At 69.4% G+C, this 922,746-nt stretch carries 816 protein-coding genes, 12 tRNA genes, 1 other RNA gene, 12 pseudogenes and 3 riboswitches; of the genes and pseudogenes, 318 read left to right on the top strand and 523 right to left on the bottom strand.

Going from position 1 to position 922,746, the window contains the following annotated elements; genetic code table 11:
* Positions 1 to 323: 323 nt before the first annotated feature.
* Both UA74_RS05545 and UA74_RS05540 read right to left on the bottom strand, forming a co-directional pair.
* Complete coding sequence (locus UA74_RS05545; RefSeq protein WP_157442168.1) at positions 324 to 482, bottom strand: hypothetical protein; 159 nt, start codon at positions 480 to 482, stop codon at positions 324 to 326.
* A gap of 601 nt (positions 483 to 1,083) precedes the next feature.
* Positions 1,084 to 2,019 (bottom strand): LysR substrate-binding domain-containing protein, encoded by a 936-nt coding sequence (locus UA74_RS05540; RefSeq protein WP_075743445.1) that lies wholly within the window; start codon positions 2,017 to 2,019, stop codon positions 1,084 to 1,086.
* An 85-nt stretch (positions 2,020 to 2,104) separates the two neighbouring features.
* Between UA74_RS05540 and UA74_RS05535 the strand changes: the two genes are divergently transcribed.
* Entirely contained in the window at positions 2,105 to 3,418 is a 1,314-nt protein-coding gene (locus tag UA74_RS05535) for an aspartate aminotransferase family protein (RefSeq protein WP_075739326.1), read from the top strand.
* A 205-nt stretch (positions 3,419 to 3,623) separates the two neighbouring features.
* Here UA74_RS05535 and UA74_RS05530 read toward each other — a convergent pair whose 3' ends face one another.
* The 4 genes from UA74_RS05530 to UA74_RS05515 form a co-directional block, all read right to left on the bottom strand.
* Positions 3,624 to 5,243, bottom strand: a complete 1,620-nt coding sequence (locus UA74_RS05530; RefSeq protein ID WP_075739325.1) for a WXG100-like domain-containing protein — start codon at positions 5,241 to 5,243, stop codon at positions 3,624 to 3,626.
* Entirely contained in the window at positions 5,240 to 5,563 is a 324-nt protein-coding gene (locus UA74_RS05525) for a hypothetical protein (protein ID WP_075739324.1), read from the bottom strand. The genes UA74_RS05530 and UA74_RS05525 overlap by 4 nt, the downstream gene beginning before the upstream one ends.
* Entirely contained in the window at positions 5,563 to 6,099 is a 537-nt protein-coding gene (locus UA74_RS05520; RefSeq protein WP_075739323.1) for a YbaB/EbfC family nucleoid-associated protein, read from the bottom strand. The genes UA74_RS05525 and UA74_RS05520 overlap by 1 nt, the downstream gene beginning before the upstream one ends.
* Positions 6,100 to 6,575: 476 nt before the next feature.
* Positions 6,576 to 7,334 carry a TetR/AcrR family transcriptional regulator gene (locus UA74_RS05515; RefSeq protein ID WP_083682948.1) on the bottom strand — a complete coding sequence of 253 codons (759 nt, stop codon included), beginning with the start codon at positions 7,332 to 7,334 and terminating at the stop codon, positions 6,576 to 6,578.
* A 114-nt stretch (positions 7,335 to 7,448) separates the two neighbouring features.
* Between UA74_RS05515 and UA74_RS05510 the strand changes: the two genes are divergently transcribed.
* Together UA74_RS05510 and UA74_RS05505 are read left to right on the top strand one after the other, a co-directional pair.
* Positions 7,449 to 7,616: a hypothetical protein gene (locus tag UA74_RS05510; protein WP_157442167.1), complete on the top strand. Its 168-nt coding sequence runs from the start codon at positions 7,449 to 7,451 to the stop codon at positions 7,614 to 7,616.
* Positions 7,613 to 9,178 carry an MFS transporter gene (locus UA74_RS05505; RefSeq protein ID WP_075763948.1) on the top strand — a complete coding sequence of 522 codons (1,566 nt, stop codon included), beginning with the start codon at positions 7,613 to 7,615 and terminating at the stop codon, positions 9,176 to 9,178. Before UA74_RS05510 ends, UA74_RS05505 begins: the two co-directional genes overlap by 4 nt.
* Positions 9,179 to 9,501: 323 nt before the next feature.
* Here UA74_RS05505 and UA74_RS05500 read toward each other — a convergent pair whose 3' ends face one another.
* From UA74_RS05500 to UA74_RS05490, 3 genes are read right to left on the bottom strand one after another with little or no spacing between them, the layout of a single operon-like run.
* Positions 9,502 to 10,104: a response regulator transcription factor gene (locus UA74_RS05500; RefSeq protein ID WP_075739320.1), complete on the bottom strand. Its 603-nt coding sequence runs from the start codon at positions 10,102 to 10,104 to the stop codon at positions 9,502 to 9,504.
* Positions 10,104 to 11,234, bottom strand: coding sequence for a sensor histidine kinase (locus UA74_RS05495; protein WP_075739319.1), 1,131 nt, complete (start codon positions 11,232 to 11,234; stop codon positions 10,104 to 10,106). The genes UA74_RS05500 and UA74_RS05495 overlap by 1 nt, the downstream gene beginning before the upstream one ends.
* A 26-nt stretch (positions 11,235 to 11,260) precedes the next feature.
* A complete protein-coding gene (locus UA74_RS05490) occupies positions 11,261 to 11,494 on the bottom strand; it encodes a hypothetical protein (RefSeq protein ID WP_075739318.1) in 234 nt (77 codons plus the stop codon).
* A 165-nt stretch (positions 11,495 to 11,659) separates the two neighbouring features.
* Between UA74_RS05490 and UA74_RS05485 the strand changes: the two genes are divergently transcribed.
* Together UA74_RS05485 and UA74_RS05480 are read left to right on the top strand one after the other, a co-directional pair.
* Positions 11,660 to 12,550 (top strand): ABC transporter ATP-binding protein, encoded by an 891-nt coding sequence (locus UA74_RS05485; RefSeq protein ID WP_075743443.1) that lies wholly within the window; start codon positions 11,660 to 11,662, stop codon positions 12,548 to 12,550.
* Between the two features lie 36 nt (positions 12,551 to 12,586).
* Positions 12,587 to 13,309, top strand: a complete 723-nt coding sequence (locus UA74_RS05480; protein ID WP_075739317.1) for an ABC transporter permease — start codon at positions 12,587 to 12,589, stop codon at positions 13,307 to 13,309.
* Between the two features lie 121 nt (positions 13,310 to 13,430).
* Here the strand turns inward: UA74_RS05480 and UA74_RS05475 are convergent, their stop codons facing one another.
* Complete coding sequence (locus UA74_RS05475) at positions 13,431 to 14,066, bottom strand: SRPBCC family protein (RefSeq protein WP_083682947.1); 636 nt, start codon at positions 14,064 to 14,066, stop codon at positions 13,431 to 13,433.
* Positions 14,067 to 14,303: 237 nt separating this feature from the next.
* On the opposite strand from UA74_RS05475, the gene UA74_RS05470 reads away from it, so the two are divergent.
* Positions 14,304 to 14,861: a TetR/AcrR family transcriptional regulator gene (locus UA74_RS05470; protein WP_075739315.1), complete on the top strand. Its 558-nt coding sequence runs from the start codon at positions 14,304 to 14,306 to the stop codon at positions 14,859 to 14,861.
* Here the strand turns inward: UA74_RS05470 and UA74_RS05465 are convergent.
* The 6 genes from UA74_RS05465 to UA74_RS05440 all read right to left on the bottom strand — a co-directional run bounded on the left by UA74_RS05465 (position 14,839) and on the right by UA74_RS05440 (position 21,325).
* Positions 14,839 to 15,936, bottom strand: a complete 1,098-nt coding sequence (locus UA74_RS05465; protein ID WP_075739314.1) for an SMP-30/gluconolactonase/LRE family protein — start codon at positions 15,934 to 15,936, stop codon at positions 14,839 to 14,841. The genes UA74_RS05470 and UA74_RS05465 overlap by 23 nt on opposite strands.
* Positions 15,933 to 16,289 carry a hypothetical protein gene (locus UA74_RS32680; protein WP_075739313.1) on the bottom strand — a complete coding sequence of 119 codons (357 nt, stop codon included), beginning with the start codon at positions 16,287 to 16,289 and terminating at the stop codon, positions 15,933 to 15,935. Before UA74_RS32680 ends, UA74_RS05465 begins: the two co-directional genes overlap by 4 nt.
* Positions 16,286 to 16,672, bottom strand: a complete 387-nt coding sequence (locus tag UA74_RS05455; RefSeq protein WP_075743442.1) for a hypothetical protein — start codon at positions 16,670 to 16,672, stop codon at positions 16,286 to 16,288. The genes UA74_RS32680 and UA74_RS05455 overlap by 4 nt, the downstream gene beginning before the upstream one ends.
* A 106-nt stretch (positions 16,673 to 16,778) precedes the next feature.
* On the bottom strand, positions 16,779 to 17,216 hold the full coding sequence (locus tag UA74_RS05450; RefSeq protein ID WP_075739312.1) for a MarR family transcriptional regulator: 438 nt from the start codon (positions 17,214 to 17,216) through the stop codon (positions 16,779 to 16,781).
* 290 nt (positions 17,217 to 17,506) lie between these two features.
* The gene (locus tag UA74_RS05445; protein ID WP_075763946.1) at positions 17,507 to 20,473 is read right to left on the bottom strand and encodes a family 16 glycoside hydrolase; all 2,967 of its coding nucleotides are present in this window, start codon (positions 20,471 to 20,473) and stop codon (positions 17,507 to 17,509) included.
* A gap of 270 nt (positions 20,474 to 20,743) precedes the next feature.
* The gene (locus UA74_RS05440) at positions 20,744 to 21,325 is read right to left on the bottom strand and encodes a TetR/AcrR family transcriptional regulator (RefSeq protein WP_157442166.1); all 582 of its coding nucleotides are present in this window, start codon (positions 21,323 to 21,325) and stop codon (positions 20,744 to 20,746) included.
* A gap of 136 nt (positions 21,326 to 21,461) precedes the next feature.
* Here UA74_RS05440 and UA74_RS05435 point away from each other — a divergent pair, with 136 nt between their 5' ends.
* The 3 genes from UA74_RS05435 to UA74_RS05420 all read left to right on the top strand — a co-directional run bounded on the left by UA74_RS05435 (position 21,462) and on the right by UA74_RS05420 (position 27,012).
* Positions 21,462 to 22,352 carry an NmrA/HSCARG family protein gene (locus UA74_RS05435; RefSeq protein ID WP_075743441.1) on the top strand — a complete coding sequence of 297 codons (891 nt, stop codon included), beginning with the start codon at positions 21,462 to 21,464 and terminating at the stop codon, positions 22,350 to 22,352.
* Between the two features lie 742 nt (positions 22,353 to 23,094).
* Positions 23,095 to 24,639 (top strand): GMC family oxidoreductase, encoded by a 1,545-nt coding sequence (locus UA74_RS05430; protein WP_198042939.1) that lies wholly within the window; start codon positions 23,095 to 23,097, stop codon positions 24,637 to 24,639.
* 966 nt (positions 24,640 to 25,605) lie between these two features.
* Positions 25,606 to 27,012: an endo-1,4-beta-xylanase gene (locus tag UA74_RS05420; RefSeq protein ID WP_272482003.1), complete on the top strand. Its 1,407-nt coding sequence runs from the start codon at positions 25,606 to 25,608 to the stop codon at positions 27,010 to 27,012.
* Positions 27,013 to 27,432: 420 nt separating this feature from the next.
* Here UA74_RS05420 and UA74_RS05415 read toward each other — a convergent pair whose 3' ends face one another.
* A complete protein-coding gene (locus UA74_RS05415; RefSeq protein ID WP_075743439.1) occupies positions 27,433 to 28,272 on the bottom strand; it encodes a helix-turn-helix transcriptional regulator in 840 nt (279 codons plus the stop codon).
* A gap of 466 nt (positions 28,273 to 28,738) precedes the next feature.
* Between UA74_RS05415 and UA74_RS05410 the strand changes: the two genes are divergently transcribed.
* Positions 28,739 to 29,683 carry an SDR family oxidoreductase gene (locus UA74_RS05410; protein ID WP_075739309.1) on the top strand — a complete coding sequence of 315 codons (945 nt, stop codon included), beginning with the start codon at positions 28,739 to 28,741 and terminating at the stop codon, positions 29,681 to 29,683.
* A gap of 283 nt (positions 29,684 to 29,966) precedes the next feature.
* Here the strand turns inward: UA74_RS05410 and UA74_RS05405 are convergent, their stop codons facing one another.
* The 3 genes from UA74_RS05405 to UA74_RS05395 form a co-directional block, all read right to left on the bottom strand.
* Positions 29,967 to 30,503, bottom strand: a complete 537-nt coding sequence (locus UA74_RS05405) for a pyridoxamine 5'-phosphate oxidase family protein (RefSeq protein ID WP_075743438.1) — start codon at positions 30,501 to 30,503, stop codon at positions 29,967 to 29,969.
* Positions 30,504 to 30,831: 328 nt separating this feature from the next.
* Complete coding sequence (locus tag UA74_RS05400) at positions 30,832 to 31,509, bottom strand: response regulator transcription factor (RefSeq protein WP_075739308.1); 678 nt, start codon at positions 31,507 to 31,509, stop codon at positions 30,832 to 30,834.
* Positions 31,502 to 32,695, bottom strand: a complete 1,194-nt coding sequence (locus UA74_RS05395; RefSeq protein WP_075739307.1) for a sensor histidine kinase — start codon at positions 32,693 to 32,695, stop codon at positions 31,502 to 31,504. Before UA74_RS05395 ends, UA74_RS05400 begins: the two co-directional genes overlap by 8 nt.
* Positions 32,696 to 32,994: 299 nt before the next feature.
* On the opposite strand from UA74_RS05395, the gene UA74_RS05390 reads away from it, so the two are divergent.
* The 4 genes from UA74_RS05390 to UA74_RS05375 all read left to right on the top strand — a co-directional run bounded on the left by UA74_RS05390 (position 32,995) and on the right by UA74_RS05375 (position 39,285).
* The gene (locus UA74_RS05390) at positions 32,995 to 34,488 is read left to right on the top strand and encodes an alpha/beta hydrolase (protein WP_075765985.1); all 1,494 of its coding nucleotides are present in this window, start codon (positions 32,995 to 32,997) and stop codon (positions 34,486 to 34,488) included.
* A gap of 473 nt (positions 34,489 to 34,961) precedes the next feature.
* Complete coding sequence (locus UA74_RS05385) at positions 34,962 to 35,870, top strand: alpha/beta fold hydrolase (protein ID WP_075763940.1); 909 nt, start codon at positions 34,962 to 34,964, stop codon at positions 35,868 to 35,870.
* A 407-nt stretch (positions 35,871 to 36,277) separates the two neighbouring features.
* The gene (locus UA74_RS05380; protein ID WP_075743436.1) at positions 36,278 to 37,318 is read left to right on the top strand and encodes a TRM11 family SAM-dependent methyltransferase; all 1,041 of its coding nucleotides are present in this window, start codon (positions 36,278 to 36,280) and stop codon (positions 37,316 to 37,318) included.
* Positions 37,319 to 38,328: 1,010 nt separating this feature from the next.
* A complete protein-coding gene (locus tag UA74_RS05375; RefSeq protein WP_075763938.1) occupies positions 38,329 to 39,285 on the top strand; it encodes an alpha/beta hydrolase in 957 nt (318 codons plus the stop codon).
* A gap of 525 nt (positions 39,286 to 39,810) precedes the next feature.
* Here the strand turns inward: UA74_RS05375 and UA74_RS05370 are convergent.
* Positions 39,811 to 40,719 (bottom strand): RNA polymerase sigma factor, encoded by a 909-nt coding sequence (locus UA74_RS05370; protein ID WP_198042938.1) that lies wholly within the window; start codon positions 40,717 to 40,719, stop codon positions 39,811 to 39,813.
* Positions 40,720 to 40,911: 192 nt separating this feature from the next.
* Here UA74_RS05370 and UA74_RS05365 point away from each other — a divergent pair, with 192 nt between their 5' ends.
* Positions 40,912 to 41,619 (top strand): alpha/beta fold hydrolase, encoded by a 708-nt coding sequence (locus tag UA74_RS05365; RefSeq protein ID WP_198042937.1) that lies wholly within the window; start codon positions 40,912 to 40,914, stop codon positions 41,617 to 41,619.
* Positions 41,620 to 42,390: 771 nt separating this feature from the next.
* Here the strand turns inward: UA74_RS05365 and UA74_RS05355 are convergent.
* Together UA74_RS05355 and UA74_RS05350 are read right to left on the bottom strand one after the other, a co-directional pair.
* Entirely contained in the window at positions 42,391 to 43,392 is a 1,002-nt protein-coding gene (locus UA74_RS05355; RefSeq protein WP_075739303.1) for an NADP-dependent oxidoreductase, read from the bottom strand.
* 368 nt (positions 43,393 to 43,760) lie between these two features.
* Complete coding sequence (locus UA74_RS05350) at positions 43,761 to 44,177, bottom strand: winged helix-turn-helix transcriptional regulator (protein WP_232237639.1); 417 nt, start codon at positions 44,175 to 44,177, stop codon at positions 43,761 to 43,763.
* An 88-nt stretch (positions 44,178 to 44,265) separates the two neighbouring features.
* On the opposite strand from UA74_RS05350, the gene UA74_RS05345 reads away from it, so the two are divergent.
* The 4 genes from UA74_RS05345 to UA74_RS05330 all read left to right on the top strand — a co-directional run bounded on the left by UA74_RS05345 (position 44,266) and on the right by UA74_RS05330 (position 48,010).
* Positions 44,266 to 44,910, top strand: coding sequence for an NAD(P)-dependent oxidoreductase (locus UA74_RS05345; protein ID WP_075763936.1), 645 nt, complete (start codon positions 44,266 to 44,268; stop codon positions 44,908 to 44,910).
* A gap of 385 nt (positions 44,911 to 45,295) precedes the next feature.
* A complete protein-coding gene (locus UA74_RS05340) occupies positions 45,296 to 46,132 on the top strand; it encodes a CPBP family intramembrane glutamic endopeptidase (protein WP_075763934.1) in 837 nt (278 codons plus the stop codon).
* A gap of 10 nt (positions 46,133 to 46,142) precedes the next feature.
* Positions 46,143 to 47,330, top strand: coding sequence for a sensor histidine kinase (locus UA74_RS05335; protein ID WP_075739299.1), 1,188 nt, complete (start codon positions 46,143 to 46,145; stop codon positions 47,328 to 47,330).
* Entirely contained in the window at positions 47,327 to 48,010 is a 684-nt protein-coding gene (locus tag UA74_RS05330) for a response regulator (protein WP_075739298.1), read from the top strand. The genes UA74_RS05335 and UA74_RS05330 overlap by 4 nt, the downstream gene beginning before the upstream one ends.
* A gap of 40 nt (positions 48,011 to 48,050) precedes the next feature.
* On the opposite strand, the gene UA74_RS32675 is transcribed toward UA74_RS05330, so the two are convergent.
* The gene (locus UA74_RS32675) at positions 48,051 to 48,230 is read right to left on the bottom strand and encodes a hypothetical protein (RefSeq protein ID WP_198043199.1); all 180 of its coding nucleotides are present in this window, start codon (positions 48,228 to 48,230) and stop codon (positions 48,051 to 48,053) included.
* Complete coding sequence (locus UA74_RS34115; RefSeq protein ID WP_075739297.1) at positions 48,182 to 48,448, bottom strand: LysR family transcriptional regulator; 267 nt, start codon at positions 48,446 to 48,448, stop codon at positions 48,182 to 48,184. The genes UA74_RS32675 and UA74_RS34115 overlap by 49 nt, the downstream gene beginning before the upstream one ends.
* Before the next feature lie 190 nt (positions 48,449 to 48,638).
* Here UA74_RS34115 and UA74_RS05320 point away from each other — a divergent pair, with 190 nt between their 5' ends.
* The gene (locus UA74_RS05320) at positions 48,639 to 49,304 is read left to right on the top strand and encodes a hydrolase (RefSeq protein WP_075739296.1); all 666 of its coding nucleotides are present in this window, start codon (positions 48,639 to 48,641) and stop codon (positions 49,302 to 49,304) included.
* Positions 49,305 to 49,687: 383 nt separating this feature from the next.
* On the opposite strand, the gene UA74_RS05315 is transcribed toward UA74_RS05320, so the two are convergent.
* The 6 genes from UA74_RS05315 to UA74_RS05290 all read right to left on the bottom strand — a co-directional run bounded on the left by UA74_RS05315 (position 49,688) and on the right by UA74_RS05290 (position 56,538).
* On the bottom strand, positions 49,688 to 50,308 hold the full coding sequence (locus UA74_RS05315) for a response regulator (protein WP_075739295.1): 621 nt from the start codon (positions 50,306 to 50,308) through the stop codon (positions 49,688 to 49,690).
* A complete protein-coding gene (locus UA74_RS05310; RefSeq protein WP_198042936.1) occupies positions 50,305 to 51,651 on the bottom strand; it encodes a sensor histidine kinase in 1,347 nt (448 codons plus the stop codon). Before UA74_RS05310 ends, UA74_RS05315 begins: the two co-directional genes overlap by 4 nt.
* A 6-nt stretch (positions 51,652 to 51,657) precedes the next feature.
* The gene (locus UA74_RS05305; protein WP_083683927.1) at positions 51,658 to 52,404 is read right to left on the bottom strand and encodes an ABC transporter permease; all 747 of its coding nucleotides are present in this window, start codon (positions 52,402 to 52,404) and stop codon (positions 51,658 to 51,660) included.
* 17 nt (positions 52,405 to 52,421) lie between these two features.
* Positions 52,422 to 53,360 carry an ABC transporter ATP-binding protein gene (locus UA74_RS05300; protein ID WP_075739293.1) on the bottom strand — a complete coding sequence of 313 codons (939 nt, stop codon included), beginning with the start codon at positions 53,358 to 53,360 and terminating at the stop codon, positions 52,422 to 52,424.
* A gap of 719 nt (positions 53,361 to 54,079) precedes the next feature.
* Complete coding sequence (locus UA74_RS05295) at positions 54,080 to 55,141, bottom strand: CNNM domain-containing protein (RefSeq protein WP_075739292.1); 1,062 nt, start codon at positions 55,139 to 55,141, stop codon at positions 54,080 to 54,082.
* Entirely contained in the window at positions 55,138 to 56,538 is a 1,401-nt protein-coding gene (locus UA74_RS05290; RefSeq protein WP_075739291.1) for a hemolysin family protein, read from the bottom strand. Before UA74_RS05290 ends, UA74_RS05295 begins: the two co-directional genes overlap by 4 nt.
* 584 nt (positions 56,539 to 57,122) lie before the next feature.
* Here UA74_RS05290 and UA74_RS05285 point away from each other — a divergent pair.
* Positions 57,123 to 58,193, top strand: a complete 1,071-nt coding sequence (locus UA74_RS05285) for a chlorinating enzyme (RefSeq protein ID WP_232237637.1) — start codon at positions 57,123 to 57,125, stop codon at positions 58,191 to 58,193.
* 42 nt (positions 58,194 to 58,235) lie between these two features.
* On the opposite strand, the gene UA74_RS05280 is transcribed toward UA74_RS05285, so the two are convergent.
* From UA74_RS05280 to UA74_RS05270, 3 genes are all read right to left on the bottom strand, one after another.
* A complete protein-coding gene (locus tag UA74_RS05280) occupies positions 58,236 to 59,732 on the bottom strand; it encodes an AMP-binding protein (RefSeq protein ID WP_075739290.1) in 1,497 nt (498 codons plus the stop codon).
* A gap of 60 nt (positions 59,733 to 59,792) precedes the next feature.
* The gene (locus UA74_RS05275; protein ID WP_232237805.1) at positions 59,793 to 62,597 is read right to left on the bottom strand and encodes a condensation domain-containing protein; all 2,805 of its coding nucleotides are present in this window, start codon (positions 62,595 to 62,597) and stop codon (positions 59,793 to 59,795) included.
* A gap of 139 nt (positions 62,598 to 62,736) precedes the next feature.
* Positions 62,737 to 64,449 carry a condensation domain-containing protein gene (locus UA74_RS05270; RefSeq protein WP_083682940.1) on the bottom strand — a complete coding sequence of 571 codons (1,713 nt, stop codon included), beginning with the start codon at positions 64,447 to 64,449 and terminating at the stop codon, positions 62,737 to 62,739.
* A 36-nt stretch (positions 64,450 to 64,485) separates the two neighbouring features.
* Between UA74_RS05270 and UA74_RS05265 the strand changes: the two genes are divergently transcribed.
* Positions 64,486 to 65,550 (top strand): fatty acid desaturase family protein, encoded by a 1,065-nt coding sequence (locus UA74_RS05265; RefSeq protein WP_232237636.1) that lies wholly within the window; start codon positions 64,486 to 64,488, stop codon positions 65,548 to 65,550.
* A 1-nt stretch (position 65,551) separates the two neighbouring features.
* Positions 65,552 to 66,676: a pyridoxal phosphate-dependent aminotransferase gene (locus tag UA74_RS05260; protein WP_198042934.1), complete on the top strand. Its 1,125-nt coding sequence runs from the start codon at positions 65,552 to 65,554 to the stop codon at positions 66,674 to 66,676.
* Between the two features lie 25 nt (positions 66,677 to 66,701).
* On the opposite strand, the gene UA74_RS05255 is transcribed toward UA74_RS05260, so the two are convergent.
* The gene (locus tag UA74_RS05255) at positions 66,702 to 67,484 is read right to left on the bottom strand and encodes a class I SAM-dependent methyltransferase (RefSeq protein ID WP_198042933.1); all 783 of its coding nucleotides are present in this window, start codon (positions 67,482 to 67,484) and stop codon (positions 66,702 to 66,704) included.
* A gap of 290 nt (positions 67,485 to 67,774) precedes the next feature.
* On the opposite strand from UA74_RS05255, the gene UA74_RS05250 reads away from it, so the two are divergent.
* Positions 67,775 to 67,987 carry an MbtH family protein gene (locus tag UA74_RS05250; protein ID WP_075739284.1) on the top strand — a complete coding sequence of 71 codons (213 nt, stop codon included), beginning with the start codon at positions 67,775 to 67,777 and terminating at the stop codon, positions 67,985 to 67,987.
* A 76-nt stretch (positions 67,988 to 68,063) separates the two neighbouring features.
* Positions 68,064 to 69,113, top strand: a complete 1,050-nt coding sequence (locus UA74_RS05245; protein WP_075739283.1) for a methyltransferase — start codon at positions 68,064 to 68,066, stop codon at positions 69,111 to 69,113.
* Here UA74_RS05245 and UA74_RS05240 read toward each other — a convergent pair.
* The 5 genes from UA74_RS05240 to UA74_RS05220 all read right to left on the bottom strand — a co-directional run bounded on the left by UA74_RS05240 (position 69,106) and on the right by UA74_RS05220 (position 76,733).
* Positions 69,106 to 69,915 carry a mycofactocin-coupled SDR family oxidoreductase gene (locus UA74_RS05240; RefSeq protein ID WP_075739282.1) on the bottom strand — a complete coding sequence of 270 codons (810 nt, stop codon included), beginning with the start codon at positions 69,913 to 69,915 and terminating at the stop codon, positions 69,106 to 69,108. The two genes, UA74_RS05245 and UA74_RS05240, sit on opposite strands and share 8 nt — an antisense overlap.
* A 99-nt stretch (positions 69,916 to 70,014) precedes the next feature.
* A complete protein-coding gene (locus tag UA74_RS05235) occupies positions 70,015 to 71,598 on the bottom strand; it encodes an amino acid adenylation domain-containing protein (protein WP_075763926.1) in 1,584 nt (527 codons plus the stop codon).
* 90 nt (positions 71,599 to 71,688) lie between these two features.
* Positions 71,689 to 72,729 carry a fatty acid desaturase gene (locus UA74_RS05230; protein ID WP_198042932.1) on the bottom strand — a complete coding sequence of 347 codons (1,041 nt, stop codon included), beginning with the start codon at positions 72,727 to 72,729 and terminating at the stop codon, positions 71,689 to 71,691.
* A gap of 18 nt (positions 72,730 to 72,747) precedes the next feature.
* A complete protein-coding gene (locus UA74_RS05225; protein WP_075739279.1) occupies positions 72,748 to 75,900 on the bottom strand; it encodes a non-ribosomal peptide synthetase in 3,153 nt (1,050 codons plus the stop codon).
* The gene (locus UA74_RS05220) at positions 75,897 to 76,733 is read right to left on the bottom strand and encodes an amidinotransferase (RefSeq protein WP_232237635.1); all 837 of its coding nucleotides are present in this window, start codon (positions 76,731 to 76,733) and stop codon (positions 75,897 to 75,899) included. Before UA74_RS05220 ends, UA74_RS05225 begins: the two co-directional genes overlap by 4 nt.
* Here UA74_RS05220 and UA74_RS33325 point away from each other — a divergent pair.
* Positions 76,695 to 76,955, top strand: coding sequence for a hypothetical protein (locus tag UA74_RS33325; protein ID WP_232237634.1), 261 nt, complete (start codon positions 76,695 to 76,697; stop codon positions 76,953 to 76,955). The genes UA74_RS05220 and UA74_RS33325 overlap by 39 nt on opposite strands.
* A 113-nt stretch (positions 76,956 to 77,068) precedes the next feature.
* Here UA74_RS33325 and UA74_RS05215 read toward each other — a convergent pair whose 3' ends face one another.
* The 3 genes from UA74_RS05215 to UA74_RS05205 are packed head-to-tail and all read right to left on the bottom strand — an operon-like array spanning position 77,069 to position 86,071.
* Positions 77,069 to 82,882, bottom strand: coding sequence for a type I polyketide synthase (locus tag UA74_RS05215; protein WP_075739277.1), 5,814 nt, complete (start codon positions 82,880 to 82,882; stop codon positions 77,069 to 77,071).
* The gene (locus tag UA74_RS05210) at positions 82,875 to 84,308 is read right to left on the bottom strand and encodes a condensation domain-containing protein (RefSeq protein ID WP_198042931.1); all 1,434 of its coding nucleotides are present in this window, start codon (positions 84,306 to 84,308) and stop codon (positions 82,875 to 82,877) included. The genes UA74_RS05215 and UA74_RS05210 overlap by 8 nt, the downstream gene beginning before the upstream one ends.
* Entirely contained in the window at positions 84,305 to 86,071 is a 1,767-nt protein-coding gene (locus UA74_RS05205; protein WP_075739275.1) for a non-ribosomal peptide synthetase, read from the bottom strand. The genes UA74_RS05210 and UA74_RS05205 overlap by 4 nt, the downstream gene beginning before the upstream one ends.
* Positions 86,072 to 86,300: 229 nt before the next feature.
* Between UA74_RS05205 and UA74_RS05200 the strand changes: the two genes are divergently transcribed.
* On the top strand, positions 86,301 to 88,154 hold the full coding sequence (locus tag UA74_RS05200) for an ABC transporter transmembrane domain-containing protein (RefSeq protein WP_198042930.1): 1,854 nt from the start codon (positions 86,301 to 86,303) through the stop codon (positions 88,152 to 88,154).
* Positions 88,151 to 89,917, top strand: coding sequence for an ABC transporter ATP-binding protein (locus UA74_RS05195; RefSeq protein WP_075739273.1), 1,767 nt, complete (start codon positions 88,151 to 88,153; stop codon positions 89,915 to 89,917). The genes UA74_RS05200 and UA74_RS05195 overlap by 4 nt, the downstream gene beginning before the upstream one ends.
* On the opposite strand, the gene UA74_RS05190 is transcribed toward UA74_RS05195, so the two are convergent.
* The gene (locus UA74_RS05190; RefSeq protein ID WP_083682935.1) at positions 89,903 to 90,157 is read right to left on the bottom strand and encodes an acyl carrier protein; all 255 of its coding nucleotides are present in this window, start codon (positions 90,155 to 90,157) and stop codon (positions 89,903 to 89,905) included. The two genes, UA74_RS05195 and UA74_RS05190, sit on opposite strands and share 15 nt — an antisense overlap.
* Before the next feature lie 253 nt (positions 90,158 to 90,410).
* Positions 90,411 to 91,220 carry a TrmH family RNA methyltransferase gene (locus UA74_RS05185; protein WP_075743431.1) on the bottom strand — a complete coding sequence of 270 codons (810 nt, stop codon included), beginning with the start codon at positions 91,218 to 91,220 and terminating at the stop codon, positions 90,411 to 90,413.
* Between the two features lie 237 nt (positions 91,221 to 91,457).
* On the opposite strand from UA74_RS05185, the gene UA74_RS05180 reads away from it, so the two are divergent.
* The 3 genes and pseudogenes from UA74_RS05180 to UA74_RS34235 form a co-directional block, all read left to right on the top strand.
* The gene (locus tag UA74_RS05180) at positions 91,458 to 92,270 is read left to right on the top strand and encodes a TrmH family RNA methyltransferase (protein WP_075739271.1); all 813 of its coding nucleotides are present in this window, start codon (positions 91,458 to 91,460) and stop codon (positions 92,268 to 92,270) included.
* A gap of 1,532 nt (positions 92,271 to 93,802) precedes the next feature.
* Positions 93,803 to 94,216, top strand: coding sequence for an ML domain-containing protein (locus UA74_RS33320; protein ID WP_083682934.1), 414 nt, complete (start codon positions 93,803 to 93,805; stop codon positions 94,214 to 94,216).
* Positions 94,180 to 94,458: pseudogene (locus UA74_RS34235) on the top strand (hypothetical protein); the annotation flags it as partial. The gene UA74_RS33320 and the pseudogene UA74_RS34235, both read left to right, overlap by 37 nt.
* Positions 94,459 to 94,732: 274 nt before the next feature.
* Here the strand turns inward: UA74_RS34235 and UA74_RS05170 are convergent.
* Together UA74_RS05170 and UA74_RS31525 are read right to left on the bottom strand one after the other, a co-directional pair.
* Entirely contained in the window at positions 94,733 to 95,134 is a 402-nt protein-coding gene (locus tag UA74_RS05170; protein WP_075763922.1) for a hypothetical protein, read from the bottom strand.
* A 451-nt stretch (positions 95,135 to 95,585) separates the two neighbouring features.
* Positions 95,586 to 95,747: a hypothetical protein gene (locus tag UA74_RS31525; RefSeq protein WP_157442165.1), complete on the bottom strand. Its 162-nt coding sequence runs from the start codon at positions 95,745 to 95,747 to the stop codon at positions 95,586 to 95,588.
* Positions 95,748 to 95,880: 133 nt separating this feature from the next.
* Between UA74_RS31525 and UA74_RS05165 the strand changes: the two genes are divergently transcribed.
* Positions 95,881 to 97,167: a helix-turn-helix domain-containing protein gene (locus tag UA74_RS05165; protein WP_232237633.1), complete on the top strand. Its 1,287-nt coding sequence runs from the start codon at positions 95,881 to 95,883 to the stop codon at positions 97,165 to 97,167.
* 19 nt (positions 97,168 to 97,186) lie between these two features.
* Here UA74_RS05165 and UA74_RS05160 read toward each other — a convergent pair whose 3' ends face one another.
* From UA74_RS05160 to UA74_RS05130, 7 genes are all read right to left on the bottom strand, one after another.
* Positions 97,187 to 97,831, bottom strand: a complete 645-nt coding sequence (locus tag UA74_RS05160; protein ID WP_075765979.1) for an HAD family hydrolase — start codon at positions 97,829 to 97,831, stop codon at positions 97,187 to 97,189.
* A 173-nt stretch (positions 97,832 to 98,004) separates the two neighbouring features.
* The gene (locus UA74_RS05155) at positions 98,005 to 98,658 is read right to left on the bottom strand and encodes a histidine phosphatase family protein (protein WP_075740998.1); all 654 of its coding nucleotides are present in this window, start codon (positions 98,656 to 98,658) and stop codon (positions 98,005 to 98,007) included.
* Complete coding sequence (locus UA74_RS05150; protein WP_198042929.1) at positions 98,655 to 99,638, bottom strand: glycosyltransferase; 984 nt, start codon at positions 99,636 to 99,638, stop codon at positions 98,655 to 98,657. Before UA74_RS05150 ends, UA74_RS05155 begins: the two co-directional genes overlap by 4 nt.
* Positions 99,639 to 99,806: 168 nt before the next feature.
* Positions 99,807 to 100,943: a glycosyltransferase family 4 protein gene (locus UA74_RS05145; protein WP_198042928.1), complete on the bottom strand. Its 1,137-nt coding sequence runs from the start codon at positions 100,941 to 100,943 to the stop codon at positions 99,807 to 99,809.
* 5 nt (positions 100,944 to 100,948) lie between these two features.
* Complete coding sequence (locus UA74_RS05140) at positions 100,949 to 101,791, bottom strand: phosphotransferase (protein ID WP_075765977.1); 843 nt, start codon at positions 101,789 to 101,791, stop codon at positions 100,949 to 100,951.
* Entirely contained in the window at positions 101,781 to 102,731 is a 951-nt protein-coding gene (locus UA74_RS05135; RefSeq protein ID WP_075763914.1) for a glycosyltransferase family 2 protein, read from the bottom strand. The genes UA74_RS05140 and UA74_RS05135 overlap by 11 nt, the downstream gene beginning before the upstream one ends.
* Entirely contained in the window at positions 102,728 to 103,732 is a 1,005-nt protein-coding gene (locus UA74_RS05130) for a phosphoenolpyruvate carboxykinase (ATP) (RefSeq protein WP_157442164.1), read from the bottom strand. The genes UA74_RS05135 and UA74_RS05130 overlap by 4 nt, the downstream gene beginning before the upstream one ends.
* A 432-nt stretch (positions 103,733 to 104,164) precedes the next feature.
* Here UA74_RS05130 and UA74_RS05125 point away from each other — a divergent pair, with 432 nt between their 5' ends.
* Complete coding sequence (locus UA74_RS05125; RefSeq protein WP_075763910.1) at positions 104,165 to 104,422, top strand: hypothetical protein; 258 nt, start codon at positions 104,165 to 104,167, stop codon at positions 104,420 to 104,422.
* On the opposite strand, the gene UA74_RS31520 is transcribed toward UA74_RS05125, so the two are convergent.
* Positions 104,394 to 104,657 (bottom strand): hypothetical protein, encoded by a 264-nt coding sequence (locus UA74_RS31520; protein ID WP_157442163.1) that lies wholly within the window; start codon positions 104,655 to 104,657, stop codon positions 104,394 to 104,396. The genes UA74_RS05125 and UA74_RS31520 overlap by 29 nt on opposite strands.
* Before the next feature lie 59 nt (positions 104,658 to 104,716).
* On the opposite strand from UA74_RS31520, the gene UA74_RS05115 reads away from it, so the two are divergent.
* The 8 genes from UA74_RS05115 to UA74_RS31515 all read left to right on the top strand — a co-directional run bounded on the left by UA74_RS05115 (position 104,717) and on the right by UA74_RS31515 (position 116,932).
* Positions 104,717 to 105,055: a hypothetical protein gene (locus tag UA74_RS05115; RefSeq protein WP_075763908.1), complete on the top strand. Its 339-nt coding sequence runs from the start codon at positions 104,717 to 104,719 to the stop codon at positions 105,053 to 105,055.
* A 377-nt stretch (positions 105,056 to 105,432) separates the two neighbouring features.
* The gene (locus tag UA74_RS05110; protein ID WP_075763906.1) at positions 105,433 to 106,107 is read left to right on the top strand and encodes a hypothetical protein; all 675 of its coding nucleotides are present in this window, start codon (positions 105,433 to 105,435) and stop codon (positions 106,105 to 106,107) included.
* Positions 106,108 to 106,380: 273 nt separating this feature from the next.
* Entirely contained in the window at positions 106,381 to 107,991 is a 1,611-nt protein-coding gene (locus UA74_RS05095; protein WP_157442161.1) for a helix-turn-helix transcriptional regulator, read from the top strand.
* Positions 107,988 to 108,488, top strand: coding sequence for a hypothetical protein (locus UA74_RS05090; protein ID WP_318533287.1), 501 nt, complete (start codon positions 107,988 to 107,990; stop codon positions 108,486 to 108,488). Before UA74_RS05095 ends, UA74_RS05090 begins: the two co-directional genes overlap by 4 nt.
* Positions 108,489 to 108,857: 369 nt before the next feature.
* Positions 108,858 to 110,441: a site-specific DNA-methyltransferase gene (locus tag UA74_RS05080; protein WP_083682931.1), complete on the top strand. Its 1,584-nt coding sequence runs from the start codon at positions 108,858 to 108,860 to the stop codon at positions 110,439 to 110,441.
* The gene (locus tag UA74_RS05075) at positions 110,438 to 112,894 is read left to right on the top strand and encodes a DEAD/DEAH box helicase (protein WP_075763896.1); all 2,457 of its coding nucleotides are present in this window, start codon (positions 110,438 to 110,440) and stop codon (positions 112,892 to 112,894) included. The genes UA74_RS05080 and UA74_RS05075 overlap by 4 nt, the downstream gene beginning before the upstream one ends.
* A 450-nt stretch (positions 112,895 to 113,344) precedes the next feature.
* Positions 113,345 to 114,553, top strand: coding sequence for a hypothetical protein (locus UA74_RS05070; protein ID WP_075765971.1), 1,209 nt, complete (start codon positions 113,345 to 113,347; stop codon positions 114,551 to 114,553).
* Positions 114,554 to 116,116: 1,563 nt separating this feature from the next.
* A complete protein-coding gene (locus tag UA74_RS31515) occupies positions 116,117 to 116,932 on the top strand; it encodes a hypothetical protein (RefSeq protein ID WP_157442160.1) in 816 nt (271 codons plus the stop codon).
* Between the two features lie 309 nt (positions 116,933 to 117,241).
* On the opposite strand, the gene UA74_RS05055 is transcribed toward UA74_RS31515, so the two are convergent.
* Positions 117,242 to 117,544, bottom strand: a complete 303-nt coding sequence (locus UA74_RS05055; protein ID WP_198042926.1) for an AbrB/MazE/SpoVT family DNA-binding domain-containing protein — start codon at positions 117,542 to 117,544, stop codon at positions 117,242 to 117,244.
* 142 nt (positions 117,545 to 117,686) lie between these two features.
* Here UA74_RS05055 and UA74_RS31510 point away from each other — a divergent pair, with 142 nt between their 5' ends.
* Complete coding sequence (locus UA74_RS31510) at positions 117,687 to 118,901, top strand: hypothetical protein (protein ID WP_157442159.1); 1,215 nt, start codon at positions 117,687 to 117,689, stop codon at positions 118,899 to 118,901.
* Positions 118,902 to 119,664: 763 nt separating this feature from the next.
* Here UA74_RS31510 and UA74_RS30585 read toward each other — a convergent pair.
* The 4 genes and pseudogenes from UA74_RS30585 to UA74_RS05030 form a co-directional block, all read right to left on the bottom strand.
* Positions 119,665 to 119,814: pseudogene (locus UA74_RS30585) on the bottom strand (DUF397 domain-containing protein); the annotation flags it as partial.
* Between the two features lie 781 nt (positions 119,815 to 120,595).
* Positions 120,596 to 120,671: transfer RNA gene (locus tag UA74_RS05040), tRNA-Ala, on the bottom strand.
* A 196-nt stretch (positions 120,672 to 120,867) separates the two neighbouring features.
* Complete coding sequence (locus tag UA74_RS05035; RefSeq protein ID WP_083682929.1) at positions 120,868 to 121,797, bottom strand: DsbA family protein; 930 nt, start codon at positions 121,795 to 121,797, stop codon at positions 120,868 to 120,870.
* Between the two features lie 121 nt (positions 121,798 to 121,918).
* On the bottom strand, positions 121,919 to 123,292 hold the full coding sequence (locus UA74_RS05030) for an MFS transporter (protein WP_075763892.1): 1,374 nt from the start codon (positions 123,290 to 123,292) through the stop codon (positions 121,919 to 121,921).
* A 349-nt stretch (positions 123,293 to 123,641) separates the two neighbouring features.
* Between UA74_RS05030 and UA74_RS05025 the strand changes: the two genes are divergently transcribed.
* Complete coding sequence (locus UA74_RS05025) at positions 123,642 to 126,242, top strand: ATP-dependent RNA helicase (protein ID WP_075765965.1); 2,601 nt, start codon at positions 123,642 to 123,644, stop codon at positions 126,240 to 126,242.
* 444 nt (positions 126,243 to 126,686) lie between these two features.
* Here the strand turns inward: UA74_RS05025 and UA74_RS05015 are convergent, their stop codons facing one another.
* The gene (locus tag UA74_RS05015; protein ID WP_318533286.1) at positions 126,687 to 128,543 is read right to left on the bottom strand and encodes a bifunctional metallophosphatase/5'-nucleotidase; all 1,857 of its coding nucleotides are present in this window, start codon (positions 128,541 to 128,543) and stop codon (positions 126,687 to 126,689) included.
* Between the two features lie 257 nt (positions 128,544 to 128,800).
* Positions 128,801 to 130,762: a choice-of-anchor I family protein gene (locus UA74_RS05010; RefSeq protein ID WP_075763888.1), complete on the bottom strand. Its 1,962-nt coding sequence runs from the start codon at positions 130,760 to 130,762 to the stop codon at positions 128,801 to 128,803.
* A 374-nt stretch (positions 130,763 to 131,136) separates the two neighbouring features.
* Here UA74_RS05010 and UA74_RS05005 point away from each other — a divergent pair.
* Positions 131,137 to 131,346: pseudogene (locus UA74_RS05005) on the top strand (DNA-binding response regulator); the annotation flags it as partial.
* Between the two features lie 80 nt (positions 131,347 to 131,426).
* On the opposite strand, the gene UA74_RS05000 reads toward UA74_RS05005, so the two are convergent.
* Positions 131,427 to 132,185 carry a DedA family protein gene (locus tag UA74_RS05000; RefSeq protein WP_075739266.1) on the bottom strand — a complete coding sequence of 253 codons (759 nt, stop codon included), beginning with the start codon at positions 132,183 to 132,185 and terminating at the stop codon, positions 131,427 to 131,429.
* Positions 132,186 to 132,663: 478 nt separating this feature from the next.
* Between UA74_RS05000 and UA74_RS04995 the strand changes: the two genes are divergently transcribed.
* The 3 genes from UA74_RS04995 (at position 132,664) to UA74_RS04985 (ending at position 135,613) form a co-directional block, all read left to right on the top strand.
* Positions 132,664 to 132,993: an ArsR/SmtB family transcription factor gene (locus UA74_RS04995; RefSeq protein WP_075739265.1), complete on the top strand. Its 330-nt coding sequence runs from the start codon at positions 132,664 to 132,666 to the stop codon at positions 132,991 to 132,993.
* 64 nt (positions 132,994 to 133,057) lie between these two features.
* The gene (locus UA74_RS04990; protein WP_075763886.1) at positions 133,058 to 134,116 is read left to right on the top strand and encodes an SRPBCC domain-containing protein; all 1,059 of its coding nucleotides are present in this window, start codon (positions 133,058 to 133,060) and stop codon (positions 134,114 to 134,116) included.
* A 330-nt stretch (positions 134,117 to 134,446) separates the two neighbouring features.
* The gene (locus UA74_RS04985; protein WP_075763884.1) at positions 134,447 to 135,613 is read left to right on the top strand and encodes an FAD-dependent oxidoreductase; all 1,167 of its coding nucleotides are present in this window, start codon (positions 134,447 to 134,449) and stop codon (positions 135,611 to 135,613) included.
* A gap of 520 nt (positions 135,614 to 136,133) precedes the next feature.
* On the opposite strand, the gene UA74_RS04980 is transcribed toward UA74_RS04985, so the two are convergent.
* From UA74_RS04980 to UA74_RS04950, 7 genes are all read right to left on the bottom strand, one after another.
* Positions 136,134 to 137,093 carry an LLM class flavin-dependent oxidoreductase gene (locus tag UA74_RS04980; RefSeq protein ID WP_075739262.1) on the bottom strand — a complete coding sequence of 320 codons (960 nt, stop codon included), beginning with the start codon at positions 137,091 to 137,093 and terminating at the stop codon, positions 136,134 to 136,136.
* Positions 137,094 to 137,303: 210 nt separating this feature from the next.
* Positions 137,304 to 137,675, bottom strand: a transfer-messenger RNA (tmRNA) gene (gene ssrA, locus UA74_RS04975).
* 266 nt (positions 137,676 to 137,941) lie between these two features.
* Complete coding sequence (smpB, locus tag UA74_RS04970; protein ID WP_075739261.1) at positions 137,942 to 138,418, bottom strand: SsrA-binding protein SmpB; 477 nt, start codon at positions 138,416 to 138,418, stop codon at positions 137,942 to 137,944.
* A gap of 778 nt (positions 138,419 to 139,196) precedes the next feature.
* Complete coding sequence (gene ftsX / locus UA74_RS04965) at positions 139,197 to 140,099, bottom strand: permease-like cell division protein FtsX (RefSeq protein ID WP_075739259.1); 903 nt, start codon at positions 140,097 to 140,099, stop codon at positions 139,197 to 139,199.
* 89 nt (positions 140,100 to 140,188) lie between these two features.
* Positions 140,189 to 140,878, bottom strand: coding sequence for a cell division ATP-binding protein FtsE (gene ftsE, locus UA74_RS04960; protein WP_075739258.1), 690 nt, complete (start codon positions 140,876 to 140,878; stop codon positions 140,189 to 140,191).
* Positions 140,879 to 140,983: 105 nt separating this feature from the next.
* Positions 140,984 to 142,084 carry a peptide chain release factor 2 gene (gene prfB, locus UA74_RS04955; RefSeq protein ID WP_075739257.1) on the bottom strand — a complete coding sequence of 367 codons (1,101 nt, stop codon included), beginning with the start codon at positions 142,082 to 142,084 and terminating at the stop codon, positions 140,984 to 140,986.
* 73 nt (positions 142,085 to 142,157) lie between these two features.
* A complete protein-coding gene (locus UA74_RS04950) occupies positions 142,158 to 142,661 on the bottom strand; it encodes a PadR family transcriptional regulator (protein WP_075739256.1) in 504 nt (167 codons plus the stop codon).
* A gap of 653 nt (positions 142,662 to 143,314) precedes the next feature.
* On the opposite strand from UA74_RS04950, the gene UA74_RS04945 reads away from it, so the two are divergent.
* Positions 143,315 to 145,324, top strand: a complete 2,010-nt coding sequence (locus tag UA74_RS04945; protein WP_075739255.1) for an MFS transporter — start codon at positions 143,315 to 143,317, stop codon at positions 145,322 to 145,324.
* A 325-nt stretch (positions 145,325 to 145,649) separates the two neighbouring features.
* Here the strand turns inward: UA74_RS04945 and UA74_RS04935 are convergent.
* Positions 145,650 to 145,726: transfer RNA gene (locus UA74_RS04935), tRNA-Met, on the bottom strand.
* Positions 145,727 to 145,791: 65 nt separating this feature from the next.
* Positions 145,792 to 148,749 carry a UPF0182 family membrane protein gene (locus UA74_RS04930; RefSeq protein ID WP_232237632.1) on the bottom strand — a complete coding sequence of 986 codons (2,958 nt, stop codon included), beginning with the start codon at positions 148,747 to 148,749 and terminating at the stop codon, positions 145,792 to 145,794.
* A gap of 187 nt (positions 148,750 to 148,936) precedes the next feature.
* On the opposite strand from UA74_RS04930, the gene UA74_RS04925 reads away from it, so the two are divergent.
* Entirely contained in the window at positions 148,937 to 149,476 is a 540-nt protein-coding gene (locus tag UA74_RS04925; RefSeq protein WP_198042925.1) for a PPA1309 family protein, read from the top strand.
* Between the two features lie 235 nt (positions 149,477 to 149,711).
* On the opposite strand, the gene UA74_RS04920 is transcribed toward UA74_RS04925, so the two are convergent.
* A complete protein-coding gene (locus UA74_RS04920; RefSeq protein WP_075739253.1) occupies positions 149,712 to 150,755 on the bottom strand; it encodes a YlbL family protein in 1,044 nt (347 codons plus the stop codon).
* Positions 150,756 to 150,882: 127 nt separating this feature from the next.
* Between UA74_RS04920 and UA74_RS04915 the strand changes: the two genes are divergently transcribed.
* A complete protein-coding gene (locus UA74_RS04915; protein ID WP_075739252.1) occupies positions 150,883 to 152,391 on the top strand; it encodes a zinc-dependent metalloprotease in 1,509 nt (502 codons plus the stop codon).
* 956 nt (positions 152,392 to 153,347) lie between these two features.
* Here the strand turns inward: UA74_RS04915 and UA74_RS04910 are convergent.
* Positions 153,348 to 153,899 (bottom strand): M48 metallopeptidase family protein, encoded by a 552-nt coding sequence (locus tag UA74_RS04910; protein WP_075739251.1) that lies wholly within the window; start codon positions 153,897 to 153,899, stop codon positions 153,348 to 153,350.
* A 354-nt stretch (positions 153,900 to 154,253) separates the two neighbouring features.
* Here UA74_RS04910 and UA74_RS32670 point away from each other — a divergent pair, with 354 nt between their 5' ends.
* The 3 genes from UA74_RS32670 to UA74_RS04900 all read left to right on the top strand — a co-directional run bounded on the left by UA74_RS32670 (position 154,254) and on the right by UA74_RS04900 (position 157,009).
* Entirely contained in the window at positions 154,254 to 154,406 is a 153-nt protein-coding gene (locus UA74_RS32670) for a DUF5679 domain-containing protein (protein ID WP_169725808.1), read from the top strand.
* A gap of 151 nt (positions 154,407 to 154,557) precedes the next feature.
* Positions 154,558 to 155,688, top strand: coding sequence for a ThiF family adenylyltransferase (locus tag UA74_RS04905; RefSeq protein WP_075739250.1), 1,131 nt, complete (start codon positions 154,558 to 154,560; stop codon positions 155,686 to 155,688).
* A 4-nt stretch (positions 155,689 to 155,692) separates the two neighbouring features.
* Positions 155,693 to 157,009, top strand: a complete 1,317-nt coding sequence (locus UA74_RS04900; protein WP_075739249.1) for an ABC1 kinase family protein — start codon at positions 155,693 to 155,695, stop codon at positions 157,007 to 157,009.
* A 387-nt stretch (positions 157,010 to 157,396) separates the two neighbouring features.
* On the opposite strand, the gene UA74_RS04895 is transcribed toward UA74_RS04900, so the two are convergent.
* The 11 genes from UA74_RS04895 to UA74_RS04845 all read right to left on the bottom strand — a co-directional run bounded on the left by UA74_RS04895 (position 157,397) and on the right by UA74_RS04845 (position 169,168).
* Positions 157,397 to 157,987: a GNAT family N-acetyltransferase gene (locus UA74_RS04895; RefSeq protein ID WP_075739248.1), complete on the bottom strand. Its 591-nt coding sequence runs from the start codon at positions 157,985 to 157,987 to the stop codon at positions 157,397 to 157,399.
* Positions 157,988 to 157,994: 7 nt separating this feature from the next.
* Positions 157,995 to 158,591 carry a TetR/AcrR family transcriptional regulator gene (locus UA74_RS04890; RefSeq protein WP_075743426.1) on the bottom strand — a complete coding sequence of 199 codons (597 nt, stop codon included), beginning with the start codon at positions 158,589 to 158,591 and terminating at the stop codon, positions 157,995 to 157,997.
* A gap of 122 nt (positions 158,592 to 158,713) precedes the next feature.
* Entirely contained in the window at positions 158,714 to 159,040 is a 327-nt protein-coding gene (locus UA74_RS04885; protein WP_075739247.1) for a hypothetical protein, read from the bottom strand.
* A gap of 4 nt (positions 159,041 to 159,044) precedes the next feature.
* Positions 159,045 to 159,266 carry a hypothetical protein gene (locus UA74_RS04880; RefSeq protein WP_075739246.1) on the bottom strand — a complete coding sequence of 74 codons (222 nt, stop codon included), beginning with the start codon at positions 159,264 to 159,266 and terminating at the stop codon, positions 159,045 to 159,047.
* Complete coding sequence (locus tag UA74_RS04875) at positions 159,263 to 159,634, bottom strand: WhiB family transcriptional regulator (protein WP_075739245.1); 372 nt, start codon at positions 159,632 to 159,634, stop codon at positions 159,263 to 159,265. Before UA74_RS04875 ends, UA74_RS04880 begins: the two co-directional genes overlap by 4 nt.
* A gap of 637 nt (positions 159,635 to 160,271) precedes the next feature.
* Entirely contained in the window at positions 160,272 to 162,350 is a 2,079-nt protein-coding gene (locus UA74_RS04870; RefSeq protein WP_075739244.1) for an ATP-dependent DNA helicase UvrD2, read from the bottom strand.
* Positions 162,351 to 162,487: 137 nt separating this feature from the next.
* A complete protein-coding gene (locus UA74_RS04865) occupies positions 162,488 to 163,498 on the bottom strand; it encodes a DUF418 domain-containing protein (RefSeq protein ID WP_075739243.1) in 1,011 nt (336 codons plus the stop codon).
* A gap of 281 nt (positions 163,499 to 163,779) precedes the next feature.
* On the bottom strand, positions 163,780 to 164,739 hold the full coding sequence (nudC, locus tag UA74_RS04860; protein WP_404799961.1) for an NAD(+) diphosphatase: 960 nt from the start codon (positions 164,737 to 164,739) through the stop codon (positions 163,780 to 163,782).
* Positions 164,736 to 166,106, bottom strand: a complete 1,371-nt coding sequence (locus tag UA74_RS04855; RefSeq protein ID WP_075739242.1) for a M16 family metallopeptidase — start codon at positions 166,104 to 166,106, stop codon at positions 164,736 to 164,738. The genes nudC and UA74_RS04855 overlap by 4 nt, the downstream gene beginning before the upstream one ends.
* Positions 166,103 to 167,395, bottom strand: coding sequence for a M16 family metallopeptidase (locus tag UA74_RS04850; protein ID WP_075739241.1), 1,293 nt, complete (start codon positions 167,393 to 167,395; stop codon positions 166,103 to 166,105). The genes UA74_RS04855 and UA74_RS04850 overlap by 4 nt, the downstream gene beginning before the upstream one ends.
* Positions 167,396 to 167,497: 102 nt before the next feature.
* Positions 167,498 to 169,168 carry a DUF2207 family protein gene (locus UA74_RS04845; protein ID WP_075743424.1) on the bottom strand — a complete coding sequence of 557 codons (1,671 nt, stop codon included), beginning with the start codon at positions 169,166 to 169,168 and terminating at the stop codon, positions 167,498 to 167,500.
* Positions 169,169 to 169,793: 625 nt separating this feature from the next.
* Here UA74_RS04845 and UA74_RS04840 point away from each other — a divergent pair.
* On the top strand, positions 169,794 to 170,909 hold the full coding sequence (locus UA74_RS04840) for a neutral zinc metallopeptidase (protein ID WP_083682927.1): 1,116 nt from the start codon (positions 169,794 to 169,796) through the stop codon (positions 170,907 to 170,909).
* Between the two features lie 25 nt (positions 170,910 to 170,934).
* On the opposite strand, the gene UA74_RS04835 is transcribed toward UA74_RS04840, so the two are convergent.
* Positions 170,935 to 171,726: a hypothetical protein gene (locus UA74_RS04835; protein ID WP_075739240.1), complete on the bottom strand. Its 792-nt coding sequence runs from the start codon at positions 171,724 to 171,726 to the stop codon at positions 170,935 to 170,937.
* Positions 171,727 to 172,124: 398 nt separating this feature from the next.
* The gene (locus UA74_RS04825; protein WP_075739238.1) at positions 172,125 to 173,201 is read right to left on the bottom strand and encodes a potassium channel family protein; all 1,077 of its coding nucleotides are present in this window, start codon (positions 173,199 to 173,201) and stop codon (positions 172,125 to 172,127) included.
* A 225-nt stretch (positions 173,202 to 173,426) separates the two neighbouring features.
* Between UA74_RS04825 and UA74_RS04820 the strand changes: the two genes are divergently transcribed.
* Positions 173,427 to 173,951, top strand: coding sequence for a hypothetical protein (locus UA74_RS04820; protein WP_075739237.1), 525 nt, complete (start codon positions 173,427 to 173,429; stop codon positions 173,949 to 173,951).
* Between the two features lie 354 nt (positions 173,952 to 174,305).
* Here UA74_RS04820 and UA74_RS04815 read toward each other — a convergent pair whose 3' ends face one another.
* From UA74_RS04815 to UA74_RS04795, 5 genes are all read right to left on the bottom strand, one after another.
* Complete coding sequence (locus UA74_RS04815) at positions 174,306 to 174,926, bottom strand: hypothetical protein (protein ID WP_075739236.1); 621 nt, start codon at positions 174,924 to 174,926, stop codon at positions 174,306 to 174,308.
* A gap of 52 nt (positions 174,927 to 174,978) precedes the next feature.
* Positions 174,979 to 178,377, bottom strand: a complete 3,399-nt coding sequence (locus UA74_RS04810) for an ATP-dependent helicase (RefSeq protein WP_075743422.1) — start codon at positions 178,375 to 178,377, stop codon at positions 174,979 to 174,981.
* A 14-nt stretch (positions 178,378 to 178,391) separates the two neighbouring features.
* The gene (locus UA74_RS04805; protein WP_404799985.1) at positions 178,392 to 181,853 is read right to left on the bottom strand and encodes an ATP-dependent helicase; all 3,462 of its coding nucleotides are present in this window, start codon (positions 181,851 to 181,853) and stop codon (positions 178,392 to 178,394) included.
* Positions 181,854 to 182,239: 386 nt separating this feature from the next.
* Positions 182,240 to 182,569, bottom strand: a complete 330-nt coding sequence (locus UA74_RS04800; protein ID WP_075743421.1) for an MGMT family protein — start codon at positions 182,567 to 182,569, stop codon at positions 182,240 to 182,242.
* Between the two features lie 341 nt (positions 182,570 to 182,910).
* The gene (locus UA74_RS04795; RefSeq protein ID WP_198042923.1) at positions 182,911 to 183,684 is read right to left on the bottom strand and encodes an SAM-dependent methyltransferase; all 774 of its coding nucleotides are present in this window, start codon (positions 183,682 to 183,684) and stop codon (positions 182,911 to 182,913) included.
* 399 nt (positions 183,685 to 184,083) lie between these two features.
* Between UA74_RS04795 and UA74_RS04790 the strand changes: the two genes are divergently transcribed.
* Positions 184,084 to 184,920 (top strand): uroporphyrinogen-III synthase, encoded by an 837-nt coding sequence (locus tag UA74_RS04790; RefSeq protein WP_075743420.1) that lies wholly within the window; start codon positions 184,084 to 184,086, stop codon positions 184,918 to 184,920.
* Between the two features lie 337 nt (positions 184,921 to 185,257).
* On the opposite strand, the gene UA74_RS04785 is transcribed toward UA74_RS04790, so the two are convergent.
* The 5 genes from UA74_RS04785 to UA74_RS04765 all read right to left on the bottom strand — a co-directional run bounded on the left by UA74_RS04785 (position 185,258) and on the right by UA74_RS04765 (position 191,157).
* A complete protein-coding gene (locus tag UA74_RS04785) occupies positions 185,258 to 186,052 on the bottom strand; it encodes a TIGR02569 family protein (RefSeq protein WP_075739232.1) in 795 nt (264 codons plus the stop codon).
* A 122-nt stretch (positions 186,053 to 186,174) separates the two neighbouring features.
* Entirely contained in the window at positions 186,175 to 187,344 is a 1,170-nt protein-coding gene (moeZ, locus tag UA74_RS04780) for an adenylyltransferase/sulfurtransferase MoeZ (protein WP_075739230.1), read from the bottom strand.
* A gap of 307 nt (positions 187,345 to 187,651) precedes the next feature.
* Positions 187,652 to 188,725 (bottom strand): DUF3152 domain-containing protein, encoded by a 1,074-nt coding sequence (locus UA74_RS04775; protein ID WP_075743419.1) that lies wholly within the window; start codon positions 188,723 to 188,725, stop codon positions 187,652 to 187,654.
* A 64-nt stretch (positions 188,726 to 188,789) separates the two neighbouring features.
* Positions 188,790 to 189,890, bottom strand: coding sequence for a DUF3152 domain-containing protein (locus UA74_RS04770; RefSeq protein ID WP_157433997.1), 1,101 nt, complete (start codon positions 189,888 to 189,890; stop codon positions 188,790 to 188,792).
* Between the two features lie 4 nt (positions 189,891 to 189,894).
* Positions 189,895 to 191,157 carry an alpha/beta fold hydrolase gene (locus UA74_RS04765; protein ID WP_318533285.1) on the bottom strand — a complete coding sequence of 421 codons (1,263 nt, stop codon included), beginning with the start codon at positions 191,155 to 191,157 and terminating at the stop codon, positions 189,895 to 189,897.
* A 220-nt stretch (positions 191,158 to 191,377) separates the two neighbouring features.
* Here UA74_RS04765 and UA74_RS04760 point away from each other — a divergent pair, with 220 nt between their 5' ends.
* The gene (locus UA74_RS04760; protein ID WP_075739226.1) at positions 191,378 to 192,010 is read left to right on the top strand and encodes a TetR/AcrR family transcriptional regulator; all 633 of its coding nucleotides are present in this window, start codon (positions 191,378 to 191,380) and stop codon (positions 192,008 to 192,010) included.
* Positions 192,011 to 192,686: 676 nt separating this feature from the next.
* Here the strand turns inward: UA74_RS04760 and UA74_RS04755 are convergent.
* Both UA74_RS04755 and UA74_RS04750 read right to left on the bottom strand, forming a co-directional pair.
* Positions 192,687 to 192,917 (bottom strand): DUF3107 domain-containing protein, encoded by a 231-nt coding sequence (locus tag UA74_RS04755; RefSeq protein ID WP_075739224.1) that lies wholly within the window; start codon positions 192,915 to 192,917, stop codon positions 192,687 to 192,689.
* A gap of 404 nt (positions 192,918 to 193,321) precedes the next feature.
* Positions 193,322 to 194,008, bottom strand: coding sequence for a ferritin-like fold-containing protein (locus UA74_RS04750; RefSeq protein WP_075739222.1), 687 nt, complete (start codon positions 194,006 to 194,008; stop codon positions 193,322 to 193,324).
* A 269-nt stretch (positions 194,009 to 194,277) separates the two neighbouring features.
* Here UA74_RS04750 and UA74_RS04745 point away from each other — a divergent pair, with 269 nt between their 5' ends.
* The 3 genes from UA74_RS04745 (at position 194,278) to UA74_RS04735 (ending at position 198,322) form a co-directional block, all read left to right on the top strand.
* Positions 194,278 to 196,074 (top strand): DEAD/DEAH box helicase, encoded by a 1,797-nt coding sequence (locus UA74_RS04745; protein ID WP_083682924.1) that lies wholly within the window; start codon positions 194,278 to 194,280, stop codon positions 196,072 to 196,074.
* A gap of 54 nt (positions 196,075 to 196,128) precedes the next feature.
* Entirely contained in the window at positions 196,129 to 197,337 is a 1,209-nt protein-coding gene (locus tag UA74_RS04740; RefSeq protein WP_075739220.1) for an Rv3212 family protein, read from the top strand.
* Positions 197,338 to 197,434: 97 nt separating this feature from the next.
* The gene (locus UA74_RS04735) at positions 197,435 to 198,322 is read left to right on the top strand and encodes an alpha/beta fold hydrolase (RefSeq protein ID WP_075739218.1); all 888 of its coding nucleotides are present in this window, start codon (positions 197,435 to 197,437) and stop codon (positions 198,320 to 198,322) included.
* Positions 198,323 to 198,941: 619 nt separating this feature from the next.
* On the opposite strand, the gene UA74_RS30575 is transcribed toward UA74_RS04735, so the two are convergent.
* The 6 genes from UA74_RS30575 to UA74_RS04710 all read right to left on the bottom strand — a co-directional run bounded on the left by UA74_RS30575 (position 198,942) and on the right by UA74_RS04710 (position 203,596).
* Positions 198,942 to 199,259, bottom strand: coding sequence for a hypothetical protein (locus UA74_RS30575; protein ID WP_157433996.1), 318 nt, complete (start codon positions 199,257 to 199,259; stop codon positions 198,942 to 198,944).
* Positions 199,260 to 199,275: 16 nt separating this feature from the next.
* Entirely contained in the window at positions 199,276 to 200,082 is an 807-nt protein-coding gene (locus UA74_RS04725) for a RecB family exonuclease (RefSeq protein WP_075743415.1), read from the bottom strand.
* Positions 200,083 to 200,149: 67 nt separating this feature from the next.
* Complete coding sequence (locus UA74_RS04720) at positions 200,150 to 201,019, bottom strand: PHP domain-containing protein (protein WP_157442158.1); 870 nt, start codon at positions 201,017 to 201,019, stop codon at positions 200,150 to 200,152.
* A 58-nt stretch (positions 201,020 to 201,077) separates the two neighbouring features.
* A complete protein-coding gene (locus tag UA74_RS04715) occupies positions 201,078 to 201,647 on the bottom strand; it encodes a PH domain-containing protein (protein ID WP_075739212.1) in 570 nt (189 codons plus the stop codon).
* A gap of 60 nt (positions 201,648 to 201,707) precedes the next feature.
* Positions 201,708 to 201,875, bottom strand: a complete 168-nt coding sequence (locus UA74_RS31505) for a hypothetical protein (RefSeq protein WP_157433995.1) — start codon at positions 201,873 to 201,875, stop codon at positions 201,708 to 201,710.
* Positions 201,876 to 202,480: 605 nt separating this feature from the next.
* On the bottom strand, positions 202,481 to 203,596 hold the full coding sequence (locus UA74_RS04710; RefSeq protein WP_075739210.1) for a DUF2332 domain-containing protein: 1,116 nt from the start codon (positions 203,594 to 203,596) through the stop codon (positions 202,481 to 202,483).
* 338 nt (positions 203,597 to 203,934) lie between these two features.
* On the opposite strand from UA74_RS04710, the gene UA74_RS04705 reads away from it, so the two are divergent.
* Positions 203,935 to 205,017: a magnesium and cobalt transport protein CorA gene (locus UA74_RS04705; protein ID WP_075743414.1), complete on the top strand. Its 1,083-nt coding sequence runs from the start codon at positions 203,935 to 203,937 to the stop codon at positions 205,015 to 205,017.
* 275 nt (positions 205,018 to 205,292) lie between these two features.
* On the opposite strand, the gene UA74_RS04700 is transcribed toward UA74_RS04705, so the two are convergent.
* Positions 205,293 to 206,378 carry a DUF2332 domain-containing protein gene (locus tag UA74_RS04700; RefSeq protein WP_232237631.1) on the bottom strand — a complete coding sequence of 362 codons (1,086 nt, stop codon included), beginning with the start codon at positions 206,376 to 206,378 and terminating at the stop codon, positions 205,293 to 205,295.
* Positions 206,379 to 206,507: 129 nt separating this feature from the next.
* Between UA74_RS04700 and UA74_RS04695 the strand changes: the two genes are divergently transcribed.
* The 4 genes and pseudogenes from UA74_RS04695 (at position 206,508) to UA74_RS31495 (ending at position 209,712) form a co-directional block, all read left to right on the top strand.
* Complete coding sequence (locus UA74_RS04695) at positions 206,508 to 207,026, top strand: SigE family RNA polymerase sigma factor (RefSeq protein WP_075739208.1); 519 nt, start codon at positions 206,508 to 206,510, stop codon at positions 207,024 to 207,026.
* 5 nt (positions 207,027 to 207,031) lie between these two features.
* Complete coding sequence (locus UA74_RS04690; protein ID WP_157442157.1) at positions 207,032 to 208,147, top strand: hypothetical protein; 1,116 nt, start codon at positions 207,032 to 207,034, stop codon at positions 208,145 to 208,147.
* A gap of 40 nt (positions 208,148 to 208,187) precedes the next feature.
* Positions 208,188 to 208,830: pseudogene (locus tag UA74_RS31500) on the top strand (metallophosphoesterase family protein); the annotation flags it as partial.
* A gap of 33 nt (positions 208,831 to 208,863) precedes the next feature.
* Positions 208,864 to 209,712 (top strand): chromosome partitioning protein ParB, encoded by an 849-nt coding sequence (locus tag UA74_RS31495; RefSeq protein ID WP_075743412.1) that lies wholly within the window; start codon positions 208,864 to 208,866, stop codon positions 209,710 to 209,712.
* A gap of 107 nt (positions 209,713 to 209,819) precedes the next feature.
* Here the strand turns inward: UA74_RS31495 and UA74_RS04675 are convergent, their stop codons facing one another.
* The 7 genes from UA74_RS04675 to UA74_RS04645 all read right to left on the bottom strand — a co-directional run bounded on the left by UA74_RS04675 (position 209,820) and on the right by UA74_RS04645 (position 216,990).
* Entirely contained in the window at positions 209,820 to 210,998 is a 1,179-nt protein-coding gene (locus UA74_RS04675; RefSeq protein ID WP_075739204.1) for an ABC transporter ATP-binding protein, read from the bottom strand.
* Between the two features lie 8 nt (positions 210,999 to 211,006).
* Positions 211,007 to 211,852 carry a carbohydrate ABC transporter permease gene (locus UA74_RS04670; protein WP_075739202.1) on the bottom strand — a complete coding sequence of 282 codons (846 nt, stop codon included), beginning with the start codon at positions 211,850 to 211,852 and terminating at the stop codon, positions 211,007 to 211,009.
* Entirely contained in the window at positions 211,852 to 212,733 is an 882-nt protein-coding gene (locus UA74_RS04665; RefSeq protein ID WP_232237800.1) for a carbohydrate ABC transporter permease, read from the bottom strand. The genes UA74_RS04670 and UA74_RS04665 overlap by 1 nt, the downstream gene beginning before the upstream one ends.
* An 83-nt stretch (positions 212,734 to 212,816) precedes the next feature.
* Positions 212,817 to 214,100 carry an ABC transporter substrate-binding protein gene (locus UA74_RS04660; RefSeq protein ID WP_075743411.1) on the bottom strand — a complete coding sequence of 428 codons (1,284 nt, stop codon included), beginning with the start codon at positions 214,098 to 214,100 and terminating at the stop codon, positions 212,817 to 212,819.
* A 273-nt stretch (positions 214,101 to 214,373) separates the two neighbouring features.
* Positions 214,374 to 214,904 carry a general stress protein gene (locus UA74_RS04655; protein ID WP_198042922.1) on the bottom strand — a complete coding sequence of 177 codons (531 nt, stop codon included), beginning with the start codon at positions 214,902 to 214,904 and terminating at the stop codon, positions 214,374 to 214,376.
* A gap of 473 nt (positions 214,905 to 215,377) precedes the next feature.
* Complete coding sequence (locus tag UA74_RS04650; RefSeq protein ID WP_404799984.1) at positions 215,378 to 216,322, bottom strand: HpcH/HpaI aldolase/citrate lyase family protein; 945 nt, start codon at positions 216,320 to 216,322, stop codon at positions 215,378 to 215,380.
* Between the two features lie 149 nt (positions 216,323 to 216,471).
* Positions 216,472 to 216,990, bottom strand: coding sequence for a MarR family winged helix-turn-helix transcriptional regulator (locus UA74_RS04645; protein ID WP_075739196.1), 519 nt, complete (start codon positions 216,988 to 216,990; stop codon positions 216,472 to 216,474).
* A gap of 219 nt (positions 216,991 to 217,209) precedes the next feature.
* Here UA74_RS04645 and UA74_RS04640 point away from each other — a divergent pair, with 219 nt between their 5' ends.
* The gene (locus UA74_RS04640) at positions 217,210 to 218,364 is read left to right on the top strand and encodes an Mrp/NBP35 family ATP-binding protein (protein WP_075739194.1); all 1,155 of its coding nucleotides are present in this window, start codon (positions 217,210 to 217,212) and stop codon (positions 218,362 to 218,364) included.
* A gap of 381 nt (positions 218,365 to 218,745) precedes the next feature.
* Here the strand turns inward: UA74_RS04640 and tatB are convergent, their stop codons facing one another.
* The 4 genes from tatB to sigE form a co-directional block, all read right to left on the bottom strand.
* Complete coding sequence (gene tatB / locus UA74_RS04635) at positions 218,746 to 219,138, bottom strand: Sec-independent protein translocase protein TatB (protein ID WP_075739192.1); 393 nt, start codon at positions 219,136 to 219,138, stop codon at positions 218,746 to 218,748.
* Positions 219,139 to 219,206: 68 nt separating this feature from the next.
* Entirely contained in the window at positions 219,207 to 220,700 is a 1,494-nt protein-coding gene (locus tag UA74_RS04630) for a S1C family serine protease (protein ID WP_075765963.1), read from the bottom strand.
* A gap of 425 nt (positions 220,701 to 221,125) precedes the next feature.
* Positions 221,126 to 221,995, bottom strand: coding sequence for an anti-sigma factor family protein (locus tag UA74_RS04625; protein WP_075763874.1), 870 nt, complete (start codon positions 221,993 to 221,995; stop codon positions 221,126 to 221,128).
* Positions 221,992 to 222,585 carry an RNA polymerase sigma factor SigE gene (gene sigE, locus UA74_RS04620; protein ID WP_075765961.1) on the bottom strand — a complete coding sequence of 198 codons (594 nt, stop codon included), beginning with the start codon at positions 222,583 to 222,585 and terminating at the stop codon, positions 221,992 to 221,994. The genes UA74_RS04625 and sigE overlap by 4 nt, the downstream gene beginning before the upstream one ends.
* 295 nt (positions 222,586 to 222,880) lie before the next feature.
* Between sigE and UA74_RS04615 the strand changes: the two genes are divergently transcribed.
* A complete protein-coding gene (locus tag UA74_RS04615; protein ID WP_075739186.1) occupies positions 222,881 to 223,531 on the top strand; it encodes an O-methyltransferase in 651 nt (216 codons plus the stop codon).
* Positions 223,532 to 223,852: 321 nt separating this feature from the next.
* Here UA74_RS04615 and glgC read toward each other — a convergent pair whose 3' ends face one another.
* Positions 223,853 to 225,073 (bottom strand): glucose-1-phosphate adenylyltransferase, encoded by a 1,221-nt coding sequence (glgC, locus tag UA74_RS04610; protein WP_075743408.1) that lies wholly within the window; start codon positions 225,071 to 225,073, stop codon positions 223,853 to 223,855.
* Between the two features lie 198 nt (positions 225,074 to 225,271).
* Between glgC and glgA the strand changes: the two genes are divergently transcribed.
* The gene (gene glgA / locus UA74_RS04605) at positions 225,272 to 226,429 is read left to right on the top strand and encodes a glycogen synthase (RefSeq protein WP_075765959.1); all 1,158 of its coding nucleotides are present in this window, start codon (positions 225,272 to 225,274) and stop codon (positions 226,427 to 226,429) included.
* A gap of 140 nt (positions 226,430 to 226,569) precedes the next feature.
* Here the strand turns inward: glgA and UA74_RS04600 are convergent, their stop codons facing one another.
* Positions 226,570 to 227,970: an MFS transporter gene (locus tag UA74_RS04600; protein ID WP_232237630.1), complete on the bottom strand. Its 1,401-nt coding sequence runs from the start codon at positions 227,968 to 227,970 to the stop codon at positions 226,570 to 226,572.
* A 65-nt stretch (positions 227,971 to 228,035) separates the two neighbouring features.
* Here UA74_RS04600 and UA74_RS04595 point away from each other — a divergent pair, with 65 nt between their 5' ends.
* Positions 228,036 to 229,055, top strand: a complete 1,020-nt coding sequence (locus UA74_RS04595; RefSeq protein ID WP_083682919.1) for a LysR family transcriptional regulator — start codon at positions 228,036 to 228,038, stop codon at positions 229,053 to 229,055.
* 516 nt (positions 229,056 to 229,571) lie between these two features.
* Here UA74_RS04595 and UA74_RS04590 read toward each other — a convergent pair.
* Complete coding sequence (locus tag UA74_RS04590; RefSeq protein ID WP_075765957.1) at positions 229,572 to 230,987, bottom strand: leucyl aminopeptidase family protein; 1,416 nt, start codon at positions 230,985 to 230,987, stop codon at positions 229,572 to 229,574.
* Positions 230,988 to 231,269: 282 nt separating this feature from the next.
* The gene (locus UA74_RS04585; RefSeq protein ID WP_075739184.1) at positions 231,270 to 231,437 is read right to left on the bottom strand and encodes a DUF3117 domain-containing protein; all 168 of its coding nucleotides are present in this window, start codon (positions 231,435 to 231,437) and stop codon (positions 231,270 to 231,272) included.
* Positions 231,438 to 231,611: 174 nt separating this feature from the next.
* Between UA74_RS04585 and UA74_RS04580 the strand changes: the two genes are divergently transcribed.
* From UA74_RS04580 to UA74_RS04565, 4 genes are all read left to right on the top strand, one after another.
* Positions 231,612 to 232,442, top strand: a complete 831-nt coding sequence (locus tag UA74_RS04580; RefSeq protein WP_075739182.1) for a PaaX family transcriptional regulator — start codon at positions 231,612 to 231,614, stop codon at positions 232,440 to 232,442.
* A 183-nt stretch (positions 232,443 to 232,625) separates the two neighbouring features.
* Complete coding sequence (locus tag UA74_RS04575) at positions 232,626 to 233,399, top strand: enoyl-CoA hydratase-related protein (protein WP_075765955.1); 774 nt, start codon at positions 232,626 to 232,628, stop codon at positions 233,397 to 233,399.
* Positions 233,400 to 233,969: 570 nt separating this feature from the next.
* Positions 233,970 to 235,499 carry a hypothetical protein gene (locus UA74_RS04570; protein WP_157442155.1) on the top strand — a complete coding sequence of 510 codons (1,530 nt, stop codon included), beginning with the start codon at positions 233,970 to 233,972 and terminating at the stop codon, positions 235,497 to 235,499.
* The gene (locus UA74_RS04565; RefSeq protein ID WP_083682918.1) at positions 235,496 to 236,275 is read left to right on the top strand and encodes an ESX secretion-associated protein EspG; all 780 of its coding nucleotides are present in this window, start codon (positions 235,496 to 235,498) and stop codon (positions 236,273 to 236,275) included. The genes UA74_RS04570 and UA74_RS04565 overlap by 4 nt, the downstream gene beginning before the upstream one ends.
* Before the next feature lie 154 nt (positions 236,276 to 236,429).
* Here UA74_RS04565 and UA74_RS04560 read toward each other — a convergent pair whose 3' ends face one another.
* From UA74_RS04560 to UA74_RS04550, 3 genes are all read right to left on the bottom strand, one after another.
* Positions 236,430 to 236,819, bottom strand: a complete 390-nt coding sequence (locus UA74_RS04560; protein ID WP_075763868.1) for a VOC family protein — start codon at positions 236,817 to 236,819, stop codon at positions 236,430 to 236,432.
* A gap of 99 nt (positions 236,820 to 236,918) precedes the next feature.
* Positions 236,919 to 237,110, bottom strand: a complete 192-nt coding sequence (locus tag UA74_RS04555) for a DUF397 domain-containing protein (protein WP_075763866.1) — start codon at positions 237,108 to 237,110, stop codon at positions 236,919 to 236,921.
* On the bottom strand, positions 237,107 to 237,952 hold the full coding sequence (locus UA74_RS04550) for a helix-turn-helix domain-containing protein (protein ID WP_075763864.1): 846 nt from the start codon (positions 237,950 to 237,952) through the stop codon (positions 237,107 to 237,109). The genes UA74_RS04555 and UA74_RS04550 overlap by 4 nt, the downstream gene beginning before the upstream one ends.
* Positions 237,953 to 238,991: 1,039 nt before the next feature.
* On the opposite strand from UA74_RS04550, the gene UA74_RS04540 reads away from it, so the two are divergent.
* Genes UA74_RS04540 through UA74_RS04525 form a run of 4 tightly spaced genes read left to right on the top strand, consistent with a single transcriptional unit; the run spans position 238,992 to position 242,194 of the window.
* Complete coding sequence (locus tag UA74_RS04540) at positions 238,992 to 239,447, top strand: hypothetical protein (RefSeq protein WP_075763860.1); 456 nt, start codon at positions 238,992 to 238,994, stop codon at positions 239,445 to 239,447.
* Positions 239,444 to 240,031 (top strand): DUF3558 family protein, encoded by a 588-nt coding sequence (locus UA74_RS04535; RefSeq protein WP_075763858.1) that lies wholly within the window; start codon positions 239,444 to 239,446, stop codon positions 240,029 to 240,031. Before UA74_RS04540 ends, UA74_RS04535 begins: the two co-directional genes overlap by 4 nt.
* 25 nt (positions 240,032 to 240,056) lie before the next feature.
* A complete protein-coding gene (locus tag UA74_RS04530) occupies positions 240,057 to 241,409 on the top strand; it encodes a hypothetical protein (protein WP_075763856.1) in 1,353 nt (450 codons plus the stop codon).
* Positions 241,406 to 242,194, top strand: a complete 789-nt coding sequence (locus tag UA74_RS04525; RefSeq protein ID WP_075763854.1) for an ESX secretion-associated protein EspG — start codon at positions 241,406 to 241,408, stop codon at positions 242,192 to 242,194. Before UA74_RS04530 ends, UA74_RS04525 begins: the two co-directional genes overlap by 4 nt.
* Positions 242,195 to 242,576: 382 nt before the next feature.
* Here the strand turns inward: UA74_RS04525 and UA74_RS04520 are convergent, their stop codons facing one another.
* The 4 genes and pseudogenes from UA74_RS04520 to UA74_RS04505 all read right to left on the bottom strand — a co-directional run bounded on the left by UA74_RS04520 (position 242,577) and on the right by UA74_RS04505 (position 244,705).
* Positions 242,577 to 243,032 (bottom strand): SRPBCC family protein, encoded by a 456-nt coding sequence (locus tag UA74_RS04520; protein ID WP_075763852.1) that lies wholly within the window; start codon positions 243,030 to 243,032, stop codon positions 242,577 to 242,579.
* 308 nt (positions 243,033 to 243,340) lie between these two features.
* Positions 243,341 to 243,649: pseudogene (locus UA74_RS33315) on the bottom strand (DivIVA domain-containing protein); the annotation flags it as partial.
* A 70-nt stretch (positions 243,650 to 243,719) separates the two neighbouring features.
* Positions 243,720 to 244,370, bottom strand: coding sequence for a permease prefix domain 1-containing protein (locus UA74_RS04510; RefSeq protein ID WP_157433991.1), 651 nt, complete (start codon positions 244,368 to 244,370; stop codon positions 243,720 to 243,722).
* Positions 244,367 to 244,705: a PadR family transcriptional regulator gene (locus UA74_RS04505; RefSeq protein ID WP_075739157.1), complete on the bottom strand. Its 339-nt coding sequence runs from the start codon at positions 244,703 to 244,705 to the stop codon at positions 244,367 to 244,369. Before UA74_RS04505 ends, UA74_RS04510 begins: the two co-directional genes overlap by 4 nt.
* A gap of 435 nt (positions 244,706 to 245,140) precedes the next feature.
* Here UA74_RS04505 and UA74_RS04500 point away from each other — a divergent pair, with 435 nt between their 5' ends.
* On the top strand, positions 245,141 to 246,934 hold the full coding sequence (locus UA74_RS04500) for a hypothetical protein (protein ID WP_075763850.1): 1,794 nt from the start codon (positions 245,141 to 245,143) through the stop codon (positions 246,932 to 246,934).
* Between the two features lie 138 nt (positions 246,935 to 247,072).
* Here the strand turns inward: UA74_RS04500 and folP (UA74_RS04495) are convergent, their stop codons facing one another.
* Both folP (UA74_RS04495) and UA74_RS04490 read right to left on the bottom strand, forming a co-directional pair.
* The gene (gene folP, locus UA74_RS04495) at positions 247,073 to 247,942 is read right to left on the bottom strand and encodes a dihydropteroate synthase (protein ID WP_157442153.1); all 870 of its coding nucleotides are present in this window, start codon (positions 247,940 to 247,942) and stop codon (positions 247,073 to 247,075) included.
* Positions 247,943 to 247,988: 46 nt separating this feature from the next.
* Positions 247,989 to 248,795, bottom strand: coding sequence for an LOG family protein (locus tag UA74_RS04490; protein WP_075739153.1), 807 nt, complete (start codon positions 248,793 to 248,795; stop codon positions 247,989 to 247,991).
* Positions 248,796 to 248,981: 186 nt separating this feature from the next.
* Between UA74_RS04490 and wrbA the strand changes: the two genes are divergently transcribed.
* From wrbA to UA74_RS04470, 4 genes are all read left to right on the top strand, one after another.
* Positions 248,982 to 249,611, top strand: coding sequence for an NAD(P)H:quinone oxidoreductase (gene wrbA, locus UA74_RS04485; RefSeq protein WP_075743400.1), 630 nt, complete (start codon positions 248,982 to 248,984; stop codon positions 249,609 to 249,611).
* A 323-nt stretch (positions 249,612 to 249,934) separates the two neighbouring features.
* The gene (locus tag UA74_RS04480) at positions 249,935 to 250,249 is read left to right on the top strand and encodes a hypothetical protein (RefSeq protein ID WP_075739151.1); all 315 of its coding nucleotides are present in this window, start codon (positions 249,935 to 249,937) and stop codon (positions 250,247 to 250,249) included.
* Positions 250,246 to 251,958 (top strand): alpha/beta hydrolase, encoded by a 1,713-nt coding sequence (locus UA74_RS04475; protein ID WP_232237628.1) that lies wholly within the window; start codon positions 250,246 to 250,248, stop codon positions 251,956 to 251,958. The genes UA74_RS04480 and UA74_RS04475 overlap by 4 nt, the downstream gene beginning before the upstream one ends.
* Complete coding sequence (locus UA74_RS04470; protein WP_083682917.1) at positions 251,958 to 252,494, top strand: LppA family lipoprotein; 537 nt, start codon at positions 251,958 to 251,960, stop codon at positions 252,492 to 252,494. Before UA74_RS04475 ends, UA74_RS04470 begins: the two co-directional genes overlap by 1 nt.
* Before the next feature lie 399 nt (positions 252,495 to 252,893).
* Here UA74_RS04470 and dapE read toward each other — a convergent pair whose 3' ends face one another.
* Positions 252,894 to 253,967, bottom strand: a complete 1,074-nt coding sequence (gene dapE, locus UA74_RS04465) for a succinyl-diaminopimelate desuccinylase (RefSeq protein WP_075743398.1) — start codon at positions 253,965 to 253,967, stop codon at positions 252,894 to 252,896.
* 165 nt (positions 253,968 to 254,132) lie between these two features.
* On the opposite strand from dapE, the gene UA74_RS04460 reads away from it, so the two are divergent.
* Together UA74_RS04460 and dapD are read left to right on the top strand one after the other, a co-directional pair.
* Complete coding sequence (locus UA74_RS04460; RefSeq protein WP_075739147.1) at positions 254,133 to 254,828, top strand: hypothetical protein; 696 nt, start codon at positions 254,133 to 254,135, stop codon at positions 254,826 to 254,828.
* Positions 254,829 to 255,024: 196 nt separating this feature from the next.
* Positions 255,025 to 256,038 carry a 2,3,4,5-tetrahydropyridine-2,6-dicarboxylate N-succinyltransferase gene (gene dapD / locus UA74_RS04455; RefSeq protein ID WP_075743397.1) on the top strand — a complete coding sequence of 338 codons (1,014 nt, stop codon included), beginning with the start codon at positions 255,025 to 255,027 and terminating at the stop codon, positions 256,036 to 256,038.
* A gap of 309 nt (positions 256,039 to 256,347) precedes the next feature.
* On the opposite strand, the gene pdxA is transcribed toward dapD, so the two are convergent.
* The 15 genes and pseudogenes from pdxA to UA74_RS04380 form a co-directional block, all read right to left on the bottom strand.
* Positions 256,348 to 257,370 (bottom strand): 4-hydroxythreonine-4-phosphate dehydrogenase PdxA, encoded by a 1,023-nt coding sequence (pdxA, locus tag UA74_RS04450; protein ID WP_075739145.1) that lies wholly within the window; start codon positions 257,368 to 257,370, stop codon positions 256,348 to 256,350.
* A gap of 176 nt (positions 257,371 to 257,546) precedes the next feature.
* Positions 257,547 to 258,659: a succinyldiaminopimelate transaminase gene (gene dapC / locus UA74_RS04445; RefSeq protein WP_075763846.1), complete on the bottom strand. Its 1,113-nt coding sequence runs from the start codon at positions 258,657 to 258,659 to the stop codon at positions 257,547 to 257,549.
* Positions 258,656 to 258,976, bottom strand: a complete 321-nt coding sequence (gene fdxA / locus UA74_RS04440; protein WP_075739141.1) for a ferredoxin — start codon at positions 258,974 to 258,976, stop codon at positions 258,656 to 258,658. The genes dapC and fdxA overlap by 4 nt, the downstream gene beginning before the upstream one ends.
* A gap of 325 nt (positions 258,977 to 259,301) precedes the next feature.
* Entirely contained in the window at positions 259,302 to 259,679 is a 378-nt protein-coding gene (locus UA74_RS04435) for a hypothetical protein (RefSeq protein WP_075763844.1), read from the bottom strand.
* A gap of 173 nt (positions 259,680 to 259,852) precedes the next feature.
* Positions 259,853 to 260,677 (bottom strand): annotated as a pseudogene (mshB, locus tag UA74_RS04430) (N-acetyl-1-D-myo-inositol-2-amino-2-deoxy-alpha-D-glucopyranoside deacetylase); the annotation flags it as partial.
* Positions 260,678 to 260,833: 156 nt separating this feature from the next.
* Positions 260,834 to 261,898, bottom strand: a complete 1,065-nt coding sequence (locus UA74_RS04425; protein WP_075739135.1) for an ABC transporter ATP-binding protein — start codon at positions 261,896 to 261,898, stop codon at positions 260,834 to 260,836.
* Complete coding sequence (locus tag UA74_RS04420) at positions 261,898 to 263,022, bottom strand: ABC transporter ATP-binding protein (protein ID WP_075739133.1); 1,125 nt, start codon at positions 263,020 to 263,022, stop codon at positions 261,898 to 261,900. The genes UA74_RS04425 and UA74_RS04420 overlap by 1 nt, the downstream gene beginning before the upstream one ends.
* Entirely contained in the window at positions 263,022 to 263,942 is a 921-nt protein-coding gene (locus UA74_RS04415; RefSeq protein ID WP_157434550.1) for an ABC transporter permease, read from the bottom strand. Before UA74_RS04415 ends, UA74_RS04420 begins: the two co-directional genes overlap by 1 nt.
* Position 263,943: 1 nt before the next feature.
* On the bottom strand, positions 263,944 to 264,939 hold the full coding sequence (locus tag UA74_RS04410) for an ABC transporter permease (RefSeq protein ID WP_075739129.1): 996 nt from the start codon (positions 264,937 to 264,939) through the stop codon (positions 263,944 to 263,946).
* A 149-nt stretch (positions 264,940 to 265,088) separates the two neighbouring features.
* Entirely contained in the window at positions 265,089 to 266,876 is a 1,788-nt protein-coding gene (locus UA74_RS04405; RefSeq protein ID WP_075739127.1) for an ABC transporter family substrate-binding protein, read from the bottom strand.
* A 297-nt stretch (positions 266,877 to 267,173) separates the two neighbouring features.
* Positions 267,174 to 269,126, bottom strand: a complete 1,953-nt coding sequence (locus tag UA74_RS04400) for an ABC transporter family substrate-binding protein (RefSeq protein ID WP_232237627.1) — start codon at positions 269,124 to 269,126, stop codon at positions 267,174 to 267,176.
* 197 nt (positions 269,127 to 269,323) lie between these two features.
* Positions 269,324 to 271,237, bottom strand: a complete 1,914-nt coding sequence (typA, locus tag UA74_RS04395; protein ID WP_075739125.1) for a translational GTPase TypA — start codon at positions 271,235 to 271,237, stop codon at positions 269,324 to 269,326.
* Between the two features lie 284 nt (positions 271,238 to 271,521).
* Positions 271,522 to 272,634 carry an NUDIX domain-containing protein gene (locus tag UA74_RS33310; RefSeq protein WP_075763843.1) on the bottom strand — a complete coding sequence of 371 codons (1,113 nt, stop codon included), beginning with the start codon at positions 272,632 to 272,634 and terminating at the stop codon, positions 271,522 to 271,524.
* A 628-nt stretch (positions 272,635 to 273,262) separates the two neighbouring features.
* The gene (locus UA74_RS04385) at positions 273,263 to 274,597 is read right to left on the bottom strand and encodes a sensor histidine kinase (protein WP_075739121.1); all 1,335 of its coding nucleotides are present in this window, start codon (positions 274,595 to 274,597) and stop codon (positions 273,263 to 273,265) included.
* On the bottom strand, positions 274,594 to 275,328 hold the full coding sequence (locus UA74_RS04380; RefSeq protein ID WP_075739119.1) for a response regulator transcription factor: 735 nt from the start codon (positions 275,326 to 275,328) through the stop codon (positions 274,594 to 274,596). Before UA74_RS04380 ends, UA74_RS04385 begins: the two co-directional genes overlap by 4 nt.
* A 390-nt stretch (positions 275,329 to 275,718) precedes the next feature.
* Here UA74_RS04380 and UA74_RS04375 point away from each other — a divergent pair, with 390 nt between their 5' ends.
* The 4 genes from UA74_RS04375 (at position 275,719) to UA74_RS04360 (ending at position 280,250) form a co-directional block, all read left to right on the top strand.
* Complete coding sequence (locus UA74_RS04375) at positions 275,719 to 276,864, top strand: LolA family protein (RefSeq protein WP_075739117.1); 1,146 nt, start codon at positions 275,719 to 275,721, stop codon at positions 276,862 to 276,864.
* Positions 276,861 to 277,865, top strand: a complete 1,005-nt coding sequence (locus tag UA74_RS04370; protein WP_075763841.1) for an ABC transporter ATP-binding protein — start codon at positions 276,861 to 276,863, stop codon at positions 277,863 to 277,865. Before UA74_RS04375 ends, UA74_RS04370 begins: the two co-directional genes overlap by 4 nt.
* Positions 277,862 to 278,734, top strand: a complete 873-nt coding sequence (locus tag UA74_RS04365; RefSeq protein WP_083682914.1) for an ABC transporter permease subunit — start codon at positions 277,862 to 277,864, stop codon at positions 278,732 to 278,734. Before UA74_RS04370 ends, UA74_RS04365 begins: the two co-directional genes overlap by 4 nt.
* 289 nt (positions 278,735 to 279,023) lie before the next feature.
* Complete coding sequence (locus tag UA74_RS04360; RefSeq protein ID WP_075765948.1) at positions 279,024 to 280,250, top strand: FAD-dependent monooxygenase; 1,227 nt, start codon at positions 279,024 to 279,026, stop codon at positions 280,248 to 280,250.
* Positions 280,251 to 280,583: 333 nt separating this feature from the next.
* On the opposite strand, the gene UA74_RS04355 is transcribed toward UA74_RS04360, so the two are convergent.
* The gene (locus tag UA74_RS04355; RefSeq protein WP_075739113.1) at positions 280,584 to 281,105 is read right to left on the bottom strand and encodes a MarR family winged helix-turn-helix transcriptional regulator; all 522 of its coding nucleotides are present in this window, start codon (positions 281,103 to 281,105) and stop codon (positions 280,584 to 280,586) included.
* 112 nt (positions 281,106 to 281,217) lie between these two features.
* Between UA74_RS04355 and UA74_RS04350 the strand changes: the two genes are divergently transcribed.
* From UA74_RS04350 to UA74_RS04340, 3 genes are all read left to right on the top strand, one after another.
* Entirely contained in the window at positions 281,218 to 282,831 is a 1,614-nt protein-coding gene (locus tag UA74_RS04350) for a DHA2 family efflux MFS transporter permease subunit (RefSeq protein ID WP_198042920.1), read from the top strand.
* Between the two features lie 69 nt (positions 282,832 to 282,900).
* Positions 282,901 to 284,091, top strand: a complete 1,191-nt coding sequence (locus UA74_RS04345) for a cytochrome P450 family protein (RefSeq protein WP_075763839.1) — start codon at positions 282,901 to 282,903, stop codon at positions 284,089 to 284,091.
* Positions 284,092 to 284,371: 280 nt separating this feature from the next.
* Positions 284,372 to 284,815, top strand: a complete 444-nt coding sequence (locus UA74_RS04340) for an NUDIX domain-containing protein (RefSeq protein ID WP_198042919.1) — start codon at positions 284,372 to 284,374, stop codon at positions 284,813 to 284,815.
* Here UA74_RS04340 and UA74_RS33305 read toward each other — a convergent pair.
* Positions 284,803 to 285,096 (bottom strand): glycosyltransferase, encoded by a 294-nt coding sequence (locus UA74_RS33305; protein WP_075763837.1) that lies wholly within the window; start codon positions 285,094 to 285,096, stop codon positions 284,803 to 284,805. The two genes, UA74_RS04340 and UA74_RS33305, sit on opposite strands and share 13 nt — an antisense overlap.
* Positions 285,054 to 285,716, bottom strand: coding sequence for a glycosyltransferase (locus UA74_RS33300; protein WP_075763835.1), 663 nt, complete (start codon positions 285,714 to 285,716; stop codon positions 285,054 to 285,056). Before UA74_RS33300 ends, UA74_RS33305 begins: the two co-directional genes overlap by 43 nt.
* Before the next feature lie 21 nt (positions 285,717 to 285,737).
* On the opposite strand from UA74_RS33300, the gene UA74_RS33295 reads away from it, so the two are divergent.
* The 3 genes from UA74_RS33295 to UA74_RS30555 all read left to right on the top strand — a co-directional run bounded on the left by UA74_RS33295 (position 285,738) and on the right by UA74_RS30555 (position 287,932).
* The gene (locus tag UA74_RS33295; protein WP_075763833.1) at positions 285,738 to 286,100 is read left to right on the top strand and encodes a hypothetical protein; all 363 of its coding nucleotides are present in this window, start codon (positions 285,738 to 285,740) and stop codon (positions 286,098 to 286,100) included.
* A gap of 467 nt (positions 286,101 to 286,567) precedes the next feature.
* Positions 286,568 to 287,284, top strand: coding sequence for a helix-turn-helix domain-containing protein (locus tag UA74_RS30560; protein WP_157442151.1), 717 nt, complete (start codon positions 286,568 to 286,570; stop codon positions 287,282 to 287,284).
* Between the two features lie 60 nt (positions 287,285 to 287,344).
* Positions 287,345 to 287,932 carry a hypothetical protein gene (locus tag UA74_RS30555; RefSeq protein WP_083682910.1) on the top strand — a complete coding sequence of 196 codons (588 nt, stop codon included), beginning with the start codon at positions 287,345 to 287,347 and terminating at the stop codon, positions 287,930 to 287,932.
* 73 nt (positions 287,933 to 288,005) lie between these two features.
* On the opposite strand, the gene UA74_RS04315 is transcribed toward UA74_RS30555, so the two are convergent.
* The 6 genes from UA74_RS04315 to UA74_RS04290 all read right to left on the bottom strand — a co-directional run bounded on the left by UA74_RS04315 (position 288,006) and on the right by UA74_RS04290 (position 294,724).
* A complete protein-coding gene (locus UA74_RS04315) occupies positions 288,006 to 289,076 on the bottom strand; it encodes an ABC transporter ATP-binding protein (protein WP_075739105.1) in 1,071 nt (356 codons plus the stop codon).
* Positions 289,076 to 290,758 (bottom strand): ABC transporter permease, encoded by a 1,683-nt coding sequence (locus tag UA74_RS04310; RefSeq protein WP_083682909.1) that lies wholly within the window; start codon positions 290,756 to 290,758, stop codon positions 289,076 to 289,078. The genes UA74_RS04315 and UA74_RS04310 overlap by 1 nt, the downstream gene beginning before the upstream one ends.
* A 23-nt stretch (positions 290,759 to 290,781) precedes the next feature.
* Entirely contained in the window at positions 290,782 to 291,882 is a 1,101-nt protein-coding gene (locus tag UA74_RS04305) for a thiamine ABC transporter substrate-binding protein (RefSeq protein WP_075743390.1), read from the bottom strand.
* Positions 291,883 to 292,303: 421 nt separating this feature from the next.
* A complete protein-coding gene (locus UA74_RS04300) occupies positions 292,304 to 292,603 on the bottom strand; it encodes a 4a-hydroxytetrahydrobiopterin dehydratase (protein ID WP_075763832.1) in 300 nt (99 codons plus the stop codon).
* 70 nt (positions 292,604 to 292,673) lie between these two features.
* Complete coding sequence (locus UA74_RS04295; protein ID WP_232237626.1) at positions 292,674 to 293,384, bottom strand: response regulator transcription factor; 711 nt, start codon at positions 293,382 to 293,384, stop codon at positions 292,674 to 292,676.
* Positions 293,354 to 294,724 carry a sensor histidine kinase gene (locus UA74_RS04290; protein WP_232237625.1) on the bottom strand — a complete coding sequence of 457 codons (1,371 nt, stop codon included), beginning with the start codon at positions 294,722 to 294,724 and terminating at the stop codon, positions 293,354 to 293,356. Before UA74_RS04290 ends, UA74_RS04295 begins: the two co-directional genes overlap by 31 nt.
* 134 nt (positions 294,725 to 294,858) lie before the next feature.
* Here UA74_RS04290 and UA74_RS04285 point away from each other — a divergent pair, with 134 nt between their 5' ends.
* Positions 294,859 to 295,671, top strand: coding sequence for an ABC transporter ATP-binding protein (locus tag UA74_RS04285; protein WP_083682907.1), 813 nt, complete (start codon positions 294,859 to 294,861; stop codon positions 295,669 to 295,671).
* Positions 295,668 to 297,614, top strand: a complete 1,947-nt coding sequence (locus tag UA74_RS04280) for an FtsX-like permease family protein (RefSeq protein ID WP_157433988.1) — start codon at positions 295,668 to 295,670, stop codon at positions 297,612 to 297,614. Before UA74_RS04285 ends, UA74_RS04280 begins: the two co-directional genes overlap by 4 nt.
* 197 nt (positions 297,615 to 297,811) lie before the next feature.
* On the opposite strand, the gene UA74_RS04275 is transcribed toward UA74_RS04280, so the two are convergent.
* Positions 297,812 to 299,281: an XRE family transcriptional regulator gene (locus tag UA74_RS04275; protein WP_083682906.1), complete on the bottom strand. Its 1,470-nt coding sequence runs from the start codon at positions 299,279 to 299,281 to the stop codon at positions 297,812 to 297,814.
* 120 nt (positions 299,282 to 299,401) lie between these two features.
* Here UA74_RS04275 and aceA point away from each other — a divergent pair, with 120 nt between their 5' ends.
* The 6 genes from aceA to erm all read left to right on the top strand — a co-directional run bounded on the left by aceA (position 299,402) and on the right by erm (position 306,205).
* Positions 299,402 to 300,715, top strand: a complete 1,314-nt coding sequence (gene aceA, locus UA74_RS04270) for an isocitrate lyase (protein WP_075743386.1) — start codon at positions 299,402 to 299,404, stop codon at positions 300,713 to 300,715.
* Positions 300,716 to 301,098: 383 nt separating this feature from the next.
* On the top strand, positions 301,099 to 301,632 hold the full coding sequence (locus UA74_RS04265; RefSeq protein WP_075743385.1) for a YbaB/EbfC family nucleoid-associated protein: 534 nt from the start codon (positions 301,099 to 301,101) through the stop codon (positions 301,630 to 301,632).
* Positions 301,629 to 301,943 carry a WXG100 family type VII secretion target gene (locus UA74_RS04260; RefSeq protein WP_075739097.1) on the top strand — a complete coding sequence of 105 codons (315 nt, stop codon included), beginning with the start codon at positions 301,629 to 301,631 and terminating at the stop codon, positions 301,941 to 301,943. Before UA74_RS04265 ends, UA74_RS04260 begins: the two co-directional genes overlap by 4 nt.
* Positions 301,940 to 302,791, top strand: coding sequence for a hypothetical protein (locus UA74_RS04255; RefSeq protein ID WP_075739095.1), 852 nt, complete (start codon positions 301,940 to 301,942; stop codon positions 302,789 to 302,791). Before UA74_RS04260 ends, UA74_RS04255 begins: the two co-directional genes overlap by 4 nt.
* Before the next feature lie 657 nt (positions 302,792 to 303,448).
* Positions 303,449 to 304,525 carry a hypothetical protein gene (locus UA74_RS04245; RefSeq protein ID WP_075739093.1) on the top strand — a complete coding sequence of 359 codons (1,077 nt, stop codon included), beginning with the start codon at positions 303,449 to 303,451 and terminating at the stop codon, positions 304,523 to 304,525.
* Between the two features lie 816 nt (positions 304,526 to 305,341).
* Positions 305,342 to 306,205: a 23S ribosomal RNA methyltransferase Erm gene (gene erm, locus UA74_RS04240; RefSeq protein WP_075739091.1), complete on the top strand. Its 864-nt coding sequence runs from the start codon at positions 305,342 to 305,344 to the stop codon at positions 306,203 to 306,205.
* Positions 306,206 to 307,102: 897 nt separating this feature from the next.
* Here erm and ychF read toward each other — a convergent pair.
* The 5 genes from ychF to UA74_RS04210 form a co-directional block, all read right to left on the bottom strand.
* On the bottom strand, positions 307,103 to 308,182 hold the full coding sequence (gene ychF, locus UA74_RS04230; RefSeq protein WP_075739087.1) for a redox-regulated ATPase YchF: 1,080 nt from the start codon (positions 308,180 to 308,182) through the stop codon (positions 307,103 to 307,105).
* A gap of 457 nt (positions 308,183 to 308,639) precedes the next feature.
* On the bottom strand, positions 308,640 to 308,867 hold the full coding sequence (locus UA74_RS04225) for a hypothetical protein (protein ID WP_157442150.1): 228 nt from the start codon (positions 308,865 to 308,867) through the stop codon (positions 308,640 to 308,642).
* 62 nt (positions 308,868 to 308,929) lie between these two features.
* The gene (locus UA74_RS04220) at positions 308,930 to 309,481 is read right to left on the bottom strand and encodes a hypothetical protein (RefSeq protein ID WP_157442149.1); all 552 of its coding nucleotides are present in this window, start codon (positions 309,479 to 309,481) and stop codon (positions 308,930 to 308,932) included.
* Positions 309,482 to 309,617: 136 nt separating this feature from the next.
* The gene (locus UA74_RS04215; protein ID WP_075763824.1) at positions 309,618 to 312,704 is read right to left on the bottom strand and encodes an AAA family ATPase; all 3,087 of its coding nucleotides are present in this window, start codon (positions 312,702 to 312,704) and stop codon (positions 309,618 to 309,620) included.
* Positions 312,701 to 313,864 (bottom strand): exonuclease SbcCD subunit D, encoded by a 1,164-nt coding sequence (locus tag UA74_RS04210; RefSeq protein WP_075739079.1) that lies wholly within the window; start codon positions 313,862 to 313,864, stop codon positions 312,701 to 312,703. Before UA74_RS04210 ends, UA74_RS04215 begins: the two co-directional genes overlap by 4 nt.
* A gap of 164 nt (positions 313,865 to 314,028) precedes the next feature.
* On the opposite strand from UA74_RS04210, the gene rmuC reads away from it, so the two are divergent.
* A complete protein-coding gene (rmuC, locus tag UA74_RS04205) occupies positions 314,029 to 315,012 on the top strand; it encodes a DNA recombination protein RmuC (RefSeq protein ID WP_075739077.1) in 984 nt (327 codons plus the stop codon).
* Between the two features lie 105 nt (positions 315,013 to 315,117).
* Positions 315,118 to 316,101 (top strand): DUF6542 domain-containing protein, encoded by a 984-nt coding sequence (locus UA74_RS04200; protein ID WP_157433985.1) that lies wholly within the window; start codon positions 315,118 to 315,120, stop codon positions 316,099 to 316,101.
* 457 nt (positions 316,102 to 316,558) lie between these two features.
* On the opposite strand, the gene UA74_RS04195 is transcribed toward UA74_RS04200, so the two are convergent.
* Complete coding sequence (locus UA74_RS04195; RefSeq protein WP_075739073.1) at positions 316,559 to 317,584, bottom strand: 4-hydroxy-3-methylbut-2-enyl diphosphate reductase; 1,026 nt, start codon at positions 317,582 to 317,584, stop codon at positions 316,559 to 316,561.
* Positions 317,585 to 317,699: 115 nt separating this feature from the next.
* Between UA74_RS04195 and UA74_RS04190 the strand changes: the two genes are divergently transcribed.
* The 4 genes from UA74_RS04190 to UA74_RS04175 are packed head-to-tail and all read left to right on the top strand — an operon-like array spanning position 317,700 to position 320,420.
* Positions 317,700 to 318,428 (top strand): lipid droplet-associated protein, encoded by a 729-nt coding sequence (locus tag UA74_RS04190; RefSeq protein ID WP_075763823.1) that lies wholly within the window; start codon positions 317,700 to 317,702, stop codon positions 318,426 to 318,428.
* Positions 318,425 to 319,726: an exodeoxyribonuclease VII large subunit gene (xseA, locus tag UA74_RS04185; RefSeq protein ID WP_075739070.1), complete on the top strand. Its 1,302-nt coding sequence runs from the start codon at positions 318,425 to 318,427 to the stop codon at positions 319,724 to 319,726. The genes UA74_RS04190 and xseA overlap by 4 nt, the downstream gene beginning before the upstream one ends.
* A gap of 53 nt (positions 319,727 to 319,779) precedes the next feature.
* Positions 319,780 to 320,157 carry a sugar ABC transporter substrate-binding protein gene (locus UA74_RS04180; RefSeq protein WP_157433984.1) on the top strand — a complete coding sequence of 126 codons (378 nt, stop codon included), beginning with the start codon at positions 319,780 to 319,782 and terminating at the stop codon, positions 320,155 to 320,157.
* The gene (locus tag UA74_RS04175; protein WP_157433983.1) at positions 320,154 to 320,420 is read left to right on the top strand and encodes an exodeoxyribonuclease VII small subunit; all 267 of its coding nucleotides are present in this window, start codon (positions 320,154 to 320,156) and stop codon (positions 320,418 to 320,420) included. The genes UA74_RS04180 and UA74_RS04175 overlap by 4 nt, the downstream gene beginning before the upstream one ends.
* Before the next feature lie 456 nt (positions 320,421 to 320,876).
* Here the strand turns inward: UA74_RS04175 and UA74_RS33970 are convergent, their stop codons facing one another.
* The 5 genes from UA74_RS33970 to UA74_RS04150 all read right to left on the bottom strand — a co-directional run bounded on the left by UA74_RS33970 (position 320,877) and on the right by UA74_RS04150 (position 324,226).
* Entirely contained in the window at positions 320,877 to 321,002 is a 126-nt protein-coding gene (locus UA74_RS33970) for a hypothetical protein (RefSeq protein WP_257787499.1), read from the bottom strand.
* A gap of 249 nt (positions 321,003 to 321,251) precedes the next feature.
* Positions 321,252 to 321,422 carry a hypothetical protein gene (locus UA74_RS31485; protein WP_157442148.1) on the bottom strand — a complete coding sequence of 57 codons (171 nt, stop codon included), beginning with the start codon at positions 321,420 to 321,422 and terminating at the stop codon, positions 321,252 to 321,254.
* 280 nt (positions 321,423 to 321,702) lie between these two features.
* Positions 321,703 to 322,557, bottom strand: coding sequence for a hypothetical protein (locus UA74_RS04165; protein WP_075739066.1), 855 nt, complete (start codon positions 322,555 to 322,557; stop codon positions 321,703 to 321,705).
* On the bottom strand, positions 322,554 to 323,147 hold the full coding sequence (locus UA74_RS04160) for an RNA polymerase sigma factor (RefSeq protein WP_075739064.1): 594 nt from the start codon (positions 323,145 to 323,147) through the stop codon (positions 322,554 to 322,556). The genes UA74_RS04165 and UA74_RS04160 overlap by 4 nt, the downstream gene beginning before the upstream one ends.
* A gap of 476 nt (positions 323,148 to 323,623) precedes the next feature.
* Positions 323,624 to 324,226, bottom strand: coding sequence for a DUF4245 domain-containing protein (locus UA74_RS04150; protein WP_198042917.1), 603 nt, complete (start codon positions 324,224 to 324,226; stop codon positions 323,624 to 323,626).
* A 396-nt stretch (positions 324,227 to 324,622) separates the two neighbouring features.
* Between UA74_RS04150 and glpX the strand changes: the two genes are divergently transcribed.
* The 3 genes from glpX to UA74_RS04135 all read left to right on the top strand — a co-directional run bounded on the left by glpX (position 324,623) and on the right by UA74_RS04135 (position 327,282).
* Complete coding sequence (glpX, locus tag UA74_RS04145; protein ID WP_075739058.1) at positions 324,623 to 325,705, top strand: class II fructose-bisphosphatase; 1,083 nt, start codon at positions 324,623 to 324,625, stop codon at positions 325,703 to 325,705.
* Between the two features lie 259 nt (positions 325,706 to 325,964).
* The gene (locus UA74_RS04140) at positions 325,965 to 326,249 is read left to right on the top strand and encodes a hypothetical protein (RefSeq protein WP_157433981.1); all 285 of its coding nucleotides are present in this window, start codon (positions 325,965 to 325,967) and stop codon (positions 326,247 to 326,249) included.
* Positions 326,250 to 326,415: 166 nt separating this feature from the next.
* On the top strand, positions 326,416 to 327,282 hold the full coding sequence (locus UA74_RS04135; RefSeq protein ID WP_075739054.1) for a S1 family peptidase: 867 nt from the start codon (positions 326,416 to 326,418) through the stop codon (positions 327,280 to 327,282).
* A gap of 45 nt (positions 327,283 to 327,327) precedes the next feature.
* Here UA74_RS04135 and UA74_RS04130 read toward each other — a convergent pair whose 3' ends face one another.
* Positions 327,328 to 328,314 (bottom strand): NAD(P)/FAD-dependent oxidoreductase, encoded by a 987-nt coding sequence (locus UA74_RS04130; protein ID WP_075739052.1) that lies wholly within the window; start codon positions 328,312 to 328,314, stop codon positions 327,328 to 327,330.
* Positions 328,315 to 328,425: 111 nt separating this feature from the next.
* Between UA74_RS04130 and UA74_RS04125 the strand changes: the two genes are divergently transcribed.
* Positions 328,426 to 329,850, top strand: coding sequence for a class II fumarate hydratase (locus tag UA74_RS04125; protein WP_075739050.1), 1,425 nt, complete (start codon positions 328,426 to 328,428; stop codon positions 329,848 to 329,850).
* Positions 329,851 to 329,940: 90 nt separating this feature from the next.
* Here the strand turns inward: UA74_RS04125 and UA74_RS04120 are convergent, their stop codons facing one another.
* Together UA74_RS04120 and UA74_RS04115 are read right to left on the bottom strand one after the other, a co-directional pair.
* A complete protein-coding gene (locus UA74_RS04120; protein ID WP_083682904.1) occupies positions 329,941 to 331,092 on the bottom strand; it encodes a glycerophosphodiester phosphodiesterase in 1,152 nt (383 codons plus the stop codon).
* Positions 331,093 to 331,582: 490 nt separating this feature from the next.
* Complete coding sequence (locus UA74_RS04115; protein ID WP_083682903.1) at positions 331,583 to 332,590, bottom strand: EamA family transporter; 1,008 nt, start codon at positions 332,588 to 332,590, stop codon at positions 331,583 to 331,585.
* 46 nt (positions 332,591 to 332,636) lie between these two features.
* Between UA74_RS04115 and pdxR the strand changes: the two genes are divergently transcribed.
* The gene (gene pdxR, locus UA74_RS04110; protein WP_075763821.1) at positions 332,637 to 334,103 is read left to right on the top strand and encodes a MocR-like pyridoxine biosynthesis transcription factor PdxR; all 1,467 of its coding nucleotides are present in this window, start codon (positions 332,637 to 332,639) and stop codon (positions 334,101 to 334,103) included.
* 9 nt (positions 334,104 to 334,112) lie between these two features.
* A complete protein-coding gene (locus tag UA74_RS04105; RefSeq protein ID WP_075739046.1) occupies positions 334,113 to 335,552 on the top strand; it encodes a GuaB1 family IMP dehydrogenase-related protein in 1,440 nt (479 codons plus the stop codon).
* Positions 335,553 to 335,767: 215 nt separating this feature from the next.
* Here the strand turns inward: UA74_RS04105 and UA74_RS04100 are convergent, their stop codons facing one another.
* Positions 335,768 to 337,045, bottom strand: a complete 1,278-nt coding sequence (locus tag UA74_RS04100) for a PhoH family protein (RefSeq protein ID WP_232237796.1) — start codon at positions 337,043 to 337,045, stop codon at positions 335,768 to 335,770.
* 559 nt (positions 337,046 to 337,604) lie between these two features.
* Entirely contained in the window at positions 337,605 to 338,849 is a 1,245-nt protein-coding gene (locus UA74_RS04095; protein ID WP_075763820.1) for a DUF885 domain-containing protein, read from the bottom strand.
* 574 nt (positions 338,850 to 339,423) lie between these two features.
* Here UA74_RS04095 and UA74_RS04090 point away from each other — a divergent pair.
* Positions 339,424 to 339,684 (top strand): hypothetical protein, encoded by a 261-nt coding sequence (locus UA74_RS04090; protein ID WP_075739040.1) that lies wholly within the window; start codon positions 339,424 to 339,426, stop codon positions 339,682 to 339,684.
* Positions 339,685 to 340,012: 328 nt separating this feature from the next.
* Positions 340,013 to 340,666 (top strand): PAQR family membrane homeostasis protein TrhA, encoded by a 654-nt coding sequence (gene trhA, locus UA74_RS04085; protein WP_075739039.1) that lies wholly within the window; start codon positions 340,013 to 340,015, stop codon positions 340,664 to 340,666.
* A gap of 172 nt (positions 340,667 to 340,838) precedes the next feature.
* Here trhA and UA74_RS04075 read toward each other — a convergent pair whose 3' ends face one another.
* From UA74_RS04075 to UA74_RS04065, 3 genes are all read right to left on the bottom strand, one after another.
* Positions 340,839 to 341,456 carry a hypothetical protein gene (locus UA74_RS04075; RefSeq protein ID WP_075743380.1) on the bottom strand — a complete coding sequence of 206 codons (618 nt, stop codon included), beginning with the start codon at positions 341,454 to 341,456 and terminating at the stop codon, positions 340,839 to 340,841.
* A gap of 85 nt (positions 341,457 to 341,541) precedes the next feature.
* Complete coding sequence (locus tag UA74_RS04070) at positions 341,542 to 343,620, bottom strand: thioredoxin domain-containing protein (protein WP_075739035.1); 2,079 nt, start codon at positions 343,618 to 343,620, stop codon at positions 341,542 to 341,544.
* A gap of 176 nt (positions 343,621 to 343,796) precedes the next feature.
* Complete coding sequence (locus UA74_RS04065; protein ID WP_198042916.1) at positions 343,797 to 344,174, bottom strand: winged helix-turn-helix transcriptional regulator; 378 nt, start codon at positions 344,172 to 344,174, stop codon at positions 343,797 to 343,799.
* 491 nt (positions 344,175 to 344,665) lie between these two features.
* Here UA74_RS04065 and UA74_RS33915 point away from each other — a divergent pair.
* From UA74_RS33915 to UA74_RS04055, 3 genes and pseudogenes are all read left to right on the top strand, one after another.
* Positions 344,666 to 345,016 (top strand): annotated as a pseudogene (locus tag UA74_RS33915) (LLM class flavin-dependent oxidoreductase); the annotation flags it as partial.
* 41 nt (positions 345,017 to 345,057) lie between these two features.
* Positions 345,058 to 345,522 carry an LLM class flavin-dependent oxidoreductase gene (locus tag UA74_RS33910; RefSeq protein WP_318533307.1) on the top strand — a complete coding sequence of 155 codons (465 nt, stop codon included), beginning with the start codon at positions 345,058 to 345,060 and terminating at the stop codon, positions 345,520 to 345,522.
* Between the two features lie 279 nt (positions 345,523 to 345,801).
* Positions 345,802 to 346,680, top strand: a complete 879-nt coding sequence (locus UA74_RS04055) for a spermidine synthase (RefSeq protein ID WP_075739031.1) — start codon at positions 345,802 to 345,804, stop codon at positions 346,678 to 346,680.
* A gap of 426 nt (positions 346,681 to 347,106) precedes the next feature.
* Here the strand turns inward: UA74_RS04055 and UA74_RS04045 are convergent, their stop codons facing one another.
* From UA74_RS04045 to mca, 5 genes are all read right to left on the bottom strand, one after another.
* A complete protein-coding gene (locus UA74_RS04045) occupies positions 347,107 to 347,565 on the bottom strand; it encodes a hypothetical protein (protein WP_075739027.1) in 459 nt (152 codons plus the stop codon).
* A 53-nt stretch (positions 347,566 to 347,618) separates the two neighbouring features.
* Positions 347,619 to 350,204, bottom strand: a complete 2,586-nt coding sequence (locus UA74_RS04040) for a polynucleotide kinase-phosphatase (RefSeq protein WP_075763819.1) — start codon at positions 350,202 to 350,204, stop codon at positions 347,619 to 347,621.
* Positions 350,201 to 351,658, bottom strand: a complete 1,458-nt coding sequence (locus tag UA74_RS04035; protein WP_075765940.1) for a 3' terminal RNA ribose 2'-O-methyltransferase Hen1 — start codon at positions 351,656 to 351,658, stop codon at positions 350,201 to 350,203. Before UA74_RS04035 ends, UA74_RS04040 begins: the two co-directional genes overlap by 4 nt.
* Before the next feature lie 175 nt (positions 351,659 to 351,833).
* On the bottom strand, positions 351,834 to 352,175 hold the full coding sequence (locus UA74_RS31480) for a hypothetical protein (RefSeq protein WP_198043198.1): 342 nt from the start codon (positions 352,173 to 352,175) through the stop codon (positions 351,834 to 351,836).
* Complete coding sequence (gene mca, locus UA74_RS04025) at positions 352,172 to 353,053, bottom strand: mycothiol conjugate amidase Mca (protein WP_075763818.1); 882 nt, start codon at positions 353,051 to 353,053, stop codon at positions 352,172 to 352,174. Before mca ends, UA74_RS31480 begins: the two co-directional genes overlap by 4 nt.
* 144 nt (positions 353,054 to 353,197) lie before the next feature.
* Here mca and UA74_RS04020 point away from each other — a divergent pair, with 144 nt between their 5' ends.
* Complete coding sequence (locus UA74_RS04020) at positions 353,198 to 353,677, top strand: DUF4307 domain-containing protein (protein WP_232237623.1); 480 nt, start codon at positions 353,198 to 353,200, stop codon at positions 353,675 to 353,677.
* A 177-nt stretch (positions 353,678 to 353,854) separates the two neighbouring features.
* Positions 353,855 to 354,343 (top strand): transcription elongation factor GreA, encoded by a 489-nt coding sequence (gene greA / locus UA74_RS04015; protein ID WP_198042915.1) that lies wholly within the window; start codon positions 353,855 to 353,857, stop codon positions 354,341 to 354,343.
* 265 nt (positions 354,344 to 354,608) lie between these two features.
* Here the strand turns inward: greA and UA74_RS04010 are convergent, their stop codons facing one another.
* Positions 354,609 to 355,109 (bottom strand): Lrp/AsnC family transcriptional regulator, encoded by a 501-nt coding sequence (locus tag UA74_RS04010; protein WP_075743375.1) that lies wholly within the window; start codon positions 355,107 to 355,109, stop codon positions 354,609 to 354,611.
* A 158-nt stretch (positions 355,110 to 355,267) separates the two neighbouring features.
* On the opposite strand from UA74_RS04010, the gene hppD reads away from it, so the two are divergent.
* Positions 355,268 to 356,464 (top strand): 4-hydroxyphenylpyruvate dioxygenase, encoded by a 1,197-nt coding sequence (gene hppD / locus UA74_RS04005; RefSeq protein WP_075743374.1) that lies wholly within the window; start codon positions 355,268 to 355,270, stop codon positions 356,462 to 356,464.
* Between the two features lie 100 nt (positions 356,465 to 356,564).
* On the opposite strand, the gene UA74_RS04000 is transcribed toward hppD, so the two are convergent.
* The 4 genes from UA74_RS04000 to ilvA form a co-directional block, all read right to left on the bottom strand.
* The gene (locus tag UA74_RS04000; protein ID WP_083683913.1) at positions 356,565 to 356,972 is read right to left on the bottom strand and encodes a hypothetical protein; all 408 of its coding nucleotides are present in this window, start codon (positions 356,970 to 356,972) and stop codon (positions 356,565 to 356,567) included.
* 112 nt (positions 356,973 to 357,084) lie between these two features.
* Positions 357,085 to 358,650 (bottom strand): alpha/beta hydrolase, encoded by a 1,566-nt coding sequence (locus UA74_RS03995; RefSeq protein ID WP_075739021.1) that lies wholly within the window; start codon positions 358,648 to 358,650, stop codon positions 357,085 to 357,087.
* Between the two features lie 84 nt (positions 358,651 to 358,734).
* Entirely contained in the window at positions 358,735 to 359,034 is a 300-nt protein-coding gene (locus UA74_RS03990; protein WP_075739019.1) for a WXG100 family type VII secretion target, read from the bottom strand.
* Between the two features lie 205 nt (positions 359,035 to 359,239).
* Positions 359,240 to 360,442 carry a threonine ammonia-lyase gene (gene ilvA / locus UA74_RS03985; RefSeq protein WP_075743372.1) on the bottom strand — a complete coding sequence of 401 codons (1,203 nt, stop codon included), beginning with the start codon at positions 360,440 to 360,442 and terminating at the stop codon, positions 359,240 to 359,242.
* Positions 360,443 to 360,623: 181 nt separating this feature from the next.
* On the opposite strand from ilvA, the gene UA74_RS03980 reads away from it, so the two are divergent.
* Positions 360,624 to 360,884, top strand: coding sequence for a hypothetical protein (locus UA74_RS03980; RefSeq protein ID WP_157433980.1), 261 nt, complete (start codon positions 360,624 to 360,626; stop codon positions 360,882 to 360,884).
* 312 nt (positions 360,885 to 361,196) lie between these two features.
* Positions 361,197 to 362,066: an SMP-30/gluconolactonase/LRE family protein gene (locus UA74_RS03975; protein WP_075739015.1), complete on the top strand. Its 870-nt coding sequence runs from the start codon at positions 361,197 to 361,199 to the stop codon at positions 362,064 to 362,066.
* 456 nt (positions 362,067 to 362,522) lie between these two features.
* Here UA74_RS03975 and UA74_RS31475 read toward each other — a convergent pair whose 3' ends face one another.
* Together UA74_RS31475 and UA74_RS03970 are read right to left on the bottom strand one after the other, a co-directional pair.
* Positions 362,523 to 362,693 carry a hypothetical protein gene (locus tag UA74_RS31475; protein ID WP_157433979.1) on the bottom strand — a complete coding sequence of 57 codons (171 nt, stop codon included), beginning with the start codon at positions 362,691 to 362,693 and terminating at the stop codon, positions 362,523 to 362,525.
* A 515-nt stretch (positions 362,694 to 363,208) separates the two neighbouring features.
* Complete coding sequence (locus UA74_RS03970; protein WP_075739013.1) at positions 363,209 to 363,490, bottom strand: hypothetical protein; 282 nt, start codon at positions 363,488 to 363,490, stop codon at positions 363,209 to 363,211.
* Positions 363,491 to 364,087: 597 nt separating this feature from the next.
* Here UA74_RS03970 and UA74_RS03965 point away from each other — a divergent pair.
* Complete coding sequence (locus UA74_RS03965; RefSeq protein ID WP_075739011.1) at positions 364,088 to 365,473, top strand: serine/threonine-protein kinase; 1,386 nt, start codon at positions 364,088 to 364,090, stop codon at positions 365,471 to 365,473.
* A 354-nt stretch (positions 365,474 to 365,827) separates the two neighbouring features.
* Here UA74_RS03965 and UA74_RS03960 read toward each other — a convergent pair whose 3' ends face one another.
* The 5 genes from UA74_RS03960 to UA74_RS03940 all read right to left on the bottom strand — a co-directional run bounded on the left by UA74_RS03960 (position 365,828) and on the right by UA74_RS03940 (position 367,632).
* Positions 365,828 to 366,082 carry a hypothetical protein gene (locus UA74_RS03960; protein WP_157442147.1) on the bottom strand — a complete coding sequence of 85 codons (255 nt, stop codon included), beginning with the start codon at positions 366,080 to 366,082 and terminating at the stop codon, positions 365,828 to 365,830.
* A gap of 153 nt (positions 366,083 to 366,235) precedes the next feature.
* Entirely contained in the window at positions 366,236 to 366,718 is a 483-nt protein-coding gene (locus UA74_RS03955; RefSeq protein WP_075739007.1) for a hypothetical protein, read from the bottom strand.
* Between the two features lie 100 nt (positions 366,719 to 366,818).
* Entirely contained in the window at positions 366,819 to 367,043 is a 225-nt protein-coding gene (locus UA74_RS03950; protein WP_075739005.1) for a hypothetical protein, read from the bottom strand.
* Complete coding sequence (locus UA74_RS03945; RefSeq protein ID WP_075739003.1) at positions 367,043 to 367,429, bottom strand: hypothetical protein; 387 nt, start codon at positions 367,427 to 367,429, stop codon at positions 367,043 to 367,045. Before UA74_RS03945 ends, UA74_RS03950 begins: the two co-directional genes overlap by 1 nt.
* Positions 367,426 to 367,632 (bottom strand): hypothetical protein, encoded by a 207-nt coding sequence (locus UA74_RS03940; protein WP_075739001.1) that lies wholly within the window; start codon positions 367,630 to 367,632, stop codon positions 367,426 to 367,428. The genes UA74_RS03945 and UA74_RS03940 overlap by 4 nt, the downstream gene beginning before the upstream one ends.
* 152 nt (positions 367,633 to 367,784) lie before the next feature.
* Between UA74_RS03940 and UA74_RS03935 the strand changes: the two genes are divergently transcribed.
* From UA74_RS03935 to UA74_RS03925, 3 genes are read left to right on the top strand one after another with little or no spacing between them, the layout of a single operon-like run.
* Positions 367,785 to 368,648, top strand: coding sequence for a helix-turn-helix domain-containing protein (locus UA74_RS03935; RefSeq protein ID WP_075738999.1), 864 nt, complete (start codon positions 367,785 to 367,787; stop codon positions 368,646 to 368,648).
* A gap of 2 nt (positions 368,649 to 368,650) precedes the next feature.
* Entirely contained in the window at positions 368,651 to 368,851 is a 201-nt protein-coding gene (locus UA74_RS03930; RefSeq protein ID WP_075738997.1) for a DUF397 domain-containing protein, read from the top strand.
* Between the two features lie 4 nt (positions 368,852 to 368,855).
* Positions 368,856 to 369,047 (top strand): DUF397 domain-containing protein, encoded by a 192-nt coding sequence (locus UA74_RS03925; RefSeq protein WP_075738995.1) that lies wholly within the window; start codon positions 368,856 to 368,858, stop codon positions 369,045 to 369,047.
* Positions 369,048 to 369,179: 132 nt separating this feature from the next.
* Here the strand turns inward: UA74_RS03925 and UA74_RS03920 are convergent, their stop codons facing one another.
* From UA74_RS03920 to UA74_RS03890, 7 genes are all read right to left on the bottom strand, one after another.
* The gene (locus UA74_RS03920) at positions 369,180 to 370,334 is read right to left on the bottom strand and encodes a mandelate racemase/muconate lactonizing enzyme family protein (protein WP_075738993.1); all 1,155 of its coding nucleotides are present in this window, start codon (positions 370,332 to 370,334) and stop codon (positions 369,180 to 369,182) included.
* Positions 370,335 to 370,425: 91 nt separating this feature from the next.
* Complete coding sequence (gene arfA / locus UA74_RS03915) at positions 370,426 to 371,955, bottom strand: arabinosylfuranosidase ArfA (protein WP_075738991.1); 1,530 nt, start codon at positions 371,953 to 371,955, stop codon at positions 370,426 to 370,428.
* Between the two features lie 98 nt (positions 371,956 to 372,053).
* On the bottom strand, positions 372,054 to 373,160 hold the full coding sequence (locus UA74_RS03910) for an arabinan endo-1,5-alpha-L-arabinosidase (protein WP_232237621.1): 1,107 nt from the start codon (positions 373,158 to 373,160) through the stop codon (positions 372,054 to 372,056).
* 45 nt (positions 373,161 to 373,205) lie between these two features.
* Positions 373,206 to 374,135: a carbohydrate ABC transporter permease gene (locus UA74_RS03905; protein ID WP_083682902.1), complete on the bottom strand. Its 930-nt coding sequence runs from the start codon at positions 374,133 to 374,135 to the stop codon at positions 373,206 to 373,208.
* Complete coding sequence (locus tag UA74_RS03900) at positions 374,132 to 375,073, bottom strand: carbohydrate ABC transporter permease (RefSeq protein ID WP_075738989.1); 942 nt, start codon at positions 375,071 to 375,073, stop codon at positions 374,132 to 374,134. Before UA74_RS03900 ends, UA74_RS03905 begins: the two co-directional genes overlap by 4 nt.
* Before the next feature lie 21 nt (positions 375,074 to 375,094).
* Complete coding sequence (locus UA74_RS03895) at positions 375,095 to 376,414, bottom strand: extracellular solute-binding protein (protein ID WP_075738987.1); 1,320 nt, start codon at positions 376,412 to 376,414, stop codon at positions 375,095 to 375,097.
* Entirely contained in the window at positions 376,411 to 377,460 is a 1,050-nt protein-coding gene (locus UA74_RS03890; protein WP_198042913.1) for a hypothetical protein, read from the bottom strand. Before UA74_RS03890 ends, UA74_RS03895 begins: the two co-directional genes overlap by 4 nt.
* A gap of 379 nt (positions 377,461 to 377,839) precedes the next feature.
* Between UA74_RS03890 and UA74_RS03885 the strand changes: the two genes are divergently transcribed.
* Complete coding sequence (locus tag UA74_RS03885) at positions 377,840 to 378,925, top strand: zinc-dependent alcohol dehydrogenase (RefSeq protein WP_075738983.1); 1,086 nt, start codon at positions 377,840 to 377,842, stop codon at positions 378,923 to 378,925.
* A gap of 282 nt (positions 378,926 to 379,207) precedes the next feature.
* On the opposite strand, the gene UA74_RS30550 is transcribed toward UA74_RS03885, so the two are convergent.
* Complete coding sequence (locus tag UA74_RS30550) at positions 379,208 to 379,948, bottom strand: M23 family metallopeptidase (protein WP_083682900.1); 741 nt, start codon at positions 379,946 to 379,948, stop codon at positions 379,208 to 379,210.
* A 769-nt stretch (positions 379,949 to 380,717) separates the two neighbouring features.
* On the opposite strand from UA74_RS30550, the gene UA74_RS03875 reads away from it, so the two are divergent.
* Positions 380,718 to 381,485 carry an IclR family transcriptional regulator gene (locus UA74_RS03875; RefSeq protein ID WP_075738981.1) on the top strand — a complete coding sequence of 256 codons (768 nt, stop codon included), beginning with the start codon at positions 380,718 to 380,720 and terminating at the stop codon, positions 381,483 to 381,485.
* A 109-nt stretch (positions 381,486 to 381,594) separates the two neighbouring features.
* Here the strand turns inward: UA74_RS03875 and UA74_RS03870 are convergent, their stop codons facing one another.
* The 3 genes from UA74_RS03870 to UA74_RS03860 all read right to left on the bottom strand — a co-directional run bounded on the left by UA74_RS03870 (position 381,595) and on the right by UA74_RS03860 (position 385,802).
* Positions 381,595 to 382,752, bottom strand: coding sequence for a cystathionine gamma-synthase (locus UA74_RS03870; protein WP_075738979.1), 1,158 nt, complete (start codon positions 382,750 to 382,752; stop codon positions 381,595 to 381,597).
* 305 nt (positions 382,753 to 383,057) lie between these two features.
* Complete coding sequence (locus UA74_RS33290; RefSeq protein WP_075763816.1) at positions 383,058 to 384,275, bottom strand: hypothetical protein; 1,218 nt, start codon at positions 384,273 to 384,275, stop codon at positions 383,058 to 383,060.
* Positions 384,276 to 384,428: 153 nt separating this feature from the next.
* A complete protein-coding gene (locus tag UA74_RS03860; RefSeq protein WP_075738975.1) occupies positions 384,429 to 385,802 on the bottom strand; it encodes a cystathionine beta-synthase in 1,374 nt (457 codons plus the stop codon).
* Positions 385,803 to 385,965: 163 nt separating this feature from the next.
* Between UA74_RS03860 and UA74_RS03855 the strand changes: the two genes are divergently transcribed.
* Both UA74_RS03855 and UA74_RS03850 read left to right on the top strand, forming a co-directional pair.
* Positions 385,966 to 387,072, top strand: coding sequence for an SGNH/GDSL hydrolase family protein (locus UA74_RS03855; RefSeq protein ID WP_083682899.1), 1,107 nt, complete (start codon positions 385,966 to 385,968; stop codon positions 387,070 to 387,072).
* Between the two features lie 177 nt (positions 387,073 to 387,249).
* On the top strand, positions 387,250 to 388,470 hold the full coding sequence (locus UA74_RS03850; protein WP_075738973.1) for an acetyl-CoA C-acetyltransferase: 1,221 nt from the start codon (positions 387,250 to 387,252) through the stop codon (positions 388,468 to 388,470).
* Positions 388,471 to 388,635: 165 nt separating this feature from the next.
* Here UA74_RS03850 and UA74_RS03845 read toward each other — a convergent pair whose 3' ends face one another.
* Positions 388,636 to 389,421, bottom strand: coding sequence for a Bax inhibitor-1/YccA family protein (locus UA74_RS03845; protein WP_075765934.1), 786 nt, complete (start codon positions 389,419 to 389,421; stop codon positions 388,636 to 388,638).
* 541 nt (positions 389,422 to 389,962) lie between these two features.
* Between UA74_RS03845 and UA74_RS03835 the strand changes: the two genes are divergently transcribed.
* Positions 389,963 to 391,462: an MSCRAMM family protein gene (locus UA74_RS03835; protein WP_075738969.1), complete on the top strand. Its 1,500-nt coding sequence runs from the start codon at positions 389,963 to 389,965 to the stop codon at positions 391,460 to 391,462.
* A 9-nt stretch (positions 391,463 to 391,471) separates the two neighbouring features.
* A complete protein-coding gene (locus tag UA74_RS03830) occupies positions 391,472 to 392,293 on the top strand; it encodes a class F sortase (protein WP_232237620.1) in 822 nt (273 codons plus the stop codon).
* 275 nt (positions 392,294 to 392,568) lie between these two features.
* Here UA74_RS03830 and UA74_RS03825 read toward each other — a convergent pair whose 3' ends face one another.
* From UA74_RS03825 to UA74_RS03785, 10 genes are all read right to left on the bottom strand, one after another.
* Positions 392,569 to 394,236, bottom strand: coding sequence for a glycosyltransferase 87 family protein (locus UA74_RS03825; protein ID WP_075738967.1), 1,668 nt, complete (start codon positions 394,234 to 394,236; stop codon positions 392,569 to 392,571).
* 237 nt (positions 394,237 to 394,473) lie between these two features.
* Positions 394,474 to 394,550, bottom strand: a tRNA-Leu gene (locus UA74_RS03820).
* A 365-nt stretch (positions 394,551 to 394,915) separates the two neighbouring features.
* The gene (locus UA74_RS03815; RefSeq protein WP_232237619.1) at positions 394,916 to 396,064 is read right to left on the bottom strand and encodes an ATP-grasp domain-containing protein; all 1,149 of its coding nucleotides are present in this window, start codon (positions 396,062 to 396,064) and stop codon (positions 394,916 to 394,918) included.
* Position 396,065: 1 nt separating this feature from the next.
* The gene (locus UA74_RS33965) at positions 396,066 to 396,194 is read right to left on the bottom strand and encodes a hypothetical protein (RefSeq protein ID WP_257787498.1); all 129 of its coding nucleotides are present in this window, start codon (positions 396,192 to 396,194) and stop codon (positions 396,066 to 396,068) included.
* 221 nt (positions 396,195 to 396,415) lie between these two features.
* On the bottom strand, positions 396,416 to 397,741 hold the full coding sequence (locus UA74_RS03810; protein ID WP_075763814.1) for an NAD(P)/FAD-dependent oxidoreductase: 1,326 nt from the start codon (positions 397,739 to 397,741) through the stop codon (positions 396,416 to 396,418).
* A gap of 48 nt (positions 397,742 to 397,789) precedes the next feature.
* Positions 397,790 to 398,530, bottom strand: a complete 741-nt coding sequence (locus UA74_RS03805; RefSeq protein WP_157433978.1) for a hypothetical protein — start codon at positions 398,528 to 398,530, stop codon at positions 397,790 to 397,792.
* Positions 398,531 to 398,606: 76 nt separating this feature from the next.
* The gene (locus UA74_RS03800) at positions 398,607 to 400,058 is read right to left on the bottom strand and encodes a DUF58 domain-containing protein (protein ID WP_083682898.1); all 1,452 of its coding nucleotides are present in this window, start codon (positions 400,056 to 400,058) and stop codon (positions 398,607 to 398,609) included.
* Positions 400,055 to 401,056 carry an AAA family ATPase gene (locus UA74_RS03795; protein WP_075763813.1) on the bottom strand — a complete coding sequence of 334 codons (1,002 nt, stop codon included), beginning with the start codon at positions 401,054 to 401,056 and terminating at the stop codon, positions 400,055 to 400,057. The genes UA74_RS03800 and UA74_RS03795 overlap by 4 nt, the downstream gene beginning before the upstream one ends.
* 31 nt (positions 401,057 to 401,087) lie before the next feature.
* Positions 401,088 to 401,690: a hypothetical protein gene (locus tag UA74_RS03790; RefSeq protein WP_075738959.1), complete on the bottom strand. Its 603-nt coding sequence runs from the start codon at positions 401,688 to 401,690 to the stop codon at positions 401,088 to 401,090.
* The gene (locus tag UA74_RS03785) at positions 401,687 to 402,346 is read right to left on the bottom strand and encodes a DUF4129 domain-containing protein (RefSeq protein WP_075738957.1); all 660 of its coding nucleotides are present in this window, start codon (positions 402,344 to 402,346) and stop codon (positions 401,687 to 401,689) included. The genes UA74_RS03790 and UA74_RS03785 overlap by 4 nt, the downstream gene beginning before the upstream one ends.
* A 183-nt stretch (positions 402,347 to 402,529) precedes the next feature.
* Between UA74_RS03785 and UA74_RS03780 the strand changes: the two genes are divergently transcribed.
* Positions 402,530 to 403,060, top strand: a complete 531-nt coding sequence (locus UA74_RS03780) for a hypothetical protein (protein WP_157433976.1) — start codon at positions 402,530 to 402,532, stop codon at positions 403,058 to 403,060.
* 238 nt (positions 403,061 to 403,298) lie between these two features.
* On the opposite strand, the gene UA74_RS03775 is transcribed toward UA74_RS03780, so the two are convergent.
* Complete coding sequence (locus UA74_RS03775; RefSeq protein WP_075738953.1) at positions 403,299 to 404,051, bottom strand: uracil-DNA glycosylase; 753 nt, start codon at positions 404,049 to 404,051, stop codon at positions 403,299 to 403,301.
* 61 nt (positions 404,052 to 404,112) lie between these two features.
* Positions 404,113 to 404,622 (bottom strand): DUF3995 domain-containing protein, encoded by a 510-nt coding sequence (locus tag UA74_RS03770; RefSeq protein ID WP_083682897.1) that lies wholly within the window; start codon positions 404,620 to 404,622, stop codon positions 404,113 to 404,115.
* A gap of 147 nt (positions 404,623 to 404,769) precedes the next feature.
* On the opposite strand from UA74_RS03770, the gene UA74_RS03765 reads away from it, so the two are divergent.
* Both UA74_RS03765 and UA74_RS03760 read left to right on the top strand, forming a co-directional pair.
* Positions 404,770 to 406,248 (top strand): S10 family peptidase, encoded by a 1,479-nt coding sequence (locus UA74_RS03765; RefSeq protein WP_075738949.1) that lies wholly within the window; start codon positions 404,770 to 404,772, stop codon positions 406,246 to 406,248.
* A 179-nt stretch (positions 406,249 to 406,427) separates the two neighbouring features.
* Positions 406,428 to 407,387, top strand: a complete 960-nt coding sequence (locus tag UA74_RS03760) for a Ppx/GppA phosphatase family protein (protein WP_075738947.1) — start codon at positions 406,428 to 406,430, stop codon at positions 407,385 to 407,387.
* Positions 407,388 to 407,830: 443 nt separating this feature from the next.
* Here the strand turns inward: UA74_RS03760 and UA74_RS03755 are convergent, their stop codons facing one another.
* From UA74_RS03755 to eno, 4 genes are all read right to left on the bottom strand, one after another.
* Complete coding sequence (locus UA74_RS03755; protein ID WP_232237618.1) at positions 407,831 to 409,354, bottom strand: lytic transglycosylase domain-containing protein; 1,524 nt, start codon at positions 409,352 to 409,354, stop codon at positions 407,831 to 407,833.
* A 304-nt stretch (positions 409,355 to 409,658) separates the two neighbouring features.
* Complete coding sequence (locus tag UA74_RS03750; RefSeq protein ID WP_075738943.1) at positions 409,659 to 410,198, bottom strand: DUF501 domain-containing protein; 540 nt, start codon at positions 410,196 to 410,198, stop codon at positions 409,659 to 409,661.
* Positions 410,195 to 410,644: an FtsB family cell division protein gene (locus UA74_RS03745; RefSeq protein ID WP_232237617.1), complete on the bottom strand. Its 450-nt coding sequence runs from the start codon at positions 410,642 to 410,644 to the stop codon at positions 410,195 to 410,197. The genes UA74_RS03750 and UA74_RS03745 overlap by 4 nt, the downstream gene beginning before the upstream one ends.
* A 99-nt stretch (positions 410,645 to 410,743) precedes the next feature.
* Entirely contained in the window at positions 410,744 to 412,030 is a 1,287-nt protein-coding gene (eno, locus tag UA74_RS03740) for a phosphopyruvate hydratase (protein WP_075738939.1), read from the bottom strand.
* A gap of 372 nt (positions 412,031 to 412,402) precedes the next feature.
* On the opposite strand from eno, the gene UA74_RS03735 reads away from it, so the two are divergent.
* Positions 412,403 to 412,780 (top strand): tetratricopeptide repeat protein, encoded by a 378-nt coding sequence (locus UA74_RS03735; protein WP_075738937.1) that lies wholly within the window; start codon positions 412,403 to 412,405, stop codon positions 412,778 to 412,780.
* A 584-nt stretch (positions 412,781 to 413,364) separates the two neighbouring features.
* Here the strand turns inward: UA74_RS03735 and UA74_RS03730 are convergent.
* The 5 genes from UA74_RS03730 to UA74_RS03710 form a co-directional block, all read right to left on the bottom strand.
* The gene (locus tag UA74_RS03730; protein ID WP_075763811.1) at positions 413,365 to 414,333 is read right to left on the bottom strand and encodes a lytic transglycosylase domain-containing protein; all 969 of its coding nucleotides are present in this window, start codon (positions 414,331 to 414,333) and stop codon (positions 413,365 to 413,367) included.
* 341 nt (positions 414,334 to 414,674) lie between these two features.
* Positions 414,675 to 415,640 carry a lytic transglycosylase domain-containing protein gene (locus UA74_RS33285; protein WP_232237616.1) on the bottom strand — a complete coding sequence of 322 codons (966 nt, stop codon included), beginning with the start codon at positions 415,638 to 415,640 and terminating at the stop codon, positions 414,675 to 414,677.
* 168 nt (positions 415,641 to 415,808) lie between these two features.
* Complete coding sequence (locus UA74_RS03720; protein WP_232237615.1) at positions 415,809 to 416,585, bottom strand: lytic transglycosylase domain-containing protein; 777 nt, start codon at positions 416,583 to 416,585, stop codon at positions 415,809 to 415,811.
* 286 nt (positions 416,586 to 416,871) lie between these two features.
* Positions 416,872 to 420,234, bottom strand: a complete 3,363-nt coding sequence (locus UA74_RS03715; protein ID WP_075738935.1) for a S41 family peptidase — start codon at positions 420,232 to 420,234, stop codon at positions 416,872 to 416,874.
* A 99-nt stretch (positions 420,235 to 420,333) separates the two neighbouring features.
* Entirely contained in the window at positions 420,334 to 421,038 is a 705-nt protein-coding gene (locus UA74_RS03710) for a GntR family transcriptional regulator (RefSeq protein WP_075738933.1), read from the bottom strand.
* Between the two features lie 130 nt (positions 421,039 to 421,168).
* Between UA74_RS03710 and UA74_RS03705 the strand changes: the two genes are divergently transcribed.
* Both UA74_RS03705 and UA74_RS03700 read left to right on the top strand, forming a co-directional pair.
* Positions 421,169 to 422,917, top strand: coding sequence for an IlvD/Edd family dehydratase (locus UA74_RS03705; protein WP_157433975.1), 1,749 nt, complete (start codon positions 421,169 to 421,171; stop codon positions 422,915 to 422,917).
* A 44-nt stretch (positions 422,918 to 422,961) separates the two neighbouring features.
* Positions 422,962 to 424,431 carry a GntP family permease gene (locus UA74_RS03700; protein WP_075738929.1) on the top strand — a complete coding sequence of 490 codons (1,470 nt, stop codon included), beginning with the start codon at positions 422,962 to 422,964 and terminating at the stop codon, positions 424,429 to 424,431.
* Between the two features lie 68 nt (positions 424,432 to 424,499).
* Here the strand turns inward: UA74_RS03700 and UA74_RS03695 are convergent, their stop codons facing one another.
* The 4 genes from UA74_RS03695 to UA74_RS03680 form a co-directional block, all read right to left on the bottom strand.
* Positions 424,500 to 425,522 carry a MazG family protein gene (locus UA74_RS03695; RefSeq protein ID WP_075738927.1) on the bottom strand — a complete coding sequence of 341 codons (1,023 nt, stop codon included), beginning with the start codon at positions 425,520 to 425,522 and terminating at the stop codon, positions 424,500 to 424,502.
* Between the two features lie 25 nt (positions 425,523 to 425,547).
* On the bottom strand, positions 425,548 to 426,495 hold the full coding sequence (locus tag UA74_RS03690) for a SurA N-terminal domain-containing protein (RefSeq protein ID WP_075738925.1): 948 nt from the start codon (positions 426,493 to 426,495) through the stop codon (positions 425,548 to 425,550).
* Positions 426,496 to 426,507: 12 nt separating this feature from the next.
* The gene (gene mfd / locus UA74_RS03685; RefSeq protein WP_232237614.1) at positions 426,508 to 430,194 is read right to left on the bottom strand and encodes a transcription-repair coupling factor; all 3,687 of its coding nucleotides are present in this window, start codon (positions 430,192 to 430,194) and stop codon (positions 426,508 to 426,510) included.
* A 177-nt stretch (positions 430,195 to 430,371) separates the two neighbouring features.
* Entirely contained in the window at positions 430,372 to 431,322 is a 951-nt protein-coding gene (locus UA74_RS03680; protein WP_075738923.1) for a potassium channel family protein, read from the bottom strand.
* 452 nt (positions 431,323 to 431,774) lie between these two features.
* Between UA74_RS03680 and UA74_RS03675 the strand changes: the two genes are divergently transcribed.
* Positions 431,775 to 432,341, top strand: coding sequence for a DUF4291 domain-containing protein (locus UA74_RS03675; protein ID WP_075763810.1), 567 nt, complete (start codon positions 431,775 to 431,777; stop codon positions 432,339 to 432,341).
* Between the two features lie 31 nt (positions 432,342 to 432,372).
* Here the strand turns inward: UA74_RS03675 and UA74_RS03670 are convergent, their stop codons facing one another.
* The 3 genes from UA74_RS03670 to UA74_RS03660 form a co-directional block, all read right to left on the bottom strand.
* Positions 432,373 to 432,975: a Uma2 family endonuclease gene (locus tag UA74_RS03670; RefSeq protein ID WP_075738919.1), complete on the bottom strand. Its 603-nt coding sequence runs from the start codon at positions 432,973 to 432,975 to the stop codon at positions 432,373 to 432,375.
* 83 nt (positions 432,976 to 433,058) lie between these two features.
* Entirely contained in the window at positions 433,059 to 433,658 is a 600-nt protein-coding gene (locus tag UA74_RS03665; protein WP_075763809.1) for a TetR/AcrR family transcriptional regulator, read from the bottom strand.
* 146 nt (positions 433,659 to 433,804) lie between these two features.
* A complete protein-coding gene (locus UA74_RS03660) occupies positions 433,805 to 434,758 on the bottom strand; it encodes an acyl-CoA desaturase (RefSeq protein ID WP_075738915.1) in 954 nt (317 codons plus the stop codon).
* A gap of 490 nt (positions 434,759 to 435,248) precedes the next feature.
* Between UA74_RS03660 and UA74_RS03655 the strand changes: the two genes are divergently transcribed.
* The 4 genes from UA74_RS03655 to UA74_RS03640 all read left to right on the top strand — a co-directional run bounded on the left by UA74_RS03655 (position 435,249) and on the right by UA74_RS03640 (position 439,902).
* Positions 435,249 to 435,319 (top strand) — tRNA-Gln (locus tag UA74_RS03655).
* Positions 435,320 to 435,393: 74 nt separating this feature from the next.
* Positions 435,394 to 437,133, top strand: a complete 1,740-nt coding sequence (locus tag UA74_RS03650) for a sensor domain-containing diguanylate cyclase (RefSeq protein ID WP_075738913.1) — start codon at positions 435,394 to 435,396, stop codon at positions 437,131 to 437,133.
* A gap of 268 nt (positions 437,134 to 437,401) precedes the next feature.
* Entirely contained in the window at positions 437,402 to 438,925 is a 1,524-nt protein-coding gene (glmU, locus tag UA74_RS03645; protein WP_075738911.1) for a bifunctional UDP-N-acetylglucosamine diphosphorylase/glucosamine-1-phosphate N-acetyltransferase GlmU, read from the top strand.
* Entirely contained in the window at positions 438,922 to 439,902 is a 981-nt protein-coding gene (locus tag UA74_RS03640) for a ribose-phosphate diphosphokinase (RefSeq protein ID WP_075738909.1), read from the top strand. Before glmU ends, UA74_RS03640 begins: the two co-directional genes overlap by 4 nt.
* Positions 439,903 to 439,978: 76 nt before the next feature.
* Here UA74_RS03640 and UA74_RS03635 read toward each other — a convergent pair whose 3' ends face one another.
* A complete protein-coding gene (locus UA74_RS03635) occupies positions 439,979 to 441,274 on the bottom strand; it encodes an Nramp family divalent metal transporter (protein ID WP_075763808.1) in 1,296 nt (431 codons plus the stop codon).
* A 621-nt stretch (positions 441,275 to 441,895) separates the two neighbouring features.
* Here UA74_RS03635 and UA74_RS03630 point away from each other — a divergent pair.
* From UA74_RS03630 to pth, 3 genes and pseudogenes are all read left to right on the top strand, one after another.
* Positions 441,896 to 442,516, top strand: coding sequence for a 50S ribosomal protein L25/general stress protein Ctc (locus tag UA74_RS03630; protein WP_075738905.1), 621 nt, complete (start codon positions 441,896 to 441,898; stop codon positions 442,514 to 442,516).
* A gap of 131 nt (positions 442,517 to 442,647) precedes the next feature.
* Positions 442,648 to 442,893, top strand: a pseudogene (locus UA74_RS34110) (DivIVA domain-containing protein); the annotation flags it as partial.
* 39 nt (positions 442,894 to 442,932) lie between these two features.
* The gene (pth, locus tag UA74_RS03615; protein ID WP_075743361.1) at positions 442,933 to 443,511 is read left to right on the top strand and encodes an aminoacyl-tRNA hydrolase; all 579 of its coding nucleotides are present in this window, start codon (positions 442,933 to 442,935) and stop codon (positions 443,509 to 443,511) included.
* A gap of 21 nt (positions 443,512 to 443,532) precedes the next feature.
* Here the strand turns inward: pth and UA74_RS03610 are convergent, their stop codons facing one another.
* Positions 443,533 to 443,745 carry a hypothetical protein gene (locus tag UA74_RS03610; RefSeq protein ID WP_075738903.1) on the bottom strand — a complete coding sequence of 71 codons (213 nt, stop codon included), beginning with the start codon at positions 443,743 to 443,745 and terminating at the stop codon, positions 443,533 to 443,535.
* Between the two features lie 474 nt (positions 443,746 to 444,219).
* On the opposite strand from UA74_RS03610, the gene UA74_RS33960 reads away from it, so the two are divergent.
* Complete coding sequence (locus tag UA74_RS33960; RefSeq protein WP_257787497.1) at positions 444,220 to 444,348, top strand: hypothetical protein; 129 nt, start codon at positions 444,220 to 444,222, stop codon at positions 444,346 to 444,348.
* 120 nt (positions 444,349 to 444,468) lie between these two features.
* On the opposite strand, the gene UA74_RS03600 is transcribed toward UA74_RS33960, so the two are convergent.
* Positions 444,469 to 445,695 carry an FAD-dependent oxidoreductase gene (locus UA74_RS03600; protein WP_075738899.1) on the bottom strand — a complete coding sequence of 409 codons (1,227 nt, stop codon included), beginning with the start codon at positions 445,693 to 445,695 and terminating at the stop codon, positions 444,469 to 444,471.
* A gap of 69 nt (positions 445,696 to 445,764) precedes the next feature.
* Here UA74_RS03600 and UA74_RS03595 point away from each other — a divergent pair, with 69 nt between their 5' ends.
* Positions 445,765 to 446,379 (top strand): PadR family transcriptional regulator, encoded by a 615-nt coding sequence (locus UA74_RS03595; protein ID WP_075763807.1) that lies wholly within the window; start codon positions 445,765 to 445,767, stop codon positions 446,377 to 446,379.
* Between the two features lie 345 nt (positions 446,380 to 446,724).
* On the opposite strand, the gene UA74_RS03590 is transcribed toward UA74_RS03595, so the two are convergent.
* Both UA74_RS03590 and UA74_RS03585 read right to left on the bottom strand, forming a co-directional pair.
* Positions 446,725 to 448,545 (bottom strand): ABC-F family ATP-binding cassette domain-containing protein, encoded by a 1,821-nt coding sequence (locus UA74_RS03590; RefSeq protein WP_075763806.1) that lies wholly within the window; start codon positions 448,543 to 448,545, stop codon positions 446,725 to 446,727.
* Between the two features lie 83 nt (positions 448,546 to 448,628).
* The gene (locus tag UA74_RS03585) at positions 448,629 to 449,858 is read right to left on the bottom strand and encodes an MFS transporter (protein ID WP_157433974.1); all 1,230 of its coding nucleotides are present in this window, start codon (positions 449,856 to 449,858) and stop codon (positions 448,629 to 448,631) included.
* Positions 449,859 to 450,387: 529 nt separating this feature from the next.
* Here UA74_RS03585 and UA74_RS03580 point away from each other — a divergent pair.
* On the top strand, positions 450,388 to 451,641 hold the full coding sequence (locus tag UA74_RS03580) for an MFS transporter (RefSeq protein ID WP_075738892.1): 1,254 nt from the start codon (positions 450,388 to 450,390) through the stop codon (positions 451,639 to 451,641).
* A 20-nt stretch (positions 451,642 to 451,661) separates the two neighbouring features.
* Here UA74_RS03580 and UA74_RS03575 read toward each other — a convergent pair whose 3' ends face one another.
* Positions 451,662 to 452,627: a 4-(cytidine 5'-diphospho)-2-C-methyl-D-erythritol kinase gene (locus tag UA74_RS03575; protein ID WP_075738890.1), complete on the bottom strand. Its 966-nt coding sequence runs from the start codon at positions 452,625 to 452,627 to the stop codon at positions 451,662 to 451,664.
* Positions 452,628 to 453,325: 698 nt separating this feature from the next.
* Here UA74_RS03575 and UA74_RS03565 point away from each other — a divergent pair.
* Positions 453,326 to 456,643, top strand: coding sequence for a S8 family peptidase (locus UA74_RS03565; RefSeq protein ID WP_083682890.1), 3,318 nt, complete (start codon positions 453,326 to 453,328; stop codon positions 456,641 to 456,643).
* Positions 456,644 to 456,904: 261 nt separating this feature from the next.
* Here UA74_RS03565 and UA74_RS03560 read toward each other — a convergent pair whose 3' ends face one another.
* The 3 genes from UA74_RS03560 to UA74_RS03550 form a co-directional block, all read right to left on the bottom strand.
* Positions 456,905 to 457,747 (bottom strand): MetQ/NlpA family ABC transporter substrate-binding protein, encoded by an 843-nt coding sequence (locus UA74_RS03560; RefSeq protein ID WP_075738884.1) that lies wholly within the window; start codon positions 457,745 to 457,747, stop codon positions 456,905 to 456,907.
* A 187-nt stretch (positions 457,748 to 457,934) separates the two neighbouring features.
* On the bottom strand, positions 457,935 to 458,621 hold the full coding sequence (locus UA74_RS03555) for a methionine ABC transporter permease (RefSeq protein WP_075738882.1): 687 nt from the start codon (positions 458,619 to 458,621) through the stop codon (positions 457,935 to 457,937).
* The gene (locus tag UA74_RS03550; protein WP_075738880.1) at positions 458,618 to 459,637 is read right to left on the bottom strand and encodes a methionine ABC transporter ATP-binding protein; all 1,020 of its coding nucleotides are present in this window, start codon (positions 459,635 to 459,637) and stop codon (positions 458,618 to 458,620) included. Before UA74_RS03550 ends, UA74_RS03555 begins: the two co-directional genes overlap by 4 nt.
* Before the next feature lie 196 nt (positions 459,638 to 459,833).
* A riboswitch (SAM riboswitch) is annotated at positions 459,834 to 459,925 on the bottom strand.
* A 373-nt stretch (positions 459,926 to 460,298) separates the two neighbouring features.
* Here UA74_RS03550 and UA74_RS03545 point away from each other — a divergent pair.
* The 3 genes from UA74_RS03545 (at position 460,299) to UA74_RS03535 (ending at position 463,346) form a co-directional block, all read left to right on the top strand.
* Positions 460,299 to 461,501 carry an NAD(P)/FAD-dependent oxidoreductase gene (locus UA74_RS03545; RefSeq protein ID WP_075738878.1) on the top strand — a complete coding sequence of 401 codons (1,203 nt, stop codon included), beginning with the start codon at positions 460,299 to 460,301 and terminating at the stop codon, positions 461,499 to 461,501.
* Complete coding sequence (locus tag UA74_RS03540) at positions 461,501 to 462,436, top strand: sigma-70 family RNA polymerase sigma factor (protein ID WP_075738876.1); 936 nt, start codon at positions 461,501 to 461,503, stop codon at positions 462,434 to 462,436. The genes UA74_RS03545 and UA74_RS03540 overlap by 1 nt, the downstream gene beginning before the upstream one ends.
* A gap of 217 nt (positions 462,437 to 462,653) precedes the next feature.
* The gene (locus UA74_RS03535; protein ID WP_198042912.1) at positions 462,654 to 463,346 is read left to right on the top strand and encodes an SDR family NAD(P)-dependent oxidoreductase; all 693 of its coding nucleotides are present in this window, start codon (positions 462,654 to 462,656) and stop codon (positions 463,344 to 463,346) included.
* 10 nt (positions 463,347 to 463,356) lie between these two features.
* On the opposite strand, the gene UA74_RS03530 is transcribed toward UA74_RS03535, so the two are convergent.
* On the bottom strand, positions 463,357 to 463,899 hold the full coding sequence (locus UA74_RS03530) for a hypothetical protein (RefSeq protein WP_075738874.1): 543 nt from the start codon (positions 463,897 to 463,899) through the stop codon (positions 463,357 to 463,359).
* Between the two features lie 128 nt (positions 463,900 to 464,027).
* Here UA74_RS03530 and UA74_RS31465 point away from each other — a divergent pair, with 128 nt between their 5' ends.
* On the top strand, positions 464,028 to 464,417 hold the full coding sequence (locus UA74_RS31465; protein ID WP_157433973.1) for a hypothetical protein: 390 nt from the start codon (positions 464,028 to 464,030) through the stop codon (positions 464,415 to 464,417).
* Positions 464,418 to 464,727: 310 nt separating this feature from the next.
* Here UA74_RS31465 and UA74_RS03525 read toward each other — a convergent pair whose 3' ends face one another.
* The 7 genes from UA74_RS03525 to UA74_RS03495 all read right to left on the bottom strand — a co-directional run bounded on the left by UA74_RS03525 (position 464,728) and on the right by UA74_RS03495 (position 468,202).
* Entirely contained in the window at positions 464,728 to 465,255 is a 528-nt protein-coding gene (locus UA74_RS03525; RefSeq protein WP_075738872.1) for a hypothetical protein, read from the bottom strand.
* A complete protein-coding gene (locus tag UA74_RS03520; RefSeq protein ID WP_075763805.1) occupies positions 465,252 to 465,926 on the bottom strand; it encodes a hypothetical protein in 675 nt (224 codons plus the stop codon). Before UA74_RS03520 ends, UA74_RS03525 begins: the two co-directional genes overlap by 4 nt.
* Positions 465,926 to 466,177 carry a hypothetical protein gene (locus UA74_RS03515; protein ID WP_075763804.1) on the bottom strand — a complete coding sequence of 84 codons (252 nt, stop codon included), beginning with the start codon at positions 466,175 to 466,177 and terminating at the stop codon, positions 465,926 to 465,928. The genes UA74_RS03520 and UA74_RS03515 overlap by 1 nt, the downstream gene beginning before the upstream one ends.
* A gap of 19 nt (positions 466,178 to 466,196) precedes the next feature.
* The gene (locus UA74_RS03510) at positions 466,197 to 466,919 is read right to left on the bottom strand and encodes a hypothetical protein (protein WP_075763803.1); all 723 of its coding nucleotides are present in this window, start codon (positions 466,917 to 466,919) and stop codon (positions 466,197 to 466,199) included.
* Positions 466,920 to 467,028: 109 nt separating this feature from the next.
* On the bottom strand, positions 467,029 to 467,310 hold the full coding sequence (locus tag UA74_RS03505; protein WP_075763802.1) for a hypothetical protein: 282 nt from the start codon (positions 467,308 to 467,310) through the stop codon (positions 467,029 to 467,031).
* A gap of 44 nt (positions 467,311 to 467,354) precedes the next feature.
* A complete protein-coding gene (locus tag UA74_RS03500; RefSeq protein ID WP_157442145.1) occupies positions 467,355 to 467,999 on the bottom strand; it encodes a hypothetical protein in 645 nt (214 codons plus the stop codon).
* Entirely contained in the window at positions 467,996 to 468,202 is a 207-nt protein-coding gene (locus UA74_RS03495) for a hypothetical protein (RefSeq protein ID WP_075763799.1), read from the bottom strand. Before UA74_RS03495 ends, UA74_RS03500 begins: the two co-directional genes overlap by 4 nt.
* Positions 468,203 to 468,556: 354 nt before the next feature.
* Here UA74_RS03495 and UA74_RS03485 point away from each other — a divergent pair, with 354 nt between their 5' ends.
* The 5 genes from UA74_RS03485 (at position 468,557) to UA74_RS31460 (ending at position 471,624) form a co-directional block, all read left to right on the top strand.
* Positions 468,557 to 469,393, top strand: coding sequence for a helix-turn-helix domain-containing protein (locus UA74_RS03485; RefSeq protein WP_075765930.1), 837 nt, complete (start codon positions 468,557 to 468,559; stop codon positions 469,391 to 469,393).
* Complete coding sequence (locus UA74_RS03480) at positions 469,393 to 469,587, top strand: DUF397 domain-containing protein (RefSeq protein WP_075763795.1); 195 nt, start codon at positions 469,393 to 469,395, stop codon at positions 469,585 to 469,587. The genes UA74_RS03485 and UA74_RS03480 overlap by 1 nt, the downstream gene beginning before the upstream one ends.
* Positions 469,588 to 469,648: 61 nt before the next feature.
* The gene (locus tag UA74_RS03475) at positions 469,649 to 469,849 is read left to right on the top strand and encodes a DUF397 domain-containing protein (protein ID WP_075763793.1); all 201 of its coding nucleotides are present in this window, start codon (positions 469,649 to 469,651) and stop codon (positions 469,847 to 469,849) included.
* A gap of 35 nt (positions 469,850 to 469,884) precedes the next feature.
* Positions 469,885 to 470,115: a DUF397 domain-containing protein gene (locus UA74_RS03470; protein WP_318533306.1), complete on the top strand. Its 231-nt coding sequence runs from the start codon at positions 469,885 to 469,887 to the stop codon at positions 470,113 to 470,115.
* Between the two features lie 867 nt (positions 470,116 to 470,982).
* Entirely contained in the window at positions 470,983 to 471,624 is a 642-nt protein-coding gene (locus UA74_RS31460; protein WP_157442144.1) for a hypothetical protein, read from the top strand.
* A 307-nt stretch (positions 471,625 to 471,931) separates the two neighbouring features.
* Here the strand turns inward: UA74_RS31460 and rsmA are convergent, their stop codons facing one another.
* Positions 471,932 to 472,810, bottom strand: a complete 879-nt coding sequence (rsmA, locus tag UA74_RS03465; RefSeq protein WP_075763791.1) for a 16S rRNA (adenine(1518)-N(6)/adenine(1519)-N(6))-dimethyltransferase RsmA — start codon at positions 472,808 to 472,810, stop codon at positions 471,932 to 471,934.
* A 264-nt stretch (positions 472,811 to 473,074) separates the two neighbouring features.
* On the opposite strand from rsmA, the gene tgmA reads away from it, so the two are divergent.
* Genes tgmA through UA74_RS03450 form a run of 3 tightly spaced genes read left to right on the top strand, consistent with a single transcriptional unit; the run spans position 473,075 to position 475,490 of the window.
* Complete coding sequence (gene tgmA / locus UA74_RS03460) at positions 473,075 to 473,422, top strand: putative ATP-grasp-modified RiPP (protein ID WP_075763789.1); 348 nt, start codon at positions 473,075 to 473,077, stop codon at positions 473,420 to 473,422.
* Complete coding sequence (gene tgmB / locus UA74_RS03455) at positions 473,422 to 474,372, top strand: ATP-grasp ribosomal peptide maturase (RefSeq protein WP_075763787.1); 951 nt, start codon at positions 473,422 to 473,424, stop codon at positions 474,370 to 474,372. Before tgmA ends, tgmB begins: the two co-directional genes overlap by 1 nt.
* The gene (locus tag UA74_RS03450; RefSeq protein ID WP_083682888.1) at positions 474,300 to 475,490 is read left to right on the top strand and encodes a methyltransferase domain-containing protein; all 1,191 of its coding nucleotides are present in this window, start codon (positions 474,300 to 474,302) and stop codon (positions 475,488 to 475,490) included. The genes tgmB and UA74_RS03450 overlap by 73 nt, the downstream gene beginning before the upstream one ends.
* A 200-nt stretch (positions 475,491 to 475,690) precedes the next feature.
* Here UA74_RS03450 and UA74_RS31455 read toward each other — a convergent pair.
* From UA74_RS31455 to metG, 4 genes and pseudogenes are all read right to left on the bottom strand, one after another.
* Positions 475,691 to 475,780 (bottom strand): annotated as a pseudogene (locus tag UA74_RS31455) (16S rRNA (adenine(1518)-N(6)/adenine(1519)-N(6))-dimethyltransferase RsmA); the annotation flags it as partial.
* A 161-nt stretch (positions 475,781 to 475,941) separates the two neighbouring features.
* The gene (locus UA74_RS03445) at positions 475,942 to 477,057 is read right to left on the bottom strand and encodes a resuscitation-promoting factor (protein WP_075738840.1); all 1,116 of its coding nucleotides are present in this window, start codon (positions 477,055 to 477,057) and stop codon (positions 475,942 to 475,944) included.
* A gap of 259 nt (positions 477,058 to 477,316) precedes the next feature.
* Entirely contained in the window at positions 477,317 to 478,177 is an 861-nt protein-coding gene (locus UA74_RS03440) for a TatD family hydrolase (protein WP_075738838.1), read from the bottom strand.
* A 40-nt stretch (positions 478,178 to 478,217) separates the two neighbouring features.
* Positions 478,218 to 480,011 carry a methionine--tRNA ligase gene (metG, locus tag UA74_RS03435; protein WP_075763783.1) on the bottom strand — a complete coding sequence of 598 codons (1,794 nt, stop codon included), beginning with the start codon at positions 480,009 to 480,011 and terminating at the stop codon, positions 478,218 to 478,220.
* 90 nt (positions 480,012 to 480,101) lie between these two features.
* Between metG and UA74_RS03430 the strand changes: the two genes are divergently transcribed.
* Positions 480,102 to 480,242, top strand: coding sequence for a hypothetical protein (locus tag UA74_RS03430; RefSeq protein WP_157433971.1), 141 nt, complete (start codon positions 480,102 to 480,104; stop codon positions 480,240 to 480,242).
* Positions 480,243 to 480,474: 232 nt separating this feature from the next.
* Entirely contained in the window at positions 480,475 to 481,779 is a 1,305-nt protein-coding gene (locus UA74_RS03425) for an aminodeoxychorismate synthase component I (RefSeq protein ID WP_075743359.1), read from the top strand.
* 109 nt (positions 481,780 to 481,888) lie between these two features.
* Here UA74_RS03425 and rsmI read toward each other — a convergent pair whose 3' ends face one another.
* The gene (rsmI, locus tag UA74_RS03420) at positions 481,889 to 482,743 is read right to left on the bottom strand and encodes a 16S rRNA (cytidine(1402)-2'-O)-methyltransferase (protein WP_075738834.1); all 855 of its coding nucleotides are present in this window, start codon (positions 482,741 to 482,743) and stop codon (positions 481,889 to 481,891) included.
* A gap of 36 nt (positions 482,744 to 482,779) precedes the next feature.
* Here rsmI and UA74_RS03415 point away from each other — a divergent pair, with 36 nt between their 5' ends.
* Positions 482,780 to 484,393: a dolichyl-phosphate-mannose--protein mannosyltransferase gene (locus UA74_RS03415; RefSeq protein ID WP_075743358.1), complete on the top strand. Its 1,614-nt coding sequence runs from the start codon at positions 482,780 to 482,782 to the stop codon at positions 484,391 to 484,393.
* 65 nt (positions 484,394 to 484,458) lie between these two features.
* On the opposite strand, the gene UA74_RS03410 is transcribed toward UA74_RS03415, so the two are convergent.
* The 3 genes from UA74_RS03410 to UA74_RS03400 are packed head-to-tail and all read right to left on the bottom strand — an operon-like array spanning position 484,459 to position 487,625.
* Positions 484,459 to 485,115: a response regulator gene (locus UA74_RS03410; protein ID WP_075738832.1), complete on the bottom strand. Its 657-nt coding sequence runs from the start codon at positions 485,113 to 485,115 to the stop codon at positions 484,459 to 484,461.
* The gene (locus UA74_RS03405; RefSeq protein ID WP_075738830.1) at positions 485,112 to 486,389 is read right to left on the bottom strand and encodes a sensor histidine kinase; all 1,278 of its coding nucleotides are present in this window, start codon (positions 486,387 to 486,389) and stop codon (positions 485,112 to 485,114) included. The genes UA74_RS03410 and UA74_RS03405 overlap by 4 nt, the downstream gene beginning before the upstream one ends.
* A 12-nt stretch (positions 486,390 to 486,401) precedes the next feature.
* A complete protein-coding gene (locus tag UA74_RS03400; protein WP_075743357.1) occupies positions 486,402 to 487,625 on the bottom strand; it encodes a DUF418 domain-containing protein in 1,224 nt (407 codons plus the stop codon).
* Positions 487,626 to 488,002: 377 nt separating this feature from the next.
* On the opposite strand from UA74_RS03400, the gene UA74_RS03395 reads away from it, so the two are divergent.
* The gene (locus tag UA74_RS03395; protein ID WP_075738828.1) at positions 488,003 to 489,286 is read left to right on the top strand and encodes an alpha/beta fold hydrolase; all 1,284 of its coding nucleotides are present in this window, start codon (positions 488,003 to 488,005) and stop codon (positions 489,284 to 489,286) included.
* A gap of 175 nt (positions 489,287 to 489,461) precedes the next feature.
* Entirely contained in the window at positions 489,462 to 490,127 is a 666-nt protein-coding gene (locus tag UA74_RS03390; protein ID WP_318533284.1) for an NAD(P)-dependent oxidoreductase, read from the top strand.
* 30 nt (positions 490,128 to 490,157) lie between these two features.
* On the opposite strand, the gene UA74_RS03385 is transcribed toward UA74_RS03390, so the two are convergent.
* From UA74_RS03385 to UA74_RS03370, 4 genes are all read right to left on the bottom strand, one after another.
* Positions 490,158 to 490,682, bottom strand: coding sequence for an imine reductase family protein (locus UA74_RS03385; protein ID WP_075738824.1), 525 nt, complete (start codon positions 490,680 to 490,682; stop codon positions 490,158 to 490,160).
* Positions 490,683 to 491,130: 448 nt separating this feature from the next.
* Positions 491,131 to 491,280, bottom strand: a complete 150-nt coding sequence (locus tag UA74_RS34230) for a TetR/AcrR family transcriptional regulator (RefSeq protein ID WP_404799983.1) — start codon at positions 491,278 to 491,280, stop codon at positions 491,131 to 491,133.
* Between the two features lie 349 nt (positions 491,281 to 491,629).
* The gene (locus tag UA74_RS03375; RefSeq protein WP_157433970.1) at positions 491,630 to 492,712 is read right to left on the bottom strand and encodes a saccharopine dehydrogenase NADP-binding domain-containing protein; all 1,083 of its coding nucleotides are present in this window, start codon (positions 492,710 to 492,712) and stop codon (positions 491,630 to 491,632) included.
* Positions 492,643 to 493,272, bottom strand: coding sequence for a hypothetical protein (locus UA74_RS03370; RefSeq protein WP_198042911.1), 630 nt, complete (start codon positions 493,270 to 493,272; stop codon positions 492,643 to 492,645). Before UA74_RS03370 ends, UA74_RS03375 begins: the two co-directional genes overlap by 70 nt.
* A gap of 63 nt (positions 493,273 to 493,335) precedes the next feature.
* Between UA74_RS03370 and UA74_RS03365 the strand changes: the two genes are divergently transcribed.
* Positions 493,336 to 493,932 carry a TetR/AcrR family transcriptional regulator gene (locus tag UA74_RS03365; RefSeq protein WP_198042910.1) on the top strand — a complete coding sequence of 199 codons (597 nt, stop codon included), beginning with the start codon at positions 493,336 to 493,338 and terminating at the stop codon, positions 493,930 to 493,932.
* A gap of 240 nt (positions 493,933 to 494,172) precedes the next feature.
* On the opposite strand, the gene UA74_RS03360 is transcribed toward UA74_RS03365, so the two are convergent.
* A complete protein-coding gene (locus tag UA74_RS03360) occupies positions 494,173 to 494,571 on the bottom strand; it encodes an SRPBCC family protein (protein WP_075738816.1) in 399 nt (132 codons plus the stop codon).
* A gap of 21 nt (positions 494,572 to 494,592) precedes the next feature.
* On the opposite strand from UA74_RS03360, the gene UA74_RS03355 reads away from it, so the two are divergent.
* Positions 494,593 to 495,156 (top strand): CGNR zinc finger domain-containing protein, encoded by a 564-nt coding sequence (locus UA74_RS03355; RefSeq protein ID WP_075738814.1) that lies wholly within the window; start codon positions 494,593 to 494,595, stop codon positions 495,154 to 495,156.
* 17 nt (positions 495,157 to 495,173) lie between these two features.
* Complete coding sequence (locus UA74_RS03350; RefSeq protein WP_075738812.1) at positions 495,174 to 495,557, top strand: RidA family protein; 384 nt, start codon at positions 495,174 to 495,176, stop codon at positions 495,555 to 495,557.
* 127 nt (positions 495,558 to 495,684) lie between these two features.
* On the opposite strand, the gene UA74_RS03345 is transcribed toward UA74_RS03350, so the two are convergent.
* Positions 495,685 to 496,122: a VOC family protein gene (locus UA74_RS03345; protein WP_075738810.1), complete on the bottom strand. Its 438-nt coding sequence runs from the start codon at positions 496,120 to 496,122 to the stop codon at positions 495,685 to 495,687.
* Between the two features lies 1 nt (position 496,123).
* The gene (locus tag UA74_RS03340; RefSeq protein ID WP_075738808.1) at positions 496,124 to 496,696 is read right to left on the bottom strand and encodes a DinB family protein; all 573 of its coding nucleotides are present in this window, start codon (positions 496,694 to 496,696) and stop codon (positions 496,124 to 496,126) included.
* Positions 496,697 to 496,758: 62 nt separating this feature from the next.
* Between UA74_RS03340 and UA74_RS03335 the strand changes: the two genes are divergently transcribed.
* Complete coding sequence (locus UA74_RS03335; RefSeq protein WP_198042909.1) at positions 496,759 to 497,763, top strand: helix-turn-helix transcriptional regulator; 1,005 nt, start codon at positions 496,759 to 496,761, stop codon at positions 497,761 to 497,763.
* 350 nt (positions 497,764 to 498,113) lie between these two features.
* Here the strand turns inward: UA74_RS03335 and UA74_RS03330 are convergent, their stop codons facing one another.
* The gene (locus tag UA74_RS03330; RefSeq protein WP_075738804.1) at positions 498,114 to 499,034 is read right to left on the bottom strand and encodes a LysR family transcriptional regulator; all 921 of its coding nucleotides are present in this window, start codon (positions 499,032 to 499,034) and stop codon (positions 498,114 to 498,116) included.
* A 105-nt stretch (positions 499,035 to 499,139) separates the two neighbouring features.
* On the opposite strand from UA74_RS03330, the gene UA74_RS03325 reads away from it, so the two are divergent.
* A complete protein-coding gene (locus UA74_RS03325) occupies positions 499,140 to 500,012 on the top strand; it encodes an aldo/keto reductase (RefSeq protein WP_075738802.1) in 873 nt (290 codons plus the stop codon).
* A gap of 56 nt (positions 500,013 to 500,068) precedes the next feature.
* The gene (locus tag UA74_RS03320) at positions 500,069 to 501,004 is read left to right on the top strand and encodes an aldo/keto reductase (protein ID WP_075738800.1); all 936 of its coding nucleotides are present in this window, start codon (positions 500,069 to 500,071) and stop codon (positions 501,002 to 501,004) included.
* 253 nt (positions 501,005 to 501,257) lie between these two features.
* On the opposite strand, the gene UA74_RS03315 is transcribed toward UA74_RS03320, so the two are convergent.
* The gene (locus tag UA74_RS03315; protein ID WP_075738798.1) at positions 501,258 to 501,932 is read right to left on the bottom strand and encodes a hemerythrin domain-containing protein; all 675 of its coding nucleotides are present in this window, start codon (positions 501,930 to 501,932) and stop codon (positions 501,258 to 501,260) included.
* A gap of 103 nt (positions 501,933 to 502,035) precedes the next feature.
* On the opposite strand from UA74_RS03315, the gene UA74_RS03310 reads away from it, so the two are divergent.
* Together UA74_RS03310 and UA74_RS03305 are read left to right on the top strand one after the other, a co-directional pair.
* Positions 502,036 to 504,723 carry an AfsR/SARP family transcriptional regulator gene (locus UA74_RS03310; protein WP_198042908.1) on the top strand — a complete coding sequence of 896 codons (2,688 nt, stop codon included), beginning with the start codon at positions 502,036 to 502,038 and terminating at the stop codon, positions 504,721 to 504,723.
* Between the two features lie 101 nt (positions 504,724 to 504,824).
* Positions 504,825 to 505,676, top strand: coding sequence for an LLM class flavin-dependent oxidoreductase (locus UA74_RS03305; protein ID WP_075738796.1), 852 nt, complete (start codon positions 504,825 to 504,827; stop codon positions 505,674 to 505,676).
* Positions 505,677 to 506,326: 650 nt separating this feature from the next.
* Here the strand turns inward: UA74_RS03305 and UA74_RS33270 are convergent.
* Complete coding sequence (locus UA74_RS33270; protein ID WP_232237611.1) at positions 506,327 to 506,575, bottom strand: hypothetical protein; 249 nt, start codon at positions 506,573 to 506,575, stop codon at positions 506,327 to 506,329.
* 36 nt (positions 506,576 to 506,611) lie between these two features.
* Between UA74_RS33270 and UA74_RS34225 the strand changes: the two genes are divergently transcribed.
* Positions 506,612 to 506,815 (top strand): WD40 repeat domain-containing protein, encoded by a 204-nt coding sequence (locus tag UA74_RS34225; protein WP_404799982.1) that lies wholly within the window; start codon positions 506,612 to 506,614, stop codon positions 506,813 to 506,815.
* On the opposite strand, the gene UA74_RS03295 is transcribed toward UA74_RS34225, so the two are convergent.
* The 6 genes from UA74_RS03295 to UA74_RS03270 form a co-directional block, all read right to left on the bottom strand.
* A complete protein-coding gene (locus tag UA74_RS03295) occupies positions 506,743 to 507,339 on the bottom strand; it encodes a VOC family protein (protein ID WP_075738793.1) in 597 nt (198 codons plus the stop codon). The two genes, UA74_RS34225 and UA74_RS03295, sit on opposite strands and share 73 nt — an antisense overlap.
* Before the next feature lie 555 nt (positions 507,340 to 507,894).
* Positions 507,895 to 507,967: transfer RNA gene (locus UA74_RS03290), tRNA-Ala, on the bottom strand.
* Positions 507,968 to 508,048: 81 nt separating this feature from the next.
* The gene (sepX, locus tag UA74_RS03285) at positions 508,049 to 508,978 is read right to left on the bottom strand and encodes a divisome protein SepX/GlpR (protein ID WP_075738791.1); all 930 of its coding nucleotides are present in this window, start codon (positions 508,976 to 508,978) and stop codon (positions 508,049 to 508,051) included.
* A 318-nt stretch (positions 508,979 to 509,296) separates the two neighbouring features.
* The gene (locus UA74_RS03280) at positions 509,297 to 509,938 is read right to left on the bottom strand and encodes a GNAT family N-acetyltransferase (protein WP_075763779.1); all 642 of its coding nucleotides are present in this window, start codon (positions 509,936 to 509,938) and stop codon (positions 509,297 to 509,299) included.
* 220 nt (positions 509,939 to 510,158) lie between these two features.
* Positions 510,159 to 511,382, bottom strand: a complete 1,224-nt coding sequence (gene glp, locus UA74_RS03275; RefSeq protein ID WP_075738787.1) for a molybdotransferase-like divisome protein Glp — start codon at positions 511,380 to 511,382, stop codon at positions 510,159 to 510,161.
* 72 nt (positions 511,383 to 511,454) lie between these two features.
* Positions 511,455 to 512,351 (bottom strand): UTP--glucose-1-phosphate uridylyltransferase, encoded by an 897-nt coding sequence (locus tag UA74_RS03270; protein WP_075738785.1) that lies wholly within the window; start codon positions 512,349 to 512,351, stop codon positions 511,455 to 511,457.
* Between the two features lie 238 nt (positions 512,352 to 512,589).
* On the opposite strand from UA74_RS03270, the gene UA74_RS03260 reads away from it, so the two are divergent.
* From UA74_RS03260 to mscL, 4 genes are all read left to right on the top strand, one after another.
* Complete coding sequence (locus UA74_RS03260; protein ID WP_075738781.1) at positions 512,590 to 513,252, top strand: 5-formyltetrahydrofolate cyclo-ligase; 663 nt, start codon at positions 512,590 to 512,592, stop codon at positions 513,250 to 513,252.
* A 74-nt stretch (positions 513,253 to 513,326) separates the two neighbouring features.
* Positions 513,327 to 513,713: an FmdB family zinc ribbon protein gene (locus tag UA74_RS03255; protein WP_075738779.1), complete on the top strand. Its 387-nt coding sequence runs from the start codon at positions 513,327 to 513,329 to the stop codon at positions 513,711 to 513,713.
* A gap of 608 nt (positions 513,714 to 514,321) precedes the next feature.
* Positions 514,322 to 514,981 (top strand): SAF domain-containing protein, encoded by a 660-nt coding sequence (locus UA74_RS03250; protein ID WP_075738777.1) that lies wholly within the window; start codon positions 514,322 to 514,324, stop codon positions 514,979 to 514,981.
* 129 nt (positions 514,982 to 515,110) lie between these two features.
* Positions 515,111 to 515,536, top strand: a complete 426-nt coding sequence (gene mscL, locus UA74_RS03245; RefSeq protein ID WP_075738775.1) for a large-conductance mechanosensitive channel protein MscL — start codon at positions 515,111 to 515,113, stop codon at positions 515,534 to 515,536.
* 16 nt (positions 515,537 to 515,552) lie between these two features.
* Here mscL and UA74_RS03240 read toward each other — a convergent pair whose 3' ends face one another.
* On the bottom strand, positions 515,553 to 515,741 hold the full coding sequence (locus UA74_RS03240; protein ID WP_075738773.1) for a hypothetical protein: 189 nt from the start codon (positions 515,739 to 515,741) through the stop codon (positions 515,553 to 515,555).
* A 491-nt stretch (positions 515,742 to 516,232) separates the two neighbouring features.
* Here UA74_RS03240 and UA74_RS03235 point away from each other — a divergent pair, with 491 nt between their 5' ends.
* A complete protein-coding gene (locus tag UA74_RS03235; RefSeq protein ID WP_075738771.1) occupies positions 516,233 to 516,457 on the top strand; it encodes an antitoxin in 225 nt (74 codons plus the stop codon).
* A 228-nt stretch (positions 516,458 to 516,685) separates the two neighbouring features.
* Here the strand turns inward: UA74_RS03235 and UA74_RS03230 are convergent, their stop codons facing one another.
* From UA74_RS03230 to UA74_RS03200, 7 genes are all read right to left on the bottom strand, one after another.
* Positions 516,686 to 517,186, bottom strand: a complete 501-nt coding sequence (locus UA74_RS03230; RefSeq protein ID WP_075743355.1) for a MogA/MoaB family molybdenum cofactor biosynthesis protein — start codon at positions 517,184 to 517,186, stop codon at positions 516,686 to 516,688.
* A gap of 157 nt (positions 517,187 to 517,343) precedes the next feature.
* Positions 517,344 to 519,116, bottom strand: coding sequence for a S1C family serine protease (locus UA74_RS03225; protein ID WP_083682886.1), 1,773 nt, complete (start codon positions 519,114 to 519,116; stop codon positions 517,344 to 517,346).
* Positions 519,117 to 519,377: 261 nt separating this feature from the next.
* Entirely contained in the window at positions 519,378 to 520,475 is a 1,098-nt protein-coding gene (galT, locus tag UA74_RS03220; protein ID WP_075738769.1) for a galactose-1-phosphate uridylyltransferase, read from the bottom strand.
* A gap of 67 nt (positions 520,476 to 520,542) precedes the next feature.
* A complete protein-coding gene (locus UA74_RS03215; protein WP_083682885.1) occupies positions 520,543 to 521,958 on the bottom strand; it encodes a sensor histidine kinase in 1,416 nt (471 codons plus the stop codon).
* Entirely contained in the window at positions 521,955 to 522,653 is a 699-nt protein-coding gene (locus UA74_RS03210) for a response regulator transcription factor (RefSeq protein ID WP_075738767.1), read from the bottom strand. Before UA74_RS03210 ends, UA74_RS03215 begins: the two co-directional genes overlap by 4 nt.
* 140 nt (positions 522,654 to 522,793) lie before the next feature.
* Positions 522,794 to 523,402: a trimeric intracellular cation channel family protein gene (locus UA74_RS03205; RefSeq protein ID WP_075765924.1), complete on the bottom strand. Its 609-nt coding sequence runs from the start codon at positions 523,400 to 523,402 to the stop codon at positions 522,794 to 522,796.
* A gap of 179 nt (positions 523,403 to 523,581) precedes the next feature.
* Positions 523,582 to 523,914 (bottom strand): EthD family reductase, encoded by a 333-nt coding sequence (locus UA74_RS03200; RefSeq protein ID WP_075763777.1) that lies wholly within the window; start codon positions 523,912 to 523,914, stop codon positions 523,582 to 523,584.
* Positions 523,915 to 524,455: 541 nt separating this feature from the next.
* Between UA74_RS03200 and UA74_RS03195 the strand changes: the two genes are divergently transcribed.
* The 9 genes from UA74_RS03195 to UA74_RS03155 all read left to right on the top strand — a co-directional run bounded on the left by UA74_RS03195 (position 524,456) and on the right by UA74_RS03155 (position 536,421).
* Positions 524,456 to 525,982 (top strand): GGDEF domain-containing protein, encoded by a 1,527-nt coding sequence (locus UA74_RS03195; RefSeq protein WP_232237610.1) that lies wholly within the window; start codon positions 524,456 to 524,458, stop codon positions 525,980 to 525,982.
* Between the two features lie 278 nt (positions 525,983 to 526,260).
* Positions 526,261 to 526,336, top strand: a tRNA-Arg gene (locus tag UA74_RS03190).
* A gap of 401 nt (positions 526,337 to 526,737) precedes the next feature.
* Entirely contained in the window at positions 526,738 to 527,178 is a 441-nt protein-coding gene (locus UA74_RS03185) for a nitroreductase family deazaflavin-dependent oxidoreductase (RefSeq protein ID WP_075738763.1), read from the top strand.
* A gap of 353 nt (positions 527,179 to 527,531) precedes the next feature.
* Complete coding sequence (locus UA74_RS03180) at positions 527,532 to 527,960, top strand: hypothetical protein (RefSeq protein ID WP_075738761.1); 429 nt, start codon at positions 527,532 to 527,534, stop codon at positions 527,958 to 527,960.
* A gap of 321 nt (positions 527,961 to 528,281) precedes the next feature.
* Positions 528,282 to 528,713 carry a GNAT family N-acetyltransferase gene (locus tag UA74_RS03175; RefSeq protein ID WP_198042907.1) on the top strand — a complete coding sequence of 144 codons (432 nt, stop codon included), beginning with the start codon at positions 528,282 to 528,284 and terminating at the stop codon, positions 528,711 to 528,713.
* Between the two features lie 942 nt (positions 528,714 to 529,655).
* Positions 529,656 to 532,484 (top strand): tetratricopeptide repeat protein, encoded by a 2,829-nt coding sequence (locus UA74_RS03170; RefSeq protein WP_075738759.1) that lies wholly within the window; start codon positions 529,656 to 529,658, stop codon positions 532,482 to 532,484.
* A gap of 141 nt (positions 532,485 to 532,625) precedes the next feature.
* A complete protein-coding gene (locus UA74_RS03165) occupies positions 532,626 to 533,876 on the top strand; it encodes a sensor histidine kinase (protein ID WP_075763776.1) in 1,251 nt (416 codons plus the stop codon).
* Between the two features lie 82 nt (positions 533,877 to 533,958).
* Positions 533,959 to 534,597 carry a LuxR C-terminal-related transcriptional regulator gene (locus UA74_RS03160; RefSeq protein WP_075738754.1) on the top strand — a complete coding sequence of 213 codons (639 nt, stop codon included), beginning with the start codon at positions 533,959 to 533,961 and terminating at the stop codon, positions 534,595 to 534,597.
* Between the two features lie 150 nt (positions 534,598 to 534,747).
* Positions 534,748 to 536,421, top strand: coding sequence for a DUF885 domain-containing protein (locus UA74_RS03155; RefSeq protein WP_075738752.1), 1,674 nt, complete (start codon positions 534,748 to 534,750; stop codon positions 536,419 to 536,421).
* 136 nt (positions 536,422 to 536,557) lie between these two features.
* On the opposite strand, the gene UA74_RS03150 is transcribed toward UA74_RS03155, so the two are convergent.
* From UA74_RS03150 to secY, 14 genes are all read right to left on the bottom strand, one after another.
* A complete protein-coding gene (locus tag UA74_RS03150; RefSeq protein WP_075763775.1) occupies positions 536,558 to 537,541 on the bottom strand; it encodes an acyl-CoA desaturase in 984 nt (327 codons plus the stop codon).
* 618 nt (positions 537,542 to 538,159) lie between these two features.
* On the bottom strand, positions 538,160 to 538,984 hold the full coding sequence (gene truA / locus UA74_RS03145; protein ID WP_232237609.1) for a tRNA pseudouridine(38-40) synthase TruA: 825 nt from the start codon (positions 538,982 to 538,984) through the stop codon (positions 538,160 to 538,162).
* 39 nt (positions 538,985 to 539,023) lie between these two features.
* The gene (gene rplQ, locus UA74_RS03140) at positions 539,024 to 539,566 is read right to left on the bottom strand and encodes a 50S ribosomal protein L17 (protein ID WP_075738746.1); all 543 of its coding nucleotides are present in this window, start codon (positions 539,564 to 539,566) and stop codon (positions 539,024 to 539,026) included.
* A 63-nt stretch (positions 539,567 to 539,629) separates the two neighbouring features.
* Positions 539,630 to 540,688: a DNA-directed RNA polymerase subunit alpha gene (locus UA74_RS03135; RefSeq protein WP_075738745.1), complete on the bottom strand. Its 1,059-nt coding sequence runs from the start codon at positions 540,686 to 540,688 to the stop codon at positions 539,630 to 539,632.
* 135 nt (positions 540,689 to 540,823) lie between these two features.
* On the bottom strand, positions 540,824 to 541,429 hold the full coding sequence (gene rpsD / locus UA74_RS03130) for a 30S ribosomal protein S4 (RefSeq protein ID WP_075738743.1): 606 nt from the start codon (positions 541,427 to 541,429) through the stop codon (positions 540,824 to 540,826).
* Positions 541,430 to 541,456: 27 nt separating this feature from the next.
* On the bottom strand, positions 541,457 to 541,864 hold the full coding sequence (gene rpsK / locus UA74_RS03125; protein WP_075738741.1) for a 30S ribosomal protein S11: 408 nt from the start codon (positions 541,862 to 541,864) through the stop codon (positions 541,457 to 541,459).
* A 36-nt stretch (positions 541,865 to 541,900) separates the two neighbouring features.
* Entirely contained in the window at positions 541,901 to 542,281 is a 381-nt protein-coding gene (rpsM, locus tag UA74_RS03120) for a 30S ribosomal protein S13 (protein ID WP_075738739.1), read from the bottom strand.
* Positions 542,282 to 542,470: 189 nt separating this feature from the next.
* Positions 542,471 to 542,584: a 50S ribosomal protein L36 gene (gene rpmJ / locus UA74_RS03115; RefSeq protein ID WP_069846422.1), complete on the bottom strand. Its 114-nt coding sequence runs from the start codon at positions 542,582 to 542,584 to the stop codon at positions 542,471 to 542,473.
* Positions 542,585 to 542,690: 106 nt separating this feature from the next.
* Positions 542,691 to 542,912: a translation initiation factor IF-1 gene (gene infA / locus UA74_RS03110; RefSeq protein ID WP_005166804.1), complete on the bottom strand. Its 222-nt coding sequence runs from the start codon at positions 542,910 to 542,912 to the stop codon at positions 542,691 to 542,693.
* 311 nt (positions 542,913 to 543,223) lie between these two features.
* A complete protein-coding gene (locus UA74_RS03105; protein ID WP_075738737.1) occupies positions 543,224 to 543,760 on the bottom strand; it encodes a DUF1707 SHOCT-like domain-containing protein in 537 nt (178 codons plus the stop codon).
* A gap of 119 nt (positions 543,761 to 543,879) precedes the next feature.
* A complete protein-coding gene (locus UA74_RS03100; RefSeq protein WP_075738735.1) occupies positions 543,880 to 544,317 on the bottom strand; it encodes a DUF1707 SHOCT-like domain-containing protein in 438 nt (145 codons plus the stop codon).
* A 271-nt stretch (positions 544,318 to 544,588) separates the two neighbouring features.
* Positions 544,589 to 545,380 carry a type I methionyl aminopeptidase gene (gene map, locus UA74_RS03095; protein ID WP_075738733.1) on the bottom strand — a complete coding sequence of 264 codons (792 nt, stop codon included), beginning with the start codon at positions 545,378 to 545,380 and terminating at the stop codon, positions 544,589 to 544,591.
* A 6-nt stretch (positions 545,381 to 545,386) separates the two neighbouring features.
* Positions 545,387 to 545,947: an adenylate kinase gene (locus UA74_RS03090; protein ID WP_075738731.1), complete on the bottom strand. Its 561-nt coding sequence runs from the start codon at positions 545,945 to 545,947 to the stop codon at positions 545,387 to 545,389.
* Complete coding sequence (gene secY / locus UA74_RS03085; protein WP_075738729.1) at positions 545,947 to 547,254, bottom strand: preprotein translocase subunit SecY; 1,308 nt, start codon at positions 547,252 to 547,254, stop codon at positions 545,947 to 545,949. Before secY ends, UA74_RS03090 begins: the two co-directional genes overlap by 1 nt.
* Before the next feature lie 841 nt (positions 547,255 to 548,095).
* Here secY and UA74_RS03075 point away from each other — a divergent pair.
* Positions 548,096 to 548,755 carry a class I SAM-dependent methyltransferase gene (locus tag UA74_RS03075; RefSeq protein WP_075743350.1) on the top strand — a complete coding sequence of 220 codons (660 nt, stop codon included), beginning with the start codon at positions 548,096 to 548,098 and terminating at the stop codon, positions 548,753 to 548,755.
* A gap of 147 nt (positions 548,756 to 548,902) precedes the next feature.
* Here UA74_RS03075 and UA74_RS03070 read toward each other — a convergent pair whose 3' ends face one another.
* The 3 genes from UA74_RS03070 to UA74_RS03060 all read right to left on the bottom strand — a co-directional run bounded on the left by UA74_RS03070 (position 548,903) and on the right by UA74_RS03060 (position 551,122).
* Positions 548,903 to 549,616, bottom strand: a complete 714-nt coding sequence (locus tag UA74_RS03070) for a hypothetical protein (RefSeq protein WP_075738725.1) — start codon at positions 549,614 to 549,616, stop codon at positions 548,903 to 548,905.
* A gap of 377 nt (positions 549,617 to 549,993) precedes the next feature.
* The gene (locus tag UA74_RS33265; RefSeq protein WP_232237792.1) at positions 549,994 to 550,266 is read right to left on the bottom strand and encodes a GNAT family N-acetyltransferase; all 273 of its coding nucleotides are present in this window, start codon (positions 550,264 to 550,266) and stop codon (positions 549,994 to 549,996) included.
* 583 nt (positions 550,267 to 550,849) lie between these two features.
* Complete coding sequence (locus UA74_RS03060) at positions 550,850 to 551,122, bottom strand: hypothetical protein (protein WP_075738723.1); 273 nt, start codon at positions 551,120 to 551,122, stop codon at positions 550,850 to 550,852.
* Positions 551,123 to 551,332: 210 nt separating this feature from the next.
* On the opposite strand from UA74_RS03060, the gene UA74_RS03055 reads away from it, so the two are divergent.
* From UA74_RS03055 to UA74_RS03030, 6 genes are all read left to right on the top strand, one after another.
* Positions 551,333 to 552,163 carry a helix-turn-helix domain-containing protein gene (locus UA74_RS03055; protein ID WP_257787511.1) on the top strand — a complete coding sequence of 277 codons (831 nt, stop codon included), beginning with the start codon at positions 551,333 to 551,335 and terminating at the stop codon, positions 552,161 to 552,163.
* Positions 552,164 to 552,170: 7 nt separating this feature from the next.
* Positions 552,171 to 552,368, top strand: coding sequence for a DUF397 domain-containing protein (locus UA74_RS03050; protein WP_075738720.1), 198 nt, complete (start codon positions 552,171 to 552,173; stop codon positions 552,366 to 552,368).
* 132 nt (positions 552,369 to 552,500) lie between these two features.
* On the top strand, positions 552,501 to 553,295 hold the full coding sequence (locus tag UA74_RS30530; protein WP_083682882.1) for a hypothetical protein: 795 nt from the start codon (positions 552,501 to 552,503) through the stop codon (positions 553,293 to 553,295).
* Entirely contained in the window at positions 553,282 to 553,626 is a 345-nt protein-coding gene (locus UA74_RS03040; RefSeq protein WP_075738718.1) for a hypothetical protein, read from the top strand. The genes UA74_RS30530 and UA74_RS03040 overlap by 14 nt, the downstream gene beginning before the upstream one ends.
* Before the next feature lie 99 nt (positions 553,627 to 553,725).
* Positions 553,726 to 554,082 carry a hypothetical protein gene (locus tag UA74_RS03035; RefSeq protein ID WP_075738716.1) on the top strand — a complete coding sequence of 119 codons (357 nt, stop codon included), beginning with the start codon at positions 553,726 to 553,728 and terminating at the stop codon, positions 554,080 to 554,082.
* Between the two features lie 16 nt (positions 554,083 to 554,098).
* The gene (locus UA74_RS03030; protein WP_075738714.1) at positions 554,099 to 554,443 is read left to right on the top strand and encodes a hypothetical protein; all 345 of its coding nucleotides are present in this window, start codon (positions 554,099 to 554,101) and stop codon (positions 554,441 to 554,443) included.
* A gap of 69 nt (positions 554,444 to 554,512) precedes the next feature.
* Here the strand turns inward: UA74_RS03030 and rplO are convergent, their stop codons facing one another.
* The 25 genes from rplO to rpsL all read right to left on the bottom strand — a co-directional run bounded on the left by rplO (position 554,513) and on the right by rpsL (position 569,356).
* Complete coding sequence (gene rplO, locus UA74_RS03025) at positions 554,513 to 554,956, bottom strand: 50S ribosomal protein L15 (protein ID WP_075738712.1); 444 nt, start codon at positions 554,954 to 554,956, stop codon at positions 554,513 to 554,515.
* 4 nt (positions 554,957 to 554,960) lie between these two features.
* Complete coding sequence (gene rpmD, locus UA74_RS03020) at positions 554,961 to 555,143, bottom strand: 50S ribosomal protein L30 (protein WP_075738710.1); 183 nt, start codon at positions 555,141 to 555,143, stop codon at positions 554,961 to 554,963.
* Between the two features lie 4 nt (positions 555,144 to 555,147).
* A complete protein-coding gene (rpsE, locus tag UA74_RS03015) occupies positions 555,148 to 555,753 on the bottom strand; it encodes a 30S ribosomal protein S5 (RefSeq protein WP_075738708.1) in 606 nt (201 codons plus the stop codon).
* A 40-nt stretch (positions 555,754 to 555,793) separates the two neighbouring features.
* The gene (gene rplR / locus UA74_RS03010; RefSeq protein ID WP_404799960.1) at positions 555,794 to 556,210 is read right to left on the bottom strand and encodes a 50S ribosomal protein L18; all 417 of its coding nucleotides are present in this window, start codon (positions 556,208 to 556,210) and stop codon (positions 555,794 to 555,796) included.
* Positions 556,207 to 556,746 carry a 50S ribosomal protein L6 gene (gene rplF / locus UA74_RS03005; protein ID WP_075738704.1) on the bottom strand — a complete coding sequence of 180 codons (540 nt, stop codon included), beginning with the start codon at positions 556,744 to 556,746 and terminating at the stop codon, positions 556,207 to 556,209. The genes rplR and rplF overlap by 4 nt, the downstream gene beginning before the upstream one ends.
* Before the next feature lie 16 nt (positions 556,747 to 556,762).
* Positions 556,763 to 557,161 (bottom strand): 30S ribosomal protein S8, encoded by a 399-nt coding sequence (gene rpsH / locus UA74_RS03000; RefSeq protein WP_069846406.1) that lies wholly within the window; start codon positions 557,159 to 557,161, stop codon positions 556,763 to 556,765.
* A gap of 110 nt (positions 557,162 to 557,271) precedes the next feature.
* On the bottom strand, positions 557,272 to 557,457 hold the full coding sequence (locus UA74_RS02995) for a type Z 30S ribosomal protein S14 (RefSeq protein ID WP_075738702.1): 186 nt from the start codon (positions 557,455 to 557,457) through the stop codon (positions 557,272 to 557,274).
* Between the two features lie 21 nt (positions 557,458 to 557,478).
* Entirely contained in the window at positions 557,479 to 558,054 is a 576-nt protein-coding gene (gene rplE / locus UA74_RS02990) for a 50S ribosomal protein L5 (protein WP_075738700.1), read from the bottom strand.
* Positions 558,055 to 558,056: 2 nt separating this feature from the next.
* The gene (rplX, locus tag UA74_RS02985; protein ID WP_075738698.1) at positions 558,057 to 558,371 is read right to left on the bottom strand and encodes a 50S ribosomal protein L24; all 315 of its coding nucleotides are present in this window, start codon (positions 558,369 to 558,371) and stop codon (positions 558,057 to 558,059) included.
* Positions 558,371 to 558,739 carry a 50S ribosomal protein L14 gene (rplN, locus tag UA74_RS02980; RefSeq protein WP_075738696.1) on the bottom strand — a complete coding sequence of 123 codons (369 nt, stop codon included), beginning with the start codon at positions 558,737 to 558,739 and terminating at the stop codon, positions 558,371 to 558,373. Before rplN ends, rplX begins: the two co-directional genes overlap by 1 nt.
* A gap of 178 nt (positions 558,740 to 558,917) precedes the next feature.
* The gene (rpsQ, locus tag UA74_RS02975) at positions 558,918 to 559,196 is read right to left on the bottom strand and encodes a 30S ribosomal protein S17 (RefSeq protein WP_075738694.1); all 279 of its coding nucleotides are present in this window, start codon (positions 559,194 to 559,196) and stop codon (positions 558,918 to 558,920) included.
* Positions 559,193 to 559,447, bottom strand: coding sequence for a 50S ribosomal protein L29 (gene rpmC, locus UA74_RS02970; RefSeq protein WP_069846398.1), 255 nt, complete (start codon positions 559,445 to 559,447; stop codon positions 559,193 to 559,195). Before rpmC ends, rpsQ begins: the two co-directional genes overlap by 4 nt.
* Positions 559,447 to 559,866, bottom strand: a complete 420-nt coding sequence (rplP, locus tag UA74_RS02965; protein ID WP_075738692.1) for a 50S ribosomal protein L16 — start codon at positions 559,864 to 559,866, stop codon at positions 559,447 to 559,449. Before rplP ends, rpmC begins: the two co-directional genes overlap by 1 nt.
* 3 nt (positions 559,867 to 559,869) lie before the next feature.
* Positions 559,870 to 560,712, bottom strand: a complete 843-nt coding sequence (rpsC, locus tag UA74_RS02960) for a 30S ribosomal protein S3 (protein ID WP_075738690.1) — start codon at positions 560,710 to 560,712, stop codon at positions 559,870 to 559,872.
* The gene (gene rplV, locus UA74_RS02955) at positions 560,712 to 561,143 is read right to left on the bottom strand and encodes a 50S ribosomal protein L22 (protein ID WP_075738688.1); all 432 of its coding nucleotides are present in this window, start codon (positions 561,141 to 561,143) and stop codon (positions 560,712 to 560,714) included. Before rplV ends, rpsC begins: the two co-directional genes overlap by 1 nt.
* A gap of 52 nt (positions 561,144 to 561,195) precedes the next feature.
* Entirely contained in the window at positions 561,196 to 561,477 is a 282-nt protein-coding gene (gene rpsS / locus UA74_RS02950) for a 30S ribosomal protein S19 (protein ID WP_069846391.1), read from the bottom strand.
* An 18-nt stretch (positions 561,478 to 561,495) separates the two neighbouring features.
* On the bottom strand, positions 561,496 to 562,329 hold the full coding sequence (rplB, locus tag UA74_RS02945) for a 50S ribosomal protein L2 (RefSeq protein WP_075738686.1): 834 nt from the start codon (positions 562,327 to 562,329) through the stop codon (positions 561,496 to 561,498).
* Between the two features lie 45 nt (positions 562,330 to 562,374).
* Entirely contained in the window at positions 562,375 to 562,674 is a 300-nt protein-coding gene (gene rplW / locus UA74_RS02940) for a 50S ribosomal protein L23 (protein WP_075738684.1), read from the bottom strand.
* Positions 562,671 to 563,381 (bottom strand): 50S ribosomal protein L4, encoded by a 711-nt coding sequence (gene rplD, locus UA74_RS02935; protein ID WP_075738683.1) that lies wholly within the window; start codon positions 563,379 to 563,381, stop codon positions 562,671 to 562,673. Before rplD ends, rplW begins: the two co-directional genes overlap by 4 nt.
* Positions 563,381 to 564,031 carry a 50S ribosomal protein L3 gene (gene rplC, locus UA74_RS02930; protein WP_075738681.1) on the bottom strand — a complete coding sequence of 217 codons (651 nt, stop codon included), beginning with the start codon at positions 564,029 to 564,031 and terminating at the stop codon, positions 563,381 to 563,383. The genes rplD and rplC overlap by 1 nt, the downstream gene beginning before the upstream one ends.
* 34 nt (positions 564,032 to 564,065) lie before the next feature.
* Positions 564,066 to 564,371, bottom strand: a complete 306-nt coding sequence (gene rpsJ / locus UA74_RS02925; protein WP_016698486.1) for a 30S ribosomal protein S10 — start codon at positions 564,369 to 564,371, stop codon at positions 564,066 to 564,068.
* Positions 564,372 to 564,842: 471 nt separating this feature from the next.
* A complete protein-coding gene (gene tuf, locus UA74_RS02920; RefSeq protein ID WP_075738679.1) occupies positions 564,843 to 566,036 on the bottom strand; it encodes an elongation factor Tu in 1,194 nt (397 codons plus the stop codon).
* Positions 566,037 to 566,266: 230 nt separating this feature from the next.
* The gene (fusA, locus tag UA74_RS02915) at positions 566,267 to 568,366 is read right to left on the bottom strand and encodes an elongation factor G (RefSeq protein ID WP_075738677.1); all 2,100 of its coding nucleotides are present in this window, start codon (positions 568,364 to 568,366) and stop codon (positions 566,267 to 566,269) included.
* A 142-nt stretch (positions 568,367 to 568,508) separates the two neighbouring features.
* Complete coding sequence (gene rpsG / locus UA74_RS02910) at positions 568,509 to 568,979, bottom strand: 30S ribosomal protein S7 (RefSeq protein ID WP_075738675.1); 471 nt, start codon at positions 568,977 to 568,979, stop codon at positions 568,509 to 568,511.
* A 2-nt stretch (positions 568,980 to 568,981) separates the two neighbouring features.
* The gene (gene rpsL / locus UA74_RS02905) at positions 568,982 to 569,356 is read right to left on the bottom strand and encodes a 30S ribosomal protein S12 (protein ID WP_025361387.1); all 375 of its coding nucleotides are present in this window, start codon (positions 569,354 to 569,356) and stop codon (positions 568,982 to 568,984) included.
* A 408-nt stretch (positions 569,357 to 569,764) separates the two neighbouring features.
* On the opposite strand from rpsL, the gene UA74_RS02900 reads away from it, so the two are divergent.
* Positions 569,765 to 570,142, top strand: a complete 378-nt coding sequence (locus tag UA74_RS02900; protein WP_075738673.1) for a hypothetical protein — start codon at positions 569,765 to 569,767, stop codon at positions 570,140 to 570,142.
* A gap of 200 nt (positions 570,143 to 570,342) precedes the next feature.
* Here UA74_RS02900 and UA74_RS02895 read toward each other — a convergent pair whose 3' ends face one another.
* From UA74_RS02895 to UA74_RS02885, 3 genes are all read right to left on the bottom strand, one after another.
* A complete protein-coding gene (locus UA74_RS02895; RefSeq protein ID WP_075738671.1) occupies positions 570,343 to 570,570 on the bottom strand; it encodes a hypothetical protein in 228 nt (75 codons plus the stop codon).
* Positions 570,571 to 570,874: 304 nt separating this feature from the next.
* Positions 570,875 to 571,480 (bottom strand): response regulator transcription factor, encoded by a 606-nt coding sequence (locus UA74_RS02890; protein ID WP_075738669.1) that lies wholly within the window; start codon positions 571,478 to 571,480, stop codon positions 570,875 to 570,877.
* Complete coding sequence (locus UA74_RS02885; RefSeq protein ID WP_075738667.1) at positions 571,477 to 572,655, bottom strand: sensor histidine kinase; 1,179 nt, start codon at positions 572,653 to 572,655, stop codon at positions 571,477 to 571,479. Before UA74_RS02885 ends, UA74_RS02890 begins: the two co-directional genes overlap by 4 nt.
* 145 nt (positions 572,656 to 572,800) lie before the next feature.
* Between UA74_RS02885 and UA74_RS02880 the strand changes: the two genes are divergently transcribed.
* From UA74_RS02880 to UA74_RS02870, 3 genes are read left to right on the top strand one after another with little or no spacing between them, the layout of a single operon-like run.
* Positions 572,801 to 573,772, top strand: a complete 972-nt coding sequence (locus tag UA74_RS02880; protein ID WP_083682881.1) for an ABC transporter ATP-binding protein — start codon at positions 572,801 to 572,803, stop codon at positions 573,770 to 573,772.
* A gap of 32 nt (positions 573,773 to 573,804) precedes the next feature.
* Entirely contained in the window at positions 573,805 to 574,563 is a 759-nt protein-coding gene (locus UA74_RS31435; protein ID WP_075763774.1) for a hypothetical protein, read from the top strand.
* A 43-nt stretch (positions 574,564 to 574,606) separates the two neighbouring features.
* The gene (locus UA74_RS02870; RefSeq protein ID WP_075738661.1) at positions 574,607 to 574,840 is read left to right on the top strand and encodes a hypothetical protein; all 234 of its coding nucleotides are present in this window, start codon (positions 574,607 to 574,609) and stop codon (positions 574,838 to 574,840) included.
* 91 nt (positions 574,841 to 574,931) lie between these two features.
* Here UA74_RS02870 and UA74_RS02865 read toward each other — a convergent pair whose 3' ends face one another.
* The 6 genes from UA74_RS02865 to rplJ all read right to left on the bottom strand — a co-directional run bounded on the left by UA74_RS02865 (position 574,932) and on the right by rplJ (position 585,496).
* The gene (locus UA74_RS02865; protein WP_232237608.1) at positions 574,932 to 575,180 is read right to left on the bottom strand and encodes a DUF397 domain-containing protein; all 249 of its coding nucleotides are present in this window, start codon (positions 575,178 to 575,180) and stop codon (positions 574,932 to 574,934) included.
* A gap of 13 nt (positions 575,181 to 575,193) precedes the next feature.
* Complete coding sequence (locus UA74_RS02860) at positions 575,194 to 576,054, bottom strand: Scr1 family TA system antitoxin-like transcriptional regulator (protein ID WP_075738659.1); 861 nt, start codon at positions 576,052 to 576,054, stop codon at positions 575,194 to 575,196.
* Positions 576,055 to 576,566: 512 nt separating this feature from the next.
* Positions 576,567 to 580,478 carry a DNA-directed RNA polymerase subunit beta' gene (locus UA74_RS02855; RefSeq protein WP_075738657.1) on the bottom strand — a complete coding sequence of 1,304 codons (3,912 nt, stop codon included), beginning with the start codon at positions 580,476 to 580,478 and terminating at the stop codon, positions 576,567 to 576,569.
* A gap of 117 nt (positions 580,479 to 580,595) precedes the next feature.
* Complete coding sequence (gene rpoB / locus UA74_RS02850; RefSeq protein ID WP_075738655.1) at positions 580,596 to 584,090, bottom strand: DNA-directed RNA polymerase subunit beta; 3,495 nt, start codon at positions 584,088 to 584,090, stop codon at positions 580,596 to 580,598.
* Positions 584,091 to 584,477: 387 nt separating this feature from the next.
* Entirely contained in the window at positions 584,478 to 584,861 is a 384-nt protein-coding gene (gene rplL, locus UA74_RS02845; protein WP_075738653.1) for a 50S ribosomal protein L7/L12, read from the bottom strand.
* Positions 584,862 to 584,935: 74 nt separating this feature from the next.
* Positions 584,936 to 585,496: a 50S ribosomal protein L10 gene (gene rplJ / locus UA74_RS02840; RefSeq protein ID WP_075738651.1), complete on the bottom strand. Its 561-nt coding sequence runs from the start codon at positions 585,494 to 585,496 to the stop codon at positions 584,936 to 584,938.
* A gap of 494 nt (positions 585,497 to 585,990) precedes the next feature.
* Here rplJ and UA74_RS02835 point away from each other — a divergent pair, with 494 nt between their 5' ends.
* The gene (locus UA74_RS02835; protein ID WP_075738649.1) at positions 585,991 to 587,106 is read left to right on the top strand and encodes a hypothetical protein; all 1,116 of its coding nucleotides are present in this window, start codon (positions 585,991 to 585,993) and stop codon (positions 587,104 to 587,106) included.
* Between the two features lie 448 nt (positions 587,107 to 587,554).
* On the opposite strand, the gene rplA is transcribed toward UA74_RS02835, so the two are convergent.
* The 4 genes from rplA to UA74_RS02815 form a co-directional block, all read right to left on the bottom strand.
* Entirely contained in the window at positions 587,555 to 588,274 is a 720-nt protein-coding gene (rplA, locus tag UA74_RS02830) for a 50S ribosomal protein L1 (protein WP_075738647.1), read from the bottom strand.
* A gap of 120 nt (positions 588,275 to 588,394) precedes the next feature.
* A complete protein-coding gene (gene nusG, locus UA74_RS02825; protein WP_075738645.1) occupies positions 588,395 to 589,192 on the bottom strand; it encodes a transcription termination/antitermination protein NusG in 798 nt (265 codons plus the stop codon).
* Between the two features lie 73 nt (positions 589,193 to 589,265).
* Positions 589,266 to 589,679, bottom strand: a complete 414-nt coding sequence (secE, locus tag UA74_RS02820; RefSeq protein WP_075738643.1) for a preprotein translocase subunit SecE — start codon at positions 589,677 to 589,679, stop codon at positions 589,266 to 589,268.
* Positions 589,680 to 589,713: 34 nt separating this feature from the next.
* Positions 589,714 to 589,786: transfer RNA gene (locus UA74_RS02815), tRNA-Trp, on the bottom strand.
* A gap of 217 nt (positions 589,787 to 590,003) precedes the next feature.
* On the opposite strand from UA74_RS02815, the gene UA74_RS02810 reads away from it, so the two are divergent.
* The gene (locus UA74_RS02810; protein WP_075738641.1) at positions 590,004 to 591,245 is read left to right on the top strand and encodes a pyridoxal phosphate-dependent aminotransferase; all 1,242 of its coding nucleotides are present in this window, start codon (positions 590,004 to 590,006) and stop codon (positions 591,243 to 591,245) included.
* A 367-nt stretch (positions 591,246 to 591,612) separates the two neighbouring features.
* Here the strand turns inward: UA74_RS02810 and UA74_RS02805 are convergent, their stop codons facing one another.
* From UA74_RS02805 to UA74_RS02775, 7 genes and pseudogenes are all read right to left on the bottom strand, one after another.
* Positions 591,613 to 592,038, bottom strand: a complete 426-nt coding sequence (locus tag UA74_RS02805) for a MaoC/PaaZ C-terminal domain-containing protein (RefSeq protein ID WP_075738639.1) — start codon at positions 592,036 to 592,038, stop codon at positions 591,613 to 591,615.
* 101 nt (positions 592,039 to 592,139) lie between these two features.
* Positions 592,140 to 592,592, bottom strand: a pseudogene (locus UA74_RS02800) (FAS1-like dehydratase domain-containing protein); the annotation flags it as partial.
* Positions 592,593 to 592,810: 218 nt separating this feature from the next.
* The gene (rpmG, locus tag UA74_RS02795) at positions 592,811 to 592,975 is read right to left on the bottom strand and encodes a 50S ribosomal protein L33 (protein ID WP_069846347.1); all 165 of its coding nucleotides are present in this window, start codon (positions 592,973 to 592,975) and stop codon (positions 592,811 to 592,813) included.
* Positions 592,976 to 593,049: 74 nt separating this feature from the next.
* Positions 593,050 to 593,125: transfer RNA gene (locus UA74_RS02790), tRNA-Met, on the bottom strand.
* Between the two features lie 68 nt (positions 593,126 to 593,193).
* A tRNA-Thr gene (locus UA74_RS02785) sits at positions 593,194 to 593,269 on the bottom strand.
* 78 nt (positions 593,270 to 593,347) lie between these two features.
* On the bottom strand, positions 593,348 to 595,981 hold the full coding sequence (locus UA74_RS02780; protein ID WP_075738635.1) for an EAL domain-containing protein: 2,634 nt from the start codon (positions 595,979 to 595,981) through the stop codon (positions 593,348 to 593,350).
* Positions 595,982 to 597,015: 1,034 nt separating this feature from the next.
* Positions 597,016 to 597,507, bottom strand: a complete 492-nt coding sequence (locus UA74_RS02775) for a YajQ family cyclic di-GMP-binding protein (RefSeq protein WP_075743345.1) — start codon at positions 597,505 to 597,507, stop codon at positions 597,016 to 597,018.
* 144 nt (positions 597,508 to 597,651) lie between these two features.
* Between UA74_RS02775 and UA74_RS02770 the strand changes: the two genes are divergently transcribed.
* A tRNA-Tyr gene (locus UA74_RS02770) sits at positions 597,652 to 597,733 on the top strand.
* 718 nt (positions 597,734 to 598,451) lie between these two features.
* Entirely contained in the window at positions 598,452 to 598,742 is a 291-nt protein-coding gene (locus UA74_RS31430; protein WP_157433961.1) for a hypothetical protein, read from the top strand.
* 233 nt (positions 598,743 to 598,975) lie between these two features.
* Here UA74_RS31430 and UA74_RS02765 read toward each other — a convergent pair whose 3' ends face one another.
* Together UA74_RS02765 and UA74_RS02760 are read right to left on the bottom strand one after the other, a co-directional pair.
* A complete protein-coding gene (locus UA74_RS02765) occupies positions 598,976 to 599,485 on the bottom strand; it encodes an anthrone oxygenase family protein (protein ID WP_232237607.1) in 510 nt (169 codons plus the stop codon).
* Between the two features lie 89 nt (positions 599,486 to 599,574).
* Positions 599,575 to 600,414 carry an NAD(P)H-binding protein gene (locus tag UA74_RS02760; RefSeq protein WP_198042906.1) on the bottom strand — a complete coding sequence of 280 codons (840 nt, stop codon included), beginning with the start codon at positions 600,412 to 600,414 and terminating at the stop codon, positions 599,575 to 599,577.
* A gap of 87 nt (positions 600,415 to 600,501) precedes the next feature.
* Here UA74_RS02760 and UA74_RS02755 point away from each other — a divergent pair, with 87 nt between their 5' ends.
* Positions 600,502 to 601,443, top strand: coding sequence for an AraC family transcriptional regulator (locus UA74_RS02755; RefSeq protein WP_075738598.1), 942 nt, complete (start codon positions 600,502 to 600,504; stop codon positions 601,441 to 601,443).
* Here the strand turns inward: UA74_RS02755 and UA74_RS02750 are convergent.
* Complete coding sequence (locus tag UA74_RS02750) at positions 601,403 to 601,633, bottom strand: hypothetical protein (protein WP_157433960.1); 231 nt, start codon at positions 601,631 to 601,633, stop codon at positions 601,403 to 601,405. The genes UA74_RS02755 and UA74_RS02750 overlap by 41 nt on opposite strands.
* Positions 601,634 to 601,783: 150 nt before the next feature.
* Here UA74_RS02750 and rfbA point away from each other — a divergent pair, with 150 nt between their 5' ends.
* Complete coding sequence (rfbA, locus tag UA74_RS02745; protein ID WP_075765922.1) at positions 601,784 to 602,674, top strand: glucose-1-phosphate thymidylyltransferase RfbA; 891 nt, start codon at positions 601,784 to 601,786, stop codon at positions 602,672 to 602,674.
* A gap of 173 nt (positions 602,675 to 602,847) precedes the next feature.
* Here rfbA and htpX read toward each other — a convergent pair whose 3' ends face one another.
* Positions 602,848 to 603,723: a zinc metalloprotease HtpX gene (gene htpX, locus UA74_RS02740; RefSeq protein ID WP_075743337.1), complete on the bottom strand. Its 876-nt coding sequence runs from the start codon at positions 603,721 to 603,723 to the stop codon at positions 602,848 to 602,850.
* Between the two features lie 799 nt (positions 603,724 to 604,522).
* Positions 604,523 to 605,608, bottom strand: a complete 1,086-nt coding sequence (locus UA74_RS02730) for an ADP-ribosylglycohydrolase family protein (protein ID WP_075738592.1) — start codon at positions 605,606 to 605,608, stop codon at positions 604,523 to 604,525.
* A 728-nt stretch (positions 605,609 to 606,336) separates the two neighbouring features.
* Here UA74_RS02730 and UA74_RS02725 point away from each other — a divergent pair.
* From UA74_RS02725 to UA74_RS02710, 4 genes are all read left to right on the top strand, one after another.
* Positions 606,337 to 607,914 (top strand): alpha/beta hydrolase, encoded by a 1,578-nt coding sequence (locus UA74_RS02725; RefSeq protein WP_075738590.1) that lies wholly within the window; start codon positions 606,337 to 606,339, stop codon positions 607,912 to 607,914.
* Positions 607,915 to 608,248: 334 nt separating this feature from the next.
* Entirely contained in the window at positions 608,249 to 608,485 is a 237-nt protein-coding gene (locus UA74_RS02720) for a hypothetical protein (RefSeq protein ID WP_075738588.1), read from the top strand.
* Positions 608,486 to 608,700: 215 nt separating this feature from the next.
* The gene (locus UA74_RS02715) at positions 608,701 to 609,246 is read left to right on the top strand and encodes an AAA family ATPase (protein ID WP_075738586.1); all 546 of its coding nucleotides are present in this window, start codon (positions 608,701 to 608,703) and stop codon (positions 609,244 to 609,246) included.
* Between the two features lie 74 nt (positions 609,247 to 609,320).
* The gene (locus UA74_RS02710) at positions 609,321 to 609,725 is read left to right on the top strand and encodes a RidA family protein (RefSeq protein ID WP_075738584.1); all 405 of its coding nucleotides are present in this window, start codon (positions 609,321 to 609,323) and stop codon (positions 609,723 to 609,725) included.
* A 591-nt stretch (positions 609,726 to 610,316) separates the two neighbouring features.
* On the opposite strand, the gene UA74_RS32650 is transcribed toward UA74_RS02710, so the two are convergent.
* Positions 610,317 to 612,155 (bottom strand): PP2C family protein-serine/threonine phosphatase, encoded by a 1,839-nt coding sequence (locus UA74_RS32650; RefSeq protein WP_075763772.1) that lies wholly within the window; start codon positions 612,153 to 612,155, stop codon positions 610,317 to 610,319.
* An 83-nt stretch (positions 612,156 to 612,238) separates the two neighbouring features.
* On the opposite strand from UA74_RS32650, the gene UA74_RS02700 reads away from it, so the two are divergent.
* Together UA74_RS02700 and UA74_RS02695 are read left to right on the top strand one after the other, a co-directional pair.
* Positions 612,239 to 614,071: an N-6 DNA methylase gene (locus UA74_RS02700; protein ID WP_075763771.1), complete on the top strand. Its 1,833-nt coding sequence runs from the start codon at positions 612,239 to 612,241 to the stop codon at positions 614,069 to 614,071.
* A gap of 221 nt (positions 614,072 to 614,292) precedes the next feature.
* Entirely contained in the window at positions 614,293 to 615,198 is a 906-nt protein-coding gene (locus UA74_RS02695) for a serine/threonine-protein kinase (RefSeq protein ID WP_075763770.1), read from the top strand.
* Positions 615,199 to 615,472: 274 nt separating this feature from the next.
* Here the strand turns inward: UA74_RS02695 and UA74_RS02690 are convergent, their stop codons facing one another.
* Positions 615,473 to 616,180 carry an MBL fold metallo-hydrolase gene (locus UA74_RS02690; protein WP_075763769.1) on the bottom strand — a complete coding sequence of 236 codons (708 nt, stop codon included), beginning with the start codon at positions 616,178 to 616,180 and terminating at the stop codon, positions 615,473 to 615,475.
* 206 nt (positions 616,181 to 616,386) lie between these two features.
* On the opposite strand from UA74_RS02690, the gene UA74_RS02685 reads away from it, so the two are divergent.
* Positions 616,387 to 616,683 carry a hypothetical protein gene (locus tag UA74_RS02685; RefSeq protein WP_157433959.1) on the top strand — a complete coding sequence of 99 codons (297 nt, stop codon included), beginning with the start codon at positions 616,387 to 616,389 and terminating at the stop codon, positions 616,681 to 616,683.
* Between the two features lie 110 nt (positions 616,684 to 616,793).
* On the opposite strand, the gene UA74_RS02680 is transcribed toward UA74_RS02685, so the two are convergent.
* From UA74_RS02680 to UA74_RS31420, 5 genes are all read right to left on the bottom strand, one after another.
* Positions 616,794 to 617,078, bottom strand: a complete 285-nt coding sequence (locus UA74_RS02680) for a hypothetical protein (RefSeq protein ID WP_157442143.1) — start codon at positions 617,076 to 617,078, stop codon at positions 616,794 to 616,796.
* Between the two features lie 208 nt (positions 617,079 to 617,286).
* Positions 617,287 to 618,480 (bottom strand): ABC transporter permease, encoded by a 1,194-nt coding sequence (locus UA74_RS02675; RefSeq protein ID WP_075738570.1) that lies wholly within the window; start codon positions 618,478 to 618,480, stop codon positions 617,287 to 617,289.
* Entirely contained in the window at positions 618,477 to 619,175 is a 699-nt protein-coding gene (locus UA74_RS02670) for an ABC transporter ATP-binding protein (protein ID WP_075738568.1), read from the bottom strand. The genes UA74_RS02675 and UA74_RS02670 overlap by 4 nt, the downstream gene beginning before the upstream one ends.
* On the bottom strand, positions 619,172 to 620,503 hold the full coding sequence (locus UA74_RS31425; protein ID WP_157433957.1) for a peptidoglycan-binding protein: 1,332 nt from the start codon (positions 620,501 to 620,503) through the stop codon (positions 619,172 to 619,174). Before UA74_RS31425 ends, UA74_RS02670 begins: the two co-directional genes overlap by 4 nt.
* Positions 620,467 to 621,000 (bottom strand): hypothetical protein, encoded by a 534-nt coding sequence (locus tag UA74_RS31420; protein ID WP_075738566.1) that lies wholly within the window; start codon positions 620,998 to 621,000, stop codon positions 620,467 to 620,469. Before UA74_RS31420 ends, UA74_RS31425 begins: the two co-directional genes overlap by 37 nt.
* A gap of 227 nt (positions 621,001 to 621,227) precedes the next feature.
* Here UA74_RS31420 and UA74_RS02655 point away from each other — a divergent pair, with 227 nt between their 5' ends.
* Together UA74_RS02655 and UA74_RS02650 are read left to right on the top strand one after the other, a co-directional pair.
* The gene (locus tag UA74_RS02655; protein ID WP_075738564.1) at positions 621,228 to 621,902 is read left to right on the top strand and encodes a response regulator transcription factor; all 675 of its coding nucleotides are present in this window, start codon (positions 621,228 to 621,230) and stop codon (positions 621,900 to 621,902) included.
* A 133-nt stretch (positions 621,903 to 622,035) separates the two neighbouring features.
* A complete protein-coding gene (locus UA74_RS02650) occupies positions 622,036 to 623,265 on the top strand; it encodes a sensor histidine kinase (protein ID WP_075738562.1) in 1,230 nt (409 codons plus the stop codon).
* A 128-nt stretch (positions 623,266 to 623,393) separates the two neighbouring features.
* Here UA74_RS02650 and ddaH read toward each other — a convergent pair whose 3' ends face one another.
* A complete protein-coding gene (ddaH, locus tag UA74_RS02645; protein ID WP_083682875.1) occupies positions 623,394 to 624,305 on the bottom strand; it encodes a dimethylargininase in 912 nt (303 codons plus the stop codon).
* A gap of 74 nt (positions 624,306 to 624,379) precedes the next feature.
* On the opposite strand from ddaH, the gene UA74_RS02640 reads away from it, so the two are divergent.
* The 3 genes from UA74_RS02640 to UA74_RS02630 all read left to right on the top strand — a co-directional run bounded on the left by UA74_RS02640 (position 624,380) and on the right by UA74_RS02630 (position 628,216).
* A complete protein-coding gene (locus UA74_RS02640; RefSeq protein ID WP_075738560.1) occupies positions 624,380 to 624,862 on the top strand; it encodes an Lrp/AsnC family transcriptional regulator in 483 nt (160 codons plus the stop codon).
* Positions 624,863 to 625,141: 279 nt separating this feature from the next.
* Positions 625,142 to 627,055, top strand: a complete 1,914-nt coding sequence (locus UA74_RS02635; RefSeq protein WP_075738558.1) for a 2-oxoacid:acceptor oxidoreductase subunit alpha — start codon at positions 625,142 to 625,144, stop codon at positions 627,053 to 627,055.
* 99 nt (positions 627,056 to 627,154) lie between these two features.
* On the top strand, positions 627,155 to 628,216 hold the full coding sequence (locus tag UA74_RS02630) for a 2-oxoacid:ferredoxin oxidoreductase subunit beta (RefSeq protein WP_075743333.1): 1,062 nt from the start codon (positions 627,155 to 627,157) through the stop codon (positions 628,214 to 628,216).
* 178 nt (positions 628,217 to 628,394) lie between these two features.
* On the opposite strand, the gene UA74_RS02625 is transcribed toward UA74_RS02630, so the two are convergent.
* Positions 628,395 to 631,046 (bottom strand): sunset domain-containing protein, encoded by a 2,652-nt coding sequence (locus tag UA74_RS02625; RefSeq protein WP_075738556.1) that lies wholly within the window; start codon positions 631,044 to 631,046, stop codon positions 628,395 to 628,397.
* A 414-nt stretch (positions 631,047 to 631,460) separates the two neighbouring features.
* Between UA74_RS02625 and rarD the strand changes: the two genes are divergently transcribed.
* Positions 631,461 to 632,447 carry an EamA family transporter RarD gene (gene rarD / locus UA74_RS02615; RefSeq protein WP_232237606.1) on the top strand — a complete coding sequence of 329 codons (987 nt, stop codon included), beginning with the start codon at positions 631,461 to 631,463 and terminating at the stop codon, positions 632,445 to 632,447.
* A 177-nt stretch (positions 632,448 to 632,624) separates the two neighbouring features.
* On the opposite strand, the gene UA74_RS02610 is transcribed toward rarD, so the two are convergent.
* From UA74_RS02610 to UA74_RS02530, 17 genes are all read right to left on the bottom strand, one after another.
* The gene (locus tag UA74_RS02610; protein ID WP_083682874.1) at positions 632,625 to 633,677 is read right to left on the bottom strand and encodes a polyprenyl synthetase family protein; all 1,053 of its coding nucleotides are present in this window, start codon (positions 633,675 to 633,677) and stop codon (positions 632,625 to 632,627) included.
* Between the two features lie 130 nt (positions 633,678 to 633,807).
* Positions 633,808 to 635,433: an NADH-quinone oxidoreductase subunit NuoN gene (gene nuoN / locus UA74_RS02605; RefSeq protein WP_075738548.1), complete on the bottom strand. Its 1,626-nt coding sequence runs from the start codon at positions 635,431 to 635,433 to the stop codon at positions 633,808 to 633,810.
* 13 nt (positions 635,434 to 635,446) lie between these two features.
* Positions 635,447 to 637,078 (bottom strand): NADH-quinone oxidoreductase subunit M, encoded by a 1,632-nt coding sequence (locus UA74_RS02600; RefSeq protein WP_075743332.1) that lies wholly within the window; start codon positions 637,076 to 637,078, stop codon positions 635,447 to 635,449.
* A gap of 100 nt (positions 637,079 to 637,178) precedes the next feature.
* The gene (nuoL, locus tag UA74_RS02595) at positions 637,179 to 639,113 is read right to left on the bottom strand and encodes an NADH-quinone oxidoreductase subunit L (protein WP_075743331.1); all 1,935 of its coding nucleotides are present in this window, start codon (positions 639,111 to 639,113) and stop codon (positions 637,179 to 637,181) included.
* A 67-nt stretch (positions 639,114 to 639,180) separates the two neighbouring features.
* Positions 639,181 to 639,480: an NADH-quinone oxidoreductase subunit NuoK gene (nuoK, locus tag UA74_RS02590; RefSeq protein ID WP_069846307.1), complete on the bottom strand. Its 300-nt coding sequence runs from the start codon at positions 639,478 to 639,480 to the stop codon at positions 639,181 to 639,183.
* The gene (locus tag UA74_RS02585) at positions 639,477 to 640,622 is read right to left on the bottom strand and encodes an NADH-quinone oxidoreductase subunit J (protein WP_083682873.1); all 1,146 of its coding nucleotides are present in this window, start codon (positions 640,620 to 640,622) and stop codon (positions 639,477 to 639,479) included. Before UA74_RS02585 ends, nuoK begins: the two co-directional genes overlap by 4 nt.
* The gene (nuoI, locus tag UA74_RS02580; RefSeq protein ID WP_075763768.1) at positions 640,619 to 641,185 is read right to left on the bottom strand and encodes an NADH-quinone oxidoreductase subunit NuoI; all 567 of its coding nucleotides are present in this window, start codon (positions 641,183 to 641,185) and stop codon (positions 640,619 to 640,621) included. Before nuoI ends, UA74_RS02585 begins: the two co-directional genes overlap by 4 nt.
* The gene (gene nuoH / locus UA74_RS02575) at positions 641,172 to 642,548 is read right to left on the bottom strand and encodes an NADH-quinone oxidoreductase subunit NuoH (protein WP_075763767.1); all 1,377 of its coding nucleotides are present in this window, start codon (positions 642,546 to 642,548) and stop codon (positions 641,172 to 641,174) included. Before nuoH ends, nuoI begins: the two co-directional genes overlap by 14 nt.
* A complete protein-coding gene (locus tag UA74_RS02570) occupies positions 642,545 to 645,115 on the bottom strand; it encodes an NADH-quinone oxidoreductase subunit G (RefSeq protein ID WP_075738542.1) in 2,571 nt (856 codons plus the stop codon). The genes nuoH and UA74_RS02570 overlap by 4 nt, the downstream gene beginning before the upstream one ends.
* On the bottom strand, positions 645,115 to 646,455 hold the full coding sequence (gene nuoF / locus UA74_RS02565) for an NADH-quinone oxidoreductase subunit NuoF (RefSeq protein WP_075738540.1): 1,341 nt from the start codon (positions 646,453 to 646,455) through the stop codon (positions 645,115 to 645,117). Before nuoF ends, UA74_RS02570 begins: the two co-directional genes overlap by 1 nt.
* A 70-nt stretch (positions 646,456 to 646,525) precedes the next feature.
* Complete coding sequence (gene nuoE, locus UA74_RS02560; protein ID WP_083682872.1) at positions 646,526 to 647,323, bottom strand: NADH-quinone oxidoreductase subunit NuoE; 798 nt, start codon at positions 647,321 to 647,323, stop codon at positions 646,526 to 646,528.
* On the bottom strand, positions 647,320 to 648,741 hold the full coding sequence (locus tag UA74_RS02555; RefSeq protein WP_075738538.1) for an NADH-quinone oxidoreductase subunit D: 1,422 nt from the start codon (positions 648,739 to 648,741) through the stop codon (positions 647,320 to 647,322). Before UA74_RS02555 ends, nuoE begins: the two co-directional genes overlap by 4 nt.
* Positions 648,738 to 649,436, bottom strand: coding sequence for an NADH-quinone oxidoreductase subunit C (locus tag UA74_RS02550; RefSeq protein ID WP_075743329.1), 699 nt, complete (start codon positions 649,434 to 649,436; stop codon positions 648,738 to 648,740). Before UA74_RS02550 ends, UA74_RS02555 begins: the two co-directional genes overlap by 4 nt.
* 90 nt (positions 649,437 to 649,526) lie before the next feature.
* The gene (locus UA74_RS02545; protein WP_075738536.1) at positions 649,527 to 650,078 is read right to left on the bottom strand and encodes a NuoB/complex I 20 kDa subunit family protein; all 552 of its coding nucleotides are present in this window, start codon (positions 650,076 to 650,078) and stop codon (positions 649,527 to 649,529) included.
* A 39-nt stretch (positions 650,079 to 650,117) separates the two neighbouring features.
* A complete protein-coding gene (locus tag UA74_RS02540) occupies positions 650,118 to 650,483 on the bottom strand; it encodes an NADH-quinone oxidoreductase subunit A (protein WP_075738534.1) in 366 nt (121 codons plus the stop codon).
* A 150-nt stretch (positions 650,484 to 650,633) separates the two neighbouring features.
* Positions 650,634 to 651,959 carry a geranylgeranyl reductase family protein gene (locus UA74_RS02535; RefSeq protein WP_075738532.1) on the bottom strand — a complete coding sequence of 442 codons (1,326 nt, stop codon included), beginning with the start codon at positions 651,957 to 651,959 and terminating at the stop codon, positions 650,634 to 650,636.
* Positions 651,960 to 652,515: 556 nt separating this feature from the next.
* A complete protein-coding gene (locus UA74_RS02530) occupies positions 652,516 to 653,205 on the bottom strand; it encodes a demethylmenaquinone methyltransferase (RefSeq protein ID WP_075738530.1) in 690 nt (229 codons plus the stop codon).
* 347 nt (positions 653,206 to 653,552) lie between these two features.
* Here UA74_RS02530 and UA74_RS02525 point away from each other — a divergent pair, with 347 nt between their 5' ends.
* Positions 653,553 to 654,422, top strand: a complete 870-nt coding sequence (locus tag UA74_RS02525) for an inositol monophosphatase family protein (RefSeq protein ID WP_075738528.1) — start codon at positions 653,553 to 653,555, stop codon at positions 654,420 to 654,422.
* A gap of 283 nt (positions 654,423 to 654,705) precedes the next feature.
* Positions 654,706 to 655,779 carry an alpha/beta hydrolase gene (locus UA74_RS02520; RefSeq protein ID WP_198042905.1) on the top strand — a complete coding sequence of 358 codons (1,074 nt, stop codon included), beginning with the start codon at positions 654,706 to 654,708 and terminating at the stop codon, positions 655,777 to 655,779.
* A 188-nt stretch (positions 655,780 to 655,967) separates the two neighbouring features.
* Here UA74_RS02520 and UA74_RS02515 read toward each other — a convergent pair whose 3' ends face one another.
* The 5 genes from UA74_RS02515 to paaA are packed head-to-tail and all read right to left on the bottom strand — an operon-like array spanning position 655,968 to position 659,929.
* Positions 655,968 to 657,185: a 2Fe-2S iron-sulfur cluster-binding protein gene (locus tag UA74_RS02515; protein ID WP_075738526.1), complete on the bottom strand. Its 1,218-nt coding sequence runs from the start codon at positions 657,183 to 657,185 to the stop codon at positions 655,968 to 655,970.
* Positions 657,185 to 657,694 (bottom strand): 1,2-phenylacetyl-CoA epoxidase subunit PaaD, encoded by a 510-nt coding sequence (paaD, locus tag UA74_RS02510; protein ID WP_075743327.1) that lies wholly within the window; start codon positions 657,692 to 657,694, stop codon positions 657,185 to 657,187. Before paaD ends, UA74_RS02515 begins: the two co-directional genes overlap by 1 nt.
* Positions 657,694 to 658,605 (bottom strand): 1,2-phenylacetyl-CoA epoxidase subunit PaaC, encoded by a 912-nt coding sequence (gene paaC, locus UA74_RS02505; RefSeq protein ID WP_075738524.1) that lies wholly within the window; start codon positions 658,603 to 658,605, stop codon positions 657,694 to 657,696. Before paaC ends, paaD begins: the two co-directional genes overlap by 1 nt.
* 26 nt (positions 658,606 to 658,631) lie before the next feature.
* Entirely contained in the window at positions 658,632 to 658,952 is a 321-nt protein-coding gene (gene paaB / locus UA74_RS02500; protein WP_075738522.1) for a 1,2-phenylacetyl-CoA epoxidase subunit PaaB, read from the bottom strand.
* Positions 658,949 to 659,929: a 1,2-phenylacetyl-CoA epoxidase subunit PaaA gene (gene paaA / locus UA74_RS02495; RefSeq protein ID WP_075738520.1), complete on the bottom strand. Its 981-nt coding sequence runs from the start codon at positions 659,927 to 659,929 to the stop codon at positions 658,949 to 658,951. The genes paaB and paaA overlap by 4 nt, the downstream gene beginning before the upstream one ends.
* A 358-nt stretch (positions 659,930 to 660,287) precedes the next feature.
* On the opposite strand from paaA, the gene UA74_RS02490 reads away from it, so the two are divergent.
* Positions 660,288 to 661,046, top strand: a complete 759-nt coding sequence (locus UA74_RS02490) for an inositol monophosphatase family protein (protein WP_075738518.1) — start codon at positions 660,288 to 660,290, stop codon at positions 661,044 to 661,046.
* A 54-nt stretch (positions 661,047 to 661,100) separates the two neighbouring features.
* Here UA74_RS02490 and UA74_RS02485 read toward each other — a convergent pair whose 3' ends face one another.
* Entirely contained in the window at positions 661,101 to 661,535 is a 435-nt protein-coding gene (locus tag UA74_RS02485; RefSeq protein WP_157433955.1) for a DUF3592 domain-containing protein, read from the bottom strand.
* 215 nt (positions 661,536 to 661,750) lie between these two features.
* Between UA74_RS02485 and UA74_RS02480 the strand changes: the two genes are divergently transcribed.
* Complete coding sequence (locus UA74_RS02480) at positions 661,751 to 663,001, top strand: isochorismate synthase (RefSeq protein ID WP_232237605.1); 1,251 nt, start codon at positions 661,751 to 661,753, stop codon at positions 662,999 to 663,001.
* 55 nt (positions 663,002 to 663,056) lie between these two features.
* On the opposite strand, the gene menD is transcribed toward UA74_RS02480, so the two are convergent.
* The gene (menD, locus tag UA74_RS02475; RefSeq protein ID WP_075738516.1) at positions 663,057 to 664,853 is read right to left on the bottom strand and encodes a 2-succinyl-5-enolpyruvyl-6-hydroxy-3-cyclohexene-1-carboxylic-acid synthase; all 1,797 of its coding nucleotides are present in this window, start codon (positions 664,851 to 664,853) and stop codon (positions 663,057 to 663,059) included.
* Entirely contained in the window at positions 664,850 to 665,722 is an 873-nt protein-coding gene (gene menB / locus UA74_RS02470; RefSeq protein ID WP_083682869.1) for a 1,4-dihydroxy-2-naphthoyl-CoA synthase, read from the bottom strand. The genes menD and menB overlap by 4 nt, the downstream gene beginning before the upstream one ends.
* A gap of 19 nt (positions 665,723 to 665,741) precedes the next feature.
* Between menB and menE the strand changes: the two genes are divergently transcribed.
* Both menE and UA74_RS02460 read left to right on the top strand, forming a co-directional pair.
* Entirely contained in the window at positions 665,742 to 666,956 is a 1,215-nt protein-coding gene (menE, locus tag UA74_RS02465) for an o-succinylbenzoate--CoA ligase (protein WP_083682868.1), read from the top strand.
* Positions 666,957 to 667,222: 266 nt separating this feature from the next.
* The gene (locus UA74_RS02460) at positions 667,223 to 668,095 is read left to right on the top strand and encodes a 1,4-dihydroxy-2-naphthoate polyprenyltransferase (protein WP_075738512.1); all 873 of its coding nucleotides are present in this window, start codon (positions 667,223 to 667,225) and stop codon (positions 668,093 to 668,095) included.
* Positions 668,096 to 668,307: 212 nt separating this feature from the next.
* On the opposite strand, the gene UA74_RS02455 is transcribed toward UA74_RS02460, so the two are convergent.
* The 11 genes from UA74_RS02455 to UA74_RS02405 form a co-directional block, all read right to left on the bottom strand.
* Positions 668,308 to 668,745, bottom strand: coding sequence for a hypothetical protein (locus UA74_RS02455; protein ID WP_075738510.1), 438 nt, complete (start codon positions 668,743 to 668,745; stop codon positions 668,308 to 668,310).
* Positions 668,746 to 668,785: 40 nt separating this feature from the next.
* On the bottom strand, positions 668,786 to 670,198 hold the full coding sequence (locus tag UA74_RS02450; protein ID WP_157433954.1) for a hypothetical protein: 1,413 nt from the start codon (positions 670,196 to 670,198) through the stop codon (positions 668,786 to 668,788).
* Positions 670,147 to 670,596 (bottom strand): hypothetical protein, encoded by a 450-nt coding sequence (locus UA74_RS02445; protein ID WP_075738506.1) that lies wholly within the window; start codon positions 670,594 to 670,596, stop codon positions 670,147 to 670,149. The genes UA74_RS02450 and UA74_RS02445 overlap by 52 nt, the downstream gene beginning before the upstream one ends.
* Before the next feature lie 268 nt (positions 670,597 to 670,864).
* Complete coding sequence (locus tag UA74_RS02440) at positions 670,865 to 671,446, bottom strand: hypothetical protein (protein WP_157433953.1); 582 nt, start codon at positions 671,444 to 671,446, stop codon at positions 670,865 to 670,867.
* A 32-nt stretch (positions 671,447 to 671,478) separates the two neighbouring features.
* Positions 671,479 to 672,582: an L-cysteine desulfhydrase Cds1 gene (locus tag UA74_RS02435; protein ID WP_075738502.1), complete on the bottom strand. Its 1,104-nt coding sequence runs from the start codon at positions 672,580 to 672,582 to the stop codon at positions 671,479 to 671,481.
* A 174-nt stretch (positions 672,583 to 672,756) separates the two neighbouring features.
* Positions 672,757 to 673,299, bottom strand: coding sequence for a hypothetical protein (locus UA74_RS02430; protein WP_075738500.1), 543 nt, complete (start codon positions 673,297 to 673,299; stop codon positions 672,757 to 672,759).
* Between the two features lie 235 nt (positions 673,300 to 673,534).
* Complete coding sequence (locus UA74_RS02425; protein ID WP_075738499.1) at positions 673,535 to 674,080, bottom strand: hypothetical protein; 546 nt, start codon at positions 674,078 to 674,080, stop codon at positions 673,535 to 673,537.
* A 51-nt stretch (positions 674,081 to 674,131) separates the two neighbouring features.
* On the bottom strand, positions 674,132 to 675,019 hold the full coding sequence (locus UA74_RS02420; protein ID WP_075738497.1) for a WXG100 family type VII secretion target: 888 nt from the start codon (positions 675,017 to 675,019) through the stop codon (positions 674,132 to 674,134).
* Positions 675,020 to 675,042: 23 nt separating this feature from the next.
* A complete protein-coding gene (locus UA74_RS02415; RefSeq protein ID WP_075738495.1) occupies positions 675,043 to 675,375 on the bottom strand; it encodes a type VII secretion target in 333 nt (110 codons plus the stop codon).
* Between the two features lie 502 nt (positions 675,376 to 675,877).
* Positions 675,878 to 676,228 carry a DUF4229 domain-containing protein gene (locus tag UA74_RS02410; protein ID WP_318533283.1) on the bottom strand — a complete coding sequence of 117 codons (351 nt, stop codon included), beginning with the start codon at positions 676,226 to 676,228 and terminating at the stop codon, positions 675,878 to 675,880.
* A 10-nt stretch (positions 676,229 to 676,238) separates the two neighbouring features.
* Positions 676,239 to 676,721 (bottom strand): Lrp/AsnC family transcriptional regulator, encoded by a 483-nt coding sequence (locus tag UA74_RS02405; protein ID WP_075738493.1) that lies wholly within the window; start codon positions 676,719 to 676,721, stop codon positions 676,239 to 676,241.
* Positions 676,722 to 676,989: 268 nt separating this feature from the next.
* On the opposite strand from UA74_RS02405, the gene UA74_RS02400 reads away from it, so the two are divergent.
* Complete coding sequence (locus UA74_RS02400) at positions 676,990 to 677,223, top strand: BldC family transcriptional regulator (protein ID WP_075738491.1); 234 nt, start codon at positions 676,990 to 676,992, stop codon at positions 677,221 to 677,223.
* A 158-nt stretch (positions 677,224 to 677,381) separates the two neighbouring features.
* Positions 677,382 to 677,603: a hypothetical protein gene (locus UA74_RS02395; RefSeq protein WP_075738489.1), complete on the top strand. Its 222-nt coding sequence runs from the start codon at positions 677,382 to 677,384 to the stop codon at positions 677,601 to 677,603.
* A gap of 59 nt (positions 677,604 to 677,662) precedes the next feature.
* Here UA74_RS02395 and UA74_RS02390 read toward each other — a convergent pair whose 3' ends face one another.
* The 4 genes from UA74_RS02390 to UA74_RS02375 all read right to left on the bottom strand — a co-directional run bounded on the left by UA74_RS02390 (position 677,663) and on the right by UA74_RS02375 (position 682,828).
* On the bottom strand, positions 677,663 to 679,054 hold the full coding sequence (locus UA74_RS02390) for a MinD/ParA family ATP-binding protein (RefSeq protein WP_232237604.1): 1,392 nt from the start codon (positions 679,052 to 679,054) through the stop codon (positions 677,663 to 677,665).
* A gap of 104 nt (positions 679,055 to 679,158) precedes the next feature.
* A complete protein-coding gene (gene ccsB / locus UA74_RS02385) occupies positions 679,159 to 680,133 on the bottom strand; it encodes a c-type cytochrome biogenesis protein CcsB (RefSeq protein ID WP_075738485.1) in 975 nt (324 codons plus the stop codon).
* The gene (resB, locus tag UA74_RS02380) at positions 680,133 to 681,971 is read right to left on the bottom strand and encodes a cytochrome c biogenesis protein ResB (protein ID WP_075738483.1); all 1,839 of its coding nucleotides are present in this window, start codon (positions 681,969 to 681,971) and stop codon (positions 680,133 to 680,135) included. The genes ccsB and resB overlap by 1 nt, the downstream gene beginning before the upstream one ends.
* Entirely contained in the window at positions 681,968 to 682,828 is an 861-nt protein-coding gene (locus UA74_RS02375) for a cytochrome c biogenesis CcdA family protein (protein WP_075738481.1), read from the bottom strand. The genes resB and UA74_RS02375 overlap by 4 nt, the downstream gene beginning before the upstream one ends.
* A gap of 470 nt (positions 682,829 to 683,298) precedes the next feature.
* Between UA74_RS02375 and UA74_RS02370 the strand changes: the two genes are divergently transcribed.
* Together UA74_RS02370 and UA74_RS31410 are read left to right on the top strand one after the other, a co-directional pair.
* Positions 683,299 to 684,864, top strand: coding sequence for a serine/threonine protein kinase (locus UA74_RS02370; RefSeq protein ID WP_075738479.1), 1,566 nt, complete (start codon positions 683,299 to 683,301; stop codon positions 684,862 to 684,864).
* Positions 684,865 to 685,724: 860 nt separating this feature from the next.
* Positions 685,725 to 685,958, top strand: coding sequence for a hypothetical protein (locus UA74_RS31410; protein WP_157433952.1), 234 nt, complete (start codon positions 685,725 to 685,727; stop codon positions 685,956 to 685,958).
* Between the two features lie 36 nt (positions 685,959 to 685,994).
* Here the strand turns inward: UA74_RS31410 and UA74_RS02365 are convergent, their stop codons facing one another.
* From UA74_RS02365 to UA74_RS02275, 18 genes and pseudogenes are all read right to left on the bottom strand, one after another.
* A complete protein-coding gene (locus UA74_RS02365; RefSeq protein ID WP_075738477.1) occupies positions 685,995 to 686,585 on the bottom strand; it encodes a TlpA disulfide reductase family protein in 591 nt (196 codons plus the stop codon).
* A complete protein-coding gene (locus tag UA74_RS02360) occupies positions 686,582 to 687,214 on the bottom strand; it encodes a histidine phosphatase family protein (protein WP_075738475.1) in 633 nt (210 codons plus the stop codon). Before UA74_RS02360 ends, UA74_RS02365 begins: the two co-directional genes overlap by 4 nt.
* Positions 687,211 to 688,551 carry a glutamate-1-semialdehyde 2,1-aminomutase gene (gene hemL / locus UA74_RS02355; RefSeq protein ID WP_075738473.1) on the bottom strand — a complete coding sequence of 447 codons (1,341 nt, stop codon included), beginning with the start codon at positions 688,549 to 688,551 and terminating at the stop codon, positions 687,211 to 687,213. Before hemL ends, UA74_RS02360 begins: the two co-directional genes overlap by 4 nt.
* 43 nt (positions 688,552 to 688,594) lie before the next feature.
* Positions 688,595 to 688,945 (bottom strand): hypothetical protein, encoded by a 351-nt coding sequence (locus UA74_RS02350; RefSeq protein WP_157433951.1) that lies wholly within the window; start codon positions 688,943 to 688,945, stop codon positions 688,595 to 688,597.
* A gap of 251 nt (positions 688,946 to 689,196) precedes the next feature.
* Entirely contained in the window at positions 689,197 to 689,652 is a 456-nt protein-coding gene (locus tag UA74_RS02345) for a hypothetical protein (RefSeq protein WP_075738469.1), read from the bottom strand.
* A gap of 3 nt (positions 689,653 to 689,655) precedes the next feature.
* Positions 689,656 to 690,312, bottom strand: a complete 657-nt coding sequence (locus UA74_RS02340; protein ID WP_157433950.1) for a hypothetical protein — start codon at positions 690,310 to 690,312, stop codon at positions 689,656 to 689,658.
* A 288-nt stretch (positions 690,313 to 690,600) separates the two neighbouring features.
* A complete protein-coding gene (locus UA74_RS31405; protein ID WP_157433949.1) occupies positions 690,601 to 691,275 on the bottom strand; it encodes a hypothetical protein in 675 nt (224 codons plus the stop codon).
* A 431-nt stretch (positions 691,276 to 691,706) separates the two neighbouring features.
* Complete coding sequence (locus UA74_RS02325; RefSeq protein ID WP_075738463.1) at positions 691,707 to 692,264, bottom strand: hypothetical protein; 558 nt, start codon at positions 692,262 to 692,264, stop codon at positions 691,707 to 691,709.
* 505 nt (positions 692,265 to 692,769) lie between these two features.
* Positions 692,770 to 693,417, bottom strand: coding sequence for a hypothetical protein (locus tag UA74_RS31400; protein WP_198042904.1), 648 nt, complete (start codon positions 693,415 to 693,417; stop codon positions 692,770 to 692,772).
* A 436-nt stretch (positions 693,418 to 693,853) separates the two neighbouring features.
* Positions 693,854 to 694,831, bottom strand: coding sequence for a porphobilinogen synthase (gene hemB, locus UA74_RS02315; RefSeq protein ID WP_075738459.1), 978 nt, complete (start codon positions 694,829 to 694,831; stop codon positions 693,854 to 693,856).
* 144 nt (positions 694,832 to 694,975) lie between these two features.
* Positions 694,976 to 696,505 carry a bifunctional uroporphyrinogen-III C-methyltransferase/uroporphyrinogen-III synthase gene (locus UA74_RS02310; protein ID WP_075738457.1) on the bottom strand — a complete coding sequence of 510 codons (1,530 nt, stop codon included), beginning with the start codon at positions 696,503 to 696,505 and terminating at the stop codon, positions 694,976 to 694,978.
* Positions 696,506 to 696,524: 19 nt separating this feature from the next.
* Entirely contained in the window at positions 696,525 to 697,460 is a 936-nt protein-coding gene (gene hemC / locus UA74_RS02305; RefSeq protein ID WP_075738455.1) for a hydroxymethylbilane synthase, read from the bottom strand.
* Positions 697,461 to 697,837: 377 nt separating this feature from the next.
* Positions 697,838 to 699,226 (bottom strand): annotated as a pseudogene (locus UA74_RS02300) (glutamyl-tRNA reductase); the annotation flags it as partial.
* Positions 699,223 to 699,969, bottom strand: coding sequence for a redox-sensing transcriptional repressor Rex (locus UA74_RS02295; RefSeq protein ID WP_232237790.1), 747 nt, complete (start codon positions 699,967 to 699,969; stop codon positions 699,223 to 699,225). The gene UA74_RS02295 and the pseudogene UA74_RS02300, both read right to left, overlap by 4 nt.
* Before the next feature lie 409 nt (positions 699,970 to 700,378).
* Entirely contained in the window at positions 700,379 to 701,068 is a 690-nt protein-coding gene (locus UA74_RS02290) for a fasciclin domain-containing protein (RefSeq protein WP_075738449.1), read from the bottom strand.
* 383 nt (positions 701,069 to 701,451) lie between these two features.
* Positions 701,452 to 702,972, bottom strand: a complete 1,521-nt coding sequence (locus UA74_RS02285) for a molybdopterin-dependent oxidoreductase (protein WP_075765918.1) — start codon at positions 702,970 to 702,972, stop codon at positions 701,452 to 701,454.
* A gap of 218 nt (positions 702,973 to 703,190) precedes the next feature.
* Positions 703,191 to 703,433 (bottom strand): glutaredoxin family protein, encoded by a 243-nt coding sequence (locus UA74_RS02280; protein ID WP_075738447.1) that lies wholly within the window; start codon positions 703,431 to 703,433, stop codon positions 703,191 to 703,193.
* A 1-nt stretch (position 703,434) separates the two neighbouring features.
* Positions 703,435 to 704,592: an acyl-CoA dehydrogenase family protein gene (locus tag UA74_RS02275; protein WP_075738445.1), complete on the bottom strand. Its 1,158-nt coding sequence runs from the start codon at positions 704,590 to 704,592 to the stop codon at positions 703,435 to 703,437.
* Positions 704,593 to 705,384: 792 nt separating this feature from the next.
* Between UA74_RS02275 and UA74_RS02270 the strand changes: the two genes are divergently transcribed.
* Positions 705,385 to 705,951, top strand: coding sequence for a sigma-70 family RNA polymerase sigma factor (locus UA74_RS02270; protein WP_075738443.1), 567 nt, complete (start codon positions 705,385 to 705,387; stop codon positions 705,949 to 705,951).
* A 341-nt stretch (positions 705,952 to 706,292) separates the two neighbouring features.
* Positions 706,293 to 707,198: an HAD family hydrolase gene (locus UA74_RS02265; protein WP_075738441.1), complete on the top strand. Its 906-nt coding sequence runs from the start codon at positions 706,293 to 706,295 to the stop codon at positions 707,196 to 707,198.
* Positions 707,199 to 707,285: 87 nt separating this feature from the next.
* Here UA74_RS02265 and UA74_RS02260 read toward each other — a convergent pair whose 3' ends face one another.
* The 4 genes from UA74_RS02260 to UA74_RS02245 all read right to left on the bottom strand — a co-directional run bounded on the left by UA74_RS02260 (position 707,286) and on the right by UA74_RS02245 (position 710,351).
* Entirely contained in the window at positions 707,286 to 708,539 is a 1,254-nt protein-coding gene (locus tag UA74_RS02260) for a lysophospholipid acyltransferase family protein (RefSeq protein WP_404799959.1), read from the bottom strand.
* 176 nt (positions 708,540 to 708,715) lie between these two features.
* Positions 708,716 to 709,768, bottom strand: a complete 1,053-nt coding sequence (locus UA74_RS02255) for an NAD-dependent epimerase/dehydratase family protein (protein WP_075763765.1) — start codon at positions 709,766 to 709,768, stop codon at positions 708,716 to 708,718.
* Positions 709,769 to 709,897: 129 nt separating this feature from the next.
* Positions 709,898 to 709,999: a 30S ribosomal protein bS22 gene (locus UA74_RS02250; RefSeq protein ID WP_010241351.1), complete on the bottom strand. Its 102-nt coding sequence runs from the start codon at positions 709,997 to 709,999 to the stop codon at positions 709,898 to 709,900.
* A gap of 139 nt (positions 710,000 to 710,138) precedes the next feature.
* A complete protein-coding gene (locus UA74_RS02245) occupies positions 710,139 to 710,351 on the bottom strand; it encodes a helix-turn-helix domain-containing protein (RefSeq protein ID WP_075738437.1) in 213 nt (70 codons plus the stop codon).
* A gap of 992 nt (positions 710,352 to 711,343) precedes the next feature.
* Between UA74_RS02245 and proC the strand changes: the two genes are divergently transcribed.
* Positions 711,344 to 712,195 (top strand): pyrroline-5-carboxylate reductase, encoded by an 852-nt coding sequence (gene proC, locus UA74_RS02240; RefSeq protein WP_075738435.1) that lies wholly within the window; start codon positions 711,344 to 711,346, stop codon positions 712,193 to 712,195.
* Here proC and UA74_RS02235 read toward each other — a convergent pair whose 3' ends face one another.
* From UA74_RS02235 to mshA, 8 genes are all read right to left on the bottom strand, one after another.
* Positions 712,196 to 713,122, bottom strand: coding sequence for a proline dehydrogenase family protein (locus tag UA74_RS02235; RefSeq protein ID WP_075743320.1), 927 nt, complete (start codon positions 713,120 to 713,122; stop codon positions 712,196 to 712,198). It abuts the gene before it with no gap.
* Positions 713,123 to 713,444: 322 nt separating this feature from the next.
* Positions 713,445 to 714,347, bottom strand: a complete 903-nt coding sequence (locus UA74_RS02230; protein WP_232237603.1) for a sugar phosphate isomerase/epimerase family protein — start codon at positions 714,345 to 714,347, stop codon at positions 713,445 to 713,447.
* On the bottom strand, positions 714,344 to 715,969 hold the full coding sequence (locus tag UA74_RS31395; RefSeq protein ID WP_075763763.1) for a hypothetical protein: 1,626 nt from the start codon (positions 715,967 to 715,969) through the stop codon (positions 714,344 to 714,346). Before UA74_RS31395 ends, UA74_RS02230 begins: the two co-directional genes overlap by 4 nt.
* 481 nt (positions 715,970 to 716,450) lie before the next feature.
* Positions 716,451 to 717,131 (bottom strand): response regulator transcription factor, encoded by a 681-nt coding sequence (locus tag UA74_RS02220; protein ID WP_075738431.1) that lies wholly within the window; start codon positions 717,129 to 717,131, stop codon positions 716,451 to 716,453.
* Positions 717,128 to 718,375: a sensor histidine kinase gene (locus UA74_RS02215; RefSeq protein ID WP_157433948.1), complete on the bottom strand. Its 1,248-nt coding sequence runs from the start codon at positions 718,373 to 718,375 to the stop codon at positions 717,128 to 717,130. The genes UA74_RS02220 and UA74_RS02215 overlap by 4 nt, the downstream gene beginning before the upstream one ends.
* Positions 718,376 to 718,597: 222 nt before the next feature.
* Positions 718,598 to 719,350, bottom strand: coding sequence for a phosphoglyceromutase (locus UA74_RS02210; protein WP_075743318.1), 753 nt, complete (start codon positions 719,348 to 719,350; stop codon positions 718,598 to 718,600).
* A 488-nt stretch (positions 719,351 to 719,838) separates the two neighbouring features.
* The gene (locus UA74_RS02205) at positions 719,839 to 720,357 is read right to left on the bottom strand and encodes a type III secretion system chaperone family protein (protein ID WP_404799958.1); all 519 of its coding nucleotides are present in this window, start codon (positions 720,355 to 720,357) and stop codon (positions 719,839 to 719,841) included.
* Complete coding sequence (mshA, locus tag UA74_RS02200; RefSeq protein WP_157433947.1) at positions 720,354 to 721,679, bottom strand: D-inositol-3-phosphate glycosyltransferase; 1,326 nt, start codon at positions 721,677 to 721,679, stop codon at positions 720,354 to 720,356. The genes UA74_RS02205 and mshA overlap by 4 nt, the downstream gene beginning before the upstream one ends.
* A 294-nt stretch (positions 721,680 to 721,973) precedes the next feature.
* Here mshA and UA74_RS02195 point away from each other — a divergent pair, with 294 nt between their 5' ends.
* The 4 genes from UA74_RS02195 to UA74_RS02180 all read left to right on the top strand — a co-directional run bounded on the left by UA74_RS02195 (position 721,974) and on the right by UA74_RS02180 (position 727,037).
* Complete coding sequence (locus UA74_RS02195) at positions 721,974 to 723,200, top strand: GDSL-type esterase/lipase family protein (RefSeq protein WP_075738429.1); 1,227 nt, start codon at positions 721,974 to 721,976, stop codon at positions 723,198 to 723,200.
* A gap of 168 nt (positions 723,201 to 723,368) precedes the next feature.
* Entirely contained in the window at positions 723,369 to 724,856 is a 1,488-nt protein-coding gene (locus UA74_RS02190; protein WP_075738427.1) for an MFS transporter, read from the top strand.
* A gap of 172 nt (positions 724,857 to 725,028) precedes the next feature.
* Positions 725,029 to 725,898, top strand: a complete 870-nt coding sequence (locus UA74_RS02185) for an SDR family NAD(P)-dependent oxidoreductase (RefSeq protein ID WP_232237602.1) — start codon at positions 725,029 to 725,031, stop codon at positions 725,896 to 725,898.
* Between the two features lie 377 nt (positions 725,899 to 726,275).
* On the top strand, positions 726,276 to 727,037 hold the full coding sequence (locus UA74_RS02180; protein WP_075738425.1) for a VOC family protein: 762 nt from the start codon (positions 726,276 to 726,278) through the stop codon (positions 727,035 to 727,037).
* Positions 727,038 to 727,382: 345 nt separating this feature from the next.
* On the opposite strand, the gene UA74_RS02175 is transcribed toward UA74_RS02180, so the two are convergent.
* The 3 genes from UA74_RS02175 to UA74_RS02165 form a co-directional block, all read right to left on the bottom strand.
* Positions 727,383 to 728,699: an XRE family transcriptional regulator gene (locus UA74_RS02175; RefSeq protein WP_083682860.1), complete on the bottom strand. Its 1,317-nt coding sequence runs from the start codon at positions 728,697 to 728,699 to the stop codon at positions 727,383 to 727,385.
* Positions 728,700 to 728,847: 148 nt separating this feature from the next.
* On the bottom strand, positions 728,848 to 729,588 hold the full coding sequence (locus tag UA74_RS02170) for a hypothetical protein (protein WP_157442142.1): 741 nt from the start codon (positions 729,586 to 729,588) through the stop codon (positions 728,848 to 728,850).
* A 533-nt stretch (positions 729,589 to 730,121) separates the two neighbouring features.
* Positions 730,122 to 730,310 (bottom strand): hypothetical protein, encoded by a 189-nt coding sequence (locus tag UA74_RS02165; protein ID WP_075738419.1) that lies wholly within the window; start codon positions 730,308 to 730,310, stop codon positions 730,122 to 730,124.
* A gap of 550 nt (positions 730,311 to 730,860) precedes the next feature.
* On the opposite strand from UA74_RS02165, the gene UA74_RS02160 reads away from it, so the two are divergent.
* A complete protein-coding gene (locus UA74_RS02160) occupies positions 730,861 to 731,262 on the top strand; it encodes a hypothetical protein (protein ID WP_075738417.1) in 402 nt (133 codons plus the stop codon).
* 40 nt (positions 731,263 to 731,302) lie between these two features.
* Here UA74_RS02160 and UA74_RS02155 read toward each other — a convergent pair whose 3' ends face one another.
* Positions 731,303 to 732,535 carry a UDP-N-acetylmuramate dehydrogenase gene (locus UA74_RS02155; protein ID WP_232237601.1) on the bottom strand — a complete coding sequence of 411 codons (1,233 nt, stop codon included), beginning with the start codon at positions 732,533 to 732,535 and terminating at the stop codon, positions 731,303 to 731,305.
* Between the two features lie 26 nt (positions 732,536 to 732,561).
* Between UA74_RS02155 and UA74_RS02150 the strand changes: the two genes are divergently transcribed.
* Together UA74_RS02150 and UA74_RS02145 are read left to right on the top strand one after the other, a co-directional pair.
* Entirely contained in the window at positions 732,562 to 733,074 is a 513-nt protein-coding gene (locus UA74_RS02150) for a DUF2505 domain-containing protein (RefSeq protein WP_075738413.1), read from the top strand.
* A gap of 8 nt (positions 733,075 to 733,082) precedes the next feature.
* Entirely contained in the window at positions 733,083 to 733,904 is an 822-nt protein-coding gene (locus tag UA74_RS02145; RefSeq protein WP_075738411.1) for a class I SAM-dependent methyltransferase, read from the top strand.
* Between the two features lie 242 nt (positions 733,905 to 734,146).
* Here the strand turns inward: UA74_RS02145 and UA74_RS02140 are convergent, their stop codons facing one another.
* A complete protein-coding gene (locus UA74_RS02140; RefSeq protein WP_075765912.1) occupies positions 734,147 to 735,070 on the bottom strand; it encodes a TIGR03620 family F420-dependent LLM class oxidoreductase in 924 nt (307 codons plus the stop codon).
* 331 nt (positions 735,071 to 735,401) lie between these two features.
* On the opposite strand from UA74_RS02140, the gene UA74_RS02135 reads away from it, so the two are divergent.
* On the top strand, positions 735,402 to 736,025 hold the full coding sequence (locus UA74_RS02135; protein WP_075763755.1) for a TetR/AcrR family transcriptional regulator: 624 nt from the start codon (positions 735,402 to 735,404) through the stop codon (positions 736,023 to 736,025).
* A gap of 103 nt (positions 736,026 to 736,128) precedes the next feature.
* On the top strand, positions 736,129 to 737,010 hold the full coding sequence (gene purU / locus UA74_RS02130) for a formyltetrahydrofolate deformylase (protein ID WP_075738407.1): 882 nt from the start codon (positions 736,129 to 736,131) through the stop codon (positions 737,008 to 737,010).
* A 44-nt stretch (positions 737,011 to 737,054) separates the two neighbouring features.
* Here the strand turns inward: purU and UA74_RS02125 are convergent, their stop codons facing one another.
* Complete coding sequence (locus UA74_RS02125; protein WP_075763753.1) at positions 737,055 to 737,615, bottom strand: YbaK/EbsC family protein; 561 nt, start codon at positions 737,613 to 737,615, stop codon at positions 737,055 to 737,057.
* Between the two features lie 292 nt (positions 737,616 to 737,907).
* Here UA74_RS02125 and UA74_RS02120 point away from each other — a divergent pair, with 292 nt between their 5' ends.
* The 13 genes from UA74_RS02120 (at position 737,908) to UA74_RS02070 (ending at position 747,026) form a co-directional block, all read left to right on the top strand.
* Positions 737,908 to 738,198, top strand: a complete 291-nt coding sequence (locus UA74_RS02120) for a hypothetical protein (RefSeq protein ID WP_157442140.1) — start codon at positions 737,908 to 737,910, stop codon at positions 738,196 to 738,198.
* Positions 738,199 to 738,463: 265 nt separating this feature from the next.
* Positions 738,464 to 739,636 carry a hypothetical protein gene (locus UA74_RS02115; RefSeq protein ID WP_075743313.1) on the top strand — a complete coding sequence of 391 codons (1,173 nt, stop codon included), beginning with the start codon at positions 738,464 to 738,466 and terminating at the stop codon, positions 739,634 to 739,636.
* Positions 739,633 to 740,187: a hypothetical protein gene (locus UA74_RS02110; protein WP_075738401.1), complete on the top strand. Its 555-nt coding sequence runs from the start codon at positions 739,633 to 739,635 to the stop codon at positions 740,185 to 740,187. Before UA74_RS02115 ends, UA74_RS02110 begins: the two co-directional genes overlap by 4 nt.
* Positions 740,188 to 740,231: 44 nt before the next feature.
* On the top strand, positions 740,232 to 740,987 hold the full coding sequence (locus UA74_RS02105; RefSeq protein WP_232237600.1) for a hypothetical protein: 756 nt from the start codon (positions 740,232 to 740,234) through the stop codon (positions 740,985 to 740,987).
* Positions 740,988 to 741,043: 56 nt separating this feature from the next.
* Positions 741,044 to 742,120, top strand: coding sequence for a phosphoenolpyruvate carboxykinase (ATP) (locus tag UA74_RS02100; protein WP_083682859.1), 1,077 nt, complete (start codon positions 741,044 to 741,046; stop codon positions 742,118 to 742,120).
* A complete protein-coding gene (locus UA74_RS02095; protein WP_075738399.1) occupies positions 742,117 to 742,893 on the top strand; it encodes a sugar phosphate nucleotidyltransferase in 777 nt (258 codons plus the stop codon). The genes UA74_RS02100 and UA74_RS02095 overlap by 4 nt, the downstream gene beginning before the upstream one ends.
* Positions 742,894 to 742,901: 8 nt before the next feature.
* On the top strand, positions 742,902 to 743,552 hold the full coding sequence (locus UA74_RS02090; RefSeq protein WP_075738397.1) for an NUDIX hydrolase: 651 nt from the start codon (positions 742,902 to 742,904) through the stop codon (positions 743,550 to 743,552).
* The gene (wecB, locus tag UA74_RS02085; RefSeq protein WP_232237599.1) at positions 743,549 to 744,679 is read left to right on the top strand and encodes a non-hydrolyzing UDP-N-acetylglucosamine 2-epimerase; all 1,131 of its coding nucleotides are present in this window, start codon (positions 743,549 to 743,551) and stop codon (positions 744,677 to 744,679) included. Before UA74_RS02090 ends, wecB begins: the two co-directional genes overlap by 4 nt.
* Before the next feature lie 350 nt (positions 744,680 to 745,029).
* Complete coding sequence (locus tag UA74_RS02080; protein ID WP_157433946.1) at positions 745,030 to 745,356, top strand: hypothetical protein; 327 nt, start codon at positions 745,030 to 745,032, stop codon at positions 745,354 to 745,356.
* A 1-nt stretch (position 745,357) separates the two neighbouring features.
* On the top strand, positions 745,358 to 745,816 hold the full coding sequence (locus UA74_RS31390; RefSeq protein WP_157433945.1) for a hypothetical protein: 459 nt from the start codon (positions 745,358 to 745,360) through the stop codon (positions 745,814 to 745,816).
* A gap of 19 nt (positions 745,817 to 745,835) precedes the next feature.
* Positions 745,836 to 746,165, top strand: coding sequence for a hypothetical protein (locus UA74_RS31385; RefSeq protein ID WP_157433944.1), 330 nt, complete (start codon positions 745,836 to 745,838; stop codon positions 746,163 to 746,165).
* A gap of 124 nt (positions 746,166 to 746,289) precedes the next feature.
* Positions 746,290 to 746,655, top strand: coding sequence for a hypothetical protein (locus tag UA74_RS31380; RefSeq protein ID WP_157433943.1), 366 nt, complete (start codon positions 746,290 to 746,292; stop codon positions 746,653 to 746,655).
* Between the two features lie 23 nt (positions 746,656 to 746,678).
* Positions 746,679 to 747,026 (top strand): hypothetical protein, encoded by a 348-nt coding sequence (locus tag UA74_RS02070; RefSeq protein ID WP_157442139.1) that lies wholly within the window; start codon positions 746,679 to 746,681, stop codon positions 747,024 to 747,026.
* A 386-nt stretch (positions 747,027 to 747,412) separates the two neighbouring features.
* On the opposite strand, the gene UA74_RS02065 is transcribed toward UA74_RS02070, so the two are convergent.
* The 4 genes from UA74_RS02065 to UA74_RS02045 all read right to left on the bottom strand — a co-directional run bounded on the left by UA74_RS02065 (position 747,413) and on the right by UA74_RS02045 (position 750,662).
* Positions 747,413 to 748,585 (bottom strand): C45 family peptidase, encoded by a 1,173-nt coding sequence (locus UA74_RS02065; RefSeq protein ID WP_083682858.1) that lies wholly within the window; start codon positions 748,583 to 748,585, stop codon positions 747,413 to 747,415.
* Between the two features lie 206 nt (positions 748,586 to 748,791).
* Positions 748,792 to 748,980, bottom strand: coding sequence for a DUF397 domain-containing protein (locus UA74_RS02060; RefSeq protein WP_075743308.1), 189 nt, complete (start codon positions 748,978 to 748,980; stop codon positions 748,792 to 748,794).
* A 645-nt stretch (positions 748,981 to 749,625) separates the two neighbouring features.
* The gene (locus UA74_RS02050; protein ID WP_083682857.1) at positions 749,626 to 749,805 is read right to left on the bottom strand and encodes a DUF397 domain-containing protein; all 180 of its coding nucleotides are present in this window, start codon (positions 749,803 to 749,805) and stop codon (positions 749,626 to 749,628) included.
* An 11-nt stretch (positions 749,806 to 749,816) separates the two neighbouring features.
* Positions 749,817 to 750,662, bottom strand: coding sequence for a helix-turn-helix domain-containing protein (locus UA74_RS02045; RefSeq protein ID WP_075743307.1), 846 nt, complete (start codon positions 750,660 to 750,662; stop codon positions 749,817 to 749,819).
* Between the two features lie 1,230 nt (positions 750,663 to 751,892).
* On the opposite strand from UA74_RS02045, the gene UA74_RS31375 reads away from it, so the two are divergent.
* The 4 genes from UA74_RS31375 to UA74_RS02025 all read left to right on the top strand — a co-directional run bounded on the left by UA74_RS31375 (position 751,893) and on the right by UA74_RS02025 (position 753,861).
* Positions 751,893 to 752,255, top strand: a complete 363-nt coding sequence (locus tag UA74_RS31375) for a hypothetical protein (RefSeq protein ID WP_157433941.1) — start codon at positions 751,893 to 751,895, stop codon at positions 752,253 to 752,255.
* Complete coding sequence (locus tag UA74_RS31370) at positions 752,252 to 752,701, top strand: hypothetical protein (protein WP_075763743.1); 450 nt, start codon at positions 752,252 to 752,254, stop codon at positions 752,699 to 752,701. The genes UA74_RS31375 and UA74_RS31370 overlap by 4 nt, the downstream gene beginning before the upstream one ends.
* On the top strand, positions 752,698 to 752,937 hold the full coding sequence (locus UA74_RS02030; RefSeq protein WP_075763741.1) for a hypothetical protein: 240 nt from the start codon (positions 752,698 to 752,700) through the stop codon (positions 752,935 to 752,937). The genes UA74_RS31370 and UA74_RS02030 overlap by 4 nt, the downstream gene beginning before the upstream one ends.
* 156 nt (positions 752,938 to 753,093) lie before the next feature.
* Positions 753,094 to 753,861 (top strand): MarR family winged helix-turn-helix transcriptional regulator, encoded by a 768-nt coding sequence (locus UA74_RS02025; RefSeq protein WP_075738381.1) that lies wholly within the window; start codon positions 753,094 to 753,096, stop codon positions 753,859 to 753,861.
* A 193-nt stretch (positions 753,862 to 754,054) separates the two neighbouring features.
* Here the strand turns inward: UA74_RS02025 and UA74_RS02020 are convergent, their stop codons facing one another.
* From UA74_RS02020 to UA74_RS02010, 3 genes are all read right to left on the bottom strand, one after another.
* Positions 754,055 to 754,363 carry a DUF2516 family protein gene (locus tag UA74_RS02020; protein WP_157433940.1) on the bottom strand — a complete coding sequence of 103 codons (309 nt, stop codon included), beginning with the start codon at positions 754,361 to 754,363 and terminating at the stop codon, positions 754,055 to 754,057.
* Positions 754,364 to 754,529: 166 nt separating this feature from the next.
* A complete protein-coding gene (locus UA74_RS02015; RefSeq protein WP_075738379.1) occupies positions 754,530 to 755,300 on the bottom strand; it encodes a hypothetical protein in 771 nt (256 codons plus the stop codon).
* Positions 755,301 to 755,309: 9 nt separating this feature from the next.
* Positions 755,310 to 755,666, bottom strand: coding sequence for a helix-turn-helix domain-containing protein (locus UA74_RS02010; RefSeq protein ID WP_075738377.1), 357 nt, complete (start codon positions 755,664 to 755,666; stop codon positions 755,310 to 755,312).
* Positions 755,667 to 755,871: 205 nt separating this feature from the next.
* Between UA74_RS02010 and crcB the strand changes: the two genes are divergently transcribed.
* The 3 genes from crcB to UA74_RS01995 all read left to right on the top strand — a co-directional run bounded on the left by crcB (position 755,872) and on the right by UA74_RS01995 (position 757,517).
* Positions 755,872 to 756,270, top strand: coding sequence for a fluoride efflux transporter CrcB (gene crcB, locus UA74_RS02005; RefSeq protein WP_075738375.1), 399 nt, complete (start codon positions 755,872 to 755,874; stop codon positions 756,268 to 756,270).
* Positions 756,267 to 756,623 (top strand): fluoride efflux transporter FluC, encoded by a 357-nt coding sequence (locus tag UA74_RS02000; RefSeq protein ID WP_075738373.1) that lies wholly within the window; start codon positions 756,267 to 756,269, stop codon positions 756,621 to 756,623. Before crcB ends, UA74_RS02000 begins: the two co-directional genes overlap by 4 nt.
* Positions 756,624 to 756,767: 144 nt before the next feature.
* Positions 756,768 to 757,517: a hypothetical protein gene (locus UA74_RS01995; protein ID WP_083682855.1), complete on the top strand. Its 750-nt coding sequence runs from the start codon at positions 756,768 to 756,770 to the stop codon at positions 757,515 to 757,517.
* A 58-nt stretch (positions 757,518 to 757,575) separates the two neighbouring features.
* Here the strand turns inward: UA74_RS01995 and UA74_RS01990 are convergent, their stop codons facing one another.
* Together UA74_RS01990 and UA74_RS01985 are read right to left on the bottom strand one after the other, a co-directional pair.
* A complete protein-coding gene (locus UA74_RS01990; RefSeq protein ID WP_075763739.1) occupies positions 757,576 to 758,253 on the bottom strand; it encodes a LuxR C-terminal-related transcriptional regulator in 678 nt (225 codons plus the stop codon).
* Positions 758,241 to 759,551, bottom strand: a complete 1,311-nt coding sequence (locus tag UA74_RS01985; RefSeq protein ID WP_075738369.1) for a sensor histidine kinase — start codon at positions 759,549 to 759,551, stop codon at positions 758,241 to 758,243. Before UA74_RS01985 ends, UA74_RS01990 begins: the two co-directional genes overlap by 13 nt.
* Before the next feature lie 381 nt (positions 759,552 to 759,932).
* Between UA74_RS01985 and UA74_RS01980 the strand changes: the two genes are divergently transcribed.
* Positions 759,933 to 760,682: a hypothetical protein gene (locus UA74_RS01980; protein WP_075738367.1), complete on the top strand. Its 750-nt coding sequence runs from the start codon at positions 759,933 to 759,935 to the stop codon at positions 760,680 to 760,682.
* A 192-nt stretch (positions 760,683 to 760,874) separates the two neighbouring features.
* Here the strand turns inward: UA74_RS01980 and UA74_RS01975 are convergent, their stop codons facing one another.
* Genes UA74_RS01975 through UA74_RS01955 form a run of 5 tightly spaced genes read right to left on the bottom strand, consistent with a single transcriptional unit; the run spans position 760,875 to position 766,487 of the window.
* Positions 760,875 to 761,918, bottom strand: coding sequence for an SIS domain-containing protein (locus UA74_RS01975; RefSeq protein WP_075738365.1), 1,044 nt, complete (start codon positions 761,916 to 761,918; stop codon positions 760,875 to 760,877).
* Positions 761,915 to 763,438 (bottom strand): glycoside hydrolase family 3 N-terminal domain-containing protein, encoded by a 1,524-nt coding sequence (locus tag UA74_RS01970; RefSeq protein WP_075738363.1) that lies wholly within the window; start codon positions 763,436 to 763,438, stop codon positions 761,915 to 761,917. The genes UA74_RS01975 and UA74_RS01970 overlap by 4 nt, the downstream gene beginning before the upstream one ends.
* 4 nt (positions 763,439 to 763,442) lie before the next feature.
* Positions 763,443 to 764,273: a carbohydrate ABC transporter permease gene (locus UA74_RS01965; RefSeq protein ID WP_075738361.1), complete on the bottom strand. Its 831-nt coding sequence runs from the start codon at positions 764,271 to 764,273 to the stop codon at positions 763,443 to 763,445.
* Positions 764,270 to 765,199 carry a carbohydrate ABC transporter permease gene (locus tag UA74_RS01960; protein WP_232237598.1) on the bottom strand — a complete coding sequence of 310 codons (930 nt, stop codon included), beginning with the start codon at positions 765,197 to 765,199 and terminating at the stop codon, positions 764,270 to 764,272. The genes UA74_RS01965 and UA74_RS01960 overlap by 4 nt, the downstream gene beginning before the upstream one ends.
* 22 nt (positions 765,200 to 765,221) lie before the next feature.
* Positions 765,222 to 766,487, bottom strand: a complete 1,266-nt coding sequence (locus UA74_RS01955) for an extracellular solute-binding protein (protein WP_075738357.1) — start codon at positions 766,485 to 766,487, stop codon at positions 765,222 to 765,224.
* A 507-nt stretch (positions 766,488 to 766,994) separates the two neighbouring features.
* Here UA74_RS01955 and UA74_RS01950 point away from each other — a divergent pair.
* From UA74_RS01950 to UA74_RS01925, 6 genes are all read left to right on the top strand, one after another.
* Positions 766,995 to 767,771, top strand: a complete 777-nt coding sequence (locus tag UA74_RS01950; protein WP_075743304.1) for a GntR family transcriptional regulator — start codon at positions 766,995 to 766,997, stop codon at positions 767,769 to 767,771.
* 601 nt (positions 767,772 to 768,372) lie between these two features.
* Positions 768,373 to 769,524 carry a S1 family peptidase gene (locus UA74_RS01945; protein ID WP_075738355.1) on the top strand — a complete coding sequence of 384 codons (1,152 nt, stop codon included), beginning with the start codon at positions 768,373 to 768,375 and terminating at the stop codon, positions 769,522 to 769,524.
* A 564-nt stretch (positions 769,525 to 770,088) separates the two neighbouring features.
* Positions 770,089 to 771,243, top strand: a complete 1,155-nt coding sequence (locus UA74_RS01940) for a S1 family peptidase (protein ID WP_075738353.1) — start codon at positions 770,089 to 770,091, stop codon at positions 771,241 to 771,243.
* A gap of 262 nt (positions 771,244 to 771,505) precedes the next feature.
* Entirely contained in the window at positions 771,506 to 772,663 is a 1,158-nt protein-coding gene (locus UA74_RS01935; protein WP_075738351.1) for a S1 family peptidase, read from the top strand.
* A 317-nt stretch (positions 772,664 to 772,980) separates the two neighbouring features.
* Positions 772,981 to 773,667: a S1 family peptidase gene (locus tag UA74_RS01930; protein ID WP_075763737.1), complete on the top strand. Its 687-nt coding sequence runs from the start codon at positions 772,981 to 772,983 to the stop codon at positions 773,665 to 773,667.
* Positions 773,664 to 774,335 (top strand): S1 family peptidase, encoded by a 672-nt coding sequence (locus tag UA74_RS01925; RefSeq protein ID WP_157433939.1) that lies wholly within the window; start codon positions 773,664 to 773,666, stop codon positions 774,333 to 774,335. Before UA74_RS01930 ends, UA74_RS01925 begins: the two co-directional genes overlap by 4 nt.
* Before the next feature lie 173 nt (positions 774,336 to 774,508).
* Here the strand turns inward: UA74_RS01925 and UA74_RS01920 are convergent, their stop codons facing one another.
* Positions 774,509 to 775,084 (bottom strand): GNAT family N-acetyltransferase, encoded by a 576-nt coding sequence (locus UA74_RS01920; protein ID WP_075763735.1) that lies wholly within the window; start codon positions 775,082 to 775,084, stop codon positions 774,509 to 774,511.
* Between the two features lie 192 nt (positions 775,085 to 775,276).
* Between UA74_RS01920 and UA74_RS01915 the strand changes: the two genes are divergently transcribed.
* Positions 775,277 to 776,110, top strand: coding sequence for an LLM class F420-dependent oxidoreductase (locus tag UA74_RS01915; protein WP_075738343.1), 834 nt, complete (start codon positions 775,277 to 775,279; stop codon positions 776,108 to 776,110).
* Between the two features lie 192 nt (positions 776,111 to 776,302).
* Here the strand turns inward: UA74_RS01915 and thiE are convergent, their stop codons facing one another.
* The gene (gene thiE / locus UA74_RS01910) at positions 776,303 to 776,986 is read right to left on the bottom strand and encodes a thiamine phosphate synthase (RefSeq protein ID WP_075765910.1); all 684 of its coding nucleotides are present in this window, start codon (positions 776,984 to 776,986) and stop codon (positions 776,303 to 776,305) included.
* A 242-nt stretch (positions 776,987 to 777,228) separates the two neighbouring features.
* Positions 777,229 to 777,339, top strand: a riboswitch (TPP riboswitch).
* Between thiE and UA74_RS01905 the strand changes: the two genes are divergently transcribed.
* The 4 genes from UA74_RS01905 to UA74_RS01890 all read left to right on the top strand — a co-directional run bounded on the left by UA74_RS01905 (position 777,328) and on the right by UA74_RS01890 (position 780,331).
* Positions 777,328 to 778,731 carry an FAD-dependent oxidoreductase gene (locus UA74_RS01905; protein ID WP_157433938.1) on the top strand — a complete coding sequence of 468 codons (1,404 nt, stop codon included), beginning with the start codon at positions 777,328 to 777,330 and terminating at the stop codon, positions 778,729 to 778,731. It overlaps the preceding riboswitch by 12 nt.
* Positions 778,731 to 778,931: a sulfur carrier protein ThiS gene (gene thiS / locus UA74_RS01900; RefSeq protein WP_075738339.1), complete on the top strand. Its 201-nt coding sequence runs from the start codon at positions 778,731 to 778,733 to the stop codon at positions 778,929 to 778,931. The genes UA74_RS01905 and thiS overlap by 1 nt, the downstream gene beginning before the upstream one ends.
* Positions 778,932 to 778,936: 5 nt before the next feature.
* The gene (gene thiG, locus UA74_RS01895; protein WP_075738337.1) at positions 778,937 to 779,713 is read left to right on the top strand and encodes a thiazole synthase; all 777 of its coding nucleotides are present in this window, start codon (positions 778,937 to 778,939) and stop codon (positions 779,711 to 779,713) included.
* 228 nt (positions 779,714 to 779,941) lie between these two features.
* Positions 779,942 to 780,331 (top strand): hypothetical protein, encoded by a 390-nt coding sequence (locus tag UA74_RS01890; RefSeq protein WP_075738335.1) that lies wholly within the window; start codon positions 779,942 to 779,944, stop codon positions 780,329 to 780,331.
* A gap of 74 nt (positions 780,332 to 780,405) precedes the next feature.
* On the opposite strand, the gene UA74_RS01885 is transcribed toward UA74_RS01890, so the two are convergent.
* The 4 genes from UA74_RS01885 to UA74_RS01870 all read right to left on the bottom strand — a co-directional run bounded on the left by UA74_RS01885 (position 780,406) and on the right by UA74_RS01870 (position 786,228).
* Positions 780,406 to 782,430, bottom strand: a complete 2,025-nt coding sequence (locus UA74_RS01885; RefSeq protein WP_157442138.1) for an FUSC family protein — start codon at positions 782,428 to 782,430, stop codon at positions 780,406 to 780,408.
* Between the two features lie 117 nt (positions 782,431 to 782,547).
* A complete protein-coding gene (gene thiD / locus UA74_RS01880; protein ID WP_075738331.1) occupies positions 782,548 to 783,414 on the bottom strand; it encodes a bifunctional hydroxymethylpyrimidine kinase/phosphomethylpyrimidine kinase in 867 nt (288 codons plus the stop codon).
* Complete coding sequence (gene thiC, locus UA74_RS01875) at positions 783,411 to 785,306, bottom strand: phosphomethylpyrimidine synthase ThiC (RefSeq protein WP_232237597.1); 1,896 nt, start codon at positions 785,304 to 785,306, stop codon at positions 783,411 to 783,413. Before thiC ends, thiD begins: the two co-directional genes overlap by 4 nt.
* A riboswitch (TPP riboswitch) is annotated at positions 785,298 to 785,425 on the bottom strand. (Overlaps the previous gene by 9 nt.)
* 221 nt (positions 785,426 to 785,646) lie before the next feature.
* Positions 785,647 to 786,228 carry a peptide deformylase gene (locus tag UA74_RS01870; RefSeq protein WP_075738329.1) on the bottom strand — a complete coding sequence of 194 codons (582 nt, stop codon included), beginning with the start codon at positions 786,226 to 786,228 and terminating at the stop codon, positions 785,647 to 785,649.
* 673 nt (positions 786,229 to 786,901) lie between these two features.
* Between UA74_RS01870 and UA74_RS01860 the strand changes: the two genes are divergently transcribed.
* The 4 genes from UA74_RS01860 (at position 786,902) to UA74_RS01845 (ending at position 790,070) form a co-directional block, all read left to right on the top strand.
* Entirely contained in the window at positions 786,902 to 787,198 is a 297-nt protein-coding gene (locus tag UA74_RS01860; RefSeq protein ID WP_075738325.1) for a DUF3263 domain-containing protein, read from the top strand.
* 48 nt (positions 787,199 to 787,246) lie between these two features.
* The gene (locus UA74_RS01855; protein ID WP_075738323.1) at positions 787,247 to 787,930 is read left to right on the top strand and encodes a LytR C-terminal domain-containing protein; all 684 of its coding nucleotides are present in this window, start codon (positions 787,247 to 787,249) and stop codon (positions 787,928 to 787,930) included.
* Positions 787,931 to 788,208: 278 nt separating this feature from the next.
* Positions 788,209 to 788,889: a FadR/GntR family transcriptional regulator gene (locus UA74_RS01850; RefSeq protein WP_075738321.1), complete on the top strand. Its 681-nt coding sequence runs from the start codon at positions 788,209 to 788,211 to the stop codon at positions 788,887 to 788,889.
* Positions 788,890 to 788,924: 35 nt separating this feature from the next.
* Complete coding sequence (locus UA74_RS01845) at positions 788,925 to 790,070, top strand: N-acetylglucosamine kinase (protein WP_075763733.1); 1,146 nt, start codon at positions 788,925 to 788,927, stop codon at positions 790,068 to 790,070.
* 90 nt (positions 790,071 to 790,160) lie between these two features.
* On the opposite strand, the gene UA74_RS01840 is transcribed toward UA74_RS01845, so the two are convergent.
* The 3 genes from UA74_RS01840 to UA74_RS01830 all read right to left on the bottom strand — a co-directional run bounded on the left by UA74_RS01840 (position 790,161) and on the right by UA74_RS01830 (position 794,773).
* On the bottom strand, positions 790,161 to 790,679 hold the full coding sequence (locus UA74_RS01840) for a YdcF family protein (protein WP_232237596.1): 519 nt from the start codon (positions 790,677 to 790,679) through the stop codon (positions 790,161 to 790,163).
* Positions 790,680 to 790,868: 189 nt separating this feature from the next.
* A complete protein-coding gene (locus UA74_RS01835; protein ID WP_075738315.1) occupies positions 790,869 to 791,825 on the bottom strand; it encodes a DUF3159 domain-containing protein in 957 nt (318 codons plus the stop codon).
* A gap of 68 nt (positions 791,826 to 791,893) precedes the next feature.
* Positions 791,894 to 794,773: an AfsR/SARP family transcriptional regulator gene (locus tag UA74_RS01830; protein WP_075763731.1), complete on the bottom strand. Its 2,880-nt coding sequence runs from the start codon at positions 794,771 to 794,773 to the stop codon at positions 791,894 to 791,896.
* Positions 794,774 to 795,033: 260 nt separating this feature from the next.
* Here UA74_RS01830 and UA74_RS01825 point away from each other — a divergent pair, with 260 nt between their 5' ends.
* Positions 795,034 to 796,131 (top strand): ADP-ribosylglycohydrolase family protein, encoded by a 1,098-nt coding sequence (locus UA74_RS01825; protein WP_232237595.1) that lies wholly within the window; start codon positions 795,034 to 795,036, stop codon positions 796,129 to 796,131.
* A 232-nt stretch (positions 796,132 to 796,363) separates the two neighbouring features.
* Here UA74_RS01825 and thpD read toward each other — a convergent pair whose 3' ends face one another.
* From thpD to UA74_RS01795, 6 genes are all read right to left on the bottom strand, one after another.
* Complete coding sequence (thpD, locus tag UA74_RS01820) at positions 796,364 to 797,266, bottom strand: ectoine hydroxylase (RefSeq protein ID WP_075738309.1); 903 nt, start codon at positions 797,264 to 797,266, stop codon at positions 796,364 to 796,366.
* A 196-nt stretch (positions 797,267 to 797,462) separates the two neighbouring features.
* Complete coding sequence (locus UA74_RS01815; protein ID WP_075738307.1) at positions 797,463 to 797,855, bottom strand: ectoine synthase; 393 nt, start codon at positions 797,853 to 797,855, stop codon at positions 797,463 to 797,465.
* Between the two features lie 52 nt (positions 797,856 to 797,907).
* A complete protein-coding gene (ectB, locus tag UA74_RS01810) occupies positions 797,908 to 799,161 on the bottom strand; it encodes a diaminobutyrate--2-oxoglutarate transaminase (RefSeq protein WP_075738305.1) in 1,254 nt (417 codons plus the stop codon).
* Between the two features lie 150 nt (positions 799,162 to 799,311).
* Positions 799,312 to 799,800, bottom strand: coding sequence for a diaminobutyrate acetyltransferase (gene ectA, locus UA74_RS01805; protein WP_318533305.1), 489 nt, complete (start codon positions 799,798 to 799,800; stop codon positions 799,312 to 799,314).
* A 240-nt stretch (positions 799,801 to 800,040) separates the two neighbouring features.
* Positions 800,041 to 801,027 carry an L-glyceraldehyde 3-phosphate reductase gene (mgrA, locus tag UA74_RS01800; protein WP_075738302.1) on the bottom strand — a complete coding sequence of 329 codons (987 nt, stop codon included), beginning with the start codon at positions 801,025 to 801,027 and terminating at the stop codon, positions 800,041 to 800,043.
* A gap of 280 nt (positions 801,028 to 801,307) precedes the next feature.
* Positions 801,308 to 801,383 (bottom strand) — tRNA-Thr (locus tag UA74_RS01795).
* Positions 801,384 to 801,868: 485 nt separating this feature from the next.
* Here UA74_RS01795 and UA74_RS01790 point away from each other — a divergent pair.
* The 3 genes from UA74_RS01790 to otsB all read left to right on the top strand — a co-directional run bounded on the left by UA74_RS01790 (position 801,869) and on the right by otsB (position 807,493).
* Positions 801,869 to 803,287: a threonine/serine exporter family protein gene (locus tag UA74_RS01790; protein ID WP_075738300.1), complete on the top strand. Its 1,419-nt coding sequence runs from the start codon at positions 801,869 to 801,871 to the stop codon at positions 803,285 to 803,287.
* Between the two features lie 191 nt (positions 803,288 to 803,478).
* Positions 803,479 to 804,921 (top strand): alpha,alpha-trehalose-phosphate synthase (UDP-forming), encoded by a 1,443-nt coding sequence (locus UA74_RS01785; protein WP_083682853.1) that lies wholly within the window; start codon positions 803,479 to 803,481, stop codon positions 804,919 to 804,921.
* Between the two features lie 43 nt (positions 804,922 to 804,964).
* Positions 804,965 to 807,493, top strand: coding sequence for a trehalose-phosphatase (gene otsB, locus UA74_RS01780; RefSeq protein WP_075738296.1), 2,529 nt, complete (start codon positions 804,965 to 804,967; stop codon positions 807,491 to 807,493).
* Between the two features lie 686 nt (positions 807,494 to 808,179).
* Here the strand turns inward: otsB and UA74_RS01770 are convergent.
* Positions 808,180 to 809,280: a LacI family DNA-binding transcriptional regulator gene (locus UA74_RS01770; RefSeq protein WP_075743301.1), complete on the bottom strand. Its 1,101-nt coding sequence runs from the start codon at positions 809,278 to 809,280 to the stop codon at positions 808,180 to 808,182.
* Positions 809,281 to 809,751: 471 nt separating this feature from the next.
* Positions 809,752 to 810,801 (bottom strand): LacI family DNA-binding transcriptional regulator, encoded by a 1,050-nt coding sequence (locus UA74_RS01765; RefSeq protein ID WP_075738294.1) that lies wholly within the window; start codon positions 810,799 to 810,801, stop codon positions 809,752 to 809,754.
* 281 nt (positions 810,802 to 811,082) lie between these two features.
* Between UA74_RS01765 and UA74_RS01760 the strand changes: the two genes are divergently transcribed.
* The 7 genes from UA74_RS01760 (at position 811,083) to UA74_RS01730 (ending at position 818,632) form a co-directional block, all read left to right on the top strand.
* The gene (locus UA74_RS01760) at positions 811,083 to 812,336 is read left to right on the top strand and encodes an extracellular solute-binding protein (protein WP_075738292.1); all 1,254 of its coding nucleotides are present in this window, start codon (positions 811,083 to 811,085) and stop codon (positions 812,334 to 812,336) included.
* Between the two features lie 223 nt (positions 812,337 to 812,559).
* Complete coding sequence (locus UA74_RS01755; RefSeq protein ID WP_083683895.1) at positions 812,560 to 813,438, top strand: carbohydrate ABC transporter permease; 879 nt, start codon at positions 812,560 to 812,562, stop codon at positions 813,436 to 813,438.
* Positions 813,435 to 814,337, top strand: coding sequence for a sugar ABC transporter permease (locus UA74_RS01750; RefSeq protein ID WP_075738288.1), 903 nt, complete (start codon positions 813,435 to 813,437; stop codon positions 814,335 to 814,337). The genes UA74_RS01755 and UA74_RS01750 overlap by 4 nt, the downstream gene beginning before the upstream one ends.
* A 124-nt stretch (positions 814,338 to 814,461) precedes the next feature.
* Positions 814,462 to 815,550 carry an ABC transporter ATP-binding protein gene (locus UA74_RS01745; RefSeq protein ID WP_075742218.1) on the top strand — a complete coding sequence of 363 codons (1,089 nt, stop codon included), beginning with the start codon at positions 814,462 to 814,464 and terminating at the stop codon, positions 815,548 to 815,550.
* Positions 815,551 to 815,690: 140 nt separating this feature from the next.
* Complete coding sequence (locus tag UA74_RS01740) at positions 815,691 to 816,785, top strand: metal ABC transporter solute-binding protein, Zn/Mn family (protein ID WP_075738286.1); 1,095 nt, start codon at positions 815,691 to 815,693, stop codon at positions 816,783 to 816,785.
* Between the two features lie 177 nt (positions 816,786 to 816,962).
* Positions 816,963 to 817,784 (top strand): metal ABC transporter ATP-binding protein, encoded by an 822-nt coding sequence (locus UA74_RS01735; RefSeq protein WP_075738284.1) that lies wholly within the window; start codon positions 816,963 to 816,965, stop codon positions 817,782 to 817,784.
* Between the two features lie 29 nt (positions 817,785 to 817,813).
* Positions 817,814 to 818,632, top strand: coding sequence for a metal ABC transporter permease (locus tag UA74_RS01730; protein ID WP_075743300.1), 819 nt, complete (start codon positions 817,814 to 817,816; stop codon positions 818,630 to 818,632).
* Between the two features lie 215 nt (positions 818,633 to 818,847).
* Here the strand turns inward: UA74_RS01730 and UA74_RS01725 are convergent, their stop codons facing one another.
* Positions 818,848 to 820,197: an alginate O-acetyltransferase AlgX-related protein gene (locus UA74_RS01725; RefSeq protein ID WP_198042901.1), complete on the bottom strand. Its 1,350-nt coding sequence runs from the start codon at positions 820,195 to 820,197 to the stop codon at positions 818,848 to 818,850.
* Positions 820,198 to 820,588: 391 nt separating this feature from the next.
* Between UA74_RS01725 and UA74_RS01720 the strand changes: the two genes are divergently transcribed.
* Entirely contained in the window at positions 820,589 to 821,218 is a 630-nt protein-coding gene (locus tag UA74_RS01720) for a class I SAM-dependent methyltransferase (protein WP_075738282.1), read from the top strand.
* A 723-nt stretch (positions 821,219 to 821,941) separates the two neighbouring features.
* On the opposite strand, the gene UA74_RS01710 is transcribed toward UA74_RS01720, so the two are convergent.
* Positions 821,942 to 822,718, bottom strand: coding sequence for an inositol monophosphatase family protein (locus UA74_RS01710; protein WP_198042900.1), 777 nt, complete (start codon positions 822,716 to 822,718; stop codon positions 821,942 to 821,944).
* On the bottom strand, positions 822,715 to 823,602 hold the full coding sequence (locus UA74_RS01705; protein WP_075738276.1) for a DUF5919 domain-containing protein: 888 nt from the start codon (positions 823,600 to 823,602) through the stop codon (positions 822,715 to 822,717). Before UA74_RS01705 ends, UA74_RS01710 begins: the two co-directional genes overlap by 4 nt.
* 182 nt (positions 823,603 to 823,784) lie before the next feature.
* Between UA74_RS01705 and UA74_RS01700 the strand changes: the two genes are divergently transcribed.
* The 6 genes from UA74_RS01700 to UA74_RS01675 all read left to right on the top strand — a co-directional run bounded on the left by UA74_RS01700 (position 823,785) and on the right by UA74_RS01675 (position 830,345).
* Entirely contained in the window at positions 823,785 to 824,270 is a 486-nt protein-coding gene (locus UA74_RS01700) for a hypothetical protein (RefSeq protein WP_075743298.1), read from the top strand.
* A 435-nt stretch (positions 824,271 to 824,705) separates the two neighbouring features.
* Entirely contained in the window at positions 824,706 to 825,140 is a 435-nt protein-coding gene (locus tag UA74_RS01695; protein ID WP_157433937.1) for a hypothetical protein, read from the top strand.
* A gap of 471 nt (positions 825,141 to 825,611) precedes the next feature.
* The gene (locus UA74_RS01690) at positions 825,612 to 827,144 is read left to right on the top strand and encodes an FtsK/SpoIIIE domain-containing protein (RefSeq protein ID WP_075765908.1); all 1,533 of its coding nucleotides are present in this window, start codon (positions 825,612 to 825,614) and stop codon (positions 827,142 to 827,144) included.
* The gene (locus tag UA74_RS01685; protein WP_075763727.1) at positions 827,141 to 828,790 is read left to right on the top strand and encodes a replication initiator; all 1,650 of its coding nucleotides are present in this window, start codon (positions 827,141 to 827,143) and stop codon (positions 828,788 to 828,790) included. Before UA74_RS01690 ends, UA74_RS01685 begins: the two co-directional genes overlap by 4 nt.
* 20 nt (positions 828,791 to 828,810) lie before the next feature.
* Complete coding sequence (locus UA74_RS01680) at positions 828,811 to 829,008, top strand: helix-turn-helix domain-containing protein (protein ID WP_075738270.1); 198 nt, start codon at positions 828,811 to 828,813, stop codon at positions 829,006 to 829,008.
* Positions 829,009 to 829,052: 44 nt separating this feature from the next.
* Positions 829,053 to 830,345, top strand: a complete 1,293-nt coding sequence (locus UA74_RS01675) for a tyrosine-type recombinase/integrase (RefSeq protein WP_083682851.1) — start codon at positions 829,053 to 829,055, stop codon at positions 830,343 to 830,345.
* Here the strand turns inward: UA74_RS01675 and UA74_RS01670 are convergent.
* From UA74_RS01670 to UA74_RS01640, 7 genes are all read right to left on the bottom strand, one after another.
* Positions 830,317 to 831,750 (bottom strand): MBOAT family O-acyltransferase, encoded by a 1,434-nt coding sequence (locus tag UA74_RS01670; protein WP_075763724.1) that lies wholly within the window; start codon positions 831,748 to 831,750, stop codon positions 830,317 to 830,319. The two genes, UA74_RS01675 and UA74_RS01670, sit on opposite strands and share 29 nt — an antisense overlap.
* An 87-nt stretch (positions 831,751 to 831,837) precedes the next feature.
* The gene (rlmB, locus tag UA74_RS01665; protein WP_075738266.1) at positions 831,838 to 832,797 is read right to left on the bottom strand and encodes a 23S rRNA (guanosine(2251)-2'-O)-methyltransferase RlmB; all 960 of its coding nucleotides are present in this window, start codon (positions 832,795 to 832,797) and stop codon (positions 831,838 to 831,840) included.
* Entirely contained in the window at positions 832,797 to 834,227 is a 1,431-nt protein-coding gene (gene cysS / locus UA74_RS01660) for a cysteine--tRNA ligase (RefSeq protein WP_075763722.1), read from the bottom strand. Before cysS ends, rlmB begins: the two co-directional genes overlap by 1 nt.
* Before the next feature lie 68 nt (positions 834,228 to 834,295).
* The gene (locus tag UA74_RS01655) at positions 834,296 to 834,994 is read right to left on the bottom strand and encodes an HAD family hydrolase (protein WP_075738262.1); all 699 of its coding nucleotides are present in this window, start codon (positions 834,992 to 834,994) and stop codon (positions 834,296 to 834,298) included.
* A 164-nt stretch (positions 834,995 to 835,158) separates the two neighbouring features.
* Positions 835,159 to 835,644: a 2-C-methyl-D-erythritol 2,4-cyclodiphosphate synthase gene (ispF, locus tag UA74_RS01650; RefSeq protein ID WP_075738260.1), complete on the bottom strand. Its 486-nt coding sequence runs from the start codon at positions 835,642 to 835,644 to the stop codon at positions 835,159 to 835,161.
* The gene (gene ispD / locus UA74_RS01645; RefSeq protein ID WP_075738258.1) at positions 835,641 to 836,441 is read right to left on the bottom strand and encodes a 2-C-methyl-D-erythritol 4-phosphate cytidylyltransferase; all 801 of its coding nucleotides are present in this window, start codon (positions 836,439 to 836,441) and stop codon (positions 835,641 to 835,643) included. Before ispD ends, ispF begins: the two co-directional genes overlap by 4 nt.
* A 36-nt stretch (positions 836,442 to 836,477) precedes the next feature.
* The gene (locus UA74_RS01640) at positions 836,478 to 836,966 is read right to left on the bottom strand and encodes a CarD family transcriptional regulator (RefSeq protein ID WP_075738256.1); all 489 of its coding nucleotides are present in this window, start codon (positions 836,964 to 836,966) and stop codon (positions 836,478 to 836,480) included.
* A gap of 297 nt (positions 836,967 to 837,263) precedes the next feature.
* Between UA74_RS01640 and UA74_RS01635 the strand changes: the two genes are divergently transcribed.
* Both UA74_RS01635 and radA read left to right on the top strand, forming a co-directional pair.
* Positions 837,264 to 838,076, top strand: coding sequence for a copper chaperone PCu(A)C (locus UA74_RS01635; RefSeq protein ID WP_157433936.1), 813 nt, complete (start codon positions 837,264 to 837,266; stop codon positions 838,074 to 838,076).
* Between the two features lie 328 nt (positions 838,077 to 838,404).
* Positions 838,405 to 839,787, top strand: coding sequence for a DNA repair protein RadA (gene radA, locus UA74_RS01630; protein WP_075738252.1), 1,383 nt, complete (start codon positions 838,405 to 838,407; stop codon positions 839,785 to 839,787).
* 245 nt (positions 839,788 to 840,032) lie between these two features.
* Here the strand turns inward: radA and UA74_RS01625 are convergent, their stop codons facing one another.
* Complete coding sequence (locus UA74_RS01625) at positions 840,033 to 842,234, bottom strand: trypsin-like serine protease (protein WP_157442137.1); 2,202 nt, start codon at positions 842,232 to 842,234, stop codon at positions 840,033 to 840,035.
* Between the two features lie 296 nt (positions 842,235 to 842,530).
* On the opposite strand from UA74_RS01625, the gene UA74_RS01620 reads away from it, so the two are divergent.
* The 4 genes from UA74_RS01620 to UA74_RS01605 all read left to right on the top strand — a co-directional run bounded on the left by UA74_RS01620 (position 842,531) and on the right by UA74_RS01605 (position 845,570).
* Positions 842,531 to 843,415, top strand: coding sequence for an HhH-GPD family protein (locus UA74_RS01620; RefSeq protein WP_075738248.1), 885 nt, complete (start codon positions 842,531 to 842,533; stop codon positions 843,413 to 843,415).
* Between the two features lie 356 nt (positions 843,416 to 843,771).
* The gene (locus UA74_RS01615) at positions 843,772 to 844,314 is read left to right on the top strand and encodes a 2'-5' RNA ligase family protein (RefSeq protein ID WP_075738246.1); all 543 of its coding nucleotides are present in this window, start codon (positions 843,772 to 843,774) and stop codon (positions 844,312 to 844,314) included.
* A 93-nt stretch (positions 844,315 to 844,407) separates the two neighbouring features.
* Positions 844,408 to 844,719, top strand: a complete 312-nt coding sequence (locus UA74_RS01610) for an antibiotic biosynthesis monooxygenase family protein (protein WP_075738244.1) — start codon at positions 844,408 to 844,410, stop codon at positions 844,717 to 844,719.
* 2 nt (positions 844,720 to 844,721) lie between these two features.
* The gene (locus tag UA74_RS01605) at positions 844,722 to 845,570 is read left to right on the top strand and encodes an SIR2 family NAD-dependent protein deacylase (RefSeq protein WP_075738242.1); all 849 of its coding nucleotides are present in this window, start codon (positions 844,722 to 844,724) and stop codon (positions 845,568 to 845,570) included.
* A gap of 155 nt (positions 845,571 to 845,725) precedes the next feature.
* Here the strand turns inward: UA74_RS01605 and UA74_RS01600 are convergent, their stop codons facing one another.
* Positions 845,726 to 846,748, bottom strand: a complete 1,023-nt coding sequence (locus UA74_RS01600) for an endonuclease/exonuclease/phosphatase family protein (protein WP_083682850.1) — start codon at positions 846,746 to 846,748, stop codon at positions 845,726 to 845,728.
* A gap of 307 nt (positions 846,749 to 847,055) precedes the next feature.
* Complete coding sequence (locus UA74_RS01595) at positions 847,056 to 849,611, bottom strand: ATP-dependent Clp protease ATP-binding subunit (RefSeq protein WP_075738240.1); 2,556 nt, start codon at positions 849,609 to 849,611, stop codon at positions 847,056 to 847,058.
* Positions 849,612 to 850,042: 431 nt separating this feature from the next.
* On the opposite strand from UA74_RS01595, the gene UA74_RS01590 reads away from it, so the two are divergent.
* Complete coding sequence (locus tag UA74_RS01590; RefSeq protein ID WP_083682849.1) at positions 850,043 to 850,915, top strand: (2Fe-2S)-binding protein; 873 nt, start codon at positions 850,043 to 850,045, stop codon at positions 850,913 to 850,915.
* Between the two features lie 292 nt (positions 850,916 to 851,207).
* Here the strand turns inward: UA74_RS01590 and UA74_RS01585 are convergent, their stop codons facing one another.
* The 19 genes and pseudogenes from UA74_RS01585 to UA74_RS01495 form a co-directional block, all read right to left on the bottom strand.
* The gene (locus tag UA74_RS01585; protein ID WP_075738238.1) at positions 851,208 to 851,555 is read right to left on the bottom strand and encodes a histone-like nucleoid-structuring protein Lsr2; all 348 of its coding nucleotides are present in this window, start codon (positions 851,553 to 851,555) and stop codon (positions 851,208 to 851,210) included.
* 158 nt (positions 851,556 to 851,713) lie between these two features.
* The gene (gene lysS, locus UA74_RS01580) at positions 851,714 to 853,168 is read right to left on the bottom strand and encodes a lysine--tRNA ligase (protein ID WP_083683894.1); all 1,455 of its coding nucleotides are present in this window, start codon (positions 853,166 to 853,168) and stop codon (positions 851,714 to 851,716) included.
* A gap of 166 nt (positions 853,169 to 853,334) precedes the next feature.
* Positions 853,335 to 854,120: a type III pantothenate kinase gene (locus UA74_RS01575; protein ID WP_075738236.1), complete on the bottom strand. Its 786-nt coding sequence runs from the start codon at positions 854,118 to 854,120 to the stop codon at positions 853,335 to 853,337.
* A 43-nt stretch (positions 854,121 to 854,163) separates the two neighbouring features.
* Entirely contained in the window at positions 854,164 to 854,700 is a 537-nt protein-coding gene (gene panD, locus UA74_RS01570; protein WP_075738234.1) for an aspartate 1-decarboxylase, read from the bottom strand.
* Between the two features lie 50 nt (positions 854,701 to 854,750).
* Positions 854,751 to 855,716: a pantoate--beta-alanine ligase gene (panC, locus tag UA74_RS01565; protein ID WP_075738232.1), complete on the bottom strand. Its 966-nt coding sequence runs from the start codon at positions 855,714 to 855,716 to the stop codon at positions 854,751 to 854,753.
* Positions 855,713 to 856,630 (bottom strand): Rossmann-like and DUF2520 domain-containing protein, encoded by a 918-nt coding sequence (locus UA74_RS01560; protein WP_075738230.1) that lies wholly within the window; start codon positions 856,628 to 856,630, stop codon positions 855,713 to 855,715. Before UA74_RS01560 ends, panC begins: the two co-directional genes overlap by 4 nt.
* An 893-nt stretch (positions 856,631 to 857,523) precedes the next feature.
* Positions 857,524 to 858,672 (bottom strand): annotated as a pseudogene (locus UA74_RS33260) (PrsW family intramembrane metalloprotease); the annotation flags it as partial.
* Positions 858,673 to 858,787: 115 nt separating this feature from the next.
* Positions 858,788 to 859,258 carry a hypothetical protein gene (locus UA74_RS01550; RefSeq protein ID WP_157433935.1) on the bottom strand — a complete coding sequence of 157 codons (471 nt, stop codon included), beginning with the start codon at positions 859,256 to 859,258 and terminating at the stop codon, positions 858,788 to 858,790.
* Between the two features lie 1,344 nt (positions 859,259 to 860,602).
* Entirely contained in the window at positions 860,603 to 861,982 is a 1,380-nt protein-coding gene (locus UA74_RS01545) for a DUF6779 domain-containing protein (RefSeq protein ID WP_075763716.1), read from the bottom strand.
* A 412-nt stretch (positions 861,983 to 862,394) separates the two neighbouring features.
* Entirely contained in the window at positions 862,395 to 862,880 is a 486-nt protein-coding gene (locus tag UA74_RS01540) for a DUF3180 domain-containing protein (protein ID WP_075738223.1), read from the bottom strand.
* Between the two features lie 36 nt (positions 862,881 to 862,916).
* Positions 862,917 to 863,417 carry a 2-amino-4-hydroxy-6-hydroxymethyldihydropteridine diphosphokinase gene (gene folK / locus UA74_RS01535; protein ID WP_075738221.1) on the bottom strand — a complete coding sequence of 167 codons (501 nt, stop codon included), beginning with the start codon at positions 863,415 to 863,417 and terminating at the stop codon, positions 862,917 to 862,919.
* A complete protein-coding gene (folB, locus tag UA74_RS01530) occupies positions 863,417 to 863,800 on the bottom strand; it encodes a dihydroneopterin aldolase (protein WP_075738219.1) in 384 nt (127 codons plus the stop codon). The genes folK and folB overlap by 1 nt, the downstream gene beginning before the upstream one ends.
* On the bottom strand, positions 863,797 to 864,600 hold the full coding sequence (gene folP, locus UA74_RS01525) for a dihydropteroate synthase (RefSeq protein ID WP_075743292.1): 804 nt from the start codon (positions 864,598 to 864,600) through the stop codon (positions 863,797 to 863,799). Before folP (UA74_RS01525) ends, folB begins: the two co-directional genes overlap by 4 nt.
* Positions 864,601 to 864,641: 41 nt before the next feature.
* Positions 864,642 to 865,271 carry a GTP cyclohydrolase I FolE gene (gene folE / locus UA74_RS01520; protein WP_075743291.1) on the bottom strand — a complete coding sequence of 210 codons (630 nt, stop codon included), beginning with the start codon at positions 865,269 to 865,271 and terminating at the stop codon, positions 864,642 to 864,644.
* A gap of 22 nt (positions 865,272 to 865,293) precedes the next feature.
* Positions 865,294 to 867,723 carry an ATP-dependent zinc metalloprotease FtsH gene (ftsH, locus tag UA74_RS01515; RefSeq protein WP_075738217.1) on the bottom strand — a complete coding sequence of 810 codons (2,430 nt, stop codon included), beginning with the start codon at positions 867,721 to 867,723 and terminating at the stop codon, positions 865,294 to 865,296.
* Between the two features lie 312 nt (positions 867,724 to 868,035).
* Positions 868,036 to 868,590 (bottom strand): hypoxanthine phosphoribosyltransferase, encoded by a 555-nt coding sequence (hpt, locus tag UA74_RS01510; RefSeq protein ID WP_075738215.1) that lies wholly within the window; start codon positions 868,588 to 868,590, stop codon positions 868,036 to 868,038.
* Between the two features lie 17 nt (positions 868,591 to 868,607).
* A complete protein-coding gene (gene tilS, locus UA74_RS01505; protein WP_083682848.1) occupies positions 868,608 to 869,768 on the bottom strand; it encodes a tRNA lysidine(34) synthetase TilS in 1,161 nt (386 codons plus the stop codon).
* A gap of 55 nt (positions 869,769 to 869,823) precedes the next feature.
* A complete protein-coding gene (locus UA74_RS01500; protein ID WP_075738213.1) occupies positions 869,824 to 870,009 on the bottom strand; it encodes a DUF397 domain-containing protein in 186 nt (61 codons plus the stop codon).
* The gene (locus UA74_RS01495) at positions 870,006 to 870,875 is read right to left on the bottom strand and encodes a helix-turn-helix domain-containing protein (protein ID WP_075738211.1); all 870 of its coding nucleotides are present in this window, start codon (positions 870,873 to 870,875) and stop codon (positions 870,006 to 870,008) included. The genes UA74_RS01500 and UA74_RS01495 overlap by 4 nt, the downstream gene beginning before the upstream one ends.
* Before the next feature lie 210 nt (positions 870,876 to 871,085).
* Here UA74_RS01495 and UA74_RS01490 point away from each other — a divergent pair, with 210 nt between their 5' ends.
* Entirely contained in the window at positions 871,086 to 871,379 is a 294-nt protein-coding gene (locus UA74_RS01490; RefSeq protein ID WP_075738209.1) for a hypothetical protein, read from the top strand.
* 149 nt (positions 871,380 to 871,528) lie between these two features.
* Here the strand turns inward: UA74_RS01490 and UA74_RS01485 are convergent, their stop codons facing one another.
* Together UA74_RS01485 and dacB are read right to left on the bottom strand one after the other, a co-directional pair.
* Complete coding sequence (locus UA74_RS01485; protein ID WP_075743289.1) at positions 871,529 to 872,590, bottom strand: zinc-dependent metalloprotease; 1,062 nt, start codon at positions 872,588 to 872,590, stop codon at positions 871,529 to 871,531.
* Positions 872,591 to 872,632: 42 nt separating this feature from the next.
* On the bottom strand, positions 872,633 to 874,324 hold the full coding sequence (gene dacB / locus UA74_RS01480; protein WP_075738207.1) for a D-alanyl-D-alanine carboxypeptidase/D-alanyl-D-alanine endopeptidase: 1,692 nt from the start codon (positions 874,322 to 874,324) through the stop codon (positions 872,633 to 872,635).
* Positions 874,325 to 874,399: 75 nt separating this feature from the next.
* On the opposite strand from dacB, the gene UA74_RS32635 reads away from it, so the two are divergent.
* Entirely contained in the window at positions 874,400 to 874,657 is a 258-nt protein-coding gene (locus UA74_RS32635) for a hypothetical protein (RefSeq protein WP_075763714.1), read from the top strand.
* Between the two features lie 659 nt (positions 874,658 to 875,316).
* Positions 875,317 to 875,835 (top strand): inorganic diphosphatase, encoded by a 519-nt coding sequence (locus UA74_RS01470; protein ID WP_075738203.1) that lies wholly within the window; start codon positions 875,317 to 875,319, stop codon positions 875,833 to 875,835.
* Between the two features lie 93 nt (positions 875,836 to 875,928).
* Here UA74_RS01470 and UA74_RS01465 read toward each other — a convergent pair whose 3' ends face one another.
* From UA74_RS01465 to UA74_RS01455, 3 genes are all read right to left on the bottom strand, one after another.
* Positions 875,929 to 877,731, bottom strand: coding sequence for an MDR family MFS transporter (locus tag UA74_RS01465; protein WP_075738201.1), 1,803 nt, complete (start codon positions 877,729 to 877,731; stop codon positions 875,929 to 875,931).
* The gene (locus UA74_RS01460; protein ID WP_075738199.1) at positions 877,731 to 878,273 is read right to left on the bottom strand and encodes a MarR family winged helix-turn-helix transcriptional regulator; all 543 of its coding nucleotides are present in this window, start codon (positions 878,271 to 878,273) and stop codon (positions 877,731 to 877,733) included. Before UA74_RS01460 ends, UA74_RS01465 begins: the two co-directional genes overlap by 1 nt.
* Before the next feature lie 161 nt (positions 878,274 to 878,434).
* Complete coding sequence (locus tag UA74_RS01455; protein ID WP_083682844.1) at positions 878,435 to 879,217, bottom strand: S1 family peptidase; 783 nt, start codon at positions 879,215 to 879,217, stop codon at positions 878,435 to 878,437.
* A gap of 678 nt (positions 879,218 to 879,895) precedes the next feature.
* Here UA74_RS01455 and helR point away from each other — a divergent pair.
* Positions 879,896 to 882,106: an RNA polymerase recycling motor ATPase HelR gene (helR, locus tag UA74_RS01450; protein WP_198042899.1), complete on the top strand. Its 2,211-nt coding sequence runs from the start codon at positions 879,896 to 879,898 to the stop codon at positions 882,104 to 882,106.
* 102 nt (positions 882,107 to 882,208) lie between these two features.
* Here the strand turns inward: helR and dnaE are convergent, their stop codons facing one another.
* Both dnaE and UA74_RS01440 read right to left on the bottom strand, forming a co-directional pair.
* Positions 882,209 to 885,727 (bottom strand): DNA polymerase III subunit alpha, encoded by a 3,519-nt coding sequence (gene dnaE / locus UA74_RS01445; protein ID WP_075743286.1) that lies wholly within the window; start codon positions 885,725 to 885,727, stop codon positions 882,209 to 882,211.
* 467 nt (positions 885,728 to 886,194) lie between these two features.
* The gene (locus UA74_RS01440; RefSeq protein ID WP_075738197.1) at positions 886,195 to 887,970 is read right to left on the bottom strand and encodes an NPCBM/NEW2 domain-containing protein; all 1,776 of its coding nucleotides are present in this window, start codon (positions 887,968 to 887,970) and stop codon (positions 886,195 to 886,197) included.
* Between the two features lie 369 nt (positions 887,971 to 888,339).
* Here UA74_RS01440 and UA74_RS01435 point away from each other — a divergent pair, with 369 nt between their 5' ends.
* Positions 888,340 to 888,951 (top strand): GNAT family N-acetyltransferase, encoded by a 612-nt coding sequence (locus UA74_RS01435; protein ID WP_198042898.1) that lies wholly within the window; start codon positions 888,340 to 888,342, stop codon positions 888,949 to 888,951.
* 415 nt (positions 888,952 to 889,366) lie between these two features.
* On the opposite strand, the gene UA74_RS01430 is transcribed toward UA74_RS01435, so the two are convergent.
* The 7 genes from UA74_RS01430 to UA74_RS01400 form a co-directional block, all read right to left on the bottom strand.
* Positions 889,367 to 889,443: transfer RNA gene (locus UA74_RS01430), tRNA-Thr, on the bottom strand.
* Positions 889,444 to 889,504: 61 nt separating this feature from the next.
* Entirely contained in the window at positions 889,505 to 890,737 is a 1,233-nt protein-coding gene (locus tag UA74_RS01425; RefSeq protein WP_075738193.1) for a DNA polymerase III subunit delta', read from the bottom strand.
* A 107-nt stretch (positions 890,738 to 890,844) separates the two neighbouring features.
* Positions 890,845 to 893,079 (bottom strand): bifunctional MFS transporter/dTMP kinase, encoded by a 2,235-nt coding sequence (locus tag UA74_RS01420; protein WP_083682843.1) that lies wholly within the window; start codon positions 893,077 to 893,079, stop codon positions 890,845 to 890,847.
* A gap of 356 nt (positions 893,080 to 893,435) precedes the next feature.
* Entirely contained in the window at positions 893,436 to 893,864 is a 429-nt protein-coding gene (locus UA74_RS01415; protein ID WP_157433934.1) for a hypothetical protein, read from the bottom strand.
* Between the two features lie 71 nt (positions 893,865 to 893,935).
* Entirely contained in the window at positions 893,936 to 896,701 is a 2,766-nt protein-coding gene (gene topA / locus UA74_RS01410; protein ID WP_075738189.1) for a type I DNA topoisomerase, read from the bottom strand.
* A 262-nt stretch (positions 896,702 to 896,963) separates the two neighbouring features.
* Positions 896,964 to 897,623, bottom strand: coding sequence for a hypothetical protein (locus UA74_RS01405; protein WP_232237593.1), 660 nt, complete (start codon positions 897,621 to 897,623; stop codon positions 896,964 to 896,966).
* Positions 897,624 to 897,727: 104 nt separating this feature from the next.
* Positions 897,728 to 900,040 (bottom strand): sodium-translocating pyrophosphatase, encoded by a 2,313-nt coding sequence (locus tag UA74_RS01400; RefSeq protein WP_075738187.1) that lies wholly within the window; start codon positions 900,038 to 900,040, stop codon positions 897,728 to 897,730.
* A 293-nt stretch (positions 900,041 to 900,333) separates the two neighbouring features.
* Between UA74_RS01400 and UA74_RS01395 the strand changes: the two genes are divergently transcribed.
* Positions 900,334 to 902,676 carry a DEAD/DEAH box helicase gene (locus UA74_RS01395; protein ID WP_075738185.1) on the top strand — a complete coding sequence of 781 codons (2,343 nt, stop codon included), beginning with the start codon at positions 900,334 to 900,336 and terminating at the stop codon, positions 902,674 to 902,676.
* Here UA74_RS01395 and UA74_RS01390 read toward each other — a convergent pair whose 3' ends face one another.
* The 8 genes from UA74_RS01390 to ssd form a co-directional block, all read right to left on the bottom strand.
* Positions 902,677 to 903,318 carry a bifunctional DNA primase/polymerase gene (locus tag UA74_RS01390; RefSeq protein ID WP_075738183.1) on the bottom strand — a complete coding sequence of 214 codons (642 nt, stop codon included), beginning with the start codon at positions 903,316 to 903,318 and terminating at the stop codon, positions 902,677 to 902,679. It lies immediately after the preceding gene.
* A gap of 302 nt (positions 903,319 to 903,620) precedes the next feature.
* Positions 903,621 to 903,989 carry an Rv3654c family TadE-like protein gene (locus UA74_RS01385; RefSeq protein WP_075738181.1) on the bottom strand — a complete coding sequence of 123 codons (369 nt, stop codon included), beginning with the start codon at positions 903,987 to 903,989 and terminating at the stop codon, positions 903,621 to 903,623.
* Positions 903,955 to 904,773 (bottom strand): TadE family type IV pilus minor pilin, encoded by an 819-nt coding sequence (locus tag UA74_RS34155; RefSeq protein WP_075738179.1) that lies wholly within the window; start codon positions 904,771 to 904,773, stop codon positions 903,955 to 903,957. The genes UA74_RS01385 and UA74_RS34155 overlap by 35 nt, the downstream gene beginning before the upstream one ends.
* Positions 904,773 to 905,099, bottom strand: coding sequence for a DUF4244 domain-containing protein (locus UA74_RS34150; RefSeq protein ID WP_083682842.1), 327 nt, complete (start codon positions 905,097 to 905,099; stop codon positions 904,773 to 904,775). The genes UA74_RS34155 and UA74_RS34150 overlap by 1 nt, the downstream gene beginning before the upstream one ends.
* Positions 905,100 to 905,204: 105 nt before the next feature.
* Complete coding sequence (locus UA74_RS01370; RefSeq protein ID WP_232237592.1) at positions 905,205 to 905,924, bottom strand: type II secretion system F family protein; 720 nt, start codon at positions 905,922 to 905,924, stop codon at positions 905,205 to 905,207.
* Positions 905,921 to 906,742, bottom strand: coding sequence for a type II secretion system F family protein (locus UA74_RS01365; protein WP_075738177.1), 822 nt, complete (start codon positions 906,740 to 906,742; stop codon positions 905,921 to 905,923). The genes UA74_RS01370 and UA74_RS01365 overlap by 4 nt, the downstream gene beginning before the upstream one ends.
* Positions 906,736 to 907,905, bottom strand: a complete 1,170-nt coding sequence (locus tag UA74_RS01360; protein WP_083683892.1) for a TadA family conjugal transfer-associated ATPase — start codon at positions 907,903 to 907,905, stop codon at positions 906,736 to 906,738. The genes UA74_RS01365 and UA74_RS01360 overlap by 7 nt, the downstream gene beginning before the upstream one ends.
* A gap of 104 nt (positions 907,906 to 908,009) precedes the next feature.
* Positions 908,010 to 909,092 carry a septum site-determining protein Ssd gene (gene ssd, locus UA74_RS01355; protein WP_075763712.1) on the bottom strand — a complete coding sequence of 361 codons (1,083 nt, stop codon included), beginning with the start codon at positions 909,090 to 909,092 and terminating at the stop codon, positions 908,010 to 908,012.
* Positions 909,093 to 909,680: 588 nt separating this feature from the next.
* Here ssd and UA74_RS01350 point away from each other — a divergent pair.
* The 4 genes from UA74_RS01350 to UA74_RS01335 all read left to right on the top strand — a co-directional run bounded on the left by UA74_RS01350 (position 909,681) and on the right by UA74_RS01335 (position 915,670).
* Positions 909,681 to 910,514 carry an HAD-IB family hydrolase gene (locus UA74_RS01350; protein ID WP_075738171.1) on the top strand — a complete coding sequence of 278 codons (834 nt, stop codon included), beginning with the start codon at positions 909,681 to 909,683 and terminating at the stop codon, positions 910,512 to 910,514.
* Between the two features lie 716 nt (positions 910,515 to 911,230).
* Positions 911,231 to 913,078 carry a glycoside hydrolase family 3 protein gene (locus UA74_RS01345; protein ID WP_232237591.1) on the top strand — a complete coding sequence of 616 codons (1,848 nt, stop codon included), beginning with the start codon at positions 911,231 to 911,233 and terminating at the stop codon, positions 913,076 to 913,078.
* Positions 913,075 to 914,385: an exo-beta-N-acetylmuramidase NamZ family protein gene (locus UA74_RS01340; protein WP_075738169.1), complete on the top strand. Its 1,311-nt coding sequence runs from the start codon at positions 913,075 to 913,077 to the stop codon at positions 914,383 to 914,385. Before UA74_RS01345 ends, UA74_RS01340 begins: the two co-directional genes overlap by 4 nt.
* A 7-nt stretch (positions 914,386 to 914,392) precedes the next feature.
* The gene (locus tag UA74_RS01335; protein WP_075743280.1) at positions 914,393 to 915,670 is read left to right on the top strand and encodes a serine hydrolase domain-containing protein; all 1,278 of its coding nucleotides are present in this window, start codon (positions 914,393 to 914,395) and stop codon (positions 915,668 to 915,670) included.
* A 165-nt stretch (positions 915,671 to 915,835) separates the two neighbouring features.
* Here UA74_RS01335 and UA74_RS01330 read toward each other — a convergent pair whose 3' ends face one another.
* From UA74_RS01330 to UA74_RS01315, 4 genes are read right to left on the bottom strand one after another with little or no spacing between them, the layout of a single operon-like run.
* Positions 915,836 to 916,651 (bottom strand): ESX secretion-associated protein EspG, encoded by an 816-nt coding sequence (locus UA74_RS01330; protein WP_075738167.1) that lies wholly within the window; start codon positions 916,649 to 916,651, stop codon positions 915,836 to 915,838.
* 7 nt (positions 916,652 to 916,658) lie between these two features.
* Positions 916,659 to 918,032: a hypothetical protein gene (locus UA74_RS31365; protein WP_157442136.1), complete on the bottom strand. Its 1,374-nt coding sequence runs from the start codon at positions 918,030 to 918,032 to the stop codon at positions 916,659 to 916,661.
* A 15-nt stretch (positions 918,033 to 918,047) separates the two neighbouring features.
* Positions 918,048 to 918,710: a DUF3558 domain-containing protein gene (locus UA74_RS01320; RefSeq protein WP_157433932.1), complete on the bottom strand. Its 663-nt coding sequence runs from the start codon at positions 918,708 to 918,710 to the stop codon at positions 918,048 to 918,050.
* Positions 918,703 to 919,119, bottom strand: coding sequence for a hypothetical protein (locus tag UA74_RS01315; RefSeq protein ID WP_075738161.1), 417 nt, complete (start codon positions 919,117 to 919,119; stop codon positions 918,703 to 918,705). Before UA74_RS01315 ends, UA74_RS01320 begins: the two co-directional genes overlap by 8 nt.
* A gap of 920 nt (positions 919,120 to 920,039) precedes the next feature.
* On the opposite strand from UA74_RS01315, the gene UA74_RS01310 reads away from it, so the two are divergent.
* From UA74_RS01310 to UA74_RS01300, 3 genes are read left to right on the top strand one after another with little or no spacing between them, the layout of a single operon-like run.
* Complete coding sequence (locus UA74_RS01310) at positions 920,040 to 920,972, top strand: MurR/RpiR family transcriptional regulator (protein WP_075738159.1); 933 nt, start codon at positions 920,040 to 920,042, stop codon at positions 920,970 to 920,972.
* Entirely contained in the window at positions 920,969 to 921,907 is a 939-nt protein-coding gene (murQ, locus tag UA74_RS01305; RefSeq protein WP_075738157.1) for an N-acetylmuramic acid 6-phosphate etherase, read from the top strand. Before UA74_RS01310 ends, murQ begins: the two co-directional genes overlap by 4 nt.
* An 11-nt stretch (positions 921,908 to 921,918) precedes the next feature.
* Positions 921,919 to 922,710 carry a carbon-nitrogen hydrolase family protein gene (locus UA74_RS01300; RefSeq protein ID WP_075763708.1) on the top strand — a complete coding sequence of 264 codons (792 nt, stop codon included), beginning with the start codon at positions 921,919 to 921,921 and terminating at the stop codon, positions 922,708 to 922,710.
* The last annotated feature ends 36 nt before the right edge of the window (positions 922,711 to 922,746 follow it).

Here is a 922,746-nt window from a genome sequence, read left to right as displayed (position 1 = left end):
CGACTGTGCCGAGTCCTTCCTGCGTTTGTTGTGGACGCCGAAAATCCCGTCGACCGGCCCGGGATCTCGGCCGATTCAGCGGCGCCATAGGTCGCTACCCATGGTTTACCACCGCCCGATCCTGCCCTATCCGAATCGGTCGCCAGACACCGTATCCCCGGCACATCTCGGGCTGCCCGAACGGACAGCACAGGCTGCCCTTTCACCCGCCTGACCAATGGTCGTCGAACACCTCGGCATTTATTCACCGCGTTCGATCAGGCCGTCATATCGATGCATTCATTCGCGTCGTCTTTTATTCGCCGGTTCCACCGCCGGGTAGATCACGAGAGGCTGCGCGAGCAGCCGGTGAAGAGAGAACGCCCTCGGCGGGCGCTGCGCGAAGGCGAGTTCATCATCTTCGCGCAGTCCACCGGACCGATCTCCTCGCCGAGACCCACGACGACCTCGTACGGAGCTGCGGCGGGGGCGAATTTGATCATCGAACCCGCCCGCCTCCGTGCCCGGGCGGCTCCGTCGGAATGAGCCGTCCGGATCACTTCGCATTAGGTCGAGTACACCAGGCACGGCGGACCAGACGGCCCAGCAGGCAGCCCTCGGACCCGGTCGTCCGTGGGACACGACCTCGGGATCAGCCCGAGTTGTGCGCCTTCCCGACGATTCCGACAGGCGCACGACAGAGTCGCGCACAGGGTGGCGGCGAAGTCGACAGCATGACGTATCGGCGGAGTTCGAAAGCTCGGCACGAAACAGCGGTGACTGCGGAGTCGAGAATGCTCAAATTCCGAGTCACAGTACCGCACCACGATTCACGCAAACACCGCTCAGCAGAACGAGGACCCGGCGTTCTCGGACGGCGCCATGGAATAGGCTTGGCCATTTACCGCACGGAGGGCTTCCCAGCAGAGAGATCATCGACTGATTTGGTACAGCAATCGATTCGAGCGCTGTCGTCGGCGGAATTCGCAATGTCGAGACAGCTCGTCGTCACTCCGTCGTGCGACATCGACGTCGTATTCTGAGTCCCCGCCGCAGGCGATGCGGTCCCGGCGGCCTTGCCCCTGGGCCTGCCTTGCTCCCTGGCTAGCCCTGCTCCCGGCCGAGTCGCTGGTTCGGCGCGGCCAGTGCCGGGATCACGGGATGATCGCGGAGCGCCGCGACGACCGCGTTCACCGCCGCGCGCTGCGTGGCACCCCGCCGCACCACGATGGTGATGTTGCGATGGACCGGCGTGCTCAGCTCCCTGGTGACGACGTCGTGGGCCGGCGTGACAGCCAGCGCGGGGAGCAGAGCGATCGACCGGCACGACTCGACGTGGTGCAACAGCATCAGCGTGTTACTGAACCGGCAGGCCACTCGAGGTTCGAAGCCCGACTCTCGGCACAGCCGCGTGGTCAAATCCGCCATGTACGACCGAGGTCGGTCGACTGCCCAGGTCTCCTCCGCACACGCCGCAAGGTTCACCGTCGTGCGGCGGGTGAGCGGGTGTCCGCGCGGCAGCACCAGCACGATCGTGTCGATCCCCAGCGGAATGATCTCCAGGTCCGCCCCCCACTCGAGCCCGGAGTAGTCGGTCGTGGTCACGATGACGTCCGCCTCCCCGGCCCGCAGGGCGGGCCCGCTCTCGTGCGGCTCCGACTCGATCAGTTCGAGGTGCAGATGCGGATGGGTAGCCGCCAGTCGCGTCGCCGTCGGCACCGCGAGGGTGTAGATCGCGCTCTGGAACACCCCGAGCCGGACGGTGCCGATGGGCTCGTCGTTCAGGGCGCGCAGCTCGGACTCGGCCTCGGCCATCTGGTCCAGGATCTCGCGGCCCCGGCGAGCCAGCAGGAGACCGGCCGGGGTCAGCCGGACGCGCCTGCCGGTCCGCTCCAGCAGCGTGCATCGGGTCTCGGCCTCCAGCACGGCCAACTGCTGGGACACCGTCGAGGCGCTCAGGTGCAGGGTCTCGGCGACCGCGCGGACGGTGCCAAGGGTGTCGAGCAGGCTGAGCAGCCGCAGTCGCCATGAGCTGAGCACGCTCACGACTGTACGGTTCTGCCGAACAGAAGCGTGTGATCTGTGCGATGGACGTGCGCAGCGGTCCGTCCCTACCGTCGGCGACATGCCTACCGAGAGAGCCCTCGCCGACCCGGCCCGCCATCTCATCCGCTACTCCGGCAGCAACCCCTTCCTGCCGGAGGTCATCGCTCGCGCCGCAGGCACCTCGGTGTTCACCGAGAGCGGTCGCGAGCTGCTCGACTTCACCTCCGGCCAGATGAGTGCGATCCTCGGACACTCGCATCCGGCGATCGTCGAGACGGTGAGCGAGCAGGTCGCCCGTCTCGATCACCTGCACAGCAGCATGCTGAGCCGCCCGGTCGTCGAACTCGGCCGACGGCTCGCCGAGAGCCTGCCCGCTCCGCTGGAGAAGGCGCTGCTCCTCACCACCGGGGCGGAGGCGAACGAGGCTGCGGTGCGGATGGCGAAGCTCGTCACCGGTCGGCACGAGATCGTCTCCTTCGCCCGCTCCTGGCACGGGATGACCCAGGCCGCCGCGAACGCCACCTACAGCGCGGGCCGCAAGGGCTACGGACCCGCCGCACCGGGCAACTTCGCGCTGCCGGTGCCCCACAGCTTCCACCCCGACATCGTCGACGCCGAGGGCGTCCTCGACTGGCGCCGCCAGCTCGACCTGGGCTTCGACCTGATCGACGCCCAGTCGGTCGGCAGTCTCGCCGCCTGTCTGATCGAGCCGATCCTCAGCTCCGGCGGCATCATCGAACTCCCGCCGGGCTATCTCGCCGCCCTCGCGCAGAAGTGTCGGGAGCGCGGCATGCTGCTGATCCTCGACGAGGCGCAGACCGGCCTGTGCCGGACCGGCGACTGGTACGCCTTCGAGCACGACGGCGTCGTTCCGGACATCATCACGCTGTCCAAGACGCTCGGTGCGGGGCTGCCGCTGGCGGCCGTGCTGACCACCGCGGAGATCGAGCAGCAGGCGCACGACCGAGGGTTTCTGTTCTTCACCACCCATGTCAACGACCCGCTGCCCGCCGCCGTCGGCAACACCGTCCTGGACGTCCTGATCCGCGACCGGCTCGACGAGCGGGCCCGCGAACTCGGCGCTCGGCTGCGCGGCGACCTCGACGAACTCGCCACCCGTCACGAAGTCGTCGGGGACGTCCGAGGTCGGGGTCTGCTGCTGGGCATGGAGCTGGTCGGCGACGACGTACTGGGTGCGGGCGGCGCGGATCGGCTCGGCGCGGCCGTCACCCGGCGCTGCTTCGAACTCGGCCTGCACATGAACATCGTCGCGCTGCCCGGGATGGGCGGCATCTTCCGGATCGCGCCGCCGCTGACGGCGAGCGACGAGGAGATCTCCCGAGGCGTCGCCATCCTCGACCAGGCGCTGCGCGCCGCCGTCAGCGAACTCTGAGAGCCTGTTTTCGATCCTCCTCCGTCGTGCAGCAGGAAAGTGGGGATCAGAGACAGGCTCTGAGACGTCGAGACCTCGGCCGCCCGGCCGTGGGAGGCGCTGGCACGAGCGGTGTCGATGATCAGTCGCTCGGCCCGGGGTCCGTCCTGAGCGAGGTCGGGCGACCTCGCTCAGGACGGCGGGGGCTGTCTACCGGACCAGGGGGCTAGTCCCCGTCGAGGCGGCTGGTGTCCAGGCCGTGCTCTTCGTCTCTCGGGGGGACCAGGTGCACGGGAAGGCCGATCGGCGGGACCTTCCAGTTGTCCTGATTCCGCCAGTCCTCCATCAGACCGGGGTTGGCAGGCGGTGTGGACGGGTCGGGCTGCGGGGGCGCGGGGGTGGGGTCCGGATCGAGCGGCGGCGCGCCGTCCCACTCCTGCCAGACCGCCCCGCCGCCATTCGGCTCGGCCGGCGGTGTGGCAGGCGGCCTCGGCTCCTGCGCCCAGACCGGCGCACTGCTCTCGAAATCAGCAGGCATCGACACCCCAGGCCCCGACGCAGCCGGCCTCGGCTCCTGCGCCCAGACCGGCGCACTGCTCTCGAAATCAGCAGGCATCGACACCCCAGGCCCCGACGCAGCCGGCCTCGGCTCCTGCGCCCAGACCGGCGCACTGCTCTCGAGATCAGGAGGCATCGACACTGGCCGGGAGGTAGGCGGCGGTGGGGAGGGCTCGTCCGGCGTCAACGGCGGTGCGCCGTCCCAATCCTGCCACGTGGTCCCGCTACCGGAGCGACTCGACGGCGGCGGGCTGCCAGGGTCGGGCGTCGACCCGGGGCTGCTGCCGGGAGTGGAGTCGAACGACGAGCCTGCGGTGATGCCGTCGAGGCCCGACTTGTAGCCGACGGCCCCGGCCAGGCCGCCGCCGATGGCGCCGCCCAAGGCTCCCGCGCCGAGGGACTGTTCACTGTGCGGATTCGTGTCGTCGTTCGGGTCGGACTGGAACTGGTTGTTCAGCGCACCCCCCATCACGCCGCCTGCGGTGCCGCTCGCCATCCCGCCGATGATGGCGCCGCCCCAGTCGGCCCTGCCCGGGTTGAGGCCGGGGACCTTGTCGCCGATGGGCTTGATCAGGTTGTCGGTGATCTTGCCGCCGAAATTCTTGGCGATCCCGCCGAACACGCCGGAGGCGACCCCGCCGCCGATGCCACCGGCCACTCCCGCCAGGGCAGCCGCCCCCGTCTTGCTGGTGTCCCAGTCCTTGCGGTCGCCCGCCGCCAGCTGGCCGATCTGGATCGCCGCATCGATGAAGAGGTTGACGCCCAGGTTGATCACGACCTGCTTGATGATCTCCCGGATCATCGTCGACAACGCCTGCACGATGGCGCGCACCACGCCCTGCGTCGCGGCCTGCGCGGCGGGGATCGCGGCCGTGCTGGCGCCGAAGGTGATGACGGCCATGGCCAGCATCACGGCGATCTGAGCGAGCAGGATGGACAGCGCGACGATGATGCTGATCTTGGTGTACTCGACCTCGAGCGCGACGTTGTCGCAGGCCTCGCCGAGTTTCTCGCACAGCATCTTGAGCACCGGCAGCGGCGCCTCGTCGCCCTGGGTGAGACCCTCGCCGAACTTCTTGAACTCTTCGGCGGTGTCGCCCCGCTCGATCGCGCTCAGCATGTCGGCGACGGCGGCCTGGGTGTCGCCGAGCACGCCCTCGACCTCGCTTGCGCACGTCGCCCAGGCTTCCCCGAGCCGCCGTAGGGCGTCCTCGTCGCCTTCGGGGAAGTCGGATCCCACGACGACCGATGCGAGTTCCTGTAGGCCGGACGGCATCGTGATGGTCATAACGCCTTCCCGATGCTCTTCAGGTTGTCGGCGGAGACGAGATCGTCCGACTCCCACTGGTCGGCAGACAGGTCGAGGGCGTCCTTCGTCGCGTTGAGCTCGGTGGTGAGGAACTCGCGGCCCTTGTCAGCCTCCCCGACGGCGGTGGTGTACTCGGCCTCGAAGGCCGCGCCGGACTCGTCGGCGCCCCAACAGGCCCCCTCGGCGTCCCGTACGTTCTGGAGCGCAGCGAAGGCCGCGTCGAGTCGGTCGGCGGCAGCGGCGAACTTGGGCGACTTCGCCCGCACGGCGTGGAAGTCGACGAGCATGTCATCGGCCATCAGCTGTACCTCTCCTCCCACCGGGACGCCAGAGCGTCGTCGTCGTCCTCGTCCTCGTCGTCGTCCGCAGCGGCGCGAGTGGTTCCTTCGTCGTCATCGTCGTCGCGGGGAGCGCGGGACGGGACCTCCGGCGCAGGCGGGATCAGGCCCTTCAATGAGGGGGCGCCCGCGAAGAAGTCCGGCAGATCCGGCATGTCGGCCATGATCGGCGCGAAGGCCTCGTCGGCCTGGGCGCGTGCGTTGCGCGCGGCCGCCTGCATCGTGAGGACGATGGTCTCGGAGAGCTTCAGCGGGGTCGTGGACCGGAAGGCTGCGGAACTCAGCTGCAGATCGGTGACGATCCCGGCGGAGTTGACCGCCACGGTGACCAGGCCGTCCCGTGACGTGGCCCGCCCGGTCGTGGCGAGCGCCTGTTCCTGAGCCTGCTTGAGCTGTTCGGTCTGGCGGCCGATGCCTTCCAGCAGCGAGGTCATGTTCTCGCGCATGGCAGCGTTGCGTGCTTCGAGTTCCGCGCGCCGACTCGAGGGGTTCGTCATATGCCCTGCCTGTCGTGAGGAGGATCTTCGGTCGAGTTCTGCCGGACACGGGGATGGCCCGTTGCCGGGGCGTGTCCGATCACCTCCAGACCTGAACGGGACGAGCCGCGACGGCTGCCGGGCAGCAGGCGAGTCGTCAGATTCTGCACTCATGGATCGATCTTCATGGAGGTTTGACACCGGCTGAGAGACACTCAAGTGCAACTCTGTCGAACATTCAGGCAACTTTGCACGTCAAGGCCGCCGCCGTCTAGATCTGGTCCGAGACCGTGCCTGCCGTCACGAGCGGACGTGTCTGCTGTGGAACGTCGTCGACGCTCGACACGGCGTTGCCGATGATCATCTGGTCGCTCGACGAGCGACGGTCCGAACTGGAGTGCCGCAGCGGAGACTCCCGACCACGGGAGGCGGATCGACCTCGCTCGGCGGGTCGGTCCCGAGGCGAGCTGGCCGGAGTCCGTCCCGGCGGCGCAGCCCTAGCCTGCCGCAGGAGACGATCGGTCCTCGATGGACACCTGATGAGAACCGTCGGCGGCGAGGTGTTCCTGCTCCAGTGCCTCGCTGTGGGACAACAGTTCCGCGTAGTCGATGGCGGCGCCCCGCAGGAGGGTCTCGATGACCTGCTCGGCGCTCTCGTCGTCCAGGTGTCTGCCGAAGAGCGCGCGGTAGTGGGCGAAGGAGGCGATGACGTCGAGAAGCTGCTCGACGTCGACGTCTCGACGCACGTCGCCCCGATCGACGGCGCGCAGGAGCGTCTCTCGCACGGCCTTGCGGGAGGGTTCGATCACCGATCGCAGGTAGCGGTCGTGCAGCTCGGGGTCCTGGATGCACTCGGCGTACAGGGCACTGAACGCGTCCGGCCGGATGGTGCGGTAGGCGGTGAGGAACAGGGTGAGGCTCTCGCCGAGGTCGCACAGCGTGCACCCGGTGTCCGGCGGCGCGGGGACGTCCAGCCTGCTCTCGATGGCCGCGAGCACCAGTGCCGCCCGACCCGGCCTGCGCCGGTAGATCGCGGGTCGTGAGGTCCCGGCACGACGCGCGACCTCGCCGAGGCTGACCCCCAGGTAGCCGCGCTCCTCGAGCAGTTCCAGCGTGGCTGCGGTCACGGCGGTGTCGATATGCGCATCCCTGGGCCGCCCGGCCGGTCGGCCTGCTACACCGTGCGCGTTCCCCTCGGGCGTCTCCCCGCCGCGCTCCAGCTCTCGGTGTGCCTCCGCCCGGTGCTCCTCCGCCATGCGGACAGGCTACTACCGACCATTACGAGTCGTCCCGTAACGAATCAGGCCACCACGGCGCCCTCGCATGGGTTACATTACGACACGTAACGTATGTCGACGCAGGAGATCTCCATGTCGTTGATCCGCCGGGCCTCGTCCGTGCCCGAACGCGGGGAAGACCTCGGCTCCCCACGCGGTTCCAGGACGGCCGCGGCGATGACCGCCGGAGCTGCCGAGTCCCCCGACCGACTCGCCGGACGACCGACGAGCAGCACCCAGCAGAAGGAGCCGACCCGATGAACGTCCAGAACCCCGTGCCGCCGGAGACGGCCCCGGACCGACCCGTCCGGGCCACCGCCAAGGAGTGGGCCGGACTGATCCTGCTGGCGCTGCCGATGACGGCGCTGGCGACCGATCTGACGGTGCTGTTCTTCGCCCTGCCCGCGCTCAGCGCCGATCTCGAACCCAGCGCCACGCAGCTGTTATGGATCACCCACGTCTACGGCTTCCTCATCGCAGGCTTCCTCGTCACCGCTGGCCGGGTGGGCGACCGGGTCGGTCCCCGTCGCCTGTTGTTGATCGGGTCCGCCGCCTTCGGCGTGCTCTCCGTGGTGGCGGCCTTCTCCACCAGCGCCGAGATGCTCATCGCCGCGCGCGCCGCCCTCGGCATCGCGGGAGCCACCCTGATGCCGTCGCTGTTCTCCCTGCTCCGCACCATGTTCCACGACGAGAAGCAGCGGCGGCTGGCCATCGCGATCATGTTCAGCACCTTCACCGTCGGTGGTGCGGTCGGCCCGGTGCTCGGCGGGGCACTCCTGGAATCCTTCTGGTGGGGCTCGGTATTCCTCATCAACGTCCCGCCCATCGTCCTGCTCCTGGTCGGCGGCACGATGCTGCTGCCAGAGCGCGTCGAGCGCGATCACTCCCGCATCGACCTGGTCAGCGTGGTCCTGTCGGTGAGCGGGATGCTGGCCATCGTCTACGGCCTCCAAGAGCTCGCCGCAGGCCACGAGACCGGCGGCGGCACGCTATGGCTCGCGCTGCTGAGCACCGCCGCGGGCATCGGCGTCATGAGCCTGTTCGTCCGCAGGCAACGACGCATCGAGGCGCCGTTGTTCGACCTGGCGCTGCTGACGAGTCGGCGCATGGCGGTCTCGCTGACGACGCTGCTGCTGATGGGCGTCAGCGTGACCGGGCTGTTCTACCTGTTCACCCAGTACCTCCAGTGGGTCGGCGGACTCTCTCCGCTGCACGCCGGACTGTGGACCCTGCCCTTCATCGTGCTCAACATCGCCGGAGCCATGCTGGCGCCCGGCCTCGCCGAGCGCCTGCGGCCTGCGGTGGTCGCGGCGGCGGGGATCTTCATCGCCGCCGTCGGCGCAGGCTGCCTGCTCGTCATCGCCGCCGGTTCGGACCCGTCGCTCGTCCTGACCGTGGCGGCGATCTCGATCGTCGGCCTCGGTCAGGGCGTTGCCGGTGCACTGCTCAGCGACCTGATCATCTCCAGCGCCTCGATCGAGAAGACCGGCTCCGCAGCCTCCGCTCAGGAGGTCGGAGGCGAGGCGGGCTCGGCACTGGGCATCGCCGCGGGCGGCGTGGTCGCGATCCTCGCCTACCGTCACGCACTGTCCGACACTCCCGCAGCCGTTCCCGAGACCGCCGCCGAGGCCGCCAGAGCGGGCGTCCACGAGGGGGTCGCCGTCGCCGAGGATCTGCCCGCCGGAGGTTCGGAGCTGCTCGGCGCCGTTCACGAGGCGGTCGGCCTGGGTGTACAGGTCTATGCCGGAATCGCCTGCGTCCTCCTGGCGGCGACCGGGGCGTTCCTGGTCGCCACGCTCGTCAGGCAGCGCGCCCCGGCCTGAACCGGCGTGCTTCCGACTCCCCGCCGCAGCGTCTCGGCGCACTCCGCACCAGAGTGCTCGACGTCGCACGCCTGCATGCCGTGGGCCGCATCCGGTCGGCGATGCCTCGGCTCCCGGTGTGCTGCCCACACCGGGACGCCCGGGGCGTGGTCGGGCCCGACAGCCGAGTCCGGAACTGCCGACCGTGCGGCTCGCGGCCGTACCTCGCGGCCGCCGGGCGACCGCTTCCCGCCGGGCGGTCGTCCGGTCCCCGGCCCGTTCCTCGGCTCCGCCCCGGACGGGCTCCGATCGGCCGGTCGATCGACGCAGCGGCAGCCGACCTCTCACAGCCAGTCGTGTTCGCGTGCGTACCGCGCCGCATCGTGGCGGGTCCGGGTCTGGGTCTTCTGCATGGCGCTGGAGAGGTAGTTGCGCACCGTGCCCTCGGCCAGGCGGAGCCGGCCGGCGATGGCGGCCGCCGAGTACCCCTCGCCGGTCTCCCGCAGGACGTCGAGCTCGCGATCGGTGAGCGGGCAGTCGTCGACGACGGCCGACGCGGAGACGTCCGGGTCGATCCATCGCCTGCCGCCGTGCAGGGTGGCGACGACCGAGGCGATGTGCGCCGGTTCCGCCGACTTGCTGACGAAGCCCTGGACCCCGAGTTTCAACGCCTTGCGGAGCACTCCCGGCTTGGCATGGCGGGTCAGCATGAGGATCACCTGGTCCGGTTGCACCCGGCGGATCGCCGCGACGGCGCCGAGTCCGTCCACGCCGGGCATCTCCAGATCGATGACCAGTACATCGGGCCGATGCCGAATCGTCGCCTCGACGGCCGTCTCGCCGTCCTCCGCCTCGGCGAGCACGGTGATGTCGCCTTCGAGCGGGAGCAGCGCGGCCAGTGCCTTCCGGAGCAGGGCCTCGTCGTCGGCCAGGACCACCGTCGTCATCAGCCGTCCTCCCGCCCTTCGGGGCGAAGATGCGGAAACGCCGCAGCCGTCAGGAACCGGCCGTCCTTCTGCTCCACCGTCAGCTCGCCTCCGTCGCCCGCCAGTCGATCTCTGAGGGTAGAGAGCCCGCTGAGGTCCGGCAGGGGAGCCTCCGGCGCACCGTCGTTGCGGATGGCGATCCCCGCCTCCGACAGAGTGATCCGCACGTCTCTGGCCTGCGCATGCCGCAGGATGTTCGTCGTCGTCTCACGGAGGACCTGGCCGAGCAGTTCGTTGGCGCGCTCGTCGACCTCGCCCTCCCGGACCACGCGTACCCGGATGCCTGCGGCCTCGAAGAGGTTCTTCGCGTTCTCCAGCTCTGCGGACAGGTTGAGCCGCCGCTGCGCGTAGGCGAGTTCCCTGGTCTGGGTGATGGTGTCGGCGACCAGGGCGTGCACCTCGCGCAGTTCCTCCTCCGCGCGATCGACGTCGATGCGTACCAGCTTCTGGGCCAGCGCGACCTTCAGCTTCACCACATGCAGGGTGTGACCCTGGATGTCGTGCAGATCGCTGGCGAAGCGGATGCGCTCCCTAGCGACCGCGATCTCGCCTTCCCGATCTCGCGCCTCCTCCACCTCGGTGAAGAGTTCATAGAATGCCCGGTTGGCGGCCATGAAGCCGATCGCCAGCACGGTAATCCCCACCGGGAAGCCGACGTTGCCGACCAGTTCTCGGACCACGTCGTCCGGAGACCGCACCACCGTCAGCGCGCCCACGACGCCGACGAAGGCGGCCAGCACCAGGGTGGCCAGGCCCCGGCGGCGAGGCAGCGCCGAGACGACCAACGGCCCCACGATGGTGAGGCCGTAGAACGCGCCGAGGGAGACGTCGTCGCCGACCGACGCCCCGTAGACCCACACTGCCGCGGTGACGAGCAGGCACGGGATCGCGACGCGAGCGAGATCGTCCACTGCCCACCGCAGCGCCGCCACCAGCCCCGCCGCCGCACCCAGACTCAGCACGACGGCGTTCATCCAGGTCTGGGCGAACACCGCCACCAGCAGCGCGCCCACAGGACCGAGGACCACGAGCAGGCCGACGACGTTCAGCCTGCGCAGCCGTCGCCTCGGCGGATCGATGTGCTCGGACATCGCGGATGTCTCTCCCTGGTTCGGCCTCACCGGTCCTCGTCCTGCCGCCTGCTCTTCATCCCGAGCAGCGAGAGCGCGAAGCCGCTGAGCACGGTGACGAACGCGGCGGCCCACATGGTCCACTCTTCGGCCTCGAACCACGGCCCCAGCTCCGCCGGGAACAGATCAAGGCCGCCGTAATAGAGGAGGAATGCCACGCACACCAGGCCGAAGACGATCACGTTGATCGTCAGCAGGATGCGCAGGGGGCGGGTCTCCATGGGTGGCTCCGAGATCGGATGACGGGGTCTGCCCGCGCAGTATCGCCCCGACGCCGTCGGAGTCACCAGTGACACCACGTCATGTCTGACCCCGAAGAAATGTCATGGCGAGTCATGACGCAGCTCCACTGCCGATCAGACGCTGCCACGACTGAAATGAACGGCATGCACACCACACCGGTCATCGACGTCGAACGGCTGAATCTCACCTACGGCGACTTCCACGCCGTGAAGGATCTCTCCTTTCAGGTACGGCGCGGCGAACTCTACGCACTGCTCGGCACGAACGGAGCGGGAAAGACCTCCACCTTGGAGATCATCGAGGGCCACCGCAAAGCCACCTCCGGCACCGTACGGGTATTCGGCAGGAGTCCGCAGGACCGGCGCGCCGTGCGCCCCAAGATGGGCGTGATGCTGCAGGAGAGCGGATTCGCACCGGACCTGACGGTGCAGGAGACGGTCTGGCTGATCGGAAGGCTCACCCAGCGCACGGACACCGTCGAGCGGGTGCTCGGCATCGTCGACCTCACCCGGAAGGCGAGCACCAAGGTGTCGCAGCTCTCCGGTGGCGAGAAGCGACGGCTGGACTTCGCCACCGCGGTGTACGGAACGCCGGAGCTGATCTTCCTGGACGAGCCCACCACCGGCCTGGACATCCAGTCGCGGGACGACCTGTGGGACGCGGTGGACAGACTGCGCGAAGACGGAACCACCATCGTCCTGACCACGCATTACCTGGAAGAGGCCCAGCAGCGCGCCGACCGCATCGGCCTCATGCACCAGGGGGCCTTCCATCAGGAGGGAACCGTCTCCGAGCTGACGCGGACGCTGCCCGCCGTCATCCGGTTCGTCCTGCCCGGCGACGCTCCCGTGCTCCAACTGCCGCTGCCTGCCACGCGGGAGGGCGACGGACGGTTCCTCATCAAGACCCCCGACCGGCAGCGGGATCTGTACCTCCTGCTCCGTTGGGCACACGAGCACGCGGTGGAGCTTCGGGATCTCGAAGCGGGCCCGACCGGGCTCGACGACGTCTTCCGCGCCATCGGCAGCGACTAGAACTCTCTTCGCACTCTCGCAGAAAAGGATCTCCCCATGCTCGCGATCGCTCGCAGCGAACTGATTCAGATCTTCCGCAATCGTTCCGTGCTACTCACCATCTTCCTCGTCCCGGTGGCGATGGCGGCATTCTTCATCTATCAGCATGAGATCTTCGAGAGCATCGGCGGCGGTCTCGGCGTCATCGCGGCTCTCCTGGTCTTCTATGTAGCGGGATTCGGGCTCTACACCACGGCGGTGACCACGCTCGCCTCGCGTCGCCAGAATCTCTTCCTCAAGCGGCTGCGGTCCACCTCGGCAGGCGACGCGGGCATTCTGTCCGGCCTGCTGCTCCCGGTGACCGCCATCTCGCTGATCCAGGCCGCCCTGGTCCTGATCGTGCTGGGCGTGGTCGCCGGGGCGCCCGCCGACATCCCCCTCCTGGTGGTGGCCGTCCTCTCGGTGGTGGTCATGATGGTCGGCCTGGGACTGGCCACGGCGGGAGTCACCAACTCCCCGGAGCACGCCCAGGTGACCACGCTGCCCATCGGCGTCGGCACCATCGCCCTCGCCAGCTGGGTGGGCTTCAGCGGCACCGAGGACCTCACGCTGCTCAAGCGGCTGTTGCCGGGCGGCTCAGCCGCCGAGCTGGTCGTCAACGGCTGGAACGGCGGCGTACCACTGTCGGACTCCCTGCTCCTGCTCGTCCCCACGACGGCCTGGGTCGTGGTCTCCGTCGTCCTGGCCGCACTGTTCTTCCGCTGGGAGCCGCGTCGCTGACGAGACTTCTCCGCGAGCGACTCGGCCCTGGCCGAGTCGCTCGGAGGGGGTCCGCAGCCGCTCAGGCTCTCCGACGGTCCTGTTCTCGCAGTGAACCGCAACCAACGGGCTTGCGGATCTGTCAGGACGCGGACTCGGATTCCACGCCCTGTCGGATGCCCTCGAGAGTGGCCGTCATCATCGGGTCCATGGTGGAGTCGAGGAAGGACTCCACGCTGGAACGCAGCACACCCGCCGTCGGCAGCAGCGAGTAGGTCCAGTTCACTCGGGTTCCGTCGCCCTCGGGAAGATAGGTGAACTCCGCGACACCGTGCCGGACGGCGATCCGCTGGGCGGGCCGGGTGAACCCCCACACCATGTACTGGAACCGCTCTTCGGTGTCGACCAGCATCTCCTCGGCAAGGTAGTGCCCGTCCTCGAACTCCACGCGACGACGAAAACCCGCCCGCTGTCCAGTCTCCTCACTGCCTGCCAATGGGGTCGTACCGATGACTGCCGGCTCGCCCTCATCGAAGTCGACGAGGTCTTCGAGAGTGATCGCCGGATCGTTGACCCAGGCATGGACGGCCGCTGGTGTCGCATCGACGAAGACCGAATGCGTGCGCGAGACATAGCCGTCCTCCTGGAGCTCAGGGCGCTCGCCCCGATAACTCGGCGGGCTGAGCGGCGGGGTGAGGAACCACGCGGCAGCAGCCAGCGCGACGGTGAGTGCCGAACCGGTGATGAGCAGCCTGCGACGACGCATAGTGCGAGCCATGAAGTCTCTCCGTTCCCGAGGTTGACAGTGTCAACCCTAGAAAGGCGAGGTTGACGCTGTCAACTTCCGACCGGTTCCGCGAGAATGGACTGACATCGACCTCGACTCGGCCGTCTCGCACGGATGCGGTGCCGCACGCAGGGGCACGCCGGCTCTGCCATGCTTGACGGCCGAAACTCCCGGGTCACGCAGTCGGTGCGACCGCCCCCTCGTTCCCAGATCGGATGTGACCGCACGATGCCGAGCACTCGCGAGGTTCTGCTCACCGCTGCCACCCGGCTGATCGACGAGGGCGGCGCTGGTGCGGTGACCCTGCGGGAGGTCGGCCGCCTCGCCGGGGTGTCCCATAACGCGCCCTACAAGCACTTCGCACACAAAGAGGCGCTGCTGGCCGCCGTCGCAGCCCGAGAGCTTGAGGTGTACGCGAATCTGCTGGAACCACAGGATGGCCGATCAGCCACCCTGGAGGGTGCGCTGGAGGACTACCTCGACAGGGCGATGCGTCATCCCGAGCGATTCAGACTGGTGTATCAGCGCTGGACCGTCGTCTCCGACGAGCTGGGAGCGGCCGCCGCGCACGCGACGACCGCCCTGGACGCACTCATCGCCGTCGGACAGCGGGAAGGCCGAATTCCCGGCGATTCCCCCGCTCGCCCCGCCGATCTGCTGCGCGCCCTCACCCACGGAGCGATCGAACTGACCCTTACCGGACATCTCGGCAAACGCGGTGATGGCCGGACGCCACGGGATCTCGTCGCCGATCTCCTCGAACTCATGGGACCTTCACGAACCTGAGCGGCTCGTCGAGCAGTGCCCCGAGAACCCATCCCCCACGCCAGGACGTGACCGTCGTCGCCGCCGGATCAAGGCCGGTATGGCTCCGGATGATCCTGCCGTCCTCGGTCAGTTCGAGCAGGGCACCGGGAAGAGGATCGCCGTTCAGCAGGTCCGCAGGCAGTCGCACTGCGACATGGCGGGCGACCACCGACGGGAGGATCACCTCGTCGAGTGCCTCGACGCGCTCGTACGTCGCCAGGATCAACCGGCCGTCGGAGTCACGGGTGAAGCCGTCGGAGATGCCCGGAACGTTGTCGAGGAACACCTCTGCCGTTCCGACCCGGTCTCCCCCGATCCAGAGGCGGGTCACGCGGTAGCGCGTCGACTCCCCGACCAGAACGGACTGTTCGTCTTCGGCGAGGACGATCCCGTTGGGGAAGTACAGACCCTCGGCAATCACCCGGATCTCGGTCGTGACCGGGTCGTAGGCCAGCACGCGCCCCTGAGGTCGGCCTTCGAGGAAGTCGTAGAGCGAATACGATGCGCGCGCGCCCAGCGTCGTCGGCGTGTACTTCCCGTTCGAGTCGGTCAGGTACACGATGCCGTCGGAGGCGACAGCGAGGTCGTTGGCGGATCGGAGCGGCTCTCCACCAGCCGAGTCCGCCAGAAGACGCACCTCCCCGGCAGGGGTCACGGCCTGGAGACCGATGCCCTGGTTCGCAACCAGAAGCTCCCCCGACGCGGCGAACTGGAGTCCGAGCGGCCTGCCGCCGACCTCGGCGAAGGTCTCGATCTGCCCCGCATCGGGGTCGACGCGCAGAATGCGCCCATCCCGGGTGCTGACGTAGAGACGCTCATCGGCATCGACCGCGACGTCCTCCGGCCCGTTGAGGTCCTCATCGACGAGGACGCCGACATCGGTGCCGATCGCAGCCCGCGATTCCGCGGGAACAAGGGCAGGCGGAACCCAGGTCACCGGTTCGAACGGCTCGACAGGCGGGGGCACGAGGAGAAGGAACGCCGCCAGCGCGAGGAACGGAACCGCCACCACCCCGGCGAGGACGGCCCACCACCCGCGTCTCCCCGCGATCACCGGGTCACCTCGGCGCGGGCTTCGCCCTGCGGCGTCCGCGCTCCGAGCACGACGGCCAGGATCATGCAGACCGCCGCAATCACCATGGTGGGCACGCCCTCGGCTGCCGCATCGCGCGCCACGTAGGAGAAGGAGGCCGTGGTGACGACACCTGCGGCGAAGGCATAGGCGATCGTCAACCCTCGGCGCGCGAAACGGGCGGGCAGCAATGCCGAACCGGCGAGCAGACCGATGAGGACGAGGTCGGGGACGAAGAAGAGATGGTGGATTCCCCACCGATCCGGACGCATCACGGCGGTCAGTGTCGCGACGGCCACGACGAAGGCGATCCCACGCGCAAGGAGGACGGTCATCGGTCGCTCCGTCCGCTGCGCGCACTGCGGAGCAGCTCGACGAAGACGTACGCGCCGAGGAACACGATGCAGAAGGCGTCGAACCACACACTGAACGCCGCGAGATCGGCCCGCAGGCTCGCGTCAGGCAACAACAGACCGAGGAACACAGACTTCGTGAGGATCGCGGCCGACGCGACGACGACCCGTACCGAAGGCCGGAACGCAGCCCACACGAGCCCCGCACCGAGGACGAGTTGCAGCACTCCACGGTGCTGCAACAGCCCGACGATCATCGGGTCCCGCGACGCCACACCATAGGTCCAGGTGAGGACGCCGGGGTCGATCAGAGCGAAGACCGGAGTCGCGGTGATGCATCCGAGAACGACGAACACGGCCGTCATCACGGCAGAGCGCACACGTGGTGCAGAAGCGGGCATGATTCGCCTTCCAATCGTCAGCAGTACTGACGATCAGCTTAGCTGACGAATCGTGCGCGCCGCGCTCCCGTCAACAGCGGGGTGCCCGCGCGGCGAAGAGCGCGCCCAACAGCGTGGTCAGCTGCTGTTGCTGCGTCGGGGAGAGGGGTTCGAGGAAGTCAGCCTCCGCAGCCCTGAGGTCGCGCGCCGCCGCCGCGAGCAGCCCCGCGCCCGCCTCGGTCGCCGACACGGCCAGCCTGCGTCGATCGGAGGGGTTGCGCCGCCGCGCCACGAGCTGCCGTTCCTCGAGGCGGTCGACGACGGCGACCATCGTCGTCCTGTCCAATCCGCTCAGCCCGACGAGTTCCGCCTGCGAACGTGACTCGGTGCCGAGGAGCGCCAGCACCCGCAGCTCCCGCGCCCGGACGTCATACGGCCGCAGCGTCTCCTCAATCACACGATCAGCGCCGATGCCGAGGCGGTGCAACAGGAAGCCGGTCGACTCCGAGAACACGCCCAGCTCACTCATCTGACCTCCTTGGCGACGTTCGGCGTCGATGCCGTCCATCGTTTCACGCCACCAAGGAGAACCGCTGACCAGGCGCCGTCCAAGACGGTCCGAACAGGGAGTCGCGGTGATCTTGCCCCGAGCTGTGTGCCACCGGTGGACTGAGCGCTACCGCGCCGTCAGCCGGCCCACGGGGCGGGCGCTGTCGTGAACTCGACGCCCGCCCCGTGGTGGCCACTCGCGCAGGCCACCGCAACCCCGTACCCGCAGCAGAGATCACCCGTCGGGTCGGACGGTCACCACGTCATTGCTCATAGGCGCTCGATCCAGACGTTGCGGAATCTCGGGTTCTCGCCGGGATCACCGTGGTCCTGCAAGCGGATCGGGCCCTGCGCCGGAGTCTCCGGCTGGCCTGCCCCGGTGGGACCCTCGATCGCCACGTCGTCGTGCACCAGCTCGCCGTTCCACCACAGGCTCACGCGGGCGTCGGCCACCTTGTCGCCGTCGCTGTCGAAGCGCGCCGCCTGGAACTCGATGTCGTAGGTCTGCCAGGTGCCCATCTCGGTCGCCGCGTTGACGTCCGGCGCCTTCTGCAGGTAGATCGCGCCCGCATCGTTCGTCGCGGGCGGGTCGATGCCGAAGGACTCGAGCACCTGGATCTCGTAGCGCTCCTGGATGTAGACCCCGCTGTTGCCTCTGGCCTGCCCGGTCACCTCCGGCGGGTACTGCGGCTGGAACCACTCGGCATGCATCCGGAAGTCGCCGAACTTCTCCTTGGTGCGGATGTCGCCGCCGAAGGACTCCATCGAGCCGTCCGCCACCGGCCACGTCGCCGGGCCGCCTGCCGTCGCCTCCCAGGCGTCCAGGTCCGTCCCGTCGAACAGGGTGATCCGCTCGGAGGGCGTGACGGTGAGCTTGTCGAAGTTCACGTGGCCCTCGTCGTCCTCATCGTGGACGAACGCGATCGTGTTCCCGCCTTCCCGCAACGGCACCGACTCGACATGGGTCGCCCACTGGTTCCAGGCGCCCGTGTGGGCGAGCCAGACCTGCTTGTGCTTCTCGCCGTTGACGTACATGCTGATCGACTTGGTCGTGGGATTCGGATGGTCGACGTTCAGCCCGTTCGCGTACCGCAGGGCGAGGTCGTGGCTGCCCTCCTCGTCGGCCCGGACGGCGAACGTGGTGCTGGCGCCCGGCTCCCACATGCGGTCGACGAACCCGGAGCCCGAGTAGCCTGCGTGCTCGGTGTTGTAGCCCGCGCCGCCCGCCAGCGCGGCGGACTCCGCCTCGTACTCCGGCGGGGCCGTCGTGCCGTCCGGCAGCGTGTTGAGGGTGTACCAGGCCTCCGTGCTCCACAGCTCCTCGCCGGACTCCGCGGCGAACGGGCGCGGCGAGTGCACGTGCACCACGCGACCCGGCAGCAGGCCGTCCACCGACAAGGTCACGGTCCTGCCGTCCTCCGACAGCGTCGCCGAGGTCGCCGCCAGGGTCTCCTCGTCCACCTTCGGGCCGCCGTACTGCGGCGCGGCCACATACCGGAACTGTTCGATGTCGTACTTGGACGCCAGGTCCTGCGCGGTCTCCTCGGACAGCGGCTGGGTGTACTCGATCTCGAAACCGCCGTCGACCGCCCGCATCGCGAGCATGTCGAAGGCCTCGTCGCCGGACAGGGTCAGCTTCTGCAGGCCGTGCCGCAGCTTGCCCGCCTGACCCCAGTTGCCCTCCGAACCGATGCCGCCGGTGTAGATCGCACCGTCCGGGCCCAGGCTGATGCGGCTGGTGCCCGCCTCCAGGCCCTGCGTCATGCGGAAGACCGCGCCCTGGTATTCGCCGCCGATCTCCTCCAGGTAGGCCCGTTGCAGGCCGCCGTAGGTGACGTCACCGAAGATCATCTGCCCCTCGAACACACCGTCGGGCACGATCAGGGGGTTGGTCGGCGAGTTCGAGATCTCGCCGTGCGGCAGCCAGAGCACCGGGTCGCTCACCGGCTGGTCGTCGTACGGGCCGTCGGGATTCATGTGGTGGTTGAAGAAGCGGTCCTGCTTGATGTGCAGCAGCTTCGACGTGGGCAGATAGTCACCCTGGTTGTCGGTGATGAAGAGATCGCCCTCCGGGCCGAAGCCGAGACCGTTGGGGGTGCGCAGCCCGCCCGCGAGATAGGTCACCTCACCGGTGTCCTTGTGAACCTTGAGTGCGGTGCCTCGATTCTCCACGGGCTGCGGGTCGGCGGTGGCACCGCCGGGGACCATCGCGATGCCGAGGCTGACGTAGAAGTGATCGTCCTCGTACAGCAGACCGAAGGCGAACTCATGGTAGTTGCCACCGAACGGCCAGGTCGCGACCGTGCGGTACTCGTCGGTCACCTCGTCGCCGTCGTGGTCGATGAGCGCGGTCAAGCCGTTCTTCTCCGACACGTAGATCGTGCCGTCGACGTACTTGATGCCCATCGGCTCCTGAAGATCCTCTGCGATCTTCTTGTAGGTCACCTGGGACGGATCGGTCTCGCCGACGACGTTGTCGACCAGGTACACCTCGCCGCGCACACTGTCGCGCGAGCCGCCCCACGTGGCGATGGCCATCCGGTCGTCCGGCAGCCAGTCGATCCCGCTGACCTGCGGTTCGAATCCCTCGGGACGCAGGTTGTGGAGGGTGTAGTTCGGGTGCACCTCGGTCAGGGGCAGGCCGTCGCCGGGCGACTCGTCGACCCCCTCGCACTCCTTGCGTCCGGGGGAGGTGACGCGCGTGACGTCGGCGTCGGTGCTCAGCACCGAGTTGGGCACCAGCGTGAAGTCGTTCGCACCGGGCGGCCGCCACTCCAGTAACAGGCGCTGGTCGAAGTCGCCGTCGAAGTGGTCGATGTGCAGGGCCTGGTAGCCCTCGGTCAGGTCGATCGACCCGTCCTTCGGCGTCGCGCCGTGCCTGCCGCCGTGGTCGATGACCTCGGTGCCGTCCAGGATCAGCCTGGCGCCGTCGTCACTGGTGAGCCGGAAGTCGTAGGTGCCTGCGGTGTCGATGTTCAGGTAGCCGGTGACCTCGGTGACGAACCGGTCGGCGATGCCGAAGTCCTCAATGGTCGTCCAGTCGATCGTCGGCATGAGCTTGTCGATGTTGGGTGTCTGGAAGGGTTTGAGGGTGCAGTAGTCCTCCAAGGGGACCTGCACGTCGAAGACGCGCATCGTCACCCCCGGTTCCTGCGGCGGAATGTCGGGCTGTGCCATGGTCGGGGCTGGGAACCCGACCATCAGCACCACGGCGAGCAGGGCGACGGGCAGCCGCATGGGCCTTCCTCCTCGGGCAGGGCGCGGCCCACGCTCCGCTGCGCAACGACCGCGTTGCACACAGCTAAGGGCGACTTTCGTATCTATGTCAACGAAAGTCCGAAGCAAATTTGCGAAAGCGGCCCGAGCCTGCACGTCCGCATCGCTGCGCCGAGGCGGATGTCGTCCGCTTGCAGCACATCGCCGACGTCGGCGACCGAAGCACCGTCACCCCGGCCGCGTGGCCGAGCCCGAGAGGCCGCCCGCAGCATCGATGACGGACTCGGGGGGTCACTCGCGATGCGCGGCGGACGGACTCGCGAGGACGCCGCCGAGTGCCAGCTCCAACAGTCGACGAGCGCTGCCGGGATCGCCTTCGGCGGCCAGCGAGATCGCATTGGTCAGGACGATGAGTTCACGCGGCGTCACCTCAGTGCGCAGCACGCCCGCCGCCATCGCGTTCGAGACCAGACTCGCCGTCGCGTGATTCATCAGGCCGTGACAGCTGTTCTCCTCGGGAGCCTCGCCGTCGGGCCCGGAGAACAGCGCCGTCGAGAGTCCGCACGTGGTCGTGGTGTAAATCGTCAGCTCGTCGAGCCAGGTGGTAAGCGCTTCGCGAGGGGCGACGGTGTCGACGAGCTCGCCCGCTCGACGGCTGAGCCGTTCCACGCCCTCGTGGAACACCGCGTTGAGCAGGGCGTGCCGCGAGGGGAAGTGGCGGTGCAGGGTGGCCGAGCCGACGCCCGCGCGGCGGGCGATCTCCTCAAGAGAGGCCTGCGCCCCGTCCCGCTCGATGACCGCCGCAGCCGCCTCGATCAGTCGTCTGCGATTGCGTCTGCTGTCCGCCCGACGCGCCGGAGGAGCCTCGTTCACCGTCGCCAACCACCCTTCCCCGACTCAAACGGAGGGACGCCCCATATTAGCCTGGACAAAACGGGGTGGCGCCCCATATCGTGGCGATCACGAAACGGGGTACCACCCCGTTTTTTTCGTGCTACGGGAGGTCGACGTGTCAGATTCATCGTTCGTGCTGGTCACCGGGGCGACCGGTCAACAGGGCGGCGCGGCCGCCAGGGCGCTGCTCCAGGCGGGACAGCAGGTGCACGCCCTCGTCCGCGATCCCGCCGCACCGAAGGCGCGGGCACTCGCCGATTCCGGCGCCATTCTCACGACCGGCGACCTGACGGACCCGGCCTCACTGCTGTCGGCGCTGGACGGAGCCCGAGGCGTGTTCTCGGTGCAGGTGCCCGACTTCACCGATCCACTCGGCGACCGGGAGGTCCGGCACGCCCGCAACCTGGCCGAGGCGGCCGCGCAGGCCGGCGTCGAGCAGATCGTGCACACCTCGGTATCCGGAACAGGCACCAGGGAACCCTTCGACGTCGAGCGATGGGGCGCCTTCGTGCGGCATTACTGGGGCAGCAAGGCTTCGGCGGAGCAGGCGGTACGCAACGCGGCGCTCCGCCACACGACCATCCTGCGGCCGGGCACGTTCATGGAGAACTTCGTCTACCCGTCGTTCTACTACCCAGAGGGCAGGCCGGACCGTCTGCTGCTCGCCTTCGATCCCGAGGTGCCGCTGCCCTTCGTCGCCGTCGCGGACATCGGTAACGCCGCCGCGACCGCGTTCACCGAGCCTGAGCGGTTCGACGGCGTGGAGCTGGAACTGGCGGGCGAGCTGCTGAGCCCCCGGACGGCGGCTGCGATCCTCTCCGACGTCCTCGGCAGGCCCGTCACCCTGTCTGCCGACCCGGCGGAGGCGGCCGAGGGCCTGCCCGACGAACTCGTCCGGTCGCAGCAGTACACCAGCGAGGTAGGCGTGCCTGCACATCCCGACCTCGCTCGTGCCCTCGGACTCTCGACGACGTCCTTCGCGGACTGGGCGAAAGCCGCCTTCTGATCGAAGAAGCCCGCGGGCAGCATTCCCCGAGTGCGGACTGCGGCGCAGCGGATCGCCCGGCGCGGCGGCCGGGGAGAAGGCGCGCCGGGCGCAGTCCGGGGTGTGCGGGCGACGCCTGGCCAGAACGGCAGGATCTCGTGCCTGCCGACGGCAGCCCAGGAGACTTCAGGACATCGGCGACAGTCGGTGCATCTCGATGAGCCCCACTCGCCCATCGCGGACTCGAGCCTGCGACCCCGCAGTCCGACAGTCCTGCCATCGCACCTCGTCCGGCCAGGCGAGAAGAAGGCGCAGCAGGCCTCAGCGACGGCAACCCGCCGGGCGTCGGAGCAGGTTTGTCACCGGCCGCCACCGCCGGACCAGCGCCTCGCCCGGCTGCACATTCTCCGACTTGAGTACCGGGCGCCGGACCAGCCGCCGAGCCGGTTCGCCACGCGCCAGGCACGCGATCCGCATTCCGCGGGCGGAGACGGCTTCCGCGCGGGTGCGCGGGGGGCAGGCCGGGCCGATTCCGGACCTGCCCTGGACTGTGACGTAGCTCGCAATCAATTGAGTGTGCCGCAAGGGCACGGTTTCTCCTGTTCTTCACCGGCCGGGCGCACCAGGCGATTCGCGCGGGCAGGCGCCGAGTCAGTTCCCTCGCGGCTTCGATCCGACGGTTGAGAACCCGCACCGAGACAGCCGACGGCGACCGCCACTGCTCCAGACGCCCCGCACCACGACGACGGAAAATGGAGGCTCTGTGTACGACACGATCATCGTCGGCGCCGGATCTGCGGGGGCGGCAGTCGCGTCCCGACTGACGGAGGACGATCACCGACGCGTACTGGTGCTCGAGGCGGGCCCGGACTACCGCTCCGCCGAGACGTCCGCCGAGCTGCAGAGCATCGAACCCGGCAAGATCAAGGTGGCGCTGCAGCTGGCGGCGACCCACACCTTCCCGAATCTGCAGGCCACCAGGTCGGCGACACAGCCCCCGATTCCGTATGTCCGGGGGCGCGGCGTGGGCGGCAGCTCCGCCATCAACGGGCTGTTCGCGATCCGGGCGACCGTGGAGGACTTCGACGGCTGGGCGGCGAACGGCTGCACCGGCTGGGGCTACGACGACGTCCTGCCGCTGCTGAACCAGATGGAGAACGATCGGGACTTCGGCGGCGAGGAGTACCACGGCGCCGAGGGGCCGACCCCGATCCGCAGGCCGCGCCGCGAGGACTTCGCCACGGTCGAGTCGGCCGTCGATCAGGCCACCCAGCGGATGGGCCACCCGTGGGCGCCGGATCACAACGCGCCGGGTTCGACCGGCGTGTCCCCGTACGCGTTCAACAGCTTCGACGTGCGACGGGTCTCGACCAACGACGCCTACCTCGAACCGGCCCGCGAGCGCCCCGGCCTCCATGTGGTGGGCAACGCCCTGGTCGACCGGATCATCTTCGCGGGCCGCCGCGCCGTCGGGGTGCGGGCGATCGTCGACGGCGAGGTCACCGAGTTCCGCGCGGCCGAGATCGTCGTGTCGGCGGGTGCCGTCCACTCGCCCGCGATCCTGCAGCGCTCCGGCATCGGCCCCGCCGCGGACCTTCGACGGCTGGGCATCGAACCCCTCGCGGACCTCCCCGTCGGACACGGTCTCCAAGACCATCCGGGGATGGTCATGACCCTCGGCCTGCACGAGCCGCCGGACTACGGCGGCCACCCGGAACGCGGTCAGCTCTGCCTGCGCTTCACCACTGGGATCGGCGACGAGGTCAACGACGCCATGGTGGCCACGCCGGGCGCCCTGGGCATCGGCGTCCCGGTCGCCGGGCTCATCGGCTGGGGAAACCGGGGCACCTCGACCGGTCGAGTCCTGCTCGCCGCCACCGACCCGACCATCGACCCGACGGTCGACTTCAACATGCTGTCCGACCCCGACGACCTGCGGCGGTTCCGCGCCGTGATCGACGAGATGCGGGCGATCGCCGAGCAGCCGGAGCTGCGGAAGATCACCGCCGTCATGGGCTTCGGCGCGGAGATGACTCCGCTGGCGGCGACGATGTCGGACCGTGACTTCGCCGAGTTCGCCCTCGCCAACGTCACCGACACCGTGCACGCGAGCGGCTCCTGCCGGATGGGCGACCCGAACGATCCGGGGGTCGTCGTCGACCCGGCAGGGCGAGTGCTCGGCATCGACGGGCTGCGTGTCGCCGATGCCAGCGTGTTCCCGTGGGTGACGCGAGCGAACACCAATCTGACCGCGATCCTCGTCGGCGAGAAGATCGCCGCCTCGATGCGTGATGGGAACGGCGCCTGATCGAGTCCGCGGCCTGCACCATCCGTGAGTTGATCGGCGACACGTGTGAGCGGCCGACGCCGTCGCGAGGGCCGTCGCCACGCTCTCGGGCGCACTGGCGCGTTGCGGATGCAGCGACTCCCCGGAATCCGGATCAGTCAGGACCGGCGGCAGGCTCTCCGTCGGAATCCGTGCGGGTTCGTGATCGAGGAGGCCCTGGGCAGCGCGAATCCGGCGGCCGCAGCGGGTTCGGGTGCCGAGCTGGGCACCGACCTCGCGCGGATGACGGCGTCCATCCCGGTGGACCGACTGGTCGCCTTCTCCGGCGGCGAGCTGGACAGGACGGGATTGCAACGGCTGCTCGACGCGGCGAACGCGCAGCGGAGGGCAGGGCGGCGCCAAGGGCTGCTCACGCCCGTCAGGAACGCGGGGGCCGTCAGGAAGCCGGTTCCCCCGCCTCCGGTACGGCCTTCGAAGGCGATCCGCAGGGCCGACGCCACCGTTCGGCGGATTCCGTCAGACAGCGCCCTGGGCGGATGGCCGAGGTGGTCGGGTGAACGACGACTGAGGGCGGCGCGCGCCAGCGCGGCAGAGACGCTGCGATCGGTTCGCGCACCGCCCTTCTGCTGCTGGGCGACGACGCGCACCGCATCGGCTGCACGCAGAAAGCCCCCGCCCACAGGACAGAAAGTTTCGACTCCTGTATCGGACCACCTGCCACCGTCTTCGGTCGCGACCGCCGCCAGCCGCCGACCTCGACACCGCGACGACCTTCTCGGAACAGCCGCTAATCCACGAGGCCTAACGCACATTGGCCGAAGTGGCCGCAGGCGATTCGCGCATCTGCCCACTCGAGGAAGTAAATCGACGAAGGCCCGGATTGCCCGTTGACAGTTTCCATCATTTTCCCGAAACTTTAGGAGTCGTTTATGGGGTGAGTGAGCACCCGTCACCGACGCCCCATCGGTCTGCTCAAAGGAGAGCACCATGATCAGAACGAGACGAAGGATGGGACCGGTGGCCGCCACGGCGTTGGCGGCGGCAATGCTGATGCTGGTCGGAATGCTGACCGCGATGACCGGAACCGGCGGCGCCCTCGCGGCCGGTGAGGCACGCAACGCGGCCGAGGAGGCCCATTCGCCACAGCCCATGCAGGCAGGCACGCTGTGGGAGGCGGCGCAGCGGACCGGTCGCTACTTCGGTACGGCGGTGGCGGCGAACAAGCTCTCGGACTCGACCTACGTCGGCATCCTGAACCGCGAATTCAACTCGGTCACGGCCGAGAACGAGATGAAGATCGATGCCCTGGAACCGCAGCAGGGTCAGTTCAACTACGGCAACGCCGACCGGATCGTCAACCACGCGATCCAGCAGGGCATGGATATTCGCGGGCACACGTTGGCGTGGCACTCCCAGCAGCCGCAGTGGATGCAGAACATGAGCGGCAGCGCGCTGCGTCAGGCGATGCTGAACCACGTCACGCAGGTGGCGACCCACTACCGGGGCAGAATCCACTCGTGGGACGTGGTGAACGAGGCCTTCGCCGACGGCTCCTCGGGCGCACGTCGTGACTCCAACCTCCAGCGCACCGGCAACGACTGGATCGAGGCCGCGTTCCGCGCTGCGCGGGCGGCCGATCCGGGCGCCAAGCTCTGCTACAACGACTACAACACCGACGACTGGTCGCACGCCAAGACCCAGGCCGTCTACCGCATGGTGCAGGACTTCAAGTCCCGAGGCGTCCCGATCGACTGCGTCGGCTTCCAGGCGCACTTCAACAGCGCCAGCCCGGTGCCGAGCAACTACCACACCACCTTGCAGAACTTCGCCGACCTCGGCGTCGACGTCCAGATCACCGAACTGGACATCGAGGGCTCCGGCAGCAGCCAGGCCGACAACTACCGGGGCGTGACCCAGGCGTGCCTGGCGGTCGCCCGCTGCACCGGCATCACCGTGTGGGGCATCCGCGACAGCGACTCCTGGCGTGCCTCGGGCACCCCGCTGCTGTTCGACAACTCCGGTGGCAAGAAGGCCGCCTACCACGCCGTTCTGGAGGTGCTCAACGGCGGCCAGGCGCCGCCCACCGACCCGCCCACCGATCCGCCGACCGACCCGCCCGGCCCTGGTGGCTGCACCACGACCTATGCCGATGGTCAGCAGTGGGGCGACCGGTTCAACGGCCAGGTGACCGTCTCCGGAACCAACAACTGGATCGTCACCGTCACGGTGAACAGCCCGCAGCAGGTCATCGCCACCTGGAACACCAACGCCTCCTGGGACTCCAGCGGCAATGTGATGACTGCGCGTCCCAACGGCAACGGCAACGTGTTCGGCTTCACCATCCGGCACGGGGGCAACTGGAACCGACCCAGCGTGACCTGCCGCACCGGCTGACCATCCGACCCGCCTCGGTGATCCGGGCGCGTGCCGGGCGTGCCCGGACCATCCGACGGCGTCCGGGGTCTGGTGGCGAGGCGACAGGCTTCGCCACCAGACCCCGCTGCGCTAGCCGATCCCCGGCCGCTGGCGCTTCACACCTCCCCGCCGGGCCCGAGATCTGAGTCCAGGTCCCTCGACCATCGCGGCCGCAGCAGGTCGGGGGTTCGGCCTCGGCACAGACCAGGCCGTGGCCCGTCGCCGTGGCCGCGAACGGGCAGCAGGCGACCACGACCGCGCCGATCGGCAGGCACAGATCGGATCGCGGATCAGCCTGCGCAGGCCCACCGCGAGGGTGAACACCCTGGGACTGCTCCATCCCGCGCCGCAGCACGCGTCGGCGGATGGGCCCTCGACGGCGCCTCGCCACCGTGTGCGTCACCGAAGTGACTGCGCTCCGATGACGGACAGCACCTGCAACTTCTCATAGCTCTCGCTGCCGGGAACAGCGGTGTAGACGAGCAGGGAGTGCACCTGGCCGGGATCGACCAGGATCTGGCAGGTCAGTTCCAAGGCGCCGACCTCGGGGTGGATGAAGTACTTGGACTCGTGCGGGCGTATCCCCACTTCGTGGTCGTCCCACACCCGTCGGAACTCCTCGCTCTGGGCCAAGAGCAGTTCGGCGAGGTGCGCAGCCCGAGAGCCGGGGCCGCGAAGGGTGACGATCTTCCGTAGTCCGGAGGCGTACATCCGGGTCAGGAACGGATGTTCTTCCGGCGCGTGAATCTCTCGCGAGGCGGGATCGGTGAACCACCGGTATCCCTTGCTGCGGGCGGGTCCGGTGTAGCGCGTGGTGTCCCCGGTCAGTGCGACGCTCATCGGGGTCTGCCGCAGGGTCTCCCCGAGCTCGGTGACGATCTCCGCCGGGGTGTCGTTCAGGCGATCGAGCACCCGCAGCAGACCAGGGCTGATGTGCTCGCTGAGCGTGCCCCTGGTAGGCGGGTTGTGCCCGGCGAGGTGGAACAGGTGGTCCCGTTCGTCGAGTGACAGGTGCATCCCCTGGGCGATCGAGGTGAGCATCTGATGCGACGGCTGCGGTCCGCGTTCCCGTTCGAGTCGGGAGTAGTAGTCGACCGACATATGACACAACGAGGCGACCTCCTCACGCCGCAGTCCGCTGGTCCTACGACGCGGCCCGCGCGGCAGGCCGACGTCTTCGGGTTGCAGCGCTTCACGGCGGTGGCGAAGGAACTGCGCCAGCCCGGTGCGGTCGATCAACACGCTCCTCCTTCTGGGGTCCTGCTCGTTTCTACCGCTGGCGAGCACAGCAGGCCACGGCCCGCCGATCCCCCCTTCCCGAGCGAGGCGTGACCTGGCGAGCCTCGGATCGGGAGGCCGTGGTTACCACGCCGCCGTCGCCCCAGGATCGATGACGTGATCCGAGGACGAGAGCAGCGAGCGGGACCGAGCCCGCGGAGAGGCCCGGTTCGACACGCGGGGTCGCCAGACGATGGCACCGCGGTACGCGTCGTCGGGTGCGAATGTGGTGCTCGACCACCCCCCCAGACCAGCACAGACCAGCACGAGGCAGGCGACGCGATGCCGTGATCACCGACGCTCGCGCCGGGGACGCCTGCGCCGAGATGTCCGCCCGGCGGCGGCGGGAGTCGCGGCGAGATCCGGGCGACACACGTACCGCACCGACGACCGCGACACAGCCCGTGCCGAAAGAAGGAGCAGAAGAATGTCACGTCAGCCCATCGACGTCACCGTGCCGAACCTGTCCGGAAAGCGCGCGATCGTCACCGGCGCGAGTGACGGGATGGGCCTGGGAATCGCCACCCGACTGGCCGAGGCAGGCGCGGAGGTGATCATGCCGGTGCGCAACACTCGCAAGGGCGCGAATGCGATCGCGACGATTCACCAGAGCATCCCGAAGGCGAAGCTCTCGCTGCGCAGTCTCGATCTGTCCTCGCTGGAGTCGGTCGCGGCGCTCGGCGAGACGCTCCGTGCGGAGGGGCAGCCCGTCCACCTCCTCGTCAACAACGCGGGCGTGATGACCCCGCCGAGCAGGCAGACCACGACCGACGGGTTCGAACTCCAGTTCGGCACCAACCACCTCGGTCACTTCGCCCTCGTCGGCCACCTCCTCCCGTTGCTGCGCGCCGGTCGTGCCCGCGTGACCTCGCAGATCAGCATCGCGGCCCGTAGCGGCGCCATCAACTGGGACGACCTGAACTGGGAGCGCGGCTACCACGGGCAGCGCGCCTACAGCCAGTCCAAGATCGCATTCGGCCTGTTCGGCCTCGAGCTGGACCGGCGCAGCAAGGCCCACGGGTGGGACATCACCAGCAACCTCTCCCATCCCGGAGTGGCCCCCACCAGTCTGCTCGCCGCTCGGCCGGAACTCGGCCGCAGCCAGGACACGGCTGCGGTCCGGCTGATCCGCGCACTCTCGGCCCGCCGCATCCTGCTGGGCACCGTCGAGACCGCGAAGCTGCCCGCCCTCCTGGCCGCAACCGGCCCCGACGCCAAGGCAGGCACGCTCTACGGCCCGCGAGGCCTCGGGAACCTCGGCGGCCCGCCCTCGGAACAACAGCTGTACCGCCCGCTGCGCAGCGCCGACGACGCGGCACGCATCTGGGAGGTCTCCGAGCAGCTCACCACGACCACGTTCCCCGTCGTCTGACCGTGCTCGCCTGACGCGCCGATCGAGAGGCCTGTCGAATTTGCCGTCCCCCTCTCCCCCGGGGCCCCTGGTGAGTGGTCCTCAGCGGTGGCGTGGCCGCCGTCGGCCCGCCACGGGATGGCGAGTGCTGTGACACCCGAGGCGCCTCCACGACGGCGGTCCGAGTGTCGCCGAGGCTGATCGACACGCGATTCGGCAGGCCGTCCGAAGGTGGGCAGGCGGCCTCGACGTCCGAAAGTGCCGGGGCAGGGGCGCACCCGCGCCTGCCCGCGAACGAAACCGATCACGCCTCGGCGCCTCGATCGGGGGCGAGCTTGGCGATGTCGGCGGCGTAGACGGTCATCCAGTGCGGGTGCAGCCGGTAGTAGACGATGCCCTCGTCCCAGTCGAAGAAGTCGTCGCCGTAGAAGCCCTTGAGATAGGCGAGAAGATCGGGCCAGTCCTCGGCAGGCTGGCCGTTCCTGGGGTTGAGAACCTCCACCACGCCGTGGGTGAACACCCCCAGGTCCTCACCACGCAGGTGTGCGGCGCTGACGGCGGGACGGGCCGCCAGATGACGGGCCTTGGCAGCGTCTACCGCCGTGCCGAAGTGCCACTTCCCGTGCAGGAAGTGGCCGTCGACGCCACTGATCCTCGGCTCGCCCTTCGCCGTCACCGTGGACAGCGCCAGCGTGCACATCCCGGTGAGGACCCCGGTGAGCTGCTCCGCACTCAGAGTGCTCTCGGCGTTGATGATCGAGCGCAGGTGCGGGGTCGAGCGGAGCAGCGAGGCGTCCAGGAGCGCCTGCAGTTCGGTGAGGTCCTCGGGGGTCTCTCGCATGGAAGCACCCTCGTTCATCCGTAGGTCTCGGCCCACCTCGAGTGTCGGGGCCGACTGACGGAGCCAGTCTGAAGCGGAAACCTGACACCTGCTGTCAGGTTGCGACCCGCCTTCGGTCGGGCCGGTCGGAACACGGCAGCCCCGCCCGCGAACAACCGCGGATCTCCTCCGACGAGACGCCGCCCGCCGTGGTGACGCCGGCTCGCCGGTCACCGTCCTCGCCGCTCCGGGACCGGTGGTCGACAGCGACGCAACTCACCGGTCGGTGTACGTCAGCGACTCGGCGAAGCTTCCTCGAACAGCATCGGCTTCGTGGCGCCTGCCCTGGTCACTGCTCGGCGTCGCGGACCAGGAGTGCGATCTGCACCCGGTTGTCGACCGCAAGCTTGGCGAAGATGTTGCCGGTGTGCGCTTTGACGGTCGCGATGCTGATGTGCAGCCGTTGGGCGATCTCCGGGTTGCCCAGCCCGTCCGCGATGGCCCGAGCGGTATCGAGTTCGCGCTCGGTCAGGGTGGACAGCCGTTTTCGGGCGGCGTCGCGGGCCGGACTGCGAGCCTCGGCGGAGTGCGGCCCGGTGGCTGCGGCGATCACCCGTGCCGTGGCCGCCGGGGACAGCGCGGGGTTGCCGTCCGCGACGGTCCGCACCGCCTCGGCGATCCGCGACGGCGGGGTGTCCTTGAGGACGAACCCGAGCGCTCCGGCGCGCAGTGCGCCGAGCACCAGGTCGTCGGAGTCGAAGGTCGTCAGCATGAGCACCCCCGGCGGCGCGGGCCGGGTGAGCAGCTCCCGCGTCGCACTGAGGCCGTCCCGGCCGGGCATCCGCACGTCCATCAGCACGACGTCCGGCCGCTGCTCGTCCACCACGGTGATCGCGGCATCCCCGTCGGCCGCCTCTCCGACGACGGTCAGGTCCGGTTCACCGTCGAGGACGAGCCGCAGCGCCATCCGCACCAGTTGGTCGTCGTCGACGATGACGACTCGAACCGGCTCCCGCTCGTTATCCACTCGTGCTCTCTTCTCGTGATGACGGCCTGGGCCAGGGCAGCCGCGCGGTGAGGAGATATCCGCCGTCGGGTGTCGCGTGGTGGTCGAGTTCTCCGCCCGCGAGAGTGATTCGTTCGGTGAGGCCGAGAAGGCCGAATCCCGACGTCGGCGATCGGCCGATCTCCTGGGTGGCCCGCGAATTGCGGACGCTGATGTGGAGTTCGTCTCCTGCCGTTCCGTCCAGGGTGATGCGTACGCGTGCGCCGGGGGCGTGCTTGGCGGCGTTGGTCAATCCTTCTTGGACTATTCGGTAGCAGTTTCGTCCGACGGCATCGGGTGGTGTCGCGGTCACGGTGGTGGTGAGCGTGACGTCCAGTCCGGAGGTGCGGGCGTCGGCGACCAGCTCGGGGAGCCGCTCAAGGGAGGGTTGTGGCGGTTCCGGGGCACCCGGGTCAGCCCTGAGCACCCCGAGGACGTCGCGTAGTTCCTCCAGCGCCTGATGCGAGCCCTCGGCGATGCCGCGGATCAGCACGCCGTTCTCCTCGGCGGTGAGATCGCTGCGGTGGTCCAGCACGCCCGCCTGCATGGCGACCAGCGAGATCCGGTGCGCGAGCACGTCGTGCATCTCTCGCGCGATCCGGTTCCGTTCCAGAGCCCGTGCCTGCGCCGCTCGTGCGGTCTGTTCCCGTTCCGCGCTCTCCGCGCGTTCTCGCAAGGACTGCACTTCGACCCGCCGGGCGCCGATGGCCACGCCGATGGCCACCGCGATGCCCGCACTCAGTAACGGGAGTGCGAGTTGCAGCCAGATCGCGCTAGGCACGGCCCGGATCGGGTAGAGCCCGAGAGCGAACTGCGACGCGGTCACGTAGGCCAGCACGACGATCCCGATCTCGACCGGACGGCGACGAGCGGAGATCGAGCACAGCGCCAGCAGCGCGGCACCGGTGGCGAGTGCCGACGCGGTCGAGGCGATGGCGACCGTCGTGGCGACGGCGAGCGGAAACCGCCGCCGCCACAGCAGCACCGTCAGGCAGCCAAGAGCGACCAGCGGATCAACGGTGGCGAACCAGGAACACGTGTCGGCCGCGCATCCCGGCGGCAGCTGCGCACCGATGGCGAGCCAGAAGGGAATGCCCAGTGCCGCAGCCGCCACCAGCCGCCAGGCCTGCTGCCACCCCCCGAGTCGTGGCGCGACGTCCGTCTTCACCTGGTCATTATCGCGACGCCTCCCTGCCGACGCAGTAGACCGAGGGCTGGGGCGTCCTCGACTCTGGTCGAATCACCGCCTCGACTCTCGTCGAAGACCATTCGAGCCGCCGGTCCGATGTGCGGGCAGCGTCGGACGGCCAGACTCGTTCCGGTACCCGAACAACCAGAAACGAGATCGAGAACGCGACAGCAAGGGCGGCTGTCCACCTGTTGGCGTGGCCGGAACGGTGCTCAAGGGCGCCGGGTCCGCAAAGTCGACCAGCCCCACTGTGCGTTCTCGTCGGGAGTGTGAAACAGATGGATCGTCAACGGAGCGTCGGGCGAGGTGTGATCCTGGCGGCCGTACTCGGGCTCACCGGGACAGTGCTCGGAATGCCTGCCGCGGCCGCCGGACCGGGCGACGAGCCTGCTCCACCGGTGGAATGGGGCGAGTGTCCCGAGGATGTTCCCGACGACCTGGCGCAGTTGCAGTGCGCCACCGTGCCGGTGCCCCTGGACTACAGCGACCCCGACGGTGAGCAGATCGAGATCATGATCTCTCGCCTGGCCAGTAAGAACCCGGACAAGCGGCGCGGCGTGCTGCTGCTGAACCCCGGTGGTCCGGGCGGGACCGGGTTGGATCAGCCCAACTTCCTGAGCACCCAGGGCATGCCTGCCAGCGTCCTGGACAGCTACGACCTGATCGGCATGGACACCAGGGGCGTCGGACACTCGACTCCGGTGAGCTGCGGCTTCGCAGGCGATCAGGAGTACGCAGGCAACATCCCGCCGTACGCGGTGGACGACGCCGGGGTCGCCGATCAGGCGGCGATCGCCCAGGGCGTCGCCGAGCAGTGCGCCGCGAACGACGACGAAGGACGACTGCGACACCTGTCGACGGCGAACATCGCCCGCGACCTGGACCGGATCCGCGCCGCACTCGGTGAGGAGAAGGCCAGCTTCCTGGGGTACTCCTACGGGACCGCGCTGGGCGCCGCCTATGCCTCGATGTTCCCCGAACGCGCCGACCGGATCGTGCTCGACAGCAACATCGGCGACACCCACCTCGACCACGACGGCATGCGCCGGTACGGCCAGGGCATGGAGGAGACATTCCCCGACTTCGAGAAGTGGGCCGCCGCCCGGCACGACGCCTACGGCCTGGGCAGCACGCCCGAGGAGGTCCGCGAGACCTACTTCACCCTCGCCGAGCGACTCGACGAGGCCCCCGTGGAGGGGATCAACGGCCAGGTCTTCCGGCTGGCCACCTTCGCGACGCTCTACCGGGAGGCGTCGTATGGCGGGATGGCGCAGTACTGGCAGTCGCTGCTGCACTCCGAGGCGCCGGTGAGCAACGCGCAGACGGACCCGGTGGCGCCCTCGCCGCATGACAACAGCTGGTCGGTCTTCCTCGCGGTGACCTGCAACGACGTCGAATGGCCCGAGGACGTCGAGACCTACCAGCGCGCCGTCGCAGAAGACCGCGAGCAGCACCCGCTCTACGGCGCGGCCGCCGCCAACATCACGCCCTGCGCCTACTGGCAGGAACCGCTAGAACCGCCGGTGGCAGTCAACGACGACGGCCCCACCAACGTCCTCATCGTGCAGAACCAACGCGACCCGGTCACCCCGCTGCGCGGCGGCGAACTCCTCGACGAGAAGTTCGGCGACCGATCCCGACTCGTCAACGTCGACGGAAGCGGCCACGGCGTCTACGTCCTCGGCGACAACCCCTGCGCACTCAACATCACCACGAAATACCTCGTCGACGGCACGATGCCCCAGAAGAACCTGACCTGCGACGCAGCCTGAACCGCAGGCGGCGAGACGAGTCACGACGCTCCGATCGTGGGGTGGGGCGGCCATGGCCGTCCCACCCCCGCCGTGTGCGGTTCTCACGAAGTCGACCACCGCCGGTGTCGCGGTCCGTCCCCGTCTCGGTCGGTGGGTCGAATCGGCGCGACGTCAAAGGCAGGACCAGGCTCAGCGGGCCGGCGCTTGACTTGCAGGGCGGCGTCAACCTAGGTTGACTGCCATGGAGGGCGTCCGCACCGCTACTGCGATAGGCGCGGAAAGCAGTGTCGTGTGTGAGGCACATTCGCATGCTCGCCGAGCCGTGACGCCGGACCGATCAACCGGAGACAGGCGTCGCGTGACGAGCACGGCGACTCGGACCGACCTGAACCGGGGCCGACGCTGCGTTCAGCGCGTCCGGGCAGCGGTCCGCGAGAACCCCTGCGGAACGGCCATCCGATGAGAATTCGACTGGGGAGAGGCGGGATCCGATGACGACTGTATGGGCGAAGCATTTCCACGACGTTCCTCGACTGATCGAGCTGGGCGGCGACGCCCTGTGCGTCCGGATCAGAGGCACGGGGCCCACTGTGGTGCTGGAGGCCGCAGGCAGCGGCCAGGGCGTAGGCGGCGCCTGGGGGCCGGTCGTCGAGGAGCGGCTGGCCGAGGTCGCCACGGTCGTCACCTACGACCGTCGGGGCGTCGGACGATCCGCCGGGACACCACGACGCACCATCACGGCGATGGCGGACGACCTGCACGAGCTGCTCCGTGCCCTGGAGATCGAGCCTGCGATCGTCGTCAGCTGGTCCTACGGGAGTCTCGTCTCGGCAGTACACGCCGTACGGCATCCAGGGGAACTGTCGGGCCTGGTGTTCGTGGACCCCACGCCGACCACTCCGCCGCCCACTCCGCAGGCCGTGCGGGTTCCACTGCAACACCTCGCGGTCGCGCAGCTTCGTGTCATGGGATGGGCGTCCGCGCACGGGTTCTTCGAGACCCGGCCCGGATTGCGGATGAGCGCCCGGCTCGCAGGCCCCGAGGCGACGAACGAGATGATCGAACAGACGACCAGCTTCTACCGAACGCCGCAGGCGATTCGCGAACTGGCCGACACCCTCTCCCGGATGGACTCGCATCTCACCGAGGTGGCCGGGATCCTCGGCGGCTCAGACGTCCACTTCCCGCAGGTCCCGACGACCGTCATCTCCGCAGGTCGCCGCCCGGACCGGATGCCGGACGCCCATCGCGCCCACGTCGACAGAAGCCACCGCCTGCTGGCAGCGCTGGCGCCAGGAGGTCGCGTCGTCGTCGCCGAGCACGCCACCCACCAGGTCCCCTACGAGGATCCCGACACCGTCGTTCGCCACGTGATCGAGTCGATGACCGGCTCCCCGTGATTCGACACACCGCCGATTCGACGAGAATTCGTTCCGTCGGCCGGTGGCGGCACGTCCGCGCGGACCACTCGCCAGCACCGCGCACCCGCACCTCCGCTGCGGCGCGCTCCCGAGGCGCTCCTTCCCCTGCGGATCGGACCGCCTGCGATCTGCTCGCCTTACCGAGGCCGTCCGGGCTGTGCTCCAGAACGACCTGAGACGACGGCGGTGCGGCAGCATCCGAATCCACTCGGCCACGGTGTGGCTGCATCCCGCGTGCCAGTGCAAGCCCCGGACAGCAGCAGCCGGCCGGCTGCCGTGCTCATGAGCAGTCAGCCCTTCCGGCGGAGGCAGTGGGCCGAGGCAGGGCGCGGAAGACCAGCATTGATAAGGTCTGCTCCTCGCGCGCCGTGATGTGGAGGCATCCTGTGGTCACCTATGCTGCCCTTCTCCTGCCCTCGGCGAACCGCGTATACGCCCGGTCGGCGATCGATCTCATGGTCGCCGAACTGAAGGTACTGAACCAGGCCGTACTCGCCGGAAGGCTGCAGTCGATCGAGCACCGGACGATCGGCGGAATCGGCTACGTCACGTTTTCCACCGAATCGCCGCTGACCGAGGACGAATCCGACCTGTTGTCGAATCTGTCGACCGTCTACGCGCTCTTCCGGCGGGAGGGGGAACTCCTCGCGCCCGTACCGCTGAATCCGCTACAGGAATACGACGACGATCTGCTCACCATCCTCAAGTATTCGGGCAAGACCAACCAGGAGTTCACCAAGCTGCTGCTCAATGTCACCCTCTGGAGCTCGGCGTTCGGGGACCGGATGCGCTCGCGGCGCTTCTCCGTGCTGGACCCGCTGTGCGGGCGCGGCACGACGCTGAACCAGGCGTTGATGTACGGGTACGACGCGACCGGCGTGGACATCGACAAGAGCGACTTCGACGCCTACTCGGCGTTCATCCGAACCTATCTGAAGAACAAGAGGCTCAAGCACAGCGCCGAGATCGCGCGGCTGCGCCGCGACGGCAAGGTGCTCGGCAAGCAGCTCACCGTCACGATGGCGCCGGACAAGAGTCGGTACAAGGAAGGCGACGTCCAGCACCTCAGCGTCTGCAACCTGGATACGACGGAGGGCCGCAAGGCGTTCCGGGCCCAGTCGTTCGACCTGCTGGTGACCGACCTGCCCTATGGCGTTCAGCACGGCAGCCACAGCCGTCAGGACGGCCTGCGGCGCGGGCCGCTGGCCCTGCTGGACGCCGCGCTGCCTTCCTGGCTCGAGCTGATGCGCCCGGGCGGCGCGCTCGGAATCTCCTGGAACACCAACGTCGCGGGCCGGGACGACGTTCTCGAGGTGTTGCGGGCCGCCGGGCTGGAGCCGCTCGACAGCGAGATCCACCGGGGCTTCGTACACCGCGTCGATCAGGCGATCGTCCGCGACATCATGGTGGCGCGCATCCCGGTATAGCGCGGGGACCGCGGTCGATCGCCATCCCGCCGACGGGACACGAAACCTGTACTCAGCTGGTGATCCGAGGCAGCCGCCTTCCCCGCCCGACCTATCCCGAAGATTCCATTCATGTCGCCTGTCCCGTCATCCGAGTACGACGTCCGCCATTCCTGCCTGCTGTGCGGCGGCCCGTTGAGGACGATTCCCGACCGTGCCCTCAACAACTACGGGGAAGTTTCGTTCGCCCCAGGAACATCCATCCGCCCGAGACCCGATTCGCGATGGAACCGACCCGCTGCACCGGCGCGGAGCAGTCATACGGACTTCTTCGGCTGCGGCCCTCGACGATGTCGCCGCCGTGTCCTCGCCGACCGGAATTCCGTGGGACAAGTCCATAATCCCGGAACCGGGAGAACGGTCCGCGTATCCGAGGTCCATCGGCTCGCCGCGGAGCAGATGGGTCCACCGCCGATCTTCATACGGTCGTCGGTTCCCGAATCGCCCAACCCCATGGCCGATATGAGCCGCACGCGGGGGCTGAGCCGGCACCCGAGCATCGACCTGACCGAGGGCATCCGGGGCTGTGTCGTCGAAGAACGCCGAGTCCTGGCGATCGAGGCGTCCGGGTGGTTCGTCGTGGCGCGGCGTGAGTGCTACCGCCCACTGTCGTCACGGCTGCGCGACTGCGCCCGCGCATCCCTGAGCCTGCGCCCTCCGTGCCGAGCGTGCAGTGATCCAGAGGTGCGACCGGCCGCCGCGATCGTGTCGGAAGGGCAGAGAACACTGCCTGGCGGGGACGATAAATCGGGTAGGGGCCGCTCCAGGACATCGAACGCCCCGGATCACGCTCCGCACGATCGGAGCCGCCGATCCCTGCGAGACAGCGCCGTACCTGCGAGAACACCTCGACACGGCGGCACGCGGCGTCTCCCCCGCACCCCGCTGCGCCTGCCGACCGCGCTCGGGCGCGGATCGGCGTCGCCTCCTCGGCAGCGGGCCTGCGGCGTGCGTCGCGGGAGAATGGGATCGTGATCAGCCGCCTCCCCACCGAGACCACTTCGGCGTCCGTCGGATCCGCGCACACCGGCGAGAGCCAGGACTACGCCACGCGAGCGTACGAGGAGGCCTTGGCGCTACGGCCTTCACTCGACGCCGGACTCGCCGCCGCCTTCGGTGCGATCCCGCGCGCGGACGACGTGCGCGTCACCGTTCATTCGGTACCGGCCGAGGACGGACACTCCGTCGAACTCCGCTGGCATGAGCGCCAGGACACCCCCGTCCCCGGTTCGGCGGTGGTCTACGTGCACGGCGGATCGATGGTCGCGGGCAGGCTCGACGACTACGAGCATCTGGTGAACCACTACGTGCACCGCACGGGCGTCCCGTTCTTGTCCGTCGGCTACCGCCTCGCACCGGAGCACCAGGGAACCGTCCCCGCCGCCGACACCTTCGCCGGGGTCCGCTGGCTGTTCGAGAACGCGGAACGGTCAGGCGTGGATGCAGCGCGGATCGCCGTCATGGGCGACAGCGCGGGCGGGGGCATCGGTGCGGGCGCAGTGCTCCTCGCGAGGGACCACGGCCTGCGCCCGGCGGCACAGATCCTGATCTACCCGACGCTCGACGACCGCACCGTGACGCCGGACCCGACCCTCACCGAGCACGTCGTCTGGTCCTACGAGGGCAACCGCACCGCCTGGACCGCCCTGCTCGGGACCGCCCGCGGCACCGACGCGGTACCGGCGGCAGCGGCCCCGGCACGGACGACGGACTTCTCGGGGCTGCCGCCGACCTACCTCGAGGTCGGGCAGCTCGACATCCTGCGAGACGAGACCCTCGACTACGCCCGCAGGCTCTACCGGGCAGGCGTGCCCTGCGAACTCCACGTACGCCCCTCTGCCGTACACGGCTTCGACTGGATCGACCCGGCCGCCGAGATCGCCCAGCACGCGATGCGAGACCGCGTCCGGAGGATCAGCTCGTTGTGACCGCGCATCAGGAGGCGACGATCGACACTCGTGCACTCCGTCGTCATCCGGCCTGCATAAGCAGCCGCACGGCAATCGACCGTCCGCGCCTGAGATGAGCGTCGAGGGCGTCCGAAGAAGTCGGAGCGGTGCGGCTCGTCGGCGCTGGGCAATGCCGCAGCAGCCCTGACGGGCCGCCTCGGCCTGCCCGGCGTCGTCCTGCAACGCAACCACAGCAGGCCCGGGAGCGACGTCACCTGCGCGGGGGCCGGAGGCTCGCACCCGCCGGAGAACACGACAAGCGAGACACGCCCGCGTCGTCCGCAGACATTGCTCGCTGACAAGACTGTGGAGGTCAGGGGACCTAGCGTTCACGCAGGATCAGCCGGCCGACCGTGATCGTCTCGGCGGAGTCGCCCAGGCTTCATGAGACTGCCCTCGAGCATCAGCCGACGTTCGTCGGCTGCGATCCGGCACACCCGCTGCGTCTGCGCTGGTTTGCGCACCTGCGCGATCGTGCCATGCGCTGCCGGAACTGCCCGGTCGTCACGACAGACCCGGCGAGGCCGGATGGAACAGCCGGAGCCTGCGGACGCGGTCCCGATCCAGGTCCAGCAGCCAACACGCCCGGGCGGGACAGCCGGCCACACCTGGGGGATTGAGCACGTCGATCTGCCAGACGAGCACGTCACGGCCGGCGACCGCGGTGACCAGCCGCTGCCGGATGCCTGAGTCCACGCTCTTTGCCATGACGTCGGCAACCCCGCGGATGCCGTGGACCTGGCGCCCGTCGGTCCAGCTCGCGGTGGCGTCGGGATGCCAGCGGTCCCGCAGCACCGAGGCGAATTCGCCTGCGTTGCCCGCGGCGATGGTGTACTCGGCCTCGTGCCCGCGGGCACGGGCGAACGCGCTCGCGTCGTCCGGGAACGTGTGCTCGGTCGCACTCAGCTCCCGGAGCAGCACGGTGCGGGCCTGGTTGAGCCGGCTGCGCACGGTCCCCATGGGAACGCCGCAGGCCAGCGCCATATCCTGATAGGAACGGGCAGCGGTGAAGTACCGCAGGAGCGTCACTTCCTGTAGCGGTGGCGAGAGCCGCTGGATGGCATGCCAGACCCAGTCCCGTGCTGCGGCGCGGTCCAGGGCCTGGTGTGGATCGGTGGACACTGAAGGCGGCTCGTCGAGGGCAACGGGGGAAGGCGAGCGCAGCCGCATCCGGCAGCCGTTGCGGACGATGGTCCGCAACCACGGTCCGAGGGCAGCGGGATTGCGCAGATCGGCGAGACGGCTCATGGCGGTCAGCGCGGCGTCCTGCACAGCGTCCTCGGCCTCGACCGGATCCCCGAGCACGGCGATCGCGACTGCGGTCATGCCAGCGCGATGCCGGGTGAACAACGCACCGAAGCTGGTGCTGTCACCTGCCAAGGCGAGCGCCACCAGCTCTTCATCTGGCGTCACAACCGCGAGTATGCCAGGGCTCGGCAGGCAGGCAGGCAGTCGCGGGTCCGGATGGCGGGTGATCCGGCGGGAACGAGTGCGTGCCCGACCGTTTTTCTTTCCGTCTCGTCGAACTTTTCTGGTCCGGGCTGCATCTCGTCGGCAGACCCCACCACCTCCGGTCGGGGCATGACCTGCGAATGGAGACAGTTCGTGACGAGCACTTCCACCTTCGTCCTGGTACCGGGCGCCGGACACGGCGGCTGGCAATGGACGCCGGTCGCCCACCGGCTCCGCGCCGCAGGCCACACCGCGATCACGCTCACGCTGCCGGGATTCGCCGACGGTGACGAGCGCGCCGCACTGCGTCTGTCCGATGCGGTCGAGCACACCGTCCAGGCGGTGCTCGACCGCGAGCTCACCGACGTCACCTTCGTTGCGCACAGCTGGGGCGGTTATCCGGTCACCGCCGCCACGCACCGGCTCGCGGGCCAGGTCTCCAAGGTGATCTTCTACAGTGCCCTGGTCCCCGCCCGCGGCGTGCCGCTGGTGGACGAGAACCCGGACTACGCCACGATGATCCGGGACGCCATTGCGGCGAGCCCGGACGGTACCGTCGACGTCTCCCGGGAGCTGGCAGGCCTGCTCGCGCCCGACGCTCCCCAAGCCACTCGTGACCTGCTGTTCGACTTGCTCGAACCCACTCCCGGCGCCTATTACACCGACGCCCTGGACCTGCCCGACCTCACGTCCCTCGACGTGGACCTGGCTTATCTGCTCGCCGAGAACGACCAGGTCCTGGCGCGGCCGGGCGCCGAGTTCGCCACGCGCCTCGGCTTGAGCCCGGTGATCGTGCCAGGACCCCACGACGGCATGCTCACCCATCCCGACGAGGTCACGCAAGCGATCTTGCTCAGCTGACGGCGCGTCGGTGCCGGAAGTCCAGACCAGCGGCGGGGCGCCGATGCTCCGGCGTGGATCATCGGGGCACCCGCACGGTGGTTCCTCCCCGTCGACCGGGGTCGCGGACCGATCTCAGATCGCACGTCGAGTCCGTTCAGGGCTTCCCGCACGGCGGCATCGGGTCCGTCGTGTCGCTGGTCGCAGATCTGCGAGTCCTCGGCGAGCAGGTGGCTCGACAGCAGCACGGCCCTGGACGGAAACCGGTAGCCGTCCGGCCGAACTCGCACCCTTCGGCCTGCACCGCCTCGCAGCCGGACCCGCCCTCGCCCACTGACGCAGGACGGTCGGCGGGAACCGCGATGTACGCCATCAGTGGCCGCGCGGTTCCCGTCGACGGACGAAAACTCACGTCGAGCGGTGCCGCCTGGCGGCCTCGCCCTCGGCCAGCAGGTACTCGACCTCCGCGACGCGGGAGCGCAGCGCATCGACGACGCGGTCGGCGTGACGGTAGTGAATGGTTCATCGACCCAGCGGAGTCAACCGGAATCGACCTCCAGGCCGCGTCGACTACGCCCGCGGGCTCTACCGGGCAGGCGTGCCCTGCGGACTGCACGTACGCTCCTCGGCCGTGCACGGCTTCGACTGGATCGACCAGCCGCCGAGATCGCCCAGCACGCGATGCGCGACCGCGTCCGAGTGATCAGCTCGTTGTGACCGCGCATCAGATCATGGCGGCGCGCATCCCGGTGTAGCGCGAGTCCCTCCTTAGTTCGTGCGATGCGACGTGGATCAATCGGCGGGGAGGGTGATGACGGTCTTGCCCCTGGCGCCGCCCTTGGCGAGCGACTCCAGCGCCTGGGGGGTCTGATCGAACGGGTAGGTCTTCCCCACGACCGGGCGAAGAACGCCGCTCTCGACGAGCGTGGTGATCTGGCGGAGCTGGTCTCCACTCGCATGCATGAAGAGGAACTCGTAGCTGACACCGAGCTTCTTCGCCTGCCTGCGGACCTTGCCGCTCAGCACGGTGATCGCCAGCCGCAGCACGGGGTTCAACCCGGCCGTCTTCGCGAACAGGGGGTCCGGCGGGCCGGAGATCCCGATCGCCTTCCCCCCGGGACGGAGGACCCGCAGCGACTTCTCGAGGTTCTCCCCGCCGAGGCTGTCGAGCACCAGGTCGTAGCCGGAGAGCTCCTTCTCGAAGTCCTGCGTGCGGTAGTCGATGACGGTGTCCGCGCCGAGCTCGCGAACGAAGTCGGCATTGGAACCGCTCGCCGTGGTCGCGACCGTCGCGCCCAGGTGCTTGGCAAACTGGATCGCGACCGTACCGACCCCACCTGCGCCTGCATGGATGAGGACCTTCTGGCCTGCCTGCACGTTCCCGCGCTCGACGAGCGCCTGCCACGCGGTCAACGCCACCAGCGGCAGCGAAGCCGCCGCCACGGAGCCGAGGGATGCGGGACGGCGAGCGAGGTCGGACTCGTCGACGGCGACACGTTCGGCAAAGGTGCCGATCCGCCCGTCACGCGGACGGCCGTAGACCTCCTCGCCTGGCGTGAACCCGCGCACCCTCGCCCCGACACGGACCACGGTCCCCGCGACGTCGTGCCCGAGAATCAGCGGGAGCTTGTACGGGAGGATCCGCTTGAATGCACCTTCCCTGATCTTCTCGTCCAGCTGGTTCAGACCTGCCGCGACGACCCGAACGAGCACATCCGTCTCTCCGACGACGGGCTCGGGGACGTCCTCCTCCGACAACCGACCCTTGTATTCGTGGACGACGAACGCTCTCATGATTCGCTCTCTTTCTCTGACGGTTTGCGACTAGGCCGATGCAGATGAGTCAGCTGCCAATCTGATCGGTTCGGCGGGATCCCCACCTGACACGGAGGCGGCATGGACCAACCACGCGAGTGATGACGCATCACCGTCAGCACAGGCAAGAGAAATCAGACAGCATCCATTCGCCGACGCGAGCGTCAGCCGCCGTATCAGCGAGCGGCAAGTGGGAATCTGGCTCAGCGGTGAGCTCTCGCAGCCCGGGGCTGTTTGTCTCGCACCGCTTGACTCCGATCGCCTGGCAGGGCCGTGGAGACACCTCGAGCCGGACCTGGACATCGGCGATGTGACTATCGGCAGTAGACAGCGCCGATATCGCAGCGTTACTTGTCGCGATCCGTGGAATCGGAAAGAGGTCGATTCGCGTGGTCGTAGTCCTCCTGCGATGCTGACACATCGCCGAGGTGCGTGATCGCCCATTCCTGTAGTGCGCGTAGCGGTTCGCGCAGGGTACGGCCCGCCTCGGTGAGCGTGTACTCGACGCGGACCGGAACTTCGGGGTGAACGGTGCGGTGCACGAGCCCGTCCCGTTCGAGCCCGCGGAGAGTCTGGGTAAGCATCTTCTGCGAGACGCCCTCGATGCGTCGACGCAGCTCTGAGAAGCGGGCGTTGCCGTCCCAGAGGGCGCCCACTATCAGCACCGTCCAACGGTCGCCGACGCGATCCAGGATGTGGCGAGTCGGGCAGTCCGCGCGGTAGGGGCTGCCACGGAGCACCGACTCGGCCTGGGTGGTTACCACAAAGTGCCTTCTTCCCATTGGAGAGTTGCACTCATACGGTAATCGCAGCGCCGCATCCGGCGCCACGCACTCCACAGAAAGGTACTTCGTGTCTCGAATTACTGTCCTCGGCGGCACCGGTTATGCCGGTTCGGCCATCGTCGCGGAGGCCGCAGCACGGGGTCACCGAGTCACCGCGCTGAGCCGCTCCCTCCCCGAGGCGCCACTCCCGAACGTGACCTACGTCCAAGGCGACGCCGCCGATGAGGCAACGCTCTCGGCGCCCATCGAGGGCGCGGACGCCGTAGTGGGCGCCATCGCCCCACGCGGCCCGCTGGCCCACACGTTCCGCGACGCCTACCGCACCATCGCGCGCCTGGCCGATGACGCAGGCGCACCCCTGTACGTCGTCGGCGGAGCCTCGTCGCTGCGCCCCGCGCCCGGGGCGGATCGCTTCGTCACCGACCTCAGCCACATCCCCGCCGAACTTCACGACGAGATCCGCTCCGGGGCGGCGCTCATCCTCGAGGATCTCCCGGCCGCACCCGCGACACTCGACTGGATCTTCGTCAGCCCGGCGCTGCGGTTCGGCGCCCGGATGCCGGGCGAACGACTCGGCCGTTACCGGCTCGGCGACGACGTCGCGGTCCAGCCCGACGGCGGCGCGATCTCCGCCGCTGACTATGCCCTCGGGTTCGTCGACCTGATCGAGAAGGGCGAGCATCACCGGGTACAGGTCAATCTGAGCCACTGATCGGAACGGCTCCGGAAGGGTCGTCTGGTTCCGATGAACGTGTTGAACGCAGTGGAACGCACAGCCATGCTTTAGTTCCGATCCCGGTTGAGTGGGGTGAAGACGACCGAGACTCACCGCCTTCGCCACTCGTCCCCGATCACGAAGTCTTCATCGGCACGGTCGGGCGGACCGATCCGTTTGAGATCGCTGACGGCAACGGCGGAGAGACCCATGGCGAGACCGCGCGGCGCGAATCCCCTCGGTGTGGCCGGTCTCGTGCGCCGGGGTCCCCCGTGAGAGCTATCCGAATCGTCCCCTCGGCGGGGATTCCGCGACGGCCGAGCGCTCATAGCCTTCACCGGGTCACCAGATCAGGTGGCGATTGATCAGCCGGAGGTCATGAGTGGACGCGGAAGCCGCCGAGCGCACGGATCACGAGATCGGGCGTTTCCACCGCGTCTTGCGGTCTCCGCTCGGGTGGATGCTGGTCGGCACCGTCGGCATCGGCGGAGTGTCGGCGCTGTCCTCAAGTGGGCACCCGGTGCTCGCCGTCGTCGGGGCCGTGGCCGCCGTCGCCGTCTACTGGGTGGTCATGCGCTACGTGGCGCGGCGGAGCGTGCCGGAGATCGCGCCGAGGCGGGCGGTGTCCCACGCGGCGATCGGCAGCGCACTCGGTGTCGTGCTCATCGCCGCCTCGGTGCTCATGGTGATCACGGAGTTCTCGTTCACCCGCTCGTCCGGCGGCAGCACGGCGATCGTGGCGAGCATGGTGGTCGTACAACTCTGGGCGGCGGTGACCGAGGAGCTGATCTTCCGAGGTCTGGTGTTGCAGGCGTTGGAACGGCTGTGGGGCAGTGGGATGGCACTGGCGATCACCGCTGTGCTGTTCGGGCTCCTGCACCTGGCCAACCCTGGTGCCACGGTGTGGAGCTCGTTCGCGATCGCCGTCGAGGCCGGGGTGCTGCTCGGTGCGGCGTTCCTGTGGCGGCGCAACCTCTGGCTGGTAATCGGCCTGCACTTCGCGTGGAACACCAGCGTGGCGTTGCTCGGCATCCCCGTCTCGGGTCATGAGGCCGTCGGGGTGCTGACCGCACAGCCGACCGGCCCGGACCTGTTGACCGGGGGTATTTTCGGCATCGAGGCGTCGATCGCCCCCATAGTCGTGAGCCTGCTGCTCGCCACGCCCATGCTCATCGCCGCGCGCAGGCGCGGGAACCTGGCGCCATGGCGCCACCGCTAGGCTGCGCAGGATGCTCGTCGACACGGCATCCCTCCGCGCCATGGTCCGGCGGCGCGATCACCCGATTCCCCGCCAGGACATCGCGTTGGCGGTGGGAGTCGCGGTACTGGCCTTCGTCCCCACGGTGTCCCACATCGGGCCGGAGATCGGCGATCTCCCCCGGCTGCAGGTCGGCACGTCCGGCGGGGCGATCGGACTGGTTGTGACTCTGGCGCTGTGTCTGCCGCTGGCGGTACGGAGCCGGTGGCCCGCCGCGTGCGTCCTGATCACCAGCGGTGCGTTCGCGGTCAGTCAGGTGCTGGGCTACCCGGACACGTTCGGAAAGGTGGGATTCCTCCTCGCCTTGTATGCCGCCGGAGCACACCTCGTCCGGTTCCGGCTGGGGCTGGGTGCGGTGCTGACGACGAGTTACGTGGTCCTCGTGGTCGTGTTGCACGAACTGGGGTCACCCCAGGGGTTTCTCGACTATCTCGCGTTCTATCTGTTGACGGCGGTGATCTGGTTGGCTGGGAGCGGTGTGCGCAGGTGGCGCGCCGAAGGAGCCGAACGCGAGCGGCTGGCCGCAGCCGTGGCCGCATCCGCCGAGCGGGCGCGAATCGCTCGTGACCTCCACGACGTGGTCACCCATCACGTGACCGCGATGGTGGTCCAGGCCGACGCGGCACAGTTCGTGCTCGACACCGCACCGGCACGCGTCGAAGGAGGGCTGACCGCCATCAGCGAGACCGGGCGCCGGGCGCTGACCGAGCTGCGGGCCCTGCTGGATGTGCTCGAGGCGACCGGCGACTCCACGACCCCGGCCAAGACACCGACCATGGGCAGTGTGGGCGACCTGGTCGAGCACGCCCGGATGTCGGGTCAGCCCGTCGAGCTGACCGAGCAGGGCGTCGGCAGGCCGCAGTCCGTCGACGTGGAGCTGGCCGCTTACCGGGTGATACAGGAAGCGCTCACCAACGCCATCAAGTACGCGACCGGGCGACCGACCACGGTCCTGGTCCGACACGGCGAAGAGCACGTCGAGATCGAGGTGACCACCACAGGAACCGCCGCCGACACACCGGTCGCGCCGTCGGGAGGACGCGGTCTGACCGGGCTGCGGGAACGGGTGCGGATGCTCGACGGCGACCTGGTGGCCGGTCCTCGCTCGGACGGCGGCTTCCGCGTCCATGCCCTGATCCCGTCGGGCAGTGCCGGATGACCGAGTCGATCCGCGTCCTGATCTGCGAGGACCAGGAGCTGGTGCGCACCGGGTACGTCACCATCTTCTCGACACAGACCGACATGACGGTCGTCGGTGAGGCCGCAGACGGCCGTGCGGCGGTGGAGCTGGCAAGGCGGCTGCGCCCCGACGTGGTCGTGATGGACGTTCGCATGCCGGTTCTGGACGGCATCGAGGCGACCCGGCGGCTTGCCGGCCCCGGTGTCGAGGCACCGCCGAAGGTGCTGGTCGTCACCACCTTCAACGTCGACGCATACGTCTACGAGGCACTTCGCGCAGGCGCCAGCGGCTTCCTGCTCAAGGACACCCCGCCTGCCCGACTGCTCGACGGCATCCGCACCATCGCCCGCGGCGAGTCCCTGCTGGCGCCCGCAGTCACCCGAAGCCTGATCGGCCGCTTCGCCGAACGACTGCGCCCGACCGACACCTCGCACCCGGAACGAGACCACGTCGTGCGGACGCTCACCCGCCGCGAACTGGAGGTTCTCCAACAGCTCGCCGCAGGCCTGTCCAATGCCGAGATCGCCGAGAAGCTGGTCATCTCCACGGAGACGGTGAAGACCTACGTATCCCGAATCCTCACCAAACTCGGCTTACGGGACCGCGTGCAGGCAGTCGTCCTCGCCTACCGGATCGGTCTGGTGCGCAGAGAGGACTGATCGCGGCACGCCGAGCCGACTGTCGCGACACGTGCTCAGATCACCGTCGTACCCAGCGGTGGTCAGCATCCAGGTCGACATTGCCGCCGACACTGCCGGTGACGACGTGGCGGCAGGCGAAACGATCACGGTCTTCCAGGACGGCGACGGCTTGTTCCACGGCGGCCGGCGCTATCGGCGCCTCCTCAGCCAACGTGTGACCCGCAGCGGTGAGCTGCACCCGACGGCTCGAACACACCGAGAGCGGCGTTCGAGGGCCTCCTCGAGCTTCCAGATCTGATGGCTCAGCGACGGCTGGGAGAGATAGAGACGGATGACTGCGCGACCGAAGTGAAGTTCCTCGGCTACGGCAATGAAGTAGCGCAGAACGCGGGAGCGGATCGATAGACGAATCCTATCGGCGGGCGTCCTGGCAAGTCTTGGACGCCCGCCGATCACCGCCGTAGCGTCGTTCTCGACACGCCGAGGACGTCGCAAGTGCCCTCGTCAAGGCTGGTCAAGCCGGGTCTTGTCCGATTCCCGTGATCGCGCGGTCCGGGCTCGGCCTGCTCGTCTACCGGGTGGCGCCACCCGAGCTCTCTGACTCTGACTGTCGAACGTCGAACTCGTCCACGCAGGAGAAGACATCGTGACGCGTACCGCAAAGGCCGGACTCGAAGCGCTGCTCACCCCCGAGGAGAGCGTCCTGGTACTCATCGACCATCAGCCCTTCCAGTTCGCGAACCTCAACAGCCACGAATCGACCATGATCGTCAACAACGTGGTCGGCCTGGCCAAGCTCGCGAAGGGACTCGACGTCCCCACCGTGCTGACCACGGTCATCGAGGAACGCGGCGGTTACCTCATCAAGGCCCTCCAGGACGTCTTCCCGGACCAGAAGCCGATCAACCGCACACTCATCAACACCTGGCAGGACCGCAACGTCGTCGACGTCGTGGAGAAGACCGGGCGCAAGAAGCTGATCATCGCCGGGCTGTGGACGGAGATCTGCGTCGCCATGCCCGCCATCCAGGCAGTGGGTGAGGGCTACGACGTCTTCGTCGTCACGGACGCCAGCGGCGGGGCCACTGCCGAGGCGCACGACATGGCGGTGCGTCGCATGGTGCAGGCAGGCGTGGTGCCCATCACCTGGACGGTCCTGGCCGGTGAATGGCAGCGCGACTGGGCCGACGAGGCGAGGGCAGCCGTGACCACGCCGGTGCTCGCCGAACACGGTGGCGGTAGCGGGATCGCGCTCGCCTGGGAGCTGCAACTGCTGGCCACGCCACCCACCACCGGTGGTGTCGGCGTGTAACGCAGGAGCTTGCCGAGTCGGCGGCGGGTCTGGCGCGCATGGCGTGCGCCAGACCCGCCTCCCGGTGCGTCAACGAGCGGTCGGCGAGCACACACCACCAAGACAGGCGCAGAAACAGCTCGAAAAGATGGTCATGTCCGCAACCGCCACCGACGCGCCCGGCGAGGGCACCGTGGGAGACGACGCAACTCATTCGAACGGCACGTTCCGTACCCGGAAGCCGACGGCACATACGAGGCGATCACCATCGGGGTGGGCGCCTGCAACCTCTACACCCCGGCTGGGAAGAGCCGCACTACCGCGACCTGGCGAACGTCGTCGTCCATTCCGATCTCGATGCCGCTCGCGACGGTCCTGCCGTGCGGTGGCAGGCAGCGGGGGCATCAGGTGAGCAGGCGACGGCGGTAGCCCTCGGCCACCGCCGAGGCTCGATCGCGAACGCCGAGCTTGTCGTAGATGTGTTGCAGATGGGTCTTGATGCTCGCTTCGCCGATGAACAACGCTGTAGCGGCCTCTCGATTCGAACTGCCGTTCGCGACCAATTGCAGCACCTCCTTCTCTCGATCGGTCAGTGTGCCTGCGCCCGGCCGCCGAACCTGCCCCATCAGGTGCTGCGTCACCGACGGCGCGAGCACCGACTCGCCACGCGCGGCTGCACGGACGGCTCGCATCAGCTCGTCGGGCAGAGCATCCTTCAGCAGATATCCGATCGCACCAGCCTCGATCGCAGGCAGTACGTCGCTCTCGCTGTCGAAGGTGGTCAGGATCAGCACTCGGGCACTCGGGACCCGCTCGCGCAGGGCTGCGGTCGCGGCGACGCCGTCCATCCCGGGCATCCGAAGGTCCATGAGCACGACATCCGCGGCCAGCAGCTTCGCACGTTCGATGCCCTCGGCGCCGTCCCCTGCCTCACCGACCACGATGATGTCCTCGGTGTCCGCGAAGGTGTCGCGAAGACCGCCCCTCACGATCGGATGGTCGTCGACGATCACTAGTCGAATCATCGGTCGGTCTCCCCCTTCGACCCCGCACCCCCGGGGGCGATCGCCGGAACGCGCGCACTGACGGAAGTTCCCTCACCCGGTGCGCTCTGCACCTCTATGTGACCGCCGACCCCTCTGATGCGTTGGCGCATGCTCGTCAGGCCGAAGCCGGTACCGGCCGCTTTCGCGAACCCGCGTCCATCATCCCGCACGTCCAACAGCACCTCGGCGCCCGTGTACGACAGCGTGACCCCGACGCGCGAGGCCGCCGCGTGCTTCGCCACGTTGGTCAGCGACTCCTGCGCGACCCGAAAGAGCGACACCTCGATCGCCGGGCTCAGTGGCTCTCGGTCGCCGGTGACCTCCACCTGCGCTCGCACCCCATGGTCCTCCGCCCATCGCTCGGTCAACGTGCGCAGCGCGTCGGGGAGGTGCGCTCGCCCGAGTTCCTGGGGAGCGAGCGCCTGCACGGACCGTCTGGCCTCGGTCAGACTGCTGCGCGCGAGCCGAAGTGCCCGCGCGACGTGCTCTTCCGTCTCGCCCTGCACACTCGCGGAACGCTCCGCGGCCTGGAGCTGCGTGATGATGCCTGCGAGCCCCTGGGCCAGAGTGTCGTGGATCTCGCCTGCCAAGCGCTGCCGCTCATCCTGGGCTCCGGATTCACGGGCCTGGACGACCAGTTGGGCATGGAGCCCGGCGTTCTCGTGCAGTGCCGCCTCGAGTCGCTCGACCAGTTCCTCCCGCTTGCGTTCCGCTGATTCGTTGCGCGCCGTCAGCAGGATGCCCGCCGCGATCGCCGCGGTCTGCACGGCGACGATCAGGGTGAACTCCGCGAGCGACTCCGGGGTCGGGTCAGCCCACACCCGCATCGCCGAGCCGTTGAGGGCCACGGAGGTGGCCAGGACTCCGAGCACCCCCAACGGCCACGGTGTGAGCAGGTGCGCGTGGAAGAAGCCCGCGATGGTGAAGACGAGGAAGATGTCGGAGTACGTCATGAGGGTGACGCACAGTGCCAGCAGCCCGACGAGGTAGATGCCCGCCGACGCGGGCCGGAGCATCCTCCTCCTGAGGGGCAGCGTGTGCCCGAACAGCACCCACAGCACCGAGGCCACGACCAGCCCGAAGACGGATGCGCCCACGGGCCAGAAGCGTTCGCCGGAGGCCGGCAGCACCCACGCGAAATAGATCGCCGTCGAGATCGTCAGCAGCAGCCACGGTGTGAACAACTGCAGAAGGTCCCAGACCCGCAGCTGATCCTCTTTCCAGGCCAGCTGGGAGCGATTCGCGATCTCCGCGCCTTCCGCGACGGCGGATTCGTGCGTCCCGGAGTTCGGACGCTCCACGGCCCCGGCATCCCGCATCATCGACACCTACTCCCAGCGGAAGAGTTTCGCGGCGACCGCGCTCGCGATCAGTGCGATGCCCGCCATTATGGCAATCTGCAGCCAGAAGGGCTGGCCACCGGCGGTGGCGGTGATCTCGCCCGCTTCGGCGGACCACGCCGCGGTGAGAGCCTGCAGCCCGGGCGGGATGAATTCGCCGACCTCGCGCAGCACGTCGGGCATGACGACACGGGGCAGGAAGGCCCCGCCGAAGAACATCAGCGCAACGAACAGGAGGGTGCCGATCTGGTTCGCGGCACTGCTCGTGCGAACCACGGCCGCAGAGATCATGCCGAGCCCGAGCAGCGCCGCATAGCCGACGATGAAGGCGACGATGAACTCCAGGGGTCGCTCGGGCGGCGCGATATCCAGCACCACCCACGCGAGGAAGATCATGAGTGTCGCGGAGACGACCACGGAGGTGAACGCGACGATCATCTGCGCGAGCAGGACGCTCCTGGGATGCGCAGGAGTGGTCGACATCCTCCGCAGGATGCCGCGCTCACGATACGTCGCGATCACCGACGGGACGTGCTGCACGGCGATCATCACCATCCCGAACACCAGTGCGGTCGGCGCCCAGATGTCGATGGACCGGAGCCCGCCGGTCTCCGGCGTCGACTCCCTGAGTGCCGGGACGGCACCCAGCCCGAGCAGGAGTGCCGTCGGGAACAGCACACCGAAGATGACGGTGGCAGAGTCTCGAAGGAAGAGGTTCGTCTCGACCTTGATCATCTTCCGGAGAGTGCGCATCAGTCAGCCTTCCTCTCGGAGGGTTCCGGGGATGATTCCGGGGCGCGTCCCGTAAAGGCCACGAACGCGTCGTCGAGGTTGCGCTGGTCGACGCGGAGATCCTGCGCCACGACCTCCACCCTGCCGAGAGCCCGTGCGACGCTGCTCAGAAGCTGTCCCCTGCCGGTGACCAGCCAGCGGCCCTCGGTGACCTCGACATCGGTCACGTCGGGAAGCTCGGTCAGGACGCTCTTGTCCAACGGCTGGGTCACGCGGAACCGGACCTGCTGCGTCGCGCTCGCCTGCGCAATCAGCCCTACCGGCGTATCCACTGCGGCAACCCGGCCACCATGAATGACGGCGATCCGGTCGCTGAGGCGCTCCGCTTCATCCATGAAGTGCGTGACAAGGAGGATCGTGACGCCCGTGTCACGAACCCGCTCGATGAGGCTCCAGGTATCGCGCCTCGCCTGCGGGTCCAGTCCCGTCGTGAGCTCGTCGAGAATCGCGACCTTCGGATTGCCGACCAGAGCGAGCGCGATCGACAGTCGCTGCTTCTGCCCGCCGGAGAGAGCCTTGTACTGCGTGTTGCGCTTCTTGGTGAGACCCAGGAGCTCCATGAGCTCGCGCCAGTCGGCGGGGTCCCGGTAGAAGGAGCTGTAGAGCTCGAGCGCTTCGGTGACCTTGATCGCGTCTGGGAAGCTGCTCTCCTGCAGTTGCACGCCGAGTCGCTCACGCACCTCCGCCCGGTCCTTGACCGGGTCGAATCCCAGCACGGAGATCGAGCCCGAGTCGGGCGTTCGCAGGCCGGCGATGCTCTCGACGGTGGTCGTCTTGCCTGCGCCGTTGGGCCCGATGATGCCGAAGATCTCCCCCTCTTCAACAGTGAAGGAGACGTCGTCGACGGCAACGTGCCGCCCGTAGCGCTTGTGCAGATTTCGCACTTCCAATGCGGACATATTGCGAAGTTACGGGCGCACCGCACCCCGCCAGATCGACCGTGGCGTCTGAGCTGGGGTTGATTCGCGCCTCCACCGTTCGGTGGATGTACGGCACCGTGCGGAGCCCCGAAGCTCTGTCGGTCGTCGCGCCGCCTGTCACCGCGGCAGGCGGCTGACCTGGGGGGACGGCGGTGGAACCGACATGCTCGGCCTCCCACGCCTGGCCCGGTGCTCGGATCAGCGAACCGCCGTGGGTCTGATGGAGGCTCTGGTCATCTGATTCCGGCCAGTGCCCTCGAGCCCGTCCGGGTGGCGGAGACGGCGTCCTCGACCTCGGCGGACGGGACGTCGCCGAGGCAGCCTGCCTGCCACCTGCTGTGGATCTCGTCCTTGTCGTCGTCGGCAAGGGTGGTCTTCAGATACGCGCCGACGCCGAGGTAGACACCGGTGACCCTGGTATCGAGCGGGCGCCGTCCGGTCCCCAGCCGGGCTTCCTACGGAACGGGCTCCCCGGCGCCCACTGGTCTCGATGGACTCGCGCTGCCCGCCGCCGCAGGCACCGAGCCAGAAGAACGTCTCCTCCAACCGCAGGCGGCGAACGACGAGCCGCGACGCCGAACCGGGTGGGGCGACCACGGCCGCCCCACCCCGTCAACGCTGCTCGACGACCCCGACGAGAACCCGGCGACCGATGCGATGTCTCCGTTCTCTCTTCGCAGCATCGACCCGTGTCCGGATCACCCCGCAGATGCCGCAGGCCTGGGGGCACGTGCCCGCCCCACCGGCCGGGACCCGTCGCGCGGCATGATGCGGCGCAGGATGTCCGTGATCGTGATCACCCCCACGACCTCGCCGTCCCGTGCGACGAGCGCAAGTTGTTCGCTGCGCGCGCGCATCTGCGCAAGCACCTCGTAGACAGCGGTGGCAGCGTCGACGGTCAGCAACGGCCGGGCGATGCCGTCGACAGGCCGATCGGGTGGTTCCAGGAGGCAGTCGCGGACATGGACCAATCGGGTCGGCGCACCGCGCTCGTCCGTCACGAGGATGCGCAGGTGGCCGGACTGCGCCGCCGCACGCTGGACGTCATCCACCGACGCACCCGGGCCGACGGAGGCCAACAGGCCCCGCCGCTGGACCAGATCACCGACGGTGAAACGCTCCAGCTCGAGTACGTCGGACAACTGCGTGCGGAAGGGGGCCTCGAGCGTTCCCACCGAGGCCGAGTGCTCGACCAGCTGGCGGATGGTGTCGACGTTCTGCCCACCGACCGCCGCCCGATCCACCGGCGTGATCCCGCTTGCGGCGACCAGCCGGTTCGCCAAGGCGTTGACCCACAGCAGCAGAGGCCGAAACACCCATGCGAACGCCCGCGAGGGCACCGCGATGATCTTCGCCGCCGTCTCCGGATGGGCGATCGCCCATGACTTGGGTGCCATCTCCCCCACCACGAGATGCAGGAAGGTGACGAACAGCAGCGACAACGCGAATGCGCCGCCGTCGGCGAGCCAGCTCGGCAGCCCCCAGGATGCGAACAGCGGGGACAGCGCGTAGTCGACGGCCGGCTTCGTGACGGCGCCGAGCGCGAACGTACACGCGGTGATCCCGAGCTGTGCCACGGCCAGCATGATGGTGAGCTCATGCGCGCCGCGAAGGGCCGCACGCGCGGACCGACTCGTCGCCGCCTCGGCCTCCAGGCGGTGACGGCGCGCACCGAGCAGCGCGAACTCGATGACGACGAAGAACGCGCTCAGGATGATGAGGAGCGCCGTGATCACGGTGACGGAGAGTGCGTCGCTCATCGTCCGTTCCCTTCGTCGCCGTTGATGTGCCGCGTGACGTCCGTGCCGCGCTCCTCGACGAGTCGCGCGCGGAGCTCGCCGGGAACATGTCCGGACAGGTGGAGGACCTCGATGTGGAGCGTCCTGCGCACGGGCTCGGCATCGACCAGGTCGCCGGGGTCCTCCGGCAGCGGCACCTCCACTGCTTCACCGCCCGCGGGAAGCGCGCCGTGGTACGCGATGAACAGACCGGCAAAGGTCTCATAGTCGCCCGGCGGCAGGCCATGCCCGAGGGCGCGTTCGACCTCGTCGACGTGGATGTCGCCGCCGACTCGCCACACATCGGACGCCTCGGCGACCACCCCGGGCGCGGCCGCCGCGTCGTGTTCGTCCGTGAGCTCTCCGACCAGCTCCTCCGCGAGGTCCTCGACCGTCAGAATGCCCGCGAACCCGCCGTACTCATCGATCGCGCAAGCCAACTGACTCCGCGCCTGCGTGAGCTGCTCCAGTGCATTCGGCAACGGCATCAGGGTCGAGACGAGCACCGGCGAACGCATGATCGTCGTCACCGGCGCATCGTCTGGCGCGTCACTGCGCAACAGGTCGACTAGTTGTACGGTCCCGACGGGCTGTTCCTCGCCGTCCAACACCGGGTAGCGGGTGTGGGCACCCGCCATCAGGCGCCGCAACTCGCCGATGGTCGTGGAAGCACTCACCACCCCGACCTGCGAACGCGGCACCATCGCGTGCTCCACGTCCTGGCCAGGGAAGTCGATCACCCGGTCGATCAGCATCGACAGCTCCGGCGGCAGATCGCCGCTCGCCCGTGAGTCGGCCACCGCGCGCTTGAGATCATCGGCGTTCATCGTGATGTCGACGTCGTGCACCGGCTCCACGCGGACCATACGCAGTAGGAGGTTCGCAGCATGATCGAACAGCGTGATCAGCCACCCGAACACCGCCAGGTAGATGAGCGTGGACCGGGACAGGCCGAGCGCGAGCCGCTCCGGAGCTGCGATCGCGAGATTCTTCGGGTACAGCTCGCCGAAGATCATCTGTACCATCGACGCCACCACGAGCGCCCCGACGGTTCCGACGGAGACGGCCACCGCCGGTGACAGACCCGTGTCGCCGAGGAGCGCCGCGAGGGACTCTCCCACCAGCGGCTCGGCGACGTAGCCGATCAGCAGGCCGGTCACCGTGATGCCCAGCTGGGCACCGGACAGCATGAACGACGTGCGGCGGGTGACCTGCAATGCGCGGCGTGCCGCCGCGTCGCCCTCGCCTGCCCGTGCGCGCAGCCTTGCCCGATCGACGGACATGTAGGCGAACTCCTGGGCGACGAAGTACCCGTTCGCGGCGATGATCACCAGGATGACGATGATGCCCAGCAGAAGTGTCAACGCGGCGGCGATCACGACATCACCTCGCCGCAACGATCGCGACAGGCCCCAGTCGAGGACTGGGGCGGGGGACTGGGAACGGGGTCGTCGACAGACGACCCCGGGCTCGCGGACGAGTCCATAGAAGGTTTCACTCTCCAGTGACGACAGGGCCGCGCGGAGGGGTCAGGTGACCCACGGTACGGCCGCGCCCGATAGTACGGGTGGGAACTATGTCCCATTTGCGAGACCATTTCGCGTTCACCGCCCCGAAGCGCGTCGCCTCTCCCACACTCCGCAGGCACCGGCCACGACCACCGGAAGTACTCGAACGCGACAGCCGATCGGCCGTCGAGGGTCGTCGTCGCCGAGCACGCCCCCAGACTCCCTACGATGATCCAGACGTCATCGTTCGCCACACGATCGAGTCGATGAACGATGGCCCTTGACCCGAGATCCGCCGACATGGTGAAAGATCCGCGAGACCGGCGGAAGCCGGCCACGTCGACGCAGGCAGACCGCACACCGGAGACCAGCGCTCGCCCACCGAGGGACCGGCGACCTCGGCAACGCGCCGCACGCCATTGAGGTGGCGCTGTCGCACCGTTCGGCGGTCACCGATGCGGAAGGTCCGACTCGACACGGCGCACGCCCACCTGCCGCCCACCGACGAATCAATGAAATGCGCGGTGTTCTCCGGGGTGATTCAAGGCTCCCGTGATGATAAAGTGATCACGATGACGAACAACGACGCACGTGGCGACTTCGCTTTGTCTCAAGAGCAACGCGAACAGTTCGATCGGGAGGGCTACATCGGCCCAGTCCGGATCTACGAGCCGGAAGAGATGGAGGAGCGGTGGCGGTCGATTAGACGTCAACTGGTTGATCGATCCCATGCTATCTACGACGCCGAAGCCCGGGGTTCGGCGACCAACATTGCGAATTATGACCGCCATTTAGACCTTGATCTGCTCTCGGAGCACATCATGAACCCCAGGATCGTCGACCGGGTGGCGTCGATCCTCGGCCCCGATGTCCTGTGTTGGCGTACTGAGTTCTTCCCCAAGTACGCAGGCGACGAGGGAACGGACTGGCACCAGGCAGCCACCTTCGCGAACGCCAGCAAGAAACCGCAGATCGCCTGGCCGTCCGAGGACGGCGAGCCTGCGTTCGGTGGCACCATCACGGTGTGGACGGCATTCACCGACTCGACGCTGGAGAACGGCTGCCTCCAGCTGATGCCGGGGACCCACCACCACATGAACTACGATGAGTCAAAGCCCATGGACTTCCAACCCGAAACGCTCAATAGCACGGAGAAAGAAGGAATCAAGCGGGGCTTCTTCGGCTACGACTACCGGCAGCTGCAGAAGGATCCCAACTGGAAGCCGGACGAGTCTCAAGCGTTCCCTCTGGTCATGAAGCGTGGGGAGTCGGTCATCTTCTGGTCCACTCTCATGCACGCGTCCCTGCCACACACGGGTAGTGTGCGGGACTACCGCATGGGATTCGCGGCCCGCTACGTGCCGACCAAGGTCAAGGTCTACCCGAACACCGATGACGTGGTCGAGTACGGCGGCGAGATCGATCTCTCGAAATACGGCGCCGTGCTCGTCTCCGGCGTCGACGACTACGGCATCAACCGAATCGCGACGGAGAACCAGCGGGGTTACCCATTCCGTATCCAGTAGTCCGCGAGGCCGGGTGCTGTGGTGCTGGTCCGTCGGCCGGAGTCACAGCGCCCGGCAGGCTTTGCGGTCGATCTTGCCGTTGGCATTGAGCGGCAGCGCTTCCACGTGCACGAACCGCGCGGGAATCATGTGGCTCGGCACGTTCGGGAACAGTCGGCGGCGCAACTCGCCTGCATCGACGGCCACGCCGGTGTATACCGCAGTGAGCTGAAGGTCTTCGGTCGGGCCGGGGCCTGCGACCACGACGACGTCACCGACACCTGCCCACTGCCGCAACGCGGCTTCTACGTCACCGAGTTCGAGGCGCCTGCCCATGATCTTGACCTGGTCGTCGAGGCGACCCAGGTGAACGAGATCACCGTCGATGTCGGCCACGCGATCACCGGTGCGGTACCACGCGGCACTGCCGACCAAGCCGGCATCGCAGGCCGCATCGGGATCCCAGAAGCGGCCTGCGTTGTCCGCCGGGTCGAGATACCCGTCGAACCGCTGCGGCCCTCGGACCTGGAGCTCACCGGTCAGCGGGTCGATCCGGTACTCGAGATGCGGGTACACCGGGCCGATCGGCACCGTTGCATTCTCGGTCTGCGGCCACGCGGCTCGATCGGCAGGCAGTTGGTACGTGGTGACCGTGATAGTGCTCTCGGTCGGCCCGTACAGGTTCTCGATCGTGCTGTTGGGCGCGGCGTCCGACCACACGCGCGCCTGCTCCAGGGTCAGTTGCTCCCCCGCGAACAGGCTGCGGCGCAGCGTGGGCAGGCTGCCCGGCTCCAGCGACCCGGCGTCGTGCACCCACGAGACGATCGAGGGCACCGAGTACCAGTGCGTCACGGCGTGATCGTTGACGAACCCGACCGGATCGACCAACTCGGCGCGCGACGGTGCCACCAGCGTGGCGCCACTCCCCCACGCGACGGCCATGACGAACACCGACGGGTCGAAAGTCAGCCCGAACGTCTGGGACATACGGCAGCCGGGACCGATGCCGTACCGGTCCAGCTGGTACCGGACGAAGGCATCGAGATTGCGATGCCGGATCGGCACCCCCTTCGGCACGCCGGTGGACCCCGAGGTGAACAGGATGTACGCGATGTCTTCCGGGTCCTCCGCGTCCTCGACGGCGTCCGCCACGCGCTCCTCGGACAACCGTCTGGCATCCTCGCTGCCGACCTCGATGATCGGCAGGTCGAAGCCGCTCGCGAACTCGAGGTCGCGGCCGTCATCGACGATCAGGGCGTCGAGCTCGGCAACCTCCACGACCTGGCGGTTGCTCTCGGCAGGATAATCGACATGCATCGGTACCACCGCGTTGCCGCCGCGCACCACGCCGAGGTAGCCCGCATAGGCCCCCACGCTGCGCGCGGCCAGCAGCCCGACCCGGGCCGGGCGCCGAGGCACGGTATCCGCGACGATCGAGGCGACGCGTCGCGCGACCCGATCGAGCTCCACGTAGGTCCATTGCTGCCCGGCCACCACCAGCGCGATCTCATCAGGTAACCGGTCAGCAGTGGCAGTGAACCAGGAATGCAGCGTTCTCACTGGGCACGTCCCTCTCTATGCTCGGCGACCGCCCGAGGCGGGGGCAGGGTGCGGGGATCCTTACCGAGGCCGCGCCAGGATGCCTGCGACGGCGGGGCCGGTCCGGCGAACGATCGGCATGTCCATGACCTCGCTGTGCAGGCACGTCAGCCGATGCGTGTCGACGCCACCGGACGAGAGGTCGGTCCACGTGATCCCGATCCGGCTGCGTAGCGGCCCGGTCTCGTCGGTCTCGAAACTGACGGTGTGGCCGTCGAACGGTCGGGATCGATGAGCTGCCAACAGGCGAAAGCAGTGCGTGGCAGTGTCCAGCAGCTCGCCGAACAGGGACTCGGTCAACTCGTCTGCTTCGCTGCCGACGGATCCGCGGATCGAGTCCGTGATCGCCTCCATGGCCTCCGAGGAGACGGCCTCGTCGGCAGGAATCACCCGAGGAACGCTTGGAACGGCGTCGAGCAGGACTAGATCGCGCACCGGACGTCCGGACTCCTGCGCCAGCACCGCGATCTCCTGCGCGACGACCCCACCGAGGCTCCATCCGACCAGCGACAACGGACTGCCTGGGCTGACTCCGGTGATGAGATCGAGATAGGTCTCGGCCACCTGCCGCAGCGTTCCCGGCCGGTCCGCACCGGAGATCAGACGCGTCGCCTGCAGGCCGTAGACCGGGCGACCCTTCGGGATGAAGGGCAGGAATCGTGCATAGGCCCAGCTGAGACCGCCGATCGGCGGCAGGAAGAAGACCGGGTCGAGGTCGCCGCCCGCGCGCAGTGGGAGCAGCGGCGCCAGCGCGTCGGGCACCGGGCTGCCGAGGCGATCGACGAGTCCGGCCACCGTCGGCGACTCGAGCAGCCACGGGATCGCGACGTCCACCCCCAGCACCGCCCGCACCCGTGACACCAGACGCGGGATCAGCAGCGAGTGCCCGCCGAGGTCGAAGAAGTCGTCGTCGATCCCGACCAGCTCCTGGTCGAGCACCTCGGCGAAGAGCTGGGCGAGGATCTCCTCCCGGGAGTTCCTCGGCGCCCGGCCCGCAGCCGACAGCTTCGACGACGACCCGCCCGAGACCACCTCATCGGGCGGCGACGCGGGGACGAGACGCCGGACCTGAATCCGGCTGTCTGTCCGGACGCTCGAAGCATGGCCGTTGGAACGCGTCGGCGAGTCGGGCACCGGGTTCTCCAGGCGATCGACGAGTCCGGCCACCGTCGGCGACTCGAAGACCCACCGGATCGCGACGTCCACGCCCAACACCGCCCGCACCCGTGACACCAGACGCGGGATCAGCAGCGAGTGCCCGCCGAGTTCGAAGAAGTCGTCGTCGATCCCGACCGACTCCCGGCCGAGCACCTCGGCGACGAGCCGGGCGAAGGTCTCCTCCCGGGAGTTCCTCGGCGCCCGGCGCGCAGCGGGCGACTTCGACGACGACCCACCCGAGACCGCCGCGTCACGTCGCGACGCGGGTGACGCCCCGGCACCGACAAGACGTCGGACCGGTTCCTCCCGGTCGAACGGAACGGCGTCGGCCGACAGCAGGCTCGCCAGCTCGACATCCGGTTCGGCGATGGCCCGCAGCGCGAGCGACCGGTAGTGCTCGGCGAAGGAGGCGATCGTCGCTCGGTCGAAGAGTGCCGTACGGAACGCGATGTCGGTCTCGAAGCCGCGGTCGCCCCAGATGACCGACACGCCGAGTTCGAACTTGGTCGTGCTGTTGTCGGTCTCAAGACGCGTCACGCCGAGACCTCCCCATCGGTCCTCTCCCGACGCCTCGTACTCCACGAGGAGAACGGTGTCGAACAGGTCAGGACGCAACCCGCGTTCCGTGGTCGCGAGGGCGGAGACCAGACGGGCGTACGGGTATCTCTGGTTCTCGTAGGCGTCCAGCAGGGCACCCCGCACCTGACGCAGCAGATCCCGAAAGGTGCGCTCGCCGGACGAGTCCACCCGTAACGCCATCATGTTCACGAAGTAGCCGACGGCGTCGCGGAATCCGTCGGGTCGGTTGGAGACCGGGCTGCCGACGACGATGTCCCGCAGGCCGGTCAGATGCGCGACCGCCAGATGATGCAGCGCATGGGCGAACATGAAGGGCGTGAGCCGCTCCTGCGCGAGCAGCGAGCGAACGCCCTCGAACTCCTGCTCGCCGACCGTGAACTGCGCGAGATCACCGGTGACCGACGAAGCCGAGGACCGGGGGCGATCGGTCGGCAGCGTGAGCTGCGGGGCGCCGGAGAGAGTCGCGCGCCAGAAGTCCAGCTCCTCGCGACTCTCCTCCCCGTCGAGCCATGCCCGCTCATCGATCGCGAACCGGGCGTACTGGCCTGCCTGCCCCTTCGACGAGGCCGCACCCAGCTCGTCGGCGTAGAACTCGGCGAGTTCGTCCACGACGATGTCGAGAGAGCCGCCGTCGAAGATGATGTGGTGCGTAGCCAGCACCAGCACGTGTTCCCGGTCGCCGCACCTGAGCAGAGTCGCCCGGAACAGCGGGCCGGTCGTCAGGTCGAAGCCCCGGTCGGCCTCACGTAACAGCCGTTGCCGCACCCCGGATTCGCCGCCCGCCACGTCCTCGACGAACAATGGCACGCGCACGTGGTCATGGACGACCTGACACACCTGGTCGTCGCGTTCGACGAACGTCGTCCGGAGAGCTCCGTGCCGGGCGACGAGCCGGTCGAGCGCGTTCTCGAGCGCGGGCACGTCGAGTTCACCGGTCATCCGGAACGGAAAGGTCATCAGGTATTGAGACGTGCCTGGCGTCACCTGGTCGATGAACCAGAGTGCTTCCTGACCGACCGAGACGGGCGCTAATCGAGGCTCGGCCTCAGTCGCCACAACTTCGGTCCCCTGGTCCCGTCGCTGGGGCATCACCGAGTCCGACATATCACCTTCATCGAGTCGACGCGCTGTCGGGCGATGCTAACAGAGGAGATCATGTAACTCGCTCCTGTTGCGACACCACACAAGCAGTTTTTGAGCGACGCATCGTCATGTCCGCCATGCCTGCTCACCCGCCTGTGTCCAGCAGGGCGCAGAAGTCGCGCAGTCGCGGGTGATCGAACAGCTTCCGCATGGTCACGGGCGCAACCTTCCGGCGGACGACCGCCACAACTCGGCTCGCCACCATCGAATGGCCGCCGAGCTGGAAGAAGTCGTCGAACGGCGACTCGACCGGGACCTCCAGGAACTCGGCCCAGATAGCCGCGACGGCCGTCTCGACCGGTGACAGGGTCGTGTCGTCGGCCCCGTCGGCCGTTCCCGCGTCGGACGCCACGGACTCAGCCGAGCCGGCGACCGTAGTCGGGGACGCGTCAGGGACGAATCGGGTAAGCACGTCGGTCAGCCCGAGAGAATCGATCGGCGCCTCGGGATCGCGCACCAACGCGGCCAGGATCTCCTGGTAGGCGTCCCGGTAACCCGCTGCGGTCTCGCGCGAGTACGAACGCAGCGCGAACTCCCAGTCGAGGACGACCACGGAACCCTCGATATAGGTCCACGTGATGACGTCGAACGGGCCCTCGACCCGGTATGCCGGAACTCCGGACTCCCGTTCGCTACGGGCTGCGGACCCGCCCTTCGCACCTGCGGTGAACATGGTTTTGATCAGGTCGTCGCCCGATCCTCGGCCGGAGCCGTCGAGCTCGGCGATCGCGCGGCTGTAAGGCAGATCCTGATAGTCGAGCGCGTCCATCACGTCGAGGGACACGGCTTCGAGCACGGCCGCGAAGGAGGCAGACGTGTCGATCGTCGACTTGATCACGAGGGTGTTCACGAGCATCCCGACCGTGTCCACGAACCGTCGCGACCGCCCTTCCGTCGCGGTGCCCAGCACCACCTCACGGTCCTTCGACGCGTGGGCGATCATGATCTGCATCGTGCAGAGCAGAACGGTGAACGGGGTGGCCCGCGATCGGCGGGCGTAGTCGAGCACCTCGGCCGCGAGTTCGGGCTGGAGGACGGTCGACACGGAAGAGGTTCGATGGGTGCCCTCCGTCGACCTGCTGCCGCCGTCACCCGGCAGCACGCTGCCACGTGCGCCTGCGAGCCGGTCTCGCCAGTAGTCGAGCTCATCGCGGAGTCCCTGCCCCGCGAGCGCGGCGAGTTGCTGCCGGACCAACTCGGTGTAGCCGGGGGGAGCGGGCGGGAGATCCGGAAGAGTCCCGCGTCGTGCCGCCTGGTGGAACGCCTCGAAATCCTCGAGCACACGCGATAACGACGGTCCATCACACGCGATGTGGTGGGTGGTGATGAGGAGCGACGTGCGCTCCTCGGCGACGCGGATGACGGCGAGCCTGATCGGCAGGTCCGCAGCCAGGTCGAACGGCGCATTCGCCTCGTCATAGAGAGTGGCGGCGAGCCGGTCCGCGTGCTCGGCCGCCGGCACGTCGCGAAGGTCGGTGACCGTGACGGGCAGCGGACCCGGGTCGCTTGACACGACCTGGACGACACCGGACTCGGTCTCATGGAATGTCGTGCGCAGTGCCTCGTGCCGCCGCACCGTCTCGTCGAATGCGAACCGGATGGCGTCCAGATCGAACTCGCCCTCGACGTGGAGGGTCTCGGGGAGGTTGTACGCCGCGCTGGCCGGGTTCAGTTGCCAGAACACCCACAGGCCCTCTTGCAGCGGGCCGATGGGGAGTGTGTCGGTCGTTCGATCGATCAATGGGACCGCGCCCTCGATCTGCGGGGAATGCGCCCCCACCTGGTCATGTGTTGTCATCTCCGCCCTTCGCCACACCGGTGGGACCGAAGTCGTATGAAGTCAGGACACTACCCGCGCTGCCACCCAGCCGGTACCATCCTCGATCAAACACCGGGCCTCTTCGACACCCAGCTCGATCCCGACTTCGCCGAGGATTGGCGGTCAATGGCAATCTGGAAGCACAGCCGCAAAGACGCGATACTGGCGGCTATCAGCGTCGCGCAGTTCGCCATCACGTTCACGCTGGCGAGCACCTGGAACCTCATGCCGCTCGCGGGGCGAATCACCGGTGGAGTCCTGCTCACCGCCATGATGGCCTACAACACCATTGTCGTATCCCACCTGTTCACCCACATGCCCTGGTTCGTGAGCAGCAAGCTCAACGCGGTCGTGTCGATCATCAACTCGGTGAACATCGGCCAGTCGGTTCAGGCGTACGAGTTGACGCATGTCCGCAACCACCACCGGTACAACAATGACCGCCCCGAGGACGGTCAATCGACCCGCGATCGTTCGTCGACGTACCGCCACGGCAAGAATGGCCAACACGAGCCGCTCGTGTCCTACGCGTTGCGCGGGGCCGTGGATTCGATTATCAGCCGGGCCAGGGAGCTGGCGATGGTCGTTCGACTGTGGCGGGTCGGTGCACGCGAGGAGAATCTACTCGCGCTGGCTTCCAAGAAGCCGGACCGGAACAGGCGGGAACTGCGTCAGATCCAAATCGATCGGGCCGCCCACTGCCTGGCGCTGGTCGGCTTAGCGGTGATCTCCTGGCAGTGGACGGTGCTGGTCTACCTGCCTGCGTTCTTCTGCGCACTGACGCTGGTGAACGTGCAGAACTACTACCGTCACTACGGTGCGAACCCGGACTCCCGCATGACCGACTCGGTCAGCCACTACGGCCGGTTCTACAACCTCGTCACGTTCAACGACGGGTACCACCAGGAGCACCACCTGAGTCCGGCCACCCACTGGTCGCAGATGCCCGCGATCAACGCCCGCCACCAGGAACGACTCGCCACTCAGCCGCGCATCATCAGCCCGGTCCCTGCCATGCTCGGTTTCCTCGACCGGCGCCGGTCGCTGCTGCATGAGGGCCAGACGAAGGACCCAAGCTGACGTGATCCCGAATCCTTGCAAGATCGAAGGCTTCTTCGGCCGGTGGGACCCTGAGGTGGAGTACTTCGCCTGTGCCTCCGACGTCGATCCGCTGTCCCTCCGCGACCTGCTGGAGCTGGCCGACGCCGATACCAGGGCATTGTGGAACGGGCTCGAACTCGGTTACACCGAGACCACCGGCCATCCACTGCTTCGCGAGGCGATCGCCGATCAGTACCCGGAGACCGCGGCCACCGAGGTCACCGTGTGCGCGGGCGGCGCCGTCGAAGCGCTGTTCCTGCTCGCGCACACCCTGCTCGGCCCGGGAGACCACGCGGTGGTGGTGTGGCCTGCCTTCGAGTCACTGCACCGGATCGCGCCGTCGCTCGGCGCCACGATCACCGGCGTCGAACTGGACGCCGACAACGGGTGGCGACTCGACATCGACGCCGTGCGGAAGGCACTGCAGCCGAACACCCGCGCACTGTTCGTCAACTTCCCGCACAACCCGACCGGTGCGCTGCCCAGCCACGCCGAGTTCGCCGAGCTGCTCGCGATGGCGGGCGACGCAGGCGTCACGGTCGTCTCCGACGAGGTGTACCGCCATCTGGAGTACGACGACGCCGATACCCTCCCGGCGGCCTGCGATCTGGACGAGCGCGCCGTCAGCGTCGGTGTGATGTCCAAGGCGTACGCCCTGGCGGGGCTGCGCATCGGGTGGTTCGCGACCCGCAACCCGGCCATCACCGCTACGGCCCGAACCCTCAAGGACTACACGACGGTCTGTTCCTCGGCGCCTGCCGAAATCCTGTCGCTGATCGCGCTGCGAGCTCACGATCACCTGATCGAGCGCAGCCGGACGATCATCAAGGCCAATCTCGCCCATGCCGAGTCGTTCTTCGGCAGCCATCCCGACACGTTCGCCTGGGCGGCACCGGCGGCGGGCATGCTCGCGTTTCCACGGCTGCTGCTGCCCGTCCCGGTCGAGGACTTCGTCACCGATCTGGTTCGCGACCAGCGTGTCCTACTGCTGCCCGGAACCGTCTTCGACACCACGGACAACCGGTTCCGGGTCGGGCTCGGTCGTTCGGCACTGCCGCAGGCCTTCGAGCGTATGGAGGAGTTTCTCACCGCCCGCGGACACTAGTGGGACGCGCCGAATGCCACGGTCGTCACGGGTTGTCCTGGTCGGACACCGCAGGGTTTCGCAGCAGGAAGATCCGGGGCTCGAGCTTCCCGATCATCTGGTAGACGCCCCACAGGGCGTTGGCGAGTTCGACGCGGTAGTCGGCATCTCCGAGTTCGGCCCGTAGTTGCTCGGACTTACGGATCAGTCGGGCCGCGTACAACAGCTGCCGGGACGTCAGACCCTCGCCGTCCTCCTCCCAAGCCTCACGCCATTCGGAGCCGATGACGTCGGTCGACTCGATGACTAAACCGGCCGCCGACGCCCGCTTCTGGAAGTCGTCCGGCGACATGCGCTCGGGCGCGACGACCAGGCCGGCGTAGAGCTCGGCTCTCTCCAACGGCTCAAGGCGGTCGGTGGCAAAGGTCTGATACAGCAGCAGGTGTCCGCCGGGCTTGAGAACGCGCCGGGCCTCGGCCAGTGCCCGGTCGGCATCGACGACATGAAAGAACATGTCCCGGCTGAAGATGAAGTCGAACTCGCCGTCGGCAGCGGGGATTTCCTCCATCATGCCGGACCGGATCGACACCTTGCTGCCCAACGGATGCTCGGCCACGGCGGCCCGCGCCTGCTCGTTGTTACTCGCCACTGGATCCACCGAAACGGCATCGCAGCCGAACAGGCTGGCCAGCGCAAGTGAATGCGACGCGTCGCGCCCGCCGATATCGAGCACGAGATCCCCCGGCCCGATGTCAAGATCGTCGACCAGTTCGTACAACATGCTGGATCGCCGGGGCTCAAAACTGCGATACTGAGCCCGGTCGGCCACCTCGAGGTGGCGGGAGGTGTACATCTCGTCGATCGTGATCGAATCGATCTCTGCCATTTGAGTCTCTCCAGGTCGCATCGCAGCCGGAATGCGGGTCGGGGGCGGGAGTAAGATTCACGTGCATCCAGCCGCCACGGCCGGTTGTGGTTGGTGGGAGGATAAGAAGTGCGGGCCGGAGTCGTTGCCTGCGGACAGTCTAGCGCCCTGGTTAATTCGGTTGGCGCGCGAGTAACCTACTCGGCAGGGCGCTAAGCTCATGCCGTTGGTTGAAGAACACACGGAGGCAGCTCGTGAACGAGAACGACGTGGACAACCGGACCTACTCGGTCGTAGTCAACGAGGAAGAGCAGTACTCGATCTGGCTTGCCGGTCGATCGCTGCCTGCCGGCTGGAACGAAATCGGTCACACGGGCAGCAAGACCGAATGCCTGGACTACATCGGCGAGGTCTGGACCGACATGCGACCCAAGAGCGTGCGGCAGGCGATGGACGCTCGCGGATAGCCGACACCGGCTGAAGAACCGCCGCCATCGAGGCCCGACCAAGGGCGCCGTCTTCACCGAACCAGGGGCAATTCATATGGACACGTTCTGGGCCGAGCGCGACTCCCTCGGCCGACTCGGCGCATTGCTCCGCGCGGCGAACTACCGGACCGATCAGCTGCCGACCCTGCTCGCGCTCGATACGTCCAGCGACACCGTCCTGTCTGACATCGGGCGGTTCTCGCTGTACCACCTCGGAGAAGTGTCGCTGATCGACGACCCTGCCGCGGTCCTGTTCGAGTTATTCCTCCTGGGTGGACAGGTGCAGGCGGAACGGTGGAGGCTCCTGGCTCCGGAACTCGCCGCCCTGCTCGTCGACCTCGGGCTGGTCACGATCCTTCCGGATCGCGAAAGGCGCGGCACCGTCGCCATCACCGAGTACCAGGACGGGTTCTTCCTCTCCGACCGGCTGTTCGAGCACGGTCCGGACGGCTTCACCCGAGACTGGCCCGACGGCGGGTGCATGCCGCCGCACGCCTCATCGATCGAACTGCTCCGAGGCGTCGAAGACCTCGATCTGCCGGGCCGATCATTCCTCGACATGGGATGTGGGAGCGGCTTCCTGTCCCAACTGGCTGCTTCGGGTCATCCGCAGCGGGTGGGCGTCGACATCGGCGCCCGATCAGTGGCCTACGCCACCGCGAACGCCGCGATCAACGGTGTCGACGCCCGGTACGTCGTCGGCGACTGCACGACCTACACCGACCCCGCCACCTATTCGCGGATCGCGTTCAACGCTCCGGACAGCACCACCGCGTTCGCTTTCATCAACACCACGCTTCGTGACCTTCTCGACCAGCGAGGCGTCGCACAGGTCTGGTTCGACACGGAGATCACCGCTGCGGACGGGTCACTCGACGGCCTGCTCCGCCGAATGATCCCCGACCGGGACAGCTGGCACCTGAGCACGGCGACCGACAGTTCGTCGCCGTTCACGCTGAGCCGAGACATGGTCCGCGACCGCTGGATACCGCCGCATTCACTGCTGGCCGTCGGGCGGGCTGAGCGGGCCGCTTACCTCGACGCACTCGCCGAACGAGAGGTACTCGAAGTGCAGAGCGTCCTGCTGTCGCTGCGCGCTAGCTGACGCGGTTCACGAACCCCGCATCGACCGGGAGGTCCGTGCCGGTGATGTAGCGGGCCTCGTCCGAGAGCAGGAACGCGACGGCGGCGGTGATGTCGGAAGGCTCCAACAGCGTCACGTTCTGGTCACCCCCACCCTGCTGGGCCTGCGCGTCTACGTACGCCTGCATCCCCTCGTTGACCGCCATCGGGGTGTTGACCGCCGCAGGGTGCACGACGTTGACGCGGATGTTGTCCTCGGCCAGCTCGTTGGCCAGCCCACGCATGATTCCGACGACGCCGTGCTTGGCTGCGGTGTACCCGCCCGCCCGCTGGCCACGCAGCCCCGCGGTCGAGCCGATGAAGACGATCGAACCGCCTCGCCCGCGAGTGACCATGTACGGGATGGCAGCCTGCACGGTGTTCCAGGCCCCGGTGAGGTTCACGGCGATGACGTCATTCCATGCCTGCTCTTCCTGCTCCGGCGTCGTCATCCCGAACTGGGCGGTGCTGATGCCTGCATTCACCACCACGAAGTCCAGCCTGCCGAACTGCTCGACTCCCTCCTGCACGGCCTTTCGCAACGCCGCACCATCACGCACGTCGGCGACCCGGGCGACGACTCGCCTGCCCAGTGCCTCCACCTGTCGCACGGTCTCGGCCATGTCGTCTTCCGACGCCATCGAATAGGCCGCGGATTCGACATCACGACAGATGTCGACACCGATGATGTCCGCACCTTCGGAAGCCAGCCGCACCGCCTGATTGCGCCCTTGACCTCGGCCGATCCCAGTGATGAACGCGACCCTGCCGTCGAGACGATACACAACTCTCCTTACGTCGAATGCTGGCAAATCACTACGCCGACGCAGCCGAGCCCCCCAGCTCTCGGAATTCTCGTCGAATGCGTCCGCCCGGATAGAATATTACTGTTCAGCCGAGTGGGAAGGCGGAACAAGTGCATTGCGATCCACCTTGCCGCTTTCGCTCGTCGGCAAGGTCGGGACCAGTCGGATGTGCTGCGGAATCATGTAGTGCGGCAGTAGGTCGGCCAGGCTGCGCCTGATCGCCCGCACGACCCGGTGTGCGTGCTCGGGGTCATCCGCCTCGTGCGTGTGGTGCGGGGCGGCCGCAGTGGACGGAGCCGCGACGACGTGGGCCAGGAGGCTCGAATCGCGCCCGGCGGGACTGTGCAGCACCACGGCGGCGTCGAACACGTCGGGACAGGCTCGCAGCGACGCCTCGACCTCGCCCAACTCGATGCGGTGACCGCGCAGCTGCACCTGATCATCGATGCGGCCGCGGTGGACGTAGCTGCCCGTGGCCTCGTCCCAGCTGGCGAGATCGCCGGTGCGGAAGCAGTGTTCGCTCGATCCGTCGTCGCCGATCCTGGTGGGGAACCGCTCGCGGTTGAGCTCCGCGCGGCCGAGATAGCCGTCGCTGATCCCGGCACCGTCGAGGAGGATCTCGCCGACGTCCCCTGGCTCGACCGGCCGCAGCTGCGAGTCCACCAGTCGCATCCGCACGTGGGACAGCGGCGTGCCGATGAGGGTTCCCGGCGCGGAGCGCGAGAAATCGGCTGCCGTCATCTGTCGCAGCGTCACGTGCACGGTCGACTCGGTGATCCCGTACATGTTCGCGATTGCCGGGCGGCGGTCGGCGGGCAGTGCCGACAGCCACTCCGAGACCGACACCGGGTCGACCGCCTCACCACCGAAGACGACCTGGCGCAGCGCCAGCTCGTCCTGCGGACCGTCACCCGACGCGACGAGATGCCGGAAGATCGACGGAACCATGTTGCACACGGTGACACCGGAACTCGCCAGGAAGGAGACGAACTCCTGCGGGTCCAGCCGCACATTCTGCGGGACGAGGACGATGCGGGCGCCCGACAGCAACGGCCCCCACATCTCCCATACCGAGAAGTCGAAACTGAAGGAGTGGAACAAGGACCAGACGTCGGTGGCCGCGAACGGCATTCGAGCGCGGGCGGCGTCCAGGAGAGCGAGCACGTTGCGGTGCCTGATCGGCACCCCCTTCGGCCGCCCGGTCGAACCCGACGTGTAGATGACGTACGCCGGTGCGTCGGGGCCGACGGGCGGGTGGGCCGTCGACCGACCCTGCGCAGTCGGGGCAGGCATCGCCACACACGGCAGGCCCAGGACCGGTTCCGTCCCCGAGGATTCGCCGAGGACCAGTGTGAGCGCCGAATCCGACGCCATCATGGCCAGTCGCTCGGCCGGATACATCGGATCGAGGGGCACGTAACCGCAGCCGGTCTTCAGCACGCCCAGGATCGCGGCGATCCAACGCGAGTCACGGGGCAGCAGCACTCCGACGAGACCGCCGGGTACGACCCCGGCCGCCATCAGCTCGGCGCAGACCTCGTCCGACCATGCGTCGAGCTGCTGGTAGGTGACACGCTGACCAGCGTCGTCGATCGCGATCGCCGCCGGCGTGGATCCGGCCTGTCGTTCGAACCGCGAGACCAACGAGGTCGAGCCGCTCATGTGATCCAATGTGGTTCCTCACCGGGGAAGAAGGTGGAGTTCGCCGTATATCCGTATCTCAGCGCGGCGAGCTGTGGCCCTGCGGCGCGACTACGTGGTTGTCGGAACCGCGCCCGTCTGCGGGCGTCGACGTGGGGTCGGCGGCAGCGACCGGTAGATCTGCACCATGCCACCGAGCACCCCGCTGAGCCGAGGAAGCGCGGCGTACACCGGGTCCTTCGCGAGGATGGCGTCGACCTCACGCAGGCGCCACATCGGCGTCCTGGGAAACAGGTGATGGACCAGGTGGAATCCTTCGCCGTCGGTCTCGCCGAACAGGAAACGAGTCCAGAACCCGTAGTCCCGGTTCCACGACATGTAGAGGTCTATGCGCGGCGCGTTCTCGATGAGCGGGAAGTGCTCCATCAACTCGGCTACCGCGCCGATCCAGACCTGCGTGGTCACCAGCGGAACGAACCAGAGCAGGATCAACCACAGCCACCAGTTGGCGACCACCGCCCACGCCAGCACGGCGACGAGCAAGGTGATGCGCAGGGCGCGCTCGAACGGCGCCTCGTCCCTCGACCAGATCCGGTGCCGCAGCAGGTAGAGGATGTACGAGCCGGTGGACCTCGGGCCTACCACCTTGCGCAGATAGCGGTTCAACGCCGGGCGACCCAGGTTGTCGCCGCACAGGCCGTTGTCCTTGTACTGGCGGTAGTCGGGATCGCGCTCCGGGTCGCCCAAGCGGCCGTGGTGTTCGCCGAGATGCGATGCGCGGTACGCGGTGAAGCTCTGCAGCACCGGGTACCCGCCGAAGACGGCGCCCAGGACGCTGCCGACCCGATGGTTGGCCATGAACGCACGGTGCGTGGCCATGTGCAGCACACCCGCCACCGCGCGCTGGCGGCCGCCGATGAAGAAGGCAGCGAGCAGGTACACCGGGATTGACGCCCAGAGCGTCCAGTTGTTGAAGGTCCACACCGACGCCGCACACCAGAACGCGATCCAGAACCAGTGCCGGGCGAGTTCGGTGGGACCGCGCCAGTTGTCCGGGCGAGACGCGACGCGGACGGCGTCGAGAATCTCCGGAGCGAACCGATGTCGAGCCCCTCGACCACCGGACATGGTGTCAGAGAAAGTCGGCGACATGATCAGATCCTCTCCAACTCAACCGATACGTTCTACAGAGCCGGGATCACACCGCACGGACCTGTCGAGGAGCGTGCCGATCGACTGGTCCGGTTCGGCCAGCGCCGCGTCCAGGGTGGCCATCAGGTCGGCCTGCCACTGCGCGGCGGACTCCGTGTCGAAGGCGTCGGCGGCGTACTCGATCTCGCCGACCAGACCGGTCGCTTCGTTGCGCGCCGTCCAGGTCAGTGCCGTCTTGGCTGTTCCGGAGTGCACGAAGTGCTCGACGATGGTCAGTCCCGCGATGCCGTCGAGGCTGTCGAGCGGTGTGGACTGGAACCCGAACATCGCCTGGAAGATCGGCGGAGCGCCTGCTCGGGCGCTGCGCGACGCTCCATCGGCTGCATCGGCGAAGGGCAGGTCCTGGTTCGTCAGGGCTTCGGCCATTGCCGCGTCGACGTCGGCGACCACATCGCGAAAACTCATGGCCCGGTTCAACCGGGCGCGCACCGCGACCGTGTTCACGAGGTATCCGATGATGTTCTCGGTACCTGGTCGGTTACGGCAGGCGACCGGCAGGCCGACTACCGGCTCGTCCGTGCCGATCGCACGGCTGAGGGCGAGGAAGAAGGACGCGAGAAGGACGGTGTACGGAGTGGACCGACACTCCTGGGCAACGCGCTTGACGGCCGCGGTGTCGATGGCCGAGGGCGGCAACCGCAGGGCGAAGCCGTCCGTGCCCACGCGGGCCCCGGCCGCTCGCCCCGTTCCCAGCTGCGCAGGCTCAGGGGCGCCCGTCAGCTGTGTCGACCAGTACGCCCGCTGCGCTGCCGCCTCCGGCCCCGCCAACCAGCGTTGCTGCCACACGACGTAGTCGGCGTACTGCACGGCGACGTCCGGCAGCGGTCGGCCCTCGTAGAGCGCCGCGAGTTCGTGCCAGAACACGGCCAGCGACCAGGCATCGAACACCGCGTGGTGCACGTCGAGCAGCCACAACCACTCGCCGTCGAACTGGAACGCCGACGAGCGCAGCAGCGGTCCCGTGCCCAGGTCGAAGGTGCCCCCGGCCGCGGTCTGGACGCGCTCGGCGGCGTCGGTGAAGTCGTCGGCGCGGACGACCTCGGTCCGGACCGGCTCGGCGGGGCGGACGTGTTGCCACACCGTGCCGCCCTTCTGGACCAGCACCGTCCGCAGTGCCTCGTGCCGGGTGACGATGGCGGTCAGGGCGGCGTCCAGGCGTTCGATGTCGAGCGGTCCGCGGATCCGATAGCAGACCGGGATCGCGTACAGGGGCGCACCTCGGTGCACCTTGTCGAGGTACCAGAGCGCCTGCTGTCCACGCGACGCGGGCTGCCACTCCTCGCGGTTCGCGGCGGGAGCGATCGCGTACTCGGCGGCGCCTGCGCCGCGGAGCCGCGTCACCGACGCGGCGATCCCGGCGACGTGCGGGGCCGCGCGGAACTGGGTGAAGGTCAGTGCCACACCGGTCACCTCGGCGACCCGGCTCAGGATCTGCATACCCTGCAGCGAGTCCCCGCCGATGGAGAAGACGTCCTCGTGTCGGTCGCTGACCGACACGCCGAGAACGTCGGCGACGACCATGGCGACCGCGCGTTCGAGCGTGGTCATGGCCGCGACGTCGAGACGGCAGGCTCGTGCCTCGCCGATCGACGGCAAGGCGGCTCGTGACACCTTCCCGTTCAGCGGCGAACGCGGGATCTTGTCCAGCAGCACGATGTGCGTCGGCAGCGCGGATTCGGGCAGCCGCTCGACCAGGCGGGCCTTGATCTCGGCCTCCGAGACGTCGGGCCCGGTCTCGACGTACGCGACGAGGGACGACCCCGCAGTCCGGTTCTGGACCACGACGGCCACGGCGTCCGTCACGCCGTCGAGTTGATGCAGCGCGCTCTCCACCTGGCCGAGTTCCACCCGCTGCCCGCGGATCTTCACCTGGCGATCGGAACGGCCGAGGAAGGAGAGCGTGCCATCGGGCATCCGGGCGGCGCGATCGCCGGTCCGGTACATCCGCGCACCGGACGACCCTTGCGGGTCCGGACGGTAGCGGTCGGCTGTCATCGCCGGAGCTCCGTAGTAGCCGCGGGTCACCGGCGGGCCGCCCACCCACAGATCGCCGGGCTCGCCGTCGGGCACGAGCCGCAACTCGTCGTCGAGGATGTACAGCGCTGCCTGCGCGAACGCACGGCCGAGCGACACCAGGGCATAGTCGGAACCGTCGGAGCCGCCGATGCCGTCGCGGGCGGGATGGTGCAGGGCGACGCTGATCGACGTCTCGGTCGGCCCGTAGTCCGACACCCAGTTGATCCGTTCCGCACCCGGAACGCCGTACCAGGCCGTCAGCTTGTCGACGAGGATCTTGTCGCCGCCGATGAACACGGTGCGCAGGCTCGGCGGCAGGCTCACCACGCCTGCCACCAGGTCGTCGACCCACAGGTGCCAGTAGGCGCTGGGCAGGCTGACCATCGTCACCGACAGCCGCTCGATGAGCCCGGTGAACTCCCAGCTGGTGAACTTGCTCTGTGCCGGCATCACCACCGCGCCTCCGGCCAGCCACGCCGGGAGGATCTCCTCGAGCGCGGCGTCGAAGGCCATCGCCGTGGACTGCAGCGAACGATCCTGTGGGCCCAGCGACAGTTGGTCGCGCAGCGCCCGCGCGTGGTTGACGAAGCTCGCGTGCGCGGCCGCGACCAGCTTGGGCTTACCCGTCGAGCCCGACGTGAACACGCAGTACGCGAGGTTAGACGGGTGCAGCTCTACTGACGGCAGGGCCGTGGGCGGACTCGACAGGTCGAGGCCGTCGAGATCGATCGTATGCACCCCGGCGAGATCCACCGCGACGGGACCATTGCCGATCAGCAAGGTCACTCCTGCGTCGGAGACCATGCCCTCGGCGACGTCGCGCGGCAGCGACGCGTCGATGGGGACGTAGGCCCCGCCTGCCTTCCAGATCGCGAACATCGCCACGAGGAGCAGGGGCGACGGCTCCATGCTCACGCCTACCAGGCGTTCTGGCCGAACACCGCGCTCGACGAGCAGGGTGGCGAGCACGGTGGCCCGCTGATCGAGTTGGCGGAAGGTGTAGGTCCCGCCATCCCAGACCACTGCCACCGCGTCCGGGGTCTGCTCGGCCTGCGCCTCGATGAGCCGGTGCACCAGGCGCCCCACCGGCTTCACAAGTAGGACCGCAACTCGCCACGGCGGCGAACGTCGGTCGTCGCGCAATGGAACGAACCACCGAAGCTGTTGAAGTTGCGGAACGGACAGGGGACCGGAGTGATGCCCCAGCTCTCGGCCAGCCGCTGCATCGGCACGTCCTGGGCCTCCACGAGCATGTGCTCCTCGTCGATCATCAGCACGTTCATGTTGATCCACTTGCTGGTCATGTACAACGGGTGGCTGTCGGGTATGACCGGCGTGGGCGCGACTCGCACCTCCCAGTCCTTCAACAGGCTGGGCACCTCCGGCACCCGCTCGGCCTGGATGAGCAGCTTCCCTGGAGCGAGCGGCACCAGGCTCGCGTCGATGTGCATCGGGTGGTCGTCCTCGAGCGTGACCTCGTGGACGCGATAGTCGTCACCGAGGTGCCTGCGCAACCATTCGATGCCCATCCCGTTGGTGACGTGGCTGCGCTGGGCGAAGATGTCCCGGCCGAAGCGCATGAAGTCGGCCGCGTCGAAGGTCGGCTCGTACTCCGTGATCACCGAACGGAACGGCTCGCCGTCGGGCTGATCCGTCCAGTCTTCCACGTACAGGTCATCGTGCAGCTCGGGCTTCGGCGCCGAAGTCCACCGCGCCCCGCGCCGGAAGTAGTCCTTCAGCAGTGGTCGGAACGCCGACACAGAGTGGTACCGCGACCGCCATGCCATCGGCGCTTCGATGATCTCGTCACCGACGACGAGCAACAGGTCCCGCGGCATGGCGTCGTACAGCCCGGTGCTCGACCAGCCGGGAACGCCATAGGAGGCAGAGTGATCACGCGGTTCCGGCCGACGCACCACGACGCCCATGCTTTCGAGGATCTCCGCGAGCTGATCGAGCTCATCACGCGCGGCGGCCACCTGGTCGGCCGGGAACGGCTGCCCGGCCCGCTGCTGGAAGATCTCGCGTTGCGCCGCCGACAGCGGCGCGCCGACGGCGACATGCCATGGCGGAAAATGGGCATTGTCGACAATTCCAACAATAACTTCCTCGAGCGGGTCCCATTCGTTGTAACACTCGACCGGGCTTGACGCCGCAGTCGCCGTGCCAAGAGCATGGTCTAAATCATGCACCGCAGTATCTGTCCGGTCGCTCGACAATCTGGACCCCCATCCTCCGATGACCCTCAGGTCGTGGATATAGATTAACTGTCACGCTCATTCGATTGATCGAAATTCGATCCACGACTAGACCGGCCTTGGCGCAGTTCACCGAGCGGGACGGTGGGATTAGACAGCACCTGCTCCACCATGACTGCCAGGTCCACCGCGTACGGCGCGAGGTCGCTGGCCTGCGACACCTCCGAGATGATCTCGAAGCCGGCGCTGTGCTCCTCGACGGTCACCATCACCGGCCGGGGCATGGCCTCGCGCGGCATCGCCACCGGTGCGGCCGCGAACCCGAACAGGTCCCCCTGGCTCTCGTGCGCGTAGTCGAACGCGAGGAGAGCGGCAGGAAGCCTGCGGTAGCGCCGGTCCTGCAGCAGCCGGTACAGGCCTGCTGTGGCGTTCGAGGTGTCCACGAGCTGCAGCTGGACGTCCCTGGTCACGTCCGTCAGGCTGCGATCGTCGGAGAGCTCCACGACGACCGGCAGCTGGTCCACGCAGAAGCCGACGAGCGGCTTGCCTGCGTAGTGCGGTTGCCCGGTCCGGTGGGCCATCACGATCGCCTGCGGTACGCCCATGAGCAGCGCCGACGCCACCGTCACCGCCGACAGCGCCGCAGTGTGCATCGTGGACCGGCTGGTGCGCGAGACGCTGCGCAAGTCAGCCAGACTCGTCTCGGAGAATGAATCGATGCGAGTGACCGGCACGAACGGCCCGCTACCGTCGATCATTCGGCCCGCCGTCCAGAAGCTGTCCAGCCTTGGGCGCCACAGCGCGGCGTTCGTGTCGAACTGTGCGTCCTCCTCGGCTCGCTTGAACCGCGCATACTCCAGGAAGCTCGCAGGCGTGGCGAGGGCGTGGCTCGCCGCATCCCCCAGGTAGCAGGACGACAGTTCCGCCCACAGAACCTCGAACGACCAGCCGTCCACCACCGCGTGCGGCGCGGTGGCCTGTAGGAACGAGACGTCGCCGGTCTGAACGAGGTGGAACTGGAACAGCGACGGGACCGACATGTCGACCGGCCGCTTCGCGAACCGGCTGAGGAGGGCCTCGACGTCCTCCGGCGACGCGTCACTCATGGCGCACGTGGTCAGCTTCGGAACGGCGTGGGCGACGGAGTTCTGCGCCGCGCCATCCTGATCGAATCCGATCCGCATCGCCTCGTGTCGTTGCGCGACCGAGGCGATGGCGGCCGCCAACCGCTTCTCGTCGATCGCGCCCTCGATCCGGCGCACGTCGGACATGCGATACGAGGCGCCGCGATCGCCGCCCAGTTCGCTGCTCATCCACAGCAGCTTCTGACCGTCGGTGAGCGGGGCCTGGCCGACGACCGGCGACGATTCGTCGGGGGGACTCGGTGGTTGAGGCGACAGCGGCCGTGCGGGTGCGACCGCTGCTCCGATTCCCGGCCAGAGGCCGCTCGCGGCGATCTCGGCCGAGGTCTCGGCGACGGTCCGCACGATTCGCTCGCAGTCCGCATCGTCGTGTGCAGCGGAGAGGAAGCAGGTGCGCCCCTCCCACACATAGACACCACGGCCGAGCAGGCCAAGGAAGAACATGTTCTCCGCTCGCTCGGAGCCGCCGACGTTGATACGGAACAGGGACGAGAAGTTCTCGACCGTGACCGGATAACCGTGTGCCGCCGAGTGTGCATTGATCGCCTCGGCGAGATCGGCAGTCCGCCGGGTGAGGTCGGCCTGCAGCCGAGGCGACTCCTTCCGCAGATATCCGACCATGTGCTGCGCGACGGCCATCGCCATCGGTTGTTTGCTGAACGTTCCGGAGAACACCATGCTCGGCCGATGCGGCAGCCCGGCGTCGCCCTGCCGCCAGCGACCGCCGTCGATGGGCGCCATGAACTCCGCCTCGCCCGCGATGACTCCGATGGGCATGCCGCCGCCGATGACCTTGCCATAAGTGACCAGATCCGGTCGGACACCGAAGTAGCCGGCCGCACCGGCCGGATGGCACCGGAACCCGGTGATGATCTCGTCGAAGATCAGGGCGGCACCCAGCTCGCTGGTGAGCGTGCGAAGCCGCTGCAACAGCTCGCCGGGCTGGTAGCCGGGGCGTCGGCTCTGGACCGGCTCGACCAACACCGCCGCCAAGCGGTCGCCGTAGAACTCGAGGATGGGGATCGCCGACTCGTCATACGGGACGGCGAGGACGTCCTGAACCATCCCGGCAGGCGTGCCCCGGCCGAGGGTCGTCGCCTCACCCGGCAGTCCGCCTGCCCGAGGAGCGACCAGCACTCCGTCGAACGTGCCGTGGAACGAACCGGTGAACACCGCGAGCAGGTCTCGCCCGGTCTTGGCGCGAGCCGCGCGCACAGCGGCCATGACCGCCTCGGTGCCCGAGGTGGCGAAGCCGACCCGGTCGACCCCTGTCAACGACGCGATGCCTCGGGCGACGTCACCCGCGGTCGACGACTGCGGGCCCAGCAACAGGTCGGAGGGCTCGAAGGAGCGCAGAGCCTGCTTCACCGGCTCGGACGCGTGTCCCAACATGGTGACGCCGAAGCCCATGCACAGGTCGAGGTACTCGCGGCCGTCCACGTCGACGAAGTGCGAGCCCTCACCCTTGACCCCGACCACGGGATAGCTCACCTCGCGGCGGCCCGTACGCAGCGAGAACACCACGTTCCGCTGGTCGACGAGCGTGTACCGGTCCTCTTCGGTGACTCGTTTCGACACCGGGGTACGCCTGGCCCACTCCTGCTCTTCCTCCGCAGGGGCGTCGGCGGTCTCCTCAAGCTGAGGAGCAGGCTCTGGCTGCGGCGCGGGGGCGCGGACCGGTGCGGGGGCAGGCACGCGGGCCGGTGCAGGGGCCGGGGCGGACGCTGCCACGTCGCCCGACGGGCGCCAGCTCGCAGGCACGATGTCGACGAGGTGCTCGGCCAGGAGGGCGGGCGTGTCCCGCTCGAAGTACAGCAGGCGGACGTCGACGGCGACCTTGAACTCGTCCGACAGCGCATCCGCCAACTGAATGAGCAGGAACGAGTCGTACCCGGCGTTGATGAAGGACGTGCTCGGCGACACCTCGTGCAGCGGGAGCCCGACCAGCTTCGCGACGACCCGCCGGATGCCTTCCTCGATGCCGTCGCGGTCGGCGGTGGGCGGAGGTTGCGCCGACATCGGCTCCGGCGCCTGAACCTTGGCCTGCGCCGGTTCAGGCGCGAGCGACGGCAGCGGTGGCCCACCGGAACCGCGAGCCGGGCTGGATTCCACCGACATGGGCTCGTGCCTCTTCTCGTCGTCCCGGACGCGGTCGTCCCGGTCGAACGCGTAGGTGGGGGCATGGACGACGGCGGTTCGCGCGCCCTCCACGCGGCGCTCGGCGGTGGACGGGAGCACCTTGTCGTGCCCGGCCGTCCAGGCCGTCGCGAGAAGCCGGGCGCGCGAGTTCGCGTCGTACCCCGCCTGGCCTGCGGTGGTCATGGCCACCGCGTCGGTACCGAACACGTCCTTGACGAACGGGGTGACGCCCGTGCCGGAATCCAGGACGACGGCCAGATCCGCGCCGTCGGACCGCAGAGCGCTCAGCGTGTCACCGAACCGGACCGGCCGGACCAACTGGCCTGCCCAGAATGCGGGGTCCCGCGCAGTCGCCTCGTCGAGTGGGCCGCCGGCCGTCGGCGACATCAGCCGCAGCGTCGGGGGCCGCAGGTCGATCTGGGCCCAGGTCGCGGCGTACTTCTCAAGGAACGGCTCCAGGACCGCGCTGTGATAAGGGTGCGCGACCGGAATCCGGACCGAGGCGACCTTGGCGGCCCGCAACTCGGCCGCGACCGCGTCGATCGCGAGCGACTCACCGCTGAGGATGCAGTCCCTGGCACCGGGCACGATTGCCAACGACACACGATCGTTGAGGTACTGGGCCGCCGACTCCTCGGGCAGCCGCACTCGGATCATCTCGCCGGGCGGAGCACCCGCCAGGATGCGGGCACGCTCCGTGAGCGCAGTGGCAGCCTCGGCCAGGGTGAACACTCCGCCGACCACGCCTGCGGCGAGCTCGCCAAGGCTGTATCCGCACAAGGACCGAGGCTGGATGCCGTCGCCGAGCAACGACCTCGCGATCGCCACGGATCGGACGAGCATCGCGAGCTCGGTGATCCGCGGTGTGGGCTCGGTCTCCGGCGCTCCGGTGAGACGGGCCGCCACCAGCGGCCGGTCCTCGACCGCCAGGCTCGACAGCGCCTCCGAGAACGCGTCGGCGAAGCCGTCGATCTCCTCCTCGGCCACCGTCAGGTCACCGAGTGCACTCCCCTGCCCCGAGAACACGAGAACGGTGTGGGGGTTCTTCTTCGCCCGCCGAACCGCCGTCCGCCACGTGCCAACCTGCTGATCGCGCCTGGTCACGACGGCGGCCTGCCGGTGGGCGAGCACCCGTCGGCCCGTCGTCAACGTGTGGGCGAGTCGGCCGAGGGAGTCCGGGTCCTCGGTGACGAAATCCGCCACCCGGTCCATCGTCTTCTCTGCGCTGCGCGCCGAGGCGGCACTGACCGGAAGCAGGTACGCGCCGTCGCCCGGCGCGTCGGTCTGCTCGCGCACCGGCGCCTGCTCCAGTACGACGTGCGCGTTGGTACCGCCGACGCCCATCGAGCTCACCCCGGCGCGTCGCGGACGTCCGTCGTCCTCCCAGGCCGTCGAGTCTGCGGGCACGAACAGCCTGGGGCCCGCCGTGATCCTCGGATTCAGCCGCACGAAGTTCGCGACCGGCGGGATCCGACCGTGGCTGACCACGAGTGCGGCCTTGATCAGTCCGACGACGCCTGCTGCCGCACCCAGATGGCCGACGTTGCCTTTGACGGCGCCGATGGCGCACCGCGTGCCCTCGGCACCGAGGGCACGTTCGAAGCCCGCCCACTCGACGACATCCCCGATCTCGGTCGCGGTTCCGTGGGTCTCGAGGTAGCCGATGTCGCCCTTCGCCACGTCCGCAGCGGCCAGCGCCGCGCTGATGACCTGGCTCTGCTGATTCACACTCGGCGCCGTGAACCCGGCCTTGCGTCTGCCGTCGTTGTTGATGGCGCTACCGCGGATGACGGCGTGGATCGCGTCTCCGTCGGCGAGCGCGTGGTCGAGTCGTTTGATCACCACCGCGCCCGCCCCGCTCGCCGAGATCGTGCCATCGGCGGACGCGTCGAACGGACGGCAGCGGCCGTCCGAGGACCAGATGCCGCCCGGCTGGTGGTAATAGCCCGCCCGATGCGGGTGCTCGACGTTCACGCCCCCGGCCACGGCCACATCGGAATCACCGGACAGCACGCTCTGGCTGGCGAGGTGCAGCGCGACCAGCGAGCTGGAGCAGGCACTCTGGACCGTCATGGACGGGCCACGGAGATCAAGGGCGTAGGCGATCCGAGTCGACAGGAGGTCGTGATCGAGCAGCGACACCCAGTTGACCGCTTCCGACGACCTGAGCGGCCTCGCGGCATCGCCCCACCGGGCGTCGCCGATGCGCTCCAGGACCGTGATCGGCGAGGCCGCACCGCCTGCGGCGAACAGACCGATCTTGCCGGAGTGCCGCAGCGGGTCGCAGCCTGCGTCCTCCAACGCCTCGAGGACGACCTCCATCATGACGCGGTGATTGACATTGACGCCGTTGGCTTCGCCTGCGGTGATGCCGAAGGCGGCGTTGTCGAACCTGTCGTGGTCCTCAAGCGGCGCGGCCACGGGCACGTAAGGATGTCTCACGTCCGGCGGAAGGACGATCCCCTCGCGCTCACGATCCTGCTCGCTGACCTCCACCATGCCCGTCGAGCCTGCCTCGACATTGGCCCACAGCGCACGGTAATCGGCGGCACCAGGGACTCGACACGCCATGCCCACGATGGCCAGCGGCTCACGCATCTGCCTCTCCCCCCACCCCGCGCCTCCGACCGTCGGCTCGTTCCGCAGGGACCGCGTCGACCCGAGGCAGTACCTCCGTGATCCCGAGCGAGTCCATCGCCGCGTCGGGCTGCCTCAACAACATCGTCAGGATCTGCTGATACGCGTCGCAATAGCCGAGAGAGAGCCGGGGCGAGTAGGCGCGCAGCGCGTACTGCCAGTCGAGAGCGATGCCTGCCTCGGTGATGTCGCAGACGACGCCGAGGGCGAAGGGCCCCTGCGAGGTACGCGCCACCCGCTCCGACAGACTGCCCTCGCCCAGGGCCAGCCCACCGCTGGCGCCTGCGGAGAAGGTCGTCCGGACCAGTTCGGTGTCGGCGAGGGATCCGTTCTCCCGCCACAGATCCGACACCCGGCTGAACGGCAGGTCCTGGTCATCAATGGCATCCAGCAGGTTCAGCGACACCTCGTATGATGCTTCGGCGAACGTGCCAGACAGATCGATCCGGGAGCGCGCCACGACCAGGTTCGTGAGCATTCCCACGGTGCGCGCGAACTTCGGGGTCCGGCAGCTCGTCGCGGTCCCGACACACACGTCGCCCTCGCCGGTGGCGGCGGCGATCATGACGTTCATCGCAGCGAGCAGAACAGAGAACGGTGTCGACCCGGCACGACGCCCGTACGCCACCACCTCGTCGGCCAGCCGGTCGTCGAGCGTGGTGGACAGTAATGTGGTGGACAGATCGTCGGTGTCCGACGCCGCCGGATCGCCCACCGCTTTCCGGGAGTCTCCCGGCAGCACGCTGCCGGTGGCTCCCGTGAGCCGTTCGGTCCAGGACACCAGGTCGTCGCGGGATGCGTCGTCGGCAAGGGTCGCGAGCTGCTCCGTCACGAAGGCGGCATATCCCGGCGTGACCGGCACGAGCTCCGGCGTCGTGCCCGCACGGGCCGAGCGGTACAACTCGCCGAAATCATCGACGACGAGCGCCATCGAGCTGCCGTCGCAGATGATCTGGTGAGCGGACAGGACCAGCCCCGTCCGTCTGTCCGACAGGAGGATGGCGGTGAGCCTGATCGCAGGCAGGCGGGTCAGGTCGAATGTCGAGTTGGCCGCGTCGGTGATGGCGCGTTCCAACTGCTCGGCCTGCACGGCCCCGGACAGCTCCCGGAAATCGAGCACCTCGACCGGAGCGTGCGCCGGATCGGGGCTGACGACCTGCACGACGGCGCCGTCGACCTCGTGGAAGGTTGTTCGCAGGGACTCGTGGCGGCGCGCCGTCTCGTCGAAGGCGAACGTGACGGCAGCGACGTCGAAGGCGCCGTCGAAGAGATAGACCTCCGGCATGATGTATGCCGTGCTCCGGGGGTTCTGGCGCCAGAAGCGCCAGATCTGCTCCTGCAGTGGACCGAGCGGGAAGGCGTGTTTGCGCACAGCCGCGCCAGTCAACTGACGTCCCCGATGAGCTTGCAGAGGTTCCGAGTGGTGCGCGCCTGGAAGAAGTCCCGTAATCGCACTCGGACGCCGAGTTCCTCGCGAATCTGGGCCAGGATGTTCAGCGAGTCCAGCGAGCTGAGACCCAGCGTGAAGAACTCGTCGTCGAGCGAGCACCGAAGATCCAACGTCGAGCGCACGATCGCGATCACCCTCTTCTCGACGTCGGTCATGGCGGGATCATCGGGCTCCTCGTCCCGTGCGTCGGTCTCCGCAGGCTTCACCAGCCGCGCGAGCGCCGGGACATCGACCTTCCCGCGTTCGGTCATCGGCATGGACTCCACGCGCCGAACCACGGCGGGCACCTCGTAGCTCGGGAGCTCGCGGGCCAGGTATTCCCGAACACCGGCCTCCTCTCCCGATTCGGCCGCGCCACGATCACCGACGTAGCAGGCGACGAGCAAGGGGTTCGGGGAGTCCCGGTCGACGAAGGCGACCGACTGGGCGACAGCGGGATGCCGGTTGAGGACCGTCGAGATCTCGGAGAGTTCGATCCGCCTGCCGCTGATCTTGACCTGATCGTCCGACCGTCCCAGGAAACTGTAGGCGCCCTGCGGCGACACCTTCGCGAGATCGCCGGTCCGGAACAGTCGCGACCCCGGCGGGCCGGAGGGGTTCGGGGTGAATCGCTCTGCGGTCAGCCGCGGGTTGCTCAGGTATCCGCGCGCGACGCCCGCGCCGCCCACATACAGGTAGGCAGGCTCGCCGTCGATCGCCGGGTCGAACTCGACGTTGCGGTACAGCTGGATCTGCGCCCCCGGCACGGGTACGCCGATCGGTGCTTCCAGGAACTCGTCGTCGACGAGCCGACCGCCCGTCGCCGCGACCGTCGTCTCCGTAGGTCCGTACTGCACCACGACGGACTGACTCGCGGCCAGTTGGCGCACGACGCCGTTCGGCACCGCCTCGCCACCGATGAAGGCCAGTTGCACTGCGGAGTCACCGGGTACGTAACCCGCACCCAACAGCCCGGAGTACCAGGACGGCACGCCGCTGAGGACCGTGACCTTGTGCTCGGCGATGCAGTCGATGTGGTCCTGCCACGAGCCCTCCGTCAGGTCCGGCGCGACGATGAGCTCGGCGCCCGCCGCGAGCAGCAGCACGGGCCGGAGCGACGCGTCGAAAGCCAGATCGGCCGACAGCAGTACCCGCAGGTCGCCCTCGGAGTGCAGAGCAGGCTGCCTCACCAGGTCGAGGAGGTATCGTGCGTAGTTGTCCAACGCGCCGAACTCGACACCGACGGCCAGCGGGGTACCGGTGGAGCCGGACGTGCAGAGGACATAGGCCAGATTCCGCTCGGTCGCGCTCGCACCGTCGACCCGGGTGTGACCTTCGCGCAGGCGTCGGATGCGGAACCCGGATTCACCCGGCATGCCACCATGCGCCTCGCCGTCGGACATCTCCAGAGCGAAGGTCGCCACCTCGCCGAGGACGAGCTCACGCCGCCGCTCGGGCCATTTCACGTCGACCGGCAGATACGCCGCACCCGCCATCCAGATGGCCAGCATGGCGATGATCGGATTACCGCCCCGCGGCAACACGGTTGCCACCACGTCTTCCGGCCCGACTCCCTGCGCGCGCAGCTGATCGCGCAGATCGGTCACCGTCGACATCACTTCGCCGTAGTCGAGCAGTCCTTCGCCTGCACGCACCGCAGGCCGACGCGGGTCACTTGCAGCGATGTCACTGATCTGTTCGAGTAAGGACAGTCCACTCACGAGGCAAATCTTCCCCTAGGTCACAACATCTCCGGCGGCGAGTCAACACACTAGACTGCGAAAGCTCACGATATAAGATCATTCTTCATCTGCTGTCGGTCGAACAGCCAAGGCCGTCTCGGCGTGATTCATCTACTGTCGGTCGAACAGCCAAGGCCGTCTCGGCGTGAAACGGATGGGAGCCCGCAGGCACCACGATGTCAGCGACACCAGGCGGACCGACGGGGAGATGAGCGCACAGCGGGGCGGCCCGTCGCACGCGCCGACATCCGCCAGGCCTATCCACCGAAGTAGCCGGACGCTAGGCTGCCGCACGATCAACACGCCGATAGAGGAGTCCCCTCCAGCCATGCGACGCATCCCCGAGCTCGGTGCGCAAGCAATCGACCATCGCTCGGCAGCCAGATATCTCCTCTGGCTCGTCTCGCGTCAGAAGGCCAGCACGGCCTGGGGAATGGTGACGTCAGCAGTGTGGAATGCCAGCCAGGCATTCATTCCGGTCGCCCTCGGCCAGGCCTTGGACCTCGGCATCACCGGCCGCGACAGCGGCGCCCTGATCTACTGGTCCGGAGTCATCCTACTACTCGGCGTGGTGAGAGCGGCCGCAGGAATCGCGTTCTATCGACAGACCGTCATCAGCCGTACCGTGTCCGCAGGCTTGACCGTGCAGGCGGTCACGCGGCACGTCACCAAGCTCGGCGGCTCGCTCTCGCGAGGGCAGGATGTCGGCAACCTGACCGCGACGGTGACGTCGGATGTGACCACTATCGGCAACGGGCTGCTACACGCAGGCCGGTTCCTCGGCTCAATCGTGGCCGTCATCGTGGTCACCATCTTCATGCTCACGATCTCGGTGCCGCTCGGGCTGATGGTCCTGGTCATGGTTCCCGCGCTACTCGTGCTCAGCGGACTTCTCTTGCGTCCCCTGCACCGGAATCAGGACGAGTACCGGTCTCAGCAAGGCCGGTTGTCGGCACGAGCAGTCGACATCGCCGCAGGCCTGCGGGTGCTGCGCGGGGTCGGCGGGGAGAAGCAGTTCTCGACGGCTTTCCACACCGATTCCGCACAGTTGCGGGTCGCGGACACCAAGGTGGCGCAGGCCGAAGCGAATCTCGACGGGGCGCGCGTCCTCATGCCGGGCCTGATCGCCGCGATCGCCACCTACACCGCGGCTCGCTTCGCGCTCGATCAGCAGGTGACGGTCGGCCAGATGGTTTCGTTCTACGCATTCGCAGTCTTTCTCACCCTCCCCCTCAACGACATCATGGAAGGCGCGAAACAGGTGACCAGGGCGTTGGTCTCCGCCAGCCGTGTCACGGCGTTGCTGAACACCGAGGCACCGGACCGAGCGCGATCGACGGTGGCGGCCGAGAACAAGGGCGCGGCACACCTGGTCGATCGGACCTCGGGTCTGGAGGTCCCGCCGTCGACGTTGCTGGCAGTCGTGTGCGCCGACTCGTCCACAGCGGACCCGCTCGCCCGACGACTGGCTCGCTTCGGCGACTCCGGCGATGTCACGTTGGACGGCGAGCCGCTGGCTTCGTTGCCGCTGGCTGTCGTGCGTTCCCGGGTGCTGCTGGCGCGCAACAGCGACCGGTTCTTCGGCGGGACCATCCAGCATGAGATCGCACCGTCGGAGACCACCACTCCGGAAGAGCTCGCGGCCGCACTCGAGGTCTCCTGCGCAGCGGACATCATCGATTCGCTGCCGAACGGCTCCGACACGCAGATGCGTGGCCGGGGCAGGACGTTCTCGGGTGGCGAGCTACAACGTCTGCGACTGGCTCGCGCGATTCTGGCCGACGCCGACGTCACCTTGCTCGTCGAACCGACCAACGCCGTCGACGCCTACACGGAGCACACCATCGCAACCAATCTGGCCAGGCACCACGAGGCTCTCCCGGACAGCCGAAGCATGGTCGTGTTCACGGTGAGTCCGTTGTTGCTACAGCAAGCCGGACTCGTCGCCTATGTCGTCGACGGTCGAGTGACGGCCACGGGGTCGCACAAGGAACTACTGGCTACCCATGCCGAATATCGGGATCTGGTCAGGCGCAACGACGCACTAGAGGCAGGCCGATGAGCGCGCGCACGCTTCCCGTAGCAGGCGAGAAGACGATCCGCCGCTTCGTGGGGACGCTCGCGCGTCGCCACAAGCGGGATCTGGCCGTGGTTCTGCTGCAGTACGGGTTGGCCGCAGCGAGCGGTCTGGTCGGGCCCAGACTGCTGGGCGACATGGTTCAGTCCGTGCGCGACGGCACGACGGTCGGCCACGTGACGGTCCTCGCGTGCGCCCTACTCGGATTCACTCTGATCCAGGTCTTCCTGATCCGTGTCGCCTTCCGTTCGGCGGGCAGACTGGCCGCGACGGTCCTGGCCGAGATTCGGGAGAAGTTCGTCGACGATGCGCTGGCGCTTCCCCTGGCCGACGTCGAGAGATCCGACGACGGCGATCTGGTGACGCGCGCTTCGCGGGACGTCGACATGTTGCGACGAACCATGCAGCTCGCGGTACCCCAGGTCACCGAAGCAGTGGTGTGGATCGTGCTCAGTGTCGGTGCCATCCTGCTGGTGTCGTGGCAGCTCGCGTTCGCGCTGCTGGTCATCGCGCCGCCTCTCGTACTCGTCAACCGGTGGTACCTGTCCCGCAGTTACGGCGCGTACCTCCGCGAAGCCGAAGCCTCGGCACGCATCACAGAAGGCCTGTCAGCCACCGTTGCGGGTGCGAGCACCGTCGAGGCATTCGGCCTGGAGGCCGACCGGATGCGCCGCACCGGTCAGGACACCCGATCCTGGTACGGCGCCGTCGGCAGGACGCTGCGGTTGCGGACGGTCCTCTACCCGGTCGAGGAGTTCCTCTTCGTCGCGCCGCTGACCTTGGCCCTGCTGCTCGGCGGGTACGCCTACGGCCAAGGCTGGGTCGACCTGGGCCAGGTCACCGCTGCGACGCTGTACATCCTGCAGGCGATGGTTCCCCTCGAGGTCTTGCTTGACTGGGTGCCCACGCTCCAGCAGGGAAAGGTGTCGCTGGCGCGTCTGCTCGGCGTCGCAGACACCACGACGAAGCCGGCACCGACGAGCCAGGACCGCACCATTTCTTCGGCCGACCTGTCCACGAGCGCCGTTCAGTTCGGCTATGAAGACGGGCCGGACGTGCTGCACGGGATCGACCTCACGGTGCGGCCCGGCGAGCGGCTCGCCATCGTGGGTCAGACCGGAAGCGGCAAGTCGACGCTCGCCCGGCTGCTGTCCGGGATCTACCATCCACGTGCAGGCGCCGTGCACATCTCTGGCGTGCCGTTGCACGAGATTCCGCTGCACGAACTGCGCCAGCACGTGATGCTGGTGACCCAGGACCAGTACATCTTCGGTGGCTCGCTCCGGGACAACCTCGAGATGTCCACCTCGCGGGCCGGTCGGGACGTGCGTCCACAGCCCGACGACGTCGCGCTGTGGACGGCGCTGGAGACGGTTGGCGCGAGCGGCTGGGTCGCCGACCTCCCGGAGAAGTTGGACACTGCGGTCGGCACCAGCGGGGAGCCGCTCACGGATGCCCAGGCGCAACAGCTTGCCCTGGCCCGACTGTTGTTGGCAGATCCGCCGGTGGTCATTCTCGACGAAGCGACCTCTCAGCTGAGTCCGGGCTCGGCCCGAAGTCTCGAGCGGGCGCTTGCGACCGTGCTTGCGGGTCGCACGGTCATCGCGATCGCGCACCGTCTGCACACGGCTTACGACGCGGATCGGATCGCCGTGATGGAGCACGGACGACTCGTCGAGGTCGGTTCCCATCAGGATCTTCTCGACCAGGGCGGCGCCTACGCCCGGTTATGGTCAAGCTGGCTCTGACTCCGCACGGTCAAGCCGAGAGTTGCAGTGGGCGACGAACTCTTCGATCGTCGAGTATTCCAACAATGCGACGATGTCCGTCTCGATGCCCAGGACCGAATTTAGTTCGTCGACCAACTTGATCAGCAGGAATGAATTTCCCCCGACATCGAAGAAGCTGGTGACCGTATCGACCTCGGAGACATCCACCCCGATAACGTCGGCCCACACCTGGGCAACTGCTCCTTCGTACACTGCCATCGTCGACAACCTCCTGCGCGTCGCGTCCGCCGCCGGCGCTCACCGGGCGGGGCATCAGTCACGAATGTAGCCGTAGCCCGGAGCGACCCCGCATTCGGCCAGCCACTCCCGACTCTCGACACCGTCAAACCATAGCGTGTCGGGAGGGGATGGGGTGCGGTTCGGGATCAATGATTGAGTCCGCAGCAGGTGATCCACCACGATCGACCGTCATGTCCGACCGTGGCAGTTGATCACACAGGGCAACCGAAAGTCACCAGCCTTCTTTCTGCGCCCTTGCCTCATACAACAGGACGGCCGCCGAGACCGAGACGTTAAGCGAGTCGGCATTGCCGAGCATCGGCACAAACACCCGGTTGAAGTCGGGCTGGCTCCACGCCTTCGGTATCCCGTACCGCTCGGCGCCGAGAACAAACGCCGTGCGACCCTTCCCATAATCATACTGCCGATAGTTGCGCGAGTCTCTGGTATCGCTGAGGTACACCTCGACGTCCCATTCGCGCAGCCAGTCGACGGCGTCCTCGATCTGGTCGAACTCGATGATAGGCGTCGTCAGCAGCATCCCCTGGCTGGCCCGGAACACTTTCGGATGCGTGAGTCGAGTGCGACGGTTCGTCAGTATCAGGCAATCACCACGACAGGCGTCGAAGGTGCGGATGAGGGTACCGAGGTTGCCGGGGATCTCCATGCCATCGGCGATGATCACCAGCGCATTCGGCGGCAGCTGCACGTCCGCAGGCGTATATCGCGGGAGGGCCGCAAGCGATATCAATCCGTCCGGCCGGTCCCGCTCGGAGATCCGCTCAAGCGTCTTCGCGGAAATCTGGTACGCCGAATTGGCGCGACTCATCAGCTCGTCGGCACGCTTGCGGGCCTCATCACCGTAAGCAGCTTCCGGGCACCAGAAGAACGCATCGACCGTCACGTCATTGTTGAGCAGCAGGTTATGCGCCCACAGGCCTTCCGCGACGAAGAGTTTGTGCGGATTCGGTGCCGAATTCTTTTGAATCGATATGAGTTGGCGAATCCGCGGATGCTGCGCTCCGATGTGTTGCAATTTCACCCTTACCTTATCGCCGCGCCACCAGTGTCGGAACTTATAGTAACGCACCGTCCGCAACGCCAATGCGCAGTTCCCAACCGACACCGGGAACGCTAAGGCCTGGTCACGGACAGTTCGTCCCGCTCAGGTTCCGGAGCGCCGGGCACCCGCCTTCCGTGTGGTCGCCAGCAGCACGAAGCTCGCGTACAGATACCGTGCGGTGTCGAGACAGGGATCATGGCAAGGAACGGACCGGAGATGACCGAAATCATCAGCAGCGCGTCGAATCAGCTGGTCAAGCGGGTACGGGCGCTGGGTGACCGACGGCGTCGCCAGCGTGAAGGCGCCTTCGTCGTCGAGGGCATCCAACCTGTCTGGCGGGCGGTCGCAGCGGGCTGGCCGATCGAGACCCTGTTGGTCGCCCCGGACCTGCTCCGCGAGTCGGCGGCGAGTGCCATGGTGGCCGAGCAGGAGGCGCGGGGCGTGCGAGTGGCACGACTCAGCAAGGAGCTGTTCCAACGGCTGTCCGACCGAGACAGCCCGCCAGGGCTCGCCGCGATCGTGCGGGGCCGGACCAGCGAGCTGAAGACACTCGAAGTCACCCCGGGTGCGGTGTTCGCCGTCCTGCACGAGGTGGGGAACCCCGGCAACCTGGGGACGATCATCCGCACCGTCGACGCGGTCGGCGGCGCAGGAGTGATCCTGGTCGGCGACTGCACCGACCCGTTCGCACCCGCTGCGGTGAAGGCGAGCATGGGATCGCTGTTCGCGGTCGACGTTGCACACGTCCGGACTGCCGACGGCTTCTTCGACTGGGTCCGCGAGCACGGCGTGCAGGTCGTCACCACCTCCGGCCGGGCCGATGACGAGCACTGGTCCACCGAGTACCGCACGCCGATCGCCATCCTGCTCGGCAGCGAGGGCGACGGGCTCCCCGAAGACCTCATCGACCGCGGTGATCACTGTGTGCGAATCCCGATGGTGGGCACCGCTGAGTCACTCAACCTGGCCGTCGCTGCGGGCGTGCTGCTGTATGAGGCGAGACGTCACCTGGTCGGCTCTGCCGAGTGACCGATGGGAGTTGGCCCGGATCGCGGACGCCCGACCACGATCCGAGGACGGCACGAGGACCTCGTCGACGAGGTCCAGGAGATCCGGCGGCGTATTTCCCTCTCCGCCGAGAGGGCTTACACGTCCTGTTCGATGCGCTCGAAGACGTCGATATCGTCGTCGAGGAACGCCACATACCGGCCGCTCGCGAGGTCCAGGCCGATGTTGCGGGCTGGGCAGGCCAAGCCGGCGCGGCCGAGTCACCGCCGCGACCGGCAGGCCGCAGTCCCGTGCTGTGGCGATCACCTTCTCGACCGGCATCCCGCCGTCGTTGACGACGATGACCTCCACCCCGGCAAGGTCGACGCCCTGCCGCTCGTCCCGGCGAGGTGTTCACACCTATCCGAGATTACTCAGATCTGCCGTCTGGAGCGTTCAGTGGCCTACGCAGGCAGGTACGGGCGCCCGTCGGTGGATGCTGGACGCAATGCTCAAGCAGGTAAGGGCGTCGCAACTGTTCACCCGGGACGGGTCTCCGAAACGGATGCGAGCAATTAGCCGAGGTACTGCCTCACCTCAGAAGACACTCGCCGCCTGTCGGTGCCACCACGAACGTGGAGCCCGACGACTCCAGTACCGATCCGCTTGACGAGCTATCCGCACTGTCCGCCCGAGAAAGGGCACTGATGTCTCGTGCATTCCACCGGGACGGTCGGGTAGAGCTGGAGCCGGATCCTGACCCAGTTTCGCCTGATCAACAGCGCTGCTCCAGTTCTGCGCCGGCTCGGCACGCGCCAGTCCACAAAGGACAGAAGCCACGACCGCCCGCCGACCTCGTCCATGCAGGTCAACGGGCGTCCCGGTCAAGCTATGTGATTGTGGAGCTGAGGGGACTCGAACCCCTGACCCTCACACTGCCAGCGCGATCTCCGCAGCGCCGTGACCTGCGATGATAGAGAATCGTGAGGTCAGACGGTGCTGCATGGTGTGGTCGGGTGTCCGTTGATCGTCGTTACGCGTGTACCCGTGCTCTGGTTCTGCTCCAAGACAATTGGTGTGAACGGGGGGCATCACTCGGTCGTCATGTCCGGCTTCATCTGGAGTTCCCTCCTCGGCCGTGTTCCACACGCCACGTCTAGAAGCGATGACGAACTGGGTAACCTCTGTGCAGGCAGATATGGGGCTTTCCGGTATGTCGTCGGGGTACTCGTGCTCACCCCGCTCGCACGAGGAGACCGTGGTCGCCGGGTCGGCTGATCGACCCAGTCGGACCCACCCCCGCTCCCGCAGGGAGAACAGGCGTGCCCTGGGCGCCACCGGTCGAGCCCAAAACGCCTGACGCCGGCCTGAAGTGCAAGGCATCGGCTTGACGCCGGTCACGTGGTTGCGCTGGATCATCCGCAGTGGACCGAGCGGGCCGATGCCGGTCGGGGACTGCCGCAGGTTCGCCGGTCCCCGGCCGCGGACGGCCGACGGTCGCCTCCGCAAAGGGGCGGTTCCGATCCCGAACCCTAGCCGGACACTAGAAGTAGGCGTACGGTTACTATCGGCGCATGGCTACCGATCTGGTCGAGGACCGCAGCGACGAGACCTATCTCTTGCAGGTGCAGGACATCACGTTGACCCCGGAGGTCCCGGAGCCCGGGAAACCACTGCGCTGGGACCTGACCGCCCGGCTCGCCGAGCAGGTCGACCTGGCCGAGGTCGAATGCCAGGTCCAGGTCAAGCTGGGGTTGATCACGCTGCTCCGACGGACCTACATGCTTCCCGAGCTGCTCAAGGCGTACGGGGCGGAACTGTCCGGCGATCTCCACCCGCCCGCCGGGGAGTGGAAGCAGACCTGGACCATGAACCTTCCGAAGGAGATCCCGAGGGGCGACTTCCGCGTCTACGTGCAGTCCTTCACCGGCGGCGGCGAGGAGAAGGACTTCTGCGATCTCTTCCTGCATGTCGACTTCCGACGCTAGTAGCCCCTGCTGCCCCGCCTGATCGCGGGCCGCACGGAGGGCCCGCTGTTCCTCTCCGAGTATCGGCCCGGACCGCACCACCGCGCCACCACCGACCCGAAGGACGTCTGCCCGGAGACGGGGCGGGCACGGCCGGCTACGACCGCGCCCGCGTCCTGCTGGCGCACTACGGCGACGGACTCCGACTCCACCAACTCCGGCACAGCTCGGCCACGCACCTGGGCGAGGCCAACGTCTCCGCGGACGTGATCATCGCCAAGACCGGGCACAAGTCCCTGCGCAGCGTGCAGCGCTATGTCACACCGGGCCTGGCCGCCGCGCACCGGGCCGCCAAGGCCCTGTCCGGTCCCCGCCGACGCGGCTGACCGGCCCGCGCCGCGGGCGGGAAGCGGATCACCCGGCTCCCGGTGCACGAGCGGTCCGCTCTGCCCGTCCGGTGGCAAGGGGGTCCAGGACACGGCGGATCCGCCCCGGCGTTCCGCGACTATCAGCCTGTCGCAGACGGCCCGGACCGGGTCATCGGGTGATCCGGTAGACGCCACTCGCGATCAGCTCGTTGCTACCGGAGTTGAAGCGGAACGTGAACGCGAACGGCCGGCTCAACTCCGTCCCGACGGGCCTGACGTACCCCGTCGTCAGGACGATCAAATCGTGCATCTCCACGCCGTGCTTCTCCCCGTCAAGCGGGTGGGCGTCGACGGCGAGGACCGCGTGCTCGGTCCTGTACTGCACCAGATAGTTGGCGATGGCGACCGCGCCTTGGATGGGCCGGCCGTCCACAAGCAGCGTCGCATCGGAGTCGAAAGCCTGCTTCAGCTTCTCGCTGTTGTCCGCGTCGAGGTCACGGAAGAACTCCGGGATGATGCGCTGGAGCAGGTGGGTGGCGTGGGCGGTGTAGTGGGTCTGCGACGCAGTCATGTGCGAACGGTAGCGACCTGATCACGGGTTGCTGCGCCGTTGGTCGGTGTGTCGCGGCGCGTCCCCCGAACGGGGGTGGTGTCCGCAAAGTTCGGGGCGCCCAGGGGACCTGGACATATCGGCGGACGCATCATCGAACCTCCTCGATCGGCAACCGTCCACACCGGTGTTTTGGTTGGTCGGACGGCTGCGCACTGCCGGACCGGCGATCGGGTCGTGGCCGCCGGGTCTCGATGTGGTGGGTCGGTGGTCCTCGAACGTTCCTGTTGACTAGTCACCCGTCCCGGGCCGGGAGTCGTCATCACCGCATCCGGCGTCACTGACGATCGGGAACCGGGGCCAGTTCACCGCCACCTCGCACAGTTTCGGAGCACGCGTGGGAGATCAGCCGCCAAATGGCGTTGGGAACCGCCACTTATCCGGGCCGGAACGGTGTCGCCGTTTGGGGCACTCAGAACAGGGTGTCGCGCACCCGCAGCGGCCGGTACCCGGTCGGGCCGAGCTGGGCCAGTTCGCCCTCGATCTCCACCTCGACCGCGCCGAAGATTTCCTCGGGCTTCTCAGCTGTAGTGGACTGTCGCGCGGTAAGGAGTCTGCGCCGCGTGCGCGGCACCTTCCGTAGGCATGTAGTACGTGCGTGGCTGGATCGGCAGCTGCAGTCGATGACGGAACAATCCAAAAGCAGAGGTGAGGCGAGATCCTGCCTACACTGCGGAGTTAGGCGAGTACTGTGCGCAAGGAAGGGGATGGAAGGGGTACACGCGATGGCAGCACGGCCTGTCACCCCGCTTGCTGCTGCTCGCGAGGCCGCCGGTTATACCCAGGAGAATCTGGCCGTGGCTCTGGGAGTTGAGCGGACCACTATCGGACGCTGGGACCGTGGGATCCAGTCACCTCAGCCCTGGCAGCGGCGCGGCCTCGCCGCCGCTCTACAGATTTCACTCGATGCACTTGATGACCTGTTGCGGCGCACCGTTCGGCGACCTGCGGCCGACACGAGTACGGCCCAGGGCTCGTCTGTGTCGAGCCCGGTGACGAATGCGGCGGGGCGGATGGTTCACCGGAACCAATCGGTACCCGAGGTCGACGTCATCCATGCTGGCATCCCGCGCCTGCGCCGTGCGCTTGACCGGTTGGACCTGCCCGACGACGGACCGACCAGGTCTCCGGACGACCTGCGCAGCGAGATCATCCGGGCCAGCGACGATCGGCTTCAATCTCGTTATGGCGGTCTCGCCCGCCGCCTCCCCGGCCTCATCGCCGAACTCGCCCGCGCCGGTCAGTTGGGTGACACGGCAGGTCGGCGCGACGCCGCCGCCCTGTTGACCTTGGCCTTGCGGGCTGCTGACGGCGTTGCATTCAAGGCTGGCTACCTGGACTTGTCCGCCCGGCTGATAGACATGATGCGCTCGACTGCTCAGATCGCCGAGGACCCGCTGTTGCTGGCTGTCGTGGCGTACGTCCGCACCGAAAGCTTCTTTGCCACCGGCGACCTGGACACCGCCGCCCGCGCTCTCGACGTTGCCACTGACCACGTGCCCGATCTCGACCAGATCTCCTCGTCGGCCGCGTTCGGTGCTCTGCACATGCGCGCTGCGGTGGTGGCTGGCCGAGCGGGCAAGGCTGACGTGGCGACCGACCATCTGCGTGAGGCTCGTCGCGCTGCGGTTGGCGTGCCGGAGGGCATCTACCTGGGCACCGCGTTCGGACCGGCTTCCCTGCGCATACACGAACTCGCGGTCGCCGTTGAACTACGAGATCCACCGGGTATCGAACGTGCGGCGTCCTGGAATCCGCCCGACGAGCTCCCAGCCGAGCGCCGCTCCCATTATTTCATCGATCTAGCCCGTGCCCAACTCGACCTCGGTTACCACGATGACGCTTACCTGTGCCTTCAGACCGCTCGGCAGGCCGCGCCCGAACACGTTCGCACCCACCCGCAGGTCCGTCAGTCCCTGTCAACATTGCTGCGCACTCACAACGCGCCCAGTACTGGCCTGCTCGACCTCGCGGCGTGGGCCCGCGCTCGTTGATCCGCCAACCACCAGCCGCTCACCGGGAGAACAGCAGACCTGGCAGGTCATGGATCGAATCGATCACCCACTCCGCATCGCGACGTACCAGCGGATCGTCAGCCCACAGGTACCCCCATGGACCGCGCCGAATCAACGCCGTGCGGAACCCCTCTGCCCTCGCGGCCACGACGTCGTTATCCCGGTGGTCACCGACGTACACCGTCTCGCCCGGCCCGTCGGGCACCATCTGGGCGGCGCGGGTGAAGAATTCGGGCGAGGGTTTGGCGGCTCCCCATTCCCCGGAGGTCGCGATGCAGTCCACCGGCAACTCCAGCGCACGCAACAGCTCAGCTGCGCGAGCCGTCTGATTGCCTGCCACCCCGATCCACAAGCCACGTGCTCGCAGAGCGGCCAAGCCGGGCCGCACATCGCTGTAGAGGTCACAGTCCTCGATGCGCTCACCGAGACCAGCCTCCTCGCGCAGCGCCCGTTCGCGCGCGACGTCGAAGCCGGGCTTGAAGTACTCGAACGTCTCGGCGTTGTCCCGGCCAGCGGCGGTAACTGCACCCAACACTGTCGAGAACGTATGGCGGGGAACGCCGATCCAGTCGGACCACGCACCCCACTCCCGCGAATCGTCCAGCAACGTCTCGCCCACGTCGAACAACACCGCAGTCACCATGCTCATACTCCTACGTTCCATACATACCGTGAGGGACCCGAGCAACAGGCAGGCCGCACCCCGAACTGCCAGCTCGCCGTAGGACAGCAGCCGGAAGACTGGCCGATCCGGAGCTGCAGAAGTCCGCCGTTGGGCTCCACACGGGTCCGGGTGGCTCGTGATCACCTCGCCTCTTACCTAGTGAGGTGGGTGGTGTCGTTGTGGTTCAGCAAGGTCCAGCGCCAGCCGGCTTCGGGGCGGGTCCAGGCGAGTGGTTGTTGTTCCCAGCGGGTGATGCTGGCGTAGTGCACGGCGAACGCGGTGTTCGCGCGGAGGCTAGCGGCCAGATTGAGGAACAGGTGGGCTGCGGCGGTGACGGTTTCGCCGTGCCCGATGATCAACACGGTGCCCTCGGTGTGCCGGTGGAGGATGTCGCACAAGGTCGCATTGGCACGTCGGAGATAGGCGGACCAGGGTTCGGCGCCGGGCGCGATGGGCTGGTCGGGATGGTGGGCGGGGATGCGTCCGAATGCGGCCACGACTTCGGTCCATGATTTTCCGTCGGCGTCGCCGTAGTCGGGTTCGCGCAGATCGTCCAGAGTGGTGATGGACAGCCCAAGGCTGTGGCCGATGATGTCGGCCGTCTCACGCGCCCGTCGAAGCGGGGTGGTGTAAGCGGCGGTGATCGGGGTTTGGGCGTGGTCGATGCGCAGCCTGTCGGCCAGCTGATGGGCCTGCTGGTAGCCGTGGTCGGTGAGACCGGTGCAGCCCCGCGGGCCGCCGATGATGCCATGGACGTTGCAGTGGGCTTCTCCGTGCCGAGCCAAGGTCAATCGGGTCGGTTTCATACCTTCCTCCGCCGGTCGGCGTCGAGCACGTGCTGGTATATCGCCAGGCATCGCGCTGCGTGGGTAGCACCGGTGAACTGCTCGGCACGAGCATTGGCGCAGCGAGCGACGTTCACCGAGACAACGCCATGGCCGACGATGCTGTCCAGTGCGGTCGCCATGAGCTCCGGATCGCCGGTGGGCACGATCCGGCCTGCGTCGCCGACGAGTTCAGCCAGGTTCGCGACGTCGGTCGCCACTACGGGGACGGCGTGGGCGAGGTAGTCGGCGATGGCACCACTGCCTTGAAAGCTAGGGTGCGACCGGTAAGGGAACACCCCGGCCGCGCTAGCCAGGACAAGTGCGGCCCGATCGGCCGGGCCGAGGTAACCAGGTACCACGACCAGCTCGCCAGTACCGACCCGAATCGGCCCCTTCACGAAGGCACCCAGGTCGACACCAGCCTGCTCGGGCTGATTCCAGAGATCTCCAGCCAGTACAACCCGTGCCGGCACGCGCATCCGCTCGAGCACGGAGCGGAGCAGGCTCGCGTCCTTCCACGGTGCGGCGTAACCGTAGAGGCTGATCACCGGTATCCCCGGCGGTGTGTCCAGGGCTGCGGCGAGCGCTGGCCGGGCATTGGGTGAAGTTCCGACCGGGATCGTGGTAGGCAGCCAGGCAATCCCGCCAGGAACATCGTCGGGCATCGTGCCGGCCAGTTGGTGGCGCGCATACTGTCCGAAGAATACGTAGCCGTCGAGGGTGCGGATTGCCTCTTGAACGACGCTGTTCCAGCGTCGATCGGGTACGTGCTCGTGTAACAGGGTCGGGGCAAGGGTGTGCACGTGGTACACCACCGGCGGGTCGGGGCGGTCAACCCGTCGATCTGCCCAGAACGCGGGGACGAGCTGTTCGATCTCCAGGTTGCCGAAGTGCAGCGACACCAGGTCGTAGCTGTCCAGATCGACCTGGTCGGCGTGGGCACGTGCTTCGGTGAGCATCCTCTCCAACGGCCAGAACCGGTGTCGGGTCTGGTCGTAGGGAATCTGGCTGGAGCCGTGCCGGTCGACCGTGACACCGTGGTGCCGCAGGCCTGCGGTCAGTACGTCGAGGTAAGGCGGCAGACTGCCGTCCGAGTGATCCGGGCCGAGAACCAACACGCGCATCGCTTACGTCACCATCGTTTCCTTGTGCAGCGTGCGGTAGACCGCGAGTGTCTCGGCCGCTGCGGTGTCCCAGTCGAACCAGGCGGGCAGCGTTGCCGCTGGCGCAACGTCGGCGAGGATGGCACGGAGATCAGCGGCGGTGCGGTAAGTGTGGCCGCCGCCAGCCGCGAGAAGCTCCGGTGCGGTGCCGAGGTCGGCGGGCAGCAGCACCGGGGTGCCGCAGGCCAACGCTTCAGCGATGGCCAGGCCGAATCCTTCCCACCGCGAGGTCGACAGCAGGAAGTCCCCCGCCCGATAGAAGCCCGGCAGATCCTCTGCGGGCAAGTCCTGCACGATCGTCACGGTGTCCTCGACGCCGGACAGCGTGATCGGGGACAAAGGCGGGGCGTGCCCCAGCAGCACCGTGATATGCGCGACGTCGACGAGTTCACCGGCCAGCCGCTCAAGGCGGTCCCACCCTTTCATGGGTGTCGTCTTGCCCACCCACACCAGGCGATGCCGCTCGCCCTCAGGGCTACTCCACGGCGGCGGCAACGATGTACTCGGGCTGGCAAGGGACCGGCTGGTCGCCGCAGTGGCGTCGGCCGCGAGCGTGATCCACCGGCCGCCGGTCGGGAGCGTGACGGGGCCGGGCAGGAAGCGGTCGCGCTCGACGCCATTGGCGATGACCACCGGCTGCGGGATGCCGTAGGCGGCGGCCAGATCGCCGGCGGCGAACTCGCTGACTGCCAGCACTTTCTCGGCGGCGTACAGCAACTCACGTTCGGCGGTGATCAGATGACTGAAGGCGCGCATGGTGGCCGCGGAGAGGTCGCCGCGAACTACGACCGGCGCCCGCGCCGGAGAAGGTCGTCGTACATAGTGCAGGGTTTCGGCCTCCCACGAGGAGGATTCCACGACGTCCGGTCGCACGTCAGCCAGTGCCGTCTCCACCGCTTGACGATGGCGGCCGAGATCGTCGGTGCGGGGCAACGCGAGCGTTCGGATGCCTGTGAGAGTGAGGGGGTCTGGGGTGTGCTGAGTGATGAGAACGATTTCGTGGCCCGCGGCGTGAAACAGCAGGGCGAGCGCTCGGTAGAGGGTTCCGATTCCGCCCCTCGTCGTAGCGTGTAAATCCCGGTGCACCAACGCGATGCGCACCGCCCTCACCGACGCCTGTGCAGGCGTGCCCGGAAAGCGTCCCACTGTGGGTAGAGCTGGGCCAGTCGTCGGGCGCGAAACTCGTCGTCGGGCAGCTCCGTATGCAGGCGCAGCTCACGCGAAAGCACGATCGCCTGATTGATCAGGAAAGGCATCTCTATCTCAGCCTCTCCCACTAGGGCGTCGACGGCGTCGTGGGCGCCCGGGGTATCCACGAGCAGAGTGCGCAGCAGCGCCAAATCGAATCCGGGCAGGAACAAGCCGGTGAATTCGAAGTCCAGCAGCACACATCCGCTTGGCTCGGTGAGCAGCAGGTTCGCTGGCAGCGGGTCGCCATGATTGGCCTTCCACGGCGGTAGCGTCAGCGCGAGCAGGGCGTGCAGAGCGGCACGGTCGTCGGCGTCGAAGAACCCGGAGTGGTAGTACCGTTCCACCCGGTCGGGATAGTCGAACACGGGCGCCAGCACGCCGGGGGGCGGCGTCCAGCCAGCGAAGGCTGTGACGGTGTCCAGCACGGTGGCGAGTGCGGCTGTTGACAAGGGCTGCGCGGGGTAACGCTCGGTGTCCACCGGCTGGCCGGGAATGTGCTCGACGACCAAGACGCTGTGCCCGTTGGTGTGCAGTAGTCCGGGCACCCGAACCGGCGGTGGGTTCCTTGCGAACGCCTGATAAATCCGCGTCTCGTGGTGGAACTTGGCCTGCCAGAATTCCTCGTCGGTGAGCAACACCTTGATCACTACGGACAGGCCGTCGCGCTCGCCGAGCGCGAGCAGGGACTTGTCGCTGACGCGCAGCACCTCGCCCAGCACTACACCGCCGAGATCAATAGTTCTCAGGTCACGCGGCATGCCGGTCACCAGCGTGTTCTCCCCTCACAGTCCGGGCCAGCTGATCGACCAGGTCCGCTTCGGCCTGCGGTTCGTGCCAGGCGTGCTCGATCGCCTGGATCGAGTGCAGGTAGTAATGCGGGTTCGGCGGCGCTCCGGTCGCCAGAGCACCGAGAACCTTCCAGTACATGATGCCGCTGTAAAGACGGAACCGCGCGGACCGTGCGGTTGTGGGCGGCCACTGGAACCAGATCCGACGCACCAACGCGCTGAACTCTGCCATCGCCGGTGCTTCTTCGGCGACGGCACCGATCATGCTGTCAGCCTGCGGCACTCGATGGTAGACGACAGTCGGCTGATGGATGCGGCTGAAGCGGTAGCCGTGCTCCCGAGTCAGGCGCAGCCAGAAGTCCCAGTCCTCAATCGCCGGTAACCCAGGATGCAGCCGGGCCGTAGCGGGCCTACGGAAGACTGCGGTGTGCACGGGGAACAGGTTGCACACCTCCAACAGCAGCGGATCGAACCCGACATCCCACACCACGGCCTCCCGCACCGGGCGGTCCGGATCGATCCGATGATCGGTCACCAGGCAGGTCGTGGCCACCCCGTCCGCACCAGATTCCAGCCCGGCCAATGCGGTGACCAGATGGCGGGGCAGGAACACGTCATCGTCGTCGAGGAACGCCACATATCGACCTCTGGACAGGTCTAGGCCGGTGTTACGGGCACTGGGCAGTCCGCACCGGCGCGGATGAGTCATCGCAACGACAGGCAGGCCCCAGTCCCGTGCTGTGGCGATCACCGACTCGACCGACGTCCCACCGTCATTGATGACGACGACCTCCACCTCGGCGAGGTCGACGTCTTGCTGGGCGGCGACGCTCGCCAGAGCCTGGCCTAGCTCGATCGGCCGGTTGAGGGTCGGCACGATCACGCTCACCAGCGGGAGCATCCTCTTCATCGTGGTCCTTCCGGTTGGTCGGCGATGGCCGCCAACAGCGGTGTGAGGGCGCCGTGGTGGCGCCAGGTCACCACGCGCGAAACTGCTGCGAGTTCGGCAAGCCGCTCTGCCGCGTCACGGGCGTAGGCATCGCGGTCGCGTTCGATGCGGGGCAGATGATGGGTGTTGAGCCCTGGGTCGAATACCCAGTCGAAGCGGACGTGCGGCCACAGCGCCCCCACCGGATCTGCCACCACCGTCGGGGCGCTGACAGGCTGGCCTTCAGGGGCATAACCGGCCAGCACCACCACAACCTGACGGCCGGCTAACACGGTGTGCAGGGGGTTACGCTGTCCCAGACCGCGATAGGTATAGAGCAGTCGGACATCGTGACCGTAGCGCTGCTGACACGGCATTCGCCGGAACTCCTCGATGTCGACACCCTCGTTCCCCCATGGAGCTCCGAGCCGGTCCGCGTAGTCGAAGTAGGTTCCGATCTTGACCGGGATCGGTGTCGGCAACGACGTCACCACGAGCCCTTCCCGTGTGCGGTAGAGGATGAGATGGTCGTTGGACAGAAACCGAGAGCCGCCCAGGGCTGCGCCCAACGCCAGAGTGGTCTTGCCACTACCCTTGTCCCCAACCACGATCACGACCCGCGCCCCGTCAGCCACGGCGGAGGCGTGCAGCATCGTGTACTCACGCGCTTCGCAATAGTCCAGCAACACTTCCCGGATCACTTTCCGAACCGTGATTGCGAGATCACTCGGATCGGACGAACACACCACTGCCTGCTGGGACTCCAGGTCGACGCGGTAGCCGACTCGCCACGGTGTCAGGGCCATCCCCGGTTCCGGTTCGGCCAGTCGGGCTTGAATCGTCCACCCCGAAAGTTCCTCATGGGCTGTGCTCGGCTCCAGTGAATAGAAGGCGCGCAGGTAGTCGACCACGCCAACGTGGTCGGTGACCACTGTGACTCGCACCGGGCCAAGATCGGCAACAACCTGATGCTCACGGCTCATCCGCTCAACTCCATCTCGGCCGAAACAGGTACGGCAATGGCCTCAGCGAAGCCGGCCTGCTTCGTCCACCTTCGACCCCGTCGAGGTCGGTCTTCCCTGTCCGACAAGTCACCCGCCAACCTCTCACCGGGTACCCCAGTGGGGAGTCAGCGATCACGAGTCGCCGTGGAGCATCTCTCACTCTCGCTGCCAATAGCCAGAGTCTTTCACGGTTTCACCCATTCGCCACAACCGTGCCGGTCGGGATATCAGCAGGTCATCATGCCTCTCGCCTCATGGACGCCCCATAAGCGCCCCATGGGCGCCCTGTTTCGCACTCTGGGGCGGACGTTCAATTGCAGTGGCAAGGTCGAAGTAGTCCCAACGGCACCGTTGCCACCAGATTCCGGCGCCAGCTCAGCAACCGAAGAAGAGAAAGCGAGCACCCAATCGATGAGCAGATTCGCCGAACTCGACAACGCCTTGGAACTCTGCGAGTCCGAGGGACCGGTGATCGCGCTCAGTCTGGCGGAGAACGAGATTGCGCTAATTCAGCAGAACCTCGGAGCGGTAGGCGATGCACCGTGGCAACCGGAACTGGTGGCCCTCCAACAACGTGCGGCGGCGAGCACCGCCCAGGCACGAGAGGACATGGCAGTCCTGCGGCAGAGCGTCAGTGACATCAGAGGGAGGCTGAGGTCCACGTTTTGAGCACCATCACCTCGACACGCCATCCACCGCCGACGAGAACATCACCGCACGCAACCCGCCCAATGTGCGCACGTCCGACGTCCTGGCCGCCGCGCGCCGCAGCCGCCCACGCCACCCCCGCAAGGAACTGGAAGCCGTTCTTCGCGATGTCGAGCGCGACGGCTGGCTCGTCACCAAAGGCAAGACCTACTACCACGCACGCTGCCCGTGCGGCCAACATCAACGGGCTGTCCACCTGACACCCTCTGGCAGCAACTATGTCCGCAATCTCCGCATGTGGTTCCGCAGAAAGAGGTGTTCACGCTGAGGACGTTCGAGATCACCCTCGTTCATCGATTCGACCAGTTCGACCCGCAGCGTTTCGACGACTGGTTCACGATGGTCGCCGCGACGTTCTACGACAACTCGATCATCGCCGACCAGGCCCTCAGCACCAGCCTCGACGTCCACGAAGTCGAACTGTCGATGACTGTCGCCGCCGAGCACGACCACGCCGCCGCGATCATCGCGATCACCGCAACCCACGACGCACTCGACACCGCCGCCAGCGGCATCGTGACGATGCGCAAAGGCTTCACTCTCACACTCACCGCCGCCGATGAGGACAACCCGACCGGCCAAGACAAGACCTGACCGCACGAAGGGAGATCGCCGGAGATCGATCCGGCCGCGCCACCACGCCCACCACCGATCCCTCAGTCGGCGGGTCCCATCTGTCGCCACAGCCGTGCAGAACCACCTACTCAGCCTGAACGGAGCAGGACTTCGTGGACTTCTACGTGATCGAGACAACGGTGTTACCGCGCGCCGCCCGCGCCTCCCTGATGGTCCTACCCACGACCCCTTCGCTTCGGACCCGTGGTCACTCAGATCCGTGACCAGCCCGGTCCGTTCGACGACACCGCCGACGCGCTGCGCTGGCTGCGGACTGAGTACGACACCCTCCGTGAGGCACTCGTGGCCGCCACACGAAATCACCGCGACGCCTGGCATGGCAGCTGTCTGAGACGTTGTGGCCGCTGTTCCTGCATCATCGCCGCCTGGTCACGCCCACCGTGTTCACCGACGGCGCCGCCGCAGCCCACCGCGCCACCCAGACCGCTCAAGACCCCGACCACACCCGCCGACACCGACTCGGCCAGGCCAGCCTCCTACTCAAGGCAGTCGCAGCCCGGCAGAAACTCGGCGACATCGACACAGCCGAGACCCTCCTGCCCGAAGCGACCGCACTCACCCGCCACCTCGACTCCCGGCACTCCAGGCCACCGCCCGAGCCCAACACGGCCAACTCGCCCGAGCACGCGGCTGTCACCGAACTAACCCGAGCACTCACCGTCTTCGGCGACCTCCCCAGCCACTACCAGGCCACCTGCCACCGCAGACTCGCCCTCGCTCTGCAACGCCGCGCCGCAACAGCCCTCAACACCAATCCGACACCCGACCACGGCGACCCGCTCCACACCGAAGCCACCCAGGACCGGCGCCGCGCCGTCGTCCACCGCACCCGAGCCCGCGAACTCGCCCCGACCACTACACCGCTACCACCCTCACGACCTGACCACCACACATCGGTTGGAGACACCACCCGCCCCAACCAGCTGACTCGCCCTCAGGGACCGGCACGGCCTGACACCGACACCCCGATGTTCGGGCCACTGCTGCGGCCGGCACCTCGGCGTGAGTAGTGCGTCGTCCCTACCCGAGGTCACGAGCGGCGAAGGCCAACGTGTTCGGGATCTGCCTCGCACCATGCGCGAACGTGGCGGCGGCGACGGAGCCGAGTGTGTCGCCGTAGCGGTAGCGGCGTTCCCACCGCTGGCATTGCTGCCGGCGGTCGAGTTTTTCGACCATGCGCTCAAGCGGCACCGCGACGAGACGGCACCGGTAGTGCGTCTCGCCGTGCTCCCGAACGAGTCTCGACCGCTGGGCAGAACCGACCGCCGAGCAGCTCATGTCGTGTGAATTCCGCCCGCGCGTGCCTCATCGAGCATCTGTCGGGCGAGATTGAGTGCCGGCGGCGTCGTCCATCCGGGTGCGCGGGGATCCACGTGCGCTGGGATCGTGACGCCACTGACCAACTTGAGGAACTGGTTCGCCGCGACGATGGGTATTCGCCCCGGCTTCGCCGCTGTGGTACGCCGAGGGCGGTTAACCTGCAGTCATCACCGTCAGGGGGAACGATGTCGCGGCGTCAAGCCTTCAGTCAACGCAGGAAGATCCTGGGGTACTCCCAAGAGTCCTTCGCTGTCAGAGTCGGGGTGGAGTTCTCCACGGTCGGGCGATGGGAGCGGGGCGAGCTGACCCCCCAGCCGTGGCGCCGGCCGAGAATCGCCAATGCGCTTCAGGTCCCGCTGGAAGAACTCGAGCAGTTGCTGGCACTCGAGGAATCGCCGATGACACGCGATGCCGGAGCACGGCGGAGTCGCACCGGCGACGTCGTAGTGGCCTCCGGCCCATCGTCCAGTCCTCGCCTTGTGTTCTGGGAGGCGAGCAGCCTGGTGCGCGAGGTCCTTGATCAGAGTGAGGTGGATCTGGCGGTGTCCTCCCGACGCACGGTATTGACCACCACAGCCGCGCTGGCCGGGGCGGCATTCACGGCGGCATTGGAGCCGGTTCTTCGTCCAGTCCTCGCGGCATCAGCGTCGGGCCATGCCTTCGCCACGGCCGAGCTGGTGGACGCCGAGGAGATCGTGGCGCAGTTGACCCGGCTGCACCGCCGTGCGGGTGGTCTCGATGTTCGGATGGTGGCGGCTCAACTCAATGCCTTCTGTCGGCGTCTCCGCGAGGCGCCACAAGGAACCCCGGAGACGTCACGCGCCTTCCGGGTCGCTGCCGAGCTCGCCGAACTCGTGGCGTCGATGAACTGGGACGACGGCCTGCACGACAGCGCTCAGCGTTACTTCCTCCTCGCCGTCCAGCTGGCCCACGCGGCGAACGATCGTGTGCTGGTCGCAGTCGTTCTCGCTGCACTGGCTCGCCAGTGCAGCGACCTCGGCCGCCCAAAGGACGCATTGGAGGCAGTTCAGCTCGCGCAGTACCTGACACGACGGGAGGCGACACCTCGGTTGCGAGCGCTCCTTGCTACGCGGGAAGGATGGGCACACGCTCAGCAAGGGGACGCGAAGGCCTTCCAGCGCTGTGTCACCGCCGCCCAAGACCATCACGCCGAGGGCGTCGACGAGGATGACAGCCATCCGAGCATCATCGGCTTGGACGACGCCGAACTCGCCGGAGTCGTCGGAGCCCGTTACCGCGACCTCGCCGCGCATGACGTGCGACACGCGCGCACAGCACAGGAGTACATCGACACCGCCTTGCGGCTGCGCCCGTTAGATCACCTCCGCACCCGCACGTTCGACCTGATCGGTCTCGCTCGTACGCATGTGATCTCCCGTGAGCCTGACCGGGCCGCCGAACTCATCGCCGAGGTCCTTCCGTCAATCCCCACCCTGGCTCATGGCCGGGTCGGCCGGAAACTACGGGAGTTTCACCGTGAGGCCGCCGTGTTCGATGATGTCCCCGCCGTCCACGACGTTCGTCAGGCCGTGAGGGAGCTGACGACGAGTTGAAGGGAACCCTCGCGACGATGCGCATCGGTGTCACCGGACATTCGAATCTGACCGCCGACAGCGAACCGCCGATCGCCGAGGCGATCCGAGGGCTTCTCCGCGATCGGGCTCCGGGCGGTCTGGTCGGAGTGACGTGTCTGGCGCGTGGGGCCGATCAGGTGTTCGCCGAGGTGGTCCTCGAGCTCGGGGGTGCCGTCGAGGTCGTGCTGCCCGCCGCCGACTACCGCACGCGCAAGGTCAAGCCCGACAACGCGGCGAAGTTCGACCGCCTGCTCAGCCGGGCGTCCTCCGTGCACACGATGCCCTTCGACACGTCTGACAGCGCCGCCTACATGGCCGCCTCCGAGCGTCTCCTCGGCGGTGTCGACGAGGTGATCGCGGTCTGGGACGGTCGACCAGCGGCAGGCAGCGGCGGCACCGCCGACGTCGTCATCGCCGCGCAACAACGGGGCCTGCCCGTGACTGTGGTCTGGCCAGCCGGAACCAGCCGGGCCTGAGCGCATCACAGCGACACCTCGGACCCCTTCCGTGTTCCAAGGACGACCGTGTAGCGATCTATCCCGAAGCTTGGCCGCCCCACTGCAGCGTCAGCCGAGCTGACCGATAGTCCTGGACATCACCAGTGCCGTACGTGCGCGGACATCGATCGCGCCTCGCCTAAGGTTCCCATGTGAAGCTAGCGGTGTCCGCCGGGGCGTCGTACGCAAAGGGGTTCGACCACACGCAGATCGTCTCTATCACCTCGGGTTGCCCCTCCACGGTGAGCCCGCAAGACCTGGGTCCGAAGCACCAGCGGCCGCTCTGGACGGGAGCGTCGCCCCGCGACGCTAGGCTGTCGTCCAGCAGGTGAAGAGTGGAGTGAATGCATGGGTGGCCGGCTGGCCCTGTCTTGGGTCAATAAAGATCAAGCACTGCTGCCAGACGGCAACGGCGGCTACGAGTGGGTTGAGCGCAGTCACCCACGCGTCACTGAGGTCCGGTTGCTTCACCCGGCAGGGCAGGTTGGCGAGGTTGCCGGAAGTGTGGACGACAACCTCCTCATCCAAGGTGACAGCTATGACGCCTTGCACGCACTCAGCCGAACGCCCGAGTACGCCAACCGCTATCGGGGCAAGGTAAAGCTTATTTATATCGACCCACCGTTTAACACTGGTCAAGCATTCGAGCAATACCAGGACGCTTTGGAGCACTCCATCTGGCTTGGCATGATGCGAGAACGGCTGCTGCTCATCCGCGAGTTGCTTGCACCGGATGGCTCGGTCTGGGTGCACCTCGACGATGCCGAGATGGCCTACTGCCGCGTCCTGATGGATGAGATCTTCGGCAGATCGAACTTTGTATCGACCATTATCTGGCAGAAGGCAGACAGTCCTCGCAACAGCGCTAGGCACTTCTCTGTCGATCAGGACTACATTCATGTTTTTGCGAAAGATGCATCGACATGGAGGCCATACCGACTCCCACGAACCGCCGAGTCCGATGCGAGCTACCGGAATCCCGACAACGACCCTCGGGGACCATGGACGCCCGGAGATCCATTCGCTAACAAGGCTTACTCGCTGGGTAAATACGAGGTGACCGGGCCAACCGGAAATATTTTCCGCCCGCCCCCCGGACGCTACTGGCGTATCTCAAAGGGGAAGTTTGAAGAGTTGGATAGAGAAGGACGCATCTGGTGGCGCGGCGGAGGAGACGCCCGTCCGAGGATCAAGCGATATCTGTCTGAAGTAGCGGACCTCGTCCCGCGCACCGTGTGGAATTACACGGACGTGGGGAGTAACGGTGACAGCAGTCGCGAAATGCGTAAGTTGCTGCCTGGCGTTCCCGTCTTTGCCACACCGAAGCCAGAGCGGCTCTTGCAACGCATCCTGGCGATCACGACCAAACCCGGCGACCTCGTACTCGACTGCTTCGGTGGGTCAGGCACGTCTGCCGCAGTTGCTCATAAGATGCGCCGCCGATGGGTGACCGTAGAGATATCTCCGAAGACTGTCGAGACATTCACCCGCCCTCGGCTGGAGAAGGTCGTTATCGGAGAGGACTCCGGTGGGGTCACGCAGGATGTCGATTGGTTCGGAGGGGGAGGCTTCCGGGTACTGACGCTCGGCCCGTCCATGTATGAGTGCGCTGGGTCCCGGGTGCTACTCGCCGATTGGACGAAGGGCGAGGAGTTCGCAAGGGCCGTCGCAGCACAACTCGGGTTCGCATACGAACCTGATGGCCCGTTCGCAGGTACGAAGGGGCGTACTCGCTTGGCGGTTGTGGATGGGGTGGTAGATGACGTCGTGGTGACCTCGATCATCTCCTACTTGGAGACGGACGAGCGAGTGACAGTGGTTACCAAAGCGGCAGCACCCGGCACTGAGCAGGTGCTTCGCGGGTTGAGCAACGGGTCACGCTTGCTCAAGGCGCCACGGGACCTTGTCCAGCGTGGGAAGATCGTACGGTGAGCTGGGTACCTTTCAATTGCGCGCTGGTCGAGGAGATCAAGGCGCGGATGAACCTGCGGGAACCGAACGCTGACGCCCTCGCGGCCGTAGCGAAGGAGATCGAAGAGGGCAACGGGCGTGAGGTCGTCTGCGACCTGGCCACCGGGGTGGGCAAGACCTACCTGGCCGCCGCGCTCGTCGAGTACATCGCGGTCCAGGGCGTTCGGAACGTGCTGATCGTGACACCGGGTACGACGATCCAGAGCAAGACGGTCGGCAACTTCACTCCCGGTCACCCCAAATTCGTGCCGCACGCGGAACACCAGCCATTGCTGATCACCTCGGTGAACTACTCACGGGGTCAAGTCGGAGATGCGCTTCACAGCAACGACGTACTCAAGTTGTTCGTGTTCAACGTGCAGCAATTGATCCGGCCCACCGCCAACACGTCTCGGAAGCTGCGTCAGGACGACGAATTCGTTGGTGGCCCACTCTACGAGCACCTTCGGTCAGTGAACGACCTCGTGGTAATCGCCGACGAGCATCATGTCTACCGCACCAATGCCAAAGCGTTCGCTTCGGCAATCCGCGACTTGAGTCCCCGCGCGTTGGTAGGCCTGACTGCGACCCCTGACGAGGCTGATGGCGACAAAGTCATCTTCACCTACAGCTTGGCCGAGGCCATCGCGGACGGGTTGGTGAAGATCCCGGTTATCGTCTATCGCGAGGATGGAATCAAGGACATCGAGACTCAGCTTGCGGACGCATGTCACCTGCGCGACCGCAAGGAGGCGGTCTGGCGCACGTGGGCCGAGACCAACAACTTGACCCAGATTGCACCGGTACTATTCGTGGTTTGCCAAGAGATCCGTGACGCAGAGAAGGTCGCCACCATTCTGCGAGGGGACAGCTATCTGCCCGGCGAAGGCCGAGTTTTGGTGATCACCTCGCAATCCGACGACGATGCGCTGAAGGATTTGGCGGACGTGGAGTCCCCAGACTCACCGGTGCGGGCCGTGGTGAGCGTGGACAAGCTCAAAGAAGGCTGGGATGTCAAGAACATCGGCGTGATCGTCGGTTATCGGGCGCTCGCCTCACAGACACTGACCGAACAGGTGCTCGGACGCGGTCTGCGGCTACCATTCGGCAAGCGAGTGGGTGTGCCAGCGATCGACCAGGTCGATCTGGTCGCCCATGATTCATACCGCAAGCTGCTGGCGCAAAAGGATGCGCTGCTTCAGCGGGTCGTTCCCCCCGAGAGCGGTCCGAAGCTAGCTCCGACGCCAGGAAGCGTGCCCACGCCACCAGTTTCCTCCGGCGCGAGCCCGCCCGATCTATCAGGTGTCCAGGAGGCAGAGACACAGGGCATTTTGCACTTGATTGGACCAGAGCGAGTCATCAACGGCGAACGCGTGGACGGCTCGGACGTGCTCCAGATCGCGTCCTTCGAGGCCACGACAGCCCAGCACCAGCACGACCACCATGCTGTCACTAAGATCCTTGACAGAGTGGACGGCGCACCCTTGATCAAATTTCCACGTCGCGAACGTGAGGTACTGCCCATCCAGTTCTCTCTCAGCTATGTGCAGAACTCGGCAGCCCGGGCGGAGGGTGCCGCGTTCCAGACAGAGTTCCCGGTCTACCTCAAGCGCCAAGCGCTGCTTGTGGAACGGGATGTTGCGGGTCAGACCGTGGTTCGTGCGCAGCAGGTCGAAGAGGAGGACGCAGTTCAACAGTACATGCCGGTGTGGGACGTCCGCCGAAACATCGAGAACCGCATCCTCGACCTCGGTTTGGTGGAGGCGTCGTTCCCGGAGCTCAACGCCGCCGAGCGGATCGCCAAGCAGTTTCTGCTTGGGGCTGGCGTCGCCGACGAAGACGACGAGGCACTATGGAGCGAACGGCGCACTCACCAGGCGGTGTCTGCCATCGCCAAACTGGTTGAGGCGGCCTACAACGCACGTCGTCTAAACCCTCATTGGGGATGGCGCACAGTCGAAGTTCCGGTACGTCGGCCGATGCCCAGCGACACTGGCAGCAAATGGGACGAGACGTTCAGCAAGGACCGGTGGTACGGCGGCTGGGGCAAGTCGATCCAGCCCGCAGTCAACTTCGATGCCAAGAGCACCGAGTTTAAATTGGCCCACTTGTTCGACGGTTCCAAGTCAGTAGTTTGGTGGTTGCGCCTGTACGAACCGGGCGATGCGTACATCGAACTGGAGAACGGTAAGCGCTACTACCCAGACTTCGTCGTCCTCGACACTGAGGGCGTGTACTGGGTGATAGAAGGCAAAGCCGACCGCGACGCTGGCCGGGATGATGTGCTCAACAAGAAGCGGATTGCCGAGGAGTGGGCACAGTTCGCCCGCGACAGAGGCGAGTTCGGCGTCTGGCGATACATGTTCGCGGGTGAGAGCAACATCAAAAAAGCCGGGAGCTGGGAGGAGCTGCTGGCGCTCACCAAGCCCGAGTGATAGCCGCCGCACCTGCTCTTGGAGGGAGCTTCCGTGGCCGAAACGCTTACACGGGCGGTCGACACCAGCTCTGGCACCGCGATGCGCCGCCATCCATCCCAGACGTCTCGCCATTACCGGAGAACGAAGCTCAGGGCTACGGGCCAGGGCCGACCTTCGACCAGCCGATCCGCAGAAGTGGCCCTACCGCGTCGATTGCAGGCGATCGGCGCGACGAGTCGTGTGCCGTTCGCCCCATGAAGTCGCTCAATCCGAGCCGGCTGTCCATGCGAACTCGGCTGACGGTGCGCCGGGGAGGAATCCGGTCGTGTCGGAGGCGAGGAGTGCGTGACGTCCGGTGACTGTCGCGGCGCTCGGAACGGATCCGGCGGAGGCTGTCGTGATGTAGGTATGACTCAGATCGACGAGCGGACCAGTCAGCGCACGGAGCGGCGAACGGGAGAGGATGAGGTGAGCGAGGATCGTGAGCCGACTGCGGCCGAGGTGCTGGCGTGGCGGCGCGATGACGTGTTCATCCCCGAGGCCGAGGCCACTACGGAGGAGTTCCCGTCCCTGCGGAACATCTCAGCCGGATTCATCTTTGGCGGCGTGGTCCGCCCGCTCGAACCGGCTCCGCCGGAGTACGCGACGCTCTCGATGCCCCACGCCTCCGACGGGGATTTCGTCGCACTCGCGCAGTGGAACATGCTGTGGGAGGCGGCCCAGTTCCGACGGCGCTTCTTCGACTTGGACGCCCTGCCGAAGCCGATGGCCAAGATCGCCGACCTCGGCGACGTCAACGTCACGTTCGTGCCGCGGACACGGGCGCGGTACTTCGAGTACGCGTCGCTGTTCCACCTGCTGCCCAAGCGCGTCCTGGGCATGTTCGGACTCCCGCTGTTGCGTGGTGGCCAGTGGCCGTTCATGGCTGACTGGGCAGGCATCGACGACTTGCTCCCGACCGACTTCGAAGCCCGGCTGGCCCGCGCGTGGGCGTGGACGGTCTGGCCGCACCTGATGTCAGGGTCGAAGATGAAGGCGTTCTCGGCCGACGACCCGATTCGGCTGTTGGCCCACAACCTGGACTTCTGGGTGCCTGCGGTGACCGCCACGATCCAAGAGCGGCTGCGGGACTTCCCCGAGGTCGACAAGGGCAGGACTCCCAGCCCGGTCCTCCTAGAGGACGGCAGCGTGCTCGCCGGGGCCATCGCCAGCAACCCGAGGATGGGTGGGCCCGTGTGGTTCGGTGAGGACGACGCCCACGACGCCGTGGTCGAGACTGTGGAAGCCGCCGACCGGACCGGCCAGCTCCGCGGCATCCTGGACGCCGTCCGATCCCACCGCATCGAGGACGACTTCTCCAGCCACTGGTCGTACGCACGCGAGGACTTCGAACGCAAGCTGCACGGCAAACGGCGCAAGGTCACGGTGAAGTTCGTCGAGTTGACCGACACCATCCCGGTTCAGGGGCCGGAAAGCGAGGTGCTGGGCAACCTGGTCACCAACGACTTCCTCGCGCTGCTGGACGCCCGGAACCGGCAGATCGTTGTGCTGCTCAACAGCGGCGTGACCAGGAAGACCGAGATCGCGGAAGTGCTCGGGTACGCAAACCACAGCGCCGTCTCGAAGCGCCTAGCGCAGATCCGTCGGGCCGCCGAGGCGCACTTCGACAAGGACTGAGCCAGTGGTAGTAGTAACTCGGTTCGGCTCCGGATGGTCGGAGAGTTGATCGGGAACCATTGCAGACACCGCCGAGTTCGTAGCTGGTCTCTTACAGAGCGGCGGCGCTACCGGCCTTGCTCTAAGGCGTGCCCGACATGATGATGGCCGGGTTGACGACCAGGGCTTCCCCCGCTCCGAGCAGTATCCTCTTGACGTTCCCGTTGGCCGGTATGCCCCATGCCGCAGGGGCTAGGCCCCGCCGCCTACAGCCTGCGGTCAGAATCGCGGGATGGATTACTTGGCGGTCTTTTGGAGGGCGCAGCCGGAGTTGGAACAGTGGCGTCAGCGCAGGTGCGCAACCCGCCGGAGGAGCCCGAGGGTGGTAGCGACCTCGCCGACGACGACAAAGTCTTCCGCCATCAGCGGATCAGGAAAGGCACCTCGATCCCGGCCGCTCCACCACGGTGTGGACGGCGTCTTGGGAGCCAAGAACGATCCTCCAACATCGTCGACAGGCCGATGCTCAGTCGATTCGGTGCCCGGCGGAAGGTGATCGCTCGGGGTCGTCGCCCACAACACAAAGAACTCTCCCTACCCGGAAAACCTCCCAGATCAGGAGGGCCTCGAGATGGTGGCCCTGAGGGGACCCGAACCTCTGGCCCCCACTCCGTTCTCGTCGGATTGTTCTCTTTCGCGAGCCTCGAGCCGGAGATGGCCGCGCCCTGGGCCCCTTCTTATCGGTAGCGAGCCGAGATATCAATCGCCGCAGCGGCGTCCACCGCATCGTGGGAGTCTCAGGTCGCTGAGGGACTATCAGTGGGATCAACAGTGATGAACGTCACCAAAAGCAATGGTAAGAGTCAACAGGACGACCACTCGCCTTCCGCGACACGACACCGACCTGCTTCACTGATGATCTGGAGGCCGACGATTGCTTGAGGTCGAACGACAGCAGCTCAGAGAGGCGTCTCGATGGCATTAGCACGTGTTCGTGTCGATAGGTTCACACAGTCTGAGCTGGGCCGCGCTGGCTTGGAGGAACTGTCACGCAACTTGTGGTCGGGACTCTGCCAGACCTGTGGACGCGATCTTGGTTCCGAAAGCCCTTCGGTCGTTGTTGTCGACGACGAGGTGTCGATAACAGCGTCGTTGCATCACGCTGCTTGTCAGCAGCCGCGTTGGACGCGGGCGGGGGTGGACCGGACAGGTCGGTATCTCACTACGGTGACCCGCTTGATGGCTGTTCCATTCGGTGATCCGGCTCGAGATCCCTTCGCACCGACGCTGTTGGTGAATCCAGGTTTGGAGCAGGTAACGTTGGCGCACACGAAACCAGAAGGATACCGCGCGACCACTGTGGCGGACTGGCGACCCAGCGGGTTAGCACCTCCGACACCCTATCCGCATCGCGCCTCGACTAGCTCGGCTACCGCTTGGCTTGAAGACGACCGTCTGATCGTGCGGTGCGGGGACGTCTTCTGGGTAAGCCCAGTCCATCCAGCGGACTCGATGCTGACAGGGTTGATCCGAGAGCGCGGTGAGGTGGTACTCGCGGTGTCCACCGCGCTAGATCCGGGTGCGATGACCAACCCAGAACCAGTGAAACGGGTTCTGGCCGCCGGAGATCTAGCAACGGCGACCATAGGGCTGAACCGGGAGTTGCCTGCCCCAGATGTGTCTGTCCCCACTCGAATCATTGAATCCGACTTAGCAGGGGCAGACGAACATGACGATCTCGCCTGGCTACCCGAGGCATCTTTCAGCGGACCAACCTTCGATAGGATTACCGGATCGTTCGAACTCGGTATGGGGATGGACGGTCCTACGTACTGGCGATTGACTGATCACGGCGTCGGCGCGATCAATGGCCTGATTGCAGGGTACCCCGGAACTGGCAGGACGAACATCTTGCGGCTGGTCCTGGTCGAAGCGTTGTGTTCAACAATCTTCAACATAGCTGTGGCCGATCCGATGAATCGGAACAATCTGCTATCAGTAGTGGGTGAGCAAGCAGTTCGTATGGCTGGCACGCCCGCCGATACGGTTGACCTGCTCACGTGGGCCGCCGAGCAGGTGGAAGCTCGTCAAGCTGACGCTGAACGATGGCGCGAACCCAGCCCCAAGTATCCAGGACTGGTAGTCGCGATCGACGACGCCCAAGGAATACTCGCCGACCCGTACGCCGCTGATCTGGCCGCGAGGGTGGCCTTCGGTGGTCCGCACATCGGGATCGCGCTCGTCGTAGTGATCACAGCGGTACAACCGGAAACGGTCGCCGGTCGGCGTGACCTGCTACTCGCGCTTGGCGAGAAGAACGGGTTCCTGTTCGACCGGGATCAGGTCGACGGGTGGCAAGCTCTGAACAACCGTGAAGGTCAAGTAGAAGACATGCACTAGGGACTGTTGAAGATGTCGTGCGTACCCACTCGGCGCCAGGTCACGTGCGGTTCACCTCGAAGCCGTTCAGCGCTGTACTCGAAGGTCGCTCTACCGTTCGGCGCCCAAGTCATCTCCCAGACCCCAGTAGTGACCTGCACTCGCTTGACCCGAAGACCAGGACGAAACCGACCCGCTTTGAGGTCGGGGACGAACTCATCGAGCACCGTCTGCTGGAAGCGACGCCGCTGCTCAGCTTCCAACCTCTTCAGATCCTGAACGAACCGCGGGGTGCGGGTGAACGTCGGCATGAGCGTGGACAACCCAGCCCTAATCGATGTCGGCGAACAGTGCCGCCATGTCATCGTAGGAGGGCAGGTCACCAGCCGCGATCTGCTCGCTCGCCTCCCGCTCGCCCTTCTGCCACTCCTCAGTCCAGAACCACCGCTGGTCGGTAGGCACGGAGGTCATTCCACGCAACGTGACCTGACCGTCGGCATGCACGGTGAACTCGACCTCGTCACCCTCGATCAAGTGAAGAGCATCACGCACCTCAGGAGGCAGGGTGAGCTGTCGCTTCCGACGCAGCTGCGCACGAGTGTGCAGCTCCTCTCGTGACTGTTCGTCACCCACCCGATCACCTCCCGCGCGCAACCCCTCCGCCTACCCATCATGGCACAGATGAGATGTACGACAGTAAGAAAGTCTTACGTGGTCTTGGACCCCGCGTGCGAGATCCGATACTCTGAGTGACGAAACAGGGAGGTAGGGCGTCATGGGAAAAGGTAGGCGGCTCCGCCAACGCCGCCAGACCACCGCTGACGAGCGGTTGGGCGAGATGCTGGCCAGCTACCCCTTCATCGTCGATCCCGTCACGGCAACCAGGCTCGGTCCCGACGGCCTCGCGGCGCTCGCACGCAACCTGTGGCCTCAGGACTGCCAGACCTGCGGCTGGGCGCTAGGCGCTGATAGGGCCACAGTCGCCGTCTCTGATCTGATCGTCCTCGCCTCGGCGACCCTGCATCACGCACGCTGCCGAAAGCCACAGTGGGAGACCTCTGGGTCCATGCACAGCCAGCAAGACCTCCTGTCGTGGACAACCCAGACGTTTCTACTCCAAGCCAAAGCTGACAGCACAGACGACCGCCCGATATTCCTGGTCAACCCCGCGTTGGAGCAGACGATGCTCAAATGTACGGCCACCGGATGGCGGTCCAACACCATTGATTCGTACTCGTCGTTAGGGCTTACACGATCGAGGCTAGAAAGCCTGCTCGCCACAGAACCCGTCCCCGATATCTCCGCTCATCTGGATGCCGAGGGCATCACAGTCCGTCTGGATGACACCGGCCAGTCCTGGAATACGGGTTGCGACGGCCCGACCCGGGAAGCCGTCAAACGTCTGGGCGGGATTCTACTCGCTGTGACAACCGCGTTCGACCCCCACGATCTGCGTGAGCTCGGCCAGTTCCTCACCCTAATCCGTGCGGGCGAGGCTGCAGTCGGTTGGGTTGCGCTCGCCGGAACGGGGCCCGGTCCCCTCTCCGAACAGCCACTTGCTCTTCCGACGGCCTTGAATACTTTCGTCCTACACCTCAATCTGAATCACGCCTTCGTCGGCGAACTGATCGCCATCACTGACGGAGCGCTAGCACCGCTCGACGCGCAGGAATGGGCACAAGACGCGATCAACCTGCCAGCCAGCAGTTTGATCGGCTGGAGGCAAACCTCCAACAATCTTCACACCTGGCACACCATCGATTCCATCAGCGCTAAACGATTCATACTGCGCAAATGTGAAGACGGCTGGCAGCTCATCCGTGTCGCAGGGGAAATAAATGGAAAGCATGGCCTTGATCGCGATACCGCTCGCGACTGGGCCACTCGCGCAGCGCGCACAAATGCGAAGACACGCATTATCAACTGGCTTCCCACAAATTCTAACGACGACGTCTCGATCACTTTTCACGGCAGCGGAATCCCTCGATAACGTGGCAGCTTTTTAATAGCGCCCTAATCTCAGCGTCGGATTGATCACCGACCGCCCAAGCATCGGTCAGGTCGATACCGCATCACCGGTTGGACATCTCGGAGGTCTCGAGACCGGGTTTGCGGAGGAAAGCAGCGTAGCCAACCACACTCGAACCAACTACTGCCGACCGCCACAGTTGAGTGGAGTGCACACCCACCGTCCAGGCGATCAGGTTTTCACCAGGCAACACAAGACCGTACGCGCCGCTAGACGATCTCCACATGCCCAGGACCCATCACAAATTGACCAAACCAGAAGTTCGATCGCCTAAACTCCCTCATTGGCGCATGCTGAACCGATCCAAAATCGACCTGCAGATGATCCGATGAGATCATGAAGACAACGCAAAACGCTCCTGACCTGGATGAAAATCTCAGATCAGGAGGGCTTCAACGATAATTGGAGTTGAGGGAACTCGAACCCCTGGCCCTCACATGGAATGACTCCTGTTCTGCTCCAAGCAAATTAGAGTAACGATGATGCGATTCCGGCGCCACTCGGAGAATCACCGGGCCCTGTCCGCACAGCTCGACGCGGAAGATGCTGTTGTACATGCCGTTCCCCAACTCGACAGCTGACACGACACGCACGTCCGGACCGAACGCACGACGACATAGACCCTCCACCTCCACTGCCGTCACCGGCTGCTGGAACGCGCCCGCACCACGCGCGATTGCACGGAACTCCATGGGATGCCTTCCACTCGTGGGGACGCGGTCGATCATGACAGGTCGAACTGGCCGTCTTTTCGCGGTCCACTTGTTCTCGGTGTAGACCTGAGGGGCAGCTCAGGATGACGGGAGTGCCGCACGGCAGCGTGTCTGTCGCAGGTCACCGCAACCTCCACGCAGTTCTCGTCGCCAATGGAGTAAGAGGACTTGGCGAACGGCCGCGCGGTCGAGTTCCAGTTGGATAGTCATCATGGGGTTCCTGTTTGCTGGTGAGTTAGGCGCTCACGTGCTCCAGGAAGTCAACGCTGTCTCGCGGGCTCAGGGCACCACAGCGTAGCCGCTCTTAGAGGTTGCTGTAGCGGGTCACCTGCGGGGCCTCGGTCAGCGAGGTGAGCACGACGTCGGTGGTCACGGTGTCCACCGCGATCACCTGTGGGTGCGGTGCTCGGGGTAGGTGTAGAGGGAGAACGCCAAACGCGGTGTCACGTACCCGTCGACGACGGCCGCCGCTGGCAGCACCAGAACGGCTGCGGATCACCGCACCGATTTGGGCGAGAGCAACCGGTTCGCCTGGGGCGGCTGCCGTGTAGTACCCGGCGGCAGGTTGAGGCGACCATCAGAGCCAGTCGGGTTGGCCCCGACCAAAGAAGCAGCCGAACTCGGCGTGTGCTGGCAGTGCGCACATCGCTGCGTCCGCTGTTTCCACGATGAAGGCTTGGCGGGTCTAACCGATCGGTCAAGCCGGCCGCAAGGTCTCACGGGTCCTGGTCCGCACTGTCGGAGAACCGGGCCGCCGTCTCAGAACCGCCCATTCGGGTTATCGCACCTGGAGCAGAATCCTGACCCTGTTTCGCCTGATCAACACCGCTGCTCCAGTTCTGCTCCAGTTCGGCACGCGCCAGTCCACACAGGGCGGAGAAACAAGACCGCCCGCCGACCTCATCCTTGCAGGTCAACGGGCGTCCCGGTCAAGCTATGTGATGGTGGAGCTGAGGGGACTCGAACCCCTGACCCTCACACTGCCAGTGTGATGCGCTACCAGCTGCGCCACAGCCCCGCAGCGGCTTTCGGGCTTCCCCGTGCCGTGCGATGCATACAGTACAACATCCCGACACCGGGATGGAAATCGGGGGTACCCCGCGATCGATTCGGCACTTCCGACACTCTGACCTGCACAGACGGGGCGCCCGCCAGGTGGCGGGCGCCCCGTCGTCGATCAAGCTCTGCCTCGGCGCGCGGGCCGGGCGGTCAGATCAGCTCCCGGTGGCGATGGCGTTCTCGAGCCACTGCGAATCGGCGTAGTCGAAGCGCTCCCGGCCGACCGCGATGAGCGGCGTCCCGTGGAAGCGGCCCTCCTCGTTCTGCAGGTGCTCGGTCGCGTCCGCCGTGATCAGCTCGTCGGCGACCAGGGCGTTGTGCTCGCCGTCGCGCACGCAGGTCGCGAAGGCCGGGTCGTCGACGCCCAGCTCCTCGCCGAGGTCGATCAGCTGATCGGCGTTCCACACCGTGGAGCCGCTGGCGGGCTGCGCCGCGAACAGGCTGGCGTGGAAGTCGACGAAGACGTCCTGGTCTGCGGCGCAGAGGGCTGCGTTCGCCGAGCGCATCGAGTATCCCGGTGCCGAGTTGGACTCGTTGAGCATGGGGAGCATGTGGTAATTGATCTGCACCGTGCCCTCGGACAACGCCTCGTCGATCTCCTCGCCGTAGACCTCCTCGAACTGGGCGCAGCCCGGACAGAGGAAGTCCTCGTAGATATCGATGGTGACGCCGGCGTCCTCTTGGCCGACCAGCACCGAGCCGCCCTCCCGCGCCACGGGATGGTCGCCCAGCCGCACGGCCGAGATCGTGTCGGCCGCCTGCTGTTCCTCCCGATCCTGGGTGAGCAGCACGCCGCCGATGACCGCGATGGCCACGACGACCACCACCACGACGCCGATCACGACGGTGTTCTTGCCGCCCCCGCCCTTGGCGGACTTCATCGCCTTGGCCGCCGCCGCCTGGGTCTGCTGCTGTCGGTACTTCCGAGCACTGCGCTCCGCGCCGCCCACGTTCACGTCCTTCCTGCAACCTGCTGCGAGGTCCGGCACGCCCACCGTGCGGAGGATCGTCGCGGGCGGGAACCCCGCGCCGCTCGACCGAGCCTGAATCGACGAGGCCTCGTCGTCGCGACGGGCGTCGATCACGCCGGGTGATGGTCCGGACAGAATCGCGAGCGTACTCAGACAAACTGAAAGCAAGCTTAAGGCGCCACGTCCGATTCTCGTTCAGGGAAGGCCCCGGCCTGCCCGATGTCACGGTGTGTGGTCAGGCGTCCGGCTGGCCCGGCTTGCCGCCGACCCGCTCGCCGGTGGGCGGTTCCGGAGCCTCGAACAGCGCGCCCGACTCGGGGGCCAGCTCAGTGGCCGTCCCCGGTGTCGTCGGGTCGACGTCGGCTGCCTCGGCGGGCTTCGGCAGCGTCTCCGGGGCGGGAGCCCAGAAAATCACGGCGAGCAACGTGATGAGCCCAGTCACGCCGAACGCGGCGCCGTAGGAGACGGTGTCGGCGAGCACACCCGCCACCAGCGGTCCGATGATCGCGCCGACGTCGGCGGACATCTGGAAGCCCGCGAGCACGGGGCCGCCCTTGCCCCGGTTGCCGATGATGTCGGCGACCACGGCGCTCTGCGGCGGACTGAGCATGCCGGAGCCGATGCCCGCGACCAGCGAGGCCGCCAGGAACAGTTCCACGGAGCCGGTGAAGCCCAGCCAGATCGTGCCGCCGCCCGACACGAGCAGCCCGGCCAGCGCCAGGGGCTTGCGGCCGATCCGGTCGGCGAGCCTGCCTGCGAAGAGCAGCGCAGCCGCGTTGCCTGCCGCGAAGACGGCGAGGGAGAAGCCCGCCATGCTCTCCCCGGTACGCAGCACCTCGACCACGAACAGCGGGATGAGCGAGATCCGCACGCCGAACACGGCCCAGCCGTTGCCGAAGTTCGACGCCAGCGCCGCGCGATAGGTGGGGTGCCGCAGCGCGTCCCTGATCCGCAGCGGCTCGGCCGTCTCGTCCTGGGTCTCCCGGTCGGCCAGGCTGGAGTTCCGCAGGAAGATCAGCGACACGAAGGCCGCCACCAGCACGGTCACCCCGTAGACCAGGAACGGGAGCCGGATCGAGACCTCGACCAGCCCGCCTCCGATCAGCGGCCCGGTGATGTTGCCGAGCAGGAAGGACGTCGCCCAGAGCCCAGAGGCCCTGCCGCGCATCGCGGGCGGCGAGAGCCGGATGAGCATCGCGACGCCGGACACGGTGAACATGGTCGAGCCGATGCCGCCGAGTGAGCGGAAGAGCAGCAGCTGCCAGTACTCGGTCGCGAAACCGCAGACGCCGGTCGCGACCGCGACGATGACCAGGCCCCAGAAGTAGATCCGCCGTTCACCCCACCGGGTGACCAGCTTGCCACTCGCCGGGGCGAACAGCAGTCGCATGAAGGCGAAGGCGCTGATGGTGAGGGAGACCGCCGTGACGCCGACGTCGAAGCTTGCCGCGAAGGTGGGCAGTGCGGGGGCGAGGATGCCGAACCCGACCGCGATGATGAAGCCGCAGGCGACGAGGATCCAGATCTCGACGGGAAATCGATCACGAGTGCCGGGGCTTCGGTTCGGCTGGTTGGTCGTCTGCTGATCCGTCCCGGCCGCCGATGGCACCTGTTTCCTCCTTAGCTTTTTAGCAGGGCTAAGAATACCGGTGCCGGCCCTTGATTGGAAATTGATTCATGTACGACCGTGCACGAGCAGCGGCGGCCGGTCCACCCCGGTGATCGTCGGCCTGACGAGGTCGGACGCCGTCGACGGTCCGCACCCTCACGGCGGGGGCGATGCCAGCACGCCGGATGCGGGCTCGGCGCCGGATCGGCCCGTCTTCCCAGGTGACCGGGTCGAGCAAGGCCATCGCGCCGACACCCCAGGCCGCCCGCGCACCGGTTCGGACCCCGGTCGCCCCGGTCACGGGCCGCACGCGGTCGGAGCACGGCCACGGCCGCCTACCGTGGTCGGCATGAGACCAGGAGGCGGCGTGCTCCCCGCCGAGCTGCCCGCGCTGCCCATTCGGGACGTGCTCGACACGGTGACCGCCGCGCTCGCCGATCGAGGCGTCGCGGTGCTCAGCGCGCCGCCAGGCACCGGGAAGACCACGCTGGTGCCGCTCGCGCTCGCCTCGGCCGGGCTCCGGGTCCTCGTCGCCGAACCGAGGCGGCTGGCCACACGGGCGGCCGCCGCGCGGATGGCCGAGCTGTGCGGGGACGCCGTCGGCGAGACGGTGGGCTACGCCGTGCGCGGTGATCGACGTCGCTCCGCCGCGACCCGCGTCGAGGTCGTGACCAGCGGTCTACTGGTGCGCAGGCTCCAGTCCGATCCGGAGCTGCCCGGTGTCGACGTCGTGCTGCTCGACGAATGCCACGAGCGGCATCTGGACGCCGATCTGGCCCTGGCGCTGCTGCTGGACGCCCGCGCCGGGCTGCGCCCGGATCTGCGACTGCTCGCCGCCTCCGCCACCGTCGACACCGACCGGCTGGCCCGCCTGCTCGACGACGCCCCGGTGATCCACGCGACCACCCGAACCTTCCCCGTGCAGACCTCCTATGTCGCGCCGGTCCGCCGCGAACGGGTCGAGAACACCGTGGCGAGGGCGGTGCGCACCGCGCTGGCCGAGAACACCGGTGACCTGCTGGTCTTCCTCCCCGGCGCGGGCGAGATCCGCCGAGTGACCGCGCTCCTCGGCGGCCTCGGCGACGTCGACGTACTACCGCTGCACGGCAGGCTGAGCACCGAGCGCCAGGACCATGCCCTGCGGACGGGTCCTCGACGCCGGGTGGTGCTGGCCACCGCCGTGGCCGAGTCGAGTCTCACGGTGCCGGGCGTCCGGGTGGTGGTCGACTCCGGGCTGGCCAGGACGTCGCGAACCGATCATCGGCGCGGCCTGTCCGGCCTGGTCACCGGCCGGGTCTCGGCGGCCGTCGCCGATCAACGTGCGGGCCGCGCGGGCAGGCAGGGCCCCGGCCGGGTGTATCGCTGCTGGCCGGAGCATGAGCACTCGACCCTGCCGCGCCACCCGGAGCCCGAGATCCGCACGGCCGACCTCACCAGGCTGGCCCTGGAACTCGCCTGCTGGGGCACCCCGGACGGCGCCGCCCTGCGGTGGTGGGACGCTCCGCCGTCGGGCCCGCTGGCGGCGGGCCGCGACGTGTTGACCGCGATCGGCGCCCTCGACGCGAGCGGGACGGTGACCGCTCGCGGCACCCGATTCGCCGGGCTCGGTCTGCATCCTCGGCTGGCGCGGGCGCTCTGGGACGGTGCGGCTCGGCTCGGCGCCGACACCGCAGCCGAGATCGTCGCGCTGCTCGACGAGGAGCCCGGGGGCACCTCGGATCTGCTCGACGCCTGGCGGCTCTCCCGCACGGCGGAGGGCGGCTCGGCCCGGCTGCGACGCGAGACGAGCAGGCTGGCTCGGCTCGTCGCCGACGCCGTGCCGCCTGGCCTGCGTTCGCGGGGCAGGGCGACCGGACCGGGTACGGCCGCCGGACGACCGACGGCGGGCAGGCCGGAGTCGGACGTCTCGTCCCCCGCCGACCGGAATCCCGGCGGGGCGGACCGCACCCGGTCGGGCGCAGGCTCGTCGTCCGGCGCCGCGCAGGCGGAGGCCGCCGCGCTCGTGGTGGGGCTGGCCTTCCCCGAACGGCTGGCGCGACGACGCGGCGCGGCGGGTTCCACCTATCTGATGGCAGGCGGCACCGCGGTCGACCTGCCCTCGGGCAGTGCGCTGACCGGTGCCGCCTGGCTCGCCGTCGCGGTCGCCGACCGATCGCCGGGACAGCCGCACGCCACCGTCCGGCTCGCCGCCCGCGCCGACGTCGACCTGGCCACGGCCGCCGCACCCGCGCTGCTGGCCGAGGCCGACGAGGTCGGCTGGGTAGACGGCGAGGTGCGGGCCCGGCGGGTGCGGCGGCTGGGCGCGATCGTGCTGACGGAGCGGGATCTCACCGACCCCGACCCGACGGCGGTGCGGGCGGCGGTGCTCACCGGGCTGCGGAAGGAGGGGCTGGGCCTGCTGCGCTGGGAGCCCGCCGCGACGGCGCTGCGTGATCGGCTGGCGTTCCTGCATCACGCCCTGGGCGAGCCGTGGCCCGCGATGAGCGACGAGGCGCTGTCGTCGACCCTGGACGACTGGCTCGGCCCCGCGTTGACCCGAGTCCGCCGCCGAGCCGATCTGGCCCGCGTCGACGCCGGGCAGGCCCTGCGCAGGATCATCCCGTGGGAGGTCGCGGGCAGGCTGGACGAGCTGGCGCCCGAGCGCATCGAGGTGCCGTCTGGCTCCAAGGTCCGCATCGACTACCGCAGCGAACGGCCGGTGCTGCCGGTGAAGGTGCAGGAGGCCTTCGGCTGGTCTCAGACGCCCAGGGTCGCGGGCGGCCGGGTGCCGGTGCTGTTGCACCTGCTGTCGCCCGCAGGCAGGCCCGCCGCCGTCACCGACGACCTCGCGTCGTTCTGGAGCACCGGATATCCACAGGTTCGATCGGAACTGCGCGGGCGCTATCCCCGGCATCCCTGGCCGGAGGACCCCACCACGGCCACGCCGACCCGCAGGCTGCGACCGCGCTGAGGCGACTCGGTCCGCAGTCCTGAGCCGCTGCCTGCCGAGACCGGCGGTTCGGGCCGGGCCGAGCACGACCCGTCGAACCCGTCGGCCCGCCGCGCGTCGACTCGGCTGCCGTCCGATCAGCTCGCGAACGACGCCGGGCCACGACGCCGCTGGAGACGGACCGATCCCGGCCGTCCCGAGAGACGGCCGGGACCAGGAGAGGACCGCCGATCATCGGCGCGGCTCACCCGCCCGGCTCGGCAGTGAACTGCCGGGCGGCCGCAGCGCGCCCGCTGACGTCCCGAGGCGGATAGCCGAGGAGCCGGTGCCGGTCGAAGGGCGCCTGCCTGCGACCGACTGCCGCCGACCCGGCTCGCGCCGACCCGCCGACCCGCCGACGGCCGCAGAACGCGAACGGCCGGGACACCCCAGCAGGGCCCCGGCCGTCGTGCCGCGTCGGATAAGTCAGCCGATCGCGGTGATGCGGCCCTCGCCGCCCACCGGGTACTGCTCGGCGCTGATCACGCCGGACAGTCCGTCCTGGAGGTACTCGTTGAGCGCCTGCTGATACGTCTTGCCGACCGGGGTGAAGTCCAGGCCGCCCAGCGGATAGCCGTCGCCGCCCCGCGCCGAGAAGTCGTTGGATGCGACCGCGATCGGGTCGCCCTCGACGACCTCGCCGTCGGCGACCAGCACGGTTCCGTCGTCCAGGACGACACTGCGGACCCGCTCCCCCGGTGTGAGGATCTCGCCGGTGTTCGCGTCGATCTCCTGCGCGACGGCGGTCACGTCGTACTCGAACCGCAGGCCCGCGACCTGGATGAACTGTCCTGCCGCACCGGGAGCTCCGGAGACGCCCCGCTCCAGAAGCTGCCGCAGGGTGTCCCTGGGGACCGCAGGCAGCACGGACACGAAGTTCGCGAACGGCGCGACGTCGTAGGTGTTCAGCTCGGTGATCGCGCCCGCTGGGATGGTGGAGTCGTTGCGGATTCCACCGCCGTTCTGGATGCCGACCTGCGGGACCGGCACGCCGAACTCCTCGGCCTGGCCGCTCGCCGACCACACCATGGCGTCGGCGAGCAGATTGCCCAGGTTGGTCTCGCGGCTGCGCACGGCATCGCGGACGCCGTCGAGCGGGACCTCGCTCTGCGCGACGACGGTCTCGGCGAGCCCGGCGATGTACTCCTCGACCGGCTCCTCCACGGTGCGCTGCACCTGGCGGTCGGGCCGGACCGCGTCGTCGCCGACGCCGGACACGCGAACCGGCTGGGTCTTGGCGTCGTCGTAGCCGAGCAGGTTGCCGCGCCAGTCGAAGTTGAGCACCACCCGACCGATGTACTTGTAGTTGCCCGTGGTGGTCACCACCGGCACGTCCCGGCCGTCGCGATCCTGGGCCACGATGGGGAAGCCGCGCTCGGCCACGTCACCGGGGATCAGCTCGTCCTCCGGATCGGCGAGGATCTCGCCGCCGCCCGCGCCGACGATCACGTCCACGCCGGACAGTTCGGGTGCCAGGGCCAGTTCGTTGTCGATGTCCTGCAGGTGTGAGAGCAGCACGACCTGATTGACCCCGCGCCGTTGGAAGCCCTCGGCGAGTCCGTTGGCGATGCCTGCGAGGTCGTCCTGCACCTCGACGTCGCGCGGGCTGGACAGCGCAGGCAGCTCAGGAGTGGTGAGGCCGATGATCCCAATCGGCTTGCCTGCCTGCCAGGAGACGTGACTGGTCACGAGCGTGCCGTTGCGGGTGTAGCCGGTGAGCGAGGGCTCGCCGGAGACGTCGAGGTTGGAGCCGACGAACTTGGTGCCGCCCCGGAAGCTGCTCATGAAGTCGGCCAGGACCTCGGGGCCGAAGTCGAACTCGTGATTGCCGATGGCGGTGGCGTCGAAGCGCATCGCCTTGAACGCCAGGGCGTCGTAGTAGGGCGCGCCCTTGTCGATGCTGGCGGCGAACTCGGGGCCGGGCAGGTAGTTGTCGCCGCCGGAGACGACGAGCGCGCCCCGATGGAAGGCCGTTCCAGCGTCCGGCCTGCCGGTGACGGCGTCCCGACGAAGCTGGTTCATCAACGTGGTGGTCCTGGCGACACCGCCGAAGGCCCGCTCCTCGTCGGGGCTGATCGCCCCGTCGCCGTCGATGTCGGCGTCCACCCCGAGGAGTTGGGACTCGCCGTCGTTGATGAACAGGACGGTGAGGGTGTACGCGGGGCGGTCGCCCCACCAGTCTGCACCGGCCGGGGCCGCGAGACCCGCCATCATCAGCGTGGCCAGCGATGCGGTGAGCAGGGCTCTACCGGCGCGCTTGCGAACAGGGCTTGGGGCGTGCACAGCACTCCTTCATGATCTTCATTCGGCGGCGGCCCGACATCACTCGCCAACAGACGAGGGCGAGGACACCGGCCGCGAGACACGGTCGAGGGTGAAGACGGTGTCAGGTCGAATACTGAACCACGACGCCGAGGAACTCCAGAGAATCCACTCGGTCCGTGGCGGGGACCGCACCGAGCGTCGGACCCGATCACGCGCGTCCCCCTTTCCGTGGCGGCGGACCCGACGGCGACGTCTCGTTCACCGCAGTCGGCGAGTCAGGCGGCATTCCGTCGGCGGCCCAGCAGCCACAGCCCCGTTCCCGCACCGAGCAGGACCAGCCCCGAGAACAGCAGCCCCATCCCGTCGATGCCGGTGTCGGCCAGGTCCTCGGGTGCCGAGGCCTCGCCGTCCGAACCGCCGCCTGAACCGCCGTCGGCCCCCGTGGGCGCCGTGGAGTCCGGGCTCGCGGAACCGGACTCGGCGGGCGGCCACGTCGGCTCCGGCGAGCTGCTCTCCGTCGGCTCGCCCGGCTCGCCCGGCTCGTCGGAGCCGTCGCCGCCGTCGATACGAAAGAGCGTGGTGGTGCCGGACACCTCGTTGGCGACCGCCAGCAGCGGCGTGTCCGGCAGCGGGCTGTCCTCGGCGGCGATGAAGGTGAGTCCTTCGGCTCCGAGGTCGCCCGCCCGCTGCCAGTCCGCCGATTCGGGGTCGACGGTGAAGTCCCGGTTGTTCACGTACTGCACGAACTCGGGCGCCGCAGGCTCGGTGACGTCGTAGACCATCACGCCGCCGATGCGCTCCAGACCGATGAAGGCGTAGGTACGGTCGGCGATGCGGCCGGTCGTCACGCCCTCCGGTTCGGGGCCCTTGTCGTCGCTGCGGTTGTCGAAGGTGTTCTCCGTGTGGTTGCTGTTGAACATCTCCGGGTACAGCTCGGCGGTGATGCGTTCGAAGTCGGCGCCGGAGTCGAAGACCTGTTCACCCTCGGTCGACCAGATCGAGAAGGACCGGCCGCCGAAGGAGTGCAGCTCCTCGTAGCAGGGCTCGTCGCCCTCCCGCAGTCCGTTCGCGGCGGTGACGTTGAGCCTGCCGAGGTTCTCCTCGGCGACGAGTTCCGCGGGGCCGCCGGGGAAGTCGGCGAAGGCGTCCTCGCACAGTGGCGCGACATCGGTGACCAGATCCGCGATGCGGTACTCCTCGCCGTACCCCGCCCAGTCCCGCGAGTCGCCCTCGTTGGCCGTGACGAGGTAGGTCGCCCCGGCCGCCTCGTAGGCGGCCATCCCGTCGGGCTGATACATGCCCTTGACCAGCCACGACGCGATGTTGATCGCGTCGTCGCGGTTGGAGACGTCGAGTTCGGCGCCGGGCAGCGAGTGGTCCTTGACGCCCAGCGGCAGGATGTCGGTGATCTCGGCGCCCGCGATGTCGACCACGGCGATCGCGTTGGCCTCCTGAAGCACCGCGTACGCGGTGGTGCCCGTCGCGTCGACGGCGAGATACTCCGGCTCGAGGTTCTCCGAGACCCGGCGCTGCGGATCGGTCGTCGGCCCGTACACCCGGACGTCGGCGGGCAGCTCCCGGCCGCCGTCGGGGTCCCAGGCCCGGAAGTCGGCGGTGCGCACGTCGTCCTGGGTCAGGTCGGCGAGGTCTCCGGACACGTCGATGATCGACACCGAGCCCTCGGGATCGACCGCGTAGTCCTCGGCGGGCTCGCCCTCGTTGGCGACGAGCAGGGCGGCGCCGTCCGGAGTGAAGGCGAGCATGTCGGGCAGCGATCCCACTCGCAGCGCGCCGCGCGGCTCGCCGTCGGAGTAGAACACGACCCAGCCGGGGTCGGTCTTCGGATCTGCTTCCACCGCGACGGCGACGAGTCCGTCCGCCCGGACGTCGACCGAGTTCACCACGGCGCCGTCGACGACCGTGGACCCGTCCGAGGTGGGGACGCCGACGGTCTCCAGGCTCGACACGAGGTCGGGCGCCGTCGGATCGGCGATGTCGAGCACGTCGATCCGGGCCTCGGCCGCGTTGACCACGAAGAGCTGTTGCAGCCGAGGGTCATGGGCGACGATCTCGGCCGCGCTGGCGTCGAACACGCCGCTCGCGTAGCTGCCGAGGACGGACAGGGACAACGGTCCAGGCCCGTGGACGTCGGGCTGAACGGGCTGCGCGAGAACGGGCGCGGCGGCGAGCACCGCGAGGGTCGTCGCGGCCAGCGCCGCGACGGAGAGACGTCGCATCAAGGACTCCAGGTTCGATGGGCCCGCCCATCACAGTGCAGCCACATGAGGCTCACGTGGAACACACATGTCCCATCGGGGTGGCCTGCCCGTCACCCAGGTGAACAGCGGTGATCAGCACCGACGACGGCGACGGACCGCGACGGCCCCGTCTCGACGCGCGAAGAGCACGGCCGCCCGCAGCAGGCCCAGCCGAGACACCAGGCGCCCGCGCCCGACCCCACAGACACCAGTAGTCGGCCCGACGCCGGCCCCGCCGCACCCGTCCCCCACCACACCCGTCGCTGTACGGCCGCCCGGCAGACGAGCAGGCACTGTCCCCGGCGAATCGAGTGGTCTCGGGTTCTGCCTACGTCGGCTGAACTACCGTGCCTCGTCGTGCGGACCACGACGACTTCCTCGACGCGCTGGCTCAGGTCGGTGCGGGCGGCACCGCGTTGGACCCCGAGGTGGTGCGCAGGCTGCACGTCTCGCGGAGCACGGTGGAGAAGCACGTCAACGCGGTCTTCGACAGACCCGGCCTGTCCGAGGCCGTGGGCTACCACCGACGAGTGCTCGCGATCCTGCGCTATCTGGAGTCCTGACCATTGCCGGTCTCCCGAGCCGCCGGAGGGCAGTCGGGCCCGCCTCCGCGACGGGGGGACGGGCCCGATCGGTGGAGAGATCAGTTGTCGCGATAGCGCTCGATCACCTGAGTGCTGTCGTCGCCGGTGATGATCTGTGTCCGCTCCGGGTCGGCGGGCGGCTCGGCGGCCGGATCGATGCCCTGCGCCTTCAGTCTGCGGTTCTTCATGATGCGCAGCACCACGAACGCGACGACGGCCACGACCACGGCGATGAGGACGGCTCGGGAGAACACGCCCGCGTACTCGTCGACGATGTGCCAGTTCTCTCCCAGCTGATAACCGGCCACCACGAAGATCGTGTTCCAGATCAGGCTGCCCAGCGTGGTGAAGAGGATGAACGTCGCGATGGACATTCGCTCGACGCCCGCGGGTATCGAGATGAAGCTGCGGAAGATCGGGATCATCCGTCCGAAGAACACGGCCTTGACGCCGTGCTTGATGAACCAGGCCTCGGTCTTGTCGATGTCCTCCGTCTTGACCAACGGCAGCTTGGCGGCGATGGCTCTGGTGCGGTCGCGGCCGAGCAGTGCGCCGACGTAGTAGAGGACGATCGCACCCACGACGGAGCCGACCGTGGTCCAGATGAGCGCGCCCGCCAGGCTCATGTTGCCCTGGCTCGCGGTGAAGCCCGCCAGCGGAAGGATCACCTCACTCGGCAGCGGCGGGAAGAGGTTCTCCAGGGCGATGGCCAGTCCGGCGCCGGGGCCGCCCAACGCCTCCATCAGGCCGATGGCCCAGCCTGCGAGCCCTCCCGGCGGCTCTGATGCAGACTCCGCCGCCAGGTGAATGAGATTCATGCATGACTCCCTTGATTCATGCTGGAAACGCTAGGAGAACCACCGGCTGAGAAACATAAGGGCCACCATCGTATTGCCGCCGACCACACCGCAGCGCCAGCCCTGCGGTTTCCCACAATACGCGGGCACACAGGGTGATTCGGACACCCGGTCGTCGCTGAACACGGATTTCACTCGGCGAACTCGGCCGCTGTGTGCATCCGAGAAATTCGCGCGGCATCGCGGCCTGACTGGCGAGTAACGAGGCCGAGTGCCGAACCGACGGAAGTGGCGCCTTGAGTCGATCGGCGCATCGGAAATTCGATGAGACTCCGCCCGATGGGCGCCCGCAGTTGCACGGGCAGCCTCCGCCGCGACGCCCGCGCCCCGACTGCGGCAGGACTCCAGGCGTGGCGGCCGCCGGGATCGGGCATCGCCCGGCAGACGACGGGACGGAGCACTCGTCGGCCCAATATGCCTCTCGAGGTATATTACCGTCATGGCAACTACCTTCGAAGTGCTCGCCGAGCCGCGCAGGAGGGAGATCCTGGACATCCTCCGGGCAGGTGAACGCCCGGTCGGCGATCTCGTCACCCGCCTCGCCCTCAGCCAACCTGCCGTCTCCAAGCACCTCAGGGTGCTGCGGGAGGCGGGGCTGGTCGAGGTCCGTCACGATGCTCAACGCCGGTGGTATCGGCTGTGTCCCGAGCCGCTGGCGGAGATCGACACCTGGCTGGCGCCGTATCGGAGGTTCTGGAACCAGCGACTCGACGCGCTCGAACGACGACTCGACGAGATGCCCGACGAGCCCGCCGCGCCGTCGGCCTGACCCAGACCGACGGGCCCCATCACCAACCGCACCACCCGGCCCGGCGATCCCCGAGGAGGACACGATGAACCCGCCCGACCCGACGCTGCACACCGTCAACGGCCACCCGCAGTTGCGGTTGCGCCGCGAGCTGCCACACCCCCCGGAGAAGGTGTGGCGCGCCATCACCGACCCGGCCGAACTGGCGCACTGGTTCCCGGCGACCGTGCGCACCGAGCTGCGGGCGGGCGCTGAGATGCACTTCGTCTTCGAGGACGGGGAGTTCGTCGACACCGACGGCGAGATCCTCGAGATCGATCCGCCGAAGGTCTTCGTCTTCCGCTGGGGGCAGGAGGTGCTGCGCTGGGAACTCGTCCCGGCCGAGCACGGATGCATCCTGTACTTCAGCCACACCTTCACCGGCCCCGACGGCTGGGGCGACCGACTCGCTGCCGCCCGACACGCCGCAGGCTGGGTCGCCTGCCTGGACCTGCTCGTCGATCTGCTCGACGGCCGTCCCCCGCAGACCGCCACGACCAGGGTGGCCGACGACCAGTGGTTCGACCGCAGCGAGCAGTACACCGAGGCGTTCGGCATCGCCGAAGGCGAGGTCGACGAGACCTCCGACGGATTCCGACTGCGCATCGCGCGGGATCTCGTCCAGTCCGCCGAGGACGTCTGGGCCATGCTCACCTCGGACGACCCTGCGGACGAGGACGATGCGACGCCGGATTCCGCACGCGACGAGGCTTCCGAGAGCGCGGACGAGGAGCCGGGACGGGCCGGAGTGCAGGCCGGTTCCACCGACGTCGGAGCGACTCCCCCGCTGCAATTCACCAACGGCTTCGTGCCTGCCGGCCCGATCACCTCGGTCGAACCCGGCCGGACCCTGGAGTACCGCTGGGAGCACGACGGAGCGGCCGCAGGCCTGGTCCGGTGGGAGTTCCACGCCCACGAGTTCGGCTGCGCCATCCAGATCGTCCAGACGGTGCCTGCGACGCTGGCCGGTACGCGAGCAGTTGCGCTCGCCGCCTGGCAGACCCACCTGGAGGTGCTGGTCAGGACGCTGCACGGCAGGCCGCAGTGCTGGCCCTTCGAGCGGACCGAGGAGCTTCGACGCCGGTACGAGGCGCGGCTGGGCTGACGGCCTGCGGCGACTCGCTCGCCGCGCGATCGGCCGTAGGCTCGACCGACGTCGCTCGCCCGCCGGTCACCGTCGTCGATCCGGTCAATCCGGTCGATCCGGTCGATCCGGTCGATCCGATCACCACGGGCAGCGACACCATCGGCGACCTCGACACCGATCCGGCCGCCGGGCAGGACGTGCCGGTACTGCGCAGGAAGCGCGCTCGGGGCACACCGCCTCAGACGCCGAACCTGCCGAAGACTCGCGCGGCATCGCCCGGCCGTCACACCTTCGCGCCCCGTCTCGTCTCCATTCCGTCACCGCGAGCCACGAGAAGAGGAGTCGGGCATGACGAGAGAGATCACCGTCGTCGGGGGCGGGCTGGCCGGGTTGATCGCGGCGATCACCTGCGCGGAGGCGGGCGCCGCCGTCACGCTGCACGAGGCGCACGGGAGCCCGGGCGGCCGGGCCCGCGCCACCGACGAGCCGTACGTGGCGCACGACGGAGCCCACGTCTTCTACGCCGACGGGCCACACTGGACATGGCTCACCGAGCGCGGTCTGGTCGGCAGGCTCGGCAGGCCCCGCGCGCGGGCGCTCCTGCACTCGGGCTTCCGCTCCGGCGGGCGCATCCGCCTTCGGCTGCCCGCAGGCTTCCTGCGGATGGTGCTGCATCGGCGGCGGCCCGCACCGGTGGATCGGGACTTCCACAGCTGGGCAAGCGAGCACTACGGCGAGCAGGCCGCGCTCGCCGCCGCGAACGCCATCAGCGTGGTCACCTACGACGCGCACACCGGGCGGCTGTCGGCAGCCTTCGTCTGGCGCCTGCTGCATCGCGTGTTCGCGCCCAAGCCGCCCGCCGTGCGGTGGGTCGTCGGCGGCTGGCAGTCCGTCGTCGACCGACTCGCCGAACGGGCGCGGGAACTCGGCGTCCACATCGAGTCGAACTCGCGCGTCACCGAGGTCGGTGCTCGACCGACCATCGTGGCCACCGAGCTGGCCTCGGCGCGGGTCCTGCTCGGCGACGAGTCACTGCGCTGGGAGAGCGGGCACTGCGAGATGTTGGACCTCGCGGTGCGCGAGGACCGGCGGCGCGACCACTTCGTGGTCTTCGACCTGGACGAGGGCGGCTTCCACGAGAGCTACTCGATGCAGGACCCGACGGTCGCCCCGCCCGGCGAGTCGCTGTTCCAGCTCGACATGCCGGTGCGCGTCGGGGAGTCGAAGGCCGAGGCCCGCAGGCGACTCGAGACGTTCGCCGATCTCGCGCTGCCGGACTGGCGCGAGCGCACGGTCTGGAAACGCACCGCCACCGCGAGGGGACGCACCGGCGCGCTCGACCTGCCCGGTCAGACCTGGCGAGACCGCCCGGCGATCGATCGGGGCGACGACGTCTTCCTCGCGGGCGACATGGTGGCCGCACCGGGGATGCGCGGCGAGATCGCGATGAACAGCGCCGTCACCGCTGCGCAGGGCGCGCTGGCCGCCGTGGGCCTCGCCCGAGAGCCGCGCTGAGCGGGCCCCGGCCGCGCCCCGGGCTCGGCCATGGCGATCGATCCGGGGCCCGGCAGCCACGGTGAGGTGAGACGACCGTCGACGGCGGGCGAGACGACAGCGCCGGGACAGGGAGTCCGGCAGGGAACACCGTCGAACTCAGCAGGCACAGTCGCGCGGGGCCCGACCCGGCGCGGTATCCGTCGGCGTAGTCCGTGCTCGCCGTCGTCGACATCGCCGTCATCCTCGGTCGAGACCGGGTGGTCGAGGCACTCCTCGCCGCCGCAGAGCCGCGACGACTGCCCGGACTGCGCGACTGACCCTCGGGAACAGTCCTGCGCCGAGACCTGCTCCGGAACCGGGGACCACCGAACAGCCGACCACCCGTTCCGCCCGCTGCCCGCTGCCCGCTGCCCGCTGCCCGCTGCCCGCTGCCCGCTGCGGAGCATCGCCGCCGAGGCGTAGGCGAGCGCGCGTCGGCGGGCCGACGAACTCGTAACGGCCCGGACGGTGCGCGACCGCAGTGACCGGATGCGCCGGATCAGCGCGCGGCTAGGCGCAGCACGTCTTCCACCATGGCCGAGGCGGCCTCGACGTCCGCCGGGGGGAACAACCCGATGCTGTGCACTCCGGCGTCCTCCAGCTCCTCGATATGGGCCACCGCGTCCTCGAAGGTGCCGACCGGGCCGAGTTCCCGCCACCACTCCGGCGGCATCGTGCCCAGCCCGTCGACGCCGTCGCGGGTGAAGAGGTCGAGAAGGTCAGGGAAGAAGGACAGCACCGTGAGCCCCGGCGAGGGGTCGGCCAGCTGCGAGGCCAGCCACGGCGCCATCCGCCGGTAGGCCGTGGTCCGGTCCTGCTCGATGCACAGGAAGGAGAAGGCGGCGACGTGGAAGTCCACCGGGCTCCCCGCCTGCTCGATCGCGGCGCGGACATAGGACGGGCTCGCGGGTTCGGCGAGCACTATCCCGCCTGCGGCTCGACCGGCGACCGCCAGGGACTTCGGACCGCGCACGCCTGCCAGCAGCGGCGGCGGCGTGGCGGGCGACTGGTCGAGGGCGACGCGATCCAGCCGGACATAGCGCCCGTCGACGGTCACCTCCTCCCCCGCCAGCAGCCTGCGCACGGCGGTGAGGACCTCCTCCAAGGCGGTCAGCGGGGAAGCGGGTCGCACGCCCATCTGGCGCATCCAGGACTGCACGCCGTGGCCGATGCCGGGCAGCACCCGATCGGGAGCCAGTCGGCAGAGCGTGGCGATCTCCATTGCGGTGATCGCGGCGTTGCGGGCGACGGCGGGCAGGATGCCGATACCCACCGTCAGCCGCTCGGTGACGGCCAGCGCGGAGGCGGCCAGGCTGATCCCGGCGGTGTAGAAGCAGTCCTCGATCACCCAGAGCTGGTCCGCGCCGCCCGCCTCCAGCCTGCGGGCGAACTCGGTGACCTTCGACGGTTCGAAGGTCCGGTCGAAACACATTCCGATGCTCGCGCGGCGCGTACTCATGATCTCACCCTAGATGCGGCGGGTCCCGCCGAGCGGTCAGAACGCGCGGCGACCGAGATGCGTCCGCCTGCCTTCGGCGCGGTCGACCGCCCCGGCCGGGCAGGCGACAAGAAAGGCCCCGACCTCATCAAGGTCGGAGCCTTCTCGGTCTTCACCGGCGCGAACCCTCCGGCGGGCTCCGGGCGGGCCCGCGTCAGAACAGGGTCGCGATGGTGGAGGTGCCGGGAATCGAACCCGGGTCCTCCGTCGCCTCACCAGGACTTCTCCGTGCGCAGTCCGTCTTGTCTCTACTCGGCTCCACCGGTCTCACGAACTAGCCGGTGTGACGAGCCCAGCCGCTGTAAGTGTCCTACCAGGCCCCGCGGCCAAGCCTGGTAGTTGAGCCTCCTAGCTGATGCCGGGGTCCGGGACGGAGGCGTTCCCGGTCCGACAGAGTAATTCCTCGCTCAGGCAGCGAGGGCGTACTCGGCGCGACTCTTATTGTCGGCGCTTATTGATGTGCGGCGACGCTCAAGGTGGTCTCCCGCCTGCACCTGCACGCTTCTCCTGGTTCAACGTCCGAAGTCGAAACCGTTCACCCCCTCGTAGGTACTGCACCCAGCATAACGTGTCGAGGGTCGGCGATCATTCCCATTTCCCGCAGAACGCCCTGACCTGGCACTTCCACGCCATCGGCCAGGAGCGGACCCGGCGTTCGAGCAGCCTGCGGAGGCGCTGGGAACCGCCCGACATCGGTCTGCGGAGGCTCGGACACCCCGCTGCCTGCCGGGCGGCATCGGTTGTCGGACGGGCAGCGCTTGACCGAGGACCGCCCGCGCCCGCCGCAGGAGCGACGAGTCCGCCGCAGGTCAGACGCGCCCCTTACGGGCCCGCCCGTAAGCCCTGGCGATCTCGCGGTCGGCGTCGCGCCGAGCGATGTCCTGCCGCTTGTCGTGGGCCTTCTTACCCTTGGCCAGCGCCAGCTCGACCTTCACCTTGCCGTCCTGGAAGTACATCGCCAGCGGCACGAGGCTCAGACCGCTCTCCTTGGTCTTGCCGATGAGTCGCAGAATCTCCCCCTTGTGCAGCAGGAGCTTGCGGGCCCGGCGCGGCTCGTGGTTGGTCCACGTGCCCAGCTCGTACTCGCCGATGTGCAGCCCCCGCAGCCAGACCTCGCCGTCGTCGACCGTGGCGAAGGCGTCCGCGAGCGAGGCCCGTCCCGCGCGCAGCGCCTTGACCTCGGTGCCGACCAGCACCACACCCGCCTCATAGGTGTCCTGGACCTGGAAGTCGTGTCGGGCCTTCCGGTTCGACACGATCACCTTGCGTCCTTGTTCCCTGGCCATGTCGACGACTCTAACCCGCTCGGCAACGGCATTTGCGTCGACGGCGCGAGCCGGTGGGAGTGGTTCTCGACGAGCCGCCCTCTGCGCCGCGACGCGCCATGGACGTCCTGCCTCGTCGCCTCTGGTGCCGCCGGCCCCGGCAGGCGACGGCGGTGCGCCACCGAGACAGCGGCGACGCAGGACGCCTGCTGCGACGGGAGTTGCGCATCGTGCCGTCGCCTTCTCGAGGGGTGGGGTCACACATCTCTCGTTCTCCATGCAGGTCGCGTGCGGAGATCGGAGCCTCGTTCCCCGTCCGGGCGTCCTGGTCCGTCGCAGGCGCCCGACCACGACCGCCCCGCCGTCGTCGGCGCAGTCCAGACAGACCCGGCAGCAGCCGGGGTCGATCCCGACCGAGGCTCGGCAGTGCAGGTGTTCCACCCGATCGATATCTTGCCTAAATCGAACACCTGTTCGATCATCACATCATGACTTCTCACCGCACATCCCGACCACTCGACAGCCGCCGCAGCGCGCCCGTGATGGCGGCGACACTGATCGCCGGGCGAGCCGCCGATGCGGCGTCGTTCCCGCACCGCCCGCCGCACCGAGTCGCCATCGGCAGCGCATTGCCGTCGAGGACGCCGCAGCGCGCGAACCCCCGTCCCAGAGAACAACTCGCCCTGTCGACCCGGTGCCCGCCCACCTGGTCGAGAAAGCCGGACGGGCCGTCTCTCGTGAACTGAAGAGACGGCCCGTCGAGACGCAGGCCGGGACGGACCCCGGCCGAGGACGGCGCCTAGGTCCGCACGTAGAGCCGGAGGGTGACGTACCCGGTCACCGCCGAGATCGCCACCGCGACGCCCAGCAGGATCGGCGAGACCAGCAGCACATCGGCCATGCCGAGTCGGGGGATGATGCTCGCCTCGATGGGCCCCTGAAGCACTCGATCGAGGAAGGTGAACTTCGCGACCACCATGCCGCCGATGGCCAGCAGCGAGCCGATCACGCCTGCGACCACGGCCTCGATGAGGAAGGGCAGCTGGGTGTACCACCGACTCGCGCCGACCAGCCGCATGATGCCCACCTCGGTACGTCGGGTGAACGCCGAGAGCTGGATGGTGTTCGAGATCAGCAGCAGCGCCGCCACGGCCTGGATCAACGCGACCGCGAACACGGCGTTGCGGACCCCGGCGAGCACCTCGAACAACCGGTCCAGATAGTCGGCCTGGTTGGCGACCCGGTGGACACCCGGCTGGCCTGTGAACTCGGCTTCCAACGCCGGATAGCGGTCCGGATCCTCCAGCTTGATCTTCAGCGCGGCGGGCAGGGACTCCGGACGGGTCAGGTCGACCAGCTCCGGCTGGCCCTGGAAGAGCTCGACGAAACGCTCGTAGGCCCGGTCACGGCTCTCGAAGTCGACCGTCTCGATCCCGGAGGAGGCCTGGACCGACGACCAGAGACTGGCACAGGGCTCCTGCGTGCAGTCCGAGTCGGTCGCGCTGACGTCCTCGGTCAGATAGATGTAGACCTCGACCCGTTCCTGGAACAGGTCCTCCATCTGATCGATCATGCGAACGACGAGCAGCCCGCCGCCGAGCAGGCCGAGCGAGATCGCCGTGGTGAGGATCATCGCGACGGTCATCGTGACATTCCGGCGCAAGCCGGTGAGAACCTCGCTGAACACGAAACTGGCGCGCATGGGGGGCTGCGTTCCTCGAATCCGGGGGCGGGGGCGGGGGCGGGGCGGAAAAGGGGGGGCCGAGGTCAGGACATCAGGCTGATCGGGGCTCAGCGACCGACGCCGTAGACGCCTCGCGCGTCGTCACGGACGACCTTGCCGAGCTGGAGTTCGACGACACGCCGTCGCATCGAGTCGACGATCGAGTGGTCGTGGGTGGCCATCAGCACCGTCGTCCCGGTGCGATTGATCCGCTCCAGCAGCAGCATGATGTCCTGGCTCGTGTCGGGGTCCAGGTTTCCGGTCGGTTCGTCGGCCAGCAGCACCAGCGGCCGGTTGACGAAGGCCCGCGCGATGGCCACGCGCTGCTGCTCACCGCCGGACAGCTCGTTGGGCATCCGATCGGCCTTGCCGTCGAGCCCGACGAGCTGGAGGACCTCCGGGACCACCTTGCGCACGGTGTTCGGCGGCTTGCCGATCACCTCCAGTGCGAAGGCGACGTTCTCGGCGACCGTCTTGTTCACCAGCAGCCGGAAGTCCTGGAAGACGCAGCCGATGCGCTGTCGGAGTCTAGGGACTCGACGACGTGGCAACTTCGTCAGATTCCAGGTGTCCACGTGGATGGAGCCCTTGCTGGGCAGCTCCTCGCGCAGCAGCAGACGGAGGAATGTCGACTTCCCCGAACCGGACGGCCCGATGAGGAACACGAACTCGCCCTTGTCGACGTTGACCGACACATCGTCGAGGGCGGGCCTGGTCGACGTCTTGTACGCCTTGGAGACGTGCTCAAGCCGGATCACGGGGCGTCATCCTACTCTCGTGGCACTGTGGTACCTCGAATCGCCCAGAGCTGTCACCAGGCGTGATGATCAACGCTGCTTCGGCTGCGCAGCGTCGCGATACCATCACTCGCTCTGCTTACGCCACCGGATTCCGGCCTCCAGGAATCCGTCGATGTCGCCGTCCAGAACGGCACCGGGACTGCCGACCTCGTGTTCGGTTCGCAGGTCCTTGACCATCTGATACGGGTGCAGCACGTAGGTGCGCATCTGATTTCCCCAGCTCGACCCGCCGTCGCCCTTGAGCGCGTCGATCTTGGCCTGATGCTCCCGCCGCTGTCGCTCGAGCAGCTTCGCTTGCAGGACGCCCATCGCGGTCGCCCGGTTCTGCAACTGGGAGCGCTCGTTCTGACACGAGACGACGATCCCGCTGGGCATGTGGGTGATGCGCACCGCGGAGTCGGTCGTGTTGACGCCCTGGCCACCGGGACCGGACGAGCGGTAGACGTCGATCCGCAGTTCCTTCTCGTCGATCTCCACGTGGTCGGAGGGCTCGACGACGGGAACGACCTCGACGCCCGCGAATGAGGTCTGGCGGCGGCCCTGGTTGTCGAAGGGCGAGATCCGCACGAGTCGATGGGTGCCCTGCTCGACCGACAGCGTGCCGTAGGCGAACGGCGCGACCACCTTGAAGGTGGTCGACTTGATGCCCGCCTCTTCGGCGTAGGAGGTCTCGAAGACGTCCGTCCGGTAGCCGTGCCGCTCCGCCCAGCGCAGGTACATCCGCATGAGCATCTCGGTGAAGTCTGCGGCGTCCACACCGCCCGCCTCGGCCCGGACCGTGACCAGCGCATCGCGCTCGTCGTACTCGCCGGAGAGCAGCGTCCGGACCTCGACGGAGGCGATGTCACGCCGAAGACGATCCCGCTCGGCGTCGGCCTCGGCGACCGAGCCCGGATCGCCCTCTTCCTCCGCGAGCTCATAGAGCACGCCGAGATCGTCGAGACGACTGCGAAGGCGCTCGACCCGACGCAGCTCCCCCTGACGATGAGCGAGTTGGCTGGTGACGTCCTGCGCGCGTTCGACGTCGTCCCAAAGGCCGGGCAGCGCCGCCTCCTGCTCCAACTCCTCGATGCGAGCCCGCAGGTCTTCCAGGCCCATCACTGCCTCGATGCTGCTGAGCGTGTTGGACAGTTCCTTGAGATCGGCTGCGACATCGGGATTCACGGCTTCGAAGGGTACGCGGCAGGCGGCCCGGTTCGCTCAAGTGGGAGGTCAGGCACCGGGATCGCCGCCGCTGTCAGCCGAGTGGAATGGCGTCCACCATCTTCACCAACGCCCGACTGTGACCGACGGCGAAGTCTGCGGCCGCCTTGGCATACGGGTCACCGTCCGCCGCCTTGGCCGCGGCCTTCGCCGCATCGAGGCGGGCGACGGCCATCGGCCGGGCTCCCTCGACGAGCTTGCGCCGCTGTCGACTGGTGAGGCTTCCGGAGTGAGCGAGCCGCAACACGAGCGGGCTTCGCACGCTGTCCTGCCCGACGTCGGCGTTCAACCAGGAACGGAACGCCCGGCGGCCTACGGGGGTGATCACATACTGCTGAGAGGATCGGGGGCCTTGGCGCCCGAGCTTCAGCAGCCCTTCCTCAGCCAACACCGGCAGCTCGCGGTATACCTGGCTGCGGGTGACGCTGAAGAACACGCCGAAGCGCTCACGCGCTGCGGCTACGAGTTCCCCGCCGGTCATCGGTCCCTCGTGTAGCAGACCGAGCAAGGCGGCTGAGGTGGCGTTCAACTCCGACACTCCTTCACGGTGCCACGGGGTCGCAATGCTGTCCACAGTGGCCGAAGTCCTCGCTACGCCCCCGGTCACCAGGCGGGTATGACCCGAAAGAGTGAGTCGCGGAGCGAATGTCTGCCGCCTGCCGCCACTGCTGTCCCCAGCGCCACTTCCATCCCGGTCTGCACCACCGGTCGGGTGCATCCCGGCTCCAGCCCGAATTACGCCGATCGGGATCGGCCGCCGACCAGCCTGCGCCCCCTCCCGACGCGGTCCGCTCGGCCGCCGCCGAATCGCCTGGCCCGCCCTGCCACAGATTCGCGACTCGCCCCGGCGGCAACACTCGGCCCACACCCCGGCCACTGCCGCCCGCCGAATCGCCTGGCCCGCCCTCTCGAATCGCGCGACGTGCCGCTTCTCAGATCGCGCAGCCCGTCGCGATGCCGACTCGCGCGGCCTGCCGCTCTCACAGACCGCGCAGCCCACCGCATGTGCCGACTCGCGCCGCCCACCGCCCTCCGAGACCACGCAGCCCACCGCCTCACACAGCCCGCAGCCCGGCAGCCCCACTCTGAACCGCCCGGCCCACCCCCTTTCAACTCACGCTGACCACGGCCCTCCAGATCGCGCGGCTCGCAGAGGTGTTCGACAATCCGCACCGGCGACGAGGAGGAACGATGGCCGACATCGGCTCCGGGACGACGACCACTCCGCCATCCGGCGTCCGCGTACCCCTCGCCATCGGCACGCTCATGCTGGCGATGCTCCTCGCCGCGCTCGATCAGACGATCGTCTCCACGGCGCTGCCCACCATCGTCGGCGACCTCGGCGGCCTGGCACACATCTCGTGGGTCGTCACCGCCTACATCCTGGCCGCGACGGCCTCCACGCCGTTGTGGGGCAAGCTCGGCGACCAGTACGGCCGCAAACACCTCTTCCAGGCCGCCATCCTGATCTTTCTCGGCGGTTCTACGCTGTGTGGGCTGTCGCAGGAGATGAGCCATCTGATCGCGGCCCGCGCCGTGCAGGGACTCGGCGGCGGCGGGCTCATGGTGCTCACCCAGGCCAGCGTCGGTGATATCGTGTCGCCTCGCCAGCGCGGCAGGTACCAGGGGTTCTTCGGCGCCACCTTCGGCATCGCCAGCGTCGCGGGGCCGCTGCTCGGCGGCTTCGTCGTCGACCACCTCTCCTGGCACTGGGTCTTCTACATCAACCTGCCGCTGGGCGTCCTGGCGATGATCGTCATCGCGCTCGTGCTGCCCGCCAAGACCGTGCGCGAACAGCACAAGATCGACTACCTGGGCACGGCGTTGTTGGCGGGCGTGGCCGTCACGCTGGTGCTGCTGACCTCCTGGGGCGGCACGAGTCAGCCCTGGGGCTCACCGGTGATCATCGGATTGGCGATCGGCGCGGTCGGACTCCTCGTGCTCTGGGTGGTGACCGAACGTCGGGCGGCCGAGCCGGTGCTGCCGCTGCGCCTGTTCTCCGACCGCGTGTTCTCGGTGGCGGTCGCCATCGCATTCATCGTCGGCTTCGCGATGTTCGGTGCGCTGACCTACCTGCCGCTCTTCCTCCAGGTCGTCCACGGGGTGACGCCCACGATGTCCGGCGTGCACCTGCTGCCGATGGTGGGCGGGCTGTTCCTGACCTCCCTGACGAGCGGCCAGCTCATCACCCGCTACGGGCGCTACCGCCTCTTCCCGATCGTGGGCACCGGACTGGTCACGATCGCCATGGCCCTGCTCTCGACCATGAGCGCACAGACCTCCACGCTGGTCATGTCCCTCTACTTCTTCCTGTTGGGATTCGGTCTCGGCTGCGTGCTTCAGGTACTCGTCATCGCCGTGCAGAACAGCGCTCCCTACCCGGATCTCGGCGCGGTGACCTCGGGAAACACCTTCTTCAGATCGATCGGCGGCTCCTTCGGGGTCTCCCTGTTCGGCGCAGTGTTCGCCAGCAGGCTGGCCGCCGAACTCACGGCCGCCGACCGGCGGTCACCGCTGCCGCCGGGCGCCGACGCCCAGACCCTCCAGGCGAACCCCGAGGTGGTGAGCAGGCTCCCCGCCGCGCAGGCCCAGGAGGCGATCAACGCCTACGCCGACGCCATCGCGGACGTCTTCCTCGTCGCCACTCCCGTCGCGGCGGTCGCGTTCATCCTCACCTGGTTCCTCCGGGAGGTCCCACTGCGCGAGGCGACCAGGACCGCGGACCTCGGCGAGAGCGTCGGCGCCGCGCCCTCGACGCTGAGCTCGCGGGAGCGCCTGGACCGCGCATTGTGTCGACACGCCGATCGAGACATGCGACGCGACTACTACCGCCGACTGGCGACGAACGCCGGTGTGGACCTCCCGCCAGGCCCCTGCTGGCTGCTGTGCAGCCTGTATCGAGCCGGGCCGGGCACCGGGACGGAACTGGCCAGGCGGGCGGGCACCACCGTCGAGGAGGGCAGGCCCTTCGCCCAGCGGCTCATCCAGGATCGGCTCGCGAGCGCGCAGGACGGCATCCTGATTCTGACGGAACAGGGCGCGCAGGTCGCCGAGCGACTCCTGGAGACGTGCAGACAGAGTCTGGAGGACTTCCTGATCGACTGGTCGCCGCAGTTGCACCCCGAGCTGCGGGAGATGCTGGTGATCCGCGCCAGGGAACTGCTGGGCCACGAGTCCGACCGGCCGGTCACCACGAGCTGAGCAGGCCGAGGCATGGAGGTCATCGGACACACCCGGCCCGTCGGCGGCGAGCCGTCGGCCGGGCGAGCGACCGCAGCCGGGTGATCACGGCGACGATCGAGGCGGAGCCGGGCCGAGAACTGACCGAGAGCGGTGAGGCTGCTCCGACGGGACCGCGCCACCGCCACCGGGAGACGGTCACGGAGTTCTCGAGGGACCGCGACGGCGTGGCCCCCGACGAGCACGTGTCCGGGGCCGAGACCGGGGCCGGACCACAGCCCAGAGCGCGGTGAACAGGCCCCTGACATGCGAGAAGGCCCCCGGACGAATCCGGAGGCCTTCTCACTGGTAGCGGGGACAGGATTCGAACCTGCGACCTCTGGGTTATGAGCCCAGCGAGCTACCGAGCTGCTCCACCCCGCGTTGCAATTACTACCCTACAGGGTGCGGTGCCGATCTCCAAATCGGCACCGCACCAGGGCCGATACTCAGCCGCCGCCGCTGCCTGCCAGCTCCTCATAGCGTTCGATCGCCGTGGCCAGGTCCTCGTAGGCCTGGCCGAGGTCGGCGAAGTCGCCGCTCTGCTGTGCCGAGCGGACCCGCTCCAGGGCGTCGTTCATGTCCGTGACGGCCTCGTCGAGGTCGGCAGGCACGTCGACGCTGCCGCCGTCCTCGTCATCGCCGGGCGGCACGCCCTGATCCTGGGTGGGTGGTGGCGTCTCCTCGCCACCGTCCTGCCCGTCGTCGCCGCCGGGCAACTCGCCCTCGACGTCCTCACCGGTGGGATCAGTGGCACTCTCCCCGGCTCCCGTGCCGAAGACCTGATCGAGCGCCTCCGAGAGCGTCGCGGCGTAGCCGACGCGGCCCTCGAAGCTGACCAGGACCCTGGCGAGCTGGGGGAACGAGGACTCCTGGTTGACCCGCTCGATGTAGACCGGCTCCACGTAGAGCAGACCTCCGCCCACCGGCAGGGTCAGCAGGTTGCCGAACTGGACGTCGGTCGCCTGCTGTCTCAACAGGTTCAGCTCGGTACTGACGTCGGACGACGAGACGAACTGCGTCTGGACCTGCTGTGGACCCTGTGTCTGACTGTCCTCCGGCAACGTGAGAACCGTGATGTCGCCGTAGTTCTCCGGATCGGAGTTCACCGTCATGAAAGCCGAGAGGAACTGCCGGTTGAGGAACACCATGGCGCTGGTGAGCTGGAACGCCGTGTCGCCGCTCTCCAGGTCCTCGGCGAGGATGTAATACGGCGGCTGCGGGGTGTTGGCGTCGCCGGGGTCGTCACCGGTGGTCGGGTCCGAGGGCACGTTCCAGAAGCCGACGTTCGAGTAGAACTCACTCGGGTTGTCGACGTGGTACCGCGAGATCAGGTCCCGCTGCACCTTGAAGAGGTCCTCCGGGTACCGGAAGTGCGCGCGCAGCTCGTCGGAGATCTCCTCCATGGGCTGGACGACGTCCGGGAAGGCACCCCGCCACGCGTTGAGGACCGGGTCGTCCTCGTCGACCTCGTACAGCGTCACCGTGCCGTCGTAGGCGTCCACGGTGGCCTTGACCGAGTTGCGGATGTAGCTGATCTCCCGGTCCGGCGGCCTCGGCACACCGGGCGCCTGGCTCACGCTGTCTGCGGTCGCCTCGGCGAGCGGGGTCCGCTCGGAGTACGGGTAGTTGTCGAGCGTCGTGTAGGCGTCGACGATCCAGGTGATCCGTCCGTCGACCACGGCCGGGTACGGGTCGCTGTCAACGGTGAGGAACGGTGCGACGTCGGCCACCCGGTCCCGAGGATTCCGGTTGTAGATGATCCTGGATTCCGAGCCGATCGCCTCGTTGAACAGAATGTTCCGCTCGGCGTGATAGGCGGCGAAGACGATCCGGTTGAACCAGTTGCCGATGCCGACGCCGCCCTCGCCGGTGTAGAGGTACCGGCTGTTGTCGGTGTCGTACTCGCGGTGCGTCGACTCGTCCTCGGGGTTCTCGGCGCCGACGATCGCGTAGTCGGTCACCAGCTCCCCGAAGTAGGTCCGGGGCTGATCCACCGGGATGTCGCCGTTGCCGTCGTTGCTGACGTCGCTGAACGTGAAGTTCGGGTAGCCGCCCTGGCCGCCCGCGTCGGCGAGCGCCGAGTTGACCTCGTTGGCGGGCGCGGCGACGAAGCCGTTGCCGTGCGTGTAGACGAGGTGCCGGTTGATCCAGGTGCCCTGGTTCTCGGCGAGCCCCTCGGTGTTCATCTCGCGCAGGGCAACGACATAGTCCTGCGTCTCGCCGTCGACGGTGTAGCGGTCGACGTCGAGCTGGTCGGGGAAGCCGTAGAAGTTCCGTCGCTGCTGGAGCTGGGTGAACGTGTCGGTGAGGACGCTCGGGTCGAGCAGCCGGACGTTGGGGATCGTCGCGGTGTCCTCACGCAGGTCTTCGGGAGACAGCTCGCTGGTGCCCTCGTAGTCGACGAAGTTGACGTCGTCGATGCCGTAGGCCGCTCTGGTCGCCGCGATGTTGTTCTCGATCGACGGCGCCTCGGCGACGTTGGCGTTCGGCCGCACCGAGAACTGCTCCAGCGCGGCAGGCCACAACGCACCGAGCAGCACGCTGGACACCACCATCAGCGCCGTCGCGATGGCGGGCCACTGCAGGTTCTTGCGCACCGCGCCGACGAAGAACGCCGCCGCACAGATGACCGCGATGCACATCAGGATCAGCCGGGCGGGCAGCACCGCGTCGAGGTCGGTCGCGCTCGCGCCGGTGAAGTTCTCATTGCGCTGGGAGAACAGCAGCGCGTACCGGTCGAAGTAGTAGGCCACCGCCTTGAGCAGCACGAAGCTGCCTGCCAGCACGGCGAGCTGCACCTTGGTGGCGTCGGTCAGGTCGCCGCCCCTGCCCGCGAGCCGGATGCCGCCGAACAGGTAGGAGGCGATCACCGAGCCGACGAAGCCGACCGCGATCGCGATGAAGCCCCAGTTGAGCAGCCACTGGTAGAACGGCAGGTCGAAGGCGTAGAAGCCGATGTCGAGCCCGAACTGGGGATCGACGTCGCCGAACGGCGTGGAGTTCAGGAAGAGCTGCGCCGTCTGCCAGTTGGCCTGCGCCGCGAGACCCGCGACGAGGCCCGCGATCACCGGAATTCCGATGCCGACCAGCTTGATCCTGGCCGTGATCGCGGAGCGGTACCGGGCCACCGGATCATCGGGGCCCGCGACCGGCGCGAACACCGGACGATGGCGGTACGCAAGGTAAAGACACAGCGCCAGCACGCCGGCTATCAGCACTCCGACGGCGAAGAACAGCGCGATGCGGGTGAACAGCACCGTGGTGAACACATCGCGTCTGCCGACTTCGCCGAACCACAGCCAGTCGACGTAGGTACTCAGAAGTCGTGAGCCGCTCAGCAACAGCAGGAGCAGGATTGCACCGACTATGACGAGGATTCGGCTCCGGCGGGAAAGCTTCGGCATACTGACCGGGCTCCGCATCGCCACAGGGCACGCTCCAGGATCGGGATCAGTTCCACCGGACGGACCCAGGGTGATGAGCAGTCCGTCCTGCAATGTCCAACTCTACGACGAGGGTCCGAAGTTCCCGTCACCCCCATGACAACACGGACCTCACACGACACCGGCTACTGACAAGGACTTTGGCACCGTGGTCAACGAGCCCGCTCCCGATCTGTCCGCCACGCTGCCCGCCGCCGCGCGCGAAGTGGAGGACTTCGTCTCCACCGGCGGCTGGGATCAGCCCACCCAACTCTTCGCCCTGGTCCGAACCGAAGAGCTGCTCTCGCGGGAACCGGGACTCGCGGACCGGATCGACAGCGCGGCGTCGCTGACGCCCATCGCCCAGGACGAGCTGCCCGATGGTGATCTCGGCGAGGCCCTGGCAGGCATCGTCTGGCCGGACGGCGTGGACGGATGCGCGCTGGCGCAGGAGATCGTGGTCCTGCCGCCGGAGGCCGAGGCGGAACTCCCCACCGATGAGGACGCCGAACTGGCCAGGCGCATCGCGGCGGAGCACCCGCACCGCAGGGAGGCCAGGGTCGTCGCCGCCGTGCTGCGCGACGGCACTGCGGCGTGCGTCCTGCGACTGCGCGGCGAGGCGGCGGGCGAAGGAGACGAGGAGATCATCGAACATCCCGAGCTGGCGCCCAACCTCGTCGACGCGCTGCGGGCGACCTTCCGGCCCTGATTCCCCGGCGGCGCCGATGTCTGCTCCGCGCCGATTCCGCGACGGCGACCGGTCGATCCCGTGATCCGGCCGTCGCGGAACGTCGGCGCGAGAGGTCGGCGTCCGCGACAGTAAGACGGCGGGACACCGGTGCGCCGCAGAGTTCGGTCATTCGACGCCGAGCACGCGAGCCCTCGGCGTCGCGAGGTCGAGCGCGGCCGAGGCCTCCGCGGTCGGGCGCGACGGCGGGTGCCGATCAGCCGCAGGTGGGAGCGTCGCCGCCCTCGGCAAGGCTCTCCAACGAGTCGATCGCGCCCGCCAGCGTCTCCACCCGGACCAGTCGCAGACCGTCGGGCGCGTTGGGCACCGCCTCGACACAGTTGTCGGCGGGCACGAGGAACACGGTCGCGCCCTCCTCCCGCGCGGCCCGCATCTTGAACTGGATGCCGCCGATCGGGCCGACTCTGCCGTTCGAGGTGATCTCGCCGGTCCCCGCGACCGTGGCGCCGCCGGTGAGGTCGCCCTCCTCCAGCTTGTCGACGATCGCGAGCGCGAAGATCAGGCCCGCCGAGGGCCCGCCGACCTCGGACAGCTCGATGTCGATGTCGAAGTCGACCTCCGGCTCGGTGACGGGAACGATGCCGAGGAAGCCGTGGGACCGGCCCTCGTTGGCGCCGAGTACCACCGTCTCGGTGCGCTCCGCACCGTCGCGGGAGATCACCACGCTCACCTCGTCGCCGGGCGCGGTCTCGGTCAGCGAGTCCTGCACCTGCTGGTCGTCGACCGTCTCGGTGCCGTGCACGGAGAGGATGCGGTCGCCCGGCTCCAGCACCCCCTCGCTCGGCCCGTCCGCGACGACCTGGCCGACGGAGACGAAGGTGGGGTAGCCGAGGTGGCGCAGCGCGGCGCTCTCCGCGCTGGTCTGCGAGGTCTCGAAGGCCTGTCGGTTCTCGTTCTCGACGTCCTCCTGCGTGCGGTCCGGCGGGTAGAACTCCTCCTCCGGCGCCAGCGCGTATCGACCGCTCCCCCACAGGCCCAGTGCGCCGAACAGAGACAGCTCCGTGGTGACCGAGACCGTGGTCATCCGCAGTTGACCATCCGGCGCGAAGACGTCCGGTCCCTCGCCGATCGAGATGACCTCTTCGGCCTCGCCGCCCTCGCCGAGGGTCATCTCACCCAGCGTGTCGTAGGTCGGTCCGGGACCGAGCGCGACGTAGGGCACCCTGACGAAGGCACCGAGGAGGCCGAATACGGCGACCAGCAGGGCGCTGACCACAAGGGTCCAGGTTCGGCGATTCACGCACCAGAGACTACGGAAATGACACTGCCGAGGATGACCGGAGTCTTCGGTTCGGTGTTCGCCACGGGCTGATCCGCGTGCGTCCTCTCCTCGCGTACGCCGACGACCCGCCGCGTACCGTGGGGGTATGACCGATCTGCCGTTTGGGTTCAATCCGCCGGATCCCGAGGACCGGGGGGACCGCAACAAGCCCTCCGAGCGCCCCGACGGGAATTCAGGCGCGAACCCGTTCGGCTTCGCAGGCGGAATGCCGCCCGGGATGCCCCCTGGCGGCATGCCACCCGGGATGCCGCCGGGGGGGATGCCGCCCGGCTTCGACATGAACCAGCTCGGGCAGATGTTCAGTCAGCTCGGACAGATGTTCAGCCAGGCGTCCCAGGGCGGCGGCGGCCCGGTGAACTACGACCTGGCCAAGCAGCTGGCCTTCCAGCACCTCGACTCGCAGGGCCGCCGGGAGACGCCGACCTCGGCGCAGCGCACCGCCGCGAGTGACGCAGTGCGGCTGGCCGAACTGTGGCTGGACGAGTCGACCACGCTGCCCGTGGGGGCGCGGCTGGTCGAGGTCTGGTCGGCGAAGCAGTGGGTGGAACAGACGCTGCCCACCTGGCAGCGGCTGTGCGACCCGGTGGTGCAGCGCATCTCCTCCGCCTGGGTCGAGACGCTGCCGGACGAGGCGAAGCAGGCTGCGGGCCCGCTGCTCAACATGCTCGGGCAGATGGGCGGCATGGCCTACGGCTCGCAGCTCGGCGGCGCACTCGGCCAGCTCGGCGCCGAGGTGCTCAGCGCCACCGAGATCGGGCTTCCCCTGGGCAAGGAGGGCGTCGCGGCGCTGCTGCCCGCCAACATCGAGCGATTCACCGGCGGGCTGGAACGCCCGGCGCACGAGGTCCTGGTCTTCCTGGCCGCCCGCGAGGCGGCGCACCACCGGCTGTTCACCCACGTCTCGTGGCTGCGGCAGGGCCTCTTCGGCGCCGTGGAGGAGTTCTCCCAGGGCATCCGGGTCGACGTCTCCGCGATGGAGGATCTCGCCACCAAGATCGACCCGAGCAATCCGGCCTCGCTGGAGGAGGCGATGCGCTCCGGGCTGCTCGAACCCGAGCGGACGCCCGCCCAGGAGCAGGCCCTGGTGCGGCTGGAGACCCTGCTCGCGCTGGTCGAGGGCTGGATCGACGTCGTCGTGGGCGATGCGGTCGGCGAGCGGCTGCCCGGTGCGGACGCACTGCGCGAGACGCTGCGGCGGCGACGCGCCAGCGGCGGCCCCGCCGAACAGACCTTCGCGACCCTCGTCGGGCTCGACCTGCGTCCCCGACAGCTCCGGGCGGCGGCGACGCTCTGGCGCGGCCTGTCCGACCGGCACGGCAAGGAGGCCAGGGACGCGCTCTGGGATCACCCGGACCTGCTGCCGACGGCCGAGGACCTCACCGAGCCGGTGGAGTTCGTCGAGCGCTTCGGCGCCCACCGAGGCGAGCTGGACGACCCGCTCGCCGCGTTGGAGGCCGCCCGCCGCAAGAAGGAGTCCGAGTCCGGCTCCTCGAGCGATGCGGGCGGGTCCGGGGCAGGCGGGTCGAGCGCGGGCAGCTCGGAGGGCGACACGCCGCGGAGCAGGCCCGATTCCGAGGATGACTCCGACAAGTGACCTCGGACTAGGGCACCACGTGTCGTTCGCCTCGCCCGATCCTCCCCGGCCGCGTCCGACCACCGCTCTCGGTCCCCGAGCACTGACGACGTCGGAACGGCAGCGCAACGGCTCGGCATCCTGGTGATCGGGAGGCTGCACACGATCCCGGCGGCGCCGCCTGCGTCGAGCGGTCGGCCGGGACGGTTTCGGTGGCCCCGACGGCTCGGCGTCGGCATCGCCATCCCGGCGACGACGGGCGGCCGTTCGCAGGCCGCTGACCGGCGCGGTCCGGACGAGCAGTCTGCCGCCCGAGGCATCGCGACCGGGGAGCCGAGCTGTTCGCTCCGAGTGGCATCCGCGTCGTCGCCGCCTGCGAGAGTCGGACGATGGTCGGTTGAACCGGCACCGAGCCGGTTCGCTGAACCGAGGAGACGACCGGGGCAACGACCGCGGCGACACGGGAACGCTCGTCAGACAGCCGCGCAGAGCCCGTCCCGGACTCGGGGCGCGGGCGGACGTCCCGCCGTGCGCGCTGCACCGGCTTCGTCGGCTCGGCCCGGCGTCGGCTCGGCCCGGCTCATGGCCTGCTGGGCCTCCCGTCGGATCTCCCACCGGTGCCAGACTGCCCCGGGGTGAGTGCACTCGACCGGTTGATCTCTGTCGAGATCCCGCGCAGGAGTGATCCGGCGCCCGCCCGGCCGCCGCGTTCTCCTTCCGCTCACCGCGACGACGACGGTTCGCACCGGTGTCTCCGCGACCTGCGATTCGGCGACGAACCTTCGTGATCGGGTGGGCAAGAACGCCCGTTTGGCCCGCCGAAGCGCTCTTCTCGGTCCGCGCCCGGCCCTCGGCCCGCCACGACCCGCCCGATCGGCGTGAAACCACCGCGCAAGACATGAATCCACCTCGCCTCGGGCCGCCACCCACCTGATCGAGTGGCGGATCGGGGCAGTTGGCGCCGCTGGAGCCGCCGGTCAGGCCTCCGACGGAAGCTGCTCGTCGTCTCCCGAGACGTCCCAGCCTGCGGCGGCTGCCAGGCCCTCCAGATAGCCGACCGCCCGTTCGGCGCGCGGATAGCGGTGCACCAGCGCCCAGAAGTCCGGGCCGTGACCGGGCACCAGCAGATGGGTCAGCTCGTGGATCAGCACGTAGTCCAGCACCCAGCTCGGGACCTCGCGAAGCCGCTCGCCGATCCGGATCGTCCCCTCGCTCGGCGTGCAGGAGGCCCAGCGGGTACGCATCGACGGCACCCAGCGAATCGACGAGGGCTCCGGGCATTCCGGCAGATGACGGCGCATCAGCTCACGACAGCGGGTCAGCAGCGCCGTGTCCGAGGCGCGGGCAGGCGACCGTCGTCGCGTCTCGCTGCGGCGGAGTCGCCCCAGCATCTCGGCGACCCAGTGCTCCTCCTCGGCCCGCGACATCCTGGCGGGCAGCAGCACGATGACGCGCTCGCCCTCCCGATAGGCGGTGACCGTGCGGCGGCGCCTCGCACTGCGGCGCACCTCGACCTGCGGCTCTCCCACGTCGCATACGGTATGCGCCCGGCGTGGCGTCCCCGCCGGGACCGTGGCGCGAGCCACGCTGCGACCGGGCAGACGTCGGTGACGGGAGGTCATCGCGTCGCTACGCGCCATCCCTTCGAAGGAGCCTGCCGAGCCCGCGAGAGTGAAAGGCGGCGACCAACTGTGACATTCGACCGAATGCTTGTTTGGTCACGGCCCTTGTGACCTGCTCAAACTTGACACGCGACACCCCACATGCGCGGTTGAGCATCCACGCACAGGTAGCGTGGCGCCTGGTTCTCGCCCGACGCCGCACCAGGCGCAGGCACGCGGCGGGCACCGCGTGCACGGGCACAGCGAGCAAGGGAGGCAATCGTGGCCGAGACCTACAACGGCTACTGCGTCAAATGCCGCGCGAAGCGCGACTTCGAGGGCAGGGTCGAGGAGTCCAACAACCGACGCATGGCCAAGGGCATCTGCCCGGTCTGCGGTACGAAGATGACCAGAATCCTCGGGAAGGCAGCCTGACCCGGCCGCCGGTCGGGAGGGGCGCCGCCCTGCGTCCGCTCCTCCCGACGTTCTCTGTCGACGGCAGGCCCTCCGTCGGCGGCTCGGCAGCGCCGAGGCCTGTGGACAGCCGTTACCACCGGGCCCCGTCCCGCTGCTAATCGTTAAGTCCATGAGCACGCTCCGCGCCGACGGCCTGCTGCCCGAGCGCCCCCGGCTGGTTCCGGGATTCGACCCCCTCCGCCGCGACGACCAGTGCCTGCAGTTCGGCACCGACACCCGGCGAGCCGTGCTGGTCGACGGGGTGGCGCCGACGCTGGCCGCCAGAGTAGAGCGGCTGGACGGGGAGTTCACCACCGAAGAGCTCCTGCGGGAGTGCATCGCCTCGGGCGGACATCCGACCGCCTTCCTGGCCCTGCTCGGCCAGCTCGCCGCCGCGGGAGTCCTGGACGACGCGACGCGCCACCGTCCCGACTCCCGACGCCTCAGCACCGAGGACGCCGCCTGGCGACGAGACGGCGGCGAACTGGAGCGGGGTGGTCTTCGCAGGCAGGACAGCGCGGTCGCCGTCGTCGGCTCCGGTCGACTGGCCCTCGCCGTCACGGCTCTTTTCGCCGTCTCCGGCGTCGGCTGGGTACGACCCCAGCCGTCCGGGCAGGTCACGCCCGAGGACATCGGCCTCCCGCTCACCGAGGACACCGTGGGCAGGGACCGCGCCGAGACCGCCCGAACCATGGTCGAACGACTCGCGGCGGGAACCAGGACCACTGCGCTGACCGCCCGTCGCAGGCCCGACCTCGTGCTGCTGACCGACTCGCTCGTACCGGACCCGGCCGTGGTGGCCGAACTGGTCGTCGAGCGGACCCCGCACCTGCTCGTCACGGTCGCCGAGGGCGGCATGGTCGGACCGCTCGTCGTGCCCGGCCGATCGAGCTGCCTCGAGTGCGCCGACCGGCATCGTTGCGTAGCCGATCCACAATGGCCCGTACTGGCGACGCAGCTCGCGGGCCGCACCCAGCGAACGGACGCTGCGGGCACCTCGGCGGTCGCGGCACTGGCGGTGGCACAGAGTCTGCTCTTCCTGCACGGCCGGACGGCCGCCGCCCCGCCGTCGGTGTGGAACGCGGCGGTGGAGATCGACCCGTTCTCCGCACGTCTGCGCAGGCATCCTCGGCCGCCGCATCCCGACTGTCCCTGCGGCGCGAGGGGGTTCACCGACCGCTGCCCGGGCGTCCGGATCGATCGCTTTCCGAATCAGCCGCCGAGAAGAGCTGCGTTCACCCCGGAGATCGCGAGAGAATGAAGCCGTGAACGACCTCCCACGTCGGACCGTACAGCGCACTGCGAAGCTCGCCAGCCTGCCGCTCAACGCCGCAGGACGTGTCGCGGCGGGCTGGGGACGACGGCTGGCGGGCCGTAGTGCCGAGGAAGTCAACGCCGACGTCACCGCGAAGACGGCGGAACAGATCTTCGCCGTCCTCGGCCAGCTCAAGGGCGGCGCGATGAAGTTCGGCCAGGCGCTGAGCGTCTTCGAGGCCGCCGTTCCCGATGAGATGGCCGAGCCCTATCGGGAGGCGTTGACCAAGCTTCAGTCCGCAGCGCCGCCGATGCCTGCCAAGAGCGTGCACCGCGTGCTCGCCGAGCAGCTCGGCAGTCGGTGGTCCACCCGATTCGCCGAGTTCGACGACGAGGCGGCCGCCGCGGCGAGCATCGGACAGGTGCACAGGGCCACCTGGCACGACGGCCGCGAGGTCGCGGTGAAGGTGCAGTACCCCGGCGCCGACGAGGCCCTGCTCGCCGATCTTCGTCAGCTGCAGCGGTTCAGCAGGCTGTTCCAGATGCTCGTCCCCGGCACCGAGGTCAAACCGTTGCTGGCCGAGCTTCAGGCGCGGATGGCGGAGGAGCTGGACTACCGGGGCGAGGCCGACAATCAGCGTCGCTTCGCGGCGGGATTCGAGGACGACGAGCATGTGCTGATCCCCCACGTCATCGCCAGCGCGCCGAAGGTGGTGGTGTCGGAATGGGTGGAGGGCACCCCGTTCGCGTCGATCATTCGCGACGGCAGCCAGAAGGATCGCGACCAGGCCGGGCAGATGCTGTCGCTCTTCCACTTCTCCTCCCCGGCGCGAACCGGTCTCCTGCACGGCGACCCGCATCCCGGCAACTTCATGCTCCAGGCGGACGGCAGGATCTGCGTGCTCGACTTCGGGGCGGTGGCCAGGCTGCCCGACGGGCTGCCCAGGACGTTGGGCCGGATGGTCCGGCTCGCGCTGGAGCAGCGATCGGACGATCTGCTGGACCTGCTGCGTGCGGAGAACTTCGTTCAGCCCGATCGTGAGCTGCTCGCGGAGGACGTGCTGGCCTATCTCGCACCCTTCGTCGAGCCGCTGACCAGCGAGGTCTTCCATTTCACCCGGCCATGGCTGCAGAAGCAGGCCGAGCGGGTGAGCAACCTCCAGGGCAGCGACTTCCGCACCGGCCGGTCGTTGAACCTGCCGCCCGACTACCTCATCACCCACCGCGTGACGCTGGGCGCGACCGGCATCCTCTGCCAACTGGGTGCCAGGGTGCCCGCCCGGCAGATCGTCACCGCCTGGCAGCCCGGCTTCGCCGAGCAGTCCTGATCCTTCTCGCCTGCCGAACACTCGGACAGGCCGTCGGCGCGACGCCCGACTCGAGCCGCCCGCCCGGGAGTGACGCCGACCGCCGGAGACGGCGCACTCGCGGGCGGCCTCCGGCGGTGCCCGACCAGTCGATCCCCGCCCTGCGGCTCGGTGGCGGCGCCTTCTCCGTCGACGCGATCCCTGCCGAATGCCCAGCACTCCGCAGTCCCGCGATTCTCCGAGGCCGGGAGCCGCCCGCCGACGACGACCGGTGTCGATCGCCGTCGTCGGAGGAGGCACCGTCGGAGGAGGCACCGTCAAAGGAGGCGTCCGACAACCACGAGGCCCCACGAGCCCGTCGATGCCGGAGATCGCCCGGCGCCCGGCCTCGGCAGGCAGTCACCGAGGTCAGCTCTGCACAAGCTTCATGGAGATGTAGTGGTTGATGCCGGTCATCCTGGTGTGTCGGACCTTCTTCCGCCGGTATTCGGTAAATCCCAGCTTCGTATACAGGCCCAGGGCGGGCGCATTAATGTCTGAGATGTATTCGAGTCGGTAGTCGTCGTACTGCGGCAGGGCGAGCAGATGATGCAGGATCGCCTTCGCCACGCCCCGTCCCCGATACGCCGCCGCCGTCCCGACGAATTCGAGCGACGCGCTGGAGGGCGTCATGTTCGGCACGGCGGTGGAGAACTCCCGCGCGAACACTGCGGAGGCGATCGATCCCTTGACCAGCCCGAAGTGCCTGCGCAGTTGCCGTCCGTCCAGCGTGACGCACTGCTGTCTGCCGTCCGTGCACGCGGTGATTCCTGCCGGGGTCCCGTCGATCAGAGCGACGTAGAAGAGCTCCGGGACCATCATGTGCTCGAAGGCATCCGCGAGGACCCCGAGGTCCTTGCTGAAATAGGCGAAGTCGTCGCGAAAGGCGTCGGAATAGATCTCGGCGATCGTCCGTCGACTGTTCTGGCCGAGTTCGACTGCCGGTATTACCTCGATCATGGTCGTCCTATCGGATCAGAAGGCTCAGTAGGGTCGACGGGGTGGGCACGACGAGCGGAGTGCCCGGCACGAGCCGCATCGTCGTCAGTCCGCTGAGCGCGGCCAGGTAGCAGCTCGCCAGCTCCGCCGGGTCGCCGCTCGTGAACTCGCCGAGGTCTTGGCCCCGGCCGATTAGCGCGATGACGGCGTCGACCATCAGGACGTGCTCCGCGCGGAGCCGTCGGAGCTGGGGCGATTCATCCTGCGTCACGAACGCCTGGTTCATGATCAGGAAGAACTCGGCGAAGGCACCGTCTCCGGTGAGGTCGGCGAGGAAGAGTCGGGTGAACTCGGCGAGAAGCTCGGCGGGCGAGTCATCGCTGTCGAACTGCTCGACGACGCGGTGCAGACCGACCGCCGCGACGTCGACCAGCGCGCCGAAGAGTTCCTCCTTCGTCTCGTAGTGCCGGTAGATCAAGCCCGTGCTGATGCCTGCCACCCGCGCGATGTCCCGCATGCTCGTGGCGGCGAACCCCCGGCGGGCGAAGAGGCTGACCGCAGCGGCCTGCACCTTCTCCAGACTGGCGACCCGCAGGGCCTCGTACTGCTCCTTGGTTCTGGGCACTGACACCTTCACTCGGCTCGATTTTTAAATGAACATATGTTCATTGTAATCATCGCCTGCGGGTGGAGCGCCCCCACCCCGGAACGGGCCCCACCGACCCGGCCGCCTGGGGTCGGACTGGATCAGGTCACCACGCGCATCGTCGCCTCCCGAAGCTGTTCGCGACGGGGCAGCCAGTCGACCGTCCAAACCTGCCGATCGGCCGGGTTCATCGCTTCCAGGCGCCGTCGGCACTGGTCATGGCGCTGTTGCCACTCCACTGAGGACAAGGCGTCGCGATCGGGACCGTCGAGGACCTTGGCCCGGACCAGAGCGACGACGCCCCGCCCGCCGTCGGTCGGCGCCCGAGGCCCGCCGACGGTCACCGAACACACCGTGCGCACCCCGGAGACGACGAAGCCGGGCGGGCCGCCGATCCTCGGATCGACGGCCCGCCCGGCCTGGTTCACCGACTCAGCTCAAGGAGCGATCGGCGGCAGCGACTCGCTTCGCGATGAACGCCGACAGCCTGCGCCATCGGCCGCGCCGTCGAAATCGAGCCGCTATTCGACATCGATGTATCTCGTCTTCCAACTCTCGTATTCGAGCGCGGGTGAGCGCATCCGGCAGATGCGTCATGACGTCGGCGCCGGGGACGTGGACCGTGCGAGCACGCAGGTAGGCGGTGTCGTTCATGCCGCTGCCCCCTTTCCGGTGATGATCGGGCTGTCGGCCTTCCTCGGCCTGCCCCGAGGCCGCTTCTTGGCGATGACCGATCCCCTCTCGAAGATCTCACCGCCCCATACGCCCCACGGCTCCCGCCGGGCAAGCGCACCGGCCAGACACGCGGCCATGATCGGGCAGGTCTCGCAGAGCTGCTTGGCCCGCGCAAGCTCGGCCGGGTTCTCCGCAAACCACAGGTCGGGGTCCTGAACACGGCAGGGCAGCTCGGTCTCGTCGTCGGGAACGGCGACCAGCAGGTCGCCCATACCGACCACGCTGGAGTCGGATTCCCTCGGTCCCGGCAGAACGTCTCGCGCCAGAGAGACGGTCGCGGTAGACATGCGTTCTCCTTCTGATCTTCATCGAATTCTCATCGGGCCCGCGACAGCCCAAGTCGTCCGAAGACGACAAGAAGGCCGCGGATTCCGATTGGAGTCCGCGGCCTGATCGATCAGTCTTACCTGACTAGGTCAGAGACTGCGCTCCTGCGCGGACAGGATGGGTTCGTTCGATGGCGAACGGGCTCACGCCGTTCGGCCGTGTGTCCTGCTTGGCAACGCGCGAAGACAGCGCCCACCCAGAGATGGCCATTGCCACCTGATCGTGAACGCGACGCGCGCGACCGTCTCCCCAGAACACGGCAGTAACCCCGGACAGCCGACGGCCGGGGGTCACTGGGATGTTGAGCTGCCTCATCTCGGCCGCCTCCTTCCGGGGATCGAAGAACGTCACCAGGCCTTCTCGGCCTGCCTGATGCAGGTTATGGGGCGCGCACGGACGCGCGCAACTTATTTTCCGAGGGTTTTCTTGATGATCTTGAATTCATCCGATCACCCGGCAGTCCCTCGACATCTCCGCAGGTGACGGCACCGAGACCGTTCGCGACCCGGTACAGCTCGGCGCCGAAGGCTCACGTCGGACGCGGTGAGTCGACGCCGCAGGACGCCCACCCGCCACTAGTCCGATCAGGTGACATCATCAGGAGCCGGCACCCGCACCGAGCACCAGGGAGATCACCTCACCGCCGAAGCGATCGAGCTTGGTGGCGCCGATCCCGGGAATCCGCACCAGCGCGGCGACGTCGGAGGGACGCTGCTCGGCGATGGCCGTCAGCGTCGCGTCGGTGAGCACCACGAAGCCCGGAACGCCCAGCTTCCGCGCTCGATCGCCGCGCCAGGCACGCAGCCGATCCAGCAGATCCTGATCGAGATCGGCCGGGCAGTGTTCGCACCGGCCCAGCTTGATCGCCATGGTCGCCGTCAACGCCGAGGCGCAGACCCGACACCGGGCCGCCTCGGCACGCGAGGACACCCGGCCCGCACTCGCCCTGCCGATCGAAGACGACGGATGATCCTCCGGAACCAGCCCGTACAGGAAACGGCTACGCCGCCGATAGCGCCTGCCGCCCTCCGCCCTGGCCAGTGCCCACGACAGCGACAGATGGTGCCGCGCTCGGGTGACGCCGACGTAGAAGAGCCTGCGCTCCTCCTCCACTGCGGCGTCGTCCCCGTCGGCCTGGTGAATCGGCAGCGTGCCCTCGGCCAGCCCGACCAGGAACACCGCATCCCACTCCAGGCCCTTCGCGGCATGCAGCGACGCCAGCGTGACGCCCTCCATCGCAGGGGGATGCCGGGCCTCGGCACGCATGTCCAGCTCGATGACGAACCGCGCGAGGTCGGTCTCCGGTGCGATGCTCGCGGTCTCCTCGGCCAGCTCCGCCAGTGCCCGCAACGATTCCCAGCGCTCCCGCGCCGCGCCGCCCTCCGGCGGCTGCTCCCCGAGGCCGAGCCGCGCCAGCACCGCCCGCACCCGCACCGGAAGCGGCCGATCCTCCGACAGCGCGCCGTCGGTGCGCAGGGCCGCCATCGCCTGCCGGACCTCCGGCCTGGCGAAGAAGCGCTCACCACCGCGCACCTGATACGGGATGTCGGCCTCGCTCAGGGCCTGTTCGTAGACCTCCGACTGCGCATTCACCCGGAACAGGATCGCGATCTCGCCCGCCGAGGTGCCCGCCGCGAGGAGGTTCTTGATCCGTCTGGCCACCGCAGCCGCCTCGGCCGACTCGTCGTCGTGCTCGGTGAAGGCGGGCGGCGGACCGGACGGGCGCTGACCGATCAGCCGCAGCCGCGACCCGGCAGGCCGGTTCCGCGCCATCTCGATCACCCGATTGGCCAGCGACACGATCTCCGGCGTCGAGCGGTAGTCGCGTTCCAGCCGGATCACCGCAGCCTCGGGGAAGCGACGCGGAAAGTCGAGCAGCGGACGCGCCGAAGCGCCCGCGAAGGAGTAGATCGTCTGGTTCGCATCGCCGACCACCGTCAGGTCGTCTCGTTCGCCAAGCCACGCGTTCAACACCCGCTGCTGCAGCGGCGTGACGTCCTGATACTCGTCGACCACGAAGCTGCGATAGCGATCACGGAACTCCTCGGCGACGTCGCCGTGCTCCTCCATGACGGCCGCCGTGTGCAGCAGGAGGTCATCGAAGTCCAGTGCGCTCGCCTCGTTCTTGAGCCGCTCATAGGTCGCGTAGACGGCGACGACCTGTTCGGCGGGGGCAGGCGTGGCCCGGTGCACCCGCGCGACGGCGGCGGGGTAGTCCTCCGGGGTGATGAGCGAGGCCTTGCTCCACTCGATCTCGCTCGCCAGGTCGCGTAGCGTCTCGCGATCGGTGCCTGCACCCGCGCGCCTGGCCGCCTGCGCGACCACCGGCAGCTTGCTGTCCAGCAGCCGCCACTGGTCGTCGCCGATCACCCTCGGCCAGAAGTACCGCAGCTGCCGCAGCGCCGCAGCGTGGAAGGTGAGTGCCTGCACCCCCGTGGCGTCCAGCGCCCGCAGCCGGGTGCGCATCTCGGCGGCCGCCCGTTTGGTGAAGGTGACCGCGAGCACCTGGCCCGGTGCGACGTGCCCCTGCCGGACCAGGTACGCGATCCGGCGGGTGATCGTGCGGGTCTTCCCGGTCCCGGCGCCCGCCAGCACACAGACCGGGCCGCGCGGAGCCAGGACCGCCGCTCGCTGCTCCGGATCGAGTCCCGACGCCGGTTCCTGCTGCCCGCCCATCCCGGCATCCTCGCATCGGCGGCGGTCGGGCTCCGCGCGACCTCGGCCGCACGAAGCGGTCGAACACCTCGGAGCCGATCTTCGATTCCTGCTGTCCTGCTGCGCGCAACAGGACAGGCGGGATTAAAGACAGGCTCTCAGCCTGCGACGCGCCGGTTCGGCACGATCTCCCACCAGGTGACGCAGCGCCAGATCCACTCGAGGGGCCCGTAGGCGAAGCGGCGCAGCCACCAGCTGCTCGCCGCGCACTGCACCACCAGGATGCCCAGGGCCAGCAGCAGCATGACGCCCCAGCGGGTCGAGTTCGACAGGTCGAGCGGCCCGGCGGCGAGCAGGATCAGCGCCGTCGCGGACAGGTAGTTGGTCAACGCCATCCGACCGAGCGGTGTGAAGACCGCCGACAGTCCCGCGCCGAGCGGCGTCCGCAGCAACAGGAGCAGGCCGGTCACGTACACCACGGCCAACGCGACGCCTGCGATGCCGGACGAGGCGTTGAAGCCGCTGTTCATCAGATCGCCCGCCTGGATCGGCAGCGCCACCGCCGCCACGATCGCCGCGCCGAGGCAGAGCACCGCAAGCGCACGACCGCGCCGCGCCAGGGTGTGCACGATGCCGTAGCGAGCGGTGGCCATACCGAGGAGGAAGAGTCCGGGAACGAGCAGGACGCCCCCGCCGAAGATCGACACGGGGAGCAGCGTGCCCGCAAGTCCGCCGACGAGGACCAGCGGCCTCGGCAGCAGGCTCGCGGGCACCAGCACCACCGCGCCCACGATCGCGTAGGTCAGCAGCGCCTCGCCGGGCTGGAACTGCTGGTGCACGAGGCCGAGCACGGCCAGGGCGATCAGCCGCCGGACCGTCGGCAGCAGGCGGCGCCCGCCTTCGGTTCGACGCTCCGCACTGTCGAGGAAGAGCGCGAAGCTCAGTCCGAACAGGAAGGCGAAGATCGGGAAGAACCGCTGGTGGGCGGTCAACTCCAGCACCGTCGGGATCGGCAGCGGCTCGCCGTCGACCATTCTCGGCATCAGGATGATCTGCGGGATGTTGGTGACGAGGATGCCGCAGAGGGCCAGCCCCCGAACGGCGTCGACCGTGGAGACTCGAGCCGTCCTGGCTGCCGGGCGGCCGGTGGCGATCGAAGTGTCAGACACGGCGAGGACGTTAGGCGGGGCCCATGCCGGGTCGCCTCCGCCGAAAGTCACAAACCCGCCGGACAGCGGAGCGGGCCGCCCGTCTCGACGGGCCGCTCGCCACGACAGGCGGCGGGGTCGCCGGGCGACGCGCCCGACCGCCGAGCGCGCTCGACCGGGCGGATTCGCGGGCAGACCGCCCCGGCGACCGGGCGGGCCGCCTGCACACCCCACAGCCTCGCGATCGGGGCCGCAAGCCGATCCCGGTCCGACACATCAGGATCGGCCGACGCGCCCAGCCGTCAGGACGCCCAGGCCTCCAGCATCCGATGTGCGATGGACGCCGCTCCCGGCAGCGTGAAGCCGTGCGCGGTCCCGCCCTCGGCCAGCGCGTCCCGCACCTGATGCCTCGACACCCAGTGCGCCGCCTCGATCTCGCCGTCCGCCGGGATCAGCTCGTCAGAGGGATCGGCGACGGCGGCGAACCCCACCATCAACGAGCGGGGAAACGGCCAGGGCTGGCTGCCCAGATAGCGGATGTCGGAGATCGACACGCCGATCTCCTCGGCGATCTCCCTGGCCACACAGGCCTCCAGCGACTCGCCCATCTCGACGAAGCCCGCGAGCACCGAGTACCGGCCCGGCGGCCAGGTGGGCTGGCGGGCCAGCACCACCTGGTCGGCGCCGTCGTGCACCAGACAGATCACCGCCGGGTCGGTCCTCGGGTAGTGCTCCTGTCGACACTCGTCGCAGTGCCGCGTCCACCCGGCCCGCACCGCGTGCGTCCTCGTCCCGCAGAACGGGCAGAACCCGGACTGGTCGTGCCAGGCCAGCAGGCCGACGGCGGTGGTGAGCAGACCTGCGTCGGTGTCGGTCAGTAGAGGGCCTGCCTGGCGAAGGTCCTGCCACCGGGGCCCGATCTCCTGGGGCCCGATCTCCTCCGGCCCGTCCGCCTCGACGACCACCCGCCGGGCCCAGTAGCCCACCTCGTCCTCGGCGCCGAGCAGCACCGCGCCCTCGGGGCGAGGCTCATCGCGCGGCGTCGCCGAGGTCAGCACGGTGCCGGACGGACTCACCGACGCCCGCCCTTGCTGATCGACGTCGATCAGCCGACCGGACGCCCAGAGGCGATCCAGCGCGGCGTCGTCGCCTCGCACCGGCTCGCGCCGATCCACCGTCGACCGGGAGAGCGCGGGCGGGCCGAGCAACGCGAAGTGCTCGGCCACGCCCGATGTGACGAAGGGATCTGCCTGGCGATTCACGGGAGGGAGACGCCTCCCAGCGCACGCAGCGAGACGGCCAGGGTCTCGGCGTCGCCGACCACGACGCCCGTGAACGCGGTGGGCGTGAAGAACTCACGGGCCGCGTCGCCCACCTGTTCCGGCGTCACCGCACGAAGCCGGTCCGGATGCGCCTGGAGCCAGTCCAGCGGCACGCCGATCGACGCCAGTCCCGACAGGGTGCCTGCCAGGCCGCCCTGCGAGGCCGTGGAGATCAGCAGCGAGCCGATCAGGTATTCGCGCGCCGAGTCCAGCTCCTCCTTCGTCGGCGGCACCACCCCCAGCCTGCCCAGCTCGTACCGCATCTCCAGCACGGCCGCGGCCGTCACCTCGCTGGCGGTGTCGGCGTCGACGTCGAGGACGGCGCCCTGCGGCGTGTACTCGAACGACGAGCTGGCGCTGTAGGTGTAGCCCTTGTCCTCCCGGATGTTCTCGACCAACCGCGAGGAGAAGTAGCCGCCGAACACCACGTTGGCCAGCTGCAGCGAGGGGAAACGCGGGTCGAGCCGGGTGATGGCCTGCGCCGACAGCCGGATCTGGGACTGCACGGCACCCGGCCGGTCCACCAGCAGCAGATCGCCGCCGGAGACCAGCGGCAGCTGGGGAAGCACCGAGGCGCTGCGGTCGCTGTGCCAGTCCGCCAACGCCCGAGACACCGTGTCGGCGATCCGGTCGAGGTCGATGTCGCCGACCAGGACCATCGTCGCGCCGCGCGGCACGACGGCGGCCCCGTGCAGCAGCCGGACCTCGGCGGGCTCCACCGCGAGGACGTCGGCGGCGCGCGGCATCTCCCGCGTGTAGGGGTGGTCGCCAAAGCGCCGACGCTGCAGGGCCTCCCTGGCGATCACCCTGGGCTGGGATCGTGCGACGTTGATCCGCTCGGCGAGCCGATCGCGTTCGCCCAACACCTCGGCCTCGCGGTAGGCCGCGCTGGTGAGCGCGTCGCTGACCACGTCGAGGAAGATGTCCAGCCCGCTGGCCAGCGTCGATCCCGACACGCGCAGCCGCTCCGGGTCGACGACGGTGCGCAGGTCGGCGCCGACGGCTGCCAGGTCGGTGTCCATCAGGACACGGTCCCGCCGTTCGGTGCCGGTCAGCATGGCGGTCGCCAGCAGCTCCGCGACGGCGGAGTGCTGTTCTGCCTCGCCCGCGAACGGGATGCTCATTCGCATCTCGACCATAGGCACGGAGGGCTGCCGGACGGCGATGAGGCGCAGCCCGTTCTCCAGGACGACGTCCAGCCGCACGGGCGGATCGTCCAGCCTGGCCACCCCCAACTCGGGGAGCGGGCGGGGACCCGCCTCGGTGCGGCCGATCTGCTCGGCGGTGCGGTGCGTGGTGGTGTTCACAGGGCGTCTCCAGCGGAAGCGGCGGGCTCGACGGTCAGCACGGCGCGTGCGTCGGGGCGCAGTGCCTTGGCAGCGGCGGCGACGTGCTCGACAGTCACCCGGCCGATCAGCTCGGGCAGCTCGGAACTCAGCTCGGCCCGCCCGTGCAGCAGTTCGAAGGCACCGTAGGCCAGCGTCCGCGAGATGAGCCGGTCGTGCTCGCCGTGCAGGGCCGAGGTCCACCGCGCGGTCACCCTGGCCAGCTCGTCGACGTGCGGGCCCTCGGACGCGAGGATCTCCAGCTCGTCGTCGAAGGCGGCCAGCACCCTGGCCTGCTCCACGTCCGAGGAGTGGATGATCGTCGCGACGAAGGCGTCCGGGTCCCTGGTGTCCAGCGGCTGGAACAGACCGCAGCCCGCGCCGACCTCGATGGCGAGCGCCTCGCCGTGCACCAGCCGATGCGGCAGGCGCGAGGAGTCGCCGTCGGAGAGGACCTGGGACAACACCACATAGGCCAGGTAGGCGTCGAGATCGGTGACCGGGTCGGGAACCCGGTAGCCGAGCGCGATACCGGGCAGCGGCGCGTGCGCGTCGACGTGGGTGCCCCGCAGCTCGGTGGTGGGCACCGGCTCGGCGAAGGAGGGTCGCACCGGAGTCGGCCGGGCTGGGACGTCGCCGAAGTGCCGGTGCACCAGGTCGGTGGTCTTGGCGACGTCGAGGTGTCCCGCCACCGTGAGGACGGCGTTGCTCGGCGCGTAATAGGTGTCGAAGAAGGCCGCGCAGTCGTCGACCGAGGCCTGTTCGAGGTCCGTGAAGTCGCCGTAGCCGTTGTGGGCGTTGGGGAAGGTGTCGAACAGCACCGGCGGCAGCAGGATCCAGGGGAAGCCGCCGTAGGGGCGGTTGAGGACGTTGAGCCGGATCTCCTCCTTCACGACGTCCACCTGGTTGCGCAGGTTCTCCTCGGTCAGCTTCGGCGCGCGCATCCGGTCGGCCTCGAGGAACAGCGCCCGTTCCAACGCGGCAGAGGGCAGCATCTCGAAGTAGTCGGTGTAGTCCTGATGAGTGGACCCGTTGAAGGTCCCGCCGGAGCCCTGCACGTGGCGGAAGTGCGCCAACTTCCCCAGGCTCTCGCTGCCCTGGAACATCAGATGCTCGAACAGGTGCGCGAAGCCGGTGCGGCCCTCCGGCTCGGAGCGGAACCCGACGTCGTAGTGCACGCTCACCGCGACGACGGGCGCCGTGTCATCCGGCGCGAGGACCACCCGCAGGCCGTTGGGCAGGGTGAATCTGTGGAGCTGGTGGTCGACCATTCCGGCAGCCTACGACGTGCACACGCGACCCCGTGGAGTGATGCCGTGGAGCGACTCGCGATGTCCGGCGGACGGCGTCGTCGACACCGCCGGACGGGCGAATCAGCGCAGCGAACGAAGGTGGCCCGCTTCGGCCAGCACCCCGTCCAGCTCGGCAAGAAAACTCGGGAAGTGGACGGCGAACCGCCGCAGATCCGGGCTGGCCGACGCGGTGCCGCCCCGGTCCTCGCCGTACCAGTAGAGCCCGGGCGTCCCGTCAGCACCGCCGTCGATCCCGGCGAACTCCCCCATCCAACGCCGTGTCTCGCCGAGGACGACCGCGTACGGCAGCGAGCGGGAGAACACCATCTCCCGGTCGTCGGCGGGGATGTCGATGCAGGACGCCGTGTCGAGGTAGTCGCGCAGGCCGCGCACCTGGGCGACGAGTCTGCTGCCCCGGACGGTCCGCGCAGGCAGCCGACGCGCATCCAGCGCCATCACCAGTCCGATCACGACGAGTCCGAGTCCGATCAGGGCCGAGCCGCCCAGCGCGGCGAACAGGACGGTGAGCACCGCGCCGAGCGAGGTGACGCCGAGACCCGCCCACCACCAGCGGTTCCTGGCCTGATCGGGCCGGACGGAGAACCAGCGACGTTCGACGACGTCGGCGTACAACGCGTTCTGGACGGCGGCGAGGTCGAGTGCGTCATCGCCTGACAGCTCGGAGACCAGGACTTCCTCGCGGCGGTCCGGCCCGGTGTCCGGGCCGAGTAAGCACGCGTAGAGGACGCGCTCGTAGTCGTGCAGGGCCTCGTCCGGCGGGTTGCGGCGGACGATGCGCCAGTCCAGCACGTCCTGATCGACGTGCAGCTCCTCGATCCACAGGTAGTTGCGGACGGCCAGGTCCACGATGGTGGAGGTGATGTCCACCACGTCGACGTGCTCGTCGACCACCGTGCCGACCTGGCCGGGCAGCACCCCGTCCGGGGAGGCGAAGGCGACCGAGCCGTCCGGCTCCGTCAGCAGCACGTCCACCGGGCCGATCTCGGACCGCAGGGCCGCCCGGTCCTGACGCCTGCGCCGGGCAGGCACCGCCAAGGCCACGAGCAGCAGGAGGAACAGGACGCCGAGGACCACAGCGGTCGACGGGGTGAGGGAGAACGCCCTGGCGATGCTGAAGTTCTCGTCGTACCGCGCGGTGGCGGGCACCGCGTCGGCGGGCAGTCCGACGCTGACCGCGAGCCGGTCGCCCGCGTCGAGTCCGGTCTGCTGCGCGGTGGCGAGCTGCCCCGCGTCGATCTGCGAGACGGTGCAGGTGGTGTTCGAGGACGGCGCGCCCGCGAGGCAGGTGATCGACTGTGGAGCCGAGGGCGACACGAAGGCCACCCGGATCAGGCTGAGGTCGGCGTCCCAGTCGCCCGTGACCTGCCACCGGAACTCCTGGCTCGCGGCGAGATCCGCGACGGCCCCGTCGACCTGATACCGCAGCGTGCTGGTCCCCTGGTTCGCGGTGACGATGAACGCCCGCCCGGTGACCTCGGCCTCGACGGGTCCGTCCGTCTCGACGTCGCGCACCTCGTAGACGCGATCCACGTCCACCCCGGCGAGTTCCCGCAGTGGGGACTCGCGCCTGATCGCCTCCTCGCCCAGGACGGTGATCTGTTCCTCGACGCTCAGCGTCCCGTCCGGTTCCAGGCGCAGCTCGACCACGACCGACGAGCCGTCAGCGGTCGGCTGATCCGACTCCTGAGCCGCGGCGGGCGAGCCTGCGGCGAGGAGGGTGACGACGGTCATGAGGGCGAGAGGACCCCGGACAGAGAACACGGCTGCGGAGGATAGCGGAGTCGCCTTATGCTCGTGATCGACGAGCGCCGACGGCGCGGATCTGCACCACGATCTGGGCGAATGCTGGTAGGACTTCGCGGGAGGGAGTCCGATGGAGACGCCGGGTCGCACGGCGAAGGCCACCGCGCCGGATGACCGAGCCGATCGGCGGTTCGCTTCCTCGGCCGGGTGTTGAGGGAGAGACGCAGTACCGATGTCGCAGTTCAGACCGCCATACAGCGACGGGCCCAGGCCGGGCGGCGACGGATCACGGCATCGCCCGCCACCCCGACCGGTGGCACCACCGCCCGCCGCTCGCCCCATCCGGCCGGCTGCCCGGCCCGCCACGAGAGGCCCGACACCGGTCCAGGGTCCGTCGCCCCTGCCCGACCCGCAGGCAGGCCGAGGCGCCGGGGCACCGGACTCCCCGGAGACACGGGTTCCCCGACGGGCACCGGGGCCGGGCCCGGCGCCGGGTCCGAGGGGCCGCCTGTCCGGCGAGGCAGCGGCGGGCACCCCGTCGACTCACCGGCCCGGCCACCGCACGCAGCGGGCCGGGACGGCCGGAACCTCGTCGGAATCACGCACCACCGGGATGACCGGGCCCATCCGGCTGCCGCTGCCGCCACCCCGCAGTCGGGCGGAGGAGCCTGCCACCGCGCCGCAGCCGATCCCCCGATCCAGGGCACAGACTCACACCGGATACCAGCGGAACGCCGACGGCATCGCAGGTCCCGTGCCGCAGCAGTCTCGCGCGCCGGGGCTGCTGATCACGCTGGGCCTCGGAGTCGCAGGACTCGCGCTGGTCGGCGTCATCGGCGCGATGGCCAACTCGGCGTTGGACGCCTCGAGGCAGACCGCAGGCCCCACCAGGGCGGCGCCGACCGCCGAACCACCCCCCGCCCAGAACACTCCGCAGCCGCCGACCACGCCCACCACCACCGAGGTCGAGACCGAGGAGCCCGAGCCGACCTACGAGGAGCCGGTGGGCAGTCCGCAGCCGGTCTACCTGCTCGGTGATCACCCGATCAACGCCGACGGCATGTACGCCTCCGACACCACCGCCTGCACGCTCGCGCCCTTCTCCCGTGATCACGCCGGACAGGACGCCCTCTACCAGTCGGCGCTGCCGTGCATGGTGGACGCGTGGCGCTACGCGCTGGAGTCGAACAACCTGCCTGCCACCCCGCCCGAGCTGATCACCGTCTCGGGCCCGGTCGAGACGCCGTGCGGCACGGCGAACTCCTCCTATTACTGCAGCGGGAACCACACGCTGTACATGTCCGCCTCGGTACACGCCGATCAGGAGCAGCTGGGCGATCACCCCGGCCCATACCTGAGCGTGCTCTTCCATGAGTACGGCCACCACGTCCAGGGACTGGCGGGCATCATGCAGGCGGCCTGGGACGAACGCTATGCGGTGGGCCCGAACAGCCCGGAGGGGCTGGAGATCTCGCGCAGGCTGGAACTCCAGGCGACCTGCTACGGCGGAATGCTGTTGGCCGCGACCACCCGCACCGGAGTCGTCGACCTCGACACGATGTCGATCGCGTTACGTGACGCGCGAAATCGTGGGGACTGGCCGGATCGGGGCGCGCCGCCGGATCACGGAGCGCCGGAGATCAACGGCGGCTGGATGGAACAGGGCTACTACAACAACAACACTCAGCAGTGCAACACCTGGCTGGCCACGCCTGCCGACGTCCGCTGAACCGCTCGCGCGGGAGGCGGGACGATCACGGCTCCGGCTGTCGGGTCAGCGGCGGAACCGACTGATCCAGGACCGGCAGACGTCCGGTCGTCGAGGAGTCGGACGCATAGAGATCAGACACGCCGAGATCGGGCACCGCAGGGCCGTACGTGCCAGTGCCGTATCCGGCGGGCTCGTGCCCCGCAGCGGCGTACCCGGCAGGGTCATCACCCGGAGTGTCATACGCGGCGGCGCCGTAGGCGGCAGCGGGCTCGGAGCCGGTGGGGTGGGCTCCGGTGGGATCGACTTCGGTGGGGTCGGGTACTCCCGGATCAGGCGTCGTGGCGCCCGACGCCGCCGGTGCGGGGGCCACAGCGCCTGCCGCAGCCGGGCGGGACGACCGCCTGCGCGGACGGCCGATCAGGACGGCCAGCGCCGCCCCGGCCAACCCCGCGACGGCCAACAGCACGGCCGACATCCGCTCGCCGGGGTCCGGCCCGCCGGTCGCGGTGCCCGCGAGCCATACCTCGATCTCCTCGTCCGACTCGAGATCGGCCTCGATCACGTCGACCTCCAGCCGCGCTCCCTCGGTGTGCCCGCAGGCCACCAGGTCCGCCTCCAGGAACTCGGCGTCGAGCTGGACCTCGACGCGGTCTCGCGCACCCGCGACGCCGCAGTCGGCAGTCCGGATCACGACGGCGGTCGCGGCCCGGACGTCGTCGGTGGAGGCGCCCTGGAACGGGAGCAGTCGTCCCGTCGCCACGAGAACGCCGATGCCGAGCACGGCGAGGACCATGATCGTCAGCACCGACCTGCCAGGTCCCTGTCGAACCGCCACGGCGAAGATCGTGGCAGACGCGCGAGTCGGGCCGTGCGGCGGACCGCGCACGGCGAGGACTCGGTCACCCAGGGCGGCCGATCGGCCTACCGGGTCGACTCGGCAGCGCCGAGTTCCGGCCGGAGCCGCTCAACACGCACCGTCACGGCGGCGCGGGAGGCGACCCCGGTCCCGCCACACCGCGCGGTGATCGACGTGGTCATCTCGCCCCGGAACGGCCTGCCCGCCGAACGGCTCAGAGCCTGTCTTTAATCCCCGCTTTCCTGTTGCGCGGGGCCAGCGCGGCGATCTGCGGCGTTGTCGTCAGTCAACATAACTCCGTTATGCCTCCTTCCTCCGCCTGGCAGCTCAGCCACGCTGATCCCCGCTCACGACGGAGGAGGATCAAAGACAGGCTCTCAGTCGGCCTTGCCGTCGGGCGGCGTGACCTTGCGCACGTAGATCAGTCGATCGCCGATCTCGAGGGCATCGGCCTGCGGTGCGTCGATCCGGTACAGGGTGCCGCGCCGCACCACGCCGAGGACGATGTCGGTCAGGTGACGTGGAGAACCGCCCACCTCGGCCGGATCGACCGGGCGCTCCCCCATCGCCAGTCCCTCGTCGGTGGTGAGCAGGTCCTCGAAGATCTCGACCACCGAGGGCGTGGTGGTGGCCATCCCGAGCAGCCTGCCCGCCGTCTCGCTGGAGACGACCACCGAGTCCGCGCCGGACTGGCGCAGCAGATGGACGTTCTCCGCCTCGCGAACCGCCGCGACGATGGCGGCCTTCGGGGCCAGCTCCCTGGCCGTCAGCGTGACCAGGACGGCGGTGTCGTCCCGGTTGGTGGCCACCACGACGGCCCTGGCCCGCTGGACGCCCGCAACCCGCAGCACGTCGGATCTGGTCCCGGAGCCGCGCACGGTCACCAGTCCCAGCGCGGCGGCGGCGTCGAGCATCGTCTGATCCGAGTCGACCACCACCAGGTTCGAGGGGTCCACGTCGTCGCCGAGCAGCGATCTGATCGCCGACCTGCCCTTCGTCCCGTAGCCGATGACGACTACGTGGTCACGCACCTTCGACCTCCAACGTTGGATCTTCAGGGCTTGCCGGGACCGCTCGGTGAGCACTTCCAGCGTGGTCCCGACCAGGACGATCAGGAAGAGCACCCGCAGCGGCGTGATCACCAGGATGTTGATCAGGCGAGCCGAGTCCGAGACCGGGGTGATGTCGCCGTATCCGGTGGTCGACAACGAGACGGTCGCATAGTAGAAGGCGTCCAACAGCGACACCGAGTCGTCGGCGGTGTCGCGATAGCCCTCGCGATCCAGGTAGACGATGATCACCGTCGCCAGCAGCGCCAGCAGCGCACCGATGACGCGCTGGGCGATGGCCTGCACCGGGCCGACCCCGCCGCTGGGAATGTGGACGACGCCCACCAGCGTGTGATCGGGCCGAAGATCGAAGTCTCGTTCGATCGCGGCTCTGCGAAGTCCCATCAGGCCGAGGCCTGGACGATTGCTCTGCTGCCCGTCACACCCGTCACCGCCACCCGTCGCCTGTCGAGGGCACATCGGCTTGCGGCCCGCACGGCTCCGAGCGTAAACGGCCCGGCCGAACCACGTCGAGCCGAACACTCCGATGCGGAATGTCACCGACTCGGCTCGGTCAAGATTGAGCCGCGTCGGCGACCACCCGCCTTCCGAGGGGATTAAGATGCGTCCGTGCCGTCACTCCAGCAGGCAGCTCAGGCGCTCGGTTGGCACGGTCATGTCGTCGCCGATGTCACCGTGCTCGGCCAGCAGGTGTCCGCGGTCGTGGGATTACGCGCCGACGTGCATCGTTGGCGTGTGGAGAACGGCTGGCCCCCGGAGCCGAACCCGTCGTGGTTCCGTTCCTGGTTCGAGCCCACGTACTACGACCAGATCCCGGTGCCCGCCGTCGATCTCATCGGCGTCCTGGTCACCGAGTCGAAGGCGGGCCGGGCGCTGCGCTCCTGCGGGACGCTGATGACCCTCGCACCGTGCGCGGTCGTGCTTCCCGCAGCTCAGACCAGCGATCCGTGGCCGCTGGCGGAGCTGGACTACTACGGCATCGGCGTGGTGGCCGTCGGCATCGATCACGAGCCCGCTGTGTCGATCCGGCCGGAGGACCGCTCGTCGGAGTTCGGCGGCTCGCTGTTCGGCCGCTGGCTGCTGGAGCTGCTCTACCACCGCGTCGTCACCGAGGTGCTGACCTCGCCGAGGTGAGCGGCGGTCCGGCGGAGGCTGCGCCGGACTCGGACGGACTCGGCGGAAACGACTCCGCCGCCAGAGAATCGCGGTTCTGTTCGAACAGCGTAAAAGGATTCCGGAGAACCGGGTGCCGAGATCACCCGGAGAAGGCGTCTGCGCCGTCGATCAGATCGACAGCGCAGACGTCACACACCAGATGCTCGACTCAGAGCCTGTCTTTAATCCCCACTTTTCCTGTTGCGCGGGGCCAGCGCGGCGATCTGCGGCGTTGTCGCCAGTCGACATAACTCCGTTATGTCTCTTTCCTCCGCCTGGCAGCTCAGCCACGCTGATCCCCGCTCACGACGGTGGGGGATCGAAGACAGGCTCTCAGGCGGGCACCAATTCGTACTCCTGCCAGTTCAGTGCCTCGGCATTCCATTCCATGCCCCGGCCTTCCTGGAGGGCGCGCAGGGCGTGGAGAGTGTGCGGCCACCGACGGACCACGTCGACGATGGCGATCGCGACCATCTCGTCGGCCTGCCGCTGCTGCTCACCCGGCCCCAGGACGATCGTGTTGCCGCTCTCGCCTCGGAGATCGGTGAGCGGCGTCTGTCCGGACAGCACGGACTTCTCGACCAGCACCGGGCGGTTCGGGGGGACGTCGTCCGGCCAGACCTGCCGGTCGATGTCGGCGGCCTGCGGCTCGCCGCACTGGCCGCAGGTGCAGCCGCCGCCCACCGCCCAGCCGTGCTGGCCCCAATGCCAGACGGCGGTCGTGCCGGTGCGGAGATCGCTGAGGCCCGCGACATGCGGCCACGCGTCCACGACTCCGCCCAGGGTGGTGGCCCTGGTGGGGCCGTCTGTCTCGCCAGGGCCGAAGAAGGACCACACACCGTCCTCGTTCCGAGCCACCCGGACCAGCGGCGCACGCAGCGCCACGACATCTTCTGCGACCTGAACCTCCGTCGTGGGCGACGTGGTCAGCTTCCAGTACAAGTTCTCGGACATCGCCCGAGATCGTTCCTAAGCAACCGAGGCCGCAACAAGCTCGTCCACCCGATCAGGGGTCACCCGCATCGGGGATCTTTCGTAGCAGTGCCCGGATGCCCTCGGCATCGAGCAGGTCGGCGGGCTGCACGGTCCGGTCGGCGCGCACGTAGTGGAAGGCCGCGCGCACCTGGATCAGCGGCGTGCGGGAGAGCGCCGCCCATGCCAGCCGGTAGGCCGCGAGCTGCACGGCGAGCGCGGGCAGCCGGTCCGAAGGAGGCGGTGCCCCGGTCTTCCAGTCGACCACGGTCCAGCCGCCGTCGGCATCGGCGAACACGGCGTCCATCCGGCCCCGCAGCGCCACCCCCTCGATCTCGGTCTCGAAGGAGACCTCCACCGCGTGGGGCGTCCGGTCCGCCCAGGAACCCGCCAGGAACGCCTCCTGGAGATCGGCCAACGCCGCGATCGGCTCGTCCTCGTCGTCGTCCGCCGCGCCGGGAAGGTCGTCGACGTCGAGCAACCGGGTGACCGAGAAGCGCCGCTCCAGCCAGGCATGGAACGCGGTGCCGCGTCGAGCCGCCTGGCTGGGCGGATACGGCAGCGGCCTGCGCAGTCTGCGCGCCAGGCCCTCCGGGTCGGCGGCCAGTTCCACGAGCCTGCTCACCGAGAACTGTGCGGGAAGCAGAACCTGATCGGCCGCGTTCGCCGCCGAGGCCCGTTCGGCGAGCAGCACCGAGACGTCTCGCTGCCATCCCTCGGGATCGTCCTCATCGAGCACCGGCTCCGCAGCCGAGTCGGCGCCCGCGTGGTCGGCCACGGTTCCCGCCCCGGAGTCGACCATGGGCCCGGCCGCGACCGCAGGCCCGCCTGCGACTCCGACATCGGCAGGCCGGTCCTCGTCCGCCCGGTCGAGCCGGTGCTCGTCCAGCAGAGCCCGCAGCTCGCCCCGCACCAGCGCGGCGCCCGCGAGCACGTCGGCGCGCCGCGAGCCCAACGGGTCCTTCGGCCATTCCGCCGAATTGACCGTCGACGCCAGCGGGTTCTCCTCGTCGGGTTCCGGGGGCGCCGCCCAGCGATCGACCGTCCCGACCTCGGGCCGGGCGGTGAGCACCTCTTTGACCTGCTTCAGGAAGTCGGACGGCCCGCGTGGGCTCTTCCCCGTCTCGCCCCACCAGTGTCCGGACACGAGCAGCGTTCGCTCCGACCTGGTCAGCGCCACGTAACAGAGCCTGCGCTCCTCCAGCAGCCGCCGCTGCTCGAAGTCCTCCGAGTGCTGCGCGAGCGACTCGATGACGACCTTGCGGTCGGCGCCCGCAGGTATCCGCAGCTCGGGCAGGTCGACGGCATCGCCCCGCAGCTCGGCGGGGAGCTGGACCACCGAGCCGAGCCAGTCCGCCGAGCGCCGCCCGCCGGGGAACACCTTCTCCACCACGTGCGGGACGGCGACGACCTCCCATTCCAGGCCCTTGGCGGCGTGCATGGTCAACACCTGCACCCGGTCCTCGGCGACCTCCACCTCGCCAGGCTCCAGGCCGTCCTCGGCCCGCTCCGCCACCCGCAGGTAGTCCAGCAGGGCGGGCAGGCCCGCGACCGGGCTGGCGGCTGCGAAGTCCGCGACGACGTCGGCGAAGGCGTCGAGATGAGCACGGCCGACGCTGCCGGGACGGGCGAGGCTCTCCACCGTGAGGAGCAGGGTCCGCTCGACGTCGGCGACCAGCTCGGGCAGCGGCTGATCGAGTCGCCGTCGCAGCATCGCCAGTTCCCTGGCCAGCCGTTGGATCCGGCGGAAGCCCGCAGGCGAATAGTCGGTGGCGGGGCCGGGGTCCTCCAACGCGTCGATCAGCCCGGCCTGCTCGGCATGTTCACCGGGCAGTGCGTCCACCGGTGATCCGCTCGACTCCCTCCGATCACCGCTGTCGGCGAGCCGACCCGCCCTGGCCCACAACGCGGCCAGGTCTGCGATGCCCAACCGCCAGCGCGCCCCGGTGAGCAGCCGAGCCGCCGCCGTCCCCGCCAACGGATCGACCAGCATCCGCAGGGCGCTGACCAGATCACGCACTTCCGGCTCGTCCAGCAGGCCGCCGAGCCCCACGACCTCGACCGGGAGTCCCTCGGCCCGGAGCGCCTCCGCCAGCTCGGCCATGTCCGCCCGGCGCCGCACCAGCACGGCAGCGGTCGGTGGACTGCCGGTCTCCGCCACCACGGCCCGCCACCGGGTCGCCACGGCCGAGGCCAGCCAGGCGCGTTCGAGTCGGACGTCGGACAGTAGGGCGCAGTGCACGTCGCCCTGCTCCGCACCCGGCTTCGGCCGCAGCTCTTCGACCTCCAGTCCGGCGGCCCGCAACGGGGCGGACACCGCATTGGCCAGCGTCAGCACCTCCGGCGGATTGCGGAAGCTGGTCAGCAGCCCGTAACCGCGAGCAGGGGCCGGTTCGCCGTGCGCGTCGACGCGGGGGAAGTCGGTGCGGAATCGAGGCAGGTTCGCCGCGCTGGCGCCGCGCCAGCCGTAGATCGCCTGTGCCGGGTCGCCCACCGCCGTCACCGGCAGTCGGTCGCCGTCCCCGAAGAGGGCCCGCAGCAGGACGCGCTGCGCGTGTCCGGTGTCCTGATACTCGTCCAACAGCACCGCGCCGAACCGGGCCTGCTCGCCCGCCGCGACCTCCGGATGCTCGTCGGCCAGTCGCGCGGCGGCCGACATCTGATCGGCGAAGTCGAGCACCCCCTCGCGGCGTTTCCGCGCCGTGTAGTCGTCCAGCAGCGGCAGCAGCGCCACCCGGAGGCGCTGGACGGCCAGCTTGTCGCGGAGTTCCTGCGGCAACGCCATCCGCTGCCTGGCGACCCGAGGAGCCTCCTCCACGACACGGCAGAAGTCCGCCGCGTGGGCGCGCAGCTGTTCGGGGGTGACCAGATGCTCGGCGAGTTCGCCCGCCAGTCCGAGCAGGTAGCCGGTGACGGTGGCCGGGACCTTGTCCGTGTCGATGTCCTCCGTCCAGGTGGACACCACGCGGTGCGCGAGCTGCCAGGCGGCGGTCTCGCTGAGCAGTCGCGCGCCGGGCTCGGCGGGCAGCCGGAGCCCGTGCTCGGCGACCAGCCTGCCCGCATACGCGTGATAGGTCAGGACGGTCGGCTCGCCCGCGAGCACCGCCGAGGTGCGGCCGCCGCCCGGATCGAGCCGGTCGAGCAGCCCGGAGCCCACCAGCCGCCGCAGCCGGGCCCGGACGCGGTCGGCGAGCTGACGCGCTGCCTTCCTGGTGAAGGTCAGGCCGAGGACCCGCTCCGGGGCGACCAGGCCGTTGGCCACCAGCCAGACGACCCTGGCCGCCATCGTCTCGGTCTTGCCCGCACCCGCACCCGCGATCACCAGGGCGGGTTCGCCGGGCGCGGCGATCACCCTGGCCTGTTCCTCAGTGGGCACCGGAAGACCGAGCGCCTCGGCGAGTTCGGCAGGGGTGACCGTGCCCCGGTCACCGATCGCTCGGCTGCCGATCACTCGCTCACCTGCCTTCCGGAGGGATGCAGCGGGCAGCTCGTGCGCACCGGGCAGCGCGAGCAGTCCGCATTCTCCGTCGCCGCGTAGCGCGGCCCCCGGCTGGACGACGCCGCCTCGGCCAGGGTCAGCCGCCACCGGGCGACGCCCTCGGCATCCAGCGGCGGCTGAACCCGTTCGGTGGCCGCACCGGTTCGGCCGTCCGGCTTGGCGACGTACAGCAGCCGCGCACCGCCCGGCTCGACATCGGCACCGAGATCGCGGAACGCGCCGAGGGAGGCCGCGAGCTGATAGACCGCGAGCTGCGGGTGGTCCACGGCGTCCTTCGCCGACACCGCTCCCCGACTGGTCTTCACGTCGATCACCACCGGCCTGCCGTCGGCATCGGAGTCGAGCCGGTCCACTCGACCACGAATCCGCAGCCAGAGCCCCTCGGGGTCGGCGGGCAGCGAGACGTCCATGTCGTGCTCCACCGCGAGCTGGCTCAGCTCGGAGCGGCTCGTGGCGTACCAGCCGAGGAAGGAGTCGAGCATCGCCTCGACCCGCTGCCGCTCCCGGCGGGAGAACCACGGCGCTCCGGCGTCGACCGCCGCCCACGCCTCGTCGAGACTGCGCCGCAGCGTCTCCCGATCGGCGCCCTCGCCCGCAGCCTGTACCAGGGCGTGCACCAGGGTCCCGGTCACCGAGGCGAGCTCGGCCTGGTCCTGACCGCCGTGTCGTTCGACCACCCAGCGCGTCGGGCACTTCGTCAGCACGTCCACCGTGGACGGCGACACCCGCACCTGATCGCCGTCGACCCAGAGCGGCGCCTCGGTGGAGGGGTCCGCGAGTCCGTACCAGGAGGCCGGGTCGCTGCCGGGAACGCGTTCGGCGGCCAGCCGCGCCAGCGCCCGCGCGGCTCGATCGCGGCGGGCGGGCTCGGTCGACGGATCACAGACCACCCGGCGCAGTTCCCCGACCAGTTCGGGCAGCGACAGGCCGCGAGGCGGCCGGAACAGCGGCCGCGCCTCGGCCTCGGCGTCCGTCGTGGCGTCGTCCAGCTCGTCGAGGAACCGGGACGGCTGCTCGTCCTCGCCACGCACAGCACTGACCAGCAACGTGTGTCGGGCCCGGCTGGCGGCCACCACCAGCAGTCTGCGTTCCTCGGCCAGCAGCGGAGCCGTGGCCGACACGGTCTCGTGCGGCACACCGGTCAGGACGTCGACCAGCCGTTCCACTCCGAGCAGCGAGCCGCGCAGCCGCAGGTCCGGCCAGCGGCCCTCCTGCACACCGGGCACGGCCACCACGGTCCACTCGCGACCCGCGGCGGCGTGGGCGGTGAGCACGGCCACCGACTCGCCCTGCGGCGCGCGGGGGGCCAGCGAGTCGCCGGGGACCTGGTGCACCATCAGCCGCTCGACGAATCCCGCGACGCTGAGTCCCGGCCGCCGCTCGACATGGCGGGCGGCGGAGTCGAAGAGGGCCAGGACGGCGTCGAGATCCCGATCGGCCTGGGCTGCGGCGGGGCCACGACGCTCGGTCTGGCTCACCCAGTGTCGTTCCAGGCCGCTGGCCTGCCAGACCTGCCAGAGCACCTGCTCCACACCGTGGCCGTCGGCGATCGCGGCCCTGGCCACGGCCAGCAGTCCGGCGATCGTCTGCACCGGGGCGGCGGCCTCCGGCTTCATCCCGGCGAGTCGATCGGGTTCGTTCATCACCTCCACGAGCAGTTCGCCGCTGCCCTTCTCGACGCCTGCGGCCACCGCCAGCCTGCGCAGCTCCCGGCGGACTCGGCGCTGCGCGAGGGTGTCGGCGCCGCCGAGCGGGGAGCCGAGCAGCATCGCGGCGCCGTCGGGTTCCAGCCGCTCCGGCTGATCGGCGCAGAGCAGCAGATGGAGCAGCGGGCGGACGGCGGGCTGCTGCGCCAGCGGCACCTCGTCCAGCGGCACCGTCATCGGCACCCCTGCCGCGAGCAGCGCCCTGCGCAGTACCGGGAGCGAGTGGGCGGCGGATCGGACGACCACGGCCATCTCGGACCACGGGACGCCGTGCAGCAGGCGAGCCCGACGCAGCTGATCGGCCACCCAGGTGGCCTCCTGGGCGGCCGAGGCCAGCAGGCGCACCTGCACGACCCCGTCGGCGGCCAGCGGCAGGCGCGGGTCCGACGGCTCCCTGTCCTCGGCCGGGCGGCCGAAGACCGAGGTCTCGCGATCCGACGGCGGGGCGTTCTCGACGTCGTCCGGCGGCGGCTCGTCGTCGAAGGGGTCCGGCGGCAGGTCCTCCTCGAAAGGGTCCGGCGGCAGTTCGTCGTCGAGCACCTCCGGCGGGCTCTCCTCGTCGAGGAACCCCGGAGGAGGTTCCTCGACGAGCGGCTCCGGCGCGGCAGGGGCGACGAGTTCGCGCTGCGGCCCCGTGCCCGGCAGCCGGGTGATCAGCCGCCGCACGGCACCCCGGACGGCGGGCGACATCCGGTGATCGACGGTGAGCACCACCGTGCGGTCGCCGTCGGAGTCCGCGTCGAGCAGACAGCGCGGATCGGCGCCCCGGAAGGAGAACACCGACTGATCCGGGTCGCCCGCCAGGATCAGCTCCTTCGCCTGATCGCCCAGCAGCCGGATGAGCCGATACTGCTGCGGATCGAGGTGCTGGGCGTCGTCGACGATCAGATGGCGGACCCTGGCGTGCTCGGCGGCGAGCAGGTCCTCCTCGGTCTCCAGGGTCAGCAGGGCCTGCGAGACCAGCTCGGCGGCGTCCAGCGAGGGTGCCGACTCGTGATCCGCACCGGGATTGGCCGCGCCGAGCTGCGCCACCTCCTCGTACACCTGGCCGAATCGGCCTGCGGCCACCCATTCCGGGCGACCGTGCCGTTCCCCGAGCGCGACGAGGTGTTCCGGGCCGAGGCCGCGTTCGGCCGTCCGCAGCAGGAGATCACGCAGTTCGGCGGCGAAGTCGGGGAGCAGCAGCGCCGGGCGCAGGGCGGCGGGCCAGTCCGAGGCACCGTCCTCGACGTCGCCCCGGAGCAGCTCGCGGATCATCGCGTCCTGATCCGGGACGGGCAGCAGCCTCGGCTGCGGCAGGCCCACGAGTCCGGCGTGGGCGCGCAGCACGGCGAAGGCGTAGGAGTGCAGGGTGCGGACCATCGGCTCGCGGGCGATCCTCGGCAGCCCGCTCTCCGGGTCGGGCCCGGTGAGCAGCGCCGCGATCCGGCTGCGCAGCGCCTGAGCCGCCGGCCGGCCTGCCGTCAACACCAGCACAAACTCGGGATCGACACCGCCGCGAATCCGGTCGGCGACGGTCTCGGCGATCAGCGTGGTCTTCCCGGTGCCCGGCCCGCCGAGCACGCGGAGCAGGCCGCCGGGGTGATCGAGCACCCGGCGGCCCATGGCATCCCAGTCGGTCTGCCGGCGGGACGTCCACCGGCGCCGCACCAGTGACGGCGAAGTCCGTTCCACTCGGAGGATGCAACCATGCTCGGCGGACATCATCGCGCGCGGCATGGGGCGTGTCGTGATCATGAGGTCTGGCGCACGCCTCGGCGGCGGCGGTGCGCCTCGACTTCACCCGGTCGACGATGGACATTCGACGACTCCGGCCGCACGGTCTCGCCGGCTCCGTCGCCGGGCGACCCCGTCGCAGGCGGCCGCCCGGCTCAGGCAGCACTTCGCAGGCAGCCCGTCGCAGGCGGCTACGTCGCGACCGGCCCGACCCGGCGCGGGCAGGCGGCACGGCCGTAGCAGCAGCCGATCCGCCGCCGGGGCTCTCGCACGCCGGTGTACTCGACTGATCAGCGTGGTCCGACCCAACCCGACCCGACCCGACCCGACCAGACCCGGCGCGGTGCGCGGCCGACGCGCCCCCGCACGCCGATTCACCAGAGTCCCTCCTCCTTGGCGGGTGCCGTGGCGAGCCCTTCGGTCCAGCGGTATCGAGCCATGTCGACGCGGCCGTCCTCGGCGAGCACCCCCTCGGCACGCAATAGTTCGAGCTGACGGTGTGCCAGGTGTGAGGCCACCGTGCCGTTGGCGCGCAACACCCGATGCCATGGCAGATCCGCGCCGTCCTCGGACAGCACCGCGCCGACGAAGCGCGGCGAGGGCGCCCCGGCGATGGCGCCCACCTCTCCGTAGGCCAGCACCCGTCCCGCCGGGATGCTCGCCACCACCTCGCGCACCCGCTCGGTCCATTCCTCGTCGCTCATCAGCACTCCCGAATACCCGTGACCGCACAGCCGACCCCATGACGAAGATCAGCCGCGAACGGTGTGGAACCGTCATGCCGGGTCGTCCTGCCCGCATTCGAGGTACCGCAGGCCGAGACCGCTCTTCGTCGCTCGGAGGGCGTTCATCGTCGCGTGTCCCGGACGGGCGGGGGTGCGCGGGCCTGTCGGGAGTCCGAACGCGCGAACACGTCCGCGGCGAGCCGCGCAAACTTCTCTGCGGCCCACCCGCACAGAATCAGCACCCCGGCCGAGCCGCGCTCCTGCCGCTGCCGTCCGCCGAACCAGCCCAGCACCGACGGCCTGCTGCTCCGCGAGCTGAATCAGTCCTTCCGACCCACTCCGGCGAAGGACAGCGAGTCGACCGGCGCCGGATCGGTCCCGCCCGCCCCCTCCGGCAGCCATTCGGGCACGGCGACCACGCCGGGTCTCAGCAGGGTGAGGCCGTCGAACATCGCCCGGATCTCGTCGGGATCGCGCAGCGTGAGGCCCGCACCGTCCATCGTGAAGCGGCCGCTCGTCTTCACCGTGCTCGTCGTCGCGGCATGGGTGATCACCAGGTGACTGCTCTCGGTCAGCACGGTGCGGAGTGGATCGAGGATCGCGTCGACGTCACCGGGAACGAAGTGCAGGACGCCGCCGAGGAGCACCCCGACGGGTCGGTCGAAGTCCAGCAGGGCCCTGACAGTGGGGTCGGCGAGGATGCGGCCCGGTTCCCGGACGTCGCCGAGGATGGCGCTCACCCCATCGCTGCCGGTGAGCAGTTCCTGGCTGTGGGCGACGGCGAGCGGATCGATGTCGACGTAGACGACGGTGGCGTCCGGGGCGGTCTGCCGGGCGATCTCGTGAACGTTGCCCGCAGTCGGGATGCCCGAGCCGATGTCGAGGAACTGCCGGACTCCCGACGAGGTGAGACGTCGCACGACGCGCCGCAAAAAGTGCCGGTTCTCGCGGATCGCGTCGGCCAGCCAGGGATTGACGCGGAGGATCTTCTCCGCAGCCTGCCGGTCGACCTCGAAATTGTGGGCGCCGCCGAGGAAGTAGTCGTAGACGCGAGCGGCGTTGGGCTGGGTGAGGTCGAGCCCGGTGAGGTCCATCCCCGGCTTCTTCATCACGCACCCGCCAGTCCCGTGTCCGTTGAGGGTCGCAAAGTCCCGGCGATCCTAAAGGTGAGAAAAGCGATTTGAAAATTTCGATATGTGAGAGTTACGCAGTGGCCCGGCCACGAGGACGAGGTGCGGCGGACGGCCGCACTCCGAAGCAGGCTCGACATCGGGTTGACCAGCCGTGCGGCGAGGCGCCGCACACCGACGTCGATCGTCCGGCCGCTCCGGTCGGCCATCGACCTTGGCGGACCCGCACGCCCGCCGCAGGCTCGATCGACCGACCGACTCGGCCAGTCGGTCCGCGACCGACGTGGCCGCATCAGGTCCGGCGAGGTGATCGGCATCGGTGTCGACGGCGTCTCGGCGCTGTCGAGGTGCCATCCTGAACGAGTGACTGAGGAACAGCCGCTGGCCGGTTTCCGCATCGGGGTGACCGCGCAGCGGCGGGCGGCCGAACTCGTCGGTCTACTCGAACGCAAGGGCGCCGAGGTCCGATCCGGACCCGCGATCCACACGATCGGGCTCGACGACGATCCACTGCTCGTCGAGGCGACGACGCAGGTGCTCGCGGCACCGGTCGACGTCGTCGTGGCCGTGACCGGGGTGGGATTCCGCGGCTGGATCGACCATGCCCAGCGCCAGGGCGTCGCGGACCGCCTGCTCGATCATCTCCGCTCGGCCGAACTGCTGGCCCGAGGCCCCAAGGCCAGGGGCGCGATGCGCGGTGCCGGGCTGCCCGATCCGTGGACGGCGCCGAGTGAGACCGTCGCCGAGGTGACCGACCGCCTGCACGAGATCGGGGTGGCGGGCCGTCGGGTCGTGGTGCAGATCCACGGCGAGCCGATGCCGGAGCTGCTGGACGCATTGCGCGCCGGGGGCGCCGAGGTGCTGCCGGTCGCCGTCTACCGCTGGAGTGATCCCGTCGATCCGGCCCCGTTGGACGCATTGATCGCGGCCGCCGCGACGGGCGGACTGGACGCCGTGACCTTCACCAGCGCTCCCGCCGCCGCCAACCTGCTGTCGCGCGCGGCCCGCACCGGACAGGAGGCGGCGTTCCGTCAGGCGGCGCTGGATCAGCTCGTACTCGCCTGCGTCGGCCCGGTGACGGCGGCACCACTGGAGACGGCCGGACTGCCCTGTCTGATGCCGGATCGGGCCAGGACCGGAGCGCTGGTGCGCACGATCGTCGAGGAGCTGCCCCGCCGCCGCGCCCGACGGCGATCCTGACCGACCTGCCTCGACCGTCGCCACCGCACGGCCGCCGCCTGCCGGGGCGGTGACAGCGGGACCAGTCGGCGACGGGTCCGGCGGGCCCCGCAGCGATCTCGACGCATCCGATGTGGATGCGCGGCCGCTCGACGGGCGGACACTGTGGACGGTCGACGGCGGCCGGCCGAGGCCGCAGACCGGATCGCCAGGCGGACGCGCCCGCCTGCGGCGCCTGCCTGCGGCTGTGTTCGCCGACGGCGGCCGGGAAGCACCCCGGCGATGATCTTCATCCCGGAGCCCGGCAGGCCCGTCTCAGCGGGACGACAGGCACGCCCTCACCCGGGCGACGCACGGCTCACAACACCTCGAGGATGAACTGCGCGGCCCGCTCCAGCCCCGCCAGCGACTCCGGTGTGGACCGAGGATGCAGCGCGTTGACCGCCAGCCGGAACAGCAGTGCGTGCAATAACGCCTGCGGCCACTCCGGCAGATGCGCCCAGCGATGGATCAGCCCGGGATCGGCGCCGCCCCAGGCCAGCCCGTCGACCACCACGACCGCCGCCGCCCACTCCACCGGTCGCCAGTACGGCGTGAAGTCCAGCACGGCGGGCGGGCCGTCGCCTGCGAACAGCACGTTGCCGAAGAGGTCGCCGTGCACCACCTGCGGCCGCAGGCCGGTGTGCCTGCGGGAGGTCAACAGGACCTCGAACAGTCGGCCGCCACGATCGAGGTCGAGCTGCGGCTCCTCTTCACCCCAGGCCATCCGATCAGCCACGGAGAAGACGTCCCGGCGCTCGTCGACGAAGCGAGGCCTCGGCAGCCGCGCCGTCGCCCGGTGCAGCCGCAGCGAGACCGCGATCACCTCGTCGTGCCGTGCCTCCGGCGCACCCGCCAGCACGCGGGTCGCGGTCCAGCCGGACACCACCCAGCGGCCGTCGGTGGAGCGCAGCGGCTTGGCCAGCCGGATGTTCTCCGGTTGCAGGCCGTCCAGCGTCTTGGCCACCCACGCGGCCTCCGCCGTGTTGGCCACCGGCTTGAGGATGATCTCGCCGCACTGCCACACACCAGAGGAGTCCAGCGGTTCCGGCTCCTCGTCACGGGCACCGAACGCCGCTCGAACATGAGTCGGCGGGGGGTCCGGTCTTCTCATCACAAAGGGGGACGCTACCGGGCTCGGGTCGAGACGTGTCGCGTCCGTCGGCGAACACACGTCGGGGCCGCCGATCACTCGACGGCCCCGACATGACGATCACCGAGGGGATCGCACGTGGATCAGTAAGTGGGCAGGCTCGGATCGACCTCCCGCGCCCACCCGAGCACACCGCCGCCGACGTGGACCGCGTCGGCGAACCCCGCCCGATGCAGCGCGGCCAGCGCCTCCGCCGAGCGCACGCCGGACTTGCAGTGCAACACGATCGGCCGGTCCTGCGGCAGCTCCGCGAGGGCGTCCCCGGAGAGGATGCGGTCCTTGGGGATCAACACCGAGCCGGGGATGCGCACGATCTCGAACTCGTGCGGCTCGCGGACGTCGACGAGTGTGAAGTCCGCGCCCTCGTCGAAACGCTCCTTCAGTTCCTTCGGCGTGATGGTGTGGCGGGCGGCGGCCTGCTGGGCGTCGTCGGAGACCACCCCGCAGAAGACGTCGTAGTCGATCAATTCGGTGATCGGCTCCGCCGCCGGGTCCTTGCGGATCTTGATCGTGCGGTAGCTCATGTCCAGGGCGTCGTAGACCATCAGCCTGCCGAGCAGGGTCTCCCCGATGCCGACGATCAGCTTGATGGCCTCGTTGACCATGATGGAGCCGATCGAGGCGCACAAGACGCCCAGAACACCGCCCTCGGCGCACGAGGGCACCATCCCGGGCGGCGGGGGCTCGGGGTAGAGGTCGCGGTACTGCGGGCCGTGCTCGGCCCAGAAGACGCTCGCCTGGCCTTCGAACCGGAAGATCGAGCCCCACACGTACGGCTTGCCCAGCAGCACGGCCGCGTCGTTCACCAGATACCTGGTGGCAAAGTTGTCGGTGCCGTCCAGGATCAGGTCGTAGTCCCGGAAGATGTCCAACGCATTGGACGACTCCAACCGAACCTTGTGCAGATTGACCTGTACGAACGGGTTGATCTCCGCGATGGAGTCCTTCGCCGACTCGGCCTTGGGCCTGCCCAGGTCGGACTGCCCGTGGATCACCTGCCGATGCAGGTTGGACTCGTCGACGTCGTCGAAGTCGACGATGCCCAGCGTGCCGACGCCTGCGGCGGCGAGGTAGAGCAGCGCCGGGCTGCCCAGCCCGCCCGCGCCGACCACGAGCACCTTCGCGTTCTTCAGCCGCTTCTGCCCGGTCACCCCCACGTCGGGGATGATCAGGTGCCTGCTGTAGCGGGCGACCTCTTCCTTGGTCAGCTCCTCCGCAGGTTCGACCAGCGGGGGTAGTGACGGCCCTGGCATCAGCGGTCCTCCTCGGATAAGCACACGTAAGCACACGCACCGTGCTCTTTTCGGCGGCTCGCCGCCGTCTGTGCTTATACAACGCGGCGGGAGGCATCCGACATTCCGCTCCCACCATCTAGGACGGCGTCGCGGGGAGGTCGACAGGACGGCGCTGCGGCTGTGGCGCACGCCTCCCTATGCCGCCGCGTCCGCGTCGGCGCAGCACGTCACCGGGGCACCTCGGCGGCGAGTGAAGGCTCACGGTGCGAACGACGCCCTCAGCAGGCGACGTGCGCGAGAAGGACCGGAAGACGACCGAGCCGCGCTAGGGGCTCGGCCAGCCGTTCGGCTCGCAGACCTTGCCGTCGGCGACGTAGCCGCCCTGCGGCGAGAGGCTGTGGAGGACGTCGTTGGACAGGCTCCAGCTCTGCTGCATCATGATCGGCGCGGGCCCGCCGTGCACGTCGCAGGGCACGTGCACACCCAGCCCGAGTGCGTGCCCGACCTCGTGGTTGATCAGGTACTGCCGGTACCGCGTCGTCTCGCCCTGGAAGTCCCGCGCCCCCCGCACCCATCGCGCGGCGTTGAGATAGACGTACTCCTCGACCCGGCAGGAGGCCTCGTACTCGACGGCGCCGCCGCACCGCTCCTGCGCCAGGGACTGCGAGACCAGGATCACCCGGAAGTCCGGGACGGAGTTCTCATCGTCGATCCGCCGAAGCCCGACCGGTTGGGTCAGGCCGGGGTGGCGATTGCCGATCCAGCTCCGCTCGTCCGACAGGGTGTCCTGCACCATGGTCGAGTAGCCGTCCTCGTCGACGGGGACGTCCAGGCCCGTCTCGATCTCGACCGTGTAGTCGTAGACGAGCCCGGCCGACGATCCCAGCAGCTCCGTCGTCCCCGGCAGCACACGGAAGGTTCCGCTGCCGACGGTGGGGAACGGGCCGCCGCCCGGCAGCTCGGCGGCGACGATCGAGGGGTCGAATCGAGCGCCGGGGACCTCTTCGCCGATCTCGGGGGCCTGCGGCGCGGCCTCCCCCGCCTCCCCGGACTCGTCCGTCGGCTCCGGCCTGCCCTGGCCCGCGCTGCCGATGGCCACTGGACCGCCGCCCGACTGATCCGGTTCGCGGGCGACGTCGAGCACGATGAACAACGAGAGCACCAGCAGCAGCGGGAGTGCATAGAGCCGCCAGCCGTAGACGGAGAGCAGACCGCGTTTCACCCGCCGTGAGCCGCCTGCGCCGCCGTCGGATCGGTCGGGCTGATCACGGTCGGCATCGCCCGCCCGCGCCGACCGGCTCGTGGCGGGGCTCCAGTCCGCCGCAAGCGGCTCGGCCGCCGTTCGACGCCTGCCACGCTGATCACGACGTCCGGCGGGCCGTCGATGAGTCGAGGTCACGGCTTCCTCTCTCTCGTCGAGCGTGCACGGTCCCCCGACCCTGACGACACGCTGCCACACTGCCCTAGTTTGCGTCGATCACCGGATTCGGCCACGCGTTCGGCCTGCACACCGCGCTGCCGTCGGGCCCGGAGCCCTCGATTCCGCCCGCCTCGCCCAGCAGGCTCAGGTCCTCGTCGGCGAGGCTGACCGCCTGGTCCATCATCACCCTGGCCAGATCGCCGTCGGTGCCACAGGCGACATGCCGCAGGCCGAGGTGGTGGCCGACCTCGTGATTCACCATGTAATGGCGGAAGTCGGCCAGGTTCGACTCGTAAGAGTGTGCACCGCGAGTCCAGCGGGCCGCGTTCAGGTAGGCCCGGTCGCCGCCGTCCTCGGTGACCAGACAGGAGACCTCGAAGGGCAGCACCTCGCCGCAGGCCGCCGCCGCGGTCTGCTGGGAGACCAGGGTGATCCTGACGTCGGGGACGGCCGCAGGATCGTCCACCCGCTGCATCGTCACCTCGCCCATCCCCGGCCAGCTGCGCGGATCGACGAGCGTCTGGTCCACCATCAGGGAGAAGGCGTCCTCGTCCGCCGCCACGTCGAGACCCTCCTCGACCTCGACCGTGTAGGTGTGCAGGTCGCCCGCCTCGCCCAGGACGTCGGTCGTGCCCGCCAACAGTCGGAAGTCTCCGGAACCCGTCGTCGCGAACGCCTCGCCGTCGGGCAGTTCGGCGTTCGCGATCTCCACGTCCACCGGTTCCAACGGGCTCGGCTCCTCGCCGGACCCGGCCGTCGGGCCGCCCGCGCCGCCGGGCTCCTGCGTCGCCACGTCGCTAGGCGCCGACGCGGAGTCGGCGGGGGTGCGAAGGACATCGAGCACGACGACGACGGTCAACACCACGAGCAGGGGAACCGCGTAGAGCCGCCAGCCGAAGCGGCGGTGAATCGACCGCAGGCCGCGCGCGTCGTCCTGCTCCACGGCCGACGGCCGCTCGTCGGCAGGCACCGGCTGCCAGGAGGCCGCCAGGGGCTCGAGTTCGGCGGGTCCGTCGAAGGAGCCCGCGTCGTCGTCCTCGTCGCTCGACGGGCCGTTCCGCCGTCGCGGTTCGGTGGAGTTCTGGACGCGCGACCTGCCACGAGGGTCGGCGTCGCGACGTGATCCCTGCGTGGTCGGCGGCACGAAATCAGACTGCCATACCTCCGGAACGACCCCATTCATCACCGCCGAGGACGGGCGTGTCGGTCAGCGGCTCCGGAACGATCCGCGTCGAGGCCTCCGAGCTCACCGTCTCGGGCAACCAGGGTGCGGTGACCATCCCCAGCACCGCCTTCGCCACCAGTTCGGGCTGCTCCATCTGGGCGACGTGGCCGGTGTAGGGCAGCATCAGCAGCCTGCCGTGCGGGAGCGCGGTCGCGGTGCGGACCGCCTTGCGGGCGCTCATCAGGCGATCCTCTGTGCCCCAGATCACCAACGTGGGCGCCGACACCCTCGGCAGCACCCGCCACAGCGAACGGTCTCCTCTGGCCAGCCAGAACCGGATCATCGCCATCGTCGTACGGCCGAGGGCGGGCCCGGCCCACGAGGTGCGGCTCAGCCTGGCCATCTCGGCGGCGAACTCCTCGAGCCGGTGACGCGGCACCAGGTCGGGTCGGGCGAAGCACACCCGCATCATCTGCTCGGCCCGCGCCAACGGGGTCATCGCGGCCAGTGCCCGCCGGACCGGCTTTCCGACCAGCGGCAGGTAGGTCAGCGGGAAGCGCGGATCGGACAGCCGGTCCGGACTCGGCCGCAGGTCGGGCACCGCAGGCGAGATCAAGGTCAGGGTGGCCACCAGGTCTGGTCTGGTGGCCGCGACGATCGCCGCGACCAGGCCGCCGAAGGAGTTCCCCAGCAGGTGGACCGGCTCGGCCCTGCGACTCTCCAGCAGCCGGACCACCATCCGCACATGTGCCGCAGGCGTGTAGAGGAATCCGTCGGGCGGCGCCGAGCGGCCGAAGCCGGGCAGATCGACCGAGATGCCGTTCAGCCGCACCCGCAGCAGGCCTGCCAGGTCGGTCCAGTTGGACGCCGAGCCCGCGAGTCCATGCAGGTAGACGGCGGTCGGCGCGTCCGGCGTCTCGGCGGGGGTCTCCCTGACGTGCAGCCGGGTGCCCGCCACCTCCAACGTGCGGCCCGGCCAGGGACGTCGGGTCAGATCGAGCGGCGGCAGCTCCACGTCCGACAAGGGGACCCAGGTGAGGTCCGGCCGGTGCGTCGCCCGTCGGGCGGCCCAGTTCGGCAGCCGGAATCCGGACCTCGCCTTCGCCGTGCTCTCCGCCGTCGGCCCCGACGAGGTTCCCGGCCCGGCGCCCGGTGTGGGGGATTCGCCTGCGGACCGGCTCGCTCGTCGAGGCCGGGACTCCTGGCCGAATCGCGGCGGCGGGTGCTGCGGCTGTGGAGGCGTCACGTCTTCAGGATGCTGGACGACGGCCACCGATTCATCCCGAAGCCGCGAGGACCACTCAGACCACGCGTGCACTACGCGTGGTGACCTACCGACGAGTACGGTCGTGGGGCTCCACCGGTCGGCGAATGACAGCCCCGTGTCACCGCCGAAGTGGGCACGACCACCCGGTCGAGTCAGTCAGACTGCCACTGCCGGGGGAAGAACTTGTCGGGAGGCACAGATGACCGAGACGGCGCCGGAGACGGAACACACCGCACGCGGAGTGCGGCTGCCGCGCACCGCACGGCGCGCACAGCTCCTCAGCGCCGCCCAACACGTGTTCGTCGCGAACGGGTACCACGCCGCGGCGATGGACGAGATCGCCGATCGCGCGGGCGTCAGCAAGCCCGTCCTCTACCAGCACTTCCCCGGCAAGCTCGACCTGTATCTGGCACTGCTGGAGACCCAGGCCGACGAGCTCGTGCGCAGGCTGGACGCGGCCATCGAGTCGACCACGGACAACAAGCTGCGCGTGCACGCGGCGGTGGCCGCCTACTTCGACTTCGTCAACGGCGAGGGACACGCCTATCGGCTGGTGTTCGAGTCGGACCTGCGTGGCGAGCCCGCCGTGGAGCAGGCCATCGAGAACGCGACGTCCCAATGCGTCGAGACGATCACCCGCGCGGTGACCGCAGACGCCGGACTGGACGAGGAACGGGCCAGACTGCTCGCGGTCGGCCTCGCAGGCCTCAGCCAGGTGACGGCTCGCTACTGGCTGAACGACGGCCGTGCGCTGCCCCAGGACGACGCCGTCGCGCTGATCGCGGGCCTCGCCTGGCGGGGCATCGGGGGCTTCCCGCTCCAGTCGGGCTGACCGGCGCCGGGAGCTGGCTCGCAGCGTCGCGAGCCGGTACCGCCCGCCCCGTCCCCTGCGGCGAAGTCGACGTCACCAGGCCCGCCATGGGCAGGCGCCGGTCGTCTCCACGGCGAGCGACGGCGGCGAGCCGCCCACGAGACTCCAGCAGCGGCGAGCCGCCCACGAGACATCAGCAGCGGCGAGCCGCCCAGAGACGACCTCAGCGGCCGGCCGCCCGAGGAACCGTCAGCAGTGCGCCGCCGAGAAGATACTCAGTGGCGATCCCGCCGAAGGCGGCACAGCGGCGAGCCGCCGAGCGCGACACCGCAGGCTGAGCTGCTTGCGGAGAACACAGCGGCGAGCCGCTGCCGGAACACAGTGCCGGTCTGCGGGCGAGAACCGAGTGGGAAGGCCGGCGGCGAGAGATACTGCGGCGCCCGCCTGAGGCGTGCTGCGGCGGGCAGAACGTGTCCTGGCCGCGGCGCGTGGTGTGCGGTGCCCGCCTGCGGCGTCTCAGCCGACGCCGGGCCGTGCGGCCGACGCTGCCGGGTGCGCCGAGGCCGAGCGCAGCACCCGGTGGCTGCCGAGGCTGCGGACCACCCCGGTCGGGTCATGCGACCCGCCTGCGGCGGCCTGAGCCGGTGAGGACCGCGCGGCATGGCAGAACCTGCCGTCGCGGCCGTCACCTGCCTGCTCAGCCGTTGACGGCGAAGCCGACCCGTCGCGCTTCGCTCGGGCCGATCTCGATATAGGCGATCCGCCCGGTCGGGACCACGTACCGCCTGCCCTTGTCATCCACCAGGGTGAGCAGACCCTGCTTGTCACCCAGTGCATCGGTGATGAGCGTCTCCACCTCATCCGGCGACTGCGAGCTGGTCAGGACTAGCTCCCGAGAGCTGTCCGCGACGCCGATCTTTACCTCCACGCCGACCTCCGGTCGTCGAACTGCACGGTTTCCCGGCCAGGCTAGTCCAGCACGGCGCGGGCGACGCGCAGCCCCAGACACCGTCAAGGCGGTCCGCCCGGCAGCCGTCACGACGACCGGCGGGTGACGCGCAGGCAGGCTGCCGTCCGCAGTCCCGGCAGGCCCTGCCCGATCAGCCGCGTTCGAGGGATCGCCGATTCGATCGATCACCTGCGGCGGCGTCCTGAGCGAGCCCCGACACGTCGAGACGGCGTCTGACGGGAAACCCCGGCACCGTCTGTCCCAGCCGCACCGTCTGTCCCGGCCGACTCCCCGATCCCGACGAGACACGCCCGACTCGTCGGTCGCCGCAGACACGAAGAACTCGTGCACCCCGGCCGGGGCCCGCCACGCCCGCGGGCACCTCAGCCCAAGCCCAGCGCCGCCATCCGCTTCGTGTGGCTGTTCTGGAGCCTGCGCAGCAGTGCCCCGATGCCTGCCAGGTCACCGCTGCCCCGGATGATCAGCTCGGTGAGACCGTCTCGCTCGGCGGCCACGTACTGAGCCTGCGTGACGGCCTCGCCGAGCAGTCGCCTGCCCCACAGTGTGAGCCGGTCTCGCACGGTCCGATCCGCCGCACACGCCGCCTGGACCTCCCGCTCGGCGAAGGCCGAGTGCCCGGTGTCGGCCAGCACCTCCTGCACGAGTTCCTTGAGCGGCGAATCGAGCAGGTTGCCGATCTCCCGATAGAAGTCGGCGGCCAGCCCGTCGCCGACATACGCCTTGACCAGCGACTCCAGCCAGGTCTTCGGGGCGGTGGAGGCATGGAACCGGTCGATCGGCGCGATGAAGGGCCGCATGGCGACGGGCAGCGAGTGCCCCCGACCCGCCAGGTACTCGTCGAGAGTCCGATAGTGACCGATCTCGGCCGCCGCCATGCTGGCCAGCGCGGCTCGCCCTTCCAGCGTCGGCGCGATCCTGGAGTCCTCTGCGAGTCGGTCGAAGGCGGACAGCTCGCCGTACGCGATGACCCCGAGCAGGTCGATGGCGCCCTCGGGAATGGCCTCGCCCGGTGAGCTTCCGGACACCGCCTGTTGATCAGCCTCGGTCATGCCTAGCACCCTAGCCATCGGAGGGCTTGCGTCACACCTGCGAGACCCGAGCGCAGCTGATGCTTCATCGGCATGGGATGTCCAGGTAGGCTGGGTTGCGATGCAGAGGCAGTTCGCCGCGCCACGGGTCGGCCCATCGGATGGGTCGGGCGTCGCGAGAGCGGCAGCGAGCGGTCGTGCAGGAACAAGCGGTGGCGGTCAACCGTCACGCGAAAGGGCGCGCGCACTGTCGTCTCGGCCCTCCCGCGCCCGGCACACGAGACTCTCGAATGTGCCGACGACGGTCGAGCGGCTTCACCAGGGCCGTGCGCGCTGGTACGAGAGAGGCGATCCCCCTGACCATCCGCACAGAGAATGAGCGCCCGGACATCGACGAAAACGATGACACCGACCTGAGAAGGCTGGATCACAGCCAGACCGGCCTCCCCGAGGGAGACCCGTCCCATCCGCTGCAACCCGCGGCCGAGACGCCCGTACAAGCGTCCACCTTCGCGGAGTTGGGCGTCCACCCGGACATCGTCCGAGCCCTCGCCGAGGCGGGGATCGAACGTGCGTTCGCCATTCAGGAACTGACCCTGCCCCTCGCCCTGCAGGGCGAGGACGTCATCGGGCAGGCCCGCACCGGCACCGGCAAGACGTTGGGCTTCGGCATCCCACTGTTGCAGCGCGCCGAGCTGCCCGGCGACGGGACGCCGCAGGCACTGGTGGTCGTGCCGACCCGCGAGCTGTGTCTCCAGGTCACGCGCGACATCAACGACGCGGGCCGCCACCTCGGCGTCCGCACCCTCGCCGTCTATGGCGGCAGGCCCTACGAGCCGCAGATCCAGGCGCTGCGCACCGGCGTCGACATCGTGATCGGCACGCCGGGCAGGCTCCTCGACCTCGCGGAACAGCGTCACCTGGTGCTGGGCAAGATCCGCAACCTCGTCCTGGACGAGGCGGACGAGATGCTCGACCTGGGATTCCTGCCGGACATCGAGCGCATCCTGCGCATGGTGCCGGACGAGCGGCAGACGATGCTCTTCTCCGCCACGATGCCCGGTCCGATCATCACCCTGGCCAGGACCTTCCTCACTCAGCCGACCCACATCAGGGCCGAGGAGGTCGACGCGGGCGCGATCCACGAGCGCACCCGGCAGTTCGTCTATCGGGCACACGCGCTGGACAAGGTGGAGCTGCTCGCGCGCGTCATGCAGGCAGCCGACCGCGGGCTCAGCATGATCTTCACCCGCACCAAGCGGACGGCGCAGAAGATCTCCGACGAGCTGAGCGAACGCGGATTCGCCGCCGCCGCCGTGCACGGCGATCTGGGCCAGGGCGCCCGCGAGCAGGCGCTGCGCGCCTTCCGAGCGGGCAAGGTCGACATCCTGGTCGCCACCGACGTCGCCGCACGAGGCATCGACGTCGCGGGCGTCACGCACGTCATCAACTACCAGTGTCCCGATGACGAGAAGACCTACGTGCACCGGATCGGTCGAACCGGACGGGCCGGGCGCGAGGGCGTCGCGGTCACGCTGGTGGACTGGGACGAGGAACCGCGCTGGAAGCTCATCGACGAGGCGCTGAAGCTGGGCATCCCCGCGCCGGTGGAGACCTACTCCACCTCCGAGCACCTCTTCACCGACATCAACATCCCCGAGTCCGTCAGCGGCAGGCTGCCGTTGGGCAAGCGGACCAGGGAGGGCCTGGACGCCGAGCCGGTCGAGGAGCTGAGCTCCGGCGGGCGACGCAACAGGCAGCGCAGTGGGCGCAAGCCGAGCCGAGGCGGCGCAGGCGAGGGCACCCGATCCGCCGAAGACCGGCCCTCGGAGACCCCGGCGGCAGCGGATGAGGAGATCCCCCGCAGCTCGCCCCGGCGGAGCCGGTCCCGGCGCCGCACGCGTGGCGGCGTCTCGGTGGACGAGTCGCAGGAGCACGGTGGCGAGACCCGGTCGCCGGACAACTCCGGACCGGAGTCGTCCTCCCCGGAGCGGTCGCGCAGGCGCAGGCGGCGACGTCGGGGCGGGCAGACCGACGGCGCGGGTGACACCGGCACCGAGGCCTCGGCGGAGCGACCGGCAGACTGAACGTCGAGCGCGGGGCGATGAGGACCCTCGCGGCGAGGACAGCCGGGGTGGGAGATGGTTCGACCAGAACGACGAACGAAGGTCGACGTGCTGGTCGTCGGGCTGATCGTCGTCACCGCCCTCGTGGTGGGGGCTGTGTCGTGGCACACCGGAGACCTGCGGGCGACCACGCTGCGGACGGCGTCGGAGCCCGCCGAGGTTCCCGCCCCGCCCACCGGCCTTCCCCCCTCCCTCGCGGAGGTGTGGAGCGCACCGAGTCCTGCCACCGATCGACCTGCGGTGGCGGGCCCCTCGGTCGTCGTCGGTGCGGGCAGCGCCGTTCGAGGACTCGATCCGTTCAGCGGCGAGGAGCGGTGGAGCTACGAACGAGACCTGCCCCTGTGCACGGTGGGTGCGCAGTGGGACCGCGCCGTCGCGGTCTATCGGAAATCGCGCAACTGCAGCGAGGTCACCTCGCTGGAGGGTGACACCGGGGAGCGCGGCCCCCAGCGCAACACCGACGCCGAGCCGGGCACCTCGCTGCTCGGCGACGGCACCTACCTGACCGCGACCGGCAGGCACATCACCGAGGTGTGGGGCTCCAACCTCGTACGGACCCTCCAGTACGGCCGAGTTCCCGCGCTGGTCAATCCCGACCGGCAGCCGAGAGTCGACTGCGAACACCGTGCCTTCGCCGCGGGCGAGGCCCGACTCGCCGTCATCGAGCGCTGCGCCGAGGACGCCAACGAGCGGCTCACGGTGCTGTCGGCCAGGCCGGAGGACAACGACGAGCCGGAGGAGGACTTCAGCGTCCCGCTGGACGAGGCGGACGCGGCGCTGGTCGCGACCTCCGACGTGTTCACCGTCATCGCCACGCCGAGCCCGCCCACCCTGACCGTCTACGACTCCGAGGGCCTCCGGACCGACCACTTCCCGCTGCCGTTCACCGGGGAGCAGTTCGCCGAGTCCACGTCGTCGGTGCCGCTCACGACGATCACCGACGAGCACGTCTTCTGGCATGCGGGCGGCTCGACCGCGGCGCTGTCCGCCGAAGACGGCCGCCTGCTCTGGACGATGTCGGAAACCATGGGCGCAGGCACGTCGTTCGCGGGAGTCCTGCTCGTCCCGGTCCCCGACGGCCTCGCCGTGCTGGACCCGGCCACCGGCGAACGGCTCGGTGACTTCCCCGTCGATCGCGGCGACCACGACGGGCCGATCGTCATGGACTCGATCGGTCCGATCCTGCTCGAACAACGCGGTGACACGCTCGTCGCGCTGCGCTGAGGCGGGCTAGGCCGTTCGATGCCGCGTCGCGACGCGGCGGCTCGGGGCAGGCGAACACCTCTCCCGATCGCCGAGTCGATGCGGCAGACTCGAATGCGTGACCGTCCTTCGTGCCTCCCAGATCTCCCCGCACCACGCCGAGCACGTCAGGCTGCCCGGCGGGCCCGGCGAACTGGCCGCGCTGCGCGCCCGCCCGGCCACCGGCCGGACGCCGAAGGCGACCATCGTGCTGGTGCCCGGTTACACGGGCGCCAAGGAGGACTTCGCGCCGCTGCTGGACCCGCTGGCCGAGGCGGGCTTCGACACGGTGGCGGTGGACCTGCCCGGCCAGTTCGAATCGCAGGCCCTGCCGGATCGAGCCGACCATCTGCCCCTGCCGCTCGGCGAGGTGGTCGCGAAGCTCATCGAGGATCTGCGGGTAGCGGGACGGCCGCTGATCCTGCTGGGCCACTCCTACGGCGGACTGGTCGCACGGGGAGCGGTCCTGGCGGGCGCACCGGTCGACGGCCTGGTGCTGCTCGACACCGGTCCGGGCGCCCTGCCGCCCGGACCTCGGCGACAGACCCTGGACCTGGGCGAGCCCATCCTGGTCGAACACGGCATCGAGGCCGCCGAGCGTCTGCGCGACGCACAGGACACCGCGTCGCCCGCCCGCCAGGCACAGCCCGCCGAGCTGCGGGCGTACCTGCGGAGGCGCTTCCTGGCCTCGTCGCCCGCGAGCCTGCTCGGCATGGCCGACGGACTGCGACACGAACCCGACCGCGTCGCCGAGCTGGCGACCGCGCTCACGAGGGCCGGGACCCCCGTCCTGGTGTCGTCCGGTGTGGACGACGATGCCTGGTCGATCGACACCCAGCGAGACATGGCCCGGCGTCTCGACGGCGAGTTCGTCCTGATCGACTCCGCCGGGCACAGTCCGAACACGGAGAACCCGGCGGGCCTGCTGGCGGTGCTGCTGTCCACTTGGCGGCGTTGGATCGCCTGACGGCGGGACCACCCTCGAGTGTCGACGCAGCGTCACCGCTCGATGCACAGCTCCGCAGATCCGCGGCAGGCGGGCCGTTGGTCACGCCGAGTGGGCTGCCTGCCACGCACCTCTCACCGGCCACGCTCATCCGGACAGGACTCGCGCGCATCGGCATCGTCGCGGGTCGGCGGCGCGCGATCCGATCAAGAGTTCGCCTGCTCGGCGCGACACGATGCTCGGCGGCGCGCGATGCTCTCCGGTGCATCCGGGACATCGAGACCCGGTACCGCCGGGGTCCGCCTCGATCAGCGCAGCGCCGGGCGAGTCTCGACACCGATGTCCGTCTGCCGCGCACGGCTCGGCCGTCGTCCCGATCGCAGCCGAGGCGCGGTCGCATCGCCGACCGACCAGAGCCGCTCGTCACCAGGCACCGATCGACGTCCTTCGACGACGAGACGGCGGGAGAAGCCGGCGGTGCCCCACGCACGGTCCGGCCGAACATGAACGGTTCGCCCGATCCCACCCTCTTCGAAACACGCCACCCCGGCACTGCCGCCGGGAGAGCTGTCCGATCCGCGACGACGGCACACCCGCGGCGTCGGCCACGCCCTCACGGGTCAGAGCACCGCGAGAGCGGTCACTGCCACCACCAGAACCACAGCAGCGCGCCTGCCAGGACCAGGACGATCAGCGGGCCCCACCAGCGAACCGCGGTCCGTCGCCGGTCCGAGGCGCGTTGCAGCAGCACGGCACCGATCGCGAACAGCAGGTGCACGACAACCACCGCCCACCCCGGTCCCGGATAGCTGGCTCTCGTCGCCACCAGCTGGGCGATGATCATCGTCAGCGCCAGGATCACGAGCCCCGCAGTGATCGCGCCGCTCACCCCGCGCAACAGCCTGCCCGCCATGCTCGCCTGCTCGGTCATTCTCACCGTCTTCGAACCCGAAGTCATCGCCATGATCATCTGCTCACGGTCGGAGCAGCGCCCACGAGTCCAGCGGCGGCGCGGCGGCGCGGCCGTCCGCACAGGAGTTCCGGAACTCGCACCAGGAGCATCGACGGCCTGCCCTCGTCGGAAACAGCCGGTCCGCGTCGCCGCCCGCGCTCAGATCGTCCGAGGCCGACTGCAACTGCTCGGCCGTCGCCGAGGCCCGATTCAGATGCTCGTCCATCGAGGACTCGTCGTGCTCCCAGGACTGCACCGAACCGGTGGGCAGGTGGTGGAGTTCCACCCGCCTGCACGGTCTGCGCAGGGTCCGTCGCGCCGCCAACGCGTACAGGGCCAGTGCCTGGGAGTCCCTGGCATCGTCCACGGTGACGCCGTGCCTGCCGGTCTTGTAGTCGACGACGACGAGTTCGCCGCCGCGGGCGTCGATGCGATCGACGCGCCCCTCCGCCACGATCGTCCCGGCAGACGCGGAGACCCAGCGCTCCAGGGCGACGGGTTCCAGATCGGGGTCGGCGTCCTCGACGTAGTCCGAGACCCAGTTCTCCGCCCGCTCGCGGTAGTCGGCGGCCTGCGCCGCGTCCCGGAAGCCGTCGCTCTTCCAGTGTCGTCGGATCTCCGCCGACGCAGCCGCGAGCGTCCGGCCTCGACCAGGCATCGCGAAGATCGCGCGCAAGGCGTTGTGCACGACGGCGCCGAGGGTGCTGTGTGCCCAGGCGCCGCCTCTGGCAGGCGCCGGGCGGTCCAGATAGGTCAGCCGATAGCGACGAGGGCAGTCCGCCCAGCGGGCCAGCCTGGCCGGGGTCACCCGTACCAGTCTGCTCGGCATTCCCTCCAGGCCCAACTGCACCAGGACACCGTAGCCGGCAGCGCGGGTGTGGACATCGGCGGGATCGTCACCGTCCGAGACCGACCCGCACCTCGGTGCCGCTGGTCTGTGCAACCAGAGCCTCGAACTGCGCCGGGTCGGTGGTCTCCTCGCCGAGGCTGAGGGTCTTGTTCGTCCCGTGATAATCGCTGGAACCGGTGGTCAACAGGCCCAGTTCGCCCGCGAGGCCGCGCAGTTCTCGCCTGGTCGGCAGATCGTGATCCGGGTGGTCGACCTCGACGCCCGCGAGACCGGCCTCCGCCAGCTCCGCGATGGTCTGCGCATCGACCACCGGGCCTCGGCTCCTCGCGAAGGGGTGCGCCAACACGGTCGCCCCGCCTGCACGGCGGATCATCTCCACGGCCCGCAGCACCGGAGTGTCGGTGCGGCCGAGGTGAAATCGTCCGCCGGTGCCCAGGAAACGCCGGAACGCCTCGTCCACGCTCTCGACCACGCCTGCCTGCATCAGCGCCCTGGCGAGATGAGGTCGGCCCGCAGGCGCATCGGGCGGGAGAGCGGCGAAGAGCGCGGGGACGTCGATGGGGTGTCCCTGTTCCACCATCCGCTCCGCCATCAGCCGCAGCCTGGTCCGGCGCTCCGCGCGCAGCCGGGCCTGCTCCTCGACGATCTCCGATGCGGTGGGGTCGAAGAGGTAGGCGAGCAGGTGGACCGTGACGGGTCCGCCGGTCTCGTCGCGGGCCGCGCAGGAGAGCTCGGCACCGGGAACGAGCCGCAGTCCGGCGGGCAGGGCGGCGGTGGCCCGGTCCCAGCCTGCGGTCGTGTCGTGGTCGGTCAACGCCACGACGTCGAGGCCGGCCAGTGCCGCAAGGCGGACCAGTTCCTCGGGAGCGTCGCTGCCGTCCGACGCCGTCGAATGGGTATGCAGATCGATGCGCACCCGGACAGTGTCGTTCAGCGGGATTCGCCGGGGTGAACGACGCCCCGATCCGGGGCGGTCACCGCCGGGCGCCGACCCGACGTCGGCCCAGCGCGGCGCGACGGGCCTTCATCATCGAGAAGCGCTCGGACTGAGCCTTCTTGTCCCCGAAGACCAGCTCGGAGATCGCGTCGTTGATCTCCTCGGGGTTGGGGCAGTACTCGACCTTGTTCAAGGCCTGGATCTGGCCCGCCGACTCGATCACCAGCGTGCCGTACCCGAAGAAGCGACCCATGAGGGTGCGGCGGAACGTCAGGTCGGTGACCTTGGTGACGGGCATCATGGCCACGTTGGTCTCGAAGACGCCGGTGGTCAGCATGAACCGCTTGTCGGTGACGACGATCCGCTCCACCCACCACTCGATCACGTAGTAGGAGAAGCGGAGCACCACGAGCAGGCCCGCGTACCAGAGGATGTTCTGGATGAGCGCGGTGCCGGGCGGCATCAGGCCCGAGATCAGCATCAAGCCGACGAGCAGCGCCGTGGCCTCGAAGATGTCCCAGAGCATGCTCGCCCAGTGCCTGCGCACTCTGATGACGCGTCGCTCGCTCTCAAGCAGGTACTCGTCTGGATCTCTGGGTGCAAGCACAGTGCCACGACTCCTCGCTCCAGGTCGGCACCGGCCCCGGGAGCCGGTGCGCCGACCTGCTCAGAACAGATTCTGAACGAACGTGATGATCGCCTCGGCTGCGCCCTGGAGCGTGGCGAGGATGCCTTGGACCATGTTGGCGGACTCGTTGGGCTGGGTGATCAGGAGAAAGAGGAGCAACGCGATCCCAGCGAACATGAGGATCTTCTTGAGGTTCACGACGACCATCCCCGTCTGCTAGCTGCACCACTGCAGGCGCCCTGCTGATCCGTTGTACCGCACTCTGCCGCCCGCCGGCAGACATGTCCCGCGCTCGGGTCGGGATTTCGCACACCAGCCTGAACCTGATTACGCTCCGTGCCAATGGGCGATCCGGGTGAACTATACGGACGATCTGTCACTCGGGTGATCCACCGCCGGTCAGCAACCGTCGCGGAGATCGTCCCCGAAGCCGCGATCACTCGATCAGTCGATCACCCGACGGTCGCCCTAAGTGATCTTGATCGAACCCCTTAGACCAGACGCGAGTCCAGGTGAGACGGCCCGTCCGGCCGCCAGGGGCACCGCGCCTGCCCGCGACGAGCCCGCCGCCGGCGCCCCGACGGAGTGAATCTTGGGCATTCGTCCACATTGTCCGCTTCGATCGACGAAAGTCCAGGTCGAAGCACCGGAAAGGCTCCGACGTCCGCCGAAATGCGATCTTCGACACACCTCGGGGGCGTCCCGGAGCCGCTCCGGCGCGGACAAGAACACTCACCGCAGCCACCTCTGGGCTGAATTGATTAACTGACCGGCGAACAACTGGCGAGCGAGGCGGATTCGACTACCCAAAGTCAGATCAGCCCCCAGTCCATGCGCCGACCGTGTGCATCCGTTCGGGCAAGGACGGTCGCTTCGGGCACCCGGTCCCGCCACCGAACCACCGCCAACAGATGATCGACTCCCGGCGCCTGCGCCTCGACAGGCGCGAGGGACGGAGCAATCGCCCGCAGCGTCGAGAAGTCCGGCTCGACGCCGACCCACCAGAGTGGACGACCGGCGCCGAGTTCCGCGAGCCGCCTGGCGTAGTCCGCGCGCCGCTCGGCGGACTCGCCCGCGAGACTGCGCCCCTGGATGATCACCAGCGGCACCTCGCGAGGAACTCGGGCGGCCGCGTCGGCCAATCCTTCGACCGGGTCTCCGATCACCAGTTCGGGGGGCGATTGGCGCTGAATGGACACAGCGAGTTCCAAGCGGCGGAGCCGATCAGGTTGATCAGCCCAGACACAGGCCTCCATCCAGGCGACGTCGTCGGGATCGGCCAGGTCCATCGTGACCCGATCGAGGGCGACCCGGGCCGCGACGGCGAGCTTCGCGGGCAACGGCGGCAGGGAGACTCCGTCGGCCGTCCGCAGGGCGGCGCTGAGCACCAGGGGCGTCTTCTTCGGCCCCGACACCACCTCGCCGACGCCCGCCCCCTGGTACCGATAGCCGTAGCGGTGCGGGTTGAGCAGCAGCCCGGAGCCGGAGCCCACGGCGAGCAGTCCCAGCGGGGCGCGGGCCTGCTTGGCGATCATCGCCAGCGCCGGATAGATCAGCACCGCCCGGCCCACCTCCTCGTCGCACACGGTGCGGGTGGAGATGAGCCGGGTCGCCCGGTCCGACCGTTCGAGCAGGAAGTCGCGGAACAGGCCCCAGGTCTGCTGATCGACGCCGAAGGTCCCGCCGAGCGTCGGGTAGTAGTTGGACAGGGTCAGCCACGGCTCGGCCTGGATCAGCCGATGCGCCGCCGCGAGCAGCAGTGGCGGAACGGCGGACTGCGGCGGAGCCGTCGCCAGGAGACTGGAGACCTCGGGGTCGGCGGCGGCGTGCGCGGCCAGGTGCCGATAGAGCGGCGAGGCGGCGGTCCGGTCGGACTCGGCGAAGTCCCGGAGTCTGCGCCGGACCAGTTCCAGTTCCGTACCGTGCATACGTCTCCTTTGACGGGCCCGAACGACGGGCAGCTCCTCGGGTGAGCCCGAGGCGGGATTCGGCCTTGCCTACCGGGCCGCCCCAGTCTGCCCGGCACCCGAGTACGCTGGGCGGGCGACCAGAGCTGACCTGCCGTCCAGGACGACGGCCGAGCGCAAGGAGGTGGGGATCGTTGAGCAGCGCCGATAGTCCGTCGCCCAGCAGTACACCCGCGTCCCTGTCCTCGAAGACTCGCAGCCAGCGCTGACTTCCCGGTCACCGGCAGGGGCGCCTCTCGTTCCACCGCTCGATTCCGAGCAGTCGAGAAGGCTCCTCCCCTGGTGCACCGGAGGTCATGATGGCAGTTCTCCCCTCGCTCGTCCTGCGCGGTCGCAGCACGCGCTCTCCCGCTGCTCGCAGGCTGCCCTCGCCCGAACCCGCCGGGCTGAACTCGGTGGTCGACTGCGCCGTCTACGTGGACGGCAGCCGGCTGCCCGGTCGATGGACCCACGGTGAGGCCGTCGCGGAGGTCCGCAGGCGTGGAGCGGGGTTCGTCTGGATCGGGCTGCACGAACCCACCGAAGACGACATCAAGGGCGTCGCCGAGACCTTCGAGCTGCACGAGCTGGCCGTGGAGGACGCCGTCCACGCGCATCAGCGTCCCAAGCTGGAGCGTTACGACGACACGCTCTTCATGGTGCTCAAGACGGTCCGCTATGTGACGGAGCCCGCAGGCCAGGCAGGCGAGGTCGTGGAGGGCGGCGAGATGATGGTCTTCCTCGGTCGCGACTTCGTGGTCACCGTCCGGCACGGCAGTCACTCCGGGCTGGCCGGGATGCGGCGAGCACTCGAAGCCGACCCCGAGCACCTGGCCTCGGGGCCCGCCGTCGTGCTGCACGCGATCGCGGACCAGGTCGTCGACAGCTATCTCGCCGTCGGCGCCGTCATGGAGTCCGCCATCGACGAGATGGAGACGAAGGTCTTCGCCCCGAAGACCACGGTCGACGCCGAGCAGATCTACCTGCTCAAGCGCGAGGTCATGGAGCTTCGTCGCGCGGTGAAGCCCCTGGGCACGCCGCTGCGTCGACTCGCGGACGGGTACACCCCGTTGGTGCCGGAGGAGGTCCGCTCCTACTTCCGCAATGTCGAGGACCACCTGACGAAGGTGTCCGAGCAGGTCGCGGGTTTCGACGAGCTGCTCACCACGCTGGTGGACGCCGCGCTGGCCAAGATCACGCTTCGCCAGAGCAGCGACATGCGCAAGATCACCTCGTGGGCGGCGATCATCTCCGTTCCCACCATGATCGCGGGCATCTACGGCATGAACTTCGACTACATGCCCGAGCTGCACTTTCAGTACAGCTATCCGGTCGTCCTGCTGGTCATCCTCACCAGCTGTCTGACCCTGTACCGCACCTTCCGCCGCAACGGCTGGCTGTAGACCGCCGTCGAGCGCACCCGAGACCACGAGAGAGAGGACGGTGACACGGTGATCCGTCTCATCGGCAGCCTTCGCTTCTGGGCCCTGGCCGGCATCCTGCTCTGGATCACCGCCGTGACCGTGCTGATCGCGGTCGACGGGGTACCCGACTGGGGCTGACCAGGCCTCGCACCGTCGCCGGTGGCGAGTGCGCTCGGTCGGGCGGCTCGATCCCGACGGCGCCGCCGCCCATCGCGTGATCGACCTCGCCCCCGGGAGGCGCCGCGCCCGGCCGATCAGCCGAGCCAGGTGAACGGGATGCCGTGGCCGCCGCCCGTGCCGAGTCGTCCGGCCAGTCCCGACGGCCACAGCCGCAGCAGCAGATCGAAGCGATAAGGCATCGGCGCGCCCGGCGGCATGCGACGAGACTCGTAGACCAGCAGGGCCAGCGGCGCGCGATCGGTCGCCCGGGCTGCCGCCTCGGCCAGGATCTCGCGACCTCGGGCCCGGTCCCGTGCCGAGACGTACTGCCAGACGACCGAATGCCACACCACGGTGAGGACGTCGGCGGGGAGATCAGCGAGCCGGTCCGCCAGCCACTCCGGTCCGGCGGCCCGATCCACCGTGATCGGGTCCGTCGAGGCCAGGCGCAGCGCGGCCTGCAGCCGATCCCAGCGCTCGAGGCTGTCGGGCCAGACGAAGGACGACAGATGCAGCCTGCCCTCCTCGGTGTTCGGGTCGGAGGGGTGCAGGTCGCAGCCCGCTCGCTCGACGATGCGCAGCTCCGCGCTCAGGTCGGCGGACGGCCTGCCCGTCCACGCCGGGTCCAGCCGCAGCGGACTGGTCTCGTCCCCGACCACGGTGCCGTCGAGTTCGAGGGCCACCCGGTCCGGCCGGAGGTTGAGCCCACCACTGGCCCCGATCTCCAACAGCCGGATCGGGAAGGGAGTCGACCGGCCGACCCGGCGGGCGGCCTCCTGCGCAGCCACCTGGAGGCCGCCGAGGCAGGGCGCCATCCTGCCCGGTTCGTTGGTCTGCACCGCCGTGGCCGTGGCGCGCTCGCGGACGCCGTCGGATCCCGCGAGGATCGCCGCCCTGGCGGCGGGCCAGAACGTCGCCGGGTCCAGTCGACCGCCCGCGGTCGGGTAGTGGCGAGCCAGCTTCGGAGCCCGGCCCGACAACACCAGGTGGTGCACCGCTGCGGCGAAGCGCAGTCCGGGGACGCTGCCCGCCCCGCCCAGCTCCAGGCCGCACACCACCGAGGTCATCGGCCCGCTCTCGGCGAGGTCGTCGGCGACGGAGTCGAGCAGCAGGTTGGTCAGGGGGCTGGCGGGCAGACAGGCACGGGCCGCGTCACGGAACAGCTCGACCAGCATGGCCATCACCCTAGCCGTACGTGGGCGTCACGCTCCGCATCCGACAACGCCTCGGGCGAGGAAGTTCGGCTGTCCGGTTCAACGTTCCGGCGGCTGCCCGCGTGTGAGGGGCGACCGGAACAGGAAGGCAGGCATGTGACGTTCGATGACTTCGTCGCCACCCGACTTCGCGATCTGCTGCGCTATGCGACGGTGCTGTCCTGCGATCCGCATCTCGCGGAGGACATCGTCCAAGAGGTGCTGATCCGCGCCCAGAGTCGCTGGCGACGGATCGGGGCGCTGGACTCGCCGTTGCACTACGTGCGTCGGATGGTGACCAACGAGTTCCTGTCCTGGCGTCGCAGACGCGCCACGCGGGACGTCAGCGTCCCGCCGGAATCATTCAGCGGACTCGTCGAGACCGGCCACGATCCGATCGTGGTCTTTGACGAGCGCGACGCGATGCTGACCCGCATCGCGCGGCTGCCGCCGAGGCAGCGGGCCGCGCTGGTGCTCCGCTACTACGAGGGTCTCGCCCATGCGGAGATCGCGTCGATCATGCGCTGCTCCGAGGGCACGGCACGCAGCAACATCTCCCGCGCGCTGGCCACGCTGCGCAGCGGGACGGAATCGGCAGCACCCATTTCCACTCGAATCGGCGGGAAGGAGCGGTGACGGACATGGAAGGTTCACGGACCGAGCATCTGATCGAGGCGGCATTCGAACGGCAGGCGGAGGAGGCTCCGTCTGCGGAGCCGGTGGCCGCGCGGTTGCCTGCCCTGCGGTCTCGACGGCGGCGCAGAAGGGCCCTGACCGGACTCGCCGTAGTGGCAGTGGTCGGGGCGCTGGCCGTACCCACCGCCCTGCGCGCCTTCCCACCCGCTGCCGCGCCTGCACCGCCTGCGGGACAGACCGTGGAATCCCGTGTCGCCGAGCCGCCCGGCCCGCCGCCGATCCCCATGCGATACACGGTGGGCTGGCTGCCGGACGATTTCGTCGAGGTCTCCCGCAACGTCGACGTCGAGGGCGGGTTTCCCCAGACGCAGAGGTGGGCGCCGCTGGAGGGGATCGAACAGGGAGATCCGGAGGACTTGATCGAGAACGTGGTGCGGTTCACGGCATATGATCCGGACGAGATCAACTGGGACACCGTGGCCGAGGACCTCGCCGAGAGTGGGGACCCGACCGTCAACGGCTCCCCCGCGATGCTGGACTCCGCACCAGGACACAGCAGCAACCTGGTGTGGATGCCCGACGACTCGACCGTGCTGACGGTGAGGGTCGGCGACATCCCCGGCGCCGACACCGAGGACGTGGCCTACCGGGTGGCGGAATCCGTCCGCCCTGGCGGGGAGTCGCCGTTCCACGCCGCGCTGGAACCGGGCTGGCTCCCGCCTACCCTGACGGTCAGCGGTAGCGGCGTCATGCGGCTGGACGATGCCTGGGGGGCAACCCTCTCCCTGACCCCCCCGGACGCCCACCCCATGTCGCCCAGCCTGTCGCTGTGGACCCGCGTCGCCGATAGTCCGGATCGACTTCCCGAGCACGGCGCGGGTACACCGGTCCGGGTGGGTGACCGCGACGGCACGTTCTGGCCTGCCCGCGACACGAGCGAAGGGCCGCTGTCCGCGGTGTTGCAGGTCCAACTCTCGGATGGACGTTGGCTGGAGACGACGTTCCAGGATCACGAGAATTCGGAGGAGGGTCGTGAGATCGGCGGCCAGGAAAGCATGGTCCGCTTCGCGGAGGAGCTGATCTTCCTCGAGGAGCCCGCAGGCGGCTGGTTCGGCGACTGATCACCACCACCCGCCCCGGATCGCCCGTAGTCTCAGCCACATGGCCGGGGTGCTGGCGGTGGCCGACGAGGTGGTGGAACGGTTCTGGTCCACCGACCTCCGCAGACTGGGTGCGGAGTTGATCCTGGGCGCGGGCGATCTCGGAGTTCGACTACCTGGCCTCTCTCAGCGATCGGCTGGAAGTTCCGTGCGTCTTCGTGCCGGGCAATCATGATCGGGATCTCACCGGCTATCGGCGGCAGCGCGGACTGTGGCTGCGCGCCGGGATGCCCGTCACGTGGCCCGGCCCGCCGGGTGCGGTCAACGCCGACGGCCGGGTGGTGGACGTGGCCGGGCTCCGGATCGCCGGGCTCGGCGGCTCGATCCGCTACCGACCGGGTCCCGATCAGTGGACCGAGCGAGAACAGGCGCGCCGGGGCAGAAGACTGTCCCGGCGCGTCGCCCTGCGCAGGCTCCGAGACGGCGGCGGAGTCGACGTCCTGCTCACCCACGCCCCGCCCCGAGGCTGCGGCGACCGGGGGGACCCGCCGCACCGGGGCTTCCGCAGCCTGCACTCCACCGTCCGGCGGCTTCGTCCCGGACTGTTGATCCACGGCCATATCCATCCGTTCGGTGAGCCGGTGGGCGATCGGGAACTGCACGGCACCCGAGTGGTCAACGCGGTCGGCTATCGCATGCTGGACGTGCCAGGTCGGCCCGTGGTGAGGAGCAGCCCGATGCGTCGTGACACCGGATTCCCCAGAGCCGACGCGGAGTACGACTTCCTGCGCGTCCGCCGCAGGCAGGTGTTGGCCCGGCTCGCCATGTGGCTGCGCCGCGAGCCCGACGACGTGAACGTGATGCTGCCCTTCGACGAGGTCCTGTCCGCCCTCGGCCAGCGCGGGCAGCGCAGGATCGGCCTCCGGGTGCTGCGGCTGGACTCCATCGTCGGCAGCGTGGACCGGACGCGGGACTTCGACCGGCGTTTCCGCCCGACCTCGGCTCGAGTCCGGGAGCGATGGGAACGGCTGGCGCTGGCTCGGCGACGCGGCGAGTCGGTGCCGCCGATCGACGTCTACCGGATCGGCGACCTGCACTTCGTCAAGGACGGCCACCACCGGGTGTCGGTGGCGCTGGCGCAGGGCCTGGAGACGATCGACGCCTATGTCACCGAGGTCGTCACCATGCTGCACGCGGGCGACATCCGCTTCCGGGGTGACCTGATGGTGAAGAACGACCGCAGGCTGTTCCTCGAACGAGTGCCGCTGCGGGGCGAGGCCAGGGCGGCGATCTCCCTCCCCGACGCCTGGCGGTACACGGAGTTGAGCGAGACCGTCGAGGCCTGGGGTTTCCGGGTCATGCAGGACGAGGGACGGTTCCTCGACCGCCAGGCGGTGGCGCTGCGCTGGTACGAGGAGGAGTTCATCCCCGTTATCGCGATGCTGCGGCAGGCCGACCTGATCGGCGACCGCACCGAGGCCGAGGCCTACCTCGCGGTGGGGGAGGAACGCTACCGGCTGATGCGGACCCATCGATGGGACGACGAGGTGATCGCGGCCGTCCGCAGCAGCGTCGCGCGACGCTGACAGCGGCGGCGGGCGAGCCGCTCAGGCGACGGGCCTCGCCCGACCGACCAGAGCTGGTCGTCGAACGACGCCCGTCGCCGTCACCTCGGCATGGGCCGATCAGCGGTTCAGGCCTCGCGGGTCAGGTTGCGACCGTCGGCCGGGTCGAACAGTTGGATCTTGTCCGCGTCGAACCAGACCTCGTGCGTCGCGCCCTCCCTGGCCGTCGAGGTCGAGGAGAGCCTGGTCACGAGGTGGCCCTCCGACGAGGGGACGTCCGAGGTCCCCGCGTCGGCTGCCAGCTCGTCCAGTTCCGCGGAACTCGCCCGCTCCTCGACCGCCAGGTAGACGTACTTGTCCGAACCCATCGACTCGACCACGTCGACCTCGGCGGTGAACAGCCCGCCCTTGCTCCGCACCGACTCCTCGATCAGAGCCGCGTCCTCGAAGTGCTCCGGACGGACGCCGAGGATGACCTCGCGCGGCGCCTTCGACGCCTCGAGGAGCCGCCGGGTCCGGTCGGTGATGTGCACCGAGCCCAACGGCGTGCGCAGTGTGTCGTCGGCGATCTCGCCTGCCAGGAAGTTCATCGCGGGCGAGCCGATGAACCCGGCGACGAACAGGTTCGCCGGGTGGTCGTAGAGGAACTGCGGCGAGCCGATCTGCTGCACCGCACCGCCCCGCATCACCACGACGCGATCGCCGAGGGTCATGGCCTCGGTCTGGTCGTGGGTGACGTAGACCATCGTGGTGCCCAGCTTCTTCTGCAGCTTGGACACCGACGTCCGCATCTGCACGCGCAGCTTGGCGTCGAGGTTGGACAGCGGCTCGTCCATCAGGAACGCCTTGGGGCTGCGGACGATCGCCCGCCCCATCGCGACCCGCTGCCGCTGCCCGCCGGAGAGGTTCGCGGGCTTGCGATCGAGATGTGCGGTGAGGTCCAGCGTCTTGGCCGCCTCGGCGACCTTGCTGTTCACCGTCGCGTCGTCGACCTTGGCCAGCCGCAGCGGGAAGGCCATGTTCTCTCGCACCGTCATGTGCGGGTAGAGCGCGTAGGACTGGAACACCATCGCGATGTCCCGATCCTTGGGCGCGCGGTCGTTGACCCGCTCGCCCGCGATCCGCAGCTCGCCCGCGCTGATGTCCTCCAGCCCGGCGATCATGTTCAGCGTGGTGGACTTCCCGCAGCCGGACGGGCCGACCAGGATGACGAACTCGCCGTCGGCGATCTCGATGTCCACATCCTTCACCGCGACCGCGCCGTCGGGATACTGCTTGGTCACCTTGTCCAGGACGATCTCAGCCACTGGTCACCTCATCCCTTCACAGCGCCGGAGGTCAGCCCGGCGACGATGCGGCGTTGGAAGAACAACACGAACAGAATGATCGGGATCGTGATCACCACGGCTGCCGCGGAGATCGACCCGGTCGGATCCTCGAACTGCGAGTCTCCGGTGAAGAACGACAGTGCCACCGGCACCGTCCGCGACGACTCCGTCGAGGTGAGCGTCAACGCGAACAGGAAGTCGTTCCAGCAGAAGATGAACACCAGGATGGCCGTGGTGAACACGCCCGGCGCCGCCAGCGGGGCGATGACCCGCCGGAAGGCCTGTGCGGGCGTGGCGCCGTCCATCTTCGCCGCCTTCTCCAGCTCCCAGGGGATCTCCCGGAAGAAGGCCGACAGCGTGTAGATCGCCAGCGGCAGCGAGAAGGTGATGTACGGCAGGATCAGTCCCAGCCAGGTGTCGAAGAGCCCGAGGGCCCGCTCGATCTCGAACAGCGGCGACACCAGGGAGATCTGCGGGAACATCGCGATGAGCAGCGACACCCCGACCAGCAGCCGTTTGCCGGGGAAGGTCAGCCTGGCGATGGCGTAGGCCGCCATCGTGCCGAGCACCACGGCGATCAGCGTCGCGATGAGTGCGATGCCGATGGAGTTGCCCAGCGCACGGATGAACTGTCCGGTGCTGAAGATCGACGCGTAGTTCTCCAGCGTCCATTCGCGGGGGATGAAGTTCCCGTCGGTGATCGTGCCGGGGGTCTTGAACGAGAGCGAGGCGATCCACAGCACCGGCACCAGGGCGTACACCACGACGACGGCGTTGATCAGCGTCCAGCCGAGCTTGCGGTTCCTGGTGGCGGTCGCGCCGAAGGCGGCCATCAGCGCCTCCCCTCGTTGTCGCTGCCCGGCGCGGAGGTGCCGAACAGCTTGATAAAGATGAACGCGATGATCGCCACCGCGATGAAGATCAGCACTGACATCGTGGAGCCGATGCCGAGGTTCAGCCCCTTGATCAGGTTCGTCTGCGCCAGCATCGACACCGAGGAGGTGTCCTGTGCTCCGGAGGTGAGCACGTAGATGTTGTCGAAGACGCGGAACGCGTCGAGGGTGCGGAACAGCAGGGCGACCAGGATCGCGGGCTTCATCACCGGGATGATGACCTTGGTGAAGCGCTGCCAGCCGCCTGCACCGTCGATGGCCGCCGCCTTGAGCAGGTCGTTCGGCACCAGTGCCAGGCCCGCCATCAGCAGCAGGGCCATGAAGGGCGTGGTCTTCCAGACCTCGGCCAGGATGATGACGCCCAGCGCGCTGGCCTGCTCGGTCAACGGGGCTCCCCCGCCGAAGAGGTTCGCCAGATAGCCGGTCTCCGGCGTCCACGCGTACCGCCAGGAGAAGGCGGCGACGACGGTGACGATGCCGTACGGGATCAGCGCCGAGGTCCGCACCAGGCCGCGTCCGACGATGGTCCGGTGCATCACCAGGGCCAGGGCCATGCCCAGGACCAGCTCGATCGCCACCGAGACCAGGGTGATCAGCACGGTGACGCCGAAGGCACCCCACCAGTAGCCGTTGGTCAGCACCGTGACGTAGTTCTCGAACCAGATGAACTCACGCTCATCCGGGAACTTCAGGTCGAAGCGCTGCAACGACAGCCACACCGAGTAGATGATCGGCCAGGCTGTGACGAGCACCATCACCAGCGCGGCAGGCGCACAGAGGAGCCAGCCCAGCCTTCGCTCGGCCTTGCGGCCCTCCGACAACGGCGCCTTGCGGCGGCGGGACGTCGTGACCGCGCCGGGTGCGGCGACTGCGGGCTGCGGATCGGCGGTACCGGTCGGCTCACTCACGGCAGGACCCCCTTCGACTCCAGGGCGTCCTGAACGGACTGCCGCAGTTCCTCGGCCGTGGCCTCGGGAACGATGTTCCCCGGCGGCGAGAGCGTGGCGGCCAGCACCGTCGAGACGTTCTGGTAGGCCGGGGTCAACGGCCGGTTCGCCGCATCCTGCAACTCCTCCAGGATGACGTCCTTCATCGGGTATGCGTCTTCCATCTCGGGCTCGTCGTAGACGCTCTCGATGGTCGGCGGCACGCCGTCGTTGATCGCGGAGTACTGCTGGTTCTCCGCGTTGCGCAGGCACAACGCGGCCTCGAACGCCTCGTCGGGATGCTCGGTGTACCGGCTGATGCCGAGGTTGAAGCCGCCGATGGAGACCCGCGACGGCACGCCGGGCTCGACACCCGGATACCGCGCCCAGCTCACGTTCTCCGCCAGCTCCGGGGCCTCGGACTGCATGGCCGGGTAGACGTACGGCCAGTTCAGCTGGAACGCACCGTTGCCGGACTGGAAGGCCAGCCGCGCCTCGTCCTCCATCGCATTGGTGAAGGACTGGTCGGTGACGCCCGCCGAGGCGAAGTCCTGCAACACCTCGAGGCCGCGCACCGCGCCCTCGTCGAAGACCGCCTGGGTCCCGTCCTCGGAGAGGATCGAGCCGCCTGCGGAGGCGACGATGCTGTTGTAGATGACGACCAGGCCCTCGTACTGAGCGCCGGTGGCGTTGACCTGGTAGGTCTCGCCCGCGTCCCGCAGCTCCTGCGACAGCTCGATCATCTCGCCCCAGGTCTCCGGGGGCGAGTCGACCAGGTCGGTGCGGTACCAGAGCAGTTGGACGTTGGTGTTCTTCGGCGCAGCGTAGAGGCGGTCCTCGTAGCGGGCGGACTCCAGCGGCCCCTCCAGGGTGCCGTCCTCCACCTCGGCTCGGTGCTCGCCCGTCCACTCCAGTGTCCAGCCCGCACCCGCGAACTCCTGGGTCCAGGTGATGTCCAGTCCGAGGATGTCCATGCTGGTGTCCTCGGCGGCGAGTCGCCGAGCCATCTGGGTGCGCTGATCATCCGCGCCGCGCGGCAGGATGTTGTAGGCGATGCGGTAGCGCCCGTCGGCCTCCTCGTTGCAGTTGTCGACGACGGTCTGAAAGTTCTGCTCCGGGGCGTAATACAGGTTGATCGTGATTCCGTCGTCCGCGCCGGCGGCACAACCCGCCAGCGGTGCGACGAGCAGAGCCGTGGCGGCGACGGCCGCCTTTCGCCCCTTCGCCCTCCCAGACCGCGACCGAGTCGCGGGACCGTTCATCCCTGTCTCCTTCCCGCCGCACCGAGGGAAGTCGAACCGGGTGGTCATCGACGACCCGGACCACCACACACGGCCGGCACCTCACTGTGCCCATCCCGCGGCTCACCCCTTCGGGGGTAGAACCAGGAACGAAGTGTGAAAACCCGCACACCTCGGGAACGGTGGGTAAAACCTAGGCCCGAAGATCACGGCTCGCAACAACCCCGGGCGGATTGCCTGCGGCTGCCACCAGCCTGTTATCAAACGGGGCCGTAGGTCCGGAGAGAGGGTCGATCAGGAAGTGGTGCGTCGGGGGCCCATCGCCAGCCTGGCCAGGATGTCCCGCCCCTGTTCCGCGTGCCTCGGCTGGCAGAGCACGTCGTAGCGACCGGCCACGAGCTGGCTGGCCGACATGAAGTCACGCCGTCCCCTGGCGGAGGCATAGGTCGCCGCCGCGAAGAGGACGCCGAACAGCACACCGGTGGCCAGGCCGACGAGGATCGGGCCGAGTATGAAGCCGTCCGGGCTGCCGAACAGACTCAGCAGCACACCGACGAAGAGGCCGAACCACGCGCCGGAGGCCGCGCCGCCGCCGAGGACCTTCCCCCAGGACAGCTTGCCCGTCACGCGCTCCACCAGCATCAGGTCGACGCCGACGATCGTGACCTCCTGGACGGGGAAGTCACCGTCGGCGAGGTGATCCACCGCCCGCTGCGCCTCCTCGTAGGTGGCGTAGGACCCGATAGGCCACCCGGTGGGGGGCGTGGGCAGCCTGGGCGCTCCCGGCGAGCCGCCACCGGTACCGCCGAACGGACTTGTCACCATGTCTCCCCTCATGAACGTGAGAACCTGCATCCTGCCAACGATCGGCACGCCTGACAGTTCCGCCCCCGACAGAACGACGAATCAGACATACCCATGATCCATGCTGCTCGCGGGGGCGACCACTCCGCCCGACGGCGTCCCCCGATGTGACGTATTGCCGCCCGAAAGGGCAGGCAGAGCACGCACTCTCGGGTTCGCAGCGGCGGACGCCGGACCCGCGTGGCGCAGGCGGGACCACGCGGGTCGTCTCGGCCCTGACGGGGTGCTCCGGACACTCGCCGCCGCGCGCTCGCGGCCCCCGACCGCATCGCACGTGACCCGCCGTCGCCCGTGCACATCGGGGTCGGTTCAGGAGGAGCCGCCGTCACCGGTGCCCGGCGAGCGGACGTCCTGCGCCCGCCCCACCTGGTGCCCCCGAGCCCGTCATCGCCCGGCCCGGTTCGGCCGTCCGCCGTCGACGCCGAGCCGTCCGATCAGTCCTCGGGCCGCCACGGCTCCCGACGCACGAGTCCGGCCGCCCGCCCCTTCGCCGCGATCACCAGTGCCATCTTCCGCGAGGCCTCGTCGATCATCTCCTCGCCCAGCAGCACGGCGCCTCGGGCGCCGCCCGCCGCCGAGGTGTGCCAGGCGTAGGCGTCCAGGATGTTCTCGGCGTGGTCGTAGTCCGCCTGGCTCGGGGAGAACACCTCGTTGACCGCGTCGACCTGGCCGGGGTGCAGCACCCACTTGCCGTCGAAGCCGAGTGCGGCCGAACTCGCGGCCACCCGCCGCAGGCCGTCGACGTCCCGGATCTGGAGATACGGGCCGTCCACCGCCTGGATGCCTGCCGCCCTGGCCGCGACGAGCAGCCGCATCAACACGTAGTGGTAGGCATCGCCCCGGTCATATCCCGGCGGCTGCTCCCCCACCACGAGACTTCGCATGTTGAGAGAGGCCATGAAGTCCGCGGGCCCGAACACCAGTGCCTCGAGCCGAGGCGAGGACCGGGCCAGCTCGTCGGCCGCCACCAGGCCGCCCGCGCTCTCGATCTGCGCCTCGATGCCGATCCGTCCGACCTCGAGGCCGTTCGCCAGCTCGATCTGAGTCAGCAGCACGTCGAGCCACCGGACCTGCTCTGCGGACTCCGCCTTGGGCAGCAGCAGACAGTCGAGATCGGCGCCTGCCCCCTCGACCACCTCGATCACATCCCGGTAGGCCCACTCGGTGCTCAGGCCGTTGATCCGCACCACTCTGGTGCGACCGCCCCAGCCGCCCTCGGTCAGCGACTCGACGGCGTTGCGTCGTGCCTGCGCCTTGGCCGGGGGCGCGCAGGCGTCCTCCAGATCCAGGAAGAACTCGTCGACCGGCAGACCCCTGGCCTTGTCGATCATCTTCAGGCTCGAACCGGGGACGGCCAGGCATGAACGACGGGGGCGCATGCGCTCGACCACGGTGATCCTCGCTCTCCTCGGGGCTGACTCGTCCCGGCGAATGTTAGGAGGACCGCAGCGGGCGCGGCGCGGTCAGGCTTCGGTGCGGAGCCGGACCCGCCCGCGCCGCCCTGGAGGGCCCGCAGCTGACCTGGTGGTTACCCACCGCTGTCAGCAGCGGTGATCGTCGTGGGGTCCACCTCGCCTGCCGGCGAAGGAATTTTTCCCTCTGCCAATTTCATGCAGGTATCACCCAGCACGTTCAACTGATAGCGGGCGAGCTGCGAGCTGAAATATCGGACCACTCCCGTCAGATGCGTTTCGGTGGCCGTCCGCAGCCTTTCCAGGCCATGGCTGGTGAGGACCGCCAGCACGCCCCTGCCATCCGTGTCGACTCGACTCCGACGGACGAGTCCGGCACGTTCCAGCCGGTCAACCAGCCTGGTGACACCCGATCTGGAAAGCAGCACGGCATCGGCCAACTCCGTCATCCGAAGCCGGCAATCCGAGGATTCCGCCAGTTGGAGTAGTACTTCGTAGGCAGCCAGCGAGAGTCGTTGCTCCGCTATCAAATCCGCTTCCAACGAACGGGTGACCCTCGCATGCGCGCGCAGGAAGGCACGCCACGCAGCCATCTCTTCGTCCGTCGGTAATCGGGCAAGACCGGTATCCGCCACAGAAGTCGATGTTACTCACCGCGTCCAGTCGGATGCACGATATCGACGAGAAAGATCGCCGAGAGGGCGACGAGGAGCCGTCGGGCCAGCCCGTAGCATGGGGCTGAGCGGCTCGACCCCTGTCCAGGGGCGACGCCCGACCCCAGGCCGGAGGCAGGAGAGCTGCCCGAGGCCGGGGTGAGAGACGCGAATCCCGTACCGGAAGGTCGGTGCTCAGCAGTGACCACTGTGCAGCCCGCAGACACCACCCCCTCGTCCGCATCGGTGCACGAGGCGCTCGGCCGGGTCGAGGACCCGGAGATCCACCGGCCCATCACCGAGCTGGGGATGGTCAAAGACGTCTCCATCGCGGCGGACGGCGTCGTGTCCGTCGCGATCTACCTGACCGTCGCGGGCTGTCCCATGCGCGACCGGATCACCAAGGACGTCACCACGGCCGTCAGTGCCGTCCCCGGTGTCCGCGAGGTCCTTGTCGAACTCGACGTGATGAACGACGAGCAGCGCGCGGAACTCCGTCGCGGGCTCCGAGGCGACGCCGCCGAACCGCGCATCCCCTTCGCCGAGCCCGGCTCCATGACCCGCGTCTACTGCGTGGCCTCCGGAAAGGGCGGGGTCGGCAAGTCCAGCGTCACCGTCAACCTCGCGGTGGCCATGGCGCAGCGCGGTCTGTCGGTCGGCGTGGTGGACGCGGACATCTACGGTCACTCGATCCCCCGGATGCTCGGCGCGGGCGGCAAGCCGACGAAGGTCGAGTCGATGATCATGCCGCCGCAGTCCCACGGCGTGAAGCTCATCTCGATCGGCATGTTCACCCCCGGCAACGCTCCGGTGGTCTGGCGCGGCCCCATGCTGCACCGCGCGCTCCAGCAGTTCCTCTCCGACGTGTTCTGGGGAGACCTGGACGTCCTGCTGCTCGACCTCCCGCCCGGAACCGGCGACGTCGCCATCTCCGTCGCGCAGCTCGTCCCGAACGCCGAACTGCTGGTGGTGACGACACCGCAGCAGGCGGCGGCCGAGGTGGCCGAGCGGGCAGGCGCGATCGCGCTGCAGACCCGACAGCGGGTCGCGGGCGTCGTGGAGAACATGTCCTGGATGGAGATGCCCGACGGGACGCGGCTGGAGATCTTCGGGTCCGGCGGCGGAAAGCTCGTCGCGGACTCGCTGAGCCGTTCGGTCGGTGCCGAGGTGCCGCTGCTGGGTCAGGTGCCACTGGACCAGCGCCTGCGGGAGCAGGGCGACGCGGGCACGCCGCTGGTACTCGCCGAGCCGACCGCCCCCGCTTCGGTGGTGCTGTCGGACATCGCCAAGCGACTCACCGTCCGGGCCAGGGGGCTCGCGGGCCAGATGCTGTCGGTCACCCCGGTCAAGCGCTGAGGTTTCGCCTTCGCGGCGGTCGCCCGTCGGCCGCCGCGTCGAGGCGCACCTCGGCCCCGGCGCGGAACGCGCGCCGGGGCTGCGCCTCGCCGAAGCCGGTTCGCACCGCGAATGCGGTCACCGTGCCTCGGCCCCGACGCACCGACGAGGCTGAGCCGGGTCCGTCAGCGCGCGGCGCGCGGCGTCTCGGAGAGCGCCCGGGTTCGACGTCCGAGACGGGGCGGCGGCCGAACGGCCCGCCCGGGTCGATGGACACTCGCCGAGAAGCCTCCGCAGGCCGAGCGCTCGCGGATTCGGGCGGACCGGGTGCGGGCTCGGCAGCTGTCTTCAGCGTCGATGCGGCCGATCAGGAGCGGACCGGTCGCGACCAGGCGAGTCTGCTCAGGTGGCGTCGGGATCGATCGGCGGGCGCTCACCGGGCTTCAGGGCGGGCTCCACCGGCCGGGGAGCAGCCGCAGGCGTGCGATTCGCGCCGTTCGTCCGATTGCGCGGCGTCGGCTCCTCGTCGAACAGCTTGCGGGCCTGCTCGGTAACCATGCTGCGCGGATTGAGATTGCGCAGGCCCCGGAGGTCGTTCAGCGGCTTCTGGAGGTCGTCGAACTCAGGTCCGAGTTCATCACGCAGCTGCTGGCGGGCGCCGGTGGCGTAATCCCGCACCTTGCGCACCGAGCGCCCGAGCCAGGCCGCCGCCTCGGGCAGCCGGTCGGGACCGAAGATGAACAGCCCGATGATGAGCAGGACGATCAGCTCACCCCAGCCCACACTGTCGAACACTCGCCACCCCCTGGGACGTCCTCGACAGCCTAACCGCTTCGCCGCTCAGAACCGATACCCGCCGACGATCAACTGTCCTCGTCCGACTGGAGGGTCACCGGGATCACCAGGACCTCGGCGCCGCGCACCGCCTCCAGCTCGACCACCGCGCCGATCTGCTGCTCTCGGATCGCCGCCGCCAGCTCTTCCGCACCGAAGATCTCTCGATCGCCGACCCGGATGATGATGTCGCCCTCCGCGAGCCCCGCCTGATCGGCCGAGCTGCCTGCTCGTACGTTGACCACCTGAGCGCCGCTGAGGTCGTCGGTGATCACGCTGTTGGAGTTGACCCCGAGATCGGGATGGTGGATCTCACCGTTGCGGATCAGCTCCTCCGAGATCCGGCGGACGTCGTCGACGGGGATCGCGAAGCCGAGGCCGATGGAACCGCTCTGCCCCTGCCCCGCCATCGGCGGCGTCCGATTCAGAGTGTTGATGCCGATCAGCGTGCCGCTGGAGTCCACCAGCGCGCCGCCCGAGTTTCCGCTGTTGATGGCCGCGTCGGTCTGAATCGCCCCGAACACGACCTCGCTGCCGTCGGTGGCGTCCAGCCGCATCGGCCGGTCCAGATAGCTGACGATGCCCTCAGTGACGGTGCCGGACAAGCCCAGCGGGTTGCCCACCGCAAGCACCGAGTCGCCGACCTGGAGGTCTGCGGAGCTGCCCATCGGCAGGACCGTGAGGTTGTCGACGTCCACGCGCAGCACCGCCAGGTCAGTGCTCGGGTCGCGCCCCACGATCTCCGCCACGGCACGGCTGCCCTCGTGGAAGATGACGGTGAGACTCGACTCCGGGTCGTCCGCCGACTCGGCGATCACATGGTCGTTGGTGACGAGGTATCCGCCTTCGTCGATCACCACCCCCGATCCCATGTTGCCGACCGTGTCCTGAACGGAGACCACGGCGGGCCGCACCCGCCCGGCGAGTTCGGCGACCGAACCCGGCTCGCGCTCGATGCCGGGCCGAACCTCGGCGAGCCGCACCTCCGGCCCGCTCAGCAGGCTGCCCCCTTCGACCGCCAGCCGCCCGATCAGACCGCCGACCAGTCCGATCACCAGGGCGAAGGCCCCGAGCAGCAGCAGTGCGCGCGGTTTGACCCTGCCGCCGAAGAGGACCTCGCGAGCGCTCAGTCTCGACCCCTCCGGCAGCGTCGACGCGTCACCGGCGGGCTGAGCGTCCTCGGCGGCGACCGCAGGCGGGCCGAGCACGGCGGTGGAGCTCGGATCGCGCCAGACCGAGCCCTCGGTGGACCAGAAGACCGGTTCGGCCCGATCCGAGCTGCCTGGCCGGACGTCTCGAGCGCCGGGCGGGCGTTGCAGCCCGGCACCACCGCCCGCCGGTCTGCCGAAGGCCTCGATCAAGGCCGAGGGCGGCGGGGCGGTCGGCAGCTCGACGCGCGCCGAGGAGGCAGCCTGCGTCCGATGATCGAAGGCGGTCGTGACGCCCTCTGGTCTGGCGAAGACCGCAGCCTCGGCCGGGTCGACCGGCGGACGCACCTGCGGTCTCGGTGCCAGCCTCGGCACGCCGGAATCCGCGGCGGCGCCCTCCGGTCCGGAGGGCTGATGTCCCGACGGCGATGCAGGCGACTGCGAACTCATGTTTCCCCGAGCGGTAGACGACGGAGGACCGGCGAGCGGCAGCGAGCAGGGGGCTCGCCCACCAGGTCAGCTTAAGAGCCTCGATTCACTCCCCGCCATCCTGCTCGCGCAGACCGCCTGAGAGCCCGTCTTCGATCCCTGCCGTCCCGTTGCGCAGGGCAGGCGCGGTACGGCGTCGTCCTCGGTCACCATGACTGGAGTCATGGCTCCCGCTGGTCGCCGTGCAGCTCGTCCACGCCGATCCCCGCCCGCGACGGAGCGGCCCGAAGACAGACTCTCCAGATCAGGCAGAGAGAAGACTCTCCCACCGGAGGTGAAACCGATGTGGTGGAACGGGTGCGACCGCGCGATCAGCCGCCGAGATTCGGCGGACCGCCCAGGAAGGGCAGCAGGCCGGTCCCCAACGCGGCGCGTGGCCCGGGCTGCGGCGAGGAGGGACGCTCCGCAGGCGAGCCGGGTGAAGTGGTCACGGACTGCGGACCGACCTCGGGTGCGGCGGGCTGCTGTGCGGTGGCGGGGGTGACGACCGGCAGGACGGTCTCCGGAAGGGCGCCCATGTCGTAGACGGGTCGACGCGCACCGCCCGCGCTCGCGCCGCCCGCGCTCTCCTCGGCGCCGAAGGTGGAACTGCCGGTGACGCGTTCCGGCTGCTCGGCAGGCAGGACGAGCGCCACGGCCCCCAGGACCAGACCGGAGACGACCACGCTCGCACTGTTGCGCGCCCGGCGGTCCACGGCCCGCAGGCGCTCCGAGCCGAGTCGCGAGCCTGCGGCCCGCTCGGCCGAGGGCCTCGGGGCGGAGCCGAGCACCGCAGACCCCTCGCCGAGGCGAGGGCCGGAGCCCAGCGCCGGGCCGGAGCCGAGGACCGCCGAGTCACCGGGGGTGCGACCGGCGGGCGGGCTGCCGGTGGAGCGGACGGTGACCACCTTGCCGTCCGGGGTCACCGCCAGCTCGTCCGGTCCGGAGGGAAGATCGGCATGCTGCGGGATGGCGCACAAGGCCTCCAGCAGCCCTACCGGCATCATCGGGGGAGCCGCAGTGCGTACTGCCGTACGCGCCTGTCTCTGCGCCGTGGCCCGGCCGGAACATGCCGGGCAGCGCGCAAGATGACTCACCGCTCGATCGTGTGCGGATGCCGAGAGCTCCCCGTCCACCAATGCGACCAGCGCATCGAGAGCCAGATGCTGCTCCGGGAGCGCGAAACCGCGCAGTTCCGTCATACGGACGCCTCCTGGGCACGCTCGCGACGATGCTCAAGAGCCTCCTTGAGCGCCTGTCGCCCGCGATGGATTCTGCTCCGCACTGTACCCAGCTTCACCCCGAGCGTGGCGCCGATCTCCTCGTAGGAGAGACCTTCCACATCACACAGCACCACGGCCGCCCGGAACTCCGGCGGCAGCGCGTCGAGCGCGGCCTGGAGGTCCGGGTCGAGGTGCATCGAGCTGTAGACCTCTTCCGGGCTCGGGCCGCCGCCGGGCAGCCGGTCGGTGTCCTCCGGCAGGCCCTCCATCCGGAGCCGAGCGCGCCTGCGTGCCATGTCCAGGAAGAGGTTCGTGGTGATGCGGTGCAGCCAGCCCTCGAACGTGCCGGGTTTGTAGGAGGCCAACGAACGGAAGACCCGGATGAAGGTCTCCTGGGTCAGGTCCTCGGCGTCGTGCTGGTTGCCCGTCAGTCTGAACGCCAGCCGGTACACCCGATCGGCATGATTCTGGACGACCTCCGCCCAGGTGGGCGGGGTCCAGTCTGTCGCCTGTTCATCGGACAGGCTGACCACCGGACGGGCCGTTTCGGTGTTCGAGTGTGCTGGCATCGTCGGACAGGACACCTCCTCAGGGCTCTCACTGCCCCATGTAACGACGGAGCGACCCGTGGTGTTCCCACGTCGCGCGAACACGCCTGCGGGGGCCTAGGCTGCCCTCGACTCTCCCCGAGTCCGCCGGATAACACTGTCCGGCATCCAGGTGAGACGACGATGAGAACCGCCTGAGAGCAGCCTGAGAGACTGCCCACGACACCGTCCGTGACCGAGACGGACCGGCCGTGAGCCTGCACTCTTCTGGCGCGTTCCTCTGTTTTCCGGGGCCACGCCGCTAACCTCCTATGCTGTGACACCCGAGACGCCGATCGCCGACGCCGATGCGGTCCAGGACTACGTTGCGGCGTACCTCGCCCAGGACGAGGTGCTGGCCGCCGCTCGGGCGCGCGGTGTGGAACTCGGGTGTGCGCCGATCAGCCTCGGCACGGGCGCGGCACTGCGGTTCCTGACCACGGCGCTACAGGCCAGGGCCGTGGTCGAGGTGGGCACCGGGACCGGGGTGAGCGGCCTGTGTCTGCTGCGCGGCATGGCGCCGGACGGCGTGCTGACCTCGATCGACGTCGATCCGGAGTATCAACGGGTCGCCAGGAGGATCTTCGCCGACGCCTCGCTGCCCTCCGGGCGCACCCGACTCATCATGGGTCGCGGTCTGGAGGTGCTCCCCCGGCTCGCCGACGGCGCCTACGACCTGATGTTCGTCGGCAGCGCGATCACCGACTACCCCCGGTATCTGGAGGAGGCGCTGCGGCTGCTCCGGCCCGGCGGCGTGCTGGTCCTGGACAACATGCTGGATCGGGAGCTGCTCACCGATCCCGACACGCGAGATCCCGAGGCACAGGCGCTGCTGGAGGTGGCCAGGGCGGTGCGCTCCGATGAACGGCTCGCGCCGCTGCTGCTGCCGCTGGGTGACGGCCTGCTGCTGGCGGCCAAGGCGCCCTGACATCGGAGGCGCCCCGAGATCTCCAGGCGCGGGGGCCCGACAAGACGGCGAGCAGCCCACCGTGCGGGAGGCCGCCCGCGTCGGTCCGGGCGGCACCCGGGTATCGGCCGAGACAGATCGAGGTCGCCAGGCGCAGGCGATCGGGCTGTCCCCGACTGGCTCGGCAAAGCCGTGCGAGTCGAACCGGCCGCGCTCCTCAGGCGCCCGACGGTTCCGACGGGCAGCGGAGACAGGACGACCGGACACGACACCCTCGGCCGCGCCCAGAGTGGCATGGTCAACGTCTCGCCCGCACGCTGCCGCTGCCCGCGACAGATCGGCTCAGCGCTCCGCGCGGGCGCCCTTGCCGAGGACGACGACCCCGCCGCTGCTCACCGTGTAGGACTCCCGATCCCGCGCGGGGTCCACGCCGATCCGCGCGCCGGGCGCGATGACGACGTTCTTGTCCAGGATCGCCCGTCGCACCACCGCACCGCGCCCGATCCGGACTCCGGGCAGCAGCACGCTGTCCTCCACGATCGCACCGTCGTCCACCATCACGTCGGCGCTGACGACCGAACCCCGGATGTCGCCGCCGGAGATGATCGAGCCGGGGCCGACCATCGACTCCCGTGCGGTGCCGCCCTCGATGAACTTCGCGGGCGGCAGGGGCGGCGTGGCGGTGCGGATCGGCCACTGCTGGTTGTAGAGGTTGAAGACCGGGTGCACCGACACGAGATCCCGATGGGCGTCGTAGTAGGCGTCCAGGGTTCCGACGTCCCGCCAGTAGCCGTGGTCCCGCTCCGTGGAACCGGGTACCTCGTTGTCGCTGAAGTCGTAGACGGTGGCCACGCCCCGGTCGACGAGCATCGGAATGATGTTGCCGCCCATGTCGTGGACGGAGTCGGGGTCGGCGGCGTCGGCCCGCAGGGCGTCCAGCAGCACCTCGGTGGAGAAGACGTAGTTGCCCATCGACGCGAAGGTGACCTCCGGGTCGTCCGGCACGTGCGGCGGATCGGCGGGCTTCTCCAGGAAGCTGGTGATCCGGCCGTCGGCGTCGGAGTCGATGCAGCCGAATGCCTTGGCCTCGGTGCGCGGCACCCTGATGCCCGCCACTGTGACTCCCGCACCGGACTCGATGTGCTGGCGGACCATCTGCGCCGGGTCCATCCGGTACACGTGGTCGGCGCCGAAGACGACGATGTGATCCGGATGCTCGTCATACACCAGGTTCAGCGACTGATAGATGGCATCGGCGCTGCCGGTGTACCAGCGAGGTCCGAGCCGCTGCTGCGCAGGCACGGGCGTGATGTAGTCGCCGAGCACCCCGGAGAGTCGCCACGTCGTGGAGATGTGCCGGTCGAGTGAATGCGACTTGTACTGGGTGAGCACGCAGAGGCGGACGTAGCCCGCGTTCACCAGATTCGACAGCACGAAGTCGACGAGTCGATAGTTTCCCCCGAAGGGGACCGCCGGTTTCGCCCGGTCCGCGGTCAGCGGCCACAGCCGTTTGCCCTCGCCGCCCGCGAGCACGATCCCGAGTACGCTGGGCTGCCCCTTCACGATCACCGACCCTAGTCGCCCCGACGCCTGTCTATCCAGTCTGCGGGTTGCCTGTTTGCTGAGTTGTCCTCATATTCTGCGTCCTCTGCACATCCTGGCGCGATTTCACCTGCTCGTGTTGACGAGACGACGCGCCGACAGCATTCACCCGATCACCTGGGTGCGCTCACTCAAGCGGGCCATCTAGTGTCGCCTCCTGTGCGCATCGGACTGATGACCCGTGAATATCCGCCCGAGGTCTACGGCGGGGCAGGCGTCCACGTCGGCTTCCTCGTCCCCCGGCTGCGGGAGTTGATCGACGTCGACGTGCACTGCTTCGGCGAGCCGCGCGAGGACGCCCGCGCCCACGCGCCCGCGCCCGGCCTGGAGGCGGCCAACGCGGCACTGCGCGCACTCTCGGTCGACCTGTCGATGACCCAGGCCGCCGAGTCGGTCGACCTCGTCCACTCCCATACCTGGTACGCCAACCTGGCGGGCCATCTCGCGGGGCTGCTGCACGGCGTTCCCCACGTCGTCACCGCCCATTCGCTGGAACCGCGCAGGCCGTGGAAGGCCGAGCAGCTCGGCGGCGGGTACCGGTTGTCCTCATGGGTGGAGCGCACCGCATACGAGGCCGCGGACGCGGTGATCGCCGTCAGCGACGGGATGCGAGCCGACGTGCTCTCCTGCTACCCCGCTCTCGACCCGGACCGGGTGCACGTGGTGCGCAACGGCATCGACACCGACGCCTATCACCCGGTGACGGCGACGGACGCGCTCCAGGCGATGGGGGTCGACCCTGGCAGGCCGATCGTCGCCTTCGTCGGCCGGATCACCCGGCAGAAGGGCGTGGCGCATCTGGTCGCCGCAGCACATCACCTCGACCCCGAGGCGCAACTCGTCCTCTGTGCGGGCGCCCCGGACACACCGGAGATCGGCGAGGAGATCGCGCGGGCGGTCGCCGAGCTGGCGGCCACGCGCCCCGGTGTCTTCTGGATTCAGCGGATGCTCGATCCGGCGGAGGTCCGCCAGGTCCTCAGCCATGCCACGGTCTTCGTCTGCCCGTCGGTGTACGAGCCGCTGGGCATCGTCAATCTGGAGGCCATGGCCTGCGGCACGGCCGTGGTGGCCTCGGACGTCGGCGGCATCCCCGAGGTCGTCGATCACGAGGAGACGGGGCTGCTGGTGCATCTCGACGAGAAGGACCCGCTGACCTTCCAGCACGGGCTGGCCGAGGCGGTCAACGCCCTGCTCGCCGATCCGGCCCGCGCGGCAGCCATGGGCGCGGCGGGCAGGCGGCGCGCGGTGACGGACTTCTCCTGGGCAGGCGTGGCAGAGCAGACGGTGGCCGTCTATCGGGCTGCCCTGGCGGGCTGAGCCCGGCCGCCGCTCGGGCGGGCTCGTCATCCGGTGCCCGGGACCGGTCCACGGGCGTGCGGCCTGGCCCGCCCTGCCGCGCGGCGAGCCGGCCGGGCGGGCCGGAACGGCAGACGACCTGCGACACGTCGAGCCCCGGTTCAGCCCCTCGTCGGGGCTGCCGAACTGCTCCTCGATCGCGCCTGCCTGCCGACGTCGGAATCCGCCTGCCCCGCTGCGTCCCGTCGGGCTCGTCGTTGGGCACGGGCGGCGAGCAGCACCCCCGTCGAGGCGAGCAGGAACCACGCACAGACGACGAGGACGAGGCCTGCCCAACCCCAACGGCCGTAGACCAGGCCGCCGATCACTCCGCCGACGCTGCCGCCGAGGTAGTAGGCCAGGAGATACAGGGCAGGCGCCTGCGTCCTGGCCGCCCCGCTCGCCCTGGCGCTCACCCAGCCGCCCGCCACGGCGTGTGCGGCGAAGAATCCGCCGGTGAACAGGCCGAGGCCGAGCAGGACGGCACCGAGCTGGTCGGGCAGCGTCACCAGCACCCCGAGGACGGTGACCGCCAAGGCGCCGATCAACACCCGCGGCCTGCCCAGTCGATCCGCCGCCCGTCCCGCCGTCGCCGAGGTGATGCTGCCGATCGCGTAGGCCAGGAACACCAGCGCTACCACCGCCGGAGCCAGCAGGAACGGCGGAGCCAGCAGCCGGAAGCCCAGCACGTTGTAGAGCGAGACGAATCCGCCCATTCCCAGGGCCGCTACCAGGTAGGGGCCGTAGAGCACCGGATCGGTCACCGCGGCCCGCAGCCCGCCGAGGACTGCGGATCGACGCAGCGGGGCGGGCCTCGGCCCCTGCGACGGCGGCAGTACCAGCACGAACACGACCGCGCAGGCCGCAGCCAGCAGAGTCACCGCCCAGACGCCGATCCGCCAGTTCGCGAGATCGGCGATCACGCCGGTGATCAGCCGCCCGGACATCCCACCGAGGCTGTTCCCCGCGACGTAGAGGCCGATGGCCGCGCCGAGACCCGCCGCCCGAGTCTCGACAGCCAGGTAGGCCATCGCGACGGAGGCCAGCCCCGCGACCGCCAGGCCCTGCACCGCACGCAGTGTGACCAGCATCGGGAAGGAGTCCGCCAGCGGCACCACCACGCCGATCAGCACGGCGGCGCAGACCGAGACGATCATGACCGGTCGACGACCGAGCGCCTGGGAGACCACGGCCAGCGGCAGCAGCCCGACGGCCAGGCCGCCGGTCGCCGCCGACACCGCCAGCGAAGCCCCGCCGGGACCGAGCCCGTACTGCTCGGCGAACTGCGGCAGCACGGGCTGGACCGAGTAGAGCAGGGCGAAGACGGCGAAGCCCGCGACCAGCATCGCCACGCCGATTCGGCGGGCGCGTCGCCGGGCGCTGCCTGCGTCCGGCACCGCGCCGCCGAAAGCGGGTTGTGCAGGCCCCGCGCCGTGGTCCCGAGGTGAGCCGTGAGGCCCCGACGACCGCCCAGCAACGGAGTCGCCGGGGCCGTCGACTCCCGAATCGTCGGAGACAGCCACGAACCGACCGTAGGACGGCCGCGATCCCCCGTCCAATGAATCTTTCTGCGCATTACCATTCATAGATGGATGAGTCAGCCGAACGGCTCGCCCGGGACCTCGCCCCGAGACTGGCCCTGCTGCGCGCGGTCGCCACCGAGGCACACGTCACCCGAGTCGCGGCCCTGCTGGACGTTCCCCAACCGACCGTGAGCCGGTGGCTCGCCAGGCTCGGCACCGAGTTGGGGACTCCCGTGGTGATGCGGAAGGGCCGCGGCATCCGCCTCACCCGCGCGGGCGAACTGCTCGCCGAGGCCGCCGAACACGCCCTCGCGGCCCTGGAGCCGGGCTGCCGTCGCGCGCTGGACGAGGCCGATCCCGATCGCGGGCGCGTGGCATTGGCGTTCCTGCACACCATGGGCGGGGTGCAGGTGCCCGAGTTGCTTCGAGGCTTCCGTCTCCAGCGCCCGTCCGTGCGCTTCACCCTCGGCCAGGCGCCGCACGAGACGATCCTGTCCCAGCTGCGCAACGGCTGCGTCGACCTCGGCCTGACCTCGCCGCTGCCGACCGACGATCCGGATCTGCGCTGCGCCCCGCTGTTCGAGCAGCCGCTCGTCCTCGCCGTCGCCGCCGGGCACCGCCTGGCAGGCCGCAGCAGGGTCCGCATCGGGGAGCTGGCCGACGAGGAGTTCGTCGGCCTCGAACCCGGTTTCGGGCTGCGGCAGATCACCGACGAGCTGTGTGCGGCGGCGGGCTTCACCCCCGTGCTGACGTTCGAGGGCCAGGAGACCGACACCGTGCGCGGTCTGGTGGCGGCCGGGCTCGGCATCGCGATGGTGCCCGTAGCCGACGCCGGTCCGCCGCCGGGTGTGGTGGAGGTCCGACTCAGCCCGAGATCCGGCCGCACGATCGGGCTGGTCTGGCTCGCGGGTCGCCCGATGACCTCGGCGGTCCGCGCGTTCCGTGATTTCGCCATCGCCGCCCGCCACCACGCGACGCCGCCGCCCCTCACTCGGCCTGACGACCCAAGATCCGGTGGCTCACCGGCAGGCGACACGGCGGCTCGAAGCGGTGGAGGCGGCCGCACCGACGCCCCGCCTCCGTGACGCCTCGGCGCTCCTGACGTGCTTCCGCCGCCGGCGGTGCCCAGCCGCGTCCCGGTCGCGTCCCGTCCGCTTTCCCCAGCCGCGTCCCAGCCGCTCCCGACGGCGGACCGACGCCCGCCGCGACGCGGCTCGGTTGCATCGCAGGCTCTCGTGGCACGGGCGCGCCCCGCGCGAGCCGTCCTCGCCGGGCCCAGCACGGGCCCGGCGGGGCCGGGGCGTCACCTGAGCAACGGGCTGCGGCGACGTCCGGCGAGGCAGCACACCTCTGGAGCCTGCACACCGCACCGGACACCGCCCGAGAACCGCGCAGGCAGAGCACCCGGCGGCCGTCGGACACCGACGCCGCGACGTGGCTCAGAGCCTGTCTTCGATCCCCCTGGAGTCGTGAGCGGGATCAGCGTGGATGAGCTGCCAGGCGGAGGAAAAGACATGACGGAGTCATGTCGACTGACGACAACGCCGCAGATCGCCGCGCCTGCCCCGCGCAACGGGAAAGTGGGGATCACAGACAGGTGCTCAGGAGGACGGCACCTGCGAGGCGGCCAGTTCGATCAGTGTGCGGGCGGCGAAGCCGGTCGCGCCGGGATTGACCTCCGCGTAAGAACGATCGGCTCGGGCGGGACCTGCGATGTCGAGGTGGACCCAGGGCAGTCCGGCGGTGAACTCGCGCAGGAACAGCGCCGCCATCACGCCGCCGGGACCGGGCGGGCCCTGCCGGACGTCCGCCCAGTCGCCGCGCACGTCCTCGGCGTGGTCGGCGAGCAGCGGCATCCGCCACCAGGCCTCGCCGACCCGCTCGCCCGCCGCGGTCACCGCGTCGGCGAGGGCGTCGTCGGAGCTGAACAGGCCGCCGGTGCGCAGTCCGAGCGAGATCTTCATCGCGCCGGTCAGCGTCGCGACGTCCACGAGCACCGTCGGATCGAGCCGATCGACGGCGTAGGCGAGCGCGTCGGCCAGGACCAGCCTGCCCTCGGCGTCGGTGTTGACGATCTCGCTCGTCCGGCCGCCGAAGTGCGTCACCACGTCGCCCGGCCGATAGGCGGCGCCCGACACGTGGTTCTCGGCACTGGGCACGAGACCGGTGACCCGGATCGGCAGCCGCAACGTCGCGATGCCGATCAGCGCGGCGATCACCGAGGCCCCGCCCGCCATGTCGGTCCGCATCAGATGCATCCCGTCGGCGGGCTTGAGCGAGATTCCGCCGGTGTCGAACGTGATGCCCTTGCCGACCAAGACCAGGTGCGGCCCGTCGGCTGCGCCGGCCGGCCGCCAGGCGAGTTCGATCAGCCTGGACGGGCTCGCGGAGCCGCCGCCGACCGCGAGCACACCGCCGAAGCCGTGCTCGGTCAGCCACTGCTCGTCCCGGACGGTCACCGCAAGATCCGGATGCCCCGCGCCGACCGCCACCGCCGCCTCGGCCAGCCAGTCGGGGTTCTTGACGTTCGACGGCGCGTTGGCGAGGTCTCTGGCCAAGGCGGTCGCCGAGGACACCGCGACCGCACGGTCCACTGCGGAGGTCACCGCCGCCACCGTCTCCTCCGGCGTCTCCGCCGGCAGCACGAACGTGACGGCCGTCGGCTTCGGCGGGCGTTCCCGCCCGGTCACGGTGAACCGATGCGAGCCGAGGGAGGCGCCGATGACGAGCGCGGTGATCTCGGCGTCGTCCAGGGATGCGGGGAGCAGCAGGCTGACCTCCTCGACGGAGTCGAGGCCCGCCTCATGGGCGTGTGAATCGTGCTCCTCGGCGCTGCGCAGCACGGCGGCGCCTGCGGCACGCCAGTCAGCGGGCGAGCCGGTTCCGACCCCGAACATCCACCTCGGCGGGGCCTCGCCGAGGCCGATCCGCTCGACCCGGCCGACCTTGCCGCGGAATCCCGCGACTCGTAGACGAGCGCAGTCCTCGACCAGGTGATCCGCGCCGCGCGCAGGCAGCGGCGCGTCGGCCTCCGTCTCACCGGTATGGCGTGGCGTCTCGGCGGAGAACACCGGCCAGGCGTGGATCGACGCGGGTGCGGGGGCGCCGATCAGCACGCGCAGCCGAGGTGGCGACACGGGGACGTCGGGCAGGGTGTCGAGAGACAACGCAGCTCCTGCGTGAAGTCGAATGGGGCAGTCGAAGGCCCCGGCATCCTGTCGAGGAAGCCGGGGCCGGGACTCCGCTGAGGGCAGTTCAGGCCGACCACGGCAGGCGGACCGCGTCGTGTCGGCCTCGCCTCACCCCACGGCGGCGTTCAGTGCATCGCCAAGGTTACTGGCCTCCTCTGCCGACATCTCGACGACGAGGCGCCCACCACCCTCGAGCGGGACCCGCATCACGATGCCGCGTCCCTCCTTGGTGACCTCGAGGGGACCGTCGCCGGTCCGGGGCTTCATGGCCGCCATAGCGTGCTCCCTCCATCAACACTTCCCCGCCCGACGCACCGCACCGCTCGTCGGGCACGCGAGCATTCTCCCCCATCTGGACGCAACCGTGAAACCGAACCATCGGCTTGGCATCGCAGAGCGTATGCACACAACGCTGGTCGAGCGGGCAAACGGGTGTCAGACTCGGCTGTCGTGCGAGCTCGGTCAGCATTGTTCGATCTCTTCGGCGGTCACCTGCGCGGCAGGGGCGGCGCCGCGACGATCGCTGCGCTGGTACGGCTGTTGGAGCCGTTGGGATTCGCCTCCCCCGCCGTGCGGACCGCAGTGTCCAGAACGGTGCGTCAGGGCTGGTTGACGCCGGTACGGCTGCCCGACGGGCCCGGTTATTCGTTGACGGCCAAGGCCGAACGTCGCCTGGACGAGGCGGCCGCGCGCATCTACCGAACCCGTCCCGACGACTGGGACGGCCGCTGGCACATCCTCGTCTTGGAGGGGCTGCCGGGGCGGCCTGCCCGCGACCGGCTCACCTCCTCACTTCGGCTGCTGGGATACGGAGAACTCGGTCCGGTGACCTGGGTCGCACCCCGTCCCGCCGAGGAGCTGTCGGACGTCCTGGCGGTGGAGTCCACGCGCGCGAGCAGTTTTTCGGGCACTCATCAGGGTGACGATGGAGAGCTGGCGCGTCGCGCGTGGAACCTCGATGCCCTGGCCGAGGACTACTCGGCGTTCATCCAGGACTGGGAGGGCCGCCTCGCCGTCGTCGACGCGGCCGACGACGCGGCGGCGTTCGCGGCCGGTCTCGAACTGCTGCACGCCTGGCGCGGCTTCCTGTTCCGTGATCCCGGTCTCCCGGCCACTGTGCTTCCTCGAGAATGGGGCGGTGACCTGGCCGCCGCGTTCTTCGACCGACACACCGCTCGGTTGGCCCCGGCGGCGGATCGGTTCGTTCGGCTGTGTCTGGCGAGCAGTGCAGGGTCACCCGCCGACTCATCACCTGACCAGGGTGAGGGGCGGCAGGATTAGGAGAGGAGTGCCACCGTGCCCGATCGACCAGCGTCTCCCCACCCCACCGAGGAAGTCCGTGGAACCGACGGTCTTCGTGCCACCGAGGAGATCCGCCCCGCAGGCGGGGAGCCGAGTCCCGTCGCCCGACCGGGGTCGGCAGGCGAGCGCGGTCCCGGCGGCGGAGGGGACCGGCCGCTCTTACTGATCGAAGACGATCACGGTGTGCGCGTCCTGACCTTCAACCGGCCCGCCGCGTTCAACTCGTTGACGGTGCAGTTGAAGAACGATCTGCTGGCCGCGCTGCGCGATGCGGCCCAGGACGATGCCGTCCGGGCGCTGGTGATCACCGGTACGGGCCGCGCGTTCTGCGCTGGTCAAGACCTCAAGGAGCACATCGCGCTGCTCCAGGCAGGCGACGAGGCGCCGCTGCACACGGTGGAAGAGCACTACAACCCGCTGATCGAACTCGTCACCTCGATGCCTAAACCGGTCATCGCGGCCGTGAACGGCACGGCGGCCGGGGCAGGGGCCTCGCTGGCCTACGCAGCGGATCTGCGCATCGCCGACCGGTCGGCCAAATTCCTGATGGCCTTCGCGGGCGTCGGTCTCACCGCCGACTCCGGTGCCTCCTGGACGCTGCCTCGGCTGATCGGATACGGACGGGCGATGGAGATGATGCTGCTCGGGCAGCCGGTGACGGCCGAGGAGGCCCTGCGGGTCGGGATGATCAATCGACTGGTGGAGGACGGCGAGGCCGTGGCCGCCGCGCGGGAGCTGGCGGGCCGGTTGGCGGCGGGTCCGACGACGGCCTACGCGAAGATCAAGCAGACGCTCCGGGCCGCCGCGTCGAGCGAGTTGACCACGGCGCTGGCCACCGAGGCCCGGACTCAGGCCGAGGCGGGGCAGACCGTCGATCACCGGGAGGCGGTCGACGCGTTCGTCGCCAAGCGCGAGCCGAGGTTCCTCGGCCGCTGACCGTCGAGACAGCCGGCCCGTCCGAGACGACCAGTCGTCTCGGACGGGCTCCTGGTCGGGGCCGGGGGCCGTCCGAGCCGCCGGACAAGGCTGGCCGCCGCAGGCGCTCGTGACCCTCCCGCGACCGCCGCTCGATCCGTAGACGGGGCCGGCGGCTGCCGCGACGCCGGACAGTGGTCTCGGACGCGGCAGGCCGACCGCCTCGCTCGCGAGGTCGCCGGGCCGACCCCGCGAATAGAGGTGAATGCCATTTCTCCGGTGGCCGAGTCGACCCGCCGGGAATTTCGCAGCACTTCTCCCGAACAGCCACGCGTCGACCTCGCGAATCACCATTCCAGGGGCGCCATGACTGCTAGTTTGACCGACGGCGAATGCACTGCGGCCGCGAAAGACGCACCGGGGATCGAGAACGGACTCCGGCGTGGGTTCGAGGTGATGGCATCGACGTCGGGGCGGTGAAGTCGGTCGGGATCGGAACGCGGCGAATGGAGTAGTCGACCCAGACGAACCGGCCCCGACCTGCGACGAAGACGATCACGCTCCCGAACCGGTGCCGAGGCAGGCCGTCGGGTGACCGGCAGAAGGCCTGCGGTCCGGTCGGCAGGCGAGCATCCAGGGAACGGGACGACGATGGACATCGAGGACGGGGAATCCGAATCCGGAATCCCCTCGCACCGATATGAAGGTTATTCGCTTCACGAGAAGTTCGACTGGGTGCAACACGGTCACGGCCCTGCTGCGGCAGAAGAAGTCCGAGAGGGCCTGAGCATCCTGGCCGACGCGATGGCGGAGTCCGATCTCACGCTCCGCTCGGCACTGCGACCGCTGGGCATCGAATGGCAGGGCGCCGCTGCTGTCTCGGCGGGCGCGGCCTTCGCGCTGGTCGCCGACTGGAGTCTGGTCTGTGGTGTCTCCGCGCACGACGGAGGCATCGGCGTCGCCGTCGCGGGCGCGGGGTTCGCCACCGTACGGGTCCAGGTGGAGACGCCCGGGTCGGTCGTCGGCGGTGCGAGTATCGACGTCCTCACAGGTCCGTTCGGCGGACAGTTCGATCGCACGCAGGTCGCGGAGGCCGACCGGGCCAGGGACGACGCCGCGAATCGGGCGCTGTACGCCTATGAGGACACGGTGCGCGACGCCATCGGCTCGCTGCCCTCGCTCGCCGCGCCGCCGGTCATCGCGATCTCGGTGAGCGCATCGGCGACCACGAGGAGCCCCGCAGGCCGCGGGCACGGGGACGGCCACCGCGTGGCGGGCCACCCCTGCGCTCGGGCGGCCGACCCCGGCTCGGCTCGGACCGAGTCGAGGACGCCCGTTTCGGACGCGCAGCCGCCCGCAGCTGTATCGCCCACGCGGACCGGCGGGCTGCCGACCGGATACGCCCTCCCTGCGCAGCAGACTGCGGCGACGCCGTCGGCTCCCCTGCCGACGCCAGCGGTCCGACTGCTCGCTCCGCCCCCGCAGGCGCCGTTGATCGGCGGCGCGTCCACAGGCCCGGCAGGTGCGCCGCCGATCGGCGGACCCCGTACCGGCACCGGGTCGCCGCCATCGACGGGCGGCGGCACGCTCGGCGCCGGCACGCTCGGCAGCGGTCAGCCGGTGCCCGACGACCGGCGCGGCGCGCGGGCGGGGAACGGCGCAGGCCGCACCGGCCGGGTAGACGACGCGGCGAGCGGTGCGGCCGACCGGCCGACGAACACCGGGAGCGGGCCGACACACCGCCGCGACCCGGCGGAGGAGGCGTCCGGCGAACTCGGTTTCGCCGCCGTCGCGGGCGTCCCGGCCGCCCTCGGTCTGTCGAACGGAACGGTCTCGACGCCGTCGTCCTTCGGCAACGCAGGCCCGCCGGGCGACACCCCCGGTTCCCGCCTGCGCCCGCGCGGAGCCGCCGAATCGGCCCGCCCGCGTGCCGCTGAGCCGGACCGCTTCGACCCGCAGGCCGCCAGGCAGTCGAGCGCGACCGCCGCAGCTCCGGCCGAGGACGTCGAACCGGATCACGCAGGCTTCGACACCACGGGAGCGGCGCTGTTCACCGTGGACGGACTGGCCTCGCTCGCCCCTGCGGTCCTCGGCGCGGACACGTCCGGCGAGCCGCAGTGATCGCCGAGTCGCGCAGGCAGGCCACGTTCCTGCTGTCCGCCGTCGAGTTCGACGTCTGCTGGGAGCTGCTCGGCCTCGGCGAGACACCGGTCCAGCTTGGGCTGCCCAGTCCAGGCCGCACCAGGACAGAGCGGCGGCGAGTCGTCGGAGCCGCCGAGGCGACGCTCACCGCGCGCGGTCTGTTCCCCGGCCGGGAGCCTGCCCCTGCCCTTGGCTCGGCCCTGGAACTGCTGGCCGCAGGTGAGTGGCTCGTCGACGCCCGCCTTGCGCTGCCGGAGATCGTCGATGCGATCGGTGCGGGACGAGCATCGGAGGGGGCGGTGGCGGCGCGTAGAGGAGATCGAGTCTGGCTCGCAGCGCTAGAGGATCATCAAGTGATCCCGGAGCTGCTCGGTCTCGCGGGTGACGTTCCACCGGGCGTCGGCGAGTCGGCCAGCGTTCGCGTCGTCGCGTTGACCGCCGCCGCACGCATCGCGCGCGGCGACCCGCAACTCCTCGCGGCGGAACTGACCGCCCGAGGAGAACGGGCCGCCGATGCCGCCGAGCTGGCGCGGTTGTCCGCCGGACCGATCAGACAGGGCCAGTTCGGCGCGAGCGCCGTCACGACGAGCGGGCGACGACGAGCCACCCGTGTCGTGTCGTTCCACGACACCGCCGCCGGCCGGCATCTCCAGCTACGGCGCGGGACGGGCGACCAGGAGTGGGTCACGATCACGCCCGCGGACAATCGGAAGATCGCCGCCGCCCTCCGGGAACTGGCCGCCGAGGCGAGGTGAGCGATCCGGCGGGCAGGCCGTCCCCCGACGTCGTCCCCGACGCAGGTTCGCTGTCGCGGTCGCTCACAGCCGCGCCGGGGCCGAGGTCCAGGACGTAGGATGTCGTCGCACTCGGTTCAGCACCTCGGCATCCTCGCCGAGGCACCGCCTCGGCTCAGGGCAGATCGGCGAAGAGGTCGACGATCACGCCGTCGGGGTCCACCACCTGGGCATAGCGCTGGCCCCAGAAGGCATCCCACGGCGCAGCCGCGCCTGCGTTGCCGGCCGCCACGACCCTGGTGTAAACCGCATCCACCTCGTCGGGGCTTGTCAGCCCGATCGCCAGACCGAGGCGCGGCCCGCCGCTTGGCGGCTGCCAGGTGGGCTTGATCTGGCGCATCAACTCCTCGGTGTCCCACATCAACCGCCCACCCCCTGGCAGCGCGGCGGAGTGATGCGGGTCCTCGGTCGGCTCGGAGATGTCCAAGCCGAGCAGTCGATAGAAGGCCACCGAGGTCGGGATGTCGCGAGTGACGATGCCGAAGGCGGTCGAGATCGCAGTCATGTCGGGAAGCCGACCAGCTGTCTCGCCAATCCGCGAACGCGGATCTGATTCATCTTCGGCCGGGTCGCTCACCGCGATCACCCGAGGACGCCGTGCCGGTCACCGGGGCCCCGACAACGGTCTCGCCTTGATCAACCCGATGAACCGAAAGAATTCAGCACCGGAAACGGACAGCATTCCACCATCCCGATTCTTCGTGTCGCGAATCAGGAAGTTATTCGACGCGTATCCAATCTCGACACAGTTCGTGTTCGCAGTACTCCGCGCACTCTTCTTCCAGCGTAAAGTCACTGCGCCTCCTTCATAAGACGTCTGATGAGCCTCTTTGACTCACTCGGATTGAGCGCGATGTCTGTCAGCCTCGCATGAGTCGAGTCATAGTCGCAGACCTGCGAGTCCTCCTCTATCCAGAGACTTCCAGCCAGCGAGTCGAGCCAGACCACCGGCTGGTAGAACTGCGGAAATCCAAGCCAGGTGAACGGCGCACCACTTGCCGCGTGCAGGCCTGCATCCAGCGGGAGCAGCTGAACAGTCACATTCGACTGCTCGGAGACGGCAAGAAGATGATCGATCTGTTGTTCGCCTGCCGGCGAATGGAAAGCGCGATGTATCGCGGTCTCATCGATGACCGCCGACAGTACAACGCCGCCAGACGATATCCGATCCTGGCGACGCAGGCGCATCTCCGCCCGCCGTTGAAGCGCAGCCGAAGGGACCGAGGCATCCCGTGCCGCAAAAAGCTCCCGGGCATACCGCTCGGTCTGGAGCAGACCCGGGATCACATCGACCTCGAAGTACCGAATCTCAGCAGCTTCACATTCCAGTTCCACATAATCAGCCATCGCGTCCGTCAAGACGTCGGAGTAGGCCACCCACCAGCCCTGCGCACGGATTCGCCTCGACAGGTCCGTCAACCACTCCGTTCGGTCCACGTCCGCCCCGTAGATTCGACACAGGTCCCGCACCTCCGACGGACTGATGGTGACTTCGGCGTTCTCCTTGCGGCTCATCCGCGCTCGCGACCAGCCGGTCTCCTTGAGTACGACCTCGGAAGGAACCTCGGCACGTTCCCGGAGCCGCTGAAGCTCTGCACAGAGTCGCCGATGTCGAACAGTCGGCCGCTTGCCTGCCATACGCGGAGCCTAGCCACCACCCCCTTCTCGACGGACTCCGTTCCGGCCTGCTGCTGCTACGCCGAGGCACTGCGACCAGGGCACGACTGCACGGCCTCGCCGCCGGACCGAACTGGGGATGACCGAATGACCTGCCGACCACGTGCCCGAGCACCCCGCCGCACCACCGCAATCACGCTGACCGGCTCGGCGCTGCTCGCGAACTGCACGACCGTCAATCAGGCAACGCAGCGCCCACACCCCCGACAATGCCGCCGACCACAGATCTGGCGCACTATGAGAGCACGACGACCAGCGCGGCAGGCTGCCACGAGTGGTGGAGCCTCGAACCTTCTCCAGGATCGTCCCGGGCTCTTCGACTTTTCCGGACGCGACATCTGGGGAACCGGCTATACCTACGCCGTCCCCTCTGGTGAGGCCGTTGCAGCTGCGCTGGGCGTCACCGAGTTCGACAAGGTGACCAGCAGAGTCATCTGCCGGATCATCGCGGCCGACGGGACCATCTCAGTGGGCGTCTTCCCCGGCAGGCGACCATGCGAGGCCTGGACGGCGGGTTGCCACGGGGCAGAGAAGGTCGAAGTCGAACTCGCGAGCCGCCCAGCAATGCGCTCCGTGGACACGAGCGGCGATCACGTCGCAGTCGGAGATGTTCAGGTCGAGATTCCCCATCGGCGATGCGACCTAAGTGGTGGACTTGCATCGGATTGTCACGCTACCTCCCCGATGACGTCACGAGAATCGGCACGGACATCCTGGCCGACAAAGCAGCGACCAAAAAGGCCGCGGCCGCGTCGCCGAAGAACTCATCGCATTCGATTATCGGACACAGATGTATCGAACAGCGCCAGTCGGAGAAATCCGACCATCCGCACGCCAAGGGAAGGCCCATCAACATAAAATGAGGTCCCTTTCACATCCTATCGGCTGGGGTTACTCCGTTGGTGTGATTCGCGTCGTTCATGCTTGACGTCTACTCAGGACTGCTACCTTGCTCGTCGGGAGTGTCGCGAGCCCGGCAGCAGCATGAAGGGGTACGGGGATGAGCGGGATCGAGAACCTGATCCAGCACAGCATCGAACGCGCGGGCCGAGCAGGTCAACAGGGCTACAACAACCGCATCGACTTCGGCGAGGGCGGGACCACCGGCGGGACCACCATCAACCTGGCCGTCAACCCGGACAACGTCCTCCACGCCAGAAAGGCACTACTCGACGAAGCAGCCAGGCTGGACTCGGTACTCGAAGCCGTCGAGCAGCGCCTGCGGATGGAGCCGATGGGAGGTGATCCCGCGTCGATCGACTTCGCCCGGGTCGTCACCGACAAACTCCGCGAGAACCCCGACTCCTACTTCAACCGCTGTCAGCAGTACGTCGACAACCTCGAAGCAGGCGCCGACGCCCTCGCCGAGACCGCCCGGCAGTACGGCTACACCGAAGACGAGATCACCCACTCGGTCCGCACCGCAGGCCGCACCCTGCCCGGAGGGACCACATGACGAACCGAACCGCCGGCATCACAGCAGCTCTCCTCACCGCAGCCCTGCTCACCATCACCGGCTGCACCACCGAGGTCACCGGCCAACCCGCCACACCCACCACCACCAACACCACCCCCCACCTCCCACCACCACCACAACACATCGACCTCAACCCCATCACCGACCCCTGCACCCTCCTCACCCCAGAACAACAAGACGAACTCCAATTCGACTGGGAACCCACCATCATGGACGACTACGGCCAGGACGAGACGAGTGCCTGCCGCTTCGCAAAGAATCAATTTGCCCCTCGTCACAGCGTGGTTGTAGCACTCGCGCCGTCTGTTCCTGCTGATCGTCTGATCGGCAGCCCGAACACCCACACCGAGATCACCGACGTCAACGGATTTCCCGCCGTACTCAACCACCTCATGGCAGACGCCGACGACCTCGATTGTTTCATCGAGGTCAGCACCGCACCAGGACAATCCCTCGGCCTCCAATTCTCTGACCGGGAAAGCGGACTCGAAAGCAACTGCGACAACGTCCAACGGGCCGCAAGCATGGCCATGGACACACTCATCCAACTCCACGGCAACTGACCATATTCACCGGGGGAAAGACACCATGTACACCGAGGCAGGTTCAGGCGATCAGATCCGCTACAACCGCTACGAAGGCTTCTCCCAACAGGAGAAGTACGAATGGATGCACGCGGAACAAGGTCCCGATGCGGCGGAGGGGGTTCGCACGGCCTTGAGTCAACTCGCCGACGCGATGGCCGAGTCGGATCTCATGCTGCGAGCCGCGCTTCGCCCGGACGGCCTGGAATGGGAGGGCACCGCCGCCAGCGCGCTGGGCGCCGTCGGTTCGCAGGCTGCCGCGTGGAGTCTGGGCAGCAGCGACGCCTCACAGGCCGCGGGAATGGGGATGATCGTCTCGGGTGCCGGGTTCGCCCAGACTCGCAACACCATCGAGCCCCCGGTCGAGGTGACCCCGCCCACGATCGGCGATGCGCTGGGGGCGGCCTTCTCCGGGCCGTACGGCGGAATGAACGATCAGGTGGAGGCGCTCCGTGCCGAGGTGGGCAAGGCCGACGCCGCCAATCGCGCGCTGTACGCCTACGAGGCGACCGTCAGGGAGTCCGCCGACAACATCAGCTCGATCCCGGTGCCGCCGCAGATCGCCGCAGGGTCGCCCTCGGCGACGCCCGGCCGATCCGACACACCCGGTGCCGGTCTCGATCACGGCGGGTCGTACTCGACGCCGCCCGCAGAGCGCGGCGGACTGTCGGCCCCGGGTTCGCCCGAGCAGGACACGCCTCGACCGTCCCCGGTCCAGCCGACCCCGCCCGCGCCCTTCGAGCCGACGACACCGCCCCCGAGCGGCCAGCAGCCGCTCACCCCGACCCCGCCCGCCGAACCGGCCCCGCCCGGCAGGATCGGCGTGCCGGAGGCGCCCTCGATCAGCCCGGATCTGCGCTCCCCCGGCCCGACCCCGCCCTCTTTCGGGCCTCCCGGCGGCGGCCCGATCACCGCGCCGCCCTCCGGTGGCGGCGGGGTTGGCGGATTCGGTCCGATCGGCGGCGGATTCGGCTCTCCCGGCGGCGGTGTCGGCGGCGGGCCGCGTAGCGGTGGTTTCGGTCCCGGCAGCGGATTCGGCAGTGGCCTCGGAAGCGGGCCCGGCTCGCCTGCAAGCGGCCAGCCGACTCCCGGCCGCATGGGGGTCGGCCCGGGAACACCCGCAGGCTTCGGGCCGGGAACGGCGGGAGCGTCCAGCGGCACCGGCCGCCCCGGCGCGGGTGCCGGGATGATGGGTGGTGGCGGGGCCGGAGCACCCGGCGGCCGGGGCGATGGTGCGGAGGACGCCGAGCACAGCGACCGCTTCGCCGCTCCCAGCGACGAGATCTTCGGCTTGGACGACCTCCCCCCGGTCGCACCGGCAGTCTTCGGCGACGACACTCCCGAACGCACCCGATGATCGGCACACCAGCCACCGAGCGCACCATGACGCTCTCCGCCGTGGAGTTCGACGTCTGCTGGGAGCTCCTCGGCCTCGGTGAGACACCCGTTCAGCTACGTCTGCCCAGTCCAGGACGGACCTGGACCGAGCGGCGCCAGATCGTGACCGACCACCTGACTGCACTGGCGGGGCGAGGACTGGTCCGTGATCGAGAGCCCGTCGCCACGCTCGCCACGGCGCTGGAGCTGCTGGTCCGCCATGAGTGGTCGGTCGACGCGGCTCTCGCCCTGGACAGACCGGTGAACGCGATCGGGGCGGCCAGGGGGACTGCCGGCGTGTCGGCCGTTCGGATAGGCGACGATGTGCGGCTCACCCCCCTGGACAGCAGGCAGGTGGTGACCACCATCGTCGCGCTGTCCGGCGAGGAGCGGGCCGCCGAGGGAAAGTCCCTCAGCGTCCGAGGCAAGGCCCTTGCGATGGCGACCCAGGAGGCCGGAAACGATCAGTATCTGTTCGCCGAACGGCTCGCGGCCCACGGCGAACCACCGGCGGTTGCCCGCGCGTTGGCGCGGATGGCCGCCCGGCCGATCCGACAGGGCCAGTTCGGCGCGAGTGTTCTCGTCGCCCCAGGCACTCGCAAACGCGCAAGGCGGGTCGTCGCGTTTCACGACACCGAGGCGGGCCGCCATCTCCAGCTGCTCCGCAGGTCGGAGGGCGAAGACTGGCTGACGGTGACGCCCGCCGACAATCGGAAGATCGCCGCCGCCCTGCACGAGCTGCTCGCCGATGCCCGGTCGGGCTGAGGCCCCGCATCGCATCCGGCGGGTCCGAACCCTCGACCCGACGGTGGTCAGACGCCGGGTGCCTGCCGGGACGGCAGGCCGACACCGGGACACCGGCCTGATCGGCGGGACACCGGGCCCGATCAGCGGCCGGGCCCGACGTGGGTTGTTCACGACCTCGACTCCGCCAGGTCCGCGGACCGCCCGCGCCGCCCCGAGACCGGGTCGACTTCGGCAGGCGAAAGCTCGGCGACGCACGCCGTGACTAAGGTCGGCGGGGGCGAGCGACGATCAGAACTCCGCAGGCAGGGCGGCTCCAGCTCAGGCGGACCCCCACTGGTCTACATCCCACCGGCCCGGCAGCACCGACGGACGGTCCGCACCCCGAGCCCGGTCGAACCCCTCAGTTCGGGTAGTCCCGGCAGAATCGGGCGAAGCTCGCGAGCGATCGGCGCAGCCCCCACTCGAATCCGGGCCGCAGGATCGCCCAGCCGAGGCCACCGACACCGCCCAGCGGCAACGTGAGCCGTTCCTCCCACAGGAATGTGCAGCGGTCGATGCCCGCGTGCGGCAGGATGCGGAATCCGCCCTCGCCTCGGACCAGCCGTCCGGTGTGCCGCACCCCGACCGCCCTCGGCGGGTCCCACTCGGTGATCTCCATGCGGTCCATAAATCCGACGCCCCCGAATCCGGTGAAGGCGGCGAGCGTGGAGCCGACACTCGCGCCGTCGCCGCCGACGACATCCACCTCGGTGCCCAGCATCCACTCACCCTGACGCGCCCAGTCGGTCGCGGCGGCCCACGCCTTCTCGGCCCGCGTGGGCACCAGCACCCGCAACGCCACGTCGGCAGTGCTCATGACCCGCTCCTCCGTTCCTCGTCGCGCCGCGGTCCCTCGTCGCAGGCCGGGGCAGGCGGTGCTTCCGTCCCCGCAGCCGGCTCGGCGTCCAGGTGCGGTCCGACCCCGTGGTCCGCGTTCGCGCCGCGATCTCGCTCAGTGCAGGCTTCCGCCTCCTCGGCGGAACCGGCCCAGGCGTCCGGCTCTGCGGGAGCCACGGCGCCGGCTGCCCCGGCTGGCAGGCCGTGGACCGCGCCGGAATTCGCTCCCCGGCCCGAACCCGTTTCCAGGTCCGTCTCCTCCCGAGCGACGCCCGCCGCGCGGGCCGTCGAGTCCGAGCGGTGTTCGGCCAACTCCCGTTCCAGCTCCGCGACCCTGGTGCGCAGTACGTCGACCTCGACGGCGACCTTCTCCAACGCCCAGTCCACCTCGGTCATGCGATACCCCCGAACGGCCTGCTGGAATCGCAAGGCCCTGACGTCCGCACCGGCGAGGGACGTCTCGGGCAACGTCGTCGGAGTGACGCCTGGCGGGAGCGGAGCCAGCTCCTCACCGCTGCCGAAGACCACCGACACGAGGAGGAACACCACGGCGGCGACCAACAACATGACGGCGAGGTAGATGAGCAACGTGGTCACAGCCACAGATCGTGGCATGAGGCACCCGGCCGGTCACGCAGGGATCGTCGAGGCGAGGCGAGGGACGGCGTCAGAGCCGCAGGCTGCGCCCGGCGAGCCAGCCGAGCCTGCTCATCACCAGGACGGTGATCGTCATGATGACGACCATCCCGGTGTCCTGGAAGACCTCGGGACGCAGGAACATCCCCAACGCACACACCAGGAAGAGCGTGGTGCCGTAGATCAGGACCGCCAGGACGTTGAACCGGGTGAGCAGACTGCTGAGGGCGCGGGCCGAGGTGCGTCTGCCGAGCAGGCGAACGCAGAGCAGCAGAACGGCGACGATCACGCCGAGCACGACGCCGAGCCGCTCCGCCATGCCGAAGGCGAGTCCGGCCAGCGGATTGAGCGGCGGTCCGGGGAACGACTCCCAGGGACCGATGATCAGCCGCCTGCCGACCTCCCACATCAGGACCAGCAGGACCACTGCGGCCAGCAGCGTCCGCACGGTGCCGAGACTGTGACTCACGGCGAGTTCGGCCTGATAGTCCTCGGCGACCGCCTCGACACCACCGAACTCACGGATGGCGCGTTGTTCGGCACCCGCCGTGGAGAGCCCGCCGTCCCGGTAGGACTCGGCGGCGTCCTCCAGGCTGTGCCGTACCTCGGTGAGCAGTTCGGACTTCACCGATCCAGGGCCGTGCAGCCTGCGGTCGAGCGCGTCGAGGTAGTCCTCGATCATGCCCGCGCAGGCCATGCACCGCCTCCGAGTACGCCTTCGATGGCCCGAGTGAACTCGTGCCAGGCGGTCCGCTCGGCCGCCAGCGCGCGTTCGCCCGCCGAGGTCAGAGTGTAGGTACGCCGCTGCCTGCCGCCGACGGTGCTCCACTCGCTTCCGACGTAGCCCGCGCGTTCGAGCCTGCGCAGGGCGGGATACACGGTTCCGGTCGGCAGGTCCAGGGCACCGCCGCTGCGGAGCTGCAGGGCCTCGATGATCGCGTAGCCGTGCAACTGTCTGCCGTCCAGGGTGGCAAGCAGGAGTGCGTCCAGATGACCGCGCAGCGCGTCCGACTTCACAACAAGAGTGTAGAACGTCACACGAAGCGCAGGTAGCAACGCTACTCATTGGTAGCATCCCGCCCGCTTGCCGGGCACCCGGCCATCCCAGGACTCGCGCACCTCCTACCAGCGACGACGCGACTGTCAACGGCCATCGCGCGCCGCGACATCGGCCGGCCGCCGCCGGAAGGGCACCACAGAACTGTTGCGCAAGCAAACAATCGCGCGAACGCGAACTCGGCGATCAATCATCGGGAAATCATTGTCCGAACAAGGAAAGTGCCACTCGAAAAGACCAATACTGTTGACGTCGAGTGAACAGCACCACCGAATCCGCCGCGCGAAGTAATCCGATAGCCTGACAACACCGGAATACATTTCATTCCGCACGAAGGCAGTCGTAGCGTTACGACCAGCCGACGATTGTCTTCACTCGCTCGCGTTGGGACTGCCATGACCATTGACGACTCGACGACCCTTGACGAGCTGCCGCCCGCAGATCGAGACCGGGAACCGGACGATTCGCAGGACGCCACTCGATGTCTGTCCGCGGCGGCCCACCTCGACGCGGACTTCGCCGAGCTGGCGATCGAGCACTACCTGGGCGAGCCTCGCCGCAGCCTGCCGCCCTCCCCCGGCGTCGACTCCGCCGCAGTGCTTCAGGCGGCGTTGACCGCCCGCAGCCGTCGACTGCTGCGAGACGTCGCGCTGCTGGCGCTCCTGCTGCTGATGGGGATTCTCGACTCCGCCCTGCTGTTCCTCTGGGGCGTCCTCGTCGGCGCGGGATACCTGGCCAGGACGCTCGTGCGCGCGGCAGAGGCCCGAACGAAGACCACCGCACTCCGCGACCGAGGCCGACACCAGGTGAAGATCGTCCTGGTCGCCGCAGGCCTCCTGCCGCTCGCCCTGCTCGTCGTCGACGTCGCGCTCGGCACCGCCGAGATCGACGTCGCGCCGCAGATCGACCTCGGCGTCGTCGGTCCACTGCTGGTGCTCGCCACGTTCGGGATCCTGCTCGCCGACCAGCTCGTAGTGGACCGCACGCTGAAGTCGCGCCTGCGCAGGCACCGGTTCGGTGCGGCGGCGCCCGCCGCCCCCATGGAGCCGGAGACCGCCACGAGTCCGACGAACACCACGCCCGCAGAGACTCCGACGACCGATCCGTCGATCGACTCCGGCGGGGCGGCGGCGCGTCATCGTGGCAGGCTGGAGACCATTCGGCAGAACCAGCGGACCGCCGACGCAGGGGACGGCATGACGCACAACAACATCACCGTCTACGCGGGCGAACGCGCCTTCGTCGGGTCCGGCGACCTCGATCAGGCCTGGTCGATGGCGTTGCAGCTCGTGCCTGCCGAACCAGCCGCCGGGCTGCCTCGCGAGCCGCTGCGTCCCCGTGATCTCTACCGGGCCGTCGACGAGGAGATGCGCTCGCTGCGCGAGTCGGACGCACTGGCGCCAAACCTGCGGCTGCGCACCATCGCGGGCGAGCCGCAGGCCATCGTCTCGGCGGCGGCGCTGTTACGACATCGACGGGATCGACTCGCCACCGCGATCCTGCCCTCCTCCGAGCACATGCCTGCGAGCAGTATGCCGGAGGAGGAATTGAACAACCTGGCCGACGGCTCTCGGGAATGGATCAGGCATTACCAGTGCTTTCGCGTCGAGAGCTGGGACCGGCAGCTGGTCATCTCGGTATTCCTGCACATCGGCTGTGACGACAAGACCCTGTACATCGAATGGAACTCGTTCCGACTCACGCCGATCGATGATCGGTTCACCTCGGACGACTGGCAGGAGCGAACGGTGCTCGGGGCGCTCGGCAGAGCGGCACGGAGCACCCTCCTGCTGCCCGGTTCGATCGCCCGGCGCGTGGCGGGGATCGGCCGATACCTCGGGGAACTGATCGGGCCGCGCCACCGCCCGACGGACGAGCACACCTTCGGGGCCGCCGTGAGCCTCCGTGAGCTGGCCGCCACCGGCCGGGCAGGCACCTACTTCCAGGAGTCGGACAGCTTCCGCTATCGCAAGATCCTCCAGCACCGGGCGCTCGCCGCGATCAGCACGCACCTTCGACAGCGGGGCTTCTCCACCACGGAGCTGCACCGCCGCAGCAACACGGTGATCGACGACACCATGGTCGACGGCGGTGCCTACTCCGGGTTCACCATGATCGGTCAGAAGAACAAGATCACCGTCGTACCGACCGAGCCCACCGAACACCAGGACAAGGCAGCACGAGCCTGAGCGGGAGCGCGCCGAACACCGGCGGCCACGCCGAGGTCGGCGGCCTCGCAGGCCGAGACACGGACACGCGGCCCGGCCCGCACACCTGGCGGCCGCACCACCCGCCGAGCCGCGCGCAGTCGTGCTCGCCTGCGCCGGTCAGGCCATCGCCCGAAGCACGGCGGCGGGCGGGCGACTGCCCTCGATCGAGGCGACCATCTCCAGCACCTGCCTGGTGCGGCCGACCTCGTGCGCCCGGAACACCGCCGCGCCCTGCCAGGCGGCGACCGAGGTGGCCGCGAGGGTCCCGTCGACCCGGTCTCGCGGTCCCACGCCGAGCGTCTCGCCGATGAAGTCCTTGTTGGACACCGCCAGCAGCACCGGCCAGCCGGTGTCGACCAGCTCGCCGAGCCTGCGCAGCAGCTCCAGTCCGTGCCAGGTGTTCTTGCCGAAGTCGTGCGTGGGATCGATCAGGATGCCCTCACGAGGCACCCCCAGACGAACCATCTGCTCCGCACGCCCCACCACCTCGGCGATGACGTCGGCCACCACGTCGACGTAACGGACCCGGTGCGGGTCGGTGCGCGGCGGCAGGCCGCCGGTGTGCGAGCACACCAGCCCCACCTGGAACTCCGCCGCCACCTCGGCCAGGCCGGGGTCGGCCCCGGCCCAGGTGTCGTTGAGCAGGTCTGCCCCCACGGCGCAGACCTCCCTGGCGACCTCGGCCCGCCAGGTGTCCACGCTGATCACGAGATCGGGATGCCGCTCACGCACCTGGGCGACGAACGGCACCACCCGCTCGATCTCCGCCGCCACGTCGACGACCTCGCCCTGCGCACCGGCGCGGACGCCGCCGATGTCGACGATGTCCGCGCCCTCCTCGACCGCCCGTGCCACCGCCGCCAGCGCGGCATCGGTGGCGAACGTGGAGCCCTGGTCGTAGAAGGAGTCTCTGGTGCGGTTGACGATGCCCATCACCAGCGCTCGATCGGAGACGATCTGGCGGGTTCCGAATCGCAGAGTAGGCACCTCTCGATGCTGCCACGAGCGGTCGGCCGGCGGCGGGGTCCCGCCCTCAGTGCACGTCCTCCCACGCCTGATAGGCCTCACCCACCACGCGCACCGCGTCGTCGACGTCGTCGGTCACGTGCAGCAGCGCCAGGTCCTTGTCGCCGATCTTGCCGCCCGCGTGGACGCTGTCGCGCAGCCAGTCGTAGAGGCCTCCCCAGTAGTCCCGGCCGAAGAGCACGACCGGGAACTTGGTGACCTTCTTCGTCTGGACGAGCGTCAGTGCCTCGAAGAGCTCGTCGAGAGTGCCGAAGCCGCCGGGCAGACCGATGAACGCCTGCGAGTACTTCACGAACATCGTCTTGCGGGCGAAGAAGTAGCGGAAGTTCACGCCGAGGTCGACCCACGGGTTGAGGCCCTGCTCGAAGGGCAGCTCGATGCCGAGCCCGACGGAGAAGCCGCCCGCCTCCTGACAACCCCGGTTCGCCGCCTCCATGGTGCCCGGGCCGCCACCGGTGATCACGGCGAAGCCCTCGCCCGCCAGCTCCGCGCCCAGCCTGCGGCCGATCGCGTATTCGGGGTGGTCACGCGGGGTGCGTGCCGAGCCGAACACCGTGACCGCCTTGGGCACCTCGGCGAGCGAACCGAAGCCCTCGACGAACTCGGCCTGGATCCGCAGCACCCGCCACGGGTCGGTGTGCACCCAGTCCGACGGGCCTCGGGAGTCGAGCAGGCGTTGATCGGTCGTGGTCGACTCGTCGCGTTGACCGCGTCGCAACACCACCGGGCCGCGCCGCTTCTCCTGCGGGTTCTCCTCCGTGCCGAGTCCGGTCTCCCCGGAGCGGTCGCCGTTCGTCGTCGAATCGGAGTCCATAACGCTCATGTGATCAGGGTAGGAGCAGAGCGTGACCGCCACGACGACGGCGGGCGTCTGTCCGCCGAATGTCGGGCCACGTTCCCCCGTCGGGCTCCCGCTCGCGGCGCGGCCGGACCGAAGGCAGACTCCGGGAGGGAACGGCACGAACCGAGGTCTTCGGACCCGACCGGCTGGAGTGTGACGATGAGCGGTCCCGAGCCGACGAAGGTCGCGGTCATCTACTACAGCGCGACGGGCAGCGTCTACACCCTGGCGCGCTCGGTCGTCGAGGGCGCGGAGCAGGCGGGCGCCGAGGTCCGCCTTCGCAGGGTGCAAGAGCTGGCTCCACCGGAGGCGGTGGCCTCGAATCCGACCTGGCAGGCCCATGCGAAGGCCACCCAGGACATCCCCGAGGCGGTGGCCGACGACGTGCTCTGGGCCGACGCCGTCATCTTCGGGACCCCGACCCGGTACGGCAACGTGGCGGCCCAGCTCAAGCAGTTCATCGACTCCCTGGGACCGCAGTGGGCGCAGGGCCTGCTGGAGGACAAGGTGTACTCCGGCTTCGTGTCCACCGCGACGCTGCACGGCGGCCGCGAGTCGACCCTGCTGGCCTTGTACAACACGGTGCATCACTTCGGCGGAATCCTGGTCACTCCCGGTTACACCGACCCGATCCAGTACGAGGTGGGCACGCCCTACGGCCCCTCGCACGCCGACGGCCAGGGCACCATCCCCGTCAGTGAGGCGACCAAGGCCTCTGCCGTGTACTCCGGGTCCCGGATCGTGCGCATCACCACCCAGTTCAAGGTCGGCAGGTCCTCGGTCCACTGAGCGCAGGCACGGCCGCCCGATCTCGACGCATGGTCCGAGTTCCACGAGGCAGGTCCGCGTCGTGGGCCCGGCGCCGCGCGAGCGGCGCAGGCACGACGAGGTCAGCGGCCACGTCCGCCGCGACGAAGCAGCCGAGGCGCCGTCCCGGCGGCGACCGCGCAGGCGGCGCGGACGTCGCCGCGCACCGCCGCCGCAGGCCCGCACGCGATCGATCGACCGTCGGAACGCGCGACCCGGGGCCTCGACGCCGACCCCTAATCTGCGCATTCTCCCGACCCGAGCGGCTCTCGCCCGTTAGCTTCTGGCCAGGCGGAGGGAGCGGCGTGGAATACACGATCACGATCGAGGCGCTACGCGCGGCGGCGAACACGGCACGGGCAGCGGGTGAGCAGGCGGCGGGCGTGCCGCTGGGCGCCTCCGCCGACGCCGTCGCCCAGGCCATGCCCGGCAGCCGATCGGCGGCGGCGGCGACGGAGCTGGCCGAACGCTGGCGGAGCAGGCTGACGGGCTGGAGCGGCGACGTCGCCGAGCACGGCGAGGCGCTGGACGCCTCGGCGGCGCAGTATCAGGACAGCGAGGATCAGGCCGAGCAGGACCTGCGCCACGCGAGCGACCGACTCCCCGCAGCGGGGCGATGATGGTCGGACTCGTCGAGGTGCGCCGCTGGCAGCCCTCCGGGCTGGAGGCCGTCTTCGAGCAGCTCAGCGGACACCGGGACACCCTGGTCGGGCTGGACGACGAACTCGGCGACACGAGATCACCCGACGGCTGGAGCGGTGCCGCCGCCGAGGCCGCGAGTCGGCGGCATGACGAGCTGAGCGAGGAGATGCGCAGGCTCGTCGCCGGGCTCGCCGCCGTTCGGCGCGGCACCGCGGAGGCCGCCGACGCCCTCGTGGCGGTGCAGGCCGCGCTCGCGGACGCCGAGGAGCTGGCGCGGGTCAACGGGTTCCAGGTCCAGGAGAACGGCATCGTCGTCGACGTCGCGCCGCCGCAGGTCGCCCCGAGCCAGGTCGACACGGTGCGCCGAGAGCGCGAGCTGATCAGGGCCGAGGTGATCGAACGGGTCAATCAGGTGGTACGACGGGCGGCCGACATCGACTCGGATCTGGCCGCCGTACTGCGTGCTGCCGTGACCGACACCGTGGACGACGGCGAGTCGACCTCGCTGGCCGATGCGGATGCAGCAGGCTCCGACCAGGGCGGACTCTCCACTCTCGGTCCACCCGAGGACGCCGATCCGGCCGCCAACGCGGGGTGGTGGGACTCGCTGTCGGAGGCGGAGCGAGCCGACCTGCTGGCGAACTCGCCGGAGCTGATCGGCAACCTGGACGGGTTGCCCGCCGCCGTGCGCGACGAGGCGAATCGCGCCCGGCTTGACGGGGAGCGCGACCGGTTGGCGGCAGAGATCGCCGATCTGGAGCGGCAGCTCGACGATCGGCTGCTCGGCGGCTGGTTCACCGACCTGGACGACCGGCTCGACGAGGCCCGCGACAAGCTCGCGGCGGTGGACGCCATCGAGAACACCCTGGACCGAGGGGACCGTCAGCTCCTGCTGTTCGACCTCTCCCATGACGAGGCGCGGGCGGCGGTGGCCGTGGGCGACGTCGACACCGCCGACCACGTCGCCGTCCTCACCCCGGGCTTCACCACGACGGTGCAGGGCAGCCTCGAGGGTTATGACGATCAGATGCGGCAGCTGCAACGCCAGGCCGAGGACGAGTCGCTGCGCTATGGCGACGGCGGCTCGGTGGCGACGGTCGCCTGGCTGGGCTACGACGCCCCGCAGGCGGGCTGGGACCTGCTGAGCCCCGCCGACGCGGTGTGGAGCCGAGAACCCGCCCAGCGCGGCGCCGAGGAGCTGGCCGACTTCTATCGGGGCATCGACGCCTCGCGGACCGAGAACCCGCACCTCACCGCGCTCGGCCATTCCTACGGCTCGACCACCACCGGATACGCCCTCCAACAGGACACCGGGGTCGACGACGCGATCTTCTTCGGCTCGCCCGGCCTGGGCACCTCGGATGTGACGGATCTGCGGATACCGCCGGAGAGCGCCTACGTGATCGAGGCGCGCAACGATGCCGTGGCCGACCTCGGCGGGCTGGCACCCTTCGGCATCGACCCGAACCAGCTCGACGGCGTCACCGGGTTGTCGGCTCGCGAGGAGCAGCTTCCCGACGGCAGGCGGTTGACCGAGTCGGTCGGCCACAGCGCCTACCTGGCTCCCGACAGCACGAGTCAGTACAACATCAGCGTCATCGTGAGCGGCAACGAGGACCGGGCGGTCCACGACGACGGCCGGGGCTTCGGCGACTGGCTGTCGCGACCGGTGCCGGGCACGTACTGATGTGGAGGTCGATCCGACTGGCTGCCGTCCTGGCCACGACACTGATCGTCGCACCGCTGCTCGCGGGCTGCGGCGGGTCGACGAGAGAAGAGGACACCGTGAACGACGACCGTGCGGTCCTGCTGGGCAGGCCCAGCATCGAGCAGATCACCGAACGCTACGAGGAGATGCAGGAGCGCATCACCACCCGGCTCTCCGAGGAGCTGGGTCCGTGGGAGTGGGTCAACGACCAGAACATGACCCGGTCCGGCTGCGCGGAGTTCCCGCACGTCGGCGGGGAGAGCCGCAGTCTGGATCGACGGCACTTCCTGGGGAGTCTGCCCGACGCGCAGTGGCCGCAGGCCGTCGCGATCGTCACGGAGATCAGCGGCGAGTACGACTTCGGCGAGCCGGAGGTGATCGTCGACCGAGTCGGCGATCACGAGATCGTCGGCCATGACCCCTTCGGCGCCCGCTACACCTTCGGCACCGCCGCCAACACCCTGCTGAGTGTGTCCACCGGCTGTCACCTGCCGCAGGGGGCGGGGGCGGGCTGAGCACGGCCCGAGCGGGCCTGAGCAGGGCTGCACTGTCTCGCACGGCCCGCGCCGACGCTCCGGGTCGCCCGCCCTCGGTCGAGCCGCCGCGTGCGCGGTCGGATCGTCGTGCGGGCTGAGATCGTCGGGCGCCAGATCGTCGTGCGCGAGAACGTCCGGCGCGGACGGTGCCGCCCGCAGGTCGGCTCCCGTGCGCGGTCGGCTCTCTCGTCCCTCCCCGGCGGCGCCCCGGCCGCAGGCGGCCCCAGCACGGGCAGGCGCCGGACGACGCCGCGAGGTCGACGGCAGCCGACGCCGACGCCCGGTGGCCTCGCCATGCCTGGCCGCGGACCGCAGTCGTTCGGGGATCGACCGAGACCCGACCTGGCTACGGAGATCCGCCGAGCGGACGCGCCGCCCTCAGCGCAGGAAGTCCCCGAGCACGCGCGCGCACCGGGTGATGTCGGCGACTCGTACGTGCTCATGCTGGGTGTGCGCCAGGGTGGGATCGCCGGGGCCGAAGTTGACTGCGGGCATGCCCAGCGCCGCGAAGCGGGCGACGTCGGTCCAGCCGAGCTTCGCCGTGGCCTCGCCGCCCGCCGCCGCCACGAGTTCGCTCGCGGCCGGGGCGTCCAGGCCGGGCAAGGCGCCGGCCGCACCGTCGACGACGGTGAGGTCGAAGCCGTCGAAGATTTCCCGCAGGTGGTCGACGGCCTGCTCCGGCGTGCGGTCCGGCGCGAAGCGGTGGTTGATCGTCACCACGCAGGAGTCCGGCACCACGTTGCCCGCGACGCCGCCGCCGATCGCGACCGCCTGCAGCCCCTCGTGGAAGCGGCAGCCGTCGATCTCGGGAGTCCTGGGCACATAGGCCGCCAGCCTGCGCAGCACCTCGCCCGCCGCGTGGATCGCGTTGCGACCCATCCAGCCGCGGGCGGTGTGCGCCCTGGCGCCCTCCGTCCGAACCTCGACGCGGGTCGTTCCCTGACAGCCCGCCTCGATCAACGCGTTGGACGGCTCGCAGACCACGGCGAGGTCCCCGGTCAGCCAGTCCGGCAGCTCACGCTCGATGCGGCCGAGCCCGTTGAAGGCGGCGTCGATCTCCTCGCAGTCGTAGAACACGAAGGTGAGGTCGTGCCGTGGCTCGGCGACGGTGGCGGCGAGATGCAGCATCACGGCGTCGCCGCTCTTCATGTCGACCGTGCCGCAGCCGTGCAGCACCTCGTCGTCGCCCGTGCCGGTGCGGCGCAGGGGCAGGTTGTCATTGATCGGCACCGTGTCCAGGTGGCCCGCCAGCACCACGCGGGAGGCCCGCCCCAGCCTGGTCCTGGCGAGCACGGCGTCGCCGTTGCGCACGACCTCCAGGTGTGGTGCCTGGGTGCGCAGGGCCTGCTCCACCGCGTCGGCGATTCTCGCCTCGTCGCGGGAGACGCTCGGGATGTCCACCAGGGCGGCGGTCAGCTCGACCGGGTCGGCGGTCAGGTCAAGGGACGGCACGGTGACGGTCACGACCCTGCACGGTACCGGCCGGGTCGGCGGGGCCGCCGCCGACATGCCCGCGCTGGTCCGACCGGAGGATCTCCGCCGGGTCTGCTGCGGAGCGCCCCGCCGGGCGGCTAGCTTCTGGTCACCGTCCGCAACCCGCCAAGGAGTCGACGAACCATGCGGTCACCGCGCACCGGCCTTCTCTCAGCACTGCTTCCGCTGCTCATACTCGTCGGAGCGTGCACCACCACGAATCAGGCCGATCGCGGCGAGCCCCGCCACAGTGCGGAGGAGCTGGCCTGGGCTGAGATCTGTGACGAACTCTGTGAGCGGGCGCGAGACCTTCGTGAGGGGCCCTGCAGCGAGCAGCCCCAACTCGAGGCCGTCTTCCCGGAGTGCGGCGACTTCCTCCAGGCGCACGCCGCCCTGGTCGACGATCTGGAGATCGCAGTGCCAGAGAAGGGACTGGAGTTCAGACTTCGCACGACGGAGGCCATCGAACGTCTTCGCGAGGGTGTCGATGACTACGAGAGCCTGGGCTGTGCGGCGCCCACCGAAGGGGAGACGACCGACCCGGGCTCGTCGACCGGGCAGACCGAAGCGGACGACGCCGTCCCGCCGCCCGGGGGCGGCGGCGCAGCAGGCATCCTGCCGTTTCCGATCCCCACGCCTTCTGTTCCTGAGCAGCAGCCGAGCACCGCTCCCGCGCCGGATCGGGCCACGGCCGAGCCGTCGGACACCCGTTCGCCTTCCGAACGGCTGGAGGAGAACAGCAGTCAGATCCAGTTGGTCGGCAGGTGCACGAGGTCGATCTATGAGGTAAATCTGGCCGCGATGGACATCGCCTGGACCTTCGATCCGGAGATTCCCTGACCCCGGGGGGCGGGCAGCACGACCTCTCGCCGTTGCAGCGATAACTCCGGCCGTCGAACCGGCCCTGGTGCGAGCGACGCGGCGTCGTGTCCTGCTCACGGCCGGGGCAGACCGATCCGCTCGGCCGGGGACGTCGTCGTCCGATGGACCACGGGTGCCAGGCGCGTGCGGCGCCATCGGCGATACCGTGTGCGCCGTGACGACCGCAGCGCAGAACTCGGACCAGCAGAACATCGGTGCCCACGGCGTCGGCTTGGCGACCATCACCGCCGACGGGACGGTGCTGGACACCTGGTTCCCCGTCGTGAAGACGGGGCCGGTGACGACGGGGCAGACAGACCGAGGGGACGCCACGACCGTGCGCCTCGACCCCGCCGAGGCCGTCGCGACCCTCGGCGAGGCGAGTGCCGCGCTGCTGGTCACCGACGACGCCAGAGGAGTCGAGGTCGTCGCGGTCCGCACCGCCATCGCCTCGCTGGCCGCGCCGCCCGTCGACGCGCACGACGTCTACCTGCGGCTGCATCTGCTGTCCTCCCGGCTGGTGCGACCGCACGGGCTGAACCTCGACGGCGTCTTCGGGCTGTTGACGAACGTCGTGTGGACCAACCACGGCCCGGCCCCCGTCGAGGACTTCGAGGCCACCCGGCTTCGGCTGCGGGCGCGCGGCCCGGTCACGGTCTACTCGGTGGACAAGTTCCCGCGCATGGTCGACTACGTGGTGCCCACCGGCGTGCGCATCGGCGACGCCGACCGTGTCCGGCTCGGCGCACATCTGGCATCGGGCACGACCGTCATGCACGAGGGCTTCGTCAACTTCAACGCGGGCACGCTGGGTGCGTCGATGGTCGAGGGCCGCGTGTCGGCCGGTGTCGTGCTCGACGACGGCTCCGACCTCGGCGGCGGGGCCTCGGTGATGGGCACGCTCTCCGGCGGTGGTCGCGAGACGATCTCGGTGGGCCGCCGCTGCCTGATCGGGGCGAACGCGGGTCTGGGGATCTCCCTCGGCGACGACTGTGTCGTCGAGGCGGGTCTCTACGTCACGGCGGGCACGAAGGTGACGCTGCCGGACGGCGTGGTGGTGGCTGCACGGGACCTCTCCGGCCGTTCCGACCTGCTCTTCCGCCGGAACTCGACCACCGGCGCCGTCCAGGTGCTCCCCAAGACCGGCACCCGAGTGGAGCTGAACGCGGCTCTGCACGCGAACGACTGAGGGTCGGCGAGGACCAGCAGGGAGTGCCCGGGCGTTCCCCGCAGGCCGCAGCGGGCCGGGAGCGCCGCCGGAACGGGTTCCCGACGGCCTGCGGGTCCGGCATGCCTCCGCCGTCGCCGCGCCTGGTCGGCGCGCCGCCGACCGGGCCGCATCGCGGGGAGTGGAGCAGCCGTGCAGCGGGGACCAGCAGGCAGGCGACGAACTGACAGGCAGTGTGGGAGACCCACACCCGTACCTGGGTCCGGCCTGCCCGCCCGTGCCGTCGGCAGGACGGGACAGCCGACGAGCAGGCATGACACGGCGAGCCGGTCAGCTCCCGTACTCGGCCCTGATCCGATCCGCGTAACCCGCGTACTCGGCGGCGGCGAGGAACGCGGAGCGCAGCGTGCCGTGATCGGCGATCCCCTGGCCCGCGATGTCGAACGCGGTGCCGTGATCGACCGAGGTGCGCAGGATGGGCAGTCCCACGGTGACTGAGACGGTTCCGTCGAAGTCCAGCGTCTTCGCCGGGATGTGCCCCTGATCGTGGTACTGCGAGAGCACCCCGTCGTAGCGCCCGGTCAGCAACTGGTGGAACACGGAGTCGGCGGGCACCGGCCCGAACACCTGCTCGCCCTGTGCTCTGGCCCGCTCCACCGCAGGCCCGATGTGCACGATCTCCTCGTCGCCGAAGGCGCCGTTCTCCCCGCCGTGCGGGTTGACGGCCGCCACCGCGAGCCTCGGCTCGTCGTGGCCGAAGACCCGCAGAGCCGTCAGGGCCTCCTGGATGCCGTGGAACACCCGTTCCTCAGTCAGCTGGTCCAGGGCGTTGCGCAGCGAGAGATGCCGGGTCGTGAAGAAGATCTTCTTGCCCCGCACCACGAACATCGTGTTGTTCCTGGTGCTGCCGGTGAGCGTGCCAAGCATCTCGGTGTGACCGAGGTGCTCCGAGCCCGCCGCCCAGATCGCCTCCTTGTTGATGGGCGCGGTGACCACTCCGGCGACCTGCCCCGCCAGTGCCGCCTCGGTGGCGACCTCGATGGCACGCAGGGCTGCCGCGCCCGCCAACGGGGAGACCTCGCCGTAGGGCACCTCGCGGTCCCCGACCACGTCGATGTCCCAGCAGTGCACGACGCCGGGGCCGGTGGGCTCGACGTCCCAGGAGGTCACGGTCCTGACCTCGGCGTCCAGCCCGTAGGCGGCGAGCGCACGACGCAGCACCGAGGGATCACCGACGGCCACCCCTCGCGCCGGGGCGTCGTGATCGAGTTCGGCCAGCGTCCTGGCGGTGATCTCCGGGCCGATGCCCGCCGGATCGCCGACGGTGACGGCCACGACCGGAACGGTGCTCATCGCTGCACTGCCTCCCTGTTCGCCCGCCCGAGTCCGAGGGGACCCGAGCTGTTCGGGGCCCGCGTCCAGGTCTGGGACGCCGGGCGGTGTTCGTCCGTCTCCCGGCCCGCCGAGCACCGGCCCGGCCTGCGACAGACCAGTGAGCCTGCCGGGCCGGGGCGGGCGTCGTGCGGGAGTCAGGCCACGCGAAGTCGGTCCACCGCCGAGGCGATCCGCTCATCTGTTCCGGTGAGCGCCACCCGGACGTGTGCCCCGCCCGACGGGCCGTAGAAGCTGCCGGGCGCGACGAGCACGCCGCGCTGGGCGAACCAGGAGACCGACCGCCAGACGTCCTCATGCCGGGTCGCCCACAGATACAGGCCTGCCTCGGAATGCTCGATCGTGAAGCCCGCGTCGCGGAGGGCGGGCACCAGCAGCTCACGTCGGGCCGCATACCGCCGACGTTGTTCCACCACGTGGTCGTCCTCGGCCATCGCGGCGGCGACCGCCGCCTGCACCGGCCTCGGCATGATCATCCCGGCGTGCTTGCGGGTGGCGAGGAGCCTGCGGACGAGCGCCGAATCTCCGGTGACGAAGCCCGCCCGATACCCCGCGAGGTTCGCCGACTTGGACAGCGAGTGCACCGCCAGCACGTCGGTGTGGTCCGCACCGACCTCGCGATGCAGCACCGAACGCGGCTCGGCCTCCCAGCCCAGCGCCAGGTAGCACTCGTCGGAGGCGATCACCGCTCCGACCGCCCGCGCGGCGGCGACCGAGGCGCGCAGCGCAGGGACGTCCAGGACTCGTCCGGTGGGATTCGACGGCGAGTTCAGCCAGACCAGCGCCGTTCCCGGCGGCGGTTCCTCGCCGTCGCGGAGCCGGACCACCTCGGCACCTGCCAGTCTCGCCCCGACCTCATAGGTCGGGTAGGACAGCTCGGGGATCGCCACGACGTCGCCCGCACCAAGGCCCAGCAGGGTCGGCAGCCACGCCACCAGCTCCTTCGAGCCGATGACGGGCAGCACGTCCTGCGGGTCGAGGCCGGTGACGTCGTGTCGCCTGGCGAGCCCGCCGACGACGGCCTCCCGCAACGCCGCAGTGCCGTGCGTCGTCGGATAGCCGCCCTGGTCCGCGACCGAGGTCAGCGCCTGCTGAATCCGAGGCGGCACCGGGTCGACCGGGGTGCCCACCGAGAGGTCGACCAGCCCGTCCGGGTGGGCCTCGGCACGAACGCGGTACTCGGTCAGCGAGTCCCAGGGGAAGTCCGGCAGCCGGTCACCCGGGGTCCGCCGGACGGCCGAGCCGGTCATTCCGCCTGCGGGGGCAGCGCCGCGACCAGCGGAACGTCCGAGGGGATCTTCCCGATCTTGGCAGCGCCACCGGGCGAGCCGATCTCGTCGAAGAAGTCGGCGTTCGCCTTGGTGTACTCCTTCCACTGATCCGGGACGTCGTCCTCGTAGTAGATGGCCTCAACCGGGCAGACGGGCTCACACGCCCCGCAGTCGACACACTCGTCGGGGTGGATGTACAGCATCCGTTCACCCTCGTAGATGCAGTCGACCGGGCATTCCTCGATACACGCCTTGTCGAGCACATCGACGCACGGCTCGGCGATCGTGTAAGTCACGGCGGCTCTCCTGCTCGTTCCTCGGTGCACCCATGCGGCTCACAATGCACAGTGTCTCCAGTATCCCCCGGACGGGCCTCGGACATCCAGGCCCCCTCCGACAGATGGACCGGCTCGAGTGATCTTCGAGCGACGGGGCCGTCACCGACCGCTGTCGATGATCGCCTCGGACCCGCTGAGACGGCCGAATCCAACCCGATCAGCTCAGCCCGCCCGGCACGTCGTCACCACACCGATTCGGCGGGCGGGCTGTTGACTGACGACAACGCCGCAGATCGCCGCGCTGGCCCCGCGCAACAGGAAAGTGGGGATCGAAGACAGGCTCTCAGGGGGACGATTCGACGGCCGGGCCCCGAGCCATCAGTGTGCCCACCGCCATCGCCGCAGGCAGCGAACCTGCGGCCAGCAGCAGGAACGACCGCCAGTCGTCGACGAGCACCACATCGCCTGCCGGCCGGACCATGGCGAACACCACCACGACCGCCAGCCACACTCCCAACGGCGCGACGACCACCCGCAGCCGCGTCGAGAGGCGGGCGGCCTCGCGGACCAGCCACAGGTTGGCCACCCCGGTCAGCAGTGCGGTCACCGGCATCTGGAGGGTGCCGAGATGGATCGGCAGGAAGAACATGCCGATCAAGGCGATCAGGACGGCGTCGATCAACAACACGGCGAAGACCACTCGGTCGGCCCAACCCCGCATCAGTGCGCCCGCACGGCAGAGCCGTCCTTCGCCGCCCGCGCGTCCCTGGCGGCGGCCTCGGCGAGCCCCTCGGGCGGGGCGATGATCTCCGGCTGGATGCCCGCGCCGAGCAGCTCCTGATCGATCGACACCGGCACGTGCCCGGCAGGCCTGCTCAGGGCGTGGCTGAAGCACTCTCGGGTGAGCACCGGCTGGGCCACCCCGTTGGACAGCGCGTAGACGGCGGTGCCCGCGTTGTCCTGCCACACCTGTACCTGGGTGGCGTGGGCGCGCAGTGCGTTGAGCTTGGCGGGCAGGTTCTCGGCGATGTCGACGCGATGGCTGATGTCGGCGTCCTCGACGCCTGCCAGCTCGCCGGGCGCGGGCAGCGTGAAGGGCACCCGCGACACCTGCGCCAGCTCCGCCACCGCTGCCTCGATCTCGCTGCGAGCGGACACGACGTGGAAGACGCTCAGGTCGTGGGAAGCGGCGCGAGCGGCGGCCATCGTCACCTGGTGCGCCCGCACGTGGTCCGGGTGGCCGTAGCCCCCGTCGGCGGCATAGGTCATCACCACCTGCGGTCGGACGTCCTGGAGGATCGTGGTCAACGCCGCGACCTGCTCGTCCAGGTCGCCGATCGCGAAGGCCCTCGGATGCGGCGACAGCTTCGGCTCGGCCCGGCCGGGGGCGGCCCAGCGCATCCCGGAGTCCCGCCAGCGACCGAGGCCGCCGAGGAAGCGGTGATCGGTCACGCCCAGTGCGGCGCAGGCGGAGCGCAGCTCACCGACCCGGTAGCCGCCGAGCTGATCGGCCGCCTCGGGGCCGAGCCCGCGCAGCCCGGCGGGGATGATCTCGCCTTCTTCACCCAGGGTGCAGGTCACCACGGTGACGGCGACGCCGCGCGCCGCGAAGTGGGCAATCGTCCCGCCCGTCCAGATGCTCTCGTCATCGGGATGCGCATGCACCAGGAGCAGCCGGGGCACAGCCGTCAGTCGGAAGCCGGGAGCGGTCGTCACCATCGCAGGGTAATCGGAGTGGGTAGGCGCTCGACGCGGCGGGAGGACGCTGCTGGGCTCCCCGCTGCCGAACGGCTCAGTCGCCTGCTCCGTCTTCCACGACGACGGCCCCGGCGCGCCGATGGCGTCGCCGGGGCCGGTCGAGGAGCACTCGTCGGTTCAGCCCACCAGTTCGGGCTTGATCTCCGCGAAATGGCAGGCCGAGAGCTGCCCGGTCGGTCCGTGCGGGAGGAGCTGCGGCTCCTCCACGGCGCAGATGTCCTGCGCCTTCCAGCACCGGGTCCGGAATCGGCAGCCGGAGGGCGGATTCACCGGGCTGGGGACGTCGCCGGTCAGCACGATGCGCTGCCTGGCCCGCTCGACCTTGGGGTCCGGCACCGGCACGGCCGAGAGCAGCGCCTGCGTGTACGGGTGGGAGGCCCGCTTGTAGATGCCCTCCCTGGTGCCGATCTCCACGATCTTGCCCAGGTACATCACCGCGACCCGGTGCGAGATGTGTCGCACCACCGACAGGTCGTGGGCGATGAACAGGTAGGCCAGCCCCAGGCGCTGCTGAAGCTCCTCCAGCAGATTGACCACACCCGCCTGCACGGACACGTCCAGCGCCGACACCGGCTCGTCTAACACGAGCAGCCTGGGCTCCAACGCGAGCGCCCTGGCGATGCCGATCCGCTGCCGCTGCCCGCCGGAGAACTCGTGCGGGTACCGGTTGCGGTGTTCCGCGTTGAGGCCCACCAGCTCCAGAAGGCTGTTCACCTTCTCCTGGATCTTCTTGTCACCCATGCTGCGGTGATGAATCTCCAGCGGCTCCCGGACGATGTCGTTGACCTGCCACCTCGGGTTCAGCGAGGCGTAGGGGTCCTGGAAGACGATCTGCATGTCCCGACGCACCGCGCGCAGCCTGGAGGTGGTGAGCCTGGTCAGCTCCCGCCCCTCGAAGCGGACCGAGCCGGAGGTCGGCTTGTGCAGTTGCAGGATGGCGCGGCCGGTCGTGGACTTGCCACAGCCCGACTCGCCGACGAGACCCAGCGTCTCGCCCGCACGCAGGTCGAAGGAGACCCCGGACACGGCCTGCACCTGTCCGACGACGCGCGGGATGATCCCGCCGCCCCGGACCGGGAAGCTCTTGACCAGGTCGGACACCGAGAGCAACGGCTCGCCGGTCTCCGCCGGTGTCCCCGTGCTGTCCGTGGTGGTCTCGCCGGTCACGTTCGAGCTGGTCATCACCTGCTCCCCTCTTCCTGCGGAGTCGACTCGTCGGTGTCGATGGTGCCTGCGTCGGCGTCGACCTCGACCAGCACGGCGGGGTTCTCGATGTTGCCGATCTCCTCGTGGATGAACAGTTCCTTGGCCTCGTCGAGGCTGCCGAGCTCCGCCGAGCGGATGCACCGGCTGGAGTGCTTTCCGCCGCCGATCGTCAGGAGTTCGGGCTCCGCCGCCCGGCACTCGTCCACGGCGAGCGGGCACCGAGGCGCGAAGGTGCAGCCGGTCGGCAGGTTCAGCAGCGACGGCGGCGTGCCCTTGATCGGCGTCAACGGCTGCCCGAGCTGGTCGGGGTGCGGAATCGAGCCGAGCAGACCCACGGTGTACGGCATCCGAGGCGTCTCGAAGACCTCGTCGACGGCGCCGGACTCGACGATGGTGCCGCCGTACATCACCTGCACGCGGTCCACCATGCCTGCGACGACGCCGAGATCATGGGTGATCAGCATGATGCCCGAGTTGGTCTCGTCCTTGATGCGGATGAGCGTCTCCAGCACCTGAGCCTGCACGGTGACGTCCAACGCCGTGGTCGGCTCGTCGGCGATGATCAGGTCCGGGTCGTTGATGACCGCCATCGCGATCACCACACGCTGCCGCATGCCGCCGGAGAACTCGTGCGGGTACTGCTTGGCCCGCCGGTCCGGCTGCGGGATGCCGACCAGTTCCAGCACCTCGACGGCCTTGGCCCAGGCGACCTTCTTCGGGACCTTGTGGTGGGCGCGGTAGGCCTCTGACAACTGCCAGCCGATGGTGAACACCGGGTTCAGCGAGGTCATCGGGTCCTGGAAGATCATGGCGATGTCGTTGCCCCGGATCTTCTCCAGCTTCCGGGGCTCGATGCCGACGATCTCCTGATCCGAAAACCGGATCGAGCCGGTCACCTTGGCGGTCTTGGGCAGCAGCCCCATCAGCGCCATCGAGGAGACCGACTTGCCGGAGCCGGACTCGCCGACGATGCCGAGGACCTCGCCTCGCCGCAGGGAGAACGACAGGTTCCGCACCGCGTGCACGGTCCCGTCATCAGTGGGGAAGCCCACCGACAACTCGCTCACCGACAGCAGCTCTTCGGAAACAGACTGGGTCATCAGGCACGCACCTTCGTCTGCCGAGGGTCGAACGCATCCCGGATGCCGTCACCGATGAAGTTGATCGTCAGCGAGATCAGCAGGATCGCGAGGAACGGCGCCCAGAACAGCCAGGGTCGGGTGAGGAACTGGTTGTAGTTCGCGTTGATGACCAGTCCGAGCGAGGTGTCCGGGATCTGCACGCCGAGACCGATGAACGACAGCGCCGCCTCGGCCAGCACGGCGGTGGCGACCGCGAGCGTGGCGTTCACGGTGATGATGCCGGTCAGGTTCGGCAGGATGTGCTTGAGGATGATCCGCGTGTTGCTCGCACCCATCGCTTTGGCGGCCTCGACGAACTCCCGTTGAGCCAGTGACAGGGTCTGGCCACGGTTGATCCTGGCGACCGACATCCAGCTGAACAGGCCGAGCGCGATGGCGACCAGGTACCAGCTGCCGCCGAAGATCGCGGCGGCGATGCCCACCAGCGCGATCTGCGGGATGATCAGCATCAGGTCGACGAACCGCATGACCAGGCTGTCGACGAAGCCGCCGAGCAGGCCTGCGGTGGCGCCGAGCAGCACGCCGATGGCGGTGGCCATCAGCGCGACGACCATCGCGATCAACAGCGAGAACTGGGTGCCGCGCAGCAGCACCGCGAACATGTCGCGGCCGATCTGGTCGGTGCCCAGCGGGTGGTCCGGGCTCGGGTCCTCGAAGCGTCCGCCGCCGGTGTAGGTGTAGCTGTAGTGCCAGAACATCGGCGCGATCAGCGCGAACAGGATCAGCAGGACGAGCACCACGAGGCTGATCATCGCCAGCTTGTGCTGCATGAAGCGCCGCAGGACGATCTGCCACTGCTTGCGTGCCGCCGTGCCGAACTCGCCCGCGGACTGGGACGGGGGTTCGCCGGGTGTGCCCGGCGTCGTGGTGGAAACGATCTCAGCCAATGCGGATCCTCGGGTCCAGGAAGCCGTAGACGATGTCGGCGACCAGGTTGAACAGCACGGTGATGATGGCCGTGACCATCAACCAGCCCATCAGCATGGGCGCGTCGTGCTGCTGGACGGCGTTCACCAGCAGGTTGCCCATCCCACTCCAGCCGAAGACCTGTTCGGTCATGATGGCGCCGCCCAGGACGGCACCGAAGTTCAGCGAGATGAGGGTGGTCACCGGGATGAGCGCGTTGCGGAAGGCGTGCCGGAAGATGACGCGGCCGGGGCGCAGGCCCTTCGCGCGAGCGGTGCGCACGTAGTCGGAACCGAGGGTCTCCAACATGGCGCTGCGCTGGAAGCGGCTGTAGGCCGCGAAGCTGATCAGCATCAGGCTGATGGTCGGCAGCAGATAGGTGCCGGTGTACTGGAAGAACTGCTCGCCGAAGTCGCCCTGGAATCCTCGAGCCGGGGGAATCGTCCGCAGCCAGCGCTCGCCACCCAGGGAGACCAACAGGTCGTTGAACTGAATGCCGTAGGTCTTGAGCAGGATCGCGACGCAGAACAACGGCATCGAGAACATCATGAACGCGACGGTCGTCGCGGCGTAGTCGAAGATCGAGTACTGCTTGACGGCGGTGAAGACGCCGACCGCGATGCCGAGGGTGATGGCCAGCAGTTCAGCACCCAGGACCAGGCGGAACGTGACGCCGAAGGCGCGCATCACCTGGTCGTAGACGTCCACCTGCGCGGACCCGAGCGCGACGCTGGTGCCCCAGTCGCCCTGCACGAAGTTGACGAGCCAGTCCCAGTAACGCACCAGGATCGGCTGGTCAAGGCCGAGTTCTCTTGCCGTGGCGGCGATGACCTCTTCGGAGACGTTCGGGTTCATCCGCATCTCGGCGATGGGATCCCCGGCGGCGGCGACCATGAGATAGGCCAGAAACGAGCCGATCCCCAGAATGGGGATCGAAATCAGGATTCGTCGAATCACATAACGGAACACGGTTTCTTCCTCGGGACTGGGCCGGGATCATCCGGGGTGCCACACGGCACCGAGTACGCCATTGCAGACGGTGAGTGTGCCTGCACCGCCTGCACGGCCCCCGGCCGGGGCCTCACCTGGTGGGCGAGACCCCGGCCGGGGACGCGATGTCAGGGGGAGACCTCCCACTCCCAGACGTTCCACGCAACGCCGTCGGAGCCCTGGTAGGTCACCTTGTCGACGCTCTCGTTGTAGGCCCAGCTGTTCGGGACCGAGAACAGCGGCAGCGAGTAGACGAGGTCGGAGTAGATCTCGTCGGCCTCGACCAGTGCCTGGTCACGAACGTCGTCGTCCAGCTCGGTGTTGACCGAACGGAGCAGCTCGGTCGCCTCCGGGGTCTCCCAGCCCGACCAGTTCTGTCCGCCGCCGTCGGAGTAGATCGAGACCTTGGAGGACTTGAACGGGGTGCCGACCCAGGCGAACAGGGCGACGTCGTAGTCGCCCTCGCTGACGCGCGAGTCCAGGAACTGGTCGTCGTTGTCGTCGGTGATCTCGATGCCCGCGTCCGCACAGTGCGACTGGATCAGGGCGACGGTCTCGTTACGACGGGGGATCGAGGTGTGGCTGATGCTGAAGGAGAGCCGCTCGCCGTCCTGCTCGTAGACGCCGTCGGAGCCCTGGGTCCAGCCCGCCTCTTCGAGGATGGACATGGCGGCCTCAGCGTCGCCGAGGATGACGTCGTCGTAGTGGTCCGCGTAGGCGGACTCCTCGCTGGTGAAGAACAGGCTGCCCAGCGGCTGCGCCTCCGGGTTCACGCCGCGGACCAGCTTGTCGACCAGGTCGTCACGGTCGATGCAGGCGGCGAAGGCCTGGCGGACCGCCTCGTCCTGGAACAGCGGACGGTCCAGGTTGATGTCGAGGTGCTCGAAGGTCAGCCCCTCGGCCGCCTCGTAACGGATGCCCTGGTCGGCCAGCGCACGCAGCTGCTCGGCGACGTTGTTGTCCGCCTGCGGCTGGATGACCTGGACCTGCTGGTCCTGGAGCGCGCTCTGCTGCGCGGACGCGTCGGCGATGGCCTGGAAGCTCACGCTCTCCGGGCCTGCCGGGTTGCCGATCCACTCCGGGTTGCGGACCAGGGTGATCGCGGAGTTCGGGGTGAAGCTCTCGATCATGTACGGGCCGGAGCCGGGGGACAGCTCCTCGGTCCAGCCGTTCCAGCCGTTGTTCCAGAACTCGGCGACGGCCATCTTGTCGTCGAGCGAGGAGTCGTTGTTGATGGAGGTGATGTCCTCGATGCCGCTCTCCTGCTCCAGGATGTGCGCCGGGAGCATCGACACGGCCTCGAACTCGCCACGCCAGTCGGCGTAGGCCTCTTCGAACTCGAGCTGACCGGTGAGGTCGTCCTCACAGGTGAAGGTCGCGTCCTCGGCACCGCTGGTGCTGGCGGGCACGAACAGCGGGTCGCCCGCGTCGTCGAGGATCGTGGCGCTGCGGGAGAGCCAGCTGAGGTAGAAGTCGTCGCAGTCCCAGGCCTCGCCGTCGGACCAGGTCACGCCCTCGCGGATCACGTACTCCACGATCTGCGGGTCTTCCTGGATGACCTCGGCGGACTCCATCACGTCGGCGTTCAACATGATCTGGAGCTGGTCGTCGATCTTGAACGGGGTGGTCAGCACCGACGTCAGGACCAGCGTGTTGTTGAAGTTGTTGCCCGACGCCGCCGAGTTGTTGTACGTGGTGAACGGCGCATCGTGGGTGATCGAGACGGGCCCGCCCGGCTCGACCTCAGGCGCGTTGTAGGTACCGTCGCCGTTGTCGCCCTTCGCACCGGTCTGGCTGCTGTCGTCGAGTCCGGCGCCTCCGCCGCCCCCGTTGTCGCCCCCGCCACTGCAGGCTCCCAGAACAAGAGCCGCACTGACGGACACCGCGATCGCGGCGACCGTCTTCCTTCTCCTCATGGTTCGTGCCCTCCTAGCACTGAATCGCTCCCCGCCACTGGAAGGACGGTCACGACCCGAGACATCAGCGCGCATGGTGTGGTCACCCGCGCACCGTTGGCGGGAACGCTAGGAACTCGGCAGGGTGCCTGCCACCCGTAGACGACCGATCGTGACCAAAAGGTAACTCCGTGATTGCACACGGTATGCGGCCGCTGACCGAACGGGCATGTCCGTTTTTTGAACAATTTTGCCGTCAGGTTACCCGACGGTAGCCCATTGTTCGCCTGAGCGGGAACACCGATCGCGGCCGCGCGGTCAGCTGCCGTCCCGCTGCCATTGGGAGGCACCCGCGAACGGTCCGAGATAGGGGCGCCACGTCTCGGCGCCACTCATCCCGGAACCGAAGACGACCGTGTCGGCGAGCTGGAAGAGCGGCAGGACGACGGCGCTGTCCCAAAGGATCGGCTCCAGCTCCGCGCGGGCCTCTGCCAGCGGAATCCGGCCGGTCAGGGCCGCGTCGAGCACCGAATCGACCTCCTCGTCGCAGAACCCGGCGAGGTTGACGGGCGGCGGCGCATTCGAGTCCTCGATCGGCACCGGGCAGCCCAGCCGGGTCGCCAGCGTGGCGGCCGGATCGGCCCCGAGACCCATCGGCACCACCGCGATGTCCGCCGACGCGGAGCCGGACTCCTCGTCGGCCGTCGACGAATCCTCGTCGGCACCGTCCTGCGACGACACGGTCCCGTCATCCTGCTGCAACATCTCGTCGTACAGCTCCGCTGAGGGGGGTCGAACGACCTCGGCCTCGATTCCGACATCGCGTAGCTGGCGTGCGACGTGCCCGGCGAGGGAGCTGTAGGGCTCCTGATCGGCGGGCGCCGCGACCACCAGCCGAAGCCGTTCGCCGTCGCGCTCCCACCAGCCGTCGGTGACGGCGTATCCCTCGTCGTCGAGCAGATCGTGCAGCCGAGTCGGGTCCCCGGCACCCAGCGTCGAGCCCCTGGGCCGGGTCGGGGTGTAACCGGGCTCCGACGGCGCCAGCACCTGCGAGTTCGCGACCAGGTCGGCCGAGGGTCCGCTGCGCGTGCCGATCGCGATCAGCGCGTCCCGGTCGAGCGCGGCGCCGACCGCCTGACGCAGCTCGTCGTCCGCCAGCACCGGGCTCGCGGGCCGAAGCAGCACCTGAGCCGTCTCGGTGCGCGGCAGGCTGCGTGTCTCCAGCGGCGGCTCCGCCTCGGCCTCGGCGATCATGTTGAGCGCCACCGCGTCCGCGCCGAGCACGGCAAGCTGGTTGTCTCCGCTGGCCAGGGAGTCGGTCAGGCCCGGATGACTGTTTTCCCGCAGGACGAGCCGCAGCACGTCACTCGGCTGCTCCCAGTACCGGTCGTTGCGCTCCAGCACGATCTCGCCCCGCCCCCGGTCGAAGGCCGTCATCGTGAACGGGCCGCCGGAGAGCGGGTATCGCTGCGCCAGTGCCCGCTGCCAGCCGCCGGGGGCGTCCTTGATGAGGTGTGCGGGCAGCAGATGGGTGAACAACGACTGCCATCCCGGATAGGGCTGGTCGAAGATCACCTCCACCGTCTTGCCGCCGTCGCCGGGGATGATGTCCTCGATGAGCCGATAGCCCGCCGCGTCCACCACGCCGGGCTCGGAACGCATCCGCTCCCAGAGATAGACGAAGTCCTCAGCGGCGATCGGAGCGCTGTCGGACCAGGAGGCGTCCGGCCGGATGTCGTATCGCACCGTGAAGGGAGCGGAGTCGACGACCTCGGCGCCGCTCATCAGCGTGGTGTCGAGTCTCGGCAGCCCGTCGGGCCCCGGTCGGAAGACCGAGGGCAGCAGCAGGCTGGCGAGTGCCGTGGTGGGCGTGGAGAGGTCGGCCAGTCGGTGCGGGTTGAAGCCGCCGGAGAAGCTGTCGACCCCGATCACGATCTCACTGGGAATCTCCTCCGAGGGAAGGGCGGACACCTCGGTCGGATCGACCAGCGGGGGCGGCGGCGTGGTGCAGGCGGTGAGCAGCCCGATCAACAGGATCGACGTCAGTCCCGCCCTGCCGGGCGGCCTTCGCCACGACGCGGGCAGGCCGGGCCGCGCCGCCGCTCGGGCCCGGATGGGCAGTGCCGCCCTCGTGGAGCGGACCGACGCCCGTACCGGGCCGAGCGGGAACTCGCCGTGCGGGACGAGTGCGGGTCTGCGGTGCGCGAACAGGGCACGTCCCCGTCGCAGGAGCCAGGCGCGACCCCCGCGAAATCCTGCGGAACGAGCCACCGCGCGAACCTCCTCATCAGAGCCGGGCGGCCTTCACTCCGTCCGGAGCGAGGGCCGCCGCAGGCAACCCCGGCGTGAAACGATGTCGAGGGTGCCAGACCGACGCCGACCGGACCCTCGAAGAGGCCCGGAGTGTTCCAGGACACCGCCGGAGCACTCTGTGAGAGGACGTCCCAGGACGCCGCGCGTTGCTCTGCTCAGGCGTCGCGGGCCTTGCTGCGGGCCCGCTCCCGACCGCGCTGCGTGGAGTCGAGGATCAGCTTGCGCACCCGGATGACCTCCGGAGCGACCTCGACGCACTCGTCCGAGGAGCAGAACTCCAGCGCCTCCTCCAAGCCGAGCTTGCGCGGCCTGGCCAGCCGCTCCAGCTCGTCACCGGAGGAGGAGCGCATGTTGGTGAGCTTCTTCTCGCGCGTGACGTTGATGTCCAGGTCTTCTGCCCTGGGGCTCTCCCCCACGACCATGCCCTCGTAGGCGTCGACGCCGGGCTCGACGAAGAAGGTTCCCCGGTCGGCGAGCTGGATCATCGCGTACGCCGTCACCGCGCCGGTCCGGTCCGAAACCAGGGAGCCGCTGTGCCGGGTGCGCAGCTCGCCGACCCAGCGCTCGTAGCCGTGGAAGACGTGGTTGGCGATGCCGGTCCCGCGCGTCTCGGTGAGGAACTCGGTGCGGAAGCCGATCAGGCCTCGGGCCGGGATCAGGTAGTCGAGCCGCATCCGACCGCTGCCGTGGCCGCCCATCTGCTCCATCTGACCCTTGCGGTTGGCCAGGAGCTGGGTCAGGGCGCCGAGGAACTCCTCGGGGATGTCGATGGTGAGCCGCTCGAACGGCTCGTGCAGCTTGCCGTCGATCATCCGCGTGACGACCTGCGGCTTGCCGACGGTCAGCTCGAAGCCCTCCCGCCGCATCTGCTCGACGAGGATGGCCAGGGCCAGCTCGCCTCGGCCCTGCACCTCCCAGGTGTCCGGCCGCTCGGTGGGCAGCACCCGCACGCTGACATTGCCGACCAGTTCGGAGTCGAGCCTGCTCTTCAGCAGCCGCGCGGTGAGCTTGGTGCCGCCGTTGCGACCGGCCAGCGGCGAGGTGTTCACGCCGATGGTCATCGAGATGGCGGGCTCGTCGACGGTGATCCTGGGCAGCGGCTGCGGGTCCTCCAGGTCGGCGAGGGTGTCGCCGATGGTGATGTCCGGGATGCCCGCGATGGCGACCAGGTCGCCCGCGACGGCCTCTTCGGCGGGAACGCGGTCCAACGCCTTGGCCATCAGCAGCTCGGTGACCTTGACCCGCGACACCGTGTCGTCCTCACGACACCAGGAGACGGTCGCGCCCTTGCGGATGCGTCCCGCGTGCACCCGGCACAGCGCGATCCGGCCGAGGAAGTTCGAGGCGTCCAGGTTGGTGACCAGCGCGCGCAGCGGCGCGTCCGGGTCGCCGGTGGGGGCGGGCACGTGCTCCATGAGCACGTCGAACAGCGGAGTGAGGTCCTCGCTGTCCGGTAGTCCGCCGTCCTCCGGGGCCGTCAGGCTGGCGCGACCGGCGCGAGCCGAGGCGTAGATGACGGGGAGGTCAAGCAGGGCGTCGAGGTCGAGATCGACCTGGTCGAGGTCGCCTGCGAGGTCGAGCAGCAGGTCGTGGGTCTCCTCGACCACCTCGGCGATCCGGGCGTCCGGGCGGTCGACCTTGTTGACGACCAGGACGACGGGCAGTCCGGCGGCCAGCGTCTTGCGCAGCACGAACCGGGTCTGCGGCAGCGGTCCCTCGCTGGCGTCGACGAGGAGGACGACGCCGTCGACCATGGACAGGCCGCGCTCGACCTCGCCGCCGAAGTCGGCGTGGCCGGGGGTGTCGACCACGTTGATGGTCACCGGACCCTGCGGCGTCTCCCGGCGGATCGCCGTGTTCTTCGCGAGGATCGTGATGCCCTTCTCGCGTTCGAGTTCGCCCGAGTCCATGACTCGGTCGACGAGCTCGGCGCGGTCGGAGAAGGCACCCGACTGACGCAGCATCGCGTCGACCAGCGTGGTCTTGCCGTGGTCGACGTGGGCCACGATGGCGATGTTACGAAGATCGGTCCTGGTCAGCTCGGCGGTGGCGACGCTGGAGGCGGGCACGCGGAAGCTCCTGATGAATTGCTGGGGGTGGAGAAGGGCTGTGAGTCTCGACGACTCGGCTGTGAGTCGCTGCTGACTCGCTAGATGGTTCTGCGGCCGCCGGCGATGCGCACTCGCGGCCTAGCACAGACTACCGCGCCCAGGCGACCGGCCCGCTGCCTGCTTGGTCACGCCGCCGCGAAATCCGCCGGTCACCGCCGCCGGACGGGCCGCGCCCCGGACGGCGGACCCCCGGCTCGCCTGCCGCGCTCCGACCGCTCCCAGCCGGGTCGCGGCGTGGTTCCTCAGCGCGGAATTCCCTCCTTCGTGCGACGTCGTGCGGCACGCTCGGTGAGCAGTCGCCCCAGGTCGGGCAGGACGTCCAGGTCGGCGGGCAGCCAGTCGACCTCGCCGAGCCGGTCGGCGGGCAGCCACCGAAGCTCCCGGTGCTCGCGGGCCTCCGGTTCCGCAGCCTCGGGACGGGCGGCGGCACCCCCGGCGCCATCGTCCGGCGGGCGGGAGCCTGCGGGCGGGCGGGCCGCGGCGAGGTCACCGGGTTCGGACTGTACCGGGTCGGCGGCGACGGGGGTCGAGCCCGCAGGCCCCTGGCCGCCGTCGCCCGGCCCGGCCGGTCCTGGCACGACCACGCCGGGGCCGTCCGAGCCTGCTCCGTCGTACTTCGCCCGGTCCGGTGCGGGAGCCTGCCCCTTCTCGAGCTGGGCGAGGTAGATCCGCAGCACCCGCCCGTCCCGCAGCGGCAGGTCGGGGCCGATCCGGGCGCCCACCCGAACCCGCACGCCCAGTTCTTCCCGGCATTCCCGTTTCACGGCGTCCTGTTCCGTCTCCCCCGACTCGACCGAGCCGCCCGGCAGCTCCCAGCGCCCGGCCAGCGAGGACGGCTTCGCCCGCTGCGCGGCCAGCACCGTCGCGCCCCGCAGCACCGCGGCGCCGACGACCACCTCGGCGTCCCGCAGGCGCCCGGCGACCGCCCGGACCGAAGTCTCCCTGGCGGCGAACAGGCGCAGGATCATTCGACGGGCCGCGACGGCGTCGAGCAGCCCGTCCAGCGCTCCACCGGTCCAGGACCAGCGCAGCGACTCGGTGAGCAGCGTGCCCGCCCCGGTCACCGCGAGGGTGATCCGATGGTCGAGCTGCCACCGCGACCCGGGCACCGCCTCGGCCCGCAGCTCGGTCGGCCGCACCGTGGTCAGCCTGGTCCGCACCGGCACGCGGGCCCCCAGCCAGGTGGGGACGTCGAAGCTCAGCAGGTCGCCCTCACCCAGCAGGGCACGCCCGCCCGCCGTCTCGATGCGCACCCCGGCGGCCTCGGTGCGTGCCGCCTCGAGATTCATCCGCAGGGCGGCGGCGACGGTGGGCGGCTCGGCCTCGATCAGCGTGGAGGTTCGCAGCAACGGCACCCCGCGATCCTTACACCACCGCCGCGCCTCGGATGGGGGCGCCCGGCCCGGTACGCCTGCCCGCCCCCTGGCCGCCACCGTGCCGTGGCGCACGGCGAGGACCCGAGTGCGGCCGGGATGGCTCCCAGGCGGGCACAGGCCCGTGCCGTGGGGCTCAGCCGTGCGTGTTGGTGCTGCTGGGCCGACGGGCCAACGTAGCGCGGGACGTAGGCCGCGTCGGGTCCATCCCCGCGTGTGCGGGGCCGATCGCCGCGCCAGCGTCTCGCGCTGCCGCGTGAGCGGTCCATCCCCGCGTGCGGGGCCGATTCCTCGGAAGTGGCGGGCGCGGCAGGCGTGGCCGGTCCATCCCCGCGTGTGCGGGGCCGATGCCGTTCGCGGCGTCGGTGTCGAGATGGGCCGGGGTCCATCCCCGCGTGTGCGGGGCCGATGGCGAGCTGTTCGGCCGGGCCGGGCTGCCGGGCGGTCCATCCCCGCGTGTGCGGGGCCGATACTTGCTGACGTGCAGGTTCGTCAGACGCGGAAGTCATTCTCTACCACGTGATCCACGTCACTTGATCGCAGAGTCTCGCGCCGTCCCGGCGACCGCGACGGCGCTCCCCCTGCCCGCTCGATACGGGCGCCCGGCTCATCAGATGGCCGTGGGCCAGGTCACCTGGAAGCGGGCGCCGCCCTCTGGCGCGGTGTGCACCGAGGCCGATCCGCCGCGTCTGCTCACGGCCTCGGACACCAGCGCCAGGCCGAGGCCCGTCCCGCCGGTCTCCCGCGCCCGGTCGCCCTCCAGGCGGTAGAAGCGATCGAACACCTGGCTGCGGTGCTCGGCCTCGATGCCCGGCCCGTCGTCGTCCACCAGCAGCCTGCCGAAGCGCCCGAAGGGCAGGACGGTCACCCGGACCAGCAGCCTGGCATGGCGCACCGCGTTGGCCACCAGGTTCTCCAGCACTCGATCGACCTCGACCGGATCGGCGAGCACCGACACCGCAACCGGGGCATACAGCACCACCCGGACCCGGCCGCCACGATGGCGGTCGGTGACCCGGCGGGCGATCTGCGGCAGCGCGACGGCACGGGTCTCTCGGACGTCGCCCGCGTCGGAGCGCGCCAGGGCGAGCAGGTCCTCGACGAGCATGGTCAGGCGTTCCGTCTCTCGGACGACCTCTTCGAGCACCTCCATGGAGTGCTGCGGATCGGGATGCAGCACCGCCACCTCGGCCTGCGCCCGGATCGACGTGACGGGCGAGCGCAGCTCGTGGGCGGCGTCCCCGGTGAAGCGCCGAAGCCTGCCCACCGCCTCGTCGCGCCGGGCCAGCAGGTCGTTGAAGGAGTCGGCGAGCGCGCTCAGCTCGTCGCGCGTGTTCGGCACCGGCAGTCGGGCGCCGGTCGGCAGGCCGACGGAGGCGTTGCGCATCCGACGGACCGAGCGCAGCGAGCCTCGGACCGACAAGACCGTGACGACGGCGACCGCCGCCACGGCCAGCACGGCACTCACCGAGACCAGGATCAGCCCGGATCGCAGCATCGCGGCGAAGCCGACGAGGTCGGTGGCCGCCAGCACCAGGCGCGGCGTGCCGTCGGGGGTGGGCACCACGTTGCCCGTCCACCGTCGGGCGGGGTCATAAGTGCTGTTGAGGACGAGTTCGCCGCTGCGCAGCCGTTCCAGCTCAGCTGCGGAGAGCTGCGGGGCGGGCTGTCCGTCGACCGGGGTGCCCGCCGTGTCCAGGACGCGGATGCTCGTGACGCTGTTCGGCTGTTCGGGGGAAAGTCCCTCGCCGACCCGACTCGACGCGGCGAGCAGGGCCTGTTGGAGATCGGGATCGACCGACCGCACGACCACCTGGCCGATCACCGCCGTGCTGCCCACGACGATCAACGCCAGGAACAGCGCGGTCACCGAGCTGGTGATCATCGTGATTCGGGCGGGCAGGGAGCGTCGACGCCACCAGCCGCGCAGCGGGGACACCCTCATCGGCCGCGCGGGGTGCCACCGCGCTCCGGTCGGGCGGCGCCGGGCGACGAGTCTGGTTCGTCGGCGAGGTAGCCGTGCCCGCGCACGGTGCGGACCACCTCCTGCGCACCGACGGCCTGGAGCTTGCGTCGCAGGTAGCCGACGTAGACCTCGACGACGTTGCGGGTGACCGCCTCCGAGTCGCCCCACACCTCCTGAAGCAGCTCGTCCTTGGTGACGACCGAGCCCACCCGTCGCAGCAGCACCGTGAGCACCTCGTACTCCCGAGGACTCAACGAGACCTCGCTGTCCTGCCAGCTGACCCGCCGGGTCGCGGTGTCGAGCCGCAGGTGACTGACGCTGATCACCGTCTCCTCCGTCCGCGTGCCCGCCCGCCGTAACACCGCGCGGAGCTGGGCGAGCAGGACCAGGAAGGAGAAGGGCTTCACCACGTACCCGTCGGCACCGAGGTCGAGTCCGTCCGCCTGGTCCACCTCGCCGTCCTTGGCCGAGACGAGGATGACGGGCGTCGCGATCCCGGCGGCGCGGAGCCGCTCGAGCACCCGATAGCCGGAGAGGCCCGGCAGCATGATGTCCAGCAGCACCGCGTCGAACGAACCCGTCTGGGCCAGCCGGAGCGCCTGCGGGCCGGTGCCTGCGGTGACGATGTCCATCCCCTCCGCGCCGAGGCCTCGCTCCAGTGCCCGGCGAACACCGGGTTCGTCATCGGCTACGAGCACACGTGGTTGCACGTCTCTCAGAATGCACCCTCGGGCAGGCGCGGCCGTGCTCCTCTCAGCTCATCCTCAGCGAAGGATCTCCGGTCCGCCGAGGCCCGGTCCCGGCGGCGGTGCCGCTGTGCCGGGCGGACTCGACTGCTGAGAACGGCCGGCTCCGATACCTGGAGACGACGGCATCGATCGACGTCACGAGGCGGCGAGGTGATCCAGTTCCCTCAGCGGACTCTCAGCACGACACTCATCACATAAGACCTGCACTGACCTGCGGTGATACCGTCGTTCTGGTCGCCGTCGCATCTCGACGGCCGCCGGTGGACTGCTCGTCTCAGCGCCTTCTCAGGCAGCGCCGTCCAGGCTGATGGCACCACGACGACAGCGTCGAGGACAGCTCAGGAGGAACTGATGCAGAAACGGAAGATGACTGCAGGAGCGGCCGCGACCGGCGTGCTGGCCGGGACGGCCGGTCTGTTCTGGCTGGCGATGCCCGCAGGCGCCGACCAGGCACCCTCGCTCCCCGAGATCTCGCCCGAGGCATTGGTCGAGTCGATGCTCACCGCCGAGACCCCGGCGTTCGCCGGCACGGTGGCCCTGGAGAACAACCTGGGGCTGCCCTCGGTGGGTGGGCTGGCAGGCGGGGCCATGGACGGGCTCGAGTCGCTCTCCGGCACTCAGGCGCAGATCGCCAGCGACGGCGGCGAGCGCTTCCGGATGATCATGGGCACCGGCAGGGGGACGACGACGACGGTCCACGACGGCGAGACCCTCTGGGAATGGAACGCCGACCAGCAGACGGTCGTGAAGAGCTCCATGACGTCCGAGTCGTCGGAGGGCATGGCGGGCGTGCCCGATCCGGAGGGCCACCAGGTCGTGCCGGAGGACCCGACGGCCGTGGCGCGCTCCGCCGTGGAGCAGCTGCGCGAGATCAGCAGCGTCACCGTCGACGGCACCGCCTCGGTCGCTGGCCGCGACGCCTATGAGCTGGCGCTGGCCCCGAGCCCCGAGGAGCGCACGCTGCTGCGCGAGGTGCGGGTGGCGGTCGACTCGGAGACGCGGGTGCCGCTGCGGGTCACCGTGCTGGGCAACGGATCGGACGACTCGGTCCTGGAGCTCGGCTTCACCGACGTCGAGTTCGGCGAGCAGGACCCCGAGGACTTCACCTTCCAGCCGCCCGAGGGCGCCACAGTGCAGGACCTCGATGAGCTCGAGCCGCACTCGGACGACCCGGCCGAGCTCGACGCCGTCGAGGAGTCCGACCCCGCAGCCACCGACCCCGCAGACACCGGGGCCGCGACCGAGTGGGAGGTCTTCGGCGACGGTTGGGACTCCGTCCTGGTGTTCCAGCTCGATCAGGCCGAGGGCGCGGCAGGCCAGGACATCGACTTCGAGCAGCTGCCCGAGGGCCTCAGCGAGCCGGTCAGCGGCGAGTGGGGCGAGGGTCAGCTCTTCAGCACCGCAGTGATCACCGCGATCGTCACCGACGACGGTCGGATCGCCGCCGGTGCCGTTCCCGCGCAGGTGCTCACCGAGGCGCTTGAGGAGACCCGGTGACGTCCTCGGACCTCTCGGTGGAGTCGGCTTCGGCCGGCTCCACCCCCGCGCCGACCGACCACGCCGAGGGCACCCGGTGGGCGGCCCGCACCCGAGGCCTGCGCAAGACCTACGGCCGCACGGTGGCGGTCGATCGGGTCGACCTGGACGTCCCGGCGGGTTCGGTGCTGGGCATGTTGGGTCCGAACGGCTCGGGCAAGACGACGACCATCCGGATGCTGCTCGGCCTGATCCGCCCCACCGAGGGCACCGTCGAACTGTTCGGTCACGCGATGCCCGAGGAGACTGGTCAGGTTCTCCCGACGGTCGGGGCGATGGTCGAGGGTCCCGGCTTCCACTCGCACCTCTCCGGGCGGGACAACCTGCGCCGAGCTGCGGCGGCGGAGCCGCTGATCGAGACGCGGCACACGCGGCAGGCGGTCACGGAGGCCATCGAGCGGGTCGGGCTCACCGATGCGGCCGATCGGGCCTACCGGGGTTACTCGCTCGGGATGAAGCAGCGGCTGGGGCTCGCGGCGGCGCTGCTGGTGCCGCGCAGCCTGGTCGTGCTCGACGAACCCACCAACGGGCTCGACCCGGCGGGCACCCGGGAGATCCGACAGGTGATCGCCGAACTGCACCAGGCAGGCACCACCGTGATCGTCTCCTCGCACCTGCTCGCCGAGATCGAGGCGACCTGCACGCACGTCGCCGTCCTCAATCGCGGTGTTCTGGTGGCGCAGGGCGGCCTGGACGAGCTGCTGGCCGCGAGCACCGCGACACTGCTCGTGACGACACCCGACGCCGAGCACGGCGTCGAGACTCTGCGTGCCGCAGGCATCCCCGCCCGCAGCGAGGGCGACGGGCTGCGCGCCGAACTCATCGACGTCACCGCCCCCGTCGTGATCGCGACGCTGGCGCGGGCCGACATCGCGATCTACGAGGCGCGTCCCCACCGCACCGGGCTGGAGGACTTCTTCGCCCTGGTCACGGAATCGGACAGCGAGGAGCCGACCGGATGAGTGCCACCGGGACAATTCGACCACTGACCAGCGCGCTCCCCGTCGCGACAGGTCGCGCCGCCGCGCCCTTCGGCAGGCTGCTCGCCGCCGAGCTGCGTCTGATGCTCCGCAGGCCGCGCACGCTGGTCGCACTCGGCCTGCTCGCACTGATCCCGGTGCTAATGGGCGTGGCGACGGTTCTGTCGCGCAACGAGCCCGGCGGCGACTTCCTGATGGAGGCGGTGAGCGGCAGCGGCGCGCTGCTCAGCGTGATGGCGCTGACCATGTCGCTCGCGCTGCTGCTACCACTGCTGATCAGCGTGATCGCGGCGGACAGCTTCGCGGGCGAGGCCGCTGCGGGCACCCTGCGGGGGCTGCTGCTGGCACCGGTGAGCCGGGGCAGGCTGGTCCTGGTCAAGACGATCAGCCTCTTCGTCTTCAGCGCGCTGTCAGTGGCTGTGGTCGTCGTGGTCGGCCTGATCGTGGGCATCCTGCTTCTAGGCGGGGACGCGATGATCACCGATTCCGGCGCCACGGTCGGTCTCGGGGAATCGCTGCTGCGGATCGCGCTGATCGCAGGCTGGGCGACGATCCAGGTCTTCGCGGTGGGCGCCATCGCGCTGGCCGTGTCCTCGGCGACCGAACGACCGATCGTCGTGACGGCCAGCGTGATGGGCGGGTTCATCGGTTTCCAGCTCGTCACCGGGTTTCCGTCGTTGGAGTGGTTGCATCCGGCGGTCCTCACCCATCGCTGGATGCCTGCACAGCTCACGGTCATCGAAGATCCGATGGATTTCACAGACCTGACCACGAGTCTCTGGCGGGCAGGCTGCTACATCCTGATCGGCCTCTCGCTGACGGTGTGGCGAATGAACTCCAAGGACTACTGAGAGGCCGAATCGAGCGAGCCCCGTCGGGGACGGGCGTGTGCTGTGCCCGCAGATCGTCCGGGGGACCTGCGGGCAACTCCGGCTGTGGTTCTTCGTGATCGGGCAGCCACGCCGGGGTTCGGCGACCGGTCGTCGGGGGTCGGTCGCCGAGGCAGGCGGGAATCCGGGCAGACAAGAGACGGAGGCGTTCACAGGGGGATCCCGGCTGCGGTCGTTCCCGCGCATCGACGCACAATTCACCTTCTCGGTGAAAGATCCGAAGATGCGCGGCGCTGAGGGAGCACCAGGCATGGCACCCACGAATACCGACATCCTGATCTCCGGCGCGGGTATCGCAGGGCCGGTCCTGGCCTGCATGCTGAGACGGCACGGATTCAATCCGACCGTCGTCGACCGGATGCCCGCACCGGGAGTTCCGGGCGTCGAGGCAGACATCTACGGCCCCGCCGTCGACGTCCTCCACGACCTCGGTGTACTCGGCTCGGTGTGGCAGGCGCGCACCGCGATCAAGACGATCTCCCACCTCGGTCCGAAGGGCCGTGCGATCGATGTCGATATCACGGCCATCACGGGTGGCAGCTCCGATCGACACATCGAGATCATGCGGGACGACCTGGTCGAGATCCTGCATCGACGATCCACACCAGACGTCGAGCACCTCTTCGACGACTCGATCCAACACCTCGAAGAACACTCCGACGGGGTTCACGTCACCTTCGACCGCAGCGACCCACGCGAGTTCCACCTGGTCATCGGCGCCGACGGACTGCACTCCAAGGTGCGGGAGCTGGCTTTCGGCGCGAGCGCCCGGCACGAACGCCATCTCGGCGCGTATCAATGCGTCATCAGGCATCTGGACGAATCGCGCGCGGTCGACCGTCTCTCGATGCAGCACTCGCCCGGCCGTTCCGTCATCGGATATCCCCGCGACGATTCCGGTCGAGCACTGACGGTGGCCGTCTTCCTGGCAGACGAGCAGCCGGAGTCGGACCTCCGAGACCCCGCTGACCAGCGACGGCTGATCCACGCCGCCTTCGCCGATGCGGACGAGGAGACAGCCAAGGTGCTCGATCATCGTGCGGGCGCCGAAGCGTTCCGCTTCGGCGCCGTCAGTCAGGTGCGGATGGACACCTGGTCGCGCGGGCGGACGACCCTGGTCGGCGACGCGGGCTACGCGACCGGCGGCGCCGTCAGCTGCGGGGCGACGCTGGCGATCATGGGGGCGCACGTCCTGGCAGGCGAGCTGGCCGCTGCGGACGGCGATCACCGACTGGGCTTCGCCCGATACGAGCAGGAGATGCGCGACGTCGTCGGCAGGTGGCAGGAGATCGGCCCGGCGCTGTTGCACAGCCAACTCGGACCTGGTCGATTCGGGCGTTGGGTGCTGCGGCAGAGATTTCGTCTCCTGGCGCTAGCACCCACCGGACTACGCAGCCGACTCCTCACCGCAGCACCTACCGAACTGCTCCGGCTGTTCGGGCAGGTGAAGGAGTACGCGGTGCGGATCTCCACCTAGGAGACGCGGTCGCCGCTGAAGGATCGGGCCATCGGGCAGCGACCCTCGCGGATCTCTCGACGTTCATGGGCGTTCGCTGTGTCCCCGATCAGGTCTCGCGACTACGACCCCCATCGCAGGCGCACCGCCCACGGTCGTACCCGCTGACGGAGCCGACGACCCCACGCACCCTAAGAGCCTGTTCTTGATCCCCGCTTTCCTGTTGCGCGGGGCCAGCGCGGCGATCTGCGGCGTTGTCGTCAGTCAACATAACTCCGTTATGTCTCCTTCCTCCGCCTTGCAGCTCATCCACGCTGATCCCCGCTCACGACGGAGGGGGATCAAAAACAGGCTCTAAGACCCCTCCACCTCGCCCTCGCCGGGAGTCCTCGGCGGAACGGGCTCGGCGAGCAGGTCGTTCATCGTGTCGCGGAGGCGGCGGAGGAAGCCGTCGAACTCGTCGAGCTGCTCGGGCGGGTACTGGGCGACCAGGCTGTCGAGCCTGCTGCTCAGGGCGGCGAAGAACTCGCGGGCGGGTCCCTCGATGCGTGAGCTGCTGCGCAGGGTCACGATGCGCCGGTCGGCGTGTTCCCTGGTGCGGACGATGTGGCCGAGCCGCTCCAGGCGGTTGAGCAGGTTCGTCGTGGCGCCCGAGGTCAGCGCGAGCCGCTCGCCGACCTGGCTCGGCGACAACGGCGTGCCCTTGTCCTCGGCGTAGAGGATCTCGACGAGTGCGGTGGCGTCGGTCGAGTGCAGCCCCAGCCAGGTGGCGAATCGGCCGGTGAACTCCGTGTAGTTGGCGCCGAAGGCCCGCAGCCCGTCCATGAGCCGGGCGGAGTGCGCGCCGACGTCCTCCGGCCGTGGTCCCGCTGTCATCCGCCGTTCCGCCTCCCGTTTTGCCGCCGTCCACACCCGACTGCGCGCGTTGACAATCTACCGTCCTCGGATTTACCTTCATGGTGAAGTTACTTCATGGCGAAGGGGAAATATGACCGCCCAGCACCCGCCGATGCATCGTTGGCTCGGCTTGATCGCGGTCACTCTCGGGGTGGCGTTGATCGTGGTCGACACCACGATCGTCACGGTGATCGTCCCGTCGATCATCGACGACCTCGGCATCGGCTCGAGCGACGTCCAGTGGATCCAGGAGTCCTATGTCATCGTCTTCGCCGCGCTGTTGCTGCTGGTCGGCCGCATCGCGGACCTGGTGGGCGCCCGGCGGGTCTTCCTCGTCGGCGTCACGGCGTTCAGCGCGGCGAGTGTGCTCGCGGCACTCGCACCCGGGGGCGAGGCGCTGCTGACGGCGCGAGTCCTTCAGGGCACGGCGGCGTCACTGATCCTGCCGACGTCGCTGGCGTTGATGAACGCCGCCTTCACCGGTCGGGACCGAGGGCGGGCCTTCGCAGTGTGGGGATCGACGATCGGAGCGGCCGCGGCGCTCGGTCCGCTGCTGGGCGGCCTTCTCGCCGAGATCTCCTGGCGATGGGCGTTCGGCATCAACATCCCGCTCGGGGTGCTGATCGTGCTCGGCGTCCGCGCGTTCCTTCCGCCGTCACCGCGCAGCCGGGGTCGCATCGACGTCCCCGGCGCAGTGCTGTCGATCATCGGGCTCGGCCTGTTGGCCTTCGCCCTCGTCGAGGGTCGCGTCTACGGCTGGTTCACCACCGTCACACCGTTGACGGTCGCGGGGCTGACCTGGGATCGCGGGCCGTCCCCGGTCCTGGTGGCGCTGCTGACGGCGACGGCGGCCCTGGTCCTCTTCGTGCGGCGGCAGCTCGCCCTCGGCCGGGCAGGCACCCGACAGCCGCTGATGGACGCACGGCTGTTCTCGATCAGCTCGTTTCGCAACGGCAGCATCGCCGCGCTGATCATCAGCATGGGCGAGTTCGGGATCGTGGCGGTGCTGCCGCTGTGGCTTCAGTTCACCCTCGACTACAGCGCGCTCCAGGCAGGCCTAGCCCTCCTGCCGCTGGCCGTGGGGAGTCTCGTGGCCAGCGGTGCTGCGTTCGGGATGTCCGCCGTCTCACCGCTGGGGCTCGTCCGTCTCGGGCTGGCCCTGGAGATCGCGGGGCTCGCCGTGTTGGGCTGGACGGCCGCCACCGACAGCTCGTGGTGGGTGATCGCGGCATCGCTGTTCGTCTACGGCGTCGGCGTCGGCTTCGCCACCGCCCAGGTCACCAACGTCGTCCTCGCCGACGTGCCCGCCCGCAGCGCCAACCAGGGCTCCGCCGTGTCGAGCGCCGCGCGCGAGCTGGGCTCCGCCCTCGGCATCGCGGCGCTGACCACCGCGTTCTTCAGCACCCTCAGCGGCGACCTACACCGTCGCCTGACCGCCGCCGGGACACCGCCCGGCGAGTCCGATCAGTTCGCCGCCCAGGTCACCGACAGCGCGGGTGCGGTGATCGCGCGCCTGGCCGCCGACCCGGACACTGTCGCGGTCGCCCAGGCCGCCGACGCGGCGATGTCCCGGGGCGTCTCCGTAGTCAGCCACCTCGCCGTCGGTCTGCTCGTACTCGGTCTGGTGGCCACCACGCTCATCCCCGCCGCGACCATGCCGAGGCCGAGGGAGGCCGGCCGGCCCGCCGACCGAGCCCGGTCCTGATCTCGCCCGTCACCTCGTCTCGACGAGACCGCTGCACCCGACCCCGCATCGCCCCGAGGGAGAGACACCATGACCGCCGTCCCGGATCGCGACCACATCGCACCGTTCACTCCGACCACGCGCAGCATCACCGCGCCCGACCCGGTGCGCACCGCGTTGCGCCAGGCCGGGCCGATCGTCCAGGTCACCGCCCCCGCAGGCGGCCCGGCGTGGATCGTGACCGAGGAGGCCCTGGCCAGGGAAGTCTGTGCTCATCCCCAGATCGTCAAGGACCCCGCGATGGCACCCCTGTACTGGGATCGAATGACCGCCGGGCTCGAGCAGACCGCCGCAGAGCAGCCCTCCCTCACCACCCTGGACGGTCCCGAGCACGCTCGGCTGCGCCGCGCCCACGCTCCGCTCTTCAGCGCCCGCAGGATCGGCGAACAGTCCCCCCGGATTCACGCCATCGCCAGACAGCTGCTCACCGGGATCGCCGCGCACGGCGCGGTGGTCGATCTGATGGCGGACTTCACCATCCGCTATCCCCTCACCGTCCTGCTCGACCTGCTCGGCATCCCGCTCGATCGCCTCGACGAGGCCATCGACGCCTGCCGACGGATGCTCGACGACGAGCCGGACGCGCAGCAGGAGGCCATCGCGGCGATCGCCGGTCTCGCCGCCGCCGGACTCCAGGACGGTGGGAGGGGCCTCGCCGCCGAACTGCGCGATCGAATGCCTGCGGGCACGACGCCGCAGGAGCTGCACTACCACCTGTTCGGGTTGATCTTCGCCGGTCAGCTCACCACCGACGCCTCCATCGGCTTCCTGATCGCGCGACTGCTCGGCGAGCGCGACGACCCCGGCGCCGGGGGGAACGAGAACGTCCTAGCCTCGGGGCCGGGCTCCGTCGACGAGCTGGTCCGCGAGACGCTGCGGCGGAACCCGCCTGCGCCGTTCACCCTCTGGAGGTTCACCACGACGGAGATCGAACTCGCGGGTGTGCGCCTGCCCGCCAGGGCACCCGTGCTCATCGACATCCAGGGCATCGACACCGCTCCGGCTCGCTCCCCCGGCCCGGACCTCACCTTCGGTGCGGGCGCCCACTTCTGCATCGGGGCGCAGCTCGCGCTGCTCGAACTGCGCGCGGTGGCCACGGTGCTTCGCCAGGACTTCCCTCGGGCCCGGCTCACCGTCCCGCACGGCGGACTCCGGCAGTCGGGCCTGGGCGGGATTCAGGGAAACCGACTCGTCGTCCTCCCGGTCGTGCTGACCGGCTGAGCGGCCGTCGGGATGGGTTGCGTCAGACCTCATCGGACGGCCGATCTGAATCAGCCTGCCCTCGTGCATCACGGCAACTCGATCGGCCAAGATGAGGGCACCATCGTGGTCGTGCGTCACCGCCAGCGTGGTGGTGCACGTGGTACGCAGCGAGTCCACCGGGTCGATCGGCGAGGCTCGGCGCTGGGCTGCGGATCGGTGGCTACGATCGGCAGTCATGGCAGCGATCGCCGAGCGCGACTTCGCATGGTGTCCGAAGCCGGTTCCAGGCGGATTGCCGGTGGCACAGGTCTACGGTTGGCTGCTGGACGATGTGGGCCGAGTGCTGGTGCAGGAAACCGGGGACGGATTTAATCTGCCCGGCGGTTCCCCCGAGCTTGCCGATGCGGACCCGGTGGCCACGCTCGTGCGCGAGGCACTGGAAGAATCCCAGGTCACGGTGGTCGATGTGGTCTTCCTCGGCTATGAACAGGTGCAGCGCAACGGCCACTGGCGTGCATTGGTGCGTGCCGTCGGCCGGATCGGCGAGTTCCGTCCACGTCACCCCGATCCTGATGGTGGTCGGTTGTTCGGCCGGTTGATGACCTCGCTAGACACGGCACCCGGTCTGTTGAGGTGGGGCCGGTCGGGACAAGCACAGGCACAGGCAGCAGCGCGGATCGCCGCGCACTGGTGGGGACTCCCGGTCTACTACCCGACCGCGCCCGCGTCCTACGTGGACTGACTGACGGACGTGGTGAGCCACGGTGCGACCTGTCCGAGGAAGATCCGGACGGCCTGCGGGTGGTCATGGTGTGCCGCAGCGAATTGACGGCCCCGATCACGCATCCGGTCGCGGCCGGCCGGAGTGAGCGCAAGCCCACGCCGGATGGCGGCGGCCAGGCTTACTGGATTGTTCGGTGCGGCGGAGAATCCGGTGCGTCCGTCGACGACTTGCTCGGCCAACCCTCCAGCGGTGGTGGCTATGACCGGAGCGGCTCCGGCGGCATAGGACTCCAGAGGCACACACGGCCGAAGGGTTCAGCGCGCGAAGGCACCACCACTGCGGCGAGGGCCGGGTGAACGAGCATGCAGCGGATGTCGGGATCGAACCGGGTGAGCAGGGTGACGTCCAGACACCGCCGGGCGATGGTGCGGGCGAGCTGGTGTTGGTAGTCGCCGGGTTCGGGATGGTCGGTGACCGCAGCGAGCACCAGGTGTGGGACTGCGGTGCCTTGTGCGCGCAGAACGGTGAGTGCGTCGAGAAGGTCATCGAATCCCTTGTAAGGCACGGCGCGGCCCATCGAGAACAAGAATCCGGCCGACGCCGGTTCCGGAAGATCAGCGGGCAGGCTGAGCTGCCAGTCCGAGGGGCTGAGCCCATCCGGCAGTCCGCGAAGCGCGTGGTCGGGGATGTGGTATTCGCGCCCGAGGTGGGTATGCATGAACTGGGAGATCGTGGCAATGGTGCTGCCGTGTTCGGCTGCGGTGAGCAACCCGTAGGACTCCCAGGCGATGCGCTCGCGATCGGTCGGGGCGTGGATGCGGGCGGTGGAACGCGGCACCAGCACCAGGTTCGGAAGCGTCTCCGGCGCAAGCAGCGGCGGGATCCCTAGGAACGGGGCGTCCAACGCCAGGATGAGCACGGGGTCGGCAGTCGGCAGGACGTGGCGGGTGCTGCCACCGCCTTGGCGGCCGAGAACCACCTGGTGATCGGCGAATACACCACCACGACCGGTGCCGTTGTGCCGATCGAGGCGCACCCGCCCGTCGACGACGACGACGGTCACCAGGCCAACTGGCTGCGCAAACACCATCAGGTCCAGACTGCCCGCTGCCACAGCCCGGTGTTCTGCGATCGGGACTGGCTCTCCGCGCTGGCCTACGCCTACACCGCTGCGGACCCCGACCTGCTGGAACGTCGCTCCTACTGGGCCCACGTCTCCGGTCGTCTGCGATTCCTCGGGCAGGACAACGTTCGGGAGTGGGCGAGCGAGCGTGCTGGTCATACGAACTCCGTTCTCAGGTGACACCAGGCGGATTCAGGCTGGTGGCAGTCACTGACGGGACAGCGCCGGGCTGGGCGTCAATGCCATCCGCCCGTTTCAGGAGCCTCTACCGCGGGAGCGGTCAGTCGCGAGCTCGGAGTGCTGGCCGTGACCGGTCGGTACCTGGTCGAAGGCATTGACCACCTCAGCTGCACGCGGCAACGATTTCCACCAGATCGTCGAAGCCGCGTCTGGCGAGGTGACCCGCAAGATCGAACTGATCACGGTTGTTCACCTCCTGTCCTCGGGAGACCGCCCCCATGTGAACCAATCAAGCTGGGGCCTTCTGACCATGCAGGACTAGTCCTAGTTCGCGCGAGAGGCGCACGTGTTTGGCTTCGCTGGGCTCGCGGTGACCGGTCAGGCCGATCGGTTTGCCCGATAGGTGTCTGCATTCACCGTGGCTGCTCGCTACCGTGAAGCCGCAGCCAGCACCAGTGGAGGCCGTGATGAACGTCCTGCCCGCCGACGAGCCGATCGATCCGAGTCTGTGGGAGCGCCCGCAGATCCGAACCGCTTTGGCCCGCCACGACATCAGCACTGTCTATCGCCTGCTCGGCGGTGCCGGAATCGCGCAACGCCGCATCGCCCAACTCACCGGGCAAAGCCAATCCGACGTTTCCGAGATCGCAGGCGGCAGGCAGGTTCAGGCGTACGACCTTCTCGTCCGGATCGCCGAAGGCTTCGGCATCCCTCGCGGATACATGGGCCTGGCGTATACCGACGCTGTGACCCGTCTGTTGGCAGCATCGACAGCAGCGGTGATCGAGAAGGACGATGACCCGATGGAACGCAGGACATTCCTCGGTGTGGTCAGCAAACTCGTCGTCGGTGCCACACTGACGACGGCCGAAGTCGATCTACTCACCGTGTCCCCGGAACTGACCCCCGCGCCCCGGCGGGTCGGAGCCACCGAGGTCACCCAGCTCAAGGCTCTTACGAGCGCACTGCGCACCTACGACGCCTCACATGGCGGCGGATCATGCCGCGATGCCGTCTTGGCGCAGATGCAGTGGGCTGAATCGCTGCTGTCAGCAGCCGCTTCCGATCGTGTCCGGCCCGCGCTGCTTTCCGCCGTAGCCGATCTGAAGACGTTGGCAGGCTGGACCGCGCACGACCTCGGGCTCGCTCACGAGGCACGTGGCTACCTCGCACAGGCCGTCTGACATACCCGCGACGCCGACAACCACGCCCACACCGCCATCGTCCTGCACCATCTCGGCCGTGTGCCACTGGACAACGGCGACCCCGCCGAAGCGCTGAAGCTGTTCCAACTCGGCCAGATCGCCGCACAGGATTCCAGTTCCGCCGCCGCGCTCGCGCTCCTGCACGCCGACGCCGGACTCGCTTACGCCCACCTCGCCGATCAACGCCAAGCTCTTGCCGCGCTCCGGCGGGCCGAAGACGAGTACGCCCATGTCGATGCCGATGACAATCCCGAGTTCGTCAGCTTCTTCGATCGAGGGGCGCTGGACACCAACGTCGCTCGCGTCCTCAGTGCGCTCGGCCGCACCAACTCGAAACACCGCCACGACGCCATCATCCGCCTCGACCAGGCGCTCACCGAGGCACCAGCCAGCCGGGTGCGACAGCGCGCGTTCAACCTGGCCTGGCTGGCCACCTGCACTCTCGCCGAGGGCGACCTGCCCAACGGAACCCGGATCGGCGCCGATGCACTCGATGTGGTCCGCGATCTGCGCTCGACCCGCATCCTCGATCACCTCGAGCCCCTTCACGTGCAAGCGCGCCGACATTCCACCAGCGACACCGACCAGCTTGCCCATGAGATCGGACTCCTGCGTAGCGCGGCGTGAGGTGACCTCAAAGACTCGTCGTAGTGGAGACCTCCATCAGGCGCTGTATCTCGGGAACAGGGCTACCGACAGATCAGACTGACACCCCCGCCACCACCGCGACGCCCTCCGCCCGCAACGCGAGCCGCACCCGGTCGCCGGGCGACGGGGCGTCGGCGACCTGCGCCACCGCCTCGACGCGGCCGTCGCCGTCGGCACCGACCAGACCACCGCCTCGGTAAGCCGCAGGCAGCTCCACCAGCAGGCGGACATGGTCATGGCGGTGCACCCGCTGCACGACCGTGCCGGTCAGCTCCCCCGCCGCGTCGACGGCCAGGGCCGTCGACCGCAGGCCGAGCAGCACGTCCCCGGCGGGTTGGTCTCCTCCGCCGGGCAATCTCACCGCGCCGAGTGTGCAGCGCGCCACGCCCGCGCTGATCTCGGCGGGCAGCAGCGTCGTGCAGCCGAGGAACGCGGCGACGGCGGGCGAGGCAGGACTGCGCCAGACCTCGTCGGGCGGACCGATCTGGAGCAGTCTGCCCTCGTCCATCACGGCGACCCGGTCGGCCAGGGTGAAGGCCTCGTCATGGTCGTGCGTCACGACGAGCGTCGTGGTCGAAGTGGTGCGCAACAGGGCCGCGAGATCGATCGCGAGCTGCTCCCGCAGCACGCGATCGAGCGCGGACAGCGGTTCGTCGAGCAGCAGCAGCCGAGGCTGCGGAGCCAGCGCCCGCGCCAAAGCCACCCGCTGCTGTTCGCCGCCGGACAGGCTGGCCACCGCCCTGGCCTCGTATCCGGCCAGGCCGATCAGCCCGAGCAGCTCCGTCACCCGGTCCGCCCGAGCCTCGCGGTCGATGCGCGCCATCCGCAGCCCGAAGGCGACGTTGCCCGCCACGTCGCGATGCGGGAAGAGCTGGCCGTCCTGGAAGACCAGTCCGAAGCCTCGGCGATGCACCGGCACGTCCGCCAGGTCCCGATCGTCCCAGCACACCACGCCCGAGGCGGGCTGTTCCAGCCCCGCCACCGCCCGCAGCAGCGTCGACTTGCCGCAGCCGGACGGCCCGAGCAGCGCCACCACCTCGCCGTCGGCCACCGTCAGGTCCACCTCGGACACCGCGACCGTCGAGCCGTAGTGCACGGACAGGCCGCGCAGTCCCAGAGACATCAGAACTCTCCCAAGGCGTTCGGGCCGCCCGCGATGCGAATCCGCTCCACGATCGCCACCATCGCGGCCGTGACCAGGATCAACAGCGTGCAGGCCGCGTAGGCGGTCATCGTGTTCAGCTCACCCGGCCGCGAGATCAGGCGCGCCACCGCCACCGGCAGCGTCATCGTCTCCGCGCGCACCAGGAAGCTCGTCGCGCCGAACTCGCCCAGCGCCACCACGAAGCCGAACGCCGCCGAGGCGATCAACGACCGAGCCGCCATGGGCAGGTCCACCTCCCGCCAGACCCGCCACGGCGAGGCCCCCAGCGAGGCGGCGGCCTGCCGCAGTCGTTCGTCCACCGCGCGCAGCACCGGCAGCAGCATGCGGATCACCAGCGGCGTGATCACCAGGGCCTGCACGAAGGGCACCAGCACCGACGAGCCGCGCAGCTCGTCGGGCAGCGAGCCGAGCGTGATCAGATAGCCGAATCCGACGGTCACCGCCGAGACGCCCAGCGGGAGCATCAGCAGGCCGTCCAGCAGCTGGGCGAGCCCGCGACGCCGTGTCCTGGCCAGCACGATCGACGCCAGCACCCCGAAGACCATCGCGAGCATCGTGGCGTCGGTCGCGGCCCGCAGCGAGTTCATGGCGGCGTCCAGGGCGGACACCGCGAGTACGCCGTCGGCAGGTTCGCCTGCCAGTGCCCGGTAGCCCGCGAACCCGAATCCCTCCGAGGTCGACAGCGACCGGATCACCAGCGTCACCACCGGGATCAACAGCCCGATCAGCACCGACAGCGCGGCGCCGACGACCAGCCAGTCGCCGCCGCGCGGCCTGCGCAGCGTGTCGGCGGCGGGCCGGAGGCGCAGGGCCGTCTCCCGGCGTCGTCGAGCCGCCGCCCCCACCGCCAGCGCGGCGACGACCGCCGCGAGCTGGATCAACGACAACGCCGCCGCGCCAGGCAGGTCGAGCAGCTGCACCGTGCGGAGGTAGATCTCCGTCTCCAGGGTGCGGAATCGAGCACCGCCGAGCACCAGGACCACGCCGAAGCTGGTCGAACAGAACAGGAACACCACCGCCGCCGCCGAGCCGAGCGCCGGTCGCAGCGCAGGCAACGTCACCGAGGTGAAGGCCCGCAGCCGCGAGGCACCCAGCGCCCTCGCCGCGTCCTCGGCCCGACGGTCGAGGTGCGACCAGAGCCCGCCGACCGTCCGCACCACGACGGCGACGTTGAAGAAGGCGTTGGCGAGCACGATCGCCACCAGCGAGCCGTCGCCGAGCAGCGCCCGGAAGGCGATGCCGACCACGACGGTCGGGAGCACGAAGGGCACCGTCACCAGTACCCGGATCAGCCCGCGTCCCGGCACGTCGAGCCGGGACAGCAGGTAGGCCAACGGCAGCCCGGCCAGCACGGCCACCAGGGTGGCGGCGGCGGCCTGTCCCAGGGTGAAGCCGACGATCCGCCAGGTCCGGACGTCGAACAGGGTCTCGGCGAGCCCGCCCTCGCCGAGGCCGCGCAGCAGGATCGCCACGACCGGCCAGGCGAAGAAGAACAGCAGGAAGCCCACGGGAAGGGCGGCGGCGGCGAGCAGGCCGAGCCGCCGGGACCGGCCGTGTCGTCGGCTCGGCGGGCCAGCTGCCGTGCCGAGGCTCGTGGCCGGACTCACGCGCGGATCTGTCGCCTTCGAGGTCTGCTTCATGGCAGGGGGTCAGCGCGATCGACTCAGCCGAGCACGATCGTGCGCCACTCCTCCACCCAGTCCGCGCGGTTGGCGTCCACCTGGTCGGCAGGCAGCGTCGCGGAGTCCGCAGGCAGTGGTGCGGCGCTCTCCCACGATTCCGGCAGCACCACGTCCTCCCGCACCGGATAGACGTACATGTACTCGGCGACCTGCGACTGGAACGGCTCCGACAGCAGGAAGTCGATCACCTCGCGAGCCCCGTCCGGCTCGGCGGCCCCGGCCAGCACCCCGGCGTACTCGACCTGGCGGTAGCAGGTGTCCAGCAGCGCGGTGGTGCGCGGCTCGCCGTCCTCGCCGATCTCGGCGGCGGGCGAGGACGCGTAGGACACGACGATCGGGCGGGGGCCCGCGCCGCTCGACCCCGAGAATTCCTGGGTGTAGGCCTCGGTCCAGCCGCCGGTGACCTGCACGCCGTTGTCGCGCAGCTCGGCCCAGTAGTCGGCCCAGCCGTCCTCGCCGTAGTGCTCGATGGTCGCCAGCTGGAAGGCCAGGCCGGGCGAGGACGTCGCGGGGTCCGGCACCACCGTGAGATCGCGGTAGCGGGGATCGACGAGGTCGTCGAAGCCCGTCGGAGCCTCGACGGGGCCGTTGGCGGGATCGGCGAACCATTCCACGTCGACGTTGAGGCACACGTCGCCGACGTCGACGGCGCTGAGGACGTCGGCGTTCTCCGAGTCCTCGGCGCCTGCGACCCGGTATCGGTCGGCGCCCGCCGCCGCCTCCGGACTGCGGTAGGGCTCGAAGACGCCCTCGTTGATCGCGCGGGAGGCGAAGGTGGAGTCGACGCCGAACACGACGTCGCCGATCGGGTTGTCCCGGCTGAGCACCAGCGTGTTGGTCAGCTCCCCGGCGTCGCCGCTCTGCCGGATGTCCAGCTCGATGCCGCTGGACTCCTCGAACTCGGCGACGACGGACTCGTCGTAGGCGAAGGAGTCGTGGGTGACCAGGACGACGCGGCGGGTCGTCGGGTCGTCGGGACCCCGGTCGGAGCCGCCGCCCACCAGGGAGCAGCTCGCGACGACCGACACGGCGAGCGCCGACGTCGCGGTCGCGATGGCGACGCGACGGACCTTTCCTGACACGAAGTCCTCCTCATGACGGTTCGCGGACGCCGGCCGTCCACCCGTCACGAGGGCACCTCCCTGCGCCGGCATGATCCGGATCAGGTGCGGGGGCGGGCGCGGTCCACCGCGTCCACCCCTGGACGGTCGAGGGCTTCGTCTGCGACCCGACTTCCATCCCGTCTCGCGATCTGCGAGTCGTGACGACGTCGAGTCACGCCCTCCTCTCAGCCCGGCGCACCGGACTCCCGTGGCATCGCCCAGGTTACGCGGCGTTCCGACTCGTCAGACGCGGGCCGTCGAACCCGGGCGGCGAGGGGCCGTCCGGGTGGTGCGACACCGATCGTCGGAGGACCGGCGAAGGCGGCCCGAGACGGAGGCAGGCCGCGCGCGGCGGAGGCCGCCCCCTCCGCCGAGGTGCCGACGCCGACGGCACGCGGGCTCACTGACCGCGGGCCACGTCCACCACGTTGTCGATCTCCTGCGCAAAGTTGACGTCCAGCCGGGTGATCCCCCCGGCGGAGTGGGTGCTCAGGCGGAAGACCAACGTCGAGTAGCGGATGTCGATGTCGGGATGATGGTCTTCGCTCTCGGCGATCTCGGCCACTCGGTTCACCACCGCGACGGCCTCGGTGAAGGACGGCAGGTCGACTCGTCGAACCAGTTCCGTGCCGTCGCGCCGCCAGTCGGCCAGGTAGGTGAGGGCCTTGTCGATCTCGTCGTCACTCAACAGGTCAGCCATGCCCTAATGGGAGTCCGCCTGCCGCTCCCGCGCAACTCGTCCGTCACCCTCGACCGGGTCCGGCGCGGAGTCAGCCGCTCATGCCATGACTGCGGAGATAGGCGAGCACGGCCAGCACCCGGCGATGTCCCTGCTCCTGGGGCGGCAGATCGAGCTTGGCCAGGATGTTGCCGATGTGCTTGGCCACCGCCGCCTCGCTGACCGTCAACGCCCTGGCGATCAGGCCGTTCGCGTGGCCCTGTGCCATCAGCCCGAGCACCTCGTGCTCCCGGACGGACAACCGGGCGACCGGCGAGGTGTCCCGATTGCGGGCGAGGAGTTGTCGGATGACCTCCTGATCGACGACGGTGCCGCCCGCCGCCACCTGCTGCACGGCCGCGACGAACTGTCGGACGTCGCCCACCCGGTCCTTGAGCAGGTAGCCCAGTCCGGGCCCGCCGCCTGCGAACAGCTCGGCGGCGTAGGTCTGCTCGATGTACTGGCTGAGCACCATGATCGGCAGCCCTGGGCGGGTCGAGCGCAGCGTGATCGCCGCCCGGAGTCCCTCGTCGGAGTGGCCCGGGGGCATTCGCACGTCGGTGAGCACCAGGTCCGGCGTGGTGTCCGCGACGGCGGCGAGCAGTTCCTCGGCGGTGCCGACGGCGGCCGTCACGCGATGACCGAAGCGACCGAGCAGGTGTACCAGGCCGTCCCGCAGCAGCACGGAGTCCTCGGCGAGGGCGACGGAGAGGCCCTCGCCCTCGCGATCACTCAGGCGATCGGCTCCAGGCTCGGCTGACACGGAATCTCCAGATGCAGGACGGTGGGTCCCCCGATCGGGCTGGCGAGCAACAGTCTGCCGCCCACCGCCGCGACCCGGTCCACCAAGCCCTGGAGTCCGGTGCCCGCCGTCGGGTTCGCGCCGCCGCCGCCCTCGTCGACGACCTCGACGACGAGCAGCGCGCCCCGGAGACCCCCGGTGACGGCGGCAGCGGGCGCCCCGCTGTGCCGGACGACGTTCGTCAACGCCTCGGCGATCACGAAGTAGGCCGCGACCTCGGCGAAGGCGGGCGGGCGGACCGGCAGGTCGATCCGCACCGAGACGGCGATCGGCAGCCGATCGCCCAGCTCGGCGACGGCGGCGGGCAGCCCTCGATCGGTGAGCACTCTGGGATGAATGCCCCGCACCACCTCGCGCAACTCGGCCAGTGCCTCCCGCGCCGCGTCCTGCGCGCCCCGCACCAGCCGGACGGCCTCCCCACCCGCGTTCTCCTCCTCCAGCACGACCGTGGCCATCCCGAGACTCAGGTGGATCGAGAGCAGTCGCTGCTGCGCGCCGTCGTGGAGGTCGCGCTCGATCCGGCGGCGCTCCGCCTCGAAGCCGTCCACGAGCCGGGCTCTGGAGCGCCGCAGCTCGACCAGCTCCGAGCCGAGATCCTGCTGCGCCCCGCCGAGCAGCAGCCTGGTCAGCCGTCCCCTGATCGCGGCGACCGAGGTGACCAGGTAAGCCGAGAGAGCCAGGAAGACGGGCAGCAGCAGCGGCCCGAGCCACCGCATCGCCGACTCGGTGATCGGGACGTCGAGGAACACCCCGTCGGCAGGGCCGAACAACGCCAGCAGGGGAACGCCGACGAGCGTGACCACGCCCACCAGGACGGCGGTGAGGGTCACCAGCTCGAAGACCCAGAACAGCGTCGTGATCGGCAGCACGGCGACCAGCTCGCGCCAGGTCACCCGCTCCCGAAGACGCAGTGCCCACCAGGCGAGGAGGCCTCGGCCCGGGGCGGGCACGTGGTGGGAGCGCAGCGGCTCACGATCGATCCACGACAGCCGACGGCGTTCCCACGCCGCCACGGGCAGCCCCAACAACGCGAGGACCGCGAGGAGCACGAGCCCGCCGCCCACCGGGGTCAGCACGATGCCCGCGAAGCCGAGCGCCAGTGCGAAGAACAGCCAGACCGGCGCGACCAGCGTCCCGGCGGACAGGTAGAGCAGGCACGTCCAGGGCCAGCGGGTCGCCAGGTAGCGCAGCGGGGCCGCCCGCACGGCGGCCCAGGCCGACTCCGGCGGCGACGGCGGCGCAGCACGAACCCCGTCGATGCCGATGCTGGAGGCGCCGCTCGGCGACGGGGCGGGAGGCACGCGGACACCGTAGGCGCCCCCGGCGCCGGGAGGCACTGGTCCACGACCGACCTGCCGGGTAGTGCGGGGTCTACCTCGAGGAGTCGATCGACGACCAGTGTGCGGAGTGCGGCGCGTCGGCTTCGCTGACCGGCATGAACTCACCCAGTCGATCTGATGCCGTCCTGCGGACGATCTCGGCAGGCCGCGTGTACGGCAAGGGGGGTGCCAGGGTCGTCGCGCTGGACGCGGTGAGCCTGGACTTCCCCCGAGGATCGTTCACCGCCGTGATGGGGGCCTCCGGCTCCGGGAAGTCGACGCTGCTGCACTGTGCGTCCGGGCTGGACACGCTGACCGAGGGCTCCGTCCTGCTCGACGGCGTGGACCTCGCCACCCTGTCGGAGGAGCGGCTGACCCTGCTGCGGCGAGAGCGGGTCGGCTTCGTGTTCCAACAGTTCAACCTGCTGCCCGCCCTGACCGCCGCGCAGAACGTGGCCCTGCCTCGGCGGCTCGCCGGGCACCGGCCGCGACGCGCCGAGATCATGGCGGTCCTCGATCGGGTCGGCCTGGCGGATCGCGCCGCCCACCGGCCCACCGAACTGTCCGGCGGACAGCAGCAGCGGGTCGCATTGGCGCGGGCCCTGGCCACCCGACCGGAGGTGCTCTTCGCGGACGAGCCGACCGGGGCACTGGATCGAGCCGCAGGCCGCGTCGTCCTCGGACTCCTGCGCGAACTCGTCGACGTGGCAGGTCAGACCGTGGTCATGGTGACGCACGATCCGCTGGCGGCCTCCTATGCCGACGGAGTCGTCTTCCTCGCCGACGGCCGGGTCGCCGCCGAACTGCGCGGTGCGGACGCGTCGGGGATCGCCGAGCAGCTGACTCGCCTCGAGACCGCCGCCGAGGGGGCGAAGCAGGCCGGATCGCCTGCCGGCTCCGAGCCGACGTGGCGGGAGGGCTCGCGATGATGCTCGGGATCGCACGGCAGACCCTGCGCCATCGAATCGGCTCTTTCGTCGGCTCCTTCATCGCCCTGACCGGGGGCGTGGCGATGCTGACCTCGGCGACCCTGGTCATCTTCTCTACTCGCGCGGGCGACCTCGACGGCGCGGACGCGCAGCTGATCAACGAGATCACCTCCCTGCTGGGCCTGTTCGCGAGCCTCGCCGCGTTCCTCTCGGTGTTCGTCGTGGCCGCGACCTTTGCCTTCGCCGTCGGCCGCCGGGAGCGGGAACTCGCACTGTTGCGCGGGATCGGTGCCACCGGCAGGCAGATCCGCCGACTGGTCCTATTGGAGGGGCTGCTCGTCGCCATGGCCGCGGGCATCACGGGCACGCTGCTCGGGCTGCCCGGCGCCTCGCTGCTGGTGTCGGTGCTGGTCTCGCGCGATCTGGCGCCCGGCTCCTTCGAGGTGGTCCTGTCCGCCGACACGCTCGGCGGCGCGGCGGCCGTCTCGGTCGGGATGTGTGCGGGCGTGGCCCTGCTGGGAACGCTGAGCGCCGCGCGGCGGGCTGCGGCGATCCGGCCGATCGAGGCCTTACGTGAATCGGCCGTGGAGGCCGTCGGGATGCGACCGGCCAGGTGGGCGGCGGGGCTGTCCTCCCTCGCGGTCGGCATCGGGCTGGCCGGGTACGGCATCGTCGAGGGCGGTGTGACCGGCGTCGTCCTGCTGACGAGCTTCAGCTACCCGCTGCTGGTGGGCCTGGCGCTGCTCGCCCCGGTGTTCGTGGGTCCGGTTACCGCGTTGGTGACGGCACTGCCTGCCCGGTTCACCGCCGCCACCGGTTCGCTCGCGGCGGGCAACGTCCGCACCGCGAGCAGGCGGAGTGCGGGCACTGCGGCGCCCGTGCTGCTCGCCGTCGGTCTGACGGTGTCGGCGCTGGGCACGCTCAACGTCCTGTCGGTCGCGGGCGAGACCGAGAGCCGGGAGTTCTATGCCGGGGACGTCCTCGTCGAACCCGGTCCGGACGTCGACGTCGGGGAGGCGGCGGCCGTCTCGGCAGGCGTCGCAGGCGTCTCGTCGACCACGGTCGTCGCGACGACTCGGACCGCGCTGACCAGGATCGACGGCGCGTGGTCGATGGACGGCCGCGAGACGCTGGGCGTCGAGGCGGCCGCGATCGAGCGGTTCTTCGACGTCAGGATCACTGCGGGCTCGCTCGATGATCTGCACGGCCGGGCCGTCGCGCTGCACGCCGCGTCGGCGGGCGAGCTGGGCTGGTCGGCGGGCGACGAGGTGAGCATGACCTTCCCGGACGGTGTGCGCGTGCCCGTGCGGGTGGCCGCGTTGTTCGAAGGCGGCGGGGTGGGCGATCTGCCGGTGATCGTCCCGCCCGAACTGGTGCGTGACCATGCGGCAGGGACCGAGACGTCCTCGGTGTGGGTGCTCGCGGAGTCGGAGCAGCTCACCGCATCGGTCCTCGGCGACCTGACCGACCGCTTCGCAGGCTCGCGGGCTCGGGTGCTCACCACGGATGCGTACTTCGACGAGCTGATGGAGCCGGATCGCGTCGCTCAGCGGGCCGTCACCCTGGTGCTGGCCGGTTTCGTGCTGACGTACACGCTGATCTCGGTGGCCAACACCGCGCTGATGTCCTTCGGCAGCAGGCGCCGCGAGTTCGATCTGCTCCGCAGGCTGGGCGCCACCCGAGTCCAGATCCTGCGGATGATCACCTGGGAGTCGCTGTCCGTCGGTTTCGTCGGCGTGCTGCTCGGCGGACTGGCCGCCGCTGCGGCGTCCGTCGCAACCTGGATGACGGCGCGGCAGGCGATGCCCTCGGCGCCGTTGGTGCTGCCGTGGGGGGACTTCGCCGTCGTGGGCGGCTGCTGCCTGCTCATCACGGTGGGGACCGCGCTGCTGCCTGCGGTGTTCGCCGCTCGCCGAGCAGGCGGCGGGGCGCCGATCGCCTGACGGGACACCGATCGCCCGACAGGGCGGCGGGCGGGCAGACAGGCGGCGCAGCGCGGACGGCGCGGGGAACGAACCGGCGCGTCGTCCGGTCTGCGGCTGCTGCCCGCCCGTAGGCCGCACAGGTCGGTCGCCGGACCCCGCGTCGTCGACCCCGTCGGCCCGGGCCGCACCCGCACTCGGCTCACGACCTCGCCCGGTCAATCGGCGTCGTAGCGTTCCAGGAAGGTGTAGACGTCGGTCTCGTCCACCCCGGGGAAGGCGCCCGGCGGAAGCGCCGCCAGCACGTGGGAGTTCGCCCGCGCCGACGGCCAGGCCAGCCCCTCCCACCGGGCCGCCAACTCCGAGGGCGGCCTGCGACAGCACTCCCCGGTCGGGCAGCGCGACACCGCCCGATTGGTGGTCTCCCGGCCACGGAACCAGCGGGAGTCGGCATACGGGACGCCGAGGGTGATGGCGAAGTTCCGCTCCCGACTCGGGTCCACGTGCGAGACGCACCAGTGGGTCCCGTTGGGCTTGTCGGTGTACTGGTAGTGGATCGAGTATCGATCCGGCGAGCCGAAGACACGCCTGCCCGACCAGTGCCGACACATCCGCTGTCCCTCGATCGCCCCCGACGGGTCCGTGGGCAGGATCAGGCCGTCGTTCTCGTACGCCTTGTAGATGATGCCGGTCTCGTCGTTGCGCACGAAGTGCCCCTGGAGGTCCAGATGGCGGGTCGCCAGGTTGGTGAACCGGTGCGCGGCCATCTCGTAGGACACCGAGAACACGTCCCGCAGGTCCTCCACCGCCAGATCGCGATCGGTCTTGGCCTGGGTGAGGAAGGGAACGGCCGTCGACTCGGGAATCAGCGTCGCGGCGGCGAAGTAGTTCGCCTCGACGCGCTGGGAGAGGAAGTCGGCGAAGCCCTTGGGCTGGGCGTGCCCGAGCACGAAATGGCCGAGGGTCTGCAACAGGATGGTGCGGGGGCTGTGCATCCCGACCGACTCACGCTTGAGGTAGATCCGCCGGTGTCGCAGGTCGGTCACCGATCGCACCGTCCTGGGCAGGTCGGGGACGTAGCGCACGGTGAATCCGCAGTGGCCGACGATCGACATCACGGTGCCCTCGGACAACGCGCCCCCGGTGTACCCGACGGCAGCCAGCGTGCGGGCGGCGGCCAGTTCGACCTCCGGAAAGTAGTTGTCCTGTTCCCGCATCCGGCTGCGCAGCGCCGCGTTGGCCAGTCTGGCCTCCTCCGGCGTGGCGGCGCGGCGCGCGTTGCGGCTGCGCAGTTCGTCGTAGAGACCGAGCAGGTGCTCCAGGACCTCGTTGGGCACCCGCCTGCCGACCTTGAGCTGCCCGAGTCCCAGCGAGGCGTAGAGCGGATCGCGCTGGGCCTCGTCGAGGGCGATCTCCAGCTCGTCTCGCCGGGTCGGCGCCTCCCCGGAGAGCAGCTCCTCGATGGACACGCCGAGGGCGTCCGCCAACCGGTGCAGCAGCGACAGCTTCGGCTCCCGGCGGCCGTTCTCCAGCAGCGAGAGCTGCGACGGCGCCCGTCCGACCCGCTCACCGAGTTCGGCCAGCGTCATCCCGCGTCGCCCCCGCAGATGCCGCAGCCGCTTGCCAAGGGTGATGAGGTCGCGGTCCGCAGCCAATTTCATGGAATCTTCCGAACCGAAGCCAGCCATGGCTTGATGATAGAAGAACTTATGCCGTTCTTTCCATAGCGCGATCCTGGTGGAACCGACCCGATCCGGCCGATGCTGGTGATCTGTCGAACAGCGGGTGAGCAACGGAAGGCGGACACCATGACCAGCAGTCCGAACGGCGATCACGCCCGGATCGAGCGCGAGAACGCGGTGACCGAACTACGAATCCAGTGGGACGCCGATCCCCGGTGGCGCTCCACCCGCCGAGAGCACACGGCAGAGGACGTGGTCCGCCTGCGTGGTTCGGTCGTCGAACGACACACCCTGGCCGAGCTGGGCGCCCGGCGGTTGTGGGACCTGCTGAACCAGGCGGACGGGAGTCACGTCCACGCTCTCGGCGCCCTCACCGGCAACCAGGCCGTGCAGCAGGTTCGGGCGGGCCTGAAGGCCGTCTATCTGTCCGGCTGGCAGGTGGCCGCCGACGCCAACCTCGCGGGGCAGACCTATCCCGATCAGAGCCTCTACCCGGTCAACTCCGTCCCCGCGGCGGTGCGGCGCATCAACAACGCGCTCCTGCGAGCCGATCAGATCAGCTGGTCGGAGGGCCGAGCGGACTCGCCGCACTGGCTCGCCCCGATCGTCGCCGACGCCGAGGCGGGCTTCGGGGGCGTGCTCAACGCCTACGAACTGATGAAGTCGATGATCGAGGCGGGCGCAGCCGGGGTGCACTGGGAGGACCAGCTCGCCGCCGAGAAGAAGTGCGGACACCTGGGCGGCAAGGTCCTCATCCCCACCGGGCAGCACATCCGCACGCTGCGGGCCGCCCGGCTGGCGGCCGACGTGGCAGGCGTGCCCAGCGTGATCATCGCCAGGACCGACGCGCAGGCCGCGACGCTGATCACCAGCGACGTCGACGACCGCGACCGCCCGTTCCTCACCGGAGAGCAGACCTCGGAGGGATTCCACCGGGTCACGAACGGCATCGAGCCGTGCATCAGTCGAGGCCTCGCCTATGCGCCCTACGCCGACCTGCTGTGGATGGAGACCGGCACGCCCGATCTCGACACCGCCCGTCGGTTCGCCGAGGCGATCAAGGCCGAGTACCCCGACCAGCTGCTGGCCTACAACTGCTCGCCGTCGTTCAACTGGCGCAGGCATCTGGACGACGCCTCGATCGCGGGCTTCCAACGCGAGCTGGCGGCGATGGGCTACCGCTTCCAGTTCATCACGCTGGCGGGCTTCCACTCCCTCAATCACGGGATGTTCTCGCTGGCCAGGCGCTATGCCACCGAGGGCATGACCGCCTACGTCGACCTCCAGGAGGCGGAGTTCGCCGCCGAGGCCGACGGGTACACCGCGACTCGCCATCAGCGGGAGGTGGGCACCGGCTACTTCGACCTGATCAGCAACGCCGTGGCACCCGGCGGCTCCACCACGGCGCTGGCAGGCTCGACGGAGACCGCGCAGTTCTGAAGCGGCCCGTCACTCGCCTGACTGGCACGCCTGGCTGGCACGCAAACGGTCTTGCCGCGACGGCCCGTCCCCGATCCGGGCCGTCGCGGCTTCATCACGAAGTCCCCTGTCTCACCTGGTCGGGCCGGACGACGGCGCCTGCGACGCGCTCATCGGCCGCCGCTCGGCCTCCTCGACCTGCGGTCCCGCCCGCCACCGGCGGCCGACCGACCGCCTGTCGATCGGTGATCGACGGCCGGCGGGACGGGAGCCGCTCGGCTGAACGGACGAATCCCTGGTCACTCGCCTGGACGCATCTCACGAACCGCCTCCGCAGCCGCAGAACGCGCGATAACGTCAACTCCGGAGTGGTCAGACACGTCTGTCCTCACGTGGAGATGGCCATGACGGGGCCTGCGGATCGGCGCGCCCGGTTGGAGGCTCGCAACGCGGCCGTTCGCGACCAGGTCGATCAGTTGATGGGTCAGCTGCGCAGACAGACCGATCAACTGCGGGAGGCACAGGCCGAGGCGGCGGCGGCCAGTGCGAAGGTCAGCTCGCCGGACGGACTGGTCACCGCCACGGTCGACGCGAGCGGCACGCTGACCCGCCTGGAGTTCGCGCCGAGCGCCTTCGCTCGCAGTACTCCCGAGAAGCTGGGCCGGACCGCCACCGAAATGGTGCGACAGGCCTCGACGCAGGTCGGGCAGCGCGTCGCCGAGATCATGGCACCCATCCAGGAGGGCACCCCCGACCTCGCAGACCTGGTCGAGGGCGCTCCGTCGTTCCGCGACCTGGTCAGTCCCTTCACCCGGCCGGGCACCCAACAGCCGGAATCGGCCCCGCCGCCGACGAGTCCCCGCCCCGCGCCGCCTGCTCGTGACGAGGTCGACGACGAGGCGCCGCAGAGCTGGCTGACCGGAGGCGACACCCGATGAGCGGCGGCTACGAGGTCGACCCCGCCGCGCTGCGGACCGCTGCGACCGGTTTCACCAGCGCCTCCGACTCGTTGGAGACGGCCCGTGGCAGCCTGGAGAACGCGTTGAGCGCCGAGGGGAACTGCTGGGGCGACGACGAGGCGGGCCAGACCTTCTCCACCGAGTACGTGCCGAACTCCGAAGGCGCGCTGGAGGCCTTCGTCAGCCTGGTGACGGGCCTGGCCGGCCTGAAGACCAATCTGGACGCCTCCGCCGACACCTGGGAGTCGATGGATCAGGAGAGCGCCGACTCCTTCCGGAGCGGGACATGACCGCGCCTTCCGTCGGGCTTCCCGACGGCCCGTACGGCGTCTGGCGTGGTCAGGTGTTCCGGGTGGCAACGGCGGGACCCGGCCGCGTCGTGCTGACCATCCTCGCGGGCGATCCGGTGCCTCCGGGCTTCCAGGCGAGATCGAGTGGCCGCGTGGTGGGCAAGGTCGCGACAGCCGAACTGACCGAGCGGTTCTCGCTCAGCACCTACTGTCTCGTCGACGGCGAGCGCTACCTCGTCACGGGCGAGGACGACGGCAGGCTCCGGCTCTCCTGGACCGGCAAGGACGTCGTGCGCGCGCGGGAACTCGGCCTGACCGTCTACGAACGCACGGGGTTCTTCGGCTCCGCGACGCAGGCTCAGCTGACCACGTTGTGGCAGCAGCGGACCGAGACCGGTCGCGCCGAGGCCGTCCCGGGCCCGGACAGATCCGAGGCCGCGCTGCGGCACGCCGTCGCGACCGCCGTCGCCGCCTCCGCTGCGCCGCCGTGGCGGGCGGTCGACGTCGAGTTCCGCCAGGTCGGCGGGCACGGTGAACTGACCTGTCGCAGCGTCGACGAGGACGGCACCATCCGCTTCTTCTCACCGCAGGCACCCGTCGGACAGGCGCTCACCGAGCTCCGCGAGCTGTCGGCGGAGACGGGCCGGGGCGCGTGGCTCGCGGCAGGCCTCCGCATCCGACCGGACGGGAGCCTGGCCGGGCTCGCCTTCGACGACGAGACGACCTGGCACTCCCCGCCCTCGGCCGCCTCCTTGGATGCCGAGCTGGCACGCCATCCCCACCCGGCGGGGGCCGTGCCCCTGTGGTGGCGAGCGCTGGCCGACGGCCGAGCAGGCCCGAACCACTGAACCCGACGGCGCGACGAACGTCGCACGCCGCCCCGTCCGTCTCAACCGGGCCTTATGCCGTCCGGAGCCGCCGCCACCGGGCTCACTCGCTCCGACTCGCTGTCCACTCGGCCTGCTGCGGCCCGAAGACACTAGGTGCATCCCATGGGCATGGAACGTTCCGCCGGTGCCGGTGCTACTCGACGCGAATCAACGGTTCGGCGACGTGGTGCCCGACCCCGATCCGAATACCTGGTATCGAGCGGAGATCCAATTCGAGGACGCCGACGGCGACCTGCGCACCAGGCCTCTCGGTGACTTCTTCGTCGGCGACGTCGACCCGGAGACCGGCACGGCCAGGCTCGAATACGTCAACGCCACGGTGCCCAACGAGAGCCTGGGACGCAGTCCCGACGCCTACTTCCCGCCAGAGGGAGCCACCGGGCCGGTCCTGGGGGCCATCGACCTGACGTTGGACCCTGGAGTCGTCTACGACGTGGCCGACGGCTACGGCAATCAGCGATTCCGCACCGACGACGTAGCCGGGCCGCCGCCCGCCGTCACGTGGCACGACCCGGACACCCCGAGCGCCGACGCCCCCGATGTCCCTCTCGAAGGTGCACCGGACGACGCATCGCCGGCGCCGTCGTCACCATTCGCCGCGACGCTGACCGAACAGTGGAACCGGGAGTCGGCATCTGGACGTACTTCGCCGCACTCTTCACCTACCCCGGCACCTACTCGGTCAAATACGACCGAGAACGCGAACCTGACTGGTTCGACTATCCGACACAAGAGGACTTCCAGACAGAACTCGCCTACTACCCACGCTCGGCTGATGCCACCCCCAACTGGCTGCAACGCGGCGCCACGGAAGAACAGCAGGCCCTGCCGACGATCACCAAATCGAAGCTGTTCGACGGGATGACTCCCGAACGGAAACCCGTCATCACCCGACCCCCGGTTCCCGCCGAGGAGGTGCCCGCAGTACTGGCCTACCTGCGAACAGCACCGACGATTCAGGTGGTCGAGAGCGGCGGATTCTACGATCTGCTCGCCGCGAAGAAGGAATTGGTGCCCCGCACCGTCGCGCGAACCGACGGGGCATGGGTATGGCTCTCCTCAGTGGCCTACTACCTGGAGAAGTACGGCGTCGCGCCGGACCCCGGCCTGATGGCGCACATCCGCGCCAACGGCTTCCAGGTCCCGGCGGAGGTCCCGGAAACCAACCTCCGGGTCGCCTACGCCGTGATCACCCAGGAGAAGGTTCGACGCCACCGCCTCCCCACGTCACCAGAGATCCAGACGTACCTCGCCGAGGTCGCCGCAGGCAAGGCCGCCGCCACGCCGAGTCAGTCCTTCGACTTCTTCCAGGCTCGGGTGTTCGACGGTCGGGCCGACGACGGCGCCCCTGTGGTGCACCGCGAGCCGCTGACCTCCGAAGAGAAAGAACGGGTGATCGCCTACCTCGTCGCGGGGCAGGTCGTCCTCTCCGGCCGGGGCCGAGTCCCGGACCAGCTCGACCCAGAACAGCCCCGCCGAGTCCCGGTCGCCTGGCTCACCGACGGCACCTGGCTCTGGCAGCCTGCGGTCCGGTACTACCTGGAGAAGCACGACCTCGCACCCGACCCCGCCTTCCTCGCCCACATCCGCAGGCACCAGTACCAGCCGCCCGCCGTCACCGAGGAGATCAAGCAGGCCGCGGCCCGCGCGGTGGCACCGAACCCGACGGCGAGGCCTGCGAGGTCGGACTGAGACCGCGATCCCGGCGGTGCGGTGATCGCCGCGCCGTGCAGCGCCCGAAGACCCGGCTGTCTGCTCCGTGGGCCGAGCATGACGTGACTGCCCGCGGGGAGTACGGGGCCAGGAGTCGGTCCGGGTTCGGCTGTTTCGGGGTCGAGCCGGGCCGGTGCGCGTCAGGTGAGGGCGGCCGGGTCCGGGCCGAGGCCCCGCCACGTCGACGGCGATGCCCTGCGCTGTGCACCGCTGTTGTCAGGGTGGGTGGGTGGCGGCGGACAACGGGCGGCGCCAGGCCAGGCCACATCGGGTCGATGTCGTGTCGGGTCGCGCCCGCGCCGTGTCGGATCGCGCCGAGTCGGATCGGATCGGGTCGGATCGGGTCGCGCCGACGGCGGACGACTGAAACAGCGGACGTCAGGCCGACGGGGACGGCACGCCTGCGCAGATCGTCGGCCGCTTCGTCGCCGTGCGGCCCCGAATGACGCGGTTGATCACCGTGGACTGCCCGGTGGGCTGGGCAGCCGACGGTGCTCTGTGCGGCTGCCCGGCAGGCCGAAAATCGATTGGCCAGCTCCGGAGCCCCTGTTACCGTCCTCGCCATGGGTTGCTTCAACGCGCTGACTCGGCTGCGCACGGCCTGACGGCGGTGCGCTTGCTGTTCACCTGAGCCGGATGTCCGCCAGGTGCAGTGATGTCGTCTTCATCCTTGCCGGGCCGCTCTCGGCCCGCTGCCAGGACTCCCCGCCGTCGTGCCGCGTCGTCTTTCCCTGCGCGCGACAGATCGACTCAGCATCGGTGTGTCGCGCGACGCAGCCACCGAATCGGGATCCCATGTCGAAGCACAACCCCCGCCTGCCCGGCCGCCATGAACTCGGCCAGAATCACCTTGTCGACGACCGGGTCATCTCCCGCATCGCCGAACTGATCCGCGCCGAAGCCCCCGGCCCGGTGCTCGAACTCGGCGCGGGCGACGGCGCACTGACCAATGCCTTGATCAGCACCGGGCGATCGGTCACTGCCGTCGAGATCGACCCGCGTCGAGTACAGACCCTGCGCAGGCGGTTCGGCGACCGAGCCGAGGTCGTCCACGCAGATCTGTTGACCCATCAGGCCGCCTGCCCAGGCCATCACATCGTGTCCAACGTCCCGTTCCACCTCACCACGCCGCTGCTGCGCAGACTGTTGGACCTGCGTGACTGGCGGACGGCCGTCCTGCTGTTGCAGTGGGAGGTGGCGCGGAAACGCGCAGGCGTCGGCGGCACCACGATGCTCACGGCGCTGTGGTGGCCCTGGTACGAGTTCACGCTGGCCGGCCGGGTACCCGCCGCCGCCTTCCGCCCGATACCCGCCGTCGACGGCGGTCTGCTGATCATGCGGCGCAGGGTGGAGTCGTTGGCACCAGGCGACGAGCGCTCGGATTACCAGCGGCTGGTGCGGTCGGTGTTCACCGGCCGGGGCACCGGCCTACGCGGCATCCTCACGCGGCTGGCCCCGGAACCCCTGGTCAACCGGTGGCTCCGCAGCGAAGGATTCACCGGGGCGGAGCTCCCTCGGCGGCTGTCCGCAGAACAATGGATCGGTCTGTACCGGGTGATCAGCACCGACGACGGGTCGGACACCCTCGCCAAGCGGCTCCGCTCGAACCGGGGACACACCGCAACGATGAAGCCACGACGGCAGTCAACCCGCCACTGATCAGACTCGGTCGGCTCCTCGGGATGGCCTGGTATCAGCCGTCCCGAGGTGACTGCCGGGAACAGATACCCGCTCGGCGGGGCCCCACCCGGCCGGCTGCCGCTGCCGTCGAGGTGGAGCGGCCTCCTGGACAGCACCCGGCTGCCGGGCCGCAAGCCGCCGAAGGCGGACCGATGGTCACGGCTCCGACCAGACGTCCCCGATCGGTGGCCACCTGCCTCCAGACGTCCGACGGACGGGTCAGGCGATCTCGACCATGGCAGTACCCGCGCGGCCCATGCGGCGGATGCGTCGCGCCGGGCAGATCGGACCTGACGACGGGACCTCGGCACCGGCCGGCCTCGCCGCACCGAACAGCAGGGTGCAGGGAGCTGTGGCCGCCCGACCCACTGCGTCGGCCCAGCGCGAGCGACCGTCGTCAGCCTGCGATTACGCCACATCGTCGCGCTGTCACACCGGCTGGCTGACCGGCGTCTCGTGGTCGACAGGACGCCGCGCACACGATCCGCGATCGAACGCCATGCCACCGGCGGAGAAGAGATCATGGACTGCCGCGGACCTGTTCGCCGACCGACTCGCCCCCGAACACGGCGCCGAGATCGGCAACACCGTCGGCTGGTGGTGGCGCACACCGGGCGCCCGGCCTGCTGCACGATCTCCGACACCTTCTCCGCACGGGCTGATCTCTGCGGGGTAGGACATCGTCAGGGTCCACCGGGCGCTGGGTCGACTCGACGCGCCCATCACTCTGAACACCGACGCGCAGCGGTGGCCGACCGCAGCGGACCACATGCCCGGCAGCGTAGGCCGCGCTCGGCGCCGTTCTCGTGAGCGCTGCCGAACGGCCGACGAATGCGACCGACCACTAAGCCGGTGACCAGCGGAGATCGGCCTCAATCAGACGTTGAATCGGAACTCCACGACGTCGCCGTCGGCCATCAGATAGTCCTTGCCCTCCATCCGGACCCGCCCCGCGGCCTTCGCCTCAGCCATCGATCCGGCGGAGATTAGGTCATCGAAGGAGACGATCTCCGCCTTGATGAAGCCCCGCTCGAAGTCGGTGTGGATCACGCCGGCCGCCTGCGGAGCAGTCCAGCCACGGCCGATGGTCCAGGCCCTGGCCTCCTTGGGCCCGGCGGTGAGATAGGTCTGGAGCCCGAGGGTGTGGAAACCTGCGCGCGCCAGCGAGTACAGGCCGGGTTCGGTCTGGCCGATCGACTCCAGCAGCTCGCGTGTCGACTCCTCGTCCAGCTCGAGCAGTTCCGCCTCGACCTTGGCGTCCAGGAAGACCGCATCGGCGGGGGCGACCATCTCCCGCAGTTCCTTGATCCGCGTCTCGTTCGTCAGCACCGCCTCGTCGGCGTTGAAGACGTAGAGGAACGGCTTCGCGGTGAGCAGGCTCAGCTCACGCAGCTCAGCGAGGTCGATCTCCGCCTGAGCGGAGAACAGAGTTCGGCCCGCATCCAGGATGTCGCGGGCCTGCTGTGTCACTGCGAGGGCAGCCCGCCGATCCTTGTGGGTGCGCGCCTCCTTCTCCAACCGGGGCAGCGCCTTCTCGACCGTCTGCATGTCGGCCAGGATCAGCTCGGTGTTGATCGTCTCGATGTCGTCGGCCGGGTCGACGGTCCCCTCGACATGCACCACGTCCGGGTCGTCGAACACCCGGATGACCTGGCAGATCGCATTCGCCTCACGAATATTGGCCAGGAACTGGTTGCCCATCCCCGCGCCTTCGGACGCGCCCTTGACGATGCCCGCGATGTCGACGAAAGAGACGACCGCCGGGACGGTCCGCTGCGAAGAGAAGATCTCCGCGAGCCGATCGAGCCTGGTATCGGGCAGCGGCACCACGCCGACGTTGGGTTCGATGGTGGCGAACGGGTAGTTCGCCGCCAGCACCTCGTTCTGCGTCAGTGCGTTGAACAGGGTGGACTTGCCGACGTTGGGCAGACCGACGATGCCAAGGGTGAGACTCACGACAAGCGAGTGTAGAGGCGGCCCGGGAGTGCTCGTCGTCACCAGGGCATCCAGCGCCGGGCCGGCGGTCGGGCGAGCGCCGAACCGGCGGTCGAGCGAGGCAGGCAGGCGAGCCGGGAAAGGCATGTCATACGGGGCCGACGAGGCAAGATGGGCGAAGGTCGATGCGGTCCAGGGCGGGGCAGAAGAGCGAGCGGGCCGACCCGTCAGAACCGAGCCGGCCGACCTCTGGCAAGTCGAGTTACGCCGGGCCGACCCGGCCGGATCGAGCTACGCACGATCGAGCCGAGCCGGACCGACCCCGCCAGACCCAGCCCAGCCCAGCCCAGCCGGATCCAACCCAGTCGGACCGTTCTGCCAAGCCAGCCAGAATCGCATCGAGTCGGGCTGGCGCAGTTGGGCTGAACTGGGCTGAGCAGCGCCTCGGTCTAGTCACCGGGCCGGGATCGTCCCACTGCTACGCGTCTTTGCAGGTCCGGTCAGCGCTGACCGCAATCGGCATCGGCATCGGATTGGCATTGGCATTGGCATTGGCATTGGCATTGGCATCAGTCGAGACCAGGATCAGTCGGCGCGGATGTCCGTCAACACCGACATCCGTCAACACCGACTTTCGCCGGCTCCAGTCCGTACCGACGCCAGTCACACCGATGCCAGTCACAGCGATGCCCGCCAGCAGCAACACCGACACTGATCGACGCCGACGCCGACGCAGCCGATCACCGATCACCGATCACCGATCACCGATCACCGATCGTGATCGACCTGGCGGTCCCGGCGGCCAAGTCCCCGTGCAAGCAGGACCAGCAGGACCATGCCGCCGACTGCCACCGGAACGGAGATCGCCGCACCGCCGACCTCGTGCCGTGTCGTCGGTACCGGCGGCCACACATCGCCCGAGGTACGCAGCACCTCGATCTGCCCGCCGACCGTCGTGGCGTTCTCAGCCGTCACCAGGTAGAAGCCCTCATCCTCCGGACAGGCCAGCCAGTTTCGGACAGCCGGCTCGCCGGTCGCCGTGCCGCCGAGCGCGCGATCCTGCACTTCGACCGTGCAGGCCTCCGGACTCCCCAATGCCTCCGTGCCCAGCCGGGCACCGTCGACCGTCAACACCACGAGCGCCCACGCCGCCCAGACCAAGGCGATCGGGCCCAACGGCCACCGTCTACCGCCTGCGGCCAGCAGGATGCCCACGGCGAAGGCAAGCACCCCTCCCATGCCGAGCGGGGTGAAGGCGGTGGCCACCGCGATCGGCCCCGACGACGCGGCACCCCACGCCGTCACCACTCCGATCACCATCGCGACGAGCCCACCTGTCGCGAGCAGCGTCCCGACTCCCCGGCGAGGTCGCCCCAGAATGGACCGCGTTCCGTCCACGATGCGACCTCGTCGTCCGCTGCCTGCCGTCGTCACGTCGTCACCGTCTCTTCTCGTGTCAGGCGGTCTCCATCTCCAGGGTGGACCCCGTACGGGAACGACGCACCCGCAAGCGGGTCGGAATGCGCTGCCGCAACTCCTCGACATGGGACACGAGCCCCACTATGCGCCCGCCCGCGCGGAGTTCGTCGAGCGTGTCCATCACGAGGTCCAAGGTGTCGGGGTCGAGGCTCCCGAAGCCCTCATCGACGAACAACGTGTCGAGAAGTGCGCCTCCCGTCTCCGCCGCGACGACATCGGCCAGGCCTAACGCCAGGGCCAGTGAGGCCAGGAACGACTCGCCCCCGGAGAGGGTCTTCGCCGGGCGCGCTCGGCCGGAATAGTCGTCGACGACATCCAGCCCGAGGCCGCCCCTTTTTCCTCGGGCACCTCCCGCATCCGAATGCACGAAGGAGTACCGGCCCTGGCTCATCCGTTGCAGCCTGCGGGTGGCCGTCACCGCCACCTCTTCGAGCCGAGCGGCCAGCACATAGGACCGCAACGACATCTTCCGGCTGTTCTGGCCGCGCCCGTTCACGACATCGGTCAGGGCCGAGAGGGTCGCGAAATCCGACTCCACCGGCGCGAGTTCTCGGGCAGCCTCGGTCCATCGCGCCGCCAGCCCGGCCAGTTCCTCATCGGCCGCCTCGGCCGCCCGCAACCGGGCGACGGCCTCTTCCGCCGTGCGGCGCGCACTGTCCGCCACTGCTGTCAGGACCTCGACGTCCGGAACCTCGGCGGTCTCGGCCTCGTGGAGCGCCGGATCAGCAAGCTCGGCGCGCAACGCTGTCTCCTGCCGATCGACGGACCGCAGGGCTTCGTCGAGTCGGGTCATGGCGGGCTCGTCGCGCGATGCCGCCAGGGCATCGTCCACCCCGTCGAATCCCGCCTGTGCGACCGCCGCGCGCAACCGATCGCACCGATCGCGCAGTCGCTCCGCCGGCTCGACGGCAGCGACGGTGCACTCGGCTAGCTTGTCGACGACCTCGGCGGTCGCCAGCAGCACCCGCCGCCGCGCAGAGACGTCGGGAAAGCCGGCCGCAGCCGCCGTGAGCCGGTCGGCCCGCTCGGCGATGAGTTGCTCCAGGTGCTCCACCCTGCTGCGAACCGAACCAAGCTCGCCCTCGACCGTCAATCGATCGCGATGCAGTTCAGCCGACTCCTGCTCCAGACGATGCAGGAGATCAGCTCGCTCGCTCTCGCGGGCCGCCAGGTCTACGGCGACAGACAGCTCCGTCGCGGCCTCGTCCAGTGCCGTGGACAGCTCCGGCTCGCTGCGGCAGGCAAGCTGTTCGAGGATCGTGTCCCGCGCGAGCAGCTCGGCCTGCACACGCGCAGAGGCCGCCTCCCTGGCCAGCGCAGCCTGGTGTTCTGCGTCGACGGCCGTCTGCTCCTGCAGCTCGGTGACCAGGGACGTGTGCTCGGCAGGTGCCGGGTGATCGCGCGAACCGCACACCCCACAGGGCCCGTCCGGCACCAGTGCCCCCGCCAGCTCGGCAGCCATTCCTGCCAGCCGTCGATCCCGCAGATCGAGCAACAGCTCACGCGCGATCTGATGAGCGTCGACGGCGTCCTGCCCGGCCTGTCGAGCCGCGACCAGACGCTCCTCGGCCGAGGGCAGTTCACGTGCGGAGGCACACAGCCGGGTCAGTTCGTCATGTCGTGTCCGGAGCCCGTCGAGGGCAGCCGAGGCGGCCGTGGCCTCGGCCAGCTCGCGCCGCGCCTCATTCAACTCGGTGGGCAGCTGCTCGGCACGACGTTCGAGTTCGGCGAACGCCTTCTCGGCCTGGTCCCGGTCCGAGAGGGCCTCGGCCAGCCGCAGCCGATCCGGTTCCTGACGCTCGGCTTCCGCGACCAGCCCGGCCAGCCTGCCCGACTCCTCCCGACGAGCGGCCGCGAACGCGCGGAGATCCGCCGCCGAGGACCGGTCGGCAGGACTCTCATCCTGGTCGACGACGAAGGCATCCGAACAGGACCGTTCCACCGTCGTCTCGTCGGGCCGTACCGATGGGACGAGTTCCGTGACCGAGGCGTCGCCTGCGTTCTCCGGCCACGTGGCGGCGACGGCGCGGACCTCGTCCTGTGCCGCCGCGACCCTCTGACGCCGATCGTGCAGGTCGGTCGCCGCCCGGAGTCGCTCCTGCTCCTCGGCGGCGACCGGTGCGGCCCGGCGAGCATCGGCGAGCTCCTCAGCCCACGCCACCCGCTCGTCGTGCCGCTCGGCGAGTTCGTCCAGCCGGGCGAGGAGTTCTCGTCGACGAGCGGCAGCGGCAGCCTGGCGCGCCCCGTCGACGGCCGCCTGTTCCGCACGTCGCCGTCGGTCGGCGGCGAGCCGTTCCGACTCTCCTGCCTCATTCCGTTCTTCGACGACTCGCCCCCGCACCGCGTCCACCCACGCAGCCACCGGCTCGTCGTCCTGCGGCGGCTCCGTTCCCGCCGCCTGAGCTATCCGGGCGACGAACTGCTCCACCCCTCGGCGTGCCGTCTGCACGTCCTGGTGTCGCGCCGTGCGCCGTTCGCGGAACCAGCGCTCGGTGTCGGCGAATCGCTGAGTGCCGAAGAGCTGTTCCAGCAGCTTCTCGCGATCCTCGGTCTCAGCTCGCAGGAACTGGGCGAACTCGCCCTGCGGGAGGAGGACGACCTGGAAGAACTGGGTGTAGGTCATCCCGATCAGCCTGCCGACCGTCCTGGCCACCTCGTCGATCCGGCTCAGACCGTCCGGGGGGTAGCCGACGGGCACGCTGCCGAGCCAGCCAAGCGACACCTTCGCCTGCACTGTGGTCGTGCCGGAGCCGCGCTTCTTAGGTCGCTCGAACTCGGGACTGCGAACGATTCTGATGCGATGTCCCTGGATAGTGAGCTCCAGTTCCACTCTGGTCGCGACGGTGTCCGCAGCATGATCACATCGCAGCCTGCGTACCTGGCCTCTCGCACCGGGAACCTGCCCGAACAACGCGTAGGCGACGCCGTCGAGCAGCGTCGTCTTTCCTGCGCCGGTCTCGCCGTGCAGGAGGAACAGGCCGTCCGCGCTCAACGCATCGAAGTCGACGTGCACCGTGCCCCGATACGGGCCGAACGCCGTCATCGCCAACCGATGAAGCCTCACGATCGCACCTGCTCTCCGCCGACCGAATTGAATGCGTCATCGAGCAGCCGCAGCTCGACCTCGTCGGGTTGCGCGCCTCGGCAGTCGGCGACGAAGGAGGCGGCGAGCTCCCGATCGTTCTTGCCTCGGACGGCCTCGGAGTAGTGCAGCCCGGCATTCACCAGCCCGCCCGCAGGCTGCCAGTCCAGGTGCACGGCATGGGGAAAGCGCTCCTGGAGCCGTCGCATCGGCTCCAGGGGGCGAACGCGATCAGTCAGGGTGACCGAGAGGTAGCACTCGGCCAGGGCCTCGTGTTCCGGGTCCGCCAGCAGATCGTCGAGCCTGCCCGTCAGCATCGCGAGTCTGCGCGGAACCGGCAGTTCATGTCGGCGCACCTCGCCGAGCCCGTCGGCGTCGAGGTCGACGAGCCACACCGACTTGCGGTGTGCCCGCTCGGAGAACGAGTACGCGAGTGGACTCCCCGAGTAGCGGAGTTCTGGTCGCAGGGTCTGCGGTCCGTGTAGATGGCCCAGTGCGACGTAGTCGATTCCCGCGAACACCGACGCGGGCACCTGCTCGACCCCGCCGATCGCGATCTTGCGCTCCGACTCGCTGCCCTGGCCGCCGGTGACGAATGCGTGTGCCAGCACCACGGATCGCACTCCGGGACCACGAGCCGAGAGATCGGCGGTGATCCGTCGCATCGCCTCGGTGAGGACGCCGGTGTGGCCTGCCTCGATGCGCCGCCCGTCGAGCTCCATGCTGTGCCGGGCCGGGTCCGGGTCCAGGTAGGGAATTCCGTAGAAGGCCACCGCTCCGTGCTCGTCGTCGAGGACGACGGGAGCGTCCAGCCCGGAGATGCGGGTCCGCAGATGCAGCCCGCCTGCCGCGGCGAAGTCCGCATACGCCCCCAGTCTGGGAGCCGAGTCGTGGTTTCCCGGAGTGAGCACGATGGTGGCGCCCGCGTCCCGCAGTGCCGCGAGGACGTGGTGACAGACGCCGACCGCCTCGCCGGACGGCACGGCACGGTCATAGAGATCGCCCGCGATGACGACCACGTCGACTCCTTCCGCCCGCACCAGTTCTGCCAGTCCTGCCAACACATCCCGTTGATCGCCGAGCAGATCTCGACCGTGGAACGTACGGCCGAGATGCCAGTCGGAGGTGTGGAGGATGCGCATGCCGTCACGCTAGAGGCCGTCGGCGCGCAGATCACTCTCAACCCCCGAGATCCACTCGAACGTGTGTTCGACAGTCCGATCACGAGCATCCACCACCTCGGGTGGGCCATGATCGGTCCAGGACGACTTCGTCCACTCGGGACGAGACCGGCAGGAGGTTGGACATGTCCGCAGTAGTGATCAGCACTGCGGCGATCGTGCTCGCGCTGGCTCTCGCGGGCGCTCTCGCCCTGGTGTGGCGGCTCTACACCGACAGCGTGCGGCGCACCGATGCCGCGATGGACATGGTGGGCGCGGAACGGACCAGATCCGCAGAGCACCAGGCGGCGCTGCGCCGTTATGAGGTCGCGTTCGCCTCGATCAGCGGGCGAGGCGAGTTGGGCGAGCAGATGCTCGTTGAGACGGCCAAGGCTCTGGGCCTGCGCGAAGGTCTGCACTTCACGGTCCAGACCGACCTGGCGGGCGGCGGCTCGGCACGGCCCGACCTCGTCCTCTCGGTCGGCGACGGCAGGCAGGTCCCGGTCGACGCCAAGACCAGCCTGGCCTGCTGGGTGGAGGCGGTCGAGACCGACGACGCGACGGAGCGGGCCGACGCACTGCGCGTCCATGCCCGCAACATTCGCGCCCGCGCCGCCGAACTGGCAGGACGGGAATACCAACGCTGGGCCGACGCCATCTACGGGGCGATCATGTTCGTCCCCTCCGACGCGGCCGTCGTTGCCGCTCTCGACACCGACCCGCACCTGCTGCGATGGCTGCTCGACCGCCGGGTATTCCTGTGTGGTCCGACAGGCTTCGGCGTGCTGGCCTCCGCCGCACTGTTCTCGGCCACGGAGCGCGCCTTGGCCGAGGACGTCGAGCAGGTCCGACGTCAGGCCGCTGCGGCGCACCGGTCGGCGGGTGCCGCCGTCGACGCGGTCAATCTGTCGAGCACCCATCTGCAGAGATTCCTGTCCGCGCGGAGGAGGGAGCTCGACGCACTGGAGGGTTTCAGGGCCGCCACGGAGCCACTACAGGAGGCGGCAGCCAGCCCCACGGGGCTCGCCTCCGTCCGGCGAGACGAGACGGTCGCGGCCTTAATACCAGCCGAGCGGCAGTCGCTGCCCGAGCCGTCGCACGAACCGATCGGCGCCAATGGAGACGACTGATGAATCTGGACTGAACGGCCAAGGACGACATTCACCCGACCTGCCCGGATGGTGAACTCGCCAGTCCGACCGAATCCATACGGTGAACAGATTACGGTGGACGCCGTGAGCGCCTCCCGCGACCGTGAACAGCTGCTGTCTGCCGACGAAGAGCCGACAGAGATCCCTTGGGCCGAGCGATCGGCATTCCGCGACTCCCGAGGGATCACCTGGTGGATGGCGATCCTGGTCGCGCTCGGGTCCACCCTGATCGGCACCCTCGTCGACGTGCTGTTCCTTGACGGGCCCCGGCTCGTCTCCCAGGTGATCTACGCGCTCGGCTGCGTACTTGCCGTGGCGCTGGTTCAGCGGCAGAGCCTGTTCGGGCCGATCGTCCAGCCGCCCCTGATCCTGGGGGTGTCACTCCCGCTGATCCTGTGGTTGACGGGGAGCTCCGCCGGCGGCGGCATGGCGGGGATGGTCCTGAACCTGGGACTGCCACTGATCGACGCCTTTCCGGTGATGGGAATCACCACCGTGCTCACCGTGGGGATCGGGCTTGCCCGTTACTTTCTGCAACGAGAGCCGCTGCTGGACGCAGAGGACGAGTCCACCCCGGTCAGGAAGAAGACCGCCGACGCCCGGAAACGACCCACGAGGAAGTCTCGGACCGGCGCGGACCGGTCCGACGAGTCCCGCCGAGAAGGAGGAGCACGGTCCGCAGGATCGAAGTCGAAGGCAGAAGGCAGGCCGCGGCCGTCCTCAGAGGCACGGGCAGCCGGACGGTCCGCGAGTGCGGCGGGCGCGGCGCCGAAGGGCGCTCGCGCATCTTCGGACAAGGCGGGCGTGCCCCGGCGACCGAGCCGCCCGGCCAGGCCGCGCGATGATGAGCCGGGGGAACGACCCGCTGGGGAGCCTCGCTCGTCGGCACCCCGCCGGACGAGTGCGGCGGGCAGGCCGCAGGGCAGTCGGACAGCTCGGCAGGAGCCCCGTACGGGGCGGCCCGCACGCGCGCCTCGGGAGCCCGACCAGCCCGACGCGGCAGGCGGGCGGGCCAGACCAGAACCTCGGCGACGGCAGCCCCGCCGCCGAGATGACCTCGACGACTGATCTGATCCGACCATGGCCGAACCGCCTGCCTGCGCTGATCGACGACCAGCCAGGCAGGCGATCAACCATCACAACCAGCCGAGAGTCGGTCCGATCAGACCGACCAGCGTGTCCAGGGCCGAATACCGGACAGGCAATGCCATCACTCGAGGCGACTACCGACCTGCCCCGATCACCAACCGGGCTAGACCACCAACCGGGCTAGACCGCCCAGGCTCGCCCATCGACCAGGCAAATTGACCCCGCAGGCAGGGCGACCAGGTCAGATGCCTCATCAGGCCGGACAGCTGATGCGCTCGACCGGGCCGAGGCGGGCGGGCGGCGGACCCCCGTCAACGGAGACGGCAGCCAGCCGAACGGCCGTCGACCGACCACCCGACCCGGCCGCCTGCCGGACCGGCCCGCAGCCCGCAGCCCAAGATCAAAGGCTGCGGGTCCGCTGGCACTGCAGGACGCCTCAACGGACGTCGGACATCGCCTGTCGAAGCTCGCGAGGCAGTGCAAAGGTGATCTTCTCGTTGGCGGTGGTGACCTCTTCGACCTCGCCCCAGCCGCGTTCCGCCAGGTAGTCCAGGACGCCAAGCACCAAGACATCGGGCACCGACGCGCCGCTGGTCACACCGACCGTGGTGACACCGTCCAGCCAGCTCTCGTCGATCTCACGCGCGAAGTCGATCAGATACGCGGCGTCGGAGCCCGACTGCACCGCCACCTCGACGAGCCGCTTGGAGTTCGACGAGTTCTGCGAGCCGACGACCAGCACGAGTTCGCATTCGGCGGCCATCGCCTTGACGGCGACCTGCCTGTTCTGAGTGGCGTAGCAGATGTCGTCGGACGGCGGGTCGCGAAGCTCGGGGAAGCGCTCCTTGAGCTGGTCGACCCGCTCCATGGTCTCGTCGACGCTCAGGGTCGTCTGCGACAGCCAGATCACCTTGGACGGGTCGCGGACCTCGACCTTGGCGACGTCCTCAGGCCGGTCGACGAGCTGCACGTGATCTGGGGCCTCACCTGCGGTGCCCTCGACCTCCTCGTGCCCTTCGTGGCCGATCAGCAGGATGTCGTAGTCGTCTCGCGCGAAGCGCCTGGCCTCCTGGTGGACCTTGGTGACCAGCGGGCAGGTCGCGTCGATGGTGCGCAGCCCACGCCGCTCCGCCTCCTCATGGACGGCGGGCGAGACCCCGTGGGCGGAGAACACCACGAGGGCGCCCTCCGGGACCTCGTCGGTCTCGTCGACGAAGATCACTCCTCGGTCCTGCAGAGTCTGCACGACATGCTTGTTGTGCACGATCTCCTTGCGCACGTATACCGGGGCGCCGTAGGTGTCGAGGGCCTTCTCGACGGTGATCACCGCGCGGTCCACGCCCGCGCAGTAACCACGCGGCTTGGCCAGCAGCACACGTTTACGGGCGGTCGTCTCGGCCTGCTCCTCCGCAGGCTGACCTGCAGGCTGCGAGGAAGAGGCTTCTGGCGTCGAGGCGGTCATGGCCCCCAGCCTACGGACCTCCCCCGGTGGAGCCCACCCTGCCGCCTGGCGGTGATGACGCCGGTTTTGCCGGTTCGCGCTGTGCAGCCGCGCCCACCTACGGCACGCTGAGAGCATGACGAACTTGCCACTACCCGTTCGGCTGGCTGCGGGTCTGGCGGTGACCGCCGTCGAGCAGGCCCGCAGACTGCCCGAGCAGCTTGCGGGACTGCCGGTCACGGTGGTCAGTCAGGCCCTCGCCCTGTCGATGCGGGTCCAGCAGCAGGTGACCGAACTCGCCATCAAGGGCGACGAGGCACTGTCCGGGCTGCGCACCCCAGAGGAGAATCCCGAGTGGGCGACGTTCGACGAGGACCTGCCCGCCGATGACGTGCCGTCGGCGTTCCGGGCGGGCTCCCCCCGCCCGGACACCGATGACCACGATGCCGATGACGCCGGTCTCGGTGAGTCCGCCCTCAGCGACCCCGTTCTCGGTGACGTTCGCGCAGGCCGTGACGCTCGATCCGGCCGTGCGTCCACCCGGTCGTCGGCGGCCCCCACCGGCAGCAGCCGCGACGCAGGCAGCGACGGCGATGCGGACGCCGACCGCCCTGGTTCGCAGCGCAGCGATTCCGCCGGAGGCCGGTTCGCCGGGGCCGTGGTCCCCGAGGAGGACTCCCCGCACCCGTCCGATGCGCCCGTCACCGGCTACGACGCCTTCAGCCTCGCCCAGCTTAGGGGCAGGCTTCGGGGCTTCTCGCCGGAGCAGCTCAGGGCGCTGCTCGCCTACGAACAGGCGGGTGAGGCACGGCCCGCGTACGTCCGGATGCTGTCGAACCGACTGGTCACGGTGGGCGCCGAGTGACCCCGCCTGCCCCGCCGGACTCGGGAGCCTCGGGCCCTGCCTCCCCGTCCACGCCTGCCCCGCCCACCTCGCCTGCCGATCCCTGGCCGGTCCGCACCGTCGCCCGCAAGATCTCCGACTGGGTCAATCGCCTCGGCTCGGTCTGGGTGGAGGGTCAGATCACCCAGATCTCGGCACGCCCCGGCACCGGAACGGCGTTTCTGACCCTGCGTGATCCGGCTGCGGAGGTGTCGCTCACCCTGACCTGCCCCGCCGGGCTGGTGCGGTCGGCCAGCCCGCCGCTGACCGACGGCGCGCGCGTGGTCGTGCATGGTCAGCCGACGTTCTATCTCGGCAGGGGCACGCTGAGTCTGCGCGTGGACGAGATCAGGGCGGTGGGCATCGGCGAACTGCTGGCCCGCATCGAGCGACTACGCAGGCTGCTCGCCGCCGAAGGCATGTTCGATCCGGCGCGGAAGCGACGGCTGCCGTTCCTGCCGAATAAGGTCGGGCTGATCACCGGGCGGGCCTCGGCCGCCGAACACGATGTGATCACCAACGCCACCGCACGCTGGCAGTCGGTGCGTTTCGAAGTGCGCAACGTGGCGGTGCAGGGGACGACTGCGGTGCCACAGATCGTGACGGCCCTGCGTGAGTTGGACGCCGACCGGGACGTGGAGGTGATCGTGTTGGCACGCGGCGGCGGCAGTGTGGAGGATCTGCTGCCGTTCTCTGACGAGACGCTGTGTCGCGCCGTGGCGGCCTGCGGGACGCCCGTCGTCAGCGCGATCGGCCACGAGCCGGACACCCCGTTGGTGGATCACGTCGCAGATCTTCGCTGCTCGACCCCGACGGGGGCGGGGAAGCGGGTCGTGCCGGACATGGCGGAGGAGGTCGCGCGGATCAGCCTGCTGCGGGACCGAGGACGTCGGGCGCTGCACGGCTGGGTGGACCGGGAGACCCGGTTGCTGACCTCGCTGCGCAGTAGGCCGGTGTTGGCGTCTCCGCTCGCTCCACTGGCACATCGGGCGCAGGAAGTGGCAACATTGCGCGAGCGCAGCCTACGTGCGGTGCTGACGGGGTTGTCGACCGCGGATTCTGGTCTCGATGCGACCCGATCCCGATTGACCACTCTCGGACCCGCTGCCACATTGGCTCGTGGTTATGCGGTCGTACAACGTGTTGACGCGGATGGAGCTGCCGGGGTGCTCACATCCATCGCCGACGCCGCGCCGGAAACGGTGCTGCGGGTGCGGGTGGTCGACGGCGCGGTGCGAGCCGTCGTGACACAACCGACCGACAGCGGTGACCGGAGGTAGTGGTGCCCTACCCGGCGAGCAAGCCCACCTTTCTTCCCCTCACCTTGGCTGCGGTGAGGACCTCGACGACCGGGTCAGATGATCCCGCGAGAGCGCCCGCGGACGAGACGGTACGGCGTAGAGCAGAGGAGGCCGACCGCACGGCGGCCGACTGTTGGGTGGGACTGCTCGCCGGGTGTGACTCCCCGGCGCGTCGCGACCTGAGTGCTCGGCTCCTCGCGTTATCGACCGCGCTGTCCTCGGCCGCGGGCCAGGACCGATGGAACGACTCTGCGCACGGCAGGCGGGTCTCTGCGGCCGCGCTGCGCATCGGTGCGGCGGTCGAGGAGGGTGACGGCGAGGAGTTCGCGGAGGCCGTCAGCGGTTACGACCAGACCGTGGCCACCGCAGTGGTCTCCTTGGGGACGCGCCTGGGAAGCTCGACGGTGTGAGCGAACAAGACGAGCAGTCGACGGCCGACGCCGTGCAACCGGATGCCGAGCAGTCCGCGCTGGGCTACGAGCAGGCGCGAGACGAGCTGGCCGAAGTGGTGCGCAGGCTGGAGGCAGGCGGATTGTCGTTGGAGGACTCCCTGGCGTTGTGGGAGCGAGGCGAGGCCCTGGCCACCGTCTGCGAGCGGCGACTCGCGGGCGCGCGGGAACGCGTGGAGCGCGCCCTCGCCTCGGTGACGCCCCCCGACGACACCGAGCGCTGAGCGCCCGGACCAGGTGAGGCAGGCAGGGCAGACAGCCTGCCCGACCACCGGTCTCACGCCTTCTGATGCCGACGTCCGCCGAGCAGAGAGGTCCCGCGCACCGGACGGCAGGACTCTCTCGCGGACGATTCCGGCGACGGTGCGGTCGAGACGGCCACCGGGATGTCCTCGACGCTCCCGTCCTCGCGGTGGACGAGGTGCCCTCCGTCCCCACCGGTCGACGACAGGCACTCCGGCCCTCAGCGACAAGACACGACAGCGTCGGTATGGCGGTCCGACTCAGGCCGAACAGTGCGCTCGGACGGGTGATACGGAATTCTGGGCAATGATCGGCCGACGTCGGGCGTGGAGGTTCCGCCCGTGCCCGACAGCGACCCGCGCACGCACGATCTCGGAGGCGACACGGTCGAACCGGTCGCGGTGCAGGCATCGCCGCTCGATCGCGGTAGACCGTCATCACCCGATCTCCCTGGCGATCGTCACGGCAGGCTCGGTCCCGGACTCGGCCCGCGCGGGCAGCACCCGGGCCGCGTGTTGCTGCGCCTGCCTGACCGGCCGATGACAGGCTCGTTGCGGACTCACCCGACGACGAGGCCGACAGGCCCAGGTCCCGTGTATCCGGCAGTGTGAAACCACTTGGACGATCTCGGCGGTGCGGTGCGGTGCGGTGCGGTGCGCTGAGGTGCGGTCACAGTCACGGTGAAGCCTCGCCGCCCCCGCCGCCCGGAATCCGGCAGGCCGCTCGGTGATCAGCCCGGCAGGTTCGCAGCGGCGAACACCCGGACGCACCCCCCGGGCACACGCGAGCCCACCTGTTCGGGCGGGTCAGGACTACTCGCCCCAGCCGGGATTGCCGAACACCGGGCGGTGAACGCGCAACGCTCCCCGATTCGGATCAGCGCCCGGCAGCCGCACGAACACGTTGCCGTGCCCCAGCCGACCCCCCGACGTATCCAGCCCGCCGCGAATCTCCGGCGCAGCCACCCGGTCCGGCCAGGTCATGCCGGCCTGCGCAGCCATCTGACCAGCAGCGCAGCCACCTCGGACCGACACGGACACCGTGTCCGCCACAGGCACCGTGTCCGCCACAGGCACCGTGTCCGCCACAGGCAGTCGTCTCGGAGCGCCCCCCGAAGAGCGCTCCGAGACCGGTGCGAACCCCACTGGACGCCGGTGGCGGGCGCGGCGGGCGTCTCCCACCCCGCCGCGACCCGTCAGTCAGAGTCCCTGCTCAACCCGCAGACCTCGTCGAGACGACCTCCGCCGTCTCCTGCATCGGGTCCTACCTCTGGGCCCCTTCCGAGCTCTCACCAGGGTGCCCCTCCACCACGTCCTCCGTTTCCGAGACCGCGTCGCCGTCGCCGGGCGGGAACTGTCCGGCCGGAACCTCGATCTCTTCACAGGGCAAGACCTCGCCCTCGCCCATCGCGATCGAGAGGCTGCTGACGTCCTCCGAGCCAGTGGTCTCGATCACCAGCGAACGGCCGTTCTGGAAGTCCGCCGGATTGAGGGCGAAGCTGGCATAGGGCGTGCCGTCTTCACCCATCCCGATCTCGACCGAGGTCGCGCCCGGCGGGATTCCCTCAGCAGGCAGCCCTGCTTCTGGTGCTTCGTTCGCCTCGCCGTCGACGTTCGGTTCAGGCGAATTCTCTCCGCCTGCCGACGCGGTCACACCGTCCTCGCTGATGACCGCCCCCGACTCGCCGGGAAGAAGGCCGTGGTGAGCGTCGTCGGGGGCGCCGTGCATGGCGAACCTCGGCTGTCGACACATCATGCCGTCCGGCAGGTAGTCCACCGTGGCCGGAATCCCCGCCTCGGCGAGCGCGCTCTCCAACTCGTCGCCGTCCCGGAGATCCGAGATCTCGATGCGAACCATCCCGTCGTCCTGCTCCTCGACGGAGAAGGCGGCAGCGCTCGCGCCGCCCACTGTGAGCATCAAGGCCACGGCGCCGGTCGTTCCGACTGCGGTGAGGCCTGCGGCCGCCGCCAGTCGAGGACGTCGAACACGAGCGGCGAAGCCCGCTGCCGGTGTCACAGCGGTGACTGGCTGCCGACCGGCCTGCTCCGAGACCACCTGCTTCAGCTCGACGAGAAGACGCTCTTCGAATCGACGGGTGCCGTTCCGGTCACTGCTCATGTCCGTGCCTCCGCTGCGGTCGTCGTGGTGGTGGTGTTCGCGGTCGAGGACAGGTGGTTGCGCATCCGGCGGCGGGCGCGGTGCAGGCGCACCCTGGCCGCGACCGACGAGATGCCGAGGGCCCGCGCGGCGTCCGAGATCGACAACCCGTCGAGGGCCGTCAGTTCCAGGACCGCTCGCTCGCCGTCGGAGAGTCGGTCCATCCCGAGCATCAGCCTGCGTGCCGATGCCTCGGCATCGATCCGATCCACGAGTGCGGCGATGTCGTCCTCATCGGCGAGTTCGCGGCCCGCGATGCGACTCACCACGGCCAGCCCCCGTGCCCTGCGACGCCGGTCTGCCGAGACGACGTTGCGGGCCACCCCGAACAACCAGGCGGCCTCCCTACCACGGCGAGCCTGGTAGGTGTGGGCCGAGTGGATCACGGCGAGGAACACCTCGGCGGTCAGGTCGGCCGCGAGGTGCGGGTCGTCGACGCGACGGACGATGAACCGCTGGACCGAGTCCACGTGTGTTCGATAGAAGCGCTCAAAGGCGTCTTGATCGCGCGATAGTCGCGCAAGATCCGATTCGGATCGTTCTGCTGTCATTCCGTCACCCGATCGCCGTGGCCATTGACGACAGTTCTTGGTCGCGGACGGCGCCAGTGTTACCCGCACCGCGTCAGGCCCTCGAATCAGCGCACCGCACCTGCGGATCGACACTCATCCCACGCGGCGCAGGCGGGGCACCGTTCTGGCAGTACCGCCGCTGGTGAGGCGGGCAGGCTGCTCGTCGTCGCGGTCGGCGTGCCGAGCAGACGCCGCCGAAGCCCGGCCGAAGCCGAGGCAGGCACGCAAGGGGAACCGTTCACGCCGCAGGCGAGTATCCACTGGTCGGGCGGCAGTCAATCGGCCGCGCGTTCTCCCGGTGCTCCGGACGCAAGCCCGGCAGGCCGCGCAGGCAGGCCGAGCGGGGTGCGGTCGACACCGCACCGACGCTGCACGATGCGACCGGCGTCGATCGACGACCGAGATCGGCCCGCGGCGAGATCACCCCCGCCATCCGAATCGCCCAGTCGACAGCGTCAGCTCGTCGGAAGGACGTCCGCCGCGACGACGGCCTCCGCCAGGGTGTGGAAGTCCGCCTCCGTTCCGGTGCCGGTGAGGAGCACCAGACTGTCATCGAGTTCGGTCACCCACACCGTCTCATCGCGTTCACCCAGGTAATGGACCCATTCCGAGCCCGCCGAGGTCACCACGCCCTGCCCTGCCGCAGCCTGCCGAGTCTCATAGCCGACGAGGGTCCCCTCGTCCGCGTCGGACTGCGACAGTCGCAGATAGGCCCCCTCCGACGTCAGCCACCCGACGCGGACGGCGTGGCGGCCTGCGGGATCGATCTCGTTGACGCGCAGTGTCGTCGCCTGCCAGTCCGCCGGCGCCTCGGGCAGCCGCACCGGGAAGTCCACCCGGTCGGCCGCGCGGCCCAGCCCCTCGGCCACGTCGACCGTCGGCGCCGGGATGGCCGCCGGATCGGGTCCGGTGGGGCTGAACGAGCACCTGCCGAGCAGACCGGCTCCCAGCAGGATCAGCGTCGCGAGCAACAGCATCGATCCGACCATGTCCTTGCCGGTCAGCGACGCCCGATTCGGCTTCTGCAGCGGTGGCGGGGTCGTCTTCGGCGCTGTCACATCGCCCATCGTCTCAAGCGCCGAGGAGCCGACCGGCCCCGGTGCCGTCGACGACGCCGCAGGCAGGCCGGTGACGGCGGAAGGTGGGCGGGGCCGGGCGCAGCTGGGACGCCCTCCGCCGCCCAGGCGTCGCACGGAGCGAGCAAGGCCGATGCGTCGAGCACGGGTCCGGGCTGGCGGGGCGAGGACATCGCAGGCCCCCGACCTGCCGCCTGAACGACCCGCGATCCGGCGGTTCGCGACACCCGATGGCCTGAGGGAGCGCATCGATCGAGTGTGTCGCACCACCTTGTTCGATCCACTGCCACGTCCGCCCCCTACGGTCCTGTGATCTCTGCCAACATCGACCCACCCTCCTGCTCTGAATCGAGTAGGAACGCCATCTCGGGAGACGCCATGAGCACGCCGCCGCCCGCAGCAAACCAACTCGCCGAGCCGGACCCGGCCGCACCCCGCCCGGAGGCGCCGGACCGCAACCTCGCGATGGAACTGGTCCGCGTGACCGAGGCTGCGGCGATGGCCTCGGGCCGTTGGGTCGGCCGTGGCGACAAGATCGGGGGCGATCAGGCCGCCGTCGACGCGATGCGCAAGCTGATCGGCACCGTCTCGATGCGGGGCGTCGTCGTGATCGGCGAAGGGGAGAAGGACGAGGCCCCGATGCTGTTCAACGGCGAGAAGGTCGGCGACGGCAACGGACCCGACTGTGACGTGGCGGTCGACCCGATCGACGGGACGACGCTGATGGCCAAGGGCATGCCCAACGCCCTCGCCGTGCTGGCCGTGGCCGAACGAGGCGCGATGTACGACCCCTCGGCCGTCTTCTACATGGAGAAGCTGGCCGTCGGCCCGGAGGCGGCATCCTCGGTGGACATCGCCGCCCCCGTAGCGGAGAACATCCGTCGGGTGGCCAGGGCCAAGCAGATCGGCATCTCCGACGTCACCGTCTGCATCCTGGACCGGCCGCGCCACCAGGACCTGGTGCGCGAGGTGCGGGAGGCGGGCGCGCGGATCAGGTTCGTCTCCGACGGCGACGTCGCGGGCGCGATCGCGGCTGCCCGCCCCGGCACGGGGGTCGACCTGCTGCTGGGCATCGGCGGGACGCCGGAGGGGATCATCGCGGCGGCGGCGCTGAAGTGCCTCGGCGGGACCATGCAGGGCAGGCTGTGGCCGAGGGACGACGCGGAGCGGGCGAGGGCTGTCGAGGCCGGGCACGACCTGGATCGGGTGCTGGAGACCGATGATCTGGTGCGCGGTGACAACGTCTTCTTCTGCGCCACCGGCATCACCGACGGAGACCTGCTGCGCGGCGTCCACTACCGCGCAGGCGGCTGCACGACCCAGTCGATCGTGATGCGCTCGAAGTCGGGGACCGTGCGGCTGATCGACGGCTACCACCGGATCACCAAGCTCCGCGAGTACGCCTCGGTCGACTTCGGCTCGGCAGGCGAACAGCCGGACTATGAGGTGCCGCTGTCCTAAGCCGCAGCCGTCGGTGCGGAGGCTCGTTCGGACTGCCAGGCGGTCAGGGCCGCCGGCGGGTGATCGAGGCCCCCAGTGTTGGTGGCACCACGCCTCAGTGGCACCGCCGCCGTCGACGCCTCCACCTGCTCAGCCGGAGTAGGCCGATCGGACCATCGGCGCTGCTCCGTCCTTAGCCTTCTCAGCAGAGTTCAACAGAAAGATCACCAGGCCGGTTTCGATCAATTCTCCGCCAGGGACCTCAAGCGACAAGAAGATCTTGCCGCTTGAGGACTTGGAGGAAGAACGACGCAGGCAGCATCGTCTCCCGGACCGTCAGCAGGATCGGTCTCCAGCGCCAGGGGTCTGCACGATCATCAGTTTCGTCCTAGCCGCGATCGCGCCCCTGTTCTGTCCGATTCTGTTCGGGCCCGCAGCGTTCATCCTGGCGATCGTCGGCTACGCCAAGGCGACCGATCCCTCGCCAAGTGCGATACCGGTGGCGATCGCGGCCACGATCGCCGGTTTCGCCCTCGGCGCTCTGGTGTTCCACGCCATAGCCTGACCGTCACCCTCTCTTGATCACCGGCTGACCAGACCCGGCACCGCCGGATGAGATCGCCTCCGGCGGTGCCGCCCGCACACGACCACCACCCGGTTGCGACGCCAACCAGATCTTTACCGCCCTCTTTGACCCTGTCGACACAGGTTCGTTCACGAGAAGAGGGTTCATGCGACTCCGAAAGTCCGTCGCGGCGCTGTTCGCCGCCGCCGTCGCTCCCGTCTTGATCGCCACGGCGGGACCCGCCGGCGCGACCGAGGACGCCGACACGCGCACCTCCCCGGCCGTCGAGGCCGAGACGCAGGCCTCCGACGCAGACCGCATCGAGACGATGATCGTCGGCGGCCGGGATGCGACCCAGGACTACCCGTTCATCGCGACGCTGGTCCGTCCGGACGGCTCCCTCGGTTGCAGCGGCAGCCTGGTCGACGAGAACTGGGTCGTGACTGCGGCGCACTGCGTCTACGGCGGTAGGGCCGACGGCAGCAACCTGCGCGTGGGCAGCATCAACGGCCACGAGGGCGGCACCGTCGTCGACTTCACCGAGATCGTCATCCACCCGGACTACGACGACTCCGAGGTCACCCGCATCGACATGGACATCGCGCTGCTCCGCCTGGAGAGCCCGGTGCCCGACGCCCAGCCCATCACGCTGCAGGCACGTCGTCCCACCGACGACCAGTACGGTCTGCTGCTGGGCTGGGGACAGCAGTGCGCTGAGCCGGGCGGCTGCGGCCAGGCCGACATCCTCCAGGAACTGGACGTCCTGATCGACAACCGTCTCGGCTGCGAGAGCGGCTTCAACTCCGAGACCGAGCTCTGCCACGTGGCAGCAGCGGGCACCGGCCCCTGTTACGGCGACTCCGGCGGCCCGGTGCTGGCCGAGCGCAGCGGCTTCACCTACCTGGCGGGTCTCACCGCTCGGATGGGGTACCCCGGCGAGAACGGCGGCTCGCCCTGGTGCGGCGAGGGCGTGACGATCGCGACCGACGTCAGCGCCCACTACGGCTGGATCCAGTCGCACATCAGCGCCTGATCTTCATCCTGGGCAGGCGTGGCGGCCGCGCGATCCTCTCGGCCGTCACGCCTCGCTGGAATGTCCGGGGAAGAGATGCGCCTCGGGGTCGAGCGCGACCGCGATGTTGTTGACGGCGGTCGCGGCCTCGCCGAAGCCGGTGGCGATCAGCCGCACCTTTCCGCGATAGGACGCGATGTCCCCGGCCGCATAGACCCGCTCCATCGACGTCCGCATGGTGCTGTCGACCGGGATCGTCCGCTGATCGACGGTAATCCCCCAGGTCTCGATGGGCCCGAGATCGGCGACGAAGCCCAGGGCGGCGATCACCCGTTGGGCGGGCAGCGATCTGAGGTGACCGTCGGCGAGCCTGATCACCACCGCACTCAACCCGGCAGGGCCGTCGAGCAGCTCGTGCACCTCCGCGTCCGTGATGATCGGCACGCCCCGCTCGCGGACGGCCTGCACCATCGCCGGATGGGCCCGGAAGCGAGACCTCCGGTGGACCAGGGTGACGCTGCGGGCGATGGGATGCAGCGCCTCCGCCCAGTCGAACGCGGAGTCGCCACCTCCGACGACGACGATGTCCTCACCCTCGTGCGTCGTCGGTCGGGGCACGAAGTGCAGCACCGAGTCGCCGACGCGCTCCCCCGCACCGGGCAGCGGGCGGGGCCGAAACTCGCCGAGGCCCGCCGTGATCAGCACGGCACGGGCGTCGATCCGCATGCCGTCAGCGAGGCCCACCCGACTGCCGCCCGCAGGCAACGCAACCAGCGTGCGGGCCTGCCTGCCGAGCAGATACGCCGGGGCGCCCCGATCGGCCTGCGCCACGAGCGCCGCCACGAGATCGCGGCCGCGCACCGAGGGGAAGCCCGCGACGTCGAGGATCATCTTCTCCGGGTACATCGCGGTGATCTGGCCGCCCGGCTCCGGCAGCGCGTCCACGATCGCCACCGACAGCCCTCGGAAGCCCGCGTAGTACGCGGCGAAGAGTCCGGCCGGACCCGCGCCGAGCACCAGCAGATCGACCTCGTGGTCCCGGTCTGCCGCCATCGCCGCTCCGCTCCGAGCCTGTCCGCCGGCACTGTGGTGTGGACTACATCCAGGCTATGTGTTGGACGTCGCGGTGCCCAGCGATGCACCCAACCGGTACAAACAGGAGCCATGACAGAGCAGCAGAGTGGCGCTCCGGCCAACGACGGCGAGTTCCGCATCGAACACGACACCATGGGCGAGGTTCGGGTGCCCGCCGAAGCCCTGTGGCGAGCACAGACCCAGCGGGCCGTGGAGAACTTCCCGATCTCCGGACGAGGCCTGGAACGGGCCCAGATTCGGGCACTCGGGCTGCTCAAGGCCGCTGCAGGCCGGGTCAACGGCAGGCTCGGCGTGCTGGACGCAGACCTGGCCGAGGCCATCGCCGCAGCTGCGGGCGAGGTCGCGGACGGGCTGCACGACGCGCACTTCCCGATCGACGTCTTCCAGACCGGCTCCGGCACCTCGTCGAACATGAATGCAAACGAGGTCATCGCGACGCTCGCCACCCGGCACGCCGGACGTGATGTTCATCCCAACGATCACGTCAACGCCTCGCAGTCCTCGAACGACACGTTCCCCACCACGATCCGGGTCGCCGCGACCGAGGCGGTCGTGACGGACGTGATCCCCGCGCTGGAGCACCTGGCGTCGACGCTGAGCAAGCGGGCCGACGAGTGGGCCAGCGTGGTCAAGTCCGGCCGCACCCACCTCATGGATGCCGTGCCGATCACGCTCGGCCAGGAGACGGCGGCCTGGGCGGCCCAGGTCCGCTACGGCATCGAGCGGCTCCAGAGCAGCCTTCCCCGGCTGGGTGAGCTGCCGATCGGCGGCACGGCCGTGGGCACGGGGCTGAACGCTCCCGCCGGGTTCGGCGCGGCGGTGTCGGAGGAGTTGGCCGCGATCACCGGGCTGCCGCTGACCGAGGCGCGCGACCACTTCGAGGCGCAGGCCACTCAGGACGGGGTCGTCGAGGTCTCCGGGCAGCTCAAGACCGTCGCCGTCTCGCTGTTCAAGATCGCCAACGATCTGCGCTGGCTGGGCTCCGGCCCGAGGACCGGCCTGGCCGAGCTGCGGCTGCCGGACCTCCAGCCCGGTTCCTCGATCATGCCCGGCAAGGTCAACCCGGTCATCTCCGAGGCGACCATGATGGTGGTGGCGCAGGTGATCGGCAACGACGCCGCCGTGACCTTCGCAGGCTCGCAGGGCAACTTCCAGCTCAACGTGATGCTGCCGGTGATCGCCAGGAACGTGCTGGAGTCCTGCAGGCTGCTCGCGGCGGTGGCCCGCCTGCTCGCCGACAAGGTCGTGGTGGGCACCGAGGTCGACGAGGAGCGAGCCAAGGAGTACGCGGAGTCCTCGCCGTCCGTGGTGACCCCGCTGAACCGCTACATCGGCTACGAGGAGGCGGCCTCGATCGCCAAGCAGTCCCTCAAGGAGCGCAAGACGATCCGGGAGGTCGTGCTGGAACGCGGCCACGTCGAGGCGGGCAGCCTCACGCTGGAGCAGCTCGACGAGGCGCTCGACGTGCTGCGGATGACCAACAGCACCCGCTGATCTCTCCTGCTCGATCAGCGGCGAACGGGCCGGTCTGGGATCTGGCTGGAGATCAGATCGGCCCGTTCGCGCTGTCTGCGCAGGCAATGCTCAGCCGCGTCCGCCGCAGTGTCCGTGCCGATAGCGCTTCGGCAGCTCGAAGCCGTGCTCGGCGGCGACGCTGCGCAGCCGCCGGGGATAGTCGGTGATGATGCCGTCCACCCCGTCGTCGATCAGCTTGTGCATGGTGGCCTCGTCGTTGATGGTCCAGGGCACGACCTTCATGCCCGCTTCATGAGCCTCCTCGACCATCGCCCTGGTGGTGAAGGGGACGTAGTCCGGGTCACCGACGACACCGTGCTGCGGGGTGCCGTGCACCGGGGACAGTGCGCCGGCTCCGAAGGACCGGGCGGCCTGGACCGGGCTGCCGCCGAAGTCGTCGATGTCGAGGCCGCCGAGCCACGGCGACCGGCCGGGCTCGCCGACCTGGAGGAAGTTCGGCTCGGTCAGGGCGATCAACGGCAGTCGGGGTTCGATTCGCCGCATGAGCATCAGTGCGCCCCAGTCGAAGCTCTGGATCGTGGTGCGGCGCAGCATCCCCGCCCGGCGGATCTCGCGGGCGGCGACGCGGACGAACTCCTCGCGCGGCGCGGTCTCCTCAGGGGCGCCTGCCTCCACCTTGGTCTCGATGTTGAAGCGCACGTCGTGTGCCCCGTATCGGCGGACGAGCTGGAAGACCTCGCGCAGGGTCGGCATCGTCTCGCCGGGCCTCGGCCGCTGTTCCGGATAGTCCGGCTGAGTCTGCGATCCGCAGTCGAGCGTGCGCACCTGCGCGAAGGTGAGCGTGTGCACGTACTTGCCCGCGTAGGGGAAGTCGGGGTCGCCCTCGACCACCGGCGCCGTGTCCCGGCACTTCGCCGGGTTGATCAGCCGATCATGGGTGACGACCTCGCGACCGTCCTCGGTGATCTGGATGTCGAGTTCCAGCGTCGTCACGCCGATGCGCAGGGCGTTCTCGAACGCGGGCAGGGTGCCTTCTGGCAGGTAGGCCATCCCGCCGCGATGAGCCTGGATGTCGAACGACCTGCGGTGTACGCCGCCCGCCGCGTCGGCCTCGCCCGCGATCTGTTCGGCCGCCCGATCGGCACCGGCCGCGTCCGCCGCCGAGCCACGGGTCTGCCCGACGGCTGCCTGCCCGACGCCCGAGGTGAAGAGCACCGCGCCGACCAGCAATGACACCGTGAGCGTTGATGTTCTGACCATCGACGAGTCCCTTCGTGCCGTGGAGAGGCGCCGCGAGTCTGCCGCGCCTGCCTCGCGAGCGTGACAGCGTCACCCGACGACGAGATGGACGTCGGGTTAGCGGAGTACGACGCCCATGCCGCGCGGCGGGACTGCTCTGCGACCTCGTCGCGGCCTCGGCCGGATCGCCGTCCTCGAGGCCGCCGGGCGGCGGTGCACACGTCATTCCGGACGACTCGTCGGCGGGCGCGCACCGAGCGGCCCTGGAGGACCGGTGCGGCCTCGGCTGCCGCAGAGAGCCGGACGACGGCCTCCGCCCGAGGCGACCCGGACGATCTCGGCCCCGGACGATCCTCGCAGACCGGCCGCGCCCCCGATGGAACTCGACGCGTCGCATCCGTGAGCGGGGCCGCCGCCCGGTTCAGCACGGCCCGACGCGACACGGGCCCGACTCGACACGGCTCGACCACCGGCCCTCCTACTCGGTCCCGCCGCCTCCGCCCTGATCGCCTCAGCACGCCCCGTCGCCGCCTCGGCGAGGTCGACGCACCCCCAGCCCGAGTACGCAGCCGAGGGCGACCAGGACCGCGCCGAGCAGCGCCGAAGCCGCGAGCTCCTGCGCACCCAGCAGCACCGCAACCCCCAACCCGGCCACCGGCATGGCGCCGATCAGCACCGACGCGCGATCGGCGCCGACCGTCGACACACAGTGGAACCACCAGCCGAAGGCCACCGCGGTGACCAGCACGCCCAGCACCAGCAGGGCGACGGCCTCGGCCGGGTAGGGAAGCCGCCAGGCCGCAGGCCCTTCGGCGACCACACTGACCAGCCCCGCACCGATCGCGGCAACCGCACAGGCGTACGCCGCCGTCGCCATCGCCCCGAGTCGACGAAGGGGTCCGACCGCGAACAACGTGAAGGCGGCCTCACCAGCCAACGCGAGACCGGCCAGCAGCAGACCCGGCCCCTGCCAGGAGCCGCCGCCGGAGAGCACCGCCGCCCCGACGACCACCAGCGCGGCGCCGAGGATCACCGCCCGGCCCGGCCGCCGTCCCGCGATCAGCGGAGCGAGGATGCCGATCAGCAACGGGGCCGACCCGACCATGGCGGCCACCAGACCGGGATCGGCATGTCGCTGGGCGAGCAGCACGAAGATGCTGAAGCCCACCATGCCGAACGCGGCCACCGCCGCGAGGGCGAGCAGGTCGCGCGCGCCGGGCACCGGCAGGCGCCACCCGCGCCGCGCCCGATCCTCCGCGCCCCGATCTGCCTGCCTGCGGTCGGCAGGCCCTCGATCACCGGGGCTGCGGCCTCGCAGCAGCAGCCGGCCGAGCAGGCAGAGCGCTCCGATCAGGTATCGCAGCGACTGGGCGGCGAAGAGCGGATAGTCGTCGAGCAGGCCGGTGATCGGCACGGAGCCGCCGACCAGGACGATGCCCGCCAGCCCCAGCCCGACGGCGGCGCCGGGGGAACGGGCCGAGCGGGGCGCTGCGGGTGGCACGAGGGCTCCGGCGGTCATGGCGCCAGCGTGTCCGGCGAGTGGTCCAGAGATAAGGTCCACTCCCATGCGTGCAGAATGGACCACTCTGCGGGAGCTGCTGCTGCCCGAGATGTCCACGGCGACCAGGGGCCGCCGAGAGCGAACCTTGGAGGCCGCGCTCCGGGACGGCGTCCGCGTCGGACGACTCGCCGCCGGAACTCGGCTGCCGTCCAGCCGGGATCTCGCCGCACAGCTCGGACTGGCCCGAGGAACCGTCACCAGTGCCTACACCCAGCTCGTGGCCGAGGGATACCTGATCGCCGTCCGAGGATCGGGCACCTCGGTGGCCAGGGTGGTGGATGAGGGCGCCGAACCGTCGCAGGTCGCAGGCCCGCGTGCCGCGCAGCAGACCTGGGACCTGCGGCCGGGCCTGCCCGCGCTCTCCGCCTTCCCCCGCGCGGCCTGGGTGGCGGCGGTGCGGGCCGGCCTCGCCGAGCTGCCGGACCATGCTCTCGGCTATCCCGATCCGGTCGGCCTGCGCGCTCTCCGGGAGGAACTCGCCGCCTATCTGGGACGCGTGCGCTCCGTGCACGCCGATCCGGCCGAAGTGATCATCACGAAGGGTGCGGCCGAGGGATTCTCCCTGCTCGCGGCCCACCTGTCCGACCACGGTCATCGAGAGATCGCCGTGGAGGACCCCGGCCATCCGGGACAGCCCCGGCTGTTCGCGGGGTCCGGCCTGTCGGTGGTGCCGATCCCGGTCGACGAGGACGGGCTTCGCGTGGACGTGCTGGCCGCGACCTCGGCCCGCGCAGTACTGGTCACCCCCGCACATCAGTTTCCGCTCGGCGTGGCGCTGGCTCCGCAGCGCAGGCTGGCGCTGGTGGAGTGGGCACGCCGGGTGAACGGCCTGATCCTGGAGGACGACTACGACGCCGAGCACCGCTATGACCGGCCCGCCATCGGCGCGATGCGATCGTTGGCCCCCGGCCACGTCGCCTATCTGGGCAGCGTGTCCAAGACCCTGGCCCCTGCCCTGCGTCTCGGCTGGCTCGTCACGCCCCTCGGCATCCGGGACGACCTGGCGCGCATCAAGCTGTTGCGCGATCTCGGCTCCAGCACGATCGATCAGGCGGCGTTGGCCCGGCTGGTGCGTGACGGCGGTTACGACCGGCATCTGCGTCGCACCCGGCGCATCAACCGTCATCGCCGGGACACCCTGGTCGAGGCGCTGGCGAACCGGCTGCCGGGCTGGCGGGTGGTCGGCCCTTCCGCCGGTCTGCACCTGGTGGCCAGGCTGCCCGACGGCGTCGACGACCGCAGGCTGAGCAGTGCGCTGGCTCGGGCGGGCGTGCTCGTTCCGCCGCTCTCCGACTATCTGCGCGGCCTGCCGCCCTCGGTGCTGTTCCCCGGCCTGGTCCTCGGCTACGCGGGGCTGACCCCGGACCGGCTGCGCGAGGCGGTGCAGGTCGTCGCGACGGTGTCCGAGGGGGCGGACGGATCCGGTCCCGGCCCACGGCGGATCGGACACCCCGGGGTCGACGGCCCGTAAGCTTCCGGTGTGCAGTTCCTTGACGGACACCGCCCCGCCCACGACCTGACCTACGACGATCTCTTCCTCGTGCCTCGACGTTCCGGGGTCGAGTCTCGCTTCGACGTGGACCTGTCGACGTCGGACGGCACCGGGACGACGCTGCCCCTGGTGGTGGCCAACATGACGGCGGTGGCAGGCAGGCGGATGGCCGAGACCGTCGCCCGACGCGGTGGTCTGGTGGTGCTGCCGCAGGACGTGGCGCCCGCCGCAGTCGCGGAGATCGTCGACTGGGTGAAGCACCGGCACCCGGTGTGGGACACGGCCCTGGTGCTACGCACCGACGACTCGGTGGCCGACGCGCTCAATCTGCTGCCCAAGCGCGCGCACGGCCTCGTCGTGGTCGTCGACGACGATCAGCGACCGGTGGGCACCGTCGACGAGGCGGCTTGCACGGGAGTGGACCGGTTCACCCGGCTCGGCGAGGTGCTCGACACGGAGCTGGTGGTCGTGCCCACCGGAACCGAGCCGCGCGAGGTCTTCGACCGGCTGCACGGCAGGCAGGCGACCGCCGCGTTGTCGGTCGACTCCGACGGACGGCTCGTGGGAGTGCTGACCGGCCTCGGCGCGCTGCGCGCAGGCATCTATCAACCCGCCCTGGACGCGGCGGGACGCCTCCGGGTCGCGGCGGCGGTCGGGGTGAACGGCGACGTGGCCGCGAAGGCAGCTGCGCTGCTGGCGGCCGGGGTGGACACCCTCGTCGTGGACACCGCGCACGGGCATCAGGAGAAGATGCTCAGCGCGCTGAAGGCGGTTCGGGCGCTGGACCCGCAGGTCCCGCTCGTGGCGGGCAACGTCGTGACCGCGGAGGGCGTCCGCGACCTGGTCGAGGCGGGAGCCGATGTGATCAAGGTCGGCGTCGGTCCCGGCGCGATGTGCACGACGCGGATGATGACCGGCGTCGGCAGGCCGCAGTTCTCCGCCGTCGCCGAGTGCGCCGCCGAGGCGCGTGCGCTCGGCAGGCACGTCTGGGCGGACGGCGGAGTCCGGCATCCGCGCGACGTCGCATTGGCCCTGGCGGCGGGGGCCTCCTCCGTGATGATCGGCTCGTGGTTCGCAGGCACCTACGAATCGCCCGGCGACCTGCGCCGCGACGAGTCCGGCCGCGCGTACAAGGAGTCGTTCGGCATGGCCTCCAAGCGTGCCGTCGGTGCCCGCACGCGCACCGACAGCGCGTTCGACCGGGCCAGGAAGGGTCTGTTCGAGGAGGGCATCTCCAGTTCGCGGATGCTGCTGGACCCGAAGCGGCCCGGCGTCGAGGACCTGATCGACGAGATCTCCTCCGGTGTCCGCTCCGCCTGCACCTACGCGGGCGCGCAAACCCTGAAGGAGTTCCACGAGCGGGCGCTGCTGGGCATCCAGTCCGCGGCCGGCTTCGCCGAGGGTCGCCCGCTGCCCGCCGGGTGGTGATCGGGCGGGGCCACGACCCCGCCGATATCTGAGGCCGGTAGGTGATCCCTGCTGTCCTGTTGCGCAGGGCAGGCGCCGCGCTGGCCCCGCGCAACAGGAAACTGGGGATCAAAGACAGGCTCTGAGACCACCCGCCGAACCCGGGGACGTCACGGGGCCGGACCTGCGTGACGCCGGCGCGAAGGAGGCACCGGCGTCACGACGGGGAGTTCCGGCTAGAGCGGCGAGTCCCCCTCCAGCATCTCGGTCACCAGGGCCGCGATCGGCGATCGCTCCGAGCGCGTGAGCGTGACGTGGGCGAACAGCGGATGGCCTTTGAGCTTCTCGATCACCGCCGCGACACCGTCGTGCCTGCCCACGCGGAGGTTGTCCCGCTGCGCCACGTCATGGGTGAGCACCACCCGCGAATTGCTGCCCAGCCGCGACAGCACGGTGAGCAGCACGTTGCGTTCCAGGGACTGGGCCTCGTCGACGATGACGAAGGAGTCGTGCAGTGACCGGCCTCGGATGTGGGTCAGCGGCAGGACCTCCAGCATCCCCCGATCCACCACCTCGTCGATCACGTGCTGCCCCGCCAGGGCGCCGAGGGTGTCGAACACCGCCTCGGCCCACGGCTGCATCTTCTCGCTCTCGCTGCCGGGCAGGTAGCCGAGCTCCTGACCGCCGACCGCATAGACCGGTCGGAAGACCACCACCTTCCGATGCTGCGACCGTTCCAGCACCGATTCCAGCCCCGCGCACAGCGCCAGCGCCGACTTGCCGGTGCCTGCCCTGCCGCCCAGCGACACGATCCCGATCTCCGGATCGAGCAGGAGGTCGAGCGCGATCCGCTGCTCGGCCGAGCGACCCCGCAGGCCGAAGGCCTCTCGGTCGCCTCGGACCAGCCGGACTCGCTTCTCCGCCGTCACCCTGGCCAGTGCACTGCCCGTTCCCGAGAGCAGCCGGAGTCCCGTGTTGCACGGCATGTCCCGTGCCTCGTCCAGATCCACGGTCCCCTCTTTGAAGAGGGCGTCGATCAGCTCGTGCTCGACGTCCAGATCGGCCATCCCGGTCCACCCGGAAGGGGCCACGTTCTGCGCCCGGTACTCGTCGGCGACCAGTCCGACGGAGCCCGCCTTCACCCGGAGGGGCATGTCCTTGGTCACCAGGGTGACCCGCCTGCCCTCCGCCGCGAGATTCAACGCGCAGGCGAGGATGCGTGCATCACCGGAATCGGTGCGAAAGCCCGGCGGCAGGACCGTGGGATCGGTGTGGTTCAGCTCGACGTGCAGTGTGCCGTCGGCCTCCCCGACGGGGATCGGACGATCCAGCCGCCCGTGGCGGAGCCGCAGGTCGTCCAGGAGTCGAAGCGCCTCGCGGGCGAACCAGCCCAGTTCGGGATGGTGCCGCTTGCCCTCCAGCTCACTGATCACCACCAGCGGCAGGACCACGGAATGCTCGGCGAACCTGGTGATCGCCCAGGGATCGGACAAGAGGACCGACGTGTCGAGCACGTAGGTGGCGGTGCGATCCTTCGTGCGGGTCCCGCGTGCGCGGGTGGCCCGCCTGGCGGGTTCGGCCGTCACCTCCGGGGTGTTCGACACGCTGCTGGAGGTACGGCTGGCGGACCGCCTCGAAGAACGGGGTGCAGTCACGGCAACTCCCTAGCGACCACGGCGACGCGGCCGCATCTCGGTGGGCCGGGCGCGCTCGGCGACCGTTCGGGTACGCCGTCGCCGTCCGCAACGGACACCGGCGGACGAGAGACCGCCCCGTGTCCGCCCCGAACGACCGGATCGGCAGGGCTGCCGCCTGCCATCCGCTGTCGTACCCGTCAAAGCCACGACGTGAGCCTCCCGGGGCGGGCCGCCTCCGTCACGACTCGCCTCTTCGGACGCTACCTCTGCTCGGGGGCTGCCGGCACGGGCCACACAGGTGATTCGGTCGATAGACACCCGCACGCTACGTGCAGGCCAAACCAGGGCAGGAAACCATTCGGACAGGCCCGAACAGGTGAAACGTCGACCTCATTGCGGGCACAAACAGCCGTCACAGGCGCAGATGCCCGATACGTCACCACCGCTCGGCGCTCGTCTCGTTCACCCGTTCGGCGGCGGCTGTCTCCACCCGGACGGACTCCGGCACCAGGGCCTCGTCCAACAGTCTCAGATACCGGGAGGCCAGTGGTTCGGCGGCCGGTCTCAGATCGAGCCAGCTCCGCAGCAGCCGGTAGCCCTCCACGTAGGTCGTGGTGTAGGCCCGCCACAGCGGATCGGCGATGAAGCGCAGCGACTGGCGGGCTCGACGGTCCGAGATCAGCAGCCAGCGACGGAGGAACGCCACGACCTCCTCCTCGTCCGCGCCCCGATCGTGCAGCATCAACGCGGCGTCCTGCCGCACGCCGAGCAGCCCGGCCCTGGCCGTCTCGACCCGTTCGACGAGTTCGCCCTCCATCCGCAGCCCGAGGTCGGCCATGATCTCGGCCGTCCACGGCCCCCACCCCGGTCCGATGATCGCGTGCAGGCCGAGATCGGCCAGTCCCTCCGCCATCAGGCACTGCGGGGTGTTGACCAGGAAGAGGGCCTGCTCCTCGAAGCCCTGCCTGCCGAGCAGGCCCGCCTCCTTTCGGCAGTGCTCGGTGTGATGACCGGGATAGGACTCGTGCGCCACCAGGTGCGCCAGGTGGGCCATCCGATGGCCGATGTCGGCGTTGATCGCGACCCGCGAGCGGTAGTCGCCGAGGTAGTAGTTGAAACCGCTCCACGGCTTGTCGCTGACCACCTGGTACTCGACCCGTTCCTGATCGGGCAGGCCGTATCGACCTCGGACCAGTTCGCGGAGCGCGCCGGAGAGTTCCACGACACAGCCTTCGAGTCGATGCGGCGGGACCTCGTCGCGCCGTCGCAGCTCGGCGAGTCGATCGGGCAACGACCCGCTTCCCGGCAGCAGCGAGTCCAGCTCGACGTGCGCGGCCCGATACACGTCCTGGTCGCCTGGCGTGATCCGGACCTGGAAATAGGCCTCGACCTCGTCGACGAATCCGATCGGCTCCCCCGCCAGTCGACGCCCCGAGCATTCGAGTGCGGTGAGCTGTGCGGCAAGGAATCGGGTTCGGCCTACGTCGAGACCGACCGAGGGCAGTTCCGCACGCAGCTCGGCGGCCCGCGAGGCGAGTACGCCGGGAACGGGCCTCGGCTCGCCGTCCACCTGACGCCGGAGTCGCGGATCTCCCGTGTAGGCGTCGACGAATCCCTCGACCAGCCGGTCGAAGCGCAGTCCGAGCAGCAGGTACTCGCGCACGAGCTGGTTGCCGTCCATGGACCGGGGAGCCTACGGGCCGGACCCCCTGTTCCACGAGAGCCGCCTTATACCAAAGTCATCACACCGACGCAGACCCGGCCAGCCCAGGCTGACCAGCTCGGACCGACACCCATCGGCGACGATGCACCGATCACCTGCACCGATCACTATCGAGTGAAATACACCTTTCCGTCGATCTACACCCTATAGAGTTCACCCAATTGAATGATCTTCGCACCTACCCGAATCAGATTTCACACAATAGTGTGACTCGATTTCCCATCATGGGAAAACACCTAGTAGCTTTCGGTTTCGACAAGAGAACACCGGTCCATGGCTTGCCCATGAATCGGACCCCGAACCGGTCGCCGGGAGTGGCTCGGAGACCGAAAACGCCTGTCGCGGATTTCCGCATTCAGCCCGGCTGGGCGGTCTCCGAACGACGGGAACCCCGCGACGTCGGTCACGACGGCCCTGACGGGGACTGTGGAACCGCGAGGTTCTACTGCCCGAGTCGTCTTCGGACGCCTCGGGTGACGGTGCACCGGGAATCCCGAGTTATATCTCAAATAATTGAGGAGAGTGAATCCAAGTGCTGAAGAAGGCAGGCGCTGTCGCCGCTGCTGCAGCCGGACTGTTGATGCTGGCTCCGGCCGCTCACGCCGGAAGCTACGACAATGACGGCATCAACATCCTCAACGACAACCAGCTCAGCGTGCTGCCGATCCAGCTGTGCGGCAACAACGTCGCGATCCTGGGCGCGATCATCCCGATCGCCTCGCCGCAGATCAGCCACTGCACCAACGCGCCGCAGATCAACGACGTGGGCAACCACACCTTCATCGACGACTGAGTCGGTGTACCAGTCGGGGCGTCGGGCCTTCGGGCCCGGCGCCCCGACGTCGTATGTGCGGGCAGCCCGGATCGGGTGTCCGCCGCCACCCGTCCTCGACCGGGCGGCGTCACCGCTGCGGCAGTCGCGAACGGCCTCGCGAACGGCTTCGTGAACGACACTGCGAACGGCCTCGCGAACGGCGAAGGGCCGTGCGGCGCCATCGGCGAGAGCCGACGGCACGGCGCACCGCGCCCACCCCGGCACGCCACTTCGCAGTGTCGCCGCCCACACGCTACCGTTCCGTAACCTACGGTCCCGTAACCTGTGTCGCGTGACGACACCGACCATGCCGAAGCCGCTCGTGAAGCCTCGGATGCGCGGCTGGATTCACTTCTGGTCCTTCTTCACCGCACTGCTCGCGGGCAGCACGCTCATCGTGATGGCTGCGGCGACGGTCTCCGGACGCGCAGCGGTATCGGTGACCATCTACGTGCTGACCGTCCTCGGTCTGTTCGGCGTCAGCGCGCTGTATCACCGACGCCACTGGTCGAGCGCGTCGAGCCGGGCGTGGATGAAGCGTCTCGATCACTCGATGATCTTCTTGTTCATCGCGGGCACCTACACACCGTTCGCCTTCCTGGCGCTGTCCCCCGGAACCGGGGTCATCGTGCTGTCGGTGATCTGGGGCGGCGCGGCGGCAGGCGTCGCGCTGAAGCTCCTGTGGCCGCATTCGCCACGGTGGGTGGGCGTGCCCATCTACATCGGGCTCGGCTGGGTCGCGGTCTTCGTGATGCCCGAGATCGGGGCCAACGCCGGGGTCGCGGCGCTCGTACTGCTGATCGTCGGCGGGGTGTTCTACACGGTCGGCGCGGTGTTCTACGCCACTCGCTGGCCGGACCCCTGGCCGTCGGTGTTCGGCTATCACGAGTTCTTCCACGCCACGACGGTCGTCGCGGCCCTCTGCCACTACGTGGCGATCTGGCTGGTGCTGTACGCCTGAGCCGGGTGCGGCGGATCGTCGCCGACACCGTGGGCCCGCCGCGCCGAGGTTCGCGAGCCGGGCAGGCTCGTGGGATCGCACGGCCGATCGATCACCACCGGGCCGGAGCCGGAGGACGACCGTCTCGGGGTCGGCGATGCGTGCCGCCGACCCCGCGATCCCCGCGCGTCGGTCATCCGAGATCGGGCCCCTGGGACCGGAGCTTCTCGACCTCGGCCATGGCCTCACGCAGTTCACCGAGCCACTCGTCGGCATGCTCGCCGACCAGCCGCACGGCCCAGGCCAGGGCCTCGGATCGCGAACGGGCCACCCCGGCATCGACCAGCGTGTCGAGGACGAGCCGCTCCGACTGACGCAGCCTGGTCATCACCGGCACCGAGACCGTCGTGAAGTGCTCTTCGGTACTGCCGAGGCGAGCGCCCCAGGCGACCTTCCGGTCGTAGCGGTGTTCGGCCTGTCGGGCGATCTCGATGCGATCCTCCCTGGTCTGCTCGCGGAAGCGGGCGATCCGACCCGACTCGGCAGCACCGCGTGCCGCGTCGTCGGAGAAGGCCTCGTCGAGCGCGGGCAGTTCGCCGACCAGCAGGATCTCCTCCCGGTCCACCGTGAGTTCCGGCGCCCCGACGAACCAGTCGTCGGGAAGACGGCCTGCGAACCAGGCGGCCGCGTCGTCGGTCGAGGGCAGTTCGGCCTGCTGCCAGCCGCCACGCCCGCGCCCGCCGCCCTTGCCGCGCCCTGAGCGGTGGCCGGGACCGCCGCCCCAGCCGTGCGGACCGCGTCCGGCGGCCATGAATCGTGCGTACATGTGAACCTCCGTTGCAAGGATTACTTAATTACATCCCATCCAACACGGCGGCTCGTCGTCTTGTTCCCGGTCAGCGGGTGAGGGCGGCGCTGAGTTCGGCGGGACGTGTCATGGGCAGGTCACAGACGTAACCCCGGCACAGGAACACTGCCGAGGCGCCGTCGATGGGTGCGCGATCGGCAAGCAGCGGGACGCCGGGGTCCGCGCCCTGTCCGGCCACCACCACCGTGCCGCCGGGGGCGAGCGAGCGGGCGATCGACAACAGGACCTCTCCCTCGGCGTCCGCCGGAGCCAGCGCCACCGCGATCTGCAGCGGGCCCGCGACCAGGGACTCGGCGACGGTGAGCCAGTGCCCGGCGAATCGGGGGCTCCTGGCGATCAGCACGCCCGCTCTGGCCATCGCCTGTTCCGCCGCGGCTCGGTAGGCGCCCGACCGGACCGGGCCGGTCAGCGCCGAGGCGGTCACCAGGGCCTCGGCCAGCGAGGAGGCACCGGACGGGCTCGCGTTGTCGCCCGGATCGGAGGGCCTGCGCACCAGAGCTTCCGCATCGTCGGCGGTGTCGTGGAACAGGCCAGCGATCTCCGGGTCGGCGAAGTGCTGCAAGGCCACGTCGAGCAGGGTCTCGGCCTCGGTCAGCCAGCGGGGCTCCGAGGTGGCCTGATGCAGGGCCAGCAGCCCCTGGGCCAGGCAGCCGTGATCCTCCAGCACTCCCCTGGCGCTGCCCGCCGCCCCGTCCCGAGAGCTGCGTAGCAGCCTGCCGTCGATCAGGTGCAGGTTCAGCAGCAGTTCGGCGGCCTCGACAGCGGCCCGCACCCAGTCCGGCCGATCCAGCGCAGCGCCCGCCTCCGCCAGAGCGGTGATCGCCAAGCCGTTCCATGCGGTGACGACCTTGTCGTCCCTGGCAGGCTGGGGCCTGCGATCCCGGGCGGCCCGCAGCGTGGTCCTGATCCGCTGCCACCGCGCCTCGCCGCCGTACTCGGCGGCCGCCGCCACGGCGGGAGCATCCCCCGCAGGCCCTGCGGCAGGCACGGAATCCGGGTCGGCAAGGAGTCGCAAGGTCGAACTGCCGTGCTCGAAGCTGCCTTCGGGGGTCACCGCAAGCAACTCCGCCGCCCAGCGACCGTCCTGCTCCCCGAGCACCTCGATCAGCTCGTCCGGGGTCCACACATAGGTGAGGCCCTCCACGCCGTCGGTGTCGGCGTCCAACGACGAGGCGAAGCCGCCCTGGCCGGTGCGCAGCTCGGTCAGCAGGAACTCCGCCGTCTCCACCGCGACCCGGCCCGCCAGCGCCGAGCCGGTTCGCCGAGCCAGATGGGCGTACACCCGCAGCAGCAGGGCGTTGTCGTAGAGCATCTTCTCGAAATGCGGCACGACCCAGCCCGCGTCCACGCTGTAACGGGCGAATCCGCCCGCGAGCTGGTCGTACAACCCGCCACGGGCCATCGCCGCGCAGGTCTGCTCGACCAGGTGGAGCGCGCCGGGGTCGTCGGTGCGCTCGTGATGACGCAGCAGGAACTCCAGCACCATCGACGGCGGGAACTTCGGCGCCCCGCCGAACCCGCCGCGAGTACGGTCGAAGACCGCCGTCAGGGTGGCCACCGCCTCGACGAGGGTGGTCTCGTCCACGGGCGCGGCGGGCAGCGGCGCGGTCTGCTCGGCGAGGCCCGCCACGATCCGCGTCGCCGCCTCGCGGACCTCCCCGCGCCGCTCCTGCCAGGCCGCCGCCACCGCGTCGATGAGCTGCGGGAACGACGGCATGCCGGGATGCGGGGTCGGCGGGTAGTAGGTGCCGCAGTGGAAGGGCTCACCCTCCGGGGTGAGGAAGCAGGTCATCGGCCAGCCGCCGCTGCCGGTCATCGCCTGGGTCGCGGTCATGTAGACGGCGTCGACGTCGGGCCGTTCCTCGCGGTCGACCTTGATGTTGACGAAGTTCTCGTTCAGCAGGGCGGCGATCGCCTCGTCCTCGAAGGACTCGTGCGCCATGACATGACACCAGTGACAGGCCGCGTAGCCGACGGAGAGCAGCACCGGCACGTCCCGCCGCACCGCCTCCGCGAACGCCTCCTCGCCCCAGGGATACCAGTCCACCGGATTGTCGGCGTGCTGTTGCAGGTAGGGACTCGTCGCGTCTGCCAAGCGGTTCGCCATGAGCCCTACTCTGGCAGCCTGCGGCGCGGAAGACAGGGAAAGGGCCGCGCTCGGTGCCGGTCGCCTGGTCCTCCCGCATGCGCAGGCCCGGCGGCCCCGGCCGCGCGAAGTCGAGCGCGTCACCGACGGCGCCGCACGGCGCGGCGGACAGGTTCTCGCTTTCCCGCTACAGCGGCTTACCGATGATCGCAGCGGTCACGATCGAGCAGACTCCACTCCATGAGAGGCCGCAGCGCGGCGAGGAGCCCTCGGCCCCGTTCAGTCGGAACGTAGGTGACGAGCACCGGAGTCGTCGGCACCACCGTCCGTTCGATGAGCCGGTTGGCTTCGAGTTCACGGAATCGCTGCGCCAGCATCCGGTCCGAGATGCCGGGTACATGGTTGCGGTATTCGCGGAAGCGGCGGGCGCCCTGAACTCCGGCAAGCAGCATCACTGCCGTCCACTTCTTGCCGACGAGTTCCACCGCGTCGAGGAAACTCCGACATTTCTCCTCGTCGGCCGCATCGAAGCCTGCCTGCGACGCGGGCCCCCGGTGCGGTTCTCTGGTCACCACGCGCGAGACCCTACCAACTTACAAGACATTAGTGACTTACTGGTTGTTTGCCCCTGTTGGCGGGGCGCAGGGATGCTCGCGGCATGATCACGCAACCTCGTCGGCAGCTGCGGTGCCCGTGAACACTCCCGTGAGTTCGACGTTCCGCGCCGCAGGCATCGGCGGGCGGTCCCACGATCCGCTGCGGGCTCCGACCGGCCCGGTGACATGCGCCACGCAGCGATCTCTCCCGAGTGGACGGAGCGCACGCGGACCAGCCCTCGCAGGCGGCCTGCTCGCATCCCGCACACCGGGCAGGCTCCGCAACACCGACCGCACGCCGGTGACGGCAGTGCTCGGCCCCGGCCTGGACCGGCACTCGGAACATTCCCGATGACGGACGTCATCCGACAAACGGAATCATGAAAGGCGGCACCGTGCCCGGGACATGAGTTCGGCCCGCACACTCGACCCCTTGGATCTCAATCGCCCAGGAAGGTAATACGCACACCATGAAGATCGGCATCGGAATACCCAATCAGATCCGCGACGTGAACCCGACGATAATTCCAGAATGGGCGTCGCGAGCCGAGCGAGCCGGCTTCTCCGCGCTGGCCACGATAGGTCGAATCGCCTATCCGGCCGTGCTGGACACCATCGCCCTGGCCGCTGCGGCCGCCGTCACCAAGACCATCGGCTTAACCAGCACCGTCCTGCTGGCCACCACCACGCCGCCTGTTCTGCTGGCCAAGGAGCTGGCGGGCATCGACGGATTGTCCGGCGGACGGCTGACACTGGGCGTCGGGATCGGCGGAAACCGACCCGATGACTTCGTCGTCGACGGACTGCCCGCCAAGGGGCTCGGCAAGCGCATCGACAGCGATCTCGCGGTCTACCAGGACGTCTGGAGCGGCAGGCCTGTCGGCGGGGCACCAATTCGGCCGTACCCACCGGCACTCGCGCAGTTCCGCTGCTCTTCGGTGGATCGGCGCCCGCGTCGTACCGGCGGATGGCCGAATGGGGCGAGGGATACGTCGCCGGTTCGGTGCCTGCCCCGATGGTGGAACCCAGCTTCGACGCGGCGCGGCAGGCATGGAAGGAGGCAGGCCGCGACGGCTCGCCGAGACTCGTGGCCATCGCCTACTTCGCCCACGACGACCTGGCCACCGGGCAGGACAACGTCCGTGACTATTACTCGGCGGTCGGGAGCGATACCGCCGACTTCATCGCGGGCAATGTCCACCATGGGGCGGCAGGCGTCCAGGCCGCCATCGAGTCCTTCTCCGCGATCGGGGCGGATGAGCTGATCTTCCACCCAGCCGTGCCGGACCTGAACGAGATCGAGAAACTCGCCGAGGCCGTCCGGTAAGCCGCCGGAACCAGGCAGGGTGGCCGCCGGTGACGGCTGCCTGCGGCCACCACACCGGCCGGAGCCGGTATCAGCACCGCAACCGCCTGCGCGCCGCCCCGGCAGCACGGTGCCGACCCGGCAGTCTGCCGCCGTCGTCCCGGGTGCGGTTCGCCGTCGGCGAGGCCGCACCGGTGTGCAGGTCCGGTGGGCGGGAGATCCGCCGTTCCTGCGCGCGCCGAGGAGTTCGAGCGCCCGCACCGTCGAGGCCGACCCGATCGGATGCCGCACACTGGGCGGATGAACGCGGGACGAGCGGCGGCCAGGGGTCGGGCGCGGTGGACGGCCGACGCCAGGAGCGCGACGGTGACCGGCGGCGAGGCCGTGCTGCGGCCGGACTCGGATCGCCGCGACGCCTGGACACTACTGGTCGATGGCACCCCGCAGTCCCACGTCGACCTTGCCGAGCCGAGCTATCTGCTCTTCGAATACGTCCGACGCCTCGGGCACGTGGTCGACCTGGTCGGACAGCCGGGCGCGGCGCTCGACGTCGTCCATCTCGGCGGCGGGGCGCTCACCCTGCCGCGCTATGTCGCCGCCACCCGACCGGGCTCCCGACAGCGAGTGGTGGAGTACGACGAGGCCCTCACCGAGTTCGTCCGCACCGAGCTGCCGTGGGACAAGCGGGCGAGGATCAGAGTCAGCGGCGCCGACGCACGGGAGTGGCTGTCCCGACAGCGGCCGGACTCGGTGGATCTGCTGATCGTGGACGTCTTCGCCGGGGCCCGCACGCCTGCCCATCTGACCTCGGCGGAGTTCGTCACCGCTGCCGCCGGGTTGCTGCGACCCGGCGGCGTCTACGCGGTCAATGTGGCCGACGGCCCGCCGCTGTCCTTCGCCCGCAGGCAGGCGGCCACCCTGCGCTCGGTCTTTCCCGAGACTCTGCTGATGGCCGAGCCGGGGCTGCTGCGGGGCAGGCGGTTCTCGAACCTGGTGCTGGTGGGCTCAGCCGCGCCGCTGCCGGTGGCCGAGCTGACCAGACGAACGGCGGGCGACCCGACGGCGGCCCGGCTGCTCGAGGGCGCGGCGTTCGCCGAGTTCATCGGCACCGCGACGCCCGTCGGCGACGCCGACGCCACGGCCTCACCGCTGCCGCCCTCGGGGGTGTTCGGGCGGTGAGCCGTGCCGAGGAACGGGCTGGTCCAGCCAGACCACGAATCGCGCCGAACGACGTGGCCGCCGAAGCCTCTAGTCGGTGATCTTCGGGTGCCTCGTTCCCGCCAGGGTCAGCCAGACGACACGCTGCGCCTGATCAGGGCAGTACCAGACCCGACCGCCCGAGGTCGCCTCGTACTGCCACTGGTCAAATACCCGGCCCCGGATGACGCGGGTCGAGAACTCACCACGCAGTCGATGCTGCCGTTCAGGCCGCTCCGGATTCGTCGGCCGTTCTGAAAGGATGACCCAGGCTTCCCAGGTGTTCGACGGCGCATCTCGACACAACTCCTCCCACCCTTTCGCCGCTTCCGAGGTGGCAAACCGGACAAGCCACCCCTCCGGGCGTCGAGGCGGTGCTGCGCGATCACCACGCTTTCCTGACACTGCTCACGTCTCCATCGGATTCGGCACCGGACCGAAGTCACCGTCCAACGGACCGGACAACTGAGCGGACAGCTCCGGGTCCGCGTAGATGACTGCGGTTGCCTTCCACTCCCGCACCGTCTGCGCGACCACCGTCCACCGTCCGACCTCGGCCGATACCCGAAATGCCCTGGCAAGGTCCTCGACGAAGGCTCGGCGAGCATGCTCTGGAAGAACGTCCACCCAGGGGAACTCGACAGCCGCCGCACTCGCCAACTTCGGGGCATCCAGTTGTGACAGCAGGCCCCGTACCAGCCGGGCCGCATCGAGCGCACCCTCCGCCCTGCTGTTGGCCCGATCTTCTCGGGTCAGCAGCAGATCGGGCCCGTCTCGTCTATGGACCCGCACGTCGCCTTCCTCGGTCAGCTTGGCCACGCCCTTGGGATCACGCTGCAACTCACTCCAGTGCACGTCAGAGGCCATACCGCAATTCTGAACTATTTCGGAAGTAGGCGCAAGTCGCCTCTCCGCCCCGCTCACAGCCTCGGATCGACCGGATCGGACTCCAGCGCCAGCACCGCGAAGGCGCACTCGTGCACCCGCCACAGCGGCTCCCCCGCGACGAGCCGCGCCAGGCCTTCCAGCCCCAGCGCGTACTCCCGCAGGGCCAGCGATCGCTTGGTGTCCAGCTTCCGGTCCTTTAGCCGGGTCAGGTTGGCGGGCTGGAGGTAGTCGGGGCCGTAGACGATCCGCAGATACTCCCTGCCACGCACCTTCAGGCCCGGCTGCACCAGGCGATCCTTCGCCCTGGTGAGGTTGTCGGCGGGCTTGACCACCATCCCCTCGCCGCCCTCGGCGGTCAGGTCCGTCCACCAGGCGACCGCCGACTCCACGGCGGCGGGATCGTCGAGATCGACCTCGACGCGGCGGGTCGTGCGGAAGGTCGCAGGCGCGGCCGCCACCAGCCGATCCGCGACGGCCAGGTGCCAGTCATGCGGCCGGTCCTCGAAGGTCGAGCCCTCGGCCGCCAGGAGCTCAAACGGCGCCAGGCGGACGTCGTCAAGCCCCGACATCGGCGCGCAGTAGCGGCGGTAGGCCTCGCGGAACGCGGCAGCATCGGAGGCACGTCGCGTGGTGCGAGCCAGGAGTTCCGCCACGTCGGCGCCTCGCGACGCCGCAGCGGAGAGGCTCGCGACGGCGGCGGGCAGGGCAAGCTCTGCGGCGGCGCCGACGGCGGCGAAGTTCTCCCGGATGAGCTCGTCCGCCTTGGCGTTCCAGGGCAGCAGCTCGACGTCGAACAGCAGCCACCCGCCTGCCTGCTCGGCCCAGAGCCCTGCCGTCTCGCAGGCTCGCCGAACCCGGTCGAGCAGCCGTCGGGTGTCCGCCACGCCGAAGAAGGACCGGCCCGTCCTGGTGTAGACCGCGCCCGCGATCTCCGCCTGCTCCTCGTCGCTCATGCCGAACCTGAGCCGCGCCGTCTCGGCGTCCCGACACACCAGGACCACCGCACGGGAGCCCATGTGCTTCTCCTCGCAGACCACCCGGCGCACCCCGGCCCCGCGATAGGCCGCGAAGGCCTCGTCCGGGTGTTCCAGCAGGTCGGGACGTGCCGAGGTCGGCGAGGGGGCCATCGTGGGCGGCAGATAGGCCAGCCACCTCGGGTCGAGAGAGAACCGGCTGATCACCTCCAGTGCGGCCGCCGACTGCTCCTCGCGAACGGTGACCCGGCCGTGGTGCGCGGTCTGCACGGTGCGCCTGCCCGCGACGTCCTCGATCCGCAGGACGTCGGGCTCGACCCTGGCAGGCATGGTGTCCGCGCCTGCCTCGGCGGCGGGCGCGGGCGAGGACAGCGGGCGGGCAGGTTCGTACCAGACCTGCTGGGCGGGCACCGAGACCAGCTCGCGCTCCGGATAGCGCAGCGCGGTGAGCCTGCCGCCGAACACACAGCCGGTGTCCAGGCAGAGCGTGTTGTTCACCCATTCCGCCTGCGGGATGGGCGTGTGCCCGTAGAGCACCATCGCGGACCCGCGATAGTCGTTCGCCCACGGATACCGGACGGGCAGCCCGTACTCGTCGGTTTCGCCGGTGGTGTCCCCGAACAGCGCGAAGCTCCTGACCCGCCCGGAGGCCCGCCCGTGATAGCGCTCCGGGAGTCCCGCGTGCGCCACCACGAGCCTGCCCTCGTCGAGCACGTAGTGCGCGAGCAGCGAGTCGCAGAAGCCCTGCACACGCCGGGTGAACTCCGGCGGCTCCGCCGCGAGCTGGGCCAGCGACTCGCCAAGGCCGTGACCGATCGAGACCTTCCGGCCCTGCAGGGCTCTCAGCAGTTTCGCCTCGTGATTGCCCGAGACACACAGGGCCGTGCCGTCGGAGACCATGCCCATCGCCAGTCGCAGGACGCCGGGAGTGTCCGGACCCCGATCGACGAGGTCGCCGACGAACACCACCCGCCGCCCTGCCGGGTGCTCGGCTCCCACCGCCCGGCCCTCGGCGTCGCGACGAAGCCGGTAGCCGAGGTCGCCGAGCAGGGCCTCCAGCTCGGCCCGGCAGCCGTGCACGTCGCCGATCACGTCGAACGGGCCGGTCTCGCCCCGCAGGTCGTTGCGCAGCGGTTCCAGGACGATCTCGGCGTCGGCGACCTCCTCGGGGCTGCGCAGCACGTGGACCCGGCGGAAGCCCTCCTTGGCCAGTCCCTTGATCGACCGCCGCAGCTCGGCTCGGTGCCGACGCACCACGTCCGCGCCGAAGTCGCGATCCGCGCGTTCGGCGTTGCGCCGGACGCAGACGCCCTCGGGCAGGTCCAGCACGATGGCGACCGGCAGCACGTCGTGCTCCTTGGCCAGACGCACCAGGCTCGCCCTCGCCTGTCGCTGCACGTTCGTCGCGTCGATCACGGTGAGCCGCCCGAGAGCGAGCCGGGCACCCGCCACGTGGTGCAGGGCCTCGAAGGCGGGGACCGTCACCGACTGGTCGTTCTCGTCGTCGCCGACCAGGGCGCGGAAAGCGTCGCTGGCCAGGACCTGCGACGGTCGGAATTGCGTACGCGCGAAGGTGGACTTGCCTGCGCCAGTGGCGCCGATCAGCACCACGAGAGCGGTCTGCGGCACTGCGATCGTGCTCATGCGGACGCCCCTTCCTTCGCCGAGGACCGCGCGGAGGCCACGGGCCCCCGATCGTCCTGTCTGCTGAACACGGCGAGCTGGGTGAGCGGCCCGAGATCCGGATGAGTCGCCCCGACCCCGTCGAAGCGAACGCGGTAGCCGTGTCGATGACAGACCTGCCGTGCCCAGCTCGCGAACTCGCCCCTGGTCCACTCGAATCGGTGATCGGCATGGCGGAATCCCGCCGATGTCAGGGAGTCGAACAGCACGTTGTACTCCACATTCGGGGTGGTCACCACGACGGTGCCCGGCCGGGCATGGCCGAACACGGCCCGTTCGAGGGCGGGCAGCCGAGCGGGGTCGACATGCTCGACGACCTCGATCAACGCCGCGCCGTCGTAGCCGACGAGATCGTCGTCCAGGTAGGTCAGCGCCGACTGGCGCAGGGTCAGCCGAGCACGCCGAGACTCCGGAAGCCGGTCGACGCCGATTCGTCGTTCGGCGATCCGCAGCGAGCGCATCGAGACGTCGACGCCGGTGACCGCTGTGAAGCCGGGGTCGGCCAGCAGGTCGGCCACCAGCTCCCCGCTGCCGCAGCCGAGATCGAGCACGCGGGCGGCCCCGGCCGCGCGCAGCGCGGTCACCGCCGCGAGCCGCCGCTGCCGCGCATGTTCGCCGCGCCGGGCGGTGCGGTGCGCGAGCACGTCGGCGACCGGGTCCGGCTCCTCGTCCTCGGGGACCTCGTCGGCGAGCCTGCCCAGGGCCGAGGCCACGTAGTCGCCGCGATGCGCCAGGTATCGAGCGGTGACCAGCTCGCGCTCGGGATGTCCGGCCAGCCAGCCCGACCCGGCACGCAGCAGCTTGTCGACCTCCTGCTCGGCCACCCAGTAGTGCTTGCCCGCGTCGAGCACCGGCAGCAGCACGTAGAGCTGGTTGAGTGCGTCGCAGAGCCGCATCGAACCGGTCAGGCGCAGCCGGGCGTAGGGCGCGTCGCCCCAGGCAGGCAGGCGCTCGTCCAGCGGCGGCGTCGTGCTGTCGACCTGCCAGCCCAACGGGGCGAACAGCCGGTGCGGCAGGCCCGCATCGCCCCGGACGGGCGCGGCGGGGACCTCGATCTCCAGGGGCAGCACGCTCTCGGCCAGCTCGGGTCGTGCCTCGCAACGGCCCCGCATCGCGGTGCCGAAGACCGAGCCCAGGGCGACCGCGAGCATCGAGGACGCGGCGTAGGGCCGGTCGTTGACGTAGGAGTCCAGCCCGGCGGCCTGACGTCCGCTCCGGCCCGCCCGCCGGGCCAGCGCGATCGGGTCGACCTCCAGCAGCAGTGCGGCCGTGCAACCGGCCTCGTCGGCCCGTGGATAGAAGACGTGGGCCGAGCCCGCAGACACCGAGAAGCTCTGCACCCGGTCCGGATGTTTGTGCAGCAGGAAGCCGAGGTCCGTCGCGGGCTGATGAGTCGTGGTCACGGTGAGCAGCACCGTGCCATCCTTCCCCAGCAGGACGCTCGTTCGCAGGCGGTTTACCGTCCAACCGTTCCACCGGGAGGACAGGGCCGAGCGCCTGCTCAGGACGGCGATCCGCTTCACCCGCGGTCGTACCCACTCGCCACGCCGAATCCCTGGGCGGGGAACCGGCAGTGGCGGTGGTGTGCAATCACCCGGAGTCGCGGCTCCCGGCAGCGCCTCGCGTGGTGCTCGCGCCGTCGGTCGACGTACCGACCCGAGCGGACTCGGCCGAGCCGTCGCGCTCTGCCGTCGGATCTGCGGCCGAGTCGGCATTGCCGTCCGCGCCGCCCTCGGGGGTGTCGAAGCTGGCGGGCAGCTTACGCAGATGTCTGGTCATCGACCGCACCAGGAACCCGACCGCGATGAAGAAGAGCACCATCAGGACGAGCCCGACCGGCGACGACTTGCCGAAGTCCTCACCCTGCCCGCCGGGGTCGTCGACGCCGAAGGCCAGCGCCGACCACGCCAGCGCGCCCGCGCCGGCGATCACACCGTCACCTTCTCGTGTACGCCTGCGAACAGGTCGTCCTCCGGCAGGGTCGCGTCGACGAGGGACCGCACGAGTTCGTACTCCTCGGTGGGCCACACCTCGCGTTGGACGTCCAGCGGCACGGCGAACCACCTGCTGTTCGGATCGATCTGCGTGGCATGGGCGATGAGGGCGGCGTCGCGGGCCTCGAAGTGCTCTTCGCACCGCACCCGCGTCGTGACCCGCTCCATCACGTCGGGCCGCGACTCGTCCCAGTTCGCAAGCCACTCGCCGTAGGGCGACTCGATGCCGCGCGCGATCAGCTCCTCGTGGAACGTCGTCATCTTCGCGCGGGAGAACCCGTGCGAGTAGTAGAGCTTCTTGGGCTGCCACGGCTCGCCCGCCGACGGGAAGCGCTCCGGGTCGCCCGCCGCGTCGAACGCGGCCATCGACACCTCATGACAGCGGATGTGGTCCGGGTGCGGGTAGCCGCCGTTCTCGTCGTAGGTCACCATGACGTGCGGCCGGAACTCGCGGACGACGCGGACCAGCTCTTCGGTGGACACGTCGAGGTCGACCAGCGCGAAGCAGCCCTCGGGCAGCGGGGGCAACGGGTCGCCCTCGGGAAGCCCCGAGTCGACGAAGCCGAGCCACCGATGTTGGACGCCGAGGATCTCTGCCGCCGCCGCCATCTCCTGGCGACGCACCGCCGTGATGTTCTCGGCGATCTCCGGACGGTCCATGGCCGGGTTGAGGATGCTGCCCGCCTCGCCACCGGTACAGGTGACGACCATCACGTCGTGGCCCTCGGCGACATAACGCACCAGGGTTGCTGCGCCTTTACTCGATTCGTCATCCGGGTGAGCATGCACCGTCATCAATCGCAGCTTCTCAGCCATGGTGCGACCGTCGTCCCTCCTGCAGGTGTAACCGCCCCCCGGCGAGCAGCCTCCCAGGGCGGTCCGGGGATACTCGTCAACGCGAGCAACGATGCCATTGTTCCCGCCGTCTCTGACGATCCGCACTTGAGGTATGCATAGGCCGTGAACGACACCCCGCCGTCGACGACGCTGCGCCAGCGGCCAGCGGGCCGTTACGGCACCCCCACCCGCAGGCCGTCACGATGGGTGTTGATCGGATCGCTCATCGTCGCGGTGGGCATCGGCCTGGTGGCCTCTGTCGTGGCGTACCGCAACTACGGGAGTCCGCCGATTCGGGCGGAGCAGATCGCCTTCGACATCACCTCGGACGACGCGCTCGATCTCAGCTTCGAGGTGGTTCGGGACGAGCCATCCCGACCCGCCGTGTGCGTCCTGGAGAGCCGCGCGGAGAACGGCGACGAGGTAGGCAGACGCGAGGTCTACATCCCGCCCGCCGAGGGCTCGATGATCTACACCACGACGCTCCGCACATCGCAGCCGCCGGTCATCGGCGAGGTGTTCGGCTGTTCGTATGACGTGCCGGAATACCTGATCGACACTGCGCTGACTCCACCTGGAGGGGGGATGCGGCCAAGCGGGTGAACCGCAGCTCACGGCCCGGCCCGACGCAGGAAAACGAGCGACGGGCCTCTTTTGGCGTGCTAGCCTCGAAGCACAGCACGGTCCCCTGGTGGGCCGTGTTTTTCCGTATCCGGCCGGGAGTCCGGATGACTGCGGACGGGCTGGCGCCTGTTCGGGACAGAACGAGGAGTGGTGACCGTGAGCGACACCCAGGTGACCTGGCTTACCCAGGATTCCTTCGACAGGCTCAAGCAGGAGCTTGACGACCTGATCGCGAGCCGCCCGGTCATCTCGGAGAAGATCAACGCCGCTCGCGAGGAGGGCGACCTCAAGGAGAACGGCGGTTACCACGCCGCCCGCGAGGAGCAGGGTCAGCTTGAGGCGCGCATCCGGCAGCTCCAGGAGCTGCTGCGAGTGGCCAAGGTCGGCGAGACGCCGACCGAGTCCGGCGTGGCGCAGCCCGGCATGATTCTCACCGTCCGCTACGAGGACGACGAGGACACCGAGACCTTCCTGCTCGCGACGCGTGAGGAGGGCGGGGAGGGCAACCTCGAGGTCTACTCGCCGTCGTCGCCCCTCGGTCAGGCCCTGCTGGACGCGAAGGAGGGCGAGACCAGGGAGTACGAGCTGCCCAACGGCGGCACGATGAAGGTCACCCTGGTCAAGGCGGTGCCCTACGCAGGCTGACCACCATCAGACGATCCCTCGGGGCCGTATCCCTTCTCGGGATGCGGCCCCGTTGATCTGAGAAGCGGGGTGGGCGACTGCGGCGGGCGGGCCCGGGCCGGCTGAATTCGGCTCGACGCGGCATCGACTCGAACCGCGCGTTCCGCAGCCGAGACGACAGCGACCTCATCGGCCCGCATCTGCGTCGATGCGGTTCGGGGCCTCGGCTGTGATGCCGTCCGCGCACCGCGAGACCCGCCGCCCGGCGCCCGGCGCCGATGGTCCCTCAGTCCTTCGCGGCGTCGCGGACCAGGCGTTCCAGCAGCGGCCGGACGCGCGGCGCGACCGGCGTGGACAGCGCGATCGACGTCGAAGTGCGCTGGACCCACTCGACGTCCACCATCTCGTCGATCACCCGTTGGAGGTCCTCGTTGGAGCGCGCGACGATGCGCACCAGCAGGTCACCCTGTCCGGTGGTGGCGTGGACCTCGCAGACCTCGTCGAGCTCGGTCAGCCGCTCGGCGACCTCGCCCCGCCTGCCCTGGGAGATCTCCAGGATCGCGAAAGCCGTCAACCCATAACCCATCGCGGCGAGGTCGATGCGCGGCGGGAAGCCCGTCAACACGCCGCGTCGGGTGAGCCGCTCCAGCCTGGCCTGCACGGTGCCCCGCGCGACCGAGAGCCGTCGGGCGCACTCCAGCACGCCGAGGCGTGGCTCGTCGATCAACAACAGCAGCAGGCGTGCGTCGAGCGCGTCGAGTGCGTCGTCTTCTCCGCTGCGACTCATGACGTCCCATCTGGGCAGATTGCTCGAACCGAGTGAGCCGATCCGGGTGGAGCTGAGCAATCTGTATAGCAGGATCCACCGCTATTGCTCAGACTGCGATCGCGATCCCATGCTGGCTGTACCGCAGATCGGATTCGACGGCCGTGACGGAGGACCCCGTGACCGAGATCCTGGATCAGCAGAGCATCGACGACGTGAGTTTCGACCAGCTTCGGCAGCTCGTCGGACTCGTGGACTACGACGAGAGCCGCGACCCGTTCCCCGTGAAGGCGATGGACGCCGTGGTGTTCGTCGTCGGCAACGCGACCCAGAGCGCGTTGTTCTATCAAGTGGCCTTCGGCATGGAACTCGTCGCCTACTCCGGGCCCGAGACGGGCAATCGTGATCACAAGGCGTACGTCCTCAAGTCAGGTTCGGCGCGCTTCGTGCTGCGCGGCGGCGTGGCCCCCGACAGCCCGCTGTTCGATCACCACCGCGAGCACGGCGACGGCGTCGTGGACCTCGCGCTGGAGGTCACCGATGTCGACAAGTGCATCGCCCACGCCCGGCGGCAGGGCGCGACGGTGCTGGTCGAACCGCAGGACTCCAGCGACGAGCACGGAACGATCCGCACGGCCGCCATCGCCACCTACGGACAGACGCGGCACACCCTCGTCGACCGCTCCCGCTACACCGGCCCGTACCTGCCGGGGTTCGTGGCCAGGCAGGGCACGCTCCAGCGGCCGCCGGATGCGCCGAAGCGCCTGTTCCAGGCCGTGGACCATTGTGTGGGCAACGTCGAGCTGGGTCGGATGGACGAGTGGGTGTCGTTCTACAACCGGGTGCTCGGCTTCGTGAACATGGCGGAGTTCGTCGGCGACGACATCGCCACGGAGTACTCCGCGCTGATGAGCAAGGTCGTGTCCAACGGCAATCATCGCGTGAAGTTCCCGCTCAACGAGCCCGCAGTGGCGCAGAAGAAGTCCCAGATCGACGAGTATCTCGAGTTCTATCAGGGTGCGGGCTGCCAGCACATCGCGCTGGCGACCGGCGACATCCTAGACACGGCGGACCGGATGCGCGCGGCGGGCGTGGAGTTCCTGGACACACCCGACTCCTACTACGACGACCCCGAGCTGCGCGCGCGGATCGGCGAGGTCCGGGTGCCGATCGAGGAGCTGAAGCGGCGACGCATCCTGGTCGACCGCGACGAGGACGGCTACCTGTTGCAGATCTTCACCAAGCCAGTGGGCGACCGGCCGACCGTGTTCTACGAGCTGATCGAACGGCACGGTTCGCTCGGCTTCGGCAAGGGCAACTTCAAGGCCCTCTTCGAGGCCATCGAGCGGGAGCAGGACCGGCGGGGGAATCTCTGAGGTTCGACGGCTCGGCTAGGGGCGCGGGTCTGGGACGCGGGTGGTGATCACCGGTTCCGGGCCCGCGTCTGCGGGGATTCGCGGTGTCGCGGAGACTCGGCTACGGCGCCGCTGGCTCCGGCGTTCCGTTCGGCCAGATGCAGGGGGACGAGGCGCCGAGGGACAGATCGCCCTGCACGCTCGCCCTGATCGACATACGGAAGGCATCATCCTCGTGCTGCACCGAGATGAAGATGCGGTCGGGGCGATCATCCACCAGCACCTGATAGCCATTTTCAATCCAGTGCTGGTACACCGCCTCTACGTTTGAGTCGTTGTCCTCCCGAGGGAGTTCATCGAGAAAGTACCGCGTGGTGAACTGACTGCGGCCCAGCGGGCCGCGATCAGTAGGGTCCTGACACTCGACAGACATCGGAGATCCAATCTGCGTAAGACGCAGCTCCGGCAGCGCGGCCACGGCGCGCTGAATGTGACGTTCCGCACGTTCCGCCGCTTCTACTCCAGTCATAGTAGGCACCGGACCTACCTCTTTTCTGAAAATCAAGAACCCGGACACAATGACCACAAGAACACCCAATGCAACCAGGATGATTTTCCCTCGAGCCAGCTTCCTCTTTAGATTACTGGCCGACAACGATCCTCCCCATCCGCTCCAAAGAATCCGATTCTGGGTCCCAATATGCAGAATGTGCGTCGAGAGTCCCTAACGGGGACCACTCGCCCTGCGTCGGAGATTCGAACACCTGCCCACCGAACGCCTCATCAGCAGGGCTCCTCCCGTGCACGAAGGCCTCGATGGAACCGATAAAATCATCGTCTGCCATTGTGGCGTGCACGTTCTCCGCAGGAATTCCCAACTCGCTGACGTGGTCCACACCCACGCCAGGGCTGCCCGCGAAGATCAGGTTGTCAGCAGCTATCCCACCACTAGAGGCAGTGTGCCCGATGACCACTGAGCCATAACTATGGCCCATCACTGTATTATTGGACGGCTCGCCATGATGCGTAGCACGGAGCCCTTCCTGAAATGAAATTAGGGCAGCCGTCGCATTCCTCGCACTATCTGATTCCATCGCATCAACATTTTTCGGAGCGTCGTATCCGATCCAGGTGATCACCGAGGTGGCCGCCGCACGGTCCTCCATCGATGCCGTCATCTGCACCACATCCGACCTCTCCATCTGCATCCGAACGGACGTTAGATCCGTTGTCATTCCAGGAACCGAAGTCACGACATTATCCGCTTCATCTGGATTTCCAGCGGCGACAATGGCCCGACCGTTCCCTTCGATGTCGATTTTCATCAGGAACGCCGGTACTGCAGATTCCGATTCGGGCACCTCCAGCCGCGTTCTGATGTCCTCCAAGGCGGCGAGCGTTTCGTTGATGTCATCTAGCTCCCGCTGGCTGCGAGGCCCCCGGTCAGTCATCGCCTCCAGCTGCTCCCGGCGGTCCTCCAGCTCCGCTCGCTGTTCCTCGAGCAGCAGTCGATTCGCCCGATCTCGCACCTCCGCGGGGACGCCGTCCAGGCCGCCGACCAGATCACTGTCAGCGTAGATCAACGACTCCTGTTGGGCAGGACTCAACGAATCCCACCAGTCCTTGACGTCTGCTGGGTCGGTGTTCGGCCCTGGAATGGAGTCGCGCGGCACCTGACCTTCAGCTCCGATTGCCTGGGCGGTCAGGCCGACCATCTCAGGCAGCAGTTCTGCGAGCGCGGCAGCGGCGGTCTGGTCGGCCTCGGACACGTCCCGCAGGGCCGTATCGAGCAACATGACCAGTTCGTCGCGAACGGCGACCGCGTCGTCGAAATCTCCTTGATGCCCAGGGCCTTGTGACGGGGCACTGATCCGCCCGTCCTCGTAGACGGTGAGGCTGACCTCCTGCGCGCGACGCACCACATCCAACAGCTGATCCCGAGCCGTCGTGGTCTGATCCGTCAGGTCCAGCAGGATCGGCGGGATCTGCGCCATCGTGTCGGCGGCCTCGGTGAACTGTTCGTGCAGTCGGCCGAAGTGGGCGCGGGCGGCGTCGGCCGCCTCCCCGTGCCACCCGTCCAGCTCCACGACCTTCGCGGCGAGATCATCCGCGTGGTGGCTCAACCGGTCGGCGTGATCCGACCAGTTCTCGGCCGCCTTCTCGAAACGGCCCGGCTCCGCACGGCGCAAGTCTCCGAACGAGACCATCCACTCTCTCCCCTGTGGCCCGACTGCGCAGGCCTGCCCAGGCCGGGACCCACCATCCCGGCCGATCGTCCCCCAGACCTGTGGTCACTCCAGCACGAACGAGATGCGCGCTTCCTCATCGAGTCGCGAGTACTCGTCGGCGTTCTCCTTGAGCAGGCCGCCGCCCGCCGCAGTGCGCGCGCCGAGGGTCTCGACCGCCGCCTGCCACTGTGATTCGGCATCGATCAGCGTGGTGCTGGCCTCGAATCCCTGGTTGAGGCCGCCCAGGGCGGCGGACTCGCCGCTGAGTTCGCCGACCGACGCGCCGATGTCATCCGCCAGGGCGATCAGTCCGTCCCCGGTGCCGCGTAACGCCTCGGGATCGACATCGAAGCCTTCGGACACGTCCCGCCTCCCCGCGATAGACCGCCTCGACCGACACGCAAGGTAGCAACGTCGTGACTCCCGCAGTATTGCTTCGGCGCAATCACCGGCGAGGAGGGTGCGAATTCCACCATCTGGCAGAGCAGCGGGGAGGAGAGTCGCCACCCGATCGCATCAACAGGCGAGCACGATTCGACGACGAGTCGCTGGCAGGGACAGTGCGGCGTCAGAGCAGGATCGTGTGCCCGGCCCCGAGACGCTGGACGACCTCGCGTCGGTGATCGGGACCCCGCGTCTCCAGGTTCAGTGCCACGTCGACCTCGCCAAGGGCCAGCGCCCCGGAGATTCGGGAGTGCTCCACGTCGATCACGTTGGCGCCGAGGGCGCCGACCTCGGTGAGCAGGGCCGCCAGCGAGCCGGGCCGGTCGGGGATGCGCACCTTCAGTGCGAGATACCGGCCGCCTGCGGTCATGCCGTGCTGGATGACGTGCAGGAGCAGCAACGGATCGATGTTGCCGCCGGAAAGGACCACGGCCACCGGCCCCTCGAAGCGGCCGGGGTGATCGAGCATCGCCGCCACGCCCGCGGCCCCCGCAGGTTCGACGAGCATCTTCGCCCGCTCGAGGCAGAGCAGCAGCGCCCGAGACAGCGACTCCTCGCTGACGGTGATCACGTCGTCGACGAGTTCGGCGACATGGCGGAAGGTGACCACGCCGGGCTCGCCGACGGCGATGCCGTCCGCCATCGTCTGCATCTCGGCCAGCCGGACGGGCGCCCCGGCGGCCAGCGAGGCGGGCCAGGCCGCCGCGTTCGCCGCCTGTGCCGCGATGATCCGCACGTCCGGTCGCTGCGGCTTCACGGCGGCGGCGATGCCCGCCACCAGCCCGCCGCCGCCTGCGGCGACCACGATGGTCCGCACGTCGGGCAGTTGTTCGAGGATCTCCAGCCCCACGGTGCCCTGCCCGGCGACGACGTCCTCATGATCGAAGGGGTGGATCAGCTCGGCCCCGGTCCGCCGCGCGTGCTCGGTCGCCGCCGCCAGGCTCTCCTCCAGCACCGCCCCGACCAGCCGCACTTCGGCGCCGTAGGCCTTCGTGGCCGACATCTTGGGCAGGGAGGCCTGTTCCGGCATGAAGACCGTGCAGGGGATGTCGAGCAGCGAGGCCGCCAGGGCGACGCCTTGCGCGTGGTTGCCTGCGCTCGCGGCCACCACGCCGCGCGCCCGTTGCTCCGGCGACAGGTTGTGGATGCGGTGATAGGCGCCTCGGATCTTGAACGAGCCGGTGCGCTGGAGGTTCTCGCACTTGAGATGCACCTCGGTGTCACACCGATCCCCCAACGCCCGCGAGGGTCGCAGAGGAGTCTCGCGAACCACCCCGGCCAACAGGCTTCGGGCGGCCTTGATCCGATCGACGCTGACCAGCTCCATGGCCGGCCATCCTGCCAGGCGATCCGGGACATCGGGGGCGAGCAGGACGCGAATCACCCGTCGTCGGAGTCGACTGCCATACATCACCCGATGGTGGGAAGCGATGAATAGTCACGAGTACGCTTCGGAAGAGTGATCCGCCATCGGAGTGGATCTGGCTGCGACGAGGAGAGGGACGGCGGTGTTCGGGGCGAGACAAGCCGGAGTGTCCTCCCTGGTGATGAGCGTGCTCGCCGCCACGGCGCTGACGGGCGCGGCGTTCTTCACCGTCTCCAGGATCGACTGCGATCCGTCCCCGCGCTATGAGGAGCGCAACGGCGTGACGGAGCTGGTCGACTCCTGCCTGACCGCCGAGGAGCTGCCCACCTCCCCTCGGCTGCGCAATCGCGCGGAGCGAACCGATCGGGACACGCCGAAGGTCCCCGCCGACCTGCACCGCTGATCGCCGCATCGCCTGCGCACTGACAGCGCTGGCTGGGCGTCTCCCCCGCCGAGTCGCGGCCGCCCGCCCGGCGTCCTTCCCGCTGGATCACCTCTGTCGAGTCCCGCGCACGGCTCCCGGAGGCGCTTCGGCCGCCCCTCGCCGACCTTGACGCAGCCGTCTCGTGCCCGGCTCGTCGACGCATCACCGCTGGTCTCGCCCACCGCCGAGGAGCCGCAGCCAGGCTCTACAGTGCGGGGAGGTGATCTCGGCGGACACCGTCGTCGGTCACCGACCGAATCGTGGAGAGTCGATGAGTGAGGACGAGGACAGATGAAGGCGACGACGGTCACCGGCCCCCTTGCCCATCACGGCGAGGGCCCGGTGTGGAATCCCCAGCGTGGCGTCCTGCACTGGGTGGACATGCTCGCGGGCGGGGTGCTGACCAGTGATCCGAGTTTCGACGAGGTCCACAGGACCGAGGTGGGCGAGGTCGCCGCGGTGGTGCGGCCGGTCCGGGACGGCGGGCTGGTGGTCGCCGTCGAACGCGGCTTCGCGCTGATCCCGCCCGGCTCGGACCGCCCGGAGCGGCTGCCCGAGGTGTGGTCGGACCCGTCGGTGCGGATGAACGAGGGCGGCTGCGATCCGCAGGGCCGGTTCTACGTCGGGTCGATGGCCTACGGCGCGACGCCGGACCGGGGCAGGCTGTTCCGGCTGGACCCCGACGGCTCGGTCTCGGTGGTGCTGGAGCCGGTGACGATCTCCAACGGCCTGAACTGGAGCCTGGACGGCGAGACCGTCTACTACATCGACACCCCCACCGGCCGGGTCGACGCCTTCGACTTCGACTCAGGCGCGGGCGAGTTCCTGAATCGCCGGCCGTTGATCGAGATCGACTCCGAGCACGGCTCGCCCGACGGCATGGCGATCGACGCCGACGGCAGGCTGTGGGTGGCGCTGTGGGGCGGTTCGGCGGTGCACTGCTACTCGACGAACGGGACGTTGGAGGAGGTCGTGGAGCTGCCGGTGCGGCAGGTCACCGCGTGTGCGTTCGGCGGGGACGCCCTGGACACCCTGTACATCACCACGTCTCGCGACGGCTTGAGCGATCCGGAGACCGACGCGGGCGCGTTGTTCGCGGTGACACCGGGGGTATCGGGCGTGCCGGTGCTGCCGTTCGCGGGGCTCACCGGGCGGGAGTGACACCGAGGATGTCGTGGTCGGCGGCTCGCCGGAAGTCGCCGATCATCCTGCGGTGTCACGGGGATCGACTATCCCCATACCGCCGACCTGCGTCGCCTCATACCGCCGCACGGCCGGTTCGGGCTCGATACTGACGGGCGAGGTGATCTCGAAGTCGGGCGGGCCGGAACTGGTAGACGGCACCCACCTGACGCAGTACGCCGCGTGCGTAGGCATCTTCGAGGAACAGTCTCCCGTCGCTCAACGAAGTCACCAGCATCACTGCGCGTCCGAAGAGCGGCCCCGGGACCGATCAGCCTGCGACGACCGGCGCTCGATCTCCCGAACAGCGACGGCGACGGGAGTCCTGCCTGCCTCCAGGCAGGCAGGCTCGCGGGACTCCGCAATCGAGGATCGGCCCCGTGACGAACGGCCGCAATCCGCCGAGGGCGACCTCTCAGAACCACCTAGATCCGATCACTCCGTCTGCTTTCTGTTGATCATGAAAAAGGCCAATGCCGCCCCGCAACCGACGACTCCGATCGAGAGGGAACCGACTTCGGTCGAGAAGACCTCCAATGCCATGAACACTCCGATGATGACGAGGAGGATGAGGGCGACGGTAGAGACCGTGTACTTCTGAGACATTGCTCTTCTCCTAGAACTTCTCCGTCGAGAACTGATCTCCGGTGTTGGGCGACCCCGCTAGGCGGGTTCACGGTCTGGGACTCGGCTTCGGGTCCCCGACTCCCCTACTCACCACTGTCGACAGCCGACGCTCGGCTTGGAGAAGTCCACTGCGGTCGGGCTGGGTAAGCGGGTTGATCCGGGTGGCGGCGCCCGAGGGTGTCTCTGCGAGTGGAGGCGACAGGACAGCCGCAGGCCCAGGGGACTGACGTCCCTGGCCGGTATCGACGGTCGAGGTCAGCGAGCCGTCCGGGGCCGGAGCAGTAGCGGTGGCTGATCGCACCGATGCCGTCGCGAAGTGCGACCTGGTCTGAGAGTCGGTCATGTGGTCGAACACCTCCCCTCCTGCGATATGCGTGGTGATCAGGTGTCCACCGAAGTCAGGAATGAAACTGCTCCATTCGGAGTCTCGGTATGGACCAGAGCCGTGTACGTGCTTGGGCTGCTGGTGTGCCCGCCGTGGTCGGTGCGTTCGGTCAGGCCAGCGTGTCGAGGCCGGCCGGGCGGTCGATCGTGACACCCCTGAGCGGAGCTTCATAGCGGCCGTCAGTGCCGCGCGCGGGGCCGATCGCACCCTCGGCGCCTACGACCGCATCAAGCGCAGCCGTCCCCGTCCACTCGACGCCGTGGCCAGTGCTCGGACACGGGCCAGCGGAGCCCTGCGGGGTCTCCCGGAGCAGCCCGAGGAGCGCGTCCGGGCTGCCGGTGATGTCCTCCCACTCATCGGGCAGATCCTCGGCGGCGGTGTGCCAGCGCACCTCTAGTGCGTCTCGGCCACGAATTCCCCATATCCGCACCTCCCCTCGCACTCAGCGCGCGCACCCTTAGGCGAGGTTCCTGACGAGCGCAGTGCGGGTCTCGGCCGATGGTGGGAGGAGAACGACATCGCCGTGCACGGCGCCGACCCGAAGACGTTCCCAGGGATCGAGTCCCTCGCCTCGTTGTGGATTTCGTAATCCTTCGCCACCTCACCCAGCGTGCCGGGCATCTGCCTAGGCAAGAAAGGAGATCACCGCCTGATCCGATGTCCCGGGACACGGTGCCCAGTCCCACGCACGGTGAAACGTCTCCGTACCCGCCTGCGAGGGATCGAGAACGTGCCGTCGCACTCATCCAGGCGAACCGGTGCTCCGTGCAGAGGATCTGCCGCAGCCACGATGGACGTCGGCGGGAAACGCCTCGCCCGCCCGCTTCGAGCGCGACCCACCGCCCGGTGGGTGTCCGATGCGTCGTCCCTCGGTACCCGTTGTCGAGAGCATGCCCTTGGGATCCCTGACCCTGACCCCTGATCCCTGATCCCTGGAAGAATCGGCCCGATCCGAAGAGAGCACGCATACGACTGAGGAGGACCCCGGATGGATCCCCTGCGCGACGGTGATCCACGCCAGGTGGGCGCCTATCGCCTTCGCGGGCGACTGGGCGGCGGCGGAATGGGGCAGGTCTTCCTGGGCAGCTCCCGCAGCGGCCGTCAGGTGGCGGTCAAACTGGTGCGTGCCGAACTCGCGGAGGACGTCGAATTCCGGCGCCGCTTCGCGGTGGAAGTCGACGCCGCCCGGCGGGTCGGCGGCTTCTACACCGCCCAGGTCGTCGACGCCGGCCCCGAGGACGTCCCACCGTGGCTGGTCACGGCCTACATCCCCGGCCCGTCCTTACAGCAGGCTGTCGAGAAGCACGGACCGCTTCCCACTGAGGCGGTCGCCCTGCTGGGAGCCGGACTGGCCGAGGGGCTCGCCGCGATTCACGCCTGTGGCCTGGTTCACCGAGACCTCAAGCCGTCGAACGTGATCCTCGCCGACGATGGTCCCCGCGTCATCGACTTCGGCATCGCGCGTGCGCTCGACAGCACCTCCCACACCCTCTCCCGCGTCGTCGTCGGCACCCCGTCGTTCATGTCTCCCGAACAGGCGCGCGGTCAGGAGATCGGTCCGTCCAGCGACGTGTTCTCGCTCGGTCTCATCCTGGCGTTCGCCGCCACCGGTCGCAGTCCGTTCGGCACCGGCCCTGCCGAGGCGATCGTGTACCGCATCGTCCACGACGAACCCGACCTCGTCGGCCTGCCGAGCCGTCTGGCGGGCACGGTGCGACGCTGCCTGGCCAAGGACCCCGGCCGCCGCCCCAGTGTGGCCGACATCATCGACGAGCTCGCTGAATTCGGTCGGACGACGACCCGCTGGCTCCCACCGACGATCTCGACGATGATCGATGAACGTCGCATGCAGACCACGATCGATCTCGGCTCCGGACCGACCGCGCAGCAGCGGCGCGGCGGTGGCACACGGCTGCTCGATGCTCAGACCGGACACCCTCACCGGGACTCGGGCCGCTCGACGGCGAGAAGGCAGGACAGGGCCGCATCGACAGCCGCGCTGGTGCTGCCCTTGCTGTGTATTCCGGGCCTGCTGTTCCTCACGTTCGAGGCCGCCGGGGCCCTCGACGAACGCGGAGCACCGATCGCGCTGTTGTGGACGAACCTGGTGCTCGCCGTCGTCGAGATGGCCCTACTCGTCGTGGGGGTGCTACTGCTGTCTCAGCGTCAAGCGGCCGGGCGCGGAATCATCGTGACGGTCGGGATCGTGGTCGCCCTGCATACTCTGACTCCCAGCCTGCAGGCGGTGCTGACCGGTGCGTTGGTGCCGATAGGCGATCTACGCGGGCTCCTCGTATACGTCATCTCTCCGTTGACTTCCGTTGCGGCGGTGGCAGCCGTCGCCAGCGCGCGGCGCTCGGCGCTCGCACACTGATGCCGTGCTCGAGCGCTGGTGGCGGCTCGGCGGATCTCGTGATCGGCGACTCGCACGCAGCATCGCGCCGGGTCGCCGATCACGGGGGGATCGCCGATGAGGGCAGGTCTGCTCGTTCGGCGTCCATGACGGGCGGTGTAGGGGCGCGTGGGGCTCAGTACTGCGAAGGCCTGGGCAGACGGGCGCCGATGCGCGCCGCCGCCGATTCGGAGCACTGCGGTGTCGTCGCGGTGTCGGAGCATCACCGCCGCGATCCCCGCCTACCCTGGTCCGCCGGTGCCACTCCCGAGTTCGCGGGCCCGATGCGGCCTCGGGTCGAGGCCGCCGGGCAGGCCGTCCGGCGCAGTCGTTGGGTCAGACGATCCGGTGTCGCGCCACGGCGGCCATGGCGTCCTGGGGGCTGCTGAAGGTCTCGGTGCCCACCTGCGAATAGTCGACCAAGGTCTCGCCGCGCTCGGTCACGCAGACGAAGCTGTATCCCTGCCGAGGATCGGCTACCGCCGCCCGCCATCGTCCACGATGGACGTCGCTGGGAATCGCCTCGCCCACCAGCTTGTTTCCGGCCTGATCGACCACCCAGAAGGCGTCCGATCCGTCATTCCTCGACACCAGCGTCAGTTTCCGCGCCATTCTCGGGCCGCCTCCCCCGGTTCGATGACCGTCATCCCCATGGCTGAACCGACATGCTGCCGGACGGCGGACGACGGCGACAGCGCCGAACAGGTGAGCGTGCTCGGTCCCGTGACGAGATGGCGTCCAGGGTCAAGGAGCGAGCAGGGCCGGTCTCGATAACGAGGCGAGGAGACACCCCGTGCAGGGCGCGCCTGCACCGGGCGCGAGCTGCTCGAGCGCCTCGCCGAGGTGGAAGACGGTGCGGCACAGGCTGGTCATCGTGGTGGCGGTGAGGCCTTCGACGTCGACGATGTGGACCGGCACGGTGCCGACACGGCGGATGTAGAGGCGCGGTCGGGCATGGGCAGGGCGTGGGTCGGGCTCGTCCCAGATGATCCCCTGACAATCAGCGCAGTCGACGACCTCGGCGGGCACGCCGGGGAGCATCTCCTCGGGAGCAGGCCCGAGGGTGACGCGCACGCCGCAGAGTGCAAGCGCCGCTTCACCTTCGGCCGGAAGGGTCTCGCCAGTGTTGACGAAGATCGCATGGCGTTGGCACACGAGCCCGACCGTAGGCAGGGTGACCTGCTCGATCAGTCGAGGCTCGTCAGCGATCTCTCGTTCCTCGGTCATCGCGGGCCTCCGGTGATCGCCAGGACATAGGGCCGGATTCGTGCGGCCCGATTCGGCAGCAGCGCGGTGATCCGCGTCGTGCGGTTGTCTCGGGATGGCGTCATGATGCCGCCACCAGCACGAGGCGAGGTCGGAGCGACGAGCCGAGGCAGTCCGGGCATTCCTGGTCGTCGTAATAGAACTCGTGGATCGGCCACCGGTTCAGCGCGGTGAACGATTCTCCTCCGCAGGCGGGCCGGACGACGACCGTCCCGCCGCACTGCTCGACGACCCCGTGGTGGGTGTCGCCCTGCCGCACTGACCGCACGAACCATTCCGGGCGCATCACGGCTTCCCCGCCTCGGTAATGGCGGTGCGAAGACTCGCTGTCAACGCAGGCAGCCGCGACGACGTCACCCGCCAGCGGCCGAGCATCGTCCCGTGCTCCAACACGGAGATCTCGACGCCCGCGCCGGATGGCCCGGCGCGAAGGGCGCGGGTCACGCCCTGCCACCACGCCGCCCATTCGCAGCGGGTGCCGTCGGTGCAAGTCTCGATCAGTTGAGCGGCAACGGCTCTGGTGATCTCCGCGCCGACCCGACCGCTGTGGGCACGGCTTCCCTCCAGCGAGACCACTCGCCCGACGGCACCGACGACCAGCGCGGCCGGATGCCTGCCCAGGAAGCCCAGCCACTCCGCCGGGACGGGGCGTGGGTCGTGCGTCGCCGTCATGACCGCACCCCCAGCTCCAGGGTTCCGGCGAATGCCGTGCGGTAGCCCGGCGGCGGCCGGTCGACGGCGCACCGGGCGAGGATCGAGGACACGGAGACCGTGCGCGCACGGCGCGGCCGGGGCCGAGGGGTCAGGTAGCCGTAGGCGGCCAGCGGGATTCCGCTGGTGAGGAGCGTCAGGCCAACGACGGTGAGGGCGGTCATGAGGCGTCACTGTGACTTGCGGCGATGCAGTCAAGAAACCGTGAGGTGTGCATATTCCCGATCATAACAAGATAGAACCACGACTTGTGGGATATCCCACCGTCTCGATCGGGTGATCCAGCGCGGGACTGAGCTCTCCTACGCTGATCGCCATGAGCCGAGCGCGATCCCGAACCAACCGAACCGCCCGATCGCGAGGGCTGGCGGCAAGTCTCCATCGCTCGCGCACCGACGCAGGGATGACGATCGACGACGTTGCCGCCCGCACTCCTGATCTGTCCCGGTCGACCATCGGACGAATGGAGACTGGCGAGCGCGTACCCACTCCAGAAGAAACAGCCGTATTGCTCGCCGCAATGGGAGTCGGTGGTAGCGCCGCGTCGTACGTGATGGACCTCGCTCGCCGGGCGAGCGAGAGTCACTGGTGGGAAGGGGACAGACCAGGGCTGTCACCGCTCATGCAGTCGTGGATCGATTGGGAGGATCAGGCCAGCGGCATCGTCGAATGGACATTGGACGTCGTGCCAGGACTGCTGCAGACGGCGGAGTACGCGCGGCAACTTGCAGGCGCATGGGCAAGCCGCCCAGCAGAGATCGAGGCGCGGGTTGCGACCCGTATGGCACGTCAGACGCTGTTGTCCCGAGACACGGTGAGTTATGACGTCGTCATCGACGAAGCAGTTCTTCACCGGCCGATCGGCGGCGCCACGCTCCTCGTCGATCAACTGCGGCATCTGATTCGCACGGCAGAGCGACCGAACATCAGCTTGCAGGTGTTGCCCACGGCGGCGACGGTTCGAGCGCACCGCGGCTTGATCGGGTCGTTCATCGCGTTGCAGTTCAGCGACAAGGATGACCCGCTCGTACAGATCGAGCACATCTCATCAGCCGTCATCGTCGATGATCCAGCCGAGGTGGAGGCTCACCTGGCAGCGCACTCTACGCTGACCGAAATGGCGATGAGCCCGGCCGAGTCCGCCGACCTCATCCGGCACGTTGTGAAGGAGATGGAGTAGTCATGGCTGACTTACAGCCCGCCCTGTCTGCCTGGCGCACCGCGAGACGGTCCGGCGGCGAGAACTGTGTCGAGGTCGGGCTCGGTACGGGCCTAGTCGGTATCCGCGACACGAAGAACCGCGACGGCGGCACCCTCGTCATCGACCAGCGGACATTTGCCGCCTTCATCCAGAAGATTGCTGCCACTCGCAAACAGGAGTGATCCAATGAACAAGGGACCTGCACCTGCCCGATGGAAGACGTCGACGCGCACCGCCGGAAACGGAAACTGCGTCGAGGTCGGCATCTCGCCGGGCCTGGTCGGCATCAGAGACACCAAGAACCCCGACGGCGGCACCCTCGTCGTCGACCAGCACGCCTTCGCCGCCTTCGTGGCATCCGTGAAGTGCGCGAACTGATCGCAGCATCGCCAGCCCCCGACCGAGCAGCCGACGACCCCAGCACAGCAGCGGCCGTGGCGACGGGGCGCGCCAGAACGCACTCCATCGCCACGACCGCTCACCGACAGTCCGAGCAGGACCGCCCGCGAACTACGACGTCACCGTGTCCCTTCGCTGCCACCCGTCCTTGAACAGGTTGAAGTTCACCTTCTGCCGAGGGTGCTCCGCCACGGCGTCCAGATCCAGCTCGATGCCCAGGCCCGGCCCGGTGGGCAGGGCGAAGTAGCCGTCGACGACCTCGGGATTGCCCGGTGCGACGTCCTTGACGAAGGAGTCGGCGAAGTCGTTGAAGTGCTCCTGGATCTTGAAGTTCGTCGTGCAGGCGGCCAGGTGCAGGTTGGCCGCCGTGAGCACCGCGCCGCCCACGTTGTGCGGCGCCACCATCATGTGATGGGTCTCGGCCGTCGCGGCGAGTTTCTTCAACTCCAGGATGCCGCCGAAGTGCGAGATGTCGGCCTGGATGATGTCGGCCGCCTGCAAGGCGAAGAGCTGCCGGAACTCGTGTCTGGTGTGCAGCCGCTCCCCCGTCGCCACCGGTGCCTCGGCGGTCGCGGAGAACTTCGCCAGCGCCTCGATGTCGTCCGGCGGGGTCGGCTCCTCCAGCCACGCCGGGTCGTACGGGCGCAGCAGCCGGGCGATCCGGGACGCCGTGGCCGAGGTGAAGCGGCCGTGCATCTCCACCAGCAACTCGACCTCGGGGCCGACCGCGTCCCGCACGGCCTCGACCAGCTCGATGGAGCGCACCGTCTCGGCGTGGTCCAACTCCATCCGGCCGGGGCCGAAGGGGTCGAACTTCAGTGCCTGGTAACCGAAGTCGACGACCTTGCGGGCGGCGGCATGGAACTCCTCCGGCGTCCGCTCCACGGTGTACCAGCCGTTGGCGTAGGCCTTGATCTTGTCGCGCACCGCGCCGCCCAACAGCCGGTACACCGGCTGGTCCAGCGCCTTGCCGATGATGTCCCAGCAGGCCATCTCGATGACGGCGATGCCGGACATGACGATCTCGCCCGCCCGGCCGAAGTCGTTGTGGTACATCCGCGACACCAGCGACTCGATGTCGAACGGATCGCTGCCCAGCACGTGATTCCCGACGGCCTCGGCAAGGTAGCCGATCAGCGCGTCGGTGTGGTTGAGCATCCGCACCTCACCGACGCCGCGCAGACCCTCGTCGGTCTCCACGATGACGTAGGTCAGGTTCCGCCACGGCGTGCCGAGCACGGCGGTGCTGACGTTGGAGATCTTCACTGACACCCTTCTCCTTCTCGCACGACCAAGACCTGAGAACCCGGGCCTCGGCGCGTCGACGACTCTGGTGACATGCCCTTGTCGGCCTGGATCAGCTGCCCAGCCGGATGACGTTCCAGGACAACGGCGGCAGCACGGCGCTCAACCGGCCGTCGGCCGTCGTCGAGCCCTCGCGCGTGGTCGGGCGCACCCGGTCCGGCTCGGCCAGGGTGTTGCTCGCGTGCCGGTCCGCGTCGGCGAGCACCCGGTGCTCCAGCACGCGGACGTCGCCGAGGTTGCGCACGTCGACGGCCAGTTCCAAGTCCTCAGTGGTGGACCGGTTCACGGCGAAGACCGTGGTCGTGCCGTCCTCGCCCTGCACGGCGGTGGCGTGCAGCAGGTCGACCTCGCCGTACTTCGCCGTCTCGTGGGTGGGGCTGGCCGGCTCGACGCGCAGCACCCGGCCTCGGCCGTGCTTCGCGGCGTCGGCGAAGGGGTAGAAGCTGCTCTGCCGCCAGGCCGGGCCGCCCGGCTCGGTCATGATCGGGGCGATGACGTTGACGAGTTGGGCGAGGCACGCGGCGGTGACCCGGTCGCAGTGCCGCAGCAGCGCGATCAGCAGGCTGCCCACCACGACGGCGTCGGTGACGGTGTAGTTGTCCTCGATCAGCCGCGGCGCGACGGACCACGGCTCGGGCTTCTCGGCAGTCTGGCGCGACTGGTACCAGACGTTCCACTCGTCGAAGGAGATCATCAGCTTCTTCGAGCTCTGCAGCTTGGCCGCCACGTGATCGCTGCTGGCGACCACGCTCTCGATGAAGTGCTCCATGTTGACGGCGGAGGCCAAGAAGCTGTCGACGTCGCCGTCGAACTCCTGGTAGTAGGCGTGGCAGGAGATGTAGTCGACGTACTCCCAGGTGTGGCCGAGGACGGTCTCCTCCCAGGAGCCGAAGGTCGGCATGCCGGAGTGTGAGCTGCCGCAGGCCACCAGCCGCAGGTCCGGGTCGACCAGCCGCATCGCCTTGGCGGTCTCGGCGGCGAGCCTGCCGTACTCCTCGGCGGTCTTGTGGCCGATCTGCCAGGGGCCGTCCAGCTCGTTGCCGAGACACCACAGCCGGATGTCGAACGGCTTCTCGTCACCGTGCGCACGCCGCAGGTCGGACAGCTCGGTGCCGCCGGGGTGGTTGCTGTACTCGACGAGCTGCCGGGCCGCCTCCACGCCTCGGGTGCCGAGGTTGACGGCCATCATCGGGTCGACGCCGCTCTTGCGGGTGAAGTTCATGAACTCCGACAACCCGAACTGGTTGGTCTCCACCGAGCGCCACGCCTGCTCCAGCCTGCGCGGCCTGCCCTCGGCCGGGCCGACGCCGTCCTCCCAGCGGTAGCCGGAGACGAAGTTGCCGCCGGGATACCGCACCAGGGTGACGCCGAGTTCCCTGATCAGCTCGAGAACGTCGGTGCGCAGGCCGTCCTCGTCCGCCGACGGGTGCCCCGGCTCGTAGATGCCGGTGTACACGCAGCGCCCCATGTGCTCGACGAAGGAGCCGAACAGATGGGGATGCACCTCGCCGACGGCGAAGTCGGGGTGCAGGGTGAAGGAGGCGGTGGCAGTCGCCGAACCGGACTCGGTGGGGTTGCGCATGGCTGCCTTTCCGTTTCGAGGGTGACTGACTCGGTGGGGCGGACGCGGAGCGGGTGCGGGACCTGCTGGTCACGAGGTTGCCCGCACCCGCGCCGAGATCAGTAGACGTACGGCCAACCCTGGTCATCCCAGCCGAGAAGGTTGACTCCCAGCCGTTCGATGCCCGAGTTGTTCGCGTCGTAGTAGTGGTAGACGAGCAGGTCGCCGTCGGAGTCCCGGAGCACGCTCTGGCCGCCGGGGCCGATGATGTTCTGATGGCTGGCGAGGATCTGGGTGCCGCCGCCGCTGGTCATCGCAGTGCCGTTGCGGTCGCGGTAGGGGCCGGTGGGGTTGTCCGCGCGGCCGACCATGATCCGATAGGTGCTGTTGGTCCCCGCGCAGCAGCGATCGAAGGAGACGAACAGGAAGTAGTCGCCGTCGTGTTCGAGGATGTAGGGCGCCTCGACCGCGCCGCCCGCCGAGGGCCGGGAGGCCAGGCTGTGCACCGTGCGATCGGTGCTGTGCCGCAGGCCGGTGGCCGGATCGATGCGGATCAGCTTGATGCCGGTCCAGTGCGAGCCGAAGGACAGCCACCAGTTCCCGCCCGTGACCAGCAGCGAGGGATCGATGGCGTTGTGGTTCGACCCCGAGTTCGTCGAGTAGACGACACCCCGGTCCTGCCAGCTGCCCGGCTGGCCGCTGGTGCTGGTGGCGAGGCCGATGGCCGAGTTGTTGCTGCCGAAGGTGGACGCCGAGTAGTACAGCCAGTAGGTGCCGTTGTGGTACGAGATGTCCGGCGCCCAGACGTCGCCGCCGGGGCTGCGGTCGTACACCCACTGGGGGATGGAGGCCAGCGCGGCGGCATTGCGCTGGAAGTTCACGCGGTCCGGCGAGGTCCGCAGCTGGACTCCGTCGTGGGTGGCGAAGAGGCGGTAGCCCTCCGGGGTGCGGACCATGGAGGGGTCGTGGGCACGCAGGTCGCCGGTGACCAGGCCGGGCAGCGGGTAGTTCTGCTGCGGGCCCGGATCGACGACGTCCCCGACGGGCAGGCTGCCGAGCAGGCCGTCGTCTCCGGTGGTGGTCGAGACGTGGCCCGCTCGCCGGGTCTGGTCGACGGCGGCGGCGGGCAGTGCCGGGACGACGAGCATCGCCAGGCAGGCGAGCACGGTGGCGGGGCGGAACGCGCGGCGTGATCGGCGATGGTGCGGTCTCTCCGTTGCTGACATGTCTTCACTCCTTCGGGAATCCATCTCCAGCGGGTCGGCTCTGGCCTATTGGCCGGAAAGACCGGTGTGCGCGACACCGCGCACGACCTGGCGTTGAAAGAGAACGAAGATGATCAGCAACGGCAGTGCGGCGATCATGGAGGCGGCCATGATCTCGGCGTAGCGAAGCCCGTAACCGCCCTCGACGGCGATCAGGCCGACGGGCAGGGTCATGGCGTTCGGGTCCGTGGTGACGATGAACGGCCACAGGAAGTTGTTCCAGGTGGTGATGAACGTGAAGATCGACACCGCGGCCAGCACCGGGCGCGACAGCGGCATGATGATCTGCCAGTAGATGCGCCACCGGCTCGCGCCGTCCATGTGCGCGGCCTCCTCCAGCTCGTGCGGGAGGCCTTGGAAGAACTTGACCAGGATGAACACCATCGCGGGCGCCACCACCTGCGGCAGGATCACGCCCCAGTAGGTGTCGACGAGACCGAGGGCGACCATCTCGGCGAACAGCGGGACGATCAGCACCTGCGGCGGGACCATGATGCCCATCACCGTCAGCGCCAGCAGCAGCTTCCGGCCGGGGAAGGTCGTCCTGGCGAAGCCGTAGGCCGCCATGCTGGAGACCAGCACCACCAGGACGGTGGTCACCGTCGCGGTGAAGATGCTGTTGAACATCCAGAGACCGACGTCGCTGCCGCCGATCACGGACTCGTAGGCCGCCAGCGTCCATTCGGTGGGCAGCCAGCGCAAGGGGATCGCGGTGGTCTCGCCCTCCGGTTTGAGCGAGGTGAGCAGTGCCCAGGCCAGCGGCATCAGCCACAACACGGCAAGGGCTGCGGTCACCAGGAACAGGGCGATCGTGCCGAGGCTGATCGGGCGTCGGCGGCGAGGTGTCGTCGAGCCCGACTCACGGCCGCCGGGCGGCGGCTGCTCGGAGCCCGAGTCTCCGGCGGGACGGTCCACTGCGGGGGCGTCGACGGTCATCGGCCGGACTCCTTGCGGTTGCCGAACAGTCGGAGCTGCACGAGTGCGATCACCAGCACCAGCGCGAAGAAGAGGTATGAGATCGCCGAGGCGTAGCCGATGCGGAAGTTGGTGAAGCCGATCTCGTAGACGTACTGGATGACGGGGATCGTCGCGTCGCCCGGCCCGCCGCTGGTCATCAGGTAGATCTGGTCGAACACCTTCAACGAGGCCAGCAGTTGCAGCACCACCACCAGGCCGGTGGTCCGCCCCAGCAGCGGCAACGTGATGCTCCATAACCGGCGCCACCCGTCGGCGCCGTCGATGGCGGCGGCCTCATAGAACTCCTGCGGGATCGACTGGAGCGCCGCCAGATAGAGCAGGAAGTTGAAGCCGACCGTCCACCACGTCGTGGTGAGGACGATGGAGAACATCGCCATGGACGGATCGCTGAGCCAGCCGATGTTCGGATTCAGTCCGATCGCGGCCAGCATCCCGTCGGCCATGCCGAAATCGGGCTGGAAGATCCACACGAAGATCAGCGCGACGACGCTGGAGGGCAGCAGGAACGGCGCGAAGAACGACAGTCGCCAGAACCAGCGGCCCGGCGTCAGCTGATGGACGAGCAGGGCGAGGACGAGGCCGACCAGCACCAGCAGCGGCGTACTGAGCAGGGTGAACCAGAGCGTGTTGCCCAGCGAGGTCCACACGTCCGGATCACGCAGCGCGTCGACGAAGTTGTCGAGTCCGACGAACTCGCCAGGGTTGGACAGGCCCGCGCTCGTGGTCGCCGTCCCGAGGCCCGCGAGCAGCGGCCAGACCAGGAAGGCGACGAAGAACGCGAGGAAGGGGAGCACGAACAGCAGTCCCGTCCAGTCCCGACGGCGTCGAGGCGTCCCGTGTGCTGGGGACCCGGACGAGTCACGACGGCTCGGGCGCGCGACGCTGCGCACTGCCATGGCCGTACCTCCGATATGTGGTCAGCGAGTCGGGTCAGGGGTGTCGAGCAGTCCTTGCAGTGCGCTTTTCGCCTCGTCGAGCCCCTCACGGGGGGTGGAGCGGCCGGTGAGGACGGCGGAGAACGCGGAGCCGAACTGGATCCACAGCAGTGATGCCGAGCCGCCGAACCAGACCGGCGGGTCGAGCTGGACGTCCTGGGCGACCGAGCTGTAGAGCGCCTGCGGGCGCATCGACAGGAACTCCTGGCTGGTGGCGACGGGCTGATAGGCGGGGATGTGCCCGCTCGCGCCCCAGGCCGCACTCTCGCGGAGCATGTAGGCGATGAACTCGTAGGTCTGGCGCTGGTGCTCGCGATCGGAGCGGTCGCTCTGGTGGGGCAGCACGAAGACGTGCGAGTCGGCCTGGGCGACGTCGGTGTCGAAGACCTTCGGGAAGCGGGCCATGCTGAACGGCACGCCGGTGGTCCGGAAGGTCGTCAGCTCCCACTCGCCGTTCATGTGGAAGCCGGCCTGACCGTTGCCGAAGATGGCCACCGAGCCGTTGATGTCCATCTCGCGCGCGGCGCCGCCGCTCTCGGTGATCTGGCGCATGAAGTCCAACGCCTGCAACGCCTTGTCGTCGTCGATCGCCGAGGACAGGTTGTCGGGGGTGAGGAGTTCGCCGTCGAGCTGGCGGTACAGCGTGTACCAGAGTCGCCACGGGGTGATGCAGTTCGGGCCGAGGGTCTCGACGGCGAGACCGTGGCTGCCGGTGACCTCCCGCGCGGCGGTGAACGCCTCGACGACGGCCTCCGGGCCCGCTGGGGAGCGCAGCTCGTCGTTCGCGTCGAGCAGGCCGATCTCCCGACAGACGTCGAGGTTGTAGTAGAGGACGAACGGGTGGGTGTCGAAGGGGATCGCGAAGATGCGGCCGTCGTGCTGGGAGCGACGCCACAGCTCGGGCGGGAAGTCCTCCTCGCGGATGCCGACCTCCGCCAGCAACTCCTCGTCGAAGGGGTCGAGCAGGCCTGCGGGCGCGTAGCCGCCGAGCCGGGCCAGATGCAGGGCGCTGACGTCGGGTGCGCGCTGTCCCGCGCCCGCCATCGCGAGCTTCGTGTAGTACGGCTCGCCCCACTCCAGCGTCACGTCCTCCAACGGAACGTCCGGGTAGGCCTCGCGGTAGCCGTCCAGCATCTCCTGCATGATCGCGCCGTCGCCGCCCGCGTAGAGGTTCCAGTAGCGCAGGGTGGCCTCGGCGCCGCCGAAGAAGGTGCGGGCACTACAGCCCGACAGCGCTCCGAGGGCGCCGATCCCGAGAGCGCCCGTGAGCAGGCCGCGCCTGCTCACGGCGGGCCCGGTCATCTCTGGGCCGCCGGGCTCGGCTCGCCCGCCGTCGCGGCGGCCGAGGTGGCGGTGGTCGGGGCAGCGTCCGAGATCGCGGGGGCCGGGGCGAAGCGGCTCAGCGGGCCGACGAGCCTGCTGCCCAACGGGGACATCTGATCGAGGAGGCCGCGCCGTTCCAACAAGGCGAGGCCCAGTTCGGCGCGGCGAACCCGTTCCCGGCCGGACTGCTCGACGGCGGCGCGCAGGTGCCCGCCCGACGGGTAGATGTCGGGCGCGTTGCGCAGGCCGAACTTGAGGTAGACCGGCGCGAGGAGCCGGACCAGCTCGGGTCCGTCGTAGTGCCGGACGAAGCCGCCGAGGTTGTCGGGCGACTCCAGGTAGAAGTCGATCGCGCTGCGGCCCGCCGCCCGCAGGTCCGTGAGCTGGGCGAGGCTGAGATCACCCGGCACGTTGACGGAGTCGGCGCCGAGGTTCTCGAACAGCGCGAAGGACGCCGGGTTCGCGGGCCCGATCAACGCGGAGACCTTGAGGGTCAGCTCGGCGGGCAGCTCGCCTGCGGTGCGCAGCCGGTGCAGCGCCCACAGCACGCCCTCGTCGCCGACGAGCAGGCAGCGCACCCCGAGTTCGACGGCGCGCAGCGCGTCCTCCAGGCATTGCGCGAGCTGTTCGGCGCCGCGTGCCCTCGGTCCGAGGTTTCCGGCCGGGGTGAAGCGTCCGCCGCCTGCGTCCCAGCTCGCCCTCGGGCCGAGGAACAGGCACAGCTCGATGTTCGCCGCGTCGCAGGCCTGCACCATCTCGGTGATCTCGGCATCGGTCTGCATCATCACGCCGCTGCCCTGGCTGACCCGGTGGATCGGCACGGAACGCGCGGCGGCCTCGTCGAGCACGGCGGTCAGGGCTGCCGGTCCTTCGACGGAGGGAATCTCCACGCGGAAGGCACCGCCGTCGGGAAAGCTCAACGGCGAGGAGGGCAGTCCGTTGTCGGCAGCGGGGTAGCCGAGTCGGGCCAACGGCGCCGACGCGGGCGACGTCTGGGGGGTCGAACGTGGTTCGTCTGGAGTCACCACAGGCATCCATTCGATATTTCGGACCATATCTGTCCAGCCGAACACGAAGCTACGGCCGAGACGGCGGCGACGTCAAGCCCCCTGCTTGCCTGGTCAGTCGCACCCCGATGAGACGGAATCGGAGTTCGGGGTTCGACCGGATCGGGCCGATCTGCCCGCAGGCGGCGCCCCCGACGTCGACTATTCGACACATGTTCGATATTTCGGACTTCTCTTCTGCGGTTTCCTGTGATCTCCTTCGAACGCGTGCCTGCGGTGCCGCGCGGGCGACCCAACCTCCCGGCACAACGACGCGAGGTCCGTCCGCTCGCCACCGCGCAGCGCAGGCCGAGAACGGCAGACCGGCTGTTCAGCCGAGGAAGGGAGCGAGTGCCCGATGAGCGACGCAGACGTCACTCCGCACGCCGCCGACCACGCCACGCCCCGCCGTTGCGCGGCCGTGCGCGTCGAGGCGCCCGAGCGGCACGGGCTGATCGAGCACGAGGTGCCCGCTCCCGCAGCGGGCGAGGTGCTGATCGAGGTCGCGGCGGCCGGAGTCTGCGGCAGCGACGTCGAACTGTTCGAGGGCCGCCGCCCCGCGCCCTACGTCCGGTATCCGGTGATTCCCGGCCATGAATGGGCGGGCCGGATCGCCGACGTCGGGCCGGGGGTGGAGAACCTGCCCATCGGCGCGCCGGTCGTCGCCGAGGGATTCCGTTCCTGTCTGGTGTGCGCGCGCTGCCGCGCGGGCGAGCCGACCCTGTGCACCGCCGACTACGCCGAGACCGGCTTCACCCACCCCGGTGCCTTCAGCAGCCTCCTGGTGGTGCCGAGCAGACTGGTGCACCTGCTGCCCGCCACGCTGCCCCGAGGCACCGAACTCGCCGACTGTGCGCTGTTGGAACCCGCCGCCTGCGTCGCTGCGGGCCTGCTGGCCGCCCAGCCCAGGCCCGGCGGCCGGTTCACCGTGCTCGGCACCGGAACGCTGAGCCTGCTGGCCGTGCAGATGCTCGCCGCCTACCAGCCCGAGTCGTTGACCGTGGTGGGACGCGGCGATCAGCACTTCGCCCTGGCCGCGTCCTTCGGCGCCACGCGCTGCGTCCGCTCCGGCGACGCGGGCGGGCTCTCGGCCGTCGCGGGCCGCGCCGACCTCGTGTTCGAGGCGACCGGCGCGGCGGTCATGGTCCCGCTGGCGTTCGACCTGGCCCGCCGGGGCGGCACCGTGCTGTTGGAGGGCATCGCGGGCAGCGGCTCGATCGAGATGGACCCCGACGTCTTCGCGCTCAAGCAGCTCACCGTGCGGGGCGTCTTCGGCGCCGGGCCCGCCGCCTGGTCGCACGCGATCGACCAGCTCCGGGCGGGCGTTCTCGACCTGCCGAGCCTGGTGTCGCACCGCATCCCGCTCACCGACTACGCACGCGGCATGGCCCTGCTCGCCGACCGACCGCCGACGCTGAAGAAGGTGCTGTTCCTGCCTGCGTGAGGTGCAGGCAGAGCCGACGGCGGCGAGGTGTCAAAGCCCGACGAGGCGCCGGGCATCCGTCATCGGCTGACACCCTGCCCCCACTCCCCAAGGGACTCGCAGGCACCCTCAACCACCTGCGAGCCGCTTGGCGGACGCGCGCCCCTGACGCAGGGTTGTCCCTATGCAGCCGAGAACCCCCGTTCCCTCGGGGAGGGCAGCGGGGGTTGCCCTGGTCTGGACGCACGAAGACGCCCGCCCAGGGTGTCCTGGCGGGCGTCTCGGTGTGGGTGTTCGGTGGTCTTACTGGAGGGTGATGCCGCGCTCGGCGAGCCAGGGCTGGGGGTCGATCTTCTGACCGCCGACCTGGACCTCGAAGTGCAGGTGCGGGCCGGTGGACTGGCCCCGGTTGCCGACCGTGGCGATCTGCTCGCCCGCGGCCACCTGCTGGCCCACCGCAGCGGTGAACGACTCCACATGGCCGTAGACGGTGATCGTGCCGTCCGGCGCCTGCACCCGCACCCACTGGCCGAAGCCCGTGGCCGGGCCCGCGTTGATCACGGTGCCCTCGGTGGCCGCCACCACCGGCGTACCAATCGAGTTGGCGATGTCGACACCGTAATGCGTGGTGCCCCACCGACCACCGAAACCAGAGGTGAACGTGCCCTCCGCAGGCTTCACGAAGTCCGGACGCGCCGCCGCCTCCGCAGCCGCAGCCTCCTCGGCAGCGACCCGATCGGCCTCCGCCTTGGTCTCATTCACCAGCGACGTCAGCCCACGAGCGGGATTGTCATAAAAGGCAGGCAGCACCGACTCCGTGCTCTGGACCTCCACGAAGTTGTCGGGACCGCCGTCCTCGGCGGCACCGGCCAGCATCGGCTGGCCACCCAACAGGAACGCACCCGCCAGAGTCGAGGCGACCACCGCGCGGCCCGCGCCGCGACGGAAGAAACGGCCGGAACGCGAGGTACGGGAAGTGCCGGGAGTCGTGCCGTCCAGGGTCGCCGGGGTGGTGAACTGCCCGTTCAGAGTGGTACGGGGCATCGTCAACCTTTCAAAGCGTCTCGGGGAAACGGCACAGCCACTGCGATCGGCGGGGGAAAACCGACCGGCCCACACATCCCGGGGGAACTCACTCCCACACCCGGAGGGCCTCTACCTGATGCTTATCTCGTGACCGGACCGTGACGTACAAGCCAGACCGTAAGCGCCGGTCACCCACCGCTTCCAACATCTGTGACCCAGCACCCCGCCACGCCATAACGACCCACCCGAAACTCCACAGACCGTCACAACACCAGCTCACCCACGTGGCCACAACGACGAGACCTCCGAGCGATCGCCGACCGCTTAGCCACGCGACAAGCCCCGCAGGACCCCCACGGCGCCGCCGCAGCCCCTCCACGCGCGGCTTGCGCAGCGCAGCGGTGACGCACCGTCGCGAGGCGCCGCCGAGGAGAGGCCGCCACCCCGGGGGGCACGCAAGGACCGGCCCCTGGCCGTCTCCGCGCGAGCGCAGGCCGCCGGACGGCGAGCAGCGAGCGGCGACCCAGCCGACCCGGCCAGCACGACCGAGGCGGGAACGCAGAGCGCCCCGCGCATCTCAGGAGATGCGCCGCGCGGCCCCGCGCGTCCACCAGGCAGCCGCCGGTTCGATAACTCGGACATCGAATGCGCATCGCAGCGCAACCTGCACGTCACAGAGCAGCGAAGACCGCAGCGATTCTCCCGATTCGACCGTCCTCGTCCGAGAACTCGAACACGCCTCGGTAGGCTGGAGTGGTCGGCGAGGTGGAAGGCAGGACAGAGGCATATGGCGCGACACGTTCCCGCAGTGATGCGCGCGGCGGACATCCTGGAGCTGTTCCTCGGCGAGCGGTCCACGCTGTCCGCGCCGGAGGTCGCGAGCAGGCTGGGGCTGCCGCGCAGCACCGTCCACGAACTCGTCACCACGCTGGTCGCACGCGGCTATCTCGATCGCCAGCCCGGCGCCGAGACGCAGTACAAGCTCGGCTTCCGGCTGCTGGAACTGGGCGCCCGCTATCAGCAGGACCTGGACCTGGCCACGGAGGGCGACGCGGTCGCCCGCCGGATCGCCCGCGAGTGCGACGAGACGGTGCACGTCGCGGTGCTGGACGGCCTGGAGGTCGTCTACATCTGCAAGATCGACTCCACGCACTCGGTGCGGATGATCTCCGGAGTGGGCAGGCGACTGCCCGCGCACTGCACCGCCGTCGGCAAGGTGCTGCTGGCCGGGCTGCCCCCCGAAGAGGCCGACGCACTACTCCGGGCACATGAACTGCACCCGCTCACCCCGCGCAGCATCACCTCGGCGGCGGCGCTGCGCGCCCAGCTCTCCGAGGTGCGCCGCACCGGGGTGGGCTACGAGATGTGCGAGTCGAACCCGGACGTCGGCTGTGTCGCCGCACCGGTCACCGACCACGCGGGCGTCTGGGTGGCGGCGCTGAGCATCTCGGTGCCCACCGTGCGTCACCGCGAGGAGTCCTGGCCGGAGTGGGAGCGTCTGGTCCGCGACGGCGCCACCGAACTCTCCCGCAGGCTGGGCAGCACGGTCCGCTGAGCCGAGCACGTCAGCGGAGGCCCGCGTCTCGCCGAACCGCGCCTAACCACCGAGGGCTCGGCCTGCCTGCACTGGAGAAGACCAGCACAGGCAGGCCCGGAATCTCAGCTCAGCCCAGTGCCTCAGTCAGGTCGGCGATCAGGTCGTCGGCGTCCTCGATGCCGACGGACAGCCGGACCAGATCCGCAGGCACCTCGAGCTGGGAGCCCGCCGTGCTGGCGTGCGTCATCTTGCCGGGGTGCTCGATCAGCGACTCCACACCGCCCAGCGACTCGGCGAGGGTGAACAGCCGGGTCTTCGAGCAGACCGCCAGCGCCGCCTCGACGCCGCCTGCCAGCCGGAAGGACACCATGCCGCCAGGACGCCGCATCTGCTTCACCGCAACCTCGTGGCCGGGGTGCTCGGCCAGCCCCGGGTAGCCGACCCAGGTCACCGCCGGATGGCTGAGGAGCAGGCTGACGATCCGCTCCGCGTTGTCGCAGTGCCGGTCCATCCGCACGGCCAGGGTCTTGAGCCCGCGCAGCGTCAGCCAGGCGTCGAAGGGACCGGGCACCGCGCCCGCGCCGTTCTGCAGGAACCCGAACTCGGCGTCCAGCTCCTCGTCCGAGGTGACGACGGCGCCGCCGATCACGTCGGAGTGGCCGCCCATGTACTTGGTGGTGGAGTGCACGACGATGTCGGCACCGAGGTCGAGCGGGGCCTGGAGGTACGGCGTGGCGAAGGTGTTGTCGACCACGAAGCGCGTGCCGTGCTCCCGCGCGAGCTGGGCGAGCCCGGCGATGTCGGCGATGTTGAGCAGCGGATTGGTGGGCGTCTCGACCCAGATGGCCTTGGTCTCCGGGCGGATCGCGGCCCGCATCGCGTCCAGGTCGGAGACCGCGACCGGGGTGTGGGTGATGCCCCACTTGCTGAAGACCTTGTCGATCAGCCGGAAGGTGCCGCCGTAGGCGTCATCCGGGATGATCAGGTGGTCGCCCGGCTTGCACAGCGTCCGCAGCACCGTGTCGGTGGCGGCCATGCCCGAGGCGAAGGCCCGCGCATGCCTGCCGCCCTCCAGGGCCGCGAGACACTCCTCCAACGCCGTGCGGGTCGGGTTTCCTGTTCGCGAGTACTCATAGCCGCCACGCAGGCCTCCGACGCCGTCCTGGGCGTAGGTGGAGGTCGCATGGATCGGCACGATGACCGAACCGGTGGTCGGGTCAGGCTCCTGACCCGCGTGGATGGCGTTGGTGGCGAACCCGTGGCGCGCAACGCTGGGCTGACTCATCTGTCAAGGGTAGCGCCGTCAGGTCCGCCGAACGGAGCAGCCCGACGACGGAGGGTGGCGCGCGGGCGTGGTGGCGGGCCGGATCGGCTTTCCGGCGCGGAGGCCGCACCGCTTCGCCTGCCGGGGAGACGGGCCCGCCGTCCTCGATGTCCGGCGGAGTTCGCCCGACCCGTGCTCCGTGAGGTCTGCGGTGCGCAGGAGAAGACGGGTGGGCCTGTGCAGGTCCCGACAGACGCGCGACGGCCCCCGACCGAGAGGCCGGAGGCCGTCGTGAGGCGCGTTCGGCACCGAGGTTGCCCGCAGGCTCAGTAGCCCGGTCCGGGGCCCTGCTGCGGGAAGCCGCCGCTCTGCTGCTGCTGCTGCGGCTGTGCGCTGAGCTGCTGCTTGACCTTGAACTCCTGGACGGTCTGCGGCAGCCACCACAGCGCGATCGCAGCGCCGACAAGCAGAATCTGGAACAGACCGCCTCCGCTGAACATGATCGTCAGCGAGAAGATGTTGAGCGCCACGCTGAGACCACCGGCGATGGTGACGAGGAGACGCCCCCATTCCTTGCCCTGGCCCGCGAACCAGCCGCCGACGCCGATGCCGGCGAACAGCACCAGCACGATGATCACCGGCCAGATGGGGACGCTGAAATCGCCCCCCGTGAGTTGAGAGATCTCGTTGCTCGCGCCCATGAGGCCGATCAGGCCGATCAGCGACAGCAGCAGGCCGAGCGCGCCGACGCCGACGCTGCCCCACATCGCGATCGGCAGGAACTTCGTCCCGGTGCCGCCCGGATACGACTGCGGGTAGCCGCCCTGCTGGCCGTAGGGATTGGCACCCCACTGCTGCTGACCAGGCTGGCCGTAACCCTGCGGCGGCTGGCCGTACTGCTGCGGCTGCCCGTAGCCCTGCTGCTGGAGCTGGCCCGGCTGCGGCTGGCCGAACTGGCCCGGCTGCCCGTAGGCCTGCTGCTGACCAGGCTGGCCATAGCCCTGCGGCGGCTGGCCGTAACCCTGCGGCTGGCCGTAGCCCTGCGGCGGCTGGCCGAACTGCCCCGGCTGACCCGGCTGACCGAACTGACCGGGCTGGCCGTACTGGCCAGGTTGGCCGGGGGGCTGGCCGTAACCCTGCGGCGGCTGGCCGAACTGGCCGGGCTGCGCACCGCCCCCGGCCACGACCTGGGTGGCATCCGGGTTGGCGCCTGCGGCACCGGCGCCCTGCTGGCCGGGGCGGACCACCTGCGTGGCGTCCGGGTTGGACGCCCCAGCGGCCTCCTGGCCAGGCCGGACCACCTGGGTGGCGTCCGGGTTGCCGCCTGCGGGAGTACCGCCTGCGGGAGTGGCCGGAGCCGCCTGCTGCTGGCCGGGGCGCACGACGGTGGTGCGCTCCGGTTCGTCGCCCGAGTCCAGGTTCGTCGAGACGACCTGATTGCCCGCCGGTGTCTCTGCCGGGCTGGACGGCTGGCCCTGGCTGGGCTCGCCCCCCTGCCCGGGCTGCTGCGGCTGCGCGCCTTGGGGCGGCTGCGGAGCGCTCATCGGGTGTTCAACCCCCTAAGGGTGTTTACGAAGTCGGGTTCACGAGCCCTCGACAGCGCCGTCAGTGTGACGTCAGCCGCCGACGAGCGTCCTTACGGTAACCGATGAAGGTATGCCCACAGTCACGGATTGCGCCGAAGCAGGCGGAAACGGTCACGGGCGACCTGCGATGAAGCCGAGAACGTCCTGTCGCGTCACCACTCCGGCGGGCTTGCCGTCGACCAGCACGAGCGCACCGTCCGCATCGGACAGTGCGGACATCGCCGTGCCGACGGGCTCCCCCGCGCCGATGGTGGGCAGCGGCTTGGACATGTGCTGCTCGACACGGTCGGCGAGCTGGGCGTGCCCGGTGAACAGGGCCTCCAGCAGCTCCCGTTCGTTGACCGCGCCGGAGACCTCGGCCGCCATCACCGGTGGTTCGGCGTTGACCACCGGCATCTGCGAGACGCCGAACTCACGCAGCACGGCGACCGCCTCGGCCACCGTCTCGTTGGGGTGGGCGTGCACGAGGTCCGGCATCGTGCCGTCCTTGCGACGCAGCACGTCGCCGACCGTCGCCCCGGCGTGGTCGGGCGAGAGGAAGCCGTAGGAGGCCATCCACGAGTCGTCGAAGACCTTCGACAGGTAGCCGCGACCACCGTCGGGCAGCAGCACGACGATCACCGCATCCGGGCCCTCCCGGCGCGCGACCTGCAATGCGGCGGCGGCGGCCATGCCGCAGGAGCCGCCCACCAGCAGGGCCTCCTCACGGGCCAGCCTGCGGGTGACGTCGAACGAGTCGCCGTCGGAGATCGCGATGATCTCGTCGCAGACCTCCCGGTCGTAGGTGGTGGGCCAGAAGTCCTCGCCGACACCCTCGACGAGGTACGGCCTGCCGGTGCCGCCCGAGTAGACGGAGCCGACCGGGTCGGCGCCGATGATCTTGACGCGACCGCCGGAGACCTCCTTGAGGTAGCGGCCGGTGCCCGAGATGGTGCCGCCGGTGCCGATGCCCGCCACGAAGTGCGTGATCTTGCCGTCGGTCTGCTTCCACAGCTCCGGGCCGGTGGTCGCGTAGTGCGAGGCCGGGTTCTCCTCGTTGGCGTACTGGTTGGGCTTCCAGGCGCCGGGGATCTCGGTGACCAGTCGGTCGGAGACGTTGTAGTACGAGTCGGGGTGCTCCGGCGGGACGGCGGTGGGGCAGACCACGACCTCGGCGCCGTAGGCCTTGAGCACGTTGCGCTTGTCCTCGCTGACCTTGTCCGGGCAGACGAACACGCACCGGTAGCCGCGCTGCTGGGCGAACATCGCCAGCCCCACGCCGGTGTTGCCCGAGGTCGGCTCGACGATGGTGCCGCCGGGAGCCAGTTCACCGGACCGTTCGGCCGCCTCGACCATCCGCAGGGCGATGCGGTCCTTCACGCTCCCGCCCGGATTGAAGTACTCGACCTTGGCGAGGACCAGCGGCGCCATGCCGTCGGACAGAGCCCCCAATCGGACCAGCGGCGTGTTCCCCACCAGGTCCGTCACGTGCTCGGCGTACTCCATCGCAGGCAGCCTCCCCGTCGTCGTCGAGATCGGGCCGAGCCTAGAGCAACCGGAGTAACGCCCACGACGCCCGCCGCGCCGACCGGCTTGTTCATCGATACGACAGATCAGGTGCACGAGAAACGAGGATGATGCAACGAGAGGCGGAACAGGGGGCTGGTTGATGTTGATACCGAGAGTGGTGCGAAGCGCCGCGCTCGCGGCCGGGGCGTTGGGCGGACTGACCGGCGCCGCGTACGGACTGTTGTCGGGACAGTCCCGACTGGCACGACGGGTGATCGGGATTCCGACCACCGATCCGTTCCGAGCGGACGGGATCTACCTGCCCGACGGCTCGGGACCGTATGACGAGGGCGGCAGGCAGCGGGGCGCGGGCGAGGGCCCGGCGGGCGAGAGCGGCTCGCCCGGTCCGCGACACGCGACTGCGGACCCGCAGGACGGTCCGGCCGGCGAGACGGCGGCGGACGGGCTGTCGGCGGCGGCCACGGCGGGCAGGCAGAAGCACGCCGCGCGCGTCGGGGCGGAGCCCGCTGCCGCCCGAACAGGCTCGTCCGGCGCGGACGTCCTCACCTTCGCGGTGCTCGGCGACTCCTCGGCGGCGGGCCTCGGCGTGTCCGTCGCCGCCGAACTGCCCGGCGTGCTGATGGCGACCGGACTGGCCGAGGAGTCGGAGCGTCCGGTGCTGCTGCGCACGCACGCCGTCAGCGGCTCGACGAGTCTGAATCTCGCCAAGCAGGTGGACGACGCCCTGATCGATCCGCCCGACGTCGCGCTGATCATCATCGGCGCGAACGACGTCACGACCAGGCTGCCGTTGCGGACGTCGATCGCGCTGCTCGGCGTCGGCGTCGAGCGGTTGCATGAGGCGGGCGTCGGCGTCGTGGTCGGCACCTGTCCCGATCTGGGGGCCATCCGGCCGATCGCGCAGCCGCTGCGTTCCATCGTCCGCAGTTGGAGCCTGGCGTTGTCCAAGGGCCAGCGCGTCGAGGTCGAACGGACGGGCGGGATCGCCGTGCCCCTGGCGGATCTGCTGTCGCCGGAGTTCCTGACCCGCCCGGCCGAACTGTTCAGCGCGGACAACTTCCACCCGTCGGCCGCCGGGTACGAGACTGCGGCCGCGATCCTGCTCCCCGCGCTGTGCAGTGCCGCAGGCATGTGGGACGGCGGCCCGCTGCCGCGCTCGCCGATCCGGTCGGCCGCGGCCGAGGCCCGCCGACCCACGAGCCGGATCGTGCATCGGCTGAACCGTCGTCTCGGGCGTTCCAGCTGAGGGAGCAGGGCGGGCGGACGGCGCAACCGGGCCGCGCATTCAGGTGTGCAGGCGGTGATCCGGCTTCGGCGTTCGGCTGATCGGGCGAGATTGGTGACGCCGGTCACGGCATGAGATCGCCGGAGGTCCTACTCTTCGGTAACAAGGACCGTCTTTCGGGGACAAAGGAGTTCCGTCATGCCCGAGGCCGTGATCGTCGCCGCCGCCCGCTCCCCGATCGGCCGCGCCCGCAAGGGCTCGCTGATCGACCTGCGGCCGGACGATCTCACCACTCAGATCATCCGCGCCGCCCTGGCCCAGGTTCCCGAGCTCGACCCGGCCGAGATCGACGATTTGATGCTCGGCTGCGGCCTGCCCGGTGGCGAGCAGGGCTTCAACATGGCCCGCGTGGTCGCGGTGCTGCTCGGTCAGGACACCCTGCCCGGCACCACCGTGACCCGATACTGCGCATCCAGCCTCCAGACCACCCGGATGGCCCTGCACGCCATCCGCGCGGGCGAGGGCGACGCCTTCATCAGCGCGGGGGTCGAGACGGTCTCCCGCTACCCCAAGGGGAACTCCGACAGCTGGCCCGACACGATCAATCCGCTGTTCACCGACGCGATAGCCAGGGGCGAGACCGCTGCGGAGCAGGGCGCCGAGCAGTGGAACGACCCGAGGGAGACCGATCAGCTGCCCGACGTCTACATGGCGATGGGTCAGACCGCCGAGAACCTGGCCCTGGTCAAGGGCATCAGCAGGCAGGAGATGGACGAGTTCGGCGTCCGCTCGCAGAACCTGGCCGAACAGGCCGGAACCAACGGCTTCTGGAAGACCGACATCACCCCGGTCACCGTGCCCGGCGGCGCGGTGGTGGCCGCCGACGACGGCCCCAGGGCAGGTGTCACCTACGAGAAGGTCTCGGAGCTGAAGCCGGTGTTCCGGCCGAACGGCCGCGTCACCGCAGGGAACTGCTGCCCGCTCAACGACGGCGCCTCGGCGCTGGTCATCACCAGTGACGAGAAGGCCAGGCAGCTCGGCATCACCCCGCTGGCCCGCATCGTGTCCACCGGAGTCTCGGCGCTCTCGCCGGAGATCATGGGACTCGGCCCGGTGGAGGCGTCCCGGCAGGCGCTGGCGCGGGCGGGGATGACTATCGACGACGTCGACCTCGTGGAGATCAACGAGGCCTTCGCGGCACAGGTCATCCCCTCCTATCGGGAGCTGGGCATCCCGCTGGAGAAGCTGAACGTCAACGGCGGCGCCATCGCGATCGGTCACCCCTTCGGCAGCACCGGGGCGCGGATCACCACCACGCTGCTGAACTCGCTGCGCTTCCACGACAAGCAGATCGGGTTGGAGACGATGTGCGTCGGCGGCGGCCAGGGCATGGCGATGGTGATCGAACGCCTGTCCTGAACTCGCCAGAGCGCGGGCAGGAAGCAGGCGCGGGTTCGCCGCGAGCAGCATCGCCGACGACCGACCGGCGCTGACGGCCCCGGCATCGAACAGCCCGGAACGGCAGAAGGGCCGCCCCCACACCGGGGGCGGCCCTTCGCAGGCTCACGGCAGTCGTCGAGCGACTTACTCGTTGAAGTACGAGAGCAGACGCAGGATCTCGATGTACAGCCAGATCAGCGTCATGGTCAGACCGAAGGCGACCTGCCAGGCGTACACCGAGGGGGTGCCCTGCTGGATCATGTCGTCGGCCATCTTGAAGTCGAGCAGGAACACGAAGGCCGCGATGCCGATGCAGACCAGGCTGAAGATGATGGCCAGCGTTCCGCCGTCGCGCAGGCCCATGCCGCCGGGGACGAAGAAGCCCGCGACGAGGTTGGCCAGCATGAGCACGCCGACGCCGATCAACGCGCCGAGCACCCAGCGGGTGAGCTTCGGCGTGACGCGAATCGCACCGGTCTTGTAGATCACCAGCATGCCGAAGAACACGCCCAGCGTGCCGACCACTGCCTGGCCGACGATCGCGCCGCCGGAATCGCTGAAGCTGGCGACCATGCCGCTGATCGCGCCGAGCAGCATGCCCTCGGCCACCGCGTACAGCAGGATCAGCACGGGGCTCGGCTTGCGCTTGAAGGCGTTGACCAGACCCAGCACCAGACCCGCGATCAGACCGGGGATGGCCAGCCAGTAGGCCTGGGTCAGCGCGGTCAGCACGGCGGTGACCGCCAGGACGCCCAGCGTCATACCGGTCTTGGTGACCACGTCGTCGATGGTCATCGGCCGGTCGGCGGCGGCGGGCGGGCCCTGCTGCCCCCCGTAGCCCTGTGTCTGGGCACCCGGGTAGTTGTCGAAGTTCGCGTAGCCGCCGCCCTTGGGCAGGTTGCGGAACGCGGGATTGCTGGTTGTGCGCACCTGGTCCTCCTGGAACGTGCTCACGCTTTACCGGGTTCAACGGCCGAACCTGCCGCCCGGTTCCCACTCTTGAGTAAAAGCCACTTTACTCATCGGTTCGGTCGGGTCGAGTCCCCGGTATCCGCAGGTCCGACGAGCACATCACGTCACCGACCCGTGACCTCGTCGTTGCAGGGCAGACGCCGAACAGCGCAGGGTGCCCGCCGGGGCAGGGCCGGTCGTGGCGTTACTCGTCCATCACGGTGACATCCGACGACAGCCGATGACCGCGCGCCAGTCCCGATCTTGGGAAACTTCCTCCTAAAGGAGGCTTGTGACACGGCGAGTAACCAGACGAGCATCACAGCGTCCCTGCATCGTGACGTCGCGTGTCGGCGCGCTCGACGAGCCGTCGACCGATCCCCGCCTTCGAGCAACCGTCTGCGGGCCCCGACCACTCGGCGTCACTCGACGACCCGAACCCGCCGCCCGCCTGCACCCGGTGAGACGGGCGAGAACCGATCAGCGACGACATGACCAGCAGCGCACCCAAGGAGAATTCATGCGGAGGAGACTGGTCGCCGGTCTTGCCGGCATCTCGATGCTGACCGCCATAGGACTGGCCGCCGTGCCAGGCACGGCGGTCGCTCAGGTCGAGGAGGGACTCGGGTATCGCACCGCGCCCCAGCCCTACGACGGCAAGCCGCAGGACTACGACTGGGTCGGGTCCTATCTGTGGAACGGCGAGCACGTCTGGTGCGTGCAGTACGCCTTCCGCGCGCCCGACTCCAGCGAGGAGTATGTGGACGGCGACGATCTGCTGACCAAGTGGGGCGACCCGCTGGCGCCGGAGATCGCGTCGAACATCTCGTACCTGCTGCTGCGCTACAGCGGCACGGAGTCGGACGACGAGTCGGCGGCGCTGGCTCACCTGATGCACACCTGGACCGCGTCACCGCGCACCGACGCCGACCTCGACCCGAGCAACGGCTACACCACCATCGGGTACGACGTCGACTTCCACTACAACGAACTGCCCGAGTCCACCCGGGCCGTGATCGACCACATGCAGACCGACGCCGAGATCAACCGGGGCCCCTGGACGGTCGACCTGACCGCGCCGGAGGGCGACCAGATCATCGGGACGGCCGACTCCTGGCAGATCGAGGTCCTCAACACCGCGAGCGAGGGCGTCGGCGGCATCCCGGTGGAGATCCAGCTCACCGACGCCGAGCTGGCGGAGCCGGAGATCGTCGAGCCGCCGCGCACGGTCCTGCTCCAGGAGGAGGACCTCGAGGGCGACGAGGACGGCACCACGACCCAGTACCTGAACACGCCGGAGGACGGCTCGCCGCTGGTCTTCGACGTGATCCCCACCGGGCCGAACCCCTCCGTGGTCGCCAACGTGCAGACCCCGGCGGCGCAGCCGCAGGTGCGGGTGCCGCCGGACGCGTCGAACAACGTGCAGCGCGTCGTCACCACCGGCGGCGAGGACACCGTGACCGTCGAGGCCGCGCTGGAGGCCAGGACTGCCCCCGGCATCGTCGAGGTGTCCAAGGTGGACGCCGCCACCGGGCTGGCCGTCGCGGACGTCTCGCTGCGGATCACCGGCGCCGACGAGACGACCCCGGCGATCCGTCAGGACGGCGAACCGCTGGTGGGTGAGGACGGCGAGGCACTGGTGGTCGTCACCGACGCCGACGGGATCGCCGTCATCGAGGATCTCCAGACACCGCAGGAGATCTGTCTGGTCGAGACGGCGGCGCCACCCGGATACGAAGAGCAGTTCGATCCGGACAACCCGCCGACCGTCTGCGGCACGGTGGAGCCGGGGCAGACGCTCAGTCTGTCCATCGCCAACCAGCCCAACCCGACGCCGACCGTGCCCAGCACGATCCCGGCAGGCGACGTCGGTCAGGGCGTGTCGGCGGCGGCGGCCACGACCACCCAGGCCAACCCGGCGGCACTGATCGGCCTGGGCGTGCTCGCGGTGATCGGCGCTACGCTGACAGGACTCGTCTGGCATCGCAGGATCGCCGGACGGGACAGCCGACGACAGTAGGCGGTCCGCGTGTCCTTGAGCTCTGACTCCACCACCCCGGCCGCGTGGCGACGCGCGGCCGGGGTGGCGGCCGTCGGCGGTGCGGTCGGCATCGCTGGCCTGCTGCTCTTCGGCCCATCGGCGATGGAGGTGCCCGGCACCGCCCATCCCGTCCAGCAGCCCTTGTCGAGCGTGCTGGGCCATAACCTCTCGATGCCCGGCGCCGCCGAGGTGCGGTTCGGTGTGCCGCCGGAACAGGCGGGCGGCGAGCCGCAGGAAGACCAGCCGGTGGAGGCGCCTGCCGCCGCCGACCGCGAGGACGCGACACAGGCACCGCCTCCCCCGTCACCTCCCCCGCCACCGCAGGCGGCGCCGGACCCGCCCGCTCCGGACGCGCCTGCCCGCGTGGCCCAACGACCCGGCACGATCCTGCTGCCGCACGGCGGCACGGCCGACCTCGTCCGTCAGGAGGTCGGCGCGGATCGCGTGCTGCCCGTTCCCGACGGCATCGACGAGGCGACCTGGTGGGGCACCGGACTCGGTGCCCGATCCGGTGCCGCCGTCTTCGCAGGCCATGTGAACTGGCAGGGCAGGCGCGGCCCGTTCGCCGAGCTGTGGGACGCGAGGGTCGGCCGCGAGGTCTCGGTGATGGATCAGGACGGCCGGGCCTGGCGCTTCGCCATCTCCGAGGTGCACACCGTCCACAAGGACGACCTGCCCGCCAGGGCCGCCGCGCTGTTCGGCCAGGACGGACCGCATCGGATCGTGCTGGTGACCTGCGGCGGACGCTGGCAGGGCGGCGCGCTGGGCTACGAGGACAATCGGATCGTCGTGGCGACGCCGATCGCCTGATCGCCTGCGAACCGGCTCGACGGATCGAGCGGCTGCGGGGCTGCGGGACACCCGCCCGTCGCCTCGGCATCCCGGCCACGACCCCCCGCGCAGGCACGTTCCCTGTGCCGCGCCGGATCGGGCTGGCACCACACTTCGCCCACGACCTCGTTCTGCTCTGACCGGAATGGGAGCTGTCCGGTCAGGAACGGAAGGGGACGTCGTCATCCTGGCCGGGCTCGGCCGAGCGGCGATCGCCCTACGGCGCCGCGCCGCCCGGCCGGCCAGCGTCGAGGTCAGGCCTCCGGCGTGGGCGCGCGCCGGGACTCCTGCGGCAGGCCGGGCGTTGCGCTGCGCGGGGCGGGCAGGGTCGGCGGGCCCGAGGTCGTCGCAGGCCCCCGCCGCACGGCGGTGGTCAGGTCCTTCGACGCAGGCTCCGAAACGCTCGGCTCTGTGCTGGACCGTCGAGCTTCCCGACCTGCCTGATCGGGAACCGCCTGAGCCGGAACCGCCTGATCGGGAACCGCCTGGCCGAGGTTCGCCTGACCAGCGCCGGGGAGAACAGCCGCCGAGCCGACCGCAGACCCGTCCGGCCCGACGTCTGCGGCGGGCCTGCCCCAGCGCCGCGCGAGGACGGCGAGGACGACCAGTCCGATCAGCGCAGCGATCACGTAGTCGCCGCCGACGAGCTGCTGCCAGCCGGACCAGGTCAGGTGCTCGTCGCGCTGGTGGGGCAGCCACCAGTGCACGCCGAGGATCAGGTAGGCGATCACGAGTAGACAGACCCCGCGCCGAAGCAGCACCGGAGCGGACCAGGGCGACGGTCGGGGCACGGCGACCCGCATCGCCCGCGCCGCCGGAGCGGTCGACGACGGGGAGTCGGGCGGGGCCGAGCGCGCAGACGGAATCGACGGCTGCCGCGTCGTCACCTCCCGTGGCATCCCGGCGGGCCTGCACCACAGCACGAGCAGGACGGGCATCGCCCAGACCCAGTGATGGGACCAGGAGACCGGCGAGGCGAGCAGCCCGACCGCGGCGACCGCACACAGCGCCAGGACGTCCTGTCCGAGGCTGCGCAGCCTCGCCGCCAGCAGCCAGCCCGCCACCACCACGAGGGCCGTGGTGACGGCCCACAGCGCCTGCACGAGGGTCTCGTCACTCACCAGCCTGCTCAGCAGCCCTCGGAGCGACTGATTGCCCACATACGCCGGGTCGCCGATCCGCCCCGAGTCCGCCAGGACGGTGAACCAGTAGTCGGCGGACTCCGCGGGTGCGATCAGCCAGCCGACGCCGGTCGCGCCGAGAAAGCCTGCCGCCGTCCAGCCGACCGAGCGCCAGTCTCGCCTGGCGAGGAAGAACAACACGAAGACGGCCGGGGTCAGCTTGATCGCCGTCGCCAGCCCGACCAGCACGCCGCGCGGCAGCAGCCGGGTGCGGCCGAGGCAGTCCAGCGCCACCATGCCGAGCAGGATCGTGTTGATCTGCACGAAGTCCAGCGTGTCGGCGACGGGTTCGAGGAAGGTCGCCACGGCGGTGAACGCCGAGGCCGAGGCGAGCGGGCCGAGCAGACCTTCGTCGAACCGCCGGGCGACCAGGAACAAGGCGAGGAACAGACCACCGAGGCCGAGCGCGGTGAGCAGGTACACACCGGGAGTCAGCGACGCGGCGAAGACGCCGACGAAGAGGATCGCGGCGAAGGGCGGGTAGGTGAAGGGCAGCTGAATGCCTGCGACCGCGATCCGGGTGCCGTAGAGATCGCCGCCCTCCAGCAGCAGGCGGGCGCCGCCGAAGTACACGCCTGCGTCGACCAGTGCGGAGTCGCCGATCAGTCGAACGACGTTGAAGATCAGCACGACGGCCGACAGTGCGATCACCGAGATCGGCCAGAACCGCGCACGCGCGGCAGAGGAGGACGCCCGTGGCGACGCGACGCCGTCGGATGCGGCAGGTGTGGTCAGCGGCATGAATAACGCTGACTACCCCGTGCGACGGCCCGCAGGGCCGACTTCGCGTCATACACGCCGAGCGGCGGGGACGATCACACTCGTTAGGGTGAAACAGGCTGGTACAGGGATCAATGGCGAGAGCCTGGATGCCGAAGAATGAGTTGCGCCGCGTGGAGGCCGACCCCCTCACGCGGTGCGCAGCTGCTGCTTCATCGGCACCAACCACGTCGTCGCGTGGCGCACCACCAAGGATGCTGGTGCCCCCGGTCGGACTCGAACCGACACTGGGACCCTTTTAAGGGGCCTGCCTCTGCCTATTGGGCTACGGGGGCAGCGCGGAGCATGGAGTCGCCTTCGCTGAGTGCCTGGCTGCTCGTCGAGAGCGTCGGTGCGCTGAACGCGGCGACCACCACTGCGGGCACGGCCCGCGTGTGACGACCGGGGGCGAGAGACGACACCCGGCCGGTGGGTCACCGAATACCGACAGCGCTACGCGTTCGACGTTGCCCGCACAGCTCAGGCACCACCTCCTCCGGCCCGACGAGACTCGACCCGCATCGCGCGGCCATGGGGCGACCATGACGACACTGATCGGGCGAAAGCGTAGTACCACTCGAAGCTGTCGAACATGGTTATGTGGAACTTCTGTGAAAACGTTTCCGGGATTACGCTCGTCGCGTACTCTCTTGCGCTCCGGTCACCGGACGCGCTCGGCGCGTCGCAGATCGTCGAAACGAGTGATGATCCACCTGTTGACGGCGTCCGAGACCCTGGTCTCACCAGCGCGGTTCTCGAACCAGCGCCAGTCGCAGCTCACGTTGACCTCGAGGAAGACATGCTCGCCGTCGACCTGTAAGAGGTCGAAGGCCGCGACGTCCAGCTTCCAGCGGGCGGCCAGCGCACGCAGGCGCCGCGCGACGACGGGGTCCAGCTCGACGGCCGTGACCGCGACGGCGTCCGGATCCTGCCAGAGCTGGGCCGGATCGATCTTGTCCACCCGGTAGGGGATCAGCTCGTCTCCGACGACGAACACGCGCAGCTCGGCATCGGCCACCAGGTACTGCTGCACGATCACCGGGGCGGGCTCGCTCAACTCGCCTGCCCGGCTGGTGTCCAGCGGACGGGGGAAGAGGCCCTGCAGCGAGCCGGGCCGGGGTTCGAGCAGGTGTCGTCCCGCGGTCTTGACGATGCACCGGGCGCCACCGGGTCGATTGCGCGCCGGGCGGGTGGTGACGACGGTCCTCGGTACGGCGAGCCCCTCGGCCTGAGCGTCGGCGAGCTGGGTCAGCCGATCGAGTCGCGCGCTGCGGCGGGGCTCGTTGACGTGGCCCCAGTCCGACCGCACGGTGAGCCAGTCGGCGACGGCGCCCCACTGGTCCAGGGTGTAGGAGCCGTAGAGCGACCGGGGGTCGATGGGCAGCGCGGTGAGATCGAAGTGGCGGCGCCACACCAGCAGCGGGCGCAGCAGCCACTGATCCAGCTCGATCAGCGGGGTGTCCGGATAGACGGTCAGCGCAAGGTCGAGACACCGATCGGCGTCGATCCGAACCATCCGGATGTCGTGCTCGGCGAGGGTGAGCGACAGCTCGTTCATCTCCATGTCGGCCGCCCTGGCGAGGACGAGCACGCAGGGCACCGGGCTGCCGTCCCCCGGCTCGACCAGACCCGCCCGATACATCCGTTCCTGGAAGTCGAGGCAGGCGCTGGGAGCGCGGTAGTGATACTCCTGGCCCTGTAACAGCAGCGGCGTGGCCAGCGGGGTCGAGACGGGCTTGATCGAGACGGCGTCGGCGGTGGCGTCGGGCGGGAGCGGCAGCGCTGCCTGCTCCCACTCGGCGTCCGCCACGTCAGTCGTCCTTCTTACGGAAGATCTTCCGCTCCCTGTCGAAGGCCTCCTGGTACTCCGCCAACGGTCCGTCCGTCACCTCGCCCCGACGGATGAGTTCAGCCAGTTCCTTGAGCGTCATGACGGTCACCCCCATCCTCGACAGCGAGAGCCGGCGACGGACCGGCAGAGATAGTTTCAGCTGCACCTTACTCAGTGTCAAGCGAGCACTAGGACACCTTCGCCTATTCGGCCCAATAGGACGAGCCGAATGCAGTAATACTCACGGAAAGTGTCAGCACTGCCGCACACAACGGGAGATCGTCCTCCATTCGTGCAGAGCTGGGCCATCAGGGTGATGAACGCGGGCGGTCACTTCGACGCCGCACGAGCAAACTCTGCCTTGGGCTCCTGGAGCTGCCCCATGGAGATGACCTCGCGCCGGAAGAGCAGCGCCAGGGTCCAGTCGATCACGATGCGCGCCTTGCGGTTGAAGGTGGGCATCCGACTGACATGGTAGGTGCGGTGCATGAACCAGGCGGGGAAACCCTTCAACTTGATCCCGTAGACGTCCGCGACGCCCTTGTACAGGCCGAGGCTGGCCACCGATCCCGCGTACTTGTGTCGATACGGTGCGGGCTGTCGGCCCCGCAGCGAGGCGACGAGGTTGTCCGCAAGCTGCTTGGCCTGCCGCACGGCGTGCTGCGCCGACGGGCTGCACGTCGCGTTGGGGTCCTGCTCGGTCTTGGACAGATCGGGCACCGCAGCACAGTCGCCCGCCGCCCACACCCCGGTCAGCCCCTCCACCCGCAGGTCTGCGGTGCAGCGGACCCGGCCGCGCTCGTCACGCGGCAGATCGGTCTCGGCGAGGACCGGATTGGCCTTCACGCCTGCCGTCCAGACGATCGTGTCGGTGGCGAAGGTGGTCCCGTCGCTGAGCCGGACGTCGCCGCCGGTCATGTCGTCGACCCTGGTGTCGAGGAAGACCTTGATCCCCCGCTCCTCCAGCCGTTCCACCGTGTAGACGCCCATCCGCGGGCTGACCTCGGGCATGACCCGGTTCGTGGCCTCGACGAGGATCCACTGTAGATCGGACGGCTTGATGGTCTTGTAGTAGCGCGTCGCGTACCGAGCCATGTCCTCCAGCTCGGCCAGCGCCTCGATGCCCGCGTAGCCGCCGCCGACGACCATGAAGGTCAGCAGCCGACGCCTGCGCTCGCCGTCCGCCATCGACGACGCGTCGTCCATCCGGGAGAGGACGTGATTGCGCAGGAAGATGGCCTCCCCCACGGTCTTGAACGAGTTGCCCTGATCGGCGAGTCCCGGAATCGGCAGCGTGCGCGCCACCGACCCGAGGGCCACCACGAGGACGTCGTACTCCAGCTTCTCGACGTGCCCCTCGGCCATGTCCACCGTGACGGTGTGCTTGTCGTGCTCGACCTTGGCGACCCGGCCGGTGACCACGTGACACCGCTTCAGCGTGCGGCGCAGCGGCACCACCACGTGCCTCGGCTCGATCGACCCGGCGGCGGCCTCGGGGAGGAAGGGTTGATAGGTCATGTGCGGCTGCGGGTCGATCACCGTCACCGACGCCTCCGCCGCCTTCAATTTGGCCTGGAGGCGCAACGCTGTGTACATTCCGACATATCCGCCGCCCAAGATCACGATCTTGGTGGGTGAAGCCTTCTTACCAGCCATGTCAACGATGCTGCCACCAGCGAGCCGTGACGGCTTGACGTACCACCCCTAGCTGTGATTCCGCTCGCTAGGCATGTCCCTGGGCAGGTTCGGCGATCGGCGCAGCGCCAACACCCCGACGACGGCCAGACCTGCGGCGGAGACCAGCCCGGCGACCTCCAGCCAGGCGGGCAGCACCGTCGACGGCAGCGTCCACACCACCAGGACGAGCCCGGCGGCGACGAGTTGGACGACGACCACCCGCAGCAGGGCAGGCCGCAGCGCCGCCGCTCGGACGCGCGACCGCCAGGGCAGCACGGCCGTGACCGCCGCCAGCAGATGCGTCAGGTGCAGCAACGGCATCAGCGACAGGACCTCGGGGCGCAGCGGGTCACCGCCGTTGGACGTCACGCCGACCACCGCGACCACGATCAACACCGCAGGCGATGCCGAGGCGGGCAGTCCGGCCGTCAGGGCAGCCGAGATCACCAGACCCCAGGTCACCAGGGGTCCCGCCCCGTCGGATGACACCACGACGCAGACGACGGCGGCACAGGCCGCGAGCAGCAGGCGCAGGCCCCAGCCGGGGATTCCGACCCCGCCCGTCACCGGGGCGGGTTCCTGCGGGCTCATCGAGGATGCGCCGGGCGCTCGGCGGACACCGATCGGACCCGGCTCGGTGCCGGAGCCCGCGCCGACACCAGACGCCCGCCCGGCTGCGCCGGACGCGAGGCCGAGGCGGGCCTGTCGAGCCCCGGCACCACTTCCGACCTCGCTGATCTCAGCAGCCCCGCCGACCTCCTGGTTCACACCGGACCTCCCCGCGTCGTCCAGACCGTTCGAACGCCTGCTCGCCGGGCTCCCGGCCGCATCGACCGCACTCGTCTCACCGGCGACCGCCCCGACGGCGGGCACCCCGCAGCACGGCCATCGCCGAGGCACCGTCGGAGTCCCACTCGACGACCCGCACCCCGCGCTCGGCCAGGGCCCGGAGCCGCCCGGCATGTTCGAGGGACAGCACCGTCCGGACGGCCTCGCCCCACGGTGTCGAGGCGTCCGCGCTCAGCGGGGCGGGCAGCACGTCGACGCCGAAGACCAGGCCCCGGCGGACCGCCTGGCCGGTCAGCGTCACCACCGCGTCGTCCAGGAACGGGGACAGCACGATGAGCACCGCGCCCGCCGGGACCTGGCGTGGACTCAGGATCGGCTGTGCGGCCCAGCCTGCCTGCCGCGCGCTGGTCACCAGCGCACCGCGCAGTCGCAGCAGCTGACGTCGTCCCGCCGCGCACGGCACCGAGAGCTGCGGACGTCCCAGGTCGATCAGGCCGACCCGGTCGCCCTGGCGCAGGTAGGCGGCGGCCAGGGCGCTCGCCGCCCGGACCGTCGCGTCGAGGCTCCCCGTCGTGGACCGGGCGGCGGAATGGGCCATCCACTCGCCCATCTCCGCACCGACGTCGACCCGCGTGTCCACGGCCAGCACGACCTCGGCGTCGGCCTCGGCGTGGCGCTCCCGCACATGCCAGCCTGCGGCGCCCCTGGTGTCGTCGAAGGCGCCGCTGCGCGCCGACACCCGCCAGTCGATCCGCCGCAGCCGGTCGCCCGCGCGGAACGGACGGATGTCGCGGAGTTCGGTGCCGTCGCCCGGCTGCGCCGATCGGTGCACGCCCACCAGCCCCGCCGCTCTCGGCGGCAACGGGCCTGCAGGCAGGGCGACGATGGGCGGCAGCACGATGCGACGAACCTCGATGCCGGTGACCGGCCCGTAGACGATCACCGCGTCCGGCCCGGCGAACAGGTGGTCGGGCCGCATCTCCACCGCCTCGCCCCACCGACGTCGAGGAAGTTCCACCCGCCACGGGCCGCCGTCGCCGGGCAGCACGTGGACGGTCTCCCCCGCCTCGGCGGACAGCGCGCGCAGCTTCTCGGCCGCCGCCGCGAGTCGGCCCCGCACGCCAGGCTCGGCCGCAGGCTGCGCCGGACGCGGCCTGCGGCCCGCCGTGGGCAGCCGGACGGCCGCCCACTCGGCGCCGCAGGCCGCCTCGATCCGCGCGGTCGCCGTCTCCGACTCGGCGACCCGAGGCGGCGGAGTCACCCGTAGCGTCGGATGCTCGTCCGGCGATCGAGCGACGGTCAGTGCGAGCAGCGTGGACAACAGCAGCGGGGCGCCGAGGATCACCGGTTCCAACCGATGCAGCAGCACTCCGACGCAGATCAGCCCGGTGCCGACCACCAGCCCTCGATACAGCGTGTCGGTGGGCTGCCAGCGGCTGCCGGTTCGTCGGCCCAGTCCCGCACGCAGCCGGGCGAGCCGCGCCGTGTCCCCCGACGCCGTGCTCACGATCTGTTCGCCCGCAGCCTGCCGGTGGCCGGACCGGCCACCTTCCCGAGCAGCTCGGTCACCACCTCGACGCCGGTCACGCCGGTCGTCCAAGTCTCGGGTCGCAGGGTCAGCCGGTGGGCCAGCGCAGGCACCGCACATTCCTTGACGTCCTCCGGCAGCACGAAGGACCGTCCGTCGAGCACGGCGAGGGCCCGCCCGACCAGCACCAGGGCCAGGGCGCCGCGCGGGGAGGCACCGACCTCGACGGCCGGATGCGACCGGGTGGCCGAGGCCAGGTCGACGCAGTACCGCACCACGTCGGGGTCGACGTCGACGGTCTCGATCCCCGCCTGAAGCGCGGTGAACTCCCCGGCGTCGATGACCGGGGACAGCGAGGTCTCCTCGCGTCGCCGGGCCAGTCTGCGGCGCAACACCTCCGCCTCCTCATCCGCCGCGGGATAGCCGATGTCCAACCGCAGGAGGAAGCGGTCGAGCTGCGCCTCCGGCAGCGGGTAGGTGCCCTCGTACTCCACGGGATTCGCCGTGGCCAACACGTGAAACGGCCTGGCGAGCCGCATCGTGGTGCCCTCGATGGTGACCTGCCGCTCCTGCATCGCCTCCAGCAGCGCCGACTGGGTCTTGGGCGGCGTCCGGTTGATCTCGTCGGCCAGCAGCAGCCCGGTGAAGATCGGACCCGGCCGGAAGGCGAACTCCCGGCTGGTGGGGTCGTAGAGGTAGGAGCCGGTGACGTCGGCAGGCAGCAGGTCGGGGGTGCACTGGAGGCGGCGGAAGTCCAGGCCGAGCGACTGGGCGAGGCTGCTCGCCAGCAGCGTCTTGCCCAGGCCGGGCACGTCCTCCAGCAGGACGTGCCCGCCCGCGAGCAGGGCCGCCATGGTGAGTCGCAGACTCCGGCCCGCGCCGACGACGACGGACTCCACCGAGGCGGACACCTCCGCGACGACGGCGGCGATGGCGGGCACGTCCGGCGGCTCCGGGATCTCGGTCACCTCTGGCATCTGTCCTCTCCTGCTTCGCGGAACTGGTTTCTCAGCCGCGGTCGTCGGTCGCGCCTGCCCGCACGGCGTGGCCACGACGCCGGGCCCGCGCGGTGTTCGGCCACCACGTCGTGCCCTCGCCCTCGGCACGGCGGCCCCCGGCTCTCCCGGCCGTCCGTCGGCGATCCTCGTCCAGCTCGGCGAGCAGCTCGGTCAGCACCCGAGGCGGGGGAAGCGGGGCGGCGGGGTCGGTGAGCAGGCGATGCAGCCGGGGATCGAGGGCGGCGATCGCCCTCGGGTCGTCGAGATCGGTCACGCCCGCCGTCTCCCGACGTCCCCGCAGCGCGGTGAGCACCACCGCGCGCAGCCGGGGCTGGAGTCTCGTGCGAAAGCGGCGCTGATCGGCCGAGGCCTCCGCGAACCGGCCTGCCAGGGTGGCGGCCTGCACGAACCGAGGAGAGTCCTCATCGGAGTGCGCGGGCTGCCACACCGCCTCGGCGGTCCGCCCGACCCGCAGGCTCAGCAGCAGCCAGCACAGCGGCGGCAACGCGACCGCGACGGCCCAGCCGACGGGGATGCCCGCGATCATCACCAGCAGAACCGTCGCCGCCGCCAGGATCAGCAGGCCTGCCGCCAGGGTCACTCTCGGGCTCACGGGCGACCCCCGCCGAGATGCGCAGGCTTCGGATCGGCGTCGTCCAGCGCCGCCGCCAGTGCGGCCAGCGCCGCGCGAGCCCTGGCGACGTCCTCGTCCGAGGTCCGATACGCCGGGTCGAATCGAGCGCGGTGGTAGAGCGTCCGCAGTTCGGCGACCGGCTCGGCGGGCAGCGCACGAGCCGAGACCAGCTCGGCGGCGAACTCGGTGGGCGTCTGCGGGGCCAGCCGTCGGGTCCCCGCCTCGGCGGCCGTCTGCTCGAAGACCCGCCAGGCCTCGATCACGCGATCGCCCGGCGAGCCCGCGGCCGGTGCGTCCAGGACACGCAGCGCCGCGTGGGCACCGGTCGCCGACGCAGCCCCGGCGGCGGGCGACACGTCGTCGCCCTCCGCCTGCCGACGCGCACCGCGGCCCCGAAGTCTCCGTTCGGGCAGGCGGAAGGCGAGCAGGATGCCGACGAGACCGACGATCACCAGGGCGAGGATCACCAACAGGAACAGACCGAAGCCAGCACCGATCCACTCGTTCGGCTCCGGGCGCGGCGAGACCTCGTCGGCGTTCGGCCGCGCGGAGGCCGGTGCCGGGGTGGTCGTCGCCGCCGTCACGAGCCCGCCGCCGCTGTGCGGAATCCCGCTGCGGCCCCGTGCCGCCGCCATGGCCACCAGTACGAGGATGACGGCCGAGATCAGCAGGACTAGGCGAGCTCGGATCAGGACTCCGATCGTCGAACGGATCTCGTCACTCTATCGCCCGACCACGGACTTCTCCGGCATGATCGGCGGCACGGCCGCAGGCGGGACGACCCGAGCGGCAGCACGAAGACCTCGAAGGGGGCAGTGGTGAGCCCAGCGTTGCCGGGTGATCCGGAATACCTGCGCGGCCCGCGCATTCTTCGCGTCATCGCGGGCTGCGAGTGCGGCGCCGGGCTCGTCACCCTGCTCATCGGGTGGTGGCTGGGCTCGACGCTCACGGCGATCATCGGCGGCGGACTCGCGGTCAGCTCGATCGCGATCGTCTTCCTCTCGACGCAGCTGCGCCGTCCGCATGACGCCTACCTCGCCGAGCACCCCGACCCCGATCCGCCCGTACTCCGGGCGGCCACCGGCAACGAGGAGATCGCGGACTGGTCCGCGCTCGGCGCGGCCGGGCAGGAGCGGCTGCTGCCGCTGGCGGCCGAGGCGTTGGACGGGGTGGGGCTGGAGCCCGCGCTCCGGCCGGACGCGACCGTCGTGGACACCAGGCTGGGTACGGTCGGTCTCGGCGCGCTGGTCGCCGACGTCCGGCATCGTCCGCCCGCCGACTGGCCGGAATCGGCTCGACGGTGGGCTCGCCGGGTCGAGGCGGCCCGCACGCCGCCGTCCGTCGACTGACGCGTCGGCCTCGCGCGGGGCCGACGCGGGGGTCATCGAGGCGAGCCGCCTGCCTCGTGGCCGGGAGTACGAGCAGCGGGACGAGATCGGTCGCGACGAGATCGGGACTCGGCGCGGCAGGCAGCGGTCTCGACCTGGCGGCGTCCCCGTCACCGCCGTCGGCGATCACCGCCGTCCCCTGAGCTCGCCGCGCCGTCGGCCGAACCCGGCGGCCCTCGCCCCAGGCTCCGAAGCCGATCTACCGGGCCGTCGTCGGCAGTCCGGCGGCCTGTCCCGCCGCCGCGAGCACCGTCCGCAGCATCGCCGGGGTCAGCCTGCCGGTGAAGGTGTTCTGCTGGCTGACATGGAAACAGCCGAAGACCGTGAGGTCGGGCCCGTCGTCCCGGGCGGGCAGGACGACGCGCACGCCGTGGCCGAACTTCGGGCGAGGCACCGGCACCCGCCAGCCCGTGGCAGCCAGGATCGGGACCACGGCCTGCCAGGCGAAGCCGCCCAGCGCCACGACGACGCGCAGGGTCGGCCGCAGCAGCTCCAGCTCTCGGCGCAGCCACGACCCGCATCGATCACGTTCCTCCGGCGTCGGCCTGTTGTCGGGCGGTGCGCAGTGCACCGGGGCGGTGATCCGGGTGCCGATCAACCGCAGGTCGTCGTCGCGGGCCGTGGAGACCGGCGCGGAGGCGAGTCCGACCTCGTGCATGGCGGCGTAGAGGACGTCACCAGCACGGTCGCCGGTGAACATCCGTCCGGTGCGATTGCCGCCGTGGGCGGCCGGGGCGAGGCCCACGATCGCCAGCGACGCGTCGTCGACCCCGAAGCCCGGCACCGGCCTGCCCCAATAGGTCTGGTCGGCGTAGGCCCGACGTCGATCCCGCGCCACCTGTTCTCGCCAGGCCACCAGGCGCGGGCAGGCATCGCACCGCACCACCAGCTCGTCCAGCTCCGCGCGGCTGGTCACGCCGGGTGCGAGTCTGCCGGGTCGCATTCGACTCATCCCGGCATCATCGCGGGTCCGCCGGGGTGTCGGCAGTGCGTCCGCCGTCCTCGGGGTTTCGTCAGACGGCGGCCCGCTCTCCCCTCGTCCGCCACAGGGCCGCCCCCAGCAGCACGCCCCACCCGAGGAACCACGGGTCCCAGAGCAGGCCGTGCCAGGCGAGCGCCGTCCGATCGACCTCCGGGCCTGCGGGAATCACTCCGCCGAGGACCAGCAGGGCGGCACCGGTGAAGACTGCGCCGTAGAGCGTGAGCACCGTGCAGGCGACCCAGCTGAGCAGACGTCCCACACGCCGCAGCAGTCCGGGCAGCTCAACGTACAGCAGGACCAGGGGTGCCACGGCGACGCCGATCTTGATCAGCGCGGCCGCCCAGACGAGGAGGGCGAGGAAGGCGCTGTTCGCCTCGGTGGGAACCGCCGCACCGCCTGCGACGGTGTCCAGCAGCCACGTGCCGCCCAGCCCCCAGTAGACGCTGAAGGCCGCATGCCCGAGACCCGTCACGGCAGCGGCCCAGGACAACGGCCTCGATCCCGGTCGATCATTCCGCGAGCCTCGTCCGGACTCCCACATGGCGCGACTCCTCCCAGCGCAGACCTCCGAGAGCCCGACCTGCCGATACGAGCGAGGAGGTCCCCACTCGCCTCCCGGAGATCATCCGCTGGCCGAGCCCGGACATTACCCTTTGGCTTGCTAACCATTGCTCCGTAGGCTGCCGCCATGGCGAAGAAGGAGACAGCCCACGACGTCGAGGCAGGCCCAGAGGCAACGGCCTCGACCCCCGCCGAGCCGACCGACGACCTGGTCACCACCAGCCACACGCTCGCCGTGGACGGCACCGAGCTGGCCTACACCGCGACGGCAGGCCGGATCGTGCTGCGCGAAGAGGTGCACACCGACGGGAAGTTCGACGGCCACCAGGCCAAGGCGGAGGTGTTCGTCACGGCGTACACCCTCGACGGCGAGCAGCCCGCCGACCGGCCGATCACCTTCGCGTTCAACGGCGGTCCCGGCTCCTCCAGCGTGTGGCTCCACCTGGGCGTCCTCGGCCCGAAGAAGGTCGTCATGGGCGACGCGGGCGAGCTGGCGCCCCCGCCCTACGGCCTGGCCGACAACCCGGAGTCGCTGCTGGCGCACAGCGACCTGGTGTTCATCGACCCGGTGTCCACCGGTTTCTCCCGCGCGATCAAGGGCGGCAAGCCCAGCGAATACCACGGCTTCCAGGGCGACCTGGAGGCCGTCGCCGAGGTGATCCGCCTGTGGACCACCCGCAACAAGCGCTGGATGTCGCCGAAGTACCTGGCGGGCGAGTCCTACGGCACGCTGCGGGCCGCCGCGCTCGCCGATCACCTCCAGTCCCGCTACGGCATGTACCTCAACGGGCTGCTGCTGATCTCCACGGTCCTGGACATGGGCACCATCCGCTTCCAGCCGGGCAACGACCAGCCCTACCCGCTGTTCCTGCCCACCTATGCGGCCATCGCGCACTACCACGGCCTGCACGGCGACCGCCCCCTGTCCGAGGTCGTCGCCGAGGCCGAGGACTACGCCGAGCGCGACTACCCGTGGGCCCTGGCCAGAGGCGCCCGGCTCAGCGAGGAGGAGCGGGCGGAGGCGGTCCGACGGATCGCAGGCCTCACCGGGCTGAGCGAGGACTACGTGGACCGGGTGAACCTGCGGATCGAGCATGTCCGGTTCTTCACGGAGCTGCTGCGACACCGACGTCAGGTGGTGGGCAGGCTCGACGGCCGGTTCGTCGGCTGGGAGCCGGACTCCGGCGGCGAGCTGTTCAGCGCCGACCCGAGCATGAACGCGATCGTGGGCCCGTACGGCGCGGCGCTGAACCACTACCTGCGCGCCGATCTCGGCTACGAGAACGACCTGCCCTACGAGATCCTCACCCGCCGGGTCCAGCCCTGGTCGTACTCGGATTTCGAGGGCTCGTTCGTCACCGTGGCACCCCGGCTCTCCGCCGCGATGCGCACCAACCCGCACCTGCGGGTGCACGTCGCGAACGGTTATCACGACGGGGCGACGCCGTACTTCGCCGCCGAACACGTCTTCGCGCACCTGGAGATCCCGGCCGAGCTGCAGGACAACATCGAGTTCCGCTACTACGAGGCGGGCCACATGATGTACGTCCACGAGCCGAGTCGGATCGCGCAGTCCGCCGACCTCGCGGAGTTCGTCACGCGCTGACCGCGCTGCACCCGACGGACCGCCGACCCGGACCTGGCTGGTCCGGGTCGGCCCGGCCTGCGTCGGGCGTCCGTACGGCACCACCGGCCCGGCGTCTCGGGCGCGGCTCCCCGGCGCGGGCGGCGCGGCGCGTCAGGAGACACTGTCACGGACGTGAACCGACGAGGGAGGAGCCCGCGATGGCTCGGGTCGCTGCGATCGACTGCGGTACCAACTCGATCCGACTGCTGATCGCGGACGTGACGCGGAGCGAGACAGGCCGCACGATGCTGCGAGACGTGCGCCGTGAGATGCGCATCGTCCGACTCGGCCAGGGTGTCGACGCGACCGGCCGACTCGCACCGGAGGCCGTCGAGCGGACCAGGGTGGCGCTGGCCGAGTACGCCGAGTGGATTCGCGACTCCGGCGTCGACCGGGTGCGGATGACGGCCACCTCGGCGACCCGCGACGCCGCCAATCGGGAGGACTTCTTCTCGATGGTGCGCGAGACCCTCGGAGTGGACGCCGAGGTGATCTCCGGCGACGAGGAGGCCCGGCTGTCCTTCGTCGGAGCGGTCGGCGATCTGGCCGCCGAGCAGGGGCCGTTCGTGGTGGCCGACGTCGGCGGCGGCTCGACCGAGCTGGTCTACGGGACCTGGGACGGCGTCCGCGCCGACGTCATCGCCGCGCGATCGGTCGACGTCGGCTGTGTGCGACTCACCGAGCGGTGTCTGCACTCCGATCCGCCTGCCGAATCAGAGGTCGCCGAGGCGCGTCGAGTCGCCGCCGCGACGCTGGCCGAGGCCTTCGACAGCGTCGACGTCCGGGACGCCCGCACCTGGGTCGGCGTCGCGGGCACGGTGACGACGCTGTCCGCGATAGCCCAGGATCTCGACGAGTACGACCCGGCGCGCATTCACCTCTCCGAGCTGTCCGCCGCGCAGATCGAGCGGACCACCACCGACCTCGTGTCGGCCACCCATGACGAACGCGCCGCCGTGCCCTCGATGCATCCGGGCCGCGTCGACGTCATCGCGGGCGGGGCGATCGTGGTGGCGACCCTGGCCGAGGAGATCGCCGCGCGTTCCGGCGTCGACCGCCTGACCGTGAGCGAGCACGACATCCTCGACGGCATCGCCCTGTCCATCGCCGAGGGCTGAGCACGGGCTCGAGGCTCGGCGCTCACGTCACCGAGCCTTGCTGAAGGCTCGGTGACGGCTGGGACCGGGCCTGCGAACGCCGTCGGGCAGGTCTCGCCGCCGCCGTCGCACCGGGAACGGGCGCCGCCGTCGCGGTGCCGGGCCGGGGCTCGGACGAAGGCTGCCGTCTCCCGGACCGTCGTGGCGTCGGCGCGGCCTCGCGGGCGCGCCACCCGGGCTCGACCGGGCGCCTCGCACCGGCGTCGGGTGACGACGGGACGAACGGCGGCAGGCACACACGGGCGGACAGGCGCAGGGCGCTGCCGGGCCCGCCAGGCGACACGGCCGAGCCGCTCCGGCCCTGAAATGCACCGCTCGGCCGCGTGCCGCCTGCGTCGGTGCCCGGCCCGGCGCCGTCGGAGCCGGTGTCGGCTCCGACGGTCACAGCGCTACCCGGCGGATCGTCAGCCGCGCTCCGAACGGGACATGGTCTTGCGGGACGCCGAGGACACCGTGCCCGCGACGGACCCCTGGGGGGCCGAGTCCGAGCCGGGCTCGGACGGCGGCTCGGTGGGCTCGCACTCCTCAGGCGGTTCCGTCGACTCCTCGGTGCTCGACTCCGCCGAGTCGGTGCCCTCGGACTCGCCGGGCTCCTCCGGGTCGCACGGCACGCACGGGTCACCCGGCGCGGGCGGCTCGGTGGTCTCGGCGGAGTCCTCGGGGTTCTCCGGGCTCTCGGGGTCCTCCGGATCAGTGACCGGCGGCTCACACGGCTCGGTCGGGTCCGGCGGGTCAGTCGGGTCCGGCGGGTCAGTCGGGTCCGGCGGGTCCGTGGGCTCGGTCGGGTCCGTGGGGTCCGTCGGCTCGGGCGGCTCGGGCGTCCACGGCGGCTGTGGCGAGGTGGTCGTCGGCGGCCGAGGCTCGTCGGACGAGGACGGCGGCGGCTCCGGCGACGAGGGCGGCCGAGGCGGGTTCGGGGGCTCGGGCGGGTTCGGCGGCGCGGGCGGCTGGTTCGGCGCGTCCGGTCCGTTCTGCGGCGGGTTGGGGTTCGAGTTCGATCCCCCGTCCGATCCGCCCGAGGGCGGCGTGACGTTCTCCAGCGGGTTCACGCCGTCGGCATAGGCCCGTGCCCAGTAGAGGACGTTGCCCACATACACGTCCGACCGGTTGTAGCGGAAGATCGCCGTGCGCAGCTGAGCGGGGTCGCGGAGGTTCAGGCCGCCGGAGCACAGGTACCGACCTGCGGCCAGCGACGCGTCGAACACGTTGTGCGGGTCGGACACCCCGTCGCCGTTGCCGTCGGAGGCGTAGCCCGCCCAGGTGGAGGGGATGAACTGCATCGGCCCCACCGCGCGATCCCATACGGTGTCGCCGTCGAGCCTGCCGCCGTCGGTGTCGCGGATGGCTGCGACGCCGGGGCCGCCGTTGAGCTGGAGTCCGATGATCGGCGACAGCGTCGTGCCTTCGGCGTCCACCATCCCGTGCCGTGCGTGATTGGACTCGATCCGGCCGATCCCGGCCAGCAGCGACCACTCGATGCCGCAGCCGGGCATCGTCTCGGCGAGGGTGTCCTCGGCCGCGAGGTAGGCCTCCAGGACGACGCCGGGGATGCCTCGCGCGTTCGCGCCGGGCCCGATCACCGAGCTGTCGTCGTCGTCACGCGATCCCGGTCCGGAGGAAGCCTGGCTGTACTCCGGGCTGATCTGAGTGCCGCCCGGGAGACGGCCGCCGACCCCGTAACCGCCGCCGTCGTCGTCGCGGTGGCGTAACAGGTTGATCAGACTGTCCGTATCGGACAGTGCGAGTTCCGCGACGTCACTGTCCTGCCGGGGGAACACCGGCGAGGACTCGACGGCGCCGAGCGTCGCAGGCAACAACATCACGGCGAACAGGACGGCCGCCGAGGCGACCTTGCGACTCGACCTCCGCTGCGATCGCCACCAGGTGCGGGTCGAGTCGTCGTAAGCCTGCTGCGCCGGGATTGTCACCAGGACTGCACCTTCCTCGCGCGCCGAGCCGATCACCGAAGACACCGAGTATTTCAGCTCACCGGGCCGAGGTTCTCAACCTTCGGCGGAAGAACCGGCCTACCGGAGGCGAACATCCGCCCCGATGGACGAAAGTGGCACCGCCCTGTCCACCGGCCCCGTGCTCCTGCTCGGACGAACCCATCTCACCGCCGGAATCGTCTGCTCCCGGTGAAGCGCACACACAGTGAAGCACGGGCTCGGTGCAGCACGATCACCGTGAAACGATGATCACAGTGGAACAACGCCCACGATGCAGCCGTGATCAGGGTGCGGCGGAGTCCCGGCCGTCGGCAGGCCCGGCGCAGTCGCCTGCGGGCCACGATTCGGCCAGCCGGTCCAGTACCTCGTCGCCGAACGGATTCACGCCCGGACCCACGGCGAGCCGGTGAGCCAGGTGCACGTGCAGGCACTTGACCCGCGTCGGCATCCCGCCCGCGCTCACCTCGGTGCCCAACGGCTCGATCGCGTCGCGCTGTGCCAGATAGGACTCGTGCGCCCGCTGATATGCGGCGGCCAGCTCCGGGTCCGCATCGAGGCGCTCGGTCATCTCCCGCATCAACCCCGAGGTCTCCAGGGTGCTGGCGAGGCCGGTGAGTCGCGGACAGGTCAGGTAGTAGAGCGTCGGGAACGGGCTGCCGTCCTCGAGGCGAGGGCTGGTCAGCACAACCGCCGGATGCCCGCTGGGGCAGCGGGCGGCCACCGACAGCAGCCCACGCGGCGACCTGCCGAGCTGAGCGGCGACGGCGGCACGATCGCCGTCCGTGGCCCGCGTCGCGCCCGGCACCGATGATCCGACGCTCATTCCTCGCCTCCCGTGATGGAACGCCACAGCCTGGCGAACCAGGGGGCGTCCTGTTGCTCCGGTTGTTGATCGGCGGAGTCCGCCGCCTGTTCTCGCTGTTCGGCGGGGAGCTGCACGATGTACGGCGTCTCGCCGGGCCGGACGTATCGCAGCCGCCGCCGTGCCTCCGCCTCGATGTGTGCGGGATCGGAGAGCTGGTCGCGTCGCTGCTCCAGCTCCCCGCGTTCCTGCTCCAGCCTGCCGCGCAGCTCCGCCGCCTCGGTCATCTCGGCCTGCTGGGTGAAGTAGGTGCGCAGCGGCACCGCAACGCTCAGCGCCAGCGCGCACACCACCAGCGCGAGGATCGCCGCGCGCCGGGTCGAGGCGAGCCCGAAGGCGCCGCCGGTGCCGGTACGCCTGCTCACGCGGCGGCGGACCCGGCGGCGCAGGGTGCTGGCGATGTTCACCTGTCTGTTCCTGGTGGTGCGCCGGGCGCGATCGGCCGACCGAGCGGGAGGGGACTCGCCTCGCCCACGCGGTCGGTCCCGCTCGCGCCTGGCCATGCCTCAGGCTCCCGGAGTGAAGCGGGGGAAGGCAAGTTCTCCGGCGTACCGCGCGGCGTCGCCCAACGCCTCTTCGATCCGCAGGAGCTGGTTGTACTTGGCGACCCGCTCGCTGCGGGCGGGGGCGCCGGTCTTGATCTGGCCGCTGCCGACGGCCACCGCGAGGTCGGCGATGGTGGTGTCCTCGGTCTCGCCGGACCGGTGGCTCATCATCGTCTTGAACCCGTTGGAGTGAGCCAGACCCACCGCGTCGAGCGTCTCGGTGAGCGTGCCGATCTGGTTCACCTTGACCAGCATCGCGTTGGCCGCGCTCTCGTCGATGCCGCGCGCCAGGCGCTCCGGGTTGGTGACGAAGAGGTCGTCGCCGAGGATCTGCACCTTGTCGCCGATCTGGGCGGTCAGGTGGGTCCAGCCCTCCCAGTCGTCCTCGGACAGCGGGTCCTCGATCGACACCAGCGGGTAGGCGGCGACCAGCTCGGCGTAGTAGCTCGACAGCTCCTCGGCGGAGAGCGTGCGCTTCTCGAAGGTGTAAGAGCCCTCGGAGTACAGCTCGGTGGCGGCGACGTCCAGGGCGAGGACGACGTCCCGGCCCGGCCGGTAGCCCGCCTTCTCGATCGCCGTGGTGATCAGGTCCAGCGCCTCGCGGTTGCTGCCGAGGTCAGGGGCGAACCCGCCCTCGTCACCGAGTCCGGTGGCCAGCTGCTTGCTCTTGAGCACCGACTTCAGCGAGTGGTAGACCTCCGCGCCCCAGCGCAGCGCCTCACGGAAGGACTCCGCGCCGATCGGCGCGATCATGAACTCCTGGATGTCCACGTCGTTGTCGGCGTGGGCACCGCCGTTGACGATGTTGAACATCGGCACCGGAAGCAGGTGCGCGTTCGGGCCGCCGACGTAGCGGAACAGCTCCAGACCGCTGGAGTCCGCCGCCGCCTTGGCCACCGCCAGCGAGACGCCGAGCGTGGCGTTGGCGCCGAGCCGCGACTTGGCGGGGGTGCCGTCCAGGTCGATGAGCTTCTGGTCGACGATCCGCTGCTCCATGGCCTCGATGCCGGTCAGCTCCGGGCCGATCTCGTCGAGCACCGCCGTGACGGCCTTCTCGACGCCCTTGCCGTTGTACCGGTCCTTGTCGCCGTCGCGGAGCTCGACCGCCTCGTGCTCTCCGGTGGAGGCGCCGGAGGGCACCGCCGCACGGGCCACCGTGCCGTCGTCCAGTGCGACCTCGACCTCGACGGTGGGGTTGCCGCGCGAGTCGAGGATCTCTCGGGCGCCGACCTGTTCGATGACTGCCACCTGTGCTCCTCACCCTGAGTGAAACTGATCGGCGTCGAGCCTAGCCCGCGAGTGGACCGGCCCTGCCGAAGGCAGGCGTCTCCCCCGTCACAGCGCCCCTTCGGCGCAGGTCCGGGCCGGGTGATCGATCAAGTGTGCCCGCTGGTCGGCAGGCCCGCCGCGCCGACCGCCGACACGCCGTCGAACGGGCGGCGGTCGGGGTCGGCGCGGCGGGCCGCCGTCGGTCCCCGTCGTACCCGTGTCGGCTCGGTGACGGGTGCGCCTAGCCCCGTGCGGGCGGCGGCAGACCACTCCGGGTGACCAGCGGGCCGGCCCAGGCCAGCCGGATGGCGGAGGTGGAACAGCTTCGTGCCGCGTAGCGTTGAGTCGACCATGAGTAGCGAGGACATCTTCGACGCCTTCCGCCGGGCCGAGGCGCTGCTCGCCGATCGGCGCCCGTTGGAGGCGCTGCGCGCGCTGCGTCCCGTGCTGGCCGAGAACCCTGCCGCCCACAGCGTCCAGCTTCTCGCAGGCCGGGCCTACCTGCACACCGCCCAGTTCCGCCGGGCGGAGGAGGCCTTCACCACCGCGATCGAGCTCGATCCCGCCGATCACTACGCCCGCCTCGCCCTCGGCCGCACCCTGCAACGGCAGGGCAGACTCACCGAGGCACTGGCGCAGATCCGGATGGCGGCCGTGATGAACCCGACGCCGGAGTATCAGGACGCCCTGGGCGAGGTCAGCGCCAGAGTGGCCCTCCAGGACCGCTGAGCGCCAGGTCGGCGGGCACGCTCCTCGACGGCGGTCGACAGGCCGCCTGCACTGGAGCGGATCCTGCCTCACCGCACGACACACCGAGTCGAGACGCCGCCGAGTCACCCCCGCCGCGTGCGGGGGTGGCAGCGGCGGTGCGGCGCTGTCAGCAGGCCGTTTCGTAGGAAGAGGGCCGGTTCGGCCAGGGGCTTATGAGTCCCTTGACGGCCAGAGCCCCTCGTCGTACGAACGAAGAGGTGATCAACGACGAAGGGCGGTCAGCCGCCGTGAGCCGCCCGAGTGTGGGTTGCCGATGCCTTCGCCGTGCTCGACGGCATCACCATCCTGGGGCCGTCCCTACGGGCGCGGGGCCGATGCGCTCGCCAGGTTCGCGCAGTTGATCGGCCAGGAGCCGCCCTCGCATGCGCGGGGCCGATGCACCATCGTCGGCCCGTTCGCCTCCCCGCTGGAGCCATCCCCGCATGCGCGGGGCCGATACTTCCTGACCTGCATGTTCCTGTGCCGTGACGGCCAGTATCGACCACGTGCTCCAGGTCACGACTCCCGGCCGGATCGCCGAGAGGGCGACCGGAGCACGCCCGTCACGGCTCCTCGGGGACGTAGCCCGCGTAGGTCTCGGCCAGGCCGAAGACCCGCTGGCCGTAGTCCACCGAGTTGTTGTAGGAGAACACCGCCGACCACCAGCCCGGCCCACTGGTCAGGTCGCGATCCGCGGCACAGAGGTAGGTGGCCGCCGAGAGCGCGGCGTCGTCGAGCCGCTGCGGGTCGGCGACGCCGTCCCCGTCGGCATCGCGGCCGAACAGCTCCCAGGTCTCGGGCAGGAACTGCATCGGACCCATCGCGCGGTCCCAGACGTCGTCGCCGTCCAGCTCGCCGCCGTCGGTGTCGGGAATCGCCAGCACGCCGGACGAGCCGTCCAGCGGCACCCCGTAGATCGGGATGCTCGGTCGGCTGTCATTGCCGAGTTCGGCGCCTGCGAACCGGCCGTGGTCGGACTCGACTCGGCCGATCCCGATCAGCATCGTCCAGGAGATGCCGCACGCGGGCTGCTCCGCCCGGAGGCGGGACTCGGCGTTCGCATAGGCCCGCAGCGCCAGGGGCGGGGCGTCGACGACCGTGGCCATCTCCCGGGCCCACACGTCCAACGGGTCCGTCGACGCCCGCATGGCGACATCACTGTCGGAGAGGCCCAACTCGACCGCCTCGGGATCGGCCGTCTCCGGGGGAGAGTCGCCCGGTCCGTCGCCGCCTGCGCCGATCGCCTCGAGATCGGGGGCGGGCATCAGGGCGGGCGGCGGCGCGGCCACGTCCGGCTCGACGGGCGCCGGGTCCACCGGAACCCTGGGGGGCGGTTCCACCGGACGCTGTTCCTGACCGAGCTCGGGTTCGGGTTCGGGTTCGCGGGCGACTCGCTCGCCGATGGACCAGAGAGCGACCGCGAAGAAGCCCCCGACGATGACGAGGACGAACAGCCCACTGACCAGGACCGCCCATCTCAATGGATGAGACAGCAGCCCGTTCTCCCTGAGCGACGACCTGAAGTCGGACACGAGGCAAGGCTACGTCGCGACCGATATGTCCGAATCTCGACGCGAGCAGATCCAGGCGTGACAACAGGCGGCACCGCACCCGAGCGCGACGCAATCGTGACTCAGGACACATGACCGTTCGGTGGCATTCCCGACATGATCGGTTACGGAAAGCCACCGCCCACGCCTGACCCGACCGGCCCCGACGAGAGACGGCGACACGAAGTCGTCCGCGCCGAGCCGAAGCCGACCGGAGTCGCCCCCGCAGGCACGGGGAGCACACCAGCCACAGGAGCATCGCGGCCCGGAGAGGACGCGATCACGCGCGTGGGCGCGACCGGCCGCCCCCACCGCCTGCGACGTCACGACTCCGCCTGCTCCTCGGGGCGGTAACCCGCGTAGGTCTCGGCCAGGCCGAAGACCCGCCTGCCGTAGTCGACGGAGTTGTTGTAGGTGAGCACCGCCGCCCACCAGCCCGTTCCGGTCGTCAGGTCGCGCTGGGCCGAGCAGAGGTAGGTGGCCGCCGAGAGCGCGGCGTCGTCGATGTTCTGCGGGTCGGCGACGCCGTCCCCGTCGGCATCCCGGCCCACCAGCTCCCAGGTGGTGGGCAGGAACTGCATCGGGCCCATCGCGCGATCCCAGACGTCGTCGCCGTCCATCGCGCCGCCGTCGGTGTCGGGGATCGCCATCACGCCGGGTGAGCCGTCCAGCGGCACGCCGTAGATCGGGATGGTCGGTCGGCCGTCCTCGCCCAGCTGGGAACCGCCGAACCGACCGTGATCGGACTCGACCCGGCCGATCCCGACCAGCGTGGTCCAGGAGATTCCGCACTCGGGCTGTTCGACCCGCAGTCGGGCCTCGGCGTTGGCATAGGCCCGCAGCGCACGCGGCGGAGCGTCGACGACCGTGGCCATGTCGCGGGCCCAGGCGCCCAACGGGTCCCGCTCTTCCAGCGAGGGTTCCGTACCGTCCTGCGCACTCTCGGGATCGCCTGCCTCGGGCTCGGCCGGTTCCGCCGCCTGCGGCGTCTCGGCGGCGTCGGCAGCCGCCTCGATCGCCGCGAGATCGGGCGCGGGCACCACGGCGGGCGGCGGCGCCGACTCGCTGGGCTCGACGGGCGCAGGCGTCACCGGCACTCTGGGCGGGCCTGCCACGCCGGGATTCAGGTCGAGATCGACGTTGAATCGGTCGCTGCTGACGAACCATAAGCCGAGGGCGACGAAGCCCCCGACGAAGCCGAGAACCAGCAGACCACCGATCAGGCCGGGCCATCTGGACCGACGAGGGGGCGGCCGCTGCTCTCTGATCTGCGACCAGATGTCGGGCACGTGCTCAGGCTACGTGGCCGGGAGATGTCCGATTTCCCGCCCGGCCGAAAACAGGCAGCCCACACCGGCGACTCCGCCGGGCGCGCGATCCCGGCGGGACAGCCGACCGACACCCCGCACGGCGAGGCCTCGGCATCGGCCGCGGACGGACCCGATGTTGCCCGCTCCTCAGTCGTTCGACAGCACCGCCCGACTCATCCGGCCGTACTCCTCACCCTGCGCCAGCACGCCCTCGGCGTAGCTGCGGCTCTCGTTGTAGGTCAGCACCGCCCGCCACCAGCCGGTCGACTCCGTGAGGTCACCGCCCGCATGGCAGAGGTAGCGCGCGGCGGTCAGCGCGGCGTCGTCGAGGTCCTGCGGGTCGGCCACGCCGTCGCCGTCCGCGTCGGCGCCCCAGCGCTTCCAGGTCGTCGGGATGAACTGCATGGGCCCGACGGCCCGGTCGTAGACGGTGTCGCCGTCCAGTTCGCCGCCGTCGGTGTCGCGGATCTCCTTGACGCCGGGACTCCCGTCCAGCGGAAGTCCGATGATCGGTGTCGACGGGCGACCGGTCTCGTCGAGGGTGGCGCCTGCGAAGCGACCGTGATTGGACTCGGACAGGCCGATCCCGGCCAGCACGGTCCACGTGATGCCGCAGTCGGGGTTCTCCATCCGGACGACCTCCGCCGCGTACCCGTAGGCCTCCAGCGCCGCTCTGGGGATGTTGAGCGGGTCGGCCAGGCTGTCCGCCCAGTCGGCGAGCTGTTCCTGCGGCCGCTCGTCGAGCCGCATGGGCCGCAGATGATCCACCGGGGCCACCTCGGGCACGGCCGCTCCCCGATCCGGCGGCGCGTTGCGCGGCATCGCCAGCGCCATGGCCTGGAGTCGGTCGCCCTCGCCCTGATCGGGAGCGCTCATCATGTTGACCACGACGGCGATGACCGCCAGTCCGACGACGGCGACCACGAACCGGGTCCAGCGCCCCCGGGCGGGTGGCTCGGGTGACGGTTCCGGCTCAGACGACGAGATCGACACGAGTACGTCCTCCTAGTCCGCCGCGGGTATGCGCTCGGCTCCGTTCGCCGACCGAGCGCGACCGCCGTCAGGGGTTGTTCCGAAGTTCGCACACGACCCACGAGACGGTAGCCCGTCGACCATCCGGCGAGAATAGACCGAACAGTTCAATGCACTCCCCCGAACGCCGTCACATCGCCCGGGGAAGTGCATCGTGGACCGTGGCCGTCCGGGTCGGTCAGATCGGCGGCAGGGCGGGACGCACCGCCGCAGGTCGCTCGGCGAGGGTCTCCAGCGCGATCCGAACGGCTGTGTCGAGCTGCGGGTCCTCGCCCCGCACCCAGTGCTGGGGAGCTCGAACGACCTCGACGTCCGGGTCGACGCCGTGGTTCTCCATCCCCCAGCCCTGGCCTTCGATCCAGGTCGCATACCTCGGCTGAGTGACCATGGTCCCGTCGACCAACTGGTAGCGCATGTCGATGCCGACCGTGCCTCCCCAGGTTCGGACACCGACCACCGGCCCGAGTCCCAGCGCCTTGATCGCGCCGTTGGCGATGTCGCCGTCGGAGCCGGAGAACTCGTCGGCGACGGCGACCAGCGGTCCCCTCGGCGCGTGCTGCGGGTAGGTCCAGCCGTAGGTCCCGTCGTCGGCGACCTGCCAGCCGATGACCTTCCCGGCCAGCTTCTCCACGACCAGCTGGGAGGTGTGGCCGCCCCGGTTCTCGCGCAGGTCGACGATCAGCGCCTCGCGCTGCGTCTCGACCCGCAGATCACGGAAGAGTTGCGCCCAGCCGAGGGCCTGCATGTCGGGGACGTGCAGGTAGCCGACTCGGCCGCCGGAGAGGGCGCGGACGTGGGCTCGGCGCCGGGCGACCCAGTCCTGATAGCGGAGCGGCTCCTCGTCGCTCACCGGGACCACCACCACCCGACGAGGCGCGGCGGACGGGTTCGTCTCGGCTGCGGACTCGTCGCTGCCCGCCGCCACCGTCGGCGCGTCCTCAGCGGGGCCGATGAGCAGCTCCACGGGCTGATCGGCCGTGCCGACCAGCAGCGGAGCCGGGCCCGTCGTCGGGTCGACCGGCCTGCCGTTCACGGCCAGCAGCAGCTCGCCAGGGCGGGCCGCGACACCGGGCGCGGTCAGCGGCGACCTGGCCTTCGTGTCGGAGGTCTCGCCGGGCAGGATGCGCTCGATCCGCCAGCGCCCGTCGGCCGTGCGGCGCAGATCGGCGCCGAGCAGACCCTGTCGAGACTTCGGGTCGCCCTCGGCATCCCTCGGCAGCACGTAGGCGTGCGAGGTGTTCAGCTCGCCCTGGACCTCCCACAGCAGGTCGACGAAGTCGTCCGCGCTGCCGAGGCGGTCCACCAGCGGCCGATACCGTGCGGTGACCGCCGCCCAGTCCACCCCGCCCATGTCCCGACGCCAGAAGTGATCGCGCATCAGCCGGGCGGCCTCGTCATAGGCCTGCCGCCACTCGACGATCGGCGTCACCTCCACCCGCAGCCGCGCCAGGTCCAGCACGAGGGACTCGTCGGGGCCGGTGCCGTCTCCGGTGACCTTGCGCTCGGCAGAGACGACCCGAGTGGCCGGGCCGTCGGTGACGACCAGCCGGGTGCCGTCGCCGCTGACGCGGAAGTCGTCGGCCCCGTCGACGAGGACCTCCGTCTTGTTGCGGACCAGGTCGAAGCGGATCAGCTCCGACCGCGACGTCGGCGCGTCCACCGGCGACTGCGCGTCGCCCAGGGTTCCGGTGAGCGGTTCCGAGATCCACAGCAGGCCGCCCTTGGCGGCGGCCAACGAGTGGTACTGACCCGCACGAACCGGGAACGGCACGACTCGCTGCGCAAGCCCTGCGACGTCGACCTCGGTGCGGGGCGGCACGTCGACCTCCGCCGAGTCGGCGGCGCCCTCCGGAACGGGACCGGCGGCCCTGCCGTGCAGGCTCGGGCCGAACGGCGAGGGGGTGTGGGCCGACAGCGGCACCAGGTAGGGCCTGCAGGCGGCGATGAACGCCAGGTCGAAGTCGTGCTCGTCGTAGAAGGGATCGAAGGTCCGCAGCGAGAGGAAGGCGAGGTGCTTGCCGTCGAGGGTGAACACCGGTTCGAGGTCGACGAACCGGAGATCGGTGACGTCGACGATCGTGGCGTTCTCATTGTCGGAGCGGCGGAAGAGACGGATTCGGCGCAGTGGGTACGGGCCGGGCTCCGACCAGGCCAGCCAGTCCGAGTCCGGGGAGAAGGCCAGGCCGGAGACGTCGCCCTCCCGGCTGGTGGTCAGTGTGCGGACCGAGCCGTCGGTCAGGTCGACCAGCAGCAGTCTGCCGTCGTGTGCGGCGACGGCCGCAGTGCTGCCGTCGGGTGTGACGGCCAGCTCCAGCACCCGGCCCAGCTCGCCGTGGGCGAGCCGCCGCCCCGGTGTGCCGGGAGTCTCGGACGCCGAGGAAGCCAGCTCAATGGCGTCCTCGCCGTCCGCGTCGGTGATCCACACCGCGCTGACGCCGTCGGACTCGACGCCTGCGGGGATGGCGGGAATCCGGGCGCGGGTTCCCGGCTCGGCTGCCAGCACGGTCGCGGGTCCGTCGAGGTGGGTCAGTCGGTGCACGGTGCCCCGCACCTCGACGACGCTGGACCGCCCGGTGTGGTCGACCGCGAGGGAGCCGAGGTCGCGCGCGGTGTCGATCAGGTGTGGCCGGAGCTGCGCGGCGGGACCACCCGTGCGGACGTCCAGTCGCCGCGCCTCGCCGTCCAGCGAGTCGAGCAGCCACAGCTCGCCCGCGTGCTGGTAGACGATCCTGCTGCCGTCGGAGGTGGCGTTGCGCGCGTAGAAGTCCGTGTGGTGGGTGTGCCTGCGTAGATCGGTGCCCTCGGGCAGACAGGAGTAGACGTTGCCGATGCCCTCGTGGTCGGAGAGGAACGCGACCCGGTCGCCGATCCACAGTGGAGCGACGATGCTGCCTGCCAGTTCGGGGAGCAGCCGCACGAACTCGCCGTCGCCGGTGCGGTCGATCCACAGCCTGCCCGCCGCCCCGCCGCGATAGCGCTTCCAGCGGGCGGGTTCGCTGGCCAGCACCGAGGACAGCAGGACTCCGCCCCCGGTCAGGAGCGCGACACCGGTGCCGGGAACCGACTCCGAGCCTGTGGCGCCTGCCGGTTCCGGACCGAACCGCACTCCGGGAGCGAAGGTGATCTCGCCGACGGGTCCGTAGGGCAGTCGCACGGCGGGGCCGCCGTCCAGCGGCACGGCGTGCAGCCAGGTCTGCCGCATGGAGGGTTCGCCCACCTCCGTCGTCGCTAGGACCAGGGGCTGTTCCCCCGGCAGCCAGCCGCGTACCGAGGTCTTCATGCCGCCCCAGTAGGTGAGCCTGCGGGTGGCTCCGCCCGAGGTCGGCGCGACCTGGACCTCCGGCCTGTCGCCGTCGAGCCTGCTCGTCCAGGCCAGCAGGGAGCCGTCCGGCGAGAAGCGCGGGCCTGCTGCGGGAGCGCGGTCGGCGGACACCCGCCAGGCCCGACCGCCGTCGATCGGCGCCAGCCAGACGTCGTCCTCGGCGATGAAGGTGATCAGCTCGCCATGCAGGTGGGGAGAGCGAAGGTATCCGGCGTTCATCGCTCGACCTTACGCAGCGTGGTCCAACAAGATCATGACAATCCGCTCATCGGCCGTGCCGAATGCACCGAAGCCTTCGCTCGCTCCGGCCAGGTCCGGTCAGCGCTGCGGCGGCCTGCCTGCCGACGGACCGGGGGTGATGTCCAGGACGCGCCGCAGGTAGGCGTCGCGCGAAGGCAGCAGATGCGCTCGGCACATCTCGGCCAGCAGATCGGAGTCCTGATCCTGAAGCGCGCGGATCATCGTCCAGTGTTCGGTGCGGCTGCGTTGCAGGAAGTCCGGCTCGGTGACGGTGACGGACCGGATGGCGTGCGCGATCTGGGCGTGCCGTCGGATCGCCTCCACGAGCACCGCGTTGTCGGACAGCGCGAACAGCAGCTGATGAAAGGTCATGTTGGCCTTGACCACGGCACGGAGATCGCCGTGCTCGACGGCCGTGTCATGCCGGCGCTGGACGTCGATCAGCTCCGCGATGCGGGCCGGGTCGGCCGGGAGGGCGATGAGTCGCGCGCAGTGCACCTCGAGCAGTTCGCGCACGTCGTAGAGATCGCGCACGTCCTTGGCCGTGTAGGCCCGGACGAACGCGCCCACGTGCGGCCGTCGCTCCACCAGGCCCCGGTTCTCCAGGTCGTGCAGGGCTTGGCGCACCGCGTGCCGCTTCGCCGCGAACCGGCTCATCAGCTCGTCCTCGACCAGCCGTTCCCTCGGGTACCGCAGTCCGAGGACGATCTCCTCCTCCATGAGGTCGGCGAGGTCGACCCTGGCATCGGGCACGGCCGAGTTCGGCGAGGTCGCACCTGGCACTGACCGGCACCTCCTTCGATCGATCGCACGCTCTTCCGACGCTGATCAGCCTCTCACGATGCTTGCGCACCGTCCGGAGGCATGGTTCCATGCGGGCATTTCATCGGCGAGATTATCGATAATGAGGTCAATGATGACGGGTAGCGGTCCGGGGCCTGCGGGATTGCGCGGGAAGCTGACGAACTACGGAGACGCCGATTTCGCGCTCTTCCTGCGTAAGGCCTTCATCAAGGGAGCGGGGTACACCGACGACGCGCTGGATCGCACCGTCGTCGGCATCGTCGACACCGGCAGCGGCTTCAACCCCTGCCACGGCAACATGCCCCAGCTCATCGAGGCCGTGAAACGCGGCGTGCTGCTCGCGGGCGGGCTGCCGGTGGAGTTCCCGACCATCTCGCTGCACGAGAGCTTCTCGCAGCCCACCAGCATGTACCTGCGCAACCTCATGTCGATGGACACCGAGGAGATGCTCCGCGCCCTCCCGGTCGACTCCGTCGTCCTCATCGGCGGCTGTGACAAGACGGTGCCCGCCCAACTCATGGGCGCGGCCTCCGCGGGACTGCCCGCCATCACCCTGGTCACCGGATCGATGCTCACCGGATCGCATCGCGGCACCAGGGTCGGCGCCTGCACCGACTGCCGAGGCTTCTGGGGGAAGTACCGAGGCGGCGAGATCGACGACGCGGAGATCGCCGAGGTCAACCCGAGCCTGGTCGGCAGTGTGGGCACCTGCTCCGTCGCGGGCACGGCGAGCACGATGGCCTGCATCGCCGAGGCCGCAGGCGTCGCCCTGCCCGGCAGCGCCACACCGCCCGCCGTCACGGCCGACCGGATGCGCATCGCCGAACTCACCGGCCGACGCGCCACCGAGATCGCCGAGGAGAACCTCACGATCGACAAGATCCTCACCGAGGAGGCCTTCGAGAACGCCCTGCGCGTCCTGCTCGCCGTGGGCGGCTCCACCAACGGCATCGTGCATCTGGCCGCCGTGGCGGGCAGGCTCGGCTTCACCCTCGACCTGGACCGCTTCGACGCGATGAGCAGGCAGACCCCGGTCCTGGTCAACCTCAAACCCGCAGGCACCCACTACATGGAGGACCTGCACAAGGCGGGCGGCGTGCCTCGGCTGCTCGCCGAGCTGCGCGACCTGCTCAACCTGGACGCACCCACCATCACCGGCCGCACGATCGGCGAGGAGCTGGCCGCCGCGCCCGCGCCGTTCCCGCAGGAGGTCATCCGACCGCGTACCGACCCGATCTACCCCTCGGGAAGCATCGCCGTGCTGCGCGGCAATCTCGCGCCCGCAGGCGCCGTCATCAAGCAGGCCGCCGCCGACCAGAACCTGCTCGAGCATCGCGGCCGCGCGGTCGTCTTCGAGAACTCGAAGGACATGGCGCTGCGCATCGACGGCGAGGATCTCGACGTCGAGCCGGACGACGTCCTCGTGCTGAAGAACATCGGCCCGGTGGGTGCCCCCGGCATGCCGGAGGCGGGCTACATCCCGATTCCCCGCAAGCTCGCGCGCCGAGGCGTCAAGGACATGGTGCGCATCTCCGACGGCCGTATGTCCGGCACGGCGGGCGGCACGATCGTGCTGCACGTGTCGCCGGAGGCCGCGATCGGCGGGCCGCTGAAGCACGTCCGCGACGGCGACACGATCCGACTCAGCGTCGCCGACCGGATCGTGGAACTCGAGGTGTCCGACGAGGAGCTTCGCCGCCGCGCCGCCGCGCCGACCGAGATCCCGACGCCGCCGTCGGGCAGCGGGCGGGGTTACCGGCGGCTCTATCTGGAACAGGTCACCCAGGCCGAGGAGGGCTGCGACTTCCGCTTCCTCCAGGCCGAGACCCGACGCGGATCGGTCCCCCGCGAGCACTGATCGGCGGCAGGCCGACGACGAAACGACACATCAACGAGGATGTCATGCAGAGCACTGCTTGGATGTTGACCGCCGCCGGTCTCGCGATAGGCCTGCTTCTCTTACTCGTCATCAAGTTCAAGTTCCAGCCGTTCGTCGCGCTGCTGATCGCAAGCATCGGCTTCGGCCTGTCGACCGGCATGCAGCCCGTCGCACTCGTCGATCTCATGGTCGATCAGATGGGCGGCGCCCTCGGTCAGGTCGCACTCGTCATCGGGCTCGGCGCGATCTTCGGCGAGGTGCTGCAACGGGCGGGCGCCGCCGAGCGCCTCGCGACGACCCTCATCGACCGGTTCTCCGACCGCAACGTCGCCTGGGGGCTGGGCTTCGCGGGGTTCCTGGTGTCGATCGCGGTGTTCATCGACGTCGCGATCGTCATCCTGGTGCCGATGCTCTACAGCATCGCGCGCCGGACCGGCCGGTCCCTGCTCTTCTACGGGATTCCGCTGTGTGCCGGTCTGAGCGTCACGCACACCTTCATCCCGCCCACGCCGGGCCCCATCGCCACCGCCGGGATCATGAACGCCGATCTCGGTCTGGTGATCCTCTTCGGCGTGATCTGCGGACTGCCCGCGATGCTCGTCGCCGGACCGATCTTCGGCCGCTTCATCTCGAAGCGGATCTTCGTCCCGGTGCCCGAGGACATCGCGGCGCCCAGCCCGGTGGTGGCGGGCGGGAGGTCCTCCGATGGCGCGCCCGCCGCCGCGACTCCGGACGCCGACTCGACCTCGGGCTCCGGGCAGTCCGCAGGCCCGACTTCGCCCGGCTCGCCGTCACCCGCTGAGGAGCCCGTCCGAGAACTCCCGAGCTTCCTCTCCGTGGTGGGCGCGCTGCTGCTGCCGCTGGTCCTGATCCTGGGCGGCACCACGGGAAGCCTGCTGCTGCAGGAGGGCAGTGCCCCGCACACCGCACTGGCCTTCATCGGGCACCCGGTCATCGCACTGCTGTTGACCTGCCTCTACACGCTCTACTTCTTCGGCGTGCGGCGCGGCTCGTCCGGCGACGAGCTGCAGAAGATGGCGACCAGGGCCCTCGCGCCCGCAGGCGTGATCATCCTCATCACCGGGGCGGGCGGCGTGTTCGGCGGCTTCCTCGTCGAGTCGGGGCTGGGCGAGGTGCTGGCGGACGCGATGCAGGAGTGGAACATCCCGATCGTGCTGTTCGGCTTCCTGACCTCGGCATTGATCCGGATCTCCCAGGGCTCCGGCACCGTCGCGATGATCACCGGGGCGACCCTGACCGCACCACTGGCCGAGAGCATGGACCTCGGCGGTCCCATGCTGGCGCTGACCTGCATCGCCATCGCCTGTGGCGGCACGGCGTTCTCGCATGTGAACGACTCGGGGTTCTGGATGGCGAACCGGTACTTCGGCATGTCAGTCGCCGACACGCTGAGGTCGTGGACGGTGATGAAGACGGCCGTCGGCCTCACCGGACTGGCGGTCGTCCTGATTCTCAGCCAGTTCGTGTCCTGAGCGGGTCAGCGCCGAGGTCCGGCAGCGCGAACGCGGCGGGGAGGAGCCGAGCCGCCTCGGCGATCGGGTCAGGCCTCTCCCGGCCAGTGTTCTCGCCAGTCCGCCTCGCTCAGCGCGGCCGGGTCCAGTCCGGCTGCCCTGGCCGCGTCCTCCGCCGCACGCACGCGCCCGGCGAATGCGCGGGCGGCGGCCCGCAGCGCATCCTCGGGATCGCCGCCCTCGCGCCGGGCGAGAGCGGCGGCGCGGAACAGTCGCTCGCCGACGGCGTCACCGGCAGGCAGCAGATCGGCGGGCAGTCTCGCCCGCCCGGTGCGCTGGGCGAGCTTCGCCGCCAGGGCGACGGCGGGCTGGCCGAGCGCGACGCCGTCGATGCTGGACGTGCGCTGCTTCTCGACCTGCTTCAGCTCCTCCCAGCGGCCCTGCTGGCTCGCCGCGTCGACCACCTCGTCATCGGACTCGGCGAAGACGTGGGGATGCCTGCCGACGAGCTTGGTGACCAGCTCCGCCGCCACCGCGTCCACGTCGAAGGGCTCGTGGGTGTCCTCGGCGGCGATCCGCGCGTGGAACAACACTTGGAGCAGGACGTCGCCGAGTTCTTCCCGCAGGGCAGGCCGGTCCTCGTCCTCCAGAGCCTCCAGCAGCTCATAGGCCTCTTCGACCAGGTATTGGCGCAGCGACAGGTGCGTCTGCTCGGCGTCCCACGGACAGCCGCCGGGCGACCGGAGCCGGTCCATCACCTCGACCGCGTCCAGGAGTCGAGCGCCGGACGGCTCGACGCCGACGACGACCGGGGCACCCGCCTCGGACAGCGCCTCGGCGTGCTCGGACTCGACGACGTCGGTGATCAGCACGATCGCCGCCCGCCGCGCCCGCTCCACCAGCTCGGCGACGGGAGGCGGCACCGCGGCGTCCAGCTGCCGCCGGACCTCCGACGGCAGGCCGGGATCGGCGTACACCTCGGCGGCACCCCGGAGCAGCGTCAGGGCGGCGGCGGGCAGCACGGCGCCGAGCCGTGGCGTGCGGACCACCACGGCGGTGCCGGGCGCGAGGGACGGTGACCCGGGCGGCGGGTTCGTCGAGGTCGTCGTCATGCGGTCGTCGCCGAGAGCCTGCCGGTCAGTCGCGCGGGGCGGACCCGGCCACCGGGAAGATCAGTCCGCCTGCCTCGCCCTCGGACGGCGCCACCTGCACCGTCGTCGGGTCCCACACGCCGTAACGGGGGTTGACCTCGATCTGCGCGTCCTGCGAGGCCGCACCCAGCATCCGGAGACCGAACTGCGCACTCATCGAGGGGTCGACCTGGCCTGCTGCCGCCGGGTCGGCGTTCTCCAGGATCTCGCGCTCGTGGATGACCGCGACCATCCACTGACCGCTCTGCGGCTGGGTCTCGAAGGCGACCACATTGCCCTCGGCGGTGCCGAACAGGGCCGTCGCGGCCAGCGCCGGGCTCTCGGCGGGCGTGAGCGGCTGCTGCATGCCGCCGGGCAGCCCGGCCGCGCTGCTCTCCTCGATGATCTCGGCGACCCGGTCGGGCTCGGCCGCGAGCTGCTCGGCGAGCTCGACCGCCTGCTCGCGGCTGGTGGCCTGCACGAAGTCGAAGACGACCCGCACCCGTCCCAGGTACTCGTCGCCCACCTGGCTCAGCAACAGCTGATCGGTGACGTCGGAACGAAGACTCTCCTCGGTGAAGGGCGTGCCCATCACCGCAGCCTGCGCACCGCCGCTCTGCTCGATCATCGCGTCGACCTCGCGCTCGTCGACCGAGATGCCCTCCTGCTCGGCGAACTCGCTGATCAGGCGATGCCGCACCGAGAGGGTGACGATGCTGCGCGACACGTCGTCGATCTGGCCCTGCTCGATCAGCTGCGAGCGCAGGTCCGGCTCGCGCTCGTAGATCGCGTCGAGCCGGGTCTGCACGTCGTCCAGCGAGATCACCGCGTGATCACCGACGATCGCTGCCGCACCGGTCCTGCTCGGCTGGGTCGAACAACCCGTCAGCAGCAGGCCCGTCACTGCGGAGAGCGCAACGATCAACCGAACGGGGCGTCCCGGAAGAGTCCTCACGAGAACACCCTCTCACGAACGGTTGCCCGCAGATGCGGCAGCCGGCGCCGGAACCCCGGCCATCGCCGAGAGGAAACCCTCCGCCCAGGACAGCAGCGCCTCGTCACGCAGCGGCGGCGCCCCGATCCGACCGCCCGCACCGCCCTCGGTGGGGCGCGGCAGCGAGACCAGCCGCAGCGCAGGCTTGTAGGTCGCCTTCGGGTACAGCCGCTCCAGCCGCACGATCTGCGAGTCCCGCAACTCCATCGGGGCGAAGCGGAGCGCGTTGCCCTGCAAGGTCACCTCGGTGACGCCGTACCGGCGGCAGAGCTGCCGGAACGCCGAGACCGCGAGCAGTCGATCGACCTCCACCGGCGGCGGCCCGTAGCGGTCGACCAGTTCGGCCCGCACCGCCGTCAACGCCTCGGCGTCGGCGGAGACCCGCTCGCGGGAGTCCAGCGGCGAGTCGCCCGCCGCCGAGGCGATCTTGCGATACGCCTCCAGCCGCAGCCGCTCCCCCGCCACGTAGTCGTGCGGAATGTGCGCCGTGACCGGCAGGTCGATGCGCACCTCGGCGGGCTCCTCCACCGCGTCGCCGCCCGCGTCGGACCCGGCCTGCTTGCGGAACGCCGCGACGGCCTCGCCGACGAGCCGGACATAGAGGTCGAAGCCGACGCCTGCGATGTGCCCGGACTGTTCGGCGCCGAGGATGTTGCCCGCGCCCCGGATCTCCAGGTCCTTCATCGCCACCGCCATGCCGGAGCCCAGCTCCGAGTTCTGTGCGATGGTCGCCAGCCGATCGTGCGCGGTCTCGGTCAGCGGCTTCTCCGGCGGGTACAGGAAGTAGGCGTATCCGCGTTCCCGTGCCCGGCCGACCCGGCCCCGGAGCTGGTGCAGCTGCGCCAGGCCGAGCATGTCGCCGCGCTCGACGATCAACGTGTTGGCATTCGAGATGTCCAGGCCGGTCTCGACGATCGTCGTGCACACCAGCACGTCGAACTCCCGCTCCCAGAAACCCTGGATGACCTTCTCCAGCCGGTCCTCGTTCATCTGGCCGTGGGCGATGACGATCTTCGCTTCCGGTACCAGCTCCCGAAGCCGCTTCGCGGCCTTCTCGATCGAGGAGACCCGGTTGTGCACGTAGAACACCTGGCCGTCGCGCAGCAGCTCCCGGCGGATCGCCGCGCCCGTCTGCTTCTCGTCGTACTGGCCGACATAGGTCAACACCGGATGCCGTTCCTCCGGCGGCGTGAGGATGGTCGACATCTCCCGGATGCCCGCGAGGCTCATCTCGAGCGTGCGGGGGATCGGCGTCGCCGACATGGTCAGCACGTCGACGTGCGTCCGCAGGGCCTTGATGTGCTCCTTGTGCTCGACCCCGAACCGCTGCTCCTCGTCGACGATCACCAGGCCGAGGTCCTTGTAGCGGATGCCGGTCTGCAACAGCCGATGCGTACCGATCACCACGTCCACGTCGCCCGCCGCGAGGCCGTTGATCACCTCGTCGGATTCCATCTTGTCGGTGAACCGCGACATCCCCTTCACCACCACGGGGAACGAGCGCATCCGCTCGCTGAAGGTGTTGAGGTGCTGCTGGGCGAGCAGCGTCGTAGGTACCAGGACGACGACCTGCTTGCCGTCCTGCACCGCCTTGAACGCGGCCCGCACCGCGATCTCGGTCTTGCCGTAGCCAACGTCGCCGCAGATGACCCGGTCCATCGGCACCGGCCGACGCATGTCCCCCTTGACCTCGTCGATCGCGGCGAGCTGATCGATGGTCTCCGTGTAGGGGAACGCGTCCTCCAGCTCGCGCTGCCAGGGCGTGTCGGGCCCGAAGGCGTGGCCGGGGGCGGACTGTCGGGCGGCGTAGAGCTGGACCAGCTCGGCGGCGATCTCCTTGACGGCCTTACGCGCCCGCGTCTTGGTCTTGGCCCAGTCGGAGCCGCCGAGCCGGTTCAGCGTCGGCAGCTCCCCGCCCACGTAGCGGGAGACCTCGTCGAGCTGGTCCGTCGGCACGAACAGCCGGTCGCCGGGCTGGCCCCGCTTGCTGGAGGCGTATTCCAGAACCAGGTACTCGCGGGTCGCGCCCGCCACGGTGCGCTGCGACATCTCCACGTAGCGGCCGATGCCGTGCTTGTCGTGGACGACGTAGTCGCCAGCGCTGAGGCCCAGCGGGTCGACGGCGTTGCGCCGCCGAGACGGCATCCGCCGCATGTCGCGGGTGGAGGTGCCGCCCCGCCCGCCGGTCAGGTCGGCCTCGGTAAGCACCACCAGCAGCGGGTCCGCCGCGATGAACCCGTCCTCCATGGTGCCGCGCACGATGGTGACGAGCCCGGTCGCGGGCGCCTCGGGCAGTCCGTCGGTGATCAGCCGGACGGGGATGTCAGCGTCCCGGAGCTGCTCGGCGGCGCGCGAGGCCGTTCCCGCGCCGGGAAAGACCAGCACGGCCGCCCCGCCCGCCGCCGTGTGGGCACGCAGATCGGCGAACGCGCGCTCGACCTCGCCGCGATAGGCCTCGACGGGGCGGATGTCGAGCTGGAGGGCGCGCACGCCGCCGACCAGGTCGATCTCGGCGCCCGCGTCGCCGTCCTCGGCGTCGAGGTGAAGCTGGCTCAGCGTCCACCAGGGGCGGCCGGAGGCGGTGGTGTGCTGCTCGATCTCGTCGAGGTCCCGATAGGCGGAGGCGCCCAGGTCGATGGGGGCACCGCCGCCGCCCGCCGCCGCCATCCAAGAGGCCTCCAGGAACTCCTGACCGGTGCGGACCAGGTCGGCGGCCCGGCCTCGGATCTTCTCGGGATCGGCCAGCAGGACGTGGGCCGAGCGAGGCAGCAGGTCGGGCAGCAACGCGAGTTCGCCCTCGCAGAGCGCCGGGATCAGGGCCTCCATGCCCTCGACGGGAATGCCCGCCGCGATCTTGTCCAGCATCTCGGAGAGCTGGGCGTCGGACCGGTGGTCCGCCGCGAGAGCTTCGGCACGGGCCCGAACCGAAGCGGTCATCAACAGCTCTCGGCAGGGCGGGGCGAGCAGCTCCGCGACCGGTTCGGGCAGCGAGCGCTGGTCGGCGACCGCGAAGGCGCGGATCTCGGAGACCTCGTCGCCCCAGAACTCCACCCGCAGCGGGTGCTCGCAGGTGGGCGGGAAGACGTCCAGGATGCCGCCGCGCACGGCGAACTCGCCGCGCTTCTCCACCATGTCGACCCGGCTGTAGGCCAGGTTCGCGAGTCGTTCGACCTGGCTCGCGAAGTCGTGTTCCTCACCGACGCGCAGATGAACCGGCGCGACCTCGCCGAGGCCGGGGGCCAGCGGCTGGATCAGGCTCCGGACGGTCGTGACGACGACCCGCAGCGGGCCGGTGTCCGGCGAGTCCTGCTCCGGGTGGGCCAGTCTGCGCAGCACCGCGAGTCGGCGGCCCACCGTGTCGGCGCGGGGCGAGAGGCGTTCGTGCGGCAGCGTCTCCCAGGAGGGCAGCTCCGCGACCACGTCGCGTCCGATCAGGTCGCCGAGCACGGCGGCGCTCTCCTCGGCCTCGCGGCCGGTCGCGGTGACCAGCAGCACCGGGCGATCGGCGCCCTGCTCCGCGGCCAGCGCCGAGGCGACCAGGGTGCGCAGGGCGGGCGGACCGCCGAGTTCGACGGTGGCCGAGCCCGCCGCGTCGACGAGGTTCTGGAAGGGCTTGCTGCCCAGGAGGGCGGTGAGCAGCCCGGCGAGCGGAGCGGACACGACGGGAGATCTCCTCAGGCGATGACAAACACGACACACCCCTGCCCTGGACAAGGCCGGGGAGGGGTCTCGCCGTCCAGGGTACGGGTGGCGGGCCGCACGGGGCAGCGGATTACCGCCTGCGCCTGCCGTGTCCGCGCCGCCGTGTGGGCGGCCCATCGAGCGGAGAGTGCGAGGTCACACCGGCCCGGCGGCGGGCGGGGAGTCGGCGGGCGGGTCCGGGGGCGGCGCGTCGGCGGGCCGGGAGTCGCCGGGCCCCGCCGAGGAAGCGGGTGCGGAGTCGGCAGCGGCGCCTGCGGTCGGCGCGGAGCGGTCCGTCGCCTGTGTGAGGTCTGCCCGGCGGGTCGGTTCCGGCGCGGCGGCGGCCGAAGCGGTCGACGACGAAGCCGCCTGCGCCGTGCCGTCACCCCGCCGAGGAGCCGGGTCGAGGCCCTGTGCGGCGAGCAGTCTGCCGAGGTCGTTCTCCAGCCCGGACAGCCGAGCCGCGATGACGACGTCGCTCGACCGCTGTGCCCCTTCGCGGGAGGAGGAGATGAACCAGGAGGACATGCCCGCCGTGACCACGCCGAGCAGGGAGATGCCCACCAGCATGAGCGCCGCGGCGACGAGCTGACCGACGTCGGACACCGGGTAGACGTCGCCGTAGCCCACGGTGGTGACCGTGGTGATCGCCCACCACAGCGCGTCGGCGACGGTGTGGATGTTCGAGCCGGGCACGAAGCGCTCGGCCTCGAGGACGGCCAGGGAGCCGACGACCACGAGCACGACCACCGCGAAGACCACGGCCTGACCGGCTCGCAGCACCCCGGCCTTACGGCTCAGCAGCAGCTGGCCCGCCGCGAACACCCGCAGGACCCGAAGCGGGCGGAGCACCGGCAGCACGACGACCAGAACATCAACCGGATGGGTGAGCAGGAAGCGGAGGGGATGCTCGGACAGGGTGCAGCGCACGATCAGGTCGGCGAGGAACACCAGCCAGATCAGCAGGTTCGCGACGCCGAGGGCGACCTGCGACCACCGAGGCGCGCCCAGCCACACGACCTGGACGGCGAAGACGGCGAGGAACAGCAGGGCCAGCACGGTCAGCACCGGCGCGGAGACCCGCTCATACCGCTGCAACCTGCTCATACCGGCCGAGTATCCGGCCCGTCAGCTGCCCGGCAACACGACCGGATCAGTCCGGCGCTGCCGGGTGGCGACGGCGCTGCGGCCGCTGTGCGGAGTCTGTCCTCGGTCCCGCTTCGTCGCGAGCGCGGCTCCGTCGTGAGCGCGGAGCAGCGTGGATGAGCTGCACGGCGACCGGAGGGAGTCAGGAACGGAGTCATGGTGATCGACGACGACGCCCGCAGATGATCCCCCGCTCAACAGGACAGCGGGGATCAAAGCCGGGGTCTCAGATCCGAAGGTCGGCACATCGGCAGGCGGGATCGGCCGGGCCCTCTCCCCCGCCCCGGTATCCGTCCGTTCTCACGGACCGCCCTCGCCCGCTCGCCCGGGCCCGTACCGACCAGGCGTGCCTCGGGGCGAGGCCGGAAGAAAATCAGCTGACCGACGCCGCGCGACGATAGATCATCAGACCCGTGGAACACCGGATTCGCGCCGCCTACGACGACGAGACCATCGTCGTCTACCAGGCGTATTCGCCCCGAGTCGCCCGGCCCGCGCTGGCGGCGGGCACCTTCGTCGCTCCGTTCTCTCGGAGCCGGATGACCTGGATCAAGCCGTCGTTCCTGTGGATGATGTACCGGAGCGGCTGGGCGACGAAGCCCGACCAGGAGGTCGTCCTCGCGATCACTCTGCGGCGGTCCGGCTTCGAGTGGGCACTGCGCAACTCCTGCCCGAGTTCGTTTCGCGCGGGCGTCGACGCCGATCGCGCGGCCTGGCGGGCCAGGCTCGCGGCGAGTCCGGTGCGAGTCCAGTGGGACTCCGATCGCGATCTCCACCTGGCGCGACTGGATCGGCGAGCCGTGCAGATCGGTCTGATCGGGGCGGCGGTTCCCCGGTATGTCGACGAGTGGATCGTCTCGCTCAGGGACGTGACCCCCACGGCCAGGGAGATCCACCGGCTGGTCGGGGCGGGCGATCACGCGGCAGCCGAGGCGCTACTGCCCGAGGAACGTCCGTACTGCGCGGACTCGGACGTCTAGGGCGGCGGATCGCAGGCCGAGTGTGCCGGGCTCACACCCCTGAACTGCGGCGGAAGACCCTGGAATAGAGGCGGTCGACGTCCACGGGAACCGGCACCGGTGCCGAGGTCACGATCGCCGGGTTGTCGGCGTCGATGATCACGCGAGTCACGTACCCGCCGTCGACCAACTCCCCGCAGACGACGGTCGGCGGCTCGCCCACCGTCGGCTCGACGCGCCAGTAGTAGGGCACCCCCGCCTCCGCGTAGGCGGCGGGCTTGGACATCCGGTCCTGCCTGCGGGTGCGCGGCGAGACGATCTCCACGACGAGGGAGACGTCCGAGGCCACGACCTTCGTCGCGCCGTCCTGCGGTGCACGGATGACGGCGAGGTCCGGGATGAATCCCATGCCGGGCGCGAGCCGGACGCCGATGGCGCTGATCACCATGAGGTCGGGCCGGTCGTGCTCCCAGAGCGCATCGTCGACGAGTCGTCTGATCTCGTCGCTGAACGCCTGATGACTGAGCGCCGGAGCGGGGGTCACGTGCAGCCTGCCGCCGATCAGCTCGATCCTCGGGCCCTCGGGATCGTGCTCCAGGCCCTCCCAGTCACCAAGAGAGTACGGATCATCATGATGCGAAAGAGCACTACTCACAGTAGTCACCTCCTCACGCAGGCGTCCGTCGGTCTAGGTCCAGTGTCCCACGGTCCCCGCAGGCGACAAGTCTGCCGCCGGGCTCAATCCTCACGAATGCGCAGGCCCGGGTGCAGCTCGAGGCGCGAGAGGCCGTTCCACGCCAGGTTCACCAGGTGCGCGGCGACCTCGTCCTTCGGCGGCGTCCGCACCTCCAGCCACCACTGGCCGGTCAGCGCCACCATGCCGACGAGCGCCTGGCTGTAGAGCGCGGCCAGGGCGGTGTCATAGCCCCTGGCGCCGAACTGCTCGCCGAAGATGTCCTCGACCTGGCTGGCGATGTCGTTGAGCAGGCTGGAGAAAGTGCCGGTCGCGCTGGCGACCGGCGAGTCACGCACCAGGATGCGGAATCCGTCGCTGGAGTCCTGGATGTAGTCGAGCAGCGCCCCGGCCGCCTGTTCGAGCAGTTCCTTGGGATGGCCTGCCGAGAGTGCCGAGACGATGCGGTCGAGGAGCTGCTCCATCTCGCGGTCCACCACGACCGCGTAGATGCCCTCCTTGCCGCCGAAGTGCTCATAGACGACCGGCTTGCTGACGCCTGCCCGATGAGCGATCTCCTCGATGGAGGCCGCCTCGAAGCCCTTCTCCGCGAACAGCTCCCGGCCCACGTCGAGGAGCTGCCGCCGTCGTTCCTTGCCCGTCATCCGCACTCTGGCGGGGCGCGGCGGTCTCGCCACCGCTTCCGACCCGGTCTGCACCCGCGCTCGTCGCCCCGACATCTGGTTCAGCCTAAGGGGTGGCCCGGCAGCCTCGTGGGAGGTCAGAGCATCTGGCCTGCGGACCGACTCGATCATTCCTCGTTCGCCGAGATCCTGGCGAGCCGCTGGGTGGTGGGCCAGCGCACCTTCGTCGCCCAGCCGAACTTCTCGAAGATCCAGATGAGCCGGGCGGTGATGTCGATCTGACCGCGCTGGACGCCGTGGCGCGCGCAGGTCGGGTCGGCGTGGTGCAGGTTGTGCCACGACTCGCCGAAGGACAGGATCGCCAGCGGCCAGAAGTTCGCCGACTTGTCCCTGGCCTGGAACGGGCGCTCGCCGACCATGTGACAGATCGAGTTCACCGACCAGGTCACGTGGTGCAGCAGTCCGACCCGGACGAGTCCCGCCCAGAAGAAGGCGGTGAACGCGCCCCAGAAGGACCAGGTGATCAGACCGCCGAGCACGCCGGGGAGCAGGAGGCTCACCACGGTCCACAGGCCGAACTGACGCTGCACCCTGGCGATGTCGGGATCGGCCAGCAGGTCGGGGGTGAACCGCTGCGTGTTGGTCAGGTCACGCTCGAACAGCCAGCCCATGTGGGCATGCCAGAACCCCTTGGCCAGGGCCACCGGGGACGTGCCGAACATCCACGGCGAGTGCGGGTCGCCCTCCTTGTCGGAGAACGCGTGGTGCCTGCGGTGATCGGCGACCCAGGTGATCACCGGGCCCTGCAGCGCCATGCTGCCCGCGATGGCGAGGCCGATGCGCAGCGGCCGATTCGCCTTGAACGAGCCGTGCGTGAAGTACCGGTGGAAGCCCGCGGTGATCCCCAGGCCCGAGATGACGAAGAACGCGGCGCCGAGGCCGACGTCCACCCAGCTCAGCCCCCAGCCCCAGGCGAAGGGGACCGCGGCGAACAAGGCGAGGAAAGGAAGGATCACGAAGACGTAGATGCCGAACTGCGCGGAATCGCGTCGTCGCCCGGAGATCACCGGCTTCGGTGATCGGCCTCGTTCGGTCCTAGGGGCATCGAGCGTACTCGTCATGGGCGTCCCTCATCACATCGGCGAAGCGGTCGAAGTGCACCGAAGTTACGGCTACGGAACCGTAACCTACGCCAGCGTAGGTTACGGCGGACACCTTGGCCAGTCCCGGCGGCCAGATCGGATTACCCGCTGGTCGGCCGTCCGAACAGACCTGAATCAGCTTCGTAATCGGGTCCCGACTCGGCGAGGCGGTTCGGGCCGTCACGGCCGCGTTTTCGACCAACGACGCGGACGGCGACGGCAGGTCTCCAGACCCGATGACGTCACGCCGACGACCCGACGAGGACGAGCCGACGAACCCGTCCGGCCGTGGGCGCCGGACCCGTCGTCGCTTCGGCTCCGATTCGCCGGTCTCGCCGAGAACCCGACGAGACCGGCCAGGAAAGAGGAGACGTTCGGGCAGCCGCCATGACCGGCGGACCCCGGTCATGTCACCATGTACGGGCGCGACTTCATGTCGTGACGCCGTGCACGACGCCCCGTCGTGCGGTCCGCCGTGGTGTAACGGCAGCACCTCGGATTTTGGTTCCGATAGTCCAGGTTCGAATCCTGGCGGCGGAGCGTCGCAGGTCGGTGCCCGACCTGCATCAGACGCCCAAGGGAGCACTCGGCACCGTCGAAGTACTCGGCAGGGGATGGCCGCCAGGGGGTGTAGAGCACTGCACAGGGAGTCGGTCGGACAGCGAGATGTCTCGCCTGAGCCCAGCGAGCGATCCGATGCCTGGCTGATCGCGCGTGCCCATGAGCTGATCGTCGCCTCGCAGGTCAACGATCAGCAGCAGCAGTTCTCCACGGCCGACGAGATCAACGAGCTTCTCGACGAAGGACGTCGACGGGGCGAGCCGAGCCTGGTCGCCCAGCTCCTCAGAGCCTCGGCCGTCATCCGCCTGGTCACCAAGGGACACGTCGAACTGGCGGACCCACTGCTCGACGAGCTGATCTCCCACTCCCGGCGCCACGGGCTGACGGTGATGGAGGCCGACGGCCGCGCGCTGCTGGCCCGCCGGATGATACTGGTGAACAACCACGAGGTCACCCTCGACGAGACCGCCAAGGCCCTGGCGATGCTCAACGGCAAGCTCTCCCCCGATCCGCTGATGGGCCGACGCGCGTGGGAACGGCAGGTGTCGCTGGCGCTACAGGACATCGCCCTGGTGCTCACCCAACTCGGGGTCTACGAGATGGCCGACGAGGAGATGACGCGGGCCGACGAGTTCATCCGCAGCAGCGGCGGACCGCATCAGATCTCGGTGCATCTGATCAATCGGACCAGGATGCTGGTGGGCTGGGGCCTCCGGCTGGAGCGGGCCGATCGGATGGACGACGCGGCCGGGCGGTTCGCCCTCGCCTCGGCCATCGCGGTCTCGGTGGAGACCCCGTGGCGAGACTCGCTGCATCCCAGGAGTCATCGCGATCAGCTCGCCGCCGACCAGGTGCCCGTGGTCGGCTCCGCGCACGCCCTGGCCAAGCCCGGCGGCGAACACGTCCCCCGACTCGACAAGCTCCTCCAACGGTCGCGTTACCCGCGCGAGCTGCTGATCACCTCGCTGGCGCTGTCCCGCTGCCTCGAACACGACGGCGACCACGACGAGGCGCTGGAGGTGCTCCGGCACGCCCGCCGCGAGATGGTCGGCGACCCGTCGGAGCCGCCGTTGCAGCTCTCGCTGATCAGGGAGTTCGCCCGGCTCTGCGGCCCGGACGACGGACCGGCGGCGACCACCGCGCTGAGCCAGTACAACGCGGCGCTGGAGAGCGAGCTGTGGATGCTGCGCGAGGTGCGGATGGCCACGCTGATCTCCCGCCGGGATCACGAACGGCTTCGCAGGCAGCACGGGGACATCACCCGGCAGGCGCTCCAGGACCCGCTCACCGGCCTGGCCAATCGGCGCGCGCTCGACGAGCGGATGGACCTGCTCATCGTCGATTCCGACGCGCATCCGCTGTCGGTGGCACTCTGCGATCTCGACGGCTTCAAGGGTGTCAACGATCGCTGTTCGCACGCCGAGGGCGACGACGTTCTGCGCGTCGTTGCCAGCACGCTGCGCGACACCCTCCGAGCGGGCGACGTCGTCGCGCGCTACGGCGGCGACGAGTTCGTCGTCCTCATGCCCGCCACGACGCTCGGCGATGCCGAGGCGGCGCTGGGGCGGGCGGTGGAGGCCGTGCGCGAACTGCCGCAGGACCTGTCGCGGGGCGTCACGCTGTCGGTCGGAGTCGTGGCCGTCACACATCAAGAGGGCAGCGGGCACGCCCTCACCCGTGCGGACGCCGCGATGTATCAGGCGAAGCGCGGGGGCGGCAGTCGGGTATTCGCCCAGCGTCCGACGGTCTCGCTCGGGTTCGAGGACGTCGTGGAACCCGACACGCCCTCCTGACCAGCGACGCCGACCACGCTCGCCGAATCCCCTCCTTCGCGTCGGGGCAGCCGGGAGCACTCCGGAACAGCCCTTAGGATCGGCAGCATCCGTGCCGAGCACGAGCCTGCCTCTGTGCCTGGTCCGGCCGTCGCCGATTCAGGGAGTCCGGTCGCGCCCTCGCCGCTGCCCGTCAACGGGATCTGCGGGGAACGACGACGAGACTCCAGGAACCCGGGCGGCCGGAACCTACCCACGGTGACCTATTCAGCGCGGAAGGGAAGCACTGATGCTCCAGGGCGGCCCAGCCCCCCGAGCCTCCTCCGGCGAGTCCACCGGCCCGATCAGCACCGTCATCCTCGCGGCGGGTGAAGGCACCCGCATGAGATCCGCGACGCCGAAGGTGCTGCATCGAATCGCCGGACGTGCCTTGGTGGAGCACGCGGTACACGCGGCATCCGGCCTCGACCCCGACCACCTCGTCGTGGTCGTCGGACACGGCAGAGAGCAGGTGACCGACCATCTCGACGCGGTCGGTCACCGCATCGGCAGACCGCTCACCACCGCCGTGCAAGACGAGCAGAAGGGCACCGGCCACGCCGTGAGCTGCGCGCTCGCGGAGCTGCCTGCGGGGCTCACCGGAACCGTCCTCGTGAGCTACGGCGACGTGCCACTGCTGGACACCGACACCCTCGCCGCCCTGCTCGCCGAGCACTCGGCGGCGGGCAACGCGGTGACGGTGCTCACCGCCGAGCTGCCGGACCCGACCGGTTACGGCCGAGTTCTCCGGGACGCCGACGGCGCGGTGACCGGCATCGTGGAGCACAAGGACGCGACCGAAAGCCAGCGCGAGATCACCGAGGTCAACTCGGGCGTCTACGCCTTCGACGCGGCAGTGCTGCGCGACGGACTCGGCAGGCTGCGGACCGACAACGTCCAGGGCGAGCTGTACCTGACCGACGTGCTCGCCATCGCGCGCGGGGACGGCGGCCGGGTGGGCGCGTCGACCTGTGTGGATCGCTGGCTGGTCGAGGGGGTGAACGACCGCGTGCAGCTGGCCCGGCTGGGAGCCGAGCTGAACCGCAGGCTGGTGGAGGGCTGGATGCGCGCAGGCGTCACCGTCGTCGACCCGGCCTCGGTATGGCTGGACATCGACGTCGAGCTGGCCAGGGACGTGCTGTTGGAGCCCGGCGTCCGGCTGCGCGGCACCACCTCGGTCGGCGAGGGCGCGACCGTCGGCCCGGACACCGACCTCACCGACACGGTGATCGGGGCGGGCGCCTCGGTCGTGCGGACCCACGGCACGCAGGCCCAGATCGCCGAGAACGCCTCGGTCGGCCCGTTCGCCTACCTGCGACCCGGCGCCCGGCTCGGCGCGGGCGGCAAGATCGGCACCTTCGTCGAGGTGAAGAACTCCGACATCGGCGCGGGCAGCAAGGTCCCGCACCTGAGCTACGTGGGCGACGCCACCATCGGCGAGCACAGCAACATCGGCGCGGCCAGCGTGTTCGTCAACTACGACGGCATCGCCAAGCACCGCAGCGTGGTGGGCTCCCACGTCCGCACCGGCTCGGACAACATGTTCGTCGCGCCCATCACCGTCGGCGACGGTGCTTACACGGGCGCGGGAACGGTGCTGCGGCGGGACGTGCCGCCCGGTGCGCTCGCCGTCTCCGGCAGCCCGCAACGCAACATCGAGGACTGGGTGACCCGGCGCAGGCCGGGCACCCCCGCCGCCGACGCCGCAGCACGGGCGAGGGCCCCGGAGACCAGCCGTGATTCCGCGCAGGACGAGACCGGGGAGCGAACATGAGCCCGAAACCAGGAACGCCGAAGAAGAACCTCATGCTGTTCAGCGGGCGGGCGTACCCGGAGCTGGCCGACGAGGTCGCCAAGTACCTCAACGTCTCGGTGACCCCGCAGTCGGCATACGACTTCGCGAGCGGCGAGATCTTCGTGCGCTTCGAGGAGTCGGTGCGGGGTTCCGACGCCTTCGTGCTCCAGAGCCACACCGCGCCCATCAACCAGTGGGTGATGGAGCAGCTGATCATGGTGGACGCCCTGAAGCGGGCGAGCGCCAAGCGCATCACCGTGATCATGCCGTTCTACCCCTATGCGCGGCAGGACAAGAAGCACCGGGGACGTGAGCCGATCTCGGCGCGGCTGATCGCGGACCTGTTCAAGACCGCGGGCGCGGACCGGATCATGACGATGGATCTGCACACCGCGCAGATCCAGGGGTTCTTCGACGGACCGGTGGACCACCTCCTGGCGCAGAACCTGTTGGCGGAGCACGTCGCGACGACCTACGCGGACGAGGAGATCACCGTGGTCTCGCCGGACGCCGGACGGGTTCGTCTCGCGGAGAAGTGGGCGGATCAGCTCGGCGGCAGGCCGATCGCCTTCATCCACAAGACCCGGGACCCGTTCAAGCCCAACCAGGCGGTGGCCAACCGGATCGTCGGCGAGGTCAAGGGCAGGCTCTGCGTCGTCATCGACGACATGATCGACACCGGTGGGACGATCGTGAAGGCGGTGGACGCGCTGCTGGAGGCGGGCGCCTCCGGCGTGGTGATCGCCGCGACGCACGGCGTGCTCTCGTCGCCCGCGACCGAGCGGCTCGCAGGCTGCGGAGCCCGCGAGGTCGTGTTCACCAACACGCTGCCGATCCCCGACGAGAAGCGGTTTCCGACCATGACCGTGCTCTCCATCGCCCCGCTGCTGGCGCGGGCGATCCAGGCCGTCTTCGAGGACGACTCGGTGACCAGTCTGTTCGGCGGCAACGCCTGACGGATCGGCGCGACACGAAAGCGGGCGGGGCGGTCCTCTTCAGGACCGCCCCGCCCGTCTTTCGATCCGGCAGCCGTCAGCCCGAGAAGGCGCCGATGATCTGGTTGACCGAGATCACCGCGAACAACAGCACGCACAGTCCGAGCAGCGTGTTCGACAGCCAGCGCGAGCGATACCTGGCATCGAGGGACTTCGAGTTGAGCAGCACCAGCAGCGTCCCGGCGAGGAAGGGCATGAACAACGCCCCGAGGACGCCGTAGACGATGACGAGCTGGAACGGCTGGTCCAGGAACAACAACGTCATCGGCGGGAAGGTCAGCCAGAGCAGGTAGCCCTTGTAGATCGGGGTGCGGGCGCCCGCGTACTGGTCGTAGTGCCGCTCGTCGTCGACCTTCTCGCTCTCGTGCTTCCCGAGACGCCAGACCCGCCACCAGTCGCTGACCAGCAGGCTGACGCCGTTCCAGACGCCGATCACGGAGCTGAACGCCACGGCGAAGAAACCGACCAGGAACGGGATGCGCGCCCACTGGCCGTAGTCGTCGGCGAGGACGTCGGCCAGCGTCAGCAGCCCGCCGTCTCCCGACCGGAGGTCCATGCCTGCCAGCAGCTCGGCACCGACGATGAGCATCGAGGCCACGAAGACGCCGGTGGTGATGTAGCCGACGGTGTTGTCGAAGCGCATCATGCCGAGCCACTTCGGCGTCCGCCAGCCCTTGGCCATCGTCCAGTAGCCGTACGAGGCCATCGTGATCGTGCCGCCGACGCCGCCGATCAGGCCGAGCACGTAGATCAGGGAGTCTTCAGGGAGCCGGGGCAGCAGTCCGCCTGCCAGCGCGGTCATGTTCGGCACCACCAGGATCGCGGTGCCAACCACGGTGACGAACATGATGCCGACGAAGATCGTCATGATCCGCTCGAGCAGCGCATAGCGGCCGAACCACACGATCGCCAGGCCGAGGGCGCCGCAGATCATTCCCCAGTACCGCACGTCGAGTACCGGGAACAACGCGTTGAGCGGCAGGGCCGAGGCCGACATCGCCGTGGCCCCGTACACGAAGCCCCAGATGGCGGCGTAGATGCCGAAGTACCCCAGTGCCCAGCGGCCGAGCTGACGCCATCCGGACAGGATCGTGCGCCCGGACGTCACATGCCATCTCCCCGTCGCCTCGGCGAGCGCGATCTTGAAGATCGTGCCGACGATGACCGCCCAGAAGAGGATGTATCCGAACCGCGCCCCCGCGACCAGGGTCGCGACGAGGTCCCCGGCCCCCACGCCGGTCGCCGCGGCCATGATGCCGGGCCCGACCTGGCGCAGTCGCGCCCGCCAACCCTGTGGCGGGACGGCCTCTAGTGGTTCGACGTCTGCTGACATAGGGAGAAATTAACCGTCGGCACACGGTGAGTCCACAATGATCACCGAGCGTGCTGACACGGCCCACTGCGCCCCTGGCGGGCGGCCCTCCCGGTGTGGTCGTCGACGCCACCGCCACGGGCGGCAGGCAGGCGGCGTCGGCACCGAGTGCGCCTCGGGGGCGTACCGGGGGCCCGCGGGGGCGGGGCTCGCACCGTAGGGGTCGTGACCTGCGGCGTCTCCTCATCTCGGGGCGGCGCACCGCTCCGCCGCGATCCGCTCTCCCCTGGCCTGCCTCCCCGGGCCGGTCTCGCGGAGCCCGACGGCACCGGGTCCGATGTCAGAGCCGCCGATCCGTCGTTCTCTCGATCTCGGCGGCGCCACGTTCGTACCCACTAAGGTGTGAGCAGGCCGCTCCGCGCCGTGATGCGTTCGCGCCCCCGGCGCGACCGTCGGCACCCCGAGTACCGGGCCGTGAACGGTCGGCCTACACTATTCAGGTTGCCTCGGCGAGGCCGGGTTCTTCACCTGGCGTGATTGACGCGGCGGTTGATTCGGCCGCATTGTGTCTCGTTTCGCGCGCCTCACCGCCGCAGCCGCCCACCGTCTCACGTCACCCGATGTCGCAAGGAGTGCAATCCCGTGTCCCAGGTACGTCTTGCCGCTGAAACGCGCACCGAGTTCGGCAAGGGTGCCGCCCGCCGCACCCGTCGCGCGGGAAAGATCCCGGCCGTCCTCTACGGTCACGGCTCCGACCCCAAGCACCTGTCGCTGCCCGCGCTGGAGTTCGCCAGGGTGGTCCGCGAGCACGGCCGTAACGCGGTGCTCTCGCTGGACTTCGCAGGCGGCACGCCCGAGCTGGCGCTGACCAAGACCGTCACGGTCCACCCGCTGAAGAACTACATCGAGCACGTCGACCTGCTGCTCGTCCAGCGCGGCGAGAAGGTCAGCATCGAGGTCCCCGTCATCGTCAACGGTGACGCAGGCCCCGGCACCCTGGTCAACCAGGACGTGACCGTGATCGAGGTCGCCGCCGACGCCCTGAACATCCCGGAGCAGTTCGAGGTCTCCGTCGAAGGCGCCACCGAGGGCACGCACGTGCTCGCGTCCCAGGTCGCGCTGCCCGCCGGTGTCGAGCTGGTCACGGACCCGGAGACGCTGATCGTGTCCGTCAACGCGGCCCCGACCGCAGCGCAGATGGACGCCGAGGCTCCCGAGGCAGCCGAGGGCGCCGAGGAGAACGGCGAGGCATCGGAGAGCTGATCCGAGCCGACGCGGCGCATGCGTAACGCGCGGCGTCGACCGGTGGGCGAGCCACCCGAGGAAGTTCGCGTCGACGAGGGCGGCACACTCCAGCGCGAGTGTGCCGCCCTCGTCCCGTCGAGGGGACCGGCATGGAACTGACCGCAGCGCAGGTCCGCGAAGTCACCTTCGCGCGAGCAGACCTGCTCCGGCGCGGCTATCACGTCGGCGAGGTGGACGCCTTCCTCGAGCAGGTCGCCCGCACGCTGGAAGGTCGGCCGCAGGAGGGGCGGGAGAGCCTCACCTCTGCCGAGGTCGAGACCGTCACGTTCTCGCGGTCGCCCTGGGGCACCCGCGGCTATCACGAAGACGATGTCGACGCGTTCCTGGACCGTGTGCAGCAGACCCTCGCGGCCCGAGCCGGAGAGAAGAAGTCAGTGGATCAACAGCAGCTCGCCCTCGTCGTCGGGTTGGGCAACCCCGGACCCTCGTATGCGGGCAACCGCCACAACATCGGATTCATGGTGCTCGACGAGCTGGCCACCAGGGTCGGCGGGAAGTTCAAGAGCCACAAGAGCTCGGCCGAACTCGTGGAGGGCAGGCTCGCGGGCCGCCGGGCGGCGCTGGCCAAGCCGAAGTCCTACATGAACCTCTCCGGCGGCGCCGTCGCGGGCGCGGTCCGGTTCTTCAAGATCCCGCCCGCCTCGGTGATCGTGGTGCACGACGAGTTGGACCTGCCGTTCGGCACGGTGCGGATGAAGCTCGGCGGCGGCGACAACGGCCACAACGGCCTGCGCTCGATCACCTCCTCACTCGGCACCAAGGACTACCTGCGCGTGCGCTGCGGCATCGGCAGGCCGCCCGGCCGGATGGACCCGGCGGCGTTCGTGCTGCGCGACTTCTCCACGGTGGAGCGCAAGGAACTGCCCTTCTTCGTGGACCACTCCGCCGACGCGGTCGAGGCCCTGATGACCGAGGGACTCGAAGCGGCGCAGAACCGGTTTCATACGCGCTGAGCGGTGGGGCGGGGTGGCGGGTCAGAACACACAGTCTCCCTTGGGTATCACACCGTTCGCTCGATAGTAGACACGAGAGACGACCGGAGATTCGGCCTTGAGCCGCTCAGCCAACCGCCGACTCTTCTCGATCCAGACATTCTCCGCCTCACGGGAAGCGAACCCGGCGGTCGAGAAGTCCGCCCGGTCGAAGGCATCTTGATACTCCTGATCCCAGGCCCGCAGCTCCCGCATTCAAGAAGAGCAAACAACAGGTCGACGATCTGTTCTTCACGGATTCCAACGGAACGGAAATCCCTGATTCTAGCTGGGTCATGAATATGCCCGAGCCCTCCCACGCGAGCCGCCCTTCTCCAGCCAGACCAATCGCCCGTTCCGCAGTCTGCTCATTCGGACCACCGTGGCCGGGCCGACGTGCACACCGCGTCCCCGCAGCTCGGCGATCCACTCCTGGTAACGCTCAGCCGGATCGACATTCTCGGTATCGGTCTGAAGCCCAGCCGGTCCGGTGCGCTCAGACCGGTCTCGATCGGCGCTGCTCAGGTCGACAGGCCCGGTCGAGTCCACCGGCCCCGAGCCCATGCCCCGCGATCGCCCGGCAGTAGGCAGCCCAGAATGCCGGCCGCCACGCGGGCCAGGCCACCGGGTATCGACACGTGCACCGATCACTCCGGGTTCGTGAGCTTCCGGATTGCGCGAGCGATGCGGATGACTTGCAGTGATCGGCACACCGTCATCGGCGAGGCCGCGCTGCACCTGCGAGTCGGTGACGCCGACGGCCTGATCAGCTTCGCCACCTCATCGAGATGGCGAGACTGCCGAGACGGCACCGCCTGAGACACCGTCGGCAGCGAAGGCGCTATCGGTCGCCCTGAAATTACGAATCGGAGAATCCCACGGCCGCAGCCACCCTGCGCCCTGGCCAGTGCACAGCGGGGAGATACGAGGGGCGTGCGTTCATGAGATCTCCTGATGGGCGTCGGCGAGATCGGTGCGGTAATCGGTTATCCACCGCTGAGATCCGAACCGACGGATCATCGCAAAGGCCATGCGCATCGACGTATCACGTATCGCCAGGGCGATCGGGTGCGCGGAGCCCGCCTTCTGCGCCCCGCGCCTACGGCCCACGGCTGCGATCCGCTCAACCCGATCGCGGCGGGCCCGTTCGTAGGCCGCCAGCGCCGCGGGTGCTCCGCCGTGGACGCGCACCTGGCGAGCTAGTTCGAGGGCATCCTCGAAGGCCAGAGATGCGCCTTGCCCGCTGGAGGGGGAGACAGCGTGTGCTGCGTCTCCGAGGAGCCCAGCTCGGCCCCGGTGCCAGCGGGGCAGGGAAAGGAGGTCGTAGGTTCCCTTCGGCCGGAACTGACCGAGATCGGCTGCCTCCATGATCCGAGTGAGCTCAACTAGATCGCCATCGAACAGCTCGAATGCGTGCGCCCGCCACGTCTCATCGCCCTGCGCTGCGATCTCCTCGACGCTGCGCTCACTGTTCCCGAGGTTCGCGAACCAGAAGGTGCGTCCGTCGGGCTCGCACTGATAGCCGAAGAACGCCCGGGCACCGAAGACCATGCGGACCGTCTCATGCGGCGTCGCAGGGATGTCCACCGCGGGGACGAATCCGCCGATCCCCAGGAGGCCGGTGTAGGTGGGCTGCGGCGCATCGGGACTGAGCGTCTGGCGCACTGCGGAGTGGATGCCATCGGCACCGAGCAGCAGATCGCCTGCGGCGCTGGTGTCGTCGGTGAATGTGGCGGTGACCTGGTCGCCGTCGTCGGTATAGCTTCGCAGCCGTTTGGTGTACTCGAAGCTCACCCCCTGCTCGATCGCTGCGTCAGTGACCACGCGCTGCAGGGCCGCACGGGTGATCGTCACGCTACGCAGTTCCGGAGCCAACTGAGATTCATCCCCGAGCAGACCGAGGCGGCGTCCGTTGCCGTTGACGAACTCGGTACGAGTGGTGGCGAAGCTGGCGGCAGCACGAACCCGTTCCACCATCCCGACGGCCCGCAGGGCGGCCAGACCGTTGGGTGCCACAGTGAGAAAGGCACCGAGCTGATCCGCCGGACCCGCGTGGGCTTCATGGACGATCGGCTCCGCCCCTACCCGAGCCAGGGCAGCCGCAGCGACCGGTCCCGCCACTCCTCCGCCGATGATCAATGCCGTGGTCGCACGATCGATAGTCATAATATGACTATACATAGAATGGCGAGGGCGGCCAACCCTCCGACGCGCAGCAGGAAAGCAGGAGTGCCGATGACCTCGCGGGCTCGACGCCGATCACCGCTGTCAGTGCAGGTGTTGCAGCTGCTCGATGAGGAGCCGATGCACGCCTACCGCATGCAACGTCTGATCGCCGATCGGCAGAAGGATCGGATCGTCAACATCGCTCAGCGCAACAGCATCTATCAGACATTGGACGGGTTGCTGCGCGAGGAGTTGATCGAGGTGCATCGGGTCGAGCAGGAACCAGGCCGTCCCGAACGCACCGTCTACCGACTCACCGAGTCCGGCCGCACCACTCTCGATGCGTGGCTGCGCACCATGCTGAGCGCACCCGCCCGGGAGTTCCCGGAGTTCCCGGTCGCGATCGCAGCGTTGCCCAGCCTCACACCGGAACTCGCGATCGAACTGCTGGCCGAACGGGTGCGTACGCTCCAGGAGAAGCTGAACCGGGCCGACGACGAAGCCGCCGCAGCGGAACGGTTGGGCCTGCCGAGGCTGCTCTTTCTCGAGCACGAATACCTGCGTACCCTCACCGAGGCCGAGCTGCGATGGGTCGAGGAGGTACTGGACGACCTGCGCGCCAGCCGCCTCACCTGGGACCGCCAGTGGCTGGCCGAGGTCAATCACCGGTTGAGTCAGGGATGACCGGGCGCTGTCGATGTGGGTGATGCCAGCGCGGTCGTGCAGGTGGATCATCAGCAGATTTCGACCGGCGAGAACACGATCTTGTGCCGGCGAAGACCTCGTAAGCTCGATGATCGCCAGATCTGCCACCGTCGTGGACCGCAGCACCTCGGGCTGAGCCGTTCGTACCCCTACCGAATCCACACACCGACCTCGGTGACCAAAACGACACGTTAGCTCACGCGTCGCGTCTGCTCGGTGAGTCACCGTGCCACCGGTCCGGCCAAGGCAGGTCCGGTCTTCTCACAGGCTGTCGGGATTCGCCGGGCGCCCGGGAGAGCCGCGCCCCCCGTCGTCAGCCGCCTCTCACCCCTCCAGCGCGTCTGCGGCCAGCAGCCATTCCTCCTCGATCTGCGACTTCTCCGCCTTGACCTCGCGGAGTTCCGCATCGAGGTCCATCAGGCGCCCGGTGTCGCTGCCCGCGTCGGCGAGGGCCTGGTTGAGGGTGGCCTCCTTCTTGTCCAGGGTCGCGATCCGGCGCTCCAGCTTCGCGAGCTGCTTGCGCGCCGCCCTGGTGTCCGCAGCCGACAAGGCCGCGCCTGGGGCGGCTCCTTCGGACTCGGTCGGGGCGGCTCCGCCCGACGTAGAACCCGCAGGCGCCGAGGCCGCCGCCTTCGGCTGGGCGAGCATCCGTTCCCGCCGACGCAGGTACTCGTCGATTCCGCCCGGCAGGTCGGTCACCACTCCATCGCCGAAGAGCGCCACCACCTTGTCGCAGACCCGCTCGATCAGATACCGGTCGTGCGAGACGACCACCATCGTGCCCGGCCAGGAGTCGAGCAGGTCCTCCAGTTGTTGCAGGGTGTCGATGTCGAGGTCGTTCGTCGGCTCGTCGAGCAGTAGGACGTTCGGCTCGGCCATCAGCAGGCGCACCAGCTGGAGCCTGCGTCGCTCGCCGCCGGAGAGGTCGCCCACCGGCGTCCACTGCCTGCCCTTGGGGAAGCCGAGCCGCTCGGCGAGCTGCGCGGCGGAGAGATCCTGCTTGCCCAGGGTGACGCGGGTGGCGACCTCCTCGACGGCCTCCAGCACCCGCAGCTTCGCGGGCAGGTCGTGAAGTTCCTGAGTGAGATGCGCCAGCCGCACCGTCTGGCCTTGAATGCGACGGCCCGAGGCGGGCTCCCGATCCCCCGCGAGCATCCGGAGCAGGGTGGTCTTTCCGGAGCCGTTGACGCCGACGAGCCCGACCCGGTCGCCGGGCCCGATCCGCCAGGTGACGTCCTCGGCGATCGTCAGGTCGCCTGCCCGCAGGTCGACGTTCTCCAGCTCCAGCACCGTGCGGCCGAGGCGCCGCTTGGCGAAGGTCAGCAACTCGACGGTGTCGCGCGGCGGCGGCACGTCGGAGATCAGCGTCTCGGCGGCGTCGATGCGGTAGCGGGGCTTGGAGGTGCGCGCAGGCGCACCACGGCGCAGCCAGGCGAGTTCCTTGCGGGCCAGATTGCGACGTCGGTCCTCGGCGGCGTCGGCCTGCCTGGCCCGTTCCGCCCTAGCGAAGATCCAGTCGGCGTAGCCGCCCTCGTACTGCTCGACGCCGCCGCCGACGACCTCCCAGGTCCTGGTGCAGACCGTGTCGAGGAACCAGCGATCGTGCGTGACGACGATCAGCGCGCAGCGTCTGGCGATCAGGTGGTCCGCCAGCCAGCGGACGCCCTCGATGTCCAGATGGTTCGTCGGCTCGTCCAGCACGATGAGGTCGAGTTCCTGCACGAGGGCGGCGGCCAGCGCCACCCGACGACGCTCGCCGCCGGAGAAGGTGCCGACCGGCGTGTCCAGGCCTCTGGCGGTGATGCCCAGCCCGTCGAGGATGCCGCGCACCCGCGCGTCCGAGGCCCATTCGTGCTCGGCCGCGTAGCCGAGCGGGTCGAGGATCGCCTGCCGAACCGTCGAGCCCTCCGGCAGCTCGGTGCGCTGGGTCACCACGGCCATCCGCAGGTCAGAGCTGTGGGCGACCCGACCGGAGTCCGGCGGCTCGATGCCCGCCATCACCTCCAACAGCGTCGTCTTGCCGCCGCCGTTGAGTCCCACGACGCCGACCCGCTCACCGCGACCGATGCCCAGCGACACGCTGTCGAGCAGCGCGCGCACGCCATAGGACTTCGACACCTCGGACAGGTTCACCAGGTTGACCATCGGTCGGGACCACACTCCGTCTCGTCGCTCTTCACGACCGTGTCGGCCGTCCACCGGCATTATCCGCGCCGGGCACCGTGCTCTCACACAGCCGCCTCGGCTGCGGGTCGAGGCGGGGCGGTCCGGAAGAGCAGCGCCGCGATCACCGTGACGCCGACCGACAGCAGGCCGCCGACCACGATGATCTGCTGGGCCGAGGCGATGCCGAGGGCGGCGCCGATCAGGGCGAGGGAAAGCTGTCCGGACGCCCCGTCGGCGACGAGGTAGATGCCGAGCACCCGGCCGTGCAGCTCGCGAGGCACGTCCCGCAGCAACAGCGTGATCTCCAGGCCGATGATGAATCCGCCCGCTATCCCCATGACGAAGAGCGCCGCCGACACGGGCAGCAGCAGCGCGCTCAGGGGCGCCACCGCCGCCCAGACAAGCCCTTGGACCGCATAGGCGCCCACGTTGGCGCGAGACAGGACGCGCGGGGCGAGACGCCCGACGACCAGTGTGCCGAGCAGCAGTCCCGTGCCGTAGACGGCGAGGAGGACTCCCACGCCCCGCCCGTCGTCGGTCAGCTCGGTGCCCAGGATTCCCAGGAGCACGGTGAGCCCGCCGCCGATCAGTCCCCACGCCGTGCACAGGACGATGACGGCACCTGCCGACGGATACCGCCGCAGGGCGGCGAGTCCGCCGCCGAACCGCATTCCGCCGCGCGCCGAGGGCCTCCCGTGGTCGGCGTCCCCCGGCACCGTCCACACCAGCGCGGCGGCGAGGGCGGCCATCCCGCAGGCGGCGGCGAAGGTCGGGAGGACGCCGAGCACGGTGACCCCGGTGCTGCCGAGCAGCGCGCCGAGGATGAGGGTCAGGGCCATGATGCGGGACACGGCGGCGTTGGCCAGCGGCCACCGCGTCTCGTCCAACGCCGCGTAGCGCAGCCGCTGCAGGGCGATCGGCGGGAACCGATGCGCGATGGAGGCCGTCGCGTGGCAGCAGGCGACGGCGACGAGCGAGTGGTCGAGTAAGAACCCCATGCCCAGCGTCATCACGGCTTGGACGGCGAGCCCGACGCAGGCCACCCGGCGGGGATCACGGTGGTCGACGACCGCACCCGCGAACGGTCCGATCAGCAGGCCCGGCACGGTGCCCGCCAGCAGCATCCAGGCGAGCGTCGAGCCCGAATGGGACGCCAGCACCCCGACCGTCAGGGCGATCTGCATCGTCCACTGGGTCAGCGAGCTGAACAGGCCGGTGATCCAGAGTCTGCGGAAAGGTTTCGAGTCCCAGATACGGATGCGCCCGGCTCCGCCTGCTCCGATGTCCGTCACGGACGAGAGGATGCAAGCTCCACTCGACTGGAGGTCAAGCACGAGGGTCTGCGGCCTGCGCGGCCGCGCACGTCCGGCCAGGTAACGAACATCGCAGGTCAGCGACGTCAGCTGGGCCAGAGAGCCCACCGCGCTAGACCGTCTCGACCCTTGCGTGCGTCGATGCCTGCTCCGTAGTGTGATCAGCTTGTGGCGCCTGCTTTCGGGAGACTGACATCCCGTGGCCGTGAGCACCGGAGTTGAGGCATGACTTGAGCACCGTCACCACGACTTCCCCCTGATCGGGCCTGATCGGACACGCCGTTGTTCGGATACGGCCCCTGTTCGGAGCCGTTGTTCTGACCCGGACGTCGCCTGACACGGCCCTTGATCAGGCACCGCCCTTGATCGGACGCACCGACGCCGATCGGCCACCGCGCCGATCCTCGACATCGCCCTGATTCGTCTCGGCCGCGCCCTGTCTCGCGACACGGGAGACGATGTCGTTCGCAGCGGGGACGCCGCCCCTGTCTTCACGAAAGCCGAGTCAGTGACCAGCAGCGGTGCCGCCCGAGCAGAGCCTCCGCTCACGCGGAATCGAAGCTTCCTCGCGCTGCTCGCGGCCACCGGGATCTCCGCGCTCGGCACCGGTCTCTATCTGCCCGCCATCCAGCTGCTCGCCGTCCAGCTGACCTCCGACGAGAAGGCCGTCGCCGCGCTCAAGGTCGCCACCGTGCTGCCTGCGGCACTGGTCATCCTGTTCTCCGGAGTCGCGGCGGATCGGATGCGACGCCGGGCCCTGATGATCTTCAGCGATCTCGTGCGGGCGGCGGCGATCCTGGGGTTCGCACTCCTGGTGGCCGATGACCTCGCCGCCTTATGGCCGATGTACGTGGTGGCCGTCGTGCTGGGCTCGACGCAGACGGTGTTCGACAGCGCCGCGCAGGCCGTGCTGCCGCAGGTGGTGCCCAGATCGGCCTTGAATCGGGCCAACAGCCTGCTGGTGTCGTCCTGGACGCTGGGCATCGCCTTCGTCGGCCCCGCACTGGGCGGTGTGCTGTTCGCGGTGGATCACGCACTGCCGTTCTTCGTCAACGCGGGCACCTTCGTCGTCTCGGCCGTCCTACTGATCTGGATCAGGGTCGCGGCGGCGCCTGCGGCACACGGCGGCGACGCACTCGGCCAGAACAGCGTAACGACCGACCTGCGCATCGGCGTTCACCACGTCTTCCGACATCGCGTGCTGCGCTCGGTGACTGTCATCGGCGCCATCATCAGCTTCTGCGTCGGAATGATCACCAGCGTCTTCGTGCTGTTCGCCACGCGCTGGCTCGGGCTCGACGCCGTCGGCTACGGGCTGCTGCTCGTCGGCGAGGCGGTCGGCGCGTTCCTCGGCAGCTTCCTGGCCGTGCGGCTCGACGGCCGGGTCAGTCGACGACTGATCATCCGCGCCGCGCCCCTGCTCATCGGCGCCATGTACGTGCTACAGGCTGTGACGGCCTCGCTCGCGCTGGCCTTCGTGGTGGTGTCCGCCGGGAACGCCATGTTCATGGTCTGGACGATCGTGGCGACGTCGGTGCGGCAGAGCGTCGGGCCCAACGCCCTGCTCGGCCGGATCACGAGCGTCGACCGGCTGGGCGGCCTCGTCGCCACCGGAGCCGGGGCGCTGGTCGGGGGCGCGGTGGCGGGCGGCCTCGGCGTCCAGGCGCCGTTCCTCCTCAGCGCCGTGCTGCTGTTCGTCCTGCCGTTGTGCGTCTCGCTCCGAGTGGACGAGCACGAGGTGCCTGCGGGGCTGCGCTGGTGACGGCGCACGGTGTCGACCGCTCATGCGTGCACCGGCGGTGGAGTGGGCCGAGACTGCTCCTCACGCTGGACGACCTTCGCGCCGGGAACGGGGCCCTGCGCCACGCGGACCGTCCGGCACACGCCCACCCCGGACAGCTCGGCGGCGACCTGCACCGCCGAGGCCGCGCTCTCGCAGAGGAAGGCACAGGTCGGGCCGGAACCGGAGACGACGCCTGCCAGCGCGCCCGCGTTCACGCCCGCCCGCAGCGTGCGACGCAGCGTCGGCCGGAGTGAGACGGCGGCGGCCTGCAGGTCGTTGCCGAGCAGCAGGGCGAGCTGTCGAGGGTCGCCGGAGGCCAGCGCCTCCAGAACGGGTTCGACGCTGCCGATCCGAGGCGGGCGCCCCTCGCTGCGCAGCCGGTCCATCTCCTCGAAGACCGTCGGTGTCGACAGGCCGCGCCTGGCCAGCGCCAGCACCCAGTGGAAGGAGTGTCGGGACAGCACCGGAACCAGTCGTTCGCCACGCCCGGTGCCGAGGGCGTTGCCGCCGTGCAGGCAGAACGGGACGTCGCTGCCGATGGTCGCCGCCACGTCGGCGAGTTCGTCCCGGCCGATGTCCAGCCGCCAGAGTGAGGCAAGCCCGACCAGGGTGGCCGCCGCGTCGGCACTGCCGCCCGCCATGCCGCCCGCGACTGGAATGCCCTTGTTGATCACCACGCGAACCCTCGGCTCGTCCGGGTCGCGCCCCACGTGCTGCGCGAGGGCCTGGACCGCCCGCCACACCAGATTGGAGGGGCCGGTGGGTACCGCGTCGGCGCCCTCCCCGTGTACCTCCACGCCGGGCTCCTCGGCGACGGCAACGGTGACCTCGTCGGTCAACGACAGGGCCTGGAACACGGTGACCAGGTCGTGATAGCCGTCGTCACGCAGGTCGCCGACGCCGAGGTGCAGATTGACCTTGGCCGGGGCGCGAACCGTTATCGGGGGTGGCACGACTGCGAGCACCCCTGCAGCCTACGGGCGGTTCCGGAGGATGTGTTCGATCAACCGCCGATGATCACCGATAGTCATCGATCGGCCACCCAGTGGCACCTTCTTGGTGGTGTCAGCGTCCCGCGCGCGGCCTGCGACGCCCTCGGAAGCGGCCGAGTCAACCAGACCGTGGAGTGCCCGATCGAGGGCCGCGCGTCTCGGCGCCCGCGCGGCAGGCCCGTTCTCGCGCGCATCGGTTCCGCCGATCACCCGACGACGCCCGCGCCCGCGAGCACCGTCCAGGCCACGCCTGCCGACGCACACGTCGAAGGTATTGCGGGTCTTGGGCCGTAGGAACGACGGTGAAGGTCCGTGTCGTGGTCTCCCTCAACTCCGACGTGCTGCTGCTGGTCGCCAGGCCTGCCCGGTCGACGTTCTACCAGGAGCAGACCCGGCTGCGACGTCGGTGATCCGCGAACCGAGCGCGAGACCGCGATCACGAGTGTCCCGCAACGGCAACTGCCTCGACAACGCCGCGATCGAGAACTTATCGGCCATTTCCGGGAAGTTTATCTGAAAAGTGATCTGAATCACCGGTAAGTTGCACTGCGGGCAATGACCGCTATGTTCGTGATCGGTTCGTTAATCTCTGATTACCGGTCGAATGACCGTCGGAATGCTTCTCCCCGAAAGGAAAGACGGTCGAACGGCCGATTGAAAGGACGGTGGCGATGAGGCACAGAAAAGTACCCGCAGTGGTGTTAGGGCTGGCCTTGAGTTCCAGTCTTGCTGCGGGCGCGGTGCAGGCGGGGGCCGAGGAGACCACAGGTGAGAGGGGCACGGGCGCGAGCCCGATCGCGAATGCGGAGTCCGAGATCCTGACTTTGATTACCGGCGATCGACTTCGGGTTGCGAAGATGTCGGATGGTCGGCCGTCGGTCACGGTGCTGCCAGGTGCCGGTCGATCGAACGTTCCTTTCCATCGAATTTCTGAGGGTGATGCTCTTTCGGTCATTCCGGCTGATGCGTTCGGTCTGGTTCAGTCGGGTCGGTTGGACGAACGACTCTTCGATGTCACCGGTCTTCTCGAGCAGGGTTTCGGTGATGCGGGTCCGCTTCCGTTGATCGTGTCGTACGAGTCGGGTGTCGATCGTCCGCTTGCCGATCCGTTGTCTGCGGTGGGTGCGGAGGTCGTGCGGGAGTTGCCGAGTGTGGGCGGCGTGGTGGTGGAGACCGAGTCGGGTTCCGCTGCGGAGGTCTGGGAGGTGCTCGGTGCGGAGCAGACCACGTTCGCGGGCGGGGTTGACCGGGTGTGGTTGAACGGTCGGGCTGAGGTCTTCGACGAGGAGAGCAACGCGCAGATCGGTGCTCCGGAGGCGTGGGAGGCCGGTTACTCCGGTGCGGGTGCGACGGTGGCGGTGCTCGACAGTGGTTATGACGCCGAGCATCCGGACCTTCAAGGTGTGGTGGTCGAGGCGGAGGACTTCACCGGCAACCCTGACGGACCTCACGACGGCAACGGCCACGGCACGCATGTCGCCGCCACGGTCGCGGGCACCGGTGCGGCTTCTGACGGTGCGCACCGGGGTGTCGCCCCGGACGCGAGCCTCATCGTGGGCAAAGTCTGTGACGACTACGGCTACTGCACGGACGACGCCGTCATCGCGGGCATGGAGTGGGCGGCCGAACAGGGCGTCGCCGCCGCCAACCTCAGCCTCGGCAGCGGACCCAGCGACGGCACTGACCCGTTGTCGGTCGCGGTGAACACCCTCACCGAGCAGAGTGGCACGCTGTATGTGATCGCGGCGGGCAACTTCGGCGCCGAGGAGTCGGTGAGCTCGCCGGCTGCGGCTGATGCCGCGCTGGCCGTTGCCAGTGTCACCAAGACCGACGAGCTCAGCGATTTCTCCAGTCGGGGCCCGAGGTTCGGTGACAAGGCGATCAAGCCCGATATCGCCGCGCCCGGCTCGGACATCATCTCCGCCCGTGCGGGCGGCACGACCGATAACGATCCTTACACGTCGTTGAGCGGCACCTCGATGGCGTCTCCGCACGTCGCGGGTGCTGCCGCCGTGCTCGCCGCCCAACACCCCGAGTGGCAGGCCGACGAGTTGAAGGCCGCCCTGACGGGCTCCTCCGTTCCGTTGGACGGCATCGGCGTCACCGGACAAGGCTCCGGCAGGCTCGACCTCGCCGCTGCGGTGTCGGCCGAGGTCCTCGCCTCGCCCTCCTCACTCAGCCTGGGGGCGTTCCCGTACCCGCATGACCAGGAGCCGGCGACTCGGGAACTCACCTACACCAACACCGGAACCGAAGACGCCGTCTTCGACCTGACGTTCGACGCGGCGGGAGCCGACGGCACACCCGCGCCGGACGGGCTGTTCAGCCTGAGCGCCGAGCAGATCACCGTGCCCGCAGGCGGCGAGACCACCGTCGAGCTGACCGTAGACCCCTCGGCCAATGCACAGCTCGGCTTCCTCAGCGGCTCGGTCCTGGCCACCAGCACCGACGGCGACACCACGGTCTCAACGGCGGCGGGCGCCTTCCTCGAGCCCGAAAGCTACGACCTGTCCATCGAGGCCACGACCCAGTCCGGCACCCCGGCCGAGTTCCCCGCCATCGCCGCTGTCAACCGCGAGACCGGCGACAGCACCATGATCGATCCCGGCGCCGAGGGCAACATCACCGCCCGCCTCCCCGCAGGCCTCTACGACGTGATCGCCCACTTGGGCGAGTACGCCGAGGAGGACGGCGAGGTCATCGGCGGCTCGATGACCGCCGTGGCCGAACTGGGTATCGATCTCACCTCGGACACGTCCATCAGCCTCGACGGCACCCAGGCTGTCCCGGTGGTCGTGGAGACCGAGCGGGAGACCGTCACCGAGCGATCCGTCACTGAACTGTTCGTCGGACGAACCGGCATCGGCTCGATGGTCGGAGACGTGCAGGTCGACCAGTTCGCGGTGCCGAGCGGCGACCCCGGCGACAGCGGCCTGCGGTTCGCCTACCGCCCGAGGCTCGTCGCACCGGAGGGCACGGCCGAGCCATATGGCTACAACCTCATCCTGCACGATGCGGGAATTCCGGAGTCACCGATCCTCGAGGCGAACGATGCCGATCTGTCGATCGTGCAGAACGACTACCACGCGCAGGGCGTCGCGGCGGAAGGCCACCGGGGATCGGCAGGAATCCTGCCGGAGGACGACCTCAGTGTCGGATTCGGTTCTCCGATCGAGGTGCCCACCCATCGGCTTGAACTCTTCAGCACCGGCGACATCCGTTGGCTCGAGTCCCTCACGTTCATCAATGTCGAGGCGAGCGAGGACTACTCCACGGAGAAGACGCACGAGCCGGGGGACAGCACGGTGACGTGGAACAGCGCACCGCTGGGCGTCGGCGTGGGCACCGAGGCGAACCCCGCTGGGCAGCGGCTCGGCGACGAGATCCTCCTCAACCCTGGAGTCATCGCCCCCAGCGGTGATCCCGTCAGTTACTACGGGGAATCCTTCGGCACCTCCGCTATCGTCGCCTCCACCACGCTGTCGAAGGACGGCGAGGTCATCGAGACGCAGGAGACACTCGGCGGGCTGTTCGCGGTGCCCTCGGGCGACGGGGTGTTCACCGCGGACGTCACCGCGACTCGCGACCTGCCCTGGTCGGTGTACGGCACCGAGATCGACGCGTCGTGGACCTTCGCCTCCGACACCGTCGACGGCGAGCTGCCCGAAGGCCTGCCACTGCTGGGCGTCGGCTTCAGCGGCGAGGTCGACGAGCTCGGACAGGCACCCGCGGGCGTCGAGTATCCGCTGGGCCTGCACGTGAACGGCCTCGCGGACGACCAGCCGACCGAGCTGACCCTGGAGGTCTCCTACGACGACGGCGCCACCTGGACGGCCGTCGAGGTGACCTCGACCGAGGACGGCGCGACGGCGCTGCTCACCCACCCGGCCGAGGACGGCTTCGTCTCGCTGCGGGCGAGCGCGGCCGACGCGGCGGGCAACACCGTGGAGCAGACGATGCTGCGGTCCTACGGGATCACCACCGGCTGACCACCCGGTCTCGCACCGGCGCCCGCATGAGCACGGCGCCGTGACGACACGGCCTGCACCCGACCATTCCGGTCGGGTGCAGGCCGTGTCATCGTCTACGGGACAGACGTCTTCCCGGCCGCCGCTCTACTCGACGGGCAGGCTGCCCGACGCCTGCGGTGCTTCTCTTCGACAATGCAGGCGATGACGGACGGCGGCCGATCGAACGGCTTCTTATCGTGTTGCAGAGAGGTCGACCGGGCACTGATGGACTCAGTGTGCTCAGAACGACGGCAGCACGCCGCCGTCGTAGTTCTCCTCGATGAACTGCCGGACCTCGTCGGAGGTCAGCAGCTCGACGAGCGTCGCGATCCTGGGATCGTCGGCCAGCTCGGGCGTGGTCACGACGCCGTTGGCGTTGGGGTTGCCCTCCGCCTCCTCCAGCAGGATCGAGTCGTCAGCCGGGCTCAGGCCCGAGTCGATGGCGTAGTTACCGTTGATCACGGAGGCGTCGGTGTCCTGGAGGCTCACCGCGAGCTGCGCGGCCTCCAGCGGGGCGAACTCGAAGTTCCTCGGGTTGTCCTCGACGTCGGCCTCGGTGGCCTGCCCCTCGGTGCCCTCGCGGAGCGAGATCAGGCCGTTGTCGGCGAGGAGCTGAAGGCCGCGGTTGAGGTTGGCCGGGTCGTTGGACACGCCGATCGTGGCGCCGTCCGGCAGGTCGTCGACCGACTCGACGCTGTCCGAGTACAGGCCCAGCGGTTCGAGGTGCACGGCCTCGATCCACTCGTACTCGCCGCCGTGCTCGATCTGGAAGTTGTCCAGGTAGGGCACGGTCTGGAAGTAGTTGGCCTCCAGCGACCCGTCCTGTAGCGCCGTGTTCGGCTGCACGTAGTCGTTGAAGGGGACGACCTCCAGCTCCAGCCCCGCGTCGGCGGCCAACTCCTGGTCGATGAACTCCAGGATCTCGCCGTGCGGGACGGGGCTCACGCCGACCCGCAACGGGCCGTCGGTCGAGGCGGCCCCCTCGTCGGTGGTCGATGCGTTCTCGCTCCCGCAGCCCGCCAGGACCGCGGCCGAGGCCGCCAGCAGGACGGTCACGTCTCTGACCCGACGTCTGATGCGCATGGCGATGTCTCCGTTCTGAGGAACTTCTCGGATTGCAACGTGTGTCGTCTTCATCGCGCGACATCAGTCGCGCGTCAGTACTGAGTCCACAATGGACAGACTCAGCAGTCCGCTGACCAGCTTCGACGCCGGACGGGCGATCGAGAACGGCGGGCAGCCCCAGCAGGGCGGCTGCACCGTCGGGGCGTCAGATCTTCAGCGCGGACCGCCGTCGGTCGATCGCGCGGGCGAGCCGGTCGAAGAGCAGCTGGGTGAACCAGGCGAGCGCGCCGAGCGCCACGACCGATGCCCACAGCATCCGCGTGTCGTTGCGCTGGTAGCCGAAGCGGATCGCCACGTCGCCGAGTCCGCCGCCGCCGATGACGCCCGCCATCGCCGAGTAGCCGATCAACGTCACCGCAGTGACGCCGATCGCGGCCACCAGCGCCGGGCCCGCCTCCCGCAGCAGGACGCTGCGGACCATGCGGGTCCGACTGGCCCCCGTGGTGATCGCGGCCTCCACGACCGAGGCGTTGACCTCGCGCAACGCCGCCTGAACGAGCCTGCCGACGAACGGGATGGCACCCACCGTGAGCGGGACGATCACCGCCGTCGGTCCGATCGTCGTCCCGACCAGCGCGCGAGTCACCGACCCCAGCAGGACCAGCAGCACCACGAAGGGCAGCGAACGGCCGATGTCCACCACCACGCCCAGCACCCGATGCAGCACCGGCCGGGGGCTCAGGCCCGTCGGCGAGGTGATGTGCAGCAGCACCCCGAGCGGGATGCCGCCGAGGGCGGCGAGGACGGTGGCGATGCCGACCATGTAGATCGTGTCTCCGGTGGCGGCTGACACCAGGTCGAAGACCCGATCCCACGGGGTCGGTTCTCTCACGCGGCTACTCCTGGAATCTCTTGTGGGGTGCGACGGACCGTCGCCTCGTGGTCGGCGAGCCAGGCCAGCGCGGCCTCGGACCGGTCGCCGGTCAGACCGATGCGGAACCGCGCCACCGGGGTGTCGCCGAGCCGCGTGAGTCCGCCGCCGAGGATCGACAGGTCCACGCCGAACCGGTTGGCCGCCTCCGGCAGCAGCGCCCCGACGGCGGCGAACCCGACGAGCACCACCTCGGCGACGACGTCGGCCCTGGCAGCAGGCCCCCGCAGGCTCGACGCCTGGTCGATCTCGGGAAGCAGCGAGGAGGTGATCCGGCTGCCGGGAACGGTCAGCAGGTCGAGCACCTTGCCGTGCTCCACGATCTGCCCGTCGTCCAGCACCGCGACGTCGTCGCAGATCCGGCGGACGACGGCCATGTCATGGGTGACCACGAGCACGGTCACGCCGAGTTCGGCACGCACGCGATCGAGCACCGTCAGCACCGATCCCGTGGTCTCCGGGTCCAGCGCGGAGGTCGGCTCGTCGGCGAGCAGCACGGACGGCCGGGCCGCCAGCGCCCTGGCCACCGCCACCCGCTGGCGCTGGCCGCCGGAGAGCTGGTCCGGATAGCTGCCCGCCTTGTCGGTCAGGCCGACCAGATCCAACAGCTCGACGACCCTGGACCGCCGAGCGGCGGGGCTCACACCCGCGCTCTCGAGCGGAAGAGCCACGTTGCCAGCGGCAGTGCGCTGCCGCAGCAGCGAGTCGCCCTGCGGCACCACGCCGATGCGACGGCGGGCGGCCCGCAGGTCACGGCCCCGCAGCGACACCAGGTCGGTGCCCTCCACGGTGATCGAGCCGCTGTCGGGCTGCTCCAGCAGCGCGATGCAGCGAGCCAGCGTGGACTTTCCCGCGCCGCTGGGGCCGACGACGCCGCAGACGGTGCTCTCCGGAACGGACAGCGTCACCCCGTCCAGGGCGTGCACGACGCCCTTCTTACCGGGGAAGGTCTTGGTCAGCTTCTCGACAGTGATCATCTCTGCTCCACGACGCCGGGCCGCTCGCAGGCGGCACGCTGAGACCGCCCCGACGACGGGGCGGTGAAAGAAAGGGGCGATGACTACCGGGGGTCAGACTCGCGATGAGACGAGGTAAACCCGACAGCCGGAAGCGGTTCGACGACACTGGTCGACCACACGTCGGCGCGTGAGCATGAACTGAACTAACACTACGACTCCATCGGTCCTGGCGTTAGCACCTGCCCAACGGGTGGGTGGTTGCTGCGGCGTCTTCGAGCCAGGTCTCTCAGCCGCTCAGGATGGTCGGTCCTCTTGAGTAAAACCGACGAGCCAGTTCCCGCGCAAGTAGATTCCGGCCACACCTGCGCATCGACACCCGTTTCGACCAACGACCGCAGCGCTGCGGCGCGATGTCCAGGCACGATGGCGGGCCGCGCCTGCGTGGCGAAGAACACCGCAGGCCCGGCGACAGATCGCGGCGAGCATCGATTGCACTCGGCGTGCGGCCCCAGTCACGCCGGACAGGCCAACCGGCACCGAGGCCGCGTCGACCGCTGATCGAACCGCATCAGCACCGACCACACGATCACTTGCAGTGACTCACGTCACAGTGAAGCCCTGTCAGGAACCTGCATGCCACCTCGTTCAAGGTGCGAACGCACGAGACAGGAGCAGAGAAATGCGGCATCGCATCATCGTCCTCGGGGCCGGATACGCCGGAGTCTTCGCCGCCGGATGCCTGGCCCGCCATCTCCATCCCGACGACGTCGAGATCACCGCCGTCAACGCCGAATCCGACTTCGTCGAGCGGATGCGCCTGCACCAGCTCGCCGCAGGCCAGGACCTACGCCGCTACGAACTGGCGACGATGTTCGCGAACACGGGCATCCGGCTCCGAGTGGCGCGCGTCGCCGCCGTCGACGTCGAGCGCCGGGTGGTCACCGTGACCGACGATGAGGGCACCAGCACGCTCGAATACGACACCCTCCTCTACGCGCTCGGCAGCACCGCGGCCGACCACGGCGTCTCTGGCGTCACCGAGCACGCCTTCCACATCGCCGAGCGACAGCCGACGCTGCGGCTGCGTCAGCGACTGGATGAGCTGGATGGGCAGGGGACGGTGCTGGTCGTGGGCGGCAACCTGACCGCGATCGAGGCGGCCACCGAGATCGCCGAGTCACGACCCGGACTCCGGGTCACCCTCACCACCAGCGGGGAACTGGGGGCCTGGCTGAGCCCGAAGGCTCGCCGTCACCTGCTGCGGGTCTTCGACCGGTTCAACATCACAGTTCACGAGCACACCACCATCGACCACGTCGAGGCGACGAGGGCCGTCGCCGAGGACGGCACCACCTTCGCTGCCGACGCGATCGTGTGGGCAGCCGGTTTCGCCGTCCACCCCATCGCCGCCGCCAGCGGTCTCGACGTCGCAGCCGACGGTCGGATCGCCGTCGACCGCATGATGCGGTCGGTCTCACACCCAGAGGTCTACGCCGTAGGTGACAGCGTCTATGCCATCGGCGAGAACGGTCGGCCGTTGCCGATGTCCTGCGCTTCGGCGGGACTCACCGCCAGGCAGGCGACGGCCGCGATAATCGGAGACCTGACCGGTCGCGTGATCTCGAAGGTTCCGTTGACCTACCTCGGAAACTGCCTCAGCCTGGGACAGAAGGACGCGATCCTTCAGATCGTCGACGGCGAGGCACAGTCGAGGACCTGGTCCCTGCGCGGCCGTCCGACCGGGACCTTCAAGTCCGGCGTGCTCCGAGGTGTCCTGTGGAGCGTGCGCCGCCCGACCTACGGGCTGCCGACCCGGAAACGTCATCTGAGCATCGTGTCCGATCGCTCCAGTGAGCGCGTTCGGCACCTAGAGTCGCGCTGATGGACGCTGCCACCGTGGAGTGTTTCGAGGCCAACCGGGATCGGTTGGCCTCACTCGCGTACCGGCTGCTCGGCTCGGCCGCCGATGCCGAGGACACCGTGCAGGACGCGTTCCTGCGCTGGCAGACCGCAGATCGGGCACACATCGAGGTACCCGAGGCGTGGCTGACGAAGGTGGTCACCAACCTGTCCATCGACCGACTCCGTTCGGCGAAGATGCGCCATGAACGGGCGGTCGGCGACTGGCTGCCGGAACCGCTCCTCGATGGTGATCCGATGCTCGGCCCGGCGGACACCGTCGAGCAGCGAGAATCGGTGACAATGGCGGTCCTGCTGCTCCTGGAACGCCTCCCGCCGATCGAGCGAGCCGTCTATGTTCTGCGCGAGGCCTTCTCTTTCCCCCACGCCGAGATCGCCGCGATCCTCGACATCACCGAGTCCGCGAGCCAGCAACACGCCCACCGGGCCCGGCGTCATGTGACCGCCGAGCGCAACATCAGTGAAGTCGACAGCGCAGCCGCGCGCCGTATCGTCGAGGCGTTCGTCAACGCCGCTTCCTCGGGCCGTACCGAACAATTGGTGGCGTTGCTGACCGAGGATGCGACCGCGATCGCCGACGGCGCCAACTGGACCATGAAGCTGGTGCGGTACGCAGATCCCGAGCGTATTGCTGCGATCGTGCGAGCCGGTTTCAAGCCGACTGCGGCGAAGCGGAAGTTGGTAGGCGGCTCTCCAGCGATCCACGCCGCCGTGGTCAACGGCTCTCCCGCAATGATCGCCACGCTCGGGGACCGGGTTCTGGCGGTGGTGGTCCTGGAGATTCGTGACGACAAGATCTCGGCCGTTCGCAGTGTGGGGGGCCCGGCCCGCCTCGGCCGCTTCATTGAACAATGGGATCGGCGCGAACACGACGACCCCCTTATCGAGAAGTGGTGACGGTCCTCGGCTCGCAGGCTTCACGAGAGGGTGGGAGACGGTCCGGGCCCGAAATGGTGACCGGACCGCGCGACCGCCCGACAACGCAGCATCGCGGGGCAGCCGCCCGTTGAGCGGGCGATGATCTGCACGGTCTCGGGGCGGACGCTCACGGACACACCGTCGTGGTCGTGGGGCGCTCGGCCGAGAAGACCCGCGCCGTCGCCGGCGCATCGAGGTGGACAGCTACGTCGCAGACTTCATCGACCTCGAGCACCTCGCGGGTCAACTTCGTACCGCATACCCGAAGATCGACGTGCTGGCCAACAACGCGGGCGGAGTGGTCGGCACACGGAAGAAGACCGTGGACGGCTTCGAGAAGACGTTCCAGGTCGACCATCTCGCGCCGTTCCTGCTCACGCGGCGGCTGCTGGACACGCTGATCTCCGAACGCGCGTCGGTGTTACAGACCTCCAGCATGGTGCGGTTCGTCAAGAAGATCCACCTGGACGATCTCGATCACGACCGCGATCACGACCCGGTGCACGCCTACGGCGCGGCGAAACCGGCGAACATCCTGTTCACCACGGAACTGCATCGCTACCACGCCGACGGCATCTCGGCGGCCTCGTTCTATCCGGGCATCGTCAAGACGAACTTCGCCGCCGACACCACCAGCCCGGTCATGCGCTTCGTCCGATCGCTCAGCACCAAGCCGCTGATCGGACGCGCCCTGCTGCCCACGCCCGAGCAACGCGCGGATCAGATCGTGTGGCTTGCCGAAGGCGTCCCCGGAACGGACTGGCAGTCGGGGGCCTACTACTACCGGCGCAGGGCCGTCACGCCGCGCAACGCGCAGGCGGGCGATGCCGTCCTCGCGCGTGGCCTGTGGGAACGCTCCGAAGAACTCCTCGCGGGACAGCTCTCATGACCTGCACGCATCACCGTTGACAGCGGGGCGGGAACTGCTGTGGGAGGAAGTCCTCGTCGGAGAAGAGGGCGTGATAGACGCGAGCGTTCTCGGGGTCGGTGTAGTCCAAGGTCATGTCGATGGGCAGCTCCAACGTCGCCCTACTGGGAAATTCGATCTGGTGTTCGGCAAAGAGGGCGAACATCTGCTGCTCCACTGCATGAAGGTCCTGGTCACCGGGATACATCAAGCGCTGCCACTGATGCTCCCCGGTACGCGCCAGGACGGCCAACCGTCCCAGCATTGACAGCTCCAAGACCCATTCCTGTTGCGGATGATCGACCTTGTAGGCGAAGGCCACGTAGTTGATGGTATCGGTGTGCTCAGACAGCTGGACGGAGTCGAGCGCGCCGAGCTGCTGAATCAGCGAGTCATAGGGACGCAGTTCCATCTGACTGGTGATGAAGGAGTAGTCGGGATCAGCAAGGTTGCCGCCGTAGGAATTAGCAATGAGGATAAAGATGTCCGTCTCGCCAGCTCCGCAGCACCCTCCAACATCTCTCGATACGCCCATTCGATCAATAAGTCCCTCGCTGTGGAAGCTCTGGATACAACGGAGAGGCCTGCCACGGGAGGGAGTCTTCGTCCGAGAAGAGTGCGTGGTAGACACGCACGTTCTCGGGATCGGCGTAGTCCAGATTCATGTCCAACGGTGATCTTCTGCTCGGCGAGGATGCCGAAGATTCGGCGTTCGAGCAGTTGAAGGTCTTGGTCGTCAGGCAGCAGAAGGCGGTGCCAGTAGTGCTTGCCGAGCCGGGCGAACGCACCGATCGGGCCGAGCATCGACAGTTCCAACGCCCATTCCTGGCCACCATGACTGATGAGGCAGGCAAAGGACGAGTAGGTATTCGCATCGGAGTACTCCCGAATCTCCACGCCGTCGATGGCACCGATCAAGCCGATCTCGGGATCGTAAGGCCGCCGGTCCATGGCCGGGTCCACGAAGTAGAAGTGCGGACTGCTCAGATCGCCCCCATACGACGTGGTGATCAAGCTGATGACTTCCTCGAGTTTCATAGCGCCTCCCTGTGAATACGAGTGATTCCAGGTCCGCAAGGATGACCGTGAAGGCGCCCCTTGTTATCGAGATGTGCGCGCACCTGCATCTGATATCTACCGCGCCCGTCAACACCGATCGGGTAACCGAAGTCATACTCCCGAACATTATCTCTTCCTTTGACCGATCCGCCTTTGTCCCAGGCCTGACGGACGAGCCAGCGTGCTGCCACCGCGTGGGCAGCCCCCATCACTCACACTGCTCCACCACACGAAATGTCGGACTCACTGCTGATCCCGGCAGCGCGGCACCTGATCAGCCGACGCCAACACGGCTGAACTCTGTTCAATCCGGCGGCCTCGCGGAAAGTTCCGGGTACAGCGGCGAGAATTCCCATGGCACGAAGTCTTCGTCGGAGAAGAGCGCATGGTAAACGCGCACGTTCTCCGGGTCGGTGAAGGCCAGCGCCATGTCCAACGGTTTTTCAAGCTCCACTCTGTCTGGGAATTCGATGTGCCACGCAGCGAGGATGGCGAAAATCGCATGTTCAACTGGTTCGAGGTCGTCATCGTGAGGGTAGATCAACCGATGCCACTGGCCGCCGCCTGCCCGCGCGAACACCGCAAATGGGCCGAGCATGGAGAGTTCCAGCACCCAGATACGTCCCCCGTCAACGATCTCGTAGCCGAAACATACCTCGTAGTTCGGATCAGTCGATTCAGCGACCTGCACTGAACCCAGTGCACGAACCTGTTCGATGGCAGGGTCATAGGGGCGGGTCTCCATCTGGTTACGAACGAAGGAGAAGTCGGGATTCGAGAGATCTCCGCCGTATGCCCCGGTGATGAAGTCGGTGAGGCCTGTCTCAGTCATGAAAGGTCCTTACGTACTCGGGTGATGACTGGCCCACTGGGGTGTGCGTGAAGCCGACCTTTCCGATCCAAGTGCGCGCGCACGCGGGTCTGGTAGCAGCCCTGCCCGTCCACTCCGACGGGATAACCGAAGTCATAGTCACGCACGTGGCGCCTCTGTTTGCCCGCCGGAAGACCCTTCTCCCATGCCTCCCGGCCGAGTCGATCAGCGGACTCGACGTCGAAGAAGGCCGACTCCCCGTGTGGCCCATCCTTCCGCTGTGCGTACTCCCGTGTCCCCAGCACGTGCCTGGCCTGCTTCTGGGTGCTGATCCCGCGCGGCTCGTCCGGCCAGCCCGGCGGGGTGGCCCGGTCGATCGTCGCGACATCGACGACCGGGGCGCCGGTGGGCATCGCTCCTACCGCCGGGGTGAGGCCCAGGACGTCCACGACGTATTCGTCGAGATGACTGCCCGCCGCGCCCCAGTGGCCCGCTGTGCGGCGCAGGGTGTCGCGGGCGTGGGTCAGCTTCTCGCGCGCCTCGGTGAGCAGCGGGTTACGCGACTCGCTCGCCAGGACGGCGACCTGCCGGAGGATCTCGTCGATCCGGTCGGCCTCGGCCAGCGCCGCCGCCACCGGAAGATCCGCCTGCACCGCAGCCAACGCTGCCGCCGCCTCCTCGATCTCGGACATCACAGGGCCGCCGCATAGGCGCGTAGGACGCCGGTACCGCCCCGGATGCTCGCCGCACACTCCTCGACACCGAGTCCCGCCAGCGCCACCCGCCGGACGGCCGCCCCCGCCGAGGCCGCCTCACTGGTGGCGAGGACCCGACGCAGCGTGCCCGCCGCCCGCAGGCCCGCCTCGGTGAGCGGTCCGACGGAGAAGGCTTCCAACCCCTCGACGAGGGCGTGCAACTCGCCCCGCAATGCGGGCACCGACATGACTTCCCCCAGTAATCGATCAGACCCGTTGCGTCACAGTATCGGATCGTGGTGTTCTCTCCACGGCGTGAGCCGGTGTCGGGCGGACCGTGGTCGACGGCTCGGCGACCGCCGGAGACGAGACGATCAGGCTTGGCGGCGCCACGCGGCTGGGGCCCGACGGCGCCACAGGCGGGTCCGGTAACGAGGCGAGCAGGCACGCGGTGCAGGGCACGCCGTCGCCGCCCGCGAGCCGTTCGAGGGGCTCGCCCAGTCGGAAGGCTCTGCCGCACCGGGCGATCAGCTGTGTCGCGGTGATGCCGTCGCCGACGATGACGTGCACGGGAAGCGTGCCAACCCGGCGGACGAACCAGCGGATCGCGTCGTCGGGGGCCGGGATGTCCGCCTCGCCGAGGTGGATCGCCCGGCAGCCGGGGCAGTCCTCGACGTGAGTTCCCGGCACGCCGGGCTCGACCTCGGCAGGCGGCGGTCCGATCAGGACCCACGCCCCGCACAGCGCCACCGCCCGATCGCCGTCGACGGGCAACGTCTCTCCCTCGTCGACGAACACCTTGTGCTGCTGGAGGAACAGTCCAGCACTCGGCACGGCGATCTGATCGACGAGCACCGGCTCCGCCGCGACGGCGACATCCGCGCCGGTGCTGAGAGATCTGCTGCCTGAATCCAAGACGGGATCGGTGCCGTCTCGGTGTTGCGCACCGGCGGTCCCGCTGCCGTCACGGTCGCCCGGCGGCTCGCTCATCGCGACACCGCCGCACAGAGAGCCGCATGAAGATAGGGACGTATGCGGGCGGCGCGGAGGTGTCGGACGGTGCCCATGACGGAGATCGTGGTGATCGTCAGTCCCGAGATCATCGGATCACCGCCAGGGCACGACGAGGCTCCGGCACCACAGCGCACGGCGGCACGGGGTCCACCACGGCCGGGACGACGGACAGCGCGGCCGGTGGCGGTGGCGGCGCGGATGTCGGCGGGCCGAGGATGGCGAGGCAGTCCGCGCAGGGCTGGTCGTCGTAGTAGCACTCGTCGATCGGCCACCGGTTGAGCGCCACGAACCTGCGCCGCGCGCACGCGGGCCACACCACCACCGAACTGGCGCGCAGCTCGATCCACCCGAGATGCGTGTCCCCCATCCGCACTGATCGGACGAACCAGGAACGTGCGGTCGACGTCCTCCTCATCGGCTGCCACCGCCGTCTCCGGAAGTAGCGACACCGAACCGACCAGCGCCGACCGACGCACGGCCGATCACCGAATCGCCCGCGGACGCCCCACCGACCGACCCGGCTCCCGCCGCCCGGGTCACCCTTGGCTGCGCATCCGTTGCCTGGCCGTCATTCCATGAGGAGGCGAACACGGGAACCTCGGCGATCAGTTCCTTTGTCGCCGTCGAATCCGTCGCCTGCCCGTAGGTCAGCGGCCCATCCGCACGGATCAGCGCGATGGACTCGGCCAAGGCGAATCCGACCTCCGCGATCCGATCCGAATGGATGCGCCACCGCCCGATCACCTGTGTCGCCCCGTGAATCGACAGTTCGACGTACCAGACGGCCGGGTTCACCACCAGCCTGCGCCGCACCAGCCCGTTGCCCACCGCAGGCACGGTCAAGGATTGGCCCGCCGGGCGTAGGGCCGTCAACAGCAGGCGGGCATCAGAAACGGTGAGCGCGGCCAACACGGGTTTGAGCGTTTTCCGTGTGCCTTCGACGAGCACGTGCTGCCGCACTCGATTGCAGCTCACCATCACTGATTCCCCCTGCTCAGCGCCGGACAGCCGGGCAGGCACAGAGACCGACCAGCCCGCCGGATCACGAAAGGTCATGACCCCACCCCCACGTTTATTCGGCCCGCAAGCGCGGGCCGGTAGGCCGCCTGCTGTGACGCCTCGACGGCGCAGCGGGCCAGAATCGACATCACCGACAGCGAGCGCACCCGCGCGGCGGGCTTGGGCGCCCGATAACCCCAGTAGGCCAGGGCGAATCCCACGACGACGAAGGCCGAACCGCCGAGGACGAGCGCAATCACGACGCACCGCCGACAGTCAGGGACGAGGCGGGAACGGCACTCGGAACCGTTCCCGCCTCGCCGACCTGCGCCCCGTGGGCAGGGGCGAGGGCCGATCGCGAGGGCCGCGCGCAGCTCGCACTGCGGCGCCCGTACCGCGACCCCACCGGCGCGCTCTTCTCGCGCCGGCGCTGGACAGCCGCCCAGGTCATCGCGACGAACGCGACGAGACCGGGCAGCGCAGTGATCAGCAAAATCAGAGACATCAACGACCCCCCAGATCCATGCTTGGATAAAACCAGAAATCTTGGATTTATCCAATCACACAACTGGGTGGTGCCCTCGGTTCCGTGGCTCGTCGTACGCTCCGTGGTCATGAGCACAGCGCGATCACGCGGTCTGTCAGCCGAGATTCGGCGTCTACGACAAGCGACGGGCATGACGATGGGAGACTTGGCCGACCGTCTGCCAGATCTATCCCGATCAACCATCAACCGCATGGAGCTCGGCCAACGCATCCCGACACCCGAAGAGACCTCCGCCTTGCTCGTCGCACTAGAGATCGGCGGCGAAGAAGCGGCCCACGTCCTCGCGCTGTCGCGCCGCGCCACCGAATCGCGCTGGTGGGAAGTAGGCGCTCCTGGGCTGCCTAGACAGCTGAAAAGCTGGATCGGCTTCGAGCAGGACGCTTCCGCGATCACTGACTGGTCACTCGACGTGGTGCCCGGGCTGTTGCAGACTGCGGCCTACGCTCACGCGATCATCCGGCTCGCGTGTAGCGATCCGGATGAACTCGAGAGCCGAGTTGCCGCGCGACTCGCCCGACAGGCGATCCTCACGCGTGACACGTCAATCGAGTACACAGCGATACTTGACGAGTCGGTTCTGCGAAGGTCGGTCGGTGGACGTGCGGTCATGGCTGAGCAACTCCGTCAGCTCCAACGCCTCGGTGACCGAGAGAACATCACCATCCATGTGACGCCGTTGGAGTCGAGAGAGCACCTTGGGCTCAGCGGATCGTATGCAGTGGCACACTTCGACACGGGGGAACCGCTGGTGCAGATCGAACATCAACGATCAGCGGTCATCCTCGACGATGAGGATGACGTCCGCCAGCATGTCAGCTCGATCTCTACCCTGGTCGAGATGGCGATGACCTCCGCCGACTCAGCGGCGATCATTGAACACACAGCGGTAGAGATGGAGGGCTGATGGCGAGAGTGACTGCCATGAACTGGAGAAAATCAAGCCGAAGCAAGTCCGGGGGGAACTGCGTCGAGATCGGCCAAGCTCCCGGCGTCGTCGGCATCCGGGACACCAAAAACCGTGACGGCGGCACACTCGACGTCGACCGCGCAGGCTTCGCCGCGTTCTTAGCTGCGGTGAAAGCCGACCGACTCCGCTGACGCCGCCTCGTACTGCGCGGCGCCGAGCGGCAACTGTCAGGACGGGGCTCGCCTCGGTACCGTGACGGAACCCGAACAGCGGCAAACCATCTGGCGGACGTCCAGCCGGTCACAGAACACCGGAACGTGCGTCGAGATCGGCCACGCGCCCGGCGTCGTCGACATCCGCGACACCAAGAACCGTGACGGCGGAACGCTCCACATCGACGCGGCCACCTTCAGCTCGTTCGTCGCCTCGGTCAAGCGAGCCGAACTCAGCTAGGGCCGGCAGGTCCGGAAGCGGCGTCGCAGCGGTTCATCCGCTCGGCGCCGCCCTGCACGAACGACGAGGAGGTCCTCATCGCTGACCCTGGACGGCCACAGACCAACGAACAAAAGTCGAGCCGCAGTGGTTCACCGTCCGATTGCGTCGAAATCGGTCAGGCACCCGCCCTCGTCCTCATCCACGACACCAAGGACCGACAAAGCGGCACGTTACGGATCGCCCCGGTCGTTTTCGGCGACTTCCTCGGCTTGCTCAAGGCCTAGCGACATACCCGCTGAGTCCACCGGACCTGAGCCGACGTGACCGCCAGCCTGCCCCATCGCATCGCGCATGACGTCTAACTCAAGACCGCTAGAGAGAAATGCGTGTCGCCGCAGTTGACACAGCGTAGTGTCGTGTCAACTGCGGCGATCAGAACTTGAAGTCAATCGCCCTGGCGTATTGTGATTGCCGACACCGCAAAATCGAGGCGCCGGAATTCACCGCCGCGTAAACTTTCGCCTCCGCCATACGAATCCCACACATGAATTCGGTAATCTCCTGAGGCCACCCCAGTCGCCCAGATAAAATCAACGTCGACTACCCCTACAGTGCCTCCGTAACATATCACCGCGCCCGGACCGAGGACAAGCCGGATCTGACGAGGCCTTTCTGCAATGTTGCAGGGACGGGCGTCGGCCATAGTCTCGTGCCCTGTACGCGCCGAAACATAAGACACGCCTGCCACCGGTACTCTTTCAACAGCATTTGCGGGCGCCGTCATCAAACCGCGAGACACCACGACCGCCGAGAACGCGATCCCTAACCGTCGTATCAATAATTTCCCACATTTCGTCGTTGAAGTTCGACCGAGCTAATATCCGCCCAGCAGGCTCACGCGATGCCGACTGCGCAAGATCGCGAGACGTGCAGCCAACGTAGCTTTTACCCACTTGCCAGCTACCAGAATGTGACCGATTTGCAACACCCCACTCGCACTTGGCCGTAATCCACTCAGCTATTCAGGGCTACCATGTTCGCCATTCGGGTCACGCTGAATGCAACCAGAAATTAGTTGCTTGAAAAAGCATCTAGATTGGGCAAGTAGTTGGACTGCCCGATCCCAACCATCACTCCTGTAACCTTGTTGGATGTTCTTCGAGCCGCGCGAGCAGCCTTCTTCCATCCAACGTCCGACGACACGACGTGAGGAGCCCGCCTGGCTTCAGCCCCCGGCGGACAGCTTCGGCGGAGTGATTCCGCTTCACGAAGCCGTTGCCCGATCCGAGGATGCGATCATCGTCTTCTCCGAGGTCCGCGCCTACGCCGAGGGATGCGTTCTAGATGTGACCGCCAAACTACGCCGTGGCGAGAAGCTGAAGGACGATTGGCTGGGATCTCCTGAGAGTAAATTCTTCGAGACCTTGACTTCGCACCATTATGCAAGGGAATCACCCATTCCCGATGAACTATTGCGCATCGGCGTACAATTTCAGGACGGAAGCAAGGCCACCACCCTCGAGTACCATCTATTCCACTACCACAACGGGCAGCATCTTCCCGAAGGCAAGCCCCTACTAATACCAGTCAGGGGATACGGCTGGTCGGTACGCCGCGACGTTCTCAGCATTCACGATCCGCTCTGGCTCACACCGAACCCGCCCGGTGAGTTCTTTGACCTGGTTATCGAATGGCCCGCAGCGGGTATCCCGGAAACCCGGCACCGAGTTGATGGAAGAGCCATCCGAGATGCGGCACGCCACGCAGCGCCCTATTGGCCGGACGTTCGGTGAGAGCGAAGCAGGGGTAGCGCTTCGAGGATGAGACACGCCGCCGCCTCGGGCCGACCCGAGTCGCTGTGCCGTTGACATACTCTCGCTCGCGGGGCGTCCACTGTCTCGTCGTTGACCGCCGCATGAATATGCGGCTCGGACGAAGTGATCATCCCGCTGAACCCTGGAGTGATCGAGGAGGGCGGGGACGTCGAGGGCAGTACCGAGCTACCGGCCGAACCTGGAGCTACGACGGCCGCACCTGACAGAATCGGACTCCGTCACGCGCGCTGCCAGACGAGTCGACGACATCCCGGCCCTCGGACGCTCATTCACCCGCCAACCGAGCCGCCGCGATCGCGGCGAACTGGGTGACCGTGAGCTGCTCGCCCCGGATCGACGGGTCGACGCCCGCCGCGCGCAGCAGTCGTTCCGCCTCGGCAGGCGACCCGGCCCAGCCCGCCAACGCCGAGCGCATCGTCTTGCGCCGCTGCGAGAACGCCGCGTCGATCACCGCGAAGACCTCGGTGCGCGACGCCTCCGAGGGCGGCGTCTCCCTGCGGCGAAACGCGACCAGGCCGGAGTCCACATTGGGCATTGGCCAGAAGACGCCGCGCGGCACGTTCGCGGCACGCCGAACCTCCGCGTACCAGGCCGCCTTCACACTCGGCACCCCGTAGACCCGGCTGCCGGGCTGGGCGGCCAGCCGGTCGGCCACCTCGGCCTGCACCATCACCAATCCAGTGCGCAGGCTCGGCAGCCGCTCCAGCAGGTGTAGCACCACGGGCACCGCGACGTTGTAGGGCAGGTTCGCGACCAGCGCTGTCGGCTCCCCGAGCTCCTCGGCCCCGACGCGCATCGCGTCGGCCGTCACCACCCGCAGCTTCTCGGCCAGGGTGGGGGCGCGCTCGGCCACCGTCGCGGGCAGCCGTTCCGCCAGTACCGGATCGATCTCCACTGCCACCACCTCGCGGGCGTGCGGGAGCAGCGCCAGGGTGAGCGAGCCGAGGCCCGGGCCGACCTCCAGCACGACGTCCTCGGCGCCGACCCCGGCCACCCAGACGATGCGCCGCACGGTGTTCGGGTCGTGCACGAAGTTCTGGCCGAGCTTCTTGGTGGGTCGGACGTCCAACTCGGCAGCCAGCCGACGAACATCGGCCGGACCGAGCAGCGCGCTCGACCCGGCCGACTTCTGCGATTCACTCACGCGCGGAGGCTACGGCATCACCGAGGCGACCCCGCCGAGCCGAGCCGATGTCACCCCGCCAGGCCAAGCCAGCAGCAACCCGGCAGGCCAAGCCGACATCACCCCGTCAAGCCGAGAGGTGCAGTCCGTACTCATTTGGATACGGATCGTGTAAGTGTCGAGTAAGCACCAAGAGGAGTTGACCATCGGCTGGCTGGCGTCTGTGGGTCCCGACGCCCGAGATCCGAGAACGACAACGTGATTACGTGACGTGAAGGGAATCAGATGTCGACAGCAGTTCGTGACCGGTTCGCCGCTGACCCGGTGGCCTCGCACAGCGCACAGTTCCCGCTGGGCGCGCCGTTCGACCGGACCAGCGACGACGAACCATCGCACGCCGGAGTGCGCCCGTGGGCGCTGCGTGGAATGGAACCTCAGCCGCCGACCACGGCAGGGGGCGCGCGGACGGTTCGCTACGACCACCGCTCGCAGATGTCGGTGGATGCCTCGGGGCGTCCGTTGATCGAGGCCGGTCCACCCACGGTGAAGAACAAGACGAACCTTGATGGCGACGAAGGCCCCTCGGAGGACTTCAGCTACGACTTCGTGCCCGACGAGCCATTCCCGGTCTGATGTCCGTTCTGATCCTCGCGGACGAACGCGATCCGAGCGCGGATGCGATGGTGTGTGCCTTTCAGGAGCGGGACACCGTCGTGCATCGCGTCGATACCGCGTGGTTCCCCGGTCAGCTCAGCGTGTCGGCTGAGCTGACCGGCGGCAAGTGGTCGGGGCAGCTGCGCACCCCGTACCGCACGATCGACCTCGACGGCATCACCGCCGCGTGGTTCCGATCCCCGAAGGCGTACACGTTCCCGAACGCGATGACTGCAGCCGAACGTGGATTCGCCAATCTCGAAGCCAAGTACGGACTCGGTGGGGTGTTGACCTCGCTGCCGGTGTTGTGGATCAACCACCCGGCGCGGCTGGCCGACGCCGCCTACAAGCCCGTGCAGCTCGCGCTCGCCCAACGTTGCGGTCTGCGGGTCGCAGACACGATGATCACCAACGATCCCATGTCGGTCCGCCAGTTTGCCGGGCGCGGCACGACGGTCACGAAGGTGCTCGGCTCGAACTCAATTGTGGAGAGCGGCGGGCGCAAACTCGCCTACACGCGCGTGCTGGACGCCGCTGACCTGGCCGACCTGAGCGGCATCGAGACGACCACGCACCTGTTCCAACGGTGGGTGTCGAAATCGCACGAGGCGCGCATAGTCGTCGTGGGCGACAAACTGACCGCCGTCGCGATCCACACCGACAGCGCCACCGGCTACGTCGACTGGCGAACCGACTACGACAACCTGCGCTACGAGTTGATCGAGCCGCCCGGGGACGTGGCCACCGGAGTCCGCAGGCTGATGAACGACCTGGGCGTGGTCTACGGCGCGCTCGACTTCGTGATCGGCCCCGAAGGGTGGTCTTTCCTGGAGGTAAACGCCGGAGGACAGTACGGATGGCTGGAAGACGTCGTGGGCGCGCCGATCACCGACCAACTCGCCGACCTGCTCGCGAAGGGGACGACATGAGCGTCGACTGGGAACTGCTGCTCTCCCGGCTGGCCGACGAGCTCACCACGAAAGGCAAGCTGTCCTCGCCGCGGTGGCAGACCGCCTTCCGGGCGACCCCGCGCCACGTGTTCGTGCCGGAGTACTTCCAACAGGACAGCAAGACTGGCGACTGGAACAAGATCGTTGTCGACCACCCCGAGGCATTCGACATGGTCTACTCAAACGTCGCGCTGGTCACCGATGTCGACGACGGCCGCGGCGTGTCATCCTCGTCGATGCCCGGCCTGATGACCCGGATGCTCGAACTCCTCGATGTGCACGACGGGCTCAACGTGCTGGAGATCGGCACCGGCACCGGCTACAACACCGCGCTCCTGTGCGCCCGCCTCGGCGACCAGTACGTGTCCAGCATCGACGTCGACTACGTGGATGCCGCGCAGCGCCGACTCGCGTCGCTGGGCTACCTGCCCCACTTGTGGACCGGAGACGGCATCGACGGCATCCCCGACCGTGGGCCGTTCGACCGGATCATCTCCACCGTTGCCGTGTCGCACATCCCGCCCGCGTGGTTCCACCAGCTCGCCGACGGCGGCGCGATCCTCACCGACATCAAGGTCAACCCCGCTGCAGGAAACCTCGTGCTGCTGCGCAAAAGGGGCGATATCTCCGAAGGCAGGTTCGACGCCGGCCGAGCGTGCTTCATGGACATGCGCCACCCCGACCAGCCGGACCCACCGCCGGCCGCCGATCGCGCAGGCGGCACACCTGTGCGGAGCATGACCAACCTCTCCGCCGTCGCCTGGGAACAGCCCGTCCCCTGGTTTCTGACGTGCCTGGCCCTCGGTACACCCATCGACGTCGGCTACCTCCTCGACGACGACTACCGCCCGGTCGCCGCCCGCTTGTCCGCCCGCGACGGATCATGGGCCGAGATCGATACCACCGACGCCCACCCACACGCGGTCACGCAGGCGGGACCCACCCGGCTGTGGGACGCAGTCGAGCGCACCACTCAGATCTGGAACGCCCACGATCGACCCGCTTGGGACCGCCTCGGCCTCACCGTCACCGCCGACGAGCAACGCGTGTGGCTCGACAGCCCGGACGGCCCCGCACTCGGACACCTCGGCACCTGACATAGCGTCACCACGCGGCGAAGTTCTTCGGCGATCCCGCACGGCCGCACTGGACCAGGCACACCGTGATCCGCGGTTCGCGTCGTGCGAGTACGGCTGGGGCAGCGATCGCACCGTTCCGGCAGAGCTGGACGACTCGACCGGGAGGGGAACACCAGTACGGCCGCCTATCGAAGCGGCCATACCGCCTTCGACGCCATGGGGTCGTGCACGAAGTTCTGTCCGAGCTTCTTCCTCAGGCGGACGTCCCGTTCATCGGCCAGCCGACGAACATCGGCCGGACCGAGCAGGGCGCTCGATCCGGCCGATTTCTGCGATTCGCTCACGCGCGGAGGCTACGGCATCCGTGCTGTCGCCTCGGTCGGCCAAGTCGAGGACACCTCGGCGGCCCGAGCAGACATCACCTCGCCAGACCGAGCAGCGGCCACCTCGGCGAGCCGATCGGATGACGTCACTGCGGCAGCCCCAGCTGACTCGCGCAGTGCGGCCATGAGTTGTAGCGACCGCCGTTGGCGTCGCGGAGCCGGATCGCCACCGCGATCTGCTGCTCCTTGGTCGCCTCGTTGGGATAGGTGGCGTACTCGCCGCCGCCGTAGGCGTTCCAGGTGGGCAGGCCGAACTGCAGTCCGCCGTAGTACAGGCCGTTGGCGCTGACGATCTGCCAGTTGCCGGTCGACTCGCACTGGGCCAGCCGCTCCCAGACCTCGGTGTCGCCGAGATCGGGAACCTCGGGCTCCATCGTGCCGATGCGAACGAGTTCGGGTTCGGGCTCGGTGATCGTCTCTGCCGAGATCTCCTCGCGTTCGGTCTCCTCGCCGTTCACGGTGACCACGCGGTAGGTGACCAGCTCGACGCCGGGAACGCCCTCCTGATCGACCTCGGTCTCGCCTTCCGGAAGCTCCGGGTCCTCCTCCTCCTCGGTCTCGAAGGGGATCTCGCGTTCTTCGGTGTGCTCTTCGCTTCGAGTCCTGGTGATCTCGATGAGCAGACCGTTCTCCAGCTCGGTGTCCAGCGAGGGGGTCACCGAGTCCTCGTCCTCGAGGCCCAGTCCCTCGGCCTCCAACAGCTCGCCGACGGTGTGTTCGTTGGTCGCCAGCTGCACCATCTCCTCGGCACCGTCGACGATCTGCACCAGCTTCGAGATGTTCAACTCGACCGACAGGCCCTCCAAGGGGATGGGCGTGTCCTTCGGGAGGGACATCTCGTCGTCGTCGACCCGTAGATCCAGTTCCTCCAGCGCCTCACCGAGGGTGAGTGCCTGCGTCCAGGCCTCCTCGGTCTCGCGGTCGATCTGGAGGGTGAGCAGCCTGCCGCGCTTGAGGACGATGGCGCTGCCGTCGGCGACGGCGGAGTCGGCCGAGGGGGCCACCGCGTCGTGGGCACCCGTCTCGAATCCCGCGCTGGCCAGTGCACCGGCCACGGTCGTGGCGAAGGTGCGGATGGACTGTCGTTCGCCGTCCACGGTGATCGCGACCGATTTGTCCATCGCGATGGCGGTGCCGGAGCCGCTGATCAGGATGGCCAGCACGGCGATCACCATGGCACGCAACAACGTGCGTTTCTTCACCTGTAGTCCAGCCGTCGTCGGTCCGGGCAGGGGAGTCTTTCGCCGTGTGCCGGACCGATTCGCGCCGTCGAAGTCCGTGCGCTCGAATCAGTCGGCACAGGGATGTTCACCGCAGCGTGCGCGTCCCCGACTTCACCCGCACTGCCGAGGGTTCACCAGAATTCCCCATCCCGGCTATTCACGATCACGGCACCGTAACGGGAATTCCCGGTCCACGCCAAGACCCCGACCGGTGCTGTGTTGCCGATCACAGCACCGATCACCCGTCGGTGACCACCGGTGATGTCGAGTTCACAGATTGCAGACGAAATGCGCGTTCGGCGTTCGCCGTGAGCACGGCAGCCAGCTCCGCCTCGTCGAGCCCTCGAACCCTGGCAAGCTCACGCACCGTGTACGCCGCGCAATACGGCTCATTCGGCCGCCCCCGGAACGGATGCGGAGTGAGGAATGGCGCATCCGTCTCCACCAACAACTGTTCCACCGGTACGGCTGCGGCGGCTTCCCGCAGGTAGGCAGCATTGCGAAAGGTGACGGTGCCCGCGAAGGAAAGCAGGTATCCGGCCTCGGCGCAGCGGCGGGCGAAGTCGGCGTCGCCGGAGAAACAATGAAAGACGACCGTCTCCGGGGCGCCTTCCTCCGCCAGAATCCGCAGGATGTCCTCGTGGGCGTCGCGGTCGTGGATCATCAGGGCCTTGCCGACGTCCTTGGCCAGCGCGATGTGCCAGCGGAAGGCCTCGTGCTGCGCGGCGGGCGGCGAATAGTCCCAGTAGTAGTCCAGGCCGGTCTCGCCGACCGCCACCACGCGCGGCGCCTTCGCCAGCGCCGCCAACTCCTGGCGCTGCCCCTCGGTGAAGTCCGCCGTCCTGGTGGGGTGCAGGGCGACCGCCGCGAACACCCGCTCATCCCAACCGGACGCCTCGACGACCCAGCGGGCCGACTCGACGTCGTCGGCGACGGTGATCACCCGGCCGATGCCGACGGCCTCGGCGCGGTCGACCATCGCGACGACGTCGGCCTGCGTTCGCGCCCCGCAGGCGTCCAGGTGGGTGTGCGCGTCCACCGTCGGCACCGGAAGGGGTTCCGGCACCGACGGCGGCGTGTTGTCGCGCTTGCTGCTCACCGGGGTGCTCCGGGACGACGCGGCGAGTTCGTCGAGCGGCTCATTTCTGGATCGGCGCCCATTCCGGCCCCGTCTCGCCCAGTTCCGGATCGAGCTTGGCGAACAACGGCGTCGGCTTCGCCAGCGGACGGCCGACCTCGATCGGCACCGACTTCCACGCGGCCTGATCCTGCGTGTAGTCGCCGGTGAGGATCGGGTACTCGCGCGTCGGGTCGTCGAGGTCGGTGACCTCGCGCAGTTCCGGCTGCGAGGCCCAGACGCCCGTCCCGCCGAGCAGCTCGTGCACCTTCTGCGCGGAGTGCGGCAGGAACGGCGTCAGCAGCGTGTTGGCGTCCTGAACGACCTGAAGCGCGGTGTGCAGGATCGTGTCCCGCCGCTCCGGGTCGTCCTTGCGCTTCCACGGCTCCTGGTCGGAGATGTACTTGTTGGCCGCGCCGACCACCCGCATCGCCTCGGCGGCGCCGGCGCGGAACCGCGAGCGACTCAGGTGCCCGCCAACCACGTCGAAGGCCGCGCGGGCCTGCGCCTTCAGCTCCTCGTCCGCCTGCTGCACGGCGCGGGGCTCCGGAACGGCGCCCACGTTCTTCGCCGCCATGGACACGGCCCGGTTGACCAGGTTGCCCCACTCGTTGGCCAGCTCGAAGTTGGTGCGCCGGACGAACTCCTCCCAGGTGAAGTCGACGTCCTGGGTCTCCGGTCCCGCCGCCGCGATGAAGTACCGCAGCGCGTCGGGACCGAACTGCCGGACGAAGTCCCGCAGATAGATGACGGTGCCGCGCGAGCTGGAGAACTTCGAGCCGCTCATGGTGAGGAACTCACTGGAGGCGATCTCGGTCGGCAGGTTCAGCGTGCCGTAGGTGCCCGGCTCGCCGCCCTTGTCACCTGCCCCGTTCTGGCCGAGCAGCAGCGCGGGCCAGATCTGGGCGTGGAAGGTGATGTTGTCCTTGCCCATGAAGTGCACGATCTGCGCGGCCGGGTCCTGCCACCACTGCTTCCAGGCGTTCTCGTCGCCGGACCGGCGGGCCCACTCGACGCTGGAGGAGAAGTAGCCGATCACTGCGTCGAACCAGACGTAGAACCGCTTGAGCGGCTGGTCGCGCCAGCCGTCGAGCGGGATCGGCACGCCCCAGTCCAGGTCGCGGCTGATCGGCCGAGGACGCATGTCGTCCACCAGGTTGCGGGTGAAGTTCAGGACGTTGGGGCGCCAGTCGGTCTTGGTGGCCAGCCAGTCGCCCAAGGTGTGACCGAATGCGGGCAGGTCGAGGAAGAGGTGCTCGGTCTCGACGAACTTCGGCGTCTCGCCGTTGATCCGCGAGACCGGCCGGATCAGGTCGGCCGCGTCGAGCTGGTTGCCGCAGTTGTCGCACTGGTCGCCTCGGGCGCCGTCGTAGCCGCAGATCGGGCAGGTGCCCTCGACGTAGCGGTCCGGCAGTGTGCGGCCGGTCGACGGGCTGATCGCGCCGGTGGTCGTCCTGGGCAGGATGTAGCCGTTGCGGTACAACGCCAGGAAGAACTCCTGCACCACGTGACAATGGTTGCGGGTCGTCGTCCGCGTGTACATGTCGTAGGTGACGCCGAGGTCACGCAGGTCTTCGCTGATGACTCGGTGGTACTTGTCGGCGGTCTGCTGCGGGGTGAGGCCCTCCTTGTCGGCCTGCACCAGGATCGGCGTGCCGTGCTCGTCGGTCCCCGAGACCATCAGCACCCGGTTGCCCGCCATTCGCTGGTAGCGCGAGAAGACGTCGGAGGGGACACCGATACCGGAGACGTGACCGATGTGGCGGGGGCCGTTGGCATACGGCCACGCCACCGCGGTCAACACGGGGGCACTCATGCGTCAAAGACTACGAACAGCCTCGATCGCACCGCCATCGGGTTGCGCGCCGGGCCGAAGGCGACCTGCGGTGCCCGGCATGATGACGCCGTGTCTGCCACCCGGTTGTTGATGCTCGGCCTGGTCCGGTCGTTCGGCCGCACCAACGGTTACCAGGTTCGTCAGGAGCTGCACGGCCTGCGAGCGTCGTCCGTCGATCTCCCGGCGTCGACCCGACCAGCCATGTACTGAGCGCCGCGCCTCTCGCGGAGTGGGAACGGCGAGGGATGCATCTCTGAGCACCGGGAGCTGGCGGGGGTCGGCCTGCTGTTCCTCGCCCGGTGGTTCGGCACCCGAGTGTTCCGCCGCAGCACGAACTTCAGCCGGGCCGCCGCAGGCACGACGACGCTCGTCCACGAGCCGGGCCCGCCTCCGTCGACCGGGTTGTGCGGGAGATCCACTCCGCGTCGGGTTGGATCGGCCCATGCGGACGCACCGCACCCGGCTGGGTGCAGTCGATGTGTCACCCGAACGGATGCTGCGCAGGCTGGCCGCGCGGGCCAGGGCGCGAGGGCTGCCCGACCCCGCCGCCCTGATCGGCGACTGGTTCGGCTCGGCGGCCGTCCTGGTGCCCTCGGTGCGGCCCGTCCCGCTGTCGACGGCAGACCCGGCGGCGCTGCTGCCCGCGATGCCCGCAGACATCGATCGGCACGGGGCCGACGACGGAGTGATCGGCGGCGGCCTCATCGGCCGGATCGATCACCCCGTTCGGCCCGGTCTGAGCCCGCAGGCCGCCTGGGGCTGGACGGCTGAAGTCCTCCGGCACGACGACGGCGGCTGGTGGTCCGAGGCGCTGATCGGCGACGCACCACACGGGATCACCGAAACGGCGGCGCAGGCGGCGGCCCAGGAGTTCGAAGCGTTACTGCACGCCGACGATCCGCCGCCGTCACACCGCAGGGTCGGCGAGCTGCGGACGCCGGACGCGGCCCGACATCGCAAGGCCGTGGCCGCCTGCATCGAGGCGATCGCAGCAGGCGAGATCTTCCAGGCCAACATCTGCAGCCGCTTCTCGCTCGACTTCCACGGCGACCCGATCGACCTGTTCGTCCAGGGCACCTCGACCCTGCATCCCGCCAGAGCGGCCTTCCTGACCGACGGCGACGCAGGCTCGGCGATCTCCTTCTCCCCCGAGCTGTTCCTCGCCAGGCGCGGCGACCAGGCACGATCGGCCCCGATCAAGGGCACGCTGCCCCGGCGCGGCCCCGCCGACGAGGTGAACGCGGCGCGGCTGCGGGCCTCGACGAAGGACGTCGCCGAGAACGTGATGATCGTCGATTTGGTCCGCAACGACCTCGGTCGGGTCGCCAGCGCGGGCGGCGTGCGGGTGCCGGAACTGCTCGCGGTCCAGCCGCATCCGGGGGTGTGGCATCTGGTCTCCACCGTCACCGCGGCACTGCGAGCGGGGCTGAGTCACGCCGAGCTGCTCGCCGCGACCTTTCCGCCCGGCTCAGTGACCGGCACGCCGAAGATCCGTGCGCTGGAGGTCATCGACGAGCTGGAGGCCGAGCCGCGCGGCCTGCACTGCGGGGCGGTCGGCCTGATCTCACCGGTGGCGGGCCTGGAACTGAACGTCGCCATCCGGACCTTCGAGCATCGGCTGGGACCGCGCGGCGGGGAGCTGGTGCTCGGCGTCGGCGGCGGCATCACCTCGGACTCCGACCCGGACGCCGAGTGGGCGGAGTGTCTGACCAAGGCCGCGCCGCTGCTGGCCCTGCTGGGGCGCTGAGCAGGCCGGTGTCCACCGCCGAGCACGGTGCCCGGCGCCCGGCACCGACCCCGCGCCGGGTCCGCCGGACGCCGCCCCGGAACAGCACGGCCCACCCGACGCCACCGGCTCACCGTCCGGTGGACCGGCTCCGCAACACCGTGTCGTACAGCTCCTTGCGCCCGACGCCGCCAGCCGCCGCGACCACCGAGACGGCGTCCTTGAGCCGTTCGCCCTCGGCCACCCGGCTCTCCACCTCGGCGACCAGGGCCGCCGGGTCCGTCTCGACCGCCTCGGCGCCCGCCAGCACGACGGTGATCTCACCCCGCACTCCGTCGGCGGCCCAGGCGCTCAGCTCGGCGAGGTCGCCCCGGCGGACCTCCTCGTAGGTCTTGGTCAGCTCCCGACACACCGCGGCCTGCCTGCCGCCGCCGAGCACCTCGGCCGCTGCGGCGAGGGTCGCGGCCAGCCGGTGCGGCGCCTCGAAGAACACGACGGTCCGTCGCTCGGTGACCAGGTCGGCGAACCAGCGGCGCCGTTCGCCCGGTTTACGGGGCGGGAAGCCCTCGAAGGCGAACCGGTCCGACGGCAGGCCGGAGACGGCAAGCGCGGTGGTCACCGCCGAGGGCCCCGGCAGGCAGGTGACCGGCAGGTCGGCCGCCACACACGCCGCGACCAGTCGGAATCCCGGGTCGGACACGCTCGGCATGCCGGCGTCGGTCACCAGCAGCACCGTCTGGCCCTCCCGGATCGCCTCGATCAGCCCGGGCGCACGGGAGGCCTCCACCGCGTCGTAACAGCTCACGACCCGGCCGCCGACGGTGACGCCGAGCGAGGCGGCGAGCTGCCGCAGTCGCCGCGTGTCCTCGGCGGCGATCACCTCGGCCTCGGCCAGCGCCGTTCGCAGCCGAGGAGAGGCGTCGTCCAGGTTTCCCAGCGGGGTGGCGGCGAGCATCAACCGACCCGATCCAGATGTCTCACCCATTCGGACAAGCCTACGATCAGCGCCGTGAGCGTCTTGATGCCGGACACCGACATCGACCGCCCGGCCGCGACCGACGGTGTCGACGACGGGGGTGAGGGTCCCCCGAAGGAGGGGCCGGACGAGCAGGAGCGCCCGGACGAGAGACGATCCACCGACCCTCTTCGGCGGTTGATGAGCCCGCTCCCGACTGATCGGCTGCGCGGCTGGATCGTCACGCTCACCCTCGCCTTGATCGGCGGGATCGTCCGGTTCTGGAACCTGGGGCACCCGACGGACCACGGCACGCCGGTCTTCGACGAGAAGCACTACGTGCCCCATGCCTGGCAGATGCTGCGCAACGGCGGTTACGAGGACAACCCCGGGTACCGGTTGATCGTTCATCCGCCGCTCGGCAAGCAGTTCATCGCCATCGGCGAGTGGATGTTCGGCTACAACGGCTGGGGCTGGCGCTTCGCCGCCGCCGCCGCCGGAACGATCTCGGTGCTGCTGATCGTGCGCATCGCCCGCAGACTCACCCGATCGACCCTGCTGGGCGCCGTCGCAGGCATCCTGCTGATCTGCGACGGCGTCATGCACGTGCAGTCCAGGATGGGGATGCTCGACATCTTCCAAGCCGTGCTCGTGCTCGCCGCCTTCGGCGCGCTGCTGGTCGACCGCGACCAGATGCGGGAACGGCTGATGCGGGTGGTCCGCGAGGGCCGCATCGAGGACAGTCGCTTCGGCCCGAGGCTGGGCTTCCGCTGGTGGCGGGTGGGGGCGGCGGTGCTGCTCGGCCTCGCCTGCGGCGTCAAGTGGTCCGGCGCCTACTACCTGGTCGCCTTCGCCGTCGTCTCGGTTCTCTGGGACTACTCCGCCCGGCGCGCGGCAGGCATCCGGGGGCCGTTCCGGGCGACCGCGCTGCGGGATCTCCCCGCCGCGCTCTGGACCTTCATCGCGCTGCCGATCGGCGCCTACCTGGCCACCTGGTGGGCCTGGTTCACCAGCGAGACCGGCCTGGACCGCCACGCCGTCGGGCAGGACGTCGGCACCGAGTCCGCCTTCTGGTTCGTCCCCGACGCGCTGCGGGCACTGTGGTTCTACAGCGCCAGCGTCCTGGACTTCCACAATGAGCTGATCACCGACAGCTCCGATCCGCATCCCTGGGAGTCCAAGCCGTGGACCTGGCCGATGGGCCTGCGTCCGATGCTCTACTACTACGAGTCGGGCGAGGGCGCGGCTGGCTGCGGCCAGTCCGACTGCGTCGGGGCCGTCATGCTCATCGGCACTCCGGCCATCTACTGGCTGGCGCTGCCGGTCCTCGGGTGGGCGCTGTGGCGGGCGCTGGGCAGGTTCGACTGGCGGTACACCGCCGTCCTGGTCGGCTACGCGGCAGGCTGGCTCCCCTGGTTCATGAACCTCGACCGCCAGATGTACTTCTTCTACGTCACGCCGATGGCGCCGTTCCTGGTGCTGGGCCTGACCCTGATCCTCGGCGAGATCCTCGGCCGCGCCAGAGCGGGTGCCGAACGACGCGGCACCGGGCTGCTGGTCGTCGGGCTGTATCTGGGGCTGGTGGTGGCGAACTTCCTCTGGCTGTGGCCGATCCTCAACGGCGACTCGATCACGCCCTGGCGCTGGAACGCCGAACTCTGGCTGCCCTCCTGGCGCTGACGCGGGCGGGGCAGGCGGCGAGCCCGCCCACCCGTGCGGGGTTCGACCCGGCTGGTGCCTGGCGTCTAGTCCGCGCCGTCCACGTCGGTCAGCCAGCCCCGCCGATAGGCGGCGGCGACGGCCGCAGCGCGATCGGCGACGCCGAGCTTGGCGTAGAGCCGGGTGAGATGGGTCTTCACCGTGGCCTCCGAGATACGCAGGGCACGGCTGATCTGCTGATTGCCCCGGCCGTCGGCCACCAGGGCCAGGATCTCCCGCTCCCGAGGGCTCGGCGCGGACTCGGTGTCCCTGCCCTGACGGAACGCGGTCACCAGCAGCGCGGCCACCGGGGGCGCCAGCACCGACTCCCCTCGGCTGGTCGCCCGGATGGCCGCGAAGAGTTCCTGGCGCGTCGAGTCCTTGAGCAGGTAGCTCGTCGCGCCCCGCGCCATCGCCGTCGTGACGTCGGCTGCCGAGCCGAAGGTGCTCAGCACCATGATCGGCAGCGTCGGGTCGTGGTCGTGCAGCAGGCCGATCAGCTCGATGCCGTCGCCGCCGGGCATCCGCAGATCGGTGATCACCAGGTCAGGGCGCGACGCGGTCACGGCGGCGAGTGCGGCCCGAGCGTCAGAGGCCTCGCCCGCGAGCGCGAGATCCGGCTGGGTGTCGATCAGGCCGCCGAGCCCGTCCCGGACGATCGGATGATCGTCGACGAGCAGGACGCGGATGACCGGCCCCGTCATGCGCCTGCCCCGTTCGTCGCGCTGCCAGGCCGCAGCGGGATCGTCGCGTTGATCATCGTGCCCTCCCCCGGTCTGGACTCCACGGCGAGGCTGCCCTGGACCGCCTCCACCCGATCACGCATCGCCTGCAGGCCGTGGCCGCCCGATTCGGACGGCGACCCGAGGTCGTCGAGCGCGAAGCCGACGCCGTCGTCGACGACGTCCACCGCGACGAGGTCGCCGAGATAGGACAGGGTCACGGTGACCTCGGTGGCCGCCGCGTGCCGCTCGATGTTGGCCAGCGACTCCTGCGTCGCCCGCAACAGCGCCCGCTCGACGGCGGGGTCCGCGGGCTCGTGCTCCCCGGTGATGCGCAACCGCGCGGCGCCCCCGGTGCGAACCTGCCACTCGTCCAGCACCGCCTGGACCGCTTCGACGAGCGGCGCCTGGGCCAGCGGCCCCGGCCGCAGCCCGTTCACCGACCGCCTCGCCTCCACGAGGCTGGAGCGGGCCAGGCCCAGCGCGGAACCGATGCGGCGTCGCGCCGGGTGCTCCTCGCCCAACAGCTCCTCCGCGATCTCCAGCTGGGTGGTGATCCCGGCCAGCCCCTGCGCCAGCGTGTCGTGCAGTTCGCCCGCCATCCGCGCCCGTTCCGCTGTCACGGCCGACTCCCGCTCGCGATCAAGCATCCGCGTCCGCAACCGGTCCTGCTCCTCTGCCGCCGTCCGCAGGTCGACCAGGGCGCCCGCCAGATCTTCCGTCGCCTGCCGCCGCAGCTCGGCCTCGGACTCCAGCCGTCGGATCGCCCAGCCGATGCCGCCTGCGACGAGGGAGGTGCCTGCCGTCTGCCCGATCGTCGCGGCCTCGGGCGGCAGCCCGCCGAGGAGACCGGTCAGCGTCGCTCCCGTGAGCAGCACGCCGACGTACGCCCACCGGCCCGGCAGCGCGACGAAGGCCATCGGATAGGCCCCGGCCGTCAACAGCAGGAATGCCGGGTGCATCGTGCTCAGCAGAGCACTGAGCCCCAGCAGGCCTGCGAAGTAGACGGCCATCGGCCCGAGTCGCTGTTCCGGCCACTGCGGATGCAGGCTGAGGAACCACAGATGCCAGCCCAGCAAGCCGAGGACCAGTCCGAGCAGGATCAGCGGCTCGCCGTGCAGCCGGTCGGGGTCGAGCAGCGCCAGCGCCGTGACCGCCGCGATGATCACGTAGAGCATGCGTTCCCAGCCTCGGTTCCATCGGCGTTGGAACTGCGATGCGGCCGTCGTGACCGGCGTGTCGTCCTCTTCCGCCACGGTGCGAGTCTCTCACTTAGCCCCGTAGGAGAGTCGCCGCAGCAGCGCGTCCGCCGGGCCGGGTCGCCGACGTCGGTCGAGCCACGAGGCGAGCACCAGCGACACGAGCCAGGTGGCCACCGCCAACGCGAGGGCGCCTGCCGAGCCGAACACCGCGCCGAGGCCGAAGGTCGTGGGCGCCAGCACGATCATGAAGACCATCGAGGAGAACAGGTACCCGCTCAGCGACCGCCGCCCGAGCGCGGTGAGCGCACCCGCCATCCCCGAGGGGGTCGCCGACAGTCGCAGGCTCACCAGCGCGATCAGTGCCAGGTATCCCACGGCGGCCGCCACCCCGCTGAGCGAGTGCAGCAGGGAGAAGCCGAGCACCAGCAGGGGCGAGTCGACCTGGATGAACTGTCCGACTATCAGACCGCTGGGCAGCCCGCCGAGCAGGCCGAACGGCACGAGGACGGCGGCGACCCGCCGAAGCAGCACGCGATACCTGCCGGGCTCTTCGAGGACGCGCCTGCGGGCGGCCACGACGCCCAGCAACGCGGTGGCGAGCACCGGCAGCAGTCCGAACGGAGTCAGCAGCCAGTCCACGAATCGCACTGGCAGTACTTCGGCCCAGGAATCGACTTCGAAGGACAAGAAGTAGCTTCGGCCCTCGCCTCCGCTGGAATACGAGTAGACCAGGCCCTGCACCGCGCACGAGATGACCAGCCACACCGAGGCCAGGCGCAGCAGCGCACGATCGCTCCTGTTGATCAGCACGAGCAGCAGGAAGCCGAGCACGCCGTAGAGGCCGAGGATGTCACCGGGGAAGAACAGCACGGCATGGATCAGGCCGAAGCCGATCAATGCGGTACTGCGCCGCCGGAGGATGGATCTGGACCGGGTCTCGGCGGTGCCTCGGGCGGCGTTGCGCTGAATCATCTGCACGATGCCGTAGCCGAACAGCAGGGCGAACAGCGGATAGGCCCTGGCATCGACGGCGGTGACCACCAGGGTGCTGACCATCCGATCGAGCAGGCTCTCCTCGATGATGTGCTGCCGATGACCGTAGGGCCGGTCGTACAGGAAGACCGCCGCGTTGGCGATGCCGATGAGCACGAGCATCAGCCCTCGGGCGAGATCCGGGGCGAGGACGCGCTGCGCGGAGGAGACCGGCGCGGCCCGGACGGCTGCGTCGTCGGCACGTGCGTCGTCGGCGCGTGCAGGCTCGGCGCCGGTGGTGACACGGTGATTGGTCATGATCGTCACGTTAGGAATCCGCGTGGATACCGCCCAGTCGTCCGATGCGCTGACCCGTTCACCACCCGACCGGCGAGGACGCTGTCATCCGATCGGATGACAGCCGCGGTCCCCCTCGGACCGAGCGGGACCGGCCGGCCGTCCGAGGTCTGTGGTTCGACGCACGGCGGGGTCGGCGGCAGGCCGCCCGCGCGCCGAGGTCCGGTGGCCGCACGTGCCGGTGGCCGCGATTCCCGACGCCGCAGGCTGCCGCACCGCTGGGGCGGCCGGGACGCCGTAGCGTGCGAGTCCGTGGAGATCGATTCGCCGCCCACGTCGCATCGTGCCGTCGCATCGTGACCGCCTGGCACCGTGACCGATCACGACTCGGGAGAACCATGACGATCAGCTATCGAAGCCCCGGCATCGCCTGCGTCGATCACAGCATCGAGGTTCCGCTGGACCACGATGATCCGACGGGCGAGGAGATTTCGGTGTTCGGCCGCGAGGTCGTCGCCTCGGGCAACGAGAATGCGGACCTGCCGTGGCTGCTGTTCCTCCAAGGCGGTCCCGGCGGCAAGGCCACTCGGCCCGCGCCCGCGGCGACCTGGCTCCGCCGGGCGCTGCGCGAGTACCGGGTGCTGCTGCTCGATCAGCGGGGCACCGGGCGCAGCACCCCGGCCAACCGGCAGACGCTCGCCCGTTTCGACTCCGGGGATCAGGTCGCCGACTACCTGCGCCACTTTCGGGCGGACTCGATCGTGCGGGACGCCGAGGCGTTCCGCCGACATCTGATCGGCGATCGGCCGTGGAGCGTGCTGGGCCAGAGCTTCGGCGGCTTCTGCACCCTGACCTATCTGTCGATCGCTCCCGAGGGCCTGGCCGCCGCGTTCGTCACGGGCGGCCTCGTCGGTCTGGACGCCGGGCCCGACGAGGTCTACCGCGCGCTGTATCCGAGGGTGCTGCGCAAGAACACGGAGTACTTCGCGCGGTATCCGCAGGACGAGTCGATCGTCAGGTCGGTGTTCGACCACCTCGCCGAGCACGAGGTTCTGCTGCCGACCGGGGAACGCCTCACCCCGCGTCGCTTTCAGACCCTCGGGATCGAGTTCGGCAAGACCAGCACCTTCGACCGGTTGCACTACCTGCTGGAGGAGGCATTCGTGGCCTCCCCCGGCGGCCGCGACCTCTCCGACACCTTCCGGCACGGCGTGAACGACAGTGTCTCCTTCGCGACGGACCCGCTCTACGCGCTGTTGCACGAGTCGATCTACTGCCAGGGCGGCGCATCGCTCTGGTCGGCCCATCGCCTCCGGCGGGAGTTCCCGGAGTTCGATCTCGACGAGGGCTCCTCGGTGCGCTTCACCGGGGAGATGATCTATCCCTGGATGTTCGAGGAGGACCCCGCGCTGGTGCCGCTGCGGGCGGCGGCCGAGGCGCTGGCGGCCAGGACGGACTGGCCGAGCCTCTACGACCACGACACGCTCAGCCACAACACGGTTCCGGTGGCCGCCGCCGTCTACCACGACGACATGTACGTAGACCGCGAGCTGTCCTTGCAGACGGCGGAGCAGGTCAAGGGCCTGCGCACCTGGGTCACCAACGAGCACGAGCACGACGGTCTGCGGATGGACCCCGGCGTGCTCGACCGACTGATCGCCATGACGCGCGGGGAGGCCTGAGCATCCCGGCCCGTGGCGGTTCCCTGCGTCGGGTACACCACCTGCGGGCGGGAGGCCGCGACGTGGGCCGGTCCGCCCGGGGCGCACGGCGTCGCAGCAGCCACGGCGGTTCGACGACCGCCGAGTGAACGTCGACGGTTTGACAGGTGAGTGTTCACTCACCCAAACTGGGTGAGTGAACACTCACCAACCACAGACCGCGCCCATGAAGATCACGGTCCTCGGCGCGACCGGCGGCACGGGACTGGAGGTCGTCGGCCAGGCATGTGCGGCGGGCCATGACGTCATCGCCGTCGTCCGAGACCCGGCCGGGATCACGCTCGTCCACCCGAGGCTGACCGTCGTCCGGGCCGACGCCATGGATACGGCGGCGCTGCGGCCCGCAGTCGCGGGGCGCGACGCCGTCGTGTCCACGCTCGGCAGCCGGGCAGGCCGCGCGCCGACCACGGTCTGCACGGACGGCATCACCGCCGCCATCACCGCAATGCGGGCCGAGGGCGTGCGGCGACTCGTGGCGGTCAGCGCCAGCGGACTGGCCACCGAAGGAGACGACCTGCTGACCCGGGTCCTCGCCAAGCCGATCCTGCAACGAGTCCTCCGCCATACCTTCGCCGACATGACGGCCATGGAGGAGGTCATGCGCGCCACCCCGGACCTGGACTGGACGATCATCCGTCCGCCGATGCTGACCAACGGGCCGCGCTCCGAGCCCTACCGCAGCGCGGTCGATCGCAACGTCCCACGGGGCTACCGGATCTCCAGGGCGAACCTCGCCGACTGCATCCTGCGCTGCCTGTCCGAGCGGGCGCCGCTCGCGGCCTCGGTCGCGATCGCGAGCTGATCGCAGGCCCGCCCGCAGCGATGCGCGGCCTCAGGCCTCGGCCGACGGCCTGCGAAGGACCTCGACCAGGGCGGCGAAACTCTCCCTGCCGCGCCCCTCGGCGATGCCGTCCGAGGTCAGGGACTCGATCAGCCTCGGCAGCCGGGTGTCGAGGCCCCGCTCCCGGCTCGCCTGGACGAGCTGGCCCATCAGCGGGAAGTCGAGTTCGAGCCATTCCTCGTCGCCGGGGTAGCTGCGGGCGTCGATCTGCCCGGCGTAGTCCTCGATGACGTCGACGACCGTCGTGGCGAGCCAGCGGGTCAGCAGGGGCGTCACCGTCGTCGCCGGGACGCCCGAGCTGCCGAGCAGGACGGCGGTGTTCAGGAACCCGAGCAGCGTGGACCAGGCGAAGCCGAGCATCGCCACGTCGTACAGCGAGGCGGTGCCCGCCGCAGGCCCGAGATCGGAGGCGCTCCCGAATCCGGCGAGCACCGCCGACCGACTTTCGAACACCTCGGCGGAGCCGCTGTAGACCAGGACCGTGGCCGGGTCGCCGACGTGCTCGGGACGAGCCATGAGCGCTCCGTCGAGATACCGAGCGCCCAGGGTCGCGAAGCGCTCGGCGGCCCGATTCGCCTCCTCGCTCGTTCGGCCTGCACGTCATCGGCCGACGAGACGCGAAGTCCGCCGTACTGCTTCAGCGCCCCGACCACGATGGTCGTCGACACCGAGACCGCCGCCGCCCGCGAGAATCGCCCGTCGGCGGCGGCACGAGCGAGCCCCTCGATGACACCGAGGACCCCGGTGACCACAGCATGCCCGCGCGGCCCGGACAACGACACGAACGGTGCGAGCGTCCGGCGGACCCCTCGAGGTAGAAGTCCTGCGACCGCCGCTGGAAGTCTCGAGTCTCGGCGCTGGCCGCGAGCGCAGCGCTCACTGCCGCGCACTCCGGCCCCGCCGAGGGCACTCCGTCCACGTAGGCGGCGCTCAACACCGAGACCACGTCGGTCACCGAGCCCGATCAAGCAGGCAACGCCGCCCGGATCGCGGGCCCGATCTGCTCGTCGTACTGCTGATACAGGGCCATGAGCAGCCCCTCGCGCGTCGTGAAGTGGTCGTAGGCGATCGGCCGGGAGACACCGGCCCGCTCGGCGAGCCTGCGGAGCGTCAGGGCGTTGGCCCCCCGACGCGGATGATCTCCGACGCCGTCGTGAGCAGCTGTAGCCGCCGCTCGTCCCTGGTCAGCCTCGTGGCACTCATGCGACGCGGAGTCCTCTTCCTCGAAGTCGTCGCCCTCACACCGGAGCAGCCTGCGGCGGCTCGGTGAGAGAGACCGTCGGCCAGGCTAGACCGACACAGACGACGGCAGCTGCGCGGCAAACGGCGCACCCGGTCGGGTGACCGCTCGCCTGCGGCAGGATCACCGGGCGGAAGGAGAGCCTGCGTCGTCCGGCCGACTCGACGCGCGCGGAGAGCCCCGGGCGGCCGTCTCGTCCTGCCCTCGTCGAGAGACGAGGCCCTCAGCCTCCGCGCACCGTCACGAGCCCGTCCCGCATCGCCGCAAGCACCTCGTCCAGCGTCGTGAGTGCGAAGGGGACACCCGCTCCGGTGATCTTCCGGCGCACGGCAAGCATGCTCAGCGCAACGGCAACCCCTGCCGTGGCACCGTAGTCGGACAGGGCGGAGAGGGTGACCACCTGCTCCGCCGGTCGGCCCGCGAGTGCGCCCCGCCCCAGGACCCGCAGCTCCACGTTCTCGGGAATGTCCGGATCATGCCTGGTCAGACGTGCTATCTGTGAAGCGAAGCGGGGTAGGGCCCGCACGGCGACCAGCGTCGCCACGACCGCGTCGAATGTCCGGCTGTTCCAGCGGGTCCAGTAATCGACACGGGCAGGCCCGAGAGCCGACGTCATGATGCTGCGCTCCGGGTGTTCGATCAGCCGCGACCCGGGCTCCGCGTGCGAACCACGCAGGAAGCCTCGGACGACGGACGTCCCTCGACGCACCGGAGTCGAGACGATCCTCAACATGTCGGTGGTGCCCGCGCGGCCGACCCGCGCGTTGGTGTGTTGTCGAAAGAAGACGTCGACGCTCTCGATCGTGTCGAGGCCGCCGACCACCTCCCGTACCAAGAGACCGGAAAGCCCAGGGAAGAGCCCCGCCATGGCGACAGCGGCGAGCCCGGCATCCACTGCCTGGCGGTCCATGGCTCGCACCTGCTCCGCGACATCGGCCCCGACCCCCACATCGACACTGTGGACACCGAGGTCAAGGCAGACCTGTTGGACGAGCGGCGCGTCCTGAGCGACCGCGACGATCACCACATCCGCCCCATCGGCCACCCGCCGGATCGACGCCGGGTCGCGCACGTCGAGCGGAACCGAGCGGGCGGGTGGGCCGAGATCCCTCGCAAGTCCTGCCGCACCGCCCACCCGGCGGGTGCCGATGAGCAGTTCGGCATCGGGTGACACGGACCTGACCTCGGAGCAGATTCGCTGGCCGAGGACTCCGGTGCCGCCCGCCACCACGACCTTCATGCGTCCCCCTTCACCGGCGAGCATCGCCGCCTGCTCGACGTCTCGGATCGCTTGCTCGGCACCCACGGCACGAGGTGACCGAGAAGCAGCTTGATCACCAGCAGCGGCGCGATCCAGGACAGTTCGGCGGGCACGCCGGTGGCCGTCGCGACCGCGACGAGCGGGAGGATCACCGAGCAGGCCGCGAACGCCACCGGCCGTCGCAGTGCCTCGTTCACGAGGAGGATCAGCGCAGCGGCCAGCAGGATCACCGAATACAGCAACACCGCCACAGCCCAGGAATAGTCCGGGAACATCAGGGCCACACCGAGAAGGTGGAGGTGCGCCGCGACGAATCCCCATCGTCGAACGCGGGAGGACTGCGCACCGTGAAACCGTCTCGACGCCGCAGCCGTGGCATTGACGACGGCACCGCCGAACAGGTCGAAGCCCAGGAGCACGAGTAACACGAGCTGCAGCGGAGTCGACTCCGATACCGCGCCGGCGACCAGCCCGAAGGCAGCGCCGACGAGTGCGGCACCGTAGCTCAGCCACGCTTCAACGCTGGACGCTCCCGGCGCAACCAGGACCGCGTTCATCCTGGCGAGCGGGGACCCGCGTCCCGGCTCCACAGACACGGCAGGCACCACACGCTCCTCTCCATGCCGCCACCGTCGCGCGGCAGTGAACGCGAAGTTACCATGGTGAATATGTATTCACCAGAGGACAGGACCGCGAGGGCGATCATCCGCGACGTCGCCGTCGAGCTGTTCGGGGAGAACGGCCCCGACGCCGTTCCGCTTCGTCTCATCGCCGAGCGAAGCGGTGTGTCACAGCCGCTCATCATCAAGCACTACGGCTCCCGAGACGGCTTGATCGCTGCCGTCGACGAGCACGTCATCGGACTGGTCCGCAACGCCCTGCACGCCACGGTGCTCGAACAGTCCGTGCAGGTTCGATCAATAGTCGAGATTCTGGGCGGCTCGGCCGTCACGAGATACCTGTCGCGCCTGTTGACCGGCGACGGGCCCCGTGCCCGCGAGGCGTATGCGGACCTGAGCGACTTCAGCAGACAGGTCGTAGCGCGCCTCGACGAGGCGGGCGCGATCGCGGCAGGCGTCAATCGAGAGCAGCTGGCGGCCGTCCTGCTCGCCCACGATCTGTCGCTGGTCCTCTTGCGCAACCGGATCGGCGAGACCCTGGGCGCGGATCCGCTCAGCGACGCGGGCCTGACGAAGTGGGCGGGCACGGTCAATGCGCTCTACGGCGGAGCCGCCCTTCTCGCCGACAAGGGCGGGCGGGCCTGAGTGCACGGCAGACAGGCGATCTGGAGAGCCGTGGCCCACAGAGCGCAGCGATCGCAGTAACGCGCAGCCATGGCTGCCATCGGAGCAGCTTGAGACGATGGACATCCGGCGTCCGCACCGAGCCAGCCGAACGGAGACAGTGCCGTCAAGGACATGAGCGAGGACTACGACGTGACGGATTCAGGCGCCGCAGGTCTGGCCGTCGGGCTCGAGGCCGCGACTGCCGGGGTTCCTCGCGAGTCAGCGCACGGCTAGCTGTTCGACGATTCGGCCGAGGACTGCCCGCCAGTGGATCAGCAGGCTGGCACGGTCCTGAGCGCTGCGGAGGCGTTCCTGATGGATGGCGATCGTCGTACCGGACACCGCCCGTTGGAGGGTGAGCTGCAACGTCGAATCGTGCGCCCAGCCCGTCGGCTGCCAGGTCAGCCTGAGCCGCACTCCCTCGCTTCGGCTGCGCAGCTGTCCTCGGGTGCCGTCGGCGGTCTCGTACCACTCGCCCGTGGCCCCGAGGACGGTCTCGCCCAGCCAGACGACAAGGCCCTCGCGAGTCAGGTAATCCCAGACCACGTCAGACGGAACCGGGACGGTACGGCGCACGCCGAGCTGCCATCCTGCGTCCTTCGTCAACCCCGTCGGCATGCAACCAGTTATAGTGGTTACATGAGTACCGGTCAATGGCTCACCCCGCCCGACGGAGCGCGGTGGTTCTTTGACTCCGGGTCACTCGCCTTGGACTTCGGCTACACGGGCGACTACGGCTACGGGGTCCCCGATTGGGAACTTCTGCATCACCCGAAAGACCTGCACACCTGGCTCGACGAGCGCTTCGGCCCGCTGTCGTCCGACCCGACTGACGACGACCTCACCGCTGCCCTGCGATTACGGACGTCGATCAGCAGGATCGCCACGGCCCTGGCTGACGGACAGCGGCCCGTACCCGAGGACATCGACGCCGTCAACACCGCTTCCCGAACGCCCGCGCCAGTCCCACATCTCGACGGAGGCACCACGACAGCGCCCCGCCCCGATCCTCCTGCGGCACTGTCCGGTGTCGCGCGTGATGCCATCGCAGTCTTCGGCGAGGGCAGTAAGCGAATCCGCCGCTGCGGCGCCGACGACTGTGCCCTGATCTTCTACGACGCCTCCCGGCCGGGTACTCGCCGTTGGTGCTCGATGCGCCGCTGCGGCAACCGCACCAAGGTCCGAAACCACCGATCGCAGTGAGAAGGTAGAGACACCCGATGCCGCTCACGCACCTCAACCCCGCCGGACTCCACACCTCTCCGGCCTTCTCCCAGGGCATCATCACCGAAGCCGGGCGCACCGTCTACGTAGGCGGGCAGAACGGTACCGATGCCCACGGAACGATCACCGGCGGAGTCTTCGAGCAGACCGCCCAGGCGCTGCGGAACGTCCTCGCCGTCCTGGACGCCGCAGGCGCCACTCCGGAACACGTCGCGAAGCTCACGATCTACCTCCACGCCGATGCCGACGTCAACGCCGGATTCGCCGCTTCTCAAGAAGTCTGGGGGCAGCATCCCACCGCCATCACCGTGCTCCGCGTAGCGGGCTTCGCGCTCCCCGACGCGCTCGTCGAGATCGACGCGATCGCAACGCTGCCCTGATCCTCGACGAACGAGCATAGAGCCGCGGCCGCCATCTGTGGGCAGGCAGACCCGCAGATGGCGGTCACAGCAGCTCTCCCGCCCCATGGCCTACCGGCGTGCCGTGCTGACCGACCCGCTGCGCAGCTCAGTCGAGGCAGAACTCGTTGCCCTCCGGGTCGGCCATCACGATGTACCCCGCTTCCAGCGGGGGTGCGGGCTCCTGCCTGCGCAGCCGGGCGGCGCCGTGAGAGACGAGCCGTTCCGCCGCCACCTCCAGCGCCGCCATCCGTGCCTCGCCCTCAAGTCCTGGCGCGCTTCGCACATCAAGGTGCAGGCGGTTCTTGACCTGTTTTCCTTCCGGAACCCGCTGGAAGAACAGCCGAGGCCCGGAACCCTCGGGGTCGATCACCGCCGAGCGGTCATTGCGTTTCTCGGGCGGCACGCCGAACGCATCCAGCGCCTGGTCCCACGACTCGAAGCCCGCAGGCGGGTCCTGCAGCCGGTAGCCGAGGGCCTCGGCCCAGAAGGCCGCGAGTGCGGCCGGGTCGGCACAGTCGAAGGTGATCTGGACTTCGCGAGCCATCTCAGTTCGTCTCCTGTCGGGTGTGCAGGTAGAGGTCACGGAGCAGACACACCTCGGCGAGATGGTGGATCAGCTCACGGTTGATGTGCAGGACCAGGCGGGCCAGCGAATCTGCGTGGAATGCTCCCTCCGCTTCGCCGCAGGGCCGCGCGAGGCCGCTCTCCCCGAGCGACTCGACGCCGGCGAGCCAGGTGGCGTACTCCGCGTCGAGCTGGGCCAACGCCTCCGCTGCGGTCGGGGCGTACTCGAACGACTGGTAGTCGGTGGGCTCGCGGCCGAAGTGCGCCGCGTTGCGCACCGCGAGCACGCCGACGATCACGTGCCCGAGCCGCCAGGCGATCGTCGCGAAGGGCGGCGGTGACGGCTCCGGAATCGCGAAGTCGATGGTCATCGCACCGGACCCGACCTGTAGCGGAGCCGATCCGGTGCCGCGCGGACGCACGTTCCAGCAGTCGGCTGCCGGCTCCCAGAAGTACTCGTCGTCGGTGAGTCCGGCGAGCCGATGACGCAGCTGATTCGTCCAGTGCCAGTCGGTCTGGTCTCGGAGCAGGAAGTTGAAGGGCAGATCCGTCATGCTGACACCTTCCCGCAGATAGCGGACAGGATCGTTCCGTGATTCGTGAAACGATGCGCGATGTGACCGTTGAGGCGACCACCGAACGGGTGCTACGGCTGCTGGCGCTGCTCCAGCGGCGGACGTCCTGGACCGCCGCCGAGCTGGCCGCCGACCTGGCGGTCACCGATCGCTCGGTGCGCCGCGACGTGGAGCGGCTGCGCGCGGTCGGCTACCCCGTCCACGCGATCTCGGGCGTCGGCGGCGGCTACCAGCTCGGCGCAGGCACCCGCCTGCCGCCGCTGCTCTTCGACGACGAAGAGGCGATCGCGATGGCGGTCTCCCTCCGCATGGCGTCAGGCGGCACGGTCGCAGGCGCGGGCGAGGCGGCGCTGCGGGCGCTGGCGAAGCTCGACCAGGTGATGCCGCCCCGGTTGCGCGCCGAGGTCCGCGCGGTACACGGCGCCACCGAGACCCTCACCGGCCCCGGCGTCGAGATCGACGCCGACCTGCTGGTGACGCTGGCACGGGCCTGCCGCGACGCCATGCGGGTGCGGTTCCGGTACGCGGGCCGCGACGGCGCGGCGGGCGAACGCACGGTGGAGCCGGTGCGGATGGTCGCCACCGGCCGTCGCTGGTACCTGATGGCCTGGGACGTCGACCGCGACGACTGGCGCACCTTCCGGCTGGATCGAATGAGCGAGGTGGCCGGGACGACCTGGCGCTTTCGGCCGAGGGAGCATCCCGATCCCGTCGCCTACGTGCAGCGGTCCGTGACGGCGGCGCCGTACCGATACGTCGCCCGCGTGCGGGTGCACGCCGAGCCCGACCGGGTGCGGGAACTGGTGCCGCCGCAGGTGGCTCGGGTCGAAGACGATCGCGCGGGATGGTGCCTGCTCGTGGTCGGCGGCGACGACCTGGACTGGTTGATCATGCACGTCGCCCGGCTCGGGTTCGAGGCGGAGATACTGGACCCCCCGGAGCTGCGGGAGGCCGCCGCGCTGCTCGCCCGCCGCATCGCGGCGATGACCGGGCCCGGTTCGGACGCCGGGGACGCCGTCCCGAACGTCGCGCCTCGCGACGACTAGACCCGTTGCGGTCTCCCGGCCGTTCGCCGCGCACCCTGCCGAGCAGGCCCGGGATGCAGACGTCTGGCTGAACCTCGGCGAGCCGCTGATCAGCGGTGCAGCCGCCGAACGTCGCATCCGGTGGCGCTCGTCTCCGGCACCACGATCAGGACACGCCTCGACGTAGCTCTCGCCCATGGCTCGACGTGAACGGTGCTGACGGCCCGGAGGACCGGCGCGACGGCCCCGGGTACGGGTGCCCCAACCTAGCGGCGCCAGGCTCGATCAAGCAGTTGTTCACCCGGCCGTCCTTCGCCGGTCTGGGCAGGCGCACCGTGTCGTCGGATGCCCCGCCGATGCCCGCCAGGAGGCTACGAACCGGGGGCGGTGTTCGTCGACTCGGTCTCGTTCGTCGCGGCCAGATCTCCATCGACCAGCTCGAGCAGCTGAGCGGCCGAGGCCTCGGCCTGCTGCGCCGTGATCGCGGAGACGATCCACTGTGGAGTCGAGGCGGGCGGCAGCCGGATCGTCGTCAGTCCGACGGCCTCGGGCTTCGCCGCGACATGCCTCGGCACGAGGGCGATGCCGAGCCCGCGACGGATCAGGTCGAGCAGGGTGTGGATGTCGTCGACGGTGCACCGCACTCGCCTGCCGACACCGTGCGCCGAGCAGGCCGCCTCGTTGAGCGATCGCACGCCCCACGACTCCCGGAAGTCGATGAACTCGCGGTCGCGCAACTCCGCCCACTCGACGTGGGTGCGGACCGCGAGCGGATGCTCGGGCGGGGTCAGCAGCACGACCGCGCGCCTCCCCAACTCGACGGGGCTGACCGTCGCCAGATGCTCCGTCGTCGCGACGAAGGCGACGTCGAGCTCACCGGCACGGATCTGTGTGACGAGGTCGTGGGACCCGGCCTGGGTGAAGTGGATGTCGACGAGCGGGTACCGACGGTGGAACCGTTCGAGCAGCGGCGGGACGTCGACGACGCCGAGGCACTGCTCGGCTCCGACCCGGAGTCGGCCCGAGAGCGCGTGAGTCGCGCGGATGACCGCGTCACGCCCGGCCGCGACCTGGGCGAGCATCGTCCGAGCGAACGGCAGCAGAGCGAGACCGGCGTCGGTCGGCGCGACCCGACGCGTGGTGCGGGTGAACAACGGCGTCCCGAGTTCGGCCTCGAGGTTGCGGATGCCCGCCGAGAGTCCGGACTGCGAGACCCGGCAGACCGCCGCAGCGCGCGTGAACTGCTGCTCGTCGGCGAGCGCGATGAGGTACTCCATCTGACGGAGGTCCATTAATCGATCCCAGTTCTCAATCTCATCAGAATTAGTTGTTGGACTTCTGTCAGCAGGCTACCTACCGTCGAATGCAGACGATCATTCGAGCGGAGAGGCTCACTCGTGCAGCAACGCACCCTGGGAAACCGCACCGTCGGCGCGATCGGGCTCGGCGGGATGCCGATGTCGATCGAGGACAGGCCCGAGGAGACCCGGTCGGTCTCGGCCGTCCACGCCGCCCTCGACGCAGGCGTCACCCTCGTCGACACGGCCGACGCCTATCACCTGCACGCAGGCGAGGTCGGCCACAACGAAGAGCTGATCGCCAGCGCCCTGCGGTCCTACGGCGGGAACACCGACGACGTGCTGGTGGCCACGAAGGGCGGTCATCTGCGTCCCGGCGACGGATCGTGGACCCACGACGGCCGTCCCGAATACCTCAAGCGCGCGGCCAAGGCCTCGGCCCTGCGGCTCGGCGTCGAGGCGATCGGTCTCTACCAGTTCCATCGCCCGGACACCGAGGTGCCCTACGCCGACTCGATCGGCGCCCTGCGTGACCTGCTCGACGAGGGCGTGATCGCCCAGGCAGGCATCTCGAACGCGACCATCGCCCAGATCGACGAGGCCAACGAGGTGCTCGGCGGGCGGCTCGTCTCCGTGCAGAACCAGTTCTCCCCTGCCTTCCGCTCCAGCCTCGACGAACTCCGGCACTGCGCCTCCCTGGGCATCGCCTTCCTCCCGTGGTCGCCGTTGGGCGGCATCCGCAAGGCGGGTGAGGTCGGCGCCCTGCACGCGCCGTTCCAGCGCGTCGCCGAAGCCCACGGCGTGAGCCCGCAGCAGGTCGCGTTGGCCTGGGAGCTGTCGCTCGCCCCGGTCGTGATCCCCATCCCGGGGTCCTCCCGCCCGGCGAGCATCCAGGACTCGGCGCGAGCGGTCGAACTCGAACTCACCGCCGACGAGCTGGCCGAGCTGTCAGAGCCGTCGAGCGCAGGCTGATCTCCCCCTGTCCAGCGCCCCAGCGCGGCCCGTGGCGGGCCGCTGAGAGGACACCTGTGAAGACCTTCACCCTGCCGGGAACCGACATCGTCGCGCCGAACATCGTGCTCGGCCTCATGCGCATCGCCGACAAGACCGACGACGAGGTGCGCGAGCTCATGCGCACCGCGCGTGACACGGGCATCGACTTCGTCGACCACGCCGACGTCTACGGCCACGAGCAGCACGGCTGCGAGCGCCGCTTCGCGGAGGCCATGGCCCTGACGCCCTCGCAGCGCGACGCCGTCACCATCCAGACCAAGACCGGCATCGTCCGGGAGGGGCCGTACTTCGACTTCTCCTACGACCACATCGTCAAGTCGGTCGAGGGCTCCCTCGCCGCGCTGCGCACCGACCGCATCGACATCCTGCTGCTGCACCGGCCGGACGCGTTAGTCGAGCCTGCCGAGGTCGCACGTGCCTTCGACGAGCTGGAGTCCGCAGGCAAGGTACGTGCCTTCGGCGTCTCGAACCACACTCCGCGCCAGATCGACCTGCTGCGCAAGCACGTGCGGCAGCCGATCGTCGCCAACCAGCTCCAGCTGTCCATCACGCACGCGCCGCTCATCGCCCAGGGCGTCGCGGCGAACATGCTCGCGGAGCAGCAGTCGGTCACGCTCGACGGCGGCGGCATCGTCGACTACTGCCGGATGCACGACATCACGGTCCAGGCGTGGTCGCCGTTCCAGGCGGGCTTCTTCACCGGGGTCTTCCTCGGCTCGCCCGAGTACCCGGAGCTCAACGCCGTCATCGATCGTCTGGCCAAGCAGTACGACGTGCCACCCATCGCGATCGCGACCGCCTGGATCACCCGGCATCCGGCCCAGATGCAGGTCGTGCTCGGCACGACCAACCCGGAGCGGGTCGCGGGCGCCGCCCGGGGCTCGGACATCCCGCTCACCCGCGCCGAGTGGTATGAGCTCTTCCGCGCGGCGGGGCATCTCGTGCCGTAGCGGAATGGCGGAGCCCCGACCCGAGAGTTCAGCCGAGGAACGCTGCGAATCTCGTCGATCATCGTCTGCGGCTGCTCCTCTGGGACGTGGTGGCCGCGGTCGGCGACCTCGATCACGCGTACGTCGGTCCCCTTGGCGGGCAGGATGTCGCGAAGGACGGCGTGGTTGCCCTGGACACCGCCCAAGGCGAGGATCGGCACCCGACAACGTGGTGATCACAGCCGCAGCTCACGGGTGAGCGAGTGGTCGAGGATCAGCGATCTGACCCCCGGCTCGCGGCGGCCAGGCGCTCACGGTGGTTGCGATAGAGCCGGGTCCCGAGCGGGCGACCGGCATGCCAGACGACGGCGGGGACGGCGGCACGCAGAAGCCGGGCCTGCTCCTCGCTCGCCCCGTGCAGGGCCATGCCCAGCATCAGCAGACGCCGCACGAAGGTCACCTTGCCGAAGGACGCCTCGACGGTCGCCTTCCACTCGCGTTCGGTCAGGTGGCGATCGATGAGCGGCAGGATCCGCTGCTCCTCCAACGCCAGATGCTCGTACAGCGGGGGCAACAGCCGCTCCGCGACGGCGGCGACGGCATCCCGGTCGCCGGCGTCGGCGGAGGCCCGCCAACGCCTGCCGCCTGCGGCGAGCGCTTTCAGCTCGTCGTCGATGAAGGCGTGCTGCCGGTCCATCGTCTCGATGAGGGGCGCGACGTCGTCGGGGCAACGCTCCCGCAGCCGGGGCCACACATGGTCGTCCTCGCTGGTGTGATGGGCGTGCAGGAAGTCGACCATCATCAGGACGTGGCCTGCAACGACGGCGGTGCCCTCCGCGTCACCCGCCTGCACGCCTGCGATCAACACGGGCATGGCACCGAACTGCCGCCGCATGGCGTCGTGCGCGCCGATCATGTCGCGGCTGTCGGCCATCTTCTCGTTGTGCATGGGAGCAGCTTCGCGGCCGTGCCTTTCACACCGCCTACAACACGGATACGGCGCGGCCGCCGCGTCATTTGGCGCGGCCGGCGGCATAGGCTTACCTTGTGGAGTGCTGACGTTCGCGGTGCTGGGTCCGCTCGAGGTCCGTGCGAACGATCATCCGGTCGACGTCGGGGGCAGGCTGCCCCGCAGGCTTCTGGCGATCCTGATCGCCGAGGAAGGGCGGCCGGTCTCGGAGAACCGCCTGGTCGAAGGACTGTGGGGTGACCGAAGGCCACGCAATCCCGCAGGCGCCCTGCAGGTGTACGTCTCCCGGCTGCGTCGGGTGCTGCCGGGCACGGCGTTGCAGCGCTCCGCAGGCGGCTATCGGCTCCTTGCCGCCGACACCGACGTCGAACGGTTTCGCGGCCACCTCGTCCGCGCCCGTGCGTTGGTGGCAGGCGACCGCCCCGCCGATGCGCACGAGGCCTTCGACGCGGCGCTGCGGTTGTGGCGCGGGACCCCGTATGAGGATCTGGCCGACGACGAGTCGACGATTGCGATCCGTGCCGCCCTGCTGGAACAGCGCGACAGCGCCCAGGAGGAGGGCGCCTCGGCGCTACTGGCCACCGGCGACCACGCCGGTGCGGTGGCCATGCTCGAACTGCTGGTGCACACCGCGCCGTACCGCGAACGCCGTTGGCAGTTGCTGGCGCTGGCGCTCTACCGTTCGGGACGCCAGGCCGACGCGCTGAACGCGGTGCGCCGGGTCCGGACCCTGCTGGCCGAGGAACTGGGTGTCGACCCCGGACCGGAGTTGCGGCAGCTCGAAAGCCGCATCCTGTCGCAGGACCCGGCCCTGGCGGCCACCGGCGTCGCGGCTGTGACGCCCGGTGATCGGCCGCTGTCGTCGTTCATCGGCCGCGACGCCGAGCTGGCCCTGCTGGACCGTCTCGTCGGCATGCATCGGCTCGTCACCGTCGTCGGGCCCGCCGGGTCGGGCAAGACCCGCCTGGCCGTGAAATGGGCCGGGCCCGACGCCGTCGTCCGGCTCGCCGATGTGGCCGACCCCGCCCCCCTGGTCTCGGCGGTCGCCGCAGCGGTCGGCGTCACCGGGTTGGCCGAGGACCCGTACGAGGCACTGGTCAAGCGGCTGCGCCTGCACGGGACACCCTTGGTGCTCGACAACTGCGAGCACCTCACCGGCGAGGTGGCCCGGCTCGTCGTCGACCTGCTCGACCGGATTCCCACGTTGCGGGTGGTGGCCACCAGCCGCAGCCCACTCGGCGTCGACGGCGAGCACATCCTGCCGCTCGGGCCGCTGGCCGCCGACGACGCCGTGACGCTGCTGACCGATCGCATCCGCGCGGGCAGGCCCGGCTGGTTCGAGCAGGACGCCGACGGCCGGGATCTGCACCGCCTCGCCGATGCGCTGGACCGGCTGCCGCTGGCCCTGGAACTGGCGGCGGCGCGAGTGCGGACCTTCGGCGTACGGGGGCTGATCGAGCAGCTGGACGACCGTTTCACCGTGCTGGGCCGGATTCCGCTCGGCACGATGACCCCGCACGCGACGTTGCAGGAGGCCATCGCCTGGAGCTTCGATCTTCTCTCCGGCGACGAGCGTGACCTCGCGGTGCAGCTCTGGCCGTACGAGGGTGGCTTTCCCTTGGAGGCCGCGGCCTCCGCCGCTGCCGGACTCAGCGCGCTGGTCACGCTGGTCGATGAGTCCGTGGTCACCGCCGAGACCGGCGGCAGCACGGCGCGCTACCGGATGCTGGAGACGATCCGGGCGTACTGCCGGGCCGTGGACGGAGATCCGACGGCGACCCGGGCCGCCCATGCCGTCTGGGTCCGCGAACTGGTCGCCCGGGCCGCAGGCGATCTGCAGGGCGTGCGATCCGCGGCCACGATGGCCGCGCTGCGTCTGGAGTTGCCGAACCTGCGTGCGGGGCTCGCGCACGACCTGACGCATGCCCCGGTCGAGGCATTGCGGACGGCCGCGCGGCTCATGTGGTTCTGGATCCGCAGCGGCCTGCTCACCGAGGGCAACCGGATGCTGACCGCAGCCCTGGCCGCCGCGCCGGACGCCCCGCTCGGCGACGTCGTGCGGGCCAAGGCCTCGTCGGCAGGCCTGTTCTATTTCACCGGCGACGTCACCACGGCACGGCGCATGCTGTCCGAGGCGTTCCTGGCGGTGGACTCGGAACCGGAGCATCGCAGCCTGCTCGCCGAGGTCCGCTACTACCAGGCTCTGGTCCAGCTGCCGGGAGGCGACCCGGCGATCGCGCTGACCGCGTCGGCCGAGGCGCACGCCATCGCCACCGAGACGCAGACCACCTGGCTGATCGCGGCCACCGCGATGACGTGGGGCGCTGCCCTCGTCATGGCCGACCGGATCGCCGACGGCCGCCACCGGCTGCGGGCCGCCGTGCGGCTCGCCGACGCCTCCGGGCTGGTCTGGACGGCCGCGCTCAGCGAGCTGATGCTGGCCCAGACCATGGTCGACGCGGGGGACGGCGAAGCGCTGCCCCTGCTGCGGACCTCGCTGCGGCGCTTCCTCAACGAGGGCGATCTGAGCAACCAGCTGGCCGTGCTGCACAACGGCGCCCTGGCCCTGGACGCGGCAGGCGATGCGGCCGGCGCCGCGCTGCTCCGCAACGTCGTCCATTTTCACCAGGCACACAGCGGCATCCGGCCGGCAGGCACCTACCTCCAGTCGATCACTCCGCACGGCTGGTACGAAGGCGCCCCTCCCGCACAGCCGCCGACACTCCACGACGCCGTCGCCGTCCTGACCTCCCCGGCGCGCGCTGTCTGACGGTTGCAACCTCGGTGTATGGGCGCCTGGCCAGGATCACGGGGCGAGCCGGTCCACGGCCCGAACTAGGTCGGCACCCGTACCAGCTAAGGAGCGCCTCGATGCGCATCGGCATCGGATTACCCAACCAGGTCCGCGACGTCCACGCCCCGGTGATTCCCGCCTGGGCCCGCCGAGCAGAGGAAGCGGGTTTCGCCACCCTGGGTACCACCGGCCGGGTCGCCTATCCGAGCGTGATGGACACCGTCGCGCTGGCCGCAGCCGCCGGGGCCACCAGCACGATCGGGCTGCTCAGTCAGGTGCTGCTGGCGACCACCTGGCCGGGGACGCTGCTGGCCAAGGAAGCAGCGTCGATCGACGGGGTCTCCGGCGGCAGGCTCACCCTCGGCATCGGGGTGGGCATCCGCGAGGACGATTTCGTCGTGCCAGGGCACGGACCCCGGGACCGGGGCGCCCGGATGGACCGCGACCTGGCAACCTACCGGTCGATATGGGCCGGTGAACCCGTTCCGGGAAGCCCGAACCCGGCGGTTCCGGCCGGCGGACGGCAGGTGCCGCTGCTGTTCGGCGCCGCTACCCCGGCCGCCTACCGCCGGATGGCCGAGTCGTCGGACGGTTACATAGCCGGATCGGTGCCTGCGGCCCTGGCGTCCGGCGCTTTCGACGCCGCCCGTGCCGCGTGGCAGGCCGCCGGGCGGCCGGGCCAGCCCCGGCTGGTCGGCCTCAACTACTTCGCGCTAGGCGATCCCGACCGAGGTCGGGCCAACATCGCCGATTACTACGCCGCTACCGGCGAATTCCAGGACATCGTCGTCGGCAACGTGCACACCGATGCGGAATCACTGCGCGACGCCGTCAAGCAGTTCGAGGCCCTGGGCGCCGACGAACTGATCCTGGGCCCCGGAACCGACGACCTCGACGAGATCAGCCGCTTGGCCGACATAGTCCTCTGACTCGCAGCCCACGCCTGGTCCCGACGGCCCATGGCTGGAGGGCGGCGGAGGCGGTCGGGGTGAGGCCGTGCTGCTTCGTGACGGCCCGGCTGGAGTGACCGCTGTCCGCGAGAAGTGCCGCCGCGCGGCGACCAGGTGTTGCGTGACGGCCCGGTATCGGTCGTGACTTCGACTGCGGCGACGGGCGCCTCCTCGCCCATGATCACGAGATCCCACGGCCTGCCATTCTCATGGTAAGAACCGGGGGGGGGTAGCGGCTGGTCGCGATGGATCGACGCTCAATCCACACCGCAAAGCACCAGTTCTTCGACGACGGCATCGCCGATAGCCTGCGCGCTCCGGCCGGTCCGCACTTTGCCGGTCCCGGCTGTGCTCAGCCGAGCCTCGTGGGCCTCCCAGCAGCTCCGGATGGAATCGTGCGCCTGCCCAGGCACCGCCGTAACGAGTGGGGGATCCTCCGGTTTCGTCCCAGCGTCCGGCCACGTATCCATCCACTGTGGACGGGCTGGGACGGTGGCGAACCGCAACCGGCCGAAGGCAGGAGCAGGTCCCCTGTGGCCGCGGATTCCGGGGTGCGGCGTGGTCGGGACGTTGCCGCGGTGCCCGTGCCGTGGTGCCGCGGTGCGGCAACCGGGTGATTGCCGTGGAGGTCACCCGGTGATAACTCTCGGTGTTTTCTGGCGGGTATCGAGGGGGCGTAGATGGACGGGTTTGCTCGGATTCCGCTCGACGGTGGCGGGGCGATCACGTTCGAGTCGGTCCCGGCTGCGGATGGTGATGGTGATGGTGATGGTGGTCTGCTCAAGGCGGGGCGTGGGGCAGCCCTCCAAGCCAACGACACCTCCCCTACCCACGAAGCCATAGGTGCCCTGTACGCCGCCGCCGAAGAACTCCCTCACCTCACCATCCAAGGCCCTCCCAACGGCCTGGCTGGGGTGGCGTTCAGTCCTGACGGACAGACTCTCGCCACCGCCGGTGACGGCACCGTACGGCTGTGGGAAATTGCGCACCTCACTCCCCCGTTCTGGCTGGCCGACCTACGACCCCGAGGTGGTCAGGACCGCGCTCAAGCGCCTGGACGCGGCTCAGACCCCTTGATCCGCTCGAGGAGCTCGTCGCGGTACTCCCGCACCTCCTGAAACTCCGGTTCGTCGCCGGTCGCCCGCTTCAACGCGCCTTCCAGGATCTTCAGCCCCTGGCGTTCGTCGCCGCGCGCATCCGCCTGCCTCGCGGCGTTCTCCATGGCTTTGGCGAGCTTGGTCTGCGCCTCGGGTTCCGTGGCGGCCTTGTGGATCCGGATCCAGTTGCCGCCCGGATCGACGACCGTGAACCCGGTGTACCGGTCGTTGCGCAGCCGAGGTCGGGTCATGCGCGGGATGCCGGAGACGAGCAGTTTTCCGTGCACGGACCGCATCCCCGCCGCGAAGGCCTCGAACAGCTCGCTGGTGTCCGCGACGATGACCACGCACGTGCTGTACGACTGCGCCGGGTCGTAGTCGTCCATCCCGAAGAAGTGCAGATTGATGTCTTCCCGTCGCACCGCGATGTGCGGGTTCGGCCGAGTCTGCCGATAGGTGATCTCGAAGCCGAGCATCTCGTAGAACGACGCGATCTCGTCGATGGATGGACAGGGCAGGAGCGGAATAGTCAATTCGTTCGCCACCGCCCGAGGCTAAGCCCGGACCTGCCGAAACGACACGGAGCCATTTGCTTATGCGAACAGCAGTGCAACCCCGACCAGGACCAGCAACGCCGACACAACGGCTATAGCGCGCACAGCACCGAACGCCACACTCAAGGACGACCTGCCAGGTTCGCGCGCCCGACAACATCCGCTTCCCACTGCTCGCGATAGCGTTCCTCGCCCACCACCGCCGCCGCGAACCGCACCGACAACGCGGCTTTCATTGCGCCGCCCTCGGCACCCAACGCGGCGCCGGAGCAGACCGCGCAACGACCCGCCGAGCTTCAGCGGCCCTTCGGGCGTCAGCAGGCACATCCGCCGCCGAGGCCCGCGCCGTTCCGCGTCGTCCCATGACGACGTGACCCAACCTCCGGGGAGCTGCACACCATCCAAGCCAGCAGACCACACGGACCAACCCACAGCCCGCAAACGAAAAGGCCACCCGCAATGCGGGTGGCCCATGCTCGCGGTCAAGCGTCGCGGTCCTACTCTGCGGCCCTCATTCAGGCACTTGTTCTAGCCAGACCTCTAGGGTGGAGCTGCGGGGAATCGAACCCCGGACCTTCTCGATGCGAACGAGACGCGCTACCAACTGCGCTACAGCCCCTTGTTCGTGGTGCTCAGAAAGCATAGCAGGGGCGACACGGCCTGTTCGCACCCCCCTGAACACCACGTGTCACAACAGCGCTCATTCACCCACGGCGCGACGGAAGGTCGTCGGCAGCGGCGAGTCCAGGTCGTCGAAGGCAGGGTCGTCGTCGTCCAGCTCGAGGGCGTAGGTGCCTTCGAGGGAGGGACGACGGGACAGCTCGGAGGCACCCTGCGCGATCATCCCGCCCGACCTGGTCGGCAGGCCGTCCTCACCGACCGGGCCGACGTCGCCGACCGATCGCACCTGGCCGTGCAGGAGGTGCTCCCGGCGCTGTGCCTCGGCGACCCGCGCGGTGCGACGCCTGCGCACCTCCTCCTCGATGCGTACCTGCCTGCGCAGGTAGCTGAGGTAGCCGATGAAGGTCAGGTCGACGGCGGCATGCGCCCACCAGATCCACGCCGACAGGAAGCCCGCGAGAACCGCGGTCGTGATCGCGGCGAGCAGCAGGAGCAGGACGATCCGCTGGCGGAATGCGTACTTCGCCCTTGCCAGTCGCGCCGCCGCCTCCGGATCGAACCCGCCCCGCCCCGGCCGGTAGCGCCTGCCTGCGCGGACGTCGTCGCCGTGCAGCGCACGCCAGTCCTCGTCGTCGCCGCTCTCGTCGTCGTAGTCGTCGAACTCGTCCCCGAACTCGTCGTCGCGCTCCCCGTCGAACTCCCTCCCGGAGTGCGCGTCGGGATCGGCCATGTCAGGGTCCTCCTCCGGATCGTCGACGACCTGTGAACGCCCCGATGCGCCCCGGCGGCTCGCCGCAAGGCCGTCCTGACGGCCCCCGGTCGACGCATCCTGACGGCCTGCGGCCTCTTGACGACCCGCCGCCGACGCGTTCTTTCCTCGACGAAGGACTCTGGCCTCCAGTGCGGAGTCGGCGGTCCGGACCACCTCCTGACGCCGCCGAGCGATCATCGGCACGAGCACGACGAGCCAGGCCAGCGCCAACGCTGCGAAGATCAGCGAACTCGGCATGATCCGTCACCTCCCCCCACCCACGAACGACACACGTATTCCCTCGTCACGCTAGCCACAGCTGTCACACCCATGTCGGAGGCGCGCCGACTCGCAGCCCGTTATGGAATGTGGCGATGATCGCCCATTCGGGTTACTGGCACGGCCGTCCAACACCCACTCTCCGTGCTGCTCGGACGGCACGCGGCAGGCGGGCCGACCCACCTGATCCGCGCGAGGTCCGCGCTCGGCGACGCTGCTCGACCCTGCCTGTCGACTGAGATTAACGACACATCATCCGTGCCGGTGATCGGACCCGATCTCTGGCGATGTCGACGATCACTCCCAGTCGGCCCGGCCTGCACGCACCAAGGCGGTCGCCGCTCCGTCGGCGACGTCCTCCGCCGTGATGGCCAGACACACGTGATCACGCCACATCTCGGCGACGTAGAGATAGCGCCGGAAGAGCCCCTCTCGTCGGAAGCCGGTCTTCTCCAGCACCCGCAGGCTCGCCTCGTTGTCCGGACGCACGGTGGCCTCCAGCCGATGCAGACCGGCGGCGCCGAAGCAGTGGTCGACGGCCAACGCCACGGCGGCGCTGGCGACGCCGCCTCGGGTCAGGCGTCGGCTCACCCAGTACCCGATCCATCCAGAGCAGAGCGCTCCTCGAACGATGTTGCCCACCGTGACCTGCCCGGCGAAGACCCCGTCGACCAGGATGACGAACGGAAGAGCCGTTCCGTGCCGGGCCAGCCGACGCATCCCCGCCCACTGGCCGGGCCAGGAGAACAGGGCGTTGCGTTGTTCCCAGCCCTCCGGCGAGGACGGTTCCCAGGCCTGGAGATGGTCGCGTTCCGCGAGTCGGATTCGGCTCCAGTCCGGTCCGTCCCACAATCGGGGACTCCGTAACGTCACCGTCCCCGCCGGGACCGTCAGGCCGCCCAACCGGGCAGGCCAGCCAGGATGTCCGTCGCCCTGCACCGCCCCAGTATGTCGATCGCGGGCAGGTAAGGGCCGCTCACCGTCGTGAGACACCGCCCTTTCACCCGAACGCCGGTATCGCCTCGGCAGCCGAGACGGCACGTCAGCACAGCCCGCCGCACGGCGACGTCGGGGCGTGGGTGAGCAGTCCCCGCAAGGTCCAAGACTCCCGGCGAGCGGCGGTCGAGTACGGAGACGACCTGCTTCCGCGCAGGCGCGATCAGGCCCGCTGAGCCAGGAAGCTGACCTGGACCTCTTCGCCTGCGGTGAGCTCTGTCACGTCTTCGTCGACGACGATGAGGCAGTTCGCCTCCGCCAGCGATGCCAGCAGGTGAGACCCGCCCGCCCCGACCGGTTGCACCAGATACTGCTCGCTGCCCCGGTCGCGCAGAAGCTGGCCGCGCAGATATCCACGACGTCCCTTGGTCGAGGAGACCGGCGACAGCAGTTCGGCGTTGATCACGCGGCGGTACGGGTTGCTCTTGCCCAGCGCGGCCCGGATCAACGGTCTGACCAGCACCTCGAAGACGACCAGTGCGCTCACCGGGTTGCCGGGCAGTAGGAAGGTCGGCACCCGGTCGGGACCGAGTCGGCCGAAGCCCTGCGTGGACCCGGGGTGGACGGCGACGCGGGTCATGTCGATGTCGCCCAGTTCCGCGAGGGTGGCCCGGACGTCCTTGCCCACCGTGCCGCCGACGCCGCCGACGATGACCACCACCTCGGAGAGCAGCAGCCTGCCCTCGACGACCTCGTGCAGTCGTCTGGTCTCGGCACTGACGATGCCCACCCTGGTCACCTCGGCGCCTGCGTCCCTGGCGGCGGCGGCCAGCGCGTAGGTGTTGACGTCGTAGACCTGTCCCCCGCCGGGGGGCCGATCGATGTCGACCAGTTCCTCCCCCACCGAGATGATCGACACTCGGGGCCGAGGATGCACCAGGACCTTGTTCCGGCCGACGGCGGCGAGCAGGCCCACCTGTGCCGCCCCGATCACCGCGCCTCGACGCACCGCGACGTCCCCCGTCTGCACGTCCTCGCCCTCGCGCCGCACGAACGCGGCCGAGGGCACCGAACGGTTCACGGTGACCTTCGCGGGATGCTCGTCGGTGTAGTCCAGGGGCACCACCGCGTCGGCCAGCGTCGGCAGCGGAGCGCCGGTGTTCACCCGCACCAGCTGGCCGGGTTGAAGTCTTCGCGGCTGCCGCGAGCCCGCGACGATCTCGCCGACCACCGGCATGGTGATCGGCTCCTCTGCGGCCTGCTGCACGTCCACGCTGCGCGCGGCGTAGCCGTCCACGGCCGCCTGATCGAACCCGGGCAGAGCGCGTTCGGCCACCACGTCCTCGGCGCAGAGCAGCCCCTGTGCCTCCGAGATGGCCACCCTGACCGGGGAGGGCCGCACGGCAGCGGCGAGCACCCTGGCCAACTGCTCGTCTACCGACCTCATCGTTATCGGACCTCACCGTTGTGCGCGAGGGCACTGCCCTCGGTGTCTAGGAGTCCCGCCGCCCCGGCGCGATCACCGCGCGGCGTCGGACAACCTCTGACTCAACCATTCCCGCAGCTCGGGGCCATACTCGGGGTTCTCTAGGGCGAAGTCCACTGCGGCACGCAGAAAGCCCCCAGGGTTCCCCAGGTCGTGGCGGCCGCCCCGGTGGACGACGACGTGCACCGGATGGCCCTCCTCGATCAGCAGCGCGACGGCATCCGTGAGCTGCAGTTCACCGCCCGCACCCGGGGTGATGCGATCCAGCGCGTCGAAGACGGCCCGGTCCAGCAGGTACCGGCCTGCGGCGGCGAAGGTCGACGGCGCGGCCTCCGGCGCAGGCTTCTCGACCATGCCCTTGACCCGCAGGACGTCCTCGATGTCAGTCGGGTCGACGTCGAACACCCCGTATGCCGAGATCTGCTCGCGGGGGATGTCGAAGGCGCACAGCACGCTGCCGCCGAACTGCTCCCGCACCTTCGCCATCGCGCTCAACGCCCCGGTTGGCAGCACCAGGTCGTCCGGCAGCAGCACGGCGACGGCGTCGTCCGACTCGGTGAGATTGGGCCGGGCACACGCGACCGCATGGCCGAGGCCCAACGCCTGCTCCTGAATCGCGACCTCGGCCTTCAACAGGCTCGGTGCGCGCCGCACCTTCTCCAACAGCTCCGTCTTGCCCCGATCGGCGAGCGTCTTCTCCAGGTCAGGGCGGGGCTGGAAGTGCCCGGCGACCGAGGACTTCTCCGGCGAGGTCACGATGATCAACCGCTCGGCGCCTGCCTCGGCGGCCTCGGCCGCGACGAGTTCGATGGCGGGCGTGTCGACCACGGGCAGCAGTTCCTTCGGCACCGACTTCGTGGCGGGGAGGAAGCGTGTTCCCAGGCCTGCGGCGGGCACGATGGCTGTGCGGAAGGCAGTCGTCGGGCTCATGGAGGGAGCCTAGCGGCACCCCTGGTCGCCGATGACGGAATCATGATCGCCGATACACAGGAAGCGACGAGTCGGCAGCTCCGACTCACCCGAAAGGGCCCGCCGGTGCTCCGCCGTCCTGCCCCCATCCACCATGAATGCCCTGATCGCCGCGGCGGGACGGCCGAGACGGTCGACATCGTGGGGGTTCGCGGTGGAGCCGGGGCTGGACACGCCCGGCGGCCTCTAGGGTCGAGGCATGAGCGCGAACCGGGAGTCGGGACATCCGTTCACGGACCAGGCCGTGGCGCCCACGACCCGTACCAAGGACGAGTGGCGCGACACGCTGGTCGCGGCGCGACGGGCGGTCTCGGCGGCGACGCGTGCCGCCGAGGCCGAGGCGCTCGCCGCCGTCCTGGGTGAACTCGCCGACGGCCTGGCGGGGGAGACGGTCTGCGCCTATCTCCCGGTACGCACCGAGCCGGGTTCGATCGACGGTCTGGATTCGCTCCGGCGGGCAGGCGTCCGCGTGCTGCTGCCGATCGTGGCGGGCGCCGGGGCACTGGACTGGGCCGAGTTCACCGGGCGGAACGGACTCAGGACGGGGCCGTTCGGACTCCAGGAGCCCGCAGGCTCTCCATTGGGCACCGCGGCGGTCGTCTGGGCCTCGTTGCTCCTGGTGCCCGCCCTGGCAGTCGATCAGACAGGTGTGCGGCTGGGGCGGGGCGGCGGCTACTACGACCGGTCCCTGCCCGGCGTGCGAGCGACGGCGACGGTCGCCGCGGTGATTCGTGACGAGGAACATGTCGACGCGCTGCTGCCCGCCGAGCCGCACGACGTGCTGATGACGTCGGTGCTGACCCCCGGCGGCGGGTTGCGACGCCTTTCCACGGCAGGCCGAAGGCGCCCGAGGTTTGCATAGTCCCCGAGGAAAGGCGCATTATTAATCTGGCACTCCCACTCCACGAGTGCCGGCAGATGTCCGGAGGAAACGCTGTGCCCACCTATCAGTATGCGTGCACCGCCTGCGACCACCGCTTCGAGGCGGTGCAGCGCTTCAGCGAGTCATCGCTGACCGACTGTCCGGAGTGCCAGGGCCGACTGCGCAAGCTCTTCTCCTCGGTGGGCATCGTCTTCAAGGGCAGCGGCTTCTACCGCACCGACAGCCGCAGCGGCACCGGCGACGGCTCCACCTCGACCGTCAAGGCGGAGTCCGGCGGTTCGGAGAAGAAGTCCGAGACCGCCACGCCGAAGAGCAGCGAGAGCAGCGGCTCCTCGTCCGGTTCCTCATCCGGTTCCTCGTCCGGCGGTGCGAGCGGTTCCGGCTCCGCAGGCGGCGCGGCGGGCTCGAACGGCGCCGCCAAGGCTGCCGCGTCCAGCTGAGCCGGGCAGCCGTCGTCTCCATCTCGGCACCATCACCTGACACGGCAGGCTGCCGCGCCCCTCGGACCATGAGGCGAGGGTCGGCGCGGTCGCCCGACCCGACGGGCCGAGCACCGTGCTGCCCGCCCGCCACAGCCCGGCAGAGCTGACGACCACCGAAGCAGCGTCGATCTGATCCTGCCGACGAGGAGCCTCGCCACGCCGCCGGCCGGCTCGGCGGTAGACGCCCGCCGGTCGCTGCCGGTGGCTGCTCCTGCGCCACGGACGAGCATCAGCGCGACCGGCGCCATGCCCGTGCGCAGGTGGCATCAGTCCGACCCGCCGCGGCAGGCGGCGAGACGCGTTCTTCCTGTTCAACGACTCGGCACGGTCTGTTCGGTCGGGTTATCGAGAAGCGAGGTCTGCCCGCAGGGTCCACCCGGTTGGGGTGCTGGACGGCGGCCGCCCGCCGGCTGCGAGCCCGCGCATCCGCCGGTCTCTCGCCTGCGGTCGCCTCGGAGTTGTCCACATCGCTCGAGTTATCCACAGGCCCGTGCATACTCGCTCGCTCCGCGTGATCAGGCCGCCTAACGTCGCCGACGTCAGAACGGTGAGTCACGGGAGGCGTCATGGCGACGAAGGAACGGCTGGGTCCGGGGCTTCGTGATCGGCTGTCGCGCCTCGTTCCCAGTGCTCGATGGGCACGGATGATGCTTCTTCGACGGGTGCTCGCCGCCGCCCTCGTGCTGCTCGCCGCCGCGCTGACCATCCGCTCGGCGGACTCGGCCGACGAGCACACCGTCCCGGCGTTGTTCGCAGTCCGCGACCTGGCTCCCGGCACCGCCCTCCGAGGCGAGGACGTCGTCGAGGGCCGGATACCGGACGACCAGGCTCCGGACGGGCTGCTGACCGGCAGCGACGACATCGTCGGCCGGGTCCTCGCGGGCGGTGCGCGACGCGGCGAGGCGATCACCGATGTCCGGCTGGTGGGCAGGCAGGTGACCACCCTCGCGGCGGGCGATCACACCGCTTCTGCCGTGGGCGTTCGCCTTGCGGACGGCGGGCTGGCCGATCTCCTGCATCCCGGTCGTCGGGTGGACGTGGTCGGCGTCGATCCGGATCTCGGCGCCGGGACGGTGCTGGCGGAGAACGCCGTGGTCATCGCGGTGCGTCCACCGGGCGAACCAGGGGATGACGGCAGGCTGGTCATCGTCGCCTTACCCGGTGACGTCGCCACGGTCGTGGCCGCCGCCTCCGTACTTCAAGACTTGACGATCACACTGCGTTGATTGTTCATCGCTGGGCGGAGTTAAGCGTCCCGGATCGATTGACTACCGTTCTCGGCGGCACTGATACGGCGACGCCTCACCACAGGCCGCCGTACCCAGCGAACGAGTCCCTGCCAGAGGAGCGACCAGATGTTCAAGGGCTTCAAAGACTTCCTGATGCGTGGCAATGTGATCGACCTCGCGGTCGCCGTCGTGATCGGCGCCGCGTTCACCTCGATCGTCACCGCTTTCACGACGAACCTGATCCAGCCGATCGTCGACATCATCGGCCCGGCCGACACCGGCAACCTCGGGATCAGGATCGGCACCCGCCCGGACGGCTCGGCCCTGAGCATCGACTTCGGCGCCGTGCTCACGGCCACGCTGAACTTCCTGATCGTGGCGGCCGTCGTCTACTTCATCTTCGTGCTGCCGATGAACAAGCTTCAGCAGCGGCGCAAGCGTGGCGAGGAGCCCGGGCCCGCCGAGCCGACCGACGTCGAACTGCTCACCGAGATCCGGGATCTCCTGCGAGCACAACAGCGTCAGGAACAGGCGGAGCGGGTGGAGAGCTGACCAGCAGCGCCTCGGCTCAGCCGTGGTGGGGCGGTCGGTTGTCCCGGTACCAGTCGTCGCCGTGGCCTGGGCGACCGTCCCGCTCGTCCCGCTCGTCCGCCGTCGTGGCGGGCAGGACGTCCCCGAACACCTCCTGCATCCGCCGAGCCGAGTAGGCCGCGCGGTCCGGCGTCGGGGCGGCCTTCCCGTTCTGCGGAGTCTCCATGGCTCAAGTATGACCCGGTCGCGGCGGGGGGCCGAGTGGGGCGGTGGGGGACGGCGACGGCGACGGGCACGACTGCAGGGTGCGCCTGCCCGGCCGGGCGTGAGCCAGGCCTGGTGTTCCACGCAAAGGGAACGTCGGTCCTGCGATACCGGAGTCGCCAGGCGTCTGCCTGGAGCGGTGCAGCCCGCACAGGCGGCAATCCGCCGTGGGGACGGCCGTCAGGCGGGCGTCTGACGGTGTGGGACGCGGCTCAAGCCACCTGCGTCTGCGGCGGCACGTGCCGGGTCGAGTCTCAGCACCGGACAGCCTTGACGTCGTCGGGGCCGCCGCCGCAGCCGGGCCTGCCCGCTCGGGAGAGTCTGGCGGAGTCGGCGTCCCCGGCAAGGCGCTTCGCCGTTCCCGGCCGGTCTCGTCAACCGGCGGAGGAGAACGGCCACGACATCGATAATGATGCCGAGACCCGGTAACACCGGAGACGAGAGAGAGGCGCCATGAGCAACTTCCTGGACAAGGCCAAGGAACTCGCTGCACAGGCTCGGGAGAAGGCGGGCAGCGTCGCGGAGAAGGCAGGCGACGCCGCGGCCAAGGGTGTGAGCGTGGTGGCGGACAAGGCCGACGACGTCACCGGCGGCAAGTACACCGAGAAGATCGAGTCCGTCAGCGAGAAGGTCGAGAAGGTGCTCGACCCGGACGGCAGCACGAAGAAGGACGACTGAGAGGTCACCTCGGCGACGCCGACGACACCGGCCCTGGGCCGCCGACCTTCGAAGCCGCCGACTCTCCGGCGGGATCCGTGAGTGGTGTCACATCGCCTCGGCGGGCGGCCGTCTGCCGAAGCCGTGCCCCACAGCAGGAGAACGCAACGAACCGGCCCCGGACGCACTCCGGGCTCCGTACCCACCACTGCGGCGGGGCCGGAGCCCGGTGTGAACCGACTCGACTGATCAGGGCGTCTCCAGACTGGACAGCTCCTCGATGACATGGGTCACCAGCGGGCTGAGCGTGGCCATTCCGTCGCGTACGGCGGATCGCGAGCCCGCGATGTTGACCACGAGCGTGCTGCCCGAGACACCGACGAGGCCGCGGGAGATGCCTGCGTCGACCGCGCCTGCCGCCAGGCCGGAGGCACGCAGCGCCTCCGCGATCCCCGGGACCGGCCGGTCGAGTACGCCAGCCGTCGCATCGGGCGTGACGTCTCGCGGAGACACTCCCGTGCCGCCGACCGTGATCACCAGGTCGACCCCGCCGATCACCGCCGTGTTCAGCGCGTTGCGGATGTCCACCAGCTCACCAGGTACGACGACACTGCCGTCGACGATGAAGCCGGTCTCCTCCAGAAGCTCGGTGACCAACGGGCCGGTGACGTCCTCGTACTCCCCCTGGGTGACCCGGTCGTCCACGACCACGACGAGGGCACGGCCGAGACGCTGCGCGCTGCGTTCCATACCGATCACCGTAGTGGGCACGTTCGACAGCAGATCGGACATCTGCGCAAGGCCGCCGTTAATGTCACCCGCGGCGACTAACGACTGGCCGCTGACCGTCACCGTCATGCCCGTCGAGGCAGTGTCGCCGGTTCCCACATCACTTGTCTTCATTCGCTCACTCACCAACCGTCTGGCTGCCCAATGTGACGTCCACGCTGCGTTCTCCGCCCCCGGAGTCGAGCACGGTGAGTGTCACCTGTTGGCCCGGGTCCTGGGAGCGCACGGCCGCCACGAGTGCGTCGCGGCCCTGAATGAGTCGATCGTCGACCCTGGTGATGATCTCGCCCGCCGAGAGTCCGCTCTCGGCCGCGGCACCGTCCGGCGACACCTCGGCGATCTCGGCTCCCGAGCCCTGCCGGGGATCGGTGACCGTCACGCCGAGGACCGCCTGCGTCGCCTGTCCGGTGTCGATGATCTCCTCGGCGATGCGCCGTGCCTGGTCGATGGGGATGGCGAAGCCGAGGCCCACCGAGCCCGCCTGCTGCTGTCCCTCTCCCCGGGGGCTGTAGATCACCGAGTTGACGCCGATGACCCGGCCCTGCATGTCGACCAGCGGTCCGCCGGAGTTGCCCGGGTTGATGGCCGCATCGGTCTGCACGGCGTCGAGGACCGTCGCCACGTCGGACGGCGACTCGCCGCCTGCGGCCACCGGCCGGTCGAGCGCGGAGATGATGCCCGAGGTGACGGTGCCCACCAGACCGAAGGGCGATCCGATCGCCACCGCCTGCTCCCCGACCGCCAGATCGTCGGAGCGGCCGAGTTCCGCCGGGGTCAGGCCGGAGACTCCCTCAGCACGCACGACGGCGAGGTCCGAGGTCGGATCGCGTCCTTCGATCTGGGCAGGCGCGGTGGTGCCGTCCTCGAAGGCGATCACGATCTCGCCGCCGCCCGCCGCAGGGGCGATGACGTGGTTGTTAGTCATGATCAAGCCGTCGTCGCTGAGGATGATCCCGGAACCCTCGCTGGCGCCCTGCTGGCTCTGGACCTGGAGTTGGACGACGCTGGGCAGCACCTTGTCCGCCACCTCCTGAACCGAGCCCTCCGGGGCGTCGGAGGCGTTCCTGGCGGGCGGCGGCTCCTGGTCGAGGGAGTTGACCGAGGTGCCGCCGTCGGCGAGCTGGTATCCGACGAGGCCGCCGACGCCGCCCGCGACCCCGCCGACCAGCAATGACAGCGCGACGACCCCTGCAACGACGCTGCCTCGTCCCTTCGGCCGCCGCCCGGCGGGCTGATCGCGATAGGAGTGTGAATAGTGCTGGCCGTAACCGGGGTACCCGCCGGGAACGCCGGCCGGTCCGCCTGCGCCGGGGGGCTGACCGCCGCCGGGCGCCGAAGGCTGATCCGGGCCGCCCGGCTGCTGCGGGCCGGCAGTGCCGCCGGAGACCTGGGCACCGAACGGCGGCGCACCGAGCCCGCCGGTGTTCCCGAGGCCGCCACCGGTACTACCGAAGCCGCCGGTGCTGCCGAGGCCGCCCGTGCTCCCGAAGCCGCCCGCACCGCCGCGCTCGGGGCTCGGCTGGTTCTGGTGTGACGCGGCGGCGGCTACCGCGCCGTACGCCGAGGACTGACCAGGCTGAGGCGGTCCGCCGTGGTCGCGGACGCCGCCAGGCTGAGCCTGCTGATCAAGCGGGGACGAGCCCGTCGAGGTGCCGCTCGCGGGGGTGCCTGCGGGACTGCTCCCGCCGTCGCGCTCCTCGGCTGCGGAGGCCGCCTGCCCCTGCGGGGCGCCTGCCTCGGGACCGGTGTCCGCGCTGACGCCGGGCTCACGATGAATCGGGACTCCGTGCGCGGGGGTGTCGGCACCGGCGGCATTCGACCCGAGATGGTCCTGGCCCCCGGCGGTCGGCTCCGGCTCGCTGCCCGGACCATTCGAGGTGTGCTCGCTCATGAGCCCACTGTGCACCGAAAGGCTGAGAACGGCCTGAGATCATCCTTTGGTTTTCCCACTGTTCGCACGCTCGTGAAAAACCAGCCGCCGCACTGCCCTGATCGGGCGTCACCCGTACGAAGGTGAATGAACGCCGTCGTCACCTGCGGCGACAATCGATCGGTCGCCCCAGACCACGGCCGGACGTCGTCGTGGCGTCGAATCGACGTGGCCGTCGAACGCCGTTCCGTCCGCCGACCACGCCGACCACGCCGACTACGCTCAGCCCAAGTCGCGCAGTCGCTGTGCCGTCTGTTCCGGCGTCGCGTCCCCGATCCAGACGCCCATGCCGGATTCGGAGCCTGCCAGATACTTCAGCCGGTCCGGGCCCCGAAGAATCGAGAACAGCTCCATTCGCAACCAGGAGAACTCCCGATCGGTGCGCACGGGTGCCTGATGCCAGCCCGCGATGTAGGGCAGCGGCCGGTCGTAGAGCCGATCCAGCCTGCCCAGGACGTCGAGATAGACCTCGGCGAACTCGTCGCGTTCGTCGGCGGAGAGTGCGGGCAGGTCCGGCACCGGCCGATGCGGGATGAGCTGGACCTCCACCGGCCACCGGGCCGCAGGCGGGACGAAGGCGGTCCAGTGCTCGCCGGAGTGGATCACCCGAGTCCCGGCGGCCCGTTCGGCGGCCAGGATGTCGCCGACCAGATGTCTGCCGTGCTCGATGAGATAGGGCCCGGCCATCTCCAGGTGGCGCGCCGTCCTGGGCGTGACGAAGGGGTATCCGTAGATCTGGCCGTGCGGATGATGCAGCGTGACGCCGATCTCCTCGCCGCGGTTCTCGAAGCAGTAGACCTGTTCGACGCCGGGCATCTCGCTCAAGGCGGCGGTCCGATCCGCCCAGGCGTCGACGACGGTCCGCACGCGACTGGCCGGGAGCTGCCCGAAGGAGGTCGTGTGGTCGGAGGTGAAACACACCACCTCGCAGCGGCCGGTGGCAGGGAACGAGGTGACCAGCGGCTCGCCGTCACGTTGGAGCACCACCGACGACGTCTCCGGCAGGTCTTGGGCGAACGACGGGAACCGGTTCTCGAACACGACGACGTCGTAGTCGGACTCGGGGATCTCCGAGGCGGGCCTGCCGGGCGCGCTCGGGCACAACGGGCAGGCGTCTGCGGGCGGCTTGTACGTCCTGGACTGGCGATGGGCGGCGATCCCCACCCACTCGCCGGTGAACGGGTCGCACCTCATTTCGGGGCGCGGATCTCGCGCGGGCAGCTCACGCGCGTCGACGGCGGTCCGCGTCGGTGCGGCGTCATCCTCGTCGAAGTAGATGATCTCCCGACCGTCCGCCATGCGGGCACTGGTCCGGCGCACCTGGTCACCTCCGTGAAAGCACTTGCTGACCCCTGGACGGATCGTAGGAGGCTGTCATCCTGCCCGGTCAACCGGCGCGGCCGGGCAGCCGAAGCGTGAAGAGGGCACCACCATGCGGCGCCGTCCCCACCGATGCGCTGCCGCCGTGTCGCTCGGCGGCCTGCTTGACGATCGCCAGCCCGAGGCCGGAACCGGGCAGAGTCCGGGCCTCGGAGGAACGATAGAACCTCTCGAACACGTGCGGCAGGTCGGCCTCCGCGATGCCCGGCCCCTCGTCGGCGACGGCCAGCGCGACCCCGCCGACCATCTCCTCGGCGAGCGTCACCCGCACCACCCCGTCCGTCGGACTCCATTTCGCCGCGTTGTCCAGCAGGTTCAGCACCGCCCGTTCCAGCGCGTTCGCGTCCCCGAGCAGCAGCCAGGGGGTCAGCGAGACCTCGAACTCGATGTCCGGCGCACGGCGCCGCGCCCGGTCGACCGCCCGTTCGATCACCTCGACCAGGTCGACCGGTTCGTGCACGATCTGCGGGGCGTCCTCCCTCGCCAGCTCGACCAGGTCGCCCACCAGGGTCGACAGCTCGTTGATCTGGGCACGCACGTCGTCGTAGATCTCCTCGCGATCCTGCTCGGCGAGTTCCGGCGCGTTCGGACGGTTCGAGGCCAGCAGGAGCTCGATGTTGGTGCGCAGGGACGTCAGCGGAGTCCGCAATTCGTGGCCTGCATCGGCCACCAGCCTGCGCTGCCGTTCCTGCGACTCGGTGAGCACGCCGAGCATCGAGTTGAAGCTGGTCGTCAACCGGGCGAGTTCGTCGTCCCCGGAGACGGTGATCGGCCGCAGGTCGCCGGTGCGGGCGATCCGCTCGGTCGCGGCGGTCAGCCTGCTTACGGGACGCAGCGCGGTCCTGGCCACCGCCGTGCCCGCAGCCGCGGCGACACCGACCCCGAGCCCGCCCGCCACCGCGAGCACGAGAGTCAACCTGCTGAGAGTGGCCTTGATGTCGTCCAAGGGCTGCGCCACCACCAGGCTCGCACCCGGCTGGATGGGCAGCGTGATCACTCGGCAGTCGGAGGCGACGTCGGTACGCAGCGAGTGCGACAGCTTGCCCTGGGCGACCGCCAGCTCGTTCGGCCCGACCGGCGGCTCCTTGTCCCCGCCGAAGACGACGTCGCCACTCTCGTAGACCTGGGCGATCCGCACATCCGCGGCGGCGAACAACGCGGCGGGTGCGGACTCGAGCCGGGCGTTCGCGACGCGAGGACCCTCCACCGCCTGGGTAGCCCGCTCGAACAGGCTCGCGTCGAGCTGGTCGTAGAGGCTGTTGTACACCGTCACGTAGGCGCCGAGCGAGGTCAGCGCCACCGCGCCGCCGACACAGATCGCGGCGAGCAGGGTGACCCTGGTCCGCAGCGCGACTCGCTGTCGCCAGCTCTCCAGTCTGCTGGGCGATCGGTTGTGCTCCTCGTCGGCGAATCCGACCGTCACGGAGCCGTCTCCCGGAGCACATAGCCGACGCCGCGAACCGTATGGATCAGCCGGGACTCCCCCGCTCCCTCGGTCTTGCGCCGCAGGTACCCGATGTAGACCTCCAGCGCGTTCCCCGAGGTCGGAAAGTCGTATCCCCACACCTCTTCCAGGATGCGGCTGCGAGTCAGCACCTGTCTCGGGTGGGCCAGCAGCAGTTCGAGGAGGGAGAACTCGGTCCGGGTCAGACTGATCGATCGCTCGCCCCGCCGCACCTCTCGCGTGCTGACGTCGAGCGACAGATCCGCGAAGCACAACGGCGGCGGCAGGTCGCCCTGTCCGTCGTCGGGGTCCGGCGTGGCCCGGCGCAGCAGGGCCCGCAGCCGAGCCAGCAGTTCCTCCAAGGCGAAGGGCTTGGGCAGGTAGTCGTCGGCCCCCGCGTCGAGACCCGCCACGCGATCCGACACCGCGTCGCGGGCCGTCAGCACCAGGATCGGCAGGTCGTCGCCGGTCCCTCGGAGTCGTCGGCAGACTTCGAGGCCGTCGAGACGCGGCATCATCACGTCGAGGACCATCGCGTCGGGTCGCTCCCCGGTCACGGCGTCCAAGGCCTGTCGGCCGTCAGCGGCAAGCTCGACCTGATAACCGTTGAACTGCAGAGACCGTCGCAGCGACTCGCGTACGGCACGGTCGTCGTCGACCACGAGGATGCGCATGTCGCCAGTGTCACCTCTCGCCCTGAGAGCGACCTGAGAACGCGCCGACGATCCGTGTCGACCGCTGCGGGCGGATCAACGACGGGCACGGTCCGACAGCAGACCTGCGAGGTCAGGCACGGTCGGTGGTGCAGACACCGTCAGTGCGTGGGGTCCTTCGGCAACGGGGCGTTCCACCGTCGCCAGAGCGCGAGGACCCGAAGCCCGACCACCAGCGTCGAGCCGATCAGGGCGACCGGCCCGGCAGGCAGGCCGAGCATCTCACCCGCCCCCACGACGACGGTGCCGACCAGTGCGGCCACCGCGTAGATCTCCCGGCGCAGCACCAGCGGAACCTCGCGAAGCAGCAGATCACGCAGGATTCCGCCGCCGATCCCGGTGATGAGGCCGATCAGGCAGGAGGTGTAGACCGGAGCGCCCAGTGCGAGCGCGGTCGCCGTGCCCGAGGTGACGAACAGTCCGAGTCCGACCGCATCGGCCAGCAGTACCGCGCGTCGCAGCCGGGCGAGCTGCGGGTGGAACTGGAATGCCAGCAGCCCGGCGGCGCCGGAGACGAGCAGGTAGCGCCAGTCCTGGAGCGTCGTGGGCGGATGCACGTCCAGCATCAGGTCTCGGATGACACCGCCGCCGAGTGCCGTCACCATGCCCAGCACCACGACGCCGAACAGGTCGAGTCTGGCTCGCACCGCCGCCAAGGCCCCCGACACGGCGAAGGCCGCGACGCCGAGGAACTCCAACACGAGAAGCACGGAATCGGAGCGTACGGATCGGCGCGCGGTGCGGCAGAACAGCCCGCTGCTGCCGATTCTCGGCCGTGCCGCCCGACCTGCGGCCACGTCCTCGACCACACCGGGCGCCGGACCGCGACCGCCGCCGGCGGCGGTTGATCAGGGAGCCGTGCGCGGAAGCCGGTCGACGGCGCGACGGGTCAGGATTCGCGAGCAGGCTCGGTGAGGACCTCGGCGGAGAACATCGTCACAAGCTCGATGCCACCGATCTCGGCGAGGTTCTCGCCTGCGCGACGCCATTCCGGCGACCGTAAGGCGGCCCGCATCTCGTCGACGGAGGCGAAGAACATCTCGGCGATCAGGTAGGGCTCGACGTCGCCGAGGAACCCTGCCAGGTGCACCCGGTCGATCCTCGCGACCTCGGTCCGCAGCAGGCCGGGAGTCCTGGCCACCAGCGGAAGGTGCTCGGCGAAGTAGCGATCATCGAAACCGCCGTCGGTCGGTCTCCGGTACAGCGCGATGTACTTGATCATGAGGCCACTCCACGGTCGGCTTGGCGAGCGAATGTAACAGTCGCCACAGGCGGACCGGCGCCGTGCGAACTCCCCCGATCTCGGGATGCACTCTCAACTCGAATTGATCAACCTGAAAGTTTCCTACAGCGTGGCGTAAGCAAAGCGAGTTCAAACCTACACCTTCGGTCTAGTGATTCACCCTATCAGCGGTATACCTAGATGGCGCTGAGCAACTGCTCTCCATTGCAAAAGCGGGCGGAACAGCGGCGCCCCAGCCGCTCGCCAGTACCCGATCCGCTGCCGAGACTGCCCCTGGACGGCCGAACATCGACACACCGGAGACCTGAACTGCGCTGGTAGTGCCCTCGGGCACCGAGTCGACGCGAAGAAACTTCGCCATTACGACACAAAGCACAGGCTGGTTGGAACCGCAAGACGGGCATGGCAGTCGAAAAGGACGGCACCGCATACGGCGGGTCGCCCATCCGGGTAGCCTGTCCCAAACCGCAGCAAGCATGGCCCATGCCGATCAGGCAGGCTGGCAGGAGATGTCAAGTCCGTGGTTGATCGCAACGATTCGCCCCTGGCGGAACACCTTCCGCAGCAGGACCGCGAGGTGCGACTGCTGCTGGAGTCCGGACGCGTACTGGAGGCGAACGCCCTCTTCGACGAGGTCGTCTCCGGAATGCCACCAGGCGAGGATGATCGCTGGCGACGCGCCACCGTGCTGGTGCATCGGGCCGTGGTCGCCTTCCGACTCAGCCGGATCCCACTGGCGCTCGAACTCGCGGCCGAGGCCTGGGTGGAGTTGGACGCAGAGCGCCCGGAGGGCACTGCCGCCGCCCAGACCATCGGAATGCTCGGCTATCTCGTGGAGAGCATCGGGCACCGCCGTGCCGCACTGGACATGATGCGGGTCTCGGTCGAACTGGCCCGCCGCGCAGGCCACGCCGAGACCCTGGCGCACTGCATGCAACGGCTCGGCGGCACCTTGAACATGCGCGCCGCCGAGGCACCTGCCGACGACGCGAAACGGATCTTCGCCGAGGCTCGAGGCATGCTCGACGAGGCCTTGTCCCTGGTCGGAAACGGCTTCCTGCACCGAGCGCTGCTAGCGGCGTACAGCAGGTCGCTGGCCGGACTCGGCGAGCTGGCCGAAGCGGAGGAATTGGCGCAGCGGGCCCTGCACCTCAACGAGATCGCGGAAGACCGATGGGGCCTGGCCGTCGCCAACTGGGTCCTCTCCGGTGTTCGCCGCACCCAGGGTGCGCTGCCCGCAGCACGAACCCTGGCCAGCCGTGCGGTCGCCGAGGCCGACCGAGTCGGCGACACGATCATGCTGCGCCGCGTCACCCAGGACCTGGCCGACATCTGCGCCGATCTCGGCGACCACGTCGGCGAGGCCGAGGCACTCCGGCGGGGCATGGCAGCGGGCGGCAAGATCCTCGACACGCTCCAGGAGGCGTTAGGACAGGCGTTGGAGCAGCGCAGGCTGGCGGTCCAGGCCCAACGGGTCGCCGTCGCTGCGCAGGAGGCTGCGGCGCGCGACCCGCTGACCGGGCTGGTGAACCGGCTCGGGCTGGAGCGCACCGCACCACACCTGATCAAGCGCACGGCCTCCCGAGGACGGGTGCCCTGGCTGGTGCTCGTCGACGTCGACTGGTTCAAGGACGTCAACGACGACGCGGGTCATGCGGCAGGCGACGCCGCCCTCCGCGAGATCGCGCAACTCCTGCGTCGGGAGTGCCGCGCCGACGACCTGGTCGCGCGCTGGGCAGGCGACGAGTTCGTCATCCTGCTCGTCGATGTGAGCGACGAGCGGACCGAGGCGGGCCCCACCGTCGCCGAACGCATCCGGGCCGCCGTCCACGGCCACGACTGGCGCCTCGTGCTCGGCAAGACGACCAGGCCGCCCACGGTCAGCATCGGCGTCGCGGCCGGACCCGCACAACTCGATCAGCTCTTCACCGCAGCGGACAATGCGCTCTACCGCGCCAAGCGGCAGGGCCGCAATCGCGTGGAGGTCCAGCCCTCCACAGGCGACGAGCTGAACACCAGGGCCGCGAGCACCCTCACCACGCGCTGACTCGCGCCGCCGTTCCCGCCCGCTCATGCCTCGGTGCGGCCTGCAGCGAGCCGATCATCTGGTCCACGACGTCCCCTCGGCGGGCCCGCCACACCATGCTCACCGCCGAGGAGGGGGCGGGACTACGTCGCGCTCCGCCGAACCACGGCAGTACCGCCGCATCGAGACCCGACCGTGGGTCGGTGTCGGCAACCGGGTTCCTCGCCTCGACTGCGGGCCGCTAGGATGATGAGGGACGTGACGGGGGTTCGGAACCCGCCACGACCACCGCACGACACGGCCTCGTAGCTCAGGGGATAGAGCACCGCTCTCCTAAAGCGGGTGTCGCTGGTTCGATTCCAGCCGGGGCCACCACGCTGACCAGCGGCGGAGCGTCTTCAGATGCTCCGCCGTTCGTCGTCTCGGGATCGTTTTGGTCTGGTCCGAGCGCGGAGACATCCGTTCCGAGCGGATCTGGCGCACGATCGCCGCGACGCCGACGAGTACGACACCGGAAGACGGCACGACAACCCGATAGCGCAAGGCCGCCACTCCCAGCGGCGTTCTGGCCACCGCGTCTGGTGCCGAGCGCGGAGATCACCGACGCCGTGCCGATCAATATTTCGACTTATGCACTCACGCGGTCACCCGCGCGTTCGGAGTAACCCGGCACACGCATATGACGACAAAGCCGGTCCGAATCCGTCGGCCCGTCGCACCTGTCCCCGATCGGGTGAGGGCGGAATAGGAGCCGCGGAGCACGAGTTGGCAGTGACATGCCATTGACCGGTGAGTATGCACCCAGCACGTCGGAACGGACTCGCGAACAGGTGGAGCTTTATGAATCGTCTGGCGGAACCGAAGGCACCACGCTCCAGGGACTGCCCGTCATCGTGCTCACGACGCTCGGGGCCAGGTCGGGCAGGCTCCGCAAGAACGCGCTGATGCGTGTCGAGCACGAAGGCTCCTACGCGGTGGTCGCGTCACTCGGCGGCTCGCCGAAGCATCCGGTCTGGTACTACAACCTCCGCTCGGAGCCGAGGGCGGAGTTGCAGGACCTGACCGTCAAGAAGGACTACATCGCCAGGGAGGTCACCGGCGACGAGAAGGCCGTGTGGTGGAAGCGCGCTGTCGATGCGTTCCCGCCCTATGCGGAGTACCAGCAGAAGACCACGCGAGAGATCCCCGTCTTCGTGCTGACTCCTGCGGAGGACTGAACTCTTCCCTCCGCCAAGGTCTCGCCCCGCCACGTCTCGCCCCGGCAGGTCTAGCCTGCCGGGATGCCGCAGGCCTGCGATCGGGTGCCCACGATCGCCGAGAGCGATCCGGTGCCTGCCGATGGGAGGAGCTGATCGCGCGCCTCGGGGCGTCGTTCACCGGGCATCGCCCCGCCCGCGATAACGGTCGAGCCCGCTCCGCAGGCCTGTCAATCGAGTACTTCTCACCCGGATGGCGTGATCTCGCGCGCTCCCTGCCTCGATTCACCTCCGTAACATCGACAGGGGAGGCCGCCGCCGCGCAGTCGGCAGGCGCCGCGATATGGACGGCCGCACGGCGAAGGGGACACGACATGAATCAGGTCACGGTCGCCGCCGCTGCGGGCACCGCCATCGTCGACGCGGTGGCCGCCGACTCGTGGCGCCAGGCAGTAGACGAGGTCACCAACTGGTGGCGGCGGTTCCGCCCTTCCGACGTGCAGACCATCGAAGCCGAACTGGTGGAGGTCCGAGACGAGATCCTCGCGGCCCCCCAGAACGACTCGGACGGCGCCGCGACGATGGCAGAGCTGGCGGTCGAGTGGAAGCGCAAGCTCGCCAGGTTGATCAGGGACGACCCGACGGTCGAGGCGGAACTGCGCCTGCTCCTCGACGAGCGTCTGCAGCCGTTGGTTCCGACAGGCCGCCGACAACGGATCGGCCAGGTCACGATGACCGCCACCTCCCATGATCACAGCCGGGTGTATCAGTCTGCGGGCGACATGACCATCAACGAGCAGTGATCCTGGAATTTGTCCCGGTGTGCGGGTCGCCGCCCGCCTGCCGCCACGGCGGGCTGTCGCGCCAGCCGGACACCGGCGTCTCGATCAGCAGGCGACAGCACGGCAGGTTGGGCAGCGCACCGGGATCGTGGGCGTCTACGCTGCGGATCGCCTACTGGTGAGCCTCGCCTCGGCAGGCCCTCGCGCCCCGCGTCCCACCAAGGATCGACTCGCCCGGCCCAGGTCGCCGTCGCCGGACGAAGGCGGTGATCACCTCGTGAGGGCGATCCACACGCGGCGAGGGTCGCCTCGTCCAGCAGGCTGATCGAGGAGCCGGCGCAGGTGATCATCTCCCTGAGGACGTCGTTCGACCCCGCTGAGGTCGGGGAGTTGTACGACTCCGTCGGCTGGTCTGCCTATACCCGAGACCTCGCGAAGCTCGTCCGGAGCCTGACCGGCTCTCCTCTCGTCATCACCGCTCGGGACGAGTCGGGTGAGCTGCTCGGACTGGCCAGGACGGTCTCGGACGACGAGACCGTCTGCTACGTCCAGGACCTCCTCGTGCGACCCGCCGCCCAGCGGCCGGGCATCGGTCGAGCCCTTCTCCAACATCTCGATGAGCGCTACCCGCACTGTCGATCCTTCCTCCTCACCACTGATCGAGGATCGACCGAGGACGGCCGGAAGTCACGCGCCTTCTATCGAACGTTCGAACTGATTTCACCGGAGGAACAGGAATTGGCGGTGTTCGTCAAGCCCATTCATCGCCGCTGACTTCTCCACCGGAACGACGCAGGTCGCGAACACGTCGGATCAACTCTCCTCGGATGGTCGGGCCGACCGGTTCGCTAGTCCGACGTGCGGCCGACCGACTGCCGGTCAGCGCCCAATCAGGCGATTCAGCGCCAGCCGCGTGCCGCCGTGATCCCCTTCTAGGACGTCGCGGGCTTCGGCCGTCGGGCCTTGTCCGGGCCGCTGAAGGACGATGAACACGATCATCGCGGTGGCGATCTCACGAGTTCACCCGATCGTGGATCACGACTTCCTGCACACTCGCTCCACGGCCACCGCGATATCCGCACCTAGGTCGTAGATCGTTCATCAACTTGCATCGACCTGCGACGATGCGGCCGTCGGCGATCCTTCGCGCGACGACAGGACCGATACCGATACGAGATCGTGTCAGCGAACGGACGACTGCTTCTGGTTAAGCGGCCACGAACTTGGAACAATCTACGTTGCCGGATCGTTCGAATATTGACAAGCCCGCCCGACGGTTACTCCATCAGGGTAAGCAGGCGAGGCGCCTCAGGACCGGAGGTGGCTGCACTGAAAGCTTCCGCACTGAACACGTTAGCCGCGCACACCCCTGATCTGTTGTCCGATCAACCGAACCTGCGGCTTTCCCCCCACCTCGCCTGCCGCACAACCGTCTTCTCCGACAACCCGGCGACCCACGCATTAGACACACCGAGATTTGCCGAATCCGTCACGACGCCCGGAGGTCCTGGAATGAACGCCACCACGCCTGCCGCCGCCGGAAGCACGCTGGCATCGGGAATCCGTGCCGAGTCGGGTCGCCGAGTCGGCAGTCTGATCCGCGAGTCCGCCCCCGAACTCCGTCTCGGGTGCTCGGTCCCTCAAGTCGTCGGTGACCTGACCGTCACCGACGATTGAGCCGGCCGTACGAGCATCGGACCCGGTGAAGGGCCCCCCGTGACATCGAACCGCCCGCCGGATCACCCGGATCACGGCGGGACGTACTCCGCAGAAGGTCATGACGCATCCCGCGTCTACCAGGCACAGCGGGACATCGTGATCGGCGAGACCTCCGTCGAGTCTCCGCCGATCGCCGTGGTGCATCAGTTACGCGGCCTGTCAGAGGGCAGGCCGGACCTCTTCGTGGGGCGAGAAGCCGAGGTCGAGCTCCTGCGTTCGTCGTTGAGTCCCGACCAGGAACGACAGGTCACCACCACCGTTGTCTCCGCGGTGGCCGGGATGGGCGGGATCGGCAAGACCGCGCTCGTTCGTCATGTCGCCAGGATCGCGGTGGACGAGCAGTGGTTCCCGGCGGGTGCGCTGCTCGCGGACCTGCACGGCTACGACTCCTATGCGTCGCGTCGCGTCCTGGCCCACCACCTCGTCGGTCCGCTGCTCCGCGCCATCGGCGTGGCCACCCTCGACCCGACTCCGGCGGGCCAGTTCGCCCAGTACCACCGCCAACTCGGCAGACTGGCCACCCGCAACAGGGCGCTGCTGCTGATCCTGGACAACGTCGCGGACCAGGAGCAGATCGAGGCGCTGCTCCCGGCGGAGCGACTGCATCGGGTCCTGATCACGACTCGCGAGCCGCTGAACGCCGTGGTCGCCGACCAGAACCTGCGGCTGGGTCTGCTCGACGAGCAGACCGCCGTCGCGCTCGTGTCCGCGACGATGGTCAAGGCCTGGTCCGCCGATCCCAGGGCCCATGCCCAGCCCGCAGCGATGCGGGAGCTGATCAGGCTCTGCGACATGCTGCCGCTCGCCCTCGGCATCGTCGCGGGCATCCTGGTCGCCGAGCGAGACCTCACCCTGGCGGACATGGTCGACGAGCTCCGTGACGGCGCCACTCGACTGGACGTCCTCACCGACGGAATCCGCGCCGTCCGCACCGCGTTCGACCTCTCCTGGGATCGGCTGCCCGCCGACCAGGCCCGCCTTCTGAGCCTCGTGGCACTGAATCCCGGACCCGACTTCGCACTGGACACCGCCGTCGCGCTCGCGGACCGGCCTCGCCAGCAGACGCACACCGCACTCCGCGCCCTGGTCGGCGCACATCTGCTGGAGCGCACCAGCAGCAGGCGGTGGCGAGTCCACGACCTGATCCGCCTCCACTCCGCCGAGAAGCTCCGGGATCACGAGGGCGGAACCGGGGACGAACGCCAACGGGCGCTCGCGATCACGCGAATGCTCCAGCACTACCTCACGTCCGCGGACGCCGCCGCCGCGCACTTCGACGGCGCGCCCGCGACCACGCCCCGATTCCCGACTCATGAGGCCGCGCGCCGCTGGCTCGACGAGGAGCGGGGCAACCTCCTCGCGGCCGTGGTCCTGGCGCTCCCGTCGCATCCCGAGGTCGCCCTGCATCTGCCGTTACGGCTGGCCCGGTACCTGCACCGCCAGCGGCACTTCGACGACATGATCACCGCCCACCAAACCGCCGTCCGCGCCGCCCGCCGCCTCGGGGACCGCCGGGCCGAAGGTACTGCGCTGAACAACCTGGGCACCGGCCTCCAGGAGGCGAGGCGCTTCGAGGAGGCCGTGGCTGCGCATCAACAGGATCTCGCCATCTGTCGCCGCATCGGCGACCGGCACGCCGAGGGCACCGCGTTGAACAACCTCGGCATCGCGCTCCAGGAGATTCGACGCTTCCCCGAGGCGGTCGACGCACATCGCCAGGACCTCGCGATCTGTCGGGAGACCGGGGATCGCGACGCCGAGGGAGTGGCACTGAGCAACCTCGGCATCGCCTTGCAGGAGACGGGACACCTGCACGAGGCCATGACCGCCCACCAGACGGCCGTCGACCTCTACCGGGAACTGGACGATCCCGGTGGACAGGCGGCGGCACTGAACAACCTCGGCATCGCCCTCCAGGAGTCCCAGCGGTTCGAGGACGCCGTCGAGACACATCGCGCCGCGGCAAGCCTCTATCGACAGGTGGGCGACCGCCCTGCCGAGAGCCTCGCCCTGAGCAATCTCGGTCTCTGTCTGCGCAGGCTCTCCCGGATCGAGGAGGCGGTGGCCGCACATCGCCTGGACCTGGTGATCTGTCGGGAGACCGGCGATCGGCACGCCGAGGGCATCGCCCTGAGCAACCTCGGCATCGCCCTCCAGGAGATCGGACAGCTCCCCGAGGCGGTCAGCGCCCACCAGGCCGCCGTGGACCTCTATCGACGACTCGGGGACCGACACGGACAGGCCGTCGCGCAGAACAACCTCGGAGTCGCCCTTCGGCAGCTGCGCCACCAGGAACAGGACGGCATGTCCGGGGCCGAGGGCGGCCGTAGCGGCTCGTCCGATCGGGCGGCAGACAGGTCGGGGCCTCGGGTCGACCACGCGGACGAGGCGGCGGCGGGCGGTTCGCGAACCGGCCGCACGCTGAGCAATCTCGGCCTGAGCATCATGCGGCTGCTCCGATCCGAGGACGTCATCGAGGCACATCAGCGCGCGACCACGCTGTTCCGCGAGACCGACGATCGGCACGGCGAGGGCATCGCCTGGAACAACCTGGGGCTCGCGCTCCAGGAGGCCGAGCAGTTCACCGAGGCCGCCCCCGCGCACCGACAGGCCGCCGAGCTGTTCCAGCAGACCGAGGACCGCCGAGGTCAGGGCATGGCGCTCCAGCATCTCGGGTTCGCATTGGACGCGGCGAATCTGCGGGCGGAGGCACGGTCCGCATGGCGGTCGGCCCTGCAGGTCTATGTCGAATGCGACGACCAGCAGCGCACGCTGACGCTGCGCAGGATGCTGATCGACGCGGGCGATCACGACCTGCCCGGCTGAGCCCGTCCGCACCTGCGGCGAGGGCAGCCCGCCGCGCCCAAAGAGAGTGGCTAGGCACCCTGATTCGGGCAGGCGACTGTACGAGAATGATGCGCACGCGGCTGGTCCGGCGCCGGCCGCGCCCAACCGAGAGGACCCGAGATGACCACCGCGACCACACGGAGAGTCAAGCGGCTTCCGCTGTTGGGCTGGTCGTTCATCTTCACCGTCTACTCGCTGTTGGGCATCGGGCTCATCGTGTTGATGACGGTGAGCAGTGCGCTGCTGGTCCTGACGGTCGGCCTGCCGCTGGTCGTGGGATTCGCCTACTCCATCCGCGGCTACAACGACGTCTATCGGCTCTGGGCCGGGCACATCCTGGGCACGTCGGTCATCCGCCCGTACCGGCCGATCCCGAAGGGCAACCTGTTCAGCAGGCTCCGCGTGATCGGCAGCGATCCCGCCACCTACCGGGACTACGCCTGGCTGTGGATCAACGCCATCCTCGGGTTCGCGATCTCCCTCGTGTCGCTCGCACTGTTCGCGTCCACGATCTTCTACGGCATCATGCCGGGCCTGGTGCAGATCGTCCCCGAGGGCGTTCTCGACCTGTACCTCGGGCCCGTCGAGGTCTCCCGCACCCAGAACACCCTGCTGTACTGGGTGTTCGCGCTGATCTCCTTCGGCCTGTGGTGGTGGCTGGCGCCAAAGATGATGGTGGGCTACGCGCGGCTGGCGGCAGTCATGCTCGGCATCAGCGAGCGCGCCCGCCTGTCGCTGCGGGTCGACGCGCTGGCCAGCTCCCGCGCCGAGACCGTGGGCACCCAGGCGGCGGAGCTGCGGCGTATCGAGCGGGATCTGCACGACGGTGCCCAGGCCCGGCTGGTGGCGCTGGGAATGAGCCTCGGGATGGCCGAGGAGATGCTGTCCAACAACCCGGCCGTCGCGCAGGAGCTGCTCACCGAGGCCCGCCAGTCGACCAGCCTCGCGCTGTCCGAGCTGCGGGACCTGGTCCGCGGCATCCATCCCCCGGTGCTCTCCGACCGAGGCCTGACCGGCGGCATCCAGGCCCTCGCCATCGGTAGCCCGCTTCAGGTGCAGGTCGACGTCGTGCTGCCCGCCAGGCTGCCCGCTCCGGTGGAGTCGGCCGCCTACTTCGCGGTCGCCGAGGTGCTCACCAATGCTGCGAAGCACAGCGGCGCCACCGAGGCATGGGTACGCGCACGCCACGTCCGAGGCTCACTCAGTGTGCTGGTCGGCGACGACGGCCGAGGCGGCGTCGTGCAGGACTCCGCAGGCGGGCTGCACGGGATCGAACGCAGGCTCAACGCCTTCGACGGGACGATGCACATCAGCAGCCCCGTCGGCGGACCGACGATCGTGTCGATGGAACTGCCGTGCGTGCCGGAGTGACCCCCGGTCCGCCCATGCTGAACACTCTCGATACAGCCGGGACCCGCGCCCGGACGAGTTCTCTCATCACCCTGGAGTCCGTGTGCGTGTCGTCCTCGGCGAAGACCTGGTTCTGCTCAGAGAGGGCCTGATCCGGCTGCTCACGGCCTATGACTTCGAGGTCGTCGAGGCAGTCGACAATGGTCCGTCGCTGCTGCGTGCCCTGGTGACCCATCGACCCGACGTCGCCGTGGTCGACGTGCGGATGCCGCCCACCTTCACCGACGAGGGCCTGCGGGCCGCCATCGAAGCCCGTCGTCAGTTGCCGGGTCTGCCGGTGCTGGTGCTGTCCCAGTACGTCGAGCAGCTCTACGCACGCGAGCTCATGTCGGACCGCAACGGCGGCGTGGGCTACCTGCTCAAGGATCGGGTCTCCCAGGTGAGCCAGTTCGTCGAGGCGATCCGCCGGGTCGCGGGCGGTGGCACGGCGATGGACCCCGAGGTCATCTCGCAGCTGCTGGCCACCAAGCCCGAGCCGCTGGAACGGCTGACGCCGCGCGAACGGGAGGTCCTCGGTCTGATGGCCGAGGGACGGTCGAACGCCGCGATTGCCGGGCGGCTGTTCATCAGCGAGAACGCGGTCGGGAAGCACACCAACAACATCTTCAGCAAGCTGGGTCTGCCCCCCTCGGAGGACGACAACCGTCGGGTCCGCGCGGTGATCGCCTACCTCGACGCCTGATCCCCTCGGGTCCCTCGCCGCGGTGGCAGGCGATGCCTCGGCCCGCGTCGGCAGCACGCCATCCCAGGCGGCGAGCGCCCCTCGTCGTCGCCGGCCGTCCGCGGCCCTGGTTAACCTTGCCGGAACGCTCGACCGACGGCTGGGGAGAAGATGACCGAGGCTCGCAGACTCGCCGATGAACTAACAGACGTCCTCTTCGACGTCGACCCGCTCAGCCCGACCCTGTTCGGCATTTCCGGACACGACAACACCCGGCTCGCCGACCACGGAGACAGCGCCTGGGAGTCCCTGCGCGCCCGGCTCTCCGACGTGGCCCGCCGAGCCGGTGAGATCGACCTGACCCCCCTCGACGCCGAGGATCGGCTCACCGTGGCCGTCGTGCGGCAGCAGGCGGAGTCCGCCATCGAGACCGGCGACCTGCGCAGCGCAGAGTTCACCATCACGGACTCCTTCTTCGCTCCTGCGGGCGAGCTGTTCAGCCTGCTGCCGATGATCACCCTGCCGGGAACCGCCCAGGCCCAGGACTATCTCGCCAGGCTCGAAGCCATTCCCGCCTTCCTTGCGACGCTCGCGGACGGGCATCGCGCAGGCATCGCCTCCGGCCGGGTACCGGTGGAGCACCTGGTGACCAAGACGATCGCCATGCTGGATCGCTACCTCGCCGATCCGGATGCCGACCCGATGGCGCAGCCCGCACCGGCCGAGGCCGATCCGGCCTTCGAGTCCCGCAGGCAGAAGATCCTGGCGGACACGGTCCGACCGGCGTTCGCCGAGTACCGCCGGGTCCTCGCCGAGGAGGTCGTGGCGCACGGCAGGCCCGTCGACCGGGTCGGCCTGTGCTGGCTGCCCGAGGGCGAGCAGGCCTACCGGGTGCTGGCGAAGTCCCACACCACCACCGATCGCACCCCGGCGGAGCTGCACCAGACCGGCAAGGACATCATCGCCGCGCTGGCCGAGGAGTACCGGGCGCTGGGCGCGAAGGTGTTCGGCACCGACGATCTCGCCGAGGTGTTCGAGCGGCTGCGCACCGACCCGTCACTGCGCTGGGCCGACGGCGATGAGCTGATCAACGCCGCCCGCGCCGCCATCAGTCGAGCCGAGAAGGTCGCGCCCGACTGGTTCGGCAGACTGCCCAGCCAGGGCTGTCTCGTCGAGCCGGTGCCCGAGGCGGAGGCGCCCGGCGCAGCGCTGGCCTATTACCTGTCGCCGGCACTGGACGGCAGCAGGCCCGGCACGTACTTCGCCAACACCTACCAGGCCGAGAAGCGGTATCGCTACACGGCCGAGGCCACGGCATTCCACGAGGCGGTACCCGGCCACCACTTCCAGATCACCATCGCGCAGGAGCTGTCCGACCTCCCGCTGGCCCGCAGGCTCGCCCCGCTCAACGCCTACCTGGAGGGCTGGGGGCTCTACACCGAGCGACTGGCCGACGAGATGGGTCTGTACTCCGACGACCTGTCGAAGTTCGGGATGCTGGCGCTCGACTCGATGCGGGCCGCCCGCCTGGTGGTGGACACCGGCCTGCACGCGCTGGGGTGGAGCAGGCAGCAGGCGATCGACTACATCATGGACAACTCCGCCATGGGGCTGTTGGAGGTCGAGAGCGAGGTGGACCGCTACATCGCCGCTCCCGGTCAGGCGCTGTCGTACATGGTCGGCAGGCTGGAGATCAACCGGCTCCGCGCCCGCGCCGAGGAGGAGTTGGGCGCGGACTTCGACATCCGGGCCTTCCACGACGTGGTGCTCGGCAGCGGGCCGCTGCCGCTGAACGTCCTGGACACCGTGGTCAGCGACTGGCTCACCGCAACCCGAGCCGCCTGAGAGCCTGTCTTTAATCCCCACTTTCCTGTTGCGCGGGGCCAGAGGGACCAAAGACAGGTTCTGAGGCAGGCGCCGGGGGTGGCCGTGTCGCCACCCCCGGACCGTCCCCGATGCCGGGACCAGTGCCCGCGCCGCCTCAGGCGATCCGGCGGGCAGCCAACCGCGAGGGATTCGGCCATCGGACATCATGGGCCCAGCCTGCCTGCTCGAACCAGCGGATCACCCGTGCACTCGGATCGAGCTGGCCGCGAAGGACGCCGTGTCGCGCGCAGGTGGGATCCGAATGGTGCAGGTTGTGCCAGGACTCGCCGAAGGAGATCACCGCAAGCCACCACACGTTGCGCGACCGATCCCGGACGGTGAAGGTCTCGTCGCCGAAGACATGGCAGATCGAGTTGACCGACCACGTGACGTGCTGGAGCAGGCCGATGCGGACCAGCGAGCCCCAGAAGAACGCGGTCAGCGCACCCTGCCATGACCAGGTGATCAGGCCGCCGACCAGTGCGGGCAAGAACACCGAGGTCAGTGCCCACACCGGGAACAGTCGGTTGACGCGGTTGATGTCGGCGTCGTCGACCAGATCGCGGGCGTACCGCTCCCGATCACCCCGTTCGGTGGTGAACAGCCACCCGACGTGGGCGAACAGCAGGCCCTTGGTCAAGGCCCTCGCACCGGTGCCGAACCGCCACGGCGAGTGCGGATCACCCACCTGATCCGCGAACTGGTGATGCTTGCGGTGGGTGGCGACCCAGTCCGTCACGCTCATCTCGATCGCCAGGCTGCCCGCGACGGCCAACGCGATCCGCAGCGGCCGCCTGGCACGAAACGACCCGTGGGTGAAGTAGCGGTGGAAGCCGACTGTGATGCCGAGGCCGGAGACCAGGTACATCACGAGGAAGATCCCGACGTCGACCCAGCTGAGCAGCCCCCATGCCCAGGCAAGGGGCACCGCGACCAGCAGGGCCGCCAACGGGAGACCGACGTAGCCGACGAGCAGGGCACGCATCAGACCGGATGCGGGTTCCAACTCGGGATGCCCGGCCGGGGATTCCGCACCGGCCGGCGCTTTCCGCGACGGCGCAGACGCGGGCCGGGCGACCCGCCGAGTGGACACGGTCATGTTCGCTCTCCAGGCGTGCGGCCGAGGCGATGCCTCGGAGATGGGAACCTCGGTCGCGGATCAGGCCGTGCGGCGATGCACGAATGCCCGGCGATCCCGGCGGTGACATCGACCGCCGCGCGGTTGACCAGGTTGTCTGGCATCGAGACTACGAACGACGACGGCGACACACGAGCAGCCCAGGATGCCTGTTCACGGGGTGGCCAGCCCTACCTGTCGGGGCGCTCGGCGCTGCGGCTCAAGGCGCCCCCTGCGCGATGGCGCGGGGACCCGGGATCGATTGATCGGCGCGTACCGCGCACCGATGGGGGCGGCGGTGCTGGTCAGCCGGCGTTGTGCGGGTTCGCGGGTTCGCGGCTGACGGATTGGCGGTCGACGGATTCGGCGGCAGGCAGATTGGCCAAGGTGATGCGACGCGGCCTGAGACGGACGACGGCGGTCGAGCTGTCGATCGCGGACACCGACCTGGGGCTCACGGCTCACGGCTCACGGCTCACGGCTCACGGCTCACGGCTCACGGCTCACGGCTCACGGCTCACGGCTCACGGCTCACGGACGGCATCCAAGCCGCCCGAGCTCAGGCCCGCAGGCCCCCGATACCCAGGAGAAGACAGCCACTCACACCCGCAGCCGACGGGTGAGCACCGTACGGGCGGCGAGGTCGGCGTCGGCGGGATAGTCGACCTTGGCCAGGGTGAGTCCGTGGGCCGGGGCGACGCTCACCTCGTCCGCGCGCCGCCGCAGCGTCAGCAGGCTGCCGGGCCACTCCACCGGCCTTCGTCCGTCGCCGACGGCCAGCAACGCCCCGACCAGGCTGCGGACCATCGAATGGCAGAACGCGTCCGCCGAGACCTCCGCATGGACCAGATGCTCTGCCACCCGCGTCCAGTGCAGCCGCTCCAGGTCCCGCACCGTGGTCGCGCCCTCGCGGCGGCGGCAGAAGGCGGCGAAGTCGTGCTCGCCGAGGAGCCGAGCCGACGCGGCATTGAGCACGTCGACGTCCAGGCCGCCGTGCCAGCCGAGGGTGTCATGCCGAGCCATCGGATCGACGCCCCACGGGGCATCGGACAACCGATAGACGTAGTGCCTGCGCAACGCGGCGAAGCGGGCGTCGAACTCGGCGGGCACCACCCTGGCGGCGAACACCCGCACATCGCCGGGCAGCATCCGGTTGAGCCGCCGCAGCAGCTCGGCGGGCGTGCAAGCCAACGGATGAGTCGCAGGCAGGTCGAGATGCGTGACCTGGCCTGCGGCGTGGACCCCGGCATCGGTGCGACCGGCGACCGTCACACGGACGTCGAGCCGGGTCAACAACGACAACGCGTCTTCCAGTACCCCGCACACGGTCCGTCGAGTCGGCTGCCGAGCCCACCCGGAGAAGTCCGTGCCGTCGTAGCCGAGGTCCAGGCGAACACGAACGAGCCCGTCGTCCCCGGAGGGCACGGCGGGCTCGTCGGTGTCGCGCTGAGCAGACGTGATGGCTCAGTCCTTCTTGTCCTCGGCGCCCTCGTCCTCGGCGGCTGCGGGGGTCGTGGCCTCCGCAGCCGGGGACTCGGTCTCCTCGGCCTTGTCCGAGTCCTGCGCCGCAGCGGGCGCAGCCGGGGTCTCGGTCTTGGCGTCCGACGCGAAGGTCGTGCCGCGCGCGGCCTCGGCCTCGCTGGTCACGGTCTTCTCGTTCACCAGCTCGATGACCGCCATCTGGGCGTTGTCGCCCTTACGCGGCATGGCCTTGATGATCCGCGTGTAACCGCCGTCGCGGTCCACGAAGAACGGACCGATCTCGGCGACCAGCTTGTGCACGATGTCCTTGTCGCGGATCACCTTCATGATCTCGCGGCGGTTGTGCAGGTCACCGCGCCTGGCCTTGCTGATCAGCCGCTCGGCGAACGGACGCAGTCGTTTCGCCTTCGCCTGGGTGGTGGTGATCCGCCCGTGGGTGAACAGCGAGGTGGCCAGGTTGGCCAGCATCAACCGCTCGTGGGCGGGCGAACCGCCGAGACGGCGGCCCTTCGTGGGGGTGGGCATCCTTGCTCCTCTATCAAGATCCTCGACTGTCCGCGGCTGTCCTCTGCGGGACAGTCAGCGGATCTACAGCTGCTCGGTCTCGGCGTAGTCCTGGCCGTCATCGCCGTTACCGTCGGTGCCGTCTCCGTTGCTCGACCAGCCCTCGGCGGGGTAGTCGGCAGCGGCGGCGGACGGGTCGAATCCGGGGGGGCTGTCCTTGAGCGCGAGCCCGAGCCCCGCCAGCTTCATCTTGACCTCGTCGATGGACTTCGCACCGAAGTTGCGGATGTCCAGCAGGTCCGCCTCGCTACGTCCGACCAGCTCGCCGACCGTGTGGATGCCCTCGCGCTTGAGACAGTTGTACGAGCGCACCGTCAGGTCGAGGTCCTCGATCGGCATCGCGAACGCGGCGATGGTGTCCGCCTCGGCGGGCGACGGGCCGATCTCGATGCCCTCGGCATCGGAGTTCAGCTCGCGAGCCAGTCCGAAGAGCTCCACCAGCGTCTTGCCTGCCGACGCCACGGCGTCCCTCGGCGTGATGGAGGGCTTGCTCTCCACGTCCAGGATCAGCCGGTCGAAGTCCGTCCGCTGCTCGACACGGGTCGCCTCGACCTTGTAGGTCACCTTCAGCACCGGCGAGTAGATCGAGTCGACCGGAATCCGACCGATCTCGGCACCCGCCTGCTTGTTCTGCACGGCAGGCACGTAGCCCCGGCCGCGCTCGACGACCAGCTCGATCTCCAGCTTGCCCTTCGCGTTCAGCGTGGCGATGTGCAGATCGGGGTTGTGCACGGTGACGCCCGCAGGCGGGACGATGTCACCAGCGGTGACCGCACCAGGGCCCTGCTTGCGCAGGTACATGGTGACCGGCTCGTCCTCCTCGGAGCTGACGACCAGCTCCTTGAGGTTCAGGATGACGTCGGTGACGTCCTCCTTCACGCCCGGGATCGTGGTGAACTCGTGCAGCACCCCGTCGATGCGGATGCTCGTGACCGCAGCACCGGGAATCGAGGACAGCAGAGTCCGCCGCAGGGAGTTGCCCAGCGTGTAGCCGAAGCCCGGCTCAAGGGGCTCGATGACGAACCGGGAGCGGGTCTCGTTGACCGACTCCTCGGCCAGGGTGGGCCGCTGAGAGATCAGCACTGTGTTTGTTTCCTCTCCTCACGACGCCCGCTATTTGACGTCGATGGAACCGGGGACGCGGCGGCGCACTCATCGCACCGTCGCCAGACGTGCCTTCAGCGGGGCGGGCGCCGTGACGCCCACCCCGCTGAACGATCACTTCGAGTAGAACTCGACGATGAGCTGTTCCTGAACCGGCGTGTCGATCTGCGCCCGCTCGGGAAGCTGGTGCACGAGCACCCGGAGGATGCTCGGGACGACCTGCAGCCACGCGGGCGTGATCCGCTCGCCCAGGGTCTCCTTGGCGATGATGAACGGCGTGGTGCCGAGCGACTTCTGCTTCACGTCGATGATGTCGAACTTCGACACCTGGAAGCTGGGAATGTCGACCTTCTTGCCGTTCACCACGAAGTGGCCGTGGCTCACGAGCTGACGCGCCTGCCGCCGGGTCCGGGCCAGGCCGGAGCGGTAGATGACGTTGTCGAGGCGAGCCTCGAGAAGCTGAAGCAGGTTCTCGCCAGTCTTACCAGGACGCCGCGAGGCCTCCTCGTAGTACTTGCGGAACTGCCGCTCCAGGACGCCGTAGGTGAAGCGAGCCTTCTGCTTCTCCTGAAGCTGAAGCAGGTACTCGCTCTCCTTGATCCGCGCCCGGCCGTGCTGTCCCGGCGGGTACGGACGACGCTCGAAGGCCTGGTCGCCGCCGATCAGGTCGACCTTCAGTCGACGAGACTTGCGAGTCGCGGGTCCGGTGTAACGAGCCATGAGTGTCTTGTCTCCTTTCCCGCGCTCTTAGACCCGGCGCCGCTTGGGCGGCCTGCAGCCGTTGTGCGGCTGGGGGGTCACGTCCTGGATGGTGCCGACCTCGAGACCGGCAGCCTGCAACGACCGGATCGCGGTCTCCCGGCCGGAGCCGGGGCCCTTGACGAACACGTCGACCTTGCGCATGCCGTGCTCGGCGGCCTTGCGGGCCGCGTTCTCGGCGGCCATCTGGGCGGCGAACGGCGTCGACTTCCTGGAGCCCTTGAAGCCGACGTGGCCTGCGGACGCCCAGCTGATCACTGCGCCGGTCGGGTCCGTGATCGACACGATCGTGTTGTTGAAGGTGCTCTTGATGTGCGCATGACCATGCGCGATGTTCTTCTTCTCCTTGCGCCGGACCTTCTTGACCCCGGCACCGGAACGAGACTTGGGTGGCATGTCTGGTGTGCTCTCCTAGCTGCGCGCGAGGTGCTGCTACTTCCGGGTGGCCTTCTTCTTGCCTGCCACCGTCTTCTTCGGCCCCTTCATCGTGCGGGCATTGGTCTTGGTCCGCTGGCCACGAACGGGCAGCCTGCGGCGGTGCCGCAGTCCCTCGTAGCAGCCGATCTCGACCTTCCGCCTGATGTCGGCAGCCACCTCGCGGCGGAGGTCACCCTCCACCTTGTAGTTGTTCTCGATGTGATCCCGGAGCTTGACGACGTCCTCGTCGGTCAAGTCCCTGGCACGCAGATCGGGACTGATCCCGGTCGCGGCCAGCAGCTCTCGGGAACGGGTCCGGCCAATGCCGAAGATGTAGGTCAACGCGACCTCCATCCGCTTGTCGCGGGGGAGGTCGACGCCAGAAACCCGTGCCATACGGCGCGTTCTCCTTCATGTCACTCCAGGTCTGCTCCCCTACCGTCCCGCTCCTCGCGAAAGGAGCGGGCCCCGGCCTGGAGTCCGGGGGCGAGTCGACCGGATCCGAAGATCCGGCGACAGGTGTGGGGAGGCCTCTTGACTGTCGGTCGTCTGAAGAGACCTGTGGTGGAGCCTGTCGGGGCTGGTTCAGCCCTGGCGCTGCTTGTGACGCTTGTTGTCGCAGATCACCAAGACCCGGCCATGCCGCCGGATCACCTGGCACTTGTCACAGATCTTCTTGACGCTCGGCTGGACCTTCACGGTCGTGCTCTCCTGCTGCGCTCGATGCGCCCTCGCCGCGTTGATCGTCGAGAGCGATGCCGCTTAGCCCGGATGGTCATCCGGGCACCTGTGAGTGGCACAGAGGTCACTTGTAGCGGTAGACGATGCGCCCACGGGACAGGTCGTAGGGCGACAGCTCCACAACCACCCTGTCCTCGGGCAGAATGCGGATGTAGTGCTGCCGCATCTTGCCGCTGATGTGGGCCAGAACCTTGTGTCCGTTCTCCAGCTCCACACGGAACATCGCGTTGGGGAGCGGCTCGACCACGCGACCTTCGACCTCGATGGCCCCGTCTTTCTTGCCCATGTCCTCCGCGTTTCGTGACGGTGTCAGTTGTCTGCCCCTCCCGTCTCGGCTTGAAGGAGCAGGCCGAGGACCTAGGAGGGCGGGCACCCGTCGTGAGGACCGCGAGTCGTCTCATGTCGGCAGCCCCGGACTCGTCCGGGGCGGGACACGACATGTCACAAGGGGGCGACCGCCACCACGCAACACTCTAGAGACACGATGGACCAGCGCGACGAATGCGCCGTTGAGCCAGTGTAGTCGCCGCGTGAAGCGGACCGACAACGGCCCCTAACACATGCGGCGACGACGCCTGAATCGGGCAGGCTTCTTGATCACCGGGACCGGTGGCCTCGATGCCCGTCGCCCGCGCCGCCGCGATGCCCGGAGCGCCCTGACCTGCCGGAACGCTCCGACTCGAACGCGGGCCCGTTGATCCACTTCAGCGCGACCACGATGCCCCAGGGACCCGCGATCCAGAGCCACCACGGATACACCCAGGTCACTGTCATCCCGATGACCAGCCAGATGCTCAGGCTGACGCCGACGACCGAGGCCCAGGTCGCCGTCTCCTTCCGACGGGCGGCCACGAAGGAGGCGTCCACCTCCTTCGACACCGACTCCGCCGCCACGGGCACCGAGGAGGACGTCACGGGCGTCATCGGCGTCACCGACTGCGTCGGCACCGGAAGATCGGCGGTGATCGCGGCGAGGTCGCCGTAGGTGCGGGCCTGCCACGCCTGGCGTGTCCGGTCGTCGAACTCCATCATCGTGAGCCTGCCCTCGGCGTGCGCGGCGCTCAGGCGCTCCACGACCTGCCCGCGGTCGGTGTCCGACGCGCGCAGCTCGTCCTGGGAGTGCGACTCGCCCACGACGTCGATTCTGCCAGACGCACTCACCCTGACCACCCCGTTCGCCCCGTTGATGCCATCACATCACCCGTGTGACATCACCGAGGATACCGAACGACGTCACAATGGCGCCAGTGGCGTCACTCGGGTCGCGGCCTGCCGATGCCGGTCGCGTAGAGGACCCCGAGGACGCCGCCGGGTGGGAGCGCCACCCAGAGCCACCACGGGTACAGCTCGAAGGAGCCGAGGTCGATCAGGCCCCACACCATCAGGTTGACCACGGTGGCGCTCAGCCAGATGATCGTCAGCACGCGTAATGCGACACCGCCCGCGTCCTCGCTGAAGACCCGCCTGCGTGGTTTCGCCTGGTCCTTGCCCTGCGGCCGGGCCGGCGGCAGGTCGCGGGTCACCTTCGCCAGCTCACCGCCGGTCTTGGCGTCCCAGGCAGCCCGCACACGGGTGTCGAACTCGCCGAGGTCGATCAGGCCCTCGGCGTGAGCCCAGTGCAGGTGCTCCTGAGTCCGCTTCCGGTCGCGGTCGGACGCGCGCATTTCCTCGCGGCTGGGTGGCTCGGTCACGGGACTAGTTTCCCTCGTCCTCGACGGGCTTCGGGCCGAAACCCGAGCAAAGGCCGAACAAATGATCCTCACACGGTATCCGCAGGAAGTCGGACCGGACAACGTTCACTGCGACACCGCGACCTCAGGACCATCCGGGTCGGTACGGGCTCGAGGGCAGCCGGCTGCGCAGGCCGAGGAGGCTCGACGAGACCGAGCGGTTCCCCCGGCCCGCCACCCGGCGAGCAGGCCTGCCGACAACCCGCCGGGGATCAACCTGAGCGCGGCGGCGTCAGTCCTCCGGCGCCGTCAGCACCCAGGGACCGTCCTCGGTGACCGCGACGGTGTGCTCCCAGTGCGCCGCACGCGAGCCGTCGGCCGTCACCACGGTCCACTCGTCGTCGAGTTCCCTGGTCTGAGCAGTGCCCAGCGTCAGCATCGGCTCGATGGCCAGCGCCATGCCGACCTTGAGCTTCGGGCCCCGACGCGGCTTGCCGTGATTGGGGACGAACGGCTCCATGTGCATCTCGGAGCCGATCCCGTGCCCGCCGTAACCCTCGACGATGCCGTACTCGCGGTCGTCGCGTTCACAGGCCTGGACGGTCGCGACCTCGATCGCCCACGAGACGTCCCCGAGCCGGTTGCCCACCCGGACCGCCTCGATGCCCGCGAGCATCGAGAGCCGGGTGGCCTCGGAGAGCAGCGCATCGGCCGCCGACTCGGTGCCGACGGCCATGGTCACCGCCGAGTCGCCGTGCCAGCCCTCGAGGATCGCGCCGCAGTCGACCGAGATCAGGTCTCCGTCGGCGAGGATCAGCTCCCGCGAGGGGATGCCGTGCACGACCTGCTCGTTCACCGAGGTGCAGATCGATCCGGGGAAGCCGTGGTAGCCCTTGAACGACGGCACGGCGCCCGCGTCACGGATGAACTGCTCGGCGACCTCGTCGAGCTCGCCGGTGCTCACCCCCGCCCGGACCTGCGCGCCGACCGCCCGCAGGGCGCCCGCGACCACGAGACCGGCCGCACGCATGGCCTCGATCTCGCCCCTGGTCTTGAGCTCGATCCCGCTACCCCGTTTGAGCATCCGAACTCAGCCGCCCTGCCTGGCTCGCAACGCGCTCAGGGCGCGATCGGAGATCTCCTGCACCGTGCCGAGGGCGTCGATGACCACCAGCTTGTCCCGGTAGTAGTCGAGCAGCGGCTCGGTGCTGTCGTGGTAGACGTCCAGCCGCTTGCGGATGACCGTCTCCGTGTCGTCCGCCCGCCCGCGAGCGAGCATCCGGGAGACGACCTCCTCCTCGGGGATCTTGAACTCCAGCACCGCGTCCAGCTCGTGCTCGTCCTGGTCCTTGAGGATTCCGGCAAGCACGTCGGCCTGCCCGATGGTGCGGGGGAACCCGTCGAGCAGGAACCCCCCCACCGCATCGGACTCCCGCAGGCGCTGCCGCACCATCTCGTTGGTGACCTCGTCCGGAACCAGCGAACCCTCGTCCAGGTAGCGCTTGGCCTCGGTCCCCAGCGGCGTCCGATTGTCGATGTTGGCACGGAACAGCTCGCCGGTGGAGACGTGGGGAATCCCCAGCGCCTCGCTCAGCACAGCCGCCTGCGTGCCCTTGCCCGCGCCAGGCGGGCCAACAAGAACCAGTCGCACTACTTGAGGAACCCTTCGTAATTGCGCTGCATGAGCTGGCTCTCGATCTGCTTCACAGTGTCGAGGCCCACGCCGACCATGATCAGTACCGCCGTGCCGCCGAACGGGAAGTTCTGGTTGTTCCCGTCACCGGTGACGCTCAGGAAGAAGTTCGGCAGCACTGCCACGATGCCCAGGTACAGCGAGCCGGGCAACGTGATCCTGGACAAGACGAAGCTCAGGTACTCGGCGGTCGGCCTGCCGGGACGGATGCCCGGCACGAAGCCGCCGAACTTCTTCATGTCGTCGGCGCGCTCATCCGGGTTGAACGTGATCGACACGTAGAAGTACGTGAAGAAGATGATCAACAGGAAGAACAGGCTGATGTGCACCCAGCTCGACTGCGGCACCAGGTACTCGTCGACGAACCGTCGCCACCAGTTGTCCTCGCCGGAGAGCTGCGACAGCAGCTGCGGCAGGTAGAGGAGCGAGGAGCCGAAGATGACCGGGATGACGCCCGCCTGGTTGACCTTCAGCGGCAGGTAGGTCGAGGTCCCGCCGTACATCCGGCGGCCGACCATGCGCTTGGCGTACTGCACCGGGATGCGGCGCTGTGCCTGCTCGACGAAACAGACCGCGACGATGATCGCGAGGGCGAACACGCAGACCACGGTGAAGACGACGCCGCCTGCGGTCTGGAGGATGTTGCCACCCTCAGCCGGGATGCGGGCCGCGATCGAGGCGAAGATCAGCAGCGACATGCCGTTGCCGACACCGCGCTCGGTGACCAGCTCACCCATCCACATCAGGAGGGTGGCGCCCGCGGTCATGACGATGACGACCACGACGAGACTGAAGATCGAGTCGTCGGGGATGACGCGCTCGTTGCAGCCCTGGAACAGGGCGCCGGAGCGGGCCAGGGCGACGACGGTGGTGGCCTGAAGGACCGCGAAGGCGATGGTCAGGTAGCGGGTGTACTGCTGAAGCTTGGCCTGACCGGCCTGGCCTTCCTTGCGAAGCTGTTCGAAGCGCGGAATCACGACGCCGAGAAGCTGCACGATGATGCTCGCGGTGATGAACGGCATGATGCCGAGCGCGAAGACCGACAGCTGAAGAAGAGCACCGCCGCTGAACAGGTTGAGCAAGGAGTACAGGTTCTGGTTCTCGCCCTGTTCAGCCAGCCTGAGGCACTCCTGGATGTTCGTGGAGGAGACCCCAGGCGACGGAACGTTCGCCCCCAGCCGGTAGATCACCACGATTCCGAGAGTGAACAGAATCTTGCGGCGCAAGTCCGGCGTAGTGAGAGCCGAGCGGAAGGCGCTGAGCACGCGTGACCTCCTCGGCGTCGTCGGGTTCTCATTCCGACGATCGGCATAGGCCGGCACGGTGCCGGCAGTACACGGGCCTGGCGCGCACGCCAGGAACACTGCGTGCCTCCAGGCACGAAGCGTGTGCCGACTCTAACAGCAGGGTGGTCATGCCCCACAAGGTGCGCGGACGTATTGCGGGTGATCAGCCGCGCTAGACACGGGTTCCGCCGTGTCAACCGCCGAAGGCGGCAACGTCTGACGGCCGCCGGCGGGGCCAGACCGCGTATCGGGGCACGGCCCGACGAGCGGATACGTGAGCGGATATGTGAGCGACCAGGCGTGACGCGAGGCAGGCAGCCGCAGACAGGCCAGGATTCCGGCGTTCCCCGGCCTCGGGGCGGTGCGATGTCCGGCCGGGGCCGACTCGCCGGGAGGATCACCGCCTGATTTCGCCCGGTCGGGTGATCATTGTCGTCGACGGCCACGCGCAGGCGGGCCGGCTTCCCCTCTGATCGCCGAGAGATGATCAGGTGCGGCTCTGGTCGGCTGACACGGACCTCGGGCGCAGGCGGGGGCCGATCGTCGTCGAGTTCGATGGTCACGACCGTGCCCGTCGGACCGACCTGCTCCGCGCCGAGGCGAAGCCGAGACGCCGATGGCGCAAGCCGCGCGTGTCACGAACTCCGGCGGGCGTCCGAGCACAGCAGTCGACGCGACATCCATCGATCAGATCGCGGGGCGATCCTCCGCCGCCGACGCCGTCCCGCTCGAAGGATCAGATCGGCACAGCAGCGACCGTGGAGAAGCCGGACCAGCCCAGCGCCGGGCCGTGGGCACCGACGACGGTACGGTTCGCGCCGTGACCGAACCCGCTGTCGTGCACGACATCAGGGCTGCTTACGACGCCGTTGCGCCCCGGTACGCCGAACTGTTCAGCAACGTGCTCGAGACCTTGCCGATGGAACGAGCGATGCTGGCCGCCTTCGCCGAACTCGTGCGGGCCCACGATGCCGGACCGGTCGCCGATGTCGGCTGCGGCCCCGGCCACGTGACCGCGCATCTGCACGCGCTCGGGGCGACCGCCTTCGGCATCGACCTGTCCTCCGAGATGGTCGCCCTGGCCCGCCGGGCTCATCCGGATCTGCGGTTCGACGAGGGTTCGATGACCGCCTTGGACGTCGATGACGGGGTTCTCGGCGGCATTCTCGCGTTCTATTCCGTGATCCACACGCCACCGCAGCACGTGCCTGCCGTGTTCGCCGAGTTCCGGCGAGTGCTGGCGCCGGGCGGCCACCTGCTGCTCGGATTCTTCGCCGGTGACGACCCGCTGCCGCAGGAATTCGACCACAAGGTCACGCTCGCCTATCGATGGTCGCCCGGCAGCCTCGCGGAGTCGGCACGCCAGGCCGGGTTCGTCGAGGTCGCCCGGTTGGTGCGCGAGCCGCGGGAGGGCGAGCGGCAGTTCCAGCAGGCGCAACTGCTGGTGCGCAAGCCCGAGGAGCCCGGAGCGCCCCGCTAAGCCGTCATCGGCGATGGTCCTCGTAGGTCTCTAGTCACCCCGGTAGCCGAACCGGCCCCTGTCTGCGGTCCGGTCCGGCTCCTGGCGAGATCGGGTGGCATCGACCGCCGTTTCGTCAATGCCTGCCCGTCGTGGAGACCCGCAGTGTCACGAGCGAAGGTTGATGTTGGCGCGGGTGCCGTCCTTGGTGAAGGTGCCGTAGAGGCCGGTGCGGGTGGTGCCGGTGGTGAGGAAGGCGACGTAGTCGGTGTCGGCGTGCGGGCCCGCGACGTGGAAGACCGGGACGGTGCCTGCCTGGAGGGCGTACCACTGATCGACCACGATGCAGTCGGCACCCCACAGACCTGGGGCCGGGATCGTCTGGCCGACGGACTCCGTCTGGTTGGCGCGACCGATGACGGCGATGGCGTGTCCGAGGTTGCCCTGCTTCACACCGATGTACTCGATCACGGTGCCGTCGGCCAGGGGGCTGTTCTTGGCCGCCAGGATGGCGATGACCACGGTGTTGAAGCTCTCACAGACGCCGATGAAGGGGTGCCCGACGGCCCGCGCTGCGCCCCAGTCGAGGTAGGCCTTGACGCGTTCGGCGTGGGAGGGCGGAGTGTCGCCGTAGCCGAGGGACTTCGCCTTGATCGGCGGGATGACCGACAGCAGTGTGTCCGACCCGGGCGCGTACTGCACGATCCGTTTCCTCGGGTCCTTGCCGAACCTGGTCTGCACGCTCGGATTGATCGCGTTGTAGGGGTTGTCGATGTAGACGCCCTGATCGGGCCCGTTCACCGGATCGGCTACCGCGACCCCTAACGACGACGCCTGAATCCGTGTGGCGATCCGATCCTCGAGCGACTGCGCGTTGGTCATGTCCGCTCCTTCATCCGACTTCCTACCGAGATGGTTATCGGCAGCGGGACGCCGGGCCTGACGGGTCAGGCGAGGAGCTGGGACCACTCGTCGAGGGACGATTCATCCACACGTCCCGGACGAGGTCGCACACCGCCGGTCCGCCCAGGTGAGAAGCCACGTACGCGACGACCGGCTCCCATCGCCCACCATCGCCGTCCACGACCACGAACGGCAGGGCGGACGCCTCGCCCTCGCGCCCACTGTCGGGACAGCTCATCGCCCTTCGGCGGGCTCCCGCCGCATGTCCTCGGCCGCACTCGGACGGAGCCCAGGCGAAGATCGCCAGGAAGCGTCCGTACCACGCCTACCTACCGCGGATTCTCGCCGAGATCGCCTCAGCGGAACATCTGTTTGACCAAGGAGGGACCCTCGAACTCGGCTGGAATGGCGTCCATCAGCACCTCATCGACCCGCTCACCAAGCCACATATTCGCGTTGCGGCGGATGCCCTGCCGCTTGAAACCCGCCCGCTCGTAGGCGCGGATCGCTCCCTGGTTCGGTTCCATGACGCTCAAGTACACGCATGCCAGGTTGGCGACGTGGAAGGCGTAGTCCAACACGAGCCCGGTCGCCTCGGAACCCACCCCTTTCTCCCGGGATTCACCCATGGCCACGATGTACTCGCCGTTGCGCGTGGCTGATCGGTCACTACCTGGGCTATACCGACCGGTCTGGGTGTCGCTCCGGTCAGGTCGTAGATCGTGAACCGGATCTCTCGGTCCGAGGCTCGGTCGTAGCCTTCGATGAGAATCAGCCGGGTGGTCTCGATCGGCTGGGGTGTTCGCCGGTTGTATCCGACGATGGTGGGGATGCTCTGCTCCCACCGCCAGTAGTCCTCCACGAGGTCGGCACGCAAAGGGCCGATGCCCGCCTTGTCACCGCGCAGCCAGATCAGGGGCTCGCTCACTGTTCTCCTTCGTGGGAAAATGCCAGGAGTGGCGGTGGATCTCTACGGGGCCGCACGGGACGCCCGCCAATGCTTCGGCGGGGCCGGCGAACACGATGACCGAAGGCGAGTCGGGCAGCGCCCCTCACCTGACATCCACCGCAGACGGGGCGAGATCGCGAGCGATCCCGCCCCTGCCGCAGACGGCGGGTTGGATGAGTGCGCTGTGATCAGCACCGCAGCCCGGGTGCCGTCGGCTGGAGGCCGGCCCGCCCATCGACCTCTACTACGCTGCCCACCCGCCGTCAGGCGCTTCCCCTCGACCGATCGGCCACGCTCTCAGCGTCTCCGGATGCCTCGACGGTCCCGGCCCGCAGCTCCGTGATCGCGGTGTCGAGCATGTCTCGGCAGCGGCAGGCGGCCTCCTCGGACATCCCCACCGTGAACTCCATGGCGCCGAGGAAGGTCAGGTCGATGGCGCCGCTCGTGCTGTCTGCCTTGCAGTAGAGCCGGTCGCCGTCGTGAACGTACGCCCAGGCGCCGCCGGTGGTGGCCGTGTCGTCGATCAAGGTGGTCATGTCTCACTCCCTCGGGACGATGATCGGCTTCCGGACCAGCCGATCTCCTCACGTCGAGGCTAAACTACGTGCCAGAATTAGACGTTAATCCTTTGGCGTGAATCCCGTGCCGAGACTTGAGTCTGGTCAGCGAACAGGCTGAGCTTCTCCGCACAAGCGTCGTGGCAGGGAGGACGGATCTTGAGCGACAGGCGAGTCAGGACCGAGCACGTGCAGGTCGCGGCAACCTTGCGACGAATGCGTGAGAAGGCGGGCGTGACGCGAGAAGAGGCTGCCGACCTACTCGGATGCAGTCTCTCCAAGATCGGCGATCTCGAGGTGGGCAGGTCCAAGCCCAAACCCGTCGAGTTGGAGAAGCTGCTCGACAGGTACGCGATCGGTGAGGATGAGCGTGCTGAGCTGATCGAGTTTGCGCGTACGACACGGCGTCGTCGTCCGCCGAGCCCGTACACGACGGCCGTGACCCCGACCAACCTGCGTCGAGCCATTGATCTGGAGTCCCAGGCGACGTCTTCGGTCTTCTACTCCTCCGAGTTGATCCCAGGTCTGCTTCAAGTAGCGCCCTACATCGAAGCGACCCTCCGCTGGGGTCGCGACAACAGGCCCGACGAAGTCGCTCGCTTCGTCGATCTCCGCCTGGAGCGAGCGGCAGTCCTGACCAGGAACGATCGTCCGCCGCTCAGGTACTGGTGCATCCTCGGCGAGGCCGCCCTCCGCACGGGCATCGGCGGTACCGAGACCATGCGCCAACAGGTTGCTCACCTGATCAAGACGAATGAGGACCTGGAGAACGTCGTCATCCAAGTTCTGCCCTTCGGGGCTGGACCACATCCGTTTCTCGGGATCACCGTGACCTGGCATCGGTTTCCCTCCCCAGCACCCGACATACTTATCATGGACAGCCACGGGCGAGACGTCTTCCAGGATCGACGAGCAGAGGTCGCCCGCGCGGCGCACCATCTCGACCTGCTCAAGGCGACAGCCCTGGGACTCAAGGAGAGCACCGCGTTCCTCCGCCGGGTCCATCGCGAGCTGAAATGAGCCGGCCATGGCACGGAACACCAACGAGTGGTTCGTCTCCACCAGATCCCACAACGGCAACACGTGCGTCGAGACGATGTTCACCGACGACGCGGTCTACGTCCGCAACAGCGTCACCCCCGACCAGGGCACCACCGCCTTCACCCACCCCCAGTGGGCCGCCTTCATGTCAGCCGTCAAGGACGGCACCTACGCGCCTCGCTAGCCCTCGGCGGGGCGGTCGATGCCCACAGACACGCGGTCACTCGCGTACGCGCGCAGGCACACCCCGTGCGACCCTGGCAGCCGCACCTCGGGCACCATGACGGCGTGATCACACACCGTAGGGGGTCCGGCATTGTCTGTCACCGAGATCGTGGCGAAGCTGCGGCAGGCCTACGCACTCGTCACTCAGGCCCGCCGCGAGGCCGCCCGCGCCGCTGACGCGATCACGGACGGCGCCGCCATCGTCGGCGCGGCCACGGCCGGATCGACACAGCCGCACGTCGACCAGATCACCCACCACGCACGGGCCGCAGGCGACGACGTCCAGACCGCCGATGCCATGCTCCGCCAGGCCCAGGACGTCATCGACGCCTACTGCCATTCCATCGCGGGACACGGCATCGCGGAGGCGGGCGGAGGGACTAGCGGACCGCCGAGTGCCCCGCACTCCTCCGCCGAACCGTCGACAGGACCGCAGCCACCGCCACCGCCTCCCGACCACACGGCCGATCCTGGAGTGAAGTATGCCGACTGGATCGCCGAGCTACGCCGTAGTGGCACGAAGATCAGCACAGACAAGATCGTCCGAATGACTCGCCTCCGGAACGGCCGCCTTGTCTGGCTCGAGACCGGGACCAAAAACTCCGGGCTGGGACACGTCATGAGCGACGGCAGGCCCGAGCAGTTCGAATACCTCGGGACACCACGAGAACAGCTACCGGCGCTGATCATTGCTGCATTGGAGCGAGGACGCGTTGTCGGCTATAGCGGCAGGGACCGACCGGTCTACGAAGTAGACATCGGCGATGGGCCTCGACGAATCGCCATCACCGTCAGCAGCAATGGCTACATCGTCGGCGCACATCCGATACCCCTCGACCAGGTACTTCGGCAACACCGAGACAGGAGCAAACATGGCAGGCTATGACGTCGTCCTTCACGCAGGATGGGAGGAACCGCCCTTCTGGTTCTGGGTCGGCGAATCACCCCAATACGACCACGAGATCGACGAAGCCGCGGAACTCCTCGGCCTCAGCCCCGAACTAGTCCATGACCTCACGGAGTGGGACGACGAATTCCAAGCCGTCTACAACGACGACACTCCCCAGGAACCACTTTGGACCAGCCCTGAAGCAGAGACCGCCTGGCTGGAAAAGGGCAAGACACTAGCCGCCCGCATCAAACGAGAATCGCCCGTCACCAACCGCGTCGTCTATCGAGGTGACGGTACTTTCCCGAGCGGCTCCTGCGTGTTCTGACGCAGACAGCGACGGGTGCCAGCTCCCCTCCGTCGAAGGAGACCGACGGACGGTCGTACTTCTCACTCTTCGATCCGTGGCAGAAGGAACTATCCACTGATGACCGGTGACACGGCGGGCTATGACGTCACTCTGCACGCAGGCTGGGGCGAGGACTGCATCCGGTTCCGAACCAGCCGCTCTCCCATGCTCCAACACTCGGTCGAGGAAGCCGCTGAGCTGCTGTCACTGAGCGATGACCTCGCCGCCGAACTCACCGACTGGGACGACGAATACCAGGACGTCCTCAACATCGACGTCCCGCAGGACTCCGAATGGCCGAGCCCCGAGGCCAGACAGGCCTGGCTAGAGAAGGGCAAGACACTCGCCGCCCGCATCAAACGCGAATCCCCGGTCGTGTCCAGGGTTGAATACTTCGGTAACGGCACCATCGCCGATGGTGAGTGCGTCTTCTGAGAAGACAGGAGCACCCATGGCAGGCTATGACGTCGTCCTCCACGCGGGCTGGGAAGAACCGTGCTTCTGGTTCTGGGTCGGCGATTCGCCCCAATACGACCACGAGATCGACGAAGCAGCCGAACTCCTCGGCCTCAGTCCTGAACTCGTCCACGACCTCACCGAATGGGACGACGAGTTCCAGGCCGTCTACAACGACGACACACCCCAAGAGCCACTCTGGACCAGCCCTGAAGCAGAGATCGCCTGGTTGGAGAAGGGCCAGACACTGGCCGCCCGCATCAAACGCGAATCCTCCGTCACCAACCGCGTCAACTACCGAGGGAACGGCAGCATTCCCAGCGGCTCCTGCGTGTTCTGACCCGCCCCACCGACGACGAACGGCCCGCAGGAGAACCTGCGAGCCGTTTCGTCGTGCTCGATGAAGAACTCAGACGGTGGTGGTGCTCCCACCGGCCGCCGTGATCTTCTCGATCGCGCTGCCGGAGAACCGGTTCGCGGTGACGCTCAACTTCACATCGCCGAGGTCGCCGTTGCCCAGCACCTTGACCAGCTCGTTCTTCCGGACGGCTCCCGCGGCGACCAGCTCGGCGATGCCGATGGTGCCGCCCTCGGGGAACAGCCTCGCCAGATCGCCGATGTTGACGACCTGGTACTCGACCCGGAAGCGGTTCTTGAAGCCCTTGAGCTTCGGCAGCCGCATCTGGAGCGGAAGCTGACCGCCCTCGAACCCGGCCTTCACATTGCTCCGGGCCTTCGTGCCCTTGGTACCACGACCAGCGGTCTTGCCCTTGGAACCCTCACCACGACCGACGCGAGTCTTCGCGGTCTTGGAACCAGGAGCAGGCCGCAGGTGGTGAATCTTGATGGCCATTGCTTCAGTTCACCTCTTCGACCTTCACCAGGTGACGCACGGTGTGGATCAGACCGCGGACCTGGGGAGTGTCATCGCGCACCACTTCCTGCCGGATCTTGCGCAGCCCGAGGGTGCGCAGCGAGTCCCGCTGGTTCTGCTTGGTGCCGATGGTGCTGCGAAGCTGCGTCACCTTCAGCTGCGACATAGCCTCACACCCCCTGTCCGGCGCGAGCCCGCAGCATTCCTGCCGGGGCGACGTCCTCGAGAGGCAGGCCGCGGCGAGCAGCCACCTCCTCCGGACGCTGCAAGCCCTTGAGCGCGGCCACCGTGGCGTGCACGACGTTGATGGCGTTGTCACTGCCGAGCGACTTGCTCAGGACGTCGTGGACGCCTGCGCACTCCAGCACGGCACGCACCGGGCCGCCGGCGATGACACCGGTACCGGGGCTCGCCGGGCGAAGCAGCACCACACCGGCCGCCTTCTCACCCTGGATGGGGTGAGTGATGGTGCCCGCGATCCGAGGGACGCGGAAGAAGTTCTTCTTCGCCTCTTCCACACCCTTGGCGATCGCGGCAGGCACCTCCTTGGCCTTGCCGTAGCCGACGCCCACCATGCCGTCGCCGTCTCCGACGATCACCAGCGCGGTGAAGCTGAACCGACGACCACCCTTGACGACCTTCGCCACCCGGTTGATCGCGACGACGCGCTCCAGATGCGGGGTCTTCTCCTGAGCCGCCCCGCCGCGGCCACCGTCCCGACGGTCGCGGCGCTCTCCGCGCTCGCCACCGCCCTCACGACGTGTGCGTCCTGGCATCAGACGACCCTCTCGTTCTGCTTGATCTTCTGCATGTCTCTCAGAACTCCAGCCCCGCCTCGCGCGCCGCGTCGGCGAGTGCGGCCACCCGACCGTGGTACTCGTAGCCGCCGCGGTCGAAGACGACCCCTTGGATGCCCGCGCCCTTGGCCCGGTCCGCGACCAACGCGCCGACCTTGGCCGCACGGGCCTTCTTGTCGCCGTCCAGTCCTCGGACGTCGGCCTCCAGGCTCGACGCAGAGGCCAGCGTGACGCCCGCGAGGTCGTCGATCACCTGGGCGACGATGTGCCGCGAGGACCGAGTGACGACCAGACGAGGACGCTCAGCAGAGCCCGCGACCTTCTTCCGGATACGGAAGTGCCTGCGTGCCCTGGCCACCCGACGCACCGTGGAGACGTCCTTGCCGACAGGCTTGCGCTTGGCAGCGGTGGTTGCAGTGGTCTCGCTCATGCTCACTTACCCGTCTTTCCGACCTTGCGGCGGATGACCTCACCCGCGTACCGCACACCCTTGCCCTTATACGGGTCAGGCTTGCGCAGCTTGCGAATGTTGGCCGCAACCTCGCCAACCCGCTGCTTGTCGATGCCCTGGACGGAGAACCGAGTCGGGTTCTCCACCACGAAGCTGATGCCCTCCGGAGGCGTGATCTTCACCGGGTGGCTGTAGCCGAGGGCGAACTCGAGTTCGCCGCCCTTGAGCGCGACGCGGTAACCCACGCCGTGGATCTCGAGCTTCTTCTCGTAGCCCTGGCTGACCCCGGTGATCAGGTTGGCCACCAGCGTGCGGCTCAACCCGTGCAGCGAACGACTCTTCCGCTCGTCGTCCGGACGCTTCACCACAACCGCGCCGTCCTCCGACCGCTCAGCGGTGATCGGCTCGGCAAGGGTGTGGGACAGGGTGCCCTTGGGCCCCTTGACCGTCACCATGCGGCCGTCGAGGGTGACCTCGACGCCGGAGGGCACGGTTACCGGCAGTTTTCCGATGCGCGACATTCCGATACCCCCTTTCTCACCAGACGTAGGCGAGGACTTCCCCGCCCACTCCCTGCTTGCCCGCCTGCCGATCGGTCACGAGACCGCCGGAGGAGGAGATGATCGCCACTCCGAGACCGCCCAGCACCTTGGGCAGGTTGGTCGACTTGGCGTAAACCCGAAGACCGGGCTTGGACACGCGCCGCAGACCCGCGATGCTGCGCTCGCGGTTCGGGCCGTACTTCAGCTCGACGACCAGGTTCTGGCACTTCTCACCCTGCTCGACGCGATGCCCCGAGATGTAGCCCTCACGCTTGAGGATCTCGGCGATGTTCGCCTTGAGCTTGGAGTGCGGCAACACGACCTCGTCGTGGTATGCCGAGTTCGCGTTACGCAGACGAGTCAGGAAGTCTGCGATCGGGTCGGTCATGGTCATGGTGACCTGGTCAACCTTTCTCGCCCTGGTTCCCAGCCGATCGGCTGGGCCTGGAGCGAACTGGGATGGTCAGTGTGCCGGTAGGTCGTCACGCCGCTGGGGCGTGCCGATCACCAGCTGGACTTGCGAACGCCCGGCAGCTCGCCTGCGTGCGCCATCTCGCGAAGGCACACCCGGCAGAGGCCGAACTTACGGAACACGGCGTGCGGGCGACCGCAGCGCTGGCAACGGGTGTACGCCCGCACCGCGAACTTCGGCTTCCGCGCCGCCTTGGCGACCAGCGACTTCTTAGCCATCGGCTCTCCTCGTCCTTGTCCTCATCGTCCGCTGTCAGCGGACTTGAAGGGAAAACCGAGGTGCCGCAGCAGCGCCCGCCCCTCCTCGTCGTTGATCGCGGTGGTGACGATCGTGATGTCCATGCCCCTGGGGCGATCGATCGAGTCGGGGTCGATCTCGTGGAACATCGACTGCTCGCTCAACCCGAAGGTGTAGTTGCCGTTGCCGTCGAACTGGCGGTCCGACAGGCCGCGGAAGTCACGGATACGCGGCAGCGCGATGGTCAGCAGCCGGTCCAGGAACTCCCACATGCGGTCGCCGCGCAGCGTCGCCCTGGCGCCGATCGGCATGCCCTCACGCAGCTTGAACTGCGCGATCGACTTACGCGCGCGCCGCACCTCGGGACGCTGACCGGTGATGGTGGCCAGATCGCGGATCGCGGGCTCGATCAGCTTGCCGTCCCTGGCCGCGTCGCCGACGCCCATGTTCACGACGACCTTGACGACGCCCGGGACCTGCATCACGTTCGAGTAGTCGTACTCCTCGCGCAACGCACCGACGATCTCCTCGCGGTACCGGAGCTTGAGCCGGGGGACGATCTTCTCAGCAGTCGTCATGATCAGATGTCCTTACCGTTGCGGCGCGAGATGCGAATCCGGCGCCCGTCCTCATCCGTCCGGTAGCCGACCCTGGTCGGGGTACCGTCCGAGTCCACCACCTGAACGTTGCTGACGTGGATCGGCGCTTCCTGGGTCACGATGCCACCAGACTGCGCGCCACGCTGAGTGCGGCTGATCTTGGTGTGCTTCTTGATCCGGTTGACGCCCTCGACGAGGACCTTCGACGTCTGCGGGTAGGCCTGGATGACCTTGCCCTTGGCGCCCTTGTCCTTGCCTGCGATGATCACGACAGTGTCGCCCTTGTGCACCTTCATCAGAGCACCTCCGGCGCCAACGAGATGATCTTCATGAACCTCTTGTCACGCAGTTCGCGACCCACCGGGCCGAAGATGCGCGTGCCGCGCGGCTCGTTGTCCGCCTTGATGATCACCGCGGCGTTCTCGTCGAACCGGATGTAGGAACCGTCCGGACGACGGCGCTCCTTCACGGTGCGCACGATGACGGCCTTGATCACGTCACCACGCTTCACGTTGGCGCCCGGGATCGCTTCCTTCACGGTCGCGACGATGATGTCGCCGATGCCCGCGTACCGCCGCCCCGAGCCGCCCAACACCCGGATGCACAAGATCTCCTTGGCTCCGGTGTTGTCAGCGACGCGGAGCCGCGACTCCTGCTGAATCACGTCAACTCCTGACCTGCGTATTGCCCGCCGGATTTCCGACCCGACGGGCGCGGTCGTCTCTAGTAGTGCCTCTTGGTCGGTCTGAGACCTCTGACAGTCTCGGACCAGGCGCCGACGCCGCACCTTACTGACAGGCACGGCTTCGGCAGGAGACCACCCTGCCGAAGCGCCGCGATTCCTACCTGGCCTTCTCGAGGATCTCGACGATGCGCCAGCGCTTGGTCGCCGACAGCGGTCGAGTCTCCATGAGCAGGACCCGGTCGCCCACGCCTGCGGCGTTCTGCTCGTCGTGCACCTTGACCTTGGTGGTGCTCCGCAGAACCTTGCCGTACAGGGAGTGCTTCTTACGGTCCTCAAGCTGCACGACGACCGTCTTGTCCATCTTGTCCGAGACGACGTAACCCTCGCGAACCTTGCGGTTGTTCCGCGTCTCGGTCTTCTGCTCGTTCTCGCTCATGCCGCACCTTCACTCGTGGTCGCGTCCGCCTGGTCCGGCGAGACGGACAAGCCCAGCTCGCGCTCACGCATCACGGTGTAGATCCTGGCGATGTCATGCCGCACGACGCGCAGCCGACGGTTGTTCTCCAGCTGTCCGGTCGCCATCTGGAAGCGGAGGTTGAACAGCTCCTCCTTGGCCTCCCGAAGACGCTGAACGAGCTCGCTCTCGGTGAGCTCACGCAGCTCGGCTGCGGTGCTGACCGCTGCCATCAGAACTCACCACCCTCACGTGTGACGATGCGGCACTTCATCGGAAGCTTGTGAATCGCGCGCAGCAACGCCTCGCGAGCGACCGTCTCGTTCGGGTAAGTCATCTCGAACAGCACCCGGCCGGGCTTCACATTGGAGATCCACTGCTCCGGCGAACCCTTACCGGAACCCATCCGGGTCTCGGCAGGCTTCTTGGTCAGCGGGCGGTCCGGGAAGATGTTGATCCAGACCTTGCCACCACGACGGATGTGCCGGTTGATGGCGATACGAGCGGACTCGATCTGCCTGTTGGTGACGTAAGCGGGCTCCAGAGCCTGGATCCCGAACTCACCGAAGGTGACCCGCGTCCCGCCCTTGGCTGCGCCGCTCCGGTCGGGGCGGTGCTGCTTACGGAACTTGACCTTACGCGGGATGAGCACTTCTCAGCCCTCCGTCTTCTCGCCGGCGGACGGCGAAGTCGCGACCGCCGTCTTCTCCGCCGTCTCGGCCGCAGCCCGTCCGGCCTCGGTGCCTGCCGCGGTCGTCCCGGACGCACCGGAGCGACGACGGTTGGGCCGGTCCGGGCGGTCCGCCCGATCCGAACGGTCCCGGCGAGGTGCCCGAGCCTCGGCAGCCGCAGCCTCGCGAGCCTTCAGGCCGCCGACCAGCTCACCCTTGTAGATCCAGACCTTCACGCCGATACGGCCGAAGGTCGTCTTGGCCTCGAAGAAGCCGTAGTCGATGTCCGCACGCAGCGTGTGCAGCGGAACCCGACCCTCGCGGTAGAACTCCGAGCGCGACATCTCCGCACCGCCGAGGCGGCCGCTCACCTGCACCCGAATGCCCTTGACCTGCGGCGAGCGCATCGACGACTGCATCGCCTTACGCATCGCGCGCCGGAAGGACACCCGGTTGGAGAGCTGCTCGGCGACGTTCTGCGCCACGAGCTGCGAATCGGACTCGGAACCCTTGACCTCAAGGATGTTGAGCTGGATCTGCTTCTTGGTCAGCTTCTCCAGCTCACCGCGGATGCGGTCGGCCTCCGCGCCGCGGCGGCCGATCACGATGCCGGGCCGTGCGGTGTGGATGTCGACGCGGACCCGGTCTCGGGTGCGCTCGATCTCCACCTTGGAGATGCCTGCCCGCTCCATGCCCTTGGAGAGCATTCGGCGGATCTTGACGTCCTCCGACACATACTCGGCGTACTGCTTGTCGGCGTACCAGCGGGACTTCCAGTCGGTGGTGATCCCCAGCCGGAAGCCGTGCGGGTTGATTTTCTGACCCACTACCGGGCACTTCCCTTCACGCTGGACTTGCGAGTCCGGCCCGTGGCCTGCGGCCGGGACTCGACCTCGACGGTGATGTGGCTGGTCCGCTTACGGACCCGGTACGCGCGGCCCTGAGCCCGCGGCCGGATGCGCTTCAGCGTCGGCCCCTCGTCCACGTAGATGCTGCTGATCCAGAGCGTCTCCGGATCGAGGTCGAGGTTGTTCTCGGCGTTGGCGATGGCGCTCGCAAGCACCTTCTCGACCGGCTCGCTGGCAGACTGCGGCGCGAACCGGAGCACGGCCAGGGCCTCCTGAGCGTGACGGCCCCTGACGAGATCGACCACGCGGCGCACCTTCATCGGCGTGGCGCGGACATAGCGGGCCCGCGCCACGGCACGCGACGGCGTCTCTTCGCCTTCCGGCGCCACAGCGTCGTTTCGGGCGTTCATCGCTGTTTCCCCTTGCTCTTGCTAGTCCGTGAATCTCGCGTCGAAGCCCGCGTCAGCGGCGGCGAGACCTGCGGTCTTCCTTGACGTGACCTTTGAAGGTGCGGGTCGGGGCGAACTCGCCCAGCTTGTGACCCACCATCGCCTCGGACACGAACACCGGGACGTGCTTGCGACCGTCGTGCACGGCGAACGTGTGCCCGAGCATGTCCGGAATGATCGTCGAGCGCCGGGACCAGGTCTTGATCACCGTCTTCTTGCCGGACTCGTTCAGTACGTCCACCTTCTTGAGCAGGTGGTCGTCGACGAACGGGCCCTTCTTCAGGCTGCGTGGCATCCTTCACTCCCTCCCTGCTCAGCGCTTCTTGCCGGTGCGGCGTCGGCGGACGATGAGCTTGTCACTCGGCTTGTTACGACGCGTACGACCCTCGGGCTTACCAGCCGGGTTCACCGGGTGGCGACCACCGGAGGTCTTACCCTCACCACCACCGTGGGGGTGGTCGACCGGGTTCATGGCGACACCACGGACGGTCGGGCGCTTGCCCTTCCACCGCATCCGTCCCGCCTTGCCCCAGTTGATGTTGCCCTGCTCGGAGTTGCCGACCTCACCGATCGTGGCGCGACAACGCACGTCCACGTTGCGGATCTCACCGGACGGCATCCGGAGCTGGGCGTAGGGCCCGTCCTTGGCGACCAGCTGCACACTGGCACCCGCCGACCTGGCGATCTTGGCGCCGCCGCCGGGCCGAAGCTCGATGGCGTGCACCACGGTGCCGGTCGGGATGTTGCGCAGCGGCAGGTTGTTGCCCGGCTTGATGTCAGCCCGGGGACCGCTCTCGATCACGTCGCCCTGGCGCGTCTTCTCCGGGGCGATGATGTAGCGCTTCTCGCCGTCCGCGTAGTGCAGCAGCGCGATGCGGGCGGTGCGGTTCGGGTCGTACTCGATGTGCGCGACCTTGGCAGGCACGCCGTCCTTGTCCAACCGACGGAAGTCGATCAGACGGTAGGCGCGCTTGTGGCCACCACCCTTGTGCCGGGTCGTGATCTTTCCGTGCGCGTTACGACCACCGCGGCCGTGCAGCGGACGGACCAGCGACTTCTCCGGCGTCGACCGAGTGATCTCGGCGAAGTCGGCCACGCTGGCACCACGACGACCCGGTGTCGTCGGCTTGTACTTGCGGATGCCCATGTCTGTGCAGTCCTCAGTCGTTCAGTCCGGTTCGGTCCGGCCGCGTCACGCGGACGGCCCGCCGAAGATCTCGATCGGCTTGCTCTCCGGGTGCAAGGTCACGATCGCCCGCTTGGTGTCCTTGCGCTTGCCGTACCCGGTGCGGGTGCGCTTGCGCTTACCCTGACGGTTGAGCGTGTTCACGCTCGCGACCTTCACGCCGAAGACCTGCTCGACGGCGATCTTGATCTGCGTCTTGTTGGCGTCCGGAACCACCACGAAGGTGTACTTCTTCTCCTCGAGAAGGCCGTAGCTCTTCTCGGAGACGACCGGAGCAACCAAGATGTCGCGAGGGTCGGGGATCACTTCCCAGCCTCCCCATCTGAGTCGGACTCGGTAGCGTCGGCGCTCGCGCCGGACCGAGCGGTGGCCTTGCCAGACCGCCGGGCCGAGCCGGAGAGGAAGCTCTCCAGAGCCGCCTTCGTGAACACCAGGTCGTCGTTGACCAGCACGTCGTACGTGTTGAGCTGGTCGGGAGCGATCAGGTGCACGTCGGAAAGGTTGCGCAGGCTCTGCCAGCCCAGGACGTCCTCACGGTGCAGGACGACCAGCACGCGGCGGGCCTCGGTGATCGTGCGCAGCGCCTGACGAGCGAACTTCGTCGAGGGCTTCTCGCCGTCCACCAGCGAGGTGACCACGTGCAGCTGCCCCTCGCGGGCCCGGTCGGAGAGGGCACCGCGCAGAGCGGCGGCCTTCATCTTCTTGGGCGTCCGCTGGGAGTAGTCGCGCGGAGTCGGGCCGTGCACGACACCACCGCCGACGAACTGCGGCGCACGAACCGAACCCTGACGGGCGCGGCCGGTGCCCTTCTGGCGGTACGGCTTACGCCCACCGCCGCGAACCTCGCCGCGGGTCTTCGTGTCGTGCGTGCCCTGCCGAGCCGCCGCCTGCTGCGCGACCACGACCTGGTGCATCAGGGCCATGTTCGCCTGGACGTCGAAGACGTCGGCGGGCAGCTCGATGCTGCCGTCGGCCTTGCCGTCCGGGGTCTTGATCTCAACATTCGCGCTCATCAGACACCGCCCTTAGCAGCGCTCTTGACCAGCACGAGGCCGCCCTTCGGGCCGGGAACCGCACCCTTGAGCAGGATGAGTCCCGCCTCGAGGTCGACCCGGTGCACGGTCAGGTTCTGCGTGGTGACCCGCACGTTGCCCATGCGTCCGGCCATCCGGACGCCCTTGAAGACGCGACCGGGAGTGGCGCAGCCGCCGATGGAGCCGGGCGAGCGGTGCTTGCGCTGAGTACCGTGGCTGGCGCTCAGACCCGCGAAGCCGTGTCGCTTCATGACACCGGCGGTGCCCTTGCCCTTGCTCGTGGCCACGACGTCGACCAGCGTGCCCTGATCGAACACGTCGGCCGTCACCTCCTGGCCGACCTCGTACTCACCGGCGTTGCTGCTGCGCAGCTCCACCAGGTGCCTGCGAGGGGTCACCTTCGCCTTGCTGAAGTGGCCGGTCTCGGGCTTGTTGACCTTACGAGGGTCAATGGCGCCGTATGCCAGCTGGACGGCCGAGTAGCCGTCCTTCTCGTCGGTCCGGATCTGGGTGACCACGTTCGGATCGGCCTTGACGACCGTGACCGGTACGATCCGGTTGTTCTCGTCGAAGACCTGGGACATACCAAGTTTGGTGCCCAGGATCCCCTTGATCTGCTTGTCAGACATGGGTCTCGTTATCTCCGCCGCTCTAGCGCCCGAATCACTGAATGTTGACGTCGACACTGGCCGGCAGGTCGATGCGCATCAGCGCGTCCACCGTCTTCGGCGACGGGTCGAGAATGTCGATCAGACGCTTGTGCGTGCGCATCTCGAAGTGCTCGCGCGAATCCTTGTACTTGTGCGGCGAGCGGATGACGCAGTACACGTTCTTCTCGGTGGGCAGCGGCACAGGTCCGACGACCCGAGCGCCGGTGCGCGTCACGGTCTCGACGATCTTGCGCGCGGACGCGTCGATCGCCTCGTGGTCGTAGGCCTTGAGCCGGATGCGGATCTTCTGTCCCGCCATAGTGGCTTGCCGTTCCTCTAATCTCGTGCCGCTTCTGACTAACACGCTGCGGTTGCCTCGCGTTGATCCCGACCTGGATCCTCCCGGCCCGTGCTGCTCCCCTGCGTAAGGAGACACCCTATTCAGGAAAAAACACTGCCAGTCGTCACCGTCACCCGGTCCACGCGGTCGGGCGTGTCGCGCCCGATGCTCAGACCGATGCCTGTGACGTCATCGGTGGTGTGGATCTCTCGACCCCCTGCACCCCGCAGGGTCCGCTGATGGACCTGCGTTCGTGCAGCCCCGGCCGACACCGATCTCGAGTCGATCCTCAAGGCTGCGGACGCGGGGCGCTCGCGCCGAGGCTGTCGGTTCGCAATGCTTCACCGACAGCCTCCGACGAGCAACCCTTACAGGATGCCATACCCCGAGGTAGGCCTCCAAATCGGGGGTGGGGAGGGCCCCTGGATCAGGAGCCCTCCCCACGGTGAGTCACTTGTTGATCTTGGTGACGCGACCCGCGCCGACGGTGCGACCGCCCTCACGAATCGCCAGACGCAGACCCTCGTCCATCGCGATGGGCTGGATCAGCTCCACCGAGATCGCGGTGTTGTCGCCGGGCATGACCATCTCGGTGCCCTCGGGCAGCGTGACCACGCCGGTCACGTCCGTCGTCCGGAAGTAGAACTGGGGACGGTAGTTGTTGAAGAACGGCGTGTGACGGCCACCCTCGTCCTTCGAGAGGATGTAGACCTCGGCCTCGAAGCTGGTGTGCGGGGTGTTGGAGCCCGGCTTCGTGACGACCATGCCGCGCTCGACCTGCTCGCGCTTGATGCCGCGGAGCAGCAGAGCGGCGTTGTCGCCAGCCTGGCCCTCATCGAGGAACTTGTTGAACATCTCGATGCTGGTGACGGTCGTCTTCAGGGACTTCTCCTTGATGCCGACGACCTCCACCTCCTCGTTCACCTTGACGATGCCGCGCTCGATACGACCGGTGACCACGGTGCCACGACCGGTGATGGTGAAGACGTCCTCCACCGGCATCAGGAACGCCTTGTCGACCTCGCGCTCCGGCTCCGGGATGTTCTCGTCGACCGCGTCCATCAGCTCGAGGAGCTTCGCGCTCCACTCGGCGTCGCCCTCCAGCGCCTTGAGCGCGGAGACGCGCACGACCGGGAGGTCGTCGCCGGGGAACTCCTGAGCCGACAGCAGCTCACGGACCTCCATCTCGACGAGCTCGAAGATCTCCTCGTCGTCCACCATGTCGGCCTTGTTCAGGGCCACCACGATGTAGGGAACGCCGACCTGACGGGCCAGCAGCACGTGCTCACGCGTCTGCGGCATCGGGCCGTCGGTGGCGGCGACCACGAGGATCGCACCGTCCATCTGCGCCGCACCCGTGATCATGTTCTTCACGTAGTCGGCGTGGCCGGGGCAGTCGACGTGCGCGTAGTGACGCTTCTCCGTCTGGTACTCGATGTGCGCGATGGAGATCGTGATGCCGCGCTGCTTCTCCTCGGGCGCCTTGTCGATCGAGTCGAAGGCCATCAGAGGGTTGAGGTCCGGGAACTTGTCGTGCAGGACCTTGGAGATCGCCGCGGTCAGCGTGGTCTTGCCATGGTCGATGTGACCGATGGTGCCGATGTTGACGTGCGGCTTCGTCCGCTCGAACTTCGCCTTCGCCACTGGTTTGTCCTCCTGGACTTAATCTTTCCGCCGCACGGACTGTTGTATGTGCTCGACGGTTTCGATTTTCGCCGCCCATACGAGGCGGCCGATGACATTTCCCCCTCGGAGGGCTCCGGAGCCCGACGGGCACCGGAGCACTTACCGCTGGATTTGCGTCGGCTGGTCGAGCCGCTCACCCGCAGCCGAGCCGAGGAGAACTCCTCGGCAGGCCGCGTTACAGGTGAGACTCACTCACCGGTCGCCTTCGCGATGATCTCCTTTGCGACGTTCGTCGGAACCTCGGCGTAGGAGTCGAACTGCATCGAGTAGTTCGCCCGACCCTGCGTCTTGGAACGCAGGTCGCCGACATACCCGAACATCTCCGACAGAGGAACGAGCGCCTTGACGACGCGCGCACCACTGCGCTCCTCCATGGCCTGGATGTGGCCACGGCGGGAGTTCAGGTCGCCGATGACGTCGCCCATGTAATCCTCAGGGGTCGTCACCTCGACAGCCATCATGGGCTCGAGCAGTGCCGGGGAGGCCTTGCGAGCGGCTTCCTTCATCGCCATCGAACCGGCGATCTTGAACGCCATCTCGGAGGAGTCCACCTCGTGGTAGGCGCCGTCCAGCAGGGTGAACTTCAGCCCCACCAGCGGGTAGCCCGCCAACACTCCGTACTGCATCGCGTCCTGGGCGCCCGCGTCGACCGACGGAATGTACTCCCTCGGCACCCGGCCACCGCTGACCTTGTTCTCGAACTCGTAGAGCGCACCGTCGGTGCTCTCCAACGGTTCCAGCTTCACGATCACTCGAGCGAACTGGCCAGAGCCACCCGTCTGCTTCTTGTGGGTGTACTCGACCTTCTCGATCGTCTTGCGAATCGTCTCCCGGTAGGCCACCTGCGGCTTACCGATGTTCGCCTCGACCTTGTAGTCGCTCTTCATCCGGTTGACCAGCACCTCGAGGTGCAGCTCGCCCATACCGGCGATGATGGTCTGACCGGTCTCCTCGTCAAGCTTGACCTGGAACGTCGGGTCTTCCTCGGCGAGCTTCTGGATCGCCGTACCCAGCTTCTCCTGGTCACTCTTGGTCTTGGGCTCGATCGCCACCTGGATGACCGGCTCCGGGAAGCTCATCGACTCGAGGACGATGGGCTTCTGCGGGTCGGCGAGCGTGTCACCGGTGGTGGTCTCCTTGAGACCGATCACCGCGTAGATGTGACCCGCCTGCGCGTCCTCGACCGGGTTCTCCTTGTTGGAGTGCATCTGGAAGAGCTTCCCGATGCGCTCCTTCCGGTCCTTGGTGGCGTTCACGAGCTGCGTGCCGGAGCTGACCTTGCCCGAGTAGACCCGGATGTAGGTCAGCTTCCCGAAGAACGGGTGCGCGGCGATCTTGAATGCCAGGGCGGAGAAGGGCTCGTCGACGTTGGGCTGCCGAGTGGCGGGAGTCTCGCCGTCGAGCAGCAGACCCTCCATCGGCGGCACGTCCAGCGGCGAGGGCAGGTAGTCGATGACCGCGTCGAGCATGGGCTGAACGCCCTTGTTCTTGAACGCGGAGCCACAGAGCACCGGGTAGGCCTCACGAGCGATCGTGATCTTGCGGATGCCCGCCTTGATCTGCTCCAGCGACAACTCGCCACCGCCGAGGTAGAGCTCCATGAGCTCCTCGTCGGTCTCGGCCACGGCCTCGACGAGCTTCTCCCGGTACTCGGCGGCCTTCTCGGCCAGATCCGCCGGGATCTCCTCGACGGTGTAGTCCTCGCCCTTCTGAACGTCGCCACGCCAGGTCAGCGCGCGCATGTTCACCAGGTCGACGACACCCGCGAAGTCGTTCTCAGCACCGATGGGCAGCTGGATGACGAGCGGGCGGGCACCGAGGCGCTCCTCGATGGTGCGCACGGTGAAGTAGAAGTCCGCACCGAGCTTGTCCATCTTGTTGACGAAGCAGACTCGCGGAACCTCGTACTTGTCCGCCTGCCGCCAGACCTGCTCGGACTGCGGCTCGACGCCTTCCTTGCCATCGAACACCGCGACCGCGCCGTCGAGCACGCGCAACGACCGTTCCACCTCGACGGTGAAGTCGACGTGCCCGGGAGTGTCGATGATGTTGATCTGGTGGTCTGCCCAGAAGGTGGTGGTGGCAGCCGAGGTGATGGTGATACCCCGCTTCTGCTCCTCCTCCATCCAGTCCATCGTCGCCGCGCCGTCGTGCACCTCGCCGATCTTGTAGTTGATCCCCGTGTAGAAGAGGATCCGCTCGGTCGTGGTGGTCTTGCCCGCGTCGATGTGGGCCATGATCCCGATGTTGCGGACCTTGGCCAGGTCAGTCAGCACGTCGCGTGCCACGAGAGTCTTCCCCGTTCCTGATCAGCTTTGTCTAGCTGTCTCTAGGGGTGGCCGAAGGCCCGACAACAGCAGGCCTCGAATCGGATGTCCGATCCGAGGCGGAGCCGTGACCGACGAAGTCGATCGTGTCGGGCATCCTCGATCACCAGCGGTAATGCGCGAAGGCCTTGTTCGACTCGGCCATCTTGTGGGTGTCTTCGCGGCGCTTCACACTCGCCCCGAGTCCGTTGCTCGCGTCCAGCAGCTCGTTCGTCAGGCGCTCGACCATCGTCTTCTCACGACGCTGACGGGCGAAGCCGACCAGCCACCGCAGAGCCAGCGTGGTGGAGCGGCTCGCCCGCACCTCCACCGGCACCTGGTAGGTCGCGCCACCGACACGGCGGCTGCGCACCTCCAGGGCGGGCTTGACGTTGTCGAGCGCGCGCTTGAGCGTGACGACCGGGTCGGTGCCGGTCTTCTCGCGACTGCCCTCCAGGGCCTCGTACACGATCTTCTCAGCCACTGAACGCTTGCCGTCGACCAGCACCTTGTTGATGAGCTGGGTCACCAGCGGCGAGGCGTACACCGGGTCGGAGATAAGCGGCCGCTTGGGGGCCGGTCCCTTGCGGGGCATGGTTAGCTCTTCTCCTTCTTCGCACCGTACCGGCTGCGGGCCTGCTTGCGGTTCTTCACGCCCTGCGTGTCAAGAGAGCCACGGATGATCTTGTAACGAACACCGGGCAGGTCCTTAACACGGCCGCCACGAACGAGCACCATCGAGTGCTCCTGCAGGTTGTGGCCCTCACCGGGGATGTAGGCCGTCACCTCGATGCCGCTGGTCAGCTTGACACGCGCGACCTTGCGCAGCGCCGAGTTGGGCTTCTTAGGGGTGGTCGTGTAGACGCGGGTGCACACACCGCGCCGCTGCGGGCTCCCCTTGAGCGCCGCGGTCTTGGTCTTCGCGACCTTGTCCTGGCGGCCCTTGCGGACCAGCTGCTGGATCGTGGGCATGGACCGGCTACTTCTTCCGTTCGCTACGTAAAGATGCTCCTTTGAGCACCTCAGGCTATATCCGACCCTTGCGGGTCGTGTCTGGAGTCACGCGGCTGTCCCCCGTAACCCGAGGTCGGGCGTGTCGCCCGCTTCCACGCCCACAGGCGTGAAACCCTCGGCCAACCCGGAAGACTTCCACCGTCCTGTGGTTACGGAGGCGATGAGCCAACGATCACAGGCACACAGACCAGCCCAACACAAGTCGGGCCCAGGCAGCAAAGATACCCGCACCCGCTGGGACGGGTCAAAACGGGGTGGGTCACCCGCAGTGTCAGGCACCTGTGGATCAGCCTACGCCGAAGTCAGGACCGAAGTCAGGGCAGAACTCAGGCGCGCACGAGCACGTCCCCGTGCCAGGCTGAGCAGATGAGCGCGGAGAAGGACATCTGGAACATCGAGCTGAGCGACGAACTGCTGCGGAGTCTCGACCAGCTCTCCCCACAGCGACGGCACGAGGCCATGGATCACTTCAACCGAGGACGCGCCGCGATGGCCGCAGCCCGCGACGCGCTGGTGGCGTCGGCCGGGGAGATGGAGCGCATGGTGGAGCACCTCCGGCCCATGCTCGTCGCGGCCGAGACTGAGGACCGTCGGGAGGCCGTCCTGGACATGATGATGTGCGCCCAGCTGTCGGCCGAGGCGGCGCTGGCCCTAGCCCGCGCAGACCGGAAGGCCTCCGCAGAACACCAGCGGTCTGTCGAGGAACACGTCCAGCGGCTCCGTGACCGCATGGACCGCCCTTGAGTCGCCGGTCGCCTCTGCGTAGGCCGTGACGTCCGGCGTCGGCCCGGCCCGCTGGGCCTTCTCGCCACGGGCCTCCCGTCGGAGCTCCCACCGGTGCCGGACTGCCCAGGGGCGAATGCACTCGACCGGTTGGTCTCTGTCGAGATCCCGCGCAGGAGTGATCCGGTGCCCGCCCGGCCGCCGCCTGCGTTTCTCGGTTCTCACCCGGCAGGCTGCTCCAGTCGCCTCCGCAACGACGCCATCGACTCCCGATACTCGTCGGCCCGCGCGGTCAGCAGCTCGACGAGACGTTCGCCCACCTCGAGCGCCTCGACCATCGCCTGGCGATCAGGGTCCGGCTCGGCTCCCGCCTCGCCCGCCTGCACAAGCAGGTCCGAGTATGCCGAGATCAGACTCTGTGCTTCCTCGCCGAAGGTCAGTTCGCTCATCCCCCCACCATGCCGGCCAACACACCTCGGGGCTGAACACGACGTCGTCGCGCACGGCGGCGGATTCCGACGACCCGCCACCGGACCGCCGAGGTCGGGCTCGGCTGTCGAGCCGCGCAGGCGATGGAGTTCGGCGACACGGCTCTCCGCCGAGCTGCCCGAGAAGCACCAGGCGCACGGCGCTGCGGCAGTCCGGCACTGCGGCATTACCGGGCTCCGCTACCGCCGGACTGCCGAACTCGGCGCCCGAGCCTGCCCGAGGAGCACCAGGACCGCGACGACAGTCGAGGCGCGGGCCCGTTGATCAGATCCAGCCGTGATCACGGGCGATACGAGCGGCCTCGGTTCGGGTCCGAGCCGCCAGTTTGCTCATCGCGGAGGAGAGATAGTTGCGGACCGTCCCGGAGGACAGGTGGACCAGCCGGGCGATGTCGGCGGCCGTCCGGGAATCCGTGACCATCGCCAGCATCTCGCGCTCGCGATCGGTCAGCGGGCAGGGCGATTCGGCCAGCGCCTCCGCGGCCATGGACTCGTCGACGTAGCGTCTGCCGGAATGCACCCTCCTGATCGCATCCGCGAGCTGCGAGACGGGCACGTTCTTCGGCAGGAATCCCCGTGCGCCTGCGGCAAGCGCGCGCCGCAGCACACCGGGTCGCGCATGCCGGGTGAGGATCATGCACTGGATTCCGCTCGCCGAGGCCATCACACGTTCGACCACGTCCGGGCCCTGAAGTCCGGGCATCTCGACGTCCAGCACGACGATGTCGGGAACCAGCTCCAAGACCAGTGCCACCGCAGCCGCCCCGTCCGACGCCTGCCCGACCACGTCGAGATCCGACTCCAGGGCGAGCAGCGCGGCCACCGCGTCCCTCGTCAGCCGCTCGTCGTCGACCAGCACCACGCGGATCATCGCGCACCCCGCAGGGACACACCGGGCAACGAGGCCTCGACCCGGAATGTGCCCGGCTCGGTGCCCGGCCCGGCGGCCACGGTGCCGCCGTGTTCGGCCAGCCTTCTGGCTAGTCCGGCGAGTCCCGTGCCCTCGGTCTTCTCGTCGTGGTGATCGGCCACGCCGTCGTTGATCACGATCATCGAGGCGTGTCCTCGCCTGTCGGCGAGGTGGATCTGACAGTGGGCGGGTTCGGCGTGTCGCAGCAGGTTCGTCGCCGACTCACGGAGGACCCGGCCGAAGAGCTGACGGGTCAACTGGTCGAAGTCGGTGGCCTCGCCCCGGATGTCGCAGTGGATGCCCGCCGAGCTCAGCAGAGCCTGAACGCTGCTGAGCTCGACGACCAGGTCCGTCTCCTGTCGATCTCGGACGAGACCGCGAACCTCCTGCAACGACGTCCTGGCCAGGCGTTGCACCTCGGCCATCTCGCTTCTGGCCCGCTCCGGGTCGACGGTCCCGAGCCGGGTCGCCAGCTCGGCCTTGAGCGCTACCACTTCCAGGGTGTGCCCCAGCATGTCGTGCAGATCCTCCGAGAGACGAAGTCGCTCGCGTTGCGCGCCGACCTCCGTCGAGTTTCGTCGCGCGATGTCCAGCTCCATCGTCGAACGCCAGGTGCTCAGTGAACTCGGCTCGCTGTAGACCATTCCGCTGACCAGGAACAGCACCAGCCCGCCGATGAGGGCCAGCCGCCCGGGATCGGCAGGATCCTGCAGCCAGGCGAGGAGCACCGCGCACGCGCCTGCCAGGCAGCCGAAGACGGCGACGAAGATGCGGACGATCCGGATGGGGCGGCCGATCGCCAGATCCGCGACCGCGAATCCGATGATGACGAACCACAGCCAGCCGACATCGGATTGACCACTGCCCAGCAGCGCGAGAAGCACCGCCAGCCCCAGCAGCGGAACCGTCACCCGCAGGTCCACCGGCGTCGCGGGTGCGCGCAGGCCGGATCGCAGGCAGTACCAGTGCAGCGGCATGAACAGCACCGAACCGAGGATCAGCACGACGCCGACGGGCCCGCTCGCACCTCGGAACAGGATCATCACCACCGGCAGCATGGCGGCCGTGGCGGCCGAGCTGACGATGGCGACTGCCGTTCGACGACGCAGCACCTCGATCGGCGGAGTTGCGGTCATGCACTCACCGTAATGAACGATCCGGGACGTGCCGTGGCTTCACCGAAGCTCATGACAACTGTCATACGGATTGCTGACAAGTGTCATGGGTTTTTCATGACACTTGCCACTACCAGCGACGACTTCCGCAGGCGACGCTCGACGCATGACATCGATGACGCACTCCGCCCCCGGCGGCCGCGCCGCGGACCGAACACGAGCCCCCGGCTCGGACTCCGGGGCGGCGGTCGAACTGGCCGGTCTGACGTTCCGTTACGACGACTTCACCGCCGTCGACCGACTCGACCTCGATGTGCGGATCGGCGAGGTCTTCGCCCTGCTCGGAACGAACGGCGCAGGCAAGACGACCACGCTCGAACTGATCGAGGGTTTCCGCCGCCCCGCCGAGGGAACGATTCGGGTGCTCGGGCTCGACCCCTGCCGTGATCGCCGCGCGCTGGCTGCTCGGACGGGGATCCTCCTCCAGGAGGCCGGGCTGATCAACGAGCTGACGACCGTCGAGACCCTGCGGATGTGGGCCGGGCTGAGCAGCAGGGACGACGACGTCGACGCTGTGCTCGCCCTCGTGGAGCTGGACGCGAGGCGAGACGTCGCCGTGGAGCGGCTCTCCGGCGGTGAGCGCCGCAGGTTGGACTTCGCCCTAGCCGTCTGGGGCAGGCCTTCGCTGATCATCCTCGACGAACCGAGCACCGGCCTCGACCCGGAGTCCCGACAACGGCTCTGGGCGACGGTGCGTGACCTGCGCGACGCGGGCTGCACAGTGCTGCTGACCACCCATTACCTGGCCGAGGCCGAGAGCCTGGCCGATCGAGTGGCGATCATGCACCAGGGGCGAGTGCACCTGCAGGGCTCGGTTCCCGAGTTGCTGGCCCGACATCCGTCCCGCATCGCCGCGACCATGCCCTCCGTCTGGACGGCCGCTCTGCCCGCGTTCAAGGGCCGCGTCCAACTCGTCGCCGAGGACGAGCAGACCCGGCTCTGGGTCGAGACCAGCACGCTGCAAGCCGATCTGACGGCCCTGCTGGCCTGGGCCGCCGACCACGACGTCGCCTTGTCCGGTCTCACCGCGGTCAACGCGTCCTTGGAGGAGATCTTCCTCCAGATCAGTACCCAGTGACCCGTTCGATCACCCCGAGGAAGGAAGATCAGATGTCCAGCACCGCCCTGTTGGTCGGACGGTTCAGCATCGTCGAGCTTCGGCTGCTGTTCCGACGGCCGCTGATCGCCATGACCACCATCCTCGTCCCGCTGGGACTCGGATTCCTCACCTGGCTACAGGCTCCCGCTCCGACCGACCCACGATGGGGCGCGGTCCTCGGCGAGCGATTCCTGATGCTGCTCATCCTCTCGGTCTATCTGGTGAGCACCATCGTGGTGACCGCGCGCAGGCAGGCGCTGGTCCTCAAGCGGCTCCGCACCAGTGAGCTGACCGACACCGGGGTGCTCGCGGGCATCCTGGCGCCCATCGCACTGGTCGCGCTCGGGCAGGCGGCCGTGCTCTTCGCCATCTGTCTACTCGCGGGCGCACCGCTGCCCGCTCAGCCGTTAACCGTGATCGCGGGCGTCGTGGCCGGCATCGGCCTGACAGTGTTGGCAGGACTGGCGACAGCGACGCTGACCCGCACGGTGGAGCTGGCCCAGCTCACCACCGGACCGCTGCTGATCGCGGCGCTGGCAGGCATGTACCTGCGCCTGTCCTCAGATCCGAATCTGGTCCTCCTCGGGCTGGCGATGCCGTTGACCGGACCGCTGGAGCTGGTCTCCGCCGGGTGGGCAGGCAGCTCGCTGCTGGTCGTTCCCGAAGGTCTGCCCGACGTCGAACTGGTCGCGGTCGGCGGGACCGCCCTGTGGGTCGCGCTCTTCGGCGTGGTGATCCACAAGGCCTTCCGCTGGGAGCCGCGGTCATGACCTCGTCGTACGTCAGCCGCCCAAGCTGGAGAGGAGCAAGCGAATGAACAGACTCTTCGCGGAACTCGTCATGGGTCGTCTCGCCGAGTCGATCGGCCGTGAGGTCGTCATCGGGCTCATCACGGTTGCGGTGATCGGAGCGTCGGCCGCCTTCTACTTCGTCGACCGGCCGCTGTTACGAATCGTGCTGCCGATCGCGGCGGTGCTGTATTCGACGGTGCGTATCGTCCTGGTGTCCGTCCGGGTTCGGCGCTGTTCCACTCGGCGTGACCAGTAGGGGAGCCCGTACTCGGTGCCTGCCGCTGCCCGGCGATCGACGGTGATCGGGGACTCCGCGCGGCGCTGCGCGGGCCCGCCCCGATAGGCGACTAGCGACTCAACCGCCCGTCCTTCACTGCGGTCAGCAGGCCGGCGAAGGCCGACAGCGACACCCGAAGCACCACGTCGTGCGAGGAGCCGAACTCGACCTTGCTGTCGCGAAGGCCGACCACGTCGGTCAGCCGCGCGACCTCGACACAGTTGTTGCCGTTCTCACCGCTGTAACTGGACGTACGGAAGTCGAACCGAGAGAACTCAGTCGGCTTGGCTTTCATGTCCTGGGCTCCATAGCTGGTCATGGGTGACGGCCTCTCAACAGTACTCATCCGCCACCACCCGCAGAAATTCGCGGGAGTCGTCGAAGCTCAGTGCCGCGCCTGCCAATCGGGCCCAGGCAGTGTCCAATATCGTCACCGTCCGCTTGTCGTCCAGGTACCGCAGTTCTGCCTCGTTCTCGGTGTAGGCGAACTCCAAGGGACCGGCGACACCCGGAGAGGGGATTCGCAGGAGCACGAAGCCGTCACGGATCGAGGCACTCTGCACCCTGGTCTTGAAGGGCAGCACCTGGAGACGAACGTTGGGCAGCGTCGACAGGGCGATCATGTAGTCGATCTGTTCACGCATCACCTCGGGCGGGCCGTACTGCCGCCGCAGCGCCGACTCCGAGATCACGAACGCCGCCTGCGGGGGCTCCGGCTTGTGGTAGATCGCCTGTCTCGCCAGCCTCGCCTGAACCCGGTCGTCGAGATCGGGTCCGGTGTGCGCGTAGGAGTAGAGCGCGCGGGTGAACGCCTCACACTGCAGCAGACCCGGCGGCACCTCGCACTCGACGGTGCGAATCAGGTCGCAGTGCTCCTCCAGATCCACCAGTGTCCGGAAGTCCTCGTTGTAGAGACTGCGAATGCCGGTCCATCTGCCCCGTTGGTGATTGCCTCGGCGTAACTCCAGCAGGGCGCTGATGTGCTGCTCCTCGGTCACCCCCAGCCCGCCGAGCAGCAGTCGCAGGTCGCCGGGCGTGATACTCGCCTGGCCGGACTCCAGGGCGGTGAACTGGCTCTGTCGCTTCTCAATCAACGCGGCGGCCTCGCTCTGGGACAGCCCTGCCCGATCTCGCAGGTAGGCGATCTCGCGGCCGAGCAACAGCTTCTTTGCGGTTGGCGTGACCTTCGCCATCGGAGTCGCCTCTTTCTTGACGAGTGAACTGACGACCTAATCTTCTCCGGTCCGCGCCCGTATTCAAGCAAGATCAGTCGCAGAAGCGTCGACCGTGCTTCCGGTTACCGGAAGGATCGCCGGTGTCCCGTCGCGCCCGATGTCCACCAGCCCTGCGGCGATGGCCCGCTGACGTCGAGAAAGACGGAACTGCCTGCGCCCGACGCGTGGGCTCGCCTCGTCCGGCTGCCGCCTCGGACTGGGGCTGACGGCGTGTCATCGCCGCCGTCACATCGGCCGCCGTCGACCGTCGCCTGCGTCCGACGTCGTGCAGCCCGGATCGGCTCGGCAGCCTGTCCGCCGCGCAACCACGCAGGTATGCAGGCAGACACGAGCGACGATCCGGCCGTAGGCACAGCTGTCCGGGCCGTGGCGACCGGGCCGCCGGGCGCGCAGGTGCCCGAACGTCGCTCTTACACAGGCCGAGGGCCCCGAGGCATTGCCTCGGGGCCCTCGGATGAAGCGTACGAACCTCAGCGGAAGTCGCGGCCGAAGTCATAGTCGTCCAGCGGCACTGCCGCACCGGTGCCGGTGCCGAACACGTCCGGGGTGTAGTAGCCGTCGTCGTAGGACGGGATCGCATACGCTGCGGCCCGCGCCTCCTCGGTCGGCTGCACCTGGATGTGCCGGTAGCGGTTGATGCCCGTGCCTGCCGGGATCAACTTACCGATGATCACGTTCTCCTTCAGGCCGACCAGCTTGTCACTCTTGCCGTTGATCGCGGCATCGGTGAGCACCCTGGTCGTCTCCTGGAAGGAGGCCGCCGACAGCCACGACTCGGTGGCCAGCGACGCCTTCGTGATGCCCATCAGGACCGGGCGACCCGAGGCAGGCTCGCCGCCCTGCGCCACCACTCGACGGTTGGCAGCCTCGAACACGCTGCGCTCGGCCCAGGAGGCGGGCAGGAACTCCGTGGAGCCCGAGTCGATGACCGTGACCCGTCGGAGCATCTGCCGGACGATGACCTCGATGTGCTTGTCGTGGATCGACACGCTCTGCGTCCGGTACACCTTCTGCACCTCGCGCACCAGGTGAAGCTGAGCCTCCCTGGGGCCCATGACCCGGAGCACCTCGTGGGGGTCGACCGCACCTTCCAGCAGCTGCTGGCCGACCGTCACGCGGTCGCCGTCCTGAATCGGCCGCTCGCTGTCGTCCACCTTGATGGTGGCCAGCCACTGCCGCCGGGACAGCTTGTCGTGAACGATCTCCTCGCTGCCGTCGTCCGGAATGATCGTGATCTTCCGGAAGCGCTCGCCCTCCTCCATCTGGATTCGGCCGTCGACCTCGGAGATCGGCGCCTTGCCCTTGGGGATGCGGGCCTCGAAGAGCTCCTGCACACGAGGCAGACCGGTGGTGATGTCGTCACCGGCGACGCCACCCTGGTGGAACGTACGCATCGTGAGCTGCGTGCCGGGCTCACCGATCGACTGTGCGGCGACGATGCCCACTGCCTCGCCGATGTCGACCAGCTTGCCGGTCGCCATCGAACGGCCGTAGCAGACCGCGCACACCCCGACGGCCGACTCGCAGGTCAGCACGCTCCGCACCTTCAGCTTCGACACGCCAGCGGTGAGCAGGGTCTCGATCGCCGAGTCGCCGAGGTCCGAACCACGTGCGAGAAGCACGTTGCCGTCCTCGTCGGTGACGTCCTCCGCAGAGCTACGCGAGTAGACGCTGGTCTCGACGTGGACGTCCCAGACGAGCTTGCCGTCGGGGCCACTCTCGCCGATCGGCATGATGATGCCGCGCTCGGTGCCGCAGTCCGTCTCGCGGATGATGACGTCCTGCGAGACGTCCACCAGACGCCGGGTCAGGTAACCCGAGTCGGCGGTACGAATCGCGGTGTCGGCGAGTCCCTTTCGGGTGCCGTGCGTGGAGATGAAGTACTCCAGCACCGACAGGCCCTCACGGAAGTTCGCCTTGATCGGCCGAGGGATGTACTCGCCCTTGGTGTTGGACACCACGCCACGCATACCGGCCAGCTGCACGACCTGCGTCATGTTGCCCGCGGCACCGGACTTCACGATCGTGGGGATCGGGTTGTCCTCGGGGAAGTTCTTCTCCATCGCCTCGGCGACTTCGTCCTTCGCCCGCTGCCAGACCTTGACCAGCTCGCTGTTGCGTTCCGTGTAGGAGAGCGCGCCACGCTGGTAGCGCTTCTCGATACGGCTGGCCTCCAGCTCGTACTTGTCGAGGATGTCCTGCTTGTCCGCAGGAACCACCACGTCCGAGATGGCGATCGTGATGCCGGAGCGGGTGGCCCAGTGGAAGCCCGCGTCCTTGAGCTTGTCCAGCGTCTGCGCCACGACGACCATCGGGTAGCGCTCCGCGAGGTCGTTCACGATCGCGGCCTGCTTCTTCTTCGGAAGCAGCTCGTCGATGAACGGGTAGTCGGCGGGCAGCAGGTCGTTGAACAGCACCCGCCCGAGCGTGGTCTCGGCCAGCCACGCCTTGCCCGGCTCCCAGTCCTCTGGCTCCTGCCCACGCGGCGGGACCCGGTCGGTGACGCGGATCTTCGCCTTGGCGTGCAGCGAGAGGGCACCCCGGTCGTAGGCCATGATCGCCTCGGACGGCGAGGAGTACGCGTGGCCTTCGCCCGGTGCTCCCTCACGGACCTTGGTGAGGAAGTAGATGCCGGTGACCATGTCCAGTCGCGGCATGGCCAGCGGACGACCCGACGCGGGCGACAGGATGTTGTTGCTCGACAACATCAGGATGCGAGCCTCGGCCTGCGCCTCCGCCGACAGCGGCAGGTGCACGGCCATCTGGTCACCGTCGAAGTCGGCGTTGAACGCCTCACAGACCAGCGGGTGAAGCTGGATCGCCTTGCCCTCGACGAGCTGCGGCTCGAAGGCCTGGATGCCCAGCCGGTGCAGCGTCGGCGCACGGTTCAGCAGCACCGGGTGCTCGGTGATGACCTCTTCGAGGACGTCCCACACCTGGCCGCGCTGCCGCTCGACCATCCGCTTGGCCGACTTGATGTTCTGAGCGTGGTTCAGGTCGACCAGCCGCTTCATCACGAACGGCTTGAACAGCTCCAAGGCCATCTGCTTGGGCAGACCACACTGGTGCAGCTTCAGCTGCGGGCCGACCACGATGACCGAACGGCCCGAGTAGTCGACGCGCTTGCCGAGGAGGTTCTGGCGGAATCGACCCTGCTTGCCCTTGAGCAGGTCGGACAGCGACTTCAACGGCCGGTTGCCAGGGCCGGTGACGGGGCGACCACGGCGGCCGTTGTCGAACAGCGCGTCGACGGCCTCCTGGAGCATCCGCTTCTCATTGTTGACGATGATCTCGGGGGCACCGAGGTCGATCAGTCGCTTGAGACGGTTGTTCCGGTTGATCACCCGGCGGTACAGGTCGTTCAGGTCGGACGTGGCGAACCGGCCGCCGTCGAGCTGAACCATCGGACGCAGGTCCGGCGGGATCACCGGGGTGCAGTCGAGGACCATGCCCTGCGGGCTGTTGCCGGTGGCCAAGAAGGCCGCCACGACCTTGAGCCGCTTCAGCGCCCTGAGCTTCTTCTGCCCCTTGCCGTTGCGGATCGTGTCCCGAAGGATCTCCGCCTCGCGGCCGATGTCGAAGGTGCCCAGCAGCGACTGGATCGCCTCCGCGCCCATGCCGCCGGTGAAGTAGTCGCCGTACCGGTCGTAGAGCTCGCGGTAGATCAGCTCGTCGGGCACGAGCTGCTTGGGCTCCAGCTTGGTGAAGGTCGTCCAGATCTCGTCGAGCCGGTCCAGCTCTCGCTGAGTGCGGTCGCGGAGCTGGCGCATCTCCCGCTCGCCGCCCTCCTTGACCTTGCGGCGGACGTCGCTCTTGGCGCCCTCCGCCTCCAGCTCGGCGAGGTCGGCCTCGAGCTTCTGCGCCCGAGCCTCGATGTCGGCGTCGCGCTTCTCCTCGACCCGCTTGCGCTCCACGCCGAACTCGTTCTCCAGCGTGGGAAGGTCGTTGTGACGCAGGTCGGTGTTCACCGAGGTGATCACGTACGCCGCGAAGTAGATGATCTTCTCGAGATCCTTGGGCGCCAGGTCGAGCAGGTAGCCCAGCCGGCTCGGCACGCCCTTGAAGTACCAGATGTGCGTGACGGGGGCGGCCAGCTCGATGTGCCCCATGCGCTCACGACGGACCCTGGAACGGGTCACCTCGACGCCGCATCGCTCACAGACGATGCCCTTGAATCGGACGCGCTTGTACTTGCCGCAGTAGCACTCCCAGTCCCGCATGGGACCGAAGATCTTCTCGCAGAAGAGCCCGTCCTTCTCCGGCTTGAGCGTGCGGTAGTTGATGGTCTCGGGCTTCTTGACCTCGCCGTAGGACCACTGACGAATGTCGTCTGCCGTGGCCAGGCCGATACGGAGTTCATCGAAGAAGTTGACGTCCAGCACGCCGGTTCTTCTCCCCTGATAGTTGGTTCAGATCCTTGACGGACCTGTGGGGCAGGGCCAGGTCGGGCGGAAGTCGATCCGGATACCCGGATCGACCCCCGCCCGACGTCAGCGAGGTCAGTTCACGACATCGTCGACAGACGGCGACTCGTTGCGCGAGAGGTTGATGCCCAGGTTCGCGGCAGCCCGCTCCAGGTCCTCGTCCTCGGTGTCGCGCATCTCGATCGCGGCGCCGTCGGTGGAGAGCACCTCGACGTTCAGGCACAGTGCCTGCAGCTCCTTGAGCAGCACCTTGAAGGACTCCGGGATGCCGGGGTCGGGGATGTTCTCCCCCTTGACCACGGCCTCGTAGACCTTGACCCGACCGACCACGTCGTCCGACTTGATCGTGAGCAGCTCCTGGAGCGTGTACGCAGCGCCGTAGGCCTGCATGGCCCAGCACTCCATCTCGCCGAACCGCTGGCCACCGAACTGTGCCTTACCACCGAGCGGCTGCTGAGTGATCATCGAGTATGGACCGGTCGACCGAGCGTGGATCTTGTCGTCCACCAGGTGCAGCAGCTTCAGGATGTACATGTAGCCGACCGCGACCGGGTACGGGTACGGCTCGCCGCTGCGCCCGTCGAACAGTCGTGCCTTGCCGTCGGCCTTGACCATCCGCTCGCCGTCCCGGTTGGGCAGCGTCGAGCCGAGCAGACCGGTGATCTCCTCTTCCCTGGCGCCGTCGAACACCGGGGTGGCGGTGTTCGTACCCGGCTCCGCCGAGTACAGCTCGTCGGGAAGGCGGCCCGCCCAGTCCGGGTTGCCCTCGATGTCCCAGCCCTGCTTCGCGATCCAGCCGAGGTGGGTCTCCAGCACCTGACCGATGTTCATCCGTCGCGGCACACCGTGGGTGTTCAGGATGATGTCGACCGGCGTGCCGTCCGGCAGGAAGGGCATGTCCTCGGCAGGCAGGATCTTGCCGATGACGCCCTTGTTCCCGTGCCGACCGGCCAGCTTGTCGCCGTCCTGGATCTTCCGCTTCTGCGCCACGTACACGCGCACCAGCTCGTTCACCCCGGGGGGCAGCTCGTCGTCGTCATCCCGGCTGAACACCCGGATGCCGATGACCTTGCCGTTCTGCCCGTGCGGCACCTTCAGCGACGTGTCCCGCACCTCGCGGGCCTTCTCGCCGAAGATGGCGCGCAGCAGACGCTCCTCCGGAGTCAGCTCGGTCTCGCCCTTCGGGGTGACCTTGCCGACCAGGATGTCGCCGGGCCGGACCTCGGCGCCGATGCGGATGATGCCGCGCTCGTCGAGGTCGGCGAGGACGTCCTCGGAGACGTTCGGGATGTCCCGCGTGATCTCCTCGGCACCCAGCTTGGTGTCACGAGCATCGATCTCGTGCTCCTCGATGTGAATCGAGGTGAGCACGTCGTCCTGCACGAGGCGCTGCGACAGGATGATCGCGTCCTCGTAGTTGTGCCCCTCCCACGGCATGATCGCCACGAGCAGGTTCTTGCCAAGGGCCATCTCGCCCTCGTCGGTGCACGGTCCGTCGGCGATGACCTGGCCGATCTCGACGCGCTCACCCTCGGAGACGATCGGCTTCTGGTTGGTGCAGGTGCCCTGGTTCGAGCGGCGGAACTTGTGCAGCCGGTAGGTCTGCCGAGTCCCGTCGTCGGCCATGACGGTGATGAAGTCGGCGCACACCTCTTCGATGACGCCTGCCTTGTCGACCACCAGGACGTCACCCGCGTCGACGGCGGCACGCAGCTCCATGCCAGTGCCGACCAGCGGCGACTCGCTGCGCAGCAACGGCACCGACTGGCGCTGCATGTTCGCGCCCATCAGGGCACGGTTGGCGTCGTCGTGTTCGACGAAGGGGATCATCGCCGTGGCGACGGACACCATCTGTCGGGGCGAGACGTCCATGTAGTCGACGTCCGACGGCGGGATGTAGTCCAGCTCGCCGCCCTTCCGGCGGACCAGGACCCGGTCCTCGAGGAAGGTGCCGTCGTCGGAGATCGGCGTGTTCGCCTGCGCCTTGACGAAGCGGTCCTCTTCGTCGGCCGTCAGGAAGTCGACCTGATCGGTGACCCGACCCTCGACGACCTTCCGGTACGGCGTCTCGATGAACCCGAAGGGGTTCACCCGGCCGTACGACGACAGCGAGCCGATCAGACCGATGTTCGGGCCTTCCGGCGTCTCGATCGGGCACATGCGGCCGTAGTGCGACGGGTGGACGTCGCGGACCTCCATGCCCGCGCGCTCCCGGGACAGACCGCCCGGACCCAGCGCCGAAAGCCTGCGCTTGTGGGTCAGACCCGCGAGCGGGTTGGTCTGGTCCATGAACTGGGAGAGCTGCGAGGTGCCGAAGAACTCCTTGATCGCGGCCACGACGGGCCGGATGTTGATCAGGGTCTGCGGCGTGATGGCCTCGACGTCCTGCGTGGTCATCCGCTCGCGGACGACCCGCTCCATCCGCGACAGGCCGACCCGGATCTGGTTCTGGATCAGCTCGCCGACCGTGCGAAGGCGACGGTTGCCGAAGTGGTCGATGTCGTCGCTCTCGACGGGCACCTCGACGACCTCGTCGCCCTGTCCGACCAGCATCTTGTCGTCGCCTGCGTGCAGGCGGACCAGGTACTCGATCGTCGTGACGATGTCCTCTTCGATCAACGTGCCCGCCTGGACGGGCTCGTTGATGCCGAGCTTCTTGTTCAGCTTGTATCGGCCGACCTTGGCGAGGTCGTAGCGCTTGTCCTTGAAGAACAGGTTCTCAAGCAGGGTCTGCGCGCTCTCCCTGGTCGGGGGCTCGCCAGGACGCAGCTTGCGGTAGATGTCGAGCAGCGCCTCGTCCTGCCCGGCGGTGTGGTCCTTGTCGAGGGTGGCGATCAGCGTCTCGCTGAAGCCGAAGCGCTCCCGGATGCGCTCGGCGTTCCAGCCGAGGGCCTTCAGCAGCACCGTGACGGGCTGACGACGCTTGCGGTCGATCCGGACACCGACCGTGTCGCGCTTGTCGACATCGAACTCCAGCCAGGCTCCACGGCTGGGAATGATCTTTACGTTGTAGACGTCCTTATCCGTCGTCTTGTCGACGGCGTGATCGAAATAGACGCCTGGCGAACGGACCAACTGGGAGACGACGACTCGCTCGGTGCCGTTGATGATGAACGTGCCCTTGTTCGTCATCATCGGGAAATCACCCATGAACACCGTCTGGCTCTTGATCTCGCCGGTGGTGTTGTTGGTGAATTCCGCGGTGACGAACAACGGCGCCGCGTAGGTCATGTCCTTGTCCTTGCACTCCTCGACCGAGGCCTTGACCTCGTCGAAGCGCGGGCTGGAGAAGGAGAGAGACATCGAGCCGGAGAAGTCCTCGATCGGGGAGATCTCGTTCAAGACCTCTTCAAGCCCACCGACCGGGAGGTCCTCGCCCGCGTCAATGCGGCGCTGGAACCAGGATTCGGCCCCGGTGAGCCATTCGAAGGACTGGACCTGAAGGTCCAACAGATCAGGCACCCCGAGCGGCTCACGGATCTTCGCGAACGAGACCCGCTTGGGTGCCCCAGGGATCCCCGACATGGAGTTGGTCGCAGCAGTGGCCTGGGTCGCGCGGGAGACTGCCAAGATGCGTCCTTCCAGGGACTGGTAGCTGGCTAAGCAGCGGCGCTAGCAGCCGACTAACACAGCTGTCAAGGGTGCAGTGGTGCCCAACATCCTACGCCCCGACAGAGGACAGGCGGAAAGTGGGCAGCGCAAAGAGCCAGTCTAGCCGCAATCCCGGCGACTGTCGAGTGGCAACGGCCACGCCGCCACTCGCACGACAACAGAGTGACTCCGGTCCGCGCTTGAGTCAAGACGGCACGCGCCGATCACTCGCGTGGCCCAGCAGACCGTCACCTCGTGTCACCGTCGTCCGTCCCGGACGGCCCGCCGACTCGGCGGTGGACACATGTCGGGGGGTGGTTCCACCTGGAATCCACCCCCCGACACGCGGTGTGCAACAGCACTAGATCACTTGACGGTGACCTTGGCGCCCGCAGCCTCGAGCTTCTCCTTGGCGGACTCGGCAGCGTCCTTGGCGACGGCCTCGAGGACGGCCTTGGGCGCGCTCTCGACGAGCTCCTTGGCCTCCTTCAGGCCCAGGCCGCTGACGAGCTCGCGGACGACCTTGATGACCTGGATCTTCTTGTCGCCCGCAGCCTCGATGACCACGTCGAACTCGCTCTGCTCCTCGACGGCCTCAGCGGCGGCGGCCGGGCCTGCGGCGACCACGGCGGCAGGCGCGGCGGCGGTGACGTCGAAGGTCTCCTCGAACTCCTTCAGGAAGCCGGAGAGCTCGAGAAGGGTCATGTCCTTGAAGTGGTCGAGCAGCTCTGCGTTGGACAGCTTCGCCATGGTGGCGGTTCCTTTCTGGCTCACCCGGCCGGCGTACGAGGACTACCGGACGGGCTGGTGGTGTGGGTGGGTGCTCAGGCTTCGGCCGGAGCGTCGGCGGCCTCGGCCGCCGGGGCCTCGCCTGCCGGCTTCTTCTCTTCCAGGGCGACGAAGAGCCTGGCCGCCTTGGTGGCCGGTGCCGCGAAGGTGGCGGCGGCCTTGGACAGGTTCGCCTTCAGCGCACCCGCCATCTTGGCCAGCAGCACCTCACGGGAGTCGAGGTCGGCAATCTGGTTGACCTCGTCCACGGACAGCGCGCGGCCGTCCATGTACCCGCCCTTGATGACGAGCGCCTTGTTGTCCTTCGCGAAGTCACGCAGGGCCTTGGCAGCGTCGACGGGCTCGCCCTCGACGAAGGCGATGGCGGTCGGACCGGTGAACAGGTCGCCGAGACCGTCCACTCCGGCGTCCACCGCGGCACGCTTGACCAACGTGTTCTTCGCGACCCGGTACGTGGCGCCCTGGCCCAGTGCACGGCGCAGCTCGTTGAGCTGTGCCATGGAAAGCCCGCGATATTCGGTGATCACCGCTGCCGAGGCAGAACGGAACCGGTCCGAGATCTCGGTGACCGCGTCGACCTTGTCGGACTTGGCCATGTCGCCTCCTCTCTGCGCATCGAATGTCGTTCGGCGAACCGAACGACAGGTGCTCGGGTCTGCTGATTCCGAAGCGAAGACCACGCGGAGAAGACGAACGCCCCGGCGCTGGACGGCACGGGGCGTGAGAACGGCAGCCGCATCAGGGCTGACCCGTAAGAGCCTCGTTCCTCCTGCGCGGGCCGCCCGTCTGCGACGGGCCTTCGTCGTGTCGCAGTCGCCTGCGGCCACGAAACCAGCGGTCTTCGGTAGAACTGGCGTCAAGGATAGCGCACGGTCCAGGCATCCCCGGCGAGGCCCTCTCGGCAGGCTGTCGACCCGCGCCGCAACCGCCCCGCCTGCCTCGGCCGAAAGTCACGGCCAGCGATCACGGCAGAAGGCGGCGGAGGGCAGCGCAAGCCCGCAGGCTCCACACACCGGCCTCGACGTCCCAGCCGCGCCCCGGGCTCGGCAAGTCACTACCTGCACCCGATCACGCACGGCATGATGGGGACGTGGCCGAACTGCGACGCCCCGACGACTCCGACGAGGTCCCTCCGCGCCCAGCCGCGCTGCCCGCAGGCCCCACCGAGGGTCCCGATCAGCTCGACGCCGTGCAGCGGCGTGAGTTCGAGGACTTCCGCCGCTTCCAGGAGTATCAGCGCTTTCAGGCGGCCCAGACCGAGGAGAAGGCGCCGGAGAAGCCCGTCCCGCTCTGGCGACGTCTGCTGCGCAGGAAGCTTGTCCGCAAGCTGCTGATGTTCGTGATCCTGGTGATCGTCGCCCTGCTGGTGCAGCAGTGCATGTTCGGCGGCGGGGGGTCCGCAAGCGGTCCCGGCGGGCAGAGCCCCGGTTTCGGCACCGGCGGGAGCGTCCGGCCTGCCAGCCCGCGCGAGACGGTCCGCACCGTCTATCACTACATCGGGCACCACGAGGAGGGCGATCAACGTCCCTGCTCGTTGTTCACCGCCTCGGCCGCGACGCAGTTCGCCGACGCTCATGGTGCGGCGGACTGCGCCGAGGCCGTCCGGGGGCTGGCGGGCGAGGTGACCGACGCCGAGCGGTACGCGAGCCCCGAGTTCGGCACCGACGCGGGACAGGTCGACGGCGACCGCAAGGAGATCAGCTCCTGCGGGTCGATGACCGTCCGGGGCGGGACACCGCTGGGCACGTTCGAGTTGACCCGGCACCCCGACGGCGGCTGGCAGGTGGCGGGCTACTCGGTCGAGGAAGAGTGCGAGGCCTCGGCGCCGCCGTCGGAGGCCGCCGATCCGACCGTGACCGGCAGGCCGTCGGAGACCATCCGGCTACTGCACACCTACGTGCTCTTCGGGCCCGCCGCCGAAGGCTGCGCCCTCTTCTCGGCCGAGGCGGCGGCGGCCTTCGCCACCGCCTTCGGCGCCGCGGACTGCGTGTCGGCGGTGCAGGCACTCGGGGAGGACGTCGAGATGGGCTACCGCAGCCCCGGCTTCCCCGACTCGGCGAACAGTCCGACGGGACGCGTCGCGACCATCAGCTCCTGCGAGATGACCGTCAACGGCGGTCCGCCGTTGGGAATCTTCGAGCTCACGTACCAGGACGACACCCGATCCTGGCTGATCACCGATCACCAGGAGGAGGACTGCGGCTGAGCAGGCCGACGCACCCTGGGGACCGGTGGGCGACGGCGCGGCGACCGGGTCACCCGCTTCGATCAGCTCACGTGCGACCCGCACGGGCCGCAGCCGCGAGCGCGGACGTCGCACGGCGGGACGGCCCGCCCCCGTCGGGGCTCGGGTTGGCACGGGTGCAGGCTCCGCAGGCCGCTGGTTGCACAGTGATCGGCGAGCGCTCCCCGGCCGCACCGCGTCGGAGTCGGAACGACGCCGACGCGGCTCCGCTGCCCGGTCCCCCCCGTCCTGCCCATGCCCAGGCCCGACCGTCAGGCCCACCGAGCACCTGCCCCGGACGGCCGGTCTGCCTTCGGCTGGCCGGGGAGCTCCTGCTGCACCCGCAGCGATCGAGGACCCGCACAGACGAATCGGGCCCCCGCCGCAGATGCGGCGGGGGCCCGATCACGTGGTCAGCCTGCGTAGGACCTCAGGAAGAGGCCTCGTCGGACAGCAGGTCGCGGGTGCGGTTCGGGTCGACCGGGATGCCGGGGCCCATGGTCGTGGAGAAGGTGATCTTCTTCAGGAAGCGGCCCTTGGCTGCCGAGGGCTTCGCCCGCAGCACCTCGTCCAGGGCGACCGCGTAGTTCTCGACCAGCTTGTCGGTCTCGAACGACGCCTTGCCGATCACCATGTGCAGGTTGGCCTGCTTGTCTACCCGGAAAGTGATCTTTCCGCCCTTGATCTCGGTGACGGCCTTCGTGACGTCGGGCGTCACGGTGCCGGTCTTCGGGTTCGGCATCAGGCCACGCGGGCCGAGGATGCGCGCGATCCGACCGACCTTGGCCATCTGATCCGGCGTGGCGATCGCGGCGTCGAAGTCCAGCCAACCGCCCTGGATGCGCTCGATCAGCTCGTCGGTGCCCACCGCGTCGGCGCCTGCGGCCTCGGCCTCGGCTGCCTTGTCCCCCGTCGCGAAGACGATCACGCGGGCGGTCTTGCCGGTGCCGTGCGGCAGGTTGACGGTGCCACGCACCATCTGGTCGGCCTTACGCGGGTCGACGCCGAGCCGGATCGCCACCTCGACCGTGGAGTTCTGCTTGGCCTTGGCGGTCTCCTGGGCCAGCTTGGTCGCCTCCAGCGGCGAGTAGAGCCGCGCGCGGTCGATCAGCTCTTCTGCCTGACGATAAGCCTTGCTGCGCTTGGTCATGTCCTCTGTTCCTTCGATTCTGGATCAGTCGTGGTGACGGGCCAGCGCGTGGCCCTCCCACATTTCCGACGCCGCAGGGACGCGGCGGGGTCTTGAGCAGGCGAACGAATGTCGCCGTGGTCAGATCTTGGAGACCTGGTTGAACGACAGCTCCACCGGAGTCTCGCGGCCGAAGATCGACACCAGCACCTTGAGCTTCTGTGCGTCGGCGTTGACCTCGTTAATCGTCGCGGGCAGGGTGGCGAACGGCCCGTCCATGACGGTCACCGACTCGCCGACCTCGAAGTCGACCTCGATGTTCGACTTGCTTGCCGCAGCGGCGGCCTTGCCCTTCTCCGGCTTGGCCTCCTCGACCTGCGGGACGAGGAACTTCAGCACCTCGTCCAGGGTCAGCGGCGAGGGACGCGAGGTGGCCCCGACGAAGCCGGTGACACCAGGCGTGTTGCGCACCGCGCCCCAGGAGGCGTCGTTCAGCTCCATCCGGACCAGGATGTAGCCGGGCAGCACCTTGCGCTGCACCTGCTTGCGCTGGCCGTTCTTGATCTCGGTGACCTCTTCGGTCGGCACCTCGACCTGGAAGATGAAGTCCTCCACGTCGAGGGTCTGGACCCGGGTCTCGAGGTTGGTCTTGACCTTGTTCTCGTAACCGGCGTAGGAGTGCACGACGTACCACTCGCCGGGCGCGCTCGCGAGCGCGGCGCGCATCTCGGCCACCGGGTCGAACTCGGGCTCGTCCTGGGGCTCCTCGGCCGCCTCGCCTGTCGAGGCCGCTCCGGCAGCAGCACCGTCGGTGGCCTCCGTGGCAGTCTCGCCGGCCTCGGCGGACTCGACAGCCGTCGAGTCGTCATCGGCGTCCTTGGCGTGCACCTGCGCGTCGGACAGGCCGGCCAGCTCCTGGCTGTCCTCGTTGGAGGTCACTGTCGGTCCCGCTTCCTCTCGTGTGTCGCGGTCGCGGCCCGTCCACCGACCTGCGATCCGCAACGGATCGAGATCAGCCGAACAGCCACAACACGCCCTGGCTGAAGGCGATGTCCAGTCCCGCCACCAGCGTCACCATGAAGGAAACGAAGACCAGCACCACCAGTGTGTAGGTCACCATCTGCTTGCGCGTGGGCCAGATGACCTTCCGGAGTTCAGCCACGACCTCGCGGATGAACCGACCAAGCCTACGCGGCAGCGAAGGGCGCTTGCCCTTGCCGTCGCGCGACTCGGTCGGCCGCCCCTTCTTCGGGGTGGCGCCCGAACTCACTACCTCGCCCTTGGACGACTCGGCGTCTCCGCCGCGTCGGTCCTTCCTGGCAGCCGGGCGCCCGGAGGCGCGGCGCTCGCGACGCTCGGCAGCGCTGCGTGGCCGGGAGGCGTCGTCGCCCTCCCCGTCCCGCTTGTGCTCGCGGTCCTCGCTCACGCTGCGCTCCTCCGCTCAGCCGTCGGCTTCGACGCAGGGGTGACAGGACTTGAACCTGCAACCTGCGGTTTTGGAGACCGCTGCTCTGCCAATTGAGCTACACCCCTTTGGCGGCCGAACCGGATGGTCCACCGCCGTCCGGACAACCTCGCGCACCGTCGCCGACCCATGACGCAGCCGGGTCTGAAGCGGTGAGCCTGCCCAGGATCGGAAGTGTACGGTACGCGGCCCGCATTACTCCAACCCCATTGCCCGCAGACCGTCATGACCGCGACTCCAGGGGCAGGCTCACCGACAGAAGGCCAGGTCTGGGAGCATTCCGGCATGGCCGTTCCACAGACAGACAGCCCAGTTCCCAGCCCGCTCCGCCCCCGAATCTCGGCACGAGTGGGCGGCATCCGCGAGTCCGCGACCCTGGCAGTGGACGCCAAGGCCAAGGCCCTCAAGGCAGCGGGCAGACCAGTCATCGGGTTCGGTGCGGGTGAGCCGGACTTCCCGACCCCGCCGCACATCGTGGCTGCGGCCGAGGCCGCCTGCGCCGAGCCGAGGAATCACCGCTACACCCCGGCGGGGGGCCTGCCCGAGCTCCGCGAGGCGATCGTCGAGAAGACCCTGCGCGACTCCCAGTACCAGGTCGAGCCGAGTCAGGTGCTGGTCACCAACGGTGGCAAGCAGGCCGTCTACCAGGCCTTTGCCACCCTGCTGGACCCCGGCGACGAGGTGCTCCTGCCCGCCCCCTACTGGACCACCTACCCCGAGGCGATCACTCTCGCGGGCGGTGCCGCTGTGGTCGTGCCCACCGACGAGTCGACCGGATACCTGGTCAGCGTCGAGCAGCTCGAGGTCGCCAGGACGGCCGCGACGAAGGTGCTGCTCTTCTGCTCGCCATCGAACCCGACGGGTGCGGTGTACCCGCCGGAGCAGGTCGCCGCGATCGGCCGCTGGGCGGCGGAGCACGGCATCTGGGTGATCACCGACGAGATCTACGAGCACCTCGTCTACGACGACGTGCAGGCGCTCTCGCTTCCGGTCGCCGTCCCGGAGCTGGCCGATCGGTGCATCGTGGTGAACGGGGTCGCCAAGACCTTCGCGATGACCGGATGGCGAGTGGGCTGGATGATCGGCCCGAAGGACGTCATCAAGGCGGCGGGCAACCTTCAGTCGCACCTGACCTCCAACGTCGCCAACGTCTCGCAGCGGGCGGCCCTGGCCGCCGTGGCGGGACCGCTGGACGCGGTGACGGAGATGCGGACGGCATTCGATCGCAGGCGGCAGACGATCGTGTCCCTGCTGTCGAAGATCCCCGGAGTGGCCTGCCCCACCCCGCAGGGCGCGTTCTACGTGTACCCCTCGGTCCGGGAGCTGCTCGGCAAGGAGCTGCGCGGCAGGCGGCTCACGTCGAGCATCGACCTGGCAGAGGTCGTCCTGGAGCACGCCGAGGTGGCCGTGGTGCCCGGTGAGGCCTTCGGCACGCCCGGCTACCTGCGGCTGTCCTACGCCCTCGGCGACGAGGACCTGGTGACCGGCGTCGAGCGGATGGGCGCGCTGCTCGCCGAGGCCCGCTAGATCACGAACGGCAGGCACGGCACTCGACCTGGCCTGCGCCACGACCCACGGGAACCCATGCGGCAACGGCCCCGTCGGGCCGCCGACACCGCCGGGAGCACTCGCTCCCGGCGGTGTCGTGTCTCCAGCCGATGGCGAAACGCCCGTGCCCCCGCGTATCCGACGTTCTCGCTCGAAGTCCACCGCCGCAGGCCGGGCCCGCGCAGCGACCTGCCTGGCGGGGGCCGCAGCCGGGCCGTCCCGCCTGCGGCAGGCAGCAGGCCCGCGCAGTCCCGCTCGCCGACGTCGGCGGTCAGCAGTACGCCGACGGGCGGGCACCGGAGCGGCCGGGCGGGCGCGGCGTCACGAGCCGCCGAGGTGCCTGCGATCAGGCCAGTCGAACCCGCGCGATCGCCCGGCCCAGCACCGCCTGTCCCCTGCTGCGCGCGGTGACGGTGACCTTCAGCGTGCCGTCGTCATCGCGCCCGGTGACCTTGCCGGACAACTCGATCAGGCCGCCGTCCTCGTCGTCCGGCACCACGACCGGCCGCGTGAAGCGAACCCCGAACTCGACCACCGCGGCTGGATCGCCCGCCCAGTCGGCCACCAGCCGCGCACCCTGAGCCATGGTGAACATGCCGTGGGCGATCACGTCGGGAAGGCCGACCTCGCGGGCCACTCGTTCGTTCCAGTGAATCGGATTGAAGTCGCCGGACGCACCGGCGTACCGGACGAGGTCCGCCCGGCTGACCGACACGCGCGACTCCGGAAGCAGCTCGCCGACCTCGACGTCCGCCGCAGCACGCAGGCTCATGCCCTGGCCCCTTCCGACTCGCTCGCGGCACCGGCCGAGCCGGTGGCGTCCTGATCTCCGGCACCGTTCCCGGTCGAAGCCGATCCGTTCGAACCCGGCGCGGGCGTGTCTGCGGTGCCCCTGGCGACGAGCATGGAGCGAGCGACCGTCACCAGTTCGCCGTCCTCGGTGTTGATGTCGGCTCGGACGGTGATCATGTCGTTGCCCGCCCGGCTGACGATGCTCTCGACCGTCGTCGTGGTGAGGAGGCGGTCCCCGCCTCGGATGGGGCGATGATGCACGAAGCTCTGGTCGCCGTGGACCACCCGGCTGTAGTCCAGTCCCAGCTCGGGGTCCTCGGTCAGCGCCGAGGTCGCCCCCATCGAGAGGATGACGGCGAAGGTCGGCGGAGCGATCACATCGGGATGCCCGGCCGCGACCGCCGCCGCGACGTCGTGATGCACGGGATCGGCGGCGCCGACCGCGACGGCGAACTCGCGGATCTTCTCCCGCGCGACCTCGTACGGCGCAGTAGGCGGATAGACACGTCCGATGAAGGCTTGATCCAGGGCCACGGGCCTTACCGTACCGATGGGCGGTCGCCGGGGACGCTGTCAGGTTCTCCTCGGCGAGGTTCTCCTCGGCGACGTCCTGCTCCCCCGCGACCCGACCCGACGTGGTCCGGCCCGCCCAGCCGCAGCCTGCCCATGACACGACGAAGGCCCCCGCCGCATCGGCGAGGGCCTTGGTCTGGTCGTGTCGTGACGACGGGGGTGCAGGTGCACCGATCCGGTCAGCGGGTCTCCTTGTGCACCCGGTGGGTGTTGCAGTTCGAGCAGTACTTCTTGATGCCCAAACGGTCCGGGTCGTTCCGCCGGTTCTTCCGGGTGATGTAGTTACGGTGCTTGCACTCCTCGCACGCCAACGTGATCTTGGGGCGAACGTCGGTGGCGGCCACGGGGAGCCTCTCTCTCACTCGGTCTCGCGGGATCGAGATGGCCGACCACTGATGTGGGCGTGGACCATCTCACTTGGTAGCGGTGGCCGGACTTGAACCGGCGACGCAACGATTATGAGCCGTTTGCTCTACCAACTGAGCTACACCGCCAAGCAAACATGACGCAACACACACGACTCTGCCGCGACACTCAACTGACCAGTGCCGCGACGAGATCGTGGAGCCCCAATACGGAATCGAACCGTAGACCTTCTCCTTACCATGGAGACGCTCTGCCGACTGAGCTATTGGGGCCTGCTCGGCTGGGAGCGATCCAGACTTTACACAACGACCGCCCGGATTGAGAAATCGGGGGTACCTCGCCCACCTGGACTAACTGACCAGTGTGAGCACCGTCTCATCGTAGAGACCGCGAACCCGCACCGTACGGGCCTGCAACCAGGCCTCGAAGCGGTCCAGCGGGAGCGGGCGAGAGATCAGATAGCCCTGGGCGATGTCGCAGCCCATCTCGACGAGCTGATCCCGCACCGCGTCCTCCTCGACCCCCTCGGCCACCACGACGAGGCCGAGGGAGTGACCGAGCTCGATGATCGACCGGACCACCGCCATGTCAGAGAGATCGGAGCCCATGCCGAACACGAAGCTCTTGTCGATCTTCACCTCGTCGACCGGCAGCTGTCGCAGGTAGGCCAACGAGGAGTAGCCGGTGCCGAAGTCGTCCACGGCCAGCACGACACCAAGCGCATGCAGCCTGCGCAGGACCGGCAGCGCACGCTCGGGATCGGACATGACCCCGGACTCGGTCAGCTCGAAGGTCAGGAGCTGCGGCGGAACCTCATGCCTGCTGAGGGCCTCGCCGACCCGCTCTGGGAAGTTCTCATCGGCGAGGTTGCGCACCGACAGGTTCACCGCCGCCGAGATCCGCAGGCCTCGGTCCAGCCAGCCGCGCACCTCGATCAGGGCGCGCTCCATGACGAAGGACGTCAGCGCGTCGACCAGTCCGGTCGCCTCGACCGCAGGCACGAACTCGTCCGGGTCCAGCCTGCCGAATTCCGGGTGAACCCACCGTACGAGCGCCTCCACGCCGACGACCGCCCGACTGCGCAGCGCGATCTTCGGCTGGAAGTGCACCTCGACCTGGCCGGTGTCCAGGGCCTGTCGGAACTGGGTGACCAGTTGAAAGCGCCGCAGGAAGATCTGCCCCATGCTCGGGGCGTATCGACGGACCCCGGCATCACCGGTCCTGGCCGCCCGCATGGCGACGTCCGCCTGCTGGAGCAGCGCGTCGGCGGGCGACTCCTCCTCCGTCGGCTCCTCGTCCAGGCAGGCGTAGCCGACGACGGCCGAGGCCTCCACCGTCAGGCGCTCCACCGGATAGGGGCGGACGACCTCCGTCAGGAGCAGCTCGGCGAGTTCGGCCAACTCCTCGTCGCTCCGGTCCAGGACCAACACCGCGAAGGAGCCGCTCTCCAACCGGGCCAGCGGGGCGTCGGCACCGAGGACGTCGCGGATGCGCCCGCCCGCGGCGACCACCATCCGATCGCTCCAGGCATGTCCGAGCGCATCGCTGACCGTGGACAGCACGTCGAGGTCGAGGCGCAGTATCGAGGCCTGCCGCCCCGGCTGGATGCGTGCGTCTGCGGCCTCGCGGAACCCGGGCCGGTTCAGCAGTCCGGTGAGCGGATCGTGATAGGCGTCATGCCGCAGCCTGCCCAGCAGCCTGCGATTGTCCATCGTGGTTGCGAGATGACTGGCCAGCGTGCGCAGCAGGCGGATGTCGGCCTGCCCGAATCCCCGCCACCGACTGATCCGGTCGTGCACCTCGACGGCGCCGAGCAGCTGGTGCGCCCCGCGCAACGGCACGACGAGCGCCTCGTAGGCGCCTCGGCTCTGCAATGCGGAGCGGATCTCCTCCACCGCGTCGATCGCCCGGAAGTAGCGCACCTGAGTGCCGGGAAGCTGAAGCAGCGGGTCGTCGCGAAGCTCTCCCTTCGGGAGCGCGCCTACGGGCAGGGCCTCCCCGGAGACGACGCTGAACCGATCACCGTCGGGATCAAGCCGCAGGTGCAGCACCACCCGGGTGGCGTTGAGCTGATCCCTGATCCGGTCGGTGATCGACTGCCATTCGTCTCGTGAGTCTGCGACGGCGATGGACCGCTCGCCCGCAGGCCTGCCCGCCACGTGCTGACCGGATCGTGCGACGGTGAGACTCACGTCGCTGAGGGCCTCCAGGTCACGGCGTTCGCGCAGCAGACCCGAGTAGGCGCGGTAGAAGGCGGCCACCGCCAGACAGAGGAAGACCAGCAGCGCCCATCCCCACGGCGCTCGGTCGGCCAGCTCGAATCCGACCAGGCCCACCGAGGTGTTGAGCAGTCCCACCGCGAGGATGTAGGCGGCCATCCGCACCGCACCGGAGAAGCGGACTTCGCCGCCGAGCACCCGCATCGCGGCCAGTGCCAGCAACATGCTGATGAGCGGGGAGAACAACGCGCCGAGCATCACCGGCAGCCAGCTGGGGCCGACCCCTTCCAGGAGCTGCCCGAGCACGGCGACCATCGCGAACGGCACCGCGACCTCCAGGCACATCACCCCCGCGTTGTAGACCGCGTGGCTGTAGGCCCGCCTGCTGATCAGCGTGCCCATCAGCATGCTCATGCCCGCGAGCAGATGAGCGATCAGCACCACTTCGAACGGCGCGATGAGCAGGCCGATGACCAGCGGGATCTCCGTGAAGGAGACCGTCCAGCCGACCCGGTTGACGTCGACGTGGATGGTGAAGCGCTCGGCGAGAAGGAAGCCGACGGCCAGGAGCGGCGCCGTCCAGTAGAGGTCGGAGCCGAAGTCACCGGGCACCATGGCGCTGACGAAGACGGAGAAGAGGATGCCGACGGCCAGCAGTCCACTGGAGAACCAGCGAAAAGACCGCTGATGCTCCTCGACACGCTGCGGAGAGCCTGTCGACTCCGGCGACTCCGCTTCGGAGACCTGGCCAGGGCTGTCGGACATGCCATCCTCCTCATGCCCCCGCCGGGCGCGCGGAGTAGGCCGAGGTTCGCGCAGGCCGACCCACGAGGTCACATATGTTTTACCATAAAAGTCCTCGCTTCTTTCCGGACAGAGCGCTAGATCTCAGCCTTTCCTGCCGTGACCGAGAAACTACTCACGGCTATTGACCGGAATGTCGCGTCACGGTATGCGATTGCCTTTCGATCTTGACTCACGATCCGTGCACGCCCGAGCACCGCCAGCATAATCCCTGGTCAGAAGGATTCACCTGACTCGATCCCCCGCCGGACATTCGCCGGGCCGCAGGCATCATGATGGCTGCGGGACGCGCCGGAAGCGAGACCGAGAAAAGGTCGGTCAATCGATTACGCGAACGCTTTTCGAGTCCCCCGAAGCGCGCCTTTTCTTGACAGGCGAGACGATTAGTCGCTGCTTTCGATCGGCGAAGAAGATCAGCACCGGCGGCGACGGCCCGTACCGAAGCGGCCACGTCGTGCACCCCCGGTACGCACCCCGGCCCGCAGGAAACCTCCGCACGCCCCGCACAGTGATCAACGGTGCAGCGTCGGCCTGCTCCCGATCGACGGCGCACCGTCCGCTCCGACCGCCCGTCCTCGCCCCGACACAGTCACGGCAGCGAGCTCCCGGCACGGGTTCCCACCAGGCTGGAATCTGGTCGGTCGCCTGGACATGACGGCCCCCGGCGCCGGAGGCATCGTCCGCAACGGACCCCGCAGGCCACGGCCACGTCGGGCGGACAGGCTCCAGCCCGATGATCGAGGAGTCCGTTCCCGTCGGCATCCTTGCCGGCGGCGACGCGCCCCGGCGGCGGGTTCCGGGGAGACGACCTGCCTAGGGCGCCGACGGCCGCCGACAGACCGCGAGACGCCCCGGATCCGTCGGGGCGGCTCAGCCTGCGCATCATCGCCGACACGACCCACCCCCGAAAAGCCCCACGTCGCCGCCCCACCGGGCTCGGTTCGATCCCGAGCCTGCGGGCGGACCTGCCCGGAGCCCAGACGGCGACCGACGAGTCAGCGGTAGTTCGTGAACTGCAACGCCAACTCGAAGTCGCTGGCCTTGAGCAGGCTGATCACGGCCTGCAGGTCGTCCTTCTTCTTGCTGGTGACCCGAAGCTGGTCGCCCTGGATCTGGGCCTGAGTGCCCTTCGGGCCCTCGTCCCGGATCTTCTTGGCGATCTGCTTGGCCTTCTCCGTGGAGATGCCCTGCACCAGGGTTCCGGTCACCCGGTAGATCCGGCCGGAGACGGCAGGCTCACCGACCTCGAACGCCTTCAACGAGATGCCACGCTTGATCAGCTTCTCCTTGAAGACGTCGATCGCGGCGGTGCAGCGCTCCTCCGTCTCCGCCTCGATGGTGATCGCCTCTTCACCCGACCACGAGACCTTCGCACCGGTCCCCCGGAAGTCGAAGCGGTTGGCGAGCTCCTTGCCCGCCTGGTTCAGCGCGTTGTCGACCTCCTGACGGTCGACCTTGCTCACCACGTCGAACGACGCGTCGGCCACGTCCACACCTCCGAAGAAGAAGACTGGTCACCGGCTCCTTGACGGGCCAGGACTACGAGAACGCTACTCGGGTGGGCACCCGACGCAGAGCATGCCCCGTTGGTATGTATGCTGTGTCTCGCTGGTCGGTGCGCCGATCGGTCTGGCGGGTTGCCCGAGCGGCCAAAGGGAGCGGACTGTAAATCCGTCGGCTACGCCTACGAAGGTTCGAATCCTTCACCCGCCACACCACGACGAACGCCTCGATGACCTCATGCGACACGGTCATCGGGGCGTTCGTCGTTTCTCCGGAGTGATGTCCGGCTGCTACCGGCACTCAGGCGGCTTCCTACGGGTGGGGCGTGCCTGAACCCTGCCCACGCTCGTCAGACTCCACGACCTGTCCAAGGCCGGTGCGACGCGAGCGCAGGCAGCGAGACGAGGGTCGTCGGGCAGGGTGCGGGTGAGATCCGCCGGGTCGAAGTAGTGCGGACGATCCCACGAGCCTGCCCGACATCGCAGGCTCGCCTCGCCGTCTCGCTCCGGCATTCACGATCCCCGGGTCCACACGGACGACGGCACGTCGCTGCTTTCACCAGGAGAGATCGGCGCTATATATTGATGATCCCTCGCTTGGCCGCGCGGTCTTGTTCCCGCGTCGGCTGACGCGGTGGCAGTCGCAAGACGACGACACCCGAATGTCGACAGCGGCGCCGCCATGGTCAGGCAGGGGTCAGCCGGTTCTGGACCGAGTCGGGGAATCTTCGTCCTGAACGGCTGGCGACGAGCGACGGACGCAGGCGAGTACGAGTCCGTTGCGGTTCAATCAATTGATAGACAAATGTGCACCAACCCGGCCGATTCGCCCTCGTCAGGGTGACGCCGCAGAGTGATTCGCGCTCAAGTAGATCATCAGTCAGACTGCCGACCAGCTTGATCCTGGTCGTGAAGAAGGAGAATAGTTCGTGTTCCGTGTTTCTTCCCGCATCGCGGCGGGTGCCGCGCTGGCCTGCGCGATCCTCGCAGGCACTGCCACCCCTGCACTGGCCGGCACAGCGGCGGCAAGCCCTCCTGGCTATGCAGGATTCGGCCGTGATGTCACAGTGAACCTTGACGAGTTCCAGGATGGCGACGAATACGGAAATAACGCGAACGTGACGAAGATTCCCGTCAGCATCATCTCATCGTACGACTCGTCACACACCATCGGATTCTATGGCACCGGCCCGGAGTTCTCTGGTGCGTTCGGCGGCTGACGGCGATCGCGATCAGCTCTGGAGCGTTCATCTGGTCACTCCGGGCAGGTTCGCCCGAGTTCGTTGACGGGTGCCACCGGTACGGTGAAAGCACTATTCCTCGTGCGGGTGGTGTTTCATCCCGCGTCTTCTTGATTCGCCGTTCCCCCGTCGCGGCTGGGGCGGCCGCGCGGGTCGGTCGCGACCGGCGACGCGCGCCCCGGCCCGTGCCGTGTCCTGCGGGCCGGGATTCGCTAGGCGATCACCGCCACACCGCCATACCGGAACAGTGCGATGACGAGGCAGGCCGCCGCCGCCGTCGACACCACCGCCCGGATGCCGTTCCACCGCACCCACCTCGCCTCGAATCGCCTGCGTGCCGCCGCGAGTTCTGCCGCTCCCGCCGAGCAGGCCACCTTCGCGAGCTCATCGTTCATCGGCACGTTGACGCGCATGGTGATCACGATCACGGTGAGGTCCAGGACGAGCGCGGCGAGGATCCACCCCGACACCTCGGGTGCGGCGCCGGGCAGGTGCAGCGCCGCCGCCGAGGCGATCAGCAGCGGCGCGCCCGCGAAGCCGAGGGCGAACCAGCCGTTGAGGATGGCCACGTTGATCCGCTGCACGGCTCGGACGAACGTGTGGTCGTCCGCCGTTCGCAGTCCCGGCATGACGGCACAGGCGAAGCCGTAGAACAGGCCCGCCGTCAGTCCCATGGCCAGGGTCGCGCCGATGAGCACGAGCGTCGATAGCAGTGGTGGCACAAGAATCTCCTCACCTGAGCGGGTCGACGGGTGGTCCGGCTCGGGTCAGCGTCTGACTCGGCCTGCACCGTGCGGAGTCGCGGCCGTGGTCACACCGACCAGACGCCGGTGGCCGCAGTGCGACGGGCATAGTCGGCGAAGTCCACGGGTTCCCGGCCGAGTGCCTGGCGGACACCGTCGGCCAGGTAGGCGTTGCGCCCGTCGAGGACGGTGGTGAACAGCTCGGTCAGGGCGCTCACCTCCTCGGCAGGCACGCCGTGGGTCGCCGCCGCAGCCGCATACTCCTGCGGACTGACCTGGACGAATCGGATGTCCCGACCGGTGGCGGCGGCGATTTCTGCTGCGGCATCGGCGAAGGTCAGCAGGCGTGGGCCGGTGACCTCGTAGAGCCGAGCCGCATGCCCCTCCTCGGTCAGCGCGGCGACGGCGACCGCCGCGACGTCCTCGGTATCGACGAACGGTTCGGCCACTGCCGAGGCAGGCAGCGCGATCTCCCCGCTGAGCACCGGGTCCAGCAGGAAGTGCTCACTGAAATTCTGGTCGAACCAGCTCGCTCGGACGATCGTCCAGTCGGCGCCCGTCTCCCGCACCGCCTGCTCGGCGCGCAGCGCGCCCTCTTCGCCTCGGCCGGACAGCAGGACCAGCCGCCGGACTCCGCTGCGCACCGCGAGGTTCGCGAAGGCCTCGACGGTCTCCGCAGCGCCGGGAAACGCGAGGTCCGGGTAGTACACGATGTAGACCGCCGCCACATCCGGCAGTGCCGCAGGCCAGGTGGCCTGGTCGGCCCAGTCGAAGCTCGGCCGACCGGATCGAGAGCCGATCCGTACCGGCAGGCCGAGGTCGGCGAGTCGGGCGGCGACGCGACGGCCGGTCTTGCCGGTGCCGCCGAGGACGAGGATCGGACGTCGCTGCGAAGCGTGTTCTGTCATGTCCTCAGTGAAGCCCGATCGAATGAGACGATCCATAGCCGACTGTCTTGAATACATCATTCATCGTCTAAAGTCCGGCGCATGGGTATGGATGCACTCGCAGGGCTGCTGGACGGTCCGCGGGCCAGGGGCGCCTTCCTCCTCCGCTCCGTGCTGAATCCACCCTGGTCCCTGCGGATCGAGGATCGCGCGCCGCTGACGCTGGTGTCCGTGGTCAGGGGACAGGCCTGGGTGGTGCCGGACACGGGTTCGGCGATCGAGTTGGCCGCAGGCGACGTCGCGATCGTCCGGGGGCCGGGTCCGTACACGGTCGCCGACGACCCGGCGACGCCACCGCAGGCCGTGATCCATCCGGGACAGCGCTGCACCACCCCGGCGGGGGAGCCGCTGCTCGGGCTGCGAGACCTCGGCGTCCGCACCTGGGGTGCCGATCCGAACGGGTCGACCATGATGCTGACCGGCACGTATCAGATGCACGGCGAGGTCAGCAGGCGGCTGCTCACCGCGCTGCCCGGCCTGGTCGTGCTCCGCGACGACGAGTGGGACTGCCCACTGCTGCCGCTGCTCAGCGACGAGATCGTGAAGGACGCCCCCGGACAGACCGCCGTCCTGGACAGGCTGCTCGATCTGCTGCTCATCGCGGTCCTGCGCGCCTGGTTCGACCGGCCAGAGGCACGGGCGCCCGCGTGGTACCGCGCCCAGTCCGATCCGGTCGTCGGACCGGCACTGCGCATCCTGCACAACGAGCCTGCCCGACCGTGGACCGTGGCGACGCTGGCCGCCGCGACCGGTGTGTCCCGCGCCTCACTGGCGCGACGCTTTCACGAGCAGGTGGGCGAACCGCCCATGCGGTTCCTCACCGGGTGGCGCCTCGCCGTCGCCGCCGATCTGTTGCGCAGCCCCGACGAGACGATCGGTTCAGTCGCCAGGAAGGTCGGCTACAGCAGTTCCTTCGCCTTGAGCACCGCGTTCAAGCGCGAGCACGGGCTCAGCCCCACGCAGTATCGGACCTCCGCGGCGGCAGGCTGAGCCCCCTCGGCCGCTCGATCCGTTCTCCCGACGAGCCCATCCGCCCGGGCAGCAGGCCGAGGATGCGGATCAGCAGTTCGACGGTCGCCGTCGCGAGCCGCTCCGCCGGGATTCGGCTGCGTACTCGTCGGGCATCGGCGGCGAGCATCGGCAGCGACCAGGTCTCCGCCGCGAACGGCTGCACTGGCATCCGCACGTGATCGTCATCGGCAGGTGGCTGATTGCGCTGTGCGGCCCTGAACGCGTGGCGTGGGAGCTAGGGTTGGACCGGCAGGCCGTTCGCTCCGAGCGCCTCGGCCACCAGCCGGACGGCGAAGCGGACACGAGGCAGGGAGTTGCGGTGAAGGGAATCGTGCTCGCGGGCGGCAGCGGCACACGGCTGCACCCGATCACACAGGCGGTGTCCAAGCAACTGCTTCCGGTCTACGACAAGCCGATGATCTACTACCCGCTGTCCGTGCTGATGCTGGCGGGAATCAGAGAGATCCTGATCATCTCCACTCCGGAGGATCTGCCGCTCTTCCGGAGGCTGCTCGGGAACGGCGAACAGCTGGGTCTCCGACTCGACTATGCGGTGCAGCCCCAGCCGAACGGGCTCGCCGAGGCCTTCGTGATCGGCGCGGACTTCATCGGCGACGACTCGGTCGCGCTGGTTCTCGGCGACAACATCTTCTACGGCCACGGTTTTCCCCGGATGCTGGCCGCGCAGGTCGTCGATCTGGACGGTTGTGTGCTCTTCGGCTATGCCGTGCAGGATCCGGAGCGTTACGGCGTCGGCGAGGTGGACGCGCACGGCAGGTTGATCAGCATCGAGGAGAAGCCCGCCACCCCCAAGTCGAACAAGGCCATCACCGGCCTCTACTTCTATGACAACGACGTGGTGGAGATCGCGCGCGGCCTTCGACCGTCGCCACGCGGCGAACTGGAGATCACCGACGTCAACCTCACCTACCTGCGTCAGGGCCGGGCGAAACTGGTGGACCTCGGGCGCGGATTCGCCTGGCTCGACACCGGAACGCATGACTCGATGCTGGCGGCAGGCCAGTTCGTACAGGTGTTGGAACATCGGCAGGGAGTCCGGATCGCCTGTCTGGAGGAGATCGCCCTGCGGATGGGCTACATCGACGCTGCGGCCTGCCACGCGCTGGGAGCCAAGCTCGCCAAGTCGGGCTACGGACAGTATGTGATGGCCATCGCGGCCGGGGGCAGCACGACGGACGACGTCTCCTGAAGCGGTCACCCGCGCGGTGAGACGCTCGCCGGTCGGCATGAACCCGACGGCGACCGCGAGTTCATGCCAGTCCCCTTGTTCGCTGCTCGGCGGCAGGTTTCGGGGGCAGCCAACGGCTTCCCCCGGATGACTCGGCGGGCACGGCGGCCATCGGCAGGCACCCCGGCTCGCCCTCACCAGGGCAGCTGGCGACCCGCCATCTCCTCGAGCCTGCGGACGCGATCCTCGATCGGCGGATGCGTGGAGAAGAACCGTGCCATTCGCTCGCCAGGGCGGAACGGGTTCGCGATCATCAGATGCGACTCGGCGACGAGGCGAGGCTCCGGAGCCAGCGGGGCCGCGCGAGTGCCCAGCTCCAGCTTGCGCAATGCAGACGCGAGCGCGAGCGGGTCCCCGGTCAGCTCGGCGCCGGACGAGTCGGCCTGATATTCCCTGGACCTGCTCACCGCCATCTGGATCACGCCCGCCGCGATCGGGCCGAGCAGCGCGATCAACAGCAGCCCGAACGGGTTGGGCCGGTTCGCACCGCCACCGCCACCGATGAAGTTGAAGATCATCGCGAAGTTGGCCAGGAAGGTGATCACACTGGCCAGGGCGCCCGCCACCGAGGAGATCAGGATGTCCCGGTTGTAGACGTGGGCGAGTTCGTGTCCGAGTACGGCACGCAGCTCGCGTTCGTCCAGAAGCCGCAGGATGCCCGACGTGGCACAGACTGCGGCGTTGCGCGGATTACGACCGGTCGCGAAGGCGTTGGGCGCCTCGGTCGGGCTGACGTAGAGCCGAGGCATCGGCTGCCGGGCAGCAGTGGCCAGCTCGCGCACGATCCGGTACATGGCAGGCTGCTCCGCCTCGGACACCGGGCGGGCCCGCATCGCCCGAAGCGCGATCTTGTCGGAGTTGACGTAGGCATAGCCGTTGGTGACGAGGGCGATCCCGAGGCCGACGAACAAGCCGGTTCGACCACCGATGACTCCGCCGATGACGACGACGATCCCGCCGAGGCCGCCGAGGAGCAGAGCGGTCTTCACTCCGTTCCAATGCTTGTGCACGTCGCTTCGCCTCCGGTCGTCGTGTCGCACTGACCGGTACGGCCAGGCCTGTCGAAACTCCTTCGTCTTCACCACCGCTACCCCTGGTCAACGATCCGGGCGACCGGGTCGTTCCCCGGCAGGCTCGCTGTGCCGGACCGGGGGAGGCGCCGACGGCCGCCGCCCTGCCTGCGAAGTCCACGCCTGGGCAGCAGACCCCGCGATCGGGTGACCGACGTCTCCCTCGTCGCTGCTGGAACACGTCCCGCCTCGATGCCGCGCAGCCCACCGGTCATCCGGTACTCCCGGCCGAAGGCCCGCAGCGTGGCCTCGTCCGCACGTGCTGTCCCTGCTCGCCGTCCGGATGCGAGCCGGCCCGCGCCGATGGCGTCATTCGGCGACATCATCGGACGGTTCTCGGCGCCGCAGGCGGATCTCGACACCGTGTACGGCTCTCGCGATGCATCGCAGACCGTGAAACTGCCAGGCAGCTCGGCTACGGCGGGTGTCAGGAGGGCCGCGCGAAGTGCTCAGATCCGCCCAGCTGAGTGGTGCCAGTGAATAGTAATAGTCACTGATTCCATTGACGCGGGGAGAGTCACTGGAACCTTCAACGATTTCCGCTGAGGGTTCCGGAGGGGTTCCAGCAGCTCAGGCCGTGTCCGCAAGCGGGCGCGCCGCCGACCGACCGCGACTCGTCCTCGCACCGATGGTGGGCATCCGTCGAGTCGGCGGGCCGAGTGTCACGGTGGCGACGATTCCGGTGGTGCGCAGGCGATGCGAACTCGAAGCCCGGTGGCGGGCTGTCCGTCGTCTCGGGTCACTGCTCCCGGATCGAGGCGAGTTCGTCGCGGTAGCGGGGTTCCAGGCGTTCGATCCAGAGTTCCGGCCAGACCATGCCGCACCCCGCGCCGAGCAGACCGCCCGCGACCGCCGCCAGCGAGTCGGAGTCACCACCGGTGGCCGCCGCGCGGCGAAGCCCGTTCTCCGGGTCGTCGGCGAATGCGGTCGCGATGAGCAGCGAGGTGGCCAATGCCTCCTCGGCCGTCCAGCCGTCGCCGCCGTACTGACACGGATCGGACTCCCAGGGCTCTTGCCGCAACGGCTGGAGACCGAGTCGTGCCCGGTCGAGCACGCCCGCGACCTCGGCCCAGCCCACGTCCAGATACTCCTGGGCGCTGGAACGCCCTTCTCGCTCCCAGACCGTGCCGAGAACGTCGACGTCGAAACCGGGACGGCTGGCAACGTGGTCGACCGTCCAGTCGAATGCGTCGGCGAGATCGACCCGGCCTGCGAACAGCTCTCTGGTGACACGGGCCGTGATCATCGCCGCCACGGTCGCCGTGGCGTGCCCGTGAGTCAGCACGGACTGCAGGGCGGCCACGTCACCGACCTCCGCGTCCGTCAACCGAGCATCGACGCCGATCCAGGGGGCGCGCATGACGGTGCCGCAGCCCTTGGAGTTCGTCACCGACGCGGTGGCCCAGAAGTCCGTGCCGAGCCGTTCCACCGCGTACAGGGCGGTGAGGCAGGCGTTGCCGGGCGCGCGGTTGTTGTCCGGATCATGCAGCCACTGGAGGAATCGGGTGAGCAGTGCACGGCGAAGCTCGGCAGGTCGCAGCGGCGTGAGTCCGCCTGCACGGGCCGTGTCGTCAAGCGCGCGGGCGACGGCGATGCTCATCTGCGTGTCGTCGGTGATCGCGGCGAGTCGGGGGAACTCCGGGCCCCGCTTGCCGTAGACGTTGACGATTCGCTGGTAGGACGCGAACTCCACCCCGAAGCCCCAGGCATCGCCGTAGGCCAGGCCGTAGATCGCGCCCGCCCGCCGATCGGCGCGGTCGGACGACGAACGGTCGTCCGCCGCCCCGGCCGATGATGCGGTGCCGGACGTGCAGGGGTTCTCCACGGTGCTCCCTCGGGCTGAATCGATCCGTCCTGGTCGACGGCGGCGCCGTGCACGCCGTTGTGGCCCGCATTGTGCAGCGCCGACGCCCTCTCGCGGGCCGAGACGGCCGATGTCGAGACCGATCCTTGACCACGGGTCGACCCGATCTCCATCAACTTCTGGAATCCGACACCGCCGCAGCGATCTTCGGGAAGCTCGCGGCAACCTCGCTGCACGTCGTCAGACCGGCAGTCCGCGAGGGGGCGCGGTGGCGCAGAAGGTGTCGCGACCCCGGCGACGGCGAGCGAGTCAATCGGCGCTGTCGCGGCATTCGGTCCGGGCGTTGCGGGCAGGTTTTCAACGGCGGCCCGGCCGGCAGGTCTTCAAGAGCTGGTCGGTGGTGTTGGGCAGGCGGCTCATCGGCCGCCCGCCGTCCCGGGTTGCCGTCCGGATCACAGCAGCCGATGCAGAAATCGTGCGAGCAGCGCACGGCGAAGCTCGACAGGCCGCAGCGGCGTGAACCCGCCCGTTCCGGCCGTGTCGTCGAGTAGCAATCGACGGTCGGTGACGGACAGGCTGTCTCGCCAGGACTTCCGAGGAGATATGTCCCCTTCGTTCTTCTAGCGTGGCAGGGTAGGGCCGGGACTCAATACCGCCAGACGATCTACGCGAAGTTTATGACAGTTGTCATCGATCTTGATGACACTTGTCACTACCGCCGCACTGTGACGTTCTGTGACCCTTTCTCCATGACTCACAACGCCTGGTCGATACCCCACCGACTTCTCACCATCGCCACGGCGGCCGCCGTGTTCACCACCGCATCGGCATGGGGCCTGGCCCCGGAGTCCGCTGCGGGGTCGGACATCGCATGGTCGCCCTGTGCAGACGACGCGACCTTGGAATGCGCGACGATCGCCGTGCCGATGGACCACTCGAAACCGGACGGCACGACAGTCGAACTGGCGCTCGCCCGTGCACCTGCGACGAATTCCGACTCCCGCCTCGGCTCGCTGGTGCTGCACCGTGGCGGCCCTGGATACGGCTCCGGCGACTATCTCCGGCTGATCCGCTCCGGACAGGTCGCCGCTCCGGTCACTGCGGAGGTCATGGCTCGGTACGACCTGGTCACGGTCGACCAACGTGGGACAGGACAGAGCCTGCCCGCCGTCAGCTGCTTCGACTCCCCCGAGGACGCAGCCGAGTTCAACGCGGGCCTGCCCCTCTATCCGACCACCGAGGCAGAACGGGCGGAGCGGATCGACCGGGATCGGCAGTACGCCGACCGCTGCATAGACAGATCGGGGGAGCTGCTGGAGCACCTCGATACTCCCAGCGCCGCTCGTGATCTCGACCTGGTCCGGTCCGCGCTCGGTGACGAACGGCTGAACTTCCTGGGGCAGTCCTACGGCGGACATCTCGGCACCGTCTACGCCCACCTGTTTCCCGAGCACGTCGGCCGGACCGTCCTCGACAGCGTGCTGGGTTCCGAGGCACAGTCCGGCGTCCTGCCCGGAGAGCTGCGATCGGCCCGCATCGGCTCGGACATCGAGACCGACGCGGTGTTCCAGGATTTCGCCGACCGGTGCGCGGCGGAGGAGTTCCCCTGCACCTTCGGTGCGGGAGACCCGGTCGGGGCCTTCGACCGACTTCGAGCTGAACTCGCGACAGACCCGGTCGAGCTGGTCACCGACGACGGCCGCGAGGCGACGCTGACCGCGAGCTACCTGACGAAGATCACCGCCGCCTTCCTCTACCAGCCGACGGTCTGGTCATCGGTGCTGGCGCCGACCTTGGCCGCCGTCGACGAGGCGGTGGCGGATCCCGCTTCGGAGTCCGGCCGATTGATCGCTGAGGACGTTCTGGACGGCAGCGGCACGCTGTTCGGCGCCTACGGCGGGATTCAGGACCCGTACCACGCGGTTACCTGCACTGACAGCACGAATCCCGACTCCCCGAAGTCGTTCCTCTCCGCCGTCGAGAAGCGCACGGCGCAGTCGCCACGCTTCGCCGAGACCAAGGCGTGGGAGGACAGCACGTGTGCGGTCTGGCCGGTGAGTTCGGCCGATCGCTTCGACGGTCCCTGGGGAACCGACACTGCGACGCCGATCCTGATCGTCAACAACAGGCTGGACCCGGCCACGCCCCTTGCAGGTGCCGAACGCGCTGCCGACCTGCTCACCGGCAGCAGGCTGTTGGTCAACGAAGGGCCCGGCCACATCGCCTCGCAACAGTCCCGGTGCACGGTAGAGCGGGCCAGCGACTACCTCCTCGAGGGAACCCTGCCCGCCGAAGGAACGACCTGTCAGTCCGATCCGCTGCCATAAGCCCGGAGAAGGCTAGGCAGGGGGCTACACAGGCCGGAGGGAGTCCTGATGGTGGGAGCGATCCGCAGGCACTACTACCACCAGGACGCCTTCCTCGCATCACGAAGGCCTGATAGCGTCACTTGAGGAAGATCATCCTGGCCGCCGAATCGGCGCCCGGCGGGGGCTGGAATTCCGTGACACCCAGCGTGATCTTTCGTTGCGTTGCGCGACGAATCACACGAATTGTCGACCGCAAGAAACAGGGGCCCGCAACGGGCGGCGCGACACCGACCGATCCGCGTCTCTCGGCGACGGACGATCAGACGTTCTCGATACTCACTCCGGATCTGCCATGCTCGACTCCATGCCGGATACCGACTACGTCGTGATCGATGACATCCCGCTCGCAGGCACCCTGGTCGAATCGCTGCCCCGGGTTCAGCTCGCCCTCGCAGAATGGGAGGAGCACCGCAAGCGACACGTGAACAGCATTCGCCTTGAGGTGCTGGCGGAGAAGAGTGCTGCCCCGGTGATCCGCATCATGGCCCTCACCGAAAACACCAGGGCCGACGATCTGGACGCCATCTGACCGACGAGGGCTCGGTCAGAATCAACCTGGCGACGGCCCGGCGCGGTTGGAATCGAGGACCGTTCTGCCAACACAAGGGATGGGCGCATCGATCCGTCCCCCTCGACAGAGTCCGCGTTGGTCTCGGCGTGATGTCTGCCCGACCTACGCGGGTCGATGCGCACCGCCGCATCGGACAGCCCACCACGTTCGCGAGCGGAAGGAAGCATGGTCGGGTGTCATCAGCGACAGACAGGTTCGTCGTCGTCACGGGCGGCCCTGGCTCGGGAAAGAGCACACTGCTCGACGCACTGCATCGTGCGGGCTTCGCTCGCAGTGACGAGGCGGGGCGGGGAGTCATTCGGGATCAATCCGCGATCGGCGGGCGGGCGCTGCCCTGGCTCGACCAGGATCTGTTCGCCGAGGCGATGCTCTGCTGGGAACTGCGGTCATATCGGCTGGCCGCCGAGCAGCGCGGCACGGTCTTCTTCGACCGAGGCGTCCCCGACATCGTCGGCTACCTCCGGTTGGAGGGACGCCCGGTCCCCGACCACGTACACGTCGCAGCGCAGCGTTTCCGCTACCACCAGCGGGTCTTGATAGCACCGCCGTGGCCCGAGATCTACACGCCGGACGTCGAGAGGAGGCAGTCCGTCGAGGTCGCCGAGCAGACCTACGCATCGATGGTCACCACCTACACCGAATACGGCTACGAGCTGGTAGAGCTCCCGCGGGCCTCCGTCGAGGAGCGTCTCCGCTTCGTGACAGCGAGCCTGACCTGACGTCAGCGGATTCCGGGAAGACCGGGTACAGAACTCGGTGGCAGCATCCCGGAGACCGCACTTAGGTTGGCCCTATGAGTAGCGCAGTACGCCTGATCCGCAGTCCAGAACTGTCCGATGTCGCCGAATACGCCTATGCAGCTTCCGTCGAAGCACCGGCGCGTCTCGTCTTCGCCGCCGGTGCCTGCCCGCTGGACGCGGAGGGAGCCACCGTCGCGATCGGCGACTACGCAGAACAGGCTCGTCAGACGATGCGCAACCTCCGTGTCGCGTTGAAGGATGCAGGCGCCGACCTGTCCGACGTGGTGAAGAGCACCGTCTACGTCGCGTCCAGCCGTCAGGCCGACCTCGTGACGGCGTGGGAGTGCGTCCGTGAGGCCTTCGGAGATCACGATGCGCCGAGCACCTTGCTGGGCGTCACCGTCCTGGGCTACGACGATCAACTGGTCGAGGTCGAAGCGGTCGCTGCGGTTCGCTGACGAAGAACCACCGCTCGGCCACGGGCGGCCGGCCTGACGGGAACGCCAGGCCGGATGCCACCGGCCGCGATGACGTCGAGCCGAGCCCGCTGCGCAGCGGCGATCAGCCGGCCCGGTCCGGCCCAGCCCGGCTCGGCTCGGGACGGCTCGGGACGGCTCGGGACGGCTCGAGGCGGCTCGAGGCGGCAGGCTCTGGCGCGGCTCGGCCGTCGGCGCCCCGGCCTCGGTGCAGGGACCGAACGGAGCTCTACGGTGCCGAGTTCACGCTCCCGGCCCGGCCGACCGGCCGGGCCGGTCCCGCGCCGGTGCCGGTGCCGGTGCCGGTGCCGCGCCGGTGCCGCCGAGGCCGTGTACCAGCCGAGGCTGCGTCTGATTACAGGCTCCGGCCCAGTTCGGTTCCCAGCCTGTGCCCGTTGCAGCGCTGTGCCCGTTGCAGCGCTGTGCCGCAATTCAGCCTGTGCCCCATTACAGCGCTGTGCCCCGTCTCAGGGCCAACGGCAGGATTCACCGATCACAGCCGAAGTGGAAGACACGCCCGGCCGCCGAGCCCGGCGCCGAGTCCGAGGCCGTCGCCAGCCGGGTTCGGGTCGCTCAGTCGCCCAGGAAGCGGCGTATCCAGCGCGGCAGCCTGCGCGACCTCGTCCGTTCTTCCCCGGTGTTCTCCACGGAAGCCTGTCCACCGGGTCCCGAATCGCGGGGCCCGGAATCGCCGGGCCCAGGCCTGTCTGGCCCTCGCCCGTCGGGTCCTGCCCCGGGCGGCGGCGAGCCGTCGGGGCGGAGACCGGCGCCGCTCGATTCGCAGGCAGCGTCACCGGTCCCGAACCCGAGGTCCCGGTGTCCCACAGTCCGGAGCCTGCTGCCGTCCGACTCGGCGGGGACCGCCGACCAGCCGGAACCTGCTCCGGCAGACCCGCTGGCGGGGTGAGAGTCCGAGCCGGATTCACAGCCGGTGTCCGGGCCGAGCGCAGGGCGGGGGCCGCCGGCCCCGGCCTCGTATCCCGCCGCTGCGCTGCCTGCGGGCACCCTGGTGGCAGTGACGTCGGCGGCAGAGAGCTCGGCGGCAATGACCTCGGTAGCGGGGACCTCGGCGGCGGGGACCTCGGCGGTGGAGAAGCCGTCGACGGAACCGAAGACTGCTGAGCCGACGTCGATGCGGCCGCCGCTTTCCCCGGCTCGGCCGGGCAGATTGACTCGCCGCAGCGGTACGACAGCCGAAGAGTCGCCGTTCCCGTCTGCGCCGCCCCCTCCAGCGCCGCCCCCGCCGGTGCCGAACCCGCCTGCGCCGGACCCGCCGGTTGCGACATCGGTCGCGGCCCCGGCGGCTCTCGCGCCGAGCGCGGGGAACTCGGCGGTGTCGAGTCGGGATGCCGCGGCGCCGAGGACGAGGCTCCCCGGTTCGGCAGGAACGTCGCCGCCGGTCCGCAGCGCCACCTCTGCCTCCGCCTCCGCGCCCACGCCTGCGGTTCCCGCCACGCCACCGACGTCGGCCTTGCCGACCCCACTGCCGCCCCAGCTGCCGACCCCGCCGACCCCGCTGCCAGCCCCGCCGCCGACCCCACTGCCGCTCCAGTTGCCGCCCGCGCTGCCGACCCCACTGCCGACATCGGGGCGGGCCTCCCACCCGGTCACCGCACCCCCACCGCCACCGGCGACTCCCCCGCCGACGCCGGGATCGGCATCGACCGGGACCACGTCCGCGACGAGGCAGGTGATGTTGTCCGGGCCGCCGCCCCGATTGGCCAGATCGATCAGTCTGGCGACCGCCTGCCGGGGATCGATGCTGCTCGACATCGTCTCGGCGATCACCCGGTCGGAGACGACGGCGGTCAGGCCGTCCGAACAGACCAGGAGGCGGTCTCCTGCCGATACCTCCTGGAAGAACAGGTCCGGCTCGGGTTCGGGACCACCGCTCTGCAACGCACGAACCACCATCGTCCGCCGGGGGTGTTCCTCGGCCTGCGCCTGCGTCAGCTGACCGGCGTCGATCAGGGACTGGACCAGGGTGTGGTCTCGAGTGATCCGCCGCAGCACACCACCTGACAGCAGGTAGGCACGGGAGTCGCCGATGTGCGCGACGCCGAGCCGCGAGCCGTCCCACAACAGTGCGGTCAGCGTCGTGCCCATGCCTGCCGTGTCGGGTCTCGCCTCGCCGATCGCCGTGAGCCTCGCGAAGGCGTCGGTCACTCCCTCGGCGAGCACGCGCAGCAGGTCCGAGTGACCCGGCCGCAGACCGTGCAGCCGCGTGTCGAGTTCGCGGATCGCGGCCACGACGACCGAGCAGGCGATCTCGCCGTGTGCGTGACCGCCCATTCCATCGGCGACGGCGAGCAGCCGAGGGCTGGCGTATGCCGAGTCCTGATTCACCGACCGGGTCCGCCCCGGGTCGGAACCGCCCGCATAGCTGAGTCGCCCCAGAGAACCGTGCATCATGAACCCAGTAGAACAGTTGTGGACACAGTTCACAAGCATTGACCTTGTGGGGTGTTCTCGCGCCGCGAACTAGGCTGGTCCTCGTGAACTCAGATGCCACGGTGAGCACCGGCGACATCGCGCGGCTCGTCGGCATGGGTCGAGCAGCCGTGAGCAACTGGCGCCGGCGTCACGACGACTTCCCGCAACCGGTCGGCGGCACCGCCTCGAGCCCGTTGTTCCTCCTGCGGGAGGTCGAGTCCTGGCTGCGCCGCCATGGGAAGCCGGTCGCCGTGTCGTTGGGCGATCGGGTCTGGCAACACCTGCGGGCGAGAGCCGATGATCTTCGGCTCGGCGAGTCGGTGGCCGCCGCCGGTGCCTTACTCCTGCGGCTGCGCGACGGCGACGACCGGCAGAGCGAGCAGCTTCCCGGCGGGGCACTCGTCCAGCGAGCCGTCGACGCCGACTCCACTCGGCTGCTCGCCCAGTTGGCGGCCGCCGACGGGTTCCTCGGCGCGTTCGAGTTCCTGTGCACCCGTTACCAGCAGGCACATTCCCGCAGGCTGCTCGCGACCTCCGACGAGCTGTGCAGCCTGATCGCACGGTTGGTGCTCCCCGCCGACGGCACGGTACTGGACCCGGCCTGCGGCCTGGGCAATCTGCTCTATGCCGTCCCGGCAGGGCGGGCGCTGGGTCAGGAGATCGACGAGTCCTCAGCGGTCATCACGGCCGTGCGGCTGCGACTCCGGGACGTCGACGCGACGGTGCTCGCGGGGGATTCGCTGCGTCACGACGAGATCGGCGCCCACCTGGCCGACACCATCGACGCCGTGGTCTGCGATCCGCCGTTCAACGACCGCGCCTGGGGATACGACGAGCTGACCGGCGATCCTCGCTGGGAGTATGGACTTCCCCCTCGTGGCGAGCCGGAACTCGCCTGGGTGCAGCACTGTCTGGCGCGCGTTCGACCGGGCGGGCTCGTCGCGATCCTGATGCCGCCCTCGGCGGCGAGTCGCAGGCCGGGCAGGCGGATTCGCGGCAACCTGCTGCGGGCGGGCGCGTTGCGGGCGGTGGTCAGTCTCGGCACCGGGATGTCTGATCTGTGGCTGTTGCGGCGGCCCGAGCCGACTGATCGCGCCCCCCAGCACCTTCTGCTGCTGGAGTCGGACGGCGACTTCGCCGGGATCGAGGCCGCCTGGGACCGGGTGCTGGCCGACGCACCCTCGGCGCACGATCCGTTGGTGGCGATCATCGACCTACTCGACGACGACGTCGACGTCAGCCCGGCTCGACATCGCGTGCGGGGAACCGCCGAGGTGGGCGCCGAGTTCCGGGCGGCGCTCGAGCGGTTTCGCTCGACGGCGGTCGAGCCGCCTGCGCTGGCGGTTCTCGACGAGCAACGTGTCCTGCCGATGACCACGGTCGGCGAGTTGGCTAAGGCGGGCTCGATCCTGGTGCAGACCGCGCCGCCTCGCATGGCGCTGAACGCCGGGGACGTCCCGGCGCTGACCAGCGAGGATCTGGTGACCGGGCAGACGCCGTCCGGGCTGACCCGCTCGATCAGCGGACTGGTGCCGGTGGAGCCCGGCGACGTGGTGACCGCGCCGACGGGGCCGGTGCGGGTGGTCGCCGACAGCGGTGCGGTGCTGGGTCCGCACCTCACGTCGTATCGAGTCGATCCCGACCGGCTCGATCCCGACTTCCTCGCGGGGTTCCTTCGGCACGCGGGCAGGCTCGCCACGTCCGGATCGAGTCGCCTGGACGCACGTCGAGTCCGGGTGCCGAGGCTGCCGCTGGCCGAGCAACAGGACTATGGTCGCGCATTCCGGGCGTTGGCCGATCTCGAAGACTCCCTACGGCAGACCGCCGAGTTGGGAGCGGCCCTGGTGCGTTCCGGCCTCGACGGCCTCGCCGACGGCCATCTGCGGCCAGGCTGATGTCAGAGTCTGTCTGTGGTCCCTCTGAAGTCGTGAGCGGGGATCGGCGTGGCTGAGCTGCCAGGCGACAGGAGGGAGCCATGGTGACCGACGACAACGCCGCAGATCGCCGCGCCTGCCCCGCGCAACTCCGAAAGCAGGGATCGACGACAGGCTCTCCAGGCTTTCGAGGCGTGCGCAGATGGTGACGGTGTCGGATCGCGCGGTTCATGGGAGGGCGCATGCTCGTCGCCGACCGATATGAGCTGGAGGAGCTTCCGCTCGGCCGAGGTGGCATGGGCGCCGTATACGGCGCTCATGATCGACACCTCGACCGCCGAGTCGCCGTGAAGTTCCTGTATCTGCCCGGAGGACCGGACGAGGAGTCGGAACAGCGCTTCATCCGAGAGGCACGCATCCTGGCGCGCCTGGAGCACGCGGGCGCGCCGATCCTCTTCGACTTCGGCATGTTCGACCAGCGACTCTTCCAGGTCATGCAGTTCATCGACGGTGTCACGATCGCGGATCTGGTCGCCGAGCACGGTCCGCTGCCGGTCGCGTGGGCCGCCTCGATCGGCGCTCAAGCCTGCGCGGTGCTCTCGGCGGCACATCTGCTGTCGATCTGTCATCGCGATCTCAAGCCGACGAACCTGATGCTCTGCCCAGATGGGAGCGTGACGGTCCTCGATTTCGGACTCGCGATGCTTCGGGAGTCCGATGCGGCACGATTCACCAGGGCCGGGCAGCTGCTCGGCACCCCCGCCTACATGGCGCCGGAGCAGATCCAGCGGGGCGTCGCCGGAGGGCACAGCGACCTCTACGCCCTGGGGTGCGTGCTGCACGAGATGCTCACGGGCAGGCAGCTCTTCACCGGTCCTACCGCATACGCGGTGTTCGAGCGGCAGGTGAAGGAGACTCCGCCGCCGGTGCCGGGAGTGCCCGCCGAGCTGAACCGGATCGTGCTGGATCTGCTGGAGAAGCAGCCCGAGGACCGGCCTGCCGATGCGAACGCCCTGTACGCGAGGCTGGCACCGTTCGCGGCGAGTCCCCCGATGCTGCCCGGTTTCCTCCGTCCACCATCGGCGCCCAGTCCCGGACGGATGTACGCCCGAGCGCTGGGCGAAGTCCTGGCCGACCCGCGGGTGTGATCTGGCGCCCGCCCGGCCCGTCCAGCGCGCAATATCGCGGAGGGGCGGGCCATCCGGTCAGGGCGGAACAACGTCGCGGGCGAAGGCTGCTCATGGGCGAGGTCCGGTCAGGCGGAAGGGACGTCGTCATCCCGTCTGGTGCACCGTCAGCCTCGGCGTCCCGCTGCCGGCTCGGGACGCAGGACACCGTCGTCGTAGTCGCCGTGGTTCTGGCGGGCCTCGCGACGCACGCCTCGCACCCTCGCGGCCGCACGCCCTCGCGTCTCGCGCCGAGTCAGCCCTCGGCCGTCGCCTCGGCCGCCGCCGTCCGAAGCCGGGCCGCTCCGCCGCTGGTGATCGGGTCGCCGTGGCCGACGAGGACCAGGTCGGCGTCGAGGGCGGCCAGCGTGTGCAACGAGTCGACGGCACGCGCTCGGTCGACGTTGAACACGCCGAGCATCGTCTGCCCGTTCACGTTCGCCACCGTGTCGCCGGTGAACAGCACGCGGTGCACGGGCAGATGGATCGCGATGCTGCCCTCGGTGTGGCCGGGGACGGCGATCACCGCCGCGCCGCCCGCGAAGTCGAGCAGCTCTCCGTCGGCGAGTTCCTGATCGACCCGCGCGAGAGGTGCGGCGGGGACGGCGGCTTCGACCCGGTCGTACAACGGACGTTCCCAGTCCAGCAGGTCCGGCGGCGGTCCGGCCTGCTCACCCCGGATCACCGGAGCATCGGCACCGTGCGCCAGGATCGTGACCCCGTCGTGCCAGGCTGCGATCTCGGCCGCCGAGCCGGTGTGGTCGGGGTGCCAGTGGGTCAGGATGACGCGGTCCAGTTCTTCGCTCCGCCTGCCGAGGTCGCGAATCGCCGAGGCGATGTCGGCGCCGGAGCCCGCGTGACCGGTGTCGATCAAGGTCAGCGAGTCCGGGTCGCTCCACAGGTAGGCCTGTCCGTGGTCGAAGACGAGCACATGCAGGCAAGGCAGCAGTTCCACGACCTTCATTGCTCCGACGCTAGCGGCCTCCCGGCGGCTCGGCCGTCCGGTTTCCCCCAGGGCACAGCCGAGGCACGCCGTGACCGGACGTGCCGGACCGACGACGTGGTGCGGCCGGGGAGATCGTGGACATCACCGAGTCGTGACCGGCACGGTCCGAGTTGACGGGGACCGATGGGAGAATCGCAGGTAAAGGATCGAGAGGTCACCGCACGATGACATCGAGGTTCGCAGTGGACACGTTTCGACGCAGGCGACAGATCCAGATCGGCGACGACCTCGTCGCCGTGGCCATCGTGGACGGCAGTCTCGTCTCCCGGTTCAGCGTGCTGCTGAACGGGCGCGAGCTGGTGAAGACCAAGTCCGCCCGGCTGATCACCGAGTTCGACGCCCGGTTATCCGACGAGAGTGCCGTCAACGTGTCGATCGAACAGAGTTGGACCCGATCCAACCGCGTCGCCGTACATCACGAGAACCGCCTGATCGAGGAGTTCGCGCTCGTGACGGACTGACCGGCCGCATCGCCGGGCCCGCCGCCACCCGGTCGGGGCCCGGCCTGACCGGATCGGGCCGATTCCGCCCCGGCGGCCCGCTCGCCGTCGACGTCCTTCGCAGGCCGCGATCACATCGATGCCGCCCCCGGCCGCCCGGCGGCCGCTGCCCGCTCGGCAGGCACACCAGCACCGCCCCGGCCTCGACGCCGCACGGCTCCGATCTCGTCGGCCGTCAGGAACCGCCTGCGCAGCTCGAACCCGTGCCGCAACTCGACATCGCCGTCACCGCGCGGCGGCTCGCCTCGGTCGCCCGGCCCACGAACCGCAGATTCGGCGGGACGATGCCGCAGGTCGTCCGACGGCAGGCACGGCGGCCCGGCCACGACGACAAGCAGGCCTACCACCCCGAACACCCGCCGAAGTACCCGGCTCCCGCGCCCGAGATGGCGACAGCAGGCGGAACCCGACCGGGGCCGGGACCGGAAGGCCGCCGTGCCGACGGCACGAGTACCTCCGCTCCCGGCCCCGTTCCCGGGCCCCCGACCTCCCCCGGGTCCGAACACCGATCCGGCGGCCCGCCGGGCCGAAGCCGCCGAGCCGGGCCGCCGAAGATCGGCGGGTCTAACCGCTCAGCGCCGTCGTCGGCGGCGTGCGCGCCGCGCGCACCGCCGGATACAGACCGGCCAGTCCGCCCAGCAGCACCGTCGCCGCGACACCGGCCGCGAGCACCTCCACCGGGACGACCATCGGCCACCCCTGCGACACCGCGAACGCCGTGGTCACCCCGACTCCGATGACGACCCCTGCCAGGCCCCCGAGCGCCGACAGGACGAGCGCCTCGGTCAGGAACTGGGCTCGGATGTGTCCACGAGTCGCCCCGAGCGCCCGCCGGAGTCCGATCTCCCGCCGTCGCTCCAACACCGAGATGATCATGGTGTTGGCGACCCCGATGCCGCCGACCAGCAGCGCCACCGAGCCGAGGCCGACGAGCAGGCCGGTGAAAGCCTGGTCCGCCGCATCGCGAGCGGCGAGGGCGTCGGACGGCCTGCTCACGGCCACGTCCTCCGGCGCGGCCGGATTCACCGTCGCGGGCAGCAGCTCACGAACCGCCTCGACGCCGTGATCGACGGACCGCTCGTACACGGTCGTCGGGCTGCCGTCGAAGTCGAAGAGCTCGGTGGCGACCGCTTCCCCGATCAGCGCCGCCGTGTCGAGCTCGGGGGCGAGCTCGACCGGCGCGAGGATGCCGATGACGGTGAAATAATGCCCGCCCAGCCAGACCTGGCTGCCGGGCTCGACGATCCCGAGCCGCTCGGCGGCGGTCGCACCGAGGACGACGGCAGAGAACTCGCCGGTCGCCTCGTTCAGCCAGGTACCGGCGGCTATCTCGGCGCCCGTCACCTCCAGCAGGCTCGGGTGCGCCGCGTTCACGATCATGCCGCCGGTGGCCGCCGGGTCGACCAGGTGATTGCGATAGACGTTGACGTCCTCGATCGCGGCCACCGAGCCGACCTGGTCGACCCCCTCGATCCGGCTGACCATCTCGACGGCCTCGGCGGGCAGGGTCGCATCCCGGTTGAACCCCTGCGTGTTCGGCGTGACGGTCAGCAGGTTCGTACCGAGCGCCGCCAACTGCGCGTCCAGCCGGGCCTGGCTGGAGGTCGAGATGCCGACCACCGCGATCATCGCCGCGATGCCGATCGCGATCCCGAGCGCGGACAGGATCGCCCGAGCAGGCCTGGACCGCACTCCGCTCGTGCCGAGCCGGAACACGTCGCCGCCCCGTAGCCGCGATCGTCCCCACCGCGCGGTCATGACGTCGGCCCGATCGGCATGGCAGCCGAATCGTCGACGAGTTCACCGTCACGAAGGCTGATGCGACGAGGCAGCATCGCGGCCAGTTCGACGTCGTGGGTGATCACGACCACCGTGGTGCCTGCGGCGTTGAGGTCGCGCAGGAGCTGGACCACCGTGGCGCCCGATGTCGTGTCGAGATTGCCGGTCGGCTCGTCGGCCAGCAGCAGCGGCGGGTCGCCGACGACGGCCCTGGCGACGGCCACCCGCTGCCGCTCACCGCCGGAGAGCTGGTTCGGACGGTGGTCGGCGCGGTGGCCGAGGCCCACTCGGTGCAGTGCCTCGAGCGCGCGCCGCCGCCGCACCCGCCGAGGCACTCCGGTGTAGAGCAGCCCGTCGGCGACGTTGTCGATCGCGGTGACGCCGTCGGCGAGGTGGAACTGCTGGAAGACGAAGCCGATCCGGTGGGCACGCAGGGCCGAGAGGGCGGAGTCCGACAACCGTGCGACGTCCTGTCCGTCGATGACGGCCGTGCCCTGGCTGGGCCGATCGAGCGTGCCGATCAGATTGAGCATGGTCGACTTCCCCGAGCCGCTGGGGCCGAGGATGGCGGTGAGCTCCCCCCGGTCGATGCGTAGAGACACCTCCTTCAGTGCTCGGACCGCCGGGCGTCCGTAGTCGCGGGAGACCCCGCGCAGTTCGATGATCGAGTTCACAGCGAAGGCACCACGACTTCCTGGCCTTCGGCCAGCCCGTCGCCGGAGATCTCGACACGACCGTCGACGAACATGCCGGTCTCGACGGTGATCAGGTCGATCGTGCCGTCCGCCTCCCGGACCTCCACCCCGAAGCCGCCACCGGGCTGCGCGAGCAGCGCGGCGACCGGGACGTGGATCACGTCCTCGCGGGTCTCGCTCGCGAACTCCACGGTCACGCTCGCCTGTTGCAGATCGGCCGCAGCCTCGGCGTCGTCCAGGGTGACCGTCACGGGCAGGCGCACGGCAGTCCCCGTCGGCCCCTCGGTCTCGGTGGGAACCCCCACCGAGGTGACGTAGCCGGACACGTCCTCGCCACCGGGCAGGCTCACGGTCACCGGCTTGTCGGGAACCGCGAGCGCCTGATGCCGCAGTTCCAGGTCGATCTTGACGATCTTGTCCAGTCCGGTGACCCCGAGGACCTCGACGCCGGGCCCCACCTGGTCGCCCACGGCAACGCCGAGAGAGCCGACCCGGACGTCACCCGAGGTGAAGACGATCCGACCCAGCTCGATCTCCCCCGTCTTCCGCAGTCCGTTCTCGCCCTGCCAGGCCTGAATCGCCGAGGCCGTCGGCCAGCCGAAGGTGTCGTCGGGCTCGCCGTCGAAGTGGCCCAGCGCGGCCAGGCTCTCCTCCAGCTGCCGCACGTCCGGCCCGTCGTCCATGCCGTAGGCGAACGGGCGCCAGGCGGGCAGCCGCCCGTGCAGCAGGAGGATCGGCTGGTTGTCGACGCGGAACGCGACGTCGCCGAGCCCCAGCTGCTGCCCGGGATCGGGCAGCTCGGTGACCGTCCCCGCCGTCGCGGCGCTGATGCCGCTGCCGCCGGAGTGCTCCAGGCTGCCCTGCGCGCGGGTGCTCCCCGTCAGATCGCCGCGCACGATCGTCTCGGTGACGACGTCGGCGCGCGGCGGTGCGGCGTCGGCGTCGTCCCCGGCCGCCTGGGCACGGTCGAAGGCGTACACACCGCCCGCACCGCCCGCGACGAGGAGCAGCGCGAGCGCCCCGACGACGATCCGACGCCGTGGCCGCCGACCGGCTCGCGTGTCCGCCGGTTCCGCAGCGGCTCGGGTACGACGCGACCGCCTCGCAGGCCGGTCCTTCGTCGACGGTTCCGTGGCAGGCGGGCTCCCCGAGCCGAGGTCGTCTCGGCGCGGCTCGTCCGGGCGCACCTCGGTGGAGTCCGCCCTGCCCGGCGACTCGCCCGGCCCGCGCGGCTCGTCGTTCTGCTCGTCGTTCATGCCCGCCGCCCGCGTCAGGAGCCTGCGCCGGTGGACATGCCGATGCCGCACTCGCTCAGCACCTCGTCCGGCGCGTCGGCGGGAATCTCCATCGCGGTGTCCGGCTGCGGGTCGGCGATGTCGAATCCGTTCTCGCGCAGGCATGCGGCCGTCTCGAGCTGCTGCTCGAGACGCTCCTCCGGCGTCCGGCCGTCGTCGACCATCGGCGGGTCGCCGAGTTCCTCCCGGCAGATCTCGCTGGCCGCCATCCAGGCGTCGGTGTCCACGGACTCGAGTTCGATGCTGAGCGACCCGGCGTCCCCCTCGGGGTCGGGCATGTCGATGCCGTTGTCCCGCATGCAGCTCGCGTGGCTGAGCTGCCATTCCATGAAGTCCTCGTCCGTCGCGGCCTCGGAGTCGCCGCCCGTGGGCCCCGAGGAGGACTCGGAAGACCCCGAGGACGCCGCGTCGTCCTCCTCCGCCGTGCCGCCGCAGGCCCCCAGCAGCAGGACGGCTAGTGGGAGGGCGAGCAGGGCGCTCCTGGTCGTCCACCGGTTCTTGATGCGCATCCTCAGACTCCTTCACGTCGCGACACTCGAGGGGTGGGCAGGCACTCGCCTGCCGTGGTGTCGCCGACGTGCACAGTTCAGCGCCGCGCATGTTGTGAGATCGTCTGTACCTGCGCTTACCTTTTCCATAAACGCCGGATGCTGTACTCGGTCCGAGCCCGCCCACCGGGCACGAGTGCGAACCGGCAGCTGCCAGCCGCGCCTCGACGACGAGAACAGGAGATCCGATGCGCGTGCTCATCGTCGAGGACGAGGTGTACCTCGCCGAGGCCATCGCCACCCGGCTGCGGAGAGAGGCGATCGCCTCGGACACCGTGCACGACGGCGACAGCGCCCTCGCCGCCCTCGAGGTGGACGACTACGACGTGGTGGTCCTCGACCGGGACATCCCCGGCACCCATGGCGACGACGTCTGTCGCCGGATCGCCCGCTCGGACTGGGACTGCCGGGTGCTCATGCTCACGGCCGCCCGCAGGCTCCACGAGAAGGTCGCAGGCTTCGAGATCGGTGCCGACGACTACCTCGCCAAGCCCTTCGACTTCCCCGAGCTCGTAGCGCGGCTTCGGTCGCTCAACCGCCGGACCGGCCGGGCGGACCCGCCGATGCTGGAGTTGGCGGGCGTCCGGCTCGACCCGTTCCGCCGCGAGGTCTACCGGGACGGCAGGCTGGTACGCCTGAGTCGCAAGGAGTTCGCCGTCCTGGAGATCCTGCTGTCGGCGCGGGGCGGCGTGGTCAGCGCGGAGACGCTGTTGGAGAAGGCCTGGGATCGCAACGCGGACCCGTTCACCAACGCCATCCGGGTCACCATCTCCACGTTGCGCAAGCGACTCGGCACCCCCTGGGTGATCCATACCGTGTCCGGTGTCGGCTACCGCGTCGAGGAGCCGGCCCGCCGTGCGTGAGCGGACGGCGGCGGCGGACGACCAGCCGAGTTCGAAGACGAGTCGGCACCCGGGCAGGGGACGGAGGAGACCACCTGACCCGAGTCGCGGAGCCGACTCGACGCACTCGGCCTCCCGACGATTCCGGCTCACCGTGCGAGCCAGGCTGACCCTCACCTACACCGGCCTGCTGCTGTTCATCGGCGCGACGATGGTCACGCTCATCAACGTCTTCATGCGGTATGTGCCGACCTACGCGATCAGTACGCCGCAGCGGGTCGATGATCCCGCCAGCGGTCCCAGCGGTCCCACCGGTCCCACCGGTCCCACGGGGTTGGACCCGAACGCGGCAGGGTCCGCACAACCCTGGAATGACTCGACCGAGGTCGCCATCGTCGACGTGACCAGATCCTCGCCACTCACCCTCCGTGATCGCGATGACGTGCTCGACACGCTCTTCGTGGTCTCGATCGCCGTCCTGCTGGTCATCGGCGTGGTGGGTGCGTGGGTCGGCTGGCTCGTCGCGGGTCGGATGCTGCGACCGCTCCAGCAGCTCAACGCGGCGGCGCAGCGCGCAGGGACCGGCTCGCTCGACCACCGGGTGGCACTGCGCGGCCCGGACGACGAGTTCAAGGACCTCTCCGACACCTTCGACACCATGCTGGAACGGCTGGACCGGTCGTTCCGGGCACACCAGCGCTTCGCCGCCGACGCCTCGCACGAGTTGCGCACCCCGCTGGCCACCAGCAAGGCGATGCTCGACGTCGCCGCCGACAGCCTCGACGACCAGGACGTCCCCACGCTCATCGCCCGGCTGCAGGCCACCAATCGACGCAGCATCGAGACGGTGGAGGCGCTTCTCGACCTGTCCGAGATCGGCCGGGGCCCGCTGTCGACGGGACCGGTCGACCTCGCCGACGTGGCGACCGAGGCCCTGCCCGAGGTTCGTCAGGAGGCGGCCGAGGTGGACATCACGCTCACCACGCACGTCGAGAAGGCGCCTGCGTGCGGCGACGCGGTCCTGCTCCGGCAGCTCGCCATGAACCTGCTGCAGAACGCGCTGCGCCACAACCACCGAGGCGGCTCGGTCGCCGTCACCTGCGGGCCTGCCCCCCGCGAGCGGGGTGGCGCCGTGCTGACGGTGTCGAACAGCGGCGAGGTCGTGCCGCCCGAGACGCTCGCGCTGCTCACCGAGCCCTTCTTCCGGGGCGCGGGGCGGTCCGCCGACCGCAACGGCAGGCAGGGCCACGGGCTGGGCCTCACCCTCATCGCAGCCATCGTCGAAGCCCACGACGGGACGCTGAAGCTGACCGCCGAGCAGGTGGGCGGTCTCACCGCCACCGCGTGGATTCCAGATGCCGAGGCGAACGGGACGCCAGGCTGAGGTCGCGGGCCGCCCCCGTGCACCTCAGCCCGGCTCACGACCGGTTTGCGCACCTGCCGGGCAGCCGAGACTCGTCGGGCGGCCACCCCGCCCCGGTCAGGCGCCGGTCGCCCCGCCGTCGGACCCGATCAGGCCCGCAGTTCCATCGTGCAGCACTTCGGGCCGCCCCCGGACTTGCGCAGCTCGCTGACGTCGACGAACACCGGTTCGAATCCTCGGGCGGCGACCTGGTCGGCCAGGCCGGTCGCCTCCAGAGGCAGCACGACGTGCCTGCCGTCGGAGACGGCGTTGAGCCCGAGGCAGGCCGCGTCCTGTTCGGTGGCGAGGACGGCGTCCGGGAAGAGCCTGGCGAGCACCCGCCTGCTGCCCGGTGAGAAGGCGTCGGGGAGGTAGGCCACCAACGGCGATCGGCCCGGCCCGCCCTCGGCCAGCACGAAGAGTGCGACGTCGAGGTGGTAGTAGCGCGGGTCGACGAGCCGCAGCGACACGACCGGGACTCCCAGGACCTCCTGGGCCTCGCCGTGTGCGGCCGGGTCGGTGCGGAATCCCGTCCCGGCGAGCAGCACTGAACCGGTCCAGGTGAAGTCGCCCTCCGCCTCGTTCGTGCAGGCGGGCATGACCACGTCCCGGAAGCCGTTCTCCCCGAACCATCGGCGGTAGTGCTCCGCCTCGGCGGCCCGCTCCGGCGCGCGGAACCGAGCGCCGAGGACCCGCCCGTCCACCACGGTGCCCGAGTTCGCCGCGAACACCATGTCCGGCAGGCCGGGCTCCGGGGTGATCACCTCCACCGTGTGGCCGAGTCGCTCGTAGGTGCGGCGCAGCTCCTGCCACTGGCGCATCGCCTCGGCCCGGTCCACCACCACCCCGAGGTTCATCCACGGGTTGATCGCATAGGCGACCTCGAAGTACTCCGGCGGGCACATCAGGTACCGCCGGGCACGCGGCAGTCTCGGCTCGTCGGGTGCCGCAGGCACCGGGAGCACCGTGAGACCGCTCCGCTGGTCGAGGGAGCCGAGACCACGCACATCCGCCACCGTCATGGATCGAAATGTAAATCCTCGAAGACGCACGAACAACGCCGCACTATTGCGTCTTCATAGGCAGAATGTTTCGTATGGACAAGACTGACCATCGAATCATTTCGTGCATGGTGGCCGACGCCCGCTCCAGCTTCGCCGACATCGGCGCCCGAGTGGGTCTGTCGGCCCCCGCGGTGAAACGACGGGTGGACCGGCTGCTCGACCTCGGCGTGCTGCGCGGCTTCACGGCCGTGGTCGATCCCGAGGCACTCGGCTGGGGCACCGAGGCGTTCGTCGAGGTCTACTGCCACGGCAATGTCGCGCCCGGTCAGATCAGGGTGGGGCTGGAACCGTTGGCCGAGGTGGTCGGGGCCTACACCGTCTCCGGCGCGGCCGATGCGATCGTGCACCTGCGCGCGGCCAGCATCCAGCATCTCGAGACGGCGCTGGAGCGGCTGCGGGCCGTCGACTTCATCGACCGCACCGTCTCCACGGTGGTGCTGTCCAAACTGTTGGAACGGCCTGCGATGCCGGAGGGCGCCACGGGCGCACGGCAGGAGGGACGACCGGCGCGATAAGCCCCGAATGATCCAAGCGTTCGGCCATGAACCGTCGGTACGCTGGGTGGCGAGAGACGAGCATGCACCGGCGAGACCGGGCAGGAGTCTTCAAGGGGGAGCCGCGACGACCTGAGCCTGCCGGCCCGATCCCGCGTCGAGTGCCGCCTTCTACGCTCCAGCCTGTCCCGGCAGCGCCGTCACACGTCTGTCGGACCGCCTGCGGGCCGGACACCCAGTTCGCCATGCCCTCCCCGCCCGACCACGCCGTTGTCCCCGACAGCCGTGAGGAATCGAGCCATGACGGTGACCGATCACGACGACACAGGCCACGCCGGCCCCGGAACGGGATCGGCCGTCCGCCCGGCGGGCAGACGGCTCGATCGCGTCGTCATCCGCTTCGCGGGTGACTCCGGCGACGGAATGCAGCTCACCGGCGACCGCTTCACCTCAGAGGCCGCCGCGTTCGGCAACGACCTCGCGACACTGCCGAACTTCCCGGCCGAGATTCGGGCCCCAGCCGGGACGCTGCCCGGCGTGTCGAGCTTCCAGCTCCACTTCGCCGACTACGACATCCTCACCCCCGGTGACCGTCCCGACGTACTCGTCGCGATGAACCCCGCCGCCCTGAAGGCCAACATCGCTGACCTGCCCAAGGGCGGCATCCTGATCGTCAACACCGACGAGTTCACCAAGCGCAACCTCACCAAGGTCGCCTACGCGCAGAATCCGCTGGAGGACGGCTCACTCGCCGAGTTCCAGGTGCACGAGGTGGCCATGGCGACGCTCACCAGGACCGCGTTGACGGAGCTGGGCGTGTCGAAGAAGGACGCGGAGCGGTCGAAGAACATGTTCGCCCTCGGCCTGCTGTCGTGGATGTACAACCGGCCGACCGAGGGCACGGAACGCTTCCTGCGCGAGAAGTTCGGACGCCGACCGGACATCGCCGAGGCCAACGTCGTGGCGTTCCGCACCGGCTGGAACTACGGCGAGACCACCGAGGCCTTCGCCGTCACCTACGAGGTCGCACCCGCCAAGCTGGCCCCCGGCACTTATCGCCAGATCACCGGCAACGCCGCGCTGGCCTACGGCATCGTCGCGGCGGGCAGGCTCGCCGAACTGCCGGTGTTCCTGGGCACCTACCCGATCACGCCTGCCTCCGACATCCTGCACGAGTTGAGCAGGCACAAGAACTTCGACGTCACGACGTTCCAGGCCGAGGACGAGATCGCGGGCATCGGCGCGGCACTCGGGGCGGCCTACGGCGGGGCGCTGGGCGTGACGTCCACCTCCGGCCCCGGCATCGCGCTCAAGGCCGAGACGGTGGGGCTGGCGGTGATGACCGAGCTGCCGCTGCTGATCTGCGACATCCAGCGCGGCGGCCCGTCGACCGGGCTGCCGACGAAGACCGAACAGGCCGACCTGTTGCAGGCCATGTTCGGCCGCAACGGCGAGGCACCCGTCCCGGTGCTCGCCCCCGCCTCCCCTGCCGACTGTTTCGCGGTCACGCTCGACGCGGTGCGGATCGCTCTCACCTACCGGACGCCGGTGCTGCTGCTCTCGGACGGCTACATCGCCAACGGCTCGGAGCCCTGGCTGGTCCCCGAGGTGGACGACCTGCCCGACCTCCGAGTGGCCTTCGCTACGGAGCCCAACGCGCCGGACGGCTCCGGGGAGTTCTGGCCCTACCTGCGCGATCCGGAGACGCTGGCCCGTCCGTGGGCGGTGCCGGGCACCTCGGGATTACAGCATCGGATCGGCGGCCTGGAGAAGTCCGACGGCCGGGGAGACATCTCCTACTCCCCCGACAACCACGACCGCATGGTCCGGCTGCGCCAGGCCAAGATCGACGGCATCACCGTGCCGGATCTGACGGTGGACGACCCGGACGGACAGGCTCGCGTGCTCGTCCTCGGCTGGGGCTCCACCTTCGGCCCGATCGGCGCGGCCTGCCGTCGAGTGCGGGCGGCCGGGATGTCGATCGCGTCGGCGCACCTGCGTCATCTCAATCCCATGCCGGGCAATCTCGGTACGGTACTGGCCGCCTACGACCGGGTGATCATCCCCGAGATGAACCTCGGTCAGCTCGCGATGCTGATCCGGGCACGTCACCTGATCGACGTCGTCAGCCACACGAAGGTGGCGGGGCTGCCCTTCAAGGCCGAGGAGTTGCAGAACGTGTTGACCGGTGTCATCCGGCAGGTCGACGCATGACGCGCGACCGTGCAGGCGGACCCGGCCACCGTCCGCTTCGACGAGAGCCCGACCTCACGACCCGACTTCGCGCCGGGCACCTGCTTTCGAGGAGGACAGATGACGGCTGTTGACCTGGGGCTGCCGCTGATCGGTGGCACCGAGGGCGTCCCGCGAACCGACGAGAAGCAGACCGCGAAGGGCTTCACCTCCGACCAGGAGGTGCGCTGGTGCCCCGGCTGCGGCGACTACGCCGTGCTGGCCGCCGTGCGCTCCTTCCTGCCCGAACTGGGGCTGCGGCAGGAGAACATCGTCTTCGTGTCGGGGATCGGCTGCTCCTCGCGATTCCCGTACTACCTGAACACCTACGGGATGCACTCCATCCACGGCCGGGCGCCCGCCATCGCGACCGGGCTGGCCACCTCGCGGCCGGACCTGTCGGTCTGGGTGGTGACCGGCGACGGCGACGCGCTCTCCATCGGCGGCAACCATCTCGTGCACACGCTGCGCCGCAATGTGAATCTGAAGATCCTCTTGTTCAACAACCGCATCTACGGACTGACCAAGGGCCAGTACTCGCCGACGTCGGAGGTCGGCAAGGTCACCAAGTCGACCCCCGCAGGCTCGGTGGACACCCCGTTCAACCCGGTGTCGCTGGCCCTCGGCGCGGAGGCGACCTTCGTGGCCAGGGCGCTCGACTCGGATCGCCGACAGCTCACCGAGGTCCTGCGCGCGGCGGCCGAGCACCGGGGCACCGCACTGGTCGAGATCTACCAGAACTGCCCGATCTTCAACGACGGCGCATTCGACGTGCTCAAGGAGCCGGGCGAACGGGAGCGGCGGATCATCCCGCTGCGGCACGGCGAGCCGATCGTCTTCGGCGCCGACGGCGAGTACGGGGTGGTGGCCGACGGCTTCGAACTGCGGGTGGTCAAGACCTCGGAGGTGGACCGCGCGGCGCTGGTGGTCCATGACGTGACCCGCTCCGACCCCGGATACGCGTTCGCGCTGTCCCGGCTGGGCGGCCAGGATCTGGACCCGACGGTCACCGGCGTCTTCCGTGCGGTGTCCCGGCCGACCTACGACGATCAGGCCAGAGCCCAGGTCGCCGAGGCCGCCGCGAAGACACCGGACCTCGCCGCGCTGCTACACGGCCGGGAGACCTGGACGGTCGTGGGCTGAGTCGAGGCCCCGGTGCGACGCGGGGCCGGTCTCGGCGGGCGGCCGGCCCCGGTTTCCCGGCCGGGACCGGCCGACCGACTGCCACGGCGGGTCATGCAACGGGTGACGGGCCCGGCCCTTTCGTTCACCGAGCGGAGGGGCGGGCGCCCCGCACGGGCCCGCCCCGGCTCAGGTCGGGTCAACGCCCGGCAGACCCCGACCTGCGGGTGTGCCATGGCGCGAAGCCCGCGCGCTGGGCGTCGGCCTCACTGCGGAACCAGACCTGGGCCTTGGCCGTGCCGAACTGCGGCGACTGATCGGTGTGATAGATACGGGTCTTCGCATTCGCCTTGACCCGATAGTCGGCGGTGGGCGCCGATCCGTCCGGCGCGGCAGGTGCCGAACCCGGCCCGAACGGCTGAGCGCCCTTCGGCGTGAGCGTCGCCGCGTCCAGCTCGTTGCCCTCCAGGTCCTGGATCGGAATCCAGGGCTCCCGGCCCGATGTGCTGGACGGGGTGGGGATGGCAGGCCTCGGGATGGCGGGCGGCGGCCCCGGTGGGACCGGCGACGCGGGCCGGGGTGGTGTACCGCTCTGGTTGCCCGCCTGCCCCCGACCCGCGAACCAGACGAACTCGGCAGCGCCGCCGCTGGGCGCGGGACCCGGCGCGGCGCCGTCGGCCTCCAGCACGGGCTCGAACAGGGACCGCTCCCGCTCCGGCTCGACGGCCTCGGCGGGCGCCCCCGCCCGATCGCCGGTCGACGGCGTCGCATCGCCCAGTTCCAGGTCGTCCAGACCGATCAGCGGATCGGAGCGGTCCGCCGCGACCGGCAGCTGACGGGCAGCCGGCCGCCCCGCGACGTGCGGGATGTCGCTCGTGGTCGGCCTGTTCTCGTTGATCGCAGCAGATCGGCCGACCGGAGGCAGGCTCGACGACGCTGAGGAACCCGACCGCGAGACGGTGTCCTGGCTCTCCGACGGGTCGTCCTGATCGGCGGAGTCCGCAGCACCGACCGCGCCGGCGCCGGCATCGTGGTCGTGGTCGTGGTCGGAGATCGACACCATCGGGATCATCGCGGTCTGCTCACTCATCTCCTCCCGACCGACGTCGGGCCCGGCGTCCGCCGCAGCCTCCACGTCTGCCGTGCGGTCGGTGACGTCGACAGCGGCGGGCTGGGCGTCCTGCGGGCGATCCAGGTGCTCATCGGCCGCCTCGTCGAGCAGCTCGCCCGGCCCATCGGTCCCGACGGAGACGTGGTCCTCCTCGACGGCCGCCGCGCTCGATTCGGGTGTCGCCCCTCGGTCCCGCTCTGCGGTGTCGGAGACCGGCGGCAGGTCCGGCGAATCCGACGGGCCGGTCAGCGCCGTCGAGGACGCGGGGAGGTCCTGATCGGCGGGGTGGTCCTGGAACTCCGCGGCCTCGGGCCAGGCGGAGTCCTCCTGAACCTCGTCACGATCGAAGACCCGCTGCTCACGGTCGGACTCGGCGGGCGCCGCCGACTCCGAGGCCTGCGCCTCGTCGACCGGGTCCGTCTCCAAGGCCCGGCCCGAGGCAGGCTCGTCCAGGGTCGACGGCCAGGCCGTCGCGTCCGCGTCCGCCGACGGCTCGGTCGAGTCGGCACCCTGCGACGACGGCCACTCGTGCTCGACGGCGGGCTGCTCGGCGGCGAGGTCGGCGCGACGGAAGAAGTCGGTACGCGGCTCGTCCACCTGATCTGCCCGCGCCCCCGGAGCCCACTCCGGTGCCGACGACGATGCAGCCGAGTCGAACGGCTCCGCCGCAGGGCCGCCGTGGCTCGCGGCCGCGTCCTCCGCCGACGGACCGTCCGGGAAGGCGTCGGGGAAGTCGCCGAGGAGTTCGTCTCTGCCGCCCGTGCCGGGCCCGTCGCCCGGTCCGGCGTCCTCGCCCTGGGGCCAGGCGGCCTCGAAGGCGTCGAACTCGGCAGGGGCCGCCGAGGCTCCCACCGGGCCGACCTCAGGGGTCGGGAGGCCGCGTCGGGTGTCGTGGTGGGGACGCGCAGGCTCGGCAAGGCCGCGCGGCTCGGACGGCCGCCAGGTGTCCGGATCGGCCCCGGGCAACGGGTCGTGCGGCTGCGCCTCCGGCGTCGAGGGGAGGTCTCGGCCCTCGTCGGGCCAGCCGATCGCCTCGTCCCGTCGACCGGCGCGCGCCGACTGCGGTCGAGCCCCGGCGCCCGCACCGAGCGTGGGCCGCTGCTGGCGACTGGTCAGCTCAGCGCGGCGAGCGTCGTGCGCGCCGGGAAGTCCGGCTTTGTTGATCACTGCCGTCTGGTCTGCGCGCGACTCGGGACGCCGCCGCTGGTCCTGCGGCTCGGCCCTCGGGCCCTGGTACTGGTCGAGCGGGCCCGCCGCGCGGGCGGCGCGTTGCTGATCCTGATACTCGTCGGGCTGCTCGTGGCGAATTGCGGGCTGCTGCTCGGTGAAGAAATCGGCACGGGTCGGCTCGGGTCGCGCGGCACGCGGCGGCTCCGGCGCCCTCGGCGGCAACGGCGGGTGCGGGACGGGCTCCGGCGCGGCCTCCCACAACTCCTCGTAGGTCTCGGGAATCGGCTCACGTTGCGTCGGGTCGGGCGAGGTGCCCCGCAGGCCCGCGAGCAGGTCGTCGCCGTCGGGGTCCCCGCGCAGCCAGTCGGCATCGCGCCGGGGCTCCCTCGGCTGGCGTGGCTCCTCCCCCGTCTCCTCGCCGCGCTGGAGCTCGGCACCGGCCGCACGGTCGCCGTCGAGTCGCGCGAGCCGTTGTCGAGCAGGGCGGACCAGGAGCGCCCAGGTGACGAAGGCTCCTAGTGCGAAGGCGAGCAGGCTCCACAGCCATACCTGCCCGAAGATCGAGGTCACAGGAAGTCCCTCCTAGCTGCACGGCCACGCCCCGAGCCGTGCACGGCCCTGAACGCGGTGCCATGACCATCCGCCGTGAACGGCAGTCTGAGCTGCCGCCCGGTGGTCGACGTCGTCTCGTCGACCGTCTCGCCGAATCGCGCCGATCCGTCCCACGCGGTCCGGCCCCATCGAAGCAGACCCGGTCGCCACGTCAAGCACGATGTCGTCGCCTGCGGTTCTCCGGCCGAGACGACGGCCGGAAGATCCACGTCAGAACACCACCGCAGCCCATTCCCGCGCGGATCCGAGACCGGCTCCCTTCAGCGGTGCCCAAGCCTTCCAGGAATCGCGGTCGAACGTGCAATCGGGGTGGCGATGTCCCGGGAATTCCATCGCGGAAACGCGAATCCTCCTCGGCGTAGGCTCGCCGCCGTGCCCTCCACGACGCCTGATCACAGCGCGACGACCGACCCGGCGAGTTCCGGGCGAGGGCGTCGCCTCGGCCTGTTGTCGGGAACGGGTGCCTACGTGTTGTGGGGCGCGACACCGGGTTTCTGGGCACTGGTCGATCAGGCCGCGCCGGTCGAGATCCTGGCGCATCGACTCGCCTGGACCCTGGTCCTGATGGTCGTCGTCTGCCTGTTCCTGGGCAGGCTGTCCGCGTTACGCGGACTCGGTCCGCGTCGGTGGGCGCTGATCTCCGTGGCGGCGATCCTGATCGCGGTCAACTGGGGCGTCTACATCTACGCGGTACTCGCCGAGCGAGTCATCGAGGTCTCCCTCGGCTACTACATCAATCCGCTGATCAGCGTGCTGCTCGGCGTCCTGGTGCTGGGTGAACGACTGCGCGGCGTGCAATGGATCGCCCTCGGCGTGGCTGCGACGGCGGTGCTGGTGGTGACGCTCGACTACGGCAGGCTGCCCGTCATCGCGCTCGTGGTCGCAGGCAGCTTCGCGGTCTACGGGCTGCTCAAGAAGACGGTCCCGCTGGACTCGTTGAACAGCCTCACCGCGGAGAGCATGGTGCTGGCTCCGTTCGCCATGGCCTATCTGGTGTGGTTGCAGGTGACCGGCGCTGCCACGTTCCTGGCCGAGGGGCCGCTGCACAGCGCGCTGCTGATCGCGGCGGGACCGGTCACCGCGCTCCCGTTGCTGCTGTTCGGCTTCGCCGCGCAACGCATCCCGCTGTCCGTGATGGGGATGCTCCAGTACCTGGCGCCGACGTTGCAGCTGCTCTGGGCCGTGCTCATCGCAGGCGAGTCGATGCCCGCCTCCCGCTGGATCGGCTTCGGTCTCGTGTGGCTCGCCCTGGCGATCTTCAGCATCGACGCCCTGCGGACGGCGCGTCGGGCGGGTGCCGCCGCAGCAGCGGCCCGGCGACAGACGGAGTCGACCGTCTCCGCGCCCGACCAGCTCTGACCGGCCTCGTCATCCGATCGGCAGGCGCCCGCCCGATCGCGCTCGTCCCGTTCGGCGCTGCGCAGATCCGCGGCGCTTGAACTGCGGAGTCCTTGAATAGCGGAGTCCGCCGACCAGCAGGCCCGCACCGACCGGCACCACCGACGGCGCGCCGGGCGGAGCCGGCGCGGCCAACCACTAGTTGCTGCGCGCCACGACGTACTCGATGAGGCTGCCCAGCGCATCCCGCGCCGGATGGGCGGGGAGGACCGCCAACTCCTGCCGTGCCGCATCGGCGTAGTCGGTCAGCGTCTTGCGCGCCGCCGTCACCCCGGAGGAGGCCCGCAGCAGGTCGAGCGCCTCCTGCACCAGCTCGTCGTCGCCGACCGGGCCTGCGAGCAGCTCGCGCAGCCGCGCGGTCTGGGGCGACTCCTCGGCAAGCGCGTAGAGCATCGGCAGGGTCAGCACGCCCTCGCGCAGGTCGGTGCCCGGCACCTTGCCGGACTCCTGCGCAGGCGAGTCGATGTCGATGATGTCGTCGGAGATCTGGAAGGCGATGCCGATCAGCTGTCCGAGCCTGCGCAGGGCCGCGATCTGTTCGTCCGGGGCGCCAGAGAGCATCGCGCCGTACTGGCCCGCCGTCGCGATGAGCGACCCGGTCTTCTCGGTGATCACCCGCAGGTAGTGCTCGATCGGGTCCGCTCCCGCGCTCGGCCCGACGGTCTCCCGCATCTGACCGGTGACCAGCTCGCCGAAGGTCTGGGCGATGATCCTGGCCACCTCGGTGCCCAGGTCCGCCACCAGATAGGAGGCCCTGGCGAACAGGTAGTCGCCGGTGAGAATGGCCACCGCGTTGTCCCAGCGGACGTTCGCGCTCTGCGCGCCGCGCCGCATCGTGGCCTCGTCCATCACGTCGTCGTGGTACAGCGTCGCAAGGTGGACCAGCTCCACCGCGACGGCCGCCTTGATCACGTCCGGTCTGCCCTGCCCGCCGAACTGCGCGGCGAGGAGGGTGAACATCGGTCTGAACCGCTTCCCGCCCGCGTCGACCAGATGCAGCGCCGTCTCGGTGACGAAGTCGAGATCGCTGCGCAGCAAGCCGTGCAGCAGATCCTCGACCTCGGCCAGGCTCGCGGAGACGTCCTCCGCCAGTCCCGCGTCCGCGATGTCCAGTTGTGAGGTTCGACCTCCACCGACCTGAGTCCGACCCGTGCCCGCCACGTCACCGCCGCCTTCTCGCCAAGGGCTCATGGTTCACGAGCCTGTCGCAGATCTCCGCTCTCCGGCGTCATCGGGGACAGCGCGACGAGCCGCGGCGTGTCGCCGCGCGTCTCGTCGGCGCTGATCCCCGACAGCGACGAAGGAGGATCACCGACAGGTCCTATGAGATGAACCCACCAATGCCTGCCCAGTCCAGGGCCAACGTCGGCAGCACGCCGAGCAGCAGCGTGACCACCACACCGAGCGTAATCGCAGCCGTGGTGAAGGCTCCGGGCACACTCACCGTAGGACCGTCGGAAGCAGGCTCGCTGAAGTACATCAGCACGATGACACGCAGGTAGAAGAACGCGGCGACGGCGCTCGCGATCAGGGCCACCACCACCAGCGGAGCCATTCCGTCCGCCACCGCCGCCGAGAACACCGCCAGCTTGCCCATGAATCCGCTGGTGAGCGGAATGCCTGCCAGGGCGAGCAGCAGGAAGGAGAACACAGCGGCTACCAAGGGTGACCGCTTCGCCAGTCCGGCCCACTTGGAGAGGTGAGTAGCCTCACCATCGGAGTCCCGCACCAGAGTGATGACGCCGAACACCGCCACGGTGGTGAAGCCGTAGGCCAGCAGGTAGAACATCGTGCCCGCGAGGCCGTCCTCGGTGAGCGCGATCGCACCCACCAGCAGGAAGCCCGCGTGGGCCACCGATGAGTAAGCGACCATCCGCTTGATGTCGGTCTGGGTGAGGCCCAGCACGGCGCCGATCACCATCGAGGCGATGGCGACCGCCCACAGCACGCCCTCCCACTCCCAGCTCGACGCCTCGAAAGCGACCTGGAGGACCCGGAGGATCGCGCCGAACGCGGCGACCTTGGTGCAGGCCGCCATGAACGCGGTGATCGGGGTCGGAGCGCCCTGGTAGACGTCGGGCGTCCAGGAGTGGAACGGGCCGACCGATGCCTTGAACAGCAGACCGACGATCAGCAGTCCCAGCCCGGCGAACAGCAGGGTCTCGGACCGGTCGGTGCCCGCGGTGGCCTGGGCGATGGCGGAGAGCTGCACGGAGCCTGCGAACCCGTAGAGCAGCGCGATGCCGTACAGGAAGAACGCCGAGGCGAAGGCGCCGAGGAGGAAGTACTTGACCGCCGCCTCCTGCGAGATCAGCCGTCGTCGCCGAGCCAGTCCGCACATCAGGTACAGCGGCAGGCTCAGGACCTCCAGCGCGACGAACATCGTCAGCAGGTCGTTGGACGCCAGGAAGGCCATCATGCCGCCGAGGGCGAACAGCGCCAGCGGGAAGACCTCGGTCTGCATACCCGGAGCGGTCGTCTGCGCGCGGTCCTGCGTGGAGCCCGGTCGCAACGCGGCCTGGGCGACGAACGCGCCGCCCGGCTCCACCGAACGGTCCGCGATCATCAGGAACGACGGCAGCGCCAGGGCGAGCAGGGTGCCCCACAGGAACAGCGTCGGATCGTCGACGGCCAGTGCCCCGTTGAAGGTCGTCACCGGCGCCACCTGGTGGGCGACGTCGGCGAAGGCCGGGTCGACGGGAACCTCCTCCGACAGCCCGAGACCCACGCGCAGACCCTCGTTGATGTAGAGGATCATCGCGAACGCCGCGACCAGCAGCGTTCCGATCGACAGCCCGACCTGGGCGGCCCATCGTCTCGACCTCGGCAGGAATGCCTCGAGCAGCACGCTGACGAAGGCAGCGAGGAAGACGACGAGCAGCGGGCTGATCGCCCACCAGTCGATCGAGTAGCTCTCCACGTTCTCGCTCTGCGCGAGAACGGACACGCTTGTCAACACCTCAGTCGCCTTCCTGACCGGTTGCCTCAGGTCCGCCTGCCGCGGGTCCGACCGTGGAATCCGCTCCCGTCACGGGATCGCTGAGGCCGACCTCGGTCATCGTCGCCTCGACCGAGGGAGTGATCACCTCAAGCACCGGGGCCGGGTAGAACCCGAGCACCACGATCAACACCACCAGGGGTGCCAGCACACCGATCTCGCGCGCACTGAGATCGGGCACCTTGCTCTTGAGCTTCGTGAGCAGCGACTCCGAGTTCGGGTCGACCGCGGCTCCCGGCCCGCCTGCCAGCCCGATCAGCGCGTCGCCGCGCAGCGGCCCCTGCATGATCCGCTGGTAGACCCAGAGGACGTAGAGCGCGGCGAGGACCATGCCGATCGCGGCGAGCACGGTGTAGACCGGCTCACGCGGGAACGACCCGATCAACACCAAGAACTCGCTGACGAAGGAGTTCGTGCCCGGCAGCGCGAGCGAGGAGAGCCCCGCCACTAGGAACAGGCCTGCCAGCACCGGGGTGAGCCTGGCAAGACCGCCGTAGTCCTGGATGAGCCGCGAGCCGCCCCTGGCGATCACCATGCCCACCACGAGGAACAGCATTCCGGTGGAGATGCCGTGGTTGACCATGTACAGCACCGCACCGGTCTGGGCCTGCGTGCTGAAGGCGAAGATACCCAGCGCGATGAAGCCGAAGTGCGCCACCGACGTGTAAGCGACGAACCGCTTCATGTCGCTCTGGCCGACGGCCAGCAGCGAGCCGTACAACACGCCCGCCACCGCCAGCACCAGGATCAACGGTGCGAGTTCCTGGCTGGCCATGGGGAACAGCGGGAGGCAGTAACGCAGGAAGCCGAAGGTGCCGATCTTGTCGAGCACGCCGACCAGCAGCACGCCCGCTCCGACCGGCGCCTCGGCACCGGCGTCGGGCAGCCAGGTGTGCAGCGGCACCAGCGGCGCCTTGATCGCGAAGGCGATGAAGAAGCCGAGGAAGAGCCAGATCTGCGTGCTCAGCGGCGCGTCGGAGATGGTGGCGGCCAGGGTCTCCCAGTCGAAGGTGCCCTGTCCGAGCTCCTCGGCGCTGACCACGTACACACCGATGACCGACGCGAGCATGATCAGCCCGCCCAGCAGCGAGTACAGGAAGAACTTGACGGCCGCGTACTGCCTGCGCGGGCCGCCGAACCGGCCGATGATGAAGTACATCGGCACGAGGACGGCCTCGAAGAAGACGTAGAACAGCAGCACGTCGGTGGCGGCGAAGACGCCGACCATCAGCGACTGCATCACCAGCAGCAGCGAGAAGTAGCCCGCCGCGGTGCGTCCCTCCGGCAGCCTGTCCTCCCACGAGGCACCGATCACAATCGGCACCAGCACCGCGATCAGCGCGATCATCACCAGGGCGATGCCGTCCACCCCGAGTGAGAAGTGCACGCCGAACGCCGGGATCCAGTCGACCGAGGAGGTCAGCTGCAGCCGGGGGCCGCCCGGGTCGAACGCCGTCCAGGCCAGCGCGGCCAGCACCAACTCGACCAGCGAGAAGGCCAAGGCGGTGATCTTCGCGTTTCGCTCGTTCCCACGCAGGAAGGCGACGACGAGCGCGCCGACGAGCGGCAGGATCAGCAGCGCCAGGAGCACCATCGAACCGCTCACCTTTCCTCCCTCATGCTCTCGGCCAGGATGTTCTCGGCCACCGTGTTCTCGACGTTCTCGACTCGAGGGTTGTCACTCGACCTCGTGATCACGAGAACCTCACCATCAACAGAGCCGCGATCACGAGGACCGAGCCTCCCAACATGCTCAACGCATAGGAGCGGACGAAACCGGTCTGAGTCCGGCGGAGCCGTCCGGAGGAGCCGCCGAGCAACGCGGCGGCACCGTTCACGACCCCGTCGACGCCCTTGTTGTCGACGTAGACCAGGGCGCGGGTCAACCACGTGCCGGGGCGGGCGAACAGGGCCTCGTTCAGCACGTTCCCGTACAGGTCGGCGCGGGCCGCCCGCACCGGGAACGAGACCCTGGCAGGCCGGACGGCGGGCACGCGACGTGCGCCGAAGACCAGCCAGGCGGCGAGGACGCCGAGGGCGGAGAGACCCACCACGATGAACGGGATCACCGAGTGCGGCAGCACGCCGTGGTGCTCCTCCAGCGTGCCCAGCGACGGCTGCAGCCAGTTGATCAGCCAGTCGCCGGACTGGAGCAGGAAACCGCCCGCGACCGAGCCCACCGCGAGCACGATCATCGGCGCCGTCATCGACACCGGGGACTCGTGCGGGTGAAAGTCCCGACCGTCGGCGGACTTCTGGTCCTTCCAGCGTTCCGGGCCGAAGAAGGTCATCAGCATCAGCCGGGTCATGTAGAAGGCCGTCAGGCCCGCGCCCAGGGCGGCGGCGCCGCCGAACACCCAGCCGCGCCAGCCCGGCTCGGCGAACGCGGCGGCGACGATGGCGTCCTTGGAGTAGAAGCCGGAGAAGAACGGGAAGCCGATCAGCGCCAGGTACCCGAGCCCGAAGGTGATGAACGTGACGGGCATGTACTTGCGGAGGTTTCCGTACTTCCGCATGTCGACCTCGTCGTTCATGCCGTGCATGACCGAGCCTGCCCCGAGGAACAGCCCGGCCTTGAAGAAGCCGTGGGTCAGCAGGTGGAAGATGCCCAGCGCGTAACCTGCCGGGCCGAGGCCGACCGCCAGGATCATGTAGCCGATCTGGCTGACCGTCGAGTAGGCGAGCACCTTCTTGATGTCGTCGTAGGCGCAGCCGATGATGCAGCCGATCAGCAGCGTCAGCGCACCGATCGCGGTGACGATGAGCCTGCCGTCGGGGGTCAGCGTGTAGATCGGGTTCGCGCGGGCGATCAGGTAGACGCCCGCGGTGACCATGGTGGCGGCGTGGATGAGGGCGGAGACCGGAGTCGGGCCCTCCATCGCGTCGGGAAGCCAGGCCTGCAGCGGGAACTGACCAGACTTTCCACAGGCACCGAGCAGCAGGAGCAGCGCGATCGCCAGCAGCACGCCGGGCGAGAGCTCGCCTGCCCTGGCGAAGACCTCGGTGTACTGGGTCGTGCCCAGCTCGCGGAACATCAGGAAGATGGCCACCGCGAGGCCGACGTCGCCGACCCGGTTCATCAGGAACGCCTTCTTGGCGGCGCTCGCCGCTGCGGGCCTGCGCTGCCAGAAGGAGATCAGCAGGTAGGAAGCGAGACCGACGCCCTCCCAGCCCAGGTACAGCGTCACGAAGCTGTTGCCGAGCACCAGGATCAGCATCGCCGCGACGAACAGGTTGAGGTAGGCGAAGAACCGCCGACGCTCGCTGTTGGACCGGCCGACTCCGCCGTCACTGTCGTGGCTCATGTAGCCGATCGAGTAGACGTGGATCAGCGATCCGACGCCGGTGATCAGCAGCACGAACACCATGGACAGCGGGTCGATGCGAAGTCCGAACTCGACGTTCAGCGCACCGGCGGGAATCCAGTCGTAGAGGTGCAGCTCCTGAACCCGTTCGGAGCCGGACATACCTGCCATGGACAGGAACACCGCGAGCCCGTAGACGAAGGCGGCGATCACCGTGGCACAGCCGAGCAGGTGCCCCCAGGCGTTGGTGCGCTTCCCACCGATCAGCAGCACCACGGCGCCGATCAGGGGCAGCGCGACCAGCAGCCACGCGTATTGAGCCACGCCCTCGGCGATGCTCGGTTCGGCGAGCGAGCCTTGGGCGGCCAGGAACGTCTCCACGCTCGACCCCTCAGTACTTCAACAGGTTGGCGTCGTCGACCGAGGCCGATCGACGCGTCTTGAAGATCGACATGATGATGGCCAGGCCGACCACCACCTCGGCCGCCGCGACGACCATGACGAAGAAGGCCATGATCTGGCCGTCCAGAGTTCCGTTGATCCTCGCGAAGGTGACCAACGTCAGGTTCACGGCGTTGAGCATCAGCTCCACGCACATGAAGACCACGATGGCGTTGCGTCGCACCAGCACGCCCACGGCGCCGATGGTGAACAGCAGCGCCGAGAGCAGCAGGTAGTAGGTCGGTGTCACGCCCTACCCTCCTCACCACTGGTGTCGGTCCCCTCGGCGTCCGCCGAGGTGTTCTTTCCCGCCGAGGCGGCATCAGATCCCGCCGAGGTGTTCTTTCCCGCCGAGGCGGCATCAGACTCCGCAGACGCACCTTCGGACCCCGCCGAGGCGCTCTTCCCCGAGGCGGCATCAGATTCACCCGAGGCGCCCTCAGCCGAAGTGGAGTCAGATCCAGCCGACGCGTCCTCGGACTCGGCGTCCGTCGTCGGCTGCTGCGCCGCAGGCCGTCCGCCCGAGGTCAACTCCCCGGCGTCCGGCGCGGGAACGCTACCCGAGACGGTCGCGGCCTCTGCGTCGAGGCGATCGACCGCAGTGGACTCGATCAGTGCCGACAGCGATTCCGGCGCCACCGAGCCGTCCGGCAGCAGGGCCGGAGTGGCCACCGAGTTGGCCGTGGCGAAGACGCCGGGGCCGGGCAGCGGCGACGGTCGGGACAGCTCGCCCCGGAAGCGGGCGTCGGCCCGTTCCCGCTGGGTGAGGCGGACCTTGTCGCGCTTGTCGACCAGCACGAAGACCAGCGCACCCACCGTGGCGACCACCAGCAGAGCCCCGGTCAGCTCGAAGGGGAACAGGTAGTCGGTGAACAGCATTTCACCGATCGTCGCGACGTTGCCGTCCGGCGCGCTGTTGATGTGCTCCAGGCCCACCGACTGCACCGACTCCAGCGAGCGGGCCAGTGCGCCGACGACCAGGATGCCGAAGCCGATGCCGAAGAGCGCCGCCAGCAGTCGCTGGCCGCGCAGCACTTCGACCACCGAGTCCGCGCTGTCTCGCCCGACGAGCATCAGGACGAAGAGGAACAACATCATGATCGCGCCGGTGTAGACGATGATCTGCACGACGCCGAGGAACGGCGCCTGCTGGACCATGTACATCACACCGAGCGAGAGCATCGTCATCACGAGCCACAGCGCGGAGTGCACCGCGTTGCGGGCGAAGATCATGCCGAGCGCACCGAGCAGTGCGGCGGGTCCGAGGATCCAGAAGGCGACGGCCTCCCCGGTGCCGATCACGTCCGCTGCGGGCGCCTGACCCGGTGCCACCGCGGCGAGCACCGAGCCGGACACCGAAGCGGGCAGGGCGGTGAGGATGTCGAGACTCACCGGCGGGCCTCCTCAGAACCGGTCTCCACCGTGGCGCCTGCCGGAACGCCGGCCTTCCTGGCGAGTTCGGGGCCGTGGACGTAGTAGTCCTGCTCGTCCTTGCCGAGACGCATCGGATGCGGCGGCTGCTCCATGCCCGCGAGCAGCGGAGCGAGCAGGTCCTCCTTGGTGAAGATGAGGTCCTGCCGGTTGTCGTTGGCGACCTCGTACTCGGTGGTCATGGTCAACGACCGAGTCGGGCAGGCTTCGACACAGAGTCCGCAGCCGATGCAGCGCAGGTAGTTGATCTGGTAATCGGCGCCGTAACGCTCACCGGGCGAGTAGCGGGCCTCCTCGGTGTTGTCGCCGCCCTCCACGAAGATCGCGTCGGCGGGACACGCCCAGGCACACAGTTCGCAGCCGACGCACTTCTCCAGTCCGTCGGGGTGCCGGTTGAGCTGGTGGCGGCCGTGGAAACGCTCCGCCGGAATCTTCTTGACCTCAGGGTATTCCTCGGTGGCCACCTTCTTGAACATCGTCGAGAAGGTGACGCCGAAGCCCTTGAGGGGATCAAACAGTCCCATCGCCGCCCTCCTTGGGGGAGCTGGCCGGTGCGGAAGAAGCGGAGTCGTCCGCCTTGCCCACGGAGCGAGTCGCGCCGCGCCTGGTGCCGCCCGAGACGCCTGCGGGCTCGTCGCCCGAGGTCGCGGAGACACTGCGCCGAACAGGTACGTCGGGCACCTTGAGGTCCAGTGGCGGCAGCGGATAGCCGCTGCCCGACACCGGTGGCCCCTCGTCCTGCGGAGCCGCCCGATCCGGGATCAGGAAGCTGCCCGCGACCACGATCACCAGCAGCACACCCAACACGATCATGATGTGCATCGGGCTGACGCCCTCGGAGTTGCGCAGCACGCGGATCGCCGCGACCAACACGAACCAGCCGAGCGCGAACGGCACCAGGACCTTCCAGCCCAGGTGCATGAACTGGTCGTACCGGAACCGAGGCAGTGCGGCCCGCACCCAGATGAACAGGAACAGACAGGCGGCCAGCTTCAACGCGAACCACAACAGCGGCCACCAGCCGGTGTTGAGGACGCCGTCGCCGATCTGCGAGAGCGGCCACGGGGCGGCCCAGCCGCCGAGGAACATCGTGGTCGCCAGCGCCGAGACCGTGACCATGTTGACGTACTCGGCGAGGAAGAACATGGCGAACTTCAGCGAGGAGTACTCGGTGTGGAAGCCGCCGACCAGCTCGGACTCCGCCTCGGGAAGGTCGAAGGGCGCCCGGTTGGTCTCACCGATCATCGAGACCAGGTAGATGAGGAAGCTGGGGAACAGCAGAATCGCGAACCAGCCCTGCTGCATCTGGGCCTCGACGATCTGCGAGGTCGACAGCGATCCGGCGTAGAAGACGACGCTGACGATCGCCAGACCCATCGCGATCTCGTAGGAGATCACCTGGGCGGCGGAGCGCAGCGCGCCGAACAGCGGATACGGCGAACCGGACGCCCAGCCTGCCAGCAGGATGCCGTAGACACCGACCGAGGCACAGGCCAGGACCACCAGCACGCCCGCCGGGACCTCGGCGACCTGGAGCACGGTGCGCTCGCCGAAGATCGTCACCTCGCCGCCGAGCGGGATGACCGCCATCGCCAGCAGCGCCGGGATGGCCGCGAGGATCGGCGCCAGGAAGTACACCCACTTGTCCGCCATCGCGGGCCGGATGTCCTCCTTGAAGGCGAGCTTCAAGGCGTCGGCCAGCGACTGCAGAATGCCGAAGGGGCCTGCACGGTTCGGGCCGGGGCGCTGCTGCATCCGGCCGATGATGCGACGTTCGGCCCAGATCATCAGGATGGTGATCACGATCGGGATCGCGAAGATCACGACGACCTTGATCAGGATCAGCCAGATCGGGTCGTCGACCAGCAGCTCGGCTGCGGGGTTCATCGGGCTCCTCCGTTCTGGACCCCGTCGAGGTAGACCAGCGAACCGTGTCCGGCTGCGAGGCTGCGCCGTACCGTCGAGTCACCGGAGTTGGCGGGCAGCCAGACCACGTCATCGGGCAGGTCAGCCGGGCTCAGCGGCAGGGCCACCGAACCCCGCTCGGTGCGCACCGTGAGCAGATCGCCCTCGGCGAGCCCGAGCCGGGCGCTGGTCGCGGGCGAGAGCCGCGCGACCGGGGTGCGGGCGGTGCCCGCCAGGCTGGGCTCCTCCTCCTGGAGGGAGCCGTTGTCCAGCATCTGCCGCCAGGTCGCCAGGCTGAGCTGGTCGGCGGTCGGCGCGCGCCGGGTCGTGGGCGACACGGTCGGTGCCGGTGCCCTGGTGCCGTCGTGGCGGCCGAGCCGGGCGAGGTCGCCCGCCGCAGCAGCCGAGGTCTGAGTGAACAGATCGGCATCCATCTCGACGGCCAGCGTGTCCAGCACCCGACAGTCCGGCAGCACGCCGGTGCCCTCGATCGTCGTGGCGAACGGCCGCGCGCGTCCCTCCCAGTTGAGGTAGCTGCCCGACTTCTCCACCGAGGGAGCGATCGGGAGCACGACGTCGGCGCGCTCGGTGACCGCGCTGGAGCGCAGCTCCAGGCTGACCAGGAAACCGACCTTGTTCAGGGCCCGCTCGGCCAGCTCCGGGTCCGGCAGGTCGTCGGGGTCGACACCGCCGACGACCAGCGCGTCGAGTTCGCCCGCCGCAGCGGCGGCGAGGACCTGCGAGGTGTCGCGTCCGGGGGCGGCGGGCAGGGTTCCCGCCTGCAGTCCCCAGGCCAGCTCGACCTCGTTGCGCGCCGCCTCGTCGGTGACGGGCCTGCCGCCGGGGAGCAGGGTCGGGACCGCGCCCGCCTCCAGCGCCCCGCGCTCACCGGCACGACGCGGAATCCAGGCCGCCTTCGCCCCGGTGCGCTCGGCGAGACGCAGCACCGCGGAGAAGAGTCCCGGCACCTCTGCCGCCCGCTCTCCGACGAGGATCACGGCGTTCGACGAGGCCAGGGCGCTCTCGACGTCCTCGGCGTGGGTCGGCAGCGCGTCGAGCGCCGCCGCCTCGCCGCCGGGGACGCAGGCGAGCAGCCCGCCGCCGGGGTCCGGCCTGCCGGGGTTCAGTCGATCGGTGGTCTTGCGCACGCCGGGCGTGGACCACTGGCCGAGGTGGAAGACCTTGGTGCCCTTCTTCCGCGCGGCCTTGCGCAGCCGCAGGAAGACGATCGGCGCCTCGTCCTCCGGCTCGAAGGCCACGCACAACACGGCAGGCGCGGCCTCGATCGCGGCGAAGGTGACCCCGCCGGACTCCGGCGAGCTGCCCACCACCTGCGAGGAGAGGTAGGCCAGCTCCTCGGCCGAGTGCGGCCGGGCGCGGAAGTCGATGTCGTTGGTGTTCAGGGCGATCCTGGCGAACTTGCTGTACGCGTAGGCGTCCTCGACGGTGAGCCTGCCGCCGGTCAGCACCGCGGCACCCCGGCCGTCCCGCGCGGCGGTCAGGCCCTCGGCCGCCACCCGCAGCGCCTCGGTCCACGAGGCGTCGCGCAGCAGGCCGGTCTCGGCGTCGCGCACCTGCGGCCGACGCAGTCGATTCGCCGCCGTGGTGTAGCGGAAGGCGAACCGGCCCTTGTCACACAGCCACTCCTCGTTGACCTCGGGGTCGTCGCCCGCGAGCTTGCGAGTGACCTTGCCCCGCCGCCAGTCGGTGCGCTCGGCGCAGCCGGAGGAGCAGTGCTCGCAGACGCCCGGCGTCGACACGAGGTCGAAGGGGCGCGCCCGGAATCGGTAGGCGGCGCTGGTCAGCGCGCCCACCGGGCAGATCTGGATCGTGTTGCCGGAGAAGTAGCTCTGGTCGCCGCCCGCGACCGCAGTCGACTCCCCGCCCTCCAGCAGCGTCAGGCCGCCGCTCGCGGTGATGCCGCCCTCGGTGACCGCCGTCGACGCCGTGCCGATCTGCTGCTGGGAGCCGCGCTCCAGGAGGTCCAGGAAGCTGTCGCCCGCGATCTCCTTGGAGAACCGGGTGCAGCGCTGGCAGAGGACGCAGCGCTCCCGGTCCAGCAGCACCTGGCTGGAGACGGCCAGCGGCTTGGCGAAGGTCCGCTTGTGCTCGTGGAACCGCGAGTCGGTGCGGCCGTGCTTGAGCGCCTGGTTCTGCAACGGGCATTCGCCGCCCTTGTCGCAGATCGGGCAGTCCAGCGGGTGGTTGATGAGCAGCAGCTCCATCACGCCCTGCTGCGCCTTGTCCGCCACCGGCGAGGTGCGCTGGGTGTTGACGACCATGCCGTCGGCCACCGTCATCGTGCAGGAGGCCTGCGGCTTCGGCATCTTCCGACCGCCCATCTCCACGTCGACCAGGCACTGGCGACAGGCGCCCGCCGGGTCGAGGAGCGGGTGGTCGCAGAACCGGGGCACCACGATGCCCAGCCGCTCCGCGGTGCGGATCAGCAGCTCGCCCTTGGGCGCGTCGACCTCGATGCCGTCGATGGTGAGCCGGACGTGTCCCTCGGGCACCGGCGCGGCATCGGTCTTGTTCACAACAGAGGTCATCAGCGGGCTCCTGCCAGAGCGGGACTCGCGGGGTCTGCCGCGGTGCCATTCCTGTTCTTCTCGCAGAGGTCGAGGAACTCCTGCTTGAAGTACTTGATCGCGCTCGTGATCGGGCTCACGGCGCCGTCACCCAGCGCGCAGAACGAACGGCCGAGGATGTTGTCACAGACGTCGAGCAGCGTCTCGATGTCGGACTCCCGGCCTTCGCCGCGGACCATCCGCTGGAGGATCTGCACCAGCCAGTAGGTGCCCTCCCGACAGGGGGTGCACTTTCCGCAGGACTCGTGCTTGTAGAACTCGGTCCACTTCATCACGGCCCACGGCACCGAGACCGTCTCGTTGAAGATCTGCAGTGCGGTGGTGCCCAGCATCGACCCGGCCTCCGCCGCGCCCTCGAAGTCCAGCGGCACGTCGAGGTGCTCGGCGGTGAACATCGGGGTGGAGGAGCCGCCGGGGGTCCAGAACTTCAGCGGGATGCCGTCCTTCATGCCGCCCGCGAGCTCCAACAGATCCCGCAGCGTGCTGCCCATCGGCGCCTCGTACTGGCCGGGCCGCTCCACATGGCCGGACAGCGAGTAGATCTTCGGGCCCGGCGAGCGCTCGCGTCCCATCTTGCGGAACCAGTCGGAGCCGCCGTTGACGATGTAGGGAACACTCGCGATCGTCTCGACGTTGTTCACCACAGTGGGCGAGGAGTAGAGCCCCGCCGTCGCCGGGAACGGCGGCTTCAGCCTCGGCTGGCCGCGCTTGCCCTCCAGCGAGTCGAGCAGGGCGGTCTCCTCGCCGCAGATGTAGGCGCCCGCACCCGCGTGCACCACGACGTCGAGATCGAAGCCGGAGCCCAGGATGTTCTTGCCCAGATAGCCGGCGCGGTAGGCCTCGTTCACCGCGGCCGTGAGCCTGCGGATGCAGTGCAGCGCCTCGCCCCGGACGTAGATCGCGGCGAAGTTCGCCCGGATCGCATACGAGGTGATGACGACGCCCTCGACCAACGAGTGCGGGTCCGCCATCATCAGCGGGATGTCCTTGCAGGTGCCCGGCTCGCCCTCGTCGGCGTTGATCACCAGGTAGTGCGGCTTGCCGTCACCCTGCGGGATGAAGCCCCACTTCATGCCGGTGGGGAAGCCCGCACCGCCACGCCCGCGCAGCCCGGAGTCCTTCATCAAGGTGACGAGCTGATCGGGGTGGGCGTCCAGTGCCTTGCGCAGCGCGGAGTAGCCCTCCAACTGCTCGTAGGTGCGCAGCCCCCACGACTCGGGGGACAGCCACCGACGGGTCAGCACCGGGGTCAGGGGTGCTACCCCGTTCGACGAGGTCTTCGTCGAGTTCGGTTCACTCATCGCCGTTCTACTCCCTGCTTGCCCACCCGGCGCTTGCCTGACCGGCGTCTGACACCACGCGGTTCGCGCATCACTTCTTCTCCGGAACCGGAGGAAGTTCCACGTCCTCCGGCATCGGCGGCGCGGTCCAGCTCCGCTCGGCCGCGAGCCGTGCGCCCCGCACCGTCTCGTCGGAGGCCGACGGCCCCGCGAGGTCCGACTCACGCCCGTCGAAGAAGCCCGCGAGCTGCAACTCCGCCTGCTTGAAGTCGGTGAGCGGTGCGCCCCTGGTCGGAGCGGGACGCTCACCGCGCTGCAGCGCCTCCACGAGTTCCAGCGCCGACTCCGGCGTCTGGTTGTCGAAGTACTCGTAGTTCACCTGGAGGACCGGTCCCAGGTCACAGGCCGCCAGACACTCGGCGTGCTCCAGGGTGATCGAGCCCGGTGTGCCCGGCTCGCCCGAGGTCTCCTCGTGACCGACGCCCAGCCGCTCCTTGAGCCTGGCGTAGACGTCGTCGCCGCCGAGCGTGGCGCACAGCGCGTTGGTGCACACGCTGACCAGGTGCTCGCCGCAGGGACGACGCTTGTACATCGTGTAGAAGGTCGCCACCGCGCTGACCTCGGCCGTGCTCAGGTCGAGCTGCTCGGCGCAGAACGCGATGCCCGCCTGCGTGACGCAGCCCTCGACGGACTGCACCAGATGCAGCAGCGGCAGCAGCGCCGATCGGGACTGCGGATAGCGGGCGACGACCTGGACGGCCTTCTCCCGGATGCCGTCGAACAGTGCCGCGTCGGGCTTGTCGATCGGCCGGGCGGTCTCCGCCGCGCCTGCGGTCGTGCTGCTCGTCGGCGCGCCCGTCTCGGCGGCCTGCTCGGAATGACTCGTCACCGGTCCACACCACCCATCACCGGGTCGATTGAGGCCACCGACACGATGGCGTCCGCGATCAGGCCGCCCTCGGTCATCGCCGGGAAGGCCTGGAGGTTCACGAAACTGGGCTCCCGGACGTGCACGCGCATCGGTCGGGTGCCGCCGTCGGAGACCAGGTGGTAGCCCAGCTCGCCACGCGGGGACTCGACCGGCACGTAGACCTGACCGGCAGGCACGTCGAAGCCCTCGGTGACCAGCTTGAAGTGATGGATCAACGACTCCATCGACTGGCCCATGATCTTGCGGACGTGCTCCAACGAGTTGCCGAGGCCGTCCGGGCCGATGGTGAGCTTGGCGGGCCAGGCGACCTTGCCGTCTGCGACCATCACCGGCTCGCCCTCGGTCTCCGCGAGCTTGGGCAGTGTCTGCTCGATGATGCTCATCGACTGGTGGATCTCCTCGACGCGCAGGAGATACCGCGCGAAGGCGTCACCTTCGGTGAGCGTCGGGACGTCGAACTCGTACTCCTCGTACCCGCAGTACGGCTGGACCTTGCGCAGGTCCCAGGCCAGTCCGGCGGACCGCAGGATCGGGCCGGTGATGCCGAGCTGGAGACAGCCGTCCAGCGAGAGGTATCCGACGCCGCCCAGCCTGCGCCGCCAGATCGGCTGGCCGGTGAACAGGTTGTCGTAGTCCTTCATCCGCATGCTCATGAGCTTCAGGAAGTCGCGGATCTTCTGCTCGTACCCCAGAGGCAGGTCCTGCGCGGTCCCGCCCGGCCGAATGAACGCGTGGTTCATCCGCAGCCCGGTCAGGAACTCGAGCAGGTGCAGGACCTCCTCGCGCTCCCGGAAGCCGAACACCATGCCGGTGGTGGAGCCGAGCTCCATGCCGCCGGTGGCCAGGTAGACCAGGTGCGAGCTCATCCGGTTGAGCTCCATCAGCAGGACCCGGATGATGTCGGCCCTGCGCGGCGCGGTGATGCCGAGCAGCTTCTCCACGCCGAGGCAGTAGGCGGTCTCGTTGTGCAGCGGCGCGAGGTAGTCCATTCGCGTCACGAACGTCACGCCCTGCGTCCACGTCCGGTACTCGGCGTTCTTCTCGATGCCGGTGTGCAGGTAGCCGATCACAGCGCGAGACTCGGTGACCGTCTCGCCTTCGAGCTCCAACACCAGTCGCAGCACGCCGTGCGTGGACGGGTGCTGCGGACCCATGTTGATGACGATGCGCTCGTCGTGCTCCGAGGACGTGGGGATCTCATCCCAGTCGCCGCCGCTGACGTTGTAGACCTGGCCCTCGGTGGTCCGCCGCGAGGTGGCCTCGTAGGGATCGCGGCCGCTGGTCTGTCCCGTCGGACTCGTGTCGGTGCCCGTGGTGACGTCGGCGACCGTGTCGCCGCCCTCTGCCTCGGGGCTGGTGCTGTGGGTTCTGCTCATGAGTAGGACCTCCGCTGGTCCGGCGGCGGGATCTCCGCGCCCTTGTACTCCACCGGGATTCCGCCGAGCGGGTAGTCCTTGCGCTGCGGGTGGCCGTCCCAGTCGTCGGGCATCAGGATTCGGGTCAGCGCCGGGTGTCCGTCGTAGATGATGCCGAACATGTCCCAGGCCTCGCGCTCCTGCCAGTCCGCCGTGGGGTACACCTCGACGACGCTGGGGATGTGCGGGTCGTCGACGTCGACGGCGACCTCCAGGCGGATGCGCCGCCGGTACGTCATCGAGGTCAGGTGGTAGACCGAGTGCAGGCGCAGCGGCACGTCGACGCCGTAGTCCACTCCGGACACCGAGCTGCACAGCTCGAACCGCAGGGCCGGGTCGTCGCGCAGCGTCCTACACGTCTCCAGCAGGTGCTCGCGCCGCAGGTAGAAGGTGATCTCACCTCGGTCGATGGTGATCTGCTGGATCGCGTCCGCCGGGATGCCGCGCTCGCCGAAGGCGAGGAGCAGCTCGTCGGCCAACTGGTCGAACCAGCCGCCGAACGGGCGCTGGGCGGCGGCGGGGACGTAGGCGGGCAGCCGGAGTCCGCCGTAACCGGTGGTGTCACCGCTGCCGCGCACGCCGAACATGCCCTGGCGGGCCCGGCCCGCGACGACTCCGCCGCGCGCCTCGTGCTCGGCCTCGTCGCGGGAGGTCATGTCCGCAGAGCTGGTCCTGCCGTCGCCCGCGAGCGGACCTCGGTCCGGCAGCTTCTTGTCGATCTCGTCACTCACGAGTGCGTCACCCGCTCACTTCTTCTTCGCGTAACGAACCGAGGAGGGCACCAGCTCGGTGCGGTGGCCGCTCTCCGCGAGCGCGGCGGCGCGCTTCGGACCGAGCGGCTCGTCCATCACCTTCGCGTGCAGCTTGAGGATCGCGTCCAGCAGCATCTCCGGCCGGGGCGGGCAGCCGGGCAGGTACATGTCCACCGGCACGACGTGGTCGACGCCCTGCACCACCGCGTAGTTGTTGAACATGCCGCCGGTGGAGGCGCAGACGCCCATCGCCAGCACCCAGCGCGGCTCCGGCATCTGGTCGTAGATCTGCCGCAGCACCGGGGCCATCTTGTTGGTGACCCGGCCCGCGACGATCATCAGATCCGCCTGACGCGGAGTGGCGCTGAACCGCTCCATGCCGAAGCGCGCGATGTCGTACCGCGATCCGCCTGAGGTCATCATCTCGATCGCGCAGCAGGCCAACCCGAAGGTGGCGGGCCACATCGACGTCTTCCGCGTCCAGTTGACCAGCTTCTCCACGCTGGTCAGCAGGATGCCGTTCGGCAGTTTCTCTTCAAGTCCCATGGTCTCTCGCGTTCCTCCCCGACGACCGCTGCTGCTCGACTAATCCCAGTCCAGGCCGCCGAGTCGCCACTCGTAGACGAAGGCGATCGTGACGGCGATGAGGAAGGTCCCGACCGCGAAGAGTCCGAACACACCCAGTGCCTCGTGGGCCACGGCGTAGGGGTAGAGGAAGACGACCTCGACGTCGAACAGGATGAACAACATGCCGGTCAGATAGAACTTGACCGGGACCCTGCCACCGCCGACGACCGGCTGCGGAGAGGGTTCGATCCCGCACTCGTACGCGTCGAGCTTGGCCCTGTTGTAGCGGCGCGGCCCGATGTAAGGAGCTGCCGTCACCGAGAACAAGGCGAACAGAGCCGCCAACGCGAACAGCAACACGAGCGGGAGGTAAGACTCCAACACGTCGTCCGCCGTCCTTTCATCCTTGCCATCCAGGGTGGCTGAGCCGCCATCCGCTGGAACCCTAAGGGGTGGGTTTCGGTCTTGTTCTTGTTAGGCAGCCCTAAGTGATGACTGTGCTCCGCAGGCCGAACCGCTGCCTGCCTGCCGGTTTCACGCGCTGGGCGTCAGACGCGTGGCCGTGGTGATCAACCGGTCCATCGCGTCCCCGTCCTTCGGGTCGTAGAGGCCGGCGAGCAGCTTCAGCACGAACCGTCGCATCAGGGGTTCGATCGGCATCCCGTACCGGGTCGCGGTGCGCATGACCAGCGGGTTTCCGATCAGCTTCGAGAAGATGTTGCCCATCCGGTAGTAGCCGCCCAGCGCCTGCTTGAGCGCGACGGGGTAGTGCCGGAGCGCCTGCTCCCGCGAGGCGGCGGTGGGTCGAGCCAGCGCGTGGATCACGCAGTCGGCGGCCAGCTTGGCGGATTCCATCGCATACGCGATGCCCTCGCCGTTGAAGGGGTTCACCATCCCGCCCGCGTCGCCGACCAGCAGCAGCCCGGCCTGGTAGTGCGGGGTCCGGTTGAAGCCCATCGGGAGGGCGGCGCCCTGGATCTTGCCGACGGCGTTCTCCTCGCGGAAGCCCCACTCCGCAGGCGTGCCCGCCAGCCAGGTCTTCATCAGCGCCCGGTAGTCGGTCTTGCCGTAGGCCTTGGAGGTGGAGAGGATGCCGAGCCCGGCGTTCACCGTGCCGTCGCCGACCGGGAACAGCCAGCCGTAGCCGGGCAGCTGACGGGGATTGGCCGCGTCACTGCGGTCCCACAGCTCCAGGTGGGACTCCAGGTAGTCGTCGTTGGTCCGGGGGCTGCGGTAGTACCGGCGGACGGCGACGCCCATCGGGCGGTTGTCCTGCTTGTCGATGCCCACCGACAACGCCAGCCGGGCCGACACCCCGTCGCACGCGATCACCAGCGGCGCACGGTAGGAGACCAGCGTCCGCTCCGGGCCCGTCTTGGCCCGGACGCCGGTGACCCGGCCGGTGCGGTCCTCGACGATGGCGCCGGTGACGGTCGTGTCCTGCTGCATCCTGGCACCCGCACGGACGGCGTGGCCTGCGAGCAGGTCGTCAAAGTCCTGCCTCGGGCGGACGACGCCGTAGGGCGGGAAGGTGGCCAACTGCGGCCAGTCCAGCTCCAGCGTCACCCCGCCGCCGAGGACGCGCAGGCCCTTGTTGTGCAGCCAGCCCGCTTCTTCGCTGGTGTCGATGCCCAGGTCGATGAGCTGCTTCACCCCGCGAGGCGTGAGCCCGTCGCCGCAGACCTTCTCCCTGGGGAAGGTCGACTTCTCCAGCATCAGGACGTCGACACCCGCCCTGGCCAGGTACGCGGCCATGGTCGCGCCCGCCGGACCCGCCCCGACCACGATGACCTGGGCGTCGTCACCGTCGCGACGCCTGCCGGCCTGCTCCGATGAGGTCACGTCATCGCCCCCGCTCATTCCACTCCTTGTGAACGAGTTCACTAAGTCTGCGGGGAAGTCTAGGTCACGGCGTCGACCCCCGTTCAGGCCGCCGGCCCGCCTCGACCGGTCGCCGGGGTGTAGCCCGCCCACGGCGACCGGAACGGGATCGAGAGACGGCCGAGGGCCCGGATCGCAGGAGTCTGCGACGAACTCCCCGCCCCCGGCGACCAGGTCAGATCACGCCGCGAGCCGGGAGGCGGCGGCCGGGAGCGGCAAGCGGGGACGCGCGGTCACCCGGTCGCCGACGGTGCGCGGTCCATCCGGTCCCGCCGTCGAGGCCCGACTCGGGAGGCCTGCGCGGCCGGGGCGGACCGGCGCGAGATCGAGACGAAACTCACGAAGACCTCACGCCGAACTCACCTCGGGGCTCAGAGCCTGTCTTTAATCCCCACTTTCGGAGTTGCGCGGGGCCAGCGCGGCGATCTGCGGCGTTGTCGTCAGTCAACATAACTCCGTTATGCCTCCTTCCTCCGCCTTGCAGCTCATCCACGCTGATCCCCGCTCACGACGGAGGAGGATCAAAGACAGGCTCTCAGGCGGGACGCGTGGCCCGGTGCAGGGCGACCGCGCCGAAGGTGAGGTCGCGCCAGGCGACCCGTTCCCAGCCCGCGGCGCCGATCAGCCGTGCCAGGCCCTCCTGGTCTGGCCAGGAGCGGATCGACTCGGTCAGGTAGGAGTAGGCCACCGGGTTCGAGGACACCAGGTTCGCGACCCAGGGCAGGGCGGTCAGCACGCCCTTGAAGTAGACCTCGCGGAACAACGGCATCGTCGGCGTGGAGAACTCGCAGATCACCAGGCGTCCGCCCGGCCGCACCACGCGGTACATCTCGCGCAGCGCCGCCTCGGTGTCGGCCATGTTCCGGATGGCGAACATGATCGTCAGCCCGTCGAAGGAGCCGTCGGCGAAGGGGAGCGCCAGCCCGTCCGCCGCGACCATCGGCACGTTCCGGCCTCGGCCACGGCGCAGCATGCCCAACGAGAAGTCGGCGGCGACGCACCACGCGCCGGAGCGGCCGATCTCCACGGTGGAGACTCCGGTGCCTGCGGCGAGGTCGAGAATCCGCTCGCCGGGAGCCGCGGCCAGGGCCTGCAACGCGGCCCGGCGCCAATAGCGGTCCATCCCACCGGTCAGCACCGTGTTGGTGCGGTCGTAGTGCTCCGCGACGCCGTCGAACATGTCGGCGACTTCCCGAGGATCCTTGTCCAGACCAGCCCTCACCACGACGCTCAGCCTACTGGGGCCCGGCGTGGTCGCGGCGTCCGGCGGGCGTGGCTGACGGCGCAGGCGGCGGCGATTCGAGCAGCGACCGCCCGGTGACCACCGGTGATCTGCTGTGATCGACGTCATCGGCCGCGCCACGACACGCGGGCGGCGGCGTCGGCGAGTCTCGACGGACGCCCCCGCACGACCGTCGACGTGAAGGCGCCCTCGGTCGCCCGCCGAGGCACGGGCCCGCGCGGCGGCGCGATGACCGAGACGTCGATGATCCGAACTCTTGGCTCAGTGATCTGGCGCACGTCATCTTCTGGTCGCATCGGAGACACCGGCGAGCGTCACGATAAGGCGGCATGACCCTCATGCCGTCCGTGTCAGGGCAGCCGATGGACCCCGGGCTGTTGTCCCGAGCGCTGGAGATCGCAGGCCGCCTCGCGGGCGACGCCGCCGACGTCATCATCGCCAAGGCGGGCCGAGGTGCCCGGCCTGCCGCCCGCGACTCGCCGTTCGACTGGGTGACCGACACCCATCGCACGCTGGAGCGGCACACCCGCCGGGTGCTCGCGGAGCACTTCCCCGACATCCCGCTGTTCGGCGCGGATGCGGGCCCGACCCCGGCTCCGGCAGTCGATCTCGGCGCCCGATCCGGACCGGTGTCACTGCGGTGGCTGGTCAGCGCCGTCGACGGCAACGCGAACTTCGTGGCGGGCGTGCCGTGGTGCGCCTACAGCCTGGCGATGCTCGACGCGACCGGTCCGCTGGTGGGAGCCGTCGCCGACCCCTTCCGAGGCCAGGTCTACGCGGGTGCGCGGGGGCGCGGCATGCGAGCCAACGGCACCCCGGTGACGCTCGGCGGCGGGCGGACCTCCACGGCGGGCGCGGTGGTGTGCACGGAACTCACGCGCACCGGGCTGTGGCCGGGGATGGTCGAGTTCACCCGCCTGGCCGCCCAGGCACACGCCGGGGTCCGGGTGCTCGGCTGCTCCGCACTGGCGATCACCCAGGTAGCCCTGGGCCAGGTGAGCGCCGCCGTGCTGCACGGCTGCCCGGAACGCGACGTCGCGGGCGCGCTCGCTCTGGCGGGCGAGGCGGGCGCGGTGATCTCGTGGCCCGCGTCCGCCGACGACCGGACCGGCGGACCGCTCGGCCCGGACGTCCTGCTGGTCGCCGCGCCGGGGGTGGCGGCGGAGGTCTCCGAGTGGTGGCGATGCGCGACGCTCTGACCTGCCCTCACGCGGCGAAGTGCCGTGAACCGCTGCCACGGGTGCTATTTATATGATATCTCTTTATGCGGCTCGGTGATCGTCTCTCGCTGCCACGTCTGCGAGCGAGGGACGGCCTCCGGACAGGAATCTCGGCGATGTCACCTTCGCCGCCACGACGAGCCGCGAGAAAGAGGAACCGACGATGCGTACACATCGAACGAGTTCTGACCGTGCTGACGCAGCCGCCTCGAGGGCAGGCTTAGGCGCCGCCAGACGCCGCCCGCTGTCGCCCCTGCTCGGCGTGCTGACAGCGGTCACCATCGCCCTGACCGGCTCGGTCGCGGCGTACGCCGAATCCGAGTCGCCCGCCGCGACCGGCGGCACCGGCACCGACCGCGAGGTGACCTTCACCGCCTCGGACGGCCTGGAACTGCACGGCAGCCTGCGGGTGCCCACGCACGCCAGGAAGCCGGTGCCCGCAGTCCTGCTGATCGCAGGCAGCGGCCCCACCGACCGCGAAGGGAACAGCTCGGGGATTTCCGGTGATGTCGGCACGCTGCGGAATCTGGCCGACACGCTCGCCAGGAACGGCATCGCCTCGCTGCGCTACGACAAGCTCGGCAGCGGGCAGACCGGCATGGGCCCGTACGCCGAGGACCCGGGCCGAGTCGACTTCGACGCCTATGTGGAACACGCCGCCGAGGGTCTGCGATTCCTCGCCGACCAGCCGGAGGTGAATCAGGACCGCCTGATGGTCACCGGACACAGCGAAGGCGGGCTGATCGCGCTCGTGCTCGCACAGGACGAGACGCTCGACGTGCCGCCGATCAGCTCCGTAGGGCTGCTGACCCCGGCGAGCCTGCGGTACCTGACCACCATCACCAATCAGCTCACCGCCCAGCTCGAAGCCGGGGTGGAAGCGGGCGTGCTGCCAAGGGAAGAGGCCGACGCCCTGCTCGCCTCCCTTGAGGAGATCGTCGAGTCGCTGCGAACGGACGGCAGGCTGCCCGACTCGGTGCCGCCGGAGCTGGCTTCCCTGTTCAACCCGTACAACGAGCGGTTCCTCCACAATGCCGACCAGTACGACCCGAGCGAGCTGGCCGCCACGCTGCCCACGGACGTCTCGGTCTACCTCGCCTGCGCCACCGCCGACATCCAGGTGGCCTGCTCCGACGTCGACCTGGTCCGCGCGGGACTCGCCGAGCGTCCGGCGGGCCACACCACGAACTCCACCCTCTACGGCGTCAACCATGTGCTGAAGGAGGTCGGCTCGGCGGGCTCAGACGGCAGCGAGTACGGCGAGCCGCTGCCCTTCTCGCGGCAGCTGCGGATCGAGCTGTCCTGGTTCGTCTTCACCCAGCTGCACCTGCGCTGATCGAACGGAGCTTCGCGGACCGGGTCTGCGCCCGGCACGTGCCCTGCGTGGCGTCGGCGTCCCCACGGCGGGCGGAGCGTCACGCAGGCCCGGTGCCGCAGTGCACCGGGCCGCATGATCGCCCAGCCTGCCGCGTCGGCGTGGATCGGTCGCGCGGCAGGCTTCCGTCGTCGCGATTCAGTCCGGCGTCAGGCGTCGTAGTCGACCACGAGTTCCCGGGAGGCGGGCTCGGCCTGGCAGGTGAGCACGAAGCCCGCCGCGATCTCCGCAGGCTCCAGCGCGTAGTTCCGCCGCATCGCGGCCTCACCCTCGACCACCAGTGCCCGGCAGGTGCCGCACACCCCGCCGCGACAGGCGAAGGGCAGGTCGGCCCTGATCCGTTGCGCCGAATCGAGCACCGGCTCGTCGGCGGGCAGGGTCATCTCGGTGCTGCGACCGTCCAGGATCACCGTGACGCGGCTGGTCGGGCCGCTCGCCACGTCGGCGGCCCGACGACGTGGGGCGGGCGGCGGCGCGTCGACGTAGAACAGCTCGCGACGAACCCGATCGCCGGGGACCCCCAGTTCGCCGAGCACCGCGCCCGCGTCCTCGACCAGCCCCACCGGCCCGCACAGCCACCAGCGGTCCACATCGGGGGTCGGCACCACCGAGGTGAGCAGTCGATACAGCCGATCCCGATCCAGCCTGCCGGAGAACAGCTCGACGGCGGTGGGCTCCCGGCTGAGCAGATGCACGACCTGGAGCCGCTCGGGATACCGGTCCTTCAGATCCGCCAGCTCCTCCGCGAACATCACCGTGTCGCCGCGCCGGTTGCCGTAGAGCAGCGTGGCGCGATGCCCCGGCCGGGCCAGCACACTGGTCAGGATCGACAGCACCGGCGTGATCCCGGAGCCTGCGGCCACGAAGCCGTGGTGCGCAGGCTCGGCCAGGTCCGGGGTGAACCGGCCCTGCGGAGGCAGCACCGCCACCCGATCGCCCACCCTGGCCTTCTCGACCAGCCAGGAGGACCACACTCCGCCGTCGACCCTTCGGACGCCGATCCGAGGGGATTCCCCTGCGCCCGAGCAGATCGAGTACGACCGGCGGGCCTCGTCCACCGGTTCTCCCGGCCGGGAGTCCGCCCACCGTGTCCCGGCCTGCCCCGCCGCCGTCGGCTGACCCTCGATGACGCCGTCCGCCGCGCGATCGGCCCGAGCGCCCGACCGCCGCAGCGTCAGGTACTGGCCGGGCCGGAAGTCGAACTCGGCCGCGTACTCCGGCGGAACGGCGAAGGAGACCGCCACGGCATCCGGGCACAGCCGGTCGATCCGGCTGATCGTCAACGTCCGAAACGCCGTCCGGCGACTCGGCGCAACAGCCGCGCTGCCTGCGCCCGGGCTGCCCGCTGACGGATCTGCGGCGGCCACTACAGCTCCTTGACGTGCTCGAAGGGCTCGGCACAGGCGAGGCAGCGTCGCAGGGACCGGCACGCGGTCGCGCCGAACCGCGACAGCTCCTCGGTGTCGACCGACTCGCAGCGCGGGCAACGGACACGCGGCGGCGGCGACGCCAGCCGCAGCGGCACCGGGCCCGCCGCGCGACCCCCGACCGGGCCGGGCGGCGCGATGCCGTGTGCGAGCAGCGTGCGTCTGCCGCGCTCGCTGATCCAGTCGGTGGTCCACGCCGGAGTCAGCACGGTACGCACCTCCACCTCCGAGCAGCCCGCGTCGACGAGGGAACGGCGCAGGTCGGTACGCATCTCCGCGATGGCGGGACACCCGGAGTAGGTCGGCGTGATCGTCACGAGCACCCGTCCGTCGGGGCGGATCTCGACGTCGCGCAGCACGCCGAGGTCGGCGAGAGTGAGCATCGGCAGTTCGGGGTCCGCGACGGACTCCGCGACGGCTCGCACCCGATCCGGTGTCGGCTCGGTCATCACCACACCGCCTCGGGGTCGGCCCTGGCCTCGTACTGCATCTCGGCCAACAGGTCGGTCAGCGCCGGGGTGTGCCTCCCCCATCGGCCCTGTCTGCCGGTCGGGTCCGGCACGGCGGCCGCGACGACACCGGGCGTCCATTCGTCGAGGTCGGCGGCGTGCAACACCTGTCGCAGGATCTCCGCCACCTCCTCGCGCAGGCTCTCCGGGTCCACCGCGACCCCGGCCGAGGCGAGGCCCTGCTCCACGGGATGCGAGACGAACAGCTCCCCGAGCCACGGCCGCACCCGCTCCAGCCCCTGCCCGGTCCGGCGGGCCGACTCGGCCGTCCCGTCGCCGAGTCGGACCACCCACTGCGCGGCGTGATCGCGGTGGTAGGCCAACTCCTTGACGCCCTTGGCCGCCACGGCGGCGAGCACCGGGTCCGCCGAGGCCGTCAACCGCTGGAAGCAGGCCAGCCGCCAGGTGGCGAAGACCAGCAGCCGGACCATCGTCGCGGCGAAGTCGCCGCCTGGGCCGGGACCACAGTCGATCTCGACGAGGACGACGTTGCGGAACTCCGGTGCGTGCCGGTGGTAGGCCAGCGTGTCCTCGGTGCGCCCGGCGCCCTGGACCTCACCGGCCCTCGTCAACAGCAGACGCGCCTGGCCGAGCAGGTCCAGGGCGATGTTGGCGATGGCGACGTCCTCCTCCAGCTCCGGACCTCGGGAGCACCACTCGGCAAGCCGCTGCGCCAGGATCAACGCGTCATCCCCGAGCATCAGGCAGTACTGCGCCAGTTCGGCCGGGTCGACGCCCGGCGGCAGTGCACGGTCCACCCTGGTCAGCGCGTCGTCGAACCCCGTGCCGTAGGCCCAGCGCGTGTCCTCGTGCTCGTCGGCCAGCGCCTCGTAGGCGTTGTCGAAGGACACCTCCTCGGACCTCCTTCTTCCCAGGTCTACAGGTGCGGGACGTCGTCGGGGATCGCGTAGAAGGTCGGGTGGCGGTAGATCTTGTCGCCGCTGGGCGCGAAGAACGCGTCCTTCTCGTCCGGGCTGGACGCGGTCACCGAGGCGGCGGGGACCACCCAGATGCTGACGCCCTCGTTGCGCCGGGTGTAGAGGTCGCGGGCGTTACGCAAAGCCATCGGGGCGTCGGGTGCGTGCAGCGATCCGACGTGGACGTGGTTGAGGCCGCGCTTGCCCCGGACGAAGACCTCGAACAACGGCCAGCCCGCCCGAGGCGGTCCGGCGTCCCGCCCGGCGGTCGGCTCCGTCACGTCCCGGCCTCCGCCGCGTCGACCCGCGCGGTGCCCGCCGCGCGCTTGGCCGCGTGCGCGGTGGCCGCCTCGCGCACCCAGGCGCCCTCATCGTGTGCCCGCCTGCGATGGGCGATCCGCTCCGCATTGCACGGTCCGTCGCCGCGCACCACCTGGTACAGCTCGTCCCAGTCCGGCGTGCCGAAGTCGTGCGCCTCGCGGTCGGGGTTCCAGCGCAGTTCGGGATCGGGCAGCCGCACCCCGAGCCGGTCGGCCTGCGGGACCGTCATGTCGACGAACCGCTGGCGAAGCTCGTCGTTGGTATGGCGCTTGATCCGCCAGGCCATCGAGCGCGCGGTGTTGGGCGAGGAGCCCTCTGGTGGGCCGAACATCATCAACGACGGCCACCACCAGCGGTTCACCGCGTCCTGCACGGCCTCTCGCTGACGCGTCGTACCGCCCATCATGGTCATCAACAGTTCGTAGCCCTGCCGCTGATGGAAGGACTCCTCCTTGCAGATCCGGATCATCGCGCGCGCGTAGGGGCCATAGGAGGTGCGACACAGCGGCACCTGGTTGCAGATGGCCGCGCCGTCCACCAGCCAGCCGATGACGCCGACGTCGGCGAAGGTCAGCGTGGGGTAGTTGAAGATCGAGGAGTACTTCTGCCTGCCCTCGATCAGGCTCCGGGTCAACTCCGCACGTTCGGCGCCGAGGGTCTCGGCGGCGGCGTAGAGGTACAGCCCGTGGCCCGCCTCGTCCTGGACCTTCGCCAGCAGGACGGCCTTACGACGCAGCGTGGGCGCCCGCGAGATCCAGACGCCCTCCGGCTGCATCCCGATGATCTCGGAGTGCGCGTGCTGCGCGATCTGTCGGATCAGAGTGGCCCGGTAGCCGTCGGGCATCCAGTCGCGTGGCTCGATCCGGCTCTCCGACTCGACCAGGTGCTGGAAGTCTGCTTCGAGGGCCGACTCGTCGACGGGTCGGGCTAGGGCCACGGCGCACCTCCTACCGCGTGATCCGTGCCACTCATGTTACACCTGAGCCACGCGATGGAGCGTTGCTGTCACAAGCAGATTCCCCGCCTGGCCGTTGACGCCGGTCCGGCCTGGCACGCCTGCGGGGCCCGATCTCGATCACGCTCGCGGGCCCCGGCGCCTAAGAGCCTGTCTTTAATCCCCACTTTCCTGTTGCGCGGGGCCACCGCGGCGAAGGGGGATCGAAGACAGGCTCTACGGTCGGCTGCCGCGTCGCCTGCCCTCCTGCACTCGGACCCGCGGCCGAGGAGGCGGACTGCCTCGGCGTGACACCCGGACGCGACGACAACCCCCGGCGTGCCCCGACCGTCCCTAGATCGTGACCGAGACGACCGCCCCCACCGCGCCGACCGCCGACCTCGACCTGCTGCAGACCGCAGCCGGACTCGCCCACCAGGCAGGTCGACTGGCCGCGGACCAGTTTCACGGCGATCGAAGACGGGCCACGGTCACCGACGAGGACGGCGTGACCGACGTCGAGCGTGCCGTCGAAGAGTCGATTCGGGCGCGACTCGCCGTCGAGGCGCCCGCCGACGGCGTCCTCGGCAGGCTCGGCGACGGCGAGCCCGGCCGGAGCGGGCGGCGCTGGGTGATCGATCCGCTCGACGGCGTCCCGTTCTTCGCGGGCGGAATCCCGCTGTTCACGCTGCTGCTGACCTGTGAGGATTCTCACGGAGCCGTGGCCGGTGTCATCGTGATGCCCATGCAGCAGGAGCTGCTGTACGCGGGACGCGGGCGAGGCACCCGGCTGTTCGCCGGGCCCGATCTCGCGTTGGAGCGGGCCCGGCCGTCTCGGATCGCTCGGCGCGAGGGCGACCCGGTGACGGACCGGGTGCTGTGGCCGGAGGACGTGGGCGGCGTGCCGTACAAGACCGCGCTGCTGGCCACCGGGCGCGCGGACGCGGTGGTCATCGCCGCACCGCCCCCGGCGCGGTGGTGGACGCCGCTGCCGCTGATCGTGCGAGAGGCTGACGGGCTGATCGCCGATGCCATCGGCGATGCGTCCGGTCGGGGCACGCTGCTGGCCTGCGCGCGGACCAGGCACGACGAGCTGCGCGGCGAACTGTTCGACCAGTGAGCCGCAAGGCCGGTCCGCCGCCTGCGCGTCGGGGGCGGGTAGGCGGCGGAGCGGCTAGTCCGCAGGCGGGTCGGTCCGGTCCGCCGTTCCCCGTGACGCAGCGGGCTCGGCCGCTGGCCGGGAGCGGCACACCAGCCAGACGGCGGTCAGCAGCACCGCCCAGGTCGACAGCAGCACGATGGACACGGGCAGCAGCGTGAGGCCGAAGTCCCGGCCCGCGACCCGGACCAGGTCCGGCTCCTCCCGGTCGTATTCGACGCGCACCAGGTCCCGCTCGGTCAGCCCCGCCGGATAGAGCACCCCGGTCTGTGGACTGTGCACGGCGCCCTCTGGCGTGTTGTACCTGATCAGGGTCCTCGGCAGTGAGACGGAGAGCACTTCGGCCGTGGTCTCGCCGAGATCGGCCTCGATGCGGGCATCGCTGACCCGCGCCCCGGACACGAGCAACACGCTCATGAGGGTGACGAGCACCCCGAGGCCGAGCAGCATGATCGTGGTCCACCGACGGGGCCGGGAGAGTCGGGACCAACCGCTTCGCCGACCACCGCGCCCGGATCTCCTCGACTCCGACACGACAGCGAACTCTAGTCGCCCTCAGCCGGTGTCTGGTCGTTCCCGGCAGGTCTCGGCGGTGGCGTCGCCCGTCCTCGTGGTGTGGTCAAGCCGACTAGCAGTCTCACGACGGAGCCTTTTACCCTCAACGAGTGAATACTGCCTCCCGTCAGGCGCTTGTGGGCAGGCTGCGAGCACGCACAGTGGCAGCAGACTCGGATGCTGACCTGCTGGCGATGCTCCCCAACCCCGAACCGGTGTTCTCCTGGGTTCACGGTGGAGAAGGCCTGGTCGGTTGGGGTGAGGCCGCCCGGATCGAGGTCAAGGGAGCAGACCGCTTCGCGGCGGCCGAGCGGTGGTGGTCCGAGCTGGTCGCCACCGCGGAGGTCGAGGACACGATCGGCCGTCCCGGCACCGGTCTGGTGGCCTTCGCCAGCATGAGCTTCGCCGACGAACCGGGCAGCTCGGTGCTGATCGTGCCGAGAGTGGTGGTGGGCAGACGCGACGGAGCCACCTGGCGGACCGAACTCCACGAGGGCGACGACGCTCCGATCACGCCGATCGTCCAGCCGGTGCGTCGGGTGCGGGTGACCCGCTACTCGGAGGGCAGGCTCTCGGTCACCGACTACCGCAAGGCGGTCGCGCGAGCGGTGGAGCGCATGCGGGCGGGCGAGCTGGCGAAGGTGGTGCTCGCGCACGATCTCGTCGCCGAGACGGACTCGCCGCTGGATCAACGCTTCCTGCTGCAGAACCTGGCCGCGCGGTACCCCAGCTGCTGGGCGTTCGCCGTGGACGGCCTGGTCGGCGCGACTCCGGAGCTGTTGCTGCGCAAGACCGGCGAGACGGTCGAGTCCCGCGTGCTGGCGGGCACCGCGTGGCCGGGGTCCGGCGAGTCGGCGGAGTCGAGACTGGACTCGGCGAAGAACCGCAGTGAGCACGAGTTCGCGGTCCGCTCCCTCGCCGAGACGCTGCGGCCCTACTGCACGGAACTGGACGTTCCTCAGACGCCGAGCGTGCTGCGACTGCCGAACGTGGCCCATCTGGCCAGTGAGGTCAGCGGCAGGCTCGACCCCGCGAAGACGACCGGCCCCGGCGCCCTGCTGCGCCTCGGTCACGCCGTGCATCCGACGGCTGCGGTCGGCGGCACGCCGCGAACCGAGGCCGTCGCGCTCATCGCCGAGTTGGAGGCCATGGACCGAGGCCGGTACGCGGGCCCCGTCGGTTGGATCGACGCCCGGGGCGACGGCGAGCTGGGCATCGCACTGCGCTGCGCTGAGCTGCGCGGCTCACTCGTCCGTCTGTTCGCGGGCTGCGGCATCGTCTCCGATTCGGACCCCGACGCCGAGGTGCGCGAAGCCGCCGCGAAGATGCTCCCGATCCGCGACGCCCTCGAGTCGGCCTGATCGACGGCGTCGTCCGGCCCGGTCGGCAGCTGGTCGCCACGGCGGCGACCACACCTCAGTCTGCGGCTCGCAGTGCCGAGGTGACGCAGGCGCGCAGTGCGGCGTGCAGTGTGCGCAGGACGGAGCGATCAGTGCGCACCTCGACGACCCGCAGGCCCGGTCGCGGTCGGAGTGCATCGCGGAGGTGCGCGGGCGACTCGACGAGGGTGTGCTCGACGCCGTACGCCGCGCACAGCGGGGCGAGCGCCACACCGTGCGGCGTGGCGAACACTCGCTCGAAGGACTCCCGATGCTCGGGAGCTCCCTGTTCGAGCAGCTCGAAGATGCCGCCGCCGTCGTCGTTGACGACCACGATGGTCAGGTCGGGACGCCGTTCCGCCGCGCCGACGAGCAAGCCGTTGACGTCGTGCAGGAACGTCAGGTCGCCGAGCAGGGCGTAGCAGGCGGGCACGGCAGCCGGGGCGGTGTCGTCGGCCGGATCGGCGACGGGGCCGGGCTGGTCTCCGACGGCCGCGCCGGTGGCGTCGGCGAGTTCCGCGACCGCAGGGCAGGCAGCGCGGGCGGACAAGGCCAGGGCGGCGCCGACCGAGGTCGAGACGGTGCCGTCGATCCCGGCCGCACCCCTGTTGCGCAGCACCCGCAGGTCAGGGCGGGCTCGAGCGCTCAGCGCGACGTCCCTGGCGGGATTCGAGGATCCCACCACCAGCAGGGCCCCCGCAGGCAGCGCGTCGACCAGCTCCGTCGCGTACCGCAGCGCGGTCGACGTCGTCTGCTCCGCCTGCAGCGCGGCCACCGCACCGGCTGCGGCGCGGTCAGCTCGCTGCCAAGCGGCCAGCCAGCCGGGATCGGCGGGAACGATCGAGTCGACGATGCCGTCGCCGACGGCCAGGACGTCGTTGGCGGGCGCCACCGCCTCGGATGCGCAGAGCAGCAGCACGTCGACGTCCCGGTCTGCCAGCAGGGCCTGTACCTGCCGGAAGACCGTCGGCCTGCCGACGCACACGACCTGCTCCGGCCGATGGTCGGCGAGGAAGGCCTGGTCAGCCAGCAGGTGCATCCCGGCGGGCAGGGTCGTCGCGCCCGGCACTCCGACGCCGCCCGTCTCGGCGAGCAACGGCCAGCCGTTGCGCTGCGCCCAGGCCGCGATCGACGCGACGTCGACGGTGCCGTCGGGTTCGGCGAGCAGCACGAGACCGCGCGCGGTCGCGGGCCGCAGGGGCGCACTCGCCGCCGAACGAACCCGCCTGGTCCAGCCACCGCCGTCGACACGACCCTCCAGCGGCTCGCACCACTGCCCGTCGCCGACGGGCAGCAGCGGCTCGCGCAACGGGACGTTGAGCTGCGCCGGTCCCGCAGGCCCGGCGGCCCCGGCTGCGGCATGCCAGGCCCGGCTGACCTGGCTGCGCCAGTAGGCCTGCTGTCCCGGCCGGTTCTCCGCCACGCCCAACTCGGCGAACAGACGCGCGGCCGAGCCGTAGAGCCGATGCTGGTCGATCACCTGGTTGGCGCCTGCCGCCCGCAGCTCGGCGGGCCGGTCGGCGGTGACCACCAACAGACTCACGCACGCCCGATCGGCCTCGGCGACGGCAGGGTGCAGGTTCGCCGCCGCAGTGCCCGAGGTGCAGAACACCGCCGAGGCCCGACCCGTCGCCTTCGCCGCGCCGAGGGCCAGGAACCCCGCGCCCCGCTCGTCGACCCGGACGTGGAGTTCCAGCCGGCCTGCCCCGGCCGCCTCCGCCAACGCCAGGGAGAACGGGGCGTTGCGGGAGCCGGGGCACAGGACCGCAGTGCGCAGCCCGTGCCGGATCAGCTCGTCGACGATCACCCGCGCCTGGGCGGTGGATGGGTTCACGGTCGTTTCGGGAACTTGTCGAAGTCGGGAGCGCGCTTCTCCCGATAGGCGTTGCGCCCCTCCTGGGCCTCCTCGGTCATGTAGAACAACAGCGTCGAGTCGCCCGCGAGCTGCTGCACGCCTGCCAGCCCGTCGTCGACGGCGTTGTGCGAGGCCTTGAGCATCCGCAGTGCCAGCGGCGAGTGGCGCAACATCTGCCGGGCCCAGTTCACCGTCTCGCGCTCCAGCTCGGCGAGCGGGACGACCGTGTTGACCAGCCCCATCTCCTCGGCCTCCGCGGCGTCGTACTGCCTGCACAGGTACCAGATCTCTCTGGACTTCTTCTGCCCGACGATCCTGGCCAGCAGGCCGGAGCCGTAGCCGCCGTCGAAGGAGCCGACCTGCGGCCCGGTCTGGCCGAAGCGGGCGTTGTCCGCCGCGACGGTCAGGTCGCACACGATGTGCAGGACGTGTCCGCCGCCGATGGCGTAGCCCGCAACCATGGCGATCACCGGTTTGGGGGTCCGCCGGATCTGCACCTGGAGATCGAGCACGTTGAGCCTGCCGATGCCCTTGGTGGCGACCGGGTCGTTCGGGTCATGCCCGATGTAGCCGTCATCGCCACGAATGCGCTGGTCACCACCGGAACAGAACGCCAGGTCGCCCTGCCCGGTGAGGATGATCACACCGATCTGGTCGTCGTCGCGGGCCCGGTTGAACGCGTCGGACAACTCGAAGAGCGTCTTCGGCCGGAAGGCGTTGCGAACCTCGGGGCGGTTGATCGTGATCTTCGCGATGCCTTCGGCGACCTCGTACCGGATGTCCTGGTACTCGCCTGCGGATCGCCAGTCACAGGCGAGTTCGATGGAGGAGTGCGCGGGATCGGTCACCCGCCTAGGCTAGCCGGCGGTGACACGAAAATCGCTTGTGGCCCTGGACACCGACCACACGGCGCGGACGACCGGGCTGGTGGTCGACGCCGTGGCGCGGGCACTGGACGGCGGTCCCGCCCTGCTGCCGCTGCCTGCCGACCCCGAGGACGAGCGGGCCAGACTCGTGGCCGCGCTGCGTCCGGACCAGCCGGTGGACGACGACGCCGTAGCCGTGATCGTGCCCACCTCGGGATCCACCGGCACCCCCAAGGGCGTGCTGCTCACCGCCGCCGCCCTCCGGGCCTCCGCCACGGCGACCCACGATCGGCTGGGCGGAGCCGGTCGCTGGCTGCTCGCGCTGCCGGTGCGACACATCGCGGGCATCCAGGTGGTCACCCGCTCGCTGCTCGCGGGCGCGGCGCCGGTCGTGCTCGACTCGGCAGCGGGCTTCCGTCCCGACCGCTTCGCTGCTGCGGCGCAGGCGACGCTCGCGGACGGCGGACGCTGCTACACCTCGCTGGTGCCGACCCAGCTCTCCCGGCTGGTGACCGAGGGCGGCGCGGGCCTGGCCGCCCTGCGTCGCTTCGACGCGGTGTTGTGCGGCGGGGCGGCCACCCCGCCCGCGCTGCTGGCCAGGGCGCTGGCCGAGGGGGTCGCGGTGCGCACGACCTATGGCATGAGCGAGACCGCGGGCGGCTGCGTCTACGACGGGCTGCCCCTCGCCGACGTCGGTGTCCGGCCTGCTCCGGGCACCGGTCCGGCGCCGGTGGCGCTCGCGGGCCCGATGCTGGCCCTCGGCTACCGCCTCGATCCCGAGGGAAGTGCGGCGGCGTTCGTCGACGGCTGGTTCCAGACCGGCGATCTCGGGGAGGTCGACGAACACGGCGTCCTCCAGGTCCTGGGACGCGCCGACGACCTGATCAACAGCGGCGGGGTCAAGATTGCCCCGGTGCTGGTGGAGCAGGTGTTGACCGCGCAGCCCGGTGTCGCGGAGGCCTGCGTGGTGGGGCTGGGCGACCCCGAGTGGGGGGAGCTGGTCGCCGCCGTGGTGGTGCCGGTCGACGCCGCCAGTCCACCCGAGACCGCCGGGCTCCTGGCGGCCGTCCGGGACCGGCTGGGCGCGGCCTCGACGCCGAAGATCTGCCGTGTTGCCCCTTCGCTACCGGTACGCGGTCCCGGCAAGGTCGACCGGCTGGCGGTCCGCGCGCTGCTGCTCGACCGCCGAGACGGCCGAGACGGCCGAGACGGCTGAGACAGCTGAGACAGCTGAGACAGCTGAGACAGCTGAGAGCCGAGGCTTTCCGGGTGCACCACTCGCCTCGGCGGGACGGTGGACGCCTGGAACGCTCCCCGATCGCCGCGGTCGGCGCACTCCGCCGTCCGCGGGTATTCCCGATCAGGGGTCTGAAGTCCACGCGGCGCAGCGGGGCGGGTCCATCCGGCCGAACCGCGAATCCGTGATGTGGTGAAGACGGCCTTGCTCTAGGAGCGGCGCAGGCCATGACAGAGGATGAGGCCATGGCGACAGTCGCACAGTGGATCGAGGGAGCCCGCCCGAGGACTCTGCCCAACGCCGTGTCCCCGGTGCTGGTGGGCACCGGGGCGGCCATCGGGCTCGGCGAGTTCGTGTGGTGGATGGCGCTCGGCGCGCTGGGCCTCGCCGTCGCGCTGATCGTCGGCGTCAACTACGCCAACGACTACTCCGACGGCATCCGAGGTACCGACACCGTGCGGACCGGGCCGCTGCGGCTGGTGGGCTCGGGCGTGGCGAACCCGAAGCATGTCCTGCTCGCCGCAGTGATCAGTCTCGGGCTGGCTGCGGCGGGCGGCGTGGCGCTGACCGTGGCGTCTGCGCAGTGGTGGCTGGCTCCGGTCGGCGTGGTCTGCGTCGCGGCGGCGTGGTTCTACACGGGCGGGAAACGGCCCTACGGCTACGCGGGCTTCGGCGAGGTCGCCGTGTTCGTCTTCTTCGGCCTGGTCGCCGTGCTGGGCACGGTCTACCTCCAGGCGGGCCGCGTCAGCGGCATCGACATCGGAGCCGCGGTGGCGGTCGGCGCGTTCTCCAGCGCCGTGCTCGTCGCCAACAACCTGCGGGACATCGAGACCGACGCGGCGGCGGGCAAGCGGACGCTGGCGGTGCTCTTAGGAGATCGCGATACCAGAAACCTCTATCTGGCGCTGGTGACCGTGCCGTTCCTCATCACCACCATCGCGGGCTTCCGCAACACCTGGGCGCTGCTCGGCTTCCTCGCCGTGCCCCTGGTGCTGCCCGCGCTGCGTGCGGTGCTGGGCGGCGCGACGGGGAAGCGGCTGGTCGGTGTGCTTCAAGAGACGGGGCTGGCGATGCTGCTCTGGTCCGTGGCGACCGCCGTCGCCCTCGCACTGGCCTGACGCGGACAGACGCACACACCGACTCGGGCGGGCTCGCCTGCGTCCGTGAGCAGGGCCGCGCACCCTCGTCCGCACACAGCCGAGGGCGACGCGCCGGACCAAGACCCCCGCAGGCGTGCGGTCCTCACCGTCGAGGGGCGTTCCTCCCCGCCGAATGCCTGCTGCCCGCTGCCGGTCCGCCCCGCCTGCCCAGCACGGGGCGGACCGCAGGATCAGCGCAGGAACGTGGTGCCGCCGTCCTCGTCCTCCTGGCTCTCCTCGGACGCCCGGCGAGCCTCGATCACCTCGTCCAGGGTGAAGCCCTCCTGGAACTGTCGGAAGAACTCGCGCGCCTCGCCGATCTGCGCCGTCATCGCCAGCCGCACGTCCGGATCGTCGTATGCACGCCCCTCCAGGACGTCCCGCCAGCTCAGCGCGCCGCCGTCGACCTTCTGCGCCAGCTCACGCAGTTCGGCGGGCGCATCGCTCTTCTTGGCGGCCTCGGCAAGCTGCCGCACGTCGTCCTCCGAGATCGACGTCGGCGGCGGGGGACGCAGCTTCTCCAACTCCTTCAGCAGTTCCCTCGCCTTGCCCATCGACCCGGCCATCTGGGCTTCGGCGGCTCTGACCTGCGGCGTCTTCCACGCCTCAGGATCGAATTGACTCGTCATGACTCACTCCCGAAGTCTTCGCCACGCCCTGCGCAGCGGATCACGACCTGCCGCGCAGGGCATCCCACGCATCGCGGGCGTTCGAACCCGTCTCGCCGAGGTTCTCCCGATGCTCCGCAGCGCCTGCCCATTCGGAGGCGGCGCCGGTGCCCGCGTTCCAGGCCTGCGACGCTGCACCGCTCGGGTCGCTCCACACGCTCTGCGCGGCCGAGGCGACGTTCCCCGGCGCCGAGGAGGCCGAGTTCCAGGCGTTCTGCGCCCCGTCGCGGATCGCGCCGGGTGCGTCCCGAGCCGCGTCGACGTACTGGCCGACTTGCTCCTGATACTGCTCCTGTGCGTAGTTCGTCACACCGTCCCGCGCCGAGTTCCAGGCGTTCTGGGCGGCCGAACCGTCCCGTACCGAGTCCCAGGCGCTCGCTGCGCCCTCCCGCGTGGAGTTCCACGCGTTCTGGGCACCGTCGGTGACCCCTTCCCTGGCGGCGTTCCAGGCCTCGCCGGGCGCGTCCCGAAGCCGTTGCTGCTGTTCGTCCCAGTTGTCCCTGGTCTCGTTCCAGCCGTCGCGCAGGTTGCCGGGCAGCTCCCGGGTGCCTTGGGCGACGTCGCGAACATGGCCGCTCGCCTCGTTGAGATCGCTGCTGATCTGCGACGCGTTGTCGCGGATCGAGTTCGTCTGCTCCGCGATGCTCTGCGCGTCGGAGGCGATGCCGGTGGCCAGCGCGATCGCATCGTCCACGCTGCGAACGTCCTTGATCTGCGCGAGCTGGGAGCCGATGCTCTGCACCGACTGCATGATCGACTGGGCACTCTCGATGATCGCCTTGACGGCCTCGATGATGTCCATGATCTTGGTGTAGAGCTGATAGGCGTCCCAGACGAGCTGGGCGGCCTTCACCCAGCCGTAGGCGGGAATCCAGATCTTGGCTATCGCGTCGATCAGCTTGTCTACCAGCCACGAGAGCAGATCCAGCGCCTTGGCGCAGAGCAGCCGCGAGCCCTCGGCGACCTTGTCGAAGGCCATGCCGACCAGATTCGCGATCTGCGCCTCGACGAACAGTCCGCCCTTCCACACGGTGCGGACGAACATCTCGTGCTGGACGGCGGCGTTGCCGTTCCACGACTCGCGAACCGTTCCGACGTTGCTCTCCATCGTGTCGCCGAGGGCTCCGATGGCGGTGCCGACCGTACGCCAGGCCTCGCCGTTCATGGCGATCCGGTTGAAGTCCCCGGTGATCGGCATGATCACCTTCTCGACGATGCTCTCACCGGTGACCTGGGTGAAGACCCAGTCGACCGCCGAGACCTGCCAGCCCGCCTCCCGAACCATGTCCTGGATCGACTCGCCGCCGGGTTGCTCCGGCGGTTGCAGTGCCTCGGTTACCGCACCCGCGTCCTGGTACGACATCAGGCGCCCCCGTTCCGGCTGGCGGCGCTGCTCTCGACGTGCGAGTTCCACGCCTGGGCTCCCGCATCCTGCACGGCCTGCGGAACCGCGGCGTCGACGGCCGCCGCCCCGTCGGCCACCGCGTCCCGGGTGGCGGAGAGCCCGTCCAGGATCTGACTGAACAGCCCCTCGATGCGCGCCTCTGCCTCCGAGTAGGTCTCGGCGTTGCGTTGAATGCCCTCTGCGGTGCCGGACAACCGGTCCTGCCCGAAGTTGAGCGTCTCGTTGAACAGATCTCCCACTAAATCGATGACCGGGTGCAACACCATCAACAAACCGGTGAAACCGTCTTTATTGCAGCCCTGTTCATACATGTAATTCCGAATCGCATCGATTCCGCCGTGCAGCCCGTCCAGGCTCCCCGCGTAATTGTGCAGTTCGTCGGCTGCGACTTCGAATTCGTCACTCATATTTCCCCACCAGATTCTTCATCCACAACGTACTGCCTCGACGGCCCCCTCAAGCCGTCGCCCCGATATCCCGACGAAGACCGCATCGAGACGGTTCCCGATCTTTCGATCTCCGACATCAGCGGTCGGGCCTGCATCCGATCGACGCGCGTCAGCGCGTCACCGGTCGCCCGCCGAAGTCATGTCTCGTCGTTCCCTGTCCTGGGCACCTGCGCCGGGTATCCCCGCTGCGGACATCCCGGTTCGCCGGACGACTCGTCCCCTCGGCCTACCGCTGCCCTGCCCGGCCACGCACGCGGCCGATCACGACGCCGATGACGATCACCAGGATCGCGGCGCCGAAGGCCTGGAGGCCGACGACGACCGCCCACCAGCGGTCGGCGACCGTCGCGGCACGGTCCATGTCCGCTCCGGTGTAGACCAGCACCTGCTCCCGAGCGTCGTTCACACAGCTCATGTCGGCGGGCGCGGCGGCGGGCGGCGTGCCCCGATAGACCAGCGTTCCGGCGTGCTCCGGCCGGAACTCCAGACTGACCCACTCGGACGTCGATCCGTCGTCCGGGCGGAACATGCAGTTGAGACTGCGTCGCTGTGCGCCGTCCTCGTCGGCGGCGAGATACAGCTCGCCGCCCGCCCAGCGGTACCTCGGGACGTCGGTCTCCAGGATCTCGTCCGGCACCGAGACGTACCGGTCGTGCACCGTGCCGGTGGCGGTCCGCAGCGCCGTGCTGCTGAAGACCGTCGGCAGATAGGTCCCGATCAGATGGATGCCTGCCACCGTCAGCGCCGCCGCCAGCGCGACGATCACCGTGACCCCCAGGCCACGACTGCTCGTGGTGTTGCTACTCACGTTCTCCCCCATAACCCCCGGTCCGGCGCCGATCAGCGCGACGCGGACTCGGTCCATTCACCGGTCTGATGGAACCGGCGCAACACCTCGAGATGCGGAGCCAGCTCCAGCCCCTGCCCGCTCACCCAGTCGTCCGAGAAGTAGGTCTGGGCGTAGCGCTCGCCGCCGTCACACAACAGCGTGACGAGGCTCCCGGTGCGTCCCTGGGCACGCATCTCCGCGATGAGCTGGAACGCGCCCCACAGGCTGGTTCCGGTCGAACCGCCGACGCGCCTGCCCAGCGGCTCCACGACGTAGCGGATCGTGGCGATCGAGGCGGCGTCCGGAACCTTGATCATCCTATCGACGGCCTGTCCGACGAACGAGGGCTCCACTCTCGGACGGCCGATCCCCTCGATCAGCGAGCCACGACTGCCGACGAGTCCGGGATCGCCGGTGCGCCAGGCGTCGAAGAAGACCGAGTGCTCCGGGTCGACCACGGCGAGCCGCGTGGCATGCCGCCGATAGCGGATGTAGCGGCCGATGGTGGCGCTCGTCCCGCCGGTCCCCGCACCGACCACGACCCACGACGGCTCCGGGTGCGTCTCCAGGGCGAGCTGTTGGAAGACCGACTCGGCGATGTTGTTGTTGCCGCGCCAGTCGGTGGCCCGCTCCGCGTGAGTGAACTGGTCCAGATAGTGTCCGCCGAGCTCAGCGGTGAGTAGGCGAGCCTCGCGGTAGATCGCGTCGGGCTCGTCGACGAAATGGCAGCGACCGCCTTCGCGTTCGATCAGCGCGATCTTCTGGCTGCTCGTCGATCTCGGCATCACCGCGATGAAGGGCAGCCCCAGCAGCCGCGCGAAATACGCCTCGGACACGGCGGTCGAGCCGGACGAGGCCTCGACGAGTGCGGTTCCCTCGGTGATCCAGCCGTTGCAGAGCGCATAGAGGAAGAGGGATCGCGCGAGGCGATGTTTGAGCGAGCCGGTGGGATGCGTCGACTCGTCCTTGAGATAGAGGTCGATTCCCCAGTCTGCGGGCAGCGGATAGCGAAGGAGATGCGTGTCGGCGCTGCGATTCGCATCCGCCTCGATGATGCGGACCGCTTCGCTGACCCAGGCCCGACTCACCGCGCTACAACGATCGACGATGGCCACGCGCGGGACTGTACTACCCGAGAAGAGACCATAGGTCCGGATCGGACGGACTGACGTCCTCGGTCGACGACCTGCCGCAGCTTCGGGGACTGCACTCAACGGGACCGATGGGCGCGAACCCGCCGACCCCGCCTCGCGCGACGCCAGGTACCGGCCGCCACCTGCGCGGGCGGCTCAGGCCGCCTGGCCGCCGGTGGTCCGTCGCCTGCCGACGAACAGGCCTGCGATGAACGGAATCGCCACCACGATCGCCGCCGTCGTGATGAAGCTGCGCGACCCCGTCGCGTCGGACACCGCGGCGATGAAGCCCGTCCTGATCAGCACGCTCTGCTGGCAGGAGACCTCGGCCGTGCCCTCGAACCAGGCGGACTCGACCAGATAGGCCCGGCTCCGGCTGGGGTTGCTTGCCTGCGGGTTGGGGGGAACCGCCAGGTCGCGCACCTCGCCGCCGTCGGCGGGCTCGACGGTGCAGTTCGACCCCACGCCGCGCGCGGTGGAGGTCACGTGCAGGTCGTCGGCGGAGTCCCATTGATACGGCGTCACACTCGCGGCATCGGCCGCGTTGGTGGTGCCCTGGAGTCGCGTGCCGCCCATCGACCCGATCAGGTAGGCGCCCACCGCCAGGGCCGCCAACAGAAGGGCCAACCCGATGAGCACCCGCCCCGCGGGCGAGGAGTTCTTCAGTCGCGCACCGAAGCCGCCTGCCGCACCGGTCATCGAACGCTCCGTTCCATGGGTCGGGAAGGGGGTACCGGGGCAAGCCCCGCAGATAACACCGGGGCAAGCCCCGCAGACAACACCGGGGCGAGCCCCGCAGACAACACCGGGGCGAGCCCCGCAGAACACACTGCACCAAGCCCCGCAGGCGTCACCGGTCGAGCCCCCGGCGCGGACCTCTGGTCAGTCGCCGACGACGCCCTCGTGACACCTGCGGAGCGGCCCGAAGCCTGGATCACCAGCCGCCTCGGCGGAAGACGCTCCCGCCCTCATCGCCCTCATCGTCGTCGTCGCCGCGACGCGGCGGGTTCTGACCGGGGTCCGAGGCGGGGCCGCCGCCTGTGTTCGGAACGGGACCGCCGCCCGCGACCGGACCGGGGCCCGCCGCGTTCGGCCCGGCAAAGGGGTCGCCCGCGTCGAGGATGTCGTCGAGCTCGTGCCCCTCCTGAATCATCGCGTAGGCCTGCTGGAGCTTCGGCACACCGCTGGCCAGCGCCCGCTGCACCTGCTCATCCTGCACCGCGCTGCCGTCGGCGATGTCCCCCCAGGACAGGTCGCCCTTGTCGATCCGTGCCTGAAGCGCCGCCAACTCGGGAGGGGCGTCCTTGCTCCTGGCGAACTGCTCGATCTGGGCGATCTCGGCCTCGGTGAGGCCGGATTCGGGGAGCTGCTGCTGCTTGATCTCGGCCATCCGGGCGTCGGCCTCGGCCTCGATCTGATCCAGTTGGCTGCGTGCCGCCGCGAAATGCGCCAGTCGTGCCTGGTGGTCCACTACTGCCATCCTCCGTTCGACGGATCGGCTCCGTCGATCGCTACCCTGCTGCCGACGAGGTCAGGAACTCGCGTTCTGACGTTCTTGCTGGTAGGCCCCGTAATTCTGCTCGAAACTGTCGGCCGCACGATTGAGATTGCCCTCATTGTCGACCGTACCGTCGGCTCGGGTGTTGCCACCGACCTCGGTCTGGAGGTTCTCCTGCGCCGAGTTGAAGCCCTGGGTGCCCTCGGCCACCTGCGCCACGCTGTCACCGGTCTGGTTCGCGACATTGAGGGCGCTGTTGATGTCGTTGACATCACCGACCTGCATCACGGCCGAGCCGAGTCCGATCAGCCCGTTGATCACGGTGATCGTGCTCTCCACCATGGAGGTAATCGCCGAGATGATGTTGAGGATCGAGTTGACGATGGTGACCGCGTCGTAGACCGTCTTCACGGCCTTGGCCCAGCCCACCACGGGGATCGGGGCGAGCGCGATGGCCTCGATGAGCTTGTTCACCAGCTTCTCGACGAGCTTGAGGGCCTCGTCGCACATCTTCTCCGACGTCTTCGCGCACTGGTCGAAAGCCAGGCCCGCGAGGTTCGCCATCTGAGCGTCTGCCTCGATGCTCAGGGTCCAGTTCTGCCCGATCTTGGCATTGAACGAGTCGGCGGCAGGGCCCTTCCACGTCTGCAACAGCGTGTCGAGACCGGTGTTGAGGTTGTTCCTGGTGACCTGCAGCGCGTCGGCCGCGTTCTTCCACGCCTCGCCGTTGTTCTTCATCTTGCCGAAGTCACCGAGCAGCGGCGTGATGACCATCTCCACGAGGCCTTGACCGGTGACCTGCTGCCAGATCCAGTCAACGGCCTGAACCTGGAGACTCGCGCCCTCGACCTTGTCCTTGATGGCCGAATCGCCTGCCGATGGCTCGGCGAGCACGATCGCCTCCGCCGGTGCGTAACTCATGTGTTCTGCTCCCCAGTGCTCAGTCAGCTCGGCGTGATCTGCGACGCCTGATCGGTCAGCGCGGACATGCTGCCCTGCTCCCCGCGCTCGACCAGTTCGTAATCACTTGCCGTGTCGTTCAACGCGGCGGACAGGTTGCGCATCTTCGCGCTCGCGTCCTCCATGCAGCCCTCGTACAGGCTGCCGATGGCGATGACCAGCGGCTGAAGGATCACGAACAGACCAGTGAATCCGCTGGTGTCAGCGCCCTTGTTCGCCGCATAGGCGCCGATCTCGGTGAAGTGGCCCGCAGTCGCATCGGTCAGTCCCGTGTACCCGCGAAGCTCCTCTGGCTCGACTTCGAAGTCGTCGCTCATCAGTCCTCAGATCCTCCTGTGATCGACATCACCAGCGCCCGTGGCTCACCGGCGCGGAGGTTAGACGCGACGATTCCAACACTGGTTCCAATGGGTGAAACCAGATACCGACGAATCGCGGTGTCGGTCGTTCGACCCGCAGTGCACGGGATGGGGAGAGGCCCGCACCGCCGGACTCGGGCAGCGTGCGACGGCACCATCGGAAGGTAAAGAAAACGGCACAGTCGGGCGGGCGCAGCGGGTGCCCGAGGTCCGAGACCGGCAGGTGGCAGTGGTTCTTCAGAGCCGACCGGCACCCCTCGAGGTGCCGAGGTGCCCCGGACAGGTCGACGGCGGTCACCGGGTCTCGGCCGCCCATCGACTCGCGGCAGTCGGGGGCGTCCGGTGGTACCGAATCACCGCCGCGATGGGGTCGGCGTCGAACGAGGTCGATTCCTCTTCGGCGGCGCCGTCGGCGCTGCCGACCGCGACCCGCGACCGGCCGTCGAGGCGAGCAGCGGACTCAGGCGGTCCGTTCGTCCTCGCCGCGCAACTGAGCCTCCAGCTTCCTGCGGGCGGCGGCCCGCCGGGCGGCGCGATCAGCCAGCCCCACCGAGATCCGAGCGCGCAGCGGTCGGAACAGCACCAGCGACAGCCCGAGACCGAGCACGAGCCCGACCGCCAGCGCCACGAGCACCGGGCTGTTCAGCAGCACGAGAACGGCAGCGGGAACGGCCACCGCCAGCAGTCGGGCGACCGTGTACAGCAACAGGTCGGTGCCGAGCGTGCTCCGCGTCGCGGTGTCCTCGGTCATCGTCGTCTCCTTCCCCGCGTCGTCGACGGCCGTGGCGGACGCAGTGTCGTTCGAGCTCACCCCGCCGAGCCTACGGATCGGTCCGGCGCCCAGCGGCGGCCCACTGCTCGTCGGGATCGTTGGGGCGCCCCTCGAAGCGCGTCGAGAGCACGACGGTGGTCCGAGTACGCGCCACCCCCTCGATACGGCGGAGTCTGCCGAGGGCTCGCTCCAGGTCGTCCATGGTGGCGACCCGCACCTTGACGACGAAGGCCTCGTCCCCCGCGACCGCGTAGCAGGACTCCACCTCCGCGAGCGTGCCCAGCGCCTCGGCGATCCGTTCGTCATCGCCTGCGTCGCTGGGCTGGATGCCGACCAACGCCGTCACGCCGAGCCCGACCGTCCTGGGATCGACGACGGCGTGGTAGCCGGTGATGACCCCGGAGGACTCCAGCTTGCCGACCCGTTCATGAACGGCCGAGGCGGACAGCCCCACCTGCCTGCCCAGATCGGCGTAGGTAGCCCGCCCGTTGGCCCGCAGCGCCGCAATGATCCGCCGGTCCACACTGTCCATGCTCTGGGATTCTCCTCGTGCTCGCCGACGCAGGCGGACGGGCCCCGGCACGCCGAGACACCCTGGACGACGGGCGGACTCTCGTCCCCTTCCGTCCGAACCGAGTGTTTCGTCCCTTACCTGGCCTTTACCTACGCACAAGCGTTCGAGTACCTGGGGGGCGAGCTGTCAGGATTGTGTCGGTAACGCCGGATTCATCAAGCGCTCACCGCCGGGCACCAGGCGACCCGACGAACAGGGTGAGCGCTGCACTCCAGGGAGGTCACCTGTGACTGGGTCCGTTCAACACACCGAGCAGTACTCCGCCGAGCGGTTGCTCACCCCCGGAGAGGTCGCGACGATGTTCCGCGTTGATCCCAAGACGGTGACGCGATGGGCCACCGCGGGTCGGATCGGATCGATTCGCACGCCGGGCGGGCACCGCCGGTTCCGCGAGTCGGAGGTCAAGGCGCTGCTGGCCAATCTGACCAGGGAGGCCAGCTCACCGGTGGCGATGAACTGATCTCCGCGCCGGGCGACACCTCCGCCGTCGGAGACCATGGTCGACATCAGCGGCGGACACGCGCCCTCCTTCTCCTTTCACTCCCCGCTCCCGGTGGGGGCCGGCGGCGATCGTGGTGAGACGGGTTAACCTCGCAGGAGGAGAAGGAGGTGGCGCCTGTGCTGTATCTGCTCGCAGCGATCGGCGTGCTCAGTGTCGCCGTACTGCTGTGGCGTGCGTTCGCATCGGAACGGGTCGGCGTGTCACGACCCCGGCAGTCGGGCCCCGTGGCGCCCGACGACGATCCGGATTTCCTCCGCAGGCTCGATCAGCAGCAGTGGGAGGACCGGATGCGCAAACAGCGCGGATCCGATCAGGATGAGGGCAACCCGCCCGCCTGAGCGGGCGGGTTCGAGCTGGGGAGATCCGCCGAGGCTCGCCGGGATGGCCCCGCAGCCGGTCAGCTGGTTCGAGACCGGCTGATCGCCTGCGGGAAGTCGTCGGCCACCGTGGCGGCGAGTTCCAACAGGCCGAGACGGGTGTCCGGGGCGAGGCGGTCCAGCTCGATCTCCGCACCTTCTTCGAGGTGCGCGTCGAACGGAACCCGGCAGACCGCGCGGCACCGCGCAGCGAAGTGCTGGGTGAGCTTGTCCAGATCGACCTTGCCGGAGCCCGGCCGCACCGAATTGATCACCGCGACCGAGCGGGAGACCAGGTTCCGGTAGCCGTGCGCGTCCAGCCAGTCCAAGGTCGCCGAGGCACTGCGTGCCCCGTCTATGGAGCCCGACGACACGATGATCAGTGAGTCGGCGATGTCCAGCACACCGCGCATCGCCGAGTGCATCAGCCCGGTCCCGCAGTCGGTGAGCACCACGTTGTAGAAGTGCTCCAACAACGTCACCGAGCGCCGGTAGTCCTCTTCGCTGAAGGCCTCGGAGACGGCCGGGTCCTGCTCGCTGGCCAGCACCTCGAGCCTGCTGGGTCCCTGCGAAGTGTAGGCGCGGACGTCGCTGTACTTGCGGATGCGGGCGGCGTCCCGGAGCAGATGGCGGACGGTGGCCGTGGTCTCCAGCGGGATCTTCTGGCTGAGCGTGCCCCGGTCCGGGTTCGCGTCCACCGCGATCACCCGGTCACCACGCAGCGAGGCGAAGGTCGAGCCGAGCGTGGCCGTGGTGGTGGTCTTGCCCACACCGCCCTTGAGGCTCAGCATCGCGATCTTGTAGCAGCCCTGCAACGGCTGGTTGATCCTGGCGATCAGCTCACGTCGCTGACGCTCCGCCGGGCTCTCCCCGAGGTTGAGGGTGTGGCCGCTCGCCTTGTAGAGCATCCGGCGCCAGCCGCCCTGCGGCGGGCGCTTGCCCTGGCGGAGCAGTCGCGCCGAGGACAGGTCCTGCGGGGAGGAGGCCTGGTTCTGCTGCCTGCCCGGCTGCCCCTGCTGCTGGTAAGCCCCGTACTGCGGTGCATGGCCGGTGCCGGGCATCCCATAGGCCGGGGGCTGCTGGTGTGGTCCCGAGACGCTGGGATCAGCGTAATAGCCGCCCGCGACCGCCGGATCGACCTGATACGGGCCGGACGCCGGGTCGACGGCATAGGGTCCCGAGACCGGCTCCACCGGATGCGGGCCGGAGGCTCCCTCCACCGGATAGGGGCCGGAAGCCTGGTCCACGTAATACGGTCCGGAACTGGCCCCCTCCACCGGATAAGGGCCGGAACCGCCCGAATCCGCCGGTGGTGATGCTGCGGGTGCCTGCTCCCCGTAGTAGCCGTGCCCCTCGGCCCGCTGCTGCCCCCTGACGGGCGGCTGCCACATCGACTCCGTGGGCGACTCGGGCTCGTCTTGCCGTCCGGTCACCGTTCGGTCCCTCCATACCCAGCACATCGGGCGTTCTTCGATCCGCGACGACGGTAGCCCCACCGAAGCAGGGCCGTCGACACAGGGGTTGTCAAGAGTAGATCTCAACCTACTCCTGCGTAGGAGTGCAGACCCGCGACCACCAGGTTGATGAAGAACAGATTGAACAGATTCAGCGCGAAGGCGATGACGTTCACCCAGGCCGCTCGGGTGCCGCGCCAGCCGGAGGTCGCCCGCGCGTGCAGGTATCCGGCGTAGACGACCCAGCAGATGAAGGCCACCGTCTCCTTGGGGTCCCAGCCCCAGAACCGGCCCCAGGCCGCCTCGGCCCAGATCGCCCCGCAGATGATCCCGAAGGTGAGGATCGGGAACGCGAACACCGCACTGCGATAGGCGACTCGGTCCAGGACGGCGATGTCGGGCAGCTTCTCGCCGACGAAGGCGAACCGCTTCGGCTTTGCCAGATGCGCGGCCTTGATCAGATAAGCGACGCTCGCGGTTCCCGAGACCAGGAAGATCCCGCTGCCGACGATCGCCGCCGACACGTGGATGACGATCCAGATCGAGCGAAGCGAGGCCACCAGTGGTGCGGCCTCCGCGTAGAGCACCGTTCCTGCGACGAAGTAGAGGATGAAGACCGGGAGCAGCACGAACACGCCCAGCACCCGGATCGGATGCCTGCGCAGCACGAACAGCCAGGCCACGACGGCGGCCAGCGACAACGCCGAGATGTACTCGTACATGTTGCCCCACGGCACGCGGCCGGTGGCGAAGCCGCGCAGCACCAGCGAGGCGAGTTGCACGACCGCGCCGAGCACGGTCAGCGAGACGCCCATCCGGCCGAGACGCTCCGCGAGGGGACGTCGGGACGGGGGTGTGTCGGAGCCGGCGGTGGTCGCGTCGGCGTCGGTGGTCGAGGTCGTGCCGCCCGCCCCCACCAGCGCCGACGTCTTGGCCGTCTTGGGTTTGCGGGTGAAGCCGTACTCCGCGGCCTGTAGCAGCAACGCCAGCACGTAGATGACGAGCGCGCTGGCGAGGCACAGGTCGCTGTAGACGGACAGGGTCTCGTCGACCGGCATCAGGCGTCCTTCCCCAGAGCCGAATCCGGCTCACTCGCGGGCGGCTTCTGGACCGCCCCTGTCGCATCGGCCGAGGCCGCGTCGCCGGCCTGGTCCGGGGTCTCGGTGGGATCTGGTTCGTCGCGCGCGGCAGACGGCGGCACGGCGTCTGATTCACGGACCGGCCCAGGCTGCTCCACTGCATCTGACTCACGGAGCGACGCAGGCTGCTCCACAGAGCCTGATTCACGGAGCCTGGCAAGCAGCTCCACAGAATCTGATGCACGGAGCCTGGCAAGCAGCTCCGTGGTCACCCTGCCGAACTCCTCGCCGTATCCGGCCTGGTCGGTGCGGGCGAGCCCACCGAACTCGACCACGGTACGACCGGCTCCGTCGCCCGGATTCTGCGGGGTGATCCGCACCCACAGCCGTCGCCGCTTCACGATGAGGGAGAGCCCGAGGCCGCCGAGGATGAAGAGACTGGAGATCAGCACCCAGAACTGGGCGGGGTCGTAGGAGACCTGGAGCGAGGCCCACCGTTCCACGCCGTCGAAGCGCACCGTGGTGCCGTCCGCCAGCTCGATCTCCTCGCCGACGGCCAGGTTCTCCCTGGCCACCCGCACCAGCTCGCCCTCATCGACCATGTCCTGATCGATCTCGAAGATCGACTGGCCTCGGCCGGAGTTGTTCCCCAGGTCGCCGCGCATCACATCGACCGCGACCATCGGCTCGTTCAGCTGGGGGAAGCCGGAAGTGAGCAGGCCCTCCTCGGTGAACATCGGGGTCGGGGCGAGCAGCCCGGTGATCGCGAGCTGGTTCTCCCGACGTTCGTCCTCGTCGACGGTGTTCGGCGGGTCGAACTTCGTCGCGCCCTCGGAGAGCATCGTGGTCAGTTCGACCGGTCGCCACTGCACGTCGCCGAGCCGCTCCTCCCCGTCGGGGAAGGTCACGGTGAACTCCGGTGCGTAGCCGTTGCCCAGCAGGTAGACGCGGTCGTCCGCCATCCGCAGCGGATGGTTGACCCGCAGGAGGTGGTCCCGCCACGTACCGGTCTCCAGATCCGCGCCCTCCTGGTAGGACACGTTCGACTCGTAATACGTCGCCGTCCCCGCGTGGGTGTACTCGGCCGTGAAGTCGTGTACCTGGATGCAGAACGGGTTGAGCTGGGTGCCGTCGACGGTGATGCCGGGCCGGAACGAGTCGTAGTTGTAGATGCCGGAGTTGCAGAACTCGCCGCCGTCGGCCCGCACGATGACCTGGCCCTCGTACCCGAGCAGTCGCCCCGCCGCCATCGAGACCAGCAGCCCGACCAGGGCAAAGTGGAACACCAGGTTGCCCAGCTCGCGAAGGTAGCCGCGTTCCGCGCTGACGGTGTGCACGCCGTCGGCCTCGGTGCGATGCACCGTCCGCCAGCCCTTGAGTCGCTCGTCGACTCGGGCGCGCACCGTCTCGACGTCGTCGGTCACGGCGGCGATCCGGTGGTGGGGCAGCCTGCCGAGGCGACGGGGCGTCAGCACCGGCTCGGCCCGCAGCGACTTGGCGTGGTCGAAGGTCCTCGGCAGCAGACAGCCGATCAGCGAGATGAACAGCAGCACGTAGATCGCGGCGAACCAGACGCTGGCGAACACGTCGAACATCCCGAGCCGGGCCAGGATCGGCGCGATGGTCGGGTAGTCCTCGTAGAAGTCGTCGACCAGGCTGATGTTGGTCGACTCCTGGGGCAGCAGCGCACCCGGCACGGCAGCCAAGGCCAGCAGGAACAGCAGGGTCAGTGCGGTCCGCATCGTGGTGAGGCCGCGCCAGGTGTTCCGGAGGAAGGCCAGGAGCGCAGGAGGTTTCCTGCGAGTCTTCACGGTCACAGCGGCAGCTCGAAACTTCCGATGGGTCCCTGGATCAGGCTGATCAACACGCCCCACAACCCGGTGACCAGCATGATCCCGACGATCAGGAGCAGCACGCCGCCCCCGATCTGAATCCGTCTGCTGTTGCGCCGCAACCAGTCGCCGGTACGCACCGCCCAGCCCGCGCCCAGGGCGAGCAGGACGAAGGGCAGGCCGAGACCGAGGCAGTAGGCGATCACCAGGACGATCCCCCTGGTCATCATTCCGCCGTCGGCGTCGGTGGTCGCGGCGACCGCGATGACCCCGCCCAGGGTCGGGCTGAGACACGGCGTCCAGCCGAGTCCGAAGACGCCGCCGAGCAGGGGAGCCCCCCAGACGCCGGTCCCGAACCGACGATGCACCCGCACGTCGCGTTGCAGGGCGGGGACGAAGCCGAGGAACACCAGTCCCATGGCGATCGTGACGACCCCGCCGATCCGTTGGAGCAGCGGCTGGTTGGCGAAGATCAGGTCGGTGAGGCCGAGCAGGAACACCGTGCTCGCCAGGAAGACGGCGGTGAATCCGAGGACGAACAGGCCGGCCGCGCCCGCGACCCGAAGCCTGCCGGATCTGTGCTCGGCGGCCGCGACCGAATCGGGCACGGCGGCGCCCGAGGAGGTCGATTCCGCCGCCTGTTCGTCGCGCGCGGCGATCCCGCCTGCGGGGACCGGCCGGGTCTGCGGCGCCTCGGCGCCGACGAGCCCCGCGAGATAGGCCAGGTAGCCGGGAACCAGCGGAATCACGCACGGCGAGGCGAAACTCACGAGACCTGCAAGCACGGCGACTCCCGTGGCCAGCAACAGCGGCCCGGAGATGACGAACTCGGAGGGGTCCACGCATCGAGGGTAGGCACCCTACTCAGTGGCCCTTCCGTCGGCTCCTCCTCGACGAGACGCCGGTTACCCCCGTGTCGGGTGTCGGGTCGCGACCGGTCGCGGCCGATGGACGACGCAGGCCGCCGCTCGTGTCTGCCCTCGCCTTGGATCGCACGGGGTGGACAAGAGCCGAGGGCTCGCCGCGAGCAGCCCGGCCTCGCCCGCGCAGCGCCCGGGCCGTCAGAGGCTCGCCGACGACTCGCCTGCCGATCGCCCCGAACCTCGCGTCGGGCGCATTAAGGGCCTGCGACGATGCCGAATCAGACGTCGTCGAGTGCGCGGCGCCTGCCGACCGGGCCGGTGGCCGCTGTCACGCCCTCGGAGTCCGTGCCGAGGGCCGAAGCGCCGAGGCACGAGGGACACGCTGGTAGCCTGACCGACAAGAGTGAACCTGCCGTGATAATCGTCGAGTCGGAGTGGGGAACAGTTCAATGGAACCACTTTCTGCGACCGACCCGCGACAGATCGGCCGTTATCGGGTACTCGGACTGCTCGGCGCAGGCGGAATGGGTCGGGTGTATCTCGGTCGTTCTCCGGGCGGCAGGCCGGTGGCGATCAAGGTCATTCGCGAGGAGCACTCCGAGGACGAGCAGTTTCGAATGCGCTTTGCGCGTGAGATCGACGCGGCAGCCGCCGTGAGCGGCGCTTTCACCGCCGCCGTGATCGAGGCCGCCCCCGATGCCCGGCCGCCCTGGCTGGTGACCTCCTATATCGAGGGACCCTCGCTGCTCAAGGCGGTCAGTGATTTCGGTCCGTTTCCGGAATCGTCCCTGCGGGTATTGACCGCCGGGCTCGCCGAGGCACTGCGGGAGATTCATCAGAGCGGACTGATTCATCGTGATGTGAAACCGACGAACGTGCTGCTCGCCTCCGATGGACCGCGAGTCATCGACTTCGGCATCGCCTGGGCCGCCGAGGCCGTCTCGCTCACCCAGGTCGGCACGCATTTCGGGACGCCCGGATTCATGGCGCCGGAGCAGGCCGTCGGCGAGCGGGTGACCGCGTCGAGCGACATGTTCTCTCTCGGCTGCGTCATCGTCTTCGCAGCCACCGGCGTGAGTCCCTTCGGCGAGGGAAACTCGACGGCGCTGCTGTATCGAGTCGTCCACAACGAACCGACGCTCGACGGCCTGCCCCCCTCGCTCCGCGACGTCATCGGCACCTGCCTGGCGAAGAACCCGGTGCATCGTCCGCGCCCCGACGAGATCCTGGCCCAGATCGACACCGGCTTCGATCACGCCTGGCTGCCCGCTCAGGTGACCACGGTGCTCGCGCAGAAGAGCGCCGAGACGCGAGCGATGCTCGACGGCACCCGCGTCCAGCCGATGGGCGCGGCGGGGACACCGTCACAGGCGCCCCCCGCCCAGAACGGCCCGGGGCATCCCAGGACGCGGCTGCTGGCGGGCATCCCGATCCCCACGTCGTACCCGGCGGACGTGGCGAATGAGCCGCCGCCGTATGAGACGGATCAGCCGCCGAAGTACCAGCCGGAGCCGGTCGGCTTCTCCGAGCCGTACTCCGCGCGCGGAGCGCAGCACGTCCAGTCCGCTGCCGCGCCCCGCTCCCAGCCGTATGCGGAGCCTCACTCGGGGGCGTACGCGGACCCGTACTCGGCAGAGCACGCTCCTGCCCGGCGACCGGAGGTGTCTCGACGCGGCGAGACGCCTCGAGCGAGGCGGCCCGCGCAGCGGCCGACGATCGCACCGCAGCCCGAACCTCGACGTGAGGAGCCCGCCCCCCGGCGCTACGCCGACGACGGGGACGGCCGAGGTCAGCTCGGCCGCATCCTGATGGCGCCGTTCACCGCCGTCGGCTTCCTGCTGAAGGGCATCGTCTCGGTGCTCCTCTGGCCCTTCAAGGCGTTGTGGAGCTGTCTGCTCATCACCATCGTCGCGGTCGGCGTCATCGCCTTCTTCAGCATCGACGCGCTCGCAGGCCTCGCGGTCCTGTTCGACCGCGCCGTCGATATGGTGCAGCGGATGTTCGACTTCTTCTAGCTCCGGCGCAGGCAGCCCGAGTCATCGGCCGGCCACGGCAGAAGTGCCACCGACCCCCTTCAGGTGAGGTCGACAGGACAGCGCTGCGCGATCACGTTCGACCGACCGTGGCGCTATGACCACTCAATCGTGTTGTGATCGCCCGCAACCATTTTCTCCAGCGGTCACGGCCTACCAAGATTGCTCGCGGCAGGAATTCGACCACCCACACCGTGACCCGAAATTCGATACGACCGCCGAGGACAACACTCATGACCGCTCTCGTCGACTCCCCGATACTCATCGGCCTTACCCTGGGTTCGATGCTATTCGGACCGCATCGAAAGAACTGGAAGGAGACGCACCGGGGATTGAGAGAATACGCCCCGACGCGGCTTGCGGGCGAGGCACCCGCCGAACCCCGCGCCAGGCCGAATCCCGTCGATGAGCGGGTCGGGCCGTGGCCCGGCCCCGGCGATCGGGCGGACCCGGTCCGCCCTCGGCCCGCTCAGGCCGAGAGAGGCCGCGCCACGCGGTCGCCCGTGCTCCCCTGCCGTCTTCTCGGCAGAGCGCGACCGTTCCAGAGATCATGCTGCACCACGAGCCTCGCCCCCGCGTGCGGGGCCGAACAGCGCACCGAGAACGGCGGGGGTCACCGGGACCGGCACAGATCCGCGCGAGGCCATGCCACCGAAGCACGAGATGCGGCCTGCTCGTCGCGGGGTCCGAGTTCGCGGGGTCCGAGTTCGCAGGGTCCGAGTTCGCGGTGTCCGAGTTCGCAGGGTCCGATAGGGCCCGCCCACACCCTCTCGATGGACCCGGCGCACCGACCGTTCCGCACCGTCCGAAGGCGGCCCGGCGGCGGGGAGGGGCCGTGGTCGATGTCGATCACCGTCCGCCACGCGCCCGCCGAGGCAGGCGAGCTGATCACCTGCTCGCGCCGACGGCCCGCCCCGACACCGCACGCGGCCCGGCCCGCCCGCTGGTACCGCGTACGGCAGGCCACGACTGCGAGACAGGGGGTCGGCGAGCCCGCCCCGTCGATTCCGGAGTGGTTGAGTCTGGAGAGAAGACCCAGGCGGGAGCCTTCCTCGGTTCCCGCTGACCAGGACTGATCACCGTTGTCGACCCGACGAACCCACCCCGACCCGTCACTCCTCGGCGGCGATCTCCGCCACGATCGGCAGCAGATCCTCGGCCAGCACCTCGTCCAAGAGCACTGCGGCCACTCGATGACTGCGATCCAGGATGATCGTCGACGGCACCGCAGTGCGCGGATAGCCACGCAGCCCGAGCAGCGATCGTCCGGAGGGATCGTAGATCGACGGATAGGTGATTCCGAGATTCGACACGAAATCCATCGGCGCCGAACGCACGTTGTCTCTGACGTTGATTCCGAGGAACGCCACGCCGTCTTCTGCGGTCTCCTCATATACGTATTGCAGGTGTGAGGCTTCAAGTCTGCATGGACCACACCACGAACCCCAGATATTGAGGACCACCACCTCGTCCTCGAAATCCTGAGCGCCGATCTGTTCGCCCTCGTTCATCAGATCGTCGCCGTTGATCTCCGGCGCGAGCTGCCGTTCCGCCTCGTCATAGCGGATGCGCGTCTCACCGCCGGGGGCGACGAACTGATATCGGCCGGAGCCGGGGACGTCGTCGGCCTGCCCGGAGCTGCATGCACCGAGCGTCAGCAGTACTGCTCCGAGCAGGCCGACCAGCCGGAAGCGCCTGGTCATGCGCCTGCGACCTGACTGCCGGACGGCCCGGCCGGTTCGCGGTAACTGATTCCGACCAGACGCTCCGCCTCGAACTCCAGGCTCGTCAACGAGGCCAGCGCACACTGCCGATGCCTCGGGTCGTGCCAGAGCCGATCGCCCTGGAGGAACTGTCGCACCGTCCACACCGGGAGCTGATGCGAGACGCACACTGCCTCATGCCCCTCGGCGGCGGCTCTGGCGCGATGCACGGCGGCCAGCATCCGATGGGCGATCTTCAGGTAGGGCTCGCCCCAGGACGGCAGGAACGGGTTGAGCAGCTTCGGCCAGTTCTTCGGCGACCGCAGCGCGCCGTCGCCCACCGAGACCCGCTGGCCCTCGAAGAGGTTGTCCGCCTCGATGAGTCGGTCGTCGATCGAGGGGGTGAGCTGGTGCGCAGCCAGCAGCGGAAGCGCCGTCTGCCTCGCGCGCTCCAACGGCGAGGTCACCACGTGCACGATGTCGTGCCCCGACAGGAACTCGGCGACCGTCTCGGCCTGCCGTTCGCCGCGCTCGGAGAGCCGGAAGCCGGGCAGCCTTCCGTACAGGATGCCCTCAGGATTGTGCACTTCACCATGGCGAAGCAGATGAACGACGGTGCGGGTGCTCACCGATCTCCCTCCGGTCGGGCCTCGGCCGCCGCGGTCGCGGCGGCGGGCAGTGCGGCGGCGATGATCTCGAACGCGGCGTCGTCCAGTGCGGCCGAGACGAAGAAGGCCTCGAAGGCGCTCGGCGGGGCGTAGACGCCTGCCGCGAGCAGGCTGCGGAAGAACGCGGGGAATCGCCAGGTCTCGGCGGCCTGGGCACCGGCGAAGTCGTGTACCGGCGAGTCGGAGAAGAAGATGCTGACGAGGTTGCCCGCATAGCCGATCTGATGGGCCACTCCGGCGCCGGTCAACGCGTCGGCGAACAACTCGCCGAGGCGCCGCGCATTGGCGTCCAGCCGCGCGTAGACCGAGGTGTCGGCCGTGCGCAGCGTCGCAAGTCCGGCGGCGACGGCGACGGGATTCCCGGACAGGGTCCCTGCCTGGTAGACCGGTCCGACCGGGGAGAGCGCCGACATCACGTCGGCCCGACCGCCGAACGCGGCTGCGGGAAGCCCCCCCGACATGACCTTGCCGAAGGTGTAGAGGTCGCCCGCCACGCCCTCCAGCCCGTACCAGCCCGCCGAGGAGACGCGGAAGCCCGTCATCACCTCGTCCATGATCAGCAGCGCGCCCGAGGCGTGGCACAGGGTGCGCAGCTCCGCGTTGAAACCGGGCAGCGGAGCGACCGCGCCCATGTTCCCCGCCGCGGCCTCGGTGATCACGCAGGCGATGTCTCGGCCGTGTTCGGCGAACACCGCCCGCAGCGCCGCGACGTCGTTGTACGGCAGGACGATCGTGTCCGCCGTCTGAACGGAGGAGACTCCCGGCGTGGAGGAGATGCCGAGGGTGGCCAGGCCGGAGCCTGCGGCGGCGAGCAGCGCGTCGACGTGTCCGTGGTAGCAGCCCGCGAACTTGACGATCTTGTCTCGGCCGGTGACGCCCCTGGCCAGTCGGATGGCGCTCATCGTCGCCTCGGTGCCCGAGTTGACGAGCCGGACCTGTTCCACCGGGTCGACCCGGCCGATGATCTCCTCGGCGAGAAGGATCTCGCCCTCCGTCGGCGTGCCGAAGGAGAGACCGGCGGCGGCCGACGTCCGCACCGCGTCGACGACGGCCGGGTGGGCATGGCCCAGGATCATCGGGCCCCACGAGCTGACCAGGTCGACGTAGCGGTTGTCGTCGGCGTCCCAGAGGTAGGCGCCTGCGCCGCGCACCATGAAGCGCGGCGTGCCGCCCACGGAGTGGAACGCACGAACCGGCGAGTTCACCCCGCCGGGGGTCACCCCGCTCGCACGGTCGAACAGGGCCTGCGAACGGGCCACCGGCTGCGCGGACGTCGGAGGATCGGGCACCTGAGTCACCGGACCAGTCTCGCAAGTCCCCCGACCGGCCGGTGGCAGCGGGTCAGCTCGGCGGCGGGACCGGCCCGAAGAGGGGCTCGGGCCTCGGCCGAGTCCGGATCGCGAGGGTGAACTGACGAATCGAGTCGAGCAGCAGGACGCCTGCCAGGCACCCGGCACCCACTGACAGGGCGAGCCGGTCGCCGACGTAACGCAGCAGCACCCTCGACTCTCCCTCCCCGGTGGGCAGTTCGTCGCGCAGCACACCCGTCCGCCAGAGCCACACGGCGAGGACGACCAGCCCGACGGCGAGGATCACCTCGCCGACGGCGAGCACGGCACGGCGCGGCTGGTGCAGGCGATGTGCCCCCACCGGGTGGTCACCGATCGTGTTCGTCGGGTGCGGAGCGGTCATGACCGAAGAGTCTGCCATGTGTCGCCTGCCCGAGGGGTCGTGCCTGCGACGGAGTCGATCACCGGGTTCGGCACTCCGCCTGCACGGATCATCGGTGCGGCAGGAGCGATCGTCACTCCGGGGTGCGCAGGCCTCGGACGTGCCGAGTCGCATCCGCCTGCCGCACCGCTCCCGCAGGCTGGGGCCCCGCCTCGATCACACCGTGAGCAGGCCGAGACGAGGCGGCGGAGTGCTACCTGATCCAGCTCGGATCAGGCCGCCTGCTCCGGATCGCGCCCGTTCAGCCAGATCGACGACTTCGGCAGCCAGACGGTGACCAGGCCGCCGATCACCAGCAGGAGGACGACGATGCCCACGGGCGTGAACCCGGCACCGAGTTGGAGGAAGAGCTGGAGGGCGCCGACGACGGTCAGCGCGATCCTCGGCCAGCGGCGTCGCCGACCGAGGAGGAAGGCGAACCCGCAGTAGAGCACCGCGAAGAACAGCGTGACGAGCAGGTTCTCCAACACCAGGTCTGCGGCGAAGTCGGCCGCCTCCGCCGGAGTGACGTCGGACCGCCGCTGAAGCTGCTCGGCGATGCCCTGCGGGCGCAGCCAGAGGAACAGGGCGTGCAGGGTGAGGAAGACGGCCAGCGCGTACCACAGTGCGACGGCGATGCGAATGACCTTCGGCGGGAGCACCACGGGTGCCTCGGCGGGTTCTGCCATTGCTCAGTTGTACTGGAAATAGCGGTTGGACTCCGGCAGGTACATCGCGATGATCCCCAGGGCCGTCACAGGCAGGATCAGGATGTTCACGGTGGCGACGACGACGCCCACCCCGCCGATGCCGAACTGCACGCCCAGTTGGCCGAGGTACCCGAGACTGGCCAGCAGGTTCAGGCTGCCGACCACGGTGAGCAGGATCCGGGCCCAGCTTCGTCCGTTGCGCATCGCGAACACGAAGAAGAGGAACACCACGGAGATGACGACGACGACTATGGTCATCGTCACCGCCACGATCCTCATGAGCTCGACCGCGGCGTCCAGACTCGGCATCCCCAGGTCGTCGGAACCCAGGTCCGCACGGATCTGCTCGTCCAGGATCACGAGACCGAGCAGGGCACTGAGGAGGCCGAGCACCGAGCCGCAAAGGTGCACGGAGAACGCGAGGTCTACGGAACGCGGCCGGACGGGGGCGGACCTCAGGACCGACTGGGGCGGCGCCATGGCGTTCGGGTATCCCCGGTAGGCCTGCGCAGCGGGCCAGGCCCCCGGCGCCGGGGGTGCGCCCGGCGGCTCCGGGGGTGCGTCGACCGCGTAGGTGCCGTGGTCCGGATGTGCAGGCTCGGTCGTGCCTGGTCCTGAAGGACCGGCTGGCTCATTCACGAGTAGCCACGGTAGGAAGACCAGCCGACCTCGGACCCGATGTTGATCAGACCGGGACGAACTCGTGTCCGCACTGGAGCCGATCTCGGGCCTGCCGACGCCGGACGAGCACCACGGGGCCCGGCTGCCGAGCGGACCCGGAGTCGACTACTACTCGAGGAAGTGGCGTGTCACACCCGGTCGTAGGTCGAAGGCGGGGCCGCTCGACGATCGGGGCGGGTACTCGGCGGCCTCGCATCTCGACCGGGATGGGGCCGATGATGCTCGGCCGCCGAGCGCCGAGGAGGCTCAGTTGGACTTGAAGTAACGGTTCGATTCGGGCAGGTACATCGCGACGATGGCGCCGATCGGCAGCGCGATCGAGAGCATCGTCTGGCCGACGAGGAGTCCGTTGGAACCGGTGTCGCCGAGGCTGCCGATCGTGGAGAGCAAGGCGAGTCCGGACAGCACGGTGAGGAGGATTCGGGCCCAGTTCCGTCCGTTCCGCATCATGAACACGAACAGGAGGAACACCGCCGAGAAGATCAGGGCGATCACGGCAGTGATCATCATCGCGGCCCGGAAGGTCTCCAGCACGCTCTCGGCTTCGCTGTCCAGCCCGGCGGCGCGGGCCTCGGCGACGATGAGCGAGTCCATGGTGGCCATGAGGATGACGGCACCCAGGATGCCGAGCGCCGAGTTCACCAGATACAGAATGAAGGCGATGTTCACGGTGCGCGGCCGGGTGGGACGCTGCCCCGGTCCCGACGGCTGCTCCATCCCGCCCGGGAAGTTGCCGTAGCCGGGAGGGCCCTGCGGGCCGGACTGCGCCGGGTAGCCACCAGGCGCGCCGGGGGGTGGCGGGTAGGACCCCGGAGGTCCGGGCGGCGGCGCGGGCGGGTAACCGCCCGGACCCGACGGTGCGGCCGGGCCGCCGAACTCCTGCGGCTGTCCCTGACCTTGTTGACCATATGGCGTGCTCACGTGCTGCACAGTAGAAAGCACTTGTCCACTCGTCCACCGGAATGGTGAGAACGGGACTAAGTCGTGCCGACATCGGGCAGCTCGCGGTTTGGTCCGAGCAGGCCCGTCGGTTACGGTGCGCGACCCGACGGCGTGCTGAGGCGGTCGCGGTGCGGCGGTGTGCCGAAGCCCCGGCGCCTGCGACGACGAGCGGGGCACGTCGGTGCGGGTGCGCCCAGTCCGCTGACCGGGCTCGGCGGCCGTGCCGTGATACCGGCCACGGCAGGACGACTCACCCGCCGACCACGCCGGGCCGTTCGGCCGTCGTGACCCTCCGCAGCATGCAACCGCTGGTGCGAATCCCGATGCGTCGTTCCCGGCACACCGGTCGGGCGCACCCATTCCGCTGACCGGCCGCTGGGGCCGGGTTCGACTCGCCGCCTGTCCGGCGCTCAGATCACCCGACCGCGCGGCGGAGTCATGCCCTTCTTCAGCGCGAAGTACGCGCTCGAGTTGGGCAGGTACAGCAGCACCACGGCGGCCACCGAGACGAGGATCGACACCAGGCTCATCACATGTCCCTGGTTCGGACCGCTGATGAAGGCAACGAGATTGAGTCCGGTGACGACCGCCAACGCGATCCGGGCCCAGTTCCGACCGGCCTTGGCCTTGAAGGCGAACAGGGTGAACAGCAGGGCGACGGCGAGGTAGACGATGAAGAACAGCCCGAAGGCGAGGGTGACAGCCTGATCGACCTCCTCCGGAGTCAGGTTGCCCTGGTTCTCCTGCATCGTCTGCGCCCTGATCTCGTCGCGCTGACCGAAGAGCGAGAGCACCGAACTGAAGATCATCACCGCCGTCACGATCCAGATCCAGAAAGAGATCGTGACCTCTCTCGGCACCGGAATCGTCTGCACACCGGCGTTGGACGCGGGCGCAGCGGGATAGGACTGTGCGGAGGGGATCGACTCGTGCGAACCAGGACGATCCGGATCATTGGGTGCGGACACGCCTGAACGTTAGAAGCCGCTCGCGGTGATGTCCACCGGCTGGACGGACGCGGCCTGATCCGGCAGCGGCCGGTGTCTCGGGAACGCGCTCGGCGTCCCCCACCGGAGATCGCCCGGCTCATCGGGGGCTCGACACCGCGTCGCCGCAGGGTGATCGGCTGACGGCCGGGGGCGTCCGCGACGCACTCCACGTCGCCGTCTGCTCCCGCGCGCCGGTGGAGTCGACGATCGATCGGAGCGGAAGACCACCGGTTCGGATGAAGCAGTGCGCTCGTGACTCCCGGCGGGCGCTGCGCCGTGCGCTCCGGGTCGTTCTCGCGGCGCCGACCTGCCCGATCGTGCCGGGCGGGCCGCCGTTAGGAGCAGTGCTCCGGCGCCTACGGGTGCCGATCATTCGTGCCGATCGGGCCGAGAAGTCGCCGTCGTCCGGTCGGCGGGCATGGTGAGTTCGGGCAGCCGATGCCCGCAGTCGATCATCCGCTGCGGGACGAGGCAGCGTGGCCGATCAGCGTGGCGGGTGGTCGTCGGAGGCGAAATGGGCTCGCGCTCCGGGCAGGAACAGCAGGAGCACCGCGACGCAGTGCAGGATCGCGGCAAGGCCGAAGACCCGCTCCGCCATGTCCGCGAGGAAGCCGAACACGGCCACGGCGGCCAGGACCAGCAGCAGGATTCGGGCCCAGTGCGCACCGCGATACGCCGAGACGGCGAAGAACGCGTACACGGCGAGAAAGCCGAACCACTGGAACAAGGCCAGCGCCACCGGGCCCCAGTGATCGGCAGGAACGCCTGCCAGCAGCGTCTGCACCGGCACGATCAGCTGGAGGACGAGCCCGACGCCCAGCAGCCCGGTCGCGACGCTCACTTCGACCGGGACGCCCGGCGCAGGCGGCGGTGGAGTGTCGCCGTCGGGATCGGGCACCGCGCAGGAGTCGGGCGTCGATAAGTGGGGCACCGCTGCCGCATCGGTCGCCGCCGACTCGGGCACCACGTCCAAGCCGGTCGGGTCCGCTGCCGCCTGGCGGTCTGCCGAGTCCGTGCCTGGTCCGGAATCGACCGTCGAGTCGCGGTCGGGGTCGACTGCCGAATCGGGGTCGGGGTCGGAGCCGGAGTCGGGGTCGGGGTCGGGGTCGGACACGAGGCCGGGCGGAGACACGGGGCCCGGTTCCTCGGCGACAACCGGCTCGGTGTCCGACGGCTCGGCGTGCGGCAGCCCGGCGGCAGCGGCCTGCCCGGCAGCCGACGGCCCGGCGGCGACAGCGGCCGCCCCGGATTCGGGTGTGGAAGGAGCACCTGCGGCGGAGGCCGCCTCGCCCGCAGCCGATGCCCGCGCGACAGCGGCCGCTCGGTCCGCCCCGGCCGAGGCGCCGGCGGGGCCATCCTGCGCAGAGTCGGGCTGCCGAGAGGACTCCGGGTCGGCCGGTGTGATCATCGGCTCAACATATCGTTGGATCGGGTCACAGGCGAACAGTCATCACAGACCGCAGCCCAGTCGAGCAACCCGCATCAGCCTCGTCCGGTCCGACCGCGTCGAGCCGTCGGCCTGCACCGTCTCGGCATCGGCGCACGACGCGCCGACGCCCGCCTGGGAATCAGCCTTCGCGCAGCCAGCGAGCGGCCTCGACCGCCCAGTACGTCAGCACGATGTCCGCGCCCGCCCGCCGAATCGACGTCAGCGTCTCCAGCACGGCGGCGCGTCGATCCAGCCAGCCGTTGGCGGCGGCGGCCTCGATCATCGAGTACTCACCGGAGATCTGGTACGCGGCCACCGGAACGTCGGCGATCTCAGCCACCTGGCGTACGACGTCCAGATAGGACATCGCAGGCTTGATCATCACCGCGTCGGCGCCCTCGGCGAGGTCCAGGGTCGCCTCTCGCAGCGCCTCCCTGGCATTGGCCGGGTCCTGCTGGTAGGTGCGCCGGTCGCCGACGAGCTGCGACTCCACGGCGTCCCGGAACGGGCCGTAGAAGGCGGAGGTGTACTTGACGGAGTACGCGAGGATCGCGGTGTCGGCGAGATCGGCCTCGTCCAGCGCCTCCCTGATGGCCCCGACCTGGCCGTCCATCATGCCGCTCGGCCCGACGACCTGGGCTCCCGCCCGCGCCTGGGCGACGGCGAGTTCCCGGTAGGCGAGAAGCGTCGCGTCGTTGTCCACGTGGCCGTCGGCGGCCAGCAGGCCGCAGTGGCCGTGATCGGTGAACTCGTCGAGACAGCAGTCCGACATGACCACCGTCGCGTCACCGACCTCGGCCGCGACCGCCGCCAACGCGCGGTTGAGGATGCCGTCCGGGTCGGAGCCCGCAGAGCCGACGGCGTCCCGCGAGGTGGGCACGCCGAAGAGCATCAGCCCGCCGACGCCCGCCTCGACCGCCTCGACGGCGGCCCGGCGCAGGGAGTCCAGATCGTGCTGGACCACGCCGGGCATCGAGGCGATCGGCACGGGAGCCGTCACGCCCTCCTTGACGAACATCGGCAGCACCAGCTGCCGTGGTGCCACGCTCGTCTCCGCGACCAGTCGACGCACCGCCGGGGTGCGTCGAAGCCGCCGAGGACGGTGCGTCGGGAACATGTCGACTCCTTACGACGTCGTGTTCTTCCGGCAGGACCTCGCCAGGACGTCGACGGCACCGAGACGAAAACGGACCGTCCCGCCCACCGGTGTGGACCGGACGATCCGTTCATCGACACGGCATCGTCGAGCGCCGCCGCACCGCTAGCGGCGAGCCCGCTTGGCCTTACGCGGCGGCGGCAGGGCGCCCTCGGAACGCAGTCGAGCCGCGTGCGAGGCCAGTGCGTCCACCAGCGAGGAGACCTGCGCGACCTCGGGCTGCACGTCGACCCGCAGGCCGAACTCGGTCGCCGTCTCGGCGGTGGCCGGGCCGATACAGGCCACCAGGGTCCGGGAGTGCGGCTTGCCCGCGATGCCGACCAGGTTGCGGACGGTCGACGACGAGGTGAAGCACACCGCGTCGAACCCGCCCGTCTTGATCATCTCGCGAGTGTCGGCAGGCGGCGGAGCCGCCCGCACCGTCCGGTACGCGGTGACGTCGTCGATCTCCCAGCCTCGATCGCGCAGACCCGCCGCGAGCGTCTCGGTGGCGATGTCGGCCCTGGGCAGCAGCACCCGGTCCACCGGGTCGAGGATGTCGTCGTAGGGCGGGAAGTCCGCCAGCAGACCCTCGCTGGACTGCTCCCCGGAGGGAACCAGCTCGGGGATGATGCCGAAGGACCGCACCTTCTCCGCCGTGGACTCGCCGACACAGGCGATCTTGACCCCGGAGAAGGCCCTGGCGTCCAGGCCGAACTCGCGGAACTTCTCCCACACGGCACGAACCGCATTGGTCGAGGTGAACACCACCCACTGGTAGCGCCCGTCGACCAGTCCCTTGACCGCCCGCTCCATCTGGGCCGGGCTGCGCGGCGGCTCGACCGAGATGGTCGGAACCTCCACGGGGATCGCGCCGTGCGCCCGGAGCCGGTCGCTCATCGCGCCCGCCTGGTCCTTGGTTCGCGGCACCAGGACCTTCCAGCCGTACAGGGCACGCGATTCCCACCAGGACAGCTTCTGTCTACCGGCCACGGCAGAGCCCACGGTGATCACCAGCGGACCCAGCAGGTCCCCCGCCACCGAGGCCAGTGAGGCCAGCGTCGTGTCGATCGTGCGCTGCGTGAACGTCGTTCCGTCGGCCGTGACGGCCACCGGGGTCTGCGGCGCGAGGCCGTGTTCCACCAGTGACGACGCCGCCTCCGCCAGGTGACTGCCCGAGGCGTGCAGCACCAGGGTTCCCGGTGCTGCGGCCAGGGCCGCCCAGTCCATCGTTCCTCGGACGTCGGCCTCGGTGTGCACCGCCCCGAGCGCCACCCCCGCGTAGGCGGGCACCGCCGTGGCACCGGCGACGCCGGGGACCACGTCGAAGGCGATCGTGGTGCGCGACACCGCCTGAGCCTCCCGCACCACCGCGTCGGCGGTGAACGGGTCACCCGAGACGAGGCGGACGACGGGGCGACCGTTCTTCGCCTCGGCGACCATGTCCTTGGCCACGTCGGCAGGATCGCCGACCGCGGGCCGGACCTCGGCGTCCGCCGAGACCAGCGAGGCCGCCTCGGCGGACACGTCGGGATCGGTGACCACGAGCGAGGCCGCTTTCAGTACTTCTTTAGCCCGGACGGTGAGGAGTCCCGCGTCTCCGGGGCCAGTGCCCACGAAGGCGATACGTCCGGGGATCTTGCGTGCACGGGTCATCAGGGCACTCCCCACTCCCTTACTGCTCGGGGCCGCTGAGCACGGCGGCCCCGAGATCCAACAGCTCCGCGGCCACGTCGCGGCCTAGCTGCTCTGCTGCGGTCGTCTCAGCGATGGCGGAGGCTCGAAGCACATCGTTCTGCGATGTCGCCGCGATTCCTCGCAACGACAGACGCAGCACTACGCGCCCCTCGTCGTCGAGGTCCTCCACCACCTCGGCCAGTGCACCGACGGGCGCGCTGCAACCGGCCTCCAGCGCGGCCAGCAGGGCGCGCTCGGCGGTCACCGCGGCACGACTGGCCGGGTCGTCCAGAGTGGACTGGATCAGGTGCTCGATGTCCACGTCGTCGACGCGGCACTCCACGGCAAGGGCACCCTGCGCAGGGGCCGACAACATCTGCAGTGGATCGAGCGATTCGGTGATGACGTCGAGCAGGCCCAGACGGGCCAGCCCGGCGCGGGCGACCACGATCGCGTCAAGCTCGCCGTCGGCGACCTTGCGAAGTCGGGTGTCCACGTTGCCGCGCAGTGGGCGCACCTGGAGCCCGAGGCCGAGGGCCTCCAGCTGGGTGGCCCGCCGCGGGGAGCCGGTGCCCACCGTCGACCCCGGCGGCAGCTCGACGAGGCGCAGGCCGTCGCGGGCGACCAGCGCGTCACGCGGGTCCTCCCGTCGCGGCACCGCAGCCACGGAGAGGCCGGGGTCTGGTGCGGTGGGCAGGTCTTTGAAGGAGTGCACGGCGACGTCGATCTCGTCGTCGTGCAGCGCCGTGCGCAGGGCAGAGGTGAACACGCCGACGCCGATCTCGGCGATCGGCGCCATGGAGCGGTCGCCGGGGGTGCTGATCTTCACCAGCTCGACGTCGGCTCCCGCCGCCGTGAGCTGGTCTGCGACCCAGCCGCACTGCGCGAGTGCGAGCCTGCTTCCTCTGGTACCGATGCGAATCCTGCGGTTCACCGCTGCTCACCATCCACGTCGGGGCGCTCCTGCGGATGCCGCTCCGCCGAGCTGCTCTCGCCACGTCGCCGTTGTTCGTCTGCTGCGGATGCCCGAGACGACTCGGTCACCTCGTCGGACCCGGGCGCGTCCGGCGTCGAGTCGAGCGCCGAAACCACTTCCGTTCCGCCTACGACGCCGGTCTGCGTCGTCCCGGCGACCGTCGCGGTCGGCACGTTCGCGACCTCGGTCAGCACCGCCGTCGTGGGCGCATCCGCCACGGAGCGCACCTCCGGCAGCACGCTCGACGAGGCGGCGGAGCTGCCTGACGGATTCGCGGCGGCTCGGCCGTCCCGAGGACCTGCAACGGCTCGGCCGTCCGACAACCCTGCGACGGCTCGGCCGTCCGACCCACCCACGTCAGCCGACTCCACCCGACTCACCCCGTCCCGCGCCGTTCGCGCGTCCTCAGGGTGCCCCGTCTTCGCCGCGCTCACCGCGTTCGGCAGCTGCTGATCCAGGTTGAAGAGTTCGCGGAGCGCATCGGCGTAGCCCACGCCCTGCGCGCCTGCCGCCAGCTGCTTCACCCGCACCGTCGGGGTGTGCAGCAGCTTGTCCACCACGCGTCGAACGGTTCGGCTCAGCTCGGCACGCACGTCGGGGGCCAGGTCGGGAAGCCGCGAGTCCAGCCTGAGCAGTTCCGCGTCGACCACCTCGGCCGCCTGTCTGCGCAGCGCCGTCACGGTAGGCGTCACCGAGGCGGAGCGCTGGGCGGCGAAGTAGTGCTCGACCTCGGCGGCGATCAAGGCGCCGACCTTGGCGAAGGCGTCGGCATCCCCGCGTCCGCGCAGCCGGTCGCGCAGGGTGTCGAGGTCCACCACCGACACCGACTCCAGCTCGGCCACGCCCGCGTCCACGTCTCGCGGCAGACCGAGATCGCAGAAGACCAGCGGCAGGCCGTTCGCCCGGCGGGCCAGCGCGGCCCGCACGGTGTCGACGTCGACGACGGTCTCCAGCGATCCGGTGCAGACCACCACCACGTCGGCTTCGGCGAGTTCGACGGAGAGCCGATCGAGCCCCACCGAGCGAGCGGGCGTGCCCGCCTCGACGGTGGTGGCGGCCAGCCGGGCGCCGTTGTCGGCGGTGCGATTCGCGATCACCAGCTCCGCGATGCCCGCCCTGCGCAGGTGCGCGGCGGCCAGCCCGCCCATCGACCCGGCACCGACCACCAGGCCCCGCCGCCCGGTCAGCGCGCCGAGCAGGGCGGCCGCGTCGGACAGGGCCTCGGAGACGACGGAGGCGCCTTCGGCACCGATCTCGGTCTCGGTGTGCGCCCGCTTGCCGACCCGGAGTGCCTGCTGCAACACCTCGTGCAGGGCTCGGCCGACGGTTCGCGCGGACTCCGCGGTCGTGTAGGCGCCGCGCAGCTGGCCCAGGATCTGCTCCTCGCCCACCACCATGGAGTCCAGGCCCGCGGCGACGGTGAACAGGTGTTCCACGGCGGCGGCGGCATAGTGCACGTACATGCCGTCGGTCAGCTCGGTGCCGTCCACGCCGGAATGGCGGGCCATGACCCCGGTGACCTCTTCGACGGCGCTGTGGAAGGACTCCACCACCGCGTAGACCTCGACGCGGTTGCAGGTCGAGAGCAGCAGGACCTCGTTGACGCTGGGGCAGCGCAGCAGCTCGTCGAGCAGCTTCTCCGTGTCCGGGGCGGCGACGACGGCGCGCTCGAGCAGCGTCAGGGATGCGCTGCGATGCGACATCCCGATGGCGAGCAGACTCATCGCGGGATCACCACGCCGGGGACGCTCGCGACGCCTGCCTGATCCGAGGCGTGGGCCGCCGAGAGCGCGGCGTCCTGCTCCTGATCCGCCCGCCTGGCCACATGGAAGGACAAGATCTGCAACTCCACAGCTAGGTCGACTTTGCGCACCTCGACGTAGTCCGGGACTTGAAGAACGACGGGTGCGAAGTTCAGGATGCACCGCACGCCGCCCTGAACCAAACTGTCGCAGACGTTCTGCGCCCCCTGAGCGGGCGTCGCGATCACGCCGATGGTGACTTCCAGTTCGGCACAGACCCGTCTGATGTCATCAACGTGATGCACCGGCATCCCCCCGACGGGGACGCCCATCAGGTCCGGATCGACGTCGAACAGTGCCGCGACCGGGAATCCGCGACCGGGGAATCCGCCGTAGTTGGCGAGGGCGTGGCCCAGATTTCCGATGCCGACCACGGCGACACTGTGCTGCCGGGTGAGACCCAGCGTGCGCTCGATCTGACCGACGAGCACGTCGACGTCGTAACCGACGCCCCTGGTTCCGTAGGAACCGATGTACGAGAGGTCTTTCCGCAGCTTCGCCGAGTTGACCCCGGTCGCCACGGAGAGTTCCTCGCTGGAGATCTTGGTCACTCCGTCGCGAGACAGATCTGAGAGGACCCGCAGATACACCGCCAGTCGCGCCACCGCCGCCTCGGGAATCGCCCTGGCCCGCTCTCGGACCACCGAGGTCTCCACGGGGGTCACGCCCGGCGCGGCGGTGTCCGTGGTGAAGCCATCACCCGCATCCCGCTGCGCTGCCACGCTGACTCTCCTCGCTCGCTCACCGGGCGTCACGCGACAGTCGTTCCGCTTGTGAGCGAGCGAGCCGCCGCGACGCCGTGACGACTACACGGTAACCGCTTGTGAAGACATGCACAAAGTTGCGGAAGCGAACGCGCCGCGCGCTGCGCTGAACGGCCGAACGCCGCGTCACCGATGATCGACTCATCGGTGACGCGGCGTGAAGGCGGAATCCGATCCGACGGTCCGCCCCCCGCGACCGCTGGACAGCGCACGGTGCGAATCAGCGGGAGATCCGCAGGGCCGGGCGACTCATGCGCAGGTCAGAAGCCCTTCGGCCGGCCGGGCCATGCGCACGGGTTCGGCCGCGAGATCAGCTCTGGGGCGTGAGGACCGTGTCGATGACGAACACGGTGGCATTCGCAGTCGGGATGTTGCCGCAGGCGATCGCCGCACCGTTGACGGTCATCGACTCGCCCTCGCCCTCAATGGTCAACTCGCCGCCCTGCAGCGTCGGGAGGGTGCCCGCCTCGGCGACGCCCTCGGCGTCGAGACGCTCACCGACGACGTGGTAGCTGAGGATCTCGCTCAGCGCGTCGGGGTCGGCCGCCAGCTCGTTGAAGGCGTCCTCGCCCAGGGCGTCGAAGGCCGAGTCGGCCGGGGCGAACACGGTCAGGGCGTCGGCACCGTTGAGGTTGTCGGCCAGGCCGGGAACCGCGCCCACGGCGGCGACGAGCTGGGTCAGCACCGGGTTGGTGCTCGCCGCGTCGGCCACCGGCTGCGGCCCCATCGAGTCGAGCGAGCCGGGCTCGTCACCCTGCGGAAGGTCCGCGCACGCCGGGCCGAAGGTGTCTTCGGGGGTGGTGACGCCCGCGCCGGCGGCAGGCTCCATGTCCGAGCCCATGTCGTCGGAGGAGTCGGTCTGCTCGGTGGTCTCCTCGGCGGTGGCGGCGCCCGCCATTCCGCTGTCGTCGGCCCCGTCCTCACCGCTGCTGCATGCCGTCACCGTGAGAGCCAGAGCGGCCAACACGCCGACGATCACGTTCTGCCTGGTCTTACGCACTGCGGATCACTCCTTGCGAGATGTCTTCTTGCGTCGGCTTCTCCGAGCCTGTCTGAAGTGGTGTTCGGCGCCCTCGCCGATTCGGTTCGCCCAGTCGCGGGAATTTCCGCGACGAATCTCGGCCGCCGGACAGCCGAAAGGATCGCCCATGCGACGAACGGCGCGGGAGAAACCGCCGCCGTCGCGGAATCTCGGACTCGTGCCGCCGGACGAACTGCGTCGGGGTCAGAACCGAACGCGGTAGTCGGCGGGGTCATCCGACATCGGCGGCCGAATTCGTCGAAGAACCTTCGGCGGGCGGCGTCGAACCCGGTCGAATTCGGCGCCCCGTCACCACACTCGATGCGTCGAGAACACCCGAAAGGGTCGGTCGGGACGGTTCGTCAGCCGTTCGCCGTGAAGAGCACGGAATGCCAGCCGGTGGCGCCGTCGGGAACCGGATTCACGCGCTCCTCCGGCTGGGTCTGGCCGTTGCGATCCGTCGCACGACATTCGATCCGCCTGCTGCCCGACGGCACGTCGAGTTCGATGCGCCACATCCGCCAGGTCTGGTCGTTGACCTCGGTCGACAGCAGCGCCTCCTGCCACGCACCGCCGTCGAGTCGGACCTCGACCCGGTCGATGCCGGTGTGCTGTGCCCACGCGATGCCCGCCGCCGTGAGTCGCCCCGTCGGCACCTCGTCGAAGGGCCGCGGCCGGTCGATCCGGGACTGCGTCTTGATCGGCGCCTCCCGCGCCCAGCCGCGCTGCTCCCAGTAGGCAGGCCGGTCGAAGGTGGTCACCTCGGCATCGACCAGCCATTTGGTCGCGGAGACGAATCCGTAGAGTCCGGGAACGACCATGCGGACCGGGAATCCGTGCTCGGCGGGCAGCGGCTCGCCGTTCATCCCGATGGCCAGCAACGCGTTCCGGTCGGACTCCAGCAGGACGTCGATCGGGGTCCCGGCCGTCCAGCCGTCGGAGCTGGTGCTGAAGAGCTGCTCGGCGCCGGACTGGACGCCTGCCTCCTCGAGGACGTCCCGCAGCGGCACGCCGATGAAGTTCGCGGTGGAGATCAGATCCCCGCCGATCTCGTTCGACACACAGACCATGGTGATCGTCTTCTCGACCAGCGGCCTGCTCCGGAGATCGTCGAAGGTGAGGGTCAGCTCCCGATCCACCATCCCGTGAATCCGCAGGCTCCAGTCCTCGACCCTGATCCTCGGCACGCGCAGTGCGGTGTCGATGCGGTAGAAGTCCTCGTTCGGCGTGATGAACGTCGGCGTGCCCACCTTGGCGAAGTCCGCGCCCGCAGGCAGCGCGGGCACAGGTGTCTCGGGGACCAGATCGCCGATCTCGGCCCGCTGTGCCTCGGGATCGATGCCGCCCGCCAAGACCTGACCGCCCAGGCCCGCCGCACCGGCGCCGAGGACCACGGCACCGGTCGAGAGCAGCACCCGCCGCCGGTCCGGCCCTGCCGACTGCTCTCCCGGCATCGCCCGCACCTCTGCCTCGGCCGCCGAGGCCGCCAGGGAGTGCAGCAGTCGGAAGGCCAGGACGCCCACGGCCAGGCTCACCAGGGGCGCGGCGAGCGACAGCGGACCGAAGTCGGGACGCACCAGGACCGCCGCCGTGCCGAGCAGGCCGAACAGGCCGATCGCGGCCGTGCCGACCAAGGCGCTGCGTCGAGACGCCAGCCCCGCACCGACCGCTGCCAGCGCGATCACCAGCGCCATGCCGACCAGCAGCGCGATCTTGTCCGCCGTGCCGAACACCGCGATGGCGAAGTCCTTCACCGGCGCCGGTGTGAGATCGATCGCCGTGTTGCCCACGGCGAGGAACGGCGAGGAGCTGGGATCGAGCAGCCCCGCGACCAGGTGGCCCGAGGCCAGGGCCGCAGCCGCCGCCGCCAGGGCGATCATCATGGCGACACCGGCGCCGAGCGGCTCGCCACGCCGAGGCGTGGCCGTGCCCGGCCCGCCCTCGGCTACGGGAGGGCCGTCGTCTCCGGCAGGTCGTCCGCTCGCAAGCTCATCGCTGTCGTGGTCCACGCCTCAATGTTCGTCGCAGCGGCCCCGGCGGTTCACTCGAGTCGCCCGATCGGCTCGCGCCGACCGGGCGGATGGTGCCGACGGTCCAGTGTTCAGCGAGCCAGCGCGGCGCGGAACCGGGGTTCCTCGACGCGCCAGTACCCGTGCTCGACGTCGTCGATGAGGATGACCGGCACCCGGTCGCCGTACTCCCCCCGCAGCTCCAGGTCGGTGTCGACGTCCACCGCCGACCAGGGCACGTCGAGCTCGTGGCAGATGCGCCGGACGTCGGCCTCGGCCTCGACGCAGGAATGACAGGACTCTCTGACCAGCAGGGTCACCCGATGAGCGGACATCTCATCCTTGTACCAGTTCGCGGCCGATCACCAGTCGCTGGATCTGGTTCGTGCCCTCCACGATCTGGAGCATCTTGGCCTCCCGCATGTAGCGCTCGACCGGGTGATCTTCGACGTAGCCTGCGCCGCCCAGCACCTGGACCATGTCGGTGGTGACCCGCATGCAGGTGTCGGTGGCGATCAGCTTGGCCATCGCGGCCTCGGTGGAGAAGGGCAGGCCGTCGTCCTTGCGACGGGCGGCGTAGAGGTACAGCTGCCGTGCCGCCTCGATGCCCGCCGCCGCGTCGGCGAGCAGGAACGAGACGCCCTGGAAGTCGGCGATCGAGCGACCGAAGGCGGTGCGCTCTCTGGCATAGGCGACGGCGACGTCCAGGGCGGCCTGCGCGACTCCGACGGCGCCTGCCGCGATGCCGAGCCTGCCGCAGGCCAGCGCGGACATCGCCACGCCGAAGCCCCCGCCCGGCGCGCCGATCAGCCGATCGGCGGACAGGGGGACGCCGTCGAAGGACACCTGGGCCGTCACCGAGGACCTGGCGCCCATCTTGCGCTCCGGCGGGGCCGCCGAGATCCCCTCGTCGTCGGACCGGACCAGGAAGGCGCTGATCCCCTTCGGTCCGGCCTCGCCGGTACGGGCCAGCACCAGGTAGAAGTCCGCGACACCGCCGTGCGTGATCCACGCCTTGGTGCCGGTGAGCCGGTAGCCGCCGTCGGGCTGGACCTCCGCGCGCGTCCGCAGGGCGGCCGCATCGGAGCCCGCATGCGGCTCGGACAGGCAGTAGGCGCCGAGCTGGTCGCCACCCAACATCTCCGGCAGCCACCTGGCCTGCTGTTCCGGCGTGCCGAAGGAGGCGAGTCCGTGACAGGCGAGGGTGTGCACGCTGACCCCGAGGCCGACGGCCAGCCAGTACCGGGAGAGTTCCTCCACGACCTGGAGATAGAGCTCCTGCCGCAGGCCGCCACCACCGTGGTCCTCGGGATAGGGCAGCCCGAGAAGGCCCGCCCTGCCGAGGGTCCGGAACAGGTCCCTGGGGAATCTGTGCTCGGCCTCGGCCTCGTTCACCTGTGGTGCCAGTTCGCGGCGGCCGATCTCTCGGACCAAGGCGATCAGCTCGGCTGCTTCGGGATCGGGCGATCGATGATCAACGACGGGCGCACTCACAGCGTCCGACCTCCACCACTCGTCTGCTCTTCGGCGTCGACTCGCACTCGTGGTGCAGGCCTCGCCGCCGGGTCACCCCTGATTGTGGGGCGACCGACACTTGGAAGTCCAACTAAGAGTCTGTCTGTGATCCCCTGGAGTCGTGAGCGGTGATCAGCGTGGAGCTGCCAGGCGGCGGAAGGAGGCATAACGAAAGTGATGTTGACTGACGACAACGCCGCAGATCGCCGCGCCTGCCCCGCGCAACAGGAAAGTGGGGATTAAAGACAGGCTCTCAGGTTCGACCGGCGCCGCAGGAGTCACGTCGCCCCGGTCTCCCGGTCGCGGCGGCGGAAGCACGCAGACACCGAGGGCACGTCCGCCGCCGAGGGGCCTCGCCCGCACCGAGAGCACGGCAGCGAGGGCGGGCTCGCCACCCGCCACGCCGCACAGCCCCGAGGTGAGGCGAACCGTCGATGGACCCGCAGCCGGACATCTCGGACAGGTGTGCCCAGAACAGGCGTCGCGCCGGACGAGGTGCCGGACCGGCGACCACCCCGCGCGGACTCACCGCTACGGTCCGCACCCGCCCGAACCGACGAAGGGTCACGCAGATCCCCCGGTCCGAGGCGTAGACGGCGCTGAGAACAACTCTCGTCACCGTGGGTAGGCAGCGGGCGCCATGGATGGACTACCTGGTGATTTACCGGGCAGAAGTGGACGCAGCGACCGGAAAGCCGACAGAATCCAGGCGTCGGTCACATTGAGCACACATTCAGTCACTCATTGCAATATGGATGTCGGGGAGGGTTCATGCCCAAGCCCGAGACGGATGCCTGGGAACTGGTCAGGGCCGCCCAGGCAGGCGACCCCCAGGCCTTCGCCCTGATCTACCGGCGCTACGCGGGACTCGTCCACCGGTACACGCTGCATCGGCTCGGGGACCACGGCCTCGCCGAGGATCTGACCAGCGAGACCTTCCTCCGCGCGCTCCGGCGCATCGGAACACTGCGCTACCAGGGTCGCGACCTCGGCGCCTGGCTCGTCACCATCGCCAGGAACCTCGTCTTCGATCACCTGAAGTCGAGCCGACACCGCCTGGAGGTCCCCACGGAGGACCCCAACTCCCGACTCCCCGCGCATCACCTGGCCTTGGACCCAGAACAACAGGTGCTTGCGCGGATGACCCTCGTCGAGGTCACGGGCCAACTCGGCAGGCTCGTTGCCGACCAGCAGGAATGCCTGCGACTGCGCTTTCTCTACGGCCTGTCCGTCGCCGAGACCGCCCACCTGCTCGGCCGCAACGAGGCAGCCGTCCGTGCCCTTCAGCAACGCGCGGTGCGGCGCCTGGCGGGACTTCTGCGCACGAGCCTGCGATGATCACACCCTTTCCACGCACACCCGGCGCGGGGAAGACGCGTCACGGCTCCTGTCCTGCCTGCGATCCTGCTCGGTCCGCGAGCGGGGATCGGCGACGGGCTCTGCAGAGCCTGCCTTCGACCCGCTGGAGTCGTGGGCGCGGATCGGCGCGGATGATCTGCCAGGCGACAGGATCGAGCCATAACGAAGTCATGGCGACCGACGACGACGCCGCAGATCGCCACGCAACTCCGAAAGCAGGGATCGAAGACGGGCTCTCAGGTCGATCGCTAGGCTAGGAGCCGCATTACCTCGAATGTCCGATTCGAGGCGGAGGGACCACCGGATCTGGAGGCGCTGCGGTGCCACTGTGGCGGAAGCGCGAGAACAGCCGGCAACTGGAGGAGCGGGCTGCGCGCGCGGGGCAGGCTTCAGCCGAGGCGGCCGCGACGTCCCCACCACCCGAGGCGGGGGACCAGTATCTTCAGCGCCCCGACCTGACTGCTGCGGCCTTCTTCGACGTGGACAACACGATGATGATGGGCGCATCGATGTTCCACTTCGCCAGAGGTCTGGCCGCTCGCAAGTTCTTCACCACCTCTGATCTGGTTGGGTTCGCCTGGCAGCAGGTCAAGTTCCGGGTGGGCGGACGGGAGAATCCCGGGGACGTGCAGGCCAGCCGCGAACAAGCACTGTCCTTCGTGGCAGGTCGCAAGGTCGAGGACATCCTCCAGCTCAGCGAGGAGATCTACGACGAGCTGATGGCCGACCGGATCTGGACCGGCACCCGCGCACTCGCCCAGATGCATCTGGACGCCGGGCAGCGGGTCTGGCTGGTCACCGCCACCCCCGTCGAACTGGCCCAGACGATCGCGCGCAGGCTGGGGTTGACCGGTGCGCTCGGCACGGTCGCGGAGAGCCGAGACGGCGTGTACACAGGTCGGCTGGTCGGTGACCTCCTGCACGGCAGGTCGAAGGCCCAGGCGGTCCGCGCGCTCGCTGCGGCACAGGGTCTCCACCTGCGCCGCTGCAGCGCCTATTCGGACTCCTCCAACGACATCCCGATGCTCACCACGGTGGGCACCGCCGTCGCCGTCAACCCCGACCAGACGCTGCGGGAGCACGCGCGGCGACAGGGCTGGGAGATCAGAGACTTCCGCACCGGCAGGCGTGCGGCTCGGATCGGGGTCAACTCGGTCCTCGGTGCGAGCGCACTGGCCGGTGCCGTCGCCGCAGGCCTGCGGTATCGCAAGCGCCCCCGCGTCTGACCAGGCCGCCCGCCACGCCGGGCGCCGCCCCGACGCGCCTCCGCTCGCCGAACATCGGCAGACCCGGCCTCGACGAGATCGGTCGGATCAGTCGGTGAAGACGCCGCCCCGGCGGGCCAGCAGCCGATACAGCGTCTGCTGGATGGTCTCGCGCACCTGATCGGTCAGGTTGAACACCAGCATCGGGTCCTCGCAGGCGTCCTCGCCGAAGTCGGCGGTGACGATCGGCTCGCCGAACTCGATGTACCACTTCGAGGGCAGCGGGATCGCCCCCAGCGGGCCGAGCCAGGGAAAGAGCGGCGTGACCGGGAAGTAGGGCAGTCCCAGCAGCCTCGCCAGCGGCTTGAGATCGCCGAGGAGCGGATAGGTCTCCTCGGCTCCGACGATCGAGCACGGCACGATGGGCACCCCGGTGCGCAGCGCGGCGGAGACGAAGCCGCCCCGACCGAAGCGTTGCAGCTTGTACCGGTCTCGGAACGGCTTGCCGATGCCCTTGAAGCCCTCCGGCCAGACCCCGACGACCTCGCCCGCGCGCAGGAGCCGCTCCGCGTCCGGATTGCAGGCCAGCGTGTGCCCCGCCTTCCTGGCAATCGCCCCGACGACGGGCAGCCGGAACACCAGGTCGGCGCCGAGCATCCGCAGATGCCGTCTACCCGGATGGTGATCATGGATGGCCACCGTGGTCATCAAGGCGTCCAGCGGCACGGTGCCCGAGTGGTTCGCCACCACGAGTGCGCCGCCCTCGGTCGGGATGTTGTCCAGCCCGAGCGCCTCCACCCGGAACCACTTCTCGTACAGCGGGCGCAGCGGGGGCAGGAACACCGAGTCCGTCAGGTCGGGGTCGAAGCCGAAGTCGTCCACCCGATAGTCGCCGGTGAGCCTGCGCTGTAGGAAGGCCAGCGCCTCGGCGGCCCGCTCCTCCCAGCCCGCATCTGCGGACCCCGCGCCTGCAGCCCTCGAGCCCGCCCCGGAGCCCGAGTGTCCGGACTCCGCTCGGGAGGCGCCTGCGTGGGCGGGATCCGGGTTGGCCTGCCCCGTGGCCCGGTCCCGCACGCCCGTGGCCCGAGCGTCCCCTGGTCCGGCGGAGGCGGGATCCGGCGGCCGAGCCCCGCCGGCTGTCGCCGAGGAGGTCTCGTGGCCGGTTCCGCTCGTCTCGGCGGGGGTCGGAGATCCGGTCTGCGTCCCGGACGGCTGCCCTTCGGACGCCGAGCCGGGCAGTTCGGCGCCGGACCCGGCGGCCCCGAGATCGGGCACCGCCTTGACTCGTCGCTGCGATCCCGTACCCGTCGACGTCGTCCGACGATCGACGGCATGCAACGGGATCACCCGAGCATCGGCCACCGTCTGCCTCCTCCTAGTCGCCACCTGTGGTCGTCTGTCCCGCATCGGTCACCCGCCGCTGGAGGACCTTCCCCCGCTCCGGCCTCGCGCTGAGATCACCGACGAGAACCCGGTATGGAGGGTGTGCGGCAACTCTGCCGCCCGAACCTCGGAGCCGATCGAGCCGGGCTCGCCGGTCAACCGGTCCGATCAGCCTGTGCCGCCGCCGCTCGATTCCGCATGCCGCGCTCGGCCGTCGCGAGCCACTCTTGATCGACGACCGGGCGGAGCCCGCGACTCGTCACGAAGTCGTCGAAGGCCTGACGGGTGGTCCACCTCGGGGTGAAGCCGAAGCGCTCCTTGAGCAGCGTCGTGTCGAGCACCCGGCCGAAGTTCAGGAATCGCACCTGGTCCGGGGAGAGATCCAGCAGCCGCGTGCCGCGCAGTAGATTGCCGACCGGCCGCACGGCGGTGCTCGGCACCGGCAACGGCACCCGCCCGGCCCGCCGCACCGCCTGCGACAGCATGATGACGCCGTCGCCGCCGACGTTGAACACGCCCGGCAGCCGACACAGCGTGGCGCGTTCGAGCACCGCCAGGGCGTCTTCGGGATGCAGCAGCTGCACGCGAGCGTCGTGGCCCAGCACCGTCGGGACGACGGGCAGGGCGAAATACCGGGTCAGCGCCGTGTCGATGTTCGGCCCGATGAAGTTGACGAACCGCAGCGTGGTGATGTCCACATCGGGCCTGCGCCTGCCGAACGCGCGCAGGTAGCCCTCGATCTCGGCGGCGTCCTTGGCGTAGCCGCCGGAGGGCAGCTCCTTGGGGCCCATCTGCTCGGTGAACATCGCCGGGTCGCGGGAGCTGGCGCCGTAGACGGCGCTGGAGGACTTCAGCACCAGCCGATCGACGGTCGGCGCCGTCTGGCACGCGGCGAGGAGCTGCATCGTGCCGAGGACGTTCATCTCCTTCATCACCGATCGGCTGCCTCGCGACGAGGCCGACGGGGTGACGGCGGTGTGCACGACGGTGTCCACCCTGGCGGCGGCGACCACCTTGGCGATCAACGGATTGCGAATGTCGGCCCGGATGAATTCGGCCCGGCCCAGGGCATGTCGAAGCTCGGGTGCGGGCGGCACGACGTCCACTCCCAGCACCCGCTCGACCTCGGGATCTCGCGCGAGCCGCGCCGCCAGACTGCCGCCGAGGAAGCCCGCGACGCCGGTCACCAGCACCACGCGAGGCTTCATCACGTTTCCTCCCTCGGCGCCGGACTCACCGTGATGCTACCGAGGAGGAGAAGTCGTCGCCGACGAACCGGCGCCGGACATGAGCGCGCCCGCACCGTGGAAGGTGCGGGCGCTTGGCGCGGCTCGGGTCTACTTGCCCAACTTGCGCCGCTGCACACGGGTCTTGCGAAGCAGCTTGCGGTGCTTCTTCTTCGACATCCGCTTGCGGCGCTTCTTGATAACCGAGCCCATCCGGGATTCCTCGCTGTCCTTGTGAGTGGTCGAACCTGGCTCGTGCTGGTGCGCTCAGAGCAGGTTGCAGGCACACGACACGAACGGCCTTCCAGGGTACCTGTGAGCTTCGGATCTTCTAGACCGGGCCGCATCGACCTCATCCCGCGTCGAAATACGCTCGGTCCAGATAGCTGTGTACTGCCTTCTCCTGAACGCGGAAGGACCGGCCCACCCGCACCGCGGGCAGCTCGCCCGAGTGCACGAGTCGGTAGACGGTCATCTTGGAGACGCGCATGAGCGCGGCCACCTCCGCGACCGTCAGAAACCGAACCTGTCCGAGTCCCTCTGTGTGCTCCTCCTGCATGGACATGGGTCATCGCACCCTTCAGCACCTGTCGCGCCGCCGGGCTTCCCCTCCCGACGGTATCGACACGCATGTGCTCCTCCGAGAGTAACGGGGTATCTGGGGTGGCTGCGACAGTCGAGACGGCTCGCGGGGGCACCACCAGGGCAGTACGGTCTCGGCCCCGGTCCGCCTGCCTACGCGACAGGCGGGTGCCCGACGGCGGCGACGACGTGGACCGGGCAGGGCGGGCAGCCGACTGCGACGCGACCACCCGGGTAGGACGACGCCACCGGGTGACGTCGAGCCCCGATCCGGCGAACAGACCCGGTCCGGTGAACGACGGCGGGTTCTCCGGCGTCGCCGCCTGCCGGTCCGACATCCGGGTCTGGGGGCCGGACTCCGGCGGCTACGGCATCCACGGCTTTCGCCCGCGACGGCTTCGGTGCCGCGTGCTCGGCGGCTCCGGACAGAGCCCACCGAACGGCCGGAGAGCCACCCTGAGCGGCCGGCGACCGAGGCACGGCCGCCCCGCGCTGTGGACGGCCCAGAGCCGGTCTGCGATCCCTGCCTTCGGAGTTGCGCGGGGCAGGCGTGGCGATCTGCGGCGTCGCCGGTCGCCATCACTCCGTCCTGGCTCGCTCCTGTCCCCTGGCAGCTCAGCCACGCCAATCCCCGCTCACGACTCCAGCGGGACCAGAGACAGGCTCTCAGATCGCGCTGAGCACCCCGGTGGCATTCCCGCGCAGGGGACCCGCCCTAGGCCCTGGTCGACCCACTGCGGTCCGCACGCGACCGTGTGACGCGCTGCGAACGAATCCCCGCCGGGCCGGCCGCCGCCGTCTCGCGGTCCCCGCAGGCGACCGAGCCCGGCACCGACACCCGGGGCCGGCCCGCACGAGCAGGGATCGTCACCGCAGGCGGGGGATCAGCTGGGTGCCGAGCCGGGGGCTGCCCGGCCGGTATCGGCTGCGCGGCGAGTGGCGCGGGGTCGGCGGCGGCCGGCACGCTGTGGCGCCATGACCAAGATTGCCGTGCTGGGTGCGGGGAAGATCGGTGAGGCGCTGCTGTCCGGTCTGCTGAGCGCAGGCCGCCGCGCCTCGGACCTGCTGTTCACCGAACGTCATCCGCAGCGTGCCGCCGAGCTGGCCGAGCGCTACGGGGTGCGGGCGGTGGACGTGCCCGCCGCAGCCGAAGAGGCCGACGTACTGGTCGTGGCGGTCAAGCCGCAGGACATCGAGCCCCTGCTGGACGAACTCGAACCGCGACTGGCCCACCGCGGCGGCTCCGACCGGCCGCGCAGCCTGGTCGTGTCCCTGTGCGCGGGCCTGCCGACCGGACTGTTCGAGGCGAGGCTGCCCGAGGGGACCTCGGTCGTGCGGGTCATGCCCAACACGCCGATGCTCGTCGGCGAGGCAATGAGCGTGATCTCCGCCGGGCGGCACGCCACCGACGAGCAGCTCGATCTCGTCGAGGAGCTGCTCGGCAGCGTCGGCAAGGTCCGCAGGGCGCCGGAGGGGCAGCAGGACGCGGTGACCGCGCTGTCCGGCTCCGGCCCGGCCTACTTCTTCTACCTCGTCGAGGCGATGATCGACGCGGGCATCCTGGTGGGCATCCCCAGGGCGATGGCCGCCGAGCTGATCGTGCAGTCGGCCGTCGGCGCGGCGACGATGCTGCGCGGCGCCGAGGGCCACCCGGTGATGCTGCGGGAGGCGGTCACCTCGCCTGCGGGCACCACGATCGCGGCGATCCGGGAGCTGGAGAAGCACGGGGTCCGGGCCGCACTGCTCGACGCCATCGAGGCCGCCAGGGATCGGTCCGTCGAGCTCGGGCGAGCCCACGAGATCGGCTCGACGACCGATCAGGGCTGATCAGCGTCGGGACGTCAACGCCCGCAGGAACAGCGCGGTGTTGGCCGGGCGCTCCGCGAGTCGGCGCATCAGGTAGCCGTACCACTCCTGGCCGTACGGCAGGTACACCCGCACGGTCTCCCCTGCCGCCGACAGCCGAAGCTGCTCGTCGGGACGGACGCCGTGCAGCATCTGGAACTCGTAGCTGCCGGGTGCCCGCTCGTGGAGCCGCGCCTGCTCGGAGACGATCTCGATCAGCCGGGGGTCGTGCGTGGCGAACATCGGGTAGCCCTCGCCCGCGAGGAGGTCGTTCGCACACTGGACATAGGAGCGATCGACCTCGTGCATGGTGGGGAAGGCGACCGACTCCGGCTCGGCGTAGGCGCCCTTGCACAGCCGCACCCGCGAACCCGCGCCCGCCAACGCCTGCGCGTCGGCCCTGGTCCGATGCAGATAGGACTGGAGCACCCCGCCGGTGCTCGGCCAGGTCCGGCGCAGCTCGGCGAGCACCCGCAGCGTGGAGTCGGTGGTGGTGTGGTCCTCCATGTCGAGGGTGACCGTGGTCCCCGCCTGTTCGGCAGCCGCGCAGATCCGCGCGGCGTTGTCGAGACCCAGTCGCTCGTCGAGGACCTGGCCCACGGCGGAGAGCTTGACGCTGACCTCGACGCGGGAGGCCAGTCCCTCCTCCCGAAGCCGGTCCAGGACGTCGAGGTAGGCCCGAACGGAAGACTCGGCCAGCGCCTTGTCGGTGGTGTCCTCACCGAGGTGGTCGAGGGTGACGGTCAGCCCGGAGTCGACGAGGTCGCGAGCGACGGCCACCGCGTCGGCGGTCGTCTCTCCTGCGACGAAGCGACGTACGACGTCACGGCTGACGGGAGTGGTGGCGACCAGGCGGCGTAGGGCATCGTTGCCTGCCGCAGCGAGGATCAGACTGCGCAGCGGGTTCACGAGCGGCACTGTACGACGCCGAACATCGTGCCGCGTCATCCGGGCTGGTGACGAGCAGCTGGCGCGACGGAGCCGACACACCCTGTGACCAGCACGGCGACCGCCTGCCCGCCTCGCACGGGGCCGCGCACGGCGCCGTCGGCGAGCGTTCCGGCCGGGCCGGACGCCGGGCGCGCGATGCCGGAGAGCGACCAGTCCCGGCGGGCGGAATCGGCGGCCCCGGCTGTCCCTTCGGCGCGCGGATTCCACGCGCGAGTGCTCGCCGCCGTCGACCCGGGTGTCCGCCTCGGCCGCTCGCCTCGGGACGGATCGGTGACCGGGCTCAGGACTGTAGGGAATCCCGGAAGAGATGCAGCCGCGCGAAGGCCAGGGCCTCGGCCAGCTCGGCCGCCCGATCCTCCGGCGTCCGGGCCTTTCTGGTGTTGACCTCCACGACGACGGTGCCGTCGAAGTCGCTCTGCGCGAGATGTTCGCAGAGCAGGCCGCAGGGCTGCTCGCCTCGACCCGGCAGGAGGTGCTGGTCCTTGGCCAGTCCGCTGCCGTCGGCCAGGTGGATGTGTCGGAGTCCACTACCCATCCTGGCCGCCAGCTCCATCGCGTCGACGTGCGCGGCGGCGGTGTGCGAGAGATCCAGCGTGTAGTGCCGATGTCCCTCGTCAGTCGGGTCCGGCGACGGCCGGAAGGCCGACACCTGCAACGGCGCGGGCGCGGCCATCGGCCGGAGCCGGGCCGCCTGCATCCTGGACCCGAAGCGCCGGGGGTTCGGCGGGCGCAGCGGGAACATGTTCTCCACCGCCACGGCGATGCCGCTGCTCTGATACAGCTCCTCGACCAGGTCGGCGAAGCCGTCGGCGTAGCGACGCTGCCAGCGGAACGGCGGATGCACCACCACGGTGCTCGCCCCCAGGTCGCCCGCCGCCGACACGGCCCGGCGCAGCCGTTCCTCCGGGTCGGCCGACCACACCCGCTGGGTGATCAGCAGGCAGGGCGCATGCACCGCCAACACCGGCACGCCGTGGCTTCGGGCCAGGCGCAGCACGGCCGCCGGGTCCTGACTGACCTGATCGGCCCAGACCATCAACTCGACCCCGTCGTAGCCGAGGTCGGCGGCGATGCCGAACGCCGCCTCGACCGGCTGCGGCCAGACCGATGCGGTGGACAGCCCGACCGGAATCCGGCGTCGCCTCGGTCCGCCCGTCGCGGAGTGCCCGGCCGCCGTGTTCACAGCCCGAGTAGCAGCAGGGCGGCGGGCGAGACGGTCACGATCAGCCCGACCAGCACGGTGAACAACGTGGTGTTCAGGTCGTCGGTCCGGCGAATTCGTCGCACCGCGAAGACGAGCCCGGTGGTCACCAGCAGCGCGAGCCCCAGTGCCAACGGCGGAATGCTCTCCCACAGCCATTGGAAGGCGAGCCAGAGCGCACCGCCGCCGACCACGCCGCCGATGAGCTGTCCGGCCATCACCAGCCACTCGACGAGCGGCGAGCGGCGCTCTTCCTCCTCCTCGGCGTCGGCGTCTGCCTCGTCCCCGTCGCGGTAGGTGCCGTCCTCGGGGTAGGACCCGTCCTCGTAGTCGTCGTACTCGTCGAGGTCGTCACGGGCGGCGCGGGTGGCGCGGCCGTCGAACGCCGCGTCGTCCTCCGCGTCGTCGAGGTCGCCGTAGTCGTCGTAGCGCTCGTCGGCCGGGTCCGACGGCGCGGGCGTCTCCGAGGGGTGTCCGTCGATCCGGTCCCCGTAGAGCCCCCCGAAGTCGTCGAGGTACTCGTCCCCGCCGTCGACGATCCGCTGCTGCTGCGTCTCCTCGGACGCGGAGACGCCGGGCACTGGCGGGGCGATGCCGGGCATCGGCGACACAGCGGTCGCGGAGGCCGCCGCCGGGAAGTGGTCGTCCTCCGGCGGGTCCTGGTACGGCGGGATCTGGCCGCCCGCGTAGCTGTCCTCGAACCAGTCGGTGCCCGCCATCGTCTGTTCGGACGCGGTGGTGCCCGCCCCGGCGACCGCGTCCGACTCGTCGTCGAAGTCCGGCGGGACCGCGATGCGGGGAAGCTGCTCGGTCATCGGCTCGCGACGCGTCGGCGGCGCATCGTCACCACCGCCGAGCCTGCCCGCGACCGAGGTCGTCAGGTCCGCGTCGGGCTCGTCCCGAATCACCGGATGCTGGGTGGTCGCGGTCAGGTCGTCCGCGTAACCCGGATAGCCGCGAGGGCCCGCAGGCGCGGCGTGGGGCGGGGGCGGCCCGGCAGGCTGTCGAGCGTCCGGCCCCGGTCCGTCGTCGTAGTCCCGCTCCGGGTAGTCCCGGTTCGGGTAGGCCTGATCCGGATGATCCGCCGGAAAGCCCCGATCGGGATAGCCCTCCTCGGGGTAGGCCTGGGCCGGGTATGCCTGGTCGGGATAGCCCTGGTCCGGGTAGGCCTGCTCGGGGTAGGCCTGGTCCGGGTACGGGGTCGCCGAAGCGCCGCCGTACTGCACGGCGCCGTACGGGTCCTCATAGCCCTCGTAGGAGCGAGGCGGCTGCGGCGCCGGGCCGGGCGGCCGGGCGGCGGGCGGCGGGCCCTGCACTGCGCTCGGGTCGGGGCGGGCGCCGGGCGGTCCCGGCTGCGCGGCGGGCGGCGGTGGAGTCGCGGGCGGCGGCTCCAGTTCATCGTCGCGGATGCGGCGCATCCGGCCGCTGTCGGAGAGCACCCGTTCGATGATCTCTTGCGGAGCCGCCTCCGAGGCGTCCTCGGCTCGTCGCCGCCGACGCCTTCCGCCCCCCTGCGCGTTCTTGCCTTCGCTGCTGCCGTAGGCGGCGAGCAGCTCGGCGACGCTGCGGGGGGCGTCCTGGTCCGATCGGTCGTCCCCACTCATTGGATCCACCGTGCCCCGGTCGGGCCTGTGCGTCCAGTGGAACACGACGGTTGTCGCGTGGGTCGCCCTGATGCGGGGGTCATCACGGTTGTCCGCACACTCCCATCAGTCTCATCCAGACCTCATCCAGACGCTGCGCATGCCCCCGCCGGGCAACGTCCACAGGTCGCTCGTCGCTCGGGTGGGCGACGCTCGCATGGTGGCCGATGTCACCGCCGCCGAATCGTCGCCCCGCCGTCTCGGACCGCGTCGAGTCGAGCAGGGGTCCGCTCGGCCGACCACGTCGTCTTCGCCCGGCCTCAGGCACGTCGCAGAGTCGAAGGCCGTCGTCAGGTAACCCGACGTCACGCACCGCTGGGCGCATGGCGTGCAACGTTACCGCTTCGCTACCGGCGAGTCGTGCGCAGTGGCGGGTAGCCAGGCGGTAGCGCCGCCGTCGCGGTCACCCGGCATGGCCGAGGTCGTCGCGAACCGTCACCGATCAGGTCTCCAGCTTGTATCCCAGGCCTCGGACGGTGATCAAGAAGGTGGGGTTCCCCGGATCTGGTTCGATCTTGGAGCGCAGCCGCTTGACGTGCACGTCCAGCGTCTTGGTGTCGCCGACGTAGTCCGCTCCCCACACCCGGTCGATGAGCTGGCCCCTGGTCAGCACCCGCCCGACGTTGCGCAGCAGGTATTCCAGCAGGTCGAACTCCTTCAGCGGGAGGCTGACCTCCGTCCCCGAGACCGTGACGACGTGGCGTTCGACGTCCAGCCGGACCGGACCCGCCTCCAGGACCTGCGACGGCAGCTCGTCGGAGTCGCCGCCGCGCCGCAGGACCGCTCGCACCCTGGCGATCAGCTCTCGGGCGGAGTAGGGCTTGGTCACATAGTCGTCCGCTCCGAGTTCCAGGCCGACGACCTTGTCGATCTCGCTGTCGCGCGCCGTGACCATGATCACCGGGACGCCCGACCGCTGGCGAAGCTGTCTGCACACGTCGGTGCCGCTCATTCCCGGCAGCATCAGGTCCAGCAGCACGATGTCCGCGCCGTTGCGGTCGAACTCGACCAACGCCTCCTGCCCGGTCATCGCCACTGCCGCGGTGAAGCCCTCCTTGCGCAGCAGGAAGGCCAGCGGCTCGGAGAAGGACTCCTCATCCTCGACGATGAGCACCCTCGTCATTGCACTCCTTCATGTTGGACGGCCGTCGACCGACGCTCGCCGACCGAGCCGATCGCGACGGAGCCCACCTCCGCCGCCTCCACACCTGTGGTACCTGCGCCTGCCGCCCCCGGCTCGGCTGGAACGTGACTCGGCGCGGCCTTCGCGGGCACGCTGAGCGTGAACGTCGATCCGGTGCCGGGACTGCTCCACAGCCGAACCGACCCCCCGTGATTGGCCGCGACATGCTTGACGATCGCCAGACCCAGCCCGGTGCCGCCGGTGGCTCTGGATCGTGCCTGGTCGACGCGGAAGAACCGCTCGAAGACGCGCTGTTGGAGCTCCGGGTCGATCCCGATCCCCCGGTCGGTCACCGAGATCTCGACGTGGCCTGCCACCAACCTGCGGCTGACGCTGACCGGGCTGCCCTCCGGCGAGTAGGAGATCGCGTTGTCGATCAGGTTCGACAGCGCCGTGACCAGCAGCATCCGGTCGCCGTCCACCTCGAGGCCCATGTCCTCGTCCGTGGTGACGTCGATGCCTGCGGACTCGGCCGCGAGCCTGCATCGGCCGAGCGCCTCCTGGACGAGGTCGTCCACGTCCAGCGCGGTCAACTCCGGCAGCCGCTCCGCGCCCTGCAACCGAGAGAGGGCGATCAGCTCCGTGACCAGCGTCCCCAGCCGGGTCGCCTCGTGCAGGATCTTGCCGCTGAAGCGGCGCACCTGCTCCGGCTCGCCCGCCGCGTCGAGGATCGCCTCGGCGAGCAGCGCGAGCGCGCCGACCGGGGTCTTCAACTCATGACTGACGTTGGCCACGAAGTCACGTCTCGTCGACTCCAGCCGGACCGCCTCGGACTCGTCGACGGCGTCGACGACGATGAACCCGTCGCCGAGGGGTCTCGCCTCGGCGACCACGGCACGCGGCGCGCGCCCCCGGTTGGTCGGCTGCGACAGGTCGACCGTCACGGTCCGGTCCTCGATCAGCGCCCGCTCGGCGGCCGCCCTGGCCCTGGCGTCGGGCACCTTGGCCCGGACCACGCCCAGATCCACGGCACGCTCGTTGTGAATCACGACGTCGCCGAAGCGATTGAGCACGACGACGCCGTTCTTGGCCGAGCCGATCAGCCGCGACAGCAGCTCGGCGATCGTGACGACGGAGCGGTCTCTGGCGGAAGGCCTTCGTGCCCGCCTGCCGATCAGGAGACCGATGATGCCGCCGACCAGTACGAGACCGATCGACAGCGCGAGTGAACCCACCGTGCCCACAGCCGAATCGTAAGCACGCCGACACCCGATGAGCCCAGGGTCAACGGCGCAGACGTGACGCCTTCGACAGTCCCGAGGCGAGATGTTCGACGCTGCGACACCGACCGTTCACCCTGAGTTCTCCTCGAAAGAGTGAACGGCCGATGTCGCGGCGGCAGCCGGTGTCGGGCCGAGGCCGCGCAGGCAGGCCTCGGCGAGTCGACGTCGAGCCGGGCGCGACGACTAGCGACCCTGATTGGCGACGGCGGCGATGGCCTCGTTCGCCGCGTCCGGGTCGAGGTAGGTGCCGCCGGGACGCACCGGGGTGAGGTCGGCGTCGAGGTCGTAGCGCAGCGGAATGCCGGTGGGGATGTTCAGCGAGGAGATGGCCTCGTCGGAGACCCCGTCCAGGTGCTTGACCAGGGCCCGCAGCGAGTTGCCGTGCGCAGCGACCAGGACGGTGCGGCCCGCCCGGAGATCCGGCACGATCGCCTCCTCCCAGTACGGGAGCAGCCGAGTCACCACGTCCTTGAGGCATTCGGTGCGCGGCATCGCCGGACCGAGGTCCGCGTAGCGCGGGTCGGCGTCCTGGCCGTACTCGTCGCCGAGGGCGATCTCCGGCGGCGGCGTGTCGTAGGAGCGACGCCAGAGCATGAACTGCTCCTCGCCGTAGGTCTCCAGGGTCTGTTTCTTGTTCTTGCCCTGGAGGGCTCCGTAGTGCCGCTCGTTGAGGCGCCAGTCTCGCCGCACCGGGACCCAGTGCCGGTCGGCCGCGTCCAGTGCCAGATTGGCGGTGCCGATGGCGCGGCGCAGCAAGGAGGTGTGCACGATGTCGGGCAGCAGGTTCGCCGCCGTCAGCAGGTCGCCGCCTCGGCGGGCCTCCACCAGTCCCTTCTCCGACAACGGCACGTCGACCCACCCGGTGAACAGGTTCTCGGCGTTCCAGGTGCTCTCGCCGTGTCGAAGCAGCACCAGAGTGCCCACGTCTGAAGTCATGGGCCCCAGCCTGCCAGGCCTGCCGCCGAGGATGCAGGCAGCCACCAGGACGACAAGGAAAGGGTCGCGAGCCGCCGAAAATCATCACTCAGAGTGCTCTTGAATCGATGTGCTCTCGCCTGATCGCCCCATGGATGGTGAGCCAGCTCACCAATGTTGACTACCGTCCGAGTTGATGCAATAGATCCGTTACACAACCCTGATCGATACACTCGAATGGAGCAGTGCCAACCCCTTGTGCCGGATGTGAAACTTCTGCCAAGTTGATAATGCTCTCCCGGATCGGCTCCCACGCACTCCCCGATCCGACGAGAGCTCCTGCGGTTCGCCTCCCCCGTCGGACCGCAGACCCCGTCAGGAGTCCTGAGTGCCCCCCGCTCAGCGATCCGACAGACGGGACCTGGCGCGGGGCGGCTTGAGTTCGCGACTCCCCCTCTCTCCCAAGCCGCTCCGCGCTTGTCCGGCGCTCCCGCGCCGAACAGCCCAGCTCAGCCTGGGTCTGGATCCCGGAACAGATGGTCGAAGGCCGCAAGATTCCGGGTCGACTCGCCGCGCGAGGTCCGCCACTGGAACTCGCGCCGAATGGCACTCGCGAAGCCGATCTCCAACAGCAGGTTGAAATCCCCGTCCGCCGTCTCCAGCACCTGCCCGAGCACTCGGTCGAGTTCCTCCTCGTCGACTGCGGAGAGTCCGATCCGTCCGATCAGGTAGATGTCACCGAGCGTGTCGATCGAATAGTGGACGCCGTAGAGCCGGGCGTTCTTCCGCAGCAGATAGCGGTACACCTGCTCGTGGGCCTCGTCGGGTGCACGGCAGACGAACGCCTCGACCCGCAGCGCCTGCGCGCCCACCGTGAGCAGGCAGGTCGTCTCCAGCTTCCGCACACCGGGCAGGGTGACGGTGAACCGACCGGCGCCCTCGCGCCGATAGGTCAGCTCCCGCTCGTCCAAGACGACGGCGATCAGCTCCTCGATCCCCTGTCGCCGGTCCGTATCCGCGTCGCTCACCCTGCCCTGCCCTCTCGTCCGAGTCGGCGGACACCGTCCTCACCGAAGGCTCCGATCGCCTCACGATAGGTCGCCATCAGCGAGTCCGTCGTGCTGTCCCAGGAGAATCGGCGAGCGTGGGCCAGTGCGCCTGCCGCCAGGGCGGCCCGGTGCTCCCGATCCACGGCGACCGAGCGCAGCATCCGCGCCCACTCGGCGGGGTCGTGCGAGTACACCAGCCTGCCGGACCGGCCGTCGGCCACCGCCACCGGCAGCCCCCCGACGGCTGCGGCCACCACCGGCGTTCCACAGGCCTGCGCCTCCAAGGCGACCAGGCCGAACGACTCGTTGTGGCTCGGCACGGCCACCACGTCGGACGCCCGGTAGACGGCCGCGAGCGCCGGGCCCGACCTCGGCGGCAGGAACCGCACCACATCGCCGATCCCGAGTTCGGCGGACAGCTTCTGCAACGCCTCCGGCTGTTCCAGCCCGGTGCCGGAGGGGCCGCCGACGATCAGCACCACGAGCCGTTCCCGCAGCGCGGGCTCCTCGGCGAGGAGTCTGGCCGCCGCCCGCACCAGGACGTCCGGCGCCTTCAACGGCTGGATGCGCCCGACGAAGGTCAGCACCACGGCGTCCGCCGCCAGGCCCAACTCCGCCCGTGCCCGGCCGATGTCGGCGGGCGCGAAGGTGTGCAGGTCGACACCGGGCGGCACGGTGGCCACCGACTCCGATCTGGCGCCGTAGAGGGACACCAGCTGGTCGAACTCGAACGCCGTGTTGGCGACCAGCCGATCCGCGGCGGCCACGACCTGTTCCTCGCCGATCACCCTGACCCGAGGCTCCGGTTCGTCGCCCTCGGCCAGCGCGGCGTTCTTCACCTTCGCCAGGGTGTGTGCCGTGTGCACCAACGGCACCCCCATGCGTTCCTTGGCCAGCCAGCCGACCTGACCGGAGAGCCAGTAGTGCGAGTGCACCAGGTCGTAGTACCCCGGCTCGCTCTGCGCCTCGACCCGCAGGACGCCTGCGGCGAACGCACAGAGTTGGGCGGGCAGTTCCTGCTTGCTCAGATCCTCGAAGGGTCCCGCCATCACATGGCGGACCAGGACGCCGGGGGCGTGTTCCACCACCGGCGGCAGGTCGGAGGAGGTCGCCCTGGTGAAGACCTCGACCTCCACACCCCGACCCGCAAGCCGTAACGCGGTCTGCATGACATAGACGTTCATGCCGCCCGCGTCGCCGACGCCCGGCAGTTCCAACGGAGAGGTGTGCAGGGACAGCACCGCGACCCGACGGGGATTCCGCGACCTGGCCGGGCTCCTCAGCTCGGTCACCTCGCCCATGACCTCACCTGGCTGTCTCCGCTCGCCCCGGCTGCCGACGGGACGCACGCGCCGAGTTCGGCCACGCTGCATCATCCTTTCCTCGTGCTTCTTCTGACTCGGCTTCGACTCCGAACGAAGCCCGCCCTGTTGCTCAACGACACTCTTCCGGCAGAGCTTCCCGACCGGCAGGATCGATCTGCCTGCCGCGGGCGTGCGACAGACGTCGGACACCTCGCCCGGCGGAGATCGCGGGCATGGCACGCGCGCCCCGACGGCCGTGTGCGGCACGACCACACCATCAGGAGACCCACAATGCGCAGGCTCACCTCAGCCGCTCTGGTCCTCGGCGGTCTCGCCGTGCTGTCGGTGCTCCCGATGGGCCCGACGAAGGAGGCGCTGCCTGTCGCACTCGATCCGCAGGCGGGGATCACGACCTGGTCCGCTGCGCCGCAGCCTCCGCAGGAGGCCCAGCCGGAGTCGCTCGGCTTCACCGATGTCACCGTCCGCACCGTCATCCGCGTCAGCGCGGGCGGCGACGCGATCAGCCTACGACTAGACAACACCTACGGACTAACGCCGTTGGACGTGGAGGCCGTCACCCTCGCCAGGCCGTTGAACGACGGGCCCGCGATCGCGCTCGGCGGCCGGGTCCGGCTGCGCGACGACGGCCAGACCGCACTGCGCATCCCGGCCGGGGAGAGCGTCTACACCGACCCGGTGCCCTTCGCCGTCCGCGACGGATCGCGGCTCGTCGTGAGCTATCACCTGCCGGGCCCGACCGGGCCGGTCACCCTGCACTCGATGACCGGCGAGCCCACCTGGCTCGCGACGGGCGAGCACAGCATGGACGCAGGCGGCGCGATGTTCGAGCGACATCGAAGCAGGCCGGTGGTCGGGGCCGCGGTCATCTACGGCGGCACGGCGCGGGGCACCGTCGTGGTGCTCGGCAGCTCGACCGCCGACGGGGTCGGCTCCGACATGGCCGCTTCGCGACGCTGGCCGGACCTGCTCTCCGATCGACTGGCGAAGGTCTCGGGGCCGCGAACGCTGGCCGTCGCGAACGCCTCGATCTCCGGCAATCAGATCATCACCTCGACGACCTACGGCGGCAGCAGCCAGCTCGACCGGCTCGATCGGGACGTCCTCTCGCTGGCAGGCGCACGCACCGTCATCCTCAATTCGGGCGGCAACGATCTCCGGAACGGGGCGGACACCCCCACGGTGTTGGCCGCGCTGGAGGACATGGCCGATCAGAGCCGCGCGCGGGGCCTGTTCGTCGTGGTGACCACGGTGACCCCGTTCGGGGCGCACCGATCGTTCAGCCCGGAGGTCGAGACGGCCCGTATCGCCTTGAACGCCGCGTTGCATCGCTCGACACACTTCGATCTGGTGGTCGACCTCGACACCGTGGTCCGTGATCCGGAGCGACCGGAACGACTGCGATCCGATCTCGACGTCGGCGACGGCTCGCACCCGAATCAGCGCGGCGCCGAGCTGATGGCCGACGCCGTCCCGATCGCCGAGCTGCCCACGAACTGAGCCTGCCTCGCGACCCGGTCGCCGTCCGCACCGTAGAGCAGGCGGCGCGGGCGGGACGCCCGTCACGAATTGAGGGGAGTCGGCTGTGGCCGTAGCCTCAGATCACCCGGCGCTGAGCAGCACTGACGGGGTCGATCGGTCCGGGGATCGCACGAGGCGAGGTCTCGCATGGCGGCAGGCGCGGCAGCACGTCCGGGGCAGGTGAGGCTCGGCACCGCCACCGGCAGGCTGCTCCTGCTCGCCACCGTGCTCGGCTCGGCGATCGCGGGCATCGACGCGACGGTGGTCAACGTGGCCCTCCCCGTCCTCGGAAGGGATCTCGACGCCGATTTCGCCGACCTCCAGTGGACGGTCAACGGTTACACCCTGACGCTGGCCTCGTTGATCCTGCTCGGCGGCTCGCTCGGGGACCGCTACGGCCGCCGTCGGGTCTTCGTCGTCGGCATCGTCTGGTTCGCCGTCGCCTCGGCGCTGTGCGCGGTGGCCGTCGGGGTCGAGATGCTCGTGGCCTCGCGCGTCCTGCAAGGCATCGGCGGGGCGCTGCTGACGCCGGGCAGCCTGGCGTTGATCTCCGCGTCGTTTCATCCCGAGGACCGGGCCAAGGCCATCGGCGCCTGGTCGGGCTTCGGCGGGATCGCGACGGCCATCGGCCCGTTCCTCGGGGGCTGGCTCGTCGAAGGCCCCGGCTGGCGATGGATCTTCCTGATCAATCTTCCGCTGGCCGCCGCCGTGGTGGCCCTGGTGCTGCGGGCGGTGCCGGAGTCCCGCGACCCGGCGGCGGCGCCCCGGCTGGACGTCCTCGGCGGACTGCTCGGCGTCCTCGGGCTCGGCGGCGCCACGTTCGCCCTGATCGCGGCGGGCGGCGGCTGGTCGGCGACGGTGGGCGTGGGCGCGGTGATCGGCATCGCCGCACTGGCGGGTTTCGTGACCACCGAACGTCGACGTCGATACCCGATGCTCCCGCCGGACATCTTCGCCAACCGCCAGTTCACCTCGGCGAACCTCGTCACGGCGACGGTCTACGCCGCACTGGGCGGGGTGTTCTTCCTGCTGGTGGTGCAGCTCCAGGTCGCGGCCGGGTTCTCCCCGATCCTGGCGGGCACGGCGCTGCTCCCGGTCACCCTGATCATGCTGGCGCTCTCCGCCAGGGTCGGCGGGCTGGCCGATCGACTCGGTCCCCGGCTGTTCCTGAGCGGCGGTCCGCTGCTCGCGGCGGGCGGGGTGCTGCTGATGCTCAGGATCGGTCCGGGCTCGTCCTATCCGCGCGACGTCCTGCCCGCCGTGATCGTCTTCGGCCTGGGGCTGGCCCTGATCGTCGCGCCGCTGACGGCCACCGTGCTCACCGCCGCCGAGACCCGGCACGCCGGGGTGGCCTCGGGCGTCAACAACGCGATCGCCCGTGCCTCGGGACTACTCGCCGTGGCGGTGCTCCCGATGGCTGCGGGCATCAGCGGCGACGATTACCAGGACGCGACGGCGTTCACCCACGGCTTCCACATCGCGATGGTGCTGTGCGCGGCGCTGCTGGTGTTCGGCGGGCTGATCGGGGCGCTGCTGATCAGCGACCGTCCCGACCGGCCCGGCACCGCGCGTCCCCGCGGCCACTACTGCGCGATCGACGGCCCCCCGGTCCAGGCGGGCCGACGCGTCCGCTGAGTGCCTGCGCAGCCCGGCCGGCGCAGGCTGGTCCCCGGCCACGACCGCCGCTCGGCCGAACCGGCGCACGAGGGGGTCTGCGCCGGTCGAGCCGCAGGCGACCGTGCGGTGTCGCGCGTCACACCGCCGGGTGGTCGGTGCGGCGGCGGCGAATCGGGCACCATCGGAAGCCGTGAACACGAGTGAGGCAGACCGCGCCAGCGACACCGACACCGCCGCCGTCGCGGCGGCAGACGCGATGAAGACCGCGAACGACCTCAAGCCCGCGAACGACGTGACGACCTCGGCAGGCGCCCCCTCCGGGCGGGACGACCGCCCCGTCGCCGTGGTCACGGGGGCGAGCGCGGGTATCGGCGAGGCCACCGCCCGCACGCTCGCCGAGGCGGGCTTCCACGTCGTGATCGGCGCCCGCCGGGTCGACCGACTGACCCGCCTCGCCGAGGAGATCGCAGGCACCGCCCTGCAACTGGACGTCACCGATCGGGACTCGGTGGCCGCCTTCGTCGCGGCGATCCCCGCCGCCCGGGTGCTGGTGAACAACGCGGGCGGCGCCCGAGGCCTGGCGCCGGTCGCCGAGGCCGACGAGGACGACTGGCGCTGGATGTGGGAGACCAACGTCATCGGGACGATGCGGATCACGAAGGCGCTGCTGCCCGCCCTGATCGCCTCCGGAAACGGCCACGTCGTCACCGTCACCTCGATCGCGGCGATCGAGGCCTACGACAACGGCGCCGGGTACACCTCCGCCAAGCACGCCGAGAGTGCGCTGCACCGCACGCTGCGCGGCGAGCACCTCGCCGATCCGGTCCGGTTCACCGAGATCCTGCCCGGCATGGTCGAGACCGAGTTCTCGCTGGTCCGCTTCGACGGCGATGCCGAGCGCGCGGCAGGCGTCTACGCGGGCCTGACGCCGCTGACGGCCGAGGACGTCGCCGAGACCATCGGCTTCGCGGTCACCCGCCCGGCACACGTCAACATCGACTCCATCGTCCTCAAGCCGCGGGCACAGCACTCCGCGATGCGAGCCGTCCGGGAGAGTTGAGCAGCGCGGAGGGCGAGCGGCGGTGAGCCGGGGGGAGTCCTTCTTGAGTCGCCCGGCCGCCGACAGCACGGGACGGTCCGTCCGCCGGACTCGGCCATCGCGGCCGAGGATGCGTCCAGTCGGGTCACCGCGCTCGATGCGGTGACCGCCCGCCCGGCGCGGCGGCCTGCCGGTCACGGGCGGCTCAGTGCCGACGGGTTCGGGGACGGCCGATCGGTGCAGGGCGGTCCTACCGTCGCCGAGATCGGCGCTAATCCACCCCGCCTGCGCGACACAGCTCATCCGTACCGGCGGAAAACCGCAGCTCAGCCGACGCGGCGCCGGGCGGCGTGCTTACCGTTCGCCCGACAGCATCGATTCGGCCGATCGGAGCAGCCATGAGCGAGGTCACCGCCAACCAGCCCACCGGGACGCCGACGTGGATCGACCTCGGCATCCCCGACCTGGCGCGGGGGATCGACTTCTACCGCGCCGTGTTCGGCTGGGAGTTCGTCACCGGCCCGCCCGAGACGGGCAATTACACGATCTGTCAGCTTCGGGGCAAGGCCGTCGCCGGGCTCATGGCGAATCCGGACGCCGACGCCGCCGACTTCTGGTGGAGCGTGTACCTGGCCACCGACGACTGCGACGCCACCGTCGAACGCGTCGTCTCGGCGGGCGGCACGATCGTCAATCCGGCGATGGACGTGATGGACCAGGGCCGGATGGCGATCGTGCGCGATCCCGCAGGCTCCCAGTTCGGTCTCTGGCAGGGCAGGGCTCTCGTCGGCGCGCAGCTGGTCAACGAGCCGAACTCGCTGGTGCGTAACGACCTGATGACCCAGAACCCGGAGCCGACCGCCGAGTTCTACGCCTCGGTCTTCGGCTTCACACCCGAACGCAACACGCAGATTCCCGGCATGGAGTTCCTGTCCCTGATCCGGCCGGACGGTCACGACGTCGGCGGGATCTTCGCCGCCGACGGCACGATGCCCACCGGCTGGGACACCACGTTCGAGGTCTCCGACGTTGATGCGGCTGTGCAGCGGGTCGTCGCGGCGGGCGGTCAGGCCAGCACCCCGGAGGACTTCCCCTTCGGCAGGCTGTCGATGATCACCGATCCGTTCGGCGCCCGGTTCGGCGTGCACGCGATGCCCTGACCGACGAAGAGTGCGCGCGCCACGCCTGCTCGTGTCCCGGAACTGCGCGTGAACAGTCTGCGCGCCGCCGCCCGCTCCTCGGGCCGGGCGAGGACCCCCGACGGTCTTCGCCCTGGCCCGGGGCGGGCGAGGCGCCGTCGGCCCTTAGAGCCTGTCTTTGGTCCCCCCTGGAGTCGTGAGCGGGGATCAGCGTGGCTCAGCTGCCAGGCGGAGGAAAGAGACATAACGGAGTTATGTCGACTGACGACAACGCCGCAGATCGCCGCGCTGGCCCCGCGCAACAGGAAGGCGGGGATCAAGGACAGGCTCTTGCAGGCAGTCGGCGAACGCCGACCGGTGACGGGGTCAGCCGGACGAGGAGATCACCCGAAGCCGGGGACGGCTCACCCGGATGCCCAGCAGCTCCCGCAGACAGGGCAGGCCGATCCGCAGCCGCTCGGCGAGGAGCGACAGCGGGAGGCCCTGATCGGCCGCCAGGTCCAGGGCCTTGACGAGCAGAGCGGGCTCCTCGCCGGGATGCTCCCCCCGAACCGGTTCGCCAGACCGCCAGCCCAGCCTGGTGAGCGTCACCATGAGCTGTCGGAACACCGAGTCGGAGTAGACGCCGAGCGTGCGGCCCCGATAGGCCATCGCGGCGATGGACACCCCCCAGCGACCGCCCAGCTCGGCGAGCGCGACGAGGTCGGTGGGGTCGGGAAGCAGGTCGCCGAACACCGCTTCCGGCATCAGCAGCTCGGCGGCGAAGGCGTTGGCCTCGCCCTCGTGATGTGCACTGCCGGGGGCCGGGTCCGGGTGCAGCATCAGGTGGCCGAGTTCGTGGGCGACGGAGAAGCGACGGCGCAGCACGTCGCCCTTGTCGGTCAGCACGATGATGGGTCTGCCGTCGACCGGCGCGGAGAAGGCGTCGATGTTCTTGCGTCCGCGCCGGGAGCTGCCCGACTTCGGTCGCGCGTAGGCCGCAGATCCCGGCGAGCCTGCCTGTGCAGGCGTCGAGGAGCCCTTGGCGGCCGGGCCCCGGGCCGCCCCGGCACCGCGCAGCCGGGTAACCACCACGCCACGGGCCTCGAGGTGCCGGACCAGATGCGGCAGCGGCCCGTCACCGAATCCCCAGGCGTGCCGGACCGCCCGCGCCGCTGCCGCCGGGCTGTCCGCCGCGACGGCGTCGAGGTCCACCGGCGGCAGGTTCACCACCTCTTCGACGCGGACGACGATCTCCCACAGCAGTTCCACCTGGGCCAACGCCTGATCACGCTCCACCACGGTGGTGGCCCGCAGCGAGCGGAAGTGCGCCCGCCCGGTGTCCAGCCGCAGCTGAGGCCGGCCCGGCTCGAAGAAGCTCACCGGCAGGCCGAGCGTCTGGGCGCATCGCTCTCTGACGTCGGCCGGCGGCGTGGCCAGGCCGGACTCGTACCGCGCGACGGTGGCGGGGACGCGATCGATCGCGGCGGCGAGGTCCCTGGTGTGCAGCCCCGCGAGCCGTCGACCGAGCACGAGCCGCGCCGGGTCGAACGGCCGGTCCTCTCGCGGGGAACCCGTGATCGTCATGCCGCCCCCGGTGGTCGCCGCTCGTCTTAGACCCTGTCCTTGATCCCCGCCTTGCCGTTGCGCGGGGCCTGCGTGGCGATCTGCGGCGTCGTCGTCGGTCACCATGACTGGAGTCATGGCTCCCTCTCCGCCTGGCAGCTCAGCCACGCCGATCCCCGCTCACGACTCCAGCGGGATCGAAGACAGACTCTTGCCGGCGACCAGTCTCCCCCGTGGCGGCTCGCGCCGTGCCACGAGGGTGGCCGGAAGTGGATCTTGAGCGGCGTCAGCCGGCCTCGGGCCGGGCCTGCGGGTCGTCACCGTCGGCGGCGGGGTCCGCTGCGCCTGCGGCCTCCTCGCCACGCGGCGAGAGATCGAGTTCCGGCAGGTCCAGCATGGGCTGCGTAGGCCCGTCGGGAATCGTCGTCGAGGGCGCGGCCGAGCCGATCCCGTCGATCACGTCCCGCAGGGGATGCAGCCACGTCCAGGCGATGCCGTGCTGGGCATTGCGGCTGCCCTGTCCCACCCACGCCTCGGCGAGCCCCTCCTCGGAACCCGTCCACAGCAGGAAGATCACCTCGCGTCCGCCGCTGACGGCGAACTTGGGGGTGAACAATCCAGGATCGAGGTCGGCCGGGTCCACGTCGGGCATGGCCAGGCTGCGTTGAACGTATCCCTCCTGCAGGAGCGGTTCGTCCGGCGAGCCGCCCTTGGCCCGACACTGATAGATCAACGCCTGCGGAGTGCACAGGAATAACGACTGCCGCGACTGGTCGGACTCGACACCGCTCAGTTCCTCGGCCATTGCCTCGGCCGTCCCGACCAGATAGTGATAACGGTCGGTGCCGAAGCTGTGGGTGTTCGCCCAGTCGGCCTTCGAATGGCGTCGCCGCAGCTCCTGGAGGTCCCGCGCGGCCGTGTGGCTGTCGGCGAGCCAGCCGAGCAACGCCTCGGCGAAGCGCACCGGGGCGACCGGCGCGACGAGATCGGCAAAGCGAGAGACTCCTCGACGGTATTCCGCGACCACTGAAGCACTCCTGACATCGCCGTCCGTGTTTCATCGCCTTTCCTCCGTTGTACCCGGCAAGGGCGACAATTCGCGTCGACCATCAGGGCGGACTCGTGCGGCGGCGGCAGCAGGCCGCTACTCCTCGGCCTGGGGAGCGGCTGGCGACGACTCCGCCGTGTGGGCGCCCTCCACCGCCGCCCACCGCCGCCTCGGCTGCCGGGGATTCGCTCGCCGGCCGTGGCCGACCGCTGCGGCAGCTCGAGAGCGGCGTCACCCAGGTTCGGGGTCCGGGGGTCCCCGAGCTTCGCCGAGATTCACGACTGGCACAGCGGCTCATCGGTGGCCGAGCCTGCGCAGTATCCGGCCACGCTCATGTCGGTGAGAAGACCGCCGGTGTTCCGGAATGACGGCATAGAATCCGGCTCGGATTCGACACGGCACCGGGATGAAACAGGATCGAATATCGCCTCGACGATTGTCCAAAGGCGACGACGCAGGTCGCGGTGGCACCCACCCAGGCGACCCGGCGTCGATTCTTCAGCGGGGAATCGTCAGGCGACCATGCGGCTGCCCAGGCTGAGTTCCAGGTCGTCCTCCAGCGCGGCCAGCTCGTCGACGGAGACCAGCACGGCCAAGGAGCGACCACGGCGAGTGTTCACCACCAGGCCGTCCGCCTGCTCCACCGGCACCCCTGTGCCCATACCACGATCCACGATGTCTCGCCCCTCGATCATGTTCATGCCGGTGTTCTACCCGAACGGACTGACACTCAACCAACGATTTAGCCCTGCTGCGGACTGTCTGCACCCATAAGGAGTAATGCCCGCCATGGACACGCACAGTGAGCTACCGGCCGCCGCCGACCAGGGCAGGCAGGCGTCGGGCCTGGCGCCCGGGGCGCAGGCTGGCCGGCCGACAGGCGGACCGTCATCACCCGAGATGACTACAGACGAATTGCGGGCAGTCCAGCAGAATCGTCGAATGGCGCGAAAAGGCCCACCTCCTCGCCGCTGCGGCCATCCGACACAGGACGGCACCCCGTGTCGAAATCCCGTCGACCGCACGTCGACATTCCACCGCCGCTGCCATCTGCACGATTCACTCGGCGCCTCATTTCGGCAGAAACCCGCGCCCGTTGTCCGCCGATCGAAATCGAGAACGGGCGGCCGCTCGACGGCCACGAAGCCACCCGGCATCCGCACCCCGTCGCGACGCCGGGGCCCGCGCGGCCCGGCGGCGACGCGCACCGTCATCGAGCGGCATACCGCCCGCGCCGCCTGGCAGGGTCGGGTGCGGGCGCGATCGAGGGCGCTGGCGGGTGCGGCCGACTGGCAGGCGCTGGTATCAGCGGGGGCGACGGTGTGTCCGGTGCTCGCCGACGTCGCCGAGGAGCTGTGTCGACTGCGCAACCGCTTCGTGCGCGACGTGCAGGGCGTCGTGCGACGCGCCCTCCGAGACCGGCCCGAGGTCGTCCGCAGGGCCGTCGCATCCCTCGCGGAGAAGTACGCCGATCACCAACTCGGCAATCTGCGAGACGTGGCGCTCGCCCTGCGGGTGATCGGCGTCTATCTCTGCGTCGTCGAGGCCCGGCTCGACCGCTGCCGCTGTGTCCGCCCCATGGTGCGCGAGGCCGCCCCGGACGCGGTGAAGGCCAAGCTGAACGAGGCGCTGCCAGCGCTGCCCACGCCGTGACAGACCACCGGGGGCCGTCGGCTGCTGCCGCGAGCAGTCGTCAGAGCGCGCAGTTGACCAGCACCGGCTCCGGGTGGAGTTCGATGCCGAAGGCGGTCTCGACGCCGTCGCGGACCTCGCGGGCCAGCGCGAGCAGCTCCTCGGTCGCGGCGCCGCCTCGGTTGGTCAACGCCAGGGTGTGCTTGCCGGACAGAGCCACCCGACCGCTCGGCCCCGCGTGTCCCTTGTGGAATCCCGCCCGCTCGATGAGCCAGGCCGCCGAGAGCTTCACCTGATCCTCGCCCGCCGGATACTGCGGCACCGGCACGTCCGCTCCGACCTCGGCCGCGATGACGGCCAGCACCGCAGGCAGATCGGCGCCCGCGACGAGCGGGTTGGTGAAGAACGACCCGGCGCTCCAGGTGTCCGGATCGGTCGGGTCGAGCACCATGCCCTTGCCAGCCCGCAGTCCCAGGACCGCCCGGCGAACCTCGACGATCGGCGCTCGGGCACCGACCTCGACGCCGAGCGTGCGGGCCAGCTCGGCGTAGCGAATCGGCCGGGACTCGGCATCCTCGTGCAGGAGGAACCGGGCTCGCAGCACGACGGCGTCATCCTGGCCCTTGAGCACGCTGGTCCGGTAGGCCAGTCCCAGCTCGGCCGCAGGCACGGTGCGCGACTCGCCCGTGCGGCGGTCGAGCAGGTCGACTGAGGTCAGCAGCTCCGACACCTCGACGCCGTAGGCGCCGACGTTCTGCACCGGCACCGCGCCGACCCGACCGGGAATCCCGGACAGGCACTCCAGCCCGGAGAGTCCGCGCGCCACGACGTCGGCGACGACGTCGTCCCAGTCCTCCCCCGCCTCGACGACGAGTTCCACGGCACGCGCTCCGCCGGGTCCGCTGTGTTCGCCTGCTCTGTTGCCTTCGCCGGCTCTATCGCCCTCGCCAGCTCCGCCGGCTCTATTGCCTTCGCCGGCTCCGCCCGCTCTATCTCCTTCGCCGACTCCGCCGGCCGAAACCCGCTCGAACCGCCGCCCCCGCGTGGCGATCCGCACCACGATGCCGGGGAATCCGTCGTCCGACACCACCAGGTTCGAGCCGCCGCCCAGCACGAGGACGGGCGTCGCGCTCGCGTCGGCGGCGGTGACCGCCTCGATGACCTCGGCGGACGTCTTGGCCTCGATGAAGCCTGCGGCAGGGCCTCCAAGCCGCAGCGTGGTGTGATCGGCGAGCGGCACGTCGGCTAGCGGGGCGGCGACGCCTGTCGCGGACCCCGACAACGGTGTGGTCACGGGGGCCAACGGTAGCCTTTCGTGCCATGGCCCGTCCCATCCAGTTCAGCGTGCGCACCGATGACCTCAAGCCGGAGAAGCTCTATCTCCTCCTAGTCGACGAGGAGTACCTGGCGGGCAGGCTGCGTCGGCTGGGCGGCCCGAACGCCGCACTGATCAGCAGACAGGCCGACGACGCGGGCGCGACCGTGCAGTTGCGGCACGGGATCTCCGCAGGCGATCTGCCCAAGGCGGTGCGCTCGCTAGCCCCGAACGGGATCGTGATCGACCGCACCGAGACGTGGACCCGCGTCGACGATCAGCGGTACGAGGGCGTCGTGATCGCCGAGGTCGAGGGCGCACGGGTCCGGATCGAGGGCCGGATGCTCGTCGAGGCGCACGGCATCGGGGCGCAGATGCTGGGCACCGGCACCGTCACCGCCCGCATTCCGCTGATGGGCGGCATGGTGGAGGGTCTGGTGGCCGAGGAGGTCAGCAAGCTGCTGAACGCCGAATCGCGATTCACGCTCGACGTGATCGCGGGCAGGCCGACGGACTGACGCGATCGATGGCGAAACGGGTGCCCCGGCTGGCGGCCGGGCGGGCTCGAACGCTGGGGCTGCCCACCAGGGGGACGACCAACCCCAACCGGCTGCGCCGGGTGGACCGGTGGATGACGGGGACTGCGGCGGTGACGCGAACCCTGCGCGCCGCCGAAGATCCGCTGGTGGTCGATCTCGGCTACGGCTCCTCACCGGTCACCACCCTGGAGATGGCGCGGAGGCTGCACGCGGTACGGGCCGACCTGCGCGTGTTGGGGCTGGAGATCGATCAGGAGCGCGTCGCGGCGGCGCAGCCGACGGCACGGCCGCCCGCGCTGGAGTTCGCCAGAGGCGGCTTCGAACTCGCAGGTCGCAGGCCTGCCCTCATCCGGGCGTTCAACGTGCTGCGCCAGTACTCCGAGGCCGACGCGGCCGAGGCGTGGCGGACGCTGCTCGGCAGGCTCGCGCCGGGCGGGCTGCTCGTCGAGGGCACCTGTGACGAGATCGGCCGTCGATGCTGCTGGGTGACGCTCACCGAGGCAGGCCCGTCGACCCTCACCCTGGCGTGTCGCCCCGCCGACATCGAACGGCCGTCGGACCTGGCCGAGCGGCTCCCCAAGTCGCTGATCCACCGCAACGTGCCGGGTGAGCGGGTGCACGCCCTCTTCACCGACCTCGATGCCTGCTGGGCCAACGCGGCGCCGGTGAGTCCGTTCGGGCCGAGGGCGCGCTGGGTGGAGACGGTGTCCAGGCTGGCCGACCGGGGCTGGCCGCTGCGAGACGTCCGACGCCGCAGTCGGCTCGGGGAGCTGACCCTGAACTGGTCCAGTGTGGCGCCCGTGTCCTGACCGCCTCGGCGGCGCGGCACGGTGTGATCGACGCCGCCGACGCGGCCCGGCAGGCCAGGCCCGGCGGCCGGGCGCAGGCGGTCCACTCGGCGCGGCAGGCGCGGGGCGCCCGCCGCGATCCGAGTTCCGTCGACCTCCCGCCGGGCGAGAAGCCGAGGTGCACTCGGCCGCGCAGGCTCGACAACCCGTGGCACCGCCGGAAACGAGGCCCGTTCTACCCGACGGAATCGAGCACTCGCCGGTCAGGAGAGCAGGGCGGGCGCCAGTTCTCGCCACTGGTCGACGTCCACGGTCGTCGAGTCGTCCCCGAGCGCCTGAATGCAGACGTGGTCGGCGCCCGCGTCCAGGTGGGCCTGCACTCGGGCGCGGATCGCCGCCGCGTCCCCGCCCACGACCACGGCGTCCACCAGCCGATCGCTGCCGCCGTCGACGAGGTCGTCCTCGGTGAAGCCCAGCCTGATCCAGTTGGCCGGGTAGGCGGGCCGCGCCAGATAGCTGCCCACGTGGGCTCGGGCCCGCCGCCGCACCACCTCGTGATCGGTGCTGAGCACCACCGCCTGTTCCGGCACCACCAGCGGGCCGGGGCCGAGCGTCTGCCTGGCCAGCGCGGTGTGCTCGGGCGGCACCAGGTAGGTGTGGGTCCCCTCGGCGTGGCTGCCTGCCAGGGCCAGCATCTTCGGCCCAAGGGCCGACAACACCCTGGGCTGTCTGGGCCCTGCGACGTCGAGGCCCATGGCGGCCGTGGCGGCGCGGGCAGCGTCGAGGCCGGTCAGGTAGTCGCGCATCGCGGCGAGGGGCTTGTCGAACGGCAGGCCGAGCAGGTCCCGGACGAAGGCGGCGTTGCTGGTGCCGAGGCCGAGCAGGAAGCGATCCGGGTGGGCGTCCGCGAGCCGAGCGGTGAGGGCGTTGACGGCCCACGGCTGCCGCAGCGAGATGACGGCGATCCCGGTGGCGAGGGTGAGCCTGCTCGTGGCGCGGAGCATGGCGTCGGCGTCCAGGAAGGGGTCGCGGGTGACTCCCTCGCTCAACCAGACCGCGCCGTAACCCAGCTCTTCCACCTCGGCGGCGAGTTCGGCGTTGCGCTCGGGCGACTGCCAGGCCGTGCCGTTGGTCCAGACACCGACTCGGCCCAGGTCGGGCAGGCGGCGAACTCCGTGCTCGGTCATCGCGTTCTCCTCCTCAGAGCCTGTCTGCGATCCCGGCTGTCCTGTTGCGCAGGGCAGGCGCGGCGAGCTGCGGCGTCGGTCGGTCACCATCGGTCCCTCCGGCCGCCGTGCAGCTCGTCCACGCCGATCCCCGCTCACGACTCCAGCGGGATCAAGGACAGGCGTCGAGACTGCCCTTCCTGACCTGCTCCGCGACGTCGTCACCCGGCGTCGGGGACGATGGCGGGGCAGGCATCCCGGTGGAACTGCCACCGGGATCGGAAGAAACGGAGTGTGTCTCCGCTACGACGGAGCATATACGGAGACACTCTCCGATAATTGCGGGAGTCCGATGACCACCCATGGCACCCCGTCGACCGCAGGCACTCCCCGGCCCCTGCGCGCCGACGCTCGACGCAACAGGGAACGGCTGATCCACATCGCCCGAGAGCTCTTCGCCGAACAGGGCGTCGGCGCCCCGCTCGACACGGTGGCCACCCGGGCAGGCGTCGGGCCGGGCACCCTGTACCGCCACTTCCCCACTCGCCAGGCGCTGCTGGACGCGGTGTTCCGCGAACGGATCGAGAGGCTGTGCGCGCAGGCCCGGGACCTGCTCGACGCGCCGTCCCCCGGCGCGGCCCTGCGTACGTGGTTGGGCATGGCGCTCGCCGACGCGGGCGTCGTGCACGGCGTCGCGGCCACGGCGTTGATCACCTTCCAGGACGACGAGTCCGGCGACGAGGTGTCCTGCCACGACCTGCTGCACCGGGCGGCGGCCTCGCTGCTCACCCGCGCCCAGCAGAAAGGCGAGATCCGCGCCGACCTGACGGCGCCCGAGCTGATCAGACTGGTCGCCGGAATCCTGACCGCCGCCGAGCACCGCGACGGAGACCGGACGGAGCCGGACCGGGCCGTGGCCGACCGGATGTTGACGCTCATGATGGAGGGGATCGAGCCGAGGACGCCGCTGAGCTGATCACCAGCGCTCGCCCGGCTCCGACGAGATCGGACTCGGCCGCGCCCCGTCAGGCCACCCGCGCCGACGAGCCTGGTCAGCGGGGCTGCCACACTCACTGACCGTGTCGAGAGTTGAACGCCGTTACGTGATCTCCCTGGGCTGCCCGGACCGCACGGGAATCGTCGCCACGATCGCGGGCTTCCTCGCGGAACTGGGCGGGTGGATCGTCGAGGCGTCGTACCACACCGATCCGGACACCAACTGGTTCTTCACCCGCCAGGAGGTCCGCGTCGACTCGCTGGCGTTGACCGCGGAGGAGCTGCGCGAGCGGTTCGCCCCGGTCGCCGCGAGCCTCGGCGAGCGGACCGAATGGCGGATCAGCGACACGGGCGAGCGACAGCGCGTCGTGATCCTGGTGTCCAAGGCCGCGCACTGCCTGTACGACCTGCTGGGGCGGGTGGCGGCGGGCGAATTGGACGTCGAGGTCAGCGCCGTCATCGGCAATCACGACGGCCTCGCCGCCGTCACGCAGGCGCACGGCATCCCGTTCCACCACGTCCGATTCCCTCGGGCGGGAACGGACGAGGCGGCCCGGCTGGCGGCCTTCGCCGAGATCCGCAAGATCGTCGACTCCCACGACCCGCACGCCGTCGTCCTCGCGCGGTTCATGCAGGTCTTGCCGGTCGAGCTGTGCGCGGCATGGGCGGGCCGGGCGATCAACATCCACCACAGCTTCCTGCCCTCGTTCATCGGCGCCCGGCCCTACCACCAGGCGCACGTCCGAGGCGTGAAGCTGGTCGGCGCGACCTGCCACTACGTGACGGCGGAACTCGACGCGGGCCCGATCATCGAGCAGGACGTGATCCGGGTCGACCACACCGACTCCATCGACGACATGGTCCGCAAGGGCCGCGACATCGAGAAGGTGGTGCTGGCCAGGGGACTGCGCTCGCACCTGGAGGATCGGGTGCTGATGCACGGCAACCGCACGGTGGTCTTCTAGCCGGACCGCTCGCCGACGCGGTCGGCAGCCCCGCTCCAGCCGGGTCAGCCGAGCGGGCGACCGAGGCCGGGAGTGACCTCCGCACCAGGCAGCTCGGGCAGGACGGCGCCGGGCACGACGAGCTTGCTGCGCCGAAGGCCGCTGCCGATGACGACCCACTCGGCGGCCACCACCGCCGGGTCGAGCAGCAGCGGCCACTCGGCGGGCAGGCCGACGGCGGTGATGCCGCCGTACTCCATGCCCGCGAGGTCGACGGCGTCCTGCTGCGGGGCGAACGAGGCCTTGCGCACGTCCAGGCGCCGCTTGACGACGCCGTTCACGTCGGCGCGGGTGTTCGCCAAGATCAGACAGGCCGCGAACCGACGTTCGCCCTCGCGCTTGCCCGCGACGACCACGCAGTTCGCCGAGGACTCGAGCGACAGGCCGTAGTGCTCGGTCAACGCCGCCGTGTCGGCCAACTCCGGATCGATCGCGACGACGGCACAGCGGGCCGCCGAGGCCTCGGGCAGCGCCCGCAGCCCGGCCGCGACCGGATCGGCGAGCAGGTCGAGGTTGTCCAGGGCCGGGATCAGCGCCAGCCCGCCGAAGGTCTCGGGGAAGGTCATGGCCGAGAGGCTAGCCGGCGGGTCTGCTCCCGCCGACTTCCGCCGTGTCCGATCGTGTGTCCACTCACCATCCGGGAGCGTGTCGTTCCGCCTTCCTGCTTGAGGTCTGCGTCGTCCCGCTGCGTCAGCACCGAATGCGCCAGCAGCCCCGCCCATCAGGCGCGTTGCTTCCCACCGGTGGCCGGGCGTGCGCTCGGTCGCACAAGTTGTCCACAGGTTTGCGGAACTCGGTCGACTTCGATTCGACGATCGGGCACCATGGCGACGGGCACTGAGAGTGAGGGATCGTGCGATGTCCGTAACGGAGGTGGTCGAGCAGTTGCGGCGAGCGCATGCCCTGCTGTCGGAGGCACGGAACGCGGCAGTAGTGGCAGAGACGGCGATCAGCGAGGGGAGAGAGATCTTCGACCAAGGCACCGCCGGGTCGGTCTGGCCACAGGTGCACGAGATGCGCAGACTCGGAGCCGAGGCCGGCGACGACGTACGGCTGGCCCATACGGCCATAGTCCAGGCACAGGACATCATCGACGGCTACTGCATTTCCATCGCAGGACACGGAATCGGCGCTGGCGGCCGACCATAACTAGATCGATTGCGGCGATCTACCAGGACCGCCTGGTTAGAGATGACGCGGGATACGCCAGGCGAATCGGGCGCTGGGAACGCGGAGAACAGCAATCCCAACCCTGGCAACGTTTCGACCGGACGGGCCGCAGGGGCCTGATCCCGAGTCGCCGCCTGTGCACGCTGGGCGCGGAGCCGTAGGCCTCGGCGCCTGGAACTCTCGCTACAAGACCTGGATCTCTCGGTAAGCACGGAATGATCGGATGGCGAGGAGTGTGAAGAAGGTGAACACCTACCACGATGCCGGTGACCGCCAAGCCAAGCGCCCGCGTACGCAGACCGCGATCGTAGACCAGCACGCAACGTGGATTGCAGTGAATCCCATCCAGGGCTGCCCGAAGAGTTGCTCGTACTGTTTCCTGAACGAGCGAGGCCAGACTGCCGTCCGGCCCGAGCAGTTGGTCGACCCAGCGGAAACTGTCGACTTGCTCACTGCGTCGCCGTACTACACACCAGCTCGCCCCATCGCGTTATACACGTGGACCGACGTGATGGCACTGCCCGATTCCCGTGCGCACCTCGCCGATCTGCTAGCCGTGCTGGTCCAGAAGAAGATTCACAACCCCATCGTTCTCATCACCAAGTGCCCGATCCCTGATGACACGCTCGACACAGTGACGACGACCCGGCAGGCCGGATTGCGAACGATTGTGTACTTGAGCTACTCCGGGTTGGGGCGCGATGTGGAACGCGGCATTCGACACGAAGAGTTGAAGACCAATTTTCCGCGGCTGGCGCAGGCTGGCGTCCCAGTTGTGCACTACTGGCGTCCCGCGTTCCCGGAGTCGGCTACTACAGGCACGATGGAAGCGGTCTTCGATTGGGCGGCGACTTACGCGCGGTGCACCATGGCCGCCGGCTTGAAGGTCGAATCCGCTGCGTTGCCCCGGTTAGCCGGGCTGTGGCCAGCGCTGGTCACTACTCCAGGAGTCACCACAGCCGAAGGTGTCTACCCGCGAGCGTTCTGGAACTTCATTCACGCAACCCACCAGCGCCGTCCAGATCATCCGTTGTTCCACACCAACTCCTGTGCCTTGGCCTACGTGCTCGGCCAACCCGACAGGTTCGGGGTGTTTGGCAGCGACGTATGCACGGCACGCAACCACTGCCCAAACGCCCAACGTCTCCGTTGCGAGGCTGACATCCTCCGCCGCCCTGCCCCGACGGACGCGACCATCCGAACTGCGTTGGACCGACGTGGGTACGCCGACACGCAGTTCACCTTCGACCATCCTCGTGGAGAAGTCGTGATCCATGCGGTCCTACCCACCAACACCGCTGCCGCGCTGACGCACGATCTCGGCATCCGAGTCCGCGTCGCCCGCCAGCACAGCGACCCCTATTGGAGCAGTGGAACGGCCGGTGCCCTACCGCTGGTCATCGGTGATGCCGGATGACACCCGAGAACCTGGCCTGCGTGCTCGCCGACGTGCGCCGGCTCCGCGTAGGTTTCGCAGGCACCGCGCCGCAACCGTGGACCGCGACCACGGCCGCCGCCGAGGTGACCGTTCAACTCGGGCACCTCGCCCTGTGCCTGCTTCGCCAGTGGGGAACCGACACCACCCACCTCGACGATCCGCAACGGCCGATCACCAACACCGGAGACGAACTAGCCGACGTCCTGTTGGCCGTCCTCAGCGTGCCGACGCTGGCGGATACGGAGCCCGCCAGCCTCCCCGCCGCCCGACCGGCGGGCCGTGACGGCGAAGTCGAGCAACTCCTACGCCTGCTGATCACTCTGGGCCAACTCGCCGAAGCCGCCATGATTCACGACGGCTTCCGCCACCGACCCACGGGCACACCGCCATCGATCCAGACGGCCAGCGCCACCGCAGTAACGGCTGCCACCACGCTGGCTGACGGTCTTAGGCTCGATCTGCTCGCTGAGTTCCGCGCGATGGTGGTCGACGCCGAAGCCTTCCTCCGTAGCAGGGACCCCTCTCGATGACCGGCCAAGGTGACTTCGCCGCGCATCGGCGCGACGGCGAGGACGTGATCAAGGTGCTGAACGGCCAGCACCCGGCAGGAACTCGCTTCACAGCGGTAGCGCAGCACGTCGGCGCGAGTGGGATGAACGTCTACCTGTCCAGGCTGCGAGCAGCCGGCGTGACCCTGCCGCCGGGCCTGTCGGTGGAATCCGCTCGGCCGCTGGCGGTGCGACATCTCTGGGTCACCGGACCCGTATTGCTCGACCACGCTGGCGTCGACCCCTCACGTTTCGTCGACGCCGTGATAGAGATCGCCGGCTGGGTGCGTGCTCTGGACTCCACGGATGCCCGCGTAGACAGCAACCTGGCCAACTTCTGCCTCGCTGACGATCGCGTCGTGCTGGTTGACGTACTGCCGCCACTCATTCCGAGTGTGCGCCCGGAGCCGTCGAACTTGTTCGACGTGCTCTTCACCGCCTTGTGCTTCGACACCACGGTGATCCTCGACGCGCTGATCGGCTATGCCGCACGTGCACTGCTGCGCTCCGATATCAGCCTGGCTGGTCACCGAGGACAGGACCTCGCCCACCAGGTACCGCAGGAGTTCGCCGCGCTCGTCGAGACGTCGTTCCCCGCGTCGTGGTTCCAGGCGCGGGCCATGTTGGCCTTGCGCGGGTTGGCAGGAGAAGCCGAGCCCGCGAGCGTCCATGACTTCTTCACCTTGACTTCCGTTCGGGCGTTCCGGGATCTCTCCGAGGCAGAGCGGGCTGACCGCATCCGGCAGGTCGCTCAGACTGTGAAGGAGCTTGTCCTCACGTGAACTCGTCAGCCGATCCATCAAGAAACCTGTCCACATGGGGCTGCCACGCTGGGGATGTGGCGTTCACGATCGCTGCACCACCCGAATGGCTGTCTGCACAGCGCGCGTATCTGTCGGACTTCCTGACAACGCCGCCGAGAGAACTCGTCCTGGCCGCGTTCAACATCCGCGTACACACCGACGGCGCGGCCTTCCGCCAGGTTGCCGAGGTAATCAGGCGCTCGCCGACCACCGGCATCGTCGAGCCGGTTACCGGACTGCTGATGAAGGAGGCACGTCAGGCGACCGGTCGCCGCTGCTACGTCATCGCCACGGACAACGTGGAACACCAACCGGGTGCGTACGCCGTGGCCGTGCAAGGGCAGGACATCGACTTGTTTGTCCATGCTGGCACCGGGAATGCACATCGCTATCCGATCCGGCTTGTGCGGGAGGCCATGCTGCGCACCTATGAGGACGCGGGCGGAGTCATCTTCCACGCGGCCGGTGTCGATGTCGACGGCGTAGCCGTAATGGTCTGCGGACCTCGTGGTGCGGGCAAGACCACTGTGACGGCGGCCCTTCTCCGGTCGCCCGGGGCCGCCCTGCTGTCCAATGATCGGCTTGTCGTCTACCAGGGAGATCACGTCATCGCTGTGCCGTTGCCCGTACCGACCGCAAGAGGCACGATCCAGGCATTTCCTGAGCTGGAGCACCTCGTTCACCGCCGAACCGCCGACGGAAGCGAATTCGACAGGATGCCTGCGGACTTCGGTTCGGTGGTCAAGCACGCCTTCACCGCTCGGGAGTTCGCCGAAGCGTTCGGCGCCAGCCTGATCGCACGGTCGACGTTGCGGCTGGTGGTGGTTCCCAGACTGGCGGACACTGACGAACCGGCCCGCGCGCGTCGCCTGCCGATGGCCGCAGCCCGCCGCGTCATCGCGGCGAACTGCTTCACCCCGCGGGATGAGTTCTGGGTTCGGCCCTGGCTGGTCCCTCGCCGCAGGACGGACGTGCAGCTTGATAACCAGGCAAGCGCCGCTATCGAGTACCTCGCAACGACCGTACCGTGCATTGAGATGAGTTTCGGCGTGCGGAACGCCGTGGGTGATCTCGTCCGCGCCCTGAACAACGCGACGGAAGGTCTTGGATGAAGGGCATGGGCTGGACGGCGGTGGTGACCGCAGCGGGGCAAGCGACGCGGTTCCGGCCGTTTAGCGCCATCGTCCCGAAGGAGATGCTGCCGGTCGGGCATCGCCCCGCCCTCGACCACGTGATCGCCGAATGTGTGGGAGCCGGAGCCGCCACCGTCATCGTCGCGACCCGGCCCGATGACCTTGTCGTGTCCGCCTACGTGGACGTGTTGCGTGAGGATGGCGTGCCGGTGGAGGCGGTCGCCGAGGACCTCGGGCACGGCTACGGCAATGGCACACCGCTGCTCACTGTCCGGGAGAGGCTCGCCGCAGAAGAGTCGTTCGGCGTAGCGTTCGGTGACGATGTGGTGCTGGGTGGACACGACCTCGCCGCAATGCGGGTCCTAGCCGATGACGGGGCCGACGCCGTGATCGCGGCACAACTGGTTGCCCATGCCGACATCGCGTCGTTCGGTGTCGTCGACATCCATCGCGACGATCCCGACCGTGTGATCGGCATCCGACAACGGCCCGACCCCGCAACCGTCGCGGAGCCCCTCGCGGTCGTCTCCCGGCTGATCCTGCGACCCTCGATCTTCGAACTGCTCGTCCCGACAGAGCGGGCTCGGGGAGAACTCGACCTTGGCGTTGCGGTCGGCGAACTCGCCCAGATCGCTGACGTACGGGTACACCGGATCACCGGACGCTGGGTCACCGTCGGTGAGCCACGCCGATACCTCGAGGCCCTCCAGACCTACTGGCAACTCCAGACCGAACTCGCCGACCGCCACTGAGGACAGCTGTGAAACTGATCGACGTTTTCAACGACCGCTATGAACACATCGGCACAGAGGACAAGAAGATCGCTCACGCCAAGGGCTTGTGGCACCGCACCTTTTCGGCGCTCGCGATCAACTCCACTACCCAACGCGTGGTACTTCAGAAGAAGGCTCCGGGGCGGTACACCTTCGATCGACCGGACTACGCTGACATCACCGTAGGCGGCCACTACCAGGCTGGCGAGACGATTCCCGAAGGCGTGCGTGAGGTCCACGAGGAGCTTGGGTTGCACATCACCTACGGCGACCTGTACCCGATCGGCCTGCGACAGACAGCCGTCACCCTCGCCCCCGACTATATCGAGCGGGAGTTCCAGCACTGGCACTTGATCCCCCTGGACGTGGCCCTAGAAGAGATTCCGCTCGCCGACGCCGAAGTGTCCGGCCTGGTGGAGATCGCGCTGGACGACGCGATCACGCTTGCCGACGGCGCCACCGACGCCGTGCCCGCCCGCTACGCCACTCGCACCGACAACGGCCTCGAGTACAGCGAGGCGACTCTGACCACGGCCGACCTGATCCCCAACTACCTCAAACTCGACCAGCTCTACCTGCGTCTGTTCGTCGCCGCACGTCGTTTCTGCGCGGGCGAACGGACGCACGTGTTCTGGTGACCGCCAGCGATCGTTCTGTGCGCATTGCCGTCGTCGTGGGCACCCGCCCCGAAGCCATCAAGCTCGGCCCGGTCGCCGAACTCCTCGGTAGCGAGGCACTCGTCGTGCACACTGGCCAGCACTTCAGCGCTGGCATGGCCGGGCAGATCACACCGGACATCGTGCTCGACGCCCACGTCGACCGCGACATCAGCCGTGGCCACCAGCTCGGCGACCTGGTGACCGCTCTCGATCAGGTCCTCACTCTGCACGAACCGGACGCTGTGCTCGTGCAGGGAGACACCACGTCGGCGCTGGCCGGAGCGCTAGCCGCGAATGCCACCAGCACGCCGCTCGTGCATCTTGAAGCCGGTCTGCGCAGCTTTGACCGCGCAATGCCCGAAGAACACCACCGCGTGCTCATCGACCACCTCGCCGACCTGTGCTGCGCCCCGAACTCACTCGCCAGGGACAACCTCTTAGCCGAACGCATTGTCCCGGAGCGCATTGAGATTACTGGCAACACCATCGTCGAGGCTGTTGCCACCGCACTGCCGGACGCACAGAAACAGGCACACATCCTCTCCGGTCTCCGACTGACGCCCGGCAGGTTCGTGCTGGCGACCATCCACCGACCAGAAAACGCCGACAACCCCGTCAATCTCGCCGCCATCCTGCGTCAACTGGTCGCATCACCCATGCCAGTCGTGTTCCCCCAACATCCCCGGACGCGGCGCAACATCAGGACGTTCGGGCTTGACCACCTCGCCTGCCAGCTCCGGCGGACTGAACCACTCGACTATCCGGTGCTGCTCGCCCTCATTCGCCACGCAGCGGGTCTTGTTACCGATTCGGGTGGTATCCAGGAAGAAGCCACGATCCTCAAACGCCCCATCCTCATCATCCGATGCAGTAATGAACGCCCCGAAGTCGAGCACGCCTTCGGCAGCAGGATGCTCCCCTGCGACGAGAGGATCAGCCAGACCCTGGTGACCTGGATACGCAACGCCCCGGCGATCAACGCCCGCCTAGCGAGCCTCCCGACGCCGTTCGGGGACGGTACCGCGTCCAGCCGCGCCGTACAGGCTGTGCGCTCCCGGTTCGGCCACGGCAACCACCAGCACGCCACCGAGGTACGTGAGGCGTAGAAAGCCCACACTGCACGCCCGAAGCCGAACAAGCCAGGCCCGCTCGAACTAAGGATCTCGCGGCGAGCATCAACAGGGAGTGCCCTGCCGTGGCCCGCGCCGAGTATCTCGGCGATGGCAGCATCCCGCGCGGCACGGTGATCTACTGATCCGACGGTGACGCGCGGAGTCCAATAGTCCGGTCGGTGGAAAGTTCCCGTCCGCGCCCACCCCGCGTCAGAGGAGGCAGGCTACCGGTGGCCGGTGTGCGCTCGGTCGCACAAGTTGTCCACAGGTTTGCGGAACTCGGTCGACTTCGATTCGACGATCGGGCACCATGGCGACGGGCACTGAGAGTGAGGGATCGTGCGATGTCCGTAACGGAGGTGGTCGAGCAGTTGCGGCGAGCGCATGCCCTGCTGTCGGAGGCACGGAACGCGGCAGTAGTGGCAGAGACGGCGATCAGCGAGGGGAGAGAGATCTTCGACCAAGGCACCGCCGGGTCGGTCTGGCCACAGGTGCACGAGATGCGCAGACTCGGAGCCGAGGCCGGCGACGACGTACGGCTGGCCCATACGGCCATAGTCCAGGCACAGGACATCATCGACGGCTACTGCATTTCCATCGCAGGACACGGAATCGGCGCTGGCGGCCGACCTGGTCGGGTCGATGTCGGGAGCATCGCGGAGCGACGGTGAGGTGGGCGCGGGCGCGCCGCCCGGCAACGACGGACCGGCGGACCGTGGCGCCACCGCGCGAGAGGAACAGGAAGCGGACTGGATCGCCGACCGAGAACGCGCGGGCGTGATGATCAACCCGCAGAACGTCACCCGCATCAGCAAACTGCCGGACGGGCGGATCGTCTGGGTGGAGGGACGGAACCCAGATGGCGGCGAAGAGCACATTCTGGATTGGCGACGCGTAGAACAGTTCGGCAAGATGCGGGTACCTAGAGAAGATATCATTCCGCTGGTGTTCGCCGCTCTCGAACGAGGTGAGGTCGTTGGATATAGTGGCGTCAACCGCCGAGTGTATGAGGTGGTATTCAAAGGCGAAAGGCGACGTATTGCCATCACTGTCACCCGCGACGGGTTGATCGTAGGCGCACATCCGATCTCACTCAAGCATAAAGTCCGCAGACGTCTTCATAGGAGCTAAATTGTCTCGTTCTATTGTAGTGGCACTGTTGGTCGGCTGGGAAGAAGATCCCTTTTATTACCACGGGTCCGACCCGGAAGAGTACGGACATTCAATCGAGGACGCCGCAGAGGAATTGCAACTTCCCGACGACCTGGTCGCCGACATCGTAGCGTGGGATGCCGAGTATCAGGCGACGTTCAAGCCTGATGATCATCGAAATTCAGGCTTCCCGAGCGTCAAGGTCGAGGAAGCATGGCGCGAACGGGGGAAGGCGCTGGCGGAACGCATCAAACGTGAATCGCCCGTAGTGTCTAGCGTCAATTACCGGGCCAACGGGGTGATTCCCGACTATTCTTGCATGTTCTGACCCCACTGCCCGAGGAGTGCGGCCATCGGGCGGCCTTGCGCCAGAGAGATGGTCTTCCTCCGGAAACCGGTCCGCCAGCAGTTCGCGTTCAGCATCACTCAACCGCAGCATTCACTCTTTCCGCATGGGAGCTGAGATGACTCGATCTGTTGACGTAGGATTTCTCGCCGGCTGGCAAGAGGACCCGTTTTACTATGATTGGGACGATCCAGAAGAGTACTGCCATTCCATCGAAGAGGCTGCGGAGGAATTGCAGCTGCCAGCTGACCTGGTCACAGAGATCACAGCCTGGGATGCCGAATATCAGGCGACATACGATCCGACCGGTTCGCGCGGGCTGGAGTCTGGGTTTCCGTCGCCAGAGGCCGAGGAAGCCTGGCGCGAGCGCGGGAAGGCACTGGCAGAACGCATCAAACGGGAATCACCCGTAGTAGTGAGCGTAGACTACCGAGCCGACGGAGTGATTCCGCCGCACACTTGCGTATTCTGATCCCTCGCGCACAGGGAGTTAGATTGTCTCGTTCTATTGACGTATCATTGCTGGTCGGCTGGCAGGAGGAGCCCTTCTATTACTATGCAGACGACCCCGAGGAGTACGGCCACCCGATAGAGGAGGCAGCGGAGGAGCTGCAGCTTCCTGCCGATCTAGTCGTCGAGATTATCGCCTGGGATGCCGAGTACCAGGCGACATATAAGCCGGACGATTACCGGAATTCAGGTTTCCCGAGCGAGGAGATCGAAGAGGACTGGCGTGAGCGCGGGAAGGTCCTGGCGGAACGGATCAAACGAGAATCACCCGTCGTGTCGAGTGTCAATTATCGGGCCGACGGGATAATTCCCGACAATACTTGCATGTTCTGAAGTTTGGGTCCACGCAGGAGGCTCGGCAGCTCCGGTTCGAGATGGCCATGACAATTCCCCTCCCCCGTATCCTGCGGACGAGACGGAGGTCACCCAGACCGCACTGGAGATGGCGTGGTGACCCGTGGTCGGCAGAAGCGTCAGCTGGCGTTCGCGAAGAGAGATAACAGCGCGGTACGATCAACCAGACTCAGGCTTCCCAGCAGGTACCTCGAGGAGGCATGGCGAGTGAGTTGTTCTGCGATCCCCCAGAAAACGCACTCGCCTTGCTCCTAGCCGGGATGGGGATTCTGGACAGCTCCGCCGCTCAGTGCGGCCTACTGCCAATGGAATAGATCACTCGATGTGATCCGGCCGAGTACTGGGCAGCGGACTCGGCCGAGACGTCACGTTGCAGAGGCGAGTTCGAAGTGCATCTCGGGGGAGAAGTCCGGGCAGCCGCCGGGTTCCCCTGGCCCCGACCAGTATCGAATAGACAGAGTACGTTCTTCGGGTCGATACGACGACGACCAGAGCGTGCCGCCGAGTACCGACCCGTCTTCTGGCCGTAGCGTACTCACTGCGACCTTCTCCGCAACGGAGGCAAGGTGCTCGGAGGTGAATGATCCGGCGGGTTCAACAATCAGGTCGGTCTCCATCAGGTTCAGCCGATCAAGCGAACCACGGACCTCCGGGTCGTTCTGCGCCGAGTCCGGCAACGGCCGGAGCAGGCTGTGATTGGTCGAGCACATCGGTTCGCCCCGCGCCATCCGGATCTGCATCACATTGTCGTCGCCGGGCTCGGCCAACATCACGGCACCCCCGGCGTCGGCGATGACGTAATGGCAGGGCAACCAGGACAAGTATGGCTGCTGCTCTTCGAATACCCGCTGGGCATCCTGGACGGTGCGACAGCGATCGAGAATGAAGCGAAGCACCTCGAACTCGTTTAATCCCGGCCCGACGGCAGGAGGCGCGAAGACCGGACTAGTCTGGTCGATAAGCTGCATCATCGAGACCACGAGGCCGGCTTCGTTGATGCCGTCGATCACTCCGTTACAGAGATCGAAGGCGCACATGAACAGTGCACTCATTCCTCCGTCAGTCGGGTGAACCTCCATCAGGTAAGGCTCACTCAGCATGGCAGGTGCTTCCGGGGCACCCGGACCGAGAATCATCTCCGGTAGCGAGAGAAAACCGAAATCGAAATTGCGCTGCACCACGAGGCCGGCATCTGTCGTCGGAGTGGCGACCACCGAACAGCCCATCACCTGCGGGGGCACTGGCAACTGCACGTTGTATCCCACGCCGAGTGCATCGACCCGTGGGTCCGATGGGTCCAGACCGAAGGAGCGGGCGATCCCCGCGCCGCGCACCAGCAGCTCCGGATAATGGCGGGATGCCCACTCGCGCCGACTGGCGACTAATTCCTCAGGCAGCAGTAGGTCCTGCGCCGATACTCCATATCGTGAGCGAGCAATGTCGCCAAGCGATTCGCCGATCTGCTCGTTGGTCCCGGACAGACGCACGTGACGTACGGTCAAACGCGCATCTGTCGAGCGGTACACCAGCTCATCCATTATCGCCCCCAATGCTCAATACTTTGGAGCTTGTAGTATCGCACGCAGTCCTGTCGGCCTCTTACTGTGCGCTGTGCATCGCCGGGAAGTCGACCTGAATAGGCCCGAGCTTCGATCACTGTGTCGATAATCTGCGCGGTCGGGCGCCCGCTCCCCGACCGCCACGCGGGTGGCGGCCACCCGCTGACCAGGTGGCCGCCAGTGACTCAACGGAGCCGGTCGGCCCGGATCGACGCGACGAAGACGCCGAAGGCCGCCCGGTCAACCACGAGGGTGCCGCCGTCCCGGTTCTTCGTGTCCCGGATGCCGACCACACCAGGCGCGTAGCCGACTTCGACGCAGGAGCTCTGCTGACCAGACCGGCTGCTCTTCCGCCAGCCGTGCAGTACCGTCATGCTGCCTCGCTCCCTGATGATGATCTTGGACAGTGCCGCAGAAGCCGCAGCCCTGACCACGCCCCGCCTACTGAACGCCACAGGTCGGCATCGCTCTGCCCGCACTCATCCTCTGCCTGTAACGGACATCGAACTCCGTAAGCTCCAGGTCATGGCAACTGTGCGTGTACACCCCATCCAGCTCGAGTTTTCCGTTAATGACGGAATTCAGACGTGCAACCTCTGTGGTGGGGAGGAGCGTTGGACGGCTCCCACCGAGCCGACCGTCCACGGTGAGCGACTCCGGCGCACGCTTCACCTGGTCCACCTCGTGAAGCAACACCTTCCCAAGGTCCAGGCGACGTTCACCGCACAAGGACGGCGGGAAGAGGTCTCAGTCACCGATGGCGAAGCCGCCGAAGGATGAGTTCGACCGTGATACGAATCATTGCCACAAGGCGACGACAAGGTCAAGGATCTTGTCGGCACCGACAAGGACGACGCCTGACAGCACCTGATGCCCGTACCTTCAGCCCCGCCCCGAGTACACGTCGGGACGCTGTTGACAGCATTCCGCCCCGACGCCTCGCGGTAACGGGGCGGAATGCTGTCGCGTGTGTAGTGGCTCTGATGCGGCACCCGCGTGGCCGGGTGACCGCCGTGGGCTCAGCGGAGCCGGTCGGCCCGGATCGACGCGAGTAAGGCGCCGAAGGCCGCCCGGTCGACCACGAGGGTGCCGCCGTCCCGGTTCTTCGTGTCCCGGATGCCGACCAAGCCTGAGGCCTGGCCGATCTCAATGCAGTTGCCTTGTTTCGCCGACCGTGCCGACGTTCTCCACCCACTCATGGGTTGTACCGTCATGGTGATGCCTCGCCTCCAGCGTGGTGATCAGCGGCGGCTGTGATGACCTTCAGTGAGTCAGCCGGGGTCATCGCAGCCGCTCGCAGGCTACGACGCGCTTCGAGGAAGTGGGCAACCTCGTCAGCCGCATCGAGGAATGTTCCGTGGGTCATGTGCTCTAGATGGGCGATCGGCGGCGCATCCGCAAACTCCCACACCGTGAAACTTCCCGCGTGCGCGTCGAGCATCCCCGCGTCGTTCCGCAGGACCAGAACCTCGAACTCGCCCCGGCTGGCACGGGCGGTGATCTCTTGGAGCTGGTCGGCCATCGTCGCGCGGCTACCGATCCGACGCCACAGCACTGACTCATCGAGAATTACTTCGACCGTCGGGGCCGAAACGCCGCGCATGACCTGCTGACGGCCCATTCTCGTGAGCACGAGCGAGTCGTCCGCGCCGTCGACACCACCGTGGATGACTGCGCGGGCATAGGCGGGAGTCTGGAGCAGACCGGGCACCAGGGTCATCGTCCATTCGGTGATCGCCGTTGCGTCCTGTTCGTACATGAGCAGCGTTGCGAGCTGCTCGGGCACATGGCCGACCGTCCATCCGGGACGACCGTTTCCCTCAGCCAACCCGAGTATGTGATTCCTCTCTTCGGGTGAAGCTTCCAGTGCGCCGAGGAGACTCGACAAATCACGAGGTGAAAGCCATTTTGTGGCGCCTTCGATCCTCCCGAGGATGGTGGAGTGAATGCCGATTCGTCGGCCTACCTCACGGGCGGACAGGCCCTTCTGTTCACGCAGGGTGCGCAGTGCGTGTCCGACAGCCCTGGCCCTGGGAGTTCTAGTCACGCGCCTCATGTGACACATGGTAACTCCTCCAATACAGATTTGCTGGACCGCGACCATTTGCATCAGGTGTCACTGTGGCGAACGATCGCTGTGTGGCGCCCCAGCTCGGGGCGTGTCTCACGGGGGTGAGCGAATGACCGTCGTCCTAATCGTCCTCACAGCGTTCGGCGCCTGGTATGCCGCGCTTCAACTCTGGTGGGCCGTCCGATGACCGCTCTCGGAGGCGACACCGCAACGAGGTGGGCAGGGGTCCGGCCTGTCGCCCTCGCCCACTGCCACGACCCGACCTACCGAGCTGTCGACGTCGCGGTCTGCGGCGCCGTGATCCGTCCCGCCGATGACGGCGAGCGGTTGCCTCGCTGCCCCGGCTGCTTCCCCGGCGGTGACTGATGAAGCCGTGGATGCGCAGGCGCGAGGGCGAGACCGAGCAGGACCGCAGCAGGCGGCTCACGCGCACCTGTTGTTGGTGTGGCCGTCAGGACGCGGACTTTCCTACGTCCGACGCCCACGAGATGCGCTGCGATCAGCGGCCTGGAACCCATCGACCCACTGGAAGCGACCACCCCGAGACCGGCCACAACGGAGACGAGGAGCCATGACGACGACACTGCCCGACGACCAGCAACCACCCGGCTCCCCGCAGACGGCCGCCGTCGGGAAGCCGCCTCCGCTGCCTACGCTCCGCAGGCCGGGTCTGCCTCGCGCCGCCGGACGGCCGTCATGACCGCCACCGCCGACGCTCTCTTCGCTCTGCTCCTCGCCCTGTGCATCGGCTTGCCCACGGTGGACGTCGTCTGGCGATGGTGGCGGGCCGCGCATCCGGCTCGGCGGTCGCCGTCGCGGTCGGACTGGGCACGGCTCCGAGCCGCCGACCAGCGCGCCGCTGCGCGCCGGGCACCGGCGCATCGGGCGCCGGAACATCGAGCACCGGAACATCAAGCGGCCGGCCGGCAGACACCCAGGCACCGGGCACCCGAGCCCCAGGCATCCGGACATCACGCATCGGGACGTCGAGTTGCCGCACCGCCGATCCCGGCTGGGCAGCCGGGCGGGCGGCGAACCGCCGCAAGCGGCATCGACGCCGATGCGCGGGAGCGGGCTCGGCGTCGGCGGGCCGCCGTGGTGCGGCGGCTGGATGTGGTCGCCGCGCAGTGTCGACGGTCGGCCTTTCTGTCACGCGAGTCCGACGCGCGGTGGGCCGCAGCCGGGCTGGACTCGCGCGTTCTCGGGGACCTTGACGTGACCGGCCGCACCGCGTGGACACCGCAACCGGCTCGGCCTGCCTGGGGCCTGCCGAACCGTCGTGGCGCGCTGATCAGGCCCGCCCTCGGACCCGAGCCGGTGGCGGCGGTGCTGACTCGGCTCGGTCACCTGCTGCGGACCCGCGCCGGGCTGGTCGCGGCGATCATGCGCGCCCGCCGCCTGCTCGGGTCGCCCGTGCCTGGGTCCGGCCCGCCTCTCAGCCGCGAACCGGTTCGCGACCGGCTCGTTCTCGGCCAGTCCCCTCGGTTTCGGCTCCCCCGCGTCCGCGCCGCCGCTCGAATCCGGCCCTACCTCCGCCCCGGCCTCCACGCCGCCCGCCTCCCGGCGGTGGACCCATGAGCGCCGCCGCCGACTCCGCCCGCTCCTTCGATTCGGCCCACGCCCCCAGCTCCGGCCACGCCCCCGGCTCCGGCCACGCAGCCCGCTCGGCCAACGCCGATGGCTCGGCCAACGCCATCGGCTCGGCCCATGTCACCGGTTCCACCCACACCGCCGGTTCCACCCACACCGCCGGTTCCACCCACACCGCCGGTTCGGCCGGCTCCGCCGACGAGGCGGTGCCGGTGCGTGCGCCCACGCTGGGAGACGAGCCGCCGGGCTCGGCCAGTCCGCCGGCTCCGGCACCTCCGCAGCGGTGGGCGGGGCGGTTCCGTCGGCTGGAGCACTGCCGGGACGAGTCGTATGAGTCGGTGAACGTCGCGGTGTGCGGGGCGGTGCTGGTGTCGGTGGCGGAGTGGGTGCGGCTGTTGCGCTGTCCGAACTGTTTCCCGATGGAGGACTCATGACGGGCCTGGCCTGGTTCGTGCGCACAGTGCGCTCCGGAGACTCGCATCTCGCCGAGGCCGCGTGGAACGGCTACGACCCGATCCGCCCGCTCTGCGCCCCGGACGTGGAGTTCCGGGCGATGAACCGGCGTCCACTGCGGATGTGCTTCTACGACGAACAGCGCTGCCCGCTGTGTCTGGGACACACCACGACCCCGTCGTGGACCCCGCGCCTGCTCACGGCGATACCGCCATGACCACCGACGACTCGATCAGGCCCACGCCCCACCACCACCCGAGACCGCCTGCCCGACCCGGCAGCCGACCTCGTCGAGTCTGGCGAGAACGCGACGGTTGACCAGCGGAGACCGCACGCGATCCCCCTGCGACGATCCTCAGGAGACACCCCACGCATGTCCGAGACCGATCCCATCGACACGGCCCGAGTCGACACCACTCGGCCCGACACCACGCAACACACCACGCGGCCCGAGACCACCCGGCGGGACACCACCGGGCCCGAGAGGACCCTCCCCGGCGGGAGAGCACACCCGGGCACCACACCCCTGGGCACAGCGCCCCCAGACACAGCAGACGCAGGCACAGCAGACGACACCACCTCGGGCGGCCCCCAGGCCATCAGGCCGGCATCGGCCCGAGCGGCGGCCACGTCGACGACCGCGTCCCGGTCGCCGGTCGTCACGGGCAGGCAGGCCGCGCCCGACGGCCGGGTGCCGCTCGACGTCGCCGTCGGCGCGCGCACGGTTGCGGCCGAACCCTGGGTGATGTGGGAGACGCTGATCGCCGCCGTCCAACGCTGGACCGTGCAACCCGCCGACGCGCTCCGGAACTGCCACGGCATCTCCGTCTACGACTACCGACTTCTCCGGCTGCTGGCCCGCGCACCCCGACCGATGCGCAAGGCCATCGCCAACACCGCACTCGACCTGCCACCCCGCAGCCTCGACCACAGCGTCACCCGCCTCGCCGACCGCGGCTACCTCACCGTCACCGGCCGAGGCAACGAGAAACGACTGGCACTCACCGACTTCGGCATCGAATTCCTCGAAGCGGTCATCGACACCCTGCGCACCGTGACGTCGGATTCGCTGCCCAGTACGGCACTGCCGCCCAGAGACCGCGCTGTTCTCGTCACGCTCCTCAACCGGCTACGCCGCTGAGATTCCCGCCCCGATCGCGCTCGCCGGGCCGCAGGCCGCCTCGGACGAAGGTCACGGGCAAGCGCCACGGTGCCCTCGGGCTGATCGGACGGTCGGCCGGGCAGTGCGGTCGTCGAGCGCAGGCTGTGCCGCCGGGCCCGTCAGGCGGGTCCGGCCGTGCGGTCGCCTAGCCGCCGAGCGGTTGAGCCTCGCCTCACCAGCGTTGGCCGCGCTGCACGTCGGTGATCCTCGGCTTGACGTCCACGAGATAGACGAGCGCCGCTACCAGGCCCGCGATCCAGAAGATGGTTCCCGTGCCGGAGGGTCGGAACAGGACCAGGGCGGCGGTGGCGCCGCCGGTGATGCCCAGCCAGGCGTTCTTGCTCAGCTTGTCGGCCGCGACGAACGCATCGGCACGTTGTGACAGGGCATGGCCGAAGGCGAACAACCCGGCGGGGATGCCCGCGAGCCAGATCGCGAAGATGATCCACATCTGCGGCACGAGCGCCGAACTCACGGACATGGGTACCACCCTACGACGCGACGCCGCCTGCTCTCATCATCAGCAGATCCTTCCCATGCCCGGCGGCACTCTCACCAACCGGCCGCACAGCGTGGCGGGCGGCACGCACACCGCCGACGGCCGCCCACTCGCCGGCAGCGGGCGGCCGTGTCGATGCGCTCGATCATCAGGCGGTGTCTGCGCCGCCGTCCTCGTCCTGGGCCTTGGGCTTCGCGGCCTTCGTGGCGGCGGGCTTGGCCTTCGTCTCCGACCTGGGCTTCGTCGTCGTGCTGCTCTTCCTCGGCGCGGTCCGGTTCGCGGTCTTACGCGCGGTGCTGCGGACGGCGGAGCCTGCCTTGGCGCCCGCGTCGAGCACCGCCTCCGCAGCCTCGTCCGACTGCTCCTTGGTCGTCTCGGCGAGGTCCTCGGCGGCCTGCTCGGTGGCGGCGGCGGCCTTCTCCCCGACCGATCGCGTGTTACGCGTCACCTTTCCCAGCACGTCGTCGGCGAGTTCACGCACGTCGTCGACGGCGTGCTCGACCCGCTCCTGGGCCGTGCCGACGCCCGCCTCGACCTGGCTCCACGCCCGCTGGACGTCGGGCCGCGAGCGCAGCCTGCCCAGCGTCGCCTCGCCCCGCTCGGCGAGGTGGCCGTAGAGCTGTAGGGCCGCCTGCGTGTAGGCGTCGACCAGCTTGCGCAGCTCAGCCGGGTCGAGCTTCTGGCGCAGCTCCTCGAAGTCGTTCGGCAGCTCGCCCGCGTTCGCCCGCGCGGTCTCGGCGCCCTCGGCGACGCGGTCGCGGACCTTGCCGAGCAGGTCGACGACGGCCTTGGCCGCGAGGTCGCCCGCGCCGAGCGCGGCCAGCAGCGGGGTGCGGGCCTGCTCCGCAGCGGTGCCGAGAGCCGAGTCGGCCTGCTCTCGAACCTTCTTCACGTCTTCTGAATCGGGCAGGGTGGGCATCGCTTCGGATCACTCCTTCTCTTGGAGGAAAGACTCGTACACGGCGAGCAGCGCCTGTTTCTGCCGCTCGGTCAGCTGCGGATCGGCGTGGATGGCGTCGGCGACCGGCCCGCCGCCTCGGCTTTCGAGGAGCCCCGCCTGGAGATACAGCGTCTCCGCAGAGATCCGCAGCCCCTTGGCGATCTGCGCCAGGATCTCCGCGCTCGGCTTCCGCAGCCCCCGCTCGATCTGGCTCAGGTAGGGATTGGAGACGCCCGCCTGCTTCGCGAGCTGGCGAAGCGAGATCTGCGCCTTGTTCCGCTGGGTGCGGATGTACTCCCCGATGTCGGCGACCGCCTGATTGACCACCTTGTCGACTCGTTCCACCGGTTCACTCCCTCCGCACGTACTCCACGGTAACCCCAAGTGCTAGCTACAGCAAGCGCGCAGCTTGCACTCGGGCTCCGGTCGAGTTCGCCGACGGTCGGATTCACTTCCCGCCGTCCCCCGGCTCATCCGCGCTGGTCGGCGAGCCGCCGACGGCCCGGACGAGCAGGCCCCCTGCCGACGCCGCCGCTAGAGTCGAGGGATCATGCGTGATCTCGGCGGTCCCTCCGTGTTCGCAGCGGTGGCGGCGGGCGGGGCGCTGGGCACCCTGGCGCGCTACGGGGTCGGCCTGCTCGCGGAGCCCGTCGGCGGCGGACTCCCCGTCGGCACCCTCGGCGTCAACGTGCTCGGTTGCCTGCTCATCGGCGTGCTGACCGCCGTGCTGGCCGCCGAGGATCGACATCGGCTGTGGCGGCCCTTCCTCGGCACCGGAGTGCTCGGCGGCTTCACGACCTTCTCCGCCTACGCGGTCGACGTCCAGGGACTCATCGTCGCAGGGCACACCGGCACGGCGCTGCTCTCTCTCGTCGGCACGCTCGTCGCCGCCGTGGCGGCCACCGTCGCGGGCCGGGCAGTCGGGCTGCGCATGGTCCGGGCTCGATGACCGTGCTGCTGGTGGCGCTGGCCGGGGCGGCGGGCGCGGTGCTCCGACATCTCGTGCACGTCCTGCTGCCCGCCGACCGGCCCGGGGTGGCCTGGCCGACCCTGATCGTCAACGGCGTCGGCACCCTGCTGCTCACCCTGATCGGGGCACTGAGCACCACCGCGACGAACGGCGCCGTACTCGGCATCGGGTTCTGCGGTGCCCTCACCACCTACTCGACGTTCGCCGCGCAGACGGTGGCACTCGCCGAGCAGGGTCACCGGTTCCTCGCGGCGGCCAACATCGGGCTCAACCTGCTGGTCGGCGCGGTCGCGGTGCTGATCGGGACACTCCTCGGCGGCTTCCTCGGCTGACCTCCCGGTCCGGGCCCCGACTCGTCGAACACGGGCCTCCGGGGGCTCGATCCGCCGAGGTCGCGACGCTCCGCCGCCCGGTAGGCCGTGGTCTCCTCTCCGACTGCGACGACCACCGCTGGTCACCCGGTAGCGTGGCCGGTGATGACGAGCATCGACAAGACGATGGACGCACTGCGCGGGGACGCCGAGCACGGCGATCAGGAGGCCGCGCGGGAGCTGGGCAGGCTGCTGTGCCTCCAGCCCACCCTCGACGACGGCGACAGCGCCGACGACCGCTGGCCCGGCGAGCTGTGGCTGCGCATCGCGCTGGCGCGGCGGCCCGACGACACGATCGCCGCCACGCTGCTCGCGAGCGAACTGGTCCAGCAGATCACGGCCATGCTGAACGGCGAGCCGTCCTTTGACTCCGACTCGGCCGAGGAGGCGGTGGACCGCCGCATCGCCGAGGTGCGCGAGCTGTACGCCGGGGTGCTGGCCGTCGACTCGTCCGACCCGGCCGCCGAGGCGGGCACGGCGCTGCTCGACGAGGTGATCGAGGGCGAGCAGCCGGACCCGTCGACGATCGGGTACAGCTACTACCTCGTCGAGAACGACGCGGGTCACAGCTCGACCGGCCACCTCGAACAGCTGGTCGTCACGGACCCGGACGAGCTGCGCTGGGCCTGCGGCCACTGGTTCGAGCGGTACGGCGGACTCGCAGGCTTCACGATGGCGACCTACGTCGACGGGGAGCAGGTGCGCGTCACCGATCTCGGCGCGGTGACCGTCGATCCCGACGATCTCCCCGACTGGGCGGCCGTCGACATCCCGCCGCTGCCCGGCGAGCTGCTCCCGATCGGCCATCCGGTCGGCCCCTGCCACTACGGCTACACGACGCACCCGGTGGACTGACCGGCCTGCACCGCAGGCCGGTCCGATCGAGCCCCTGAGGACGCAGGCGCAGTGCTCCTCACCTGCCGGGAACACCCGGCGCGGGCTGATCCCGGTCGCCCCCGAGGTAGCGCAGGACGGCGAGGACCCGGCGGTGTCCGCTCTCGTCGGGGGTGAGGCCGAGCTTCTGGAAGATGTTGCCGATGTGTTTGTGCACGGCCCGCTCGGTGACGACGAGTGTGGCGGCGATGGCCGCATTGTCCCGGCCCTGCGCCATCAGCCGCAGCACCGCCAGCTCGCGCGGCGTCAGGGTGTCCACCGGGTCGCCGTCCCGCCGGACCAGCAGCTGCGCGACGACCTCCGGGTCCATCGCCGTGCCGCCGTCCGCGACCCGGCGCAGCGCGTCCAGGAAGGTCTCGACCCGGCTGACCCGATCTTTGAGCAGGTAGCCGACCCCGCCCCGACCGTCCCGGAGCAGCTCCCGCGCGTAGGTGCGCTCCACGTACTGCGAGAGCACCAGCACCGGCAGGCCCGGACCCGCCCGGCGGGCGGCGAGCGCCGCCTGGATGCCCTCGTCGCGGAAGGTCGGCGGCAGCCGCACGTCGACCACGGTGACGTCGGGCCGATGCTCGGCCACGGCGGCCAGGAAGCTCGGCGCATCCGACACCGTCGCGGCGACCTCGAAACCCGCCGAGCTCAGCAGCAGGTTCAGCCCCTCGGCGAGCAGCACGTTGTCCTCGGCGATCACGACCCGCACGGCAGCTCCACGGTGATGGTGCTCGGGCCGCCACGGGGGCTCTCCACCGTCACGGCGCCGTCCAGGGCCGCCACCCGACGACGGATGCCCGCGACCCCGGTGCCCGCCGTCTCGTCGATGCCGCCCCGGCCGTCGTCGCTGATCGCCACGTAGAGGGCGTCGCCGACGCGCCGCACCCACACCGTGACGAGTTGCGCGCCGCTGTGCTTGCCGACGTTGGTGAGTGCCTCGGCGACCACGAAGTAGGCGGCGGCCTCCACGGCGGCGGGAATCCGGCCGAGCGCCGACTCGGCAGCGGCCAGCTCTACATCGGCGAGGTCCCCCACGCCTGTGCCGGGTGTATCGCCTGCGACGTCTGCCACGTCTAAGGTCGTGGGCACCGTGCAGCGGGCCGCCAACGCGCTGAGCGCCCCCGGCAGACCCCGGTCGGCCAGGATCGGCGGGTAGATCGCGCGCACTACGTCCCGCAGCTCGGTCATCGCCTCCTCGGCACCGTCCCTGGCCTGCTGCATCAGCTTCACTGCTGCCGCCGGGTCGTCGGCGAAGGTCCGCTCCGCGATGCCGAGCCGCAGAGCGATGTTCACCAACCGGGCCTGGGTGCCGTCGTGCAGGTCGCGCTCGATGCGCCGCAGTTCCGCGCCGTGGGCCAGCAGAGCGCTCTCGCGGGTCTCCGTCAGGTTCTCCACCCGATCGGCGAGTTCCCGCCGGGTCGCCGAGGACAGGAGGACGAGATCGAGCCGAACCTGCACGCCCGCCAGCCACGGCACGACGAAGGGCACCAGCAGCGTGAGGACGAGCGCCTGGATCGGCAGGAAGATGACCGCCTGCCACCAGCCGATGATCGGGATGCCCAGGACGGTGGGGGGCGGGCTGAAGAGGTGCCAGGTCGGGATCAGACTCAGGACCATGACCGGCATCAGCAGGAACATCAGGGCGGTGACGCTGAGGATGAAGCCTGCGGTGAACCGGACGAACAGCCAGGCGAAGTCCCGGAAGATCAGCGGATCGCTCAACGCCTGACGGAAGGCCGTGAGTCCCGTGCCTGTTGAATCCAGCGGCCTCGTGGTCACCGGTCGACCGGCGTGGGCACCCGCCCGGCGACGCTCCCCGTTACTGACCGCCCGCGTCGCCGAGAGAAGCAGCGGCGTGGTGACGATGCCGATTCCGACGGGGATCAGCGCCGCGCTCACCATGAGCAGGCAGAAGAGCGCTAACGCGATCGGAAAGGAGACGATGGTGGCCAGGGAGTATCTGGTGGCGCGTCCCACCTGGGCAAGCCGTTCCCGCACGAGGTTCATCTCCTTGTGGCTCGAGTGACGCTGATCAGTCTGACCTCGGCTTGCGCCCGGCACAGTGGAGTGGGCTACACCTTTCGTCGGCGTCCGGGCCATGGTGCCCCGGAGTTGCGCCCTCGGTCCTCGGCGGTCGTCGTCGGGGGGCCGCCGCCCAAATGACGGGGCCGGTGACGAAGGCGGGCGCCGCGTGACTCCTCGCACTCCCACGAGGGCGGCGACGGATGCTCCCGGTCGGCACACGGCAGCGCAGACCGCCGGAAACGTCAGTCGGTCGGGCGATCTTCCTTGACGCCGGGCCGGGTTCGCGGGGCACCATGGTGATCACCCAACGTGATCTGGTGGAGGCTCTCCGTTGATGATCCTCGCGCGGACAGACCCGCGCGCATGACACCGCCCGACGACATCGCCGCCCGACTCCGCGCCGCATTGAGCGGACTCCGCTCCCACGAGCTGCGCGACATCCACCGTCATCTCACTCGGAACCTCCGTCCGTTCCTGGACCAGCTCGACGCCGACAGCGGCGATCCCGGCCTGCACTCGACCTCTGCGCTGTTCACCGAGGGACCGCAGGCGAGCGGGCCCGCCACAGACCAAGACCACGTCCCGGAGTCCGGCGCAGGCGGTGGGCCTGTCTGCGCCGGGTCGGGCGACGATCGGCCGAGCCTGCCCGGTCTCGGCGACACCGATCTCGTCAATGCCGATCTCCTCAACGCCGAGGCAGGCAACGCGGAGATCATCGACACCGACGGCGCCGAGGCAGGCGACGTCCACGCGAACACCCGCGCCGCAGGCACCGGCCGGGTCGAGACGGAACGACCTCCGGACTCGCGTGAGCGATTCCTGCGGGGCGGTCGACCGGGCGGCCCCGGCGCGCCAGATCGGCCGGACCGGCGCGAACCGACGGGCCAGGATCGGCAGCCTGCCGGCCGAGGTCAGCCGCAGCGCTGTGCCGACGGCGCACCGCAGGCCGTGCCGCCGACAGCGATGTCCTGCGGACGTCGATCGGGCGGACTCGTCACGACGCCGGTGGAGGACGGCCTCGGCACACCGGTCGGCAGTGCAGGCGAGGAGCGGCGAGCGGCGGCAGGCGGTGATCGCGGGCGGTGCAGGCGTACGGCGATCCTGCCTCGGTGACGACAGGAACCGGGGTGCGTCCGGCCCGACCCACGTCCTCCTCCCGCCGCGTCCGCCGGGCCCGCCGATCACGCGGTCGGCGGGCCTCGCTGACGCAGGGGCAGGCAAGCAGGCAGGCGCAGCGGCCCGCGCCTCGGCGACACACCGCCGTCGGACGCGGGCAGGCCCGTGATCGGCCACCGCCGCGCCGGGTCAGCGCGTCTTCGTGACCTTGTTCAAGCCGCGCGGCCGGTCGGGGTCGAAGCCTCGGGCCACCGACAGGCCGAGCGCCAGCCGCTGCACCGGCAGCACCTCGATGATCGGCGCGACCTCCTCCGCCGTCGCCGGTACGCCGACATGCACCGAGGCGGCCAGTGTGTGAGCGGCCGATCCGACCGCCACCACGTCGGCGCCACGAGATCCCACGACCTCCATCACAGCCGAGGTGGCCCGGCCGCCCGCCCCCTCGCCCGCGACGGCGAGCACCGCAGTCTCCTCGTCGACGGCGGCGACCGGCCCGTGCAACAGATCGGCACCGCTGTAGGACCGCGCCGACAGATAGCTCGTCTCCGCCAGCTTCAGGGCCGCCTCGGCCGCCGTCGCCGAGGAGAAGCCCCGGCCCGTGGTCACGACGCGATCGACGAAACGCCAGCGCCGGACCGCCTCGGCCACCGGGTCCGCCGAGTCCGCCAGCGTCGCGGCGGCCAGGTCGGGCAGCGCGGCGGCCTCTTCGCCCGTGCCGCCGCGCACCGCGTCCACCAGCAGGTACAGCGCCAGCAGTGTCGCGCTGTAGGTCTTGGTGGCCGCCACGGCGACCTCCCGGCCTGCCTGGATGTCCACCGCCAGCTCGGCGACGCCGCTCAGGTCGGACTCCGCGGTGTTGGTGACGGCGACCGTCAACGCGCCCTGAGCGCGGGCCCGCTCCGTGACCTCGACGAGGTCCGGCGAGCCGCCGCTCTGGCTCACCGTGATCAGCAGGACGTCGCTGAGGTCGGGGCGGGCCCCGTAGAGGGTGGTGGTCGACGGCGAGACCAGGCCCGCAGGCAGTTCCAGCAGCACCTCGATCAGGTACTTCGCGTACAACGCCGCGTGGTCGCTGGACCCGCGAGCCGCCAGCAGCGCGAACCGGGGACGCCGCCGGGCGATCACCGAGGCGACCTCCGAGGTCGCGGCCCTGGCGGCGAGGAGGCGGGCGAACACGGCAGGCTGCTCGGCGATCTCGGCGGCGGTGTGGGTGCCCGCAGGCGAGTCGGTCATGACGATCCCTTCGGCGACGCCTGGGCGTCGACCAGCAGTTCGGCGACGGCACGCAGGCAGACCAGCGAACCGCCGTGCGAGTCGATCCGGGGGAACTCGCCGAGCGACGGTCCCGGCGCTCCCGTCTCGACGTGTACCAGCTCCACCCCGGCGTCGACCAGTCGCCCGATCAGTTCGCGAACCCAGGGGTGGTGCGCAGCGTCTCGGGTCGTGACGACCACCGGGCCGCCCGCCGCCGCCGCGATCACCCGCTCGGGGTCGGATTCGACGAGTCGCAGGACGCGGACGTCGGAGGCCGCCCCCTGCGTCTCCCGCAGCACCGGTCCGAGGCCCCACGGGACGTCGCCGACGGCGATGGTCGGCGCCACGGCCAGGTCCACGACCAGCGGCGGGCAGGCGAGTCGGAGATCGCCGCTGACCCGCAGTGCCCGGCGGGCGGCGATCAGGCCGACGTCGTCTGCGATCCGGGCGCCGCTGCGCGATCCACCGCGCGGCGCGGCCAGGCCGATCGTGGCCAGCCGGGTCACCGACTCCGCGATGCGTTCCTCCGTGAGGATGCCCGCCTTGACCGAGGCGACCACCGCTTCCTGGGCGGCGAGCGCGACGCTCTCGTCGGCCAGCTCGCCGCCGAGGCACAGCCCGTCGGCCCCGGCCGCCAGGGCCAGCACCGCACCCCGGCCGATGCCCTCGGGCACCAGCGAGTCCAGGGCGATCGCGTCCGGACTGTGCCCGGAGATCGCCGCCATCTCCAGGGCGTCGGTGATGATCGGCCCGTCGAACCCGAGTTCGGTCCGCAGCACCCCGCCCAGCACTCGCGGGTTGAGGGTCGCGGGCTCCGGTCCCCAGTCCGTCACCACGAGGTGCCCGGTCATCACCGCCCGAGCCCCGGCCCGGATGCCCGCCTGGAAGGGCACCAGATCCCGCGCGTACATCTCCTGCTCGGTGCGGGGCAGCACGGGAAGGGCATGGTGCGAGTCGGACTCGGCCGCGCCGTGGCCGGGGAAGTGCTTGAGGCAGGCGGCGACCCCGGCGGCCTGGAGGCCCTCGACGAAGGCGGTCACCTGCGCGGCGGCCGCCGCCGGGTCGGACCCGAAAGACCGCACGCCGATCACCGGATCGCCCGCGGGGGAGAGCAGGTCCGCGCTGGGCGCGAAGTCCACCGTCACCCCGCAGTCGGCCAGCCGCCTGCCCATGGACTCGGCGACCGCGCGGGTCAGCTCGACGTCGGCGGCGGCGCCGAGTGCGAGACTGCCCGGCACGGTCGAACCCGTGCCCGCGTCCAGCCGCGTGACATCGCCGCCCTCTTCGTCGATGCCGATCACGACGTCCTCGCGTTCGTCGCGCAGCGCCTCGGTGAGGGACGCGACCTGCTCGTCGTCGACGATGTTGCGGCCGAACAGCACCACCCCGCCCAGGCCGGCGTCCAGCCACGCCCGCACCCAGTCCGGCGGCGGGCCGCTGCCCAGGAAGCCGGGCAGCAGCACGCCCTTGATCAGTCGCCGGAGTTCGGCGTCGCTCACGGCGTCATCCCTTCACGGCACCGGCGGTCACGCCGGAGACCAGGTTGCGCTGCACGATCGCGAAGAACGCGACCACCGGCAGCATGAACAGCGTCGAGGTCGCCATGGTGGCGCCCCAGTCGGTTCCGAAGACGGACTGGAACGACTGAAGGAAGATCGGGAGGGTCTGGCCGCTGCCGCTGGGCATCAGGACCAGGGCGTAGAGGAACTCGTTCCACGCGGTGATGAACGCGAACACCGAGCAGGCCACCAGGCCGGGGCCCAGCAGCGGGAACGTCACCTTCCAGAACGCCTGGAACCGGCCGCAGCCGTCCACCATGGCCGCCTCCTCCAGCTCGATCGGGATGCCGTTGACGAAGTTCCGCAGCGTCCACAGGGTGAAGGGCATGGTGATCACCCAGTAGACGAGGATCAACGCGGGCAGCGTGTCGAGCAGGTTGGTGTCCCGCATGAACAGGAACATCGGGATCAACAGGGCCTCGAACGGCGCCATCTGCACGATCAGCACCATCAGGACGAAGCCCTTGCGGCCCCGAAACCGGAACCGCGACAGCGCCAGGGCGGCGAAGAGTCCGACGATCACCGCCAGGAACACCGCGGAGAGCGTCACGATCACGCTGTTGCGCAGATAGATCAGGAAGTCCGACTCGGCGAGCACCGTGACGTAGTGGTCGAGGGTGAATCCCCGAGGGATCAGGTCGTACTCGAGCGAGGTGATCTGCCCGGCGGGCTTCACCGAGCTGCTCACCATCCAGTAGACGGGGAACAGATAGACGACCGCGATCACCACGGCCAGGACGGACAGCCAGGTCCTGGTGGCCTTGCGGGGCTTCATTGCTCACTTCCCTGGGAACGCAGCAGCAGTCGGAGGTACTGGGCACTGATCGCCATCAACACGATCACCATGAGAACGCTGATGGCGGCGGCGACGCCGAAGTTGCCTCTGGCGATGCCCTCGACGTACTGGAGTACCGGCAACGTGGTGCTCCCGCCGTTCGGGCCGCCCTGGCGGAAGGCCCACACCTGCGCGAACACCTTGAAGTCCCAGAGGATCGACATGAACGTGACCAGCGCCAGCATCGGCGCCAGCGGCGGCAGCGTCACATTGCGGAACGTCTGCCAGGCGCTCGCTCCGTCGAGCCCGGCCGACTCGTACTGGTCCTGCGGGATGCCGACCAGCGCCGCATAGAGCGTCATCGCCACGAAGGGCACGGCCTGCCAGACGATCAGCGTGGCGATGATCGCCATGGTGGACAGCCCGGTGGTGAACCAGGAGTAGCGCTCGAAGCCGTCCAGCCCGATCGCCACCAGCGTCTTGTTCAGAATCCCGTAGTTCTGATCGAAGATCCACTGGAAGACGGTGGTCGCGGAGAGCTGCGGCATCGCCCAGGCGAGCAGCAGCGAGACCTGGAGCAGGAGCCGCACGCCGCTGGGCAGTCGCCGCATCAGCAGGGCGAGCAGCAGCGCGAGGCCGATGGTCAGGAGCACGCAGGTGCCGGTGAAGAGCACCGTGCGCAGCGTGATCAGCCAGAATTCAGAGTCGCCCAGCACCTCGACGTAGTTGTCGAAGCCGGTCCAGACGACCTCGCCGCGCACCAGCTCGCCCCGGCCGAGTTCGCGGAAGCTCGTCGTCAGCACCGACACCGCCGGATAGCCGAGCAGGACGATCAGCGTGACCAGTGCGGGCGCGAGCAGCAGATAGGGCATCAGCCGTTCGAGCCGGCGGCGCGGAGTTCGGGTCTCGGCCGCCGGCTCGATCATGGTTGTCGTCATCGCAGGTGATTCAGTCGTTCAGCGTCTCGGTCAACGCCGCGGAGGCATCGGCCGCCGCGTCCTCTAGCGACGCGGTGTCCGTCAGGTAGGCGGTGAGCATCGTCTTGAGCGGGTTCTGCACCTCGACGGCGGCCCAGTTGGGCGAGGCGGGGACGGCGCGGCCCTGTGCCGAGGCCTCGGCCATCGCGGCGGTGGTCGGGTTGCTCTCCAGCGGGCTGGTGTCGGTGGAGGCGCCGGGCACCGCGCCTGCCTCGGCGAGCATCGTCTGGTAGTCGGGGCTGGTGAACATCTCCAGGTAGGACTTGGCGAGCTCGGGGCTGTTCGTGCCTGCCGGGACGGCCAGGTTCTGACCGCCGAGGAACACCGGGGCGGGTCCGCCGTCGATCGAGGGGATCGGGAAGGCCGACACGTTCTCGGCAAGCTCCGGAGCTGCCTCGATCGCGCTGGCGACCTCCCACGGCAGGGCGATCATCTGAGCTGCCTGCCCGCCCGCGAAGACCTCGAACTGCTGGGGCTCGGCCTCGTCGGTGTCCATCGCGGCCGTCGTGTCGGAGGTCTCCACGAGTTCGCGGTAGGCCTCGATCCCGGCCATCGCCTCCGGGGAGTCGAGCGTGCCGGTCCAGGTTCCGTCGGCCTCGGTCGCGATCTCGCCGCCGTTGTCCCAGATCAGCGAGAGCAGGGCGTACCAGGACTGGCCGGGCAGGTAGAGCGACTGGAATGCGCTGTCGTCGCCGTGGACGTCCTCCAGGGTCTCGATGGCGGTGATCCACTCGTCCCAGGAGGTCGGCGGCTCGACCCCGGCCTGCTCGAACAGGTCGGTCCGGTAGGCGACGACCCGGTTCGCGGCCAGCAGCGGCACGCCGTAGACGGCGTCCTCGTACTCGCCGGAGACGGCGAGACCCTCCAGCCACTGATCCCCGGCCAGATCGGCCTTCCAGTCGCTCAGGTCCAGTAAGACGCCCTCGGCGGAGTACGCCGGGTTCTGGGTGTTGCCGAGTTCGATCACGTCCGGCGGGTTGTTGCTCGCGAGCGCGGTGGTGAGCAGGTCCTGGATGCCGTTCCACTGCTGAACGACGTGCTCGATCTCGACGCCGTGCTCGTCCTCGAACTGAGCGTGCAGGGCGGCGGCGTGCTCGTCGCTGAGCGAGCCGTCCATCGTCCAGACCGTGAGTGTCTCCGCGTCGCCGTCATTCGAGCCGCCGCCCGTGCCTGCGCAGCCGGTGGCGAGCAGGGCCACCGAGGCCGCCCCCGCCGCCATCGTCGTCCAGCGCTTCATGTGTGTCCGCCCTTCCGCCCGACGACATCGCGGGCGACCCAGTAGATCCGAGAACCACCAACAGTGGTGTAGACCAATGTGACGAGGGTGGGTGGCGTCACAAGGCATGTCAAGACCGTTGCCGAAGACGTTGCAATAGGGCGACCCGGCGGCGGGGAACTCCGTGGTCGCCCGTGGCCCCCGACCACGGGTTCTGCGCCCGACCCACGCTCCGCACGCACGGCGCCCGCCCGGAGACGACGCGACACCGGGCGATCCGACGACCGCCACGTCGGCGCTCGGCTCGCTCGGCCCGCCGAGACGGTGCCGAGGCGAGCGGCGTCCGCGCGCCGTGGATCATGCGACCCCCGGCCGGAGCGTGCGGCAGACTGACCGTCATCACAGCACAGGCATGCTGTCGTCCGGCACACCACGAAGCGGGACGTGATCTGGTCGTACTCGGGGAGAACCGCATCATGGAGATGCAACATGCGATATGAACATGCGGTTCACAGCGAGGAGGAGGCCATGCTCGGTACCACGCCCGCAGGCGGCGGAGGCGGATCGCCGGTCCGCGTCCAACGGGAGCCCAAGTACTGGGGCCTGAAACGCCACCTGCTCGACCTGCTGCGCTCCATGCCGCCGGGGACCCCGATTCCCACCGAACGATCGCTGGCGGCCGACTTCGACGTGTCACGGACGACCGTCCGGCAGGCGCTCGCCGAGCTGACCGTGGAGGGGCGGCTGCTCCGGGTGCAGGGCAAGGGCACCTTCGCCGCCGAGCCGAAGGTGGCACAGCGGCTGCAACTCTCGTCGTACACCGAGGACATGCGGGCGCAGGGACGACAGCCCGCCTCACGGATGCTGGAGTCCGACGAGCTGCCCGCCGAGACCGAGCTGGCCAGGCTGCTCGACGTGAAGGCGGGCGCCAAGGTCCTGCGGCTGCGCAGGCTGCGGCTGGCCGACGGGGAGCCGATGGCCATCGAGACGACCCACCTCGCGCTCGGCAGGTTCCGGGGACTGCGCAGGCACATCGCCAACGGCGGGTCGCTCTACGAGGTGCTGCGCGAGCGGTTCGGCGTCGAGCTCGGGCACGCCGAGGAGACGATCGAGACGGCGCTGGCCAGCCCCGAGGAGGCCGAGCTGCTCGGCTCCGACATCGGACTGCCAATGCTGCTGCTGTCTCGGCACTCCTTCGACACCACCGGCGAGCCGGTCGAGTGGGTCCGTTCGCTGTACCGGGGTGATCGGTACAAGTTCGTCGCCAGGCTGAACCCGCCGCTGCCGGGCAGCAGGCGCGACTGAGCAGACGCGGACGCGCCGGGGGGTCACACCGGGCGGCCGCGATCGACGTGACGTTCGTCTCGACCGGTTCCGGGGGACGTCGCGCTCCCCTCGGCGACGCCTCGTCCGAGGCGATCATTCCTTCGGCGCGGCTCGCGCGCGGGCACCGACGACGAGCGGGATTGGTACGTCTACTTCTGACGGACTGCGTCAGCCCATAGGTTGCCAGGCAACAACAGCGGGCGACCGGCCGTCACCTTCCGTGAATCTACCGGGGGGTAGATCACTCCCTGTACGTCAAATGGACGCCAAAGATCGCCCTGTTCCCCCGAATGGCGGCTTTCACCAGGAGGTTACGGGGCCATAACTTCACCCCTAACGGGTGACGGTTCACCCGAAATGGTCTGAGAAATTCGCTCAGGCGGCGGGCTCGTTGAGCGCGTCGACCCGGTCTCGAAGACCCTGACGAGGCAGTCCGAACCGGACGTCGAGACAGGACGGGGAGATCGGCCGACACGCGACGCGGTCGGCCTTCACGTCGAGAAGTTCCCGCGGGCAGGCCCCTGCCAGAGTCCCTGCCCGCGGGGTTGTCCCAGCACTCGTATCCACGAGGAGACAACTGATGAATCGCAGATTCGCGGCTCGCGTTACCGGAGCGATGGTCCTCGCGGCGGGAACCGCCGTCGGGCTGTCCTTCCCCGCGGTGGCAGACCCCGCCTCGGACACGGACGGCTCGGCTCCCCAGACCACGGCGGCCCCGGAGATGCTGGCCGCCATGCAGCGCGATCTCGGACTCACCGAGGCGCAGGCGACCGCGAGAATCGCTCAGGAGGCCGTGGCGGTCACCGCCGAGTCCACCTTGCGCGGCACGCTCGGCACGACCTTCGGCGGGGCGGTGTTCGACGCGGAGCTCGGGAAGCTCGTGGTCGGCGTGACCGACGCCGCCTCGGCCGACGCGGTGCGAGCGGCGGGCGCGGTTCCCACCGTGGTCGAGTTCAGCGCGAGCGAGCTGGACGCGATCAAGGCTCAGATCGACGCTCTCGACGTGCCCGCAGGCGTGAACTCCTGGGGCGTCGACCCCGCGGACAACAGCGTGGTCGTCACCCTCGACTCCTCGGCCATCGACGCGGCCACCGAGGCCTTCGTGGCCGAAGCGAGCGCGCTGAGCGACGCCGTGACGATCGCGGAGGAGGCGGGCTCCCCTGTTCCACTCGCCGACATCATCGGCGGCGACCCCTACTACTTCGGCGGCAGCCGCTGCTCGATCGGCTTCTCGGTCGAGGGCGGATACGTCACCGCAGGCCACTGTGGCACCGTGGGCACGGCGACGCAGGGCAGCGACAACAGCCCACTGGGCACCGTCGCGGGCTCGACCTTCCCCGGCGCGGACATGGGCTGGGTCGAGACGAACTCCAACTGGACGCCCACCCCGCTGGTCAACGACTACGAGGGCGGCACCGTCACGGTGACCGGCTCGTCCGAGGCCGCCGTCGGCGCGTCGGTCTGCCGTTCCGGCTCCACCACCGGCTGGCAGTGCGGCGAGATCGAGGGCAAGGGCCAGAGCGTCAGCTACCCGCAGGGCACCGTCGCGGGTCTCACCCAGACCAGCGCGTGTGCCGAGGGCGGCGACTCGGGCGGCTCGTGGCTGAGCGGCACCGAGGCGCAGGGCGTCACTTCCGGTGGTTCCGGCAACTGCTCCCTCGGCGGGACGACCTTCTTCCAGCCCCTCAACCCGATCCTCTCCGAGTACGGCCTGACGCTGACTACCGGCTGATCTCGATCTGATCCGGCCGAAACGGCCTTCTCCTTTCGGCTCCGGCGACTCCCACCAGAGCGCCCTCATCCATTCGGGTGAGGGCGCTCTGTCGTGCTGCCTGGGCTGGTCCGAACGGACGTGCCGCGACTGGATCGATCGGCGGCACGAAAACCCACGGAGAGCATCGATCGATTGCTCCATGGCCCCTGACCAGCACTTTTGATCTTCATCGGCATTACTTTCCGTTATCTAGTTGCCGGCTGTTATGACACTTTTAACCTCGAATGGCGGATATTCGTAACAAGATCATCGGCCAAAACTCCCATGACAGGGGGCTTCTCAATTCACGTGACCGGATCCGAACAGCAACGAAAGAGGACGTCGATGAGACCTCCGTCCAGTCGTTCGCGGGCAGCGCTCCACGAGAGCCGCCAGTCGGCGAGAGACCGGCAGTCGTCCCGTCACATCCCTTCCGGTTCGGCATTCGAGCCACGTGCATCGCCCCCGACAGCCGGGCGGAACCCTGCCGACCCCTGCACCCGCCCGGTGCGTCCCTGCAGAGAAGACCATGGGAGACACAAGATGAAGCAGCTCAGCGCGGCGCGGATCGCCGCCGCGTTCTTGGCGGCGGCCGGTACCACGGCCGCCCTCACCCTGCCCGCCGCCGCCGCAGACCCCACCACGGACTCGGTGACCTCGGCGGTGTCCCCGCAGATGCTCTCCGCGATGGAGCGCGACCTCGGTCTCACCGAGGCACAGGCGCTGACCCGGCTCACTCAGGAGGCGGACGCCGTCGAGATCGAGGAGAGCCTGCGCTCGACCCTCGGCACGAGCTTCGGCGGCGCCAGATTCGACGCCGGGGCGGGCACCCTCGTCGTCGGCGTCACCGACAGCGCCGACCTGGCTGAGGTGCGCGCCGCAGGCGCCATCGGCGAGGTCGTCGACGACAGCCTGCAGAGCCTCGAAGGCGTGACCGCCGCGCTCGACACGCAGCTGGACTCGATTCCGGAGGGCGTCACCGGCTGGTACGTCGACGTGGAGCAGAACACGGTCGTGATGACCGTCTCCGAGAACGTCGAGGGCGCCACGCAGGCCGGGGCCGACCTGGTCACCTCGGTCGGCCTGACCGAGGCCGACGTCACGATCGTGGAGAACGCCGAAGAGCCGAAGACGCTCTACGACGTCCGAGGCGGCGACGCGTACTACTTCGGCGGCAGTCGCTGCTCGATCGGCTTCTCCGTCCAGGGCGGGTACGTCACGGCCGGGCACTGTGGCGGCGTGGGCACGGCCACCCAGGGCAGCAACCGGGTCGCCTCCGGCAGCGTCGCCGGCTCCGTCTTCCCGGGCAGCGACATGGGCTGGGTCCGCACCAACTCCAACTGGGTCCCCCGTGGCGTGGTGAACCGCTACAACGGCGGCACCGTCGCGGTCGCAGGCTCCACCGAGTCGGCCATCGGCGCATCGATCTGCCGGTCCGGCTCCACCACCGGCTGGCGCTGCGGCACCGTCCAGGCCAAGAACCAGACGGTCAACTACGCCCAGGGCGCAGTCCGTGGCATGACCCGCACCAACGCCTGCGCCGAGGGCGGCGACTCCGGGGGCTCGTGGCTGAGTGGCAGCCAGGCGCAGGGCGTCACCTCCGGCGGCTCCGGCAACTGCTCGATCGGCGGCACCACCTTCTTCCAGCCCCTCAACCCGATCCTCAGCCGCTGGGGCCTCACCCTCGTCAGGGGCTGATCCCGGTATTGCCACTCGCGTCGTCGCTGAGGACGACCGAGGGTGATCTCGCGGAGGCCGTCCCGCCTGGGTCCCCCGTTCGCGGGACGGCCTCCGTCACCGGCGCACTCGCCGGAACAACACCACGCGAGACGACCGAGAAGCCCGAGACGTCCTGGGGCGCCTCGGGAATCACCGAGGTCCCGTCTCGCGGGCACCCCGAGTCTCCGGCCGGGCCACACATCGACGCACCGACCGGATCGCCACAACAACGGGAGAACAGATGAAGCGCATCACGGTCGGCCGACTGGCCGCCGCAGTGATCGCGACGGCAGGCACCGCCGTCGCCATCGTATTACCCGGTACCGCGACCGCGACCTCGGTGGACACCGAGTCCCGCAGCACGGCGACGGCGACCGCCTCGCCGGACATGCTGGCCGCGATGGAGCGCGACCTCGGGCTGACCGAGGCCGAGGCCCTCACCCGGCTGGACCAGGAGGCCGACGCGAGCAAGCTGGCCGAGACCCTCAAGTCCGATCTGGGCGACGTGTTCGGCGGCGCGCGGTTCGACGACGCCACCGGATCGCTCGTCGTCGGAGTCACCTCCGCCGAGGCGGCGGCCGAGGTCCGCGCCGAGGGCGCGACCGCCGAGGTCGTCACGTTCTCGGAGAGCGAGCTCAACGGCGTGACCGACGCCCTCAACGCGGTCGAGGAGCAGCCTGCCGGGGTCACCGGCTTCTACGTGGACCCGGCCGAGAACGCCGTGGTCCTCACCACCTCGATCGGCAGCGCCGCTGCGGGCGAGGCCCTGGTCGCCGAGGCGGGCGTCGACAAGGCGGCCGTGACGGTCGTGGAGTCGACCGAAGCACCGGAGCCCTTCTTCGAGATCTGGGGCGGCGACCCGTACTACCCGGGCAGCAGCCGCTGCTCGGTCGGCTTCGCCGTGACCGGCGGCTTCGTGACCGCCGGACACTGCGGCGGCGTCGGCGTCTCCACGACCGGCTACAACGGTGCCGCGCAGGGCACCGTGGCGGGCTCGATCTTCCCCGGCCGCGACATGGGCTGGGTCCGCACCAACGCCAGCTGGCAGTCCGACCCGTACGTGTACCAGTACAACGGCAACGTCGTGGTCGTCAGCGGCTCCACCGTCGCCCTCCCGGGCAGCTCGGTCTGCCGCTCCGGCTCCACCACCGGCTGGTGGTGCGGCTCGATCCAGGCCCTCAACCAGAACGTCACCTACCCGCAGGGCACCGTCACCGGTCTGACCAGGACCAACGTCTGTGCCCAGCCCGGTGACTCCGGCGGCTCGTTCATCACGGGCAACCAGGCACAGGGCGTCACCTCCGGCGGCTCCGGCAACTGCAGCATCGGCGGAATCACCTACTTCCAGCCCGTCAACCCGATCCTGTCCCAGTACGGCCTCACCCTGACCACGGGATGATGACCGGCCTGCGACGTCGGTGAGCCTTCCCTGCGGGCTCGCCGTTCCGAGAGGGGAGTCCCCGCACGACGCGACGTCGTGCGGGGACGCCCCCGGCCGCATCGACGGCCGGCCGGCCTCGCCCGAGCGACCCGCGCTTGCCGCGATCGGTCGGACGGCCACGAGCTGCGCGGCGACGCCGACGGCTCCACGGGACTCGGCCGCCGCCGACACCCCGCTCAGCCTCCCCCTCATCTGCCCGCCCCGCCCCGAACACCACGACCGCCGTACATCGACGTCGTCGGTCGAGCGCATCGCCACACCTCCTGGAGCACGTCATGAGAACCCTCCACCGCGTCCTGATCGCACTCACCGCCCTGGCCCTCCTCCTCGGAGGCGCTCCGGGCGCCCTGGCGGAGACCACGCGTCCCGCCGACGAGAACACCCGACCCGGCGTCGACCAGCTCGTGCCCATCGCGGGCGGCTCGCTGGTGTCCGTCGGGACAACGGGATCACCCTGTCGGGTGTCCTTCACCGTGACCGGCGGCTTCCTCGCCCCGGCGAGCTGCGGCCAGCCGCCCGCCGTGGTGCGCGTCGGGTCCACCGTCATCGGGAACATCGCCTACGCAGGCAACACCTGGGTCTACGCCACCACGCTGTCCAACGTGACCCTCCAGGGCTGGGTGATCAATCCCGGCGCCGGGAACGTCCCGATCACCGGCTCGGTGGAGACGCCCGTCGGCGGGCAGGTCTGTCGAGTCGGCTACACCAGCGGGGTGATGTGCGGGACGCTCCAGGCCAAGAATCAGACCGTCAGCTTCCCGTGGGGAACGGTGTACGGCCTGACCAGGACCAACATCTGCCCTGACTCCGGCAGCACCGCCGCATCGCAGGTCTTCACCGGCTCGCAGGCCCAGGGCATCCCGGTCGGCGGCTCCGGCAACTGCGCCACCGGAGGAACCACGATGTTCCAGCCGGTGAACCCCATCCTGAACGCACTCGGCGTCGCACTGGTGACGAGTTGAGCGGCGTGGGGACTCGGCTGCGTCGCGCACTGTCCTGTCTGCTCACCCTCGGGCTGCTCTGCCTTCTCACCCTGGGGAGCGGGACCGCCGTCGCGGCGGCGACCGGCTCTACCGAGCAGGCGCAACTCGTCCTGAGAGGCGGTCAGGCCGTCCAGATCGCGGGCGGTCATTGTGCGGTCGGGTTCACCGTCGAGGGCGGCTTCCTCACCGCAGGGCACTGCGGCTCGACCGGAGCCCCGGTGTCCGCAGGCGGCCAGAGCATCGGCACGGTCGCGGGCTCGGTCTTCCCCGGCTCCGACATGGCCTGGGTGCGGACGGCCACATCGGTGCTCCTCGCCCCGGAGATCGATCGGCACGACGGCACGGTCGAGGTCGTGACCGGGGTTGGTCCACCGCCTACCGGTGCCCCGGTCTGCTTCTCCGGCCCGGTCGGCGGCTGGCGCTGCGGCTCGATCACCGGATTGAATCAGACCGTCTCGATGCCGGGTGGGGTTGTCACCGGCCTGATCGCCACGAACATCCCGGTGTATCCCGGCGAGTCCGGCGGCCCGCTGATCGCCGACGGTCGGGCGGTGGGGACGCTGGTCGGCGGCACGACGACCCGCAGCTACTTCCAACCGGTGACTCCGGCGCTGCAACAGTGGGGGTTGGCGATCAACATCGGCTGAGGCAGGCGGGCCGGAATCCGTCGACGAGGTGTCTGCCTGGGGCCGCCGAGCCTGGCGAACGGCTCGGCAGGCACCCGTCGTCGACCGGATGTCCACCACGCTCCGCGTGTGGTCGCCGCGTCGGCCGACCAACCCGGCCCGGATCATGCGGACCGGTGCCGCCGTCGGTGGACTCAGGCGGGTGCGGACTCCTCGGGACGCGGGTCGGTGGACAGCATCGCCATGAAGAGGGCGTCGTGCCATCGGCCCTCCCAGCGCAGCGCGTCGCGGTGCACGCCCTCGACGGTGAACCCGCACTTCTCGTAGACCCGACGCGCCCTCGGATTGAAGTCGAAGACGTCCAGGCTGATCCGATGCAGGCCCGCGACGTCGAAGGCATAGGCCACGACCAGCCGCGTCGCCTCGGTCCCGATACCCCGGCCGAAGACCTCCGGGCCGAGCAGCCCGATCCGGAAGCTCACCGAGGCGTTGTCCGGGTCCAGGTCGTTGAGGACCACCTCGCCCACCACGGCACCGTCCGCGCGACGGACGACCGCCCAGTCGGCCCGGTCATGGTGCTCCCGTCTGGTGGCGAGCCACTGCCGGATCTGCGGCTCGGTGAACTGCTGATGCGTGCCGGTCAGCCGGTTGGACTCCTCGTCCCCGAGCATCCGCCAGATGCCGTCGAAATGTCGCTCCGTCTGAGGTTCGAGCCGGATCGACCGGCCGTGGAGGACGGGTTGATCTCGGAAGACGTCCGCTCGGATCACCGAGCGAGTCAACCAGCGCAGGGCGGCGACCGTCTATCGAATTCGGCTGCGGACGGCCGACACGTCCGCCCTGCGGGCCTGGAGATCACTCATCGCGAGCCCGATCCGTGCGAAGAATCTCCCAACCAGTGGACGGCGGGTAACAATCCGACGCCGTCCGCGTTGCACGTGGAGACGGAAAGGAGACGCCACATGGGTGTCACGTTGGGCAGGATCGGGATCTGGCGCGGAGCACCGGGGGTGACCGAGGACCTCGCGGTGGAACTGGACCGCCTCGGCTTCGGCGCGTTGTCCATCGGCGGCTCACCGCCGGGAGACCTCCGACTCGTGGAGTCGGTGCTCGACGCGACGGAGCGGCTGACGGTCACGACCTCGATCGTCAACATCTGGCAGGTGCCCGCTCACCAGGTGGCGGCCTCCTACCACCGGATCGCCGAACGGCATCCCGACCGCTTCCTGCTCGGTATCGGAATCGGCCATCCCGAGGCGACCTCGGACTATCGACGGCCGTACGCCACGCTGGTCGACTATCTCGACGAACTCGACGCCGAGGGCGTCGGCGTCGAGGCTCGGGCGCTGGCGGCGCTGGGCCCGAAGGTGCTGCAACTGGCCGGTGATCGGACGGCGGCGGCCCTGCCCTACCTGACCAACCCGGAGCACACCCGGCAGGCACGGGAGATCCTCGGCTCGGCTGCGACGCTGGCCGTGGAGCAGAAGGTCGTCCTGGAGACCGACCCGGAGCGGGCCCGCGCGATCGGCCGTCCCCCGGTGGCGAACCCGTACCTGTCGCTGACCAACTATCTCAACAACCTGCGCCGTCTCGGCTTCTCCGACGAGGAGCTGGCCGACGGCGGCAACGATCGCGTGATCGACGCGCTGGTGGCCTGGGGCGACATCGACGCAGTCGCCGCCAGGGTCGAGGAACACATCGCGGCGGGGGCCGATCACGTCAGCCTCCAGGTGCTCACCGAGCGGGACGATGAACTGCTGCCCGCTTATCGCGCACTCGCCGACCGGCTGCTCTGACGCCGAGGTGCGGCGCCGCAGGCCGCTGGTGAGCACCCGGCGGCCTGCGGCATCCGGCGAAGGCGACGAAGAAGCCCGGCAGCGTTCGGGTGCGGGGTCCTCCCGGCTCGCTCCGCTGCGCGCCGCGCGGGTCGGGAGGAGCCGCTCGCGGGGTCCTCGCGGCGAAGCAGCCTGCTGGTTCGCCGCGACGTCCTAGGCCTCGCGAAGCCGGGTGGACAACGCCCGCGCCGCAGCCTCGGGGTCGGCCGCCTCGGTGATCGCCCGGACGACCACCACTCGATCGGCGCCCGCCGCAAGGACCTCGTCAAGGCGCGGCAGGTCGATGCCGCCGATCGCGAACCACGGCCTGGGCCTGCCGTCGACGGACTGCGCGGCCGTCGATCGGACGAGGTCGAGTCCGGGTGCGGTCCGACCGGGCTTGGTCGGGGTCGGCCAGCACGGTCCGGTACAGAAGTAGTCCACGCCGGGTTCCGTCGCCGCCGAGGCCGCCTGCCTCACGTCATGGGTGGATCGGCCGATGATCGGTTCGTCGCCGATCACCCGTCGAGCCCAGCTCACCGGGAGGTCGCCCTGGCCGAGGTGCAGGACGTCGGCGCCCGAGGCCAGGGCGATGTCGGCTCGGTCGTTCACGGCGAGCAGTGCGCCGTACTCGACACAGCACTCCGCGATCACCGCCAGTGCGGCCAGCTCCTCCGTAGCCTCCAACGGTTCCGCAGGCCGCCCCTTGTCCCGTAGCTGGACGATGTCGACACCGCCACGCAGCGCCGCCGAGACGAACTCGGCGAGATCGCCGCGCTCGCGACGGGCGTCCGTACAGAGGTACAGCCGCGCGTCGGCCAGCCGGTCTCGCCGCTGTGCGGCACTCATCCCAGGCATGCCGCCCAGCATAAGAGCCTGTCTTCGGTCCCCCTGGAGTCGTGAGCGGGGATCGGCGTGGCTGAGCTGCCAGGCGACTCGAGGGAGCCAGGGTGACCGACGATGACGCCGCCGATCGCCGCGCCTGCCCGCGCGACTCCGACAGCAGGGATCAGAAACAGGCTCTTCAGAGCGTGCCGTCGATTCCTGCTTCGGCGAGGGCGAATGGTGGCCGAGGGCCGTCCCGGCGGGTTACGGTGAGGGCCGGTCCGCACGGGAGCCCTGAGGGAACAGGGCTGAGAGGGGGTCTGCCGACCCCGACCGTCGAACCTGATCCGGGTCATGCCGGCGCAGGGAGCGTGGTGTCAACAGTGATGGGTGTTCGGTCGAACCGAGGACGACTCGCCGTGATCGGCGGGGGCGTGATCGGGCTGTCGACGGCCTGGCGGGCCGCGGCCCGAGGTCTTGACGTCACGGTGATCGATCCGCGGCCGGGTTCCGGGTCTTCGTGGGTGGCGGGCGGCATGTTGGCGCCGGTGTCCGAGGCCTGGCCCGGCGAGGACGCGCTGTTGGAACTCGGCGCGGCCTCGCTGCGAGCCTGGCCTGACTTCGCCGCCGAGTTGGCGGCGTCGTCCGGCCGGGAGCCGGGTCTGCGCACCGAGGGCACGGTGGTGGTCGCCGCCGATCGCGCGGACCAGACGGACCTGGATCGGCTCGCCGCTTATCTGGCGCATCTCGGCCGCGAAGTCGACCGGCTCGACGGCCGTGAAATGCGCAGACTGGAACCGGCGCTCGGCCCGGCCGTCCGCGCGGGTCTCTCGGTCCCCGGCGATCTCGCGGTGGACAACCGCATGCTGCTGACGGCACTGCGCGCAGCCTGCGACCGAGGCGGTGTCCGATTCCTGGCCCGTGAGGCGGTGTCGGCGGCGAGCCGCCCAGAGGATGGAGCGGCGAGCCACCCAGTCGACAGAGCGGCGAGCCGCCCAGAAGATGGAGCAGCGAGCCACCCAGTCGACAGAGAGGCAAGCCGCCCAGCGGGCAGAGCAGCGAGCCACCCCGAAGACAGAGCAGCAAGCCGCCCGGGCGATGGAGCGCCGAGCAGACCGGCAGGCGATCCCGGCGCTGCCTCGGCAGGCGGCCGGGTGTGGTTGACGGGCCCTGATGGCGCCGAGCCGCTCGACTTCGATCACGTCGTCATCGCCGCAGGCCCGTGGAGCACCGGCCTGCACGAACGGCTTCGCGGCGCGCTGCACCCGGTCAAGGGCGAGGTCCTCCGCCTGCGAGCGAGGCCGGGGACGCTGCCGCCGCCTCGGCGCACCGTCCGGGGGCGGGTCCGGGGCAGACCGGTCTACCTGGTGCCCCGCGACGAGGACGGGCTCGTCGTCGGCGCCACCCAGTACGAGGCGGGTTTCGACACCGCCGTCACCGCAGGCTCGGTGCGCGACCTGCTGCGCGACGCCGAGGTCCTGCTGCCCGCGATCGCCGAGTACGAACTGCTCGAATGTGCCGCCGGACTCCGTCCCGCGACAGCGGACAACCTGCCGCTGATCGGCGAGCTGGCGCCCGGCCTGCTGGTGGCCGCAGGCCATCACCGCAACGGCTTCCTGCTGGCCCCGATCACGGCCGACGCCGTGGTCGATGCGCTGCTCGGCCTGCCGACGGCGTCCGTCCTGAGCGCGGCAGACCCCGCCCGACTCCGGTCCGCATCGAGTCCGGGCGAGCCGACGATCGCGGCATCCCACGCCGACCTGGAGGAATCCGACTGATGAACGTGCTGATCAACGGCGTCGACCGCGAACTCGCCGACGGCGCCACCGTCGCCGACGCCGTCCGTGCCTGCGACGCACCGAGATCCGGCGTGGCGGTCGCCGTCGACGGTGTCGTGGTGCCGAGGGCGCGATGGGACGAGGTCGTGCTGCGACCTGCGGACACCGTCGAGCTGCTGACCGCCGTGCAGGGAGGCTGACCGACGTGGACGACACCCTGACGATCGCAGGCCGGGAGTTCTCCTCGCGCCTGATCATGGGCACCGGCGGCGCGACCGGACTCGGCGAGCTGGAGCGGGCGCTGGTGGCCTCCGGCACCGAGCTGACCACGGTGAGCATGCGTCGCACGGACACCTCGGGCGGGGCGGGCGTGCTCGATCTGCTGCGCAGGCTGGCGATCGACGTCCTGCCCAACACGGCCGGGTCCCGCACCTCGGCCGAGGCGGTGCTGACCGCCCGGCTGGCCAGAGAGGCCCTGGCGACCGACTGGGTCAAGCTGGAGGTCGTCGCCGACGACGACACGCTCCTGCCCGACCCGGTCGAACTGCTGGACGCCGCCGATCAGCTCGTCACCGACGGCTTCGTGGTCCTGGCCTACACCAACGACGATCCCGTGCTGGCCGCCCGACTGGCGGACGTCGGCTGCGCGGCGGTGATGCCGCTGGGCTCGCCCATCGGGACCGGTCTCGGCATCCGCAACCCGCACAACATCGAGCTGATCGTCGCGCGCGCCACCGTGCCGGTGATCCTGGACGCCGGGATCGGGACGGCATCGGACGCGGCGCTGGCGATGGAGCTGGGCTGCGACGCAGTGCTGCTCGCGACGGCGGTGACCAGGGCGAACGAACCGGCCCGGATGGCGAGGGCGATGCGGGCGGCCGTCGCGGCAGGCCGGGACGCCCGGCTGGCGGGCCGGATTCCCCGACGCTTCTGGGCCCACGCCTCCAGCCCGGACCGCGACGACCGGACGGCGGCCGGGTGACGGCGGGGTGACGTGGCTGGGCTGCCATCCGCCCGAGTGAACACTCTTGACGTGGCACCGGCACGAACAGCCACCATCGATCACCGATCGTGATCACGTGGAGGTAGTCCGACGGCACGCTGATCGGATACCGAAGGAAGTCCACCAGTTCGCCCGACCCGACCGTGGACATCAGGACGGCGAATCGAAAAGGGTCGAGATTCGCGTCAACCGGGCAGGCTGGAAAAAGTGATCGACCGAGACACCGTCGAAGGCGTCCTGGAAGCCGCCGAAGACGACTACATCAGCGTTCCTGAGATCATCTACTTCGTGCGCCACCAGGCACCAGACCACTTCTCTCGGCTGCGAATAGCAGCCACCGTCGCTGAGAAGCTGGTCATGGAAGGTCGGATAGTTCCGGGAGATCTGACCGCAGACGGCTTCGCGCCCTGGCGGCAGAGCCGAGAGGAGTCGGCGGAGTACATCGTCAGCGAGTGCAACAGAAAAGCCGATCGTGGCGAACGGGTCCATCCAGGCGAGATCGCCTGGTTCGACATCCCGAGCCAGACGCCGGCCCGAGCCGAAGGAGAGGAGAAGACCAGACTCGACTCACCACCCGCAGAACGCCCACCGAGCTGAGCAGACTCCCGATGGTGAGCCTGCTCGATGTGAACACCTCGCACCTGCATGGCGCAGCTGTTCGCCGTCCGCCGTCAGTCGTCGACCGACGGCACCGCGTCCTCCCGTGCCAGGCTCCATCGGTCGGGCTGCCGTGGATCGGCGGTCATGCCCAGCGACTCGCCGTCCGCGTCGAAGGCGCTGGGCTCGCTCCAGTCGACGGCGCGGACCTCCTCGATGGCGGAGCGGGCGATCAGGGTGGCCTCCAGGATCGGCGCGACCAGCAACGTCGGCCCGGCCAGGCTGCTGAGGTCGACCCTGGCAGGCTGTCTGCTCTCGTAGTCGAGCACCCGTTCCGCAGTCACGGCCGCGGGCAGCGCCTTCGCCCGTTCGTCGTCGGGCCGAAACGCCATCTGGGCCAGTGCGGCCCGCAGCGCGTGCACCGCCGAGGCAGCGCGACGCACCGTCCACTGTGCCTCGGGGCCTGCCTCCTCCAGCCGGGCCTGCAAGCCGAGCAGGTCCTGCGTCCTGCGCAGCGCGACGACGTTCGCCGAGCGCAGCGCGCGTCGGCCCTCCCTGGTGTCCAGCGCGCCGTGCGCTCCGGCGGCCAGGTCGCGCACCGCGTATACCGCCCGGTGCAGGGTGCCCGGCACGTCCGGCGTGATGCTGCCGGGCAGCACCAGATAGCTGAGGAAGCCGACGAGCAGGGCGATCGTCGCACCGATCGCGCTGATGGCGGTGATGTTGATCGCCAGTGCGGTCGGCGCACGGTCCTCCTGGAGGACCCGGACCACCACGATCACGCCGAGCAAGCAGAACAACAACAGCGGCAGGCTGGTCCGCAGTCGGGAGGCGCCGAGGATCATCGCGACGAGGCCGAACGGCAGCAGGACGCCCGGCCAGGGCAGGAAGGCGGCGACGACCGCGAGGAGCGCGACGACGAACACCACCACCCCGGTTCGTTGCAGGGCGCCTTCCATCGTGTCCCGCAGCATCGGCTGCAACACGGCGTACAGCACCAGAAGCAGGGGCGCGGCCGACTCGTCCGGCAGCCACAGGACCGCCACCATTCCCGCGGTGACGGCCAGTGCGCAGCGCAGGGAGTGCCGGAACAGCGAGGAGCGGAACGACAGGTGGGCGAGCAGGACGCCGATCGCTCGGTGCATCGCGGCCCGCGCCGAGGCCCTCGGCGCCCGGCCGGGCACCCGTTCCAGCACGGCGATCCGAATCCGCTCCAGACCGACGCGCATCGTGTCCACCGAGTCCGGCAGTTCGGCGTCACCGTGCAGATGTATCGCCCTGGCCGCCGGATCGAGCCTGGCCAGCGACGGCAGCCCGGTGCACGCCCTGGCCCGTACCGCGATGGCCAGCTCGGTCGCCACCAGCTCGGCGTCGTCGAGAACGGCCTGCAGGCGCTCCTCCTCGACGCCGTCGGCCTGATCCGTCTGCACCGCCAGCATTGCCCGGCCTGCCCGGTACTCGGCGGTCCCCACCAGGATTCGGCCCAGCCACTCCGGTGATCCGTCCGACCGCCAGATCCGCGTCGCATAGTCGAGGGAGCCGGGGTCGCGGTCGGTCAGCGTACCCGCGACGATCGCCCTGGTCGGGCCGGACGGATCGTCGCGGCCGGTGGACACCCGCAGCGCGACGGCCAGGGCCAGCCCGACCGCGCCGGTGAAGAACACCAGCGCCGGGCCGTCCTCGGCGCTGATGCCGCCGGTGATCGCCACCAGCGACGCGGCGGCGAGACTCTGCCCGACCACCGCGTAATGCCTGCCCAGCGTCGCGAGCATTCCCGAGCCGAACACGATGAGGAAGACGACGACCACCGCCGTCACCCCGCTCAGCAGGGAACCCGCCGCCATCACGACGATCAGCGCGGGCCCCGCCCAGGAGAGGGTTCGCAGGTCGGCGCGCAGCGGCCCGCCGCCCGCGACGACAAGGCTGAACACGGCGACGAGCGCGCCCGCGATCGCCGCGCCGCCGAAGCCGAGCAGCACTGCGGGCAGCGCGCCGATGCCGATGACCAGCGTCGTCAGCACCACCTGCCGCATCGGCACCGTGCCCGACTGCGGCAGTGATACCGGAATCCATACGTCTGTCAAGACCCGACCAGCCACGGGTCCGATGATCCATGAATCATCGACGAATGTGGTGGCAGCGCGCGGGGTGGCTCCGTTCGGAACCATCCCGCTGAGCCGATCGGACTCCGCCGGAACGCCTGCGGGCTGCCCAGGTCAGACCGGATCGTCGGAGACACGCCAGAAGGCCGAGACCGGGCCGGTGCCCGCGCCGAGTGGATACGCCCCCGCGACGGCACGCATGATGTAGCGCTTGCCGAACCGCACCGCCTCGGGCACCGAACACCCGCGAGACAGCGCCGAGGCGACCGCGGCCGCCAGGGTGTCCCCGCCCCCGTGGGTGTGTGGTGTGCGCATCCTCGGCCCGGGCAGCTCATGAGACTCCGCGCCGTCGAAGAGCAGATCGACGCACTCGGGGTCCTCGGCAAGATGGCCCGCCTTGATCAACACCCAGGACGGGCCGAGCTCGTGCATCGCCTCGGCCGCCTTGCGCAACCCGGCACGCGAGGTCACCTCTACTCCGGTGAGCAGCCGCACCTCGTCCAGGTTCGGGGTGGCCAGCGTCGCGATCGGCAGCAGCCGGTCTCGCACCGCCGCCAGCGCGTCGAGGGCCAGCAGCGAGTCGCCGTGCATCGAGGCCGCCACCGGGTCGACCACCAGCGGCGTCGACCGGCCCGCCCCGATCGACGCCTGACCGCAGGCCTCGATCACCGTGTCGACGATCTCGGCGGAGGCGAGCATCCCCGTCTTGGCCGCCCCGACGCCCAGGTCTGGCGCCACCGCACGGATCTGTGCGGCGACGAGGCTCGGCGGCAGGGCGAGGAAGTCGGTCACCCCGAGCGAGTTCTGCACGGTGACCGCCGTGAGCGCCGTCATCCCGTGCACACCGCAGGCCAGGAAGGTCTTCAGGTCGGCCTGAATGCCCGCCCCGCCGCCCGAGTCCGATCCCGCGATGGTCAGTGCCGTGTTCGGCGTCGCCCCCGGCGGGGGAACCGCGCCCGGCTCGGCCCGCCGCCCCGTCACGGTCCGACCACCGGCAGATAGACCTGGCCACCGCGCTGCGCGAACTCGTCGGACTTCGCCCGCATCCCGGCCTCGATCGCGTCCGGCGAGGTCATCCCGTGTTCCTCGGCATAGCGGCGGACGTCCTGGGTGATCTTCATGGAACAGAACTTCGGCCCGCACATCGAGCAGAAGTGCGCGGTCTTCGCCGGTTCGGCGGGCAGCGTCTCGTCGTGGAACGACCGGGCGGTGTCCGGGTCGAGCGACAGGTTGAACTGGTCGACCCACCGGAACTCGAAGCGTGCCTTGGACAGCGCGTCGTCGCGCTCCTGCGCGTGCGGATGGCCCTTGGCCAGGTCGGCCGAGTGCGCGGCGATCTTGTAGGTGATCACCCCGGTCTTGACGTCGTCCCGGTTCGGCAGCCCGAGGTGCTCCTTCGGCGTGACGTAGCAGAGCATCGCCGTCCCGGCCTGCGCGATCATCGCCGCGCCGATCGCCGAGGTGATGTGGTCGTAGGCGGGCGCGATGTCGGTGGCCAGCGGACCGAGCGTGTAGAACGGCGCCTCCCCGCACAGCTCCTCCTCGAGCCGCACGTTCTCCGCGATCTTGTGCATCGGCACGTGGCCGGGTCCCTCGATCATCACCTGAACGTCGAAGGCCCTGGCCCGATGAGTCAGCTCGCCGAGCGTCCGCAGCTCCGCGAACTGCGCCTCGTCGTTGGCGTCCGCGATGGAACCGGGGCGGAGTCCGTCACCGAGCGAGAAGGTGATGTCGTAACGCTGGAAGATCTCGCAGAGCTCGTCGAAGTGGGTGTAGAGGAAGCTCTCCTGGTGGTGGGCGAGGCACCAGGCCGCCATGATCGAGCCGCCGCGCGAGACGATCCCGGTGACTCGGCGCGCGGTGAGCGGCACATAACGCAGCAGGACGCCCGCGTGCACGGTCATGTAGTCGACGCCCTGCTCGGCCTGCTCGATCACGGTGTCCCGATAGGCCTCCCAGGACAGCTTCGTCGGATCGCCGCCGACCTTCTCCAAGGCCTGGTAGATCGGCACGGTTCCGATGGGCACCGGCGAGTTGCGAAGAATCCACTCCCGCGTCTCGTGGATGCGCCTGCCGGTGGACAGGTCCATCACGGTGTCGGCGCCCCACCGGGTGGCCCACACCATCTTGTCCACCTCGTCGGCGATCGACGAGGAGACGGCCGAGTTGCCGATGTTCGCATTGATCTTGACCAGGAACTGCTTGCCGATGATCATCGGCTCCGACTCGGGATGGCAGCGGTTCGCCGGGATCACCGCCCGACCTCGGGCCACCTCGTCGCGGACCAGGTCGGCGGACACGCCCTCGCGGACCGCGATGAACTCCATCTCCTTGGTGATCACTCCCGCCCTCGCCAGACCGAGTTGGGTCTGCACCGCGTTCGTCGATGCGGCGTCGGCGTCGCGCTCGGCCGACCAGCCCGCCCGCAGCGCGGGGAGCCCCCGGTGCAGGTCGATGTCGGGCTCGTCGTGGGTGTACGGCCCCGAGGTGTCATACACGTCGAGGTGCGCCCCGTCGGTGAGCAGGACCCGTCGTCGCGGTACCCGAAGCCCAGACGGAGTGTCGAGGTAGACCTTGCGCGAACCGATGATCGGGCCGGTGGTGACCGCCGAGGCACTCTCTCCCGCCGAGGCGGCGACGACTCCCGCCGAGGCACTCTCTCCCGCCGAGGCGGCGACGACTCCCGCCGAGGCACTCTCTCCCGCCGAGGCGGCGACGACTCCCGCCGAGGCACTCTCTCCCGCCGAGGCGGCGACGACTCCCGCCGAGGCACTCTCTCCCGCCGAGGCGGCGATTACTTCAGCCGAAGCAGACCGCTCCTGCTGACGAGTGTGCGATGGAGACTGACCTGCTGACTCTGCTGACGCCGACATGGCATTCCTCCCTACGCCGGCATTACCCGGACAGGTTCGTGCGGTCGGCGGCACCGGACCCGAACAGGTCCAGCCGCCCTCTCAGCCCGCTTTCGGCGCGAGCTCCCGCGATGTGAAGTTATGAGATTGCGCGTCGAAGGCTAGTCATCGAAGCGGTCCGACGTAAACCCCCGGACGGCGGCCGGGGCGCTCGTCGCAGGCAGGAGCACCGCGGCGCCATGGCGCACGTCCGGCCGCCGTCGGGCTCGGCCCACGGCGAAGGCCCGGCGGCCGCGATGGGCCGGACAACACCGCCGGGTGCCCGAGCGGGATGTGTGGCGAGGAAGGAATCCGTCGCAGGTCAGCGGGATTCGGCCACGAACTCGGCCTGCTGTTCGGCGGGATTCCAGGAGAGCCCGGGAACTCCCCACTCGTTGACCTTGAGCATCCGCTTGGCCTCGCGCTTGTTCCGGCCGATCAGCCGGTCCAGATAGAGGTGACCGTCGAGGTGGTCGGTCTCGTGCTGGAGGCAGCGAGCGAAGAATCCGTTGCCCTCGACGGAGACCGGTGCCCCGTCGGCGTCCTGGCCCGTCACCTTCGCCCAGTCGGCCCTGCCGGTCGGGAAGACCTCGCCGGGGACGGAGAGACAGCCTTCGAGGTCCTCCTCGGGATCGGGCATCGACTCGGGTCTGGGCGACGTCTCCAGCACCGGGTTGACCACGACTCCCCGGTACCAGGTGCCCTCGTCGTCATGGCAGTGATAGACGAAGAGCCTGCGGTCGTCACCGATCTGATTGGCGGCTAGACCGACGCCCTCGGCCGCCGCCATCGTCTCGAACATGTCCTCGATCAGCACGTGCAGCTCGTCATCGAAGGTCTCCACCGGACGAGTGGGCTGATGCAGGACCGGGTCGCCCGCGATCCGAATCGGATGAATCGCCATGTCGAGAGCTTAGAGGCCGGCTGCATCCCACTCCGCCGTGAGCGGGGATCAGCGTGGATCAGCTGCCCGGCAACCGGAGCAAGCAGGCACGGAGCCAGGGTGATCGACGACGCCGCAGATCGCCGCGCCTGCCCCACGCAACAGGAAGACAGGGGATCGAGGACAGGGTCGTCAGCGGTTGTCTTCGATCCCCTCCATCGGGTGCGCCGCAGGGTGCACGCGAGCCGTCGGCTCACGGCGGGTGATCACTGGTGGGCACCTCGAGCGCGGCCAGGACGACAGCCGCAGGACGCGGCTCGATCTTCGCGATCTGGTGGGCGACACGTGATGTAATGAGGAGGGCCCGGACGACAGCGATGCCGTCCGGTACCGGCAGGCGATGTCGGCTCCACGGCAGAGTCTGTCCATCGGCGATGCCCGTGTCGGCAGCGGGTGTCGTCAGCACGACGGCCGGTCGGTCGAGGAAAGAGGTCGATGCACCATGGCCTGTCCGGAGAACGACCGTCCGACCACAGGAGACGGTGTCGCCTGCTCGGACGCCCACTCCGCAGGAGACCACCGCCGGTTCAGGTCACCGCCTGTTCGATCCGCCGCCCCACCACTGCCCGACCACGACGTCCACGACCCGGACGTCCGAGATCACGATGTCCACGATCACGAGGCGAGGAGCCCGATGGAGGCCGCAGAGGCGTATCCGCCTGCCCCTCGGCACGACGCCGAGCTGACCACGCGGGAACGTGCGATCCTGGCGTTCGAGCGGCAGTGGTGGAAACAGGCAGGCACCAAAGAGCAGAAGATCCGCGAGTTGTTCGACATGTCGGCGACCCGCTACTTCCAGATCTTGAACGGGCTGCTCGACCGCAAGGAAGCGTTACAGGCCGACCCGATGCTGGTCAAGAGACTTCTCAGACAGCGTGGCGGGCGGGCGAGATCCAGAGCGGCCCGACGACAGAGCCTCGACCTTCACTGATCTCGGTTAGACGTTGAACACTGTGCAGCAGCATGCAGGAGGCCAGGGATGAGCAGCGTGGAGCCCTCCGGCTCGGCACGACCACTGCGGGGGGTCGCCTTCGGCATGTTCGGCCTGGCCGCGATCGCGCTGGTCGTCGGGGTGATGAGCCTGACCAGCGGCGAGAACTCGCTCGCCGAGCAGAGCAACCCGCCCGCCACGAGCTCGTCGGACGCCACGGCAGGCGAGTCGACCGACGAGGACGTCACCGATCCCACCGAGGGCGACGCGGGCGGTTCTGACGACGGCGACTCCGAGGGCTCCACAGACGACTCCGAGGGCTCCGCAGACGCAGAAGACCCCGCCGACGGGCCCGACTCGGGCACGGGCGGCGGCGAGGACGGCGATTCGGGCGCAGGCGGCAGCGACGCCGAACTGGGTTCTCCCTCCACCGACACTCCCCTGCGCATCTTCAACAACAGCACCATCCGGGGTCTCGCGGCCGACGCGGCAGAGGACTTCGAAGAGGCGGGCTGGGACGTGGCCGAGGTGGAGAACTACTCGGCCGGGATCATCGAGACCACCACCGCCTACTACCGCCCCGGCACCGCAGAAGAGGGCGCGGCAGGCGAGATCGGCAGCGCCTTCGGCATCCGGGTGGAGCCGCGGTTCGACGGGATCGCCGACCTCGGTCCCGGCGTGGTCCTCATCGTCACCAACGACTACGGCTCGACCACGGTCGATCCCAAGTAAGAGCGCGGCGCGGGCCGTCGAGCCGCTCGGCGGCAGGCTGCGGACCTGCCAGGACGGGACGACCGACGACATCTCCGGCCGCCTCGGCAGCGAAGGCGTCCGAGCGCGGAGAAGCCCGCCTCACCGAGGGGGCGGGGTGAGACGGGCCCTCGCAGACTACCCCGATCGGAGCAACCCCGCATCACCCGTACAGCCCACCTGATCAGGCCGTTCGGCGCATCGGATCGGCTTATCCTGGCGGATGCCCTGCCCGGTACGGCAACGCACGGGGGTTTCCGATGGCCGTCACCGATGACGCGATAGCCCGGCTGCGCGAGATGATCCAGCGCGGCGAACTGGTGCCCGGCGCCCGACTCCCACCGGAGTCCGAGCTGGCCGACGGTCTCGGGCTGTCCCGCAACTCGCTGCGCGAGGCGGTGCGCGCGCTCGCGCTGGTGCACATCCTCGACGTCCGGCAGGGCAGCGGCACCTATGTCGCCAGCCTGCGGGCCGAGGAGATGCTGGACTCGCTGGCCTTCGCCCTGGAGATGTACCGCGACCACGACTCCGCGCTCGAAGTGCTCCAGGTCCGACGTATCCTCGAGCCAGAGGCGACCGCGATGACCTCGGCCAGGATGACGCCTCCGGTGCTGCACCGGCTGCGGACGCTGTGCTCGTCCATCCGCCCCGACGACCCGGTCCCCGACCTGGTCCGCCACGAACTCGACTTCCATCACGAGATAGCCAGGACGGCGGGAAACGCCTATCTGGGCAGCCTGCTGGCCGCGCTGCACAGCCCGACCGTCGACGCGAGCCTCTGGCGGCGGCTCGCGCAGGACGGTAAGACAGGGGAGACGCTGGACGAGCATCGGCTGATCGTGGACGCGCTGGCGGCCGGGAAGGCCGAACTCGCCCGCTATCACGCACGTACCCATCTGACGCACATCGAGCAGGCGCTGCGTGGATCGGCGGAGGACTGACGCCGACCCCGACGCCCGCGGTGAGGGGCAGCGCCATGGCAGAACCGCCCGATCTGGTGATCGGCGTCGACATCGGCGGCACGTCGACCACAGCGGTGCTCGCCTCGGCCGACGGCCGTCGACACGCCTGGGCTCGGGGCGAGGGCGCGAACCCCAACGCCCATCCGGTGGAGGTGGCCACGGCCCGGCTCACCGACGTCCTGCAACGGCTGCTCAGCGACGGCGGCGCCGATCGGGTGGTGGCGGGTGTGCTGGGCATGGCAGGCGTCTCCCGGCTCAGCGATCCGGCGGTGGCCGGGGCGTTTCAGCAGGCGTGGGTCGCCGCCGCAGGTCCGGCCGCGAGTCTGCGGGTTCTCAGCGACGTTGAGACGGCGTTCGCGGCCGCGACCGAGGCAGCCACCGGCGTGGTGCTCATCGCGGGCACCGGCGCGATCGCGGCCAGGATCGACGGGAACGCCCTCAGCAGGATCGCGGGCGGACACGGCTGGCTGCTCGGCGACGAGGGTTCGGCGTTCTGGCTGGGCCGGGAGGCGGTGAGACACACGCTGCGGGCGGTGGAGGGCCGCGACCGGCATGGCGAGCTGGCGGGCTCGGTGCTGGACGCGACGCTGGGAGCGGACTCGCCTGCGCCGGACGGGGCGGCCTGGAACGGCGAGGCCCGCCGCAGGCTGATCACCTCGGTCAACTCCGCACCGCCGGTCCGACTGGCCGAGTACGCCCTGCTGGTGAGCGCGGCCTACCGGGCGGACGACCCTGCTGCAGTCCGGATCGTCCACCGGGGCGCGACCGAACTCGCGACGCTCGTCCGCAGCTTGCGAATTCCTGGGGAGACGAGCCCGGTGATCCTGGCAGGCAGCCTGCTCACCTCAGGCAGCCCGATCGAGGCCGAGGTGCGGGCGGAGCTGGCGGAGTCGGCAGGCGTGCTGCCTGACGCACGATCCGACGGGCCGCCCGACGCGGCCACCGGGGCTGCCTGGCTCGCCGTCGCGGACTCGATCGGCGATCCGACGACAGCGCGGCTGGTCCACCAACGACTTACGGCGCGGGGTATTCCGGCCGCTACGCCGCGAGCCGGGGCGCAGGCGGATGGAACGGCCACCTCGGTAGGCGCGGGTGCGGGGGCCGACAGGGCATCGGGCGTGGGGCCGCCAGCGTCGCCTGCTGCTCCCGCCTCGCCGTGACCCTGTCTCGGCCTGCGACGCGCGAGAACTGCCGAACGCGACCCGACGGAGTCGACCTCGCCACCCACCGACCCGCCACAGACGACCCGGCTACGGCGAGGCAGTGCGCTCGTCCTTCCGAAGGCCGCGGAGGATCCGGAGCCCGTACAGCGCCAGCAGCGGCTTGGCGATCAGCCATTCGCCGGGGCGGTAGTCCTCCGCGCGCACGAGCCTCTCGGCGAGGTCAGGACGCTGCCGTCGCAGGTACGCGCGGGCCTTAAGCGCGTGTGCAGGCTGCGACACGATCTTGATGCGGTCGGCGTCCGCCAGCAGCGGGATGATGTTCGTGATGTTCTGCCAGGTCGTCAGGCTCTCGCTCTCTAACAGCACTGTGCCGTCGAACCTCAGTGCCGACTTCGCGTAGTCAGCCATCAGTCGAGCCTCCGCAACGCCTCCGCCCGCCGCGCCGCCGCTGAAGATCACGCAAGTGCCGGGCCCGCCGTCAGCGGGGATGGAACGAATTCCGGCACGGACTCGCCAGCGGTTGATGAGGTTCGCCGTCGGCTGGGGATTCCGATAACCCAGGACGACCACGACCACGCTCTCAGCAGCGCCCACGCCCTCGGCCACGAGAATTCGCGACCATCGCCGGTTCATCCACTCGCCCCAGGCCAGAGCGACAGCCCCAACAACCGCCAGAGCAGTCCTCCGCCGCATGCGACGTGATTCTAGGGTCCCTGGCACGCAGGCCGTTACAGAACAGCACGCGACGCATGCCGACGGGTCGGCGTGCGTCCACCAGCCCGGTAGAAGCACTGGTCAGGGGGTCTGGGCCCCAGACGTCCCGCCCGGCGCCGTCTCGGGCAGGGATCTCTCGGACTGCGGCCCCGCAAGCCGGGGCTGAGCCTGGGACGTCTGGGGCTGGGAACGGCCCGCAGCCTGCCCCGACACCGCCGAACCGCAGTCCGATCCGACACCGGCCTCCGTGTCCAGACGGTCGGCTGCCCCGCTCGAATCAGCCCCGTCCGACACCGCCTGCCCCGACATCGCCCCGTCCTGCCCTGTGGTGGACGACACAGCGGAGTCCCCTGCCCGCTCTCCGCTCTGCGGATGCCGGAGCCCCGGATGCCCCGACGGCAGCGACCGCCGCAGCACCGCCCAGCTCACCGCCAGACACAGCGTGACCAGCGGAAGGCTGAGCACGGCCCTGGCGACGACGAGCGCGCCAGCCTGCTCGGCGATCCACAGCGGCAGGAACACCGCCAGCCTGGTCAGGTACTGCCCGACCCAGACCCAGCTCGACCGACCGTAGGCACGCAGCAGGTCGGCATCCCGACGCCACCGCATCTTCTGCCCCAGCAGGACGCCCACGATCACGCCCAGCAGCGGGCGTCGCACGAGGATGCTCAAGGCCCACACCAGTGCGCTGCCCGCGTTCGAGAGGAGCTGCACCAGGAAGTAGTCGACCGCCCGCCCGGTGTACAGCGCGACGGCGCCTGCGACCGCGACGCCCAGCATTCCCAGCAGCGCGGCCACCGGCCGATGCCCTCGCCGCAGCCGCAGCACCGCGATCACCAGCCCGGCCGCCAGCGCGGCACCGGCGCCGATCGGCACCGAACCCTGGCCGAGCCACCAGGCGAGGACGAAGACCAACGGCGGCACCGAGGCGTCGGCGGCACCACGCCTGCCACCCAGTAACCGGGGCAGCGAGTCCGCGTCCGCCGCCGCTGCGGAACCCCGTCCCGCCCTGCTCCGCTCATCCAGATGTTCCGTCACGCCCCCAGCCTGCCCGATGCGGACGTGGGCAGACTCCAGCGGGCAGCCTCGCCACTGCCGAGGCGGGGCTACTCCTCGGCCGCCAGCTCGGCGAGTCGCTGCTCGACCTCGGCCCGGATCGGCGAGCTGCTGCCGTGCACGAGCGTGAGGGCCTGCTCCCACCGGAACTTCGCCGAGAGGACGTCCCCGTTCTGAAGGTGCACGTCGCCGAGCTGGCTCAGCGCCTTCGCCTCCTGCACCGACGCCCCGCAGGACACCGAGACCGACCGGGCCCGTCTGGCGAAGCTCTCGGCCGCCTGCCAGTCGGCGAGTTCGGCGGCGAGTTCGCTCAGGTTGTTGAGAACGACCGCCTCGTTGGCTGGTTCGTCGATGCGTCGGTAGAGGTCGAGTACCGCCAGGCACCGCTCGTAGGCTCGCTCGGTGCGGCCGCACGACTGGTCGATCATCGCGAGGTTGTTCAACGACATCGCCTGGCCGGTCAGGTCGCCGAGTCCTCGGTACAGGGCGAGCGCACGTTCGCCGCCACGCCGCGCCTCCTCATAGTGGCCGAGCCGGGTCTGTGCGGTGAACACACTGCTCACCGTCGGGGCCAGGATCGCGGGATCACCCAGCTCCTCGGCGAGCGCCAGCGCCTCCATGGCATGTCCGAGCGCCTCCTCAGACTGCGCCGAGCGGTAGAGGTCGACGTTGACGCGACACCGCAGCATCAGGCACTGCCCGAGCCGGTCGCCCGCCGCGCGAGCGGCGGCGAGTCCCTGATCGAACAACTCGGTCGACTCGTCGAGCAGATGCCGGAACAGCACGTAGGGCGCCGCCGCCCAGGCGATCCGCCACGCCACCTCGTTCCTGCCCTCCCGCAACGCCGTCCTTGCCGCGTGCAGCAGGTTCGTCCACTCGCGGTCGAACCAGCCGACCGCCTGCTCCGCAGTCCCCATCGCAGGCAGTTCGCCCGTCCACTCCGACGACGGGCTGCCCGTGGTGGGGCGGATCAGGTCACGACCGCACTCGGCCGCCGCCAGGTAGAAGTCGACGAGTGCCTCCGTCACAGCCCGGCGCTCCGCCGAACCCAAATCGTCGGCGGCGAGCTGTCTGGCATAGAGCCGGATCAGGTCGTGGGTGCCGAATCGGCCGTCGCCCAGGGATGACATCAGGTGCACCGACTCCAGGACGTGCAGCTGTTCCGCGACGGCGGCGAAGGACGTCTGGGCCATCGCGGCCAGCACCGATCGACTCATCTCCACACCGGGATGCACGCCGACGAGGCGGAAGAGCCGGGCCGCCTCCGGCGTCAGCCTGCGATAGGTCAGCTCGAAGGCCCCTCGGACGCTGATCTGCGAGTCGCCTGCCCGCAGTGCACCGAGTCGGCGACGTTCATCGGCGAGTTCGTCGATCAGCTCGCTCACCGTCACCTCGGCGTCGCCTGCCAGTCTGGCCGCCGCGATCCGCAGGGCGAGCGGGAGGTTCCCGCACAGACTCGCCAGTCGATCCAGCTCGGACTGCGTCAGCTCGACGTCGCCGACCACCCGGCTGACGAGTTCCCCGGCCTGAGCATCGGGCAGCGGACCGAGCCGGATCAGCCTGGCGCCGTTGGTGACCAGGAGTCCGTCCAGCATCCGCCTGCTGGTGATCAACACCGTGCAGGACTGCGCGGCCGGGAGCAGCGGCTGCACCTGCTGATGGTCGACGGCATCGTCGAGCAGCACCAGCATCCGGCGTTTGGCGGTGATCGATCGGTAGAGCGCGACGCGCTCGGTGAGACCCGCCGGGATCCGGTCGGCGGTCAGCCCGAGGCCGATCAAGAACTGCCGCAGCACCTCGGCGGGCGCCACCGGCTGCTCGTAGGGGTCGACGCCCCGGAGCGAGGCGAAGAGCTGGCCGTCGGGGAACTCCGCGGCGGGCGCGGCGCTCGCTCGGTGCGCCCACGTGACGGCGAGTGCGCTCTTGCCGAGGCCCGCGACGCCGCTGACGACCGCGATCCGCGAGCCGACGTCGTGATGGCGGCTGGGCAGCAGCGAGTCCAGGACGGCCAGCTCACCCTCACGCCCGACGAAGCCGCCGATCTGGGGCGGCAGCTGAGCGGGAATCACCGCGAGGCTCTGGACGGTCCCGGCGCGTTCCGAGTCCACCGGACCGGGGCGCACGTCCTGGGCCGGGAGGCTCGCATCATCGGGCACGGCTTCGTCGCGGAGGATGCGCTCATAGGTGCGCTGGAGCTGTGGCGAGGGATCGACGCCGAACTCTTCGGCCAGGCGCTCCCGAAGCTCGTGGTAACGCCGCAGGGCGTCGGCCCGTCGGCCGGTGCGATAGAGCACGAGCATGAGCTGATCGGTCAGGCGTTCCCGCAGCGGGTGCTGGGTGACCAGTTCGTTGAGTTCGGTCAGCAGGTCGGAGCCCATGCCGACGGCGAGCTCTGCCTCGATCCGATCCTCCACCAGACCGAGCCGGAACTCCTCGATCGACATCGAGGTCGCCCGCAGCAGCGGCAGCGCCTCCATCTCGGCCAGCGCGGGGCCGCGCCACAGTCGCAGTGCCGCCCGCAGCACCACGACCCGTGCGGTCCCCGTCGTCTCCGCCGCGCTCCTGGCCAGCTCCCTGGCGCGGTGCAGGTCGATGCGGTCGGGGTCGGTCCGCAACAGGTAGCCGGGCGAACGGGTCACGATCTCGACGTCGTCGCCGAAGGCGGCGGCACCGCCGATCAGTTTACGAAGCCGTGACACATAGCCCTGCAGGATCGTCCGAACGCTGGCGGGCGGGTCACCGGTCCAGAGCACTCTGATGATGCGGTCGACCGACACGACCTGGTTGGCGTTGAGGGTCAACAGCGCCAGCAGGCGGCGCATCGCGGGACTGCCGAGCAGGATCGGGCTACCGGAGCTGAGCACCTCGAAGGCCCCGAGCAGGCGGAACTCCAGGCCGTATCCGGCAGCAGGCATCGTCCGAGCGTCCATGGACGACCTGCCTCCTCGACCTGGCTCTGCCGGCGCCGTTCGCCGCGCACCGCCAACGTAGATCGTGGTCGCCTGCTTCGGACCGAAACCACGGAATCCTGTCGCGGACCGGCCGAGGCTCGATCAGGGTGCCGAGGACCATGACGCAGGCGGCCCCGTTCTGCCAGCGGACCGCGATTCACCCGTTAGAGAGAGGCTACTGTCGTGTCCCGCGCGCCCGGCGTCGCGGCGGCGGGCACTGGCGGCGCAGGGAGGGGAACGTGACAGCAGCACAGCCCACCGTGGTGGACCGTGCGGCAGGCTGTCTGCTGGCGGGCGCCATGGGCGATGCACTCGGTGCTCCGGTGGAGTTCTCCCGCCTCTCCGAGATCCATCGCGCCTACGGGCCGGAGGGCATCGTCGAGCTGCCCAAGCCCGCGCTCATCACCGACGACACCCAGCTCACCCTGTTCACGGCCGAGGGTTACATCAGCGCCTGGGTACGCGGCAAGCATCTCCAGACCTGGAACCCGGCACACGAGGTGTGGCTGGCGTATCGCCGTTGGCTGTCCACGCAGCAGGGCAAGGGCCCCGGCGAGAATCCCGCAGGCCTGCTGGCCGAGCGCAGGCTCTACGCCAACCGGTCCCCCGGCCTGGCGACCTTGCGTGCGCTGGCCAATGAACACCCGCCCACCGACGACATCCAGTACGAGACGGCCAACGGCTGCGGCGGTGTGGTGCGCACGGCGCCCGCAGGATTCGCCCCGACGGGTGAACTCGCCTACCGGATGGGCTGTCAGTTCGCCGCGTTGACGCACGGCCACCCCGAAGGCTGGGCGCCCGCAGGGTCGCTGGCACTGCTGGTGCACCTGCTGGCCGTCCGCCGCCGCACGCTCAGCGAGGCGGTGGATCAGGTGACCGGGCGGGTGCTGCGCGACGATCCGACCACCGCAGGCCTGCTGGCGGCCGCTGCCCGCGCAGCCGAACGGGACAACGAGGACGCAAGGGCGTCGAGGGAGGCGCGGGCCTTCGGCAGGCCGCCCCACACCGGCGGCCCGTCGGCCGACTCCATCGCCGACCTGGGTGCGGGCTGGGTTGCCCCGGAGACCCTCGCCATCGCGGTGTACGCGGCGCTGACGCATCGCAAGTCCGCGCAGTTCCCGGACGCGCTGCGGCTGGCGGCGAACCACTCCGGCGACAGCGACTCGACGGCGGCGCTGACGGGCAACATCCTCGGCGCGCTGCACGGCACCGCCGTGCTGCCCAAGCCGTGGCTGGCCCGGCTCGAACTCGCCGACGTGATCGCCGACATCGGCTACGACCTCGGTGCGACGTGTGCGGGCGAGGAGTTCGAGGAAGGCCGATACCTGGTGGCCTGAGCCGGGGTGCCTGAGCCGGTATGCGCCGCGCCCGCCTCGGCATTCGACCCGACATCGTCGTGGTGCGGCGGGCCCGATCGGTACCGGCCGCCACAGGTACAGGTGCGGCTACGCCCGGCAGAGCCCGGCGTCGTGATCAGCGGGTCGGCCTGCGCGCCTGCGCCTGCGCAGCCACCGCGCCTGCGGTGCGGTCCGCCCGTCCTGGCACGAACCGCACCGCCCGCCGTCCGGGTCAGCGCTGGACCGGGATGAAGTTCCGGTCCGCGATGAAGGTCGGCCGAGGCGCGGCGGCCCCATAAGGATCGTGCAGCCGGTTCTCCACGCTGTTGAACACCAGGAAGATGTTCGAGCGGGGGAACGGAGTGATGTTGTTGCCCGAGCCGTGCATCGAGTTCGAGTCGAACATCAACGCCGAGCCCGCCGAGCCGGTGAACTGCTCGATGCCGTGTTCGGCCGCCAGCTTGGTGATGCTGTTCTCGTCAGGAACACCGATCTCCTGCTCCGTGAGCGAGGCCTTGTAGTTGTTCTCCGGCGTCGCGCCGACGCAGGACACGAAGGTCCGATGCGCACCCGGCATGAGCATCAGCCCGCCGTTGAACGGGTAGTTGTCGGTGAGCGCGATGGACATGCTCACCGCGCGCATCCGGGGCATCCCGTCCTCGGCGTGCCAGGTCTCGAAGTCCGAGTGCCAGTAGAAGCCCTTGCCCTTGTACCCGGGCATGAAGTTCACCCGGCTCTGATGGATGTAGACATCGGAGCCGACGATCTGCCTGGCTCGATCGAGCACCCGCTCATCGGCGGCGAGCCTGCCGATCGCCTCGCTGATCTTGTGCACCTCGAAGATGGACCGGACCTCGTCGGAGGCCTTCTCCACGATGGTCCGCTCGTCCGCCTTGACCTCGGCGTCGTTGGAGAGCCGCTGGAGCTCCTGCCAGAACTCCTGCACCTCGGCGGGCGTGAGCAGGCCGTCGACCGTGAGGAAGCCCTTCTCGTCGTAGCTCGCCAAGGTCTGGCGGTCGATCGGGCCGGACTGCACGCCCGGCCACACCACCGGGTCCTGGCGGCGGACGAGTGACGGCTCGGCACCCACTCGGGTGGGATAGAGATCCCCGGTCTCGACGTCGACGACAGTCATGCGCTCTCCAATCTCCGTGGCGAATTGCCGATAGGGGTTCGCATCACGTGTGCGAACCGCTCTCTTGGTTCGTGGTGGGAGGAAGCCTCGGGTCTGCGGCATGTCCGGTCTCCTACCGGATCTCATACCCTCCGGGGTCTGTGAGCAATCGCCTCCAGCAGTGGTCGGATGTGTCGGGTCTCCTCGGGCGGAGCGCTCAGGCGGTCTCGACGATCAGCGGATAGACGCCGTCGGCGTCGTGCACCTCCGCGCCGGTGACCGGCGGGTTGAACACGCACACCGTCTTGATGTCGGTCTCGGCGCGAACCTGGTGCCGTTCGTTGCCGTCAAGCAGGTACAGCGTGCCGGGAGCCAGCGGATGGACCTTGCCGGTCTCCTTGTCCGTCAGCTCGCCACGCCCCTCGACGACGAAGACCGCCTCGACGTGGTTGGCGTACCAGAAGTCGTTCACCGTGCCCGCGTAGATGGTGGTCTCGTGAACCGAGAAGCCCACGCCCTCCTTCGCGAGGACGATGCGCTTGCTGCGCCAGTTGGGCGTCTTGACGTCCCGCTCCGTGTCCTCGATCTCACCTAGCGAACGAACGATCACGTGGTCACTCCTAGCACTTGAATCGGATCAGATCAACGGGTGCGGCGGCCGGTCAGCCCGCCGCCCCACAGACGGAGCGGACCGCATCGGTGACGATGGACAGGCCGCGCTCCACCTCCTCGTCGCTGACCGTGAGCGGCGGCATCAGCTTCGCCACCTCGCTCTCCGGTCCGGAGGTCTCCATCAGCATCCCGCGCTCGAAGGCGGCCCGGCAGACCTGTCCTGCCTGCTCAGGGACGTCGAAGGCGAGGCCCCTCGCGAGGCCTCGGCCTCGGGCCTCGACACCGGGGATCGACTCGGCCAGGCCCTCGAGCGCACGGCCGATGTGCTCGCCCTTGGCACGGGTGCCCTTCTCCAGCAGGTCGCTGGTCCAGTACTCCTGCAGGGCCGCCGTCGCGGTGATGAAGGCCGGGTTGTTGCCCCGGAACGTGCCGTTGTGCTCACCGGGCTCCCAGACGTCCAGCTCGGGACGCAGCAGGGTCAGCGCCATGGGCAGGCCGTACCCGCCGATGGACTTCGACAGACACACGATGTCCGGGACGATCCCGGCCGCCTCGAAGCTGAAGAACGGCCCGGTCCGGCCGCAGCCCATCTGGACGTCGTCGACGATGAGCAGGATCTCGTGGCGTTTGCACAGCTCGGACAGTGCCCGCAGCCACTCGAGCCGCGCGACGTTGATCCCGCCTTCGCCCTGCACGGTCTCCACGATCACGGCGGCGGGCTCGTTCAACCCGGAGCCGCTGTCCTCGAGCAGCCGTTCGAACCACAGGAAGTCGGGGGTCCGCCCGTCGAGGAAGTTGTCGTAGGGCATCGGCGTCGCATGGACGAGGGGGATGCCCGCGCCGCCGCGCTTCATCGAGTTCCCCGTGACCGAGAGTGCGCCCAGGGTCATACCGTGGAAGGCGTTCGTGAAGTTGATGATCGATTCGCGTCCGGTGACCTTGCGGACGAGTTTCAAAGCCGACTCGACCGAGTTGGCACCCGTGGGACCGGGGAACTGGACCTTGTAGTCCAGGCCGCGCGGCGACAGCACCACGTCCTTGAAAGTGGTGAGGAAGTCACGTTTGGCCACGGTCCCCATGTCGAGACTGTGGGTCACCCCGTCGCGTTCCAGGTATTCGATCAAGGCACGTTTCAAGATCGGGTTGTTGTGCCCGTAGTTCAACGCGCCCGCGCCGGCGAAGAAATCCAGATACGGCGTTCCGTCGGCACCGTACAACCAGGTTCCGCTCGCCCGATCGAAGACCGTCGGCCAGCTCCTCGAATAGCTGCGAACCTCGGATTCCAAGGTTTCGAAGACGTTCACGATACTCCGTCCGATCTGGGGTCAACAGTTACCAACCGAATGCGACGACACTGGACCAGGAACAGATCGATCCCCGACATGCACAGCAGCGCCACCCCCGGCCGAGGCGCCCGCAGATGCGGACGCCTGAAGCCTGGCTGCGAAAAGATTTCATAAAGTGGGCGGGACAGCCCCGAACGGGCCGATGCGATAAAGATCTTCGGCGGCGTGGCCTGCCGGGAACAGTTCGGCGGCGAAGAGATCATGCCGCTCGATCGTGGTGGCGCGCTCTCGCGCCAGACCGGTGAACAGTCGGATCGAAGCCGTGTTGTCCGAGGTGATCGTGGTCTCGACGAAGCGCACTCCGTCCGCCACCACCCGGTCCACCAGAGTCGCCAACATGCGGCCCGCCAGGCCCTGACCTTGATGTTCGGCGTCGACGGCGACCTGCCAGACCATGAGGACCTCCGGCGCGTCCTGCCGCCGGTACCCGGTCACGAACCCGCCGAGGCGATCCCCGATCCGCGCCACCACCGAGGTGGCCGCGAAGTCTCGACCCCACAGCACGTAGGCGTAGGAGGAGTTCAGGTCCAGCGAGCCGGAATCACGCGCAATTCTCCACATTGCGGCACCGTCGGTCCGTGTCGGCGCCTCGATCATCGCGCGCGCCCCTGACCCGCTTTCATCACTTGGTCGTGCTTGATGAGCCTTGGTCATGATGAGTCAACGTAACAGAGCCGCCGAAAAGTGCCAGGTCAACGACTCACGGACCGCGCATCTACCTGGGGATTCGCAGATACCCCGGTGACAAGCACAACAAAAAGGTTGCCCCTGGCGTCAAACCAGTGTTAATAGCACACTGGAGAATAGAACTCACAGGCACCCCCCGCAACAGTGGCCTCAGGCGGTGGCAGCGTCGATCTCGGCGAGTTCGGCGTCGGTCAGCGGCGGGGCCGTGAGCGCTCCGATGTTCTGATCGAGCTGGGCGGTCGAACTGGCCCCGATCAGCGCGGACGTCACCCTGGGATCGCGCAGCACCCAGGTCAGCGCAAGTTGGGCGAGCGTCTGTCCCCGGCCGAGCGCCAGGTCGTTCAACCGGCGCAGCGGCGCCAGCTGCTCCTCGGTCAACTGCTCGGCCGACAGCGTGCCGCCCCGCGCCGCCCGCGAATCAGCGGGAACGCCTGCGAGATAGCGATCCGTCAGCAGTCCCTGCGCCAACGGCGAGAAGACGACGCAGCCGACGCCGAGTTCACCGAGCGTGGGCAGCAGCTCGGGCTCGATCCACCGATTCAGAATCGAGTACGAGGGCTGGTGAACAAGCAGCGGAATGCCTGCCCGCCGCAGAATGTCGGCGGCCTCCCGAGTCGCCGTCGCCGAATACGACGAGATTCCGACGTACAATGCCTTGCCCTGCTGATGGGCGGAGATCAGGGCGCCGATCGTCTCGTCCAACGGAGTGTCCGGATCGAATCGATGTGAATAGAACACGTCGACGTAGTCGAGTCCGGTGCGGGCCAACGACTGGTCGAGTGAGGCCAGCAGGTACTTCCGCGAGCCGCCGACGCCGTACGGACCCGGCCACATGTCGTAACCCGCCTTGGTGGACACGATCAGCTCGTCCCGGTACGGCGCGAGGTCGTCGGTCAGCAGCCTGCCGAAGGTCTGCTCCGCAGAGCCGTACGGCGGCCCGTAGTTGTTCGCGAGGTCGAAGTGCGTGATGCCCAGGTCGAACGCCCGCCGGGCCACCGCGCGGGCCGCCTCGTAGGGCCGCTCGCCGCCGAAGTTCTGCCACAGACCCAGCGAGAGCGCGGGCAGCCGCAGGCCGCTGGCACCGGTACGCCGATAGACCATGTCCTCGTACCGACCGGGCGCCGCGCGGTAGGACATACAAGTTCCTCATCACTTCGACATCACGGGAGCAGAACAGCGTGGTTCTACCACGAGCGGGGTGAAGCCGTCGTCATTGATCGATCATGATCGGGAGCGATCTCGGATCACGGGGTACCGACCGGGGCAGGAGGACTCGGGCGGTCGAGCGGCACGCACCGTGCGGTCCGATCGTGGTGCGACGAGACGGCGCGGCAGCCTGCGTCCTCGATGCCCGTCGAGTCTGCCTGATGCGGGTGAGCGAGTGGTCGCCTGCGACGTCTCGATCGCCGCGACTGTCTGGAGCCGACGAGGGGGCTCGAACCCCTGACCTCTTGTTTACAAGACAAGTGCTCTGCCAGTTGAGCTACGTCGGCGTGCCGTCCCTGCGGGCGGTCGGTCACATCGTAGGCCGCCGGGTTCGTCATGCCCATCCTGCCCGGCCCCGACACGCGGGGCACGTCCGCCGACGACCGACCCGCCCGAGTGAGTCCTCTGTCACCCGTGCGCATGGGAACACGTCGGCTGACCTGTGCGTTTCCCACCGAAGCCTAGCGTGGAGACCAGTTCTTTCGGAGCTCTCGATCACGACTTCGTCCCGACGGTCAAAACGTGTCCAAGGCCACCATCGACCACCTGCAACGGGCGCGGCGTCCACGCCGATGACCTGGGCGGCTCCCCGTGCTCACGGGCGTGCCATCCGGAGGACCCGACGTCCTCGGTCAGTGGCGACCGGTCATCGGATTCCGAGCAGGCGACGGATTCCCAGCACACATTCCCCACAAGTCGACGTCGATCGAGAGTCACTCTTTCCCGCCGAGGCGGCGACGACTGCGGTGTAGCAAGAGAAGGAGGCAGGCCCGTGGGTCTCGCCCAGCGGGCTCGTGACGTACTGCGCCGGAAGAACCCGGTGCCTGCGGCGAACGAGCACGACGTCCAGTACGGGCCCGCCCTTCCCGCCATCCCGACCATCCATCTGGTCCTCGATCTGGCCCTGCGCATCGGCGAGGTCCAGATGGCCAGCGGCGCGGGCGCCGCCGACGCCACGGCGACGATCCTGGCGGTCACCAACGCCTACGGCCTGCCGCACTGCGAGGTCGACGTCATCTACACCTCGATCACCGTGTGCTGTCACCTCGGTGTCGACCAGGCCCCGATCACCACGCTGCGGGTCGTGCGCAGCCGGTCGATGGACTACAGCAGGCTCTCCGCCACCGAGGACCTCGTCCGCCAGATCACCTCCGGCGAGATCAGCGTCGGCGACGCGCACTCCGAGCTCCAGCGGATCACCACCGCACGGCACCCCTACCCGCGCTGGGTCTCGACGCTGGCCTGGGGCGGCATGGCCGCTGCCATCGCGGTGCTCATCGGCGCCGGTCCGCTGCTGGTGATCCTCGCGGCGCTGATCACCGTGGTGATCGATCAGGTGGGCAGGCTGCTCAATCGCCGAGCACTGCCCTTCTTCTTCCAACAGATCGTCGGCGGCGCCATCGCCACCGGCGCGGCGATGGCCGTCTACGAGTCCGATCTGCTCGGCGACGCCACCACCTCGCTCGCGGTGGCGGCGAACCTCGTCGTGCTGTTGTCCGGGCTGTCCGTCGTCGGCGTCGCCCAGGACGCGGTGAGCGGCTACAACGTCACGGCCACCGGCCGGGCAGGCGAGACGCTGCTGATGACGGCGGGCCTCGTCACCGGCGTGGTGCTCGCCCTGCGGGTGGGAGTGGCGCTGGGCGCCTCAGAGGCCCAGGTCGCCGAGCGCCTGCCACCGGTGGCAGGCGAGGTGCCGATGATGGTGATCGCGGCAGCGGCCACCGCCGCCTGCTTCGCCCTCGCCAGCTACGCACCGCGACGAACGCTGCTCGTCGCCGCAGGCGCAGGCGCGATCGGACAGGCCGCGTACAGCGGACTGATCCTGTCGACCCTGGTCGGTCCGATCCCCGCCGCGGCGGGCGCCGCCGCCGTGGTCGGCTTCTGCGGCGGAGTCCTCAGCCGCAGGCTCCGCGTCCCCGCGCTCGTCATCGTGGTCTCCGGAATCGCTCCGCTGCTGCCCGGGCTGTCCACCTACCGCGCGCTCTACCAGCTCGCGGCGGAGAACGATGTGACCAGCGCCGTTCCGGATCTGATCATGGCAGCGGGCATCGCGCTGGCCCTGGGTGCCGGGGTGGTGCTCGGCGAGTTCCTGGCGCACCCCGTCCAGCGTGGTCTGAGCAGGCTGGAGCGACGGCTGGCCGGGCCGAGGATGTCCGGTCCGTTGAACCCGGCGCCGCGCCGACTCGAATGAGCAGATGTTCCACCGACTGGAGCAATCGGTTACTCAGCGACATGTGACGAGGACAACTCGATCAGCTCGACAGTCAGGAAAGGACTAGCCTCGTCCACATAGCTCTCACACACGGAGCGTCCGCGCAGCGTCGCCGGTCCCGTGTCAGTCGGGCACGGCCGATCGCTCCCCTGGAACCGAGGAGGCGAACGGTGAGCAGCGCGAGCAGCATCTCTCCGCGCGCGGATTTCATCGTTGTCGCGAACCGTCTTCCGGTAGATCTCGAAGAAGCCGAAGACGGCACGCAACGATGGCGACACAGCCCCGGCGGGCTGGTCAGCGCCCTGGAACCCTTTCTACGAGCCAGGCGCGGCGCCTGGGTCGGCTGGCCGGGCGTCGCCGACGTCGACGTCGAGCCGTTCGAAGCCTCCGACAAGTACCTGCATCCGGTGTCGCTCAGCTCCGCCGAATTCCGGGACTACTACGAAGGCTTCTCCAACGCCACGCTCTGGCCGCTTTACCACGATGTGGTGGCTCCCCCGGTGTTCGACCGCTCCTGGTGGGAGTCATACGTTCGAGTGAATCGGCGGTTCGCCGAGAGCTGCGCCGGGGTCGCCGCCGAGGGCGCGACGGTCTGGATTCAGGACTATCAGCTCCAACTCGTGCCCGCGATGCTCCGCGAGCTGCGACCCGATCTGCGCATCGGCTTCTTCCTGCACATTCCCTTCCCGCCCGTCGAGCTGTTCATGCAGCTGCCCTGGCGCGCGGAGATCGTGCGGGGCCTGTTGGGCGCCGACCTGGTTGGCTTCCACCGTCCCGGCGGGGCGCAGAACTTCCTCTGGCTGGCGCGACGGCTCGCAGGCTTCGAACCGAGCAGGGGCAGCGTGGGCGTCCGCAACCGGCCCGGCGTGGTGCAGGTCGGTGATCGCCCGGTCCGGGTCGGGGCCTTCCCGATCTCCATCGACGCCACCGGCTTCGACGCCCTGGCGCGCAGCAAGGAGACGCAGGCGCGCGCCAGGCAGATCCGCGCCGAGCTCGGCAACCCGCGCCGGATCATGCTGGGTGTCGACCGGCTCGACTACACCAAGGGCATCGACGTCCGGCTCCACGCCTTCGGCGAGCTGCTCAAGGAGGGCAGGCTCGACGCCGAGGACACCGTGATGATCCAACTCGCCACTCCCAGCCGGGAGCGGGTCGAGCACTACAAGAAGATGCGCGAGGAGATCGAGCGCGAGGTCGGCAGGATCAACGGCCAGTTCAGCCGGGTGGGCCACCCGGCCGTGCACTACATGCACTCCTCCGTGGAACGCACCGAACTCGCCGCGTTCTACTGCGCCGCCGACGTCATGGTCGTGACGCCGGTCCGTGACGGGATGAACCTCGTCTGCAAGGAGTACGCCGCGTGCCGCCACGACCTGGGCGGCGCGCTCGTGCTCAGCGAGTTCGCGGGAGCCGCCGCAGAACTCACCAGTGCGTTCCTGGTCAACCCCCATGACCTGGATGGGGTGAAGAATTCTCTAGTCGCCGCCCTGAACGTCGATCCGACGGAAGGTCGCCGTAGGATGCGCGCACTGCGCCGTCAGGTTCTCACCCACGATGTCGATCGTTGGGCAAGGTCATTTCTTGAGGCGCTGGGAACGCAACTCACGCCCTGACCGCAGTTCACCAGTCCACCCCTGATGCCGTGAGGAGGAGGCGTTGACCGCCGAGGCCCTCCCCGCCGATCTTCGCCGCGCGATCATTCAGACAGCTCGGACTCCCCGACTGCTGATCGCCTGTGACTACGACGGAACGCTCGCCCCGATCGTCGCGAACCCCGACCAGGCCAGACCACTGCCAGAGTCCGTCCATGCACTGCGATCGCTCGCGGCTCTGCCGACGACGACCACCGCGGTGATCTCGGGCCGGGCTCTCCGCGATCTGGCCACGCTGTCCCGCCTGCCCGCCGAGGTCCACCTCGTGGGAAGCCACGGCTCCGAGTTCGACGTCGGCTTCGTCCACAAGCTGGACGCCGAGGCGACGGCGCTGCTCACTCGACTCAAGAAGCATATTGAGAAGATCACCGCAGGTTACGAGGGCGTTCACCTCGAGATCAAGCCTGCGAGCATCGCCGTGCACGTTCGCCGTGCCGAGCCGGACGTGGCCGACGCGGTCATGGAGATCATCCGGGCCGACCCGGCCACCTGGGACGGTGTCGAGACCACCGAGGGCAAGGCGGTCCTCGAACTCGCCGTGGTGCAGACGGACAAGGGCAATGCGCTCGACGTCCTGCGCCATCAGGTCGGCGCGACAGCCGCGCTGTTCATCGGCGACGACGTGACCGACGAGAAGGCGTTCCTCAGACTGCAGGGCCCGGACCTCGGCATCAAGGTCGGACCGGGTGACACGGCGGCAGGCTATCGAATCGACGACACGCCTGCCGTGGCCACGGTGCTCGCCTTCCTGCTGGAGGAGCGACGCACCTGGCTGTTCGGCGAGCAGGCGCCGCCGATCGAGCGGCTGACCATGCTCGCCAACGAGCGTTCGGTCGCGCTGCTCACGCCGGATGCGCGACTCACCTGGATGTGTCACCCCGAGCCCGACTCCGCCGCCGTGTTCTCCGACCTGCTCGGCGGACCCGGTGCCGGACACTTCTCGATCAAGCCGGAACGCAACGGTCTGCCCCTGGGCCAGCGGTATCTCCCCGGCACGATGACGGTCGAGACGCGCTGGTCGCGGCTGCTGGTCACCGACTACCTGCACCAGGACTGCGAAGCGCACCGCACGGACCTGACCCGGCTGATCAGCGGCACGACCTCGGCCAGCGTCGAGTTCGCGCCCAGGCCGGAGTTCGGCCAGGTCCAGGTTCGGCTGGTGCGCGAGGACGCCGGTCTGCGGGTGCTGGGCACCTCCGACCCGATCGCGTTGTACTCGCCGGGCGTCGAGTGGGAGATCCACACCGACGGCATCCACGAGACGGCCCGCGCGGTCGTCCACCCCGGAGCGGACCAGCCGGTGGTGCTGGAGCTGCGCTGCGGGACCGACGATCTGACGCCGTCGGAGACCTCGGAGGCCGCGCGTCGTGACCGGGCCGGGCGCTACTGGTCCGAGTGGCTGCACACCCTGGAGCTGCCGCCGGTTCAGCGCGAACTGGTCGGTCGCTCCGCGTTGACCCTGCGCGGGCTCGCCCACGGCGAGACCGGCGCGATCCTCGCGGCGGCGACCACGTCGCTGCCCGAGGAGATCGGCGGCATCCGAAACTGGGACTACCGCTACTGCTGGGTTCGCGACGCGGCGCTCAGCGCTCAGGCGCTGGTGTCGCTCGGGTCCACGGTGGAGGCCGAGGCGTATCTCGGCTGGCTGCACCGCATTCTGGACACACTGCCGGGTCCGGAGCGACTGCACCCGCTCTACACCCTCTACGGCACCGCACTGGGGCCGGAGGCCGTGATCGACACGCTGCCGGGTTACGCGGGCTCGCGACCGGTTCGCGTCGGCAACCTGGCGAACCAGCAGGTTCAACTCGACGTGTTCGGTCCGGTGGTCGATCTCGTCGTCCAGCTCACCGAGGTACGCGGCAAGCTCACCGACGACGACTGGGGCATGGTCAAGTCCATGGCCGAGGCGGTCTCGCGACGGTGGAACGAGCCGGACCACGGCATCTGGGAAGAGCGGCACGCGCCGCGCCACCGGGTGTACTCGCGGGTCATGTGCTGGGTGACCCTGGACCGGGCGCTGAAGCTCGCCGAGGCGCACGATCGAGAGGTGAACCCGGCCTGGACCGCGTTGCGCAGCGAGATCGCCGAGGACGTGCTCAAGCACGGGTGGAACGAGGAGGTCCAGTCCTTCACGACCGCCTATGACGGCACGGACCTGGACGCCGCGACGCTGCACATCGGCTTGGCCGGGCTGATCGAGCCCTCGGACCCCCGGTTCCATGCCACGGTGACGGCTACCGAGGCCGAACTTCGAAGCGGTTCGACCGTATACCGGTACAAGCGGGACGACGGCCTGCCCGGCACCGAGGGCGGCTTCCACCTGTGCGCCACCTGGATGGTCGAGGCCTACCTCCTCACCGGCAGGCGCACCGAGGCCGAGGAGCTGTTCCAGCAGCTCGTCGACGCGGCGGGCCCAACGGGCCTGCTGCCGGAGGAGTACGACCCGATCGCGGAGCGCTCGCTGGGCAACCACCCGCAGGCGTACTCGCATCTGGGCCTGATCCGCTGTGCCCGGCTGCTGTCCGCCTGACACGCACCGACGCACCGACGCACCGACGCACCGACGCACCGACGCACCGACGAAGCAGAGCCCCGGATCGGCCGACGCCGGTCCGGGGCTCTTCGCCGTCTGTGGGGAGGCCGAGCGGTTCTGCGACGGGCGCGGCAGGAAGCTCGCCGAGGAGTCGGGACACGCCGACGACGGGATGTGGTCGGCGGAGCAGCCGCCTACGCGGGCGGACTCGAGGTCGGGCGGGAGAGGTTCGACCGACGGGGTGGGAACCGACGACGGTGGCCGGGCGCCGCCCCGGTGTCGTCACCACGACGACCCGACGCCGACGTCGTCGCGCGCCGACCCTGCGACGGCCGAGACCGCCGCCCGTGGCGACGACACCTTCACAGCGTCCGGCTGCACCGCAGCGCGCGGGTAGGCCGGTCCGCCGACCACCGCAGGTGAGCGGAGCCGAACACACCGGCGGCCGCTGCCGAAGCCGACCGCCGCCTCGCCGAGGGCTGATGTCGGGTGCGGGCGGGCACGTGGAAGTCGACCCGCCGGCCCCCTGCGATCGGAGACAAGCGCTGTCGGCAGCCGACGGGCTTAGGCGCGCAGGCTGGGAGCCGGCGTTCGGATCGAGCCCTCCTCAGCAGGCTCGGTTCTCCCGCCGGACCGCACGTGCCGGTCAGTGCCGGGCAGTGCCAGATTTCGGGGATCGGAGGTCAGGGACCGAACCAGCGTTCTTCTGCCGTCCTCGGCGCCGCCGAGGTGGTTCCGATGATGAGTTCGGTCGGCAGCGTGACCCGACGCGGCCTGCCGTGATCGGTCGGGTCGGTGAGCAGCCTGCCCGCCGCGAGGCCCTTCTCCCGCACCGGCTGGCGCACGGTGGTGAGTCCGATCCGTTCCGCCTCGGCCACGCAGTCGAAGCCCGTGACGGTGAGGTCGTGCGGAACGCGCAGTCCTCGGCGAGTCGCCTCCTGAATCGCACCGAGCGCCAGGATGTCCGAGGTGCAGACCACCGCCGTGATCTGCGGATCACGATCCAGGAGCTGGGCGGCAGCGGCGGCGCCGTTCTCGACGTCATGGTCGAAGCGCTCGACCACCGACACACCCGACCAGTCGACGCCGACGGAGGCGAATGCCTCGGCGAGCCCGGCCAGGCGCGCGCGTTGCACGTGGAAGTGCGCGCCGCGCTGTCTGGTCTGCGGAACGACGTCGTCGTTGCGATCACGGCTCAATCGCATGCAGATCACGCCGATTCGCCGATGCCCCAGCGCGATGAGGTGCGCGGCGACCTCGGTCATCGCCGCATGGTCGTCGATGCCGACGGAGTCGAACAGCTCCAACTCCGGCTGATCGCACACGACGGTCGGCACCGGCCGCTCCAGCACCGCGGCGAGATGCGGATCGTCGTCGGGAACCGAATAGACGACGAATCCGTCGACGCCTGCCCGCTGTACGGCCGCGACATCCTCGCGTTCCGGATTCGCGGGCACCAGCAGTAGTCCCTGGCCCGCCGTCTCGCAGGCCAGGGCAAGCCCCTCCAGGAAGCTCACCGCCGCCGGATCGCGGAAGGCGTAGGAGAGGTTCTCGGTCAGCAGCAGTCCGACTGCACCGGCCTTTCGCGTCCGCAGTGAACGCGCCACCGGGTCGGGTCCGGGATAACCTAGACGCCGCGCGGTCTCCAGGACTCGCCGACGAAGCTCAGGAGAGAGCTGGTCAGGGCGGTTGTAGGCATTGGACACGGTGGTCCGTGAGACCCCGAGTTCTGCCGCCAACGAAGCCAAGGTAGCCGGGCGGCGGGCATTCATTGACCGCGCCATGAAGTGACCGTAACGGTCCAGAACCAACAGGTGAAGCATGCGCGACGCTCACCACTAGAACGAATGCATTTCCGCAGTTCAGCACCCCCGGTTGGGCGAATAGTGGTTCAGACCAATTTGCCTAATAGATCGATATGTGAATCACGAAATTCCTGCTGGCCTACGGGGGTGCCGCCGAGTACCGGGATCTCGCGACACGGCACGGCCTGCCGCGACACTCCGAACGAACCGTCCGCCCCGCCGAGTGGTCGGACGTCGCCGTCGACTGATTCGCCTGCACCGCAGGACGATCGGGCTCGAGAACGCCGTGCGGATGTCGCGCACCCTCGGCGCGGGCGCGTCGGATCGACTCGGACGTCGACAGACTCCGCTCTCCCGGTCACGACAGGCCGGCCTGCCTGTCGCGCGGCGGGCGCATCCGCCCGGCCCGGGGGAGCCGTCTCCCACCGCCCGGCGCTTCGCCGAGGTGCCTCACCTGGCGGGCGGTGCGGTGGACTCCCGGACCACCAGGCGAGGACGGAACACCCGGCTGAAGGTGTCCGCGTCCGCGTCGGACTCCGGCTCCAGGCGCTCCACCAGTTCCGCGACCGCGGCCGCCGCCATCTCGCCGATCGGCTGCGCCAGCGTCGTCAACGGCGGGCCGCAGTACGCCGCCAACGCGCTGTCGTCGAAGCCGACCACCGAGAGGTCGGCGGGCACCGAGCGGCCCTGTCGCCGTGCCTCGGCGACCACGCCCAACGCCATGTGGTCCGAGGAGCAGATGACGCCGGTGACCTCGGTGCGGCCGAGCAGCTCCCGCAGTGCGTTGGCACCCCCGGTCGCGCCGTAGGGGGCATGGGCGACCAGTTCCGGCCGCGAGGCGTGCCCGGCCTCCTCCATCGCCGCCGCCCAGCCCGCGTGCTTGAGCCGGGAGGGCAGCGAATACGCCGGGCCGCTGACGAAGCCGATGCTCCGGTGGCCCAGTTCGAGCAGGTGTCGGGTGGCCGTGTAGCCGGCGAGCTGCTCGTCGACCCGGACGTCCGGCACGTTCAGCGATGCCGCGCCGCCGTTGACGAACACCAGCTGCACGCCGTCGTCCACCAGCCTGCGGTAGTGACTGCGCACTCGACCGGCCTCGCCATCGGCGGCGTTCTCCTGGTTGGTGATGTCGGGAGACACGAAGATCATCCCCTCGACGCCTCGGGTGAGCAGCATGCGCACGTACTCCTCCTCGCCGAGCCCCTGCGGACTCAGCGAGCGGGTGTTGCACAGCATCGATGCGTAGCCCGCACTGGCCGCCCTGGTCTCCAGCGCCTCGGCGAAGGCAGGGAACACCGGGTTGGACAGCTCGGGAACGAGCAGACCGATGACTCCGGTCCGCCGCAGCGCCCCGATTCCCCGCGAGGTGTAGGGGATCTCCGCCAACACGGTGAGCACGCGTCGCCGAGTGTCCTGGTTGACGCCTGCCCGGCGATTGAGCACCCGGCTCACCGTCGACACGCTGACCCCCGCCGCTCTGGCGATCTCCGACAGTCCAGCCACTCGGCCGCCTCCTCTCCCTGATCGCACCAACCCGATGAGAGCAGCCTGCCGATCGTCGCAATTTTTTGCAACCACCCGGCCCCATACTGCCCGCCAATCGCGAGCCGGAGACCCGCACACTCAGCTCAGGGCAGCCTCGTTACCAGTTGGTTACCGCCAGTCCCTTGACGTGACCTACGCAACAGGAGTGCAATCCGCGTCAACGAATCTGCAAAAGCTTTCAGTCATCGACCTTCTGCGATGCGCGCGGCAGGTCCTCTCGGGAGGGTACGACAGCAACGATGCGACGTAGAACTCTCAGCACCATGTCCGTCATGGGGCTGGCCTCGGCATTAGCACTCACCGCCTGTGGTTCCGGCGGCGACGCGAGCAGCGGTGACGGAGCCGTCGTCTTCTGGGACACCAGCGGACCCGCCGAGTCGCCGGTCTTCGCCCAGCTCGCCGAGGACTGCGGCGAGGCGGGCGGCTATCAGGTCGACATCGAGCAGGTGGCCTTCGATCAGGCCCTGAACAACTATCGGAACGCGGCCCAGGGCGGGCAGGGGCCGGACGTCTTCCGTGCCGAGGTCGCCTGGGTCCCCCAGCTCGCCGAGGGCGGCCTGATCCAGGACCTCTCCGAGACCGACCTCGCCGACTCCGCCGACTTCCTGGCAACCCCGTGGAGTTCGACGCAGTACGACGGACGAACCTACGGCGTTCCCCAGGTCACCGACACGCTCGCCCTGCTCTACAACCGGGAGCTGCTCGCCGAGGCCGAGGTCGAGCCGCCGACGAGCTGGGCGGAGCTGGCGGAGTCGGCACCCGCACTCGGCGGCGAGTCGGCGATCTTCCTGAACAACGACGCCTATTACGCGCTGCCCTTCATCTACGGCGCGGGCGGCGACCTCGTGGACACCGAGGCGCAGGAGATCCTGGTCAACTCCCCCGAGGCCGTCGAAGGCCTGGCCACCGCCAAGGAACTGCTCGACGACGGCGCCGCGCAGACCGCATTGGACCAGGGCAACTCCTACGGCAACATGAAGGCCGCCTTCGTCGCGGGCGACGTCGCGATGATCATCGACGGCCCGTGGGCGGTGGCCGAGCTGCTGGAGGGCGAGGCGTTCGCCGATCCCGAGAACCTGGGGATCGCCCCCGTGCCCGGGCCCGCCGACGGCGACGGCAACTCCCCGGTCGGCGGTCACGACTACGTGATCCGACAGGGCAGCGCGGTGACCGAGTCCGCACAGGACCTCATCGCGTGCCTGAGCAGCACCGAATCGCAGATCACCGTCGCGACCGAGCTCGGTCTGCTGCCCACCCGCGAGTCGGCCTATGAGGACCCGGCCGTCTCGGCCCAGCCGATCGTCTCGGCCTTCTCCCCGGTGATCGAGCGCGCGCACCCCAGGCCCTGGATTCCCGAGGGCGGCGAGCTGTTCGACCCGCTGAAGATCGCCTACTCCGACATCCTGGCGGGCAACGTCGAGCCGCAGGACGCGCTCGACGAGGTGGCCACGATCTACCAGGACACCATCCTGACCGAGTACACCGCCAACTAGACGACCGCGCCGCAGGTCTCTCCCGCGCCGCACGCGGCAGGCGCCCGAGACGGACACCCAGCGACCGGACCAGGCACAGGCTCGACTCGGCGGCGTCGCACACCCTCGCGCGAGCGCGACGCCGCCGCTGCCATTTCACTCCGCTGCCGCTTCACTTCGCCGACGAGCAAGGAAGGACGACACCGTGCGTCGGTTCCTGGACCGATACTGGTACGCCTACGCCATGGTGCTGCCGGTCGTGGTGGTGATCAGCGTTCTCGTGCTCCTGCCACTGGGGCAGGGCCTCTTCTTCACCTTCACCGACATCAACGAAGGCAACATCGCGAACCCGTTCCTGGACCGGCCCTCCACCTACGACGTGGTGGGGCTGGCCAACTACCTGAACGTGCTCTCCGGCGAGCCCGCCTACGGCGCGTTCTGGGCCACCCTGGTCCGCACCCTGATCTGGACGTTCTCCGGCGTCTTCTTCCACTACGTCATCGGCCTGGGTCTGGCGATGCTGCTCAATCGCCCCATGCGGTTCCGCAGCATGTACCGGGTGCTGCTGATCCTGCCCTGGGCGGTGCCCGCCTTCATCAGCGCGTTCTCGTGGCGATACCTCTTCAACGCCGACTACGGCCTGATCAACTGGGCATTGGAGTCGGTGGGGCTGCCGACGCCGGTCTGGCTGGGCCAGTCGAACATCGCACTCGTCGCGGTGATCATCGTCAACGTGTGGCTCGGTGTGCCCTTCATGATGGTCGCGCTCCTCGGCGGCCTCCAGGCCATCCCGGCCGACCTGTACGAAGCGGCGGAGATCGACGGCGCGACGCCGTGGCAGCGGTTCGTCCACGTCACCGTTCCCGCGCTGCGGTCGGTGTCGAACACGGTGATCCTGCTCGGCGTCATCTGGACCTTCAACATGTTCGCCGTGATCTACCTGATCACCGGGCCGAACCCCAACACCCGAATCCTGATCACCTACGCCTTCGAACGATTCTTCTCCGGCGCCACCAGGGATTACGCCATCGCCTCCACCTACGGCGTGCTGATCCTCTCGGTGCTGCTGGTCTTCGCCACCGTGTATCGCCGCGCGCTCAAGCGGCAGGGGGAGGTCTGGTGAGCATCGACGCCGCATCCTTACAGGTCAGCAGGCAGGCAGCCGCGCCGAGGCGATCCACGCGGACCCGGCGGTCCCGACTCGCGAGCATCGGACTGCACGGCACGCTGATCGTCGCCTCGTTCATCGCCGTCTTCCCGGTCTTCTGGGTGCTCGTGACCTCGTTCAAGCCCGACTCGCGGGCCATCGAACCCACTCCGACGCTGTTCAACGAGTCCAGCCTCGCCAACTACCGGGCGATCCTCGCGGGCGAGAAGGGCGACTTCCTCGCCTGGTTCGGCAACTCGGTGGTGATCGCCGGACTGACCACCGTGATCGGGCTCTTCCTCGCCTCCACGACCGCCTACGCGGCCAGCAGGTTCAACTTCCCCGGCCGCCGAGGCCTGCTGCTGGGCTTCCTGCTGATCCAGATGTTCCCGTTCGCGGTGTTGATCGTGCCGCTGTACAACATCCTGCTCGCGCTGGGGCTCCAGGGATCGACCATCGGTCTGGTGCTCGTGTACTGCACCACGGCGGTGCCCTTCTGCACCTACATGCTCAAGGGCTACTTCGACACGATTCCCGTGGACATCGACGAGGCGGGCCGGGTGGACGGCCTGTCGCCCTTCGGCGTCTTCTGGCGGCTGGTGCTGCCGCTGTCCCGGCCGGGGCTGGCGGTCACCGCGTTCTACGCCTTCCTGACCGCGTGGGGCGAGGTGGCGTTCGCTTCGTCACTCCTCTCGGCGGCCGACCAGTCCAAGACGCTGGCAGTCGGCCTGCAGGTGTTCGTCCAGCAGAACCGGACCGAGTGGGGACATCTCGCTGCCGCATCAATCCTTGTCGCGATCCCTGCGGTCGTGGTTTTCTACCTGGTACAGCGCTTCCTGGTGTCCGGCCTCGCGGCCGGCGGCGTCAAAGGGTAATCGAACAAGAACCTCACGTAGCGGCAACGATGCTGCGGGCGGAATGTCGACCGGACCAACCGGCAGGCAGGGGTCCAGCCCGGCAGGTCGGAGTTCGCTACCTATCGCGTGGAAGGTGCAGCAGATGGCCGATGTGGCTTACAGGGGTGCTTCTCGGGTGTTCGCGGGAACGCCCCCGGTCAAGGCCGTGGACCAGCTCGACCTCGAGGTCGCCGACGGCGAGTTCCTCGTCCTGGTCGGCCCCTCCGGCTCCGGCAAGTCCACCGCCCTGCGCATGCTCGCCGGCCTGGAGGACATCGACGAAGGCGCCATCCAGATCGGCGGCCGCGACGTCACCCACACCCCACCCAAAGGCCGCGACATCGCCATGGTCTTCCAGTCCTACGCCCTCTACCCCCACATGACCGTCGCCGAGAACATGGGCTTCGCCCTCAAACTCCGCCGCATCCCCAAAGACCAGATCAAAGCCAAGGTCGACGAAGCCGCCCGCATGCTCGACCTCACCCCCTACCTCGACCGCAAACCCAAAGCCCTCTCCGGCGGACAACGCCAACGCGTCGCCATGGGACGCGCCATCGTCCGCGAACCCTCCGTCTTCCTCATGGACGAACCCCTCTCCAACCTCGACGCCAAACTCCGCGTCGAAACCCGCGCCAACATCGCCGCCCTCCAACAACGCCTCGACACCACCACCATCTACGTCACCCACGACCAGGTCGAAGCCATGACCATGGGCCACCGCGTCGCCGTCCTCAAAGACGGCCTCCTCCAACAATGCGACACCCCCCGCACCCTCTACGACGCCCCCGCCAACGCCTTCGTCGCCGGCTTCATGGGCTCCCCCGCCATGAACCTCAAAACCGCCACACTCCACCCCGACGGCGCCCACCTCGACGGCCTCACCATCCCCCTCACCACCACCACCCGCACCACCCTCGACACCGACACCGTCACCATCGGCATCCGCCCCGAAAACCTCCACCTCACCACCACCGAACCCGGCATCACCCTCACCGTCGACCTCGTCGAAGAACTCGGCGCCGACGCCTACGTCTACGGCACCACCACCGCCGACACCCCCGAACGCTTCATCGTCCGCGTCGACTCCCGCACCCCACCCACCATCGGACAACAAGTCACCGCCACCCTCACCACCCCCGACCACACCCACCTCTTCCACCCCACCACCGGACACCGCATCACCACCAAGTAACACCACACCGGCGGGGGCTCCGCGCTGCTCCGTTCGGCGACAGGCTTGCGTCACAGCCACCCGAACGGAGTACAGCTAGCGGCTACACTGGATTGACTATCGTTTCCATTTTCGAGAGTCAGTCTCAGGAGGCCGACGCGATGAGATCCCGGACGAGGCGACCCGGTGCCCTGGTGGGCGGCCTGGCGGTCACTGTGCTGACGCTCGCGGCGTGCGGTGACGGCGAGTCCGCCCAGCAGGGCGGGGCCGACGGCGGGTCGCTCCGGGTGGCGGCCTCCACCAACGTGTGGGGCAGCGTCGTTCGCGCGGTCGGCGGGGACGAGGTCGAGGTCGTCGCGCTCATCGACGACCCCTCCGCCGACCCCCACTCCTACGAGGGCACTCCGCGTGACGCGGCCGAGGTGCAGGACGCCGACCTGGTCGTGCTCAACGGCGGCGGCTACGACGAGTTCATGACTCGCATCCTGGACTCGGTCGGGTCGGACAAGCCCACCGTGAACGCCGCGGAGCTTCTCGGACTGGACGACGACCACGGGACCGATGACGAGTCCCCCGACGACGACAGTGCGACGGGGCCGGGCGGCGAGCCGGTGCCCGCGCCGCCGGACGACGAGACCGAGGGCGCTGCCGACGACGAGCACGCCGACGAGGACGGGCACGCCGACGAGGACGACGGGCACGGACACGACGGACACGAGCACGGCGACGGCAACGAGCACGTCTGGTACGACGTCGCCACCGTCGGCGCCGTGGCCGAGGCGGTGGCCCACGAGCTCGGCGAACTCGATCCGGACGGCGCCGAGACCTACACCGCCAACGCCGAGGCCTTCCACAACGAGATCGACGAGCTGGGCAGCCACATCGATGCCGTCGGAACCGAACTCGACGGCGAGGCGCACATCCTGTCGACCGAGCCGCTCGGTCAGTACCTCTTCGCCCGCGCCGGTCTGCACGACCTCACGCCGCCGGACTTCCTGCGCGCCGTGGACGCCGAGACGGACCCGCCTGCGGCGGCCATCGCCGAGATCAACGAGGCGGTCGACGGGGGCGGGATCGACGCACTGGTGTTCAATCCACAGACGGAGACGGCCGTGACCAGCCAGGTCCGCGAGCGGGCCGAGGCGGCGGGCATCCCGGTGGTGGAGTTCACCGAGACGCTGCCAGAAGGCGAGCAGGACTACGTCGCGTGGATGACGGGTCAGGTAGACGCCCTGTCCACTGCGCTGACGCCCTGAGGGTGGTCTCCACGCCTCGCCTGCGGTGCGTATCGAGCCGCTCGGCGATCCGGGGACGAGGCGACCGCGCAGCGGTGCGGGCAGGATTCGAGCGCTGCGCAGTCAGTGCAGGACTCGGCCGCCACGTGGTCGAGCACCGGCCGCCACCGGGCGGCCGCCGCAAGGACGAGGACAGTGATGACATCCGGCTCCCAAGACCCCACCGCGCTGCGCCTGCGGTCGGCCACCCTGGCGTTCGGCGAGCGGACGCTGTGGGACCGACTCGATCTGGAGGTGGCCCCCGGCGAGTTCCTCGCGGTGCTGGGCCCCAACGGCTCCGGCAAGACGAGCCTGCTTCGCGTGCTGTTGGGCCTGCAGCCGCTGACCAGCGGATCGGTGCAGATCGGCGGTCTTCCCGCAGGTAAGGGAAATCGACGGATCGGGTACATCCCGCAGCAGCGCACCATCGAGCCGACGCTGACCGTCCGAGGCCGCGACTTGGTCGGGCTCGGTCTCGACGGGCACCGTTGGGGCCTCGGATTCCGGGGACGCGCCGAGCGAAGGCGCCGCGTCGACGCGGCATTGCAGTCGGTCGGCGCCGACGCGTTCGGCGATCGGCCGCTGGGACTGCTCTCGGGCGGCGAACAGCAGCGACTCCGGGTGGCGCAGGCCCTCGTCGGAGATCCGGCGCTGCTGTTGTGCGACGAGCCGCTGCTCTCCCTCGACCTCGCCAGCCAGCGGATGGTGAGCGAACTGGTCGCCGACTCCGCACGACGCAAGGACGCCGCCGTCCTGTTCGTCACCCATGAGATCAACCCCGTGCTGCCGGTCGTCGATCGAGTGCTCTACCTGGTCGACGGTCGCTTCCGCATCGGCACCCCCGACGAGGTGATGACCTCCGAGACGCTGTCCGAGCTGTACCGGACGCCGGTCCAGGTCATCCGGCTCGCCGATCGAATCCTGGTCGTCGGCGGCGAGAACGGTGCCGCCCACCACCACCCCGCGGAAGGGACTCCGTGAATCTCGCCGCCCTCTTCGACCTCGAGACCATGTTCCGGCTGCTCCAGCTGGACTTCGTCCGACAGGCACTCCTGGCGGCCGCGGTGCTCGGGCTGGTCTCGGGCGTGCTCGGCCCGCTGGTGGTCGCCAGGAACATGTCCTTCGCGGTCCACGGCACGGCCGAGCTGGCCTTCACCGGGGCCGCCGCCGCACTGCTGCTGGGGCTGAGCGTGGGCGTCGGCGCCCTGGCCGGCGCGGTGATCGCCGCAGTGATCCTCGGCGTCCTCGGCAGGCGGGGCAACGAGCAGGACTCGGTGATCGGCGCGGTGCTCGCGTTCGGCCTCGGTCTCGGCGTGCTGCTGCTGTGGCTGTATCCGGGGCGGGCGTCCAGCAAGTTCAGCCTGCTGGTCGGGCAGATCGTCGGCGTGGACTCGACCGATCTCGCGCTGCTGTCCGGGGCGTCCATCGCGGTGATCGTGGTCTTCGCGGTGCTGTATCGACCGTTGTTGTTCGCCAGCGTCGACCCCGAGGTGGCGCTCGCCAGAGGCGTCCCGTTGGCCTGGCTGACGCCGGTCTTCGCGGTGCTGGTCGGCGTCGCCACCGCCCTGGGCGTCCAGACGGTCGGCGCGTTGCTCGTCCTCGCCTTGATGGTCACCCCTGGTGCCGCCGCCGCTCGCGTGACGGCCAACCCGGTGACGGCGACCGTGCTCGCGGTGATCTTCGCCGAGGCGGCGGTGTTGGGCGGAATCGTGCTCTCGCTCGCGCCCGGCGCTCCGGTGAGCAGCTTCGTCACCGCGATCTCCTTCACCATCTACCTGGTGTGCAGGCTGATCGGGCGTTACCGGCTGCGCCGCGTCGGAACGGCGTGAGCCGAACCGCCGGTCCTCGCCGCTGACGGACCCGCGCCAGGAGCGCCTGTCATCGGTCCAGCCCCGCCGTGAGCGAGGATCGGCGTGGATCAGCTGCACGGGGCCGGAGGAAGCCGGCACGGAGCCATGGCGACCGACGAGGACGCAGATCGCCACAAGGGCCCGCCGCAACAGGACGGCAGGGATCACCGCCCGCCCCGGCGACGGTCGAGCACTCAGGGCCGGGGCCGCGCCGCCAGCGCCGCCCCGATGTCGGCGATCACCCCTGGATCAAGGAACGGCGTGACACCACCCGCGATGAGCCGCTCCACCGACTGCACGACGATCACGTCGCCGTCGGCCAGCATGTCGAGCATCGCCGCCCGATCACTCTGCGCGGCCGTGTAGTTGACGAGGCTCAGGTCAGAGAAGACGCCGGGCAGATACCGGCTGGTGGAGACCATGAAGGAGTCGCCGAGCATGGCGACGGGCTCGGCGATCATCCCCGGCATCGGCTCCCCCTCGAACCGCACCGGCTGCTCGAAGCGGTGAATTCTCGGCCCGGTCCGGTTCAATTCGCCGTCCGGCCGCAGCCGGTAGCGCATGCCGCTCTCCTCGGTGGGCCTGCCCTGCATGACCGCCAGGTCGGGCGTGTGCGCCGCCGTCCCGTCACGATCGATCACCCAGCTCTCGGAGCCGCCGGGGTCGATCTCCTGCGCGACGGCGCGAAGCGCGGCCAGCGCGCCCTCGTCCGTCCAGTGGGTGTCCATCCGGTAGTAGGCGGGACGGCCGTCGCCGATCTCGGGTCGCCGCAGCTCGGCGCGCAGGTCGAGCGCGCCCGTCTCCGCAGGCACCCGTTCCCAGAACTCCTCGGTCGCCTGTCGCGCGCAGTCGAGGTCGGGATACGCATCAGGCAGGTGCTCCGGCACCACCGTCGACTTGTCCGGAGCGATCAGGATGACGAGGTCGCGGCCGGAAGCCTCCACCACTCGACGCAGTTCTCGAAGGCTCGCGATGGACTGATCGAGATCCCGATACGGGGTGCACTTCCCCTCGATGTCGTATCCGAGGTACAGCCAGCCGTCCTTGCCCTCGATGACCTCGCTGGACTCGGCCAGGATCAGCGATTCGGTCAAGTCGGAGGGTTCCTCGGCACCCGAACCCGGCGACCGCTGATCGCCGGGGGGCGGAGCGATCGGACCCGGCAGTTCGACCGGAGCACCGCTGCGTCCCCTCGGCTCGGCGAAGATCCCCCGGCTGACGACGTCGGCGGCCTGCACGGCCGCCTCCCGGAAGACGAGGTGGTCGACCGCCCACTGCGGCATCCCGGTGAACAGGCCCCAGCCGTCCGCAGGGGTGGGCAGGGCCACCAACGGCCGGTTCTCGATCTCGGCGGCCCGGACTCCCACCGCGTAGGCCGCCAACGGTGCCGCGAAGAAGACCGCCCCCGCGATCAACGCGGTGAGCTGTCGTCCGCCATGTCGAGGCCGGTACAGCGCGTGTTCCCTCGGCAGCCAGGACTCGTGCACCGCAGGCAGCACCGACGACTCCGGCACCTCGCCTGGAGTGCCCTCCTGGAGCGTCACGTTGTACACGGTAGCCATCTACGCGGCCCCGACGAACAACCCGCAGCAAGCCTTGACCGAGTCGGAACGTGCCGGGGTCGCCGCCGCGACGACGCGGGGGACCCCGACATCGCCGAGCCGCGGTCGGATTCCTCGCCGCCGATTCCGCCGATCTCCGACGGCACGCGGCGGGGAACGGACGATTCAGCCCGGCCACACGATCAGTCCGTGCCGATTCGCCGGGCACGCCATCCGCGACCACCTGTGAGGGCGACGTTGTCCGCAGGCCCCGACACCGCATGCTGTTCTGTGGGAACACACCGATCGGTATACCTAGCGGAATGTCATCGGCGCAGTGCAGCCACCGAGAATTCCATGGCTACCGAGCAGAATCGGCGCCTAGAATCGGTCGGTGACAAACCGGGCCGCAGCATTCGATGCCCTCGCCCCCGGCTACGACGAGGACGGCTCGCACAGCGCGCTGGCCGAGACACTCGTCGCCGGGCTGCCCCCAGCCGCTGCGACCACTGCGACTTTGACGGTGCTCGACGTGGCCACCGGCACCGGCGCCGCAGCCTTCGCGGCACTACGACACCTGGACCCCGCACACGTCGTCGCCGTCGACGTCTCCGAAGCCATGATCGACCGAGCGCGAGAGTCCGCTGCCATGGCTGATCCGGCCGGCCGGATCAGCTGGCAACGCGCCCCCGGCATCCCTGCGCCCGCCGCCGCGCGCAGCGTGGACCTCGTGCTGTGCGCCTCGGCGCTGCACTTCCTCGGCCGGGCAGCCCTCCACGACTGGCTGCGAGTCCTGCGCCCCGGCGGGCGCGCCGCCTTCACCCTGACCGCCGCAGGATACTTCCGGCCATCCGGCGCCTTCGCCGAACTGGTCGCCCCAGACCTGCCGATTCCGGCCGACGAGCAGCAGGCCGCCGACCTTGCCCTCGCGGCGGGCTTCCGCGAGGTCGTCGCCCGCCGACACGAGGTCACAGGCGACCGACCCAGGGTCGTGTTCCTTGTCTACGCCGTCGCCCCGGCCTGAGGCGGTCCGCACCACGCTGCTGCCGAACCTGCCTCCGACGCGCCGAGCCGGAGATCCGGCCGAGCCGACAGCCGAGCACACGGACGAGCGCAGTGCCGTCGACGCCGATGACGGTGCAGGCGACGAGCACCGTCGTACCGCAGGCCCATCGGCGAACGCGCGGGCCGGGAGCGACCTAAGGAGCCGAAAACGCGGTGTTCAGCACCGCACGGGCTAGAACTGGTAGTAGTGAGCACGAGGACGGCGCACCTGCGGATTCCTGAGTTCTCAAACCGTTGACCTGCGCGAACGTGCTCACCCGTTCTCACTCGTTCTGAGCGGTTTCCGACGCTAGACGGCCTGGGGACGGCCTGAGGGACGGCACTGTTGATCTCACGGTGCCGTCCCTTCCGCATGTCCAAACATGGCGGTGATGGGAACCCGGTGGCAAGGCGGCGGAGCCGTCGCGGCAGTCGAGCGCCATGACCAGCTCGGCCAGGATGACCCCCTCAGCGCTCTGTTGGACCGGTGCGGCCTTTCAGTCCTGCTCGGCCTTCTCGCGCGTCGTCTGCGGTGGCGCATCCCGGAACCCGGCGGCTGGGCGTCGGCCAGACCGAGGACGCGCGGCAGCGCGCCCGCAGGGCTGAGCCGGGCGCCCGGCCTGCCTGAGGTGACCGGCCAGCGCGTCGCCGCAGGCGACGCGCCTTGATCCCCTAGAGCTGGATTCGGCAACGATTCACTCTGTCACCTGCCGATCGGGAGAACGAGTTTCGGCGTGCGTGCGATAACCGAGTTGGATGTCAGGGTGTAGGCCGCGCCTTCGATGTCAGTGAGTGTCGCGCCGGCTTCGGCGGCGATCAACACACCCGCTGCGGTGTCCCATGTCTTGTTAGAGGTCATCACCATGGCGTCGGTGCTGCCATCCGCGACGAAGGCGAGGTCCAGCGCGGCGGACCCGAACATGCGGACCCGCTCGACTACGGCTACCAGACGTTGTGTGAGAGCGAATCGGAATGAGTTCTTCTGGGCCGATTCTACGCCTGTCGCGTAGTCGCCGATGGACACGATGGCCTGAGCTGGATCGTCGGTGTCGCTCACCCTGATTCGTTCTCCGTTGAGTGTCGATCCCTCCGATTTCACAGCCCGGTACCGGCGGGAGAGAAAGGGAGCGTCGATCACTCCTACTGCGGGGCTTCCGCGACGAATGAGAGCCAACGAGGTAGCGCAGAGCGGTAGCCCGTGAGTGAAGTTCGAAGTCCCGTCGATGGGGTCGAATGCCCAGAAATCACCGTGCTCGTAGTCGACACCTCGACCCCCCTCTTCCTCGCCGAGGAAGCCACATTCGGGAGTCTGCTCGGCGAGGAACTTCCGGACTCGCCGTTCGATCTCGAGATCTAGTTCGGACACCAGATCTCGGTCGCTCTTTGCGCTGACGACCCCTGGCGCACCGTGCGCGAGCAGGGAACCTGCGATGGAAATCGCCTCGTCTGCGATCGAGGCAAGATCGGTCAAGCTCTTCACTCGGCAACCTCTCGGGCGCGACCCCATAGATCAACATAGACCTGGGTGAAAGTGGCGAAAAGGCCGGCGACGTCGTCCCGCTTCTCGATGACGAACGTCGGCGACTCAACGCCTCGGGAGTTCGGAAGGTAGGTCTGCACAATGCAGATTCGATCATCGATAGTGGTGATGTTGAATCGAACCACCTCGTCATAAACGCGAATCTGCAAGTTCTCCCGAACTGCGGGATCAAGTTTCGTCCGCAGTCGCGTGAGGGCGCTGACATTGGCCGCTGTGAGAGATGACAGCGTGTCGACCGGGTGCCCTTCGTCTTCATTCCGAATCTTGATGTACTCGCCGTCCGGGTCCAGGAACAGGGCTTCGACGGTACCGCCGTTCGAGATCATCTCGAGAATCGACCGGTCGCTGTACTGCTGGCAGAAGACGTTGAGCGAGAGCCCGGCCATGCGAATACTCTCCGCGCCGTCAAACAGGCGGTGCGGCGGTATCTGCTGGGCGAACTCCGGGCGGGATCCGAACACGGCGGCGACGTCCTCCATCCCATGCACGGATGCCTGTGCGACGACCGGCGAGCGTCCCGGCACAGTAGCGATCCTGTCCGCCGGGTCTGGAACGAACTCGATCCCTCCTTCATAGGGCTCGAACAGGGCCTCGGCAGTCCACTCGGGGAACATGAGTTCGAGGATTCGGCAGTGATGCGCGTACGGCAGCCCCCGGAGATCGCCGGACAACCAGCGGTAGAACTGCGTCTTGCTGGGCCAACTTCGCACCAGATCAGGCGCTGCCGCTTTGGCCTGTTTGTCGTACTCCTTGCAGAAGGCCGTGTGTCCCTGCAAGTGCCGCTTACGGAGTAAGACCTTGAGTGCGATCGGGGCCTTGACCATCTGGGCGTCCCTCCGTGATCGGCCACTGAGGACGCCACCCTAGCAGCCAGACGGGTCAAAGACGGGACTACAGGGGATCAAGGTGGCCTTCACGGGACACGGACGGTGTCGTGAGCGGACCGAGATCAGCCGAATCTAGGGATGTGCCGCAGAACAGCCGCACCAGACGAGAGGTGGTCGCCGTGGCGATTCCCAAGGGACATCGTTTCCCCATCGACTTCGATGAAGCGTTCCCGCAAGGGCTCGTGATGGTCGGGGAGATCGTTCCCGATACCGAGTACCAGTCGCGAGAAGACAAGGCCAGCGGGCGCCCGGTTCGCCAGCGCACCGACGAGGTGAGCGGAGCACGTCAGTGGCGGCTCTCGGTCACCGACCCTGGTGAGACGAACGCCAAGCGGGCGTCCTTCAGCGTGACGCTGCTCAGCGAGGTTGCGCCCGTCCCGACGTCGGCGGAGGTGCTTCCCGGCATCCGGCCGATCGCGCTGGACGGACTCACCGCCGAGCCTCGGCTCAGTGGCACGGGTGAGTTCAAGTACCAGGCGTACGCGTTCCGCGCATCGAGGTTCCGTGCTGTCGATGCCGGTACCGGTCAGGGCTCGGGTAACGGCAAGGCTGTGTCTGGCGCGGGCTCGTCGGGGTCCGGTTCATCCGCAGCCAAAGCCGCGTGACTCGGAGACGTGCCGTCGTGTTGCACGCGGTATCTCCGCAGCAGGTCCGTTCCTGGGAGTCGGCCTATCGCCGATATGGGGCGGCTTCCGACCGGGTGGCCCTGGATCGAACCGTCGAAGCAGCACGCGAGATGGCCGAGGCATCCGCTGCTGTGGCGGCAGCGTGGCGCGCGATCTACCGAGGATCGTCACAACTGCCGTGGTGGGTGCTCGCTGCCTTGGACGCCGCCGCATCGGCGTTCGACCAACAGTCCCGTGACTGGCTCGCTCGATCTTCCTCGTCGCCGGGCGGGTTGCCGCCGCGAGACATCACCAGACCAAGCCAGCGCACGCATCGTCGGATCGCTCCAGCGCCAGAGGGGGAAACGCCGTGGAAGTGACCTGCATACAGCCCTGCCTCTACCCGCGCGGCAAGCCCAGGAAAGGAAGGCAACGATGAATCAGCAACCTATTCCCCGGTTGGTGGCCATCCCCGAGGCCGGCTCGACTGCGGTGTTCTTCGCGAACCTCCCCGGTCACGGACCGATCTTCCTGATGGACCTGGGCTCAGTGCACGTGGAGGTCCCGGTGTTGACGCACCCGGCGGGGCGCGCGATGACTGCTGATCTGCTGCGGGCCGTCGCCTTCTCGGCGAACCGTGCCATCGAGTGGCTGGAGGAGACAGCGGGGCTGGGTGCGGGCTCGTTGGTCGTGCAGGAACCACGACCGCCGGGCGGGATGACCTCCGGGTACCGGGAGATTCGGGGTCAGTGGAACGAGGACGCGCGGCCTGGTGACGTGGTGCCGCAGGGTCGTCACGCCTGGCCGGAAGACCCCGAACAGCCAGGGATGACCTCGGAGGAGCGGCCTGATCCGGGGTGGCGGTCGTGAGACGGCTGCTCGCCTGGTGGCGGCGTCACGTCGGTCGGTTCTGTGCCCGTTCGGGGTGTCGTGCGTGGGTGCGGACGCCTCGGTGGCTGTGCGAGGACTGCCGGGCCACGGTGCGGCCGATGGGGGTGTCACCGGGGGCGTTTCGCAACTGTCACCCGAGTGACTGAGAAGACCACCCGCTGAACTAAGCGGGGGTGTGGGAAAGGAAAGGCGCAGAGGCGGTTATAGGCCTGGAAACCGGCCGCCTCTGCGCTGTCCACTTCAACCTCTATTAATCGGAGTGAACAACTATGAGCTTAGAGCAACCACCCAGCGTGTCAAGTTCTCACGGACGGTCAGTTCCCCGCAGGTGTTCTGCCTGCCACAAGTTCGGCAAGTTCGCCCCCGGCCGCACCTGGTGTCTGCGGTGCCTCGGCTGGCTGCCCCTCGACTTCGGTCCGGCCGTGAACACCACCGTGCGGGGTGGTCGGGATGCCTGAGCGCAGTCGGTGGATCGACCCGGCACCGTTGGAGGTTGCCCGGCCGAGGTTGCCGTGGTGGACACACTCGCCCCGCTGGGCACTGCTCCTGGTGGCGCCGCTTGTTGCGGTCGGCTTGGCGGTGTGGCTGGTCGTGGTCGTCCTGCGGAAGGCTGTCCGGTATCCGGTGGCCTTCGCCGTGGTCCTGGTGCTCCTCGTCGTCTGGCGCTTGTCGGGTTGGCCTGCGGCCCTGGTCCTCGGGGCGGTCCTCGCCCTGGTGTTGGTCGGCTGGTGGTGGCGGTTCCGCCGGTCGTTCGTGCGTCTGGTGCTGGCTGAGGTGCGCTCGGAATGGCGACGGCTCACCGTGTATGCACCCGTGTGGCATCGGACGATGCGGTTCTGCCACCTGGAACGGACCGTGAACCGCAAGACCCACGTCCCGGTGTTCGTCCGAGTCCGGGCCGACGGGTGGCGGGACAGGGTCACCGTGCGCCTGTTGCACGGGCAGGCACCGGGCGAGTTCGAGGTACGCGCCGAGGCTCTCGCGCACTCGTTCGGCGCCCGCTCGTGTCGGATTCGGGTGATCGGTCCTCGTCGGATCGTCCTGGATCTGTTGCACGGTGACCCGCTGACCCGACCGGTATCGCCTCCTCCGCTGCCTGACGCCGCCGACGACGCGGCGGGCTGCACTGCCAAGGACTTGGAGCGGGTTCCGGTCGGGGTGACCGAGGCAGGCAAGACGTGGCTGCTGAAGCTCCTCGGCTCACATGTCCTGGCTGTCGGTGCGACCGGGGCAGGTAAGGCCTCGGTGGTCTGGTCCCTGCTGTGGTCTCTCGCTCCGCTGCTGCGGTCGGGGGTGGTCCGGGTGTATGGGATCGATCCGAAGGGCGGGATGGAACTCGGCAAGGCCCCCGACCTGTTCCACCGCCTCGTGTTCAACAACGGCCTAGAAGCCGTCGAACTTCTCGAAGAGGTTGCGGCCGAGGTGAAGCAGCGGGCCGAGTCGTTCCGGGGCCAGCGGCGGGGGTGGTCTGTCGACTGCGGCCAGCCGTTCCTGCTCCTGGTGGTCGATGAGTTGGCCGATGTCGTGGCCTACCAGACCGACCGCAAACTGAAAGAACGCGCCAACTCCGCCTTGCAGACCATCACCTCCCAAGGACGGGCACCCGGCGTCTGCGTCATCGGCGAACTGCAAGACCCCCGCAAGGAAGTCCTGTCCTTCCGGCATCTCTTCCCCACCCGGATCGCACTGCGAGTCGACGAACCCGGCCAGGTGGACATGGTCTTGGGCGACGGCGTCCGGGAACGTGGCGCGGCGGCACACGAGATCAGCGAGACGACTCCGGGCGTGGCGTGGGTGAAGTACACCGACCGACGCGAACCCGTCCGCGTCCGCGCCTTCCACGTCACCGATACCGACCTGGATCGACTCGTCGACTACGTCACCGGGGCGGCCCCCGCCGAGCAGTCGGCGATCGTGCACACCTTCCCGACACGGCCAGAGATTCCGAGCGCAGACTCGGTGAGGCGGGGTGAGGCCGCATGAGCACCGACCTGACCACCGTTCCCGGCGACGTGCAGGGCTTCACCCGTGCCGAGCGGATGCGCCAACCCCTCGCCGGGAAGGTCCTGGAAGCCACGGCAGATCACCACGGCGTCTGCATCCGGCCGTTCATGATGGAAACGATCGACTACGACACCGGGGAGATGCGTTACGTCGGTGTCCCGTGCGGCTCCACCGTGGAAACCCAGTGCGGGCCGTGTGCGCGGAAGGCTCGGGCGTTGCGGCAGACCCAGTGCCGCGAAGGATGGCACCTCGACGACGAACCCGACTTCACCCAAGAACCCGCCACAGAGCAACAGAAACTTCTCGTGGCCTATCGAGCGGACCTGGTCGCCGAGTACCGCACCGCCTTGACCGAGGGTGCCGAGACCGACGCCGAGGAACTCCGCGAAGCGATCCACACTGCCGACGCCGACCTCCGCAACCTCGGCGTCCGAGGCAAGCTGCCCAACCCGGACGCCCCGGTCACGGCGGTACGCAAGCGGTCCACCCGTCGTCGGCAGGACGCCCCGAACCTGCCTCGACGGCGCGTGGAAAAACGCACCCTCGGCCGCGAGTACGCCGGGAAGTTCCGACCCTCCATGTTCCTCACGCTCACCCTCGACACCTACGGGCGAGTCCGCAAGGACGGCACCCCCGTGGACTTCGCCACCTACGACTACCGCCGAGCCGCACGCGACGTCGTCCACTTCGCGGCCCTGGTCGACCGGTGGTGGCAGAACCTTCGCCGCTGTGTGGGCTGGGACGTGCAGTACTTCGCAACGGTGGAACCGCAGAAACGCGGGGCGCCACACCTGCACGCCGCACTACGCGGCACCATCCCCCACTCGGTCGTCAAAGACGTCACAGCGGCGACGTACCACCAGGTGTGGTGGCCCAACCACGACCAACTCGTCTACGACGGCGACCGGCTGCCCGTCTGGGATCACGAACGGCGATCGTTCACCGACCCCGACACCCGGCTACCACTGCCCACCTGGGATGAGGCCGTCGCCGAACTGGACGCACCCGCGCACGTCTCGACCTTCGGCGAACAAGTCCACTCGAAGGGCATCCTCGGCGGCACCCCGGAAGCCGGACGGCACATCGGCTACCTGACCAAATACCTCACCAAATCCGTCTCCGAAGTCGTCGAACAGGACACGACTCGGCAGCGCGAACACGCCGACCGGCTTCATGCCGAGCTGGCCGTGACGCCGTGTTCCCCCCGGTGCCCGATCTGGCTCCGCTACGGCATCCAACCCCTCGGCGCCCGGTCCCAGATCGCCTCGGCGCACTGCAAAGGCAAAGCCCACCGACGCACCACCCTCGGCCTCCCCGGACGCCGAGTCCTCGTCTCTCGGAAGTGGTCCGGCAAGTCCCTGGCAGACCACCGAGCGGACCGGAAACGCTTCGTCGTCGAGACCCTGGCCGCCGCCGGAATCGAGAAACCACCACAAGACACCTCGCGGCTGGTCTGGCAGAAAGTCCGACCCGGCGACCCCGGCGTACCACCACGCGCACACGTCCTCATGCACGCCATCTCCGAACGCCTCACCTGGAAAGCCGAATACGACCGCGCACTCTTGGCCGCACAACCACCACCAGGCGGCCACACAGAACTTTCGGCAACTCCACACGCAGCCTGACCACCAGGGGGAACAACGCCATGACCACGACCCGGCTCGAACCACTCTGGACCGTCGAGGACGTCTCGGCCTACCTCGGCATCCCGGTCAAGACCCTCTACCAGTGGAACTGGCGCGGCGAGGGGCCACCCGTCCGCAAGATCGGCCGCCACCTCCGCTACGACCCCACCAAAGTCTGCGCCTGGGCCACCACCAGCACCGACACCGCTGCGGCGTGACAAGAGCCGATCCTTCCGCAATCCGACGAACAGGAGACACACCGATGGGCCACATCCAAGACCGTTGGTGGGCTGAGATCCCCGACCCAGATCTTCCCGGTAAGAACCAACGAGTCAAGACCGACCTGCACGGCCGAGGACTCCGCTACCGCGTTCGGTACTTCGATCCTGCTGGTACGGAAAGGTCCAAGTCCTTTCCCGATCGCCAGAAGCGTCTGGCCGAGCAGTTCCTCATCTCAGTCGAGAACGACAAGAAGCAGGGCACCTACCTCGAACCCGACGCGGGCAAGATCCTCTTTCGTGACTACGCCGAAGAGTGGCTGGCGGGTCAGTCCTTCAAGAGCACGACACGGGTCAACGTGCCCTCCCGCTTGCGAAGCCAGGTGTATCCCTTCCTCGGCGACCTACCGCTACACGCGATCAACCCGAGCAAAATCCGCCAGTGGATTCGATGGATGACCGACAGACGGACGGCACCCAGCTACCGATCTGTCTGCTTCATCCACGTCTCGTCGATCTTGAGCGCGGCCGTCGATGACAAGCGGATTCGGACGAACCCTTGCAAGGCCGCGTCGATAACCAAGCCACAGCCCCAACCGCCCAAGGTCGTCCCCTGGACCGATGCCCGTGTCAAGGCCGTACTCCTCGCCCTCCCCCATCGAGCACAGATCACCGTGCCGCTGGGGGCGGCGTGCGGGCTTCGTCAGGGTGAGATGTTCGGCTTGTCTCCGCAGGACATCGATCGGCGGAACAACGTCCTGCACGTGGTCCGGCAGATACAACAGGTCAACGGGAAGTTGATCTTCTGTCGGCCGAAGCGCGAGAAGAGTCGGACCGTGCCACTGTCTGCCGGGACGTTGAGACGGCTGGACGCGCATCTGGAGGCCTTCCCCGCACAACAGGTGACTCTGCCGTGGAACGACGTCACCGGAGAACCCGTCACCGCCGATCTGCTCATGACCGACGACTGCGGACAGGCGTACTGGCGCCAGGCCTTCAACCGTGACCTTTGGAAGCCCGCCTTACAGCGCGCGGGAATGACCACACCGGAGAGGAAGGACGGCACTCATGCACTCCGCCACTACTACGCCTCCGTGCTGCTCGACAGCGGCGAGTCGGTCAAGGCCCTGTCCGAGTATCTCGGCCACGCTGATCCCGGCTTCACACTGCGGACCTACACCCACCTCCTGCCGTCCAGCCATGAGCGGGCTCGGCGAGCGCTCGACGCACGACTTGGTGACGCTGACGGCCTGGAGACGGCCTCACCGAGCGAAGACGAGCATAATCCCAGTTCAGAGGCTCGTGACGCTAGAACTGGTAGTAGAGGAACGGGCTGAACGTCCCGGTGGCCACGAGGATCGCCGCGTACCAGAGGCCGACCGTCAGCAGCGCCACCCGCAGCACCGCCGCAGGCCGGGACCGCGCCGACTCCAGGTACGGGCCGGTCACCGACTTGGCGGGCAGGAAGAACGCGCTCAGCGCCGCCACCAGGATCAGCAGCCGCTGGTTGTTCAGCGCATCGCCGACCTCGATCGACAGACCGTCGAGATCGGGCACCAGCATGTTCCCGAGCACGTTCATCGCCGCAGCCATGTCCGGCGACCGGAACACGACCCAGCCGATCGTGACCAGGCCCGTGGTCAGCAGCCTGCGAGCGATTCGACCGCCCTGGCTTGCGGGAGCACGATCGCGCCCGGTGGCCCGCTCGAACACCAGCAGGGCGCCGTGGAACACCCCCCACAGGACGAACGTCCAGGCGGCGCCGTGCCAGAACCCGGTGAGCAGGAAGATGATCCAGAGATTGCGATACGTCTGCACCGCCCCATGCCGATTGCCGCCCAGCGGGATGTAGACGTAGTCCCGGAACCAGCGGGACAGCGACATGTGCCACCGTCGCCAGAATTCGGTGACGGTCACCGAGGAATAGGGCCGGGCGAAGTTCTCCGGCAGGCGGAATCCGAGCATCCGGCCTAAGCCGATCGCCATGTCCGAGTAGCCGGAGAAGTCGAAGTAGAGCTGGAGGGTGTAACCGATCGCCCCCAACCAGGCGATCGCGAAGGTCATATCCTCAGCGGGCGTGTTGAAACACGCGTTGACCACCGGCGCCAGCGAATCGGCGACGATGACCTTCTTCGCGAGACCGAGCGCGAACCGGGGCAGCCCGGCGGCGATGTCGTCCAGCCGGTGACTGCGTTGCTGCGGAAGCTGGTCGGCGATCTCGCGATAGCGGATGATCGGCCCGGCCACGAGTTGCGGAAACATCGCGATATAGGTGACGAACGAGACCGGATTGCGCAGCGCGGGTCGCTCGCCCCGATAGATGTCCACCACATAGGAGATGTGATGGAAGGTGTAGAAGGAGATACCGATCGGCAACGCCAGCTCCACCACCGGCAGGTCGGCGCCGAACCAGCTCGCGAGCACGGCGGCCTGTTCGGTGGCGAAGCCGGCGTACTTCCAGACGAAGAGGATCGAGAGGTTGAAGCTGATCACGCCGATGAGCAGCCAGCGTTTACGCCGCCGTTCCAGATCCCATTCGTCCGGCTGTAATGCGGGCGCGACCAGATAGTTGACCACGATGCACGCCAGCAGCAGGAGCGTGGTTCCGCCCGCGCCGCTGGCATAGAACACCAGGCTCGCCACCGCGATGACGCCGTTGCGCCAACTCCGGGGTGCGATCAGCACTGCCAGCAGGACGGCAGGCATGAAGTACCACAGGAACAGCGGACTGGCGAACGACATCCTCGGCCTTATCGACGTCTGGCGAACGACTCTAACCGACCGGCAGCCGCCGGGTGCCCGAAATGGGCGACCTGGGGAACTCCGGCGTCAGGAGATGCGCCGACGCCGAGCAACCTCGGCCAGTACCACGCCCGTCGCGACCGAGGCGTTCAACGACTCGACGTCCGAGGCCATCGGGATCGACACCGTCGCGTCGCAGGTCTCCCGGACCAGCCGCGACAGGCCGCGCCCTTCGGAGCCGACGACGACGACCAGCGGACCGGTGGCCAGGTCCAGCTCGTCGACCGTGATCGAGCCGTCCGCGTCGAGTCCGACGATCATCAGGCCCTGCTTGGCCCAGTCCTTCAGGGTCCTGGTGAGGTTGGTGGCCTTGGCCACCGGCAGCCGCGCCGCCGTGCCCGCGCTGGTTCGCCAGGCCACTGCCGTCAGCCCGGCGCTACGACGCTGCGGGACCACCACGCCGTCGGCGCCGAACGCCGCAGCCGAGCGGATGACAGCGCCGAGATTGCGCGGGTCGGTGACCCCGTCCAGCGCCACGAGCAGCGGCTGGCGACCCGACTCGCGTGCCTTGGCCAGCAGGTCGTCGGGGTGGGCATAGTCGAACGGCGGGACCTGAAGGCCGATCCCCTGGTGCATGGCGCCCTGGGTGATGCGGTCCAGCTCCGTGCGGGACACCTCGAGCACCGAGATGCCCGCATCTGCGGCGAGGCTCACGGCCTCCGCGACCCGGTCGTCCGTGTCGATGCCGGTGGCGATGTGCAGTGCCGTGGCAGGCACCCCGGCCCGCAGGCACTCGACCACCGGGTTACGCCCGGCGATGGTCTCCGGAGCCGCTGCCGCGGCCTTGCCGCGCTGGACCCGCTTGGCCTCCGCGCGATTGGCCAACTCGGCACGCCGATGTGCGGGGTGATAAGGCCGGTCCTCGGCGCGCGGCGTCGGACCCCTGCCCTCCAGCGCCTTGCGACGCTGGCCGCCGGACCCCGTCACGGCGCCCTTCTTCGTTCCGGGCTTGCGCATCGCGCCGCGCCGCTGAGAGTTGCCCGCCATCAGTTGCCGTCCTTCACAGTCCATGTCGGCCCGTCCGGACCGTCCTCGACGGCGACCCCGACAGCGAGCAGTCGATCGCGGATCGCGTCGGCGCTCGTGAAGTCGCGGGCTGCCCGAGCGGTCTGCCGCTCGGCCAACAACTGTTCCACGAGATCGCCGAGCACCTGTACCGCCCGGTCCTCGGTGCTGCCTGCCGCCGTGTGCCATTCCGCGCCGAGCGGGTCGAGACCGAGGCAGGCGAGCATCCACCGCACCAGGGCGACGTGCTCCGCGAGCCTGCCGCCGTCGTCGCCGTTCGAGTCGTCGGCCAGCAGCTGATTGCCCAGGCGAACCTGGTTGTGCACGACGGCGAGTGCCCTCGGCACGTTGAGGTCGTCGTCCATCGCGGCGCTGAACTCGACACGGGCCGCCGAGGTCGACGACCCGGCGTCGGCCACCGGCAGTTCGCCTGCGGCCCCGACCGCCTTGCGGACGAAGGCCTCGATGCGCTGATAGGCCTTCGCCGCCTCGGCGAGAGCCTCCTCGCTGTACTCCAGGTTCGACCGATAGTGCGCCGACACGAGGTAGTAACGCAGCTCAGGGGCGCGCACCCGCTCCAGCATCACGGGGATGCCGACGGTGTTGCCGAGCGACTTCGACATCTTCTCGCCGCTCATCGTCACCCAGGCGTTGTGCAGCCAGTACTCGGCGAAGCCGTCGCCTGCCGCCGTCGACTGGGCGACCTCGTTCTCGTGGTGCGGGAAGACCAGATCGGCGCCCCCGCCGTGGATGTCGAACCGGGGCCCCAAGTAGTAGGTGGCCATCGCCGAGCACTCCAGGTGCCAGCCGGGGCGCCCCGCACCCCAGGGCGTCTCCCACGAGGGCTCTCCCGGCTTGGCGGCCTTCCAGAGCGTGAAGTCGCGCGGGTCGCGCTTGCCGGTCGCGGCGGTCTCGCCCTGCTGCATCTCGGACAGGCGCTGACCGGACAGCTCACCGTAGGAGGGGTGGCTCGTCACCGAGAAGTAGACGTCGCCGTCCGCGGCGTAGGCGTGGCCTCGATCGATCAACCGCTGCATCAGCTCGATCATCTGCGGCACGTGACCGGTGGCCCTCGGCGTGATCGACGGCGCGAGGCAGCCCAGCGCGTCGTAGGCGTCCTCGAAGGCCCGCTCGAATCGCGCGGCCCACTCCCACCACGGCCTACCCGCGGCGGCGGCCTTGGTGAGGACCTTGTCGTCGATGTCCGTGACGTTGCGCACCAACAGCACGTCATAGCCCGCGACTATCAGCCACCGACGCAGTACGTCGAAATTCAGTCCGCTGCGCACGTGGCCGATATGGGGAATCCCCTGCACCGTCGCCCCACAGACATAGATCGACACCACGCCGTCCTGAAGTGGACGAAATTCCCGAGTTGTTCGGGTGCCGGTGTCATGCAGGTGCAGGCTCACAGCCGAAATGGTACGGAATCACCACTGCGCCAGGCGGAAAGGGTTGACGAACCGGGGGTTCGACGCCATCAGACGTGATCGTCGAGGAGTCCGTGCCTGCGCAATGCGGCCGACAGGGCGTCCGGTCGTTCCTCGGTAGGCAGCGGTGGAACGATCTCCACCCGGCAGCCCAGCTCGGCGGCGGCGCCGTCGGCCTCCGGGCTGTCGCCGATCATCAGCGCCTCGGCGGGAGCGATGCCCAGCCGGTCACAGGCGAGGGCGAAGAGCTTCAGGTCGGGCTTCATCGCCCCCTCCAGGTAGGAGAGGACGTACTCGTCGATCAGGTCGGCGGAGTCGATCCTCGCCAGCGCGGACCGGACGTCCCAGACGATGTTGCTGACCACGGCGGTGCCGACTCCAGCGGAGCGAAGGCCGCGCAGGGCCCGTTCGGTGTCCGGGTAGGCCCGCCAGTAATCCGGGTGGATCAGTCGGCGGTAGAGCGGCGTGGCCAGCGCCTCGTCGATGCCTGCGCCGATGATGATCGCCTCGTAGACGGCCCTGTGCAGCGCCGGGTCGAGATCGCGGCGTCGCCAGGCGTCCGCCAGCGACTCGGGCAGTCCGGCCGCCTCGCCAGCCGGAGCCGTGAGCGCGACGATCAGGGCCGCCTCGGCGTCCGGCGACAGCGGCGAGCCCGACTCCCCCTCGGTCAGCCCCCGGAACCAGGCCGGACCGGGTTCGAGCCGGAACAGGGTTCCGGAGAAGTCGAACAGCACCCCACGAATCGCCACCGGTCCACCGTACGGCGTCCGGCGGGCCGATCACGAGGGGCAGCGCAAGGATTCTGGAGACCTGCTTGGCACCGCAGCGGCGACGAGCATCCGTTCTCCGGCGCTGTGCTGCACGCCACCCGAGTGGCGACGAGGCGTCTTCCGTCGTCGCGGAGTGCCTGCGGTCAGACGGTCAGCGGAACCAGTAGCGCGGTGGCCACGGCGGCGACCCCCTCGCCTCGGCCGGTGAGGCCGAGTCCGTCCGTCGTCGTCGCGGTGACGCTCACCGGCCCGCCTGCGGCGTCGGACAGCACGCGCTGCGCCTCCTCGCGCCGGGGGCCGATCCGAGGGGCGTTGCCGATGATCTGCACGACCGCGTTGCCCAGTCGGTAGCCCGCCGCCTCGAAACGCCGCCGCACCTCGCCGAGCAGCTCGACGCCGTGCGCACCCGCCCACCGCGCGGAAGAGGTGCCGAACACCGATCCGAGGTCGCCGAGCGCGGCGGCGGAGAGCATCGCGTCACACAGGGCGTGGGCCGCGACGTCGCCGTCGGAATGGCCGGTGCAGCCCGCGACGTCGGGCCAGTGCAGGCCGGCCAGCCAGCAGTCCCGGCCCGCCTCGACGGGATGCACGTCGGTGCCGAGGCCGACTCGGGGCAGCTCGATGGTCATCCTGCGTCTCCCGCTCGATGGGCTCGGAACTCGGCGGCGGCACGCTCGGCTCGACGAGCGTCTGCCCCCACCCCGTCGCCCGCCTGCCCGGTGAGCAGCGCATCGGCCACCGCGAGGTCGAAGGGGGTGGTCACCTTGAAGGCGTGTGAATGGCCGGGCACGGTCTGCACGGGCACGCCGAGCTGCTCGACGAGCCCGGCATCGTCCGTGGCCTGGATCGATACGGACGACGGCGGGGACGACTCGTCGTCCTCCGGGGCGATGCCGTACGCACGGCGAAGCAGGGCGGCGTCGAAGCCCTGCGGGGTCTGCACGATCCGCAGCCCAGCTCGATCGGGGGTGGCGATCACCAGACCCGTCGCATCGACCTGCTTGACGGTGTCGGACACCGGCAGGACGGGGACCACAGCCGCCGAGCCTGCCCGCACCGTGTCGACCACGGAGCGGATGACCTCGACCGGGGTGAAGGCGCGCGCGGCATCGTGGACCAGAACCACATCGACGTCGGCCAGCGTCCGCAGGCCCGCGCGCAGTGCGAGGCGCACTGAGTCGCCACGTTCAGCGCCGCCCACCACCACGCTGACCTGGGACTCGAAGCGCCGTACGGCCGCCACGACCACACCGACCTCGGCCGCAGGTGCGGCGACCACCACGTGGTCGACACACCCCGCAGCCAGCAGGCCGTGCACGGCATGTACCAATAACGGCTCGCCTGCCACCTCGACCAACGCCTTGGGCACCTGGGCGCCCAGCCGCTCGCCACGTCCGGCCGCAGGCACGACCGCGATGACACTCACTGTCAGCTACTTCTCGGTTTACTCAGGATGTCCGACTCACGAAGCGGTCGCCAGGACCTCGTCGAGGAGAGTCTCGGCCTTGCCTTCGTCGGTGCCCTCGGCCAGGGCCAATTCGCTGACCAGTATCTGTCGTGCCTTGGCCAGCATGCGCTTCTCGCCCGCGGACAGACCGCGATCTTTCTCACGCCGCCAGAGATCGCGCACCACTTCGGCAACCTTGTTCACATCGCCGGAGGCGAGCTTCTCAAGATTGGCCTTATACCGCCGAGACCAGTTGGTCGGCTCCTCGGTGTGGGGAGCACGCAGCACCTCGAAGACCCGATTAAGGCCCTCCTGTCCCACGACGTCCCGCACACCGACGATCTCGGCGTTGTCTGCGGGAACGCGCACGGTGAGGTCGCCCTGCGCTACCTTCAGGACGAGATACTTCTTCTCCTCGCCCTTGATCACACGGGTCTCGATTGCTTCGATGAGAGCGGCACCGTGGTGCGGGTAGACGACGGTCTCTCCGACCTTGAAAACCATGTGTCCTCTGCCCCTTTCGCTGGTGCCATCTTAACACGCAGGACAATTCACGTCCGGCCGACCGACCAACCTTCGGCGCAGGTCAGCGCCAGTGTCCGGGGTTGACAAACGGCCGAAGGCCATGCAAGGGCGTCGGCAGAAGATCCACCAGACGGTCCATTGTGGACTAATACCTCGGACGGTTCGTCGGGACTTGATGTCACGGCGCCTGGCGGCGTTGGTTAGGCTGCGCAGGAGGTCACGGGCTCGGGCCCGTCAGGAGCCTGGTCTGGGCACGGTCTACGAGGAGGACCCGCATTGAGACGCGTAGAGCAGACGGTGCGGAATGGGCTCGGCGCAGGCCGCCCGTCCCGAGGACGCCTGATCCCCGCAGCGCTGGCAGCAGGCCTCGCCCTGGTTGTGAGCGGCTGCAGTGCAGGTCAGATCACTCAGACCTCCCGCAAGGAACCGGTCATCAACGGCATCAACGGCGACGTCGGGGACATGGCGGTGCGTGACGCACAGCTCCTCTTCCCGGTCGGCGAGGACCACTTCTACCCGGCGGGCTCCAGTATTCCGCTGAGCATGACCCTGGTGAACACCGGCAGGACGACGGACCGGCTGGTCGAGATCACCAGCCCTTCGGCCGCGCTCGTCGAGGTCGAGGGCGACACGGAGATCCCCGGCGGGACCACGGTCGTGGCGACCGTCGACCCGGCGGACTGGACCGACGCGCAGCGCAGGCTCGCTGAGCAGGAGGAACAGGGTTCGACAAGCCCGTCCACCGTCGAAGTCGACCCCGAGAACGGTGACGTCGAGGGCGATGCGGCAGGCACCGAGGGTGACGACGCTGCGGGTGACGATGCCGCGGGTGCTGACACCGAGGGTGACGACGCCACCGACGACGCGACCTCGACGAGCACGCCGTCCAGCCAGGCGAACGCCCAGAACAGGCTGCCGCTCGAGGACGACGTGATCACGGTGACGCTGACCGACCTGATCAACGACCTCCAGCCGGGAATCAACCTGGAGATCGTGTTCGTCTTCGAGAACGCGGGGCCGATCTCGCTCCAGGTGCCGATGGGAGCGCCCTCCGAGCCGCGCGCCAACACGCAGGACGACCAGCACTGAGGGGTTCGGTCGACGACTGAGCCTCGGTGCTCGGCGGACGGTGGTCCGACGAGCTTCGGGAACTGAACACGCAGCAACCGCGCCCGGCCGGACGGCGAGCACCATCGCCGCCCGGCCGGGCTGCTTGCGCTGCGGGGGTGTGGCAGGACAGACCGGGCGGCGGCTGCCCAGGGTGTGCGGCCCGCCTGCCGCCTCGCCCGACCCGGCGGGCACCACGGTCGCTCCTGCGGTCTGAGGGCCCGCAGCACGGGGCGTACGGCAGCAGGCAGCCGTCGACACCCGGCGGCGAGGCACCGCCCGTCAGAGCGGCGGCCTAGTCTCCTGATCCGTGGCCCCGACCAAGAGCGCGAAGCCCGCCCGTCCGAGGTACCGCTGTGGCGAATGCGGTCTCGAGGTGCCCAAGTGGGTCGGTCGCTGTCCCGAATGCCAGGCGTGGGGCAGCGTCACCGAGACCGCAGCGCCCGCCCGATCGAGCCTCAACCGGGTTGCGGCAGGCGCCCCGGCACTGCCTGCCCGGCCGATCGCCGAGGTCGACGTGGAGGCGGCCAGGGCCCGGCCCAGCGGTGTGCCTGAGCTCGATCGCGTCCTGGGCGGCGGCATCGTGCCGGGGGCGGTCATGCTGCTCGCGGGCGAGCCGGGCGTGGGGAAGTCGACCCTGCTGCTCGAGGTCGCCCACCAGTGGGCCGCCGGGCCCGGCGGGCCCGCCCTGTACATCACCGGCGAGGAGTCGGCGGGCCAGGTCCGGCTGCGGGCGGAGCGCACCGGGAACGTGCACGAGTCGCTGTACGTGAGCGCCGAGAGCGATCTGTCGGCCGTACTCGGCCACGTCGATGCGGTCCGGCCCGGCCTGCTGATCGTCGACTCCGTCCAGACCGTCCAGTCACCCGAGGTGGAGGGCAGTCCGGGCGGTGTCACCCAGGTGCGGGCCGTGACCGTCGCGCTGACCGCCCTGGCCAAGGAACGCGGGCTCCCCGTCGTGCTGGTCGGCCACGTCACCAAGGACGGGTCGGTGGCCGGGCCGCGCGTCCTGGAACACCTCGTCGACGTCGTGCTGCACTTCGAGGGCGATCGACACTCCACGCTCCGGCTGGTCCGAGGCGTGAAGAACCGTTTCGGCGCCGCCGATGAGGTGGGCTGCTTCGAACTCCGCGACGACGGCATCGTCGGGCTGGCCGACCCGTCCGGACTGTTCCTCAACCGGCGGGAGACCGCCGTGGCGGGTACGGCGGTCACCGTCGTGGTGGAGGGAAAGCGACCGCTGCTGGCCGAGGTACAGGCCCTGGTGTCGAAGTCCACCCTGGCCATGCCGCGCCGAGCGGTGAGCGGCCTGGACTCCGCGCGGGTGTCCATGGTCCTCGCGGTGCTGGAACGACGTGGCCGGGTGCGGCTGGGCGAGTCCGACGTCTTCACCGCGACGGTCGGCGGCATGAAGGTCACCGAGCCCGCCTCGGATCTGGCGGTCGCGCTGGCGGTGGCCTCGGCGGCCAGTGATCAGCCGCTGCCGCCGGACCTGGCCGTCGTGGGCGAGGTGGGGCTGGCAGGCGAGGTGCGTCCCGTGGTCGGGGCGGGCAGGCGCTTCGCCGAGGCGGCCAGGCTCGGATTCACCAGGGCGCTGGTTCCGCCGGACTCCGGCCCGCTGCCGCCTGAGCTGCGTGCCGTGGTGGTGCCGGACCTGCGGTCCGCACTGGCCGAGCTTCGCCGGGGACACTGACCCGCCCGCGATCGGCGGCAGGCGGCCGGGACGAGGCCTGACTCGGGGGTCACAGCTCCCGGGCCTGCGCCGCTCCGCTGGGGTGGCGCGGGCGAGGCTGATCCGGCGCTGCGGCTGCCCGTGCACGGTGCACCCGGTTCGGGCGAACATCCGCCTGCGATGCCTGGCGGAGTCTCCGCCACCTCGGCGAGGCAGGACGAGAACGACCCGACGGGTCGGTCACGGCCCGTCGGGTCGAGTGCCCGTCAGTCGAGATCTCCCGTGTCGGCCGGACCGGCCAGGCGGCGCCGATGACGAAGCACGAGCACTGCTCCGGTGATCAGTCCCGCCGCGCCGATCAGGCTTAACAGCACCACGGCCGACGCACCGGTGTCGGCGAGGTCCTCGCCACCGCCCGTCGGCGGTGGGCCGGCAGGCGGGCCGGGCTCGGACGGCGTCGCGGTCGGCAGGCCGTCGCCGGGAAGCACCGTGTAGTGCACGGTGCGCGGGTTCGACCGCACGTCGTCGACGACCTGCACGGCGCTCAGGACGTGCGTGCCGATCAGCAGCGGATCGATCACGGTCACCGACCAGTCGCCGGCATCGTCGGCGACGGAGGAGCCGATCTCGACCTCGTCGATCATCACCGCGACGACGGCGGCAGGCTCCGCGCTGCCGAGGATCATGGGGCGGGCCTCGGTGCTCTGCGTGCCGTCCTGCGGTGCGCTGATGGTCGGTTCTCCGGGGGCGACGAAGAAGCCGGTGGTCATCTCCGCCGAATCCCACTCCGAGAGGTTCGGCGCCGTCCACGACTGCGCGACGGTGACCTCGTAATGCCCGAGCGGCAGCTCGCTCAGCGCGGGCAGCTGCCAGCGCCCCTCGCCGTCGGCCTCGACTTGTCGGGCCTCACCCTGATGGGTGACGGTGACGGCGGCACCGGGCTTCGCGGTGCCGGTGATCGGCAAGCTGCGGTCGGTGTGTCGCGATCCGTCCTCCGGCGAGGTGACGACCGGAACGCTCAGCACCGGCTCGTCGCGATCGAGGTAGGCGGGGACACCATCCCCGTTGTCGTCCCGCACGACGGTCGGGTCGGCGGCCAGCTCCTCGTGGTCGGGGACTCCATCACCGTCGGTGTCGGCCGTCGTGGTGAGCAGCCGAAGCTCTTCGCCGAAGTCGCCGAGCACGTCGGTGCTCAAGGGCTCGGCGAACGCGATGTCCTCCTCACCCACCGTGGAAAGGCAGCGCTGGTCTGTCGCGGTCAACGCTCCGGCGGCGTGCAGTCCGACCGCCAGCGTCCCCGCGAGGACGGCGCCGCCGCTGTCGCCGCGTTCGGTGCAGGCGTCGTACCAGAACATCCGCTGCGCCTTGACGCCGCCGTCGAAGTCGTTGACCCGGACCTCGACGCCCACCTGCTGGATCTCGCCGCACTCCCACTCAGTGGTGCGGCCGGACTTGCAGACCTGCATTCCCTCGATCGGCTCGACGACGCCCTCCACTGGCAGGCTGCCGCCCTGCCAGTCGACGACCTCCGGCCGCAGCGTCAAGGCCGAGTTGGTCATGCGCACGCTTGCGTAGTCGTCGCCCTCGCCGCCGTCGGAGACGCTGTCCCAGACCACTCGGTCGACGGTGCCGATCTCGCTGCCGTCGGCCTCGGCGACGACGGTCTCGGCTCCGGACAGACAGTGGCCGCTGGTCAGCGCGAGCGCCCGCCCCTGGGCGTCGAGGGCGTTGAAGCCGAGCGAGCAGTTCGCCACCTCGGCGCCGTCGGAGTCCTGGGCGATGATCCCCTGGCCGCCGCGCAGCTCGCCGCCCTGCTGGGGGTCCGGGCGCTGGGCGACGAAGTCGACGTCCAGTTCGGCCCCGCGATCGACGGGTAGTTCGGACGCCAGGTTGCGCCCCTCGGCGGACGAGGAGAGCACCAGCGTGACGGAGCTGCCTCGGGCGCTGGTGGACAGTCCGTAGACGAGATCGCGCCGCTCTGCGGGGAGCTCGTTGACCCACTGCCGGATCTCGCCCGCGACCTGGGTGAGACGGGCCTCGTTGATCCCTCGGATGTGGGCCTCTGCGCCGCTCTGTCGAACTGCGTCGGCGGCGCTCTGGCTGGTGACCGCGACATTCAGCTTTCCGGAGGCGGCGTCGAACCAGGCCCCGCCGAAGTTGTCGCCCAGCTGGTCGCGCAGCTCCTCGCTGGTGGCCGATGCCGCAGCCGAGGCCAGGGAGTTCGCCGCGTAGGTGATCGGCTCGGTGCCGAGGTCGCGTTGGATCGCGGCGCGAAGGCCCGTCGGGTACTTCGACACCTGCTCGGCAGCAGACGAGTCCACCGCGCCGGTCTGCTGGGCGGCCCCTGGTGGAGTCGCCGTCAAGACCGATCCGGCAGCCAGTACCCCCGCGATCAACGCGGAGGCGACCAGTCTCGCCTGTTTCACCTGCTCCTCCAGCACCTCCGGGCACAGCCCGACGAATGTCATCGAGACGGTATCCAGCCGGCAGGGCAGTTTTTCTTAGCCAAGCGAAACGAGGCGTAACGGTGCCCTGCTCGTTAGCTACCGAATGTGACCAGATCTGCACACCACTTCACTCCACTGCCCGAGCCGTCGACATCGACGCAGCGTGGCGATGTGCCTGCGGTCACCCGGCTGGCCCAAACGGCCGACGAGCGCGACAGGTGCGGGCGGGCGGCCGTCGGCGGCTCCCATGACCGCCCTCGGCGCCCGTCGGGGGCCGCGTCGATCACCATGGCGGGGGCTGTCAGGATCGGACGGCGATGAAGACCAACGTGTTAGCCCCCGAGACGCTGATCGACTGGTTCGACGAGACCGGCCGCGATCTGCCCTGGCGCCGATCCGACACCACCGGTTGGGGCGTCCTCGTCAGCGAGATCATGCTCCAGCAGACCCCGGTCGTCAGGGTGCAGCCGATCTGGCTGGAGTGGCTTGAGCGCTGGCCGAAGCCGTCCTCGCTGGCAGCGGCCACGCCTGCCGAGGTGCTGCGGGCCTGGGGCAAACTGGGCTACCCGCGTCGTGCGCTACGCCTGCACGCCGCTGCGACGGCCATCGCGAGCGACCACGGCGACGTCGTGCCCTCCGACGTCGACACGCTGCTGGCCCTGCCCGGCATCGGCGCCTACACGGCGCGAGCGGTGGCGGCCTTCGCCTACGGCCTGCGCGCACCGGTCGTGGACACCAACGTGCGCCGGGTCGTCGCCAGGGCCGTGCACGGTGCGGCGGAGGCAGGACCCCCGTCCACGACTCGCGATCTCGCCGACGTCGACGCGCTGCTGCCCCGTCCCGATGCAGAGGCCGCACGGTATTCGGCGGCGTTGATGGAGCTGGGGGCGCTGGTCTGCACCGCGAGGACACCGCGTTGCGTCGACTGCCCGGTGCTCGCCGACTGCGCCTGGCAGCGTGCGGGCCGACCCGCCTACGCCGGCCCGGTTCGGCAGGCGCAACGGTTCGCGGGCACCGATCGCCAGGTCCGGGGGCTGCTGCTGGACGTCCTGCGGGCGGCGCCGGGCCCGGTGGAACGCGCCAAGCTCGACCTGGTCTGGCGCCAGGACGGCCAACGCGACCGCTGCCTGGACTCGCTGCTGGTGGACGGGCTCATGGAGCAGACGGCGGACGGCCTGTTCGCGCTGCCCGGCGAGGCCTGACCGACCGCCTGCGCACGAGCCGGCCTTGCACGGGGGCGATTCCGCATCCCGGCGAGGTGGAGGTCAACGCGCCGGGCGAGACAGCCAGGCCTTCGCGACGACGGCACCGGCAGCACGGCTGAGCAGACGGTCGAGCAGGCGGCGCCTGGTCGCGCTGCGGACGTTCCGACCGACGGCGGCAGCGGCAGGAGACTGCTCGACGTCCGCTGCCGGCCGAAGCCGCTGCCCATCGAGGCCACCGGCCGGTCGAAACCAAGTCCGGCCTGCGGCGCTGCGTGCATCCGCGCGGCGAGGCCCCGTTGCGGCTCCCTGCCGGTGCGTGCCCCGGTCGGAGGGCGCTGCGGCAGACTTGCTCCGTGGCGGTCACGCTGGACTTCTTCTTCGACGCTGACTCCGAAGCGCGCATTCGCGCCCTGTGGCAGCGATTGGCGGATGCCGACCTCCGAGCAGCGGACCCCCAGGCTGCCGCCGATGCCGCGCCCGGCCGCCGACCGCATGTCCGGTTCGCCTCGGCCGCCGAGGTGCCCGCCGCCGTCCGACGCGATCTGCGCACCGAGTTGGCCGCCCTGTCGCTGCCCGCGTTCTGGCTGACCACGCTGGGAACCTTCACGACATCGGAGCCGGTCCTGATGCTCGGCGCGGTGGTCGACGCCGAACTGCTCGCCGTGCACTCGGCGGTGCACGACGTGCTCGCGGGCCGAGTCCGCCAGCCGTCGGCCTACTACCTGCCCGGCGCGTGGGTGCCGCACTGCCCGTTGACCGAGGGCGTCCCCGGGGATCGGCTCGCCGCCGGATTCGCCGCCCTGCATCCGGTACGCGCCGTCCACGCCCGCGTCGGCGGCGTCGGCATCACCGACAGCCGCACCGGCCGAACGGAGCAGCTCGTCACGCGCGGGTGACACACCGGATATCCGGCGGCCGCCGGTCCAGCCGGCAGCGGGCAGACCGCCGTGTCGGTCTGCACCGCACGGCGTGGCGGTACCGTCGAGGGCATGGCAGTCGTGAAGATCAACGCTATCGAGGTTCCCGAGGGCAGCGGCCCCGAGCTGGAGAAGCGGTTCGCCGCCCGCCAGGGCGCGGTGGAGAACGCCCCCGGCTTCCTGGCCTTCGAACTGCTCCGGCCGACTGCAGGCGAGAACCGGTACTTCGTCTACACCAAGTGGGAGTCAGAAGAGGCGTTCCAGGCCTGGTCGGGCGGGCCCGCCAAGGAGGCGCACGCCGGTGAGCGGGCCAAGCCGGTCGCCTCCGGATCGAGCCTGCTCGAGTTCGAGGTCATCCAGCAGGCTGCGCCCACGGCGGAGTGACCATGGCGGAGGCGGCCGGGGTCTCGGCGGCGGCGGGCCTCATCGCCGACGCCCACGCCCTGCTGGTGTGCGCGGGCGCGGGGATGGGCGTCGACTCCGGCCTGCCCGACTTCCGAGGCCCGGAAGGCTTCTGGCGGGCCTACCCGGCGTACCGGGATCTCGGCCTGAGCTTCGCCGAGTTGGCCGATCCCGTGCACTTCGCCGCCGATCCAGCCCTCGCCTGGGGTTTCTACGGTCATCGGCTCGCGCTGTACCGCCGCACCCGGCCGCATGCGGGTTTCGCCACCCTGCGTCGCTGGGGTGCGGCGCTGCCGGGCGGCCTGCGGGTGTTCACCTCGAACGTCGACGGCCAGTTTCACCGGGCAGGCTTTCCCGACGACGTGATCGCCGAATGTCACGGCTCGATTCACCACCTCCAGTGCTCCGGACCCTGCACCACGCAGTCCTGGTCCGCGGCCGACGTGACCGTCGAGGTCGACCCCGTGACGATGCGGGCGATCGGGCCGCTGCCCGCCTGCCCGCACTGCGGGGATCTGGCACGGCCGAACATCCTGATGTTCGGCGACGCGCACTGGGTGGGCGAACGCAGTGGGCTGCGGCTGGACGAGGTCGGCCGGTGGCGACGGGGCCTGCGAACCTCGAAGCTCGTGGTCATCGAACTGGGTGCGGGCACCGCAGTGCCGACCGTGCGCAGGCAGGCGGAACTGGCCAGCGCCGCGAGCGGGGCGCTGATCAGGATCAACCCGGTCGAACCCGAGGTCCGACACGGCCGGGGCGTCGCACTGCGGATGAGCGCGGCGGATGCGCTGGCGGCCGTCGACGAGCTGCTGCCCGCGCCGTTTCGAGCCTGAGTCCCGTTTCGAGCCTGAGTCGCCCGTTCCCGGCATCCCGCAGCCCCGCACGGGCCCGCGGGCGCTGTCGGCGTTGGTAACCGGCCCGGGCATCACGTGGGCACGGGCAGGGCGTGGTCACGGGCAGCGCGACGGAGCCTGCCACGCAGCAGGGATCAGACCGGCACGACGAACTCCGCGAGCACGGCCCGGTGATCGCTGCCGGAGACGTCGAACACGCCGAAGTCCTCGACGGCACACCGACGGTCCACCAGGACGTGGTCGATGGTCAGCGGCGGCCCTAAGACCGTGCCCGGCGCAGGCCAGGTCGGCCGCAGCCCGTCACCAGTCTGATCGGCGGCGTCCTGATAGCCGGTACCCAGCAGCCTGCGCAGCGGGCCGTGGTCGAGCGTGGCGTTGAAATCACCGGCGAGGACGCGGATCGGCCCTGAGGGGGGAGCGGCAGGCAGACTGGCCAGCTCTCGCTGCCAGGTGTCGGTGGTGTCCGCTCCGACCGGCCAGAGCGGATGCACGGCGACGACCTCCAGCTCGGCGCCCTCGGGCAGCCGCACCCTGGCGATCGGCTGGCGGTTCGTGGCAGGGGCGGTCCCGACCCGCTCGGCCGGATGCCGTGAGTAGATGCCGGAGCCCGGCGCCCCGGCTCGCGCGTCGATGACGCGATGCGGCAGCTCCTCGTCGATTCCCGCGTCGGCGAGCGCGTCCACCGCCGTCGGCGTCAGCTCTTGCAGGCTCAACACGTCAACCTGATGATCGCGAACCAGTTCGAGAACCGCCTCGGCGTCGGCGTTGCCGTAGCGCATGTTCAGACTCAGCACTCGTGCCGACTCGCCCTGCACGTAGGGCCGGGCGTCCGGCGTGGCCCTCGGCAGCACCACCGCCGCCATGATCACCGTCAGCAGGCCCGCCACCAGCGCCACCGCCCATCGACGCAGGGCGAAGCCCGCGATGGTAAGGAACAGGCCGACCGGAACCGTGTACGGCGTGAGTGCGGCTGCGGCGACTAAGGCGCGGGTACCGCCCACCTCGATGAGCCGACTGATCGCGATGAGCACGAACGGGACGGTCAGCAGTATCAGCAGGAAGGTCGTCACCCGCCCACCAGGCCTGCGGCGGCCTGCGTCGACGAGGTCGTCCTCGTCGGTCTGCTCGCGGGGACCTCGATCCGTCGGCACTGCCATGCCGCTGATTCTCGACCATCGATCGCCGCGCTCGTCCCGGCAGGCCGAGCCGGCCTGCGAACTGTGCTCCGGCTGACCGCAAGACCCGACCCGCTCGGTGATGTCCTGCCGAGCCGCCTTCGAGGCGTCCTCGGCTCATCAACGCCTGCGCCTTCCGCCCCTGCGTATTCCTGCCTTTGCTGCTGCCGTAGGTCCCGTACGACGATACCGCCCGGTTGAGGCACTGACGCCTCGATCGGGCCCCGGACATGCGACGGGGCCGATGCCTGCTCGGCATCGGCCCCGTCGGAGGAGCTAGTTCATCGAGTCACTCGGACTCGCCCTCCACAGGTGCGTCCTGACCCACCCCGGTCGAGCTGGACAGCTCCACCGGCGGGACGTCCGGCACCTTCGACGGCTTCGGCTCGCCTCGGAAGGTGAAGCGGGCCTTGTCGTCGCTCTTGCCCTCTTCGTAGCCCTCGACGTCGCCGATGATGATCTGACCGGCCTCCAGCTCGCCGAACAGGATCTTCTCGGACAGCTGGTCCTCGATCTCCCGCTGGATCGTCCGCCGCAGCGGCCGCGCACCGAGCACCGGGTCGAAGCCGCGCTTGGCGAGCAGCCTCTTCGCGTTGGCGGTCAGCTCGAGGCTCATGTCCTTGTTCTTGAGCTGAACCTCGACCCTGGCGATCATCAGGTCGACCATCCGGATGATCTCGTCCTCGGTGAGCTGGTGGAAGACGATGATGTCGTCGATCCGGTTGAGGAACTCCGGGCGGAAGTGCTTCTTCAGCTCGTCGTTGACCTTCTGCTTCATCCGGTCGTAGTTCGAGTTCTCGGTGCCGCCACCGGAGAAGCCGAGGCCGACGGCCTTGGAGATGTCCTGCGTGCCCAGGTTGGAGGTGAAGATGATCACCGTGTTCTTGAAGTCGACGGTGCGGCCCTGACCATCGGTGAGCCTGCCGTCCTCCAGAACCTGAAGCAGCGTGTTGTACACCTCCTGGTGCGCCTTCTCGATCTCGTCGAAGAGCACCACCGAGAACGGCTTGCGCCGCACCTTCTCGGTCAGCTGTCCGCCCTCCTCGTAGCCGACGTACCCGGGGGGTGCGCCGAACAGACGGGAGGCGGTGTAGCGGTCGTGGAACTCGCCCATGTCGATCTGGATGAGCGCGTCGTCCTCGCCGAACAGGAAGTTCGCCAGCGCCTTGGACAGCTCCGTCTTACCGACACCCGAGGGGCCGGCGAAGATGAACGATCCGGAGGGCCGCTTCGGGTCCTTCAAGCCTGCACGGGTACGGCGGATCGCCTGGGAGACGGCCTTGACGGCGTCCTCCTGGCCGATGATCCGCTTGTGCAGCTCGTCCTCCATCCGCAGCAGCCGAGTCGTCTCCTCCTCGGTCAGCTTGAAGACGGGGATGCCGGTCCAGTTCGCCAGGACCTCGGCGATCTGCTCGTCGTCCACCTCGGCGACCACGTCGAGGTCACCGGACTTCCACTGCTTCTCGCGCTCCGCCTTCTGGCCGAGGAGCTGCTTCTCCTCGTCCCGCAGGCGCGCGGCCCGCTCGAAGTCCTGCGCGTCTATCGCGGACTCCTTGTCCCGACGCACGTCGGCGATCTTCTCGTCGAACTCGCGCAGGTCCGGCGGCGCCGTCATCCGGCGGATGCGCATCCGCGCGCCCGCCTCATCGATGAGGTCGATCGCCTTGTCGGGCAGGAAGCGGTCGTTGATGTACCGGTCCGCCAGGGTGGCGGCGGCCACCAGCGCCGAGTCCGTGATCGAGACGCGGTGGTGTGCCTCGTACCGGTCGCGCAGACCCTTGAGGATCTCGATGGTCTGCTCCATGGTGGGCTCGCCCACCTGGATCGGCTGGAAACGACGCTCCAGCGCCGGGTCCTTCTCGACGTGCTTGCGGTACTCGTCGAGCGTGGTGGCGCCGATCGTCTGCAGCTCGCCCCTGGCCAGCATCGGCTTCAGGATGCTCGCGGCGTCGATCGCGCCCTCGGCGGCACCCGCACCCACCAGGGTGTGGATCTCGTCGATGAACAGGATGATGTCGCCGCGCGTGCGGATCTCCTTGAGCACCTTCTTGAGGCGCTCCTCGAAGTCGCCTCGGTACCGGGAGCCTGCGACCAGCGAGCCGAGGTCGAGCGTGTAGAGCTGCTTGTCCTTGAGGGTCTCGGGCACCTCGCCCTTGACGATGTTCTGTGCCAGGCCCTCGACGACGGCCGTCTTGCCCACGCCGGGCTCGCCGATGAGGACGGGGTTGTTCTTGGTGCGGCGGGACAGCACCTGCATGACCCGCTCGATCTCCTTCTCCCGGCCGATGACCGGGTCGAGCTTGCCCTCCCGAGCGCTCGAGGTCAGGTTGCGACCGAACTGATCGAGCACCAGAGAAGACGACGGAGTGCCCTCGCCGCGACCACCGGTCTCGGCGGGCTCCTTGCCCTGGTAGCCCGACAGCAGCTGAAGGACCTGCTGACGCACTCGGTTCAGGTCGGCACCCAGCTTGACCAGCACCTGCGCGGCGACGCCCTCGCCCTCGCGGATGAGACCCAGAAGGATGTGCTCGGTACCGATGTAGTTGTGGCCGAGTTGCAGAGCCTCCCGAAGCGACAGCTCCAGCACCTTCTTCGCCCGAGGCGTGAAGGGGATGTGGCCGCTCGGGGCCTGCTGCCCCTGACCGATGATCTCCTCAACCTGCTGGCGAACGCCCTCCAGGGCGATCCCCAACGACTCCAGCGCCTTGGCGGCGACACCCTCACCCTCATGGATCAGGCCCAGGAGGATGTGCTCGGTGCCGATGTAGTTGTGGTTGAGCATCCTGGCCTCTTCTTGGGCCAGGACGACCACCCGCCTCGCGCGGTCGGTGAACCTCTCGAACATTCGCACTCCTCGACAGCGGCGGCAGCGGCTCTCGCCCGGCCACACACCAGTGAATCGGTCCCTGGCGCTCTGTGACGGGGTCGGCACCCTAACAACCACTGTAGTCGGCATTACCGTGACATCGAGTTCGTGTCGGCTTCTGGTGCGCCGTTCTGCAGCACTCGCACCCCCCACAACGCAGGGTGACCCGGCCCCATTCCTGGTCAGGCCCCCGCAGGGGCGATGTCCGCTGAGAGCGAACACGCTTCGTGTCGGCCGTGCGCGCCGCCCACCGGTCCGCTCCCGTCGCGGAGGCCGGATCGGCCGACCAGATAAGCTTAGGCAAGCCTGACAAGTTCCCGCAGACGACGCCGGACTCCGAGGGGTCGTCATCGACGAAGGTGAGACATCGTGCCGATCAGCGCCGCCGACACAGGCCGTGGAGCAGGCCGATGACGACGGCCTTTCGCAGGTCAGCGCCTCGCGGCCCGGCCATCGCCGCAGGTCGGCGCTCGGCACTGGCCGAGTCCGTCGCGCGGCTCGGCCTCCCGCCATGGCTGGAGGCCCGACACGGCGATGCCTCGATCGGCGAGGACTGGTCGCGCTGCTCCTCGCTGCTCGACGACCCGGCGGCCTTCACCCGATGGCGTGAGGTGCTGGGCGGCTGGCTCACCGAGAACTACGGCGCGGCACCCGAGCGGACCACCGCGGGCTACGTGATGTCCTGGTATCTGAGCGTGCCCGGATATCTCGGCGCACTGCTCTTTCACACGGCGCGTCGCGTGCCGTCGCTGCGCCCGGAGGACACCGCCTTCCGCCTTGCCGCAGGCAGGCCGCACCTCGACGGGATCGCGCTGACCGGCGATGCCTTCGCCTGCCTGCCCGACGACCCGGACGCCGACGACCCGTCGGCCACCGTCGTGGCAGACGAACAGGCCCTCGCCGTACTGCTGCGCGCCCGATTCGCCGGTCACGCCGCGCGCTTCGTGGCCGCGTTCGCCCCCGGCACCCGCCTCGGCAGGCGGATGCTCTGGGCGGCCGCAACCGACGTGCTCGACACCACACTGTGGCTGAGCGGCCAGATGTGCGGCGACGAGGACCGCGGCGTCGCCGATGCCGCCCTCGTCTTCGGCACGGAGGCCGACCCCTTCACCGCTCTCTCGACGATGTATCGAGTCCCCGGCGCCGACGGCGAAGACCGCTGGACGCGACGCAGGGAGAGCTGCTGCTTCCACTACGCCCTGCCCGGTTCGCCGCAGGCCTGCACCACCTGTCCCCGCGTCGGTGCGGAGGAACGCGCCAGGCGAGTGCGCGAGCTGGGCTGATAACCGGGCGACGGCCTCGACGACGAGCTCGGCGGCGGCCAGAAACGGCAACGGGCCCGCCCGCCTGCTCGGCGGGTCGAGACCCGCCAGGGCCGGCCGACGAGCCCGTCTCGTCCACGCATGACCTGTCGCACAGGCGTCAAAGAAGCACCGGGGAACCCGACGAGCGGCCCCGAGAGGACGTGCCCATCGTCCTCACCAGGTACGCACCCGGCGGTTCTCTGCGGCGCGGTGGCGGCTACGACGCCCGTCATGGCCTGGCGACGCAGGCCGTCTGCTCCAGGGCGTGGAGTCAGTTCGCCTCGTGGTAGGCGTCGATGACCTCGGCCGGGATGCGGCCTCGGTCCGACACCTTCATGCCCCGCTTGCGCGCCCACTCGCGGATCGCCTGGTTCTGCTCGCGATCACCCGCCGCCGTGCTGCCGCCGTCCGGACGAGCGCCGGGACGCACGTTGCGCTTGCGGCCGCCGGAGCGGCGAGCGTGTCCGACGAAACCGGCGAGCGCATCCCGCAGTGCCCCGGCATTCGTCGCGGAAAGGTCGATCTGGTAAGCGGCTCCGTCGAATGTGAACTCGACCGTCTCATCTGCCTTGGAACCGTCCAAGTCATCGACCAGTGTGACGGTGACCTTCTGTGCCATGACCCATGTCCTTCCACCGAAAAGATCTGACGAGGCTGCCCACGTGCCTCATTTCGGCCGATATTACCGCAGAAATGGATCTGGTCACCCTTAGATCTAACGGACGCTAAGGACTCCGTCCGGCCGATCAGCGCCCGCAGCCGCCGATCGGCGACGGCTCATTCCGGACGGACCAGCGGAAACAGGATCGTCTCCCGGATACCGGCACCGGTCAACGCCATCAACAAACGATCGACGCCCATTCCGACGCCCCCACTAGGCGGCATTCCGTACTCCAGCGCACGCAGGAAGTCCTCATCCAGCCGCATGGCCTCGACATCGCCGCCCGCCGCGAGCAGGGCCTGGGCCTCCAGGCGTTCCCGCTCCACGACCGGGTCGACGAGTTCCGAGTAGCCGGTGGCGAGCTCGAAGCCTCGGATATACAGATCCCACTTCTCCGCGACACCGGGATCGGTGCGATGCTGCCGAGTCAACGGCGAGGTCTCGATCGGAAAATCCTTCACGAAGCTCGGCTCGTGCAGCTGATCCCCGATCAGATGCTCCCACAGCTCCTCGACCAGCTTGCCGTGACCATGAGCCGGGTGCGGTTCCAACTCGTGCTTGGTCGCCCACTCCCGCAACCGCGCCACCGCTGTGTCCGGCGTCACCTCTTCGCCGAGTGCCTCGGAAAGAGACCCGTACATGCTGAGCCAGGTCCATTCCCCGGACAGGTCGTACTCGCTGCCGTCGGCCAGCGTGACGACCTCCCCGCCACAGGCCGCCTTGGCCGCGTCCTGGATGAGTTCCCTGGTCAGGGTCGCCATACCGTGGTAGTCGCTATACGCCTGGTAGAACTCGGTCATGGCGAATTCGGGCGAGTGCGAGGAGTCACTGCCCTCGTTGCGGAAGTTCCTATTGATCTCGAAGACCCGCTCGATTCCGCCCACCACACAGCGCTTGAGATACAGCTCCGGCGCGATTCGCAGGTAGAGGTCGATGTCGAAGGCATTCGAGTGCGTCTGGAAGGGCCGAGCCGCCGCACCGCCGTAGAGCGTCTGCAACATCGGGGTCTCGACCTCGGTGTAACCGTGCCGGTGGAAGGATTCCCGCAGCGAGCGCACGACTGCAGCCCGGACCTCGACGATGTGCCGCGCCTGCGGCCGGACGATCAGATCGACGTAACGCTGCCGAACCCGCGTCTCCTCGCTCAGCTCCTTGTGCACGACCGGAAGCGGCCGCAGTGCCTTCGCGGCGAGCCGCCATTCATCGGCCATCACCGAGAGCTCGCCTCGACGCGACGTGATGACCTCGCCGTGTACGAAGACATGGTCGCCGAGATCGATATCGCCCTTCCAGGCTGCCAATGCCTCCGCGCCGATCTGACCGAGGCTGAGCATCGCCTGCAGTTCGGAGCCGTCGCCGGAACGCAAGGTGGCGAAACACAGCTTTCCAGTGTTTCGCAGGAACATCACCCGGCCCGCGATGCCGACGATCTCGCCCGTGGCAGTGTCGGGTGCGAGTCCGGTGTGCTTCGCCCTGATGTCGGCGAGAGCATGTGTGACCGGAAGCACGACCGGATACGGTTCCGTGCCGGATTCGAGCAACCGCGACCGCTTCTCCCGACGGATACGCATCTGCTCGGGAAGGGTGTCCTCGCTGGTCGTGGCGTCGTTCTCCGGAATGGCGTTCACGGAGACACAGCGTAGGCGTCGGGCGGACACGCCCGGACGACGGGTTGCCGTCCGGCATCGATCGACGGTACCGCTCGCGGGCGCGGCCGAGCGCGACGCGGGCCGCCGCTCAGAGCACGTTGCGCTCGTAGACCAGCCGCAATCCGATCAGGGTGAGATCGGGCACGTGCTCGGCGATCGTCTCCGACTCGCCGAGCACCAGGGGCGCCAGCCCGCCGGTCGCGAGCACGGTGATCGGTCCTCGCTCCGTCGCGGCCAACTCGGCGCTGATGCGCCGCACCAGCCCGTCGACCTGCCCGGCGAAGCCGTAGAGGATGCCCGCCTGCAGACATTCGACGGTGTTCTTGCCGATCACGTGGCGCGGACGGATCAGCTCGACCTTGCGCAGTTGGGCCGCCCGCGACGCGAGCGCGTCCACCGAGATCTCGATGCCGGGGGCGAACACGCCGCCGAGGAACTCGCCCCTGGCCGAGATCACGTCGATGTTGGTGGAGGTGCCAAAGTCGACGACCACGCAGGCGGTGCCGAAGAGGTGATGGGCGGCCAGCGTGTTGACGACCCGGTCGCCGCCGACCTCCTTGGGGTTGTCCACCAGCAGCGGGACCCCGGTGCGCACCCCCGGCTGCACGATCAGCGTCGGCACGTCGGCGTAGTAGCGGGCGAGCATCACGCGCAGCTCACGCAGCACGGCGGGGACCGTGGACAGGGCGGAGATGCCGGTGATCTCCTCGGCATGATCGCCGAGCAGTCCCCGCATCGTCAGCGCGATCTCGTCGGCCGTGGCCCTGGCGTCGGTGCGCATCCGCCAGTCCCGGATGAGCCGCGCGTCCGCACCCTCGCCCTCGTACAGGCCGAGCACGATGTTGGTGTTCCCGACGTCGATGGCGAACAGCACCGGAGGTCCTTCCCTTCGTGCGCGCGCTGGCCTCGTGGCCGGGTCAGCGTTCGGACTGCAGCAGAGCGTCCAGCCGGGCCGCGTCGTCGGTCTCCGCGCCTGCCGCTCGGTCCTCGGCGGCCTGGGCAGGCCTGCCCGTGCCGGTCGCGGGCCCCGTGACCGGCGGGCCCGCGGTCACCGCCCCCGACTTCAGCCCGGAGTCCGCCGGGACTCCCGCCGGGTCGTCGTCTCGGGTGACCACCTTGTTGTGCGAGTCGACGAAGACCACCGAGGGCCGGTGCTCGCGGATCTCGGCCGCGTCCATCAGCCCGTAGGCGATGAGGATCACCAGGTCGCCGGGGTGTACCAGGTGGGCGGCGGCGCCGTTGATCCCTAACACCCCGGTGCCTCGCTCGCCGGGGATGACGTAGGTCTCCAGCCGGGCGCCGTTGGTGACGTCCACGATGGCCACCTGCTCCCCCGCCAGGAGGTCGGCGGCGTCCATCAGGTCTTCGTCCACGGTGACCGAGCCGACGTAATGCAGATCCGCCTGAGTGACGGTGGCGCGATGGATCTTCGACTTGAGCATCGTCCGCAACATCTGCTCTCCCCTCTGCCGCGCCCGAGGAGGGCGCGGTGGCCGATGGACTCTCAGCTGCCCGCGTGGGCAGGCTCCGTCTCGTCCGGGGCTCGCCCCGCCTCGGTATCGATGGCTCGGCCCGCCGAGGTATCCGGCTCGCCGAGCCGGACTGCGGTGTTGTCGATCAGTCGAACACCGCCGATCCGCCCCGCGACCAACAGTCGTGCCTCGCCTCGCTCCGGGGCGGCATTCAGTTCAACGTCGCGCAGCTCGAGGTAGTCCAGGTCGAGAGCAGGCTCACTGGCCAGCACGGACCGGGCGGCGGCCAGCACCGCGTCGGCGCCTGCCGTGCCCGCGTGCACCGCGGCGGCCAGGGCTGCCGAGATGACGACGGCGGCGGCGCGCTCGTCGGAGTCCAGGTAGGCGTTCCGCGAGGACAGCGCCAGGCCGTCATGCTCACGGATGGTCGGGATGCCCACGATCGAGGCGTCGAAGTTCAACTCTCGCCCCATGCGCCGCAGCAGCACGAGCTGCTGATAGTCCTTCTCACCGAAGAAGGCGTAATCCGGCCGGACGATGTTGAGCAGCTTCGCGACCACGGTCAGCACCCCGTCGAAGTGGCCGGGTCGGCTCGCGCCCTCCAGCTCCGAGCCCAACGCGCCCGGCGTCACCGCGACGGAGGCGCCCGAGCCGTACATCTGTTCGACGGTGGGGGCGAAGACCAGCGCGACCTGCTCGTCCCGGCAGACCGCGACGTCGACGTCCAGGTCGCGCGGATAGCGGGTGAAGTCCTCTCCCGCGCCGAACTGGCGCGGGTTGACGAAGATCGAGACGACCACGACGGTGTTGGGAATGCGACGGGCCCGCCGAATCAGCTCGCGATGCCCGCGATGCAGTGCGCCCATCGTCGGGACCAGGACGATCTTGCGTCCGGTGGCCCGCAAGGCCCGCGTCACCCTGGCGAGCTGCGCGGGGTCGTCGTGCACCGTGGTGCCGTCCGGCTGGAAGAGCGCGGCAGCGGCCGGGGCGTCGGTCATCGGTTCTCCTCATCGAGCAGGTCGGCGACCTCGGCGGCGGCGGTCTCGGGGAGCACTCCGGCCGCCCGCGCCCGTTCGGCCGTGCGGGCGGCGAGCACGCGGTAACTCGGCACCACCTCAGGCGCGACCTCGCCGAGGACGTCGAGGTGGGCGCGCAGCGTGCTCAGGTCGCCCCTGGCCACCGGCCCGGTGAGTGCCCGGTCGCCGTGGCGGAGTGCGTTGTCCAGTGCCGCGCTGCACAAGGGCCCCAGCAGTCGTTCCGGCTGAGCGACCCCGGCCGCCGAGAGGAGGCTGACGCATTCGGTGATCAACGTGATCAGATGGTTCGCCCCGTGCGCGAGGGCCGCGTGATACAGCGGTCGGGCCGCCTCCGGGATGAACACCGGGTCCGCACCGATCTCCACCACCAGCGCCTCGCCGACGCTCCAGCCCGGATCGGTGGGCGAGTCTCGCTCACCCGATGCGGTGATCCCGATGCAGCAGGCCGCCAGTCGCGCCAGGTCCTCGCTGCGTCCGGTGAAGGTCATCACCGGGTGCAGGGCCAACGGCAGCGCGCCGATCCTCGCGACCTCCGCCAACACCGCCACCCCGTGGGCGCCCGAGGTGTGCGCGACGATCTGGCCCGCCCGCAGCGATCCGGTGGCGATCAGGCCGCTGACCAGGCCGGGCAGCACGTCGTCCGGGACCGCGAGCAGTACGAGGTCCGCCATGGCGACCACTTCGTCCGGAGGAAGCACCGGAACGCCGGGCAGCAGTTCCTCGGCGCGTCGCAGCGAGTCACGGGAGACGGCCGACGTGGCGACCACGACGTGGCCTGCGCGGGCCAGCGAGGCGCCCAGCACCGCGCCCACCCGGCCTGCGGAGACGACTCCGACGGCCAGCCTGGCAGGCCGCACCTGCGTGGTGTCGATCATGTGGGTGGAAACTCCATTCCTGCCGTTCCGGTCCCGCCGTTCGTCCTGCGGGTACCGGACGGCGGCGAGCGTAGCGGGCGGAGGACTCGCTCGCCGTGTCCAGGTGAGCAGGTTCACCGCCCGACCCGACGCGGGGTTCGGCGTGCGAGCTCGACGACGCGGGTCGGTCAGGCCTCGGCGGACCGAGCGCCCGCCGGGTCGACCGGCTCCGCCGTCTCCGGCACGCGCGGCGCAGGCGTGGCGCCTGCGGTCTCCGTCGAGGCCGGGTCCGTGCCGAGTGGGTCCGCAAGCGGTGCGGTGTCCTCGGCGAGACCGGGTCCGGCGAGATCCGGAATCCGAGGGGGAGGCGGACCGGCGGGATCGAGTCGCTGGACGCCCGACACAACAGACTCCGGTCGAAGAGCGGCGAACCCCGGCCGACGCGGCTCGGGCGGTCGAGTGCGGCGGTCTAGCGCGGCAGGCCCGGAGTTCGTCGAGGTCGGCACGCACGTCCCGTCACCGTCCGGCTGCCCGGCGGGTGTCGCGATCGGCTCTCCGCCGACCTCGGTGCGAGCCGTTCCGCTTCGCTCCGGTATCGACGCTCCGCTTCGCTGCGGTGCCGACGCTCCGCTTCGCTGCGGTGCCGATACTCCGCTTCGCTGCGGTACCGATACTCCGCTTCGCTGCGGTGCCGGCTGCGGCGGTATGGAGCGCGGCACAGACGGCGCCCCGGGGCCGGTGCCCCCCGGCCACGTCGCCTCGACGGGTCGCACCGGGACACGGGGCGCATCGGTCATCCGAGGTGTCGAGGCGGCGGATGCGGCGTGCTGCCTGGCGGCATCCCCGATCGGCCGGGTGACGGCGTACTCGACACGGCGACGTGGCCTGGCCAGTCTGCGGATGCCCGCGGCGTCCCGAGCGGCGACGTCCAGCGCCTCGGGGGATCGACGCGCGGCCTCCCTGGTGCGCAGGAGGTGGTCGACGGCATGCCCGAGTCGGGCGGCAGGCGCCTGCACCGGCCGTCCCCTGGCCCTCTGGTCTCGGAGGAAGGCCAGTTCCGTGACGGCCGCCTGATAGTCGGCCACGGCCTTGGCCGCCGCCTCCCCGGAGCGACGACGGACGGCCGCCCGCCACCCCTTTCGACCGGTCAGGCTGGCGAGCAGGCCGATCTCGCTGGCGGCGATCCAGCCTTCGGCGGCGAACCCGGGAAGCTGGGCGACCACGATCCGCTGCTCCCGACGACGCTGCCACAGCACCAGGGCGATGGTGGACAAAAAGATCGGCACCATCACCAGGAAGTAGACGTCGAGGAACACCCGGCCGCCGCCCAGCACCGCCGCGCCGTTCCAGAGGGCGTGCAGCAGGACCCCGACCAGATAGCCGATCAGCGGAGCCGCCGCACGCAGCCGCCTGCGCGTCGTGATCGCGGCGATGCCGAGGCCGATGCCGAACATGGCGCCGAACAGCGGGTGGGTGAACGGCGAGAGGACGCCGCGCAGCAGGAACACCGCGATGACTCCGCTGGTCGCGTCGCCGAAACCGCCTTGGACGAAGGCCAGCCCGAAGTAGGTGATGTTCTCGGTGAAGGCGAAGCCGACTCCGGTCATCCCGGCGTAGACGATGCCGTCCACGATCCCGTCGAACTCCTGTCGGCGGCGGAGGAAGACGCCGAGCACGAACAGTCCCTTGGCCGCCTCCTCGAACAACGGGGCCGAGACCAGGGCCGCGGCGACGTTGCCGCCGCCCGCGCCCAGCAGTGCCTCGCCGACCACCTGCGCGGTGTCGTTGATCAGCAACGCGGTGATGGTCGCTCCGCAGGCACCCCAGAGGAACGCCGTGCGGAGCAGCCTCGGCGGCTCCGGCTCCCAGCGATCCACCCAGAGGATGGTCGCGATCACCGGGCCGACCGGCAGCAGGGCGGCGGCCGCGCCCACCAGCATCGCCACCGCGCCCACGCGGGCATGCGTCACGCCGAGCAGCACCAGGCCGCACAGACCCAGCAGCGCCAGGCCGGTCACCGGCCAGACGAGGATTCGACGCCTGCCGCACTGCGAGCGCGTCAGCCGCTGTGACGTAGACGAGGATTCGCAGGTCACAGCTGGTAACTGTAGGAGCCGAACGACTTACTCGTGCGGTTCGAGAAGCGGGTGACAACCGGACGAGTGGAGTTCGCCGGGATCAGCGGTTCGCCCCTGTCGGCCGACCGCGACGCTCCGTCTCGACCACGAACAGCGTGTGTCGGAGTCGCCGAAGCAGGACGGCGGCTGCGACGGCGAAGACGATCACTGCGAGGAGGACGGCCAGCAGCCACCAGGAGGCCGCGTCGACCGTCAACCCGACGATCGAGCGGTACACGAAGTCGGCGGACAGGAAGATCGCGCCGATCACCACCAGCACGCACACCCCCGCCGACAGGCTCAGTCCCCAGCGACGGCCTCGCCAGACGGCGCCTGCCGCCGTCCCCAGCAGCGCGCCACCCGATGCAGGCACGACGGCCAGGAGACCGAAAAACAGCACTTCAGGCAGCGAGGCGACGGCCTCGTCAAGCCATAACCAGCACCAGACCACGATGGTGGCGGCCAGCACAGCCGCGGCGAGCCCGGCGAGCGTGAGGGCGGTGAGGCGCACCACGCGCGGCCGAACGGGCATCGCCGGTCCTGGCTGCCCGCCGTCGGATCGGAGATCGCCGGGCCGGGGTCTGCCGAGCCTGACCACGCCGGACTCGCCTCCGGTGCTCCGGAGTCCGTCGGTTCTCGGGAGCGGGTCCGGTCTGCGCGGCCCGCCGTGCAGACCGGACTCCACCCCGCCGGTCCGACCGCTTCGCGGCGCCGCCCCACCGGAGTGGGTCTTGCCTGCGTGGGTCTTGTGGGGCGGCGACTGGCCGGGGTGCGACCGGCACTGCCGCGCGTCATGCCCGGTACGAGTCTGCGGAACGGCGACTCCGGCCCGAGCAGGCGGGCAAGCTGCCAGGTCACCAGCCGATGCCGTCTCCCGCGCGGTCTGCGACCGCCGCCCGACCACCGCCGCATGGGCCGGACCGTTCGCCCTGTCGGGGGGCGGTGAGTCCGCGCCTGCCCGAGGTGGCAGGCCGCCCGCATCGGCCCCCGGTGGCGACCCGGTCACCTCCGACGATGGCGAGCAGGCGGCGATCGAGCCCGGTTCCGACATCGGCCCTCCCCGTGACGCCTCGGGCGACGTCGCCCGGCACCGGTACGGACGGACCGCCGTGCCGAGCGCGGCCCGCTCTCCAGTATCGAGCGGGTCCGACGCCTCGGCGGCGATCACCACCGATCGCCGAGCGAAACAGCCCGATCGGCCGTGACGACCACCGACCGTGGCCGCGAGGACCGGGACTCGTCACCGACTTGGCGGTGGAGGCCAGGCACGTCGACGGCCCGGCATCGGCCCGAGTCCGGCGTCGACCGCAGCGCGCACCGCAGCCGAGGCAGGCGGATCTTCAGTCCAGGGATCTCACTGCCGGGCGGGCGCACGACGCTCGTCAGGCATCAGCGGGGTGCTCGGCGGCTCCCCCGAGGATCACCACCGGGCCCACACGCAGCCATCCCACCGGGGCCGCCTGTTGTCCCGGCACCACCCCGGCAGCGCGACGCACGTCATGACGAGCAGCACCAGCCCTCCAGGCAGGCGGACCGCCGCAGGCCGGTCATCGGCCTGCCCCGCGGCCGACGCAGGCGCAGCGCCGCACCGATCGGCCCTCGCCATCGGCACAGCCCCGCCACAGAGCTGAGGAGGGATTCGACGGAGAAGCACGAGCAGGCAGCTAGACCCGTGCGCCGGACGACCGGCGAAGAACGGTCCCGGTGGCCGGGCACGACAGTCGCGGCTGCCCCAGAGCAGCCGCACCAGCGCAGCGACGACGCTGCCGGTGTGGCTTGTTCCGACCGCTCGGCGGTGGCCGAGGTGGCGCCCGACGGCAGCGTCGTCACGACAGAGCCGAGCACGGTCTGCGTCGGCCGGGGCGCGACGTGGTCTCTACTCGGCGCGGCGCCGATGTCGACGCGGCTGGTCCTCGCCGTACGCCGCCAACAGCTCGCTCACCGATCGACCGGAGGCGTGGGCGCCTGCGTCGTCATCGGCATCGGGAGCTGCCCGCCTGCTACGAGCCGCCCGACGACCGGTGGGGGCAGGCTCCACCTCCACCTCGGGTTCGGGCTGCCAGCCGCCGATTTCGGTGAGGGCGCTCTCCTCGTCCAGCACCTCGGGCGGCGGCGCCGGGACCGGCGGCGGGCCGGACGTACGGCGGGGCGGCCTGCTGATCTGGCGAGTCGGCTCCTCGCGGGCGGGCCGCTTCGCGGGGCCGCCCCGCGCGGCGGGCCGACCGGACGCTTCCTGCGGCGGCGGTGGCGGCTGCGGGCCGCGCCGGGCGGCGGGCGGCGGCTGAGAACGCGACGGTGCGTCTCGCCCCGGAGCCGGGGGCTTCCGTGCCGGTGCGGGCGGCGGATCTCGACGTTCGGGCCTGGGCGGCGCGACGGGCTCGGCGTCGATGGTCATCCTCGTCGGGCGGGAACTCGGCTCCTCCGACACCTCGGGAGGTCGGGGCGGGTTCGACCTCGGCTGGGGCGGAACCTGCGCCGGTGTCCGCTGCGACGGACGCCGGGTGGCCTGGCGTCCGGAGTCCTCCCGATGCGGTGCACCGGCGCCCGCTCGCCACTGTTCGACGGGATGCGCGCGTTCGGCGCGGCCCGGCCTGCCGCGCCCGGCCTGCCCGGCGCCACGGCCGTCCCCGGACCTGATCTCCGCGACGGAGCCGTCCACGGTCACCAGCGCGTCGATGATCTGCGTCTCCTCCGCCGAGACCACCGAGGACGAACTGGAGGTGGTGATGCTGCGGATCTCCTCGTCGTGGGCGGCGATGACCCGCGACTGATCCGACAACGACCGCAGCCGCGTCGACTCCGCGCGCAGCGCGACGCGTTCGACGAGTACGTCACCGCCGAGCAGGGCCTCCAGGTTCTCGCGCAGGGTACGAAGTTCGGTGCGCAGGGCGTCGAGTTCCTGCCTGGACTCGTCCCGAACCTCGTCCTCGACCTGACGGCGGGTCTCCGCCTCCACCTCGAGTTCGTACTCGCGGCGTGCGGAGATCTCCCGTTCCAGTTCGAGCTCGTAGATCTGCTGAAGCCGATCGGCCTCGCCCGTGCGGGCGTTGGCGTCCTTGCGGTAGCGGGCGGCGGCGAAGGCACCCAGCAGGGCGGTCCACAGTGCGGCCAGCAGACCGAGTCGCAGCAGGCGCTCGTCGTCGCCGAGGATCAGGACCACCGTGGCGATGAGCGCGAGACCCGCTCCGAGCGCCCAGATCATGGTTCCTCGGCCGATGCGACGGCGCTCGCCATCCGTATCCGACAAGCCGACCATGGCCCATACGGTACCCGTCGGTTATCTGAGCGAGACCTCCTCGCCAGGGCTCATCGTCACCACCCCACCCCACCAGCGCGGAACGCAGGCGTGGCGCGGTCGGTGACCGCAGAGTCCGATGTGGATGGCGCCGACGAGGCGCCTCGACCCGACGACGATCCCGATGCTCATCGCCTTCGACGCTCACCGTCGATCCCTCGGATCGCAGGCCTCGGCGGCCCACGGTCGACCGCACAGCCAGGCTCGAGAGACTCGAGAGAACCGAGGCCGCCGACCACCACGAGCGAGCAGCCGTCCCCCTGCGGCACCACGACGTCCCCCTGCGGCACCACGACGTCGGCGTGGGACGACGCGGCGCACGGCAGTACGAAGGCAGGCAGGCGGCGGGCCCGACCAGCGGGAGATGCCGACGCTAGCCGTTCTTCCGGTCGTCTCCCCAGTCGTCCCTTGGATCGTCGTCGGAGTCCTGGGGCGTCCGACAGCAGTACTCGAGCCACAGACCCGCCCCGACCGCCGCCGCAGCCGAGACCGCACCCACCATCGCCGCCTGCATGTCGGCGCCTGCGGCGACCACGAAGCCCACCCGTGGTACGAGATACCCCACGACGCCCAACCAGGCGCCCAGCACGGCCGCGCCCGCCACCGAGGTCGCCTTGGCCAGGGCCACCGCACGCGCCGCCAGCAGAGCGTCCACCGGCGGGGCGTCCCGGCGGCGCCCGATCCGCGCCCGCAGCGAGAAGCCGAACGCCGTCTCGACGGCGGCGAGCACCAGCAGCGGGCTGCCCGCCAACAGCGGCAGGGGCGGCCAAGACCCGTACGAGACCTGCACGATCAGGTTGATCAGCAGCCCCACGATGATCGTGGTCGCCGCGAGATCACGCATCCGGGTGAACTTCATCCGCGCCCCCTTCGCATCGCCGTCCGCTCCTCGGGCTCACAGCACTTCCGACGCACCGGGCAGCCCCGCCTCGACGCGACGCACCCCGGAGGTGTCCAGCTTCGTCAGCAGCGCCGTGATCGGCCCCCGTCCCGGCAGCACCGCCGCAGGCTCCAGGTCATGCCACGGCACCAGAACGCTCGCCCGGTCCGCCGTGCCGGGATGCGGCAGCAGCAGCTCGGGGTCCTCGGAACGGACCCCGTCGACGGTCACCACGTCGACGTCCAGCGTGCGGGGCCCCCACCGGATTTCCCGAACCCGTCCCGCCTCGGACTCCAGCGCCTGCCCCCGGCGCAACCAGCCCCAGGCGTCGACGTCGGCATCCTCGACGATCAGCACCGCGTTGAGGAAGTCGGGCTGGTCCAGCACACCCCACGGCGCGGTCTCGTAGACCGGCGACACCGCCTGCACGGAGGCGCCGAAACCCGTCACCGCGAGCCGCAGCATGGCCAGGCGGTCGCCCAGATTGGAGCCGAGCGAGAGCACCGCGCGGCTCATCAGTCCGCCCGCCCCCGGCCCGCCCGCCGCGACCGACGCACGGTCACCGCGACGTCGGCGAAGTCCAGCGGGATCGGCGCCTCCGGCTTGTGCACCGTCACCTCGACGGCGTGCACACGCGCATCGGCGAGAACGGAGTCGGCGGCCTCGGTGGCGACCGTCTCGATCAGGTTCCTCGGCTCGCCGCCGACGATCTCGGCCACCCGCCGAGCGAGCAGGCCGTAGTCCACCGTGTCGATCACGTCGTCGGTCTGCGCGGCACGGGCGGTGTCGATCCACACCGTGACGTCCACGACGAACTCCTGGCCGTCCCGGCGTTCATGTTCGAAGACACCGTGCCTGCCGCGAACCCGCAGGCCCGTCAGAACGATCCGATCGGTCATCCTCTGCTCCCCTCGGTCCACGCGGCGGCCACCTTCACCGCGTCCAGGGAGTTGACCACGTCGTGCACCCGAACGCCCCAGGCCCCGGCTCGCGCCGACAGACCCGAGATCACCGCGCCTGCCACCTCGCGGCCGTCGGCGGGCCGAGGACGGCCTGCGTCGTCGGCCAGCACCGCGCCGAGGAACCGCTTGCGAGACGCACCGATCAGGATCGGCAGTCCCAGCGAGCGCAACTCGCCCAGCCCCCCGAGGAGCTGCCAGTTGTGCACGCCGGTCTTGGCGAATCCAAGACCGGGATCGAGTACCAGTGCCGACTCGGCGACGCCGGCGGCCACCGCGGCGTCCACTCTGGCGGACAGCTCCCGGCGCACCTCCACCACGACGTCGTCGTAGACGGCCAGTTCCTGCATCTGCCTGCTGTGGCCACGCCAGTGCATCAGGACCCAGGGCACGTCGGCGTCGGCGACCACCTTGGCCATCCGATCGTCCGCCAGACCGCCCGACACGTCGTTCACCAGGATCGCGCCCGCCGCCACCGCGGCCTCTGCCACGGCGGATCGGGTCGTGTCGATGCTCACCGGCACCCCTGCCGCCACCAGCTCCGCGATGACGGGGACCACCCGATCTCGTTCCACGTCGGCAGGCACTCGATCGGCGCCGGGCCGAGTGGACTCGCCGCCGACGTCGACCAGATCGGCGCCCGCGTGGAACATCGTGATGCCGTGCGCCACCGCCTCGTCCCGGTCCAGGTATCGGCCTCCGTCGGAGAACGAGTCGGGGGTCACGTTGAGCACGCCCATCACCGTGCAGCGACCGGGGTCGGGCAGCAGCCGGTGCACGCCTAATGCCTCCGAATCAGATCGAGGGCCTCGGCACGCGAGGACGGCGAGGAGCGCAACAGGCCCCGGACGGCCGAGGTCGTCGTCCGCGCGCCGGGCTTGCGCACTCCGCGCATCGACATGCAGAGATGCTCCGCCTCCATCACCACGATGACGCCTCGGGGATTGAGCTTGCGCACCAGCGCGTCCGCCACCTGTGAGGTGAGCCGTTCCTGCACCTGCGGTCGCCTGGCGTACAGGTCGACCACCCGCGCCAGCTTGGACAGCCCGGTGACCCGGCCCTCCGTGTTCGGGATGTACCCGACGTGCGCGGAGCCGTGGAACGGCAGCAGGTGGTGCTCGCAGTAGCTGTAGACGGGGATGTCGGTGACGAGCACCAGCTCGTCGTGCCCCTCGTCGAAGGTCTTGTCCAGCACCGCGTCGGGATCGGTGAACAGGCCCGCGAACATCTCCTGGTATGCCCTGGCGACCCGAGCGGGCGTCTCCTGCAACCCCTCGCGGTCCGGGTCCTCGCCACAGGCCAGGAGCAGTTCGCGGACCGCCGCCTCGGCCCGCGTCCGGTCGAACGCGGGCCGAGCTGACGAGTCGGACGCCTGACCGACCGTGTCGTACTCGCTGATCAGGTCGGTCATCGCATCCTCCGCATCGGCGGGGTCAGCGACCACCACCGTCTCCCCGGTCCTCGTCGTCGGCGGGCGGCCTGGCGTTGAGATCGTCCCGGCTGATCCGTTCCGTTCCGTCGGGACCGCTGCTCGGGGCCGACTCGTCCCGACGCTCCCAGGCGGGTCCGGACTGGCGCTCCCAGGACGGCGTCCATGAGCTCGGCGGGCCGGACGGCGAGGTCGCGGGCGTCCATCCGGGCGGTGCACCGTAGTTCGGCGGGCCGGAACCGACGCTGTTGGAGCTGCCGTTGTGGTTCATCTCCTGCGCACCCGCACCCGAGGGAACCGGGTGCTGCCGAGTGGCCGGGTCCGGCTCCGGCTCGCCGGGGTAGGCCCGAGGCGGCTCCGCGTCGTGCGGGGGCAGTCCCTCACGCGGGGAGTGCCCGTCGCCGGGCAGCCTGCCCTCCGGGTGCGATCCGGGCGGACCGCCGGGCAGGTCGCCACCACCCGCGGCCGAGCCGACCGGGGTCGGCGCCTCCTCGACCAGCGGCGGCCACGGCTCGCCGCGCTCTTTCGCCAGCTCCGCAGGGCTCTTGATCGGCGGCTTGTCGGACGGCGTCCGGCCGCCGAAGTCGTTGAAGGCGGTGATCCTCGGCCGCTTCTCCACGCCCGCGAAGATCCGCTCCAGGTCACGGCGCTGGAGGGTCTCCTTGTCGAGCAGCTCCCGCACCAGGTCGTCCAAGACGTCCCGGTAGGTCCGCAGGATCTCCCACGCCTCGGTGTGCGCGGCCTCGATGAGCGCGCGCACCTCCTTGTCGATCTCGTGCGCGGCTTCCAGCGAGTAGTTGGGCTGGCTGCCCATCGACCGACCGAGGAACGGGTCGCCCTCGTCCTTGCCGTACTTGACCGCACCGAGGCGGGCGCTCATGCCGTACTCGGTGACCATCGCCCTGGCGATCTTCGTCGCCTGGTCGATGTCCGAGGACGCGCCGGTGGTCGGCTCGTGGAAGACCAGCTCCTCGGCCGAGCGTCCGCCGAGGGCGAACACCAGCCTGCCGATCATCTCCGAGCGGGTCATCAGCTCCTTGTCGTCCTCCGGGACGACGAGGGCATGACCGCCGGTACGGCCCCGGGGCAGGATCGTCAGCTTGTAGACCGGCTCCAGGTCGGGCATCGCCCAGGCCGCGAGCGCGTGACCGCCCTCGTGGTACGCGACGAGCTTCTTCTCCTTCTCGGAGACGACTCGGCTGCGACGCGCGGGGCCGCCGATGACGCGGTCGACCGACTCCTCGAGCGACGCCCCGTTGATGAGCTGCCCGTTCTGCCGGGCGGTCAGCAGCGCGGCCTCGTTGATCACGTTCGCCAGGTCCGCGCCCGACATCCCGACCGTCCGCTTGGCCAGCGAGACCAGGTCGACGTCGGAGTCAAGGGGCTTGCCCTTCGAATGAACCTGGAGGATCGCCTTTCGGCCCGCCATGTCCGGCGCCGCGACCGGGATCTGTCGGTCGAACCGGCCGGGACGCAGCAGTGCCGGGTCGAGGATGTCCGGCCGGTTGGTGGCCGCGATCAGGATGATGCCGCCGCGCGAGTCGAAACCGTCCATCTCGACCAGCAGCTGATTCAGCGTCTGCTCACGCTCGTCGTGCCCGCCACCGAGGCCCGCGCCGCGCTGCCTGCCCACCGCGTCGATCTCGTCGACGAAGATGATGCAGGGCGCGTTCTGCTTGGCCTGTTCGAACAGGTCACGGACTCGCGAGGCGCCGACGCCGACGAACATCTCGACGAAGTCGGAACCGGAGATGGAATAGAACGGCACGCCCGCCTCGCCTGCGACGGCGCGGGCGAGCAGCGTCTTTCCGGTGCCGGGCGGGCCGTAGAGCAGCACGCCCTTGGGGATCTTCGCGCCGAGGGCCTGGTATCGGCCCGGCGACTGGAGGAAGTCCTTGATCTCGTACAGCTCGTCGACGGCCTCCTGCGCACCGGCCACGTCGGAGAAGCTGGTCTGCGGCATGTCCTTGTTGAGCTGCTTGGCCTTGGACTTGCCGAAGTTCATGACCCGGTTGCCGCCGCCCTGGGAGTTGTTCATCATCCACATGAGCAGCAGCAGGAGCAGGCCGAGCGGGATCAGGTAGATCAGGACCTGGAAGAGCAGCGAGTCCTGGGTGACCGTGGTGTCCCAGTCATCGGGAATGTCGGCGTCGATGAGCGCCTGAGTGAAGTCATCGGTGGCCTGGGCCGGGAACTGGCTGATGAGCTGGGTGTTCCCGTTGAGCGGGTTCTCCAGCGTCAACCGGAGCTGCTGCTCACGGTCCTCCAGCACGGCCTCGCGGACATTGCCGCTGGTGATCTGTTCCAGAGCCGTGGACGTCGTCACCTGCTCGTAACCACGGGTGTCGTCGAACAGGGCGCTGAGCCCCAGCCACAGCAGCAGGACTGCCATGATCCAGAGCAGCGGATTACGGAGCAGGCGCTTACGGTCCATTCGGCTACGGCCGCCTTTCGGCCTCGACCCTCCATCAGACGCATGGGGTGGGCAACCCGCCGACGTGACGGGGACCCCGTTCCGACCAGCGTACCGCCCGGCGCCTCATCAACTGCGTCGAGCGGTGGGGAGGCCGGCAGAGCCGACACCCCCCGAACACTGCTCACTCACGGTGGCTCAACGCAGGGCGGCCGGAGAAGTTCCCGACGTCCACCGGATGAGCGCTTCACGTCACATCCGGGGGACGTCGAAGGCGAGCCGCCAGGCGGCCACGACACGCCTGTGCCGAGCCCACCACCGGCGGCAGACCGCTCAGCCGGAGTAGACCCGAGGCTCCAGCGTGCCCACGTAGGGCAGGTCCCGGTAGCGCTCGGCGTAGTCCAGGCCGTAGCCGACGACGAACTCGTTGGGGATGTCGTAGCCGACGAAGCGCACGGGGACGTCCACCTGGACCGCGTCCGGCTTGCGCAGCAGCGTGCACACCTCCAACGACCGAGGCGACCGGGACGCGAGGTTCTTCAACAGCCAGGACAGCGTGAGGCCCGAGTCGATGATGTCCTCGACGATGAGCACGTCCCGACCGGTGATGTCGCGGTCGAGGTCCTTGAGGATGCGCACGACGCCGGAGGACGAGGTGCCGGAGCCGTAGGAGCTGACGGCCATGAACTCGAGCTGGGTGGGGATCGGCAGGGCGCGAGCCAGGTCGGTCATGAACATCACCGCGCCCTTGAGGACGCCGACCAGCAGGAGGTCGGAGGACCCGTCCTCCCGCTGGTACTCGGCGGCCAACTCGGCGGCCAGCTCGGTGACCTTCTCCTGGATCTGCTGTTCGGTGATCAGCACGGAAGCGATGTCGCCGTCGTACACGGCTCGGCTTCCCCTCTCTACTCAAGCGGTGCGGCACTCGGGCCGTGCGGTTCGGCCGGAGGCGGAAGCCGATCGCCGCCGTGACGTCGATCCGGCGTCCGGAGGGCAAGCCTGCCATGCGCTCGCGCGGCCACCAACCCGCCGGGCAGCCACACACCGCCCTGGCCGCGCCACCGGGAGACCAGCTCGTCGACCGCGCGCAGCTGCCCGGCGGACAGGTCGCGGACACCCAGACCTCGGAGCCAGGACCGGAGCACCCTCGTCCGGACGGCGGCGGGCAGCGGATCCAGCGAGTCGACCGTCAGCCAATCGACGTGACACTCGTCACGCGCCTGCGTCAGCGCACGTTCGGCCCAGTCGTCCAGCGCGGCGAGGTCGTCCCGCACCTGCTCGGCGGTCCTGGCGAGCGCGCCTGCCACTCCGCCATGAAGGACCTCCTCCAGCAGGGGCAGCACCTCGTGGCGCAGCCGGACCCGCGTGAACCGCGCCTCGGTGTTGTGCGGGTCCTCCCAGGGCCGGACGCCCAGATCCGCGCAGGCGGCCAGGGTGGTCGCGCGGGCGCAGTCCAGCAGCGGACGGGCCCACGGAGGGTCCAGCGGGCGCATGCCTGCGATGGAGCGCGGGCCGGAGCCCCGCCCGAGCCCGAGGAGCACCGTCTCGGCCTGGTCGTCCCGGGTATGACCGAGCAGGACGAGTTGATCGGGGTGGGTGCGCGCCTCGCTCAGCGCCGCATAGCGCGCCCGCCGGGCGGCGGCCTCCGGCCCGCCCGCACCGGAGACTGTGACGTCGAGCACGCTGACCTCCGCGCAGCCGAGGGCGGCGAGCTGCTCGGCCGCGGTCGCGGCCACCGAGGCCGAGTCCGGCTGGAGCCGGTGATCGACCACGAGCCCGTGCACGGCGAGGCCGAACCGCCGGGCGGCCTGGACCGTCGCCCCCGCCAGCGCGAGCGAGTCCGCCCCGCCGGAGCAGGCGACGCCGAGCACGCCTGCCAGCCGGGCCTGCTCGGGAGCCCGGTCGAGCAGCCTGCGCACGGCGGCCCGGACCTCGTCGAGCGCCGCGCCGGGCCGGGGCGGCCCGGCGGAGCCTGCGGCAGCCGGGTCCGGCGTCGCGGCGGCCGGGCCTGACTCCACGGCGGCAGCCTGCGGCGAGTCGGTCGGCTCGGGCGTGCCTGCGGTCATGTCTGGTGACTATCCCTGCGGTCGCGACGGGTCGGGACATCGGCCGTGCACATCCTCAGCCTCGCTTCAACCGAGACAGGAAGGCACCCCACTCCCCTCGCCCGAACGCGAACACCGCACCAGACCGATTCTTGGAGTCCCGGACTAACACCCGGTCACTCCGCCGACGAACCTCTACGCAGTTGTTACTCGCACCCGAGCTGCGCGTGCTGGTGAACCAGCCGGTGTCAGCGCCTCTCATCCCCGCTCCTTCAAGTTCGCGATGATCAGTTCTCTGGATTTCACGCGGTCATACGCCAGCGTCGCGAGTCGCTCGAACGCACGGCTCATCGCCGAGGTGTCGGCCGAGTCGTCGTAGTAAGTACACGGCCCGTACACGGTGGATGTGAAGCCGATGGTGGGCACCAGGCCCGTGAACTCCAACACGATCATGCCGCCGCCGAATGCCGGATTCGCCGGACAGTGATCCGGCAGCACCCTGATGTCGAGTCCTTGATGCTGTTCCAACAGGTGCAACAGGTGAATCAGCTGCCCAGGAAGCACCGCAGGGCTCGAGACCTCCCGAGCGAGAGCGTCCTCGGTGACGATGAAGTTCAATTTCTTCTCACTCGTAGCGTGCAGCACACGCCGCTGCTGCTCCAGCCGGAATTCGACCCGACGTTCGACCTCGGCAGGCGCCGACTCCCACCAGACGCCGTCGCAGTTCTCGATCACCGCACGGACATACTGGGCCGATTGCAGCAGGCCGGGAATGAACCCCACTTCATAAGAATGGATTGCCTCGGCGTCGGCTTCCAGATCCGAAATCCGCCCGAAGGACCCTGGCAGCAGGTCGGTGTAGGCCCGCCCACGTTGCCGTCGCCGTGTCTGAGCGCCCAGATCCAGCAGCGTCGTACGTTCAGTCGCATCGACGTTCAGGCCGTCGAGCAGTCGAGAGAGTTCCGGTATGGCGAGCGACCCCTTCCCCGTCTCGACCTGACTGATGCGGTTGACGCTCTTGCCGACCAGCTTCGCCAGGTCGAGCTGCGTCAGGCCGCTCGCCTCGCGGAGCCGCTTGACGGCCAGCCCTAGTTGCCGCCGCTCCACCGTCGTCTTCGCGATACCCACTGCCCGATCTCCCCGCCTAGACGAATTCGGCACCGACCCAACCCGACAGCCTCCGCATTGGCGAAAGACTTCACTCGATCAGGTCCACCTTAAGGCGAGAATCTCGCCTTAAGGCTGCCAAGTGGGCAACATATCCCCACAAGGCGTCCTGGCAGCACCGTGACAGGCGGTGCTCGCAGGACGTAATCGACGATCATGAGGAGAACAGCCATGACCGATCGCGAACCGACCTACGTGACCGCCAGGGCCATGATCTCCGAGGGATTCGACATGGAGACCTGCACCAGCGAAGTGGCAGGCAAGGTCTACGTCTCGCTGTCCAACAGCGCATGGCTCGATCTGGAGTTCACCGAGGAGGCCTTCCTGCACTTCGTCGGCCTGCTCCGGCCGCTCGTGGAGGAGACCCTGTCGAATCGAGCACGACGCCGCGTCGGCACCGACGATGCGGCCGCGCCCGCACCGACCGGCGTCACCCAGAGCGGCACGACCCGAGGAACGACCTGATCGGCGGTCGGAATGGCCGGGGCGGACGCGTCGACAGGACCGGGGCGATCAGTGGCCCGACCGGCCCGACCGTCGACGACGTCGGCCCGCGAGTCCGCCCTCGCCGGTATCCGCTCGACGGCCGTATCGCGCGCACGGACGGCTCGGCGTCAGCCGTGCACCCGGTCCAGCCAAGTCCTCGGCTCGCTGATCTCGGCCCGGCTCGGCAGCGTCTCCGGTGAGCGCCACACCTCGTTGAAGCCCGCCATGCCGACCTCGTCAACGACGTGCCGGGTGAACTGGGCGCCGTCGGCATACTGCCGGACCTTCGCGTCCACGCCGAGCGCGACGCGCAGCACCCGGTCGAGCAGTCCGCCGCCCCGGCGCCGGGCCGTGAACCTCGTTCGGATCTTGGCCACCGACGGCACGACCGCCGGTCCGGCGGCGTCCATGACGTGATCGGCGTGGCCCTCCAGCAGGGTGGAGAGGGCGATCAGCCGGTCCAGGCGAACGCGCTGGTCGGGAGACTGCAGAAGCTCCATCAGCGTCACGGGTTCGCCGTCGGCTCCTCGGCGCCGGGCCGATCGGATCAACTCGGGCAGTCGGGTCACGACCTGCGAGACGGTGTCGTCCATCGAACCGAGCAGTCCGCCCACCTCGGCGGCGAAGTGCGTACGCAGCCAGGGCACCGAGGTGAACTGCAGGCGATGCGTCGCCTCGTGCAGGCAGACCCACATCTCGAAGTCCTCGGCGGAGACGTTGAGCGCCTGCCGGGCGGCCACGACGTTCGGGGCCACCAGCAGCAGCCTGCCGGTCCCGTCCGCACCGCCGAACGGGTCGTACTGCCCGAGCACCCTGCTGCCGAGGTAGGCCAGCACCATGCCGGTCTGCACGCCCGCCGTGCCTGCTGCGACGCCCGCGAGCACCCCGGCCGAGTCGTCCGCCGGCATCGCGTCGTCCATGAGCGCGGCGAGACCGACCACGGCGGCCTGGGCCCAGCCCGGCCGGTCGACGACCTCGCCGCTGCGCAGCGGCAGTCCGGCACCGAGACCGGTGACGTCCCGGACGTGCGCCTCGGCGCTGACGCTGAAATCGCGCAGTCTGGCCACCGTGGCCTCGGCCTCGGGCAGCGGCAGCACCGGCCCCGGTCGCATCAGACGCTGAGCGGTCGACGCCGCCACGCCCCACGCGACCGGAACCCGGTCGATCCCTGCTTCCAGCTCCCGCACCATCGACTCGGCCTTCACGGTGCCGACGCTACCGAACGATCGCACTCATCGACATCCGCACTCACGCAGCGCCGTGGCGACCGCGTCGAGTGCCGGGCGACCCTCCAGCACGCTCGTCCCGCTGGAGAGCAGGGCGAAGACCAGTAGCTTTCCCTCTTGATCTGTCACCACTCCGGCCAGGGTGTTCACGCTGCTCAGCGTGCCCGTCTTGGCCTGCACCCAGCCTCGGCCCGCCGCCGACCCGGTCTGATAGCGATCGGCGAGGGTGCCGCTGGCGCCAGCGACCGGCAGGCCGGTCAGCATCGGGCGCAGGGCAGCAGACCTGGCCTGGTCCGACTCGTCGATCGGATGAACAGTGACGGAGAGGATGTCGCCGAGCAGGTTCGGAGTGATCAGGTTGTCTCGGCTGAGACCGCTGGCGTCGAACAGGGAGAGCTGGGAGACGTCGAAGCCGTTCTCGCCGAGGACCGTGGTGATGGCCGCCGCCGCACCCTCGTACGTGGGCTCCTCGCCCTCGTGCAGGGCGAGTTCCCTGGCCAGCATCTCGGCCGCGACGTTGTCCGACACCAACATCATGGCCTCCACGAGGTCGACCAGCGGCGGGGACTGGACCTCCCCCAGCACGGCGGCCTCGGCTGCGGCGGGCTCCTCGGCCACCGAGACGGTCGCCCCACCCAGCTCGTCGGCCAGCGCCTGGCCTGCGGCACTGGCAGGCGTGCTGAGCCGCACGGACGGCTCGACCAGCGGATCGGACCGGCCGCCGTCCAGCATTAGCGGCTCGACGAAGCCGCCGTAGGTCGACGGCGCGTCCGAGTCGTCCCAGCCGGTGGCTCGGGCCGGACCGGAGTATCGGCTGACGTCCACCAGCACCTCGGTGATCGGCTCCCCGCCGGAGTTCTCCAGCACCTGAGCCGCCAGGTCGGCGATGCGAGCGGGCTCCGGAGAGTAGAGCGTGGTGGTGCCCTCCGGCGTCGCGGTCAGTGCGAAGTCGCCGCCGCCGACGAGGATCACCGTCCCCGGCTCGGCACCCGCGACGACGGTCGTGTCGAAGGTGTGGTCGGCGGGCAACGCCAGCAGGACCGCCGCCGAGGTGAGGATCTTCGTGGTCGACGCGGGGACGGCAGGCTCCGTGGGCGAGGCGGACCACAGGGACTGGCCGGAGGCCGGGTCGACCACGACACCGTGCAGCGTCCCGACCCCGGCCGCACCGACCACCGGAGCGAGCGCTGCGGAGAGGCCCTCCTCGGTGGGTCCTGCGGCCGCCGGGTCCACCCCGTGCAGCACGAGCTGTGGGGTGATCGGGGCGGGTGCGGGCGAGGTGGGCAGGACCGCGGGTCCACCGAGGCCGAAGATCCGGCCGACGGGATCGACGGTGAAGACCGAGGTCACCGCCAGCGCCACCACGGCGGTGGCCACCAGCGCGCCGACGAGCAGACCACGGCGTCGCCGTGGGGGCTCGTCCTCGTTCTCCGGCCCCGCAGGCGGGGAGTCAACTGGGGGCGAGCCGCCGGGAACACTCGTCGGAGGGCCGCCGAGGTCGTGCTGCGCGGAGTCGTCCGGCTCAGGCCGGACGGCAGGCTCCTCGGCAGGCTCGAACCGAGTGCCGTGCGAACGAGGCGAGGACTCCCCCGGCAGCTCGGTTCCCGGCTTGCGCAGCGCCACGGTGGTGGCCTGGCCCGCTGCGTCGGCAGGCTGGTCTCGCGGCACGGCGCTCTCGACGCCGAGGGTGCCTGCCATGCTGGTCTGTCCCGCGTTCCCCCGCTGCGGCGGCCGTGCCTGAGGCGGCGGGCCGAGCCGGGGTGCGGGTCCCCGATGCGGCGGCTGACGCTGTGGCGGTGCGGTCGGGGCGGGCCCAGGCCCGGCAGGCCGCTGCGGACCGTCCGGCCCTCGCTGCTGATGGTCCTGCGGACGGTGCTGGTAGTCCTGCGGACGGTGCGCAGCAGCCTGCGGCACGGGCGGCGGCCTGCGCGGTCCGGACCGCTGCTCGCCGGGCGGGGCGGGCCGCGTGCCGGGAGGACCGGCCGCGTCCGGCGTGGCGAGACTGCCGAACATCCGCTCCGGCTGTCCTGATCGACCCGCCTGATCCGGCTGACGACTGGAGCCTGCCGCGTCGGTCGACGCTCCCGTGCGGAGGGGAGCCTGTCGAGCAGCCTCCGGCCTGCTCGCGCTCGGCGCGGCCTCCGATGCGGCCCCGGGGGTCGAGGCAGGACGCGCCTGCGGAGGTCGTCCCGTACGCACCGAATCCTGCCGTACCTGCCCCGACTGGCCGGGCTGCCCCGACTGGCCGGGCTGGCCCGACTGACCAGGCTGGCCCGACTGACCTGGGCGCTGCCGGGCCTGGCCCGCCGGTGACGGCCGTCTCGTCTGACCATCAGTCGGCGCCTGCGGCTGCGGAGACGACCCCTCGCTTCTCGGCGAAGACGGCGGGTGCGATGCCCCGGCCTGCTCAGGCGCTCCCTGCGGCTCACTGCGCCGAGGTGTGGCTGGCCCGTGCTGCGGGGGGTGTCCGGATTCGGACACGCGACCTCCTATGACCGTCAGTCTGGTGTTGCCACGGCGAGTATGGGGATGGATTTCACATGCCCGACGAGGGCTCTCGATGCGACTCCGTCGGGTCTCGTCCTTCAGACTAAGGGCCTGGGGTGACCGCAGGCCCGACAACTGTGGATCACACGATGTCCATGCAACCCAGGTCGATGCAAGCCAGCGATGACATTGCGAGGAACCGAGTGGAGTTCGACGTCACCATCGAGATCCCCAAAGGGGCGCGGAACAAGTACGAGATGGACCACGAGACCGGACGGATCCGCCTCGATCGGACGCTCTTCACCGCGACTCAGTATCCCGCCGACTACGGCTTCGTCGAGCAGACGCTCGGCGAGGACGGCGACCCGCTCGACGCGATGGTCATCGTCCAGGAGCCGACGTTCCCCGGCTGCCTGATCCGATCCCGTGCCATCGGCATGTTCCGTATGCGGGATGAGAAGGGCGGCGACGACAAGGTGCTGTGCGTCCCCGCTGACGACCCCCGATCGGAGCACCTCCGCGACATCCATCATCTCGCGGAGTTCTACCGGATGGAGATCCAGCACTTCTTCACCGTCTACAAGGAGCTCGAGCCGGGCAAGAGCGTCGAAGGCGCCACCTGGGTGGGCCGGACCGAGGCGGAGCTGGAGATCAAACGCTCCTACCAGCGGGCGCTCGACACCGGCTACTACGAGGGCAAGCACGAGGCACCCAAGCTCTGACGCTGGCGAGCACGACGGCGGCCCCCGAAGGAACTCGGGGGCCGCCGTCGTAGCGCTGCTCGCCTGCAGGCGGGTGTCCCGCCGCCGAGTGCCTCAGCCCTCGGCTGCCCTGCCTCGGCCGCCGCCGCCCGCCGACGCCGACGCCCGCTCGCCCCGGCCGGCCCGGTCCGACCCCTCGCCCGTCTCGGCCGGCCCGGCCTCGCCATCGGCCTGTCTCGCGACGCGCTCGGCCTCGGCCCGCTCCGCCTGAATGCGCTGAATGCCCGACTGGTTGCCGAGTTCGACGTCCGGCACGAACCAGCTGAGCAGGAACGCGGCGAGCATCACCAGGCCGCCGACCAGGAAGACCGTGCTCATCGCGCTCGCGAACCCGTCGAGCACCGGGGCGGCCAGCCTCGGGTCGATGGTGCCCAGGAACGAGGTGTCGTTCAGGTCCAGCGCGGTCCCCCCGCCCTGGACGCTCTGAATGAACTCCTGATTCGCCGGATCGCTGAGCACCTGCGGGTCGCGCAGCGCAGCGTTGAACGCGGGATCGTTCACCGACGAGGTGAACGCGTCGGCGATCCGACTCGCCAGCACCGAGAACAGGATCGACAGGAAGATCGCCGTCCCCGCCGTACCGCCGGTCTGCCGGAAGAAGGTCACCGCCGCGGTCGCGGAACCGTTGTCCGCAGGCGGCGCGTCGTTCTGCACCAGCAGCGTCAAGGTCTGCATCGACAGCCCGAGGCCGACGCCGAAGAGGACCATCAGCGCGCCGAGCAGGACCAGCGAGGTGTCGGCGTCGATGGTGGCGAACAACAGCAGGGCCGTGGCCATCACTCCGGCGCCCAGCACCGGGAACATCTTGATCTTCCCCGTCCTGGCGATCAACCTGCCCACCACCAGCGTGGCGGTCATGATGCCGAAGGTCAGCGGCAGCATCAGCAGCCCGGCGTCGGTCGGCGACTGGCCCTTGACGATCTGGAGATACAACGGCAGCGAGACCATGCCGCCGAACATCCCGACGCCGACGACGAAGCTCAGCAGGTTGCCGAGTCGGAAGGTGCCGCTGCGGAACAGTCTCGGCGGCAGCAGCGCCTCGTCGCCCATCCGCCGTTCCACCAGCACGAACGCCACGATGCCGACGGCGCCGATCACGTACATGAGCAGCGAGATGCCCGCTCCCCAGCCCCATTCGCGGCCCTGCTCGGCCACGATCAGCAACGGCACCAGCGCGAGGACCAGCGCGGCGGCGCCCCAGTAGTCGATGCGATGGTCGACCCGGTTGTGCGGCAGGTTCAGCACCTTGGCCACCACCACCAGCGCGATGAGGGCGACCGGGACGTTCACCAGGAACACCCACCGCCAGCCCGCGATGCCCAACAGGCTCTCCTGACCGGCGAAGAAGCCGCCGACCACCGGGCCGAGAACGCTGGACACGCCGAAGACGGCGAGGATGTAGCCCTGGTAGCGCGCCCGCTGCCTCGGCGCGACCATGTCGGCGATGATCGTCATCGCAAGCGACATCAGACCGCCTGCACCGAGCCCCTGCACGGCGCGATACGCGGCCAGCTCGTAGATCGACTGCGCCAGGCCGCACAGCACCGAGCCGATGAGGAACAGCCCGATGGCGGTCAGGTAGAGCGGCTTACGCCCGTAGATGTCGGACAGCTTGCCGTAGAGCGGCGTCGTGATCGTCGCCGTGATCAGGTAAGCCGTGGTGGCCCAGGCCTGCGCCGTCTGTCCGTGCAGCTCGTCGGCGATCACGCGCATGGCCGAGGCGACGATGGTCTGATCGAGGGCGGCCAGGAACATGCCCATCATCAGCCCGGACAGCACGGTGAGAATCTGCCGGTGCGTGAGCCCCCCGTCACCGGACTTGGCGGCCTGCCCCGGCGGGGCGAGTGCCTCTGACATCAGGATTCCCCTTCATGACGAGCCTGGATGACGGACTCGACGTACGCGGGCAGCCGCGTCTCCAAGGTGTCCGCGAGTCGCGTCAACAGGCGAGCCAGCTCATGCCGGTCCCCCGACGGCCAGTCCGTGATCATCCGATCGAGAAGGTCCCGACGCACGGCACGGTGCAGCTCGAGCACCGACCGCCCCTGCTCCGTGATCGTCAAGAGACTGGCTCGGCCGTCCTCCGGATCGGCGCTGCGCTCGACCAGCCCAGCTTTCACCAGCGTGGCGACCTGCCTGCTGATGGTGGACGGATCGAGGAACAGCGCCTCGGCCACGGCACCCGATCGGCGCGGACCGCCCTCCAGATGAAAGAGGACCAGGTAGGTGGCCTTCTCCCAGCCGGGCGGCGCGCCGAACCGTCCGGTCTGCGCCAACACGCAGTTGGACATCCGGACCACGCGGGTGATGGCCTGCCCGACGACCTCCACCGCGTCGACTCCCGTCGAGTCGACCCCGGCGTCGGCAGCCCGCGGCACGGAGGCGGCAGCGGTGTCCATGGACTCTCCTGTTGCTTGCGTCATCCAACTAGTTGTATGACGCAAGCTTCCGCTCAGTAGAGTCGTGACTTCAACCGAATCAGGTATGACGCCGCTCTCACTGCGGCGAGTGGACAGCGCGCTACGACGAGCGACATGAGGCGGGCCGAAACGGCCGGACCTCAGCCTGTGACGGTACTCCTGATCCAGCTCTGGTACGCCGTCGCGTCGGTGTAGATCAGGCCCAGTTCACCGCAGACCGAGGTCCCGCCTCGGCTGTCCAGCCCGACGAGCGACCAGCCGCCGAGGGGCTGCCGTTCCACTGCGGGACCGCCGGAGTCGCCGTAGCAGGAGGTGGCCTGGTTCGTCACGTCCATGCACAACTCGGTGCCGCTGTGAATCGTGGCCCGCGAGCACATGGCGTCGAAGGTGACGGTCCGGTCCAGCTCGCGCAGCATCCTCGGGTACTCCCACGAGCACTCGTAGGTGTTGCACGTCTTGCCCCAGCCGAGCAGCCGGATGGCGTCGCCGTGCTTCGGCGAGGACGTGGCGACGGCGATCGGCCTGGCCGAGGCGGCGCGTTCCAGCCGCATCAGGGCGATGTCGCCGTGCAGCCCGTCCCAGTCGGGATGGGCGACCATCTCCACCACCCGCAGGTACTCGCCGCCCGCACTCCGATCGTTGGAACCGATCCGTGCCGTGTAGGAGCCGAGGTCGCCCTGAAGGCAGTGCGCCGTGGTGACCACCCAGCGCGGATCGACCAGCGCGCCGCCGCACCAGTGCTCGCGTCCCTCGGCGGGCCGTTGGATCGAGACCATGAAGGACTGGTTCTCCGCCGACTGAACGCCGCCCACGATCCTCGGGGCCGTCCGAGACGCCGCCGTCGCGCCGCCCGCGCCCGCCAAGGCAGCGCTGAGCATGACCACTGCGGCCAGCACGGCGCCCAGAATTCGCGGCATCCGCATCGTTCGACTCCTCTGCACGGCGTTTCCCTCGGTGACCCGCTGATCTTGCGCAGCAACACGCGGAAGGACCTTCGACACGCCGTGGAAATCACTCGAATCGGTGAAGGAGTCGCCACCATCCGAGGACAAGTGAGGCGACGGCGCCTGCCGGTGACCAGCCGCGCAACGTCGGGACCGCCGCCGCACCGGTTCGAGACGTGCACCAGAACGAGGTGGCGACGTCGATCTGTTCTCGGCCGAGAACGGCACGGGTGTCGATCGCCACAGGAGATACGAAGAGGATGGCGGACGGTACTCGCACGGTCACTCGCCGACACCGAGAAGTACCGTCAGGCTCACGAATTCTCGCGCACGGCCGGAATCTCGATCAGATAGATCGCTCGGTCCGGAAAAAGGGGGCGTCCACCCTTTTCCATTTTCAATCTATAGCGCACCGGGGGGCTTGTGGCAAGACCCTGGTCATGCTGCACAATCGCCCGCCGGAGTCGCTAGCTGCGAAAACGGCTGTCACGAGAATGGGTATGTGTCGTCGGCTCATGGATCATGACAGGTGTGAACCGGGGCGGCACGCACGGCGCAGCCGCCGACGCACCCGCGAACGGAAGAAGATCGGCACACCTTCCCCACGCCGATGAAAGAACGTCGAACTCGACATCAGCAAGCAGCTATGAGGGGCATGTGTCAGCTCAAGGGTATGAAGAGGAACTGCGGTCCGAGCGGGACTATGTGGCCGGGCTCTACGCGCGGCTCGACGCCGAGCGCGCGCGGATGAAGGGCGTGTACCAGACCGCGCTGCGGGAGCACGGCGCCACACCCGTGGAACGGGACGTCGAAGTGCGCGCACTGGCCGCCGAGGTGAAGCGGCTGCACGTGGCGGACGACGGCCTGTGCTTCGGCAGGCTGGACACCCGATCCGGCAGCCATCGCTACATCGGCCGGATCGGCATCTTCGACGCGGAGAACGAGTACGAGCCGATGCTGCTCGACTGGCGGGCGCCCGCGGCACGCGCGTTCTATCTCGCCACCGCCGCCCGCCCGGAGGGCATGCGGCGCAGGCGCCAGTTCAGTACTCGAGGACGGCACCTCGCCGACTTCACCGACGAGGTGCTCGGCCGCCCCGGTGGCGGCGAGCGCGGCGATTCGGCCCTGCTCGCGGCCGTCAACGCGCCACGCGGGAACGGGATGCGCGACATCGTGGCGACGGTCCAGGCCGAGCAGGACGAGATCATCCGGCTCGACCATCCGGGGGTGTTGGTCATCGAGGGCGGCCCCGGCACCGGGAAGACCGTGGTGGCGTTGCACCGCGTCGCGTACCTGCTCTACACGAAGCGGGAGCGGATGGAACGTCACGGCGTCCTCGTGGTCGGGCCCAACCCGGCGTTCTTGAACCACATCGGCCGAGTCCTGCCGTCGCTCGGCGAGTCCAACGTGGTGTTCATGACCACCGGCGATCTCGTGCCGGGACTGCGCGTCACCGCCGAGGACGCCCCGGAGGCCGCCAGGCTCAAGGGCTCGCGCGAGATCCTGGCCGTGCTGGCGGCGGCGGTCGCCGATCGACAGCGGCTGCCCGCGCAGCCGGTGTCCGTCGAACTCGCCGACGCCACGGTGCGGCTCGACGCCGAGATCGCGGCATGGGCCAGGGAGGAGGCTCGGGCAAGCGGGCTGCCGCACAACGAAGCACGCGCCGTGTTCACCGAGATCATCACCTGGGCCCTCACCGAGCGGGCGATCGCCCGAATCGGCCGAGGCTGGCTGACCAGAGACGACCGCAAGGCATGGGAGAACCTCCGGGCCGAGTTGCGCACGGAACTCGCCGAGAACGACGTCTTCACCGCCGCGCTGAACGAGCTCTGGCCGACGCTGACCCCGAAGACGCTGTTGGCGCAGCTGTACACGTCACCAGAGCGGTTGAGCACGGCGGGCGCGGACCCGGCGTTGTCCCGGGCCGACGGCCAGGCCTGGACGGTGTCCGACGTGCCGCTGCTCGACGAACTCATCGATCTGCTGGGCCCCGACCCGTCCGCCGAGAAGGCCGATCGGGCCGCCGAGCGGGAGCAGCAGGCCGAGGCCGAATACGCCGCGGGTGTGCTGGACATCCTGGTCGGCCGCGAGGATTCGATGGACGACGAAGACCACCTGTTCGCCAAGGACCTGCTCTACGCCGAGGACCTGGCCGATCGATTCCTCGAGCGCGACACCCGTGAACTCGCCGAACGCGCCGCCGCCGACCGGGACTGGACCTACCGGCACGTCGTGGTCGACGAGGCACAGGAGTTGTCGGAGATGGACTGGCGGGTGTTGATGCGTCGCTGCCCCGGCCGTTCCTTCACAGTGGTCGGCGACCTCGCCCAGCGGCGGTCGGCGGCAGGCGCGACGTCCTGGGACACGATGCTCCAGCCGTACGTGCCCGGCCGCTGGCTGTACCGGTCGCTGTCGATGAACTACCGCACCCCGGCGGAGATCATGGCCGTCGCCGCCGGGCTGCTCGCCGACTTCGCGCCAGGGGTCCGGCCGCCGGATTCGGTCCGCGCATGCGGTGTCGGGCCGTGGGCCAGGCAGGTCACCGAGGACGAGGTGCCCGCCGCCATCGAGGAGTTCGTCCGGGACGAGGCCGGGCGCGAGGGCACCAGTGTCGTGATCGGACCGCCGGGGACGCCGGGCGCGATGGCCGCGTCGGAGACGAAGGGACTGGAGTTCGACGCCGTCCTGGTGGTGGAGCCGGAGCGAATTCTCGCCCACGGCCCCCGAGGCGCGGCCGAACTCTACGTGGCGCTCACCCGAGCCACCCAGCGGCTCGGCGTCCTGCACCGGGGTCCGTTGCCGCCGGTCCTGGCCGGAATCACCGCGACTCCTCCGCCCGCGCGGGCCGGGAGCGCAGGCTCGGCGTAGTGCCGCGTGCGGGCCCGGCGCCCACACCGCGGCCCGGCCTGCCGATCGACCCCGACCGCCCCGCCCTCCTCCGCCCGAGCAGCGAAGGAGGGCAGGCGGGGGTCACGCTCCCAGCGCGACCCCCGGAATGGCCTTGAGCTCGCCGACCAACGCCGGAGTCATCTCGATCGGATAGTCGTTCACCAGGTAGGTCTCCTTCTGCGTCTGATACGACAGCGTCAGACGCACCGGCACGTCGCCTCGGTGCGCGGCGAGCGTCCGCTTGAGCTCCAGGACGACGTCGCGGTTCAGCTTCTCGACGTTGCAGAGCAGGGTGACCGGCGGCGCGGCGCCCGGATTGGACTCGGCCTCGCTGATGTCCAGGGTGACGATGCCGGAGCCGAACACGGACATCTTCTCCTCGCGCCAGTTGACCCGGCCCTTGATCGCCACCGCCGAGTCCTCCACCAGATCGGCGGCCAGCACGCTGTAGCTCTTGGCGAAGAAGAGCACCTCCACCGAGGCGTCCAGGTCCTCCACCGTGGCAATGGCCCAGGGCTCGCCCTGCTTGTTCACCCGACGTTCCAGGGAGGAGATCATCCCGGCCAGGACGATCTCGCCCTCCTTGGGCGGGTCGGCCAGGATCGCCGCGATGGTCCTCGGCGCATGCTTGTGCAGGATGCGCTCCGCGCCGTCCAGCGGATGCGCGGAGACGTACAGGCCCAGCATCTCCCGCTCGTAGGCCAGGAGCTGCTTGCGCGGCCATTCTTCCGGCGCGAAGTGCAGATGCGCCAGCGGCGAGGCGTCGGCGGACTTCTCGCCGTCGTCACCCCCGCCGAAGAGGTCGAACTGGCCGAGGGCCTCCTGACGCTTGAGGCCGATCACGGCGTCCACCGCCGCCTCGTGATGCTCGATGAGCGACCGACGCGAATGGCCGAAGGAGTCGAAGGAGCCCGCCTTGACCAGCGACTCCACCACTCGCTTGTTGCAGACGGCGATCTCGGCCTTGTCGAGGAAGTCGGTGAAGGACGTGTAGCGGCCCTTCTCGGCCCGCCGATCGATGACCGACTGGACGACGTTGGCGCCCACGTTGCGGATGGCGCCGAGGCCGAAGCGGATGTCGCTGCCGACGGCGGCGAACCGGTGCACCGACTCGTTCACGTCCGGCGCGAGGACCTTGATGCCCAGCCGCCTGCACTCGGACAGGTAGATGGCCGACTTGTCCTTGTTGTCGCCGACCGAGGTCAGCAGCGCCGCCATGTACTCGGCGGGGTGATGGGCCTTCAGATACGCGGTCCAGTAGCCCACCAGCGCATAGCCCGCAGCGTGCGACTTGTTGAACGCGTACCCGGCGAAGGGCAGCACCGTGTCCCAGAGCGTCTGCACGGCCTCGTCGGAGTAGCCCTGACTCCGCATGCCCTGTTGGAAGCCCTCGAACTCCTGCTCGAGCACCTCCTTCTTCTTCTTACCCATCGCCTTGCGGAGCACGTCCGCGCGACCCATCGAGTACCCGGCGACCTTCTGCGCGGTACGCATGATCTGTTCCTGGTAGACGATCAGACCGTAGGTCTCGCCCAGGATCTCGGCCAGCGGCTCTTCGAGCTCCGGATGGATCGGGGTGATCTTCTGTCGCCCGTTCTTCCGGTCGGCGTAGTTGTTGTGCGTGTTCATCGCCATCGGACCGGGCCGGTACAACGCGTTGACCGCGATGATGTCGTTGAACTCGGTGGGCTGCATCCGCCGGAGCAGGTCGCGCATCGCGCCGCCCTCGAGCTGGAACACGCCGAGTGCGTCGCCTCGACCGAGCAACTCGTAGGTGGCCTTGTCGTCCACCAGCAGCCGGTCGAGGTCGATGTCCTCGCCCTTGTTGGCCTTGATGTTCTCGATGGCGTCGCCGATGATCGTCAGGTTCCGCAGACCGAGGAAGTCCATCTTCAGCAGGCCGATGGCCTCGCAGGACGGATAGTCCCAGCCGGTGATGATGGCGCCGTCGTCCCGCCGCCAGAGCGGAATCGCCTCCATCAGCGGCTCGGAGGACATGATCACCGCGCAGGCGTGGACGCCCGCGTTGCGGATCAGGCCCTCCAGTCCCCTGGCGGTCTCGAAGATCGTCGAGACCTCCTGGTCGTTCTGGACCAGGGTGCGGACCTCCGCCGCCTCGGCGTAGCGCTCGTGGCTGGAGTCGACGATGCCGGACAGCGGGATGTCCTTGGCGGCGACGGGCGGCGGCAGCGCCTTGGAGATCCGGTCGGCGATGGCGTAGCCGGGCTGGCCGTAGTGGACTCGCGCGGAGTCCTTGATCGCGGCCTTCGTCTTGATCGTGCCGAAGGTGATGACCTGGGCCACCCGGTCCGAGCCGTACTTGTCGGTCGCGTAGCGCACCATCTCGCCGCGCCTGCGGTCGTCGAAGTCGATGTCGATGTCGGGCATCGACGCGCGCTCGGGATTCAGGAACCGCTCGAACAGCAGGCCGAGCGGGATCGGGTCCAGGTTGGTGATGCCCAGCGCGTACGCGACCAGTGATCCCGCAGCCGATCCTCGGCCGGGGCCGACGCGGATGCCGACCTCCTTGGCGTGCTTGACGAGGTCGCCGACGACGAGGAAGTAGGCAGGGAAGCCCTTCTGCGCGATGACGTCGAGTTCGAACTCGGCCCGCTCCACGTAGCCGTCCGGGATGACGTCGGGGAACCGCCACCGCAGGCCCGTCATGACCTCCTGGTGCAGCCAGCTCACCTGATCGTGGCCCTCGGGGACCTCGAAGACCGGCATCCGATCGTGGTGGGCGTAGACCTCGTCGTAGGACTCGATGCGCTCGGCGATGAGCAGGGTGTTGTCCGCGGCGCCGGGGACCTCGGAGTCCCAGTAGGCGCGCATCTCTGCGGCCGACTTCAGGTAGTAGCCGTCGCCGTCGAACTTGAACCGGGTCGGGTCGTTGAGGGTCTTGCCTGCCTGGACGCACAACAGCGCGGAGTGCGCGTCCGCCTGGTCCTTGGTGACGTAGTGCGAGTCGTTGGTCGCCAGCGGACGCAGGTTCAGCTCACGGCCGATGTGCAGCAGGCCCTCGCGGACCGAGCGCTCGATGGGCAGCCCGTGGTCCATCAGCTCGAGGAAGAAGTTGTCGGCGCCGAAGATGTCCTTGTAGTCCGACGCGGCCTGCATGGCCGCCGCGGGCTGCCCCAGCCGGAGCCGGGTCTGCACCTCGCCCGAGGGGCAGCCGGTGGTGGCGATGATCCCCTCGGCATGCTCGGCGATCAGCTCGCGGTCCATCCTGGGCTTACGGTAGTAGCCCTCCATGCTGGCCCGGCTGGAGAGCGTGAAGAGATTACGCAGGCCGGTGGCATTACCGCCGAACATCGTCATATGCGTGTACGCACCGGCACCGGAGACGTCGCCGCCCTCACCGGACTGATCGCTGGACCGCTGCCCCGACTCGCCCCAGAACACCGGCTTCTTGTGGAAGCGGCTGGCAGGCGCGATGTAGGCCTCGATGCCGATGATCGGCTTGATGCCCTTCTTCTTCGCCTGTTGGTAGAACTCGTCCGCCCCGTACATGTTGCCGTGGTCGGTCATGCCCACGGCGGGCATCCCGAGCCTGGCGGCCTCGGCGAACAGGGGTGCGACCTTGGCGGCCCCGTCGAGCATCGAGTACTCGGTGTGTACGTGCAGGTGGACGAACTGATCCGACACAGTGCTCTCTTCCTGGCGTCCCAGTGTGTGCCGCGCCGCCCCCGGGTCGAGCGCGCGGTCCGGCCGAAGGCAGGATTCGGCGGTTCTACAGCTTCACACTTCACGCCGGGTGCCCACCACTCGGGGGGTCGGCGGTCGAGACGGTCGGACGGCGCCTTCATACCGCCGCTGAGCAGGCATGACGAGCCGAAACGACCCGAAGAGAACTCGAGCAGTACGAGCCCGCTCACGCGCGGTGGGGCCGTGCGCGAGACTCCCACGACGGCGAGGACATCCGGTCAGGGCGGCGGGCGTGCCTCCCACGTTCGACGGACGACGCCCCGCCTCGACGAGACCCGGCCGAAAAGCGGGCGAGGGCGCCCGTGGGGACGCCCTCGCCGTGGTGCGACAGGATTCGAGACGGTGGTGACGCCGCCCGGGCCTCAGCCGCCGCAGGTCACGCGGGCCAGACCCCAGTCGGCGTAGTCCCACCAGTTCTCGTCGCCGCCGTCGGTGACGACCAGCCGCAGCGTCTCGGCGTCGTTGAGGTGGACGTCCATGTCGCGGGCGCCTTCTCCCGCGTGGACGACGCCGCTGTCCCAGACCTTCTCGTCGTCGGCCCACACCTGGAAGACCACGTCGCCGCCGTCGCCTCGGCCGTCGTCGGGCCGGTTCTGCGAAGACTGCGGAGCACGGTCGTCGACGCCGACCGAGGCGGCGAATCGCGTGCAGTTCTGGCCCAGGTGCACCACCGTCTCCGACGGGGCCATGGTGCCGAGGCCCTTGTCGTAACGGACGCCGTTCACAGTCAGCGGATGACCGTCACCCTCGCCGATCGCGCCATTGCTCAGGTCCCGCTCGACGGGGCCGATGCCGTTGGACGAGGAGAGGAACGGCAGGTCGGAGACGTACGACGTCCCGCTGGGCGCCTCGACGATCTCGATCGAGGCCTGTTCGCTGATCCTGCCTGCCTTGCTGCCTCGCCCGTACTCGGCGTCCACCGCGAAGTCGAGGACGTCGGACTGCTCGACGCCGTCCACCGGACTGAGTCGCCAGGTAGCCGACGCGGTCTCGCCTCGGCCGAGGTGCCGACGTCCCGACTCGGCGATGCGCTCGGCCGCCCAGCCCTCGGGCACGACCGGCTCCAGCCTGACGTGGATGAGCCGTCGGCTGCTCAGGTTGGCGAACTCGGCCGTCACCTCCACCGAGGCTCCGGGGGCGACGTGCTCGGAGACCGGGTCGACGCGCAGTCCCGCTGCCGGGAGCCTCGGGTCCACGGTCGGAATGACGAGGTCCTGCACCCACTCGTCGGCGGCGACGTCCCGAGCCCGGATACGGGCCCCGTCGGAGCCGAGGCTCACCTGAAGGACCTGCCGGTTGAGGACGGCCCCGGTGTTGACGGCGGTGAAGCCGTCCGGGTGGCCGCCGGGCACGGTGACCCGCCTCGCCCACTTGTCGTCCCGCAGCGAGGAGTGCGTGTGCGAGCTGAACAGCACCGCCTGCGGGTAGTCGCCGAGGACCTGCCGAAGCTCCTCGTCCTGGAGATGGAACTCGCCGGAGGTGCCGTCCGACGAGGTGACGGTGTCGTACAGCGGGTAATGGGTGAAGACGAAGGCCGGGCGCCCGTCGCGGGTGTGGTGGTCGAGCCGGGCACGGAGCCAGTCGAGCTGCTCGTCACTCAGATAGACGTGGTCGTCCAGGTTGGGGTCCTCCCACCACATCAGCCGCTCGGTGCCCAGCGCGAGCAGCGGAATCCCGTCGACGACCTGCTCCGCGTAGACCTCGTCCCGGCCCGCGAACGCGAAGAACGACTCGTACAGCTCCTCCTCGGTGAAGCCGTTCGGCCAGGAGGGCTGGCACAGGGCGGTCGGGGAGCACCACGCGGGCGCGTAGGCCTCGTGGTTGCCGATGCTGGACAGCGTGGTCTGCGGCCCGGGAGTCTCCGCGATGATGTCGGTGACCTCCTGGTACTCGAAGTCGTAACCCCGGTCGACGATGTCGCCGTTGATGACCAGTGCCTTCGAGTCCGGCGCCAGTTCGTGGGCTGCCTCCCGCACGTCCCGGAAGGCCTGCAGTCCGCCCTGAATGTCACTCATGACGTCGAAGGTCCCGACGGAGCTGTGGTCGGGGGTCCTCTCCCCGGCCGATGCCGATGCGGCGAGGCCGCCGCAGGCCACCAGCGCTGCGAGCGCGGCGGCGGTCCATCTGGTCTGTCTCACGGTGCGGCTCCCAGGCGAAGCGACGAAGTACACGTCCGTCCGGACGCGGCCACCACGATCAGCGACCCAGATGTACCGTCGATCACGCACCGAGGAAGCGCAGCCGCCGACCGGCGCAACAGCAGGTGAACGGCTGCTCGGCAGTGATCGCGTTCAGCCCCGTCTCACCTGGTGACGGCCGGGGAACGTCGCCGAGGAGCAGGCAGGAAGATCACCCGTTCGCCTTGTCTGCCGCACCTCGGCCGTACCGCCCCTGGACGGCGCAGCACCGCCTGGCAGGCCCGGCGGGATCGCGACGCTCGTCCGTAGTGATCACGAGTTCTCGATGCAAGGATGATCCCCACGACAGCGGGCGCAGGAGAGGCGATCATGAGCGACGGGCGGAACCTGGGCACGACTCGATCGGGAACGAGTCGGACGAGAACGCAGGCCAGAACCGTCAACCTCCGCGATCTGCCGATCAGACGCGACGACCGCGTCCTGCTGCGCGCCTGGCAGATCGATGATCTGCCTGCGATCACGGAAGCCGCCAGGGACCCCTACATCCCGCTGATCACCTCCATTCCGCCGGACTGCTCCCCCGCCGAAGGCTCGTTCTGGCTGCACCGCCAGTGGAACCAGGCGGCCGAAGGTCGCGGGCTCCCGCTGGCGATCGTCGATCAGGCGGTCGGTGAGGCGGTCGGAATGGTGACGCTCAACAGCATCGACTGGACGCATCGACGAGCCGCCGTCGGCTACTGGCTGCTGCCCCGCCACCGGGGACGCGGCCTGGTCACCTCGGCGGTCCGGCTGGTCGTCGAACTCGCTCGCGATCTCGACCTGCTCCGCGTCGAGGCCCTGGTGGAGGTCGACAACCAGGAGTCGCAGGCCGTCTGCCGGGCCACGGGGTTCAACGAGGAGGGCACGCTGCACTCCTATCTCCGCATCGGCGAGCACAACCGAGACATGATCATGTTCGCCCGCGTGCTGCCGGAGTCGTGACGACGCCGTCGATCCGCACGGAAGCCGAACACTGCACGGCCCGGAAACCGCCCGCTCGGGTAGCTGGGCAGGGCACGTCCCTACTCCGGACGCAGGCAAGACCGTCGGCTCAGACGCAGCAGGCCGCTCGGCAGGCAAGAATTCAGTCGACGCCCACGGTGTCATCGAGCTCAGCAGCCCGCCGACAGCCTCCACCGCGAGCCGATCCGCTCCTCTGCTGCGCGCCCTGTCCTACGCCTGGCCAGTCAGCAGGGCCCGGCCCCACCCCTAGCCGCAGATGCTCCGACGCGCCGTCGTCTCGCTGATCACGAGGCACGTGTGTGCCGCCTGCCGCAGAGACTCGGCCTCCGTGGAGAGCACGCACCCCAGCACGACACAGGCCCCTCCCGGAATCCGGGAAGGGCCTGGTCACTGCTGGAGCCGCCTAAGGGAATCGAACCCTTGACCTACGCATTACGAGTGCGTTGCTCTGGCCGACTGAGCTAAGGCGGCGAAGCACTCACAGTGTAGCGGCCTGCGGGCACCCGATGCGCCGGGGGGCCGCCGACCGCGATCAGCCCAGGCGGAGGGTGGTGACCATCGCCTCGATCGCGATTCTCGGCTTCACGTTGCGGGTCAGTGCCGTCCGACATTCGAGCACGGACTCGAGCCTGCGCAGGGTCGACTCGGGCGTCCAGGACGCGGCCGCCTGGCGGATGTCGGCCGCCCGGTCGGGATGATTGAGGGTCGCCTCGGCACCGCTGCTCGACACCAGGACGTCTCGGTAGAACGAGGCGAGGTCGATGAGCGCCTGGTCCAGCGAGTCGCGCTGCATCCTGGTCGACCGGGACTTCTGGCGCTTCTCCAGCTCCCGGATCGCGGCGTTGGCGCCCCGCCCGGCCGCAGCAGTCCCCTTGCCGGTCCCGCCGCCGCCCATCGCGGTGCGCAGCTCGTCCTTCTCGTTCTCGTTGCGGGCCTCGTTGACCGCCCCTGCCTCGGACTCCGCCGCCTTCACCAGGTCGTCCGCACAGCGGAACACGTCCGCAGGCTGTCGGAGCCCCAGCGGAATCGCCAGCACCGCCTCTCGGCGGGCTCGGGCGTCGGCGTCGGTGGCCAGCCGCCTGGCTCGGTCGACGTGGCCGCCGCACACCGAGGCCGCCCAGGCGGCGGTCTGGCCGTCGACGCCGTCGTGGTGGCGGAGCATCTTCTCCACTGCGGCCTGGGACGGGGTCCGCAGGTGTACGGACCGACACCGCGAACGGATCGTCACCGAGACGTCCTCGGGGTGGTCCGACGGCGCGCACAGCAGGAAGACAGTGCGCGACGCAGGCTCTTCCACGGCCTTGAGCAGGGCGTTCGCCGCGCCTTCCGTCAACCGGTCCGCGTCGGCGACCACCACGACCTGCCAGCGCCCGCTGGTGGGTCGTCTGGCGGCGGTCTGCACCAGGCCGCGCATCTCCGCGACCGAGATGGACAGCCCCTCTGGCACCACCAGTCGCAGGTCGGCGTGGGTGCCCGCCAGGACGGTCCGGCAGCCTGCGCACTCTCCGCAGCCGGGGGGATCGCCGCCGCCGACACACTGCAGGGCTGCGGCGAAGGCCCTCGCCACCGTCGCGCAGCCTGCGCCGGGCGGGCCGCTGAACAGCCAGGCATGCGTCATGGCTCCGGGCGGGGAACTCCGCCCTGCCACCTGGTCGGCGGCCGCCCGCGCCGCCGAGGCCAGCTCGATTGCCACCTCGGGCTGGCCGATCAGGTCAGCCCACACCCCGGAGTCCGGGGCGCTCCCGGCCTCGTCCTCGCTCGTCACTCAGCCACCCGTCCCCTCTCGCCAGGTCTGCGGCGCCGCGAACACCGACGGACGCGCACTCGGCCCTCATTATCGGCGAGCACCCCGACGCCGCCGGAGCGACCTCGTCATTCCGAGTTGCTGCCCGTGCCTCCGGTGCCCACGTCAGCGGGCCGGTCGCTCATCTCATGGCCGCGGCCACGGCCGAGACCGCGCTTCGCCCGCAGCATCGGCTCCAGCGCGGTGCGGACCCTGGCCGCGATCTCCGCTTCGGTCCCGTCGGCATCGACCACCACGTACCGATCGGGATTCGCGGCGGCCATCTCGGCGAGCAGGTTCTGCACCCGCCAGTGGTGATCGGCGCCGAGCTGCTGCTCCGCGCGCTGGTTCACGCCGACCTGTGCCGGATCGCGATCGAGCAACACCGTCACGTCGGCACGGAGCTTGCCCGTCGCCCACTCGGCGAGCCCTTCCAGGTCACGCTGGTCCAGACCGCCCGCAGCGCCGAAGTGTGCCAGCGGGCTGTCCACGTAGCGCTCCATCACCACCACGGCGCCGGAGTCCAGTGCGGGCCGGATCACCTGCTCGACGACGTCGCTGCGGACGGCGGCGGCGACCAGGGCGTGTGCTCGCGATCCGGTGAGTTCGACCGAGCCCAGCATCCGGCCGAGCCGCCCCTCGTCCAAGGCGGGATCGTTGGCGAGGACGACATGGTCGTCGAAGGACTGCAACCAGTCGGTGAGGTGCTTGGTCTGGGTCGCCGTGTCGACCGCGGCGTCTCCTTCGATGGTGATCAGCAGGCCGACTCCCTTGCGGCGGCCGCCGCTGCGGAACGCCTCGCGCAGGTCGGCCATGATCGGCTGATCCCGCCGGTCGTCCATCTGCCGGTAGGCCAGCACGCCCAGCCCCACGGCGACGAGCCCGGCGCCGAACAGGATCGGCCGGGTGGCGTCCACCTGCACCTGGGTGCCGAAGAAGTCCAGGGAACGCTGGCCGAGGATGCCGATCAGCACCGGAACCAGGGTCAGCGCGCCGAACATCACGATGCGCAGCAGCGACTGCACCACCGCGACCGTGCGGCCGCGGATCTCGTCCTCGACCTGCGTGCCGACGATCGTGAGGCCGGTCAGGAAGGCCACCCCCGCCGAGGCGCCCACCAACGGCACCACGGCCAGTGAGATCCCCAGATGCGGCGCGAGGGCCACCGGGATCAGTGCCAGTCCCGCGCAGACGATCGCACTGCCGAACAACCGGTTGTGCGGCACCCGCTGGGCCAGTTTCGGCGACACCGCCATGCCGAGCGCCAGGCCGACGAACACCGCGCTGAACAGCATCCCGTAACCGGCGTCGCCTGCGGAGAGACTCTGGGAGTAGAGGTTCGACGTACCGACCACGGCGCCTGCGGCCGCCATCGCACCGATGATGCCGAGCACCAGGCCCCGGATCAGCGGCGTGGTGCCGATGAACTGGATTCCGTCCCGCAGCATCCGCAGCACGCCGGGGCGTTTCCCTGCGCCGTCGACGTGCATCGCCGTCGCGCCGCCGACGGCCCGCTTCGCAGCGCCGTCCACGGCCGCATTCGCTGCTTCGCCTGCCGTCGTGGTGACGTCGTCGACGACGACGTTCTTGGCCCGTCGCCCCGAGATCTCGGGAATCCGGGTGGCCACCACGATGGCGGAGGTGAGGAACGCGAGACTGTTGATGAACATCGCCGTGTAGACGGTGGTGGTGGAGTTCAACGAGAGGTTGAAGAGGGTGCCCACCGAGGAGAGCAGCGTGAACACCCCGGTCGCGGTGATGACGGAGACGCCATAGGTCATCGCCAGGCTCAGCTGGTTGGCCGTCTCGACCTGGTCCGGCCTGCGCAGCAGGTTGGGGATCGAGGACTCCTTGGCGGGAATCCAGAACAGGGAGCACATCTCGATCAGGAAGATCGCGACGAAGAGCCACCACAGTTCGCCGACGAGCGGGATCGACAGCATGATCCCCGCACGGAGGATGTCGCAGGTCACCATCACCTTGCGACGGTCGAACCGGTCGGCGAGCGTGCCTGCCAGCGGCGCCAGCACCATCGCGGGCAGCAGCTTCATCGCGACGACGCCGCCGAAGGCGAAGCTCTGGGCGGTGTAGCTCTCGGTCAGGTGAGTCGCGAGTGCCGTCTGCGCCAGCAGGGCGAGCCAGTCACCCATGCTGCAGATCGCCGAGACGATCCACAGTCTGCGGAATGCCGGAATCGCCAGGACTCCGCGTACCCGACGAACGGTGGACGAACCGGGATTCGAGGACTGCGGCACACCGTTGGTCGAGGCCTCCGCCGGGTTCCCGCTGATCCTGACCACCCCCGTTTCCCGTATCTCCACCATCGACCGGAGCCAAGCCTAGCCGGATTAGTTGATCTTGTTATTCGATTGCTCTCGTTAGAGTTGTGAGCTACCCCGACGAGCGCGCAACTTGACACACAGTATCCGCTGGAGCAGCCGGATCTGCTGAGAGCCGCCCCGACCTCACCGGAAGCCTGATGTCGGCCCCGAACAGCACGCAAGCGCCCAACGCAGAGGGTGAGCACTGTTCGTCGGCTGGCCAGTCTGACGCCGGGTGCAGGACATCTCGCAGAAAGGCTGAAGACCCGGAAAGTCAGCAGACGACCTCAGGCAGGAAGCGAACCGCGACTTCATGATCACTTCACCGGTCGTCCGGTCTGCTATTCACCAGTCCGATTTCAGCCGGCGAAGAGCAGAAGGAAGATCATCGCGATGACGCCCAGTGCGACTGCGGCGACCACCAGCCAGCCGACACCCTGATCCGCCGCTCGCCCCGGCGTGAGTCGTTGAGCTCGCGCGAGGAGCCCGCCGCCATCGGGCACCACCGGCGGGGCGGCGATGTGCCGCGCACCTCGCCCGGCGGCCGTTCTCGACGTCGAGTGTGACGACCCGATACCCCAGCTCGGCCCCGCCTCCGCGAACTCCGGCCGGGGCGGCGGAGCCACGACGGGTGGCACCACCACCCGACGGTGTCCCGCGCCGGTCGACATCGACGCAGGAGCCAGCCCGCCCACCGCGTCGGGGAACACCCCTGGCGGCGGAATGGCCTGCGTTCCGTCGGGTCCGGACAGTGCATCGAGACTCGCCACGGGAAACTCCCTGGTCATCACCGTGTGCATACCGCCCGTCAACGGTACGCCCGATCGAGCCCGCCACGCGAGGGCAGACCGCAGCCTCGTCAGCTCTTCGTCGAACTCCGAGGGGAGCCCTTCGGAGCACTCTTCGGGGCACTCTTCGCTGCGGGCTTGCGCTTCGTTCGCTTCGTCGTGCCGCCCTTGGCTCGCCGCTCGGCCAGGAGTTCACCCGCTCGCTCATCGCTGAGCGTCTCCACCGCATCGCCCTTGCGCAACGAGGCGTTGGTCTCGCCGTCGGTCACATAGGGGCCGAACCGGCCGTCCTTGACCACCATCGGCTTGCCCGTCGCCGGGTCCGCACCCAGCTCCCGCAGCGGCGGGATGGCCGTCGCCGTCCGCCTGCCCCGCTTCTTGGGCTCGGCGTAGATCTTGCGAGCCTCGTCCAAGGTGACCGTGAACATCTGATCCTCGGTCTCCAGCGAACGCGAGTCGGTGCCCCGCTTCAGATACGGTCCGTAACGGCCGTTCTGCGCGGTGATCTCCTCGCCCGAATCCGGATCGACCCCGACCACCCGGGGGAGAGAGAGCAGCTTCAGCGCCTCCTCCAACGACACCGTCTCCACCGTCATCGACTTCAACAGCGACCCGGTGCGCGGCTTGCCCTTGGTCCCCTCCGGCAGCAGCTCGGTCACGTAGGGCCCGTAGCGGCCTTCCTTCGCGACGATGTCATGACCGTTGACCGGATCGGTGCCCAGCGTCCGACCCTCCATCGGGGTGGCGAAGAGCTTCTCCGCGATCTCGGGAGTCAGTTCGTCCGGGGGCAGGTCGTCCGGCAGGTTCGCCCGCTGCTGCTCGCCGGACTCCCCTTCGGCGTTCTCTGCTGCTCGTTCCAGATACGGACCGTAACGGCCGACACGGACCACCACCGTCCGACCGGAGGAGTCGGCGAACATCGGGATCGAGTTGACCTCACGAGCGTCGATCTGCTCGACGCTGGAGCCGACGAGCTTCTTCAGCCCGCCCGCCCGGCCGATCGAGTCTTCCGGGCCGACGTCGCCGCCGAAGTAGAAGCCGGACAGCCAACCCGTGCGGTCCTGGCGGCCCGCCGCGATGCCGTCGAGCTCGTCTTCGAGAGCGGCGGTGAAGTCGTAGTCCACCAGCCTGCCGAAGTGCCGCTCCAACAGCGCGACCACGGCGAAGGCCACCCAGGAGGGCACCAGGGCGGAGCCCTTCTTCCAGACGTACCCACGGTCCTGAACGGTGCTGATGATCGAGGCATAGGTGGAGGGCCTGCCGATCCCCAGCTCCTCCAGGGTCTTCACCAGGCTGGCCTCCGTGTAGCGGGGAGGCGGGTTGGTGCTGTGTCCCTCCGGCTTGAGCTCTGCTGCGGTGACCTGCTGATCGACGGTGAGCACCGGCAGCCTGCGCTCGGCATCGTCCGCCTCGCCGCCCGCCTCGGAGTCCACCGACTCGACATAGGCCTTCAGGAAGCCCGCGAAGGTGATCGTGCGGCCGGAGGAGGCGAACGTGCACTCCTCACCCGTCGCGGCCGATCCGCGGATGCGGACGCTCATGGTCGTGCCCTTGGCGTCGGCCATCTGGGAGGCGATGGTCCGCTGCCAGATCAGCTCGTACAGCCGGAACTCGTCGGTCTCCAGCTCCTTCGCCACGGCACCGGGAGTGCGGAAGACCTCACCCGCCGGACGAATCGCCTCGTGCGCCTCCTGGGCGTTCTTCACCTTGCGGGTGTACTGGCGAGGCTTCGGCGAGACGTACTCCGCGCCGTACAGCTCGGTGGCCTGCGACATCGCCGCCGAGATCGCCGTGTCCGACAGCGTCGTGGAGTCGGTTCGCATATAGGTGATGTAGCCGTTCTCGTAGAGGCGCTGCGCGGTGCGCATCGTCCGCTCTGCCGAGAACCGCAACTTGCGGCCCGCCTCCTGCTGCAGCGTCGAGGTCATGAACGGCGCGTACGGCTTGCGGGTGTAGGGCTTCTCCTCGACTGCGGCGACCTGTAGCGCGACGTCGGCCAGCGCCGAGGCGAGTCCGCGAGCGGTCGCCTCGTCGAGGACTCGGACGCCCTCGGACTTCGCCCGGCCGTCGGAGCCGAAGTCACGACCGGTCGCGATGCGGTCGCCGTCGACCGCGACGAGCCGCGCAGAGAAGGTGCGCGGCGTGACCGCCTCGCCACCGTCCAGAACCGCCGCGACGTCCCAGTACGACGCCGAGACGAAGCGCAGGCGCTCCCGCTCCCGCTCCACCACGACACGGGTGGCCACCGACTGCACCCGCCCGGCGGACAGCTTCGGCATCACCTTCTTCCAGAGCACCGGGCTGACCTCGTAGCCGTAGAGCCGGTCGAGGATCCGCCGCGTCTCCTGGGCGTCCACCAGGTACTGGTCGAGATCGCGGGGGTTCTCCGCCGCCGCTCTGATCGCGGGCTCGGTGATCTCGTGGAAGACCATCCGCCGGACCGGGACCTTCGGCTTGAGTGCCTGCAACAGGTGCCAGGCGATGGCCTCGCCCTCCCGGTCGCCGTCCGTCGCGAGATACAGCTCGTCGACGCCCTTGAGCGCGTCCCGCAGCTCGGCCACCGTGGACTTCTTGTCCGGCGTGACGATGTAGAGGGGCTCGAAGTCGTTGTCGACGTCCACGCCGAGGCGTGCCCACGGTTGGCCCTTGTACTTCGCAGGCACGTCGGCGGCGCCGCGTGGCAGGTCTCGGATGTGCCCCCGCGAGGACTCGACGATGAAACCGCCGCCGAGGTAAGAGGAGATCTTGCGCGCCTTCGCAGGCGACTCGACGATCACCAGCCGACGACCCCCTGAGCCGTCGGCGCCGCCCTTCCTCGCCCGTGTCGACCCTGCCACGCTCTCCCGCTCTCTACCCAGACGGCCGATCTGTGCGACCCGCCTACCGTGCTCGTTGTCAAGGCGTTCGTGTCCAGCCTCGGACTCGCCAGTGTGCACCGACAAGTACTCCCACCGCTGCCCAGGGTGACGTACCCGCACCCGGTTGCGCTCGATCTCGGGTGTTCAACGGGTGTGAGGCGCAGCATGTTCCATCGTCACCTTAAGTGACGATGGCACGGTCGGCGGCGCGTCGTCCACCCGGCGGAGGCGGCTCACCCTCTCACGCCGTGGGCCAGGAACGCAGCACCTCGTCCACATCGCCGACCCCGGTCGGCACGGAGCCGACGAGCTCGGCGAGCCGCGCAAGACGGCGTCGACCCGTGACACGCAGTGCCGGACCGCCTGCCCGCGTGCCGAGCAGACTGGCTGGCAGACCGCTGCGAGCAAGGGCCTGGGCGATGGGGCCGTGCGTGTCGGGCACCTGGGGATCGAGGCCGAGCAGATAGCCGCTGCCGTCCCGCCTGCCTGCGGCGGCAGCCCACACGCGCAACGCGGGACCGTGCAGTTCCAGCCCCGCCGGAACCGACTTCATCGCCCCGCGCAGCCAGCGACCGGCCAGCCCGGCGAGGTCGGTGCGAAAGGCCGTGCGGAGCAGTGGGCGTCCCTCGTCAGACCGGCCCAGTTCCACGTCGACCCCGCGAGCCAGGCACAGCAGACGCAGCTCCCGCACTCGCCATTCCTCCTCGGTGATCACCGAGATCCTGGCGGCGGTGCCATGGCCGAAGCCGACGGTCTGCCCCTGCGCGCACAACAGCCCGCCGAGATCGGCGATCCTCGGTGGCCTGGCCTCCGCAGAGAAGAAGGACAACTGAGCCTGCGGCACGCCGACAGAGTAGAACAGTCGTTCGAGATTGAGAACCCGCAGCACCCGATCAGTCACCGTGGGTGCTCATCCCCGCACGGCAGGCGACGGCAGGCCCGTCTCCGATGAAACTCGAAGACGGGCCTGCCGTGGTCGATCCCGAGGGTCCTCGGGGCTTCTTGTCAGGAGGCGACGCCCGGCGACACCCGCTGGTGCTCGTTCTCGTCCTCGCCGATCATGGTCGAACGGCGCTTGGACAGCACCACCGCGACGACGATGATGGCCGTGGCGGTCCCGGCAATGATCGTGCGCACCACCGGGGACGCGTCCGGCCCGATCGAGAAGGTGACCACGGCGGGCGCGATGAGCACCGCGACGAGGTTCATCACCTTCAACAACGGGTTGATCGCGGGCCCGGCGGTGTCCTTGAACGGGTCGCCCACCGTGTCGCCGATGACCGTCGCCGCGTGGGCCTCGGATCCCTTGCCGCCGTGATGCCCGTCCTCGACCAGCTTCTTGGCGTTGTCCCACGAGCCGCCCGAGTTCGCCAGGAACACGGCCATCAGCGTGCCTGCGCCGATGGCTCCCGCCAGGTAGCCCGCCAGCGGCCCGACACCGAGGCCGAACCCGACGGCGATGGGCGCGAGGACCGCCAGCAGCCCCGGGGTGGCCAGCTCACGCAGCGAGTCCTTGGTGCAGATGTCCACCACTCGCCCGTATTCCGGCCGCGTGGTGCCCGCCATGATGCCGGGGTCGCTGCGGAACTGCCTGCGCACCTCGTAGACCACCGCGCCCGCCGCGCGGGACACCGCGTTGACGGCGAGGCCGGAGAACATGAAGACGACGGCGGCGCCCACGATCAGCCCGACGAGCGTGTTCGGCGCGTAGACCAGGAACGCGGTCACGTCGAGAGACTCGCCCAACGAGGCCAGCGTGGTCGCGATGGCATCGGTGTACGAACCGAACAAGGCCACTGCGGCCAGCACCGCGGTCGCGATGGCTATGCCCTTGGTGATCGCCTTGGTCGTGTTGCCGACGGCGTCAAGGTCGGTCAGGATCCGCGCGCTCTCGTCGTCCAGCTCGCCGGACATCTCGGCGATGCCCTGCGCGTTGTCGCTGACCGGCCCGAAGGTGTCCATCGCGACGATGACGCCGACCGTGGTCAGCAGACCGCAGCCCGCCAACGCCACCGCGAACAGGGAGACGGCGATCGATCCGGAGAGCAGGAATGCGCCGTAGACCGCGCCGCCGATGACGAGTGCCGTGTAGACGGCGGATTCGAAACCGACGGAGATGCCCGAGAGGATCACCGTCGCCGCACCGGTGAGGGAGCTCTTGCCCACGTCCTTGACGGGACGGTGCTCGGTCCCGGTGAAGTAGCCGGTGAGCCAGAGGATCACGCCCGCCAGCACGATGCCGATGATCACGGCGACCGCCGCGATCAACGCCGGGCTGCCCGCCACGCCCGTCTGGCCGCTGCCCAGTTCGGCGAAGGTGCCCGGCAGGTAGACGAACGCGGCGATGGTGCACAGCACCGCCGAGATGCCCGCCGAGATGTAGAACGCGCGATTGATCGCCCGCAGTCCATTCTCGCCCTGCTTCGCGGTGGTGATGTAGACGCCGATGATCGCCGTGAACACGCCGATGGCGGGAACGATCAGCGGGAAGAGCAGTCCGTGCACGCCGAAGGCGGCGCTGCCCAGGATGAGGGACGCGACCAGCATGACGGCATAGGACTCGAAAAGGTCGGCTGCCATGCCCGCGCAGTCGCCGACGTTGTCACCCACGTTGTCGGCGATGGTCGCGGCATTGCGGGGGTCGTCCTCGGGGATGTTCTGCTCGACCTTGCCCACCAGGTCGGCGCCCACGTCGGCGGCCTTGGTGAAGATGCCGCCGCCGACCCGCATGAACATGGCGAGCAGTGCCGCACCGAAGCCGAAGCCCTCCAGCACCTTCGGCGCCTGGCCCGCATAGACCATCACGACGAGGGCCGCACCGAAGAGCCCGAGGCCGATGGTGGCCATGCCGACCACGCCACCGGTCCGGAAGGCGATCCTGGTGGCCTTCTCCTGCCCGCCCGGCTCCCCCGCCGCAGCGGCCACTCGAACGTTGGCCCTGGTGGACAGCCACATGCCGAGATAACCGATGCCCGCGGAGAACGCCGCGCCCACGAGGAAGAACAGTGATCTTCCGATCCGTTCCCCCATGTCCTCGGCGGGAAGCGCGAAGAGAAGCACGAACACGATCACGACGAAGATGCCGAGCGTGCGGAACTGCCGGTTGAGGTAGGCCGACGCGCCCTCTTGCACTGCTCTGGCGATCTCCTGCATCTTCGGGCTGCCCTGGCCGGCGGCCAGCACCTCCCGAAGCAGGACATATCCGACGAGCAGGGCAGCCAGAGCGACCACGGCGACCACGGCCACCACGCCGTAGTCCCCCCCGGAGAGCTCTAGGCCCTGCGCCCAGTTGACCTGGGCGAGGTTGAGCCGGGACATCCGTCCTCCTGGTTGGTTTGCTGCTGTTGGTCCGAGCCGCCCACGAGGGCGACCGCGTCCCTCCCGTGCGTCCGAGCCACCCACTGCCCACTCGATCTTGAGACCCCGGTCACGGGACTCGGTCACAAGCGAGATTCGACTGGTTACCCACGGGAAGGCGGGCAGTCTATTCCCGGCGAGAGTGTCTGAACTCACGGTGTGGCGTTCAGCTCATCTCGGATACGATCACGAGATCGATCAAGCAGCTCCCAGCCCGAAGTCGATCAGTCTCGGCGCTGTGCAAGGGTGGCCGTATGACTGTGGGTGAGCGTGGGCACGCCCTGCTCGAACGGGTCACGATCGGGATGCCGAGCGAGGCCTCGCCGCTGACTCACGTCGCCCAGCTGCCCGACCGCCCCGAGCGTCAGACCGATTGGCCCGACTGGGTTCCCCCGGCACTCGTCGACGCGCTCGGCGACAGCGGCGTCTCCCGACCGTGGAGCCATCAGCGAGCCGCCGCCGACGCGGCCTGGGCGGGCGACCACGTCGTGGTGGCCACGGGAACGGCGTCCGGGAAGTCGCTGGCCTACCAGCTCCCGGTGCTGTCCGGCCTGTTGCACGACCCGAAGGCGACGGCGCTGTATCTCGCGCCCACCAAGGCACTGTGCTCCGACCAGCTCCGCGCCGTCCGCGCACTCGGCTTCGACGAGATCGGCGCGGCCCGGTATGACGGTGACACCTCCCAGGTCGAACGAGACTGGGCCCGGTCGCACGCACGCTGGCTCTTCAGCAACCCGGACATGGTGCATCGAGGGATCCTGCCGCAGCATGAACGCTGGACCCGGCTGTTTCGCAGGCTTCGCTATGTCGTCGTGGACGAGTGCCATGCCTACCGAGGCGTCTTCGGCTCACATGTCTCGCTGCTGCTGCGAAGGCTGCGTCGGGTCGCCCGCCACTACGGCGCCGATCCCGTATTCGTGCTGGCCTCCGCCACTGTCGCCGAGCCAGAGGTCTTCGCCTCCCGGCTCACCGGAGCGTCCTGCGTCGCCGTGACCGACGACGGCTCCCCGCGTGGCGGTCGGACCGTGGCCCTGTGGGAACCGCCGCTGCTCCCGGAGATCACCGGCGAGAACGGCGCCCCCATCCGACGGTCGGCAGGCGCCGAGACGGCCGGGCTCTTGGCCGACCTGGTGCTACAGGGCGCCCGCACCCTCGCCTTCGTCCGGTCCAGACGCGGGGCGGAGACCACCGCACTGCAAGCCAGGCGGCTGGTCGCCGAGGTCGATCCCACTGCGGCAGACCGGATCGCCGCATATCGGGCCGGTTATCTCGCGGAGGACCGCCGAGCGCTCGAACAGGCGCTCTCCGCCGGCGAACTGCTCGGTGTGGCGACGACCAACGCCCTCGAGCTCGGCATCGACATCAGCGGTCTCGACGCGGTCGTGATCGCGGGCTATCCGGGGACCCTGGCGTCGTTCTGGCAGCAGGCCGGGCGGGCGGGCAGACGGGGCGACGGTGCACTCGTGGTGTTCATCGCGCGAGACGACCCGATGGACACCTACCTCGTGCACCACCCCGATGCGCTGCTGAGCAGTCCCGTCGAGGCGGCCGTGCTGGACCCCGGCAACCCCTACGTGGCGGGCCCGCAACTCGCCTGCGCCGCCGCCGAACTCCCGCTCACCGAGGCGTCCCTCACCGAACTGGCGGGCGCGGACGGGCCTGCCATCGCGGAGGGCCTTGTCGCCGACGGACTGCTGCGACGCAGGAAGACGGGATGGTTCTGGACACAGCAACGACGACCACATCATGACGTCGACATTCGCGGCGCGGGCGGGGAGCAGATCGTCGTCGTCGAGGGCGACACCGCACGGCTGCTCGGCACCGTAGACCCGGTGGCCGCCTGCCACACCGTGCACCCCGGCGCCGTCTATCTGCACCAGGGCGAGTCCTTCGTGGTGGACGAACTCCATCTCGCCGACGGCATCGCGCTCGTGCACGCGGAGGCACCGGACTGGACGACGTCGGCCCGGGAGACCGTCGACATCTCGGTCGTCCGCGAGCTTTTTCGTCGCACCTACGCTGGCGGAGTGACCGTGTGTCTCGGCGAGGTCGACGTGACCTCGCAGGTGGTCGGGTACCTGCGCAGGCTGCCGTCTGGTCAGGTGCTGGACCAGGTCGCGCTCGACCTTCCCGAGCATCGACTCCACACCAGAGCCGTCTGGTACTCGATGCACGACGAGTTGTTACACGGCCGCGCGCCGGGGGGCGCCGGACTTGATCCGGCGCGCACTCCCGGCGCGCTGCACGCAGCCGAGCATGCGGCGATCGGCCTGTTGCCGTTGTTCGCCACCTGCGATCGCTGGGACATCGGCGGCGTGTCCACCGCCTTCCACGAACAGACCGGTGAAGCGACGGTGTTCGTACATGACGGTCACGCTGGAGGAGCTGGTTTCGCCGATCGCGGCTTCGCCGCACTGGTCCCTTGGCTGTCCGCCACTCGAGAGGCGATCTCAGCCTGCGAGTGCCCGGCCGGTTGCCCGTCCTGTGTTCAATCGCCCAAGTGCGGGAATGGCAACGAACCTCTGGACAAGGCCGGCTCTGTACTGGTTCTGGACGCGGTGCTCTCAGTCATCGGTTCGGCGGACGACGCCCGCTGATCAGCGCTCGGCGCCGACCAGTCCGTCCTGATCGTCGCGAATCGGGTCCAGCCCGAACGCCACCTCCGCGATCGTCTCCTGCACCTGCGCGGAGGGCAGCAGGGTCCAGTCGCAGGTCTCCGGCTTGACTCGCCAGTGGACGACGCCGTGCACCACGGGGGAGGGCGCCAACGGCACCCAGCTTCCCTTCGCGTGCAGCACGACTCCTTCCCGCTCGGCCAGTTCAAGGTTCAGCGGGGCGCCCGAGGCGACGAGGAACAGCCAGCGGCCGTCGGGGGTGGCCAGCGTCGGCACGAGCAGGCCCGCACGCCGCAGTGCACCCGCCACCGGCCTGCCGAGGGCGGCGTCGACCTCGATGACGTCGATTCCCAAACCGGTGGCCAGCAGCAGGCTGTACGGACGGGCGGCCCACCAGGACACGTTGTCGGCCAGCGAAGCGGGCAGCAGGGTCTGCCAGTCTTCTTGAACCGGGGCGGGGCCGTGTTGGGTGTGCCCGGCTCGGCCCACCCACTGCTCACCGACGGGGAGCGTGTCGTCGAGGTACGTGCCGGGAAAGACCGGCCAGTCCCGACCGGCCAGACCGATCGCCTCCGCGCGGAGTTCGATACGGAAGGCATCCCGCCAGCTCGCCGACCAGTCCATCTTCTTAACACCTTCCGTGGGAGAACACCGCTATCGTCCTGCCTCCTACTCAACGACACGAGTCATGCCCGACAGAATGGTCTGTCGACGACTGGTACGAAGTGAACGGCGAATGTATTGCGCTGATTGAGCGGCGCGGAGATGCGCGCTTGTCGTCGACCGCCCGCTTCGACACGCTCAGAAAGTGTGAGAACCGTTCATCGCTGTTCGACGACCATTCATCGCGTGGCACTCCCGAGGCGAGAGCGGCGGGCTACTCGTACGGCGACCATTCCCCTGCCTGCGCTGCGACGGGCGGCGGCTCATCTCCAGCCTGCTCTGGCCCTTGCCGCAACGATACCGGGCACCGGCAACGGACCGGTCACGTCACGGTGAACCTCGACCACGACGTCGAAACCCGCGAGCGCGCAACGCTCCAACCGGACGCCCATCCGATCGGTGACCCGCCGAGCCCGCTCACACGCGACGGCCTCGCCTGCCATGGACCGTCCCGCCGCCGCGAGCGCGGCGAGGTCGGCGGCGCCCTCGGCCCGGTGTCGAGCGACGATGACCGAGCCGAGGTGCAGTCCGATAAGGATCACCAGCATCAGGGCCGCCAACAGCGCAGGCGCCAACGGGGTCGCCGCGCCGCAGTCGTCAACCTCCGCCGCCGGTACCGAGGTCCCGGACATCGGCGTCCTTGGCGACGGTGTCGCCGATGTTCGTGTTCCAGACCTTCGGGTCACCCCGTGCATCATCACCGCCGTCCCCTGGATCACCTCGTGCGCTGATAGTGCCGCCGGACCAGTCCTCTCCTGCGCCGTCGGCATCCCCCTGGCCTGCCGCACCGTGGCGGCCACCCGGGTCGGCCCGGTCGCCTGCCGGGCCGGGGTCGCCTGCCGGGCCGGGGTCGCCTGCCGCAGCCTGGTCGTCAGTCTGGCGCCCGTCGATCGCGTCCTGACCGTCTTGAGCGTCCGGAACAGCCGGGCCTTCCGGGGCCTGCCGGCGTTCCGGGACATCTGAGCCTGCTGAGCCGTTCGGGGAGTCGGTAGCGTCCGTGGCCGCTGGGCTGCCCGGCTCGGTCGCGACGACGCCCGGTTCGGCAAGCGTCCAGGCCACGGCTCGCAGCCGGATCTGGGGAATCAACGGAACCGCAGCCACACCCACCGTCACCTCGACCTCCTCCCCCACGATCGCCACGTCGAGTTCGGCTCCCCTCGGCGCGATGCGATGCACCGCCGCCACCGCCGCGTCATCGGCACCTCGCGCCACCAGGCGGGCCGCCGCCGTCGCGGCGTCCAGGCAGCGGATCTGTGCTGTGACGGCCGACAGCCCGCCGAGCCCGCCGATCAGCGTCACCAGCAGCGCGCAGATGCCGAAGGCGGCCTCGATCGTGACAGCACCTCGATCGTCGGCACGCCAGGGAAATCGCGGCGTACCCCGACATCGGCGATCCGGGTCGGCTCGGCCACTCATCACAGATTCACCGACAAGGCCTGCTGAATCAACGCGGTGAGCGCCGACCTGACGGAATCACCGGTCACGATCGTGTAGAAGAGGGCGGCGAATCCGGCAGCTGCGATGGTTCCCACCGCGTACTCCACCGTGTTCATTCCCTCGTCGGCGCGCAGGAGCAGGATGAGTCTGCGCACCGCAGGACGATCCGGTCGCCATCGTTCGATCGCGCCGTCCGCAGCCGCTTCGCGATGTCGTCCGCCCGTTGTTCGCTCACCCCCGACGACACAGCCTGCGGCGTGCCAGGACGGCAGCGGGACCGCACGGCGCGAGTCTCGACGCAGCATCGGGACGAGTGTCTGAACTACGGTCGAGAAGGGCCTCACGCGCATTGTCTCCATCTCCAACTCGAGTTGGCTGAGGAAGGCGATTCGGAGCGGAGGACGCCCGTCTCACCATGATTCGAGTAGGCCTGTGGCCAGGCCGATGACGACCGGAAGAATCCCGAGACAGAGGAAGGCAGGCAGGAAGCACAGTCCGAGTGGCCCGGTGACCAGCACCGCAGCACGTTGAGCTCGCACCTCCAGTGCATCGGCCGCCGCAGACCGAGCGGAGTCGGCGAGCCGAACCGCCAGTCCCGCCAGCGCGCTGCCGGACTGCGCCGTCCGTCGGGCGCCACGGGCGAGCTCCCTGGTCGGCGGATGATCCACCGCAGGCTGCCAGGCCGTGTCCGGGTCCTCCCCTGACGTGAGCAGCTCGGCAACCCGGTACAACACCCCTCGAGTGGGCTCGATGAGCTCCTCCGCCGCCAGGTGCAGCGCGGCAGGCACAGTCAGCCCCGCGCGCAGTCCTGCCGCCAGAACGTCCCACCCTGCGGCCAGACGAGCCGGGTCGGGCGGGGCACGGACGGCGCCGCGCGCCACTCGGCGCCCGCCGCACCACACGACCACCGCGCCCGCCGTACCCGCGACCAGACCGACGATCCCGCCGAACAGCAGCGCCACCGATACGCCTACCGAGCACATCGCGATCAGGAGCAGGTGCCGATCCGTCACGGCCTTCCGCCGCCCTCCGCCGTCGACGCCCGACACGACGGCGAGCCTGCCCCGGACACCCGAGACCCCCGGTGCGGCGAGCAGTGCTGCGGCCAGCAGGATCGACCCGAGGGTCACGCGGACCACCCCGTCTGCACCGTGATTCGTCCGATCCACCAGACACCGAGGCAGTCCAGAGCGACGCCGACGACGAGCAGGAGTCGTCCGAGTTCGCCGCCGAAGAGAACCTCCAACGGACCAGCACCCATCGCCTCGCCCAGCGCCACGCCGAGGAGAGGCAGCGAGGCGAGCACCACGCCGGTAGCACGCGGACCTGCCATCCTCGCCGCCAGACCGTTGGCCGTCTTGACCCGGAAGTCGAGGTCTCGGCGAACCGCGTCGAGCGCCTCGGCCAAGGGCACGCCCCGTCGTTCGGCCGCCGCCCAACTCCGTCCGAGACGGGCCAGCGCCTCCGCACACCGTGGTCGGTCGACGGCTGCGGTACGCAGCCTGGCCGGAACGTCGCCACCGAGCCTTGCGGTGGACGCGATCGCGACGAGAACTCCCGCGACCGTGGGCTCGGCATCCCGTGCCGCCCCTGCTGCCGCCTCGGCCGGTGCGGCGCCTGCACGCAGCTCCGCACTCATCATGCCGAGTGCATCGGCCCACCCTCGAACCTCCGCAAGGCCGCGTCGCCAACTCCTTCGAGCCGCAAGGCGACTCCACCACGTCGCCGCCAGCATCGCCCCCGCCACCGCACCGGCCACTGCGGCCGACATCCAGCCCACTCCCAGGCCGATGCCGACGGCGAAGAATCGACCGAGACGCGGGCTGCGACGTCGCGATGCGGGCCGCCGATCCACCGCAGGCCGCAGGAGTCGCACCCTCGACCGAGCAGATCGCCCCGGCCAGGTCAGCAGTGCGGCGCTCCAGGTCAGCAGTGCCGCACTCACCATGGCGTCTGCGCTCCCCTGCCGTGCAGCAGCCTGCGCAAGGCGACATGGCCAGGTGCGGGCTCGCCGTCTCGACGCCACGCGTCGATCACCCGAATCTGATCGCCGTCGCGCCGCAGCAGGCCGATCGACTCGAGTCGCCGAGAGCCTGCAGGCCCCCTCGCCATGTGCAGCACCACCTGCACCGCCGCGGCAAGCTGACTGTGCAACGCAGGCCGATCGAGCCCGCCCAACGCGGCCAAGGCCTCCATCCGTGCGGGAACCTCCCCCGGTGAGTTGGCGTGCATGGTCCCCGATCCACCGTCGTGGCCGGTGTTGAACGCAGCGAGAAGATCGCAGATCTCCGGCCCTCTGACCTCGCCGACCACCAATCGGTCCGGCCGCATCCGCAGCGCCTGTCGAACGAGGTCCCGCAAGGTCACCGCCCCAGCACCCTCGACGTTGGGCGGCCGAGCGAGCAGCGAGACGAAGTGCGGGTGGTCTGGTCGAAGCTCACCCGCGTCTTCGACGCACACCACTCGCTCGGCGGCGGGCACGATGCCGAGCAGTGCGCCGAGCAGCGTGCTCTTTCCCGAGCCGGTGCCGCCGACGACGACGAAGGCGAGACGAGCCGCGATCAGTGCCCGCAGCAGTCCCTCCACCTCGGACGAGAAGGTGCCCATCGCGGTCAGGGTCGGCAGATCGTGCACGGCAGGCCGGAGCACTCGCAGCGACAGACAGGTCCCGCCTGCCGAGATCGGCGGGATGACGGCGTGCAGTCGAACGTCTCCGATACCGAGACAGGCAGGTAGCCACGCGTCGACGAAGGGCTGTGCGTCGTCGAGCCTGCGGCCTGCCGCGGCCGCGAGCCGATGGGCGAGCCGCCGAACGGCGTGTTCGTCGGCGAACCGGATCGATGCGCGGGTCAGCCCGCCTCCGCGATCGACCCACACCTCACCTGGCCCGGTGACCAGGATGTCCGTCACGTCGGGCTGTCTCAACAGGCCCTCGAGCGGGCCCGCGCCGACGAGTTCGTCTCGCAGCAGTCGCAAGGCGTGCAGCACCTCGGTGTCGCCGAGGACGCCGCCCGCCTCGCGCCGGATCGCCTCGGCAACGACGGCCGGGGTGATCATGGTGTCGAGTTCGGCTAGTCTGCGCCGAACCCGATCCACCAGCTCGGCGTCCACCCGATCCGAGACCTGCCCGGCCGGTGCGGAGCCGACGTCGGTGAGTTCCGCACCGTCCGCCGGGCCGACTCGCACACGCTCCGATCTCACGCGCTCCGAGGTCGTCATGCCGCACCTCTCGTGTCGTTCTGCCGAACGAGGTCGAGCACCGTGGCTGCGGACTTCGCCAGCGGTCCGTCGGCACGCAGTCGTAGCCCACCGTGCTCCAATGCAGCCGCAAGACCGGGTTCCGGACGCATCGCGGCCGCTACCGGGACGCCGAGGGCACGCTGCACGTCGGCCGACGTGAGACCGCCAGGGGACGGCCCGCGCACCACGAGCCGCAGCGGTGGGTCGTGAATCCGAAGCCGAGCAAGCAGAGCTGCCGCCGAGGCACACGCACGCACCTCCGCAGGCACGACGATCACTGCGAGATCAGCCCTGGTCAGCGCCGTGATCGCGTGCGCTGGCAACGATCGGGGCAGATCACAGACGACCGTGTCACCGGATCGGCAGGCAGTCGTCACGACGGCCTCGACACCCTCCGCCGTAGGCTCCCCGCCGTCGGTTCGATCACACGACAGGACCGTCACCGCGCCATCGCCGATCTCCTGACTGGGCAGTGCCGCCCGCAACGTGGCGGCGGCGAGACGACCGCCGACCGCCCCGAGCCCCGACCATCGCAGCCCGGTCCGTTCCTCCGCGCCCAGCAGGAGGTCGAGCCCGCCGCCGACCGGGTCTCCGTCCACCAGGAGCACTCGTTCGGATCGGCCCGCCGAGGCCCTGGCGAGGGCGGCAGCGAAGACGGAGGCGCCCGCACCTCCTCGACCGCCCAGAACAGCCAGCACTGTGCCGCGTCTCCCAGGACGCTCGACCGCATCGGCGAACGCCGCGACGATCCGCTCCTCGTCTCTCGGGACCAGATGAACCGCGCAGGCGCCGAGCGCCACGGCGGCGTGCCACACCTCTTCGGCAGGCGGCGTCACACAGACCACGACGACGCCTGCACGGCGTGGCAGCCCCGCCGAGGCAACCTCGATCACGCTCATGGCGTCGAGCACCACCAGGGACGCCGCCTTCCATGGCGCGCGGGCGGCGACGGCATCGGGCAGGCGTTGGACCTCACAGCCCGCCGCGGCGGCCATCCGTAGCAACTCGTCGAGCAGTTCGCCGTCGCGGCTGAGCACCAGCACTCGATCGTTCTGCATTGCGACTCCCGGTGATCTCGTCAGGCTCGGCGGCGCCGGATTCGACGCCGCGTTCGAGGACCACGGTGTCCCAGTCCGACGTTCGCCGCGAGCGTTCAAGATCAAGTTGTGGATGACCGACCCCCATGTGGACAACTTCGGGGATCGCACGCAAGGCACCGAGGTCAGACACGTCAACCACCCGATGGGAGCGGATCGCCTACGCCGCAGAACGTCAGCCGCCCACCGAGGCGGACATCGACACGCCGGGCTGCGGCAACGGGGCAGCGTCCGAGGAGAGGCCGAGGGCAGGGCAGCAACGGCACAACCGGGCCGGAGAAAGGGGACGACCCCCGCCGGGGGGAGGGGCGGGGGTCGCGAGAGTTCAGCTCCGGGGGGTTGAGCTGAACCCGTCCGGTTCAAGGCCGGACGCCCCTTACTGTACTTCCCACCGACCACTTTCGTGTGCCTCGTTCACTAACTGACAGCAGTTGCCACGACTTCATCAGAATCCGACTCCGCGAACGGGTGACACGCCCGCACAGAAGGCTCCGACGGTCGCGATCCGTCGAAACGGAGCCTGCACACAGGGCCGCTTATGCTGGCCACGTGACGGCTCAGGACACGGTCGAACGGAGCGACTCCCCGACGCGGATCGCCGCCTTCTTCGATCTCGACAAGACGGTGATCGCGAAGTCGAGCACGCTCGCCTTCAGCAGACCGTTCTTTCAGCAGGGGCTGATCAACCGTCGAGCGGTGCTCAAGAGCGCCTACGCACAGTTCCTCATGCTCGCGGGTGCCGACGAGGACCAGCTGGATCGGATGCGGGCTCACATCACCTCCCTCTGCACTGGCTGGGACGTCGCGCAGGTCCGGGCGATCGTGGAAGAGACACTGCACGACGTCGTCGACCCGCTCGTCTACAAGGAGGCGACCCAGCTGATCGCCGACCACCGCGAGCAGGGACACGACGTGGTGCTGGTGTCCTCCTCCGGCGAGGAGGTCGTCGAGCCGATCGCCAGGATGCTCGACATCACGCACTTCGCAGGAACCCGGATGACCGTGGCCGACGGGCTGTACACGGGCGAACTCGACTTCTTCTGCCATGGCAGGCAGAAGGCTGCGGCCTTGACCGCCATCGCCGAGCGCAACGGCTATCGCCTCGCCGACTCCCATGCGTACTCGGACTCGATCAGCGACCTGCCGTTCCTGGAGGCGGTCGGGCACCCGACGGCCGTCAACCCCGATCGCGCGCTGCGCAAGGAAGTGGTTCAGCGCGGCTGGCCGATGCTGACCTTCGATCACACCGTGTCACTGCGAGCCCGGATTCCCACGCCCTCGGGTACCGCCGTCACGGCTGCGGCCATCGGACTCAGTGCCGTCGCGGCGGCCGGAGTCGCCTGGTACGGACATCGACGCCTTCGCAGACGACGCGGGAACTGACCAAGCCGGTCACCGACAGACCTCCGGCCGGGCACTCGCCGGACGCCGCCATCGCACCATCCGCACCGCATCAACGCCAGCACCCTTACGAGTGAAGAAAACCGCTGGATGCGGGCGTAGTCATCGCAGAGGGTGCCTGAACCGGTGCACTCGATCGAGTGTCTTGCTGTGACCGTCGACACGGACTACAAAGGTGGTGCGGACCTTCATACGGCCAGGAACGCGGCAGAAGAGAAGCCTCGTTCTCCCTGTAGAAGCTCCGTGTGCGAGTACCGGATCACCCACGCTCAGCACGCCGCGGGAGGCTTTCGTCGACCAGGGGCTGCGTATCAGGACGCTGGACGCCTAGCCCCGAAAGTACGACATTTGTTGCACGCTCGGTGACCGGACAACTCGCACCAGCCGAGGGCGCCTTCTCGATTTCGAGGAGGCGCCCTCGGCATGTCCGCGCCTTGGCGCTCCCGCACACCGCCGCTCCCGGATCTCGTCCCTGCGGCCTCAACGCGGTATTCGAGGCCGCGCGATCGCCTCATCGACTCGGCCAGGACGGGCCGTCAAGACACACCGACGACCGGTCTGCACGCCATGTCAACGGACGTGTACAGATCGTTGACCCTTCAGTTGCCCGTGGGTAGTTTGCAGAGAACTCCGGCACATCGTCGGGTGGCGTCCAGTCCCATCCGTTCGACCAGGCCGGCCGCTGAGGGGAGCCAGTGATGCCGAGACTCAACCGAGTTCATCTGCTCGCCGCCGCCGCGATGACAGCCGCCGTGGCGGTCGGCTCGAGCACGCTCGGTCCCGTGCGGTCCGGCGTCGACGAGGAGCCTGCGGACGTGCCGGTGGCGAACCAGTCGGACGGCGACGAGATGCAGGCCTGGATCGACGACACGATCGCGGGTATGAGTCTGGAGGAGAAGGTCGGCCAGATCTTCGTGACCTACGCCTACGGTCCTTCCGCCGACAGCGCGCACCCCGACAATGTCACCGAGTTCGGCGTCGAGACCCCTGCCGAAGTCGTGCAGCGGTACCACCTGGGCGGCGTCATCTACTTCAACTGGACCGACAGCTTCGAAGATCCCGTCCAGGTCGCCGGGTTGTCCAACGGGCTCCAGGAGGCCGCCCTCTCGTCAGGCGCCGAGATCCCGTTGATGATCTCGACCGATCAGGAGCAGGGCATCGTCACCCGATTCCGCGAACCCGCCACCCAGCTGCCGGGCAGCATGGCCCTCGGGGCAGGCCGAAACCGGGATGATGCACGGACGGCGGCGGCGATCACCGGTCAGGAGCTCCGAGCGGTCGGCATCAACCAGGACTTCGCACCGGTGGCCGACGTGAACGTCAACCCGGCCAACCCGGTCATCGGTGTCCGCTCGTTCTCCTCGGACCCGGCCCTGGTCTCCGAACTGGTCACCGCTCAGGTCGAGGGATACCAGGACTCGGCGGTACGCGAACTGACCGTATCGTCGGCGATCAAGCACTTCCCCGGCCACGGTGACACGAACCAGGACAGCCACGATGCGATGCCGGAGATCGACCACACCCGCGAGGAGTGGGAGGAGCTCGACGCTCCCCCGTTCGCGGCGGCAATCGCGGCAGGCGCGGACACCGTCATGACCGGCCACATCCTGATGCCCGAACTGGACGACTCCGGTCTGCCCGCGACGCTGTCCCCCACCGTGTTGACCGGCCTCCTCCGCGATCAGCTCGGCTTCGAAGGGGTCATCAGCACCGACTCCCTTCAGATGCAGGGCGTCCGCAATGAGGTCGCCGACGAGCGCATCCCGGTGCTGGCCCTCCAGGCAGGCGCCGATCAGCTCCTCATGCCGCAGTATCTCGACGTCGCCGTCGATGCGGTCCTAGCCGCAGTGGAGTCGGGCGAGCTGACCGAGTCGCGAATCGAGGAGAGCGTCCGCCGGGTGCTGGCGATGAAGTGGCAGCGTGGTGTCATCAGCGACCCTCTCGTCGACGTCGACCGGGTGGCCGAGTTCGTCGGAAACGCCGACCACCTGGCCGCCGCGCAGCAGATCACCGATCACACGACGATCGCGATGCGCAACGATGCAGGTCTGCTGCCTGCCGACGCACCCGCATCCGCGCTCGTCACCGGGCCGGACACGACGGCACTCGCCGCCCTGGCCGACTCCCTGTCCCAGCGTGGCGTGCAGGTACGACAGCACCTCACGAGCGCCTCCCCCACCGCCGCCGAGATCGACGAGGCGGTAGGCGCTGCCGCCGAGCACGACATGACCATCGCCCTCACCAACGCCGCATGGAACGAGTCGCGGGCCGGGCAGCGGGAACTCGTCCGCAGTCTGGCCGGGAGCGACGCCTCGCTGATCGCCGTGGCCACTCGCGACCCGTACGACGCGGCATACGTCGAGGAGGCGACCACCTGGCTCGCCACCCACTCGATCGGCGCGCAGGCGATGGAGTCGTTGACCCGCGTCGTGCTCGGTGAGATCGCACCGGTGGGCACGCTGCCGGTCACCGTCCCCGCCCCGGACGACCCGGACACCGCGAGCTACCCGTTCGGCCACGGCCTGACCTGGTCGGTGACTGGGTGAGACACGCATCGGACCCGGCGAGATCGACCGGGGCAGGCAACCTCGGAAGACGCGGATTCCTGACCGCCTCGGCCCTCGCGGTGCCTGCGCTGACTGTCAGCGGCAGCGCGTTCGCCTCGCCGTCGCGGGTCACACCCGCAGCAGGTTCCGTTCGGGTCGGCGCGCAGGTCGCCGCCGAGAGCGGCTGGCGCGAGCTGGCGGGCAGGCGCGTCGGGATTCTGACGAACCCGACCGGCGTGCTGCCCGGATTCACCCACGTGGTCGACGCGGTCGTGGACGGCGGCGAGGTCGATCTCGTGGCCGCCTTCGGCCCAGAACACGGCTTCCGCGGCACAGCGCAGGCAGGCGGTTCGGAGGGCGACTACACCGATCCGCGCACCGGGGTCCCCGTCTACGACGTCTACGGTGCGGCAGCAGACCGGGTCGCCGCGATGTACCGACAGGCCGACATCGATATGGTGGTCTTCGACATCGCCGACGTCGGAGCGCGTTTCTACACCTATATCTGGGCGATGTACACGGCGATGCACGCCGCAGCCCTCACCGGTACCGCGTTCGTCGTACTCGACCGGCCGAATCCGCTCGGCGGCACGGCAGCCGGTCCGCAACTGGACCCCGCCTATGCCTCAGGGGTGGGACGTCAACCGATCGTCTCTCGACATGGCATGACCATCGGCGAGCTGGCAAGGCTCTTCAATGCCGAGTTCCTGCCGGACGAGGCGGGTCGAGGAGTCGACGAACTCCGCGTCATCGAGGTAGAGGGCTGGCGACGGGATCAGCTGTTCGGCTCGACAGGACTGCCGTGGGTGCCGCCGAGCCCGAACGTGCCCACCATCGAGACGGCCCACGTCTACGCGGGTACCTGCCTGTTCGAGGGGACCCTGTTCTCCGAGGGCCGAGGCACCACTCGCCCGTTCGAGACCATCGGCGCGCCCGGCCTGGACTGGCGTTGGGCCGAACAACTCAACGAGGCGGGCCTGCCTGGCGTCCGATTTCGCGAGACGTACTTCGTTCCCTCCTTCGGCAAGCACGAAGGCACCGACTGCGGAGGCGTCGCGTTGCACGTCACGTCCCCCGCCGAATTCGACCCGCTGCGCACGGCGGTATCGATGATCACGACGGCTCGGGATCTGTACCCGGAGCAATGGGGTTGGCGGGCGGACGAGTTCATCGACCGGCTCGCCGGGTCGGACCGTCTCCGGCTGATGGTCGACGCCGGGGCATCACCTGCCGAGATCGTCGAGTCCTGGGATGCGGACGTCGCGGCCTTCCGCGCTCGTCGCGAGCCCTACCTGCTCTATCGATGAGGTGGTCATGCGAGCACTGCCCCTTGTCCTCGTCTCGGCAGCCGTCCTCGGCGCGGCGATGGTGCCCGCCGCGCTCGCCGAGCAGCCTACGCAGTCGACGACCGGACGAGCCGTGACAGACTGCGCCCCGCTCCGGCCGGGAACACCCGGCGAGGCCGGGCTGGATCCTGCTCCGATCGACGAGGCGCTGGACGCGGTACGGAGCTGGACGAGCGGATCGGGCTCCGAACGGCCGCTCTACCCCGGTGCGGTCGTCGTCCTGGTGCACGACGGGATCGTGACGACCAGCGAGGCGACCGGCCACGCACTGCGGTACGCCGACGGCGACGGCACCGAGCTGCCCGCCGCAGAACAGATCCCGACGTCCGAGGACACGATCTTCGACCTTGCATCCCTGTCGAAGCTCTTCACCTCGATCGTGACGATGCAGCAGGTGGAACAGGGACGGATCCGACTCGATCGGCCGGTGGCCGAGTACCTGCCCGAGTTCGCCGCAGCGGGCAAGGAGTCGGTCACCGTTCGCCAGCTGTTGACGCACACCTCGGGACTTCCGCCGTTCCTCCTGTTGTGGCGAGACTGGCCCGATGTGCCGAGCAGGCTGCACGCAAGCCTCACCGCCGAGCTGCAGGCCGCGCCGGGCACCGCCTACATCTACTCCGACCTGAACATGATCGCCCTCGCGGTGCTCGTGGAACGGGTGACCGGCCGAACGCTGCCGGACCTCGTGCGCACCGGGATCACCGAGCCGCTCGGCATGACCGACACCGGATACCGACCGGCGTCGGAGGACCTGCCGCGCATCGCCGCCACCGAGTTCCAGGCCGATCCGCCCCGAGGCATGGTGCACGGCGAGGTGCATGACGAGAACGCCTGGTCGTTGAACGGCACGGCGGGCCATGCCGGGGTCTTCGGCACCGCAGGAGACCTGGCGATCCTCGGCCAGACGATGCTGAACGAGGGCTGTTACGACGGCAGACGGATTCTCCGGGCGGGAACGGTTCGGCAGATGCTCACCGACCACAACCCGGACTTCCCCGATCATCCGCGTGGTCTCGGCTTCGAGCTGAACCAGTCCTTCTACATGGGCGGGCTGGCGGGCCCCGCTGCCGCAGGTCATACCGGGTATACCGGGACGTCGATGGTGATCGACCGGGCAGGCGGGTCGATCGCCGTGCTGTTGACCAATCGGGTGCATCCGTCCCGGGACTGGGGGTCGATCAATCCGGCACGGGTGGCGGTGGCCGATGGACTCGCCGCAGCTCGAACCCCGGCCCGCTTGCGGTGACCCGGACATGACTCGAGAACAGGAGCCCCCGGGCATCCGCTGAGTCAGAACGCAGGCTCAGGACGACGACGGGGACCACCGACTGGATGTCGATGGTCCCCGTCGAATGTCATCGTGGACCTGCTGCCCGCTCAGCCTGCATTTCGGCGAGAGCCATGAGGTGCGTCAATTCCGTGGCGCGACCAGCGAACACAACTCCGCAACCTGAGCGCCTAACCGCTTCTTGTCCGACGGCGCCAGGGTGAACCACCGCCTGCCGTCCGATCCCGTCTTCTGTTGCAGGAAGAAGCGGCCGGTGGCGTTGTCCATGAAGTCGACTCGGTACTCGGACTTGCGCAGCCTGCCGCTGAGCGGATCGAAGCTGCGCGCGGTGAACTCGCCCGCCCGCTTCCGCTCCGCCGACAGCACCTCGGCCAGGAACTCGGCGTCGGTTCCGCGCAGGCCCGCGTTCGCGAAGGCCGCGCGGAGCTGCGTCGCCGAGCGTGCCCCGCTCGTGGCCGCCTGCTCGATCTGCTCGGCGGGATGGCTGATCGAGTGGCCGCGACCGGCCGGGTGTTCGGGCAGCAGCCCGACCGCCGCGTAAGCCAGCCCGGTGGGCCTGGTCGCCTCCAGCGTGAGAGACAGCTCGGTTCTCGGTGTCCCCTCCGCCGCCTCGACCTTGGCCAGCACCGCGAAGTCACCGTCGGCCGCAGCCACGGCGTCGATGCCGTTCTGTCGATCGACCATCATGGTCGCCCAGACCGCGAGGGCCGGCCGAGCCAGCGTGCGGAACGTGTCCTCCAGGAACCTGTTCAGCTCGCCGTACTCGACCAGTCCTCGCGACTCCAAATCTCGCCAGGCTCGTTGATGCAGCACGCGACGCTCGTCTTCGGTGTCCCCGAAGCCGATCGGTTTGAGCAGCGCAGGCAGCTTCACATTGAGCCGAGTGCAGATCGTGTCGACCGCCAGGGCGGGCAACACGATCTGACCGTGGTTGGGCACGGACTACCTACCCTCGCTCGCCGAGGACAGGCGGTGCGACGAGCTGTCCATCGCCGAAGACGTCATCGGTCTCCAGCAGGTAATCGGCGCGCTTGTGCTCCTTGTCGTCCTCGCCCTCGCTGTTCTTGCCGCGAGCGCCGCCGCCCATACCGCCGCCTGCGCCGCCGACACCACCAGGACCACCGGCGCCGCCGGGGCCGAAACCACCACCCGCACCGGGGCCGCCTGCGCCACCGGGGCCGAAGCCGCCCGCGCCGCCAGGACCACCAGCACCGAATCCACCGGCTGCCCCACCGGGACCGAAGCCGCCGCCGGGTCCGAAGCCGCCACCGGGTCCGAAGCCGCCACGCCCGCCGCCGGGGCCGCCGGGACCGCCGCCGAATCCACGACCGCCGGGACCACCGTTGGGGCCGCCGGGGAGGCGGCTGTTGGGGCCGTTGGGGCCCTGCGGACCGTTGGGACCGTAAGGGCCATTGGGTCCGTTGGGGCCGCCGATCACCGGTGGGCCCAACGGGGGCTGCCCGATGGGCGGCTGTCCAATGGGCGGCTGTCCAATGGGCGGCTGCACGACCGGGGGCTGATTCGGGGGAGGCAGGATCGGGTTGTTGAAGTCCGGTTGGATCGTGGGCGGGTTCACGCCGCCACCGCCACCACCAGTACCGCCGCCACCACCGATACCGCCACCACCGTCGGAGCCGGGCGGCGTCCATCCGCCACCACCACCGCCGCCGGAGCCGATACCGCCACCGGCTCCACCACCGGTGCCGCCGCCGATGCCACCACCGGTGCCGCCGGACCCGGTGCCCAGGGAGCCGGGACTGCTGGACGCCAGGCTGTACGTGGCCTCCGGCGGCTCCTCGAACGGAGTGATGGACATCAGGTTCTGGTTGGTGTTGTTCTGGTAGCCCTGCATGACCTGCCGGGCCTCGTCGTTCTCGGCCTCGTAAGCGTCCATGCGGTCGCCGTGCCCGGTGATGCTCGAGGGGAGCACGTTCTCGATGAAGCCGCTCTTCTGCGGCTCCTCCTGGCCCTCGGGGACGCTGGTCATCGTGTTCAGCCGGTAGTCGAGCTGAACGTCGATCGTGCCCGCGATCGCCTCGGTCTGCCCCTGTGCCTGAATGGCATAGCTCGCAAGCGGGTTCACGGCGGCCGCCGATGCGTCTGCCGCCGCGCCGGTGTGCGCGGACTGGGCCTTCTGGAGTGAGGTCTCGATGTAGCTGCCCACGTCGGCGTACTTCGTGGTCAGGTCACGCCACCGGCCCGCGACCTCCTGGAGCCCCGCGCCGCTTCCTCCACCGCCCCCGTAGACCTCAGCTCGGATGGTCTTGGCGTCCTTGCCCGCCCAAGAGAGGCAGGTCGTCTGTAGGTTGAGTTCGCTCATCTCACCCTTCCCCCTTCAGTTCGCATCGGGCAGCGTCGGGACAATGGACTCGGCAACGGCCAGTGCGCCTGCACAAGCGTCGCCATCCGAGCCACTACTGAAATAATTGATGTCAAGGTACTGAGTGTCCGCAATACCCACGATATAACCGCACATCGAGGTCGGTTCACCTTCGTTGGCCCGCACGGCCGGATGGCCCGCGATCTCCAACTCTTCCCAATCCGAGTAAAGCGACTGACGCGAGTAGACCTCGTCCAGGCCTTGTCGATCTACGTCAGCGACCAGGGTGACCCGAGCACCTTCCGCAGAGTCCCATGAGCACGAGGCGCTGCCCCCACCGGTAGTACGTGGCTCGCCGTCAGGTCCAAACCCGAGCCCCTCAGCCGACTCAGGCGTCAGCAACGTGCACACATCGAGACCAGCGAGGTCCTTGGGCTCGGACACGGACGGTGCGAGACCAGTGGAATCACCCGACTCCGCAGGCGGTGCCGGAGACTGCTCGGTCGTCTCCACGGCGGCGGAGTCCTGATCTCCTGGTGTCGCCACTCCGTCATCCTGAGTTGAACAGGACGCAATCATCAACGAGGCCGCGATCACCACACCAGCAACCGCCAACGGCCGTTTAGATGTCATCGTCTCCAAACCCCTGTGATATCGACGATCAACCTCTTCAGCCACGCGCGCCCGGCGGAATATGCGGGTTGTTCTCGTAAAACTCCCGCTCCCTGCGTTCACTCGGGGTCTCGCTCACGCTGAACTCAGCAGCATCGATGTTCTGCAGTCCGAGCTGGTTGGCGTCCTCGACACTGTGGTAATCGGCAAGCATCGCCTTGAAGTTGTCGATCGTCGCATTGAGCGCTTCGAGGTAAGCCTCGTTCGCGTTGAACAGTGCGCCGTCCTGCCCACCTGCCACTCGGGAGATCTGCAGACCCGCGTTGCTGCTCACACCGTCGGAGCCCTGGTTCGGTGTCTCCAACCCGAGCTCTCGAGCTTCCTGGGCGATGTCGATGATCCGACTCCTCGCCTCTTCAAGATCCGCGATGGCCTGCGGCAGCCGCTCCGGATCAAGTTCAAACGTCCCGCTCATAGCGCGTCCTCCTGAAACGCGGTACCACTGATCGACCTCATGCCACGCCCCCCAGGGCTCGCTGACGGAATCACGAACGCAACCTGAGACGCACCTGCACCGCGTCCGGTTCCCACTCGCACAGAGGATTACGGGCTCGAATCCTACACCGCCGGTCCCACTCGGACGGGTGACTTCGGGCAGAGGTCTCACCTGCACCAGGCAGTCCGTCCACTTTGCGAGATTCGACCCCGCTGCCCCGTCGGGGCCGGTCCGCGCCATGCCGCGGACGGTGCGTCCGACCGGCACGCCGAGGCCCGCCGGTCTGCAGTGGACCCGGCAGCGAGCGAGGCGAAAGGAGAACCGGCCGACGAGGCCCGGCGGCACGCCGCAGGCCTCCTCCTCACCCCCGCCACCTCCGTCACGACCACCGAAGAGCGTTCGGAGGCGAGTGCCGCCCGAGAGTTCGCGGGACCGTCGATCCACCGGCCACTCGATCGTCCGCGCGTTCTCCACCGGCCGCACACGAGAGATCACCGGACATGCCGCAGAGATCGGGCGCACCCGCGACTCCGCGAACCGATCTCTACCCGGCCCGCTTGGTCGACGTTGGGAACTCTCACACGAAATTCACCCGAGTGGACCCGAATGCGAACCGACCGGTCGAACGACCGGCTTGCCGCTCCGCCTGGCGGTTCCTCGACCCACACGCCCGGAGTCGATCAACGATCTCCGCGAAGGCCCTGCATACGACTGGATAACCAAATGGAAACGGCTGATAACGACACCGGACCCACCCTCGATACCCATGGCGTCGGATCAGCCTCTCGGGGCGGCCGACCTGGGGATGTGGGGAATTCACGCGCTTCGCGGTAACTGACAGGTGACGACATGGACACATGCGTTGACCTGGGCAACGTGCTGTTAGTAAGTTTCCCACCGTGACTAAGCGTTATGCCGAGGGCGCGGCAGCAGAGGGCAGCCCACTGGTTCGCATCAGATCTCTTCTGCCCGGCCTCGCCCGCGCCGAGCAACGGGTGGCCCAGGTGGTCCTGGACAACCCGGCCGACGTGACGCACCGCAGCATCACCGAGGTCGCCGAGGCAGCCGGGACCAGCGAGACCACGGTGACCAGGTTCTGCAAGGCCATCGGCATCCGTGGCTACCCCGAGCTCAGGCTGGCCTTAGCCGCGGAGACCGCACGCACCGCGAGCCGCGACGAACAGCAGCTCGGCGGCGAGATCGGGCCGGAGGACAGCCTGCGGGACGTGATCGACAAGGTCTCCTACGCGGACGCCAGAGCGGTCAAGGAGACCGCAGAGCAGATCGACGTGGCCACCTTGCAGGAGGTGGTGAACGCGGTCGCCCGCGCCTCCAGGGTCGACGTCTACGGCGTCGGCGCAAGTGCCTTCGTCGCGCTCGACCTCCAGCAGAAGCTGCACCGCATCGGACGGACCTGCTTCGCGTGGAGTGACAAGCACATCGCGCTGACCTCGGCAGCCGTCCTCGGCCCGGACGACGTCGCGATCGGCATCTCCCACACGGGATCGACCATCGACGTCGTCGATTCGCTGCGGGTCGCCAGCGCCAGAGGCGCGAAGACGGTCGCGGTCACCAACTACCCGCGGTCCCCCATCGCGGAGGCAGCCGACCACGTGCTGACGACGGCCGCCCGTGAGACGACGTTTCGCTCCGGCGCGATGTCCAGCCGGATCGCCCAGCTGACAGTGATCGACTACCTGTTCATCGGGGTGGCCCAGCAGCACTACGAGACCGCGCAGGAAGCCCTGGAGGTGACCTACGCAGCAGTCGCAGGTCAACGACTGGGAGCTCGACCCGATGGCAGGCGCCGACCGAGGGACGGTAACCGATGAGGACACGAGCGCATCTGAGCTGCATCCGAGTGGACTCCCCCACGGAGTCGCGCAACCCGAACACGCTGGACATCGACCGAGTCTCCTCGCTGGAGGTCCTCCGGCTGATCAATGACGAGGACCGGCTGGTGCCGGCCGCGGTCGCCGAGGTCCTTCCGCAGCTCGCCGACGCGGTGGACCTCGCCGTCCAGGCTCTTCGCGCGGGCGGCCGGGTGCACTACGTCGGCGCGGGGACGTCGGGGCGGCTCGCCGTGCTCGACGCGGCCGAGCTGATCCCGACGTACAACATGCCCTCGGGCTGGTTCGTCGCGCACCAGGCAGGCGGCCCCTCCGCCTTCGTCCACGCAGTGGAAGGTGCGGAGGACGACGTCAACGAGGGGGCGGCGCAGATCCGCCGTCAGGTCGGCGAGAACGACTTCGTGCTCGGTCTGACCGCGTCCGGCCGCACCCCCTTCGTGCTCGGTGCGCTCAGCGCGGCCAGATCCCTCGGAGCATCCACCGGCCTGGTCTCGGCGAACCCGGCGAACGCCGCCGCCGTCGGGATCGCCGCAGACGTGGTGATCGCGGTGAACACCGGGCCGGAGGCGATCGCGGGCTCCACCCGGATGAAGGCGGGCACGGCGCAGAAGCTGATCCTCACCGCGTTCTCCACCGCCGTGATGGTGCGGCTCGGCCGGACCTACTCGAACCTGATGATCAGCATGGTGGCGTCCAACGCGAAGCTGCGAGGCCGAACGCTGACCATCCTGCAAGAGGCCTCCGGCGCGGACGAACTGACCTGCGAGACTGCTCTGGTACAGGCGGCGGGCGAGGTGAAGACCGCACTCGTCACGCTGCTCACCGGAGTCGACGTCGCCGAGGCCAGGACGGCGCTGCTACAGACCGACGGGCATGTCCGGGAGGCACTGACGACGTTGGCGCAGCCCACCAACTGATCGGAGGACCAGTGCGGATCGCACTGAGCCAGCTGACCGCCGACACCGACCCGAAGGTCAATCTCGGGTCGGTTCGCGCGGCGGTGACGGAGGCCGCCGCGCAAGGGGCCCGTGTGGTGCTGTTCCCCGAGGCGACGATGGCGCGCTTCGGCATCCCGCTGGGGCCGGTCGCCGAGCCGCTGGACGGGCCGTGGGCGACGGAGGTGCGCGCCATCGCGAACACGGCCGGGGTGGTGGTGATCGCCGGAATGTTCGTGCCCGCCGACGACGGCAGGGTGCGCAACACGCTGCTGGTCACCGGGCCGGGGATCGACACGGCGTACGACAAGATCCACCTGTTCGATGCGTTCGGCTTCGCCGAGTCGGACACGGTCGCGCCGGGAGAACGGCCGGTCACCTTCACGGTCAACGACGTGACCTTCGGGGTCGCCACCTGCTATGACCTGCGCTTTCCCGGTCTCTTTCATGCCCTGGCCGACGAGGGCGCCCAGGTCATGCTGGTCGGCGCATCCTGGGGCTGGGGGCCTGGCAAGCGAGAGCAGTGGGAGCTGCTGTGTCGTGCGCGGGCACTGGACTCGACGTCCTGGCTGCTGGCCTGCGGGCAGGCAGACCCGAGCACGACCGGCGAACGACCGGCGGGGCTAGCCCCCACCGGTATCGGCTACAGCAGTCTGGTGTCCCCTTTCGGCGAGATCCGCGAACAGCTCGGCGCCGCACCGGGGCTCCTGGTGACCGAGGTGGACGTCGCTGAGACGGAGCGGGCCAGGGAGACGATTCCGGTCCTGGCGAACCGGCGGTTCTGACCGGCCGTCGGCCCACGACGGCGTGGTCGCAGCGCA

Source organism: Actinoalloteichus fjordicus (assembly GCF_001941625.1).
Lineage (GTDB): Bacteria > Actinomycetota > Actinomycetes > Mycobacteriales > Pseudonocardiaceae > Actinoalloteichus_A > Actinoalloteichus_A fjordicus.
This window is presented reverse-complemented; position numbering and strand designations above follow the sequence as displayed.

Coding starts and splice junctions, on each gene's coding strand:
- UA74_RS05170 (WP_075763922.1), bottom strand. CDS start 95,134: ATGACTGCGTCGCAGACCCACTACACCGCCCACGCCACCCACCTGCTC.
- paaD (WP_075743327.1), bottom strand. CDS start 657,694: ATGACCGAGCCGACACCGGATCGGGTGCGAGCCGTCGCGGAGTCCGTC.
- UA74_RS03385 (WP_075738824.1), bottom strand. CDS start 490,682: ATGGCTCGTCCCGAGCACGTCGGCGACCCGGCCACGGTCCTGGTCTAC.
- UA74_RS04045 (WP_075739027.1), bottom strand. CDS start 347,565: ATGGCCTCTGACGTGCACTGGAGTGAGTTGCAGCGTGATCCCAAGGGC.
- UA74_RS05195 (WP_075739273.1), top strand. CDS start 88,151: ATGAGCGCGCGCACGCTTCCCGTAGCAGGCGAGAAGACGATCCGCCGC.
- UA74_RS02655 (WP_075738564.1), top strand. CDS start 621,228: ATGCGCGTGCTCATCGTCGAGGACGAGGTGTACCTCGCCGAGGCCATC.
- UA74_RS03210 (WP_075738767.1), bottom strand. CDS start 522,653: ATGCGCATCCTCGTGGTCGACGACGACCGTGCCGTACGCGAGTCGCTG.
- UA74_RS02460 (WP_075738512.1), top strand. CDS start 667,223: ATGGCGACAGTCGCACAGTGGATCGAGGGAGCCCGCCCGAGGACTCTG.
- UA74_RS01435 (WP_198042898.1), top strand. CDS start 888,340: ATGAGCGACGGGCGGAACCTGGGCACGACTCGATCGGGAACGAGTCGG.
- UA74_RS03315 (WP_075738798.1), bottom strand. CDS start 501,932: ATGCACAACGAGAAGATGGCCGACAGCCGCGACATGATCGGCGCGCAC.
- glmU (WP_075738911.1), top strand. CDS start 437,402: ATGCTCCAGGGCGGCCCAGCCCCCCGAGCCTCCTCCGGCGAGTCCACC.
- UA74_RS01870 (WP_075738329.1), bottom strand. CDS start 786,228: ATGGCGATTCATCCGATTCGGATCGCGGGCGACCCGGTCCTGCATCAG.
- UA74_RS03715 (WP_075738935.1), bottom strand. CDS start 420,234: ATGAACGCCGGATACCTTCGCTCTCCCCACCTGCATGGCGAGCTGATC.
- UA74_RS03950 (WP_075739005.1), bottom strand. CDS start 367,043: ATGCGCCCGGAATGGTTCGTGCGGTCAGTGCGGCAGGGCGACACCCAC.
- UA74_RS05520 (WP_075739323.1), bottom strand. CDS start 6,099: ATGACGAACCCCTCGAGTCGGCGCGCGGAACTCGAAGCACGCAACGCT.
- UA74_RS01705 (WP_075738276.1), bottom strand. CDS start 823,602: ATGGTCAAGGCCCCGATCGCACTCAAGGTCTTACTCCGTAAGCGGCAC.
- UA74_RS03485 (WP_075765930.1), top strand. CDS start 468,557: ATGAGCACAGCGCGATCACGCGGTCTGTCAGCCGAGATTCGGCGTCTA.
- UA74_RS03875 (WP_075738981.1), top strand. CDS start 380,718: ATGGCGCGACACGTTCCCGCAGTGATGCGCGCGGCGGACATCCTGGAG.
- glp (WP_075738787.1), bottom strand. CDS start 511,382: ATGAGGTCGGTAGACGAGCAGTTGGCCAGGGTGCTCGCCGCTGCCGTG.
- UA74_RS03650 (WP_075738913.1), top strand. CDS start 435,394: ATGGCCGCCAGGGGGTGTAGAGCACTGCACAGGGAGTCGGTCGGACAG.
- nuoH (WP_075763767.1), bottom strand. CDS start 642,548: ATGAACCCCGCAGCCGAGCTGCTGGTCGACGACCCGATCTGGCTGATC.
- rpmD (WP_075738710.1), bottom strand. CDS start 555,143: ATGTCGCAGCTGAAGGTGACGCAGCTTCGCAGCACCATCGGCACCAAG.
- smpB (WP_075739261.1), bottom strand. CDS start 138,418: ATGGCCAGGGAACAAGGACGCAAGGTGATCGTGTCGAACCGGAAGGCC.
- UA74_RS04095 (WP_075763820.1), bottom strand. CDS start 338,849: ATGGACGGCAACCAGCTCGTGCGCGAGTACCTGCTGCTCGGACTGCGC.
- UA74_RS05500 (WP_075739320.1), bottom strand. CDS start 10,104: ATGACGACGGTGGTCCTGGCCGACGACGAGGCCCTGCTCCGGAAGGCA.
- UA74_RS04585 (WP_075739184.1), bottom strand. CDS start 231,437: ATGGCGGCCATGAAGCCCCGGACCGGCGACGGTCCCCTCGAGGTCACC.
- rplJ (WP_075738651.1), bottom strand. CDS start 585,496: ATGGCCAAGTCCGACAAGGTCGACGCGGTCACCGAGATCTCGGACCGG.
- UA74_RS03860 (WP_075738975.1), bottom strand. CDS start 385,802: ATGGAGTACGCCGAGCACGTGACGGACCTGGTGGGGAACACGCCGCTG.
- rmuC (WP_075739077.1), top strand. CDS start 314,029: ATGTCCGCAGTAGTGATCAGCACTGCGGCGATCGTGCTCGCGCTGGCT.
- UA74_RS05245 (WP_075739283.1), top strand. CDS start 68,064: ATGGACACGTTCTGGGCCGAGCGCGACTCCCTCGGCCGACTCGGCGCA.
- UA74_RS01415 (WP_157433934.1), bottom strand. CDS start 893,864: ATGACCAGGGAGTTTCCCGTGGCGAGTCTCGATGCACTGTCCGGACCC.
- UA74_RS04055 (WP_075739031.1), top strand. CDS start 345,802: ATGAACGCGGGACGAGCGGCGGCCAGGGGTCGGGCGCGGTGGACGGCC.
- UA74_RS03660 (WP_075738915.1), bottom strand. CDS start 434,758: ATGACGAGTACGCTCGATGCCCCTAGGACCGAACGAGGCCGATCACCG.
- UA74_RS04905 (WP_075739250.1), top strand. CDS start 154,558: ATGAGCACGCTCCGCGCCGACGGCCTGCTGCCCGAGCGCCCCCGGCTG.
- UA74_RS02535 (WP_075738532.1), bottom strand. CDS start 651,959: ATGAGCGGGGGCGATGACGTGACCTCATCGGAGCAGGCCGGCAGGCGT.
- UA74_RS04595 (WP_083682919.1), top strand. CDS start 228,036: ATGGATGAGTCAGCCGAACGGCTCGCCCGGGACCTCGCCCCGAGACTG.
- UA74_RS05265 (WP_232237636.1), top strand. CDS start 64,486: ATGAAGTCAGGACACTACCCGCGCTGCCACCCAGCCGGTACCATCCTC.
- UA74_RS04760 (WP_075739226.1), top strand. CDS start 191,378: ATGACCGAGACGGCGCCGGAGACGGAACACACCGCACGCGGAGTGCGG.
- UA74_RS01980 (WP_075738367.1), top strand. CDS start 759,933: ATGACACCGCCCGACGACATCGCCGCCCGACTCCGCGCCGCATTGAGC.
- UA74_RS05535 (WP_075739326.1), top strand. CDS start 2,105: ATGCCTACCGAGAGAGCCCTCGCCGACCCGGCCCGCCATCTCATCCGC.
- UA74_RS03705 (WP_157433975.1), top strand. CDS start 421,169: ATGATGACGGGTAGCGGTCCGGGGCCTGCGGGATTGCGCGGGAAGCTG.
- UA74_RS03510 (WP_075763803.1), bottom strand. CDS start 466,919: ATGAGCGAGCCGCCGGGCGACCGTGACGGCAGCGGGACCGCCGGTGCG.
- UA74_RS05445 (WP_075763946.1), bottom strand. CDS start 20,473: ATGCGGCTGCCCGTCGCCCTGCTCGCCGTGGTGCTGATGGTCGGGTTC.
- UA74_RS01670 (WP_075763724.1), bottom strand. CDS start 831,750: ATGTCGTTCGCCAGTCCGCTGTTCCTGTGGTACTTCATGCCTGCCGTC.
- UA74_RS02630 (WP_075743333.1), top strand. CDS start 627,155: ATGACGGCTGTTGACCTGGGGCTGCCGCTGATCGGTGGCACCGAGGGC.
- UA74_RS01930 (WP_075763737.1), top strand. CDS start 772,981: ATGAGAACCCTCCACCGCGTCCTGATCGCACTCACCGCCCTGGCCCTC.
- rplL (WP_075738653.1), bottom strand. CDS start 584,861: ATGGCGAAGCTGTCCAACGCAGAGCTGCTCGACCACTTCAAGGACATG.
- crcB (WP_075738375.1), top strand. CDS start 755,872: ATGCGTGATCTCGGCGGTCCCTCCGTGTTCGCAGCGGTGGCGGCGGGC.
- UA74_RS04540 (WP_075763860.1), top strand. CDS start 238,992: ATGAGCGGGATCGAGAACCTGATCCAGCACAGCATCGAACGCGCGGGC.
- UA74_RS02860 (WP_075738659.1), bottom strand. CDS start 576,054: ATGGCGAAGGTCACGCCAACCGCAAAGAAGCTGTTGCTCGGCCGCGAG.
- UA74_RS02255 (WP_075763765.1), bottom strand. CDS start 709,768: ATGAAGCCTCGCGTGGTGCTGGTGACCGGCGTCGCGGGCTTCCTCGGC.
- UA74_RS04070 (WP_075739035.1), bottom strand. CDS start 343,620: ATGGCGAACCGCTTGGCAGACGCGACGAGTCCCTACCTGCAACAGCAC.
- UA74_RS02550 (WP_075743329.1), bottom strand. CDS start 649,436: ATGACCTCCCGCGACGAGGCCGAGCACGAGGCGCGCGGCGGAGTCGTC.
- mca (WP_075763818.1), bottom strand. CDS start 353,053: ATGGCTGAGAAGCTGCGATTGATGACGGTGCATGCTCACCCGGATGAC.
- UA74_RS04805 (WP_404799985.1), bottom strand. CDS start 181,853: ATGTCCGCCGAGCATGGTTGCATCCTCCGAGTGGAACGGACTTCGCCG.
- UA74_RS03035 (WP_075738716.1), top strand. CDS start 553,726: ATGACCGGTGACACGGCGGGCTATGACGTCACTCTGCACGCAGGCTGG.
- UA74_RS01500 (WP_075738213.1), bottom strand. CDS start 870,009: ATGAGAGGCGCTGACACCGGCTGGTTCACCAGCACGCGCAGCTCGGGT.
- UA74_RS02025 (WP_075738381.1), top strand. CDS start 753,094: ATGTCCGAGACCGATCCCATCGACACGGCCCGAGTCGACACCACTCGG.
- UA74_RS03340 (WP_075738808.1), bottom strand. CDS start 496,696: ATGACGGATCTGCCCTTCAACTTCCTGCTCCGAGACCAGACCGACTGG.
- UA74_RS01690 (WP_075765908.1), top strand. CDS start 825,612: ATGCCTGAGCGCAGTCGGTGGATCGACCCGGCACCGTTGGAGGTTGCC.
- UA74_RS04995 (WP_075739265.1), top strand. CDS start 132,664: ATGGCAACTACCTTCGAAGTGCTCGCCGAGCCGCGCAGGAGGGAGATC.
- lysS (WP_083683894.1), bottom strand. CDS start 853,168: ATGCGTATCCGTCGGGAGAAGCGGTCGCGGTTGCTCGAATCCGGCACG.
- UA74_RS01730 (WP_075743300.1), top strand. CDS start 817,814: ATGTTCCGGCTGCTCCAGCTGGACTTCGTCCGACAGGCACTCCTGGCG.
- UA74_RS31485 (WP_157442148.1), bottom strand. CDS start 321,422: ATGACCTGGCCGGACCGGGTGGCTGCGCCGGAGATTCGCGGCGGGCTG.
- UA74_RS02125 (WP_075763753.1), bottom strand. CDS start 737,615: ATGACCTTCCCCGAGACCTTCGGCGGGCTGGCGCTGATCCCGGCCCTG.
- UA74_RS05475 (WP_083682947.1), bottom strand. CDS start 14,066: ATGGCTCGCACTATGCGTCGTCGCAGGCTGCTCATCACCGGTTCGGCA.
- UA74_RS01315 (WP_075738161.1), bottom strand. CDS start 919,119: ATGAGCGGGACGTTTGAACTTGATCCGGAGCGGCTGCCGCAGGCCATC.
- UA74_RS05200 (WP_198042930.1), top strand. CDS start 86,301: ATGAGCGCACAGCGGGGCGGCCCGTCGCACGCGCCGACATCCGCCAGG.
- UA74_RS02110 (WP_075738401.1), top strand. CDS start 739,633: ATGACACCCGAGAACCTGGCCTGCGTGCTCGCCGACGTGCGCCGGCTC.
- UA74_RS05385 (WP_075763940.1), top strand. CDS start 34,962: ATGACGACTGTATGGGCGAAGCATTTCCACGACGTTCCTCGACTGATC.
- UA74_RS01740 (WP_075738286.1), top strand. CDS start 815,691: ATGAGATCCCGGACGAGGCGACCCGGTGCCCTGGTGGGCGGCCTGGCG.
- UA74_RS01560 (WP_075738230.1), bottom strand. CDS start 856,630: ATGATCGACACCACGCAGGTGCGGCCTGCCAGGCTGGCCGTCGGAGTC.
- UA74_RS03250 (WP_075738777.1), top strand. CDS start 514,322: ATGGCGACGAAGGAACGGCTGGGTCCGGGGCTTCGTGATCGGCTGTCG.
- UA74_RS05000 (WP_075739266.1), bottom strand. CDS start 132,185: ATGAATCTCATTCACCTGGCGGCGGAGTCTGCATCAGAGCCGCCGGGA.
- panC (WP_075738232.1), bottom strand. CDS start 855,716: ATGACCGACGCCCCGGCCGCTGCCGCGCTCTTCCAGCCGGACGGCACC.
- UA74_RS01620 (WP_075738248.1), top strand. CDS start 842,531: ATGAAGACCAACGTGTTAGCCCCCGAGACGCTGATCGACTGGTTCGAC.
- thiE (WP_075765910.1), bottom strand. CDS start 776,986: ATGCCTGGGATGAGTGCCGCACAGCGGCGAGACCGGCTGGCCGACGCG.
- UA74_RS05270 (WP_083682940.1), bottom strand. CDS start 64,449: ATGACAACACATGACCAGGTGGGGGCGCATTCCCCGCAGATCGAGGGC.
- aceA (WP_075743386.1), top strand. CDS start 299,402: ATGACCAGCAGTCCGAACGGCGATCACGCCCGGATCGAGCGCGAGAAC.
- UA74_RS31515 (WP_157442160.1), top strand. CDS start 116,117: ATGACCAACCCAGAACCAGTGAAACGGGTTCTGGCCGCCGGAGATCTA.
- UA74_RS04265 (WP_075743385.1), top strand. CDS start 301,099: ATGACGGGGCCTGCGGATCGGCGCGCCCGGTTGGAGGCTCGCAACGCG.
- UA74_RS03395 (WP_075738828.1), top strand. CDS start 488,003: ATGACGATCAGCTATCGAAGCCCCGGCATCGCCTGCGTCGATCACAGC.
- UA74_RS04875 (WP_075739245.1), bottom strand. CDS start 159,634: ATGTCTACCGCGACCGTCTCTCTGGCGCGAGACGTTCTGCCGGGACCG.
- UA74_RS01460 (WP_075738199.1), bottom strand. CDS start 878,273: ATGGACACCGCTGCCGCCTCCGTGCCGCGGGCTGCCGACGCCGGGGTC.
- UA74_RS04725 (WP_075743415.1), bottom strand. CDS start 200,082: ATGCCGAGCAGACTGGTACGGGTGACCCCGGCCAGGCTGGCCCGCTGG.
- UA74_RS02415 (WP_075738495.1), bottom strand. CDS start 675,375: ATGAGCGACGACTTCGAAGTCGAGCCAGAGGAGCTTCGCGGGTACACG.
- dnaE (WP_075743286.1), bottom strand. CDS start 885,727: ATGCTCGACGGGGCCGCCAAGGTCGCACCCCTGTTCGCCGAGGCCGCC.
- UA74_RS02900 (WP_075738673.1), top strand. CDS start 569,765: ATGAGCGCGGAGAAGGACATCTGGAACATCGAGCTGAGCGACGAACTG.
- thiS (WP_075738339.1), top strand. CDS start 778,731: ATGAACGTGCTGATCAACGGCGTCGACCGCGAACTCGCCGACGGCGCC.
- UA74_RS03030 (WP_075738714.1), top strand. CDS start 554,099: ATGGCAGGCTATGACGTCGTCCTCCACGCGGGCTGGGAAGAACCGTGC.
- UA74_RS02080 (WP_157433946.1), top strand. CDS start 745,030: ATGTCCGTAACGGAGGTGGTCGAGCAGTTGCGGCGAGCGCATGCCCTG.
- UA74_RS03400 (WP_075743357.1), bottom strand. CDS start 487,625: ATGACCAATCACCGTGTCACCACCGGCGCCGAGCCTGCACGCGCCGAC.
- erm (WP_075739091.1), top strand. CDS start 305,342: ATGTCGAAGCACAACCCCCGCCTGCCCGGCCGCCATGAACTCGGCCAG.
- UA74_RS04190 (WP_075763823.1), top strand. CDS start 317,700: ATGACGAACTTGCCACTACCCGTTCGGCTGGCTGCGGGTCTGGCGGTG.
- UA74_RS04535 (WP_075763858.1), top strand. CDS start 239,444: ATGACGAACCGAACCGCCGGCATCACAGCAGCTCTCCTCACCGCAGCC.
- UA74_RS02270 (WP_075738443.1), top strand. CDS start 705,385: ATGCCCAAGCCCGAGACGGATGCCTGGGAACTGGTCAGGGCCGCCCAG.
- rpsL (WP_025361387.1), bottom strand. CDS start 569,356: ATGCCCACGATCCAGCAGCTGGTCCGCAAGGGCCGCCAGGACAAGGTC.
- UA74_RS03700 (WP_075738929.1), top strand. CDS start 422,962: ATGCAGAGCACTGCTTGGATGTTGACCGCCGCCGGTCTCGCGATAGGC.
- UA74_RS02165 (WP_075738419.1), bottom strand. CDS start 730,310: ATGAACATGATCGAGGGGCGAGACATCGTGGATCGTGGTATGGGCACA.
- UA74_RS04880 (WP_075739246.1), bottom strand. CDS start 159,266: ATGAACGACACCGCCTACCTGCGTGCTCGCACGGTCCACGTCCCCGGC.
- UA74_RS03595 (WP_075763807.1), top strand. CDS start 445,765: ATGACCTCGCGGGCTCGACGCCGATCACCGCTGTCAGTGCAGGTGTTG.
- rpsG (WP_075738675.1), bottom strand. CDS start 568,979: ATGCCCCGCAAGGGACCGGCCCCCAAGCGGCCGCTTATCTCCGACCCG.
- UA74_RS03155 (WP_075738752.1), top strand. CDS start 534,748: ATGACCGAGGCTCGCAGACTCGCCGATGAACTAACAGACGTCCTCTTC.
- UA74_RS01850 (WP_075738321.1), top strand. CDS start 788,209: ATGGCCGTCACCGATGACGCGATAGCCCGGCTGCGCGAGATGATCCAG.
- UA74_RS01540 (WP_075738223.1), bottom strand. CDS start 862,880: ATGAAGTTCACCCGGATGCGTGATCTCGCGGCGACCACGATCATCGTG.
- dacB (WP_075738207.1), bottom strand. CDS start 874,324: ATGGCAGGCACCCTCGGCGTCGAGAGCGCCGTGCCGCGAGACCAGCCT.
- ispF (WP_075738260.1), bottom strand. CDS start 835,644: ATGACCATCGAGCTGCCCCGAGTCGGCCTCGGCACCGACGTGCATCCC.
- UA74_RS02485 (WP_157433955.1), bottom strand. CDS start 661,535: ATGCTGCTCGGCCTCGGGGTGCTCGTCACCCTCATGAGCGTGTTGCTC.
- UA74_RS02635 (WP_075738558.1), top strand. CDS start 625,142: ATGACGGTGACCGATCACGACGACACAGGCCACGCCGGCCCCGGAACG.
- UA74_RS02175 (WP_083682860.1), bottom strand. CDS start 728,699: ATGACTCCAGTCATGGTGACCGACGACGACGCCGCAGATCGCCACGCA.
- UA74_RS02000 (WP_075738373.1), top strand. CDS start 756,267: ATGACCGTGCTGCTGGTGGCGCTGGCCGGGGCGGCGGGCGCGGTGCTC.
- UA74_RS02685 (WP_157433959.1), top strand. CDS start 616,387: ATGACATCGAGGTTCGCAGTGGACACGTTTCGACGCAGGCGACAGATC.
- UA74_RS04850 (WP_075739241.1), bottom strand. CDS start 167,395: ATGGTCGACCACCAGCTCCACAGATTCACCCTGCCCAACGGCCTGCGG.
- UA74_RS03965 (WP_075739011.1), top strand. CDS start 364,088: ATGGATCCCCTGCGCGACGGTGATCCACGCCAGGTGGGCGCCTATCGC.
- UA74_RS04690 (WP_157442157.1), top strand. CDS start 207,032: ATGGAAGGTTCACGGACCGAGCATCTGATCGAGGCGGCATTCGAACGG.
- rplD (WP_075738683.1), bottom strand. CDS start 563,381: ATGAGCGCGAATGTTGAGATCAAGACCCCGGACGGCAAGGCCGACGGC.
- UA74_RS02065 (WP_083682858.1), bottom strand. CDS start 748,585: ATGGATGAGCTGGTGTACCGCTCGACAGATGCGCGTTTGACCGTACGT.
- UA74_RS02430 (WP_075738500.1), bottom strand. CDS start 673,299: ATGACCGGTGCGGCAGGCGGCTTCGGTGCGCGACTGAAGAACTCCTCG.
- UA74_RS03240 (WP_075738773.1), bottom strand. CDS start 515,741: ATGGAGACTCCGCAGAACGGGAAGGCCGCCCCGACGCCGGACCGCGCG.
- UA74_RS03425 (WP_075743359.1), top strand. CDS start 480,475: ATGCGGACGCACCGCACCCGGCTGGGTGCAGTCGATGTGTCACCCGAA.
- UA74_RS04550 (WP_075763864.1), bottom strand. CDS start 237,952: ATGGCAGGCAAGCGGCCGACTGTTCGACATCGGCGACTCTGTGCAGAG.
- UA74_RS31495 (WP_075743412.1), top strand. CDS start 208,864: ATGCGTCGTGACACCGGATTCCCCAGAGCCGACGCGGAGTACGACTTC.
- UA74_RS02310 (WP_075738457.1), bottom strand. CDS start 696,505: ATGACCCGTGCACGCAAGATCCCCGGACGTATCGCCTTCGTGGGCACT.
- UA74_RS03550 (WP_075738880.1), bottom strand. CDS start 459,637: ATGATCACTGTCGAGAAGCTGACCAAGACCTTCCCCGGTAAGAAGGGC.
- UA74_RS03640 (WP_075738909.1), top strand. CDS start 438,922: ATGAGCCCGAAACCAGGAACGCCGAAGAAGAACCTCATGCTGTTCAGC.
- rpsM (WP_075738739.1), bottom strand. CDS start 542,281: ATGGCACGGGTTTCTGGCGTCGACCTCCCCCGCGACAAGCGGATGGAG.
- UA74_RS04915 (WP_075739252.1), top strand. CDS start 150,883: ATGACCGATCTGCCGTTTGGGTTCAATCCGCCGGATCCCGAGGACCGG.
- UA74_RS03515 (WP_075763804.1), bottom strand. CDS start 466,177: ATGTCGGTGCCCGCATTGCGGGGCGAGTTGCACGCCCTCGTCGAGGGG.
- UA74_RS01680 (WP_075738270.1), top strand. CDS start 828,811: ATGACCACGACCCGGCTCGAACCACTCTGGACCGTCGAGGACGTCTCG.
- UA74_RS02180 (WP_075738425.1), top strand. CDS start 726,276: ATGAGCGAGGTCACCGCCAACCAGCCCACCGGGACGCCGACGTGGATC.
- UA74_RS03365 (WP_198042910.1), top strand. CDS start 493,336: ATGTATTCACCAGAGGACAGGACCGCGAGGGCGATCATCCGCGACGTC.
- UA74_RS31475 (WP_157433979.1), bottom strand. CDS start 362,693: ATGTCTCAGAAGTACACGGTCTCTACCGTCGCCCTCATCCTCCTCGTC.
- UA74_RS03770 (WP_083682897.1), bottom strand. CDS start 404,622: ATGTGGGAGTCCGGACGAGGCTCGCGGAATGATCGACCGGGATCGAGG.
- UA74_RS04655 (WP_198042922.1), bottom strand. CDS start 214,904: ATGGTGACAAGTCCGTTCGGCGGTACCGGTGGCGGCTCGCCGGGAGCG.
- UA74_RS02755 (WP_075738598.1), top strand. CDS start 600,502: ATGGATGCACTCGCAGGGCTGCTGGACGGTCCGCGGGCCAGGGGCGCC.
- rpsS (WP_069846391.1), bottom strand. CDS start 561,477: ATGCCACGCAGCCTGAAGAAGGGCCCGTTCGTCGACGACCACCTGCTC.
- UA74_RS04895 (WP_075739248.1), bottom strand. CDS start 157,987: ATGATCGAGGTAATACCGGCAGTCGAACTCGGCCAGAACAGTCGACGG.
- UA74_RS02890 (WP_075738669.1), bottom strand. CDS start 571,480: ATGATCCGCGTGGTGCTGGTCGACGACGAGCGGCTGACGAGGGACGCG.
- UA74_RS04425 (WP_075739135.1), bottom strand. CDS start 261,898: ATGACCAGCTCGAACGTGACCGGCGAGACCACCACGGACAGCACGGGG.
- UA74_RS05505 (WP_075763948.1), top strand. CDS start 7,613: ATGAACGTCCAGAACCCCGTGCCGCCGGAGACGGCCCCGGACCGACCC.
- UA74_RS30560 (WP_157442151.1), top strand. CDS start 286,568: ATGAACGTCCTGCCCGCCGACGAGCCGATCGATCCGAGTCTGTGGGAG.
- UA74_RS04315 (WP_075739105.1), bottom strand. CDS start 289,076: ATGTCTCTGGGACTGCGCGGCCTGTCCGTGCACTACGGCTCGACGGTC.
- UA74_RS02195 (WP_075738429.1), top strand. CDS start 721,974: ATGCGCAGGCTCACCTCAGCCGCTCTGGTCCTCGGCGGTCTCGCCGTG.
- UA74_RS31510 (WP_157442159.1), top strand. CDS start 117,687: ATGGGAAAAGGTAGGCGGCTCCGCCAACGCCGCCAGACCACCGCTGAC.
- UA74_RS03410 (WP_075738832.1), bottom strand. CDS start 485,115: ATGACGGGGCCGGTCATCCGCGTCCTGCTCGTCGACGATCATCCGATC.
- UA74_RS03760 (WP_075738947.1), top strand. CDS start 406,428: ATGGCTCGGGTCGCTGCGATCGACTGCGGTACCAACTCGATCCGACTG.
- ddaH (WP_083682875.1), bottom strand. CDS start 624,305: ATGACGGTGGCGGATGTGCGTGGTCTCGGCTCCCTCGACCAGCGGAGC.
- UA74_RS01420 (WP_083682843.1), bottom strand. CDS start 893,079: ATGGTGGAGATACGGGAAACGGGGGTGGTCAGGATCAGCGGGAACCCG.
- UA74_RS04360 (WP_075765948.1), top strand. CDS start 279,024: ATGGCACCCACGAATACCGACATCCTGATCTCCGGCGCGGGTATCGCA.
- UA74_RS03500 (WP_157442145.1), bottom strand. CDS start 467,999: ATGACCTTTCGTGATCCGGCGGGCTGGTCGGTCTCTGTGCCTGCCCGG.
- UA74_RS31410 (WP_157433952.1), top strand. CDS start 685,725: ATGTCGATCACCGTCCGCCACGCGCCCGCCGAGGCAGGCGAGCTGATC.
- UA74_RS34155 (WP_075738179.1), bottom strand. CDS start 904,773: ATGAGTGGCCGAGCCGACCCGGATCGCCGATGTCGGGGTACGCCGCGA.
- UA74_RS02045 (WP_075743307.1), bottom strand. CDS start 750,662: ATGAGGCGCGTGACTAGAACTCCCAGGGCCAGGGCTGTCGGACACGCA.
- UA74_RS03235 (WP_075738771.1), top strand. CDS start 516,233: ATGAGCAACTTCCTGGACAAGGCCAAGGAACTCGCTGCACAGGCTCGG.
- UA74_RS01640 (WP_075738256.1), bottom strand. CDS start 836,966: ATGGTTTTCAAGGTCGGAGAGACCGTCGTCTACCCGCACCACGGTGCC.
- UA74_RS04195 (WP_075739073.1), bottom strand. CDS start 317,584: ATGACCGCCTCGACGCCAGAAGCCTCTTCCTCGCAGCCTGCAGGTCAG.
- UA74_RS04660 (WP_075743411.1), bottom strand. CDS start 214,100: ATGAACGGTCCCGCGACTCGGTCGCGGTCTGGGAGGGCGAAGGGGCGA.
- UA74_RS02865 (WP_232237608.1), bottom strand. CDS start 575,180: ATGACCAGCTATGGAGCCCAGGACATGAAAGCCAAGCCGACTGAGTTC.
- UA74_RS31370 (WP_075763743.1), top strand. CDS start 752,252: ATGAGCGCCGCCGCCGACTCCGCCCGCTCCTTCGATTCGGCCCACGCC.
- UA74_RS02020 (WP_157433940.1), bottom strand. CDS start 754,363: ATGTCCGTGAGTTCGGCGCTCGTGCCGCAGATGTGGATCATCTTCGCG.
- UA74_RS05470 (WP_075739315.1), top strand. CDS start 14,304: ATGCCGAGCACTCGCGAGGTTCTGCTCACCGCTGCCACCCGGCTGATC.
- UA74_RS05010 (WP_075763888.1), bottom strand. CDS start 130,762: ATGCGACGTCTCTCCGTCGCGGCGCTGGCCGCGACGACCCTCGCGGTG.
- nuoI (WP_075763768.1), bottom strand. CDS start 641,185: ATGGGACTGTTTGATCCCCTCAAGGGCTTCGGCGTCACCTTCTCGACG.
- UA74_RS01965 (WP_075738361.1), bottom strand. CDS start 764,273: ATGAAGCCCCGCAAGGCCACCAGGACCTGGCTGTCCGTCCTGGCCGTG.
- UA74_RS03225 (WP_083682886.1), bottom strand. CDS start 519,116: ATGAGCGAGCACACCTCGAATGGTCCGGGCAGCGAGCCGGAGCCGACC.
- UA74_RS01390 (WP_075738183.1), bottom strand. CDS start 903,318: ATGGACTGGTCGGCGAGCTGGCGGGATGCCTTCCGTATCGAACTCCGC.
- UA74_RS01345 (WP_232237591.1), top strand. CDS start 911,231: ATGCCGAGACTCAACCGAGTTCATCTGCTCGCCGCCGCCGCGATGACA.
- UA74_RS01955 (WP_075738357.1), bottom strand. CDS start 766,487: ATGAAGCGCTGGACGACGATGGCGGCGGGGGCGGCCTCGGTGGCCCTG.
- UA74_RS02525 (WP_075738528.1), top strand. CDS start 653,553: ATGACCCTCATGCCGTCCGTGTCAGGGCAGCCGATGGACCCCGGGCTG.
- thiC (WP_232237597.1), bottom strand. CDS start 785,306: ATGTCGGCGTCAGCAGAGTCAGCAGGTCAGTCTCCATCGCACACTCGT.
- UA74_RS05130 (WP_157442164.1), bottom strand. CDS start 103,732: ATGAGCCGTGAGCATCAGGTTGTTGCCGATCTTGGCCCGGTGCGAGTC.
- UA74_RS03525 (WP_075738872.1), bottom strand. CDS start 465,255: ATGACTGAGACAGGCCTCACCGACTTCATCACCGGGGCATACGGCGGA.
- UA74_RS34150 (WP_083682842.1), bottom strand. CDS start 905,099: ATGCTGCGTCGAGACTCGCGCCGTGCGGTCCCGCTGCCGTCCTGGCAC.
- UA74_RS03565 (WP_083682890.1), top strand. CDS start 453,326: ATGAGGCACAGAAAAGTACCCGCAGTGGTGTTAGGGCTGGCCTTGAGT.
- UA74_RS01860 (WP_075738325.1), top strand. CDS start 786,902: ATGGAGGCCGCAGAGGCGTATCCGCCTGCCCCTCGGCACGACGCCGAG.
- UA74_RS01590 (WP_083682849.1), top strand. CDS start 850,043: ATGACGACGGCCTTTCGCAGGTCAGCGCCTCGCGGCCCGGCCATCGCC.
- UA74_RS03545 (WP_075738878.1), top strand. CDS start 460,299: ATGCGGCATCGCATCATCGTCCTCGGGGCCGGATACGCCGGAGTCTTC.
- UA74_RS04285 (WP_083682907.1), top strand. CDS start 294,859: ATGAACTCACCCAGTCGATCTGATGCCGTCCTGCGGACGATCTCGGCA.
- UA74_RS05480 (WP_075739317.1), top strand. CDS start 12,587: ATGCTCGCGATCGCTCGCAGCGAACTGATTCAGATCTTCCGCAATCGT.
- UA74_RS33960 (WP_257787497.1), top strand. CDS start 444,220: ATGACTTGCAGTGATCGGCACACCGTCATCGGCGAGGCCGCGCTGCAC.
- UA74_RS05150 (WP_198042929.1), bottom strand. CDS start 99,638: ATGCTCACCGAAGCACGTGCCCACGCCGACCAGGTCGATCTGGACAGC.
- tilS (WP_083682848.1), bottom strand. CDS start 869,768: ATGACCGCAGGCACGCCCGAGCCGACCGACTCGCCGCAGGCTGCCGCC.
- rsmI (WP_075738834.1), bottom strand. CDS start 482,743: ATGGGTGAGACATCTGGATCGGGTCGGTTGATGCTCGCCGCCACCCCG.
- UA74_RS04115 (WP_083682903.1), bottom strand. CDS start 332,590: ATGACCGCCGGAGCCCTCGTGCCACCCGCAGCGCCCCGCTCGGCCCGT.
- UA74_RS01585 (WP_075738238.1), bottom strand. CDS start 851,555: ATGGCACAGAAGGTCACCGTCACACTGGTCGATGACTTGGACGGTTCC.
- UA74_RS02780 (WP_075738635.1), bottom strand. CDS start 595,981: ATGTCCGACAGCCCTGGCCAGGTCTCCGAAGCGGAGTCGCCGGAGTCG.
- UA74_RS02150 (WP_075738413.1), top strand. CDS start 732,562: ATGGCCCGTCCCATCCAGTTCAGCGTGCGCACCGATGACCTCAAGCCG.
- UA74_RS03635 (WP_075763808.1), bottom strand. CDS start 441,274: ATGTCAGCAGACGTCGAACCACTAGAGGCCGTCCCGCCACAGGGTTGG.
- UA74_RS04845 (WP_075743424.1), bottom strand. CDS start 169,168: ATGACCGTCGTCACCCTCCTCGCCGCAGGCTCGCCCGCCGCGGCTCAG.
- UA74_RS03060 (WP_075738723.1), bottom strand. CDS start 551,122: ATGACCACCTTGATCGACGACACGGCCACCACCGGCGGCGCCTGGGCG.
- UA74_RS01610 (WP_075738244.1), top strand. CDS start 844,408: ATGGCAGTCGTGAAGATCAACGCTATCGAGGTTCCCGAGGGCAGCGGC.
- UA74_RS03945 (WP_075739003.1), bottom strand. CDS start 367,429: ATGACGGCGACGCACGACCCACGCCCCGTCCCGGCGGAGTGGCTGGGC.
- rpsQ (WP_075738694.1), bottom strand. CDS start 559,196: ATGAGCGAGAACGAGCAGAAGACCGAGACGCGGAACAACCGCAAGGTT.
- ssd (WP_075763712.1), bottom strand. CDS start 909,092: ATGCAGAACGATCGAGTGCTGGTGCTCAGCCGCGACGGCGAACTGCTC.
- UA74_RS02995 (WP_075738702.1), bottom strand. CDS start 557,457: ATGGCTAAGAAGTCGCTGGTCGCCAAGGCGGCGCGGAAGCCGAAGTTC.
- UA74_RS04405 (WP_075739127.1), bottom strand. CDS start 266,876: ATGAGGAGAAGGAAGACGGTCGCCGCGATCGCGGTGTCCGTCAGTGCG.
- UA74_RS02405 (WP_075738493.1), bottom strand. CDS start 676,721: ATGGACAGTGTGGACCGGCGGATCATTGCGGCGCTGCGGGCCAACGGG.
- sepX (WP_075738791.1), bottom strand. CDS start 508,978: ATGCCGAGTTCGCTGATCTTCGCAGCGTTGGCGCTGGCCTGGCTCGTC.
- UA74_RS04525 (WP_075763854.1), top strand. CDS start 241,406: ATGATCGGCACACCAGCCACCGAGCGCACCATGACGCTCTCCGCCGTG.
- ectA (WP_318533305.1), bottom strand. CDS start 799,800: ATGATCGAGGCGCCGACACGGACCGACGGTGCCGCAATGTGGAGAATT.
- UA74_RS04120 (WP_083682904.1), bottom strand. CDS start 331,092: ATGGTCAGAACATCAACGCTCACGGTGTCATTGCTGGTCGGCGCGGTG.
- UA74_RS05355 (WP_075739303.1), bottom strand. CDS start 43,392: ATGAGAGCGTTCGTCGTCCACGAATACAAGGGTCGGTTGTCGGAGGAG.
- UA74_RS05285 (WP_232237637.1), top strand. CDS start 57,123: ATGCGGAAGGTCCGACTCGACACGGCGCACGCCCACCTGCCGCCCACC.
- nuoF (WP_075738540.1), bottom strand. CDS start 646,455: ATGAGTGAACCGAACTCGACGAAGACCTCGTCGAACGGGGTAGCACCC.
- UA74_RS02250 (WP_010241351.1), bottom strand. CDS start 709,999: ATGGGCTCGGTTATCAAGAAGCGCCGCAAGCGGATGTCGAAGAAGAAG.
- UA74_RS05215 (WP_075739277.1), bottom strand. CDS start 82,882: ATGCGTGAGCCGCTGGCCATCGTGGGCATGGCGTGTCGAGTCCCTGGT.
- UA74_RS04000 (WP_083683913.1), bottom strand. CDS start 356,972: ATGACTGGAGTAGAAGCGGCGGAACGTGCGGAACGTCACATTCAGCGC.
- UA74_RS04705 (WP_075743414.1), top strand. CDS start 203,935: ATGGCAGTTCTCCCCTCGCTCGTCCTGCGCGGTCGCAGCACGCGCTCT.
- UA74_RS01335 (WP_075743280.1), top strand. CDS start 914,393: ATGCGAGCACTGCCCCTTGTCCTCGTCTCGGCAGCCGTCCTCGGCGCG.
- UA74_RS01845 (WP_075763733.1), top strand. CDS start 788,925: ATGGCAGAACCGCCCGATCTGGTGATCGGCGTCGACATCGGCGGCACG.
- UA74_RS03735 (WP_075738937.1), top strand. CDS start 412,403: ATGAGTAGCGAGGACATCTTCGACGCCTTCCGCCGGGCCGAGGCGCTG.
- UA74_RS02880 (WP_083682881.1), top strand. CDS start 572,801: ATGACATCGATGACGCACTCCGCCCCCGGCGGCCGCGCCGCGGACCGA.
- UA74_RS03350 (WP_075738812.1), top strand. CDS start 495,174: ATGCCGCTCACGCACCTCAACCCCGCCGGACTCCACACCTCTCCGGCC.
- ilvA (WP_075743372.1), bottom strand. CDS start 360,442: ATGGAGCTGGTCAGCGTCGATCGGATCAAGGCCGCCCGAAGCCTGTTG.
- UA74_RS04840 (WP_083682927.1), top strand. CDS start 169,794: ATGACCGGGCCCATCCGGCTGCCGCTGCCGCCACCCCGCAGTCGGGCG.
- UA74_RS05450 (WP_075739312.1), bottom strand. CDS start 17,216: ATGAGTGAGCTGGGCGTGTTCTCGGAGTCGACCGGCTTCCTGTTGCAC.
- UA74_RS02210 (WP_075743318.1), bottom strand. CDS start 719,350: ATGACTTCAGACGTGGGCACTCTGGTGCTGCTTCGACACGGCGAGAGC.
- UA74_RS03995 (WP_075739021.1), bottom strand. CDS start 358,650: ATGGTCTCGTTCGGAGACTTGCGCCGTGCGGAGCCGGGCCGTTTCGAG.
- UA74_RS01675 (WP_083682851.1), top strand. CDS start 829,053: ATGGGCCACATCCAAGACCGTTGGTGGGCTGAGATCCCCGACCCAGAT.
- UA74_RS02610 (WP_083682874.1), bottom strand. CDS start 633,677: ATGAGCCCTTGGCGAGAAGGCGGCGGTGACGTGGCGGGCACGGGTCGG.
- rplV (WP_075738688.1), bottom strand. CDS start 561,143: ATGAACGCCCGAAACGACGCTGTGGCGCCGGAAGGCGAAGAGACGCCG.
- mshA (WP_157433947.1), bottom strand. CDS start 721,679: ATGGGCGAGGTGACCGAGCTGAGGAGCCCGGCCAGGTCGCGGAATCCC.
- UA74_RS05190 (WP_083682935.1), bottom strand. CDS start 90,157: ATGGCAGTGTACGAAGGAGCAGTTGCCCAGGTGTGGGCCGACGTTATC.
- UA74_RS04700 (WP_232237631.1), bottom strand. CDS start 206,378: ATGGCCATGCTGGTCGAGCTGTTCCGTGACGCGGCCCGTGCCTGTCTG.
- UA74_RS01385 (WP_075738181.1), bottom strand. CDS start 903,989: ATGTCCGGGACCTCGGTACCGGCGGCGGAGGTTGACGACTGCGGCGCG.
- UA74_RS02640 (WP_075738560.1), top strand. CDS start 624,380: ATGGACAAGACTGACCATCGAATCATTTCGTGCATGGTGGCCGACGCC.
- UA74_RS03560 (WP_075738884.1), bottom strand. CDS start 457,747: ATGCGCATCAGACGTCGGGTCAGAGACGTGACCGTCCTGCTGGCGGCC.
- UA74_RS02365 (WP_075738477.1), bottom strand. CDS start 686,585: ATGACCAGGCGCTTCCGGCTGGTCGGCCTGCTCGGAGCAGTACTGCTG.
- UA74_RS31505 (WP_157433995.1), bottom strand. CDS start 201,875: ATGGTCGTCGTGAACCTCAAGAAGATCCTCATGTTCGCTGGGATCGCG.
- UA74_RS05235 (WP_075763926.1), bottom strand. CDS start 71,598: ATGAGCGGCTCGACCTCGTTGGTCTCGCGGTTCGAACGACAGGCCGGA.
- UA74_RS33290 (WP_075763816.1), bottom strand. CDS start 384,275: ATGAGCGCTCCGCAGCCGCCCCAAGGCGCGCAGCCGCAGCAGCCCGGG.
- UA74_RS04945 (WP_075739255.1), top strand. CDS start 143,315: ATGGCCGACATCGGCTCCGGGACGACGACCACTCCGCCATCCGGCGTC.
- UA74_RS02690 (WP_075763769.1), bottom strand. CDS start 616,180: ATGAAGGTCGTGGAACTGCTGCCTTGCCTGCATGTGCTCGTCTTCGAC.
- UA74_RS02760 (WP_198042906.1), bottom strand. CDS start 600,414: ATGACAGAACACGCTTCGCAGCGACGTCCGATCCTCGTCCTCGGCGGC.
- UA74_RS04520 (WP_075763852.1), bottom strand. CDS start 243,032: ATGAGCACTGCCGACGTGGCGTTGCGGGTGCTGGTGCCCACGCGGGCC.
- UA74_RS02425 (WP_075738499.1), bottom strand. CDS start 674,080: ATGGCAGTAGTGGACCACCAGGCACGACTGGCGCATTTCGCGGCGGCA.
- UA74_RS02220 (WP_075738431.1), bottom strand. CDS start 717,131: ATGACGAGGGTGCTCATCGTCGAGGATGAGGAGTCCTTCTCCGAGCCG.
- UA74_RS04255 (WP_075739095.1), top strand. CDS start 301,940: ATGACCGCGCCTTCCGTCGGGCTTCCCGACGGCCCGTACGGCGTCTGG.
- UA74_RS31365 (WP_157442136.1), bottom strand. CDS start 918,032: ATGAGCGAACTCAACCTACAGACGACCTGCCTCTCTTGGGCGGGCAAG.
- mgrA (WP_075738302.1), bottom strand. CDS start 801,027: ATGTCCTACCGCGCGGCGCCCGGTCGGTACGAGGACATGGTCTATCGG.
- UA74_RS01485 (WP_075743289.1), bottom strand. CDS start 872,590: ATGGTGCGGGAGCTGGAAGCAGGGATCGACCGGGTTCCGGTCGCGTGG.
- rpsD (WP_075738743.1), bottom strand. CDS start 541,429: ATGGCTCGTTACACCGGACCCGCGACTCGCAAGTCTCGTCGACTGAAG.
- panD (WP_075738234.1), bottom strand. CDS start 854,700: ATGTTGCGGACGATGCTCAAGTCGAAGATCCATCGCGCCACCGTCACT.
- arfA (WP_075738991.1), bottom strand. CDS start 371,955: ATGCGCAACCCCACCGAGTCCGGTTCGGCGACTGCCACCGCCTCCTTC.
- UA74_RS02350 (WP_157433951.1), bottom strand. CDS start 688,945: ATGACCGCTCCGCACCCGACGAACACGATCGGTGACCACCCGGTGGGG.
- UA74_RS03835 (WP_075738969.1), top strand. CDS start 389,963: ATGCGGAGGAGACTGGTCGCCGGTCTTGCCGGCATCTCGATGCTGACC.
- proC (WP_075738435.1), top strand. CDS start 711,344: ATGACCAAGATTGCCGTGCTGGGTGCGGGGAAGATCGGTGAGGCGCTG.
- UA74_RS32680 (WP_075739313.1), bottom strand. CDS start 16,289: ATGACCGTCCTCCTTGCGCGTGGGATCGCCTTCGTCGTGGCCGTCGCG.
- folE (WP_075743291.1), bottom strand. CDS start 865,271: ATGACCGACCTGATCAGCGAGTACGACACGGTCGGTCAGGCGTCCGAC.
- UA74_RS04530 (WP_075763856.1), top strand. CDS start 240,057: ATGTACACCGAGGCAGGTTCAGGCGATCAGATCCGCTACAACCGCTAC.
- rplE (WP_075738700.1), bottom strand. CDS start 558,054: ATGACGACTGCTGAGAAGATCGTCCCCCGGCTCAAGCTCCGGTACCGC.
- rpsE (WP_075738708.1), bottom strand. CDS start 555,753: ATGCCAGGACGCACACGTCGTGAGGGCGGTGGCGAGCGCGGAGAGCGC.
- UA74_RS05295 (WP_075739292.1), bottom strand. CDS start 55,141: ATGAGCGACGCACTCTCCGTCACCGTGATCACGGCGCTCCTCATCATC.
- UA74_RS01400 (WP_075738187.1), bottom strand. CDS start 900,040: ATGTCCCGGCTCAACCTCGCCCAGGTCAACTGGGCGCAGGGCCTAGAG.
- UA74_RS02050 (WP_083682857.1), bottom strand. CDS start 749,805: ATGAGTGGGTGGAGAACGTCGGCACGGTCGGCGAAACAAGGCAACTGC.
- UA74_RS03795 (WP_075763813.1), bottom strand. CDS start 401,056: ATGCCAGAGGTGACCGAGATCCCGGAGCCGCCGGACGTGCCCGCCATC.
- UA74_RS02140 (WP_075765912.1), bottom strand. CDS start 735,070: ATGACCGAGCACGGAGTTCGCCGCCTGCCCGACCTGGGCCGAGTCGGT.
- UA74_RS31395 (WP_075763763.1), bottom strand. CDS start 715,969: ATGAGTGGGGACGACCGATCGGACCAGGACGCCCCCCGCAGCGTCGCC.
- UA74_RS02810 (WP_075738641.1), top strand. CDS start 590,004: ATGGCCGTTCCACAGACAGACAGCCCAGTTCCCAGCCCGCTCCGCCCC.
- UA74_RS03750 (WP_075738943.1), bottom strand. CDS start 410,198: ATGAGCGTCGGATCATCGGTGCCGGGCGCGACGCGGGCCACGGACGGC.
- UA74_RS01545 (WP_075763716.1), bottom strand. CDS start 861,982: ATGGTCGGCTTGTCGGATACGGATGGCGAGCGCCGTCGCATCGGCCGA.
- UA74_RS04670 (WP_075739202.1), bottom strand. CDS start 211,852: ATGGCCGCCTTCGGCGCGACCGCCACCAGGAACCGCAAGCTCGGCTGG.
- UA74_RS02455 (WP_075738510.1), bottom strand. CDS start 668,745: ATGACGAGTCAATTCGATCCTGAGGCGTGGAAGACGCCGCAGGTCAGA.
- UA74_RS03505 (WP_075763802.1), bottom strand. CDS start 467,310: ATGGGGGACACGCATCTCGGGTGGATCGAGCTGCGCGCCAGTTCGGTG.
- rplO (WP_075738712.1), bottom strand. CDS start 554,956: ATGGCCATCAAGATTCACCACCTGCGGCCTGCTCCTGGTTCCAAGACC.
- UA74_RS03895 (WP_075738987.1), bottom strand. CDS start 376,414: ATGACCGGGCCCGCCGTGAGCAGGCGCGGCCTGCTCACGGGCGCTCTC.
- UA74_RS04420 (WP_075739133.1), bottom strand. CDS start 263,022: ATGACCCAGTCTGTTTCCGAAGAGCTGCTGTCGGTGAGCGAGTTGTCG.
- UA74_RS05405 (WP_075743438.1), bottom strand. CDS start 30,503: ATGCGAGAGACCCCCGAGGACCTCACCGAACTGCAGGCGCTCCTGGAC.
- UA74_RS04135 (WP_075739054.1), top strand. CDS start 326,416: ATGCGACTCCGAAAGTCCGTCGCGGCGCTGTTCGCCGCCGCCGTCGCT.
- UA74_RS03200 (WP_075763777.1), bottom strand. CDS start 523,914: ATGATCAAGTACATCGCGCTGTACCGGAGACCGACCGACGGCGGTTTC.
- glpX (WP_075739058.1), top strand. CDS start 324,623: ATGAGCACGCCGCCGCCCGCAGCAAACCAACTCGCCGAGCCGGACCCG.
- ccsB (WP_075738485.1), bottom strand. CDS start 680,133: ATGCCGGTCGACGAGACCCTGTCCGTCTACAGCGACCTGTGCCTCGCC.
- UA74_RS04560 (WP_075763868.1), bottom strand. CDS start 236,819: ATGACTGCGATCTCGACCGCCTTCGGCATCGTCACTCGCGACATCCCG.
- rplB (WP_075738686.1), bottom strand. CDS start 562,329: ATGGGCATCCGCAAGTACAAGCCGACGACACCGGGTCGTCGTGGTGCC.
- rpsH (WP_069846406.1), bottom strand. CDS start 557,161: ATGACCATGACCGACCCGATCGCAGACTTCCTGACTCGTCTGCGTAAC.
- rplQ (WP_075738746.1), bottom strand. CDS start 539,566: ATGCCCACCCCCACGAAGGGCCGCCGTCTCGGCGGTTCGCCCGCCCAC.
- metG (WP_075763783.1), bottom strand. CDS start 480,011: ATGAGTGCCCCCGTGTTGACCGCGGTGGCGTGGCCGTATGCCAACGGC.
- UA74_RS05490 (WP_075739318.1), bottom strand. CDS start 11,494: ATGGAGACCCGCCCCCTGCGCATCCTGCTGACGATCAACGTGATCGTC.
- UA74_RS01695 (WP_157433937.1), top strand. CDS start 824,706: ATGAATCAGCAACCTATTCCCCGGTTGGTGGCCATCCCCGAGGCCGGC.
- UA74_RS03910 (WP_232237621.1), bottom strand. CDS start 373,160: ATGTCAGCAACGGAGAGACCGCACCATCGCCGATCACGCCGCGCGTTC.
- rpsJ (WP_016698486.1), bottom strand. CDS start 564,371: ATGGCGGGACAGAAGATCCGCATCCGGCTCAAGGCCTACGACCACGAG.
- UA74_RS05510 (WP_157442167.1), top strand. CDS start 7,449: ATGTCGTTGATCCGCCGGGCCTCGTCCGTGCCCGAACGCGGGGAAGAC.
- UA74_RS03775 (WP_075738953.1), bottom strand. CDS start 404,051: ATGAGTCGAATGCGACCCGGCAGACTCGCACCCGGCGTGACCAGCCGC.
- UA74_RS02555 (WP_075738538.1), bottom strand. CDS start 648,741: ATGAGCAGAACCCACAGCACCAGCCCCGAGGCAGAGGGCGGCGACACG.
- UA74_RS02145 (WP_075738411.1), top strand. CDS start 733,083: ATGGCGAAACGGGTGCCCCGGCTGGCGGCCGGGCGGGCTCGAACGCTG.
- pdxR (WP_075763821.1), top strand. CDS start 332,637: ATGCGTGCAGAATGGACCACTCTGCGGGAGCTGCTGCTGCCCGAGATG.
- UA74_RS05485 (WP_075743443.1), top strand. CDS start 11,660: ATGCACACCACACCGGTCATCGACGTCGAACGGCTGAATCTCACCTAC.
- UA74_RS03480 (WP_075763795.1), top strand. CDS start 469,393: ATGGCGAGAGTGACTGCCATGAACTGGAGAAAATCAAGCCGAAGCAAG.
- rplA (WP_075738647.1), bottom strand. CDS start 588,274: ATGACCAAGCGCAGCAAGGCTTATCGTCAGGCAGAAGAGCTGATCGAC.
- UA74_RS02030 (WP_075763741.1), top strand. CDS start 752,698: ATGACGGGCCTGGCCTGGTTCGTGCGCACAGTGCGCTCCGGAGACTCG.
- UA74_RS01915 (WP_075738343.1), top strand. CDS start 775,277: ATGGGTGTCACGTTGGGCAGGATCGGGATCTGGCGCGGAGCACCGGGG.
- UA74_RS02885 (WP_075738667.1), bottom strand. CDS start 572,655: ATGACCGCAACTCCGCCGATCGAGGTGCTGCGTCGTCGAACGGCAGTC.
- UA74_RS03940 (WP_075739001.1), bottom strand. CDS start 367,632: ATGACCGCCCTCACCGTCGTTGGCCTGACGCTCCTCACCAGCGGAATC.
- UA74_RS04990 (WP_075763886.1), top strand. CDS start 133,058: ATGAACCCGCCCGACCCGACGCTGCACACCGTCAACGGCCACCCGCAG.
- UA74_RS03450 (WP_083682888.1), top strand. CDS start 474,300: ATGGCTGGAAGACGTCGTGGGCGCGCCGATCACCGACCAACTCGCCGA.
- UA74_RS02060 (WP_075743308.1), bottom strand. CDS start 748,980: ATGACGGTACTGCACGGCTGGCGGAAGAGCAGCCGGTCTGGTCAGCAG.
- UA74_RS04490 (WP_075739153.1), bottom strand. CDS start 248,795: ATGGACTCCGATTCGACGACGAACGGCGACCGCTCCGGGGAGACCGGA.
- UA74_RS31380 (WP_157433943.1), top strand. CDS start 746,290: ATGGGAGCTGAGATGACTCGATCTGTTGACGTAGGATTTCTCGCCGGC.
- tgmB (WP_075763787.1), top strand. CDS start 473,422: ATGTCCGTTCTGATCCTCGCGGACGAACGCGATCCGAGCGCGGATGCG.
- UA74_RS04510 (WP_157433991.1), bottom strand. CDS start 244,370: ATGATCGAGGACTACCTCGACGCGCTCGACCGCAGGCTGCACGGCCCT.
- UA74_RS02675 (WP_075738570.1), bottom strand. CDS start 618,480: ATGACCGCGCGGTGGGGACGATCGCGGCTACGGGGCGGCGACGTGTTC.
- UA74_RS03050 (WP_075738720.1), top strand. CDS start 552,171: ATGGCACGGAACACCAACGAGTGGTTCGTCTCCACCAGATCCCACAAC.
- UA74_RS01395 (WP_075738185.1), top strand. CDS start 900,334: ATGACTGTGGGTGAGCGTGGGCACGCCCTGCTCGAACGGGTCACGATC.
- UA74_RS04815 (WP_075739236.1), bottom strand. CDS start 174,926: ATGTCCGAGAACTTGTACTGGAAGCTGACCACGTCGCCCACGACGGAG.
- UA74_RS04785 (WP_075739232.1), bottom strand. CDS start 186,052: ATGAGAAGACCGGACCCCCCGCCGACTCATGTTCGAGCGGCGTTCGGT.
- murQ (WP_075738157.1), top strand. CDS start 920,969: ATGAGGACACGAGCGCATCTGAGCTGCATCCGAGTGGACTCCCCCACG.
- UA74_RS04375 (WP_075739117.1), top strand. CDS start 275,719: ATGCAGAAACGGAAGATGACTGCAGGAGCGGCCGCGACCGGCGTGCTG.
- UA74_RS04275 (WP_083682906.1), bottom strand. CDS start 299,281: ATGGCTGGCTTCGGTTCGGAAGATTCCATGAAATTGGCTGCGGACCGC.
- UA74_RS03925 (WP_075738995.1), top strand. CDS start 368,856: ATGAACAAGGGACCTGCACCTGCCCGATGGAAGACGTCGACGCGCACC.
- UA74_RS31435 (WP_075763774.1), top strand. CDS start 573,805: ATGTCCAGCACCGCCCTGTTGGTCGGACGGTTCAGCATCGTCGAGCTT.
- UA74_RS02095 (WP_075738399.1), top strand. CDS start 742,117: ATGAAGGGCATGGGCTGGACGGCGGTGGTGACCGCAGCGGGGCAAGCG.
- infA (WP_005166804.1), bottom strand. CDS start 542,912: ATGGGCAAGAAAGACGGGGCCATCGAGGTCGAAGGTCGCGTGGTCGAG.
- UA74_RS04470 (WP_083682917.1), top strand. CDS start 251,958: ATGTGGAGGTCGATCCGACTGGCTGCCGTCCTGGCCACGACACTGATC.
- UA74_RS04310 (WP_083682909.1), bottom strand. CDS start 290,758: ATGAAGCAGACCTCGAAGGCGACAGATCCGCGCGTGAGTCCGGCCACG.
- UA74_RS04710 (WP_075739210.1), bottom strand. CDS start 203,596: ATGCACGGTACGGAACTGGAACTGGTCCGGCGCAGACTCCGGGACTTC.
- UA74_RS05315 (WP_075739295.1), bottom strand. CDS start 50,308: ATGATTCGACTAGTGATCGTCGACGACCATCCGATCGTGAGGGGCGGT.
- UA74_RS03305 (WP_075738796.1), top strand. CDS start 504,825: ATGCGCATCGGCATCGGATTACCCAACCAGGTCCGCGACGTCCACGCC.
- UA74_RS04500 (WP_075763850.1), top strand. CDS start 245,141: ATGACCATTGACGACTCGACGACCCTTGACGAGCTGCCGCCCGCAGAT.
- UA74_RS05080 (WP_083682931.1), top strand. CDS start 108,858: ATGGGTGGCCGGCTGGCCCTGTCTTGGGTCAATAAAGATCAAGCACTG.
- UA74_RS04625 (WP_075763874.1), bottom strand. CDS start 221,995: ATGACGGAACTGCGCGGTTTCGCGCTCCCGGAGCAGCATCTGGCTCTC.
- UA74_RS03330 (WP_075738804.1), bottom strand. CDS start 499,034: ATGGACCTCCGTCAGATGGAGTACCTCATCGCGCTCGCCGACGAGCAG.
- UA74_RS01935 (WP_075738351.1), top strand. CDS start 771,506: ATGAAGCGCATCACGGTCGGCCGACTGGCCGCCGCAGTGATCGCGACG.
- ftsH (WP_075738217.1), bottom strand. CDS start 867,723: ATGGACCGTAAGCGCCTGCTCCGTAATCCGCTGCTCTGGATCATGGCA.
- UA74_RS05310 (WP_198042936.1), bottom strand. CDS start 51,651: ATGATGCGGGATGCCGGGGCCGTGGAGCGTCCGAACTCCGGGACGCAC.
- UA74_RS03975 (WP_075739015.1), top strand. CDS start 361,197: ATGAAGGCGACGACGGTCACCGGCCCCCTTGCCCATCACGGCGAGGGC.
- UA74_RS01490 (WP_075738209.1), top strand. CDS start 871,086: ATGACCGATCGCGAACCGACCTACGTGACCGCCAGGGCCATGATCTCC.
- rlmB (WP_075738266.1), bottom strand. CDS start 832,797: ATGGCGGGCAACTCTCAGCGGCGCGGCGCGATGCGCAAGCCCGGAACG.
- UA74_RS03520 (WP_075763805.1), bottom strand. CDS start 465,926: ATGTCCGAGATCGAGGAGGCGGCGGCAGCGTTGGCTGCGGTGCAGGCG.
- wrbA (WP_075743400.1), top strand. CDS start 248,982: ATGAGCGGTCCCGAGCCGACGAAGGTCGCGGTCATCTACTACAGCGCG.
- UA74_RS04980 (WP_075739262.1), bottom strand. CDS start 137,093: ATGAGTACGCGCCGCGCGAGCATCGGAATGTGTTTCGACCGGACCTTC.
- UA74_RS03415 (WP_075743358.1), top strand. CDS start 482,780: ATGCCGGACACCGACATCGACCGCCCGGCCGCGACCGACGGTGTCGAC.
- UA74_RS01830 (WP_075763731.1), bottom strand. CDS start 794,773: ATGGACGCTCGGACGATGCCTGCTGCCGGATACGGCCTGGAGTTCCGC.
- UA74_RS04750 (WP_075739222.1), bottom strand. CDS start 194,008: ATGACCGAGGCTGATCAACAGGCGGTGTCCGGAAGCTCACCGGGCGAG.
- UA74_RS01995 (WP_083682855.1), top strand. CDS start 756,768: ATGACGAGCATCGACAAGACGATGGACGCACTGCGCGGGGACGCCGAG.
- UA74_RS03765 (WP_075738949.1), top strand. CDS start 404,770: ATGGCGAAGAAGGAGACAGCCCACGACGTCGAGGCAGGCCCAGAGGCA.
- UA74_RS04745 (WP_083682924.1), top strand. CDS start 194,278: ATGTGCCGACGACGGTCGAGCGGCTTCACCAGGGCCGTGCGCGCTGGT.
- UA74_RS04075 (WP_075743380.1), bottom strand. CDS start 341,456: ATGGCCGCCGGACGCGGTCCGCACGGCTGGGGCGGCGGTCCCGGCCAC.
- UA74_RS33320 (WP_083682934.1), top strand. CDS start 93,803: ATGGCTACCGATCTGGTCGAGGACCGCAGCGACGAGACCTATCTCTTG.
- UA74_RS03165 (WP_075763776.1), top strand. CDS start 532,626: ATGACCACCGCGACCACACGGAGAGTCAAGCGGCTTCCGCTGTTGGGC.
- UA74_RS05525 (WP_075739324.1), bottom strand. CDS start 5,563: ATGGCCGATGACATGCTCGTCGACTTCCACGCCGTGCGGGCGAAGTCG.
- UA74_RS02420 (WP_075738497.1), bottom strand. CDS start 675,019: ATGAGTTACGCACCGGCGGAGGCGATCGTGCTCGCCGAGCCATCGGCA.
- UA74_RS03180 (WP_075738761.1), top strand. CDS start 527,532: ATGAATCAGGTCACGGTCGCCGCCGCTGCGGGCACCGCCATCGTCGAC.
- UA74_RS04365 (WP_083682914.1), top strand. CDS start 277,862: ATGAGTGCCACCGGGACAATTCGACCACTGACCAGCGCGCTCCCCGTC.
- UA74_RS05420 (WP_272482003.1), top strand. CDS start 25,606: ATGATCAGAACGAGACGAAGGATGGGACCGGTGGCCGCCACGGCGTTG.
- UA74_RS03150 (WP_075763775.1), bottom strand. CDS start 537,541: ATGACCGTGTCCACTCGGCGGGTCGCCCGGCCCGCGTCTGCGCCGTCG.
- UA74_RS05180 (WP_075739271.1), top strand. CDS start 91,458: ATGACCGAAATCATCAGCAGCGCGTCGAATCAGCTGGTCAAGCGGGTA.
- map (WP_075738733.1), bottom strand. CDS start 545,380: ATGCTCAAACGGGGTAGCGGGATCGAGCTCAAGACCAGGGGCGAGATC.
- UA74_RS03230 (WP_075743355.1), bottom strand. CDS start 517,186: ATGGAACGCAGCGCGCAGCGTCTCGGCCGTGCCCTCGTCGTGGTCGTG.
- UA74_RS01940 (WP_075738353.1), top strand. CDS start 770,089: ATGAAGCAGCTCAGCGCGGCGCGGATCGCCGCCGCGTTCTTGGCGGCG.
- sigE (WP_075765961.1), bottom strand. CDS start 222,585: ATGCCAGCACACTCGAACACCGAAACGGCCCGTCCGGTGGTCAGCCTG.
- UA74_RS02750 (WP_157433960.1), bottom strand. CDS start 601,633: ATGCCAGTGCAGCCGTTCGCGGCGGAGACCTGGTCGCTGCCGATGCTC.
- UA74_RS02280 (WP_075738447.1), bottom strand. CDS start 703,433: ATGTCCGCTCATCGGGTGACCCTGCTGGTCAGAGAGTCCTGTCATTCC.
- UA74_RS03855 (WP_083682899.1), top strand. CDS start 385,966: ATGTTGATACCGAGAGTGGTGCGAAGCGCCGCGCTCGCGGCCGGGGCG.
- UA74_RS03665 (WP_075763809.1), bottom strand. CDS start 433,658: ATGACGGGCAAGGAACGACGGCGGCAGCTCCTCGACGTGGGCCGGGAG.
- UA74_RS05390 (WP_075765985.1), top strand. CDS start 32,995: ATGGATCGTCAACGGAGCGTCGGGCGAGGTGTGATCCTGGCGGCCGTA.
- rplC (WP_075738681.1), bottom strand. CDS start 564,031: ATGTCTGACAAGCAGATCAAGGGGATCCTGGGCACCAAACTTGGTATG.
- UA74_RS03040 (WP_075738718.1), top strand. CDS start 553,282: ATGGCAGGCTATGACGTCGTCCTTCACGCAGGATGGGAGGAACCGCCC.
- tgmA (WP_075763789.1), top strand. CDS start 473,075: ATGTCGACAGCAGTTCGTGACCGGTTCGCCGCTGACCCGGTGGCCTCG.
- UA74_RS03185 (WP_075738763.1), top strand. CDS start 526,738: ATGCCATTGACCGGTGAGTATGCACCCAGCACGTCGGAACGGACTCGC.
- UA74_RS01550 (WP_157433935.1), bottom strand. CDS start 859,258: ATGCCCGTTCGGCCGCGCGTGGTGCGCCTCACCGCCCTCACGCTCGCC.
- UA74_RS03680 (WP_075738923.1), bottom strand. CDS start 431,322: ATGAGCAGGTTGCAGCGGTATGAGCGGGTCTCCGCGCCGGTGCTGACC.
- UA74_RS05305 (WP_083683927.1), bottom strand. CDS start 52,404: ATGATCAAGGTCGAGACGAACCTCTTCCTTCGAGACTCTGCCACCGTC.
- UA74_RS01745 (WP_075742218.1), top strand. CDS start 814,462: ATGGCCGATGTGGCTTACAGGGGTGCTTCTCGGGTGTTCGCGGGAACG.
- pdxA (WP_075739145.1), bottom strand. CDS start 257,370: ATGAGCACCGTTCCGGTCGTGGCCGTCACCGTCGGCGATCCGGCGGGC.
- UA74_RS05275 (WP_232237805.1), bottom strand. CDS start 62,597: ATGCCCCAGCGACGGGACCAGGGGACCGAAGTTGTGGCGACTGAGGCC.
- UA74_RS04870 (WP_075739244.1), bottom strand. CDS start 162,350: ATGGGCGGGCAGCAGGAACCGGCGTCGGGACTCGATCCGGAGCAGCGA.
- UA74_RS05220 (WP_232237635.1), bottom strand. CDS start 76,733: ATGGGCGTCGTGGTGCGTCGGCCGGAACCGCGTGATCACTCTGCCTCC.
- UA74_RS01760 (WP_075738292.1), top strand. CDS start 811,083: ATGCGACGTAGAACTCTCAGCACCATGTCCGTCATGGGGCTGGCCTCG.
- UA74_RS04010 (WP_075743375.1), bottom strand. CDS start 355,109: ATGAGTCGCAGCGGAGAAGACGACGCACTCGACGCGCTCGACGCACGC.
- UA74_RS03260 (WP_075738781.1), top strand. CDS start 512,590: ATGAGCGCGAACCGGGAGTCGGGACATCCGTTCACGGACCAGGCCGTG.
- rplX (WP_075738698.1), bottom strand. CDS start 558,371: ATGAAGGTGCACAAGGGCGACACTGTCGTGATCATCGCAGGCAAGGAC.
- folP (WP_075743292.1), bottom strand. CDS start 864,600: ATGGGCGTGCTCAACGTGACCCCCGACTCGTTCTCCGACGGAGGCCGA.
- UA74_RS02725 (WP_075738590.1), top strand. CDS start 606,337: ATGACTCACAACGCCTGGTCGATACCCCACCGACTTCTCACCATCGCC.
- UA74_RS31460 (WP_157442144.1), top strand. CDS start 470,983: ATGTTCTTCGAGCCGCGCGAGCAGCCTTCTTCCATCCAACGTCCGACG.
- UA74_RS32650 (WP_075763772.1), bottom strand. CDS start 612,155: ATGATGCACGGTTCTCTGGGGCGACTCAGCTATGCGGGCGGTTCCGAC.
- UA74_RS02135 (WP_075763755.1), top strand. CDS start 735,402: ATGACCACCCATGGCACCCCGTCGACCGCAGGCACTCCCCGGCCCCTG.
- UA74_RS05230 (WP_198042932.1), bottom strand. CDS start 72,729: ATGTCGCCGACTTTCTCTGACACCATGTCCGGTGGTCGAGGGGCTCGA.
- UA74_RS05140 (WP_075765977.1), bottom strand. CDS start 101,791: ATGCCGCGTGACCTGAGAACTATTGATCTCGGCGGTGTAGTGCTGGGC.
- UA74_RS01455 (WP_083682844.1), bottom strand. CDS start 879,217: ATGCGGATGCCGCGAATTCTGGGCGCCGTGCTGGCCGCAGTGGTCATG.
- UA74_RS05410 (WP_075739309.1), top strand. CDS start 28,739: ATGTCACGTCAGCCCATCGACGTCACCGTGCCGAACCTGTCCGGAAAG.
- UA74_RS02870 (WP_075738661.1), top strand. CDS start 574,607: ATGAACAGACTCTTCGCGGAACTCGTCATGGGTCGTCTCGCCGAGTCG.
- UA74_RS03360 (WP_075738816.1), bottom strand. CDS start 494,571: ATGCCGACGGGGTTGACGAAGGACGCAGGATGGCAGCTCGGCGTGCGC.
- UA74_RS02120 (WP_157442140.1), top strand. CDS start 737,908: ATGTCCGTAACGGAGGTGGTCGAGCAGTTGCGGCGAGCGCATGCCCTG.
- UA74_RS02710 (WP_075738584.1), top strand. CDS start 609,321: ATGAGTAGCGCAGTACGCCTGATCCGCAGTCCAGAACTGTCCGATGTC.
- rpmC (WP_069846398.1), bottom strand. CDS start 559,447: ATGGCAGCGGTCAGCACCGCAGCCGAGCTGCGTGAGCTCACCGAGAGC.
- UA74_RS04825 (WP_075739238.1), bottom strand. CDS start 173,201: ATGGGACTTCGCAGAGCCGCGATCGAACGAGACTTCGATCTTCGGCCC.
- UA74_RS02345 (WP_075738469.1), bottom strand. CDS start 689,652: ATGGCAGAACCCGCCGAGGCACCCGTGGTGCTCCCGCCGAAGGTCATT.
- UA74_RS05495 (WP_075739319.1), bottom strand. CDS start 11,234: ATGTCCGAGCACATCGATCCGCCGAGGCGACGGCTGCGCAGGCTGAAC.
- UA74_RS04460 (WP_075739147.1), top strand. CDS start 254,133: ATGCGGTCACCGCGCACCGGCCTTCTCTCAGCACTGCTTCCGCTGCTC.
- UA74_RS05330 (WP_075739298.1), top strand. CDS start 47,327: ATGACCGAGTCGATCCGCGTCCTGATCTGCGAGGACCAGGAGCTGGTG.
- UA74_RS01365 (WP_075738177.1), bottom strand. CDS start 906,742: ATGGTGAGTGCGGCACTGCTGACCTGGAGCGCCGCACTGCTGACCTGG.
- UA74_RS05455 (WP_075743442.1), bottom strand. CDS start 16,672: ATGACGGCCGTGTTCGTCGTTCTCGGATGCATCACCGCGACTCCGGTC.
- UA74_RS04355 (WP_075739113.1), bottom strand. CDS start 281,105: ATGACAGCGGGACCACGGCCGGAGGACGTCGGCGCGCACTCCGCCCGG.
- UA74_RS01685 (WP_075763727.1), top strand. CDS start 827,141: ATGAGCACCGACCTGACCACCGTTCCCGGCGACGTGCAGGGCTTCACC.
- UA74_RS04385 (WP_075739121.1), bottom strand. CDS start 274,597: ATGAGGGTGTCCCCGCTGCGCGGCTGGTGGCGTCGACGCTCCCTGCCC.
- folB (WP_075738219.1), bottom strand. CDS start 863,800: ATGACCGATCGGATCGTTCTGACGGGCCTGCGGGTTCGCGGCAGGCAC.
- mscL (WP_075738775.1), top strand. CDS start 515,111: ATGTTCAAGGGCTTCAAAGACTTCCTGATGCGTGGCAATGTGATCGAC.
- UA74_RS03590 (WP_075763806.1), bottom strand. CDS start 448,545: ATGGTCAACCTGGTGAACCTGTCCGAGGTGTCGAAGTCCTATGGCGTG.
- rpsK (WP_075738741.1), bottom strand. CDS start 541,864: ATGCCACCCAAGTCTCGTTCCGGTGCCGGGGTCAAGAAGGTCCGGCGC.
- UA74_RS03270 (WP_075738785.1), bottom strand. CDS start 512,351: ATGAGCCCGACGACTGCCTTCCGCACAGCCATCGTGCCCGCCGCAGGC.
- hemB (WP_075738459.1), bottom strand. CDS start 694,831: ATGTTCCCGACGCACCGTCCTCGGCGGCTTCGACGCACCCCGGCGGTG.
- UA74_RS02545 (WP_075738536.1), bottom strand. CDS start 650,078: ATGGGACTTGAAGAGAAACTGCCGAACGGCATCCTGCTGACCAGCGTG.
- UA74_RS05515 (WP_083682948.1), bottom strand. CDS start 7,334: ATGGCGGAGGAGCACCGGGCGGAGGCACACCGAGAGCTGGAGCGCGGC.
- UA74_RS31420 (WP_075738566.1), bottom strand. CDS start 621,000: ATGCGCATCAAGAACCGGTGGACGACCAGGAGCGCCCTGCTCGCCCTC.
- UA74_RS03600 (WP_075738899.1), bottom strand. CDS start 445,695: ATGACTATCGATCGTGCGACCACGGCATTGATCATCGGCGGAGGAGTG.
- UA74_RS01950 (WP_075743304.1), top strand. CDS start 766,995: ATGCTCGGTACCACGCCCGCAGGCGGCGGAGGCGGATCGCCGGTCCGC.
- UA74_RS30550 (WP_083682900.1), bottom strand. CDS start 379,948: ATGCCCCGTACCACTCTGAACGGGCAGTTCACCACCCCGGCGACCCTG.
- folK (WP_075738221.1), bottom strand. CDS start 863,417: ATGAGCCGCGCGGTGCTCTCGCTCGGCTCCAATCTGGGCGACCGCCTG.
- UA74_RS32635 (WP_075763714.1), top strand. CDS start 874,400: ATGCGGCGGCTGACGCTGTGGCGGTGCGGTCGGGGCGGGCCCAGGCCC.
- UA74_RS02245 (WP_075738437.1), bottom strand. CDS start 710,351: ATGTCCATGCAGGAGGAGCACACAGAGGGACTCGGACAGGTTCGGTTT.
- UA74_RS04260 (WP_075739097.1), top strand. CDS start 301,629: ATGAGCGGCGGCTACGAGGTCGACCCCGCCGCGCTGCGGACCGCTGCG.
- UA74_RS04040 (WP_075763819.1), bottom strand. CDS start 350,204: ATGAGCACGATCGCAGTGCCGCAGACCGCTCTCGTGGTGCTGATCGGC.
- UA74_RS04220 (WP_157442149.1), bottom strand. CDS start 309,481: ATGGTGATCGGAGTGGTGACGGCGTGGGGTGCCGCGTCGTCGGGGCCG.
- UA74_RS02600 (WP_075743332.1), bottom strand. CDS start 637,078: ATGGTGCTCCTGGCGCTGCTGATCCTGCCGCTCGTCGGCGCGCTCGTC.
- UA74_RS05025 (WP_075765965.1), top strand. CDS start 123,642: ATGAGACCAGGAGGCGGCGTGCTCCCCGCCGAGCTGCCCGCGCTGCCC.
- UA74_RS03540 (WP_075738876.1), top strand. CDS start 461,501: ATGGACGCTGCCACCGTGGAGTGTTTCGAGGCCAACCGGGATCGGTTG.
- UA74_RS03885 (WP_075738983.1), top strand. CDS start 377,840: ATGAGCGACGCAGACGTCACTCCGCACGCCGCCGACCACGCCACGCCC.
- UA74_RS01600 (WP_083682850.1), bottom strand. CDS start 846,748: ATGGCAGTGCCGACGGATCGAGGTCCCCGCGAGCAGACCGACGAGGAC.
- UA74_RS05300 (WP_075739293.1), bottom strand. CDS start 53,360: ATGTCCGCATTGGAAGTGCGAAATCTGCACAAGCGCTACGGGCGGCAC.
- UA74_RS03355 (WP_075738814.1), top strand. CDS start 494,593: ATGAGTACCGGTCAATGGCTCACCCCGCCCGACGGAGCGCGGTGGTTC.
- UA74_RS05135 (WP_075763914.1), bottom strand. CDS start 102,731: ATGAAGAGGATGCTCCCGCTGGTGAGCGTGATCGTGCCGACCCTCAAC.
- UA74_RS05155 (WP_075740998.1), bottom strand. CDS start 98,658: ATGAAACCGACCCGATTGACCTTGGCTCGGCACGGAGAAGCCCACTGC.
- UA74_RS03070 (WP_075738725.1), bottom strand. CDS start 549,616: ATGACCAACGCGCAGTCGCTCGAGGATCGGATCGCCACACGGATTCAG.
- UA74_RS03955 (WP_075739007.1), bottom strand. CDS start 366,718: ATGACCGAGGAACGAGAGATCGCTGACGAGCCTCGACTGATCGAGCAG.
- UA74_RS03785 (WP_075738957.1), bottom strand. CDS start 402,346: ATGGCGGCGGCACGGGGCCGCAGCGGGATTCCGCACAGCGGCGGCGGG.
- UA74_RS04475 (WP_232237628.1), top strand. CDS start 250,246: ATGATGGTCGGACTCGTCGAGGTGCGCCGCTGGCAGCCCTCCGGGCTG.
- UA74_RS04210 (WP_075739079.1), bottom strand. CDS start 313,864: ATGCGCATCCTCCACACCTCCGACTGGCATCTCGGCCGTACGTTCCAC.
- moeZ (WP_075739230.1), bottom strand. CDS start 187,344: ATGCCAGGGCCGTCACTACCCCCGCTGGTCGAACCTGCGGAGGAGCTG.
- UA74_RS04165 (WP_075739066.1), bottom strand. CDS start 322,557: ATGAGCAGTGACCGGAACGGCACCCGTCGATTCGAAGAGCGTCTTCTC.
- UA74_RS02895 (WP_075738671.1), bottom strand. CDS start 570,570: ATGAGCGAACTGACCTTCGGCGAGGAAGCACAGAGTCTGATCTCGGCA.
- trhA (WP_075739039.1), top strand. CDS start 340,013: ATGCCGAAGCCGCTCGTGAAGCCTCGGATGCGCGGCTGGATTCACTTC.
- UA74_RS04930 (WP_232237632.1), bottom strand. CDS start 148,749: ATGCCGAAGCTTTCCCGCCGGAGCCGAATCCTCGTCATAGTCGGTGCA.
- ftsX (WP_075739259.1), bottom strand. CDS start 140,099: ATGCGCGCCAGTTTCGTGTTCAGCGAGGTTCTCACCGGCTTGCGCCGG.
- UA74_RS01770 (WP_075743301.1), bottom strand. CDS start 809,280: ATGGCGCGGTCAATGAATGCCCGCCGCCCGGCTACCTTGGCTTCGTTG.
- UA74_RS02015 (WP_075738379.1), bottom strand. CDS start 755,300: ATGCCCACCCTGCCCGATTCAGAAGACGTGAAGAAGGTTCGAGAGCAG.
- UA74_RS01595 (WP_075738240.1), bottom strand. CDS start 849,611: ATGTTCGAGAGGTTCACCGACCGCGCGAGGCGGGTGGTCGTCCTGGCC.
- UA74_RS02445 (WP_075738506.1), bottom strand. CDS start 670,596: ATGAGTGACGAATTCGAAGTCGCAGCCGACGAACTGCACAATTACGCG.
- UA74_RS30575 (WP_157433996.1), bottom strand. CDS start 199,259: ATGACTTCGGGTTCGAAGACGGTGAGAATGACCGAGCAGGCGAGCATG.
- UA74_RS04280 (WP_157433988.1), top strand. CDS start 295,668: ATGATGCTCGGGATCGCACGGCAGACCCTGCGCCATCGAATCGGCTCT.
- UA74_RS03530 (WP_075738874.1), bottom strand. CDS start 463,899: ATGGGCGTATCGAGAGATGTTGGAGGGTGCTGCGGAGCTGGCGAGACG.
- UA74_RS02720 (WP_075738588.1), top strand. CDS start 608,249: ATGCTCGACTCCATGCCGGATACCGACTACGTCGTGATCGATGACATC.
- UA74_RS02805 (WP_075738639.1), bottom strand. CDS start 592,038: ATGAGCCTGCGTGCTGCGGCGGACGTCGAGGTCGGCGAGCTGCTTCCG.
- UA74_RS04795 (WP_198042923.1), bottom strand. CDS start 183,684: ATGGACCTCACCGGGCTCGACCTCACCCAGCCCAACGCCGCTCGCGTC.
- UA74_RS01625 (WP_157442137.1), bottom strand. CDS start 842,234: ATGACATTCGTCGGGCTGTGCCCGGAGGTGCTGGAGGAGCAGGTGAAA.
- UA74_RS01465 (WP_075738201.1), bottom strand. CDS start 877,731: ATGTCAGAGGCACTCGCCCCGCCGGGGCAGGCCGCCAAGTCCGGTGAC.
- UA74_RS01605 (WP_075738242.1), top strand. CDS start 844,722: ATGGCGGAGGCGGCCGGGGTCTCGGCGGCGGCGGGCCTCATCGCCGAC.
- UA74_RS01855 (WP_075738323.1), top strand. CDS start 787,247: ATGAGCAGCGTGGAGCCCTCCGGCTCGGCACGACCACTGCGGGGGGTC.
- UA74_RS01975 (WP_075738365.1), bottom strand. CDS start 761,918: ATGACCGACTCGCCTGCGGGCACCCACACCGCCGCCGAGATCGCCGAG.
- UA74_RS03825 (WP_075738967.1), bottom strand. CDS start 394,236: ATGCCGCTGACCACACCTGCCGCATCCGACGGCGTCGCGTCGCCACGG.
- UA74_RS01755 (WP_083683895.1), top strand. CDS start 812,560: ATGGTGCTGCCGGTCGTGGTGGTGATCAGCGTTCTCGTGCTCCTGCCA.
- UA74_RS03810 (WP_075763814.1), bottom strand. CDS start 397,741: ATGGCTGGTAAGAAGGCTTCACCCACCAAGATCGTGATCTTGGGCGGC.
- UA74_RS31465 (WP_157433973.1), top strand. CDS start 464,028: ATGTCCAACGGTGATCTTCTGCTCGGCGAGGATGCCGAAGATTCGGCG.
- UA74_RS04125 (WP_075739050.1), top strand. CDS start 328,426: ATGACAGAGCAGCAGAGTGGCGCTCCGGCCAACGACGGCGAGTTCCGC.
- UA74_RS01945 (WP_075738355.1), top strand. CDS start 768,373: ATGAATCGCAGATTCGCGGCTCGCGTTACCGGAGCGATGGTCCTCGCG.
- UA74_RS04300 (WP_075763832.1), bottom strand. CDS start 292,603: ATGGCTGACCTGTTGAGTGACGACGAGATCGACAAGGCCCTCACCTAC.
- UA74_RS04345 (WP_075763839.1), top strand. CDS start 282,901: ATGACCGCCGTCCCGGATCGCGACCACATCGCACCGTTCACTCCGACC.
- UA74_RS03695 (WP_075738927.1), bottom strand. CDS start 425,522: ATGACGACGACCTCGACGAACCCGCCGCCCGGGTCACCGTCCCTCGCG.
- dapC (WP_075763846.1), bottom strand. CDS start 258,659: ATGACCGGCTCGGCCGTCCGGCGGACCCCGGGTGACCGGCTGCCGGAC.
- UA74_RS33265 (WP_232237792.1), bottom strand. CDS start 550,266: ATGGGTGAATCCCGGGAGAAAGGGGTGGGTTCCGAGGCGACCGGGCTC.
- UA74_RS05530 (WP_075739325.1), bottom strand. CDS start 5,243: ATGACCATCACGATGCCGTCCGGCCTACAGGAACTCGCATCGGTCGTC.
- UA74_RS05125 (WP_075763910.1), top strand. CDS start 104,165: ATGAGCAGATTCGCCGAACTCGACAACGCCTTGGAACTCTGCGAGTCC.
- UA74_RS04985 (WP_075763884.1), top strand. CDS start 134,447: ATGACGAGAGAGATCACCGTCGTCGGGGGCGGGCTGGCCGGGTTGATC.
- UA74_RS01735 (WP_075738284.1), top strand. CDS start 816,963: ATGACATCCGGCTCCCAAGACCCCACCGCGCTGCGCCTGCGGTCGGCC.
- UA74_RS04130 (WP_075739052.1), bottom strand. CDS start 328,314: ATGGCGGCAGACCGGGACCACGAGGTCGATCTGCTGGTGCTCGGCGCG.
- UA74_RS03870 (WP_075738979.1), bottom strand. CDS start 382,752: ATGAGTCAGCCCAGCGTTGCGCGCCACGGGTTCGCCACCAACGCCATC.
- UA74_RS03905 (WP_083682902.1), bottom strand. CDS start 374,135: ATGACCGTCGACGCCCCCGCAGTGGACCGTCCCGCCGGAGACTCGGGC.
- UA74_RS02285 (WP_075765918.1), bottom strand. CDS start 702,972: ATGATGATCGCCCTGGCGGCGGCGGCTGCGGCCCTGGCCTCGGGCCAC.
- UA74_RS05545 (WP_157442168.1), bottom strand. CDS start 482: ATGATCAAATTCGCCCCCGCCGCAGCTCCGTACGAGGTCGTCGTGGGT.
- UA74_RS01985 (WP_075738369.1), bottom strand. CDS start 759,551: ATGAACCTCGTGCGGGAACGGCTTGCCCAGGTGGGACGCGCCACCAGA.
- UA74_RS03935 (WP_075738999.1), top strand. CDS start 367,785: ATGAGCCGAGCGCGATCCCGAACCAACCGAACCGCCCGATCGCGAGGG.
- UA74_RS04650 (WP_404799984.1), bottom strand. CDS start 216,322: ATGCGCCCCCGTCGTTCATGCCTGGCCGTCCCCGGTTCGAGCCTGAAG.
- UA74_RS02370 (WP_075738479.1), top strand. CDS start 683,299: ATGGAACCACTTTCTGCGACCGACCCGCGACAGATCGGCCGTTATCGG.
- UA74_RS04350 (WP_198042920.1), top strand. CDS start 281,218: ATGACCGCCCAGCACCCGCCGATGCATCGTTGGCTCGGCTTGATCGCG.
- UA74_RS04800 (WP_075743421.1), bottom strand. CDS start 182,569: ATGAGCGACGAGGAATGGACCGAGCGGGTGCGCGAGGTGGTGGCGAGC.
- UA74_RS02570 (WP_075738542.1), bottom strand. CDS start 645,115: ATGACCTCTGTTGTGAACAAGACCGATGCCGCGCCGGTGCCCGAGGGA.
- UA74_RS05335 (WP_075739299.1), top strand. CDS start 46,143: ATGCTCGTCGACACGGCATCCCTCCGCGCCATGGTCCGGCGGCGCGAT.
- UA74_RS03610 (WP_075738903.1), bottom strand. CDS start 443,745: ATGCGGGAGCTGCGGGCCTGGGATCAGGAGTATCAAGATGCCTTCGAC.
- UA74_RS02695 (WP_075763770.1), top strand. CDS start 614,293: ATGCTCGTCGCCGACCGATATGAGCTGGAGGAGCTTCCGCTCGGCCGA.
- UA74_RS02190 (WP_075738427.1), top strand. CDS start 723,369: ATGGCGGCAGGCGCGGCAGCACGTCCGGGGCAGGTGAGGCTCGGCACC.
- UA74_RS03930 (WP_075738997.1), top strand. CDS start 368,651: ATGGCTGACTTACAGCCCGCCCTGTCTGCCTGGCGCACCGCGAGACGG.
- UA74_RS04160 (WP_075739064.1), bottom strand. CDS start 323,147: ATGACAGCAGAACGATCCGAATCGGATCTTGCGCGACTATCGCGCGAT.
- UA74_RS04435 (WP_075763844.1), bottom strand. CDS start 259,679: ATGCGGGGTTGGGCCGACCGAGTGGTCTTCGCCGTGTTGTTGATCGAC.
- UA74_RS05165 (WP_232237633.1), top strand. CDS start 95,881: ATGGAAGGGGTACACGCGATGGCAGCACGGCCTGTCACCCCGCTTGCT.
- UA74_RS03345 (WP_075738810.1), bottom strand. CDS start 496,122: ATGGCTCGCGAAGTCCAGATCACCTTCGACTGTGCCGACCCGGCCGCA.
- rplF (WP_075738704.1), bottom strand. CDS start 556,746: ATGTCGCGCATCGGAAAACTGCCGGTAACCGTGCCCTCCGGCGTCGAG.
- UA74_RS03850 (WP_075738973.1), top strand. CDS start 387,250: ATGCCCGAGGCCGTGATCGTCGCCGCCGCCCGCTCCCCGATCGGCCGC.
- UA74_RS05160 (WP_075765979.1), bottom strand. CDS start 97,831: ATGGTGACTGCGGTGTTGTTCGACGTGGGCGAGACGTTGCTGGACGAT.
- UA74_RS03900 (WP_075738989.1), bottom strand. CDS start 375,073: ATGGCAGTGCGCAGCGTCGCGCGCCCGAGCCGTCGTGACTCGTCCGGG.
- UA74_RS01960 (WP_232237598.1), bottom strand. CDS start 765,199: ATGATCGAGCCGGCGGCCGAGACCCGAACTCCGCGCCGCCGGCTCGAA.
- UA74_RS04740 (WP_075739220.1), top strand. CDS start 196,129: ATGGTTCGACCAGAACGACGAACGAAGGTCGACGTGCTGGTCGTCGGG.
- thpD (WP_075738309.1), bottom strand. CDS start 797,266: ATGACTGTCGTCGACGTCGAGACCGGGGATCTCTATCCCACCCGAGTG.